At 60.1% G+C, this 919855-nt stretch carries 826 protein-coding genes, 13 tRNA genes, 7 rRNA genes, 1 other RNA gene and 13 pseudogenes (1 of these 860 cut by a window edge); 373 read left to right on the forward strand and 487 right to left on the reverse strand.

Annotated features, from left to right (window positions below):
- The first annotated feature begins 10 nt into the window (after positions 1 to 10).
- Together ppa and AB7M23_RS03495 are read left to right on the forward strand one after the other, a co-directional pair.
- Positions 11 to 538, forward strand: a complete 528-nt coding sequence (gene ppa / locus AB7M23_RS03490; protein WP_065761987.1) for an inorganic diphosphatase — start codon at positions 11 to 13, stop codon at positions 536 to 538.
- Between the two features lie 225 nt (positions 539 to 763).
- Positions 764 to 1474, forward strand: a complete 711-nt coding sequence (locus AB7M23_RS03495) for a LexA family transcriptional regulator (RefSeq protein ID WP_454240215.1) — start codon at positions 764 to 766, stop codon at positions 1472 to 1474.
- Positions 1475 to 1733: 259 nt separating this feature from the next.
- Here the strand turns inward: AB7M23_RS03495 and AB7M23_RS03500 are convergent, their stop codons facing one another.
- From AB7M23_RS03500 to AB7M23_RS03520, 5 genes are all read right to left on the reverse strand, one after another.
- Positions 1734 to 2201, reverse strand: a complete 468-nt coding sequence (locus tag AB7M23_RS03500; RefSeq protein WP_330522784.1) for an FAD/FMN-containing dehydrogenase — start codon at positions 2199 to 2201, stop codon at positions 1734 to 1736.
- A gap of 61 nt (positions 2202 to 2262) precedes the next feature.
- The gene (locus tag AB7M23_RS03505) at positions 2263 to 3477 is read right to left on the reverse strand and encodes an RtcB family protein (protein WP_454240216.1); all 1215 of its coding nucleotides are present in this window, start codon (positions 3475 to 3477) and stop codon (positions 2263 to 2265) included.
- Between the two features lie 100 nt (positions 3478 to 3577).
- Positions 3578 to 4786, reverse strand: a complete 1209-nt coding sequence (locus AB7M23_RS03510) for an SGNH/GDSL hydrolase family protein (RefSeq protein ID WP_454240217.1) — start codon at positions 4784 to 4786, stop codon at positions 3578 to 3580.
- A 1-nt stretch (position 4787) separates the two neighbouring features.
- Entirely contained in the window at positions 4788 to 5900 is a 1113-nt protein-coding gene (locus tag AB7M23_RS03515; protein ID WP_454240218.1) for an SGNH/GDSL hydrolase family protein, read from the reverse strand.
- Positions 5887 to 7290, reverse strand: coding sequence for an MBOAT family O-acyltransferase (locus AB7M23_RS03520; RefSeq protein ID WP_330522787.1), 1404 nt, complete (start codon positions 7288 to 7290; stop codon positions 5887 to 5889). Before AB7M23_RS03520 ends, AB7M23_RS03515 begins: the two co-directional genes overlap by 14 nt.
- Positions 7291 to 7532: 242 nt before the next feature.
- Here AB7M23_RS03520 and AB7M23_RS03525 point away from each other — a divergent pair, with 242 nt between their 5' ends.
- The 3 genes from AB7M23_RS03525 to dxs all read left to right on the forward strand — a co-directional run bounded on the left by AB7M23_RS03525 (position 7533) and on the right by dxs (position 10724).
- Positions 7533 to 7775 carry an exodeoxyribonuclease VII small subunit gene (locus AB7M23_RS03525; RefSeq protein ID WP_065759159.1) on the forward strand — a complete coding sequence of 81 codons (243 nt, stop codon included), beginning with the start codon at positions 7533 to 7535 and terminating at the stop codon, positions 7773 to 7775.
- Positions 7772 to 8659 carry a (2E,6E)-farnesyl diphosphate synthase gene (gene ispA, locus AB7M23_RS03530; RefSeq protein ID WP_065759160.1) on the forward strand — a complete coding sequence of 296 codons (888 nt, stop codon included), beginning with the start codon at positions 7772 to 7774 and terminating at the stop codon, positions 8657 to 8659. Before AB7M23_RS03525 ends, ispA begins: the two co-directional genes overlap by 4 nt.
- Positions 8660 to 8825: 166 nt before the next feature.
- A complete protein-coding gene (gene dxs, locus AB7M23_RS03535) occupies positions 8826 to 10724 on the forward strand; it encodes a 1-deoxy-D-xylulose-5-phosphate synthase (protein WP_099776799.1) in 1899 nt (632 codons plus the stop codon).
- 63 nt (positions 10725 to 10787) lie between these two features.
- Here the strand turns inward: dxs and AB7M23_RS03540 are convergent, their stop codons facing one another.
- The 11 genes from AB7M23_RS03540 to nrdR all read right to left on the reverse strand — a co-directional run bounded on the left by AB7M23_RS03540 (position 10788) and on the right by nrdR (position 18662).
- Positions 10788 to 11207 (reverse strand): MFS transporter, encoded by a 420-nt coding sequence (locus AB7M23_RS03540; protein WP_454240219.1) that lies wholly within the window; start codon positions 11205 to 11207, stop codon positions 10788 to 10790.
- On the reverse strand, positions 11204 to 11821 hold the full coding sequence (ribA, locus tag AB7M23_RS03545; RefSeq protein ID WP_065759163.1) for a GTP cyclohydrolase II: 618 nt from the start codon (positions 11819 to 11821) through the stop codon (positions 11204 to 11206). The genes AB7M23_RS03540 and ribA overlap by 4 nt, the downstream gene beginning before the upstream one ends.
- Before the next feature lie 132 nt (positions 11822 to 11953).
- On the reverse strand, positions 11954 to 12685 hold the full coding sequence (locus AB7M23_RS03550; protein ID WP_454240220.1) for a substrate-binding periplasmic protein: 732 nt from the start codon (positions 12683 to 12685) through the stop codon (positions 11954 to 11956).
- A gap of 12 nt (positions 12686 to 12697) precedes the next feature.
- On the reverse strand, positions 12698 to 13195 hold the full coding sequence (locus tag AB7M23_RS03555) for a phosphatidylglycerophosphatase A family protein (RefSeq protein ID WP_409278575.1): 498 nt from the start codon (positions 13193 to 13195) through the stop codon (positions 12698 to 12700).
- 9 nt (positions 13196 to 13204) lie between these two features.
- On the reverse strand, positions 13205 to 14164 hold the full coding sequence (gene thiL, locus AB7M23_RS03560; protein WP_454240221.1) for a thiamine-phosphate kinase: 960 nt from the start codon (positions 14162 to 14164) through the stop codon (positions 13205 to 13207).
- An 18-nt stretch (positions 14165 to 14182) separates the two neighbouring features.
- Positions 14183 to 14683 carry a transcription antitermination factor NusB gene (gene nusB, locus AB7M23_RS03565; protein WP_065759167.1) on the reverse strand — a complete coding sequence of 167 codons (501 nt, stop codon included), beginning with the start codon at positions 14681 to 14683 and terminating at the stop codon, positions 14183 to 14185.
- Positions 14680 to 15156 carry a 6,7-dimethyl-8-ribityllumazine synthase gene (gene ribH / locus AB7M23_RS03570; RefSeq protein WP_065759168.1) on the reverse strand — a complete coding sequence of 159 codons (477 nt, stop codon included), beginning with the start codon at positions 15154 to 15156 and terminating at the stop codon, positions 14680 to 14682. The genes nusB and ribH overlap by 4 nt, the downstream gene beginning before the upstream one ends.
- Positions 15157 to 15245: 89 nt before the next feature.
- Complete coding sequence (ribBA, locus tag AB7M23_RS03575; RefSeq protein WP_454240222.1) at positions 15246 to 16337, reverse strand: bifunctional 3,4-dihydroxy-2-butanone-4-phosphate synthase/GTP cyclohydrolase II; 1092 nt, start codon at positions 16335 to 16337, stop codon at positions 15246 to 15248.
- 18 nt (positions 16338 to 16355) lie between these two features.
- Positions 16356 to 17021 carry a riboflavin synthase gene (locus AB7M23_RS03580; RefSeq protein WP_065759170.1) on the reverse strand — a complete coding sequence of 222 codons (666 nt, stop codon included), beginning with the start codon at positions 17019 to 17021 and terminating at the stop codon, positions 16356 to 16358.
- 43 nt (positions 17022 to 17064) lie between these two features.
- Complete coding sequence (gene ribD, locus AB7M23_RS03585; protein WP_454240223.1) at positions 17065 to 18195, reverse strand: bifunctional diaminohydroxyphosphoribosylaminopyrimidine deaminase/5-amino-6-(5-phosphoribosylamino)uracil reductase RibD; 1131 nt, start codon at positions 18193 to 18195, stop codon at positions 17065 to 17067.
- Positions 18196 to 18197: 2 nt separating this feature from the next.
- A complete protein-coding gene (nrdR, locus tag AB7M23_RS03590; RefSeq protein WP_065759210.1) occupies positions 18198 to 18662 on the reverse strand; it encodes a transcriptional regulator NrdR in 465 nt (154 codons plus the stop codon).
- 106 nt (positions 18663 to 18768) lie between these two features.
- Here nrdR and AB7M23_RS03595 point away from each other — a divergent pair, with 106 nt between their 5' ends.
- Genes AB7M23_RS03595 through trxA (AB7M23_RS03605) form a run of 3 tightly spaced genes read left to right on the forward strand, consistent with a single transcriptional unit; the run spans position 18769 to position 20781 of the window.
- Positions 18769 to 19215, forward strand: coding sequence for a YbaY family lipoprotein (locus AB7M23_RS03595; RefSeq protein ID WP_454240224.1), 447 nt, complete (start codon positions 18769 to 18771; stop codon positions 19213 to 19215).
- Complete coding sequence (locus tag AB7M23_RS03600) at positions 19212 to 19877, forward strand: class I SAM-dependent methyltransferase (protein ID WP_330522790.1); 666 nt, start codon at positions 19212 to 19214, stop codon at positions 19875 to 19877. Before AB7M23_RS03595 ends, AB7M23_RS03600 begins: the two co-directional genes overlap by 4 nt.
- Before the next feature lie 31 nt (positions 19878 to 19908).
- Positions 19909 to 20781: a thioredoxin gene (gene trxA / locus AB7M23_RS03605; protein WP_454240225.1), complete on the forward strand. Its 873-nt coding sequence runs from the start codon at positions 19909 to 19911 to the stop codon at positions 20779 to 20781.
- Positions 20782 to 20825: 44 nt separating this feature from the next.
- On the opposite strand, the gene AB7M23_RS03610 is transcribed toward trxA (AB7M23_RS03605), so the two are convergent.
- A complete protein-coding gene (locus AB7M23_RS03610; protein WP_454240226.1) occupies positions 20826 to 21170 on the reverse strand; it encodes a hypothetical protein in 345 nt (114 codons plus the stop codon).
- 130 nt (positions 21171 to 21300) lie between these two features.
- Between AB7M23_RS03610 and AB7M23_RS03615 the strand changes: the two genes are divergently transcribed.
- The 5 genes from AB7M23_RS03615 (at position 21301) to AB7M23_RS03635 (ending at position 25178) form a co-directional block, all read left to right on the forward strand.
- On the forward strand, positions 21301 to 21882 hold the full coding sequence (locus AB7M23_RS03615) for a DUF2796 domain-containing protein (RefSeq protein ID WP_330522793.1): 582 nt from the start codon (positions 21301 to 21303) through the stop codon (positions 21880 to 21882).
- Positions 21883 to 22602, forward strand: a complete 720-nt coding sequence (locus AB7M23_RS03620) for an ABC transporter ATP-binding protein (protein WP_102051711.1) — start codon at positions 21883 to 21885, stop codon at positions 22600 to 22602. It abuts the gene before it with no gap.
- A complete protein-coding gene (locus AB7M23_RS03625) occupies positions 22602 to 23867 on the forward strand; it encodes an ABC transporter permease (RefSeq protein WP_454240227.1) in 1266 nt (421 codons plus the stop codon). The genes AB7M23_RS03620 and AB7M23_RS03625 overlap by 1 nt, the downstream gene beginning before the upstream one ends.
- Before the next feature lie 11 nt (positions 23868 to 23878).
- Complete coding sequence (locus AB7M23_RS03630) at positions 23879 to 24391, forward strand: DUF3299 domain-containing protein (RefSeq protein WP_454242144.1); 513 nt, start codon at positions 23879 to 23881, stop codon at positions 24389 to 24391.
- Between the two features lie 109 nt (positions 24392 to 24500).
- Complete coding sequence (locus tag AB7M23_RS03635; RefSeq protein WP_454240228.1) at positions 24501 to 25178, forward strand: OmpW/AlkL family protein; 678 nt, start codon at positions 24501 to 24503, stop codon at positions 25176 to 25178.
- A 47-nt stretch (positions 25179 to 25225) separates the two neighbouring features.
- On the opposite strand, the gene AB7M23_RS03640 is transcribed toward AB7M23_RS03635, so the two are convergent.
- From AB7M23_RS03640 to fdnG, 9 genes are all read right to left on the reverse strand, one after another.
- Positions 25226 to 26155, reverse strand: a complete 930-nt coding sequence (locus tag AB7M23_RS03640; RefSeq protein WP_099775953.1) for an NAD-dependent epimerase/dehydratase family protein — start codon at positions 26153 to 26155, stop codon at positions 25226 to 25228.
- Positions 26148 to 27032 carry a sugar nucleotide-binding protein gene (locus tag AB7M23_RS03645; protein WP_065759182.1) on the reverse strand — a complete coding sequence of 295 codons (885 nt, stop codon included), beginning with the start codon at positions 27030 to 27032 and terminating at the stop codon, positions 26148 to 26150. The genes AB7M23_RS03640 and AB7M23_RS03645 overlap by 8 nt, the downstream gene beginning before the upstream one ends.
- A 78-nt stretch (positions 27033 to 27110) precedes the next feature.
- Positions 27111 to 27206, reverse strand: a tRNA-Sec gene (locus tag AB7M23_RS03650).
- A gap of 3 nt (positions 27207 to 27209) precedes the next feature.
- Entirely contained in the window at positions 27210 to 29132 is a 1923-nt protein-coding gene (gene selB, locus AB7M23_RS03655; protein WP_454240229.1) for a selenocysteine-specific translation elongation factor, read from the reverse strand.
- Positions 29129 to 30559 carry an L-seryl-tRNA(Sec) selenium transferase gene (selA, locus tag AB7M23_RS03660; protein WP_454240230.1) on the reverse strand — a complete coding sequence of 477 codons (1431 nt, stop codon included), beginning with the start codon at positions 30557 to 30559 and terminating at the stop codon, positions 29129 to 29131. The genes selB and selA overlap by 4 nt, the downstream gene beginning before the upstream one ends.
- 92 nt (positions 30560 to 30651) lie before the next feature.
- Positions 30652 to 31575: a formate dehydrogenase accessory protein FdhE gene (fdhE, locus tag AB7M23_RS03665; RefSeq protein ID WP_454240231.1), complete on the reverse strand. Its 924-nt coding sequence runs from the start codon at positions 31573 to 31575 to the stop codon at positions 30652 to 30654.
- Positions 31576 to 31579: 4 nt separating this feature from the next.
- On the reverse strand, positions 31580 to 32233 hold the full coding sequence (locus AB7M23_RS03670; RefSeq protein WP_065759186.1) for a formate dehydrogenase subunit gamma: 654 nt from the start codon (positions 32231 to 32233) through the stop codon (positions 31580 to 31582).
- Positions 32230 to 33180, reverse strand: a complete 951-nt coding sequence (fdxH, locus tag AB7M23_RS03675) for a formate dehydrogenase subunit beta (RefSeq protein ID WP_454240232.1) — start codon at positions 33178 to 33180, stop codon at positions 32230 to 32232. Before fdxH ends, AB7M23_RS03670 begins: the two co-directional genes overlap by 4 nt.
- Positions 33180 to 36245, reverse strand: a complete 3066-nt coding sequence (gene fdnG / locus AB7M23_RS03680; RefSeq protein ID WP_454240233.1) for a formate dehydrogenase-N subunit alpha — start codon at positions 36243 to 36245, stop codon at positions 33180 to 33182. Before fdnG ends, fdxH begins: the two co-directional genes overlap by 1 nt.
- A 468-nt stretch (positions 36246 to 36713) precedes the next feature.
- Between fdnG and AB7M23_RS03685 the strand changes: the two genes are divergently transcribed.
- Positions 36714 to 40664: a M10 family metallopeptidase C-terminal domain-containing protein gene (locus AB7M23_RS03685; protein WP_454240234.1), complete on the forward strand. Its 3951-nt coding sequence runs from the start codon at positions 36714 to 36716 to the stop codon at positions 40662 to 40664.
- 222 nt (positions 40665 to 40886) lie between these two features.
- Here the strand turns inward: AB7M23_RS03685 and AB7M23_RS03690 are convergent, their stop codons facing one another.
- From AB7M23_RS03690 to AB7M23_RS03700, 3 genes are all read right to left on the reverse strand, one after another.
- Positions 40887 to 41336 (reverse strand): hypothetical protein, encoded by a 450-nt coding sequence (locus AB7M23_RS03690; RefSeq protein WP_454240235.1) that lies wholly within the window; start codon positions 41334 to 41336, stop codon positions 40887 to 40889.
- Positions 41337 to 41681: 345 nt separating this feature from the next.
- The gene (locus AB7M23_RS03695) at positions 41682 to 42191 is read right to left on the reverse strand and encodes a single-stranded DNA-binding protein (protein WP_065759190.1); all 510 of its coding nucleotides are present in this window, start codon (positions 42189 to 42191) and stop codon (positions 41682 to 41684) included.
- A gap of 9 nt (positions 42192 to 42200) precedes the next feature.
- The gene (locus tag AB7M23_RS03700; RefSeq protein ID WP_102051725.1) at positions 42201 to 43595 is read right to left on the reverse strand and encodes an MFS transporter; all 1395 of its coding nucleotides are present in this window, start codon (positions 43593 to 43595) and stop codon (positions 42201 to 42203) included.
- 129 nt (positions 43596 to 43724) lie between these two features.
- On the opposite strand from AB7M23_RS03700, the gene uvrA reads away from it, so the two are divergent.
- The gene (gene uvrA, locus AB7M23_RS03705) at positions 43725 to 46559 is read left to right on the forward strand and encodes an excinuclease ABC subunit UvrA (protein WP_454240236.1); all 2835 of its coding nucleotides are present in this window, start codon (positions 43725 to 43727) and stop codon (positions 46557 to 46559) included.
- Positions 46560 to 46617: 58 nt separating this feature from the next.
- Here the strand turns inward: uvrA and bfr are convergent, their stop codons facing one another.
- The 56 genes from bfr to tyrS form a co-directional block, all read right to left on the reverse strand.
- The gene (gene bfr / locus AB7M23_RS03710) at positions 46618 to 47082 is read right to left on the reverse strand and encodes a bacterioferritin (protein WP_065759193.1); all 465 of its coding nucleotides are present in this window, start codon (positions 47080 to 47082) and stop codon (positions 46618 to 46620) included.
- 155 nt (positions 47083 to 47237) lie between these two features.
- Positions 47238 to 48686, reverse strand: coding sequence for a catalase (locus AB7M23_RS03715; RefSeq protein WP_454240237.1), 1449 nt, complete (start codon positions 48684 to 48686; stop codon positions 47238 to 47240).
- A 172-nt stretch (positions 48687 to 48858) separates the two neighbouring features.
- Positions 48859 to 49245 (reverse strand): 50S ribosomal protein L17, encoded by a 387-nt coding sequence (gene rplQ, locus AB7M23_RS03720; protein ID WP_065759195.1) that lies wholly within the window; start codon positions 49243 to 49245, stop codon positions 48859 to 48861.
- Positions 49246 to 49286: 41 nt separating this feature from the next.
- Positions 49287 to 50288 carry a DNA-directed RNA polymerase subunit alpha gene (locus AB7M23_RS03725; protein WP_017901544.1) on the reverse strand — a complete coding sequence of 334 codons (1002 nt, stop codon included), beginning with the start codon at positions 50286 to 50288 and terminating at the stop codon, positions 49287 to 49289.
- A gap of 22 nt (positions 50289 to 50310) precedes the next feature.
- Positions 50311 to 50931: a 30S ribosomal protein S4 gene (rpsD, locus tag AB7M23_RS03730; protein WP_065759196.1), complete on the reverse strand. Its 621-nt coding sequence runs from the start codon at positions 50929 to 50931 to the stop codon at positions 50311 to 50313.
- A 15-nt stretch (positions 50932 to 50946) separates the two neighbouring features.
- Entirely contained in the window at positions 50947 to 51336 is a 390-nt protein-coding gene (gene rpsK, locus AB7M23_RS03735; RefSeq protein ID WP_065759197.1) for a 30S ribosomal protein S11, read from the reverse strand.
- A 30-nt stretch (positions 51337 to 51366) separates the two neighbouring features.
- Entirely contained in the window at positions 51367 to 51723 is a 357-nt protein-coding gene (gene rpsM / locus AB7M23_RS03740; protein ID WP_095159996.1) for a 30S ribosomal protein S13, read from the reverse strand.
- Positions 51724 to 51854: 131 nt separating this feature from the next.
- On the reverse strand, positions 51855 to 51971 hold the full coding sequence (gene rpmJ, locus AB7M23_RS03745; protein WP_002555468.1) for a 50S ribosomal protein L36: 117 nt from the start codon (positions 51969 to 51971) through the stop codon (positions 51855 to 51857).
- Between the two features lie 28 nt (positions 51972 to 51999).
- Entirely contained in the window at positions 52000 to 53331 is a 1332-nt protein-coding gene (gene secY / locus AB7M23_RS03750; RefSeq protein ID WP_065759199.1) for a preprotein translocase subunit SecY, read from the reverse strand.
- Entirely contained in the window at positions 53332 to 53766 is a 435-nt protein-coding gene (rplO, locus tag AB7M23_RS03755) for a 50S ribosomal protein L15 (RefSeq protein ID WP_065759200.1), read from the reverse strand. It abuts the gene before it with no gap.
- 3 nt (positions 53767 to 53769) lie between these two features.
- On the reverse strand, positions 53770 to 53946 hold the full coding sequence (gene rpmD / locus AB7M23_RS03760; protein WP_010220317.1) for a 50S ribosomal protein L30: 177 nt from the start codon (positions 53944 to 53946) through the stop codon (positions 53770 to 53772).
- Between the two features lie 2 nt (positions 53947 to 53948).
- Complete coding sequence (gene rpsE, locus AB7M23_RS03765) at positions 53949 to 54449, reverse strand: 30S ribosomal protein S5 (protein ID WP_065759201.1); 501 nt, start codon at positions 54447 to 54449, stop codon at positions 53949 to 53951.
- Positions 54450 to 54452: 3 nt separating this feature from the next.
- A complete protein-coding gene (gene rplR, locus AB7M23_RS03770) occupies positions 54453 to 54803 on the reverse strand; it encodes a 50S ribosomal protein L18 (protein WP_011531893.1) in 351 nt (116 codons plus the stop codon).
- 10 nt (positions 54804 to 54813) lie between these two features.
- The gene (gene rplF / locus AB7M23_RS03775; protein WP_065759202.1) at positions 54814 to 55347 is read right to left on the reverse strand and encodes a 50S ribosomal protein L6; all 534 of its coding nucleotides are present in this window, start codon (positions 55345 to 55347) and stop codon (positions 54814 to 54816) included.
- Between the two features lie 12 nt (positions 55348 to 55359).
- Entirely contained in the window at positions 55360 to 55752 is a 393-nt protein-coding gene (gene rpsH, locus AB7M23_RS03780; protein ID WP_010220313.1) for a 30S ribosomal protein S8, read from the reverse strand.
- Between the two features lie 206 nt (positions 55753 to 55958).
- A complete protein-coding gene (gene rpsN / locus AB7M23_RS03785) occupies positions 55959 to 56264 on the reverse strand; it encodes a 30S ribosomal protein S14 (RefSeq protein WP_065759203.1) in 306 nt (101 codons plus the stop codon).
- Between the two features lie 13 nt (positions 56265 to 56277).
- Entirely contained in the window at positions 56278 to 56817 is a 540-nt protein-coding gene (gene rplE / locus AB7M23_RS03790) for a 50S ribosomal protein L5 (RefSeq protein WP_009397500.1), read from the reverse strand.
- Positions 56818 to 56837: 20 nt separating this feature from the next.
- Positions 56838 to 57152, reverse strand: a complete 315-nt coding sequence (gene rplX, locus AB7M23_RS03795) for a 50S ribosomal protein L24 (protein WP_008374158.1) — start codon at positions 57150 to 57152, stop codon at positions 56838 to 56840.
- 11 nt (positions 57153 to 57163) lie between these two features.
- Positions 57164 to 57532, reverse strand: coding sequence for a 50S ribosomal protein L14 (gene rplN / locus AB7M23_RS03800; RefSeq protein WP_002555479.1), 369 nt, complete (start codon positions 57530 to 57532; stop codon positions 57164 to 57166).
- 23 nt (positions 57533 to 57555) lie between these two features.
- Positions 57556 to 57822 carry a 30S ribosomal protein S17 gene (rpsQ, locus tag AB7M23_RS03805; protein ID WP_008374160.1) on the reverse strand — a complete coding sequence of 89 codons (267 nt, stop codon included), beginning with the start codon at positions 57820 to 57822 and terminating at the stop codon, positions 57556 to 57558.
- Between the two features lie 2 nt (positions 57823 to 57824).
- Positions 57825 to 58016 (reverse strand): 50S ribosomal protein L29, encoded by a 192-nt coding sequence (gene rpmC, locus AB7M23_RS03810; protein WP_065759204.1) that lies wholly within the window; start codon positions 58014 to 58016, stop codon positions 57825 to 57827.
- A complete protein-coding gene (gene rplP / locus AB7M23_RS03815) occupies positions 58016 to 58429 on the reverse strand; it encodes a 50S ribosomal protein L16 (RefSeq protein ID WP_003255479.1) in 414 nt (137 codons plus the stop codon). The genes rpmC and rplP overlap by 1 nt, the downstream gene beginning before the upstream one ends.
- Positions 58430 to 58441: 12 nt before the next feature.
- Entirely contained in the window at positions 58442 to 59128 is a 687-nt protein-coding gene (gene rpsC / locus AB7M23_RS03820; protein WP_010220308.1) for a 30S ribosomal protein S3, read from the reverse strand.
- A gap of 13 nt (positions 59129 to 59141) precedes the next feature.
- On the reverse strand, positions 59142 to 59474 hold the full coding sequence (gene rplV, locus AB7M23_RS03825; RefSeq protein ID WP_003103908.1) for a 50S ribosomal protein L22: 333 nt from the start codon (positions 59472 to 59474) through the stop codon (positions 59142 to 59144).
- Between the two features lie 11 nt (positions 59475 to 59485).
- Complete coding sequence (gene rpsS, locus AB7M23_RS03830) at positions 59486 to 59761, reverse strand: 30S ribosomal protein S19 (protein ID WP_002555486.1); 276 nt, start codon at positions 59759 to 59761, stop codon at positions 59486 to 59488.
- Between the two features lie 16 nt (positions 59762 to 59777).
- On the reverse strand, positions 59778 to 60602 hold the full coding sequence (gene rplB, locus AB7M23_RS03835) for a 50S ribosomal protein L2 (protein ID WP_065759205.1): 825 nt from the start codon (positions 60600 to 60602) through the stop codon (positions 59778 to 59780).
- 14 nt (positions 60603 to 60616) lie between these two features.
- Entirely contained in the window at positions 60617 to 60916 is a 300-nt protein-coding gene (rplW, locus tag AB7M23_RS03840) for a 50S ribosomal protein L23 (protein WP_065759206.1), read from the reverse strand.
- Positions 60913 to 61515 carry a 50S ribosomal protein L4 gene (rplD, locus tag AB7M23_RS03845; protein WP_065759207.1) on the reverse strand — a complete coding sequence of 201 codons (603 nt, stop codon included), beginning with the start codon at positions 61513 to 61515 and terminating at the stop codon, positions 60913 to 60915. The genes rplW and rplD overlap by 4 nt, the downstream gene beginning before the upstream one ends.
- A 12-nt stretch (positions 61516 to 61527) precedes the next feature.
- Complete coding sequence (gene rplC, locus AB7M23_RS03850) at positions 61528 to 62163, reverse strand: 50S ribosomal protein L3 (protein WP_065759211.1); 636 nt, start codon at positions 62161 to 62163, stop codon at positions 61528 to 61530.
- Between the two features lie 81 nt (positions 62164 to 62244).
- Positions 62245 to 62556 carry a 30S ribosomal protein S10 gene (gene rpsJ / locus AB7M23_RS03855; protein WP_003186070.1) on the reverse strand — a complete coding sequence of 104 codons (312 nt, stop codon included), beginning with the start codon at positions 62554 to 62556 and terminating at the stop codon, positions 62245 to 62247.
- A gap of 142 nt (positions 62557 to 62698) precedes the next feature.
- On the reverse strand, positions 62699 to 63892 hold the full coding sequence (gene tuf / locus AB7M23_RS03860) for an elongation factor Tu (RefSeq protein ID WP_099775969.1): 1194 nt from the start codon (positions 63890 to 63892) through the stop codon (positions 62699 to 62701).
- Positions 63893 to 63922: 30 nt separating this feature from the next.
- A complete protein-coding gene (gene fusA / locus AB7M23_RS03865; protein ID WP_454240238.1) occupies positions 63923 to 66070 on the reverse strand; it encodes an elongation factor G in 2148 nt (715 codons plus the stop codon).
- A gap of 30 nt (positions 66071 to 66100) precedes the next feature.
- A complete protein-coding gene (rpsG, locus tag AB7M23_RS03870; RefSeq protein WP_003246741.1) occupies positions 66101 to 66571 on the reverse strand; it encodes a 30S ribosomal protein S7 in 471 nt (156 codons plus the stop codon).
- 120 nt (positions 66572 to 66691) lie between these two features.
- Positions 66692 to 67063 (reverse strand): 30S ribosomal protein S12, encoded by a 372-nt coding sequence (gene rpsL, locus AB7M23_RS03875; RefSeq protein WP_003186084.1) that lies wholly within the window; start codon positions 67061 to 67063, stop codon positions 66692 to 66694.
- A gap of 203 nt (positions 67064 to 67266) precedes the next feature.
- Positions 67267 to 71466 (reverse strand): DNA-directed RNA polymerase subunit beta', encoded by a 4200-nt coding sequence (gene rpoC / locus AB7M23_RS03880; protein WP_065761367.1) that lies wholly within the window; start codon positions 71464 to 71466, stop codon positions 67267 to 67269.
- Between the two features lie 65 nt (positions 71467 to 71531).
- Complete coding sequence (gene rpoB, locus AB7M23_RS03885; protein WP_065761368.1) at positions 71532 to 75605, reverse strand: DNA-directed RNA polymerase subunit beta; 4074 nt, start codon at positions 75603 to 75605, stop codon at positions 71532 to 71534.
- A gap of 218 nt (positions 75606 to 75823) precedes the next feature.
- A complete protein-coding gene (gene rplL, locus AB7M23_RS03890; RefSeq protein WP_065761369.1) occupies positions 75824 to 76186 on the reverse strand; it encodes a 50S ribosomal protein L7/L12 in 363 nt (120 codons plus the stop codon).
- A gap of 80 nt (positions 76187 to 76266) precedes the next feature.
- Positions 76267 to 76767, reverse strand: a complete 501-nt coding sequence (gene rplJ, locus AB7M23_RS03895; protein WP_065761370.1) for a 50S ribosomal protein L10 — start codon at positions 76765 to 76767, stop codon at positions 76267 to 76269.
- A gap of 200 nt (positions 76768 to 76967) precedes the next feature.
- Positions 76968 to 77663, reverse strand: a complete 696-nt coding sequence (gene rplA, locus AB7M23_RS03900) for a 50S ribosomal protein L1 (protein WP_065761371.1) — start codon at positions 77661 to 77663, stop codon at positions 76968 to 76970.
- Positions 77663 to 78094 carry a 50S ribosomal protein L11 gene (gene rplK / locus AB7M23_RS03905; RefSeq protein WP_065761372.1) on the reverse strand — a complete coding sequence of 144 codons (432 nt, stop codon included), beginning with the start codon at positions 78092 to 78094 and terminating at the stop codon, positions 77663 to 77665. Before rplK ends, rplA begins: the two co-directional genes overlap by 1 nt.
- Before the next feature lie 117 nt (positions 78095 to 78211).
- A complete protein-coding gene (nusG, locus tag AB7M23_RS03910) occupies positions 78212 to 78745 on the reverse strand; it encodes a transcription termination/antitermination protein NusG (protein WP_065761373.1) in 534 nt (177 codons plus the stop codon).
- Positions 78746 to 78754: 9 nt separating this feature from the next.
- A complete protein-coding gene (secE, locus tag AB7M23_RS03915) occupies positions 78755 to 79123 on the reverse strand; it encodes a preprotein translocase subunit SecE (RefSeq protein ID WP_065761374.1) in 369 nt (122 codons plus the stop codon).
- 45 nt (positions 79124 to 79168) lie between these two features.
- Positions 79169 to 79244 (reverse strand) — tRNA-Trp (locus AB7M23_RS03920).
- A gap of 54 nt (positions 79245 to 79298) precedes the next feature.
- A complete protein-coding gene (gene tuf / locus AB7M23_RS03925; RefSeq protein ID WP_102051728.1) occupies positions 79299 to 80492 on the reverse strand; it encodes an elongation factor Tu in 1194 nt (397 codons plus the stop codon).
- Between the two features lie 85 nt (positions 80493 to 80577).
- Positions 80578 to 80653: transfer RNA gene (locus AB7M23_RS03930), tRNA-Thr, on the reverse strand.
- Positions 80654 to 80679: 26 nt separating this feature from the next.
- Positions 80680 to 80753: transfer RNA gene (locus tag AB7M23_RS03935), tRNA-Gly, on the reverse strand.
- Between the two features lie 23 nt (positions 80754 to 80776).
- Positions 80777 to 80861: transfer RNA gene (locus tag AB7M23_RS03940), tRNA-Tyr, on the reverse strand.
- 144 nt (positions 80862 to 81005) lie between these two features.
- Entirely contained in the window at positions 81006 to 81434 is a 429-nt protein-coding gene (locus AB7M23_RS03945) for a hypothetical protein (protein ID WP_454240239.1), read from the reverse strand.
- Between the two features lie 7 nt (positions 81435 to 81441).
- On the reverse strand, positions 81442 to 82191 hold the full coding sequence (locus AB7M23_RS03950; RefSeq protein WP_454240240.1) for a pantothenate kinase: 750 nt from the start codon (positions 82189 to 82191) through the stop codon (positions 81442 to 81444).
- Entirely contained in the window at positions 82181 to 83140 is a 960-nt protein-coding gene (gene birA, locus AB7M23_RS03955) for a bifunctional biotin--[acetyl-CoA-carboxylase] ligase/biotin operon repressor BirA (protein ID WP_454240241.1), read from the reverse strand. The genes AB7M23_RS03950 and birA overlap by 11 nt, the downstream gene beginning before the upstream one ends.
- 266 nt (positions 83141 to 83406) lie before the next feature.
- Positions 83407 to 83522 (reverse strand): 5S ribosomal RNA (gene rrf, locus AB7M23_RS03960).
- A 136-nt stretch (positions 83523 to 83658) separates the two neighbouring features.
- Positions 83659 to 86548: ribosomal RNA gene (locus tag AB7M23_RS03965) — 23S ribosomal RNA — on the reverse strand.
- A gap of 244 nt (positions 86549 to 86792) precedes the next feature.
- Positions 86793 to 86868, reverse strand: a tRNA-Ala gene (locus AB7M23_RS03970).
- A gap of 30 nt (positions 86869 to 86898) precedes the next feature.
- Positions 86899 to 86975, reverse strand: a tRNA-Ile gene (locus tag AB7M23_RS03975).
- Positions 86976 to 87040: 65 nt separating this feature from the next.
- Positions 87041 to 88577 (reverse strand): 16S ribosomal RNA (locus tag AB7M23_RS03980).
- A 497-nt stretch (positions 88578 to 89074) separates the two neighbouring features.
- The gene (gene tyrS / locus AB7M23_RS03985) at positions 89075 to 90274 is read right to left on the reverse strand and encodes a tyrosine--tRNA ligase (RefSeq protein ID WP_454240242.1); all 1200 of its coding nucleotides are present in this window, start codon (positions 90272 to 90274) and stop codon (positions 89075 to 89077) included.
- Between the two features lie 209 nt (positions 90275 to 90483).
- Here tyrS and AB7M23_RS03990 point away from each other — a divergent pair, with 209 nt between their 5' ends.
- Both AB7M23_RS03990 and AB7M23_RS03995 read left to right on the forward strand, forming a co-directional pair.
- Entirely contained in the window at positions 90484 to 91896 is a 1413-nt protein-coding gene (locus AB7M23_RS03990; protein ID WP_454240243.1) for a peptidoglycan DD-metalloendopeptidase family protein, read from the forward strand.
- Positions 91897 to 91899: 3 nt separating this feature from the next.
- Positions 91900 to 92997 (forward strand): anhydro-N-acetylmuramic acid kinase, encoded by a 1098-nt coding sequence (locus AB7M23_RS03995; RefSeq protein WP_330522807.1) that lies wholly within the window; start codon positions 91900 to 91902, stop codon positions 92995 to 92997.
- Between the two features lie 54 nt (positions 92998 to 93051).
- On the opposite strand, the gene erpA is transcribed toward AB7M23_RS03995, so the two are convergent.
- Positions 93052 to 93402: an iron-sulfur cluster insertion protein ErpA gene (erpA, locus tag AB7M23_RS04000; RefSeq protein ID WP_065759005.1), complete on the reverse strand. Its 351-nt coding sequence runs from the start codon at positions 93400 to 93402 to the stop codon at positions 93052 to 93054.
- Positions 93403 to 93559: 157 nt separating this feature from the next.
- Positions 93560 to 94594 carry an N-acetyl-gamma-glutamyl-phosphate reductase gene (argC, locus tag AB7M23_RS04005; RefSeq protein WP_065759006.1) on the reverse strand — a complete coding sequence of 345 codons (1035 nt, stop codon included), beginning with the start codon at positions 94592 to 94594 and terminating at the stop codon, positions 93560 to 93562.
- Positions 94595 to 94743: 149 nt separating this feature from the next.
- Here argC and hemJ point away from each other — a divergent pair, with 149 nt between their 5' ends.
- The 5 genes from hemJ (at position 94744) to AB7M23_RS04030 (ending at position 98238) form a co-directional block, all read left to right on the forward strand.
- Positions 94744 to 95169: a protoporphyrinogen oxidase HemJ gene (gene hemJ / locus AB7M23_RS04010; protein WP_065759007.1), complete on the forward strand. Its 426-nt coding sequence runs from the start codon at positions 94744 to 94746 to the stop codon at positions 95167 to 95169.
- Between the two features lie 124 nt (positions 95170 to 95293).
- Positions 95294 to 96076, forward strand: a complete 783-nt coding sequence (locus AB7M23_RS04015) for an SDR family NAD(P)-dependent oxidoreductase (protein ID WP_454240244.1) — start codon at positions 95294 to 95296, stop codon at positions 96074 to 96076.
- A 64-nt stretch (positions 96077 to 96140) separates the two neighbouring features.
- Entirely contained in the window at positions 96141 to 96479 is a 339-nt protein-coding gene (locus AB7M23_RS04020) for a histidine triad nucleotide-binding protein (RefSeq protein WP_028942126.1), read from the forward strand.
- Between the two features lie 65 nt (positions 96480 to 96544).
- On the forward strand, positions 96545 to 97192 hold the full coding sequence (gene coq7, locus AB7M23_RS04025) for a 2-polyprenyl-3-methyl-6-methoxy-1,4-benzoquinone monooxygenase (protein ID WP_099775979.1): 648 nt from the start codon (positions 96545 to 96547) through the stop codon (positions 97190 to 97192).
- Positions 97193 to 97197: 5 nt separating this feature from the next.
- Positions 97198 to 98238: a DUF2157 domain-containing protein gene (locus AB7M23_RS04030; RefSeq protein ID WP_454240245.1), complete on the forward strand. Its 1041-nt coding sequence runs from the start codon at positions 97198 to 97200 to the stop codon at positions 98236 to 98238.
- A 77-nt stretch (positions 98239 to 98315) separates the two neighbouring features.
- On the opposite strand, the gene speD is transcribed toward AB7M23_RS04030, so the two are convergent.
- Together speD and AB7M23_RS04040 are read right to left on the reverse strand one after the other, a co-directional pair.
- Positions 98316 to 99110, reverse strand: a complete 795-nt coding sequence (gene speD / locus AB7M23_RS04035) for an adenosylmethionine decarboxylase (RefSeq protein WP_330522809.1) — start codon at positions 99108 to 99110, stop codon at positions 98316 to 98318.
- A gap of 232 nt (positions 99111 to 99342) precedes the next feature.
- Entirely contained in the window at positions 99343 to 99765 is a 423-nt protein-coding gene (locus AB7M23_RS04040) for an OsmC family protein (RefSeq protein WP_065759011.1), read from the reverse strand.
- A 188-nt stretch (positions 99766 to 99953) separates the two neighbouring features.
- On the opposite strand from AB7M23_RS04040, the gene crp reads away from it, so the two are divergent.
- Positions 99954 to 100598: a cAMP-activated global transcriptional regulator CRP gene (crp, locus tag AB7M23_RS04045; RefSeq protein ID WP_454240246.1), complete on the forward strand. Its 645-nt coding sequence runs from the start codon at positions 99954 to 99956 to the stop codon at positions 100596 to 100598.
- On the opposite strand, the gene AB7M23_RS04050 is transcribed toward crp, so the two are convergent.
- From AB7M23_RS04050 to AB7M23_RS04110, 13 genes are all read right to left on the reverse strand, one after another.
- A complete protein-coding gene (locus tag AB7M23_RS04050; RefSeq protein WP_409279013.1) occupies positions 100595 to 101299 on the reverse strand; it encodes a lipoate--protein ligase family protein in 705 nt (234 codons plus the stop codon). The genes crp and AB7M23_RS04050 overlap by 4 nt on opposite strands.
- Positions 101300 to 101352: 53 nt before the next feature.
- Positions 101353 to 102189, reverse strand: coding sequence for an indole-3-glycerol phosphate synthase TrpC (gene trpC / locus AB7M23_RS04055; protein WP_454240247.1), 837 nt, complete (start codon positions 102187 to 102189; stop codon positions 101353 to 101355).
- The gene (gene trpD / locus AB7M23_RS04060; protein ID WP_454240248.1) at positions 102186 to 103235 is read right to left on the reverse strand and encodes an anthranilate phosphoribosyltransferase; all 1050 of its coding nucleotides are present in this window, start codon (positions 103233 to 103235) and stop codon (positions 102186 to 102188) included. Before trpD ends, trpC begins: the two co-directional genes overlap by 4 nt.
- 9 nt (positions 103236 to 103244) lie before the next feature.
- Positions 103245 to 103838 carry an aminodeoxychorismate/anthranilate synthase component II gene (locus AB7M23_RS04065; protein WP_065759050.1) on the reverse strand — a complete coding sequence of 198 codons (594 nt, stop codon included), beginning with the start codon at positions 103836 to 103838 and terminating at the stop codon, positions 103245 to 103247.
- Between the two features lie 62 nt (positions 103839 to 103900).
- Positions 103901 to 105382 carry an anthranilate synthase component I gene (trpE, locus tag AB7M23_RS04070; RefSeq protein WP_330522813.1) on the reverse strand — a complete coding sequence of 494 codons (1482 nt, stop codon included), beginning with the start codon at positions 105380 to 105382 and terminating at the stop codon, positions 103901 to 103903.
- Positions 105383 to 105451: 69 nt separating this feature from the next.
- The gene (locus tag AB7M23_RS04075) at positions 105452 to 106267 is read right to left on the reverse strand and encodes a phosphoglycolate phosphatase (protein WP_330522814.1); all 816 of its coding nucleotides are present in this window, start codon (positions 106265 to 106267) and stop codon (positions 105452 to 105454) included.
- Positions 106264 to 106938, reverse strand: a complete 675-nt coding sequence (gene rpe, locus AB7M23_RS04080; protein WP_065759018.1) for a ribulose-phosphate 3-epimerase — start codon at positions 106936 to 106938, stop codon at positions 106264 to 106266. Before rpe ends, AB7M23_RS04075 begins: the two co-directional genes overlap by 4 nt.
- Positions 106939 to 107076: 138 nt before the next feature.
- Positions 107077 to 107904 carry an ABC transporter permease gene (locus AB7M23_RS04085; protein ID WP_065759019.1) on the reverse strand — a complete coding sequence of 276 codons (828 nt, stop codon included), beginning with the start codon at positions 107902 to 107904 and terminating at the stop codon, positions 107077 to 107079.
- Positions 107905 to 107915: 11 nt separating this feature from the next.
- Positions 107916 to 109163, reverse strand: coding sequence for an ABC transporter permease (locus AB7M23_RS04090; protein ID WP_065759020.1), 1248 nt, complete (start codon positions 109161 to 109163; stop codon positions 107916 to 107918).
- A gap of 65 nt (positions 109164 to 109228) precedes the next feature.
- Positions 109229 to 110263 carry an ABC transporter substrate-binding protein gene (locus tag AB7M23_RS04095; protein ID WP_065759021.1) on the reverse strand — a complete coding sequence of 345 codons (1035 nt, stop codon included), beginning with the start codon at positions 110261 to 110263 and terminating at the stop codon, positions 109229 to 109231.
- Between the two features lie 39 nt (positions 110264 to 110302).
- Positions 110303 to 111427 (reverse strand): ABC transporter ATP-binding protein, encoded by a 1125-nt coding sequence (locus tag AB7M23_RS04100; protein WP_102052157.1) that lies wholly within the window; start codon positions 111425 to 111427, stop codon positions 110303 to 110305.
- Positions 111428 to 111672: 245 nt separating this feature from the next.
- On the reverse strand, positions 111673 to 112302 hold the full coding sequence (locus tag AB7M23_RS04105) for a response regulator (protein WP_065759023.1): 630 nt from the start codon (positions 112300 to 112302) through the stop codon (positions 111673 to 111675).
- A gap of 15 nt (positions 112303 to 112317) precedes the next feature.
- Entirely contained in the window at positions 112318 to 114708 is a 2391-nt protein-coding gene (locus AB7M23_RS04110; protein ID WP_330522815.1) for a PAS domain-containing sensor histidine kinase, read from the reverse strand.
- 94 nt (positions 114709 to 114802) lie between these two features.
- Here AB7M23_RS04110 and AB7M23_RS04115 point away from each other — a divergent pair, with 94 nt between their 5' ends.
- The gene (locus AB7M23_RS04115; RefSeq protein ID WP_454240249.1) at positions 114803 to 115804 is read left to right on the forward strand and encodes an alpha/beta hydrolase family protein; all 1002 of its coding nucleotides are present in this window, start codon (positions 114803 to 114805) and stop codon (positions 115802 to 115804) included.
- Here the strand turns inward: AB7M23_RS04115 and AB7M23_RS04120 are convergent.
- From AB7M23_RS04120 to AB7M23_RS04130, 3 genes are read right to left on the reverse strand one after another with little or no spacing between them, the layout of a single operon-like run.
- Positions 115801 to 116565, reverse strand: coding sequence for a TerB family tellurite resistance protein (locus AB7M23_RS04120; RefSeq protein ID WP_102052160.1), 765 nt, complete (start codon positions 116563 to 116565; stop codon positions 115801 to 115803). The genes AB7M23_RS04115 and AB7M23_RS04120 overlap by 4 nt on opposite strands.
- A 1-nt stretch (position 116566) precedes the next feature.
- Positions 116567 to 117241, reverse strand: coding sequence for an N-acetylmuramate alpha-1-phosphate uridylyltransferase MurU (gene murU / locus AB7M23_RS04125; protein WP_454240250.1), 675 nt, complete (start codon positions 117239 to 117241; stop codon positions 116567 to 116569).
- Entirely contained in the window at positions 117238 to 118263 is a 1026-nt protein-coding gene (locus AB7M23_RS04130) for an aminoglycoside phosphotransferase family protein (RefSeq protein ID WP_454240251.1), read from the reverse strand. The genes murU and AB7M23_RS04130 overlap by 4 nt, the downstream gene beginning before the upstream one ends.
- A gap of 130 nt (positions 118264 to 118393) precedes the next feature.
- Between AB7M23_RS04130 and AB7M23_RS04135 the strand changes: the two genes are divergently transcribed.
- From AB7M23_RS04135 to AB7M23_RS04185, 11 genes are all read left to right on the forward strand, one after another.
- Complete coding sequence (locus AB7M23_RS04135) at positions 118394 to 121171, forward strand: LPS-assembly protein LptD (protein ID WP_454240252.1); 2778 nt, start codon at positions 118394 to 118396, stop codon at positions 121169 to 121171.
- The gene (gene surA, locus AB7M23_RS04140; RefSeq protein WP_454240253.1) at positions 121152 to 122468 is read left to right on the forward strand and encodes a peptidylprolyl isomerase SurA; all 1317 of its coding nucleotides are present in this window, start codon (positions 121152 to 121154) and stop codon (positions 122466 to 122468) included. Before AB7M23_RS04135 ends, surA begins: the two co-directional genes overlap by 20 nt.
- On the forward strand, positions 122465 to 123454 hold the full coding sequence (gene pdxA / locus AB7M23_RS04145) for a 4-hydroxythreonine-4-phosphate dehydrogenase PdxA (protein ID WP_065759031.1): 990 nt from the start codon (positions 122465 to 122467) through the stop codon (positions 123452 to 123454). Before surA ends, pdxA begins: the two co-directional genes overlap by 4 nt.
- Complete coding sequence (gene rsmA / locus AB7M23_RS04150) at positions 123451 to 124257, forward strand: 16S rRNA (adenine(1518)-N(6)/adenine(1519)-N(6))-dimethyltransferase RsmA (RefSeq protein ID WP_330522819.1); 807 nt, start codon at positions 123451 to 123453, stop codon at positions 124255 to 124257. Before pdxA ends, rsmA begins: the two co-directional genes overlap by 4 nt.
- A gap of 101 nt (positions 124258 to 124358) precedes the next feature.
- Positions 124359 to 124739, forward strand: coding sequence for a Co2+/Mg2+ efflux protein ApaG (gene apaG / locus AB7M23_RS04155; RefSeq protein ID WP_099775990.1), 381 nt, complete (start codon positions 124359 to 124361; stop codon positions 124737 to 124739).
- Positions 124739 to 125614, forward strand: a complete 876-nt coding sequence (locus AB7M23_RS04160; RefSeq protein ID WP_454240254.1) for a symmetrical bis(5'-nucleosyl)-tetraphosphatase — start codon at positions 124739 to 124741, stop codon at positions 125612 to 125614. The genes apaG and AB7M23_RS04160 overlap by 1 nt, the downstream gene beginning before the upstream one ends.
- 10 nt (positions 125615 to 125624) lie before the next feature.
- Positions 125625 to 125954 (forward strand): thiosulfate sulfurtransferase GlpE, encoded by a 330-nt coding sequence (glpE, locus tag AB7M23_RS04165; RefSeq protein ID WP_454240255.1) that lies wholly within the window; start codon positions 125625 to 125627, stop codon positions 125952 to 125954.
- 282 nt (positions 125955 to 126236) lie between these two features.
- Positions 126237 to 128159 (forward strand): PrkA family serine protein kinase, encoded by a 1923-nt coding sequence (locus tag AB7M23_RS04170; RefSeq protein WP_065759036.1) that lies wholly within the window; start codon positions 126237 to 126239, stop codon positions 128157 to 128159.
- Positions 128160 to 128355: 196 nt separating this feature from the next.
- Complete coding sequence (locus tag AB7M23_RS04175) at positions 128356 to 129627, forward strand: YeaH/YhbH family protein (RefSeq protein WP_065759037.1); 1272 nt, start codon at positions 128356 to 128358, stop codon at positions 129625 to 129627.
- On the forward strand, positions 129624 to 131186 hold the full coding sequence (locus AB7M23_RS04180; protein ID WP_065759038.1) for a SpoVR family protein: 1563 nt from the start codon (positions 129624 to 129626) through the stop codon (positions 131184 to 131186). The genes AB7M23_RS04175 and AB7M23_RS04180 overlap by 4 nt, the downstream gene beginning before the upstream one ends.
- Before the next feature lie 60 nt (positions 131187 to 131246).
- Positions 131247 to 132476: a multifunctional CCA addition/repair protein gene (locus tag AB7M23_RS04185; RefSeq protein WP_454240256.1), complete on the forward strand. Its 1230-nt coding sequence runs from the start codon at positions 131247 to 131249 to the stop codon at positions 132474 to 132476.
- On the opposite strand, the gene folK is transcribed toward AB7M23_RS04185, so the two are convergent.
- Positions 132473 to 133030, reverse strand: coding sequence for a 2-amino-4-hydroxy-6-hydroxymethyldihydropteridine diphosphokinase (gene folK, locus AB7M23_RS04190; protein ID WP_454240257.1), 558 nt, complete (start codon positions 133028 to 133030; stop codon positions 132473 to 132475). The genes AB7M23_RS04185 and folK overlap by 4 nt on opposite strands.
- Positions 133021 to 133374, reverse strand: a complete 354-nt coding sequence (gene folB, locus AB7M23_RS04195; RefSeq protein WP_065759041.1) for a dihydroneopterin aldolase — start codon at positions 133372 to 133374, stop codon at positions 133021 to 133023. Before folB ends, folK begins: the two co-directional genes overlap by 10 nt.
- A gap of 74 nt (positions 133375 to 133448) precedes the next feature.
- Here folB and plsY point away from each other — a divergent pair, with 74 nt between their 5' ends.
- Positions 133449 to 134018 carry a glycerol-3-phosphate 1-O-acyltransferase PlsY gene (gene plsY, locus AB7M23_RS04200; RefSeq protein ID WP_102052167.1) on the forward strand — a complete coding sequence of 190 codons (570 nt, stop codon included), beginning with the start codon at positions 133449 to 133451 and terminating at the stop codon, positions 134016 to 134018.
- Positions 134019 to 134044: 26 nt separating this feature from the next.
- Here the strand turns inward: plsY and tsaD are convergent, their stop codons facing one another.
- On the reverse strand, positions 134045 to 135070 hold the full coding sequence (gene tsaD, locus AB7M23_RS04205) for a tRNA (adenosine(37)-N6)-threonylcarbamoyltransferase complex transferase subunit TsaD (protein ID WP_102052168.1): 1026 nt from the start codon (positions 135068 to 135070) through the stop codon (positions 134045 to 134047).
- A 200-nt stretch (positions 135071 to 135270) separates the two neighbouring features.
- On the opposite strand from tsaD, the gene rpsU reads away from it, so the two are divergent.
- The 16 genes from rpsU (at position 135271) to AB7M23_RS04285 (ending at position 155705) form a co-directional block, all read left to right on the forward strand.
- Positions 135271 to 135486, forward strand: a complete 216-nt coding sequence (rpsU, locus tag AB7M23_RS04210) for a 30S ribosomal protein S21 (protein WP_002551877.1) — start codon at positions 135271 to 135273, stop codon at positions 135484 to 135486.
- A gap of 301 nt (positions 135487 to 135787) precedes the next feature.
- Positions 135788 to 137761, forward strand: a complete 1974-nt coding sequence (gene dnaG / locus AB7M23_RS04215; protein WP_065759044.1) for a DNA primase — start codon at positions 135788 to 135790, stop codon at positions 137759 to 137761.
- Between the two features lie 68 nt (positions 137762 to 137829).
- The gene (rpoD, locus tag AB7M23_RS04220; protein WP_065759045.1) at positions 137830 to 139680 is read left to right on the forward strand and encodes an RNA polymerase sigma factor RpoD; all 1851 of its coding nucleotides are present in this window, start codon (positions 137830 to 137832) and stop codon (positions 139678 to 139680) included.
- A gap of 128 nt (positions 139681 to 139808) precedes the next feature.
- Complete coding sequence (locus AB7M23_RS04225; protein ID WP_330522824.1) at positions 139809 to 143552, forward strand: EAL domain-containing protein; 3744 nt, start codon at positions 139809 to 139811, stop codon at positions 143550 to 143552.
- Between the two features lie 14 nt (positions 143553 to 143566).
- Positions 143567 to 143643 (forward strand) — tRNA-Ile (locus AB7M23_RS04230).
- Between the two features lie 173 nt (positions 143644 to 143816).
- Positions 143817 to 144983, forward strand: coding sequence for a Fic family protein (locus AB7M23_RS04235; RefSeq protein ID WP_454240258.1), 1167 nt, complete (start codon positions 143817 to 143819; stop codon positions 144981 to 144983).
- Positions 144976 to 145437, forward strand: a complete 462-nt coding sequence (locus tag AB7M23_RS04240) for an Lrp/AsnC family transcriptional regulator (protein ID WP_099776001.1) — start codon at positions 144976 to 144978, stop codon at positions 145435 to 145437. The genes AB7M23_RS04235 and AB7M23_RS04240 overlap by 8 nt, the downstream gene beginning before the upstream one ends.
- A 203-nt stretch (positions 145438 to 145640) precedes the next feature.
- Complete coding sequence (locus AB7M23_RS04245; RefSeq protein ID WP_065759048.1) at positions 145641 to 147323, forward strand: flavin monoamine oxidase family protein; 1683 nt, start codon at positions 145641 to 145643, stop codon at positions 147321 to 147323.
- 13 nt (positions 147324 to 147336) lie between these two features.
- Positions 147337 to 148137 (forward strand): carbon-nitrogen hydrolase family protein, encoded by an 801-nt coding sequence (locus AB7M23_RS04250; RefSeq protein WP_454240259.1) that lies wholly within the window; start codon positions 147337 to 147339, stop codon positions 148135 to 148137.
- Between the two features lie 42 nt (positions 148138 to 148179).
- Positions 148180 to 150522 carry a pyrroloquinoline quinone biosynthesis protein PqqF gene (gene pqqF / locus AB7M23_RS04255; protein WP_454240260.1) on the forward strand — a complete coding sequence of 781 codons (2343 nt, stop codon included), beginning with the start codon at positions 148180 to 148182 and terminating at the stop codon, positions 150520 to 150522.
- A gap of 160 nt (positions 150523 to 150682) precedes the next feature.
- The gene (pqqA, locus tag AB7M23_RS04260; protein WP_003243383.1) at positions 150683 to 150754 is read left to right on the forward strand and encodes a pyrroloquinoline quinone precursor peptide PqqA; all 72 of its coding nucleotides are present in this window, start codon (positions 150683 to 150685) and stop codon (positions 150752 to 150754) included.
- A gap of 67 nt (positions 150755 to 150821) precedes the next feature.
- Complete coding sequence (gene pqqB / locus AB7M23_RS04265; RefSeq protein WP_099776009.1) at positions 150822 to 151733, forward strand: pyrroloquinoline quinone biosynthesis protein PqqB; 912 nt, start codon at positions 150822 to 150824, stop codon at positions 151731 to 151733.
- A gap of 8 nt (positions 151734 to 151741) precedes the next feature.
- A complete protein-coding gene (pqqC, locus tag AB7M23_RS04270) occupies positions 151742 to 152497 on the forward strand; it encodes a pyrroloquinoline-quinone synthase PqqC (RefSeq protein ID WP_065761431.1) in 756 nt (251 codons plus the stop codon).
- Entirely contained in the window at positions 152494 to 152769 is a 276-nt protein-coding gene (pqqD, locus tag AB7M23_RS04275; RefSeq protein WP_454240261.1) for a pyrroloquinoline quinone biosynthesis peptide chaperone PqqD, read from the forward strand. The genes pqqC and pqqD overlap by 4 nt, the downstream gene beginning before the upstream one ends.
- Positions 152741 to 153901, forward strand: coding sequence for a pyrroloquinoline quinone biosynthesis protein PqqE (pqqE, locus tag AB7M23_RS04280; protein WP_454240262.1), 1161 nt, complete (start codon positions 152741 to 152743; stop codon positions 153899 to 153901). The genes pqqD and pqqE overlap by 29 nt, the downstream gene beginning before the upstream one ends.
- Complete coding sequence (locus AB7M23_RS04285) at positions 153867 to 155705, forward strand: S9 family peptidase (protein ID WP_102052184.1); 1839 nt, start codon at positions 153867 to 153869, stop codon at positions 155703 to 155705. Before pqqE ends, AB7M23_RS04285 begins: the two co-directional genes overlap by 35 nt.
- 109 nt (positions 155706 to 155814) lie before the next feature.
- On the opposite strand, the gene AB7M23_RS04290 is transcribed toward AB7M23_RS04285, so the two are convergent.
- Genes AB7M23_RS04290 through AB7M23_RS04300 form a run of 3 tightly spaced genes read right to left on the reverse strand, consistent with a single transcriptional unit; the run spans position 155815 to position 158079 of the window.
- Positions 155815 to 156102 (reverse strand): hypothetical protein, encoded by a 288-nt coding sequence (locus AB7M23_RS04290; RefSeq protein ID WP_065761427.1) that lies wholly within the window; start codon positions 156100 to 156102, stop codon positions 155815 to 155817.
- A gap of 1 nt (position 156103) precedes the next feature.
- Positions 156104 to 157384 carry an aspartate aminotransferase family protein gene (locus AB7M23_RS04295; RefSeq protein ID WP_099776013.1) on the reverse strand — a complete coding sequence of 427 codons (1281 nt, stop codon included), beginning with the start codon at positions 157382 to 157384 and terminating at the stop codon, positions 156104 to 156106.
- Complete coding sequence (locus AB7M23_RS04300; RefSeq protein ID WP_065761425.1) at positions 157381 to 158079, reverse strand: MOSC domain-containing protein; 699 nt, start codon at positions 158077 to 158079, stop codon at positions 157381 to 157383. Before AB7M23_RS04300 ends, AB7M23_RS04295 begins: the two co-directional genes overlap by 4 nt.
- 102 nt (positions 158080 to 158181) lie before the next feature.
- On the opposite strand from AB7M23_RS04300, the gene AB7M23_RS04305 reads away from it, so the two are divergent.
- Positions 158182 to 159102 carry a LysR family transcriptional regulator gene (locus AB7M23_RS04305; RefSeq protein WP_065761424.1) on the forward strand — a complete coding sequence of 307 codons (921 nt, stop codon included), beginning with the start codon at positions 158182 to 158184 and terminating at the stop codon, positions 159100 to 159102.
- 226 nt (positions 159103 to 159328) lie between these two features.
- Here AB7M23_RS04305 and AB7M23_RS04310 read toward each other — a convergent pair whose 3' ends face one another.
- The 9 genes from AB7M23_RS04310 to bioB all read right to left on the reverse strand — a co-directional run bounded on the left by AB7M23_RS04310 (position 159329) and on the right by bioB (position 169654).
- On the reverse strand, positions 159329 to 161107 hold the full coding sequence (locus tag AB7M23_RS04310) for an acyl-CoA dehydrogenase C-terminal domain-containing protein (RefSeq protein WP_454240263.1): 1779 nt from the start codon (positions 161105 to 161107) through the stop codon (positions 159329 to 159331).
- A 124-nt stretch (positions 161108 to 161231) separates the two neighbouring features.
- Positions 161232 to 162515 (reverse strand): diguanylate cyclase, encoded by a 1284-nt coding sequence (locus tag AB7M23_RS04315; protein ID WP_454240264.1) that lies wholly within the window; start codon positions 162513 to 162515, stop codon positions 161232 to 161234.
- Between the two features lie 196 nt (positions 162516 to 162711).
- On the reverse strand, positions 162712 to 164517 hold the full coding sequence (locus AB7M23_RS04320; RefSeq protein WP_454240265.1) for a phenylacyl-CoA dehydrogenase: 1806 nt from the start codon (positions 164515 to 164517) through the stop codon (positions 162712 to 162714).
- A gap of 271 nt (positions 164518 to 164788) precedes the next feature.
- Positions 164789 to 165085 (reverse strand): pyrroloquinoline quinone biosynthesis protein PqqE, encoded by a 297-nt coding sequence (locus AB7M23_RS04325; RefSeq protein WP_065761529.1) that lies wholly within the window; start codon positions 165083 to 165085, stop codon positions 164789 to 164791.
- 107 nt (positions 165086 to 165192) lie between these two features.
- Positions 165193 to 165873 carry a dethiobiotin synthase gene (bioD, locus tag AB7M23_RS04330; protein ID WP_409279046.1) on the reverse strand — a complete coding sequence of 227 codons (681 nt, stop codon included), beginning with the start codon at positions 165871 to 165873 and terminating at the stop codon, positions 165193 to 165195.
- A 1-nt stretch (position 165874) separates the two neighbouring features.
- On the reverse strand, positions 165875 to 166699 hold the full coding sequence (bioC, locus tag AB7M23_RS04335; RefSeq protein WP_065761527.1) for a malonyl-ACP O-methyltransferase BioC: 825 nt from the start codon (positions 166697 to 166699) through the stop codon (positions 165875 to 165877).
- The gene (locus AB7M23_RS04340; protein WP_454240266.1) at positions 166692 to 167423 is read right to left on the reverse strand and encodes an alpha/beta fold hydrolase; all 732 of its coding nucleotides are present in this window, start codon (positions 167421 to 167423) and stop codon (positions 166692 to 166694) included. The genes bioC and AB7M23_RS04340 overlap by 8 nt, the downstream gene beginning before the upstream one ends.
- On the reverse strand, positions 167416 to 168588 hold the full coding sequence (gene bioF, locus AB7M23_RS04345; protein ID WP_454240267.1) for an 8-amino-7-oxononanoate synthase: 1173 nt from the start codon (positions 168586 to 168588) through the stop codon (positions 167416 to 167418). The genes AB7M23_RS04340 and bioF overlap by 8 nt, the downstream gene beginning before the upstream one ends.
- A 7-nt stretch (positions 168589 to 168595) precedes the next feature.
- On the reverse strand, positions 168596 to 169654 hold the full coding sequence (gene bioB, locus AB7M23_RS04350; protein WP_065761524.1) for a biotin synthase BioB: 1059 nt from the start codon (positions 169652 to 169654) through the stop codon (positions 168596 to 168598).
- A gap of 88 nt (positions 169655 to 169742) precedes the next feature.
- Between bioB and AB7M23_RS04355 the strand changes: the two genes are divergently transcribed.
- The 5 genes from AB7M23_RS04355 (at position 169743) to rarD (ending at position 175333) form a co-directional block, all read left to right on the forward strand.
- A complete protein-coding gene (locus tag AB7M23_RS04355; RefSeq protein WP_454240268.1) occupies positions 169743 to 170480 on the forward strand; it encodes a double zinc ribbon domain-containing protein in 738 nt (245 codons plus the stop codon).
- 58 nt (positions 170481 to 170538) lie between these two features.
- Positions 170539 to 171303, forward strand: coding sequence for a TOBE domain-containing protein (locus AB7M23_RS04360; RefSeq protein ID WP_454240269.1), 765 nt, complete (start codon positions 170539 to 170541; stop codon positions 171301 to 171303).
- Positions 171304 to 171367: 64 nt separating this feature from the next.
- Positions 171368 to 173269 carry a PhoX family protein gene (locus AB7M23_RS04365; protein ID WP_454240270.1) on the forward strand — a complete coding sequence of 634 codons (1902 nt, stop codon included), beginning with the start codon at positions 171368 to 171370 and terminating at the stop codon, positions 173267 to 173269.
- Between the two features lie 137 nt (positions 173270 to 173406).
- Positions 173407 to 174381, forward strand: a complete 975-nt coding sequence (locus AB7M23_RS04370) for a serine/threonine protein kinase (protein ID WP_454240271.1) — start codon at positions 173407 to 173409, stop codon at positions 174379 to 174381.
- A 64-nt stretch (positions 174382 to 174445) separates the two neighbouring features.
- Positions 174446 to 175333, forward strand: a complete 888-nt coding sequence (gene rarD / locus AB7M23_RS04375; RefSeq protein ID WP_454240272.1) for an EamA family transporter RarD — start codon at positions 174446 to 174448, stop codon at positions 175331 to 175333.
- Between the two features lie 210 nt (positions 175334 to 175543).
- On the opposite strand, the gene AB7M23_RS04380 is transcribed toward rarD, so the two are convergent.
- Positions 175544 to 176062, reverse strand: coding sequence for a glycine cleavage system protein R (locus AB7M23_RS04380; RefSeq protein WP_065760752.1), 519 nt, complete (start codon positions 176060 to 176062; stop codon positions 175544 to 175546).
- 438 nt (positions 176063 to 176500) lie between these two features.
- On the opposite strand from AB7M23_RS04380, the gene AB7M23_RS04385 reads away from it, so the two are divergent.
- On the forward strand, positions 176501 to 178678 hold the full coding sequence (locus AB7M23_RS04385; RefSeq protein WP_454240273.1) for a malate synthase G: 2178 nt from the start codon (positions 176501 to 176503) through the stop codon (positions 178676 to 178678).
- Between the two features lie 64 nt (positions 178679 to 178742).
- On the opposite strand, the gene AB7M23_RS04390 is transcribed toward AB7M23_RS04385, so the two are convergent.
- Positions 178743 to 179189 (reverse strand): response regulator, encoded by a 447-nt coding sequence (locus AB7M23_RS04390; protein WP_330522843.1) that lies wholly within the window; start codon positions 179187 to 179189, stop codon positions 178743 to 178745.
- A 246-nt stretch (positions 179190 to 179435) separates the two neighbouring features.
- On the opposite strand from AB7M23_RS04390, the gene AB7M23_RS04395 reads away from it, so the two are divergent.
- Positions 179436 to 181373: a DUF294 nucleotidyltransferase-like domain-containing protein gene (locus AB7M23_RS04395; protein ID WP_102052228.1), complete on the forward strand. Its 1938-nt coding sequence runs from the start codon at positions 179436 to 179438 to the stop codon at positions 181371 to 181373.
- Positions 181370 to 182080: a 3'-5' exonuclease gene (locus AB7M23_RS04400; RefSeq protein WP_454240274.1), complete on the forward strand. Its 711-nt coding sequence runs from the start codon at positions 181370 to 181372 to the stop codon at positions 182078 to 182080. Before AB7M23_RS04395 ends, AB7M23_RS04400 begins: the two co-directional genes overlap by 4 nt.
- Before the next feature lie 16 nt (positions 182081 to 182096).
- On the opposite strand, the gene AB7M23_RS04405 is transcribed toward AB7M23_RS04400, so the two are convergent.
- The 8 genes from AB7M23_RS04405 to glnE all read right to left on the reverse strand — a co-directional run bounded on the left by AB7M23_RS04405 (position 182097) and on the right by glnE (position 192129).
- Positions 182097 to 183536: a lipopolysaccharide kinase InaA family protein gene (locus tag AB7M23_RS04405; RefSeq protein ID WP_454240275.1), complete on the reverse strand. Its 1440-nt coding sequence runs from the start codon at positions 183534 to 183536 to the stop codon at positions 182097 to 182099.
- Positions 183536 to 184288: a lipopolysaccharide kinase InaA family protein gene (locus AB7M23_RS04410; protein ID WP_454240276.1), complete on the reverse strand. Its 753-nt coding sequence runs from the start codon at positions 184286 to 184288 to the stop codon at positions 183536 to 183538. Before AB7M23_RS04410 ends, AB7M23_RS04405 begins: the two co-directional genes overlap by 1 nt.
- Positions 184285 to 185019: a lipopolysaccharide kinase InaA family protein gene (locus AB7M23_RS04415; RefSeq protein ID WP_102052198.1), complete on the reverse strand. Its 735-nt coding sequence runs from the start codon at positions 185017 to 185019 to the stop codon at positions 184285 to 184287. The genes AB7M23_RS04410 and AB7M23_RS04415 overlap by 4 nt, the downstream gene beginning before the upstream one ends.
- The gene (gene rfaP, locus AB7M23_RS04420) at positions 185019 to 185825 is read right to left on the reverse strand and encodes a lipopolysaccharide core heptose(I) kinase RfaP (RefSeq protein ID WP_102052199.1); all 807 of its coding nucleotides are present in this window, start codon (positions 185823 to 185825) and stop codon (positions 185019 to 185021) included. The genes AB7M23_RS04415 and rfaP overlap by 1 nt, the downstream gene beginning before the upstream one ends.
- Entirely contained in the window at positions 185822 to 186946 is a 1125-nt protein-coding gene (locus AB7M23_RS04425; protein WP_102052200.1) for a glycosyltransferase family 4 protein, read from the reverse strand. Before AB7M23_RS04425 ends, rfaP begins: the two co-directional genes overlap by 4 nt.
- Entirely contained in the window at positions 186946 to 188004 is a 1059-nt protein-coding gene (gene waaC, locus AB7M23_RS04430; RefSeq protein ID WP_454240277.1) for a lipopolysaccharide heptosyltransferase I, read from the reverse strand. The genes AB7M23_RS04425 and waaC overlap by 1 nt, the downstream gene beginning before the upstream one ends.
- Complete coding sequence (waaF, locus tag AB7M23_RS04435; protein WP_065760762.1) at positions 188005 to 189054, reverse strand: lipopolysaccharide heptosyltransferase II; 1050 nt, start codon at positions 189052 to 189054, stop codon at positions 188005 to 188007.
- A gap of 144 nt (positions 189055 to 189198) precedes the next feature.
- Positions 189199 to 192129: a bifunctional [glutamate--ammonia ligase]-adenylyl-L-tyrosine phosphorylase/[glutamate--ammonia-ligase] adenylyltransferase gene (gene glnE / locus AB7M23_RS04440; RefSeq protein WP_454240278.1), complete on the reverse strand. Its 2931-nt coding sequence runs from the start codon at positions 192127 to 192129 to the stop codon at positions 189199 to 189201.
- A 386-nt stretch (positions 192130 to 192515) separates the two neighbouring features.
- Between glnE and aceE the strand changes: the two genes are divergently transcribed.
- The 5 genes from aceE (at position 192516) to AB7M23_RS04465 (ending at position 201217) form a co-directional block, all read left to right on the forward strand.
- On the forward strand, positions 192516 to 195161 hold the full coding sequence (gene aceE / locus AB7M23_RS04445; protein WP_454240279.1) for a pyruvate dehydrogenase (acetyl-transferring), homodimeric type: 2646 nt from the start codon (positions 192516 to 192518) through the stop codon (positions 195159 to 195161).
- A 13-nt stretch (positions 195162 to 195174) separates the two neighbouring features.
- On the forward strand, positions 195175 to 196806 hold the full coding sequence (gene aceF / locus AB7M23_RS04450) for a dihydrolipoyllysine-residue acetyltransferase (RefSeq protein WP_454240280.1): 1632 nt from the start codon (positions 195175 to 195177) through the stop codon (positions 196804 to 196806).
- A gap of 324 nt (positions 196807 to 197130) precedes the next feature.
- Complete coding sequence (locus tag AB7M23_RS04455) at positions 197131 to 199824, forward strand: putative bifunctional diguanylate cyclase/phosphodiesterase (RefSeq protein ID WP_454240281.1); 2694 nt, start codon at positions 197131 to 197133, stop codon at positions 199822 to 199824.
- 88 nt (positions 199825 to 199912) lie between these two features.
- Positions 199913 to 200575 carry a peptide-methionine (S)-S-oxide reductase MsrA gene (gene msrA, locus AB7M23_RS04460; protein ID WP_454240282.1) on the forward strand — a complete coding sequence of 221 codons (663 nt, stop codon included), beginning with the start codon at positions 199913 to 199915 and terminating at the stop codon, positions 200573 to 200575.
- Positions 200576 to 200584: 9 nt separating this feature from the next.
- Positions 200585 to 201217, forward strand: a complete 633-nt coding sequence (locus AB7M23_RS04465) for a glutathione S-transferase (RefSeq protein ID WP_454240283.1) — start codon at positions 200585 to 200587, stop codon at positions 201215 to 201217.
- A gap of 680 nt (positions 201218 to 201897) precedes the next feature.
- Here AB7M23_RS04465 and creD read toward each other — a convergent pair.
- The 4 genes from creD to rloA2 form a co-directional block, all read right to left on the reverse strand.
- Positions 201898 to 203238 carry a cell envelope integrity protein CreD gene (gene creD / locus AB7M23_RS04470; protein ID WP_454240284.1) on the reverse strand — a complete coding sequence of 447 codons (1341 nt, stop codon included), beginning with the start codon at positions 203236 to 203238 and terminating at the stop codon, positions 201898 to 201900.
- Between the two features lie 96 nt (positions 203239 to 203334).
- Positions 203335 to 204768: a two-component system sensor histidine kinase CreC gene (gene creC, locus AB7M23_RS04475; RefSeq protein WP_454240285.1), complete on the reverse strand. Its 1434-nt coding sequence runs from the start codon at positions 204766 to 204768 to the stop codon at positions 203335 to 203337.
- Positions 204768 to 205448 (reverse strand): two-component system response regulator CreB, encoded by a 681-nt coding sequence (gene creB / locus AB7M23_RS04480; RefSeq protein ID WP_099776048.1) that lies wholly within the window; start codon positions 205446 to 205448, stop codon positions 204768 to 204770. The genes creC and creB overlap by 1 nt, the downstream gene beginning before the upstream one ends.
- A 180-nt stretch (positions 205449 to 205628) precedes the next feature.
- Positions 205629 to 206132, reverse strand: coding sequence for a retropepsin-like aspartic peptidase RloA2 (gene rloA2, locus AB7M23_RS04485; RefSeq protein WP_454240286.1), 504 nt, complete (start codon positions 206130 to 206132; stop codon positions 205629 to 205631).
- A 179-nt stretch (positions 206133 to 206311) separates the two neighbouring features.
- Between rloA2 and AB7M23_RS04490 the strand changes: the two genes are divergently transcribed.
- Positions 206312 to 207199: an acyltransferase gene (locus tag AB7M23_RS04490; RefSeq protein WP_454240287.1), complete on the forward strand. Its 888-nt coding sequence runs from the start codon at positions 206312 to 206314 to the stop codon at positions 207197 to 207199.
- Position 207200: 1 nt separating this feature from the next.
- On the opposite strand, the gene AB7M23_RS04495 is transcribed toward AB7M23_RS04490, so the two are convergent.
- The 12 genes and pseudogenes from AB7M23_RS04495 to glyA form a co-directional block, all read right to left on the reverse strand.
- The gene (locus AB7M23_RS04495) at positions 207201 to 208358 is read right to left on the reverse strand and encodes a glutathionylspermidine synthase family protein (protein ID WP_454240288.1); all 1158 of its coding nucleotides are present in this window, start codon (positions 208356 to 208358) and stop codon (positions 207201 to 207203) included.
- 9 nt (positions 208359 to 208367) lie between these two features.
- Positions 208368 to 209072: a DUF1190 domain-containing protein gene (locus AB7M23_RS04500; RefSeq protein WP_454240289.1), complete on the reverse strand. Its 705-nt coding sequence runs from the start codon at positions 209070 to 209072 to the stop codon at positions 208368 to 208370.
- Positions 209073 to 209087: 15 nt separating this feature from the next.
- On the reverse strand, positions 209088 to 209516 hold the full coding sequence (locus tag AB7M23_RS04505) for a DUF350 domain-containing protein (protein WP_102052209.1): 429 nt from the start codon (positions 209514 to 209516) through the stop codon (positions 209088 to 209090).
- A 74-nt stretch (positions 209517 to 209590) separates the two neighbouring features.
- Positions 209591 to 210160: a DUF2780 domain-containing protein gene (locus AB7M23_RS04510; protein WP_454240290.1), complete on the reverse strand. Its 570-nt coding sequence runs from the start codon at positions 210158 to 210160 to the stop codon at positions 209591 to 209593.
- A gap of 97 nt (positions 210161 to 210257) precedes the next feature.
- Complete coding sequence (locus AB7M23_RS04515) at positions 210258 to 210572, reverse strand: DUF3077 domain-containing protein (RefSeq protein ID WP_065760141.1); 315 nt, start codon at positions 210570 to 210572, stop codon at positions 210258 to 210260.
- Between the two features lie 1412 nt (positions 210573 to 211984).
- The gene (gene fdhA / locus AB7M23_RS04520) at positions 211985 to 213184 is read right to left on the reverse strand and encodes a formaldehyde dehydrogenase, glutathione-independent (protein ID WP_099776060.1); all 1200 of its coding nucleotides are present in this window, start codon (positions 213182 to 213184) and stop codon (positions 211985 to 211987) included.
- 97 nt (positions 213185 to 213281) lie between these two features.
- Positions 213282 to 214139, reverse strand: coding sequence for a formyltetrahydrofolate deformylase (gene purU, locus AB7M23_RS04525; RefSeq protein ID WP_330524024.1), 858 nt, complete (start codon positions 214137 to 214139; stop codon positions 213282 to 213284).
- A 19-nt stretch (positions 214140 to 214158) separates the two neighbouring features.
- Positions 214159 to 214791, reverse strand: a complete 633-nt coding sequence (locus tag AB7M23_RS04530) for a sarcosine oxidase subunit gamma (RefSeq protein ID WP_454240291.1) — start codon at positions 214789 to 214791, stop codon at positions 214159 to 214161.
- Positions 214792 to 214874: 83 nt separating this feature from the next.
- Complete coding sequence (locus AB7M23_RS04535) at positions 214875 to 217892, reverse strand: sarcosine oxidase subunit alpha (RefSeq protein WP_454240292.1); 3018 nt, start codon at positions 217890 to 217892, stop codon at positions 214875 to 214877.
- The gene (locus AB7M23_RS04540; protein WP_099773991.1) at positions 217889 to 218218 is read right to left on the reverse strand and encodes a sarcosine oxidase subunit delta; all 330 of its coding nucleotides are present in this window, start codon (positions 218216 to 218218) and stop codon (positions 217889 to 217891) included. Before AB7M23_RS04540 ends, AB7M23_RS04535 begins: the two co-directional genes overlap by 4 nt.
- 15 nt (positions 218219 to 218233) lie before the next feature.
- Complete coding sequence (locus AB7M23_RS04545) at positions 218234 to 219484, reverse strand: sarcosine oxidase subunit beta family protein (protein WP_099773990.1); 1251 nt, start codon at positions 219482 to 219484, stop codon at positions 218234 to 218236.
- A gap of 21 nt (positions 219485 to 219505) precedes the next feature.
- Positions 219506 to 220760, reverse strand: a pseudogene (gene glyA / locus AB7M23_RS04550) (serine hydroxymethyltransferase).
- 295 nt (positions 220761 to 221055) lie between these two features.
- Between glyA and AB7M23_RS04555 the strand changes: the two are divergent.
- Positions 221056 to 222096 carry a threonine aldolase family protein gene (locus AB7M23_RS04555; RefSeq protein WP_065760197.1) on the forward strand — a complete coding sequence of 347 codons (1041 nt, stop codon included), beginning with the start codon at positions 221056 to 221058 and terminating at the stop codon, positions 222094 to 222096.
- A 12-nt stretch (positions 222097 to 222108) separates the two neighbouring features.
- Here the strand turns inward: AB7M23_RS04555 and AB7M23_RS04560 are convergent, their stop codons facing one another.
- The 4 genes and pseudogenes from AB7M23_RS04560 to AB7M23_RS04575 all read right to left on the reverse strand — a co-directional run bounded on the left by AB7M23_RS04560 (position 222109) and on the right by AB7M23_RS04575 (position 224802).
- On the reverse strand, positions 222109 to 222846 hold the full coding sequence (locus AB7M23_RS04560; RefSeq protein ID WP_407682251.1) for a methyl-accepting chemotaxis protein: 738 nt from the start codon (positions 222844 to 222846) through the stop codon (positions 222109 to 222111).
- Positions 222847 to 222969: 123 nt separating this feature from the next.
- Positions 222970 to 224046, reverse strand: a pseudogene (locus AB7M23_RS04565) (HAMP domain-containing protein); the annotation flags it as partial.
- A 226-nt stretch (positions 224047 to 224272) separates the two neighbouring features.
- Positions 224273 to 224575 carry a cell division protein ZapA gene (locus AB7M23_RS04570; RefSeq protein ID WP_065760199.1) on the reverse strand — a complete coding sequence of 101 codons (303 nt, stop codon included), beginning with the start codon at positions 224573 to 224575 and terminating at the stop codon, positions 224273 to 224275.
- Positions 224572 to 224802 (reverse strand): hypothetical protein, encoded by a 231-nt coding sequence (locus tag AB7M23_RS04575; protein WP_065760200.1) that lies wholly within the window; start codon positions 224800 to 224802, stop codon positions 224572 to 224574. The genes AB7M23_RS04570 and AB7M23_RS04575 overlap by 4 nt, the downstream gene beginning before the upstream one ends.
- A gap of 291 nt (positions 224803 to 225093) precedes the next feature.
- Here AB7M23_RS04575 and AB7M23_RS04580 point away from each other — a divergent pair.
- Both AB7M23_RS04580 and AB7M23_RS04585 read left to right on the forward strand, forming a co-directional pair.
- Positions 225094 to 225849: pseudogene (locus AB7M23_RS04580) on the forward strand (MCP four helix bundle domain-containing protein); the annotation flags it as partial.
- The gene (locus AB7M23_RS04585) at positions 225841 to 226704 is read left to right on the forward strand and encodes a methyl-accepting chemotaxis protein (protein ID WP_371917198.1); all 864 of its coding nucleotides are present in this window, start codon (positions 225841 to 225843) and stop codon (positions 226702 to 226704) included. The pseudogene AB7M23_RS04580 and the gene AB7M23_RS04585, both read left to right, overlap by 9 nt.
- On the opposite strand, the gene AB7M23_RS04590 is transcribed toward AB7M23_RS04585, so the two are convergent.
- Together AB7M23_RS04590 and gbcB are read right to left on the reverse strand one after the other, a co-directional pair.
- Complete coding sequence (locus AB7M23_RS04590) at positions 226694 to 228601, reverse strand: flavin monoamine oxidase family protein (protein WP_454240293.1); 1908 nt, start codon at positions 228599 to 228601, stop codon at positions 226694 to 226696. The two genes, AB7M23_RS04585 and AB7M23_RS04590, sit on opposite strands and share 11 nt — an antisense overlap.
- Positions 228602 to 228784: 183 nt before the next feature.
- Positions 228785 to 229885, reverse strand: coding sequence for a glycine-betaine demethylase subunit GbcB (gene gbcB, locus AB7M23_RS04595; protein ID WP_099776075.1), 1101 nt, complete (start codon positions 229883 to 229885; stop codon positions 228785 to 228787).
- 283 nt (positions 229886 to 230168) lie between these two features.
- Between gbcB and gbcA the strand changes: the two genes are divergently transcribed.
- Positions 230169 to 231461 carry a glycine-betaine demethylase subunit GbcA gene (gbcA, locus tag AB7M23_RS04600; RefSeq protein ID WP_065760204.1) on the forward strand — a complete coding sequence of 431 codons (1293 nt, stop codon included), beginning with the start codon at positions 230169 to 230171 and terminating at the stop codon, positions 231459 to 231461.
- Between the two features lie 698 nt (positions 231462 to 232159).
- Here the strand turns inward: gbcA and etfB are convergent.
- The 6 genes from etfB to AB7M23_RS04630 all read right to left on the reverse strand — a co-directional run bounded on the left by etfB (position 232160) and on the right by AB7M23_RS04630 (position 239948).
- The gene (etfB, locus tag AB7M23_RS04605; RefSeq protein ID WP_065760205.1) at positions 232160 to 232930 is read right to left on the reverse strand and encodes an electron transfer flavoprotein subunit beta; all 771 of its coding nucleotides are present in this window, start codon (positions 232928 to 232930) and stop codon (positions 232160 to 232162) included.
- Positions 232931 to 232944: 14 nt separating this feature from the next.
- Entirely contained in the window at positions 232945 to 234165 is a 1221-nt protein-coding gene (etfA, locus tag AB7M23_RS04610) for an electron transfer flavoprotein subunit alpha (protein ID WP_454240294.1), read from the reverse strand.
- Positions 234165 to 236114 (reverse strand): dimethylglycine demethylation protein DgcB, encoded by a 1950-nt coding sequence (dgcB, locus tag AB7M23_RS04615; RefSeq protein WP_454240295.1) that lies wholly within the window; start codon positions 236112 to 236114, stop codon positions 234165 to 234167. The genes etfA and dgcB overlap by 1 nt, the downstream gene beginning before the upstream one ends.
- Before the next feature lie 173 nt (positions 236115 to 236287).
- Complete coding sequence (gene dgcA, locus AB7M23_RS04620; protein ID WP_099776079.1) at positions 236288 to 238348, reverse strand: dimethylglycine demethylation protein DgcA; 2061 nt, start codon at positions 238346 to 238348, stop codon at positions 236288 to 236290.
- Positions 238349 to 238363: 15 nt separating this feature from the next.
- Positions 238364 to 238894, reverse strand: a complete 531-nt coding sequence (locus AB7M23_RS04625) for a DUF5943 domain-containing protein (RefSeq protein ID WP_065760209.1) — start codon at positions 238892 to 238894, stop codon at positions 238364 to 238366.
- A 76-nt stretch (positions 238895 to 238970) separates the two neighbouring features.
- Positions 238971 to 239948: a dipeptidase gene (locus AB7M23_RS04630; RefSeq protein WP_065760210.1), complete on the reverse strand. Its 978-nt coding sequence runs from the start codon at positions 239946 to 239948 to the stop codon at positions 238971 to 238973.
- Positions 239949 to 240201: 253 nt separating this feature from the next.
- Between AB7M23_RS04630 and AB7M23_RS04635 the strand changes: the two genes are divergently transcribed.
- From AB7M23_RS04635 to AB7M23_RS04645, 3 genes are all read left to right on the forward strand, one after another.
- A complete protein-coding gene (locus AB7M23_RS04635; RefSeq protein ID WP_065760211.1) occupies positions 240202 to 240603 on the forward strand; it encodes a lysozyme inhibitor LprI family protein in 402 nt (133 codons plus the stop codon).
- An 18-nt stretch (positions 240604 to 240621) separates the two neighbouring features.
- Positions 240622 to 241044: a DUF3010 family protein gene (locus AB7M23_RS04640; RefSeq protein WP_065760212.1), complete on the forward strand. Its 423-nt coding sequence runs from the start codon at positions 240622 to 240624 to the stop codon at positions 241042 to 241044.
- A 287-nt stretch (positions 241045 to 241331) separates the two neighbouring features.
- Positions 241332 to 241592: a hypothetical protein gene (locus AB7M23_RS04645; RefSeq protein WP_065760213.1), complete on the forward strand. Its 261-nt coding sequence runs from the start codon at positions 241332 to 241334 to the stop codon at positions 241590 to 241592.
- Positions 241593 to 241664: 72 nt separating this feature from the next.
- On the opposite strand, the gene gbdR is transcribed toward AB7M23_RS04645, so the two are convergent.
- Both gbdR and AB7M23_RS04655 read right to left on the reverse strand, forming a co-directional pair.
- A complete protein-coding gene (gene gbdR, locus AB7M23_RS04650; protein WP_065760214.1) occupies positions 241665 to 242768 on the reverse strand; it encodes a choline metabolism transcriptional regulator GbdR in 1104 nt (367 codons plus the stop codon).
- A 395-nt stretch (positions 242769 to 243163) separates the two neighbouring features.
- Complete coding sequence (locus AB7M23_RS04655; protein WP_454240296.1) at positions 243164 to 244540, reverse strand: L-serine ammonia-lyase; 1377 nt, start codon at positions 244538 to 244540, stop codon at positions 243164 to 243166.
- A gap of 454 nt (positions 244541 to 244994) precedes the next feature.
- Here AB7M23_RS04655 and AB7M23_RS04660 point away from each other — a divergent pair, with 454 nt between their 5' ends.
- From AB7M23_RS04660 to choV, 3 genes are all read left to right on the forward strand, one after another.
- Complete coding sequence (locus AB7M23_RS04660; protein ID WP_099776084.1) at positions 244995 to 245942, forward strand: choline ABC transporter substrate-binding protein; 948 nt, start codon at positions 244995 to 244997, stop codon at positions 245940 to 245942.
- 66 nt (positions 245943 to 246008) lie between these two features.
- Complete coding sequence (choW, locus tag AB7M23_RS04665; protein ID WP_178081693.1) at positions 246009 to 246857, forward strand: choline ABC transporter permease subunit; 849 nt, start codon at positions 246009 to 246011, stop codon at positions 246855 to 246857.
- The gene (gene choV, locus AB7M23_RS04670) at positions 246854 to 248032 is read left to right on the forward strand and encodes a choline ABC transporter ATP-binding protein (RefSeq protein WP_065760218.1); all 1179 of its coding nucleotides are present in this window, start codon (positions 246854 to 246856) and stop codon (positions 248030 to 248032) included. The genes choW and choV overlap by 4 nt, the downstream gene beginning before the upstream one ends.
- A 46-nt stretch (positions 248033 to 248078) precedes the next feature.
- Here choV and hisF read toward each other — a convergent pair whose 3' ends face one another.
- From hisF to AB7M23_RS04700, 6 genes are all read right to left on the reverse strand, one after another.
- Positions 248079 to 248849, reverse strand: a complete 771-nt coding sequence (gene hisF, locus AB7M23_RS04675) for an imidazole glycerol phosphate synthase subunit HisF (RefSeq protein ID WP_065760219.1) — start codon at positions 248847 to 248849, stop codon at positions 248079 to 248081.
- A gap of 10 nt (positions 248850 to 248859) precedes the next feature.
- Positions 248860 to 249597 carry a 1-(5-phosphoribosyl)-5-[(5-phosphoribosylamino)methylideneamino]imidazole-4-carboxamide isomerase gene (hisA, locus tag AB7M23_RS04680; protein ID WP_007921811.1) on the reverse strand — a complete coding sequence of 246 codons (738 nt, stop codon included), beginning with the start codon at positions 249595 to 249597 and terminating at the stop codon, positions 248860 to 248862.
- Positions 249598 to 249639: 42 nt separating this feature from the next.
- A complete protein-coding gene (locus AB7M23_RS04685) occupies positions 249640 to 249900 on the reverse strand; it encodes a DUF2164 domain-containing protein (RefSeq protein ID WP_065760220.1) in 261 nt (86 codons plus the stop codon).
- A complete protein-coding gene (gene hisH, locus AB7M23_RS04690; RefSeq protein WP_454240297.1) occupies positions 249900 to 250538 on the reverse strand; it encodes an imidazole glycerol phosphate synthase subunit HisH in 639 nt (212 codons plus the stop codon). Before hisH ends, AB7M23_RS04685 begins: the two co-directional genes overlap by 1 nt.
- On the reverse strand, positions 250538 to 251131 hold the full coding sequence (hisB, locus tag AB7M23_RS04695) for an imidazoleglycerol-phosphate dehydratase HisB (RefSeq protein ID WP_010221320.1): 594 nt from the start codon (positions 251129 to 251131) through the stop codon (positions 250538 to 250540). The genes hisH and hisB overlap by 1 nt, the downstream gene beginning before the upstream one ends.
- A 186-nt stretch (positions 251132 to 251317) precedes the next feature.
- The gene (locus AB7M23_RS04700; protein ID WP_454240298.1) at positions 251318 to 252976 is read right to left on the reverse strand and encodes an OFA family MFS transporter; all 1659 of its coding nucleotides are present in this window, start codon (positions 252974 to 252976) and stop codon (positions 251318 to 251320) included.
- Between the two features lie 223 nt (positions 252977 to 253199).
- Here AB7M23_RS04700 and panM point away from each other — a divergent pair, with 223 nt between their 5' ends.
- The 7 genes from panM to AB7M23_RS04735 all read left to right on the forward strand — a co-directional run bounded on the left by panM (position 253200) and on the right by AB7M23_RS04735 (position 259258).
- Positions 253200 to 253607: an aspartate 1-decarboxylase autocleavage activator PanM gene (gene panM, locus AB7M23_RS04705; protein WP_454240299.1), complete on the forward strand. Its 408-nt coding sequence runs from the start codon at positions 253200 to 253202 to the stop codon at positions 253605 to 253607.
- Between the two features lie 91 nt (positions 253608 to 253698).
- Entirely contained in the window at positions 253699 to 255936 is a 2238-nt protein-coding gene (locus tag AB7M23_RS04710; RefSeq protein ID WP_454240300.1) for an AsmA family protein, read from the forward strand.
- Positions 255933 to 257000, forward strand: coding sequence for an A/G-specific adenine glycosylase (mutY, locus tag AB7M23_RS04715; protein ID WP_454240301.1), 1068 nt, complete (start codon positions 255933 to 255935; stop codon positions 256998 to 257000). The genes AB7M23_RS04710 and mutY overlap by 4 nt, the downstream gene beginning before the upstream one ends.
- Positions 256997 to 257269, forward strand: coding sequence for an oxidative damage protection protein (locus AB7M23_RS04720; RefSeq protein WP_065760226.1), 273 nt, complete (start codon positions 256997 to 256999; stop codon positions 257267 to 257269). The genes mutY and AB7M23_RS04720 overlap by 4 nt, the downstream gene beginning before the upstream one ends.
- A gap of 91 nt (positions 257270 to 257360) precedes the next feature.
- A tRNA-Phe gene (locus AB7M23_RS04725) sits at positions 257361 to 257436 on the forward strand.
- Between the two features lie 380 nt (positions 257437 to 257816).
- The gene (ppk2, locus tag AB7M23_RS04730; protein ID WP_176717483.1) at positions 257817 to 258713 is read left to right on the forward strand and encodes a polyphosphate kinase 2; all 897 of its coding nucleotides are present in this window, start codon (positions 257817 to 257819) and stop codon (positions 258711 to 258713) included.
- Positions 258714 to 258814: 101 nt separating this feature from the next.
- A complete protein-coding gene (locus tag AB7M23_RS04735; protein WP_065761809.1) occupies positions 258815 to 259258 on the forward strand; it encodes a hypothetical protein in 444 nt (147 codons plus the stop codon).
- Positions 259259 to 259419: 161 nt separating this feature from the next.
- Here AB7M23_RS04735 and gabP read toward each other — a convergent pair whose 3' ends face one another.
- Positions 259420 to 260817: a GABA permease gene (gene gabP, locus AB7M23_RS04740; RefSeq protein ID WP_454240302.1), complete on the reverse strand. Its 1398-nt coding sequence runs from the start codon at positions 260815 to 260817 to the stop codon at positions 259420 to 259422.
- A 600-nt stretch (positions 260818 to 261417) separates the two neighbouring features.
- Between gabP and AB7M23_RS04745 the strand changes: the two genes are divergently transcribed.
- From AB7M23_RS04745 to AB7M23_RS04785, 9 genes are all read left to right on the forward strand, one after another.
- A complete protein-coding gene (locus AB7M23_RS04745; RefSeq protein WP_065761807.1) occupies positions 261418 to 262191 on the forward strand; it encodes an ABC transporter ATP-binding protein in 774 nt (257 codons plus the stop codon).
- A 13-nt stretch (positions 262192 to 262204) separates the two neighbouring features.
- Positions 262205 to 262957, forward strand: a complete 753-nt coding sequence (locus tag AB7M23_RS04750) for an ABC transporter substrate-binding protein (protein ID WP_102052226.1) — start codon at positions 262205 to 262207, stop codon at positions 262955 to 262957.
- Positions 262958 to 263013: 56 nt separating this feature from the next.
- Complete coding sequence (locus AB7M23_RS04755) at positions 263014 to 263709, forward strand: ABC transporter permease (RefSeq protein ID WP_065761805.1); 696 nt, start codon at positions 263014 to 263016, stop codon at positions 263707 to 263709.
- Positions 263706 to 264395: an ABC transporter permease gene (locus AB7M23_RS04760; RefSeq protein WP_065761804.1), complete on the forward strand. Its 690-nt coding sequence runs from the start codon at positions 263706 to 263708 to the stop codon at positions 264393 to 264395. Before AB7M23_RS04755 ends, AB7M23_RS04760 begins: the two co-directional genes overlap by 4 nt.
- The gene (locus AB7M23_RS04765; RefSeq protein WP_454240303.1) at positions 264376 to 265641 is read left to right on the forward strand and encodes a methyltransferase; all 1266 of its coding nucleotides are present in this window, start codon (positions 264376 to 264378) and stop codon (positions 265639 to 265641) included. Before AB7M23_RS04760 ends, AB7M23_RS04765 begins: the two co-directional genes overlap by 20 nt.
- A 360-nt stretch (positions 265642 to 266001) precedes the next feature.
- Positions 266002 to 266077, forward strand: a tRNA-Thr gene (locus AB7M23_RS04770).
- A gap of 985 nt (positions 266078 to 267062) precedes the next feature.
- Positions 267063 to 268277: a hypothetical protein gene (locus AB7M23_RS04775; protein ID WP_454240304.1), complete on the forward strand. Its 1215-nt coding sequence runs from the start codon at positions 267063 to 267065 to the stop codon at positions 268275 to 268277.
- 2 nt (positions 268278 to 268279) lie between these two features.
- Positions 268280 to 268738: a three component ABC system middle component gene (locus tag AB7M23_RS04780; RefSeq protein WP_454240305.1), complete on the forward strand. Its 459-nt coding sequence runs from the start codon at positions 268280 to 268282 to the stop codon at positions 268736 to 268738.
- Positions 268735 to 270594: a DUF3732 domain-containing protein gene (locus tag AB7M23_RS04785; RefSeq protein WP_454240306.1), complete on the forward strand. Its 1860-nt coding sequence runs from the start codon at positions 268735 to 268737 to the stop codon at positions 270592 to 270594. Before AB7M23_RS04780 ends, AB7M23_RS04785 begins: the two co-directional genes overlap by 4 nt.
- A gap of 657 nt (positions 270595 to 271251) precedes the next feature.
- Here the strand turns inward: AB7M23_RS04785 and AB7M23_RS04790 are convergent.
- Entirely contained in the window at positions 271252 to 272106 is an 855-nt protein-coding gene (locus AB7M23_RS04790; RefSeq protein WP_065761099.1) for a LysR family transcriptional regulator, read from the reverse strand.
- A gap of 98 nt (positions 272107 to 272204) precedes the next feature.
- Here AB7M23_RS04790 and AB7M23_RS04795 point away from each other — a divergent pair, with 98 nt between their 5' ends.
- Positions 272205 to 272882 carry an FMN-dependent NADH-azoreductase gene (locus tag AB7M23_RS04795; RefSeq protein ID WP_454240307.1) on the forward strand — a complete coding sequence of 226 codons (678 nt, stop codon included), beginning with the start codon at positions 272205 to 272207 and terminating at the stop codon, positions 272880 to 272882.
- Between the two features lie 98 nt (positions 272883 to 272980).
- Here the strand turns inward: AB7M23_RS04795 and AB7M23_RS04800 are convergent, their stop codons facing one another.
- From AB7M23_RS04800 to AB7M23_RS04820, 5 genes and pseudogenes are all read right to left on the reverse strand, one after another.
- Entirely contained in the window at positions 272981 to 273211 is a 231-nt protein-coding gene (locus AB7M23_RS04800; RefSeq protein ID WP_454240308.1) for a hypothetical protein, read from the reverse strand.
- Between the two features lie 265 nt (positions 273212 to 273476).
- Positions 273477 to 273788: a DUF3077 domain-containing protein gene (locus AB7M23_RS04805; RefSeq protein WP_065761096.1), complete on the reverse strand. Its 312-nt coding sequence runs from the start codon at positions 273786 to 273788 to the stop codon at positions 273477 to 273479.
- 441 nt (positions 273789 to 274229) lie between these two features.
- Complete coding sequence (locus AB7M23_RS04810; RefSeq protein ID WP_454240309.1) at positions 274230 to 276008, reverse strand: SulP family inorganic anion transporter; 1779 nt, start codon at positions 276006 to 276008, stop codon at positions 274230 to 274232.
- 130 nt (positions 276009 to 276138) lie between these two features.
- The gene (locus AB7M23_RS04815) at positions 276139 to 276894 is read right to left on the reverse strand and encodes a methyl-accepting chemotaxis protein (RefSeq protein ID WP_409277774.1); all 756 of its coding nucleotides are present in this window, start codon (positions 276892 to 276894) and stop codon (positions 276139 to 276141) included.
- 150 nt (positions 276895 to 277044) lie between these two features.
- Positions 277045 to 278280 (reverse strand): annotated as a pseudogene (locus AB7M23_RS04820) (cache domain-containing protein); the annotation flags it as partial.
- Between the two features lie 338 nt (positions 278281 to 278618).
- Here AB7M23_RS04820 and AB7M23_RS04825 point away from each other — a divergent pair.
- The 3 genes from AB7M23_RS04825 to AB7M23_RS04835 all read left to right on the forward strand — a co-directional run bounded on the left by AB7M23_RS04825 (position 278619) and on the right by AB7M23_RS04835 (position 283010).
- Positions 278619 to 279959, forward strand: a complete 1341-nt coding sequence (locus tag AB7M23_RS04825; RefSeq protein WP_454240310.1) for a hypothetical protein — start codon at positions 278619 to 278621, stop codon at positions 279957 to 279959.
- A gap of 85 nt (positions 279960 to 280044) precedes the next feature.
- Entirely contained in the window at positions 280045 to 281196 is a 1152-nt protein-coding gene (locus AB7M23_RS04830; protein WP_454240311.1) for a lysozyme inhibitor LprI family protein, read from the forward strand.
- A 149-nt stretch (positions 281197 to 281345) separates the two neighbouring features.
- On the forward strand, positions 281346 to 283010 hold the full coding sequence (locus AB7M23_RS04835) for an FMN-binding glutamate synthase family protein (RefSeq protein WP_065761092.1): 1665 nt from the start codon (positions 281346 to 281348) through the stop codon (positions 283008 to 283010).
- A 23-nt stretch (positions 283011 to 283033) separates the two neighbouring features.
- On the opposite strand, the gene AB7M23_RS04840 is transcribed toward AB7M23_RS04835, so the two are convergent.
- From AB7M23_RS04840 to AB7M23_RS04860, 5 genes are all read right to left on the reverse strand, one after another.
- Entirely contained in the window at positions 283034 to 284314 is a 1281-nt protein-coding gene (locus AB7M23_RS04840; RefSeq protein WP_454240312.1) for an OprD family porin, read from the reverse strand.
- Between the two features lie 340 nt (positions 284315 to 284654).
- Positions 284655 to 284858, reverse strand: coding sequence for a hypothetical protein (locus AB7M23_RS04845; protein WP_065762061.1), 204 nt, complete (start codon positions 284856 to 284858; stop codon positions 284655 to 284657).
- 185 nt (positions 284859 to 285043) lie between these two features.
- Positions 285044 to 286153 carry an agmatine deiminase gene (gene aguA, locus AB7M23_RS04850; RefSeq protein WP_454240313.1) on the reverse strand — a complete coding sequence of 370 codons (1110 nt, stop codon included), beginning with the start codon at positions 286151 to 286153 and terminating at the stop codon, positions 285044 to 285046.
- 57 nt (positions 286154 to 286210) lie between these two features.
- On the reverse strand, positions 286211 to 287089 hold the full coding sequence (gene aguB, locus AB7M23_RS04855; protein ID WP_454240314.1) for an N-carbamoylputrescine amidase: 879 nt from the start codon (positions 287087 to 287089) through the stop codon (positions 286211 to 286213).
- Between the two features lie 227 nt (positions 287090 to 287316).
- Positions 287317 to 290247, reverse strand: coding sequence for an aminotransferase (locus AB7M23_RS04860; protein ID WP_454242145.1), 2931 nt, complete (start codon positions 290245 to 290247; stop codon positions 287317 to 287319).
- A gap of 170 nt (positions 290248 to 290417) precedes the next feature.
- Here AB7M23_RS04860 and rfbB point away from each other — a divergent pair, with 170 nt between their 5' ends.
- From rfbB to AB7M23_RS04895, 7 genes are read left to right on the forward strand one after another with little or no spacing between them, the layout of a single operon-like run.
- Positions 290418 to 291500: a dTDP-glucose 4,6-dehydratase gene (gene rfbB, locus AB7M23_RS04865; RefSeq protein ID WP_454240315.1), complete on the forward strand. Its 1083-nt coding sequence runs from the start codon at positions 290418 to 290420 to the stop codon at positions 291498 to 291500.
- Positions 291497 to 292378: a glucose-1-phosphate thymidylyltransferase RfbA gene (gene rfbA / locus AB7M23_RS04870; protein WP_409277585.1), complete on the forward strand. Its 882-nt coding sequence runs from the start codon at positions 291497 to 291499 to the stop codon at positions 292376 to 292378. Before rfbB ends, rfbA begins: the two co-directional genes overlap by 4 nt.
- Entirely contained in the window at positions 292369 to 292914 is a 546-nt protein-coding gene (gene rfbC / locus AB7M23_RS04875; protein WP_454240316.1) for a dTDP-4-dehydrorhamnose 3,5-epimerase, read from the forward strand. The genes rfbA and rfbC overlap by 10 nt, the downstream gene beginning before the upstream one ends.
- On the forward strand, positions 292911 to 293786 hold the full coding sequence (rfbD, locus tag AB7M23_RS04880; RefSeq protein WP_454240317.1) for a dTDP-4-dehydrorhamnose reductase: 876 nt from the start codon (positions 292911 to 292913) through the stop codon (positions 293784 to 293786). Before rfbC ends, rfbD begins: the two co-directional genes overlap by 4 nt.
- A gap of 35 nt (positions 293787 to 293821) precedes the next feature.
- Entirely contained in the window at positions 293822 to 295636 is a 1815-nt protein-coding gene (locus AB7M23_RS04885) for a sensor histidine kinase (protein ID WP_454240318.1), read from the forward strand.
- On the forward strand, positions 295633 to 297048 hold the full coding sequence (locus tag AB7M23_RS04890; protein WP_454240319.1) for a sigma-54-dependent transcriptional regulator: 1416 nt from the start codon (positions 295633 to 295635) through the stop codon (positions 297046 to 297048). Before AB7M23_RS04885 ends, AB7M23_RS04890 begins: the two co-directional genes overlap by 4 nt.
- Positions 297045 to 297500, forward strand: coding sequence for a YiiD C-terminal domain-containing protein (locus AB7M23_RS04895; RefSeq protein WP_065761081.1), 456 nt, complete (start codon positions 297045 to 297047; stop codon positions 297498 to 297500). Before AB7M23_RS04890 ends, AB7M23_RS04895 begins: the two co-directional genes overlap by 4 nt.
- On the opposite strand, the gene cysQ is transcribed toward AB7M23_RS04895, so the two are convergent.
- Positions 297489 to 298325 carry a 3'(2'),5'-bisphosphate nucleotidase CysQ gene (gene cysQ / locus AB7M23_RS04900; protein WP_454240320.1) on the reverse strand — a complete coding sequence of 279 codons (837 nt, stop codon included), beginning with the start codon at positions 298323 to 298325 and terminating at the stop codon, positions 297489 to 297491. The two genes, AB7M23_RS04895 and cysQ, sit on opposite strands and share 12 nt — an antisense overlap.
- On the reverse strand, positions 298322 to 298888 hold the full coding sequence (gene nudE, locus AB7M23_RS04905) for an ADP compounds hydrolase NudE (protein ID WP_065761083.1): 567 nt from the start codon (positions 298886 to 298888) through the stop codon (positions 298322 to 298324). The genes cysQ and nudE overlap by 4 nt, the downstream gene beginning before the upstream one ends.
- An 80-nt stretch (positions 298889 to 298968) precedes the next feature.
- Between nudE and yrfG the strand changes: the two genes are divergently transcribed.
- The 7 genes from yrfG to AB7M23_RS04940 all read left to right on the forward strand — a co-directional run bounded on the left by yrfG (position 298969) and on the right by AB7M23_RS04940 (position 306435).
- Positions 298969 to 299634 carry a GMP/IMP nucleotidase gene (yrfG, locus tag AB7M23_RS04910; protein WP_065761084.1) on the forward strand — a complete coding sequence of 222 codons (666 nt, stop codon included), beginning with the start codon at positions 298969 to 298971 and terminating at the stop codon, positions 299632 to 299634.
- A 33-nt stretch (positions 299635 to 299667) separates the two neighbouring features.
- Positions 299668 to 300555: a LysR family transcriptional regulator gene (locus tag AB7M23_RS04915; RefSeq protein ID WP_102053657.1), complete on the forward strand. Its 888-nt coding sequence runs from the start codon at positions 299668 to 299670 to the stop codon at positions 300553 to 300555.
- 94 nt (positions 300556 to 300649) lie between these two features.
- Positions 300650 to 301483 (forward strand): formate dehydrogenase accessory sulfurtransferase FdhD, encoded by an 834-nt coding sequence (fdhD, locus tag AB7M23_RS04920; RefSeq protein ID WP_454240321.1) that lies wholly within the window; start codon positions 300650 to 300652, stop codon positions 301481 to 301483.
- A gap of 2 nt (positions 301484 to 301485) precedes the next feature.
- Positions 301486 to 303816 (forward strand): FdhF/YdeP family oxidoreductase, encoded by a 2331-nt coding sequence (locus AB7M23_RS04925; RefSeq protein WP_454242146.1) that lies wholly within the window; start codon positions 301486 to 301488, stop codon positions 303814 to 303816.
- A gap of 205 nt (positions 303817 to 304021) precedes the next feature.
- A complete protein-coding gene (locus tag AB7M23_RS04930) occupies positions 304022 to 304513 on the forward strand; it encodes a glycine zipper domain-containing protein (RefSeq protein ID WP_102052450.1) in 492 nt (163 codons plus the stop codon).
- A gap of 281 nt (positions 304514 to 304794) precedes the next feature.
- Complete coding sequence (locus AB7M23_RS04935; protein WP_454240322.1) at positions 304795 to 305655, forward strand: CheR family methyltransferase; 861 nt, start codon at positions 304795 to 304797, stop codon at positions 305653 to 305655.
- Positions 305656 to 305778: 123 nt separating this feature from the next.
- Entirely contained in the window at positions 305779 to 306435 is a 657-nt protein-coding gene (locus AB7M23_RS04940; protein WP_065761089.1) for a response regulator, read from the forward strand.
- A 2-nt stretch (positions 306436 to 306437) separates the two neighbouring features.
- Here the strand turns inward: AB7M23_RS04940 and AB7M23_RS04945 are convergent, their stop codons facing one another.
- The 4 genes from AB7M23_RS04945 to AB7M23_RS04960 all read right to left on the reverse strand — a co-directional run bounded on the left by AB7M23_RS04945 (position 306438) and on the right by AB7M23_RS04960 (position 310302).
- Positions 306438 to 306863, reverse strand: a complete 426-nt coding sequence (locus tag AB7M23_RS04945; RefSeq protein WP_454240323.1) for an acyl-CoA thioesterase — start codon at positions 306861 to 306863, stop codon at positions 306438 to 306440.
- Positions 306864 to 307023: 160 nt separating this feature from the next.
- Positions 307024 to 308568, reverse strand: coding sequence for a phosphoenolpyruvate carboxykinase (locus AB7M23_RS04950; protein WP_409277598.1), 1545 nt, complete (start codon positions 308566 to 308568; stop codon positions 307024 to 307026).
- A 179-nt stretch (positions 308569 to 308747) separates the two neighbouring features.
- Entirely contained in the window at positions 308748 to 309650 is a 903-nt protein-coding gene (gene hslO, locus AB7M23_RS04955) for an Hsp33 family molecular chaperone HslO (protein WP_454240324.1), read from the reverse strand.
- A gap of 250 nt (positions 309651 to 309900) precedes the next feature.
- Positions 309901 to 310302, reverse strand: coding sequence for an RNA-binding S4 domain-containing protein (locus AB7M23_RS04960; protein WP_454240325.1), 402 nt, complete (start codon positions 310300 to 310302; stop codon positions 309901 to 309903).
- A 110-nt stretch (positions 310303 to 310412) separates the two neighbouring features.
- Between AB7M23_RS04960 and rimB the strand changes: the two genes are divergently transcribed.
- Complete coding sequence (rimB, locus tag AB7M23_RS04965) at positions 310413 to 310895, forward strand: retropepsin-like aspartic endopeptidase RimB (RefSeq protein ID WP_454240326.1); 483 nt, start codon at positions 310413 to 310415, stop codon at positions 310893 to 310895.
- Positions 310892 to 311797, forward strand: a complete 906-nt coding sequence (gene rimK / locus AB7M23_RS04970) for a 30S ribosomal protein S6--L-glutamate ligase (protein WP_065760101.1) — start codon at positions 310892 to 310894, stop codon at positions 311795 to 311797. The genes rimB and rimK overlap by 4 nt, the downstream gene beginning before the upstream one ends.
- Here the strand turns inward: rimK and AB7M23_RS04975 are convergent.
- Positions 311794 to 313107, reverse strand: a complete 1314-nt coding sequence (locus AB7M23_RS04975; RefSeq protein WP_065760100.1) for an ATP-binding protein — start codon at positions 313105 to 313107, stop codon at positions 311794 to 311796. The two genes, rimK and AB7M23_RS04975, sit on opposite strands and share 4 nt — an antisense overlap.
- Before the next feature lie 127 nt (positions 313108 to 313234).
- Entirely contained in the window at positions 313235 to 313975 is a 741-nt protein-coding gene (gene ompR / locus AB7M23_RS04980; protein WP_065760099.1) for an osmolarity response regulator transcription factor OmpR, read from the reverse strand.
- Between the two features lie 229 nt (positions 313976 to 314204).
- Between ompR and AB7M23_RS04985 the strand changes: the two genes are divergently transcribed.
- From AB7M23_RS04985 to AB7M23_RS05005, 5 genes are all read left to right on the forward strand, one after another.
- Positions 314205 to 316523, forward strand: coding sequence for a Tex family protein (locus AB7M23_RS04985; protein WP_065760098.1), 2319 nt, complete (start codon positions 314205 to 314207; stop codon positions 316521 to 316523).
- Positions 316523 to 316906 carry a PaaI family thioesterase gene (locus AB7M23_RS04990; RefSeq protein WP_099776217.1) on the forward strand — a complete coding sequence of 128 codons (384 nt, stop codon included), beginning with the start codon at positions 316523 to 316525 and terminating at the stop codon, positions 316904 to 316906. The genes AB7M23_RS04985 and AB7M23_RS04990 overlap by 1 nt, the downstream gene beginning before the upstream one ends.
- Positions 316907 to 317103: 197 nt before the next feature.
- Positions 317104 to 318687 (forward strand): glutamate--cysteine ligase, encoded by a 1584-nt coding sequence (gene gshA / locus AB7M23_RS04995; RefSeq protein WP_454240327.1) that lies wholly within the window; start codon positions 317104 to 317106, stop codon positions 318685 to 318687.
- Position 318688: 1 nt separating this feature from the next.
- Positions 318689 to 319315 carry a TetR/AcrR family transcriptional regulator gene (locus AB7M23_RS05000; protein ID WP_065760095.1) on the forward strand — a complete coding sequence of 209 codons (627 nt, stop codon included), beginning with the start codon at positions 318689 to 318691 and terminating at the stop codon, positions 319313 to 319315.
- A 117-nt stretch (positions 319316 to 319432) separates the two neighbouring features.
- Positions 319433 to 324943: a dermonecrotic toxin domain-containing protein gene (locus AB7M23_RS05005; RefSeq protein ID WP_454240328.1), complete on the forward strand. Its 5511-nt coding sequence runs from the start codon at positions 319433 to 319435 to the stop codon at positions 324941 to 324943.
- Between the two features lie 63 nt (positions 324944 to 325006).
- Here AB7M23_RS05005 and AB7M23_RS05010 read toward each other — a convergent pair whose 3' ends face one another.
- From AB7M23_RS05010 to AB7M23_RS05045, 8 genes are all read right to left on the reverse strand, one after another.
- Positions 325007 to 325222 carry a TOBE domain-containing protein gene (locus AB7M23_RS05010; RefSeq protein WP_009400132.1) on the reverse strand — a complete coding sequence of 72 codons (216 nt, stop codon included), beginning with the start codon at positions 325220 to 325222 and terminating at the stop codon, positions 325007 to 325009.
- 27 nt (positions 325223 to 325249) lie between these two features.
- On the reverse strand, positions 325250 to 326062 hold the full coding sequence (ssuB, locus tag AB7M23_RS05015) for an aliphatic sulfonates ABC transporter ATP-binding protein (protein ID WP_065760093.1): 813 nt from the start codon (positions 326060 to 326062) through the stop codon (positions 325250 to 325252).
- Positions 326059 to 326853 carry an aliphatic sulfonate ABC transporter permease SsuC gene (gene ssuC, locus AB7M23_RS05020; RefSeq protein ID WP_065760092.1) on the reverse strand — a complete coding sequence of 265 codons (795 nt, stop codon included), beginning with the start codon at positions 326851 to 326853 and terminating at the stop codon, positions 326059 to 326061. The genes ssuB and ssuC overlap by 4 nt, the downstream gene beginning before the upstream one ends.
- Positions 326854 to 326863: 10 nt before the next feature.
- A complete protein-coding gene (gene ssuD / locus AB7M23_RS05025) occupies positions 326864 to 328012 on the reverse strand; it encodes an FMNH2-dependent alkanesulfonate monooxygenase (protein ID WP_102052457.1) in 1149 nt (382 codons plus the stop codon).
- Positions 328013 to 328070: 58 nt separating this feature from the next.
- A complete protein-coding gene (locus tag AB7M23_RS05030) occupies positions 328071 to 329036 on the reverse strand; it encodes a sulfonate ABC transporter substrate-binding protein (RefSeq protein WP_065760090.1) in 966 nt (321 codons plus the stop codon).
- Positions 329037 to 329148: 112 nt separating this feature from the next.
- A complete protein-coding gene (gene ssuE / locus AB7M23_RS05035; protein WP_102052458.1) occupies positions 329149 to 329742 on the reverse strand; it encodes an NADPH-dependent FMN reductase in 594 nt (197 codons plus the stop codon).
- 215 nt (positions 329743 to 329957) lie between these two features.
- The gene (locus AB7M23_RS05040) at positions 329958 to 330596 is read right to left on the reverse strand and encodes a peroxiredoxin (RefSeq protein WP_099776225.1); all 639 of its coding nucleotides are present in this window, start codon (positions 330594 to 330596) and stop codon (positions 329958 to 329960) included.
- Positions 330597 to 330752: 156 nt separating this feature from the next.
- On the reverse strand, positions 330753 to 332081 hold the full coding sequence (locus tag AB7M23_RS05045; protein ID WP_454240329.1) for an OprD family porin: 1329 nt from the start codon (positions 332079 to 332081) through the stop codon (positions 330753 to 330755).
- A gap of 465 nt (positions 332082 to 332546) precedes the next feature.
- Here AB7M23_RS05045 and tauA point away from each other — a divergent pair, with 465 nt between their 5' ends.
- Genes tauA through tauD form a run of 4 tightly spaced genes read left to right on the forward strand, consistent with a single transcriptional unit; the run spans position 332547 to position 336057 of the window.
- The gene (gene tauA / locus AB7M23_RS05050; RefSeq protein ID WP_454240330.1) at positions 332547 to 333524 is read left to right on the forward strand and encodes a taurine ABC transporter substrate-binding protein; all 978 of its coding nucleotides are present in this window, start codon (positions 332547 to 332549) and stop codon (positions 333522 to 333524) included.
- Positions 333525 to 333536: 12 nt separating this feature from the next.
- The gene (tauB, locus tag AB7M23_RS05055) at positions 333537 to 334331 is read left to right on the forward strand and encodes a taurine ABC transporter ATP-binding subunit (protein ID WP_454240331.1); all 795 of its coding nucleotides are present in this window, start codon (positions 333537 to 333539) and stop codon (positions 334329 to 334331) included.
- Positions 334328 to 335167 (forward strand): taurine ABC transporter permease TauC, encoded by an 840-nt coding sequence (gene tauC, locus AB7M23_RS05060; protein WP_454240332.1) that lies wholly within the window; start codon positions 334328 to 334330, stop codon positions 335165 to 335167. Before tauB ends, tauC begins: the two co-directional genes overlap by 4 nt.
- 56 nt (positions 335168 to 335223) lie before the next feature.
- Complete coding sequence (tauD, locus tag AB7M23_RS05065; RefSeq protein ID WP_454240333.1) at positions 335224 to 336057, forward strand: taurine dioxygenase; 834 nt, start codon at positions 335224 to 335226, stop codon at positions 336055 to 336057.
- Between the two features lie 73 nt (positions 336058 to 336130).
- Here the strand turns inward: tauD and betT are convergent, their stop codons facing one another.
- Positions 336131 to 338092, reverse strand: a complete 1962-nt coding sequence (betT, locus tag AB7M23_RS05070) for a choline transporter BetT (RefSeq protein ID WP_454242147.1) — start codon at positions 338090 to 338092, stop codon at positions 336131 to 336133.
- Positions 338093 to 338294: 202 nt separating this feature from the next.
- Positions 338295 to 339227, reverse strand: coding sequence for a serine O-acetyltransferase EpsC (gene epsC / locus AB7M23_RS05075; protein WP_454240334.1), 933 nt, complete (start codon positions 339225 to 339227; stop codon positions 338295 to 338297).
- Between the two features lie 190 nt (positions 339228 to 339417).
- Between epsC and AB7M23_RS05080 the strand changes: the two genes are divergently transcribed.
- From AB7M23_RS05080 to AB7M23_RS05130, 11 genes are all read left to right on the forward strand, one after another.
- A complete protein-coding gene (locus AB7M23_RS05080; RefSeq protein ID WP_454240335.1) occupies positions 339418 to 340422 on the forward strand; it encodes a D-cysteine desulfhydrase in 1005 nt (334 codons plus the stop codon).
- 117 nt (positions 340423 to 340539) lie between these two features.
- Positions 340540 to 341334: a cystine ABC transporter substrate-binding protein gene (tcyJ, locus tag AB7M23_RS05085; protein ID WP_330522411.1), complete on the forward strand. Its 795-nt coding sequence runs from the start codon at positions 340540 to 340542 to the stop codon at positions 341332 to 341334.
- Positions 341331 to 341999: a cystine ABC transporter permease gene (gene tcyL / locus AB7M23_RS05090; protein ID WP_454240336.1), complete on the forward strand. Its 669-nt coding sequence runs from the start codon at positions 341331 to 341333 to the stop codon at positions 341997 to 341999. The genes tcyJ and tcyL overlap by 4 nt, the downstream gene beginning before the upstream one ends.
- A gap of 4 nt (positions 342000 to 342003) precedes the next feature.
- Positions 342004 to 342765: an L-cystine ABC transporter ATP-binding protein TcyN gene (gene tcyN, locus AB7M23_RS05095; RefSeq protein ID WP_454240337.1), complete on the forward strand. Its 762-nt coding sequence runs from the start codon at positions 342004 to 342006 to the stop codon at positions 342763 to 342765.
- A gap of 184 nt (positions 342766 to 342949) precedes the next feature.
- Positions 342950 to 343657, forward strand: a complete 708-nt coding sequence (locus AB7M23_RS05100; protein WP_454240338.1) for a hypothetical protein — start codon at positions 342950 to 342952, stop codon at positions 343655 to 343657.
- 205 nt (positions 343658 to 343862) lie between these two features.
- Positions 343863 to 345104, forward strand: a complete 1242-nt coding sequence (locus AB7M23_RS05105; RefSeq protein ID WP_454240339.1) for an SfnB family sulfur acquisition oxidoreductase — start codon at positions 343863 to 343865, stop codon at positions 345102 to 345104.
- A 19-nt stretch (positions 345105 to 345123) separates the two neighbouring features.
- Complete coding sequence (locus AB7M23_RS05110; protein ID WP_454240340.1) at positions 345124 to 346329, forward strand: SfnB family sulfur acquisition oxidoreductase; 1206 nt, start codon at positions 345124 to 345126, stop codon at positions 346327 to 346329.
- Complete coding sequence (locus AB7M23_RS05115) at positions 346329 to 347726, forward strand: LLM class flavin-dependent oxidoreductase (protein WP_454240341.1); 1398 nt, start codon at positions 346329 to 346331, stop codon at positions 347724 to 347726. The genes AB7M23_RS05110 and AB7M23_RS05115 overlap by 1 nt, the downstream gene beginning before the upstream one ends.
- Positions 347719 to 348525 carry a MetQ/NlpA family ABC transporter substrate-binding protein gene (locus AB7M23_RS05120; protein WP_454240342.1) on the forward strand — a complete coding sequence of 269 codons (807 nt, stop codon included), beginning with the start codon at positions 347719 to 347721 and terminating at the stop codon, positions 348523 to 348525. Before AB7M23_RS05115 ends, AB7M23_RS05120 begins: the two co-directional genes overlap by 8 nt.
- A 1-nt stretch (position 348526) precedes the next feature.
- Positions 348527 to 349654: a methionine ABC transporter ATP-binding protein gene (locus AB7M23_RS05125; RefSeq protein WP_102052474.1), complete on the forward strand. Its 1128-nt coding sequence runs from the start codon at positions 348527 to 348529 to the stop codon at positions 349652 to 349654.
- Positions 349644 to 350288, forward strand: coding sequence for a methionine ABC transporter permease (locus tag AB7M23_RS05130; RefSeq protein WP_099776246.1), 645 nt, complete (start codon positions 349644 to 349646; stop codon positions 350286 to 350288). Before AB7M23_RS05125 ends, AB7M23_RS05130 begins: the two co-directional genes overlap by 11 nt.
- 80 nt (positions 350289 to 350368) lie before the next feature.
- Here the strand turns inward: AB7M23_RS05130 and AB7M23_RS05135 are convergent, their stop codons facing one another.
- The 11 genes and pseudogenes from AB7M23_RS05135 to AB7M23_RS05185 form a co-directional block, all read right to left on the reverse strand.
- On the reverse strand, positions 350369 to 353416 hold the full coding sequence (locus AB7M23_RS05135; protein ID WP_454240343.1) for an efflux RND transporter permease subunit: 3048 nt from the start codon (positions 353414 to 353416) through the stop codon (positions 350369 to 350371).
- On the reverse strand, positions 353413 to 354477 hold the full coding sequence (locus AB7M23_RS05140; RefSeq protein ID WP_102052476.1) for an efflux RND transporter periplasmic adaptor subunit: 1065 nt from the start codon (positions 354475 to 354477) through the stop codon (positions 353413 to 353415). Before AB7M23_RS05140 ends, AB7M23_RS05135 begins: the two co-directional genes overlap by 4 nt.
- Positions 354474 to 355565 carry an efflux RND transporter periplasmic adaptor subunit gene (locus AB7M23_RS05145; RefSeq protein ID WP_454240344.1) on the reverse strand — a complete coding sequence of 364 codons (1092 nt, stop codon included), beginning with the start codon at positions 355563 to 355565 and terminating at the stop codon, positions 354474 to 354476. Before AB7M23_RS05145 ends, AB7M23_RS05140 begins: the two co-directional genes overlap by 4 nt.
- 243 nt (positions 355566 to 355808) lie before the next feature.
- Positions 355809 to 356705, reverse strand: a complete 897-nt coding sequence (locus tag AB7M23_RS05150) for an ABC transporter permease subunit (RefSeq protein WP_330522420.1) — start codon at positions 356703 to 356705, stop codon at positions 355809 to 355811.
- Entirely contained in the window at positions 356702 to 357622 is a 921-nt protein-coding gene (locus AB7M23_RS05155; protein ID WP_454240345.1) for an ABC transporter permease subunit, read from the reverse strand. Before AB7M23_RS05155 ends, AB7M23_RS05150 begins: the two co-directional genes overlap by 4 nt.
- Positions 357619 to 358761: a polyamine ABC transporter ATP-binding protein gene (gene potA / locus AB7M23_RS05160; protein ID WP_065760073.1), complete on the reverse strand. Its 1143-nt coding sequence runs from the start codon at positions 358759 to 358761 to the stop codon at positions 357619 to 357621. Before potA ends, AB7M23_RS05155 begins: the two co-directional genes overlap by 4 nt.
- 60 nt (positions 358762 to 358821) lie before the next feature.
- Positions 358822 to 359916 (reverse strand): polyamine ABC transporter substrate-binding protein, encoded by a 1095-nt coding sequence (locus tag AB7M23_RS05165; RefSeq protein ID WP_102052479.1) that lies wholly within the window; start codon positions 359914 to 359916, stop codon positions 358822 to 358824.
- A 174-nt stretch (positions 359917 to 360090) separates the two neighbouring features.
- A pseudogene (locus tag AB7M23_RS05170) lies at positions 360091 to 361220 on the reverse strand (polyamine ABC transporter substrate-binding protein).
- Positions 361221 to 361358: 138 nt separating this feature from the next.
- A complete protein-coding gene (locus tag AB7M23_RS05175; protein ID WP_065760070.1) occupies positions 361359 to 362720 on the reverse strand; it encodes an aspartate aminotransferase family protein in 1362 nt (453 codons plus the stop codon).
- 47 nt (positions 362721 to 362767) lie between these two features.
- Entirely contained in the window at positions 362768 to 364126 is a 1359-nt protein-coding gene (locus tag AB7M23_RS05180; protein ID WP_065760069.1) for a glutamine synthetase family protein, read from the reverse strand.
- Positions 364127 to 364165: 39 nt separating this feature from the next.
- Complete coding sequence (locus AB7M23_RS05185; RefSeq protein ID WP_065760068.1) at positions 364166 to 364942, reverse strand: gamma-glutamyl-gamma-aminobutyrate hydrolase family protein; 777 nt, start codon at positions 364940 to 364942, stop codon at positions 364166 to 364168.
- Between the two features lie 277 nt (positions 364943 to 365219).
- Here AB7M23_RS05185 and AB7M23_RS05190 point away from each other — a divergent pair, with 277 nt between their 5' ends.
- Complete coding sequence (locus AB7M23_RS05190) at positions 365220 to 366596, forward strand: glutamine synthetase family protein (RefSeq protein ID WP_454240346.1); 1377 nt, start codon at positions 365220 to 365222, stop codon at positions 366594 to 366596.
- Between the two features lie 101 nt (positions 366597 to 366697).
- Here AB7M23_RS05190 and argA read toward each other — a convergent pair whose 3' ends face one another.
- Positions 366698 to 367996 (reverse strand): amino-acid N-acetyltransferase, encoded by a 1299-nt coding sequence (gene argA, locus AB7M23_RS05195; protein WP_065760066.1) that lies wholly within the window; start codon positions 367994 to 367996, stop codon positions 366698 to 366700.
- Positions 367997 to 368110: 114 nt separating this feature from the next.
- Positions 368111 to 369268: an acetylornithine deacetylase gene (argE, locus tag AB7M23_RS05200; protein WP_102052481.1), complete on the reverse strand. Its 1158-nt coding sequence runs from the start codon at positions 369266 to 369268 to the stop codon at positions 368111 to 368113.
- A 127-nt stretch (positions 369269 to 369395) separates the two neighbouring features.
- Here argE and AB7M23_RS05205 point away from each other — a divergent pair, with 127 nt between their 5' ends.
- Positions 369396 to 370763 (forward strand): CYTH domain-containing protein, encoded by a 1368-nt coding sequence (locus tag AB7M23_RS05205; protein ID WP_065760064.1) that lies wholly within the window; start codon positions 369396 to 369398, stop codon positions 370761 to 370763.
- Positions 370764 to 370766: 3 nt separating this feature from the next.
- Here the strand turns inward: AB7M23_RS05205 and AB7M23_RS05210 are convergent, their stop codons facing one another.
- Positions 370767 to 371234, reverse strand: coding sequence for an Lrp/AsnC family transcriptional regulator (locus tag AB7M23_RS05210; protein WP_065760063.1), 468 nt, complete (start codon positions 371232 to 371234; stop codon positions 370767 to 370769).
- Positions 371235 to 371359: 125 nt separating this feature from the next.
- On the opposite strand from AB7M23_RS05210, the gene AB7M23_RS05215 reads away from it, so the two are divergent.
- The 3 genes from AB7M23_RS05215 to AB7M23_RS05225 all read left to right on the forward strand — a co-directional run bounded on the left by AB7M23_RS05215 (position 371360) and on the right by AB7M23_RS05225 (position 373960).
- A complete protein-coding gene (locus AB7M23_RS05215; protein ID WP_454240347.1) occupies positions 371360 to 371707 on the forward strand; it encodes a hypothetical protein in 348 nt (115 codons plus the stop codon).
- A gap of 91 nt (positions 371708 to 371798) precedes the next feature.
- A complete protein-coding gene (locus tag AB7M23_RS05220; RefSeq protein WP_454240348.1) occupies positions 371799 to 373544 on the forward strand; it encodes a GspE/PulE family protein in 1746 nt (581 codons plus the stop codon).
- 98 nt (positions 373545 to 373642) lie between these two features.
- Positions 373643 to 373960 (forward strand): DUF2388 domain-containing protein, encoded by a 318-nt coding sequence (locus AB7M23_RS05225; RefSeq protein WP_065760060.1) that lies wholly within the window; start codon positions 373643 to 373645, stop codon positions 373958 to 373960.
- Positions 373961 to 374043: 83 nt separating this feature from the next.
- Here the strand turns inward: AB7M23_RS05225 and gcvP are convergent, their stop codons facing one another.
- The 9 genes from gcvP to AB7M23_RS05270 all read right to left on the reverse strand — a co-directional run bounded on the left by gcvP (position 374044) and on the right by AB7M23_RS05270 (position 385850).
- A complete protein-coding gene (gcvP, locus tag AB7M23_RS05230) occupies positions 374044 to 376917 on the reverse strand; it encodes an aminomethyl-transferring glycine dehydrogenase (RefSeq protein ID WP_454240349.1) in 2874 nt (957 codons plus the stop codon).
- A gap of 82 nt (positions 376918 to 376999) precedes the next feature.
- The gene (gene gcvH, locus AB7M23_RS05235; protein ID WP_454240350.1) at positions 377000 to 377383 is read right to left on the reverse strand and encodes a glycine cleavage system protein GcvH; all 384 of its coding nucleotides are present in this window, start codon (positions 377381 to 377383) and stop codon (positions 377000 to 377002) included.
- A gap of 45 nt (positions 377384 to 377428) precedes the next feature.
- Complete coding sequence (gene gcvT, locus AB7M23_RS05240) at positions 377429 to 378511, reverse strand: glycine cleavage system aminomethyltransferase GcvT (protein WP_065760057.1); 1083 nt, start codon at positions 378509 to 378511, stop codon at positions 377429 to 377431.
- Between the two features lie 103 nt (positions 378512 to 378614).
- Positions 378615 to 380237 (reverse strand): ABC transporter permease, encoded by a 1623-nt coding sequence (locus AB7M23_RS05245; RefSeq protein ID WP_099776263.1) that lies wholly within the window; start codon positions 380235 to 380237, stop codon positions 378615 to 378617.
- A gap of 109 nt (positions 380238 to 380346) precedes the next feature.
- Positions 380347 to 381348: an extracellular solute-binding protein gene (locus AB7M23_RS05250; RefSeq protein ID WP_099776265.1), complete on the reverse strand. Its 1002-nt coding sequence runs from the start codon at positions 381346 to 381348 to the stop codon at positions 380347 to 380349.
- 103 nt (positions 381349 to 381451) lie between these two features.
- Positions 381452 to 382669 (reverse strand): 2-octaprenyl-3-methyl-6-methoxy-1,4-benzoquinol hydroxylase, encoded by a 1218-nt coding sequence (locus AB7M23_RS05255; RefSeq protein ID WP_454242148.1) that lies wholly within the window; start codon positions 382667 to 382669, stop codon positions 381452 to 381454.
- Positions 382670 to 382746: 77 nt separating this feature from the next.
- On the reverse strand, positions 382747 to 383940 hold the full coding sequence (ubiH, locus tag AB7M23_RS05260) for a 2-octaprenyl-6-methoxyphenyl hydroxylase (RefSeq protein ID WP_454240351.1): 1194 nt from the start codon (positions 383938 to 383940) through the stop codon (positions 382747 to 382749).
- Complete coding sequence (pepP, locus tag AB7M23_RS05265) at positions 383937 to 385271, reverse strand: Xaa-Pro aminopeptidase (RefSeq protein ID WP_065760052.1); 1335 nt, start codon at positions 385269 to 385271, stop codon at positions 383937 to 383939. The genes ubiH and pepP overlap by 4 nt, the downstream gene beginning before the upstream one ends.
- 24 nt (positions 385272 to 385295) lie before the next feature.
- Positions 385296 to 385850 (reverse strand): YecA/YgfB family protein, encoded by a 555-nt coding sequence (locus AB7M23_RS05270; protein ID WP_454240352.1) that lies wholly within the window; start codon positions 385848 to 385850, stop codon positions 385296 to 385298.
- 150 nt (positions 385851 to 386000) lie between these two features.
- Here AB7M23_RS05270 and AB7M23_RS05275 point away from each other — a divergent pair, with 150 nt between their 5' ends.
- The 4 genes from AB7M23_RS05275 to AB7M23_RS05290 all read left to right on the forward strand — a co-directional run bounded on the left by AB7M23_RS05275 (position 386001) and on the right by AB7M23_RS05290 (position 387410).
- Complete coding sequence (locus AB7M23_RS05275; RefSeq protein WP_454240353.1) at positions 386001 to 386210, forward strand: TIGR02449 family protein; 210 nt, start codon at positions 386001 to 386003, stop codon at positions 386208 to 386210.
- Positions 386207 to 386524, forward strand: coding sequence for a cell division protein ZapA (locus AB7M23_RS05280; protein ID WP_065760049.1), 318 nt, complete (start codon positions 386207 to 386209; stop codon positions 386522 to 386524). Before AB7M23_RS05275 ends, AB7M23_RS05280 begins: the two co-directional genes overlap by 4 nt.
- Positions 386525 to 386544: 20 nt before the next feature.
- Positions 386545 to 386723, forward strand: a non-coding RNA gene (gene ssrS / locus AB7M23_RS05285) — 6S RNA.
- 81 nt (positions 386724 to 386804) lie between these two features.
- The gene (locus tag AB7M23_RS05290; protein WP_065760076.1) at positions 386805 to 387410 is read left to right on the forward strand and encodes a 5-formyltetrahydrofolate cyclo-ligase; all 606 of its coding nucleotides are present in this window, start codon (positions 386805 to 386807) and stop codon (positions 387408 to 387410) included.
- A gap of 18 nt (positions 387411 to 387428) precedes the next feature.
- Here the strand turns inward: AB7M23_RS05290 and AB7M23_RS05295 are convergent, their stop codons facing one another.
- Positions 387429 to 387569 (reverse strand): hypothetical protein, encoded by a 141-nt coding sequence (locus tag AB7M23_RS05295; protein ID WP_178081702.1) that lies wholly within the window; start codon positions 387567 to 387569, stop codon positions 387429 to 387431.
- A 185-nt stretch (positions 387570 to 387754) separates the two neighbouring features.
- Here AB7M23_RS05295 and AB7M23_RS05300 point away from each other — a divergent pair, with 185 nt between their 5' ends.
- The 4 genes from AB7M23_RS05300 to AB7M23_RS05315 all read left to right on the forward strand — a co-directional run bounded on the left by AB7M23_RS05300 (position 387755) and on the right by AB7M23_RS05315 (position 393099).
- Positions 387755 to 388204 carry an EVE domain-containing protein gene (locus AB7M23_RS05300; RefSeq protein ID WP_454240354.1) on the forward strand — a complete coding sequence of 150 codons (450 nt, stop codon included), beginning with the start codon at positions 387755 to 387757 and terminating at the stop codon, positions 388202 to 388204.
- 91 nt (positions 388205 to 388295) lie between these two features.
- Positions 388296 to 389261 (forward strand): HlyD family secretion protein, encoded by a 966-nt coding sequence (locus AB7M23_RS05305; protein WP_454240355.1) that lies wholly within the window; start codon positions 388296 to 388298, stop codon positions 389259 to 389261.
- On the forward strand, positions 389258 to 391981 hold the full coding sequence (rbbA, locus tag AB7M23_RS05310; RefSeq protein WP_454240356.1) for a ribosome-associated ATPase/putative transporter RbbA: 2724 nt from the start codon (positions 389258 to 389260) through the stop codon (positions 391979 to 391981). The genes AB7M23_RS05305 and rbbA overlap by 4 nt, the downstream gene beginning before the upstream one ends.
- The gene (locus AB7M23_RS05315) at positions 391981 to 393099 is read left to right on the forward strand and encodes an ABC transporter permease (RefSeq protein ID WP_065760045.1); all 1119 of its coding nucleotides are present in this window, start codon (positions 391981 to 391983) and stop codon (positions 393097 to 393099) included. The genes rbbA and AB7M23_RS05315 overlap by 1 nt, the downstream gene beginning before the upstream one ends.
- Here AB7M23_RS05315 and AB7M23_RS05320 read toward each other — a convergent pair whose 3' ends face one another.
- The 10 genes from AB7M23_RS05320 to dibA all read right to left on the reverse strand — a co-directional run bounded on the left by AB7M23_RS05320 (position 393100) and on the right by dibA (position 402890).
- Positions 393100 to 393504 (reverse strand): flagellar basal body-associated protein FliL, encoded by a 405-nt coding sequence (locus tag AB7M23_RS05320; protein WP_099776274.1) that lies wholly within the window; start codon positions 393502 to 393504, stop codon positions 393100 to 393102.
- A 612-nt stretch (positions 393505 to 394116) separates the two neighbouring features.
- Positions 394117 to 394902: a MetQ/NlpA family ABC transporter substrate-binding protein gene (locus AB7M23_RS05325; protein WP_065761648.1), complete on the reverse strand. Its 786-nt coding sequence runs from the start codon at positions 394900 to 394902 to the stop codon at positions 394117 to 394119.
- Positions 394903 to 395054: 152 nt separating this feature from the next.
- Positions 395055 to 395906 (reverse strand): sigma 54-interacting transcriptional regulator, encoded by an 852-nt coding sequence (locus AB7M23_RS05330; RefSeq protein ID WP_065761647.1) that lies wholly within the window; start codon positions 395904 to 395906, stop codon positions 395055 to 395057.
- A 65-nt stretch (positions 395907 to 395971) separates the two neighbouring features.
- Positions 395972 to 396553, reverse strand: coding sequence for an alpha/beta hydrolase (locus AB7M23_RS05335; protein WP_158240127.1), 582 nt, complete (start codon positions 396551 to 396553; stop codon positions 395972 to 395974).
- 198 nt (positions 396554 to 396751) lie between these two features.
- Positions 396752 to 397741 carry a sulfate/molybdate ABC transporter ATP-binding protein gene (locus AB7M23_RS05340; RefSeq protein WP_065761645.1) on the reverse strand — a complete coding sequence of 330 codons (990 nt, stop codon included), beginning with the start codon at positions 397739 to 397741 and terminating at the stop codon, positions 396752 to 396754.
- Positions 397742 to 397744: 3 nt separating this feature from the next.
- Positions 397745 to 398617, reverse strand: coding sequence for a sulfate ABC transporter permease subunit CysW (gene cysW / locus AB7M23_RS05345; protein ID WP_099776276.1), 873 nt, complete (start codon positions 398615 to 398617; stop codon positions 397745 to 397747).
- Positions 398618 to 398631: 14 nt separating this feature from the next.
- The gene (cysT, locus tag AB7M23_RS05350) at positions 398632 to 399450 is read right to left on the reverse strand and encodes a sulfate ABC transporter permease subunit CysT (protein ID WP_099776278.1); all 819 of its coding nucleotides are present in this window, start codon (positions 399448 to 399450) and stop codon (positions 398632 to 398634) included.
- A gap of 87 nt (positions 399451 to 399537) precedes the next feature.
- Entirely contained in the window at positions 399538 to 400545 is a 1008-nt protein-coding gene (locus tag AB7M23_RS05355) for a sulfate ABC transporter substrate-binding protein (RefSeq protein WP_102052497.1), read from the reverse strand.
- A 57-nt stretch (positions 400546 to 400602) separates the two neighbouring features.
- Positions 400603 to 400785: a sulfur starvation response protein OscA gene (gene oscA / locus AB7M23_RS05360; protein WP_065761641.1), complete on the reverse strand. Its 183-nt coding sequence runs from the start codon at positions 400783 to 400785 to the stop codon at positions 400603 to 400605.
- Positions 400786 to 400997: 212 nt separating this feature from the next.
- Positions 400998 to 402890: a phosphodiesterase DibA gene (dibA, locus tag AB7M23_RS05365; RefSeq protein ID WP_102052498.1), complete on the reverse strand. Its 1893-nt coding sequence runs from the start codon at positions 402888 to 402890 to the stop codon at positions 400998 to 401000.
- 151 nt (positions 402891 to 403041) lie between these two features.
- Between dibA and desA the strand changes: the two genes are divergently transcribed.
- Together desA and AB7M23_RS05375 are read left to right on the forward strand one after the other, a co-directional pair.
- A complete protein-coding gene (gene desA, locus AB7M23_RS05370; protein WP_454240357.1) occupies positions 403042 to 404226 on the forward strand; it encodes a delta-9 fatty acid desaturase DesA in 1185 nt (394 codons plus the stop codon).
- Between the two features lie 138 nt (positions 404227 to 404364).
- Positions 404365 to 405354: a GGDEF domain-containing protein gene (locus AB7M23_RS05375; protein ID WP_454240358.1), complete on the forward strand. Its 990-nt coding sequence runs from the start codon at positions 404365 to 404367 to the stop codon at positions 405352 to 405354.
- A gap of 38 nt (positions 405355 to 405392) precedes the next feature.
- Here the strand turns inward: AB7M23_RS05375 and AB7M23_RS05380 are convergent, their stop codons facing one another.
- From AB7M23_RS05380 to gabD, 3 genes are all read right to left on the reverse strand, one after another.
- The gene (locus AB7M23_RS05380) at positions 405393 to 406601 is read right to left on the reverse strand and encodes an HDOD domain-containing protein (RefSeq protein WP_454240359.1); all 1209 of its coding nucleotides are present in this window, start codon (positions 406599 to 406601) and stop codon (positions 405393 to 405395) included.
- A 137-nt stretch (positions 406602 to 406738) separates the two neighbouring features.
- Positions 406739 to 408022: a 4-aminobutyrate--2-oxoglutarate transaminase gene (gene gabT, locus AB7M23_RS05385; RefSeq protein WP_065761379.1), complete on the reverse strand. Its 1284-nt coding sequence runs from the start codon at positions 408020 to 408022 to the stop codon at positions 406739 to 406741.
- 186 nt (positions 408023 to 408208) lie between these two features.
- The gene (gene gabD, locus AB7M23_RS05390; protein WP_065761378.1) at positions 408209 to 409651 is read right to left on the reverse strand and encodes an NADP-dependent succinate-semialdehyde dehydrogenase; all 1443 of its coding nucleotides are present in this window, start codon (positions 409649 to 409651) and stop codon (positions 408209 to 408211) included.
- Positions 409652 to 409990: 339 nt separating this feature from the next.
- Here gabD and AB7M23_RS05395 point away from each other — a divergent pair.
- A tRNA-Arg gene (locus tag AB7M23_RS05395) sits at positions 409991 to 410067 on the forward strand.
- 165 nt (positions 410068 to 410232) lie between these two features.
- On the opposite strand, the gene cysC is transcribed toward AB7M23_RS05395, so the two are convergent.
- Genes cysC through AB7M23_RS05420 form a run of 5 tightly spaced genes read right to left on the reverse strand, consistent with a single transcriptional unit; the run spans position 410233 to position 416125 of the window.
- On the reverse strand, positions 410233 to 410814 hold the full coding sequence (gene cysC, locus AB7M23_RS05400; RefSeq protein WP_454240360.1) for an adenylyl-sulfate kinase: 582 nt from the start codon (positions 410812 to 410814) through the stop codon (positions 410233 to 410235).
- Positions 410815 to 410869: 55 nt separating this feature from the next.
- On the reverse strand, positions 410870 to 412000 hold the full coding sequence (wecB, locus tag AB7M23_RS05405; protein ID WP_454240361.1) for a non-hydrolyzing UDP-N-acetylglucosamine 2-epimerase: 1131 nt from the start codon (positions 411998 to 412000) through the stop codon (positions 410870 to 410872).
- Entirely contained in the window at positions 411991 to 413766 is a 1776-nt protein-coding gene (locus AB7M23_RS05410; protein ID WP_454240362.1) for an ATP-binding cassette domain-containing protein, read from the reverse strand. The genes wecB and AB7M23_RS05410 overlap by 10 nt, the downstream gene beginning before the upstream one ends.
- Positions 413763 to 414830, reverse strand: coding sequence for a glycosyltransferase (locus tag AB7M23_RS05415; RefSeq protein WP_454240363.1), 1068 nt, complete (start codon positions 414828 to 414830; stop codon positions 413763 to 413765). Before AB7M23_RS05415 ends, AB7M23_RS05410 begins: the two co-directional genes overlap by 4 nt.
- Positions 414830 to 416125 carry a hypothetical protein gene (locus tag AB7M23_RS05420; protein ID WP_454240364.1) on the reverse strand — a complete coding sequence of 432 codons (1296 nt, stop codon included), beginning with the start codon at positions 416123 to 416125 and terminating at the stop codon, positions 414830 to 414832. Before AB7M23_RS05420 ends, AB7M23_RS05415 begins: the two co-directional genes overlap by 1 nt.
- A gap of 194 nt (positions 416126 to 416319) precedes the next feature.
- On the opposite strand from AB7M23_RS05420, the gene AB7M23_RS05425 reads away from it, so the two are divergent.
- Complete coding sequence (locus AB7M23_RS05425) at positions 416320 to 417390, forward strand: nucleotidyltransferase family protein (RefSeq protein ID WP_454240365.1); 1071 nt, start codon at positions 416320 to 416322, stop codon at positions 417388 to 417390.
- An 81-nt stretch (positions 417391 to 417471) separates the two neighbouring features.
- Here AB7M23_RS05425 and AB7M23_RS05430 read toward each other — a convergent pair whose 3' ends face one another.
- Positions 417472 to 418431 (reverse strand): class I SAM-dependent methyltransferase, encoded by a 960-nt coding sequence (locus tag AB7M23_RS05430; protein ID WP_330522437.1) that lies wholly within the window; start codon positions 418429 to 418431, stop codon positions 417472 to 417474.
- A 250-nt stretch (positions 418432 to 418681) separates the two neighbouring features.
- Here AB7M23_RS05430 and AB7M23_RS05435 point away from each other — a divergent pair, with 250 nt between their 5' ends.
- The 9 genes from AB7M23_RS05435 (at position 418682) to AB7M23_RS05475 (ending at position 430198) form a co-directional block, all read left to right on the forward strand.
- Positions 418682 to 419902, forward strand: coding sequence for a hypothetical protein (locus AB7M23_RS05435; RefSeq protein ID WP_454240366.1), 1221 nt, complete (start codon positions 418682 to 418684; stop codon positions 419900 to 419902).
- On the forward strand, positions 419899 to 420828 hold the full coding sequence (locus AB7M23_RS05440) for an NAD-dependent epimerase/dehydratase family protein (protein ID WP_454240367.1): 930 nt from the start codon (positions 419899 to 419901) through the stop codon (positions 420826 to 420828). Before AB7M23_RS05435 ends, AB7M23_RS05440 begins: the two co-directional genes overlap by 4 nt.
- Before the next feature lie 119 nt (positions 420829 to 420947).
- Entirely contained in the window at positions 420948 to 422222 is a 1275-nt protein-coding gene (locus tag AB7M23_RS05445; RefSeq protein WP_454240368.1) for a hypothetical protein, read from the forward strand.
- A gap of 19 nt (positions 422223 to 422241) precedes the next feature.
- A complete protein-coding gene (gene asnB, locus AB7M23_RS05450) occupies positions 422242 to 424083 on the forward strand; it encodes an asparagine synthase (glutamine-hydrolyzing) (RefSeq protein ID WP_454240369.1) in 1842 nt (613 codons plus the stop codon).
- Complete coding sequence (locus AB7M23_RS05455; protein WP_454240370.1) at positions 424076 to 425077, forward strand: class I SAM-dependent methyltransferase; 1002 nt, start codon at positions 424076 to 424078, stop codon at positions 425075 to 425077. Before asnB ends, AB7M23_RS05455 begins: the two co-directional genes overlap by 8 nt.
- Positions 425074 to 426366 carry an O-antigen ligase family protein gene (locus AB7M23_RS05460; protein ID WP_454240371.1) on the forward strand — a complete coding sequence of 431 codons (1293 nt, stop codon included), beginning with the start codon at positions 425074 to 425076 and terminating at the stop codon, positions 426364 to 426366. Before AB7M23_RS05455 ends, AB7M23_RS05460 begins: the two co-directional genes overlap by 4 nt.
- Positions 426347 to 427135: a WecB/TagA/CpsF family glycosyltransferase gene (locus AB7M23_RS05465; RefSeq protein ID WP_454240372.1), complete on the forward strand. Its 789-nt coding sequence runs from the start codon at positions 426347 to 426349 to the stop codon at positions 427133 to 427135. Before AB7M23_RS05460 ends, AB7M23_RS05465 begins: the two co-directional genes overlap by 20 nt.
- Positions 427128 to 428354 (forward strand): sugar-transfer associated ATP-grasp domain-containing protein, encoded by a 1227-nt coding sequence (locus AB7M23_RS05470; protein ID WP_454240373.1) that lies wholly within the window; start codon positions 427128 to 427130, stop codon positions 428352 to 428354. The genes AB7M23_RS05465 and AB7M23_RS05470 overlap by 8 nt, the downstream gene beginning before the upstream one ends.
- Positions 428345 to 430198, forward strand: coding sequence for an asparagine synthetase B family protein (locus AB7M23_RS05475; protein WP_454240374.1), 1854 nt, complete (start codon positions 428345 to 428347; stop codon positions 430196 to 430198). The genes AB7M23_RS05470 and AB7M23_RS05475 overlap by 10 nt, the downstream gene beginning before the upstream one ends.
- Here AB7M23_RS05475 and AB7M23_RS05480 read toward each other — a convergent pair.
- The 8 genes from AB7M23_RS05480 to AB7M23_RS05515 form a co-directional block, all read right to left on the reverse strand.
- Entirely contained in the window at positions 430192 to 430647 is a 456-nt protein-coding gene (locus tag AB7M23_RS05480) for a lasso peptide biosynthesis B2 protein (protein ID WP_454240375.1), read from the reverse strand. The two genes, AB7M23_RS05475 and AB7M23_RS05480, sit on opposite strands and share 7 nt — an antisense overlap.
- Positions 430648 to 430657: 10 nt before the next feature.
- The gene (locus tag AB7M23_RS05485; RefSeq protein ID WP_454240376.1) at positions 430658 to 430960 is read right to left on the reverse strand and encodes a PqqD family peptide modification chaperone; all 303 of its coding nucleotides are present in this window, start codon (positions 430958 to 430960) and stop codon (positions 430658 to 430660) included.
- A 59-nt stretch (positions 430961 to 431019) separates the two neighbouring features.
- Complete coding sequence (locus tag AB7M23_RS05490; RefSeq protein WP_454240377.1) at positions 431020 to 431874, reverse strand: sulfotransferase domain-containing protein; 855 nt, start codon at positions 431872 to 431874, stop codon at positions 431020 to 431022.
- Complete coding sequence (locus AB7M23_RS05495) at positions 431871 to 432683, reverse strand: hypothetical protein (protein WP_454240378.1); 813 nt, start codon at positions 432681 to 432683, stop codon at positions 431871 to 431873. The genes AB7M23_RS05490 and AB7M23_RS05495 overlap by 4 nt, the downstream gene beginning before the upstream one ends.
- Positions 432684 to 433287: 604 nt before the next feature.
- Positions 433288 to 433788, reverse strand: a complete 501-nt coding sequence (locus AB7M23_RS05500; protein WP_454240379.1) for a GNAT family N-acetyltransferase — start codon at positions 433786 to 433788, stop codon at positions 433288 to 433290.
- A 5-nt stretch (positions 433789 to 433793) separates the two neighbouring features.
- Positions 433794 to 434357: a phage tail protein gene (locus tag AB7M23_RS05505; protein WP_454240380.1), complete on the reverse strand. Its 564-nt coding sequence runs from the start codon at positions 434355 to 434357 to the stop codon at positions 433794 to 433796.
- A gap of 17 nt (positions 434358 to 434374) precedes the next feature.
- Positions 434375 to 434932 carry a phage tail protein gene (locus tag AB7M23_RS05510; protein WP_454240381.1) on the reverse strand — a complete coding sequence of 186 codons (558 nt, stop codon included), beginning with the start codon at positions 434930 to 434932 and terminating at the stop codon, positions 434375 to 434377.
- A 34-nt stretch (positions 434933 to 434966) separates the two neighbouring features.
- Complete coding sequence (locus AB7M23_RS05515; protein ID WP_330522452.1) at positions 434967 to 435506, reverse strand: phage tail protein; 540 nt, start codon at positions 435504 to 435506, stop codon at positions 434967 to 434969.
- A gap of 867 nt (positions 435507 to 436373) precedes the next feature.
- Here AB7M23_RS05515 and AB7M23_RS05520 point away from each other — a divergent pair.
- Positions 436374 to 436667: a DUF3077 domain-containing protein gene (locus tag AB7M23_RS05520; RefSeq protein ID WP_454240382.1), complete on the forward strand. Its 294-nt coding sequence runs from the start codon at positions 436374 to 436376 to the stop codon at positions 436665 to 436667.
- A gap of 78 nt (positions 436668 to 436745) precedes the next feature.
- Here the strand turns inward: AB7M23_RS05520 and AB7M23_RS05525 are convergent, their stop codons facing one another.
- Positions 436746 to 438410 carry a putative bifunctional diguanylate cyclase/phosphodiesterase gene (locus AB7M23_RS05525; protein ID WP_454240383.1) on the reverse strand — a complete coding sequence of 555 codons (1665 nt, stop codon included), beginning with the start codon at positions 438408 to 438410 and terminating at the stop codon, positions 436746 to 436748.
- 265 nt (positions 438411 to 438675) lie between these two features.
- Here AB7M23_RS05525 and rep point away from each other — a divergent pair, with 265 nt between their 5' ends.
- Together rep and xpt are read left to right on the forward strand one after the other, a co-directional pair.
- A complete protein-coding gene (gene rep / locus AB7M23_RS05530) occupies positions 438676 to 440685 on the forward strand; it encodes a DNA helicase Rep (protein ID WP_065759761.1) in 2010 nt (669 codons plus the stop codon).
- Between the two features lie 63 nt (positions 440686 to 440748).
- Positions 440749 to 441318, forward strand: a complete 570-nt coding sequence (gene xpt, locus AB7M23_RS05535) for a xanthine phosphoribosyltransferase (RefSeq protein WP_065759762.1) — start codon at positions 440749 to 440751, stop codon at positions 441316 to 441318.
- A gap of 80 nt (positions 441319 to 441398) precedes the next feature.
- On the opposite strand, the gene AB7M23_RS05540 is transcribed toward xpt, so the two are convergent.
- From AB7M23_RS05540 to dadA, 5 genes are all read right to left on the reverse strand, one after another.
- Positions 441399 to 441821, reverse strand: a complete 423-nt coding sequence (locus tag AB7M23_RS05540; RefSeq protein WP_454240384.1) for a c-type cytochrome — start codon at positions 441819 to 441821, stop codon at positions 441399 to 441401.
- 140 nt (positions 441822 to 441961) lie between these two features.
- Positions 441962 to 442510, reverse strand: a complete 549-nt coding sequence (locus AB7M23_RS05545) for a cupin domain-containing protein (protein ID WP_065759764.1) — start codon at positions 442508 to 442510, stop codon at positions 441962 to 441964.
- 107 nt (positions 442511 to 442617) lie between these two features.
- Positions 442618 to 443691 (reverse strand): alanine racemase, encoded by a 1074-nt coding sequence (gene alr / locus AB7M23_RS05550; protein ID WP_454240385.1) that lies wholly within the window; start codon positions 443689 to 443691, stop codon positions 442618 to 442620.
- A 90-nt stretch (positions 443692 to 443781) separates the two neighbouring features.
- The gene (locus AB7M23_RS05555) at positions 443782 to 444135 is read right to left on the reverse strand and encodes a RidA family protein (protein WP_065759766.1); all 354 of its coding nucleotides are present in this window, start codon (positions 444133 to 444135) and stop codon (positions 443782 to 443784) included.
- Positions 444107 to 445408 carry a D-amino acid dehydrogenase gene (gene dadA / locus AB7M23_RS05560; RefSeq protein ID WP_065759767.1) on the reverse strand — a complete coding sequence of 434 codons (1302 nt, stop codon included), beginning with the start codon at positions 445406 to 445408 and terminating at the stop codon, positions 444107 to 444109. Before dadA ends, AB7M23_RS05555 begins: the two co-directional genes overlap by 29 nt.
- 156 nt (positions 445409 to 445564) lie before the next feature.
- Between dadA and dadR the strand changes: the two genes are divergently transcribed.
- Positions 445565 to 446053, forward strand: coding sequence for a transcriptional regulator DadR (dadR, locus tag AB7M23_RS05565; RefSeq protein ID WP_042121505.1), 489 nt, complete (start codon positions 445565 to 445567; stop codon positions 446051 to 446053).
- 3 nt (positions 446054 to 446056) lie between these two features.
- Here dadR and AB7M23_RS05570 read toward each other — a convergent pair whose 3' ends face one another.
- Positions 446057 to 446410 carry a YkgJ family cysteine cluster protein gene (locus tag AB7M23_RS05570; RefSeq protein ID WP_065759768.1) on the reverse strand — a complete coding sequence of 118 codons (354 nt, stop codon included), beginning with the start codon at positions 446408 to 446410 and terminating at the stop codon, positions 446057 to 446059.
- 114 nt (positions 446411 to 446524) lie between these two features.
- On the opposite strand from AB7M23_RS05570, the gene AB7M23_RS05575 reads away from it, so the two are divergent.
- Complete coding sequence (locus tag AB7M23_RS05575) at positions 446525 to 447838, forward strand: NAD(P)/FAD-dependent oxidoreductase (RefSeq protein WP_099776330.1); 1314 nt, start codon at positions 446525 to 446527, stop codon at positions 447836 to 447838.
- Here the strand turns inward: AB7M23_RS05575 and AB7M23_RS05580 are convergent.
- Entirely contained in the window at positions 447835 to 448065 is a 231-nt protein-coding gene (locus AB7M23_RS05580; RefSeq protein ID WP_065759770.1) for a DUF1127 domain-containing protein, read from the reverse strand. The genes AB7M23_RS05575 and AB7M23_RS05580 overlap by 4 nt on opposite strands.
- Positions 448066 to 448242: 177 nt before the next feature.
- Between AB7M23_RS05580 and AB7M23_RS05585 the strand changes: the two genes are divergently transcribed.
- Positions 448243 to 449667: an aminotransferase-like domain-containing protein gene (locus tag AB7M23_RS05585; protein WP_065759771.1), complete on the forward strand. Its 1425-nt coding sequence runs from the start codon at positions 448243 to 448245 to the stop codon at positions 449665 to 449667.
- A gap of 63 nt (positions 449668 to 449730) precedes the next feature.
- Complete coding sequence (locus AB7M23_RS05590; protein ID WP_454240386.1) at positions 449731 to 451287, forward strand: phospholipase D family protein; 1557 nt, start codon at positions 449731 to 449733, stop codon at positions 451285 to 451287.
- Here AB7M23_RS05590 and AB7M23_RS05595 read toward each other — a convergent pair.
- Positions 451284 to 452426, reverse strand: a complete 1143-nt coding sequence (locus tag AB7M23_RS05595; protein WP_065759773.1) for an MFS transporter — start codon at positions 452424 to 452426, stop codon at positions 451284 to 451286. The two genes, AB7M23_RS05590 and AB7M23_RS05595, sit on opposite strands and share 4 nt — an antisense overlap.
- Before the next feature lie 111 nt (positions 452427 to 452537).
- Positions 452538 to 454031, reverse strand: coding sequence for an aldehyde dehydrogenase (locus tag AB7M23_RS05600; protein ID WP_454240387.1), 1494 nt, complete (start codon positions 454029 to 454031; stop codon positions 452538 to 452540).
- Positions 454032 to 454231: 200 nt separating this feature from the next.
- Here AB7M23_RS05600 and AB7M23_RS05605 point away from each other — a divergent pair, with 200 nt between their 5' ends.
- Positions 454232 to 454594: a cupin domain-containing protein gene (locus tag AB7M23_RS05605; RefSeq protein WP_102052713.1), complete on the forward strand. Its 363-nt coding sequence runs from the start codon at positions 454232 to 454234 to the stop codon at positions 454592 to 454594.
- A 99-nt stretch (positions 454595 to 454693) separates the two neighbouring features.
- Here the strand turns inward: AB7M23_RS05605 and rpmG are convergent, their stop codons facing one another.
- Together rpmG and rpmB are read right to left on the reverse strand one after the other, a co-directional pair.
- Positions 454694 to 454849 (reverse strand): 50S ribosomal protein L33, encoded by a 156-nt coding sequence (gene rpmG / locus AB7M23_RS05610; RefSeq protein ID WP_013793373.1) that lies wholly within the window; start codon positions 454847 to 454849, stop codon positions 454694 to 454696.
- 11 nt (positions 454850 to 454860) lie between these two features.
- On the reverse strand, positions 454861 to 455097 hold the full coding sequence (gene rpmB, locus AB7M23_RS05615) for a 50S ribosomal protein L28 (protein ID WP_010225868.1): 237 nt from the start codon (positions 455095 to 455097) through the stop codon (positions 454861 to 454863).
- Between the two features lie 362 nt (positions 455098 to 455459).
- On the opposite strand from rpmB, the gene AB7M23_RS05620 reads away from it, so the two are divergent.
- Positions 455460 to 457049 (forward strand): ABC transporter substrate-binding protein, encoded by a 1590-nt coding sequence (locus tag AB7M23_RS05620; protein ID WP_065758160.1) that lies wholly within the window; start codon positions 455460 to 455462, stop codon positions 457047 to 457049.
- Here the strand turns inward: AB7M23_RS05620 and radC are convergent.
- Entirely contained in the window at positions 457046 to 457720 is a 675-nt protein-coding gene (gene radC, locus AB7M23_RS05625; protein ID WP_102052715.1) for a RadC family protein, read from the reverse strand. The genes AB7M23_RS05620 and radC overlap by 4 nt on opposite strands.
- Positions 457721 to 457854: 134 nt before the next feature.
- Between radC and coaBC the strand changes: the two genes are divergently transcribed.
- The 4 genes and pseudogenes from coaBC to argB all read left to right on the forward strand — a co-directional run bounded on the left by coaBC (position 457855) and on the right by argB (position 461980).
- Positions 457855 to 459063: a bifunctional phosphopantothenoylcysteine decarboxylase/phosphopantothenate--cysteine ligase CoaBC gene (gene coaBC, locus AB7M23_RS05630; RefSeq protein ID WP_065758158.1), complete on the forward strand. Its 1209-nt coding sequence runs from the start codon at positions 457855 to 457857 to the stop codon at positions 459061 to 459063.
- Positions 459064 to 459069: 6 nt separating this feature from the next.
- Positions 459070 to 459525 carry a dUTP diphosphatase gene (dut, locus tag AB7M23_RS05635; protein ID WP_065758157.1) on the forward strand — a complete coding sequence of 152 codons (456 nt, stop codon included), beginning with the start codon at positions 459070 to 459072 and terminating at the stop codon, positions 459523 to 459525.
- Between the two features lie 142 nt (positions 459526 to 459667).
- Positions 459668 to 461047, forward strand: a pseudogene (locus AB7M23_RS05640) (phosphomannomutase/phosphoglucomutase); the annotation flags it as partial.
- Positions 461048 to 461074: 27 nt separating this feature from the next.
- The gene (argB, locus tag AB7M23_RS05645) at positions 461075 to 461980 is read left to right on the forward strand and encodes an acetylglutamate kinase (RefSeq protein ID WP_065758155.1); all 906 of its coding nucleotides are present in this window, start codon (positions 461075 to 461077) and stop codon (positions 461978 to 461980) included.
- 81 nt (positions 461981 to 462061) lie between these two features.
- Here the strand turns inward: argB and pyrE are convergent, their stop codons facing one another.
- A complete protein-coding gene (pyrE, locus tag AB7M23_RS05650; protein ID WP_065758154.1) occupies positions 462062 to 462703 on the reverse strand; it encodes an orotate phosphoribosyltransferase in 642 nt (213 codons plus the stop codon).
- Positions 462704 to 462783: 80 nt separating this feature from the next.
- On the opposite strand from pyrE, the gene AB7M23_RS05655 reads away from it, so the two are divergent.
- Positions 462784 to 463563, forward strand: a complete 780-nt coding sequence (locus AB7M23_RS05655) for an exodeoxyribonuclease III (RefSeq protein WP_065758153.1) — start codon at positions 462784 to 462786, stop codon at positions 463561 to 463563.
- A 185-nt stretch (positions 463564 to 463748) separates the two neighbouring features.
- Here the strand turns inward: AB7M23_RS05655 and AB7M23_RS05660 are convergent, their stop codons facing one another.
- Complete coding sequence (locus AB7M23_RS05660; protein ID WP_330522462.1) at positions 463749 to 464117, reverse strand: DUF4870 domain-containing protein; 369 nt, start codon at positions 464115 to 464117, stop codon at positions 463749 to 463751.
- 14 nt (positions 464118 to 464131) lie between these two features.
- Positions 464132 to 464854 (reverse strand): ribonuclease PH, encoded by a 723-nt coding sequence (rph, locus tag AB7M23_RS05665; protein ID WP_065758151.1) that lies wholly within the window; start codon positions 464852 to 464854, stop codon positions 464132 to 464134.
- A gap of 261 nt (positions 464855 to 465115) precedes the next feature.
- Here rph and AB7M23_RS05670 point away from each other — a divergent pair, with 261 nt between their 5' ends.
- Positions 465116 to 465979: a YicC/YloC family endoribonuclease gene (locus AB7M23_RS05670; RefSeq protein WP_099776341.1), complete on the forward strand. Its 864-nt coding sequence runs from the start codon at positions 465116 to 465118 to the stop codon at positions 465977 to 465979.
- 13 nt (positions 465980 to 465992) lie between these two features.
- Positions 465993 to 466613 carry a guanylate kinase gene (gene gmk, locus AB7M23_RS05675; RefSeq protein WP_099776343.1) on the forward strand — a complete coding sequence of 207 codons (621 nt, stop codon included), beginning with the start codon at positions 465993 to 465995 and terminating at the stop codon, positions 466611 to 466613.
- An 11-nt stretch (positions 466614 to 466624) separates the two neighbouring features.
- Here gmk and AB7M23_RS05680 read toward each other — a convergent pair whose 3' ends face one another.
- From AB7M23_RS05680 to AB7M23_RS05695, 4 genes are all read right to left on the reverse strand, one after another.
- Entirely contained in the window at positions 466625 to 468181 is a 1557-nt protein-coding gene (locus tag AB7M23_RS05680; protein ID WP_454240388.1) for an APC family permease, read from the reverse strand.
- A gap of 114 nt (positions 468182 to 468295) precedes the next feature.
- On the reverse strand, positions 468296 to 469066 hold the full coding sequence (locus AB7M23_RS05685) for a gamma-glutamyl-gamma-aminobutyrate hydrolase family protein (RefSeq protein WP_454240389.1): 771 nt from the start codon (positions 469064 to 469066) through the stop codon (positions 468296 to 468298).
- A gap of 14 nt (positions 469067 to 469080) precedes the next feature.
- The gene (locus tag AB7M23_RS05690; protein ID WP_454240390.1) at positions 469081 to 470574 is read right to left on the reverse strand and encodes an aldehyde dehydrogenase; all 1494 of its coding nucleotides are present in this window, start codon (positions 470572 to 470574) and stop codon (positions 469081 to 469083) included.
- Between the two features lie 18 nt (positions 470575 to 470592).
- Positions 470593 to 471975, reverse strand: coding sequence for a glutamine synthetase family protein (locus AB7M23_RS05695; protein ID WP_065758145.1), 1383 nt, complete (start codon positions 471973 to 471975; stop codon positions 470593 to 470595).
- A gap of 244 nt (positions 471976 to 472219) precedes the next feature.
- Here AB7M23_RS05695 and AB7M23_RS05700 point away from each other — a divergent pair, with 244 nt between their 5' ends.
- The 5 genes from AB7M23_RS05700 to AB7M23_RS05720 all read left to right on the forward strand — a co-directional run bounded on the left by AB7M23_RS05700 (position 472220) and on the right by AB7M23_RS05720 (position 476913).
- Complete coding sequence (locus AB7M23_RS05700; RefSeq protein ID WP_065758144.1) at positions 472220 to 473095, forward strand: LysR family transcriptional regulator; 876 nt, start codon at positions 472220 to 472222, stop codon at positions 473093 to 473095.
- A 189-nt stretch (positions 473096 to 473284) separates the two neighbouring features.
- The gene (gene rpoZ / locus AB7M23_RS05705; RefSeq protein ID WP_065758143.1) at positions 473285 to 473548 is read left to right on the forward strand and encodes a DNA-directed RNA polymerase subunit omega; all 264 of its coding nucleotides are present in this window, start codon (positions 473285 to 473287) and stop codon (positions 473546 to 473548) included.
- A gap of 60 nt (positions 473549 to 473608) precedes the next feature.
- Positions 473609 to 475717, forward strand: a complete 2109-nt coding sequence (gene spoT / locus AB7M23_RS05710) for a bifunctional GTP diphosphokinase/guanosine-3',5'-bis pyrophosphate 3'-pyrophosphohydrolase (RefSeq protein ID WP_454240391.1) — start codon at positions 473609 to 473611, stop codon at positions 475715 to 475717.
- A gap of 24 nt (positions 475718 to 475741) precedes the next feature.
- Complete coding sequence (locus tag AB7M23_RS05715; RefSeq protein WP_454240392.1) at positions 475742 to 476122, forward strand: RidA family protein; 381 nt, start codon at positions 475742 to 475744, stop codon at positions 476120 to 476122.
- Between the two features lie 59 nt (positions 476123 to 476181).
- Positions 476182 to 476913 carry a hypothetical protein gene (locus tag AB7M23_RS05720; protein WP_099776352.1) on the forward strand — a complete coding sequence of 244 codons (732 nt, stop codon included), beginning with the start codon at positions 476182 to 476184 and terminating at the stop codon, positions 476911 to 476913.
- Positions 476914 to 476925: 12 nt separating this feature from the next.
- On the opposite strand, the gene AB7M23_RS05725 is transcribed toward AB7M23_RS05720, so the two are convergent.
- Positions 476926 to 477783: an SDR family oxidoreductase gene (locus AB7M23_RS05725; RefSeq protein WP_454240393.1), complete on the reverse strand. Its 858-nt coding sequence runs from the start codon at positions 477781 to 477783 to the stop codon at positions 476926 to 476928.
- 192 nt (positions 477784 to 477975) lie between these two features.
- Here AB7M23_RS05725 and exbB point away from each other — a divergent pair, with 192 nt between their 5' ends.
- From exbB to AB7M23_RS05755, 6 genes are all read left to right on the forward strand, one after another.
- Positions 477976 to 478950, forward strand: a complete 975-nt coding sequence (gene exbB, locus AB7M23_RS05730) for a tonB-system energizer ExbB (RefSeq protein ID WP_454240394.1) — start codon at positions 477976 to 477978, stop codon at positions 478948 to 478950.
- A gap of 3 nt (positions 478951 to 478953) precedes the next feature.
- A complete protein-coding gene (gene exbD / locus AB7M23_RS05735; RefSeq protein WP_099776357.1) occupies positions 478954 to 479379 on the forward strand; it encodes a TonB system transport protein ExbD in 426 nt (141 codons plus the stop codon).
- On the forward strand, positions 479376 to 480113 hold the full coding sequence (locus AB7M23_RS05740; RefSeq protein ID WP_454240395.1) for an energy transducer TonB: 738 nt from the start codon (positions 479376 to 479378) through the stop codon (positions 480111 to 480113). The genes exbD and AB7M23_RS05740 overlap by 4 nt, the downstream gene beginning before the upstream one ends.
- A 93-nt stretch (positions 480114 to 480206) precedes the next feature.
- The gene (locus AB7M23_RS05745; RefSeq protein WP_065758136.1) at positions 480207 to 481127 is read left to right on the forward strand and encodes a hydrogen peroxide-inducible genes activator; all 921 of its coding nucleotides are present in this window, start codon (positions 480207 to 480209) and stop codon (positions 481125 to 481127) included.
- Positions 481128 to 481133: 6 nt separating this feature from the next.
- Positions 481134 to 483209 carry an ATP-dependent DNA helicase RecG gene (gene recG, locus AB7M23_RS05750; protein ID WP_330522466.1) on the forward strand — a complete coding sequence of 692 codons (2076 nt, stop codon included), beginning with the start codon at positions 481134 to 481136 and terminating at the stop codon, positions 483207 to 483209.
- Between the two features lie 78 nt (positions 483210 to 483287).
- Complete coding sequence (locus AB7M23_RS05755; RefSeq protein ID WP_102052723.1) at positions 483288 to 484688, forward strand: aminoacyl-tRNA deacylase and HDOD domain-containing protein; 1401 nt, start codon at positions 483288 to 483290, stop codon at positions 484686 to 484688.
- Positions 484689 to 484711: 23 nt separating this feature from the next.
- On the opposite strand, the gene AB7M23_RS05760 is transcribed toward AB7M23_RS05755, so the two are convergent.
- From AB7M23_RS05760 to AB7M23_RS05795, 8 genes are all read right to left on the reverse strand, one after another.
- Positions 484712 to 485086, reverse strand: a complete 375-nt coding sequence (locus AB7M23_RS05760) for a helicase (RefSeq protein WP_065758164.1) — start codon at positions 485084 to 485086, stop codon at positions 484712 to 484714.
- 127 nt (positions 485087 to 485213) lie between these two features.
- A complete protein-coding gene (locus tag AB7M23_RS05765) occupies positions 485214 to 486215 on the reverse strand; it encodes a sel1 repeat family protein (RefSeq protein ID WP_454240396.1) in 1002 nt (333 codons plus the stop codon).
- Between the two features lie 23 nt (positions 486216 to 486238).
- On the reverse strand, positions 486239 to 487141 hold the full coding sequence (locus AB7M23_RS05770) for a hypothetical protein (RefSeq protein WP_102052725.1): 903 nt from the start codon (positions 487139 to 487141) through the stop codon (positions 486239 to 486241).
- Complete coding sequence (locus tag AB7M23_RS05775) at positions 487138 to 487542, reverse strand: hypothetical protein (protein ID WP_454240397.1); 405 nt, start codon at positions 487540 to 487542, stop codon at positions 487138 to 487140. The genes AB7M23_RS05770 and AB7M23_RS05775 overlap by 4 nt, the downstream gene beginning before the upstream one ends.
- The gene (locus AB7M23_RS05780; RefSeq protein ID WP_099776369.1) at positions 487543 to 487764 is read right to left on the reverse strand and encodes a hypothetical protein; all 222 of its coding nucleotides are present in this window, start codon (positions 487762 to 487764) and stop codon (positions 487543 to 487545) included.
- Positions 487765 to 488039: 275 nt separating this feature from the next.
- Positions 488040 to 488315, reverse strand: a complete 276-nt coding sequence (locus tag AB7M23_RS05785; protein ID WP_065758133.1) for an HU family DNA-binding protein — start codon at positions 488313 to 488315, stop codon at positions 488040 to 488042.
- A gap of 188 nt (positions 488316 to 488503) precedes the next feature.
- Positions 488504 to 489652, reverse strand: coding sequence for an NAD(P)/FAD-dependent oxidoreductase (locus AB7M23_RS05790; RefSeq protein WP_102052727.1), 1149 nt, complete (start codon positions 489650 to 489652; stop codon positions 488504 to 488506).
- A 30-nt stretch (positions 489653 to 489682) separates the two neighbouring features.
- Positions 489683 to 489850: a rubredoxin gene (locus AB7M23_RS05795; RefSeq protein ID WP_099776373.1), complete on the reverse strand. Its 168-nt coding sequence runs from the start codon at positions 489848 to 489850 to the stop codon at positions 489683 to 489685.
- A 157-nt stretch (positions 489851 to 490007) separates the two neighbouring features.
- On the opposite strand from AB7M23_RS05795, the gene AB7M23_RS05800 reads away from it, so the two are divergent.
- Positions 490008 to 490571, forward strand: coding sequence for a chorismate--pyruvate lyase family protein (locus tag AB7M23_RS05800; protein ID WP_454240398.1), 564 nt, complete (start codon positions 490008 to 490010; stop codon positions 490569 to 490571).
- Entirely contained in the window at positions 490571 to 491461 is an 891-nt protein-coding gene (gene ubiA, locus AB7M23_RS05805) for a 4-hydroxybenzoate octaprenyltransferase (protein WP_454240399.1), read from the forward strand. Before AB7M23_RS05800 ends, ubiA begins: the two co-directional genes overlap by 1 nt.
- A 32-nt stretch (positions 491462 to 491493) precedes the next feature.
- Here ubiA and AB7M23_RS05810 read toward each other — a convergent pair whose 3' ends face one another.
- On the reverse strand, positions 491494 to 491868 hold the full coding sequence (locus tag AB7M23_RS05810) for a COG4315 family predicted lipoprotein (protein WP_065758129.1): 375 nt from the start codon (positions 491866 to 491868) through the stop codon (positions 491494 to 491496).
- Positions 491869 to 492016: 148 nt separating this feature from the next.
- On the opposite strand from AB7M23_RS05810, the gene phoB reads away from it, so the two are divergent.
- The 3 genes from phoB (at position 492017) to AB7M23_RS05825 (ending at position 495534) form a co-directional block, all read left to right on the forward strand.
- Complete coding sequence (gene phoB / locus AB7M23_RS05815) at positions 492017 to 492706, forward strand: phosphate regulon transcriptional regulator PhoB (protein WP_028942483.1); 690 nt, start codon at positions 492017 to 492019, stop codon at positions 492704 to 492706.
- Between the two features lie 97 nt (positions 492707 to 492803).
- The gene (gene phoR / locus AB7M23_RS05820) at positions 492804 to 494078 is read left to right on the forward strand and encodes a phosphate regulon sensor histidine kinase PhoR (protein ID WP_256588015.1); all 1275 of its coding nucleotides are present in this window, start codon (positions 492804 to 492806) and stop codon (positions 494076 to 494078) included.
- A 115-nt stretch (positions 494079 to 494193) separates the two neighbouring features.
- Positions 494194 to 495534 carry a hemolysin family protein gene (locus tag AB7M23_RS05825; protein WP_102052731.1) on the forward strand — a complete coding sequence of 447 codons (1341 nt, stop codon included), beginning with the start codon at positions 494194 to 494196 and terminating at the stop codon, positions 495532 to 495534.
- Positions 495535 to 495631: 97 nt separating this feature from the next.
- Here the strand turns inward: AB7M23_RS05825 and AB7M23_RS05830 are convergent, their stop codons facing one another.
- The 7 genes and pseudogenes from AB7M23_RS05830 to AB7M23_RS05860 all read right to left on the reverse strand — a co-directional run bounded on the left by AB7M23_RS05830 (position 495632) and on the right by AB7M23_RS05860 (position 504994).
- Positions 495632 to 496531, reverse strand: a complete 900-nt coding sequence (locus tag AB7M23_RS05830; RefSeq protein ID WP_454240400.1) for a response regulator — start codon at positions 496529 to 496531, stop codon at positions 495632 to 495634.
- Between the two features lie 162 nt (positions 496532 to 496693).
- Positions 496694 to 497453, reverse strand: a pseudogene (gene phoU, locus AB7M23_RS05835) (phosphate signaling complex protein PhoU).
- A gap of 56 nt (positions 497454 to 497509) precedes the next feature.
- On the reverse strand, positions 497510 to 498343 hold the full coding sequence (gene pstB, locus AB7M23_RS05840) for a phosphate ABC transporter ATP-binding protein PstB (protein ID WP_102052732.1): 834 nt from the start codon (positions 498341 to 498343) through the stop codon (positions 497510 to 497512).
- Positions 498344 to 498425: 82 nt separating this feature from the next.
- A complete protein-coding gene (pstA, locus tag AB7M23_RS05845) occupies positions 498426 to 500096 on the reverse strand; it encodes a phosphate ABC transporter permease PstA (protein WP_454240401.1) in 1671 nt (556 codons plus the stop codon).
- Positions 500097 to 500113: 17 nt separating this feature from the next.
- Positions 500114 to 502402 (reverse strand): ABC transporter permease subunit, encoded by a 2289-nt coding sequence (locus AB7M23_RS05850; RefSeq protein ID WP_454240402.1) that lies wholly within the window; start codon positions 502400 to 502402, stop codon positions 500114 to 500116.
- A gap of 138 nt (positions 502403 to 502540) precedes the next feature.
- Positions 502541 to 503542, reverse strand: coding sequence for a phosphate ABC transporter substrate-binding protein PstS (locus tag AB7M23_RS05855; RefSeq protein ID WP_454240403.1), 1002 nt, complete (start codon positions 503540 to 503542; stop codon positions 502541 to 502543).
- 162 nt (positions 503543 to 503704) lie between these two features.
- Positions 503705 to 504994, reverse strand: coding sequence for an MFS transporter (locus tag AB7M23_RS05860; RefSeq protein ID WP_454240404.1), 1290 nt, complete (start codon positions 504992 to 504994; stop codon positions 503705 to 503707).
- Between the two features lie 362 nt (positions 504995 to 505356).
- Here AB7M23_RS05860 and AB7M23_RS05865 point away from each other — a divergent pair, with 362 nt between their 5' ends.
- Positions 505357 to 505758: an acyl-CoA thioesterase gene (locus AB7M23_RS05865; RefSeq protein WP_065758118.1), complete on the forward strand. Its 402-nt coding sequence runs from the start codon at positions 505357 to 505359 to the stop codon at positions 505756 to 505758.
- Between the two features lie 72 nt (positions 505759 to 505830).
- Positions 505831 to 506727, forward strand: coding sequence for a D-hexose-6-phosphate mutarotase (locus AB7M23_RS05870; RefSeq protein WP_454240405.1), 897 nt, complete (start codon positions 505831 to 505833; stop codon positions 506725 to 506727).
- A gap of 36 nt (positions 506728 to 506763) precedes the next feature.
- On the opposite strand, the gene AB7M23_RS05875 is transcribed toward AB7M23_RS05870, so the two are convergent.
- The 6 genes from AB7M23_RS05875 to AB7M23_RS05900 form a co-directional block, all read right to left on the reverse strand.
- The gene (locus AB7M23_RS05875; RefSeq protein ID WP_065758116.1) at positions 506764 to 507297 is read right to left on the reverse strand and encodes a DUF3299 domain-containing protein; all 534 of its coding nucleotides are present in this window, start codon (positions 507295 to 507297) and stop codon (positions 506764 to 506766) included.
- Positions 507298 to 507349: 52 nt separating this feature from the next.
- On the reverse strand, positions 507350 to 507595 hold the full coding sequence (locus AB7M23_RS05880) for a GlsB/YeaQ/YmgE family stress response membrane protein (RefSeq protein ID WP_065758115.1): 246 nt from the start codon (positions 507593 to 507595) through the stop codon (positions 507350 to 507352).
- Positions 507596 to 507687: 92 nt separating this feature from the next.
- Entirely contained in the window at positions 507688 to 508770 is a 1083-nt protein-coding gene (locus AB7M23_RS05885) for a 5-(carboxyamino)imidazole ribonucleotide synthase (protein ID WP_065758114.1), read from the reverse strand.
- 10 nt (positions 508771 to 508780) lie between these two features.
- Positions 508781 to 509272, reverse strand: coding sequence for a 5-(carboxyamino)imidazole ribonucleotide mutase (gene purE, locus AB7M23_RS05890; RefSeq protein WP_065758113.1), 492 nt, complete (start codon positions 509270 to 509272; stop codon positions 508781 to 508783).
- Between the two features lie 203 nt (positions 509273 to 509475).
- Positions 509476 to 510087, reverse strand: coding sequence for a zinc metalloprotease (locus AB7M23_RS05895; RefSeq protein ID WP_102052738.1), 612 nt, complete (start codon positions 510085 to 510087; stop codon positions 509476 to 509478).
- 161 nt (positions 510088 to 510248) lie between these two features.
- Positions 510249 to 511151, reverse strand: a complete 903-nt coding sequence (locus tag AB7M23_RS05900; RefSeq protein WP_102052739.1) for a LysR substrate-binding domain-containing protein — start codon at positions 511149 to 511151, stop codon at positions 510249 to 510251.
- A 179-nt stretch (positions 511152 to 511330) separates the two neighbouring features.
- Between AB7M23_RS05900 and aspA the strand changes: the two genes are divergently transcribed.
- Positions 511331 to 512755, forward strand: coding sequence for an aspartate ammonia-lyase (gene aspA, locus AB7M23_RS05905; RefSeq protein WP_065758110.1), 1425 nt, complete (start codon positions 511331 to 511333; stop codon positions 512753 to 512755).
- Between the two features lie 202 nt (positions 512756 to 512957).
- Positions 512958 to 513953, forward strand: a complete 996-nt coding sequence (locus tag AB7M23_RS05910) for an asparaginase (protein WP_454240406.1) — start codon at positions 512958 to 512960, stop codon at positions 513951 to 513953.
- A 75-nt stretch (positions 513954 to 514028) separates the two neighbouring features.
- Here AB7M23_RS05910 and pdxR read toward each other — a convergent pair whose 3' ends face one another.
- Complete coding sequence (pdxR, locus tag AB7M23_RS05915; protein WP_454240407.1) at positions 514029 to 515558, reverse strand: MocR-like pyridoxine biosynthesis transcription factor PdxR; 1530 nt, start codon at positions 515556 to 515558, stop codon at positions 514029 to 514031.
- 90 nt (positions 515559 to 515648) lie between these two features.
- Here pdxR and AB7M23_RS05920 point away from each other — a divergent pair, with 90 nt between their 5' ends.
- Genes AB7M23_RS05920 through AB7M23_RS05930 form a run of 3 tightly spaced genes read left to right on the forward strand, consistent with a single transcriptional unit; the run spans position 515649 to position 517427 of the window.
- Positions 515649 to 516278, forward strand: coding sequence for an FMN-binding negative transcriptional regulator (locus AB7M23_RS05920; RefSeq protein WP_454240408.1), 630 nt, complete (start codon positions 515649 to 515651; stop codon positions 516276 to 516278).
- A gap of 11 nt (positions 516279 to 516289) precedes the next feature.
- Positions 516290 to 516736 (forward strand): N-acetyltransferase family protein, encoded by a 447-nt coding sequence (locus tag AB7M23_RS05925; protein WP_454240409.1) that lies wholly within the window; start codon positions 516290 to 516292, stop codon positions 516734 to 516736.
- A 16-nt stretch (positions 516737 to 516752) separates the two neighbouring features.
- Complete coding sequence (locus tag AB7M23_RS05930; protein WP_454240410.1) at positions 516753 to 517427, forward strand: GNAT family N-acetyltransferase; 675 nt, start codon at positions 516753 to 516755, stop codon at positions 517425 to 517427.
- A gap of 4 nt (positions 517428 to 517431) precedes the next feature.
- Here AB7M23_RS05930 and AB7M23_RS05935 read toward each other — a convergent pair whose 3' ends face one another.
- Positions 517432 to 518331, reverse strand: coding sequence for a homocysteine S-methyltransferase family protein (locus AB7M23_RS05935; RefSeq protein WP_099776403.1), 900 nt, complete (start codon positions 518329 to 518331; stop codon positions 517432 to 517434).
- Between the two features lie 110 nt (positions 518332 to 518441).
- On the opposite strand from AB7M23_RS05935, the gene AB7M23_RS05940 reads away from it, so the two are divergent.
- A complete protein-coding gene (locus AB7M23_RS05940; protein WP_065758100.1) occupies positions 518442 to 519263 on the forward strand; it encodes an ABC transporter substrate-binding protein in 822 nt (273 codons plus the stop codon).
- The gene (locus AB7M23_RS05945) at positions 519260 to 520081 is read left to right on the forward strand and encodes an amino acid ABC transporter permease (RefSeq protein ID WP_454240411.1); all 822 of its coding nucleotides are present in this window, start codon (positions 519260 to 519262) and stop codon (positions 520079 to 520081) included. Before AB7M23_RS05940 ends, AB7M23_RS05945 begins: the two co-directional genes overlap by 4 nt.
- Positions 520082 to 520160: 79 nt before the next feature.
- On the opposite strand, the gene oadA is transcribed toward AB7M23_RS05945, so the two are convergent.
- Both oadA and AB7M23_RS05955 read right to left on the reverse strand, forming a co-directional pair.
- Positions 520161 to 521969, reverse strand: coding sequence for a sodium-extruding oxaloacetate decarboxylase subunit alpha (gene oadA, locus AB7M23_RS05950; protein WP_099776405.1), 1809 nt, complete (start codon positions 521967 to 521969; stop codon positions 520161 to 520163).
- Positions 521970 to 521982: 13 nt separating this feature from the next.
- On the reverse strand, positions 521983 to 523398 hold the full coding sequence (locus AB7M23_RS05955) for an acetyl-CoA carboxylase biotin carboxylase subunit (RefSeq protein ID WP_065758097.1): 1416 nt from the start codon (positions 523396 to 523398) through the stop codon (positions 521983 to 521985).
- Between the two features lie 203 nt (positions 523399 to 523601).
- On the opposite strand from AB7M23_RS05955, the gene AB7M23_RS05960 reads away from it, so the two are divergent.
- Positions 523602 to 524549, forward strand: a complete 948-nt coding sequence (locus tag AB7M23_RS05960) for a LysR family transcriptional regulator (protein ID WP_176717392.1) — start codon at positions 523602 to 523604, stop codon at positions 524547 to 524549.
- Here AB7M23_RS05960 and AB7M23_RS05965 read toward each other — a convergent pair.
- Both AB7M23_RS05965 and hexR read right to left on the reverse strand, forming a co-directional pair.
- Positions 524491 to 524709 carry a PA3496 family putative envelope integrity protein gene (locus AB7M23_RS05965; protein WP_065758095.1) on the reverse strand — a complete coding sequence of 73 codons (219 nt, stop codon included), beginning with the start codon at positions 524707 to 524709 and terminating at the stop codon, positions 524491 to 524493. The genes AB7M23_RS05960 and AB7M23_RS05965 overlap by 59 nt on opposite strands.
- Before the next feature lie 119 nt (positions 524710 to 524828).
- On the reverse strand, positions 524829 to 525695 hold the full coding sequence (gene hexR / locus AB7M23_RS05970) for a transcriptional regulator HexR (protein ID WP_065758094.1): 867 nt from the start codon (positions 525693 to 525695) through the stop codon (positions 524829 to 524831).
- A 104-nt stretch (positions 525696 to 525799) separates the two neighbouring features.
- On the opposite strand from hexR, the gene zwf reads away from it, so the two are divergent.
- On the forward strand, positions 525800 to 527242 hold the full coding sequence (zwf, locus tag AB7M23_RS05975; protein WP_065758162.1) for a glucose-6-phosphate dehydrogenase: 1443 nt from the start codon (positions 525800 to 525802) through the stop codon (positions 527240 to 527242).
- A 172-nt stretch (positions 527243 to 527414) separates the two neighbouring features.
- Here the strand turns inward: zwf and AB7M23_RS05980 are convergent, their stop codons facing one another.
- Complete coding sequence (locus AB7M23_RS05980) at positions 527415 to 530285, reverse strand: EAL domain-containing protein (protein ID WP_099776407.1); 2871 nt, start codon at positions 530283 to 530285, stop codon at positions 527415 to 527417.
- A gap of 236 nt (positions 530286 to 530521) precedes the next feature.
- Between AB7M23_RS05980 and uvrD the strand changes: the two genes are divergently transcribed.
- The 3 genes from uvrD to AB7M23_RS05995 all read left to right on the forward strand — a co-directional run bounded on the left by uvrD (position 530522) and on the right by AB7M23_RS05995 (position 534320).
- Positions 530522 to 532705 carry a DNA helicase II gene (uvrD, locus tag AB7M23_RS05985; protein WP_065758092.1) on the forward strand — a complete coding sequence of 728 codons (2184 nt, stop codon included), beginning with the start codon at positions 530522 to 530524 and terminating at the stop codon, positions 532703 to 532705.
- 244 nt (positions 532706 to 532949) lie between these two features.
- Entirely contained in the window at positions 532950 to 533801 is an 852-nt protein-coding gene (locus AB7M23_RS05990) for a Tim44 domain-containing protein (RefSeq protein WP_065758091.1), read from the forward strand.
- Positions 533802 to 533912: 111 nt separating this feature from the next.
- On the forward strand, positions 533913 to 534320 hold the full coding sequence (locus tag AB7M23_RS05995; RefSeq protein WP_099776411.1) for an SMI1/KNR4 family protein: 408 nt from the start codon (positions 533913 to 533915) through the stop codon (positions 534318 to 534320).
- Positions 534321 to 534394: 74 nt separating this feature from the next.
- Here the strand turns inward: AB7M23_RS05995 and AB7M23_RS06000 are convergent, their stop codons facing one another.
- Positions 534395 to 536155, reverse strand: coding sequence for a cation:proton antiporter (locus tag AB7M23_RS06000; RefSeq protein ID WP_065758089.1), 1761 nt, complete (start codon positions 536153 to 536155; stop codon positions 534395 to 534397).
- A gap of 316 nt (positions 536156 to 536471) precedes the next feature.
- Between AB7M23_RS06000 and AB7M23_RS06005 the strand changes: the two genes are divergently transcribed.
- Positions 536472 to 536957: an acyl-CoA thioesterase gene (locus AB7M23_RS06005; RefSeq protein ID WP_065758088.1), complete on the forward strand. Its 486-nt coding sequence runs from the start codon at positions 536472 to 536474 to the stop codon at positions 536955 to 536957.
- Here the strand turns inward: AB7M23_RS06005 and pdxY are convergent.
- Positions 536954 to 537826, reverse strand: coding sequence for a pyridoxal kinase PdxY (pdxY, locus tag AB7M23_RS06010; RefSeq protein ID WP_065758087.1), 873 nt, complete (start codon positions 537824 to 537826; stop codon positions 536954 to 536956). The genes AB7M23_RS06005 and pdxY overlap by 4 nt on opposite strands.
- 116 nt (positions 537827 to 537942) lie before the next feature.
- Here pdxY and AB7M23_RS06015 point away from each other — a divergent pair, with 116 nt between their 5' ends.
- A complete protein-coding gene (locus AB7M23_RS06015; protein WP_065758086.1) occupies positions 537943 to 538335 on the forward strand; it encodes a DUF3301 domain-containing protein in 393 nt (130 codons plus the stop codon).
- Here the strand turns inward: AB7M23_RS06015 and AB7M23_RS06020 are convergent, their stop codons facing one another.
- From AB7M23_RS06020 to zigA, 3 genes are read right to left on the reverse strand one after another with little or no spacing between them, the layout of a single operon-like run.
- Entirely contained in the window at positions 538336 to 539304 is a 969-nt protein-coding gene (locus AB7M23_RS06020) for a CobW family GTP-binding protein (RefSeq protein WP_102052760.1), read from the reverse strand.
- A gap of 42 nt (positions 539305 to 539346) precedes the next feature.
- Positions 539347 to 539982, reverse strand: a complete 636-nt coding sequence (locus AB7M23_RS06025) for a DUF1826 domain-containing protein (RefSeq protein ID WP_102052745.1) — start codon at positions 539980 to 539982, stop codon at positions 539347 to 539349.
- Complete coding sequence (zigA, locus tag AB7M23_RS06030) at positions 539982 to 541190, reverse strand: zinc metallochaperone GTPase ZigA (protein WP_454240412.1); 1209 nt, start codon at positions 541188 to 541190, stop codon at positions 539982 to 539984. The genes AB7M23_RS06025 and zigA overlap by 1 nt, the downstream gene beginning before the upstream one ends.
- Before the next feature lie 121 nt (positions 541191 to 541311).
- Here zigA and AB7M23_RS06035 point away from each other — a divergent pair, with 121 nt between their 5' ends.
- The 3 genes from AB7M23_RS06035 to AB7M23_RS06045 all read left to right on the forward strand — a co-directional run bounded on the left by AB7M23_RS06035 (position 541312) and on the right by AB7M23_RS06045 (position 543251).
- Entirely contained in the window at positions 541312 to 541695 is a 384-nt protein-coding gene (locus AB7M23_RS06035) for a glutamine synthetase (RefSeq protein ID WP_102052746.1), read from the forward strand.
- A gap of 71 nt (positions 541696 to 541766) precedes the next feature.
- Complete coding sequence (gene folE2, locus AB7M23_RS06040) at positions 541767 to 542654, forward strand: GTP cyclohydrolase FolE2 (protein ID WP_102052747.1); 888 nt, start codon at positions 541767 to 541769, stop codon at positions 542652 to 542654.
- Positions 542655 to 542690: 36 nt separating this feature from the next.
- Positions 542691 to 543251, forward strand: a complete 561-nt coding sequence (locus tag AB7M23_RS06045; protein WP_454240413.1) for a gamma carbonic anhydrase family protein — start codon at positions 542691 to 542693, stop codon at positions 543249 to 543251.
- Here AB7M23_RS06045 and AB7M23_RS06050 read toward each other — a convergent pair.
- Positions 543248 to 543775 carry a DUF3617 domain-containing protein gene (locus AB7M23_RS06050; protein WP_099776417.1) on the reverse strand — a complete coding sequence of 176 codons (528 nt, stop codon included), beginning with the start codon at positions 543773 to 543775 and terminating at the stop codon, positions 543248 to 543250. The two genes, AB7M23_RS06045 and AB7M23_RS06050, sit on opposite strands and share 4 nt — an antisense overlap.
- Before the next feature lie 127 nt (positions 543776 to 543902).
- Here AB7M23_RS06050 and cls point away from each other — a divergent pair, with 127 nt between their 5' ends.
- Entirely contained in the window at positions 543903 to 545342 is a 1440-nt protein-coding gene (gene cls, locus AB7M23_RS06055; RefSeq protein WP_454240414.1) for a cardiolipin synthase, read from the forward strand.
- A 13-nt stretch (positions 545343 to 545355) separates the two neighbouring features.
- Here cls and cfaB read toward each other — a convergent pair whose 3' ends face one another.
- Complete coding sequence (gene cfaB / locus AB7M23_RS06060; RefSeq protein WP_102052749.1) at positions 545356 to 546540, reverse strand: C17 cyclopropane fatty acid synthase CfaB; 1185 nt, start codon at positions 546538 to 546540, stop codon at positions 545356 to 545358.
- Between the two features lie 154 nt (positions 546541 to 546694).
- Between cfaB and lpdA the strand changes: the two genes are divergently transcribed.
- Positions 546695 to 548095 (forward strand): dihydrolipoyl dehydrogenase, encoded by a 1401-nt coding sequence (gene lpdA / locus AB7M23_RS06065; protein ID WP_454240415.1) that lies wholly within the window; start codon positions 546695 to 546697, stop codon positions 548093 to 548095.
- Between the two features lie 2 nt (positions 548096 to 548097).
- Here the strand turns inward: lpdA and AB7M23_RS06070 are convergent, their stop codons facing one another.
- The 12 genes from AB7M23_RS06070 to AB7M23_RS06125 form a co-directional block, all read right to left on the reverse strand.
- Entirely contained in the window at positions 548098 to 549303 is a 1206-nt protein-coding gene (locus AB7M23_RS06070) for a benzoate/H(+) symporter BenE family transporter (protein WP_099776425.1), read from the reverse strand.
- A 121-nt stretch (positions 549304 to 549424) separates the two neighbouring features.
- A complete protein-coding gene (catA, locus tag AB7M23_RS06075) occupies positions 549425 to 550357 on the reverse strand; it encodes a catechol 1,2-dioxygenase (RefSeq protein WP_065759593.1) in 933 nt (310 codons plus the stop codon).
- A 39-nt stretch (positions 550358 to 550396) separates the two neighbouring features.
- Entirely contained in the window at positions 550397 to 550687 is a 291-nt protein-coding gene (gene catC / locus AB7M23_RS06080) for a muconolactone Delta-isomerase (RefSeq protein WP_102052753.1), read from the reverse strand.
- 14 nt (positions 550688 to 550701) lie between these two features.
- Positions 550702 to 551823: a muconate cycloisomerase family protein gene (locus AB7M23_RS06085; RefSeq protein WP_454240416.1), complete on the reverse strand. Its 1122-nt coding sequence runs from the start codon at positions 551821 to 551823 to the stop codon at positions 550702 to 550704.
- A 19-nt stretch (positions 551824 to 551842) separates the two neighbouring features.
- Entirely contained in the window at positions 551843 to 552604 is a 762-nt protein-coding gene (locus tag AB7M23_RS06090) for a 1,6-dihydroxycyclohexa-2,4-diene-1-carboxylate dehydrogenase (RefSeq protein WP_454240417.1), read from the reverse strand.
- 62 nt (positions 552605 to 552666) lie between these two features.
- Positions 552667 to 553677 (reverse strand): benzoate 1,2-dioxygenase electron transfer component BenC, encoded by a 1011-nt coding sequence (gene benC / locus AB7M23_RS06095; protein WP_065759589.1) that lies wholly within the window; start codon positions 553675 to 553677, stop codon positions 552667 to 552669.
- Positions 553678 to 553716: 39 nt separating this feature from the next.
- Positions 553717 to 554205: a benzoate 1,2-dioxygenase small subunit gene (gene benB / locus AB7M23_RS06100; RefSeq protein WP_102052756.1), complete on the reverse strand. Its 489-nt coding sequence runs from the start codon at positions 554203 to 554205 to the stop codon at positions 553717 to 553719.
- Positions 554202 to 555560 (reverse strand): benzoate 1,2-dioxygenase large subunit, encoded by a 1359-nt coding sequence (gene benA, locus AB7M23_RS06105; protein WP_454240418.1) that lies wholly within the window; start codon positions 555558 to 555560, stop codon positions 554202 to 554204. Before benA ends, benB begins: the two co-directional genes overlap by 4 nt.
- A gap of 105 nt (positions 555561 to 555665) precedes the next feature.
- Positions 555666 to 556622 (reverse strand): AraC family transcriptional regulator, encoded by a 957-nt coding sequence (locus tag AB7M23_RS06110; protein WP_065759586.1) that lies wholly within the window; start codon positions 556620 to 556622, stop codon positions 555666 to 555668.
- Between the two features lie 104 nt (positions 556623 to 556726).
- Positions 556727 to 557980, reverse strand: a complete 1254-nt coding sequence (locus tag AB7M23_RS06115) for an OprD family porin (protein WP_065759585.1) — start codon at positions 557978 to 557980, stop codon at positions 556727 to 556729.
- 80 nt (positions 557981 to 558060) lie between these two features.
- On the reverse strand, positions 558061 to 559392 hold the full coding sequence (locus AB7M23_RS06120; protein ID WP_454240419.1) for an MFS transporter: 1332 nt from the start codon (positions 559390 to 559392) through the stop codon (positions 558061 to 558063).
- Between the two features lie 163 nt (positions 559393 to 559555).
- On the reverse strand, positions 559556 to 560512 hold the full coding sequence (locus AB7M23_RS06125) for an AraC family transcriptional regulator (RefSeq protein WP_099776433.1): 957 nt from the start codon (positions 560510 to 560512) through the stop codon (positions 559556 to 559558).
- A gap of 130 nt (positions 560513 to 560642) precedes the next feature.
- Between AB7M23_RS06125 and AB7M23_RS06130 the strand changes: the two genes are divergently transcribed.
- The 3 genes and pseudogenes from AB7M23_RS06130 (at position 560643) to AB7M23_RS06140 (ending at position 563619) form a co-directional block, all read left to right on the forward strand.
- Entirely contained in the window at positions 560643 to 561530 is an 888-nt protein-coding gene (locus tag AB7M23_RS06130) for a LysR family transcriptional regulator (RefSeq protein WP_099776435.1), read from the forward strand.
- 901 nt (positions 561531 to 562431) lie between these two features.
- A pseudogene (locus AB7M23_RS06135) lies at positions 562432 to 562761 on the forward strand (HAMP domain-containing protein); the annotation flags it as partial.
- A 132-nt stretch (positions 562762 to 562893) separates the two neighbouring features.
- Entirely contained in the window at positions 562894 to 563619 is a 726-nt protein-coding gene (locus AB7M23_RS06140) for a methyl-accepting chemotaxis protein (protein WP_454242149.1), read from the forward strand.
- A gap of 58 nt (positions 563620 to 563677) precedes the next feature.
- Here the strand turns inward: AB7M23_RS06140 and glmS are convergent, their stop codons facing one another.
- From glmS to rpmH, 21 genes are all read right to left on the reverse strand, one after another.
- Positions 563678 to 565513, reverse strand: coding sequence for a glutamine--fructose-6-phosphate transaminase (isomerizing) (gene glmS, locus AB7M23_RS06145; RefSeq protein ID WP_454240420.1), 1836 nt, complete (start codon positions 565511 to 565513; stop codon positions 563678 to 563680).
- Positions 565514 to 565524: 11 nt separating this feature from the next.
- A complete protein-coding gene (locus tag AB7M23_RS06150; RefSeq protein WP_065759579.1) occupies positions 565525 to 566292 on the reverse strand; it encodes a DeoR/GlpR family DNA-binding transcription regulator in 768 nt (255 codons plus the stop codon).
- Between the two features lie 208 nt (positions 566293 to 566500).
- Positions 566501 to 567868 carry a bifunctional UDP-N-acetylglucosamine diphosphorylase/glucosamine-1-phosphate N-acetyltransferase GlmU gene (gene glmU, locus AB7M23_RS06155; RefSeq protein WP_454240421.1) on the reverse strand — a complete coding sequence of 456 codons (1368 nt, stop codon included), beginning with the start codon at positions 567866 to 567868 and terminating at the stop codon, positions 566501 to 566503.
- A gap of 115 nt (positions 567869 to 567983) precedes the next feature.
- Positions 567984 to 568409 (reverse strand): F0F1 ATP synthase subunit epsilon, encoded by a 426-nt coding sequence (locus tag AB7M23_RS06160; protein ID WP_065759577.1) that lies wholly within the window; start codon positions 568407 to 568409, stop codon positions 567984 to 567986.
- Positions 568410 to 568453: 44 nt separating this feature from the next.
- Complete coding sequence (gene atpD, locus AB7M23_RS06165; protein ID WP_065759576.1) at positions 568454 to 569830, reverse strand: F0F1 ATP synthase subunit beta; 1377 nt, start codon at positions 569828 to 569830, stop codon at positions 568454 to 568456.
- A gap of 27 nt (positions 569831 to 569857) precedes the next feature.
- Positions 569858 to 570718 carry a F0F1 ATP synthase subunit gamma gene (gene atpG, locus AB7M23_RS06170; RefSeq protein ID WP_065759575.1) on the reverse strand — a complete coding sequence of 287 codons (861 nt, stop codon included), beginning with the start codon at positions 570716 to 570718 and terminating at the stop codon, positions 569858 to 569860.
- A 50-nt stretch (positions 570719 to 570768) separates the two neighbouring features.
- Positions 570769 to 572313, reverse strand: coding sequence for a F0F1 ATP synthase subunit alpha (gene atpA / locus AB7M23_RS06175; protein WP_065759574.1), 1545 nt, complete (start codon positions 572311 to 572313; stop codon positions 570769 to 570771).
- A 21-nt stretch (positions 572314 to 572334) separates the two neighbouring features.
- Positions 572335 to 572871: a F0F1 ATP synthase subunit delta gene (locus tag AB7M23_RS06180; protein ID WP_065759573.1), complete on the reverse strand. Its 537-nt coding sequence runs from the start codon at positions 572869 to 572871 to the stop codon at positions 572335 to 572337.
- Between the two features lie 12 nt (positions 572872 to 572883).
- Positions 572884 to 573354: a F0F1 ATP synthase subunit B gene (locus AB7M23_RS06185; protein ID WP_065759572.1), complete on the reverse strand. Its 471-nt coding sequence runs from the start codon at positions 573352 to 573354 to the stop codon at positions 572884 to 572886.
- 57 nt (positions 573355 to 573411) lie between these two features.
- A complete protein-coding gene (gene atpE, locus AB7M23_RS06190) occupies positions 573412 to 573669 on the reverse strand; it encodes a F0F1 ATP synthase subunit C (RefSeq protein WP_003097235.1) in 258 nt (85 codons plus the stop codon).
- A 144-nt stretch (positions 573670 to 573813) separates the two neighbouring features.
- On the reverse strand, positions 573814 to 574683 hold the full coding sequence (gene atpB / locus AB7M23_RS06195; RefSeq protein WP_065759571.1) for a F0F1 ATP synthase subunit A: 870 nt from the start codon (positions 574681 to 574683) through the stop codon (positions 573814 to 573816).
- A gap of 16 nt (positions 574684 to 574699) precedes the next feature.
- Complete coding sequence (locus AB7M23_RS06200) at positions 574700 to 575107, reverse strand: F0F1 ATP synthase subunit I (RefSeq protein WP_065759570.1); 408 nt, start codon at positions 575105 to 575107, stop codon at positions 574700 to 574702.
- 149 nt (positions 575108 to 575256) lie between these two features.
- The gene (locus AB7M23_RS06205) at positions 575257 to 576129 is read right to left on the reverse strand and encodes a ParB/RepB/Spo0J family partition protein (protein WP_065759569.1); all 873 of its coding nucleotides are present in this window, start codon (positions 576127 to 576129) and stop codon (positions 575257 to 575259) included.
- 9 nt (positions 576130 to 576138) lie between these two features.
- Positions 576139 to 576930, reverse strand: coding sequence for a ParA family protein (locus AB7M23_RS06210; protein ID WP_065759568.1), 792 nt, complete (start codon positions 576928 to 576930; stop codon positions 576139 to 576141).
- Between the two features lie 18 nt (positions 576931 to 576948).
- Complete coding sequence (rsmG, locus tag AB7M23_RS06215; RefSeq protein ID WP_176717420.1) at positions 576949 to 577584, reverse strand: 16S rRNA (guanine(527)-N(7))-methyltransferase RsmG; 636 nt, start codon at positions 577582 to 577584, stop codon at positions 576949 to 576951.
- A 5-nt stretch (positions 577585 to 577589) separates the two neighbouring features.
- Entirely contained in the window at positions 577590 to 579482 is a 1893-nt protein-coding gene (gene mnmG / locus AB7M23_RS06220) for a tRNA uridine-5-carboxymethylaminomethyl(34) synthesis enzyme MnmG (RefSeq protein ID WP_099776491.1), read from the reverse strand.
- Positions 579483 to 579997: 515 nt separating this feature from the next.
- Positions 579998 to 581368: a tRNA uridine-5-carboxymethylaminomethyl(34) synthesis GTPase MnmE gene (gene mnmE / locus AB7M23_RS06225; RefSeq protein ID WP_454240422.1), complete on the reverse strand. Its 1371-nt coding sequence runs from the start codon at positions 581366 to 581368 to the stop codon at positions 579998 to 580000.
- 83 nt (positions 581369 to 581451) lie between these two features.
- Complete coding sequence (gene yidC / locus AB7M23_RS06230) at positions 581452 to 583125, reverse strand: membrane protein insertase YidC (protein WP_065759564.1); 1674 nt, start codon at positions 583123 to 583125, stop codon at positions 581452 to 581454.
- A gap of 2 nt (positions 583126 to 583127) precedes the next feature.
- On the reverse strand, positions 583128 to 583373 hold the full coding sequence (yidD, locus tag AB7M23_RS06235) for a membrane protein insertion efficiency factor YidD (RefSeq protein WP_099776493.1): 246 nt from the start codon (positions 583371 to 583373) through the stop codon (positions 583128 to 583130).
- Positions 583366 to 583767: a ribonuclease P protein component gene (rnpA, locus tag AB7M23_RS06240; RefSeq protein ID WP_065759563.1), complete on the reverse strand. Its 402-nt coding sequence runs from the start codon at positions 583765 to 583767 to the stop codon at positions 583366 to 583368. The genes yidD and rnpA overlap by 8 nt, the downstream gene beginning before the upstream one ends.
- A 13-nt stretch (positions 583768 to 583780) precedes the next feature.
- A complete protein-coding gene (gene rpmH, locus AB7M23_RS06245) occupies positions 583781 to 583915 on the reverse strand; it encodes a 50S ribosomal protein L34 (protein WP_002551315.1) in 135 nt (44 codons plus the stop codon).
- 582 nt (positions 583916 to 584497) lie between these two features.
- On the opposite strand from rpmH, the gene dnaA reads away from it, so the two are divergent.
- From dnaA to gyrB, 4 genes are read left to right on the forward strand one after another with little or no spacing between them, the layout of a single operon-like run.
- Positions 584498 to 586003, forward strand: a complete 1506-nt coding sequence (dnaA, locus tag AB7M23_RS06250; RefSeq protein ID WP_065759562.1) for a chromosomal replication initiator protein DnaA — start codon at positions 584498 to 584500, stop codon at positions 586001 to 586003.
- Between the two features lie 40 nt (positions 586004 to 586043).
- A complete protein-coding gene (gene dnaN, locus AB7M23_RS06255) occupies positions 586044 to 587147 on the forward strand; it encodes a DNA polymerase III subunit beta (RefSeq protein WP_454240423.1) in 1104 nt (367 codons plus the stop codon).
- Positions 587148 to 587167: 20 nt separating this feature from the next.
- Positions 587168 to 588271: a DNA replication/repair protein RecF gene (recF, locus tag AB7M23_RS06260; RefSeq protein ID WP_065759560.1), complete on the forward strand. Its 1104-nt coding sequence runs from the start codon at positions 587168 to 587170 to the stop codon at positions 588269 to 588271.
- A 4-nt stretch (positions 588272 to 588275) separates the two neighbouring features.
- The gene (gyrB, locus tag AB7M23_RS06265; protein WP_454240424.1) at positions 588276 to 590693 is read left to right on the forward strand and encodes a DNA topoisomerase (ATP-hydrolyzing) subunit B; all 2418 of its coding nucleotides are present in this window, start codon (positions 588276 to 588278) and stop codon (positions 590691 to 590693) included.
- A gap of 272 nt (positions 590694 to 590965) precedes the next feature.
- On the opposite strand, the gene AB7M23_RS06270 is transcribed toward gyrB, so the two are convergent.
- On the reverse strand, positions 590966 to 593413 hold the full coding sequence (locus AB7M23_RS06270) for a YbcC family protein (RefSeq protein WP_454240425.1): 2448 nt from the start codon (positions 593411 to 593413) through the stop codon (positions 590966 to 590968).
- The gene (locus tag AB7M23_RS06275; RefSeq protein ID WP_454240426.1) at positions 593410 to 594945 is read right to left on the reverse strand and encodes an NADH-quinone oxidoreductase subunit L; all 1536 of its coding nucleotides are present in this window, start codon (positions 594943 to 594945) and stop codon (positions 593410 to 593412) included. The genes AB7M23_RS06270 and AB7M23_RS06275 overlap by 4 nt, the downstream gene beginning before the upstream one ends.
- A 103-nt stretch (positions 594946 to 595048) precedes the next feature.
- On the opposite strand from AB7M23_RS06275, the gene AB7M23_RS06280 reads away from it, so the two are divergent.
- Positions 595049 to 595921 (forward strand): LysR family transcriptional regulator, encoded by an 873-nt coding sequence (locus AB7M23_RS06280; protein WP_102053019.1) that lies wholly within the window; start codon positions 595049 to 595051, stop codon positions 595919 to 595921.
- An 86-nt stretch (positions 595922 to 596007) separates the two neighbouring features.
- On the opposite strand, the gene AB7M23_RS06285 is transcribed toward AB7M23_RS06280, so the two are convergent.
- On the reverse strand, positions 596008 to 596520 hold the full coding sequence (locus AB7M23_RS06285; protein WP_454240427.1) for an SRPBCC domain-containing protein: 513 nt from the start codon (positions 596518 to 596520) through the stop codon (positions 596008 to 596010).
- 87 nt (positions 596521 to 596607) lie between these two features.
- Here AB7M23_RS06285 and AB7M23_RS06290 point away from each other — a divergent pair, with 87 nt between their 5' ends.
- Positions 596608 to 597519, forward strand: coding sequence for a LysR family transcriptional regulator (locus AB7M23_RS06290; RefSeq protein ID WP_454240428.1), 912 nt, complete (start codon positions 596608 to 596610; stop codon positions 597517 to 597519).
- 182 nt (positions 597520 to 597701) lie between these two features.
- On the opposite strand, the gene AB7M23_RS06295 is transcribed toward AB7M23_RS06290, so the two are convergent.
- Positions 597702 to 598130: a GNAT family N-acetyltransferase gene (locus tag AB7M23_RS06295; RefSeq protein WP_454240429.1), complete on the reverse strand. Its 429-nt coding sequence runs from the start codon at positions 598128 to 598130 to the stop codon at positions 597702 to 597704.
- Positions 598131 to 598565: 435 nt separating this feature from the next.
- Between AB7M23_RS06295 and AB7M23_RS06300 the strand changes: the two genes are divergently transcribed.
- From AB7M23_RS06300 to AB7M23_RS06330, 7 genes are all read left to right on the forward strand, one after another.
- Complete coding sequence (locus AB7M23_RS06300) at positions 598566 to 599630, forward strand: PAS domain-containing protein (protein ID WP_256587546.1); 1065 nt, start codon at positions 598566 to 598568, stop codon at positions 599628 to 599630.
- Positions 599627 to 601081: a sigma-54 interaction domain-containing protein gene (locus AB7M23_RS06305; RefSeq protein WP_454240430.1), complete on the forward strand. Its 1455-nt coding sequence runs from the start codon at positions 599627 to 599629 to the stop codon at positions 601079 to 601081. The genes AB7M23_RS06300 and AB7M23_RS06305 overlap by 4 nt, the downstream gene beginning before the upstream one ends.
- A 255-nt stretch (positions 601082 to 601336) precedes the next feature.
- The gene (locus AB7M23_RS06310) at positions 601337 to 601939 is read left to right on the forward strand and encodes a dimethylamine monooxygenase subunit DmmA family protein (protein WP_099773215.1); all 603 of its coding nucleotides are present in this window, start codon (positions 601337 to 601339) and stop codon (positions 601937 to 601939) included.
- Entirely contained in the window at positions 601936 to 602904 is a 969-nt protein-coding gene (locus tag AB7M23_RS06315; protein ID WP_099773216.1) for a PDR/VanB family oxidoreductase, read from the forward strand. Before AB7M23_RS06310 ends, AB7M23_RS06315 begins: the two co-directional genes overlap by 4 nt.
- 13 nt (positions 602905 to 602917) lie before the next feature.
- Complete coding sequence (locus AB7M23_RS06320) at positions 602918 to 603958, forward strand: heme-dependent oxidative N-demethylase family protein (RefSeq protein ID WP_099773217.1); 1041 nt, start codon at positions 602918 to 602920, stop codon at positions 603956 to 603958.
- 105 nt (positions 603959 to 604063) lie between these two features.
- Positions 604064 to 605590, forward strand: a complete 1527-nt coding sequence (locus AB7M23_RS06325) for an APC family permease (RefSeq protein WP_065760503.1) — start codon at positions 604064 to 604066, stop codon at positions 605588 to 605590.
- 88 nt (positions 605591 to 605678) lie between these two features.
- On the forward strand, positions 605679 to 607103 hold the full coding sequence (locus AB7M23_RS06330; protein ID WP_065760502.1) for a gamma-aminobutyraldehyde dehydrogenase: 1425 nt from the start codon (positions 605679 to 605681) through the stop codon (positions 607101 to 607103).
- Between the two features lie 495 nt (positions 607104 to 607598).
- Here the strand turns inward: AB7M23_RS06330 and AB7M23_RS06335 are convergent, their stop codons facing one another.
- The 6 genes from AB7M23_RS06335 to AB7M23_RS06360 all read right to left on the reverse strand — a co-directional run bounded on the left by AB7M23_RS06335 (position 607599) and on the right by AB7M23_RS06360 (position 613612).
- Positions 607599 to 608345: a carbon-nitrogen hydrolase family protein gene (locus AB7M23_RS06335; protein ID WP_454240431.1), complete on the reverse strand. Its 747-nt coding sequence runs from the start codon at positions 608343 to 608345 to the stop codon at positions 607599 to 607601.
- A gap of 259 nt (positions 608346 to 608604) precedes the next feature.
- Positions 608605 to 609948 carry an APC family permease gene (locus AB7M23_RS06340; protein ID WP_065760500.1) on the reverse strand — a complete coding sequence of 448 codons (1344 nt, stop codon included), beginning with the start codon at positions 609946 to 609948 and terminating at the stop codon, positions 608605 to 608607.
- 63 nt (positions 609949 to 610011) lie between these two features.
- Positions 610012 to 610764, reverse strand: coding sequence for an N-formylglutamate amidohydrolase (locus AB7M23_RS06345; protein WP_454240432.1), 753 nt, complete (start codon positions 610762 to 610764; stop codon positions 610012 to 610014).
- The gene (locus AB7M23_RS06350; RefSeq protein WP_454240433.1) at positions 610748 to 612097 is read right to left on the reverse strand and encodes a glutamine synthetase; all 1350 of its coding nucleotides are present in this window, start codon (positions 612095 to 612097) and stop codon (positions 610748 to 610750) included. Before AB7M23_RS06350 ends, AB7M23_RS06345 begins: the two co-directional genes overlap by 17 nt.
- A 12-nt stretch (positions 612098 to 612109) precedes the next feature.
- Complete coding sequence (locus AB7M23_RS06355; RefSeq protein WP_454240434.1) at positions 612110 to 612751, reverse strand: isochorismatase family cysteine hydrolase; 642 nt, start codon at positions 612749 to 612751, stop codon at positions 612110 to 612112.
- A gap of 3 nt (positions 612752 to 612754) precedes the next feature.
- Positions 612755 to 613612, reverse strand: a complete 858-nt coding sequence (locus tag AB7M23_RS06360) for a MurR/RpiR family transcriptional regulator (RefSeq protein WP_454240435.1) — start codon at positions 613610 to 613612, stop codon at positions 612755 to 612757.
- 206 nt (positions 613613 to 613818) lie between these two features.
- On the opposite strand from AB7M23_RS06360, the gene AB7M23_RS06365 reads away from it, so the two are divergent.
- On the forward strand, positions 613819 to 614286 hold the full coding sequence (locus AB7M23_RS06365; RefSeq protein WP_454240436.1) for an Lrp/AsnC family transcriptional regulator: 468 nt from the start codon (positions 613819 to 613821) through the stop codon (positions 614284 to 614286).
- Between the two features lie 297 nt (positions 614287 to 614583).
- Positions 614584 to 614835 (forward strand): DUF2790 domain-containing protein, encoded by a 252-nt coding sequence (locus AB7M23_RS06370; RefSeq protein WP_454240437.1) that lies wholly within the window; start codon positions 614584 to 614586, stop codon positions 614833 to 614835.
- 126 nt (positions 614836 to 614961) lie between these two features.
- Here AB7M23_RS06370 and pmrG read toward each other — a convergent pair whose 3' ends face one another.
- Positions 614962 to 615615, reverse strand: a complete 654-nt coding sequence (pmrG, locus tag AB7M23_RS06375) for a lipopolysaccharide core heptose(II)-phosphate phosphatase PmrG (RefSeq protein WP_454240438.1) — start codon at positions 615613 to 615615, stop codon at positions 614962 to 614964.
- A 149-nt stretch (positions 615616 to 615764) separates the two neighbouring features.
- Entirely contained in the window at positions 615765 to 617081 is a 1317-nt protein-coding gene (locus AB7M23_RS06380) for a sigma-54 interaction domain-containing protein (protein WP_099773219.1), read from the reverse strand.
- A gap of 238 nt (positions 617082 to 617319) precedes the next feature.
- On the opposite strand from AB7M23_RS06380, the gene AB7M23_RS06385 reads away from it, so the two are divergent.
- The 3 genes from AB7M23_RS06385 to AB7M23_RS06395 are packed head-to-tail and all read left to right on the forward strand — an operon-like array spanning position 617320 to position 620335.
- Entirely contained in the window at positions 617320 to 618204 is an 885-nt protein-coding gene (locus AB7M23_RS06385) for an MBL fold metallo-hydrolase (RefSeq protein ID WP_065760491.1), read from the forward strand.
- Positions 618205 to 618242: 38 nt separating this feature from the next.
- Positions 618243 to 619520, forward strand: coding sequence for an NAD(P)/FAD-dependent oxidoreductase (locus tag AB7M23_RS06390; protein ID WP_065760490.1), 1278 nt, complete (start codon positions 618243 to 618245; stop codon positions 619518 to 619520).
- Positions 619517 to 620335 carry a sulfite exporter TauE/SafE family protein gene (locus AB7M23_RS06395; RefSeq protein ID WP_454240439.1) on the forward strand — a complete coding sequence of 273 codons (819 nt, stop codon included), beginning with the start codon at positions 619517 to 619519 and terminating at the stop codon, positions 620333 to 620335. The genes AB7M23_RS06390 and AB7M23_RS06395 overlap by 4 nt, the downstream gene beginning before the upstream one ends.
- A gap of 9 nt (positions 620336 to 620344) precedes the next feature.
- Here the strand turns inward: AB7M23_RS06395 and AB7M23_RS06400 are convergent, their stop codons facing one another.
- Positions 620345 to 621232, reverse strand: a complete 888-nt coding sequence (locus tag AB7M23_RS06400; RefSeq protein WP_454240440.1) for a LysR family transcriptional regulator — start codon at positions 621230 to 621232, stop codon at positions 620345 to 620347.
- 137 nt (positions 621233 to 621369) lie between these two features.
- On the opposite strand from AB7M23_RS06400, the gene AB7M23_RS06405 reads away from it, so the two are divergent.
- Together AB7M23_RS06405 and AB7M23_RS06410 are read left to right on the forward strand one after the other, a co-directional pair.
- Positions 621370 to 623016, forward strand: a complete 1647-nt coding sequence (locus AB7M23_RS06405; protein WP_454240441.1) for a GMC family oxidoreductase — start codon at positions 621370 to 621372, stop codon at positions 623014 to 623016.
- Between the two features lie 105 nt (positions 623017 to 623121).
- Positions 623122 to 624744, forward strand: a complete 1623-nt coding sequence (locus tag AB7M23_RS06410; protein WP_409278941.1) for an MFS transporter — start codon at positions 623122 to 623124, stop codon at positions 624742 to 624744.
- A 171-nt stretch (positions 624745 to 624915) separates the two neighbouring features.
- On the opposite strand, the gene AB7M23_RS06415 is transcribed toward AB7M23_RS06410, so the two are convergent.
- From AB7M23_RS06415 to glyQ, 4 genes are all read right to left on the reverse strand, one after another.
- Entirely contained in the window at positions 624916 to 625686 is a 771-nt protein-coding gene (locus tag AB7M23_RS06415) for a lysophospholipid acyltransferase family protein (protein ID WP_065760485.1), read from the reverse strand.
- A gap of 108 nt (positions 625687 to 625794) precedes the next feature.
- On the reverse strand, positions 625795 to 626328 hold the full coding sequence (gene gmhB / locus AB7M23_RS06420) for a D-glycero-beta-D-manno-heptose 1,7-bisphosphate 7-phosphatase (protein WP_065760484.1): 534 nt from the start codon (positions 626326 to 626328) through the stop codon (positions 625795 to 625797).
- A gap of 3 nt (positions 626329 to 626331) precedes the next feature.
- A complete protein-coding gene (gene glyS, locus AB7M23_RS06425) occupies positions 626332 to 628386 on the reverse strand; it encodes a glycine--tRNA ligase subunit beta (protein ID WP_102053010.1) in 2055 nt (684 codons plus the stop codon).
- Complete coding sequence (gene glyQ / locus AB7M23_RS06430; protein ID WP_099773224.1) at positions 628383 to 629330, reverse strand: glycine--tRNA ligase subunit alpha; 948 nt, start codon at positions 629328 to 629330, stop codon at positions 628383 to 628385. The genes glyS and glyQ overlap by 4 nt, the downstream gene beginning before the upstream one ends.
- Positions 629331 to 629412: 82 nt before the next feature.
- Between glyQ and AB7M23_RS06435 the strand changes: the two genes are divergently transcribed.
- On the forward strand, positions 629413 to 629964 hold the full coding sequence (locus tag AB7M23_RS06435) for a DNA-3-methyladenine glycosylase I (protein ID WP_454240442.1): 552 nt from the start codon (positions 629413 to 629415) through the stop codon (positions 629962 to 629964).
- 39 nt (positions 629965 to 630003) lie between these two features.
- Positions 630004 to 630891, forward strand: coding sequence for a lysophospholipid acyltransferase (locus AB7M23_RS06440; protein WP_065759109.1), 888 nt, complete (start codon positions 630004 to 630006; stop codon positions 630889 to 630891).
- A 61-nt stretch (positions 630892 to 630952) separates the two neighbouring features.
- Here the strand turns inward: AB7M23_RS06440 and AB7M23_RS06445 are convergent, their stop codons facing one another.
- From AB7M23_RS06445 to def, 5 genes are read right to left on the reverse strand one after another with little or no spacing between them, the layout of a single operon-like run.
- On the reverse strand, positions 630953 to 631267 hold the full coding sequence (locus AB7M23_RS06445) for a tetratricopeptide repeat protein (protein WP_102053008.1): 315 nt from the start codon (positions 631265 to 631267) through the stop codon (positions 630953 to 630955).
- Between the two features lie 12 nt (positions 631268 to 631279).
- Entirely contained in the window at positions 631280 to 632653 is a 1374-nt protein-coding gene (gene trkA, locus AB7M23_RS06450) for a Trk system potassium transporter TrkA (protein ID WP_454240443.1), read from the reverse strand.
- Between the two features lie 23 nt (positions 632654 to 632676).
- Positions 632677 to 633987 (reverse strand): 16S rRNA (cytosine(967)-C(5))-methyltransferase RsmB, encoded by a 1311-nt coding sequence (gene rsmB, locus AB7M23_RS06455; RefSeq protein ID WP_454240444.1) that lies wholly within the window; start codon positions 633985 to 633987, stop codon positions 632677 to 632679.
- On the reverse strand, positions 633984 to 634916 hold the full coding sequence (gene fmt, locus AB7M23_RS06460) for a methionyl-tRNA formyltransferase (RefSeq protein ID WP_454240445.1): 933 nt from the start codon (positions 634914 to 634916) through the stop codon (positions 633984 to 633986). The genes rsmB and fmt overlap by 4 nt, the downstream gene beginning before the upstream one ends.
- Before the next feature lie 58 nt (positions 634917 to 634974).
- Positions 634975 to 635481, reverse strand: a complete 507-nt coding sequence (gene def, locus AB7M23_RS06465; protein ID WP_102053005.1) for a peptide deformylase — start codon at positions 635479 to 635481, stop codon at positions 634975 to 634977.
- 232 nt (positions 635482 to 635713) lie between these two features.
- On the opposite strand from def, the gene dprA reads away from it, so the two are divergent.
- Both dprA and AB7M23_RS06475 read left to right on the forward strand, forming a co-directional pair.
- Positions 635714 to 636817 (forward strand): DNA-processing protein DprA, encoded by a 1104-nt coding sequence (gene dprA, locus AB7M23_RS06470; RefSeq protein ID WP_099773226.1) that lies wholly within the window; start codon positions 635714 to 635716, stop codon positions 636815 to 636817.
- Positions 636818 to 636854: 37 nt separating this feature from the next.
- Positions 636855 to 637412, forward strand: coding sequence for an L-threonylcarbamoyladenylate synthase (locus AB7M23_RS06475; RefSeq protein WP_454240446.1), 558 nt, complete (start codon positions 636855 to 636857; stop codon positions 637410 to 637412).
- A gap of 99 nt (positions 637413 to 637511) precedes the next feature.
- Here AB7M23_RS06475 and AB7M23_RS06480 read toward each other — a convergent pair whose 3' ends face one another.
- Positions 637512 to 638489 (reverse strand): NADPH:quinone reductase, encoded by a 978-nt coding sequence (locus AB7M23_RS06480; RefSeq protein WP_454240447.1) that lies wholly within the window; start codon positions 638487 to 638489, stop codon positions 637512 to 637514.
- A gap of 134 nt (positions 638490 to 638623) precedes the next feature.
- On the opposite strand from AB7M23_RS06480, the gene hemF reads away from it, so the two are divergent.
- Together hemF and aroE are read left to right on the forward strand one after the other, a co-directional pair.
- Positions 638624 to 639553 (forward strand): oxygen-dependent coproporphyrinogen oxidase, encoded by a 930-nt coding sequence (hemF, locus tag AB7M23_RS06485; RefSeq protein ID WP_065759100.1) that lies wholly within the window; start codon positions 638624 to 638626, stop codon positions 639551 to 639553.
- Between the two features lie 68 nt (positions 639554 to 639621).
- Entirely contained in the window at positions 639622 to 640446 is an 825-nt protein-coding gene (aroE, locus tag AB7M23_RS06490) for a shikimate dehydrogenase (protein ID WP_454240448.1), read from the forward strand.
- On the opposite strand, the gene AB7M23_RS06495 is transcribed toward aroE, so the two are convergent.
- Positions 640443 to 642014 carry a SulP family inorganic anion transporter gene (locus AB7M23_RS06495; RefSeq protein WP_454240449.1) on the reverse strand — a complete coding sequence of 524 codons (1572 nt, stop codon included), beginning with the start codon at positions 642012 to 642014 and terminating at the stop codon, positions 640443 to 640445. The two genes, aroE and AB7M23_RS06495, sit on opposite strands and share 4 nt — an antisense overlap.
- Positions 642015 to 642128: 114 nt before the next feature.
- On the opposite strand from AB7M23_RS06495, the gene AB7M23_RS06500 reads away from it, so the two are divergent.
- Positions 642129 to 642464 (forward strand): DOPA 4,5-dioxygenase family protein, encoded by a 336-nt coding sequence (locus AB7M23_RS06500; protein WP_065759097.1) that lies wholly within the window; start codon positions 642129 to 642131, stop codon positions 642462 to 642464.
- 58 nt (positions 642465 to 642522) lie between these two features.
- On the opposite strand, the gene trpA is transcribed toward AB7M23_RS06500, so the two are convergent.
- Together trpA and trpB are read right to left on the reverse strand one after the other, a co-directional pair.
- Positions 642523 to 643335 (reverse strand): tryptophan synthase subunit alpha, encoded by an 813-nt coding sequence (gene trpA, locus AB7M23_RS06505; RefSeq protein ID WP_099773228.1) that lies wholly within the window; start codon positions 643333 to 643335, stop codon positions 642523 to 642525.
- Positions 643332 to 644558: a tryptophan synthase subunit beta gene (trpB, locus tag AB7M23_RS06510; RefSeq protein WP_065759095.1), complete on the reverse strand. Its 1227-nt coding sequence runs from the start codon at positions 644556 to 644558 to the stop codon at positions 643332 to 643334. Before trpB ends, trpA begins: the two co-directional genes overlap by 4 nt.
- A gap of 111 nt (positions 644559 to 644669) precedes the next feature.
- Between trpB and AB7M23_RS06515 the strand changes: the two genes are divergently transcribed.
- The 3 genes from AB7M23_RS06515 to AB7M23_RS06525 all read left to right on the forward strand — a co-directional run bounded on the left by AB7M23_RS06515 (position 644670) and on the right by AB7M23_RS06525 (position 646195).
- Positions 644670 to 645566 carry a LysR family transcriptional regulator gene (locus AB7M23_RS06515; protein WP_454240450.1) on the forward strand — a complete coding sequence of 299 codons (897 nt, stop codon included), beginning with the start codon at positions 644670 to 644672 and terminating at the stop codon, positions 645564 to 645566.
- A 75-nt stretch (positions 645567 to 645641) separates the two neighbouring features.
- Positions 645642 to 645857, forward strand: coding sequence for a dodecin (locus tag AB7M23_RS06520; RefSeq protein ID WP_065759093.1), 216 nt, complete (start codon positions 645642 to 645644; stop codon positions 645855 to 645857).
- A gap of 113 nt (positions 645858 to 645970) precedes the next feature.
- Positions 645971 to 646195, forward strand: coding sequence for a DUF1161 domain-containing protein (locus tag AB7M23_RS06525; RefSeq protein ID WP_065759092.1), 225 nt, complete (start codon positions 645971 to 645973; stop codon positions 646193 to 646195).
- Positions 646196 to 646268: 73 nt separating this feature from the next.
- Here the strand turns inward: AB7M23_RS06525 and AB7M23_RS06530 are convergent, their stop codons facing one another.
- Positions 646269 to 647276 carry an LLM class flavin-dependent oxidoreductase gene (locus tag AB7M23_RS06530; RefSeq protein ID WP_454240451.1) on the reverse strand — a complete coding sequence of 336 codons (1008 nt, stop codon included), beginning with the start codon at positions 647274 to 647276 and terminating at the stop codon, positions 646269 to 646271.
- Positions 647277 to 647458: 182 nt separating this feature from the next.
- On the opposite strand from AB7M23_RS06530, the gene AB7M23_RS06535 reads away from it, so the two are divergent.
- A complete protein-coding gene (locus AB7M23_RS06535; RefSeq protein WP_065759090.1) occupies positions 647459 to 647692 on the forward strand; it encodes a DUF1161 domain-containing protein in 234 nt (77 codons plus the stop codon).
- 3 nt (positions 647693 to 647695) lie between these two features.
- Here the strand turns inward: AB7M23_RS06535 and AB7M23_RS06540 are convergent, their stop codons facing one another.
- Positions 647696 to 648106 carry a PA0061/PA0062 family lipoprotein gene (locus AB7M23_RS06540; RefSeq protein WP_454240452.1) on the reverse strand — a complete coding sequence of 137 codons (411 nt, stop codon included), beginning with the start codon at positions 648104 to 648106 and terminating at the stop codon, positions 647696 to 647698.
- A 52-nt stretch (positions 648107 to 648158) separates the two neighbouring features.
- Positions 648159 to 648572 carry a PA0061/PA0062 family lipoprotein gene (locus tag AB7M23_RS06545; RefSeq protein ID WP_454240453.1) on the reverse strand — a complete coding sequence of 138 codons (414 nt, stop codon included), beginning with the start codon at positions 648570 to 648572 and terminating at the stop codon, positions 648159 to 648161.
- Positions 648573 to 648637: 65 nt separating this feature from the next.
- On the opposite strand from AB7M23_RS06545, the gene AB7M23_RS06550 reads away from it, so the two are divergent.
- Positions 648638 to 649723 (forward strand): aminopeptidase, encoded by a 1086-nt coding sequence (locus AB7M23_RS06550; RefSeq protein ID WP_454240454.1) that lies wholly within the window; start codon positions 648638 to 648640, stop codon positions 649721 to 649723.
- Positions 649724 to 649750: 27 nt separating this feature from the next.
- Here AB7M23_RS06550 and AB7M23_RS06555 read toward each other — a convergent pair whose 3' ends face one another.
- Both AB7M23_RS06555 and AB7M23_RS06560 read right to left on the reverse strand, forming a co-directional pair.
- Positions 649751 to 650395, reverse strand: a complete 645-nt coding sequence (locus AB7M23_RS06555; RefSeq protein ID WP_065759087.1) for an HAD family hydrolase — start codon at positions 650393 to 650395, stop codon at positions 649751 to 649753.
- A gap of 28 nt (positions 650396 to 650423) precedes the next feature.
- Positions 650424 to 650972 carry a gamma carbonic anhydrase family protein gene (locus AB7M23_RS06560; protein WP_065759086.1) on the reverse strand — a complete coding sequence of 183 codons (549 nt, stop codon included), beginning with the start codon at positions 650970 to 650972 and terminating at the stop codon, positions 650424 to 650426.
- Positions 650973 to 651071: 99 nt separating this feature from the next.
- Here AB7M23_RS06560 and prlC point away from each other — a divergent pair, with 99 nt between their 5' ends.
- From prlC to AB7M23_RS06580, 4 genes are all read left to right on the forward strand, one after another.
- Positions 651072 to 653123: an oligopeptidase A gene (prlC, locus tag AB7M23_RS06565; protein WP_330522511.1), complete on the forward strand. Its 2052-nt coding sequence runs from the start codon at positions 651072 to 651074 to the stop codon at positions 653121 to 653123.
- Positions 653120 to 653401: a YheV family putative zinc ribbon protein gene (locus AB7M23_RS06570; protein ID WP_454240455.1), complete on the forward strand. Its 282-nt coding sequence runs from the start codon at positions 653120 to 653122 to the stop codon at positions 653399 to 653401. Before prlC ends, AB7M23_RS06570 begins: the two co-directional genes overlap by 4 nt.
- A gap of 89 nt (positions 653402 to 653490) precedes the next feature.
- A complete protein-coding gene (locus tag AB7M23_RS06575) occupies positions 653491 to 654549 on the forward strand; it encodes a PA0069 family radical SAM protein (protein ID WP_102052995.1) in 1059 nt (352 codons plus the stop codon).
- A 116-nt stretch (positions 654550 to 654665) separates the two neighbouring features.
- Positions 654666 to 655385 (forward strand): carbonic anhydrase, encoded by a 720-nt coding sequence (locus AB7M23_RS06580; protein WP_454240456.1) that lies wholly within the window; start codon positions 654666 to 654668, stop codon positions 655383 to 655385.
- A gap of 48 nt (positions 655386 to 655433) precedes the next feature.
- Here AB7M23_RS06580 and AB7M23_RS06585 read toward each other — a convergent pair whose 3' ends face one another.
- Positions 655434 to 656081 (reverse strand): hypothetical protein, encoded by a 648-nt coding sequence (locus AB7M23_RS06585; RefSeq protein ID WP_065759081.1) that lies wholly within the window; start codon positions 656079 to 656081, stop codon positions 655434 to 655436.
- Positions 656082 to 656444: 363 nt separating this feature from the next.
- Between AB7M23_RS06585 and coxB the strand changes: the two genes are divergently transcribed.
- The 4 genes from coxB (at position 656445) to AB7M23_RS06605 (ending at position 660736) form a co-directional block, all read left to right on the forward strand.
- Positions 656445 to 657572 (forward strand): cytochrome c oxidase subunit II, encoded by a 1128-nt coding sequence (coxB, locus tag AB7M23_RS06590; protein ID WP_065759080.1) that lies wholly within the window; start codon positions 656445 to 656447, stop codon positions 657570 to 657572.
- A gap of 70 nt (positions 657573 to 657642) precedes the next feature.
- Positions 657643 to 659235: a cytochrome c oxidase subunit I gene (gene ctaD, locus AB7M23_RS06595; RefSeq protein ID WP_065759079.1), complete on the forward strand. Its 1593-nt coding sequence runs from the start codon at positions 657643 to 657645 to the stop codon at positions 659233 to 659235.
- Positions 659236 to 659266: 31 nt separating this feature from the next.
- A complete protein-coding gene (locus AB7M23_RS06600; RefSeq protein ID WP_065759078.1) occupies positions 659267 to 659836 on the forward strand; it encodes a cytochrome c oxidase assembly protein in 570 nt (189 codons plus the stop codon).
- Between the two features lie 12 nt (positions 659837 to 659848).
- Positions 659849 to 660736, forward strand: coding sequence for a cytochrome c oxidase subunit 3 (locus tag AB7M23_RS06605; protein WP_065759077.1), 888 nt, complete (start codon positions 659849 to 659851; stop codon positions 660734 to 660736).
- A 6-nt stretch (positions 660737 to 660742) separates the two neighbouring features.
- Here AB7M23_RS06605 and AB7M23_RS06610 read toward each other — a convergent pair whose 3' ends face one another.
- Positions 660743 to 660946: a twin transmembrane helix small protein gene (locus AB7M23_RS06610; RefSeq protein WP_065759076.1), complete on the reverse strand. Its 204-nt coding sequence runs from the start codon at positions 660944 to 660946 to the stop codon at positions 660743 to 660745.
- A gap of 60 nt (positions 660947 to 661006) precedes the next feature.
- On the opposite strand from AB7M23_RS06610, the gene AB7M23_RS06615 reads away from it, so the two are divergent.
- The 5 genes from AB7M23_RS06615 to AB7M23_RS06635 are packed head-to-tail and all read left to right on the forward strand — an operon-like array spanning position 661007 to position 664911.
- The gene (locus tag AB7M23_RS06615) at positions 661007 to 661747 is read left to right on the forward strand and encodes an SURF1 family protein (RefSeq protein ID WP_454240457.1); all 741 of its coding nucleotides are present in this window, start codon (positions 661007 to 661009) and stop codon (positions 661745 to 661747) included.
- Positions 661713 to 662306 (forward strand): hypothetical protein, encoded by a 594-nt coding sequence (locus tag AB7M23_RS06620; protein WP_454240458.1) that lies wholly within the window; start codon positions 661713 to 661715, stop codon positions 662304 to 662306. Before AB7M23_RS06615 ends, AB7M23_RS06620 begins: the two co-directional genes overlap by 35 nt.
- A 9-nt stretch (positions 662307 to 662315) precedes the next feature.
- The gene (locus AB7M23_RS06625; protein WP_454240459.1) at positions 662316 to 663398 is read left to right on the forward strand and encodes a COX15/CtaA family protein; all 1083 of its coding nucleotides are present in this window, start codon (positions 662316 to 662318) and stop codon (positions 663396 to 663398) included.
- A complete protein-coding gene (gene cyoE / locus AB7M23_RS06630; RefSeq protein ID WP_065759072.1) occupies positions 663383 to 664282 on the forward strand; it encodes a heme o synthase in 900 nt (299 codons plus the stop codon). The genes AB7M23_RS06625 and cyoE overlap by 16 nt, the downstream gene beginning before the upstream one ends.
- Positions 664279 to 664911: an SCO family protein gene (locus AB7M23_RS06635; protein ID WP_102052991.1), complete on the forward strand. Its 633-nt coding sequence runs from the start codon at positions 664279 to 664281 to the stop codon at positions 664909 to 664911. Before cyoE ends, AB7M23_RS06635 begins: the two co-directional genes overlap by 4 nt.
- 46 nt (positions 664912 to 664957) lie before the next feature.
- Here the strand turns inward: AB7M23_RS06635 and AB7M23_RS06640 are convergent, their stop codons facing one another.
- From AB7M23_RS06640 to zur, 7 genes and pseudogenes are all read right to left on the reverse strand, one after another.
- Positions 664958 to 665731 carry a MetQ/NlpA family ABC transporter substrate-binding protein gene (locus tag AB7M23_RS06640; RefSeq protein ID WP_454240460.1) on the reverse strand — a complete coding sequence of 258 codons (774 nt, stop codon included), beginning with the start codon at positions 665729 to 665731 and terminating at the stop codon, positions 664958 to 664960.
- Positions 665732 to 665791: 60 nt separating this feature from the next.
- Complete coding sequence (locus tag AB7M23_RS06645) at positions 665792 to 666463, reverse strand: methionine ABC transporter permease (protein ID WP_099773241.1); 672 nt, start codon at positions 666461 to 666463, stop codon at positions 665792 to 665794.
- Entirely contained in the window at positions 666463 to 667470 is a 1008-nt protein-coding gene (locus AB7M23_RS06650; RefSeq protein ID WP_454240461.1) for a methionine ABC transporter ATP-binding protein, read from the reverse strand. The genes AB7M23_RS06645 and AB7M23_RS06650 overlap by 1 nt, the downstream gene beginning before the upstream one ends.
- A gap of 223 nt (positions 667471 to 667693) precedes the next feature.
- A pseudogene (locus AB7M23_RS06655) lies at positions 667694 to 668409 on the reverse strand (PA5502 family lipoprotein).
- Between the two features lie 144 nt (positions 668410 to 668553).
- The gene (znuB, locus tag AB7M23_RS06660; protein ID WP_065759066.1) at positions 668554 to 669336 is read right to left on the reverse strand and encodes a zinc ABC transporter permease subunit ZnuB; all 783 of its coding nucleotides are present in this window, start codon (positions 669334 to 669336) and stop codon (positions 668554 to 668556) included.
- Positions 669329 to 670108, reverse strand: coding sequence for a zinc ABC transporter ATP-binding protein ZnuC (gene znuC / locus AB7M23_RS06665; protein ID WP_102052989.1), 780 nt, complete (start codon positions 670106 to 670108; stop codon positions 669329 to 669331). The genes znuB and znuC overlap by 8 nt, the downstream gene beginning before the upstream one ends.
- The gene (gene zur / locus AB7M23_RS06670; RefSeq protein WP_065759064.1) at positions 670108 to 670590 is read right to left on the reverse strand and encodes a zinc uptake transcriptional repressor Zur; all 483 of its coding nucleotides are present in this window, start codon (positions 670588 to 670590) and stop codon (positions 670108 to 670110) included. The genes znuC and zur overlap by 1 nt, the downstream gene beginning before the upstream one ends.
- A 66-nt stretch (positions 670591 to 670656) precedes the next feature.
- Between zur and AB7M23_RS06675 the strand changes: the two genes are divergently transcribed.
- Positions 670657 to 671574 (forward strand): zinc ABC transporter substrate-binding protein, encoded by a 918-nt coding sequence (locus AB7M23_RS06675; protein WP_454240462.1) that lies wholly within the window; start codon positions 670657 to 670659, stop codon positions 671572 to 671574.
- 26 nt (positions 671575 to 671600) lie between these two features.
- On the opposite strand, the gene AB7M23_RS06680 is transcribed toward AB7M23_RS06675, so the two are convergent.
- Complete coding sequence (locus AB7M23_RS06680) at positions 671601 to 672551, reverse strand: homoserine kinase (protein ID WP_065759063.1); 951 nt, start codon at positions 672549 to 672551, stop codon at positions 671601 to 671603.
- A 64-nt stretch (positions 672552 to 672615) separates the two neighbouring features.
- Positions 672616 to 672900, reverse strand: coding sequence for a DUF2782 domain-containing protein (locus tag AB7M23_RS06685; protein ID WP_102052985.1), 285 nt, complete (start codon positions 672898 to 672900; stop codon positions 672616 to 672618).
- A 74-nt stretch (positions 672901 to 672974) separates the two neighbouring features.
- On the opposite strand from AB7M23_RS06685, the gene polA reads away from it, so the two are divergent.
- Entirely contained in the window at positions 672975 to 675737 is a 2763-nt protein-coding gene (polA, locus tag AB7M23_RS06690) for a DNA polymerase I (protein WP_454240463.1), read from the forward strand.
- 294 nt (positions 675738 to 676031) lie between these two features.
- Here the strand turns inward: polA and yihA are convergent, their stop codons facing one another.
- A complete protein-coding gene (gene yihA, locus AB7M23_RS06695) occupies positions 676032 to 676664 on the reverse strand; it encodes a ribosome biogenesis GTP-binding protein YihA/YsxC (protein WP_065759060.1) in 633 nt (210 codons plus the stop codon).
- Between the two features lie 194 nt (positions 676665 to 676858).
- Between yihA and AB7M23_RS06700 the strand changes: the two genes are divergently transcribed.
- From AB7M23_RS06700 to AB7M23_RS06745, 10 genes are all read left to right on the forward strand, one after another.
- A complete protein-coding gene (locus AB7M23_RS06700) occupies positions 676859 to 677149 on the forward strand; it encodes a c-type cytochrome (RefSeq protein WP_065759059.1) in 291 nt (96 codons plus the stop codon).
- Between the two features lie 46 nt (positions 677150 to 677195).
- A complete protein-coding gene (locus AB7M23_RS06705; RefSeq protein ID WP_065759058.1) occupies positions 677196 to 677813 on the forward strand; it encodes a c-type cytochrome in 618 nt (205 codons plus the stop codon).
- Between the two features lie 200 nt (positions 677814 to 678013).
- Complete coding sequence (gene dsbA / locus AB7M23_RS06710) at positions 678014 to 678643, forward strand: thiol:disulfide interchange protein DsbA (RefSeq protein ID WP_065759057.1); 630 nt, start codon at positions 678014 to 678016, stop codon at positions 678641 to 678643.
- 12 nt (positions 678644 to 678655) lie between these two features.
- Positions 678656 to 679510 carry an endonuclease/exonuclease/phosphatase family protein gene (locus AB7M23_RS06715; RefSeq protein WP_065759056.1) on the forward strand — a complete coding sequence of 285 codons (855 nt, stop codon included), beginning with the start codon at positions 678656 to 678658 and terminating at the stop codon, positions 679508 to 679510.
- A gap of 28 nt (positions 679511 to 679538) precedes the next feature.
- Complete coding sequence (locus AB7M23_RS06720) at positions 679539 to 681506, forward strand: diguanylate cyclase (RefSeq protein WP_454240464.1); 1968 nt, start codon at positions 679539 to 679541, stop codon at positions 681504 to 681506.
- A gap of 90 nt (positions 681507 to 681596) precedes the next feature.
- Positions 681597 to 682373: an N-acetylmuramoyl-L-alanine amidase gene (locus tag AB7M23_RS06725; protein ID WP_454240465.1), complete on the forward strand. Its 777-nt coding sequence runs from the start codon at positions 681597 to 681599 to the stop codon at positions 682371 to 682373.
- 75 nt (positions 682374 to 682448) lie between these two features.
- Positions 682449 to 684068, forward strand: a complete 1620-nt coding sequence (locus AB7M23_RS06730) for an EAL domain-containing protein (protein WP_454240466.1) — start codon at positions 682449 to 682451, stop codon at positions 684066 to 684068.
- Between the two features lie 30 nt (positions 684069 to 684098).
- Positions 684099 to 684257: a DUF1328 domain-containing protein gene (locus AB7M23_RS06735; protein ID WP_102052981.1), complete on the forward strand. Its 159-nt coding sequence runs from the start codon at positions 684099 to 684101 to the stop codon at positions 684255 to 684257.
- Positions 684258 to 684833: 576 nt separating this feature from the next.
- Complete coding sequence (gene gltP, locus AB7M23_RS06740) at positions 684834 to 686165, forward strand: glutamate/aspartate:proton symporter GltP (RefSeq protein WP_102052980.1); 1332 nt, start codon at positions 684834 to 684836, stop codon at positions 686163 to 686165.
- 109 nt (positions 686166 to 686274) lie between these two features.
- Positions 686275 to 687504: a nucleoside recognition domain-containing protein gene (locus AB7M23_RS06745; protein WP_330522517.1), complete on the forward strand. Its 1230-nt coding sequence runs from the start codon at positions 686275 to 686277 to the stop codon at positions 687502 to 687504.
- On the opposite strand, the gene AB7M23_RS06750 is transcribed toward AB7M23_RS06745, so the two are convergent.
- The 19 genes from AB7M23_RS06750 to AB7M23_RS06840 form a co-directional block, all read right to left on the reverse strand.
- Entirely contained in the window at positions 687486 to 688109 is a 624-nt protein-coding gene (locus tag AB7M23_RS06750; protein WP_454240467.1) for an ABC-type transport auxiliary lipoprotein family protein, read from the reverse strand. The genes AB7M23_RS06745 and AB7M23_RS06750 overlap by 19 nt on opposite strands.
- On the reverse strand, positions 688106 to 689044 hold the full coding sequence (locus tag AB7M23_RS06755) for an MlaD family protein (protein ID WP_454240468.1): 939 nt from the start codon (positions 689042 to 689044) through the stop codon (positions 688106 to 688108). Before AB7M23_RS06755 ends, AB7M23_RS06750 begins: the two co-directional genes overlap by 4 nt.
- 1 nt (position 689045) lies before the next feature.
- Positions 689046 to 689840, reverse strand: coding sequence for an ABC transporter ATP-binding protein (locus AB7M23_RS06760; RefSeq protein WP_065761302.1), 795 nt, complete (start codon positions 689838 to 689840; stop codon positions 689046 to 689048).
- On the reverse strand, positions 689837 to 690982 hold the full coding sequence (locus tag AB7M23_RS06765) for an ABC transporter permease (protein WP_102052976.1): 1146 nt from the start codon (positions 690980 to 690982) through the stop codon (positions 689837 to 689839). Before AB7M23_RS06765 ends, AB7M23_RS06760 begins: the two co-directional genes overlap by 4 nt.
- Positions 690983 to 691025: 43 nt before the next feature.
- On the reverse strand, positions 691026 to 692048 hold the full coding sequence (locus tag AB7M23_RS06770) for a DUF5924 family protein (RefSeq protein WP_102052975.1): 1023 nt from the start codon (positions 692046 to 692048) through the stop codon (positions 691026 to 691028).
- A gap of 98 nt (positions 692049 to 692146) precedes the next feature.
- Positions 692147 to 693526, reverse strand: coding sequence for a M16 family metallopeptidase (locus AB7M23_RS06775; RefSeq protein ID WP_102052974.1), 1380 nt, complete (start codon positions 693524 to 693526; stop codon positions 692147 to 692149).
- 32 nt (positions 693527 to 693558) lie between these two features.
- Positions 693559 to 695217: a Na/Pi cotransporter family protein gene (locus AB7M23_RS06780; protein ID WP_102052973.1), complete on the reverse strand. Its 1659-nt coding sequence runs from the start codon at positions 695215 to 695217 to the stop codon at positions 693559 to 693561.
- 220 nt (positions 695218 to 695437) lie between these two features.
- Positions 695438 to 696208 carry a TerC family protein gene (locus AB7M23_RS06785; RefSeq protein ID WP_065761297.1) on the reverse strand — a complete coding sequence of 257 codons (771 nt, stop codon included), beginning with the start codon at positions 696206 to 696208 and terminating at the stop codon, positions 695438 to 695440.
- Positions 696209 to 696280: 72 nt separating this feature from the next.
- Positions 696281 to 697588, reverse strand: coding sequence for a CitMHS family transporter (locus tag AB7M23_RS06790; RefSeq protein ID WP_454240469.1), 1308 nt, complete (start codon positions 697586 to 697588; stop codon positions 696281 to 696283).
- Between the two features lie 322 nt (positions 697589 to 697910).
- Positions 697911 to 699869 (reverse strand): DUF7844 domain-containing protein, encoded by a 1959-nt coding sequence (locus AB7M23_RS06795; RefSeq protein ID WP_454240470.1) that lies wholly within the window; start codon positions 699867 to 699869, stop codon positions 697911 to 697913.
- Complete coding sequence (locus AB7M23_RS06800) at positions 699866 to 700186, reverse strand: DUF2388 domain-containing protein (protein ID WP_065761294.1); 321 nt, start codon at positions 700184 to 700186, stop codon at positions 699866 to 699868. The genes AB7M23_RS06795 and AB7M23_RS06800 overlap by 4 nt, the downstream gene beginning before the upstream one ends.
- Before the next feature lie 27 nt (positions 700187 to 700213).
- Positions 700214 to 700507, reverse strand: coding sequence for a DUF2388 domain-containing protein (locus AB7M23_RS06805; protein ID WP_099773250.1), 294 nt, complete (start codon positions 700505 to 700507; stop codon positions 700214 to 700216).
- A gap of 121 nt (positions 700508 to 700628) precedes the next feature.
- A complete protein-coding gene (locus AB7M23_RS06810; RefSeq protein WP_099773251.1) occupies positions 700629 to 700946 on the reverse strand; it encodes a DUF2388 domain-containing protein in 318 nt (105 codons plus the stop codon).
- A gap of 310 nt (positions 700947 to 701256) precedes the next feature.
- Positions 701257 to 701472 (reverse strand): DUF1127 domain-containing protein, encoded by a 216-nt coding sequence (locus tag AB7M23_RS06815; RefSeq protein ID WP_065761291.1) that lies wholly within the window; start codon positions 701470 to 701472, stop codon positions 701257 to 701259.
- A gap of 321 nt (positions 701473 to 701793) precedes the next feature.
- Positions 701794 to 703287: an acetyl-CoA hydrolase/transferase family protein gene (locus tag AB7M23_RS06820; RefSeq protein ID WP_454240471.1), complete on the reverse strand. Its 1494-nt coding sequence runs from the start codon at positions 703285 to 703287 to the stop codon at positions 701794 to 701796.
- Positions 703288 to 703467: 180 nt separating this feature from the next.
- Positions 703468 to 704904 carry an NAD(P)(+) transhydrogenase (Re/Si-specific) subunit beta gene (locus tag AB7M23_RS06825; RefSeq protein WP_099773252.1) on the reverse strand — a complete coding sequence of 479 codons (1437 nt, stop codon included), beginning with the start codon at positions 704902 to 704904 and terminating at the stop codon, positions 703468 to 703470.
- A gap of 2 nt (positions 704905 to 704906) precedes the next feature.
- Positions 704907 to 705224 carry an NAD(P) transhydrogenase subunit alpha gene (locus tag AB7M23_RS06830; RefSeq protein WP_042127705.1) on the reverse strand — a complete coding sequence of 106 codons (318 nt, stop codon included), beginning with the start codon at positions 705222 to 705224 and terminating at the stop codon, positions 704907 to 704909.
- An 11-nt stretch (positions 705225 to 705235) separates the two neighbouring features.
- Positions 705236 to 706357, reverse strand: coding sequence for a Re/Si-specific NAD(P)(+) transhydrogenase subunit alpha (locus AB7M23_RS06835; RefSeq protein WP_065761870.1), 1122 nt, complete (start codon positions 706355 to 706357; stop codon positions 705236 to 705238).
- Between the two features lie 416 nt (positions 706358 to 706773).
- Complete coding sequence (locus AB7M23_RS06840) at positions 706774 to 707691, reverse strand: LysR family transcriptional regulator (RefSeq protein WP_454240472.1); 918 nt, start codon at positions 707689 to 707691, stop codon at positions 706774 to 706776.
- A gap of 158 nt (positions 707692 to 707849) precedes the next feature.
- On the opposite strand from AB7M23_RS06840, the gene AB7M23_RS06845 reads away from it, so the two are divergent.
- The 8 genes from AB7M23_RS06845 to rrf (AB7M23_RS06880) all read left to right on the forward strand — a co-directional run bounded on the left by AB7M23_RS06845 (position 707850) and on the right by rrf (AB7M23_RS06880) (position 716210).
- A complete protein-coding gene (locus AB7M23_RS06845; RefSeq protein WP_065761868.1) occupies positions 707850 to 709031 on the forward strand; it encodes an acyl-CoA dehydrogenase in 1182 nt (393 codons plus the stop codon).
- Positions 709032 to 709046: 15 nt separating this feature from the next.
- Positions 709047 to 710267 carry a CaiB/BaiF CoA transferase family protein gene (locus AB7M23_RS06850; RefSeq protein ID WP_454240473.1) on the forward strand — a complete coding sequence of 407 codons (1221 nt, stop codon included), beginning with the start codon at positions 709047 to 709049 and terminating at the stop codon, positions 710265 to 710267.
- Positions 710268 to 710813: 546 nt separating this feature from the next.
- Positions 710814 to 712350, forward strand: a 16S ribosomal RNA gene (locus AB7M23_RS06855).
- A gap of 65 nt (positions 712351 to 712415) precedes the next feature.
- A tRNA-Ile gene (locus tag AB7M23_RS06860) sits at positions 712416 to 712492 on the forward strand.
- A gap of 30 nt (positions 712493 to 712522) precedes the next feature.
- Positions 712523 to 712598, forward strand: a tRNA-Ala gene (locus AB7M23_RS06865).
- Between the two features lie 244 nt (positions 712599 to 712842).
- Positions 712843 to 715732, forward strand: a 23S ribosomal RNA gene (locus AB7M23_RS06870).
- 136 nt (positions 715733 to 715868) lie between these two features.
- Positions 715869 to 715984, forward strand: a 5S ribosomal RNA gene (gene rrf, locus AB7M23_RS06875).
- A gap of 110 nt (positions 715985 to 716094) precedes the next feature.
- Positions 716095 to 716210, forward strand: a 5S ribosomal RNA gene (gene rrf, locus AB7M23_RS06880).
- A gap of 137 nt (positions 716211 to 716347) precedes the next feature.
- Here rrf (AB7M23_RS06880) and AB7M23_RS06885 read toward each other — a convergent pair.
- From AB7M23_RS06885 to AB7M23_RS06910, 6 genes are all read right to left on the reverse strand, one after another.
- Positions 716348 to 716812, reverse strand: coding sequence for an SRPBCC family protein (locus tag AB7M23_RS06885; protein WP_454240474.1), 465 nt, complete (start codon positions 716810 to 716812; stop codon positions 716348 to 716350).
- Between the two features lie 30 nt (positions 716813 to 716842).
- Positions 716843 to 720295 (reverse strand): amino acid adenylation domain-containing protein, encoded by a 3453-nt coding sequence (locus AB7M23_RS06890; protein WP_454240475.1) that lies wholly within the window; start codon positions 720293 to 720295, stop codon positions 716843 to 716845.
- Positions 720292 to 721239: a diiron oxygenase gene (locus AB7M23_RS06895; protein ID WP_454240476.1), complete on the reverse strand. Its 948-nt coding sequence runs from the start codon at positions 721237 to 721239 to the stop codon at positions 720292 to 720294. Before AB7M23_RS06895 ends, AB7M23_RS06890 begins: the two co-directional genes overlap by 4 nt.
- Positions 721236 to 722012, reverse strand: a complete 777-nt coding sequence (locus tag AB7M23_RS06900; protein ID WP_065761597.1) for a DUF3050 domain-containing protein — start codon at positions 722010 to 722012, stop codon at positions 721236 to 721238. The genes AB7M23_RS06895 and AB7M23_RS06900 overlap by 4 nt, the downstream gene beginning before the upstream one ends.
- Positions 722013 to 722610: 598 nt before the next feature.
- Positions 722611 to 723189 carry a thioesterase domain-containing protein gene (locus AB7M23_RS06905; RefSeq protein ID WP_454240477.1) on the reverse strand — a complete coding sequence of 193 codons (579 nt, stop codon included), beginning with the start codon at positions 723187 to 723189 and terminating at the stop codon, positions 722611 to 722613.
- Positions 723190 to 723268: 79 nt separating this feature from the next.
- Entirely contained in the window at positions 723269 to 723961 is a 693-nt protein-coding gene (locus AB7M23_RS06910) for a GntR family transcriptional regulator (protein WP_065761599.1), read from the reverse strand.
- A 338-nt stretch (positions 723962 to 724299) separates the two neighbouring features.
- On the opposite strand from AB7M23_RS06910, the gene lapG reads away from it, so the two are divergent.
- Both lapG and lapD read left to right on the forward strand, forming a co-directional pair.
- A complete protein-coding gene (gene lapG, locus AB7M23_RS06915) occupies positions 724300 to 724962 on the forward strand; it encodes a cysteine protease LapG (RefSeq protein ID WP_454242150.1) in 663 nt (220 codons plus the stop codon).
- A 9-nt stretch (positions 724963 to 724971) separates the two neighbouring features.
- Positions 724972 to 726918 (forward strand): cyclic di-GMP receptor LapD, encoded by a 1947-nt coding sequence (lapD, locus tag AB7M23_RS06920; protein WP_454240478.1) that lies wholly within the window; start codon positions 724972 to 724974, stop codon positions 726916 to 726918.
- A 21-nt stretch (positions 726919 to 726939) separates the two neighbouring features.
- On the opposite strand, the gene AB7M23_RS06925 is transcribed toward lapD, so the two are convergent.
- The 3 genes from AB7M23_RS06925 to AB7M23_RS06935 all read right to left on the reverse strand — a co-directional run bounded on the left by AB7M23_RS06925 (position 726940) and on the right by AB7M23_RS06935 (position 728402).
- Entirely contained in the window at positions 726940 to 727578 is a 639-nt protein-coding gene (locus AB7M23_RS06925) for an NADH:ubiquinone oxidoreductase subunit N (protein WP_099773257.1), read from the reverse strand.
- Between the two features lie 63 nt (positions 727579 to 727641).
- Positions 727642 to 727881, reverse strand: coding sequence for a DUF2789 domain-containing protein (locus AB7M23_RS06930; RefSeq protein WP_454240479.1), 240 nt, complete (start codon positions 727879 to 727881; stop codon positions 727642 to 727644).
- A 62-nt stretch (positions 727882 to 727943) separates the two neighbouring features.
- Positions 727944 to 728402 (reverse strand): aminoacyl-tRNA deacylase, encoded by a 459-nt coding sequence (locus AB7M23_RS06935; protein ID WP_065761603.1) that lies wholly within the window; start codon positions 728400 to 728402, stop codon positions 727944 to 727946.
- Between the two features lie 138 nt (positions 728403 to 728540).
- Here AB7M23_RS06935 and AB7M23_RS06940 point away from each other — a divergent pair, with 138 nt between their 5' ends.
- Together AB7M23_RS06940 and AB7M23_RS06945 are read left to right on the forward strand one after the other, a co-directional pair.
- Positions 728541 to 729908 (forward strand): NfeD family protein, encoded by a 1368-nt coding sequence (locus AB7M23_RS06940; RefSeq protein ID WP_454240480.1) that lies wholly within the window; start codon positions 728541 to 728543, stop codon positions 729906 to 729908.
- A gap of 2 nt (positions 729909 to 729910) precedes the next feature.
- The gene (locus tag AB7M23_RS06945; protein WP_065761859.1) at positions 729911 to 730660 is read left to right on the forward strand and encodes a slipin family protein; all 750 of its coding nucleotides are present in this window, start codon (positions 729911 to 729913) and stop codon (positions 730658 to 730660) included.
- A gap of 5 nt (positions 730661 to 730665) precedes the next feature.
- Here the strand turns inward: AB7M23_RS06945 and AB7M23_RS06950 are convergent, their stop codons facing one another.
- The 6 genes from AB7M23_RS06950 to AB7M23_RS06975 all read right to left on the reverse strand — a co-directional run bounded on the left by AB7M23_RS06950 (position 730666) and on the right by AB7M23_RS06975 (position 736639).
- The gene (locus AB7M23_RS06950; RefSeq protein ID WP_454240481.1) at positions 730666 to 732111 is read right to left on the reverse strand and encodes an efflux transporter outer membrane subunit; all 1446 of its coding nucleotides are present in this window, start codon (positions 732109 to 732111) and stop codon (positions 730666 to 730668) included.
- Positions 732108 to 732983 carry an HlyD family secretion protein gene (locus tag AB7M23_RS06955; RefSeq protein ID WP_330523916.1) on the reverse strand — a complete coding sequence of 292 codons (876 nt, stop codon included), beginning with the start codon at positions 732981 to 732983 and terminating at the stop codon, positions 732108 to 732110. The genes AB7M23_RS06950 and AB7M23_RS06955 overlap by 4 nt, the downstream gene beginning before the upstream one ends.
- The gene (locus tag AB7M23_RS06960) at positions 732980 to 733192 is read right to left on the reverse strand and encodes a DUF1656 domain-containing protein (protein ID WP_330523915.1); all 213 of its coding nucleotides are present in this window, start codon (positions 733190 to 733192) and stop codon (positions 732980 to 732982) included. Before AB7M23_RS06960 ends, AB7M23_RS06955 begins: the two co-directional genes overlap by 4 nt.
- Complete coding sequence (locus tag AB7M23_RS06965) at positions 733189 to 735279, reverse strand: FUSC family protein (protein WP_454240482.1); 2091 nt, start codon at positions 735277 to 735279, stop codon at positions 733189 to 733191. The genes AB7M23_RS06960 and AB7M23_RS06965 overlap by 4 nt, the downstream gene beginning before the upstream one ends.
- Positions 735276 to 735728, reverse strand: a complete 453-nt coding sequence (locus tag AB7M23_RS06970) for a MarR family winged helix-turn-helix transcriptional regulator (protein ID WP_102053690.1) — start codon at positions 735726 to 735728, stop codon at positions 735276 to 735278. The genes AB7M23_RS06965 and AB7M23_RS06970 overlap by 4 nt, the downstream gene beginning before the upstream one ends.
- A 92-nt stretch (positions 735729 to 735820) precedes the next feature.
- A complete protein-coding gene (locus AB7M23_RS06975; RefSeq protein ID WP_409279558.1) occupies positions 735821 to 736639 on the reverse strand; it encodes a tetratricopeptide repeat protein in 819 nt (272 codons plus the stop codon).
- 205 nt (positions 736640 to 736844) lie between these two features.
- Between AB7M23_RS06975 and AB7M23_RS06980 the strand changes: the two genes are divergently transcribed.
- On the forward strand, positions 736845 to 737855 hold the full coding sequence (locus AB7M23_RS06980; RefSeq protein ID WP_454240483.1) for a helix-turn-helix transcriptional regulator: 1011 nt from the start codon (positions 736845 to 736847) through the stop codon (positions 737853 to 737855).
- Position 737856: 1 nt separating this feature from the next.
- On the opposite strand, the gene AB7M23_RS06985 is transcribed toward AB7M23_RS06980, so the two are convergent.
- The 7 genes from AB7M23_RS06985 to AB7M23_RS07015 form a co-directional block, all read right to left on the reverse strand.
- The gene (locus AB7M23_RS06985; RefSeq protein ID WP_102053693.1) at positions 737857 to 738723 is read right to left on the reverse strand and encodes an ABC transporter permease; all 867 of its coding nucleotides are present in this window, start codon (positions 738721 to 738723) and stop codon (positions 737857 to 737859) included.
- 16 nt (positions 738724 to 738739) lie between these two features.
- Complete coding sequence (locus AB7M23_RS06990) at positions 738740 to 739603, reverse strand: ABC transporter ATP-binding protein (protein WP_330523912.1); 864 nt, start codon at positions 739601 to 739603, stop codon at positions 738740 to 738742.
- A 5-nt stretch (positions 739604 to 739608) separates the two neighbouring features.
- Complete coding sequence (locus tag AB7M23_RS06995; protein ID WP_454240484.1) at positions 739609 to 740628, reverse strand: ABC transporter substrate-binding protein; 1020 nt, start codon at positions 740626 to 740628, stop codon at positions 739609 to 739611.
- 20 nt (positions 740629 to 740648) lie between these two features.
- Complete coding sequence (locus tag AB7M23_RS07000) at positions 740649 to 741548, reverse strand: TauD/TfdA dioxygenase family protein (protein WP_454240485.1); 900 nt, start codon at positions 741546 to 741548, stop codon at positions 740649 to 740651.
- A gap of 191 nt (positions 741549 to 741739) precedes the next feature.
- Positions 741740 to 743113: an HlyD family type I secretion periplasmic adaptor subunit gene (locus tag AB7M23_RS07005; RefSeq protein ID WP_065761709.1), complete on the reverse strand. Its 1374-nt coding sequence runs from the start codon at positions 743111 to 743113 to the stop codon at positions 741740 to 741742.
- Positions 743103 to 745259, reverse strand: coding sequence for a type I secretion system permease/ATPase (locus AB7M23_RS07010; RefSeq protein WP_065761708.1), 2157 nt, complete (start codon positions 745257 to 745259; stop codon positions 743103 to 743105). Before AB7M23_RS07010 ends, AB7M23_RS07005 begins: the two co-directional genes overlap by 11 nt.
- A gap of 43 nt (positions 745260 to 745302) precedes the next feature.
- Positions 745303 to 746655: a TolC family outer membrane protein gene (locus AB7M23_RS07015; protein ID WP_454240486.1), complete on the reverse strand. Its 1353-nt coding sequence runs from the start codon at positions 746653 to 746655 to the stop codon at positions 745303 to 745305.
- Between the two features lie 346 nt (positions 746656 to 747001).
- On the opposite strand from AB7M23_RS07015, the gene AB7M23_RS07020 reads away from it, so the two are divergent.
- Positions 747002 to 760045, forward strand: a complete 13044-nt coding sequence (locus tag AB7M23_RS07020; protein WP_454240487.1) for a retention module-containing protein — start codon at positions 747002 to 747004, stop codon at positions 760043 to 760045.
- A 160-nt stretch (positions 760046 to 760205) separates the two neighbouring features.
- Positions 760206 to 760553, forward strand: coding sequence for a tryptophan synthase subunit beta (locus tag AB7M23_RS07025; protein WP_065759807.1), 348 nt, complete (start codon positions 760206 to 760208; stop codon positions 760551 to 760553).
- A gap of 15 nt (positions 760554 to 760568) precedes the next feature.
- Here AB7M23_RS07025 and AB7M23_RS07030 read toward each other — a convergent pair whose 3' ends face one another.
- Together AB7M23_RS07030 and AB7M23_RS07035 are read right to left on the reverse strand one after the other, a co-directional pair.
- Positions 760569 to 761009, reverse strand: a complete 441-nt coding sequence (locus AB7M23_RS07030) for a CBS domain-containing protein (protein WP_065759806.1) — start codon at positions 761007 to 761009, stop codon at positions 760569 to 760571.
- A gap of 155 nt (positions 761010 to 761164) precedes the next feature.
- Positions 761165 to 762559: a NorM family multidrug efflux MATE transporter gene (locus tag AB7M23_RS07035; RefSeq protein ID WP_454240488.1), complete on the reverse strand. Its 1395-nt coding sequence runs from the start codon at positions 762557 to 762559 to the stop codon at positions 761165 to 761167.
- Positions 762560 to 762716: 157 nt separating this feature from the next.
- On the opposite strand from AB7M23_RS07035, the gene AB7M23_RS07040 reads away from it, so the two are divergent.
- On the forward strand, positions 762717 to 763661 hold the full coding sequence (locus tag AB7M23_RS07040; RefSeq protein ID WP_454240489.1) for a LysR substrate-binding domain-containing protein: 945 nt from the start codon (positions 762717 to 762719) through the stop codon (positions 763659 to 763661).
- Positions 763662 to 763741: 80 nt separating this feature from the next.
- On the opposite strand, the gene hglS is transcribed toward AB7M23_RS07040, so the two are convergent.
- Together hglS and AB7M23_RS07050 are read right to left on the reverse strand one after the other, a co-directional pair.
- Positions 763742 to 765139 (reverse strand): 2-oxoadipate dioxygenase/decarboxylase HglS, encoded by a 1398-nt coding sequence (gene hglS, locus AB7M23_RS07045; RefSeq protein WP_065759792.1) that lies wholly within the window; start codon positions 765137 to 765139, stop codon positions 763742 to 763744.
- 111 nt (positions 765140 to 765250) lie between these two features.
- Entirely contained in the window at positions 765251 to 766135 is an 885-nt protein-coding gene (locus AB7M23_RS07050; RefSeq protein WP_065759791.1) for a LysR substrate-binding domain-containing protein, read from the reverse strand.
- 130 nt (positions 766136 to 766265) lie between these two features.
- On the opposite strand from AB7M23_RS07050, the gene amaB reads away from it, so the two are divergent.
- Positions 766266 to 767756, forward strand: a complete 1491-nt coding sequence (amaB, locus tag AB7M23_RS07055) for an L-piperidine-6-carboxylate dehydrogenase (protein ID WP_454240490.1) — start codon at positions 766266 to 766268, stop codon at positions 767754 to 767756.
- Between the two features lie 107 nt (positions 767757 to 767863).
- On the forward strand, positions 767864 to 769150 hold the full coding sequence (amaA, locus tag AB7M23_RS07060; protein WP_065759789.1) for an L-pipecolate oxidase: 1287 nt from the start codon (positions 767864 to 767866) through the stop codon (positions 769148 to 769150).
- Here amaA and AB7M23_RS07065 read toward each other — a convergent pair.
- On the reverse strand, positions 769147 to 770577 hold the full coding sequence (locus AB7M23_RS07065; RefSeq protein WP_454240491.1) for a mechanosensitive ion channel domain-containing protein: 1431 nt from the start codon (positions 770575 to 770577) through the stop codon (positions 769147 to 769149). The genes amaA and AB7M23_RS07065 overlap by 4 nt on opposite strands.
- A 464-nt stretch (positions 770578 to 771041) precedes the next feature.
- Between AB7M23_RS07065 and AB7M23_RS07070 the strand changes: the two genes are divergently transcribed.
- Positions 771042 to 771347: a DUF6124 family protein gene (locus AB7M23_RS07070; protein ID WP_099773272.1), complete on the forward strand. Its 306-nt coding sequence runs from the start codon at positions 771042 to 771044 to the stop codon at positions 771345 to 771347.
- A gap of 405 nt (positions 771348 to 771752) precedes the next feature.
- Here the strand turns inward: AB7M23_RS07070 and AB7M23_RS07075 are convergent, their stop codons facing one another.
- Complete coding sequence (locus AB7M23_RS07075) at positions 771753 to 772529, reverse strand: hydroxypyruvate isomerase family protein (protein WP_454240492.1); 777 nt, start codon at positions 772527 to 772529, stop codon at positions 771753 to 771755.
- A 194-nt stretch (positions 772530 to 772723) separates the two neighbouring features.
- Between AB7M23_RS07075 and AB7M23_RS07080 the strand changes: the two genes are divergently transcribed.
- The 3 genes and pseudogenes from AB7M23_RS07080 to AB7M23_RS07090 all read left to right on the forward strand — a co-directional run.
- Positions 772724 to 773626 (forward strand): GntR family transcriptional regulator, encoded by a 903-nt coding sequence (locus tag AB7M23_RS07080; protein ID WP_454240493.1) that lies wholly within the window; start codon positions 772724 to 772726, stop codon positions 773624 to 773626.
- Between the two features lie 205 nt (positions 773627 to 773831).
- Positions 773832 to 776288, forward strand: a complete 2457-nt coding sequence (locus AB7M23_RS07085; RefSeq protein ID WP_454240494.1) for a membrane-bound PQQ-dependent dehydrogenase, glucose/quinate/shikimate family — start codon at positions 773832 to 773834, stop codon at positions 776286 to 776288.
- Positions 776289 to 776478: 190 nt separating this feature from the next.
- A pseudogene (locus AB7M23_RS07090) lies at positions 776479 to 777045 on the forward strand (TSUP family transporter); the annotation flags it as partial.
- An 86-nt stretch (positions 777046 to 777131) separates the two neighbouring features.
- Here the strand turns inward: AB7M23_RS07090 and AB7M23_RS07095 are convergent.
- The 3 genes from AB7M23_RS07095 to AB7M23_RS07105 form a co-directional block, all read right to left on the reverse strand.
- Entirely contained in the window at positions 777132 to 778625 is a 1494-nt protein-coding gene (locus tag AB7M23_RS07095) for a YifB family Mg chelatase-like AAA ATPase (protein ID WP_454240495.1), read from the reverse strand.
- A gap of 193 nt (positions 778626 to 778818) precedes the next feature.
- Positions 778819 to 780297 carry an APC family permease gene (locus AB7M23_RS07100; protein WP_454240496.1) on the reverse strand — a complete coding sequence of 493 codons (1479 nt, stop codon included), beginning with the start codon at positions 780295 to 780297 and terminating at the stop codon, positions 778819 to 778821.
- Positions 780298 to 780352: 55 nt separating this feature from the next.
- Complete coding sequence (locus AB7M23_RS07105; RefSeq protein ID WP_454240497.1) at positions 780353 to 781846, reverse strand: aldehyde dehydrogenase; 1494 nt, start codon at positions 781844 to 781846, stop codon at positions 780353 to 780355.
- A gap of 244 nt (positions 781847 to 782090) precedes the next feature.
- Between AB7M23_RS07105 and AB7M23_RS07110 the strand changes: the two genes are divergently transcribed.
- From AB7M23_RS07110 to AB7M23_RS07120, 3 genes are all read left to right on the forward strand, one after another.
- Positions 782091 to 782846, forward strand: a complete 756-nt coding sequence (locus tag AB7M23_RS07110) for a FadR/GntR family transcriptional regulator (protein ID WP_102053477.1) — start codon at positions 782091 to 782093, stop codon at positions 782844 to 782846.
- Positions 782843 to 783568, forward strand: a complete 726-nt coding sequence (locus AB7M23_RS07115; RefSeq protein ID WP_454240498.1) for a cache domain-containing protein — start codon at positions 782843 to 782845, stop codon at positions 783566 to 783568. The genes AB7M23_RS07110 and AB7M23_RS07115 overlap by 4 nt, the downstream gene beginning before the upstream one ends.
- Positions 783569 to 783646: 78 nt before the next feature.
- Positions 783647 to 784132 (forward strand): ester cyclase, encoded by a 486-nt coding sequence (locus tag AB7M23_RS07120; protein WP_065758061.1) that lies wholly within the window; start codon positions 783647 to 783649, stop codon positions 784130 to 784132.
- 128 nt (positions 784133 to 784260) lie between these two features.
- Here AB7M23_RS07120 and AB7M23_RS07125 read toward each other — a convergent pair whose 3' ends face one another.
- Complete coding sequence (locus tag AB7M23_RS07125) at positions 784261 to 784536, reverse strand: accessory factor UbiK family protein (protein WP_065758058.1); 276 nt, start codon at positions 784534 to 784536, stop codon at positions 784261 to 784263.
- A 408-nt stretch (positions 784537 to 784944) separates the two neighbouring features.
- On the opposite strand from AB7M23_RS07125, the gene glnK reads away from it, so the two are divergent.
- From glnK to sutA, 3 genes are all read left to right on the forward strand, one after another.
- Positions 784945 to 785283: a P-II family nitrogen regulator gene (glnK, locus tag AB7M23_RS07130; protein WP_002555808.1), complete on the forward strand. Its 339-nt coding sequence runs from the start codon at positions 784945 to 784947 to the stop codon at positions 785281 to 785283.
- A 41-nt stretch (positions 785284 to 785324) separates the two neighbouring features.
- Complete coding sequence (locus AB7M23_RS07135; RefSeq protein ID WP_065758057.1) at positions 785325 to 786656, forward strand: ammonium transporter; 1332 nt, start codon at positions 785325 to 785327, stop codon at positions 786654 to 786656.
- Between the two features lie 468 nt (positions 786657 to 787124).
- The gene (sutA, locus tag AB7M23_RS07140; protein WP_065758056.1) at positions 787125 to 787445 is read left to right on the forward strand and encodes a transcriptional regulator SutA; all 321 of its coding nucleotides are present in this window, start codon (positions 787125 to 787127) and stop codon (positions 787443 to 787445) included.
- A 56-nt stretch (positions 787446 to 787501) separates the two neighbouring features.
- On the opposite strand, the gene AB7M23_RS07145 is transcribed toward sutA, so the two are convergent.
- The 6 genes and pseudogenes from AB7M23_RS07145 to lptM form a co-directional block, all read right to left on the reverse strand.
- Complete coding sequence (locus AB7M23_RS07145) at positions 787502 to 788197, reverse strand: HAD family hydrolase (RefSeq protein WP_102053246.1); 696 nt, start codon at positions 788195 to 788197, stop codon at positions 787502 to 787504.
- A complete protein-coding gene (gene xerC, locus AB7M23_RS07150; RefSeq protein ID WP_454240499.1) occupies positions 788194 to 789093 on the reverse strand; it encodes a tyrosine recombinase XerC in 900 nt (299 codons plus the stop codon). Before xerC ends, AB7M23_RS07145 begins: the two co-directional genes overlap by 4 nt.
- Before the next feature lie 2 nt (positions 789094 to 789095).
- Positions 789096 to 789830, reverse strand: coding sequence for a DUF484 family protein (locus tag AB7M23_RS07155; protein WP_409277516.1), 735 nt, complete (start codon positions 789828 to 789830; stop codon positions 789096 to 789098).
- Between the two features lie 13 nt (positions 789831 to 789843).
- A complete protein-coding gene (gene dapF / locus AB7M23_RS07160) occupies positions 789844 to 790674 on the reverse strand; it encodes a diaminopimelate epimerase (protein ID WP_065758052.1) in 831 nt (276 codons plus the stop codon).
- Between the two features lie 4 nt (positions 790675 to 790678).
- Complete coding sequence (gene lysA / locus AB7M23_RS07165) at positions 790679 to 791926, reverse strand: diaminopimelate decarboxylase (protein ID WP_099773280.1); 1248 nt, start codon at positions 791924 to 791926, stop codon at positions 790679 to 790681.
- Between the two features lie 12 nt (positions 791927 to 791938).
- Positions 791939 to 792073, reverse strand: a pseudogene (gene lptM, locus AB7M23_RS07170) (LPS translocon maturation chaperone LptM); the annotation flags it as partial.
- A gap of 177 nt (positions 792074 to 792250) precedes the next feature.
- On the opposite strand from lptM, the gene cyaY reads away from it, so the two are divergent.
- From cyaY to rnk, 3 genes are all read left to right on the forward strand, one after another.
- The gene (gene cyaY, locus AB7M23_RS07175) at positions 792251 to 792583 is read left to right on the forward strand and encodes an iron donor protein CyaY (protein WP_065758050.1); all 333 of its coding nucleotides are present in this window, start codon (positions 792251 to 792253) and stop codon (positions 792581 to 792583) included.
- Between the two features lies 1 nt (position 792584).
- A complete protein-coding gene (locus AB7M23_RS07180) occupies positions 792585 to 792806 on the forward strand; it encodes a DUF1289 domain-containing protein (RefSeq protein WP_454240500.1) in 222 nt (73 codons plus the stop codon).
- A gap of 144 nt (positions 792807 to 792950) precedes the next feature.
- A complete protein-coding gene (gene rnk, locus AB7M23_RS07185; RefSeq protein WP_065758048.1) occupies positions 792951 to 793361 on the forward strand; it encodes a nucleoside diphosphate kinase regulator in 411 nt (136 codons plus the stop codon).
- A 7-nt stretch (positions 793362 to 793368) separates the two neighbouring features.
- Here rnk and AB7M23_RS07190 read toward each other — a convergent pair whose 3' ends face one another.
- The 3 genes from AB7M23_RS07190 to AB7M23_RS07200 form a co-directional block, all read right to left on the reverse strand.
- Positions 793369 to 796206, reverse strand: a complete 2838-nt coding sequence (locus AB7M23_RS07190) for a class I adenylate cyclase (RefSeq protein ID WP_454240501.1) — start codon at positions 796204 to 796206, stop codon at positions 793369 to 793371.
- Positions 796207 to 796406: 200 nt separating this feature from the next.
- Positions 796407 to 796655: a TIGR02647 family protein gene (locus AB7M23_RS07195; protein WP_065758046.1), complete on the reverse strand. Its 249-nt coding sequence runs from the start codon at positions 796653 to 796655 to the stop codon at positions 796407 to 796409.
- A gap of 69 nt (positions 796656 to 796724) precedes the next feature.
- Entirely contained in the window at positions 796725 to 797012 is a 288-nt protein-coding gene (locus AB7M23_RS07200) for a hypothetical protein (protein ID WP_330522183.1), read from the reverse strand.
- 144 nt (positions 797013 to 797156) lie between these two features.
- Here AB7M23_RS07200 and AB7M23_RS07205 point away from each other — a divergent pair, with 144 nt between their 5' ends.
- The gene (locus AB7M23_RS07205) at positions 797157 to 797819 is read left to right on the forward strand and encodes a glutathione S-transferase family protein (RefSeq protein ID WP_454240502.1); all 663 of its coding nucleotides are present in this window, start codon (positions 797157 to 797159) and stop codon (positions 797817 to 797819) included.
- A gap of 45 nt (positions 797820 to 797864) precedes the next feature.
- Here the strand turns inward: AB7M23_RS07205 and argH are convergent, their stop codons facing one another.
- Entirely contained in the window at positions 797865 to 799259 is a 1395-nt protein-coding gene (argH, locus tag AB7M23_RS07210) for an argininosuccinate lyase (protein ID WP_065758043.1), read from the reverse strand.
- Positions 799260 to 799480: 221 nt separating this feature from the next.
- Here argH and AB7M23_RS07215 point away from each other — a divergent pair.
- The 8 genes and pseudogenes from AB7M23_RS07215 to rsd all read left to right on the forward strand — a co-directional run.
- Positions 799481 to 799588 (forward strand): annotated as a pseudogene (locus AB7M23_RS07215) (sensor histidine kinase); the annotation flags it as partial.
- On the forward strand, positions 799585 to 800331 hold the full coding sequence (locus AB7M23_RS07220) for a LytR/AlgR family response regulator transcription factor (RefSeq protein WP_065758042.1): 747 nt from the start codon (positions 799585 to 799587) through the stop codon (positions 800329 to 800331). The pseudogene AB7M23_RS07215 and the gene AB7M23_RS07220, both read left to right, overlap by 4 nt.
- A gap of 118 nt (positions 800332 to 800449) precedes the next feature.
- On the forward strand, positions 800450 to 801391 hold the full coding sequence (gene hemC / locus AB7M23_RS07225; RefSeq protein ID WP_065758041.1) for a hydroxymethylbilane synthase: 942 nt from the start codon (positions 800450 to 800452) through the stop codon (positions 801389 to 801391).
- A complete protein-coding gene (locus AB7M23_RS07230) occupies positions 801388 to 802155 on the forward strand; it encodes a uroporphyrinogen-III synthase (RefSeq protein WP_102053242.1) in 768 nt (255 codons plus the stop codon). Before hemC ends, AB7M23_RS07230 begins: the two co-directional genes overlap by 4 nt.
- A 46-nt stretch (positions 802156 to 802201) precedes the next feature.
- The gene (locus AB7M23_RS07235) at positions 802202 to 803323 is read left to right on the forward strand and encodes a uroporphyrinogen-III C-methyltransferase (RefSeq protein WP_099773285.1); all 1122 of its coding nucleotides are present in this window, start codon (positions 802202 to 802204) and stop codon (positions 803321 to 803323) included.
- Positions 803320 to 804561: a heme biosynthesis HemY N-terminal domain-containing protein gene (locus tag AB7M23_RS07240; protein WP_454240503.1), complete on the forward strand. Its 1242-nt coding sequence runs from the start codon at positions 803320 to 803322 to the stop codon at positions 804559 to 804561. The genes AB7M23_RS07235 and AB7M23_RS07240 overlap by 4 nt, the downstream gene beginning before the upstream one ends.
- 223 nt (positions 804562 to 804784) lie before the next feature.
- A complete protein-coding gene (locus tag AB7M23_RS07245) occupies positions 804785 to 805312 on the forward strand; it encodes a disulfide bond formation protein B (protein WP_454240504.1) in 528 nt (175 codons plus the stop codon).
- Between the two features lie 264 nt (positions 805313 to 805576).
- Positions 805577 to 806047, forward strand: a complete 471-nt coding sequence (gene rsd / locus AB7M23_RS07250; protein WP_454240505.1) for a sigma D regulator — start codon at positions 805577 to 805579, stop codon at positions 806045 to 806047.
- Positions 806048 to 806051: 4 nt separating this feature from the next.
- Here rsd and AB7M23_RS07255 read toward each other — a convergent pair whose 3' ends face one another.
- Entirely contained in the window at positions 806052 to 806717 is a 666-nt protein-coding gene (locus AB7M23_RS07255) for an FKBP-type peptidyl-prolyl cis-trans isomerase (protein ID WP_454240506.1), read from the reverse strand.
- Positions 806718 to 806943: 226 nt separating this feature from the next.
- On the opposite strand from AB7M23_RS07255, the gene AB7M23_RS07260 reads away from it, so the two are divergent.
- Positions 806944 to 807885, forward strand: a complete 942-nt coding sequence (locus tag AB7M23_RS07260) for an AlgP family protein (RefSeq protein ID WP_454240507.1) — start codon at positions 806944 to 806946, stop codon at positions 807883 to 807885.
- Here AB7M23_RS07260 and AB7M23_RS07265 read toward each other — a convergent pair.
- Positions 807861 to 808343: a TIGR02444 family protein gene (locus tag AB7M23_RS07265; RefSeq protein ID WP_454240508.1), complete on the reverse strand. Its 483-nt coding sequence runs from the start codon at positions 808341 to 808343 to the stop codon at positions 807861 to 807863. The genes AB7M23_RS07260 and AB7M23_RS07265 overlap by 25 nt on opposite strands.
- A gap of 50 nt (positions 808344 to 808393) precedes the next feature.
- On the opposite strand from AB7M23_RS07265, the gene AB7M23_RS07270 reads away from it, so the two are divergent.
- The 3 genes from AB7M23_RS07270 (at position 808394) to AB7M23_RS07280 (ending at position 811607) form a co-directional block, all read left to right on the forward strand.
- The gene (locus tag AB7M23_RS07270; RefSeq protein WP_102053249.1) at positions 808394 to 810304 is read left to right on the forward strand and encodes an ATP-binding cassette domain-containing protein; all 1911 of its coding nucleotides are present in this window, start codon (positions 808394 to 808396) and stop codon (positions 810302 to 810304) included.
- Entirely contained in the window at positions 810304 to 810891 is a 588-nt protein-coding gene (locus AB7M23_RS07275; protein ID WP_454240509.1) for a mechanosensitive ion channel domain-containing protein, read from the forward strand. The genes AB7M23_RS07270 and AB7M23_RS07275 overlap by 1 nt, the downstream gene beginning before the upstream one ends.
- An 83-nt stretch (positions 810892 to 810974) precedes the next feature.
- Positions 810975 to 811607, forward strand: coding sequence for a LysE family transporter (locus tag AB7M23_RS07280; protein WP_099773292.1), 633 nt, complete (start codon positions 810975 to 810977; stop codon positions 811605 to 811607).
- 65 nt (positions 811608 to 811672) lie between these two features.
- Here the strand turns inward: AB7M23_RS07280 and AB7M23_RS07285 are convergent, their stop codons facing one another.
- Genes AB7M23_RS07285 through AB7M23_RS07300 form a run of 4 tightly spaced genes read right to left on the reverse strand, consistent with a single transcriptional unit; the run spans position 811673 to position 814810 of the window.
- On the reverse strand, positions 811673 to 812413 hold the full coding sequence (locus AB7M23_RS07285; protein WP_065758030.1) for a penicillin-binding protein activator LpoB: 741 nt from the start codon (positions 812411 to 812413) through the stop codon (positions 811673 to 811675).
- Between the two features lie 3 nt (positions 812414 to 812416).
- On the reverse strand, positions 812417 to 813004 hold the full coding sequence (gene lpoB / locus AB7M23_RS07290) for a penicillin-binding protein activator LpoB (protein WP_065758029.1): 588 nt from the start codon (positions 813002 to 813004) through the stop codon (positions 812417 to 812419).
- Positions 813005 to 813028: 24 nt separating this feature from the next.
- Positions 813029 to 813403: a YcfL family protein gene (locus AB7M23_RS07295; RefSeq protein ID WP_065758028.1), complete on the reverse strand. Its 375-nt coding sequence runs from the start codon at positions 813401 to 813403 to the stop codon at positions 813029 to 813031.
- A gap of 15 nt (positions 813404 to 813418) precedes the next feature.
- Positions 813419 to 814810, reverse strand: a complete 1392-nt coding sequence (locus AB7M23_RS07300; RefSeq protein ID WP_454240510.1) for a COG3014 family protein — start codon at positions 814808 to 814810, stop codon at positions 813419 to 813421.
- A 349-nt stretch (positions 814811 to 815159) separates the two neighbouring features.
- Between AB7M23_RS07300 and AB7M23_RS07305 the strand changes: the two genes are divergently transcribed.
- Positions 815160 to 817058, forward strand: coding sequence for an FTR1 family protein (locus AB7M23_RS07305; protein WP_454240511.1), 1899 nt, complete (start codon positions 815160 to 815162; stop codon positions 817056 to 817058).
- Positions 817059 to 817117: 59 nt separating this feature from the next.
- Positions 817118 to 817579 (forward strand): YaiI/YqxD family protein, encoded by a 462-nt coding sequence (locus AB7M23_RS07310; RefSeq protein WP_454240512.1) that lies wholly within the window; start codon positions 817118 to 817120, stop codon positions 817577 to 817579.
- A 6-nt stretch (positions 817580 to 817585) separates the two neighbouring features.
- Here the strand turns inward: AB7M23_RS07310 and elbB are convergent, their stop codons facing one another.
- Complete coding sequence (gene elbB / locus AB7M23_RS07315) at positions 817586 to 818251, reverse strand: isoprenoid biosynthesis glyoxalase ElbB (protein WP_099773294.1); 666 nt, start codon at positions 818249 to 818251, stop codon at positions 817586 to 817588.
- 191 nt (positions 818252 to 818442) lie between these two features.
- Here elbB and AB7M23_RS07320 point away from each other — a divergent pair.
- Positions 818443 to 819396: pseudogene (locus AB7M23_RS07320) on the forward strand (sterol desaturase family protein); the annotation flags it as partial.
- Between the two features lie 96 nt (positions 819397 to 819492).
- Here AB7M23_RS07320 and AB7M23_RS07325 read toward each other — a convergent pair.
- A complete protein-coding gene (locus tag AB7M23_RS07325; protein ID WP_454242151.1) occupies positions 819493 to 820173 on the reverse strand; it encodes a DedA family protein in 681 nt (226 codons plus the stop codon).
- A gap of 208 nt (positions 820174 to 820381) precedes the next feature.
- On the opposite strand from AB7M23_RS07325, the gene hemB reads away from it, so the two are divergent.
- Positions 820382 to 821392: a porphobilinogen synthase gene (gene hemB, locus AB7M23_RS07330; protein WP_454240513.1), complete on the forward strand. Its 1011-nt coding sequence runs from the start codon at positions 820382 to 820384 to the stop codon at positions 821390 to 821392.
- 19 nt (positions 821393 to 821411) lie between these two features.
- A complete protein-coding gene (ppk1, locus tag AB7M23_RS07335; protein WP_454240514.1) occupies positions 821412 to 823652 on the forward strand; it encodes a polyphosphate kinase 1 in 2241 nt (746 codons plus the stop codon).
- Here ppk1 and ppx read toward each other — a convergent pair.
- Positions 823639 to 825141 (reverse strand): exopolyphosphatase, encoded by a 1503-nt coding sequence (ppx, locus tag AB7M23_RS07340; protein WP_065758070.1) that lies wholly within the window; start codon positions 825139 to 825141, stop codon positions 823639 to 823641. The two genes, ppk1 and ppx, sit on opposite strands and share 14 nt — an antisense overlap.
- 241 nt (positions 825142 to 825382) lie before the next feature.
- Here ppx and trxA (AB7M23_RS07345) point away from each other — a divergent pair, with 241 nt between their 5' ends.
- The 5 genes from trxA (AB7M23_RS07345) to AB7M23_RS07365 all read left to right on the forward strand — a co-directional run bounded on the left by trxA (AB7M23_RS07345) (position 825383) and on the right by AB7M23_RS07365 (position 830686).
- Positions 825383 to 825712 carry a thioredoxin TrxA gene (gene trxA, locus AB7M23_RS07345; RefSeq protein WP_065758021.1) on the forward strand — a complete coding sequence of 110 codons (330 nt, stop codon included), beginning with the start codon at positions 825383 to 825385 and terminating at the stop codon, positions 825710 to 825712.
- A 229-nt stretch (positions 825713 to 825941) separates the two neighbouring features.
- Entirely contained in the window at positions 825942 to 827201 is a 1260-nt protein-coding gene (gene rho, locus AB7M23_RS07350) for a transcription termination factor Rho (protein ID WP_065758020.1), read from the forward strand.
- 127 nt (positions 827202 to 827328) lie between these two features.
- Positions 827329 to 828795, forward strand: coding sequence for a 4-hydroxy-3-polyprenylbenzoate decarboxylase (ubiD, locus tag AB7M23_RS07355; protein WP_099773298.1), 1467 nt, complete (start codon positions 827329 to 827331; stop codon positions 828793 to 828795).
- A complete protein-coding gene (locus AB7M23_RS07360) occupies positions 828795 to 829766 on the forward strand; it encodes a CDP-6-deoxy-delta-3,4-glucoseen reductase (RefSeq protein WP_454240515.1) in 972 nt (323 codons plus the stop codon). Before ubiD ends, AB7M23_RS07360 begins: the two co-directional genes overlap by 1 nt.
- A 272-nt stretch (positions 829767 to 830038) precedes the next feature.
- A complete protein-coding gene (locus tag AB7M23_RS07365) occupies positions 830039 to 830686 on the forward strand; it encodes a gamma-glutamylcyclotransferase (protein WP_099773300.1) in 648 nt (215 codons plus the stop codon).
- Positions 830687 to 830731: 45 nt separating this feature from the next.
- Here AB7M23_RS07365 and AB7M23_RS07370 read toward each other — a convergent pair whose 3' ends face one another.
- The gene (locus tag AB7M23_RS07370; protein ID WP_454240516.1) at positions 830732 to 833107 is read right to left on the reverse strand and encodes a penicillin acylase family protein; all 2376 of its coding nucleotides are present in this window, start codon (positions 833105 to 833107) and stop codon (positions 830732 to 830734) included.
- A 107-nt stretch (positions 833108 to 833214) separates the two neighbouring features.
- Positions 833215 to 833784: a DUF6436 domain-containing protein gene (locus tag AB7M23_RS07375; RefSeq protein ID WP_454240517.1), complete on the reverse strand. Its 570-nt coding sequence runs from the start codon at positions 833782 to 833784 to the stop codon at positions 833215 to 833217.
- A 97-nt stretch (positions 833785 to 833881) separates the two neighbouring features.
- Here AB7M23_RS07375 and AB7M23_RS07380 point away from each other — a divergent pair, with 97 nt between their 5' ends.
- Entirely contained in the window at positions 833882 to 834823 is a 942-nt protein-coding gene (locus tag AB7M23_RS07380; RefSeq protein WP_454240518.1) for an alpha/beta fold hydrolase, read from the forward strand.
- Here AB7M23_RS07380 and AB7M23_RS07385 read toward each other — a convergent pair.
- Positions 834816 to 835565, reverse strand: a complete 750-nt coding sequence (locus AB7M23_RS07385) for a DUF2059 domain-containing protein (protein ID WP_065758013.1) — start codon at positions 835563 to 835565, stop codon at positions 834816 to 834818. The two genes, AB7M23_RS07380 and AB7M23_RS07385, sit on opposite strands and share 8 nt — an antisense overlap.
- Positions 835566 to 835678: 113 nt before the next feature.
- Here AB7M23_RS07385 and AB7M23_RS07390 point away from each other — a divergent pair, with 113 nt between their 5' ends.
- Positions 835679 to 836311 carry a 2OG-Fe(II) oxygenase gene (locus AB7M23_RS07390; RefSeq protein WP_065758012.1) on the forward strand — a complete coding sequence of 211 codons (633 nt, stop codon included), beginning with the start codon at positions 835679 to 835681 and terminating at the stop codon, positions 836309 to 836311.
- Position 836312: 1 nt separating this feature from the next.
- A complete protein-coding gene (locus tag AB7M23_RS07395; RefSeq protein WP_454240519.1) occupies positions 836313 to 836801 on the forward strand; it encodes a DUF523 domain-containing protein in 489 nt (162 codons plus the stop codon).
- Here the strand turns inward: AB7M23_RS07395 and AB7M23_RS07400 are convergent.
- Positions 836798 to 837568, reverse strand: coding sequence for a transporter substrate-binding domain-containing protein (locus tag AB7M23_RS07400; protein ID WP_065758010.1), 771 nt, complete (start codon positions 837566 to 837568; stop codon positions 836798 to 836800). The genes AB7M23_RS07395 and AB7M23_RS07400 overlap by 4 nt on opposite strands.
- Before the next feature lie 232 nt (positions 837569 to 837800).
- On the opposite strand from AB7M23_RS07400, the gene AB7M23_RS07405 reads away from it, so the two are divergent.
- The gene (locus AB7M23_RS07405; protein ID WP_330522197.1) at positions 837801 to 838274 is read left to right on the forward strand and encodes a DUF4399 domain-containing protein; all 474 of its coding nucleotides are present in this window, start codon (positions 837801 to 837803) and stop codon (positions 838272 to 838274) included.
- 59 nt (positions 838275 to 838333) lie between these two features.
- Here the strand turns inward: AB7M23_RS07405 and serA are convergent, their stop codons facing one another.
- Entirely contained in the window at positions 838334 to 839563 is a 1230-nt protein-coding gene (serA, locus tag AB7M23_RS07410) for a phosphoglycerate dehydrogenase (RefSeq protein ID WP_065758008.1), read from the reverse strand.
- A gap of 172 nt (positions 839564 to 839735) precedes the next feature.
- Here serA and AB7M23_RS07415 point away from each other — a divergent pair, with 172 nt between their 5' ends.
- The 4 genes from AB7M23_RS07415 to AB7M23_RS07430 all read left to right on the forward strand — a co-directional run bounded on the left by AB7M23_RS07415 (position 839736) and on the right by AB7M23_RS07430 (position 843945).
- A complete protein-coding gene (locus tag AB7M23_RS07415; RefSeq protein ID WP_454240520.1) occupies positions 839736 to 841133 on the forward strand; it encodes an FAD-binding oxidoreductase in 1398 nt (465 codons plus the stop codon).
- Between the two features lie 42 nt (positions 841134 to 841175).
- Positions 841176 to 841841 carry a fumarylacetoacetate hydrolase family protein gene (locus AB7M23_RS07420; RefSeq protein WP_454240521.1) on the forward strand — a complete coding sequence of 222 codons (666 nt, stop codon included), beginning with the start codon at positions 841176 to 841178 and terminating at the stop codon, positions 841839 to 841841.
- 176 nt (positions 841842 to 842017) lie between these two features.
- Positions 842018 to 842950 carry an SdiA-regulated domain-containing protein gene (locus tag AB7M23_RS07425; RefSeq protein WP_454240522.1) on the forward strand — a complete coding sequence of 311 codons (933 nt, stop codon included), beginning with the start codon at positions 842018 to 842020 and terminating at the stop codon, positions 842948 to 842950.
- A gap of 80 nt (positions 842951 to 843030) precedes the next feature.
- Positions 843031 to 843945: an SdiA-regulated domain-containing protein gene (locus AB7M23_RS07430; RefSeq protein ID WP_099773306.1), complete on the forward strand. Its 915-nt coding sequence runs from the start codon at positions 843031 to 843033 to the stop codon at positions 843943 to 843945.
- A 40-nt stretch (positions 843946 to 843985) separates the two neighbouring features.
- Here AB7M23_RS07430 and rpiA read toward each other — a convergent pair whose 3' ends face one another.
- Positions 843986 to 844657: a ribose-5-phosphate isomerase RpiA gene (gene rpiA, locus AB7M23_RS07435; RefSeq protein WP_099773307.1), complete on the reverse strand. Its 672-nt coding sequence runs from the start codon at positions 844655 to 844657 to the stop codon at positions 843986 to 843988.
- A 136-nt stretch (positions 844658 to 844793) separates the two neighbouring features.
- Here rpiA and ilvA point away from each other — a divergent pair, with 136 nt between their 5' ends.
- Both ilvA and AB7M23_RS07445 read left to right on the forward strand, forming a co-directional pair.
- Positions 844794 to 846308 (forward strand): threonine ammonia-lyase, biosynthetic, encoded by a 1515-nt coding sequence (gene ilvA / locus AB7M23_RS07440; protein ID WP_065758002.1) that lies wholly within the window; start codon positions 844794 to 844796, stop codon positions 846306 to 846308.
- A 47-nt stretch (positions 846309 to 846355) separates the two neighbouring features.
- Complete coding sequence (locus AB7M23_RS07445) at positions 846356 to 846766, forward strand: DUF2269 family protein (protein ID WP_065758001.1); 411 nt, start codon at positions 846356 to 846358, stop codon at positions 846764 to 846766.
- A gap of 74 nt (positions 846767 to 846840) precedes the next feature.
- Here the strand turns inward: AB7M23_RS07445 and AB7M23_RS07450 are convergent, their stop codons facing one another.
- Positions 846841 to 847497, reverse strand: a complete 657-nt coding sequence (locus AB7M23_RS07450) for a histidinol-phosphatase (RefSeq protein WP_454242152.1) — start codon at positions 847495 to 847497, stop codon at positions 846841 to 846843.
- Positions 847498 to 847637: 140 nt separating this feature from the next.
- Between AB7M23_RS07450 and AB7M23_RS07455 the strand changes: the two genes are divergently transcribed.
- Both AB7M23_RS07455 and ptsP read left to right on the forward strand, forming a co-directional pair.
- Entirely contained in the window at positions 847638 to 848117 is a 480-nt protein-coding gene (locus tag AB7M23_RS07455; protein WP_065757999.1) for an RNA pyrophosphohydrolase, read from the forward strand.
- 22 nt (positions 848118 to 848139) lie between these two features.
- Positions 848140 to 850419: a phosphoenolpyruvate--protein phosphotransferase gene (gene ptsP, locus AB7M23_RS07460; protein WP_065757998.1), complete on the forward strand. Its 2280-nt coding sequence runs from the start codon at positions 848140 to 848142 to the stop codon at positions 850417 to 850419.
- A gap of 95 nt (positions 850420 to 850514) precedes the next feature.
- Here the strand turns inward: ptsP and AB7M23_RS07465 are convergent, their stop codons facing one another.
- Complete coding sequence (locus AB7M23_RS07465) at positions 850515 to 851261, reverse strand: NRDE family protein (protein ID WP_102053228.1); 747 nt, start codon at positions 851259 to 851261, stop codon at positions 850515 to 850517.
- A 112-nt stretch (positions 851262 to 851373) separates the two neighbouring features.
- Between AB7M23_RS07465 and AB7M23_RS07470 the strand changes: the two genes are divergently transcribed.
- Genes AB7M23_RS07470 through AB7M23_RS07480 form a run of 3 tightly spaced genes read left to right on the forward strand, consistent with a single transcriptional unit; the run spans position 851374 to position 854005 of the window.
- Positions 851374 to 852156, forward strand: coding sequence for a sulfite exporter TauE/SafE family protein (locus AB7M23_RS07470; RefSeq protein ID WP_454240523.1), 783 nt, complete (start codon positions 851374 to 851376; stop codon positions 852154 to 852156).
- A 16-nt stretch (positions 852157 to 852172) separates the two neighbouring features.
- A complete protein-coding gene (gene lgt / locus AB7M23_RS07475) occupies positions 852173 to 852985 on the forward strand; it encodes a prolipoprotein diacylglyceryl transferase (protein ID WP_454240524.1) in 813 nt (270 codons plus the stop codon).
- Between the two features lie 48 nt (positions 852986 to 853033).
- Complete coding sequence (locus tag AB7M23_RS07480) at positions 853034 to 854005, forward strand: thymidylate synthase (protein ID WP_330522202.1); 972 nt, start codon at positions 853034 to 853036, stop codon at positions 854003 to 854005.
- Between the two features lie 53 nt (positions 854006 to 854058).
- Here AB7M23_RS07480 and lysA (AB7M23_RS07485) read toward each other — a convergent pair whose 3' ends face one another.
- Positions 854059 to 855297, reverse strand: a complete 1239-nt coding sequence (lysA, locus tag AB7M23_RS07485) for a diaminopimelate decarboxylase (protein WP_454242153.1) — start codon at positions 855295 to 855297, stop codon at positions 854059 to 854061.
- A 194-nt stretch (positions 855298 to 855491) separates the two neighbouring features.
- Here lysA (AB7M23_RS07485) and AB7M23_RS07490 point away from each other — a divergent pair, with 194 nt between their 5' ends.
- Positions 855492 to 856415 carry a LysR family transcriptional regulator gene (locus AB7M23_RS07490; RefSeq protein WP_454240525.1) on the forward strand — a complete coding sequence of 308 codons (924 nt, stop codon included), beginning with the start codon at positions 855492 to 855494 and terminating at the stop codon, positions 856413 to 856415.
- Positions 856416 to 856421: 6 nt separating this feature from the next.
- On the opposite strand, the gene cadR is transcribed toward AB7M23_RS07490, so the two are convergent.
- The gene (cadR, locus tag AB7M23_RS07495) at positions 856422 to 856865 is read right to left on the reverse strand and encodes a Cd(II)/Pb(II)-responsive transcriptional regulator (protein WP_454240526.1); all 444 of its coding nucleotides are present in this window, start codon (positions 856863 to 856865) and stop codon (positions 856422 to 856424) included.
- Positions 856866 to 856947: 82 nt separating this feature from the next.
- On the opposite strand from cadR, the gene AB7M23_RS07500 reads away from it, so the two are divergent.
- The 5 genes from AB7M23_RS07500 to AB7M23_RS07520 all read left to right on the forward strand — a co-directional run bounded on the left by AB7M23_RS07500 (position 856948) and on the right by AB7M23_RS07520 (position 864157).
- Positions 856948 to 859203, forward strand: a complete 2256-nt coding sequence (locus AB7M23_RS07500) for a heavy metal translocating P-type ATPase (protein ID WP_454242154.1) — start codon at positions 856948 to 856950, stop codon at positions 859201 to 859203.
- Between the two features lie 6 nt (positions 859204 to 859209).
- Positions 859210 to 860079, forward strand: coding sequence for a LysR family transcriptional regulator (locus AB7M23_RS07505; protein ID WP_065757991.1), 870 nt, complete (start codon positions 859210 to 859212; stop codon positions 860077 to 860079).
- Between the two features lie 225 nt (positions 860080 to 860304).
- Positions 860305 to 861369 carry a putative 2-aminoethylphosphonate ABC transporter ATP-binding protein gene (locus AB7M23_RS07510; RefSeq protein WP_065757990.1) on the forward strand — a complete coding sequence of 355 codons (1065 nt, stop codon included), beginning with the start codon at positions 860305 to 860307 and terminating at the stop codon, positions 861367 to 861369.
- 1 nt (position 861370) lies between these two features.
- Positions 861371 to 863095 (forward strand): putative 2-aminoethylphosphonate ABC transporter permease subunit, encoded by a 1725-nt coding sequence (locus AB7M23_RS07515; protein ID WP_454240527.1) that lies wholly within the window; start codon positions 861371 to 861373, stop codon positions 863093 to 863095.
- A gap of 36 nt (positions 863096 to 863131) precedes the next feature.
- On the forward strand, positions 863132 to 864157 hold the full coding sequence (locus AB7M23_RS07520; protein ID WP_454240528.1) for a putative 2-aminoethylphosphonate ABC transporter substrate-binding protein: 1026 nt from the start codon (positions 863132 to 863134) through the stop codon (positions 864155 to 864157).
- Between the two features lie 10 nt (positions 864158 to 864167).
- On the opposite strand, the gene AB7M23_RS07525 is transcribed toward AB7M23_RS07520, so the two are convergent.
- On the reverse strand, positions 864168 to 865532 hold the full coding sequence (locus tag AB7M23_RS07525; RefSeq protein ID WP_454240529.1) for a GTPase/DUF3482 domain-containing protein: 1365 nt from the start codon (positions 865530 to 865532) through the stop codon (positions 864168 to 864170).
- Positions 865525 to 866904 (reverse strand): DUF2868 domain-containing protein, encoded by a 1380-nt coding sequence (locus tag AB7M23_RS07530; RefSeq protein WP_454240530.1) that lies wholly within the window; start codon positions 866902 to 866904, stop codon positions 865525 to 865527. Before AB7M23_RS07530 ends, AB7M23_RS07525 begins: the two co-directional genes overlap by 8 nt.
- Before the next feature lie 75 nt (positions 866905 to 866979).
- Between AB7M23_RS07530 and AB7M23_RS07535 the strand changes: the two genes are divergently transcribed.
- Positions 866980 to 867501 (forward strand): dihydrofolate reductase, encoded by a 522-nt coding sequence (locus tag AB7M23_RS07535; protein ID WP_099773317.1) that lies wholly within the window; start codon positions 866980 to 866982, stop codon positions 867499 to 867501.
- Positions 867502 to 867516: 15 nt separating this feature from the next.
- Here AB7M23_RS07535 and AB7M23_RS07540 read toward each other — a convergent pair whose 3' ends face one another.
- Positions 867517 to 868908, reverse strand: coding sequence for an L-cystine transporter (locus tag AB7M23_RS07540; protein WP_454240531.1), 1392 nt, complete (start codon positions 868906 to 868908; stop codon positions 867517 to 867519).
- Between the two features lie 453 nt (positions 868909 to 869361).
- Here AB7M23_RS07540 and AB7M23_RS07545 point away from each other — a divergent pair, with 453 nt between their 5' ends.
- Complete coding sequence (locus AB7M23_RS07545; RefSeq protein WP_065757983.1) at positions 869362 to 869682, forward strand: DUF3077 domain-containing protein; 321 nt, start codon at positions 869362 to 869364, stop codon at positions 869680 to 869682.
- A gap of 130 nt (positions 869683 to 869812) precedes the next feature.
- Here AB7M23_RS07545 and rpoH read toward each other — a convergent pair whose 3' ends face one another.
- The 4 genes from rpoH to ftsY all read right to left on the reverse strand — a co-directional run bounded on the left by rpoH (position 869813) and on the right by ftsY (position 873934).
- Entirely contained in the window at positions 869813 to 870667 is an 855-nt protein-coding gene (gene rpoH, locus AB7M23_RS07550; protein WP_065757982.1) for an RNA polymerase sigma factor RpoH, read from the reverse strand.
- 113 nt (positions 870668 to 870780) lie between these two features.
- The gene (gene ftsX / locus AB7M23_RS07555) at positions 870781 to 871809 is read right to left on the reverse strand and encodes a permease-like cell division protein FtsX (protein ID WP_065757981.1); all 1029 of its coding nucleotides are present in this window, start codon (positions 871807 to 871809) and stop codon (positions 870781 to 870783) included.
- Entirely contained in the window at positions 871806 to 872477 is a 672-nt protein-coding gene (gene ftsE / locus AB7M23_RS07560; RefSeq protein ID WP_065757980.1) for a cell division ATP-binding protein FtsE, read from the reverse strand. Before ftsE ends, ftsX begins: the two co-directional genes overlap by 4 nt.
- Positions 872474 to 873934 carry a signal recognition particle-docking protein FtsY gene (gene ftsY, locus AB7M23_RS07565; protein ID WP_454240532.1) on the reverse strand — a complete coding sequence of 487 codons (1461 nt, stop codon included), beginning with the start codon at positions 873932 to 873934 and terminating at the stop codon, positions 872474 to 872476. The genes ftsE and ftsY overlap by 4 nt, the downstream gene beginning before the upstream one ends.
- A 230-nt stretch (positions 873935 to 874164) precedes the next feature.
- On the opposite strand from ftsY, the gene AB7M23_RS07570 reads away from it, so the two are divergent.
- From AB7M23_RS07570 to AB7M23_RS07595, 6 genes are all read left to right on the forward strand, one after another.
- The gene (locus AB7M23_RS07570) at positions 874165 to 875520 is read left to right on the forward strand and encodes a M16 family metallopeptidase (protein ID WP_454240533.1); all 1356 of its coding nucleotides are present in this window, start codon (positions 874165 to 874167) and stop codon (positions 875518 to 875520) included.
- Positions 875513 to 877009 (forward strand): M16 family metallopeptidase, encoded by a 1497-nt coding sequence (locus AB7M23_RS07575; RefSeq protein WP_065758166.1) that lies wholly within the window; start codon positions 875513 to 875515, stop codon positions 877007 to 877009. Before AB7M23_RS07570 ends, AB7M23_RS07575 begins: the two co-directional genes overlap by 8 nt.
- Complete coding sequence (rsmD, locus tag AB7M23_RS07580; protein WP_330522210.1) at positions 877009 to 877602, forward strand: 16S rRNA (guanine(966)-N(2))-methyltransferase RsmD; 594 nt, start codon at positions 877009 to 877011, stop codon at positions 877600 to 877602. Before AB7M23_RS07575 ends, rsmD begins: the two co-directional genes overlap by 1 nt.
- Before the next feature lie 119 nt (positions 877603 to 877721).
- Positions 877722 to 879074, forward strand: a complete 1353-nt coding sequence (locus AB7M23_RS07585) for a M16 family metallopeptidase (protein WP_454240534.1) — start codon at positions 877722 to 877724, stop codon at positions 879072 to 879074.
- Positions 879067 to 880509: a M16 family metallopeptidase gene (locus AB7M23_RS07590; RefSeq protein WP_454240535.1), complete on the forward strand. Its 1443-nt coding sequence runs from the start codon at positions 879067 to 879069 to the stop codon at positions 880507 to 880509. The genes AB7M23_RS07585 and AB7M23_RS07590 overlap by 8 nt, the downstream gene beginning before the upstream one ends.
- A 38-nt stretch (positions 880510 to 880547) precedes the next feature.
- Positions 880548 to 881567, forward strand: a complete 1020-nt coding sequence (locus AB7M23_RS07595) for a hydrolase (RefSeq protein WP_454240536.1) — start codon at positions 880548 to 880550, stop codon at positions 881565 to 881567.
- On the opposite strand, the gene AB7M23_RS07600 is transcribed toward AB7M23_RS07595, so the two are convergent.
- The gene (locus tag AB7M23_RS07600) at positions 881564 to 882418 is read right to left on the reverse strand and encodes a sulfurtransferase (protein ID WP_065758171.1); all 855 of its coding nucleotides are present in this window, start codon (positions 882416 to 882418) and stop codon (positions 881564 to 881566) included. The genes AB7M23_RS07595 and AB7M23_RS07600 overlap by 4 nt on opposite strands.
- A gap of 49 nt (positions 882419 to 882467) precedes the next feature.
- Positions 882468 to 883133 carry a TetR/AcrR family transcriptional regulator gene (locus AB7M23_RS07605; protein ID WP_065758172.1) on the reverse strand — a complete coding sequence of 222 codons (666 nt, stop codon included), beginning with the start codon at positions 883131 to 883133 and terminating at the stop codon, positions 882468 to 882470.
- Positions 883134 to 883287: 154 nt separating this feature from the next.
- On the opposite strand from AB7M23_RS07605, the gene AB7M23_RS07610 reads away from it, so the two are divergent.
- The 6 genes from AB7M23_RS07610 (at position 883288) to ggt (ending at position 889534) form a co-directional block, all read left to right on the forward strand.
- Complete coding sequence (locus AB7M23_RS07610; RefSeq protein WP_454240537.1) at positions 883288 to 884724, forward strand: coniferyl aldehyde dehydrogenase; 1437 nt, start codon at positions 883288 to 883290, stop codon at positions 884722 to 884724.
- 58 nt (positions 884725 to 884782) lie between these two features.
- Entirely contained in the window at positions 884783 to 885274 is a 492-nt protein-coding gene (locus tag AB7M23_RS07615; protein WP_099776506.1) for a twin-arginine translocation pathway signal protein, read from the forward strand.
- A 22-nt stretch (positions 885275 to 885296) separates the two neighbouring features.
- Entirely contained in the window at positions 885297 to 886895 is a 1599-nt protein-coding gene (locus AB7M23_RS07620; RefSeq protein WP_454240538.1) for a GMC family oxidoreductase N-terminal domain-containing protein, read from the forward strand.
- Between the two features lie 112 nt (positions 886896 to 887007).
- Positions 887008 to 887487: a pantetheine-phosphate adenylyltransferase gene (gene coaD / locus AB7M23_RS07625; RefSeq protein ID WP_065758175.1), complete on the forward strand. Its 480-nt coding sequence runs from the start codon at positions 887008 to 887010 to the stop codon at positions 887485 to 887487.
- A 107-nt stretch (positions 887488 to 887594) separates the two neighbouring features.
- Positions 887595 to 887846 carry a YfhL family 4Fe-4S dicluster ferredoxin gene (locus AB7M23_RS07630; RefSeq protein WP_065758176.1) on the forward strand — a complete coding sequence of 84 codons (252 nt, stop codon included), beginning with the start codon at positions 887595 to 887597 and terminating at the stop codon, positions 887844 to 887846.
- Positions 887846 to 889534, forward strand: a complete 1689-nt coding sequence (gene ggt, locus AB7M23_RS07635) for a gamma-glutamyltransferase (RefSeq protein ID WP_454240539.1) — start codon at positions 887846 to 887848, stop codon at positions 889532 to 889534. The genes AB7M23_RS07630 and ggt overlap by 1 nt, the downstream gene beginning before the upstream one ends.
- A 6-nt stretch (positions 889535 to 889540) precedes the next feature.
- On the opposite strand, the gene mutM is transcribed toward ggt, so the two are convergent.
- Together mutM and AB7M23_RS07645 are read right to left on the reverse strand one after the other, a co-directional pair.
- Entirely contained in the window at positions 889541 to 890353 is an 813-nt protein-coding gene (mutM, locus tag AB7M23_RS07640) for a bifunctional DNA-formamidopyrimidine glycosylase/DNA-(apurinic or apyrimidinic site) lyase (RefSeq protein WP_454240540.1), read from the reverse strand.
- Between the two features lie 3 nt (positions 890354 to 890356).
- Positions 890357 to 891223: an HDOD domain-containing protein gene (locus tag AB7M23_RS07645; protein ID WP_454240541.1), complete on the reverse strand. Its 867-nt coding sequence runs from the start codon at positions 891221 to 891223 to the stop codon at positions 890357 to 890359.
- A gap of 181 nt (positions 891224 to 891404) precedes the next feature.
- Between AB7M23_RS07645 and AB7M23_RS07650 the strand changes: the two genes are divergently transcribed.
- Positions 891405 to 892601, forward strand: a complete 1197-nt coding sequence (locus tag AB7M23_RS07650) for a class I SAM-dependent rRNA methyltransferase (RefSeq protein ID WP_454240542.1) — start codon at positions 891405 to 891407, stop codon at positions 892599 to 892601.
- A 39-nt stretch (positions 892602 to 892640) separates the two neighbouring features.
- On the opposite strand, the gene AB7M23_RS07655 is transcribed toward AB7M23_RS07650, so the two are convergent.
- Complete coding sequence (locus AB7M23_RS07655) at positions 892641 to 894323, reverse strand: DUF4153 domain-containing protein (protein ID WP_454240543.1); 1683 nt, start codon at positions 894321 to 894323, stop codon at positions 892641 to 892643.
- 306 nt (positions 894324 to 894629) lie between these two features.
- On the opposite strand from AB7M23_RS07655, the gene ilvD reads away from it, so the two are divergent.
- Positions 894630 to 896471, forward strand: a complete 1842-nt coding sequence (ilvD, locus tag AB7M23_RS07660) for a dihydroxy-acid dehydratase (RefSeq protein WP_065758182.1) — start codon at positions 894630 to 894632, stop codon at positions 896469 to 896471.
- A 149-nt stretch (positions 896472 to 896620) separates the two neighbouring features.
- Here the strand turns inward: ilvD and mtgA are convergent, their stop codons facing one another.
- Positions 896621 to 897343: a monofunctional biosynthetic peptidoglycan transglycosylase gene (mtgA, locus tag AB7M23_RS07665; RefSeq protein WP_065758183.1), complete on the reverse strand. Its 723-nt coding sequence runs from the start codon at positions 897341 to 897343 to the stop codon at positions 896621 to 896623.
- A gap of 84 nt (positions 897344 to 897427) precedes the next feature.
- Between mtgA and AB7M23_RS07670 the strand changes: the two genes are divergently transcribed.
- The 4 genes from AB7M23_RS07670 (at position 897428) to trmB (ending at position 899680) form a co-directional block, all read left to right on the forward strand.
- Entirely contained in the window at positions 897428 to 897799 is a 372-nt protein-coding gene (locus tag AB7M23_RS07670) for a DUF423 domain-containing protein (RefSeq protein WP_163937190.1), read from the forward strand.
- A gap of 103 nt (positions 897800 to 897902) precedes the next feature.
- Positions 897903 to 898103, forward strand: coding sequence for a sulfur carrier protein ThiS (gene thiS / locus AB7M23_RS07675; RefSeq protein ID WP_065758231.1), 201 nt, complete (start codon positions 897903 to 897905; stop codon positions 898101 to 898103).
- 50 nt (positions 898104 to 898153) lie between these two features.
- Positions 898154 to 898948 (forward strand): thiazole synthase, encoded by a 795-nt coding sequence (locus AB7M23_RS07680; RefSeq protein ID WP_065758185.1) that lies wholly within the window; start codon positions 898154 to 898156, stop codon positions 898946 to 898948.
- A gap of 9 nt (positions 898949 to 898957) precedes the next feature.
- Positions 898958 to 899680 (forward strand): tRNA (guanosine(46)-N7)-methyltransferase TrmB, encoded by a 723-nt coding sequence (gene trmB, locus AB7M23_RS07685; RefSeq protein WP_102053216.1) that lies wholly within the window; start codon positions 898958 to 898960, stop codon positions 899678 to 899680.
- Between the two features lie 36 nt (positions 899681 to 899716).
- On the opposite strand, the gene AB7M23_RS07690 is transcribed toward trmB, so the two are convergent.
- The 9 genes from AB7M23_RS07690 to AB7M23_RS07730 form a co-directional block, all read right to left on the reverse strand.
- Positions 899717 to 900040 carry a DUF3392 domain-containing protein gene (locus AB7M23_RS07690; protein WP_065758187.1) on the reverse strand — a complete coding sequence of 108 codons (324 nt, stop codon included), beginning with the start codon at positions 900038 to 900040 and terminating at the stop codon, positions 899717 to 899719.
- A 9-nt stretch (positions 900041 to 900049) separates the two neighbouring features.
- Entirely contained in the window at positions 900050 to 901264 is a 1215-nt protein-coding gene (gene hemW, locus AB7M23_RS07695; RefSeq protein ID WP_454240544.1) for a radical SAM family heme chaperone HemW, read from the reverse strand.
- A complete protein-coding gene (rdgB, locus tag AB7M23_RS07700) occupies positions 901261 to 901863 on the reverse strand; it encodes an RdgB/HAM1 family non-canonical purine NTP pyrophosphatase (protein WP_454240545.1) in 603 nt (200 codons plus the stop codon). The genes hemW and rdgB overlap by 4 nt, the downstream gene beginning before the upstream one ends.
- Positions 901860 to 902294 (reverse strand): DUF4426 domain-containing protein, encoded by a 435-nt coding sequence (locus AB7M23_RS07705; RefSeq protein WP_330522221.1) that lies wholly within the window; start codon positions 902292 to 902294, stop codon positions 901860 to 901862. The genes rdgB and AB7M23_RS07705 overlap by 4 nt, the downstream gene beginning before the upstream one ends.
- Positions 902295 to 902320: 26 nt before the next feature.
- Complete coding sequence (gene metW / locus AB7M23_RS07710; protein ID WP_454240546.1) at positions 902321 to 902941, reverse strand: methionine biosynthesis protein MetW; 621 nt, start codon at positions 902939 to 902941, stop codon at positions 902321 to 902323.
- 7 nt (positions 902942 to 902948) lie between these two features.
- Positions 902949 to 904088 (reverse strand): homoserine O-succinyltransferase MetX, encoded by a 1140-nt coding sequence (gene metX, locus AB7M23_RS07715; protein ID WP_065758192.1) that lies wholly within the window; start codon positions 904086 to 904088, stop codon positions 902949 to 902951.
- A 152-nt stretch (positions 904089 to 904240) separates the two neighbouring features.
- Positions 904241 to 904831, reverse strand: a complete 591-nt coding sequence (locus tag AB7M23_RS07720; protein ID WP_454240547.1) for a YggT family protein — start codon at positions 904829 to 904831, stop codon at positions 904241 to 904243.
- Between the two features lie 10 nt (positions 904832 to 904841).
- On the reverse strand, positions 904842 to 905660 hold the full coding sequence (proC, locus tag AB7M23_RS07725; protein ID WP_099773330.1) for a pyrroline-5-carboxylate reductase: 819 nt from the start codon (positions 905658 to 905660) through the stop codon (positions 904842 to 904844).
- A gap of 36 nt (positions 905661 to 905696) precedes the next feature.
- Positions 905697 to 906383 (reverse strand): YggS family pyridoxal phosphate-dependent enzyme, encoded by a 687-nt coding sequence (locus tag AB7M23_RS07730; protein WP_330522222.1) that lies wholly within the window; start codon positions 906381 to 906383, stop codon positions 905697 to 905699.
- A gap of 65 nt (positions 906384 to 906448) precedes the next feature.
- On the opposite strand from AB7M23_RS07730, the gene AB7M23_RS07735 reads away from it, so the two are divergent.
- Positions 906449 to 907483: a type IV pilus twitching motility protein PilT gene (locus tag AB7M23_RS07735; RefSeq protein ID WP_454240548.1), complete on the forward strand. Its 1035-nt coding sequence runs from the start codon at positions 906449 to 906451 to the stop codon at positions 907481 to 907483.
- Here AB7M23_RS07735 and AB7M23_RS07740 read toward each other — a convergent pair.
- Positions 907480 to 908103 (reverse strand): C40 family peptidase, encoded by a 624-nt coding sequence (locus AB7M23_RS07740; protein ID WP_065758197.1) that lies wholly within the window; start codon positions 908101 to 908103, stop codon positions 907480 to 907482. The genes AB7M23_RS07735 and AB7M23_RS07740 overlap by 4 nt on opposite strands.
- Before the next feature lie 155 nt (positions 908104 to 908258).
- Between AB7M23_RS07740 and AB7M23_RS07745 the strand changes: the two genes are divergently transcribed.
- Entirely contained in the window at positions 908259 to 908678 is a 420-nt protein-coding gene (locus tag AB7M23_RS07745) for an NINE protein (protein WP_454240549.1), read from the forward strand.
- A 21-nt stretch (positions 908679 to 908699) separates the two neighbouring features.
- Here AB7M23_RS07745 and AB7M23_RS07750 read toward each other — a convergent pair whose 3' ends face one another.
- The 3 genes from AB7M23_RS07750 to AB7M23_RS07760 form a co-directional block, all read right to left on the reverse strand.
- Positions 908700 to 909395, reverse strand: coding sequence for an SPOR domain-containing protein (locus tag AB7M23_RS07750; RefSeq protein ID WP_065758199.1), 696 nt, complete (start codon positions 909393 to 909395; stop codon positions 908700 to 908702).
- A gap of 1 nt (position 909396) precedes the next feature.
- Complete coding sequence (gene argS, locus AB7M23_RS07755) at positions 909397 to 911133, reverse strand: arginine--tRNA ligase (protein WP_065758200.1); 1737 nt, start codon at positions 911131 to 911133, stop codon at positions 909397 to 909399.
- A 165-nt stretch (positions 911134 to 911298) separates the two neighbouring features.
- The gene (locus AB7M23_RS07760; RefSeq protein WP_454240550.1) at positions 911299 to 913518 is read right to left on the reverse strand and encodes a primosomal protein N'; all 2220 of its coding nucleotides are present in this window, start codon (positions 913516 to 913518) and stop codon (positions 911299 to 911301) included.
- Positions 913519 to 913685: 167 nt separating this feature from the next.
- Here AB7M23_RS07760 and rpmE point away from each other — a divergent pair, with 167 nt between their 5' ends.
- The 3 genes from rpmE to AB7M23_RS07775 all read left to right on the forward strand — a co-directional run bounded on the left by rpmE (position 913686) and on the right by AB7M23_RS07775 (position 916174).
- Entirely contained in the window at positions 913686 to 913901 is a 216-nt protein-coding gene (gene rpmE, locus AB7M23_RS07765; RefSeq protein ID WP_065758202.1) for a 50S ribosomal protein L31, read from the forward strand.
- A gap of 35 nt (positions 913902 to 913936) precedes the next feature.
- Positions 913937 to 914725: a thermonuclease family protein gene (locus AB7M23_RS07770; protein ID WP_454240551.1), complete on the forward strand. Its 789-nt coding sequence runs from the start codon at positions 913937 to 913939 to the stop codon at positions 914723 to 914725.
- A 180-nt stretch (positions 914726 to 914905) separates the two neighbouring features.
- Entirely contained in the window at positions 914906 to 916174 is a 1269-nt protein-coding gene (locus AB7M23_RS07775; RefSeq protein ID WP_454240552.1) for a malic enzyme-like NAD(P)-binding protein, read from the forward strand.
- 267 nt (positions 916175 to 916441) lie between these two features.
- On the opposite strand, the gene AB7M23_RS07780 is transcribed toward AB7M23_RS07775, so the two are convergent.
- Positions 916442 to 918868, reverse strand: a complete 2427-nt coding sequence (locus AB7M23_RS07780; RefSeq protein ID WP_454242155.1) for a penicillin-binding protein 1A — start codon at positions 918866 to 918868, stop codon at positions 916442 to 916444.
- 183 nt (positions 918869 to 919051) lie between these two features.
- Between AB7M23_RS07780 and pilM the strand changes: the two genes are divergently transcribed.
- Positions 919052 to 919855 carry the 5' portion of a type IV pilus biogenesis protein PilM gene (gene pilM, locus AB7M23_RS07785; RefSeq protein ID WP_454240553.1) on the forward strand. 120 nt of this gene lie beyond the right edge of the window, so 804 of the gene's 924 nt are visible here — the first part of the coding sequence; its start codon is at positions 919052 to 919054; its stop codon lies off the right edge, out of view.

Here is a 919855-nt window from a genome sequence, read left to right on the forward strand (position 1 = left end):
GCAATGCCCAATGAGCTACAGCAAGATTCCGGCTGGCAAAGACCTGCCGAACGACATCTACGTCGCCATCGAGATTCCAGCCAATCACGCGCCGATCAAATATGAAATCGACAAGGACAGCGATTGCCTGTTCGTCGACCGTTTCATGGCCACCCCAATGTTCTACCCGGCCAACTACGGTTTCATCCCGAACACCCTGGCTGATGACGGTGATCCGCTGGACGTGCTGGTTGTAACCCCGTACCCAGTGGCTCCAGGTTCGGTCATCCGCGCCCGTCCGGTCGGCATCCTGAACATGACTGACGACGGCGGCGGCGACGCCAAAGTCATCGCCGTACCGCACGACAAACTGTCGCAACTGTACGTCGACGTCAAAGAGTACACCGACCTGCCAGCCCTGCTGCTGGAGCAGATCAAGCACTTCTTCGAGAACTACAAGGATCTCGAAAAAGGCAAATGGGTGAAGATCGACGGTTGGGGCAACGCAGACGCCGCCCGCGCCGAAATCACCAAGGCCGTTGCCGCCTACAAAGGCTAAGCACCGCGCTGAACAAAAAGCCCCGCTCGCGGGGCTTTTTGTTGCCTGCAAAGATAGCCCCCTGTAGGAGTAGGCTTGCCTACGATGGCATCAGCAGGGTGCCAGCCAACACCTACGGCCGCGAGAAACATCCGGCAAATCCCTCGGAAACACCCTTAACTCCGAGAAATTCTTCAACCCAATGTTTATATCCTGATCGCACAGAGCCCCGTAAAATCGGGCCTCATGAATACTTCTGGCAGCCGTTTGAAAGCCCTCCTGCGCGAGTGCAACCTGACACCCTCCGACTTTGCCGCCCACCGCAAAGTGACACCGCAGCACATCAACAACTGGTTCAACCGCGGTGTTCCCCTGGCGCGTATCGATGAGATCGCAGAACTCCTGTGCGTCTGCAGCAAATGGCTACGCAGCGGCGAAGGGCCCAAGCATCCGCCACCCGCACCGCGCATCACCCCGACCGAAATCGAAGTCGAAGTCGAACCACCCGACACCAGCCTGATGGCCGCGCACAAAGAGGATGACGCGCAACTGCCCTTCTACCGCGTGAAGGACAAACAACTGAGCGTGATCGCCGACCGCCACCTGCGCCTGCCCGCCTGCAGCCTCGAGCGGCTTGGTGTCGATCCCGCGCGAGCATTCTGCTTGAGCATGCCCGACACCAACATGGCCCCGCTGCTGTCACAGGGTGCGACCCTGGCCATCGACCGCAGCCTGACCCGCATCGTCGAAGGCGAACTCTACGCCCTGCTGCACAATGGCCGGCTGCGCATCCACACCCTCAGCCGCCTGCGGGGTGGTGCCATTGCCCTGCACAGCTACGACAATCGGCAATTCCCCAGCGAAAGCTACAGCCCGGCCCAGGCCAAAATGCAGCACCTGGAAATTCTCGGTTGGGTCTTCTGGTGGGGACAACGGCGTACCGAACGGCCAGCCTAAAGCGCTCAAGGTGAATTTCCACTAGGCATACCGCGCCATTGTCAGTATGCTACGCCGCACATTTAGCCCCTGGCAGCCGAGCGCCTGCCAACGGGTTTGGCGACGCAATACATTCGCGTCCAGCCACCTTCGGCCCTCGCGCCGACGCAACGATTTGAAGGCGGTTGCGGCTTACCAAAAATAAGCCAAGACCGTCCCCGAGAAGCCGGCCACAAGCCGGCTTTTTAATGCCCGAAATCCACCCACCACATCACGCTTATCAATGCGGCGCCTTCTCCAGCGCCTCACGCAGTGCAGCCGCCGTGGCGTATTCCTGTTGCGCGACCAACCGGCCGTTGTCCAGTTGCAGCCACAGCACCTTGTCTTCGGCGCCGGCATAACGGGTTGCCACGCGTGCGTCGCGGTCGAGCAGTACCCGGTAGCTGTAATCACGCATGGCGGGGATGGCGAACATTTTTGCGATCAGTGCAGGCATGCGCTGGATGTCGGCAACGAACACGGTATGTCGTGCTTCCAGGTAGCCCTTGGGACGGTCTTGCAGGGCCTCTTTCACCAGTTTGGCGCCGTCCATGCCACGGGCTACCAGCAGGGTTCGGGTTTGATCGTCCAGGCTGTAGGGCTGATCGAACTGATCGAGCAGGGTCCAGGGCGCCAGGCGCTCTCCGACTTCGACCGCCTGGGCCAACAATGGCAATACGCTCAACAGCAGAATAGAAAGATATCTCACAGCACACCTCGTTGTAGTGGTTGCACAGCCAGGCCAGCAGTCTACACCGCCGCGCAGGCACCTAGCCTTTCACGCACACCACTTGACGCAGGGTATGCACCACTTCCACCAGATCACGCTGAGCCTGCATGACCGCGTCGATGTCCTTGTAGGCCATGGGGATCTCGTCAATCACGTCTTTGTCTTTGCGGCACTCGACGTGCGCGGTGGCACGCGCCTGGTCCTGGATGGTGAAGCGCTTCTTAGCCTGGGTGCGGCTCATCACACGCCCCGCGCCATGGCTGCAGGAGCAGAACGCTTCTTCGTTACCCAGGCCGCGAACGATGAAGCTGCGTGCGCCCATCGACCCCGGAATGATCCCCAACTGGCCTTTTTGCGCAGAAACCGCGCCCTTGCGGGTAACCAGCACCTCATGGCCGAAGTGCTGTTCTTTCTGCACATAGTTGTGGTGGCAGTTCACCGCTTCGAGGTTGGCCTCGAAGGGTTTGTTGATCACCTTACGCGCAGCGTCAATTACCGCGTGCATCATCAGCGCACGGTTCTGCCGGGCAAAGTCCTGGGCCCATTCCACGGCTTCGACGTAGTCGTCGAAATGCCGGCTGCCTTCCTCGAAGTAGGCCAGGTCCTTATCCGGCAGATTGGCGATGTGCTGGCGCATATCGGATTGGGCCAGTTCGATGAACAGGTTGCCGATGGCGTTACCCACGCCACGCGACCCACTGTGCAGCATGAACCAGACACGATTGGCCTCGTCCAGGCATACCTCGATGAAGTGGTTACCCGTGCCCAAGGTTCCCAGGTGCTGACGGTTGTTGGTGCGTTCCAGCGTCGGGTACTTGTCAGTGATGGCCTTGAATCGGCCAGCCAGTGCACGCCAGGCATGATCGGCCACGCCGGGTACGCTGTCCCAGGCGCCTTGATCGCGACGGCCGAAGGTCTTGCCGTGCGGTACCGCCTTTTCGATGGCCGTACGCAGGCCATGAAGGTTGTCCGGAAGGTCTGCGGCGTGCAATGAAGTGCGTGCGGCGATCATCCCGCAGCCAATGTCCACGCCCACCGCTGCCGGGATGATCGCGCCACGCGTGGGAATCACACTACCGATGGTCGAGCCTTTGCCCAGATGGACATCCGGCATCACCGCCAGGTGCTTGAAGATGAACGGCAGTTTGGCGGTGTTGATCAATTGCTGTCGCGCTTCCTCCTCCACCGGCACGCCCTGGGTCCAGAGCTTGATCGGTTTGCCGTTGGCGACTTCGAGGATGTTGATGGTTTTCATCTGGCTGCTCTGTTGCCTGGCGGGTTACTCAGACTGCACCACACCATTCAACACCTTATCCCACCCGCCGCACACCGAAATTCGATCGTCAGCGAGGGCGTCACTGCAACCCGAGCTGCCCACGCAGGAAGTCATACAGGCCTGAGGCACTTTTGCGGTAACCGTCGGCGGATAAATGCACCAGGTCGTTACGGGCCAGACCTTCAGCCTGCCAGTTGACGATAGAACAAGGGCCGCCCATGTACGCTTGCCAATCCCAGAACAGGCCGTTGAACTGCTTGGCGGCCTGCCGCTGGATACGGATGATCTGGGCCAATGGTTGCGGCTGACGGGCAGCGCACGTACGCGCCTTGCGCTGCTTGATCGAGTCCGGTGGGCCGACCAGCAGAATGGCGGCACGCGGCATGTTGCGGCGCAACTCGGCCAGGGTCTGGTTCAGGTGGTCACGGTACTGGTTCAAGTCGAGCTTGTCGTCGAAGGCTTCGTTGGTACCGTACGCCAGAATGATCAGATCCGGGCGCAGAGCCTTGAAGCTCTCCTGCCAGCCGGGCTGCCACTTATCCACAACATCCAGCCGCGCGCCGTTGATCCCCAAGGCTGAATAGGTCACACCGGCATTCTTCTGGCCCTGGATGAACCAGCCACCCAGCGCTACGTCCTTGCGGTTGCTCAAGGTGAGGTCCAGCGGCAAGCTGACACTGTTGAACACCGGGCTGAAGCGCCACTGCCCATTGGTTGCTGCCAGCAGGCGCCGGTTCTGGGTAGTGCCGTCGCGGGCGAGCAATGTCGTGTTGGCCGTTGAGGTGTAGAGGGCCGACACGCGGTAACGCTGGGCCGTGGGCTCACGCGCCTCGATGCGTACGGCTGCGTTGGCCGTCAGCGGTAATGACAGGTAACCGCCCAGGGGAAACTGAGTGCTCTGCTGGTTACGTGCCGAAACCAGTTCCCACTGGCGCTTGGCCGCCTTGAGGATCACCGTTTCATAGCGCGCCCCCGGTACCGGTGAGCCTGCGACCAGGCCTATACCACCATCGCCATACTGAGCCTGCAACAGGCGCCGCATTTCCCCGCTGAACAGGTCGGCGGCGGTGTGTGAGTCACCCAGTTGCACGATATTGATCGGGGTGCGGTTTGCAGTGCGGAACTTGCCCGCCAGCAGCGCCAGATTACCGTTGGCAGGGGTTTGAACCGCCTTTTGAGGCACCTGAAGTGGACGTGCTGCCGGCCCATTGACCGCCGCTACCGGGCTACAGCCCGGCAATGCGCAGATCAGTGCCACCAGGGCCAGGATGTTGTGCAATCGACGCATTTCAGTGTCCCGTCACGGTCAAGCCCGGGAAGGTAATCATCGACAGCACTTGCTGTGCAATGAGCTTCTGCCCGGTGGGGGTAAAGTGAATGCCGTCATCGACCCGGGTCTTGACCCGTTTGCCTTGGTCATCCTGCAAGGTGTAGGAGAACTCATCAGCCTTGTAACCCAATACGCCGTTAGCAGAGACATAATGCTGCTGGTAGAGCCTGGTCTGGGTTTCATAGAGCGTGCTCAGGTAGGCCATGGCGCTGGACAGCTTGGTTTTCTGCATGTTCGGTGGGCCAACCCAGATCACTTGCACATCATGCGCACGCGCCTGCTCAAGAATCGAATCAATACGCTGACGGTACTGCTCCTCCCACTCGGCAGTTTTAAAGCGCAGGAACGGCTTACCTTTGGCAACCGGCATGTCCCAAGGGTCATTCGGCCCCAGGAACACCACCATCAGGCGAATGTTCGGCTGGCTTTGCAAGGTCTTGGCCACCGTCTGTGGCCAGTTGAAAAAGCCCGGATAGGCAAGCCCGGTACTCTGCTTGCTGAGGTTGACGCTTTTGATCTGGTAACGCTTGTGCAAGGTATTGGCCAGGTGCGGCGCCACCCCTTGCATCAGCGAATCGCCGACCAGAAAGACTTCATCGCCCGCCGACAGAGTCACCGGCACCGGTTGTACTGGCTGCGGGATGGGCGCAGGCAATGGCGTCGCCGCCACCTTGACCGGCTTGGCGCTCTCATGTGCCGGAGCGGCATGCACCGGGGTCGCATGCTTGCCATCAAGCTTCACCGGCACGACAGGCACCGTGGCGGGCATCGTCACGGTTTCGCTGACGGGAGCCTGTGCAATCAATGCTGGCGGTGCAGGCTGGGTCAGGCTTTCGATAAAACTGTCACGGGCACTGCCCAAGGCCTGAGTCAGGTTGCTGCCCATCCGCCAGGCAGCACTCTGGCCCAGTAGCGGCAGTTCACAGCCCTGGTGGTACTTCTGCTCGCAGTAAAGGCGGATTGAGTCCTGGTTGAACCAGAACAACAGCAAGGTGGTCACCACAATGGCATACAGCACCTTGGCCGCGCCCACCTGCGTTTCGAACAGCTTGCTGGCACTAGAAACTGGCATAGATGAACCCCGGAACGCCCGACTGCGATGCAAAGATGACCAAGGAAATGAATACCCCCAGCGGAACGGGGTACAACTGCCAAGGCAGGCGCGTGGTGGCGGCAAAGAGCTGGCGCAGAAGCGCGATCAGTTGCCGGTAGACAGCGATGTACACCACACAGGCCAGCAACAGGGCGCCCGTAGGCGAGAACAGTGCCTCCAGACGCAAGCCAGCAATACCGGCGAGCATGTCCTTGGCATCATCGAGGCTGGCGCAACGGAAGAAAATCCAGGCAAACGCCACATAGTGGAAGGTCAGCAAGCGTGCGGCGATACCCGCCCCCGGCCAACGCATCGGCTGCGGCAACCAATAGGTCGAGGCTTTGTACAACGCCAGACCCAGGCCGTGCAGCGCCCCCCAGATAATGAAGTTGATGCTCGCGCCATGCCAAAGCCCGGAGATCAGCATGGCCAGCAGCATGTTCAGGTTGCCGCGCCAGACGCCCTGACGGTTGCCGCCCAACGGGATGTACACGTAGTCACGGATAAAGGTCGACAGGCTGATATGCCAACGGCCCCAGAACTCCTTGAGGTTGTTCGCGGCATAGGGCGCATTGAAGTTGTCCGGCAAACGGAACCCCAACAACAAGGCAATGCCGGTCACCAGGTTGGTGTAGCCACTGAAGTTGAAGTAGATCAGAAAGCTGTAGCCGTAGACGCTGAGCAGGATCTGCTCGGCCGAATAGCTGCTGGGCGTCTCGAACACCGGATCAACCCACTCACTGGCCAGCCAGGCGCTGAAGAAGAACAACTTCACCACCGCCAACGCAATCAGCCCCAATGCACGTTGTGGCTCCAGCACCTGACGCATCTGCCCGGCCTGAATCTGCGGCAGCATGTGCGAAGCACGGTTCACCGGCCCGGCAATCAGGCTCGGGAAGAACGCCAGGTAAAGGGCCAGATCAAACACCGGCGCAGGCGTCATCTCGCGCCGGTTGATCGACACCAGGTAGCTGACCGAATGGAAGGTGTAGAACGACAAGCCGATAGGCAGCAGCACTTCCAGAATAGGCAGCGAGACATCAAGCCCGGCACTGGCCAGCGCCGACTGAACGCCACCGACGAGGAACTCCTGGTACTTGAAGAGGTAGAAACACCCCAGCACCAGCAGCGCAACCAGCCCGTAACTGAAGCGTCGCCCCGGGTACCGCGCACCCAGAAGCCCCAGCAGATAGACCAGCGCTGTATACCCCAGCAGGATATAGAGAGAATTCAGACTGAAGCTGGCAACAAGGCCGTAACTGGCGGCCAGAAGCATGACGTTCTGCAAACGAACGCTCCAGCACAGGCTCCAGTAAATAGCGAAGAACAGGATGAAGCAGAGGCCGAACTCGATCGAAAGGAAGCTCACAACGTAGTCCATTACGCGACATCAGGAAGGGAGAGCCTTGCCGGGCAACGCCGTAGCGCAAGGCGGCGGCAATTATGGCAGAGAGCCACAAGCCCTCACAATGACAGGCTCACAGAAAAAGCAAGATAGTGAACAAAGGCTTTATGCAACAGAATGCGACGAAAGATCATCGGCACTGATTTGCTCCCCCTGCCCCGCTCTGCTAGTGTCGCGCCGTTTAAACCGCCACAGAGACAGCCGCCATGGCCCGGAAAAAAGCCGCCGTTGATTTCGAGCAATCCCTCGCCGACCTGCAAGCCCTGGTCGAACGCCTGGAGAACGGCGAACTGTCGCTGGAAGACTCGCTGACCGCCTTCGAGCAAGGTATCCGTCTGACCCGTGACTGCCAGGGCGCCCTGGCACAGGCCGAGCAGAAAGTGCAGATCCTCCTCGAGCGCGATGGTGAGTTGGCCGCCGAACCCTTCAGCGCAGAGCAGCCGGAATGATCGCCCGCTACCAAGCTACCTGCCAGGCCCGTGTCGATGCGGCGCTGGAACAGTTGTTTGTCGCCCCTTCGGCCGAACTCACCCGCCTCTACGCCGCCATGCGCTATAGCGTCATGAACGGTGGCAAACGGGTCCGCCCGCTGCTCGCTTATGCAGCCTGCGAAGCCTTGGGGGCACCAGCCGAACAGGCTAACGGCGCGGCCTGTGCGGTTGAACTGATCCATGCCTACTCACTGGTTCACGATGACCTGCCGGCCATGGACGACGACGACCTGCGCCGTGGCCAGCCAACCACCCATAAAGCCTTCGACGAGGCCTGCGCGATCCTTGCAGGCGATGGCCTGCAAAGCCTGGCCTTCAGCGCCTTGCTCGACCCGCGCCTGAGCCCGCAAAGCGACAGCAACCGCCTGACCATGGTCCAGACACTGGCCTTGGCTGCCGGCCCGGCCGGGATGGTCGGTGGCCAGGCCATCGACCTGGGCTCAGTGGGCCTGAAGCTTGACCAGCAAGCGCTGGAATTCATGCACCGGCACAAGACCGGCGCCCTGATCGAAGCCAGCGTGCGCCTGGGTGCTCTCGCCAGCGCCCGTGCGGGCAACACCGAACTGGAGGCCCTGCAACGCTACGCTCAGGCAATCGGCCTGGCATTTCAGGTACAGGATGACATCCTCGACGTCGAAAGCGACACGGCCACCCTCGGCAAACGCCAAGGCGCGGATATCGCCCGCGACAAGCCAACCTATCCGGCGCTGCTCGGCCTGGATGCCGCCAAAGCCTACGCGCTGGAACTGCGCGATCAAGCACTGCAGGCGCTGGAAGCCTTCGACGGCGCGGCCGAACCACTGCGCGATCTGGCCCGTTACATCGTAGAACGCAAGAACTGAGTGCACTTCACGTAGGCGCCTGCCTTGCCAGCAGTAAGACACATCGCTGGCAGGACCGGCTCCCGCGAAAGACGATGCACAGGTGTCGCAGAAGCACCATGCCATGGGCAGCCATCACCGCAATAAGGTAAACTGCCGCCTCTTCACACCTATAATGATTCGCCTGATGCCCACGACGTTTCAAGAGATTCCCCGCGAACGCCCGGTCACGCCGCTGCTCGACCGTGCTGATACGCCCGCTGGCCTGCGCCGGCTGGCTGAAGCCGATCTGGAGAGCCTGGCCGACGAACTGCGCCAGGAGCTGCTCTATACCGTTGGCCAGACCGGCGGGCATTTCGGTGCCGGCCTGGGCGTCATCGAACTGACGATCGCCCTGCACTACGTCTTCGACACCCCGGATGACCGGCTGGTGTGGGACGTGGGCCATCAGGCCTACCCGCACAAGATCCTCACGGGGCGACGCAAGCGCATGAATACCCTGCGCCAGAAGGACGGTATTGCGGCCTTCCCACGTCGTTCCGAGAGCGAGTACGACACCTTTGGCGTCGGCCACTCAAGCACCTCGATCAGTGCCGCACTGGGCATGGCCATCGCCGCTCGCCTGCAGAACGAGGCGCGCAAGTCCATTGCGGTGATCGGCGACGGTGCACTGACCGCCGGCATGGCTTTCGAAGCGCTCAACCATGCGCAGGAAGTCAACGCTGACATGCTGGTGATTCTCAACGACAACGACATGTCGATTTCACGCAATGTCGGTGGCCTGTCCAACTACCTGGCCAAGATTCTCTCCAGCCGCACCTACGCCAGCATGCGCGAAGGCAGTAAAAAAGTGCTTTCACGCCTGCCCGGCGCCTGGGAAATCGCTCGCCGCACCGAAGAGTATGCCAAGGGCATGCTGGTACCCGGCACCCTGTTCGAGGAACTCGGCTGGAACTATATCGGCCCGATTGACGGCCACGACCTGCCGACCCTGATTGCCACCCTGCGCAACATGCGCGACCTCAAGGGGCCACAGTTCCTGCATGTGGTCACCAAGAAAGGCAAAGGCTTCAGGCCGGCCGAAGTCGACCCGATCGGTTATCACGCAATTACCAAGCTTGAGCCGGTCGATGCACCGGCTGCTGCGCCGAAGAAAGCCAGCGGGCCGAAGTATTCGGCGGTATTCGGCCAGTGGTTGTGCGACATGGCTGCGGCAGACCCACGCCTGGTTGGCATCACCCCAGCCATGAAGGAAGGCTCGGACCTGGTGGCCTTCAGCGAACGCTTCCCGGCACGCTACTTCGATGTGGCCATCGCCGAGCAACACGCTGTCACCCTCGCCGCCGGCATGGCGTGCGAAGGCGCCAAGCCCGTGGTGGCGATCTACTCGACCTTCCTGCAGCGCGCCTATGATCAACTGATCCATGACGTTGCGGTACAGAACCTCGACGTCTTGTTTGCCATCGACCGCGCCGGCCTGGTCGGCGAAGACGGCCCGACCCATGCGGGCAGCTTTGACCTGTCGTTCCTGCGCTGCATCCCCGGCATGCTGGTGATGACCCCGAGCGACGAGAACGAACTGCGCAAAATGCTCAGCACCGGTCACCTGTACAACGGCCCGGCAGCGGTGCGCTACCCGCGCGGTACCGGCCCGAATACGCCGATTGAAAACGACCTTGAACCCCTCGAAATCGGCAAGGGCGTAGTACGCCGCCAAGGCCGCACCGTCGCCTTGCTGGTCTTTGGTGTTCAGTTGGCCGAAGCACTAAAGGTTGCCGAACAGCTCGATGCCACCGTGGTTGACATGCGTTTCGTCAAACCGCTGGATGAAGCGTTGGTACGCGAGATGGCTGGCCAGCACGAGCTGCTGGTGACCATCGAAGAGAACGCCATCATGGGCGGCGCCGGTGCGGCTGTCGGTGAATTCCTGGCCCGCGAAAACCTGATCAAGCCGATCCTGCACCTGGGCCTGCCTGACATTTATGTCGAGCACGCCAAACCGGCACAGATGCTTGCTGAATGTGGTCTGGATGCAGCGGGAATCGAAGCAGCAGTACGTCAGCGCCTGCAGTTGTTGGGCCTCTGACGCCCTATCGTCATGGTCGGCTCCGCAAGGAGCGGCCATGACGACAATAGGCCTGCCGACCTATCAGCCGAGCTGACGCGGAATACGGTAGAGGTAGAGCACGACCACGCTCGAGACCGCCAACAGAATCTGCGGCACGGCCTCCAAGCCAACAAATACCGACACAGCCGCAAGCCAGGCCGGCAAGCAGGCATAGAGCATGGCCACCCGACGTACGCGCGCCAGCTCAATCCAGGCCGCGGGCTCCGCATCGCTGTTCAGCGCCTTCTCCATTGCAATCAGCCCATGCTTGTAAGCGCCAAAGCGCGGCAGGCTGAGGAACATCGAAGAAACACTGGCGATGAACATCGGCATGGCGAGGATTGGCAGCAACGCTTCACGATCACCGAACGCCCAATTGAAGACAAACAACGGCGCCAATGCGATCAGCAGATGCTGCCACCAGGCAATGCTGAGACGGCGACGAACCTGAGCCCGGGTCACGCCCGACCAACCTCACCCTGATGCTCGTTGCCCATCATGTGGCCAAGCTTGCCGGCCTTGGTGGCCAGGTAGTGTTTATTGTGCGGGTTGTGGCCGGTATGCAAAGGCACTCGCTCAGCCACCGCGATACCCATCGCAGTGAGGGCTTTCACCTTGCGCGGATTGTTGGTCATCAGGCGCAGCGATTTCACGCCCAGGTGCTCAAGCATCGGCAGGCACATGGCGTAGTCACGCTGATCGGCAGCAAAACCCAGACGCTCATTGGCTTCAACCGTATCGGCACCGCCATCCTGCAGCTCGTAGGCGCGAATCTTGTTCAACAGACCAATGCCGCGACCTTCCTGACGCAAGTACAGCAGTACACCGCGCCCTTCGTGAGCGATCGCCTGCAGCGCCGCTTCCAGCTGCGAACCGCAATCGCAGCGCTGGCTGAACAGCGCATCGCCCGTCAGGCACTCGGAGTGCAGGCGTCCCAGTACCGGCGCGCCGTCGGCCACATCACCCAGACTGAGCACCACGTGCTCGCGACCGGTGGCCTCATCGAGAAAACCATGCATGGTGAAGGTGGCAAAGGGTGTAGGCAGCTTGGAGGCAGCAACGAAAACGACGGGCACCTTGTGCTCCTGAAATAACGTGAATATTTAACGTGGACTGGATTGTAACAGCAGCGTGGCACCGGTGCTTATGCTGAATTTTTGTGCAGACATATCGAAAAGTTCGATGCACCTTGCCGATCTGAGGACAACCTAGAACGGATACGGCTGCTTCCAGCGCGTGAATATCTCGCGCAACTGGCCACTTGGCACCAGCTCATCCATGCGCTGATCGAAAATTTCCTTGAGGGCACGGCCTTCCGGGGTTTTGGCAAATGCCAGGTACAACGGCAGTTCAGCCAGGTGGGTACGCCGAAATGCCGAGGGATTCTGCGCCTGCGACAACACATAGTCGACCTCGTTCAGGGCATCGATATAGAAATCGACGCGACCATACTCAAGCATCGGCAGAATGCCCTCACGCCGCTGAACCTCGCGGTAACGGTCAACATAGGGCAGGTAACTGTTGAAATCGTAACCACGCACCCAAGCCAATTGGAACTGACCCAACGTTTCCTGGGTAGGTACCGGCCGACTGGCCAACCCCAGGGCATAGATATGGTCTTGGTCAAAATGCCAGCGCGGGTAGATATTATCGGCGCTTTCCTCATGATAAGAGCCGACCCAGGCATCTGCTTCGCCACGCTTTACCAGGCCGATAGCGCGACTGTAAGGCACGCTCGCCGTCTTGACCTTGACACCTACGGGCTCAAAAACCTTGCGCAGCAGCTCCCAGGCCAGGCCTGTGCCGTCGGCATTGGTGTAGTCGAGCCACACCTCGCTGGCCAAACGCGCTTGCAAAGGCTTTTTCAGCAAGGGCTCTGCTGCCCACGTCACACCTCCTGCCAAAAGCAGGACCAGTAGCAACCATCGGCATCCTTGCATCGCCCTATCTCCTTAGGTAAAGCTCCATACTAGCCCTTGCATCGTCAGCCAGGCGAATACACCGGCAAGCACATCGTCGATCATGATGCCGACACCTCCATGCACATGCCGATCAAGCCAACTGATCGGCCAGGGCTTGAGTATGTCAAAGAAGCGGAATACCAAGAACCCGGCCAACAACCATTGCCAGCCTTGCGGCACCAGCCACAGGGTAATCCACATCCCCACCATCTCGTCCCAGACGATACCCTCATGGTCGTGCACACGTAAATCGCTGGCAACCTTGCCGCACAGCCAGAAACCAAACAGCATGGTCAGGCCCAGCATCAGCCAGTAACCCCAGTCTGGCAGCATTTGCCACAAGGGCATGAACGGCAAGGCAACCAGCGACCCCCAGGTCCCTGGCGCCTTCGGCAAAGTACCCGAGCCGAAGCCGAATGCCATGAAATGCCAAGGGTTGCTCCAGACCGAAGGCGGAACAGGCTTCACCTGATTACGGTGATCGGTCACGGTGTCTCCCTAATCGCTAAAGTGTTGATAGCCCCGAACAGCCGGGGTGATGTTGCGCCCTTCCCGATCGTACAGGCTGACACCGGAGCCAACCTCGACCCTGCCAACCACGTGAATCGGCCAGCCGGCGGCCAGCAGCCCCGGGAGTTCGGCATCGGGAAGCGTGAAGGCCAGCACATAATCGTCGCCACCGGTCAATGCGGCGTGACGCGCACCCTCCAGCCCCAAAAAGCCGCGTAATGCCTGGCTCATCGGTAGCGAGTCCACCTGCAAATGCAGCGCCACGCCAGAGGCTTTGGCGATATGCCCACAGTCAGCCAGCAAGCCGTCGGAGATATCCAGCGCCGAGGACGCCTTGCCACGTAACGCCTGGCCGAGTGCCAACTGCGGTGCTGGCGACCAGTAGTGCGCCAGCAGCGATGCCGCCAGCGACGGCTCGGTTTGACGTTCCGCAAGCACCAGCGGCAGCGCGCCAGCAGCGTTGCCCAGTTCACCGCCCACACACACCAAGTCGCCTGGTTGCGCGCCGGCGCGGGTCAGCGCCTGCCCGGCAGGCACCCGGCCGAACACGGTCATGGTCAGGCTCAAGGGGCCACGGGTGGTATCGCCACCGACCAGGCTCAGGTTGCACTGCCTGGCCATCTGATTGAGGCCTTCTGCGTAAGCACGCAACCAGTCCGCCGACGTGTCCGGCAGGGTCAGGGCAAGGGTAAACGCGAGGGGGGTAGCGCCCATCGCCGCCAGGTCACTGGCGGCAACGGCCAGCGAACGCTGGCCGAGCAGGAACGGGTCACTGTTGTGCGGGAAATGCACACCGACAACCAGCGTGTCGGTAGACACCGCCAACTGTTCGCCCGCTGGCAAGGCCAGCAGGGCACAGTCGTCACCGATGCCCAAGGCAACTCCTTCGCCACCTTGCGCACACGGTGCGGCGGCGAAGTAGTGACGGATCAGCTCGAACTCACCCATTGGCCAGCAGCGCCGAGATCAGCGCTTGTATGCCCGTACTTCGGCTTCACGAAGCCGTGGAGCCAGCTTGTCGAGCACACCGTTGACGAACTTGTGGCCATCGGTGGCACCGAAGACCTTGGCCAGCTCAACACCTTCGTTGATCACAACGCGAAACGGCACGTCGACCCGCTTGATGAACTCCCAGGTGGACAGCCGCAGCACAGCCAGCTCTACCGGGTCGAGTTCTTCCAGTGGCAGGTCGAGGCACGGAGCCAGGGCCTTGTCGATCTCTTCCTTCATGACCGGAACCCCGTGCAGGATCTCCCGGAAGTAGGCGCCGTCGACATCGCTGAAATCGTTATCGACCCGGAACTGCGCTTCGATCTCGTTCAGCGACTGCTTGGCCATGTGCCACTGATACAGGGCCTGGGTCGCGAGCTGACGGGCTTCGCGACGCTTGGCGCTTTTCGATGGTTTGCCAGCATCCGCAGGTTTTGGATCGCGCGGGTTGAAACGATCGCTTTCGTCGCTAATCACTTGGCCTCCAACTGCGCCAGCAGGCTGACCATTTCCAGGGCGGACAGGGCTGCTTCAGCGCCCTTGTTGCCGGCCTTGGTGCCGGAGCGCTCGATGGCCTGTTCGATCGAATCGACAGTCAAGACACCGAAGGACACCGGTACGCCGAACTCCATGGACACCTGGGCCAGGCCCTTGGTGCACTCGCCTGCCACGTATTCGAAATGCGGAGTGCCGCCACGGATCACCGCGCCCAGGGCGATGATGGCCGCATATTCGCTTTGCTGGGCGACTTTCTGTGCAACCAGCGGGATCTCGAACGCACCCGGGGCACGGATGATGGTGATGTCGCTTTCGCTCACGCCATGGCGAACCAGGGCATCAACGGCACCGCTCACCAGGCTTTCGACGACGAAGCTGTTGAAGCGGCCAACCACCAAAGCATAGCGACCTTTGGGGGCGATGAAGGTACCTTCAATGGTCTTCAGAGTCATTCCGGGATTCTCATCTTAAAGAGCCAGGCCGCACCGACGCGGCCTGTGGGAGGTTTGGTCACGAACACGCAGTGCAATAAACGCCTGCTTTATTCGGAGGGCACGTATTCTACAACTTCCAGATCGAATCCGGATATCGCATTAAATTTCATCGGCGAACTCATCAGGCGCATTTTGCGTACGCCGAGGTCACGGAGAATCTGCGAACCCGCACCGACGGTGCTGTAGGTTGTCGGGGTTTTCACCTGAGCGCTGTCGGCGGTCTCACGGATATGCGCCAACAGCACGTCACCGTCCAAGGGGTGGCCGAGCAACAACACAACACCACTGCCCGCCTCTGCCACCGCGCTCATTGCGGCACGCAGGCTCCAGCGGCCGGGCTGCTTGACCATCAGCAGGTCACGCAGCGGGTCCATGTTGTGAACCCGAACCAGGGTCGGCTCTTCCGCGCAGATCTTGCCCAGGGTCAGTGCCAGGTGCACATCGCCCTCGACCGAGTCACGGTAGGTAACCAGGTTGAATTGGCCCAATTCGCTGTCCAGCGGCTGCTCGGAAATCCGCTGAATGGTACGTTCGTGGATCATCCGGTAGTGAATCAGGTCGGCGATAGTGCCGATCTTGATGCCGTGCTCGGCCGCAAACGCTTCCAGCTCCGGGCGACGGGACATGGTGCCGTCGTCATTCATGACCTCGCAGATCACGCCACTTGGCTCAAAACCGGCCATGCGCGCCAGATCACACGCAGCCTCGGTATGGCCTGCGCGGGCCAGCGTACCGCCGGCTTGCGCCATCAGCGGGAAGATATGGCCTGGGCTGACGATGTCTTCGGCCTTGGCATCACGCGCGGCGGCAGCCTGAACGGTACGCGCACGGTCAGCAGCGGAGATACCGGTAGTGACACCTTCGGCAGCCTCGATCGAGACCGTGAACTTGGTGCCAAAGCCCGAACCGTTGCGCGGTGCCATCAACGGCAACTTGAGCAGTTCACAGCGCTCACGCGACATCGGCATGCAGATCAGGCCCCTGGCGTGCTTGGCCATGAAGTTGATGTGCTCGGCCTTGCAGGCCTCGGCGGCCATGATCAGGTCGCCTTCGTTCTCGCGATCTTCGTCATCCATCAGGATGACCATTTTGCCCTGGCGGATGTCTTCAACCAGTTCTTCGATGCTGTTGAGCGCCACGCGGCACCCCCTTCTCATTCAGGATTTCAGGTAGCCGTTGGCGGCCAGGAAACTTTCAGTGATACCGCTGCCCTTGGTCGACTCGGCGGCTTTGTCGCCGAGCAACAGACGCTCCAGGTAGCGGGCCAGCAGGTCGACCTCAAGGTTGACCCGACGACCAGCGCGGTAGTCGGCCATGATGGTTTCGGCCAGGGTGTGGGGCACGATTGTCAGCTCGAACTCGGCGCCATCGACGGCGTTCACCGTCAGGCTGGTGCCGTCGACGGTAATCGACCCCTTGTGCGCAACGTACTTGGCCAGTTCCTTTGGCGCACGAACACGGAACTGGATGGCGCGAGCGTTATCGCTACGCGATATGATTTCGCCGACACCGTCGACGTGGCCGCTGACCAGATGACCGCCCAATCGGGTGGTCGGCGTCAGGGCTTTTTCCAGGTTGACCCGGCTGCCGCTCTTGAGGTCGGAGAAGGCAGTGCAGTCCAGGGTTTCGCGGCTGACATCGGCCCAGAAGCCGTCACCAGGCAGCTCGACTGCCGTCAGGCAGACACCATTCACCGCAATGCTGTCGCCAAGTTTCACATCGCCCAGGTCCAGCTTGCCGGTTTCGACATAAACCCGCACATCGCCACCTTTTGGGGTCAACGAGCGAATGCTGCCGATAGATTCGATAATGCCTGTGAACATGAGTCCTCCTCGAGAACGGGCCGCGCGTGGCGCAAGCCGAAAATTATACGCCGGACGTCGGCACAGGGATCGCGGTGACTCGCCAGTCATCGCCAACCGCTCGCATTTCAGTGATTTTCAGCGCCGGCGCCTCGCTCATGCGGGCCAGCGGCCAATCAAGCAGCGGCCTGGCGCTGGAGCCGAGGAACTTGCCGGCAATGAACAGTTGATACTCGTCTACCAGCCCTGACTGCGCAAATGCCCCCGCAAGCCCCGGGCCGGCCTCGACCAGCACCTCATTGACGCCTCGGGCAGCCAGCTCACGCAGCAATGCACGCAAGTCGACGCGCCCCTCCTGAGTGGGCAGTCGCAGCAGCTCCAAGCCCGCCTGAGCATAGCGCTCATCGTGTGCGGCAGCAGTCGCCACCAGCGCAGGACCGGCCTGATAGAACGCGGCCTCCAACGGCAGGCGCAAACGCCCATCGATCAGCACCCGCAGCGGCGGGCGAGCCAGCGCCAAGGCGGTATTTTCCGCATCCAGCCCCAGTTCTTCACCACGCACAGTCATCCGGGCATTGTCCGCGATCACGCTTTCAGCGCTGGTCAGCACCACACTGGAACGCGCACGCAAACGTTGAACGGCCGAGCGTGCGGCGGGGCCAGTAATCCACTGGCTCTCGCCACTGGCCATAGCGGTGCGGCCATCGAGGCTCATCGCCAGTTTGACCCGCACATAAGGCAGGCCGTGCTCCATACGCTTTAGAAAGCCCGGGTTCAACGCGCGAGCCTCGGCCTCAAGCACCCCGCTGGACACCTCAATACCGGCATCGGCCAAGCGCTTCAGGCCTTGACCGGCAACCTGTGGATTGGGGTCCTGCATGGCCGCAACAACCCGCGCCACACCGGCGTTGACCAGCGCCTCGGCACAAGGCGGTGTGCGGCCATGATGGCTGCACGGCTCAAGGGTGACATAGGCGCAGGCGCCACGGGCCAGTTCGCCTGCCTGGCGCAATGCATGAACCTCAGCATGCGGCTCACCGGCACGGACATGCCAGCCTTCACCCACCACCTGACCATCACGCACAATCACGCAGCCGACGCGAGGATTAGGGTGGGTTGAATACAGCCCCTTGCGCGCCAGTTCCAGGGCGCGGGCCATGTAGTGAGCATCCAGCACAGCGCGTTCAGTGGGCATGATCACTCTTTAGCCGGCTCTCGGGCCAGACGGTCAATCTCTTCACGGAATTCATCGAGGTCCTGGAAGCGTCGGTAAACCGAGGCGAAGCGGATGTAGGCGACTTCATCGAGCTTCTGCAGCTCGGCCATCACCAGTTCGCCCACGACCAGCGACTTGACCTCACGCTCGCCGGTTGCCCGCAGCTTGTGCTTGATATGCGCCAGTGCCGCTTCCAGTCGCTCGACGCTGACCGGGCGCTTCTCCAGCGCACGCTGCATACCGGCGCGCAGCTTGTCTTCATCGAACGGCTGTCGGCTGCCATCCTGCTTGATCAAGCGAGGCAGAACCAATTCGGCGGTTTCAAAGGTGGTAAAGCGCTCACCGCAGGCGACGCATTCGCGCCGACGGCGCACTTGCTCACCCTCGGCGACCAGTCGCGAGTCGATGACTTTGGTGTCGTTGGCACCGCAGAAGGGACAGTGCATGGTGGCAGGCAACAAAAAAAGGGAGGGCCATGGTAGCGCATCTCACTGGCAAGACAAGCCAAAGGGTTTACCATCCAGTGAGGAAACGTCCTCAAGGAACCTCTTCATGCGCTTTCGAGCACTCATTCTGCTCAGTTTTGCCGGCCTGCTCGTCGCCTGCAGTAGCGATGCGCCCAAACAGACGCAGACAGAAACCTCCCCGACCACCGGCACCTTGCCTGCGGCCCCCGGCCCTCTGCCGGCCTATCAGCGCGAACTCAGCGGCACCCTGCTGGGCATACCGGCCAACGCCGATGTTGAGCTGGCGTTGCTGGTCATTGACGAACGCGGTCGTCCGCAGCGCTTGCTGGCCAGCAGCTCACTCGCAGGTAACGGTCAGGCACTGCCCTTTCATTTACGCTTCAACCCGGAAGCCTTCCCCAGTGGAGCACGTGTTGAACTGCGCGGTCGGGCCAGTCAGTCAGGGCAACTGATCCTGCACTTGCCGGCACTGCGGGTTACCCAGGCAACCACCCAGGCCACCGGGCCGCTGCGCTTTGAGAAGGCGCCATGACGGCAGCACCGTCATCACTGCAAGGGGCATTGAGTGGACTGCTCGGCGATGCGCGTCTTGTCGCCAGCCACCTGCCGGGCAGCGATCTGAAGCTCTGGCTGATCGATGCGGACAACATGGACCGCGCCTTCAGCCCCGAAGAGACCCGACGCATCCTCCATGAGCCGCCATATTGGAGCTTTTGCTGGGCCAGCGGCCTGGCCATGGCGCGCTATTTGTGCGAGCGACCGGAGTGGGTTGAGGGTAAGCGCGTGCTCGACTTCGGCGCAGGCTCTGGCGTTGCAGGTATTGCCGCGGCCAAGGCCGGCGCCCTTGAAGTGGTGGCCTGCGACCTCGACCCTCTGGCGCTGGACGCCTGCCGGGCCAATGCCGAACTGAACGGGGTGAACCTGAACTACTCCACGGACTTCTTTGCCGAAGCCGACCGCTTCGACCTGATTCTGGTCGCCGACGTGCTCTATGACCGGGCCAACCTGCCGCTGCTCGACGAATTCCTCAGCCGCGGCCGTGAAGCCTTGGTGGCCGACTCCCGCGTGCGCGACTTCAGCCACCCGTTGTATCAATCACTGGGCGTCCTCGAAGCCCTGACCCTGCCGGACCTGGCCGAGCCTCACGAATTCCGCCGGGTCAGCCTGTACCACGCCAGCCGACAGCCTTTATAGTGCTGCCATTCAAGGATTTGCGAGAGTCGCGATGAGTCAAGAAACGCCGTACATTTTCGACGCCAGCGCTGCCAACTTCGATCAGCTGGTGATCGCCAACTCCCATCACAAACCGGTGCTGGTGGATTTCTGGGCCGAATGGTGTGCGCCGTGCAAAGCGCTGATGCCGCTGCTTGCACAAATCACGGAGAGCTACCAAGGCGAGCTGCTGCTGGCCAAGGTCAACTGTGACATCGAACAGGATATCGTTGCACGCTTCGGTATCCGCAGCCTGCCGACCGTAGTGCTGTTCAAGGATGGTCAACCGGTTGATGGCTTCGCGGGTGCCCAGCCCGAGTCGGCAATCCGAGCGCTGCTCGAGCCTCATGTTCAAATGCCGCCGCCACCAGCCGCCGACCCTATGGTGCTGGCGCAGGCACTGTTTGCTGAAGGGCGCTTTGGTGAAGCCGAGGCCACCCTCAAGGCACTGCTCACTGAAGACAACAGCAATGCCGGCGCACTGATTCTCTACGCCCGCTGCCTGGCAGAACGCGGTGAGCTGGGCGAAGCCCAGACCGTCCTCGATGCCGTGAAAAGCGATGAGCACAAGGCCGCACTGGCAGGCGCCAAAGCCCAGTTGACCTTCCTGCGGCAAGTGACGGCCTTGCCTGACGCCGCCACCCTCAAGACGCGCCTGGCGCAGAATGCAGAGGATGATGAAGCGCTGTACCAACTGGCGATTCACCAACTGTCACGCCAGCAATACGAAGCGGCGCTAGAGGCACTGCTGAAACTGTTCGTGCGCAACCGTGGCTATGACGGTGGCCTGCCGCACAAGACATTGCTGCAGGTGTTCGACCTGCTCGGCAATGATCACCCGCTGGTGGGTACCTATCGACGCAAGCTGTTTGCAGCGCTGTACTAAGCAGTCTATCGCCGGCGCCTGCACACGCGGCAGGCGCCGGACGCTCATCCAAGCCAGCGATACACCGGCGCATCCGCCCCGCTTTCAACCTTCACCTGTGCACTGTGGCGCAAGCGCACCAGCAGTCGCTTGCCGGCCGCCGCACTGCCAGCAAGCGCAGCCAAGCCTTCCAACAACGCCGGCCCATTGAGCTGCCCGGCCTGACGCAACAAGGTCAGTGCCGCTTGCCACTGCACATCATCCGGACGCACGCTCGACACACTGGCTTCGGTAGGCGGAGTCGCGGGCAGAGCACGTTCCAGATGCCCACCCAACTGCGCCCACTCGGCCGGATCAAGCTCCAGTGTCAGGTCCACCGGCCAGTCACCAATATGTCCACGAATACGCACAGGCCTCTCCTTCAGATCATCCGATAGCCCATGCTCCCATGGCGACAGGCTGCCGCCAAGCACACTGGCAACCACTCGACAACTTGTTATAACATTGCGATTCAAGCCCCACCTCTACGGAGACCGTTCCATGCGCCGTCTGCTGCTCGCCTTGCCGTTTGCCCTGTTGCCACTCACGGCAGCACACGCCGAGAAAGACCATGATCATGCCCATGGCAGCCTTGACGCCCACGAGCATGGCGTGGCGCATCTCAATGTCGTGCTCGATGACAAGACACTTGAGCTGGAACTGGAAAGCCCGGCCATGAACCTGGTGGGGTTTGAGCATGCGGCCAACAGTGCGGCCGACAAGGCCAAGGTCGCGGCCGTCCGCAAACAACTGGAGCAGCCGTTGACACTGTTTGGCTTGGCCAATGCGGCGCAGTGCACGGAAACCGACGAAGCCCTGGAAAGCCCATTATTCGATGATGCGCCATCTGACGATGACGCCACCGATGATCACCACGCCGCCCACGAACACGAACACGAACACAGCGAGATCCGCGCCCATTACCAACTGACTTGTGAACAGCCAGGCAAACTGGCCAACCTGGATTTGGGCCCACTGTTCAAAGCCTTCCCCGCCACTCAGAAAATTACGGTGCAGTTGATCGGCCCCAATGGCCAGAAAGGCCTGGAAGCAACCCCGAACAAGGCCACGGTTGCGTTCTGAATGCGCCAGCCACTGATCGAGTTGACAGACCTGGCGTTCGCCTGGCCGGGCCATCCACCCTTGCTGGATATCCCGGCCTTCCATTTGGATGCGGGTGAATCGCTATTCCTCAAAGGCCCCAGTGGTAGCGGCAAAACCACCCTGCTCGGCCTGCTTGGCGGCGTGCAGCAACCTGACCGCGGCAGCATTCGCCTGCTCGGTCAGACGCTGAGCACGCTCAAGCAAGGCGCTCGCGATCGCTTTCGCGTTGACCATACCGGCTACATCTTCCAGCAGTTCAACCTGCTGCCGTTTCTCTCGGTCCGCGAAAACGTCGAACTGCCCTGCCGCTTCTCCAAGGTTCGCGCAGCCAAGGCCTGTGAGCGCTACGGCAGTGTCGATCAGGCTGCCGCCAGCCTGCTGGCTCATCTGGGCCTGAAAGACCCCGCCTTGTTGATGCGTCGTGCCGACAGCCTGTCGATTGGCCAGCAGCAACGCGTCGCCGCAGCCCGCGCATTGATTGGCCAACCTGAGCTGGTGATCGCCGACGAGCCAACCTCAGCCCTCGATGCTGACAGTCGTGAGGCGTTTATCCGCCTGCTGTTCGCAGAGTGCAGAGCGGCCGGCTCCAGTTTGCTGTTTGTCAGCCATGACCAGAGCCTGGCGCCCTTGTTCGACCGCCACCTGTCGTTGTCAGAACTCAACCGCGCGGCCCGTCCGGCCAATGACCTGGAGGCCTGATGTACCTGCTACGCCTTGCACTAGCCAGCCTGGCCAATCGACGCTTTACCGCCTTCCTGACCGCCTTTGCCATTGCTTTGTCCGTGTGCCTGCTGCTGGCAGTGGAACGCGTACGCACTGAAGCCCGTGCCAGCTTCGCCAGTACCATCAGCGGCACCGACCTGATCGTCGGCGCACGCTCCGGCTCGGTGAACCTGCTGCTGTATTCGGTGTTTCGCATTGGCAATGCCACCAACAACATTCGCTGGGACAGCTATGAGCATTACGCCAGCGACCCACGGGTGAAATGGGCAATTCCGATTTCCTTGGGTGACTCGCACCGTGGCTACCGCGTGATGGGCACGTCCGAGGCCTACTTTGAGCACTACCAGTACGGCCACAAGCAATCCTTGCAACTGGCTCAAGGCCGCGCCTTTGCCAATGACCCGTTTGAAGTGGTACTGGGCGCCGAAGTCGCGCAGGCCCTGCATTACGCCCTGGGCGACAAGCTGGTACTGGCTCACGGCGTGGCGGCAATCAGTCTGGTCAAACATGACGACAAGCCGTTCACGGTGGTCGGTATTCTGCAGCGAACCGGCACACCGGTAGACCGCACACTGCACATCAGCCTGGGCGGTATGGAAGCAATCCACGTTGACTGGCACAACGGTGTTCCCGCGCGCGGGGCAGGCCGTGTCAGCGCCGATCAGGCACGCAACATGGACCTGACGCCCAGCGCCATTACCGCGTTCATGCTCGGCCTGAACAACAAAATCGCCACCTTTGCTCTGCAACGCGAGATCAACGAGTACCGTAATGAACCACTGCAGGCCATTCTGCCAGGCGTCGCCCTGCAAGAACTGTGGAGCCTGATGAGCACTGCCGAGCAGGCGCTGTTCGTGGTATCCCTGTTCGTCGTGCTGACCGGCCTGATTGGCATGCTGACCGCCATTCTCACCAGCCTGAACGAGCGACGCCGGGAAATGGCCATACTGCGCTCGGTGGGTGCCCGCCCTTGGCACATCGCCGGCCTGCTGGTGCTGGAAGCCTTTGCGTTGTCGGTTGCAGGCATACTCGCAGGCCTGTCCCTGCTTTACCTGGGTATCGCCCTGGCCCAAGGGTATGTGCAAGCCAACTATGGCCTTTACCTGCCACTGGCCTGGCCCAGCAGCCACGAATGGACATTGCTGGCAATCATCCTGGGCGCCGCGCTATTGATGGGCAGCGTGCCCGCTTGGCGTGCCTATCGGCAGTCACTGGCGGACGGTCTGTCGATTCACTTATGAGACCGATACCCATGGCCCGCGCCCTGTTCTTGTTGCTACTGGTTGCCACACCGCTGTGGGCGGACGAACCCCGCACCCTGGAATGGCCACAGCTGATCCCTCCTGGCGCACCGGTGATCGAGCCGCAGATGGCACCCTTGCATGACCTGTCACAACTGGGCAATGCGCTGGCGGCAGAGAGTGCCCCGGCAGCGCACCAGCAAGCGCCGGATGCGCCGGTCGTCCAGGCGCTGGACGGTCAGCAGGTCAAGCTACCTGGCTACATCGTACCGCTGGAGGTCAACGAGGAGGGGCGTACGACTGAGTTCCTTCTGGTGCCTTACTACGGCGCGTGCATTCATGTGCCTCCGCCCCCGTCCAACCAGATCGTGCATGTGGTCAGTGAGCTCGGCATAAAGGTCGATGCGCTTTACCAGCCGTACTGGATCGAAGGCCCGATGCGTGTCCAGTCGTCGAGCAGTGAGCTGGCTGAAGCGGGTTATCAGATGGACGCCGAGAAAATCTACGCCTATGAACTACAATAAGAGCCGCTCTGGAGCGCTATCGCGGTTTCATTGAGCTGAGTCAAATTCTCCCCGCTGCTGGCTCTTTACCATTGGCACATTACATTCTAAATGTCCTTTGGGAGCTTCCATGAACAAGTCCTTGCTTGGCGCCTCGCTGATTGCCCTGGCGCTTACAGCCCCTGTTGCCCACGCCCACAAGGCGGGTGAATTTATTATGCGTGCTGGCGCTATCACCACCGCTCCTAACGAAGACAGCGGCAACCTCAAGCTGGACGGCAACAAGGTTCCCGGCACCAAAGCGACGCTGGACAGCGATACCCAACTGGGCTTGACCTTCGCCTACATGCTGACCGACCACGTTGGCCTGGAACTGCTGGCGGCGACGCCATTCCAGCACACCGTTAGCGTCAAGGGCGCAGGCCTGGACGGCAAACTGGGCGACATCAAACACCTGCCACCGACCCTGTCGCTGCAGTACTACCCGCTTGACGCGAGCTCCAAGTTCCAGCCGTATGCCGGTATCGGCCTGAACTACACCATGTTCTTCGATGAAGACCTGAGCAGCAACCGCAAGGCCCAGGGCTTCAGCAACCTGAAACTGAAGGACTCGGTAGGCCTGGCTGGCCAACTGGGCATGGACTACATGCTGACCGACAACTTCCTGGTCAACGCTGCGGTCTGGTATATCGACATCGACACCGAGGCCAGCATCGATGGCCCGAGCGCGCTGAACGTAGGCAAGACCAAGGTCGACGTGGATGTCGATCCATGGGTCTACATGGTCGGCGTCGGCTACAAGTTCTAAGGCCTGGCCTTAATAAAAAACGGCGATTAAATCGCCGTTTTTTTGTTTCAGCGCCCCAGAAGCCGGGCAAGGCCTTCGGCCATTGGCGTAGGTTCGGGAAAGCGGAAGCGCTGCAGCAGGCGGGTATTGTCTGCACGCGAATGGCGGATATCGCCAGAACGCGCAGGCCCATGACTGATCGCAGGCAAGCTGCCGACCACCGTTTTCAGGGCAGCCAACAGTTGGTTCAACGAGGTGGCCTGATTCAAGCCGACGTTCACTGCACCCTCTTCCACCTGATCCAGCGTCAGCGCCTGCAGCATCACACTCACCAGATCACCGACATAGACGAAGTCGCGGGTCTGCTCGCCATCACCAAACACAGTAATGGGCTGCCCGCTGAGCGCCCGCTCGCTGAAGATGCTGATCACGCCCGAATACGGCGATGAAGGGTCCTGGCGCGGACCGAAAATATTGAAGAAGCGAAACACTACGGGCTCCAGGCCATGCTGACGGCGGTAGAAGTCCAGGTAGTGTTCACTGGCCAACTTATCCACAGCATAAGGCGTGAGGGGCGCCTTGGGCGTCTCCTCACTGATCGATTCGCCTTCACCGTTGTTGCCATACACGGCTGCACTGGAGGCGAAGAGCACCCGCCGAATGCCGGCCAGGCGCATAGCCTCACACACATTCAGCGTGCCGATGAAATTGCTCTGGTGAGTTTTCACCGGGTCTTCGACCGACGCCTGGACCGAGGCCACCGCAGCCAGGTGAACCACCGCCTGGCACCCTGCCGCCGCCTGGGCGACCAGCGCCGCGTCAGCGACATCGCCTTCGATCAGTTGCAGCTTGGGGTGCTGCAACTGCAGGTTGCTGCGCTTGCCGGTGGACAGGTCATCCAGTACCCGCACCGCGTAGCCGTTTGCCAACAGCGCGTCGCTCAAGTGAGAGCCGATGAAGCCTGCGCCGCCGGTAATCAGAATAGGTGCATCAGCCATGTCGGTAGAATCGATCCAGTAGTGTCGGCAGGCCGGCACGCCAGGCGCGCGGCTTGATACCGAAGGTGTGCAGAATTTTCTTGCAGGCCAGCACCGCGTGCTGTGGCTCTTCAGCCGCATCCGGGCGTGCCGCGTGCGCCTGTGCAGTCGGCGCTTCGACAGCAAGCTTGTGAAGCTGCGAGGCTTCACTGAGGATCGCCTGGCCTAGCGCGAGCGGCGTAGTCGCCTCATTGCCCGCGTAATGGTAAGTGCCCCACAGTGGGGCCGCGCAATCCAGCTGCTTGAGCACGGAGAGAATGACCCGTGCGGCATCATCGACTGGCGTCGGGTTTCCACGGCGGTCGTCCGCCAGCAGTAACTCCTGAGCCTGTTCGGCGCGCGTCAGGAAGCGCCCAAGAACGCCGTCCAGGCTTTCGTCGAGCAACCAGCCAAAGCGCAGCAGTACATGCTGCGGGCAGGTGGCGCGGACGCTCTGCTCGATCCGCCAGAGCGCTTGCCCGCGCAGGCCCAACGGCACTGGCTCGTCCTTCTCACTGTAGGCCGTGGCCCGAGAACCATCGAACACGCGGTAGCTGGAAGGCTGTACCAGGATAATGCCGTGGTGCTGGCACAGCTCAGCCAGACGCTCTACCGAGCGCTCCTGCTGTGCCAGTCGTTGCTCGCTGACCGACTCGGCCTGAAACCAGTCGAAATAATAGGCCAGATTCACCAACGCATCGGGGCGGGTGTCATCCAGTAACTGGGTCAGGCTGGCAGCGTCCCACCCCTTATCCGGCGGACGCGGCGCCAGAAAGCCGATGTCTTCCTCGGCTCCAAGGCGAATCAGCGCTTGCCCGAGGGCACTTCCACCACCCAACAGCATCAGGCGCATTCGCATAGAGTCAGCAGGTCCGGTCAGAAATAGGGGAAAGCGGATATTTTGCGGCTTCCTGCGGGGGATGTCCAACCTGCGGGTTGGCGGAAGGCAGCGGGAGTCGAACCTGCCCGGGAACGGCTGCCGTCCCCAACCGGGTTTGAAGCCCGGCCGCGCCACCGGGCGCGATTGCCTTCCTTGTCATACGTCGCGGGGTACGTGGGCCAGCGCATTGTCCTGCCGTATGCGACGCTGGTCGCCGAGACGGCGGGTCAGGCCGACACGGTCGAAATACTCGAGAATCTGAATACTGCGTTTACGGCCGATACCCAGCACATCGCGAAAACGCACCACCTGCACACTCAGGTCCTCGGCAGCCACCTGCATGAGCATAGCCGCCATTTTTCGCACTGTGGCGTCCGGGTAAAACAGGTCGCGCACCACCTGATGAACTTGCCCCAAGCGCGCCATCTTGCGTAACAGCAGCCGTACCGCGGCCTCCTCGCTGTGGGTTGCACGGGCCAGGTCACGCACCCAGGGCGGGTCGAAACCGGACGCCTGCACGTACGGCTGCAACTGCTCCCACAACGCCATGTCCGCGTCGCTCAGACGCGCCTGGTGTTCCGGCAGGTGCAACCAAGGCCCACTGCTGGCAAGTAACCCGGCGGCCAGCAGTTCCTCAATCAAGCTGATGAACACCGGGCGCTCCAACGGCAACGCCACGAAACGTCGCAAGCGGTCACGGTCAGGGCCTAGTTGATCCGGCTCGAGCGTATGAAACCGGGCCAGTTGCACCAGCACCTCCTGCTTGAGCGCCTGCCACTGGGCTGTCGCGAACAACCGTGCACCCTGGCGCGTGGCAACAACACTGACGTCCTCGGGTAAACGCCAACTGCTGCGCAGGCGATTGAACTGACGCTCCAGCTGTTGCGGGTCCAGCCCGGTCGCCCCCTGCGCAAGCAGGGCCGGTAGCGCCTGCTCCAGGCTCTCGGCCTCGGCCAGCGCGTGCAACTGCGCCAGCCGCGCCGGGCTGCGACGCTGCCTGGCCGGGGCAAAGGGGTCCAGCACCTTACCGCCACCAAGGGTGCGCTGAGCGCGCTGGTCGCGCAGCACAAGGTGATCGCCATGCACGGTGTGCAATGGGGCGTTGAGCAGCAGTTGCGCGAACATGCGCCCACCGGGCGCCAGGCATTCCCCCTGCAACAGGGCGACCTTGGCGGTGACATCCTGGGTGCCAAGGTGCACATGCACCGAACTGAAATGCTCAAACTGGCGTGTTTCGCTGCCCAGCAACTGCAACTCGATATCCACACGCTGAGTCGTAGCATACAACCACTCGGCCAGTAGCCAATCACCCCGGTGAATCTGCTCCACCCCCAGGCGCTCGGCACTGATGTTCAAGGCCACCCGCTGCCCGGCCCATGCTTCGACTGCGGCCTGGTTCTGGGCATGCAGGCCACGCACGCGCACCGGTTTGCCGGCCCTGCCCAACAGCAACGTGTCACCCACCTGCACATGGCCGGCCAATGCCGTGCCGGTCACCACAATACCTGCGCCAGCAACGCTGAATGCGCGGTCGATGGCCAGGCGAAAACCTCCTGCACTGCTGCGCCGTTGAACGTCACGCTGCGCGCTCAAGAGCGCCTGACGCAGTGCTTCGATACCGCTACCAGACACACTCGACACCACGAATTGAGCTGCGCCCGCATAAGGCCCTGCCGCCAGCAAGGTGCGCACCTCGCGCTGCACCTCCTGCACCCTGGCAGGCTCGACGCGGTCACATTTGCTGATGACCACCAGCGCCCTCGGGATACCCAGCAGCTCGACAATCGCCAGATGCTCACGGGTCTGCGGCATCACCCCGTCGTCGGCCGCTACGACCAACAACACAAGGTCAATGCCGTGCGCCCCGGCGAGCATGTTGTGGATAAACCGCTCATGCCCAGGTACATCAATAAAACCGGTCTGTTCGGCCCCCACCTGCAACGACGCATAGCGATACCCCAGGTCGATGGTGATACCGCGTTCGCGCTCCTCCCGGCGACGATCGCCTGCCTGCCCGGTCAATGCCTCTAGCAGCGCAGTCTTGCCGTGATCGATATGCCCGGCCGTTCCGACAATCACCTTGCAATCGCTCCCAGCCGCAGTTGCGGCAACTGCTCAAGCCAGCCCGCTTCGTCATCCAACTGGCGCAGGTCCATCCACAGCGCATCGTCATCAATGCGCCCCAGCACGGGTATCGGCAAGGCGCGCAACGCCGCCTCCAGCGCGAGCAAGTGACGCCCGCGCAAACGCTTGGACGCGTGCGCGCGCACACACAGGGCGGCGCTGGGCAAGCGGGCCACAGGCTGACTGCCACTGCCGATCATGCCGAGTGCGGGTTTCACACTGACCGTCCACAACTCACCCAGCGCGTGCGCCAGCACCGGTGCCAGGCGCTCGGCTTGCGCCAGAATATCGGCCTGAGGGCGGGTCAGCAGGCGTAGGCTGGGCAAGCGCTCAGCCAGCCGCTCAGGGTTGCGGTACAAGCCCAGCACAGCTTCCAGTGCAGCGAGAGTCAACTTATCCACACGCAGGGCACGCTTGAGCGGGTTTTTCTTGATCTGTGCAATCAACGCCTTGCGGCCTACGATCAAGCCCGCCTGAGGCCCACCCAGCAGTTTGTCGCCGCTGAAGGTGACGATATCGGCCCCGTCAGCCAAGGACTGGCGAACCGTCGGCTCGGCAGGTAGCCCCCAGCGCGTCAGGTCCAGAAGGCTTCCACTGCCCAGGTCCTCCAACAGCGGCAGACCATGCCGGTGGGCCAGTTCCGCCAGCGCTTGGGTCGGTACCTGATGGGTGAACCCCTGAATGCTGTAATTGCTGCAATGTACGCGCATCAACAGGCCGCTGCGCGGGCCGATGGCGGCTTCATAGTCACGCGCATGCGTGCGGTTGGTTGTGCCCACTTCATGCAGTTTTACGCCAGCACGCGCCATGATGTCGGGGATCCGAAAGGCGCCACCGATCTCGATCAACTCACCGCGTGAGATGATCCCCTCCTTGCGCGCCCCCAGACTATTGAGTGCCAGCAACACCGCTGCTGCATTGTTGTTCACCACCGTGACGGCTTCGGCACCGGTCAGCTCAAGGATCAGGCCCTCGATCAAGTCATCGCGGTCGCCGCGCTTGCCGCTCTCCAGGTCAAACTCCAGGTTCAGTGGATAGCGCGCAGCCTGCTGCACCGCATGAATGGCTTCTTCCGGCAGCAGTGCTCGCCCCAGGTTGGTGTGCAACACCGTACCGGTCAGGTTGAACACCCGACGCACCTGGCTTTGATGCTGCACCGCCAAACGCTCACCCACCCTGCCAGCCAGCACCTCGGGTATCAGCTCAATGGCCTCCAACTGCCCCAGCCGAGCGGGTTCTCGCAGGTCATCGAGTACGTGCCGTAGAGCACTGAGTAACGCCTCGCGCCCATAGCGCTCTGCCAACGGCTGGCAGGCCGGGCTACGCAACAGGCTATCGACGGAAGGAAGGCGCGCAGGCAGCGGGGCTAAACTGGAAGGCATCAAAGACTCTCCGGTCATCGCGCTCTCGACGTGCGGCAGCGGCCGACTCTGCCGACGAAGGGAGCCGGGAACCCTGAGTGTAGCCGCTGGGCTCAGTCCCCTCCTAGCGCCAGCAGCAGGTTCGGTGCCAGGCGCTGATACCACTCCTGATCCAGACGCAAATCAAGGGCCAGGCTGGCTAGGTCGGCACTCAAGGCTTCCGCTTCGGCGTCATGCTCCAGATAGACCAGTTTCAAATAGCTGTTACACCCCGCACAGCACTCGGCACGCAGCGGTGCCTGGCCGGCAGGGTGGCGGTCATCCTCGAAGCTGTAGTAACGCAGCCCCTTGCTCTGTTCGCAGTATATGCATTTCACCCGTACCACATGCCACTCGCAGGCACACAAGGAGCAGACCAGATAACGCAACCCATTGAATTTGCCCCTATGGCGAATCACCCCGGCCATGGCCGGCGAGCCACAGGCCGGGCATTGCCTGAGGGTATCGCCGGGCCTGAGTAGATCTTCCGGCAAACTCAACAGCCAGTGGCTCCAGGCCACTTGCAGCGCAGCACCGAGAAAGGGCACCAAGGCCGCCGGCAGCCCAGCGTACTGCCCGCCGAGCAAGGCCAATGCCCACACCTTGCGCTGCCCGGGGCTGGCAGCGCGCAACTGTGCCAGTGCCGCACGCACAGGTTCCGAAGAGGCCTGATACTGCTGCAGCAATGCCTCCAGGTACGGCTGCCAATCGGCTTCGCGCACAAGGCTGTCTGCGGCCAGCGGTGGCAGACCGTGCTCAAGACACAGGCGGATGCGCTCAGGGTCTGGCGCGCAGATGTCCGGGGGCTGATCCAGCAAGCCTTGCTGGAGCTGACAAAGGCTGGCAGCAAAGCGCAGATAATCAGCCAGAGGATGCCCTGCAGCCATGTGCTCAAGACGCACACGGCGCAGGTCAAACAGGTTCGCAGGAGGCAAATGGATGAACGGCGGGGCACTCGCTGCCGCTTCGATATGGCCCGGTTCAAGTATCCTGCTCAAGCCGTCACCCCTTCTTGCCGATGTGGCTGTCCGACCGATCTTCACCGGTCACGTCCCGAAACCATAGCCCATGGTGCTTTTTCGCCCAGGCACGGCTCACCCAACCATGCACCATGGCACCGTTCGAGCCCTTGATCCAGATACCGGCATAGATATGCACGATGATGCTCAATACCAGCACGAATGCAGCCAATGCATGCAGCAGTGTCGCCAGACGAATACTGCCAATACCGAAATACTGACTGAAGTAGGCACGCCAAATCACCACGCCGCTGAGCAGCAACACCAGCATGCAAAGCAGCAACGTCCAGAACAGTAGCTTCTGCCCGGCGTTGTACTTACCCACAGGCGGCACGCCCTGCTCTTCATTGCGCATCACCCGGTCGACCCGCCGGAGCCAGAGCCGATCATTCGCCGTGAGCATGTTCGCCCGCCAGAAACGTATTACCAGACCCAGGAACAACACAAACATCAGCACCCCCATAAAAGGGTGCAATATCCGCGTCCAGGGCCCGCCGCCAAACAGATGGCTGAGCCAGAACAATGCAGGATGAAACAGCGCCAGCCCGGACAACGCCGCCATGAAGAACAGAATGGCCACCGCCCAGTGGTTGCTGCGCTCATTCGCGGTGTAACGCAGGATCGGTTTGTCTTTCATGGCCGATCCTCCCCTTGTGCCCCAGGGTTGCTCGGGTCGAAGACATGCACTGCCGGGTCAACCTCATGCACGCTGGGGTCCTTGCCAGCCGGATGCTCATCGTCCTCGATCCGCTGCGGGCCAATACGCACATAGTGGAAGAACCCCGCCAACACCGCCGCGCCCATGGCCAACAACGCCAACGGCTTGCTCATGCCCTTCCACAAGCCAACCAAGGGGCTGATCACCGGTTGATTCGGCAGGCCAGCGTAGAGCTGAGGCTGATCGGCATGGTGCAGCACGTACATCACATGAGTACCACCAACACCGTCTGGATCGTACAAGCCGGCCTGCTCGAAACCGCGCGACTTGAGATCGACGATGCGTTCGGCGGCATGCTCCTTCATGTCCGCCTTGCTACCAAAGACAATCGCACCGGTTGGGCAGGTTTTGACACAAGCCGGCTCCAGCCCGACGGCGACCCGATCCGAACACAGGGTGCACTTGTAGGCCTTGTGGTCCTTCTGTGAGATCCGCGGAATATTGAACGGGCAGCCCGTGATGCAATAACCACAGCCGATACAGTGATCCTGGTTGAAGTCGACGATGCCATTGGCGTGCTGGATGATCGCCCCCGGGCTAGGACAGGCCTTCAGGCACCCCGGATCGGCGCAGTGCATGCAACCGTCCTTGCGAATCAACCACTCCAGGTTACCCACCGTATTCTCATGCTCCGTGAAACGCATCAGGGTCCAGGTTTCGGCGCTCAAGTCCTGAGGGTTGTCATAGGTGCCGAGGCTATGCCCAACATCGTCACGCAACTCGTTCCATTCCGAGCACGCCACCTGGCAAGCCTTGCAGCCGATGCACTTGGACGTGTCGATCAGCTTCGCAACCTCCTCTTGCTGGCGCACCGAAGGAGGTAAGGTGGTGGTGGCTGAACGGGCAATAATGTCTTGGCTGGCCATCAGATTTTCTCCAGGTTGACCAGGAACGACTTGGATTCCGGGGTCTGGGTATTACCGTCACCGAGGTACGGCACCAAGGTATTGGTCAGGTAGCCGTGACGGGTGGCACCGGTGAAGCCCCAGTGCAAGGGAATGCCGATTTGATGCACGGTCTGGTTGTTGACCTGCAGTGGACGGATCCTCTTGGTCACTACGGCCACCGCCTCGATATGCCCTCGCTTGCAGGTCACCCGAACCCGATCCCCTGCGACAATGCCCTTCTCCTTGGCCAGTGCTTCGCCAATTTCAACGAACTGCTCTGGCTGCGTCACAGCGTTGATCGGGCAATGTTTGGTCCAGAAATGGAAGTGCTCGGTCAACCGGTAGCTGGTGGCGGCATAGGGGAAGTCCTTGGCCTGCCCCAGCGAGTCCCAGACCGAATCGAACACGCGTCCGGCCGGGTTGCTGGTCGCCTGTTTGTTGCCCGGGTGCAGCGGGTTGATGCCAATTGGCGTCTCGAACGGTTCGTAATGCTCGGGGAACGGGCCTTCGGCCATCTTGTCCAGCGCGAAGAAGCGCGCTACCCCTTCGGGGTTCATGATGAACGGGTTCATCCCCGCCTCTGGAGCGACATCCGCTTTGTAGTCCGGCACATCGGTACCACCCCAGGTCTTGCCGTTCCACCAGACCAGTCGCTTGTTCGGCGACCAGGGCTTGCCTTGCAGATCAGCCGAGGCGCGGTTGTACAGAATCCTTCGGTTCATCGGCCAGGCCCATGCCCACCCCAGGTTCTGCTTCATGCCATAGGGATCGCTATTGTCACGCCGGGCCATCTGGTTGCCTTGCTCGGTCCAACTGCCGCAGAAGATCCAGCAGCCCGAGGCGGTGCTACCGTCGTCCCTGAGCTGAGGGAAACCAGACAGTTGTTGCCCCGCCTTGAACGCCATACCACTGGCGTCGGTGAAGTCGGCGGTGACATAGCCGTTGAACTCCTTGGCGATTTCTTCAGGCGACGGCTCATCCGCTACCTTGTAAGGCCAGTTGAGCTTGAGTATCGGTTCTGCCCAGGCACCGCCCTCGCGCTGGTAGCGCTCGCGCAAACGCAGGAACAGTTCGCTCATGATCTTCACGTCGGTGCGAGCCTGGCCCGGGCCTTCGGCACCCTTCCAGTGCCATTGCAGCCAGCGGCTGCTATTGACCAACGAGCCGTCCTCCTCGGCAAAGCAGGTGGTCGGCAGGCGGATGACCTCGGTCTGGATATTGACGGTCTCAACGTCGTTGTACGGCCCCACATTGCGCCAGAACTCAGATGTCTCGGTGGCCAACGGGTCCATTACCACCAGCCATTTGAGCTTGGCCAGCGACGCCATTACACGGTTCTTGTCCGGCAGCGCAGCAATCGGGTTGAAGCCCTGGCAGAAGTAGCCATTGACCTGCCCCTTGGCCATCATGTCGAACATTTTCAGTACGTCGTAGCCAGGAACATCCAGCTTGGGCAGCCAGTCATAACCCCAGTGGTTTTCCGCTGTCGCGTTGGCTCCGTACCAGGCCTTCATCAAGCTGACATGGAACTTGCCGTAGTTCTGCCAATAAGACATCTGCCCGGGACGTAACGGCTTGAGCGCTCGCTTGGCGATGTAGGCGTCGTAATCCTGCTCGGCATCGGACGGCAGGGTCAGGTAGCCGGGCAACAGATTGGACAGCAGGCCCAAGTCCGTCAGCCCCTGGATATTGGAATGCCCACGCAAGGCGTTGACACCGCCGCCAGGCATACCGACGTTACCCAACAGCAACTGCACCATGGCCGCACTGCGAATGATCTGCGAGCCAATCGAGTGCTGTGTCCAGCCCAGGGCATAGAGGATCGTCATGGTTTTGCCCGGCTGCGAGCAGGTGGCGATCTCTTCCCAGATCTTGCGCATGCTGTCTTCCGGCATGCCGCAAATCTGGCTAGCCAAGGCCGGGGTATAACGGCTGTAGTGCTGCTTCATCAATTGGTAGACGCAACGTGGGTTCTGCAGCGTTGGGTCGACCTTGGCAAAGCCATCTTCACCGATCTCATAGCCCCAACCGGACTTGTCGGTGTAACTGCGCTTGGCTGCGTCGTAGCCTGAAAACAGCCCGTCCTCGAAAGCGAAGCCGGCTTTTACGATGAACGAAACATCGGTGTAGTTACGCACGTACTCGTGCTGAATCTTGTCCTCAGTCAACAGGTAATTGATCAACCCGCCCATGAAGGCAATATCACTGCCCGTGCGAATTGGAGCATAGTAATCCGCTACTGACGCAGTACGGGTGAACCGTGGATCGACCACGATCAAACGAGCCTGGTTGTGCGCCTTGGCTTCGGTCACCCACTTGAAGCCACACGGGTGGGCTTCAGCGGCATTACCGCCCATCACCAGAATCAGATTCGCGTTGGCGATATCGGTCCAGTGGTTGGTCATGGCTCCACGGCCATACGTCGGGGCAAGACTTGCCACCGTCGGGCCATGTCAGACACGTGCCTGGTTATCGAACCCCAGCATGCCGAAACTGCGAACGACCTTATGGGTCATGTAACCGGCTTCGTTGGACGAAGCGGACGCGGCGAGGAAACCCACCGTCAGCCAGCGGTTGACCGTCTGCCCCTGCGCATTCTTCTGCACAAAGTTGGCGTCACGGTCGGCCTTCATCAGGTCGGTAATGCGGTTCAGAGCATCATCCCAGGAGATTCGCGTCCACTCACTGCTGCCCGGCTTGCGCACCTGTGGGTACTGCAACCGGCTAGGGCTGTGGATAAAGTCGAGCAAGCCCGCGCCTTTCGGGCACAACGTGCCGCGATTGACCGGGTGATCGGCGTCGCCTTCGATATGGATGATGTTCTGCGCGACATTCTTGGCTGCATCGCCCTGGCTGTACATGATCAGGCCGCAGCCGACAGAACAGTAAGGGCAAGTGTTGCGGGTCTCGTGGGCGTGGGCCAGCTTGAAGTGGCGCACCTGCTCGGCGAAGGCCGGGGTCGGGGCCATTCCCAGCGCAGCCAGGCTTGAGCCTCCAAGGCCAATAGCGGCGACCTTGAAGAACTGACGACGGTTGAGGTCCATCGTGCACTCCTGATCAGGTTTGGGACGCCTGGAGCAATGCCAGGCATCTCTTGAACGATCACAGTGGCGACGTTACGGCTGTCGCCAGTTGATACTTTAGTCAAGATTGCGCGGGATGGAGTAAAAACGGATCGTCGGGGGGCCTCGTGGCGAGATCAACCTTCATCCGTTAGCGATACTGGTCAACCCGCCCCCTCAGCGTGGTTTGAGTGACGCGCGGGTCGAAGTCGATATCCACAAGCACGATGAAAAACTGATAGCAAATTGCCTTCAATCGTGATTACTGAGGCCGTAGAACAGAGTATGCTGCATCCGCAAACATGGCACCTAAACATAAGTTCAATGCCACGTTAAATGGCGTTCAACAGGGTTTAACTGAAGCAGCGCGACACGATCTGGCACCTCATTAAGTTCAAGAACTAAACCCCACACGTTCTGAACAACACACAATAGCAAGGAGCATCAGCAATGGCATTGAACTACACGGACGCCTCAGGAAACGCATGGGCTGTGGACAACGCTGGAAATTTGACCAAGGCTACCAAATCAGGTACCTACGGCAATACGTTGGACGGTAGCAATATAGCGCTTTACATTGGTGGTTCAACGTCTTCTGCCTACTTGCCATGGTCCACAACAAGTAGTTCAGCCAGTACACAGACGGTCACCGCAACACACTCTACTTCTGGCATTACCATTACGCGCAGTACCTATATCGGCGATGGTTTTGTCCGCACACTGGAAGTCGTAAAAAATACAGGTGCTTCCGCCCAGTCGGTCAACCTTCAACTGGCTGACGACGTTTACTACGATAGCAACACTGTCATAACAGCCACCAGCAGCGGCGACACTGTACGCAATACTGCTGATGACTGGTTCGCCGTCGGCAGCCGTACCAACAGCACCGCCACACAACTTGTCCATGTGGTTTCCGGAGGCGCTGGCTCGCCAAACGCCACGAGCGAGCAATACGGCAGCGCTGATCGGCCGCAGACCTCCTACAACCTGACGCTGGCGGCTGGTGAAACCAAGGTAGTCATGCATTTTTATGCACTGGCCACCGATGCTGTTGGCGCAAAAGCGATTGGCAGTTCGCTCGCAGGCCTGACAAACAGCACCTACTTAGCGGGCATGACCCCGACCGAACTGAACGGTCTTATCAACTTCACCCAGGATATTTCCAGCAGCGCAACCAAAACGCTTGCAGCGTATCAGGCCAACCTCACACTGACGGGTACTTCCGTCATCAATGGTACCGGCAACGAACGCGACAACATCATTACTGGGAACACTGCGGCTAACACGCTCACAGGCAATGGCGGTAACGACACCCTAATCGGCGGGGGCGGCAACGATACCCTGATCGGTGGCGCAGGCAGTGACACACTTGATGGGGGCGTGGCAAATGACAAAATGATGGGTGGTCTCGGTAATGACATTTATGTCGTCGATTCGGTCAGCGACACGATAACCGAGAACGCTAATGAAGGCATTGATACGGTCAAGAGCAGCGTCAATTTCAGTATTGCAACGTTTCAGAATGTCGAAAACATAACGCTGACCGGCACGGCGCTGAGTGCGACCGGTAATGTCAATGCCAATACATTGATCGGCAATGCGTCCAACAACACGCTAAACGGCGGGGATGGCAACGATATTCTCAACGGCGCGGGCGGCGTCGACACATTGAATGGCGGCAATGGTAATGATGTATACATCGTAGATACGACGACCGACGGCATCATTGATAGTGCGGGCACAGACCGCATTGAGTCCTCTGCCACGCTCAGCCTGGCCGCGTATGCAGCCATCGAAAACCTGACACTGACTGGGGCTGCCGCCATCAATGGCACTGGCAACGCCCTTGCAAACACTATCGTGGGTAATGCCGCAGCCAACATCATTGATGGCGGTGCAGGTGCAGACATCATGATAGGGGGTGCAGGCAACGATACGTACATCGTACGTGACAGCGGCGATGTCATCACCGAAGGCAGTACGGGTGGTGCCGACACCGTGATAAGTCATCTGAATCACACGCTAGGGGCCTACCTGGAAAACCTGACCCTGGCGGGGGCAGCTGCAATCGGCACAGGCAATGCTGGAAACAACTCGCTCGTGGGCAATGCCAGCAACAATACCCTGAGCGGCCTTGCTGGCAACGACACACTCAATGGTGGAGGCGGAATTGACACACTCAATGGTGGTGACGGTGACGACCTTTATATTGTCGACACAGATACCGACATCATCATCGACACATCAGGTGTGGATACCGTGCAAAGCATGGCCAACTTTTCGCTGGTCACTCGCACGGCCATCGAAAACCTGAAACTGGTCGGCACCGGAACCATGAGCGGTACCGGCAATGCGTTGAACAATGAGATCTCCGCCAACGTCGGTAACAGCATTATCAATGGCGGTAGCGGTGAAGACACCGTCAACTACGCCAGCGCTATCGCGGGCGTCACGGTCAACGTCAATGGCACGAACCAGGTTACTGGCGGCTCAGGTACTGACACACTGAGCAACATTGAAAACCTTTCTGGGAGCCAGCACAACGATCGCCTGACGGGTGATGGCAATGCCAATACCCTTCGTGGTGGCGACGGCAATGACATCCTGATTGGCGGCGCAGGCAATGACCAACTCTATGGTGATGCAGGCAATGATCGTTTGGTAGATGCTATCGGCGATGACACGCTGAGCGGTGGCTCGGGTGACGATACTTACGTTGTTGCCGGCAACGCTGGGTCGATTCTGATTGAAGACTCAATCGGCATTGACACACTGGATGCTTCGGGAGCCACAGGCGGTGTAACCATCGATCTGACGCCCGGAAGCACCAGCAACATTGATGGGCGGATGGTGACGCTTGCCTCTGGAGGCACTGTAGACACAGCACTCGACGTGCTATTCCTGCAAGACGCCTCTGGCTCGTTTAGCGATGACGTTACCAAGGTGAAAACGCTAGTACCACAAGTGGTATCCGCCCTGTCTGAAGTTCAAGCAGACAACCGCTTTGGTCTGGCCTCCTTCATCGACAAGGGCGAATACGTTTATCGCACTGATCTGGCGATGACCGCCAATCAAACCAGCCTGATCAACGCACTCAATACATTGACCATTGGAAACGGTGGTGACACTCCCGAGGCGCAAATTGAAGCCCTGATGCAGGCGGCTGTTCGTCAGACCGAACTGGGTTTTCGCACCGACTCTTTCCGCGTTGCGATCGTGATGACCGACGCCAACTATCACAAGGCAGGCGATTCATCCTACGTTGCCAATGATGGTGATGCCGTACTGGAGGTCGAAGACTACCCGACAGTTGAGCTACTCAAGACAAAGCTGCTGGCAAGTGGAATAGTGCCGGTATTTGCAGTCACTGCAGGTAACGAAACCTACTACAACGACCTTGTAAAGCAGTTGGGTTTCGGCACAGTCGTGACGCTGGCGACGGACAGTTCCAATCTGGTTGAGGCCGTGACCGATGGCATGAGTCAGATTACCGAGGCTCGGATCGAGAACGCCATAGGTAGTCTTTACAACGATACCTTGATCGGTAACGGACTCACCAATCGCCTGGAAGGCTTGGCTGGCAACGATACCTACTACGTTCAAGACAGCCGGGACGTCGTGGTTGAAGCCGTCGCGGGCGGAACCGACCTGGTCATCAGCACGGGTAGCTATACGCTCTCGGCCAACGTCGAAAACCTGACACTCACTGGCTCCGGACATATCGACGCCACTGGGAACGCACTGGACAACCAGCTCGTAGGCAATAGCGGAAACAACGTGATTTCCGGCGGTGCGGGTGCCGACAGAATGCTGGGTGGACGTGGCAATGACACCTACATCGTTGATAGCGCAGGTGATCGCGTAATCGAGTACTCAGGCGCTGGTACCGATACCGTAACCAGCTCGGTCAGCTATGGACTGAGCGCCAACGTTGAGAACCTAGTCCTTACGGGCACAACGATTATCAACGGAACAGGCAATGAACTGGCCAACATACTGAGCGGCAACAGCGCCGCCAACGTGCTCAACGGCGGCGCGGGCAACGACACCCTTATCGGTGGTGCCGGCCAAGACTCACTCACTGGTGGCACTGGCAACGATACCTTCGACTTCAACTCGCTACAGGAGATGGGAATAACCAGCTCGACCGCTGATGTCATCACTGATTTTTTTCGAGGGCAGGACAAAATCGATCTGTCGACATTGGATGCCATAACCTACACAACCTACAGTAACGAGGCATTCTCGTTCATCGGCAATACAACCGCCTTTACTGCCGCCGGGCAACTGAGGCTGCAGGACAGTGTGCTGTACGGCAACACCGATACAGACAGCGACGCAGAGTTCGCCATCAAGCTCACAGGAGTGACGACCCTGGCGGCGACCGACTTCGTTCTGTGATCTAGCGCGTAAACGGTTACGACGATAGCCACCTCAGGTTGCTAACAACCCCGACAAGCCTTAGCGCTTATCGGGGTTTGTTTTTTTTGTGTGCGGGCGAGCTGCAACGTTTGCGTCAGTGCCCATCATGACGTGCTGGCGCCAGAGCGAAACCAGAAGCAACGCTGCGGGCATCAACTGCTGCTTTAAATGTGGGATAGCGCGTGACAACCAAGCACCTGCTCAGCGCTTTGCCGAAAAGCTGAACATCCCGTCCCCTTTGTAGGAAAGCGCATAATCCGCCGCCGATATTACAACGCCATCCACGATAACCGCATAGTGCCTTTCAAAAAATGCTTCATGGGTATGAAGTGCATCGTTTGCCGAATGGTTTATGTAGGTTGTGACACTAATCAAGATTGCACCCAACATGACAATCGGCCCGGGGCTTAATAACACCATTTGAAGGAATGCTAGCCCACCAAACGCGTTGACCGATAGTGACTTCGGCCCAAGCATAAATATGAGAAGACCGACTACCATAATCATCCAACCTATAAAACTCAAATAGTCGAAAGGATCACTATAACGCTCGTAATAATCATGATACGCCGATTCAAATCCCACTACCCTTGCCTCTTCCGGCAACCTTTCCAGCAACACCGGGGTTGCTCCATGGTCTTCAACTGACATCCTGCCCTCCTGCCGGTAGCGCGGGGAAAACACCTCGGCCCGCAACCCAAACCGGGTACATCATGTAATAGGAAAAATCGCATAGCGCGCTCAGTGGGAAATTAACAGAGCATGCAATTAATGCCCGAGAAAAATTACTAAATAATAATTCTCAGAAGCCTCCTACACACAAAAAAGAAAAGCAGATCTATGACAAACTTAAAACATAGCGGCATTTCTACCGACCAATAAAAAACCCTGGCCGCCTCATGGCGATCAGGGTTTTTATTCTGAAGCTTAATGCTGGCCCTACAGGACGCCACACCGGGTAACGCCCAATAGAATCTTTACATTTAACCTCATCCGTTAGAACGGAATATCATCATCAAAGCTGTCGAAGTCCGGAGCCGGCTGTGGTGCTGGCTGTTGCGGAGCTGGACGCTGTGGTGCCTGCTGTGGGCGTGGCGCCTGCTGACGCGGGGCCTGGTTGTAGTTGTTACCACCACCCTGCGGAGCACCGTCCTGGTTCTGCGGACGACCGCCGAGCAGCTGCATGGTGCCCTGCATGTCGACGATGATCTCGGTGGTGTAACGCTTGATGCCGTCTTTTTCCCACTCGCGGGTTTGCAGCTTGCCCTCGATGTAGACCTGGGAACCCTTACGCAGGTATTCGCCAGCGATCTCGGCAACCTTGCCGAACATCGATACGCGGTGCCACTCGGTGCGCTCGACCTTCTGACCGGTTTGCTTGTCGGTCCACTGCTCGCTGGTCGCCAGGCTCAGGTTGGTCACGGCGTTACCGTTGGGCAGGTAGCGGACTTCGGGATCCTGGCCGCAAGTACCGACCAATATGACTTTGTTAACCCCACGGGCCATAACGTTCTCCTAGGCTTCGCACGCCGCGGATGCCGGATTGACCAGGCGCTCCAGGGTCGAACGATCCAAAATTTTCGTATCCAGTTTGATATAGATGGCGGCTTCATCTGCCACCACCACTGCGTCGGTCACACCCGGGACGGCCATAAGCCGCTCGGTCAGCCCCGCTTCACGGACGGCCTCGGCCGACAGCGGCATGCGCAGGCTGGTCACGTACGGCGGCTCGCGCATGCCTACCGCAACCACCCACCACAGGGCACAGAGCAACGCACATCCGAGGAAGACCATGCTCAAGCCACCGTGCTGGAACAACCAGCCGCCGATAATTCCCCCTAGCGCGGCACCCAGGAACTGACTGGTGGAGTAAACCCCCATTGCAGTTCCCTTGCCACCGGCAGGCGACACCTTGCTTACCAGCGAAGGCAACGACGCCTCCAACAGGTTGAAGGCGGTGAAGAATATCACGGTGCCGATCACCAGTTCTTGCAAGTTGTCTGCCGATACCCAGAAGAATAGTTCAGTGAGCATCAATACACTCACCGCCCCGAGCAACACACGCTTCATCTTGCGCTTTTTTTCGCCGTAGATGATGAAGGGAATCATTGCGAAGAATGAAATGAGCAGGGCCGTCAGGTACACCCACCAGTGCTCCTCCTTCGGCAAGCCGCCACGCTCGACGAGCGCCAATGGCAAGGCCACGAAACTGGCCATCAGGATGGCGTGCAGAACAAAGATACCGACATCCAGACGCAACAAATCGGGGTGCCGCAAGGTCGGGCCAAGGGCCTGTTTCGCCACACCCGACTCACGGTGCTGCAAGGCGCCGTGGGAGGCTGGAACGACGAACGCGATCAGCGCGATGCCGACAAGCGCCATCGCCGCTGTGGCCAGAAACAACCCCGACAAGCCAAAGGCCCGCGTCAGCAAGGGCCCTACCACCATGGCCACCGCAAAGGACAAGCCGATACTCATGCCAATCATGGCCATGGCCTTGGTTCGATGTTGCTCACGGGTCAAATCCGACAGCAGCGCCATGACTGCCGCCGAAATAGCACCAGCGCCTTGCAGTACGCGCCCGGCAATCACGCCCCAAATGCTGTCGGCGTTGGCTGCCAGCACACTCCCCAGGGCAAAGATGACCAGGCCCAGATAAATAACCGGACGCCGACCAATCCGATCGGAAATGACCCCGAACGGGATCTGCAGGAATGCCTGGGTCAGGCCATAGGCGCCAATGGCCAGGCCAATCAGTGCCGGCGTGGCGCCGGCCAGGTCCATGCCATAGGTCGCCAGAACCGGCAACACCATGAACATGCCTAGCATACGGAATGCGAACACCAGTGCCAGGCCGCTTGCGGCGCGAGTTTCGCTACCACTCATGCGTTCGCTGTGGGGATCGTGCATGGATAAACCTCGTGTGAACCGGCGGCGATTCTACCAGCCCGATCGATTGTCAGCATATACGTGACGCTTTGCCGCGTGCTGGCATGCAGCCTTATACTCACCGGTTTATGCCCGCCAAGCGAGGCCGCAGTGGACAAGATCCTGATTCGTGGGGCACGAACCCACAACCTTAAGAACATCGACCTGACCCTGCCCCGGGACAAGCTGATCGTCATCACCGGCCTGTCTGGCTCTGGAAAGTCGTCGTTGGCGTTCGACACCCTCTATGCCGAAGGCCAGCGCCGTTATGTCGAATCGCTGTCGGCCTATGCCCGACAGTTCCTATCAATGATGGAAAAGCCCGACGTCGACACCATTGAAGGCCTGTCGCCAGCAATTTCCATCGAGCAGAAGTCGACCTCGCACAACCCGCGCTCGACTGTCGGTACCATCACCGAAATCTACGACTACCTGCGCCTGCTTTACGCACGTGTTGGTACGCCACGCTGCCCGGACCACGATATTCCGCTGGAAGCACAGACCGTCAGCCAGATGGTCGATCTGGTGTTGGCGCAGCCTGAAGGTAGCAAGCTGATGCTGCTGGCACCGGTGATTCGAGAGCGCAAGGGCGAACACCTGGCGATCTTCGAGGAGTTGCGCGCTCAGGGCTTTGTCCGCGCTCGGGTCAACGGCAAGCTGTTCGAGCTCGACGAACTGCCCAAGCTGGACAAACAGAAGAAGCACACCATCGAAGTGGTGGTCGATCGCTTCAAGGTTCGCGAGGACCTGCAGCAACGCCTGGCGGAGTCCTTCGAAACGGCTCTGAAGCTTGCCGATGGCATCGCCCTGGTTGCGCCAATGGATGAAGAGCCCGGCGAAGAGCTGATCTTCTCCGCCCGCTTCGCCTGCCCGATCTGCGGCCATGCCATCAGCGAACTGGAACCTAAGCTGTTTTCCTTCAACAACCCCGCTGGCGCATGTCCAACCTGCGACGGCCTCGGCGTGAAACAGTTCTTCGATGTCAAACGCCTGGTCAACAATGAACTGACCTTGGCAGAGGGCGCGATACGCGGCTGGGACCGACGTAACGTCTACTACTTCCAGATGCTTGGCTCCTTGGCCGCGCACTATGGGTTCAGTCTCGAGGTGCCCTTCGGCGAGCTGCCAGCCGACCAGCAGAAGGTCATTCTGCACGGCAGCGGCAACCAGAATGTCGACTTCAAGTACCTCAACGACCGCGGCGATATCGTCAAGCGGTCACACCCCTTCGAAGGCATCGTGCCGAACCTGGAGCGCCGCTACCGGGAAACCGAATCGGCCACCGTCCGCGAAGAGTTGGCCAAGTTCCTCAGCACTCAGCCCTGCCCTGACTGCCGCGGCACACGGTTGCGACGCGAAGCACGGCACGTATGGGTTGGCGAGAAAACCCTGCCAGCCGTTACCAGCCTGCCAATCGGCGATGCCAGCGAGTACTTCGGAGGCCTGAAACTGAGCGGGCGACGCGGTGAAATCGCCGACAAGATCCTCAAGGAAATCTGTGAGCGCCTGCAGTTCCTGGTGAACGTGGGCCTGGATTACCTGACGCTAGACCGTAGTGCCGACACCCTGTCGGGCGGCGAAGCACAGCGTATTCGGCTAGCCAGCCAGATCGGTGCCGGGTTGGTCGGGGTGATGTATATCCTCGACGAGCCGTCCATCGGCCTGCATCAACGGGACAACGACCGTCTGCTGGCGACCCTCAACCACCTGCGCGATATCGGCAACACCGTGATCGTGGTGGAACATGACGAGGATGCCATTCGTCTGGCTGACTATGTGGTGGATATTGGGCCTGGTGCTGGCGTACACGGTGGACAAATCGTCGCCGAAGGCACGCCCGCCGAGGTAATGGCACACCCTGATTCGCTGACCGGTAAATACCTCTCGGGCCGGGTCAAAATTGCCGTACCGGCCACCCGCACGCCGCGTGACAAGAAGCGCTCACTGAAGCTCAAGGGCGCGCGCGGCAACAACCTGCAGAACGTTGACCTGGAGATTCCGATTGGCCTACTGACCTGCGTGACCGGCGTTTCCGGCTCAGGCAAGTCAACCCTGATAAACAACACGCTGTTCCCCCTGGCCGCGACCGCCCTTAATGGTGCGACCAGCCTTGAAGCGGCACCGCATAGCAGCTGTGATGGCCTGCAACACCTGGACAAGGTCGTGGACATCGACCAAAGCCCGATCGGTCGCACGCCGCGCTCCAACCCGGCCACCTATACCGGCCTGTTCACACCGATTCGTGAACTGTTCTCCGGCGTGCCGGAGTCGCGCTCACGCGGCTATGGCCCGGGACGCTTCTCCTTCAACGTCAAGGGCGGACGCTGTGAAGCGTGCCAGGGCGATGGCCTGATCAAAGTCGAGATGCACTTTCTACCTGACATCTATGTGCCGTGCGATGTCTGCAAGAGCAAACGCTACAACCGCGAAACCCTGGAGATCAAATACAAGGGCAAGAACATCCACGAAGTTCTCGAGATGACCATCGAGGAAGCCCGGGAGTTCTTCGATGCGGTACCGGCGCTGGCGCGCAAGCTGCAAACGCTGATGGACGTGGGGCTCTCCTACATCAAGCTGGGGCAATCTGCGACCACCTTGTCCGGTGGTGAGGCTCAGCGGGTGAAGCTGTCGCGCGAACTGTCCAAGCGCGATACTGGCAAGACGCTGTACATCCTCGATGAGCCGACCACCGGTCTGCACTTCGCCGATATTCAGCAGTTGCTCGATGTGCTGCACAGGCTTCGTGACCACGGCAACACCGTGGTAGTGATCGAACACAACCTGGACGTGATCAAGACGGCCGACTGGCTGGTCGATCTCGGCCCGGAGGGTGGCTCCCGAGGAGGCCAGATCATCGCTTGTGGGACGCCTGAAGAGGTCTCGGAGATGGAGCAGTCGCACACAGGTCATTACCTAAAACCGTTGTTACTGCGCGACAGGGCCTGATGCCCATGAAAAAGCCCCTGCCGCGCAAACGGCAGGGGCTTTTTTGCAGCATCGCGAACTACATCTGCGATTGCAGGTAGTTTTCCAGGCCGATGGACTTGATCAGGCCCAACTGCTTCTCCAGCCAGTAGGTGTGATCTTCCTCGGTGTCAGCCAGTTGCGCACGCAAGATATCGCGGCTGATGTAGTCCTTGTGCAGTTCGCACAACTCGATGCCTTTGCACAGTGCTGCACGGACTTTGTACTCGAGGCGCAAATCGGCTGCGAACATATCCGGCACGGTAGCACCGATGTCCAGATCGTCAGGACGCATACGCGGTGTGCCTTCAAGCATGAGAATACGGCGAATCAGGGCGTCAGCGTGTTGTGCCTCTTCTTCCATCTCATGGTTGATACGCTCGTAGAGCTTGCTCAAGCCCCAGTCTTCATACATGCGCGAGTGGATGAAATACTGATCACGTGCCGCCAGTTCTCCCGTCAGCAACGTGTTGAGGTAGTCGATTACGTCCGGGTGACCTTGCATCGCCCTGCTTCTCCCTAAGTGAAAGTGACAGTGTGAACCAGGATGAAGGAGAGGTCACTGCGATTAACGTAAAATCAGGTAAAAAGGGGTGCAAACAGTAGTCAATTGCATTGAAAAACCGCCCTAATGCGGGCGGTTCTGCTTATCACTTCGACTTATGCCGGTTTGACCCCCAACGCCTTGGCGACACCTTCACCGTAGGCCGCATCAGCCTTGAGGAAGTGCTGCAACTGACGTTGAACAACATCCTGCGACACACCCTTCATCGCGCCCGCGATATTACTGATCAGCAGCGCTTTCTGTTCACTGTTCATCAAACGGAACAGGGCACCGGCATAGCTGTAGTAGTCACCATCCTCACGATGATCGTAACGGTCCGCGGCGCCATTGAGTGCAAGCGCTGGCTCGGCGTACTGAGGCGCCTGCTTGGGGGCATTGCTGTAACTGTTTGGCTCATAGTTCGGTGCTGCTCCGCCATTGCTGCCCAAGGCCATGGCACCATCACGCTGGTAACTGTTCACCGGGCTCTTCGGAGCGTTAACAGGCAACTGCTGATGGTTGGTCCCTACACGGTAGCGGTGAGCATCGGCATAAGCGAACACACGCCCCTGCAGCATACGGTCTGGCGACAGGCCAACACCCGGCACCTGATTGCTCGGCGCGAAAGCCGCCTGTTCAACCTCGGCAAAGTAGTTCAGTGGGTTACGATTGAGCTCAAGCTCACCCACTTCAATAAGCGGGAACGCCTTCTGCCACCAGGTCTTGGTGACATCGAATGGGTTATCGCCGTGCGCAGCGGCCTGATCCTCGGTCATGACCTGGATACAGACGCTCCATTTAGGGAAGTCGCCTCGCTCAATGGCCTCGAACAGATCCCGCTGGGCGTAGTCCGGATCGGTGCCAGCAAGGCGAGTCGCCTCAGCCGGCGCCAGGTTCTTGATGCCTTGCTTGGTCTTGAAGTGCCACTTGACCCAATGACGCACACCGGCCGCGTTGATCAGGCTGAAGGTATGGCTACCAAAGCCGTGCATATGACGGTAGCCATCCGGAATGCCGCGATCGGAAAACAGGATGGTGATCTGGTGCAAGGCCTCTGGCGAATGCGACCAGAAGTCCCACATGGCCTGCGGGCTCTTCAGATTACTTTGTGGCAAGCGCTTCTGGGTATGGATGAAGTCAGGGAACTTCAGCGGATCCCGAATGAAGAAAACCGGCGTGTTGTTGCCCACAATGTCCCAGTTACCTTCCTCGGTGTAGAACTTCACGGCAAACCCACGAGGATCGCGCTCGGTATCGGCAGAGCCCCGCTCGCCGCCTACCGTAGAGAATCGCAGGAACGTTGGCGTCTGCTTGCCTACTGCCTCGAACAGTTTGGCACTGGTGTATTGGCTGATATCCCGGGTGACGGTGAAGGTGCCATAAGCGCCCGAGCCTTTAGCATGTACACGACGCTCCGGAATGTTCTCACGGTTGAAGTGCGCGAGCTTCTCAATCAGGTGAAAATCTTCCAGCAGCAGCGGACCACGTGGGCCGGCAGAACGCGAGTTCTGGTTATCGGCAACCGGAGCACCGCTGGCGGTGGTCAGTGTCTTGTTCTGGCTCATGCTCTCTCCCTTTTCAGAATAATGCTGCCGGCTAGTCGGCTGAGAGGGAGTATTGAGCATGAAGACGACACGATCAAATTCATTAATCAATCAAGATCAATAGTTTATTTCAATCAGCATGAAAACAAAAAACCGGGCACTAGGCCCGGTTCCTTGTTTCAGACTGTTCGTCTTACTCAGCAGCTTCTACTACGCCACCGACAGGACGATCAACCAGCTCGACGTACGCCATAGGTGCGTTATCGCCAGCGCGGAAACCGCACTTGAGGATACGCAGGTAGCCGCCCTGACGGGTGGCATAGCGCTTGCCCAGATCGTTGAACAGCTTACCAACGATGGCTTTCGAACGAGTACGGTCGAAGGCCAGACGACGGTTAGCTACGCTGTCTTCCTTGGCCAGGGTGATCAGCGGCTCGGCAACGCGGCGCAGTTCCTTGGCTTTAGGCAGGGTAGTTTTGATCAGCTCGTGCTCGAACAGCGACACCGCCATGTTTTGGAACATGGCTTTGCGGTGCGCGCTGGTGCGGCTCAGGTGACGACCACTTTTACGATGACGCATGGTTCATTCCTTACCAAACTTACGTTCGGTGATTACGACGATCAGGCAGTCGCCTTGTCGTCTTTCTTAAGACTTGCAGGCGGCCAGTTGTCGAGGCGCATGCCGAGGGACAGACCACGGGAAGCCAGAACGTCCTTGATTTCAGTCAGGGACTTCTTACCCAGGTTCGGAGTTTTCAACAGCTCTACTTCGGTGCGCTGAATCAGATCGCCGATGTAGTAGATGTTCTCCGCCTTCAGGCAGTTGGCCGAACGTACGGTCAATTCCAGATCGTCAACCGGGCGAAGCAGGATCGGATCGATCTCGTCTTCCTGCTCCACTACCACAGGCTCACTGTCACCTTTGAGGTCGACGAACGCAGCCAACTGCTGTTGCAGAATGGTTGCTGCACGACGGATTGCCTCTTCAGGATCCAGAGTACCGTTGGTTTCCAGATCGATAACCAGCTTATCCAGGTTGGTACGCTGCTCGACACGGGCGTTTTCCACCACGTAGGCGATACGGCGAACCGGGCTGAACGAAGCGTCAAGCTGCAAGCGACCAATGCTGCGGCTCTCGTCTTCATCGCTCTGACGCGAATCGGCCGGCTCATAACCACGACCACGAGCTACGGTGAGCTTCATGTTCAAAGCGCCGTTAGACGCCAGGTTAGCGATTACGTGATCGGGGTTAACGATCTCGACATCATGATCCAGCTGAATATCGGCAGCGGTAACCACCCCCGAACCCTTTTTCGACAAGGTCAGCGTAACTTCGTCACGACCATGCAGTTTGATAGCCAGGCCTTTCAGGTTCAACAGGATCTCAATAACATCTTCCTGTACACCTTCAATTGCCGAGTACTCATGGAGTACGCCGTCAATTTCGGCCTCGACTACTGCACAGCCAGGCATAGAGGACAACAGGATGCGACGCAGCGCGTTGCCCAGGGTATGGCCGAAGCCACGCTCGAGAGGCTCGAGCGTGATCTTGGCGCGGGTTGGACTGACGACCTGCACATCAATGTGGCGGGGCGTCAGAAACTCATTTACCGAAATCTGCATGGATGCACCTATTTTCTAGCCCTTACTTGGAGTAGAGCTCGACAATCAGGTTTTCGTTGATGTCGGCAGACAGGTCGCTGCGAGCCGGGACGTTCTTGAAAACACCGGATTTTTTAGCAGCATCTACTTCTACCCACTCAACGCGGCCACGCTGGGCGCACAGTTCAAGGGCTTGAACAATGCGCAGCTGGTTCAACGATTTCTCGCGAACTGCGACCACGTCACCCGGACGAACTTGGTAGGACGGAACGTTTACAGTCTTGCCGTTGATGCTGATCGCTTTATGCGAAACCAGCTGACGGGATTCGGCACGAGTAGCGCCAAAGCCCATACGATAAACGACGTTGTCCAGACGGCACTCGAGCAGTTGCAGCAGGTTCTCGCCGGTAGCACCCTTCTTGGAGGCTGCTTCCTTGTAGTAACCGCTGAACTGACGCTCGAGAACGCCGTAGATACGACGGACTTTTTGCTTCTCACGCAGCTGGGTGCCGTAGTCGGACTGACGACCACGACGCTGACCGTGAATACCTGGGGCTGCTTCGATGTTGCACTTCGATTCCAGAGCGCGAACGCCGCTCTTCAGGAACAGATCAGTGCCTTCACGACGAGACAGTTTGCATTTTGGACCAATGTAACGTGCCATTTATCTGTCTCCTGATTACACGCGGCGCTTCTTCGGCGGACGGCACCCGTTGTGCGGGATTGGCGTCACGTCGGTGATGCTGGCGATCTTATAGCCACAGCTGTTCAAAGCACGAACAGCGGACTCACGACCTGGACCTGGACCCTTGACGTTAACGTCGAGGTTTTTCAGACCGTACTCCAGCGCAGCTTGACCAGCACGCTCTGCAGCAACTTGGGCCGCGAACGGGGTGGATTTGCGCGAACCACGGAAACCCGAACCGCCGGAGGTAGCCCACGACAGTGCGTTACCTTGACGATCGGTGATGGTCACGATGGTGTTGTTGAAAGACGCGTGGATGTGGGCGATCCCATCAACCACTGTCTTTTTGACTTTTTTACGAGGACGAGCAGCAGGTTTTGCCATGTCTATTTTCCTGTCGATTCGCTGGTGCGATTACTTGCGGATCGGCTTACGCGGACCTTTACGGGTACGCGCGTTGGTCTTGGTACGCTGACCGCGTACTGGCAGACCCCGACGATGACGCAGACCGCGGTAGCAGCCCAGGTCCATCAACCGCTTGATTTTCATGTTGATGTCGCGACGCAGATCACCTTCGGTGGTGAACTTCGCAACTTCGCTACGCAGCTGTTCAATCTGCTCGTCGCTCAGATCTTTGATCTTTGCGGCTGGGTTGACCCCAGTGTCTGCACAGATTTTCTGTGCAGTAGTGCGACCAACACCATAGATGTAGGTCAGCGAGATAACAGTGTGCTTGTTATCTGGAATGTTGACGCCTGCAATACGGGCCATTCAGTGGGACTCCAATTGACAGCTACCTACGCCCCGGAAGCCAAGAAATAGGGCGCGAGATAATATCGCTGTAGAAACAAATAATCAACCCAGCAGCGCACTAGCTGCTGGGCTTGAAGCACAGATCACACTCAGCCTTGGCGCTGTTTGTGACGTGGTTCCGCGCTGCAAATTACTCGAACGACACCTTCGCGGCGAATAATTTTGCAGTTACGGCACAGCTTTTTCACCGATGCACGAACTTTCATCACCAACTCCTCGAACCTTAAGGGACTATCAACGCAGCAGGCCGCTGCCACCGTAGCCTTTCAGGTTGGCTTTCTTCATCAGGGATTCGTACTGGTGCGAAACGAGGTGCGATTGTACTTGGGACATGAAGTCCATCACAACCACTACCACAATCAGCAACGAGGTCCCGCCAAGGTAGAACGGAACGTTTGCAGCCACCACCAGGAACTGGGGCAGAAGGCAGACGGCCGTCATATAAAGAGCACCGAACATGGTCAAACGGGTCAGAACGCCATCAATGTAGCGCGCCGACTGCTCGCCTGGACGGATACCCGGAATAAAGGCACCGGACTTCTTCAGGTTTTCCGCTACGTCTTTCGGATTGAACATCAACGCCGTATAGAAGAAGCAGAAGAAAATGATCCCTGCACTAAACAGCAGAATATTCAATGGATGACCAGGAGCGATCGACTCCGAGATGTCCTGCAGCCAGCCCATACCTTCGGACTGACCGAACCAGGCACCCAGCGAAGCCGGAAACAGCAAGATGCTGCTCGCGAAAATGGCTGGGATAACCCCGGCCATGTTCACCTTCAACGGCAGGTGGCTGGTCTGCGCAGCGAAGACCTTACGGCCCTGCTGACGCTTGGCGTAATGAACGGCGATACGCCGCTGACCACGCTCAATGAACACCACAAAACCGATGATCGCTACTGCCAGAAGACCGATAACGATCAGGGCGATAATGTTGATATCACCCGTACGCGCAGACTCGAAAGACTGCCCGATTGCTCTCGGAAGACCGGCAACGATACCCGCGAAGATCAACATCGAGATACCGTTGCCGACACCGCGCTCCGTGATCTGCTCACCCAGCCACATCATGAACATCGCGCCCGCCACAAAAGTGGAGACCGCAACGAAATGGAAGCCAAAATCAGCAGAAAACGCTACGCCCTGACCGGCCAAGCCAATGGACATGCCAATAGCTTGAACCAGCGCCAGAACGACGGTGCCGTAGCGGGTGTACTGGCTAATCTTGCGACGGCCAGATTCACCTTCCTTCTTCAACTGCTCCAGCTGCGGGCTGACGGTGGTCATCAGTTGCATGATGATCGATGCCGAAATGTACGGCATGATCCCCAATGCAAAGATGCTCATCCGTTCCAGCGCGCCGCCGGAAAACATGTTGAACAAGCTAAGAATGGTCCCCTCATTCTGTCGAAACAGTTCCGCCAACCGGTCCGGGTTGATACCTGGAACAGGGATGTGTGCGCCGATCCGATAGACGATAATCGCCAGGAACAGAAAACGCAGACGAGCCCAGAGTTCAGACATCCCGCCCTTGCCGAGCGAAGAGAGAGCACCTTGCTTAGCCATTTATTCCTCGAACTTGCCGCCAGCTGCTTCGATAGCCGCACGCGCACCTTTGGTGGCAGCGACGCCCTTGATGGTGACTGCGCGAGTAACTTCACCGGACAGCATGATTTTCACGCGCTGTACGTTTTGGTTAATCACGTTGGCATCCTTCAGGGATTGCACGGTGACGACGTCGCCTTCCACTTTAGCCAGCTCGGACAAACGCACTTCTGCGCGATCCATGGCTTTCAGCGAAACGAAGCCGAACTTCGGCAGACGACGATGCAGCGGCTGTTGACCGCCTTCAAAGCCTGGAGCGATGGTGCCACCGGAACGGGAGGTCTGACCTTTGTGGCCGCGGCCACCAGTCTTACCCAAACCGCTACCGATACCACGACCCGGACGATGCTTCTCGCGACGGGAACCCGGCGCTGGACTCAGATCATTGAGTTTCATCGATTAACCCTCGACGCGCAGCATGTAGTAAGCCTTGTTGATCATCCCGCGGTTCTCGGGAGTATCCAGGACTTCTACAGTGTGACCGATGCGACGCAGACCCAGGCCTTTAACACACAGTTTGTGGTTAGGCAGACGGCCAGCGGTACTTTTGATCAACGTTACTTTAACGGTAGCCATGATCAGATGATCTCCTCAACACTCTTGCCACGCTTGGCGGCAATGGACTCAGGAGATTGCATGGCTTTCAGACCCTTGAAAGTGGCATGAACCACGTTCACTGGGTTGGTCGAACCGTAGCACTTGGCCAGAACGTTCTGAACACCAGCAACTTCCAGGACAGCACGCATTGCGCCGCCAGCGATGATACCGGTACCGTTAGAGGCAGGCTGCATGTAAACCTTCGAGGCGCCGTGGGCGGCCTTGGTAGCGTACTGCAGAGTGGTGCCGTTCAGGTCCACTTGAATCATGTTGCGACGAGCAGCTTCCATTGCCTTCTGGATCGCAGCAGGCACTTCACGCGACTTGCCACGGCCGAAGCCAACACGACCTTTACCGTCACCAACCACGGTCAACGCGGTGAAAGTGAAGATACGGCCGCCTTTTACGGTTTTGGCTACGCGGTTAACTTGAACCAGCTTCTCGATGTAGCCTTCGTCGCGCTTTTGGTCGTTATTTGACATAACTTAGAACTCCAGCCCGCCTTCACGAGCAGCATCAGCCAGTGCCTTGACACGGCCGTGGTACTTGAAGCCAGAACGGTCGAAAGCAACTTGAGAAACGCCAGCGGCTTTCGCACGCTCGGCAACCAGCTTGCCAACCTTAGTGGCCGCGTCGATGTTGCCAGTGGCGCCATCACGCAGTTCTTTGTCCAAAGTCGAGGCGCTGGCCAGGACTTTGCTGCCGTCGGCCGAAATGACCTGGGCGTAGATGTGCTGCGAAGAGCGGAACACGCAGAGACGCACGGCTTCGAGCTCGTGCATTTTCAGACGTGCTTTGCGAGCGCGACGCAGTCGAGTAACTTTTTTGTCGGTCATTTGCTAGGCCCTACTTCTTCTTGGCTTCTTTACGACGGACGACTTCATCCGCGTAACGCACACCCTTACCTTTGTAAGGCTCTGGCGGACGGAAATCGCGAATTTCAGCGGCCACTTGACCAACCAGTTGCTTATCGATGCCCTTGATCAGGATATCGGTCTGGCTTGGGGTCTCAGCAGTGACGCCTTGCGGCAGCTGATAATCAACCGGGTGGGAGAAACCGAGAGCCAGGGACAGCACTTCGCCTTTGGCCTGAGCCTTGTAACCAACACCGACCAGCTGGAGCTTACGCTCGAAGCCTTGGCTTACGCCCTGGACCATGTTGTTAACCAGAGCACGGGTAGTACCGGCCATGGCGCGAGTCTGTTGATCGCCATTGCGAGCAGCGAAACGCAGCTCACCGGCTTCTTCGACGACTTCTACGGACGAGTGAACATTCAGTTCGAGAGTGCCCTTGGCACCCTTCACCGAAAGCTGTTGGCCGGCGAACTTAACTTCGACGCCTGCTGGCAGCTTTACGGGGTTCTTAGCGACGCGAGACATGCTTATCCCCCCTTAGAACACAGTGCAGAGAACTTCGCCGCCGACACCGGCAGCGCGCGCAGCACGATCAGTCATCACACCTTTGTTGGTGGAGACGATAGACACGCCCAGACCGCCACGTACTTTCGGCAGTTCTTCGACGGACTTGTACTGACGCAGGCCTGGACGACTTACGCGCTTGACTTCTTCGATGACTGGACGGCCTTCGAAGTATTTCAGCTCGATGGACAGCGACGGTTTAACTTCGCTGCTGACCTGGTAACCCGCGATGTAACCTTCGTCTTTCAGAACTTTGGCTACAGCCACCTTCAGGGTAGAAGAAGGCATGCTTACGACGGACTTTTCAGCCATCTGGGCATTACGGATTCGAGTTAGCATGTCCGCTAACGGGTCCTGCATACTCATGGGCTAGACGCTCCTGATACAAGAATAATTAGCCTTTCGGCTACTACAGACACCCGAACGACCCAGGAAAAACCCGGGCTCAGGTGAGCCGGTCATTCTAGACACATCCCAGAAACGAAACAAGCCCCATAAGGGGCTTGTTTCGTTGCCAGGTCACCGGCGGTCGGAAGATTGCTCCTCCTCCGCCAGGACACTGTCGGCACGTCTTACCAGCTGGCTTTAACCAGACCTGGAACGTCACCGCGCATTGCTGCTTCACGCAGCTTGTTACGGCCCAGGCCGAACTTGCGGTAAACGCCGTGTGGACGGCCGGTGATGCGGCAGCGGTTACGCATGCGCGAGGCGCTTGCGTCACGTGGCTGCTTCTGCAGAGCTACAGCTGCTGCCCAACGCTCTTCTGGAGTTGCATTCAGATTAACGATGGTAGCTTTGAGCTCAGCACGCTTCTTGGCGTATTTAGCAACCGTGAGCTGACGCTTCAGCTCGCGGTTTTTCATGCTCTTCTTGGCCATTTTCCTACTCCAATCAGTTGCGGAACGGGAATTTGAAAGCACGCAGCAGGGCGCGACCTTCGTCATCCGTACGAGCAGTAGTGGTCAGGGTAATGTCCAGACCGCGGAGAGCATCGATCTTGTCGTAATCGATTTCCGGGAAGATGATCTGCTCTTTCACGCCCATGCTGTAGTTGCCACGACCATCGAAGGACTTGGCATTCAGGCCGCGGAAGTCGCGAACCCGAGGCAGGGAGATCGCCAGCAGGCGGTCCAGGAATTCGTACATACGATCGCGGCGCAGAGTAACTTTAACGCCAATCGGCCAGCCCTCACGGACTTTGAAGCCCGCGATGGATTTCCGTGCGAAAGTCACAACGGCTTTTTGACCGGTGATCTTTTCCAGGTCAGCAACAGCGTGCTCGATGACTTTTTTGTCGCCGATCGCTTCGCCCAGACCCATGTTCAGGGTGATTTTGGTAACGCGCGGAACTTCCATCACGTTCGCCAGCTTAAGTTCTTCCTTAAGCTTGGGAGCGATTTCCTTCCGATAAATCTCTTTCAGTCGTGCCATGGTCTTCTACCTAGCAGTGTTCAAGCATCAACCGCTTTTTGGGTCGACTTGAAGACACGAATTTTTTTGCCTTCTTCTACTTTGAAACCAACGCGGTCAGCCTTGTTGGTTTCGCCGTTGAAAATGGCGACGTTGGAAGCGTGCAGTGGCGCTTCTTTCTCGACGATACCGCCTTGTACGCCCGACATAGGGTTAGGCTTGGTATGACGCTTCACCAGGTTGATCCCACCAACGACCAGACGGTCGTCAGCGAGCACCTTCAGCACCTTACCGCGCTTACCTTTGTCTTTGCCGGCGATCACGATGATCTCGTCGTCACGACGAATCTTTTGCATGTCGGATCTCCTTACAGCACTTCTGGGGCGAGCGAGACGATCTTCATGAACTTCTCAGTACGAAGTTCACGGGTCACTGGCCCAAAGATACGGGTGCCGATTGGCTCTTGCTTGTTGTTCAACAGAACAGCAGCGTTGCCATCAAAGCGGATAATCGAACCATCGGCACGGCGAACGCCGTGACGGGTGCGGACTACAACAGCAGTCATCACCTGGCCCTTTTTCACTTTACCGCGAGGAATTGCTTCCTTGACGGTTACTTTGATGATGTCACCGATACCGGCGTAACGACGGTGGGAACCGCCGAGCACCTTGATGCACATGACGCGACGAGCGCCGCTGTTATCGGCCACATCGAGCATGGATTGAGTCTGAATCATAAAATTTCTCCGACCCTTAGCCCTTAGACTTCAACAGCGCGTTCGAGAACTTCAACCAGTGCCCAGGACTTGGTCTTGGCCAGCGGACGGGTCTCGCGAATGGAGACCTTGTCGCCGATATGGCACTGATTGGTTTCGTCGTGCGCGTGCAGCTTAGTCGAACGCTTAACGTATTTACCGTAGATCGGGTGCTTAACGCGACGCTCGATCAGTACGGTGATGGTCTTGTCCATTTTGTCGCTGACGACACGGCCAGTCAGCGTACGGACGGTTTTTTCAGCTTCAGCCATGATCACTTACCTGCCTGCTGGTTGAGCACAGTTTTCACGCGAGCGATGTCACGCTTAACTTGCGAGAGCAGGTGCGACTGCCCCAACTGGCCAGTTGCTTTCTGCATGCGCAGATTGAACTGGTCGCGCAGCAAGCCGAGCAGTTGCTCGTTCAGTTGCTGTGCTGATTTGTCACGAAGTTCATTCGCTTTCATCACATCACCGTCCGCTTAACAAAGGAGGTGGCGAGAGGCAGCTTTGCAGCCGCCAAGGCGAATGCCTCACGCGCCAGCTCTTCAGAAACACCCTCGATCTCGTACAGGACTTTGCCTGGCTGGATCTGGGCAACCCAGTACTCCACGGAACCCTTACCTTTACCCATCCGCACTTCGAGAGGCTTCTTGGAGATCGGCTTGTCCGGGAATACACGGATCCAGATCTTGCCGCCACGTTTTACGTGACGAGTCAGAGCACGACGTGCCGACTCGATCTGGCGAGCGGTGAGACGACCGCGAGCAACAGCTTTCAGAGCAAATTCGCCGAAGCTGACTTTGCTACCGCGCAGTGCCAGACCACGGTTGTGGCCGGTCATCTGCTTGCGGAATTTTGTACGCTTTGGTTGCAACATTTGGCGTACCCCTTACTTAGCAGCTTTTTTACGAGGCGCTGGTGCTTGTGGTTTCAGTTCTTCTTGGCGACCACCGATAACTTCGCCTTTGAAGATCCAAACCTTGACACCGATCACACCATAAGTGGTGTGAGCTTCGTAGGTGGCATAGTCGATATCGGCACGCAGGGTGTGCAGTGGCACACGACCTTCGCGATACCATTCAGTACGTGCGATTTCAGCACCGCCGAGACGACCGCTCACTTGGATTTTGATGCCTTTGGCACCAATACGCATGGCGTTCTGTACAGCGCGCTTCATGGCGCGACGGAACATCACACGACGCTCCAGCTGCTGAGCTACGCTCTGAGCAACCAGCATACCGTCGAGTTCCGGCTTGCGGATCTCTTCGATATTGATGTGCACAGGCACACCCATTTGCTTGGTCAGGTCCTGACGCAGTTTTTCAACATCCTCACCTTTCTTCCCGATAACGATACCTGGACGAGCGGTGTGGATGGTGATGCGTGCAGTTTGGGCCGGACGATGGATATCGATACGGCTAACGGACGCGCTTTTTAGTTTGTCTTGGAGATACTCACGCACGTTCAGATCTGCGAGCAAATAGTCCGCATAAGTCCGACCGTCTGCATACCAGACGGAGGTGTGCTCCTTGACGATTCCCAGGCGAATGCCAGTGGGATGTACTTTCTGACCCATCTGATCGACTCCGTTACTTGTCCGCAACCTTGACAGTGATATGGCAAGACCGCTTGACGATGCGATCAGCGCGGCCTTTGGCACGCGGCATGATACGCTTCAGCGAACGCCCTTCGTTGACGAAAACGGTGGAGACCTTCAGGTCATCAACGTCTGCGCCTTCGTTATGCTCGGCGTTGGCTACGGCCGACTCGAGGACTTTCTTCATGATTTCAGCAGCTTTCTTGCTGCTGAAGGCCAACAGGTTGAGCGCTTCGCCCACCTTCTTCCCGCGGATCTGGTCGGCGACCAAGCGGGCTTTCTGGGCGGAGATGCGAGCGCCCGACAACTTAGCGGCTACTTCCATTTCCTTACCCCTTAACGCTTGGCTTTCTTGTCAGCCACGTGCCCGCGGTAGGTGCGGGTACCGGCGAACTCGCCCAGTTTATGGCCGACCATGTCTTCGTTCACGAGAACTGGGACGTGTTGGCGACCGTTGTGTACCGCGATGGTCAAACCGACCATTTGTGGCAGGATCATGGAACGGCGCGACCAGGTTTTAACTGGTTTGCGATCGTTCTTTTCCGCCGCCACTTCGATCTTCTTCAGTAGGTGAAGATCAATAAAAGGACCTTTTTTCAGAGAACGTGGCACTGTCGTATCCCTCTATTTACTTGCGACGACGGACGATCATATTGTCGGTACGCTTATTACCACGAGTCTTAGCACCCTTAGTCGGGAAGCCCCATGGCGATACCGGATGACGACCACCGGAGGTACGACCTTCACCACCACCGTGCGGGTGGTCAACCGGGTTCATGGCAACACCACGAACGGTTGGGCGAACGCCACGCCAGCGTTTAGCACCAGCTTTACCCAGCGAACGCAGGCTGTGCTCGGAGTTCGAGACTTCACCCAGGGTCGCACGGCATTCAGCCAGGACTTTACGCATTTCACCAGAGCGCAGACGCAGGGTCACGTAGACACCTTCGCGAGCGATCAACTGAGCCGAAGCACCAGCGGAACGAGCGATTTGTGCACCTTTGCCCGGCTTCAGTTCGATGCCGTGAATGGTGCTACCCACTGGGATGTTACGCAGCTGCAGGGAGTTGCCTGGCTTGATTGGAGCCAGAGCACCTGCGATCAGCTGGTCGCCAGCACTCACGCCTTTAGGGGCGATGATGTAGCGGCGCTCGCCGTCTGCATAGCACAGCAGTGCGATGTGAGCAGTACGGTTTGGATCGTATTCGATACGCTCGACAGTGGCGGCGATGCCGTCCTTGTCGTTGCGACGGAAGTCGACCATACGGTAATGCTGCTTATGACCACCACCTACGTGACGAGTAGTGATGCGGCCATTGTTGTTACGACCACCAGTCTTCGATTTCTTCTCGAGCAGCGGTGCGTGAGGAGCGCCTTTGTGCAGCTCCTGGTTGACCACCTTGACCACGAAACGGCGGCCAGGGGAAGTCGGTTTGCATTTAACGATTGCCATGATGCACCCCTTCCTTACTCAGCACTGCTGCTGAAATCGAGATCTTGGCCTGGCTGAAGGGATACGATCGCCTTCTTCCAGTCATTGCGCTTGCCCAGACCACGAGCGGTGCGCTTGGTCTTACCCAGAACGTTCACGGTAGTGACGTTCTCGACCTTGACACCGAACAGACCTTCGACAGCCTTCTTGATTTCCAGCTTGGTTGCATCAGTAGCAACCTTGAATACGAACTGGCCTTTCTTCTCAGCCAGAACCGTGGCCTTCTCGGAAACGTGCGGGCCAAGTAGAACTTTAAATACGCGTTCCTGGTTCATCCCAGCAGCTCCTCGAATTTCTTCACGGCCGACACAGTGATCAACACTTTGTCGTATGCGATCAGACTGACCGGATCGGAACCTTGTACGTCACGTACATCGACGTGCGGCAGGTTGCGAGCAGCCAGGTACAGATTCTGATCAACAGCCTCAGAAACGATCAGTACGTCGGTCAGACCCATACCGTTCAGCTTGTTCAGCAGGTCTTTGGTTTTCGGTGCTTCAACAGCGAAGTCCTGAACCACGACCAGACGGTCGGTACGCACCAGCTCAGCGAGGATGGAGCGCAGTGCTGCGCGGTACATCTTCTTGTTGAGCTTCTGCGAGTGATCCTGAGGACGAGCTGCGAAAGTGGTACCGCCGCCACGCCAGATTGGGCTACGGATAGTACCGGCACGAGCACGGCCAGTACCTTTCTGACGCCATGGGCGCTTACCGCCACCAGCAACGTCGGAACGGGTTTTCTGCTGCTTGGTACCCTGACGGCCGCCAGCCATGTAGGCCACGACTGCTTGGTGAACCAGCGTCTCGTTGAATTCGCCGCCGAAAGTCAGTTCGGAAACTTCGATCGCTTGAGCGTCATTTACATTTAGTTGCATGTCAGCTTCCCCTTAACCGCGAGCCTTGGCAGCCGGACGCACAACCAGATCGCCGCCAGTAGCGCCAGGAACGGCACCCTTGACCAGCAACAGATTGCGTTCAGCGTCGACGCGCACTACTTCGAGGGACTGAACGGTCACGCGCTCGGCGCCCATATGACCGGACATTTTTTTGCCCTTGAATACACGACCAGGAGTCTGGCACTGGCCGATAGAGCCCGGGACGCGGTGGGAAACGGAGTTACCGTGGGTGTTATCTTGACCGCGGAAATTCCAACGCTTGATGGTACCGGCAAAGCCTTTACCTTTGGACTGACCGGTAACATCTACCAGTTGGCCTGCAGCGAAGAGTTCAGCATTGATCAAGTCGCCAGCCTGGTACTCGCCTTCTTCAAGACGGAATTCCCAGACACCGCGACCAGCGGCAACGTTCGCTTTAGCGAAGTGACCTGCTTGAGCAGCAGTCACGCGCGAAGCACGACGCTCACCTACAGTGACTTGCACTGCACGATAGCCATCGGTTTCTTCAGTTTTGAACTGGGTGACGCGATTCGGCTCGATCTCAATGACCGTGACCGGAATGGAGACACCTTCTTCGGTGAAAATACGGGTCATACCGCATTTACGACCGACTACACCAATAGTCATGTTGTAAACCTCATGAGTGTACGGGGCTTTCACCCGCTATGGCCGCCCATTTCAGAGCGTTACACGACTAAGACCCGAGTCTTAGCCGAGGCTGATCTGCACTTCCACACCTGCCGCAAGATCAAGCTTCATAAGTGCATCAACGGTTTTATCCGTTGGCTGGACGATGTCCAGTACGCGCTTATGAGTACGGATCTCGTACTGGTCACGCGCGTCTTTGTTGACGTGCGGGGAGACCAGAACGGTGAACCGCTCTTTACGGGTAGGCAGTGGAATTGGACCACGCACTTGAGCACCAGTACGTTTCGCGGTTTCCACGATTTCCTGGGTGGATTGGTCGATCAGGCGATGGTCAAAAGCCTTCAACCTGATACGGATTTGCTGATTTTGCATTGGATTTCAGACTCCAGGCTGCTATTCCCACCGGGCGCACTACGCCCGTTAAAAGGAGGCGTGATTCTATAGACGCCCCAGTTGGGTGTCAACCCAATAAAAAAAGCCCCCGCTGAGCGGGGGCTTTTCAAAGCATCGAATATTACTCGATGATTTTGGCTACGACGCCAGCGCCGACGGTACGACCGCCTTCGCGGATAGCGAAACGCAGACCATCTTCCATTGCGATGGTTTTGATCAGAGTGACAGTCATCTGGATGTTGTCACCTGGCATTACCATTTCAACGCCTTCTGGCAGCTCGCAGTTACCAGTCACGTCAGTAGTACGGAAGTAGAACTGTGGACGGTAGCCTTTGAAGAACGGAGTATGACGGCCGCCTTCTTCCTTGCTCAGAACGTAAACTTCTGCGGTGAACTTGGTGTGCGGCTTAACCGAACCTGGCTTAACCAGAACCTGACCACGCTCAACGTCGTCACGCTTGGTACCACGCAGCAGAACGCCGCAGTTCTCGCCAGCACGACCTTCGTCCAGCAGCTTGCGGAACATCTCAACACCGGTGCAGGTGGTGGTGGTGGTGTCACGCAGACCAACGATTTCCAGAGCGTCTTGAACGCGGACGATACCACGCTCGATACGACCGGTAACAACAGTACCACGACCAGAGATCGAGAATACGTCTTCGATTGGCATCAGGAACGGCTTGTCGATAGCGCGCTCTGGCTCTGGGATGTAGCTGTCCAGAGTTTCAACCAGCTTCTTGACAGCGGTGGTGCCCATGCCGTTGTCGTCTTTGCCTTCCAGCGCCATACGAGCAGAACCGATGATGATCGGAGTGTCGTCGCCTGGGAAGTCATAGGTGGACAGCAGGTCGCGAACTTCCATCTCAACCAGTTCCAGCAGCTCTGCGTCGTCTACCAGGTCAGCCTTGTTCAGGAAGACCACGATGTACGGAACGCCTACCTGACGGGACAGCAGGATGTGCTCACGGGTTTGTGGCATCGGACCATCGGCGGCCGAGCAAACCAGGATAGCGCCGTCCATCTGAGCAGCACCAGTGATCATGTTCTTCACGTAGTCAGCGTGACCTGGGCAGTCAACGTGAGCGTAGTGACGAATGTTCGAGTTGTACTCGACGTGCGCGGTGTTGATGGTGATACCGCGAGCTTTCTCTTCTGGAGCGCTGTCGATCTTGTCGAATTCGACAACAGCCGAACCGAAAACTTCGGAGCAGACGCGAGTCAGAGCAGCAGTCAGAGTGGTTTTACCATGGTCAACGTGACCGATGGTGCCAACGTTGACGTGCGGAAGGGAACGATCAAATTTTTCTTTAGCCACGACAATTAACTCCTAGCCTAAAGGACTGAATCAGCCTTGTTTTTTAACGAGCGCTTCGACGATGTTCGACGGAGCCTCAGCGTATTTGGAGAATTCCATGGAGTAGCTCGCGCGACCCTGAGACATGGAACGAACGTCGGTTGCATAACCGAACATCTCTCCGAGCGGAACTTCAGCACGGACAACCTTGCCGGACACCGAATCTTCCATACCCTGGATCAGACCACGACGACGGTTCAGGTCACCCATCACGTCACCCATGTAGTCCTCAGGGGTCACAACTTCCACCTTCATGATCGGCTCAAGCACTTTACCGCCGCCTTTCGTGGCCAGCTGCTTGGTCGCCATGGAGGCCGCCACCTTGAACGCCATCTCGTTGGAGTCGACGTCGTGGTAGGAACCATCAAACACGGTTGCCTTCAGGCCGATCAGCGGATAGCCGGCAACGATGCCGTTCTTCATCTGCTCTTCGATACCCTTCTGGATAGCCGGGATGTATTCCTTCGGAACCACACCACCCACAACCTCGTTAGTGAAAACCAGGCCTTCGGTGATGTTGCCGCTCGCGTCCACATCCGGCTGCGAGAAGCGAATCCAGCAGTGACCGAACTGACCACGACCACCGGACTGACGAACGAACTTGCCTTCGATCTCGACGTTGTCCTTGGTGATCTGCTCGCGGTAAGAAACCTGCGGCTTACCGATGTTGGCTTCGACGTTGAACTCGCGCTTCATGCGGTCAACGAGGATGTCCAGGTGAAGCTCGCCCATACCCGAGATAATGGTCTGGCCGGTTTCTTCGTCGGTCTTGACGCGGAACGACGGGTCTTCCTGAGCCAATTTGCCCAGTGCGATACCCATCTTTTCCTGATCCTGCTTGGTTTTCGGCTCAACAGCCACCGAAATTACCGGCTCAGGAAAGTCCATACGCTCAAGAATGATCGGATTTTCGGCATTGCAAAGGGTATCACCGGTGGTAACGTCCTTCATGCCGATCAGCGCAGCAATGTCGCCCGCCAGCACTTCCTTGATCTCTTCGCGCTGGTTGGCGTGCATCTGCACCATACGACCAACGCGCTCTTTCTTACCTTTGACCGAGTTGATCACAGAGTCGCCGGACAGCAGCATACCCGAGTAAACACGAACGAAAGTCAGAGTACCAACGAACGGGTCGGTAGCAATCTTGAATGCCAGAGCCGAGAAAGGCTCGCTATCATCGGCATGACGCTCGCTATAGTCTGCTGCGACCAGCTCATCCTTCGGTTTCTCGATCAGGTCAGGGTGGATACCCTTGATCGCAGGAATCTCGGTAGGAGCAGGCAGGTAGTCGATAACAGCATCGAGAACCAGAGGAACACCCTTGTTCTTGAAGGAAGAGCCGCAGACAGCCGGAACGATCTCGCTAGCCAGGGTGCGCGCACGCAGACCAGCCTTGATTTCTTCGACGGACAGCTCACCTTCTTCAAGGTACTTGTTCATCAGCTCTTCGTTGGCCTCAGCAGCGGCTTCGACCATATTGGCGCGCCACTCTTCAGCCAGCTCCAGCATATCAGCAGGAATTTCTTCCTCGCGATAGGTGGTGCCCTTATCGTCGTCGTTCCAGTAGATCGCCTTCATCTTGATCAGATCAACCTGACCTACGAAGTTCTCTTCCGAACCGATAGCCAGCTGGACAGGAACCGGGGTGTGACCCAGGCGGTTCTTGATCTGACCAACTACGCGCAGGAAGTTAGCACCTGCACGGTCCATCTTGTTCACGTAAACAACACGTGGAACACCGTACTTGTTGGCCTGACGCCATACGGTTTCGGACTGAGGCTCAACACCGGAGGTACCGCAGAACACAACGACAGCGCCGTCGAGTACACGCAGCGAACGCTCTACTTCAATAGTGAAGTCAACGTGGCCCGGTGTATCAATGACGTTTACGCGGTAGTTGTCGTACTGACCACGGGAACCCTTCCAGAAGGTAGTAACGGCAGCAGAGGTAATGGTAATACCCCGCTCCTGCTCCTGAACCATCCAGTCGGTGGTCGCGGCGCCATCATGCACCTCGCCCATTTTGTGGCTCAGGCCTGTGTAGAACAGGATCCGCTCGGTAGTGGTAGTCTTGCCCGCATCAACGTGCGCACAGATACCGATGTTACGGTAGCGGTTAATTGCTGTAGTACGAGCCATAAAGCCCTCGCAAAAAAATTGATGCTGTGATTAGAAGCGGTAGTGCGAGAAAGCCTTGTTGGCTTCAGCCATACGGTGTACGTCTTCACGCTTCTTGACTGCAGCACCTTTGCCTTCAGCAGCATCCAGCAGTTCGCCGGCCAGGCGCAGCGCCATGGACTTCTCGCCACGCTTGCGGGCGTAGTCTACCAGCCAGCGCATTGCCAGCGCGTTACGACGGGATGGACGAACTTCAACAGGAACCTGGTAAGTGGCACCGCCAACACGGCGCGACTTTACTTCGACCAGCGGAGCGATGGCGTCGAGAGCTTTCTCGAAGATTTCCAGGGGATCGCTGTTCTTGCGTGCTTTGACGGTATCCAGAGCACCGTAAACGATGCGCTCGGCTACGGCCTTCTTGCCGCTTTCCATCACGTGGTTCATGAACTTGGCGAGAATCTGGCTTCCGTATTTCGGATCGTCCAGAATCTCACGCTTGGCTGCTACACGACGTCTTGGCATTGATAAGCCCTCAAACGGTCTTCAGGTTAGCCCGGGACACCTGACCCACTGGGTGCGTGCCCGACCTTACTCTTATCGACTCAATAAAATGAATAACTGCAAACTGCTGCAAACGGCCGATTACTTCGGACGCTTGGTACCGTACTTCGAACGGCCTTGGTTACGACCTTTGACGCCGGAGGTATCCAGGGAACCGCGAACGGTGTGGTAACGAACACCTGGCAAGTCTTTTACACGACCGCCACGAATCAGCACCACGCTGTGCTCTTGCAGGTTGTGGCCTTCACCACCGATGTACGAGGAAACCTCGAAACCGTTGGTCAGACGCACACGGCATACTTTACGCAGTGCCGAGTTAGGTTTTTTCGGCGTGGTGGTGTACACACGAGTGCATACGCCACGACGTTGCGGGCAGTTCTGCAGCGCAGGAACGTCGGATTTCTCGACGATACGCTTACGCGGCTGACGTACCAGCTGGTTGATAGTTGCCATCTACTAGCTCCACTGTTGTCTTGCGACGCTATTGTCTTGCAAGAAAAGCAAAATGGCAGGACGAAGTCCCACCAAATTTAGGGGTACAAGAGTCTAAAGAGGATCTTGTCCCCAGTCAAGGCAAGGCCCCAGCCTCCCCTCCCCGGCTGTCGGTGACAATAACAGTCACCGACGACTGGAGTGAGGCCACCAGGGCCTTACGCTTAGTTGCCGCTGGAGTTCAGCGCTTCAGTCAGTGCGGCTTCCACCTCACTGGCACTTACACGCAGCGGCTTGTCGGCATCACGGCGACGCTTGCGCTCGCTGTGGTAAGCCAGACCGGTACCGGCCGGGATCAGACGACCTACGACCACGTTCTCTTTCAGGCCGCGCAGGTAATCGCGCTTGCCGGTTACCGCCGCTTCGGTCAGCACTCGGGTGGTCTCCTGGAAGGAGGCCGCCGAGATGAACGACTCGGTGGAGAGCGAAGCCTTGGTGATACCCAACAGTACGCGCGAGAACTTGGAGACGAACTTGTCTTCAGAAGCCAAGCGCTCGTTCTCTACCAATACCTGGGTCAACTCCATCTGGTCGCCCTTGATGAAGCTGGAATCACCCGACTCGGCGATCTCAACCTTACGCAGCATCTGACGCAAGATGGTCTCGATGTGCTTGTCGTTGATCTTAACGCCTTGCAGACGGTAAACGTCCTGAATCTCGTTGACGATGTACTTGGCCAGCGCGCTCACACCCAGCAGACGCAGGATGTCGTGCGGATCGCTTGGACCGTCGGAGATAACTTCACCACGGTTCACTTGTTCGCCTTCGAAGACGTTCAGGTGACGCCACTTCGGAATCAGCTCTTCGTACGGCTCGCTGCCATCGTTCGGCGTGATGACCAGGCGGCGCTTGCCCTTGGTTTCTTTACCGAATGCAATGGTACCGCTGACTTCGGCGAGAATCGACGCTTCCTTCGGACGACGCGCTTCGAACAAGTCAGCAACGCGCGGCAGACCACCGGTAATGTCACGGGTCTTGGAAGTTTCTTGCGGGATACGTGCGATAACGTCACCCACACCGATTTGCGCACCGTCAGCAACACCAACCAGGGCGTTCGCCGGCAGGAAGTACTGAGCTGGTACATCGGTACCTGGCAGCAGCAGATCCTTGCCATTGGCGTCGACCATCTTGATTGCAGGACGAATTTCCTTACCTGCAGCCGGACGGTCTTTAACGTCCAATACTTCGATGTTGGTCAAACCAGTCAATTCGTCGGTCTGACGCTTGATGGTAATGCCTTCTTCCATGCCCACGAAGGTCACGGTACCTTTCATTTCGGTAACGATCGGGTGGGTGTGCGGGTCCCACTTGGCAACGATCGCGCCAGCGTCGACCTTGTCACCTTCCTTGACCGAAATCACAGCACCGTAAGGCAGCTTGTAGCGCTCACGCTCACGACCGAATTCGTCGGCAATGGCCAGCTCACCGGAACGCGAGACCGCGACCAGATTGCCGTCGGCACGCTCAACCTGCTTGAGGTTGTGCAGGCGAACCATACCGCCGTTCTTCACCTGGACGCTGTCGGCAGCCGAAGTACGGCTTGCAGCACCACCGATGTGGAACGTACGCATGGTCAGCTGGGTACCAGGCTCACCGATCGACTGGGCAGCGATAACGCCGACAGCCTCACCGATGTTGACCTGATGACCGCGAGCCAGGTCACGACCGTAGCACTTGGCACAGATACCGTAACGGGTTTCACAGCTGATCGGCGAGCGCACGATAACTTCATCGATGCTGTTCAGTTCGATGAACTCAACCCACTTCTCGTCTACCAGAGTGCCAGCAGGGACGATGACTTCGTCGGTGCCAGGCTTGAATACGTCACGGGCAATTACACGACCAAGTACGCGCTCACCCAGCGGCTCAACGACGTCGCCACCTTCAATGTGCGGCGTCATCAGCAGGCCCTGTTCGGTGCCGCAATCGATCTCGGTCACTACCAGATCCTGCGCAACGTCTACCAGACGACGCGTCAGATAACCGGAGTTCGCAGTTTTCAACGCGGTATCCGCAAGCCCCTTACGAGCACCGTGAGTCGAGATGAAGTACTGCAGTACGCTCAGACCTTCACGGAAGTTCGCGGTGATAGGCGTCTCGATGATCGAGCCGTCCGGCTTGGCCATCAGACCACGCATACCGGCCAACTGACGAATCTGAGCTGCCGAACCCCGAGCACCGGAGTCAGCCATCATGTACATGGAGTTGAAGGACTCTTGCTCGACTTCGTTGCCATCACGGTCGATAACCTTCTCTTTCGAGAGGTTGGCCATCATCGCCTTGGAAACTTCGTCGTTCGCCTTCGACCACAGGTCGATTACCTTGTTGTACTTCTCGCCCTGGGTTACCAGGCCGGAAGCGTACTGGCTCTCGATCTCCTTCACTTCGTCGGTAGCAGTACCGATGATGCGGGCTTTCTCATCCGGGATAACGAAGTCGTTAACACCGATGGAAACGCCAGAAATGGTCGAGTAGGCAAAACCGGTGTACATCAACTGGTCAGCGAAGATCACGGTCTCTTTCAGACCAACAACGCGGTAGCATTGGTTGATCAGCTTGGAGATCGCCTTTTTCTTCATCGGCTGGTTGACCACGTCGTACGACAGGCCGGCCGGAACCACCTGGAACAGCAGCGCACGGCCAACGGTTGTGTCGACGATACGGGTGTTCTTGACGCTGCCACCATCACGATCATTGACGGTTTCGTTGATACGAACCTTGATCTTGGCGTGCAGGGCGGCCTCACCAGCGCGGAACACGCGGTCGACTTCCTGCAGGTCAGCAAAAACGCGACCTTCGCCCTTGGCGTTGATGGCCTCACGGGTCATGTAGTACAGACCCAGTACCACGTCCTGCGAAGGAACGATGATCGGCTCACCGTTGGCTGGCGACAGGATGTTGTTGGTCGACATCATCAGCGCGCGCGCTTCCAGCTGGGCTTCCAGCGTCAGCGGCACGTGAACGGCCATCTGGTCACCGTCGAAGTCGGCGTTGTACGCAGCACAGACCAACGGGTGCAGCTGGATAGCCTTACCTTCGATCAGTACCGGTTCAAAAGCCTGGATACCCAGACGGTGAAGGGTCGGTGCACGGTTAAGCAGTACGGGGTGTTCGCGAATCACTTCGGCAAGGACGTCCCAGACCTCTGGCAGCTCGCGCTCGACCATTTTCTTGGCCGCTTTGATGGTGGTCGCCAGACCGCGCATCTCCAGCTTGCCGAAAATGAACGGCTTGAACAGCTCCAGAGCCATCTTCTTCGGCAGACCGCACTGGTGCAGACGCAGGGTCGGACCTACGGTAATTACCGAACGGCCAGAGTAGTCAACGCGCTTACCGAGCAAGTTCTGACGGAAACGACCTTGCTTACCCTTGATCATGTCAGCCAGGGATTTCAGAGGACGCTTGTTCGAGCCAGTGATGGCGCGGCCACGACGGCCGTTGTCGAGCAGTGCGTCGACCGCTTCCTGCAGCATGCGCTTTTCGTTGCGCACGATGATATCTGGCGCGGACAGGTCGAGCAGGCGCTTCAGACGGTTGTTACGGTTGATCACCCGACGATACAGATCGTTCAGGTCGGAGGTCGCGAAACGACCGCCGTCCAGCGGAACCAATGGACGCAGATCTGGCGGCAGAACCGGCAGAACGGTCAGAACCATCCACTCAGGCAGGTTGCCGGAGCCCTGGAAGGCCTCCATCAGCTTCAGACGCTTGGACAGCTTCTTGATCTTGGTTTCCGAGTTGGTCTGCGGAATCTCTTCGCGCAGGCGGCCAATTTCGTGCTCCAGATCGATAGCGTGCAGCAGCTCACGTACAGCTTCGGCGCCCATGCGAGCGTCGAAGTCGTCGCCGAACTCTTCCAGCGCTTCGAAGTACTGCTCATCGTTCAGCAGTTGACCCTTTTCAAGGGTGGTCATGCCTGGATCGATAACGACATAGCTCTCGAAGTAGAGAACACGTTCGATATCACGCAGGGTCATGTCCATCAGCAAGCCGATACGCGACGGCAGGGACTTCAGGAACCAGATGTGGGCAACCGGAGAGGCCAGCTCGATGTGCGCCATGCGCTCACGACGAACCTTGGCCAGGGCGACTTCAACGCCGCACTTCTCACAGATAACACCACGGTGCTTCAGGCGCTTGTACTTACCGCACAGGCACTCGTAGTCCTTGACTGGACCAAAAATTTTGGCGCAGAACAGACCGTCACGCTCGGGTTTGAACGTACGGTAGTTGATGGTTTCCGGTTTTTTAACTTCACCGAACGACCACGAACGGATCATCTCAGGCGAGGCCAATCCGATACGGATGGCGTCGAACTCTTCGACTTGACCCTGGTTTTTCAGCAAATTCAGTAGGTCTTTCAAGGCCTTTCCTCCTGGCGGAGCAGGGAGCGGGCTTGTTCAGCCACGCTCCCGATTCGCGTCACGTGTTATTCGGTTTCCAGATCGATATCGATACCGAGCGAACGAATCTCTTTGATCAACACGTTGAAGGACTCGGGCATGCCCGGCTCCATACGGTGATCGCCGTCCACGATGTTTTTGTACATCTTGGTCCGACCGTTCACGTCGTCCGACTTCACTGTGAGCATTTCTTGCAGGGTGTATGCCGCGCCGTATGCTTCCAGCGCCCACACTTCCATCTCCCCGAAACGCTGACCACCGAACTGCGCCTTACCACCCAGCGGCTGCTGAGTAACCAGGCTATAAGAACCAGTGGAACGCGCGTGCATCTTGTCGTCCACCAAGTGATTCAGCTTGAGCATGTACATGTAACCAACGGTCACTGGACGCTCGAACTTGTTGCCGGTACGACCGTCGAACAGCTGCATCTGGCCGCTTTCTGGCATGTCTGCCAGTTTCAGCATGGCCTTGATTTCTTGCTCCTTGGCACCATCGAAGACCGGAGTTGCCATTGGCACACCGCCTTTCAGGTTTTTGGCCAGGTCAAGGATTTCCTGGTCGGTGAACGACTCCAGGTTCTCCTGACGACCACCGATCTCGTTGTAGATCTCGGTGAGGAACTTACGCAGTTCAGCGACTTTACGCTGCTCTTCGAGCATGCGGTTGATCTTCTCGCCCAAGCCCTTGGCCGCGAGGCCCAGGTGGGTTTCCAGGATCTGACCGACGTTCATACGCGATGGTACACCCAGCGGGTTGAGTACCACGTCTACCGGCGTACCGTTGGCATCGTGCGGCATGTCTTCGACAGGCATGATCACAGAGACCACACCCTTGTTACCGTGACGACCAGCCATCTTGTCGCCCGGCTGGATGCGACGACGGATTGCCAGGTAGACCTTGACGATCTTCAGTACGCCTGGAGCGAGGTCATCGCCCTGCTGCAGCTTGCGCTTCTTGTCTTCGAACTTGTCGTCCAGCAGACGGCGACGATCAACGATGTAGGCCTGGGCCTTCTCCAGTTGCTCGTTCAGCGCGTCTTCGGCCATGCGCAGTTTGAACCACTGGCCGTGCTCCAGACCGTCCAGAACTTCGTTAGTGATCTCGGTGCCTTTCTTCAGGCCCGCACCACCTTCAACGATCTGACCATTCAGGGCTGCACGCAGACGCTCGAAGGTTGCACCTTCGACGATACGGAACTCTTCGTTGAGGTCTTTACGGATTTCGTCCAGCTGCATCTTCTCGATGGACAGCGCACGGCTATCGCGCTCGACACCATCACGGGTGAAGACCTGAACGTCGATGACAGTACCTTTGGTGCCAGTCGGCACGCGCAGGGAGGTGTCTTTAACGTCGCTAGCCTTCTCACCGAAGATCGCACGCAGCAGTTTTTCTTCCGGAGTCAGTTGGGTCTCGCCTTTTGGCGTGACCTTGCCGACCAGAATATCGCCAGCGCCAACCTCGGCACCAACATAAACGATACCGGCTTCGTCCAGCTTGTTCAGCGCAGCTTCACCCACATTCGGGATGTCTGCGGTGATTTCCTCTGGGCCAAGCTTGGTGTCACGGGCCACACAGGTCAGTTCCTGAATGTGGATCGTGGTGAAACGGTCTTCCTGAACCACACGCTCGGACAGGCAGATGGAGTCTTCGAAGTTGAAGCCGTTCCATGCCATGAACGCGATGCGCATGTTCTGACCCAGCGCCAGTTCACCCATGTCGGTGGACGGGCCGTCAGCCATGATGTCGCCACGCTCGACGCGATCACCTTTGCTCACCAGCGGACGCTGGTTGATGCAGGTGTTCTGGTTAGAGCGGGTGTACTTGGTCAGGTTGTAGATGTCGACACCCGCTTCGCCGGTTTCGACTTCATCATCGGCAACACGGACCACGATACGACTGGCATCGACGGAGTCGATAACGCCACCACGGCGAGCCACAACGCAAACGCCGGAGTCGCGTGCTACGTTGCGCTCCATACCGGTACCGACCAGCGGCTTGTCAGCACGCAAGGTTGGTACAGCCTGACGCTGCATGTTCGAACCCATCAACGCACGGTTGGCGTCGTCGTGCTCGAGGAACGGAATCAGCGACGCTGCAACCGAAACTACCTGCTTCGGCGAAACGTCCATCAGGGTGACGTCTTCCGGCGCCTTGACGGTGAATTCGTTCAGGTGACGAACGGCTACCAGTTCATCGATCAGTTGCTTCTTGTCGTTCATCGCGGCCGAAGCCTGAGCGATGACGTGATCCGCTTCTTCGATCGCCGACAGGAACACGATCTCGTCGGTAACAACGCCCTCTTTCACCACACGGTACGGGCTTTCCAGGAAGCCGTACTGGTTGGTGCGCGCATATGCGGCCAAGGAGTTGATCAGACCGATGTTCGGACCTTCAGGGGTCTCGATCGGGCAAACGCGACCATAGTGAGTCGGGTGTACGTCACGAACCTCAAAGCCCGCGCGCTCACGAGTCAGACCGCCAGGGCCGAGTGCAGAGACACGACGCTTGTGGGTAATTTCGGAGAGCGGGTTGTTCTGGTCCATGAACTGGGACAGCTGGCTCGAACCGAAGAACTCTTTCACCGCCGCCGCAACCGGCTTGGCGTTGATCAGGTCTTGCGGCATCAGGCCTTCGCTTTCTGCCATCGACAGACGTTCCTTGACCGCACGCTCAACGCGCACCAGGCCAACACGGAACTGGTTCTCAGCCATTTCGCCAACACAACGTACACGGCGGTTACCCAGGTGGTCGATGTCATCGACGATACCTTTGCCGTTACGGATGTCGACCAGGGTCTTCAGAACCTCGACGATGTCTTCCTTGCTCAGTACGCCCGAACCCTCGATCTCGGTACGACCGATACGACGGTTGAACTTCATGCGGCCAACAGCGGACAGATCGTACCGCTCGGCGCTGAAGAACAGGTTGTTGAACAGGGTCTCGGCAGCGTCCTTGGTTGGCGGCTCGCCCGGACGCATCATGCGGTAGATCTCGACCAGGGCTTCCAGCTGGTTGCCGGTGGAGTCGATTTTCAGGGTATCCGAAATGAACGGACCGCAGTCGATATCGTTGGTGTAGAGCGTCTCGATACGGACAACCTGAGCCTTGGCGATCTTGATCAGCAGCTCGGTGGTCAGTTCGGTGTTGCACTCACACAGGATTTCGCCGGTAGCCGGGTGCACGATGGCCTTGGCGGTGGTGCGACCCAAGACGTATTCCATTGGAACGTCCAGGTGCTTGACGCCTGCCTTTTCGAGCTGGTTGATGTGACGGGCAGTAATACGACGGCCCTGCTCCACGATCACCTTGCCGGTCTCGTCATGGATGTCCATGACTGCGATTTCGCCACGCAGACGCTGAGGAACCAGTTCCAGGCTGAGTTTTTCACCGGAAACATGGAAAACGTTGGTGGTGTAGAAAGCGTTCAACACTTCTTCAGTGCTGTAGCCCAGCGCGCGCAGCAGCACCGAAGCCGGCAGTTTGCGGCGACGGTCGATACGAACGAATACGCAGTCTTTCGGGTCGAATTCGAAGTCCAACCACGAACCACGGTAAGGAATGATCCGAGCCGAGTACAACAGTTTGCCAGAGCTGTGAGTCTTGCCACGGTCGTGGTCGAAGAACACACCTGGCGAACGGTGCAGCTGGGAAACGATAACACGCTCGGTACCGTTAATAACGAAGGTACCGTTTTCAGTCATCAGGGGGATTTCACCCATGTAGACTTCTTGCTCTTTGATGTCCTTGATCGCTTTGTTCGACGACTCTTTGTCGAAAATGATCAGACGCACCTTCACCCGCAGTGGTACGGCGAAGGTTACGCCGCGCAGTACGCATTCTTTGACATCAAAAGCCGGTTCGCCCAGACGATAGCCAACGTACTCCAAGGCAGCATTGCCGGAGTAGCTGATGATCGGGAAAACCGATTTGAAGGCCGCATGCAGGCCCACGTCGCGGAACTGATCTTTGGTCGCTCCCGCTTGCAAGAATTCACGATACGAATCCAGCTGGATGGCCAGGAGGTAAGGCACATCCATGACGTCCGGCAACTTGCTAAAGTCCTTGCGGATACGTTTTTTCTCAGTGTATGAGTAAGCCATCAGCGTTCCCCAGCTTGGTCACCTGCTTGTTTGGCTCCTCCCGACGGAAGCAGCCAGAAAATCGTGCAAACCCCTTGGTTTGCGCCACCGTCTCGGTGGTTGCAGCTCGTTATCGGGGCCGACCTGGTCGGCCGCCAATAACGGAAAAAGGCCGGTGGCAAGAGCCACCAGCCATCAGCCGTTCGCTTAACGCTTGGGCTGGATACGCAAAGTCGGAGTTACTTAACTTCGACTTTAGCGCCTGCTTCTTCCAGAGCTTTCTTCAGAGCTTCAGCTTCTTCTTTCGAAGCGTTCTCTTTCACGACGCCCAGGTCATCAACAACAGCCTTGGCTTCTTTCAGGCCCAGACCGGTGGCTTCACGAACAGCCTTGATGACGTTTACTTTCTTGTCGCCGGCTTCAACCAGTTTAACGGTGAACTCGGTTTGCTCTTCAACAACGGCAGCGGCAGCAGCTGGGCCAGCAGCGGCAACAGCAGCGGTAACACCGAAGGTTTCTTCCATTGCTTTGATCAGCTCAACAACTTCCAGAACGGTTTTCTGGCCGATTGCTTCGATGATTTGTTCGTTAGTCAGAGACATGACTATAAATTCCTGTATTGGGGTGACAGCCTACGCAGCCATCAAATTAAACGTATGATTTCGAAAGCGCTTGCGGTGCCTTAGGCAGCAGCAGCTTCTTTCTGGTCGCGAACGGCCGCCAAAGTACGAGCCAGCTTGCTGGTAGCGCCTTGAATCACGCTCATCAGCCTTGCAATGGCTTCGTCGCGAGTTGGCAGCGAAGCCAACACGTCGATCTCGTTTGCTGCGAGGAACTTGCCCTCGAACGCAGCTGCCTTGATCTCGAACTTGTCCTGACCTTTAGCGAATTCCTTGAACAAACGGGCAGCAGCGCCTGGATGTTCGTTGGAGAACGCGATCAAGGTCGGGCCGGTGAAGGCGTCGTTGAGGACACTGTATTCAGTGTCAGCAACTGCACGCTTGAGCAGGGTGTTACGTACAACACGTACGTAAACGCCAGCTTCACGAGCCTCTTTACGGAGTCCGGTCATAGCGCCTACAGTCACGCCACGGGCATCAGCCACGACAGCGGACAGAGCAGCTTTGGCAGCCTCGTTGACTTCAGCGACGATGGCCTTCTTGTCTTCGAGTTTAATTGCCACGGGTTTAACTCCTGCTTGTTACCGTTTCATTCGACCGAGGCCGAATGTCGTTTTGGTGTCTGATTCGGTAAGGAATCGGGAGCACCATCTGCGTAGGCTTGAGGTTTAAGACTTGCGTCGCCTACGGTCTTGGATAGCCCCCGCCAGGCAGGGACCCCAATCTTGCAAAGCGGGCGCGATCACTCGCACCCACCCGTGTCTTACGCGCTCAGCGAGCTCTGATCGATGACCAGACCTGGGCCCATAGTGGTGCTCAGGGTAACGCGCTTGACGTAGATACCTTTCGAAGAAGCTGGCTTGATACGCTTCAGATCAGCGATCAGGGCTTCAACGTTTTCCTTCAGCTTGACAGCATCAAAGCCGACTTTGCCAACGGAGGTGTGGATGATGCCGTTTTTGTCGGTGCGATAACGAACCTGACCAGCCTTGGCGTTTTTAACCGCGGTAGCTACGTCTGGAGTTACAGTACCAACCTTCGGGTTTGGCATCAGGCCGCGAGGACCCAGTACCTGACCCAGCTGACCTACAACACGCATTGCGTCCGGGGAGGCAATAACGACGTCATAGTTCAGATCGCCGCCTTTCATTTCGGCAGCCAGATCGTCCATACCTACACGGTCAGCGCCGGCAGCCAGAGCGGCCTCAGCAGCTGGACCCTGAGTGAAGACAGCTACGCGTACGGTCTTGCCAGTGCCGTGCGGCAGCACAGTAGCGCTGCGAACAACCTGGTCAGATTTACGCGGGTCAACACCGAGGTTGACTGCAACGTCGAAGGACTCGCTGAACTTCACGGTGGACAGTTCGGCCAGCAGAGCTGCTGCGTCTTCAAAGTTGTAAACTTTGCCAGCTTCAACCTTCGAAGCGATGGCCTTTTGGCGCTTGGTCAGCTTAGCCATTACACACCCTCCACGTTGAGGCCCATGCTGCGAGCAGAACCGGCGATGGTACGCACGGCTGCTTCCAGGTCAGCGGCAGTCAGATCAGCTTTCTTAGCTTTTGCGATCTCTTCCAGCTGAGCGCGGTTCACAGTACCAACCTTGACAGTGTTCGGACGAGCCGAACCGCTGGTCAGGCCAGCTGCTTTCTTCAGCAGAACCGAAGCAGGGGTGCTCTTGGTTTCGAAGGTGAAGCTGCGGTCACTGTAAACAGTGATGATCACTGGAGTCGGCAGACCTGGCTCTTGACCCTGAGTACGGGCGTTGAAGGCCTTGCAGAATTCCATGATGTTCACACCGTGTTGACCCAATGCAGGACCAACGGGTGGGCTTGGGTTGGCCTGGCCGGCCTTTACTTGCAGCTTGATGTAAGCCTGAATCTTCTTAGCCATGAGCTACTCCAATATCGGGTACGAACGCCTGATGGCTCCCCGGATTACTTACGTTTTATCCCAGTGACGACAAAACCCCGCAGCACAAGGCTGCGGGGTATGGGATGCTGGGTTCAGTTAGACCTTCTCGACCTGACTGAACTCGAGCTCCACCGGAGTAGAGCGTCCGAAAATGAGCACTGCGACCTGCAGCCTGCTCTTCTCGTAGTTAACTTCTTCGACAGTTCCGTTGAAATCAGCGAACGGACCGTCGATAACACGAACGACCTCGCCCGGCTCAAACAACGTCTTCGGCTTCGGCTTGTCGCTGCCATCAGCAACACGACGGAGAATCGCCTCTGCTTCTTTATCAGTGATAGGCGCAGGTTTATCTGCTGTACCACCGATGAAGCCCATGACGCGAGGGGTATCCTTGACCAAGTGCCAAGTCCCTTCGTTCATGTCCATCTGAACCAATACGTAGCCTGGAAAGAACTTACGCTCGCTCTTGCGCTTCTGGCCATTGCGCATCTCGACCACTTCTTCGGTCGGGACCAGAATTTCGCCGAAACCGTCTTCCATGCCAGCCAGTTTTACGCGCTCGATCAACGAGCGCATGACATGCTTCTCGTAACCCGAGTAAGCATGCACGACGTACCAACGCTTAGCCACGGGACACCCTTAGCCGACAATCAACGAAATCAACCAACCGAGCAGGGAATCAAGCCCCCACAACAGCAGCGCCATAACCAGAACGACCGCCACTACGATAAGGGTGGTCTGAGTGGTTTCTTGGCGGGTTGGCCATACAACTTTACGAATCTCGGTACGAGCTTCCTTAGCCAGCGCAAAAAACGACCTACCCTTAGCCGTCTGCAGCGCAACAAAGGCAGCGGCAGCAGCAAGAACAAGGAGCGCGATTACGCGGTACAGAATCGGGGATGCGCTGTAGTATTGGTTACCAACAACGCCTACGATCACCAAAGCGACAACAGCAAGCCACTTGAGCAGATCAAAACGAGAGTCTTGGGCTTCAGACTTGGAAGTCATCTAGGAGGATCCTGTGAAAAGAAAGCCAGACACACGAGGTGAATCTGGCAGGTCAGGAGGGAATCGAACCCCCAACCTACGGTTTTGGAGACCGTCGCTCTGCCAATTGAGCTACTGACCTAAAAGCTTAATCAGGCCGACCATTATGTCGGCCCGATAGAAATAAATCAACTACTTATTCGAGAACCTTTGCAACTACACCAGCGCCGACGGTACGACCGCCTTCACGGATAGCGAAACGCAGGCCATCTTCCATTGCGATGGTTTTGATCAGAGTGACAGTCATCTGGATGTTGTCACCTGGCATTACCATTTCAACGCCTTCTGGCAGCTCGCAGTTACCAGTCACATCAGTCGTACGGAAGTAGAACTGTGGACGGTAGCCCTTGAAGAACGGAGTATGACGACCGCCTTCTTCCTTGCTCAGAACGTAAACTTCTGCAGTGAACTTGGTGTGCGGCTTAACCGAACCCGGCTTAACCAGAACCTGACCACGCTCAACGTCATCACGCTTGGTACCACGCAGCAGAACGCCACAGTTCTCGCCAGCACGACCTTCGTCCAGCAATTTGCGGAACATTTCAACACCAGTGCAGGTCGTGGTAGCAGTGTCGCGCAGACCAACGATTTCCAGAGCGTCTTGAACGCGGACAATACCACGCTCGATACGACCAGTAACAACAGTACCGCGACCCGAGATCGAGAACACGTCTTCGATTGGCATCAGGAACGGCTTATCGATGGCACGCTCTGGTTCTGGGATGTAGCTATCCAGGGTTTCAACCAGCTTTTTGACAGCAGTGGTTCCCATCTCGTTGTCGTCTTTGCCTTCTAGTGCCATACGAGCAGAACCGATGATGATCGGAGTGTCGTCGCCTGGGAAGTCATAGGTGGACAGCAGATCGCGAACTTCCATCTCAACCAGTTCCAGCAGCTCTGCGTCATCTACCAGGTCAGCCTTATTCAGGAAGACCACAATGTAGGGAACGCCTACCTGACGGGACAGCAGGATGTGCTCACGGGTTTGAGGCATCGGACCATCGGCGGCCGAGCAAACCAGGATAGCGCCGTCCATCTGGGCGGCACCAGTAATCATGTTCTTCACATAGTCAGCGTGACCCGGGCAGTCAACGTGAGCATAGTGACGAATGTTCGAGTCATATTCGACGTGCGCGGTATTAATGGTGATACCGCGAGCTTTTTCTTCTGGAGCGCTGTCGATCTTATCAAAATCAACTTTAGCCGAACCGAAAACCTCGGAGCAAACGCGAGTCAGCGCAGCAGTCAACGTGGTTTTACCATGGTCAACATGACCAATAGTACCTACGTTTACGTGCGGCTTGTTACGTTCGAACTTTTCCTTAGCCATCGAGACTGTCCCCCGCAGAAGAATTTAACTAGTCACGCCAACCATTAAAACAAAGGCAGATATTTTCATATCTGCCTTGTTAATATGGAGCTCTTGAGCGGATTTGAACCGCTGACCTCACCCTTACCAAGGGTGTGCTCTACCAACTGAGCTACAAGAGCTTTACACTTTGCAAAAACAGCAAACCTGGAGCGGGTAGCGGGAATCGAACCCGCATCATCAGCTTGGAAGGCTGAGGTTCTACCACTAAACTATACCCGCGGAGCTTGCAGCTCTCGCTAAACTGGTGGAGGGGGAAGGATTCGAACCTTCGAAGTCGTAGACGTCAGATTTACAGTCTGATCCCTTTGGCCGCTCGGGAACCCCTCCTGAACGTGGGCAGCATTTTCAACTCTTGCTGCCTTCCTGTCAAGCTTTTTCTCATTAAAATCTTGAGGTTAGCTAATTTGACAGTCGCTACACAGGCTTTCCAACTAGTGGTGTTCCCTGTGAAGCGGGCGCCATTCTATCAAGCTATTCAGCAGTTGCAATACCCTCGCACAACATTATTTTATGTTTTAAGTCTTTGAAATCATGGGAAAGTGTCGCGAGCAGCGCTTCGTCCAGTAAACGTCGGCTTGGGGGCGCCACTTGCAACCAGAATCCCGGGCTGTCACCCAGCGCCCCAACCACCTGCGCAGTCGCCACATCCAACGAAACCAAGCGCTGACGAAGCGCATTCAATTGCTCAACCTTGGCAAGGCCACCGATGTAGAGACAATCCTCAGCCTGCTGCGCGCTGCGCCCTCCAGCCCCCGACTCACTCAAAAGGCGAATACCCTGCTGACTACCTTTATACAAAGACAGCGGGGCTACCTCCTTTGCCTTCAAAGGCGCTTCTTGCTGATGCCAGACGTAATAAACAGCATTGAGCACCACTAAGAGAAGAAACAACCAGCGCATAGATACCTCAATCCAGGGGGCAGGCTATCGCCAGACCAACAAACACTAGATCCGGCACCACGCGAGCACACGGAGCCACCTGATGAACCAGGGGCGCATCACCACCCGTGAGGAACAGTGTAAATGCCTCTCCAAAAAGCGAGCGAGCCTGCTCTACCTGTGTCAATACGAACCCTTGGAGCATTAACAGGCAGCCACGCTCAACCGCTTCGACAGTCGAACGCCCAGGCTCCACGCTTGAGAGCGCGCGCTCTGCTGCGGCGTCGTCATAACGGATACGACGGGTATGGGTGCGCAGCTGATTACGCATCAGCGGCAACCCAGGGCAAATAAACCCCCCAAGATGAGCCCCGTCAGCCGCGACGAAGTCGGCCGTTACCGCTGTACCGAAGTCGATAACCACACAAGCACCCTTGGCCAGATGATAGCCACCCAAAAGCGCCAACCAACGATCCAGCCCCAATCGCTGGAAATCCTCATAGCCGTTACGGACCCCGCCCAACTCTCTCGCCGGCTCAGCACTAACAACCAGCAGACCGAACTGCTCAACCAGAGCTGCACGCAGCCCTGCTGTCTCATCCTCCCCCCTGACACTGACCAAGCGACAGCATCGAGGGGCGCTACCTGGAACTGCATGGATCGAGGCGATCAATGCTTCATTGGACTCAACGACGCCGCCAGCGACTATCGAGGCATCCTCAGAGCGAATGATTCGCCATTTGATAAAGCTGTTACCGCAATCGAGCTCAAGAATCATCGCGCAACCTCAAACTGAGCTCTCCGCCACTAAAGCTCTTTTCAACACCATCAACCTCAAGACGCAGAGCCCCCTGACGATCAATGCCTCTCACCACACCATCGACCTGATGACTACCCGCGATAAGCGATACCGCGCGACCTTGCCAGAGATGCGCCTTCTCCCACTCACCTTGGAATACCGCAAATCCCGACTGCCGATGCCGAACCAGGTCTTCCTGCAGGTTCTGATTGAGCAGGGCAACCAGTTGATTGCGATCAACGACCTCCCCAACCTCTCGCCATATCGACGTCCATTGCTGATCCACTTCACTGCTGGCCTGCATGTTGACGTTGATCCCAACGCCCATCACCACGTGGCAAACATCTGCAGGATCACCTACAAGTTCAAGCAAGATACCGGCAATTTTTTGATTATTCACCAACACATCGTTTGGCCACTTAAGACCTGCGCCACTGACACCATAGGCATGTAGCGTGCGCATCACCGCCAAGCCAACGACCAGGCTAAGCCCCTCCAACTGGCGCATACCACCCTCTATACGCAGTACCAGGCTGTAATAAAGGTTCTCTGCAAACGGACTGGCCCAACTACGCCCACGACGGCCTCGCCCGGCCGTTTGCCGCTCAGCCAGAACAATAAAAGGAGCAACTCGCCCCTCATTGACCTCACGGAGCGCCTGGGCATTTGTCGAGTCGATTGAGTCGAAAATCAATGCCGGCCACGACTCGCCGACAGATCGCTCTGCAATTGCCGCCGTTTCCAGCAATGACAATGGCGTCGCCAGCTGATAACCGCGACCGCGGACTTTATAAATAGGCAAGTTCAGCTCAGCCTCAAGGTGCTGCAACTGCTTCCAGACAGCACTGCGACTGACACCCAAGGCGGCCCCCAGCGCCTGTCCGGAATGAAACCGGCCATCTTTAAGGAGGTTTAACAACTTCAGCATGCCAATCTCGACTCACAATGAGGCAGGCATGATAGCCATGCCTCGAAGACTTGCATAGAAATCTGTAGCCACGAGAGACGACCTGGGCGCCGGAAAGCCCAGCCATGGAGGGGCGTCCCTGAGGGGATCGCACACTGCCAGCCGCTTAGAGGCCACAAGCCAGCCCAAAAACGTGAAATAGCGACAGCCGCCCTGCTGGCGATGTTTTCCAGGCCACAAAGACAAAACCCCTACCTGCGTGTGCAGATAGGGGTTTCGGAATTTAATCTTGACGATGACCTACTCTCACATGGGGAAACCCCACACTACCATCGGCGATGCATCGTTTCACTGCTGAGTTCGGGATGGGATCAGGTGGTTCCAATGCTCTATGGTCGTCAAGAAATTCTGTGTACCAGACCGTCTTTCGACGCTCCAGCAAATCGGGTATGTGATAGTTGTGAGTCGCAAACTTTCGGTTCGTTTCGTCTTCACAACACCGCAATCTGGCCTTTCGACGCAAATTGCTTGGGTGTTATATGGTCAAGCCTCACGGGCAATTAGTATTGGTTAGCTCAATGCCTCACAGCACTTACACACCCAACCTATCAACGTCGTAGTCTTCGACGGCCCTTCAGGGAGCTCAAGGCTCCAGTGAGATCTCATCTTGAGGCAAGTTTCCCGCTTAGATGCTTTCAGCGGTTATCTCTTCCGAACATAGCTACCCGGCAATGCCACTGGCGTGACAACCGGAACACCAGAGGTTCGTCCACTCCGGTCCTCTCGTACTAGGAGCAGCCCCTCTCAAATCTCAAACGTCCACGGCAGATAGGGACCGAACTGTCTCACGACGTTCTAAACCCAGCTCGCGTACCACTTTAAATGGCGAACAGCCATACCCTTGGGACCGGCTTCAGCCCCAGGATGTGATGAGCCGACATCGAGGTGCCAAACACCGCCGTCGATATGAACTCTTGGGCGGTATCAGCCTGTTATCCCCGGAGTACCTTTTATCCGTTGAGCGATGGCCCTTCCATACAGAACCACCGGATCACTAAGACCTACTTTCGTACCTGCTCGACGTGTCTGTCTCGCAGTCAAGCGCGCTTTTGCCTTTATACTCTACGACCGATTTCCGACCGGTCTGAGCGCACCTTCGTACTCCTCCGTTACTCTTTAGGAGGAGACCGCCCCAGTCAAACTACCCACCATACACTGTCCTCGATCCGGATGACGGACCTGAGTTAGAACCTCAAAGTTGCCAGGGTGGTATTTCAAGGATGGCTCCACGCGAACTGGCGTCCACGCTTCAAAGCCTCCCACCTATCCTACACAAGCAAATTCAAAGTCCAGTGCAAAGCTATAGTAAAGGTTCACGGGGTCTTTCCGTCTAGCCGCGGATACACTGCATCTTCACAGCGATTTCAATTTCACTGAGTCTCGGGTGGAGACAGCGCCGCCATCGTTACGCCATTCGTGCAGGTCGGAACTTACCCGACAAGGAATTTCGCTACCTTAGGACCGTTATAGTTACGGCCGCCGTTTACCGGGGCTTCGATCAAGAGCTTCGCGTTAGCTAACCCCATCAATTAACCTTCCGGCACCGGGCAGGCGTCACACCCTATACGTCCACTTTCGTGTTTGCAGAGTGCTGTGTTTTTAATAAACAGTCGCAGCGGCCTGGTATCTTCGACCGGCATGGGCTTACGGAGCAAGTCCTTCACCCTCACCGGCGCACCTTCTCCCGAAGTTACGGTGCCATTTTGCCTAGTTCCTTCACCCGAGTTCTCTCAAGCGCCTTGGTATTCTCTACCCAACCACCTGTGTCGGTTTGGGGTACGGTTCCTGGTTATCTGAAGCTTAGAAGCTTTTCTTGGAAGCATGGCATCAACCACTTCGCGCTCTAAAGAGCACTCGTCATCAGCTCTCGGCCTTAAGATCCCGGATTTACCTAAGATCTCAGCCTACCACCTTAAACTTGGACAACCAACGCCAAGCTGGCCTAGCCTTCTCCGTCCCTCCATCGCAATAACCAGAAGTACAGGAATATTAACCTGTTTTCCATCGACTACGCTTTTCAGCCTCGCCTTAGGGACCGACTAACCCTGCGTCGATTAACGTTGCGCAGGAAACCTTGGTCTTTCGGCGTGGGAGTTTTTCACTCCCATTGTCGTTACTCATGTCAGCATTCGCACTTCTGATACCTCCAGCAAGCTTCTCAACTCACCTTCACAGGCTTACAGAACGCTCCTCTACCGCGTCACCTAAGTGACACCCGTAGCTTCGGTGCATGGTTTGAGCCCCGTTACATCTTCCGCGCAGGCCGACTCGACTAGTGAGCTATTACGCTTTCTTTAAAGGGTGGCTGCTTCTAAGCCAACCTCCTAGCTGTCTAAGCCTTCCCACATCGTTTCCCACTTAACCATGACTTTGGGACCTTAGCTGACGGTCTGGGTTGTTTCCCTTTTCACGACGGACGTTAGCACCCGCCGTGTGTCTCCCATGCTCGGCACTTGTAGGTATTCGGAGTTTGCATCGGTTTGGTAAGTCGGGATGACCCCCTAGCCGAAACAGTGCTCTACCCCCTACAGTGATACATGAGGCGCTACCTAAATAGCTTTCGAGGAGAACCAGCTATCTCCGAGCTTGATTAGCCTTTCACTCCGATCCACAGGTCATCCGCTAACTTTTCAACGGTAGTCGGTTCGGTCCTCCAGTCAGTGTTACCTAACCTTCAACCTGCCCATGGATAGATCGCCCGGTTTCGGGTCTATACCCAGCGACTAAACGCCCTATTAAGACTCGCTTTCGCTACGCCTCCCCTATTCGGTTAAGCTCGCCACTGAATATAAGTCGCTGACCCATTATACAAAAGGTACGCAGTCACCTAACAAGTAGGCTCCCACTGCTTGTACGCATACGGTTTCAGGATCTATTTCACTCCCCTCTCCGGGGTTCTTTTCGCCTTTCCCTCACGGTACTAGTTCACTATCGGTCAGTCAGTAGTATTTAGCCTTGGAGGATGGTCCCCCCATATTCAGACAAAGTTTCTCGTGCTCCGTCCTACTCGATTTCATTGATAAGAGATTTTCGCGTACAGGGCTATCACCCACTATGGCCGCACTTTCCAGAGCGTTCCGCTAATCTCAAATCAACTTAAGGGCTAGTCCCCGTTCGCTCGCCACTACTAAGGGAATCTCGGTTGATTTCTTTTCCTCAGGGTACTTAGATGTTTCAGTTCCCCTGGTTCGCCTCTTGCACCTATGTATTCAGTACAAGATACCTAGGTTATCCTAGGTGGGTTCCCCCATTCAGAGATCTCCGGATCAAAGTCTGTTTGCCGACTCCCCGAAGCTTATCGCAGGCTACCACGTCTTTCATCGCCTCTGACTGCCAAGGCATCCACCGTATGCGCTTCTTCACTTGACCATATAACCCCAAGCAATCTGGTTATACTGTGAAGACGACATTCGCCGAAAATTCGCAATACTCTTAAAGACTTAAGAGACACTCACAAATTTTACCTTAGCCTGAATAAACACCAGTGAAAGTGCTATTCAGTCTATTTCTATCACATACCCAAATTTTTAAAGAACGATTCTGAAAAAGTTCAGAAATCAATATTCGACGCGAATATTCATTTCTAAGCTTTGACGTGGTAAGCAAGTGGAGATGGTGGAGCCAAGCGGGATCGAACCGCTGACCTCCTGCGTGCAAGGCAGGCGCTCTCCCAGCTGAGCTATGGCCCCGTATTGCTACAGGCTTTCACCACAAGTAATTGGTGGGTCTGGGCAGATTCGAACTGCCGACCTCACCCTTATCAGGGGTGCGCTCTAACCAACTGAGCTACAGACCCAATCGTCTTCTTCAATGAATCAAGCAATTCGTGTGGGAGCTTATGAAGCAGCTGATGTCGTCGATTAAGGAGGTGATCCAGCCGCAGGTTCCCCTACGGCTACCTTGTTACGACTTCACCCCAGTCATGAATCACACCGTGGTAACCGTCCCCCCGAAGGTTAGACTAGCTACTTCTGGTGCAACCCACTCCCATGGTGTGACGGGCGGTGTGTACAAGGCCCGGGAACGTATTCACCGCGACATTCTGATTCGCGATTACTAGCGATTCCGACTTCACGCAGTCGAGTTGCAGACTGCGATCCGGACTACGATCGGTTTTGTGAGATTAGCTCCACCTCGCGGCTTGGCAACCCTCTGTACCGACCATTGTAGCACGTGTGTAGCCCAGGCCGTAAGGGCCATGATGACTTGACGTCATCCCCACCTTCCTCCGGTTTGTCACCGGCAGTCTCCTTAGAGTGCCCACCATTACGTGCTGGTAACTAAGGACAAGGGTTGCGCTCGTTACGGGACTTAACCCAACATCTCACGACACGAGCTGACGACAGCCATGCAGCACCTGTCTCAATGTTCCCGAAGGCACCAATCCATCTCTGGAAAGTTCATTGGATGTCAAGGCCTGGTAAGGTTCTTCGCGTTGCTTCGAATTAAACCACATGCTCCACCGCTTGTGCGGGCCCCCGTCAATTCATTTGAGTTTTAACCTTGCGGCCGTACTCCCCAGGCGGTCAACTTAATGCGTTAGCTGCGCCACTAAAATCTCAAGGATTCCAACGGCTAGTTGACATCGTTTACGGCGTGGACTACCAGGGTATCTAATCCTGTTTGCTCCCCACGCTTTCGCACCTCAGTGTCAGTATGAGCCCAGGTGGTCGCCTTCGCCACTGGTGTTCCTTCCTATATCTACGCATTTCACCGCTACACAGGAAATTCCACCACCCTCTGCCCTACTCTAGCTCGCCAGTTTTGGATGCAGTTCCCAGGTTGAGCCCGGGGATTTCACATCCAACTTAACGAACCACCTACGCGCGCTTTACGCCCAGTAATTCCGATTAACGCTTGCACCCTCTGTATTACCGCGGCTGCTGGCACAGAGTTAGCCGGTGCTTATTCTGTCGGTAACGTCAAAACAGCAAGGTATTAGCTTACTGCCCTTCCTCCCAACTTAAAGTGCTTTACAATCCGAAGACCTTCTTCACACACGCGGCATGGCTGGATCAGGCTTTCGCCCATTGTCCAATATTCCCCACTGCTGCCTCCCGTAGGAGTCTGGACCGTGTCTCAGTTCCAGTGTGACTGATCATCCTCTCAGACCAGTTACGGATCGTCGCCTTGGTGAGCCATTACCTCACCAACTAGCTAATCCGACCTAGGCTCATCTGATAGCGCAAGGCCCGAAGGTCCCCTGCTTTCTCCCGTAGGACGTATGCGGTATTAGCGTTCCTTTCGAAACGTTGTCCCCCACTATCAGGCAGATTCCTAGGTATTACTCACCCGTCCGCCGCTGAATCAAGGAGCAAGCTCCCGTCATCCGCTCGACTTGCATGTGTTAGGCCTGCCGCCAGCGTTCAATCTGAGCCATGATCAAACTCTTCAGTTCAATACTGCTTGGGTTTTGAGAAAACCCTAAACTTGGCTCAGCAATCTCAAATGACTATTTCGATTTCTCGTGTAGTCACTTGTGATGCTGATAATCTTTTTGACTATCAGTCTGATTTCACAAGCACCCACACGAATTGCTTGATTCGATTGTTAAAGAGCGGTTGGTTAAGAGCTTTTCGTCTCAACCGAGGCGCGCATTCTACGCTTTCCTCTGTCTCTGTCAAGCGTTTATTTTGAAGTTTTTCAGAATTTTCCGTTCAACTTCAACCACTTGACTCGCTTCGATCTCTCGTTAGCGGGAGGCGAATTCTACAGCGTTTCAACTCGCTGTCAACCACCTTTTTCACCGCTGCCGATCTATTCGACCGAAGCACTTCCGACACTATCGCTAAACGTCTAACTCATTGATTACCAAGGAGTTTTCCGTTTCGACTGCGCCGGAAGTGGGGCGAATTATAGACAGTTACAATTCGCCGTCAAGCCTTATTTACAAACTCACTCAGCCTTCAACGTAATACGCGCAAAGGCCTTCTTGCCGGCCTGGCAAACATGAGTGGCGCCCAACGCGAATACGAAGCCACGATCAACGACCTCGCCATCGATGCGCACACTACCCGCCGCCAGAAGATCGCGAGCCGCAGCAGCATTCTTGACCAGCCCAGCTTTATTAAGGACAGCCGCAATCGGCATCTCTTCCTCAGCAGGCACTACGACCTCAGGCAGGTCTTCCGGCAATTCGCCATCCTTCATCCGATTGCCCGCGGCACGGTGCGCGTTCGCAGCAGCCTCTTCACCATGGAAGCGCGCAACGATTTCCTCAGCCAGCTTGATCTTGATGTCTCGCGGATTGGCGCCCGCCTCTACATCTGCGCGGAATGCATTGATCTCTTCCATGGATCGGAAGCTCAACAACTCGAAGTAACGCCACATCAAGGTGTCCGGGATCGAGACAAGCTTGCTGTACATCACACCCGGCGCTTCCTGGATACCAACATAGTTCCCGAGGGACTTGGACATCTTCTTGACGCCATCAAGCCCCTCAAGCAGTGGCATGGTGACGATATTCTGAGGTTCCTGACCGTAACCGCGCTGAAGCTCGCGCCCCATCAGCAGATTGAACTTCTGATCGGTACCACCCAGCTCAACATCCGCCTTCAGCGCCACCGAGTCATACCCCTGCACCAGCGGGTAGAGGAACTCATGGATCGCGATCGGCTGATTGGTGGTGTAGCGCTTATGGAAGTCATCCCGCTCCAGCATGCGCGCAACCGTGTATTGGGACGCCAGGCGAATGAAATCAGCCGGAGTCAGCGCATCCATCCAGGTCGAGTTGAATGCAACTTCAGTCTTGGCTGGGTCGAGAATCTTGAACACCTGCTGCTTATACGTCTCGGCATTTTCCAGCACCTGCTCGCGAGTCAGCGGCGGGCGAGTAGCACTCTTGCCACTCGGGTCTCCGATCATCCCGGTGAAATCCCCAATCAGGAAGATCACCTGATGCCCCAGATCCTGGAACTGACGCAGCTTGTTAATAAGGACGGTATGCCCCAGGTGCAGATCAGGCGCGGTAGGGTCGAAGCCCGCCTTGATCCGCAGCGGCTGACCGCGCTTGAGCTTCTCGACCAGTTCGGACTCGACCAGTACCTCTTCCGCACCACGTTTGATCAGCTCTAGCTGCTCTTCAACCGACTTCATGACAGACCCGTAAGGCTCAGATTAAAAGGCCCCAACCATACAAGATCAGCCGTCAATTACAAGTTTTTGGCCTGAATGTGACCCAACACCCGACTGATGACGTCTGCCCGCTTGCTTTGGAAGGGATTTGGTTATATTTTATACAGTTATTTCATCTTCATCATGTCATTCATCTTTTCCATTTCATCTTTTTCAAAGTCAATTTACCCATGAGCAACGAACCGCCTAAAGCGCCTCCGCTTTATCCGAAGAGCCATCTGTTGGCTGCGAGCGGCATTGCAGCCTTACTCAGCCTGGCTTTGCTGGTATTTCCATCCAGCGAAGTCGAGGCCAAGAAAACAACCCTGAACCTTGAGCTGGAAAGCCCAGTCGAGCAGCTTGAGCAACAACAAGCAACGCCACCGCTGGCCAGCGAAGAGGCTGCACCCTCACCGTTTGCCCAGATAGACAACGCTGACGAAAAAAACGAGCAAACTGCCAAGACGGAGCCTGCACCAACAGCAGAAACAGCTAAATCGCCTAGCCACCGCGAAGTCACCGTAGGCCGCGGCGATACGCTGTCGACACTTTTCAGCAAAGTCGGCCTGCCAGCCAATGCGGTGCATGAGGTACTGGCCAGTAACAAGCAGGCCAAGCAGTTCAGCCAGCTCAAGCATGGCCAGGTTCTGGAAATCGAACTGGACACGGGCGGTCAACTGTCCAGTTTGCACAGCAAGGTCAGCGACCTGGAAACCATCCGCCTGACCAAGACCAGCAACGGCTATGCGTTCAATCGCGAGATCAGCAAACCGACTGTACGCACTGCCTATGTGCACGGCGTCATCAAGAGCTCGCTTTCTGCGTCAGCACAACGTGCCGGCCTGTCTCACAGCCTGACCATGGATATGGCCGGTATCTTCGGCTACGACATCGACTTCGCTCAGGACATTCGCCAGGGTGACGAGTTCGATGTGATTTATGAACAGAAGGTAGTCAACGGCAAGGTCGTAGGCACCGGCAATATCCTTTCCGCCCGCTTCAGCAACCGCGGCAAGAGCTATAGCGCCGTTCGCTATACCAACAAGCAGGGCAACACCAGTTACTACACCGCCGACGGCAACAGCATGCGCAAGGCGTTCATCCGTACACCGGTTGATTTCGCACGTATCAGCTCGCGCTTCTCTGCTGGGCGTAAACACCCGATCCTGAACAAGATTCGCGCGCACAAAGGCGTCGACTATGCAGCGCCACGTGGGACGCCAATCAAAGCCGCTGGCGATGGCAAGGTGCTTCTGGCCGGGCGTCGCGGCGGCTATGGCAACACCGTCATCATTCAGCACGGTAACCGCTATCAGACGCTCTACGGGCATATGCAGGGCTTCGCAAAAGGCGTGAAGACCGGAGGCTCGGTCAAGCAGGGCCAGGTGATTGGTTATATCGGCACTACTGGCCTCTCCACCGGCCCACACCTGCACTATGAATTCCAGGTCAATGGCGTCCACGTCGACCCTCTGGGCCAGAAGCTACCCATGGCAGACCCTATCGCCAAGGCTGAACGCCAACGCTTCATGCAGCAGAGCCAACCGCTGATCGCACGCATGGACCAGGAAAAGGCCACCATGCTGGCCTCGAGCAAGCGTTAAGCGATGCCTCTCTATCTGGGGGTGATGTCCGGGACCAGCCTTGACGGCCTGGACATCGCATTGATCGAGCAAGCGCAACAGCTCAAGCCAACGCTGCTCGCCACGCATTACATCCCCATGCCGGACACGCTTCGCCAGTCGCTACTGGCGTTGTGCGCCAGCGGGCCGGATGAAGTCGCCCGGGCAGCACTTGCCGAAAATGAGTGGGTGGCGCTGGCAGCGACCGGAATCCAACAATTGCTGAGTACTCAGCACCTGCAACCCAGTGCCATTCGCGCCATTGGCAGCCACGGCCAGACCATTCGACATGAACCGGCGCGCGGCTTCACTGTGCAGATCGGCAACCCAGCCCTGCTAGCCGAGCTCACGGGCATCAGCGTCGTCAGTGACTTCCGACGCCGCGACGTCGCCGCAGGCGGCCAGGGCGCCCCTCTGGTACCCGCCTTCCATGAATCGCTGTTCGAGCACCCAGGCGAACGCCTGGCAGTACTCAATGTCGGTGGTTTCAGCAACCTCAGCCTGATCGAGCACGGCATGCCAGTCAGAGGCTTTGACTGTGGTCCGGGCAACGTACTGCTGGACGCCTGGATTCAAGACCGCAAGGGGCTTAGCTTCGATGCAGGGGGCGCTTGGGCTGCGAGTGGGACGGTCATTCCGAGCTTGCTGTCTGCCTTGCTCAGTGACCCGTTCTTCGCGGGAACCGGCCCCAAGAGCACAGGCAGGGAAGTGTTTAACCTTCCATGGCTCAAGCACCACCTCAGCTCACAACCCGTCCACGACGATGCCGACGTACAGGCCACACTGCTGGAGTTGACCGCACAAAGCATCATCAACTCACTGCAGGCAGCCCAACCGGGGACACAGGTACTGTTGGTATGCGGGGGCGGCGCGCACAACGACGTGCTGATACAGCGCTTGGCCAAACTGCTTCCCGGTGCGCGGGTCAGCAGCACTGACGCTTGCGGCGTCGATCCGGACTGGGTAGAGGCGATGGCATTCGCCTGGTTGGCTCATTGCTGCCTGGAAGGCATTGCGGGCAATCGCCCCAGCGTCACCGGCGCCCGCGGCCCTCGGGTACTTGGCGCTATCTACCCTGCATGAAGCGCACAGCAAAACGCCGCGCAAGTGCGCGGCGTCAGCAGTAAACACCCGGCCTTAGATCGAGAACGAAGAACCGCAACCACAGGTGGTGGTAGCGTTAGGGTTCTTGATCACGAAACGCGAGCCTTCCAAACCTTCCTGGTAATCCACTTCGGCACCTGCCAGGTACTGGAAGCTCATCGGATCGACAACCAAGGCAACGCCTTCGCGCTCCACGACAGTATCGTCTTCGGCAACGTCTTCATCAAAGGTGAAACCATACTGAAAGCCGGAGCAACCGCCGCCGGTTACGAACACTCGCAACTTCAGACGGTCATTACCCTCTTCATCGACCAGGGTCTTCACCTTGTGCGCGGCGCCCTGCGTGAATTGCAAAGCCGTAGGGGTGAAGGATTCGACGCTCATGCTGACTATCTCCCGGCGCTGTGCCGCCATAATGCGTGATGACAGGCATTATCCGCTTCTCCGAGAAAATTGGTCAAGAATTGAAGCAGACCCACGCCACACGTGAAACGACACTGCAAGCGCCTCCCACGTGTGGTTTCCCGCGCTTTAAAGGTGATTAAGGCAACAGCCCCGCATGAGACAGACCCATGCGCTCGTCCAGGCCAAAAAGGATGTTCAGGTTCTGTACCGCCTGACCCGACGCGCCCTTGACCAGGTTATCGATGACCGAGAGCACTACGACCAGGTCACCACCTTGTGGCCGATGAACCGCAATACGGCAAACGTTGGCACCTCGCACGCTACGGGTTTCCGGGTGGCTGCCGGCTGGCATGACATCGACAAACGGCTCATCTGCATAACGTTTTTCGAACAGCGCCTGCAGGTCCACCGAGGTATCGGCAACGGTGGCGTACAGGGTCGAGTGGATACCCCTGATCATTGGCGTCAGATGCGGCACAAAGGTCAGACCGACATCACCACCGGCAGCACGGCGCAAGCCTTGGCTAATTTCTGGAAGGTGACGGTGCCCTTTGACCGCGTATGCCTTCATGCTTTCACCGGCTTCGCAGAACAGCGACCCTACGCTGGCGCCACGGCCAGCACCACTGACACCGGACTTGCAGTCGGCGATCAGGCGCGAGGTATCAGCAATGCCTGCCTCAAGCAGTGGCAGGAATCCCAATTGGGTAGCGGTTGGATAGCAACCAGGGACGGCAATCAGGCGCGCCTGGCGAATCTGCTCACGGTTGACCTCGGGCAAACCATAGACCGCATCCTTGAGCAGTTCAGGTGCACCGTGTGGCTGACCATACCACTTGGCCCACTCGTCAGCATCCTGCAAACGGAAGTCCGCAGAGAGGTCGATCACCTTGGTACCGGCTGCCAGGAGCTCCCCAGCCAGCGCATGGGCTACACCATGTGGCGTGGCAAAGAAGACCACGTCGCATGCTGCCAATGCCTTGCTGTCGGGCACGCTGAAGGCAAGGCCATCGTAGTGGCCGCGCAGGTTCGGGTACATGTCGGCGACGGCCAGCCCTGCTTCTGATCGCGATGTGATCACCGCCACCTCTGCCTGTGGATGCTGTGCCAACAGACGCAGCAGCTCGACACCGGTGTAACCCGTGCCGCCGACGATACCGACCTTGACCATAACGCGTGCCCCTTCTGAACGAACCGACTGTAGAGTGTAAAGCCAGCGATAATATGGGGCTGTCGCTTTGGTAACAACCGTTGAGATGACGGGGGCCACCCACAGCCACTACTATCCGACCACCGTAAACCCTGAAGGAACTGCAAAACATGCTTTATCTATGGATCAAGGCCCTACACATCGTCAGCGTGGTGTGCTGGTTTGCCGGGCTGTTCTATTTGCCCCGGCTCTTCGTCTACCACGCCCAGAGCCAGGACAGCATCAGCCAGGAACGTTTCGTGACCATGGAGCGCAAGCTGTACCGGGGCATCATGGGGCCGGCGATGATCGCCACTTTCATCTTTGGCATCTGGCTGCTTAGCTTGAACCCCGGCTTCATGAGCCAGGGCTGGATGCACGCCAAGCTGACACTTATCGTGCTGCTGACCGGCTACCACCATATGTGCGGCGCCCAGCTGAAACGTTTTGCACGTGGAGAAAACACTCGCAGCCACGTCTACTACCGCTGGTTCAATGAGGTGCCCGTGCTGATTCTGCTGGGTATCGTCATCCTGGTGGTGGTCAAACCGTTCTAAGCCGAACCTCGTCGGCCACTACCCGCACTGCAGGCGCAACGCCTGTACGTAGCGGTAGTGGCTGCGCCGACCCCAACCTGTAAACTACGCGCCTTGAACAACGCCCCCCTGATTGGAGAACTGCATGACCCGTTACGCCATGATCACCGGTGCCTCCAGCGGCCTCGGCCTGGCACTGGCCGAAGCACTGGCCAGGCGGGGGCGCAACCTGATTCTGGTGGCACGACAACGCGACCTGCTTGAACCTGTCGCCATCGAACTGACTCAACGTTTCGGTGTAGAAGTTCTTTTCCGCGCCTGCGATCTCGGCGAGCCGCTGCGTCTGTCTGGCTTTCTACTTGAGCTCGAGGAAGGCGAACGGCAAATCGATCTGCTGGTGAACTGTGCAGGCATCCGCTCCTATGGCCCGTTCCTCGCTCAGGAATGGGCAGACGAGCAGGACCTGATCGAAGTGAACATTCTCGCCCTTACCCGCCTTTGCCACGCGCTGGGTAACGCCATGGCAGTTCAGGGCGGAGGGCAGATCCTCAACGTTGCCTCCCTCGCCGCGTTTGCGCCTGGCCCCTGGATGAGCAGCTATGCCGCAAGCAAGGCGTATGTTCTGCACTTCTCCGAAGGGCTACGCGAAGAACTCAAGCGCACCGGCATCAAGGTTTCAGTCCTCTGCCCTGGCCCGGTGCGCTCATCCAGACGCCGTATTCCACGCCTGGACAACAGCAAGCGCTGCCTGAGCGCCGAGGAAGTGGCGCTGCATACCGTTCGAGCGCTGGAAAAAAACCGTGCCTTGATCATTCCTGGTCGGCGCAATCGCTGGCTTGCGTTCAGCCCACGAATGCTCTCGCGCTGGCTCACACGCAAGCTGGCCGGTGCCATCAACCAACGCTATCGCCCAAGCAGAATCGAATAGAGGCTGGGCGGCAGGCCGCGCGCTGAGTACACTCAGGCCAGACCACCACCATGGAGCAAGCGTTGTGGAGACTCTCTTCACCAAGATCATCAACCGGGAGATCCCGGCCAAGATCATCTACGAGGACGACCAGGTTCTGGCCTTCCACGATATCGCACCACAGGCACCCGTACATTTTCTGGTTATCCCGAAAAAGCCTATCCGCACCCTCAATGACCTGACCGAAGAAGACAAAGGCCTGGCTGGCCATATCCTCTTCACCGCTCAGCGCCTGGCCAAAGAGCTGGGCTGCGAAGACGGTTTTCGTGTGGTCATGAACTGCAATGAGCTGGGCGGTCAGACCGTCTACCACATCCATATGCACGTGCTCGGTCAACGCCAGATGCACTGGCCGCCGGGCTGATCCAACGCAAGCCGTGTTATCTGGATTGGGGTAAACTATCGGGCACATTCTTGCGGAGGTGCCCGATGGCTACCGAACGTCACTACTCGCCGCTCGACCGCTTGTTGCTGCAGGCCGACACTGCCATGCGCACCTTGCTGCCCTTCAGCGGCCAACCTTCCCGCCCGTCTCCGGCGATCATCCAGCCCGACAGTGACATGGACGACGAACAAACGCGCCATGTAGCGGGCCTGATGCGCATCAACCATACCGGCGAAGTCTGTGCTCAAGCGCTGTATCAAGGCCAGGCACTGACGGCAAAGCTGCCGCAGGTACGCAAGGCAATGGAACATGCAGCCGAAGAAGAAATCGATCACCTGGCCTGGTGCGAACAGCGCATTCGCCAACTTGGCAGCCACCCAAGTGTGCTAAACCCGTTGTTCTATGGCATGTCATTCGGCATCGGCGCAGTGGCCGGGCTGATCAGCGACAAGGTCAGCCTGGGGTTCGTCGCAGCTACCGAGCATCAAGTGTGCAAGCACCTGGATGAGCACCTGGAGCAAATTCCAGCCGAAGATGAGAAATCACGGGCTATCCTCGAGCAGATGCGCATTGATGAAGCACACCACGCCGAGTCGGCACTGGACGCTGGGGGCTTCCGCTTCCCTGCGCCGATCAAGTTCGGGATGAGCCTTATGGCAAAGGTCATGACTAAAAGCACTTACCGCATGTGACCATCATGGCTGATCGCTTCGATGCTCAAGATCTTGCCCGTGCCGTAGCAGCGGGGATTCTCCAGCCCGGCCAGGATCAGGCCCTGCTGGATTTCCTCAAGCAGCAACCGCAAGAGCGTGCCAGCTTCCAACTGGCGCATGTCGCCTATTACTTTGGCGCACTACTGATCATGGGCGCCATGGGCTGGCTATTGACCGAAGCCTGGATGAGTATCGGTGACAGCGCCCTGCTGCTGATCGCACTGAGCTACATCGCCCTGCTCACCCTGGCCGGCAAGGCCATGCACCGCAGTGGGCAGGTAATCCCTGGTGGGCTGCTCGCTGCCGTGGCGGTGAGCATTGTGCCGTTGGCAGTGTTCGCACTCGAACGCCTTAGCGGTTTCTGGCCCATGGACGACAGCCAAGGTGACTACCAGAACTACTACCGCTATGTACAAGGTGGGTGGTTGTTGATGGAAGTTGCGGCAGTGGTTGCCGGCCTGCTGATGCTGCGCCTGGTGCCCTTCCCGTTTATCGTGATGCCAATGGCGATCGCCCTCTGGTTCATGTCAATGGACCTGACCGAGTGGGTCTACGGTGACGGATTCAGTTGGGATCAGCGTCGAGAAGTCTCGCTGTGGTTCGGCCTCGGTTTGCTGCTGGTATGCGTCTGGATTGATGGGCGCAGCCGCCAGGACTATGCCTTCTGGGGCTATCTGGCCGGGCTCGCAGCCTTCTGGGGCGGGTTGACCTTGATGGACAGCGGCAGCGAATGGGGCAAGGCCATGTACTGCCTGATCAACCTTGGCTTGATGGCCGTTGCTCTTTTGCTGCGCCGCCCCGTGTTCATGGTGTTCGGGGCACTGGGTGTGGCGGCTTATCTGGGGTACCTGTCCTATGATGTGTTCGCTGACTCACTGCTGTTCCCGCTGGTACTGAGCCTGATCGGGATCGCGATTATTGGCCTTGGCGTGTTCTACCAGAAACACCGCGAGCGCTTGAGTACAGCCCTACGTACCCTGCTGCCAACTGCCATCGTGGATTTTCTGCCCGGATTGCGCCGCTAAATGCAGCGCAACAACCGGAGCGACTGACGAAAATAAAAAAGGGGCCCTCGCAAGGGCCCCTTTTTTTGCCTGGAAATTTACGCTGGCATGTTGCGAGCGTAAAAGATTTCAAGCATTTCGTGTTTTACACGCTCAGTCACCTGCGCGCGCTGTTCTGCAGACAAGTTGTTGGTCGCGTCGCCGAACAGGTAGTTGTCCAGTTCGAAGTCCTTGAGCAGCATCTTGGTGTGGAACAGGTTCTCCTGATACACATTGACGTCCGTCATCTGGTAGGCGGACTTGGTATCTTCAGAGAGGTAGTTCTGGATCGAGTTGATCTCGTGATCGATGAAGTGCTTCTTGCCTTCGATGTCACGGGTGAAACCGCGCACACGGTAATCCACAGTCACGATGTCCGAATCGAACTGGTGAATCAGGTAATTGAGCGCCTTGAGCGGTGAAATAACCCCGCAGGTCGACACATCGATATCCACACGGAAGGTAGCGATGCCATCCACCGGATGAATTTCCGGGTAGGTGTGAACAGTGATATGGCTCTTGTCGAGGTGGGCCAGAATGGTATCTGGCAATGGGCCCGGCGACTCTTCGATCTGGCTGTCGGTCGGGGTGACCGGTTGTTCAGAGATCAGAATGGTCACGCTGGCGCCTTGTGGCTCGTAATCCTGACGGGCAATGTTCAGGATATTGGCACCAATGATATCAACCACATCGGTGAGAATCTGCGTCAGGCGTTCGGCGTCGTACTCTTGGTTGATGTACTCGACGTAGGCCTGCAGGTCCTGAGGGGACTCTGCATAGCAGATATCATAGATGTTGAAGCTCAAGGTCTTTGTCAGGTTGTTGAACCCGTGGAGCTTGAGTTTGCTTTTCACCGTTGAAAACTCTCTATATGTGTGCGGCCCGGCCGCGTGATCAAGCATGCCCGTCAGATGCGAACGACGCACCTGCGTAGGACGGTTAACACCTCTTCGCGATGGCGATTTTGGTTGTCTGGTCGGAGCAGGTCCGAGACAGGGCCAAAGCCCTGAAAAAGGGGCGCATTATGCAGACCTGAAGCCCGGTCTGCCAGAGTGTGCGCCGCTTTTATGATAGTTGAATGTCGACTCAACCCAGCTCGACGATTTCATAGGCGTGAGTAATCTCGACACCCGCACGCCCCAGCATGATCGAAGCCGAGCAATACTTCTCGGCAGACAGCTCAACCGCACGTTTGACCTGAGCCTCTTTCAAACCACGGCCCTTGACCACAAAGCGCAGATGTATCTTGGTGAATACCTTGGGGTCTTCACTCGCACGCTCAGCCTCCAGGAACGCTTCACAGCTTTCTACCGCCTGCCGCGACTTCTTCAAGATGCTGACCACATCGAAGTTGCTGCAACCGCCCAGACCCAGCAGCAGCATCTCCATCGGCCGAACGCCCAGATTACGCCCGCCACTCTCCGGCGGACCATCCATGACCACCACATGGCCACTGCCTGACTCGCCGAGAAACATGGCTTCGCCAGCCCACTGGATACGCGCCTTCATACCTGGACTCCATTAAACATGAAAAAGGCTGCCAGCTTAGACCCTGCGGGCACGTCGGAAAAGCTAAGCGTTCAAGGAAATGTGCCGATACAGGAACACGCGTCTGATAAGCTGACGCCAAATCACTGGCGCAAAAGCCAGGCTACTTACAAAAGTGTCCACGCATCGCTTCTTTCCGGAATTCAGCCATGGTTGCCTTGAACCTCCCAGCCAAGATCAAGAACATCGACAAGTTGCTTGCTCATTGTCAGCGTCGGCATTTCACTGCCAAGAGCAACATCATTTGCGCGGGCGACGAGGCTCATACCCTGTGGTACATCGTCAAGGGTTCGGTGACCATCCTGATCGAGGATGATGAAGGCCATGAGATGATCATCGCCTACCTCAACAGTGGCGACTTCTTTGGTGAACTTGGGCTCTTTGAACCCGAGGGCAAAGAGCAGCAACGCAGTGCCTGGGTACGCGCCAAAAGCGAATGTGAAGTGGCCGAAATCACCTATGAGAAATTTCGCGAGCTGGCCCGCCAGGACCCGGACATTCTCTACGCGCTCGGTAGCCAGATGGCACAACGCCTGCGTAACACGACTCGCAAGGTAGGCGACCTGGCCTTTTTCGACGTCACCGGACGCGTAGCCCGCTGCCTGCTGGAGCTATGCAAGCAACCCGACGCAATGACCCACCCGGACGGTATGCAGATCAAGATAACCCGACAGGAAATCGGCCGAATCGTCGGATGCTCACGGGAGATGGTCGGCCGCGTGCTCAAGGCTCTTGAAGAACGCAGCCTGGTTCAGGTCAAGGGCAAGACCATGGTGGTCTACGGTACCCGCTAGTCTTTCGCGATACCCGCAAGCACCGCGCCATAGGCCTGCGCCAACTGTGTAAACAGTGGGGCCTCGGGTACCACTTCGTGCAGGGCAATGTGGCTATCGGCCAGACAACGCTGCTCCAGCTCGCAACACTCATTGAACCGGTTCACTGCGGCGACCATCGTTTCGCGCTCGTTGTCCAACAGCAGAGCACCATGCACCAGCACGACAGGCCGCTTGCCATTGAGCCCCTGACGCCAGCGCTGAGCCGTACCGACCAGTTTGCGACCATTAAGGTTGACGTTGTAACGACCATCGCAGAACGCCCCCTCGATCTCTCCGACCGAAGCAACCCCGCCCCACTCACGCAGGGCCTCGCACAAGGGTTGGCAAAGTCGCTCATAGGCGCTTTCGATCCGCCCATGATCACCCTCACTGCGCGGCGCAACATACACCAGGGCAATATTGATGACCGCTGGTGATTGCGGTACAGGCTCGCCGCCAGTCTCTCGCAACAATACCGGCCAGCCGGCAATCGCCAGTTCCGCACAGGCCGCCTCGAAGCCCTCCAGGCGACTCATGCGCCGAGGCATGACCAAAGCCCGGTCAGTCGGGCGCCAGAACAACACACCATGGTCTTGCTCACCTCGACACACAGCGGCCAGCAAGTCCTGCTCAGCACGCAGGCCAGCTTCAACGGTCACGGCAACAGGTTGATCGTTCATCGCATTAACCTTGTCGATACAAAAAAGCCGGCATCGCCGGCTTCAGGGGTTGATCAGTCCAGACCTGGAACCAGGTTCTGTGGCACAAGCTCAGGGAAGAACAGACGCTGCAGTTCATAACCTGGATTGTCCGCGCGCATGAACGCTTCGCCGACCAGGAAGGAATACACCTCATTGATTTCCATCAACTCGACGTCGGCACGGGTCAGAATGCCGCTTTCAGTAATTGCCAGACGATCACGCGGAATGCGTGGCAACAGGTCGAGCGTCGTTTCCAGGCTCACCTCAAAAGTGTGCAGGTTACGGTTGTTGACACCAACCAGCGGGGTATCAAGGACGTTCAATGCCCGATCGAGTTCATCACCATCATGCACTTCGACCAATACATCGAGGCCGACACCTTTGGCGGTGGCCGCCAGCTCAGCCATCTTCACGTCGTCCAACGCGGAAACGATCAGCAGTACGCAGTCAGCACCCAGGGCTCGCGCTTCGACGATCTGGTAAGGATCGATCATGAAATCCTTGCGGATAACGGGCAAGGCACAAGCCGCTCGGGCCTGCTGCAAATACACATCAGCGCCCTGAAAGTAGTCGACGTCGGTCAGTACCGACAGGCAGGTTGCCCCACCCTTCTGGTAACTGACCGCGATGTCGGCCGGAACGAAGTGCTCGCGAATGACACCCTTGCTCGGCGAAGCTTTCTTGATTTCAGCAATAACCGCTGGCTGTTTGCGTGCCGCCTGCCCGATCAGCGCCTTGGCAAAACCACGAGGCGCATCGGCGCTGGCCGCCAGACGCTCAAGTTCGGCCAGGCTCACCCGGGCGCTGCGCTCGGCGACTTCTTCGACCTTGCGCGCGAGGATTTTTTCCAGAACCGTCGGCACACTCATCCTTCATTCTCCTGCTTGAATACAGCGGTAAACGCACCCAGCTCCTCGAGTTTTTCACGAGCAAGACCGGTGTGCAGCGCATCATGTGCCAACGCGACGCCCTCTTTGAGCGAAGAGGCGTGATCTGCGGCATACAGTGCTGCGCCCGCATTAAGCACGATCATTTCTGCAGCCTTCTGACCGTTTTCAGTCTTGCGTCGGCCCAAGGCATCGCGAATCAGCTCCAGCGAAGCCGCCGGGCTTTCAACCGACAGCCCATGCAGACTCTGGCTTTTCATGCCAAGGTCTTCAGGCTCGACCCAATACTCGGTAATCTGGTCGTTCTTCAATTCCGCCACAAAGGTCGGCGCGGCCAGGCTGAACTCGTCCAGGCCATCCTTTGAATGCACCACCAGTACATGTTTGCTGCCCAAGCGTTGCAGCACTTCGGCCAACGGCCGGCACAGCGCTTGAGTAAACACACCGACCACCTGGTGCTTCACGCCGGCAGGATTCGTCAGCGGGCCAATCATGTTGAACAGGGTGCGCAACCCCAGATCACGGCGAGGGCCGGCAGCGTGCTTCATTGCCCCATGGTGCGACTGGGCAAACATGAAGCCGATACCAACGCTGTCAATGCAACGAGCCACTTGAACCGGGGTCAGGTTCAGGTAGATACCGGCGGCCTCAAGCAGGTCGGCACTGCCACTCTTGCCCGAAACGGCACGGTTACCATGTTTGGCAACCGTGCAACCCGCCGCTGCCACCACAAATGACGAGGCAGTAGAGACATTAAAGATGTTCGCGCCGTCGCCGCCGGTGCCGACGACATCGACAACACCGGTAAGGGTGTTGAGTTCAACTTTATCCGCCAGCTCACGCATCGCCGAGACGGCACCGACGATTTCGTCAATGCTCTCGCTCTTCATGCGCAGCCCCATCATGAAAGCGCCGATCTGCGCTTCGGTGCATTGGCCGGTCATGATCTGACGCATGACGTCGCGCATTTCATCGGTGGAGAGGTCCAACTGACTGACGATACGGGCCAGCGCGCTCTTGATATCCATGTTCGATCCTTAGCGGTGGCCGCCGCTCTGCTTGAGGAAGTTGGCGAACAGCTCGTGGCCCTGTTCAGTGAGGATCGACTCAGGGTGGAACTGCACCCCTTCGATGTTCAGCGTCTTGTGCCGCAGGCCCATGATTTCATCGACAGAACCATCTGCCAGCGCAGTCCAGGCGGTGACCTCAAGACACTCCGGCAAGGTTTCGCGCTTGACCACCAGCGAGTGGTAGCGGGTTACGGTGAGCGGATTGTTCAAGCCCGCAAATACGCCGAGGTCGCGGTGGAACACAGGGCTGGTTTTGCCATGCATCACCTGGCGGGCACGCACCACGTCACCGCCAAAGGCCTGGCCGATGGACTGGTGGCCCAGGCAGACACCGAGAATAGGCAATTTCCCGGCAAAATATTTGATTGCCTCCAGCGACACACCCGCTTCAGTTGGGGTGCAAGGGCCGGGGGAAACAACGATACGTTCGGGCTTGAGCGCCTCGATCTGGGCGATGGTCAGTTCGTCATTGCGAATGACCTTGACCTCTGCACCCAACTCGCCAAGGTACTGCACGACGTTGTAGGTGAAGGAGTCGTAGTTGTCGATCATCAGTAACATCTGGTCAACCTCTTGAGTCTGCTGACTCTGAATACCTGTCTTGCGCCGAAAAGGCGCCATCTTCACTGGCGTGGCGTCTGCTCGGCCAAGGCTACGGCCCGGAACATCGCGCGGCGCTTGTTGATGGTTTCTTCCCACTCCAGCGCGGGCACCGAGTCGGCGACGATGCCGCCACCGGCCTGTACATGCAACTCGCCGTCCTTGATCACCGCCGTGCGGATCGCGATGGCGGTATCCATGTTGCCGTTCCAGGCGAGGTAACCGACCGCACCGCCATACACGCCGCGCTTTACCGGCTCCAGCTCGTCGATGATCTCCATCGCACGGATCTTCGGCGCACCCGACAAGGTACCCGCCGGAAGAATCGCGCGTAGCGCATCCATGGCCGAAAGACCTTCCTTCAGTTGACCAGTAACGTTAGAGACAATATGCATCACATTGGAGTAGCGCTCGATCACCATTTTCTCGGTGACCTTGACCGAGCCGGTTTCGGATACCCGACCGGTGTCGTTACGCCCCAGATCAATCAGCATCAGGTGCTCGGCGATCTCCTTGTCATCGGACAGCAGGTCTTCTTCCAGGGCACGGTCGGCCTCTTCGGTTGCGCCGCGTGGGCGGGTACCGGCGATTGGACGTACGGTGACCAGGTTGTCCTCGACGCGCACCAGCACTTCCGGCGAACTGCCAACGACGTGGAAGTCGCCAAAGTTGAAGAAGTACATGTACGGCGTCGGGTTGAAGCAGCGCAGCGCACGGTACAGGTCGATAGGCGCGGCACTGAAATCAATGGACATACGCTGCGAAGGCACAACCTGCATGCAGTCGCCCGCCAGGATGTACTCCTTGATGGTATCGACAGCACGCTCGTAGTCGTCCTGCGTGAAACTGGAGCGGAATGCGGGCTCGGCAGCCTGCAACCCCTTGAAATCCAGGCCACGGCGCGGCGTGATCGGCTGACGCAGTTGCTCGAGTAATTGCTCGAGGCGCGCCTGACCTTCTTCGTAGGCGTTTTCCTGCGCCGGGTCGACCAGCACGATCGCATGGATCTTGCTGGCCAGGTTGTCGAACACCACGACGGCATCGGAAACCATCAGCAAAATATCCGGCACACCCAACGGGTCTGGATTCGGGCATTTGCCCAGGCGCTTTTCCACATAGCGCACGCAGTCATAGCCAAAGTACCCCACCAGACCGCCGTCGAAACGCGGCAGACCAGCGATCGTTGGCACCTTGTAGCGATCTTTGAAGGCCTCGACGAATGCCAACGGATCGTCGACATCATGCCGCTCGACTTCTACACCGTCATGGCTGATGCGAACCTGATAGTCATGCACACGCAACACCGTGCGGCACGGCAAGCCAATGATGGAATAACGCCCCCATTTTTCCCCGCCCTGCACGGATTCGAGCAGGTAGGAGTTGGGCTGGTCGGCCAGTTTCAGGTAAATGGACAGCGGCGTGTCGAAGTCGGCCAGGGTTTCGCAGGCAAGCGGAATGCGGTTGTAGCCGGCTGCGGCCAGGCGCAGGAATTCTTCGCGGGTCATGATAGCCTCGTGGCAAGGAGCTATGGGTCGGGCAAGCAAACGTGCCGGGTCAAGCCGGCTAGATAGAAGTCAGGCGCGCCAACGCCAACGGGCCAGTGCCTTGATGACTTTCATCCAGAGTTTGCAGGTGACCACCACGATGGAATCTCTATCAGGGGGGGATTGAACGTCCGACATTAGCTCAGTGTCTGCTTCTAAGCAACCAGGCAAGAGTGCACGAAGGTCATCAATCACCAATGTGGGTGACTCCTCGGCTATCGGACGACCATGGTTATAGCCATAGCTGAGTGCAACACACTTGACGCCAGCAGCCTTCGCCGCCAGCACATCGCTGCGCGAATCACCGACAAACAGCGCGTTTTCTGGCAGCACATTCGCCATTTTCATAACGAACATCAGCGCTGCCGGGTCTGGCTTCTGCTGCGGCAAGGTATCGCCGCCGATGATCCAGCGAAAATAACGGCCGATTTTCATCTGGTCCAGTAACGGGCCAACAAAGCGTTCAGGCTTGTTGGTGATCAGGGCCATTTCCACGCCCTGCTTGCGCAACCAACGCAGCGTATCCTTCACGCCAGGGTAAACCGCCGACAGCGCATGGCTTTCAGCATAGGCCTGCATGAAAATCTCCAGGCCCTTCTCCGCCTCGTCTTCATCGACGGCGGAGTGATCCAGGCCACCGGCCAAGGCGCGGCGTACCAGTACCGCAGCGCCGTTACCGACCCATTGGCGTACAGCCTCAAGGCCAACCGGACGACGGCCCATTTCGAGCAGCATCTGGTCCACAGCGACCGCCAGGTCCGGTACCGAGTCGATCAGCGTGCCATCCAGATCGAACATTACCAGCCTGGGCAGGCTGCCCGGGAACAGCTGCTCGAAACCACTCATGGCCGTGCCAAAGCCAGTTCAGCATGCATTTTGGCGATGACTTCGCGGTAGTCCGGCGCATTGAAGATCGCAGAGCCCGCAACAAAGGTGTCAGCGCCAGCAGCAGCGATCTCGCGGATGTTGTTGACGTTGACGCCGCCATCGATTTCCAGACGGATATCGCGACCACTGGCCTGGATCAGCGCGCGAGCCTCACGCAGCTTGTCGAGGGTGCCGGGAATGAACTTCTGCCCACCAAAGCCTGGGTTGACGCTCATCAACAGGACCATGTCGACCTTGTCCATGACGTACTTCAAGGCATCGAGCGATGTTGCCGGGTTGAACACCAGGCCCGCCTTGCAGCCACCATCACGGATCAGTTGCAGCGAGCGGTCGATGTGCTGGGAAGCTTCTGGGTGGAAAGTGATGTACGTCGCACCGGCTTCAATGAAATCGCCAATGATCCGATCTACCGGGCTGACCATCAGGTGCACGTCGATCGGCGCGGTGACGCCATACTTGCGCAGCGCACTGCAGACCATGGGGCCGATGGTCAGGTTGGGGACGTAGTGGTTATCCATGACATCGAAGTGAACGATGTCGGCTCCGGCCTCCAGCACATTGTCGACTTCCTCGCCCAGGCGAGCGAAATCGGCAGAGAGAATGGAGGGGGCAATAGCGTACGGCTGCATGGCGCACCTGTAGGGCAGAAATCACGGTGGTGCGCATTGTAGCTCAAGCGACCGGCCAAGGGCTGACCGGTATCAATCACGGCGACAAACAGGTACCAAGGCGTGCCCCCCAGGTTTTGCACCTGAGGGGCACAGGCATCAAGCCGGCTGCTGGGTGCGCAGTTTTTCGCTACGCCCACGCAACCATTCCAGGGTCAGCAGCAGGAGCACCGAGAATGCAATCAGCAAGGTCGCGGCCGCCGCAATGGTCGGGCTCAGGTTCTCACGGATACCGCTGAACATTTGCCGTGGCAAGGTCGCCTGCTGCGGGCCAGCAAGGAACAGGGTGACCACCACTTCGTCGAACGAGGTCGCAAAGGCGAACAAGGCTCCGGAAATGACGCCAGGTGCAATCAATGGCAGGGTCACACGGCGGAACGCTGTCAATGGCGATGCACCCAGGCTGGCCGCTGCACGCACCAGGTTATGGTTGAAGCCCTGCAGGGTTGCCGAAACCGTGATGATCACAAACGGCACACCCAGCACGGCATGCACCAGGATCAGCGAAATGAAGCTGTTTCCCATGCCCAGCGGTGCGAAGAACAGGTAGCTGGCCACACCGATGATCACCACCGGCACCACCATCGGCGAAATCACCAATGCCATCACCAGCGATTTACCGGGGAAGTCGCCACGGGTCAGGCCAATCGAGGCCAACGTACCGAAGACCATTGCCAGCACCATGGCCGCTGGCGCAACGATGATGCTGTTCTTCAGTGCGCGCATCCACTCCGCCGAAGCGAAGAAGTCCTGATACCAGTGCAGCGAGAAGCCCTGCAGCGGGTAGACCAGAAAACTGCCCGAGTTGAACGACAGTGGAATGATGACCAGCACCGGCAACACCAGGAACAGCAGGATCAGCCCGCAGAGGATACGCAAGCTGTAGAACCAGACCCGCTCGATAGGCGACATGTAAGGACTCAACATGGAAAGGCTCCTCAGCTCAGACGACGGCGGCTTGAACCGACCAGCCAGCTATAGATCAAGTACAACAGCACGGTGGCAAGCAACAGCAAACCGCCCAGCGCCGTGGCCATACCCCAGTTGATACTGGTGTTGGTGTAGAAGGCGACGAAGTAGCTGACCATCTGGTCGTTCGGGCTACCCAGCAACGCTGGGGTGATGTAGTAACCGATCGCCAGGATGAACACCAACAGGCAGCCTGCGCCAACGCCCGCATAGGTTTGTGGGAAGTACACCCGCCAGAAGCTGGCGAAAGGATGGCAACCCAGCGAGATGGCTGCACGCATGTAAGTCGGCGAAATGCCCTTCATCACGCTGTAAATCGGCAGGATCATGAACGGCAGCAGGATATGCACCATGGAGATGTACACACCGGTCCGGTTGAACACCAACTCCAGTGGCTTGTCGATGATGCCGATCGCCATCAGTGCGCTGTTGATCAAACCACCAGACTGCAACAGCACGATCCAGGCGGCAACACGCACCAGGATCGAGGTCCAGAACGGCAACAGCACCAGGATCATCAGCAGGTTGCTCTGGCGGGTTGGCAGGTTGGCAAGCAGATACGCCAACGGATAGGCCAACAGCAGACAGATGCCAGTGATGACGAAGCCCATCCACAGGGTACGGGCGAAAATGTCCAGGTAGATCGCCTGGTCAGGGGTAGCCGGGGCCAGCTCGCCCAGATCGTCGATACGATGGTCCAGGGAAGCCAACAGGTAGAACGGGGTGATACTACTGGTGTTACGGCGGATCGCCTGCCAGTAGGCGGGGTCGCCCCAACGCTCGTCCAACTCCTGCAGCGCTTCTTTATAAGAAGCCGGCTCGGCCTTGAACGGAAGGGCACGGGCAGTCTTGGCCAACAGGCTACGGTAGCCAGCCAGCTCCATGTTCAAACGCTTGGACAGGTCGCCCAAGGTCTGGTTCTTGCGCGATTCGGCGAGGTCGTCGGCCAATGCCTTGTACACCGGCTCGGCCGGCAGGCTCTTGCCATCCCACTCGCTGACCGCAACGACGGTACGCGGCAAGCCGCTGACCACCTCAGGGTTACCGACACTCTTGTACAACAGCGCCGCGATAGGCACCAGAAACACCAGCAGCAGAAACACTGCCAGAGGTGCGATCAATGCCTGCGCCTTCCAGCGGTTGACCCGCTCGGCATGCGCCAGGCGACGCTTGAGGGAAGGACCGGTGCCTTCGTTCAGGGGCACTGCGATGGCCATAGCGAACTCCGAAAAACTTGATCAAAAGGCGCGTCACCGGAAGGGTGACGCGCCATCAGCACGGCTTACTTGGCTGCCCACGCGTTGAAGCGTTGCTCCAGTTGCTCGCTATTGTCGGCCCAGAACGCCACGTCGATTTGCACCTGATTGGCGATGTTTTCCGGGGTGGTCGGCATGTCTTTCTTGATGCTGTCAGACAACAGGGCGACAGCTTTCGAATTCGCCGGACCGTAAGCGATGTTTTCGGAGTAGGTCTTCTGCTGCTCTGGCTTGACCGAATAGGCGATGAACTTCTTCGCCTCTTCAAGGTTTTTGGCACCCTTTGGAATGGCCCAAGCGTCGAAGTCGTAGATACCGCCGTTCCACACCACCTTCAGGTTGCTTTCTTTCTGAACGGCGGCGATACGACCGTTGTAGGCCGAGCTCATGACCACGTCACCCGAGGCCAGGTACTGCGGTGGCTGAGCACCGGCTTCCCACCACTGGATGCTTGGCTTGAGTTCATCAAGCTTCTTGAAGGCGCGATCCTGGCCTTCCTTGGTCGCCAGCACTTTGTAGACTTCCTTCGGCGCGACACCGTCGGCCATCAAGGCGAATTCCAAGGTGTACTTGGCGCCCTTGCGCAGGCCACGCTTGCCCGGGAATTTCTTGGTATCCCAGAAATCGGCCCAGCTGGTTGGCGCAGATTTCAGTTTGTCGGCGTTGTAGGCCATCACCGTGGACCACACGAAGAAACCTACACCGCACGGCTGAATGGCACCGGGAACATAGTCGGACTCATCACCGAACAGCGCCGGGTCGAGCTCCTCGAACATGCCTTCGTCGCAACCACGCGCCAGCTCTGGCGATTCGACTTCGACCAGGTTCCAGGACACGCTTTTGGTGTCGACCATGGCTTTGACCTTGGCCATCTCACCGTTGTACTCACCCGCAACAATCTTGCCGTTGCCAGCCTTTTCCCAAGGCTCGTAGAACGCCTTGGTCTGGGCTGCCTTATTCGCGCCACCAAAGGAAATCACAGTCAGATCGGCCGCCGCCATGGCCTGGGTTGCTGCGAACAGGCCCAAAGAAAGGGCGGTCAACTTCAAGTGCTTGAGCATTATTATTCTCTCCACAGTGCAGGGTTGGTGAAGCAAACCTCAATGGGCTTCCAGGATCGGATCGAGCGCGCGACCGTGCTCGACCTCCCAGCCCAGCGGTACCACATCGCCCACAGCCAGGGCTGGGTCGAGTTCGGCAATCGGCTGCTTCACGAAGAAATCGGCCTTGCCGCAGACTTCCAGGCGCACCCTTACGTGGTCACCCAGGTAGACGAATTCGGCCACGCGGCCGGAGAAACGGTTGACGCAATGTTCGCTATGACCGTTGAGGCGCACGCGCTCAGGGCGAATCGAAAGGGTTACAGGCTCGCCCGGCTGACCGACGTTGACCGCCAGCGCCTCAACCTTCTCGCCACGCGCCAGTTGCACCTGGCAACGGTCACCGCTCTGGCTGAGCAAACGGCCATTGATACGGTTGTTCTCACCGATGAAGTTGGCAACGAAGGTGTTCTTCGGCTCTTCGTAGAGGGTGCGTGGGTCGGCGATCTGCTGAATCTCGCCTTGATGGAACACCGCCACCCGATCCGACATGGTCAAGGCTTCACCTTGGTCGTGGGTCACATACACCACGGTCACGCCAAGGCGTTGGTGCAGGTGTTTGATTTCCATCTGCATGTGTTCACGCAGCTGCTTGTCCAGCGCGCCGAGCGGTTCGTCCATCAGAACCAGCTGTGGCTCGAACACCAGCGCCCGGGCCAAGGCCACACGCTGCTGCTGACCACCGGAGAGCTGGCCCGGATAACGCTGGGCGAAGGCATCGAGCTGAACCATGTTCAGCACACGCTTGACCCGCTCACTGATGTCGGTCTTGCTCAGGCCGCGCACGGTCAGCGGGAACGCCAGGTTCTCGGCAACGGTCATGTGCGGGAACAGTGCATAGTTCTGGAACACCATGCCGATGTCACGTTTATGCGGCGGTACATTATTGATCGAGCGACCCGCCAGTTGGATCTCGCCAGCGGTCGGGGTCTCAAAGCCAGCCAACATCATCAGGCTGGTAGTCTTGCCCGAGCCCGAAGGCCCCAACAAGGTGAGAAACTCGCCTTTGCGAATGTCCAGATTGAGGTCTTTGACGATTAGCGACTCGCCATCGTAGCTCTTCTGCACACCACGGAAGCTGACCAGCACTTCGCCGGTTGCAGCGCTCGAATTCACCTCACTCATACCCGTACCTTTTTGTTGGATGACTGCCGTAACACAAGCCTAGTGAAGGCAAAAGGCAGCGCAAATCGGGGGTGGAGAGAGATTGACATCAGCCGGGTGGAAGGGTTGTTGTAGGGATTGCCCTACAAGGATGGCGTTTTTAGATATCCGCCGACGCTACTGGAGCCCCCCAACCAATGCCGCCCCCGGCAGGACAGCGTGGGAAGGGCCCGATGGGCCGACGCAAGGTGTCGTATTCAGAACAGTCAGAGCAGCTTGTGCTCCATGGCGTACTTAACCAGCTCAGCCAGCGAGTTGACGTTGAGCTTCTGCATCAGCCGCGCCTTGTGCGTGCTGATGGTCTTGTTGCTCAGGGCCAGTTGCTGGGCAATGTCGTTGACATTGGCACCCTGGGCCAGGCGCTCGAAGACCGAAAACTCACGTTCGGATAGCAGCGAGTGCAGGGGGCGAGCGTCCGTCAGGCCTACCTCAAAGACCATTCGGTCTGCCAGGTCGGGATCAATGTAACGCCCCCCTGAAGACACCCGGCGAATCGCCGTCAGCAACAAGGCAGGGTCACTGTCCTTGGTTGCATAGCCGGCGGCGCCAATCTTCAGCGCCCGTGCAGCCATCTGTGCTTCGTCATGCATCGACAGCACCAGGATCGACGGCGGGTTGTTCAGCGCCCGGATACGCGGGATCGCCTCAAGACCATTGACGCCTGGCATCGAGATGTCCAGTAACACCACTTCGCACTCGGTATGACGCAAGGTATCGAGTAGCTGCTCGCCATTGGCGGCCTCGCCCACCACCTGCATGTCCTTGGCCAGGCCGATCAATTGTTTGATGCCTTCGCGCACAATGGTGTGGTCTTCAGCAACCAGTACTCGTATCACGGCCCTGCTCCTGTGTTAATCCAAGGGAATCCGCACGCTCAGGCTGGTGCCCTCGCCCGGTTCACTGTTGAGTGTCATGGTGCCGCCCAGCATCAGCACCCGCTCGCGCATACCAACCAGCCCGAAGGAACTCGGGCGACTATCGTGCATGGCGAAACCAATACCGTCATCACTGATGGTCAGGCATAGCTGCTGCTCATCTTCGGTCAGGCTTATCTCTACAGTATGCGCCTGGGCGTGGCGCATCACATTGGTCAACGCCTCCTGCAAGATACGAAACAACCCCGTAGCCTTGGCATCGCTCAAGGGCGGCACGTTTTCAGGCACCTCCACCAGGCAAGGAATCTGCGTACGCGCCTCAAAGCGACGCGCCTGCCATTCGATTGCCGAAGCGATCCCGGCGTCGAGGATCGGCGGGCGCAATGCCGTCGCTACATCGCGCACCAGTTGAAAGAGCTGGGCAATCAGGCGTTTCATGCTCGCCAAGCGTTCATTCAAGCCGGGGTCGAGGTCGGCATAAGCAAGCTCGCACATCGATGTTTCCAGTTTCAGTACGGTGAGCATTTGGCCCAGTTCGTCATGCACCTCGCGGGCGATGCGGGCCTTCTCTTCCTCCCGGACGCTTTCCAGGTGCGCCGACAGCTCACGCAATTGCTCCTGCGAGCGCGCCAACTCCAGTTCGATCACCTTGCTCTGGGTGATGTCCCACACGATGCCGTCCCAGACCACACGCCCATCGCCCAGTGCCCGCGCGGTGGCCTTGATGTCGGCCCAGCGTATGTCGCCCTGACGCGTAACGATTCGCCCCTGCCAGGCCCAGTCACTGTCAGTCTCAAGTGCTCGGTCCTGGACCTGATGATAATGGGCACGGTCATCCGGATGAACCAGGCTGCGCAAGCCCATATGCGGGCGCTGGATTTCAGCCGGCGTATAGCCAACGAGTGCCTCACTGCCCTCACTGATGTAGGGGAACTCCAAGAGACCAACAGGCGGATCCCGCTCCAGGCGAAACACCAGGCCCGGGACGTTGGCGGCAATCCCCTTGAGCCGTGCCTCGCTTTCCTGTTGCGCCGCCAATGCACGGCGACGCTCGGTGACATCGGTCAGGAACACCACCAAGTACTCGGCATCACGAAAACGCAGGAAGCTCAGCGAAACATCCACCGGCAACAGTCGGCCATCAGCGCGCAGGCATTCGGTTTCAAAGCGTTGCGCCGCTTCGTCACAGGAACGCGCACGCTTCCACAGCGTCAACCAGCGATCCATGTGCAGATTGGGCTCGAAATCGATCAACGGGCGCTCCACCACCTGCCCCGACGCATAACCGAGCATCGCTTCGGCTGCGCGGTTGGCATAACGTACATGGCTGTCCCAGTTGACCCACAGAATGCCGACGGTACTTTGATCAATCGAGAACTGGCTCAAACGCAGCGCCTGTTCTCGCGCCAAACGCTGGGCAATATTGTCGCGCGCGGCGAGCAGGCTATGTTCCAGCGCATGCTGTTGACGCCGCTGCCAGAGCACAATGGCCATGGCGCTCAGCAACAACGCAAGCAGCAGCAGGCTCAGGTTTTGCCAGAAACCCGGCGACTCGCTCAGGCGCGGGTACTTGGGCTGCAGCCAACGGTTGTGCAGTTTCTCGAGGTCTTTGGGCGGAATCGCCTGCAGCCCCCGCTCAAGTATTTCCGCCAACTGCGGCCAGTCACGTCGCGAGCCGATACGCAGCAACTGCGGCAAGCCAATATCACCGACCACCGCCAGCTCGCTGAATTCGTTCTCGCGAGACAGACGGCTGAGCTGGGCTTCATCCACCACCGCGTAGCGTGCCTGTTCAGTGAGCAACAGCTGTAGAGCCTGGCGCTCCAGTGGCACACCTTGCACATTCAAATTGGGATAGGTGCTGCGCAAATAATCGGCCACCGCACTGGGCATGCGCACAGCCACGCGGTCCGTACTGCTGAGCTTTTCCAGGTCCACCGCTACGGCACCATTACGCGGGCCGACAATCAGCTGCGGCACACGCATGTACGGGTCGCTGAACAACCATAAGCGCAAGCCCGCAGGCGTTTGGGTCAGGCCTGGGGCCATATCGATTTCGCCGCCCACCAGCGCGTGCTCAAGCGCCGACTGGTCAGGATAGTTACGCCATGTCAGGTCCAGCCCCAAACGCTTGCCGAGCCAGTTCATCAACTCGACATTAACCCCCGAAAGCTGCTGAAGCCTGCGGTCGAACTGAGCATATGGGGCTTGCAGTACCAAACCCACACGCAGGCTGCGATGTTCGTCCAGCCACTGCTGTTGAGCCGGATCCAGCTGCAGCGGCGGCGTTGTCGATGCCGGTGCGGCCCACACGATAAAGGGCAGACAAAAACAGCCGATAAACCACAAGCAGCGCAAACGCTTCATCTTGAATCTCGTCATAGAACGGACGGCCTCAGAGCATGGCCGTCCCGGACAAATACCTTTAGGCTGCCGGTAATAATCTGGCCTGGATAGATCCATGTTCCCACTGAATCGCACAACGCTTCCTGCGTTATGCCTGTCCTTGATACTACCTTGTACCCTACACGCCGCAGATGGCGAAACGCCAGAGCCGGCGAAAGAGGCACAGCCCGCGCCTGTGCAGCGCCAAGCCCTGAATGAACGCAGCCAGGACGATGCCTTGGCACTTGAGCGCCAAGCCCCAAAAGAAGAACAACAAACCCTGCAAGCCGGCAGCGAGAGCTTTCTGGCCCTCTGGAAGCCCGCCAATAGCGGCGACCCGGAAGGAGCATTGATCATTCTTGCGGGTGCCGGCGAAACCGCAGACTGGCCAAAGGCTATTGGCCCACTACGGCGCAAATTTCCGGATGCCGGTTGGCACAGCCTTAGCCTGAGCCTGCCCGACCTGCTGGCTGACAGCCCGCAACCCAGGGCCGAACCACCGGCCAAGCCCGCAGAGCCCAGCGCAGAAGGCCAGCAGGCACCGGCCAAAGACACACCTGCCGACGCCAATGCCAGCGTTGAACAAGCCACGGCCGCCGAAGGCGAAAGTGCCGATAACAGCGAACCGGCAAAAACGCCGGAAGCTCAAAGCAACGCCGATGCCGAACGGATTTTTGCTCGCCTGGATGCGGCCGTCGCTTACGCGCAGCAACAGAATGCCCGTAGCGTTGTACTGCTCGGACATGGCACGGGGGCCTACTGGGCTGCTCGCTACCTGAATGAACGCCAACCGGCGCAGGTACAAAAACTTGTTATGGTCGAAGCACAAACACCGGCCACTGCGGACCAGAACCTGACGGCCCTGGCACCGGGGCTGAAGCTGCCGACGGCCGATTTCTACTACAACCAGCCACGAGCCCGAAAGGCGGCCGAGCAGCGACTACAAGCCAGCAAACGGCTAAAAGGCAGCAACTACCACCAAGTGGTCCTCACTGCCATGCCCGGTAACCGCAACGCCGAACAGGAAAACCTGTTTCGCCGGGTCCGTGGCTGGTTGAGCCCCAGCCAGGACAACTAAAATCCCTGCCGCGTGCGGATGACCGAGTAAGCCTGATGCAGATCACGGGTGTACTCGGTCGCCTCCCGCACACGCTCAGGGCTCGCGCCACTACCCACTAATTTGTCGGGGTGGTGACGGCTCAACAAGCGCCGATAAGCACGCTTGATCTGCTCAGGCGCTGCGCCCACCTCGACACCCAGCAACTTCAGCGCATCCGGATACGCCAGGGTGGCACTGCCCAGCGCGGTTTTCTGAGGTTCATAGTCCTGCGTCAAGGCCTTCACCTTGGCGGCTGACCAGCCCAACGCCTGCCCCCATTGCACAATCAACTCACGTTCATGAGGGCTGGCCCGGCCATCAGCCCAGACCATCCGCAGACACGCACGCAAAACCCCTTCGGCAGCATGCGGTTGCTGCTTGAGGCGACGCAGATAGCGCCCGAGCCGCTCCCGTCCGTTCTTGCCCCGGTTGAACGCCGCAATCGCCCGGCGCCGCGCCGGATCGCTCATTTCCAGGCGCTGCATTTCCTGCCGTGCCTGCTGAATGTGCCCCTCCACCACTCGGCCGTCACTCTTGGCCAACCGCCCCAACAGCAGAAACAACACCTCATCGTCACGCAACACGGGGCGACCACCCAAGCGCTCACGCACGTGCGCCCAGCTATGCAACTGCAGACGGCGGTCCATCGCCTGACCAAGTAACGCCCCCAGCAAGGCCCCAGGAATGCTGGCAATGGCGAAACCCGCCCCAGCACCAATCACTGTGCTCGGCCACAACATCTCAGCGACGCTCGACAGTCATGATGCGTTCGACATCGGCAAGACGCTCAAGCGTGCCCACATCCACCCAATGGCCAGCGAAGTGCTCGCCGCTCACCTGCCCCGTCGTCATCGCCTGGCGCAACAGCGGCGCCAGTTTGAACGCGCCTGGCTGGCAGTCGGCAAAAAGTGCCGGATCAAGCACGGCAATACCGCTGTAGGTCAGGGTGTCAGCCCCCGCCTCGGCGTCGAGCACCCGGCCATCGACCAAACGAAAATCACCCTTGCCGTGATGCCCGGGGTTATCCACCAGCACCAAATGCGCCAAACCCGCCAAGGGCTGACGCAAGCGGGCGAAGTCAAACTCGGTCCAGATATCGCCGTTAACCAGCGCAAACGGCGCATCACCCAGTAGTGGCAACGCCTTGTAGATACCCCCGCCGGTTTCCAGTGGTTCACCTTCCGCCGAGTACTGAATGCTAAGCCCCCACTGCGCACCGTCACCCAGGTAGTCTTCAATCTGCTGGCCAAGCCAGGCGTGATTGATCACGACATCCTTGAACCCGGCGGCAGCCAGTGCCTTCAGGTGATACTCGATCAACGGCACCCCCGCCACTGGCACCAAGGGCTTTGGGGTATGCAGCGTCAGCGGCCGCATGCGCTCGCCTTTTCCCGCAGCCAGGATCATTGCCTTCATGACCGCACTCCGGCTGCCTGCTGCAACTGCGTGATCAACTCACCGAGTTCAGCAAGCTCCGGACGACGGGCAACCACTGCATCTATATAAGCAAAGAAACGCGGCACATCACCCAGGTAGCGTGGTTTGCCATCGCGGTGGCAGATCCGCGCGAAAATGCCGATCACCTTCAGGTGGCGCTGCACGCCCATCAGGTCACTGGCACGGTGGAAACTGTCAAAGTCGCCTTGCACAGGGATGCCCCGGGCTTGCGCACGCTGCCAGTAATCACGCAACCAACCGGCTACGCGGGCCTCTGGCCAGCTCAGAAACGCATCTTTGAACAGGCAGGTGATGTCATAGGTGACCGGGCCATACACGGCATCCTGAAAATCCAGCACGCCCGGGTTCGGGGTACTGAGCATCAGGTTGCGCGGCATATAGTCGCGGTGCACCAGTACCTTGGGCTGATCCAGCGCACTGTCGATCAATAGACCGCTCACACGCTGCCAGGCCGCGTGTTGCGCCTCGCTGAAGGCAAGCCCCAGCTCCCGCCCCACGTACCACTCAGGGAACAACTCCAGTTCGCGGCGCAGCAGCGCGACGTCATAGCTGGGCAATGGCGCCGTCATGGGTAACCGCTGGAACGCTAACAGTGCGTCAACCGCATCATTGAACAAGGTGTCGGCATTGTCGGCATCAATGACATCCAGGTAAGTCTGGTTGCCCATATCACTGAGCAGCAGAAAGCCACGCTGCAGATCCTGCGCATAAATGTTCGGGACATGGATGCCGGCACTGGCCAGCAAATGATCGATATCCACGAAGGGCTTGCAGTTTTCCTGGGGCGGCGGTGCATCCATGACGATAAAACTGCGGCCATTGGCCTCCCAACGGAAGTAACGGCGGAAGCTGGCATCGCTGCTGGCGGCAGTCAGGCTGCCTTGCGGCACCTCGCCCCAGCCCTGGGCCTGGAACAGATTTGCCAGTTGTTCATCGAGCCAGACATTCAAGTGTTGCAGGCGTACATCGTGATCGGGCATTACAAGGGTCTCCGACGGCCCTAGCCGTCAAGCGGGTCATGCTTTATTATCCAGCATCTTTTTCAGACCATCGAGAGGCGTGCGGCCCCACACGCGGGCAGATGGCACGCAGGAAGCCCGGACTAATAAGATGGCATTGAAATCCCCCGCGTTTCGTAAAAAATTCCCGTTGCTGGTTACCGGCGGCTTGCTGGCCATGCAACCTCTGGCGACGTCGTATGTGGTCGCCGCAGAACAGTTCGACTGTCAAGTGTCTGCTGCCGGCGGTTGGGACTGCAAGCCCAAGACCACTACTGCCAACTTGCCTCCACGTCCTGTGCACCCAGGCGCCGCCGTCAGCTCGACCGACGAAACCTCGGCACCCGCTGCCGAAGCGGCTGAAGAGCCGGGCAAAGGCCCGATGCTCGTCACTGAAAGCAAAGGCCGTGTACTGAAATCGCGTAGCGCCGATTACAGCCATCTTGACTGGGTACCCCGTGACAAGCTGACCCCTGCACAACTGGCCGAGACCGGCCCGTACTGTGGTGGCGCCTATGTCGAGCCAACCCGCCCCGGCATGAACGACAGCACCCCGAAAGACGAAGCACCGACCTTCATTGGTGCCAAGGTTTCGCGCTATCAGCAGGAGCAGCAGATCGCTCAGCTCGCCGGTGACGTAGTGATGCGCCAGGGCAGCATGCAGGTCGAGGCCGATGAAGCCAACCTGTACCAGGCTGAAAACCGTGGTGAACTCAAAGGCAACGTGAAGATTCGCGACAACGGCTCGCTGGTGGTTGGCGATCACGCCGATATTCAGCTCGACACTGGCGAAGCCAAGGTCGACAACGCCGAATACGTGATGCACAAGTCACACATCCGCGGTAACGCCCTGTATGCCAAGCGCGCCGAAAACGCCATCATCCGGCTGAAAGACGGTACCTACACCACCTGTGAGCCGAACAGCAACGCCTGGCAGCTCAAGGGCAACAACATCACGCTGAACCCGGCCACCGGTTTCGGCACCGCGACCAACGTCACCCTGCGGGTCAAGGATTTCCCGGTGTTCTATACACCGTACATCTACTTCCCGATCGACGACCGTCGCCAATCCGGCTTCCTGCCACCGTCGTTCAGCACCAGCAGCGACAGCGGCTTCACGCTGGTCACCCCGTACTACTTCAACCTGGCGCCGAACTACGATGCCACGTTGTACCCGCGCTACATGGCCAAGCGCGGCCTGTTGATGGAAGGCGAGTTCCGCTACCTGACCGAGTCCAGCGAAGGCCAATTCGGCGGCGCCTGGTTGAACGACAAGGAAGACGAACGCAAGCTGCAGTCCGACTACAAGGACCAGCGCTGGATGATCAACTGGCAGCACAAAGGCGGCCTTGACTCGCGCCTGATGACTGAAGTCGACTACACCGACATCAGCGATCCGTACTACTTCCAGGATCTGGAAACCGACCAGATTGGCGTTGAAAGCCGCGACTACGTGAACCAGCAGGGTGCGCTCACCTACCGTGCCGAGGATTACACGGCGCGGTTGAACGTGCAGGCCTACGAGCTGGCGACGATCACCCGGATCACACCATACGACCGGTTGCCGCAAATCACCTTCAACGGGAAGCTGCCGTACCATCCAGGCGGGCTGGACCTTTCCTACAAGACCGAGTTCGCACGCTTTGAGCGCGATCTGCGCACCGGCGACTTTGTCGATGAAAACGGGGTCGCCAGCCCTTGGTATGACACTCGCGTTTCGGGCCTGGCACGTGCCAATGGTGACCGAATCAACCTGGCACCACGAATCAGCCTGCCGCTGGAAACCGGTTATGGCTTCCTGAAACCATCGCTGACCTACGTCTACACCGACTACAACCTGGACCTGGATCAGCGCGGGAAAGACACACTGGCCGATGGCGAGACCTTCAAAAGCTCGCAGAACCGTGACGTCCCTGTCTTCAGCGTGGACAGCGGCCTGTACTTCGACCGCAACACCCAATGGTTCGGCAAGAACTACCGCCAGACCCTGGAACCGCGACTGTTCTACCTGTATGTGCCTTACAAAGACCAGACTGATATCCCAGTCTTTGACACCAGCGAAAGCACCTTCAGCTATTCCTCACTCTTCCGTGAGAACCGCTTCAGTGGCTCCGACCGCATCGGCGACGAGAACAAACTGTCGCTTGGCGTGACCAACCGCTGGATTGAAGAGAACGGTTTCGAACGGCAACGCTTCAGCATTGGCCAGGCCCTGTACTTCAAGGACCGCAAAGTCCAGTTGCCGCGTATTGACTGGCGTGATCGCGAAGATGCCCAAGCGAATGTCTCGCCCTACGCGCTGGAATACCAGTACCGCTTCAACCGCGACTGGCGCCTGAACTCCGACTTCAACTGGGATCCGGACAGCCGCAGCACCCGTTCGGGCAGTGCGATGTTCCACTACCAGCCTGAAGACAACGTCAACAAAGTGGTCAACCTCGGCTATCGCTACCGTAACGATGCCGTCCGCTATGACCAGACCACTGGTAAATGGCAGGTGGGTGGTGGCGACTATGGCAAGCCGGGTGACGCGAACTACGTCAAGGACTACTACAAGATCCAGCAGCATGACTTCTCTGTCATCTGGCCGGTCGTTCCGCAGTGGAATGCCATCGCTCGCTGGCAGCATGACTACAACCGCAACCGTACGCTGGAAGCCTTCGGTGGTTTCGAGTACGACAACTGCTGCTGGAAACTGCGTCTGATCAACCGCTACTGGATCGACTACGACGAGTTCAGCCAGGACGCACCAAGCAACGAAAAAGGCGACCACGGCATCTTCCTGCAGATCGTACTCAAAGGTCTCGGTGGCGTAGTGGGCAACAAGGTCGAGACGTTCCTCGACGAAGGCATTCAAGGTTATCGTACACGTGAAGACCAAGCTTATTGATTGTCTGCGCCCGCTGATGCTGGGCGCTGTATTGCTGAGTTCCGCAGTGCATGCCGCGGTACAGGAACTGGACCGCGTGGTGGCCATCGTCGATAACGATGTGGTCATGCAAAGCCAACTGGACCAACGTGTGCACGAGGTGCAGCAAACCATCGCCAAGCGCGGTTCTGGCGTTCCGCCAGCCAGCGCCCTGGAGCCGCAGGTACTGGAACGCCTGATCGTCGAGAACCTGCAATTGCAGATCGGCGACCGTTCCGGCATCCGCATCACCGATGAAGAGCTGAACCAGGCCATTGGCACCATTGCCCAGCGCAATGGCATGAGCATCGATCAGTTCCGCGCAGCCCTGGCCCGCGACGGCCTCTCCTATGAGGACGCCCGCGAGCAGGTTCGCCGCGAGATGATCATCAGCCGTGTGCGTCAACGCCGTGTAGCCGAGCGCATTCAAGTGTCGGAGCAGGAAGTGAAGAACTTCCTCGCCTCGGACCTGGGCAAGATGCAACTCTCTGAAGAGTTCCGCCTGGCGAACATCCTGATCCCGACCCCGGAAAGCGCCAACTCGGCTGCAATCCAGGCTGCTGCCAAGCAAGCCGGCGAGGTGTACCAGCAGCTCAAGCAGGGTGCTGACTTCGGCCAACTGGCTATCGCCCGCTCCGCCAGCGAAACGGCACTGGAAGGTGGTGAGATGGGCTGGCGCAAAGCTGCTCAACTGCCGCCACCGTTCGACCGCCTGCTGAGTTCCCTGTCGGTCGGTGATGTTACAGAGCCAGTGCGTACGCCAGGGGGCTTCATCATCCTCAAGCTGCTGGACAAGCGTGGTGGCCAAACCCAGGTTCGTGACGAAGTCCATGTTCGTCACATCCTGATCAAGCCAAGCGAGATCCGCAGCGAAGCCGCAACCAAGCAGTTGGTGGAAAAGCTCTACGACCGGATCAAGGCCGGGGAAGACTTCGCTGAACTGGCCAAGAGCTTCTCGGAAGACCCAGGCTCGGCGCTCAATGGTGGCGACCTGAACTGGATCGACCCGAACGCCCTGGTGCCAGAGTTCCGCGAAGTCATGGCAAACAGCCAGCAAGGTGTAGTGTCCAAGCCCTTCAAGACCCAATACGGCTGGCACGTACTTGAAGTGCTGGGTCGCCGCGCCACCGACAGCACGACTCAAGCCCGCGAACAACAAGCGTTGACCGTACTGCGCAACCGCAAGTACGACGAGGAGCTGCAGACCTGGCTGCGTCAGATTCGTGACGAAGCCTACGTTGAAATCAAGCTCCCCGGCGCGGCCCAGGCCGCCCAGTGAAACGCCAACGTTTCGCCCTGACACCCGGCGAGCCGGCCGGCATAGGTCCAGACCTGTGCCTGCTGCTCGCTGCACACGCCCAGCCTTACCCTCTGATCGCCATTACCAACCGTGACCTGCTCGCCGAGCGGGCCGCGCAGTTGGGCGTGGCCGTCACACTGCTGCCCGTGTCTGCCGATGCCTTCCCGGATACACCTGCCGACGCAGGCAGCCTGTATGTCTGGGATACACCGCTGCAAACCGCTGTGGTGCCTGGGCAACTGGATAAAGCCAACGCCGCCTTCGTGCTGGAAACCCTCACCCGTGCGGGCCAAGGCTGCCTGGATGGCCATTTCGCGGGCATGATCACCGCGCCGGTGCACAAAGGCGTGATCAACGAGAGCGGTATCGCCTTCTCCGGCCACACCGAGTTTCTTGCTGACCTCACCCACACCCAGCAGGTGGTAATGATGCTGGCGACACGCGGCCTGCGTGTTGCGCTGGTGACCACTCACCTGCCCTTGCGCGACGTGGCCGACGCCATCACCGAGGAGCGGCTGGAGCGCGTCACGCGTATCCTGCATGCCGACCTGGTGAACAAGTTTGGCATCGCCAACCCGCGCATCCTGGTCTGCGGCCTCAACCCGCATGCCGGTGAAGGCGGCCATCTGGGCCGCGAAGAAATCGACATTATCGAACCGACATTGGCGCGCCTGCGCAGCGAAGGCATGGACCTGCGCGGCCCATTGCCCGCCGATACCCTGTTTACCCCCAAATATCTGGAGCACTGCGATGCAGTGCTGGCGATGTACCACGACCAAGGCCTGCCCGTACTCAAGTACAAAGGGTTTGGCGCTGCAGTGAACGTGACCCTGGGCCTGCCGATCATCCGCACTTCGGTTGATCATGGCACCGCCCTGGACCTTGCCGGAACCGGCAAGATCGACACCGGCAGCCTGCAGGTCGCCCTGGAAACCGCCTATCAGATGGCCGAGACCCGTTTATGAGTGAGCAATATCAACACCGGGCGCGCAAGCGCTTCGGCCAGAACTTCCTGCATGACGCAGGCGTTATCGACCGTATCCTGCGTGCCATTCACGCTCGCCCAGGCGAGCGCATGCTGGAAATCGGCCCAGGCCAGGGTGCACTGACCGCAGGCCTGCTGGGCAGTGGCGCAGAGCTGGACGTGGTGGAACTGGACAAGGACCTGATCCCGATCCTCAACCACCAGTTCGCCGGCCGTGACAACTTCCGCCTGCACCAGGGCGATGCCCTGAAGTTCGACTTCACCAGCCTGGGGGCCGCCCCACACAGCCTGCGTGTCGTCGGCAACCTGCCGTACAACATCTCCACCCCGCTGATTTTCCACCTGCTGGATAACGCCGGGCTGATCCGTGACATGCACTTCATGCTGCAGAAAGAAGTGGTCGAGCGCCTGGCCGCAGGGCCTGGTGGCGGCGACTGGGGACGTCTGTCGATCATGGTTCAGTACCATTGCAAGGTCGAGCACCTGTTCAACGTCGGGCCTGGCGCCTTCAACCCGCCTCCCAAGGTTGATTCAGCCATCGTCCGCCTGGTGCCTCACGAAACCCTGCCGCACCCAGCCAAAGACCACCGGCTACTTGAGCGCATTGTTCGTGAAGCCTTCAACCAGCGCCGCAAGACCTTGCGCAACACCCTCAAGGCGCTGCTCAGCAGCGAGGCGATCGAGGCGGCCAATGTCGATGGCAGCCTGCGTCCGGAGCAACTCGATCTCGCCGCCTTTGTCCGCCTGGCCGACAAACTGGCCGAGCAGAACGGCGCCGAATAAGCCTCCCGCCGGTCAACCGTGCATTCACGGCTGGCCGGCCGCCCCGCCTTTGGCCTAGACTGAAGCAATTGCAGCATTCGCGTTTGCTTAAGGCCCTTTGCATGTCTGATCCTCGCTACCAGATCGACGTCAGCGTCGTCACCCGATTCCTTCCCGAGCAGTCCCAACCCGACAACGACCGTTATGCCTTCGCCTACACCATCACGGTGCAGAACAACGGCCAGTTGCCCGCCAAGCTGATGTCCCGGCATTGGCTGATCACCAACGGCGATGGCGAAGTCGAAGAAGTACGCGGTGCCGGCGTGGTTGGCCAGCAACCGCTGATCGAGCCCGGAGCCAGCCATACCTACAGCAGCGGTGCGGTCATCAGCACGCGTGTTGGCACCATGCAAGGCACCTACCAGATGTTTGCCGAAGACGGCAAACGCTTCGATGCGATCATCGCTCCATTCAGGCTTGCAGTGCCTGGGGCTCTGCACTGATGGCGGTTTATGCCGTCGGCGACCTGCAAGGCTGCCTGCAACCCCTCAAATGCCTGCTGAAGCGCGTAGCGTTCAACCCTACCGTCGATACGCTGTGGCTGGTCGGTGACCTGGTCAACCGTGGCCCGGAATCGCTGGAAACCCTGCGCTTCCTCTATGGCATGCGTGACTCACTGGTGTGCGTACTGGGCAACCATGACCTGCACCTGCTGGCGGCCGGGCACAATATCGAGCGCCTGAAAAAGAGTGACACCCTGCGCGAGATCATCGAGGCCCCAGACGCCAAAGACCTGCTCGACTGGCTGCGCCAGCAAAAGCTGCTGCACTACGATGAACAACGCGAAATCGCCCTGGTGCATGCTGGCATCCCGCCGCAGTGGAGCCTGAACAAGGCTCGGCGCCTGGCCGCGGAAGTCGAGGAAGTGCTGCGTGATGACACACGCCTGAAGCCCTACCTGGACGGCATGTACGGCAATGAACCGAACAAGTGGGACAAGAGCCTCCACGGGGTGACGCGCTTGCGGGTCATCACCAACTACTTCACCCGCATGCGCTTCTGCACCAGTGACGGCAAGCTCGACCTCAAAGGCAAGGAGGGGGTCGATACTGCGCTCCCCGGCTACGCGCCCTGGTTCAGTCACAAGGAGCGACGCACCCACGGCCTGAAGATCATCTTCGGTCATTGGGCTGCGCTTGAAGGCCGATGTGACGTACCCGGCCTGTACGCACTGGACACCGGCTGTGTCTGGGGCGGGTCCATGACCCTGATGAACGTCGACACCGGTGAGCGCTTCGAGTGCGAATGCAGCAGCGAAGGCAGCCTGCGCCCACAACCCTCAATGCCTGCAGCCTCTCAGATGGCTGATCACTCCTGAAGGAACCCCCATGAGCGAATTCAAACGCATCCCTCCCGAGCAAGCCCAAGCGCTGCGTGAGCAAGGTGCGGTCGTGGTCGACATTCGCGATCCACAGACCTACGCCGCCAGCCACATCACAGGTGCTCAGCACCTGGATAACCAGTCGGTTGCCGACTTCATCCGCAATGCCGACCTTGATGCCCCGCTGGTGGTGGTCTGCTACCACGGTAATTCCAGCCAAAGCGCAGCAGCCTATCTGGTCAGCCAGGGCTTTTCCGACGTCTACAGCCTTGATGGCGGTTTCGAACTGTGGCGTAGCGTCTACCCCGAGCAAACCGCTCAAGGCGACGCCGAATAATTTTTTTCACGGCCCTCCAGCCCACGTCCCCTGTGGGCTGGCGCCAGATCTGACGAACGGTCGTGGCGAACTTATCACGCAACCGCCCTTGACCTCCCCGATTCCGAACTATTCTTAGGCTCAGGCCATCCAAAAAGGGGAGAGCCGGTACACCGGCGTGCGGGTCATCGGTAGCGACTTTAGAGGTGTTCTGGGGGGTATGAAGCAATCGGGAAACTGATTGTTTGCCAGCATCAGCTGATTGATCCGGCGTCGGCTCCACGTATCGAGCGAGGTGACGTCATGAGTATTTTTAGCCACTTCCAACAACGTTTCGAGTCCACCCGTCAGGAAGAACTTTCGCTGCAAGAGTATCTAGAGCTCTGCAAGAAAGATCGCAGTGCCTATGCTTCGGCGGCCGAACGCCTGCTGATGGCTATTGGCGAACCGGAGCTGATCGACACTTCGCACAACTCGAGGCTGTCGCGGATTTTCTCCAACAAGGTCATACGGCGCTACCCGGCCTTTGAAGACTTCCACGGCATGGAAGAATGTATCGACCAGATCGTTTCCTACTTCCGCCACGCCGCTCAGGGCCTGGAAGAGAAGAAGCAGATTCTCTACCTGCTCGGTCCGGTCGGCGGCGGTAAATCGTCACTGGCAGAAAAGCTGAAGCAGTTGATGGAGAAAGTGCCCTTCTACGCCATCAAGGGCTCACCCGTTTTCGAGTCTCCGCTGGGGCTGTTCAATGCCGCAGAAGACGGCAGCATCCTTGAGGAAGAGTACGGCATTCCGCGGCGCTACCTGAATACCATCATGTCGCCATGGGCCACCAAACGCCTGTCCGAGTTCGGCGGCGACATCAGCAAGTTCAAGGTGGTCAAACTCTACCCCTCGATCCTCAACCAGATCGCGGTGGCCAAGACCGAGCCTGGCGATGAGAACAACCAGGACATCTCTGCACTGGTCGGTAAAGTCGATATCCGCAAGCTGGAGGAGTACCCACAGAACGACGCTGACGCCTACAGCTACTCGGGGGCATTGTGCCGGGCCAACCAGGGCCTGATGGAATTCGTCGAGATGTTCAAGGCGCCGATCAAGGTCCTGCACCCGTTGCTGACCGCAACCCAGGAAGGTAACTACAACAGTACCGAAGGCCTGGGCGCGATCCCCTACTCCGGGATCCTGCTGGCCCACTCCAACGAATCGGAATGGCACAGCTTCCGCAACAACAAGAACAACGAGGCGTTCATCGACCGGATCTACATCGTCAAGGTGCCGTACTGCCTGCGCGTCAGCGATGAGATCAAGATCTACGACAAACTCCTGTTCAACAGCTCCCTGGCCAAGGCTCATTGCGCGCCCGACACCCTGAAGATGCTTGCCCAGTTCACCGTATTGTCGCGCCTCAAGGAGCCAGAGAACTCCAACATCTACTCGAAGATGCGCGTCTATGACGGCGAAAACCTCAAGGACACCGATCCAAAGGCCAAGTCGATCCAGGAATACCGCGACGCGGCCGGGGTCGATGAAGGCATGAACGGCCTTTCAACCCGTTTTGCCTTCAAGATCCTGTCCAAGGTCTTCAACTTCGACCCACACGAAATCGCCGCCAACCCGGTACACCTGCTGTATGTGCTGGAGCAGCAGATCGAACAGGAACAGTTCCCGGCTGAAGTGCGCGAGCGTTACCTGCGCTACCTGAAAGAGTACCTGGCGCCCCGCTACATCGAGTTCATCGGCAAGGAAATCCAGACCGCTTACCTGGAGTCCTACAGCGAGTACGGTCAAAACATCTTCGACCGCTACGTGCTCTACGCCGACTTCTGGATTCAGGACCAGGAGTACCGCGATCCGGAAACCGGCGAGATCCTCAACCGCATTGCCCTCAACGAGGAGCTGGAGAAGATCGAAAAACCGGCCGGTATCAGCAATCCGAAGGATTTCCGCAACGAGATCGTGAACTTCGTGCTGCGCGCCCGGGCCAACAACAACGGCAAGAACCCGACCTGGCTCAGCTACGAGAAGCTGCGTGTGGTCATCGAGAAGAAAATGTTCTCCAACACCGAGGACCTGCTGCCTGTCATCAGCTTCAACGCCAAAGCCAGCAAAGAGGATCAACAAAAGCACAACGACTTCGTCACACGGATGGTGGAACGCGGTTACACCGACAAGCAAGTCCGGCTGCTCTCCGAGTGGTACCTGCGGGTCAGAAAGTCACAATAACCCGCAACCGGAGCACCGGTTGTCGTTAGCCCAGAGCCTGTGTCAGCAATATCTGCTACACAGGCTTGAGGGAAGTTGTCGGAAAGCTGGCGGCGTGGTTCAGCCACACTCAGTGCGTACCCGAGCAGTCCGTTTCGGATGTTCTGGCCGATTGACCCGCCTAAGGTTTTCCAAGACGGCTTCATAAGGAGCAGTCATGAGCTATGTGATCGACCGACGTCTGAACGGCAAGAACAAGAGCACGGTTAACCGCCAGCGCTTCTTGCGGCGCTACCGCGACCACATCAAGAAAGCCGTCGAGGAGGCCGTAAGCCGCCGCTCCATTACCGATATGGAGCACGGCGAGCAGATCAGTATTCCCGGGCGCGATATTGACGAGCCGGTGCTGCACCATGGCCGCGGCGGCAAGCAGACCGTCGTCCACCCCGGCAACAAGGAGTTTACCGCTGGCGAACATATCGCCCGCCCTCAAGGCGGCGGTGGCGGCAGTGGACGCGGCAAGGCCGGTAACTCCGGCGAAGGCATGGACGAGTTCGTCTTCCAGATCACCCAGGAAGAGTTTCTCGAATTCATGTTCGAGGACCTCGAATTGCCCAACCTGGTCAAGCGTCACCTGGCCGGTACCGACACCTTCAAAACCGTACGCGCCGGTATCAGCAACGAAGGCAACCCGTCACGCATCAACATCATTCGCACATTGCGTTCTGCCCATGCACGGCGTATTGCCCTGTCTGGCAGCAGCCGCGCCAAACTGCGCGAGGCTCAGGAAGAACTTGCCCGACTGAAACAGGAAGAACCTGACAATTTCGGCGACATTCAAGCCATAGAAGCGGAGATAGAGCGGTTGAGTGCGCGCATTCATCGCGTACCCTTCCTTGATACCTTCGACCTCAAGTACAACTTGCTGGTCAAACAGCCCAACCCAAGCTCAAAAGCCGTGATGTTCTGCCTGATGGACGTTTCCGGGTCCATGACCCAGGCGACCAAGGACATCGCCAAACGCTTTTTCATCCTCCTGTACCTGTTCCTCAAGCGTAACTACGACAAGATCGAAGTCGTGTTCATCCGCCACCACACCAGTGCCCGCGAAGTGGACGAGGAAGAGTTTTTCTATTCACGGGAGACGGGCGGCACCATCGTTTCCAGCGCCCTGAAAATGATGCAGGAGATCATGGCCGAACGTTACCCGGCCAACGAGTGGAACATCTACGCCGCCCAGGCCTCGGACGGCGACAACTGGAATGATGACTCGCCGATCTGCCGCGAGATCCTCAGCAAGCAGATCATGCCCTTCGTGCAGTACTACACGTACGTCGAGATTACCCCACGCGAGCACCAGGCCCTGTGGTTCGAGTATGAGCGCATCGGCGAGTCCTTCCCCGACACATTCGCCCAGCAACAACTGGTATCGGCCGGTGATATCTATCCGGTCTTCCGTGAACTCTTCCAGCGCAGGTTAGTGACATGACCGCCAGAGAACAGAAGCGCCAACCCATTTCCACGGGGTCCGAATGGACGTTCGAACTCATCCAGGCCTATGACCGTGAGATCGGCCGCCTGGCAGAGCGCTATGCCTTGGACACTTACCCCAACCAGATCGAGGTGATCACCGCCGAGCAGATGATGGATGCCTATGCCTCGGTCGGCATGCCGCTGGGCTACCACCACTGGTCGTATGGCAAACACTTTCTCAGCACCGAGAAGTCCTACAGCCGCGGCCAGATGGGCCTGGCGTACGAGATCGTCATCAACTCCGACCCGTGCATCGCCTACTTGATGGAAGAAAACACCATCTGCATGCAGGCGCTGGTGGTGGCCCATGCCTGCTATGGTCACAACAGCTTTTTCAAGGGCAATTACCTGTTCCGCACCTGGACTGACGCCAGTTCGATCATCGACTACCTGGTGTTCGCCAAGCAGTACATCACCCAGTGCGAGGAGCGGCATGGCATTGATGCCGTGGAGGACCTGCTCGACTCCTGCCATGCCCTGATGAACTACGGTGTAGACCGCTACAAACGCCCCTACCCGATCTCTGCCGAAGAAGAACGGCGTCGGCAAAAGGACCGTGAAGAACACCTGCAGAAACAGATCAACGACCTGTGGCGCACCATACCCAAGAACAGCGACAAGAACAGCGACAGAGACAACGCACGCTTCCCGGCCGAGCCACAGGAGAACATCCTGTATTTCATCGAGAAGCATGCACCGCTGCTTGAGCCCTGGCAGCGTGAAGTGGTGCGCATCGTGCGCAAGATCGCCCAGTACTTCTACCCACAACGGCAAACCCAGGTGATGAACGAAGGCTGGGCAACCTTCTGGCACTACACCCTGATGAACGACCTGTACGACGAAGGGCTGGTGACCGACGGCTTCATGATGGAGTTCCTCCAGTCGCACACCAGCGTGGTGTTCCAGCCAGGTTTCGACAGCCCCTACTACAGCGGCATCAACCCTTATGCCCTGGGCTTTGCCATGTACCGCGATATTCGCCGCATGTGTGAAAACCCCACGGAAGAAGACCGTCGCTGGTTCCCCGACATCGCAGGTGGCGACTGGCTCTCGACCATCAAGTTCGCCATGAGCAGCTTCAAGGACGAGAGCTTCATCCTGCAGTACCTGTCGCCCAAGGTCATCCGCGACCTCAAGCTGTTCAGCATCCTCGACGATGACCAACGCGACGACCTGCTGGTGCCTGCGATCCACGACGAAGCCGGCTACCGGACCATTCGTGAAACCCTGGCCGCCCAATACAACCTGGGCAACCGCGAGCCTAACGTGCAGATCTGGAGCATTGACCGGCGAGGCGACCGCTCGCTGACCCTGCGCCATCAGCAGCACGACCGCAAACCTCTGGGGGACTCCACCGAAGAAGTACTCAAGCACCTGCACCGTCTCTGGGGCTTCGATATCCACCTGGAAACCCTGCAGGGCGACCAGATCGTCAAAACCCACCATGTGCCGCCCAAAGGCGAACACTCGGACGGCGATTACGGTCGCCTCGACCTGGCCGTCGTACACCTGTAGCGAAGCCAGCCTCCGTTGCTGCCGGACAGGGTATCCTGTGGCATCAACGGAGGTTTTTTAATGCACATCTACAAGGTCGGCGGCGCGGTACGTGACCGCCTGCTCAACAGGCCCGTAACAGATATCGACTGGGTGGTAGTGGGCGCGACAGTCGAGCAGATGCAAGCCCTGGGCTATCGCCCGGTCGGCGCCGACTTTCCGGTCTTCCTGCATCCACGCAGTGGCGAGGAATATGCGCTGGCACGCACGGAGCGCAAGAGCGGACGTGGCTATGGCGGGTTCACCTTTCACGCCAGCCCCGAGGTCACCCTTGAAGAAGACCTCATCCGCCGCGACCTGACCATCAATGCCATCGCCGAGGACGAACACGGCCAGGTGTTTGACCCCTACAACGGCATCCGTGATCTAGAAGCACGCATTTTACGCCATGTTTCCCCGGCTTTCGCCGAAGATCCCTTGCGCGTGTTACGTGTAGCCCGCTTCGCCGCGCGGTATGCCTACCTGGGCTTCAAGGTGGCTCCGGAAACCCTTGAACTGATGCGCCAACTCAGCGCCTCCGGGGAACTCCAGGCCCTTACGGCAGAACGCAGCTGGAAGGAAATCTCCCGCGCACTGATGGAAGACCAGCCACAGGTCTTCATTGAGGTGCTACGGGCGTGTGGCGCGCTGAAGGAGTTGCTGCCCGAGGTCGATGCGTTGTTCGGTGTACCGCAGCCGGCTGCACACCACCCGGAAATCGACACCGGCCTGCATACCCTCGCCGTGCTGGAACAGGCGGCCGTACATCAACAGCCCCTCAGCGTGCGCTGGGCTTGCCTGCTGCACGACCTGGGCAAAGGTCTGACCCCTGAAGCGCAATGGCCACAGCACATTGCCCACGAGCATCGCGGGCGGCCCTTGATCAAAGCGGTCAACCAACGTTTCAAGGCACCGCGAGACTGCCAGGAACTGGCAATACTGGTCGGCGAGTACCACACCCACAGCCACCGAGCCCTGGAGCTCAAGGCGTCGACCCTGCTGGAGTTGTTGCAGAGCTTCGATGTGTATCGCCGCCCACAGCGTTTTGAGGAGTTCATCGCGGCCTGCGAAATGGACGCCCGTGGGCGCCTTGGGCTGGAGCAGCGGCCCTACCCACAAGCGGATTACCTGCGTGGGGCGGCTACGGCAGCACGCGCGGTCGCAGTCCAGCCATTGGTGCAGCAAGGCCTGACGGGACAAGCCTTGGGTGATGCGCTTAAATCAGAGCGGCTGAAGGCGCTGAAGGCCTACAAGGACGCGGCCGCACACTAGCACGCCTCATCAGCCTTGGCGGCGCCTGCATCGTCGCCAAGGCTGTCCTGACGCGTCAGTTGCTGACCGCGCCACTCGAACGGTACAGGCGCCAACACCTGTTCGATATGCGAGTCGGCCCACAACTGAGCCATGGTCTTACCGACCTCAACATGAACCAGTTCGGGGGCAATCAGCGACAACGGCCAGAGCACGAAGGCATTTTTCAGAATTTCGGCACGCGGCAGCACCAGACCATCGAAATTACCGACCAGATCGCCGTACAGCAGTACATCGATATCCAGCGGCAGGCCTTTGCGCTCAGGCGCATAACGACCGTTTTCAGCCTCAATGAACTTCAAGCGACGATCCAGCTCCGTCAGCGGCAGATCGGTCTTCGCCACCACCACCAGATTGAAGAACGGGCCACTCTTGATACCCACCGCCTGGCTCTCGAACACCGCTGAACAGTGCATGTCCACAAGGAACGATGCCAGCGCATCAAGCCCTGCGGTCAAATGCCGTTCTCGCTCGGTATTGCTACCAAGCCCAAGGTAAACCGTGGTCAGAGACATCCGCGCTCAATCTCCACACCCACCCCGCTGGCTTCCGGGACGGCGCCGGGCTTGGTCAGCTTGAGGTGCAGCCAGGGAATCTGAAATTCGTCCATCAGCACCTTGGCCAAGCGCTCGGCAAAGGTTTCCACCAGTTGGAACTGCGCCTGCTCGGCAAAAGCCTGGATGCGCGCCGACACGCTGGCGTAATCGAGGGCCAGCGTCAGGTCATCACCTGCGGCTGCCGGGCGATTGTCCCAGGCGAATCGCAGGTCCAGCCGCAAGCACTGGCGAATACCGCGCTCCCAATCGTAAGCACCGATGACGGTATCGACTTCCAGCCCTTCGATGAACACTCTGTCCAAGCACTTTTCTCCGCTGCACGACAAGGGCGCCTTGCGCCGTTAGAATCAGGGCGTCCTCGCCCGGAATAGTTAGCATGTTTTGGTTACTGGCATTGCTCGCCTACCTGCTCGGCTCGCTGTCCTTTGCCATCCTACTCAGCCGCCTGAACGGCTGCCCCGACCCGCGCATGAGCGGCTCAGGCAACGCCGGCGCGACCAACATGCTGCGCCTGGCGGGAAAAAAACTCGCCATCCTGACCCTGCTCGGCGATCTCTGCAAAGGCCTGCTGCCCGTACTGATCGCGCAAGCGCTGGGCTTTGGCCTGCAACAACAAGCCTGGATCGGCCTGTACGCCGTCATCGGCCACCTGTTCCCGGTGTACTTTCGCTTTCGTGGCGGCAAGGGCGTTGCCACTGCTGCCGGCATGCTCCTTGGCCTCTACCCGCCGGCCGCTCTACTGGCCATCAGTGCCTGGCTGCTTACCTTCCGCCTGACCCGCACCAGTTCGCTGGCCGCGTTGATCGCCACACCGCTCACCCTGCCCTTGCTGGCCTGGCGTGAACCTGAGGCACTGCTGCCGATAAGCGTACTGACGATACTGATCGTCTGGCGCCATCGCGGCAATCTACGCGACCTTTTCGCCGGGCGCGAACGACACTTCTGAACCTGAAACATGAACGGCTTTCAGCTTCAAAGCGCTGGCAACTGCTCCATCGGCCAGCGCGCCTGCACTGTAATTGCCAGGCTTTCGTGCTGCCCGGCGGCCAAACGCTGGCAGCCGGCATAGGCGATCATCGCCCCGTTATCGGTACAGAACGCTGGGCGCGCGTAGTACACATTGCCTTTGAGCCCGGCCAGCATGTCTTCCAACGACGCACGCAAGGCCTTGTTCGCGCTCACCCCACCGGCAATCACCAGCCGCTTGAGGCCGGTTTGCTTCAAGGCACGCCGGCACTTGATGGTCAAAGTCTCCACCACTGCCTGCTGGAAGGCCAGCGAGATGTCGCAACGGGTTTGCTCACCGTCGTCCCCAGCGCGCTGACACTGCTGCCAGGTATTGAGGGCAAAGGTTTTCAGGCCGCTGAAGCTGAAATCCAGGCCCGGACGATCGGTCATAGGCCGCGGGAAGACGAAGCGTCCCGGTACACCCTGAGCGGCAAGGCGGGCAATCTCCGGCCCGCCCGGATAGTTCAGGCCGATCAGCTTGGCGGTCTTGTCGAACGCCTCACCTGCTGCGTCATCCAGGCTCTCGCCCAACAGTTCGTAGCGACCGATACCATCCACCCGGACCAGTTGGGTGTGGCCACCCGAAACCAGCAAGGCGACGAACGGGAACTCCGGTGGCTGGGCCTCCAGCATCGGCGCCAACAGATGGCCTTCCATATGGTGTACGCCCAACGCCGGGATGCCCCAGGCAAACGCCAGGGCCTGGGCGCAGGAGGCACCAACCAGCAACGCACCAACAAGCCCGGGGCCTGCCGTATACGCGATGGCATCGATCTCGGTCGCGACACAGTCGGCCTCGGCCAGCACCTGCCGGATCAACGGCAGCATGCGCTTGACGTGATCACGCGAGGCAAGCTCGGGCACCACCCCGCCGTAGACACGATGAAGGTCGATTTGACTGAACAGTGCGTCGGCCAACAAACCGCGTTCACTGTCGTATAATGCGACGCCGGTTTCGTCGCAGGATGTTTCCAATCCCAGTACTAGCATGGGTCTATGCCTTGTATAGGCTGAATTCGAAGGCGCGCATGATAGTCCCCGTACCCGATGCCGACCAGCGGTTTTCGATCAGAGGCTTTGCATTCCGAGCGTCTAAGGGTTAACATCCGCAACCCTTAAAAACCGACGTTCTCCAGCGCACATTTTTGCCACGAGTACGTTGCCCCGGTACTAAATGAAGGTAGCTCTGGATGCCAGCCGTCAAAGTTAAAGAGAATGAACCCTTCGACGTAGCTCTGCGTCGTTTCAAGCGCTCCTGCGAAAAAGCCGGTGTACTGGCTGAAGTTCGTAGCCGCGAATTTTACGAGAAGCCGACTTCCGAGCGTAAGCGCAAGGCTGCTGCTGCAGTTAAGCGTCACGCCAAGAAAGTCCAGCGCGAGCAGCGCCGCGCCGTTCGTCTGTACTAATACAGACGTTCGACCACGCTTCTGCCTAACCCGGTCTAAACGCCGGGTTGTCGGCAGATGATGTTTTACTCAGGCCTAAACACCTGAGCTGCAGAAACCGCTCGTCGGTTGAAGCAGGCCTTCCAATCGTCAGAACTGGCATCACGCCAGCTGTGCACGTCAACACTGACGAGTCCTCACGGGCTGCAGGCGAGCACACTCTTCCACACTTGTGTTATGAACATTCGACCACGCTCGAATGCGCAGCCGTTCCCGCAGCATTAGCGATTACACTGGTTTATCGCCTGATGATGAGAGTGCCATGGCCGGGCTGATACCCCAAAGTTTCATTGACGACCTCCTCAACCGCACCGATATCGTCGATGTGGTGAGTTCACGCGTCCAACTGAAAAAAGCCGGCAAGAACCTCACTGCCTGCTGCCCGTTCCATAAAGAGAAGACCCCTTCTTTCAGCGTCAGCCCCGACAAGCAGTTCTACTACTGCTTTGGCTGCGGCGCTGGTGGCAACGCCCTGGGCTTCATCATGGACCACGACAACCTGGACTTTCCCCAGGCTGTCGAGGAACTGGCCAAAGCGGCCGGCATGGAAGTGCCACGCGAAGAAGGCCAGCGCGGGCACAAGCCCCGGCAACCGACCGATTCACCGCTCTATCCACTGCTGGAAGCCGCTGCGGAGTACTACCGCCAGGCCCTGAAAAGCCACCCGACGCGCAAATCAGCAGTCGAATACCTCAAAGGGCGTGGCCTGTCCGGTGAAATTGCCCGCGACTTCGGCCTGGGCTTCGCCCCGCCCGGCTGGGACAACCTGTTCAAGCACCTCAGCAGCGATACACTGCAGCAAAAAGCCATGATCGACGCCGGGCTGTTGATCGAGAACGCCGAAACCGGCAAACGCTATGACCGCTTCCGCGATCGCGTCATGTTCCCGATCCGCGATAGCCGGGGCCGCGTCATCGCCTTTGGTGGCCGCGTGCTGGGGGACGACAAGCCCAAGTACCTGAACTCTCCGGAGACGCCTGTATTCCACAAGGGCCAGGAGCTGTACGGGCTCTACGAAGCGCGCAAGTTCAACCGCAATCTCGATGAAATCATCGTCGTAGAAGGCTACATGGACGTCATCGCCCTGGCCCAGCAAGGCCTGCGCAATGCCGTAGCCACCCTGGGCACAGCCACCAGCGAAGAACACCTCAAGCGCCTGTTCCGCGTGGTGCCCAGCGTGCTGTTCTGCTTCGACGGCGACCAGGCTGGCCGCAATGCCGCCTGGCGCGCACTGGAAGCTGCCCTGCCGAGCCTGCAGGATGGTCGCAAGGCACGCTTCCTGTTCCTGCCCGAAGGTGAAGACCCTGACACCCTGATTCGCGCCGAAGGCACAGACGCCTTCCGCGCACGGATCAACCAGCACGCTCAACCGCTTGCCGATTACTTTTTCCAACGACTGACCGAAGAGGCCGACCCGCGCTCGCTCGAAGGCAAGGCCCACATGGCCACCCTCGCCGCACCGCTGATCGACAAAGTGCCCGGTGCAAACCTGCGCGCCCTGATGCGTAATCGGCTGAAGGAAATTACCGGCCTCAATAGCGAGCAGGTCGAGCAACTGTCGCACAGCGCGCCCACCGAAGCGCCGCCCAGCTACGACCCGGGCATCGACTACGGTGCGATGCCCGATTACACACCCGATTACAATGATTTTCATCAGCCCGAGTACACGCCACCACAGCAGCAGTGGACACCGAACAAGGGTGGCCAGAAAAAGAAGTGGGACGGCAAGCCCTGGGACAAAAAAGGCAAGCCATGGGAGCGCAATGGCCGCAACCAAGAGGCGCCACCACGGGTACCGACCGCCGTCGAGCCACCCACGCTGAGCGCCCTGCGTACACTGCTGCACCACCCGCGACTGGCCAAAAAAGTCGAGGATGCCAGCCACTTCGCTGCCGAAGAGCACCATTACGCTCAGCTACTGGTGGCGCTGCTTGAGGCCTTGCAGAAAAATCCTGAGCTACGCTCATTACAGCTGATCGCACGCTGGCACGGCACAGAACAAGGCCGCTTGCTGCGAGCGCTGGCAGAAAAGGAATGGTTGATCGATGCCGACAACCTTGAACAACAGTTTTTCGACACTATAACTAGCTTGTCCGCTCGCCAACGCGAGCGCAGCCTGGAACATTTGCTCAGGAAAGCACGTCAAAGTGAACTGAGCGCAGAGGAAAAAAATCAGCTGCGCGACCTGTTAAGCCGTAATGTTCCCGCACAAAACCCGACCTCAACTGGCGCGTGAGGTCCATGCTCGGGTATAATCCTCGGCTTGTTTTTTTGCCCGCCAAGACCTTCAGTGGATAGGGTGTTATGTCCGGAAAAGCGCAACAGCAGTCTCGCATCAAAGAGTTGATCACCCGCGGTCGTGAGCAGGGCTACCTGACTTACGCGGAGGTCAACGACCACCTGCCAGAGGATATTTCAGATCCGGAGCAGGTGGAAGACATCATCCGCATGATCAACGACATGGGGATCAACGTATTCGAGAGTGCTCCGGATGCGGATGCCCTTTTGTTGGCCGAAGCCGATACCGACGAAGCCGCCGCCGAGGAAGCGGCCGCCGCGTTGGCAGCTGTGGAAACCGACATTGGTCGCACTACCGACCCAGTGCGCATGTACATGCGCGAAATGGGTACGGTTGAGCTGCTGACCCGTGAAGGCGAAATCGAAATCGCCAAGCGCATCGAGGAAGGCATCCGTGAAGTCATGGGTGCGATTGCCCACTTCCCGGGTACTGTCGACTACATCCTCAGCGAATACGACCGTGTAACCGCCGAAGGCGGCCGTCTGTCCGATGTGCTCAGTGGCTACATCGACCCGGATGACGGCATCGCCGCGCCGGCCGAAATGCCGCCACCGGTCGACACCAAAGCCGCTCCGGCTGCGGTCGCTGATGACGACGAGGAAGAGGCTGCTGAAGCCTCCGACGACGAGGAAGAGACCGAAAGCGGTCCGGATCCGGAAGTGGCTCGCCAGCGTTTCGGCGCAGTGGCCGAGCAGCTCGAAGCAACGGTCAAAGTGCTGAAAAAGCACGGTCGAAACAGCAAGCAAGGCATCGCCGAACTGCTGCAACTGGCCGAGCTGTTCATGCCGATCAAACTGGTTCCAAAACAGTTTGAAGTACTGGTCGAGCGTGTACGTAGCGCCCTGGAACGCCTGCGGGCCCAGGAACGCGCAATCATGCAGCTGTGCGTACGTGATGCACGTATGCCACGTGCCGACTTCCTGCGCATGTTCCCAAGCAACGAAGTCGACCTGACCTGGAGCGGCGATCTTGCCAAGCGCAGCACCAAGTGGGCTGAAGCATTGGGCCGCCTGGACGCCGACATCGTGCGTTGCCAGCAGAAGCTGGTAGACCTGGAAGCAGAAACCGGTCTGACGATTGCCGAAATCAAGGACATCAACCGTCGCATGTCGATCGGTGAGGCCAAGGCCCGCCGCGCGAAAAAGGAAATGGTCGAGGCCAACCTGCGTCTGGTGATCTCCATTGCCAAGAAGTACACCAACCGTGGCCTGCAGTTCCTCGATCTGATCCAGGAAGGCAACATCGGCTTGATGAAGGCGGTGGACAAGTTCGAATACCGTCGCGGCTACAAGTTCTCGACCTACGCCACCTGGTGGATCCGTCAGGCGATTACCCGTTCCATTGCCGACCAGGCTCGCACCATCCGTATCCCGGTACACATGATCGAAACGATCAACAAGCTCAACCGTATTTCCCGGCAGATGCTGCAGGAAATGGGTCGCGAGCCGACGCCGGAGGAATTGGGTGAGCGCATGGAAATGCCTGAGGACAAGATCCGCAAGGTATTGAAGATCGCCAAAGAACCGATCTCCATGGAAACCCCGATCGGTGACGACGAAGACTCGCATCTGGGCGACTTCATCGAGGACTCGACCATGCAGTCGCCAATTGATGTGGCCACTGTCGAAAGCCTCAAGGAAGCAACCCGTGACGTGCTCTCCGGCCTGACCGCACGCGAAGCCAAAGTGCTGCGCATGCGTTTCGGTATCGACATGAACACCGACCACACCCTCGAAGAGGTCGGCAAGCAGTTCGACGTGACCCGTGAGCGGATCCGTCAGATTGAAGCCAAGGCACTGCGTAAGCTGCGCCACCCGACGCGAAGCGAGCATCTACGCTCCTTCCTCGACGAGTGATGACAAACCCCGGCCCTCGCGCCGGGGTTTTTCTTTTCATGGCCTCTGCATTTAAGACTTTCGCCACTATCCTCTAGGCAAAAGCGCCGTCTACACTCGAATCAGACTACCTGTGTGACGAGGCCGCTATGCTCAGATTGCCGGCCATCCTGTTGCTGCTCCAGCTTCTCTGGAGTGCAACGGCCGGCGCCTTGACCCTGACAGACGAAGAACAAGCCTGGCTCAGTGCGCACCCGCAACTGCGTCTAGGCGTCGATGCTTCCTGGCCACCCTTTGAATACCGGGACCAGGAGGGTCGCTACCAGGGACTGGCCGCCGACTACATCACCTTGCTCGAGGATCGCCTGGGGGTCGCATTCAAACCGATCGAACCGATCAGTTGGACTGCAGTACTGGAGGAGGCTCGAAACGGCAAACTGGATCTGTTGCCAGGCATCATGTCGACGCCTGAACGACAAAGCTACCTGTCCTTTACGCGCCCCTACCTGGATTTTCCGATTGTCATTCTTGCCCATCAGGGCGGCGCGCAACCCCACGACCTGAAAGACCTCTATGGCCTGAAAGTCGCCGTGGTTGAGAACTACGCCCCCCACGAACTGTTACGCACCCATCACCCCGACCTCAATCTGGTCGCCCTGCCCAACGTCAGCTCGACCTTGCAAGCCCTGGCGACAGACCAGGTCGATGCGGTGGTCGGCGACCTGGCATCAAGTATCTGGAGCCTGCGCCAGCAGAAGCTTGAAGGCTTGTATGTCAGCGGGGAAACCCCCTATCGCTACCAGTTGGCAATGGCCGTGCCACGCGAGGATAAAATACTCGTCGCAATCCTCGACAAAGTCCTGGCCGACATGAGCCCTGGCGAGATCAGCAATATCCAGGAGCGCTGGGTCGGCAAGGTGTTGGATCGCCGCACAGGCTGGTACGACCTGCTGATGTATGGCTTGCCAGGGATCCTGGTGCTGCTCACCATCCTGGCGGTGGTCATCTGGAGCAACCGCCGACTCAGCTCCGAGATTTCCAGACGCATCGCCCTTGAACAGGAGTTGCGTAGCAGCGAATACCACTACCGCGGCTTGATCGAGAGCCTTTCGGCCATCGCCTGGGAAGCCGACACCGAAGATTTCACCTACAGCTACGTCTCGCCTCATGCAGAAAACCTGCTGGGCTATCCACTCAGCGACTGGCTCAAGCCCGGCTTCTGGAACAGCATCCTGCACCCCGACGACGCGCTTTGGGCACAGGCCTATTGTGACAGCGAAACCGCTGCAGGACGCGATCACAGCCTCGACTACCGGGTGATCACTGCCGACGGGCGTAGCCTGTGGGTGCGCGACATCGTCAGCCTGATCGAACACGGGCACAAGCCGGTCATGCGCGGCTTGATGATAGACATCAGTGAAGCCAAGAATACCGAACTGGCCTTACGCCTTTCTGAGCAAAAATTCGCCTCTGTGTTCCAGCAATGCCCAGACATCCTGGTGATCGCCCGCCTCAGCGACGGCTGCCTGCTTGAAGTCAACGAAGCCTTCGAGGAGCAGCTTGGCCTGAGCCCGGCACACGTCATCGGCAAGACCGCCACCGAGTTGAACATCTGGGGCATCGAAGGCATAGGCCCCAAATTACTGCGGCGCCTGCAGGCCGGAAAGGTGCGCAACCTTGAGATGCTGTTCAAACGTCGCAATGGCCAGGTGTTTACCGGGCTGACCTCGGTCGAGGCCTTCCAGCTGGATAGCACGCCTGCTTTGGTGGTGGCCGTACGCGACATCAGCCAACTCAAGGAAGCCCAGGATCAGCTGCAAACATCCGAAGAGAAGTTCGCCAAGGCTTTCCATGCCTCACCCGACGGGCTTCTTCTGTCGCGCCAGCGAGACGGCAGGCTGATTGAAGTCAACGAAGGGTTCTGCCGCCTGACAGGCTATGACCTGAGCATGACGCTGGACCGCACATCGATTGACCTGGGCATCTGGGTTGACCTCAATGAACGCAAACGCCTGCTGGAACTGCTGGAAAGGGACGGCTTCGTGCGCGACTACACCTGCCATATTCGCCGCAGCGACGGGCAGATTCGCCTGTGTGAACTTTCGGCGCGGCCACTGCCCATCGCCGGCGAAGAGTGCATGCTGACCATCGCGCGCGATATTACCGAGCGCCACCTGATGCAGGAAAAACTGCAACTGGCGGCCACTGTCTTCGAGAATACGGCCGAGGGCGTGCTGATCACCGACACCGAGCAGCGTATCAGTGCGGTCAACCGTGCTTTCAGCGAGATCACCGGCTACAGCGAGTTCGAGGCACTAGGCCAGACACCGCGCCTGCTCGCTTCTGGCCAGCACGACAGCGCCTTCTACGCGGCCATGTGGCACCAACTGACCGCCGAAGGCCACTGGCAAGGCGAAATTCAGAACCGCCGCAAGAACGGCGAAGTGTACCCAGGCTGGCTGACCATCAGTGCCGTGCGTAATAGCGGCCGGGAAATCACCCACTTCGTGGCAGTATTCGCCGACATCTCCAGCATCAAACATGCCCAGGCCAAGCTCGACTATCAGGCGCACCATGATCCACTGACCGGCCTGCCCAACCGTACCCTGTTTGAAAGCCGGCTACAGGCTGCCCTGAGCTGCACACAAACCTCCAAGGCTCAGGGCGCGGTGCTGTTTCTCGACCTGGACCGCTTCAAGCACATCAACGACAGCCTTGGTCACCCGGTCGGCGACCTGCTGCTCAAAGGCATCGCCCATCGCCTGAAGGAGCAAGTGCGGGATATCGACACCGTCGCCCGCCTGGGCGGTGACGAGTTCATCATCCTGCTTCCCGGCCTGCACCAACCCAGCGACGCCGAACACATCGCCGCCAAGCTACTGAATTGCTTCAGTGCACCTTTCCAGGCGGGCGAACATGAGTTCTTCACCAGCGCCAGCATCGGTACCAGCCTTTATCCACAGGACGGCAGTGACGTTGCATCACTTATCCGAAACGCCGACGCCGCGATGTACCGTTCCAAAGCCAAGGGCCGCAACCGCGTCGAATCCTACACACGCGACCTGACCGCACAGGCCAGCGCGCGCGTCGCCCTGGAGCATGAACTGCGCCGAGCCATTGAACGCGACGAACTGAGCCTGTACTACCAGCCTAAGTTCAGCCTGAAAACCCAAAGCCTGATTGGTGCCGAAGCCCTGATTCGCTGGAGCAACCCCACCTTTGGTGATGTTCCGCCCGAACACTTCATTGCGTTGGCAGAAGAGAACGGCATGATTCTGCAACTGGGCGACTGGGTGCTGGAACATGCCTGCCGACAAATGCAGCAATGGAAAGAGACCTACCTCGCCTTCGGCCCACTGTCGATCAACCTGGCGGGGGCCCAGTTACGTCAGCCCAGCCTGGTCAAACGTATTGAACAGTTGCTCAATACCTACCACCTCAGCGCGGGCGACCTGCAGTTGGAGATCACTGAGAACTTCATCATGAGCCAGGCCGAAGAGGCCCTGGCGATTCTGCACCAACTCAAACGCCTGGGCGTACAGTTGGCTATCGACGACTTCGGCACCGGCTACTCATCGCTCAGTTACCTCAAGCGCCTGCCGCTGGACATCCTCAAGATCGATCAGTCATTCATCCGCGGCCTACCGGACGACCCGCATGACGCAGCGATTGCCCGCGCCATTATCGCCCTGGGCCGCAGCATGCAACTGACCATCATTGCCGAGGGCGTAGAGAACCTTGCCCAACAACGCTTCCTCGCGGCCGAGGGCTGCGAACAGATCCAAGGCTACATCGTCAGCTTGCCATTACCACCCGAAGAGTTTGCCGCGACCTTTCTTCGTATAGCAGTTTCAGATCTTTCGGATGGCACAGCCTGGAAACCCTCGTTATAATCCGCGACCACTGAGGGCCTATAGCTCAGTTGGTTAGAGCAGGGGACTCATAATCCCTTGGTCGCAGGTTCGAGTCCTGCTGGGCCCACCACGTTCAAAGCCGCGCACTGCGCGGCTTTTTCGTATCTGCCCTAAAAAGCTCACGTCACGCCTGCCCACCAACAGCCCGGCCTCGGTATTGGACAGTGAGCCGAATAGCCGACACAATCGGCTCACAACATGAGCCGAATAAGCTCAGTATTCGGCTCACCAACGAGCAACCCCATGCACGAACCCTTCTGGATCTGGCAGCAGCCCGACTGGCCGCACTTCAACTGGCAAGCTGAACCGCTTGCCCCGTTGCTGCGCGCCTGCGTTAAAGCGCAGGGGCGCTTGCTCGGCATACTCGGTGCTGTAGGAGGTGATGCCGAAGCGCAGAGCAACCTGGATGCTCTGCTGCAGAACATCGTCACCTCATCAGCAATCGAAGGTGAACAATTAAATGTTGGCTCGGTACGCTCCTCCCTGGCGCGTCGCTTGGGGCTGAGCGAAGAAGGTCGCACCACGGCGCGCTCCGAAGGCCTGGCAGAGTTGCTGCTCGATGCCACACGAGCACATCAGCAACCGCTTGACCTACAACGGTTGTATACATGGCACTGCTGGCTGTTCTCTAACGACGACAGCCTGTCAGCCCGCCCAGTGCACGTCGGCACGTTACGCGGCGAAGAGCCCATGCAGGTTGTTTCCGGCCGTCTCGATCGTCCCATCGTACATTTCGAAGCCCCTCCACGTGCCGGGCTGGAAACGCAAATGGCCAACTTCTTGGCCTGGTTCGAGAGTAGCCGCAGCGATGCCACTCTTGATCCATTGCTACGCGCAGGCATTGCCCATTTCTGGTTCGTCACCCTGCACCCCTTTGATGACGGAAACGGTCGCCTTACCCGCGCACTCACCGATCTGGCGTTGGCCCAAGGCGAGTTGCAGGCCATCCGTTTCTACGCCATGTCGGCAAGTATCCTCGATGACCGCAGCGGCTATTACCAGATCCTTGAAGCGAGTCAGAAAGGCACCCTGGATATCACCGCTTGGCTGCTGTGGTTCCTCAGCACACTGCTCAGAAGCCTGGAGCAAGCTCTTGCCCGGATCGACCGAGTGCTCAACAAGGCTCGCTTCTGGCAGATACACCGCAGCCATGCCCTGTCAGCCGAACAAATCAAAGTACTCAACCGCCTGCTCGATGGCGGCGAAAGCGGCTTCGAGAACGGCATCAGCGCGGCCCAATACCAGGCCGTAGCCAAGGTTTCCAAAGCCACCGCTACACGACATCTGAGCGACCTCCTTGAGAAAGGCTGCATCATCCGCTTACCCGGCGGAGGTCGTAGCACCCGCTATCAGATCAACCGGCCCAATAGCCCTGACCCAGGGCCTGTATCCGAGATACCCCATGCCTGAAACACGCGCTGCAGCCCTCGACGAAATCGACCGTCAACTCATCGCCCTGTTGCAGATCAACGCCCGTGAAGGCGTGGCCACGCTGGCCCGGCAGTTGGGCATCGCTCGTACTACCGTCACCTCACGGCTGGCTCGCCTTGAGAAAACCAAGGTAATCACTGGCTACGGTGTTCGCCTCGGGCAGCGAGTGATTGATGGCGGCTTGCAGGCGTATGTCGGGATTACCGTGCAGCCACGCTCCGGCAAGGATGTGGTGCGGCGGCTCAGTGCCATGGGCCAGATCCAGCAGTTATGTGCGGTGAGTGGCGAGTTTGACTATGTGGCCTGGCTGCGCAGCGACTCACCGGAGCAACTGGACCAGTTGCTCGATCAAATCGGCAACGTCGAAGGTGTGGAGAAAACCACCACCTCGATCATCCTCAGCAGCAAGGTGGATCGCGGGCAGCCGATTTGACCGCCTCGGCCGGCATGGCATGAGCCACGCCGGCGCCCACACAGATCGTCACTTTGTAGCGTATCGCCGTCTAAATGACATAAATAAGATCATAACGACGACACTCTGCATCTTAATAACGAAATCCACCCCCTCTAAAATGACCGCCAGGCAGTTTCCTATACTCAAGCTCCGCACTCCGCGCAGCCCTGGCAAGGTCAATCATGAACAAGAACAATCGCCACCCCGCCGATGGAAAAAAACCCGTCACTATTTTCGGCCCGGACTTCCCTTTCGCCTTTGACGACTGGATCGAACACCCCGCAGGCCTCGGCAGCATCCCGGCCGAGCGACAGGGTGAGGAAGTAGCGATTGTCGGTGCCGGGATCGCCGGCCTGGTGGCCGCGTACGAGTTGATGAAACTGGGCCTGAAACCTGTCGTTTACGAAGCCTCGAGGATGGGCGGCCGCCTGCGCTCGCAAGCCTTTGAAGGCACTGACGGGATCATTGCAGAACTGGGGGGAATGCGTTTCCCAGTGTCCTCCACGGCGTTCTATCACTATGTGGACAAGCTCGGCCTTGAGACCAAGCCCTTCCCCAACCCGCTGACCCCAGCTTCTGGCAGCACCGTGATCGATCTGGAAGGCCAGACCCATTACGCTGAAAAACTCTCCGATTTGCCCAAGCTGTTCCAGGAAGTGGCCGATGCCTGGGCCGACGCCCTGGAAAGCGGCGCACGCTTTGGGGATATCCAGCAAGCTATCCGTGACCGTGATGTTCCGCGCCTCAAAGAGCTGTGGAACACGCTGGTGCCGCTCTGGGACGACCGCACCTTTTACGATTTCGTTGCGACTTCCAAGTCGTTCGCCAAGCTCAGCTTCCTGCACCGAGAAGTCTTTGGTCAGGTGGGTTTCGGCACGGGCGGCTGGGACTCGGACTTCCCCAACTCGATGCTGGAAATCTTCCGCGTGGTAATGACCAACTGCGACGATCACCAGCACTTGATCGTCGGCGGCGTCGAGCAGGTGCCGCAAGGCATCTGGCGCCATGTCCCTGAGCGCTGTGCCCACTGGCCCGCAGGTACCAGCCTGAGCTCACTGCACCGAGGCGCGCCGCGGCCGGGCGTCAAACGTATTGCCCGGGCCAGCGACGGTCGCCTGGCGGTGACTGACAACTGGGGAGATACCCGTCACTACGCCGCAGTGCTGACCACCTGCCAGAGCTGGTTGCTGACTACGCAGATTGAATGCGAGGAGTCGCTGTTCTCGCAGAAGATGTGGATGGCCCTGGACCGCACCCGCTACATGCAGTCGTCGAAGACCTTCGTCATGGTCGACCGCCCCTTCTGGAAGGACAAGGACCCGGAAACCGGTCGCGACCTGATGAGCATGACCCTGACCGACCGCCTCACCCGTGGCACCTACCTGTTCGACAACGGCGACGACAAGCCGGGGGTGATCTGCCTGTCCTATTCGTGGATGAGCGATGCCCTGAAAATGCTGCCTCAACCCGTGGAAAAACGGGTGAAACTGGCACTGGATGCGCTGAAGAAGATCTACCCGAAAGTGGACATCGCCGGGCACATCATCGGCGATCCGATTACGGTTTCCTGGGAAGCCGACCCGCACTTCCTGGGTGCGTTCAAAGGCGCTCTGCCCGGCCACTACCGCTACAACCAGCGGATGTACGCGCACTTCATGCAGCAGGACATGCCAGCCGAGCAGCGCGGCATGTTCATCGCCGGTGATGACGTCTCCTGGACCCCCGCCTGGGTAGAAGGGGCGGTACAAACGTCGCTCAATGCGGTGTGGGGTATCATGACCCACTTCGGTGGCCACACCCATCCGGACAACCCAGGCCCAGGCGACGTGTTCAATGAAATTGGCCCAATTGCCCTGGCCGACTGACGAGAGAACCGCCATGCGTATCGCCGTGTATCAGGGTGCGCCGCTACCAGTGGACGTGCCCGGCAACCTGGAGCGCTTGCATCAGCAAGCGCAGGCCGCTGCTGCCCGGGGCGCCGAACTGCTGGTGTGCCCGGAGATGTTCCTGACGGGCTATAACATCGGCGCCGACGCTGTAGCACGGCTGGCCGAGGCCGAGGACGGCCCCTCGGCCATGGCCGTGGTGGAGATCGCCCAAAGCAACCGCATCGCCATCGCCTATGGCTACCCTGAGCGGGCCGATGATGGTCGGCTGTACAACGCAGTACAGCTGATCGACGCCCACGGCAGCAGCCTGTGCAACTACCGCAAGACGCACCTGTTCGGCGGCCTTGACCGGGCGATGTTCAGCCCGGGCCCGGACCACTTCCCGGTGGTCCAGCTCAACGGCTGGAAGCTTGGCCTGTTGATCTGCTACGACATCGAGTTCCCGGAGAACGCCCGACGTCTGGCCCTGGCCGGCGCCGAACTGATACTGGTGCCAACCGCGAACATGGTGCCCTACGACTTTGTCGCCCAGGTCACCGTGCGCGCCCGCGCCTACGAAAACCAGTGTTATCTGGTTTACGCCAACTACTGCGGTGCCGAGGACGCGATCCAGTACTGTGGGCAAAGCAGTATCGTCGGCCCGGATGGCAGCATCCTGGCCATGGCTGGACGCGAGGCCTGCTTGCTGGCCAGTGATCTGGATCGCCAACAGGTCGTACAGGGCCGGGCCAACACCCCCTATCTGCACGACCTGCGCCCCGAGCTGTACGGCGACCCGCGCAAAGGCTGAGTTATCCGCTAGCATGACGGTTCGCGTTTTGCTGGAGCCGTCATGCCTGCCACGTTTGCACACCATACCTTGGCCAACGGCCTGCAGCTCACACTGCGCCATGCGCCACACCTGAAGCGCTGCGCCGCCGCAGTGCATGTCGCTGCCGGTAGCCACGATGCTCCAACGGCATGGCCGGGGCTGGCGCACTTCCTTGAACACCTGTTTTTTCTCGGCAACAGCCGCTTCCCGGCTGAAGAAGGCCTGATGCGCTACGTGCAACGCCACGGTGGCCAGGTCAATGCAAGCACGCGGGAACGGGCCACTGAGTTTTTTTTCGAAGTCCCGGTCGTGGCATTCAGCGGTGCCCTAGAGCGGCTGTGCGACATGCTTGCCCAGCCCCGCCTGGACGACCACGCCGCGCAGTTGCGCGAACGCGAAGTGCTGCACGCCGAGTTCATTGCCTGGTCCCGCGACCACGCCTCGCAGGCACAATTCACCCTGCTTCAGTGCGTATCGGCAGGCCATCCGCTGCGGGCCTTCCATGCCGGTAACCGCTACAGCCTGGGTGTACAGCAGGCCGCCTTTCAACGGGCACTGCAGGACTTCCACAAACGCTACTACCAGGCAGGGCAAATAACCCTGAGTTTGGCCGGGCCACAACCACTGACCGAGTTGTTGGCAATGGCCGAAGCCTGTAGCCAGGCCTTCAATCCCGGGCTGAAGACAGCCCAGGCACCCGTCACACCTCTGCAACTGTGCAGCGCACCGGCCCAACCGGCAGGCCTGCTGAACCTGTTGTTCGCCTGTGAACGCTTGCCTACCGGTAGCGAGGATGCAATCGCATTCCTCAGCACGTGGCTAACGGACAGCCAACCCGGCGGCCTGCTCGCACTGTTGCGCGAAAAAGGCTGGATAACGGGCCTCAGTTTCAAAACGCTGTATCAGTATGCGCAGCAGGCCCTGCTGCATGTGCAGTTCACCCTGACGGATGAGCAGCATCGCAGTGACGTTGAACGGCTGTTTTTTGATTGGCTGGCTTTTTTCAACAGCGCCGACCGGACGCCCCTGGCGGAGGAATACGCCCGGCTCATGGCCTGCCAGCAAGGGCGTGCTGGCGCCCTGCAACTGGCACGTCAAGACAGCACGGGCAACCCACCCGGGACACCGGACAGTGCAGCGCTGAGCGCCCTGCTCAACCCGCTACTGGCTCGCACATGCCCGCGTCTCGAAACCGTCATGCCCTGGCAGTTGCCCGAGCCCAACCCATTCCTGGTGAACGCTGATGCCGCCACTCAGGCGTCGTCGGGCACCCCCCACATGGCCTACAACCCTGCCCTGCCAAGCACACGCCAGACCGGCATCCTGTACCTGCGCTGGCAACTCGACTCACGCGGCCACGATAACCTCTACGCACGGCTCAACGGTGCCCTGCAAAGGCTCATCGAACGCGCGGCACAAGCCTGTGTAGAACTGGAATTCAGCGCCTGCGCACACTACTGGCAGTTGCGCTGCGCTGGCGCACCCAGTGCCGTCAATGCTGTTGTCACGCAAGCCCTGGCGGTGCTGCGCAGCCCTCCAGCGAGTACCTGGCAGACGGCCACGACCCCAGCCCGGGAACCGACACTGATACCCATCCGCCAACTGCTCCGGCAATTGCCGGAGGTTGTTCTGGGGGGAGGGAACACAACCCCGCAAGTGCAAACAGCCACCGACGCAGAGCTTCAGGCCGTGTGGAGCAGCGCACGCTGGCAAGGGCTAGCCACCGGCTTTGCGGCAACCGAACGGCAACCACTGGCGATTCCCGGCAGTGCTGGCAGCCACACCACGCCGCGCCTCATTCGCGGCAGGCAGTGGTACCACTCGACCGATGACAGCGCAGAGCAAGCCCTGTTGTTGTTCTGCCCGGTGGCCGATGAGGCTGCAGGACGCCTGCTGGCACACCTGATCCAGGGGCCTTTCTACCAGCGTCTGCGGGTCGAGCTGCAATTGGGTTATGCCGTGTTCAGTGCCTTCCGTCAGGTTCAAGGCCATGCTGGCCTGCTGTTCGGCGTGCAGTCACCGTCGGTCAGCCATAGGCAAGTCCTCATGCACATCAACACCTTCATTGATGGGCTAGGAGTCTGGCTCAACACTCACGCCAGCGAGCTGGAAGCACAACGTCAGGCCCTGGCGGCGCAGTTCGCTGAACCGAGCATGAGTAACAACGATGTGGCCGAGTGGGCCTGGCAAGCGCAGCTGGCCGGGCATCCCCAGCAGACACTGAAGCCGTTGCAGGCACGCATCAGGGCTGTAGACCTGGCAACACTCGAAGCCGCCGCCGAGGCGGTGCGCCGGGTTAACCAGGGTTGGCTATGCTTGGCCAACGGCCCAGCGCCGTCCGCCGCCTGGCAGGATGCATGCTGATTTTTACGCCCGCGGTAACGGCATTTATCTAAGATTTAACCTTTCAGCTCCGTATTTTTTAGTAAGATAGCGCAATCTTGGCCACCGAATCCCCTTCATTGCGAGGGTGGACTAAATAAGTAGCCACCAACCCCCAGACCTATCCGGAAGGAGTAATCCCATGTGGACCAAACCTGCATACACTGATCTGCGTATCGGCTTTGAAGTGACCATGTACTTCGCAAACCGCTGAGTTTGCTGTCAGTACAACGCCTCGGTCAGCCGGGGCGTTTTCATTTTCAGACGCGGCAGGAGTGGCCATGTACATCCAGATTCTCGGTTCCGCCGCCGGTGGCGGTTTCCCCCAGTGGAACTGCAACTGTGACAACTGCAAGGGCTTTCGCGATGGCACCCTGCGCGCCACGGCGCGAACCCAGTCGTCGATTGCCTTGTCCGATGACGGCGTCCACTGGGTACTCTGCAATGCTTCGCCAGACATCCGCGCCCAACTGCAAAGCTTTACCCCGATGCAGCCGGCCCGGGCACTGCGCGACACGGGCATCAACGCGATCGTCCTGCTCGACAGCCAGATTGATCACACCACGGGCCTGCTCAGCCTGCGCGAAGGCTGCCCCCATCAGGTCTGGTGTACCGACATGGTCCATCAGGACCTGAGCACCGGCTTTCCGCTGTTCAATATGCTCAGCCACTGGAACGGTGGGCTGGTCTGGAACCGTATCGAACTGGAAGGCAGCTTCGTTATCGACGCCTGCCCTAACCTGCGCTTCAGCCCGTTCCCGCTGCGCAGCGCCGCACCGCCTTACTCGCCACACCGCTTCGACCCACACCCAGGTGACAACCTCGGGCTGATGGTCGAAGACCTGCGCACTGGCGGTACCTTGTTCTATGCCCCAGGCCTTGGACAAGTCGATGACGGGCTGATGGAGAAGATGGCCAGCGCCGATTGCCTGCTGGTCGACGGAACCCTATGGGACGATGATGAGATGCAGCGACGTGGTGTCGGCACCCGTACAGGCCGCGAAATGGGCCACCTGGCCCAGAACGGCCCAGGTGGCATGCTTGAAGTGCTGGAACACCTGCCGACGCAGCGCAAGGTGCTTATCCACATCAACAATACCAACCCGATCCTGGATGAAGACTCGGCCGAACGCGCTGAACTGAACCGCCGCGGTGTCGAAGTCGCCTTCGACGGCATGAGCATCGAGTTGTAGGAGCTGACATGAACGACGCCAAAGCGCTGTCCCCCGCCGAGTTTGAACAAGCCCTGCGGGCCAAGGGTGCCTACTACCACATTCATCACCCTTATCACGTGGCCATGTATGAAGGCCGGGCCAGCCGCGAGCAGATCCAGGGCTGGGTTGCCAACCGCTTCTACTATCAGGTGAATATCCCGATGAAGGATGCCGCGATCCTGGCCAACTGCCCGGACCGCGAGATCCGCCGCGAGTGGATTCAACGCCTGCTCGACCATGACGGCGCACCTGGTGAAGATGGCGGTATCGAAGCCTGGCTGCGCCTGGGCCAGGCCGTTGGCCTTGATCCCGAGCAACTGCGCTCTCAAGAGCTGGTGCTGCCCGGTGTACGCTTTGCGGTGGACGCCTATGTCAACTTTGCCCGACGTGCCTGCTGGCAGGAAGCCGCCAGCAGCTCCCTGACCGAACTGTTCGCGCCACAGATCCACCAGTCGCGCCTGGACAGTTGGCCGCAACACTACCCGTGGATCGACCCTGCCGGTTACGCGTACTTCCGAACACGCCTGAGCCAGGCCCGTCGCGATGTCGAACATGGCCTGAGTATCACCTTGCAGCACTACACTACAGTGGAAGGCCAACAGCGCATGCTGGAGATTCTCCAGTTCAAGCTGGACATTCTCTGGAGCATGCTCGATGCCATGAGCATGGCCTACGAACTGAACCGCCCGCCCTATCACACCGTCACCCGTGAACGGGTCTGGCACAAGGGGATTGCCCTATGAGCTTCGATCGCAACCTGACACCGCGCTGGCGCCCGGGTTACCGCTTCCAGTTCGAGCCGGCACAGAAAGCCCATGTGCTGCTCTACCCGGAAGGCATGATCAAGCTCAACGAAAGCGCCTCGGCCATCGGCCAGTTGATTGATGGCCAGCGCACGGTCGCCGCGATCATCGCCCACCTGGACGAGCAGTTTCCCGGCGTACCCGAACTTGGGGATGACATCGAGCAATTCATGGAGGTCGCCCGTGTCGAACACTGGATCGAACTTGCCTGAGGTACCCGCTACCCCTGAAGTCGGTCTGCCGCTGTGGTTGCTGGCCGAGCTGACCTACCGTTGCCCACTGCAGTGCCCGTACTGCTCCAACCCACTGGACTTCGCTGCCCAAGGCCAGGAGCTGAACACCGAGCAATGGTTCAAGGTGATGCGTGAAGCGCGGGAAATGGGCGCCGCGCAACTAGGCTTCTCCGGTGGCGAACCGCTGGTTCGTCAGGACCTCGCCGAACTGATCGGCGAAGGCCGCCGCCTGGGCTACTACACCAACCTGATCACCTCGGGTATCGGCCTGACCGAACAGAAGATTGCCGATTTCAAGCACGCCGGGCTGGACCATATCCAGATCAGCTTCCAGGCCAGCGACGAAGAAGTGAACAACCTGTTGGCCGGCTCGAAGAAAGCCTTTGCGCAGAAGCTGGAAATGGCCCGCGCGGTAAAAGCCCACGGTTACCCGATGGTGCTGAACTTCGTGACCCACCGGCACAACATCGACAGGATCGACCGCATCATCGAGCTGTGCATTGCCCTGGAAGCGGACTTCGTCGAACTTGCCACCTGCCAGTTCTATGGCTGGGCTCACTTGAACCGGGTCGGCCTGCTGCCGACCCGCGCCCAACTGGAGCGCGCCGAACGCATCACCAACGAGTACCGCGAAACGCTCAAGGCTGCCGGCAACCCCTGCAAACTGATCTTCGTCACCCCGGACTACTACGAGGAGCGCCCGAAAGCCTGCATGAACGGCTGGGGCAGCGTATTCCTCACCGTCACCCCGGACGGCACTGCGCTGCCCTGCCACGGCGCACGGCAACTGCCCGTGCAGTTTCCCAACGTGCGCGAACACAGCATGCAGCACATCTGGTACGACTCGTTCGGCTTCAACCGCTACCGCGGTTATGACTGGATGCCTGAGCCGTGCCGCTCCTGCGACGAGAAGGAAAAAGACTTCGGCGGCTGCCGCTGCCAGGCCTTCATGCTCACCGGCGACGCCAGCAAGGCTGACCCGGTCTGCGCCAAATCGGCCGACCACGGGATCATCCTCAACGCCCGGAAAGACGCTGAACACGCCAACCTCTCCATCGACCAGATGACGTTCCGCAATGATCGAAACTCCCGTGTCATCGCTCGCGGCTGATCGCTTCAGCGCCGAACAGGCGGTTGCCGCAGGCGCCGACTATGCCGAACTCAAGGTCGGCCCGCACGGGTTGTTCTGGAATGCCTTTCGTCCCCAGGACGGTGCTTGCCGGATCTGGCATTGGCACAAGGGCCGCAGCCGCTGCCTGACGCCCGATGGTTTCAGCGTACGCAGCCGGGTCTACGAGTATGGCGGCGGTGCATTCTGCCTCACGGCCAACGGCCTGGTGTTCGTCAACGAAACAGACCAGCAGCTCTATCGGCAAAGCCTCGATGGCGGCCAGCCGCAGCCGCTGACCCACGGCCATCGTCGTTACGGTGATTTGTGCTGGGCAGACGGCAAGGTCGTGGCCGTTGAGGAAACGCACACGCCGGATCAGGTCGAACACCGCTTGGTGGCCATTGGCCGGGGCTCACGGGAGGTACTTGCCGAAGGTGCGGACTTCTATGCATCTGCGACCGTAAGCGAGGATGGTGCCCGCCTGGCCTGGATCGAGTGGAACCGCCCCGACCAACCCTGGACCGCCACCCGCCTGCTGTGCTGCCAGCGTCAGGCCGATGGCCGCTGGAGCCCGGCGCAGTGCATTGCGGGTGACGGCGACGAACAGGAATCCCTGCAGCAACCGCGCTTCGGTAGCAATGGCCGCCTGTATTGCCTGTCAGACCGTGAAGGTTTCTGGCAGCCCTGGGGTGAAACCGAACAGGGTTGGCAGGCACTCCCCGCCACGGCGGCCGACCACGCCGGCGCTCCTTGGCAACTGGGCGCCAGCACCTGGCGCCCCCTGGATCGTGGACGTTATCTGGCCAGTTGGTTCGAAGACGGTTTCAGCCGCCTGGGCGTACGCCATCTCGATGGCACGCTAGAAGACTTCAGCGGCGCGTTCACCCGTTTTCGCTGCCTGGACCTGGACAACACCTACCTGTATGCCATCGCGTCGTCGGCCACTCACCCACCGGCTGTCATCGCCATCCACCGACGGACGCACCATGTTCAGGTGTTGAGTGGCGGCGTACTTCCGTTACCGGCCGAACGCATCAGCCGGCCGCAAACCCTCCGTTACCCCAGCGGTGATGGTATTGCCCATGGTTTTTTCTACCCGGCCATGAACGGGACGTCGCGCCCACCGCTGGTGGTGTTCATCCACGGTGGCCCGACATCCGCATGCTACCCAGTGCTCGACCCGCGTGTTCAATACTGGACCCAACGCGGCTTTGCCGTCGCCGACCTCAACTATCGAGGCAGCAGTGGCTATGGCCGGGCCTATCGTCAGGCGCTGTGCGGGCGCTGGGGCGAAGTCGACGTGGAAGATGCCTGTGCCGTAGTCAGCTACCTGGCCGGGCAAGGCCTGGTGGACCCAACCCAGGCCTTTATCAGAGGCGGTAGCGCCGGTGGTTACACCACCCTGTGTGCGCTGGCCTTTCACAACGTGTTCCGTGCTGGCGCGAGCCTCTACGGGGTCAGTGATCCGCTGGCCCTGACCCGCGCCACGCACAAGTTTGAAGGCGACTACCTCGACTGGCTGATCGGCGACCCCGTGCGGGACATCGAGCGCTACCGACAGCGCACACCGCTGCTGCATGCAGCACAAATCAAAGTGCCAGTGATCTTCTTCCAGGGCGAGCTGGATGCGGTGGTCGTACCCGAGCAAACGCGCAGCATGCTCGACGCCCTGAAACGCCGTGGCATTCACGCCGAAGGGCACTTCTATGCCAATGAACGCCACGGCTTTCGAACCGCAGCCAACCTCGCCCATGCGCTGGAGGAGGAATGGAAGTTCTACCGCAAAGTCCTCAGCGCACCTTAGGACCCCAGGCGTGCCTTTGAGCAACTGATGGCAGATAAAAAAACGCCCCGAGCCAAAATGATCAGGCCCAGGGCGATGCGCAGGAACGCGAGACGGTTCGTAAAATTCGTTAGTGCAGAACGTTGCCGGAGAGGATCAGGTGGTCCAGTTGGTCGGCTACCAGCACTTGTTTGCCAGCGTTCAAGGCCTTTTCCAGCAGGCGTCGCTCGGCGTCACGCCAAGGCTCCTGCGGTTGCTCGGGCCCCAGGTCGATCAATAGATCGAAACTGTCCAGCCGTGGCATGCGGGCATGGGCATAGAGGTGGCAGATATGCACCGCTTCGGCGTTTTGCAGCAGCCAGCGGTTCAGTGGCCCATGACGCTGGGCGGGCGAATGTTGCAGAACAAGTACACGCATCTCAGGCACTAGCCTCGCGACGACGGTTCAGTTGCGCGGTATGGACCCGGGCGAATGCCCGCGCCAGGCGCAACAGCATTTCATCAATGTTGCCTTTGCTCACGGTCAACGCCGGCGAAAAACGCAGCACGTTCGCCTGCGGTGCGTTCAACAGCAGGCCTTCCTGCAGCGCAGCCTTGACCACCGCAGCCGCCGAGTCGTCCGCCAGCTCCAGCCCCCAGAGCAAGCCCTGGCCGCGCACTTCACCCTGGCCGTAGCGTGCAGTCAGGCGCCCCAAACCATCGCGCAGGTGCCGTCCGGCCTCCTGCACATGGTCGAAGAACCCCGACTCCAATACCGTTTGCAGCACCGCCAGGCCAGCAGCGCTCATCAGCGCATTGCCATGATGGCTTCCCTCCAGCTCGCCCGGCTCGGCGCAACAGGCCGTGCCACGTGCCAGCAACGCGGCCAGCGGCACGCCACCGCCCAAGCCTTTGCCCAGGGTCAGAATATCGGCGCGTACGCCGTAGGTTTGCTCGGCAAGCAAAGCACCGCAGCGACCGATACCGGTTTGAACCTCATCAAGGATCAGCAGGATGCCCAGCTCGCGGCACAGACGCTCGACACCCTGCAAGTAGTCCTGGGTCGCCGGAATGACGCCAGCCTCGCCCTGGATAGGCTCCAGCATGATCGCAACCGTACGCGAGTCGACGGCGGCATGCAGGGCTGCAAGGTCGTTATAGGGCACCTTGCTGAAACCTGGCACGCCAGGCTCGCAGCGGTTGCACGGCGACGGGTCGGAGGCCGACAACGCACCCAACGTACGCCCATGGCAGCTCTGGCTGGCCGTGATGATGTGGTAGGCACCGTTACGATGCAGTTGGCCCCACTTGCGTGCCAGTTTGATCGCACCTTCGCAGGCTTCGGCGCCACTGTTGAGCAGATAGGCCTGATCACTGCCGGTGCTTTCACACAGGCGATTGACCAGTTGCAACAAGCCACGGTTATGAAACCCTGCCCCCGGATTGATCAGCGCCTGAGCCTGGGCACCCAATGCCTGAACCAGTGCTTTGGGGCTATGCCCAAGGCTGTTGACCGCACAGCCCTGAGTAAAATCGAGGTACGCCCGCCCATCACTGTCCCACAGCCAGGAACCCTGACCCCGGACGAAGACTTGTGCCGGGCGCTCTGCCACTGGCATCAGGCATTCACGCGACAACGACTCGACCGGTGCAGTGGTCACCGGAGCAGGCTCGTGCTCCTCAAGGGGGGCCGGCGAACGACGCAGGTTGAACAGGTTCATGCGCGCAACCCTTCCAGTGGCAAGCCGAGCAGACGCGATGTCCAGTCTTCGACCTGGCCGGTACGTAGACGCCTCATCGCGATGTCGCGCCAGCGTGACGACAGGGCCGGACAATCCACCAGCTTTTTCAAACCTGCATGCTCCAGGGGTTCACGGAAAAAAGCATGTAACGCCCAGGCTACGGTGAGGCCTGGGTAGCTACGCTGAATCAACTCAAAAGGATCTTCGGCGCTGACAAAACCCGGCTTGAGCACCCGGTAGAACCAGCCGCAACGGCCCGTTTGCTGAGCCTGTTCAGGCAAGTCCAGCAGGCCCCAGCGGTGGCTGAGCCGATAACAGGGCGAGCGCGGCTGGCTGATCTGCAACAGCGCGCCCCCCCATCGAAACATGTCGCCCAGGCAAACGGATTCTTCGCTCATGCCGTGGGTCGACAGGTTTTCGCCAAAAGCCGGTGCACACCAGTCGATCTGTGGATAACGTTTGCGCCAATAGGCGTAGTGCTCGGCGGGGTAGTGATGCAAGGCCCGTTCAGGGCCGGTATGGAAGCGTGGGTCGCCGTGTTCATCGCTGCCCAATCCCTGTGGCCACAACCACAGCCTTCTTGCAACCTGTTCCTTATCAATGTCGGTCAATAAGCCATGACCGATGTTTTTAGCCTTGCCTATGTAAACGCCATCCACATACACGGTATTCATCGCGCCCTATGGCCCTGTAAACCTTGTGAATACGGGATAGACTAGGCTTCTTGCAGGCTAACAGCCATTTCGTTTTTCGAGCTTTTTTGATAAGTATCTCTTATGGATTTTCGCCAACTGCGTTATTTCGTCGCGGTCTACGAAGAAGGTCATGTCGGCCGGGCTGCCGAACGCCTGTCACTGTCCCAGCCGGCGCTGTCGCAACAGATCCGCCAACTCGAACACAGCCTGGATGTCAGCCTGTTCGAACGCGGCAACAAGCGACTGCTGCCGACCCTGGCAGCACACACCCTGTACAACCACGCACTGCCCCTGCTCGACGGCCTGCAACGGGCGAGTGACGCCCTGCGTAACTTCAAGGGGCAGTCATTGCGTACCTTGGCCATCGGGGTACTGCAGACCGTACGCCCAAGCCTGGTACCACAGCTGCTCGACCGGGTACGCAAGGCGCAGCCACACCTGGTGGTACAGATCTACGAACTGTCAGGTATGGAAATCGAGCGACGCCTGCTAAACGGCACACTGGATATCGGCATCAGCTACCTGCCGCCGCGCCAGCCGGGGCTGCACGGCTTGATGCTCTATGAAGACGAACTGCAATTGGTGATCCCCAATACCCACCCGTTGCGCGAATTCAAGAAAGTCTCGCTGAAACAGGCCGCCGAGTTACCGATGCTGCTGCTGGGCGAAGAGTTTCAGGTGCGGCAGATCTGGCAGTCGCAGCTGGCCAACCTTGGCCGGCGCCCACAGGTTCAAGCGGAAATGAACAACATGGGCGGGATTCTAGACAGCCTGCCACACACGTCGCTGGCTACCGTCTTGCCCGGCCGGGCCCAAGAAGTGACGGATGATCAGGAACTGCTCTGGAAGCCGTTGAGCGAGCCACGGGTGCCGCTGAAAGTGGGCCTGGTGTTCCGGGATGCACAGCGTCAGCAAGCCTCAATCGAGTTGCTGCGTACGCTACTGGAAGAAGAGATCGACCCACGGCACATCGGCGTATCGCCGCTGGACGTGTTGGGTTGATTTAATTGCGGGCATAAGAAAACCCCGCCGAGGCGGGGTTTGCAGACTGTTTCCCTGACATCCATTTCACCCGCCATCCTGGCAGGAATCCTGCGTGTCCCTGTTCTGTACATTGCGCGTCCTGCGCGACGTCCATGTGGTAAAGATTAGCGATGGATCCAATCTTTAGATAGAGGCGAAAAGTCACCACGTCGTGTAAGCCTTTTCCTACACGACGCAGCGAAGCTTAAAACTGCTCGGCATTGAGCAGATAAAGCGACTCGCTACCGGCCTTAACGGCTGCGCTCAACGAGTGGATGCGCGGCAGCAATCGGGCAAAGTAGAACCGTGCGGTCCCCAGTTTGCTGGCATAGAAATCGTCCTGCCCCTGCTTGGCCAGCGCCGTACGTGCCATCAGCGCCCACATGTAGGCATAAGCGACGTAACCGAAGGTCTGCAGGTACTCCACTGACGCGGCACCGATCTCGTTCGGGTTGCTCTTGGCGCGGTCCAGTACCCAGGCGGTCAGTTCGTCGAGGCAACCCAAGGCTGCTGCCAGCGGTTTACTGAATTCGTCCAGCCCGGCGTCTGCCGAGGCGATGAACTGGCGGACCTCATCCGCGAACAACGTGTAATACGCCCCGCCGCTACCCACGACCTTGCGCCCGATCAGGTCCAGCGCCTGAATGCCGTTGGTGCCCTCGTAGATCTGCGTGATGCGCACATCGCGCACCAGTTGCTCCTGGCCCCACTCACGGATGTAGCCATGGCCACCGAACACCTGCTGACCATGCACCGTCGTTTCCAGGCCGAGGTCAGTGAGGAACGCCTTGGCCACCGGCGTCAGCAAGGCCACCAGGTCCTCGGCACGTTTGCGCACAACCGGGTCTTCGCTGTACTTGGCCGTATCCAGTTGCATCGCCACATAACTGGAGAAGGCGCGGCCACCCTCGTTAAAGGCCTTCATGGTCAGCAGCATGCGCCGCACATCAGGGTGAACGATGATCGGGTCTGCGACCTTTTCCTTCGCTTGCGGACCGGTCGGCGCACGGCTCTGCAGACGGTCGCGGGCGTATTCAATCGCGTTCTGATAAGAACGCTCTGCCGATGCCAGGCCCTGAATACCGACGCCCAAACGCTCGTAGTTCATCATGGTAAACATGGCGGCCAGGCCCTTGTTGGGCTCACCGACCAGATACCCTACCGCGTCGTCAAAGTTCATCACGCAGGTGGCAGAAGCCTGAATGCCCATCTTGTGCTCGATGGAGCCGCAATTGACCGGGTTGCGTGCGCCGAGGCTGCCGTCAGCATTGACCAGGAACTTGGGCACCAGAAACAACGAAATGCCTTTCGGCCCAGCGGGCGCGTCCGGCAGTTTAGCCAACACCAGGTGGATGATGTTCTCGGTCAGGTCGTGTTCGCCGCCCGTGATGAAGATCTTCGTACCACTGACCCTGTAACTGCCATCGGCCTGAGGTTCTGCACGGGTGCGGATAATGCCCAGGTCAGTGCCGGCATGGGGCTCGGTCAGGCACATCGAGCCGGCCCAGACGCCGGCATACATGTTTGGCAGGTAGGTAGCCTTGAGTGCTTCACTGGCGTGGGCATTGATCGACAGACAGGCGCCAGCCGTCAGCATCGGGTAGAGGCCGAAGGACAGGCTGGAAGCATTGACCATCTCTTCGACCTGGGCAGAAATCACCTTGGGCATGCCCATGCCGCCGAATGCGGGATCGCCGCCTACGCCCACCCAACCACCTTCTGCATAGGTGCGATACGCATCGATAAAACCTGCTGGCGTAGTGACGACGCCATTATCCCAACGGCAGCCCTCTTCGTCGGCACCACGGTTCAGCGGCGCGATGCTTTTGCTGGTGACCTTGCCGGCCTCCTCGAGAACGGCCATGGCCGTCTCTTCGTCAACGATATCGGCCAGGCCGGGCAGTTGAGCCCAGAGCCTGGCAACCTCGAAGACTTCATTGAGGACGAAGCGCATATCGCGCAAGGGCGCTTTATAGTCAGCCATGGCAACCTCTCACAGAACCAGTCAGGGGCAGTCCCGAGGGACCGATACTCAGTTAGAAAACCAGTGTACCTGAACAACTTTTGCGAGACATAGGGCCATCTTTTGACCGGATAGTCATATCCGGTCACGCTGTACGAACGGCCCCTCGCTTGTTTTGCAAACCGTAGGCGACCACGCAGTTACGGCCCGCGCCTTTGGCGCTGTAGAGCGCCTGGTCGGCCGATTTGAGCACTTCGTCAGGCGAGCGATGCTCCATCTGACGCTCGGCGACACCGATACTGATGGTCACCGACACACTGGCGGCCGCAGCAGCACCACGGCGCTGGCGCCCCTGAGTATCGTCCTGCGGGCGGCTATCCGGATTACGCAGCAAGATATTGTAGTTGGCGATCACCTCGCGCACGGCTTCCAGGTGTGGCATGCACTCCTCGATGCTCTTGCCGGCAAATACCAGGCAAAACTCCTCCCCGCCATAGCGGTAGGCACGACCACCACCAGTGACCTTGGACAACTTGCTGGCCACCAGACGCAGCACCTGGTCACCGACATCGTGACCGTGGGTGTCGTTGAATTTCTTGAAGTGGTCGACGTCTGTCATCGCCAGCACATAGGTACGGCCCAACCGCTGCATCCGCTCATTCAATGCACGACGCCCCGGTAGCCCGGTCAGCTCGTCGCGGAAGGCCATCTGATAGGCTTCATGGGACACCGCTGCGGCAATCATCAACATCACCTGACTGCACATGATGTTAAGGGTAAACGGCAAGATGAAGGTCTTTGGCAGCATCCAGAAAATGCCGATCAGACCAATGATCTGCGCCGCATGCAGCGGTCGTGGCTGACGCAGGTACTGCACCACCAGCAAGCCGAAGGCGATCAGGAACACCGGGTACGCCATCTGGATCAGGCTCATCCATTGGCCATGCAACGATGGCCAACGAATCTCCGCCAGCCACACCAGCAAGGGCTGCGGGAAGCTCTGCTCAAGCCCCAGGGCGACACTGCCAAAAGCCAGCAACACGGCAAAGCGCGCCACCATATCCTGGAACAGGTGCGTACGCTCCTGCCAGGCGCCAAACAGCCCGAACAGCAAGGGCAGTAACAGGCACACTAAATGGAAGACAACGGCCGCATCCTCACGGACCCGCCCATTGTCTCGATAAAAGTCAGTCTGGGTATCCAGCAGGAAGTAGGCGATATAGACCGTGACCATCAGAAACAGCTCACGCTGACGTCGGTAAACCGCGCAGTAGGCACCGCCAAGCAGCAACACCAAGGTTGGCAGCACATTGAACAGCGATGTAAAGAAAACACTCAGGTCCCGCACATAGGCCGCCGCCAGTCCGCAGAGCAGAAGGAACAGTGATGGCAGAAAGTGACTGAGGCGTACAGCGGATAAACGAAACAAGGGAATCTCCGACCCGGCAGATCAACAATGGCATTGTGCCTCTAGTGCATCGGCAACGCACATGAATAGATGAATGTTTATCTGCACTTTCATTTAACGGCAGCGCAAGACCGGGCTTAACGCCTGCTCCCTGTTCGTCCACACAAAAAAAAACGCCTGCCGATCAGGGCAGGCGTTTTTCAGTTCAGCCACTCACTCAGTAAGCAAGGCCGAAATCTTCCTCTTTCATGTCCATCAGGTTATTGGCACCCGACAGCATGGCTTCAACATGAGCACGGGTACGCGGCAGGATGCGTTGGAAGTAGAAGCGCGCAGTTTGCAGCTTGGCGGTGTAGAACGCAGTTTCGCTGGTACCAGCGGCCAGTTTCTCAGCAGCCAGGCGCGCCATGTCAGCCCAGAAGTAAGCAAGGCAGGCATAGCCGGAGTACATGACGTAGTCCACCGAAGCGGCACCAACTTCTTCACGGTCTTTCATGGCGGCCATCCCGACTTTCATGGTCAGCTCACCCCACTCCTTATTCAGCTTGGCCAGCGGTTCAACGAACTCCTTGACCGCATCGTTGCCCTCCTGGCCCTGGCAGAACTTGTGGACGATCTTGGTGAAGCCCTTCAGGGCCTCGCCTTGAGTCATCAGCACTTTACGGCCCAGCAGGTCCAGCGCCTGGATACCCGTGGTGCCCTCGTACAGCATGGAGATACGGCTGTCGCGCACGTTCTGCTCCATGCCCCACTCGGCGATGAAACCGTGACCGCCGTAGATCTGTACGCCGTGGTTGGCGGCCTCAAAGCCGACTTCGGTCATGAAGGCTTTGGCGATCGGAGTCATGAAGGCCAGCAGCGCGTCGGCTTTCTTCCTTTCTTCCTCGTCCTGGCTGTACTTGACGATATCGACCTGTTTGGCGGTGAAGTAGACCATCGCCCGGTTACCTTCGGCGAAAGCCTTCATGGTCAGCAGCATACGCCGCACGTCCGGGTGAACGATGATCGGGTCAGCGGCTTTGTCCGGTGCTTTCGGCCCGGTCAGCGAACGCATCTGCAGGCGGTCGCGGGCGTACTTCAGGCCGCCCTGGAAGGCCACTTCAGCGTGAGCCAGGCCTTGCAGCGCAGTCCCCAGACGTGCGGTGTTCATGAAGGTGAACATGCAGTTCAGGCCCTTGTTGGCTGGGCCAATCAGGTAGCCGGTCGCGGCGTCGAAGTTCATCACGCAGGTGGCGTTGCCGTGGATGCCCATCTTGTGTTCGATGGAACCGCAGGCCACGGCATTGCGTTCGCCCACACCACCATCAGCGGTAGGCAGGAACTTCGGCACGATGAACAGCGAGATGCCTTTGGTGCCAGCAGGGGCGTCGGGCAAGCGTGCCAGAACGATATGGACGATGTTATCGGCCATGTCATGCTCACCGGCGGAGATGAAGATCTTGGTGCCGGTGACTTTGTAGGAGCCATCAGCCTGAGGCTCGGCCTTGGTGCGCAGCATGCCCAGATCGGTGCCGCAGTGCGGCTCGGTCAGGCACATGGTGCCGGTCCACTCACCGGAAACCAGCTTGGTCAGGTAGGTGTGTTGCTGCTCGGGCGTGCCGTGCTCGGAGATCGTGTTCATCGCGCCATGAGACAAGCCAGGGTACATGCCCCAGGACCAGTTGGACTCACCGACCATTTCGCTGATCGCCAGGCCCAGCGACTCAGGCAAGCCCTGACCACCATGCTCGACGTCATGGGCCAGGCTCGGCCAGCCACCTTCGACAAACTGCTTGTAGGCCTCTTTGAAGCCGGTCGGGGTTTTCACGCCCGACTCACTCCAGGTACAGCCTTCCAGGTCACCCACACGGTTCAAGGGGGCCAGTACCTGTTCACAAAACTTGGCGCCTTCCTCAAGGATGGCATTCACCATGTCTGGAGTGGCGTCCTGGCAAGCCGGCAGGCTCTGATAGTGCGCTTCGTAGCCGAGCAACTCGTCACGAACAAAGCGAATATCACGCAAGGGGGCTTTGTAATCAGGCATAGCGATAAACCTCTGCTGATGGATCCTGGATAAAGAGACCGTGACACACCGACCAGCTCTTGGCGACTTTCGGTCAAACAGTTGTTTGAAACATACGTTTACGCCAATGGGTTGTCAAGCATCGTCCAGAGGGCAATTCTGCCATCTCAAACCGCTGCACGGCCCTCACTGCACCCGCCACACGCGCACGAACGAGCGCCTGGCGACAAGGCCAAGGCGCTGATACATAAAGCGTAGTAGAGGGGGCGAACGCAGATAGACCGAGGGGCGGTCAGGCGTAAGTATCGATCAGGGTGCCGAGCATTTCGTCGGATGCTTTGGCCACTTTGACACCGAGTTCAACCTGGAACTTGCCCAGGGCCAATTCGACGGTGCTGGTGGCGAGGTCTTGTTGCTGGCTGCGATCAACCGAACGCAGACGCTCAGCCTGATAGTCGCTGGACTGGCTGGTGGCGGCACGCTCGACGGTGGTATTGGCGATCTGGCTGGCTGCCTGATCGACACGGTTCTGCCCCGTCTGAATAGCCCCCAGACCGGCATAGAACGCTGAGTTGCCTGAGATTTCCATTTCGACACTCCATGACGCTAACTGCAGATACCGCCTATTGAAGCAGACCTCAAGGAAAAAGGCCCGTCAAAAACACTAATAGCACATTGCCCTTCAATAGCCTGTAGTCAGTCCAGCAGATCCAGTTGCAGGAATTCAGCCACGGCGTCAGCCGTGACGCTCTTGAGTTTAGGGACGCGCCCCAGGCAGGGTGCCGGCAACCGCTCCGCCAGGGTTGCAAGGTTCTCTTCCAGTCGCGATGTGCGCGGGTCGACAACGTTGGCCACCCAGCCGGCCAACTGCAGGCCATCGCGCGCGATGGCTTCAGCACTGAGCAGGGCGTGATTGATGCACCCCAGGCGCACGCCAACCACCAGAATCACCGGCAGTTGCAGGGCAATGGCCAGATCAGAAAGGTTGGCCTGATCAGACAGCGGCACCCGCCAACCGCCAGCCCCTTCAATCAGGGTGAAGTCTGCCCGTTGCGCCAACACGTGACGCATCGGCGCGAGCAACCCCTGAACCGTCAATGCCACGCCCGCCTCACGCGCCGCCAGATGCGGTGCGATGGCCGGCTCAAAGGCGAAAGGGTTGATCTGCTCGTAGGGCAATACAATCGAACTTTGCGCCATCAGCGCCAGGGCGTCGGCATTGCGCAAACCCTTGGCGCTGACCTCACAGCCCGAAGCGACCGGCTTGGCACCCAGCGTGCTGAGCCCCGCCTGGCGGGCAGCCTGAAGCAAGCCGGCGGCGATCGTAGTCTTGCCGACGTCGGTATCGGTACCCGCGATGAAATAGGCTGCGTTCATTTCACACTCCACTTTCCAGAGGCTTTTGCAGCACCCCGTAGACCACCTGATAGGTCGCCGGCAGGCCTTGGGGCTGACGGAACCGCTCGTATGCCTGCAGCAAGCCCTGCATGCGTGCGCGCCCCGTCAAGCCGGTGGGCCGGCCCGGGTTGAGATTGTGTGCGCCCAAGGCCTTGAGCTCATGGGTCAGGCTGCGCACATCCGGGTAGTGCAAAACATGCGGACGGCGCTCCAACGCCAGCACCGGCATGCCACTGGCCAGGCACAGGCGCTGATAGTCCTCAAATGGCCGAAAGCGGTTGACGTGAACCAGCCCGTCCACCGCCTGCCAACTGTCGCGCAGCTCCTGGAGCGTACCGACACACAGGCTGGCAAACGCCAGCACACCGCCCGGCTGCAACACCCGTCGGGCCTCACTGAGCACGCCTGCAAAGTCACCACACCACTGCACCGCCAGGCTGGAGAAGATCAGCCCGACGCTGGCCTCGCGCAGCGGCAAACGCTCGGCATCGCCAGCAACATGGTAGTGCGCACCGCCCTGTTCGCGGGCATGACGAAGCATGCCTTCGGCAATGTCTACCGCCAGGCCGACACGTTGCGGATAACGCTGTTCCAACATCCGGCTGAAGTAACCCGTGCCACTGCCCAGGTCGAGCCAGTTCGAAGGCTGTAACGACGCAGGCAACTGTTCCAGCAAGGCGCTCCCCACATCGCGCTGCAACTGCGCAACGCTGTCATAACTGACTGCGGCGCGGGAAAACGACGCGGCTACCTGGCGTTTGTCAGGCAAGGCACCGGGCAAGGCCGGCCGGGATAGATCAGTCATCGCCGCTCTCGTGCAGAAAAGCCTTTATCGCACAGGCCAACTCGTGGGGTGTCTCCACCAGGAAGCCATGCGCGCTGTCTTCGATCAAACCGACTTCAACGTCGGGTAACACATTCAGCAGCTCGCGCGCAGCTTCAGCCGGCACCAGTGCATCGCTCCCGGCAAACAGGTGCAACTGCGGCCCGCCAAACGACTGCAATGCTGTACGGGTGTCCAACTGCGCCAGCAGTTCCAGGCCAATCACCAGAAACTCCTCACGCGTCTGCGGCATACCGGCCGTCAACAGCCGCGCCAGCGTGCGTGGTTCCTCTGCACCCTGGCTGCACAGCGAGACAAAGCGTCTAAGGGTCACCTGAGGGTGATGGCGGCAGCCGTCGAGAAACGTCTCAAAGGTGGCGGGCGCCATCCCGTGCGGCCAATCCGGGCGAGCGACAAAACTGAGGTTGCTGGCCAGGGTCAGTACGCCGCAGCACTCATCACCACGACGAGCGGCCAGTTCAGCCGCCAGCATTCCACCCAGCGACCAGCCACCCAGCCAGGTGTTACGTGGCAGGCTACGGTCCAGGGCCGAAAGCCACGCGTGCGGATCACTGGTGTCGAGTTGCGGTAACGCATGCACCTCAACCTTGAGCGCCTGGTCCAACGCGCGCAGAGCCGCAGCCAACGGCTCCAGCGCCGCGGTTCCCAGGCCCCAGCCTGGCAGCAGTATCAGACGGTCACGCATCGACAGGCTCCAACAACGGATAACACTCGGCCAATGCATTCAACAATAGCTGCACCTGTGCCTGACTGTGGGCCGCTGTCAGGGTAACGCGCAAGCGCGCACCACCTGCAGGGACCGTCGGTGGTCGAATGGCAGTGACCAGCAGGCCGCGCTCACGCAACAACTGCGACAACCGAACCGCCCGAGCACTGTCGCCTATCACGATCGGCTGGATCGGGGTAAAGCTGTCCATCAGCGTCAAGCCGATCTGCTCGGCGCCACTGCGGAATTGTTGGATCAATGCCGCCAGGTGCTCTCGACGCCACGTTTCAGTACGCAGCAGTTCCAGGCTTTTCAAGGTGGCGCACGCCAGTGCCGGTGGCTGACTGGTGGTGTAGATATAAGGGCGGGCGAACTGGATCAGGCACTCGATCAGCTCTTCACTGCCCGCAACAAATGCTCCCCCGGTGCCGAAGGCCTTACCCAGGGTACCGACCAGCACCGGGACATCATCCAGGCCCAGGCCAAAATGCTCGACAACTCCACCGCCCTGACGCCCCAGGGTACCGAAACCATGTGCATCGTCGACCATCAACCAGGCACCGCGCGCCTTCGCCGCCTTGGCCAGCGCGGGCAGGTCAGCCACATCGCCGTCCATGCTGAACACCCCGTCAGTGACCACCAGGGTGTCGCCCTGGGCTTTCTCAAGACGGCTGGTCAGGCTCAGGGGGTCGTTATGCAGGTAGCGATTGAAACGCGCACCACTGAGCAGCCCGGCATCAAGCAACGATGCGTGGTTGAGGCGGTCCTGCAGCACCGTATCACCCTGCCCGACCAATGCCGTCACAGCGCCCAGATTGGCCATGTAGCCGGTGGTGAAGAGCAACGCCCTCGGGCGCCCGGTGAACTCGGCCAAGGCCTCTTCCAGCGCGTGATGCGGGCCGCTATGACCGATCACCAAGTGCGAAGCACCGCCACCGACACCCCAGCGCTCGGCACCGTCACGCCAGGCAGCAATCACATCGGGGTGATTGGCCAGGCCCAGATAGTCGTTGCTGCAAAAGGCCAACAGCGGTTGACCGTCGACCACCACGCTGGAGCCTTGCGGGCTCTCCAGCAACGGTCGCTGCCGGTACAGGGACGCAGCGCGCCGTTCTTCCAGGCGCGCACGAAGATCGAAGCTCATCCGCACCTCAAACCGAGGCGGCGTTGTAGAACAGCTCGCTGCTCTTCTGCTCGATCAGGGCCTGCTCGATAGCCGCCTGATGAACTTCATCAGCATGCTCCTCGCGGGCCTCAGGCTGGATGCCAAGGCGTGCAAACAGTTGCATGTCCTTGTCGGCCTGCGGGTTGGCAGTGGTCAGCAGCTTCTCGCCGTAGAAAATCGAGTTGGCGCCGGCGAAGAAGGCCAGCGCCTGCATTTCTTCGTTCATGGCTTCACGGCCAGCCGACAGACGAACATGGGACTTGGGCATCAGGATGCGGGCAACAGCGAGCATGCGGATAAAGTCGAACGGATCGACAGCCTCGGCATTCTCCAGCGGCGTACCGGCGACCTTCACCAGCATGTTGATCGGTACCGACTCCGGGTGCTCTGGCAGGTTGGCCAGTTGAATCAGCAGGCCGGCGCGGTCGTCCAGCGACTCGCCCATGCCGAGGATGCCACCCGAGCAGATCTTCATCCCCGCATCGCGCACATACGCCAGGGTTTCCAGGCGCTCGCCATAGGTACGGGTGGTGATGATGTTGCCGTAGAACTCCGGCGAGGTATCGAGGTTGTGGTTGTAGTAGTCCAGCCCGGCTTCGGCCAGGGCCTGGGTCTGCTCACGGTCGAGCTTGCCCAGGGTCATGCAGGTTTCCAGGCCCATGGCCTTGACCCCTTTGACCATCTCCAGCACATACGGCATGTCCTTGGCCGACGGGTGTTTCCAGGCGGCGCCCATGCAGAACCGGGTAGAACCGATAGCCTTGGCCCGCGCGGCTTCCTCTAGCACCTTCTGCACTTCCATCAGCTTCTGCTTGTCCAGGCCGGTGTTGTAGTGACCGGACTGTGGACAATATTTGCAATCTTCCGGGCAGGCACCGGTCTTGATCGACAGCAGGGTCGAGACCTGAACACGGTTAGCGTTGAAGTGCGCGCGGTGTACGGTCTGCGCCTGGAACAGCAAGTCATTGAACGGCTGTTGGAACAGGGCTTTAACCTCAGCCAGGGTCCAGTCGTGACGAAGAGTTGCAGTTGTGCTGGCGCTCATGGGCGATTCCTTGTTTAGGCTTGACTGGCGCCGGGACAGGAAAGCCCGCCAGCGCATCACGGAGTGTTTGCATGATTAAGGAAGCCCCATGCACTGTCAACCGAAGCTTAAACAGGTGGTTTACAAGTGGTTAAATAATAACCACAGCTGTTTGTTATGCGATGAACCTGCCCACGCCCCCATCCCCATCTGCGTCGCCTGCGAGGCTGAGCTGCCCTGGCTTGATGAACGATGCCGGGTGTGCGCCTTGCCCTTGCCGATGACGGGACTGGTCTGCGGGCAATGCAATCGCCGCCGCCCGGCTTTCCAGCAGGTTGAAGCCCCTTGGCACTATGGGTTTCCAGTGGATGCACTGATCACCCGCTTCAAATACCACCGGCAATGGCCGCTGGGGCGACTGCTCGCCGAACTGCTCGGTAACTGGCTGGCCTACCGTTTCGCCGAAGGCCCGGCGCAGCCAACGCTTCTGTTACCTGTACCGATGGCCACACGCCGGTTGCGTCAGCGCGGTTACAACCAAGCGGGGATGCTGGCCAAGTGGCTCGGCACACAACTGGACATTACCTGCAATGAGCACCTGCTGGTGCGCACGCTCGATACACCTACGCAACAGGGCCTGAACGCCCGGACCCGCAAACGCAACCTGCGCCAGGCGTTCGCAGTGACCGATGTGAACGCCGTGGCCGGCCGTCACCTGGCCTTGGTCGATGATGTACTGACCACCGGCGCTACCGCCCAGGCCTTGGCGAGCCAGTTGCTCAAGGCGGGGGCTCGACGGGTTGATGTGTACTGCCTGGCGCGCACACCAAAACCGGGCAGCGCTTGACTTGGCACAAGCGGGCGGGCACTTTCGCAGCGATCACCGCCACCCTGCGTAGCCATTCATGTCCCCGCCCGCCCTGCTCAACCAGCACCTCGTCAAACGCCCGCAACGTATCGCCCTGCTGCAGCACATCGCCGAACAAGGCTCGATCACGCGGGCGGCCAAAAGCGCCGGCATCAGCTACAAGGCCGCCTGGGATGCCATCGACGAGCTGAACAATCTGGCTGGCACACCACTGGTCGAACGCAGCGTCGGCGGCCGGGGTGGTGGCGGCGCGAAACTCACCGAGGAAGGCGCTCGGGTACTGCGCCTGTATCAACGCCTGCAAGCCTTGCAGGCGCAAATTCTCGAAGCCACCGAAGACGCGGCGGATCTCGACCTGCTCGGTCGGCTGATGCTGCGCACCAGCGCACGCAACCAACTGTACGGCAAGGTACGCGCAATAGAGGCTCAGGGTCGCAATGACCTGATCGAGCTGGCACTGGCCGACAACCTGAGCCTCAGCGCACAGATCACCCATGACAGCACGCTGCGCCTGGAGCTGGCCCCAGGGGCCACTGTCGTTGCGCTGATCAAGGCTGGCTGGCTGGAGTTGTTGGCGACCGATGCCCAGCCTGAAGCTGGCTACAACTGCCTGCTGGCAACCGTCGAGGAGCGCCTCGACGATGCCGAAGGGCCCAGCGAAGTGCGCCTGGTGCTAAGCAACGGCCAGACCCTCTGCGCCCTCGCAGAAGCCGAGTGGCTGAATGAGTTGCACGCAACGCCTGGAAGCCTGTTACAGGTTCAGTTCCCGCCGGCCTGTGTACTGCTGGGAACCCCAGTCTAAAATTCGACACATTACCGTCATACAGGCTGACTAAGGTGACTGCCAAAACAGCAGGAAGCCGACCATGACCCTTTTAGACGAAAACCAGCCTACCGATCTCGAACAGATGGTCGGCCTCAGCCGACGCCGCTTCATCGGTGCCGGCGCCCTGTGTGGCGCCGCGTTGTTCCTTGGCGGCGGCCTGCTGAGCCGCAGCACACTGGCGCAGAGCGTCAAGGCCGCCAACGACAGCCTGCTGGGTTTTCCGACGATCCCTGCCGCAACCACCGACAGCATCAGCCTGCCGCCGGGCTACAACGCCTCGGTACTGATCAGTTGGGGCCAGCCGCTGCACACCGACAGCCCGGCGTTCGACGCCTCGGGCAATGGCAGCGCCAAAGCGCAGGAACTGCAGTTTGGCGACAATAACGATGGCATGAGCCTGTTCCCCTTTCCTGGCGATGAAAACCGGGCGTTGATGGCCATCAACAACGAGTACACCAACTACCGCTACCTGTTCCCTCACGGTGGCCAGCCAACCTCCGCCGAAGATGTGCATAAGGCCCAGGCTGCCGAAGGCGTGTCGGTGATTGAGGTGCAACGCAGCAATGGCCAGTGGCAGTTCGTCCAGGGCTCGCCCTACAACCGCAGGATTCACGGCAATACGCCAATCCGCATGAGCGGCCCGGCCAGCGGCGATGCCTGGCTCAAGACCGCTGCCGACAACAGCGGCAGCAAGGTACTGGGCACCTTCCAGAACTGCGCCAACGGCAAGACGCCATGGGGCACCTACCTGACCTGCGAAGAAAACTTCACCGACTGCTTCGGCAGCAGCAACCCGCAACAGGCATTCGATGCGGGCCAGAAACGCTACGGTGCCTCGGTCGCCAGCAAGGACATCGGCTGGCACCTGCACGATCCGCGCTTCGACCTGGCGAAAAACCCCAATGAACTCAACCGGCATGGCTGGGTCGTCGAAATTGACCCCTTCGACCCACATTCAACGCCGGTCAAGCGCACAGCCCTGGGCCGCTTCAAACATGAAAATGCGGCACTAGGCGAAACCCGCGACGGCCGGGCAGTGGTCTACATGGGCGACGATGAACGTGGAGAGTTCATCTACAAATTCATCAGTCGCGACCCCATCGACCACAAGAACCCCACTGCCAACCGTAACCTGCTCGACCACGGCACCCTGTATGTCGCCCGCTTCGACAACGGCGACGGCAACCCCGACCAGCCGAAAGGCAAGGGCCAGTGGCTGGAGCTGACCCACGGCAAGAACGGCCTGAACGCCGCCAATGGCTTCGCCAATCAGGCTCAGGTGCTGATCCATGCGCGCCTGGCGGCCAGCCTGCTTGGCGCCACACGCATGGACCGCCCGGAATGGATTGTGGTCAGCCCCAAGGATGGTCAGGTCTATTGCACCTTGACCAACAACGTCAAACGCGGCGAAGAAGGCCAACCCGTAAACGGACCGAACCCCCGTGAGAAAAACATCTACGGGCAGATACTGCGCTGGCGCGAAAGCGCTGACGACCAGGGTGCGATGACCTTCGACTGGGACCTGTTCCTGATTGCCGGCAACCCTGGCGTTCATCCCGGCGACGCGAAAGCCGGCTCAGCCAACATCACCCCGCAGAACATGTTCAACAGCCCGGACGGGCTGGGTTTCGATGCCGACGGACGGCTGTGGATTCTCACCGATGGCGACTACAGCAATAGCGGTGATTTTGCCGGCATGGGCAACAACCAGATGCTCTGCGCCAACCCGACGACCGGCGAGATCCGGCGCTTCATGGTCGGCCCGGTGGGCTGTGAAGTCACCGGTATTGCCTTCGCGCCAGACCAGCGCACGCTGTTCGTAGGTATCCAGCACCCAGGCGAAAGTGGCGGCTCGACCTTCCCCGAGCACCTGCCCAACGGCAAGCCGCGTTCATCCGTCATGGCGATCCGCCGGGACGACGGCGGCATCATCGGCGCCTGAGGCGAACCGCAACACAGCCCCTGCAACTCGGCGCGCGCAGGGGCATGTAGCGCACCCCAACGAGATGCATCGCATCCGGCGGATTGCGCTACCATGCCAGGCATGATGCGGCTGCCTGCCGCACGGCAGGAGCGCGTATGTCACACCCCTTCGATACCCTCACCCCCGACCTGGTGCTGGACGCCGTGGAAAGCACCGGTTTTCTCAGCGATGCCCGGGTGTTGGCCCTCAACAGTTACGAGAACCGCGTCTATCAAGTCGGCATCGAAGACGCCGAACCGTTGATCGCCAAGTTCTACCGGCCCGGACGCTGGAGCAACGAGGCCATTCTCGAAGAGCACGCCTTCACTGCCGAACTGGCCGATTGCGATGTGCCGGTGGTCGCACCACTGGTTCACAACGGCGCCACCCTGTTCGAACACGCCGGTTTTCGCTTCACCCTGTTCCCACGGCGTGGCGGGCGAGCGCCCGAACCGGGCAATCTGGACCAACTCTATCGCCTCGGCCAACTGCTGGGGCGCTTGCACGCCGTAGGCGCTACCCGTCCGTTTCTGCACCGTGAAACCCTGGCGGTGGATAACTTCGGCCATGCTTCGCTCGCCACCCTGCTGGAAGGCAACTTCGTCCCCAAAAGCCTGCTGCCCGCCTATGAGTCGGTCGCACGTGACCTGCTCAAGCGCGTCGAGGCCATCTACGCGCAAACGCCGCACACGCTCATCCGCCTGCATGGCGACTGCCACCCCGGCAACATGATGTGCCGGGATGAGGTGTTCCATATCGTCGACCTGGATGACTGCCGCATGGGCCCGGCGGTTCAAGACCTGTGGATGATGCTTGCCGGCAGTCGGCAGGAGCGCCTGGGGCAACTGGCTGAACTGATGGACGGCTACAACGAGTTCCACGACTTCGACCCGAGGGAACTGGCCCTGATCGAACCGCTGCGCGCCTTGCGCCAGCTGCACTACAGCGCCTGGCTGGCCCGGCGCTGGGACGACCCGGCCTTCCCGCGTAGTTTCCCCTGGTTCGGTCAGGAGCGTTACTGGGGCGACCAGATCCTTGCACTACGTGAACAACGGGCCGCACTGGATGAAGAACCGCTGAAATTGTTCTGAAACCTGAAGCAGTCTGTCTACAATGGCGACTGCTTTTAGTTAGCTGCCTAAGCAAGGAATCTGCATGCACGCCGTCAACCCGCGCCGCGGGTACATCCTGGGCCTGACCGCCTACATCATCTGGGGCCTGTTCCCCCTCTATTTCAAAGCTCTGCAAGCCGTTCCGGCCGTCGAAATCATTGTTCACCGGGTGCTCTGGTCGGCCTTGTTCGGCTCACTGTTGCTGCTGGTCTGGAAACACCCCGGCTGGTGGCGCGAGCTACGCGAAAACCCTGGCCGGCTGGCGACCCTGGCCCTGAGCGGCGCGCTGATCGCCGGCAACTGGCTGACTTATGTCTGGGCCGTGAACAACGACCGCATGCTTGAGGCCAGCCTGGGCTACTACATCAATCCGCTGGTCAACGTTCTGCTGGGTATGCTTCTACTGGGCGAACGCCTGCGCCGCCTGCAATGGCTCGCCGTAGGCCTGGCAGCATTCGGGGTGGCGCAACAGGTGTGGCAGGTCGGTAGCCTGCCGTGGATTTCACTGATACTGGCACTGAGCTTCGGTTTCTACGGCCTGATCCGCAAAAGGGCGCCCGTTGCGGCACTGCCCGGGCTGGTAGTGGAAACCTGGATGCTAGTACCGCTGGCACTCGGCTGGCTGCTGCTCAACCCGCACGCCAACAGCGCACAGGCCAGCTTCTACGGCAGCAGCGAAGCCCTCTGGCTGATTGCAGCCGGGCCGGTCACGCTGGTGCCGCTGGTCTGCTTCAACGCCGCCGCGCGCCACCTGCCCTATACCACTTTGGGCTTCCTGCAGTACCTGGCGCCGACGCTGGTCCTGCTGCAGGCGGTGTGGCTGTTTGGCGAACACCTATCGAGCAGCACGCTGGTAGCGTTCATCTTCATTTGGGCGGGCCTGGCGCTGTACAGCGTCGATAGCTGGCTACGCCTGCGCAAAAATAGCTGATCAAAAAATATACAGATCGCTGCAGGCCACAGAGCACGTGGCCTGCAGCAACCTCTCCCAAGGTTATCCACAAGCTGATCCCCGTGCTTTGTGCACAAGCCCTTGAATCTGCTCATTTTTTGCTCAAACCTCCAGAGGCCGCAGCCGGCTTGGCGCTGCCAGGAGGCTCCCCAGGTTATCCACAGGGGCATCCCCGGTAAAACGGGATAACTACTCTTCCGGTCGTAACGTGAGCTCTACCATCAGATCGTCTGCCAGTTCTTCCAGGTGCTTCTGTAGCTGTTCGAGCGGCAAGGTCAGCGGCAGCGCCAACAACGCTTCCGCATAGAACAGCGGCTCACTGCTCATGGGGGCCGGTCGCACATCCGTGTTCAAGCGCTCAACGTTGATCCCCAGCTCGGCCAACAAACGCGTGATATCCCGAACGATGCCTGGCCGGTCGTTGCCGACCAGCTCCATCGCGATGGGCTTCCAGGTACACGAAGGTTCGATGCCGCTTTCGGCGATCAGCACGCGAATACCCTGGCTGGCCAGCGCCTGCAAGGCTTCGACCAACTCATCATAGGACTCCGCCGGAACGGCCACGCGCAAAATCCCGGCAAACTGGCCGGCCATCCGCGACATCCGGCTCTCGAGCCAGTTGCCGTTATGCTCGGCAATGCATTCTGCGATGCGCTCCACCTGGCCCGCCTTGTCGGCGGCAATCACTGTCAATACGAGATGATTCACGCGGCAGCCCTCTGCGTTTAACGGTTCGATTCGCCCGAATTGCCAAGGCGCCGGGAAAGTATAGGCAAGGCGCGGCAACCTGCCGCAGCCGTCCCAAAAGACAAATCGTGTACTGTTTTAAGATTTATCTGGAACAATCTCTCTGTTTTTTGAGAACATGTTGTCTTCCAGCGTGACCCCATGCGACCAAACGGTCGCAGAACGACGTATTTAGTCTAATTTTCACAACCGCCGCGCATCATGTAGTATGCCGCAGCGCGGACTACAAAACGTTGATTCGATGTCTGCCAAGGCGCCTGTGAAAATACGCAACCGCCCGCCAGCACGCCTGGCAGGCTGCACCCAGCCGCCCTCCGGGCAAGTTCTGGTGCCGTGTTTAGAGAAGCGCTACAGGCTTTAAATAGAAGAGCTGAATAGCTGAGCAGAGTGAGGCAAGCAATGACTGAACACGTTCAAGTCGGTGGCCTTCAGGTCGCCAAAGTCCTGTTCGACTTCGTGAACAACGAAGCCATTCCTGGAACCGGTATCAACGCCGAACAGTTCTGGGTGGGTGCGGAAAAGATCATCAACGACCTCGCTCCAAAGAACAAAGCCCTCCTGGCCAAACGTGACGACCTGCAGGCGAAGATCGACGCCTGGCACCAGGCACGCAAAGGCCAGGCACACGATGCTGCGGCCTACAAAGCCTTCCTTCAGGAAATCGGCTACCTGCTGCCAGAAGCGGCAGATTTCCAGATTTCCACCGAAAACGTCGATGACGAAATCGCTCGCATGGCCGGCCCACAACTGGTGGTTCCGGTCATGAATGCGCGCTTTGCCCTGAACGCATCCAACGCCCGCTGGGGCTCGCTGTACGACGCCCTGTATGGCACCGACGCCATCAGCGAAGCGGGTGGCGCGGAGAAAGGCAAAGGCTACAACAAGGTTCGTGGCGACAAGGTCATTGCCTTCGCTCGCGCCTTCCTCGATGAGTCCGCGCCACTGGCAGCCGGCTCCCATGTCGACGCCACCGCCTACCGTATCGAGAGCGGAAAACTGGTAGTCGCCCTCAAGGGTGGCAGCAACAGTGGCCTGCGCGATGATGCACAACTGATTGGCTTCCAGGGTGATGCGGCGAAACCGACCGCCATCCTGCTCAAGCACAACGGCCTGCACTTCGAGATCCAGATCGACGCCAACACCCCTGTCGGCCAAACCGACGCAGCGGGTGTAAAAGACATCCTGGTCGAAGCCGCCCTGACCACCATCATGGACTGCGAAGACTCCGTAGCTGCAGTCGATGCCGACGACAAAGTGGTGGTCTACCGCAACTGGCTCGGCCTGATGAAAGGCGACCTGTCTGAAAGCGTCAGCAAAGGTGGCCAGAGCTTCACCCGCACCATGAACCCGGACCGCGAGTACAGCACGCCTCAGGGTGGCACGTTGAGCCTGCACGGTCGTTCGCTGCTGTTTGTGCGTAACGTTGGTCACCTGATGACCATCGACGCCATTCTCGACAAAGACGGCAACGAAGTACCAGAGGGCATCCTCGACGGCCTGATCACCAACTTGGCGGCGGTGCACAACCTCAACGGCAACACCTCCCGCAAGAACAGCCGCACCGGCTCTGTGTATATCGTGAAGCCGAAAATGCATGGCCCTGAAGAAGCCGCATTTACCAATGAACTGTTCGGTCGCATCGAAGACGTTCTGGGCTTGAAACGTAATACGCTGAAAGTCGGCATCATGGACGAGGAGCGTCGTACCACGGTCAACCTGAAGGCCTGCATCCAGGCTGCCAGCGAGCGTGTAGTGTTCATCAACACCGGTTTCCTTGATCGCACCGGCGATGAAATCCACACCTCCATGGAGGCTGGCGCCATGGTGCGCAAAGGCGACATGAAAACCGAGAAGTGGATCGGCGCTTACGAGAACTCCAACGTCGATATCGGTCTGGCCGCTGGCCTGTCAGGTCGTGCACAGATCGGTAAAGGCATGTGGGCCATGCCGGACCTGATGGCCGGCATGCTCGAACAGAAGATCGCTCACCCGCTGGCTGGCGCCAACACTGCCTGGGTGCCGTCGCCAACGGCTGCTGCGCTGCACGCGCTGCATTATCACAAGGTCGACGTCTTCGCCCGCCAGGCGGAACTGGCCAAGCGCGCACCGGCTTCGGTCGACGACATCCTGACCATCCCGCTGGCCGCCAATACCAACTGGTCCGAAGAAGAGCTGCGTAACGAGCTGGACAACAACGCCCAGGGTATCCTCGGCTATGTTGTGCGCTGGATCGACCAAGGCGTTGGCTGCTCGAAAGTGCCGGACATCAACGATGTCGGCCTGATGGAAGACCGCGCCACCCTGCGGATTTCCAGCCAACTGCTGGCCAACTGGTTGCGTCACGGTATCGTCAGCGAAGCCCAGGTCATGGAGAGCCTCAAGCGCATGGCCCCCGTGGTCGACCGGCAGAACGCCAACGACCCGCTGTACCGCCCACTGGCACCAGACTTCGACAACAACATCGCCTTCCAGGCGGCAGTCGAACTGGTGGTAGAAGGCACCAAGCAGCCAAACGGCTACACCGAGCCGGTCCTGCACCGTCGTCGGCGCGAGTTCAAGGCGCGTAACGGCCTGTAACGCCATCGCCAGCACTGCCTCCTACCAGGGGGCGGTGCTGGCGGCGACGCACGCCGCCTCACGCTCAATTCACGCCCAACTCCCGCCGCACCAGCGCCAGCAACGCCTCCATATCGATCGGCCCGAGCAGAAAATCCACTACGCCCAGGCGCATTGCCGAGATCGCATCCTGCACATCAGCCTCGTCCGAGGTAATCACGATGGGCAAGGCCGCCCGTTCCGTCCCCCGAATCAACCGAATCAACCCCAGGCCATCGACCGGGGCCATATGCAGGCCCGTGATCAGCAGGCCGATTGTCCGATCCTTCTTCAGCCGCTGAAGTACCGCTTGGCCGTCATCCAGCACCAGGCACTGCACGCCATGGCTGGAGAGCTGCGCAGCCAGCAGGTCAGCGGCATTGCGCGGGTCATCGACAATCAATACTGTCAGGGCTGCCGGTGCCGGTGCCTGCATGACCGCACTTAGCGCCTCGCGCTCGGCGTCACTCAAGATACTTTCATGATCGGTCATCACGGCTCCATGCACGTAGAAAATTGCCCACTGGAACAAGTTCAGACTGCATTCGGACGCCTTGCAACCTGCCTTCTATCACTTAATGGATGGCCTGCAGCCCGCTCCTGACGCCAATCAACCTGCCTATGCCGCGTTTTTTAGACTTACGTCCAATGGGCACTGCCGGGCCTGCGACCGACCATGGAGGCAGACAAGAACAATCTTCGGCGCTGCGCCGCCGAGCCCAGAGATGTGGTCGAACACATGAGTAAAATGGACGCCTTCGCCCAAGCCGGCAAGACGGCAGTCATGCAGAACATTCAGGGAACCATGCAGTTCCTGCAGCGTTTCCCTCCGTTCAACCAGATGGAGAACGCTCATCTGGCCTATCTGGTTGAACAGTGCCAGTTGCGTTTCTATGCTGCCGACGAAAGTATCATCAAGCCCGCCGATGGACCTGTGGAGCATTTCTACATCGTCAAACAGGGGCGTGTGGTCGGCGAACGCCCGCACACCGCCAAACGCGGCACTGAAACCACCTTTGAAATCACCAGTGGCGAGTGCTTCCCACTGGCGGCGCTGCTGGGTGAGCGTGCGACCCGTACCGAGCATCTGGCCGCCGAGGACACCTTCTGCCTTCGGTTACCTAAAGCCGCGTTCATTCGTCTGTTCACGCTGTCTGACGTGTTCCGGGACTTCGCCCTGCGTGGGGTCAGCAGCCTGCTGGATCAGGTCAACCAGCAAGTCCAGCGCAAGGCCGTCGAAACCCTGGGCACTCAGTACTCGCTGAACACCCGCCTGGGTGAGCTGGCAATGCGTCACCCGGTGGTCTGCGGCCCCGAGACAGCGCTGCGCGAAGCAGTACGGCTGATGCATGAACAACAGGTTGGCAGCATCGTCATCGTCGACCCCCAGCGCGCACCGATTGGCATCTTCACCCTGCGCGACCTTCGCCAGGTGGTGGCCGACGCCAGCGCCGACTTCGCCACGCCGATCGAACAGCACATGACCCACGCGCCGTTCTTCCTCAGCCCCGAGGCCAGTGCCTTCGATGCGGCCATTGCGATGACCGAGCGGCACATCGCCCACGTTTGCCTGGTAGAAGACAAACGCCTGTGTGGCGTGGTCTCCGAACGTGACCTGTTCTCCCTGCAACGGGTGGACCTGGTGCACCTGGCCCGCACCATCCGCAACGCACCACGCATCGAGAACCTGGTATCGATGCGCGGCGAGATCGGTCAACTGGTCGAGCGCATGCTGGCCCACGGCGCATCCTCGACCCAGATTACCCAGATCATCACCTTGCTCAACGACCATACGGTCTGCCGCGTCATCGAGTTGGCGCTTCAAGACAAAGGCGATCCGGGCGTGCCGTTCAGTTGGCTGTGTTTTGGCAGCGAAGGGCGACGCGAGCAAACCCTGCATACCGACCAAGACAACGGCATTATCTTCGAGGCACGCGATGCGGCCCAGGCCGAAGAGATCCGCAGCAAGCTGTTGCCGCTGGCGCTGCACATCAACCAAGGCCTGGCCCAATGTGGATTCACCCTGTGCAAAGGCAACATCATGGCCAGCAATCCACAGCTGTGCCTCTCACGCGCCGAGTGGGCCCGCCGCTTCGCCGCCTTCATTCGTGAAGCCACGCCGGAGAACCTGCTGGCTTCAAGCATCTACTTTGACCTTCGGGTGGTCTGGGGCGACGAAAGCGCCTGCGAGCAACTGCGTCAGGGCATTCTTGAGCAGGTAGCCGACAACCGTCTGTTCCAGCGCATGATGGCCGAAAACGCCTTGCGTCAGCGCCCACCGGTCGGCCGTTTCCGGGACTTCGTCCTGACGCGCCAGGGCGACGACAAGGCCGCAACACTCGACCTGAAGGTTCAGGGCCTGACACCGTTCGTCGATGGCGCACGCCTGCTCGCGCTGGCCAATGGCATCGGCGCCAACAACACCCTGGAGCGCCTGCGCCAACTGGTTGCCAAGGACGTCATCGACCCGCTGGACGGTGCGGCCTATGAAGAGGCCTACCACTTCATCCAGCAAACCCGGATGCAGCAACACCAGTTGCAAACCCGGCATCACCTGCCCTACTCCAACCGCGTCGACCCAGACAGCCTGAACCATCTGGACCGACGCATCCTGCGTGAATCCCTGCGCCAGGCCCAGCGCCTGCAAGCCAGCCTGACCCTGCGGTACCAGTTATGAGTCTGTTTGCCTGGCTGCGGCCCCGCCAGCCCCACCTTAACGAACAACAAGCGCAGCGCCTGGCACAATTGCCTGGCGCTGCCGCCCTCGACGAGCGCCCGCTAGACGAACAACGCTGGGTTGTGCTCGACCTGGAGACCAGTGGGTTGAACGTCAACCGTGACCAGGTACTGTCGATTGGTGCGGTAGTCATTGAGGACGGCGCCATCGACTTCAGTCAACAGTTTGAGCGCACCCTGCACCGACACGACCACAAACTCAGCCCCAGCGTGCTGATCCATGGCCTTGGCCCAAGCGCCATTGCTGCCGGTTGCGACCCCGCGGAAGCCTTGCTTGACCTGATGGAGTTCGTTGGCGAAAGCCCGATACTAGCCTTTCATGCACCCTTTGATCAGCGCATGCTCAGTCGCGCCCTGAAAGACAGCCTGGGTTACCGCCTGCAACACCCTTTCATCGATGTGGCCGAACTGGCCCCCCAGCTCAACCCCAACGCCACCTTGCGTGAAGCCGGGCTTGATGACTGGACCTACTACTTCGGCCTGGAGGCCAGCGAACGCCACCATGCCAGTGCCGACGCCATGGTCACTGCCGAACTGGCCCTGATCCTGTTCAACCAGGCAAAACGGCAAAACATCGACAGCCCCTTGGCGCTTGAACAGCGGCTAAACGGCTGGCGCCGGCGTCAGCAGCAGCGTCAGCTCTTCTAAGCAAGCACGCTGACGCTCAGGCAAGCGTCGGCAGTTCCCGATCCAGCCGCTGGTACAGGGCGCTGTCCGTGGGCCAGTTGCGCAGCAACCGCGCCCGGTCACGGGCAAATGCCGGGGCGAAGCTGAGCTGGGTCGCATGGTGGCTCATCGCATCCAGGTCAATCAGCGCCCAACGACCATCCTGCCAGAACAGGTTATGCCCCTTCAGGTCACCATGGCTGATGCGCTCATGGATCAAGCGCTCCAACAACTGCTGTAGAGCCTGCAACTGCTCCTGAGGCACATCGCCGCTCTCGACATACGGCGCAAAGCACTCGACCAGGTCAGGCCCGTCCATGTACTCGGTCACCAGGTAAGCACGACCACGCAAGCCGCAGGTCCGCCGTTCCAGTACCGCCAGCGGCTTCGGCGTGGCGATTTCCAGAAACGTCAGGCGATGCCCTTCAATCCATGAATGCCAGGCACGGCTCGGACGCCAGAAGCGCTTGAACCAATGAGCGGCATTCTTGATGTTGTAGCGTTTGATCACCAGATGGCGGCCATCGACCTCGACCCGAGCGACACTGGCGGCCCCTCCGGTCTTGTACATAAGCCCCTGTTCGATCAACGTATCGGCCTGCTCCAGCACAGCGCTCATCGCGGCCAACTCATCGCGGCGCACGGCCCGCAACCCGGAAAGCCCGCGTTCGACGCTAAACAGCGTGCATTCACGGCCGGCCTTGTCCAGGTAGTCCTTCAGCCGCCAGGCACGCACCTTGTCGGTCTGTTTCTGCAGCGCTTCCAGTACCAGCGCATGTTCACCATTGGCCAACAGGTAATGAACCAACAGTTCTTCGATGTACGGCTCAAGACGCTTGGGCAACTGTGCAAACAACACCCCAAGGTTCTGCAGCACCCGATCACGAGACAGCGGCTGGCCTGGGGTTTCGGCCTTGATACCGGCCCCGTCGATCAGGTACAGCTGGCCGTTGTGACGCAACAGGTTGTCCAGGTGCAGGTCTTCCTGCCAAAGGCCCTTGGCATGCATCTGCGCCACCGCAGCCAGTGCCTCGCCCAGCACCTGCTGTTGCTCGTCTGCCAGCAACGGCAGGTTCTCCACTTCGGCCCAGGCGTCGGCCAGGCTGAGGGCACCCTCAAGAAACTCGAACAGCAGCCAGCCACCCTCGCCCTCGCGCAGGCCATCTGCCAACAGCCGCGGCGTGGTCAGCCCTTGCCCGGCAAGCAAGCGCACGCCCTCCAGCTCACGCTGAAAGTGCCGCGCAGCGCTGTTGCCCACCAGCAGCTTGGCCAGTACGGGCTTGCCACGCCAGACCCCGGCACCGACATAGCGTTGCCCAGGCAGCACCCGCAACAGCGTGAGCAGTTGCAGATCGGCAGCACCGGCTGCATCGGCCAGGGAAATGCTCAGTGGCAGCGTCGGGCGACGTCCGGCGCTCTTGAGTTCAGACAATTGCATCAGCGAGCCTCTTTAATACAGCGGCGGCGCGTCAGGCGCTCCAACCAATTATCGACCAAAGCGCTGTCTGCTGGCTGTTTCAGATAAGCCGCCAGCAGCACACGCACATCGCCTTCGCTCCAGGCCTGGGCACGCCGCAGCAATGGTTCCAGGTCTTTCAGCCGGTCGCGCATGCCAAACAACAACGGTCGCGTCTTCTCCAGGTCAATCAGCCGTGCCTGCCAGCCATCACGGCGCTCACGCAGAAAAATATGCTTGGGATAGAAGCAGCAATGCACCTGACCGGCACGGTGCAGCTTACGCGCGGATCGTCCACACACCTGAAGAATGCCCTGACGCTTCGACGCCGACAGCTGCGGCCACTTTTCCAGCAGGCTTTCCAGGTCGCTCCAGTCGTCCAGTGCACGGGTCATCAGAATGGCTCGACGCTCACCGCGAATACGCCGCTCACCGTAGTAGACCGCCTGCAACGCAGGGATGCTCAGGGCCTGGTAACGGCTGATATTGCGAAACTCGCGGGCAAACGTCGGCTCACCGAATGGCCGGTGCAAGGTGCGAGTCAGGTAGTTGCTCTGACGCTTCAGGTAGTAGCCCTTCCCCTCAAGCTCCAAGCGGTAAACGCTGCTCCAGCCACCACGCCCGGTATTGGGCTCATCGACCGCATCGAGCTGCAGTGCCCATAGTTGGTCGAAATCGCTCAGGCCATGACGGGCGAGCAATGCCAACTCGCCACTGGCCAGAAAATCGCTCATTCACGTCCCTCAAAAAACCTGACAACATGCCGAATGCGCCGCTTGTCCGCCGCATCGAGCCGCTTGCACCCACGGTACTGCAGGTAGAAGCGCAATCTTTGGGTAGCCGACAACTGATACTTGGCCACTTTATCCAGGCATGCCAAATCCTTTGTAATCCGGTAGCGCAGCATAAAGCCCCACCAGAAGTCGCCCGTCGGGCAGTCGATCAGGAACAACGTGCCCTGATCATCGACCAGCAGGTTGCGCCACTTAAGGTCATTGTGGGTAAAACGCTGGTCATGCATGCAGCGGGTATGCCGCGCCAGCTGTTGACTCAGGTGGTCAACCCAGGCGCGGTCACGCAAGCGCGGGTCACGGCGTTCCGCCAGCGCCGACAAGTCTTCGGTATGCGGCAACTCACGGGTAATCATCGCCCCGCGGCTAAAACTCAGGCCGTTGCGCTCCAAGCCCCAGGCGATCACTTCGGCGGTAGGGATGTTCCACTTTGCAAACTGCCTGAGGTTCTGCCATTCCGCTTTGATCCGTGGGCGCCCGAGGTAACGGCGCAGGCCTTTGCCAGCACCGACATAGCGTTTGACGTAATAGTTGATTCCGTCGCGCTGAACCCGGATCACCTCGCTCAACAGATCGTGCGTCAAGCGCTCACCCTGAAGCGCGAAGACCGCATCGATACTGCCAAAATCGGCTGCGAGTGCCGCATAGGCAGGGTCAAGTGTCCAACCCGCCATCAGAGCGCATCCCCATACCGTTGCTTGCGCGCATAGAGCTTCTGGGCCTTGCCCTCCAGCCAGCGCAACAAGGCTGCTTCTTCGGCCAGAACCTGACGCAATGGCTGCTGAAAATAGCCGCGCAGGAAACGCAGCTTGTCCCGCGGAGTCAGGCCAATGTCCAGAGCCGAGAAATACAGCGCAGCCAGGTCTTTGTCGCGCCAGCGCCGGGAGATCTGCGCGCGGGTTTGAGCGCGGTGCAGGTCGATCACCGAAAGCTTGAAGTCATCCGCCGTCACTGGACGGTCGGTGTGCAGCAGGAAGTGACAGATGTAGCAGTCACGGTGATTGACCCCTGCGCGGTGCATGGTGCCGGTCATGCGCGCCACTTCCGCAATCAACGCCCTCTTCAGGCGTGGCTCTGGTGGCTGCTGGGTCCAGTTCAGGCTGAAATCTTCCAGGCTGACCGTGGGCGCCAGTTCCTCCGTCACGATGAACGAGTGCTGGGTCGCCGGGTTGCTGCCACGCTCACCATAGGCCACTGCGGTCATGGTGGGGACGCCGACCTGGTGCAGGCGCTCAATGGCGCGCCATTCCTGGCCAGCACCGAGCACCGGCAGCTTGGCCGTGAACAGGTTCTTGAAGATCTCACCCCAGCCAATGCCACGGTGAATCTTGACGAAATAACCCCGCCCCTCGACCTCGGTGCGCAGGGTACGGCGGCCCTCCAGCTCGCGGTACACCTGGCCTTGCAAGGCTTCAACAGCCTCGAAGGCATCGCACCCGGCCCACAGGCGCTTGAAGGGTTCAGCCAGTTTCAGCTTCATGCGCGCTCCTGCGCCAGAATCACATCGGCGGCATGCTCGGGCATGCTGTACAAGTCGGCACTGTCGGCAAACGCCAAACCATTACGCGCCCAGGCGGCGCGAGCGGTGTTGTCTTCAAGCATGCGTTGCAGGTACTGGTTAAGCTGCTCCTGCTCGAAGGGTTCATCGAGCACCAGGCCGCTGTCAGCCTCGGCAATGTAATGGGCATAACCACAGACCGCCGAGACCAGCACCGGCAAACCCGCCACCAGGGCTTCCAGCAACACCGTACCGGTGTTCTCGTTGTAGGCCGGGTGAATCAACAGGTCGGCACCGAGCAGGAAGCGCGGAATATCGCTGCGCCCCTTGAGGAACTGCACATGCTCACCCAGGCCCAGCGCCGTACTCTGCAGCTGGAACACCTTGGGGTCGTCCTGACCGATCACCATCAGTCGGGTACGTTTGCGCAAGTCCGAAGGCAGTGCCGCCAGGGCTTTCAGGCTGCGATCGACACCTTTGGTCTTGAAACCCGAACCGATCTGCACCAGCAACAGCTCATCGTCCGACAGCTTGAACTCACGGCGAAACGCCGCACGAATCTCTGCGGCGTTGGCCGGCGCCCGGCGATCCTGAGAGATGCCCGGTGGCAGCAAGTGGAAACGTTGCAGCGGCGTGCCGTAGTGTTTGATGAACAGTGGCTGTTGCACTTCGGAGATCATCAAGATTTCAGTCTTGGACTCTGGCGCAAATACCGCCCGCTCGTACTCGGCAAAATGCCGGTAGCGGCCCCAACGCCGGTACAGCGAGTTACGCAGGGTCTGCGCCTTGTCCTCGAAGCAGCCGTCAGCCGCATAGTAAACGTCCAGGCCGGGCATCTTGTTGAAACCGATCAAGCGATCGACCGGGCGTTTGGCCAGGTCGGCCGCCATCCAGGCACTGAGCTTTTCATTGCGTCGGTGGTTGAACAGCGCCTTGACCGGCGCCACCAACACTTCAAAGCCCGGAGGTACATCGCCCTCCCAGATCAACGTGTAGACACGGATCTGGTGCCCGCGACGCTGGCACTCCAACGCAATGCGCATGAAGTCGCGTTGCAGGCCACCGAACGGGAAATACTTGTAGAGCACAAAAGCCAGTTGCATCAACGAACATCCTCAGCCAGCAGCAGCGCGCTCAATCGGCCCGCGACGTGCTCGGGATTCAAGCGAGTGAAACACAACGGCCACTCGCGTTTGAGATCGAACCGACGCTGATCGTCAGCGCTCGGTTTGTAGGTGCATTTTTTCTGCAGGCAGGGCGCACAGGGGAAATTGCTCCCCAGGTGTATCTGCGCCTTGCCATAGGCACCGGTGAGCCCAGGGTTGGTCGGCCCGAACAAGGACAGGGTTGGCACATCCAGCGCTGCCGCCAAGTGCCCGAGGCCGGTATCTACCGCCACACAGGCCCTGGCCGACGCCAGCACCCGGGCGACACCGGCCAGATTCAGTTTCGGCAAGACCTTGGCATTGCTCAGCCCTTGGGCAATACGCTCGGCACGCGCACGCTCGGCCGGGTTCCCCCACGGCAAACGCACCTCGACACGCAGGCGGCCCATGCGCTCGGCCAGCTCTCGCCAGTAGGCCTCAGGCCAGTGCTTGGTGTCCCAGGTGGTGCCATGCAGAAACACCACGAACGGTGCCGCGATGCCTTCCTGCAAGCGGGCACGATCAAGGCCGTAGTCACCCAAACCGGAAGGCAGGTCGTAGCCCAGCGACAAGGCGAACAGCTGACGCACCCGCTCGACCGCGTGCTGGCCATTGGCAACCGACAGTCGGCGGTCATAGAACCGGCTCGACAGGCCTTCGCGGGCCGAATAGCGGTCAAGGCCAGCAACCGGCGCCTTGACGTAGCGGGTCAACCAGGCGCTCTTGACCAGGCCTTGAGCATCGATCACCAGGTCGTACTGGCGTTCACGCAGACGCTGCTTGAACTGGCGCCATTCGCCGCTCTTGAAGGTCTGCCAGAGGTTCTTGCGCCAGCGGCGGATAGCCACCGGAATGACCGTGTCCACCGCAGGATGCCAACTGGGGATCTCGGCGAAACCCTCTTCGACCACCCAGTCGAAGCGGATGCCGGGAATCGCCCGGGACGCATCGGTCAGCGCCGGCAACGCGTGAATCACGTCACCCAGAGAAGACGTCTTGATCAGCAATACCCGCACTTAGTCGACCTCGGCCATGACATCAATCAACGTCGGGCCGTTCAACCGCTGCAGCGCGGCAGCCACGGCATCCGGCTCCAGCTGGCGCAGGCAATTGTAGTGACCAAAGCGGCAGGTCCGCTCGAAACACGGGCTGCACTCAAGGCCCAGGCGAACGATTTCCACCTGATCGGCCAACGGCGGGGTGAAGCCCGGCGAGGTCGAGCCATAAACCGCCACCAGCGGACGGTTAAGGGCCGCAGCCACATGCATCAGGCCAGAGTCGTTGGACACCACCGCGTCACTGCAGGACAGCAGGTCGATCGCCTCGGCCAGGGAGGTTTCGCCACTGAGGTTGGTCGACTCCTCGCGCAGCCCAGGGATCAGCCGCTCACGGATCGACTCGCCCACCGCATGGTCGTTCTTCGAGCCAAACAGCCACACCTGCCAGCCTTCACGGATCTTGATTTCAGCGACCTTGGCGTAATGCTCGGACGGCCAACGCTTGGCCTCACCAAACTCGGCGCCAGGGCACAAGGCCAATACCGGGCGATCCAGGCTCAGGCCGAACTTGGCCAGCGCGGCCTCTCGGCTTTCGGCCTCGATGCGCAGGTTCGGACGCGGGTAGGGTTGGGGCAGCTCGGCACCGGCCGGATACGCCAGGGCCATGAAGCGCTCGATCATCAAGGGATAGCGTGCCTTGTCGAGCGTGCGCACATCATTGAGCAGACCGTAGCGGAACTCGCCACGCCAGCCGGTACGCCGAGCGATGCCGGCAAAGAACGGCACCAGCGCCGACTTCATCGAATTGGGCAACAGAATCGCCTGATCGTACTCGCCAGCCAGGGATTTACCGATACGCCGACGGGTCGCCAACTCCAGCACGCCGTGGCCGAGCGGGAAGCTCAAGGCCTTGCGCACTTCAGGCATACGCTCAAGGATCGGCCGGCTCCATTCAGGTGCCAGCACATCGATCACACACTCGGGGTGATGCTGCTTCAGGCAATGGAACAGGGTCTGTGCCATTACCATGTCGCCCACCCAGCTGGGCCCAATGATCAAAATTCTCATGCTTTATCCAGAAACGATCAGGGAGGCTGCAGCCTGTTCATCAACAGCCTGGCCTCCCCTCTTTATAATCAGGCTTGATCCGACCAGTGTACGCCATGTGGTCGCAGCAGGCCTTCCATCGCCTGAATCAACGGCTCGAACCCCTCACTTCAGACCCAACTCAGCCCAGATACGCCGCACCTCGCGCCGCTCGCTGACGAACTGCCCGGCATCGATGACCCCGGCCTGTTTCTGCAAGGCCTGGCGATGTGCAGCCGAACGGAATGCCTTGTAGACCTCACGCAGCAGCACCGCATCGCTGACCGGCATCAGCCCGACTTCCTCAAGCCCTTCAAGGATGCGGATGTTATCGGTGTAACGCAGCAAGGCCGGATGCTTGTCAGACCAGGCCAAAGCGGCGTATTGCACCATAAATTCGATATCGACGATACCACCGGCGTCCTGCTTGATATCGAAGGGCATACCGGCTTCATAGGCATTGGCCGCCGTACCGGCAGCCGTCGCCTTGGTCCCGAGGTTGTCGCGCATCTTGGCGCGCATCTCACTCACTTCGGCCTGCAGTTTACCCAAGTCGCGGCTCTGACCGAGGATACGGGCACGTACGCCTTCGAACGCTGCGCCGACCTGCGGGCACCCGACCAACACACGGGCACGCACCAGCGCCTGATGCTCCCAGGTCCAGGCCTCGTTCTGCTGATAACGCTCGAACGCGCCCAGCGAACTCACCAACAGCCCCGAGGCGCCGGACGGACGCAAGCGCATGTCGACATCGTACAACTGGCCGGAGTTGGTCTGAGTGGTCAGCAAGTGGATGATCCGCTGCCCCAGACGCGTGAAAAACTGCGCGCTGTCGATCGGTTTGGCGCCGTCGGTTTCGGCTTGCGGGTCGCCGTCATGGATAAACACCAGGTCAAGGTCCGAGCCGTGGCCCAACTCGATACCGCCCACCTTGCCGTAGCCCACAATAATGAAGCCCGGATCGCACAGGCTACCGTCGCTGCGCTTAGGCTGGCCATGACGGGCCACCGTCTGGCGCCAGGCCAAGGCCAGCACCTGATCGAGGATCGCTTCAGCCAACCAGGTCAGGTAGTCACTGACCTTCATCAATGGCAGGTTGCCGGCAATTTCCGACGCGGCAACACGCAGGCTGTGCGCCAGTTTGAAGTGCCGCAGCGCCTCCATCTGCTGCTCCAGGTCATCCTCGGGAATACGCGTCAGCCGCTCACGCAGCTCGGCAGCCAGCTCCGGCGCATGAGGCGGGCTGAACAGGCGACCTTCATTGAGCAGCTCATCAAGCAGCAGCGGGAAGCGCGCAATCTGCTCGGCAATCCAGGGGCTGGCGGCACAGAGGGTCAGCAAGCGCCGCAAGGCGCCTGGGTTTTCAGTCAGTAGCACCAGATAGGCGGAACGCCGCGCCACCGCCTCGACAAGCGGCAATACCCGCTCCAGTACCAGATCGGGATCAGCATGCTCCACCGCTTGCGCCAGCAGGCGTGGAATAAAGGCATCCAGGCGCTCACGACCCAGGCGCTGCATGGCACGCAACTGTGGGCTTGCGCGCAGACCGGCCAGTTGTTTCAGGGCCTTGGGCCCGTCGACGAACCCGGCGTCCTGCAACTGACGGCAGGCGGCCTCCTCATCCTGTACCTCTTCCCACAACGGCAGCCATTCGCCTCCGACCACCTCTTCACCGGCTTCGCTGTCCTCGTCGGGGTCGGCAATGACCTGACGGAAATGCCAGTCGATGCGCCCACGCCAGTACATCAACTGTTCATGGAACGCCGCCCAGTCGGCAAAGCCAAGCATAAAGGCGATCCGGGCACGGTCCTGCTCACTGTCAGGCAGCATTTGTGTCTGGCGGTCGGCAATCGCCTGGATGGCATGCTCGGTATAACGCAGGAACTCATAGCCCTCACGCAGTTCGGCAACCACCGCTGGCGGCAGGTAGCCCTGCCCTTCAAGGGTTGCCAGCACCTTGAGCAGCGGCCGCTGTTGCAGGCTCAGGTCACGCCCGCCGTGAATCAACTGGAACGCCTGGGCGATAAATTCGACCTCGCGGATACCGCCCGCCCCCAGCTTTATATTGTCGGCCATGCCCTTGCGCCGGACTTCCTGCTGGATCAACTGCTTCATGGTGCGCAGCGCTTCGATCGCCGAGAAGTCCAGATAACGCCGGTAAACGAATGGCCGCAGCATTTCCTGCAACTGCGCGCCAGTGGTCTGATCGCCAGCCACTACCCGCGCCTTGATCATCGCGTAGCGTTCCCAGTCTCGACCCTGGTCCTGGTAGTACTGCTCAAGGGCATTGAAGCTGAGCACCAGCGCGCCAGCCGAGCCATAAGGGCGCAAACGCATGTCGACCCGGAATACGAAACCGTCGACGGTGACCGGGTCCAGCGCCTTGATCAGGCGTTGACCAAGGCGGGTAAAGAACTCCTGATTATCCAGCGAACGTTTGACCCCTTCGGTTTCCCCGCCTTCCGGGTAGGCGAAGATCAGGTCAATATCCGAAGACAGGTTCAGCTCGACCGCGCCGAGCTTGCCCATGCCAAGCACCACCATGTGCTGCGGCTCGCCGCTACGGTGGCCGATGGGTGTGCCGAACTGCTGGCACTGACGCGGGTACAGCCATTGATAGACCTGATCGATAGCCGCATCGGCCAGGTCGGAAAGGTCACGGCACGTCTGCACCAGATCGGCCTGGCGATTCAGATCACGCCATATGATCCGCACCTGCTGGCGCGTGCGCTGCCGGCGCAGGTTGCGCGCCAACTCGTCTTCCGTCGTGGCCGCCTGGGCCGCTGCAGCCACCTGGGCGCACAGCTCACCGACAACGAACGGGCGATCCAGCTCGCCACTGGCCAGCAGGTCCAGGAGCATCTGCGGGTCTCGCAGCACCTGTTGCAGTACAAAATCACTGGCCGCGCAAACCCGGTCAAACTGCTGCCAGCGCTCTGGGCTCCAGTCGTCCAGTTGCAGGCCAGCGTCTGCGACCGCACTGCGCAGCGACTGTTTATTGCGCTCGACCAGCGGCGCGAAGGAAGCGGGCAACTCGGCCAGCGAAGGCAAGCTCATGGTCTATCCTTGAACGGCGTGAAAAAGTGGTGGGCTGCAAGGCACGTAAAACAAGGCCTCGGACAGACTGTCGTACAAAAGTTATAAATAGCTGAAAAAACCGATTTCTTGGTAGAAAACATCACAGCGAACCCTTTGATGACGGAGCTTTTACCACCCGTATCGATTTTTCCCACAACCCGAGCAGAGGCCACGAGCCATTTTTCTGTAGTTTTACTACTATCAATTCGCCTCAAAAGCATGAAATGCCGATTGATTTGTAGTAAAACTACACAGCGCCGGGACCCTATCCGGTAATCCAAGAATTCATGTCGCCTGCCCACAAGGCCAGGCGCCAAAAAACTCAGGCCACCGATTCTGGTAGCCTTTCCGCCCTGGAGCAAGCCATGCAAGACCTCGATCCCGTCGAAACCCAGGAATGGCTGGACGCCCTGGAGTCGGTTCTCGACAAAGAAGGCGAAGACCGCGCTCACTACCTGATGACCCGTATGGGCGAGCTGGCAACCCGTAGTGGTTCGCAGCTGCCATATGCCATCACCACGCCATACCGCAATACCATTCCCGTCACCCACGAAGCACGCATGCCTGGCGACCTGTTCATGGAACGCCGCATTCGCTCGCTGGTGCGCTGGAACGCGCTGGCCATGGTAATGCGTACCAACCTGAAAGACTCGGATCTGGGTGGCCACATCTCCAGCTTCGCCTCCAGTGCCACCCTGTATGACATTGGCTTCAACTACTTCTTCCAGGCCCCGACCGATGAACACGGCGGCGACCTGATCTTCTTCCAGGGCCACGCCTCGCCGGGCGTCTACGCCCGCGCGTTCATGGAAGGCCGCATCAGCGAAGAGCAGATGAACAACTTCCGCCAGGAAGTCGATGGCAATGGCCTGTCGTCGTACCCGCACCCATGGCTGATGCCTGACTTCTGGCAGTTCCCGACCGTTTCGATGGGCCTGGGCCCAATCCAGGCGATCTACCAGGCACGCTTCATGAAGTACCTGGAAAGCCGTGGCTACATCCCTGAAGGCAAGCAGAAGGTCTGGTGCTTCATGGGTGACGGCGAGTGCGACGAGCCGGAATCCCTGGGCGCAATCGCCCTGGCCGGCCGCGAGAAGCTGGACAACCTGATCTTCGTCATCAACTGCAACCTGCAGCGCCTCGACGGCCCGGTTCGCGGCAACGGCAAGATCATCCAGGAACTCGAAGGCGTGTTCCGTGGCGGTGGCTGGAACGTCAACAAAGTCGTCTGGGGCCGTTTCTGGGACCCACTGCTGGCCAAGGACACCCACGGTATCCTGCAGCGCCGCATGGACGAAGTCATCGACGGCGAGTACCAGAACTACAAGGCCAAGGACGGCGCGTTCGTCCGTGAGCACTTCTTCAACACCCCAGAACTCAAGGCCATGGTCGAAGACCTGTCCGACGACGAGATCTGGAAGCTCAACCGTGGTGGCCACGACCCGTACAAGGTCTACGCGGCCTACCATCAGGCGGTCAACCACAAAGACCAGCCGACTGTCATCCTGGCCAAGACCATCAAGGGTTACGGCACCGGTGCAGGCGAAGCCAAGAACACCGCGCACAACACCAAGAAGGTCGACATCGACAGCCTGCGGCTGTTCCGCGACCGCTTCGACATCCCGGTCAAGGATGACGAACTGGAAAACCTGCCGTTCTTCAAACCGGAAGAAGGCAGCGCCGAAGCCCGTTACCTGAGCGAGCGCCGTGCCGCCCTGGGTGGCTTCGTGCCTCAGCGTCGCGCCAAGAGCTTCAGCATCCCGACTCCGCCACTGGAAACCCTCAAGGCAATCCTGGACGGCTCGGGCGACCGTGAAATCTCCACCACCATGGCCTTCGTGCGGATCCTCGCGCAACTGGTCAAGGACAAGGAAGTCGGCCAGCGCATCGTGCCGATCATCCCGGACGAAGCCCGTACCTTCGGTATGGAAGGCATGTTCCGTCAGTTGGGCATCTACTCCTCGGTCGGCCAGCTCTACGAGCCAGTCGATAAAGACCAGGTGATGTTCTACCGCGAAGACAAGAAGGGCCAGATCCTCGAGGAAGGCATCAACGAAGCGGGCGCCATGTCCTCCTTCATCGCTGCCGGTACCTCGTACAGCTGCCACAACCAGCCGATGCTGCCGTTCTACATCTTCTACTCGATGTTCGGCTTCCAACGTATCGGCGACCTGGCCTGGGCCGCTGGCGACAGCCGCACCCGTGGTTTCCTGATCGGCGGTACCGCGGGTCGCACCACGCTCAACGGCGAAGGCCTGCAGCACGAAGACGGTCACAGCCACATGCTGGCTGGCACCATCCCGAACTGCCGCACCTACGACCCGACCTATGGCTATGAACTGGCGGTAATCATCCGCGAGGGCATGCGCCAGATGATGGAAGAGCAGCAGGACATCTTCTACTACATCACCGTGATGAACGAAGCCTACACCCAGCCAGCCATGCCGGCCGGTGTCGAGGAAGGCATCATCAAGGGTATGTACCTGCTCGAGGAAGACACCCGCGAAGCGGCGCACCACGTTCAACTGATGGGCTCCGGCACCATCCTGCGTGAAGTCCGCGAAGCGGCGAAGATCCTGCGTGAAGAGTTCAACGTCGGCGCTGATGTCTGGAGCGTTACTAGCTTCAACGAACTGCGTCGCGACGGCCTGGCCGTAGAGCGCAGCAACCGCCTGCACCCTGGCCAGAAGCCAAAGACTACCTACGTCGAAGAGTGCCTGGCTGGCCGTAAGGGCCCGGTCATTGCCTCCACCGACTACATGAAACTGTTCGCCGAGCAGATTCGTCAGTGGGTACCGAGCAAAGAATTCAAAGTCCTGGGTACCGATGGCTTCGGTCGCAGCGACAGCCGCAAGAAACTGCGTCACTTCTTCGAAGTCGACCGCAACTTCGTAGTGCTGGCTGCCCTGGAAGCCTTGGCCGACCGTGGCGATATCGAACCGAAAGTGGTGGCTGAAGCCATCGCCCGTTTCGGCATCGACCCGGAAAAACGCAACCCACTGGACTGCTGAGGAGTATTTCTAAGTGAGCGAACTCATTCGCGTACCTGACATCGGCAGCGGTGAAGGTGAAATCATTGAGCTGTTCGTCAAAGTTGGCGACCGCATTGAAGCCGACCAGAGCCTGCTGACCCTGGAGTCCGACAAGGCCTCCATGGAGATCCCGGCTCCGAAAGCCGGCGTGATCAAGGCCCTGAAGGTCAAGCTGGGTGATCGCCTGAAAGAAGGCGACGAACTGATGGAACTGGAAGTCGAGGGCGCCGCTGCGGCGCCTGAGGCTCCGGCCGCAGCACCTGCAGCCGCCCCGGCACCTGCTGCAGCGCCAGTCGCCGCAGCCGCGCCAGCAGCTGCCCCTGCGGCTGCCACTGTTCAGGACATCCATGTTCCGGACATCGGCTCCTCGGGCAAGGCCAAGATCATCGAAGTACTGGTCAAGGTCGGCGACAGCGTCGTAGCTGACCAGTCGCTGATCACCCTGGAATCGGACAAGGCAAGCATGGAGATTCCATCGCCTGCTGCTGGCGTGGTCGAAGCGATCATCGCCAAGCTGGACGACGAAGTCGGCACTGGCGACCTGATCCTGAAGCTGAAGGTTGCAGGCGCAGCTCCGGCTGCCGCCCCGGCACCGGCCGCAGCACCCGCCAAGGCCGAAGCGGCTCCAGCTGCAGCACCTGCTGCAGCGCCAGCAGCGGCGGCCAAGGTTGAGGTGGCACCTGTCGCCGCTCCGGCTGCCAACAACGGCGCCAAGGTTCACGCCGGCCCTGCCGTGCGTCAACTGGCCCGCGAATTCGGCGTCGAGCTGAACGCTGTTTCGGCCAGCGGCCCGCACGGTCGTGTCCTCAAGGAAGACGTGCAGGCGTACGTCAAGGCCATGATGCAGAAGGCCAAGGAAGCGCCTGCCGCCGGTGCAACCGGTGGTGCGGGCATCCCGCCGATCCCGGAAGTCGACTTCAGCCGTTTCGGCGAAGTAGAGGAAGTGGCGATGACGCGCCTGATGCAGGTTGGTGCCACCAACCTGCACCGCAGCTGGCTGAACGTGCCTCACGTTACCCAGTTCGACTCGGCCGACATCACCGAACTGGAAGCCTTCCGCGTTGCGCAGAAAGCCGTCGCCGAGAAAGCGGGCGTCAAGCTGACCGTGCTGCCACTGCTGCTCAAAGCCTGTGCACACCTGCTCAAGGAACTGCCAGACTTCAACAGCTCGCTGGCACCAAGCGGCAAGGCCATCCTGCGCAAGAAATACGTGAACATCGGCTTCGCCGTGGACACCCCGGATGGTCTGCTGGTTCCGGTCATCAAGAACGTCGACCAGAAGAGCCTGCTGCAACTGGCTGGTGAGGCTGCGGCCCTGGCTGAAAAAGCCCGGACCAAGAAGCTCTCGGCTGATGACATGCAGGGCGCCTGCTTCACCATCTCCAGCCTCGGACACATTGGCGGCACCGGCTTCACGCCGATCGTCAACGCGCCGGAAGTGGCGATCCTCGGTGTCTCCAAGGCCACCATCCAGCCAGTCTGGGATGGCAAAGCCTTCCAGCCGAAGCTGATGCTGCCGCTGTCGCTGTCCTACGATCACCGCGTGATCAACGGCGCCGCAGCAGCACGCTTCACCAAGCGTCTGAGCGACCTGCTGGCCGACATCCGCACCATGCTGCTGTAATCGCTACACCCTGTCTCCCTCTGCCGGGGGAGACAGACCCTTTTTCGAGCTGCCACGCTCGTACCTCAACCCCGCCAATTTGGCGGGGCTTTTTTTGCCTGTTATTTGTGCTTTGCAGCCGTATTGGTCGGGCACTCGTAGAGCTGTCCAGGCCAAAAGCCCCACGCCCCCTCGCTTCAGAAACTGTCGATACGGCCGATAACCTGAAAAGTCGTAACCACGTGTTGCGCTTGTCAGCCAGCACGGCATGATGCAACCTTGCGGCACGCATTTTTCCACGAGTTCCAGGCCACTGCGCATTCGTACTTTTGAAGCGAGCTCTCCATGAAAAGCCAACCCGATGCCGCCAGCCGTATGGTGGCCGAGGTAGTGACGCAATTGCCCGTGCCTTCGCGGCTCGGCATGCTGCGTTTCGAGCGGCTGAATGAAGCCAGTTGGGCCATGCTGTTTCTCGACCCGAGCTGCGAACGCCAGTTCGGTATGCCTGCCATCGACCTCTGCGCCCTGATCGGTTCGCCTTACGCGAGCCTGATGGAGCCTGAGGCGCGCTACAAACTGCACGACGCCATTGAGCTGCAACTGAGCCAGCGCAACCATTACCTGGTGCGCTACACGCTGCACACAAGCGTAGGGCCGCTGCACCTGCTGGAAGTCGGCGAAGCGTACAAACAGCACAATCGGCACCTGTTGCGCGGCTACTTGCTGGTAATCGACGGGCAGCCAGGCGATAGCCCAGAGCTTTCGCCCAGCGAACTGGAAACCCGGAACAACCGCCTGCAGATCGCCCTGCAACTCAACCAGCAAGCGCAACAGGAACAGCTCGAGCATCTGGAGCGGGTGCGCGCCCAGCAGGACCTGATCCTGCGTCTGGCCCGACAGCGTTACAGCGCCGGCAACTCCCTGCAGGAGGCCGCCGAACTGATCACCCGCAGCGCCTGCGAGATCTACAAGGTCGACTGCGCAAGCATCTGGAACCTGGAAGACCAGCGCCTGGAGCCTATCTCGGCCTACTACCGCGATACCCAGGAATACCGCCTGCCCGAAGCGCTCGACGCCAGCCAGTTCCCCAACTACCTGGAAGCCCTGCACACCAGCCGAGCCATCGACGCCCACAATGCCAACCACGATCCGCGCACCCGCGAGCTGGTTGATCACCTGCGCCAGCGCAACATCAGCGCCATGCTCGATGCCAGTATCCGCATCGACGGCCAGGTGGTCGGTGTGCTGTGCCTGGAGCATAGAGGCTCGACACGTACCTGGCAGTCGGACGAACTCGCCTTTGCTGGCGAGCTGGCCGACCAGTTCGCCCAGGTCATCAACAACCACAACCGCCGCACGGCCACCAGTGCCCTGCACTTGTTCCAACGCGCCGTGGAGCAAAGCGCCAACGCCTTCCTGCTGGTCAACCGCGATGGCGTGGTCGAGTACGTAAACCCGAGCTTCACGGCGATCACCCAGTACAGCGCCGAAGAGGTCCATGGCCACCGCCTGTCAGAGCTGCCGGCCCTGGAAAACCTCAACGACCTGCTCTTCGATGCGCCCTCCAGCCTGGCCATGAACAACAGTTGGCAAGGCGAGTTCAAAAGCCGGCGCAAGAACCTCGAGCCGTACTGGGGACAGTTGTCGATCTCCAAGGTCTATGGCGATAACCGCGAACTGACCCACTACATCGGCATCTACGAAGACATCACCCAAACCAAGCTGGCACAACAGCGCATCGAACGCCTGGCCTACACCGACAACCTGACCACCCTGGGCAACCGGCCCTCATTTATCCGAAACCTGGACGAGCGATTTAACTGCGACAGCGACCGCAAGATCAGCCTGTTGCTGGTGGACATCGACAACTTCAAGCGGATCAATGACAGCCTTGGCCATCAGACCGGCGACAAACTGCTGATCAGCCTGGCCCGACGCCTGCGCAACAGCCTGAGCCCCGGTGGCAGCCTGGCGCGGTTTGCCAGTAACGAATTTGCCGTACTGCTCGACGATACCGACATGGAGGGTGGCCAGCAGGTTGCGCAACAGTTGCTCAAGACCCTCGACAAGCCACTGTTTGTCGATAACCAGTTGATCAACGTCACCGCCTCCGTCGGCCTGGCCTGCGCACCGCTGCACGGGCGCGACCCGCAAACCCTGATGAAGAATGCCGGGCTTGCGCTGCACAAGGCCAAAGCCAACGGCAAGCATCAGGTCCAGGTCTTCACCGAAGCGCTCAACGCCGAAGCCAGCTACAAACTGTTTGTCGAGAACAACCTGCGCCGTGCGCTGACCCAGAACGAACTGGAAGTGTTCTACCAACCCAAGCTCTGCCTGCGCAGCGGTCGCCTGCTGGGCATGGAGGCGCTGCTGCGCTGGAACCATCCGGAAAAGGGCATGATTCGCCCAGACCAGTTCATCAGCGTCGCCGAAGAAACCGGCCTGATCATTCCAATCGGCAAGTGGATCGCGCGTCAGGCCTGCCGCATGAGCCAGGAGCTGGCAAGTGAAGGCCTGGGCAACCTGCAGGTGGCCATCAACCTGTCACCCAAGCAGTTCTCCGACCCGGACCTGGTCGCCTCGATTGCCAAAATCCTCAAAGAGGAAGCCCTGCCGCCGCACCTCCTGGAACTGGAGTTGACCGAAGGCCTGTTGCTTGAAGCCACCGAAGACACTCACCGCCAGCTCGACGAGCTCAAGCAGTTGGGCCTGACCCTGGCCATGGACGACTTCGGCACCGGCTACTCGTCACTGAGCTACCTGAAGAAGTTCCCGATCGACATCATCAAGATCGACCGCAGCTTCATCAACGAAATTCCCGACAACCAGGACGACATGGAGATCACCTCAGCCGTGGTCGCCATGGCCCACAACCTCAAGCTCAAGGTGGTTGCCGAAGGCATCGAGACCGCTGAGCAATTGGCATTTCTGCGCAGGCACCGTTGCGATGTCGGCCAGGGTTACCTGTTTGACCGGCCCATCTCCGGCCACGAGCTGCTGGATAAACTCAAGCGCTACCCACGCGGCCCAATCGCCTGACAGCCGTGTAACACTCGGGCACACTACAGGTCTAAGCCTTATCGACGCCGCCTCGCGGCCGTCCCATCTGACATAGAGGAGTGGGTTCATGGTCTTGCGCTCTGAAATCCTGACAAACAAAAGCACGCTACCGACTGAAAAGCAGGCCCTGCCGGGCCGCGAACAACACGTGACCTTACCCGAGTATCACTTCGTCAACGGCAATCCACTGCTGGGGCCGTTCATGGGCAATGTGGAATTCGCCATTTTCGGCCTGGGTTGCTTCTGGGGGGCAGAACGCCGTTTCTGGCAACGCGAAGGCGTAGTCAGCACAGTGGTAGGTTACGCGGGTGGCTTCACACCGAACCCGACCTACGAGGAAGTCTGCTCTGGCCTGACCGGCCACGCTGAAGTGGTGCTGGTTGTCTATGAGCCGGAAAAGGTCAGCTACCAGGAACTGCTAACGATGTTCTGGGAACTGCATGACCCAACACAGGGGATGCGCCAGGGCAATGACATTGGCACGCAGTATCGCTCGGTGATCTATGCCACCATCCCTAGCCAGCTGGAACAAGCCTTGGCCAGCAAGCACGTGTATCAGGCCGAACTGACCAAGGCCGGCCGGGGCACCATCACCACTGAAATCGCCGAAGCCCCGACTGTGTACTTCGCCGAGGCCTACCACCAGCAGTACCTGGCCAAGAACCCGAATGGCTACTGCGGCATCGGCGGTACAGGCATCTGCATGCCGCCCAGCCTGCAAAACAACTGAGGAACTGACATGTCCGCACCGAGCATGACGCTGTTTTACTCGCCGTTCTCGCCGTTCGTCCGCAAGATCATGGTCTTGCTGCACGAAACCGGGCAACTGGACCGGGTCGCGCTGCAGAGCGTCAACATCAGCCCGACCCAGCCCGACGCGACGCTGAACCAAGGCAACCCGGCCGGGAAAATCCCGGCCCTGCGCCTGGCGGACGGCTCGGTGCTGCATGACAGCCGGGTGATCTTCGAGTACCTCGACCTGCAGCATGTCGGCAACCCACTGATCCCGCGTGAGGGCTCCGCACGCTGGCAGCGCCTGACCGTTGCCTCACTGGCTGACGCGATTGCCGAGGCAGCCGTGCTGACCCGCTACGAGACCTTCCTGCGTCCGGAAGAAAAGCGCTGGGATGCCTGGGTCGATGCACAACAGGAGAAGATCCGGCGCGGCCTGGCCCAGCTGGAACAGGCGCACATCGCTGAACTCAACGCGGCATTCGACGTCGCGGCCATTGGTGTCGCCTGTGCCTTGGGTTACCTCGACCTGCGCATGCCACAGTTCGGCTGGCGCAGTGCTCAACCGAAACTGGCGGCCTGGTACGCTGACGTCAGCCAGCGGCCATCACTCCAGGCCACTGAACCACCCAAGGCCTGATCGGCGGCCTGCCTGCGATACCTGTGGGAGCCGGGCTTGCCCGCGATGCAGACACCGCGAACGCACTGACACCCCACCGACGTCATCGCAGGCAAGCCAGCTCCAACAGAGCCCGCGCAACCTGTAGGAGCCGGGCTTGCCCGCGATGCAAACACCGCGAACTCACGGGCACCCCACCGATTCCATCGCAGGCAAGCCAGCTCCAACAGAGCCAGCGCCAACCTGTAGGAGCCGGGCTTGCCCGCGATGCAGGCGCCGCGCACTCACTGGCACCCCACCGACGTCATCGCAGGCAAGCCTGCTCCAACAGATCCCGCGCCAGCCTGTAGGAGCCGGGCTTGCCCGCGATGCAAACGCCGCGAACTCACGGACACCGCGCCGATCCCATCGCAGGCAAGCCAGCTCCAACAGAGCCCGCGCCAGCCTGTAGGAGCCGGGCTTGCCCGCGATGCAGACGCCGCGAGCTCACTGACACCCCACCGACGCCATCGCAGGCAAGCCAGCTCCAACAGAGCCCGCGCCAGCCTGTAGGAGCCGGGCTTGCCCGCGATGCAGACGCCGCGAGCGCACTGACACCCCACCGACGCCATCGCAGGCAAGCCAGCTCCAACAAGGGCTGAACAGCCTGGCGATATTTATCGCCAGCGCCGCCCCAGCACAACGCTCCTCGCGTAAACCGCTCATTGCAGCTTGCCCTCCCCTACCCGGTACCAGTCCAGGCGCCGGGTCAGGATCATGAATACACCCAGCAGGCCGAACAGCAGCAACGATCCCATCAGCAAGGCGTAGTCCTCTGCGCTGAGCAAGCCATAGAGCATGCCGTACAGTACCGCCAGGCCCCCGCTGAAGCTCAGGGCTCGGCCCAGGCTATGCAACACATGACTCAGGTAGAAACCAATCAGCAACACGCAAGCACTGGCCGAAATCGCATAGGCCGGGCCGAAGCCCACGTGCTCGGACAACGACAGCAACAGCAGGTAGAAAAACGCCAGGGCAACACCCACCAGCAAGTACTGGATCGGGTGAACACTGAGGCTTTTCAACACTTCGAAGAGGAAGAAGCCGGCAAAGGTCAGGGCAATGAACAACAACGCATATTTGATCGCCCGCTCACTCTTGAGGTATTGATCCACCGGGTCGATAAAGCTCACGCCAAAGGCGCGTTCCTTGAACTCCAGGCAAGACTCGTTGTTCACGCACTGGCTCAAGGCGTCTTCCATGTTGGTGGAGAAGAACGAGGTCTTCCAATTGGCAGTGAAACTCTGGCTGTCGATCAGGCGACTGCTCGGCAGGTAGTTACCGACAAAACTGGGGTGAGGCCAGTTAGCCGCCATGGTCACATTGCTGCTACGCCCCACCGGCAACACTTGCAGTTTCCCGGTACCTTGCAGGCTGACATCAAAGGCGTAATCCAGAACGGTCTCGTTGCGGCTGTCCAGCGCGGGCAGTGCCACATGCACCCCGGCACCCAACCAGCTCAGGCCCGTGCCCGGCTGGAAATCCATCGACTGGCCGTTCAGGTCCAGCTTCAGGCCTTTCTCGATGCCGCGGATGTCGCTGATCGCCACCGCCAGGAACGGCGCATCGAAGGTGTAGTCCTCAAAGTCATTGCCTAAACCCAGCTTCACCGGTATCTGGAACTGGCCGTTGATGCGGTTTTCGGCGTGGTACAGGCGCGCTTCATAGATGCCGCGTGAACGCAGCTCAGTGTCGATCCTGGCGTTCAGGTCGAAGGTCTCCGGCAGGAAATACAAGTGGCCGTTGACCGTTTTCACGTCCTGATAGAGTGCGCCACCCCCTTCCGGGGTTTTCCACTGCCGCTCGATCTTGCGGTAGGGCACCACCAGCAACGGGCCGCTGAGCGTCTGGCTGAAGCTGGAGCTCTGGGCAATGTCCTGCACCACGCCGTCGCGCAGCGACTGGCGCTCCTGGATCAGCCCACCAATCATCAGCAACGGTACCAGCAACAACACAATCAAAAAGGCGATAGCGCCCAGTTTCAGGCTTAGGTTTCGGTTCATGCTCAAGGCTCCGGTTTCGATGCCACAGAGTGTGTGTCAGCGTTATGGAGCCTTGAGGGAGCGAATATGGAGACTTTGTGTAGATGCGGTGAAGCCTCAGTTGAATCGGTTGGCCGGTAGCCACAGGCGAACCCGCACACCGCCCTCGACATTGCTGACGTCCAGCGAACCGCCGTGCAGTTGCAGCACTTCTTCGACAAAGTTCAGCCCAAGCCCGGTGCTCTTGCGCCCTGTACGCGGGCGCGGCAAGGAATAGAAGCGCTCACTGAGCCGCCCCAGCGCATAGTCGGGAATCGCCTCGCCCTGGTTGAACAGGCTCAGCGCAACACGCTGCCCGTCCCGTTCCAGCTCGAACAGCAGCATCCCGTCTGGAGGGGTGAAGTCCAGCGCGTTATCCAGCAGGTTGGCAATCGCCTGGTGCATCAGGAACGGCTCGCAAAGCAGTTGGAGTTCATGCGGCAAACGCTGCCGCACCTGCAGGCCGGCACTTTCGATACGGGCACTGTGGGCCAGCAACAGGTCGTCGACCATCCGCGCCAGTGGCACCCACTCTTGCGCATCAAGGCTCTGCAACTGCTCCACCTGCGCGAGGTTGAGCAGGCGCTCGATCAGTTGCTGCATCCGCGCGCTTTCGCTTTCTATGTTGCCGGCAAAGCGTTGCCGCTGGGCCTCCGGCATTGGCCCCTGAAGCAACTCGCTGGCACCGCGAATGGCCGCCAGCGGGCTTTTCAGCTCATGGGTCAGGGTATGCACATAGCGCTCGACATAGGCTTTGCCTTCAAGCTGGGTACGCATCCGCTCCACGGCCCCGGCCAACTGTGCCAACTCGCCACCGCGGTAATGTGGCAATTCCGCACGCTCGCCCTCGCTGACTGCCAGGGCATAACGGGTCAGGCGCCGCAATGAGGTCGCCAGCCACCAGGACAACCCGGCCCCCACCAGCAACCCGAGGGCGATAAGACCGACACCGAGGTACAGCAAACGGCGTTCGGAGCGGTCGATATAGGGCTGCAGCGAGCTGTTGGGCTTGGCCACCGTGACGACACCGATGATCGTGCCGTTATCCAGAATCGGCGCACCGACATGCATCACCGAGGACGCCGGATCGTCCGGGTCGCTGCGGGTCGAGCGGGCGCCGTACTGCCCACGCAGGGTCAGGTAGACGTCGTTCCAGCGCGAGTAGTCCTGGCCCACGGCCAGGTCGCTGGAATCAAGCAGAACGATACCCTTGGCATCGGTCACGTAGATACGGTGGTTGACCTCGGTCTTGGGCAGCCCCCAGATCTGCGCTCGCGGCTGCCGCTGGCCATAGGCCTGGAGCACCTGCGGCAACTGGCTCTGGCCCAAGGTACCGGCCTTGACGTCCCCGCGCAGGATCTCGGCCAGCAGGTTGGCGGTGTCCACCAGGGTTTCCTCGGCAGACTGACGCACACCAGGGCGAATTTCCTCGCGCACGGTGTTGATCAGAAAGTAGCCCGTCAGGCCGACAAACAGGAAGTAGACCAGAAAAATCCGTATCCCCAGGCGCATCAGCTATGGCTCGGGCTATAGCTGTAGCCCAGCCCGCGGTGGGTCTGGATCGGCTCTGCCTCGCCGGCCACCTGACGCAGCTTGGCGCGCACGCTCTTGATATGGGTGTCGATACTGCGCTCATACCCGGCATCGGCCGGCACCCCGACCGCATCGAGCAACTGCTCACGGCTGAACACCCGCTCCGGTTGCTCCAGCAGGCACTGCAACAGACGAAACTCGTGCCGGGTCAGGCCCAGCGGCTGACCACGGTAATTGATCTGCATACGCACGGTGTCGAGCACAAAGGGCTCAAGGCTGCCCAACGCCTCGGTACGCGGCGCCATGCGCTTGAGAATCGCCCTAACCCGGGCCGCGACTTCACGTGGGCTGAAGGGCTTGACCACATAATCGTCGGCACCGATCTCCAGGCCCACCACGCGGTCGATCTCACCGTCACGGGCACTGAGGAACATCACCGGCACCTCGCTGAAGCGACGTAACTGGCGGCAGGTTTCAAAGCCACTGATATCCGGCAGGCCGATATCGAGAATCACCAGATCAGCCGGACGCAGACGCTGCTGCTCCAGTGCCGCGTTGCCCAGCGTCACCCACTCAGTGCTGTGGCCTTCACCCTGCAGGGCGTAGATCAGGGTATCGGCAATGGCCGCTTCGTCTTCGACAATCAAGATATGGGGCATGGCATCCAGGCCTGGCGGTAATCGGTCGCCACTTGTAAGAGATTCAGGTGTGGCTGACAAGGCCCAGAAACTCTATAGCTCCACAAAGGCCAGCGTTGCCGGCGATAGGGTTGCGGTGGTGTCAGCCATTAACCCGGCGCTCCTATCGTCGGCAAGGCCGACCTTTACAAGGCTAGACCATCAGCATGCAGGCTTGCCCGCCGTGAAGCGTCGCGCCGGGTTCACGGCCGCGCCAAGCTCGCGCAGGGCCTTGGCGCCGATCAGCAGTGGGTAGTTGAAGCTGCTGCGGTCGGCCAGGTTCACCTCTACAGTGCGCTTGGTATCGCCAAGGCACACCTCGAGGTCGATCACCGGACGCTTGGTCACATCGGTGCCTTCGCCACCGTCGTCTTCTTCTTCCGCCCGGTTCTTGATCTTGCTGATACGCGCCAGCTTGTGCTCGTAGACCTTACCGTCTGAATCCTTGGTGGCCAGGCGGAAACGCACCCAATCTTCACCGTCGCGCTGGAAACGCTCGATGTCCTTGGCCGACAACGACGCCGTCAATGCCCCGGTATCCATCTTGGCCTTGAGGGTTTCGCCGATCTCCGGCAAGGCGATGTATTCATAACGGCCATATAGGGTCGGCTCGGCGGCCATCACCGGCAGGGCCAACAGGGAAAGCAATGCGAGTAAGGGTTTCACCGGGTTGGCTTCCTTGAGAAAAGACAGTGATTAGACTACAGAGGCGGCATAGGTTCGGTGTAACAGGGTATTAAAGACAATGTGAAACATTTGTCTGCCAGGGGCGGGCCGCCGTATTTGGCGTAAACCCCGTCGCTGCTTATCATTACCGACCGCTTACCCAAGAATAAGAGGTCTTTATGCGCCGCCTGCTGACCGGCAGTCTCGTGACCTTGCTGCTATTGCTCAACACCCTGGTACTGATTGGCCCACTCACCGTATTTGCCCTGCTCAAGCTGGTGCTCCCCGGCCACTACCGCGACTACGCCTCCACGGCGGTGAAGTGGATTGCCGAAACCTGGGCCGAGATCGACAAACTGATCTTCGCGCTGTGCATCCCTACCCAATGGGACGTGCGAGGTGCCGCCGAGCTGCGCCTGGACACCTCGTACCTGGCCGTCAGCAACCATCAGACCTGGGTCGATATTCCGGCGTTGATCCAGGCCTTGAACCGGCGCATTCCGTTCTTCAAGTTCTTCCTCAAGAAGGAGCTGATCTGGGTGCCACTGCTGGGCCTGGCCTGGTGGGCGCTGGACTACCCGTTCATGAAGCGCTACAGCAAGGCGTTTCTGGCCAAGCACCCGCACCTCAAGGGGCATGACCTGGAAATCACCAAGGCCGCCTGCGAGCTGTTCAAACGCCAGCCGGTCACCGTGGTCAACTACCTGGAAGGCACCCGTTTCAGCGAGGCCAAGCGCCTCGAACAGCACTCCCCCTACCGCCACTTGCTCAAGCCCAAGGCCGGTGGTGTTGCGTTCGTGCTGGCTGCACTGGGCGAGCAACTCGATGCCCTGCTCGACGTCACGCTGGTCTACCCCGGTAACAAAGCGCCAGGCTTCTGGGACCTGCTTAGCGGTTCAGTGCCCAAGGTGATCATTGATATCCAGGTGCGCGAACTCGACCCGGCCCTGTGGGCTGGCGACTACGAGAGCGACCCGGCGTTCCGCCAGACCGTGCAGGACTGGGTCAACCAGCTCTGGCACGACAAGGACGCCCGCATCGAGGCCCTGCGCGCCGAGCTGCGCTGATTCAACCGATAATCGCATGGGGCAGGAAGCGGCTACTGTCCTTGGTGATCAGCGAGTTGTCCTCGCGAATGCCGATACCGGCCGGTAGATCACCGACCATCCAGCTGCCGATTACCGTGTAGTTGTCGCCAAAGCGTGGCAACGCCTGGAACTGCTGGATGATGCTTGGCCCACCGCCGTAAGGGCCGTCTTCGACGATACGCTGCCCCTGGCCGGTATGAATCTCAACGTTCGCCCCCTCACGGGAAAAAAACGGTTTGCGCACCCAGCCCTTTTCCAGGGGCTGGGCGGGTGTCGGCTCGATAAACGCCGGCAACAGGTTCGGATGCCCCTCGTGACGCTCCCAGAGCAACGCCAACATGCCCTTGTTGGAGAGGATCGCTTTCCAGGGCGGCTCAACGAACAAGGTGCCGCTGCCAGCAATCGCCGGGCCGAACGGGTCATTGAAGATCTCTTCCCAAGGGTAGAGCTTGAACAGGCTTGGAATCGGCGCACCGACCGGATCGACAAACTGCCCGCCCCGGCTCAGGCCGATGTCTTCCATGTCGACCAGGCGCGCATCGAGCCCGGTACCCGCGGCGATGTCGCGCAGGTATTCCACCGTGCCACGGTCTTCCACCGAACCCTTAACCGAAGCGAAATAGAACGGTGTAGCAAAGCGGTTGGCCGTCATGACCTGGGTCAGCTTCTCTTCCAGGCTGTTGAATTGGTCGGCATCGCCCGGCAACACACCACGGCGCATCTGCTCTTCCAACCAGAGGTACTGGAAGAAACTCGCTTCGTACAATGAGGTGGGCGTGTCGTAGTTGGCCTCCAGCAATTTGGCCGGGCCAGAACCGTCATAGCAGAGGTCCATGCGCCCGTAGAAATGCGGGTGCCCGTCGCGCCAGGAACGGCGAATCAGCTCATGGTAAGCCGTCGGGATCGCCAGGCGGTCGAGCAAGGCGTCGCTCTCCACCACCTCGGCCACCAGCGCCATGCACAGCTCATGCAGCACGCGGGTCGGTTCTTCCAGGTCATCCTCGATCTGCCGCAGGCTGAACTGGTAATAGGCGCTTTCATCCCAATACGGTTCGCCATCGAAGGTATGGAAGTTGAAACCGAAATGCTCGGCGGTGGCTTTCCAGTCCGGGCGCGGGGCAACCGCTATACGTTTCATCTGCGCACCTCAGGAGCTAAAGCCACCACGCGCCGAGGCACGCGATACAAAGCCATTGTGACTGCCGATGGCGAATGGCCGGGGCGATTGCGCCAATGCTGTCGGGTGCAGCGCGCTGCCAGCCGGCACCGTCGCGGGGTGAGTACCGTCCAGCGCATGCGGCAAGGAACTGAAGGGCGTCGACGTCGGGTGGTTCGGATCAAGCCCGGCGTACTGGTTGCCTGCGGCAACCTGTTCGGTCAACGAAGTAACCTTGAACGCATTGCGGCCATCACGCTCGTGGTAGATCGCCTCAGTGGAATAATGCGGCTCGGTGTCGGTGTAGTCGTAGAACCGGCTGCCGCCCGTCGACGTCGACCCAGCGTCTGAGGTGTCGTCATTACCATCGGCATACACCTGCCGGTCGACGGTCAAGGCGAACCCTTCCATCCGTGGCACGAAATTGCCGGCAAAGTTGCGCGTATCGCATTCCTGGAAAACCTCCTCGCAGGCCTCAAGGCTCACGAAGCGCGGCGCATTGGCGTAATGGTGCTGTTGCGCGCCCAACCAGGCCTGCAGACAGACCTGACGGTTGATCCCGGTCATGGCGCAATGGTCGACGTCCTGAAAGCGCTTCACCTCGCTGACCACGCGGGTCGGTCGTTCACCACAGGCAGACAGCACCAGCGGCAGACTGCCCAGTGCAATCAGCCGTACTCGTTTACTGCGTTTCATCGCGGTGCTCCCTGATCAGGCGGCGGGTGTCATGCAGGCAGCATTGAGCAACCCGATACTGATCGAGACCGCAGCCAACAGGATGGCCGAGGCCATCTCCTGACGAGCGATGCGCTCGGCCATGCCTTTGACACAGCGGTTCACCACCACGAATGCCAACAGTTGCACCACCGCCGCGATCACCGCCCAGAGCAGGAAGTCCAGCAGCGAAATGGAATGAGAGACAGCACTGGCCACCGGAATGGCAAAGCCCACCAGCGCACCGGCCAGGGCAACAGCGGCAGGCGTGTTGCCTTCGCGAATCAGGCGCAGTTCGTTATAGGGCGTAAGACGGGTATAGATCAGCGCATAGAGCGCGAACAGCGCAGCGGCGCCACCCATGTAGACGACGAAACCGAGCACGGCCTCAGCCGGCAAGGACATCTTCAAAGCATCCATGAACATTGCAGTTACCTATCCTTGTAAAACGGCTCGGGAGGCTACCACAGCCCCCCTCACGCGCAAACCGCGCCAGCCGGTCAGGCTGAAGGCAGTGCTGCCTGGCTACCCCAGATGCTGCCCAGGTTCTGCAACAACGAATTGGCCACGCCTTGCTGGCCAAGGAACTGCAGCAACAGCGGGGCAAATTGGCCGATCAGGCCGGTGTCCATGCCCAACAGGCTGAAGGCGTTGTTCAGGTCGTTGGTGTCTTTCACATTGCCCAAGGCATTGCTCAGTGCCGATTGCTGACCGTCGCTCTTGCCCATCAGCGCGATCAAGCCATTCAAGCCACCCAGCGCGTTGTCACCGGTGAGCAGGTTAAGCCCCGGGACCGCTTGGGTCAGCTGCGAGAACTCGTCACCACTCAGCTGGTTCTTCGCCAGGCCAAGCAACGCGCCCGTGCCGCCCACGGCTTGTTCGGGGGTGATGTTCAACTGGCTGCCCAGGGTGTTGAGCAGGTTCGCCGACGCTGGCGCGGCAATGACGGCAGGGCCCTCGCTGTCTGTGCCTTGCATGGCCGAGACGGCATTGGCGGCATCGCTGAGGTTAAAGGCAAAGACCGGGCTGGCGGCCAGGGTCATCAGGGTTACCAGGGCAAAGCGCTTCATCAAATGACCTCTTGAGCCTTAACGGCGGGAAACGGTCATTTGACTGGCCTGCCTCAGGATTGTTCCGTGCTGATTGACCGCCAGCGGTCGGGTGTTTTCAGCCTGAGCGTTCGCTTAGGGCGCGCGCCTCGATCCCGTCGAGCAAGGCGTCGACCAGGCCCTTGGCCATTTCTACCGAATGCATCGTGGACCAGAGAAAGCCCTTGGCCGACTCGTCGGCGGTGTCGCTGGCCTGATGGGCCGTGTCGTAGGCGCCGCGCAAGAACAGAGAGACATGCACCAGCGCATCATGGGGTTCGATACCGGGGCGCACGAGAAACATCGGATCGTGGCCGGCACCACAGAGGCCGAAGAGCGTGCTGGCGGTTGGGGCAAGGGTTTCGTGGGGTGGATCTGGAACGATTTTCTTCATGGAAAGCTCCTGATGCAGGTGTGGCTGCAACCTTCCGTTTCCACACGAAGAGGTGGCAGCTGTACGCGGGGTGGAAAACCGGATGCATCAGGTAACCCCGGCAGACCCGAAGGTCTCCCGCGCACAGCCGCCATAAAGCGACACCTGATACTTGCCCGGGTTTCCACGCCCGTTCGCCGAATTGTCAGCGACTCGGGCAGCGTAGGTGGGCAACATTTCCAAGACAAGCCAATGGGTGCCGACAGCGTTCGTAGGATATTTCCTAGAACAGGTTATCTGCCAGCAATTTCATGTCATCAGGCGCTATCACAGGCAAGCCTGCCCGCTCTTTGTTGGAGCTGGCTTGCCTGCGATGACGTCGGTGGGGTGTCAATGCGTTCGCGGTGTCTGCATCGCGGGCAAGCCCGGCTCCTACAGGCTGGCGCGGGCTCTGTTGGAGCTGGCTTGCCTGCGATGGCCTCGGCGCGGTGCCAGTGCGTTCGCGGCGTTTGCATCGCGGGCAAGCCCGGCTCCTACAAGCTGGCGCGGGCTCTGTTGGAGCTGGCTTGCCTGCGATGGCCTCGGCGCGGTGTCAGTGCGTTAGCGGCGTCTGCATCGCGGGCAAGCCCGGCTCCTACAGGCTGGCGCGGGCTCTGTTGGAGCTGGCTTGCCTGCGATGACGTCGGTGGGGTGCCAGTGCGTTCGCGGCGTTTGCATCGCGGGCAAGCCCGGCTCCTACAGGCTGGCGCGGGCTCTGTTGGAGCTGGCTTGCCTGCGATGGCCTCGGCGCGGTGTCAGTGCGTTAGCGGCGTTTGCATCGCGGGCAAGCCCGGCTCCTACAGGCTGGCGCGGGCTCTGTTGGAGCTGGCTTGCCTGCGATGGCCTCGGTGGGGTGTCAGTGCGTTCGCGGTGTCTGCATCGCGGGCAAGCCCGGCTCCTACAGGCTGGCGCGAGTTCTGTTGGAGCTGGCTTGCCTGCGATGGCCTCGGCGCGGTGTCAGTGCGTTAGCGGCGTCTGCATCGCGGGCAAGCCCGGCTCCTACAGGCTGGCGCGGGCTCTGTTGGAGCTGGCTTGCCTGCGATGACGTCGGTGGGGTGTCAATGCGTTCGCGGTGTCTGCATCGCGGGCAAGCCCGGCTCCTACAGGCTGGCGCGGGCTCTGTTGGAGCTGGCTTGCCTGCGATGGCCTCGGTGGGGGGCCCGTGAGTTCGCGGCGTCTGCATCGCGGGCAAGCCCGGCTCCTACAGGCTGGCGCGGGCTCTGTTGGAGCTGGCTTGCCTGCGATGACGTCGGTGGGGTGATCGCGAATTCGCGGCGTTTGCATCGCGGGCAAGCCCGGCTCCTACAGTTGGAGCTGGCTTGCCTGCGATGGCGTCGGTGGGGTGTCAGCTGAAGACAACCCCTGCTAAAAAGCGGGGGTGGCAGGGGGAATGATCAGGCGGCGCTGAACAGTTTGTGCGGGTCGATCACGAATTTCTTCGGCACGCCGGCATCGAACTCGCCATAACCTTCTGGCGCCTGATCCAGGCTGATGACTTGTACGCCCACCACTTCAGCGATGTTGATGCGGTCCCACATGATGGCCTGCATCAAGGCGCGGTTGTACTTCATCACCGGGGTCTGGCCGGTGTGGAAGCTATGGGACTTGGCCCAACCAAGGCCGAAGCGAATGCTCAGGCTGCCGATCTTCGCTGCGGCATCCACGGCGCCCGGGTCTTCGGTGACGTAGAGGCCAGGGATACCGATCTTGCCGGCTACCCGCACCACACCCATCAATGAGTTCAGCACCGTGGCCGGCGCTTCGTGCTGGGCTCCGGCGTGGCCATGGCCACGGGCCTCGAAGCCCACCGCATCCACCGCACAGTCAACTTCTGGCTCACCCAGCAGGTTGGCGATCTGTTCGTGCAGCGGGGTGTCCTGGGACAGGTCGGCGATCTCGAAACCCTGAGCCTTGGCATGTGCCAGACGTACCGGGTTCACGTCACCGACAATCACCACGGCCGCACCCAACAGGCGCGCCGAGGCTGCAGCTGCCAGGCCGACCGGGCCGGCACCGGCGATGTACACCGAACTGCCCGGCCCAACGCCTGCGGTGACCGCACCGTGGTAACCGGTTGGCAGGATGTCCGAAAGGCAGGTCAGGTCACGGATCTTCTCCATGGCCTTGTCACGGTTCGGTAGTTTCAGCAGGTTGAAGTCGGCATAAGGCACCAGCACGTATTCGGCCTGGCCGCCGGTCCAGTCGCCCATGTCCACGTAACCGTACGCACCGCCCGCCCGTGCCGGGTTGACCGTCAGGCAGACGCCGGTGTGCTGTTCCTTGCAGGAGCGGCAGCGACCGCAAGCAACGTTGAACGGCACCGAGACCAGGTCTCCGATTTGCAGGTTTTCGACATCACGGCCCTTCTCGATCACCTCGCCGGTGATTTCATGACCCAGTACCAGGCCGACCTGGGCGGTGGTACGGCCACGCACCATGTGCTGGTCGGAGCCGCAGATATTGGTCGACACTACCCGCAGGATGACACCGTGCTCGATCTTGCGGCCTCGCGGGTCCTGCATTTTCGGATAGGGGATTGTTTGTACCTCGACTTTACCGGCGCCGAGATACACCACACCACGATTACCAGACATGCTTTCACCTCGCTGATTGTTTTTATGTAGCGGTGCAAAGTGCGCTACCCGGAGGCAGCGCTGAGTTACTGGATTTTTTTTATGGCAAGCGTGCTCGTCAGAGCACTACCGTGCGGTTGGCGTTCAAAAACACCCGCCGCTCAATGTGGTAACCCACCGCCCGGGCCAGGGTCAGGCATTCGATGTCGCGGCCTTTGGCGATGAGGTCTTCGGGATAATGGCTGTGATCGACCGCTTCGACGCCCTGGGCAATGATCGGGCCTTCGTCGAGGTCGTTGTTGATGTAATGCGCCGTGGCGCCCACCAGTTTCACCCCCTTGTTGTAGGCCTGGTGATACGGCTTGGCGCCTTTGAAACCGGGCAGCAGGGAGTGGTGGATATTGATCGCCCAGCCGTCGAGCTTGCGACACAACTCTGGCGACAGCACCTGCATGTAGCGGGCAAGGATCACCAGCTCTGCACCGGACGCCTCGATCACATCCAATACCTTGCGCTCTTGCGCCGGTTTGTCATGGGGATCGAGGGCAAAGTGGTAGTACGGAATACGGTGCCACTGGGCCAGCGGCTCCAGGTCCGGGTGGTTGGAAATCACCGCCACCACGTCCATGGACAGCTGGCCTATACGCTGGCGATAGAGCAAGTCGTTCAGGCAATGGTCGGCCTTGGAGACCATGATCACGACCTTGGGCCGGTGGTTCGGCGCCGTCAGCTCGAAGACCATGCCAAAGGCCTCACCGCGCTCGGTCAGGCCTGCGCGGAAAGCCGCTTCGTCAAAGTCATCAGGCTGGCGGAACTCCACGCGAATGAAAAACCGCCCGGACAACCGGTCATCGAACGAGTGGTGTTCGGTGACGTAGCAGCGCTGCTCGTAGAGGTAACGCGTCACCGCATCCACAGTGCCGAGCATGCTCGGGCAGTCGGCGGTGAGAATCCAGGTATCCGGGGCTCGGCTCATGCTAACGCTCCTGTCGGGTTCAGGCCTGGATGCTCAAGCCATATTCTGCGGCGGCGTCCTGCAACCACAGCCACCAGTAATCGGAGAAACTGCGACGAATCAGCAGTTCCCAGGTGTCTTCGCTGCTGCGACGGATGACCAGTTGCGACTTGGCGAACACCGTACTGACCGCTTTGCCGACCGGGAAATTGTTCGGGTGCACGTCGTAGCTGGTGGACTTCATCAGCACTTCGCGCACGTTCGGGCCGCTCAGTTCCAGCAGGGTCTGGCCACCGCTGACGTTGACCACCTGAATGTGCTGGTCCTTGAGGGCGTCGCGCAGTTTCTGCTCGACGGCGAACTCCTGGCCACCGGGGACGATCAACAGCCACTCATCCGGGCCGAGCCACTGCAGCGACATGTCGCCGTTGGCGACCACGGTCAGGGCCACGGGCAGCTCAAGGCCGATGGCCTTGAACACACCACCGGCAAAGGCCGGGTCGTGGCCGTTGCCACGAATAGTCAGGTGGCCCAGCAGCTTCTTCTCGCGCAGGGTGACACCGGCGTTCTTGCGCCCCTTGCCAACCAGGCTCGGCAAGTCGGCGTGGGCCAGCGGCGATTGCGCCTTGGCGGCGTTGCCTGGGTGTTGCTGGTAAACGTTGATTGCGCTCATTTCAAACCTGCCTGAAATATCAAATGCTGTAGGGCGATCCGTGTGGGGCCGGCCGCGCCGGCGCCACACGTGCGCGTCAATCCTTAAACGTTCTGCCGTTCGCCTTGCGGGTCGAAGAACACCGCTGAACAGATCTCCGCTTCGATCACGCTGCCATCGGCCTGCGGCGAGAACACGCGCTCGCCCATGCGCTTGAGGCCACCCTTGACCACACCCATCGCGAACGAATAGCCCAGCGAGTTGGCGGCGTAGCTGGAGGTCACGTGACCGACCATGTCCATCGGGATCGGTTGCTTCGGATCGAACACCAGTTGCGCCCCCTCAGGCAGCCACTGGGTCGGATTGACCGGCTTGAGGCCGACCAGTTGTTTACGGTTTTCCCGTACGCAATCTTCACGGTTCATGCCACGACGGCCGATCCAGGAGAACGGCTTGGTCCGCCCGACGCACCAACCCATGTTCAGGTCGTCCGGGGTCATCGAGCCGTCAGTGTCCTGGCCGACAATGATGAAGCCCTTCTCGGCCCGCAGTACGTGCATGGTTTCGGTGCCGTACGGGGTCAGGTTGTAGGGCTTGCCCGCTTCGACGATCTGCTCCAGCACGCCCATGGCGTAGTTGGCCTGGATGTTGATTTCGTACGACAGCTCACCGGTAAAGGAGATCCGGAAGACCCGCGCCGGCACCCCGCCCACCTTGCCTTCCTTCCAGCTCATGAACGGGAAGGCGTCTTTGTCCAGGTCGATATCGGTGACCTGTGACAGCAGTTTGCGGCTGTTCGGCCCGGACAGGGTCAGGGTCGCCCAGTGGTCGGTGACCGAGGTGAAGTACACCTTCAGGTCTGGCCATTCGGTTTGCTGATAGATCTCCAGCCACTGCAGTACGCGTGCCGCGCCGCCGGTGGTGGTGGTCATGACAAAGTGGTTCTCACCCAGGCACGCCGTGACACCGTCGTCGAAGACCATGCCGTCTTCTTTGCACATCAGGCCGTAACGGGCCTTGCCCACGTCCAGCTTGGTCCAGGCGTTGGTGTAGATGCGGTTGAGGAACTCACGGGCATCCGGGCCCTGGATATCGATCTTGCCCAGGGTCGAGGCGTCGAGCAGGCCGACGCTGTCACGCACCGCCTTGCACTCACGGGCAACGGCGGCATGGATATCTTCGCCTTTGCGCGGGAAGTACCACGGCCGTTTCCACTGGCCGACGTCTTCAAACTCGGCACCGTTTTTCACGTGCCAGGCATGCAGCGCGGTGAAGCGCACCGGCTCGAACAGGTGACCGCAATGCCGGCCCGCCACTGCACCGAAGGTGATCGGCGTGTAGTTCGGGCGGAACATGGTGGTGCCCATTTGCGCCACACCAATGCCCAGCGAACGGGCGGCGATGGCCAGGCCGTTGATGTTGCCGAGCTTGCCCTGGTCGGTACCAAAGCCCAGCGCGGTATAGCGTTTAACGTGCTCGACCGACTCAAAACCTTCGCGGGTGGCCAACTCGATAGCCGCGGCCGTCACGTCGTTCTGTTGGTCGACGAACTGCTTCGGTGCGCGTGCCGTGGGTTTGTCATGCGGCACCTGGAACAACGCCACAGTGGCTTCTTCATGGCGCGCCAGCACCTTGGGCAGTACGCCGGTGACCGCCTTGAAACCGGCTTCGGTTGCAGCCCGTACACCGCCTTCAAAACCATCGGCCAGGGTATCGCCGAGGCTGTAGACACCGTTCACGCCGCCGACGCAGACGCGTCTCTGCGGGGCATCGCCCGGCACGAAGCCGAGGATGTCTTCACGCCAGACCGGCTTGCCACCCAGGTGCGAAGCCAGGTGAACCACCGGGCTGTAGCCGCCCGAACTGGCCACCAGATCGCACTCCAGCCACTCGCCTGGGCTGGTCACTGCGTGGGCTTTCAGGTCGATGGCTGCCACGCGGGCGGCTGTCACATGCTTGCTGCCACGCGCTTCGATCACCGCGCTGGAGGTCAGAATGCGAATGCCTTTGGCGCGGGCTTCTTCGACCAGCGAACCACGCGGGTTATGCCGCGCATCGGCAATGGCGACGACCTTGAGGCCGGCGTCGAACCAATCCAGCGCAACGCGGTAAGCGTGGTCGTTGTTGGTCGAAAGCACCAGTTTCTTGCCCGGTGCTACGCCGTAACGGCGTACGTAAGTCGATACGGCGCCAGCCAGCATGTTGCCTGGCACGTCGTTGTTGCCATACACCAGCGGACGCTCGTGGGCGCCAGTGGCCAGCACCACCTGCCGTGCACGCACGCGGTGGATACGCTGACGCACCTGCCCCAGTGGTGCGCGATCGCCCAGGTGGTCGGTCAGGCGCTCGTGGATGGTCAGGAAGTTGTGGTCGTGGTAGCCGTTCACGGTGGCCCGTGGCAGCAAGGTCACTTCGCGCATGTCCTTGAGTTCGGCCACGGCAGCCGCCACCCACTCCGCGGCAGGCTTGCCGTCGAGGCTTTCACGGGTGTCGAGCAGGCTGCCGCCAAACTCTTCCTGCTCATCGGCAAGGATCACCCGGGCGCCGCTGCGGCCAGCCGCCAAGGCAGCGGCCAGGCCAGCCGGGCCGCCGCCAACCACCAGCACGTCACAGTGCTGGTTCATGTAATCGTAGGTGTCCGGGTCGTTTTCCAGCGGCGAACGGCCCAGGCCAGCCGCTTTGCGGATGTACTTCTCGTAGGTCATCCAGAACGACTGCGGGTACATGAAGGTCTTGTAGTAGAAGCCCGGTGGCATCAGCTTGCCGCCGACCTTGCCCAGGATCCCCATCACGTCGTTGTTCACGCTCGGCCAGCCATTGGTGCTGGTGGCCACCAGGCCGGCATACAGTGCCTGCTGGGTAGCGCGCACGTTCGGCACCTGGGTGGCTTCGGTGGCACCGATCTGCAGGATCGCGTTCGGCTCTTCGGCACCGGCGGCGATGATCCCGCGAGGGCGCGAGTACTTGAAGCTGCGCCCGACGATGTCCACGCCGTTGGCCAGCAACGCGGCCGCCAGGGTGTCACCGGCATAGCCCTGATAGCTCTGGCCGTTGAAGGTGAAGTTCAAGACTTTGCTGCGGTCGATACGACCGCCGTTGGACAGGCGATTGACCTGGCTCATACCTTTTCTCCCTGACCACTGACTGCCAACTGCGGGCTGGTGTTTTTGCCGGTCACTTGTGGCTTGGCGCCAATTGGATAGGTTTCCAGAATTTCGTAGGTCACCGTGTCACGGGTGGCATTGAAGTACTGGCGGCAACCGGCGGCGTGAATCCACAGTTCGTGGTGCAGGCCGCGTGGGTTGTCGCGGAAGAACATGTAGGTGCCCCATTCCTCATCGGTGCAGGCATCCGGGTCGAGCGGGCGCGGGATGTGCGCCTGGCCAGCGGCGTGGAATTCCTCTTCGGAGCGCAGCTCGCCACAGTGGGGACAGAAGATGTGCAACATGGTCAGGTTCTCCTGTTAGTGGGCGACAGCGGCAGCGCCGTGTTCGTCGATCAGTGCGCCGTTGTAGAAACGGTCGATGGAAAAAGGCGCAGCCAGCGGGTGCATTTCACCCTTGGCCAGGCTGGCGGCAAAGACGTTGCCTGAACCCGGCGTGGCCTTGAAGCCACCGGTGCCCCAACCGCAGTTGAAGAACAGGTTCTTGACCGGGGTCTTGGAAATGATCGGGCAGGCATCCGGCGAGGTATCGACGATGCCGCCCCACTGCCGGTTCATGCGCACACGGGACAGGATCGGGAACATCTCGACGATGGCCTGCAGGGTGTGTTCGATCACCGGGTACGAGCCGCGCTGGCCGTAGCCAACCCAACCGTCGATACCGGCACCGATCACCAGGTCGCCCTTGTCCGACTGGCTGATGTAGCCGTGCACGGCGTTGGACATGATCACACTGTCGATGATCGGTTTGATCGGCTCGGACACCAGTGCTTGCAGCGGGTGCGACTCCAGCGGCAGGCGGAAGCCGGCGAGCTTGGCCATGTGCCCGGAGTTACCGGCGGTGACCACACCAACCCGCTTGGCGCCAATGAAGCCCTTGCTGGTTTCAACCCCGATGACCACGCCATTTTCCTTGCGGAAACCGGTGACTTCGGTTTGCTGAATCAGGTCCACGCCCAAGGCATCGGCGGCGCGGGCAAAGCCCCAGGCCACGGCGTCGTGACGGGCAACCCCGCCGCGGCGCTGCACGGTGGCACCGATGATCGGGTAGCGGGTGTTCTTCGAGCAGTCCAGGTACGGAATCTCGTCGGCCACTTGCTGGGCGTTGAGCAGTTCGCCGTCCACACCGTTGAGCCGGTTGGCACTGACCCGACGCTCCGAATCGCGCATGTCCTGCAGGGTGTGGCACAGGTTGTAGACGCCGCGCTGGGAGAACATCACGTTGTAGTTGATGTCTTGCGACAGGCCTTCCCAGAGTTTCATGGCGTGTTCGTAGAGGTGCGCCGACTCGTCCCACAGGTAGTTGGAACGCACGATGGTGGTGTTACGGGCGGTGTTGCCACCGCCCAACCAGCCCTTCTCGACCACCGCAACGTTGGTGATGCCGTGTTCTTTGGCCAGGTAGTAGGCCGTGGCCAGGCCATGCCCGCCGCCGCCGACGATCACCACGTCGTAGACCTTTTTCGGGGTCGGCGTGCGCCACATGCGCTGCCAGTTTTCATGGTGGCTCAGCGAGTGCTTGAAAAGGCCGAAGCCCGAGTAGCGTTGCATAGTCAGTTACTCCTCAACCACTCAGCGGTAAACCGGAAAGTCTGCACACAGTGCCGACACGTTTTTCGCCACATCGGCCTCGACATCGGCATCGCCAAGGTTGTCGAGAATGTCGCAGATCCAGCCGGCCAGTGCGGTGCACTGGCTGACCTTGAAACCGCGCGTGGTCACCGCCGGGGTGCCAATGCGCAGGCCGGACGTGACGAACGGCGACTGTGGGTCATTCGGTACGGCGTTCTTGTTCACCGTGATATGGGCACGGCCCAGGGCAGCATCGGCCTCTTTGCCGGTCAGGCCCTGACGGATCAGGCTGACCAGGAACAGGTGGTTATCGGTGCCGCCGGACACTACATCGTAGCCGCGGTCGATGAACACGCCAGCCATGGCCTGGGCGTTGTCGATCACTTGCTGCTGATACGCCTTGAAGCTGGGCTCCAGGGCTTCCTTGAAGCACACGGCCTTGGCCGCGATGACGTGCATCAGGGGCCCGCCCTGGCCGCCGGGGAACACCGCAGCGTTGAGTTTCTTTTCCAGTTCTTCGTTGGCCTTGGCCAGAATCAGGCCGCCCCGTGGGCCGCGCAGGGTCTTGTGGGTGGTGGTGGTGACAACGTCGGCGTACGGCAGCGGGTTCGGGTACAACCCGGCCGCGACCAGGCCGGCCACGTGCGCCATGTCGACGAACAGGTAAGCGCCCACTTTGTCAGCGATCTGACGGAAGCGTGGGAAATCGAGGGTTTTCGAGTAGGCCGAAAAACCGGCGATGATCATTTTCGGCTTGTGTTCCAACGCCAGGCGCTCGACTTCGTCGTAGTCGATCAGGCCGGTGGCAGTGTCGATGCCGTATTGCACCGCGTTGTAGAGCTTGCCGGAGAAGCTGACCTTGGCGCCGTGGGTCAGGTGGCCGCCGTGGGCCAGGCTCATGCCCAGCACCGTGTCACCGGCCTGCAGCAGGGCGAGGAACACCGCCGCGTTGGCCTGGCTGCCGGAGTGCGGGCTGAACGTTGGCGTAGTCGGCACCGAACAGTTGCTTGGCACGGTCAATCGCCAGTTGCTCGACCTTGTCCACGTGCTCACAACCGCCGTAGTAACGCTTGCCCGGATAGCCTTCGGCGTACTTGTTGGTCAGGCCGCTGCCCTGGGCCTGCATCACGCGCTTGCTGGTGTAGTTCTCCGAGGCGATCAGTTCGATGTGATCTTCCTGACGCTGCTCTTCGGCATTCATCGCCGCCAGCAGTGCATCGTCATAACCCTGGATCTGGTCTTGCTTGCTGAACATCGCATCTCTCCCGGCAGCGGCATGGGCTTTCATTAGGTGGGCGGCATGACATGGACAGCGCCCTTTGGATTCGATGGTATGACCGACGCAGACAGCCCAGATGCCTATGGGCGCCACGCAAAGGTGCGTTTACGACATAACCTCGTGAGCGTCAGCCCGACAGGCAGGATAAAACCCGCGAAAAACCCTACAGCAGATGGCCCCATCGCTTGCAGGGCCGCTGGCCATACAGCAGCAGACACTTCACCGAATCTTGGTTTAGAGTGCTTGCCTGCGTCGTTTTCAGGACAGAACCATGACCGATCAAAGCCAACAATTCGCCAGCGACAACTATTCCGGTATCTGCCCCGAAGCCTGGGCCGCCATGGAAAAGGCCAACCACGGCCACGAACGTGCCTATGGCGACGACCAATGGACCGCACGGGCAGCCGATCACTTTCGCAAGCTGTTTGAAACCGACTGCGAAGTGTTCTTTGCCTTCAACGGCACCGCCGCCAACTCGCTGGCGCTGTCGTCGTTGTGCCAGAGCTACCACAGCGTGATCTGCTCGGAGACCGCCCACGTCGAAACCGACGAATGCGGCGCGCCGGAGTTTTTCTCCAACGGTTCCAAGCTGCTGACCGCCCGCAGCGAAGGCGGCAAGCTGACCCCGGCCTCGATCCGCGAAGTCGCGCTCAAGCGCCAGGACATCCACTACCCCAAACCCCGGGTAGTGACCATCACCCAGGCTACCGAGGTGGGCAGCGTCTACCGCCCGGATGAACTCAAGGCGATCAGCGCCACCTGCAAGGAACTGGGCCTGAACCTGCACATGGACGGCGCTCGTTTCAGCAACGCCTGCGCCTTCCTCGGCTGCACCCCGGCCGAGCTGACCTGGAAGGCCGGTATCGACGTGCTGTGCTTTGGCGGCACCAAAAACGGCATGGCGGTGGGTGAGGCGATCCTGTTCTTCAACCGCAAACTGGCCGAGGACTTCGACTACCGTTGCAAGCAGGCCGGGCAACTGGCGTCGAAAATGCGCTTCCTCTCCGCCCCCTGGGTCGGCCTGCTGGAGGACGGCGCCTGGCTGCGCCACGCCGCCCATGCCAACCACTGCGCACAATTGCTCAGCTCGCTGGTCGCGGACATCCCCGGCGTTGAACTGATGTTCCCGGTGGAGGCCAACGGTGTATTCCTGCAAATGTCGGAACCGGCCCTGGAAGCATTGCGCAACAAGGGCTGGCGTTTTTACACCTTCATCGGCAGCGGCGGCGCCCGGTTCATGTGCTCCTGGGACACCGAAGAAGCCCGGGTACGCGAACTGGCGGCAGATATCCGCGCCGTGATGAGCGCCTGACACCATCAGCGGCTACAGGCGAAACCCGCCCATCTGCCGCGCCAGGTCGTCAGCCAGCTCGCGCAGGGCCTGACACTCGTCCCGGCAGCCGCGCACTTCTGCGGCGGTTTGCCGGGCCAGGTCTGAGATACCCTGCACCGTGCGGTTGATCTCCTCGGTCACTGCCGACTGCTGCTCAGTCGCCGTGGCGACCTGGTGGTTCATGTCGCTGATATGCTCCACCTGATCCGTAATGGTCCCCAGCGATGCGCCGGTGCGCTGGCTCGACGCCACACCGGCACCGGTTGCCACCTGCCCGGCCTGCATTGAGGCCACGGCATTGCCCGTGCCCTGCTTGAGCCGTTGAATCATCTGCTGGATTTCACCCGTGGACACCTGGGTACGCTGGGCCAATGTGCGCACTTCATCAGCCACCACGGCGAAACCACGGCCCATTTCCCCGGCCCGCGCCGCTTCGATGGCCGCATTCAGCGCCAACAGGTTAGTTTGTTCGGAAATACTGCGGATCACCGCCAATACCTCGTCGATCGAGGCGACTTCTGCAGCCAACTCGCCAACCGCACCGGCGGCCGAGCCGATGTCATTGGACATGCCTTCAATCTGGCTAATCGAGCGCTGCACCACCTCACGGGCGTGTTCGGCTTCATTGCGGGCAGCCTGCGATGCCTGGGCCGCATTACCGGCATTTTGCGCAATGTCCTGCACGGTCAAGCCCATCTCATGTACCGCTGTGGCAACCGTTTCGGTCATTTCCTGCTGCCGCACAGAGCGATCAGCGGTGTTGTCCACCACCTGAGTCACCTGTTCCACCGCACGGTGCAAACGCTCAGTGGTGCCCAACACCTGGCCGATCAGTTCTCGCTGGCTGTCGATAAAGCGGTTGAAGCCACGCGCCAGATCACCCAACTCATCGCTACGGCCCTCATCCAGCCGACGGCTGAGGTCGCCACCGCCACTGCCGATGGCCACCAGTGCAGCGGTTACCTGGCGGATCGGCTTGACCAGCCCACGCGCCAGCCAGACCACCAGCAGCAGTGACAACAGCGCCACGGCCAGGCCGATCAGGCTGGTCAACCAGACCGTCTCATGCACCTGGGCATAAATTTGCGACTCGGGCACTTCCGCCACCAGCGTCCAGTTCAGGTCGCGCAGCGGCAGGCTGAGCGCCAGGAAGGTTTCGCCATCACGCTGAAAACGCGTACTGACCACCCGCTCCTGCCGCACCAAGGCGGTTTTCGCCGCAGCCTCACCCAACTGCTCACTGAGTTGGCGTTTACCGCTGAACTCGGCCTGTGGATGCACCTGGATCAAGCCATCGCCACGCACCAGGAACACCCGTCCTCGCGCCCCGAAACTGAAGTTGTGGATCAACTCGGACAGCTCATGCAAACGCAGGCCCAGCCCGGCTATGCCAACCAGCTTGCCGTCCTTCTCTACCCGGTAGTCGATGAACAACGCCACTTCACCGGAGCTGCCATCGACGTCAATGTTGAGCATCCGCTCGTCACCGCTGTCGGTGAAGCGGAAGAACCAGCTATCGGCCGGGTTGTCGCGGCGCAGGGTACGGTCCAGGCCCTTCTCGTTGTAGTAATGATTGGAGACCGTGGAGGCAAACAGTGCCGTGAACGCGTTGTTGCGCTGGCGCAGTGCATCCAGGTACTCGGTAAAGTGCGCCCGCTGGCTGGCGTCCTCGCCCTCGGCCAGCCAGTCACGCAGCAAGGTATTGCTGGCGATGTCCGCCGCCGCCGTCAGCGGCTGTCCGAGCATCCGCTCGATGTCGTTACGAATCGCCTCGATGCTCGCTGGCAGTGCCGTCTCGACCAGATAACGCTCCGTCAGCCGGTTAACCGCCAGCGTATAGATCGCGACCACCACCAGAATGCTCGCCAACAAGGCCGCACCCATGCTTGCAATCAACTTCCACTGAATACTGCGCCGCCAGAACTGCATGGAATTCCCCCGAGCAAATGACCCTGTACTGCAACAGGCAGGTCAACTGTATACACTTTGGTATCCAATTATTCCATTAGCGCGAGACAATACCCAACCGAGCAGGTGTCGGTTTTGCTTATGTAGAGGGCTCAGGACGGGGCTAGAACGCGTTGCAGGTCACTACGCGCCCAGCGCCGGCAAAGCCGGCGCGCTCAGGCGCGCAGTACGTCGGAGGAATGGGCGATCAGTTGTTGCCGATAGTCCGGGCGATGACGTCGACCGTGGCGTTGACTTGCTCTTGATAACGGTCGAGGGCTTCCTGATGCTTGTGCTGCAGTTCGATCTGCTGCGAACACAGGTTCAGCGCCGCCAGCACCAACAGCTTGTCGCCAATCAGGGCTGGGTACTTGCGTTTGGTGTCACCCAACGAAGCCTTGAGCATTTGCACCGCCTTGAGCAAGGTCTGCTCTTCGCCTTCAGGTGCCTTGATCGAATAATCGGTGCCCAGGATCGAGATAACATTGATCGACTGCGCGGTCGTTTTCATGCGTTGACTGCGCCACCACCGGCACGCTCAACCAGCGCCTGGATACGCGCGGCCGTAGCGCCCTGCTTCTCTTCCTGCTCCAGCAGGCTCAGTTGCAGGCTGTCGTTTTCATCCTTGGCATGAACCAGTTCGGCTTCCAGCTTGGCAGTGCGCTCAGCCAGTTCCTGATTCTTCTGTACCAGGTCGTTGACCAGTTGTTCCAATTGACTCAGGGAAGTTTCCAACATAATGCCTTCTCGGGGGTTTTTGCAGGGGGCGCACACGATAAAGAAAACTCACCGCACTCGCCAGGGATATTGGGCCAGAGGCCCCGCTTTGATGTTGATTGACACACATTGGACAACTCGGTTCCCTGGCAACCCCACCATTGCCCAGATGAAATTTCATTCACAAGCGTTACTTTCGGCCGAAGTGCCTCAAGTCTTGTCCGATTCGACCGATAGGCAGAGTACGTCAAAATGCGTCGCATGGATCGCGTGCCCTTTCTCCTTCGGATAACGACCATGTCCCTACGCAATATGAACATCGCGCCGCGCGCACTGCTGGGTTTTGCCTTGATCGGTGCGCTGATGCTGGCGCTCGGTATTTTCGCGCTCAACCAGATGAGTGTGATCCGCCAGGCAGGTGTGGTCATTGAGCAAAACAGCATCCCCAGCATCAAGAACCTGGGCGAGCTCAACCAACTCACCCTGCGCCTGCGCAGCCTGGCTTATCGCTTGCTGGTTAACCGCGAGCCCGCAGAGCTACGCGACACGCTGGCACTGATGGACAAGCGCAACGCGCAGATTGATGAGGTGCGTAAAACCTACGAGCCGCTGATCGCCGATCAGAACGAACGCGCAACCTACAACCAGTACGTGCAGTTACTGAGCCAGTACCGTCAACTGGAAGCGCGCATGAAGAACCACGCCCAGTCCGGCCAGCTGGACGAACTGCGCACCCTGCTGAACCGCGAGTTGCTGGACAACTCCGAGCAGATCAACACGCTCATGGAAAATCTGGTAAAGATCAACACAGAGCAAACCCGTAACACTAACCAGGTGGCCGCCGAACAGTACTCCACGGCATTCACCCTGGTCATCGCGCTGCTGGTGGTCGCGACCGTACTGACCTTCGTCTGCGCCTTGCTGCTGACCCGAAGCATCGTCAAACCGATCAACGATGCACTGCACGCCGCCGAACAGATCGCCGAAGGCAACCTGACCCGACCGATCCAGACCCAAGGCCGGGATGAGGCCGCGCGCCTGCTGCAGGCCATGGCCAAGATGCAGAACAAACTGCGTGACACACTGCACCAGATCTCCGGCTCAGCGAACCAACTGGCGTCGGCAGCCGAAGAACTGAACAGCGTCACCGAAGAAAGCGCCCGTGGCCTGCAACAGCAGAACAACGAAATCGAGCAAGCGGCCACGGCAGTCACCGAGATGACCAGCGCGGTGGAAGAAGTGGCGCGCAACGCCGTCAGCACCTCGGAAGCATCGAAGGACGCCACCCGCTCGGCCGGCGATGGCCGTGATCTGGTGATGGAGACCGTCAGTGCCATCGAGCGCATGAGCGCTGATGTACAGGGCACTGCCGAGTTGGTCAGCAACCTGGCAGAGGAATCACGAGACATCGGCAAAGTGTTGGACGTGATTCGTGGCCTGGCCGACCAGACCAACCTGCTGGCCCTGAACGCCGCCATCGAGGCCGCGCGGGCCGGCGAGGCTGGCCGTGGCTTTGCCGTGGTTGCAGACGAAGTGCGCGCCCTGGCGCACCGCACCCAGCAGTCGACCAGCGAAATCGAACGCATGATCGGCAGCATTCAGGGCGGTACCGAGCAAGCGGTCAACTCGATGCGCAACAGCACCGAGCGCGCCGAGTCGACCCTGAACATCGCCCGTGGTGCAGGCCTGGCCCTGGACACCATCACCGGTGCCGTGGCGCAGATCAACGAACGCAACCTGGTGATCGCCAGCGCCGCCGAAGAACAGGCGCAGGTGGCCCGCGAGGTCGACCGCAACCTGGTCAACATCAATGACCTGTCGGTGCAGTCGGCCACCGGAGCCCACCAGACCAGCGCAGCCAGTGCCGAACTGTCACGCCTGGCAGTCGACCTGAACAGCCTGGTCGCCCGTTTCAGCGTTTAACCTGCTCCTTCATGAGTCTGCCGCGGTTGTGAGGGGCGGACTCATGAGGCGGTGTTTTCCTGGGCTCGGCGGTAAGCTTCGGCCCGGCGGTAAGCTCAATGGGCTTGAGCGCTTCCCATTGGCTAATGGGGCCGTTGGCGCTACTCCCTCCGTACTTGGCCGCCAACTTGTCCACCGCATTCAAGGCGGTGGTCACCGCGCCCTCCGCCCAACCGCCAGTCCACGACACATCATCCCCGGCGAGGATAAAGCCATAGGGGTTGGCACCACCGACACCCTGCATGAACTGGCTGAACAACAGGCGCTGATACTCGTACTGCCCTGGCAGGTTCATCTTGAAGGCACCGAGAAAGTGCGGCTGATCTTCCCAGTTCAACTCGACGAAAGGGTCCTGCGTGGCAAACCTGGATGCCACGTTCAACCCCGGATACACCACATCCAGTAGTGTCGTGCACAGCTCGACATGCCCAGACACCGGTGCAGCGAGGTCACCCAGAAATTTCAGGCTGTCATCGTTCCAGGTGTACGAGAGGAACATCCCACTGCCCTTGTAGGTACCGGTGCTCTGGCCATAGTCCACCAGGTAGGTGCCACGGGTCAGCCGGTCGGACAAGGTAATACTCATCAACTGTTTACCGTCTTCGCCACGCGTCTTCCAGAACGCTTCCTGGGTACCCGCAAAGATCTTCGCCGACTGCATGTAGTGGGTATACATCACCGCTTCCCACTGGGCTTTGCTCAGCAACGTGTTCATATCCGCGAACAGCTGTGGGCCGCCCATGTAGCGCAATTTGTCGAGGATACGCACATGGGGTGTATAGATAACGCTGGAAAACTCCAGGGACTGTTCCTGCCCGGTAACCAGGTCATGGAAGTAAACCCGAAACTGATCATCCGCCTGGCGGACGATATGCCGTACCTCCTGTTGCAACGGGTTGGCGAACACGGCTTTAGACCGCCCCTCAACCGTAGTGCCTGCGGCCCAATGCACCATCGCATCACCAAAGGTGCTTGGCGAGGTGCTCCATAGCCGTTCTGGTAACGCCGAAGCACCGTCATACATGAGCCGATGATTGGTATCGAGCCCGGTGTACAACACCCGCAGTACTTCCAGAAAACTGTTGGGGTAGTCGGTGTTCCACCCGCCCGTACCGAAACCGATCTGGCCAAACAGGTTGATCTCCTTGGGGGTCCATTTGGCTTGCTCGACCATGGCCGCGTGGAAACTGAGGTTATCCCAGCCATTTTCCAAAACAGTATTCCAGATCGACTTGATCAGGCTCTGATTGATCGTACCCGTAGACATAGCCTGTTCCATTTCGCCAAAGCGAATAGGCTCTTGCTGCAGAAAAACCTCGAAGAACTTATCTTCTAACGCCGTATACTCCAAAGGCCTCGGGAATTTGCCTGTACCTTCTTCGTAGTAAACCTTTTCGCCCTGATAGTCGACTACCGTACTGACTGCAGCCGCAGTACCCGGGTTGGGAAATTCAGTACTGTTGTCGGCCATGCCCACTTTTTCGAAATAATGATAAAGCGCCTTCCCCGACAGTGGAAAACGCATGGCGCCCAACTCACAGAGCACACCACCATTGTTTTCCGTGTTCAGCTCTTTCGAATAGAGGCGCCCACCCACGCGACCACTGGCGTCTACCACCACCGGGTGCAGGCCCATGCGCAGCGCCTCGTAGGCGGCTGTCAGCCCCGCAATGCCGGCCCCCACCACCAGTACCTGCTTGCCATAGTGGCTCGGGGCAATACTGCCCAGTGGCTGTTGGCCGGCCTGTGCCAGGTACTCACCGTAGTCGAAGGGAAAATCCGGGATCAAGGCACGCACTTCGTTTGCCTGAAGGCGTTTTGATTGTGTTCTGCGGGTACGCGAGGGAATTGCAGACATAGCGGGCGACTCCTCAACAGTGATCTTTCAACAAAAGCCTGCTGAACTAAATCACACGCCCACTACCACAACGAAATACTGATTCGAGATCAGCATCTACACAACTAGACTGTCAAAACTGATAGTTGACTTCACCCACACAATAAATGCCCTGCCTGAACAATGTTCAAACAGGGCAGCTATTTAATACTCGATACGTACATCCCCCTTCGGCACACTGCAGCACGACAGAATGTAACCCTCGGCCACGTCATCATCGGTGATACCGCCGTTGTGCTCCATCTCCACTTCGCCGCCCAGCTTGAGCACCTTGCAGGTACCGCAGATGCCCATGCCGCAGGCCTTGGGGATCATCAGGCCGAGCTTGGCCGCCGCCGCATGAACCGTCTCGCCGGGCGCGACACGAATGCTCTTGCCCGTGGCGGTGAACTCCACCTGATGCAGGTCGGCGTTGTCCACCTCGGCCGCTTCGGCGGCCTGTTCGGCGTGTTCCACGGCATCGGCCTTGACCTCGGCCGGGGTCGCGCCAAATGACTCCTCATGGTAACGGCGCATGTCGTAGCCGCTGGCTTCAAGCAAGCGCTTGACCGCGTTCATGTAAGGGGTCGGGCCGCAGCAGAAGATCTCCCGCTCCATGAAGTCCGGGGCGATCAGTTCCAGCAGCTTGTGGTTCAGGTAACCCCGGTAACCCGCCCAAGGTTCGCCCAGGCCGTGCTTCTCGCAAATGATATGCAGGCTGAAGTTGTCGATCCGCGAGGCCATCTGCTCCAGTTCGCGGTGGTAGATGATGTCTTTCGGCGAACGGGCGCTGTGGACAAACACCATGTCGACATTGCCGTTGGTGTCGTAGAACCAGCGGGCCATCGACATTACCGGGGTGATGCCCACGCCACCGCTGAGGTAGAGCACTTTGGGGCTGGGGAAATCAATTGCATTGAACAAGCCGACCGGCCCATGCACCGCCAGCTCCTGACCTTCGTGCAGGGTGTCGTGCAGCCAGTTCGACACCTTGCCGCCCGGCACCCGCTTGATGGTCACGGAAAAGCTGTAGGGCACCGAGGGCGAGCTGGAAATGGTGTAGGAGCGCATGATCGGCTGCCCTTCGATTTCCAGCTCCAGGGTGACGAATTGCCCGGGCTTGAAGAAGAACATGATCGGCTGGTCGGCCATGAAACAAAAGGTGCGCACATCCCAGGTTTCCTGGATCACCTTGACGCAACGGACGATATGGCGGCCGTTGGCCCAGGTCTGGGTAGTCACCGGATTGAGAAAGGGATTGGACATGCTCATCTCCACGGCCGACTGTGGCCTGATGGTAGTGATTCTGCTCAAGCTGCAACCGGCGCACATTCCTATCCGCGACATTGACGTGCTTATCGCGACCAGCCCCCACCGACAAGGGCTGGCGCGTCGGAAACGGATTCGACCATGTCGTCCAGGGATATGGTTCATGTCGGCGGCGAACGCACACTCCACCTCAAAGAATGCTGCTGCTTCAGCCTTGCGTCGCCATAACAACGATTAGCCACTTCCACCGGCCACACGCTTGGCCATGAGGACCTACACGATGGACGTCACCGCAACCCTGAGCCTGGGCGATCCACTGGAACCTGCACGCAAGGCAACTGCCGACATGCTGCAGAACCGCGAGCGGACCTTCTCGCTGCCCCAACCGTTCTACAACGACGAGCGCCTGTTCCAGATCGACATGCAGGAGATCTTCCACAAGGAATGGCTGATCGCCGGCATGACGTGTGAAATCCCGGCCAAGGGCAACTTCCTCACCCTGGAGATCGGCAAGAACCCGATCATGGTGGTACGGGGTGCCGAAGGTCAGGTACATGCCTTCCATAACGTCTGCCGTCACCGTGGCTCGCGCCTGTGCACCAGCGACAAAGGCAAAGTGGCCAAACTGGTGTGCCCTTACCACCAATGGACGTACGAACTGGACGGTCGCCTGCTGTTCGCCGGTACCGAAATGGGCGCCGACTTCGACATGAAGCAATACGGCCTGAAGCCTGTGCATGTGAAAACCGCCGGCGGCTACATCTTCGTCAGCCTGGCGGAGCACCCACCGGCCATCGACGACTTCCTCTCCACCCTGGCCCATTACATGGAGCCTTACGACATGGAGAACACCAAGGTGGCGGTGCAAACCACCTTGATGGAAAAGGCCAACTGGAAGCTGGTGCTGGAAAACAACCGCGAGTGCTACCACTGCAACGGTTCGCACCCTGAACTGCTCAAAACGCTCCTGGAATGGGACGACGTCACCGATCCACGCGCCGACCAGGCCTTCAAGGACCACGTTGCCGCCTCTGCCGCAGCCTGGGATGCCGAGCAGATCCCGTATGCCCACGCCAGCTTCGGCCTGCGTAACCGTATTGTGCGCATGCCGCTGCTCAAAGGCACCGTATCGATGACCATGGACGGCAAGCAAGGCTGCCAGAAACTGATGGGTCGCATCAAAAACCCGGACCTGGGCTCGATGCGCATCCTGCACCTGCCGCACTCCTGGAACCACTGCATGGGCGACCACATGATCGTCTTTACGGTATGGCCGATCAGTGCACAGGAAACCATGGTCACCACCAAGTGGCTGGTACACAAGGACGCCGTCGAAGGCGTCGACTATGACCCGCAGCGCATGCGTGAAGTGTGGGACGCCACCAACGACCAGGACCGTCGCCTGGCCGAAGAAAACCAGCGTGGCATCAACTCCACGGCCTACCAACCAGGGCCGTACTCCAAGACCTATGAGTTTGGCGTGGTCAACTTCATCGACTGGTACAGCGAGCGCATGCTGAACAACCTCGGTGCCGCACCGGCCCCCTACCTCAAGGGTGTAGCCGCACAGTAAGCGTCGCCCCTCCCCCATCGCCGGCAAGCGCGTTTCCTACACCTCGGTAGGCGCCTTGCCGGTGATCCAGGCGCCATGCCATCCTGCCTGTACAAAATCTAACCAAACAGCGCGTTGCCCAACAAACACAGGGCCTGCGACACTTCGCGAACACTTTATCCACAGGGCAACCCACAGTTAATGTGGGCAACCCCTGTGGAAAACTGAGCCTGCGGCCAGTTCAATGACCCAACCCCCTATTGATCACTTTTTGATCAAACCTCTGAACACCTCTAAAACCGTGGCCTGCAGAAGAAGGCGAACACCTTACCCACAGAGCAGCCAACAGACTTTGTGCGCAACTGTGCAAGGCTGAAAAAGCCATGTGGATAAACCCGCAAGGCCCCGATTTATCGGCGTTTTCCCGATCATCGCCAGTGCTTTTGGGTGTGTTTGTATGTTTTTTGATCAAATCCTTGAACGCCTTGTATTCCGTGGCCTGCAGCCATGGGCGAACAGATTATCCACAGAAGCGCCAACAAGGATTGTGGGCAATATGCGTGCGAACGGTGCTTCATTCACAGGGGGAAAGGCTGGAAAAACCCCAGGTGCAACTGGTCAAAATCTGATCAAACGACTACAGGCCACGTAATACGTGGCCTGTAGTCATAGGCAAACACTTTATCCACAGAACCGCCAACAGACTTTGTGAGCAACTGTCAGCGCAGCACACCTTCTTCGATCAACAGCTTCAGAATGGCCTCGGCACCCGCTTGCGGAGTGAGGTCCTTGAGTACCTGGCCACCGCCGCCGCTGGCCTTGGCGGTAGCGGCTTTCATGCGGTCGGCACCACTCTTGGCCTTGATCACTTTCAGGCGCTTGGGGCGCGGCTTGGCGGGCTGCAGTTCTGCGCCGGTGAGTAACGTGTCTTCAACGATCGCCACATGGCGTGCCGCCAATACCCCGCGCCGCGCCGGGCCAAACGCGCTCTGGCGTGGTTTGGGCGCAGCGTTATCCACAGTGGCCAACATCGGCAGGCGCACCTTCAGCCGGCGCCGCTGGCCACGCGGCAGGGCCTGCAGCACCTGTGCAACGCCGTTGTGGATAGATTCCACCTCAGCCAGCCCCACCACCAGCGGCCAGCCCAGGCGCTCGGCCAGGAGGAACGGCAGCATGCCCGAGCCTTCGCCGGTTTCTGCCTGGCTACCGGTCAGTACCAGTTGTGCTCCGGCATCGCGCAGGTAGTCACCCAGAACAACGAGCGCATCGCTGCCGGCCGGTTGTTCGAGTACGTCCAGTTGCGCCAGCCCCATGCCCAGGTAGCTGCGCAGTGCCGGCTCCTGCGGGTCGCCGGCATGCAGCACCTGCAAGTTATCCCCTGCCAGTTGCAAGCCCAATTCGACTGCACGGGCATCCTGTTCAGCACGCCGGGCCCGACCCGAGGTCGGGTGGGCGCCAATCGAAACCAGGCTGATGACCTTAGTGTTCATAGCTATCCCCTGCTCTACGCGGCATCGCGCTTGGCTTCGTTGCGGTAGTTATCCACAGCGGCAATCAGCGCCTTGAGGATCGCTGCGCTGTCGCCGATCACTGAGAGATCGGCCCGTTTGATCATGTCGCAACCCGGGTCGAGGTTGACCGCCACCACCTTGTCGCAGGCCCCAATGCCCTGCAGGTGCTGGATCGCCCCCGAGATACCCACAGCCAGGTAGACCCGCGCCGTGACCCAGGTACCGGTCGCGCCGACCTGACGGTTACGCGGCATGAAGCCATCGTCCACCGCCACCCGCGAAGCGCCTTCGGTGGCGCCCAGCGCAACGGTAGCGCGGTGGAACAGGTCCCAGTCCTTGACACCATTACCGCCAGAGACGATGAACTCGGCCTCGGCCATGGCAATCGCCGCCGGGTCGACGGCCACCGGGCCGAGGTCTTCGATGCGTGCCAGGCTACGGACCACGGCTGTGGATAACGTCACTGGCAGCGCTTCGTGGCGGGTTTCACTGACCGGCTCGGCGCATTCGGCCGAGGCCAGAATCAGCCGCGGCAGGTCACGAATCAAGTCTTGCTGACCCGCCCCCGCACGGCCGCTGCACAGGCCATCCTTGACTTGCCAGACGCGGGTTGCCGGGCGCTCGCCCAGCGCTGCAGCAAAGCGCCGCCCCAACTCAGCGCCACCGGTGCGGCTGTCAGGCAGCAGCCAGTGGCGTGGGTTGAACTGGTTATCCACAGCGCGCAGGCCCTGGACCCGTTGCTCCGGTGCATAACCGTCAAAGGCATCACCTTCGATCACCAACAGGCGGTCAACGCCGGCCGTGTCGAATTTGCTTTCCTTGTGCTCGCCAAACAGCACCGCCAGTACCGCACCGTCACTGCCAGCCAAGCCACGGGCGAGCCCCAACAGGTCGCGGTCGTGACTGCTCAGGCGCCCACCGACCATGTCCGGCACCACGGCAATGTAGAAGGCAGGCGCGGCCAGTTGATGCAGCGGCAGCTGCACCTCGACCGCTGCACTGCGCTTGTTGCTGCTGCCCTGCTGGGCACCACTGCGGTCGATTCGCTTGATGCCGTTAGGGCCAATGAAACCGACGGCATGAGGGTTCTTGCGGATCAGGCCGTTCGGGCCCATCCACGTTGTTTGTTGTGTCTGCATGGCCGCATGCAACGGGTGCAGGCGGTTGCGGGCGATCCACTCAGCGCGAGGGTCGCGGCGAATAATGTCGCTCATCAATGCACCTCCGCAGCGCTACGTTTGGCGGCTGCCGACTTATTCACAGGCACTTCGTCTTCAAGCAAGGCATCGGCGACCAGTTCTGCCAGGTCCTTGATCAATGGGCGTGGCTCAACCACCCCTTCGAGCATGGCCGTGCATTGTGGACAACCTACCGCCACCAACTCGGCGCCGGTTTCGCGGATATCTTCCATGCGCATGTCGGGAATACGCTGCTTGCCCGGGATGTCGGTGATCGGCGCACCGCCGCCACCGCCACAGCAACGGGACCGGAAGCCCGAACGCTGCATTTCCTTGACCTCGATACCCAGCGCACGCAAGACCTCACGCGGCGCCTCGTACTCGCCGTTGTAGCGGCCCAGGTAGCACGGGTCGTGATAGGTGACGCTGCTGCCCTTGTGCTGGCCGAGATTGAGCGCGCCAGCGCCAATCAGCTCGGCAATGTAGGTGCTGTGATGCTGTACCAGGTACTCGCCGCCAAAGGCCGCGTATTCGTTCTTCAGCACGTGGAAGCTGTGCGGATCGCAGGTGACGATACGCTTGAAGCTGTATTTGCCCAGGGTCTGAATGTTGCGCTTGGCCAGCGCCTGGAACGTCGCCTCGTCGCCCAGGCGACGGGCCACGTCACCGCTGTCGCGCTCTTCCAGGCCCAGCACGGCGAAGTCCACGGCGGCCGCCTTGAGCACTTTTACGAACGCACGCAGGGTGCGCTGATTGCGCATGTCGAAGGCGCCGTCACCGACCCAGAACAGCACGTCTGCAGCTTTCTTCTCGGCCAGCACCTCAAGGTTCAGGTCGGCGGCCCAGTTCATCCGCCCGCCCGGTGCAAAGCCACCCGGGTTGTCGGTAGCAATCAGGTTTTCCAGCACTTCGGCGCCCTTGTTCGGGGTCGCGCCTTTCTCCAGTGTCAGGTGCCGGCGCATGTCGACGATGGCATCGACGTGCTCGATCATCATCGGGCACTCTTCCACGCAGGCGCGGCAGGTGGTGCACGACCAAAGAGTTTCGGCATCGACCAGGCCATTGACGATCGGTTGATGCAGGTTGCCGCCGTGCTCACCAATCGGCTTGCCCGGATAGGGGCTGCCGGCGAACTTCGCATCGGTACCACCGGCCAGGCCGACGACCATGTCCTGAATCAGTTTCTTCGGGTTCAATGGCTGGCCCGCGGCAAACGCCGGGCAGGCCGCTTCACACTTGCCGCACTGCACGCAGGCGTCAAAACCCAGCAGTTGGTTCCAGGTGAAATCCTTGGGCTTTTCTACGCCCAATGGCGCGTTGCGGTCTTCCAGGTCCAGCGGTTTGAGCCCGGTGGAGCGACCGCCACCGAAACGCTCGGCACGGCGGTGCCAGGCCAGGTGCAGGGCACCGGCGAAGGCGTGTTTCATTGGCCCGCCCCAGGTCATGCCGAAAAACAGCTCGGACACACCCCAGAGCACACCGACACCGAGCAGGGCTACCAGCAACCAGCCGCCAAAGCCCTCCGGCAGAATGCCAGCCACCGGCAAGGTGGCGAGGAAGAAGCTTGCGGCGAACACCAGCAGGCTTTTCGGCAGGCGCATCCACGGGCCTTTGGACAACCGCGCAGGCGGGTTCAGGCGGCGCTTGTAGACGAACAGCGCACCGCCAAACATCAGCACCGTTGCCAGCAGCAAGGCATAGCCGAGAATGCGGTTATGCAAGCCAAAACCGTGTACCAGGATCGCCAGCACCGCCGCCAGCACAAAGCCGCCCGCAGTCGCCACGTGGGTGTTGGCCATGTACTTGTCACGCGCGACCACATGGTGCAGGTCGACCATGTAGCGGCGCGGCATGGCCAGCAAACCGCCGAGCAGGTCGACCTTGGACGGACGGCCACGCCGCCACATGCGCACCCGGCGCAAGGCGCCGAGCACCGCCAGGCCAATGGCAGCGAACAGCAGGATGGGTAGAAGGGTGTTCAACATGGGAGGCTCCCACAACAGCGGTTGCAAGGGGTTCAGGCCCTTGGAATCCTGCACCGGCCCTGTGGGAGCGGGCGTGCCCGCGAATGCGTCAGATCAGACAACGGTGTTGTTCGTGCTGGCGCTTTCGCGAGCTTGCCCGCTCCCACTGGGGCCGATGTGTGCCGACTGAGCGATCAGAAGTCCTTGCACAGGCGCAAGGCGTCATAGATTGCTGCGTGCGTGTTGCGCTGAGCGACACAGTCACCGATGCGATAGAGCAGGTAACCTTCGCCCGGCTGGCTGAGAATCGGCTGCGGCTGGATCGCGAACAGGGCCTCGATGTCGATCTGACCCTTGTTGCGCGAGCCTTCCTTCAGCGCGTAGTAGAGTGCTTCGTCCGGACGCACGCCGTTCTCGATCACCACCTGGTCGACCACCCGCTCTTCCTTGGCACCGGTGTATTCGTTCTCCAGCACCGCCACCAGCTTGTCGCCCTCGCGGTAGACCTTTTCCAGCATGAGGTCGCCGGTCATGATCACTTCTTTCGGGTACATGCTGCGGTAGTAGGTCGGGAACGAAGTACCGCCAATGGCCACACCCGGCTTGATGTCGTCAGTGACGATCTCGACCTGGCTGCCCTTGTCGGCGATGAAGTCGGCCACCGACATCCCGGTGAATTCACAGATAGTGTCGTACACCAGCACGTTCTTGCCCGGCGCAACCTTGCCGTCGAGCACGTCCCAACTGCTGACCACCAGCCCTTCGGCAGCGCCCCAGTGTTCGTTCTGCTCCAGGAACGGATGCCCGCCCACGGCCAGCACGACCACATCGGGGCGCAGGTCGAGGATGCTCGCCGCGTCGGCGGCGGTGCCCAAGCGCAGGTCAACCTTCAACCGCGCCAGCTCCAGTTGGTACCAGCGGGTGATACCGGCAATCTGGTCACGTTGCGGTGCCTTGGACGCCGTCGTGATCTGCCCGCCAATGGCGTCCTTTTTCTCGAACAGGGTAACGTCATGGCCACGTTCGGCAGCCACGCGGGCAGCCTCCATCCCGGCGGGGCCTGCACCAACCACCACCACCTTGCGTTTCGGTCCGGTGGACTTCTCGATGATGTGCGGCACGCCCATGTATTCACGGGAGGTCGCGGCGTTCTGGATGCACAGCACATCCAGGCCTTGGTACTGGCGGTCGATGCAGTAGTTGGCACCGACGCATTGCTTGATCTGGTCGACCTGGCCCATCTTGATCTTGGCGATCAGGTGCGGGTCGGCGATGTGCGCACGGGTCATGCCGACCATGTCGACATAGCCGCCTTCCAGAATGCGTGTGGCCTGGTTCGGGTCCTTGATGTTCTGTGCGTGCAGCACCGGAACCTTGACCACTTCCTTGATACCGGCCGCCAGGTGCAGGAACGGCTCTGGCGGGTAGCTCATGTTCGGAATCACGTTGGCCAGGGTGTTGTGGGTGTCACACCCGGAGCCGATCACGCCAAAGAAATCGACCATGCCGGTGGCATCGTAGTACTTGGCGATTTCCTTCATGTCTTCATGGCTGAGGCCATCGGGGTGGAACTCATCCCCGCAAATACGCATGCCGACGCAGAAATCCGGGCCGACTTCAGCCCGCACAGCCTTGAGCACTTCCAGGCCGAAACGCATGCGCTTCTCGAAGGTACCGCCCCATTCGTCGGTACGCTTGTTGACCCGTGGGCTCCAGAACTGGTCGATCATGTGCTGGTGCACCGCCGACAGCTCGACGCCGTCCAGGCCACCTTCCTTGGCCCGGCGCGCGGCCTGGGCATAGTTGCCGATCACCCGCCAGATTTCTTCCGGCTCGATGGTCTTGCAGGTAGCACGGTGTACCGGCTCACGGATACCCGACGGCGACATCAGGGTTGGCCAGTGTTCACCGTCCCAGCGCGAGCGGCGGCCCATGTGGGTAATCTGGATCATGATCTTGGCGCCATGCTTGTGCATGGCATCGGCCAGGTTCTGGAAATGCGGGATGATCCGGTCGGTGGCCAGGTTGACCGATTTCCACCAGCCCTGCGGGCTGTCGATGGCCACCACCGAGGAGCCACCACAAATGGCCAGGCCGATACCGCCCTTGGCTTTCTCTTCGTAGTACTTCACGTAGCGCTCGGTGGTCATGCCGCCGTCGGTGGCATAAACCTCGGCATGCGCGGTGCTGAGTACGCGGTTACGGATGGTCAGTTTGCCGATCTGGATCGGCTGGAACATTGCTTCGAAAGCCATGGCGGGATCCTCGACTTACAGCGGCTTGACGATGAACAGGCCGTCGTCGTGGCCTTCTTCCGAACCACCGTAGACCTGCTCGGCCACGGTTCGGATCGAACTGCCACGCGCTGCCAGGATCTGGTCCATGGCACCGGCAAACCAGCCGGTGAACATGTAGTCGACCTTGCGCCCGACCTTGCCGTACACATAAACGAAGGCAGAGTGCTCCAGCTTGACGCTGGCGGTGCCTTTTTCCAGGTCGATGTCCTGGATCTTGAACAGGCCCCAGCCGCGCTGGGACAGGCGCTTCATGTAGTGCTCAAACACCGCGACACCTTCCAGGCCATGGCACTCGGCTTCCTTTTCACACCAGTGCCAGGCGGACTTGTAACCGGCCTTGTAGAGGATCTCGGCATAGGCGTCAGCGCCGAGCACTTCCTCGATGCCCATGTGGTTGTTGACGAAGAAATGCCGTGGCACGTACAGCATCGGCAGGGCGTCGGAGGTCCAGACACCGGTCTCGCTGTCGACTTCGATAGGCAATTGCGGGGCGATCTTGGCCATGGAAACTCAACTCCAGAAAATTTGGTTGGCAGCCCCTGCTCATCTGGCAGGGGTTAGAGAGACTTGGTTTGGAGGCTTACTCGCCCCACACGTCGCGCAGCACGTTGACCCAGTTTTCGCCCATGATCTTGCGCACCACGCGTTCGCTGTGGCCGCGCTTGAGCAGGGTTTCAGTGAGGTTGGGGAACTCGCCTACGGTACGAATGCCCAGCGGGTTGACGATCTTGCCGAAGTTGGTCAGGCGGCGGGCGTAGCCCTTGTCATGGGTCAGCCACTCGAAGAACTCCTGGCCGTGGCCCTGGGTGAAATCGGTACCGATACCGATCGCGTCTTCGCCGACGATGTTCATGGTGTACTCGATGGCCTCGGCGTAGTCGTCGATGGTCGAGTCAATGCCTTTGGCCAGGAACGGCGCGAACATGGTCACGCCGACAAAGCCGCCATGGTCGGCGATGAATTTCAGTTCTTCATCGGACTTGTTGCGCGGGTGCTGCTTCAGGCCGGACGGCAAGCAGTGGGAGTAGCACACCGGTTTTTTCGATTCGAGGATGACTTCCTCACTGGTCTTGGAGCCCACGTGAGAGAGGTCGCACATGATGCCGACGCGGTTCATCTCGGCCACCACTTCGCGACCGAAGCCCGACAGCCCGCCGTCACGCTCATAGCAGCCGGTACCGACCAGGTTCTGGGTGTTGTAGCACATCTGCACCACGCCGACGCCGAGCTGCTTGAACACCTCGACATAACCCAACTGGTCTTCAAAGGCATGGGCGTTCTGGAAGCCGAAGATGATCCCGGTCTTGCCCTGCTCCTTGGCCCGACGAATGTCGGCGGTGGTCTTCACCGGAATCACCAGGTCGCTGTTTTCGCGGATCAGCTTCTGGCTGGCAGCAATGTTGTTGACGGTCGCCTGGAAACCCTCCCACACCGACACGGTGCAGTTGGCAGCGGTCAGGCCACCTTTGCGCATGTCCTCGAACAGCTCGCGGTTCCATTTGGCGATGATCAGCCCGTCGATAACGATGCTGTCTGCGTGTAATTCGGCTGGGCTCATCAGGCGGTCCCCTTTTCTCGATGCCTGCGCCGAATCGTCTGCCGGCGCTTTGGGGCCAGCATATGCCTGGGGCCGGAAGGGCCTCGGTGCAAAAACGACAGGGGTATTGCCGAAAGCGTCAAAGGGCGACAAAGCGCCCCTTCGCGGCCCTGCCTTGATGGCTGTTATGGGCGCCTGCGGCGCTGTTATTTGTCTCGCGGCTGAGCGAGAATCGGCACTTCTGTTCCAAACACCGGCTTGGGGGATGTCGTAGATGAAACCAATGGTATGGCTGGCCCTGGCGGCCCTGAGCTTCGGCGCCCAGGCGGCGGAAGAAGAGAGCACGCCCTGTGACAACGTCGAAACCAGCCAGCAGAGCTACGACTGCGCGGTCTATAACCGCCAGACCGCCGAGCGCGAGCTGAATGCAGCCTTTGCCGACCTGCTTGATCGCATCAAGGAGCAGTACGCCGGCCAGCCGGCGCAGATCACTGAACTGAGCGCCCGCCTGAAAAACGCCGAGCAACTCTGGAGCAAGGCCCGCGATGCCGATTGCGCCGTGGAGACCTTCGCCGAGAAGCCCGGCAGCAAGGACTTCGAAACCGCGCAGAACACCTGCCTGGCCCAACGCAGCGATGATCGCTCCGAGTACCTGCAGTCACTGGGCCTGCAATAACCCCACCCTGAGGTACGAATGAACGTTTGCGGAATCGAAATCAAGGGCAGCGAAGCCCTGCTCGCGGTGGCCACGCTTGAAGCTGGCCTACCGGTGCACCGGCCTTTGGCGACCAAGAAAATCGCCCTGGAGGATGACGACGAGGCCGCCAACGTCAAAGCCTTCGCCAACCAGGCCAGGCAGTTCGTTGCCGACCACGGCATCACCCACCTGGCAATCAAGAAACGCAGCAAGAAAGGTGAGTTCGCAGGTGGCCCGACCACCTTCAAGATCGAAGGCATCCTGCAACTGCTGGACACCTGCGAAGTGCAGTTGCTGTCACCACAGACGGTCAGCGCCCAAAGCAAGAAACACGCTTTGGAATTGCCCGGCTCGCTGAACAAGTACCAGCACGAAGCCTACAAATGCGCCTGCGCGGTGCTGCTCAAGGCCGGTCGCTAACGCTGGCGATGCCTGCTCGCACCGCCACAAACTTCAAGGCAAAAAAAACCCCGGCAAGCCGTGACAAGCCGGGGTCAAAAGCGAGCAATGACGCGCTACATCTGGAGGGTGACCAAACCGTCCATACTGAAACCTGGCCCCAGTGTGCCGCCTCCCATGCCCTTCGATTTAGCCGAAAACGACCTGTTCATAGGTATGCCGGCCATTGCGACACGCTGCCCTTGCTCCGCTGATTGGCGAACACCAGAATCGACCCACGATCCCTCCCGTCGACAAGGACAATAGCCATGATGCATGCGGATTTGATTGATCAGGACGACCTGCTGGGCCAACTGCGCGCACTGGGTTTTGAAATGCCTGCCGGGGCAACTGCCGAGCAAGCGTGCGAGTGTGCGGTGCGGGGCTTGAGTGAGCCTCGGGCCAAGGCGCTGCGCGGTATGGTCGAGCAGATGTACACCAGCAGCGCGACCATCCTGCCGGCTGTGCGCCAGGCCATCGAAAAGCAGCTGTTGCCGGCGCTGGCACAGTTCAACAGCAACCGTAGCTGACACCTTTTCGCGGGCAAACCCGCTCTCGCATGGGAGCGGGCTTGCCCGCGAAAAGGCCGGAAGCGCTTTCGGCTAAAGGCGTACGCTGGCGAAGGTCGATTCGTTGCGTGCCTGGCTGAGTGCCGACATCGGCCCTGCCAGTGGCGACAGCACCAGTGCCTGTGGAATCGGCATCATTGCCACCTGCTGGGCAGTGTTGGAGCCCACACGCTCATCACGCGGCGGAATACCGAAGTACTCGCGGTAGCACTTGGAGAAGTGCGGCGTGGAGACGAAACCACACACTGAGGCCACTTCGATGATCGACATCGGGGTCTGCTTGAGCAGTTGCCGGGCACGGATCAACCGCAGTTTCAGGTAATAACGCGATGGCGAGCAGTGCAGGTACTTCTGGAACAGGCGCTCCAGCTGTCGCCGCGACACTGCGACATACACCGCCAGCTCATCAAGGTCGATCGGCTCTTCCAGGTTGGCTTCCATCAGCGCGACGATTTCCTGCAGCTTCGGCTGGTTGGTGCCAAGCATGTGCTTGAGTGGCACACGCTGATGATCCTGCTCGTTACGAATACGCTCGTAGACAAACATTTCCGAGATCGCCGCTGACAGTTCACGACCATGATCACGGCTGATCAGGTGCAGCATCATGTCCAGCGGCGCAGTGCCACCGGAACTGGTGAAGCGGTTACGGTCGAGGGTAAACAGCCGGGTGCTCATGCTGACGCGAGGGAAGGCTTCCTGCATGGCTGCCAGGCATTCCCAGTGCACGCTGCAATCAAAGCCATCGAGCAGGCCCGCACAGGCCAGTGCCCAGCTGCCGGTGCACACTGCACCCAACCGGCGCGACTGCCGCGCCTGGCTTTGCAGCCAGGTAACGTGTTCACGGGTAACGGTGCGCTGAATGCCAATACCACCGCAGACAATCACGGTGTCCATTGCAGGCGCTTTGTGCATTGAGGCGTCCGGAGTGATCTGCAAGCCGTCGCTGGCCCACACTTGCCCGCCATCCACGCTCAAGGTAGTCCACCGATACAGTTCACGGCCGGACAACTGGTTGGCCATGCGCAGTGGCTCCACGGCCGAGGCCAGGGAGATCAGCGTGAAATTGTCCAACAGCAGAAAGCCGATGGATTGTGGTGTGCGGGTTTGGGGTTGGGCCCCGGAGTTGTACGGCGTCATCGCGGTCTCTCCTCACACAATGCAGGTTGCGCCTCAGGCACGGTTTTTTTGTCAGGGCCCCATCTCGAATGCAGGGCTTTGCACAACACAACGCAAATGCCATGCCTGAAATTGAATAGCTATTCAATAAAACCTGAAAACGACGTCGCAATGCGTCTATACGGCCTTTGTTCAGCGCTGCGTTTATAAACGCAAAGTGCCGGACTAGCGCATCTCTGTAGGAAAAGTGAGCAGTACGGTAGCACTTGTGTAGAGGATGCTTGGAAGCGACATCGGCGATGTGTCACCACAGGCGCAGTGACACTCGGAAGGGAGGACCGGGATGCAGCGGTGTCGACGCTGCGCCAAAAAGCAGCGCGCCGACACCGGCATGGGCGAAAACGGCGCAGCCGTGTTCAACACTCGATGGCGCTGACCGCAAGGCCACCGCGTGAGGTTTCCTTGTACTTGTCGTGCATGTCGGCGCCGGTATCGCGCATGGTGCGGATCACCCGATCGAGGGAGATGAAATGCTCACCGTCGCCACGCAGGGCCATCTGCGCCGCATTGATCGCCTTGACCGCAGCAATCGCGTTGCGCTCGATGCAGGGCACCTGCACCAGGCCGCCAACCGGGTCGCAGGTCAGCCCGAGGTTATGCTCCAGACCAATCTCGGCAGCATTCTCCAACTGCGCGGGGGTTGCCCCGAGCACTTCCGCCAACCCGGCAGCCGCCATGGCGCAGGCTGAACCGACCTCACCCTGGCAGCCCACTTCAGCGCCCGAGATCGAGGCGTTCTTCTTGCACAGGATGCCCACCGCCGCCGCGCCCAGAAAGAAGTCGACCACGCAGGCTTCACTGACCTCTTCGCTGAAACGCATGTAGTAGTGCAGCACCGCCGGGATGATCCCCGCCGCACCGTTGGTGGGCGCAGTGACCATGCGCCCGCCAGCAGCATTCTCTTCATTCACCGCCAGTGCATAAAGGTTCACCCATTCCATGGCACTGAGGGTCGAGCCAATTACATTGGGCTTGTTCAGCTCCTGCAGGCTACGGTGCAACTTGGCAGCACGACGCTTCACATTCAGCCCGCCCGGCAGTATGCCTTCGTATTTCAGGCCGTTTTCCACACAGTCCTGCATGGCCCGCCAGAGCTTCATCAAGCCAGCCCGAATCTCCTCTTCACTGCGCCAGACTTTTTCGTTTTCCAGCATCAATTGCGACACGCGCAGGTCGTTTTGCTTGCACAGCTCAAGCAGCTCCACCGCACTGTTGAAATCGTAGGGCAATGCCGTGGTGTCGGCGTCTAGCACGCCGCTGGCAGCCTGGGCAGCGTCGACCACAAAGCCGCCGCCCACCGAGTAGTAGGTGTCCCGGTGCAACTCACCCTCCGCACCTTCTGCAATCAGGGTCATGGCGTTCGGGTGATACGGCAGGTTCTCCTCCAGCAAGCGCATGTCGCGCGCCCAGACGAACTCGATTGGCAGTCGGCCGTCCAGCAGCAAGGTGTCTGTTTCGCGCAATACCGCAATGCGCAGGCCGATTTGTGAGGGGTCTATCGCGTCTGGCCATTCGCCCATCAAGCCCATGATCACGGCGTTGTCACTGCCATGGCCGATGCCGGTGGCCGACAGCGAACCGTACAGGCGCACTTCGACACGCCGGACCTGCGCCAGCTCGCCACGTTCGCGCAGCCCCTGGACGAACAATGCGGCCGCTCGCATGGGCCCTACGGTGTGGGAACTGGACGGCCCGACACCGATTTTGAACAGGTCAAACACACTGATAGCCATGGCCGCGAACCTCCTGAATGAGCACACGCCCGCCGCCACAAGCCGCGGGTGGCGGAGCTGCTACGCTGAAGCTGCAATCCGCCGGAATGCGCGCATCATCAGGCTTTTATCAGCAGCTCTGACGTCTGCAACCGACCCACTCTTGTCCAGCAACGCCGCTCGCCGTTGGCCGCTGGATTACGCCGTTTTTATGCGGTGCAGATCGCCGTAAAGGGCCGTTACGGGGAGGAAAAACACTGTAAACGACCTCACCTGCACTGGATGCGACCCTGCCTGTACTGGATACGACGCACCCTGTAGGCGTTTGTTTTTGGCTGTTAGATGATCAATCTCGACTCGATTGCACGGCACCCGTCCCGCTGTCGCCCGACCGTCCGGCCCACCCGAGTAGATCACTCACAACGCGTGGCGGTCCTGCGGGACACCCGACAAGAAAACACCTAGGAGTCCACTCATGAAAGGTTCACCCTCGCTGTTGTTGGCCGCTCTGCTGAGTCTGCCGGTGCTGGCCCAGGCTGCAGAACCCGAAGCCTGTCGTACCGTCAACTTCTCCGATGTCGGCTGGACTGACATCACCGTGACCACGGCGGTCACCAGCGCCGTACTTGAGTCGCTGGGCTACAAGACCCGCACCACCATGATTTCGGTACCAGTGACCTACAAGTCGCTGGCCGACGGCAAGAACATGGATGTGTTCCTCGGCAACTGGATGCCGACCATGGAAAACGACATCAAGCCGTACCGCGATGCCGGCACCGTGGAGACTGTTCGGGCCAACCTGGAGAACGCCAAGTACACCCTGGCCGTGCCTCAGGCACTGTATGACAAGGGTCTGAAAGACTTTGCCGACATTGCCAAGTTCAAGAAGGAGCTGGACGGCAAGATCTACGGTATCGAGCCGGGCAACGACGGCAACCGCACCATCCAGAGCATGATCGACAAGAACGCCTTCGGCTTGAAAGACGCCGGCTTCAAGGTGGTCGAGTCGAGCGAGGCCGGGATGCTCTCGCAAGTGGATCGCGCCCAGCGTCGCGGCACCGACGTGGTGTTCCTCGGCTGGGAGCCGCACCCCATGAACAAGCGCTTCAAGATGCAGTACTTGAGCGGTGGGGATGATTTCTTCGGCCCGGATTTCGGCAAGGCAACTGTCCTGACCAACACCCGCAAGGGCTACGTTCAGGAGTGCAGCAACGTCGGCCAACTGCTGAAAAACCTGTACTTCACCCTGGACATGGAAAGCACCCTGATGGGTAACGTCCTGGACGACAAGATGAAACCCGACGCCGCAGCCAAGGCCTGGCTGAAGAAAAACCCACAGGCGCTCGACACCTGGCTGGTCGGCGTCACCACCGTTGACGGCAAACCCGGCCTGGAAGCCGCCAAGGCCAAACTGACGCAGTAAGCACCACCTGCGGCGGGCTTGCCCCGCCGCAGGCTGTCTTCAATTCTTTGCAGGTGGACGCTCGCTATCATGCTGATCGATCATAAACTCCCACTGGGCCAGTACATCTCGGCATTCGTCGAATGGTTGACGCAACACGGCGCCAACTTCTTCGATGCTTTCGCCTCCGCACTGGAACTCATGATTCATGGCGTTACCGGCGCCCTGACCTGGTTCAACCCCTTCGTTCTGATCGGTCTGTTTGCCTTGATCGCTCACCTGATCCAGCGCAAATGGGCACTGACAGCGTTCGTCGCCCTGTCGTTCCTGTTGATCCTGAACCTGGGGTACTGGCAGGAAACCATGGAAACCCTGGCCCAGGTGCTGTTCGCCACCCTGGTCTGCGTGCTTATCGGTGTGCCACTGGGCATCGTCGCTGCGCACAAACCGATGTTCTACACCATGATGCGGCCGGTACTCGACCTGATGCAGACCGTGCCGACCTTCGTTTACCTGATCCCTACCCTGACCCTCTTCGGGCTGGGTGTGGTGCCCGGGCTGATCTCGACGGTGGTGTTCGCCATCGCCGCGCCGATCCGCCTCACCTACCTGGGCATCTGCGACGTGCCCCAGGAGCTACTGGATGCCGGCAAGGCCTTCGGCTGCTCACGTCGCCAATTGCTCTCGCGTATCGAACTGCCCCACGCCATGCCAAGCATCGCTGCCGGCATCACCCAATGCATCATGCTGTCGCTGTCGATGGTGGTGATTGCGGCGCTGGTGGGAGCCGATGGCCTGGGCAAACCCGTGGTCAATGCACTGAACACTGCCGATATCGCCCTGGGCTTCGAAGCAGGCCTGGCGATCGTACTGCTGGCGATCATGCTCGACCGTATCTGCAAACAACCCGAAGTACCGGTAAGGGGTGAAGCATGAGCATCATTCGCTTCGACGAGGTAGACGTTATCTTCTCCAAATCACCGCGTGAGGCCCTGAGCCTGCTGGACCAAGGCTTCACGCGCGAACAGATCCTGAAGAAGACCGGCCTGGTGGTCGGCGTGGAAAAAGCCAGCCTGGAGATCAACAAAGGCGAAATCTGCGTGCTGATGGGCCTGTCCGGCTCAGGCAAGTCGAGCTTGCTGCGCTGCATCAACGGCCTGAACACGGTCAGCCGTGGCAAGCTGTTCGTCGAACACGAAGGCTCGCAGATCAACATCGCTTCCTGCACCCCGGCTGAACTGAAGATGATGCGCACCAAGCGCATTGCCATGGTGTTCCAGAAATTCGCCCTGATGCCTTGGCTGACCGTGCGCGAAAACATCAGCTTCGGCCTGGAAATGCAGGGCCGCCCTGCCGATGAACGACGCCGGCTGGTGGATGAAAAGCTGGAACTGGTCGGCCTCACCCAGTGGCGCAACAAAAAGCCCGACGAGCTCTCTGGCGGCATGCAGCAGCGGGTCGGCCTGGCCCGCGCGCTGGCCATGGACGCCGACATCCTGCTGATGGACGAACCGTTCTCGGCCCTTGACCCGCTGATCCGCCAAGGCCTGCAGGACGAGTTGCTGGAACTGCAGCGCAAGCTGAGCAAGACCATCGTATTCGTCAGCCACGACCTGGACGAAGCCCTGAAGCTGGGCAGCCGCATCGCCATCATGAAAGACGGCCGGATCATCCAGTACAGCAAGCCCGAGGAGATCGTCCTCAACCCGGCTGACGACTACGTGCGTACCTTCGTCGCCCACACCAACCCGCTCAACGTCCTCTGCGGCCGCAGCCTGATGCGTACCCTGGACAAGTGCAAGCGGATCAACGGTTCGGTCTGCATTGACCCCAGTGTCGACTCGTGGCTGGACCTGGCTGAAGGCAACACCATCAAAGGTGCACGCCAGGGCGTCAACGGGCTGGACTTGCAGAACTGGAGGCCGGGAGAGGCGGTGGAACAGCTGGGTCGCCGGCCGACCCTGGTCAACGCCGGTATCGGTATGCGCGAAGCACTGCAGATTCGTTACCAGACCGGCAACAAGCTGGTGCTGCAGGAAGGCAACCGCGTGGTGGGTATCCTCGGCGACAGCGAGTTGTATCACGCCCTGCTGGGCAAAACCCTGGGGTGAAAGCTATCGCGGGCAAGCCCCACAGCTTGCCCGCGATGGAGGACTGTCAGCGAACGACAATCCCCTGCTTGGCCATAAAAGCCTTGGCTTCCGGCACGGTGTACTCACCGAAGTGGAAGATACTCGCAGCCAGCACAGCGCTGGCGTGGCCTTCAAGAATGCCGTCAGCCAGGTGCTGCAGGTTACCGACACCGCCCGAGGCGATCACCGGAATACCCAAGGCATCGCTGATGGCCCGGGTAACCCCCAGGTCAAAACCGCTCTTCATGCCGTCCTGGTCCATGCTGGTCAGGAGAATCTCACCGGCACCCAGGCCTTCCATCTTCTTCGCCCACTCCACCGCATCCAGCCCGGTAGGCTTGCGCCCGCCGTGAGTGAAGATCTCCCAGCGCGGGGCTTCGCCCGGTGCCGAGACCTTCTTGGCGTCGATGGCGACAACGATGCACTGCGAACCGAAATGCGCGGCAGCCTCGCCGACGAACTCGGGGTTGAACACCGCCGCCGTGTTGATCGAAACCTTGTCGGCACCGGCATTGAGCAGGTTGCGGATGTCCTGCACCGTGCGCACGCCGCCACCGACGGTCAGCGGGATGAACACCTGGCTGGCCATGCGCTCGACAGTGTGCAGCGTGGTGTCACGGCCATCGACGCTGGCCGTGATATCGAGGAAGGTGATTTCGTCGGCGCCTTGCTCATCGTAGCGCCGCGCGATTTCCACCGGGTCACCGGCATCGCGGATGTTCTCGAACTTGACGCCCTTGACCACACGACCGTTGTCGACGTCCAGGCAAGGGATGATGCGTTTGGCCAGCGCCATGGCGTTCTCCTCAGCCTTGGTAGCTGTCGCAGAAGGCTTGCGCCTCGGCGACATCCAGGGTGCCTTCGTAGATCGCCCGGCCGGTGATGGCGCCGATGATCCCCGGAGCCTTGGCATCGAGCAGGGCCTTGATGTCACCCAGGTTGTGGATGCCACCGGAGGCGATCACCGGGATCTTGGTGGCTGCGGCCAGGGCGGCGGTGAACGGTACGTTGCAGCCCTGCATCATGCCGTCTTTGGCGATGTCGGTGTAGACGATGGCCGAGACGCCGTCGGCTTCGAAACGCTTGGCCAGGTCGATCACCTGCACCGAGCTGACTTCAGCCCAGCCGTCGGTGGCGACGAAGCCATCCTTGGCGTCCAGGCCAACGATGACCTTGCCCGGGAAGGCGCGGCAGGCTTCGGCCACGAATTCAGGCTCTTTGACGGCCTTGGTGCCGATGATCACGTAGCTCACGCCCGCCTTGACGTAGTGCTCGATGGTTTCCAGCGAACGAATGCCGCCGCCGATCTGGATCGGCAGGTTCGGGTAGCGCTTGGCGATCGCGGTGACCACTTCGCCGTTGACCGGCTGGCCCTCGAAAGCACCGTTCAAATCGACCAGATGCAGGCGCCGGCAGCCACCCTCAACCCATTTGGCGGCCATGCTCACCGGGTCATCGGAAAACACCGTGGAATCTTCCATGCGGCCTTGGCGCAGACGTACGCAAGCACCGTCCTTGAGATCGATAGCGGGAATAATCAGCATCTGGAAAACCTGTCTAATCGGTAAACAGCGATGCTCGGGAAGTCAGTTCTTCTCGAGCGCCCACAGGTCGCTTTCGATGCTCTCGAACCGCTCCTTGAGGTGCAGCTGAACATCGGCAATCGCCCTGTTGTAGTAGTGTGGCGCAATCTCTTTGCTGAACAGGTCCAGGACCTCAGCCACCTCGAAAGAACCCAATTGCAGCTCGAAACGGTCTTCGAGAAAGCGCTTGAGTACGTCCAACGCTTCGCGCTCCTGTTCGGGCGCCAGCGTCAGGATCGGGGCCTTGTTCCTGGCCTTGCTCATTACCAGCGCCCGTCCCAGGCCGCGAAGTTCTGCAGCAGCTGCAGGCCATGGGTATGGCTTTTCTCCGGGTGGAACTGCACGGCGAAACGTGAACCGTCGGCCAGCGCTGCGGCGAAATCGACGCCGTAGTGGCCACGACCGACCACCTGCACAGCCTTGCCGGCCGTGACGTAGTAGCTGTGGACAAAGTAAAACCGCGCCAGGTCCGGAATGTTGTGCCACAGCGGGTGGTCGATCGTCTGCTCGACTTCGTTCCAACCCATGTGCGGCACTTTCAGGTGTTCGCCGTCTTCGTGCAGGTCTTTGCCGAAAAAGCGCACATTGCCCGGGAACATGCCAATGCAGTCAACGCCGTTGTTCTCTTCGCTGTGCTCCAGCAGGGCTTGCATGCCCACGCAGATGCCAAGGAAGGGACGGTCCTGGCTGACTTCCTGCACCAGGCTGTCGAAGCCCAGGCGGCGGATCTCGGCCATGCAGTCGCGAATCGCGCCCACGCCTGGAAACACCACACGGTCAGCCTCACGGATGACCGCAGCGTCGCTGGTGATCAGTACCTTGCCAGCGCCAACGTGCTCCAGGGCCTTGGCCACCGAGTGCAGGTTGCCCATGCCATAGTCGATAACGGCAACGGTCTGCATTACAGGCAACCCTTGGTGGAAGGCATCTGGCCGGCCATGCGCTCGTCCAGCTCGATCGCCATGCGCAGGGCACGGCCGAAGGCCTTGAACACGGTCTCGATCTGGTGGTGGGTGTTGTGCCCACGCAGGTTGTCGATGTGCAGTGTGACGTTGGCGTGGTTGACGAAGCCCTGGAAGAACTCCTGGAACAGGTCGACATCGAAGCCACCGACCGACGCACGGGTGTACGGCACGTGCATCTGCAGGCCTGGGCGACCCGAGAAGTCGATGACCACACGCGACAGGGCTTCATCGAGCGGCACGTAGGCGTGGCCGTAACGACGGATACCTTTCTTGTCGCCGATTGCCTGGCTGAATGCCTGGCCCAGGGTGATACCGACGTCCTCGACCGTATGGTGGTCGTCGATATGCAGGTCGCCCTTGCACTCGATGTCCAGGTCGATCAGCCCATGTCGGGCGATCTGGTCGAGCATATGTTCCAAGAAGGGGACACCGATATCGAATCGGGCCTTGCCACTGCCATCCAGGTTGATCGAGGCCTTGATCTGGGTTTCCAGAGTATTGCGCTCGACGGAAGCCTTACGTTCGACCATCACCTGCTCCGCGAAATCATTGGGCGAAAAAGGCGACCATTATAGGCCCAGATACGCTCGGCTTGAAACGAACATGACGCATGGCAGGGAATTTCTGCCTGCCATGCAGGGGCTTGATCGCCGACAAGGCCGACACCCAACGGCAATTGTGCATGCCCGTAGGTGCCGGCCCTGCTGGCGAGTGGCTTAATGGAACAACGCGGCAGTCTTCTGCAGCGTCGCCCAGACGCCCCAGGCCAGCGGAATACCGACGACCAGCCAGGCCAACAGCACCAGCGGCATACTCGCCGGTGAGGCGTGCCATTGCAGTGCCTTGGCGCTGGTGATGGCGTGGGCCTGCGAGCGTTTTTCCTCGGCGGCCAATTGCTCGTCGGTCATGAAGTGCTTGTCGGCTACCGGGCGCACGAGGGCATTGCAGATGAAACCCAGTACCAGCAAGCCGGCCAGGATGTACAAGGTGATGTCATAGGCGGCTGCCCGCTCGACCCCGATGCTCAACTGGTACTCACGCAAGTAGTTGACCAGCACCGGCCCCAGCACACCCGCCGCCGCCCAGGCGGTCAGCAGGCGACCATGGATTGCGCCGACCATGTGCGTGCCGAACAGATCGGCAAGGTAGGCCGGCACCGTGGCAAAGCCACCGCCGTACATGGAGAGGATGATGCAGAACGCCGCTACGAACAGCACCACATTGCCCAGGTGGCCCATGTTCGGCACCAGCGCATACAGGGCGAAGCCCAGCGCGAAAAAGGCAAAGTAGGTGTTCTTGCGGCCAATGTAGTCGGAGAACGAGGCCCAGAAGAACCGTCCGCCAATGTTGAACAGGCTGAGCAAGCCGGTGAAACCGGCGGCAATCGCGGCGATCTGGCTCAACTGCGCAGCGTTCAGCTCGCTGAAGCGCAGGTCGTTACCCAGCAACTTCCCGGCAAACACCTCCTGCAACAGCGGCGAAGCCATGCCGAGGATACCGATACCCGCCGAGACGTTCAGGCACAGCACCAGCCAGACCAACGCAAACTGTGGGGTTTTCCAGGCCACGCTGACATGCACATGGCGATGGGTAATCATTGTATTGCTGGCTTTTTTCTGCGGTGCGACCCAGCCCTCGGGCTTCCAGCCAGTAGGCGGTACGCGGTACGCCAACGCGCCGCCGATCATGAAGACGAAGTAAATCGCCGCCATCACCACAAAGCTCTGCCACACGCCGACCCCTTCAGGGCTGGCGAAATGGTTCATCAGTGCCGCCGCCAGCGGGGCACCAACCATGGCCCCGCCACCAAAGCCCATGATCGCCATACCGGTGGCCATGCCGCGTTTGTCCGGGAACCACTTGATCAAGGTCGACACCGGTGAGATGTACCCCAGCCCCAGGCCAATACCGCCAATCACCCCGGAACCCAGCCACATCAGCCACAGTTGGTGGGTGTACACACCCAACGCCGAAATCAGTAGGCCGCCGCACCAGCACAGCGCTGACACCACACCGGCCTTGCGTGGCCCGGCGTGCTCAAGCCAACCGCCCCAGATCGCTGCCGAACAGCCGAGAAAAATGAAAAACAGCGTGTAGATCCAGCCCAGCATCGAGATCGGCCAGTCACAGCTTGAGGAAAACGCCTGGGCCAGAAAACCCATGTCTGCCGAGCAGGCAACCGGCGCACTGATACCAATGGCCTTGGACAGCGGCAACCAGAACACCGAAAAGCCGTAGGCCATGCCGATACACAGGTGAATCGCCAAGGCTGCCGGCGGCACCAGCCAGCGGTTGAAGCCCGGCTGGGCGATGATGCGCTCCTTGGACAAAAAGCTCGGTGCAGGAACAATCGCACCTGCCGTAATGCTGCTCATTTATTGTTTTCCCTTATCGATCTGGACGGTTCGCAGGCCCCACATCCGCCCTCGACCTTGGCGCACGCGGGCAGCGAACGTTCTAGCGGCAGGCAATCAGTAAAATGCGGCAAAACGCTACACAGGCACCTGAAAACCGCGAAAGGGTACCATTTGCCGGGCTCACTGAAAGCAATCTGATATCGTCCTTTTTTAGTTAACTGACCTGTCACGAGGAACCTACATGCCTGTCGTTGTCGAAGCCGTGCGTACACCGAGCCAACAAGACCGGCTGGACCTGGCGAAGATCTACGCCGATGCACCTGCCGATCTGTTCGCCCCTGGCGAAGCCGCCGAAGCCTGGTTGGCCGCAGCCTTGGCCGACGGCAGCCTGATCGCAGCGCGGTTCAACGATCGTCTGCTAGGCGCTGCCCGCCTTACGCGTCAGCATGACGCCTGGCGCCTGTCGCACTTGTGCGTGCGCAGCGTGACGCGTCGACGCGGGGTGGGCCTGCGACTGGTCAGCGAAGCACAGCGTATGGCCCGCGAAGCCGGGCAAACTCTGCGCTTGCAGGCCATGACCAAGTGCGCGGCCATTCAGGCGCTGGCAAGCCAACTGGACCTGCCGCTGGAGCTGTCCGCAACCGTATAACGCTGGGGCACGCACTTAAACCGGCAACCAAATGCGCAGCGCTATACTCTGCGGCTGAATTTTCTAAAAATCGGACTACAAGGACTCGCCCATGAAAGCGTTCGGCAAAATCCTGGGGCTGGTACTTCTCGGGTTGTTGCTGATCATTGTGGCTCTGGGTTTCGCCCTGACCCACCTCTTCGATCCCAACGACTACAAAGACGAGATTCGCCAGCTGGCTCGCGACAAGGCCAACATTGAGCTGACCCTCAACGGCGACATCGGCTGGAGCCTGTTCCCCTGGCTGGGCCTGGAACTGCACGACGCCAGCATCGCGACCCTGAACACCCCGAAAACCCCGTTCGCCGACCTGAAGATGCTTGGCCTTTCCGTGCGCGTGCTGCCCCTGCTGCGCCGCGAAGTACAAATGAGCGATGTCCGGGTCGAAGGGTTGAACCTGACCCTGGCCCGTGACGAAAACGGCCATGGCAACTGGGAAGACTTCGGCAAGCCATTGCCAGGCACCACCCCCGCCACAACCACGACGCCCGCTACTACGGCTACACCGGCACCGGCCGAAACCAGCCAGGCGGCCACGGCCAACGAGCGCCCGGTCAAGCTGGACATCGACAGCCTCACCGTAAACAACGCCCGTGTGCAGTACAGCGATGCACGCAACGGCCAGACCTTCAATGCCGACAGCATCCAACTGAGCACGGGGGCGGTGCATGAAGGGGTCGACATCCCGCTGAAACTCACCGCATTCCTCAGCGTCGGCCAGCCAGTGCTGCGCGCCCGCACCGAGCTGAACGGTGAACTGCGCTTTGACCGCGCCCTCAAGCGTTACCAGCTCGAAGACATGAAGCTCACCGGTGAAGCCTCCGGCGAGCCGCTGCAGGGCAAGACCATGACCTTTGCCGCCCAGGGCCAGTTGCTGGTTGACCTGGCCGCCAATGTCGCCGAATGGAACAGCCTGAAGGTGTCTGCCAACCAACTGCGCGCCCTCGGCGAGCTGAACCTGCGCGACCTGGACAAGGCACCGAAACTCACTGGCGGCCTGTCCATCGCCCAACTCAACCTGCGAACCTTCCTCGACAGCATCGGCTACCCCCTGCCAGCGATGGCCGACACCACCACCCTGAGCAAATTCGAACTGGTCAGCCGCCTGCAAGGCAGCAGCACCAGCCTGGCCCTGGAAGACATGACGGTAAAACTCGACGACAGCACCTTCAGCGGTCGGGTAGCCATCGACGACTTCGCCAAACAGGCCCTGCGCCTGCAGCTCAAGGCCGACAAGTTCGATGCGGACCGCTACCTGCCGGCTAAAAGCGAAACCGCCGCCAGTGCCAGCGCCGCACGCAAGGCCGAGGTCAAAGGCAAAGAAGCCGGCGCACTCGCCGGTGGAGGCACCACGCCGTTGCCGGACGCGCCGACTCAAGTGGCCTGGAGCAGTGACACCCTGCTGCCCGTGGAGCGCCTGCGCCAACTCGACCTGCAAGCCGACCTGAACTTCGGACTGCTGACCCTGAAAAAACTGCCGATCGAAGACGCCAGCCTCAAAGCCAGCGGCCAGGGCGGCTTGCTCACCCTGGAAACCCTGCGCGGCGGCCTGTACAACGGCGACTTCGAGAGCAAGGGCAAGCTCGACGTGCGCCCGGCGATCCCGCAGATCGGCCTGAACACGCAGATCAACCGGGTACCCGTGGAACACTTCATCAAGGGCGAGGACGACAGCTCGCCGCTCAAGGGCCTGCTCGACCTCACGAGCGACCTGACCGCCAGCGGCAACAGCCAGAAAGCGCTGATCGACACCCTCAACGGCAACGCCAGCTTCGCCATCAACAACGGCGTGCTGGTCAATGCCAACCTTGAACAACAACTCTGCCAAGGGATCGCCACACTCAACCGCAAGGCACTGAGTGGCGAGCCGCGTGGCAAGGACACCCCATTCGAGGAACTCAAAGGCAGCCTGGTACTGCGCAATGGCGTGGCCAGCAACCCGGACCTGAAAGTGCGGATTCCTGGCCTGACCGTCAACGGTGCCGGCGACCTCGACCTGCGGGTGTTGGGCATGGACTACCGCGTTGGCGTGATCATCGAAGGTGACAAGCGCGACATGCCCGACCCGGCCTGCCAGGTCAATTCACGCTACGTCGGCCTTGAGTGGCCACTGCATTGCCGTGGCCCGCTGGAGCTGGGCGCCAAGGCCTGCCGTGTCGACAAGGACGGCCTGGGCAAGGTGGCGGCGAAGCTGGCCGGTGACAAACTCAGCGAAAAGATCAACGAAAAGTTAGGCGATAAGGTATCTCCAGAATTGAAAGACGCACTCAAGGGGCTGTTCAAGCAATGAGTCCCGAGCAGTTCTCCAGTGCCGTACTGGAATGGTACGACCAACACGGCCGCCACGACCTGCCCTGGCAACAGGGCATCACCCCCTATCGGGTGTGGGTGTCGGAAATCATGCTGCAGCAAACCCAGGTGAGCACCGTGCTCAACTACTTCGGGCGCTTCATGGAAGCCCTGCCGACCGTTGAAGCGCTGGCCGCAGCAGAGGAAGACGAAGTTCTGCACCTGTGGACGGGCCTGGGCTACTACACCCGCGCCCGCAACCTGCAGAAGACCGCGAAGATCGTTGTCGAGCAGTACGCCGGCGAGTTTCCCCGAGACGTGGAAAAACTCACCGACCTGCCGGGTATCGGCCTATCCACGGCCGGCGCCATTGCCAGCATCAGCATGGGCCTGCGTGCGCCGATCCTCGACGGCAACGTGAAACGGGTACTGGCCCGCTACAGTGCCCAGGAGGGCTACCCCGGCGAACCGAAGGTGGCCAAGGCGCTGTGGGCCACCGCCGAGCGTTTTACCCCGCATAGCCGGGTGAACCACTACACCCAGGCGATGATGGACCTGGGCGCCACCCTGTGTACCCGCAGCAAGCCCAGTTGCCTGCTCTGCCCGCTCAAACGCGGCTGTGAAGCGCACCTGCTCGGCCAGGAAACCCGCTACCCGCTGCCCAAGCCGCGCAAAGCCCTGCCACAGCGCAGTACGCTGATGCCCCTGCTGGCCAACCGTGAAGGCGCGATCCTGCTTTATCGCCGGCCCTCCAGCGGCCTCTGGGGCGGGCTCTGGAGCCTGCCCGAGCTCGATACCCTGGCCGACCTTGAGCACCTTGCCGAACAGCACCAGTTGACCCTGGACAGCCGTCAGGCACTGAGCGGCCTGACCCACACCTTCAGCCACTTCCAGTTGGCCATCGAACCCTGGCTGGTGCGCGTCGACAGCCGGGGCGAGCACGTGGCCGAGGCCGACTGGCTCTGGTATAACCTCGCCACCCCGCCGCGCCTGGGCCTTGCCGCCCCGGTGAAAAAGCTGCTCAAACGCGCAGCCGATGCCTTGAATTCAGGAGAGTCGTCATGACCCGTACCGTAATGTGCCGCAAGTACAAAGAAGAACTGCCAGGCCTGGAGCGCCAACCCTACCCAGGCGCCAAGGGCGAAGACATCTTCAACCACATCTCGCAGAAAGCCTGGGCCGACTGGCAGAAACACCAGACCATGCTGATCAACGAGAAGCGCCTGAACATGATGAACGCCGAAGACCGCAAATACCTGCAGGGCGAGATGGACAAGTTCTTCTCCGGCGAGGACTACGCCAAGGCCGAAGGCTACGTTCCACCTGCCGAATAACCCCGTAAAATCGTAAGCGACGGTATTAATTAAAAAATTTTTCAAAACTTGCTTGACCTAAGTCCGAAAAAGCCTTTTAATGCGCCCCGTTGCCCAGATAGCTCAGTCGGTAGAGCAGGGGATTGAAAATCCCCGTGTCGGCGGTTCGATTCCGTCTCTGGGCACCATCATTCAGTTCAGATGGTGCCAGCATCATCTGAAACATCAAAAAACCCGCCTAGTGCGGGTTTTTTGTTTTCCGGGGTTTAATCACCTTGCGGCAAAGCGACGCCCTATTGATAAGAGTCAATGTGCCATCACTTTTGGATCCCTAAAATGCTTTTAGACATCCGAGAGAGAACACAGGTCTCCCATGAGCGAAGAATCAACCGCCCACCCCCTTCCCAACGCCTTGCCTGAAAGCACCACGCCAACCGCAACGCTCAGCACCAGCAAAAGCGCCCCGCGCAAAGCCACTGCACCACGCACCCGCCGAGCACGCAGCACCAGCAAACCGGTCGCCGTGAAAAACCTTGAAGCCGAAATCAGCACGGCCAGCCAGCAGCCCATGGCCCTGCAAGTAATTTCCGCGCCCCATGGTTCGAACGAAGACAGCTCCTCGGCGAAGCTGCCGGCCCGCTACCCGTACCGCAACCGCATGCGCCGCCTCGAATACGAAAAGGCCAAGCACGAGTTGCAGATCGAACTGCTCAAGGTGCAGAACTGGGTCAAGGAAACCGGGCAACGGATCGTGGTGCTTTTTGAAGGCCGTGATGCGGCGGGCAAAGGCGGCACCATCAAACGCTTCATGGAACACCTGAACCCACGTGGCGCGCGAATCGTCGCCCTGGAGAAGCCTTCCGAACAGGAAAAGGGCCAGTGGTACTTCCAGCGCTACATCCAGCACCTGCCCACGGCGGGTGAAATGGTCTTCTTCGACCGCTCCTGGTACAACCGCGCTGGCGTCGAGCGGGTGATGGAATTCTGCACCCCGCTGCAGTACCTGGAATTCATGCGCCAGGCGCCGGACCTTGAGCGCATGCTCTGCAACAGCGGCATCCTGCTGTTCAAGTACTGGTTCTCAGTGGACCGCGAAGAACAACTGCGACGCTTCATCTCGCGCCGCGACGACCCGCTCAAGCACTGGAAACTCTCGCCCATCGACATCAAGTCGCTGGACCGCTGGGACGACTACACCGCGGCCAAGGAAGCCATGTTCTTCCACACCGACACCGCCGATGCCCCCTGGACCGTGATCAAGTCTGATGACAAGAAGCGCGCGCGCCTCAACTGCATTCGCCACTTCCTGCACTCACTCGACTACCCGGGCAAGAACCTGAAAGTCGCCCACCAGCCGGACCCACTACTGGTCGACCGTGCTTCACGGGTGATCGAGGAAGACGAAAGAGCGACCACCGAACACCGGATTGAGCCGAGCACCCAGCCACTGTCATTGCCCGCCTGAGCCACCCGCCGCCCACCACAACGCACCAGACGCAGCTTGGGTTTCCTGACCAACTGCGTTTCAATAGCCGGACGCATCAGCTTATTTCAAGGATTTCATCGATGGCCTCCAGCAGCAAACAACAGAAACGCGCCAAACGCGCCGCCAACAAGGCCCGGGAAAACCGAATGGTGCGCAGTGGGCAGGCAGTCAAGAGCTCGTCGGACGCCTCCAGCGTGGGTGTTGAGCAGGTATTCAACAAGGCCATGAACTCGGGCAGCTACAACGCCCTGTTCGAGAAAATGAAACAAGCCCAGGCGCAAGACAACGGCCTGCAGGCAATGATCGCGGTGTTCCTCGTCGACCCGTTGCTGGCCCTGGTGCTCAAGGGGCACAAGGAAGAGCAATCGACCGACTACATCGTCATGGTCTTCTGCGCCTACCGCAAATGGCTCGACGACGCCGACGAAGCCACCGCCATGGCCTGGCTGGAGAGCGACGAATTCCAGGAAGCCTATGTCGCCGCCTCGGAAGCCGTCTCGAAAGTACAAAAGCGCCCGGCATAACAGGGCTGCAGCTCATCCTGTAGGAGCCGGGCTTGCCCGCGATAGAGTCAGCGGAGTGTCAGCAAGTTCGCGGTGCCTGCATCGCGGGCAAGCACCGCTCCCACAGTAGCAAAAAGGCCGCTCCCTTTCGGGTAGCGGCCTTTTTGCTCAACAGCCTTGTATCAGTTGTTAAGCACGGCGACACGCCCAGCGGCCAGCGCCTTGTGCTTGCGCGCCGTCAGCAGGCCCGCAGCGACCACGGCGATGGTCAGCAGGCCAGTCGCGATGATCTCTACCCGATGGTCCGGGCGGATCAGCATGACCGTCAGGATGCCAACGATGAACAGGATGGTCGCCCAGGTCAGGCCCGGGAACAGCCACATCTTGAAGACGATCTTCTCACCACGGGCCATGCGCTGACGACGCATGCGCAGTTGCGAGATGGCAATCACCAGGTACACCAGCAGCGCAATGGCACCAGAGCTGGCCAGCAGGAACTCGAACACCGCCGCCGGCGCGACATAGTTGGCGAACACGGCCAGGAACGCGGCAGCAGTCGACAACAGCACCGCCCAGTGCGGCGTACCGCTGGCGTTGGTGCGCTGGGCAATTGCCGGGGCATCACCACGCTTGCCGAGGGAGAACAGCATGCGCGAAGAGGTGTACAGCGCCGAGTTCAGGCAGCTGGTTACTGCGATCAACACGACGATGTCGACGATCACCTTGGCATTCGGCACGCCGATCAGGTTCAACACCGTCTGGTACGAACCGACTTCTGCCAGCGGGCCATGGTTCCACGGCACCAGCGCCACGACGATAAAGATCGACACGAGGTAGAACAGGCAAATCCGCCAGATGACCGAATTGGTCGCCTTGGTGATCTGCTTGCACGGGTCTTTCGATTCGGCCGCGGCAATGGTGACAATCTCAGTACCCATGAACGAGAACATGGTGGTCAGCATGGCTGCCAGCACCGCCCCCATCCCGTTAGGCATGAAGCCCTGGGTATCGAACAGGTGGCTGACACCGCTGACCTGGCTGTTCGGCATGAAACCGAAGATCGCCGCCAGCCCGAGAATGATGAAGCCGATGATCGCCACCACCTTCATCAAGGCGAACCAGAACTCGAACTCGCCGTAGTTCTTCACGCTGAACAGGTTGGTTGCGGTCAGCAACAGGGTAATGATCAGGGTAAAGGCCCAAATCGCAATATCAGGGAACCAGGCGTGCAAAATGGTCGCGGCGGCGTTGGCCTCCAACGGGATCACCAACACCCAGAACCACCAGTACAACCAGCCGATGGTGAAACCGGCCCAGTGGCCGATGGCCTTGTCGGCGTAGGTGGAGAAAGAACCGGTATCCGGCGACGCCACGGCCATTTCGGCCAACATGCGCATCACCAACACCACCAGCGTACCGGCAGCGGCGTAGGCCAGCAGCACGGCAGGGCCGGCTTCGGCGATGGCATGGCCGGAGCCGACGAACAAACCGGCACCGATTACACCCGCGATGGACAGCATGGTGACATGCCGTTGCTTGAGCCCCTGAGCGAGGTCATTGGAGTTGTGCGTACCGCTCATAACACTACCTATAGCGAGGAATGGGCGCTCTAATCCTGAATCACACCCTTCGTAAAGAAAGACTGATACGTCCTGTTACCCATGCCTTGAGCAAGAACTGCGCCAAATTTTTTCAGCAGTTGCTCCGCATTCAGCACAACCCTCTACAACGAGCCTTGCGGGCCTTTTGGCCAAAGGCTGGCCAAAAGGCCATTATTCAAGGGCATCGCACCTCAGATTACCGAAATACTCAGTTACACATACATGCAGGTGCACCGAAATCGGCCGGTGGTAACACCCCTGCACATTTTTTGCGCAATAAAAGTGCAACCCCGCAGTGCAACCCGCAGGCAGCCCAGAGGGCACAGGACTAAATACGGCTTCCCAGTACCGGCCAAAACTGGCACCATCGCGCCTTTTTTCATCAAGGCTCCGGCCCTGGAAATGGGAGCAGGCGGACATTGGCGCGACAGTCCGCTGCAACGATGCGACACCTGCCCTCACCCCAGCCGATTGCCCCGCCCGACGCTGTTGGCGGCCGTCAGAACGCTATGCTAGCGTGGCGCCAAGCCAGGAAGGCCTACAACAGCAGGAGCGCATCAGAACTCATGAGGACCGCACATGGCCCAGGCCACGCCCGCGCTTGAAATCCGCAACCTGCACAAACGCTACGGTGACGTGGAGATACTCAAGGGTATTTCGCTGACCGCACGCGACGGCGACGTGATCTCGATTCTGGGGTCTTCGGGTTCAGGCAAGTCCACCCTGCTGCGCTGCATCAACCTGCTGGAAAACCCGCATCAAGGCCAAATCCTCGTCGCGGGTGAAGAGCTGCGCCTGAAGGCCGCGAAAAACGGCGAGCTGATCGCCGCCGACAACAAGCAGATCAATCGCCTGCGCAGCGAGATCGGCTTCGTCTTCCAGAACTTCAACCTCTGGCCGCACATGACCATCCTCGACAACATCATCGAGGCGCCCCGTCGCGTGCTGGGCCAGAGCAAGGCCGAAGCCATCGAGACCGCCGAAGCACTGCTGGACAAGGTCGGCATTCACCACAAGCGCCACGCCTACCCCGCCGAGTTGTCTGGCGGGCAACAACAGCGGGCCGCCATCGCCCGGACCCTGGCCATGCAACCGAAGGTCATCCTGTTTGACGAGCCCACCTCGGCACTGGACCCGGAAATGGTCCAGGAAGTGCTCAACGTGATCCGTGCGCTGGCCGAAGAAGGTCGAACCATGCTACTGGTTACTCACGAAATGGGCTTTGCCCGCCAGGTGTCCAGCGAAGTGATCTTCCTGCACCAAGGCCTGATCGAAGAGCAAGGATCGCCGCAGCAGGTTTTTGAAAACCCGAACTCGGCGCGCTGCAAACAATTCATGTCCAGCAACCGCTAACGGAGCAACACGCATGCAGAGCTATAAGAAATTCCTCCTGGCCGCTGCCGCCACGCTGGTGTTTTCGGCCAATGCCATGGCTGCCGAAAAACTGAAGATGGGCATCGAGGCGGCCTACCCGCCGTTCAACAACAAGGATGCCAGCGGCCAGGTCGTCGGCTTCGACAAAGACATCGGCGACGCCCTGTGCGCCAAGATGAAAGTCGAATGCGACGTCGTCACCTCGGACTGGGACGGCATCATCCCGGCCCTGAACGCCAAGAAGTTCGACTTCCTGATCTCCTCGCTGTCGATCACCGACGAGCGCAAGCAGGCCGTTGACTTCACCGACCGCTACTACTCGAACAAACTGCAGTTCATCGCCCCGAAAAACGTCGACTTCAAAACCGACAAGGCCTCGCTCAAAGGCAAGGTGATCGGTACCCAACGCGCCACCCTCGCCGGCACCTGGCTGGAAGACAACTACGGCAGCGACATCGACATCAAGCTGTACGACACCCAGGAAAACGCCTATCTGGACCTGACCTCCGGCCGGGTCGACGCGATCCTCGCCGACAAGTACGTCAACTATGACTGGCTGAAAACCGACGCTGGCAAGAACTACGAGTTCAAGGGCGACCCGGTGGTCGAGAGTGACGAAGTCGGTATCGCCGTGCGTAAAGGCGACCCACTGCGTGAGAAGCTGAATGCTGCGCTGAAAGAAATCATCGCCGACGGCACGTACAAGAAGATCAACGACAAGTACTTCCCGTTCAGTATCTACTGATCCGCCCGACCGGCACCGCCCTGGCGGCGGTGCCCGTCCCTTGAACAAACCTGCCCATGAATATCGACCTCTACGGATTCGGCCCGGCACTTGCTGCCGGTACCTTGATGACCGTCAAACTGGCGTTGTGTGCCCTGGCACTGGGGCTGGTCCTGGGCCTGCTCGGCGCCCTGGCCAAAACCTCGCCGTACAAACCCCTGCAATGGCTCGGTGGTTTCTACTCCACCCTGGTACGTGGCGTACCTGAACTGCTGTGGGTACTGTTGATCTACTTCGGCACCGTCAGCCTGATGAACCGGCTGGGCGAAGCCCTGAACATCCCTGGCCTGGAGCTCAATGCCTTCGCCGCTGGCGTCATCGCCCTGGGCCTGTGCTTCGGCGCCTATGCCACGGAAGTCTTCCGTGGTGCGATCCTGGCCATCCCCAAGGGCCACCGTGAAGCGGGCCTGGCCCTGGGCCTGTCCAAGGGCCGGATCTTCTCGAAACTGATCCTGCCGCAAATGTGGCGCATCGCCCTGCCCGGCCTGGGCAACCTGTTCATGATCCTGATGAAAGACACCGCGCTGGTCTCGGTGATCGGCCTGGAAGAAATCATGCGTCACTCGCAGATCGCCGTGACGGTCAGTAAACAGCCATTCACTTTCTATATGGTTGCCGCCTTCATCTACCTGGGCCTGACCATCATCGCCATGACCGGCATGCACTTCATGGAAAAACGCGCCGCACGCGGCTTCGCGAGGGCCAACCAATGAACTGGGAAGTCATCATCAAGTGGCTGCCACGCCTGGCCCAAGGCGCCACGCTCACCCTGGAACTGGTCGCCATCGCGGTGATCGCCGGGCTGATCCTGGCCATCCCGCTGGGCATCGCCCGCTCGTCGCGGCACTGGTATGTACGTGCCGTGCCCTTCAGCTACATCTTCTTCTTCCGTGGCACCCCACTGCTGGTGCAGCTGTTCCTGGTCTACTACGGCCTGGCCCAGTTCGACGCCGTGCGCAGCAGCGCCCTGTGGCCGTACCTGCGTGACCCGTTCTGGTGTACGGTGCTGACCATGACCCTGCACACCGCCGCCTACATCGCCGAGATCCTGCGCGGTGCGCTGCAGGCCATCCCACGGGGCGAGATCGAAGCGGCACGGGCGCTGGGCATGTCCAAGGCCAAGGCGCTGTTCTACATCATGCTGCCGCGTGCCGCACGGATCGGCCTGCCGGCCTACAGCAACGAAGTGATCCTGATGCTCAAGGCCAGTGCCCTGGCCAGTACCGTCACCCTGCTGGAACTCACCGGCATGGCGCGTACCATCATCGCCCGCACCTACCTGCCGGTAGAGATCTTCTTCGCGGCCGGGCTGTTCTACCTGCTGATCTCCTTCCTGCTGGTAAACGGCTTCAAGCTGCTCGAACGCTGGCTGCGAGTCGATGCCTGCCAAGGCCGCTGAACCGGCAAGCGGGGCCGCCTCCGGCCCCGCTGCTGCCCTGGCTGACGCACACCTGCTCAGCCGCTTCCAGGCCCTTGACCACTTCCTGCTGCAACACCAGGCACTCTGGCGCCCGCGCCCGTTCACCGAACGCCAACTGCCGTGGGAAACCGAGCACCCGGCCCTGGCCCAGTGGCTGCGCCAACGCACACTGAGCGACGCCGAGGCCGCCCACAACCACCCGGAAACACTCGACGCACCGGCGCCTTATCCACAGCTGGCGGCACAGGCCGCGCAACTGGCGGCGGTCGGCGAACTGCCCGCTGTTGCCATCACCCCAGCCCCGCCGCGGCTGAACGTCGACGTACCGGGGCGCAAATGGCAGCAGATCGAAGCCTTCGCCAGCCACCTGGGCTTTACCCATACCCCGCGCCACTGGCTCGACTGGTGCGCCGGCAAAGGCCACCTGGGCCGCCGCCTGCTGCACAACGACCAGCACCTGACCTGCCTGGAATACGACCCGGCCCTGGTACAGGCCGGCCAAGCGCTTAGCCAACACCACGGCCTGAACGCCGAACACCGCCTGCAGGATGTGCTGGCCGACGACACCGACCAGCAACTCAGCCCACAGCACACACCCGTGGCCCTGCACGCCTGCGGCGACCTGCACGTACGCTTGATACAACTGGCAAGCGCCCGTGGCTGCAACCAACTGGCCATTGCCCCGTGCTGCTACAACCGCACCCAAGGCCCGCTCTACCAACCCCTGTCGAGTGCAGCCCAGGCCTCGGCGCTGCAACTGAGCCTCGACGACCTCGGCCTGCCGCTGAGCGAAACAGTCACCGCTGGCGCCCGAGTACGCCGCCAACGCGACCTGTCCATGGCCCGCCGCCTCGGCTTCGACCTGCTGCAACGCCAACAGCGCGGCATCGACGCCTACCTGCCCACCCCGTCACTGCCCAGCAGTTGGCTAGACAAGCCCTTTGCCGACTACTGCCGCGACCTCGCCGCCCTCAAAAACCTGCCCCTGCACGGCAACCCCGACTGGGATGCCCTGGAAGCCGCAGGCCAAACAAGGCTGGCCGAAGTGCGCAACCTGGAACTGCTGCGCAACCTGTTCCGCCGGCCATTGGAACTGTGGCTGGTGCTCGACCGCGCCCTCTACCTGCAAGCCCAGGGCTACCGCGTGCAGCTCGGACAGTTCTGCGACTACGCCCTCACCCCGCGCAACCTGATGCTACTGGCCGAACGCAACCAGCGGCAGTGAACAGCCTGTGGATAACTCTGTTGATGGTTTTCCCACAAACCCCTCAAAAGCCTTGGATCCAAGGCAAAACAGCGCCTGGTCATTTTTTAGTCACACATTTTAAGCGAGAAAAAACAGCCATTTGCGCAAACACAAACGACTGTTTTAAAGGACAGGAGCGCGACAGTAACGTGACATAGCGATTGTGAATAAGGCTTTCAGCCCCGCCAGATCACACGCCAAAACCGCCAAAAACCGCCAAAAACCGCCACCGTTGCAGGGCAAAACCGGGCGGCAGAGAATGAAAGGAAAAAACCTACGCAATAAGTGCTACAGAAGTGGTTTACATAACCAAACCGATGGCTATAATAGCGCCCCTAAGCCGGTATAGCTCAGATGGTAGAGCAACTGACTTGTAATCAGTAGGTCCCGGGTTCGATTCCTGGTGCCGGCACCATACGCAGTACCAAAGAAGGCTCACCGCAAGGTGGGCCTTTTTTGTTTCTGGCGGTTGTCCGTGCGAAATCCTTTCAGGCAGCCATCCTCTGAAGCCTTGCCTGCGATGCACACTGATTCGATCAAATGCACTGTCCTGCACAGATCCCTGTAGGAGCTGGCTTGCCTGCGATAGCAATCTCAACACACCACACAACTCAGGCCCCGCCACAGCAAAAAGGCTACCCAAACAGCAGCCTGTTCAGTCAACTGTCATACCGTGGCGGTTATCCACATAAGCGATTGGCATCCAGCAGGTCGCTCGGTCACACCAAGAATGGTAGCGCCCTCTTCTCTTACATAAACGGTGTGGTAACTCCCCACATGACGATCAGCGTGACAAACACCAAAGTCACCCGCAACAGCGCTGCAGATGATGGTGCCGCAGACCAGGGAATGGACTGCACCTGACTGACAGTCAGGCATGCCCCGGTCATCGCATTGCTGCTTGCACCTGGCTCAGGATCTCGCGGCACTGGTCTCGTCAGCCAATGCAGCCTCCACCCGCCCACAGGCAGCGGTGCTCAGGAGGCCAGATCATGAGATGCCCTTGCTCCCGGAATGCGATTCCCGGTCGTAAGGAGCCGCCAGCCCCGCGTAGTGGACAATCCCCACAGGTCGCAGGGGCCTTGATCCCTGATAACACTCAGCACTCTTGGCGGGATGACGTGGAATGGTCGCGGTTTGTAAGCGTCTTTGAACGAGATACGGGGATTGTGAGGTTGCTTGATGCTGGCGAGCTTGATACATACACAGATTCTTGTTTCTCGAATATAACTGTTTTTATATACAGCATTTTGGCGACACTGCCTGGCACAAAGTGATATCAAAACGGTTGCACGGATGGAGCAATCATGGCCTCATGCACCAATCAACAAGTCATGGATGACATTCTCAGTAATTGTCAGTTATGACCGAACGACGATTGATCATGCTGAGATATATAAATGGCAACATCAAGAACATTTATGGAGAAAACAGCCGCTCCGGGTGCTAGCGCCGGGTTCGACTACCAGTACTACTATTTCCTCTACAAGGTATTAAACCTAAAGAAAGGACAGTCCGTCGGGCTAGAGATTAAAGACGATGTCCATACAGATGTTGATGATGACCTACAACTGCTATTCCAACTAAAGCATACGATTCAGAAGCAAGCTGACGGAAGGCCTGTCGCCCTCACCGAACTAGATGCCGACCTTTGGAAAACTTTTCATAACTGGGCAAAAGTTATCTCTGATCCGAATGATGGACGGGCAACCGAGGTCGCTCAGCTAAACTTTATCTATAGAACTGAATTTCATCTTGTCACCAACAAAAGCACAAGCAGTTCAAACAAGATTGGAAGTCTATTAGTCTCCTACCTCGAAGACCATACGCCAGAAAATTTTGAAAAAATCCGACATAGGATCGAAGAGCTCAAGTCGTCAACATCTGATAATTCAATTAAAGACTATATAAGCACCGTCAGTGACCTTTCTACACCTGTCAAAAAAGAATTCTTCAAGAGAATATATTTTGAGCTTGCCGAGACAGAGATAATTCAAAAAATTAAAACCACAATTGCTGAAAAATTTATTCCACCCGGAAAAGTTGATGAAGTTTACGACCGACTCAACTCAAACATCCGAGACAGCAATTATATAGCCATATCAAATGGCAAAGCATTCTCCGTACTTTTCGACGACTTCACCGCCAAGTATTGGAAAATATTTCAGGACGCACGAGACAATAAACTTTCCAGCCTTCGATTTGAGCCTGTGCTCCCCGAAGACCTTCTCAGCCAGCCGTTTATTCAACAACTTATCGCGATTGATGACGTATATGATCACGAATCTGAGATCATAACGGAATATTCAACCCACAAACTAAGGCTCGCGCGCAGCTTAGACCAGTGGGAACAGAATGGAGAGGTTGTACATGATGAAATACAGGCCATGCATGGGGAAGTTCATTTAAGATGGAAAAATAATCACCGCATGGCATATCGAGGCTGTGATCCTGATGAAATCAAAATTAAGGGGCAGACAATTATTAATATGATGCGTCAGGATAAGTATAAGCTCGGCGGAGACGAACTCAGCACCGAACACTCCAATGGTGAACTGTATGAATTGTCAGACACTGGCCGAATTGGTTGGCATCGGGACTGGGAAAAACTTTGAACATGAGCGAAAAAAGCATCCTGACTTGGAGCGGGTACAACAACTCCGGCATCGCAGCGGTGGCCATCGGCATGACTCTAAACCATTGCCATTGTCTCAGTCTTTCTAAAGCATTACTCATAATGCCTTTTGTAATGCACACCCCAACCGTAAAATATTTAGCAAACGGTAATACTCGCTCACGGGAAATCTCCTCACTATCTGCTGTAAGGCCCGACTTCGTACACAACTTTAATCAACGCTACCATGCTAGCTTAACCCATACGATTAACGGCCTGCAGATCTTACATGAATTGGGAATAATATCTTACGACGGCAATATCTCACAAACTAAAATATTTGAGACAAGCCCAGCCCTTGGAAAGCGGGCCGAACTTATCTCAAACGCTTCTAAAGAAATTTCTCACCTTCTCAAATCTTCCGAAGAAGAACTATATCTAAATTTGCGGGTGCAACTGTGAAATTTGGAATTGATAAAATTCGCCTATGGTCTAAACATGGAGAAATACGCGACGTTGATTTTGAACGCGGCAAGATCAACGTACTGACAGGCGGCAGCAGTCGCGGCAAAACTTCTCTTCTGCATATTATTGACTACTGCCTCCTGTCTAGCGAACACAAACTTCCTCACGATGTGATTAATGATAACGTCGCATGGTATGGCCTTCAGTTTTACATTAACGATAAGACGCTGGTGATTGCCAGAAAAAGTCCAACTGCCCAAACCGTATCTGATCAACTCTATTTCTCCGGTATCGGTGCACTTCCTGTAGTTCCTGAGGCAAATGCAAAAAGTGATGATATCAAAGCCATTCTCCAAGCAGAATTTGGATTAGATAGCAGCGTTGTGCTTTGGGGAGGCCGTGGTCTCAAGCAGGGTACCCAGATGTCATTCCGGTATTTCATGCTAATGAACACCATATCGGAAAACACTATTACAAACAGCGAGGTCTATTTTGACAACCAGCAAAAAGACCGATATCGCGTAGCCCTTCCTCAAGTTCTTGACCTCAGCCTAGGTATCGATACTCTTGACAATATCGGAGCTCGGGAACGAAAAAAAGACATACTGCGACAGATTGAAAATTTAGAAAAAAAGAAGGACAAACTCTCAAATGGAAAGAGTTTGTTCGAGGGTGAAGCGAGAAAAATCGCGGCTACTGCCGCCGAGTATGGTTTAATCGACAAAATCCCAAAAGTTGTCGATATAAACTTTTTGAAAGGCATTGTAGATAGTTGCCCTTCGCCAGAGGCATCTGGCCAAGACGCGAAACGCTATGCCGACGCCAAAGCAAAAATGTTTGAACTCAATCGAAAAATGCGAAAGCTGCGTGAGTTCACTGATGAGCATAAACAGTACAAAGCGACACTTAAAGTCACGCTCGACAGCTTAAAGCCGCTTGAAACGTTGTTAAGCCAAGCAGATCAGTTAATCAAAACGGAAATTTTTGATGATCTGATGAACGGTTTAAATGCTGATTTACGAGCACTAAAGTTAGCCACCGCCACCAAGCAACCCGTGGACACACAGGTGGCAACTATGCTGAGAAGCTTAGAAACCGAGAAAAAAGAACACCAAAATGTCATCGACTCTCTACCACAACAAACCAAATCATTTGAAACAGCGATTGATCACGCTAGATTTATAGGAAGAATAGAGGCCAAGCTAGAGTCATACCATGAAGTCTCAAGCGATGACAGAGAAAGTTATAGCGGTAAAATCGCCGATTTGCAGAAGTTAGCTGACGAGATCAATGTACATGACGTAGTCGAGGTCCGACAAAACGTTAATCGTCAAATAGATGATATCGCACAAGCCTTGCTGGTAGAAGCCGATTTCGTCATGGACAACTACATTACTTGGCACCCGGCATTCAGCTTTAAACACAACGTCTTACAGCTTAGAAAGCCTCAATCGTCACTTATCGAAAACGTCGGCAGCAGTTCCAACCATATGTTCATGCATTTAATTTTGTTCCTTGCCTTGCATGAAGCTTCGGCAGCCAATAGTTCTCGCTTTGTACCAAGTTTTCTTTTCATAGACCAACCTAGTCGCCCGTACTACGGTGAAGAGAAGGTCAAAGATGATATTCATCTAAAAAGCTCTGATGCAGCTCGGGTTAGTAAAGCTTTCGTGATGTTAGACAATTTCATAAACCGCATGAAATCGAAGCACAAAACGGAATTCCAGATGATCATACTCGAACATGTGCCAGTCGATGTGTTTAAAGACTTGAAACATATACATGTACTGCCTGAATTCCGAGAGGCTAACGCTTTGATTCCAGCTGAGTGGAAAACCCGGTCGCATAGCTAATTTCTAGCCGGCCGGTGCTGCAATAAATTGCAAACTGGCCGGCTTGATTCTGAATCAAGTTAAAACGATGATAAATATAGCCATTTAATTTAAGCCATAGATCTCCTAACACCAAGGGTAGTAGAAGCTGGAGTAGAGCCTGCCTCGTCTTATTTTTACTACCGAACGTACATGCTTACTCGCATGCGACATTAACACGCAGACCTAGAGCAAACATCAACCTAATAATTAAGCCCATAAAATCTACACAATTGAAGCAGCGAATAAGGGTATTCAAATAGATAGAATTTAGTAACCACTTATACAATATCGAGCAAATTCAACCAGATACCAATTCATTCAACTCCTAGTGCCGCACCATACGCAGTACCAAAGAAGGCTCACCGAAAGGTAGGCCTTTTTTGTTTCTGGCGGTTGTTCGTGCGAAATCCTTTCAAGCAGCCATCCTCTGAAGCCTTGCCCGCGATGTACACTGATTCGATCAAACGCACTGTTCTGCACAGATCCCTGTAGGAGCAGGCTTGCCTGCGATAGCAATCTCAACACACCGCACAACCACCAGCCTGCACATTAATTCCCATATCGCGTCCGGCTCCCGAAGGGATGTTGATCGAGGCTGATATGGTGGCTTCGTACTAGCTAACGCAAGAGCGATGCTCACTGGCGGCGCATCGAGCAGTATTCCAGGAAGACCTTGGTAAGCGCTGTGACGATTTCTGGGTCTGCATCTGGTGCCGAGAACAACCGAAATTCGGCATTGGGTAACGGTGGTAATCCATACTCAGCGCTCAGGACTGAGATTCCCGCAACCAGCTGGCTTAGCGGCATCGGGGCTATGGCTATTCCGGACAACACAGCCGAGCGCAGGGCATTCGTGCTGGTGCATAGCATCGACGTGCGTTGAGCGATGCCCGCTTGTGCAAGATGCAGCAAAGCCGCCTCTCGATAAGCACAAGGTTCTGGAAACAGTGCTAGCGGGAGCGGCTCGCTGATTGGGGTGAGCGGCTGCGCAGCGGTCGCCCAAATGAGCGGTTCGCTCCACAACAGGATCCCTGAGCTATCGGTCTCACACAAAGACCCGACCACTAAATCCAACTCTCCTTGCTTCATCAAGCCGACCAGTGTGCCGGGGATGTTGATCTGAAACTCAATCTCCATACCTGGGTAACCTAGTGCAAGGTTCTGCAGTTCACGCAGCAGCCTGGTCTCCACAAGGTCTTCCGCAAGCCCCACCCTGATACGCCCCTGGAAAGGGGCTCGCGTCATTTCAGCCCATGCCTCTCGATTGAGAGCAAGGATGATCCTGGCGTGGCGCATCAGACGGTCGCCCTCCAGTGTCAGTTCCTGCGACCGGGTTGTCCTCTTGAGCAGAGGTTTGCCGACCTGCTCTTCCAAGCGGCGCAGATGCCCACTGACAGCAGGTTGGGTGAGATGGAGTTTTTCTGCAGCGCGACCAAAACCTTGCTCTTCAACTACGGCAACAAAAGTCTTTAGTAGAAGCGGATCAAACATATCTCAATCCATGATAAATAGCGTGTGATTTCTCAATTTATATTTCTTTTAAAGATATGTTGCAATGCCTCGCACACCTACCACGACACGAGACTGCAATGGCCAAGCTCCTTCATATCGAATGCTCCCCCCGCAAAGATCGCTCAGCGTCCATAGAAGTCGCCCAGAGTTTCATTTCGCGACTATTGGGCTCTCATCCCGATCTGGAAGTGACAACGCTAGACCTGTGGCAAATATCACTGCCGGAGTTTTCTGATGAGGTGATGGATGCCAAGTACTCTGGATTGAATGGATTGGAGTTGACTGCGACTCAGGTGGTTGCCTGGAATAAACTGAAGGCATTGGCAAATTACCTGCACGAAGCCGACGTGCTCGTGCTGTCTGTGCCGCTGTGGAACTTCAGCATTCCCTACAAGCTAAAGCACTTCATTGACGTGGTATCGCAGAAAGACGTGCTGTTTAGTTTCAATCCGGAAACCGGGCTCGAAGGCATGTTGCGAGATAAAAAAGCGGTTGTCGTCTATGCCCGAGGTATGGATTTCTCTGCCGCGTCGCTGACACCCGCTCAACATTTCGACTTTCAAAAGCCTTATGTGGAAGCGTGGTTACGGCTTATTGGCATTACCGACGTAGAGTCAATCATCGTCGAAAAAACGGTTCTAGGGTCGGAAGTAGACAGTACCTCTCGCCATGAGGCCAAGATGCGCGCAAATGCTTTGGCGGACGCCCTAAGCGTTTCGGACATAAACTTTCAGCCTGCGAACTCTGTTGCATGAAGATCAAGAACATCTTCCCGATCCTCCATGAGGAACCATAAAAAAGGCCAGCACTGGGCTGACCTTTTTAAACATTGCTATTGGGCCTAATAGCATTATTAGCCCCTCAGTTCCTCTAGAAGTGAGTGGCCGGCCCAGGTAATTCTGATCTTGCCATCATCAACCAAATAGCCGCTATCAAGCAGCAAAAGCTTTGCAGACTCCAACTCATCATTGTCGCAATCCTCTACACAAAACGTGGAGAGATCAAACCCACTCATTCCGCCTACATTGGGCTCCGCCTCAACTGCAGCCAGCACTTTCAAAACTGCTTCTTTATTCCTTTTCATTTTCAATCCTTTGAGATGTGTTTGGTGGAGGCCAGAGCGTAACCAATTGAACGAGCCCCATGAAAGAGAGGACACCGTTCCCCCCCCCAGGAAGGGCTTGAAGTAGCAGCGTGTTTCGGGTCGAGTTCAACGCCCGCCGAATGTTGAGGGTGGCCAATTGATTCAGAACAAACGGAACGGCCTTGTGCAGGCTTCGGTTTCTGAAGTACGCCTACCAGATGTCGACGCTTGATACGGGCAACTCAAGCGCCGACAACGCCATCGGTTACCGGCGGTTCAAGGCTTGGGTTTCAATGCCATCGAGCACCGCATCGACCAGCCCTTTGGCCATTTCTGCGGAATGCAGGGTGGACCATAGCAAGCCCTTTTTGGGGATGTCGTCGATGTGTTCACAGGCCTGTTGGGCCGTGTCGTAGATACCCTGGAGCAGCAGGGAGACGTGGACCAGCGCGTCTTCGGCATCGATGCCGGAGCGTACGGTGAACAAGGGTGCATGGCCGGCGTCGCAGCAACCAAATGCGGTGGTCGCGGTTTTGCCAAGAAGGGATTGCGGGGGATCGGGAACGATTTTTGTCATAGCGAACGTCTCTTTTTCTTTTAGTTGAGCCGTCACCGCTTGCGACCAAACAAGTTGGGTGGCAGCTGTACGCAGGTTGGTCGACCAGGAGAAAGGACAAACCCGGCAGGCACGAATGCCTCCCACGCACAGCCGCCATAGAACTACGTTACGGACGAGGAGCTCGTCAGTATTCGTATATGGGACCTGATTTGTACTTTTTTCCGACAGGCGACCAAGCCTGATCACTGATGTTCAGCGACCTAGGAAGCCTAACGCCCAAGGTGCAATGAGGCAAGGCGAAGATCGAAGGGTGGCCGCCATGCGCAGGTTGGTCGACCGGGACAGTAGGCACCCGGCAGGGCCACAGCCCTCATGCGCACAGCTGCCATAGCCCGGCAATACTCGCGCAAAACCACCCGCGCTCAGTAGCACCCAGCTGTTTCATTTTGTGGGCAGGGTTCAGCCCCAGTCGTCCCACGCCACGGCATGGGTGGCGAGGTAGTGCTTTACCGCCGTGCCCACGGTCGGGAAGAAGGCGTCTTCACCCAGTTGCGCGAACAGGCCGAATCGTTTGAGTTTGTCTTTGACCGGGTCTTTCATTTCGGCGATGCGCAGTTCGATACCCGCTTCGTTCAGGGCGCCCATCAGTTCGGCCAGCATGTCGGCCGAGGTGACGTCGACGCTGGTCACCGGCTCTGCCGCTACCACCAACCAGCGCACGGGCGTTGGCGAGGCGGCCACGGCATCCAGTACGCGGTCCTGGAATTGTTCGGCGTTGGCAAAGAACAACGGGGCGTCCCAGCGGAACAGCACCAGGCCAGGCACCTGCCGCGCCTCGGGGTAACGCTTGATGTCGTGGTAGCCCTGTACGCCCTTGGCACGGCCCAGCACGGCGGAGTACGGGCGCCAGCCGTCCCAGAGGAATTCGATCACGGCAATCACGATCGCCAGGCCAATACCTTGGATGGCACCGAACATCACCACCCCGACCGTACAGGCAATAGACAACCAGCATTCCCAGCGCTGGATACGGTAGATGCGCCGCAGGTCGGTGACTTCGATCAGGCCAATGGCCGAGGCAATCACTACCGCAGCCAAGGCGCTGGTGGGCAGGTTTTTCAGCAGGTCGGGGGCGACCATCAGCAAGCCGGCTACGGTGAGCGCGCCGACCACGCCGGTCAGTTGGGTTTTCGCCCCGGCGGCTTCGGCCACGGGTGTGCGCGATGAGCTGCTGCTGATCGGGAAGCCCTGGAAGAACCCGGCGGCCAGGTTGGCGATGCCCAGCCCGACCATTTCCTGGTTCGGGTCGACGTAGCTGCGGGTTCGTGCGGCATACACCCGCGACAGCACACTGGTGTCGGCGAACGAGACCATTGCCACCGCGCAGCCACCGATCAGTACCGGGACGATGTCGTCGCGGGTAATCCACGGGATGGCGAAGGCCGGCAGGCCTTGCGGGAGGGAGCCGAGCACCTCGACGCCAGCGCCTTCGGCCAGGCCCAGCAGGCTGACTGCGACGGTTGCGCCGACCACGGCGATAAGGATGCTCGGCACACGGCCGTTGCCCTTGAACAGCAGGATAACCGCCAGCGTCGCGGCACCGACGGCAAAGCTGGCCCAGTGGATGTTGCCCTCGAACACGCCCATGATCACCGCCCACTGGTTGCTCAGCGGGCCGTCGGATTCAATCGAGAAGCCGAACAACTTGGGCTGTTGGCTGATCAATACGGTCAGCGCAATGCCGTTCATGTAGCCGTAGCGAATGGGTTTGGAGAGCAGTTCGGTGATGAAGCCCAAGCGGGCCACCCCGGCCAGGATGCACACCGCGCCGGAGACGACGGCCATCATGCCGGCGAGGGCAACGGCACGCATCGGGTCGCCGCCGTACAGGGGCAGCACCACCGCCAGTATCACCGCCACCAGCGAGGAATCGGGGCCGAGCACGAGGATGCGGCTGGGGCCAAACAGGGCGTAGGCCAGCAGCGGCACGATGCTGGCGTAGAGGCCATAAATCCCGGGGATGCCCGAGGCTACCGCGTAGGCGATGCCCACCGGCACCAGCATGGCGGTCAGCACCAGCCCGGCCATGATGTCATGGCGTAGCCAGGCCAGCTGATACTCGCGCAGCATACGCAGCCCCGGCATCCAGCGCGCCCAACCGGCCTGGTCGGTCAGCTTGACGCGACGGTGAATTCGACCGGGCTCAGGGCGAGGGGACGACGATTCGGAATTGCTCATTAAGACCCCAGCAGCTAAAGACCTGCAATTCCGTGGTTAACGGCTCAGAGAAGTTTAGTTAGCGTGCACGCTGGTGTCTTGATAGCAGCAAAGTCGGGAGTACGCCATGGGTATTGCGCGGCAGCGCCCCCTATACCCGGAAGTGGTCCATCAGGGTTTGTTGCTGGTTGGCCAGACGGTTCAGTGCCTGGCTCACCTGGGCCGACTCATCGGCCTGCCCGGACAGTGACTCGGTCACGTCACGGATGGTTGCGACGTTGCGGTTGATTTCTTCAGCGACCGAGCTTTGCTCTTCGGCCGCGCTGGCGATCTGCAGGTTCATGTCGCTGATGACGGTGACGGCATCGCCAATACGCCGCAGGGCGGTAACGGCCTGTTCGACCTGGGCAACGCTGCCCTGGGCCTGTTGATGGCTGCTGTGCATTGAGGCAACGACATCTCGGGTGCCGGTTTGCAGGCCTTCGATCACCTGGCGGATCTCTTCCACTGACTCCTGAGTGCGCCTGGCCAGGTTGCGTACTTCGTCAGCGACCACGGCAAAGCCACGGCCCGCCTCACCGGCCCGGGCGGCTTCGATGGCAGCGTTGAGCGCCAGCAGGTTGGTTTGTTCGGCGATGCCGCGAATCACTTCGAGCACCGAGCCGATCTGTTCGCTGCTGCTGGACAGGCCTTCCACCTGGCTCATGGCGAGGGTCATGTCGCGGGCCAGGTCGTCGATGGCGCGGGTGGTCTGGTTGATCACGCCGAGGCCTTCGCGGGTGGCTTGGTCTGCGCCGCGAGCGGCTTCTGCGGCTTGTGCGGCGCTGCGGGCAACATCATGGGCCGTGGCGCTCATTTCGTGGGACGCGGTGGCCACCTGGTCGACTTCGCGGTACTGCTGTTGCATACCGGCGCTGGTCTGGCTGGCAATGGCGGCAGACTGGTCGGCGGTGCCGCGTGCGTCCTGCACCGAGCTTTTCACATCGGCGATGATCGGCCGCAGTTTGTCGAGGAAGCGGTTGAACCAACCGGCCAGTTCGCCCAACTCGTCGTGCTTGTCGTAGGCGAGGCGCCGGGTCAGGTCGCCCTCGCCGCTGGCGATGTCGCGCAGCATGGCGGCGACACCCAGGATAGGCCGGGTGACGCCGCGTGCGGTCAGCCACACCAGTAAAAGCCCGGCCACGGCAGCCAGCAGGCCGAACAGCAGCTCCAGCCAGGTGCCTTCGGCGCTACGGCGGTCGAGGTCCTGCTGCAGGGTTAGCGCCGGGGCCAGCAGGGCGTCCATGGGTACATCAAGCAGCACAGACCAGGGCTGCGCGTCCGGTATGGGTTGCAGTGGCGCCAGCACCTGCAAGCGACCGGCCTGTTGCTGCGCGTGGGCCTGGCCCTGGCGTTGCAGGGCCAGCAGCTCGCTGCCGTGTTCCGGGTAGGCCTGGCTCAGCGTCTGGCCCAGCCGGGTCACATCCGGGCTATGCCCGGCGAGCAACCCGCCGGCGCTGACGATGCTGACCGCGCCTTTGCCCTGGTACAGCCGCTGGCTGCTGGCTTCAACCAGTTGCTGCAAGTTGGCCAGGCTGATGTCCATGCCCAGCACCGCCAGCAGTTTGCCGTTGTCGATCACCGGGAAGGTCAGCGAGGTGATAAGCGTCTTCTGCCCCGAAGCGTCGTCGAAATAGGGGTTGAGCAGGCAGGGTTTAAGTGTCTGTTTGGGGCAGTTGAACCAGGTGTTGAACGGGGTGCCATCGAGCATGGTGGTGCTGTCGGCGATCAGCGCTTCGCTGACCGTCAAGGTGCTCAACTCGCCGTTACGCTGCGCCCAGTAGCTGGAGAAGCGCCCCTGCTCGTTGCTGCCCCGGGCGCCCTGCCCGCTGAAACGGGCATCGTTGCCATCCAGCGCATTGGGCTCGAACACCAGGTACAGGCTGAGCAGCTGCGGATTGGCCTGCAAGGCCTCTTTCACCTGCTGGTGCAGCGACTCGCGCAGGGCTTCAGGGGCAAGCTGGGCCTTCTGCAGTTGGCGTTGTTGCTGCAGTACCTGGCGGCTGAGGTTTACGCCGTCCTGATAGGCCGCGAGGAAAAAGCGCTGCAAGGTCAGCGCCTGTACCCGGCCCTCGCCTTCCATGCGCTCGCGGGCCGAGGTTTCGAGCATCTGTGCGCTGCTGGCCTTGACCAGCTCGGTGCTCGCACTCATGCGGTAGAGCGAGATGCCAATCAGCACCGCGACGATGGTCAACAGGCACAGCCCGGTGAGCAGGGTAATTTTCCACTGGATGGACAGACGGTTCAGCAGCATCGCACGTGATCCTTACGCCGGGGGCGACTGGCACGCCTGCGCAGGCGTATTTGTTAGAGCCTCTACACATTGCGTGCCACCTGCCAAAGCGCGCTGAAAACAGCCTGATGGCCAGCATTTACGGGGGTAATGGCCGGCCAAGGCGAAGGTACGCACACGCCCCACTGTTACAGCCTGAGACAGCGACTGTCGCATCGGCAAGATGCCGAGACACTGCGCAGGGGGCTGAGCGTTGATGCAAAACACCTTGTTTTCCATGGCCTTACAGCGCCCGGCGAACATTGGCATGGCGGTTGCGCACGGGCCTGCACAACAAAAACCATAGGAGCAGCCCCCCGATGATCACGCGAACGTCCACTCCCCTGCGAACGCGCCTTGCCCTGGCACTGGCCGCCAGCGGCGTATTTGCCAGCCTGCCAGCGCCAGCCTACGAGCTGTACAACCAGGGCGGCAGCGTACTGAACGCCGACCTGGAGGCGGTGTTCGGCATCATGCACAGCGAGGACAGCTATGCCACCGCTGGCAACCGCAGCGCTGGCAGTTCGGCCTGGCGCGAGGGCTACATCAAGTACGGCCTGAGCGGCAGCCAGACGCTGGCCGACGCAGGCAGCCTGTACGGCAAGTTCAACCTGGTGAGCTCGGGCACCTGGGGCGACGGTGATGCGGCAGGCTTCACCCTCGGCAGCGAACGCCGTACAGCCGTGGAAGACGCCTACCTGGGCTGGCGCTCCGGGGCGCTGCTGCCACTGTTTGGTGAGGACGGCGTGGACATTTCCGCCGGCCGCCAACTGGTCAAACTCGGCGACGGCTTCCTGCTCAACGGCGACTCGGTGAACGTCGGCGATGCCGACCTCGGTGCCGACTTCGACCGAGGCGGTGCCTACTACCTGGCCGGGCGCAAGGCCTTCGACCAGACCGCGGTTGTGCATGTGGGCGGCACGCAAGGCTGGCGCAGTGATCTGGTGTGGCTGAAGTCAGACAACCGTGCCCAGGCCGAAACCGAACTGGCGGCGGCCACCCTGGAGCATGTGGGCGCAGCCGGCACGCTGGGGCTGACCTGGATTCACGGGCTGGACGTCAACGAGCGCTTCGCCACCGCCGCCCAGCTTGAACGCAAGGACATGGACACCGTCAGCGTGCGCGGCAGCGGCGGGCTGGGGGTTGAAAACCTCAACCTGGCGTTCGAGTACGCCACCCAGGACCGTGACAGCGGGCGCGAGAACGCCTGGTACCTGGAGGGCGCCTGGACCTTCGCCGATGTGCCGTGGAAACCTACGGCCACCTACCGCTACAGCCGCTTCTCCGAGGCCTTCGACCCGCTGTTCTACGGTTTCAGCCGTGGCTACGGCACCTGGTATCAAGGTGAAGTGGCGGCCAACTATGCCGGGCCGTTCAACAGCAATACCGCCGTGCATCATGTCGGCCTGAAAGCGACGCCACGGGACGACCTGACGCTGGGCGCGCTGTTCTTCGACTTCGACACCCTCGACCGCGATCTTGGCAACCTCAGCGGCCAGGAACTGGACCTGTACCTGGAGTGGACGGTCAACGAGCACCTGATCATCAGCCCGCTGGTGGGCCTGTACAAACCTGAGCGCAGTGCCAGCGAAGGCGGGTTGCAGTTGGGCAACGACGACACCAACACCTACCTGCAACTGACCGTGGCGACGTTCTTCTAGCGCCCGGTGCGTGGCCGTGGCCTGGTTCACCCGGGCCACTGGCTGACGTACCATGCGTGCTTGTTCAAACTCACACGGATGTGCAATGAAACGCTTCCTATGCCTTGGCGCAATGCTCGCCGGGCTGCTTGCCTTCGCCCTGCAACACACCGCCAGCGCGGCGGGGTTTGACTGCAACAAGGCTGTCACCCTGCAGGAACAGGCCATCTGCAATACACCGTCGCTGTCCGCCAAGGACGAGCAGTTGAATGCCCTGTTCCGCCCGCTGAAAAAACATCAGGTTTTCCGCCAACTGGGGGCCAACTGGCTGTATGAGGTGCGCAACGCGTGCCAGACGATCGGTTGCCTGGAGGCCGCCTACGACCAACAGATCATGCGGCTGACCCCGCAGCCGCTGCCCAGGGTCGATGTTCATGCGCTGTCGCCACTGCCCGAGGGGCAGGTGTATACGCAAGTAGACGATGAGCCGTGGCAGCGCTACGTGCTGGCCGAGCTGCCGCAGGCGCCCGCGCACGTCTTCAAGCACATTGTCGACGCCGCCGTGGTCGACGGTGTGCTGCATGTCATTCTCTATGTCAGCAACAGCAATGACCGCGACAACATGTACCTCAGCGAGCGCTTCAACCACCAGACCTACGGCACCCTTTACGAATACACCGATACCCGCCCGGGCTGGCACCCGATCGCCACCCACATTGCCTTCCAGGGCTGGGAAAAAACCGGTTTCTACGATCAGGGCAAGCGCTACGCCGGGGTGGTCGACGGGGTGTTCTATTATCGCCAGCAAGAAGACAAAGGCCTGCAACAGGCCATGGCGTATACCTTGGGGTCGGGTGCGGCACCACAGCCGACCGCGCAGACGTTCCAGGTGCCGTCCAGTACCGCACAGTTCGCCAAGGCCCGTATCCTGGACGACATCAACGGCAACAACAGCAACCTGACCCTGTCGTATGACGAGCGGGTTGACCGCCACAAGACCGAGCGCGTGATGGCCAACGACGCCAGCGACTGGAGCCTGGTGAACCCGACCTGGAGCGAGCGCCGGGCCGTGTTGTACTTCGACAACAGCGGTGCCATGGCCTGTGTCTGGCGGGTGGACCTGATCAACAAGGTGTTGTCCAAGATCGTCCCTGAGCATGAAGCGGTTTCGGCGCGGCCCGTGGAGCTGCTTGGCCAGGAAGCACTTGTCTACCTTGAGGAAAACCGTTTGGGTTTCGCCATCGCCCCGGTTCAGTAAGGGGGTAAACCGGCTTGCCTGCGCCAACGCCCATGACGGCTGGCCGCTTGCAAGCCCCTGCCCCTTAAAAGTGTTTTACTGAAATCGCAGGTTTTCTCCCGAAGCGCTTTCCCTATCCTAGGCAAGACGTACTCATCAGCGGAAGATCCATGAAACCGTCGCTCTACAGCCGTTATGCCTGCCTGGCAGGCTGTCTGCTTTTCACTGTCGCAAGCCTGCCTTTTCTCTCTGCCCACGCGGGCCTCTGGCCCCTGACGTTGATCACCGCCCTGCTCAGCCTGGTTGGCCTCAATGACCTGCGCCAGAGCCATCACGCGGTGCGACGCAACTACCCGATCCTGGGCAATATCCGTTACCTGATCGAAACCATCCGCCCGGAAATTCGCCAGTACCTGCTTGAAGGCGACGACGACAAGCTGCCGTTCTCCCGGGCCCAGCGCTCGCTGGTGTACGCACGGGCCAAGAACGAGAGCGCCGAGAAAGCCTTCGGTACGCTGAACGATGTGTACAAGCCGGGCTTCGAGTTCATCAGCCATTCGATGCTGCCCGTGGAAACCCCCGACCCGGCATCATTCCGCGTGGCCATCGGCGGGCCGCAGTGCCGCCAGCCGTACTCGGCCTCGATCTTCAACATTTCCGCGATGAGCTTTGGTGCACTCAGCGCCAACGCCATCGGCGCGCTGAACAAGGGCGCCAAACTCGGCCGCTTTGCCCATGACACTGGCGAGGGCAGCATCAGCCCCTATCACCGTGAGCACGGTGGTGACCTGATCTGGGAAATTGGCAGCGGCTACTTTGGTTGCCGCACCGCCGACGGCCATTTCGACCCTGAACGCTTCGCCGAACAGGCCTGCTCGGCTCAGGTGAAGATGATCGAGGTCAAACTCAGCCAGGGCGCGAAGCCGGGCCACGGCGGGATTCTGCCGGGGCACAAGGTCAGCGCTGAAATCGCCGAAACACGCGGCGTGAACGTGGGTGAAGACTGCGTCTCCCCTGCTGCTCACACCGCGTTCCGCAGCCCGGTGGAGTTGCTGCAGTTCATTGGCCAACTGCGCGAACTGTCCGGTGGCAAACCGGTCGGCTTCAAGTTCTGCCTGGGCCATCCCTGGGAGTTCATGGGGATCGCCAAGGCCATGCTGGCCACCGGCATTCTCCCGGACTTCATTGTCGTCGACGGCAAGGAAGGCGGCACCGGTGCGGCTCCACGGGAGTTCAGCGACAACATCGGCGTGCCAATGCGTGAAGGCCTGATGTTCGTGCACAACACGCTGGTGGGCCTGAACCTGCGCGACAAGATTCGTATCGGTGCCGCCGGCAAGATTGTCAGTGCCTTCGACATTGCCAGTGTGCTGGCCATCGGTGCCGACTGGGTCAACTCGGCACGCGGTTTCATGTTCGCCATCGGCTGCATTCAGTCGCAAAGCTGCCACACCAACAAGTGCCCGACCGGGGTTGCCACCCAAGACCCGCTACGCCAGCGGGCGCTGGTGGTGCCGGAGAAAGCCGAGCGGGTATACAGCTTCCACCGCAACACGCTGCACGCACTGGCCGAGATGCTCGCTGCTGCAGGCCTGGAGCACCCTGAAGAGCTCAAGCCCAAGCACCTGGCGCGACGCATCAGCCCTAGCGAAGTACGCCTGTTTTCGCAGTTGCACGTGTTCCTCAAGCCTGGCGAATTGCTCAGTGGCTCGATTGAAAGCGATTTTTATGCGCGGATGTGGCGGATGGCCCGCAGTGACAGCTTCGCCGCAGATACCGGCGAGGTGGTGGAGATCCGGGCGGCCAGGAACCGTAGAGAAACAACCCCGGCCTAGGCCGGGGTTGTGGGAGACACCAATCAGAAGACGCTGATCGGGTACTCGACGAATACGCGGACTTCGTTGCCGTCGTCGTTGTAGTCGATAGCGCGCAGGTTGTTCGAGGTGCGCAGGAACGAGCTGCGCAGCTTGACCGACAGGTCCTTGGCTGGGCCGGCCTGTACGACGTACTTGAACTGGTTGAAGATTTCGCGCTCGGTGCCTTCGCCCAGGCCGTGGGTGTTGATGTTGTCACCACGCACGTAGGCCACTTTGTAGGTCAGGCCCGGTACGCCGAAGGCACCGAAGTCCAGACCATAGCCCAACTGCCAGGAACGCTCGTCTTCAGCGTTGAAGTCGGACCAGTAGGAGTTGGCCAGGTAGATGGTCGAACCACCGTCACCCACGCCACCAACGTTCTGGTAACCGCCATAGTTGTAGCCGGTGTCACCGGTGCTGCGCTGGTGCGCCAGGGTGATCGAGTGCGGGCCGAAGGCGTAGGTTGCTGCCAGGCTCCAGATGGTGTTGTCACGACCGTTCAGGTCTGCCTTTTCGACGTACTGGCGGTCCATCTTCGACTTGTAGCCGTTGAAGTCCAGGGTCAGTGAGCGCTCGGCGGCGATCGGCATCACGTAGTTGACGCCCAGGTACTGCTTCTTCATGACGTCTTCGACGTCGGAGCCGTACAGGGAAGCCGACAGGTTGTTGGTGAACTTGTAGCTACCACCGAAGACGTTGATCGACTTCAGGCCGCTGTCACGCTGCTCGGCGCTCTTGCGTGCTTCCTGAGTGAAACGACCCGCGTTCAGCTCCAGGCCTTCGATCTCCTTGGAGGTGACCAGGGTGCCGGTGTAGCTTTCTGGCAGCAGACGCGAATCGTCATATTGCAGCACAGGCAGTGTCGGCATCTGGTCGCCGTACTTCAGTACGGTGTTGGAGACGCGGAACTTGACCGCCGCACCACCGCGGGCGATGTCGTGCTGGGCGTTGCCGCTGTCGCCACGCTTGAAGAAGTCGATACCGCCGCCGCCATTGTGACCAGTGCCGCCATCCAGGCGCACCGCGTACAGACCGAAAGCATCGACGCCAACACCTACGGTGCCTTGGGTGAAGCCAGAGGAGAAGTTGCCAATGACGCCTTGACCCCATTGGATCTGGTCATGCGTGTCATGCTTCTTGTCGCGATTCATGTAGGCGTTACGCAGCAGCACATTCATGCTGCTGTCTTCTACGAAACCGTTGGCATTGGCCTGGTCATTGGCCATGGCCTGAGTCGCGGACAACAAACCCAAAGCGATCAGGCTGATCCTGGTTTTCAACATTTTATTTTCCTTATCACAAAAACAAAGACGCGCTGCGACCGGCACCAGGAACCACGCCCCCTGCGTGGGTTGACGCTCGCGGGTCTGAAAACAAAAAAGCCCCCTGCGCATAGGCACAGCGGGCCATCTATTCTGGGTACAAGGTGAATGGGCCTACAGGCGAGGGCCGAATCCTAGCGGTCAGCAGTTCTGTGTGTCAAAAATTCGTGAACGGCACGGATCAGCGGTCGATCGTGCAATTTTGAGAATGGCGGGGCATGCAGCACTGCTGGGTGACACGAAGAGCAGGACAGGAGAAAACGCATCGCCGGCAAGGCAGACCTTGCCGGCGATCGCTCAGTCAGTGGTGCCAGACCCCGAGCAGCGCATCGAGCTCTGCTTCACTGATCAAACCCACCGGGTACCGCTCAACCAACAACCGACGTCGCGGATCGGTCTTCCTGACTCGATTATTTGCATTGTTTTTCAACCACTGTGCCAGTGCCTTGATCGATTCGTTATTAACGATGGACAGGCCTGAAGCTGGCTCACTGACTACATTCATATCGACACGTACTCCCCAGGGTCGTGAGCCATTAACCTACGTTAACTTTGTGACAGAACTACGTGCTCTATCCGCTTGAAATACAATGCAAAACGAATACAAGAGCTGTGCCAGATCGAGCTCCGATCGTCGAATGACGCGCAAAAAAAAGCCCGTCGTGCGACGGGCCTTTTTACTTAAATGCTTCAGCGTTTGACCGGTGCTGGCTGCTGTTGGGTCAGGCAATGGATGTTGCCGCCACCGAGCAACAGCTCACGACCTGGCACCATGACTACCTCACGATCCGCGAACAACGTCTGCAAAATCGCTCTAGCCTCGGCATCTGCCGGGTCGTCGAAGCTTGGCGCGATGATCGCACCATTGACGATCAGGAAGTTGACATAGGAGCCGGCAAGGCGAACCGACGGATTGCGCTCCTGGCTACCGGCGACCGGATCGACACCCGCGCACTCCTCCTCGGTTGCGTACAGCGGCCCGGGGATCGGCATTTTATGCACCACAAAGGTGCGCCCTTTGGCATCGCGCTGACGCTCCAACACCTCAAGTGCCGCACGGCAACGTGCAAAGTTGGGGTCGTTGGAATCATCGGTCCAGGCCAGTAACACTTCACCAGGGCGCACGTAACAGCAAAAGTTGTCCACGTGCCCATCGGTTTCGTCGTTATAAAGGCCATCAGGCAGCCAGACGATGGTCTCCACCGCCAGGTGATCGCGCAGGATCGCCTCTATTTGCTCACGGTTCAGGTGCGGGTTGCGGTTGTGATTGAGCAGGCATTCTTCTGTGGTGATCAGCGTGCCTTCGCCGTCGACGTGAATCGAGCCACCTTCCAGCACGAAGCCTTCGGTCTGGTAGCGTGGGCAGCGCTCGATCTGCAGGATCTTGCCAGCCACTTGTTCATCACGGTTCCACGGTGCGTACAGGCCGCCCTCAAAACCACCCCAGGCATTGAAGCCCCAATCGACGCCGCGGACTTCACCCGTGTCGTTGATCACAAAGGTCGGGCCAGTGTCACGTACCCAGGCATCGTCATTGCTGATTTCCACCACGCGGATGCTCGGGGTGTCCAGCAGGCGGGCACAGGCATGTTCGTATTGGGCGGCCGACACGCCGACGGTCACCGGCTCGAAGCGGGCAATGGCCTTGGCCACGGCAACATGCGCGGCCTGCGCAGGCTTGCCGCCAAGGCGCCAGTTGTCCGGGCGCTCCGGCCACACCATCCAGACCTGTGATTGTGGCGCCCACTCGGCAGGCATGTGAAAGCCATCGGCGCGTGGGGTAGTGGTCAGGGTTGTCATAGTTGAACCTTTGCAAGAACTGCCGCAGAACGGGCCTGCGGCACGATAAATGGGTGATCAGGATTCCAGCGAACCGTCGAGGGTCTTCAGCGTACCGTACAGGTCCGGCCGACGGTCACGGAAGGTGCCCCAGGCGCTGCGCACATGCTCCAGCTTGTCCAGGTCGAAAGTATGCACCAGCACGCCTTCTTCGGTTTCATTCAGTTCTTCAACCTTTTCGCCAAACGGGTTGGCGATGAACGACGAGCCATAGAACGTGATGTCGTAGCCATCCTGCTCTTCCTTGCCGATACGGTTGCTGGCGACCAGCGGCATCAGGTTGGCGCCGGCATGGCCTTGCTGCACGCGCTGCCAGTGATCACGCGAGGTGATGCTGGCGTCATGCGGTTCGCTGCCAATGGCGGTCGGGTAGAACAGAATTTCCGCGCCTTGCAGGGCCATGCTGCGTGCGCACTCGGGGAACCACTGGTCCCAGCAGATACCGACGCCGATCTTGGCATAACGGGTGTTCCAGACCTTGAAGCCGGAATCACCCGGGTTGAAGTAGTACTTTTCGTGATAGCCCGGGCCATCCGGGATATGGCTCTTGCGGTAGATGCCCAGGTTGCGGCCATCGGCATCGATGATCGCAATGCTGTTGAAACGCGCCCGCCCGGCCAGTTCGTAGAAGCTGATCGGCAGCACCACTTGCAGCTCCTTGGCCAGCTTCTGGAAATGGACGATAGCGGCGTTGGTTTCAACCGGGGTGGCCAGTTGCAGGTAGTCGGCGTTGGGCTTCTGGCAGAAGTACGGGGTCTCGAACAGTTCCTGGATCAGGATGATCTGCGCGCCCTTGGCGGCGGCTTCGCGCACCAGTTTCTCGGCGGTGGCGATGTTGGCGTCGCGATCCCAGGCACAGGCCATCTGGGTGGCGGCGACGGTAACGATGCGGCTCATGAAAACGTCCTCGAAGGGTTGCTGGGCAAGTAATGAGGACTTTATAGCCGATAAAAATCGGCTTTGGAAGGCGATAAATCAAAATAAAAGGGTGAGCATTGCCATTTAAACCGATAACAATCGATTTAAATCAGTGCTATCCATGTTGGTCACATTGTAGAAAAACCTGCCCCCCTTGGAGGAGCAGGCTTGCCTGCGATGGGCTGCAGTGCAGCCCCAATGCGGGTTTAGAGGTCTTCTGCCAACACCTTCGCCACGCTGTCGACGAAGAAATCGACGCTTTCACGGGTGGTGCACATCGGCGGTTTGATCTTGAGGATGTTCAGGTAGTCACCGGTTGGCTGCATGAAGATCCCCAGTTCGCGCAAGCGCTCGCACAGCGCCGCGGTTTCTTCGGTGGCCGGCTCCAGTGTGCTGCGGTCGCGCACCAGTTCCAGGCCCAGGTAGAAACCGGAACCGTGCACGGCGCCCACAAGCGGATGTTTATCGACCAATGCCTGCAGCCGTGCCTTGAAGTGCCCACCGACGGTCCGCGCGTTGTCCCACAGGCCTTCTTCGCCCATGACATCGAGCACGGCCATGCCGATCCGGCAACTGACCGGGCTGCCGCCAGCAGACGAGAAGAAGTAGCCTTCGGCCTCCAGTGCCTCGGCGATTTCCCGACGGGTGATGACCGCGCCCAGTGGGTGGCCGTTACCCATGCCCTTGGCCATGGTGATGATGTCCGGCACCACGCCCTGTTGCTCGAAGCCCCAGAAATAATCGCCAAGGCGGCCATAGCCGACCTGCACCTCGTCGGCGATACAGGCGCCGCCCAAGGCCCGAACCTTGCCGTAGACCTGTTGCAGGTAACCCGGCGGCAAGGCGATACCGCCGGCGTTGCCGTACACCGGTTCACAGATGAAACCGGCCACCTGGCGCTTCTGCGCGGTCAGGCGGTCGAGGGTGGCATCGACATCACGAACATAGTCGGCAGTGCTCTCAGCGCCCCGGTAGGCACCACGGTAGGTGTTCGGCGCCATCACCGGGTGTACCCAGTCTGGACGGGTGGTCAGGGCTTGCGGGTTGTCGGCAATGGAGGTGGAAATCGCATCGGTGGCCACCGACCAGCCGTGGTAGGCCTCCAATACGCTGAGCATGTCGCGGCCACCGCTGTAGGCCCAGGCCAGGCGGATCGCCAGGTCGTTGGCTTCGGTGCCGCTGTTGACCAGAAACACCCGGTCCATGCCCTCGGGCGCCAATTCCAGCAGGCGCTCGGAGAACTCGGCAATGGCCGCGTAGTGGAAGCGTGAGTTGGTATTGAGCAACGACCATTGCCGCGCCGACTCGGCGACCATCCGTGGGTGGCCATGACCAAGCACCGCAACGTTGTTGAGCATGTCCAGGTAGGAGCGGCCCTGCATGTCGATCAGGTAGTTGCGCCAGCCACGCTCGATCTGCGGTGGCTGCTGGTAATAGTGCTTCTGCGAACGGGCGAAACTGGCGTCACGCCGCTCAAGCAGTGCCTGGGCATCGGCCAGTGGTTCAGCGTCGCAGGCAAACCCGAGCAACGGCTGCGGCGACGGGCATAGCGCCAGCCAGGCCTGCGCACGTGAAGGCGTGGCGAACAATGGCGGGCACAACCCCGGTACGCGGCACAGTTGCAGCATCAGGCCGACACTGCTTTGCCCCAGCGGCTCGCCCTGCTTGAGCGCCTGGCCATCGGCCGGGGCATCGACCACGCCCCACAACCACAGGCTGACCTGCTCACCCTGCAGGCAACCACCGCCCGCCATCGCTGCGTGCCAGACACCGGCAAACGGCGCCTGCAGGGCCGTGCCCGAGGGAACCTGCAACTCGACATGCAAGGCGCAGGTTTCGGGTTCCTGCGGGTTATCGATATGGGTACGCGACAACCGGTATTGGCCGTGCAGCGAGCAGGCCAGCCCGTTCTGGGCGCGCAGCAACTGCTGGTCGATGCCCGGCTGCTGCCAGTTACCGGCCTGAAAGTGTTCGCTGAGTACCCCGAGGTCGACGCGGGCGACAGGCTGGCCGTTCAGGCTGGGCATTAACAGCGTGGTGTTGACCAACCCTAGCGGGGCCAGGTCATGACCCGCGGCCTGCAGGATCGCCGTTTCCATCAAGGCGAACGGCACGCTGGTCGCGACCTCGAAAATTTCCCACTCATGGGCCAGGTTGTCCCGGCTGTAGGCATTGCCCGGATCGACGCTGACCTGCTGCTCCCCGCTCAGCACCAGCACGGCGGCACGGGCCACGATCATCGGCCACAGGGCCTTGAGTTCGGCTTCAGTCAGCGGGTTGACGACCTGGTACGCCTGAATGGCCGGCAGGATACGCAACGGGTCGCCTTCGGCGTGGTGCAGCAGCGCCGCGCAAGTCACCGAGAGGTCGGCAATCCGCCAGGTATGCAGCAAGTCGCCAAAGTCGATCACCCCCTGCAACTGCCAGTGGCGCTGGGCATCGCGCTGCCACACGGTGTTGTCGTCAGTGATGTCCAGGTGCACGGCCTGCTGCGGCAGGTGTTCGATCAGCGGGGCCAGGTACTGCCAGGCCTCCGTGGCCGCCCCCTGCACGCGCGCCTTGCGCGGCCCTTCGACGAGTACCGGCAATAGATGCTCGATCAGCGCCGGGGCATGCCGTGGGTCCCACTGCAGGGTACGTTCAAGGCCTGGGTGGCTGAAGTCGGCCAAGGCATGGTCGATGCGCGCACAGAACTCGCCCAGCTCAGCCATCAGCCGTGGCTCCAGGCGCTTGAGGCGGGTCAGCGACTGGCCTTCGATGTACTCAAGCAGACGGGCGCGCAGGGGCTGGCCATTCAGGCTCAGCGCCAACAGGTGCTCACCGGAACGCGCCGGCACCACGCCAGGCACCGGCAACCAGCGCTCGCGCAGGTAACCCAAAGCGGCATGCTGGGCCTGAAGCTCGACCGGCGAATAATCACCGTGGCAGATCTTCAACACGTAACGACCCTGAGGGCTGTCGAGGCGAAAATTCAGGTCTTGTTGACTGCCCAGCGACTGTAACGTGCCGGTAAGCCCATAATGTTCCTGCAGCAACTGCAGGGCCTGTGATTCGCTGACATCCGGGCGCGGTAAGCTGGATCGGTGGATAAGGGTAGTGAGCGGCATGGGGCAAGCCTCGTTTTTTTTGCTGCTTATATCGCCACCGCTGCTGCCGATAAGCAAGGGAGCAGGAAAAAAAGGCTGTACCGGGTATCCTTTTCCCGTGACGTCGACAGCCACCGTAATTCACTTGCGCCTAGTCGCGTTGACACACAACCTAGGCGACACCCAATCAATGCCCGATTAGGCAGGAAAGGCCACTCGACATGCGTATTCTTGTTACCGGCGGTGCCGGATTCATCGGTTCGGCGCTGATTCGCCACCTGATCGAGACCACCGCACATGACGTGCTCAACCTCGACAAGCTCACCTATGCCGGCAATCTGGAATCGCTGAGCAGCATCGCGACCAATACCCGTTATGAGTTCGTGCACGCCGACATCGCGGACCGTGCCACGGTCGACGCCGTACTGGAGCGTTTTGCGCCGCACGCAATCATGCACCTGGCCGCCGAATCGCATGTGGACCGCTCCATCGACGGCCCCGCCGCGTTCATCGAAACCAACATTGTCGGCACCTACAGCCTGCTGGAAGCCGCCCGTGCTTACTGGGCAAAGCTGCCCGCCGCCGAGCGTGAAGCCTTCCGCTTCCATCATGTGTCCACCGACGAGGTGTACGGCGATCTGCATGGGGTGGACGACCTGTTCACGGAAACCACGCCGTACGCCCCCAGCTCGCCCTACTCGGCCAGCAAGGCGGCCTCGGACCATCTGGTACGCGCCTGGCACCGTACCTACGGTTTGCCGGTACTGCTCAGCAACTGCTCGAACAACTACGGGCCGTTCCAGTTCCCGGAAAAGCTCATTCCGCTGACGATCCTCAACGCCTTGGCGGGCAAACCGCTGCCGGTCTACGGCAACGGCCTGCAGGTGCGTGACTGGCTGTTCGTCGAGGACCATGCCCACGCCCTGCTGCAGGTGCTGTGCGCCGGTCAGGTCGGCGAGACGTACAACATCGGCGGGCACAATGAACAGAAAAATATCGATGTGGTGCGCAGCATCTGCGCACTGCTTGAAGAACTGGCACCCGATCATCCGGCCGGCGTGAACCACTACGCCGACCTGATCAGCTTCGTCCAGGACCGTCCCGGGCACGACCAGCGCTACGCCATCGACGCCAGCAAAATCCAGCGTGAGCTGGGCTGGACTCCAGCCGAAACCTTCCAGAGCGGGCTGCGCAAGACCGTGCAGTGGTACCTGGATAACCCACAGTGGTGCCAACATGTTCAGGATGGCAGCTATCAAGGCCAGCGCCTGGGCAACAGCGATTTCAAGGACCTGATTGCATGACCAAAGGTATCGTTCTGGCAGGCGGCTCCGGCACTCGCCTGCACCCCATTACCCTGGGGCTTTCCAAACAACTGCTACCGGTCTACGACAAACCGATGATCTACTACCCGATCTCGGTACTGATGCTGGCCGGTATCCGCGAAATCCTGATCATCTCCACCCCGCAGGACCTGCCGCAGTACCGTCAACTGCTCGGTGACGGCAGCCAGTTCGGCGTCCAGTTCAGCTATGCCGAACAGCCCTCGCCGGACGGCCTGGCACAGGCCTTCCTGATTGGCGAAACGTTCATTGGCAACGGCTCGGTGTGCCTGATCCTCGGCGACAACATTTTCCACGGCCAGCGGTTTACCGAACAACTGCAACGCGCCGCCAGCCACAGCAGCGGTGCAACGGTGTTTGGTTACTGGGTCAAAGACCCGGAACGCTTCGGCGTGATCGAGTACAACGAACAGGGCCAGGCCCTGTCGATCGAGGAAAAGCCGACGCAGCCCAAGTCCAGCTATGCAGTGACCGGCCTGTACTTCTACGATAACGACGTGATCGAGATCGCCAAGGGCATTACCCCCTCGGCCCGTGGCGAGCTGGAGATCACCGACGTCAACAACGCTTACCTGAAACGGGGTGACTTGCGCGTAGAGCGCTTCGGGCGTGGCTTTGCCTGGCTCGATACCGGTACCCACGACAGCCTGCTGGAAGCCTCGCAATACGTGCAGACCATTGAGCACCGCCAGGGTCTGAAAGTGGCCTGCCTGGAAGAGATCGCCTTCCAACAGGGCTGGATCGACGAGGCGCACCTGCTTGAACGTGCCAACGCTTTTGGCAAGACCGGCTACGGCCAGTACCTCTACAGCCTGACCCGAGAGAACCGATGGAAGTAATCACCACTGACCTGCCCGAGGTACTGATCCTGGAGCCGAAGGTGTTCGGCGATGCCCGCGGTTTTTTCTACGAAAGCTTCAATGCCCGGGCCTTCGAAGCGCAGACAGGGGTCACGACAACCTTCGTTCAGGACAACCATTCCCGTTCACAGCGCGGCGTACTGCGCGGCCTGCATTACCAACTGGAAAACCCCCAGGGCAAACTGGTGCGGGTCGTACAGGGAGAGGTGCTCGACGTGTGCGTGGATATCCGCCGCAGCTCGCCAGCCTTTGGCCGTTGGGTCGCGGTGCATTTGTCTGCCGAAAACAAACGTCAGATGTGGATACCGGAAGGCTTCGCCCACGGTTTCGTGGTGTTGAGCGACAGTGCGGAGTTCCTCTACAAGACCACCGACTATTACAACCCGGCCGCCGAACGCTGCATCCGCTGGGACGACCCGGACCTGGCAATCGACTGGCAACTGCAACAGGTGCCGCTGTTGTCGGCCAAGGACCAGGCCGGTAAATCGCTGAAAGAGGCAGAACTTTTTCCATGACCACTGCCCCATTGAACATGCTGATCATCGGCCAACACGGTCAGGTGGCGCGCGAGCTGCAAATGCAGTTGACCCCGCTCGGCACCCTGCACGTGCTGGGCCGCGATGCGCTCGACCTGGCGCATCCGGAGCAGATCCGTCAGCAGGTGCGCAGATTGGCACCGGACCTGATCATCAACGCCGCCGCCCACACCGCAGTCGATCAGGCGGAAGTCGAGCAGGCCCTGGCCTTTGCGGTCAACGCCCACGCCCCCGGGGTACTCGCTGAAGAGGCCGCGCGGCTGGGCATCCCGTTGATTCACTACTCCACCGACTACGTCTTCGATGGCCGCAAGGCCACACCCTACAACGAAGACGACACGCCCAACCCGCTGAGCGTCTACGGCCGCAGCAAGCTGGCTGGCGAGCAGGCGATCCGCGACATCGCTGGCCAGCACCTGATCCTGCGCACCAGTTGGGTGTACTCGCAGCATGGGCGCAATTTCCTGCTGACCATGCAGCGGTTGCTGCAGGAAAAACCTGAGCTGCGCGTGGTTGCCGATCAGATCGGCGCACCGACCTGGGCGGCTACCATCGCCCGCAGCACCCGCGCCCTGATCGAGCATTGGCAGGCTGGCCAGGCGGGCGCCTGGGGCACCTATCACCTGACCGCGCAAGGCGAGACATCCTGGTTCGGTTTTGCCCAGGCCATCGCCGCGCACCTCCAGGCCCAAGGCAAGCACTGTGCCCGGCTAGTGCCCATCCCCACCTGCGAGTACCCGACACCAGCCCAGCGCCCACTCAACTCGCGCCTGGACTGCAGCCGCCTGCAGCAGCAATGGCAGGTCAGCCAGCCAGACTGGCAGCAAGCACTGATCGACTGCCTGAAGTAGCGCATAATGCGCCAGACTCCATCGGCGCATTTGCAATGACCATGACCCCGACCGTTCCCCGTCGTCCACGCTGGCGCAGCCTGGCCATCGTGGCCTTGTTCCTCGCCCCACTGCTCTTGCCGCTGCAACACCTGGCCGAGCGTTACTATCAGGACGAACTGGCCGGGCAAAATCGCCAGACCCTCGACCTGTACGTGGCAAACCTGCTGGGTACCCTGCACCGCTATGAAACCCTGCCGCAGATCCTCGGTGACCTGCCAGCCCTGCGTGCGGTGCTCAAGGACCCGATGCGCCTGGAAACCCTGACCAACGCCAACCGGCTGCTCAAGGACATCAGCACCCAGACCGGTGCCGAAGTGATGTACCTGATGGACACCAACGGCAACACCCTGGCAGCGTCCAACTGGGACAAGCGCGACACCTTCGTTGGCCGTAACTTTGCCTTCCGCCCGTATTTCAGCGATGCCCTTACCGGGCGCCTGGGGCGCTTTTTCGGCCAAGGCACCACCTCGGCCAAACGCGGCTACTTCTTTGCAGGTGCCGTGCGCGATGGCGAGCGCGTGATCGGCGCACTGGTGGTCAAGGTCGACCTAGACCACACCGAAACGCTCTGGGGCAAAACCCCGGAACAACTGCTGCTGACCGACCAGAACGGCGTGGTTATTCTGACCTCCCGTCCAGACTGGCGCTTCCGTGCCACCCGGCCACTGACCGATACCGAGCGCGCCGCCATTGCCGCAATCCAGCCCTACCCGACGCTGACGCCCCAACCGCTGAACCTCGACCCCAAAGCCTGGCTGATCCAGACCCGAACCATCGAGGAAACCGGCTGGCAGGTGAGCATCCTTGCCCCACGAACCCTGATCGACCGTTCGGTACGCACGGTGCTGGCCATCGGCGGCGCCACGCTGCTGGTGTTGATGTTGCTGCTTGGGCTGATCATGCAACGGCGCCGGCACTACATGGACCGAATCGCCTTCGAGGCCCGCGCCCGCCAGGAACTGGAACAACGGGTCATTGAGCGAACCGCCGACCTTGAAGGCCTGAACAGCCGGCTGAAAAACGAAGTGCTGGAGCGCGAGCAGGCGCAACAGGAACTGGTCCGTGCGCAGGATGAACTGGTTCAGGCCGGCAAGTTGTCGGTGCTCGGCACGATGTCGGCGAGCATCAGCCATGAGCTCAATCAACCGCTGGCGGCCATCCGCAGTTATGCCGAGAACGCTGAGATCCTGCTCGACCATCAGCGCACCGAAGAGGCCCGCAGCAACCTCAAGCTGATCGGTGAACTGACCGGGCGCATGGCCTCGATCATCGCCCACCTGCGCGCCTTTGCCCGGCGCGACCGACACGCACCCGAAAGCGTGGCCCTGCAACCGGCGCTGGACGATGCCCTGGCCCTGCTGGCCAAACGGCGCCGGGCAATGGCCGTGGAACTGGTGCGTGACCTGCCAGAGGCCACCCTGTGGGTACAGGCCGGTGAAACCCGCTTGCGCCAGGTGCTCGGCAACCTGCTGGCCAACGCCCTCGACGCGCTGACCGAGAAGGCTAACCCGCGCAAGCTGTGGCTAAGTGCCGAACGCAAGGACGACAACGTCTACCTGTACATTCGCGACAACGGCCCAGGGTTCAGCAGCGAAGCCATGGCCCGTGCCCGTGAACCGTTCTTCACCACCAAGACCCGTACCCAGGGCCTTGGCCTGGGGCTGGCGATCTGCGATACCTTGATGCGTGCGCTGGGTGGCGAACTGCTGCTGGCCAACCACCCTGAGGGTGGCGCACTGCTGACCCTGAAACTGCGCGTAGCCAAACCCGGCGCCAACCTGCAAACCTCGGAGGATCCATCGGCATGACGACCGAGCCGCTCATCGATAGCCGCACACAGGTGATTCTGGTCGATGACGACCCGCACTTGCGTCAGGCGCTGAGCCAGACCCTCGACCTCGCCGGCCTCAAGGTCATGTCCCTGAGCGATGCCCAAGGCTTGGCCCAACGTATCGAAGCCGATTGGCCGGGGGTAGTCGTAAGCGATATTCGCATGCCAGGCATCGACGGCCTGCAACTGCTCGAACAGTTGCATGGGCAGGACCCGGAGTTACCTGTGCTGCTGATTACCGGCCACGGCGACGTACCGCTGGCCGTCCAGGCCATGCGTGCCGGCGCCTACGATTTTCTGGAAAAACCCTTCGCCAGCGATGCCCTGCTCGACAGCGTGCGCCGGGCCTTGGCCCTGCGCCGCCTGATACTGGACAACCGCAGCCTGCGCCTGGCCCTCAGCGATCGCCAGGCATTGAGCGCCCGGCTGGTCGGGCAATCGGCACCGATGCTGCGCCTGCGTGAGCAGATTGGCGCACTGGCCCCGACCCGCGCCGACGTGTTGATCCTCGGCGAAACCGGCGCCGGCAAGGAAGTCGTCGCCCGTGCCCTGCACGACCTGTCGAGCCGCCGCGACGGCCCGTTCGTGGCGATCAATGCCGGCGCGCTGGCAGAGTCGGTGGTCGAAAGCGAGCTGTTCGGCCATGAACCCGGCGCCTTCACCGGGGCGCAGAAACGCCGCATTGGCAAATTCGAGTTCGCCAACGGCGGGACACTGTTCCTCGACGAAATCGAGAGCATGAGCCTGGATGTTCAGGTCAAGTTGTTGCGCCTGCTACAAGAACGTGTGGTCGAGCGCCTGGGCGGCAACCAACAGATCCCGCTGGATATCCGGGTCATCGCGGCCACCAAGGAAGACCTGCGCCAGGCCGCCGATCAGGGCCGCTTCCGGGCCGACCTGTACTACCGCCTGAACGTCGCGCCGCTGCGTATTCCACCGCTGCGCGAACGCGGCGAAGACATTTTGCTGCTGTTCCAGCATTTTGCCGATGCGGCCAGCCAGCGCCACGGCCTGCCCAGCCATGCCCTGCAACCGGCGCAGCGCGCCCTGCTCATGCGCCATGCCTGGCCAGGCAACGTGCGCGAACTGCAGAACGCGGCGGAACGTTTCGCCCTCGGCCTTGAGCTGGCCCTGGACGGCGACACGCCCAGCGAGCCGCTGGCCGCCAACCCGGTGCTGGGCAGCGGCAATTTGAGTGAGCAGGTCGAGCACTTCGAGCGCTCGCTGATCGCCGCCGAGCTGGCCCGTTCGCACAGCTCACTGCGCAGCCTGGCCGAGGCCCTGGGTATCCCGCGCAAAACCCTGCACGACAAGTTGCGCAAGCATGGCCTGAATTTCGCCGACAGCCACAGCAGCGGCACTGATGATCTTGAGGAGAACCGCCCGTGACCACCGACAACCAGTACCTGGAAGCCCTCCTGCACCACGACATCCCCCTTACCCGGGAAATGGGCTTGCAGGTACTTGATTGGCAACAACAGCGCCTGCGCCTGCAGTTGCCGCTGGCCGCCAACGTCAATCACAAGAGCACCATGTTTGGCGGCAGCCTGTATTGCGCCGCCGTGCTGGTCGGTTGGGGCTGGTTGCACATGCGCTTGCGCGAGGCCGGCATCGACGACGGCCATATCGTCATTCAGGAGGGGCAGATCAACTATCCAGTGCCCGTCACCGGTGCAGCCATCGCTCAATGCGAGGCGCCTGATGAGAAGGTCTGGAACAAGTTCATCGCCACGTACCAGCGCTATGGCCGGGCCCGCCTGAACCTGAACACCCAGGTTCGCAACGCCGGCAGCGAAGAGGATGCCGTGCGTTTCAGCGGGCAGTACGTGTTACATCGCTGAGGCGAGCTTGAGCAGGTCGTTGCGCCACGCCGCAGCGGCCGGTAACGCCAGGAAGAACGCATTGAGTAACGACTCACGCGGCGGGTAGCTGAAGACCTGGCCATCGAGGCCCAATACTTCACCACCGGCGCCCTCCAGCACACCTTGAGCTGCTGCCGTATCCCACTGCGAGGTCGGCGCCAGGCGCGGGTAACAATCCGCGCTGCCCTCAGCCAGCAGGCAGAACTTCAACGAACTGCCGATATTGGCCAGTTGCAACTCGCCCAGCGTGCCGCTGAGCCCTGCCAACAAGTGTTCCTGCTGTGGGCTGGTATGACGGCGACTGGCGACCACGGTAAAGCTTTCACCCGCCGGCGGCGCCAGACGAACCTGAATCGGCTGCGCCTCGCCCCCGCGGTCGGAGCGCCAGGCGCCGAGCCCTTTACCACCGAAATAGCAGCGGCCACTGGTCGGCATGGCGACCACACCGAACAGCACCTGCCCCTGTTCAATCAGTGCGATGTTGACGGTGAATTCTTCGCTGCCTGCGATGAATTCCTTGGTACCGTCCAGCGGGTCGACCAGCCACCAGCGCTGCCAGGTCTGACGCTCGCTCAAAGGAATATCGCAATCCTCTTCGGACAGCACCGGAATCGCCGGAGCCAGGGCTTGCAAGCCGCTGGCAATCACTTGGTGCGCGGCCATATCCGCAGCCGTCACCGGCGAAGCATCGGCCTTGGCGATGACCGCCACATCAGCCCGCCAGAACGGCAGAATGGCATCCCCTGCCAGACGGGCCAGATCGACGACCTCAGCCATCATCGCGTTCAGGTTCAATTCGCTCATGGGACAAATACCCCACGCTGGGTCAGCAGGTCGCGCGCCAGGTACAACGCCGCCAGCGCTCGCCCTTCGGAAAACTGCGGATGCTGTGCCAGCGAGGCCAGATCACGCAGGTTGACCTTATCAACCCGCATCGGCTCCGGCTCATCGCCCTCAAGGCGCTCTTCATAGAGGTCGCTGGCCAGCACCACCTGGATTTTCTGGCTCATGTAGCCCGGCGACAACGACAGTTCGGTCAGGTGCTCCAGTTGCCGGGCACCGAAGCCGGCCTCTTCCTTGAGCTCACGGTCGGCCGCAGCCAACACGTCTTCGCCCGGCTCGATCAGGCCCTTGGGCAACGACAGCTCGTACTCGTCGGTGCCGCCGCAGTACTCCTCAACCAACACCGCGTGTTCGGCATCGAGCATCGCCACGATCATCACCGCACCATACCCGTTGCCGCGCCCGACTAATCGCTCATAGGTGCGCTCGGCACCGTTGGCAAAGCGCAGTTGCACCGCTTCGACACGAAATAGACGGCTGCTGGCGACAATCTCGCGAGCAAGGACTGTGGGTTTCTGGCGCATGGGTGGCGGCTCCTTGGCGTGAACGCGGTACTATACCGTGGCTTGCCCGGCCACTGCGCCCGACTGACCGAGAATCTTTCATGCCTGCCCTGAACTGGCGCGACATCGATACCGTTCTACTCGATATGGACGGCACCCTGCTCGACCTGCATTACGACAACCACTTCTGGCTGGAACACCTGCCGCAGCGCTATGCCGAACTGCATGGGGTGAGCCGGGCCATGGCCGAACTGGAACTGCAGCCGTTGTTTGAAAAGAACGCCGGCTCGTTGAACTGGTACTGCCTGGATTTCTGGAGCGCAGAGCTGAACCTGCCGATTCGCGAACTGAAGCTGGAAACCGCGAACCTGATCGCCCTGCGCCCGGATGCCGACGTGTTCCTCGCGGCTATCCGCGATGCTGGCAAGCGGGTGGTACTGATCACCAACGCCCACCGCGATTCGCTCTCGGTGAAACTGGAACGGGTGGCACTGGCGCCGTATTTCGAACGCCTGATCAGCTCCCATGACTACGGTTTTCCCAAGGAAGACCCACAGTTCTGGAGTGCCCTGCAGGCCGACATCAACTTTGACCCGGCGCGCAGCCTGTTCATCGACGACACCCTGGCGATCCTGCGCAGCGCCCAGTCCTTTGGTGTTGCACACCTGCTTGCGGTGCGCCAGCCCGACAGCCGTAAAGGCCCACGGGACACCCAGGAGTTCGCGGCACTGGACGACTATCGGACGCTGCTCGAAGGGCTCGGTTAGAATGCCTCGCCTGCCCTGTGCCGTGGAGCGCCGATGGACATCAAACAGCTGAAATTCCTGATCGCCCTGGATGAAACCCGCCACTTCGGCCAAGCGGCCGCGTTGTGCCATGTAACCCAGCCAACCCTGTCGATGCGCCTGCGCAACCTGGAGCAGGAACTGGGTTTGGCCCTGGTCAATCGTGGTCAGCGCTTCGAGGGGTTCACCGCCCAGGGTGAACGGGTGCTGGCCTGGGCCCGTTCGGTACTGGCCGCCTACGATGGCTTGTACGCCGAAGCGGCTGCCTGCCGTGGGCATCTGGTCGGTACCCTGCGCCTGGGCGTGGTGCCGCTGTCGAGCTTCGACCCGCTGCCACTGCTGCAGCGCCTGCACAGCCAGCATCCACAACTGTGCTTTGAACTGAGCGCACTCAGCTCCGAGCAGATTCTGGAGCAGTTGGCGAGTAACCGGCTTGACCTCGGTGTGTCGTACCTCGAACGGCTGGATAACGAACGTTTCGAGTCCCTGGCGCTGGGCGACACACGCATGGGCCTGCTGTATGACCCGGCGTACTTCAACTTCGACGATCAGCCCCTCAGTTGGCAGGCATTGACCGAACTGCCTTTGGGCCTGCTCACCGCCGGCATGCACTTTCGTCAGTCAATCGACCACAACTTCCACAGCCGTGGCCTGAACCCGCAACCGCTGCTGCAGACCGATGCCGTGCATCAACTGGTACAAGCGGTGAACGGTGGCCTGTGTTGCGCAATCATGCCGCTGGCCACTGGCCTGGAAGCCTTGACCGAGCGCCTGCGCCTGCAGCCCATCGAGCAAGCCAGCACCCTGGCACCGCTGGGCCTGATCATGCGCCGCAGCGCACCGCGTTCAGCCTTGGCCGAGGCCTGCTTCAACGAGTACCGCCACATGCAGGACGAGGTTTGATCGACCCGCTCTATCACGGCATCAGTAATAGCGATTAGACGATACCTGAGCGCAGGCCTAGGCTTAAGACTGATCAGCCGCCGGTACCTGTGCCATGACCCTAAAACGCCCCACTTGCGCGGCGACCACTGAACTGGTGACGCCAGCGGCCAGCAACGACTACGCGTTCCACGACCTCGAAGACAGCACGCCGACCTCCACCGCACTGGCCGAGGAAGTGGCCCTGGCGATTGCCTATAACGGCATCAGCCAGGCGGTCATGCTGGTTAGCCCCACCGACCTTGAAGACTTCATCGTTGGCTTCAGCATCGGTAGCGGTATCGCCGAGGCCAGCGAGATTTATGACATCACGCTCAGCGGCAGCGGCTCAGCCCTGCACGCGGAGGTGGAGATCGCCAGTCGGGCGTTCTGGAACCTCAAGAACCAACGTCGGCAACTGGCCGGTACCAGCGGTTGCGGCCTGTGCGGGGTCGAGGCATTGGAGCAGGCACTGCCCGAGCTCAAGGTATTGCCCGGCGCACCCTTGCCACCGGCCGCCTGGCTGCTCGACCTACGCCAGCGCATCAGTGCCTTCCAGCCGCTAGGCCAACACTGTGGCGCGGTGCATGCCGCGTTGTTCATGGACGCCAACGGCGAACTGCTGTTGGGCCGCGAAGATATTGGTCGGCACAACGCCCTCGACAAACTGATCGGGGCCCTTGTACGCCAACGCATCGCCACCAAGGGTGGCCTGGCCATCGTCACCAGCCGCTGCAGCCTGGAGCTGATCCAGAAGGTGCTGCGCGCCGGCATCCAGACGCTGGTCAGCCTGTCTGCTCCGACCGGCCTGGCCCTGCAATGGGCCCGCCAACACAACCTCAACCTTATTCACCTGCCACAACGTAGTGCGCCGCGGGTCTACAGCCCTGCGCGGGAGAACCGAACGTGAACCTGCCCCATCAAGTCGACCAGAAACCTGTTCCACGCTACAAGCCTTACCGCGGCGCCGCAGGTGGCTGGGGCGCACTGCGCAGCGTGGCACAAGCCTGGATTGGCAGTGACAACGCGCTGAAAAACATCCGTGCGTTGCTCAAGACCAACCAGAATGGCGGCCTCGACTGCCCAGGCTGCGCCTGGGGTGACTCGCCGGAAAGCGGCATGGTCAAGTTCTGCGAGAACGGCGCCAAGGCAGTGAACTGGGAAGCGACCAAACGCCGAGTCGATGCTGCATTCTTCGCCCGCCACAGCGTCACCTCGCTGCTGCAGCAAAGCGATTACTGGCTTGAGTACCAGGGCCGGCTCACCGAACCGATGAGCTACAACCCCACAACCGACCGCTACCAACCCATCAGCTGGGAGGCCGCCTTCGCCCTGATCGCCCGACACCTGCAGAACCTGACAAGCCCTGATCAGGCCGAGTTCTATACCTCCGGTCGCGCCAGCAACGAAGCGGCATTTCTCTACCAGCTGTTCGTTCGTGCCTACGGCACCAACAACTTTCCAGACTGCTCGAACATGTGCCATGAAGCCAGCGGTGTGGCATTGGGGCAAAGTGTCGGTGTCGGCAAAGGCACGGTGACCTTCGACGATTTCGAGCATGCCGAGGCGATCTTCGTCTGGGGCCAGAACCCAGGCACTAACCACCCCCGGATGCTTGAGCCGCTGCGCGAAGCGGTCAAGCGGGGGGCTCAGGTCGTCTGCATCAACCCACTCAAGGAACGCGGCCTGGAGCGCTTCCAGCACCCGCAGCACCCCTTGGAGATGCTCACCAACGGTGACCGTCCGACCAACACGGCGTACTTCCGTCCGGCCCTCGGCGGCGACATGGCAGTACTGCGCGGCATGGCCAAGTACCTGTTGCAGTGGGAACGCGAAGCCCAGGCCAGCGGTGCACCAGCGGTGTTCGACCACGCCTTCATCGCGCAACACAGCGCCGGTGTCGACGACTACCTGGCAACGGTCGAGGCCACGCCCTGGGAACAGATCGAGGCACAGTCGGGCCTGAGCCTTGCCGAGATCGAACAGGCGGCGCAGATGTACTGCAAGGCTGGCAAGGTCATCATGTGCTGGGCCATGGGCATCACACAGCACCGACATTCAGTGGCAACCATTCAGGAAATCGCCAACCTGATGCTGCTGCGCGGCAACCTTGGTGTACCGGGTGCTGGCCTGTGCCCGGTCCGTGGCCACAGCAACGTGCAGGGCGACCGCACCATGGGCATCAACGAACGCCCACCGGTGGCGTTGCTCGACGCGCTGGAAAAACGCTTCGGTTTCAAGGTGCCTCGGCACAACGGCCACAACACTGTCGAAGCCATTGGCGCAATGCTCGCCGGCCAGGCCAAGGTGTTCATCGGCTTGGGCGGCAATTTCGCCCAAGCCACGCCAGACACCGAGCGCACCGCCCAAGCCCTGCGCAACTGCGCACTGACCGTGCAGATCAGCACCAAGCTCAACCGCAGCCATCTGATCCACGGCAAGGACGCGCTGATCCTGCCATGCCTGGGACGCACTGACATCGACCTGCAGGCCGAAGGCGCCCAGGCGGTCACGGTGGAAGATTCATTCAGCATGGTGCATGCCTCCAATGGTCAACTGCAGCCGTTGTCGCGGCAGATGCGCTCGGAGCCTGCGGTCATCGCCGGCATCGCTGCGGCCACCCTCGGCGCGCAGCCGGTAGACTGGCACTGGCTGGTGGCCGATTACGCACGCATCCGCGAGCTGATCAGCCAGACCATCCCGGGGTTCGAGGACTTCAACCAGCGCCTGGCGCGCCCCGGCGGTTTCTACCTGGGCAACAGCGCCAGCCAGCGCCAATGGAATACCGCCAGTGGCAAGGCCAATTTCAAGGCCAACGCCCTGCCCGATGATTTGTTGCATGAATGTGTACGCGCCAGCGGCCAGGTACCGGACCTGATCATGCAGTCGATGCGCTCGCACGATCAGTACAACACCACGATCTATGGCCTGGACGACCGCTACCGTGGCGTGAAAGGCCAACGCGATGTGTTGTTCGCCAACGAGGCCGACATCATTCGCCTGGGCTTCCGTCCGGGGCAGAAGGTGGATATCGTGTCGCTCTGGAGTGATGAGCGTGAGCGTCGGGTCAAAGGCTTCACCCTGCTCGCCTTCGACATCCCCGCCGGGCAGGCAGCAGCCTATTACCCCGAGGTGAACCCACTGGTGCCGCTGGAAAGCGTCGGCGATGACAGCCACACGCCAACCTCGAAATTCATCGCGATCAAGCTGCTCGCAGCCAGCGAGACGGCACGAATCATCTGACCGGTTTACGCCCACAAAAAAGGCCCTGACAACACTGCCAGGGCCTTTCCCGAAGTAGCTCAGACACGCGAAATTCGAGAAAGTTTCAGCTAAAAAACAGTAACTTATCGATTTGTGCACAAGTCGTGTTACTCGTCGGATTTCCGTTGCCAGCCCCATCCCAGAGCCTCAGGATCGCCTCGTCATCCCTCTGAGGCTCTCTTAGATGAAGAAGTACTCCTCGATTCTCTTGTTGTCCCTCGGCCTGCTCAGTGGCGTTGCCTCGGCAGGCGGCACCACCGAAGCCGGTATTGGCGGCGCATTGGGTGGGGTATTGGGTTCGGTCGTCGGCCAGTCGATTGGCGGCAGCACCGGCTCTGCGATCGGTGCGGGCCTCGGTGGTGCAGCCGGTGGTGCTGTTGGCGCGAACAAACACAGCCGTGGCGAAGCCGCCATCGGGGGCGCACTGGGCGCTGCCGGCGGTAACGTGGTTGGTCGCAGCATGGGCGGCACCACAGGCAGCCTGATCGGTGCAGCCGCCGGTGGCGGTGCCGGTGGCGCGCTGGGTAACTACATGGGCAGAGAAGCCGACGAAGAAGACCGTGACTACCGTGGACGTGGTTACCGCGGGCGCGACTACGACGACCGTCGTTACTACCGTGACCGCGGCCATCACTACGGCCACCGCAAGCACCGTCACTGGCGCCACGACGACTGATAGCCGCCGCGACAACGGCCTAAAAGCACACCGCTATCACGTCACTGGCTTAAGCCAAATACCTAACGGTTCGCTCCCCTGGCGATCCGCGGGCATCCACCCGGAGCTCACGCTCCGGGTGCGTTGCAGAAGAGCCGCCAAGCGGCCGGAACACCCCAACCCACCGCATCCCCCTCTGGCCCGACCTTGCCCGATGACAACGGCTTAAGGGGAGTCCTGATATGGGCAAACAGGGCTGGGCGCTATCATCCAACGTCCTCAGATCAGGCAGGACGCAAGGAATGCGGATAGGTAATGACGCTGAAAGCCGAACGCTTGTCGCCACTAAAGGGTTGGCAAACTTCAAACCGGCGTTACCCGACCCTACCGAGTTCCAGCAGTTGCAGACACTCGTGCATCAAAGCTGCGGCGTCGTCATCACCGACGACAAGCGCGCACTGATCGCCGCCCGCCTGAATCAGCGCCTGCGCCACCACCGCCTGGACACCTACTGCGACTACCTTCAGTTGCTCGAACAGCCTCATTATCAGGCTGAGCGCAGCCTGGCCATCGACCTGCTGGTTGCCAAGGAAACCTACTTCTTTCGCGAGCACCGTCACTTCGAATACCTCGGCCAATGGTTAGCGAACCACCAAGGCCCGGTGCGCCTCTGGAGTGCCGCCTGCTCGTCCGGTGAAGAGGCTTACAGCCTGGCCATGGTCGCCAGCGAATACGCCGCCACCGATCACTGGGAAGTACTGGCCAGCGATGTCAGTACACGCATGCTGTCGCTTGCCCAAGCAGGTATCTACGATATTGCCCAGGCCCGCTATTTTCCTGAAGGCTGGCTAGAGCGTCATGGCCTGTGCGGCATTGGTCAGATGGTCGGGCGCCTGCGCATGAGTGCATCCTTGCGCCAACGGCTAACCCTCAAGAGCATCAACCTGATCCACCCATTACCCGACGACCTGGGCCATTTCCACGCAATCTTTCTGCGCAACCTGTTGATGTACGTCGACAGCGAGCACAAACCGAGCCTGCTCAAGGACATAGTGGCTCGCCTGCACCCTGGTGGCCTGCTGTTTATCGGGCACGCTGAAAGCATCCACGAACTGGCGCTTCCCCTTCGCCCGATACTACCTTCCGTATTCGAACGCTTATGACTGCACACTCACGGCAGGCCACCCAGGCGCAACACCGACACTGATGGCGCAGCACCGCGACAGCGCTCACACGGACCGAGCAAACCTGTCGCTCCTCATCCCTTGCGAAACAGGCTCGAACCCATGCTTTGCCGAATACTCCTTGTCGATGACTCGCCCCTCTTCAGAGCAGGTCTGAGGGCATTGCTCGAACAAAAAAAAGACTATGTCATCGTTGGGGAGGCTGGCGACGGCCTGAAGGCCATCACGTTGGCTGAACAACTGAAGCCGAACATCATCGTGCTGGACATGCTCCAGCACGCACTCGACAGCGAGGAGGTTCTGGGCGAACTGCAACTGCGCGTACCGTCGAGCCGTGTACTGATCCTGTCGTCCCGCTCAGAGCTGGAGTTCGTGATGAAATGCCTGCAACACGGCGCCCACGGCTTCCTGCTCAAGAGCGCAACCGTGCCGGAACTTGAGTCGGCACTGCATGCCCTCAGAAGCGGCAGTCAGTACCTGTCCGCCACCGTACTGCCGCTGGTGATCGAACAGGCGGTAAAACACAGCCGCAAGCGCCCGACGATAGGCACCACGACACAACTGACCACCCGCCAGCTGGAAATCCTTCGGCTGATTGCCCGTGGTGAGTCGACCCGCTCGATTGCCGAAGGCCTGGGCCTGAGCATCAAGACCATCGAGGCTCATCGCTCGCAGATCATGCACCGCCTGCAGATCCACGACGTGCCGGGGCTGGTGCTGTTTGCCGTACGCGAAGGCATCATTCGCCTGAACGACTGAGCCTACTGGAGCGCCTGCAAGGCCGCCTGCAAGCGCTCCGGCAGGCTTGCCGGGCGACCTGTAGCACGCTCAACGAACACCTGTACCACGCGCCCTACTGCGCAGGCTTGCGAGTCATTGGCCTTGAACAACGCCACCGCGTATTCGACGCTACTACCGGACAGGCGGCTAACCCGCACGCCAACCGCCAACGCCTCGGGGAACGCTGCCGAAGCGAAGAAATCGCAGGACGAACTCACGACAAAACCCACCACTTCGCCGTCTTGTGGGTCCAGTTCGGCACGTTCGATCAAGTACGCCTGCAGCGCACTGTCAAAGAACGCATAAACCATTGCACCGGCGATATGCCCCTGTGCATCGGCGTCCTGCCAGCGCGTCTGAACAGGGTGAAAATGAGGGTAATGATCACGCTGAACCGTCTCGGACATACGATCCCTCCTGGTGATGGCATCGACAAAGCGTCAGAGAGTGCGCGGTGCCTGCATCGTTGGCAAGCCAACTCCCACAGCGATCAACGCCAGAATGTTTTGGGCCTAAAAAACAAACCCCCGCTAAAAAGCGGGGGTTCGTCAGTGCGCTGGCGACAACTTACAGTTGTGGGCCGGCGTTCTTGATGGCATCGGAAACGTCGAACTTCTTGAAGTTCTCGATGAACAGCTTGGCCAGGCCTTTGGCTGCTTCATCGTACGCTGCCTTGTCAGCCCAGGTGTTACGTGGGTTGAGCAGAACGGTTTCAACGCCTTCAACGGCCTTCGGCACGTCCAGGTTGATGATGTCCAGGTGTTCGGTTTCAGCACCGATCAGCGCACCGCTCTGGATCGCCGCGATCACCGCACGGGTGGTCGGGATGTTGAAACGCTTGCCAACGCCGTAGCCACCACCGGTCCAGCCAGTGTTGACCAGGTAGACCTTGGAGTTGAAGCCACGGATACGCTTGATCAGCAGCTCAGCGTATTCACCGGCAGGACGCGGGAAGAACGGAGCGCCGAAGCAGGTGGAGAAGGTCGACTTGATGCCGGAACCCGAACCCATTTCGGTGGAGCCAACCAGTGCGGTGTAACCCGACAGGAAGTGGTAGGCCGCCTGCTCTTCGCTGAGGATCGACACAGGCGGCAGCACGCCGGTCAGGTCGCAGGTCAGGAAGATTACCGCGTTTGGCTCGCCACCGAGGTTTTTCGGTGCACGCTTCTCGATCAGTTCGCGCGGGTAGGCCGCACGGCTGTTCTGGGTCAGGCTGTCGTCCGCGTAGTCGGCTTTCTTGGTGACCGGGTCGATGACCACGTTCTCCAGAACAGCACCGTGCTGGATCGCTTTCCAGATGACCGGCTCGTTCTTCTCGGACAGGTCGATGCACTTGGCATAGCAACCGCCTTCGATGTTGAACACCACGCCTTCGCCCCAGCCGTGCTCGTCGTCACCGATCAGGTAACGGCTTTCGTCAGCCGACAGGGTGGTTTTACCAGTGCCGGACAGGCCGAAGAACAGGGTCACGTCGCCCTCTTCGCCCATGTTGGCAGCACAGTGCATTGGCAGCACGTCGGCCGCTGGCAGCAGGAAGTTCTGTACCGAGAACATCGCTTTCTTCATCTCGCCGGCGTAACGCATGCCTGCGATCAGCACCTTCTTGGCGGCGAAGTTGATGATCACGGTGCCGTCGGAGTTGGTGCCATCACGCTCAGGTTCGCAGACGAAGTTCGGCGCGTTGATGATCTGCCATTCCTGCTTGGCGCCCGGATTGTAGGTTTCCGGGTTGATGAACAGGCAACGGCCAAACAGGTTGTGCCAAGCCGTCTCGGTGGTCATCTTGACCGCCAGGTAGTGAGCCTCGTCGGAACCGACATGCACATGGGAAACGAAACGCTCACGCTCGTTGACGTAGGCCTCGACGCGGTTCCACAGGGCATCGAACTTGTCGGCCGGGAACTTGCGGTTGATCGGGCCCCAGGCAATGGCGTCCTGAGTGGTTGGTTCTTCTACGATGAAACGGTCAACCGGCGAACGACCGGTGCGATGACCGGTTTTCACGACGAGGGCGCCAGTATCGGCCAGCTCACCTTCACCGCGGTTCAGGGCTTCTTGTACCAGCTCGTCGACACTCAGATCGGTGTACACGGCGTTGTTGGCTTGCGTCATGAGATTCCCCATCCGGCCTGAGGCCGAGTGCTCCAAACGTTTTGTAGTAGAACTTTTTAAACTACTACAGCGAAAAAAGTGGCCGGATTATGCCAGAAACGCCCAAAAAAAGTAGAGCCCTCCTGTCAGAACGGCGCTTTTCCGCCATTCGACAGGAGATTTACCTGAGGTTAAACGTTTCAGTGACGAGTATCTGACGGTGCCTCAACACCCGCGCCCACGAACAATTGCGCCACATCAGTGGCATCGAACAGGTAGCGTTCGTTGCAGAACTGGCAATCGATCTCGATATGACCGCCATGCTCGGCCAGCAGTTGCTGCGCATCTTCCTGACCCAGGCTGACCAGTGCATTCCCCGAACGTTCGCGCGAGCAACTGCAACGGAAGCGCAGCGGCTGGATGTCGAACAGGCGCACAGCCTCTTCGTGGTAGAGGCGGTGAAGGATGGTTTCGTTGTTCAGGCCAAGCAGTTCTTCATCACTCAGGGTGCTGGCCAGGGCAGTGACGTGCTGCCAGCTGGCGGCGCGATCGTCTTCATCTTTCTGGCGATCGGCAGGCAGTTGTTGGAGCAACATGCCACGGGCGTTTTTGCCATCGGCCTTGAGCCAGAAGCGCGTGCCAACCTGCTGGGACATGACGAAGTAGTTGGTGAAGCACTGCGACAGGTCCTCCCCGTCCAGGTCTACCAGGCCCTGGTAACGCTGGCCGTTGGTAGGGTCGACGGTCAGTGCGAGTACGCCGTCCGGCATCAGTTCGCTCAGCGTCGCCGTATCGCCTATCTGGTCTGCATCGTAACGCGCCAGCCCGCGGATTTCGCGCTCGCTGGAGCACTCAACCATCAACAATGGAACCGGGCCTTCAGAGCGTGCCTGAAGAATCAGCAGGCCATCAAATTTCAGCGTGCCAACCAGCAGCGCCGCTGCCGCCATCAGCTCCCCGAGCAGTTGCGCGACGGGCTCCGGATAAGTGTGCTTGGCCAGCACTTCGGCGTAACTACGCTCGAGCGCAACCAGCTCACCGCGAACATCGCTTTCGTCGAAGATGAAGCGTTGGGTGTAGTCGGTATCGGGCAAATCGTGCATGAGTTCTGGCTTTCTAAGAGGTGACAAAATAAATAGGCTGGCCATCAAGGGCCGCTTCAGGGCACCTGCGGGTACCACGGTGTGCTGCTTGAGCCGGGTATTTTATGGGCAATCGGCCACTGATCCAAGCAAAGCAGGGCGGGTTCACACAGACACGCTGCAACCCCACCTACTCTGTTTCCGGTTATGGCCTTTTGACCAGTGCCTCTGCCGGCCTTTCGACGAATGGCAATGCCGGCCACACAAACGCTTAATGACTCGTGTCGTGGAACTGGTGAAGCTGACGCCGCTGCTTCTTGGTCGGCCGCCCATCGGTGGTCACACCCAGCGCGCCCGCTTTGCGCAGGGCCGCCGCCTGTTCACGGCGGGCAATACTCTGCGCTGTTTCCTCATACAGGGCCTGGGCTTCGGGGGCACCACGGCGCACCACCGACAATGCCTTGACCACAACAGTGCGCTCGTCGAAACCGGTGCGCAAGACGAACTCATCGCCTATCCGCGGCTCCTTGCCCGGCTTGCAGCGCTCACCTCGGCAATGCACCTTGCCACTCTCGATAGCCGCCTTGGCCAACGCTCGGGTCTTGTAGAAACGTGCCGCCCACAACCATTTGTCCAGGCGAACCTTGTCGTCTTCTTCGGGCTTTTGTGCCATCTCATGTCCTCGATCGCAATCTGCAATCGAACTGTACTACCGTAACTGGCGGATGCAAAAAGTACGCGGCGTGCTTACAGTTCACCGATCATTTGAGCAGGTTTAGCAATTTGAAGACTTTTGACCATTTAACCGTGATCGGTCTACGCGAGTGGGTGGCGCTACCCGACCTCGGGTTAGCCGGCCTGCGTGCGAAAATCGACACCGGTGCCAGCACTTCAAGCCTGCATGCCACCGAGATTGAACCGTTCGAACGCGACGGCCAGCGCTGGGTCCGTTTCAACGCGCACCTGGGTTCGGTAGTGCAGTTGCGCCATCGACGCTGTGAAGCGCCATTGGTGGCGATGAAAACCATTAAAAGCTCCAACGGTCAGGCCCAGATCCGCTATGTGATCCGCACGACCCTGGCACTCGGCGACCGAGTCTGGGAGGTGGAGTTCACCCTGGCGTGCCGCAAGGCGATGCGCTATCGCCTGCTGCTGGGTTCCAAGGCCTTGGTTGACGGCCAATTGGTGGTCAACCCCGGGCTCAAGTATGTTCAGGACAAGCCGGCCTTTCCGGCCTCCCCCACCCCTTCCACAGGTGTTGCATGAAGATCGCTGTGCTGTCGCGAAACCCGCGTCTGTATTCCACTCGTCGTCTGGTCGAAGCCGGTACCCAACGCGGCCATGAGATGGTCGTGATCGACACGCTGCGCGCCTACATGAATATCGCCAGCCACAAACCGCAGATCCACTACCGTGGCAAACCACTTGAAGGCTTCGATGCGGTCATTCCACGCATCGGGGCCTCGGTGACCTTCTACGGCTGCGCTGTGCTGCGTCAGTTTGAAATGATGGGCGTGTTTCCGCTCAATGAGTCGGTGGCCATCGCCCGCTCGCGGGACAAGCTGCGCTCGCTGCAGTTGCTGTCGCGGCGTGGTGTCGGCCTGCCCATCACCGGTTTCGCCCACTCGCCAGATGACATTCCCGACCTGATCCAGATGGTCAACGGCGCGCCACTGGTGATCAAGGTCCTCGAGGGCACCCAAGGCATTGGCGTGGTGTTGTGCGAAACCACCAAGGCCGCCGAATCGGTGATCGAGGCCTTCATGGGCCTGAAGCAGAACATCATGGTCCAGGAGTACATCAAGGAGGCCGGCGGTGCCGACATCCGTTGCTTCGTGGTCGGCGACAAGGTCATCGCCTCGATGAAACGCCAGGCCAAGCCGGGGGAGTTTCGCTCGAACCTGCATCGCGGAGGTACCGCCAGCCTGATCAAGATCACCCCGGAAGAACGCATGACCGCCATCCGTGCCGCCAAGGTGATGGGCCTGTCGGTAGCTGGTGTGGATATCCTGCGTTCCAACCATGGCCCGCTGGTGATGGAGGTGAACTCCTCCCCCGGCCTGGAAGGCATTGAGGTCACCACCGGCAAGGACGTTGCCGGGATGATCATCGAGCACCTGGAGAAGAATGGCGGGCCGCACCTGACCCGCACCAAGGGTAAGGGCTAAACCGCGTCCCTGGGCAGCAACAAGCCCAGGGGCAGACGCACCCGTGCTTCCAGGCCACCACCGGAGCGGTTGCGCAGCTCGACATTGCCACCGTGCTGGGCCGCGATGCGCTTGACGATCGCCAGGCCCAGCCCGGTGCCTTTGCCACTGCGGGCACGGTCGCCGCGAATGAACGGGTTGAAGATGCCCTCCAGCTCGCTTGGATCAATACCCGTACCACGGTCCAGCACGCTCAGCACCACATAGGGCGCACTGCTGTCACCCGAGACATAGGCAGCCACTTCGACGCCCTTGCCGGCGTGATACAGCGCGTTGCCAATCAGGTTGTTCAACATGCGCTTGAGCGAAACCCGACGCAGCGGGAACGGCGGAATCGGCTCCAGGCACAGGCGCACCCGCTCTTCCGGCTGATTGAAGGGTGCCACCACCTCACGCACCAGATCGCTGAGGTCGACCTCCTCCACGGGCTCGTCACGGCCATCACGGATAAAGGCCAGGAACTGGTCGAGAATGGCGTCCATGTCCTCGATGTCGCGCACCATGCCGTCAGTCAGCTCACTGTCATTGCTCATCAACGACAGTGACAGGCGCAGCCGGGTCAAGGGCGTACGCAAGTCATGGGAAACACCGGCCAGCATCAACTCACGCTCGCGCCCGGCCTGCTCGACATCCTCGGCCATCTGGTTGAACGCCCGATACACTTCGGTCATCTCGCTGGGCGTATCACTGATCGGCAAACGCACGCTACGCCCCTGCCCCAACTGGCGGGCCGCGAACACCAGACGTTTGAGCGGCTGATTGAGCTGACGCACGAAGATCCAGGCCGAGGCCGTGGACAGCAAGCCAATTGCCAGGAACCACCCCAGCACGCTCCAGATCTTCTGGCCGCGCAGCGGGTGCGGGTACAGTGGCACTTTCAGCCAGCCATCGCCCAGGCTCGGTGCGCGCACCCACAGGGCCGGAGGGGCATGGATACGCAAGCGAACCTCGGTGTCGGCGCCCAGTTCGGCCTGCATCTGCCGCTGATAAATCTCACTGTAGGGCCAATGCTGCTCACCCTCAGGCACACCGGTACCGACCACCCGGATCAGGCCAGCAGCTTCGGCGATTTTCTCACGGTCCGCCTCGTCGGCGGCCCAATAGGCGCGCAAGGTCAAGGCCACGCCATGGCTGTACTGGCGATCGACAAGCACATCTTCGTTCATCAGCAAGTAAACCAGGGTCAGCGCCTTGGAAAACAGCACAACGATCAGCACCAGCCAAAGGGTGCGGGCGAAGAAGCTTTGCGGGAACCACAGCGGCGTTTTCATGGACAACAGCTACACACCTTGCAGGAGCGAGCATGGCTCGCAGGCTTTGCGGACCTCGACACAAGCAAAAAGCAGGGCACCGTTAAGGTAGCCCCGCTTCCTGTGACGCACGTCTACAACCGAAACGTTACTTGCCGGCGTTGCCGTCCGGTACGAACACATAACCAACACCCCAAACGGTCTGGATGTAGCGCGGTTTGGACGGGTCGGGCTCGATCATGCGCCGCAGGCGCGAAATCTGTACGTCGATGGAGCGCTCCAGCGCATCCCATTCACGCCCTCGGGCCAGGTTCATCAGCTTGTCACGGGTGAGCGGCTCACGGGCGTGCATGACCAGTGCCTTGAGTACGGCGAATTCACCGGTGGTGAGCATGTGTACTTCGTCGCCACGCTTGAGCTCGCGGGTGGCCAGCGACAGTTCGTAGTCGCCAAAAGTGACGGTCTCGTCTTCAGTGCCCGGCGCACCTGGCACCGAAGGCGCCTGGCGGCGCAGAACGGCCTTGACCCGTGCCACCAGTTCGTCAGGGTTGAACGGCTTGGCCAGGTAATCGTCGGCGCCCAGTTCCAGGCCCTTGATACGGCTCAGCTCGTCACCCTTGGCGGTCAGCATGATGATCGGTACCTGGTTGTTCGCCGCCCGCAGACGGCGACAGGCCGAGAGGCCATCCTCGCCCGGCAGCATCAGATCAAGCACGACCAGATTGAAGACTTCACGGGCCAGCAGGCGGTCCATCTGTTCGACATTCGGTACAGCGCGGGCACGGAAGCCCTTGCTGGTGAAAAAACGCTCCAGCAGGCTGCTCAGCCCCGGGTCGTCATCGACGATGAGGATTTTCTCGCCTTCAGCGGTTTGTGCAGTGCTGCTCATAGGTCGCTCCTTTAATCTCGGCAAGCATTATGGCCTAGCCGCCACGGGCCGTGACGTGTGCATTGTTAGCAGATTTTTCCCCCGATGCCAGTCGGACCCGGCGCCAGGCTGGCCTGCTGCTATCACCGCAAGCCGGATGTGGCGGGTATAATGCGCGCCTTTGATCCACTGCCGCCCGCGCCCCGCGTCGGCCTGCGGCCCCCGCATTCACAATTTGTCAGGTGGTTTTATGGACAGCATCAACAGCCGCATTGCCGAAGAACTCGGCGTCCGCCCGCAGCAGGTCGAGGCGGCCGTGACCCTGCTTGATGAAGGCTCCACGGTGCCTTTTATCGCCCGTTACCGCAAGGAAGTCACCGGTAGCCTGGACGACACCCAACTGCGTCACCTGGAAGAGCGTCTGCGCTACCTGCGCGAACTCGACGAACGGCGCGTGAGCATCCTGGCGAGCATCGAGGAACAAGGCAAGCTGACACCCGAACTGGCCCGCGAGATCAAGCTGGCCGACACCAAGACCCGCCTTGAAGACCTTTACCTGCCTTATAAGCAGAAGCGCCGCACCAAGGGCCAGATCGCCCTGGAAGCCGGCTTGGGCGAGCTGGCCGACGGCCTGCTGAACGACCCGCAACTGAACCCGGAAACCGAAGCCGCGCGCTTCGTCGACGCCGAGAAAGGTGTTGCCGACGTCAAGGCGGCACTGGAAGGCGCCAAGTACATCCTGATGGAACGCTTCGCCGAAGACGCCAGCCTGCTCGCCAAGCTGCGCAGTTTCCTCAAGCAGGAAGCCGTACTCAGCGCCCGCCTGGTGGCAGGCAAGGAAGAAGAAGGGGCCAAGTTCCGCGACTATTTCGAACACGACGAACTGCTCAAGAGCGTGCCATCACACCGCGCATTGGCTATTTTCCGTGGCCGCAACGAAGGCGTGCTGGCCGCCTCGCTGAAAATTGGCGAAGAACTGCCGGGCACCCTGCACCCATGCGAGCTGATGATCGGTGAGCACTTCGGCCTGCGTAACCAGAACCGTCCTGCCGACAAGTGGCTGGGCGAGGTGGTGCGCTGGACCTGGAAGGTCAAGCTCTACACCCACCTGGAAACCGACCTGTTCGGTGAGCTGCGCGACAACGCCGAAAGCGAGGCCATCAACGTCTTCGCCCACAACCTGCATGACCTGCTGCTGGCCGCGCCGGCCGGCCCGCGCGCGACCCTGGGCCTCGACCCGGGCCTGCGTACCGGCTGCAAGGTAGCGGTGGTCGATGCCACCGGCAAGCTGCTCGACACCGCCACGGTGTACCCGCATGTACCCAAAAACCAGTGGGACCAGACCATCGCCGTGCTGGCCGCGCTGTGCGCCAAGCACTCGGTTGAACTGATCGCCATCGGCAACGGCACTGCCAGCCGCGAAACCGACAAACTGGCCGCCGAACTGATCAAGAAGTATCCCGCCCTGAAAATGACCAAGATCATGGTCTCCGAAGCCGGCGCGTCGGTGTACTCGGCTTCGGAACTGGCTGCCCGCGAGTTCCCCGAGCTGGACGTATCCCTGCGCGGTGCGGTGTCCATTGCCCGTCGCCTGCAGGACCCGCTGGCCGAGCTGGTGAAGATCGATCCGAAGTCCATCGGGGTCGGCCAGTACCAGCATGACGTGTCGCAGCTCAAGCTGGCACGTGGCCTGGATGCCGTGGTCGAGGACTGCGTGAACGCCGTCGGCGTTGACGTCAACACCGCGTCGGTAGCACTGCTGTCGCGCATTTCCGGCCTGAACAGCACCCTGGCACAGAACATTGTCGCGCACCGCGATGCCAACGGTGCCTTCAAGACCCGCGCCGCGCTGAAGAAAGTCAGCCGCCTGGGCGAGAAGACCTTCGAGCAAGCGGCAGGCTTCCTGCGCGTGATGAACGGCGACAACCCGCTGGACGCCTCGGCTGTTCACCCGGAAGCCTACCCGCTGGTACAGCGTATCGCCGCCGAGACCGATCGCGACATTCGCTCGCTGATTGGTGACAGTGGCTTCCTCAAGCGCCTGGACCCGAAAAAGTTCACCGACGAAACCTTCGGCCTGCCAACTGTCACCGACATCCTCCAGGAACTGGACAAACCAGGCCGTGACCCGCGTCCGGAATTCAAGACCGCCGAGTTCCAGGAAGGCGTTGAAGACCTCAAGGACCTGCAACCCGGCATGATTCTCGAAGGCGTCGTGACCAACGTCACCAACTTCGGTGCCTTCGTCGACATCGGCGTGCATCAGGACGGTCTGGTGCATATTTCCGCGCTGTCGGAGAAGTTCATCAAGGACCCGCGTGAAGCCGTCAAGGCCGGTGACGTGGTCAAGGTCAAGGTCATGGAAGTGGACATCCCGCGCAAACGCGTTGGCCTGTCGATGCGTATGGGTGACACACCCGGCGAGAAAGTCGACGGCGCCCGTGGCAGCCGCCCGGGCTCGGCACCTCGCCAACAGAGCGCGCCGGCACGGGCCAAGGAAACCGCCGCCCCGGCAAACAACGCCATGGCCTCGCTGTTCGCCAACGCCAAGCAGCTGAAGAAACGTTGATGGAAGCACCGGAAGGTATCGTCCAGAGCGCATTCAGCCAATTGCTCGGCTGCCGCCTGCAACGCCTGGACAACGGCGTTGCAGAGGTTGCCCTGTCGCTGCAGGAGCACCTGCGCAACCGTGGCGGCAAACTGCATGGCGGCGCGCTGTTCAGCCTGGTCGACATCGCCATGGGCCTGGCCTGTTCCAGCGCCCACGGTTTCGACCAGCAAAGCGTTACCCTGGAATGCAAGATCAACTACCTGCGCGCTGTCAGCGAAGGCGACGTGCTGTGTATCGCTCGGGTGCTGCATGCCGGGCGACGCACGCTGGTGGTCGACGCCGACGTGCTTCAGGGCGACAAATTGGTCGCCAAGGCCCAGGGGACCTTTTCGGTCCTCTAGCCGACGCTTGCTGTTTCAGGCTATTTTCGCCAGTGCGCAGGTACTGCCGAAACCGTCTTTTGTGCCCCGAGAATCGGGGCATGAACCTGCAGGCCCGGCCTGCGATAACCAGGCGACAACGCCAGTTCCTCTCTTCACCCTTGTAGACCGTCATCTCTACCCCCATATTGGGGCGACTGACCGTGAAGGAATCCATCTTGAGCGAACTTCTCAACCGCCGCCTGAGCCTGCTCGGCCAGCGTGACAACCTCTCCCTGCTCGAGCAGTGCCTGCATGGTATTGAGCGCGAATGCCTGCGCGTGACCGAGGACGGTCGCCTGGCACAGACCCCGCACCCCGAGGCGCTGGGCTCTGCCCTGACCCATGAGCAGATCACCACGGACTATTCGGAGTCGCTGCTGGAGTTCATTACCCCAGCCCTGACCGACCCGGCAAAAACCCTGGAGAGCCTGGAGAATATCCACCGTTTCGCCTACGCCAAACTGGGCGACGAATACCTGTGGAGCCCGTCGATGCCCTGCCCGCTGCCCGCCGAGGAGGACATCCCGATCGCCTGGTATGGCACCTCCAACATCGGTCAGCTCAAGTACGTCTACCGCAAGGGCCTGGCCCTGCGCTATGGCCGCACCATGCAGTGCATCGCCGGTATTCATTACAATTTCTCGCTGCCGGAACAACTCTGGCCACTGCTGATGCAGGCCGAAGGTGCCGAAGGCAGCGAGCGCGATTATCAGTCCGCCGCCTATATCGCCCTGATCCGTAACTTCCGGCGCTACAGCTGGCTGCTGATGTACCTGTTCGGTGCCTCGCCAGCGCTGGATGCGGGCTTCCTGCGTGGCCGCCCCCACCAGCTGGAAAGCTTTGACGCCAGCACCCTGTACCTGCCCTATGCCACCAGCCTGCGCATGAGTGACCTGGGCTACCAGAGCAATGCACAAGCCGGCCTGACGCCCTGCTACAACGACCTGAACAGCTATACCGACAGCTTGCGCAAAGCGGTGGGTACGCCTTACCCGCCGTATGTCGAAATCGGTACGCACAAGGATGGTGAGTGGGTTCAGCTCAACACCAACATCCTGCAGATCGAAAACGAGTACTACTCCAACATTCGCCCCAAGCGGGTGACCTACACCGGCGAGCGGCCGATCCAGGCATTGATGGCGCGTGGCGTGCAGTACGTCGAAGCGCGTTGCCTGGATATCAACCCCTTCCTGCCAACGGGCATCGACCTGGCTGAAGCGCGTTTCCTCGACGCCTTCCTGCTGTACTGCGCGCTGGAAGAAAGCCCGTTGCTGGAAAATGGCGAATGCGGCCAATGCACCAGCAACTTCCTTACCGTCGTCAAGGAAGGGCGCCGCCCAGGCCTGATGCTGCAACGCCAAGGGCAACCGGTGACGCTCACGCAGTGGGCCGAGGAACTGCTGGAGCGCATTGCGCCGCTGGCACAATTGCTTGACCAGAGCCAGGGTGGGCACGAGCATGTCAGCGCGCTGGCCCAGCAAAAGGCCAAGGTCGACGACCCTGAATTGACGCCTTCGGCACAGGTGCTGGCGAGCATGACCGAGAACCGCGAAAGCTTCAGTGAGTTCTCCTTGCGCCAGAGCAAGGTTCACGCCGAATACCTGCGCAGCCAGGCATTGCCTGCCGAGGAACTGCAGCGTTTCGAGACTATGGCACGCGCGTCACTCGCCGCACAGGCTGAACTTGAGCGCCAGGAAGTGGGGGATTTCGACCTGTTCGTCAGCGCCTACCAGGCCAGCATCCTGGCGATCAGCAACTGACATGACCCGTACCACCACTCCACGTAAACCTCGCGCCCGTAGCCAGGCCCGCATCGACTCCATTCTCGATGCGGCCCGTACGCTACTGGCCAGCGAGGGTGTGGCCAGCCTGTCGATCTACAGCGTGGCCGAGCGGGCGCAGATTCCGCCGTCGTCGGTGTACCACTTCTTCGCCAGTGTTCCGGCACTGCTTGAGGCCCTCACTGCCGATGTTCACCGTGCGTTCCGGGCCTGCCTGCAGGCACCCATCGAGCCGACGCGGCTGAACACCTGGCATGACCTGTCACGGCTGGTGGAACAGCGCATGCTGAGCATCTACAACGACGATGCCGCTGCCCGCCAGTTGATCCTCGCCCAGCATGGCCTGAGCGAAGTGACCCAGGCTGATCGCCAGCACGACATCGAACTGGGCGACTTGATGCACAAGCTGTTCGAGCAGCACTTCCAGTTGCCGGTACTGCCGAATGACGTGGATGTGTTTGCACTGGCCATGGAGCTGGGCGACCGGGTCTACGCCCGCTCGATACAGCTTTACGGGCAGATCACCCCGCGCATGGCGGAAGAAGGCATGCGCGTATTCGACGCCTACCTGGGCCTCTACCTGCCACCGTTCCTGCCTCGTCGCTAGTACGCCAACCCCCAGCAATATCTCCAGCAATATGTAGTGCCTCCACCACACGCGATGCGTGTGAACTGAAAGGAGCGGCAAACACGGCGCCGCTCAACTTAGTCACGGAGGGCACCCATGCCAGATTTTTTTGAAATCACATTCCCTGAGCCTACCGACCTGGAGGAGACCGTTAGCGGTACCCGCTCCGGTACAGGTAACTCGCTCCACCAGGCCAGCATGGCCCTCAACCAGATCATCCCGGCGTTGCAAGCGCTGATGGCGCAATCCCCTGGCCTGCAGCAATCCATTGCCAGCATGCTCTCCCAGCAGTGGAACATCGATCCACGCCTGTGCGGTGTGCAACACGACACGACCCAGGTGAGCCTGTTGGACATGTCGGCCTACCTGCTCGCCAGCCCGGCGTTTTCCAATCTGTTTACAGAAGACTGGACCACCTATGGGGTGGATAACAACGCCAGTGCAACCCAAATGAGCGGTGCCGACTGGGTCCGTCGAATCAACGCCCTGACACCAGGCCGGTTGGTAGCACAGGTCTACAGCACATACTGGGCGCAACGCATGCCCGGGCATGCACACGCTCGCCTGGCGCACGGAGAAAGCCTGCTGCAACAGCATTTCACCCACAGCATCGACCTGGCTTACGGCCTCGGGAACATTGACGAACACGCCTGGTACCAAGGGCATGCGGCCAGCACCTGGGCGGCGGTTTACTGGGAACACTCGGACAAAATGCGTGAGCTGGCGCAGGCCACGCTAGTGGTTCAGCCACTGGCCGAGCAGGCCCCATGGCTGCTGTACCGCCCCGGCGATACGACAACCCTTCGCGCATACGCTGATCGTGCAGCCCTGGAGAGTGGCTTGAACGAACTGCGCGCCACCTTATGGCCAGACCTGCCAGCCACCGAGGATGACGACAATACGTCCGGGGCACCGGTCATCAGCCCGCCTGAAGAAAGCGCTTTCGGCTTTGTACTGAAGCAACTGCTGCTCGACCATGAAGAGCGCGCACTGCCGTTACTCGAGCAGGCCTGCCTGAACCAGACGAAGGACCAGAACCAGGAGCCCGGCAACCTCGACTGGCAGTCGATCACCGACTGGGAGCAACGCAGCAGCCTGCGTCTCGTGGCACCTCTGGCCGATGAAACCTCGACTCTGATCCGCAACACCCTGCAACACGAACAGCAGCTGGCTGAAGAACAACTGCATTTCGATGCACTCAGCCCTGTGCTGCCGCTGCTCTGGCGAACCTCGCGCATCGCGGCCTATCAAGCAGCCCTTGAGCGCTACGTGGGCGACGATACGGCAGTCACTGCGCCAGCCATGGTTACCTTGCGCGCCCTTGAAGAAGCGCTGGAGCAACACCAGGAAAAAACCTCCAGGCACCTGGAACAGTTGCCCGACCCCCTCTCCCCTGCCGACTGGCAAGAACACGTCGAGGGCACCTCTCGCTTCGACTTCATCAGCCACCGCCTGGCTCAGGCACTGCTCGCCGAAGCGCGTCTGCAGCAGACGCTGGGTGAATTGAACGACGCGCAATTCGCGCTCATCGACGCCGTCGTGGCACAACCGGAATACACCCCAGAGCACACGGTCGAGGTTGCCAGGCTGACACTGGTCATAGGCAATCAACAGTGGCCACTGCACGGCTTTCTGACCTTTCGGCCCGCGGCAGAAACAACGACGCAGGAAAATGACGTACTGCTCTATCGGTCTGGACGCGATGGCGGGCTGAAGGCGTTTGCTGACGAAACGCTACTGACACAAGCGCTGCTCGAAAGCCTGTCCGGGCTGTGGGCCAATACCCTGATCGACAGTGTCGGGCCGACAGCGTCCCAAGCGCTGTTGACCGCGCTGGCCAGCAGCCAGGAACCGGCGCGCCTGGAAAGCACCCCGCTGATCACCCACTGCTTTGATCACTGCGTGCAGACGATCATTGACGCCATACAACCAGAAGACGCCGAACAGGTCGAGCCCAGCACTGAAGCTCACGCCTGGTTGAGCACGCTACTGTCGATCCCAAGAAACGAAGCCCGAACGCAAGCCTTCAACGCGATTGCCGAACAGAACAGAACCGAAAACATCGTCAAGCAGTTTGACACCCGGCTAAACCGCCTCTCGGCTGAAGAGAAAAGCGCTCTGACTGAAGGCTTCCAGCAGTACAGTCAGGCGATGGCGGCCTCCATCATCTGCCTGGAACAGAGCCTGCCCGAACGCACCCAGTTCGCACGGAACAAACTGGCGCAGCAGTTGCGCAAAGATCTTGGGCTTACAACCGTCCCAACGATCACGGTGAACCTGCCGGACCAGGTCGACATGCACCAAGAGCCGATTGCCGGCTCGGGCCAACCGTATGCAACCAGAACGGTCTTTGTCCCGAGTGAAGCGCGCAGCGATATTCCACTGGAGAACCTGCTCCTGGGGGGTATTGATGAGAACGTTCTGCAACGCATGAACTACATGCGTTTTGCCTTCGATCCTCCTGAAAGCAGCACACGACTGAGCACTGCCTTGACCAGCGCCTACCTGGCTCGCCTCGACAAGACGCTCGATCTGGCGGGGGCTTATGAAAGTGCCATCCTCGAAGCCTTCAATGGCTCGGAAGGCGACACGGAAATGGCCCGAGAGTGGCGTGACGAAGTACTCCGTCGGCCGTTTGCACTCAGCCTGGAGCTCTTTGCCCTGAGCAAACCTGCTGATCTGGACGACCAAGGGCAGGCCCTGCTGCGCGATGCGGCAGCCGGTACGATTGAATGGACACCCTTGAACCTCAACCCCGGTGTTGCCGCTGACGGTTCCAGCAATGAGGTCGCGCTGTCCGGCGTGTTCCTGCTGCAAAACGCCAGCCACGAAACCGTCATCCTTTACCTGCCAGAAGCACCCAACGGCCGTATTGTCAGCCAGCACCCAAACGTAACAGCGGCCTGTCAGGCGTTGGAGCAAATGGCGTTGAACAGCACCATGCTCGACTGGCTGGCAACGCGTCCTGTTGCAGGCGACCCGGAACGGCATCGCAGCTACATCAATCAGGCGCTGCTGAAGAGCTTCACAGGCTTTATTGCCCCCGGCACACGCCAATCACTTTCGCTGGCCACACACCTGAGCCGGCTGCAAATGGGCCGGTTGATCACTCAACATCGAAAAACAGCCCGCAGTCAACGCGAGCTGTATCTGGAAGAAGCGGCAATCCGCCACAACCGGGTATATGACTATATCCATTTATGCCTGTCATTCGTGCCGGGTGTCGGTGTCGCGGTGGGGCTCTATGATGGCTGGAACGCCTCCACCGCAGCAGTCGAAGCCTTTATGCGCGGGCAACACAGCCAAGGCGTCGACCACTTGAATTCGGTCGTACTGTCGATCATTGATGCATTACTCGACATTGCCCCTGGTCTGGGTGCCGCGCCAAGCGCACGCGTGGCCAGCGCACGCGCGTACACTCGGTTGCGACAAACCCAAGCGCAGCGGACAACCCTGGGCAAGACCGTGCGCACGGTCTCACCCGACCCGTTCAAAGGCTACGAAACAGAGATACCGATGCACACGGCGCGGTTGGACAGCGCAGGCTATACGCGCAATACGCTCGCGCTGGACGGCAAGCGCTACATCAGCCGCTACGGCCGTTACTACGAAGTGCAATGGGACGCGACCTACAACACCTGGCGCTTGAAAGGCAGCGCACTCAAGCACTACAAGCAACCCATACGGCTCAGCGAAGATGGCGTCTGGGAAACCCATGGGCACCTGGGCGGCCTGCTGGTCGAGGGTGGCCTGCAGGGTGGAGGGCAGAGGTTCAGCCAGCTGTACAACAATGGCTGGGAAACCCTGCACGGCTACCTTCGCCGCCTGCGCGGCAACGCCATCGAGCAACCGGAGGATGAGCTGAGACGAATGAGGCGTGAAACCGATCAGCACAAGGAGGCGCTCACGGCTGCGATCCAGGAGGCCCGCAATACGAGCGTCATCGGAGAACCTGCCGTTCCTGCTCAAATTCGCAAAGCACATCAGGACGCGATCACGGTGTGCCAGCGTTTTGTCGAACACCATGATCACTGCCTGCAGACCCTCAACCGCTTGAAACCAAGCATCAACCGCCAGCTTTACCGCCGCTTGCTGGACGAATACCTGACAAATGGATCCAATCAAAACCTGCTACTGATCCAGCTACGCGACAGAGCAACGCGCGCAATACTCCGCAATCAAAAAATTCTCGACGCAGAGCTCGAAGCGTTCATCAACTCTCAGCCAACTGACGTGGAGGCAAACAGAGCACGCCTCCACACCCACAGAAATTCAATCCGCAATAACAGTAAACAGATGCTCGAGCAATTCGAAGAGCTTGGTCAAGCCTTCGATCGCCATCTGAATTTACGCAAAAAACTCCAAGGCCCAGCGCTGAGCGCATACGACACCAGGTTCAATTCAATTGAACTGCTGCTAGGGTCGCCACAGGCGTACAGATTGGCAAAGTTGGATGTACAGAGTTCGCTACTCGTTAATTTTGACCACGAGCACGACATCGACTTCAACCTGTTCCACAACCAGTTCAAGACAAAGCGGCGCAATCTGGTACTCACGCTGCTAAGCCAGCACCAGTTACAGGAAGCTGACCTGAGCAGAGCCAGATATGGCGAGGCATTGAGAGCGCTCAGGGGACAATACACAACCTTCACCTCCTACCTTGACGCCTGGTCAAACAATTTCCCGCTGTTCATTGATACGGAAACCGTAACCAGCTTTCGTAGCATGCTGACGCAACTGATCAACGAGATCGACAATACCTTGATCAATTACCGGCTCCCAGAACGACGTGCCGGACGCCGCAGTACAGCCCGAGTATTCCAAACGGATGACCAGCAACTGCTTATAGGACGTCAGGTGAATGTTGGTGGTGAGGAACACATGGTGGTGCTGAACAATATGGACGAAAACTATGCCGAAAGTTTTCGTCGGATTGACGGAGATCGCTGGCAGAGTACGGTACCGGTCAGAAGCCGAACAATTGACCCACGCCGTATTAACGAACTGCAAAACCGGGCCCGCGAGCAACTGGCCGGCATCGCGGAGCAAAAAAACCGCTGGCAAGGCTATATGGCTACTGACATGGCGCCAGCCAGCCTGCAAAACATCGCCGAGCACTACGCGACCAACTTGCGCGAACGGGCACTCGATCTCCAGGATGCCCTGGGGGATCGGGCCACCAGCGACCAGCGTCAGTTGATGCAACGCCTGAGGGATGCAGCCAGGAATCTGGACCTGCATGGCAAGGAACTGCGCATCTCTAAAATCAAGACCACCCGACAACCGAATATCGGTCAGCTGCAGTTTCTTCACGAGCAGAATGCCGTCGAGGCGCGGTGGGGACGCATCCTGGAACCGAAAAAAGACAGCAAAGGTCGGCCGATCGAGTACCTGGAAGAGTATGAAGTGATAGATCTGGCGGCCAACACCGTGCTTTGGTACGCCCACTTCCACTTTCCACAGCGCCCCGGCAGCGGTTTCCGCAAATTAAGTGCGGGCCATTTGAAGGTGCGCAGTGAGCGCAATGTATCAAACGCCTGGCACGGACCTATCAACGAGGCAGAGGCGATGAAGCTGTTTGGCGGGCTACGCCCGGCAGCCGAGTAAATCGGCGCAACCACGCCCCGACGGGCCAAGGCTGGCCAGTCGGGATGTTGTGTCGCACCCTGCTCACAGCTTGGCGATCGACACCTCGGTGGATTTAACAAAGGCAATCACTTCACTACCAATGGTCAGTTCCAGCTCCTTGACCGAACGGGTGGTGATCACCGAGGTGACGATACCCGAGGCGGTCTGTACATCGATTTCCGACAGTACTGGGCCTTCGAGGATTTCCTTTACGGTGCCTTTGAACTGGTTACGTACGTTGATCGCTTTAATAGTCATCTGCTTGATTCCTTATGGGACGAGAGGTCAATGCGCCCAACGCAGTTGCGTGGGCAAAGGGGCTACAGGTTCCGGCTCGGGCGCAATGCCCGGCACCGACAGAACACGGTTCAGTACTTCACTTTCCAGGGTTGCCAGGCGATGTGAACCACGCGCTCTTGGCCGTGGCAGGTCAACCAGCAGGTCGAGGCCAATCTCGCCGTCCTCGATCAGAATCACCCGATCCGCGACCGCAACGGCTTCGCTGACATCGTGGGTGACCAACAACACGGTGAAACCGTGCTGGCGCCATAGCGTTTCAATCAGTTGCTGCATCTCGATACGGGTCAGGGCATCCAATGCACCCAGCGGCTCGTCAAGCAACAGCAAGCGCGGTTGATGGATCAGTGCTCGCGCCAACGCCACACGTTGCTTCTGCCCACCCGACAGCGCTGCCGGCCATTCATTGGCCCGCTCAGCCAGGCCAACTGCCGCCAGGGCCTCCAGCGCGCGAGGGCGCCAGTCACCGGAAAGCCCCAGGCCAACGTTGTCGATAACCGTTTTCCAGGGCAGCAAACGTGCTTCCTGGAACATCAGCCGGGTGTCTTCACGGGCTTCGCTCAACGCTGCCGGGCCGGCCAGCAACTCTCCCGCACTGGGCTGGTCGAGGCCCGCCAGCAAGCGCAACAGCGTGCTCTTGCCACAGCCACTGCGACCGACGATGGCGACGAACTGCCCCGCCGGGATATGCAGGTCGATGTTGCGCAACACCTGGCGCTCGCCGAAGGTTTTCTGCAGGTTGCGCGCAGCCAGCGGAATACCGCGCAACAGCCGTGCGGGTGACGCGTTCAACAGGCTCATGGGCGATCTCCCTTGGCAACTTGATACGCCGGGTGCCAACGCAACCAGACCCGCTCAAGTGCACGCGCAGCAAGGTCTGCGAGCTTGCCCAGCACGGCATACAAGACAATGGCCAGAACCACCACGTCGGTCTGCAGGAACTCCCGGGCGTTCATCGCCAGGTAGCCGATACCGGCGTTGGCCGAGATGGTTTCAGCCACGATCAGCGTCAACCACATAAAGCCCAGGGCAAAGCGCACACCGACCAGAATCGAAGGCAAAGCACCCGGCAAGATCACCTGACGGAACAGCGCAAAACCGGAAAGGCCATAGCTGCGAGCCATTTCCACCAAGGCCGGGTCGACATTGCGAATACCGTGGTACGTGTTCAGGTAGATCGGGAACAAGGTGCCCAGGGCCACCAGGAAAATCTTTGCCGACTCATCAATACCAAACCAGAGAATCACCAGCGGAATCAGCGCCAGGTGCGGCACGTTGCGGATCATCTGCACCGAACTGTCGAGCAGACGCTCACCCCAACGTGACAACCCGGTGATGAAGCCCAGCGCCAGGCCAAGGCTGCCGCCGATGACAAAACCGACACCGGCGCGCCAGCCACTGATCGCCAGGTGCTTCCAGATATCACCGCTGCGCACCAGTTCGACACCGGCGCTGATGACCGCACTCGGTGCCGGCAAGATCCGCGTCGACAGCCAGCCGGCACTTACCGCCAGTTGCCAGACAGCCAGCAACAGCAGCGGCAAGGCCCAGGGGGCAAGCCTGTGTGACAAGGGCGCGTTAGCACGACTCATGGCCCGGTCCTCAGCGCTGCGCTGCAGATTTTGGCAAGATGTCGTTAGCGACCATCTCGCCGAACGGGCTGACATAGCCTGCGCTTTTTGGCGGTTCAGGACGCTGCACATCCAGGTGCGGGAACAGCAGTTCGGCTACCCGATACGACTCTTCCAGGTGCGGGTAACCGGAGAAGATAAAAGTGTCGATGCCCAGTGCCGCATACTCCTTGACCCGCTCGGCCACGGTTGGCCCATCGCCGACCAGCGCCGTGCCGGCACCGCCGCGCACCAGGCCGACCCCGGCCCAGAGGTTCGGGCTGACTTCCAGGTTGTCGCGTTTGCCGCCATGCAGTGCAGCCATGCGCTGCTGACCGACCGAATCGAAGCGCGCCAGGGATGCCTGGGCACGGGCAATCGTGTCGTCGTCCAGATGCGAGATCAGTCGCTCGGCGGCCTGCCAGGCTTCGGCGTTGGTTTCACGCACGATCACATGCAGGCGAATGCCGAAGCGCACCGTGCGCCCCTGTTTCGCCGCCTTGGCCCGCACCTGCTCGATTTTCTCGGCAACGGCAGCCGGCGGCTCGCCCCAGGTCAGGTACAGTTCAACCTGCTCGGCGGCCAAGTCCTGGGCTGCCTCGGACGAGCCACCGAAGTACAGCGGCGGACGTGGCTGCTGGATCGGCGGGTAAAGCAACTTGGCGCCTTTGACCTGAATATGCTGGCCGTCGTAATCGACCGTCTCGCCTTCGAGCACGCGACGCCAGATGCGGGTGAACTCCACCGAGGCCTGATAACGTTCTTCATGGCTGAGGAACAGGCCGTCCCCGGACAACTCTTCCGGGTCGCCACCAGTGACCAGGTTGAACAGCGCGCGGCCACCCGAGAGCCGATCAAGGGTTGCGGCCTGACGTGCAGCGACCGTTGGCGAGATGATTCCGGGGCGCAAGGCCACCAGGAACTTCAGGCGCTGGGTTACCGGGATCAGTGAAGCGGCGACCAGCCAGGAGTCCTCGCAGGAGCGCCCGGTGGGGATCAGTACGCCGCCAAAACCGAGGCGATCCGCCGCTTGGGCGATCTGTTGCAGGTAACCGTGATCGACTGCTCGCGCGCCATCGGCGGTGCCAAGGTAATGACCGTCGCCATGGGTAGGCAGAAACCAGAAAACATTAAGGCTCATTGGAGTTGTCTCCTAAGGGTGGCTCAGACCGGGGCGTCGCCCCGGCGCAGGCAATACTTCAAGGCGCGCTGGCGACCTTGGCCGGGGGTGTCCAGATCACATCCTTGATGCTCAAGGGCTTTGGAATCAGCTTCAGCGCCTGGAAGGTGTCGGCGATCTTTTGCTGCGCGGCGACCACCTCTGGCGTCAGGAATGTCGCACCGTAGCCTTGGCGTTTAACCGAGGTCAGGGTGATGTCGGCGGGCAGGCCGAGCAGCGGCGCCACCTGATCGGTCACCTCCTGCGGATTGGCCTTGGACCACTCACCCACCGCGCGTACCTCGTCCACCAAGGCGCTGATCACCTCAGGGTGTTTCTGTGCGTAAGGCTTGGTCGCCAGGTAGAACTGATGGTTGTCGACGATGCCTTTGCCATCGCGCAGGGTGCGCGCTTGCAGTTGTTTCTCGGCCGCCGCCTGGTAAGGGTCCCAGATCACCCAGGCATCGACACTGCCACGCTCGAAGGCGGCACGGGCATCGGCGGGCGGCAGGAACACCGGCTGAATGTCGCTGTATTTCAGGCCGGCATCTTCCAGGGCCCGAACCAGCAGGTAGTGAACGTTGGAGCCCTTGTTCAGGGCAACCTTCTTGCCCTTGAGCGCCTTCACCGAGTCGATTGGCGAATCCTTAGGCACCAGGATCGCTTCGCTGTGCGGTGCCGGTGGCTCATAGGCGACGTACAACAGATCCGCGCCAGCAGCCTGGGCAAATACCGGCGGGGTCTCGCCGGTGACACCGAAGTCGATTGAGCCGACGTTCAGCCCTTCAAGCAGTTGCGGGCCACCCGGGAACTCCGTCCACTGGACCTGCACGCCCTGCGCCGCCAGGCGCTTCTCCAGCGTACCCTTGGCCTTGAGCAGCACCAGGGTGCCGTACTTTTGATAACCGATACGCAGGCTTTCTGCCTGGGCTTGAGTAATGGCGCCGAAGGACACAGCCGCAGCAAACAGAGCGACCAGACCACGACGCAAAATGACAGTGCGCATAGCGCTCTCCTTTTGCGATTAGGGTTCAGGCTGCACCTGCTTGCCCGTTGGCGGGCGAGTAAGGTGGGACGTGCGAGTAATGTGTTGCGTGTTGCGTGTTGCGTGTTGCGGCTCAGATGCTCCAGCGAGCACTAAGCAAACGTTCGTTCAACAGCCCCGGTGCAACGGGTTTTGGCCGACGGGCCAGGGCAGTGTGAAACTGTTCCAGCGATTCGTTCAGGCGCAGCTCCAACGCAGGAAGCAACTGCGCGGCAGCACTGCCTTCGCCATAAGCGATCTGGCTGTCGTCAGCGAAGATCCCTTGCAGGGTCTCTTGCGCCTTGAGTGCCGACAGCACCGGCTTGAGTGCGTAATCAACCGCCAGCATGTGGGCGATACTGCCGCCGGTAGCGATGGGCAATACCACCTTGTGGCTCAGCGCTCGCTCAGGCAGCAGATCCAGCAGGGTCTTCAGCGCACCGGAGAACGACGCCTTGTACACCGGCGTCGCGACGATCAGGCCATCGGCCTGCTCGACCAGTTGCAGGAAGTGCTGAACCTTAGGGCTGTCGAAGCGCGCATGCAGCAGATCGTCTGCCGGGAAGTCGCGCACCTGGAATGTCACCACTTCCACCCCCTGGCCTTGCAACCAGTGCCGGGCGCGTTCGAGCAACACACCAGAGCGTGAACGCACGCTGGGACTGCCACCGAGAGAGACAACCAACATTGAAGCGTATCCTTTAGCGGTTTCGAGACGGGTGCGAGCAGCAGATCTCGCGTTGATGGAGTGACCTTAACAGCTGTTTTATATATCTATAAATCATATTTTTTCATTTGGTTATTCAATAAAAGAATATTGAATAACCCGTACGCCGCGCAAAAAAAAGGGCCGTCGAAACGGCCCGAAAATCCCTGCTGTGGCTAAAGCAATGCGTCACACACTCAACGGTTTGGCTGCGGGGTCAGGCGCAGGTAGGGCTTGACCGCCCGGTATCCTTTGGGAAAGCGTCGTTTGATTTCGTCCTCATCCTTGAGTGACGGTACGATCACCACCTCGTCACCGTCCTGCCAGTTGGCCGGGGTGGCGACCTTGTGGTTGTCGGTCAGTTGCAGTGAGTCGATCACCCGCAGAATCTCGTGGAAGTTGCGCCCGGTGCTGGCGGGGTAAGTGATGGTCAGGCGGATCTTCTTGTTCGGGTCGATCACGAACAAGGAACGCACGGTCAGGGTGTCGCTGGCATTGGGGTGGATCAGGTCATAGAGGTCAGACACCTTGCGATCGGCGTCGGCCAGGATCGGAAAGTTGACGACGGTGTTCTGGGTTTCGTTGATGTCTTCGATCCAGCGCAGATGAGACTCCACCGGGTCGACCGAAAGGGCAATGGCCTTGACCCCGCGTTCGGCGAACTGCTCCTTGAGCTTGGCAGTGAACCCCAGTTCGGTGGTGCAGACTGGCGTAAAATCCGCCGGGTGCGAAAACAGCACACCCCAGCTGTCGCCCAGCCACTCATGGAAACGAATCGTGCCGGCGCTGGAATCCTGTTCGAAATCGGGGGCGATATCGCCGAGTCTGAGGCTCATGGTGGGGCTCCTTGAAATACGTTCTGGTGGAGCCACTGTGCATCGACCTGAAGCAAATTAAAAAGAATAAATAATGATTTATTTATAACTTTACGATCTATTAATTTCAGGTCGAAAAAAAGCCCCGCACCAAGGCGAGGCTTTCTCTACTGACACTTACATGAAGGTGTAGGTGTAGTTGAAGATCAGGCGGGTTTGGTCCATGTCGGCAGCACTTTCTGTGCCTTCGCCACGGTAGATACCATGCCGCAAGCTAGCACCCAGCCCCTTGAGGGCGCCTTCCTGAATGACGTAATCGATACGTGCATCACGCTCCCACTCGTTGTAGCTGCCATTTCCGCTCTTGTAACGAATGTCATCGCCACGCAGGTAGGCAATCGAGGTCTTCAGGCCTGGAACTCCCAGGCGAGCGAAGTCATAAGCGTACTGACCGAAGGTGGTGTTTTCACCGGCACGGGCAAACTGGTTGATCATGCTATCGGTGAACAGGTAGAAGCTGGAGCCGCCGGCACCCTCAAGGCGACCATTACCATCGGTAACGTTGCTTTGGTTCAGCCAGACGAAACCACCATCATCACTAACCTGCTGATGACCGAGCATAAGCGAGTGTCCGCCCAGGGTGTAGGTGAACATGGCGCTCCAGGTCTTGTTATCGACCTCGTTGTTCTTACCGTAACCACCGTTGTTCTTGAACTCGTAACCGGCTTGGCCGTTCTTGCCATCCGAGCTGCTGTCGAAGTAGCGCAGGTCGGTCTTGAACGACTGGTCGTTCGCGATCGGGTAGACGTGGACCAGGCCCAGGAAGTGCTGCTTGTAGAAGTCTTCCAGGTTCGAGTAGTAGTACTGCAGGGTCAGGTCTTTGGTGACCTTCCAGTCGGCGCCGCCAAACTGGAACTTGTTGCTGTCCTGAGACGCGCCCGCAACCGACAGGCCGGTCCTGTTGCTCGAAGCACGGCCCATGGCGTGCTCAAGTTGACCACCAGTCAGGGTGACGTTGTCGATTTCCTTGGAGGTGACAATGCCACCTTCAAAGGTTTGCGGCAGCAGACGGCCGTCGTTGGCTACCAGGATTGGCAGGTTTGGCGCCAGTGCACCACCGAGGTGGGCTTCGGTCTTGGAGAAGCGCGCCTTGGCGTTGCCACCGATACGCGCCCACTGATCTACAGCCGAACCGTCAGTATCGCTAGGGAAAAAGTTGTTGTTATTCGGGTGGTGGCCTTTGCCGCCATCCAGATGAATACCCCAAACGGCTTGAGCGTCAAAACCGAAGCCCACCGTACCCTCGGTGAAGCCCGACTGATAGTCGGCCTTGAAGCCTTGAGCGGATTCTCGCTGATCGCTTCCCCCGGTTTCACGGTTGTCGTTATCGAAATACATGGTGCGCGAGCTGACAGACAGCTTGCTGTCTTCAACGAAACCGGCAGCACCTGCTTGTTGAGCCAGAACCCCAAGGGCGACGGCAAGTGCCAAAGTGGACTTGTACATTTTTTGCTCCTTTCATTTCTAATTCTTGTGATTCTCTGTCGGCGGGGTCTTTTGCCTCGCTCGACGTCGATAGCCGATTAGCACCAAAGGGTGTGGTTCGAGTCAATCGTAACCATTCATTTCAAGACTTTGGTCTAATGCGTCCGGTTTGCGCCGAAGAATAATGACTATCCTATAAATCTAAAAAGAATTATTTATGACGTTTTAAGATTTTTCTGACATAAAAATAGAATTTTTCTCTTCCTGCCTTTCCGTGCAGCCATTTCAATCCTCTCCCACCCATGCAGTGGCGAGGTTGACCGTGGTCACCCCATCGCCCAATCAACGCACCCTCCCCAGACACGCAAGCGCCTTAAAGCAATTGGCTCCTAAGCTAATTCCTAAAAGTTATTTATTTTAATTTTCTTAGATCATTTAGCCTTCTTCTCAATCGCCCATCACCCTCCGCCTGAGAAGGAGTTTTCCATGACCCTGCATACGCCGCTGCGCCTGTTCGCCGCACTGACCCTGGCCGGTGCCAGCTGGTTCACCCAGGCGGCCGACCTGACCGTGGCCTACCAGACCACCGTTGACCCGGCGAAAGTCGCCCAGGTTGACGGCGACTATGAAAAAGCCAGCAAGGCCAGCATTGACTGGCGCAAGTTCGACAGCGGGGCCGACGTGATCACCGCCGTAGCCTCGGGTGATGTGCAAATCGGCTACCTGGGCTCAAGCCCTCTGGCGGCGGCCGCGACCCGCAAGCTGCCGGTGGAAACCTTCCTGATCGCCACCCAGATCGGCGCCGCCGAAGCACTGGTCGCTCGCGACGGTGCGGGGATCAATTCGCCGCAAGACCTGGTCGGCAAGAAAATCGCCGTGCCGTTTGTCTCCACCGGGCACTACAGCCTGTTGGCCGCGCTGAAGCAGTGGAACATCGACCCGGCCAAGGTACAGATCCTCAACCTGGCGCCGCCCGCCATCATTGCTGCCTGGAAACGCGGTGACATCGACGCCACCTACGTCTGGGACCCGGCACTGGGTGTGGCCAAGGAAAACGGCAAGGTGCTGATCACCTCCGGCGAACTGGCCAAGACCGGTGCACCCACCTTCGACGCCTGGATCGTGCGCAAGGACTTTGCCGCCAAACACCCAGAAATCGTCAAAGCCTTCGCCAAGGTCACCCTGGACGCCTACGCCGAGTACCGCAAAGACCCGCAAGCCTGGCTTGCCGACAAAAGCAACGTCGACAAACTGGTGAAACTGTCCGGAGCCAAGGCTACCGATATCCCGGCGCTGCTTCAGGGCAACGTCTTCCCGCTGGCCAATGACCAGATCGCAGCCCTCGGCGCACCGACCACCCAGGCCATCACCGACACCGCCACCTTCCTAAAGGCGCAAGGCAAGGTCGAGGCGGTACTGCCGGACTACTCGCCCTACGTCAGCGCCAAATTCATCGCCAACTGATCGGAGCCTGTCATGGCATTGCTTGAGCTGGAGCGCATCAGCGCACAGTACCCCGGTGCGGCCGAGCCGGTACTGGCCGACATCTCCCTGAGCCTGGGCCCACAGCAGTTGCTGGTGGCCCTGGGTCCTTCGGGTAGCGGCAAGACCTCGCTGCTGAACCTGATCGCCGGCTTCGTTGCGCCCAGTGCCGGGCGCATCACCCTCGACGGCAAGCCGGTGCAAGGCCCCGGTGCCGAGCGCGGGGTGGTGTTCCAGGACGACGCGCTACTGCCTTGGCAGGACGTGCTGAGCAACGTTGCCTTCGGCCTGGAACTGGCCGGTGTGCCACGTGCGCAACGGGAACAGAAGGCCCGCGAAATGCTCGCCCTGGTTGACCTTGCCGGGTTTGGCAGCCGGCGTATCTGGCAACTGTCCGGTGGGCAGAAGCAGCGTGTGGGCCTGGCTCGTGCGCTGGCCGCCGACCCGCGGGTGCTGCTGATGGATGAACCCTTCGGCGCATTGGATGCCTTTACCCGCGAGCAGATGCAGGAGTTGCTGCTGCAGGTGTGGCAGCGTACCGCCAAGCCGGTGTTCCTGATTACCCACGACATTGAGGAAGCAGTGTTCCTGGCCACCGAGCTCGTGCTGCTGGCCCCCCATCCGGGGCAGATTGTCGAGCGCCTGCCGCTGGACTTCGGGCGACGTTACGCCGCCGGTGAATCGGCCCGGGCGATCAAATCCGATCCACGCTTTATCGAAACCCGCGAGCATGTGCTGGCGCGGGTGTTCTCACAACGCAGCGCCGCCACGCGGCAGGAGTCCGCATGAGCAGCCTGGACGTTCCGTTGGCCGCAAAAGCCGCCAAACCCTTGGCCCACACAACGGCAGCGCGCCGCAGCCTGAGCACCCGCTGGATCAGCGGCCTGACCCTGATCAGCCTGCTGGCCATCTGGTGGGCCGTCACGGCAGCCGAGTGGATCGAACCGCTGTTCCTGCCCTCGCCTGCCGCGGTGTTGTCCAAAGCCTGGTTGCTACTGACCCAGGGCTACATGGAGTCGACCCTCTGGCAACATTTGGGCGCCAGCCTCGGACGTATCGGCCTGGCACTGGGTGCGGCGATTGTCAGCGCCATTCCGATTGGCATCGCCATCGGCCACAACCGGATTGCACGGGGCATTCTCGACCCACTGATCGAGTTCTATCGGCCCATTCCTCCGCTGGCCTATTTGCCCCTGATTGTGATCTGGTGCGGTATCGGCGAACTGTCGAAAGTGCTGCTGATCTACCTGGCGATCTTCGCCCCGATTGCCATCGCCACCGCAACGGGCGTGCGCACGGTCGACCCGACCAAGTTGCGCGCTGCACAGTCGCTGGGTGCTACACGGGCACAGCTGATTCGCCATGTGATTCTGCCCAGCGCACTGCCGGACATCCTTACCGGAGTGCGTATTGGCCTGGGTGTCGGCTGGTCGACCCTGGTTGCCGCCGAACTGATCGCCGCCACCAGCGGCCTGGGCTTCATGGTGCAATCAGCGGCACAGTTTCTGGTCACCGATGTGGTGGTACTGGGCATTCTGGTTATCGCCCTGATCGCCTTCGCCCTTGAGATGAGCCTGCGTGCACTGCAACGCAAACTGGTGCCTTGGCACGGCCAGAGCCATTGATCGCGCACCGACACTGACCACGCCGACAGCTCGGCGCCGAACCGAACGAGACCCCTATGAGCCTGACCATTACCCCATTGAGCCCGGCACTGGGCGCACAGATCAGCGGCATTGACCTGAGTGTTGAGATCAATGCCGAGCAACGTGGCGCCATCGAGCAGGCGTTGCTCAAGCACCAGGTACTGTTCTTCCGTGATCAGCCACTGACGCCTGCCCAGCAAGCACGCTTCGCGGCGCACTTTGGCGACCTGCACATTCACCCGATCTACCCTAATGTCCCTGAAACACCAGAGGTGCTGGTGCTCGACACGGCGGTCACTGACGTGCGCGACAACGCCGTCTGGCACACCGACGTGACCTTCCTGGCAACCCCGGCGATGGGCGCGGTGCTCAGTGCCAAGCAGTTGCCCGCTTATGGGGGAGACACCCTGTGGGCCAGCGGCATCGCCGCCTTTGAGGCCCTTTCGGCACCCCTGCGGCAGATGCTCGACGGCCTCACCGCAACCCATGACTTCACCCAGTCGTTTCCGCTGGAACGTTTTGGCACGACCGCCGAAGACCGCGAACGCTGGGAGGCGACCCGCCGCGCTAACCCGCCGCTTTCACATCCGGTGGTCAGAACCCATCCGGTCAGCGGGCGCAAGGCTCTGTTTGTCAGCGAAGGTTTCACGACCCGCATCAACGAGCTCAGCGAGGCAGAGAGCAAGGCGCTGCTCGCCCTGTTGTTTGCCCACGCCACCCGCCCCGAATTCACCATTCGCTGGCGTTGGCAAGAAAACGACGTGGCATTCTGGGACAACCGCGTCACCCAGCATTACGCGGTAGACGATTACCGTCCGCAGCGGCGCGTGATGCACCGGGCGACGATTCTGGGTGACGCACCGTTCTGAACCTCGCGGCAGCCATCTCCCGGTGAATGGGCAAGATGGCTGCCACCTGTCCAGCAAGTTGCAGGCAGCGGGCTCAGCGCACCAGGTGCAGGTACTGCAGGTGCCGTTCGTACTGGTCGAGGATGTCGTTGATGATCTGCTCCTTGCTGTAGCCCGCCAGGTCATAATCCTGGCTGCCTTCACTCAGGTGCACTTCCGCACGGTAGTAGCGACGGTTCTTCAACTCTTGCGTACCCAGCCCTGCCAACGCGAAGGACGGTGTGAAATAGCCGCGCATCTGCACCTGATAGATAAACGGCTGCTCTTCACCATGGCCGATCTTCAGGCTGACATTGTCGTGGCTCGGGTCTTCCTGGGAAATCACCGCCAGGCCTTTCTCGGCAAACACTTCGGTGACCTCGGCAATCGCCGGGCGCACCACGTCATCCATGAACCGATAGACCTCATCCCGCGACGGGAAGTGAATGGCCTGGCTCAAACGTTGACGCCAGCCCCCGCGACCACGGCGTGAAGTGGCGAATGGGGCCAGGGAATGCAGTTGGGCAATCTGCCGCTGCGACTCCAGGTAAAACGCCTTGTGCAGCCCCCACATCATGGCCAGCAAAATCACCGAGAAGGGCAACGAGGTCAGTACCACTGCTGACTTGAGCGAGTCGATACTGCCCGCGAACAGCAGGCCAATGGTGATCAACCCGGTCATGGCGCCCCAGAACACCCGCAGCCAGTTCGGCCCATCTTCATCGGCGTTGCCATCACGGGCGGACAAGGTCGACAGCACCACCGTGCCGGAGTCGGCCGAAGTGACGAAGAAGACAAAGCTGATGAACACCGTGATGGCGATCACCGCCTTGCTCCACGGGTAGGTTTCCAGCAACAGGTAGAGGGTCATCGACGGGTTGTCGAGGGCCGACTGGGCCAGGCTGGTCATGCCATGATCAAGCACCTGGGTCAGGGCGCTATTGCCGAAGATCGACATCCAGGCCAGGGTGAAGCCCAGTGGAATCAGCAGCACACCAAAGACGAATTCACGGATCGTCCTGCCCCGCGAGATACGCGCAATGAACAGGCCGACAAAGGGCGCCCAGGCAATCCACCAGGCCCAGTAGAACACCGTCCAGTTACCCAGCCAGTCGTTGGCCTGAGTGTAGGCATAGACATCGAAACTCTTGCGCGGCAAAGCACCGAGGTAATCACCCAGGTTCTGGATCAGCGTGTTGAACAGGTGCTGTGTCGGGCCGGCGAACAACACGAACAACAGCAACCCACAGGCCAGGAGCATGTTGATGTCGGACATCACCCGCACGCCCTTGTCCACACCGGCCACGGCAACAGCCACTGCGGCGCCCATCATCAGCGTGATCAGCGCAACTTGCACCCAATGGCTATGGGAAATACCGAACAGGTAATCCAGGCCGGCGTTCAGGTGCAGGACACCAAAGCCCATGTCCGCCCCCAGGCCGAACACCGTGGCGATGATGCCGAAGCCATCCACTGCATAGCCAATCGGCCCATTGATGCGCTTGCCGATCAGCGGGTACAGCGCCGAACGCAGGGCCAATGGCAGGTTGTGCCGGTAAGCGAAATACGCCAGGGCCATACCGACAAAAGCAAAAACACCCCAGCCATGCAGGCCCCAATGCAGGAACAGCAACTGCATGGCCTGGCGCCCGGCCTCGACCGTGCCGGCCTCGCCTTGAGGCGGCTGAAGCAAGTGAGTGAGCGGTTCGGAGACGCAGAAGAAGAACAGGGTAATGCTGATGCCGGCGGCGAACAGCATGCCGGCCCATGACAGGTAACTGAACTCGGGCTCGTCGTGGTCGGCACCGAGCTTGATCTTGCCGTAGCCAGACAAGGCGGTGACCACCACGAAGACCAGGTACAGCGTCATCGCCAACATGTAGTACCAGCCAACCGTATTGGCGGCCCAGTTTTGCGCGGCCAACAGCCACTCACCGGCGGCCGTGGGGTTGGCGATCACCACCAGGCCAAACAACAGAATGAAGCTTGCCGCGAAGTAGAACACCGGCGGGTTCATGCGGATCTTGCTGGTCGGGACAGGCGTGGATGCACTCATAAGCAGTGCACCTCACGACGCGTGGAAAGGGTTGGATTGAACGGGTTCAGCAAAGGGTTTCCTCCTGTTGAACACCGGCAGCGGACCACCGTTTAACTTGAACGAGCGTTCAAGTTAAACATGGATGGCGCTCAGATGCGACCCAACCGGTCTGGAAGCCCGCCTACTTCTGCGTCCCGTCATCATGCTGCAGATTGGCCTGGGTCAGGTTGCTGCCCGGTGCCACGCTGCGGGTCAGCCAGACGTTGCCGCCAATGGTCGAGCCCTTGCCGATGGTGATTCGACCAAGGATGGTGGCGCCGGCATAGATCACCACATCGTCCTCGACGATAGGGTGGCGCGGCTGGCCCTTTTGCAGTTGGCCAGACTCGTCGGCCGGGAAGCGTTTGGCACCCAGGGTCACGGCCTGATAGATCCGTACCCGCTCACCGATGATTGCGGTTTCACCAATGACCACACCGGTACCGTGATCGATGAAGAAGCTCGGGCCGATCTGCGCGCCGGGGTGGATGTCGATACCCGTGGCCGAGTGGGCGATTTCCGAGCTGATCCGCGCCAGCAGCGGCAAGCCTGCACGGTACAGGTGGTGCGCCAGACGGTGATGAATCACTGCAAGGATACCGGGGTAGCACAGCAGGACTTCATCGACACTGCGGGCCGCCGGGTCGCCGTGGTACGCCGCCAACACGTCGCTGTCGAGCAGGCTGCGCAGGCCGGGCAAGGCCGCGGCGAAATCCTGGATCAGACGCAAGGCGGTAGCATCGACCTGTGCCGGGTCCGCCTTGCCCTGACGCGCAACATAGCGCAGCTCCAGACGGGCCTGCGCGAGCAGCGCGGTCAGGGCTGTGTCGAGGGTATGCCCCACGTAAAAGTCTTCGCTCTCTTCACGCAGGTCGACCGGGCCCAGGCGCATCGGGAACAACGCGCCACACAACTGCTCAAGGATCTGCCGCATGGCTTCACGCGAGGGTAATTCGCGCCCGCCCTGCTCCCCACTGCTGCGGCCATTGCGGCTGCGCCACTGATCACGGGCAGCACGTAGCTGGCCGACGATACCCTGCAATTGCCATTGCCCTGTTTGCGCGTTCTCGCTCACGGTTGCTCTCCTGCCACGCGGCATCTGCTGGATTGGAATGCTCGCCTGATGGCTGACCACTTTACGGCAATTGGCGTCGCTGGAAAAAATAACCCTTTATTCCAATCCGCTATACCGGGGGCATAAGCCGAGCTATTCGCCGAACGCCACCGGCTGCCTATACTCGATTTTTTGTCAGGCACAACTTCCCATGACCGAACTCGAACGCCAGCTCGCTCGCTTCAACCGCCTTGAACTGCTGAGCGGGCCCACGCCACTGGAAAAACTAGAGCGGCTGTCCACGTGGGCAGGCCGCGCCATCTACGTCAAACGCGATGACCTGACGCCGCTGGCATTCGGTGGCAACAAACTGCGCAAGCTGGAATACCTGGCCGCCGATGCCCTGGCCAAAGGTGCCGACACCCTGATCACCGCGGGCGCGATCCAGTCCAACCACGTGCGCCAGACCGCTGCCCTGGCGGCACGCCTGGGGCTGGGCTGTGTCGCCCTGCTGGAAAACCCCATCGGTACCGATTCAGCCAGTTACCTGGGCAACGGCAACCGCCTGTTGCTGGACCTGTTCGGGGCCAAGGTCGAGATGGTCGACAACCTCGATAACGCCGATGAGCAGTTGCAGTCCTTGGCGGTACGCCTGCATGCCAGTGGCCGCAAACCCTATCAGGTACCCATCGGCGGCTCCAATGCCCTCGGCGCCCTGGGCTATGTGCGCGCAGGCCTGGAACTGGCCGCGCAGATCCAGCACAGCGGCGAAACCTTTGCCGGGGTGGTGCTGGCCTCTGGCAGTGCCGGCACCCACAGCGGCCTGGCCCTGGGATTGGCTTCGGTGCTGCCGCAATTGCCGGTGATCGGCGTCACCGTGTCGCGTACCGACGAAGCCCAGCGACCCAAGGTACAAGGGCTCGCCGAGCGCACTGCCGAGCTGCTCGGTGTGCAGCTGCCGGAGAGCTTCAAGGTCACCCTCTGGGATGAATACTTCGCCCCGCGCTATGGCGAACCAAACGCAGGCACACTCGCAGCAATACGCGAACTGGCCAGCCACGAGGGCCTGCTGCTCGACCCGGTCTACACCGGAAAGGCCATGGCAGGCCTGCTTGACGGTATTACCCGCCAGCGTTTCGAGGCCGGCCCGCTGATTTTTCTGCACACCGGTGGGGCACCGGCGTTATTCGCCTACCCTGAAGTCTGGAACCCATGAACGGGTGGCATCCAAATAGAATTTAAAGGAATAAATAAACAAATTAATATTATTTAAGGATCTATTAGTGCCACCCCTATAGTCACCGCCACACCCATAACAACAGAGGGGCTAGCCATGAAGATTTCCGTTCTGACGAAACAGGTTCTCGGTGCCAGTCTGGGCCTGCTACTCGGTGCCAGCCTGCTGGGCCAGGCCATCGCCGGGGAGCAACTGCAACAGATCAAGGACAGCGGCACACTCAAGGTCGGCCTGGAAGGCACCTACCCACCGTTCAGTTTCGTCGACAACGACGGCAAGCTCGCCGGCTTTGAAGTGGACTTCTCCGAAGCCCTGGCCAAGGAGCTTGGGGTAAAAGCCAAGCTGCAGCCAACCAAGTGGGACGGCATCCTCGCGGCCCTTGAGTCCAAGCGCCTGGACGTGGTGATCAACCAGGTGACCATCTCCGAGGAACGCAAGAAGAAGTACGACTTCTCGACCCCGTACACCATCTCCGGCATTCAGGCCCTGACCCTGAAAAAGAACGAAGGCAGCATCAAGACCGCCGCCGATCTGGCCGGCAAGAAAGTCGGTGTAGGCCTGGGTACCAACTACGAGCAATGGCTCAAGGACAACGTACCGAAAGCCATCATCAAGACCTACGACGACGACCCCACCAAGTACCAGGACCTGCGGGTCGGCCGTATCGACGCCATTCTGGTAGACCGCCTGGCCGCATTCGAGCTGGTCGCCAAGGCCAAGGACACCGCCGTCACCGGTGAAGCCTTCTCCCGCCAGGAATCCGGTGTTGCATTGCGCAAAGGTGAGCCAGAACTGCTTGAGGCGATCAACAAGGCCATCGACACGCTTCGGGCCAATGGCACCCTGGCCAAGCTGTCGCAGAAATGGTTCAACGCTGACGTCACAAAATGATTGCCGACAGCCTCCAGCTAGCGCTGGATTCCGCGCCCTTTCTGCTCAAGGGCGCGTACTTCACCGTAGGCCTGAGCCTGGGCGGCATGTTCTTCGGCTTGCTGCTGGGGTTCGGCCTGGCGCTGATGCGGCTGTCATCGCTGAAAGTGCTTAGCTGGTCTGCCCGCGTCTACGTGTCGTTCTTTCGCGGCACACCACTGCTGGTCCAACTGTTCGTGATCTATTACGGCCTGCCGCAACTTGGCCTGGAACTCGACCCACTGCCGGCGGCACTGATCGGCTTGTCGCTGAACATGGCCGCCTATGCCTGCGAAATCCTGCGGGCGGCCATCAGCTCCATCGACCGCGGCCAATGGGAAGCCGCCGCCAGCATCGGCATGACCCGCAGCCAGGCCATGCGTCGGGCGATCCTGCCACAGGCGGCGCGCACCGCCTTGCCACCGCTGGGCAATAGCTTCATCTCCCTGGTCAAGGACACGGCGCTGGCCGCGACCATCCAGGTGCCGGAGCTGTTTCGTCAGGCGCAGTTGATTACCGCACGCACCTTCGAGGTGTTCACCCTGTACCTGGCGGCAGCACTGATCTACTGGGTACTGTCCAGCCTCCTCGCCCACCTGCAGCACCGCCTTGAAGCGCGGGTCAACCGGCACGACCTGGAGTCCTGAGCGCATGATCGTCGTAGAGCACCTGACCAAGCAGTTCAACGGCCAGACCGTACTGGCCGGTATCAACCTCACCGTCAACGCCGGTGAAGTGATTGCCATCATCGGCCCCAGCGGCTCGGGCAAAACCACCTTCCTGCGCTGTCTGAACCTGCTGGAAACCCCCAGCAGCGGTCTCATTCGCGTCGGCGACATCGAGATTGACGGCAACCGTCCGCTGAAACAGCAACAGGGCCTGATCCGCCAACTGCGCCAGCACGTCGGTTTCGTGTTCCAGAACTTCAACCTGTTTCCCCACCGCACGGCGCTGGAAAACGTTATCGAAGGCCCCATCGTGGTCAAGAAAACCCCACGCAATGCGGCCATCACCCTGGGCCGTGCCTTGTTGCAGAAAGTCGGTCTGGGCGACAAGGAAAATGCTTATCCGAGACGCTTGTCCGGCGGCCAGCAACAGCGGGTAGCCATTGCCCGGGCACTGGCCATGGAGCCTGAAGTGATTCTGTTCGACGAGCCGACCTCGGCCCTCGACCCGGAACTGGTTGGCGAAGTGCTGGCCACCATCCGCAGCCTGGCCGAAGAAAAGCGCACGATGATCATCGTCACCCACGAGATGGGCTTTGCCCGCGACGTCGCCAATCGGGTGATTTTTTTCGACAAGGGGGTCATCGTCGAGCAGGGTGAAGCCAAGGCACTCTTTGCCAATCCCAGGGAAGAGCGCACCCGGCAATTCCTTGGCAAGTTCCTCGGTATGCACGCCTCGCAGCCCTGAGCCAGGACGACGACTTTTGCACCCGACGAACACCCTGGTTTCCCCCTCGAAGTAGGACGTCTCCGAAGATCCTGCACCCGGCCCAAGGCGGCGCCCGCATGCCTTGACTCGCTTCCCGTACTCGCCAATAAACCTGAGCAACGTCGTCCTCGACCACTCATTTACTTCGTACGGGAACATCACCATGCACTGTGCAGCCAAAGGAACTGAACTGCCCCCTCCTGCCCTCCCCGACGTTGCCCATGAGGGCATTGGCCTGGCCGCTGCCAGCAACCTGCGCGCCTGCATCCAGACCAATGCGGCCATGCAAACGGGTGACGTGCTGGAACTGTTCTGGGGCAGTTGCTTCGTTGCCGCACACCAGCTTTCGGCCAACGACCTCGACCAACACATCAGTTTCCAGGTACCCCGCACGCTGCTGCGCCCAGGTGCGAACCGCGTGCACTATCGCCTGCTCAAGCCCGGGTGCCGGCCTGTAAAGTCACCGTCACTGCAGGTGCTCATCAAGCTGGCCTGCCCTGGCGGTGAGACCCTGTGCGAAACCACCGAAAACCCGGCGCTCGCCCCGCTGAGCCTTGCCCCTGCAATTGTTCGCCATGGCCTCGACCTGCAGCGCCTGGGGCCAACGCTGCCCTTTCGCATCGCCCCTTACCTGAACATGGCCGAAGGCGATGAAATCACCCTTCGCTGGGGTGACGTGCGCCTCGACCTGCCTGCACTCGGCGCTGACGCTATCGGCCTCGCCGTGCATGGCGAAATCCCCAGGGCGCTGGTCATCGAAGCCGGAGCGGACGACTTTCTCGACATCAGTTACTGCGTCCTTGACCGCGTGGGTAACAGCTCGCAATGGGCTGCTCCCCTGCAGGTGAAGGTTTACAACAGCCGGCCCTGACCTCCCTTCTATGTATATTCCCAAAAGTTCGTTCATTTAATTTTTACAAACAATTAAGGTATATAAACCGGACCACCGGACCCACGCTTGTTCCGTCGCCGCACCCGCGGCGACTTTCCCATCAGTGAGGTAGGTATGGTCAGGAACACAATCACCCCAGTGCGTAACGCCAGGGCATTGAGTGCAGCCAAGGAGCGGTACTGAAATGTCCAGTCTGGCAATCACCACAGTCCACAGCGATCTGGACAGCGCCCCATTACTCTTGCCGGCCAAGGTTCTGCGCACTGACGCTGAAGCCTTGCAGGCAGCCCACGAACTGGCCGCAGTCGCCCGCACCCAGGCAGCCAAACGCGATCAGCAACGCAAGCTGCCCTGGAGTGAAATCGAACTCTTCACCCACAGCGGCCTGGGCAGTATCACGATCCCCCGGGCCTATGGTGGCCCGCAGGTCTCGTTTCAGACCCTGGCCGAGGTGTTTCGCATTATCAGCGCCGCCGACCCTGCGCTCGGGCAGATCCCGCAAAATCAGGTCGGCATCCTGCAACTGCTGCAAGGCGCAGCAACCGAGCCGCAGAAAGCCCTGCTGTTCACCAGCGTGCTGAACGGCTGGCGCATCGGCAATGCCGGCCCTGAGCGCGGCACCAAGAACACCCTGGAACTCAAGGCGCGCATTACCCGCCAAGGCGACGGTTACGTTATCAGCGGGCAGAAGTTCTACTCGACCGGCGCCCTGTACGCCCATTGGGTCGCGGTCAAAGCGCTGAATGATGAAGGCCGTCAGGTCATGGCGTTTGTACGCCGGGGCAGCCCGGGGCTGCGCATTGTCGATGACTGGTCTGGCTTCGGCCAACGCACCACCGCCAGCGGCACCGTCCTGCTGGACAAGGTTCCGGTCGACGCGGAGCTGGTCGTCGATAACTGGCGGATCGGTGAAAGCCCGAATATTCAGGGCGCCGTCTCGCAATTGATCCAGGCCGCCATCGATGCCGGGATCGCCGAAGCGGCGCTCGCCGACACCATCGCCTTTGTGCGCGAACGTGCTCGCCCATGGATCGATGCCAAGGTCGAACGCGCCAGCGACGACCCGTACGTGATCGCCGACATTGGTCGCCTGCAGCTTGAACTGCACGCGGCCCAGGCGCTGCTGAGCAAGGCCGCCCGCGTGCTGGATGCAGTGAGTGCAGCACCGATTGACGCCGAGGCGGCCGCTCGGGCCTCCATCGCCGTGGCCGAGGCCAAGGTGTTGACCACGGAAATTTCCCTGCAGGCCAGCGAGAAACTCTTCGAGCTCTCCGGCAGCCGGGCCAGCCTGGCCGAGTTCAACCTCGACCGGCATTGGCGCAATGCCCGTGTGCATACCCTGCATGACCCGGTGCGCTGGAAATACCACGCCGTCGGCGCCTATTACCTCAACGGTACCCTGCCTGCCCGGCATTCCTGGATCTGACCAGACCACTGGAGCCTCTATGAGCCTTTTGTCACCACCGCACGCCAGCGTTGCGGTTATCCACACTGATGCCCAGGCCTTGCAGATCGCCGAGGATATCGCCCAACAATTGCGTCAGGACAGCATCCTGCGCGACCGCGAGCGGCAGTTGCCGCATGCCGAACTGGCGTTGTTCTCGCGCTCTGGCCTATGGGGTATCACGGTCCCGAAAGCCTACGGGGGTGCCGGGGTGTCCAACGTCACCCTGGCCAAGGTTATCAGCCGTATTGCCCAGGCCGACTCATCGCTCGGCCAGATCCCGCAGAACCACTTCTATGCACTGGAAGTGCTGCGCGTCAACGGCAGCCCTGAGCAACAGCAGCGCCTGTATGCCGAGGTACTCGCAGGCCAGCGCTTCGGCAATGCCCTAGCTGAGTTGGGCACCAAAACCGCCCATGACCGCACCACCGCACTGAGCCGTGAAGGCGAACACTGGCGCATCAATGGCCGCAAGTTCTACGCCACCGGTGCGCTGTATGCTCAACGTATTCCGACCTCGGTGGTCGACGAGCACGGTGAACAGCACCTGGCCTTCGTTCCAGCCAACAGCCCGGGCCTGAATGTCATCGACGACTGGAGTGGTTTCGGCCAACGCACTACCGGCAGTGGTTCGGTGGTGTTCGACAACGTGCAGGTAGCGGCCGACGATATCGTGCCGTTTCAAAGCGCCTTCGAGCGGCCAACACCCGTCGGGCCACTGGCGCAGATTCTCCATGCTGCGATCGACACGGGCATCGCCCGCGCCGCTTACGAAGATGCCCTGCAGTTCGTGCGTACACGCACACGGCCCTGGATCGACTCGGGTATCGAAAAAGCCACCGACGACCCGTTGAGCCTGAAGGCCTTCGGGCACCTGGCAATTCGTCTGCACGCCGCCGAGGCACTGCTCGAGCGCGCGGGTGAATACCTCGACAGGGCGCAGGCCGAAACCAATGCCGACACCGTTGCCGCCGCCTCCATTGCAGTTGCCGAAGCACGAGCCATCAGCACCGAAATCTCGCTGGCCGCCGGCAGCACCTTGTTTGAGCTGGCAGGCAGCCAGGCCACACTGGCCGAACATGGCCTTGACCGGCACTGGCGCAACGCCCGCACCCATACCCTGCACGATCCGGTGCGCTGGAAGTACCACGCCATCGGCAACTACTACCTCAACGATGAAAACCCACCACTGCGGGGGACCATCTGATGGCGAAGAAAAAGATCCTGCTCAATGCCTTCAACATGAACTGCATCGGGCACATCAACCATGGGCTGTGGACACACCCACGGGATACCTCCACCCAGTTCAACACACTGGAGTACTGGACCGACCTGGCCAAACTGCTTGAGCGCGGACTGTTCGACGGGCTATTCATCGCTGACATCGTTGGCGTCTATGACGTGTACCAGCAGTCGCTGGACGTCACGCTCAAGGAGGCCATCCAGTTGCCGGTCAATGACCCGCTGCTGCTGGTGTCCGCCATGGCCGCAGTCACCCGTAACCTGGGCTTTGGCCTGACGGCCAACCTGACCTACGAGCCCCCCTACCTGTTTGCTCGACGGCTCTCCACGCTCGACCACCTGAGCCGCGGCCGGGTTGGCTGGAACATTGTCACCGGCTACCTCGACAGCGCGGCAAAAGCCATGGGCCTGGACGCCCAACCGGAGCATGACCGCCGCTACGACCAGGCCGATGAGTACCTGCAGGTGCTCTACAAACTCTGGGAGGGCAGCTGGGAAGACAATGCGGTGGTCAACGATCCACAGCAACGGGTCTATGCCCGGCCAGACAAAGTGCACAAGGTACAGCACCACGGCGAGTTCTATCGCGTCGAGGGCTATCACCTCTGCGAGCCCTCTCCGCAACGGACCCCGGTGCTGTTCCAGGCCGGTAGTTCCGAACGCGGCCTGAGTTTTGCCGGGCAGCACGCCGAGTGCGTGTTCATCAGTGGCCAGAACAAAGCCGCGACGCGGGCCCAGGTCGACAAGGTGCGGGCCGCAGCGGTCGCCGCCGGGCGCGACCCGCAGTCGATCAAGGTGTTCATGGGCCTGACGGTCATCGTTGCCGAGAGCGAGCAGAAAGCACGGGCCAAGCAGGCTGAGTACCTGCGCTACGCCAGCGCCGAAGCCGGGGTTGCGCACTTTGCCAGCTCAACCGGAATCGACTTTGCCAAGTACGACCTGGACGAACCGATCCAGTACGAAAAAAACAACGCCATCCAGTCGGCCACGAAAAACCTGCAGAACAACGACTGGACCCGCCGCAAGCTGCTCGAACAACACGCCCTCGGCGGGCGCTACATCACCCTGGTCGGCTCACCAACCCAGGTTGCCGATGAGCTGGAAGCCTGGATCGACGAAACCGGCCTGGACGGTTTCAACCTGGCGCGCACGGTCACCCCGGAAAGCTATGTCGACTTCATCGACCTGGTCATACCCGAGCTGCAACGCCGTGGCTCGTACAAAACCGCCTACGAAGACGGCAGCCTGCGGGAAAAACTCTTTGGCGGCAGCGCCCGACTGCCTGACCAGCACACCGGGGCCAGCTACCGCAGCCCTTCTGAAACAACCGTCCAACCAATTGGAGCGCTACAGCATGCTTAAGACCGTTCTGGCCCGCCCTATTGCGGCCATCGCCCTGACCCTCGGCCTGTTTGGTGCGGCACAGGCAAACGACGCCCCGCTGAAAGTCGGCACCACTGCGGCCTTCGCCCCGCCGTTGGAAGCCGCCGTTAGCGAAGCCAAGAAACAGGGGCTCAAGGTGGAACTGATCGAGTTCAGCGACTGGATCGCACCGAACGTCAGCCTCGCCAACGGTGACATCGACGTGAACTATTACCAACATGTCCCGTTCCTGGAAAACGCCAAGCACGCGGCGGGTTTCGACCTGGTGCCGTATGCACCCGGGATCATCAACAACGTGGGGCTGTACTCGAAGCGCTACAAAAGCCTCGACGAACTGCCTGAAGGCGCCAGCGTCGCGATTGCCAACGACCCGATCAACAGCGGGCGCGGCCTGCAGTTGCTGGCCAAGGCAGGCTTGATCACCCTCAAGCCAGGTGTCGGCTACAAGGCGACTGAAGATGACATCGTCGCCAACCCGAAGAAGCTGAAGATTCTTCAGGTCGAAGCGGTGCAACTGGTACGGGCTTACGATGATGCCGACCTGGTGCAGGGTTATCCGCACTACATTCGCCTGGCAAACACCTTCGATGCCAACTCCGCGTTGCTGTTCGACGGCCTGGATCACAAGGAATACGTGATTCAATTCGTGATCAAACCACAAAGCAAAGATGACCCGCGCCTGGCCAGGTTCATTGATATCTACCAGCACTCGCCGGTCGTTCATAGCGCGTTGGACAAGGCCTACGGCAAGCTCTATCAGCCTGGCTGGGAGCGTTGAGATGAGTGCCGCCAACGCCCGCCTGGCGCTGGACGCGCAACCGTTCGCGCCGCCTCAAAACGCTCAGCAAAGGGCCCTGCACCCGGAGCTGAGCACAGCCCATATCCGTTTCATCGGCCTGAACAAGACCTACCCGGGGCAAGCCGCCCCGGCGTTGTCGGGCATCGACCTGAACATCCAGCGTGGCGAGATCTTCGGCATCATCGGCCGCAGCGGCGCGGGCAAGTCGTCGCTGATCCGCACCATCAATCGCCTGGAACAACCGAGCAGTGGGCGGGTACTGATCGACCAGGTCGACATCGGTGAGTTCGACGAAGACCGTCTGGTGAACCTGCGTCGTCGCATCGGCATGATCTTCCAGCACTTCAACCTGATGTCGGCCAAGACCGTCTGGCAGAACGTCGAGTTGCCGCTGAAGGTAGCTGGCGTGCCAAAGGATCAACGCCAGCGCAAGGTCGCTGCGTTGCTGGAGCTGGTCGGTTTGCAGGAAAAACACCATGTCTATCCGGCACAGTTGTCCGGTGGGCAAAAGCAGCGCGTCGGCATTGCCCGGGCGCTGGTCCATGACCCCGAAATCCTGCTCTGCGACGAAGCAACCTCGGCACTGGACCCGGAGACCACCGAGTCGATCCTTGGCCTGCTGCGCGATATCAACCAGCGCCTGGGCCTGACCATCGTGCTGATTACCCATGAGATGGCCGTGATCCGCGAGATCTGCCACCGCGTGGTGGTGCTGGAAAGGGGCCATGTCGTCGAGCAGGGCGCCGTCTGGCAAGTGTTTGGCGAGCCACAGCACGACGTCAGCAAGACCTTGCTGGCGCCACTGCAACCGGCCCTCCCCGCGCACCTGCAAGCCCGCCTCCAGGCACAAGCACCCGGCCCTGAGGCGGCGCTTGTACTGCGCCTGCGGGTCAGTGGCCGGGACAAGCATGCACCGCAGTTGTCGACACTGTTCAGTGCGCTGGGTGGCCGGGTCAGCCTCTTGCAGGGTGGCATTGAGTCAATTCAGGGAAGGCCCCTGGGCCAGTTGGTGATTTCGGTGGAGCAATCACCGCATAGCCACGACAACGTGATCGAACGCGCCCAAGGCTGGGCCGCACAGGTGGAGGTACTCGGATATGTGGTTTGATCGTCTGCTACAGGGTGTACTCGATACCTTGCTGATGGTGGGTGTGTCTTCGCTGATCGCCCTGCTTGCCGGCATCCCGTTGGCGGTGATTCTGGTCACCAGCGGCAAGGGTGGGATCTTCGAGGCACCGACCGTCAACCGGGTGCTCGGCGCCTTCGTCAACCTGTTCCGCTCGATACCGTTTCTGATTCTGATGGTGGCGTTGATCCCCTTCACCCGCCTGATCGTTGGCACCACCTACGGCGTTTGGGCAGCAGTGGTACCGCTGACCATTGCCGCAACCCCCTTCTTCGCACGGATCGCCGAGGTGAGCCTGCGCGAGGTCGATCATGGTTTGATCGAGGCGGCGCAGGCGATGGGTTGCCGACGCTGGCACATTGTCTGGCATGTACTGTTGCCTGAAGCCCTGCCAGGCATCGTCGGCGGTTTTACCATCACCCTGGTCACCATGATCAACTCCTCGGCGATGGCCGGGGCCATCGGCGCGGGCGGCCTGGGCGACATCGCCTACCGTTACGGCTACCAGCGTTTCGACAGCCAGATCATGCTGACCGTCATCGTCATGCTGGTGGTGCTGGTGGCACTGATCCAGTTGGGCGGCGACCGCCTGGCCAAGGGCCTGAACAAACGCTGACCCCCTGTGGGAGCGGGCTTGCCCGCGATACAGACGCCGCGTACTACTGTACCTGCCACACGCGCCGCACCTCCGTACAGTCAAGCGTGTTTCGGCTCCTTGATCTTGAACCAGGCCACATACAGCGCCGGCAGGAACAGCAACGTCAGCAAGGTTGCGATGATGATCCCGCCGATCATCGCGTAGGCCATCGGCCCCCAGAACACTTCTCGCGCAATCGGGAGCATGCCCAGACTCGCCGCGGCGGCCGTCAGCAGGATCGGCCGACGTCGGTGATCGGTCGCCTGCATGACGGCCTCCCACGGGCCATAGCCCTGGGCTTCATACTCATCAATCTGCGTCACCAAAATCACCGAGTTACGGATGATGATACCGATCAACGCCAAGATCCCCAGGATCGCCACGAAGCCCATCGGCGTACCGGTCGGCACCAACGCCAGCACCACGCCAATCAACCCCAACGGGGCGACGCTGACGACCAGGAACAGCTTCTGCACGCTGTGCAGCTGGATCATCAGAAAGGTCGCCATCAGGAACAGCATCAGTGGCACAACCTTGGCAATTGGCGCCTGAGCCTTGGCGCTGGACTCCACCGTACCGCCGGTGGCCACCTGATAGCCCGCTGGCAACTTGCCGGCGAATTCATCGATCTGCGGCTTGAGCTGCTTGACCAGATCGGTGGGCTGAATCTCACTGCTGACCGCTGCCTTCACGGTAATGGTCGGTTTGCGGTCGCGACGCCAGACCAGCGGCTGCTCCAGCTCATAGCGCACGGTCGCGAACGCCAGCAGTGGGATCGAGGTGCCATTAGGGCTGAGGATCTGCAGGTTCTGCAGGGTCTGTGGCGAGGCGCGCTCATTGTCATCGGCGCGGGAGATCACGTCGATCAGGTAGATGTTGTCACGCACCTGTGTCACCGCCGCACCGCTGACAATACCATTCATGATGCTGGCGACATCTTCGGAAGACAGCCCCAACTGCCGGGCCTTGTCCTGAGCAATGTCGATACGCATGACCTTGCCCGGTTCGTTCCAGTCGTAAATGATCTCGCCGATGTTCGGGTTGCTATCAAGCAAGGTCGCCAGCCCGATGGCATGCCGCCGAACCTGATCGATGTCCGAACCACTGACCCGGTACTGGATCGGCCAGCCCACGGGTGGCCCCATCTCAAGCGACTGGAGGTAGGTACTGATGCCGACGAAATCGGTTTTCAGCCGTTCCCGCAAGCGGGCCATCAACGCCCCTCGCTCCTCAAAGCCCTTGCTGACGATGACAAACTGGGCAAAGTAGGGGTTGACCAGTTGTTGGTCCAGCGGCAAGTAGAAACGGATCGCGCCCTGGCCAATGTAACTGCTCCAGTGAACGATATCCGGATCACCCTTGAGCGTTGCTTCAAAGCGGTCAACCGCCTTTCGGGTCTCTTCGATCGAGGCATTCTGCGGCAGGTTGAAGTCGACAAGAAACTCCGGGCGGTCCGAGGCCGGAAAGAACTGGTTCTGCACGAATCGCATGGCGAACAACGACAGCGCAAACAGCAGCACCGTGGCAATGATCGTTAGCCAATGATGGCGCATGCACCAAAGCAAACCGTTCTGGAACGCCTTGTCAAAGCGCCCGGCTTTCTTATCGTGGGCCTTCACCTTGGCATTGAGGATATGCACACCCAGCACCGGGGCAAACAGCACGGCAACCACCCATGACACCAGCAGGGATGCGGCAATCACCGCAAACAAGGTATAGGTGTACTCACCCGCCGAGCTGGCGTTAAGGCCAATGGGCACGAAACCGGCGACGGTCACCAGCGTGCCGGTCAACATCGGGAACGCCGTCGAGGTGTAGGCGAAGGTCGCCGCTTGCTCTTTGGTCTCGCCCATTTCCAGGCGAGTGACCATCACCTCGACGGTAATCATGGCATCGTCCACCAACAACCCCAGAGCAATGATCAACGCCCCCAGAGAGATCCGCTGCATGGTGATACCGCTGTACTCCATGAACACGAAGACCATGGCCAATACCAGCGGGATCGAACACGCCACCACCAACCCGGCACGGATGCCAAGGCTGATGAAACTCACCACCAGCACGATCACCACCGCCTCGAACAGCGCACTGGTAAAACCACCAACGGCTTCTTCGACCACCACCGCCTGATCCGAGACGGTATGTACCCCGACGCCCACCGGCAGGTCGGCGATCACTTCCTCCATCTTCTTGTGCAGGGCCTCACCGAATACCTGCATGTTACCGCCGGACTTCATGCCGACGCCCAGGCCAATCGCCGTCTGACCATTGAAGCGGAACATCGGCGTCGGCGGGTCGACGTAACCGCGGCTGATATCGGCAATGTCAGCCAACCGGTAAAAGCGATCGTTGAGACGCAGGCTCACCTGTTCCAGGTCTTTCTCGGAGGCAAACTGGCCCGTGGTGCGCACCGAAATCCGCTCAGGCCCCGCCTCGATGATGCCTGCAGGCGTTACCGCGTTCTGCGCTTGCAGAGCCTGCAATACCTGACGCCGGTCTATGCCCAATGCGGCCATCTTGCGGGTGGAGAAATTCAGGTAAAGCACTTCGTCCTGCGCGCCGATCATCAACACCTTGCCCAGATTCGGTACCGCACGAATCTCGGCACGCACTTGCTCGACATAGTCGCGCAACTGCCGCATGGTCAGCCCATCAGCAGTAAAGGCGTAGATGGAGCCATACACGTCGCCAAACTCGTCGTTGAAACCCGGCCCCTGAACCCCCTTGGGAAAATCGGCCTTGATGTCCTGGATCTTCTTGCGAACCTGGTACCAGATATCCGGGATGTCCTCGGCCTTGGTGGTGTCGAGCAGGTTGACGTACACCGTCGACTCACCCGGGCGGGTGTAACTTTTCACATAATCGAGAGAGTCCAGTTCTTCGAGCTTCTTTTCGATCCGGTCAGTGATCTGATTGAGGGTCTCATCCTGGGTCGCACCCGGCCAACTGGTCTGGATGACCATGGTCTTGATGGCAAAGGAAGGGTCTTCTTCCCGGCCCAGGTTCAGGTAGGAGAACACGCCCATCAACAGGGATACGAACATCAGGTACCAGACGAACGACTGGTGTTTGAGCGCCCATTCGGACAGGTTGAAGCTCCCTTTCATGGGCCCACCTCATCAAGTTTGACCTTTTGCCCCGGCTTCAGGCTGTGTACCCCGGCACTGACCACTCGCTCACCAACCTGCACCCCCGAGGCCAACGCGACCCTATCGTCGTTACGCTCAAGTACCTTGACCTCACGGGGCGAGACGGTCTGCTGCTGCTCGTCGACCACCCATACCCGGCTCTGGCCGTCAGCCTCTTGCACAGCGCTGACGGGCAGCTCCACACGTGGCGCCACGGCCGAACTCAGGGAGACACTGATCGCCGTCCCCAGACGGAAGCCGATCGGCGCCTCGGCCAGGGTCAGACGGGCGCGACGGGTTCGGGTCGCCGCATCGGCCTGAGGCTCAAGCTCACGCAGCGAAGCGGACGTTTGGGTACTGGGGTCAAGCTGCGCCTCGACATGAAAGCGCAAGCCCTTGGGCAACTGTTCAGCCAGTGTTGTCGGCAGGTCGATGACCGCCTCCTTGACGTCAGGACGGGCCAGCGTGACCACGGGTTGGCCGGCGGTAACGGTCTGTCCGGCTTCGGCTTGCCAGGCCGTCACAACACCCCCATGGTCGGTGTGCAGCTCGGTGTAGCCGAGCTGGTCACGCGCCTGCCTGAACGCCGCACTGGCCTGATCCAGGGCAGCCTTGGTGGTCTTCAGGTTGGTCTGGGCAATATCCAACTGGGCCAGCGCGCCGGCCCCCCGGTCGTACAACTGCTGCTGGCGTCGGGCATTGGCCTGGGCATTGATCAATTGGGCCTGGATCTTGGCGAGGTCACCCTCGGCGGCGCGCAACTGGTTACGCTGATCGGTCGGGTCAAGCGTCGCCAGCAAGGCATCCTTGGCCACCTCGGTGCCAACATCCACATGACGCTGAGCGATTCGTCCACCCACCCGAAAACCCAGGTTGGTTTCATAGCGGGCCTGGATGCTCCCGGCATAGCGCCCCCATTGTTGAGTGTCCTGTGTCGTGACCCGCAACGTCAGTACAGGGCGCACAGGCTCCTCACTGTGTTCCTCGGTGCAGGCAACCAGGCACAGGCAGGTGCTGATAAGGATCGCGACAGATTTCATGGCGCCACCCCTTCAGCACTTGCCGGAACCACCTCGACCACTGCACCAGGGTGCAAGGTCTGGCCACCAGCCACGACCACCGTCTCGCCGCCCTTCAGCCCCTCCGCGATCACCACCTTGCCGGTCAGGTAGCGGCTGACGGTCACCAACTGCAAGTTGACCTTGCCGTCCTTGTCGACCACCCAGACAGCTGGATCATGCAGCGCCTTGGTCAAGGCCGCCCAAGGCAGCTCGACACTTGTTTTACCCGCAGCATTCACGCTGGCACTGACCACGGAGCCCAGCTCCATGCCCTTGGGAGTCGAGTCCAGCCCGACTTTTACCTGCACAGTACCGCTCTGCGCCGAGACGGTCGGGTTAACCTCACGCACCCGCCCCGAGGCCTGCACCTGCGGGTTATCGACCATACGAACGGTCACACGCCGGTCATTACGTGGGTCAACCGACAGCGACTCATACACGTTGAACACCGCGTCGCGCGGGCCATCGGCAGCCAGGCTGAAAATGGGCATTGTCGCTTGAACCACCTGCCCGACTTCGGCCTGACGCGCGGTAATGACGCCTGCGGTATCGGCTACAAGTGCGGCATAACTCAACTGCTCACGAGCACTGGCCAACTGCGCCTCGGCAGCCTTCAGTGCGCTGCGGCTGCTGAGCAGGGCGGCTTCGGCGGTGTCGTATTCGCTCTGGCTGGTGTAGCCCTTTGGCAGCAGCTTTTGCTGCCGTGCAAACGCCTTACTGGCCTGGGTGACACGTGCCTGCTCGGCAAACACCTGTGCAGCGGCCGAATCGACGGCGGTCTGCAGGTCCTTGGGGTCAAGCCTTGCCAGCACCTGCTTGGCCGTCACCCGGTCACCGACATCGACACTGCGGGAAATGATCTTGCCGCCCACCCGGAACGACAACTCAGTCTGTACACGTGCCTGGATATCGCCCGTCAGCGTCGCTGCGGCAGCGTAATCATTGGTTTCGGCAACCTGAACCACAACACGCGGGCGTTGCGACTCAATGGTTTCTTTCTCGCCACAGGCACCCAGTAGCAACGTTAGTCCCAGGCAGACGATCAGGTTTGGACGCGACACCGGCATGCGAGCTCCTTGCGATACCCAGTCGAAGAGAGGATGCGAGTGTTAGCGTAGATCAGGGTTACAAGCGCCGCTTGCGAAGCCAGCGAAGGAATGCAGGAATCGACGCTACATTGCGTAGGTCAAAAGGAAATGTTGATTCAGATCAGAGAGACAGAAAAGGCCGCCCGGGTGAGGGGCGACCTTTTCGGCGATACCACCATTGCGCAGGCGCATACGCCACCTGACGTATGCGCTTGCTTGCACTTACACCGAAACGGCAGCAGGTGCCGGCGCGCGACGCACGTCCGGCTGCTTCCAGGAGTCGGCTGCACTTTCCTCGATGGCTTGCTGGATAGCCCGACGGCGGCGCTCTTCGGCCCGACGGCTGAAGTACCAGACCAGGAAGGTCACGAACGACACCGACAGCAGAATCAAGCTGGCCACCGCGTTGATTTCCGGCTTCACGCCCAGACGCACAGCCGAGAAAACCTCCATCGGCAGGGTGGTCGAGCCCGGGCCGGAGACGAAGCTGGCCAATACCAGGTCGTCCAGCGACAGGGCAAAGGACATCATGCCGCCCGCTGCCAGCGAAGGCGCGATCATCGGAATGGTGATCAGGAAGAACACCTTCCATGGCCGCGCACCCAGGTCCATTGCAGCCTCTTCGATGGACAGGTCCAGCTCGCGCAGGCGTGCCGACACCACCACCGCTACATAGGCAGAGCAAAAGGTGGTGTGCGCAATCCAGATGGTGAGGATACCGCGCTCCTGCGGCCAGCCGATCATCTGTGCCATTGCCACGAACAGCAGCAGCAGCGACAGGCCGGTAATCACCTCAGGCATGACCAACGGCGCAGTGACCAGGCCACCAAACAGGGTACGGCCCTTGAAGCGGGTTACCCGTGTCAGCACGAAGGCCGCCAGGGTACCGAGGACGACGGCGGCAATCGCGGTGTAGCAGGCGATTTCCAGCGAGCGCGCCACCGAGCCCATCAACTGGCTGTTGTCGAGCAGGCCAACGTACCACTTCACCGACCAGCCGCCCCAGACCGTCACCAGCTTGGAGGCGTTGAACGAGTAGATCACCAGGATCAGCATCGGCAGGTAGATGAACAGCAAGCCCACTACCAGCATCAGCTTGGAGAAACTGAAACGCTTCATGCCCGACCCTCCATCTCTTTGGCCTGACTACGGTTGAAGAGCAGGATCGGTACGATCAGGATCGCCAGCATCACTACCGCCAGTGCCGAAGCCACTGGCCAGTCACGGTTGTTGAAGAACTCTTGCCACAGCACTTTACCGATCATCAGGGTTTCCGGGCCGCCGAGCAGTTCCGGGATAACGAACTCACCCACCACCGGAATGAACACCAGCATGCAGCCGGCGACAATCCCGTTCTTGGACAGCGGCACGGTGATTTTCCAGAAGCTGTTGAAGGTGCTGGAACCCAGGTCGGAAGCGGCCTCCAGCAGGCTTGAGTCGTGCTTCACCAGGTTGGCATACAGCGGCAGGATCATGAACGGCAGGTACGAGTACACCACACCGATGTAAACCGCCAGGTTGGTGTTGAGGATCTGCAACGGCTCGTCGATAAAGCCCATGGTCATCAAGAAGCCATTAAGCAGGCCGTTGTTGCTGAGGATGCCCATCCAGGCATAGACCCGAATCAGGATCGCGGTCCAGGTCGGCATCATGATCAACAGCAGCAGGACCGTCTGGGTTTCCTTGCGCGCATTGGCGATGGCGTAGGCCATCGGAAAGCCAATCAACAAGCACAGCAGCGTGCTGATGAAAGCCATCTTCAACGAGCCCAGGTAGGCCGACAGGTACAGCTCGTCGTCGGTCAACATGGCGTAGTTGCCGAGGTTCAGCACCAGTTCGAGTTTCTGCTCGACGAAGGTGTAGATCTCGGTGTACGGCGGAATAGCGACGTCCGCTTCGGCAAAGCTGATCTTCAGAACGATGAAGAACGGCAGCATGAAGAACAGGAAAAGCCACAGGAATGGCGCACCAATGACCAGGTGACGCCCCTCGGGAACCAGGCGCTGGAAAGCGCGCTTCAGTTTTCGAATTTTCATGAGCGCAATACCACACCGGAGTCATCTTCCCAGCACACATAGACCTGGTCACCCCAGGTCGGCCGGGTTCCCTGGCGTTCGGCGTTGGCAACGAACGACTGCACCACCTTGCCGCTCGGCAACTCGACGTAGAACACCGAATGGCCACCCAGGTAGGCAATATCGTGAACCTTGCCGCGCGACCAGTTGTGCTCACATGACGGTTGCTCGGTGGTTACCAGCAGCTTCTCTGGGCGCAGCGCATAGGTGATGTGCTTGTCTTCCACCGAGGTAGTGACGCCGTGGCCAACGTAGATGCCGCGCTCAAGCTCGGGGCTGGAGATCAGGGCATAGCTTTCGGCATCGTCCACCACTTCGCCTTCGAACAGGTTGACGTTGCCGATGAACTCACAGACCAGGCGGCTGGTCGGGGTCTCGTAGACGTCGATCGGGCTACCGATCTGGGCGATCCAGCCCAGGTGCATGATCGCAATGCGCTCGGCCATGGTCATGGCCTCTTCCTGGTCGTGGGTCACCATCACGCAGGTCACCCCCACGCGCTCGATGATCTGTACCAGTTCCAGTTGCATCTGCGAACGCAACTTCTTGTCCAGTGCGCCCATTGGCTCGTCGAGCAACAGCAGTTTTGGCCGTTTGGCCAAGGAGCGGGCCAGGGCCACACGTTGACGCTGACCGCCGGAAAGCTGGTGCGGCTTGCGCTTGGCATACTGGGTCATGTGCACCAGCTTGAGCATCTCGGCCACACGGGCGTCGATCTCGGCAGCCGGCATGCGGTCCTGCTTCAGGCCGAACGCGATGTTCTGCGCAACGGTCATGTGCGGGAACAGCGCATAGGACTGGAACATCATGTTGATCGGCCGTTCATAAGGCGGCATATCGGTGATGTCGACACCATCGAGGAAGATGCGGCCTTCGGTCGGACGCTCGAAACCGGCCAACATCCGCAGCAATGTGGATTTACCCGAGCCGGAGCCACCCAGCAGGGCGAAGATCTCGCCCTTGCGGATTTCCAGGGACACATCGTCCACGGCGACCGTTTCGTCGAACTTTTTTGTAACCCGATCGATCTTCACCAGCACCTGTTTAGGTTGCTGGCCGCCATCGAGGGCTTTTTTATAGGCACCGGAGGCAACAGCCATGTGTGAAACTCCCAACAAGAATTTTTGCAGCCCGCCCCTGCCGTGACGGGCCCTGGATACTCATTTGCCCGACTTGACCTTGGTCCAGCTACGGGTCATCAAACGTTGCACCTTGGGTGGCAACTCAGCATTGACGTACAACTTGTCCAGCACCTCTTGCGGTGGATAAACCGCTGCGTCGGTCCTAACGCTCTGGTCCATCAGATCGCCAGCCTTTGGATTCGGGTTGGCATAACCGACGTAATCGCTGACCTGGGCAATAACCTCAGGCTTGAGCAAATAGTTGATGAAAGCGTGCGCCTCTTTGAGATTGCCGGCGTCCTTGGGAATCGCCAGCATGTCAAACCAGAGGTTGCCGCCCTCCTTGGGAATTGCATACGCCACCTGCACACCCTTGCCCGCCTCTTCAGCGCGGGACTTGGCCTGGAATACATCGCCGGAGAAGCCAGCGGCCACACAGATGTCGCCGTTGGCCAGGTCCGAGATGTACTTGGACGAGTGGAAATAGGTCACGTAAGGGCGTACCGCCATCAGCTTGGCCTCGGCCTTTTTATAGTCGGCCGGGTTGGTACTGTTGGGGTCCAGGCCCATGTAATTGAGCACTGCAGGGAGCATCTCGTCCGGGGAGTCGAGGAACGCGACACCGCACGCGGACAGCTTCTTGATGTTTTCCGGCTCGAACAGCATGGCCCACGAGTCGATCTTGTCGGTACCCAGTACGGCCTTGACCTTGTCGACGTTGTAACCAATGCCGTTAGTGCCCCACAGGTAAGGCACCGCGTACTGGTTGCCCGGGTCGTTCTTGTTCAGGCGCTTGAGCAGCGCAGGATCGAGGTTCTGCCAGTTCGGCAGCAGCGATTTGTCGAGTTTCTGGAACGCACCCGCCTTGATCTGCTTGCCGAGGAAATGGTTGGACGGCACGACCACGTCATAGCCGGAACGACCGGCCAGTAGTTTGCCTTCCAGGGTTTCATTGGAATCAAACACGTCATACAACGGCTTGATACCGGTTTCTTTCTCAAAATCTGCCAGCGTGGTCTGGCCGATATAGTCCGACCAGTTGTAAATGTGCACCGTGGGCGCCGCTTGGACGCTGATCGCCAGCGTCAGACCCGCTCCAGCCATCAAGGCCTTGCGAAATACAGAAATAGACAAGTGGAAGGTCCTCTCAATAGTGCCCGAGCTAAACGACAGAATGCTCTGCCGGATAACCAAACCGGCGCGCAACTTACCTTCGATACACCCAACCGGCAAAAAAAATTTGCCCTCACCTCCCGCGAGAGCGCTGCTCTAGAGCTTCCGGGCAGCGCTCAGCGGGTCAAATCAGGCTTACTTGCCCGACTTGATCTTGGTCCAGCTGCGCGTCAGGATCCGCTGGGTAGCCGGCGGCAGGTCGCTGATTGCATACAGCTTGGCCTTCACTTCATCCGACGGGTAAATGCTCGGATCGCCAGAGATGTCCTTGTCCACCAGCGGCGTTGCCGCTTTGTTGCCGTTCGGGAAGCGTACGGCGTTGGTGATCTCGGCCATGATTTCCGGCTGCATCAGGAAGTTCATGAACTGATAGGCTGCGTCGAGGTTCTCGGCATCCTTTGGAATCGCGACCATGTCATAGAAGCTGCCCGCGCCTTCTTTCGGAATGGCGTAGCTGATCTTGACCTTGTCGCCAGCTTCATGAGCACGCGCCTTGGACTGCTCCAGGTCACCCGAGTAACCCACGGCGACACAGATGTTGCCGTTGGCAAGGTCCGAGATGTACTTGGAGGAGTGGAAGTAAGCGATCGAAGGACGGATTTTCAGGAACAGCGCTTCGGCTTCAGCCAACTGCTTCTTGTCCTGGGAATCGGTCGGGTAGCCGAGGTAGTGCAGCGCCACCGGAATCATCTCGGTCGGCGAATCGAGGAAGCTCACGCCGCAGCTCTTGAGCTTGGCGATGTTCTCCGGCTTGAGCACCACGTCCCAGGAGTCGATCTTGTCGACGCCCAGCGCAGCCTTGACCTTCTCCGGGTTGTAGCCGATGCCGATCGTGCCCCACATGTAAGGGAAGGCGTGCGCGTTGCCCTTGTCGCTGGCATTGCCAACGGCATTGAGCAGATCAGCATCGAGGTTCTTCCAGTTCGGCAGCTTGGACTTGTCCAGTTCCTGGTAAACCCCGGCCTTGATCTGCTTGGCCAGGAAGTTGTTCGAAGGTACGACCACGTCGTAACCGGATTTATACCGGCCAGCAACTTGGCTTCCAGCGTTTCGTTACTGTCGAAAACGTCGTAGACCACCTTGATGCCCGACTGCTTTTCGAACTTGGCGATGGTGTCTGCTGCAATGTAGTCAGACCAGTTGTACACGTGCAGCGTCTTGTCTTCTGCCTGAACAGCACTGGCCATTGCCCCCATCAGGGACATTGCCAACAGCGTCTTGCCCAATTTCTTCATGCGTAATGCTCCAGAATTTTTATTGACCATCTGTTCAGCAACCGGGACCTTCGGCGCAGGCACTAGGCGACTGAAACAGCCGCTAGTCTGGCAAGGTACAAGGCGCTCTTTCAAGGAAAGAGCAACCCTGAACCCCCTTAATGTCACAACGCTAGCCTAGCAGCAGGCTTACTGGATCGCCTCATAGGTCAGGTCCAGGCATTTACGTGCCTTTTCCACCAGCTCATCGATCTCTTCACGCGTGATCACCAACGGCGGAGCAATGATCATGGTGTCGCCTACAGCGCGCATGATCAGCCCGTTGTCGAAGCAGAACTGCCGGCAGATCATGCCCACGCCTTTGCCTTCATAGCGCGCACGGGTCGTTTTGTCCTTGACCAGTTCGATCGCACCCAGCATCCCCAAGCCACGAACTTCACCCACCAGCGGGTGATCGTTTAGCTCGCGTAGACGCTTTTGCAAATACGGTGCCGTTTCCTCATGAACGTGCGTGATGACCTTCTCGTCACGCAGGATGCGCAGGTTTTCCAGGCCTACTGCAGCCGCCACCGGGTGGCCTGAGTAGGTGAAGCCGTGGTTGAAGTCGCCGCCTTCAGTGACCACGCGGGCCACTTCGTCACGCACGATAACGCCGCCCATGGGGATATAACCGGAGGTCAGGCCCTTGGCGATGGTCATCAGGTCAGGTTTGAGGTCGTAATAATCGGAACCGAACCACTCACCGGTGCGACCAAAGCCACAGATCACTTCGTCGGCAACGAAAAGAATCTCGTACTTGGCGAGGATTTCCTTGACCTTGGGCCAGTAGGTTTCTGGCGGAATGATCACACCACCGGCCCCTTGAATCGGCTCGGCAATGAACGCCGCAACGTTGTCCTCACCCACTTCGAGAATCTTTTTCTCCAACTGCTCGGCCGCCCAGACGCCAAACTCGTCCGGGGTCATGTCGCCGCCCTCACCGAACCAGTAAGGTTGCGGAATGTGCACGATGCCCGGAATCGGCAGGTCGCCCTGCTCGTGCATGAAGGCCATGCCACCCAGGCTGGCGCCCGCGACAGTCGAACCGTGGTAGCCGTTTACGCGGCCGATGATCACCTTCTTCTGCGGCTTGCCTTTGAGCGCCCAGTAATGGCGCACCATACGCAGTACGGTGTCGTTACCCTCGGAGCCGGAACCGGTGAAGAACACATGGCTCATTCCCTTCGGAGCAACCGCGGAAATGGCTTTGGCCAACTCCAGTGCCGGTGGGTGAGCAGTCTGGAAGAACAGGTTGTAGTAAGGCAGCTCACGCATCTGGTCGCTGGCCGCTTTCACCAGCTCTTCACGACCGTAGCCAACCGCCACGCACCAAAGCCCGGCCATGCCATCGAGGATCTTGTTGCCCTCGCTGTCCCACAAATACACACCCTTGGCCTTGGTAATAATGCGCGGGCCTTTCTCCTTCAACTGTTTATAGTCGCTGAAAGGGGCCAAGTGGTGCTCGCCGCTCAAGGCTTGCCATTCACGGGTTTGCGGGTTCTTGACGCTCATGTGCTTCTCCAATTGCTGGCGGCCGCGCTCCTGCGGCCCCGGGTTGATCAGACCGCGAACAGCAGGAACTCTCGTTCCCAAGAGCTGATTACGCGTTTGAAGTTTTCATGCTCGGCGCGCTTGGTCGCCACGTAGCCTGTGATGAATTTCTTGCCCAGGTACTTCTCCAGGGCCTTACAGTTTTCCATCCGCTCCAGCGCATCCTCGATGGTCAAAGGCAGGCGCAGGTTGCGTCGCTCATAGCCGCGCCCCTGCACCGGCGCACTGGCGTTGATGCGCTCCACCATGCCGATGTAGCCACACAGCAGGCTGGCAGCGATTGCCAGGTACGGGTTGGCGTCGGCGCCCGGCAGACGGTTCTCGACGCGACGATGCTGCGGGCTGGCATCAGGAACCCGCAAACCGACAGTACGGTTTTCCTCGCCCCACTCGACGTTCACCGGTGCCGAGGTATCAGGCAGGAAACGCCGGAACGAGTTGACGTTGGGCGCGAACAGCGGCAACAGCTCGGGAATGAACTTCTGCAGACCACCGATGTGGTAGAGGAACAGGTCGCTCATGCTGCCGTCGTCATTGGAGAAGATGTTCTTCCCGGTCTGCACGTCCACCACACTCTGGTGCAGGTGCATCGCGCTGCCTGGCTCGCCCGTCATCGGCTTGGCCATGAACGTGGCGGCGACGTTATGCTTGAGCGCGGCTTCACGCATGGTGCGTTTGAACACCAGGATCTGGTCGGCCAGGGACAGCGCGTCACCATGACGGAAGTTGATCTCCATCTGTGCCGTGCCGTCCTCGTGGATCAGCGTATCGAGGTCCAGGTTCTGCAGTTCGCACCAGTCGTAGACGTCCTCGAACAGCGGGTCGAATTCGTTGGCTGCTTCGATGGAAAACGACTGGCGACCGGTTTCCGGGCGACCGGAGCGACCGACCGGTGGCTGTAACGGGAAGTCCGGGTCTTCGCAACGCTTGGTCAGGTAGAACTCCATCTCTGGCGCGACGATCGGCTGCCAACCTTTGTCGGCATACAGCTTGAGCACCTTCTTCAGGACGTTACGCGGTGACAGTTCGACCGGGCTGCCAAACTTGTCATAGGTGTCGTGAATCACCTGCGCAGTAGGCTCGATGGCCCACGGGACAAGAAACACTGCGTTCTCGTCGGGGCGGCAGATCATGTCGATGTCGGCAGGGTCGAGCAGTTCGTAATAAATGTCGTCATCGACGTAATCGCCGGTGACCGTCTGCAGCAGGACACTCTCGGGCAAGCGCATGCCTTTCTCGGCAATGAACTTGTTGGTAGGCGAGATCTTGCCGCGGGTAATCCCGGTGAGATCGCTGATCAAACACTCGACTTCAGTGATCTTGTGCTCTTTCAACCAATCGGTGAGCTGATCGAGATTGGTACTCATAAACACCTCTGAAGGTAACCTGCTTCTATTAAGGTGGCGTCAGGCGCGGTGCGATGAATTGGCATCACGCTGACTGGCCCGCTTTCGGCAGGCATCGCCAAACGCCTTGAAAATGGCCAGATAGTCCGGATTGGACATCACGTGCCATTCGGGGTGCCATTGCACCCCCAAAGCAAAAGCCGTGCTACCTTCAATTGATATCGCTTCAATCAAACCGTCTGGGGCCACAGCCTCGATACGCAGGCCTGGAGCCAAACGTGCGATGCCCTGACCATGGATAGAGTTGACCTGTATCTCGGATGCCAGGCCCAAACCGGCCAGTACACCGCCAGGTTGAACCCACAGGGTATGGCTTGGGGCATACTGGACTTCGACCGGTTCGTTTGAAGGTTCACGGTGATCCATGAAGGTTCCGGTTTCATGAACCTTCTGGTGCAGGCTGCCACCGAACGCCACATTCAGTTCCTGGAAGCCACGGCAGATGCCCAGTACGGGTACGCCAGCAGCAACCGCAGCACGCAACAACGGCAGCGTGGTGTGATCACGCTGAGGATCGTGAGGGGTGCCCGGGCCATCGGCCGGCCCTTGGTAGTGATGAGGTTCTATATTTGAGGGGGAGCCGGTAAAGAGCAGCCCGTCCAGGCCGTCAATTATTTCAGCCGGGTCGAGCAGTTCCGCCAGCGACGGCAGAATCAATGGCAAGCCTTTGGCTGCCAGCGCAACTGCGCGCACGTACTTGTCGCCACTGATGTGGAAAGCATGCAGACCGATCTGCTTGGTGCAGGCGGTCACGCCGATTATCGGCATGCGAGACATGTAACCCCCGGTATTATTGCTGTTATGGGTTACGTTCGAGCTTAGCCTTGTTCATTTTTTTACACAACACCCCCGTAAAAAATAGAACACGGCCTGCTCAGCATCACCCCTGTTTACCCGATGGACGGGCTATCGGCGCCCTCAATTGCAGCAAAAGTGCCGCTGAGGCGCCGTTTTAGGGCATCATTGGGTCAGCTTGACTTAAGGGTGGCTTTCGGATTGACTGGAGCTGCAAGCCCCCATTGATTGATATATTTAACAACAAAGGTGTTGCATCATGTCGGTACCCCCGCGTGCCGTTCAGCTTAACGAAGCGAACGCGTTCCTTAAGGAACATCCTGAGGTTCTGTACGTCGACCTTCTGATTGCGGATATGAATGGTGTGGTGCGTGGCAAACGCATCGAACGCACCAGCCTCCACAAGGTTTACGAGAAAGGCATCAACCTGCCGGCCTCACTCTTTGCCCTGGACATCAACGGCTCGACGGTGGAAAGCACCGGCCTGGGCCTGGATATCGGCGACGCCGACCGGATCTGCTATCCGATCCCGGGCTCTCTCTCCAACGAACCCTGGCAGAAGCGCCCTACCGCGCAGCTGCTGATGACCATGCACGAGCTGGAAGGTGAGCCGTTCTTCGCCGACCCTCGGGAAGTCCTGCGTCAGGTCGTGACCAAATTCGATGAACTGGGCCTGACCATCTGCGCCGCCTTCGAGCTTGAGTTCTACCTGATCGACCAGGAGAACGTGAACGGCCGTCCACAACCGCCGCGCTCGCCAATCTCCGGCAAGCGTCCGATTTCGACTCAGGTTTACCTGATCGACGACCTCGACGAGTATGTCGACTGCCTTCAGGACATCCTCGAAGGGGCCAAGGAACAGGGCATCCCTGCCGACGCCATCGTCAAGGAAAGCGCCCCGGCACAGTTCGAAGTGAACCTGCACCACGTCCCAGACCCGCTCAAGGCCTGTGACTATGCGGTACTGCTCAAGCGACTGATCAAGAACATCGCCTACGACCATGAGATGGACACCACCTTCATGGCCAAGCCTTACCCAGGCCAGGCGGGTAACGGTCTGCACGTCCATATTTCCATACTGGATAAAGATGGTAAGAACATCTTCGCCAGTGAGGATCCCGAGCAGAACGCCGCACTGCGTCACGCGATCGGCGGTGTGCTCGAGACCCTACCCGCGTCGATGGCGTTCCTCTGCCCGAACGTCAACTCGTACCGCCGTTTCGGTGCACAGTTCTACGTACCGAACTCGCCGAGCTGGGGCCTGGACAACCGTACCGTGGCGCTGCGCGTACCAACCGGCAGCTCCGACGCCGTGCGCCTCGAACACCGCGTTGCCGGTGCCGATGCCAACCCGTACCTGCTGATGGCGGCCGTCCTGGCGGGCGTACACCATGGCCTGACCAACAAGGTCGAGCCCGGTGCGCCGGTGGAAGGCAACTCCTACGAGCAGAACGAGCAGAGCCTGCCGAACAACCTGCGCGATGCCCTGCGCGAGCTGGACGACAGCGAGATCATGGCCAAGTACATCGATCCGAAGTACATCGACATCTTTGTCGCGTGCAAGGAAAGTGAGCTGGAAGAGTTCGAACACTCGATCTCCGACCTCGAGTACAACTGGTACCTGCACACCGTGTAAACGGTTTGCGCTGCACTGAAAAACGCCGTCGGCCCGCTGGGTCGACGGCGTTTTTTTATGCGCCTGCTGTCTCGTTATCGCCGGCTCTACCGGCGATAACCTCAGAGGGCTTTCTCGAAGATCTTCGAATTACGCTGGAAGTTGTACAGTGACGCCCGCGCCGCCGGTAGGCGTTCGACGCCACTTGGGGAGAACCCGCGCTCACGGAACCAGTGCGCAGTACGGGTCGTCAATACGAACAGGGTCTTCAGGCCCATTGCCCGCGCGCGCGTCTCGATGCGCTCGAGCAGTTCATCACCGCGCCCCCCATGGCGGTACTCGGGGTTGACCGCCAGGCATGCCAATTCACCCGCATCGGAATCGGCAATCGGGTAAAGCGCAGCACAGGCGATGATCATGCCCTCGCGTTCAACCACACTGAATTGCTCGATCTCACGCTCCAGCACCTCGCGCGAACGACGCACCAGAATCCCCTGCTCCTCCAACGGGCTGATCAGCTCGAGCAAGCCACCGACATCCTCGATGGCCGCCTCGCGGACCTTCTCGAACTGCTCCTGGGCAACCAGCGTACCGCCACCGTCACGGGTGAACAGCTCCGTCAGCAAGGCACCGTCTTCGGCATAACTGACGATATGGCTGCGCGCTACGCCGCCACGGCATGCCTCGGCAGCCGCATCCAGCAACTCGCCCTGATAATCGCTGCCCAGCCGTTGCAGATGCGCCGGTACCTGCTGCGGGCGAAGCTCACGCACCAGGTTGCCGTTCTCGTCGATCAAGCCACGCTCGGCACCGAACAACAGCAATTTATCGGCGCCCAGGTCTATGGCGGCGCGGGTCGCCACGTCTTCGCAGGCCAGGTTGAAAATTTCGCCGGTGGGCGAGTAACCCAGTGGTGAAAGCAACACGATCGAACGCTCGTCGAGCAGCCGGTTGATACCCTTGCGGTCAACCCGGCGCACTTCGCCAGTGTGGTGATAGTCGATGCCTTCAACTACTCCAATCGGCCTTGCAGTCACCAGGTTGCCGGCCGCCACCCGCAGGCGCGAGCCCTGCATCGGCGAGGCCGCCATGTCCATCGACAGCCGCGCTTCGATGGCAATCCGCAGGTGGCCGACGGCATCGATCACGCATTCCAGGGTCGCGGCATCAGTGATGCGCATGCCACGGTGGTAATGCGGCGTGAGGCCACGTGCCGCCAGGCGGCTCTCGATCTGTGGGCGCGAACCGTGCACCAGTACCAGGCGCACACCCAGGCTGTGCAGCAGCACCAGGTCGTGGACAATGTTGCCAAAATTAGGGTGTTCAACCCCATCGCCAGGGAGCATGACGACAAACGTGCAGTCCCGGTGGGCGTTGATGTAAGGCGAAGCGTGACGCAGCCAGTTGACGTAATCGTGCATAACCAGAGCCTGTAAAAAATTGAACAAAGGCGGAACAACACACAGCGCTCGAAGGGTTATCGTCGGAACAGGCTTGGCGTCACGCGTACTCTCCTTGAAAAAATACAGTCGAACTCAGCGGGCAACAGCCGGGCTGAGGCAATAATGTTCGATCAACTCACGCAATAGACGCACGGTAGGCTGCAAGCGTGACATTTCGAGGTACTCACCCGGCTGATGCGCACAGGCGATGTCGCCTGGGCCAAGCACCAGGGTCTCGCACCCCAGGCGCTGAAGATAAGGCGCTTCGGTGCCAAAGGCTACTGCTTCAGCGCTATGCCCGGTAAGACGTTCGGCCAGACGCACCAGTTCGGCATCAGCCGCCTGCTCAAACGGCGGCACCTCCGGAAACAATGGCGCATAGTCGATACGCACCTGATGACGCTCGGCCAACGGCTGAAGCTTGCCGCGAATGGCGGCACGCAACGCTTCCGGGTCCATGCCGGGCAACGGCCGCAGGTCGAACTCCAGAGCACATTGGCCACAGATGCGATTGGGGTTGTCGCCACCATGAATGCAGCCAAAGTTCAGGGTCGGCTGGGGGACACTGAACTGCGCATTGTTGAACTCGCGCTGCCATTGCCGACGCAGGCCCATCAATTCCCCCATCGCCTCATGCATCGCTTCCAGAGCACTATGGCCCAGGCGCGGATCCGACGAATGGCCACTGCGCCCGAGAATATCGATGCGTTCCATCATCACGCCTTTGTGCAGGCGGATCGGCCGCAGCCCGGTGGGTTCACCAATCACCGCCGCGCGCCCCAATGGCCGCCCCGCTGCCGCCAACGCCCGGGCCCCCGCCATCGAGCTTTCCTCGTCGCAGGTCGCGAGAATCAGCAGGGGTTGCTTGAACGGTTGATCAAGCAGGGTGCGCACCGCTTCGATGATCAATGCAAAGAAGCCTTTCATGTCACAGCTACCCAGGCCCACCCAGCGCCCGTCCACCTCGGTCAGCTTCAGCGGGTCGGTCTGCCACAATTGCGGGTCGAACGGCACGGTGTCGCTGTGCCCGGCCAGCACCAGCCCGCCCGGGCCGCTGCCATAGCTGGCCAGCAGGTTGAATTTGCCGGGGTTCACCTGCTGGATCTCGCAGGCGAAACCGAGGTCGCCCAGCCAACCGGCGAGCAAGTCGATCACCGCACGGTTGGATTGATCCAGCGCGGCTTGAGTGCAACTGACCGAGGGTGCGGCAATCAGCGCGGCAAACTGGTCTTTGAGCGGCGGCAACGGCATGCGGATTCTCCTCGGGTCGGACCTCATCATAGGGCCATCGGGCATCTGGAATAAACCGTCTGCGGCCGACTCCTGTACACTGCACGGCCAAGACGCCCCCTGTCATCCGACGCCGGATTGCCCAGCAATGCATAAAGAAACCGAAATCAAACTGCGGGTCAGCCGCGACACCCTCGCGGCCCTGCGCGAACACCCATTGCTGAAGAAGCGCAACAAGTCCGGCTGGCAGCAGCGCGAGCTGCTCAACCAGTACTTCGACACGCCTGAGCGCGACCTGGCTGCGGCCAAGGTCGCCCTGCGTTTGCGCCGCGATGGCGAGGTCATCATCCAGACCCTCAAGACCCGTGGTCAAAGCGTTGCCGGCCTGTCCGAGCGCCATGAATACGAATGGCACCTGGAAAAAACCAAGCTGGACCTGAAGAAACTCGACGCACAGTGCTGGCCAGAACAACTGGCCGAGGTCGACAAGAAAACCATCAAGCCACTGTTCAGCACCGACTTCACCCGCGAATACGCGGAAATTGCCTGGGGCCGTGGCAAGGCCAAGGTCGTGATCGAAGCGGCCCTGGACCTGGGCAAGGTCATCGTCGGCAAGCAGCACGAAGAGATCTGCGAACTGGAACTGGAACTGCGTGAAGGCCCCGCCGAAGCACTGCTGGAGCTGGCCGCTGAACTCGCCGCCAGCCTGCCGATGATGCCCTGTGATATCAGCAAGGCCGAGCGCGGCTACCGCCTGCTCGACCCGGCCAGCTATGACCTGAGCCTGCCCGCGGCGGAACTGAACGCCGAAATGACCCTGGACGACGCCTTCGCCGCACTGGGCTGGCAGTTGCTGGGCAGCAGCCAGCGACTGGCCGAGCAGTACCGCTTCAATGGCCACTGGCGCCTGCTGCAGGACTGGGTCGAGAACCTGACCGAACTGCGTGCCCTGGCCAGCAGCCTGGGCCAGGCTGCGCCACGCGCCAGCACCCGCGAGCTGCGCAACAGCCTCGACGCCCTGCTGGAAGACTGGAAGCCGCTGGTACAGGCCGGCCTGGAGGACGAGGACGTCCGTCGTGCCGCACCGGAACAGTTCGCTGAAGAGCTGCTGGAAACCCGCTGGGGCCAGTTCTCCCTGGACACCTCGCGCTGGCTGCTGGCCCGTGCCTGGACAGTCGAGCGCAACAACCGTGGCAACCGCCAGGGCGCCGCGCAACTGGGTAACTGGCTGACCCACCTGCTGGCCGAGGAAGCCCAGGCCCTGCAACTGCCGCGCTACCAGCAGCAGCCTGAAGACCTGGCCGAGCAACTGCCACGCATCGAACGCCTGTTGGCCTGGCTGCATCACGCCCGCAACGTGCTTGAGGTGCCGGAAGTCGACCGCCTGTACGGCGAGCTGAACAAGCTGCAACACCTGGCCCATCAGCCCATCAACGACGAAGCTCTGGATGCCCGGGTACAACAGGCCATTGCCGTGTTCCAAAGCCGTGCCTGGAAATACCTGCTGCGCAAGTAAGCCTCAGAGCACCGGCAGACTCGTCGTGGACTTGATTTCAGACAAGGCCACGATCGAGTTGACCTCCTGGATCCCCGGCACCATCGACAGCTTTTCGAAGAAAAACCGTTCGTAGGCTTCGATGTCCGGGGTGACAATACGCAAGAGAAAATCCACAGCCCCCATCAGCACGTAACATTCCAGAACTTCAGGGAAGCCGCGAATCTGCTCGGTGAACTCGGTGAAGTTTGAACGCCCGTGGGCGTTGAGTTTGACCTCGGCAAAGATCTGAGTGTTCAGGCCGATTTTCTTGCGGTCGAGCAGGGTCACCTGCCCGCGAATAATCCCTTCCTCCTTCATACGCTGTATACGCCGCCAGCAGGGTGACTGTGACAACCCCACACGCTCGGCAATCTGCGCGCTGGACAGCGAAGCATCCTCCTGCAGCAGGGCCAGGATGCGTCGGTCATAGGCATCTAACTCGCTCTGCATAATTTTTTCTCCATAAGACTTATTCAAGAATTAATCAATTCAATTGATGGCAATAACTGCGGATCATAGAGAAAAAATACCCCGCGCATCATGCAAAAATCTTCTCATCAACTTCGGAGAATTCCATGAGCGCACTCGAACGGCTGGACCACCCTGTCACTGCGCTGCGCACCGACGCGTGGGCCAGCAATGCCACGCACGCACACGTTCAGTACCGATTGCAGGCTGAAGCCGAGCCGGACAGCCTGTGCCGTATTCTCAATCTGTTCGCATTACAGTTCCTCGTGCCTGAACAGCTACAGATGAAACAAGAAGATGAGCTGATGCACATTGAGGTACAGATCGGCGGCCTGAGCTGGCATCGCGCCGAACTCATTGCGCAAAAAATGCGCAACCTGATCAGTGTTGTCGAGGTACACCTTGAGCCCTGCCTACCACCGGTCAGCGCCTTCGGATCACGACCCGCACGCTGAGCCACGACATACCCGGAAAACCTTGCGCCAGCCCGTCGAGCACCGCAGCAACTAGCCTTGGCAGGCCATAACCGACCTGCAAGGAAGCCCCATGCCCGCGCTCGCAGAGGATCGCCCACTCGACCTTGTTACCCTGCTGGATGCACTGGTTGCACAACACGTCATCCACGCCGAAGACGCCCAACGTGTTGTGCCAACCGCCGACGACCCTGACCATCCGCTGGAGATCATCGCCCGCCGCAGGCTGCCCGACGCGCGCCACCCTGGCCAGGTGCTGGAGCTGGAAGGGCTGTGCCAATGGCTGGCCGCCGATGCTGGCCAACCCTACCTGTGCATCGACCCGATGCGCATTGATGCAGCCCGCGTCACCGCCCTGATGTCTGCCGCGTTTGCCCAGCGCCACGGCATACTTGCAGTCGAGGTGGATGCCGGCAGTGTGACGGTGGCCAGTGCGCAACCGTTTGTACGCGGCTGGGAGAGCGACCTGGCCCACGTCCTCAAACGGCAGATCAAGCGGGTAATCGCCAGCCCTGAACGCATCCGCAACCTGAGCCGAGAGTTTTTCAATGTCGCCCGTTCGGTCAACAGCGCCTGCCAACTGGAAATCGCCCGGCCCGCTGCCAGCATCGAGCACCTGCTCGACCTTGGCACCGCACACCATGAAGCGGACGCCAACGACACACACATTGTGAGCATCGTCGATTGGCTACTGCAGTACGCCTTCGAGCAGCGCGCCAGCGATATCCATATCGAACCTCGCCGTGAGCAGGGTTGCGTGCGCTTTCGTATCGACGGCGTGCTGCATGAGGCCTACCGGTTTCCACCGTGGGTGACGCTGGCAGCGATAAGCCGGCTGAAAAGCCTGGGACGGATGAATGTCGCAGAAAAACGCCGCCCACAGGACGGTCGGCTGAAGACTCGCACACCCGCCGGCAGCGAGGTGGAAATACGCCTCTCCACCCTGCCGACCACCTTCGGTGAAAAGCTGGTGCTACGGATTTTCGACCCTGAGCTGCTGCAACGGGATTTCCAGCAGTTGGGCCTGGTCGGCGATGAGCTGGCATGCTGGCAACGCATGCTGAGACACAACCACGGGATCGTCCTGGTCACCGGGCCGACCGGCTCCGGCAAGACCAGCACCTTGTATGCCAGCCTCAAGCAACTGGCAACGCCTGAGGTCAACCTCTGCACCCTCGAAGACCCGATCGAAATGGTCGAACCCGCGTTCAATCAGATGCAGGTCGACCCGGCCATCGACCTGTGTTTCGCCAATGGTGTACGCGCACTGCTGCGCCAGGACCCGGACATCATCATGATCGGGGAGATACGCGACCTGGAGACTGCACAGATGGCCATCCAGGCGGCGCTGACCGGTCACTTGGTGCTGTCCACCCTGCACACCAACGATGCCTGCACTGCCATTGGCCGTTTGCTGGAGCTGGGCATCCCGCACTACCTGATCCGTGCAACGTTGATCGGGGTAATGGCCCAACGTCTGATCCGCACCCTCTGCCCGGCCTGCAAAGTGCCCGCAACCCTGTCCGACCAGGATTGGCACACCCTGGTCCAGCCCCAGCAGTGGCCATTACCCACTGAGGCGAAGCAGGCCGCGGGCTGCCCAGCCTGCCGACACACCGGCTACCGAGGGCGTACTGGCATCCATGAGCTGCTGCCCTTGAGCGAGTCGCTCAAGCCATTGATCTGTGCCGACGGCGACGCTCAGGCATTACGTCGCCAGGCGCTTGCCGAAGGGATGCGAAGCCTGCGCTTGAACGGCGCGCAAAAGGTCGCCGCTGGCCTTACCAGCGTGGCGGAAATTATCAGGGTCGCACCATGATCAACGTACGTTCATCGGCCCGTTGAGGGCCAGGGAACTTGCCTGGGGATGACGAGATCAAAGCCAGTAGATCACCCCCAATGTTGGAGTCACCCACCATGCGCTTCAAGCGTGCTGTAGCAACACTTGCATTACTGTCCCTGCCCTTCGGCGCTGCCATGGCCGACACCTTCTGGCGCGACGTTATTTCCTCGGGTGCAACCACCGCCTCTACCTACCTGACGTTCAGGGATCACAAGTTGATCGTTGCGGCTCAAGACGACGCGGGCAGCTTCGTCGCAAGCGAAGGCAGCATTCGCGGACCGTACCTCGAAGCGGCCATCCAGAAAGTGCGCGCCGACAACCCAGGGCTGAAAGCCAGCGACATGGAGCTGGCCAACGCCATCCTGGCGAAAAACGCCGGCGCCAACGAATAACCCGCCGAAACCATCGCAGGCAAGCCTCCCACAACCCCTGTAGGAGCGGGCTTGCCCGCGATCAAGGCGCCGCGACCAGCCCTTCAGCGGTAGTCCTCTACCGGTACACACGCGCAGAACAGGTTGCGGTCGCCATACACGTTGTCGACCCGGTTCACCGCAGGCCAGTACTTGTGCAGCCGGGCATGCGTGCTGGGCGTCACCGCCTGCGCAATGCTGTATGGCCGCTCCCATACGCCGACAACGTCTGCCAGGGTATGCGGCGCGCCTTTAAGTGGGTTGTCTTCTGCTGGCCAGTTACCGTTCTGCACTTCGGCAATTTCTGCGCGGATACTCAGCATCGCTTCGATAAACCGGTCCAGTTCCGCCTTTGACTCACTCTCCGTAGGCTCGACCATCAGCGTGCCAGGCACCGGAAAAGACATGGTCGGGGCATGGAATCCGTAATCCATCAGGCGCTTGGCGACATCCTCCTCGGTAATGCCGGTCAGGGCCTTCAACGGCCGCAAATCGAGAATACACTCGTGCGCCACCCGCGCATTGCGACCCCGGTAGAGCACCGGAAACGCCCCGCCCAATTGCTGCGCCAGGTAGTTGGCACACAAGATCGCCACCTCACTGGCGTCTGCCAATTGCGGCCCCATCATTGCGATGTACATCCAACTGATCGGCAGGATACTCGCGCTGCCCCAGGGCGCGGCGCTGATTGCCGTGTTCTTCGGGTCAGGCCCTGGCACCGGTACCACCGGGTGGCTGGCGACAAAGGGCGCCAAGTGGGCCCGGACACCAATCGGCCCCATACCCGGGCCACCGCCACCATGGGGAATGCAGAAAGTCTTATGCAGGTTCATGTGCGACACATCGGCACCGATATCGGCCGGCCGGGTCAGGCCGACCTGGGCATTGAGATTGGCCCCGTCCATGTACACCTGACCACCATGGCTGTGGATAACGTCGCAGATCTCGACAATCCCCTCTTCATACACACCGTGGGTCGAGGGGTAGGTCGCCATCAGGCAGGACAGGCGCTGACCTGCCGCCTTGGCTTTGGCCTTGAGGTCGGTCAGGTCGACGTTGCCGTCCTTGTCACAATCAACGATGACCACCTGCATGCCAGCCATTTGTGCAGACGCCGGGTTGGTCCCATGAGCTGAGGCGGGGATCAGGCAGATATCGCGCTGGCCCTGCTGGCGGCTGCGATGGTACTTGGCAATCGCCATCAACCCGGCATATTCACCTTGGGCACCGGAGTTGGGCTGCATGCAGACCGCGTCGAAACCGGTGATCGCGCAGAGCCAACTCTCCAGTTCGTCGATCATGGCCTTGTAGCCCTGCACCTGCGCGGCGGGAGCGAACGGATGCAGCTGTGCAAAACCTGGCCAGGTAATGGGGATCATCTCGCTGCTGGCATTGAGCTTCATGGTGCAAGAACCCAGTGGAATCATCGACTGGTTCAGCGCCAGATCCTTGTTCTCCAACTGCTTGAGATAGCGCAGCATCTCGGTTTCGCTGTGGTGCAGATTGAATACCGGGTGCGTCAGGTAGGCCGAGCGGCGCACCAACGCCGCGGGTATCCCCTCGGGCAAGGCATGAGTATCGAGGGTCGCGATGTCCAGGCCATGGTCGGCGCCCAGAAAGATATCGAACAGGCGCAGCACCGTGCCTTCGTTGCAGGTTTCATCGAGGCTGACACCCAGTTGGCCGCGCCCCAGAATCCGCAGGTTGATCTGCGCCGCCTCGGCGCTCTGGATGATCGCAGTCTGGCTGCCGCCCACTTCCAGGGTCAGGGTATCGAAGAAATGCTCATTGAGCCGCTTGATACCCTTGCTCTCCAGCCCGGCCGCCAGGATGAAGGTCAATCGGTGTACCCGCTGAGCAATCCGTTTCAGGCCTTCCGGCCCATGGTAGACCGCATAGAATCCGGCGATATTGGCCAGCAGCACTTGCGCCGTGCAGATGTTCGAGTTGGCCTTCTCCCGACGAATATGCTGCTCACGGGTCTGCAGTGCCATGCGCAGCGCGAGGTTGCCACGGGCGTCCTTGGACACGCCGATGATCCGCCCCGGCATCGCCCGCTTGAACTCGTCACGACAAGCAAAATAAGCCGCATGCGGCCCGCCATAGCCCATCGGCACACCAAAGCGCTGGGTAGAACCCAGCACCACGTCGGCCCCCAGCTCGCCCGGTGGCGCCAACAGCACCAGGCTCAACAGGTCGGCGGCGACACACGCCAGTGCCTGCTGCGTATGCAGCTGTTCGATAAACGGCCTCAGGTCGCGCACCTCGCCATGGGTGTCCGGGTACTGCAACAAGGCACCGAACACAGCGTATTTGGCGAGGTTATCCACAGCGTCAATGACCAGTTCAAAACCAAAACCGTCGGCGCGGGTCTGCAATACCGAGAGGGTTTGTGGATGGCAGTGCTCATCGGCAAAAAACACGTTGCTCTTCGACTTGGCAACGCGGCGAGCCAAGGCCATCGCTTCGGCGGCGGCCGTGGCTTCATCAAGGAGCGAGGCGTTCGCCAGGTCCAGCCCACTGAGGTCAATGATCATCTGCTGAAAGTTCAGCAAAGCCTCCAGTCGCCCTTGGGCAATCTCGGGCTGATACGGCGTATAGGCCGTGTACCAACCGGGATTTTCCAGGACGTTACGCAGGATCACCGTTGGCGTGAGGGTACCGTGGTAGCCCATGCCGATAAGGCTGGTCCAGATCTGGTTTTGCTCGGCGTAGCCACGCAGCTTCGCCAGCGCGGCCTCTTCATCGAGGGCGGGCGGCAAGTCGAGGGGGCGGTTCAGGCGAATGCCGGGTGGGACGGTCTGTTCGATAAGCTCGACACGACTGCCCAGGCCAAGGGCTTCGAGCATGGCCTGCTGCTCGCCGGGGTCAGGCCCCAGGTGGCGACGCAGGAAAGGATTAGCGTCGTACAGTTGGCTCAGGGACGGCGACTGGGACATAGCGGCTCTCTCTTCCTAGACCAAACCTCGACCAGCCGAGGCATATTGAGTCTAGGAAGAGATTGCCGCTTGTGTCGGAAAACTATTCGCCGATGAGCGCTTTGTAGCCTGCCGCGTCGAGCAGCTTGTCCAGTTCAGCCGTATCGGCTGGCTTCAGCTTGAAGATCCAGGCGCCATACGGATCGCTGTTCAGCGACTCAGGGCTGTCGCTCAAATCCTCGTTGACCGCGATGACTTCGCCACTGATCGGGGCGTAGATGTCCGAAGCGGCCTTGACCGACTCGACCACACCGGCGGTATCGCCAGCGGCAAACACCATGCCCACTTCGGTCAGCTCAACGAATACCACATCGCCCAAGGCTTCCTGAGCGTGGTCACTGATGCCAACCGTGACACTACCGTCAGCTTCCAGACGGGCCCACTCATGACTATCGGCAAAACGCAGTTCGGCAGGGATATCGCTCATATTGTTGTCCTCGATAAGGTCAGCGGTCGGCCCGCCAGAAAAAATTCAGATCAGAATCTTGCCATGCCGCACGAACGTTGGCTTGACCACTCGCACCGGGTACCAGCGACCACGGATCTCGACTTCAGCGCGATCGGCAGTCGCCATTGGCACCCGTGCCAGAGCAATCGATTTGCTCAGCGTAGGGGAGAAACTACCACTGGTGATCTCTCCTTCGCCAATTTCACTGATACGCACGACCTGGTGCGCCCGCAACACCCCGCGCTCCTCCAGCACCAGGCCCACCAGCTTAAGCTTCGGCCCGGCATCACGCTCGGCCTCAAGCGCGGCACGACCGATGAAGTCTCGCGTCGCCGGCTCCCAGGCAATGCTCCAGGCGAGGTTCGAGGTCAGCGGGGAATGCGCTTCGTCGATATCCTGGCCATAGAGGTTCATACCCGCCTCAAGACGCAAGGTATCGCGTGCGCCCAGCCCACTCGGGGCAATACCGGCACCGACCAGGTCGTTGAAGAACCCGGGCGCCTGAACTGCTGGCAGCATGATTTCCAAACCATCTTCGCCGGTATAACCGGTACGAGCGATAAACCAGTCACCGTCGACCAGGCCCTCGAACGGCTTGAGTTCGCGAATCAATGCCGCACGTGCGGCAGTCACCAGATCTGCGACCTTTTCGCGGGCATGAGGCCCCTGGACCGCCAGGATCGCCAAATCCGTGCGCTCCTGGATACTCACGTCAAAACCAACCCGGCACGCTTGTAGCCAGGCCAGGTCCTTGTCGCGGGTCGCAGCGTTGACCACCAGACGATAACCGTCATCACAGCGGTAGACGATCATGTCGTCGATCACCCCGCCTTGCTCATTGAGCAGGGTGCTGTACAGGGCTTTGCCTGTGGCACTCAGCCGCTCGATATCGTTGGCCAGCACATACTGCAGCCACGCCGCTGCCTGAGCGCCGCCGATATCAATCACGGTCATGTGAGATACATCGAAAACCCCGCAGTCGCGACGCACCTGATGGTGCTCCTCGACTTGCGAGCCGTAATGCAGGGGCATGTCCCAACCGCCAAAATCGACCATCTTGGCGCCAAGCGCCAAATGCAGGTCATAAAGAGGCGTACGCAGTCCCATGGGTTTCTCCTTCCGCGCGTGGCGAGGCTACGACCGGCGGCAGTGCAGCCACCGACGTAGCGAATGCCGCGCATTGTAGCTGCAAGGCTGGATGCTTACACCCTCAGTGCGCTTGGCCGGGGTGCCGAGCCGACCGTCGAATCAGCCCAATAACCGGCAACAGGCCGACCAACACCAGGGTTAGCGCAGGCAGCGAAGCACGTGCCCACTCGCCCTCACTGGTCATTTCAAAGACCCGCACCGCTAGCGTGTCCCAGCCAAAGGGCCGCAGTAGCAAGGTAGCAGGCATTTCCTTGAGTACGTCGACAAACACCAACAGCGCCGCGCTCAGCGCACCAGGCACCAACAACGGCAGGTAGACCTTGAAGAACAGGCGCGGCCCCGCAACCCCAAGGCTGCGCGAAGCTTCCGGCAGCGAAGGCCTAACCCGCGCAAGGCTGCTTTCCAAAGGCCCGTAGGCAACAGCCACGAACCGCACCAGGTATGCCAGTATCAATGCACTGAGGCTGCCCAGCAGTAACGGCTTGCCAGCGCCACCCAGCCAGCTGGACAGCGGGATGACCAGTTGCTTGTCCAGGTAGCTGAACGCCAACATGATCGACACAGCCAGTACCGATCCTGGCAAGGCGTAACCAAGGTTAGCCAGGCTGACGCCAGCCCGGATACCGCGCGTGGGCGCCTGCCGTCGGGCAAATGCCAGCATCAGTGCCACGCAGACCGTGATCAACGCCGCCATGGCGCCCAGATAGAGGGTGTGCACAATCAGCCCGGCATAGCGCTCGTCGAGGTCGAAACGACCACGCTGCCAGAACCAAACCAGCAGTTGCAGCACCGGGATGACGAACGCACAGGCAAAGACCAGCAGGCACCAACCGGTCGCTGCAAACGCCTTGACCCCGCGCAGGTGATACAAGGCCTTGCCCCGTGGCCGCTCACTGCCACTGCGGGTTGCACCACGTGCCCGGCGCTCGCCGTACAGCACCAGCATGACCGCCAGCAATAACAGACTGGCCAGTTGTGCCGCACTGGAAAGGCTGAAGAAGCCGTACCAGGTTTTATAGATGGCCGTGGTGAACGTATCGAAGTTGAACACCGAGACCGCACCGAAGTCCGCCAGGGTCTCCATGAGTGCCAATGCCACGCCCGCGCCAATCGCGGGACGCGCCATGGGCAGGGCAACCCGCCAGAACGCCTGCAACGGCGAATGCCCCAGTACCCGCGCGGCCTCCATCAAACCCTTGCCTTGAGCAATGAACGCAGTGCGAGCCAGCAGGTAGACGTAGGGGTAGAACACCAGCACCAGCACCGTGATCACGCCACCGGTGGAGCGCACCCGAGGCAGACGCATCGGCCCGAACCACTCGCGCAGCAGGGTTTGCACCGGCCCGGAAAAATCCAGCAAGCCGACAAAGACGAACGCCAGTACATAGGCCGGGATGGCGAAGGGCAGCATCAAGGCCCAATCGAGCCAGCGACGCCCGGGAAACTCACAAAGGCTGGTCAACCAGGCCAGGCTGACGCCCAACAGGGTGACACCAATGCCGACACCGGCGACCAGTGTGGCGGTATTGCCCAACAGGCGGGACATCTGGGTTTCGAGCAGGTGCGACCAGATCTGCCGGTCAATCGTCTCCCAGGACAGGAGCAGAACACTGATCGGCAACAGCACCAAGGTGACAACGGCGAAAACCAGGGGATACCAGCGGCGTTGGGCAGGGTGGGCCAAAGGGCGATGCTCTAGGTTTTAATGACTGTCGCCGGCAACACCTGCCCATCAGAGCTGGCCTTGCCGGCGATGAAGCCGCAAAGGGTCGAACAAGCATAAAGCCTGGGGCTTAGTTCCAGCCAGCCCGGTCCATCAAGCGAATCGCTTCAGCCTGACGCTTACCTGCGACTTCCACCGGGAGGGCGTCAGCCTTGAAGGTTCCCCAGGCGGCGACTTCCTCGGACGGTGCAACCTTCGGGTTGGCCGGGAACTCCTGGTTGATACTCGCGAACATCTTCTGTGCATCCGCACCGGTCATCCACTCGACCAGGGCCTTGGCTGCCTCTGGATGCGGCGCGTACTTGGTCAGGCCGATACCCGAGAGGTTGACGTGAACACCGCGGTCCGCCTGGTTAGGCCAGAACAGCTTGACCGGCAGTTTCGGGTCCTGCTGGTGCAAGCGACCGTAGTAATAGGTGTTAACGATACCGACATCGCACTGACCGGCCTTGATCGCCAGCAGCAAGGCCGTATCGTCAGAGAAGACGTCTGTGGACAGGTTGTTCACCCAGCCCTTGATGATCTGTTCGGTTTTCTCGGCGCCATGGGTCTCGATCAGGGTGGCGGTCAGCGACTGGTTGTAGACCTTCTTCGCGGTACGCAGGCACAGGCGCCCTTCCCATTGCTTGTCGGCCAGTGCCTCGTATGTGCTCAGCTCTTCCGGCTTGACCCGCTCGGTGGAGTAGACAATGGTTCGTGCGCGCAGGCTCAGGCCTGTCCAGTCATGGGACGAGGCACGATATTGAGACGGGATGTTGGCATCGATCACCGACGACTGGATCGGCTGCAGGATGCCCATTTGCTCGGCCTGCCAGAGGTTGCCCGCATCGACGGTGAGCAGCAGGTCGGCGGTGGCATTCTCACCCTCGGCCTTGATCCGCTGCATCAGCGGTGCTTCCTTGTCGGTAATGAACTTGACCTTCACACCGGTCTTGGCCGTGTAGGCATCAAATACCGGCTTGATCAGCTCATCAATTCGCGAGGAATACACCACCACTTCATCCGCTGCCTGGGCGGTGCTACCGAACAGGGTCAATGCCAGAGCGGCCAGTAAATGCTTGCGTGACAACATGGAAGCGGTCCTCGAAAGACAAGAAAGGCAGAAATGGTAGTGAATCCCATTTGCCATCTCAACCTAACTCACAACAGAGCAGTTACCAGATGTTGCAAGCCTCTCAGGGCCGCGCCAACTCGGGCAGATCACCGCTCAAGCCGAGGGCCTGACGCACAAACAGCGCCTTGGCCTCAGGCAATTGCTCGACCCACTTCAGGCCCGTATTACGCAGCCAGCGCAGCGGCAACGGATCGGCCTGGAACAGCCGCTCGAAGCCTTCCATTGCCGCCATCAAGGCCAGGTTGTGCGGCATCCGGCGCCGCTCGAAGCGACTCAGTACCCGCACATCGGCCAGCCGCTCGCCACGGTCCAGAGCGTTTAACAGTTCCTCGGCGAGCACCGCCGCATCGAGGAAGCCCAGGTTGACGCCCTGCCCGGCCAACGGGTGAATGGTATGCGCAGCATCGCCAATCAGCGCCAGGCCCTCGGCCACATAGCGCTTGGCATGGCGCTGGCGCAGCGGCACACACAGTCGCGGGTCGGCACTCAGCACCTGGCCCAGACGACCTTCGAAGGCGCGCTCGAGTTCGGCACAGAACGCCTCATCGGCCAACCCCATCAGGCGCTCGGCCTGCTCCGGCGTGGTCGACCAGACAATCGAGCACCACCCCTGCTCGCCGTCGCGCTGCAGCGGCAGAAACGCCAGCGGGCCATCATCCGTAAAGCGCTGCCAGGCCGTGGCCTGATGAGCCTGGCTACAGCGCACACTGGTCACGATGGCGTGATGCAAGTAATCCCACTCACGGGTTTCGCACCCCGTCAGGCGGCGCACGGCCGAGTTCGCCCCGTCGGCTGCGATCACCAAGGGTGCACGCAGCGTACGGCCATCGGCCAAGGTCAGCAGCCAGTCCTCTCCAGAACGACGCATCTGCTCCAGGCGCGCATTGGCCAGCAGGCCGATCTCGCTGTCATGCAGGCGCTCCAGCAGCGCATCCTGGACCACTCGGTTCTCGACGATATGCCCCAGCACCTCGGCATGCACGCTGGCTGCGGAAAAGTGAATACGACCTGTCCCGCTGCCGTCCCAGACCTCCATCTGCCCATATGGGCAGACGCGTCGGGCGCAGATACCGTCCCAGGCACCGAGCCGTTCAAGGATCCGCTGGCTAGCCACCGACAGGGCGCTGACCCGTGGCTCGAATGCGGCCTCTGCATCAAAGGGTTTGACCGACAGCGGGCTGCCATCGACCAGCAGAATATTCAGGCCACTGTGCTGTAGCGCCAACGCCAGGGCGCTGCCGACCATACCGGCACCGACAATCAACAGATCCGCGCGCATTTCCATGCCTTAAGCCTGTATTGCTTGCGGCCGGGGCCGCAGATAAAGGGAAAGTGGTATGTAGCCCTTGCGCATGCTCAACCCTGCAGGTCCGAACGGGTGCCCAGGCCCATCGCTTGCCGGGCGAACCAGCGTTTGGCCGGTGGCAGCAGGTCGAGCCCAAGCAGGCCCAGGTTACGCCCGGCCGTCACTAGCGGCTGGTTGTTGCCAAACAGCCGGGTGACACGGTCGGAAAAGCCGATGGTCAAGGCCTGATCAAGGCGTTGACGCCCATAGTAGGCTTGCAACGTCGCCAGGTCACCGGGCGTTTGCGGCCCGGCGAGCAAGGCTTCAGACAAGGCCTGAACGTCACGCAACGACAGGTTGAAGCCCTGCCCGGCAATCGGGTGCAGGCTGTGCGCCGCATTGCCCAGCACCACCAGGTGAGGACGCACCTGTTCCTGCGCCTCGACCAATGACAACGGATACAGGTGGCGAACACCCACCTGACACAAGGCGCCCAGCCGGTAGCCGAACACGCCCTGCAATTCATCGAGGAAGCTGCGCTCATCCAGTTCGGCCAACCGCTTGGCGTCCATCCCCTTGCGGGTCCAGACCAGCGCGCAGCGGTTTTCCGGCAGCGGCAACAGCGCCATAGGCCCTTCGTCGGTGAAGCGCTCAAACGCTTGCCCGCAGTGCGCTTCACTGGGCGTGATGTTGGCGATCAACGCACTCTGGTTGTAAGGCCGCGTCGTGACATGAATGCCCAACTGCTCGCGCAGGCCAGAACGGCCACCGTCGGCCAGCACCGCCAGGTCGCAGTCAAGGGTCGTGTCGTCGTTGAGCGACAGGCGATAACCGTCTTCCAGCGCCTGCAAGGCCGTCACTTCAGCCGGGCAGCGCCAACTGACCACCTCAGGATCCAGCCCTTTCCAAAGGCACTGCCCTAGCCAGGCGTTTTCCACCACATAACCGAGGGCCGGTACGCCCTCTTCCATTGCGTTCAGACGGGCCGCGCCGAAACGCCCCCGATCAGACACCTGGATCTGCCGGATCGGCTCGGCACGGCGACTAATCGCCTGCCACAGCCCGAGCCGTTCATAGATCTGTCGGGTGCCGAAGGACAACGCCGACGAGCGTGCATCGTAGCTGGGCTGATAGCTGTCGCCAGGCGCAAACGGCTCGATCAGCAGGATCGTCCAGCCCCGTGCCTTGGCACCGGCCTGCAGCGCCAGGGCCAGGCTGGCCCCCACCAGGCCGCCGCCAATAATTGCCAGATTGAACCGGTTCATGCGGCCTGGCTTCGCGCAGCAGCCATCAAGGCTTCGATTTCAGCGACTGTTTTCGGCACACCCGCCGTCAGAACTTCACACCCATGCTTGGTTACCACTACGTCGTCCTCGATGCGTATGCCGATACCACGCCATTTTTTCGCCACGTGCATATTGTCCGCCGAGATGTAGATCCCTGGCTCGACCGTCAGGGTCATCCCCGGCTCAAGTACACGCCACTGGCCGCCAACCTTGTAGTCCCCGACATCGTGTACATCCATGCCCAGCCAGTGCCCGGCACGGTGCATGTAGAAGGCCTTGTACGCCTCGGACTCGATCAGATCCGGCACTTCGCCTGCGAGCAGGCCCAACGCCACCAGCCCTTCGGTAATCACCTGCACGGTCGCTTCGTGCGCGTGGTTCCAGTGCTTGCCCGGCGCAATCTCTTCGAAAGCCGCCATCTGCGCCTTGAGTACCAGTTCGTAGATTGCTTTCTGCTCCGGCGAAAAGGTGCCACTGACCGGAAACGTCCGAGTGATATCGCTGGCGTAGCAGTCAATCTCGCAACCCGCGTCGATCAGCACCAGATCACCATTCTTCAGCGGCGCATCGTTTTCCTGGTAATGCAGGATGCAGCTGTTGCGTCCAGCCGCAACGATCGAGCCGTAAGCCGGCATCTTCGCCCCGCCCTTGCGAAACTCGTAATCCAGCTCGGCTTCAAGGCTGTACTCGTGCAAGCCGGCTCGGCAGGCTTGCATCGCCCGCACATGAGCACGCGCCGAAATGGCCGCGGCTTCGCGCATCACCTTCACTTCCGCTGCCGATTTATACAGACGCATGTCATGCAGCAGATGATCCAGGGCAACGAATTCGTTGGGCGGCTGCGCACCGAGGCGCGCCTTGGAGCGAATCACGTTGATCCACTCCATCAAATGGCGGTCGAACTCGGCATTGCTGCCCATCGCCGAGTACACGCGGTCGCGCCCCTCGATCAACCCCGGCAGAATTTCGTCGATATCAGTGATCGGGAAGGCGTCATCGGCGCCAAAATCGCGAATGGCGCCCTCCTGCCCGGCGCGCAAGCCATCCCACAGCTCACGCTCAGGATTGCGCTCACGACAAAACAACACATATTCACCGTGCTCACGCCCGGGTATCAGCGCAATCACCGCTTCGGGCTCGGGAAAGCCGCTCAGGTACTGGAAGTCGCTGTCCTGGCGATACACGTGCTCGACATCGCGGTTGCGTATGGCGACCGCAGCCGCCGGCAGGATGGCGATGCTGTTGGGCTCCATCTGCGCCATCAGCGCCTTTCGCCGGCGGGCGTATTCCGACTTGGGGATGTGGGTCATGGGCAGATGGCGTCCAGGCAAAAATCAGTGCAGGGAAGGTTTCGCAGCGGCTGGGGCAGGCTTGGCCAGCTCCGTGTAAAGCAGCAGCGGCGCGACGCGCAGGTATTCCATGACTTCCATGTAGTCGCTCTCGCCGTCCTCGGATTCCTCCAGAGCATCCTGGACCTGGGAAATGGCGGCCAGGTCCTGCAGCACTTCCTTGGCTTCAGTGCTCAATGTCAGGCCACCCGAGTTCAGGCCGAAGCCGTCAAGGAAGCCTTGGCACCACTGGCCCAGCGCAACGGCACGCTCGGTCAGCGGCGCGTCATCGCCCGGCAGCAGCAAGACGATGGTGATGTCTTCACCGGTGAGTTCGGCCTTGACCATTTCCTGCAAGCCAATCAGGGCATTGCGAACATTGTCGGCCGGCTCGGCCTCAAGCAGGTGGGCTGCATCGGCCAACCAGCTGTCGGCATCGAAGCCGACACCTGTGCAGCTACGTCCGAGCAACAGCCCGTGCAGTTCGGCAGGAGAAACTGGATGACCGCCGCTGCTCAGCAGGGCGGCGAATGCGGTGTACGGCGAGTTGGTATTGGGCATGGGCAACTAGGCGCCAGACGGCGCAATGACTAGAATGAAGGCCTTGTATCCTAGCACCGGCAGGCGCGCCAAGACCATCGACGCGGCCAACTCGGGGCTGGCAGGGCATAATCGCCGGGAACTCAGGCACACCCAATCGAGTGGCATTTCATGCAAGAGACCGAGCTGCAAGCGCTGATGGGCCGACTCGAACTGTTGATTGAACGGGTCGAGCAACTAAAACGGCAAAACGCACTCTTATTAACTCAGGAAAAATCCTGGCGTGAGGAACGTGCCCACCTCATCGAAAAAAATGAAATCGCCCGGCGTAAGGTCGAATCGATGATTTTGCGACTCAAGGCCCTGGAGCAAGACTCATGAGTTCAAGCAATAGCGTCACCGTTCAGATCCTCGACAAAGAGTACTCGATCATCTGTCCGCCGGAAGAACGCAGCAACCTGATCAGCGCTGCACGCTACCTGGACGGCAAAATGCGCGAGATCCGCAGCAGCGGCAAGGTTATTGGCGCCGACCGTATCGCGGTCATGGCCGCCCTCAACATTACCCACGACCTGCTGCACCGCCAGGAACGCCCGGCCCCTCAAGTCGGCGGCGCCACCCGCGAACAGGTGCGCGACCTGCTGGAACGCGTCGATCAGGCGTTGGCCAACGATGCCGATACACCATCCAATTGAGTTTCAGGTATACTCTCGCTCACTCCCTGGAGTGCTTGCCAGTCGGTCATGTCCCTGAGCCGATACGCACAACCACGGGGGTTGCACGCTGGGGCCGGTGCGCATGTCCGCCTGACGGAAAGCCTTAACGCCCCCTGCAATCTCCACCTTGAACTTTCGGGTTCAAGGGCTACACCGACAGCGGTTCGTCGGGGAGCCTGATTATCCTGCGCCTGCCAGCCTTGGCATGCGCACACGCGCTGCCACCCGCCTGGCAGTTGCTCAAGAGACCGCCCGTGCCATGACCGACACCGCGCTGCTCACCCGCCCCCAGCTACGCCGCCTGCTTCGAGATGCCCGTCGCGCGTTGACGCCTGCCGAACAACGCCGGGCCGCGCAGAACCTGTATTGCCAACTGGCACAGCATCCATTGTTCCGTCGTGCCAGGCACATTGCCTTGTACCTGCCCAACGACAGCGAAATCGACCCGCGCCTGCTGCTGCGCGAGGCCCAACGCCGTGGCAAGCGTACCTACCTGCCAGTACTGCACGCCTGGCCGAAGACCAAGATGGCCTTTCAACGCATTGAGGCGGGCGAAAAGCTGCGCCCCAACCGCTTCCGCATTCCTGAGCCTGTCATTAGCCAGGCACGACAACGCCCCGTATGGGCGCTGGACCTGGTCCTGCTGCCGCTTGTAGGGTTCGATGAAACAGGGGGACGCTTGGGTATGGGCGGTGGTTTCTACGACCGAAGCCTGGGCTACCTGGCCCGACGCAAAACCTGGAGAAAACCACTGCTACTGGGGCTGGCGCATGAATGCCAGAAGGTCGAGCGACTGACTCAAGCCAGTTGGGACGTGCCGCTTCAAGGAACTGTTTCGGACAAGGGCTGGTACCTGGCGAACTAAGCGCAGGCAAGCAGCCGATCAACGCTGTTGCGGGATGACCGACACTTCATAATTGGTGTCGAGGTTGCGCTCCCAGAGGCTTTCCGCATAACCGGTAGTGACCACACCCAAACCGAACAGAAAAACGAGTACCCAGATCATATCCGGTTTGCGATTCATCGATTGCCCCCCTCAGGCAAACTGATCACGATGGCAGCAACGGTTATCGAGGTAGGCCGTGCAGCAGCGTCATGCTTAAAACCCGCGCATTCTCCGACAACCTGAAGCGACACGCAAACGTTGACGTCAACCGGCTGTCGGTTTCGCGCCACAGGTTGTTTCCAATTTTTTCAGGAGCACCTTCCATGGCCTATTGGCTGATGAAATCCGAGCCCGACGAGCTCTCGATCCAAGACCTGGCCACGCTCGGCGAAACCCGCTGGGACGGCGTGCGTAACTATCAGGCACGCAATTTCATTCGTTCGATGACGGTAGGTGATGCGTTCTTTTTCTACCATTCCAGCTGCCCGGAGCCGGGTATTGCCGGCATTGCCCGGATCACCTCGGACGCTTACCCGGACCCCACCGCGCTCGACCCCGAGAGCCACTACTTCGACGCCAAGGCCAATGCCGAGAAGAACCCGTGGAGCGCCATCAATGTCATCCATGTCGAGACATTCACAAAGGTGCTTGGCCTGGGTTACCTGAAACAACAAACAGCCCTCGCCGAGCTGCCACTGGTACAGAAAGGCAGCCGCCTTTCGGTCATGCCGGTAACTGCCGAACAATGGGCCGCTGTACTCGCCTTGCGCTGAACAGGGTAGGATTCCTACTCAATTGACGGACATCAACCCGGCTAAACAGGGAACCGTCACACTGACGTCATTGCCGCAGGATGCTTGAACAATGTCGCTTAGCCAACACACACCAAGACTTTTCGCCGCTGCCCTGATTGCTCTGCTCGTGGCCGCGGGGGGCTTGGGCTACTGGAAATCACTGCATGATCGCCTGCCCGAAGGCCTGAGCCAAGGCAACGGTCGGCTCGAAGCCACCGAGGTGCAGATCGCCAGCAAGGTTCCCGGGCGCCTGGCCGAAGTGCTGGCCGATGAAGGCGACAGCGTGAAGCAGGGACAATTGCTGGCCCGCATCGACACCCGCACCCTCGAAGCCCAACGTACCCAGGCAGAAGCAGAAGTACTGCGCGCCAAGGAGAACTACGCCGCGGCCCAGGCCAACGTGCAGTTGCGTCAGAGCGAATTGCTGCTTGCCAGCCAGGAGCTGCGGCGCAGTCGTGAACTGTTCCAGCGCAAGTACGCCAGCCAGCAACTGCTCGATCAGCAACAGGCACGCTTCGACACCAGCAGCTCGGCGGTGGTCGCCGCTCGTGCACAACTGGCGGCTATCAATGCGGCCATTGGTGCGGCGCAGGCACAGGTCGAACAGTTGACCAGCGAAATTGACGACAGCAGCCTGCGCGCCCCCATCGACGGGGTGGTCCAGTTACGCTTGGCCGAGCCCGGCGAGGTGCTTCCGGCGGGCGGACGTGTACTCCTGCTGATCGACCCCAACGATCAGTACATGAACCTCTACCTGCCAGCTTCGACCGCCGGCAAACTGACCATGGGCGATCAGGCTCGGATCGTACTCGATGCCCTGCCCGACAAAGCCCTGCCGGCCAAGATCACCTTTGTCGCGGCCAAGGCTCAGTTCACCCCCAAGCAAGTGGAAACCCGTGACGAACGCCAGAAGCTGGTGTTCCGGGTAAAACTGCGCCTGACCGACCCTAGCGCCCTGCCTCAAGCCAAACCCGGTATGCCGGGGGCCGGTTATGTGCGCACGGCCCCCGTGGACTGGCCGGCCAACCTGCAATGAATGCGCTGGCGCTGCACGCCAAGGGCATCAGCCATCGCTACGGCACCGTAGTGGCCCTGCAGGACATCGACTTCGAGCTGCCTGCCGGCACCCGTTGCGGCCTGATCGGCCCCGATGGGGCGGGCAAGTCCAGCCTGCTTGGGTTGATTGCCGGGGTGAAAAAGTTGCAGACCGGCACGCTACAGGTGCTCGACGGCTCGATCGACGAGCGTCGCCATCGCCGCAGCCTGTACTCACGCATCGCCTTCATGCCCCAAGGGCTGGGCAACAACCTTTACCCGGACCTGTCGATACGCGAAAACATCAGCTTCTTCGCCACCCTGTTCGGCCTGCCCCGCGCGGAATGCGAGCGACGCATGCACGAGCTGCTGCTGGCCACTGACCTGGTGCGTTTCGCCGACCGCCCCGCCGGCAAGCTCTCGGGCGGCATGAAACAAAAGCTCGGGCTGTGCTGCGCGCTGATCCATGACCCCGACTTGTTGATCCTCGACGAACCGACCACAGGCGTCGACCCGTTGTCCCGGCGGCGCTTTTGGGAACTGGTCGAGCAGGTGCGCCGCGAGCGCCCGCAACTGACCCTGCTGGTCGCTACGGCCTACATGGAGGAAGCCGAGCAGTTCGAGCATTGCCTGATGCTCGACCGCGGACGCCTGATCGCCGCCGGGCCCAGCCGCGAACTGGCCGCCGTGACCCCCAGCGACAAGCTCGACGACGCCTTTACTCACTTTCAGGGTGACAGCAAGCGCAGCGGGCAGCCCTTGCACATACCACCGCGTGCCGACAGCAACGCCGAAATCGCCATCGAAGCTCATGAACTGACCCTGCGCTTTGGCGACTTCACCGCGGTCAACAAGGTCAGCTTCGCTATTGGTCGTGGCGAGATCTTCGGCTTTCTTGGCTCCAACGGGTGCGGTAAAACCACCACCATGAAGGTCCTGACCGGCCTGATGCCCGCCAGCGAAGGCAGCGCCAGCCTGCTCGGGCGCCCCGTGGACGCCAGCGACCTGGCAACCCGCAAACGGGTCGGTTTCATGTCGCAGAGCTTTTCCCTGTACGGCGAGCTGAGTGTGCGGCAAAACCTTGAGCTGCACGCACGCCTGTTTGACTTGCCCAACGCCGAAAGTCGTCCGCGCATCGCCGAACTGATCCAGCGTTTCGATCTGAACAGCGTGGCCGACCAACAATCCGGCGCGCTTCCCCTGGGGATTCGCCAACGGCTTTCGCTCGCAGTGGCGGTACTGCACCGGCCGGAGGTGCTGATCCTCGACGAACCGACCTCGGGAGTCGATCCCGCCGCCCGTGACGACTTCTGGCGCCTGCTGATCGAGCTGTCACGGGAACAGGGCGTGACCATCTTCCTCTCCACCCACTTCATGAACGAGGCACAACGCTGCGACCGCATCTCGTTGATGCACGCCGGCCAGGTACTGGCCTGCGATACGCCCTCAGCGCTGCAGACACAGTTCGCCGGCGAAACCCTGGAAGACGCCTTCGTGCGCTGCCTGGAACAGGCCCAGGGCCCGGTGGAGGCGCCTGCCACTGACGCGCCGCTGAATACGACCGCCGCGCCGACGTTACTGCGCCAGCGCCGAGGCTTCAGCCTCAAGCGCCTGTTCGCCCTGGCGAACCGCGAGGGCAAGGAGCTACTGCGGGACAAGGTACGCCTGGCCTTTGCCTTGCTCGGCGCACTGTTCATGATGGTGATCTTTGGTTTCGGGATCTCGCTGGACGTCGAGAACCTCGCCTTTGCGGTCTATGACCAGGACCAAAGCCCGCAAAGCCGCGCCTACCTGGAAGCGTTTCGTGGCTCGCGCTACTTCGATGAGCAAGCACCGATAACCGACCTGGGGCAAATGCACCGGCGCCTGCAGCGTTCCGAGATCAAGCTGGCGCTGGAGATACCGCCGGGCTTTGGTCGCGACCTCTACGCCGGTCGCCAGCCGACCGTAGCCGCCTGGCTCGACGGTGGCATGCCGTTTCGCGCCGAAACCAGCCGGAACTATGTCGAAGCCGTGCATCAGGGCAACCTGGCATTACTGGCGTCCTTGAGCAGTGCAGCTCAGCCGGCGCAGCCACTGGTAAACCTGGAAACACGCTTTCGCTACAACCAGGATGTCGTCAGCGTGAACGCCATCGGCCCCGGCGTCATGGCGCTGATTCTGGCCTTCATCCCGGCCATGCTGACCGCGCTGGGTATCGTCCGGGAGAAGGAGCTGGGCTCGATTACCAACTTCTATGCCACACCCCTGACACGCCTGGAATTCCTGCTCGGCAAGCAGGTGCCTTATCTGATCGTCAGCCTGATCAACCTGGCACTGCTGGTGGCGATGAACCGCTGGCTGTTCGGCGTGCCGTTCAAGGGTAGCGCCTTCGCACTGGCGTGCGGTGGCGTGCTCTACCTGCTGGCGACCACCAGCATGGGGATGCTGATCTCCGCGTTCACCCGCACCCAGATCGCCGCGATCCTCGGCACCATGATTATCACCAGCCTGCCCACCATCCAGTTCTCCGGGTTGATCGTGCCACGCTCGTCACTCGAAGGCACAGCAGCGGTGATGGGGCAACTGTTCCCCGCCGGCTACTTCCTCGACATCGCCGTCGGCACCTTCACCAAGGCCCTGAGCCTGCGCGAGCTGTGGCCGCAATGCCTGGCCCTGCTGGGGTTCTTCCTCGCCTTCACGGGCTTGAGCCTGGCCATGTTGAAAAAGCAGGAGGCCTGATGCATCGCCTTGCTCACATTCTGCGCCTGGGGCTCAAAGAGCTCACCAGCCTGCGCCATGACAGCGTGCTGTTGCTGTTCCTCCTCTATGCCTTCAGTGTGGCCATCTACATGCCGGCGGCGGGTTCCGTGATTGGCGTGCACAACGCCAGCGTCGCCGTGGTCGACGAAGACCACAGCCTGATCTCGCGCAAACTCACCCAGGCCCTGCAACCTCCCGAGTTCCAGACGGCCACCGCCCTGTCCTATGACCGGATCGACCAGGTTCTGGACAACGGTCAGTACACGTTCGTGATCAACATTCCGGTGAACTTCCAGACCGACCTGCTCGCGGGGCGCTCACCGGAACTGCAGATCAATGTTGACGCCACCGCCATGAGCCAGGCGTTCATGGGGGCTGGCTACATCGGGCGGATCTTTGAACGCGAGTTGCTCGACTACGCCAACCCCGACTCAAGCGTCGAGCGTGCACCGGCCCTGCTGACCAATCGGGCGTTGTTCAACACCAACCTGGAAGGTGGCTGGTTCCTGGCGGTGATCCAGATCGTCAACAACATCACCATCCTGGCAATCATCCTGACCGGCACAGCGCTGCTTCGTGAGCGCGAGCACGGCACCCTCGACCACCTGCTGGTATTGCCATTGACCGCACTGGAAATCATGCTGGCGAAAATTGGCAGCAACGCGCTAGTGGTGGTGCTGTGCACCTGGGTATCGCTGGAGGTGGTGGTCAAAGGCGCACTGGGTGTACCGCTGGCAGGTTCGCTCGGGCTGTTCCTGGCGGTGACCGCGCTCTATCTGTTCGCCAGTACCGCCTTGGGGATATTCCTCGCCACGCTGGCCCGTTCGACCCCGCAGTTCGGCTTGTTGGCGATCCCGGTGATTATTCCGATGCTGTTGCTCTCGGGCGGCAGCACACCGCTGGACAGCATGCCGCAGTGGCTGCAGTGGGTCATGCAGGGCTCACCGTCAACCCACTTCGTCAGCCTCGCCGCCGCCATCCTGTTCCGCGATGCCGGCGTCGACGTAGTCTGGCCAGACCTGCTCGCGCTCGGCGCGATCGGCCTGTTGTTCTTCAGCATCGCGTTGGCGCGCTTCAGACGAACCCTGACCTCCTGATTACTGCACGATCAGGTTGTTGAACAGCAGGTCTTCGACGATCGGCTTGCCCTCTTCGTCGTTGAGCACCTGCTGGACCTGCTTCAGCGCTTCCTGACGCAGCTTCTCCTTGGACTCGACATTGCTCATGCTCTCCAGGTTCTGCTGGGTAAACAAGGCGACGAGCTGGTTGCGGATCAGCGGCTCATGGTGCTTGACCACTGCCGCAGCGGCTTCACCGGTCACCCGCAGGGCGACGTCAGCCTTGTACACGTGCAGCTTCGGCCCACCGTCGAGGGCATAGTTGCCAACAAAGGGCGGCGTCAGAGAGATGTAGGCCACTTTCGGTGCATCTTCCTTGGACTCCTCGGCCATAGCGGCCGCAGGCAGCATCAGGGCAACCAGCATCACGATCCACGCTTTCACGAATTCACTCCTCAAACAGTTGGCGCCAGCATAACCAGCGCTTTTGGCAAACCCAAGCGCGGGCTTATGCCAGCCTATCAAGCCGGGCCATGCTCGTTGACCCCAAACCTGCCCTTCTACACTTATCGGCCAGCACACGCAAAGGAATAGCCCGGCCTTGCGAATGACGCATCCCCCTGACGGCCAACCGAACAAATCCTTGCCAGCGTCGGGATCTTTCCTTGAAACGCGCCCTCCAATCGCCTGACCCGCGTGTCCTAACTGACAAGGAAGACGACCATGACTCGCCCAACCCCACTGCCTGCCCTTGGCCCCAACGACCTGCTCAAGCTGCTTATCGCGCTGCACAGGGCCGTTGCCAGCGAAGACCGACACGCATAAAAAAACGCCGACCCAGGCATCTGCGTCGGCGTTTCAGGTTAGCGGGAGGTCGTGTGAGCAGGTTTGCCTGCGATGGCTTCGGCGCAGTGCCAGTGAGTGCGCGGCGCCTGCATCGTTGGCAAGCCAACTCCTACAGCGATCCGCGCAGAACACCGTATTTTCTGTGGGAGCGGGCTTGCCCGCGATGCAAGCACCGCGCAAGAGCAATGCGCCCGGCAGGCGCTGGGCGTATCAGAACGCGGGCAGTACCGCACCCTGGTATTTCTTCTCGATGAACGCTTTCACTTCAGGGCTGGTCAGGGCTTTGGCCAGCTTCTGGATAGCGGCGCTGTCCTTGTTGTCTGGACGGGCGACCAGGAAGTTCACGTAAGGCGAGTCGCTGCCTTCGATGACCAGCGCATCTTTGGCCGGGTTCAGACCGGCTTCCAGCGCATAGTTGGTGTTGATCATGTCCAGATCGACCTGGTCCAGCACACGCGGCAGCATGGCCGACTCAAGCTCGCGGAACTTGAGTTTCTTCGGGTTCTCGGCGATGTCTTTCGGCGTAGCCAGGGCATTCTTCGGATCTTTCAGGGTGATCAGACCCGCCTTCTGCAACAGCAGCAGGGCACGACCGCTGTTGCTGCCCTCGTTCGGGATCGCAACAGTTGCACCGTCCTTGAGCTCGGAGAGGCTCTTGACCTTCTTCGAGTAGCCACCGAACGGTTCGACGTGAACACCGATCACCGTTTCCAGGTGAGTCCCTTTGCCTTCGTTGAAGTTCTTCAGGTACGGCAAGGTCTGGAAGTAGTTGGCATCCAGGCGCTTCTGGTCGACCTGAACGTTAGGCTGCACATAGTCGGTGAACACCTTGATCTCCAGGTCCACACCTTCCTTGGCCAGCGTTGGCTTGATCAGCTCAAGGATCTCGGCGTGGGGTACCGGGGTAGCTGCAACGACCAGTTTTTCAGCCGCTTGGGCAAAGCCGGCTACCGACAGCGCAGTCGCCAGAGCAGTGAACAGCAGAACCTTTTTCATGCACAGTCCTTATTCGAATCATGGCCATCAGACGACGGCGAAAAGAAGATACCCGTCATTGAAGACTGGCGTGAGGTGGACAATACCGAGATTTTTTATTCCAGAACAATACCTTTTATTTAGAGGCTTATTCCATTTCGAGAATCTGCCCTTCAACCCTGCGCCCGAGTATCCGCAACGATGAACGCCGGCAAGCTCAGGTGCTCTGGCAGGATCTCGTCACCGGTGCTCACCAGCAAGGCAAAGTGGATAACGTTCTCCAGCTCACGGGTATTGCCAGGCCAGCAATGCGCCTCCAGTACGCGCTGTGCAGCCTCACTGATCAGCGGAACCGGCACGTTCAGCCGCTGGCTGTAGATACCGACGAAGTACTCGGCCAACGGCAAGATGTCTCCCACCCGCTCGCGCAAGGCCGGCAGGGTCAAATGTCCCTCATGCAGGTAGTGGTAGAGCCGCTCATGGAACTTGCCCGCACGCACCGCCAATGCCAGGTCGATGCTTGAGGCCGCCACCAGGCGCACGTCCACTGGGTTCGGTTGCTGCGCGCCAACGCGGGTGACTTCTCGCGTCTCCAACGCGGCCAGTAACTTGACCTGAATCGGCAACGGTAAATCGGCGATCTCATCCAGGTACAAGGTGCCGCCATTGGCCGAGCCGAACCAACCGGCCCGGCTACTGGCGGTTCCACTATGGGCGCCCGCACTGTAGCCAAACAATTCAGCATCGGCGTAGGTCGGGCTGATGGCCGCGCAGTTCACCGAAACGAACAACCCGCTGCGATCACTGGCCCGGTGAATCTGCCGCGCCAACAACTCCTTGCCGGTACCGGTTTCGCCGCGAATCAATACCGGCAGGCCCAGCGGTGCAAGCTGCTCCAGTTCCTCACGCAACTGGCGTGAGCGAGGGTCAACGAACACCAGCGCCTTGGCGCGAATACTGAGCGGGCTCTTGTCCAGTTCAGGAAAGGTCAGCAGCGGCTGGCCGTGGGTGTCATGAATAGGCATGGCAAACTCCCGCCCGGCCACCATGCGACCAGGCGTTTCAGATAGAAGTGGTTAACGCCTTGGGATCAGGCGCGGCGCAAGGCGCCTTGTTCCAACCGGCTCTGCAGGCGATACAGGTAAGCAAACCCTTGTTCCCAGCGACGATGCCCGGACTTCACGTTGATGTGACCGGCGCCGGAGAGAATCCCCGCTTCAGCCCCCCAGGCCCGGGCCAGTTGCATCACCCGTGGAGCGCTGGCCGCCGGGTCGTTGTCGGAGCCGACCACCTGGCAAGGGAATGGCAATACCTGTTGCGTGATCGGTGCGAAGTTGCGCAAGGCCGGCGCACAGGTAGGGCGCTCGACATCCGCCGGCGCCACCAGCAGGGCACCACGCACCCGGCGCAACAGGTTGGCACTGGCCTGCGCCGCCCAATGGGCGACAGTGATGCAGCCCAGGCTGTGGGCAATCAGAATGACCGGCGCTGCATCAGCCGCGATAGCCTGCTCCAGCGCCGCCACCCAGTCTTCACGCCGTGGCGTCAACCAGTCAGCCTGTTCGACCCGGGCACTATTGGGCAGGCTTTGTTGCCAGTAACTCTGCCAGTGATCCTCTGGCGAACCCTGCCAACCCGGCACTATCAGGTAACGAATCGACGTGTTGGACATGGGACGCCTCCTGCAGGCTTGCGTGCTTGAGGACCAGTATAGGGCGACGGTTATATTCGTAAAGGAATAAGAAGCTATTTGGTAATAACCAAAACCAATACTTCGCGTGGCAATCTGGGCGCTTCGGCGAGCACTGGAGCGCAATAAAAAAGGGGCCGCACCCTGCCAAGGAACGGCCCCTGAAACGCTCGCGTACGGTTAGATGTTCGCGACTTTCTGCCAAACTTTCGGCTTGAAGAACAAGGTCTCGCCACGCACCAGCCCGGTCAGGCTGTCGTGATCCTTGACCACTTCGGCTTCAATCAACTCGCTCTGCCCCTCGACCTTGAGGGTGACCCGGGTCGTCGCACCCAAGGGGCGGATGTCCCGCACTTCAGCGACGTGGTGGCCTTCCATCTCATGGCGCGACAACGACACTTCGTGCGGCCGGAACAGCACGTGATGACCTTCGCTCAGGTGCAACCGGTTGGAATCGCCCAGGAAGTGGTAAACAAAGTCGCTGGCCGGGTGCTCGTAGACATCCCCCGGCGAGCCGATCTGCTCGATCACGCCCTTGTTCATCACCACGATACGGTCCGCAACTTCCATGGCCTCTTCCTGGTCGTGGGTCACGAACACCGAGGTCAGGTTGATGTCTTCGTGCAGCCGCGCCAGCCAGCGGCGCAGCTCCTTGCGCACCTTGGCATCCAGGGCGCCGAAGGGCTCGTCGAGCAGCAATACCTTGGGCTCTACTGCCAAGGCGCGAGCCAGGGCAATACGTTGGCGCTGGCCACCGGACAATTGCTCGGGGTAGCGGTCTGCAAGCCAGTCGAGTTGAACCATGTTCAACAGTTCGTGAACTTTCTCAGCGATCTTGCTCTCGCTCGGGCGCTCGGCCTTGGGCTTCATGCGCAGGCCGAAGGCGACGTTGTCGAACACGCTCATGTGGCGGAACAGCGCATAGTGCTGGAACACGAAGCCGACGTTACGGTCGCGCACGTCGTGGCCGGAGACGTCCTCGCCATGGAAAACGATGCTGCCCTGATCCGGGGTTTCCAGCCCGGCGATAATGCGCAGCAGCGTGGTCTTGCCGCAGCCGGAAGGGCCAAGCAATGCCACCAGCTCGCCGCTGTGGATATCCAGGTTGATGCTGTCCAGGGCCTGGAAAGCGTTGAAGCGCTTGCTGACGTTACGAACTTCGATCGACATGAATTATTCCTCCGCTGCGTTGTGGCGCAGACGGTTAATGCGGGACTCGCTCCACTGCTTGAGCAGCAGGATGAAGAGCGCCAGGATCAGCAACAGGCTGGCCACGCTGAAGGCCGCGACATGGTTGTACTCGTTGTAGAGGATCTCGACATGCAGCGGCAGGGTGTTGGTCACCCCACGAATGTGCCCCGAGACCACCGACACCGCACCGAACTCGCCCATGGCTCGCGCAGTACACAGCACCACACCGTAAATCAGGCCCCACTTGATGTTCGGCAAGGTCACGTGCCAGAACATCTGCCAACCGTTGGCGCCCAACAGGCGCGCCGCTTCTTCTTCCTGGGTGCCCTGCTCCTGCATCAGCGGGATCAGCTCACGGGCCACGAAGGGGACGGTGACGAAGATGGTCGCCAGGACAATCCCCGGCAACGCAAAGACGATCTGAATATCGTGCTCCTGCAACCACGGCCCGAACAGGCCCTGGGCACCGAACATCAACACGTAGACCAGGCCGGCGATAACCGGGGACACCGAGAACGGCAGGTCGATCAGCGTCACCAGGATGCTTTTGCCACGGAAGGTGTACTTACTGACGCACCAGGCCGCGCTGACACCAAACACCAGGTTCAGCGGCACCGAGATGGCCACGGCAATCAGGGTCAGTTTCAATGCCGAGAGGGCATCGGGCTCAAAGATCGCACTGAAAAACGTACCCAGGCCCATTTTCAGGCCCTGGGACACCACGATGAACAATGGCAGCAACAGGAACACGGCAAAGATCAGCCAGCCAAAACCGATCAGCACCCGTCGTGACACTGCGCTGCCACGGCGAGCGGCATTGGCCGAAGCGGCTGCGCCAAGGGAAGACGTAGACATGGACAAAGCCTCCTTCACGGGGTTTCGATGCGCCGCTGCAACAAGTTGATCAGCAGCAGCAGAATGAAGGAAACCACCAGCATCAACACGCCGATAGCGGTAGCACCGGTGTAGTCGTACTGGTCCAGTTTGACCATGATCAACAACGGCAGGATCTCGGTTTTCATCGGCATGTTGCCGGCGATGAAAATCACCGATCCGTATTCACCGACGCCTCGGGCAAAGGCCAGGGCAAAGCCGGTCAGCCAAGCGGGCAGCAGCGCGGGCGCCAATACATAACGGAACACCTGCAAGGGTTTGGCGCCAAGGCAGGCCGCAGCCTCTTCGACTTCCCGCGGGATGTCGGCCAGCACCGGCTGCACCGTACGCACCACAAACGGCAAGGTGACGAAGGTCAGTGCCAGGGTAATACCCAGCGGCGTGTAGGCGATCTTGAAGCCCAGGTCGGTGGCGAACTGACCGACCAACCCGGTCGGCGCATACAGTGCGGTCAAGGCAATACCGGCAACGGCCGTTGGCAGGGCAAACGGTAAGTCGATCATTGCATCAATGATCTTGCGCCCCGGAAAGGTGTAGCGCACCAGCACCCAGGCCAGCAGCGTACCGATCAGGCCGTTGATTAGGGCAGCGTACAACGCAGTGCCAAAACTGAGCTTGAGCGCCGCCAGCACGCGCGGAGCACTGACGATGGCCCAGAACTGCTCCCACGTAAGCTGGGAGGCATGGACGAACATCGCCCCCAGCGGTATGAGCACAATCAGGCTGAGGTACACCAAGGTGTAGCCCAGCGTCAGCCCGAAGCCGGGTATGACGGGGGAGATACGACGTGACATAAAGGTCCTTGGTTGAACGCAGTAAGCCCGGAACGAATCCCGGGCCCATGCTGGCTACTGAACGGCTTTCATCCTGGCGGTGACAATTCACTGCGCCGTGTAGATCTGATCGAACACCCCGCCATCGTTGAAGAACTTGGGCTGCGCAGTTTTCCAGCCACCGAAATCTTTGTCGATAGTTACCAGATCCAATTTCGGGAACTGCTTGGCATACTCGGCCGCCACTTTCACATCACGCGGACGATAGAAGTTCTCTGCGGCGATCTTCTGCCCGGCCGGGCTGTACAGGTACTTGAGATACTCCTGGGCAATGGCCTCGTTGCCTTTTTTCTCGGCATTCTTGTCGACCACGGCAACTGGCGGCTCAGCCAGGATCGACAGGGACGGTACGACAATCTCGAACTTGTCGCTGCCGCCATCTTCCTTCAATGCCAGAAACGCCTCGTTCTCCCAGGCCAGCAGCACGTCACCCTGGCCATTGTTGACGAAGGTAATGGTCGAGCCACGGGCACCGGTGTCCAGCACAGGCACATGCTTGAACAGCTCCGTCACATACTCCTGCGCCTTGGCTTCACTGCCACCGGCTTTCAGGCCGTAGGCCCAGGCAGCAAGAAAGTTCCAACGCGCCCCCCCGGAGGTTTTCGGGTTCGGGGTAATCACCGACACGTCTTTCTTGATCAGGTCGCCCCAGTCCTTGATGCCTTTGGGGTTGCCCTTGCGTACCAGGAAAACGATGGTCGAGGTGTAAGGGGTACTGGCGTCCGGCAGGCGGGTCTGCCAGTTCTCCGGCAAGCCTTTGCCGAGCTTGGCGACTTCATCGATGTCGCCCGCCAGGGCCAGGGTGACCACGTCGGCGCGCAGACCATCGATGACCGCGCGAGCCTGTTTGCCCGAACCGCCGTGGGACTGCTGGATCTTCACCTTGTCGTCCGGGTGAGCCTGCTGCCAGTGCTTGATGAACTCGGCGTTGTACTGCTGGTACAGCTCACGGGTCGGATCGTAGGACACGTTCAGCAGCTCGTAGTCCTTGGCGATGGCGGAACCGGCAAAAACGGCACTGGCGAGAGCAGCCAGAGCATAACGGCGAATGGACATGGTGAAGCTCCTGACGTTGGCTTTTCTTCTAATGTGTTGGCAGGTTGCTACGAGGCTTCAGCTCGCCTTGTTGCTGGCGTTCTGCAACCGGAATTTTTCCTTGCGTTCGATCTGGACGACTTGGGCGTTATGAACAGTGATCTCCACCGCGCCGAACCGCAGATCGCGCAGCGCGCTCTGGATTTCCCGCAGAATGGTGGCTTCGTCCTGTCCATCAACGCTACGCAACGATGCGCTCATAACCCGTACTCCTGTGGCTAAAGGGTGCCGTGCAGTAGCAGGGGATGTAAGCGACTGCGCTGGCTTGAGGGCAATCTTAGAGAGGGCTGAATATTCTTAAAAATACTATTTAAGAATTTTTATATAACTGTTAGTGCTTATCGCCAGCGCGGCTGGCTCCTACGGGTGCTGCAACGCATGCAGGAGCCGGCCTTGCCGGCGATGCACAGGGTTTACCAACGCACTTGCTGCGCCGGAACCGGACGGCCATACCAATAGCCCTGCCCCAGGTCACACTGCTGCTCCAGCAGACATTGCGACTGCTCGGCATGCTCGATGCCTTCAGCCTGGATCTGCATACCCATGCTTCGAGCCAATGCAATGATTACCCGGACAATCGCCATGTCGTCTTCGTCACTCGGCAAACCGGCCACAAAGCCCTGGTCGATCTTCAGCTTCTGCACCGGCAGGCGCTTGAGGCGCAGCAGCGAGGAATAGCCCGTACCAAAGTCATCGATGGCCAGGCGCAAGCCAAGCTCACGCAAGCGATGCAGTTGCTCAAGCGCCACCTCAGGCTCTTCCATGACCGCACTTTCGGTCACTTCAAGCTCCAGAAAGGCAGGCGCCAGCTGGGTTTCGTGCAGCACCTGGGCGACATACTGGTAGAGGTCACGGTGCACGAACAAACGGCTGGAAACGTTCACCGCAACAAAGTCCAGGGTCTTGCCCTCGCGCTGCCATTGGACCATCTGCAGGCAGGCCTGGCGCATGACCCAGGTGTCGATATCGGAGATCAAACCCGTGCGCTCGGCAATCGGGATGAACTCTCCCGGCGGCACCAGGCCGCGTTGCGGATGCTGCCAGCGTACCAACGCCTCGACACCGATCATCCGCCCACTGCTCAGGTCGTGCACCGGCTGGTAGTACACTCGCAGCTCTTCCTGCTCCAGCGCCCGACGCAATTCGGCGGCGGTTTCTACCCGCTGCTGAGCGTGGGCGGTCAGCTCTTCGGTGTACAGCGCATAACCTGCACGACCATTGCCCTTGGCCTTGAACAGGGCCGAGTCGGCATTGCGCAGCAACTGCTCGGCACTGAGTGCATCACCGGGGAACAGACTGATACCGATACTGACACTGATGAACAGACGATGGTTGTCCAGCTCAATGGGTGCCTTCATGCCGTCGATGATGCTCTGCGCCATCACCGCCGCCTGGCCAAGTTGTGAGCAGTTCTCCAGCAATACCGCGAACTCATCGCCCCCCAGGCGCGCCAGCGTCACCCCTTCGCCGATCACGCCCTTGAGGCGTTCACCAACAGACTTGAGCAACTGGTCACCAATATTGTGCCCCAGGCTGTCGTTGATACTCTGGAAGTGATCGAGGTCGAGCAGCAACAGGGCGCATCCGCGCTTGTTGGCTTGCGCCGCCGCCAGCGCCTGGGCGGTACGGTCATTGAACAGCAGGCGATTGGGCAGGCTGGTCAACGGGTCGTGATGCGCCAGGTAGGCCAGCTCGCGCTCCGTGTGCTTGATTGCGCTAATATCGCTGAAAACAGCGACATAGTGGCTTACAAAACCGCTATCGTCGAGAATCGCGCAAATGGTTTGCCACTGCGGGTAGACCTCGCCGCTTTTACGTCGGTTCCAGATTTCGCCGCTCCACTCGCCCTTTTGCGCGAGGGCCGCGAACATCTCCTGGTAGAACTGCGAACCATGTCGACCCGACTTGAACTTGTTCGGCCGATGACCGATCACTTCCTCTTTCTGGTAGCCCGTGATCCGCATGAACGCGCGGTTTACATGCACGATCAAGCCCTGGCGATTGGTCACCAGTACCCCCTCAAGGGTGCTGTCGAAGACTGCCGCGGCCATTCGCAGGCGCTCCCGGTCTTCGCGACGCAGACGTGCCCCGACGCCGATAAACTTCAGCAGGCGTACACGCGAATAGAAGATCAACAGGGTGCTGCAGAACACCCACACAAGGGCGTTGACCATCTGCCAGTGCAATAACTGGGCAGGATCATCGAAAAGACTGCTTAATATTTGGTCAGACAGCCCAAGCCACAGGACTGATAACACCAGGTAGAGCGCAGCCGTGCGCAGGGCATCTCGTGCAGAAACAGACATAGTGTGTTTGGGCAGCCCAGATCAAAAGTTGGCGCATTATAGGACAGAAACATCCAGCGACCGTCTATCAAAAAGGCCGACTGGTTTTATTTATGCTGCCAAGGATAATGTCACCTGCTGTTTTCTTCGCTTTACGAGGGCCAACCCGGCTATGTGGTACAACGGTTTACTCGATTTATCCGCCTGGCAACTGCTGGCAGTCACGCTGCTGATGACCCACGTGACCATTGTCAGCGTCACGGTTTATCTGCACCGCTATTCCGCTCACCGCGCGCTGGAGCTCAACGCCGGGCTCAAGCATTTCTTCCGTTTCTGGCTGTGGCTGACCACCGCACAGAACACCCGTGAGTGGACCGCCGTCCACCGCAAGCACCACGCCAAGTGCGAAACCGTCGACGACCCGCACAGCCCGGTCGTAAAGGGCCTGTCCACGGTGATGCGCAAAGGGGCCGAACTCTACCGAGAAGAGGCACGCAATCCGGAAACCCTGCGTATCTATGGCAAGAATTGCCCAGAGGACTGGATCGAGCGCAACCTCTACTCGCGCTACAAGCTGGGCGGCATCGCCCTGATGGCAATCATCGACCTGCTGCTGTTCGGCACCATCGGCATCACCATCTGGGCCGTGCAGATGATGTGGATTCCGTTCTGGGCCGCCGGCGTGGTCAACGGCCTTGGCCATGCCGTCGGCTACCGCAACTTCGAGTGCCGCGACGCCGCGACCAACCTGGTGCCGTGGGGCATCATCATTGGTGGCGAAGAACTGCACAACAACCACCACACCTACCCGAATTCGGCCAAGCTCTCGGTCAAACGCTGGGAATTCGACATGGGTTGGGCCTGGATCAAGCTGTTCAGCCTGCTGGGGCTGGCCAAGGTGCAACGTGTCGCGCCCATCGCCCACCGCGTTGCAGGCAAGGGCCAACTGGACATGGACACCGCCATGGCCATCCTCAACAACCGTTTCCAGATCATGGCGCAGTACCGCAAGCTGGTGATTGGTCCGCTGGTCAAACAGGAGCTGGCACGGGTCGACGGCTCGGTACGTCATCAGTTCCGCCGCGCCAAGCGCTTGCTGTCTCGTGAAACCAGCCTGCTGGAAGACCGCCATCACCTGCACATCCAGAGCCTGCTCGAGCACAGCCAGACACTGCGCACCATCTACGAGAAGCGCCTGGCACTGCAACAGATCTGGGCTCGCACCAGCGCCAACGGCCATGACATGCTGGCCGCAATAAAGGACTGGGTACATGAAGCCGAAGCCAGCGGCATCCAGTCGCTACGCGAATTCGCTGCCCAGTTGAAAACCTACTCGCTACGCCCCGCCCTGGCCTGATGCCGTTGATCGGCGCGCCCTTCCCAAGGGCGCGCCGACCGGAACTTCAGCACACTTTCCAGCTCTTACAAGCATATCGTCCGCGTGGCGGGCCGGGTCGTGGCCGCACGCCCTTGCCTCTTGAGAAGCTGCGCGCCAATGGTCAAGCACACGCCCACCTCCATGCCCCAACACCCACCGCCCGAGGCCGCTCAGACCCTGCTGGACCTGATGCATGCTCAAGGTGAAGTGGCTCGCCTGAGCGAACGCGAACAGCTGTTCAGCTCGCTGCTCGACAGCGTCAATGCCGTGCTCTGGGCCTTTGACTGGGAAAGCCGCAAGGTGCTCTACGTCAGCCCGGCGTACGAGCGTATCTTCGGTCGCCCCGCCAACTTGCTGTTGGCCGACTACAACGCGTGGCGCAACAGCGTTTTCCCGGAAGATCTGGAGTACGCCGAACGCAGCCTTGCCGAAGTACTGGTCAAAGGCGCCGTGGAAAACCGCGAGTACCGCATACTGACAGCCGACGGCCAGCTTCGCTGGCTCAGTGACAAGTGCTTCATCAACCAACAGACTGACGGCGATCAGCGGGTAATCGTGGTCGGTATCGCCGAAGACATCACCGAAAAAAAGCAGCTTGAAGGTGAACTGCAACGCCTGGCGACGACCGACGTGCTGACCCAGAGCAGCAATCGCCGGCACTTCTTCGACTGTGCCCGCAGCGCCTTTGCAAAGGCCCGCCAGGATGACACCGCCCTGTGCTTCCTGCTGCTGGACATTGATGACTTCAAACAGATAAACGATACCTATGGCCACCCGACCGGCGACCAGGTGCTGCTGCGCATCGCAGACAGCGGCAAAGCCGTCCTGCGCCGCGGTGATCTGTTCGGACGAATCGGCGGCGAAGAGTTCGCGGCGATATTCCCGGACTGCACGCCGGAAATGGCACAGCACATTGCCGAGCGCTTGCAACGCGAGATCCAACGCCTGAGCTTCAGTCACGAAGATCGAACCTTCGGGGTAACCGTCAGCCAAGGGCTGACCGGCATTGTCGATACCGACAAAACCCTCGACAGCCTGTTCGCCCGTGCCGATGCGGCGATGTACCAGGCCAAGCGACAAGGCAAGAACCAGATTGTTCTAGGCTGAGCGCTGGCGCGCCAGCGCAGCCGACAGCAATCAGGCACTCACCCCTTGCGCAAACGCCTCAACTCGCTTGCGCCAACCTTGAGCAGGCGTGCTGCCTTGCTCTCGACGATGGCGTCCAGCGACGCCTCGGCGGGCAAGTGCACCAGTTGCCCGACCAGGTTCATGACCAAGGCTTCCCGCGAGTAGACCCCACCGCCAAGGTGGTACACCCCCGCGATCAACTCACGCAGTTCCAGCGGCAGGCGCCAGCGTGTACGCAGTGCCGAGCCATAGGCCGCCGCTGATTGCGACAGGGCCAGTTCGACACTGGCTTCGTCCAGCTCACCACCGGCCAGGCGCCATTCCTGCATACAGCGCAACACCGCCAACTCACCCAGGCAATGGAGCAAACCTGCGCAGTAACAGCGTTCCTCATCCAGCTCAAGGATGCGCGCCAGGGTGCGGGCATACTCTGCCGTATGCAACGACAGCGCCCAGTAACGCTCGGCATAGCCAGACAGCAGTGGATCATCGAGCTTGGCGCTGCGCTTGAGCGCAAGGCCGAGAATCAGGTTCATGCTCTGGGTCGAGCCCAGTTTGTTCAGGGCCTGCAACAAGGACTGTACCTGCCCGTCATGATGCACCGCAGCGCTGTTGGCAGCTGCAATCAACACGGCGGTGATCTGCGGATCGGTGCGGATCTCTTCCTCGAGGACCTTCAGGTTCAAACCCGGTGCCTTCAGGCTGCGCTTGACCGCTTTCTGAACATCGGCCAGCAGCGGGCCACCGTCAGCGGTAGCGCGGCGGTCTTCAAGAAAGCGCGTCAATGTCATGCTGGCGGGCAGCGACGGCACAGAACAGGCAACGGGTGCACCGGCCGAAAGCAACAACTGCTCCAGACGCTGACGCAGCGAATCCATGTTCAAGGGTTTGCTCATGTACGCGGTAGGCGCCAGCGGCAAGGCCTCTCGCACACTGGCACTGTCGCTACGGCTGCTCAACAAAATGAACGGCAACGGCGGCTGACGGCGCTTGGCACGCACCGAGCGCAGCAGGTCAAGACCATCCAGCCCGGGCAATTCACGCGAGGCAATGATCAGGTCAGGCTGGGTGGCCAGCGCAGAGAGCGCCTCATGACCATCAGCGCACACCTGCAGGGACGCATCACAGCGCACATCCAGCAACACCTGAGTCAGCATGTCTCGTACCCATGGGTCGCCTTCGGCGATCAACACACAGGGCTGGCCGGGTGAATCTGCAACAGTCATACGGTTCTCCTGAAAACGTCTGCATGCAATCCACTGCACCCTCCAAGATGTCCATTGCTGGCTACCTTAGTACGCCGCCCATTCCTTTGGCATAAAAAAAACCCGCCGAAGCGGGTTTTTCTTTAGCGCGTCACAGTTTACGCGAGTTCGGCGAAGCACTCTTCAATGATTGCCAGGCCTTTGTCCAACTGTGCGTCTGGCGCGGTCAGCGGAACCAGGATACGCAGGACGTTGCCGTAGGTGCCGCACGACAGCAGGATCAGGCCCTTGTCGCGTGCCTTGGCTACAACCTGAGCAACGGCAGCAGGGTTTGGCGCGTGGGAGTCCTTACCTTCGAAGACTTCAACGGCGATCATCGAGCCCAGGGCACGCACGTCACCGATCACTGGGTACTTGTCCTGAATCTTGCGCAGGCCAGCAACCAGGCGCTCGCCAACAGCGTTGCTGCGCTCCAGCAGTTTCTCTTCTTCGAACACTTCCATCACGGCCAGAGCAGCGGCACATGCGATCGGGCTACCGGCATAGGTGCCGCCCAGGCCGCCTGGGGCGATAGCGTCCATGTATTCGGCCTTGCCGCAAACACCGGCCAGTGGGAAACCACCAGCGATGGATTTGGCGAAGGTGGTCAGGTCTGGGGCAACACCCATCTGCTCCATCGCGAAGAAGGTGCCAGTACGGCCAGCGCCGGTCTGTACTTCGTCAGCGATCATCAGGATGCCGTGCTGGTCGCACAGGGCGCGCAGACGCTTCATGAACTCTTTAGGCGCAACGTAGAAACCACCTTCGCCCTGTACTGGCTCGATGATGATCGCGGCGATGTCTTTTGGCTCAGCGTCGTTCTTGAAGATGCGCTCGATGCTGGCGATCGAATCGTCGACGCTCACACCGTGCAGTGCGCATGGGTACAGTGCGCGGAAGATGCCGCCTGGCATCAGGCCCATACCAGCCGAGTAAGGCACGACTTTACCGGTCAGGCCCAGGGTCATCATGGTACGACCGTGGTACGCGCCGGTGAACGCGATCACGCCGGTACGGCCAGTGGCGGCACGGGCGATCTTCACGGCGTTCTCAACGGCTTCGGAACCGGTGGTGACCAGCAGGGTTTTCTTGGCGAAGTCGCCTGGAACCTTGGCGTTGATCTTCTCGCACACTTCAACGTACGGCTCGTAGGCCAGTACCTGGAAGCAGGTGTGAGTCAGCTTGTGCAGCTGTTTTTCAACAGCGGCGATGACTTTCGGGTGCACGTGACCGGTGTTCAGTACCGCGATACCGCCAGCGAAGTCGATGAACTCGCGACCTTCAACGTCGGTAACAGTGGCGTTCTTCGCGCTGTCAGCGAAGATTGGGTGGATCTGGCCAACACCGCGTGGGACGGCGGCTACACGGCGTTGCATCAAGGATTCGTTGGTCTTGTTGCTCATGAACATGTCCTCATTCGCCACACAGTGGCGTAGTTTCAAGGCTTGGGCGACCGGGGTTCAACTGCCACAGCATGCGCTGATCGACTGCTACAGGATCCGGGGCGCCAGGTATCGGCTTGTGTCTAAAAAAGCCAGCGAGGCGTCACTCTCGCGCCTCGCTGGCAGAGGTAAAACGTTAACCGGCGATCAAACGCTGATGCACAGGTATTTGATTTCCAGGTAGTCCTCGATGCCGTACTTGGAGCCTTCACGGCCCAGGCCCGAAGCCTTGATGCCGCCGAAAGGTGCGACTTCGTTGGAGATCAAACCGGTGTTGATACCGACCATGCCGTATTCCAGCGCTTCAGCAACACGGAACACACGGCTCATGTCGCGGGCATAGAAGTACGAGGCCAGGCCGAACTCGGTGTCGTTGGACATGGCGATGACTTCGGCCTCGTCCTTGAAACGGAACAGCGGTGCCAGCGGGCCAAAGGTTTCTTCCTTGGCCACAGCAGCCGTCTTCGGTACGTCGACCAGTACGGTCGGCTCGAAGAAGTTGCCCTCGATCAGCTTGCCACCGGTCAGTACCTTGGCGCCTTTGCTAACGGCGTCAGCAATGTGCTCCTGGACCTTGGCCACAGCCTTGTGGTCGATCAGCGGGCCAGTGGTGGTGCCTTCTTCCAGACCGTTGCCGATCTTCAGTTTGGCGACCGCTGCACGCAGCTTCTCGGCGAAGGCATCGTAGACACCATCCTGCACGTAGATACGGTTAGCGCAGACACAGGTCTGGCCGTTGTTGCGGTACTTGGAGATGATCGCGCCTTCAACGGCCTTATCCAGGTCCGCGTCGTCGAACACGATGAACGGTGCGTTACCGCCCAGTTCCAGGGAAACCTTCTTGATGTCCTTGGCGCATTCGGCCATCAGCTGGCGACCGATTTCGGTCGAGCCGGTGAACGACAGCTTGCGCACGATCGGGTTGCCGGTCAGCTCGCTGCCGATGTCGCCAGCGCTGCCGGTCACCACGCTCAGCACGCCTTGCGGAATGCCGGCACGGTGCGCCAGCTCAACCAGGGCCAGGGCCGAGTATGGGGTCTGCGAAGCAGGCTTGAGCACCATGGTGCAACCAGCGGCCAGGGCTGGGCCGGCTTTACGGGTGATCATCGCCGCCGGGAAGTTCCACGGGGTGATCGCGGCAGTAACACCGATTGGCTGCTTGATGACGATCAGGCGCTTGTCTGGCTGATGACCAGGAATGGTGTCGCCGTAAACGCGCTTGGCTTCTTCAGCGAACCACTCGATGAAGGAAGCGGCATAGGCGATCTCGCCCTTGGCTTCGGCCAGTGGCTTGCCCTGCTCGGTGGTCATCAGACGCGCCAGGTCATCCTGGTGCTCAATCATCAATTCAAACCAACGACGCAGCTTGCCAGCGCGCTCTTTGGCGGTCAGTGCGCGCCAGGCTGGCAGCGCCTTGTCGGCGGCCTCAATGGCACGGCGGGTCTCGGCGGCGCCCATCTTCGGCACGGTGCCGATGATTTCGCCCGTTGCCGGGTTGTTCACCTTGATCGTCTGACCGTTGTCCGCGTCCAGCCAGATACCATCGATATAGGCTTGCTGGCGGAACAACTGGGCGTCTTTAAGCTGCATGTCGGCGTCCTTAACAGCACCGTGCGCACACGGAGCGAATTGTTGATTGTAAAAAAGGAGCCCTCAGGTGGGGCTGCCGTCAGGAATTCACACACCGGGCCAGCCCACGAAACCACCGTCGCAGGATCAGGCACCACGCAAGAGCGTTTGAAATCTCAAACGAATCCTAGGATTAAAGGGGTTAAAGGACAATAGGCTGTTCGAAAAAAAGAACAAAAAGCTGCTCAAAGAACCTTTTTTCGGATCAACGTCACTTATAGCCCCTTCAGTGTGCGAAATCGACTACAGATTCTGACGATGGACGCCGACAGGTGAGATGGGTATCATGGCGCCCGCGTTGCACTCGTAGCTCAGCTGGATAGAGTACTGCCCTCCGAAGGCAGGGGTCGTGGGTTCGAATCCCGCCGAGTGCGCCATCTTTCCTTACCCTTTGGCTCCAAAGGGTCGGCCTTGCGCCGCCAGGGCAAGCATCACCGCCCAACCTTCATCACCCCCACTGTTCGACAAGTACGCTGACGCCTGCCGCTGCCCAGCCAACTGACAACGCCGTTCGCTGTGGACAACCGACAGGACACAGACATTCAGCGTCTGGACAAAAGTTGTCGGTCCTTGCTGATGTGCGCCAGAAAATCAATGATCTGATGAGCCGACGCCAAGGGCGATCCGACACTCGCATCAATTTCCAGATCGGGTTGCACGGGAGCTTCGTACGGGTCTGTTATGCCGGTAAACAGTTGGATTTCGCCCGACCTTGCCTTTGCGTAGAGCCCTTTGACATCACGGGATTCGCAGACGCCAATAGGCGTATTGACGTAAACCTCGTAAAAACGCCCATATCGCTGAACCATTTCACGCATTGCAATCCTGCTCTGCGCATAGGGCGCGATGACGGCGCACACCGCTATCCCCTCGTGCTTAACCACTTCAGACGCGACATACGCTAAACGCTGGACGTTGGTCATGCGGTCTTCTCTTGAGAATCCCAACCCGGCACAAAGGTGCTTACGCACTTCATCACCGTCCAGCAATGTAACCCGGCGCTTTGCCTCTTGCTGCAGGTACTCAACCAGATGCCTGGCAATACTCGACTTTCCCGCGCCTGACAGGCCGGTCAGTAACAATGCAAATCCATTCCCACTGGACTCATCACTTTCGTTGGTCATGTTCGACTCAGCTTTGGTGGAACGATACGGTTGAACCATGGATTGACGATGGCGCTCAAGACACGACCGGCCGAGGTAGTGCCCCGGGGCGCAGCACCGCCTCAACATTGAGCTGGCTCATCAAGGCATCAAGAATCTGTCGATGGGCATTGCCATCACCAAACGGGTTCTTCCAGGTCACCTGCGTCTTGAACAGTGCTTGTGCCGCCTCGACCAGGCTGTTGGCACCCACATGGGAAACCAGGCGGGCGCCACCGGTTTCCAGGCTTTCCGGGCGCTCAGTGTTGGGGCGAAGTATCAGGCAGCGTCGCTGCAGTACGCACGCCTCTTCCTGCAACCCGCCGCTGTCGGTCAAGACCAAGGCTGCGCCTTGCAGCAAGGCCAGCATGTCCAGGTAACCCACCGGATCAATGGTGCGGATACGCGACGTACCCTGCAGCACCTTCCAGTGCCGCTGGTCGAGCCGCGGGTGGACGGGAAACACCACCTGCCGCTGTTGCTCTTCAGCCAGGCACTGCACCGCCTGCATCAACTGCGAAAAATGCGCAGGGTCGTCGGTGTTGGAAGGTCGATGACAGGTCAACAACAGGTAGTTGTCGTGCTGCAAACCCAGCCGCTCATGGATGACGGATCGTTCGGCAGCCGCACGCGCATGAAGCAGCGTCGCGTCATTACCCGTGTTACCGGTAATGAGCACATTCGGGCCCTCAATACCCTCTCTGGCCAGCAGCTCAACCTGCAGGGGCGATGGGCAGAACCAGAAGCTGGACAGGTGATCCAGCAGCACCCGGTTGGTTTCCTCCGGCATACTCCGGTCGAAACTGCGCAACCCGGCCTCCACGTGACCGACCGGAATACAGGCCTTGCTGGCGGCAAGCCCACCTGCCAATGCACTGTTGGTGTCCCCTTGGACAATGACACAATCAGGCTTCACTTCCTGCAACACCGGCTCGATGCCCATCATCATCCGGGCCAGTTGCAAGCCTGCCGGGCCAGAGCCCACGCCCAGGTTGAAATGCGCACGAGGCAAACCAAGCTCTTCAAAGAACAGACGATCCATGGCCGCGGCATAATGCTGATTGGTGTGGATCAAGGTGTATCGCACACCATCACGGATACAGGCAGATATCAACGAAGACAGCTTGATGATCTCGGGGCGAGTGCCCAATACGAATGCTATATGCATTTATCCTTATGCCCCAACTGTCCTGTAGCCTGAATCATGTGTGGATCGGGAATGAACTCATCCAGGGCGCCATTGACCATCAGCAGGCTGCGGTCGGTGTAGCGCAAGACCGTCAAGCGATGAGTGATCAGCAACACCGCCAGGCCTGGCCGCGCAGCGCGCAGCCCCTCTAAAAAACGACTTTCAGTCGATTGATCCAAGGACGCCGTTGCCTCATCAAGGATCAGCAACGACTGAGCGTGAAGCAACGCGCGCGCCAGACCGATGCGCTGCCGCTCACCACTGGAAATCCGCTGTTCGAAAACCTCCACCGGTGTATCCAGCCCTTCCGGCAGGCGTTCGAGCAACGACCCGATATCCGCGATGTGAAGCGCTTCCACTAATTGCTGGTCAGTGCAGTACTCGCCCAGAAAACTGACATTATCACGCAACGTCCCGGGGATCAGCGTCGTTGATGCACCGGCATAGCCAATGCCCGCGTGCGGGCGCCCTGCACAGAACCACTGGATACGGCCCTGGAGGGGCTGTAACGCGCCAATCAGCAGGTCAACCAGCGTCGACTTCCCGACCCCGGACTCACCGACCAGCCCTGTCCACTCTCCCTTGCGCAGGCAGAGGTTCAAGCCACAGATAACGTCTTGGCCAGCACCGGGATAGCGGTACCGCAACGACTCACAGAGCAGCAATTGCTTTTCTGATTCATCCTCACACGGTGCGATGAGCGCCTCATTGGCTGCACGCGGCGCTGCGGCGGTCAGTTGCGCCAAGGCAGGACGAACGAACCTCAAGGTTTGCAAAATGCTCGTGATACGTCGAAAGCCAAGAATCAAACGCAGCCCCACAGCCGAAAACAGTGCTAGCAAATGGAAGTCCGCCTGCCCGGAAACCTCGCTGGCCACCAATACAGCACTGCCAAGGACCAGCAGGAAAAACAGCTCCATAACCGGCGACTGGATGTCCATGAATGTCCGCTCACGGGCACTCTCTCTGGAGAAATGCCTGGCGACCGGGCGATACCGGGCGAGAACCGCAGGCACTCGCTGGTAGAGCCGAATCTCCCGCAGGCAGGCGACACTGTCGGTCACCCAGCGCTGCATCAAGGTCTGATGCCTGAATTTCAGGTCGCCGCGAGCGCCCATCAGTAGGCGTGACACGACGTTGCCAATGCAGAGCGCAACCAGCAAGGCCACAACCATCATCGACGTGGCAACAGGCTCCAGCACCACCAATACACTCAGCAGGACACCAATCAGCAAACCTTCCGTCAGCAGGTCGAGGCTCGGCAGAATGGCCCCCATCACGATCCTCGGCACCACAAAATTGACCGCAACATTGCTGCTCTGCGCATGGGTTTCCTGCCGTTGCCGAACACCCGGCGCCAGCTCTCGCTCTAGGACACTCATGGACACCAGCAGCGTCCATTGGTCGATCAACCAGCCACGCAGCCACAACAGCAGCGGCGTCAAAATACCCTTGCACAGCACCAGGATCGCCACCAGCAACAGCATTGGCGACAACACACCGTGCAATGGACCATACGAGAAGGCTTCTACCTGTGCATACCAGCCCCCCATAGGTCGGCCCACAGGAAGCATGAGGGCCAGGACGCCTGCCAACAGCAGGGCGGATAACGCGTCAATGCTCGCCTTGCCCAGCAGCAGCAACAGCATCGAAGCAAGGCTTGCCCTGCTTGCGCCACACTGCCTGACAAAGCCCAGGGCACGTGATGGAATCTGCAACAACGCCACAGGCTTGTTGATGCTCATGAGCTCACCGCGCGACGCGGCGTGACCAGGCGGGCGTAGTAGGCGGCCAGCTCGGGCGCCTTGCGTTGCCAGGTAAAACCCTCCTTGACCGCCTCAATGACGGTATCCGGCACAGCGCTGCGGGCCGTGCGAGAAAGGCATTCGCTCAAAGCAGCAATATCGCCAACCGCGAACACCTCGCCCCACCCAACCGCGTCGGTGATGGAGCGGCAGCCCTCGATATCCGAGCAGGCAATCGGCACCCCGGCCAGCAGCGCCTCCAATACCACGGTAGGCATGCCTTCGCGCTCCGAGGCCAGGACCATCGCATCGCAGCCTGCCATCATCTGTTCACTGACAGCATCATCCTGCCAGCCATGGAAACGCACGCGTGAGGCAAGGCCCAACTGCATGACCAAGGCTTCGAGCCGGGCGCGGTCCTCGCCTCGACCGATGATATGCAGCACCGCTTGCGCGAGCGGTGGCGTGGCCAACGCGGCAATTACGTCGTCCAGGCGCTTGACCGGGTCAAGCCGCCCAACAGACAACAACGCAGGTGCGCCCTCCAGGCGGTTGACGCCAGCCGAGGCGGCCTGACGCCGCCCCTCGATACAGTTGGGTACGATCATCACCCTGGCCGGATGCAGCCCGCGTCGGGCCAGATCGGCGACCCAGCCTTCATGCAATAGCACCACCACACCGGCAGCGCGCACCAAGGCCCGCTCTACCGTGAAGTCCCAGAGCGTCTTGAGCGCTCGGCGCCAGGGCGTCCCCGTGTCGTAGTAACAGTGCGGCGTGTAGACCACCGGCACACCGCGTAGCCACGCCAGAAACGCGGCAGACGCAGCGAACGGGGTGCGCGCACCGTGGACATGCACCAGGTCACTGGCACCAACCGCCGCCCACAAGTGCCTGTACCCCCCTTGCTGCACGCGACAGGGGGCAGCGCCCGCATCAATTGTCGGGGCCAGAATGCGCAGTTCAATCTCGGTATTTTCCTGCATTGCCTGGACGAGCCCCTGGATGTGGCGCGCCACACCGCTGGACAACGGCTGGAATTCCTTACTGACATGGAGTACGCGCATCACTGCGTACACGCCGCAGACGACGGCTGGTCGATTCGTTCAAGCAACCCTGTGAGCCCTCCGGACTGGCTGGAAAAACTGGCGCGCAACCACTGGGCCTGCGCCTCGGCCGCCTCGCGACGAAACTCGGCATCCTCGCGCAAGCGCCTATAAACAGCCACGGCCTGCTCGGCCGTATCGGCACGCAATGGGGCGGCCAGTACGCTGCGGGCCGCATGATTACCTTCGAGCGGGAGTTGCAGCGCGACCACCCAATGCCCTGCCAACGCCGCATCCAGCATGGCCGTGGAGCAATAGCCCATGACCAGGCGAGGCGCACACGCACCGGGCTGCAATTCCGGGTGCGGAGGATGCCGGGTCGCCAGCGCCGCGGGCCCCGTATAAGGCTCGCGTTCCAATGGATGCAGGAGGATCCTCGCCTGCGGGGCACGTTTCAAGAGGGCATCGGCAAACTCGCGCAACGCGTTATCAATTCGGTCCCCCAGCACGTACGCATGAGTTTGCGACAGCAAGGCAAGCCCGTCTGGCGCCTCAAGCACACGTAGCGGTACCTGGCCACGGCCCAGTGCGTCCTCGACAAGACGGCTGGACCGGCTGTCGACTGCATCGAACGCCTGACGGCTGGTACCTCCCCAGATCAGGTACCAGTCCGCACGCGTGGGGAAAAATTCATCGGTAGGCACGCCGTGCTGCAAACAAATGGCAGGCAGGCCTTTGTTGATCGCCGCCCGGCTCATCAGGTCGAAGTCATTGTGCAGCAACAGCACGCCGCGGCTATTGGCCAGCGTCCGCCTGAGACTGCCCTGCCACAACCGACGCCGGGCCAGGCAGCAGGCCAGTAACAGCGGGCGCCGCAACAACAGGGTGCCGACGAGAACACGCAAGCTAGATAACAGATCGGCTACGCCAGCACGCGCGGGGCGCGCAACCTGCAGATTCGATGGGAAAGCCTTGGCGGATAACCGTGGGTGAGCCAGTATCAGCCGCTCATACCCAGCCGATGCAAGCGCTGGCAGGCTACGCTCCAGCGTACCCCAGCCACTGGCGCCATGAAGCGTGGTCAGCAGAATCGCCTGTCGCCCTGCGGAAACCGGCAAACCAGGGCCTGCGCGCAGCAACAATAGCCAGGCATCGCGCAGTAAAGCGCCGAAGGCTCGCAGCCCCGCCGCCAAGGACGTTTTTCCTGCAGCGAGGTAGAACAGCTCGTGACGTACATCTACCGCTTCATCGCCAAAGTGCTGACGCAACGCGGTGAGGTGCTCCGAGAAAGATCCCCGCCAAACCGACGACTTCATCGGGTAATATCCCTATTCGTTGATGGCACTACGCTACAGATGCTTGATTGAGTTGCCAACCTCCCATTGGAAATGGGCCGCGCCCCCACCAAGGATGGATATCCACACCAATCATGCCCACTCATCGTTCCCCTGCTGCAAGCAGCGAGATACCTCGCACTCACCTCCAAAATGTACCGCCCGACGACGCACTGTTGCGCGCCACCCTCTGGTTGATGGGCTTCGGCCAGCCCGTCGCAGAGGTGGACGGACAGGCACTCAACGCTTTTGTACGACACCATGGTGTTGCAGGCCTGCTCGATCGCACGCGCGTCGAAGCCCTCGACCAGACGCACTCAACGGCACTCACCCAGGAACAGCGACGCATAGCATTGCGAGCCCTGCAACTGGGTGCGACGCTCCAGAACCTGATCCCGGCAATGACCGCACGCGGCTTGCAGCCGCTGGCGCTAAAGGGCCCGGCACTGGCCGTTCAGGCTCACGGCGCGCTCAGCACACGTGGTGGCGTAGACCTGGACATCCTGCTCAGCGAGGAGCAGTGGCCGGCAGCGCTTGAGGTATTGCAACAGCAGGGGTACACGCCTGCGCCAGGGCAGCGCCTGCCACTTGCCAGAGGCACCCACGAGTTGGTCCTGCTGCACCGGGAACGTCGCCCGCGTGTCGAATTGCACCGTCGGCTGCTGCGCCACCGACACTTGATCGCGGACACCCAGGGGATGGCTCAGGAGGTTGACCTGCAAGGTACCCAGGTGGCCAGCCTCGCCCCCATCCATGCCCTGCCTTACCTCATCGCGCATGCAAACCAGCATTGCTTTCGCAGGCTGATCTGGCTGATGGATATTCACGCCCTGCTGCAACGACCCGATCTGGACATGCAACGCGTTGCCCGCGAGATTCAGCGAACGGGCACCTGCGCAATGCTGGATACCTGCCTCACGCTGCTCGACACATTGTTCGGCACGCCAGTAGCCGCTCCACTCCAGCGGGTGCGCCGCCCTTGTCGGGCCAGCCACATCATGGCCGCGCTGGCGCTGGAGGCGATTCGTGAATCACTGTCCGACGATGAAGTGGCTCAACGCCTTGGCCCCTTGAAACGGGTGTCCATGGACATTGCCCTGCAGGACAGCCTGAGCGGGCGCTTGCATGCATTGAGTGGCTGGCTGAGCCCGACCGACAAGGACAGTAACTGGATGACGCTTCCACCGGCCCTGTCCTTTCTCTATCCCTTAATCCGCCTTTACCGACTCGCTAGACGGTTTCGTTGAATAGCCGCCCCAATGGCCGTGCGGCGCCATCAGCCATTGCACGAACGCCTCTCTGAGCCAGTGCAAGACACGGGGCCAGGCTCAACGGCCTTTCAGTGACAACCTGCCAAGGCGCACGGCCGCACGCGGATAGCCATTGCGAAGACTCAAGGGCCGAATCTGCCTGTGAATATGCGCGGTCAGTTCGGTCAGTCGTTGCGGGGTTAACGGCGCAGAGGTAACTGCCTGAGCACCAGGCCTGGCATAGACCCGCAAGTTGCCTTCATAAATGCCATGAGCCTCACGGCAGATGCGATGCACCGAGAAACCATTATTGCGCAGCAGTGCTTCAAGGGTTTGCGCACAAAAATAGCTACGGTGGGAAACATGAATTTGCCACAAGCCCAGCCCAGGCCAATTGGCCCCCATATCGGGTACTTCAATGACCAGCCACCCTTGCGGATCAATGAGCCCGGCTAACCATTGAAGCGCCTTGCCAGGCTCTTCCAGGTGCTCAAGGACATGAAACAAGGTGATCAGTTGCGGCTTGAACGGCAACCGAGTGCTTGCATTCAGCCCTTGCGCGCGAACCTTGTCTCCCAACCCCAGCGTGTGTACCGCATGATCGCGCTGCGGTCCGCCAGGCTCCAGGCCCAAGTACTGCTCACAGCCATTGCTGCGACACGCCGCGAGGAAAAACCCAAGGCCGGCCCCCACATCCAGCACCGACTCAACGGCACCGATGACCGAAGTAATCTCACTGTGCCGATAGCCTGCCATAAGGCGATAGTTCCAGAGCATCTTGTCCGAAGGTGGCTGGGCCATCAGACGCGGATAGACCTGTTCATAGAACGACGCCTGAACGTCCCCCTGCAGCCCGCGCGCCAAGTACACAAGGCCACAACCACGGCATACCGACAGATTCACTCGCAAAAAATAACGATCACGGCGCCAGACCGGATGCGGATCATTTAACCCACAGGACGGGCAAGACAGCGTCACCAGGCGCTGGTCAAGCGTGCGCAGATCGGTGAGCAGGGAAAAGGCTCGAGGCACCGGCATTGATATCCATCCGTGAAGATTAAAGAACGAAACCGTGCCCGAAGAGGCCATGTCGCGCAAGTACCCTATCCAGAAGCACCTGCGAAGGCCTGAAAAAGCGGTCTCGATTAACTAAATGCAGGCGTAAATGCTGGCCAATTGCAACAACCTGCAGGCTATGGCAAATTCACAGCACCTCGACAGCATGGGTGTTCGACCGGATAGCGGACGGACGGCAGGAGGCCATCAGCGTTCCCTTCAGGTTGGATGCATGTACTCGACAGCAGCACAGGGCCCGCAGCGGCCTCAGGATGACGAAACTTCACTCGGCGAATTGTTCCTGCGTGTATTGCGCTTCTACCAACGCTTCGGCCGGTTACTGTTGCTACCAGCGTTGGTCCTGTCGTTGTGCGCAGCGTGGTGGGTTGCCCAACGTCCCCTGTATAACGTAACGGCCTTAGTTGAAGTTCCCGATATTTCGCTTGAAGAATGGCGACAAACTCAGTCGTTCCTGTGGGACGAACGCTGGGTGGCGAAGTCTTTTAGCGATGCGGATGGCGGATCAACACCTCCTCGACTCAAGCGAATGGCGCTAAACCCGGCGTATTGGGCCCGTACGGTACTCTACCGTTCGGCACTGAACAGAGACGATCTGCGCGACGTACCGGTCGCCGAACTCCAGAAGACCCGAGGCCTGGGCCTGAGCCTGTCAGTACAGGCGCGCGATGACGCGCAGGCCAGCCGTACCTTTGAGCTGCTAACCCGACATGTGCGCGAAGCCTTGCTGGCCAACAGCCTGATAGGCCTGATCCGTGAAGGCCAGCAGGCACTTGCCCGGCGCCCGCAGTTGCACCTCGACTTGCTGCAAACAGACTTCGACATCGAGCAGTACCGCCAACGTATCGAAGATATGCGCCGACTGTTGGAGCGTTACCCCGAACTGCGACACATGGAGGCCAACACCGTCGTGTCGGTGAGCGACGGTGGCGGCAAGTACCTCGCACCATTGCCGCAGATCGTGGCGCTGGAAGCGACCGTTTCCGAGCTGCAAGCCAAATCGCGCAAGCTCCGTCGTGAGCTGGAAAAGCTCGACTGGACAACACAATTGCTGACGGGCATGGACCAGACCGTCCGCAGCGTCTCCTCCGGGGAGGAGATCATCGACAGGTTACGCGAGAACCGGAGCAAACTGCTCGCCGACAACCCGCAACTGCCCGCTGTTGCTCAGGAAGCAGTCCAGGACATGAGCCTCAAGCTGGCGTTGGCCGAGGCCCGGCAGCAGGCCATCGGCATCAAGACCCGCTCGGCGCTTTCCAGTACGCTGGTAACGGCACGCAACCCCATCGTGGTCGGTCTGATCGTCTTCGGGGTGCTGTTTGCAGGCCTGTCGCTGTTGCTGGCGATCCATGCCCTGTTGCACCGGGATCGTGAGATCCTGACCTGGTTGCCACGCCCCCTGCGGCGCAGGCTGATCGTCGAGGTGCGCCCATGATGCGCCTGTTGGTCACCGGCGGAGCCGGTATGCTGGGGCGTCGCGTTACCCGACAATGGCGCGAGGCTGGCGGCGAAGTTGCGGTGCTGGACAACCTGTCGAGCGGCCTGCCGATGCCGGAGGAAGCCACCCTGGCGGTGTGCGGCGATCTGTGCAACAGCGAAACACTGACAGCCCTGCTGGACGCGTTTCGTCCAGATGCCATCATCCACCTGGCAGCGGTGCATCACATTCCCACCTGCGAAACCCAACGCGCCCACTGCCTTGACGTCAACGTCGTCGGTACCGAGCGATTACTGGCTGCTGCAGAGCAGGCAGACATCAGGCGCATCGTGATCGCGTCAAGCGGCGCCGTCTATGCCTGGCAGGAGGCCCCGCTGGCAGAACTCACCAGCCCGCTGGCGCCCTGCGACAACTATGCCCTGTCCAAGTACAGCAACGAACAACAGTTGAAGTTCTGGGCCAGCCGCGGCCAACGCGTGGGCCGAGCAGCCAGGATCTTCAACGCCATTGGCCATGACGATCCCAATGGGCACCTGATTCCCGAGGTGCTGGCACAACTGCGCAGTGCAAGCGATGGGCGCGTGCGCCTGGGGAACCTGACCCCAAGGCGCGACTACCTGCACGCTGACGACATCGCTCGCGGCCTGATCGCCATGCTGCTCGACCCTCGCCACGATGTTCCGTTCGATACCCTGAACCTGTGTTCTGGCGTGGAGCACTCCGTAGAGCAATTGGTTCGGCAACTGGGCCAGATTCTCGGCATGCCGGTAGCGGTGGAAGTTGACCCGGCGCGCAAGCGCCGAGTCGACCGTCCCAGCCAACTCGGTGATCCCGGCCGCACGCTGGAACTGCTTGGCTGGCAGCCACGTTTGCGCTTCGATGAAGCCTTGCGAAGGGTCGTGTTTCCGGACAGTGCGCAGTGAATCCAGGCGCCTCTCAAGAGCCTGCCCAACCGACGCCTGGCAAACACGTTCGACACCCCAAGGCAGGGTCGATCAGCCAGCCGTTGCTCTTCGCGGCCTCGACGTACGCGCTGGGCCAAGTGGCCAATTTCCTGTTCCAGTTACGCCTGCTGTACCTGTTGGGCCCTTCGCAATACGGTGAAACTGGACTCGCCCACCTGCTGCTGGTTACGCTGATTTTCCTGGCGGACCTCGGCTACTCGTCACTGTTCCTGCGCGAAGTCGGCAGTTCGTCCAACTGGCAACACACCTGGCGATATGCCTTGGGGCATCGGTTGGCCGCTACCGCCATGCTGCTGGCCGCCAGCACACTCGGCTGGCAGTTATGGGGGAGTGAAGGTGCCAGCCAGGAGTACCTGCTCTGGGCCGCGCCAGCCTGCCTGCTCGCGCTGTTCAATTATTCGTCGCCGATGATCGCCGAAGGGCGGCGCTTGGCCGGTCTGCTGGTCACACAAGTCGCATGGCCCGCCGCGCTGCTCTTCTGGTATCTATTAGAGGACACGCTCGCGCAGTCGATGGCGGCCACCGCCGGGCTATCGGTCAGCCTTGGCTATCTGGTGCAGGCACTCGTCAATGTGATCTTCAGCCGCCAACTCAAGCTCTGGCTGCCTTTGGTGGGCAAAGGTCAGATAGGCGCCGCTGTCCATCTCTCGCTGATCGGCATATGCGGCACCCTGCATGATCGGCTCACACCGTTTCTGCTGGCGCCGCTGGCACCGACTTTCCTGCCGTTTTTCCTGATCTTGAACCACGTGCTCAGTGGCCTTTCAGGGATACAGGCCCAGCTTGCACGGCTCCTGCTGCCCACTGCCAACACGGCACCCGGACAGGTGCGGATTCTGACTGTGGCCTCACTGTTGCTGTGGGGCACAGCAACAGTTTTGCTGGCGGGCCTGCTGATAAAGGACCTGGCGTTGTTTACTGGGCAACGCCCATGGCTGGGGCTGGCAGCAATCGTGATATTCGCTTGGGGGCTCTCGGCATCGAGTGGGGTTCTCGCCACACTGCTCATCAGCGCTCGCCTGGAGGGTCGCTTGATGAGGTTGCTGGTGATCGGCATGACCGGCAGCGCACTGCTGCAGATCGGCGCCGCATGGGCAGGCGACGCCGGTTACCTTCTGTGGGCCCGCATGGCAGGCGTACTCGCGATATTGGTCTGGCAGCTCAAACTGCTCAGGCTGCGCTTCGGGCTCGCTGGGCTGACGACCCTAGCCCTGTCGTTGCTCGCGTGTGTTGCTGACGCAACCGATTGGGCGATGACGATCGGCACGGTGCTGTTGCTGCCAATCCTGATCGGACTGCTGCGGCAGGCACCCTGCTATTTGCCCGCCCGCCGCGCAGGCGCTCACCCATGAACACACCGGAGCAGCTGCCATGTGCGGTTTGATTGCAGTACGCGCGCTCCACGCCTCCGCCGGCCTGGAACAAAGGGCCAGATCGGCACTGGCGAGCCTGGCCCGACGTGGTCCGGATGCAGAAGGGCTACTCACCGTAGAGCAGGCGCCCGCGACCCTGCTCGGCCATCGCCGACTGGCCATCCTCGATACCAGCAGCGCTGCCGAACAGCCTATGCGCTGCCCGATCAGCGGTACGGTGCTGGTGTTCAATGGTGCGATCTACAACTTTGTCGAGCTGCGCGAAGAGCTTCGCGCACTGGGCTGCCTGTTCGTCACAGACGGCGACACCGAGGTGCTGCTACAGGGCTGGCGCCTCTGGGGTGAGGGTGTGTTTGCTCGCTGCAATGGCATGTGGGCGGCGGTGCTATGGGATGCACCCAGCGGCGATCTGATCTATTGCCGCGACCGGCTCGGCGTGAAACCGCTGTACCTGCATCACGATGGGCACAGCGTAACGCTGGCCAGCGAAATCAGCGCAATTGCCGCAATGCGTGGCGGGTACCCAGCCCCTAACCCAGAGAAACTGTTCGATTTCCTGGTCACCGGTTTTTCCGAGCAAGGCAACGCCACGTTCTTTAGCGGCGTTCAGGCCGTGCCGCCCGGACAGGTCTGCCGCATGAGCCGAGCCGGGCGTTTCAGTGCCGCCCCTTATCATGACTGGCCCGAGCCCGGTAGCGCAGAACCGCTGTCGAGCACTGAAGTGCGCGAGCTGGTGGAAGATGCAATTCGCCTGCGCCTGCAGGCAGACGTCCCCGTGGCCAGCCTGCTGTCCGGCGGGCTGGACAGCTCCATCATCACGCATGTCGCGCTTGGCGCCAGCCAGCAACACCGACAGCGGCTGTCGGGCGCCTTTACCTACGGCTATCACGACGCTGTGCAGTCGGCGTTCGATGAGTCGGCCAGAGCCACAGCGTTCATGGGCGACAGTGGTCATGCGGCCTTGCATCGAATACTGCGCTTTAACCCCATCCCCTCAGCCGATGAGCTAATGAACCTGGTCAGCGTCCAGGGCGAGCCGTTCAGCACGCCGTCGGCGATTGCCGGCTTCAGAACCTACCGTGCCATCCGCGAACAAGGCTACAAAGTCGTGTTATCCGGGGAAGGCGCCGACGAGCTGTTCGGCGGGTACACCGCGCGTTACCACGCCCTGGCGACGAGGGATGCGTTCAAGGCGGGCAAACTGCTGCATATGATTCGCCTGCTCAGGTACCGCACTTTCGCGCCCGGCCTGCTCTTGAATCGCCTGGTCTGGGACCTGCCACTGCCTGCGGTGGGGGCATTGCTGCGGCGCAAAAGACCCAGCGTCGGCCTGATGAGCGAGGCACTCTGGGCGTCGCAGCGGCATCGCCTGGAATACCTGCAAGAACGCATGCGCAGCAATCTGGAAACCCGGCTGCGCCAGGATGAACTCGATAACCTGCTGCCCATGAGCCTGCGGATTGCCGACCGCAACAGCATGAGCGCGGGTATCGAACTGCGCAGCCCATTCATGGACCATCGCCTGGTGCAACGCGCCTTTGCCACCCCGGCATTGACGCGGGTGGGTGAAGGGCGCTCCAAGGCGCTGCTCCGGGACGCCTTCAAAGGGCTGCTGCCCGAGGCCATCATCGAAACGCCGAAGAACACCGGTTTCGGTCATGCCGAACAGTTTCTCGTCGGTCGTTTGCCGTGGCGCGAGTTGCTCGATGACCTGCCCTCCGGGCTGGCGGCATTCATCGACGTGGATGGGCTCCGCGCCCAGCTCGCCCAGCCCCGTCAGCACAGCACGTTGTGGCTGGCACTGTCAGTAGCGCTCTGGTATCGGAGGTTCCATGCGTGAGCACAGCGTGGACTGGGGGTTGGCAGCGGACTGCGGCCAGTGTCGCCTGTGCGGCAGCACCGAGGCACAGCGGCATTTCTGGCCGGAAATCTATGCCCGATCAGGCCAGCAACTGAGGCGTTGCGGACATTGTGCGGCGGTTTATCTGGCGCCGGGCTTTACCGACGCCGGCCTGTCGCGGTTCTATGAAGGCGCCTACCGCCGCCTGTTTCCGGCGGAAGTACCCTGGCACAGCACCACGCGCTTCTTTGCCTGGCGCGGCGACCGGGAAACTGCCCGCCTGCGTCTGTCGCTGATTGCGCCGAAGCTGCCACAGAAGGCGCATCTTTTTGAAATGGGTTCGGGCTTCGGTGCTTTTCTCGGCGAGGCCTCAATGCTGCGCCCAGACCTGCAACTGACGGCCAGCGAGCCGGACACCTCGCACCGCGGCGCCTTGCTGGCGCACGCGCAGGTCGCGTTCATCAACGACCTGACCGCCCTCCCAGCAGAGCACCTGGACGCGCTGGTAGCGTTCCATGTCCTGGAACACCTGATCGACCCTCGGGGTTTCCTGGAACAGGCCGCACGCACGCTCCGAGTAGGCGGACAGCTATGGATAGAGGTGCCGGACCTGATGAGCGACTGGCAGACGCGCCTGTTCGTGCACCCAGCTCACTTGAGTTACTTCTGCGCCGACAACCTGCAACGCCTCGCCGAAGCAGCCGGTCTGCAGGTCACCTACTGCGGCGCTCATCCACTGACGGCATTGCCCGGCACGCTGTGGCTTGAAGCAAAACGCCCGGAACGCCTCGTGCAATCCCCCATGGCGCCCGCTGCCAAGGCAAGCGTCAATACCATTGATCAATGGATTGAACGGGTTGACTGGGGCTTCAAAGACCGCCTGAAGGCCATGCTCAAGCGTGCGGCCCTGAGCCTGCTCGGAGCTGGCGCGCTCGGCGAGCTGCAGCGCTGGCGCCAACATCGTGCCCGGCAGCGTCAGGAGCTGCGCCGATGAGGTTCGTGGCGCTGGTGATCATCATACTTTGGGTCCACTTGGGCGACCTTGGCAGTGCCTGGCTGTATGATGGCGGCGCGTGGCCTGGCGCGGGCGTGCTGCGCAATCTGCGCGACCTGCTGGTCATCGTCCTCGCGGGCTGCTGCCTGCTCAGCGTACGCATGCCGACGCGCCTGCTGCTGCCAATACTGGCCTATGGCAGCCTGGCAATGCTGTACCTGCTGTTCAATCGCGGCGGCGTCTCCTTTGGCATCCTGGTCGGCTCATTCGGCACCCTGCTGATACCCATGCTGTTCTTTCTGGCGGGCTATTACTGCGTCCGGGAACGCCAGCAACTGCGCAGTTGTGCCACCCTGCTGGTAGCACTGGGCATCGCCAGTACCCTGTTCGGCGCCTGGGAACAACGAAACACCCATTTCTGGACCGAGACGCTCGCGTATCCGAGCTACATGCTGCATGTCAAAGGCTTGCTGCTGGGGGCTCAACCGGACACCGGGCTGCCCTGGAATTTCTACTCCAACCTCGAGTTGGATCGCCGGGCCGCAGGCCTGCTGGCCTCGCCTTTGGCCCAGGGAATGTTCCTCGCCGTCGTCGCGCTGACCGCAATCGCTTGGTTGGAGCGGCGCGCGCGCTGGTTCGGCCTTGCCTTGTGCGGCCTGATGTTCATCGGTATCTGGATGTCCGGGACCCGAGGCGCCATGCTCGCGGGCAGCCTGGCGCTGGTCGGTTACCTGATGACCGGCACGACCTTGTTCCGCTCCCGGTATTCACGCCTGGTGATCGCGGGGTGTGCCTGTATTGCTATCGCTATTGCGTCATACGGCATCGTGCTCATCAGCATCCGATTTCAGGACGGTTCAACCATCGGTCACTGGATGGCCTTGCAGAAAAACCTTCAGGACTTGCCCAAGGTATTGCTGCTGGGAGCCGGGTTAGGTGAGCAAGGCGCAATCGCCGCACAAGAGAGCCGCCCGGCCATCGGTGGCGGTGAAGGGGCCATCTTCAGTATCGCCTTTCAATTGGGCCTGCCCGCCGCCCTGCTCTTCCTGTACTTCTATGCCAACGTCGCGCTGGCCTTGTGGCGCGGCTATCGCCAGCACCGCGAGCCCATGGCCCTGGCGGTTTTCTGGCTGTCGCTCGGTGTCGCCACGACCCTGATCAGTTCCGAGCACGTACTGGCAGTCTCCGGTACCGGCGCTTTCTGGCTGCTCTGCGGTGCCACACTGCGCAGCCTGCCCAAAACACAACATCATGCAGCAGGGATGCGCTATGAATACTCAGCCCGGTAACCGTCGGATCGACTTTCTCGGATGCCCCCTCGACCTGATCGCCCCACACGATCTGATGGAGGAAGCGAAGCGTTCCCTTGCCGGCGAGCGCCGCCTGCACCTGGAGGGCCTGAATGTTGCCAAGCTGGTCGACGCCCGTCGCGCACCGCTGCTGATGGGCGCGCTGAACGAAGCCGAGTGGGTGCATATTGACGGTGCCGGCATTTCACTCGGGCTCAAGCTTCTGGACATACCGGTCCCGCCACGCCGCGCAGGCATCGATCTGTTGGGTGATCTGTGCGCCCTGGCAGCGGAAACCGGGGCTTCTGTCTATCTGCTGGGCGCTCGCAGGGAGGTGGTGCAACTGACTGCTCAGCGCTTACTCGGCCGCTATCCGAAACTGCGCATTGTCGGGGTGCGTGATGGTTACTTCAGCGCCGAAGAAGAAGCCGATGTGGTCGAAGCGATTCGTGCCAGCGGTGCGGACATGCTGTTCATCGGCATGAGCTCCCCAAAGAAGGAGCTGCTACTGCAAAAACACTGGCAGCACCTTGGCGTAAAGATCGGCATGGGGGTCGGCGGCTCGTTCGATGTGCTTTCCGGCACACTGCCGCGTGCCCCTCGCTGGATGCAAGTCATTGGCATGGAGTGGTTTTTCCGGCTGCTCATGGAGCCCCGTCGCTTGCTATGGCGCTATGTACGGACCAACGTCGCCTACCTGTTTCTGTTGATCGTCGCCAAGTTCAAAGGCCTCTTCCAGCGCCACGCCGGGTCGGGCACCAATGCGTAAGGCACGCCTGGTCAAAGCCGCCCGGGCGTTCGGGCTGAGCAAACGAGGCTTCCCCTTCATGGTTCTGCGCTCCTCGCGCACACCCATGGGGCGCATTCGTTCGGTGGCACGTTCTGAATACTTCGCCCATCGACCGTTGCTGCAGCGCTGGGCCTTGCGCGCCCTCATGACCCTGGCCTGGCCCATCGGTGCCCTGCTGGAAACCCGACGCAACCTGCGCCAAGCACCAGCGGACATACGTCCGAGCAGCCCCTGGGAGAGCGTTCGGCAGGGGTGGCAGATGTGGCGCCTGGCAATGCTGCACAATGTGCCGCCAGTAGAATTCAACAGCTACCGACTCGCCGATAAATCGCGCCAGCACCTGGCCGGCGATTACTTTTACTGGTGCGAGGCAAACCTGCTACGCACCTTGAATACGCGACGCGGCGCCTCGCATTCGGACGTTCAGGACAAGGCGCGCTTCGCCGACATTTGCCAGCGCCATGCCCTGCCCTGTATCCCCACCCTCGCCGTATTCCGCGAAGGGCGACAAGACCCTTCGCACACCCCGTTTCTGCCAGACCAGGCCAGGCTGTGGGTCAAGGACCTACACGGCCGCCAGGGTAGCGGCACACAACAGTGGCTTCGCGAAGCAACAGGCTACCGCGACATCACCGGCCAAACCCTGCAGCCCACTGCACTGGTGGAGCACTGGCGACAACGCGATTGCATTGTACAACCCTGGTTGCACAACCATCCCACGCTTGCAGAGGTGTCCCACGGGCCGCTGGTAACGCTGCGCATCGTCACCGGCATCACCCTGGTGGGCGAGGTGCAGGTGGTCGCAAAACTGATGATGCTGTTCACCGATGAACACCATGGCAGACGCCGCCCCATCCTCTGTGCAATCAATGCAGGCACCGGCAAGGTCACACGCAGCCTCACCGCCAAGGGCGACGTGGTTACGCATCATCCGTTGACGGGCAAGGCCATCACCGACCTTACGATCCCTCACTGGCAGGCCTGTGTGGAACTGGTGCAACGCGCCCATCGCCAAGCGTTTGAACGTTTCGTCTTTCTGGGCTGGGATGTCGCGGTAACGCCTGACGGTCCCGTGCTGATCGAAACCAACGCCGGCTGGGGATGCTTGTTTCACCAATTGATCGACGACACTGCGCTGGGTGATACGCCCTTTGCCTCCATCGCACTGGAACATCTGGAAGCCCACCCATGCGCTTGATTTGCGGATTTGTACATCTGGATGGCCGAGCAGCCGAGGCCACATGCCTGGAGCGCATGGTGAGTGCGATGATCGAGCCAGGCTTGATACCGAGTGTCGCCCGCCTTCTGCAAGGGCCTGCCGCACTGGCAGTGCTGGATTTCAGTGGGGGGGAAGCCTCGTTGCCGCACGCAGCAAGCGGTGCAGTGATGGCTGCCGACGCCCGTATACACGAACCACAGATCGACGGCGAAAGGCAGCTACTGGCAGCGCTGGAAGCCCCCCACACCGAAGCGCTGAAAGGCATACTCGGAGAGTTTGCCGTGGCGCTCTGGGATGCACGTTCGCGTACCATGACCTGCGCCCGCGATGGCATGGGGGTACGACCGCTGTTCTTCACCCATCAGCCAGGCAACCTGTTCGCCTTCGGCTCACTCCCCCGGGCCATCCACGCTGGCGGTTTCGTCACCCGAGAGCTTGATCAGGACTACTTCCTGAGTGACCTGCTCGGCGCCTTGCACGGACCGGAGCGTTCGCTTTTCAGAGGCATCGAACGGCTCGCACCGGGCGAGCGGATACGCGTATCGCCGCTGCACATCGAGCGCCAGCATCACTGGCGACTGGAGCCAACCCTCGGCGGGCAGCGTACCTGCAGCCCGGAAGAGGCCGCCGAAGAAATGGCCACGCTCGTCCGCGAAGCGGTGCGTTGCCGCTTGCCTGCCGAAAGGCCGGTAGGCGCTCACATAAGCGGTGGCCTGGATTCTTCGTCACTGGCAGTCCTGGCGGCCCGCCTGCAACGCCAGGCAAACCAGCCACTGTTGGGCTACTCCTTTCTGCCCGGCACCCTGACCGGGCTGGACCTGCAAGGCGAAGGGGATTACGTCGAGGCCGTATTGCGTCAGGAGCCGGACATCGCCTGGCAGCCGATCCGGATCGACAACCAAGCAGCGTTTGTCTTCCCACGCATGGATGTCGATCAATTGTTACCGTGCGACCCGGCTTTTCCGGATAACCAGGTCTGCGCACATGCCGCCGCTCACGGTGTAACAACCCTGCTGTCGGGCTGGGGTGGCGACGAAGGGGCCACCTACAACGGTCGTGGGGCGCTGGCAGAAGCGTTACTGGGCGGGCAATGGCGCTACCTGGCCGGAGAGTTTCGGGCGCTGGCCAACGAACACGGCCAATCCCCACTTCGAACAATACGCGCCGAATTGTTGCCTTACCTGATACCGGGCGCCGCCCTCGCTTTCTTGCGCCAGCGGCTTACTGCCGGGGCTCATCCGTACAAACTGCATGACATGTTGAAGCTCGACGACCATCGCATCATCGGCCCAGGCATCAGGATCGGCGCCAATGCGGTCGACAATCGCTGGCAACTGCTGGCGGCACACCCGCACCTGGCACGCAGGACCGAACAATGGGCGTTAATGGGCGCGCGCTATGGCATCGCGTTTACGTTTCCACTACTGGACCGCCGGGTCGTCGAGTTCGCCTGGTCGTTACCCAGCGCGTTGTTTTGTCGCGGCGGATGGAAACGACGCCTGTTCCGCGATGCCATGGCCAATGTACTGCCCGAGAAAATTCGTTGGCGGCGTAACAAACTCAGCCCATTTCCTGAACTACTGATGATCCAGGCGGCGCAACGCGACGCGCTGCAAGCGCAGATGAAAGCACTGCGCGCCCATCGCCTCGCGGGCGATCTTTTTGACCTGCAGGCCATACAGCGCCGCATCGACCACCTGCCCACGGTAGAGGATGCAAAACACCTTGTGCTGGCCGAGAACCGGACGCGCATGGCCAGCGCAGGCGCCATTGTGCCGATGTCGCTGCTGCGCGCCATGGCCTGGTTGCTGCAACATCACTGAACAGGTGGGGGGCCAGATGCTTCCTGGGAAAAACGAGCCAGCTCGCTAAAACCCTGGCTGCTGGGTATGCCGATCACCCCTTGCTCGCCTGTAGTCAGCCAGGCATGGGCCAACATGCGGCGACTGCCATCCGTGCTGAGCGCCATACCAAAATGCAGGGTGGAGGCGATACCACGCCGACGCAGCATGCGCTGGGCAGCAATGGCCTGGGGCAGGCATAGCAGCGTCAATGGCAGGTGCCGAGCAGCACGCACCACAGCCCGCCCGACCTGCCCTGGCAATGCAGGGTGCAGGGGCGGCAGCGACGACACTTCAGCCCGCTGCGTTTGCCCTGACAACTCCCCGGCCCCTCTGGCGACCCAACGAAACGGTAAAAGCTTGAGCATGCTCGCCGCGCACAGGAGCGATACCGCAGCCTCCAGCGTCAGCCAGCGGTCGGCGCGGGACATATGCCTGTATTTAGCCAGCCAACGCATCGCTGACCTTGACCAAACCGCGTTCATGCAAGGCGCCGAGAAAGGTTTCCAGCTCCTGGCGTGCCACCTCAGGGGAGACATCGTATTCGGCAAGCAATGTAGCAAGCATGGCCTCCACCATCAGCGGCTTCTCCAGAAGCGCCCAGATCCTGGCGCCAACCGCATTGAGGTTGAAGTACTTGCCCAGATCAACGCTCATCATCAACAACTCTTCACCCGCCTCAGCAGCGAGCAAACCTTCGGTGCGCTGGAACACGCCCTCCGAAAGCAGCCTTGTATCGATCATCACCTTCTCTGCTCCATGACTGTATGGGTCATCCGATAAAAACCATTACCGCGCGCGGCTCATAGGTAACCCAGACGCTCCATGAGCGGACGATGGGCGCACACAATGCGCTCTTGCTGTGCCGGGGACAACACCTCGGACCACGCCCCCGCCCGCCCCGAGCGGAAGAACGGCGCGCTGGCTCGACCGAGCTTTTCCAGAAAGCCATGCTTCTGCTCCTGACGCTGCAATTGATCGAACGAAGCAAAGTGCACGGCACGCTCTATGGCTTGGGCTGACACGTCGAGGCCCAGAAACGCAGCAGCCTCGGCAAATACTTGCGCCCCATTGGCCAGCAGGTCCTCATAACGCAGCAGGTGCACAGGAACCTCGCGCTGCTCAAGCCAACTGCTCACATGCTGGCTCCAACTGTACAAGACGCTGTCGAATCGAGCGACATACCGGCGCGGAACACAGCCCACGTCACCGGAGCCGTCATTCAGGTAGCCAATAGCCTTGTCAAGCGAACAGCCAAAATGATGGGCCAGCGACACGGCGACGTCTCGCGGATCGCGAACGACATACAACGCAACACTGCGGGTAGGTCGGCCAAGTATGGGCTCACCGGCAGCGTTGAGGCGCCAAAGATCGTGCGTTTTGATGTAAGAGCGTTCCATCGCATCCGCTGTTGCCAATCGGGACCACTGCGGGCGTAGCCGGTCCACTTCGCTGTGAGTCAACAGGCTGGTATCGATAAGTGTCAGCGCTTCAATGGCATGGCGGCTAATGGGCGAGTTGCCCGGCAAGGTGATGTGGTTGATATCGACCGGCTGCTCATCGGCATACAACAGATTGGACAGCAACAGCCGTAACCAGGTATTGCCTGACTTGGGAAAGGAGGCCAGCCACACCACGCCGTGGTCGCATGCTGTCATTTGACGCTTTCCAGACGGTCCAGCACCAGACGCACATCATCGCCAAGCCGGGCAAAATCGGCATGCCGATCAAGCCGAAATACCTGAACCTGCCCCAGCAGCGCGGCTATCTGGACAAACAACTGCGCATCACGCCCCAGGCGCGACGCGAACAAACCACGGAACACGTCATTGCGAAGTAACGCGACTGCGTCAGCAGACGAGAGCTGCACAAGCCCAGGACGGTGCGGTCCCCGTGCCTCGCGCAGTACTACGATGGCCTGCAAGGGAACAGGCACCGGCTGGCCTTCGCCGGCCGGATCCACGTGAAATTTCTGCAGGCTGGCCCGTACAGCTGCGCCCTGACGGTCGTTCAGGGAAAGGCGTGCAACGCTATCGGCCCATAGCCGATGCTGACGCCCGTCCGGAATCAACAAGGGCCTGCCCGCAGTGGCCGTGTGAATGACCGAAACATCATCACTGACAAAACGGCAGCCCGCCTCACACAACGCCGCCGCCAAGGTGGATTTGCCTACCCCACTCGGCCCGCAAATCGCGATAGCCTGACCCTTAAAAGAAACGGCGGACGCATGCAACACCAGGCGCTGGCGTTGATGCAGCAGCACTCCGACCACGGTACTGAGAAAAAACGGCACAACATCGTCGTCGCGGCCAGAGGCTTCGAGCTCGAACTCAACCTGTCGTCCATCGGCAATCAGAAATCGAACGATCCCCGGCACCCGGAACAGCACATCGGCACCGTCGACACGCCAATTCAGGCCGTGCTCCTGCTCTGGCGTATAAGGCAAAGGAACGGTTGCCCGTCGCACCAGCACATCCGGCCCGCTTACCGGAGCCTCGGCTCTCACGATGCCGGGCAGCAGCAACTCGGAACGAACAGACAGCCCACAAACAAGATAATCGACCAAGGCGAACCTACGTGTATTAGCAATGAACTCATTCAAAATGGCTTGGCCCGGATCGACGACAGACAAGGCTTTGATCACTCAGGAACCGGCAAGAACAAGCATGCCGCCAGTGAGCTCTAAAAGCCGCGATGAACATTGTAGATGCCTGTCAGCCGTTGAAACACTTCAAAGGCAAAGTGCTAACGTACAAAAGCCAAGTGATGTCACTTGCCGAACGGCTGCACGAGAAGCAGATCAGGAAAGAGGCCCAACTGTTGCGCCGGTCTCGGTCGTAAAAAAGAACTTGGGCCCCTCAGTAAGACTGTTAATGCTTTGATCGCGCACCTCAGGGGTAAACCACTCTTTTTTCTGGCTCTCGGGCTGGGAGCCCTTTGAATCAACAGTATTGTGGGAGGTCACGACCAGTATCCTTTGGCAGGTTTTACTGCAGCCAATCCGCAGCAAAAAAACGATTTAAAGCCTACATAATTGCTTTTTGCTATACAAGACATGCCCGTCAAAGTACTCATGTCGATGGGTGCCAGATCATATGCCAATAGGGACCTGACTGGCCGGTCTGCTCGAAGCCCAGACGCCGGTACAGCCGCAGAGCAGGGTTGCTCATCTCCACGTTGAGGCTGACGGTCTTGCCCTGCATGCCGGCCTGACGCTGCACCGCACGCAGCAGCGCCGAGCCAAGCCCGATGCCGCAGCTCTCCGGGGTCAGGGATACATCAACCACCCGTACATCGTGATCCGTCCCGAACAGGCAAAGCCTGCCAACGGCGCCTGCATTGTGTTCGACAATATAGAAATCGCCACCGGCATAGGCGTTGGCATAATGACGGCGCTGCAAATCAAACTGGCTGGCCAGGAACGTATGCCGCATCTGTTCCGGCCAGGCCGCAAAACCCGGGTCCGCAGCTCGGTTCGAGACGAAAAGCCGTTCAAGGAACGGCCTGTCGTCAGGGTTCTCGCCGCGCAATGCCAAGCCCGATGGCAGATATTCCGTGGGCAACACGCGCATACACCTCAACTGAAACTAGGGTAAGTACCGTTCCAGCAAATGCAGAAATCAAGCGCTAGATAGGGTTGTCGGTTTTCATGGGGAGCTCCTGTGCCCTGAGGGGATAACGTCGTGACGGAAAGCTGAATATTCGGAGCCCCTGAGGCATAGGCCGGCATTACAGCTGGCGGCGTACTACTCAAGACCGTCGCTCTGGCCAGCCATGATGAACCGGCGTCCGGTGTAGCCTGCATATCGGTTGCCGCGCTTGCGAGCACGGGGTACTTAACCGTCACGGAGTGGTTATGGGGGGGTAGCTGAGCCTCGGTCAATGCTACCGCTGCCGCCCCGGTCGTGTCGGCCCAGGCACGGGGGGTCAGGTTTGGGCCTGCACCACTGCCCATGACCACGCGCTGCCTCAGGTCAGGCAGCGCGAACGTCTGCTTGCCGTCCCCCCCCCACTTGTTGCCAATGAGCGAGAACAATGCGACGTATGCCTGTATCGACACAACGGTACCGTCACAGGCCAGCCAGCCTTCAGGGACGTATCCATAAGGAAACGACCTGATTTCACCGATAAAAGCATCCATGTTGAGCTTTCCTGATATCAAGAATGTGTTGGGTAGATACCGACCAGGGCAATGATGTACGTCAAAACCGCGCTAGGCATGACGTTGTTGTGCGCCTGACCTAATCCCACCTCTGCGACGGTGGAATCTGACAGCGTCGTTGGATTCTGTGCAGAAGCTGCGGTGTTCTTGAGGTATTGGGCTATAGATAAATCCGTATTGGCCAAGGTCATTCCTGGCAATGGCATTGCAGCACTAGCGTTTGCACCCGCAGTCATGATTACGTGCGAGTGCGCTGGCATCTGTGACGAGATCAGGGCCACTTTCTCGGTACCACTGGCAGTACCGACGACCCTAGCCGTCAGGTCTACTCCCTGCCCCTGCCCCTGCCCCTGCCCCTGCCCGATAGGCACACGACCGCGTAAATCAGGAAGCAGGAATGTCCTCACCCCATCTCCGCCATAGGTCGTGCCAATCACGGAATACAACACTTCGTTGCCGCTGATCGACAGCTGAGAGCCGTCACACGCATGCCAGTTGTCGGGTACTTTCGAACCGGCAAACAAACGCACTTCACCTACATAACAATCAACCATGTCTTTGATTCCTCAATGCTGGGGTCAACTAGCGTCAGCTGCGTGGCGGGAATATGCCCGAGACGGCAATACAAGGATTGAGCACCAGGAACGGCTGCATGTTTGTATGCGCTGCACTACTGCCTGACACCGATACACTTTCACCGTTCAGCGGGATCATGGCAGCAGGTGTGCCAGGCGTCCCGTAGAGATGTGGGTCAGTCACGCCACCCGCTGCAGCGGCATGCGCCAGAAAATTGTTCTTCGGCTGCGGAACCGTTCCCGCTGCCGTTGATGCATTGAAGGCATGTGTATGTGCAGGCATTTGTGCAGCAGTCAGCGTGACGGTTTCCGTACCCGCCTTGACTGCAAGGGAATAATCAGGTTTGCCCGCGTCACAGTGCAGGGCCGCACGGCCGCGCAAGTCCGGTAGCTTGAACGTTGTTACCCCATTCCCTCCGTACCTTGTCCCAAGCAAGGCATACAAGGCCTGGTTCTGAGCGATTGGCATGTCTCTTCCATCACATGCAAGCCACCCGCTGGGCGCCCAACTCGTCGGAAACCAGCGAATTTCACCCAAAAAATAATCTGACATCCCCCGCTCCTTTCCTTAGAAAAGCATGTAGTTAAGACTCAACCGATTAACCTCGACGCACGCAATGCACATCGCAGCCCAAGGCAATAACGCACCCTGTGCTCACGTGCACTTTTTAATCATAAAAACGCTGGCGATTATTGGGATGGGCCTGGGCAAAAGACGCCACCCTCCGGAACACGGTATCGAGACGGTGTCGACACTTCAGAAGATTGGGTGAATGGAGAAATGGGTTTGCTTTGTCAGTGAAGTGACCTGTCGCAATTCCCGAAAAGTGTTGCGCAGTCAACGGCGACATCCGTGCCTCCAATTGAAACGTTCATCCTGTTTTAAACCCGTCGGGAGAACTCCAGCCTTTTCGACGGTTTCGCCTCTACTCCATGGCTGGATTGCCCATGCCACACGAGCGTAAAGTCAAAACGATATCAACGACGGTTATATATCTAGCAGATATCCAACCCAATGCAAATACCTCAAGGCCCCAACAGAAAGGGTATCGAGAGGTACGCGCCAAGTATGTTGGCTCACCGTCTTTTAATGACTCAAATGTTAGATTTTGATTCGAATAGGCAAAATGGCTGGCTGATCTTGCGTCCTAGGAAATACCCTACGCAGTCTGTCTATGCGTGATGACTTGTCCCCGGAAACCAGGCCCTCTAGGCTGGCTTCGTCGCTGAATGTACAGCGATCGGGTGTGGTAACCCGGGTACAACGTCATCAGTCTTCGGCCATTTATGGCGGCTGTGCGCGGGAGGCCTCACGGCCTGCCGGATGTTCCTGTGCCCCGGTTTACCACCCCGCGTACAGCTGCCACCCTCTCGTGTGGTAACGAGTGGACGCAGCTTCATCCTCACAGGAGAACTCGTCATGAAAAAGATCGTCCCCGATCCGCCCCTCGATCACACCTACGTTACCGCCCAAACGATTTTCGGCAGCTGCGCCGCTGGCCACGCCCCGCTTTTCTCCGTATGCCCCGGCATCGCTGCCCATGATGCTCTGGTACACGTTTCACTCTACCTGGGCTGCGCCTACGATACTGCCGACACGCTGTTGACCGAAACGAAGACACCCAACAGGAACCTGCTGCGCTCGACACTGCACTCGGTTGAAATGGCCAAAGGGTTGGTGGACGCGCTGCTTGATGGTATTGAAGCGCGCTAGAGCGAGACCCCGGCACACCGCGCTGCAGGCGCTTAACCAACACCCTCGCAGGCAAGCCTGCTCCCTTGAGGCCAGCGCCTACACAGTCGCTTTCAGGGGAGCAGCGCCTTGCGTCAGGTAGGCCAGCAATTCGTCGATCGGGAGCGGACGACTGATCAGGTAGCCCTGCGCCTGGTCGCAGTCGAAGCTGCGCAGCAACGCCATCTGTTCTTCAGTCTCAACCCCTTCGGCCACCACTTCCAGCTTCAGGTTGTGCGCCAGGTTGATCATGGCGTGAACCAATTGGCGGTTTTCTTCGCGCTGCTCCATGCCACCGACAAAGCTGCGGTCCACCTTGAGCAAGGTAATCGGCAGGCTGTTGAGGTGCACGAACGACGAGAACCCGGTACCAAAGTCATCCAGGGAGAAACGCACGCCAAGCCGGCCCAGCGCATCCATGGTCTGTTTGACCAGATCGCTACGGCGCATCACGGCCGTCTCGGTCAACTCAAACTCCAGCCAACGCGCATCAACCTCATGCTGGATGATCAACCGGCTCAAGGTGGCCAGCAACTGGCTGTCCTGGAACTGGCGGAAAGACAGGTTAACCGCCATATGCAGAGGGGCCACCCCATGCTCACGCAGTGCCTGCATGTCGCGCAGGGCACGGGAGATCACCCAGTACCCCAACGGCACGATCAGCCCGCTCTGTTCGGCCAGCGGCACGAACTCGCTGGGTGGCAGCAGGCCTCGCTCGGCATGCCGCCACCGTACCAACGCCTCAAGCCCGACGATCTGGCCACCCTTCAGGTCAAAACGAGGCTGGTAGTGCAACTCCAGTTCGTCACGGCGCAAGGCGCGGCGCAGTTCGGTTTCCAGGTCGGCCAGGCTGCGCGCATGGCGATTGATACGCTCGTTGAACACATGGAACGTACACCCCTGGGTGCCCTTGGCCTGTTGCATGGCGATATGGGCATGCCACATCAGTGGGTCTGCGCCGCCCTCGGCACGGGCATGCGCGACGCCCAGGCTGCAGCCTAGCAAGAGGCTTTCACCGTCGATCCAGTAAGGCTCGGCCAACGCTTCGACGATACGTTCAGCCATCCATTCGGCACGTTGCGGCTCACGGCGGGTATCAATCAGCAGGGCAAATTCATCACTGCCCAGACGCGCCACCTGATCACCCGCTTCGAGCTGGCTTTTGAGCCGACCGACCACTTGCAGGATCAGGCGATCGCCCGCCTGATGGCCCAAGGCGTCGTTGGCGTGCCGAAAGTTGTCCAGGTCAAGGTGGCCAAGGGCGACACCGCGGCCCTCGTTATCGGCCAGGCGTGCGGTGAGCAGGGTCTGGAAACCCTGACGATTGGCGATGCCGGTCAGTGGGTCCTGCTCGGCCAGGCGCTGCAAGGTGGCCTCCAGTACGCCACGCTCACGCACATGGCGCAGGCAACGCCGCAGGGTATCGGTGCTCAGCGCTTCACGCACCAACCAGTCGCTGACACCCAGCGGGGGCTGCACAGGTTCTTCTTCCAACAGCAGCAGCATGGGCAGGTCGCAACGACCTGGCGCCGGTTGCAGCGCAGGAGTGGCCAGCACCAGCGCATTGCGGTCACTGACAAACAAGCTGTCGACCGACTCCCAGTTCGGCGCATTGATCAGCACGGCACTACCGGCCAGCGGCTGCAAGCAGTGTTGCAGCGCCGCGGCCCAGCTAGGCTCATCAGCCAGCAGGAGCAAACGCAAAGGTTCGACAGGCGTAGACAAGCTGGCTCCTTAGCACGTTGACGCAGTCTAAATGACGATGAGTAGCAGGGATGCCCTATCCTAAATCATTAGTAGTAATGATTTTCACTTAAACACATGCCATTCCTTTGCCGACATCCACACACGTTGCAGCGCATCCTGCGGGAAAGTAACAAAACCAGCAAATTTAGATCGCGTGCTACGTCACACTGTCAGACGGTCGCGGCACAATCTCGTCGCGCCTGCTAAAATGCCCGGCTATTTTCAGGCGACCCCAGGTTCCCCCATGTCCCGACTCAACCCCCGGCAACAAGAAGCCGTGAGCTACGTCGGCGGCCCACTTTTGGTGCTCGCCGGTGCCGGTTCCGGCAAAACCAGCGTGATCACCCGCAAGATCGCCCACCTGATCCAGAACTGCGGCATCCGTGCCCAGTACATCGTGGCCATGACCTTTACCAACAAGGCCGCGCGCGAGATGAAGGAACGGGTCGGTACCCTGCTTCGCGGCGGCGAAGGGCGCGGCCTGACCGTCTCGACCTTCCATAACCTGGGCCTGAACATTATCCGCAAGGAGCATCAGCGGCTGGGCTACAAGCCGGGTTTCTCGATCTTCGACGAAGCTGACGTCAAGGCCTTGATGACCGACATCATGCAGAAGGAGTACTCCGGGGACGACGGCGTCGACGAGATCAAGAACATGATCGGCGCCTGGAAGAACGACCTGGTGCTGCCTCCAGAAGCCCTGGAAAAAGCGCGCAACCCCAAGGAGCAGACCGCCGCCATCGTCTATGCGCATTACCAGCGTACGCTCAAGGCGTTCAACGCGGTGGACTTCGACGACCTCATCCTGCTGCCGGTGAAGCTGTTCCAGGAACACGCCGACATCCTGGAGAAATGGCAGAACCGCGTGCGCTACCTGCTGGTGGACGAATATCAGGACACCAACGCCAGCCAGTACCTGCTGGTGAAGATGCTGATCGGCACGCGCAACCAGTTCACCGTGGTCGGCGACGATGACCAGTCGATCTACGCCTGGCGCGGCGCGCGCCCGGAAAACCTGATGCTGCTCAAGGACGACTACCCCTCGCTGAAGGTGGTCATGCTCGAACAGAACTACCGTTCCACCAGCCGCATCCTGCGCTGCGCCAACGTGCTGATCTCGAACAACCCGCATGCCTTCGAGAAACAACTGTGGAGCGAGATGGGCCACGGCGACGAGATCCGTGTGATCCGCTGCCGTAACGAGGAAGCCGAAGCCGAGCGGGTGGCCATGGAAATCCTCAGCCTGCACCTGCGTACCGACCGCCCCTACAGTGACTTCGCGATCCTGTACCGGGGTAACTACCAGGCCAAGCTCATCGAGCTGAAGCTGCAGCACCACCAGATTCCGTACCGGCTTTCCGGCGGCAACAGCTTCTTTGGCCGCCAGGAGGTCAAGGACCTGATGGCCTACTTCCGTCTGCTGGTGAACCCGGACGACGACAACGCCTACCTGCGGGTGATCAACGTGCCGCGCCGGGAAATCGGCTCGACCACGCTGGAAAAGCTTGGCAACTACGCCACCGAGCGAAAGATCTCGATGTACGCCGCCAGTGAAGAGCTGGGCCTTGGCGAACACCTGGACAGCCGTTTTACTGACCGCCTGCAGCGCTTCAAACGCTGGATGGACGGCGTACGCCAGCAGGTCGCGCAGAACGATCCGATCGCGGCCCTGCGCAGCATGGTCATGGATATCGACTACGAGAACTGGATTCGCCAGAACAGTTCCAGCGACAAGGCGGCAGACTTTCGCATGGGCAACGTCTGGTTCCTGATCGAGGCCTTGAAGAACACCCTCGAGAAAGACGAAGACGGTGGCATGACCATCGAGGAAGCCATCGGCAAGCTGGTGCTGCGCGACATGCTCGAACGCCAGCAGGAAGAGGAAGAAGGCGCCGAGGGTGTGCAGATGATGACCCTGCATGCGTCCAAAGGGCTGGAGTTCCCCTACGTGTTCATCATGGGCATGGAGGAAGAAATTCTGCCGCACCGCTCCAGCATCGAAGCCGACACCATCGAAGAAGAACGCCGCCTGGCCTATGTCGGTATCACCCGGGCTCGCCAGACCCTCGCGTTCACCTTTGCGGCCAAGCGCAAGCAGTACGGCGAAATCATCGACTGCGCACCAAGCCGTTTCCTCGACGAGCTGCCTGACGACGACCTCGTCTGGGAAGGCCTCGACGATGCCCCGACCGAGGTCAAGGCGGCACGTGGCAATAACGCATTGGCGGATATCCGCGCCATGCTCAAACGTTAGATAATCCACCTTTGCCCTGGCACGCTGCCGGGGCCTTTTTGTTACATCGAGGAATTTACCGCCGTGGAAGCACTGCACCAGAAGATTCGCGAAGAAGGCATTGTGCTTTCCGATCAGGTCCTGAAAGTCGATGCGTTTCTCAACCATCAGATCGACCCTGCGCTGATGCAACTGATCGGTGACGAGTTCGCCCGTCTGTTCGCCGACTCGGGCGTCACCAAGATCGTCACCATCGAAGCCTCCGGCATTGCCCCGGCGGTAATGACCGGCCTGAAGCTCGGCGTTCCGGTGATCTTCGCCCGCAAGCACCAGTCACTGACCCTGACTGAAAACCTGCTGACGGCCTCGGTGTACTCCTTCACCAAGCAGACCGAAAACACCGTGGCAATCAGCCCGCGTCACCTGAACAGCAGCGACCGCGTGCTGGTGATCGACGACTTCCTGGCCAACGGCAAAGCCTCCCAGGCCCTGATCTCGATCGTCAAGCAGGCCGGTGCCAGCGTGGCCGGCCTGGGTATCGTCATCGAGAAGTCGTTCCAGGGCGGCCGTGCCGAACTGGACAGCCAAGGCTACCGCGTCGAGTCGCTGGCACGGGTCAAATCGCTGGAAGGCGGCGTCGTTACCTTCCTGTAAGCCCGCCTGCAGGGAATACAGCATCCCGCAGAAACGACAAAGCCCGCACGCGGCGGGCTTTGTCGGGGGAAGCGTATGGCTTAAAGGCCAGACATCTTCTTGATGGCGCCTTTCAGGTCGTCATCCGAGCAATCGGCACAGGTGCCTTTTGGTGGCATCGCGTTGATACCGGTGATGGCCTTGGCCAGGATACCGTCCAAGCCACCCTGCTGGCTCGCACGCTCTTTCCAGGCAGCAGTGTCACCGATTTTCGGCGCGCCGAGCAGGCCGCTGCCATGACAGGCATTGCAGTGCTTGGCGATGATCTCGTCAGGCGTCTTGGAACCGCCGCCGCCAGCAGAGGCAGCCACTTCCATACCTTTACATTCCTGGCCTTGAACGCAGACCTGACCAACAGGCTCCAGTCGCTTGGCAATGTCGTCATTGGTCGCAGCTTGAGCGCTGACTGCCCAAAGGGCCAATACGGCAACTGGTACGGCCAGCATTTTCTTGATTAGATTCACACGTACACCCTCATGGTGGCTAGTCACGCCCGCGGCCACGGTTTCGCAGGCGGTCGCAAGTATAACGAGAACCCTGCCGCACTGAAACAACCCTAAAGACCTAAGGGGATTAGACGCGACAATAAGCCGCGCCTGGCCTATCAGAAGTTGGCAGGGGTCGCCGCACTGATCAGCCGCGCCGGTTCATCGAATGGATTGCGGAAACGGTGCGGCTTGGTGCTTTCAAAATAGTAGCTGTCGCCGGCTTCAAGGATGAAGGTTTCCAGCCCCACGACCAGCTCGAGGCGACCTTCCAGCAAGATGCCGGTTTCTTCACCATCGTGCGTGAGCATCTCTTCGCCGGTATCTGCACCAGGCGGATAGACCTCATTGAGGAAGGCAATGGCCCGGCTCGGGTGCGATTTGCCGACCAGCTTCATGGTCACTGCACCATCGGAAATGTCGATGAGCTCGTTGGCCTTGTACACGATCTGAGTGGGGTTTTCCGGCTGCAGTTCTTCAGAGAAGAACTCGACCATGGACATGGGGATACCCCCCAGCACCTTGCGCAGCGAGCTGATTGAGGGGCTCACGCTGTTTTTCTCGATCATCGAGATCGTGCTGTTGGTGACACCCGCGCGTTTGGCGAGTTCACGCTGAGACAGGCCCTTGAGCTTGCGTATGGCCTGCAGTCGTTCACCGACGTCCAAGGCTTAAGCCCTCCTAAACGAACAAATGGGGTCGAAATTGAACGTTATCATCGCACAGCGTTCAGTATTTACAACACTTCGACCCACTGCCAGTCCGTCCAGTTGCCTCAATCGCCAGAATAGACCAGCGGTACGCGGCGCAGGTTGCAGAAGATCTGGTAGGGAATGGTCCCGGCCTGAATCGCCACGTCGCTGGCCAGTACGTTCTTGCCCCACAGCTCGACCGGGCTGCCGAGGCCGGCTTCAGGTACATCGGTCAGATCAATGCAAAGCATGTCCATTGACACACGACCAATCAGTTGGCTGCGCTTGCCTGCCACCATCACCGGGGTACCGGTCGGGGCAAGACGCGGGTAGCCGTCGGCATACCCCATAGCAACCACACCGACACGGGTTGGCCGCTGGCTGATGAACCGGGCGCCATAGCCCACCGGCTCACCGGCCGGCAGTTCACGTACGCTGATGACTTTCGATTCCAGTGTCATCACCGGCTGCAGGCGCTGAGCCTGGGCTTGCTGCACCTCGAACGGCGTCGAACCATAGAGCATGATGCCTGGGCGCACCCAGTCGCTGGGGATCTGTGGCCAGCCGAGCACCGCCGGCGAGTTGCGCAGGCTGATCTCGGCGTTCAGACCTTGGCGAGCCGCCTGGAACACCGCGACCTGGTCGTTGCTGGCGCTGCAGTCGAGTTCGTCGGCACGGGCGAAGTGGCTCATCAGGACAATGCGCGCCACCTTGCCGGTTGCCTGCAGACGCTGATAGGCCGACTGATAATCCTTTGGGTGCAAACCGACGCGGTGCATACCCGAGTCGAGCTTGAGCCAGACGGTAATCGGCTTGCTCAGGTTGGCCTTTTCGATGGCTTCCAGTTGCCACAGCGCATGCACCACGCACCAGAGGTCGTGCTGGACGATCAGCTCCAGTTCGCTGGCCTCGAAGAAACCTTCAAGCAGCAGGACAGGGCCATGAATACCGGCCGCACGCAGCGCTAGCGCCTCTTCGATACAAGCCACGGCAAAACCATCGGCGTCAGCCTGCAGCGCCTGAGCACAGCGTACCGCACCATGGCCGTAGGCATCGGCCTTGATCACCGCCAGGGCCTTGGCCCCGGAGAGTTCGCGGGCGAGTTGATAGTTGTGACGCAGCGCTTGAAGATCGATCAGGGCATGGGCAGGACGCATGACGGCAGCCTTCTGGCAGTCTGGTTAGAAGTAAAAAACCCGGTGCTCGCACGTAGCGCAATGCCACAACGGCACCGGGTGAGGGATGGGTTACGGCAGTGCGGCGACTACCGATAGCTCGACGAGAATTTCTGGCTCGCACAGCTTGGCTTCGACCGTGGCACGGGCCGGTGCAACACCTTTTGGCAGCCACGTGTCCCATACCTGATTCATGCCCTGGAAGTGAGCATCGATGTCTTTCAGGTAGATGGTCACCGACAGCAGACGCGTTTTGTCGGTGCCCGCCAGGTCCAGCAGACGCTCGATGTTGGCCAAGGCCTCGCGGGTTTGTTGCTCGATACCCGCGTTCATGTCGTCACCCACCTGGCCCGCCAGGTAGACGGTGCCGTTGTGGGTAACGATCTGGCTCATGCGCTCATTGGTGAGCAGGCGCTGGACTGCCATGCTTTGCAATCTCCTGGTTGTTGCCGTAGCGAGAAATATCGAGGCCTTCAGCACTGATTTGCGGCTTTTTGCGGGCCATCAGGTCTGCAAGCAGGCGACCGGAACCGCACGCCATGGTCCAACCGAGGGTGCCGTGGCCCGTGTTGAGGAACAGGTTACGGAACGGGGTCGCACCGACGATCGGCGTACCGTCCGGGGTGGTCGGACGCAAGCCGGTCCAGAAACTGGCCTGGCTCAGATCACCGCCGCGAGGATAAAGATCGTTGACGATCATCTCCAGTGTTTCACGCCGACGCGGGTTGAGCGACAGGTCAAAACCGGCGATTTCAGCCATACCACCAACGCGGATACGGTTGTCGAAACGAGTAATCGCGACTTTGTAGGTTTCGTCGAGAATGGTCGACGTCGGAGCCATGGCCGGGTCGGTGATCGGTACGGTCAACGAATAGCCTTTGAGCGGGTAGACCGGGGCCTTGATGCCCAGCGGCTTGAGCAATTGCGGCGAGTAGCTGCCCAGCGCCAGTACGTAGCGGTCGGCGGTTTCCAGCTTGCCGTCGATCCACACGCCGTTCACACGGTCACCGGCATAGTCCAGACGCTCGATGTTCTGCCCGAAACGGAACTCGACACCCAGGTTGACGGCCATTTCCGCCAGGCGGGTGGTGAACAGTTGGCAGTCACCGGTCTGGTCATTAGGCAGACGCAGCGCGCCCGCGAGAATATTGGTGACGCCAGCCAGGGCCGGCTCAACGCGGGCGATACCCTCACGGTCGAGCAGCTCGTACGGCACGCCGGACTGCTCAAGCACAGCGATGTCCTTGGCGGCGTTGTCCAGTTGTGCCTGGGTACGGAACAGTTGGGTGGTGCCCAGGGTGCGGCCTTCATAGGCAATGCCCGTTTCGGCGCGCAGCTCGTCGAGGCAGTCGCGGCTGTACTCGGACAGGCGGACCATGCGCTCCTTGTTCACGGCATAGCGGCTGGCCGTGCAGTTGCGCAGCATCTGGGCCATCCACAGGTACTGGTCAATGTCTGCCGTGGCCTTGATCGCCAGCGGCGCATGGCGCTCCAGCAGCCATTTGATAGCCTTGAGAGGAACACCCGGTGCAGCCCACGGCGAGGCGTAACCTGGCGAGACCTGCCCGGCGTTGGCAAAACTGGTTTCCATGGCCACCGCTGGCTGACGATCGACCACGACCACTTCGAAACCTTGCCGGGCCAGATAGTAGGCACTGGCGGTTCCGATTACACCGCTACCAAGTACCAGAACTCGCATGTTTGTATCCCTCGACGCGGCGCACCGCAGACATTTGTTGTTAATGGCGTAGATGGGCGCAGTATAGGAAGGTATGGGCAGTGCTTTTCACTATATAAAAGCCTATATTTGGCGAGAATTCTCGGCAGAGTCAGCTTTTACGGAGGGGCATCCCCTATGAGAACCCAGCATCAAAGTAAACGTGAACTGGACAAGATCGACCGCAATATCCTGCGCATCCTGCAAACGGACGGGCGCATTTCCTTCACCGAGCTGGGCGAAAAGGTCGGCCTGTCGACTACGCCGTGCACCGAGCGGGTTCGACGCCTGGAACGTGAAGGGATCATCATGGGCTACAACGCCCGGCTGAACCCGCAACACCTGAAGGGCAGCCTGCTGGTGTTCGTTGAAATCAGCCTGGACTACAAGTCTGGCGATACCTTCGAGGAATTCCGACGTGCGGTGCTCAAACTGCCCCACGTATTGGAGTGCCACCTGGTCTCCGGTGATTTCGACTACCTGGTGAAAGCGCGGATTTCGGAGATGGCCTCCTACCGCAAGCTGCTGGGCGACATCCTGCTGAAACTGCCGCATGTGCGTGAGTCGAAGAGCTACATCGTCATGGAAGAAGTGAAGGAAAGCCTGAACCTGCCGATTCCGGACTGAGGCTCAGACCAACACCTGACGGGTGGTGGCGATGTAGTGGTGGATCAGTTGCTCGGCCCCGGGATCAATCGGTTCCTCGGGGCCGCGGCCACGCGGGCACGGCAAGCGTGGCGTGGTACCGAACAAGCGGCAGATCAACGGCCGCTCTTCATACACCGTGCAACCGTTCGGCCCCAGGTGTACGCAGTTGAGTTCGGCCAGCGCAGCGTCCTGCTCTGCTTCAGTCTTGCGCGGAAGCCGGGCCATTTCTTCCGTCGACGTAGTGACCGGCCCGCAGCAGTCATGGCAACCCGGCACGCACTCAAACGACGGGATCTGCTCACGCAGGAAGCGGATCTTGTGGCTGTTGCAACTCATGGCGGCCTGCGCAATATCGGTGTGAACGTCGATTTTGCCTGACGGTTGCCTCTGCGCGAAAGCGCGGCTTATGCTCCGTCAAGTTTTCCAAACATAACAATCAGGATAACGCACATGAACGTCCGCGTTCAGCAGCCCGCTTCCAGCGCCCTGCATACCGCCTCCTACTACGCTGCCAGCAGTGCCGCACAGCCGGACTATCCAGCGCTGCAGGGCGAGATGAGCTGCGATGTCTGCGTGGTCGGCGGTGGCTTTTCAGGCCTCAACACCGCCATTGAACTGGCTGAACGTGGCATGCGTGTTGTCCTGCTGGAAGCGCACAAGATCGGCTGGGGCGCCAGTGGGCGTAATGGCGGGCAATTGATTCGCGGTGTCGGCCACGGCCTGGACCAGTTCGCCCCGATAATTGGCAGCGACGGCGTACGCCAGCTCAAGCTGATGGGCCTGGAGGCTGTGGATATCGTCCGCCAGCGCATCGAGCAGCATGCCATCGACTGCGACCTGACCTGGGGCTACTGCGACCTGGCCAACAAACCCAGCGACCTGGAGGGTTTCGCCGCCGATGCCGAGGAACTGCGCGCGCTCGGTTACCGCCATGAACTGCGCCTGCTGCAACCTGAAGAGATGCATCGCGTGGTCGGCTCCGACCGCTATGTCGGCGGCCTGATCGACAGGGGCTCGGGCCACTTGCACCCACTGAACCTGGCGCTGGGCGAAGCCCGCGTTGCCGAAAGCCTGGGCGTGCGCCTGTTCGAGCAATCGACCGTAACGCGCATCGACTACGGTAGCCAGGTTCGCGTGCATACCGGACTAGGCTCGGTCCGCGCCAGCACCCTGGTGCTGGGCTGCAATGCCTACCTCAATGGCCTGAACGCCGAACTGAGCGGCAAGGTGCTGCCGGCCGGCAGCTACATCATCGCCACCGAGCCGTTGAGCGAGGCCATGGCCCGGCAGTTGCTGCCGCAAAACATGGCGGTCTGCGACCAGCGTGTTGCGCTGGACTACTACCGCTTGTCTGCCGATCGCCGCCTGCTGTTCGGGGGTGCCTGTCACTACTCCGGGCGCGATCCCAAGGACATCGCCGCCTACATGCGGCCCAAGATGCTCAAGGTCTTCCCGCAACTGGCCAACGTGCGCATCGACTACCAGTGGGGCGGCATGATCGGCATCGGTGCCAACCGCCTACCGCAGATCGGGCGCCTGCACGATCAACCCAACGTGTACTACGCGCAGGCCTATTCCGGCCATGGCCTCAACGCCACACACCTGGCCGGCAAGCTCCTTGCCGAAGCCATCAGCGGCCAGCACAGCGGCCGCTTCGACCTGTTTGCCCAGGTGCCACACATCACCTTCCCCGGCGGTAAACACCTGCGCTCGCCACTGCTGGCCCTGGGCATGCTCTGGCACCGCTTCAAAGAGCTGATCTAAGGACGCCAGAAGGGTTTCAACCCCTCATGCAGGGCCTGCTCGCGGGTCAGGCCAACGTCGCGCAACTGCTCAGCGTCCAGCGTCAGCAGTTCGCGGCGGGAGTGCCAGCGGTGCACCATCAGCGCCCATCGACCCATGCCACACGCCACACCAGACACGTCAGGGGTTTGTTGCGCCTGCAACTCACCGCTGTAGATCTTCAGCCGCACATCGCTTAATCCGTTCATCACGCCTGCCTCCTGAGTAGTTCCGAGCGTGGAGCCATGATGCGCGTCAGGTAACAAGCATTACAGATTCAAAGTTCACCTATTACGCCCATACAGAATTGGCAAAACGGCTACTGAATGCTGTATTTTTGCCTAATCTGTATGGAACCATCGCGAACAATCGCCAAGGAAAGAGCCATGACGCTTTACGTCAACCTCGCCGAGCTGCTCGGCGCACGTATCGAACAAGGGTTCTACCGGCCAGGCGATCGTCTGCCCTCTGTACGGGCCTTGAGTGTCGAGCACGGTGTCAGCCTCAGTACGGTCCAGCAGGCGTACCGGGTGCTGGAAGACCATGGCCTGGCGGCACCGCGGCCCAAGTCGGGCTATTTCGTGCCCAGCACCCGATCCCTCCCCGCCCTGCCCGCGATCAGCCGACCCGCACAACGCCCGGTGGATATCTCCCAGTGGGATCAGGTCGTCGAACTGATGCGCAGCGTGCCGCGCAAGGACGTGGTGCAACTGGGCCGGGGCATGCCCGATGTCGACAGCCCGACCCTCAAGCCCTTGCTGCGCAGCCTCGCCCAACTCAGCCGACGCCAGGACATGCCCGGCCTGTATTACGACACCATCTACGGCACCCAGCCCCTGCGCGAGCAGATCGCCCGGTTGATGCTCGACTCCGGCTGCCACCTCAGTGCGGCCGACCTGGTGGTCACTACGGGTTGCCATGAGGCGTTGTCTGCCAGCATTCGCGCGGTCTGCGAGCCGGGCGACATTGTCGCGGTCGACTCACCCAGCTTTCACGGCGCCATGCAGACCCTCAAGGGCCTGGGCATGAAAGCCCTGGAAATCCCCACCGACCCGCTCACCGGGATCAGCCTCGAAGCACTGGAACTGGCGCTGGAGCAATGGCCGATCAAGCTGATTCAGCTCACGCCAAGCTGCAACAACCCGCTGGGCTACAGCATGCCCGAAGCCCGCAAGCGGGCCTTGTTGACCCTGGCGCAACGCTTCGACGTGGCGATTCTCGAAGACGACGTGTATGGCGACCTGGCCTATACCTACCCGCGCCCACGCACCATCAAGTCCTTCGACGACGACGGCCGCGTGCTGCTGTGCAGTTCGTTCTCGAAAACCCTCGCCCCAGGCCTGCGGATCGGCTGGGTGGCGCCCGGGCGTTATCTGGAGCGGGTGCTGCACATGAAGTACATCAGCACCGGCTGCACCGCCACACAACCGCAATTGGCGATTGCCGACTTCATCGAGGGTGGCCACTATCAGCCACACCTGCGCCGGATGCGCAGCCAGTACCAGCGCAGCCGTGACCTGATGATCGACTGGGTGACACGCTACTTCCCGGCAGGTACCCGGGCCAGCCGACCACAGGGCGGCTTCATGCTCTGGGTCGAATTACCGGAAAGTTTCGATACGCTGCGGCTGAATCGGGCTTTACTGGAGCAGGGCGTACAAATTGCCGTGGGCTGTATTTTTTCGGCCTCAGGCAAGTACCGAAACTGCCTGCGCATGAATTTCGCGGCCCGCCCCAGCGCCGAGATCGAAGCGGCGGTACGCAAAGTGGGTGAAACCGCCATTCGTCTACTGGCCGAGGATATAGGCTGAGGGTAACGTTGCGCCGCCCTTGCGGGCCCTGTTCATCTCCCTGAGCGGTTAAGGAATCGCCCTTTGAACCACCCTCGGCTCGTGCCTCTGTTGCTATGGCTGGTGTTTGCCCTGGCAGGCTGCGCCAGTGTCGACAGCCCCCGTGAAGTCAGTCAGGCACTGCCGGCCAGCGACTCGGCGTTCGGGCGCTCGGTCCAGCGCCAGGCCCAAGCCTACGGTGGCCGCTCCGGCTTCCGCCTGCTGCCCAATAGCAGCGAAGCATTCCGTGCCCGTGCCGAGCTGATTCGCAATGCCCAGAGCAGTATCGACCTGCAGTACTACATCGTCCGCGACGGCCTGAGTACCCGCGCACTGGTCAGCGAGCTGCTGCAAGCCGCCGACCGTGGTGTACGGGTGCGCATCCTACTCGATGACACGACCAGCGATAGCCTGGACAACCTGATCGACACCCTCACGGCCCACCCCAACATCCAGTTGCGCGTCTTCAACCCGCTGCACCTGGGCCGCAGCACCGGTGTGACACGAACCCTGGGACGGCTGTTCAACCTGTCGCGGCAACACCGGCGCATGCACAACAAGCTATGGCTGGTGGACAACAGCATGGCCATCGTCGGCGGGCGTAACCTGGGTGATGAGTACTTCGACGCCGAACCCAACCTGAACTTCACTGATATCGACCTGCTTGGGGTCGGCCCGGTGGCAGAGCAGTTGGGGCATAGTTTTGACCAATACTGGAACAGTGCCCTGAGTCGGCCGATCAACGACTTTTTCCTGCGCCAACCAGATGCCGACGACCTGCGCCGCACCCGCCAGCGCCTGGACAGCGCCTTGCAAGCGGCCAGCACCCAGCGCAAGGCCCTCTACGACCGGTTGATGGCCTATCGCACACAGCCGCGCCTGGACATCTGGCGCAACGAGTTGATTTGGGCCCATAGCCAGGCACTGTGGGATGCGCCCAACAAGGTACTGGCCGCAGAAGAACCCGACCCACAGTTGCTGATGACCCCGCAACTGGCGCCCGACCTGAATGCCGTGGCCCACGAACTGATCCTGATCTCGGCCTACTTCGTACCGCGCGACACCGGCCTGCTGTACCTGACCAGCCGGGCCGACGCAGGTGTCTCGGTCAATTTGCTGACCAACTCGCTGGAGGCGACCGATGTGCCGGCGGTTCATGGCGGCTACGCCCCCTACCGCAAGGCCTTGCTTGAACATGGCGTGCACCTGTTTGAGCTGCGCCGCCAGCCTGGCGCGCCTCATCGCCATCCGCTGTACCGCCTGCACGGCAGTTCAGACTCAAGCCTGCACAGCAAAGCCATTGTCATTGACCGCAAGAAGACCTTTATCGGCTCGTTCAACTTCGATCCACGCTCAGTGTTGTGGAACACCGAAGTCGGCGTGCTGGTCGACAGCCCCGAGCTGGCGGAGTACACCCGCGACCTGGCAGCTCAAGGCATGGCCCCCGCCCGGAGCTATCAGCCCAAGCTGGAAAACGGTCGCGTGGTCTGGGTCACGCAGGACAACAACCAGCTGCACACCCTGACAACCGAGCCAGGCGGCCTATGGCGTCGTTTCAATGCCTGGATCAGCAAGGCCGTCGGCCTGGAGCGCATGCTTTAAGAAGCCAGCTTCACCTCAAAGGCATTCGGTCGCCGGGCCAGCAACACCAGGCCAAACGCGCCAACGGCCATCAGCAAGGGCAAGGCATGCCCACTGATCCACTGGCTGCCAGCGCCAGCCAGCAAAGGCCCGATCAGGCAACCAATACCCCATAGTTGAGCCACGTGGGCGTTGGCGCGCACCAGCGCATCGTCACGGTAACGCTCACCAATCAGGATCAGCGACAAGGTGAACAAGCCACCGGCGCTGGCGCCGAACAGCACCCACAGCGGCCAGATCAACGAGGTGTGCAGCAGCAGCGGAATCATCAGGCTGGAAATCAACAGCACCAGTGCGCACCCCGAGAACAATGTGCGCCGCGACATGCGGTCGGCCAGTGCGCCTATCGGCAATTGCAGCAGCGCATCGCCAATCACGACGGTACTGACCATAAACAGCGCCATTTCAGTGCCAAAGCCCTGCTGCAGGCAGTACACCGGCAACAGGGTCAAAATCATCGCCTCGAACGCGGCAAACAGGGAAATGGCCCAGGCAATGACCGGAAGGTTGCGACAGAACCAGACCAGATCACCCAAGGTCACCGAACAGGCTTCGGTTGTCGGCGCACCACTGCGCCCGATCAACAACAGGGGGGCCAGCAATAACAGGCCTGCACCCGCCCAAAAACCGAAGTCACCCTCCGGCCCCAAAAATCCCAGCACCAACGGCCCGGCCAACTGGCTCAGTGCATAGCTACTGCCGTACAGCGCGACCAGGCGCCCACGCCACGCCTCGACCACCAACTGGTTGATCCAGCTTTCGCCAAGGATGAAGACGATGGTCAGCACCATGCCAATCAACAGGCGCAGCACCAGCCACACCGGGTAACTGGGCAACAATGCCAACAACCCGATCGATAGCGCGCCGCCCCACAGGCACAGACGCATCAACCCAGGGGTGCCGAAATACGCCGCCAGGCGGCTGGCCAGGCTGGCCCCGAACAGCACACCGATTGCCGGCATTGCCGCCATCACACCAATGGCAAAGCCACCGTAGCCCCAACTCTCCAGCCGCAACGACACCAGTGGCATGCTCACGCCTAGCGCCAAGCCAACACTGAGCACTGCCGCCAGTACCGCAAAGTAGGTACCCCAGCGCATTACAGCCCCCTTTTTGTTGTTTTAAACAGGCACAAACAACACAGCCGGGCTTGCTGCGATGCAAGGCCCGGCCGTGTCACTGAACACGCGCGGCACCCGGCCGCGCAAGGCTTACAGCTTGATCCAGGTCGCCTTGAGTTCGGTGTACTTGTCCAGCGCATGCAGCGACTTGTCACGGCCGTTACCCGACTGCTTGAAGCCACCGAACGGCGCAGTCATGTCGCCGCCATCGTACTGGTTGACCCAGACGCTACCGGCACGCAGCGCCTTGGCAGTCTTGTGTGCCTTGGAGATATCTGCCGTCCATACGCCCGCCGCCAACCCGTAGGGGGTGTCGTTGGCAATGTTGATGGCCTCTTCAACGCTGTCGAAGGTGATCACCGACAGCACCGGGCCAAAGATCTCTTCCTGCGCGATCTTCATGGCATTGCTGACGCCGTCGAAAATCGTCGGCTCGACATAAGTGCCGCCGGTTTCTTCGAGGATACGCTTGCCACCGACCAGCAGTTTGGCGCCGTCGCTATGACCGGCTTCGATGTACGACAACACGTTGTTCATTTGCTGGGTGTCGACCAGCGCGCCGACCGTGGTCGCCGGGTCAAGCGGGTTGCCCGGCTTCCAGGCCTTCAGTGCCTCAAGCACCAGCGGCAGGAAACGATCCTTGATGGAACGCTCAACCAGCAGACGGGAACCTGCCGTGCAAACTTCGCCCTGGTTGAAGGCAATCGCACTGGCTGCGGCTTGTGCGGCCGCGTTCAGGTCCGGGGCATCCGCGAAGACGATGTTCGGGCTCTTGCCACCGGCTTCCAGCCAGACGCGCTTCATGTTCGATTCGCCGGCATAGATCATCAGTTGCTTGGCGATCTTGGTCGAACCGGTGAACACCAGGGTGTCCACGTCCATGTGCAGGGCCAGGGCCTTGCCGACGGTGTGGCCATAGCCTGGCAGCACGTTCAGCACGCCCGCAGGGATACCGGCTTCGATAGCCAGTTGAGCGATGCGAATGGCGGTCAGTGGCGACTTTTCCGAAGGCTTGAGGATCACCGAGTTACCGGTGGCCAGCGCTGGGCCGAGCTTCCAGCACGACATCAGCAGCGGGAAGTTCCACGGTACGATGGCCGCGACCACGCCCACCGGCTCACGGGTGACCAGACCAAGCTGATCATCCGGCGTAGCGGCCACTTCGTCGTAAACCTTGTCGATGGCCTCACCGTTCCAGCTCAGTGCATTGGCCGCGCCTGGCACGTCGATGCTCAGCGAGTCGCTGATCGGCTTGCCCATGTCCAGGGTTTCCAACAGGGCCAGCTCTTCGACGTTCTGCTTGAGCAGGCCGGCAAAGCGGATCAGGGTTGCCTTGCGCTTGGCCGGGGCCATGCGCGACCAGACACCGGAATTGAAGGTGGCACGGGCATTTTCGACGGCGCGCTGGGCATCGGCTTCATCACAGCTGGCGATGTGCGCCAGAAGGCGTCCGTCGACCGGGCTGATGCACTCGAACGTCGCATTCGATGCGGCGGCGGTGTATTCACCATTGATGAAAGCACGGCCTTCGATCTTCAGTTGCTGGGCACGCTGTTCCCAGTCCGCACGAGTCAGGGTGGTCATACGAAACTCCTCCTCTTATTGAAGTGCAGCACCGCACGAGGGCTCACGGGTGCTGTCAGAAATTTTGCCGGAGCGATACGACGCTCGACGGCATCAGACACCCTAAACCAGCAGCACCCAAATTATCAATATATTTGACACAAATAGGCAAAAAGCCTACTGATGTGCAGTTTATTAAACACAATAAGGGTGACCCGTCTATGAAGATTCAGCAGATCGTCGATTTCAGCCAAGCCATGACGGAAGCGGAACGTTACCGCCCTGCAGCAGAGAAAATCCTCAAGGGCGATCCTGAGCAGGCGGTCTTCAACCACTATTCCAGCCCCTGCGGGCAATTTGCCGCCGGCGTATGGGAAGGCGCTGTCGGCCAATGGACAGTGAACTACACCGAACACGAGTACTGCGAGATCCTTCAGGGCGTCTCGGTACTGCGTGACAGCGCAGGGCAGGCAAAAACCCTGCGGGCAGGCGACCGCTTTGTCATCCCCGCCGGTTTCACGGGCACCTGGGAGGTGCTGGAGCCGTGCCGTAAAATCTATGTGATGTTTGAACAGAAGGCCTAAGCCCAACGTTCAGGCATGACAGCAACAAAAAACCCGGCACGAAGGCCGGGTTTTTTGTGTGCCAGCACCCTGAAAGGACACCGGCGAGAAACCAATCAATTACTTGATTTTGGCTTCTTTGTAAGCAACGTGCTTGCGAACCACAGGATCGTACTTCTTGATTTCGATCTTGTCGGGGGTGGTGCGCTTGTTTTTGTCAGTGGTGTAGAAGTGGCCAGTACCAGCGCTCGACACCAGACGGATCAATTCACGCATGATTCTCTCCCTTAGACCTTGGCGCCGTTGCGGCGGATGTCAACCAGAACGGCATCGATGCCGCGCTTGTCGATGATACGCATGCCTTTGGCGGATACGCGCAGACGCACGAAACGCTTCTCAGACTCGACCCAGAAGCGATGATGCTGCAGGTTCGGCAGGAAACGACGACGGGTTTTGTTGTTTGCGTGGGAAATGTTGTTCCCGGTTACCGGACCCTTACCGGTAACTTGACAGACTCTCGACATGCCTCAGCCCTCTAAAACCACATGCCCAACCCGGCATGGGTTGGCCGCTTAATCTCTCAGTCTATGGCGCCAGGCGCCGTGTTTCTTCAGGGTCTTATCGGTTATACGCACAGACGCGACAAACCGGGCCCCTAGAAAAGAGCGCTGCTTTATACCAGAAAGACCAGAGTACAACAACAGCAGATACGAATTGCCGTGCAACGAATCATACGCGAACAGCACAGCCGTGGGCTTGGAGCACCCTCGACCACTCGTCGCAAGATAAGCCAAAAAGGATATAGCCATTTAGTCCGGCGCGCACTAGGGTAGGACACTTCCAGACTGCATCGGCAGATGGGCCATCGATCAGCCAAGGAGTCCCCATGCGTCCTGCCGCTCTACCGTTACTGTTCGCCGCTGTATTTGCGCCTGCACTGGCCCAGGCGGCGGCACTGAGCGTTTGCACCGAAGCCAGCCCTGAAGGCTTCGACGTGGTTCAGTACAACTCACTGACCACCACCAACGCGTCAGCCGATGTGTTGATGAACCGGCTGGTCGAATTCGACGCGACCCAAGGCCAGGTGGTGCCGAGCCTGGCGGAGCGCTGGACAGTTTCCAGTGATGGCCTGACCTACGAGTTCAAACTGCGTCCCGAAGTGAAGTTCCACAGCACCGCCTACTTCAAGCCCAGTCGCACACTGAATGCCGACGACGTGCTGTTCAGCTTCCAGCGCATGCTCTACCCCGCTCATCCCTGGCACAAGATTGCACAAAGCGGCTTCCCCCATGCGCAATCGCTGCAACTGCCTGAGCTGATCAAGCAGATCGAAGCGCCAGACCCGCTCACCGTGCGCTTCACCCTCGACCACCCGGACGCCACCTTCCTGGCCACGTTGAGCATGGGCTTCGCCTCGATCTACTCGGCCGAATACGCCGACCAACTGTTCAAGGCCGGCACCCCGGAGAAGCTCAACAGCCAGCCCATCGGCAGCGGGCCGTTTGTCTTTGGTCGCTTCCAGAAGGACGCCAACATCCGTTATCGGGCCAACCCGGACTACTTTGCCGGCAAACCGGCGGTCGACCCGTTGATTTTCACGATCACCCCCGATGCCAACGTGCGCCTGCAGAAGTTGCGGCGCAACGAATGCCAGATCGCCTTGTCGCCCAAGCCACTGGACATCGCCGAAGCCGCCAAGGATGACAACCTGAAGGCCGAGAAGACCGATGCCTTCATGACCGCCTTTGTCGCCATCAACAGCCAGCATCCGCCACTGGATAAAGTGGAAGTCCGCCAGGCCATCAACCTGGCATTCGATAAAGCCAGCTACCTGAAGGCGGTTTTTGAAGACACCGCCGTCGCCGCTAACGGCCCTTACCCGCCCAACACCTGGAGTTACGCCAAGGACCTGCCCGGCTACCCCACCAACGTGGACAAAGCCCGCGGCTTGCTGGCCAAGGTTGGCCTGGCGAAGGGCTTCAGCACCACGATCTGGACGCGCCCTTCGGGCAGTCTGCTCAACCCTAACCCAAGCCTGGGCGCACAGTTGTTGCAGGCCGACCTCGGCAAGATCGGCATTCAGGCCGAGATTCGCGTTATCGAATGGGGCGAGCTGATCCGCCGGGCCAAGGCGGGCGAGCATGACCTGCTGTTCATGGGCTGGGCTGGCGACAATGGCGACCCCGACAACTTCCTCAGCCCACAGTTTTCCTGTGCCGCCGTGAAGTCCGGAACCAACTTTGCCCGTTATTGCGACCCGCGCCTGGATCAGTTGATCAGCGCCGGCAAGACCACCAACGACCAGAGCGTGCGCAGCCGCCTGTACGAGCAGGCGCAGACGCTGATCCAGCAGCAGGCATTGTGGCTGCCACTGGCGCACCCAACTGCTGCTGCCCTCACCCGCAAGGGTGTGGAGGGCTATCAGGTAAGCCCGTTTGGCCGGCAGGACTTCTCGAAGGTGAATGTGGCCCGCTAAAACCAGCCGTACTCGACCATCGACAAGGGTTCGCCATCGCCGATGATGAAGTGATCCAGCACCCGGACATCCACCAGCTCAAGCGCCGTCTTGAGCCGCCGGGTGAGGATCACGTCGGACTGGCTGGGCTCCGAAACCCCCGACGGGTGGTTATGGCACAGGATCAAGGCAGCCGCATTGTGTGCAAGCGAGCGTTTGATCACTTGCCGTGGGTAGACACTGGCGCTGTCGATAGACCCGCGAAACAGCACTTCAAACGCAAGCACCCGGTGCTTGCTGTCCAGGAACAGGCAGCCAAACACCTCATGCGGCTCGTGACGCAACTCGGCCTTGAGGTAGTCCTTGACGGCCTGCGGGCTCTCCAGGACCGAGTCCCGGCGCAAACGCTCGGCCAGATGGCGCCGGGCCATCTCCATGACCGCCTGCAACTGGGTAAACTTGGCAGGCCCCAGCCCTGGCTCGGTGCTGAACCGCCTGAGGTCTGCTTCCAACAGCGCTCGCAAGCTGCCGAACTGCTGTAACAGGTAACGCGCCAGGTCGACGGCACTGCGCCCGCGAACCCCGGTTCGTAGAAAAATAGCCAGCAATTCGGCGTCCGAGAGGCTGGTGGCCCCTCGCGCCAGTAACTTCTCCCGAGGCCGCTCCGCGACCGGCCAATCCTTGATGCTCATGCTACCTCCCTGCCCACTGGGTACTGCTGTCTGGCTTGAGTGCTGTGCTATCTTAGCCCCTCTTTTTCTTCGCCGATTTGGCTTCCTACAAGCCTGATCGGCACGTGCAAACCCTGATTTGACAAGGCAAGCCTATGCAGCGGCTGTATCGGAAACGCATTGTTCTCGGCGTCGGCGGCGGCATCGCCGCCTACAAGAGTGCCGAACTGGTTCGCCGACTTCTTGAGCACGGCGCGCAAGTCCGTGTCGTCATGACCCGTGGCGGTGCTGAATTCATTACCCCCCTGACGATGCAGGCCCTGTCCGGGCACCCGGTTCATCTGGATCTGCTCGACCCGGCCGCCGAAGCCGCCATGGGCCATATCGAGCTGGCAAAGTGGGCCGACCTGGTGCTGATCGCACCGGCCACCGCTGACCTGATCGCACGCCTGGCCCAAGGCGTCGCCAATGACCTGCTGACCACACTGGTGCTGGCCACTGACGCGACGGTTGCCGTCGCCCCGGCCATGAACCAGGCCATGTGGCGCGACCCGGCCACCCAGGCCAACCTTGAACTGCTGCAAAGCCGCCAGATCCAGGTATTCGGCCCGGCGTCCGGTAGCCAGGCCTGTGGTGATATAGGCCTGGGCCGCATGCTTGAAGCCAACGACCTGGCGTGGCATGCCGCCGAATGCTTCAAGCGCGAGTCGCTGACCGGCAAGCATGTACTGATTACGGCCGGCCCGACCCAGGAAAACATCGACCCGGTGCGCTACATCACCAACCACAGCTCCGGCAAAATGGGCTTTGCCCTGGCCGAAGCAGCGGTCGAAGCGGGTGCCAAGGTCACGCTGGTTACCGGCCCTGTACACCTGCCAACCCCTGACCGGGTGACCCGCATCGATGTGGTCAGCGCCCGCGACATGCTCGCCGCGTGTGAAGCCGCCATTCCCTGCGACCTGTTTATTGCCTCGGCAGCGGTTGCGGACTACCGGCCAGAGGTCGTAGCCCCACAAAAGCTAAAGAAAGACCCGACCACCGGTGACGGCCTGCTGCTGCAGATGGTGCGCAACCCCGATATCCTTGCCACCATCGCCACCCGTCCGGACCGTCCGTTCAGTGTCGGCTTTGCCGCCGAGACCGAACACCTGCTCGACTACGCCGCACGCAAGCTCAAGGACAAGAACCTTGACCTGATCGTCGCCAACGATGTCGCCAACCCCAGCATTGGCTTCAACAGCGAAGAGAACGCCTGCAGCGTGATCGACCGGCAACTGCAAGAAACCCTTTTCGCCCAGACCAGCAAAGGCAAGATCGCCCGTCAGCTGATCGCCTTTATTGCTGAACGTCTTAACCAGGTTTAATCGCGCATGCACGCTCTACAAGCCAAGATTCTCGACCCTCGCATCGGCAACGAATTCCCGCTGCCACAGTACGCCACCCCAGGCTCCGCCGGCCTTGACCTGCGTGCCATGCTCAAGGAAGACACCGTCCTGGAGCCAGGCCAGACCCTGCTGATCCCGACTGGCCTGTCGGTGTACATCGGTGACCCCGGCCTGGCAGCCCTGATCCTGCCACGCTCGGGCCTTGGTCATAAGCACGGCATCGTGCTGGGCAATCTGGTCGGCCTGATCGACTCCGACTACCAGGGCGAACTGATGGTGTCCTGCTGGAACCGCGGCCAGACTGCATTCACCATCGCTGTTGGCGAGCGAATCGCCCAACTGGTGCTGGTGCCGGTGGTACAAGCCCATTTCGACATCGTCGAAACGTTCGATGAAAGCCAACGCGGCGCGGGTGGCTTCGGCCACTCCGGCAGCCACTGACCCACCGGGCAGCCTCGGCTGCCCAACGCAACCCAACGGATTGGCGAACGCTCTGGCAGAAACACTGTCAAAGCGCTCAACTTGAGCCTGCACCGCACGCCCTTGAGATTGGAGCTCCCCAGTGATGAATGACATGACACAACTGGTACCCACACTCCCTGAAAGCATCTTTCGCGCCTATGACATTCGTGGCGTGGTTGGCGACACCCTGACCGCCGAGACTGCCTATTGGATTGGCCGGGCCATTGGTGCCCAGAGCCTGGCTCAAGGCGAGCCGCAAGTTTCAGTGGGCCGTGACGGCCGCCTGTCCGGGCCGATGCTGGTCGAGCAGTTGATCAAAGGTCTGGCCGAGGCCGGTTGCCAGGTCAGCGACGTGGGCCTGGTGCCTACGCCTGCCCTGTACTACGCCGCCAACGTTCTCGCCGGCAAATCCGGCGTCATGCTGACCGGCAGCCACAACCCGCCGAACTACAACGGTTTCAAGATCGTCATCGCCGGTGACACCCTGGCCAACGAGCAGATCCAGGCGCTGCTGACCCGCTTGAAGACCAACGACCTGAGCCATGGCCAAGGCCATGTCGAGCGCGTCGAGATCCTTGATCGCTACTTCCAGCAGATCACTGGCGACATCAAGCTGGCGAAAAAGCTCAAGGTCGTTGTGGACTGCGGCAACGGCGCAGCCGGTGTCATTGCCCCACAACTGATCGAAGCCTTGGGCTGCGAGATGATTCCGCTGTTCTGCGAAGTGGACGGCAACTTCCCGAACCACCATCCAGACCCAGGCAAGCCCGAAAACCTGGTCGACCTGATCGCCAAGGTGAAAGAGACCGGCGCGGACCTGGGCCTGGCCTTTGACGGCGACGGCGACCGCGTCGGTGTCGTGACCAACACCGGCAACATCGTCTACCCGGACCGCTTGCTGATGCTGTTTGCCAAGGACGTACTGGCCCGCAACCCGGGCGCCGAAATCATCTTCGACGTCAAATGCACCCGCCGCCTGAGCCCATTGATCGAGCAGTACGGTGGTCGTCCACTGATGTGGAAAACCGGTCATTCGCTGATCAAGAAGAAAATGAAGCAGAGCGGCGCCCTGCTGGCCGGCGAGATGAGCGGACACATCTTCATCAAGGAGCGTTGGTTCGGCTTCGACGACGGTATTTACAGCGCCGCGCGGCTGCTGGAAATCCTCAGCAAGGAGTCGGTCGACGCCGAAACCCTGTTCGCCGCCTTCCCAAATGATATTTCCACGCCGGAAATCAACATTGAAGTGACCGACGAAGGTAAATTCAGCATCATTGATGCACTGCAGCGTGATGCGGATTGGGGCGAAGCCAGCCTGACCACCATTGATGGTGTTCGAGTCGACTACCCCAATGGCTGGGGCCTGGTGCGCGCCTCCAATACCACCCCGGTACTGGTGCTGCGCTTTGAAGCCGAAACCGACGCCGAACTGCAACGCATCAAGGATGTTTTCCACGCGCAACTGAAGCGTGTTGAACCCAACCTGCAACTACCGTTCTGACCGACTACTGTTCCACTGGAGCTTTGCATGACCCTCGATCGTGATGCCGCCACCCATGTCGCCCAGGTATTGTCCGAAGCGCTGCCTTATATCCGCCGCTTTGTCGGCAAGACCCTGGTGATCAAGTACGGCGGCAACGCGATGGAGAGCGAAGAGCTCAAAACCGGTTTCGCCCGTGACGTGGTCCTGATGAAAGCCGTGGGTATCAACCCTGTGGTCGTACATGGCGGCGGCCCGCAGATCGGCGATCTGCTCAAGCGCCTGTCGATCGAGAGCCACTTTATCGATGGCATGCGCGTCACTGACGCACAAACCATGGACGTGGTCGAGATGGTTCTCGGTGGCCAGGTCAACAAGGACATCGTCAACCTGATCAACCGTCATGGCGGCAGCGCCATCGGCCTGACCGGTAAGGACGCTGAGCTGATTCGTGCGAAGAAGCTCAAAGTCACCCGCCAGACCCCGGAAATGACCTCGCCTGAAATCATCGACATCGGCCATGTAGGCGAAGTGGTTGGGGTAAATACCGACCTGCTGAACATGCTGGTCAAGGGCGACTTCATCCCGGTGATCGCACCGATTGGTGTTGGTGCCAACGGCGAGTCCTACAACATCAACGCCGACCTGGTCGCCGGCAAGGTCGCCGAAGCCCTGAAGGCCGAGAAGTTGATCCTGCTGACCAACATCGCAGGCCTGATGGACAAGCAAGGTCACGTGCTGACCGGTCTGACCACCGAGCAGGTCAACGACCTGATCGCCGATGGCACCATCTACGGCGGCATGCTGCCGAAGATTCGCTGCGCGCTGGAAGCCGTCCAGGGTGGCGTCAACAGCTCGCACATCATCGACGGTCGGGTACCGAATGCGGTCCTGCTGGAAATCTTCACCGACAGCGGCGTCGGCACCCTGATTACCAATCAGAAGCCTGAGTAACAGCCTCAGCTCCCGATCTGGTGGCACACCAGAGAAGCAAAAAGGCCCTGCAATGCAGGGCCTTTTTGTTGCGCATGGGCTTCAGATACCGTACTGGGCCCGGTACGCCTCGACCGCAGGCAGATGCTGCTTGAGCGCTGGATCGTCAGCGAGGAACTCCAGTACCTGGGTCAGCGACACAATGCTGACCACCGGGATACCAAAGTCACGCTCCACTTCCTGGATCGCCGACAACTCGCCGTTGCCGCGCTCCTGACGGTTCAGTGCGATCAGCACGCCAGCGGCCTTGGCCTGCTGCCCCTGGATGATCTGCATGACCTCGCGGATCGCCGTGCCGGCAGTGATCACGTCGTCGATGATCAAGACGTCGCCGGTCAGTGGCGCGCCGACCAGGCTGCCGCCTTCGCCATGGCTCTTGGCTTCCTTGCGGTTGAAGCACCACGGCACGTCGAGCTGGTGATGCTCAGCCAGCGCTACAGCGGTCGCCGCTGCCAGCGGGATGCCTTTGTAGGCCGGGCCGAACAGCACGTCGAACGGAATCTTGCTGTCGACAATCGCCGCCGCATAGAAACGCCCGAGCTGAGCCAGGGCCGCGCCGCTGTTGAACAGGCCGGCATTGAAGAAATACGGGCTGGTACGCCCCGACTTGAGGGTGAACTCACCGAAGCGCAGAACCCCACGATCGATGGCAAAACGAATAAAGTCGCGCTGATACGGCTGCATGTAGAGTCCCGGATGCCACGGATTTAGCTAATTGAGTACAGCTCGGGTATCATACACGCACGAGATTTTTGGGGCCATTTATGCGGATCATCAGTGTGAACGTAAATGGCATTCAGGCTGCAGTCGAGCGTGGTTTGCTCAGTTGGCTGCAAGCCCAGAATGCCGACGTCATCTGCCTTCAGGATACCCGCGCCTCGGCCTTTGAACTCGACGACCCAGCTTTCCAGCTCGATGGCTACTTCCTTTATGCCTGCGACGCAGAAGTCCCCGCCCAAGGCGGTGTGGCACTTTACTCGCGCTTGCAGCCCAAGGCAGTCATCAGCGGCCTGGGCTTCGAGACAGCCGACCGCTACGGACGTTACCTGCAGGCAGACTTCGACAAAGTCAGTATTGCCACCTTGCTGCTGCCTTCCGGGCAGAACGGCGACGAAGACTTGAACCAGAAGTTCAAGTTGATGGACGACTTCGCCAAGTACCTGGACAAGCAACGTCGCAAGCGTCGTGAATACATCTACTGCGGCTCGCTGTATGTCGCGCAGCAGAAGCTCGACATCAAGAACTGGCGCGACAGCCAGCAGTCCCCGGGCTTCCTGGCCCCGGAACGGGCCTGGATGGACACCATCGTCGGCGACATGGGCTATGTCGATGCCCTGCGCGAAGTCAGCCGCGAAGGCGAGCAGTACAGCTGGTGGCCGGACAACGAACAGGCCGAGATGCTCAACCTGGGCTATCGCTTCGACTACCAGTTGCTGACACCAGGCCTGCGCCGCTTCGTGCGTAGCGCACGCCTGCCACGCCAGCCACGCTTCTCCCAGCATGCGCCACTGATCGTGGACTATGACTGGACGCTGACCATTTAAACGGTCACGCACAAAAACGAACCCCCGCTTTTCAGCGGGGGTTCGTTTTTATGTGCCAAAAATAGCGCAAGACACCCTGTGGGAGTTGGCTTGCCAACGATGCAGGCGCCGCGTGCTCATTGGCACCCCGCCGACGCCATCGCAGGCAAGCCTGCATCCCACAGGAAAAGCCAACAACCCTGCCGCTACTGAATCACCCGCCAGGTAAAGGGGTAGCGATACGCCTGCCCCTCATTGACCTTGACCGAAGCGATGATCATCAGGATGGCTGCGGCCACTACCAGCAGGCCGAGCAACGCAAAGCCAATCAATACGATGAACAGTGCGATGCAGATCACGTAGGCAATGGTCACGGTAATCTGGAAGTTCAGCGATTCCTTACCTTGGGCATCGATGAACGGGTCCAGCTCACGCTTCCATTGCCAGATGATCAACGGTCCCAGCAAGTTGCCGAAGGGGAACAACAACCCGCAGAAAGCCGCGAGGTGGCAGAACATCGCCCACTGGCGCACATCGGCACTCGGGGTGGATGCATTCAGAGGTTGTTCGCCCATCAGGCCATCCTCACTCAGTCAGCCAGCGAAGCGCTCTGCAGTTCGAAGAGGTCGCTCATGCCTTTTTGCGCCAATGCCAACATGGCATTGAGCTCTTCGGGCTGGAACGGCGCGCCTTCAGCGGTGCCCTGCACTTCGATGAAGCCACCGGCGCTGGTCATGACCACGTTCAGGTCAGTCTCGGCAGCGGAGTCTTCCAGGTAGTCCAGGTCGAGCACTGGAACGCCTTGGTACATGCCCACCGAAACGGCAGCGATCATGTGCTTGAGCGGGTCACCGCCCTTGAGGCCGCCACGCTTCTTGACGACACGCAGGGCATCGACCAGCGCGACCATGGCACCGGTGATCGACGCCGTGCGGGTACCGCCATCGGCCTGGATCACGTCGCAGTCGACGTAGAGGGTAATGTCGCCGAGCTTGCTCATGTCCAGCGCAGCACGCAGCGAGCGGCCGATCAAACGCTGGATTTCCAGGGTGCGGCCACCCTGTTTGCCACGGCTGGCTTCGCGCTGGTTACGCTCGCCAGTGGAGCGCGGCAGCATGCCGTACTCTGCTGTCAGCCAGCCTTGGCCCTGACCTTTGAGGAACCGGGGAACACCATTTTCGACGCTGACCGTGCAGACGACTTTGGTGTCGCCGAACTCGACCAGTACCGACCCTTCGGCGTGCTTGGTGTAGTTGCGGGTGATGCGGATCGAGCGGAGCTGATCGGCAACGCGACCACTTGGACGTTTCATAGGGGATACCTGTACTGGACTTGAATCTGCCCAGCATTATAGAGCGCCCAGGCTCCGCTGGACATGCCCAGGGCAGAAACAGCTGTTTATGCACCCGCAGGGTACGCGCCAGCCTTGAGCCAGAGACGTTGGTCGGTTTTTTCCGGCAATCCAGAGAGTGTTTGTAACATCAGTGGATTGGGAGCACACCTCGCACTGCGCTACAATCCTGCGCCTTTGCAGCCTGTCGGCTTCCCTTCAACCTACTGCGAGGTACTTCCCATGGTGCATAGCATGACCGCCTTTGCCCGCGCCGAACGCGCTGGCGCCCAAGGTACCCTCATCTGGGAATTGCGCTCGGTCAACCACCGCTACCTGGAACCCCACTTACGTCTGCCTGATGCCTTCCGCGACCTTGAAGGCACGGTACGTGAAGCCCTCCGTCAGGGCCTGTCACGCGGCAAGGTCGAATGCACGTTGCGCTTCAATGAAGAAAGCACTGGCAAACCCTTGCAGGTTGATCGCGAGCGCGCCGCGCAACTGGTTGCCGCCGCCGAGACCGTCGCCAGCCTGATCAAGCAGCCTGCTGCGCTCAACCCGCTGGAAGTGCTGGCGTGGCCAGGCGTGCTGGTGGCAGACGCGACAGACCCGCAAGCGTTGAATATCGAGGCCATGAGCCTGTTTGAAGAGGCCCTGAAGGAGCTGCGCAACGGTCGCAACCGCGAGGGCACCGAGCTGGCCAGGCTGATCAACGAACGCCTGGACAACATGGCCACCGAGGTCACGACCCTGCGTGCCCTGGTACCGCAGATGCTGGCCGTTCAGCGCCAGAAGGTCCTGGATCGCTTCACGGACATGAAAGCCGAACTCGATCCACAGCGCCTGGAACAGGAAATGGTGCTACTGGCCCAGAAAAGCGACGTCGCCGAAGAACTGGACCGCCTGAGCACCCACATGACCGAGGTACGCCGTGTACTCAAATCCGGTGGTGCCGCAGGCCGGCGCCTCGACTTCCTGATGCAGGAGCTGAACCGCGAAGCGAACACCCTTGGCTCCAAAGCCTTCGACCCACGTAGCACCCAAGCAGCGGTCAACCTCAAGGTCCTGATCGAGCAGATGCGTGAACAAGTACAGAACATTGAGTAAGGCCACCCCGACCATGAACCACAGCAGCGGCATCCTCTACATCATCTCGGCCCCTTCCGGCGCCGGCAAGACCAGCCTGGTCAAAGCCCTCATCGACGCCGAGCCGAGCATTCGCGTTTCGGTTTCGCATACCACCCGCGCCATGCGTCCGGGCGAAGAGAACGGGGTGAACTACCACTTCGTCGATCGCGCCGAGTTCATCCGCATGACCGAACACGGTGACTTTCTGGAGCAGGCCGAAGTCTTCGGCAACCTCTACGGCACGTCACAGAGCACGCTGCAGCAAACCCTGGACGAAGGCCACGACCTGATTCTGGAAATCGACTGGCAGGGCGCCGAACAAGTACGCAAGCAGATGCCACAGGCACGCTCGATCTTCATCCTGCCGCCCAGCCAGCAGGCCCTGCGCCAGCGCCTGACCAACCGTGGCCAGGACAGCGATGAGATCATTGAGGGTCGGATGCGTGAAGCCGTCAGCGAGATGAGCCACTACAACGAGTACGACTTCGTCATCATCAACGACGACTTCGCCGTGGCCCTTGAAGACCTCAAGGCGATCTTCAGGGCCAACCGCCTGCAGCAGAAGAGCCAGCAACAGCGCCACAGCGAGCTACTCAAACAGTTGCTCGCCTGATTGGCGCCGTCTCAGCGTCGGCAGGGCAGCGTTGCCTGCCGATGCAGAGTCATCCCCAGGAAGAACGCTGGTGCACGCATGCGCGACAGCACCATCAGGAAGATGCCCAGCAACAGAATGATCATCGCGATCACGAACACCAGGCCCAGGCCTGCGACATGCGAGCCACTGCCGAACGACGGGGAAGCACTGTCGATGGCGGTCTGAACGAAGATCACCGACAGAATCCCACCGCCCACGAAGGGGCACAGGCCGCGCATCATGAAGTGACGCAGGCTGTCGAACAGGCTGTCGCGGAAGTACCACACGCACGCGAACGCCGTCAGCGAGTAGTAGAAGCAGATCATCATCCCCAGCGCGGTGATGGTGTCGGCCAATACGTTTTCACTCAGGGTGCGCATGGTGACGTAGAACAGACCGGCAGCAACGCCTGCACAGATGGTCGCGTAGCGTGGCGTCTGTGAGCGCGGGCAGATGCTGGCAAATCGCTCAGGCACGGCACCGTAGTACCCCATGGCCAGCAGCGTGCGCGCTGGCGAGACGAAGGTCGACTGCAGGGACGCCGCGGTACTGGCCAGTACCGCAATGGACATCAGGATAGCCAGCGGCCCCATGACCGGGCCGGCCAGGTGTGCGAAGACGTTCTCTTGAATGCGCGGGTTGCCCAGCCCCAGGCCAATGTCACCGATACCGGCGAACTGCAACGTAGCAATACCGGTCACCAGGTACAGGCCAAGGATCAACAGCACGGTCCAGGTGGCAGCCTTGCCGGGTACTTCTTCACTGCCCACCGACTCTTCGCTCACGGTCAGGCAGACGTCCCACCCCCAGAAAATGAAGATCGACAGCGACAGCCCGGCTGCAAACGAGGAGAACGACTCGACGCCAAACGGGTTGAACCAGTCTGAGTCGAATTGCAGCGGCGGGATGGTCGGCGACCCACCGAACGCGGCCATGGAGAAACCGATCAGCACCACCAGTTGCAAGGCCACCAGGCCATACTGCACCGTCATGGTAGTACCCATGCCACGGCAGCAGATCCACACGGCCATGGCAATGAAGACACAACAGGTGGTGACGTTGACCAACAGGTTATCGCTCAGCGCAGACACCTCATGGCTGCCGCTGAGCTGGCCGAGGAACAGGTAGAAGAAGTCCACTGCCACACCCGCCAGGTTGGACAACACAATGGTTGTCGCGGTGACCAGCCCCCAACCGCCGATCCAGCCAATCATCGGGCCAAAGGCACGGGCAGACCAGGTGAATGACGTGCCGCTATCGGGCTCGGCAGCGTTCAGCTCGCGGTAGCCCAGCGCAACCAGCAGCATGGGCAGGAAGCCGACAAGGAACACGGCTGGCAGGTGTTCGCCGACTTCGCGCACGGTAGGCCCGAGCGCGCCGGTCAGGGTATAAACCGGCGCAATGGTGGAGATGCCAAGCACAATGCTGGCAAGCAGCCCGAGCCGGCCCTTGGCCAGCCCTTTGCTGCGATGGGTGGAAGCGCCTGAGCTGGCCTGCGCCGACTCTGCCGAGCCCGAGGGCCGACTCGCTTCTGTGTATTCACTCATGAGTATTTGCCGTCGCTATTGGTATTGTTCTAGATGGGCGTCTTGCAAGGCACCCGCTTTCACTCATGGAAAGCTCACTGCTTGATTCATGACATCCGGGGGCGCCGGACAGCCTCAAATGGCCGCCACCTCAACACGCTTTCCCGCCGCATGGGCGATACAAGCCTCGCGGAACGCCTGAAACAGGCGCAACGAGACAGGGTTGTCGGTAAAACGCCATTCCGGATGCCACTGAACGCCAAGAACAAACCCTGGCGCGCTATCCAGCGTGACCGCCTCGACCAATCCATCCGGCGCAACGGCTTCGACCCGCAGGCCACTGGCCAGGCGCTCGATGCCCTGGCCATGCAACGAGTTGACCTCGAAAACCGTGGGCAGCCCCAAGCGCTCGAAAAGCCCACCCGGCTGCACGCTCACTGAGTGCTGCGGTGCGTATTGCACCTCCAGCGCAACGTCTTTCGGCTCGCGGTGGTCCAGGTAGCCAGGCAACTCATGAACCTGTTGATGCAGGCTGCCACCGAGGCTCACATTCAGCTCCTGGAAACCACGGCAAATGCAAAACACCGGCACGCCCGCCGCAATCGCCGCACGCAACAACGGCAGGGTAAGGCGATCACGGTACACATCGTGTCGGGTTCCCTCCGCGCTGGGGCTGCCATTGTAATGATGCGGCTCCACATTTGAAGGCGAACCGGTAAAAAGAATGCCATCCAACCGCTCTAGCACAAGCTCTGCAGCCACAGGCTCGGCACGCGCAGGCAATATCAGGGGAATCCCGGCAAAGCCTGCAGCCTCGACATACTTGTCACCCGCCGTGTGCGAGGAATTCTTTTCCAGTTGCTGGCGGCAGGCAGTGACGCCAATCAGTGGGGTAACCTGCTTCATCTGTCAGCCCTCGTTTACAACTTGATCCAGGTCGCCTTGAGTTCGGTGTACTTGTCGAACGCATGCAGTGACTTGTCACGCCCGTTACCGGACTGCTTGAAGCCGCCGAACGGCGCCGTCATATCACCACCGTCGTACTGGTTGACCCAGACACTACCGGCGCGCAGGGCCTTGGCCGTGCGGTGTGCCTTGGACAGGTCGCTGCTCCAGACCGCTGCGGCCAGGCCGAACGGTGAATCGTTGGCAATGCTGATGGCTTCTTCGGCGGTATCGAACGCAATCACTGACAGCACCGGGCCGAAGATCTCTTCACGGGCAATACGCATGGCATTGTCCACACCATCAAAGATCGTCGGCTCCACATAGACGCCGCCGGTTTCTTCCAGCACGCGCTTGCCACCGGCGACCAGCGTCGCACCGTCAGCGGCACCGGCCTCGACATAGCCCAGCACAGTATCCAGCTGGGTGCCGTCCACCAGGGCGCCAACCCGAGTAGTCGGGTCCAGCGAATGGCCGGGCTTCCAGGCCTTGAGCGCCTCGATGACCATCGGCAGAAAGCGATCCTTGATGCTGCGCTCGACCAGCAGGCGCGAGCCCGCCACACACACTTCGCCCTGGTTGAAGGCAATGGCGCAAGCGGCGGCGTCAGCCGCTGCCTGCAGGTCAGGAGCGTCGGCAAAGACGATGTTCGGGCTCTTGCCACCAGCCTCCAGCCAGACACGCTTCATGTTCGATTCGCCGGCATAGATCATCAGTTGCTTGGCGATCTTGGTTGAACCGGTGAACACCAGGGTGTCCACGTCCATGTGCAGGGCCAGGGCCTTGCCGACGGTGTGGCCATAGCCTGGCAGCACGTTCAGCACGCCCGCAGGAATGCCGGCTTCGATAGCCAGTTGAGCAATGCGAATGGCGGTCAGTGGCGACTTTTCCGAAGGCTTGAGGATCACCGAGTTACCGGTAGCCAGCGCCGGGCCAAGCTTCCAGCAGGCCATCATCAGGGGGAAGTTCCACGGCACGATCGCCGCTACCACACCCACCGCTTCGCGGGTAACCAAACCCAGCTGGTCGACCGGCGTTGGCGCCACTTCGTCGTAGACCTTATCAATGGCCTCGGCGCTCCAGCGGATGGCATTCGCCGCACCCGGCACGTCGATGCTGAGCGAGTCACTGATCGGCTTGCCCATATCCAGGGTTTCCAGCAGTGCCAGCTCCTGGGCGTTGGCCAACAGCGCGTCAGCGAAAGCAATCAGCACACGCTTGCGCTGGGCCGGTGCCAGGCCCGACCAGGCGCCGCTTTCAAAACTGCGGCGGGCCGCCAGGACAGCACGCTCGGCATCTGCGGCATCACAACTGGCGATATTGGCCAGGTGACGGCCATCGACCGGGCTCAGGCTCTCGAAGGTTTCAGCCGAGACAGCAGCCTGGTACTGGCCATCGATAAAGGCACGCCCTTCGATGCTCAGGTTCTGGAAAAGGGATTCCCATTGTGCGCGGGACAAGGTGGTCATGTTCGTGTGCTCCAGGCCTTACACCGTATGCAGGTACCAGTTGTATTCGAGATCCGAGATCGATACTTCGAACTCTGACAGCTCACTTTCCTTGCAGGCGACAAAGACATCGATGTAGTCCGGGCTGATGTACTTGTTCAGCACTTCGCTGTCATCCAGCTCGCGCAGTGCGTCGCGCAAGTTGTTTGGCAAGCTCTGCTCCAGTTGCTCGTAGGAGTTGCCTTCCACCGGCGCACCCGGCTCGATCTTGTTGGTCAGGCCGTGATGAATGCCGGAGAGAATTGCCGCCATCATCAAGTACGGGTTGGCATCAGCACCGGCAACACGGTGCTCGATGCGCACCGCATCAGCACTGCCGGTGGGCACGCGCAGGGCTACAGTACGGTTGTCCAGGCCCCAGCTTGGCGCATTCGGCACATAGAACTGGGCACCGAAACGCCGGTACGAGTTGACGTTCGGGCAGAGAAAAGCCATCGACGCCGGCAGGGTTTCCAACACGCCACCAATGGCGTGGCGCAGCGCGTCGTTCTGCTCGGGCTCATCACTGGTGAAGATGTTCTTGCCGGTTTTCTTGTCCAGCAGCGAGATATGCACGTGCAAACCGTTGCCCGCCTGGCCAGGGTACGGCTTGGCCATGAAAGTGGAGTCCATTTCATGGTCGTAGGCGATGTTCTTGATCAGACGCTTGAGCAGGACCGCGTAGTCGCAGGCCTTGATCGCATCTTCAACGTGATGCAGGTTGACCTCGAACTGTGCCGGGGCGCTTTCCTTGACGATGGCGTCAGCCGGGATGTCCTGCTCTTTGGCCGCTTCAAGCATGTCCTGCAGGCAATCGACGTACTCGTCCAGATCATCGATCAGGTAGACCTGAGTCGACTGCGGACGCTTACCCGAGATCGGCGAACGGGGCGGCTGTGGGCGGCCATTCACGTTGTCCTGATCGATCAGGTAGAACTCCAGCTCGAAGGCCGCGCAGATGGTCAGGCCCAGCGCATCGAACTTCTCCACCACGCTGCGCAGCACTTCTCGCGGGTCAGCGAAGAAAGGCGTGCCATCCAGCTCGTGCATGGTCATCAGCAGCTGCGCGGTAGGACGCTTCTGCCAAGGCTCGTAGCTCAGCGTGCCGGGAATGGGAAAGCAAATACGGTCGGCATCACCGATATCCAGGCCCAGGCCGGTGCTTTCCACGGTCGAGCCGTTGATATCCAGCGCAAACAGCGACGCTGGCAGATTGATACCTTTTTCGTAAACCTTGTGCAGGCTCGCACGCTCGATTCGCTTTCCGCGCACGACACCGTTCATGTCGGAAATGAGCAGGTCCACGAACTGGACTTCAGGATAAGCCTGGAGAAACTCGCTCATCTCGCTGGAAGGGCTGGCGCACGGGGAGACCGACGTCATGGCTATGCATCCTTTGATTTTTATCGGGCGACAATATGAAGGGGTGTGTTGCAGGCGCCCTGTGGGCGTCGATGGTTGGTTTATTTTTCTAGTATTCCCATCGTGGGAAACAGCCGAATGAACATCCTTGTGCGCTGCACTCGGCACTCTGGCCGGCGGCGAGGTTGATTCGCGGCTGCTGCTTCACTATAGAATGGCCTCAACGCAACAGACATTGGCATTTCGGCAAGCTAAGAGTGCACTCATGCAATATCAGGTCAGCCATACCGATCTCACCCTGGTGCTCGCCCTGGTTCGCGGGCGATCTCTGGCAAAAGCTGCCGAACTGCTCAAGGTGGACGTGTCGACCGTCTTTCGCTCGATTCGCAGGCTTGAGGCCTCACTGGGCAAGGCGCTGTTCGATAAAAGCCGCAAGGGCTACGTCCCCACTGGCACAGCTCAAGCGCTGGCGGAGCAAGCCGAGCGCGCCGAACAGGCACTGGATGCAGCCCAGGTGGCGGTGGAACACGGCGACCAGGTGGTCAGCGGCACCGTGCGCCTGACCTGCACCGAAGCGGTATTGCACAGCCTGCTGCTGCCGGCGCTGGCCCATTTCATGCCAACCTACCCGGCGCTGTCGCTGGAGCTGGCAACCTCCAACTCCTTCGCCAACCTCAGCCGACGCGATGCCGATGTCGCCCTGCGTCTGACCAACTCGCCCCCCGAGCACCTGGTCGGTCGCTGCCTGGGCACGGCCTCCTACCTTGTTTATGGGCACGCCGATTATCGCCAGCGCCTGGCCGAGGCTCCGGCATCACTGCCCTGGATCGCACTGGACGACTCGATGTCCGATCATGCCTCGGTGGTCTGGCGCGAGCAGCACCTACCTGGCGTGGTACCACGCTACCGCTGCAGCAGCATGGCCGCCGTCGCGCAACTGGTAGGTGCAGGGCTGGGCGTCGCAGCGCTGGCTGACTACATGGCCGACAGCCTCCCCGGGGTGGAGCGGCTGAGCGATGCCCTGCCCGGCTGCGATACCGAACTCTGGCTGCTGACTCGCCCCGACTGCCGCGCACTGCGCTCAGTACAGACGCTGTTTGACGAACTGACCCCACGCTTGCGCGCGGCGATGGGCGAGTAGCACGAGGGAGTTGTGCTAACCCCACGCAAATGGTTATCGTCTGCTCTAACGCTAAAACTCTCGGCCAAAGCATGCCGCCTGAGCGAGAACTGAAATCAGCGCTTCCCTATTGGCTGGTGATTTTTTAAACTACCGAGTCCGCTCGCCCATCCGGGCTGCTTGCCTATTGCATTTGCTACGAGGAATACCATGGCCCGCGTGACCGTTGAAGATTGCCTGGACAACGTCGATAACCGTTTCGAGCTGGTCATGCTCGCCACCAAGCGTTCCCGCCAGCTGGCAACCGGTGGCAAGGAACCCAAAGTGGCCTGGGAAAACGACAAGCCAACCGTAGTTGCACTGCGTGAAATCGCTGCCGGCCTGGTCGACAACGAATTCGTCGCTCAAGAAGATGTGGTCGTTGAAGAGCCTATCTTTGCCGCATTTGAAGACGAGGCCAACGAGGCCGTCTAAGTTCATGCCTGGTCGACATTGCACGGCGCAAGGCACCAGCCATCGGCAGGAGGTAGTACGTTGCCGAGCATAGATGCCCTTGCCGATAGCCTGTCGACCTACCTCGGCGCTGACCAGGTCAACCTGGTGCGCCGAGCGTATTTCTACGCCGAACAAGCCCACGATGGCCAACGCCGTCGCAGCGGCGAACCTTACGTTACCCATCCCCTTGCGGTAGCGAGCATTCTTGCCGACATGCACATGGACCATCAGAGCCTGATGGCCGCCATGCTGCACGACGTGATCGAAGACACCGGTATCGCCAAGGAAGCGCTTTCAGCGCAATTTGGCGAAACTGTCGCCGAACTGGTCGACGGGGTCAGCAAGCTGACCCAGATGAACTTCGAAACCAAGGCCGAGGCCCAAGCGGAAAACTTCCAGAAAATGGCCATGGCCATGGCCCGGGACATCCGCGTGATTCTGGTCAAGCTGGCCGACCGCCTGCACAACATGCGCACCCTGGAAGTGCTGTCCGGCGAGAAGCGCCGACGCATCGCCAAGGAAACCCTTGAAATCTACGCCCCCATCGCCAACCGCCTGGGCATGCACGCCGTGCGCGTGGAATTCGAAGACCTGGGTTTCAAGGCCATGTACCCGATGCGCTCCGCACGCATCCATCAGGCGGTGAAACGCGCCCGCGGCAACCGCAAGGAACTCGTCAACAAGATCGAAGAGTCGCTCAGCCATTGCCTGGCGGTCGACGGGATCGAAGGCGAAGTCAGCGGCCGACAGAAACACCTCTATGGCATCTACAAGAAGATGCGCGGCAAACGCCGGGCCTTCAACGAGATCATGGATGTCTACGCGTTCCGCATCGTCGTCGACAAGGTCGACACCTGCTACCGCGTACTTGGTGCAGTTCACAACCTGTACAAGCCACTGCCGGGCCGCTTCAAGGATTACATCGCGATCCCCAAGGCCAACGGCTACCAGTCACTGCACACCACACTGTTCGGCATGCACGGTGTTCCCATCGAAATCCAGATCCGCACCCGCGAAATGGAAGAGATGGCCAACAACGGTATCGCCGCCCACTGGCTGTACAAATCCAGTGACGACGAACAGCCCAAAAGTACCCATGCCCGTGCCCGTCAGTGGGTCAAGGGCGTGCTGGAGTTGCAGCAACGTGCAGGCAACTCCCTTGAATTCATCGAGAGCGTGAAGATCGACCTGTTCCCGGACGAGGTCTACGTGTTCACGCCTAAAGGCCGCATCATGGAGCTGCCCAAGGGCTCCACGGCGGTCGACTTCGCCTATGCCGTGCATACCGACGTCGGCAACAGCTGCATTGCCTGCCGCATCAATCGTCGCCTGGCACCGCTGTCCGAACCGCTGCAGAGCGGTTCGACCGTCGAGATCGTCAGTGCGCCAGGGGCACGGCCAAACCCGGCCTGGCTCAACTTCGTGGTGACCGGCAAAGCCCGTACGCACATCCGCCACGCGCTCAAGCTGCAACGCCGCTCCGAATCGATCAGCCTTGGCGAGCGCCTGCTGAACAAAGTGCTCCATGGTTTCGACAGCGCGCTGGAGAAAATTCCTCAGGAACGCGTCCAGGCCATGCTCAGCGAATACCGCCTGGAACTGATCGAAGACCTGCTAGAAGACATCGGCCTTGGCAATCGCATGGCCTATGTCGTGGCTCGCCGCCTGCTGTCCAGCGAAGGCGAGCAGTTGCCAAGCCCTGAAGGCCCGCTGGCCATCCGCGGCACCGAAGGCCTGGTGCTGAGCTATGCCAAATGCTGCACACCGATTCCGGGCGACCCCATCGTCGGCCACCTGTCGGCCGGCAAAGGCATGGTCGTGCACCTGGAAAACTGCCGCAACATCAGCGAAATCCGCCACAACCCGGAAAAGTGCATCCAGCTCTCCTGGGCCAAGGACGTCACCGGCGAATTCAATGTGGAGTTGCGCGTCGAACTGGAACACCAGCGCGGCCTGATTGCCCTGCTAGCCAGCAGCGTCAACGCTGCCGACGGCAACATCGAGAAAATCAGCATGGACGAACGCGATGGTCGCATCAGCGTGGTCCAACTGGTGGTCAGCGTACACGACCGCGTACACCTGGCCCGCGTGATCAAGAAACTGCGTGCACTGACTGGCGTGATTCGCATCACCCGCATGCGCACGTAGCCCGACAACAGCAAGGAGTCATCCATGACCAAGACCGTCATCACCAGTGACAAGGCCCCAGCGGCCATCGGCACCTACTCTCAGGCGATCAAGGCCGGCAACACCGTTTACATGTCCGGGCAGATCCCGCTCGATCCAAAAACCATGGAACTGGTTGAAGGCTTCGAGGCCCAGACCGTCCAGGTCTTCGAGAACCTGAAAGCCGTCGCCGAAGCTGCTGGCGGTTCGTTCAAGGACATCGTCAAGCTGAACATCTTCCTGACCGACCTGAGCCACTTCGCCAAGGTCAACGAAATCATGGGCCGCTACTTCGAACAGCCTTACCCTGCTCGCGCCGCCATCGGCGTTGCCGCACTGCCTCGCGGCTCGCAAGTAGAAATGGACGCGATCCTGGTCCTCGAGTAATGCCCCAGATGGCGAACCTTGCAGGGTTCGCCATCGTTTTTCCCTGAAAGGACCCCGCCATGCGCTACGCGCTCGTCCTGTCGTTTGTTGCCGCCCTGCTCGGTGGCTGCGCCAGTCATAAACCTGAAGATTTCAACGGCATCTGGATCAACCAGAACGCCATCGATGCAGCCGCCAAAGGCGGCAACCTGCGTCAGGCCTTGCAAAGCAACGGCCCGAACCTGGAGTGGCGTATCAATACCGCCGCCAACCAGGCCCTGGTTACCAGCGGCTTTGAACTCAGCGAAGCTAAACTGCAGCCCGCCGACAAGGGCTGGAACGCTGTGTTTTATCCCAACTACAGCATTGGCCTGACCCTGGATGGCGACGAATTGGTCCAGGCGGCCAGCGAAAACGACCCAGAGCAGCGCTTCCATAAAGCCGACAAGCCACAGCTCGACGCACCGCCCCGCACGACGTTTGAACTGGCCCTCTATGAGGCCTACCTCAAAGGTGACTGGTCAATCGTCGAAGGCCCAGGCCAAGGCGCGACCATGAAGTTCAGCCCCAATGGCAGCCTCGAAGGCATGCCGAACCTGGACCGCTACGCCCTGTGCCTGGACGGCGACTGCGCCACCATGACCGGCGAGTACGACAGCCTGTGGCTGGAGAAGAACCAGCAGGGTAGCCCGTGGATCTTCAAGCGTGATGGCAAGACACTGGAAATTTTCCAGGCCATCAACCAGGCCCGCGACGACGAGATGCCTGAACTTCGTCCAGGCGCCCGCCGCTGGCTGCTGGAGCGTAAGTAAACCCGGGGCGCGTCAATCGCGCCCTGCAAGAATTGCCGCGTAGCCTTCCTGATAACTCGGGTAACGCGGGACCCAACCCAGCGAGCGTGCTCGTGCGTTCCGGCAGCGCTTGCTGCCCGTGCGCCGCACGCGCGCCTGTTCCGACCACTGGGTGACACCCAGGTATTCCCGCAACCAGGCCACCACCTCGAACAGCGGTGCCGGCGCGTCGTCCACACCGATGTAGCAATCGTCCAACGCCCGCCCCTCGCTGTCCGCCTGCAACAGGTACGCCAGCAACCCGGCAGCGTCCTCGGCATGAATCCGGTTGCCATACAATGGTGGCGTCTCGGTCACCCGGTAACCTTGGCGCACCTGCGTCAACAACCACTCACGCCCAGGGCCATAGATACCGGTCAGGCGCACAATCGTCGCCGGTACGGCGCTGTTCAGGGCCACCTGCTCGGCTTCGAGCATCAGCCGCCCCGAATAGCCCTCAGGTTCAGTGGCCGAGGTTTCATCGACCCACTCCCCATCCTTTTGCGCATAGACACTGCTACTGGACACAAACAGCAACCGTCGTGGCTGCTGCCCCTGTTCGCCAAGCCAACCCAGCACATGCCGCAGGCCATCGACATACGCCGCCCGATAGCCCGTCTCATCGTGCTGGCTAGCCGCCACGCAATAGACCAGATAGTCCGGCGCAACCTTCGGCCAGGCGGGTGGGCAGGTCGCATTGCTCAGGTCAGCAGCAATTCCGCTGACACCTGCAGGCAACTGCGCGATGTTTCTGCGCAGGCCGCTTACCTGCCAGTGCGCAGCTTGCAATTGGGTCGCCAGGCGGCCACCGACATCGCCACAACCGACAATCAAAACAGAGGGCGCAGACATCTCGAAACTCCGGTTATCAAAGCCACAGCCTATCTGCGAAAATCGATAGGTAGCTAGAGAATATGGAAGAAAGTTACTTTATTACTTTTGCTAACAAGAATTACTTGCAATAATGGCAACCCAATTTGTTCTCGGCCTGCCTCGAGGCCTGGAGAGCATCCACCTCTTTCTTTTTCATCAGGTCGGGCCAGCATGACACGTATCCCTTCTTCCGCTTTGCCAACCCCGTCGCGCGCCTGGCGCACTATCGCCGCGCTGATGTTCAGCCTGGTACTGGCGCCTGCGGCCATGGCCGATGAGCCAGCTTTACAACACAGCTCGCCAGCGGCAGCCGTTGCCGCTGCTGCACCCGCCACACCTGGCGCCGAAACAGCTGCCGAATCCGCCGCCCCTGCCGTAGCACCACTCGAAGGCCACGCCAGCGAAGGTGCAGCAGCCGTTGCCGAAGACACCAGCCTGGGCATGGCCCACGATCTGTCGCCGTGGGGCATGTACAAAAACGCCGACGTGGTGGTCAAGGCGGTCATGATCGGTCTGGCCATTGCCTCGATCATCACCTGGACCATCTGGATTGCCAAAGGCCTGGAGCTGATGGGCGCCAAACGTCGCCTGCGGGGTGACATCGCCCTGCTGAAGAAATCCTTGAGCCTCAAGGAAGCCAGCGGCGTTGCCAATACCGAAGGCACCCTGGCCCACCTGCTGGTCCATGATGCCCTCGAAGAAATGCGCCTTTCGACCAATACCCGCGAGAAAGAAGGCATCAAGGAGCGTGTCAGCTTCCGCCTGGAGCGCCTGGTCGCCGCCAGCGGTCGCAACATGAGCAGCGGCACCGGCGTGCTGGCAACCATCGGCTCCACTGCCCCCTTCGTCGGGCTGTTCGGTACGGTCTGGGGCATCATGAACAGCTTCATCGGCATCGCCAAGACTCAGACCACCAACCTGGCTGTGGTCGCCCCCGGCATCGCCGAAGCCCTGCTGGCGACGGCCCTGGGCCTGGTTGCAGCGATTCCTGCGGTGGTCATCTACAACGTCTTCGCCCGCTCCATCGCCGGCTACAAGGCACAGGTTTCCGACGCGTCGGCCCAGGTACTGCTGCTGGTCAGCCGCGATCTGGACCAACAGCCAGGCGAGCGCATCGCTCAGCCACACATGGTGAAAGTGGGGTAAGCGATGGGCCTGCATCTTAACGAGGGCGGCGACGATCTCGCCGAAAACCACGAAATCAACGTCACGCCGTTCATCGACGTGATGCTGGTGCTGCTGATCATCTTCATGGTCGCAGCGCCCCTGGCCACCGTCGATATCAAGGTCGATTTGCCCGCCTCCACGGCCAAGCCGGCACCGCGGCCGGAGAAACCGGTCTTCCTCAGCGTGAAGGCCGATCAAAACCTGTATGTCGGCGACGAGCAGGTTCAGCGTGAGCAACTCGGCGCTGTACTCGACGCCAAGACCAAAGGCGACAAGGACACCACCATCTTCTTCCAGGCCGACAAAGGCGTCGACTACGGAGACCTGATGGAGGTGATGAATGCCCTGCGGGCGGCCGGCTACCTGAAGGTCGGCCTGGTCGGACTTGAGACGGCAGCCAAGAAATGATCAAGACGCGGCATAAACTGACGCGTTACGGCGGTAGCCTGGCGATTGTGCTGGCGGTGCATGCCGTTGCCGTCCTGCTGATGCTCAACTGGTCGGTGCCTCAGGCCATTGAGCTGCCACCGGCAGCAATGATGGTTGCAATGGCCCCGATGCCGGAGCCGGCACCACCGCCTCCGCCCAAGGTCGTGACACCGCCACAGCAACCGGCACCGGTCGAAGCCCCGCCAATGCCGAAACTGGCCGAGGCGCCAAAGCCGAAGATCGCCGTACCAAAACCGGACAAGCCAAAGGCGAAGCCACAACCACCGAAACCGGAGAAAAAGCCGGAGCCTGTGGAGCAAAAGCCGGCAGAAGAGAAAGCCGTCGATACACCGCCGAGCACCGCGCCCGCGCAGCAATCCGCCGCGCCCAAGCCGAGCATCGCGAGCAACAGCAACGCCCTGCCCACGTGGCAAAGCGACCTGTTGCGCCATCTGGGCAAGTACAAGCGCTACCCGGAAGACGCGCGTCGACGTGGGCTGCAAGGCATCAACCGGCTACGTTTCGTGGTCGATGGCGAAGGAAGGATTCTGTCCTACTCCCTGGCCGCTGGTTCGGGCAGTGCAGCGCTGGACCGTGCGACGCTGGACATGATCCGCAAGGCTCAACCGGTACCCGCGCCGCCAAAAGAGCTTCTCAACAATGGCAGTATCGAAGTGGTTGCCCCATTCGTTTACTCGCTGGACAGACGCTGAACGGGTAATCCTGTCATAAACAGGCAAGTCTGATAACGTGCGTCTATCGAGTGCAGCCGCTATGCTGGGGCCGCAACTTCTTGGACGCACGTTATGACCCTTACAGAATTACGCTACATCGTCACCCTCGCTCAGGAGCAGCACTTCGGCCACGCCGCCGAACGCTGCCATGTCAGCCAACCGACCCTGTCGGTGGGCGTGAAAAAGCTGGAGGACGAGCTTGGCGTACTGATTTTCGAGCGCAGCAAGAGCGCCGTGCGCCTCACGCCGGTGGGTGAAAGCATCGTCGCGCAAGCCCAGAAAGTACTGGAGCAGGCTCAAGGCATCCGCGAGCTGGCCCAGGCAGGCAAAAATCAGCTGACTGCACCGCTGAAGGTCGGCGCCATCTACACCGTCGGCCCCTACCTGTTTCCGCACCTGATTCCGCAACTGCACCGGGTCGCCCCGCAGATGCCGTTGTACATTGAAGAAAACTTCACTCACGTGCTGCGCGACAAGCTGCGCAATGGCGAACTGGATGCGGTGATCGTTGCCCTGCCGTTCAATGAAGCCGATGTGCTGACCCTGCCGCTGTACGACGAACCGTTCTACGTACTGATGCCCAGCGAGCACCCCTGGACGCAGAAGCAAACCATCGATGCCAGCCTGCTCAACGACAAGAGCCTGCTGTTGCTGGGCGAAGGTCACTGCTTCCGAGACCAGGTACTGGAAGCCTGTCCCACCCTGAACAAGGGCAGCGATGCGGCCAAGCACACCACGGTCGAGTCCAGCTCGCTGGAAACCATCCGTCATATGGTCGCCTCCGGCCTCGGTGTCTCGGTGCTGCCACTGTCGGCGGTCCACAGTCATCACTATGCACCCGGCATCATTGAAGTTCGCCCGTTGAGCCCGCCAGCGCCGTTTCGCACCGTGGCCATTGCCTGGCGTGCGAGCTTCCCGCGGCCAAAGGCTATCGAGATCCTCGCCGACTCGATCCGCCTGTGCTCGGTGGCCAAGCCACCCGTCAGCCAGTAAGCAGCCATGACCGAGTTGTCCAAGGTATCGGTCACTGCGCTGAAGGGCGTAGGCGAAGCCATGGCGGAAAAGCTCGCCAAGGTCGGTCTGGAAAACCTTCAGGATGTGCTCTTCCACCTGCCGCTGCGCTATCAGGATCGCACCCGGGTCGTCCCGATCGGGGCCTTGCGCCCCGGCCAGGATGCCGTGATCGAAGGGGTGGTCAGTGGTGCCGACGTGGTCATGGGCAAACGCCGCAGCCTGCTGGTGCGTCTGGGCGACGGCAGTGGCGTGCTGAGCCTGCGCTTCTATCATTTCAGCAATGCGCAGAAGGAAGGCCTCAAGCGCGGAACGCACCTGCGCTGCTACGGCGAGGCCCGTCCGGGCGCATCGGGGCTGGAGATCTACCACCCGGAATACCGCGCCCTTACAGGCGATGAACCTGCACCAGTGGAACAGACCCTGACACCGATCTACCCCACCACCGAAGGCCTGACCCAACAGCGTCTGCGCCAGCTCTGCCAACAGAGCCTCGCGATGCTTGGCCCGCGCAGCCTGCCCGACTGGTTGCCTGAGGAGCTGGCCCGCGACTACCAACTGGCACCGCTGGACGATGCGATCCGCTACCTGCATCACCCTCCCGCCGATGCCGACGTCGACGAGCTCGCCCTGGGCCAGCACTGGGCTCAGCACCGCCTGGCCTTTGAAGAGCTGTTGACCCATCAGCTATCCCAGCAGCGCCTGCGCGAAAGCCTCAGGGCCCAACGGGCTCCCGCGCTGCCCAAGGCCAGCCGGCTGCCACAGCAATACCTGGCCAACCTGGGCTTTGCTCCCACCGGCGCCCAACAGCGGGTCGGCAACGAGATTGCCTACGACCTGAGCCAACCCGAACCCATGCTGCGGCTTGTCCAGGGGGACGTCGGCGCTGGCAAGACCGTTGTTGCTGCACTCGCCGCCCTGCAGGCCTTGGAGGCCGGCTACCAAGTGGCACTGATGGCGCCGACCGAGATTCTGGCCGAGCAGCACTTCATTACCTTCAAGCGCTGGCTGGAGCCGCTGGGCATCGAAGTCGCCTGGCTGGCGGGCAAGCTCAAAGGCAAGGCACGTGTTTCGGCCCTGGAGCAGATCGCGGGCGGCGCACCGATGGTGGTCGGTACCCATGCCCTGTTCCAGGACGAAGTAAAGTTCCACAACCTGGCGCTGGTGATCATCGACGAACAGCATCGCTTCGGTGTCCAGCAGCGCTTGGCGTTGCGCCAGAAAGGCGTGGGTGGCCGGCTCTGCCCCCATCAATTGATCATGACCGCAACACCCATTCCACGCACCCTGGCCATGAGCGCGTATGCCGACCTGGACACCTCGATCCTCGACGAGCTGCCGCCTGGGCGTACCCCGGTCAACACCGTACTGGTGGTCGACAGCCGCCGCCTTGAAGTGGTCGAGCGCGTGCGCGCCGCCTGCGCTGAAGGCCGTCAAGCCTACTGGGTCTGCACCCTGATCGAAGAATCCGAGGAGCTGACCTGCCAGGCCGCCGAAACCACCTTTGAAGAACTCAGCAGCGCCTTGGGCGAATTGCGCGTCGGCCTGATTCACGGGCGCATGAAACCTGCGGAGAAGGCCGCCGTCATGGCCGAATTCAAGGAAGGCCGTCTGCAACTGCTGGTGGCGACGACGGTCATCGAAGTCGGCGTAGACGTCCCCAACGCCAGCCTGATGATCATCGAAAACCCCGAACGCCTTGGTCTGGCCCAATTGCATCAGTTGCGCGGGCGTGTGGGCCGTGGCAGTGCCGTCAGCCACTGTGTGCTGCTCTACCATCCGCCGTTGTCGCAGATCGGCCGCGAACGCCTGGGAATCATGCGGGAAACCAACGACGGGTTCGTCATCGCCGAAAAAGACCTTGAGCTGCGCGGTCCTGGCGAGATGCTGGGTACCCGTCAGACCGGCCTGCTGCAGTTCAAGGTCGCCGACCTGATGCGTGACGCCGACCTGCTGCCTGCTGTACGCGATGCGGCGCAGGCACTATTGGCACGTTGGCCAACACATGTCAGCCCGCTGCTTGAACGCTGGCTGCGCCATGGCCAGCAGTATGGCCAGGTGTAATCCGCCCGACGGAATCGATCCAGCTCACGGTGCAAGCTGGTTATACTCTCGCGACTGTAAAGAATTTGGATACAGACCATGACTGAAGTTGCACTGGACGCCGCAACCCCCCAAGCCCCGTCTGTTATCCGGTTGCTGCTCGACAAACTGGATATCGCCTACCGTGAAGTGACCGAGCACCCACAGCTGCCGCCCGAGCGTCGGGTGCAGGCTGTATTGCTCGACGATGCAGTCGGTGCGCTGATGGTGTTGTTTCCGCAGAACCAGCTACTGGACCTCAAGCGCCTTACCGAACTGACCGGGCGTGATCTTGCCGCCGTGCCGTTGAAACGCCTGGAGCAAATGCTGGCCAAGCACGGCTTGAAGATTCTGCCGGGCATTCCGGCCCTTACCAGTTCGCCCTGCCTGTACGAAGAGAGCTTGCTGGACGTGCCGAGCCTGCTGATTCACTCAGGTGAAGCCGGCGTGCTACTGGAAGTTGAACGTGACACGTTCAAGAAAATGCTCAGCAAGGCCAGTGCCGGGCGTTTCGGCGAACTGCTGAGCAGTATTCAGCCCAACCTCGACCGCCCGGATGATGACCGCGAAGAGATCACCCAGGCTGTCCATGCGTTCACCGCACGGCGCATCCAGCAGCGTCTGGAATCGACCATCGAGATTCCACCGCTGGCAGAAACGGCGCAGAAGATCATCAAGTTGCGGGTCGATCCCAACGCCACCATCGACGACATCACCGGCGTAGTGGAAACCGATCCGGCATTGGCTGCTCAGGTAGTCAGTTGGGCAGGATCACCGTACTACGCTTCACCGGGCAAGATTCGCTCGGTGGAAGACGCGATCGTCCGCGTGCTGGGCTTCGACCTGGTGATCAACCTGGCACTCGGTCTGGCCCTAGGCAAAACCCTCAGCCTGCCCAAAGATCACCCACAACAGACCACACCGTACTGGCAGCAATCGATCTACACCGCAGCCGTTATCGAAGGCCTGACCCGCGCCATGCCTCGTGCCGAGCGGCCGGAGGCTGGGCTGACTTACCTCGCCGGGCTACTGCACAACTTTGGCTATCTGCTGCTGGCGCATGTGTTCCCGCCGCATTTCTCGCTGATCTGCCGGCATCTGGAGGTCAACCCGCACCTGTGTCACAGCTATGTCGAGAAGCATCTGCTGGGCATCAGCCGCGAACAGATCGGTGCCTGGCTGGTGCGTTTCTGGGACTTGCCGGACGAACTGGCCACGGCCCTGCGCTTCCAGCATGACCCACATTACGACGGTGACCACGCTGCATTCCCCAACCTGGTTTGCCTGGCCGTTCGCCTGCTGCGCGCCCGCGGCATCGGCTCAGGGCCGGAAGAAAGCATCCCGGATGAGTTACTTGAGCGCCTGGGCATGAGCCGCAGCAAAGCCGAGGATGTGGTCAACAAGGTACTTGAAGCCGAGTCGCTGTTGCGCGAGCTGGCCTCACAGTTCAACCAGAACTGACCACGTGGCCTGGCCCTCGGCGGTCAGGCCTGCTTTTTCGGTTTCAGGAACTTGGTCAGGCCTTGGAACCAGACCACCAGGGCCGGATTACCCTTGATCTGAATGCTTTTGTCCTGAATCCCCTGCATGAACGCCAACTGCTTGTTCTTGGCCTGCAACGTAGCGAAGCCGTAGGCCGCATCCTTGAAGGCTATCGCAAACGCCGGCTGCGGATGGGTACCGGCCTTGCTGCTGACGCGCAGGTCCTTGACGATGAAATGCCGAGCGACCTTGCCGTCCAGGGTCTGCAGTTGAAACACCAGGTTCTTGTCGGTCAGTTGCTGCTGGAACGCCGGGTTGTTGCGACTGGCCTTGGCCATGAGCAATCCCAGAGCCCAGAGAAGAAAGCGAAACTTCATGTGCACGCCTCGGCTAAAAAGTGACTGGCGAAGCAGTTTATAGTCTCGCTGCGAAAACACCATACGCCTTCCAGCTTTTCACAAAGGCGCCCGGCATTTGTCGTGAAAGCCGCCAAGACGGTGGGTTTCAATAACACGCCGCCCCTGCCACGGCACCTTGGTCTTTCAGGCGTTGCACGCTGGCGTCAGCGCTCTCGACGCCCTTTTCCTGAGCCAGTCGGTAGCACGCCAAAGCACGCGACAGGTCACGTCCTTGCAAGTCGCCTTGCTCATAGTGGTTGGCAAGAATCGGCAAAGTCTCCCAGCCACCCATTTTTACCGACTTGATCAACATTGCCTCGGCCCTCGCCGGGTCCAGGCACGGCCCGTCACGGGTATCGTCAGTGCCATTGCAGTAGAACTGTGCCAGCAACGCGGCGGCCACCGGCAGGGTTTCCGCCGCGCGGCTCAGCAGTTTCTCGCTGACTTCTGCACTCAGGGCCGGCGCCATGCCGGAAAAGCCGAGGCTGACCGCCTCCAGGCTGGCCTGTGGATTGCCCGAGGCCGCTGCGCAGAGCTTGTTCTGCAGTGCCGCTTCAAAGAACTCGGTGGTCGGTGGATAACGCTCGACACCACCCAGCCCCTGAAAAATTCCGCTCTTGAGGTAGCAGATCTCTTCAGCACGGCTCATGTTCGGCATCCCGCTGACTGCCAAACGGCTTTCATCTACCGACCAGTCCTCCATTGCCACCAGCGTCCAACACGCTGCGTACTCAAACAGGTAGGCCTTGATCGCCTCGTTGCCTGCCCGCTTGTCGTCTACCCGAACATGACGGGCGTCGATCCGTTGTACCTCCACCCCCGTCATGCCTGTATCGGTAATGGCCGACATCAACGGCAGCGCCAACTGATCGCCCTGCAACACGCGGACGCTGGGTTGTGCGGAGTCGCCGACGACCTCTAGCGTCGTGCTGAAAACGCGCCCGGCACTGGCCTGGCGCTGCACGTCGATCGTTTGGGAAAAGGCCCGGAGAAACGCTGTGAAATCCGTGGCCGCACATACCGCAGGTGCGGCCACGGCAGTGATGGGGAACGCGCACAGCCACAACATGGCCAGGAACGATGCAGTAAGGAAGGTAGCGGGTGTCATGGGAGCTAAATCGTCCTGATTGATTAGCGCGTGTTGCCGCGACTGCGCTCCAGAGCGCGTGCGGGAATCAGCCGTTCCTTGCCAGCGGCCTGCATGGCCGCAATGTAGGCGGTGTAGTAACCCGCTGCCTGGCTTGGCTTGTACAAGCCCCACAGGGCATCGGCGATGTTCAGTTTCAACACCACGCGCTCAGGCACCACGCGCTCGACCTTGCTGAACAGCTCATACGCCGACGCCTGCCAACTCGCCTCTTGAAGGGCATAACCGAGATCGTTGTACAGCGGTGCGTTACTTACCGTCAGGGGTTCATCACGCAGCAACTGCGCGACCCTGAGGCTCAGGTAACTACTGACCGCTTCGGTGTCCTTGGCCTTCAAGCGCTCAAGGACAATCCTGTGCGCCAGCTTCAGCGAGTCCCGCTCACGGCCTTGCACCCGCTCTTTGAGCTTCTGCGTTGCCAAGGGTCGGCTGATGTACCAGTGGTAGTTGATCCAGTAGATGGCCATATTGCCCTCATACCCGGACAACACCTGCGAAGCCGCCTCATCCTTGACCAGTGCATCCGCTATCCAGGTGTATACGAAAGCGCGGTACTCCCAGCCCTTGATCGCGTAGGTGTCAAAGCCTGAATGATCAACCGGCCACCGGCAGAGCACCACCAGGTAGGGCTTGGTGCTGTCGACCGTATAGGCATCGACAACCTCTGGGTTGCCTTGCTCAGGCAGGCACTTGTCTGGCAGCGCTTCAGTAAACCCCTCGGCGCCTTGCAACTGACCTTGCCACCCCCTGCCTGTGTCGCTCGCCAGGCGCTCGAACTGCACCTGAGTGGCGCCCTTGAAGCTGGGTGTCAGTTGAAACTGCCGTGTCTCGGCCTGCGCCAGAAGCGGCAACAGAGCCCATAGCAGGCTTAGGCCAATAGACTTCACGTATTCACCTGCCCTGACACATCGACGTTTTGCCGGGCAACCGATGGCCGACGACGGGCAAACACCTGCTCAAGGCCTATCGCCAGTAACGTCACCCCGCCGGCCAGGCCGCTGAAAAACCCGGCCCGCACCGGATGATCCGGCAACAGCCAGTACAGAATCAGGGCGACCATCGCGGCGTTGAGTAACACCTTGAGTTTCCAGCGAGGGAGCAAGGCAATCACCGTGCTGAACACGATCAGGGTATAGAACACCAACCAGACAATGCTGCCCGCTGCCACCCCTCTGGCGGTGAAGCCACCATAGCGCTGCTTGTAAAGCGTGACGCCGTAATCGTTGAGCAACAGGAACAGAAAACCGGCAAGACCATAGATGAGCACTACCTTTAGCCAGCGAATCATCTAGGCCACCCGAGTGTTCATGTAATAGGTGCCAACAATGTGCAGCGCCACCACGGTTGCCAGGCAACCAAGGATCAGCACCCGTAGCCAGGCCCTGTGCCACAAACGCGGGTTCAGGCCACACAGCAGGCCGATCAGGCAGGCAATCGCCAGTGAACCGAACAAGTCACTATCGGCCAACCCAGCCAGGTAGCCCTTGAAGTAGTCGTCATCAACGTACATCCGCGCAATGCTCCATGGGCAAGGCCAGGGGAAAATAATCAGCGCAGAACAGGGGGGAATACAGACAGGCCCGCAGCAAGCAGCGACCGCACAGGCGGGCCGTCTTGTGGGGATATAACGCAGTAGGCGTATGCCGCTTCTTCCCTGAAACGCGTTGCGGCCAATACACCCTATCGGCCGAGGCGACGTATGCTAGTGAGAAGCCGGGGAGCAGGCAAATAAAAACGGGCGCCGCCTGGGCACCCGTTTTTCATGGCATCAGTTGCCAGGAGGCATCATGGGTTGACGCTGTCCTTGAGGAACTTGCCAGGTTTGAACGCGACGGTATTGCTGGCCTTGATCTTCACCGGCTCGCCGGTTTGCGGGTTCTTGCCCGTGCGGGCACCACGGTGGCGTTGCAGGAAGGTGCCGAAACCCACCAGGGTCACACTGTCTTTGCGGTGCAGGGCGCTGGTGATCTCTTCGAGTACGGCGTTGAGCACGCGATTGGCCTGCTCTTTGGTGAGGTCAGCCTTTTCAGCAATAGCTGCGGCGAGTTCTGGTTTACGCATAGTGAAGCCTCTTTGACGGATTTTTTGTTGTTATGCCGTGCTGCTCCCAGGGAGCAGCGCCCAAGGGGCCGCAGGCTCTAAACTGCGGCAGACGGGTGTGAGGATGGCACGCCGCCCAAAGCCGCGCCAGTCTCTGAGCGACCTTTGTGTTGGCAAAGGATAGGTAAATCCGACAAAACGCCCGGCATTCACGCCATCAGCGCGGGCAACTGGCGGTTCAGCGCCAGTTTTTCCATCACCGCAGTACCGGTCAGTGCGTAGCCCAACAGGTTCCCATCGGCATCATGGCACAGCACCTTGAGGTCAGCGCCCTGCCCTTCGACCTGCCATTGCCCCTCGCTGCCACGCGGCGGCGGTGAAATCACCAGCGGGCATACCGGTGTTTTCACCGTGATCGGCATAGGCCCATAGCTAACCGTTGTCAGCGTGCCCGCGAGGGTCTGGGCCAAGGCACGTGCACAGCTCATCAATGGCATCACATAGAGCAGGTTGAGCCCATCCACTTCGGCACAGTCGCCCAGCGCGTAGATGTTCGCATGCGAGGTGCGCAATGTACGGTCGACCACCACACCACGGTTCACCACCAGGCCCGCGGCCGCAGCCAGATCAATACGTGGGCGCAACCCGACCGCCGATACCACCAGGTCGCAGGCGATCACACGGCCATCGGACAGGTGGGCTTCCAGGCCATCCGCTGCGCGCTGCAGACGGGTCAGTACCGGGCCAAGGTGAAAGCGCACACCCAACCCCTCCAGGCCAGCCTGCACGGCACGCGCCGCCGCCGGGTGCAGCAGGGTGGGCATGACCTGTTCGCACGGTGCGACCAGCTCGACCTGATAACCCCCAATGCTCAGGTCGTTGGCGAACTCGCAACCGATAAGGCCGGCACCGAGAATCAGCACCCGCTGCTTGCCTGCGGCAGCAGCCCGAAAGCGTGCGTAGTCTTCCAGATCGTTGATCGGGAAAATCGCCTCGCTCGCATCGCCGTCAACCGATACCCGCACGGTTTCCGCGCCCCAGGCCAGGATCAGGTCGCGATAGGCCACGGCCTCTTCGCCAATCCACACCCGCTTGTGCCCTGGATCGATGCCACTGATACGGGTGTGCGTGCGCACTTCCGCCTTGAGCTGTTCAGCCATGGCGCCAGGCTCGGCCATGCTCAGGCCATCAGCATCCTTCTGCTTGGCAAAACCGGTGGACAGCATGGGCTTGGAATAGGAGCGCCCATCATCAGCGGTGATCAGCAGCAACGGCGTCTCGCCGTCGAGCTTGCGAAACTCACGGGCGAGGTTGTATCCCGCAAGACCCGTACCGACAATCACCACTGGAGCCGTCATGAAGTGCTTCCTTGTACGTTAGAAAATCGATCAGCCGATGGCGATCATTTCGAAATCGGTCTTGCCCACGCCGCAGTCCGGGCACAACCAGTCTGCAGGCACATCTTCCCAGCGGGTACCCGGCTCGATACCGTCATCCGGCCAGCCTTCGGCCTCGTCGTAAATCAGCCCACACACCACACATTGCCACTTTTTCATTGCTAAGGTTCCTACTCAGGCTTGGCGTGGTCGCTCTGCAACGTGCGGTGGCGACCATCAGGAAGGCTTTGTACTGGAGGGCGACGCCACGATGCAAGCCGGAACGGGCAATCATGCTAAGCTCGCCACCTCACTGGCCTGTAACCGCATACCTACCGTGCCGTACGAAACTTCGCTAGCGCCTACTCCGTACTGGCAGCCACAGCCGCTGCCGACCGCCTCTGTCGACGCGCCAACCCTCGACTGGTTGTTCGACCAAGGTTCCCTGACCCGTCGACTGACTCAATTATCCGCCGATCAATTCTGCGTGACACCCCTTTGCGAAGGCTGGCAGACGCTCCGCGACGATGAGTGCCAGGCACTCGGGCTGGCACCTGGCAGCGAAGGCTGGGTACGCGAAGTGTACTTGCTCGGGCAAGACCAGCCCTGGGTGTTCGCCCGCAGCGTGGCGGCCCGCAGTGCACTGGAAGAGGATGGGCTGGACCTGGAGAGCCTTGGCAGTCGGTCGCTCGGCGAACTGTTGTTCTGTGATCGCGGGTTTACCCGCCAGGCCATTGAAATATGCCGCTACCCTTCGGCCTGGCTACCGCCGGATGTTGCCTGCGATCAGCTATGGGCAAGGCGTTCACGCTTCGACCGTGGCGCGTTGAGCGTTTTGGTTGCTGAAACTTTTCTACCGGCACTGTGGCACGCCGCGAATATCCGTCAGGAGGACTGCTGATGTACCTGAGCCTGCTCAAGTCCCTCAATCGCCTGCACCCCCGTGCCTGGGACTTCATCCAACTGAGCCGGATGGACAAGCCAATCGGCATCTACCTGCTGCTCTGGCCGACCTTGTCTGCCATATGGATCGCCGGCAAGGGCTCGCCATCGCTGGCCAACGTGCTGATTTTCACCCTCGGGGTCGTCCTGATGCGGGCAGCAGGCTGTGCGATCAACGACTTCGCCGACCGCAAGGTCGATGGCCATGTCAAACGCACCGCCGAACGGCCATTGGCCAGCGGCAAGATCAGCGGCCGCGAAGCCCTGGCGTTGTTCGCCCTGCTGGTAGGCGTGAGCTTCGCACTGGTGCTGTGCACCAATGCCACCACGGTCTGGCTGTCGTTCGGCGCAGTGGCGCTGGCATCCTGCTACCCGTTCATGAAACGCTATACCTACTACCCACAGGTGGTTCTGGGTGCGGCCTATTCATGGGGCATTCCCATGGCCTTCACCGCTGAGACCGGTGAACTGCCGGCCATTGCCTGGCTTCTGTACATTGCCAACCTGCTCTGGACCGTAGGCTACGACACCTACTACGCCATGGTTGACCGTGATGACGACCTGAAAATCGGGGTCAAGTCCACCGCCATCCTGTTCGGCGAAGCCGATCGGTTCATCATTGTGACGCTTCAGGGGTTGTCACTGGCCTGCCTGCTGATGGCCGGCAATCGTTTCGGCCTCGGCGGCTGGTTCCACCTGGGGCTGGTGGCCGCGGCACTGTGCTTTGCCTGGGAATACTGGTCGACCCGCAAACTGGATCGCGAGTCATGCTTCAAGGCCTTCCTGCACAACCACTGGGCCGGCCTGTTGGTGTTTATCGGTATCGTGCTCGACTACGCACTACGCTGACCGCCCTCGGGCGGTCAGCATTTGGGCGGCGCTCAGGGTTTGGCTACGTGCCAGACGTCCTTCATACCGTCGCCAAACATATCGCCGGCTTTCTTGTCATTGATAAAGGTGTACACCGGCTTGCCATCGTAGGCCCACTGCATCGTACCGTCATCACGCTTGATCTGCGTCCATTCACCCTCGGCTTTCTCGCCGGCCTTGACCATCAGCGGCGGCCAGTTCTTGGCACACTCACCACTGCACATCGACTTGCCCCCCATATCCTTGTCAAAGGTATAGAGGGTCATGCCATGTGCATCGACAAGCATGCCATCCTTTTCCATGGCATATTCGGCCAAGGCCACCCCCGGCAAGGCCAGTGCTGCTACCGTGAAAAGCGCCATCCAGTTCAGCGTATGTCGTGTCATTGGATCCACCTTCTGTTCTCGGGAGTGAGACCTTTAAGCCTAGCCCAGTAACAGAATGTTGCTGCAAGCGCCCACGACCTGTCACACGACTGCAATAATTCCGTTATCTAATGCGGGCCAAGACACCTGAATGGTAAGAGGTTAAAGCATGGTTGGCAGAAACATTCTAATCGTCGACGACGAAGCGCCGATTCGCGAGATGATCGCCGTTGCATTGGAAATGGCCGGCTATGACTGCCTGGAAGCAGAAAATTCGCAGCAGGCGCATGCCATCATCGTCGACCGCAAGCCCGACCTGATCCTGCTCGACTGGATGCTGCCTGGCACCTCGGGCATCGAACTGGCCCGACGCTTGAAGCGCGATGAACTGACCGGCGACATCCCGATCATCATGCTCACCGCCAAGGGTGAGGAAGACAACAAGATCCAGGGGTTGGAAGTCGGCGCTGACGACTACATCACCAAGCCGTTCTCGCCACGAGAGCTGGTGGCACGCCTCAAAGCCGTGTTGCGCCGCGCCGGCCCAAGTGACGGCGAAGCGCCCATCGAAGTGGGTGGGTTGCTGCTCGATCCGATCAGCCACCGCGTAACCATCGATGGCAAACCTGCCGAAATGGGCCCGACCGAATACCGCTTGCTGCAGTTCTTCATGACCCACCAGGAGCGCGCCTACACCCGTGGTCAGCTGCTTGATCAGGTCTGGGGCGGAAACGTCTACGTTGAAGAGCGCACCGTCGATGTGCATATTCGTCGCCTGCGCAAAGCGCTGGGTGAAGCCTACGAGAATCTGGTACAAACCGTTCGTGGCACCGGCTACCGTTTTTCGACTAAAAGCTGAAGCGTCGACGCGCGCATCGGCTTGCAGCGCGCAGCTGCCTCTGGAAAGGATGTTCCGCTAATTGAACCAGAACTGGCATGGCACACTGATTCGCCACATGTTGCTGTTGATCACGGTCTGCCTGCTGGCAGGCCTTGTCAGCGGCTATTATGGATGGAGCCTGGCGCTGGGCCTGGGGCTCTATCTGGGCTGGACCTTAAAGCAACTCCTGCGCCTGCACGAATGGCTGCGGCTGCATCAGGTCGACGAAGCGCCGCCCGATGGCTACGGCCTGTGGGGCGAGGTTTTCGATAGCATCTATCACCTGCAACGTCGCGATCAGCGCGTTCGCGGACGCCTGCAAGCGGTCATCGACCGCGTTCAGGAGTCGACCGCCGCACTGAAGGATGCGGTGATCATGCTCGACAGCGACGGTAACCTGGAGTGGTGGAACCGTGCCGCAGAAACCCTGCTGGGCCTCAAGACCCCACAGGACAGCGGCCAACCGGTCACCAACCTGGTTCGCCATCCTCGCTTCAAGGAGTACTTCGAACAGGAGAACTACCTTGAACCCTTGGAAATACCCTCGCCGATCAATGACCGCCTGCGCGTGCAACTGCACATCACCCGCTACGGCAACAACGAGCATTTGATGCTCGTGCGCGATGTCACACGCATTCATCAGCTTGAACAGATGCGCAAGGACTTCGTCGCCAACGTGTCCCACGAACTGCGCACGCCGCTGACGGTAATCGCCGGTTATCTGGAAACCCTGCTGGACAACGTCGAAGACGTCAACCCGCGCTGGGTACGGGCGCTGCAACAGATGCAGCAGCAAGGTGGGCGGATGCAAACCCTGCTCAACGACCTGCTGCTGCTCGCCAAGCTGGAAGCCACCGACTACCCCTCGGACAACCAGCCGGTGGCGATCAATGCCCTGCTGCAGTCGATCAAAGGTGACGCCAAAGCCTTGTCCGGGCAACGCAACCAGAACATCACGCTGGAAACCGAAGGCGACGTGTACCTCAAAGGCAGCGAAGCAGAACTGCGCAGCGCCTTTTCCAACCTGATCTTCAACGCCGTGAAATACACCCCGGATGGCGGCCAGATCCGCATCCGCTGGTGGAGCGATAGCCAGGGTGCGCACCTGAGCGTGCAGGACTCCGGGATCGGCATCGACCCCAAGCATCTGCCGCGCCTGACTGAGCGCTTCTACCGGGTCGACTCCAGCCGTGCCTCCAATACCGGCGGCACCGGCCTGGGCCTGGCAATCGTCAAGCATGTGCTGCTGCGCCATCGTGGTCGCCTGGAGATCAGCAGCGTCCTGGGCCACGGCAGCACCTTTACCTGCCATTTTGCGGCCACACAACTGGCCCTGCGAAACGCCTCCTGAACGCGCGCCACTAGGCATTTGCGCCTTCAGCCGCTACATTGGCCCACTTGCGCCGACAGAAGTCGGCGCAGCATCTCTCTATTTCTTCAAAAGACGGACCCCTTAAAAATCCATCATGGACCCTTCCGCTGGTTTTAGCCTCGCTTCACTTTTCGCCGATTTCGGCATGATTCTCTTCGCGCTGCTACTGGTTCTGCTCAACGGCTTCTTCGTTGCCGCCGAGTTCGCCATGGTCAAGCTGCGCTCGACCCGGGTCGAGGCCATCGCCGATAAGAATGGCTGGCGCGGGCACATCCTACGCACCGTACACAGCCAGCTGGACGCCTACCTGTCGGCCTGCCAACTCGGCATCACCCTCGCCTCGCTAGGCCTGGGCTGGGTCGGTGAGCCGGCTTTCGCTCACCTGCTCGAACCCCTGCTGGGCGCCGTTGGCGTACAGTCGCCAGAAGTGATCAAGGCGGTCTCGTTCTTCAGCGCCTTCTTTGTCATTTCCTACCTGCACATCGTGGTCGGTGAGCTGGCGCCAAAATCCTGGGCCATTCGCAAGCCTGAGCTGTTGTCGCTGTGGACAGCCGTGCCGCTGTACCTGTTCTACTGGACGATGTACCCGGCGATCTACCTGCTCAACGCCAGTGCCAACGCCATCCTGCGGATCGCTGGCCAAGGCGAGCCTGGGCCACACCATGAGCACCACTACAGCCGAGAAGAACTCAAGCTGATCCTGCACTCAAGCCGTGGGCAAGACCCAAGCGACCAAGGCATGCGCGTATTGGCCTCGGCAGTGGAGATGGGTGAGCTGGAAGTCGTCGACTGGGCAAACTCCCGGGAAGACATGGTCAGCCTGGAAGCCAACGCCCCCCTCAAGGACATCCTGGCGATGTTCCGCCGACACAAGTTCAGCCGCTACCCGGTCTATGACGCGGAGCGTGGTGAATTTATCGGCCTGCTGCATATCAAGGACCTGCTGCTGGAACTGGCCGACCTGGATCATATTCCGGAGTCCTTCAACCTGGCCGAGCTGACCCGACCACTGGAGCGCGTTTCCCGGCATATGCCGCTGTCGCAACTGCTGGAGCAGTTCCGCCAGGGCGGCGCGCACTTCGCCCTGGTCGAGGAAGCCGACGGCAAGGTCATCGGCTACCTGACCATGGAAGACGTACTGGAAGTGCTGGTCGGCGATATTCAGGACGAGCACCGCAAGGCCGAACGCGGCATTCTCGCCTACCAACCGGGCAAACTGCTGGTGCGGGGCGATACGCCGTTGTTCAAGGTTGAACGCCTGCTTGGCGTTGACCTGGACCACATCGAAGCCGAAACGCTCGCCGGGTTGGTCTATGAGACCCTCAAGCGGGTACCGGAAGAGGAAGAAGTGCTGGAAGTCGAAGGCCTGCGAATCATCATCAAAAAGATGAAAGGGCCGAAGATCGTGCTGGCCAAGGTTCTCAAGCTCGACTGACCGCACTACGGGTTACCGGCAGGGTAACCCGCAGGATGGCCTGGTAAAACTGACCTGTAGGGCATGCAGCAGGCCCTACAGGCGTCGACGAGGCGGATCAGGCGCCGGGGGTGAAGTGCTTCTGCGCCGTACCCCGGGCAATCAGCCGCGAAACGTAGTCGAGCTTCTGCGCGTCCTGGTCGACGAAACGGAACGTAATCTGCAACCAGTCGCTGTCCGGCCTTGGCTCCAAGGCCGCTACCGCATGCAGGTAGCCGTTCAAGCGTGCGGTTTCAGCACTTTCGCCCTGCTCCAGGTCGAGCACCGCGCCTTCCAGCACTTGCGGCAGTGTCTCACTGCGGCGCACCACAATCAGGGCTTCCTTGAGGCTCAGGGCCTTGATCACACAGGGCTGAGTACCACTTGGCAAGCGCAGTTGGCCTTGACCACGACCGACCGGAGCTGCCGCCTTGGCCTGTGGCGTGGGTGCATTGATCAGCGGCTTGGCTGGGGCAACCGCGGGTGCAGCCGTCGGCTTGACGGTTTCGGCCTTGCCGCCGGTCAAAGCGCTCAACGAATCATTGGCAAACGCGGAGTTGGCGCGGGTCGGCGCGCTGGACAGCAGTGCGTCGAGCTTGCCCACCTTGGACAAGGCTTTCTTGACCTTGGTCAGCAACTGCTCGTTCGTGAACGGCTTGCCGATAAAGTCCGAAACGCCAGCCTGGATAGCCTGGACAACGTTTTCTTTATCGCCACGGCTGGTCACCATGATGAAGGGCAACGCCTTCATCGACTCCTGCTGGCGACACCAGGTCAGCAGCTCAATACCCGACATTTCCGGCATTTCCCAGTCGCACAGCACCAGGTCAAAGGCCTCACGGGACAAGATTGCCTGAGCCTTGCGACCGTTGACCGCATCTTCGGTCACGATGCCGGGGAAGGCATTGCGCAGGCATTTCTTTACCAGATCGCGGATGAAGGGCGCATCATCCACCACCAAAACACTGACTTTACTCATCGCCACTCCTTTTCAACCCCGGCTAGCATAACGCTGACTGATGGCCATCTGCCAAAAACGGGTCACGCCGGGACTCTCTTGCGTTCGCGGGGTGCCACCTCACTTGCTCGACCGCAAACGAAAACGCCCGGCCAAGGCCGGGCGTTCATTCTCGGGGCAGTCTTACTTATCGTCCGATTTGCCGGGAACATTAGCCTTTTCGGCGCCGCCCTGAACCTCTTCTTTCATCCTTGCCAAGCCCAGATGGCGAACGTCGGTGCCGCGCACCAGATAAATCACCAGCTCGGCGATGTTGCGTGCGTGGTCACCGATACGCTCGAGCGAGCGCAACGCCCAGATCACGCTCAATACCCGCGAAATAGAACGCGGGTCTTCCATCATGTAGGTCACCAGCTCGCGCAGCGCCGTTTTGTACTCACGGTCGATGGTTTTGTCGTACTGGGCCACCCGACAACGCCAGGTCGGCGTCGAAGCGGGCGAAAGCGTCCAGCGCATCACGAACCATGTTACGCACCTGGTCGCCAATGTGACGTACTTCGACATAACCGCGTGGCGACTCGCCCTCTTCGCACAGCTGGATGGCACGACGGGCGATCTTGGTCGATTCGTCACCAATGCGCTCCAGGTCGATCACCGACTTGGAAATGCTGATGATCAAACGCAAGTCGGAGGCAGCTGGCTGTCGACGGGCCAGAATGCGTACACACTCTTCGTCGATGTTGCGTTCCATCTGGTTGATCTGCTCGTCCACCTCACGCACCTGCTGGGCAAGACCCGAGTCGGCCTCGATCAGCGCGGTCACCGCGTCGTTGACCTGTTTCTCGACCAGGCCACCCATCGCCAGGAGGTGGCTGCGCACTTCTTCAAGCTCGGCGTTGAACTGCTGGGAGATGTGATGGGTAAGGCTGTCTTTATCGATCATGGAGAATCCTTGGGGCATCCGGTGAATACGGTCAGGCGGCGTTCAGGCGCTGAGCCCTAGCCATAGCGACCGGTGATGTAGTCTTCGGTCTGTTTCTTCGCCGGGTTGGTGAACAGGGTGTCGGTATCACCAAACTCGACCAGTTTGCCCATGTACATGAACGCGGTGTAGTCCGATACCCGTGCAGCCTGTTGCATGTTGTGGGTGACGATGACGATGGTGTACTTGGATTTCAGTTCGTAGATCAGCTCTTCGACCTTCAGCGTGGAGATCGGGTCGAGTGCCGAACACGGTTCGTCGAGCAGCAAGACTTCCGGCTCAACGGCGATGGTACGGGCAATCACCAGACGCTGCTGCTGACCACCGGACAAACCCAGTGCCGACTCATGCAGGCGATCCTTGACCTCATCCCACAGCGCCGCGCCCTTGAGCGCCCACTCAACGGCTTCGTCGAGCATACGCTTCTTGTTGATACCCTGAATACGCAGGCCGTAGACCACGTTCTCATAGATAGTCTTGGGGAACGGGTTCGGCTTCTGGAACACCATGCCGACGCGACGACGCAGCTCGGCGACATCCTCGCCCTTGCGGTAGATGTTGTTGCCATACAGGTTGATCGCACCTTCGACACGGCAACCGTCGACCAGATCGTTCATCCGGTTGAAGGTTCGCAGCAGGGTCGACTTGCCGCAACCGGATGGGCCGATGAAGGCAGTAACGCGCTGCTTGGGAATATTCATGCTGACGTCAAACAGTGCCTGCTTCTCGCCGTAGTACAGGCTCAAACCCGGCACTTCGATGGCCACGGTTTCTTCCGCCAGGCGCAGGCTCTGCTTGTCGCGACCCAGGGCCGACATATCGATGCCGTGGGCGTGGGATTCATGCTGCATGGTTAGACTCCATACGCTATCAATTTCGTTTCATCGAACCGCCCGGCGACCGGGCGGCACTTGCAATTCAGAGGGCTGCCGATCAGCTGTCCAGCGCCTTGTACTTCTCGCGCAGGTGGTTACGGATCCACACCGCCGAGAGGTTGAGGGTGGCGATCACCAGCACCAGCAACAGGGCGGTGGCGTACACCAGCGGCCGCGCGGCCTCGACGTTCGGGCTCTGGAAGCCCACGTCATAGATGTGGAAGCCCAGGTGCATGATCTTCTGGTCCAGGTGCAGGTACGGGTAGTTACCGTCCACTGGCAACGACGGCGCCAGTTTCACCACACCTACCAGCATCAGCGGCGCCACCTCACCCGCGGCACGCGCTACGGCCAGGATCATGCCGGTCATCATCGCCGGGCTGGCCATTGGCAGAACGATCTTCCACAGCGTTTCGGCCTTGGTCGCACCGAGGGCCAACGAGCCCTCACGCACGGTACGCGGGATACGCGCCAGACCTTCTTCGGTAGCCACGATCACCACCGGCACGGCCAGCAGGGCCAGGGTCAGCGAGGCCCACAGCAGGCCTGGAGTACCCAGGGTTGGCGCCGGCAGGGCTTCAGGGAAGAACAGCCGATCGAGCGAGCCACCCAGCACGTAGACGAAGAAGCCCAAGCCGAACACACCGTAGACGATCGCCGGAACACCCGCCAGGTTGTTCACCGCAATACGGATCAAGCGCGTGACCGGGCCCTGACGTGCATATTCACGCAGGTACACCGCCGCCAGTACGCCGAACGGCGTGACGATCACGGCCATGATCAGGGTCATCATCACGGTACCGAAGATGGCCGGGAAGATACCGCCCTCAGTGTTGGCTTCACGTGGATCGTCGCTGAGGAACTCCCAGACCTTGCTGAAATAAACGCCCAGCTTGGTCAGGGTACCCATGGCGTTTGGCTGGTAAGCGTGAACCACCTTGCTCAGGTTGATCTCGACTTCCCGGCCATTCGCATCGCGAGCCACCAGGCTGTCGCGGGCGAATGCCTGGTGCAGGCTGCCGAGGCGGTCCTCAACGGCCTTGTAGCGGTTGTTCAGCTCGGCACGCTCGCTCTCGATGTCCGCCTGCGCAGCAGCATCGAGCTTGCCGTCGAGCTCCAGCTTACGGCCTTGCAGACGCAGGCGCTCAAGACCGTAGTTGATCGCACCAATGTCCTTTTTCTCAAGCTTCTGCAACTCGCCAGCCAACTGATCGGCGCGCTTGAGGCGTGCCTGCAGTTCATTCCAGGCGGCCTGGCCTTCGGCGACGACCTTGCCGTCCTCCTTGACGCTGACCAGGTAACCGTAGAAGTTGCCCCACTCGCGACGCTCAAGGGCAATCAGATCAACCGGCGTGGTTTGCTCGGTCAGCCACTCGCCTACCACCCAGGTAAAGTCCGTGCCGTTAAGGTCGCGGTTACCGACCTTGATCAGCTCGCGGGTCATGAACTCCGGGCCTTCATCAGGCACCGGCAAACCGGCCCCCTTCAGACGTACACGGGGTACTTCTTCCTTTTGCACCACTTCGCCGACAACGATGTGACTGGCTTGGCCCGGCACGTTATAGGTGGTCTGAATCAAATCAGCAGGCCAGAAGTGGCCCAGGCCACGCACGGCGATCACCGACAACAGGCCGATCGTCATGATTACCGCGATGGACACGGCGCCACCGCTGATCCAGACGCCAGGGGCGCCGCTCTTGAACCAGCTTTTGAGGGAATCCTTTTTCACGGATCTCTACCTTCCTATCAAAGCGACGAGTATTTCTTGCGCAGACGCTGGCGAATCAGCTCGGCCAAGGTGTTCATCACGAAGGTGAACATCAGCAGTACCAGCGCGGCGAGGAACAACACGCGGTAATGGCTGCCACCGACTTCCGATTCCGGCATCTCCACCGCGACGTTGGCCGCCAGGGTGCGCATACCTTCAAACAGGTTCAGCTCCATGACCGGGGTGTTACCCGTGGCCATCAGCACGATCATGGTTTCACCGACCGCACGGCCCATACCGATCATCAGCGCCGAGAAGATCCCCGGGCTGGCGGTCAGGATGACCACACGGGTCAGGGTCTGCCATGGCGTGGCGCCCAGTGCCAAGGAGCCCAGGGTCAGGCTGCGTGGCACGCTGAATACGGCGTCTTCGGCAATCGAGTAGATGTTCGGGATCACCGCGAAGCCCATGGCGATACCAACTACCAGGGCGTTGCGCTGGTCGTAGGTGATGCCCAGGTCGTTGCTGATCCAAAGGCGCATGTCGCCGCCGAACCACCATGTTTCGATGAACGGACTCATGTACAGGGCGAACCAGCCGGTGAACAGGATCACCGGGATGAGGATCGCTGCTTCCCAGCCATCTGGCACACGCAGGCGCAGCGATTCCGGCAGGCGGCTCCAGGCGAAGCCGGCCAGCAGGATGCCGATCGGCATCAGCAGGAAGAGGCTGAACACACCCGGCAGGTGGCCTTCAAGGTACGGTGCGAGGAACAGGCCGGCGAAGAAGCCGAGGATCACCGTCGGCATCGCTTCCATCAGCTCAATCACCGGCTTGACCTTGCGGCGCATGCCGGGCGCCATGAAGTAAGCGGTATAGACCGCTGCGGCAATCGCCAGCGGCGCGGCCAGGATCATGGCGTAGAAAGCCGCCTTCAAGGTACCGAAGGTCAGTGGCGACAGGCTCAGCTTGGGTTCGAAGTCGGTGTTGGACGCGGTGGACTGCCAGACGTACTTCGGCTCGTCATAGTTCTCGTACCAGACCTTGCTCCACAGCGCGCTCCAGGACACTTCCGGGTGCGGGTTGCGCAGGCTCACTGGCAGCAATTTGCTGCCTTCTTCAATGATGATCCGGTTGGCACGTGGCGACAGCGCCAGGATGCCCGCGCCTTCAGCGACCGGCTCGATCAACAGGGTACGGTGGGCGGTGCTGTGGAACACACCCAGCTTGCCACTGGCGTCCAGGGCGACAAAGCCCTTGCGGCGCTCTTCGGCGTCGATCTGTACCACCGGGGCGGTGCCCATCTTGAAGTCGCGAATACGTTTGAAGCGTTGTTCGCCATCAGGGTCGCGGGCCATGAACCACTGGCTCAGGCCGCCTTTGGAGTCACCAATGATCAGCGAGATACCACCCACCAACTGAGTGCTGGCAGTGACTTCGGCATTGCCGTCGTCGAGCAGTTTGTAACGACCGTTGAGGCTCTTTTCACGCAGGCTGAAGACGTCGGCCTGAGCGCGACCATTGAGCACGTACAGCCACTGCTGCCGTGGGTCGATGAAGATGGCCTTCACCGGTTCGGTCATCTGTGGCAGGTCGATACGGCTCTGCTCACTGGTGACTTCACCGGTCATCATGTTTTCTTCACGGGCCAGCGACAGCACCTGCAGGTGTGAACCGGTCGAACCCGCTACCACCAGCGTGTCGCCATTGACGTTCAGGCTCACGTGTTCCAGCGGACGCCCTTCGTCATCAAGGGTGAACGGTGCCTGACCATAGGGGTAGTCGATGGCTGGGCTGATGGTTTTCTTGTTGTCCGGGTAGGTGATCTTGTAGCTGTGGCTGAACGCCAGCGCCTGGCCGTTGGAGAGGCCCAGCACTACCAGCGGGTTGCCTGGCTGATCGACACCAATCGAAGTTACCTGGGTATCGGCGGGCAACGGCAGGTCGAGGTGTTGCAGCTCGTCACCGGTCTTGGTGTCGAAGAACAGCACTCGGCCTTTGTCGGAAACACGCATCCCCACCAGGTTCTGCTCTTCCAGGGAGATCATCAGCGGTTTGCCGGCATCCTGTTGCAGCCAGGCTGGAGTCAGCGCTTTCTTGCTGGTCAGTTCAGCACCTTGGAACAGTGGCATGACCACGTACGCAAGGTAGAAGAAGATCAAGGTAATCGCGGCCAGCACGGCCAGCCCGCCCACCAGAACATACCAGCGGGTCAGGCGATCCTTGAGTGCGCGCAGACGGCGCTTGCGTTGCAATTCGGGCGTATTGAAGTCAATCCGCACGGGGGGAGAATTTTGGGTCATTGTGGAGTTGGCCAGATCATTCATGCGCACACCCTAGCGGTCCCGTATGACAGAAACATGACAATGCAGTGACGCAAAAAAGCCCGCCGCTCAGGTGTCCTGGCAGCGGACTCGCAATTTGCAGCAGGATTCGGCCAATACCGAACCCTGCCAGGTTCACACTCAGTTCTGCACGACGCCTTTGGCGCCTTGGCTCAGACCGAGGTCGGCCAGAGCTTTTTCAGCCACTTTGGCTGGCAGCGGGATGTAGCCGTCTTTCACCACGACTTGCTGACCGGCCTGCGACAGGACCAGCTTGACGAACTCGGCTTCCAGCGGTGCCAGAGGCTTGTTAGGTGCCTTGTTGACGTAAACGTAGAGGAAGCGCGACAGCGGGTAGGTGCCGTTCAGTGCGTTAGCTTCGTTGTCTTCAACGAAGGCACCGCCTTCCTTCTTGGCCAATGGCACGGTTTTCACGCTTGCGGTCTTGTAACCAATGCCCGAGTAACCGATGCCGTTCAGCGAGCTGCTGATCGACTGCACGACCGAAGCCGAGCCTGGCTGTTCGTTGACGTTAGGCTTGAAGTCGCCTTTGCACAGGGCTTCTTCCTTGAAGTAGCCGTAGGTGCCGGACACCGAGTTACGACCGAACAACTGAACCGGCTTGTTGGCCAGGTCGCCGGTCACACCCAGGTCACCCCAGGTTTTGACATCGTTCTTGCCACCGCACAGGCGAGTCGACGAGAAGATCGCATCGACCTGAGCCATGGTCAGACCCTTGATCGGGTTGTCCTTGTGCACGAAGACAGCCAGGGCATCAACAGCAACCGGGATTGCGGTTGGCTTGTAGCCATACTTCTGCTCGAACGCCTGCAGCTCGACGTCCTTCATCTTGCGGCTCATCGGGCCCAGGTTAGCGGTGCCTTCAGTCAGTGCAGGCGGTGCGGTGGAGGAACCGGCAGCCTGAATCTGAATGTTCACGTTCGGGTATTCTTTTTTGTAGGCTTCAGCCCACAGGGTCATCAGGTTGGCCAGGGTATCGGAACCGACGCTGGAGAGGTTGCCCGACACGCCAGTGGTTTTGACGTAAGTCGGAATAGCAGGGTCAACAGCGGCAACCGCATTAGCGGTGGCAACGCCAGCGGCGGCAAACGTCAGGGCCGCCATCAAACGCTTCAGTTTCATGCCTTGCTCCTAGCAGGAATTGGGGTTGAGATGAATCGGGCCCCAGTATCTGCAGGGCGTATGACCACTCTATGAAGTGAATATGACAATTAGATGAATGGCCATCACCGCTCAGGCAGGAAGGCCTTTTCAAAATGTAACGACTACTGGGCTAGAGCGCTTTCAGCGCTTCGTTGCCAGTAAATAGCAACCCACTAGCAGACCAATGGTGCAAATACCGGCCACGTAATAGGACGGGCCCATGGGGCTGAGCTTGAGCAGATAGGTCACGACCATCGGCGTCAGGCCACCAAAAATGGCGTACGCCAGGTTGTAGGAGAAGGACAGGCCACTGAACCGCACCACGGGCGGAAACGCCCGTACCATCACATAAGGCACTGCACCGACGATGCCGACGCACAACCCGGTCAGTGCATACATCGGAAACAGCCACTCGGGATGGGTCGCCAGGCTGTGATAAAACACCCATGAGCTGGCCAGCAGGCACAGGCTGCCCACCACGAACACCCGCCCGGCACCGAAGCGGTCAGCGAGCATGCCGGCGGCGACACAGCCGAAGCTGAGCAGGACAATGGCCAGGCTATTGGCCTGCAGCGCAACGGTCATGGGAATACCGTAGACCGTCTCCAACACGGTCGGGGTCATCAGGATCACCACGATGATGCCCGCCGACAATAGCCAGGTCAGCAACATCGACAGGATGATGGCACTGCGGTGATCACGCAGCACCGCACGCAGCGGCACTTCTTCGGCCAGCGCCTGGCGCGCCTTCATCTCGGCGAACACCGGGGTTTCGTGCAACCAGCGACGCAAATAGACCGAAAACAGACCAAACACCCCCCCCAGCAGGAACGGAATCCGCCAAGCGTAGTCAGACAGTTCCTGCTCACTGTAGAGGCTGCTAATCAGGGTAGCCACCAGCGAGCCGAGCAGAATGCCGGAGGTCAGCCCCGCTGTGAGGGTGCCGCAGGCATAACCGGTATTGCGTGCCGGGACATGCTCGGAGACGAACACCCAGGCGCCTGGGACTTCGCCACCGATGGCCGCGCCCTGGATCACCCGCATCAACAACAGCAGGATCGGCGCCCACATGCCAATCTGCGCGTAGGTCGGGAGCAAGCCCATGATCAGTGTCGGCACCGACATCATGAAGATGCTCAGGGTGAACATCTTCTTGCGCCCCAACAGGTCACCGAAGTGTGCCATGACGATACCGCCCAGTGGGCGTGCCAGGTAGCCAGCAGCAAAGATGCCGAAGGTCTGCATCAGGCGCAGCCATTCAGGCATGTCGGCGGGGAAGAACAAGTGGCCGACCACTTTGGCGAAGAATACAAAGATAATGAAGTCGTAGAATTCCAGCGCACCACCCAGGGCGGAAAGCGACAAGGTCTTGTAGTCACTGCGAGTCAGCGGCCGCGAGGGCTGCGCGATACTGGTGGGCACGGAGGTCATCGACGCGTCTCTTATTGATGGTTAAAGCGGCAACAGCGCTGGTTGCAGCCAGGGGAAAATGTTGGATCCGAGGCAATTTGCTTGAAAACGTACAGGATGTACACATTCACGACAGATAATGGTGACCGTATGGTCGTCGCTGCACGCGAGGCTCTATATACTGGCCCCATGCAGGAAAAGGCTACGCCTTATGGAGGATGTTGTGCGAAAGCGCCGCTGAATATACTTAGTCGGTTTCGCAGAGTTTCCTTTCGCCGCCTGGCTAAAGCGAACGCAGCGTAGCGTGCGTATGCTGAATCGTTTGTCGAGGCGTCCACACTGCGCTAACCAATGAAGCGTCACGGGTCAGAGGCTACCCCGGCATGATTGAACTCGAACAAGAAGATCCTATCCCGCAAGGCGACCTGGCCCTGCAAATCACTGCATTGCCACGTGAAACCAACGGTTTCGGCGATATCTATGGCGGCTGGCTGGTCGCCCAGATGGACCTCGCCGGCACGGCCATGGCCAGCCGTGTTGCAGGAGGCCGCGTGGCTACCGTCGCGATTGATCGCATGGCCTTCCTGGTGCCTGTCGCCGTCGGCGCACAACTGTCCTTCTATACCCAGACCCTGGAGATCGGCCGCAGTTCGATCCAGATGATGGTCGAAGTGTGGAGCGACGATCCGCTGTCCAGCGAATGGCGCAAGGTCACCGAAGCGGTGTTCGTCTTCGTTGCCATCGACGGCAGCGGTCGCACCCGCTCGGTTCCACCTCGTCGCTGAGCGGCTGGCGCGGTACACTCGGCGGTAGACGAGAGGTCAACGACCTTACGGCAACCGAACGAGATCAGGCGCATGTCCACACCCAAGGTAGAGTCGGAAAAACACGGCGAGCTCAACTGCTGGCGCATCACCAGCGACAGCGCTGAGCTACTGATCGCCCAGCAGGGTGCCCAGGTGCTGAGCTACCAACGGGTTGGCGAGCCGCCGCTGCTGTGGTTGAGCGACCTGGCCCTGTTCAAGCAGGGCAAGTCGGTACGCGCAGGCGTGCCGGTATGCTGGCCCTGGTTTGGCAACCTGGCGCGCAACCCGCAAAGCGTGCAGGCCATGTACCAGGCCAGTGAGGCGCCCGCCCACGGCCTGGCACGCGGGCGCGACTGGCAACTGTTGGGCATCGATAACAGCAGCACTGAGCTGCGTATCGACTTCACCCTGCCGCAAGCCCTGGGCAACCTGCCCGGCTGGCCGCATACCGTTGCGTTGAACCTGAGCATCGTCATGGGCGAGCAACTCAGCCTGACCTTGTGCAGCGAAAACCTGGGTAGCGACCCCGTCACCATCAGCCAGGCGCTGCACAGCTACTTCGCTGTCAGTGATGTACGCCAGGTTCGGGTCGAAGGCGTGGCCGGGCTGAACTACATCGAAACGCTGGCCAACTGGGAGCAGCGCAACCAACAGGGCGACCTGGGTTTTGCCGGGGAAACCGACCGCATCTACCTGCAGGCACCTGAGCAACTGAGCATTGTCGACCCGGCCTGGAACCGTCGCATCCTGTTGCGCAGCAGTGGCTCGCGCTCGGCCGTCATCTGGAACCCCTGGACCGACCGCGCCGCCGAACTGATCGACATGGCCAACGATGGCTGGCAGCGCATGCTGTGCATTGAGACGGCGAATGTCTGGGACGATCTCGTGCAACTGGCACCAGGCGCCCGTCACACCTTGAGCCTGAGTATCGGCAGCGAGCCGCTCTAAACACGGACTACTGTGGGCGTTGGCTTGCCAACGCCATCAAAGGTCAGCGTCCGTCACCACCCGCACCTGCCCGGCGTCCAGCGCATAGGCTGCATCCGCCAGGTCGTTGCTGACCTTCTCGACCGTCAACGTGCCAGTGACCCATAACGGCGTGTAGATATCGTCCAGTTTCAAGCCTTTGGGGTAACGCACCAGTACCAGTTGGTTCGGTGGCGGTGGCGGCACATGAATGCAGGCACCTGGGTAGGGCACCAGAAAAAACAAGGTGCTTTTGCCTTTGGCATCGGTTTCCAGCGGTACCGGATAGCCACCCAGGCGGATGTGCTTGCCGTTCATGGACGCAACGGTCTTGCTCGAGTACATCACCGCTGGCAGTCCCTTGCTTTGCTTCAAGCCGCCCTTGTTGCTGAACGTGCCATTGGCTTCGGGAGAGTTGTGGTCAATCTCGGGCATTTCCTCAAGCGCCTTCTGGTCCGACTTGGGCATCAGCTCCAACCAGTCGGTTTCCGGCAACTCGGCATGGGCCAGGCCACTGCAAAACAGGAGAGCACACAGGAAAATACGGCGCATGAAAAACTCGGCAACAAGGGGAACGTAAGTTGCCGAGCATTCTAGCCTGACGTCAGTTCTTTTTGATGAAACCGAAGATCAGCAACAGCACAATGGCACCGACCAGCGCGCCGAAAAACCCTGCCCCCTCGCCAGCATGGTAGATCCCCAAGGCCTGGCCACCATAGGTGGCAGCCACGGATCCACAGATGCCGAGCACAATCGTCATGATCCAGCCCATGTTGTCGTCGCCTGGCTTGAGGAAGCGTGCCAGCAGACCCACGACCAGGCCGATGAAGATGGTTCCAATGATGCCCATGGCGATCCCTCTGAAGTGCGTGCATTGGCCAAAGCCTAGTCAGCGCTTTGGCATCCTGCCATCAGAGGGACGCGGGAGCAGGAAGGTTCCGCTCAGGCGGAAATCAATGCTTCAACCTGCTGGATTTTCTGCTCGAGCGTGGCCTTGTCGGCACAACGCAGGGTGGCGTGGCCAACCTTGCGCCCGGCCTTGAAGGCTTTGCCGTAGTGATGCAGATGGCAGTCGTCGATAGCGATGACCTGCTCCACCGCCGGCACTTCGCCGATGAAGTTGAGCATGGCGCTTTCGCCGACCTTGTCGGTCGAACCCAGTGGCAGGCCCGCAACGGCGCGCAGGTGGTTCTCGAACTGGCTGCACTCGGCGCCTTCGATGGTCCAGTGCCCGGAGTTGTGAACCCGCGGCGCGATTTCGTTGGCTTTCAGGCCACCATCCACCTCGAAGAATTCGAACGCCAGAACACCCACGTAGTCGAGGTGCTTCAGTACACGCCCGGCGTAGTCTTGCGCCAACGCCTGCAATGGATGCTCGCTGCTGGCAACCGACAAGCGCAGGATGCCACTCTCGTGAGTGTTGTGGACCAGCGGGTAGAAACGGGTTTCACCGTCACGGGCGCGCACGGCGATCAACGAGACTTCACCCGTAAATGGCACAAAGCCTTCCAACAGGCACGGCACGCTACCCAGTTCGGCGAAAGTACCCACTACATCGGCTGCAGTTCGCAGTACTTTCTGGCCTTTTCCGTCATAACCCAAGGTACGGGTTTTCAGCACTGCAGGCAGGCCGATGCTGGCCACCGCGGCGTCGAGGTCGGCTTGCGACTGGATATCGGCGAAGGACGGGGTTGGAATACCCAGGTCCTTGAACATGCTCTTCTCGAACCAGCGATCACGCGCAATACGCAGGGATTCGGCGCTTGGGTAAACCGGTACGAACTGCGACAGAAACGCGACGGTTTCGGCTGGCACGCTTTCGAACTCGAACGTTACCAGATCGACTTCGTCGGCCAATTGGCGCAAGTGGTCCTGGTCACCGTAATCGGCGCGCAGGTGCTCGCCCAACGACGCAGCACAGGCGTCCGGTGCAGGGTCAAGGAAAGCGAAATTCATGCCCAGCGGAGTGCCTGCCAGGGCCAACATGCGGCCCAACTGGCCGCCACCGATTACACCGATTTTCATGCTCGTGACCTCAGGCCTGGCGTGGATCTGGATTGTCCAGAACGCTGTCTGTCTGCTCGGCGCGGAACTGCTTCAGCACGGCGTGGAACTGAGGGTGCTTGGCCCCCAGGATGCTCGCTGAAAGCAACGCGGCATTGATCGCACCGGCCTTGCCGATAGCCAGGGTTGCCACCGGGATACCGGCTGGCATCTGCACGATCGACAGCAACGAGTCGACACCCGAGAGCATCGAGGACTGCACAGGCACACCCAAAACCGGCAGGTGAGTCTTGGCAGCGCACATGCCCGGCAGGTGGGCTGCGCCCCCTGCACCGGCGATGATCACCTCGATGCCACGGCCCTCAGCTTCTTCGGCATACTGGAACAGCAGGTCCGGCGTGCGATGGGCGGAGACCACCTTCACTTCGTAGGGAATGCCGAGTTTTTCCAGCATATCGGCGGTGTGGCTAAGGGTGGACCAATCGGACTTGGAGCCCATGATCACGCCAACCAGTGCACTCATCGTCGAGCCTCTTCTCTTGGGCGCCTTCAGGCGCGTCAAAAAACAACAAGCCACGCGGGACGACCGGCGTGGCTTGTTATGCGAATTCATTGGCAGGTGGGACCGGCCAAGGGCCGCGCAGTATACCGTAAAGCAGCCAGAAGAAAGCCCCCTTGCCGACCATTAGTCAGTGCAGCAAGGGCGCATTGCTTTTGTACCCGGTATTACTCTACCGATGCGAGAAAATCGGCCATACGGCTGCGATTGACGTCAGAGAATCTGTAGTCCTTCGCATAGAGCGGATTGTTGGCTTCATGCATGTAGGTTTGTGTTGGCGGGATGCCAAACGTCACTTCCGCATGCTCATGCGAAGCGTTGAATGTATGGCCCAGTTCATGGGCGATATGCTGGTAACCCTGAACGGACGCCAGGAAAAAATTCCCGCCAACCTGGGCCATGCCATGCACGCTGCTGGAGATCCCGTCCTGGGTGATGAGCCCATAACGATAGTTGTGGCGGTAGGACAGATCGTTCTCTTGGGCAAACGTTGCTCCGCGCGAGGCGAACTCATCGAGACTCGACCGCTCCCTGCCCAGTTCGGTCTTGTAACTGAAGTCGGTCACACCTGGGATGGCGTAGTGAAGCTCGACAATGATTTCACGCTGGAATACCTGCTCCAGCTCATACATCAAGTCCTTCAGATAGTCGCGGTAGATGATCGGTCGATAGCCTTCATCGAGATCATCGTGGCAGAACAGGTAGATGAACACGGGCTTTTTCTCGTACTTGTCAAAGTCCCCGTACTTTTCGTAAAGATCGTATTTTTTATAGAGCATTCCGAAATCCTTTCAGAAGAGTGCGCCCGTCCTAAATGACAGGCGCGGCGTGAAGAAGCCGTCGACATAACCTACAAGTCACGCCAACGCCCGGCATTCAGCCATCGCCCCTTCATCGTGTAGCGCTTGCAGCTAAACGGTGTAGGAAGCCCGCAAAGACATCAGCTTGCCGCAGCCTGCTCCAGCTTGCGCCAGAGCAATCGAACATTGGCCTTGCGCACCAGCGCGCAGCGATACACGCGGATCTCCAGTGGCACGTGCCACTGGCTGCCACCACAAATCACCAGTTCCCCCCGTTCCAACTCAGCCCTTGCCGACAGCCGTGGCACCCAGGCGATACCGAGCCCCTCCAGCGCCATGCTCTTGAGGCTGTCGGCCATGGCCGTCTCGTAGACTGTGGTGAAGCGCAGGTTGCGCTGACGCAACAACAGGTTCACCGAGCGCCCGAGGAATGCCCCGGCGCTGTACGCCAACAACGGCACACTGCCCTCGCCTTCGAGGTCGAACAGCGGTTTGCCGTCCGCGTCTGCCGCGCAGACTGGGAGCATCTCGGTATGCCCCAAGTGCAGCGACGGGAAGATTTCCGCATCCATCTGCAGCGCGGCATCCGGGTCATAGAACGCCAACATCAGATCGCAACCCCCTTCACGCAAGGCATGCACCGCATCGCCAACGTTAGTTGCAACCAAACGTGTCGCGATATTGAGCCCATCGTTGCGTAATTGGGCGATCCAGCGCGGGAAAAAGCCCAGTGCCAGAGAGTGCGCCGCGGACACCTGAATGACCTCGCCCTGCCCACCTTCGAGGTGATGCAAATGGCGCAGTACCTCGCCCAACTGATCGACCACAGTACGCGCCGTCACCAGAAACAACTGGCCAGCAGCCGTCAACTCAATGGGTGTACGCGAACGGTTGACCAGGGTCAGACCCAACGCCGCCTCCAGGCTGCGAATACGCCGGCTGAAGGCCGGCTGGGTCACGAAACGGCGCTCGGCCGCTTGCGAAAAGCTCCGGGTAGCGGCCAGCGCACTGAAGTCTTCCAGCCATTTACTTTCAAGGTTCATCAAGGGTCTCCAGGCATGCACCAAAATGGCACACGCTCGAATAGCTGTTGGCGTCACATCGACCATTATGCCGTTTGTGCATAGGTTAGCGTGCAACAGCATTGGCCGCAAAACTCCCGCAGACCTAGGATTGGCGCCATTCCGGCATGTGCCGGGCCAAACTCGAGATGATATCTATCATGTCCGCTGCTGCATCGTTCCGTGTTGAAAAAGACCTGCTTGGCACCCTCGAAGTCCCTGCTGATGCCTACTACGGCATCCAGACCCTGCGTGCTGCCAACAACTTCCACCTCTCCGGCGTTCCGCTGTCGCACTACCCTAAGCTGGTCGTGGCCCTGGCCATGGTCAAACAGGCTGCTGCTGACGCCAACCGCGAGCTGGGCCACCTGAACGATACCAAGCACGCTGCCATCAGCGAGGCTTGCGCCCGTCTGATCCGTGGCGACTACCACGAGCAGTTCGTGGTGGACATGATCCAGGGCGGTGCTGGCACTTCGACCAACATGAACGCCAACGAAGTCATCGCCAACATCGCACTTGAGGCCATGGGCCATCAAAAGGGTGAGTACAAGTACCTGCACCCGAACAACGATGTGAACATGGCGCAGTCGACCAACGACGCCTACCCGACCGCAATCCGTCTGGGCCTGCTGCTTGGTCACGATGCCCTGCTGGCCAGCCTCGACAGCCTGATCCAGGCCTTCGCTGCCAAGGGTGAAGAGTTCAACCACGTACTGAAGATGGGCCGTACCCAGCTGCAGGACGCGGTACCGATGACCCTCGGCCAGGAATTCCGTGCCTTTGCCACCACCCTGACCGAAGACCTCAACCGCCTGCGCACCCTGGCGCCGGAAGTCCTGACAGAAGTCAACCTGGGCGGTACCGCCATCGGTACCGGCATCAACGCCGACCCAGGCTACCAGCACCTGGCCGTACAGCGCCTGGCAGAAATCAGCGGCCAACCGCTGGTACCGGCTGCCGACCTGATCGAAGCTACCTCGGACATGGGCGCCTTCGTCTTGTTCTCCGGCATGCTCAAGCGCACTGCGGTCAAGCTGTCGAAGATCTGTAATGACCTGCGTCTGCTGTCCAGCGGCCCACGCACCGGCATCAACGAAATCAACCTGCCAGCACGCCAGCCGGGCAGCTCGATCATGCCAGGCAAGGTCAACCCGGTGATCCCGGAAGCCGTCAACCAGGTGGCCTTCGCCATCATCGGTAACGATCTGGCCCTGACCATTGCAGCCGAAGGCGGCCAACTGCAGCTGAACGTGATGGAACCGCTGATCGCCTACAAGATCTTCGATTCGATCCGCCTGCTGCAACGCGCCATGGACATGCTGCGCGAGCACTGCATCGTCGACATCACTGCCAACGAGCAGCGCTGCCGTGAACTGGTCGAGCACTCGATCGGCCTGGTCACTGCCCTGAACCCGTACATCGGCTACGAAAACGCCACCCGTATCGCCCGTATTGCGCTGGAAAGCGGCCGCGGCGTACTGGAACTGGTGCGCGAAGAAGGCTTGCTCGACGACGCCATGCTCGACGACATCCTGCGCCCGGAAAACATGATTGCACCGCGTCTGGTACCGCTGAAGGCTTAACCCTCAGTACCTCACGCAAACCGCTCACCAGGTCGAGGGACTAGACACCTCTCACCTTTTGAGGGCCTGGAGCCGAATGCTCCAGGCCCTTTTTTTTGCCTGCGATTTCATCTACAGCTTTTACCCTGCTGACGCAGACAAGGCTCCCGACGATGGCGTACTGTGATCTGCTTCTAACAAGACTGACCACGGAGACAGGCGAATGAACCCCGTTACCGCGCATCCCGCTCGCAATATCATGGTGCTCTACACCGGTGGCACCATCGGCATGCAGGCCAGCGCCCACGGCCTGACGCCGGCCTCAGGCTTTGAACAACGGATGCGCGAACAACTGACGGGCCTGGCGTTGCCCCATTGGCAGTTTCGCGAACTGCTGCCACTGATCGACAGCGCCAACATGACCCCGCAATACTGGCAGCGCCTGCGCGAAGCCATTATCGACGCGGTCGACAGCCAAGGCTGCGATGCCGTGCTGGTGCTACACGGTACCGACACCCTGGCCTACAGCGCGGCCGCCATGAGTTTCCAGTTGCTGGGGTTGCCGGCACCGCTGCTGTTTACCGGCTCGATGCTGCCAGCCGGCGCCCCCGACAGCGATGCCGAAGAAAATATCGTTGGCGCTTTGCAGACACTGGCCGCCGGGCACGTATCGGGCGTGCAACTGTACTTCCACGGCGAGCTGCTTACGCCGACCCGCTGCGCCAAGGTCCGCAGTTATGGCCGCCATCCCTTTGCCACACTGAAGCGCTTCGGTGGTGCAGCCAAGGCTGCATCGCTACCCGCCGAACTGGACTACCGTCACGCCAAGCAAACCGCCCAGGTTGCGGTGCTGCCACTGGTGCCCGGTTTTGCTGCCCAGCCACTGCTGGCGGTACTCGACAGTGGTGTTCAAGCCGTCATCCTGGAATGCTTCGGTAGCGGCACGGGCCCCTGCGATGACGTCGAGTTTCTTGCCAGCCTGAAGCTCGCCCAGACCCGCGGCATTGTGGTGGTGGCAATCACACAGTGTCACGAGGGCGGTGTCGACCTGGATGTCTATGAAGCCGGCAGTCGACTGCGTGAAGTGGGCGTAGTGTCTGGCGGCGGCATGACCCGCGAAGCAGCCTTCGGTAAATTGCAGGCTTTGCTGGGCGCGGGGCTGCCGGTGGACGAAGTACGTCGCCTGGTTGAACTCGATGTGTGCGGGGAACTGCGTTGAGTGCATCGCCGGCAGCACCGACACGAATGTGATGATACCGGCCACCCTGTTACTGGCCAGGCGCCTGACACCTGATCAGCGACGCCAGGCACGCCGCAGGCGTGCCAAGGCATCGGCGATCGCGGCTTCAGGCACCGCAGCAAAGCCCAGTACCAGGCCGGCGCGTTTATCCACAGGGGTGCTTGAGTCCTCCAGCCAGTAATCGCTCAATGGATTCAGTTCAACCCCGACGGCCTCCGCGCGGGCGATCAGTTCACGTTCGCGTGCCAGGCTGTCCACATCGACTTTGACATGCAGGCCCGCCGCCACCTCAGGCATTGCCCCACAGCCGGAGATATCCACAGGCCACCCTGCCTTGAGCACATTGCGCCGACTCAACGCTGCCCGGCGCATACGACGGATATGCCGCTGAAAATGCCCTTGTGCCATGAACTGCGCCATCACCACCTGATTACCGACTTCCGAATGCCGCACCGCCAGTGCCCGACAGCGGGAAAATGCCTCGACCAATGGCGGCGGTACGACCAGATAACCCATGCGCAGGGCCGGAAAGGCGATCTTGCCGAAGGTACCGACATACAGCACACGGCCATGTGGGTCCAAGGCAGCCAAGGGCGCCAGGGGCGCACCGCTGTAACGGTATTCACCATCATAATCGTCCTCGACAATCCAGCTATCGCTGCGTTCAGCCCAGGCCAGCAGCTCCAGACGCCGGGCCAGGCTCATGGTGACGCCCGTGGGGTACTGGTGAGAAGGCGTCACGTAGCTCAGGCGGCACTGGGGCAGTGCAGACAAGGCTGCGCAATCCATCCCTTCGTTATCTACCGCAACACCGAACACCCGTGCCCCGGCAAGCGCGAACGCATGCCCGGCAGCCCGGTACCCAGGGTTTTCCACAGCCACCCCATCGCCAGGCTCCAGCAGCAACTGTGCACAAAGGCTGATCGCCTGCTGTGCGCCACTGGTGATCACAATTTGTTCAGCGCTGCAGGAAAGCCCCCGCGAACGACGCAGGTAGGTCGCAATCAGTTCGCGCAAAATCGGCTCGCCTGCCGGATCACCGTAACCGAGCAGGGCCGGATCGGGCTTACGCCAGAAACCCGCTTGTAGCTTGGCCCACGTCTCGAAGGGGAATAGATCGAAAGCGGGTGCACCGACTCGGAATGCCCTCGGCGGCCCGCTTTTCGGTGCTGGCAAATGATGCTTTTCAAGCCGACTCAAAGACCCGGTGTGGATAACTTTACTGGTTAGATGCTCAGTGTTTTCTGGCGATTTTGTGGATAAGGCTGTGGAAAAACCCCGGGATAACCCTGTGGATACATTTGTGGATAGTTTTGGCAACTGAGCAACATAGGTGCCGTCCCCTACCCGGCTTTCAATAAAACCTTCGGCGTAAAGCTGGTCATAGGCACGCACCACACTGTTGCGCGACAGTGCCAATGCCTTGGCCAGGTCGCGACTGGCCGGCAAACGTGTACCGCTGCCCAGCCGCCCATCCAGCACTCTGGCACGCAAGACTTGATACAACTGGCGACTCAACCCCAGACGCCGATCAAGTACGATACCCGTTGGATCAAAGGGCAATGACAGGGGCTGCTCGCGCACGGTATTGGACCTATAAAATCGATAGTGAATGGCTCTTACCATAGGCCAATAGCCTGCCTAGGATGGCTGCATTCGCCAAGGACTATCGTCATGTATATACCCAGTGCGTTCCGGGACACCGATCTCGACAGCCTGCACCAGCAAATCGAACAGACCCGCCTTGCCATTCTTGTCACACACGGCCAGCAGGGCTTGCAGGCGAGCCACCTGCCGTTGCTGTTGAAGCGCGACGAAGGCCCGAACGGCACACTCTACGGGCATCTGGCCAAAGCCAACCCCCAGTGGCAGGACCTGGCCACTGGCAGCGAAGCGCTGCTGATCTTCGCGGGAGCCGATGCCTATGTCAGCCCGAACTTCTACCCAAGCAAAGCCGTGGACGGTAAAGCCGTACCCACCTGGAATTACCTGGCGGTGCATGCCTACGGCTGCGCCGAGGTGTTTGACGACCCGCAACGCTTGCACCCATTGCTCGACAGCCTCAGTGAGCGCCATGAACGTGGCCGCCCCCAGCCCTGGTCGATCGACGACGCACCCGTCGACTATATCAATGGCATGCTCAAAGCGATTGTCGGCTTCGCCCTGCCGATTGAGCGTTTGCAAGGTAAACGCAAGACCAGCCAGAACCGCAACAGCGCCGACATTGAAGGCGTACGCAAAGGCCTGAGCGAAAGCCCAGACCCACTGGACAACCAATTGGCCGCCCTGATGCGCCAACCCTGAAGGAGCCTGAAATGCCCACCGTACAGATCCGCCCGGTCGAAGCCGACGACCATAGCGCCTGGCTGCCCCTGTGGCAGGCCTACCAGCGTTTTTACGAAACCCAGATTGATGAGCAGGTCAGCACAGTGACCTGGCAACGCATGCTCGACCCCGCCGAACCCATTAATGCAGCCCTGGCCTGGGTCGACGGCAAGGCCGTGGGCATGGTCCATTGGATCTATCATCGTTCCTGTTGGACCACGGAAAACTCATGCTACCTGCAAGACCTGCTGGTCGCTCAGGAGCAACGTGGCCAGGGCATTGGTCGGCAGTTGATCGAGTTCGTCTACGCGACTGCCAGCGCTGCGGGATGCGCCAAGGTCCACTGGCTGACCCACGAGACCAACACCACCGCCATCGCTCTCTACGAGCAGTTGGCCGAACGTCCGGGCTTCATTCAGTTCCGCAAACTGTTGTAATTCGAGGAGCCGTCCCATGAACACTCTGCTGAACTGGCACCCCGCCAAACTGCCACCCGCCACCCCGTTGACCGGGCGTTTCATCCGCCTGGAGAAACTCAACCCGCGCCAGCACCGTGACGACCTCTGGGAAGTGTTCAATGGCCCCGATGCTGACGCTGCGCTATGGAGCTACCTGCCCTACGGCCCTTTCGAAGAACGTGAAGCGTTCGACCACTGGCTCGACAGCAATGCCGCCACCAGTGACCCGTTGTTCTACACCGTCATTGACCTGCACAACGGCCAGGCCCAGGGCATTCTCAGCCTGATGTCGATAGTGCCAGCACACGGTCGTATCGAGATTGGCCATGTCGCCTTCGGCGCCACCATGCAGCGCACACCGAAAGGTACCGAAGCCATCTACCTGCTGGGCAAGCTGGCCTTTGAGCTGGGAAACCGCCGCCTGGAATGGAAGTGCAATGACGCCAATAGCCGTTCCAAACGGGCGGCTGAACGCTTCGGCTTCCACTATGAAGGGCTGTTTCGCAAGCATATGGTGGTCAAGGGACAGAACCGCGATACGGCCTGGTACTCGATCACCGACGATGAATGGCCTGCCATCGCTGCCGGTTTCGAGCGCTGGCTCGCGGCAGAAAACCAGCGCCCTGACGGTCAGCTCAGAACGCTGGAGGCGTGTCGCGAATCCGCCTGAAGGATCAGCGCAGGCGTTGCGCCAGGACGGCTATGTGCTCCGGGCCAATGCCACAGCAACCACCCAGGTGGCTTGCACCGCGCTGACGCCAATTTTCGGCCCAGTGCAGGTAGCCCGGCGGATCAAGGTCTTCGCGTAGCTCGTCCAGCCCATCGTTGGCGGTAGCGTCCTTGGGTTGCGGCGGGAACGCATTGGCGTAGGCGCCGATGGCAATCTGTACACCCAACCGCTCGAAGGTTTCGCGTGCGGCATCGATAGCCGCGCCGATGACTTCCGGCTGGCTGCAGTTGAACAGCAAGGTCTGCACACCCAGCTGTGCGGCCACTTCGGCGGCCTCACTGACGGGCTCACCAGAGCGCAAACGCGGCAGGTCATCGACATCGTCGTCCTGCAGGGTGAAGGACAGCCAGAACGGCTTGCCATCGTTGGGCAGGCCGGCACGAATGGCCCGCGCTTCGACGATGGAGCTCTGGGTCTCGGCCAACCACAGGTCGACATGCTCAGCCAGACCTTCAACCAACGGCGTCAGGACTTCGCTGACCCGAGCGGCATCGAACAGGTCGGGACGGTACGAGCCGAACAGGGGTGGCAATGAACCGGCAACCCGTACCGGCTGGCCACTGGCGTCCGCAGCAGCGCGGGCCAGTTGCCCGGCGGTCGAGGCCAAGGCCCGCCCTTCAGCGGCAAAGCGGGCCTCGCCGATGTGGAATGGCACCACAGCATAGCTGTTGCTGGTAATGACCCGCGCCCCGCTTTCGATGTAGGCCGCATGCACGGCCACCACCGCCTCCGGGGCCTCGCTCAAGGCCAGCGCCGACCATTCCGGTTGCCGAAAGGGCGCACCACGGCGCTGCAGCTCACGGCCCATGCCACCATCGAGAATCACCACCGCACTTTCACCCATATAACGTCCACTTCTATGAATATAAATAAAACTTACTAGTAGAGTTTTTCTTATAACTATTTAATACGCCGGACATTCAATTTAACAACTCTTTTTTCAGGTGATTTTCCATGCGTTTTTCCACCTTGTTGGGCGCCAGCCTGCTGGCACTGAGTGTGACCACCCAAGCCCTGGCGGGGGCAACGCTGCAACGCGTGGAAGAACGCAAGGAACTGGTCGGCGTGCTGATGGAAAGCTACCCGCCATTCTCTTTCCTCAACGAGCAGAACCAGCTGGACGGCTTCGATGTCGACGTGGCCAAGGCCGTAGCCGAAAAACTCGGTGTCAAACTGCGCCTGGAAACCCCATCCTGGGACGTGATCGCCGCCGGTCGCTGGAGCGGTCGATACGATATCTGCATCTGCTCGATGACGCCGAGCAAGGCTCGCGCCCAGGTCTTCGACTTCCCGGTGGAGTACTACGCTTCGCCTGCCGTCATCGTGGTCAACGCCAAGGATGACCGTATTCACGGCGCTAAAGACCTCAGCGGCCTGAAAGTCGGCCTTACCAGCGCCTCCAGCTACGAAAGCTACCTGAACAAGAACCTCGTCATTGAAGGCGCGGAAGACAAGGCCCTGGACTACCCGTTCGAGAACGTCCAGATCGCCCCCTATGACACCGACAACGTGGCCTTTCAGGATCTGGGCCTGGGTGCCGGCGTGCGCCTCGATGCGATCCTCACCAACCTGGTCACCGCCCAGCCGCGCCTGAATCAGGATGCGCGCTTCAAGCTGGCCGGCCAGGCGCTGTATGAAGAACCTAACTCGGTTGCCATCGAGAAAGGAGATGCGGCCTGGAATGCCAAGGTTCAGCAAGTGTTCGCCGAGCTGAAACAGGACGGCACCCTGAGCCGCCTGTCGCAGAAGTGGATCGGCGCCGATATCAGTAAATGAGTGCCTATCAGCCACCGCCCAGCCAGGCTACGCGCACGCTGGGCCAGCGCCTGTTCGGTTTTCGCACGCGCCTTTACCTGACGTGGGCAGCGTTGTTCGTGATGTTCGTCGGGTTCTTCCTGAGCTTCGACCTGAAGTTTTCGATCATCCTCGACAAGCTGCCTAACCTGCTCGGGCTGCACCTGGCACCCAATGGTTTCCTGCAAGGCGCAGCACTGACCCTGTTCCTTTGCCTGTGCTCGATGCTCAGCTCGGTGATACTGGGTTTCGCTGCGGCGTTGGCGCGCCTGTCGAACAGCGCTGTCGCCTTGGGCATCGCCAGCTTCTACACCTCGTTCTTTCGCGGCACGCCGCTGCTGATCCAGATCCTCTTGATCTACCTGGGCCTGCCGCAAATTGGCGTTGTACCTGGTGCGATCAGCGCCGGGATCATTGCCTTGTCGTTGAACTACGGTGCCTACCTGAGTGAAATCTTCCGCGCCGGTATCATTGGCGTGGCGCCCGGCCAGCGGCAGGCGGCCATGGCCCTGGGGATGCACCCACGGGCAATTTTCTGGCACATCACCCTGCCCCAGGCCATGCGTACGATCATTCCGCCAAGCGCCAACCAGTTCATTTCCATGCTCAAGGATTCGTCGCTGATTTCGGTGATGGGGGTCTGGGAAGTGATGTTTCTGGCGCAGTCCTATGGCCGCTCCAGCTACCGCTACCTGGAAATGCTGACCACTGCAGCCGCCATCTACTGGCTGCTGTCGTTTGCCCTGGAGTTGCTCCAGGTGCGCCTGGAACGGCACTACGGCAAAGGCTATCGGCACTGACGCCGCATCGCCAAATCGCGCATAAAAAAAGGGGGGCATATGCCCCCCAGAGGTTAACCGTTTACTACCGAGGGCTGTTTCAGCCCTCGATCTCGATCAGGATCTCGCCCGGGTTGACCCGGTCGCCCTTGGCCACGTGGATAGCGACAACTTTACCGGCGATGGCCGACTGCACTTCGGTCTCCATCTTCATCGCTTCGGTGATCAGCACGGCCTGGCCGGCTTTCACCGTGTCGCCTTCCTTGACCAGCACATCGACGATGTTGCCCGGCATGGTGGTGCTGACATGACCTGGCTCGCTGGCCTGCTTGCGCTTGCTGCCGCCACCGCCGACGAACTCGTTGAGCGGCTCGAACACCACTTCTTCCGGCATGCCGTCGATGGACAGGTAGAAGTGACGCTTGCCTTCAGACTTGACGCCAACACCGGTGATATCGACGCGGTAGGTCTCACCGTGAACATCAATGACGAACTCGGTCGGGACGCCTTCACCACCGGCCGAGCCCACGGCACCGGCTTCCGGAATCGGCAGCAGCACTTCAGGGGTCAGGGTGCCGGCATCGCGCTCTTCGAGGAACTTGCGGCCAATGTCCGGGAACATGGCGAAAGTCAGTACATCTTCTTCAGACTTGGCCAGGTTGCCGATGTCCGAACGCAGCTTGGCCATCTCAGGCTTGAGCAGGTCAGCCGGACGCACGTCGATTACTTCTTCGCTGCCAATCGCCTGACGACGCAGTTGGTCATTGACCACACCCGGCGCCTTGCCATAACCCCCTTGCAGGTACAGCTTCACTTCGTTGGTGATGGTCTTGTAGCGCTCGCCCGCGAGGACGTTGAAGAACGCTTGAGTACCGACGATCTGCGAGGTCGGCGTAACCAGCGGTGGGAAGCCGAGGTCTTCACGCACCCGTGGAATTTCGGCCAGCACTTCGTTCATGCGGTGCAGCGCGCCCTGCTCCTTGAGCTGGTTGGCCAGGTTGGAAATCATCCCGCCTGGTACCTGGTTGACCTGCACACGGGTGTCAACGGCGGTGAACTCGCTTTCAAACTGGTGATACTTCTTGCGCACGGCGTAGAAGTACAGACCGATTTCCTGAAGCAGCTCCAGGTCCAGGCCGGTGTCGAATTCGCTGCCCTTGAGCGCGGCAACCATCGACTCGGTACCCGGGTGGCTGGTGCCCCAGGCGAAGCTGGAGATCGCGGTGTCGATATGGTCGGCACCGTTTTCGATGGCCTTGAGTTGGCACATCGCGGCCAGGCCAGCGGTGTCGTGGGAGTGGATGAACACCGGCAGCGACTGCTCGGCCTTCAATGCCTTGACCAGTTCACCGGTGGCATACGGGGTCAGCAGGCCGGCCATGTCCTTGATCGCGATCGAGTCGCAGCCCATGGCTTCCATCTGCTTGGCCTGGGCCACGAACGCGTCGATGGTGTGTACCGGGCTGGTGGTGTAGGCAATGGTGCCCTGGGCATGCTTGCCGGAGGCCTTGACCGCCTCAATGGCAACGCGCAGGTTGCGCACGTCGTTCATGGCATCAAAGATGCGGAAGACGTCGATGCCGTTGACAGCTGCCTTGGCCACGAACGCCTTGACCACGTCATCGCTGTAGTGCCGGTAGCCGAGCAGGTTCTGCCCGCGCAGAAGCATTTGCAGGCGGGTGTTCGGCAGTGCCGCACGCAACTTGCGCAGACGCTCCCACGGGTCTTCCTTGAGGAAACGTACGCAGGCGTCAAACGTCGCGCCACCCCAGACTTCCAGCGACCAGTAGCCGACTTTGTCGAGCTTGTCGCAGATGGGCAGCATGTCTTCGGTGCGCATGCGGGTTGCCAGCAGGGACTGGTGGGCGTCACGCAGGATCGTGTCGGTTACATGAATTTTCTTGGACATTTTTTCGTATTCCTCACAGGCCTGCGTGGGCGGCAATGGCAGCAGCGATGGCCAGGGCCAGCTCTTCGGGTTTGCGCTTGATCGAGTAGTTGGTCAGTTCCGGATGGCTTTCCACGAAGCTGGTATTGAACTGGCCACTGCGGAATTCCGGATTGCGCAGGATTTCCTGGTAATAAGCGGCGGTGGTCTTTACCCCTTGCACGCGCATGTCATCCAGCGCCCGCAGGCCGCGGTCCATGGCTTCTTCCCAGGTCAGGGCCCAAACCACCAGTTTCAAGCACATCGAATCGTAGAACGGCGGGATGGTGTAGCCGGTGTAGATCGCCGTGTCGGTACGCACGCCAGGGCCACCGGGTGCGTAGTAACGGGTGATCTTGCCAAAGCTGGGCAGGAAGTTGTTCTTCGGGTCTTCGGCGTTAATCCGGAACTGCAGGGCAAAGCCGCGGTGCTGGATGTCTTCCTGCTTGATCGAGAGCGGCAGGCCCGACGCAATACGAATCTGCTCACGTACGATGTCGATGCCGGTGATTTCCTCGGTGATGGTGTGTTCCACTTGTACCCGGGTGTTCATCTCCATGAAGTACACCTCGCCATCGGCGAGCAGGAACTCCACGGTACCGGCGTTTTCATAACCGACCGCCTTGGCCGCACGTACCGACAGGTCGCCGATGTAGGCGCGCTGTTCCGGGGTCAGCTGAGGGCTGGGGGCGATTTCGATCAGCTTCTGGTTGCGGCGCTGAATCGAGCAATCGCGCTCGAATAGGTGCACCACATTGCCGAAGCTGTCACCGAGGATTTGCGCCTCAATGTGTTTCGGGTTGACGATGCATTTTTCGAGGAAGACTTCCGCCGAACCAAAGGCCTTGGTCGCTTCGGAAATCACCCGCGGGAACGCCTGTTCCAATTCTTCACGGCTGTTGCAGCGGCGAATACCACGACCACCGCCACCCGACGTGGCCTTGAGCATGACCGGGTAGCCAATGCGGTCACCTTCGCGCAGCGCCTCGTGTATGTCAGCGACGTTGCCTTCGGTGCCCGGGGTCACGGGTACGCCGGCCTTGATCATGCTGCGCCGCGCTTCGGTCTTGTCGCCCATCCGGCGAATGACTTCTGCCGCAGGGCCGATGAACTTGATCCCGCGTTCAGCGCAGATGTCCGCAAGTTCGGCGTTCTCTGACAGGAAACCATAGCCAGGATGCAGGGCATCGCAGCCGGTCTCTACCGCCAGGTTCACCAGCTTGCGCGGGTTCAGGTAACCGGCCAGGGGTTCGGCACCAATACTGTGAGCCTCGTCTGCACGCTTGACGTGCAGTGCATGACGGTCGGCATCGGAATAGATCGCCACCGAGCGAATGCCCATTTCGGCGCAAGCACGGACAATCCGTACTGCGATCTCACCCCGGTTGGCGATCAGGATTTTTTTTATCACTGGAATATTCCCAAGCCATTGGAACAGACGAACCGGCGAGACCGGTCGGCGCGTGACCATACGTTGCTGGCCAGTCGCATAAGTACCCTAGCGCCGTCGCTTAATAAACAAAAATCAATATTTATTAGGCCTTGCATTAGCAAAAGCTTATAGTGCCGTAACAAGGTTTGTCCGGAGCCGGATGAGAGATGCGTAAGTCATTGATGCGTATGACATTACGGCAGTTGAAAGTCTTCAACGAAGTCTGCGATCTGCGCTCCTACAGCCGAGCCGCCGAAGAGATGTCGCTGACGCAACCCGCCGTTAGTCTACAGATCCGCCAGCTCGAAGAACTGGTCGGCCAGCCGCTGTTTGAGTACGTGGGCAAGAAGCTCTACCTCACCGAAGCCGCTGAGGCTTTGCAGCGCGCCAGCCGAGACATATTCGGCCGCCTGGAGAGCTTCGACATGCAGCTCTCGGACATGCAAGGCTCTCTGCAGGGGCAACTGAAACTGGCGGTGGAGTCCAGCGCCAAGTACTTCGTGCCGCACCTGTTTGCCGCCTTCAAGAAGCTTCATCCCGAGGTCAACCTGACCCTTACCGTGGTCAACCGCGCCCAGGCGATTCGGCGCCTCTCGGACAACCGTGATGACCTGATCATCATGTCCATGGTGCCGCAGGACATGGGCCTGGAATTCATGCCCTTCCTGAACAACCCGATCGTTGCCGTGGCGCCACCTGACCACCCGCTTTGCAAGCTCGAACGCCTGCGCCTGCAAGACCTGGAGCCCCACACGCTGTTGGTCCGCGAGCAAGGCTCAGGCACGCGCAAAGCCTGCGAAGAGTACTTCAAAGACAAACGCGTACACTTCTCCCAGACACTGGAGGTGGCGTCTGCCGACGCTCAACGCGAGTGCGTCATTGCCGGGCTCGGGATCGCACTGCTGACGCGTCATGCGCTGAACCTGGAACTGGCCACCGGCGTGTTGCGCGAACTGCCCGTGGAAGAGCTACCGCTGTACCGAAGCTGGTGCGTGGTACAGGCCAAGGCCAAGCGGCAGTCGCCGGTAGCCCTGGCCTTTCTTGCATACATCCGCAGCGAACGCGCGCAAATCAGCGCACTTGTTGAGCGTTTCTCGGGGACTCTGCCGCCGATACCTGCCAGAGGTTGACGGCCTGTAATTCGGGGTAGTCAGCAATTTCCTGCAACAGGCGGCGCTGCTCGGAATAGCTTTCGATCGCACGGCGATACTCCATGCGGCGCTGATCCTTTTCCTGCTGCTTGCGGGCCTTGGCGTTGGACGGGTACGGACGATCAAATTCACGAGCCATTGCGAATCTCCCTGGTCAAGTACGGGAGTTTCAGGGTGCGCAATGGCGGTGACGATTTGGCGGCGCGGCGATGACAAAACCATGAACCTTGCCGACCGTACGGGGACAGTCGGCGGTGGTCAGTCGTCCAGGGCCTTGATCGACTTGGGCGACAGGCGCAGGCTGCGCAAGCTGCGTTTGACGCTCTTGAGGTGGTTGACCAGGCTCGGGCCACGGGCCATGGCAACGCCCATTGCCAGCACGTCGATCACCACCAGGTGGGCGATCCGCGAGGTCAACGGGGTATAGATCTCGGTGTCTTCATGAACGTCGATGGCCAGGTTGACACTCGAAAGCTCAGCCAACGGGGTCTGGCTCGGGCACAGGGTAATCAGGGTTGCCCCGCTCTCGCGCACCAGGTTGGCGGTGATCAGCAGGTCCTTGGAGCGCCCGGACTGGGAAATGCAGATGGCCACATCACCCGGTTTCAGGGTGACCGCCGACATCGCCTGCATGTGCGGGTCGGAATAGGCAGCAGCGCTGAGCAGCAGACGGAAGAACTTGTGCTGCGCATCGGCAGCCACCGCGCCCGAGGCGCCAAACCCGTAGAACTCGACGCGCTGGGCCTGGGCCATGGCGGTCACGGCACGCTGCAGCGCTTGGGCATCGAGGTGCTCACGCACTTCCATCAGGGTGTGCAGGGTGGTGTCGAAGATCTTCAGGCTGTAGTCGGCAACCGAATCGTCCTCATGGATCGCAAACTGGCCAAAACTGGCCCCGGCCGCCAGGCTCTGGGCAAGCTTGAGCTTGAGGTCCTGGAACCCGGAGCAACCAATGGCGCGGCAAAAGCGCACGATGGTCGGCTCGCTGATGCCGACGCTGTGGGCAAGGTCGGCCATGGAGCTATGCATGACGGCTGCTGGGTCGAGCAGCACGTGGTCGGCAACCTTGAGCTCCGACTTACGTAGCAGATGGCGCGACTGGGCGATGTGTTGCAACAGATTCAAGGGCAGGACTCGGTTATGATCGACTGACCGGGTTGTAGCTTTCTTGTAGTTATACTACATGACCGGCGACCCGCCCAGCTAAACGATCTAGGAGAGTGGTGGTATTGACTATCCCTTGCGACATCATGGTATTCGGCGGCACCGGTGACCTGGCCCTGCACAAGCTGCTTCCGGCGCTCTACCACCTGTATCGCGAAGCACGCCTGCACCCTGAAGTGCGTATCGTTGCGCTGGCTCGAAAAAATCTGCCGCGCAGCGACTACCGGCTGCTCGCCGAGCGCCGCTGCCGGGCCCAGATTGCCCGCCATGACTTCGATGAAGAGGTCTGGAAGCGTTTCTCGGCGCGTCTCGACTATTTTCCCATGGACGCCTCGCAGAGCGCCGACTTCGGCCGTCTGGCGCGCTTCCTCGGCGAACCAGGCGGGCTGACGCGGATCTACTACCTGGCCACGGCACCCGACCTGTTCGTGCCGATCATCAGCCATATGCAGATTGCCGGGCTGGCTGACAGCGACGCGCGGGTCGTACTGGAAAAGCCTATCGGCCATTCGCTGGAATCGGCAACGGCAATCAACAGTGCCATTGGCGCCGTGCTCGACGAGTCGCAGGTGTTCCGGATCGACCATTACCTGGGCAAGGAGACCGTACAGAACCTCATGGCCCTGCGCTTTGCCAACGCCCTGCTGGAACCGGTATGGCGCAGTAATCAGATCGACCATGTGCAGATCAGTGTGTGCGAAACCCTGGGCGTCGAAAACCGCGGGGCCTACTACGACCGCGCTGGGGCGACACGCGACATGCTGCAGAACCATCTGCTGCAACTGCTTTGCCTGGTAGCCATGGAGCCACCGGCTCAATTCAACGCCGAAGCCGTGCGCGATGAGAAGGTAAAGATCCTCAGGGCCCTCAAGCCGATCACCGGCCAGGATGTCCAGGATCGGACCGTGCGCGGCCAGTACAGCGCGGGCAAGATCGGCGGGCAGGAAGTACCGGCGTATTACTTCGAGAAAGATGTCGACAACGACAGCGATACCGAGACCTTCGTCGCCGTTGAAGCCTATATCAACAACTGGCGCTGGGCCGGCGTACCGTTCTACCTGCGTACCGGTAAACGGATGGCGAAGAAGTCGTCGCAGATTGTCATTCAGTTCAAACCGGTACCGCACCAACTGTTCGAGGGCGCACAGACCAATCAGTTGCTGATTCAGCTACAGCCGGACGAACGCATCAGCCTGCAGATGATGACCAAAAGCCCAGGCAAAGGCATGCGCCTGGAGCCTGTGGAACTGAACCTGAACCTGGCCCAGGTGTTCGGCCAGACACGTCGCTGGGAAGCCTACGAACGGCTGCTGCTGGATGTGCTGGAGGGCGATTCAACCTTGTTCATGCGCCGTGACGAAGTCGAGGCCGCCTGGGCCTGGATTGACCCGATCCTCAACGGCTGGCAGGAATACTTCCAGGCCCCCAGGCCCTACCACGCTGGCACCAACGGCCCCGACCAGGCACATAGCCTGCTGGCCCATCAAGGCCGGGAATGGCACAACTGAGCACATGACACGCGCCAATGAGCGACTACTATGTAATACCGATAGTGATTCGTTTGATCCGATACTGAACACCAGCGCTTGGCTGAGCGCGAACGCTTCTCCCCTTGCCTGCCTGGTACCCGCAATGCCAGGCAGGTTTTTTGTTTGCAGGGTATTCAGCCACGCGGCTGCATCACCACACAGGCGGCATCGACAGCAAACTCATCAGATTGGCCGCCGCCACCGGCCGGCTGATCAGATACCCCTGTACCTCATCGCAGCCCTGCTCACGTAGAAAAGCCAACTGCTCCTGCGTTTCAACACCCTCGGCCACCACCTTGAGCGCCAGGCTATGGGCCATGACGATGATCGCTCGGGTGATCGCTGCATCCTGACTGCCTTCGGTCAGGCCGCGAACAAAGGTTTGATCGATTTTGACGTAGTCCACCGGGAATCGCTTGAGGTAACTCAGGGACGAGTAACCCGTTCCAAAATCGTCGATGGCCAGCTTCACCCCCAACTCATGCAACTGACGGAACGTCGCAATGATGTGCTCGACACTGTCAAGCAACTGGCTTTCGGTCAGTTCCAGCTCCAGCAGATGAGGTTCCAGCCCGCTCTCATCAAGCACTTGACGCACCAGGCTGACCAACTTGCCCTGACGTAACTGATGAACCGAAAGGTTTACCGAGACACGTATCGGTGCCAAGCCCTGACGCTGCCATTCGCAGGCTTGCCAACACGCCTGACGCAAGACGAACTCACCCATCGGCGCAATCAGCCCGGTTTCCTCGGCCAACCCGATAAACTCGCTCGGCGGTACCATGCCCCATTGCGGATGATGCCAGCGCACTAAGGCTTCGGCTGCTGTCAGACGCCCTGTGGCCAGGCACAGTTTTGGTTGGTAGTAGACCTCCAGCTGGCGTTCTTCGATCGCCCTGCGCAACTGATTCTCCAGTTGCAGACGCTCCAACGTGCTGGCCTGCAGGCTTTCGGTGTAGAACTGGAAGTTGTCGCCCCCCAGGTGCTTGGCATGCTGCATCGCCATGTTCGCTTGGCTGACCAGCATACTGACCTCCCGAGTGGTATCGGAGAGCAGGCTTATACCGACCGATGCACTGATCACCAACTCATGACCCGCAACCCGCAACGGTGCACGCAGCTTGTCGAGCAGGCGTGTCGTAACCCGCACCAGGCTCGACAGGTTGGTGTACCCATCAAACAGCACCGCAAACTCGTCACCGGAAAGCCGCGCAACGGTATCGGCCTCAGGCAACGCATTGCTGATACGCCGGGCCATCTGGGTCAGCAGTTGATCTGCGATCTCATGCCCAAGGCTCTCGTTCAACAGCTTGAAGCGATCGAGGTCGATATGCAGCAAGGCCAGGCTACGGCCACTCAAAGGTAAGCGCTGCCCGGCTTCATGCAAACGCAATCGGAACAGCGCACGGTTGGCCAGGCCCGTGAGTTCGTCGTAATGCGCAAGGTAGCGCAAACGCTCTTCCGACTCGCGCCGCGCAGAGAGATCACTGAAGAAGCCAACAATACTGCTGATGTTGCCCTGTGCATCCCGCACACCATTGAGTTGCAGCCACTGGGGATAGAGTTCGCCACTCTTGCGCGCCTCAACCAGCTCACCCTGCCACCCGCCCTGCTGCTCCAGGGCCTGGTCAATCGCCGACAGATGCCGCCGCGCGTCGCGGCTGCAGGGCAACTCCAGCACGTTGCGCGCCAGCAACTCTTCTCGGTCATAGCCGGTGATCCGACAAAATGCCTGATTGACGGCCAGCAGCACGTAATCCGGGTCGAGAATGGCAATACCTTCACTGGCAGCCTCGAACACTGTGGCCGCCAAGCGTTGTTGCTCTTCCTGAGCCTTGCTTGCGCTGATGTCGCGCCGCGTCCCCAGCATACGCACAACACGCCCGTCGGCATCGCGTTCGACGGCCCGGCCACGGTCCTCGACCCAGCACCAGTGGCCCTGGCTGTGACGAACCCGGTACTCGATACGGTAATCCTCGGTGCGCCCCTTCAAATGCTCGACCAGCGTGCGCTTGAGCGACGGCAGGTCGTCGGGGTGCAAGCGCGGCTTGAGGTGAGCCAGCATCGCCTTGACCTGCTCTGGATCAAGGCCAAACAACTCGCGAAGCTGGGTGTGGTGAACCTCATCGCTCTGCAGGTTCCAGTCCCATAAACCCAGCTCACTGGCGTCCAGCGCCAACGCCAGGCGTTGCTCGCTCTTGCTCAACGCCTGATTGGCGGCGTCCAGTTGCTGGCTGCGCTGCGCCACCCGCGACTCCAGGCCGACCTGGGCCTGACGCAACTGGTCTTCGATCAGCCGTCGCCGCTCGACTTCACTGGCCAAGGCCTGGTTGAGCTGTTCACTGCGATGCTGTGCAGCCTGCAGGTGTTCAATCAGCGCCTGATTCTGAAAGCGGCGCAGCAACCCGTTCTCAATCAGGCGATTGACCTGCCAGGCAACCACTAACAAGGCCCCCAGCAGGATGAGGCCCAACCAGCCCCAACCCAGGTGCTCGTCGGCACCACTCCAGAACAGGTAGAGGATCGGCGGCAACAAACATGGCAAGGTGAAGCTGAGGAAGGCGGGCAAGCTGACAGCGTAGGCAATGCTGGCCGAAAGTGTCGCCGCGCCAAGCAGGCCAAAGACCCAGGCTTGCTGTACGAAATTATCCGTAGGCACCAGGGCGATCGCTGCGCTGGCCAGGGTCAGGCCACTGAAAGCCGAACCCAGGAGGAACATTCGCCACCAGGTCGGTTGCGCCTGACGTTCTGGCATGGCCGCGTCGAATGCCGCGACCTGGATCACTCGCAAGGCAACCAGGGCCATCAGCCAGACCATCCAGATACTGATCTGAAAATAGCGTGGCGGGCTCCACAGCAACCAGGCGCATACCAGGCCATTGAGCAGCATGAACAACGTTGGCAGCAGCGACCCCTGATACAACAAGCGGGTGCGCTCGACGGCCAGTTGCGTGGCAAATTGCTTTCGAATGCTCCGGCGTGCTTCCTGAGGGACGCTCGCAGAGCCTGAACCGAAGGTCATAGGCAGTATTCTTGTAATGGTGAGCCTTAAACGTGGCACGGAGCATACACAAGCATCGACCACTACCAAACTGCTCTGCGTTATAAATATTCACCAACCTGATGCACGCGCCATAACCATGGCGACCGCTCAAGCACGCGGGCCAAGGCCTGCACGCCATGACCAGCGGATCGTCACCCCGACGGATTTTCCACGCCAGGTTTGCCCCTGACTCCCCTGCCCCCTAGAATGGCCGGATGCGCGATGATCTCTCTCTCCTGTTGAACTCCCTCAACGATGCCCAACGTCAGGCCGTAGCGGCCCCGGTTGGCCGTCAGTTGGTCCTGGCCGGTGCCGGCTCCGGCAAAACCCGTGTGCTGGTGCACCGTATCGCCTGGTTGATCCAGGTCGAGCAGGCCTCACCGCATTCGATCCTGTCGGTGACCTTCACCAACAAGGCTGCCGCCGAGATGCGCCAGCGTATCGAGCAACTGATGGGTATCAACCCGGCAGGCATGTGGGTGGGCACCTTCCACGGCCTGGCCCATCGCCTGTTGCGGGCGCACTGGCAAGAAGCCGGGCTGAACCAGAATTTCCAGATTCTCGACAGCGACGATCAGCAACGCCTGGTCAAGCGCGTAATCCGCGAGTTGGGCCTGGACGAACAGCGCTGGCCTGCACGCCAGGCGCAATGGTTCATCAATGGCCAGAAAGACGAAGGCCTGCGCCCACAGCATATTCAAGCCAGCGGCGACCTGTTCCTGGGCACCATGCGCAGCATTTATGAAGCCTATGAGGCCGCCTGCCAACGCGCTGGCGTCATCGACTTCTCCGAACTGCTGCTGCGCGCCCTGGACCTCTGGCGCGACCATCCCGGCCTACTGGAGCATTACCAGCGCCGCTTCCGCCACTTGTTGGTGGATGAATTCCAGGACACCAACGCCGTGCAATATGCCTGGCTGCGGCTACTGGCCAAGGGTGGCGACAGCTTGATGGTGGTCGGCGACGACGATCAGTCCATTTATGGCTGGCGCGGTGCCAAGATCGAGAACATTCATCAGTACACCAGCGACTTCCCCGACGCCGAGTTGATCCGCCTGGAGCAGAACTACCGCTCCACCGCCGGCATCCTCAAAGCCGCCAACGCCCTGATCGCCAACAACAGCGGGCGCCTGGGCAAAGAGCTGTGGACCGACGGTGGCGACGGCGAACCACTGAGCCTTTACGCCGCCTTCAACGAACACGACGAAGCGCGCTACGTGGTGGAAACCATCGAAAGCGTGATCAAGACCGGTGCGGCGCGTAGCGATATCGCCATCCTTTACCGCTCCAACGCCCAGTCGCGGGTGCTCGAAGAGGCCCTGCTGCGCGAACGCATCCCCTATCGAATCTACGGGGGGCAACGCTTCTTCGAGCGCGCCGAGATCAAGAACGCCATGGCCTATTTGCGCCTGCTGGAGGGCCGTGGCAACGACGCGGCACTGGAGCGGGTCATTAATGTGCCGCCGCGTGGCATCGGTGAGAAAACCGTCGAAGCCATTCGCGAGCATGCCCGCCATGCCCAGGTCTCGATGTGGGAGGCCGTGGCCCTGCTGCTCGCCAACAAGGGCCTCAAGGGCCGTGCAGCCAGCGCGCTGAGCGCCTTTATCGAACTGATCGAAAACCTGGCGGCGAAGGTGCTGGAAATGCCGCTGCACCTGATGACCCAGACAGTGATCGAGCAATCAGGGCTGATCGTCTATCACCAGGAAGAGAAAGGTGAGAAAGGCCAGGCACGGGTAGAAAACCTTGAGGAACTGGTCAGCGCAGCGCGCAACTTTGAAACCAGTGAAGACGACGAAGACCTCTCGCCGCTCTCGGCATTCCTCGGCCATGCCTCGCTGGAAGCCGGTGAGGCCCAGGCCGATGAGCATGAAGACAGCATCCAGTTGATGACCCTGCACAGCGCCAAGGGCCTGGAGTTCCCTTACGTGTTCCTGGTGGGCATGGAAGAAGGCCTGTTCCCGCACAAGATGAGCCTGGAGGAGCCGGGGCGCCTCGAAGAGGAACGCCGCCTGGCCTATGTCGGCATTACCCGGGCCATGCAGCAACTGGTCATGACCTACGCCGAAACCCGCCGCCTGTACGGCAGCGAGACCTACAACAAGGTGTCACGTTTCGTACGTGAAATTCCGGCCGGACTGATTCAGGAAGTGCGTTTGTCCAACAGCGTCAGCCGCCCATTCGGTTCTGGCCAGAAGCAGAATTCGAGCAGCCTGTTCGGTAGCGCTAACATCCCGCAAACCGCCTTCAACCTCGGCCAGCGGGTACAGCATGCAGTGTTTGGCGAAGGCGTGATCCTGAACTTTGAAGGCTCCGGCGCGCAGGCACGCGTGCAAGTCAACTTCGCCGAAGGCAGCAAGTGGCTGATGCTGGGTTATGCCAAGCTGGAAGCCATCTAAGTCGCGTTTCTGGACAAAGGTAACGCAATGGGCTCGGGCTTCTTTTCCTCATGGACGTTCTGGGCCCTTGCCGCCTGACCCCATAGCCACCGGCCCCCAGGTATTAGCTGATCGTGCAACAGGCTTGAGTCAAGCATGAAGGCATAATCAAGCAAAAGCTGGAAACATTATGGTGCTGGTCATGCAGCCTACAACCTGTGCACCATGACGCGCGTGCAATCCACAAAACGGGAATTCCCATACTATGCAACGTTTTCTTAGCATCGCTCTAGCGCTGTGCATTGGCCTGACGATGAGCCTCGACGCCAATGCCAAACGCTTCGGCGGCGGCAAGAGCTCGGGCGCAGCACCGACCCATCAAACCCGCCAGGCCGCCCCATCCACTCCGGCAGCCACCCCCGCAATGCCAGGCCGTGCGCCTGCCGCTGCCAGCGGCGCCTCGCGCTGGCTCGGCCCATTGGCCGGTATCGCCGCCGGTGGCCTGCTGGCCTCGATGTTCATGGGTGATGGCTTCGAGGGGATGCAGTTCCTCGACATCATCATCATGGCGCTGATCGCCTTCCTGGCGTTCCGCTTCATTGCGGCCCGCCGTCGCAAGCAACAGCAGCCACAGATGGCGCCAGCAGGTCACGCACCGTTCCAGCGTGAAGCCTACGAGCAACCAGCACAGCCGCAGGTATTCGGTGGTTCGCCAGCCTCGTCGGCCCGCCCGGTCATCAACGCACCGGCCTGGTTCAACGAGCAGAGCTTCCTGGCTGCAGCACGCAACCACTTCCAGTCGCTGCAGCAGCACTGGGACGCGAACGAGATGGACAAGATCGCCGAGTTCGTCACGCCACAAATGCTGCAGTTCCTCAAGCAGGAGCGCGCGGCCTTGGGCGAGGGCTTCCAGTCCACCTACATCGATGACCTGAATGTGCAACTGGAAGGTGTCGACGACCGCGCCGACAAGACCATCGCCACTCTGACCTTCAGCGGCGTGTCGAAAACCTCGCGCTTCGACCAGGGCGAAGTGTTCAGCGAAAGCTGGAACATGGAACGTGCCCAAGGCGAGAACCAGCCGTGGCTGGTCGCCGGGATCCGCCAGAACGGCTGATTTTCAGGCATTGCACAAAAAACCCCGGGCCTGTCCCGGGGTTTTGCTTTTGCCGGATTGCGCTACTAGGGTATAACGCGCAGCGTGTCATCAAGGTAAGAGGATAGAGCCGTGGAAGAAGTGATTGAACAACTCCGTGAAGCCAATGAACCTGTGCCGGTTCCACTGGAGTTGCCCGACGAGGATCAACTGGTCGAGATCGAAGAGCAGTTGTTCATCAACATTCCCTTCGTCTTCAAAGAGTTCCTGCTGACCGTCAGCGATGTCGTGTACGGTAGCCTGGAACCGGTGACCGCGACCGACCCACAATCGCACACCTACCTGCCTGAAGTCGCCGCCAATGCCTGGGATGCGGGCGTACCGCGCGACCTGATCCCGCTCTGCCAGGACGGCGATGACTACTACTGCGTCGAAGAAGACGGCACCGTAGTGTTGTGGTCGGGCGAAGAAGAATGCGTCACCGAGGAAAGCTGGGAATCGGTCTGGCACTGGGCTCGGGATGTCTGGCTGGAAAGCTGACCTGAACATCGCCTGAAGCATCAACGGCCATCGGGCAGTTGATTGGCGCTGGCAGGACGCGCCATCACCGCACCCTAGCGGTGATGGCCGTCATCATGCTCTAGCGTTTCGAGCAAAGCGATCTGCATCCGCGTGTGCACCCGGATGAACCAGCGCCAGAGCAACGCGACCACGCCCGCAGCGACCACCGCGATCACCAGCAGCAGTTCACTGGTCGGCAGAATACTGGCCGACAATGCCGACAACAGCAGGAAAATCACCAACAACGACAGCAGCGGAATCACCTCGGCGATTACCCGTCGAACACGCTGGGTATGTCGCCCCGCCACCTCCGGCTTCACCCCCATTTCCGCCAACAGCATCGAGAGCGCCTTGAGCTTGCGATAAGCCGCGATCAGGAACGGTAGCGACAACAACAGCGCTGCGCCCCAAATCAAGGCCTTGTGCTGCCCTGTGTCGCTGATCCAGCCGCTCAACCAGGCGCTGATGCGGTATGCGAAGTAACCGCCACTAAAGAAGATCGCGGCCACCAGGGCCAGGTTGACCCCAACCTGCAACAGAATCCGCCGGATCATGGCCGCCAGCATCGCGCCCTCGCCGTGTGGTTGAATACTGCGCAACCATTCACCATACAGCGACAGTACTCGGCCCAGACGCTGCGGCATGACCTTGGCCAGCCTCTGTGACAACGGATCTGCACTGCGAATCAAATACGGCGTCAGCAGCGTGGTAATCGCCGACACGGCCACCGCGACCGGGTAGAGGAAGTCACTGGTGACCTGCAGGGTGATCCCCAGCGCCGCGATGATGAAAGAGAACTCGCCGATCTGTGACAGGCCCATGCCGACACGCAACGACGTGCGCCCATCGTTGCCCGCAATAAACGCTCCCATGCCGCAAGAAAGCATCTTGCCCAGCACGACGGCAACGGTAATCACCGCAATCGGCCAGGCATAGTCGAGCAGCACCCGCGGGTCGATCATCATGCCGATGGCGACAAAAAAGATGGCACTGAACAGGTCACGAACCGGCTCGATCAAGCGCTCTATTTTCAGTAACTGCCGCGACTCAGCCATAATCGCGCCAATCAGGAACGCACCCAGCACCATGCTGTACTCAAGCTTGACCACCAGTAGGCAAAAGCCGAAGCACAGCCCTAGCACCGTAATCAGCAGCATCTCGTTGCTTTCAAAGCGCGCCACGTAGGCCAACACACGCGGCACCAGAAGAATGCCGACCACCAACGCCACAATCATGAACAGCGACAGTTTGCCGACCGTGGAAAACACCTCACCGGAGCTGACCGTACCGCTGACGGCAATGCCCGATAACAAGGCAATAATGCCGATACCCAGAATGTCTTCAACGATCAGTACACCGAAGATCAACTGGGCGAAGCGCTCGTTCTTCATCTTCAGGTCATTGAGCGCCTTGACGATGATCGTGGTCGAGGAAATCGCCAGAATCGCCCCGAGAAACAACGAATCCATGGTGCTCCAGCCAAACCAGCGGCCAATCTCGAAGCCGATCCAGATCATCAGGACGATTTCCAGAAAAGCGGCGATAAAGGCGGTTGCCCCGACCTTGAACAGCTTGCGCAGGCTGAACTCCAGGCCCAGGCAGAACATCAGGAAAATCACCCCGAGCTCGGCAAGGGTCTTGATCGTGTCTTCGTCGTGAATCAGGCCGAACGGTGGGGTATAAGGGCCAATGATGAACCCGGCAACGATGTAACCCAAGACCACCGGCTGCTTGAGGCGATGAAAAAGCACGGTGACGACCCCGGCAACCAGCATGATCACCGCCAAATCCTGAATAAAGCTGATGGCATGCATGGCGGACACCTCCTGAATACGTACAAAAAACAAACAAGTACCTGTCAGAGTGATCTGATTGAGCGGCACCTGTTTTATGCTTTATCTGTAGGAATAACCCACCTTGCATGGGCCAACTGAGGTTAACACCCGCCACTGCATGAGGCTGGCGATGCAATATGTAGAAACAGATCGACAGATTTGCCCGACCAAATGACCTGAAACGCGTGACGGCAAGGAGCCTGCCAGCGTCCCGTTTTTATGATGGGAATCGTAACGGGGAAAGAAGCGTCCGTTCAGGCGCCCCCACTCAGCGCAACCTCACCGTGAGCACACTATGGAACCTGGAAACGCCCAGCTATCGATGACCGTCCTGATGACTCCGGACAAGGCCAATTTTTCTGGCAACGTACACGGCGGTACCCTGCTCAAGTACCTCGATGAAGTCGCCTATGCCTGTGCCAGCCGCTACGCTGGCCGCTATGTGGTGACACTCTCGGTTGATCAAGTGATTTTCCGCGAGCCGGTGCATGTCGGCGAATTGGTGACGTTCCTGGCCTCGGTCAACTACACCGGCACCACCTCCATGGAGGTGGGCATCAAAGTGGTCACTGAGAACATCCGCGAACGCTCGGTGCGCCATAGCAACAGCTGTTTCTTCACCATGGTCGCCGTCGACGACGACCGCAAGCCCGTGCCTGTGCCGCCACGTCAGCCGGAAACCAGCGAAGAAAAGCGTCGTTTCCTGCAGGGTAAGCAGCGCCGCCTGATTCGCCAGGAGCTGGAAAAACGCTACCAGGAGCTCAAGGCCGACGCCCTTTAAAACGCCAGGCGCTGCGCCTCAAAACGCAGCCGTGGATGCACAATACGATCCTGGGCCCGCACCAGTTCCAGTTCATAACTGCCGCAGGCCTGGGTTTCCAGCAGTACTTCATGCACAGCTGCGGCACTGTACTCGAATGCCGCGACCCAACTGTCGCCCAACAGCAGCCGAGCCAGGAACAACCCGGCAGTGAGGTCGCCGACACCCACCGGCTGGCGCGGGAAGGCCAGCAGCGGGCGACGCAGGTGCCAATTGCCTTCAGCGGTCACCAACAGCATCTCAAAATCATTGGCTTGCCGGTCCGGATAGGCCAGGTGCTTGACCAATACCGCCTTCGGCCCACGGCTCAACAACGACCGTGCCATTGCAACGCAATCGTCGAGCGATTCAGCGCGACGACCGCAAAAGCTGTCCAGCTCAAGCTGATTCGGGCACAACACATCGGCCGCCGCCAGCGCCTCCTCTCGTAGAAAGTCGCTGACTTCTTCGGGCACGATGCAGCCTTTTTCTGCGTGCCCCATCACCGGATCGCACAGGTACAGCGCTGCCGGGTTGGCCGCCTTGATTTGCGCCACAACCGCGAGGATTGCACGCCCCTGGGCCGCACTGCCGAGGTAACCGGACAACACCGCATCGCAATTGCCAAGCTCACCGATCGTCGCGATTCCGTTCACCAGCGCAGGAATTTGCGCTGGCGCAAGCACTTCTCCAGTCCACTGGCCATACTGTGTGTGGTTAGAGAACTGCACGGTATTGAGTGGCCAGACGTTGACCCCCACACGCTGCATGGGGAACACCGCAGCGCTGTTGCCGGCGTGACCGAAGACCACATGAGACTGGATAGCAAGCAGGTGTGGCGTACGTTTCATGCAAGGCTTCCGATGCGTTGTAATAGAGACAAGGCATGCAGTATGGCGCTAAATACCACCTGTACGACAGCGCTGGGAGGCGGTTAAGCTGAGTACACCTCGTTGGAGCCTATGTAATGTTGACCCTCGAAAATCTATCCGTACTGATGCTGCTGGCTACCGTCGGTGCTTGGCTTTGGCATAACCACGGGCTGCGTGAAAAAGCGCTGGAAAGGGTCAAACAGCATTGCGCCAAGCTCGACCTGGAGTTGCTCGACGGCAACGTCGCGCTCAAACGTATCGCCTTTATCCGTGATGCCAATGGCAGGAAGCGCCTGGCCCGTGTGTATAACTTTGAGTTCACGGTAACCGGGGAGCAACGCCACCCCGGCACCATCACTCAATTTGGCGCCCACGCCATGCAAATCGAACTGGCGCCCTACCCGTTCGAGATCAAGCCAGTGCAACACCATGACAACGTGATTGAAATGAAACAGTGGCGCCAGGAGCACAACCGCTGGCACAACTGATCAACACAGGCATGCCGCCATGCCTTGTTGCAGCGCTTCAGCATCCTGGGGCTGAGCAAAGATCAGTTCGATACGTGAATCACGCCGCCAGTGGCTCGACTGCCAGACCAGGGGTTTACCTTCCAATGCGTTAGCAGACTCCCAACCTTCCGGGCTGTGGATAACCAGTTTGGCCCGGCGCCACACCAGCCCCGCAAGAAACCCCTCTATACGCTGCGCATCGAGCAACTGACTCGGGTGCCAGCGCCAGCCAATGCTCCAGCCGTCAGTTGATTGATGGTGCAGACAGATCGGCTCGGATGGACTTGTCCACAGAGCGCCGAGTGGTGCGGTACCGTCAGGCAACGCAGAATTATCCACAGCCGGCTTATCCACAATTGCGGTGGACTGCTTCAGCAGCTCATCCAGAGGTAACCGACCCTGTTCCGTCCAATAGCACGGCACGGTGGGTAATCGGGAGGTTATCCACACCCGTTTTTCACTATCCACAGCCTCGGCTTTGTTCAGCACCAACAACCCTGCCTCAACCAATGCGGCTTGCTGACTGTCCGCTAGCGGCTGGCCACCCGCCAACATCTGGGCATCCAGCACCATCACCAAGGGCTGCACATCCAGCACACCCTGCCATGGTGGCTGGCGCAGTTGCGCCAACAGCTGCGCCGGGTGACCAAGCCCTGAAGGTTCGATAAACAGCCGGTCTGGTCTGGATTTGCGCAACAACCGACCCAGGCCAACCTGAAACGGTGCGCCGTTCACACAACACAAGCACCCTCCAGCCACCTCGCCCATGGCAATGCCGTCATCTGCAGTGCTGAGCAGCGCCGCATCCAGGCCGATCTGACCGAACTCGTTTATCAACACCGCCCAGCGCTCAGTGGCCGGGCGATGAGCCATCAAGTGGCGAATCAGACTGGTCTTACCGGCCCCCAAGGGCCCGGCAATCACGTGGGTAGGTATGTTCTGCAGCATGGTCATCAACAGGCCTGGAAGATCGCACACTATGCGCTGGACTCAGGCCATCCAGTCAAGGCTAAGGATCAAACGGCGCTCACCGTTGGCCAGTGCTGGCGACCTGTGGATAAGCCCGCAGCCTTCATTACCCAACCACTTCTCCCCCTTCAGCAAGGCGACAGCACCACAGCCCAACTGACGAACCCGCGCCGGCTCGACCTCTGCCGGCAGCGGCTGGACGCGTTTATCCACAGCCTCTTCCAGCCATTCGCTGCCGGGCCCGGCATAGGTCGTGAGCAGCCGCAAGGGTACGTGATCGACATGCCAACGCGGGCACATGGCGTTGTCCAGTGCCGTAAGACGTACCCCAACCCGACGAGCATCAAGCAGGCAGGCATAGGCACCAACCAGCCAGGCCACATCGGCGACGAAGCCATCGTAGCCTGTCAGGTCGGCATAGCCTCTGGCCACCGCAGGCAATGCCGGAAGTTGCCCGTCGTCGTCCAATTCCAACGTGAACGACTCCGCCAATGGTTGGTTCAATGACAACAACAGGCTGGCAAAATCGGCGATATGCACAGGCAGTTGCCGCTCCCAAACGGCCAGATTGACCCCGTCCTGCAAGGCTTCACCCAGGACCTGAGGTGATTCACCAAGTACCTGGCGCGGAACATAACGAGGCGTTGGTGCCAACATCAGGCAGCGTCCTCTTCGTACCACGGACCAAAGGGGTCCGGCAGCTGACTCCAGGCGTCTTCGCCTAGCGCCATTTCAGCGTCACTCAGCAAGCAGGCCGCCAGCTCAGCTTCAAGCCTGGCAAAATCAATATGCTGGCCGATGAACACCAGTTCTTGCCGACAATCACCGCACGCGCTGTTCCAATGCTTGAGGATTGCCGCCTGACTGTCCTGATCCTGTGGCCAATGCTCGCGAGGCACAAAGCGCCACCAACGACCGGCGAATCCGTGTCTAACCATGCCACCTGCCTGAGACCAGCTACCGGCATCACTCAGTTTACTGGCCAGCCAGAAAAAGCCCTTGGAGCGCAGCAGTCGCCCATTCGTCCAGGGGCTGTGGATAAAGTCGAAGAAGCGCTGCGGATGCAACGGACGCCGGGCCTGCCAGGCCCATGAGCAAATGCCATACTCCTGCGTTTCAGGCACATGCGTACCACGCAGTTCCTGAAGCCAACCGGGCGCCTGCGCGGCCTTGTCCAAGTCGAACAAGCCGGTGTTGAGGATCCGCTCCAGCGGCACCTGTCCCATGACCATTGGAACAATCTGCGCGTGAGCGTTAAGGCTACGCAGGATCGCCATTAGTTCGTCACGGCTGTGGCTACCCACCAGATCGATCTTGCTGACCAGAATCACATCAGCGAACTCCACCTGCTCGATCAAGAGGTCACTGATCGAACGCTCATCCTCTTCGCCAAGGGTTTCGCCACGGCTCGCCAGGCTTTCCGCAGCCTGATAATCACTCAGGAAATTCAAACCATCGACTACCGTGACCATGGTATCGAGCCGCGCCTGGTCGGCCAGGCTGCGGCCTTGGTCATCCCGGAAGGTAAAGGTTTCAGCCACGGGGAGTGGTTCAGAAATTCCGGTCGACTCAATCAGCAAGTAATCGAACCGACCTTCTCGAGCCAGTCGCCCGACTTCCTCGAGCAGGTCTTCGCGCAAGGTGCAGCAGATGCAACCGTTGCTCATCTCGACCAACTTTTCCTCGGCACGGTTCAAGCTGACATTACGTTGCACCTCACTGGCATCGATGTTGATTTCACTCATGTCGTTGACGATCACTGCCACCCGGAGGTTTTCGCGATTGCGCAGCACATGATTGAGCAGCGTGCTCTTGCCTGCGCCGAGAAAGCCAGAGAGCACAGTAACGGGAAGACGGTCGGGCATGGTGGGGTCCTCATCGGGGCAGCATTCGATAGATGCTTTACGACATGTTATATTATAACAGTGCGCTTATTCCAAGCACCTTCGCAAGCGCACGACCGCTAGCCACCTCGAGGAAGTCTTGATGAATCAACCGTGGGCTTGGCTTGTTTGCCTCGCTGCACTTGCCCCGCACGCCCTCGCGCAGGCACTACCCAGCGACACGCTGGCGCACTGCACGCGCAGCGCAAACCTGCTGGCCTGCAAGGATCTCGAGGGCAATTACTACAGTGTGCAAACCAAAGGCAGCACCGTGTTTTTGCGCGGGTACGAGATAGAGGGCAAACGTCGCTGGGCACAAACCAGCGACCGCTACGGTCAACTGACCTTCTTCACCGGGCTGGCCAGTGACGGTGAAGCCTGGGTCGGCTACAGCCGTCGCGTCGGTTGGACCACGATCAACCGCGTATCCAGTTCCAGCGGACAGCGCTTTGGCGTGCGCTGCAGTCGAGTAAGCGGTTGCCAGTAATCCCTGCAGTCTTGTGGAGCACTGCATCGTTATAATATAACAAACTACTTTTCCGCCACGACGAACAACCCATGACTGCCCTGCCTCTTCCCGACATTGCCACTCAGGCACTACACCAGCCACTACCACTGAACTGGGTGGGCATGTGCGGCATTGCCTTGCCGGTGTCGTTCAACGCTCAACGGCTGCGCGCCAGTGCCGATGCCGGCGTCAGCCTGGATAACGGCGAATCACGCGGGATACACATGTCGCGCTTGTACCTGGCACTGGAAGCACTGGAACAAAAAGAACTTTGCCCAGCACTGATTCATCAGGTGCTTGAACACTTTCTGGAAAGCCACTGCGGTCTTTCTGACAGCGCTTACCTGCGCCTGCAATTTGAAGTCATGCTGAAACAGCCAGCATTGGTCAGCCCGCTGTCAGGCTGGAAGGCCTATCCCGTGGTGCTGACTGCACGCCTAGAACAAGAAGTGTTCCACGTGGAACTAAATGTGCACGTGACCTATTCCTCAACCTGCCCCTGTTCCGCAGCACTCGCAAGGCAACTGATTCAACAGCAATTTCTCGCCGATTTCGCTAACCAACCACTCAGCCATGATGCGCTGCTCTCCTGGCTAGGCAGTGCCGCTGGCATCGTTGCCACGCCCCATAGCCAACGCAGCCTGGCAACGTTGCAGGTACGTTTAACGCAAGACGTTAGTGTGTTTCCCATCGTCGCACTGATTGATCATGCCGAAGGAGCACTGGGTACGGCGGTGCAGACCGCAGTGAAACGCGCCGATGAGCAAGCCTTCGCACTGGCCAACGGTCAGAACCTGATGTTCTGCGAAGATGCCGTACGCCGTTTACACCTGGCCTTAAGGCGCCATGCCTGGATCGACGGGTTCAGCCTGCAGGTTGAACATGCCGAGAGCTTGCATGCTCACGATGCAGTCGCCCGCAGCCAGTGGCAGTGGTAGTGGTAGTGGTAGTTCATTGGTAAGGGAGAAATAGCCATGATTCGCAAGAACCCCAGCGGTGATCTACCGGTGATCGCCGAATCCGCTTATGTCGATAAAACGGCAATCATCTGCGGCAAGGTGATCATCGCCGACAATGTGTTCGTTGGGCCCTATGCGGTCATTCGGGCTGATGAAGTGGACAGCAACGGCGCGATGGAGCCCATCACTATTGGCGCCAACTCCAACATTCAGGATGGTGTGGTGATCCACTCAAAGTCAGGGGCCGCGGTGACCATTGGCGAGCTCACCTCGATTGCTCACCGCTCCATCGTCCATGGCCCCTGCACCGTTGGCAATCGGGTGTTCATCGGCTTCAACAGCGTACTGTTCAACTGCACCGTCGGCGACGGCAGCGTGGTACGGCACAACTCGGTGGTCGATGGCTGCAACCTGCCGGCGCAATTTTATGTGCCCTCAACAACGCGAATGGGTGCCAGCACGGATCTCTCACAGTTTCCTCCTGTGAGCATCAGCGCATCGGAATTCTCCGAAGACGTAGCCCGCACCAACGTTGACCTGGTGCGGGGCTACAAGGCGCTGCAGAACGAGTTCTAGGTGCGTGGCTTAACGGTGCCGCAGTTGCTGCCGAGCCAGACCGCACGGGTTTCCATGCTGCCCTGTTGCTGCGTTCCCGAAGCGTTGAAGGTGCCGTTGACCTTGGTCAGGAACTCACGGTCACTGAGGAACTGAGCCTGCCCGGCGCCTTGGGCTTTGGGGCAGCTAAAACGGAATTTCCAGACATTGCCGTTGCGCTCGGTGATTTCCTGGCGACAACCTGACTTGGGGTCTTGCAAGGGGATGTTATCGCTGTTGACCTGCTCCTGAGTCAGGCAGGAGCGCACGCCATTCCCCGCCACAGTGACACCTTGCTTGGCCAACACCTGCTCCATCATTGCACGCTGCTCGGGCGGCAGGTTTTTCAACTGGCCGAGCATGAACTGCATATCCGGCAGCGGCTTGCCATCAACCTGCATGTTGCTGGTGGTCAACTCCCACAGGCCTGGCTGCAACATCTGTGCATTCACCAACGGGCTCGCCAACCCGAAGACCAGCGCCAGTATTGGCAGACGAATCTTCATCTAGTCACTCCTCGAAACGCCGGCGTCGGGCCGGAACATGGTTTAGACGCTGATTTACGCTTTCGGTTGCAAGTACTGCCCGGAACATGCTCTGGTAGAGGCAGTGCCAGCGGACAGCAGGATGTGTATGGATTACCACAGCCCCTACTTCTTCGGTTACCTGATCGGCCTGATCCACTTGCTGGGTGTGGGTGCCGCACTCCACGCCGTGGTCAGCGTCCGTACTGCGCAGGGTGCGATCGCCTGGGCCCTGTCGCTGTTGTTCATACCCTACCTGACACTGATTCCTTACCTGGTGTTTGGCAGCCGAACCTTCGATGCGTACATCGAAGCACGACGTCAGGCCAACCGCGAGATGCACCTGGCCATCACTGACCTGAACTGGCGCCCGTGGGTGGAAGAAGCATTAGCTGCGCGAAGCTCCAGCTCCTACGCCGCCTTGCGCGCATTACCGAAACTCGGTCGCATGCCTTGCTTGGCGAACAATCAAATCAAACTACTGATCGATGGGCAGGCCACCTTCAGCGCCATCCTTGATGCCATTGCCCAAGCCCGTAATACGGTGCTGGTGCAGTTTTTCATCATCCATGACGATGAACTGGGCCGGCGGCTGCAAACACTGCTACTGAAAAAAGCCGCCGAAGGCGTAAAGATCTATGTGCTTTACGACAGTGTCGGCAGCCACGGCCTACCCTCGGCATACTGCCAGACGCTGCGTGAAGGCGGCGTTGAGATACGTGCCTTCAGCACCCGTCACGGCTGGTTCAATCGCTTCCAGGTCAACTTCCGCAACCACCGCAAGATCGTCGTCGTCGACGGCTTGCAAGGCTTCGTCGGTGGGCACAACGTTGGCGATGAGTACCTGGGAGGCAACCCCAAACTGTCGCCTTGGCGCGATACCCACGTACAGGTCAGCGGCCCAGTGCTGGCCTGCCTGCAGGAATCCTTTGCCGAAGACTGGTTCTGGGCCGCACGGCAATTGCCGCCATTGATCCTGCCGGATGAGTACCCGGACGAGGGCGTACTGTGCCAAGTGCTGGCCAGCGGGCCAGCTGATCCTCAGGAGACCTGCTCACTGTTCTTCATCGAGGCGATTCATTCAGCGCGTGAGCGCCTATGGATAACCAGCCCGTACTTCATTCCCGATGAGGCGATCTTCGCCGCGCTACGACTGGCCGTTCTGCGAGGCGTCGATGTGCGTATCCTGTTGCCCTCACGTCCCGACCATCGGATCGTCTATGCCGCTTCCAGCCTGTTTGCCTTCGAGGCGGTGCGCGCCGGGGTGCGGATCTTTCGCTACCAGCCCGGGTTCCTGCATCAGAAGGTCGTACTGATCGACGATGAAGTCAGTGCGATCGGCAGCGCGAACCTGGACAACCGCTCCTTCCGCCTGAACTTCGAGATCATGCTGCTGACCATCGACAGGACCTTTGCCGATCAGGTCGAAGCCATGCTCAAGCACGACTTCGAACAGGCTCGGGAAATCACTGCCGAGGACAGCCGCGACACCCATCGACTGCAGTTGCTGGGCATGCGTATCGCCAGGCTGATCTCCCCCATCCTCTAGTGGCGAGGCATCGTCAGCGATAAAGATCCGCCCGGGTCCATGGCAGGGTATGACTGCCATCGGCCAGCGGCTTTACCGCCAGAATCTGGTGCAGGTTGATCCAGCCCTTGGCGAAGGCGTATGAACAACCGGCCAAGTACAATCGCCAGATTCTCAGCGCGCGTTCAGGCACCAGACGTCCGGCTTCATCAAGCTTCGCCTCCAGTCGATCACTCCAGAAGTGCAATGTCCGGGCATAGTGCAAACGCAGGCTTTCCACATCGACCACCTCTAGCCCGGCATCGCTGATGTAAGCACTGATCATCGACAGGTGCGGCAGCTCGCCATGGGGGAACACATAGCGGTCAATGAACTCGCCTGCCCCCCGCCCGACTGGCCGACCATCAATATGTTTGGCGGTGATGCCGTGGTTCATCACCAGGCCACCTTCACGGACAGCGCCAAACAGGCGCTGGCAGTACAACGCCAGGTTGGCATGGCCAACATGCTCGAACATGCCAACACTCACCACCTTGTCGAAACGGCCATCCTGCGGCAGATCCCGGTAGTCGAGGATTTTTAGATCAACCTGCTGCTCCAGGCCTTCCGCCTTGACCCGTTCCCGACCCAGCTTGAGTTGCTCCTTGCTCAAGGTGATACCCATGACCTTGGCACCGAACTCGCGGGCGGCAAACCGCGCCAGGCCACCCCAACCACAACCGACATCCAGCAAGTAGTCACCGCGCTGCAGCCGTAGCTTGCGACACAAATGCTCGAGTTTGTCCTGCTGGGCTTGCTCAAGGGTTTCATTGCCCGTCTTGAAGTAGGCGCAGGAGTAGACCATTTCCTGGTCGAGCCAGAGCTGATAGAAATCGTTGGACAGGTCGTAATGGTAGGAAATATCAGCCGCGTCAGTCGTCTTGTCATGCGCAGCACGCTGGGGTTGTGGCTCGTCATCATCCAGAAGCAGCGCTTGAGTCAGTTCGTCGCAAACCTGGATAACCTCGCCGATATTACCTTCCAGCTCCAGCCTGCCTTCGACAAATGCCGACCCCAGATCATCAAGGCTAGGACGGGTAAGCTGACTCATCAGCTGTGGGTCCTTCACCACAATGGTGACGTGTGGCCCAGGCCCCAGATCGAAGTGGAGACCATTCCAAAACTTCAGGCGAAGTGGCAGCCGTACGTTTTGCAGAGCCGCTGGAAGTTGCGCAAGCATGAAAAAACCTCCCGTTGTCTTAGAACGTCACGAGGAAAAGGGTAGTTCATCTGCGAGAACTTTCTGAATAAGTCCACACCACAGATTGTATACAATCCATCAATCACGGACTAATCTTGCGCCCATTGTCGATACCTCATCCTGGAGTACAGCAATGAAAAGCTACGATATCGTGATCATTGGCGGGGGGCCGGGTGGCTACAACGCTGCTATTCGGGCCGGGCAATTGGGCCTTAGCGTCGCCTGTGTGGAAGGTCGTTCAACCCTGGGCGGCACCTGCCTGAATGTCGGTTGCATGCCGTCAAAGGCGCTGTTGCATGCCTCTGAACTCTACGACGCCGCCAGCAATGGCGAACTGGCCACACTGGGTATCGAGGTGAAACCGACCTTGAACCTGGCCCAGATGATGAAGCAAAAAGATGACAGCGTTACCGGCCTGACCAAAGGAATCGAGTACCTGTTCCGCAAGAACAAGGTCGACTGGATCAAGGGCTGGGGTCGTCTCGACGGCGTCGGCAAGGTCAAGGTAACCGACGCGCAAGGGACCGTCAGCGAACTGCAGGCCAAGGACATTGTCATTGCCACCGGTTCCGAACCTACGCCGCTGCCAGGGGTGCCCCTTGATCACCAACGCATCATCGACTCCACCGGCGCCCTCTCCCTAGCCGAAGTGCCCAAGCACCTGGTCGTGATCGGAGCAGGTGTCATCGGCCTGGAGCTGGGCTCGGTATGGCGTCGCCTTGGCAGCCAGGTCACCGTCATCGAGTACCTGGACCGTATCTGCCCAGGCACTGATGAAGAGGCCGCGAAAACCCTGCAACGCTCACTGGCCAAGCAAGGCATGACCTTCAAGCTGGGCACCAAAGTGACCCAGGCCAGTGTCGTCGGGAACGCTGTGCAACTGACTCTGGAGCCTGCCGCTGGCGGTGCTGCCGAAACGCTGGAAGCCGACTATGTGCTGGTGGCCATCGGACGTCGCCCTTACACCCAAGGCCTGGGGCTGGAGACCGTCGGCCTGGAAACCGACAAGCGTGGCATGCTCGCCAACGAGGGCCATCGCTCGACGGTTCCCGGTATCTGGGTCATTGGCGACGTCACCTCGGGGCCGATGCTCGCGCACAAGGCCGAGGACGAAGCGATCGCCTGTATCGAGCGAATTGCCGGCAAGGCGCACGAAGTCAATTACGGCCTGATCCCAGGGGTTATCTACACCCGCCCGGAGCTGGCCAGCGTCGGCAAGACCGAAGAACAACTCAAGGCCGAAGGCCGGGCCTACAAGGTTGGCAAGTTCCCGTTCACCGCCAACAGCCGGGCCAAGATCAACCATGAAACCGAAGGGTTCGCCAAAGTCCTGGCAGATGCCAACACTGACGAAGTCCTTGGCGTGCATCTGGTTGGCCCGAGCGTCAGCGAGATGATCGGTGAGTACTGCGTGGCCATGGAGTTCAGCGCCTCGGCCGAGGACATCGCCCTCACCTGCCACCCGCACCCGACCCGCTCCGAGGCCCTGCGCCAGGCGGCCATGAACGTCGAAGGCATGGCGATGCAGATCTGACCTCAGTCTGCCTGCACACCTGACCTGCGAACCTGCGGCGCGACCCGCCGCAGGTTCAGCAAAAGATGAGCGAACAAGCCAAAGATCAGCCCCCAGAAAGCGGCCGACAGCCCCAGAAACGACATCCCGGATGCCGTCACCAGAAAGGTGATCAGCGCAGCTTCGCGGTCAGCCGGCACACTCATCGCCCCGGCAAGCGCACCACCAATGGCACCGAACAGCGCCAGCCCGGCCAGGGCTGCGATCAAAGCGGCCGGAAAGGCACTGAACAACGAGACCAATGTCGCGCCGAACACGCCCAGCAACACATACAGTGCACCACCGCAAACGCCCGCCCAGTAGCGCCGATGTGGATCATCATGAGATTCACGACCGGTGCAGATCGCCGCAGTAATCGCCGCCAGGTTAAGGCCATGGCAACCAAAGGGCGCCAGCAACAGGCTGGTGAACGCACTGCTGCTGATGATCGGGCTGGCGGCTGTGGCATAACCGTCATTACGCAGCACGACAACCCCCGGCACAAACTGCCCGGTCAGTGCGACCATCACCAGCGGCAAGCTGATACTCAGCACTGCGTTCCAACTGAACTCCGGCAGGGTCAAGACGGGTGTCGCAAGGCCAATGACCAGCTCCGAACTTTTCAACTCGCCATTGGCCAGAGACAGGCTCACCCCGCAAATCAGTACCGCCAGTACGGCATAGCGCGGGGCCAGGCGCTTGAACAGCAGGTAGGTGACAAACATCGCCAAGACCAGCACCGGCTGCGCTTTTACCGACAGAAACAGACCCGTACCGAAACTGAACAGGATGCCGGCCAACATGGCCGCCGAAATGGCTGACGGCAGCTTGCTGACGATCCGATCAAACGCCCCGGACACGCCCACGCCAAGGATGATCAGGTTGGCGACGATGTAGGCGCCTACCGCCTCGGCAAAGGCAATGTTGGGCAGCAGCGCCACCAGCAACGCCGAGCCAGGCGCCGACCAGGCGATTACGACAGGGACTTTGTAGCGCAGGCTGAGGACCACCCCGAGCAGACCACTGCCAATGGAAATGGCCCAGACCCAGGAAGACAATTCGGCCGCCGACAACTGTGCGCTGTGGGCGGCCTGAAAGACGATCACCAGTGGCCCGGCATAAGAGATCATTGTGGCGATCAGGCCGGCCACCAGGGCGGACACAGAAAAGTCGCGGAACAGAGGCTTCATCGGACCACCATGGGCTTGTGCTTGTCTTAACGCAGAACGCCGGCCTAGCCGACGCCTGCATCAATGGTTCATATCATTGATGCAGGCGTCGGCTAGGCCGGCGACAAACCGAGTGCGTTACTCAGGCATCCTGCAAGGCACGCGGACGATTGCTGCGCAGTTCAAAGGCTGGCTGCGGCGCGGCCTGCAACTGGAAGTCAAAGTCCATCTCGGCAAAGCGTCCTTCGACACCCCGGGCATCGGCAGCCGCAGCATCTTCGACGAAGCGCAGCTCACCGACCAGCCCATCGCGGGTGGCGTAGGCGAAATCATCCCACAGGTATTGATCACCGGACAGATTGATCTGGGTGGTCAGGTGACGGTGACCCGGTGCAGAGATAAAGAAGTGCACATGCGCTGGGCGATTGCCATGGCGGCCCAGTTGGTCAAGCAGCTCCTGGGTTGGACCGTCCGCTGGGCAGCCATAGCCCGACGGCACGATGCTGCGCGCACGGTAACGGCCTTCTGCATCGGTGATGATGCGACGACGCAGGTTGTAGTCCGACTGAGTGCTGTCGAAGTAGGAGTACGTCCCCTGGGTGTTGGCATGCCACAAGTCGACCACCGCGCCGGCTACCGGTTGGCCGTGCTCATCCAGTACCCGCCCTTGCAGGAACATCACGGTGCCGGCATCGAGACCATCGTCCATCCGCACTTCACCTTCGGCCAATGGCGCACCGGCTACGTACAGCGGGCCTTCAATGGTTCGCGGCGTTCCGCCGGACAAACCTGCTGCTTCATCCTGGGCATCCAGTTGCAGGTCCAGGTAGTGCTCCAGGCCAAGACCGGCTACCAGCAAACCGGCTTCCTGACGTGCGCCCAGGCGATTGAGGTAATCCACTGCTTTCCAGAACTCATCCGGCGTCACCTGCAGGTCTTCGATGACCCGGGCAACGTCATTGATGATGCGATTGACCAGGGTCTTCAGGCGTGGATTGCCTTCCTGATTGAGCAAGCCGCTGGCTTCTTCGAAGAATTTTTGCACATCGGCAGTGTGAGCGATTTTCACGGTCATGATTGGCTACCTCGAATTGTTGTTATCAGTAATCAGCGATCAACGGTCATCGGAATGGATCGACGAGGGATGCCGGCACAGGCCGTCAATCTCGATGTCCATGTAGGGGAACAGCGGCAGTTGCATCAGGGTGTCGTGCAGCGCTTCGACGCTGGGCAGGTCAAAGACGCTGTAGTTGGCGTAATGCCCGGCAATGCGCCACAGGTGGCGCCAGATACCCTCGTGCTGCAGACGTTGGGCCAGCGCCTTTTCGTCAGCCTTGAGCCGGGCCGCCAGGGCCGGGTCCATGTCGAGCGGCAATTTCACGGTCATTTTCACGTGGAACAACATGTGGGCTCTCCTATTCAGCGGCGGCTGAAGAACGCCAGGCGCTCTTCATCCAGGGTCAGGCCCAGGCCTGGGGTACGCGGGACGTGCAAGGCGAAATCGCGGTACACCGGTGCCTCGACGACGATCTCTTCAGTCAACAGCAGCGGGCCGAACAGTTCGGTGTGCCAGGTGAGCGCGTTCAAGGTGACGAAGGCATGAGCCGAGGCCAGGGTGCCGATCGAACCTTCGAGCATGGTTCCGCCATACAGGGCGATCCCGGCGGCTTCGGCGATCTGGGCGGTGCGCAACACCGCGCGCGGGCCACCGTTCTTGGCGATCTTCAAGGCGAAGATGCTGGCGGCACCGTCGGCGGCCAGGCTGAAGGCGTCCTCGACACTCTCGATAGACTCATCAGCCATGATCGGTGCCGGGCTGCGCTGATTCAGGCGTACCTGACCGGCACGGTTGATGCGCGAGATCGGCTGCTCGATCAGGTCGATGCCGTTGTCACCCAACACCTGACAGGCGCGAATCGCCTGAGACTCGTCCCAGTACTGATTGACATCGACCCGCACGCTGGCGCGGTCGCCCAAGGCGTGCTTGATCGCGGTGACGTGGCGCAGGTCATGGGCCACTTCATTGGCGCCGATCTTCAGTTTGAAAATGCGGTGGCGACGCTGATCGAGCATCTGCTCGGCTTCTGCGATATCGCGGGCAGTGTCGCCGCTGGCCAAGGTCCAGGCGACTTCCAGGCTGTCACGCACTCGTCCGCCCAACAGCTCGCTGACCGGCAGCCCCAGGCGTTTGCCTTGGGCATCGAGCAACGCACTTTCAATGCCCGACTTGGCGAAGGTATTGCCCTTGATCACCTTGTCCAGGCGCTGCATGGCACTGTTGATGTTGCTGGCATCGAGGCCAATCAGCATCGGCGCAAAGTAGCTGTCGATGTTCTGCTTGATGCTTTCCGGGCTTTCATTGCCATATGCCAGACCACCGATGGTGGTGGCCTCGCCCAGACCTTCGATGCCGTCACTGCAGCGCAGGCGAATGATCACCAGGGTCTGCTGCTGCATAGTGTGCATGGCCAGCTTGTGCGGGCGGATGGTCGGCAGGTCGACGATGGTTGTCGAGATGCTCTCGATCAGGGGGTAACTCATCAGGATTCTCCAGGGGGGCTCAACCGAGGTCGCCGCCACCGACCGGCAGCACCGTGCCGGTGATGTAAGAGGCCTCGTCGGAGGCGAGAAAAAGAATCGCGCCGACCTGTTCGTCGAGGCTGCCGTAGCGTTTCATCAGGGTGCTGTCGATGGTCTGGTCGACGATCTGCTGATACCAGCCCTGTTCCTGCGCGCTTTGCTCGGCACTGTTACGCGGCACGCGACGGGGTGGTGCTTGCGTACCGCCCGGCGCCGTGGCATTGACCCGCACACCACGCTCAGCAGTCTCGAAAGCCAGGCACGCGGTCAATGCATTGACCCCGCCCTTGGCCGCGCCGTAAGGCACGCGGTTGATGCTGCGCGTGGCAATCGAGGAGACGTTGACGATGGCCCCCTGGCCCTGCTCAAGCATGTACGGCAGCGCGGCGTGGCAGCACCAAAGGGTCGGGAACAGCGAACGACGCACTTCGGCCTCGATCTGGTCGGCCTGGTAATGCTCGAAAGGCTTGGCCCAGATGGTCCCGCCGACGTTGTTGATCAGCACATCGAGCCGACCGAAGTGCTCCACCGCTGCCGCCATCACACGCTGGCACTCGCTGTGCTGCTCCAGGTCGGCGGTGAGGGTCAATACACCTTCGGCCTGCAGCTCATGCACCAGCTCCGAACGGTCAACCGCGACCAGTACGGCACCCTCTTCCAGAAGGCGCTCGGAAAGGCGCCGACCGATACCCTGCGCCGCACCCGTAACCAGCGCGACCTTGTTGTCGAATCTGTTGCCCATGACAACCTCGAATAAAAAAGAGCCGCCCGTACCCGCACGATGCGAACGGCTCCAAAAAAGGATCAGGCCGCGGACGCAGCGAATTTCTCGTAGTAGAAATTCGCCGGGGTGATGCCCTGCTCGCGGATGTACTGGCTGACCGCCTCGACCATGGGCGGCGGGCCGCACAGGTAGACATCGACATCACCGTCATTGAGGTGGCGCGGCTCGATGTGCTGGGTGACATAACCCTTGAGAGGGTGCTGGCTGTCGGGGTTGGCCACACAGGCACTGAAGGTGAAGTTGGGAATGCGCGCAGCAAAGGCTTGCAGACGATCCAGTTCAACCAGGTCGAAGTCGTTCGTGACCCCGTAGATCAGGTGCAGCGGATGCGCACTGCCCTCTTCGGCGATTTTCTCGAGCATTGCGGTGAACGGTGCCAACCCGGTACCGCCAGCCAGCAACAGCAACGGACGACGGATCTCGCGCAGGTAGAAACTGCCCAACGGACCGGCCAGGGTCATGCTGTCACCGGCCTTGGCCAGGCCAGTGAGGAAGCTGCTCATCAGCCCACCCGGCACGTTGCGGATCAGAAAGCTGACTTCGCCATCCTTCTGCAATGAGCTGAAGGAATAGGCGCGGGTCTGCTCGCTGCCCGGTACGCCAAGGTTGACGTACTGGCCCGGCAGAAATGCCAGGCGGCTCAACGCCTCGCCCTTGATCGATAGCGCAATGGTGCTGTCTGAGAGCTGGCGCACGTCACTGATGCTGGCCTGGTAGCTGGCCTGCTCGGTCTTGCACACCTGTGACGAGGCCGGTACGCGGATCACACAGTCGCTTTCGGCGCGCATCTGACAAGTCAGCACGTAGCCCTGGGCCACTTCTTCCTCGCTCAAGGCGTCTTCGATGTATTCCTGGCCCAGGTCGTAACGACCGGCCTCGGCAAAGCACTTGCAGGTTCCGCAAGCGCCATCACGGCAGTCCAGCGGGATGTTGATACCCTGGCGGTAGGCCGCATCGGCCACGGTTTCGCCGCCAGCGGCGTCGATGAAGCGGGTGACCCCGTCTTCGAAATTCAAGGCGATCTTGTGCATGGCGCACCTCGTGGATCAGGTTGTTGCTCGAAAACCGGGTCAGATGTGGTAGATGTCGATGACCTGGCGTACGTAGTCGTTCTTCAACACCACTTTCTTGGCCTTGATCAGCGGGCGATCGCCACGCACATCAAGGGTGTAGAAGCTGGTGCCGAAGTAACTGTCCACGGTCTTGTAGCGGAAGCTCAGGGTGTGCCAGTTGAAACGCAGGTGGCACAGCCCATCGCTCTGCTCAAGCAGTTCGAGATTGCTGATGTTGTGCGAGGTGCGGGTGTCGGGCATGGTCGCACTGGAGCGTTCGGTCTTGATCCGGAACACCCGGTCTTCCAGACCGCCACGGTTGCCGTACCAGATCAGCGAGATTTCCCGCTGCGGGTTCTCGGTAAGCTGGTCGTTGTCGTCCCATGCCGGCATCCAGAACGTGGCATCGCTGGCATAACATTCCAGCCATTGATCCCACTGGCTGTCGTCCAGGTAGCGGGCTTCCTGATAAAGGAAGTCGCGTACGGCTTCGTAGGAAATGCTCATTGCACGGCCTCCACAGGGATCAACTGCTGCTCGGCTTCAAGGGCCTTGAGCATGGTTTCCTGCCAGTACTTGTGCTGCAGTACAAACAGGCCCTCATCCTCGGTACGCACACCGCTGAGGTGTGGACGCAGGTCGATTTCCTGGGCCGCGGCATCGGCGCCTTCAACCCAATGCGTAGCCCCGCGGGACATGTCATTCCAGCCACGGTTGCCCTGGTAACCCATCTGACAGGAGCGGAATTCTTCCAGGTCATCCGGTGTCGCCATGCCGCTGACGTTGAAGAAGTCTTCGTACTGACGAATACGCAAGGCACGGGCCTCGGCGCTTTCACCCTTGGGCGCGATGCAGTAGATGGTGATCTCGGTCTTGTCCACGGCAATCGGCCGGGCAATACGGATCTGCGAGCTGAACTGATCCATCAGGTAAACGTTGGGGTACAGGCACAGGTTGCGCGAGTTTTCGATCATCCAGTCGGCACGGGCCTGACCGAAGTCGCGAGCCAGTTCATCACGACGCTCGAACAACGGACGGTCTTCAGGGTTGGCCCAACGCGTCCAGAGCAGCAGGTGGCCCTTGTCAAAGGAGTAGAAACCACCACCATTCTTGGCCCAGCCACCGGCACTCATGGTCTTGACCTCTTCACCCGCTTCGCGCTGCTTGCGCTGGTTCTGGGTGGCGGCGTAGTTCCAGTGCACGGCACTGACGTGGTAGCCGTCGGCGCCGTTCTCGGCGGTCAGCTTCCAGTTGCCTTCGTAGATGTAGGTGGAAGAACCACGCAGCACTTCAAGGCCGTCCGGTGACTGGTCGACGATCATGTCGATGATCTTGGCCGACTCGCCGAGGTGCTCGACCAGAGGCATTACATCCGGGTTCAGGCTACCAAACAGAAAGCCGCGGTAAGACTCGAAACGCGCAACCTTGGTCAGGTCATGGGAGCCTTCGCAATTGAAGCTCTGCGGGTAACCGGCATCGACCGGATCCTTGACCTTGAGCAGTTTGCCGGAGTTGTTGAAGGTCCAACCGTGGAACGGGCAGGTATAGGAAGAGCGGTTACCACTCTTGTGCCGGCAGAGCATCGCACCGCGGTGGCTGCAGGCATTCAGGAAAGCGTTGAGTACCCCATCCTTGTTGCGCGCGATGAAGATCGGCTGGCGCCCCATGGTGGTACTCAGGAAGTCGTTCTTCTCGGGAATCTGGCTTTCGTGGGCCAGGTAGATCCAGTTGCCCTCGAAGATGTGTTTCATTTCCAGTTCGAACAGACGGGGGTCGGTGAACATCTCGCGCTTGCAGCGGTAGATGCCCTTCTCCTGATCTTCTTCAAGCAGGGAATTAAGGTATTCGAATCCCAGGGACATGGCCGGGGCCTCCGTTGTTATTGTTCAGGCCATGTCAGGGTAGGGAGCGCAGGCTCAGGTAAATATCCGCTTTGTGCAGACCTTTATCCGTTTTCTGCAAACACGTCAGGGGCGACGCTTGAGGGTATCGGAGGGTAGTTCGCCAAACAGCGCTTTGTAACTTTCCGAGAATCGGCCCAGGTGAACAAAGCCGTATTCCAGGGCCAGTTCGGTGATGTTGCGCACGCTGCAGTCCGGGTCGCTGAGGTTGCGACGAATGCGTTCAAGCTTCTTCTGCCGAATGTAGTGCTTCGGGGTGGTACCGGCATTGCGTTCGAACAACCCATAGAGCGAACGCAGGCTCATGCTCGCCTGCTGCGCCAGTTGCTCAATGCCGATGTCTTGCTTGAGATTGCGCTCAATGTACTCGGCAATACGCTCAAAGGTGACGGCCTGGCTGCCCAGGCTCTCGCGGCTGACGTTGGTCTGCATCAGCGTCAGCAGCTTGCTGGCAACGATCTGGCTGTAGTGTTCCTGAACACGCTGCAGCGAATCAAAGGCCTCGGCCTCATGACAGACCATCGTCAACAGCCCGGCAAAACCTTCCAGCGCCAGCAGTTGGTAATGGCTGTGGATAAACCGGACGCCTTCACTGGGGCGCTGCCAGCGCTGCTCATCACAAACCGCATCGAGCAGGCGAGCCGGCAGCTTGAGGATGAACTTCTCGCAGTCGGCGGAATACGCCAGGTCCACCGGCTCATCCGGATTGATCAACAACAGCTCACCCGGACCGAGCAGGCGCTCGGCCCGACCCCGGCGCCACATACAGTGCCCCCGCAAGAGAATCTGCAGATGAAAAACACTTTCCAGGGCATGAGACAGCACCCTCACCTCGCCACCATAGCTGATCCGACACAGGTCCAGGCTGGCAAACTTTCGGTGATCGAGGCTGGCCTCCGGGAGGCCATTGCGCGGTAGTCGAATATGATGCTGACCGACGTGCTGGTTAACGTAGGTCGACACGGCATAGGGGTCGGCACGCTCAAAAACCCGGCTGCGATGACTAAGCAGGGGACTATCCATACCAGGGTACTCGTTGTTTTTGTCTGCTCAGTCTATGTGATCCTCAGGGGTTGTGGATAAACGTGAGATGGGTGGTCCCCTGTGGGAACCCACCCTGCCAGCCCTTACAACAAGATCCAGGTGTAACTCAGGATCAAGCGATTCTCATCGATGTCAGAACGGTAGTTCGAGCGCGCCATGGCATTGCGCACGCGGATTCCCAAGCCTTTCAAGACTCCGCCCTGTACCGCGTAGCCAAGATCGAAATCGCGCTCATGCTCCCGGCCCTCATACCCCAAACCGGTGTTGACGTTATCGCCTTTGAGGTAGCGTGCGGTTGCTGTCAGCCCAGGAATGCCCATGGCAACGAAGTCATAGTCGTAACGCACCTGCCACGAACGTTCATCGGTGTAGGCGAACTCATAGGTCGGTACTTCGTTGCCCAATGGCGAAATGTTCGGGAACACACGGGGGAAGGCATCATCACCATAGATTGCCTGGTAGCCCACCGTGAAGGTATGCCCGGAACGTTTGGCGGAGAGCAACGAGTAAAACGCCTGGTTGTCGATATCCCCCAGCTTGCTCGCCCCTTGCTCGCGGGCAGAGAAGTAGCCAAGGTTGGCGCCGAGCGTCCAATCGCCCAACGGCTGGCTGTGTTTGAAACCGACAAACCCTTGTTGGTAGATGTCCTCCAACTGTCCGTACCAAAGGCTGACGGTGCTGCGATTGCCGTTGAAACTGTAGTCGCCCCCGGCAAAATTGAACGCATCACTATCGGCTTTACGCTGGGGAACATGGCCGAGCACTGCAATCATTTTCTCGTCACCGGCCTCGTTGCGCAGGCTGGTGGAGCTCAAGTGCCCGGCCTGTAGCGTCAGGCCCTCAAGTTCTGAAGATGTGATACTTGCCCCCTGATAGGTCGGCGGCAGCAGCCTTGAGTCGTTGTACTGGAGAATAGGCAGGTTGGTTTGTAATTCGCCGACCTTCAACTCAGTCTTCGAGTAACGCAGCTTGAGGGTGCCGCCGACCCGGCTGTACTCATCAGCGGCGCGACCATCGCCGTGCACCGGCAATAGCCCGGTACCCGTACGATCAGGGCTACTGTCGAGCTTGAACCCCACCACGCCGATGGCATCGACACCCACACCGATCAGGCCAGGGGTATAGCCGGACTTGAAGTTGAAGATAAAGCCCTGCCCCCACTCCTCGGCCTTGGATTGCTTGTTGGCGCCAACGATGTCGGAGAAATCGCGGCTGAAGTAGTAGTTGCGGGCCTGCAACGTAGCGCTCGAACCGCTGACAAAGCCGGGCTCAGCGGCGTTGGCACCAACACACAAGGCAAGGGTGGACAGCAACCAGGAATGACGGAGGTTGTTCATGGGTAACGTGCTCTTTTTATTGTTGTTTTAACCGGTGTTACGCGGAGCTTTGATGGCCGGCATAGCCGGCCGCTTGGTGCTCAGGCCTTGGCAGGCAACGACGCCTGGCTGGCAAACGGCGAGCGGCTGGCGAACACCATCATCGCCAAGGCGGCGACGGCACCCGGTACCGCGAACGCCAGGAAGTTGAGCGGCAAAGGCAACTGGACACCCAGCAATGCGCCCCCCAACAGCGGCCCGACGATGGCCCCACTGCGACCAACGCCCGAGGCCCAACCCAGGCCCGTCGAGCGGATGCCCATCGGGTAGTACTGTGCAACACAGGCATAGGCAAGAATCTGCGTGCCGATGGTGGTCGCACCGGCAATCGCTATCAGCAGGTAAAGCACCGGTGTCGGGCTTTTGAAGCCCAACAGGCTGATGGACAGGGCCGCCACCGCAAAGAACACCACCAACACCTTGTCCAGCTTGAAGCGGTCGCCAATCCAGCCACCGCCCACGGCGCCAAAGATCGCACCGAAGTTCAGTACCAGCAGAAACGCCAGGCTGGAACCCAAGCCATAACCTGCGTTGTTCATCAATTTCGGCAGCCAGGAATTGAGGGCATAGACCATCAGCAGGCAGCAGAAGAACGCCACCCAGAGCATCAGCGTGTTCAGCGCCCGACCTTCGTGGAACAGTTGCGGTACCGCCGCACCCGGCGCCTTGCCTGCGGCGGCTTCAAGCCGATCGCCCGCTTGCGGCTGATAGCTCGGTTCAACCCGCTGCAACAGTTGCTGAGCCTGCTCTACCCGGCCCTGACGCACCAGAAAACCGAGGGACTCCGGCAGAAAGCGCAGGATCAACGGCAGCGTCAGCAGCGGAATGACCGCCACATAGAACACCGACTGCCAACCAAAGGCCGGCAACAGCACAATGCCCAGCCCGGCAGACAGCATGCCGCCCACCGAGTAACCACTGAACATGATCGCGACCAGGGTGCTGCGAATTTTCTTCGGTGCGTATTCGTTCATCAGCGCCACCACGTTGGGCATGACGCCGCCGATTCCTAAACCGGCGATAAACCGGCAGAGACCGAACTCCGTAGGGTTACGGGCGAAACCGTTGAGTACCGTAAAGCCACTGAACAGGATCACGCAGAGGGTGATTGCCTTCTTGCGACCGATGCGGTCCGACAACGGGCCAAACACCAGTGCACCGAACATCATGCCAAACAGCGCATAGCTACCCAGGGCACCCGCCTGCAGCGGGGTCATGCCCCACTCCTGCATCAATGCCGGCAGCACCACGCCATAAATGACCAGGTCGTAACCGTCGAAGATGATGATCAGCGCACACCAGAACAGCACGCGCCAGTGAAAGGGATTGAACTTCGCCTGATCGATCAGGGCATTGATATCGACTGCTCGCATGGTGCGCGTCTCTTTTGTTGTTGTTATCGAAACCCGAAGGCGCAATACCCACTCGGCGCTGGGGCCTGGCGGTGTTCGCACACTCAGGTTAGGGAGACGTCGAGCATGGCAATAGCCATTTCCTGCGAATCGCTATCCAGATAGCGCAGGGGCTGACCAGGTGTCAGCGGTGGCGTTTGAAGGTCACCGAGGGCAGTTCGCCAAAGCGCTGGCGATAACTCTCGGCAAAGCGCCCCAAGTGCAGAAAACCGTAGTCCAGGGCGATTTCCGTCACGTTGCGTACGCTGCTGGCCGGATCCTGCAAGACCGCATGGATACGCTCCAGTTTGCGCTGGCGCACATACCCCTTCGGCGACAGGCCTGCATGGCGCTCAAACAGTGAATACAGCGTTCGCTCACTGACCCGCGCCACGTTCATCAACTGCACGATACTGATGTCTTGATTCAGGTTGGCGTCGATGTACTCCACCAACTGCTCAAAGGAATGAGCCTGAACCTGCGGCTCTCCCCGTTGAATGTTGTTGTCCAGCAGGGTCAGCAGCTTGCTGGCGACAATACGGCCGTAGTGTTCCTGAACCTGCAACAGCGAATGGTCGGACTCGGCCTCAGCGCAGACCAACCCGAGCAAACCGATGAAACCATCCAGCGGTTGGGTCTTGTGACGGGCCGATGTGAAGCGAATGCCGCCCTCAGGCACCTGCCAGCGCTGTTCCAGGCAGGTCTGTTCGAGCAGGCTGGCCGGCAGCTTGAGGATGAACTTCTCGCAGTCGGCCGAATAGGTCAGGTCTACCGGGTCATCGGGGTTGATCAACAGCAACTCGCCTGGAACGTAAGGGTGCTCATTGCCACGGCAAGCCGAAAGACAATGGCCCTTGAGCAAGATCTGCAAGTGATACAGGCTGCCCAGCGCAGGTGAAGTAACCCGCGCCTTGCCGCCATAGCTCAGGCGACACAAGTCGAGGCTGGCGAACTTGCGATGGTTGATACTGGCCTGCAGGTCGCCAGTTCTGGGCAGGCGCAAGCAATGGCCGCCGACATGCTGATTGACGTAGTCGGAGACCACATAAGGGTCGGCGCGCTCGAATACACGGCTGCGCTCGCTCAGCAGGTGGCTGCTCATAGGCTGGCCTCGTTTTATTATTATGATGTCGATATCCACAGGGTCTGGTTATCCACAGGCGACCAGCTTGCGTTAGTCGATGTGGGCAGTCCAATATCCGTTAAGTGGGTAACCATACCTTGGAGGTATCATGGAACTGCGCCATTTGCGTTATTTCCGCGTGCTGGCGCAGACCCTGAATTTCACCCGCGCCGCCGAACAGTTGCACATTGCCCAGCCGCCGCTGAGTCGACAGATCCGCCAACTGGAGGAAACCCTTGGCGTAGAGCTGCTGGAGCGAAGCCGTCCGCTGCGCCTGACCGAAGCCGGGCGCTTCTTCCATGAACAGAGCGCCGCCCTGCTCGACCAGCTTGAACAAGTCGCCGAAGCCACCCGACGCATTGCCAACAGTGAGCGCCAGTGGTTGCGGATCGGTTTCGCACCTTCGACCTTGTACGACCTGCTACCGGAGTTGATCCGCCGACTTCGTCGTTCCGAGGATCTGGAGCTGGGCCTGCAGGAGATGATTACCCTGCAACAGGTCGAGGCCCTGAAGGCCGGGCGCATCGATATCGGCTTCGGTCGTATCCGCATCAATGACCCGGCCATTGAACAGCATGTGTTGCGCGAAGACCCGTTGGTTGCCGCCTTGCCTTGCGGGCATCCCTTACTGGGGCAGCCGCTGGACCTGGCGCTGTTGGCCCGCGAACCCTTTGTGCTCTACCCCGCCACGCCACGGCCAAGTTACGCCGACCACATCATGGCGCTGTTCGCCAACCATGGCCTCAGCGTCAGGGTAGTGCAATGGACCAATGAACTGCAGACTGCCCTCGGGCTGGTGGCGGCCGGGCTGGGGATAACCCTGGTACCCGCGTCGGTACAAACCCAGCACCGCGCAGACATCGTCTACGCACCACTGACCGAGACCTCGGCGGTTTCACCCATCATTCTCAGCCGCCGGGCTGGGGATAACTCACCCCTGCTCAAGCACTGCCTGGCTCTGATTGAACAGATGCAGGCTGTGGATAACAACGCCTGAAGCGCCAGTGGACGGCCACCTTGCAGATGCCAAAGGATAATGGAATAACTGTTAGTTAAAATTTAAATCATACAAATCAATAACTTACAAAATCCACGCTGCACTTATAAATAGACCTGTAGTTGCGTATCGCTCTCAACTAATACTGTTCTAGTTGACCTGAATCAATACAGCATTACCGTCAGGTGGTGGTGTTGATTGATAACGCGTCGCCTGCCTGTTGCCTTCAACAAAAACCAGTACTTAAGTACATGAAAACCCGTTGAAAATGTAAGCGCACGGGCGCTCGCTCAATAGTAAGATAGGCGAATAACTATCCCGCATCCTCACGTTCGCGCCCTGTGTTATCCCATCGCTGGAAACGATCGTTAATAAACTGATTTATCAGCAAGGCACTATTGGCCGAATGAAAAATGCTTCGGCTGACGCACTGTGCACCGCGGCTCATGTTCTAGATTGCACGATTTAACTACATTGTAAGGAGCGTTTCGTGAAGTTCACTATTACCCGCCTGATGATCAGCAGCGCAACAGCACTGATCCTTGTGGCGCTGGGGCTGTCATTCTGGATTTCTCATCAGGTCAACCGCCTGGATGATCTCAGCCGACAGTTGGAAAACCTCAGTAGTGCCCAGCAAGAGGTAGAAGAACTTCGTTACCACACGGCGCAAATTCAGCAGTTCTACACCGACGCAAGCTTGACCGGCGAAAACGAGGCAGCCGCCACCGCCCATCGGCACTTTCAGCGGATGCAGGAGAAGCTGAACGAACTCAAACAGGCAATTCCAGCATTCCGCCTCGAACTGGAGGCGATGAACGCCCCGGCAGAACGGCTCGACAATGTGGGCCTGCGCATGTTCCAGGCCTACACCGGCCCCGGCAAGGAGGCTGGCGACAAGGTGATGGAAGACTTCGACCAGCGTTCGGCAGAAGTGATTCGTGCGTTCGCCGGGCTACGTGACCCGCTGTCGGCCAAGTACAAGACAACCCTCAGCGAAACCAGCGAAGTGCGTGAGTCCCTGAAGGTCAATACGCTCGTGGCCTGGGGCATAGCGTTGCTATTGATCCTTGGCACCCTTTGGCTGATCAGCCGCCGCGTCCTGCCCCCCCTCAACCGGATGTCCAGTTCGTTACGCGATTTGAACACCGGTAATGGTGACCTCAGCCGTACACTGCGCCAGGACAACGACGATGAGATCGGTGAAGTGGTTGCGGGCTTCAATCAGTTCGTTGCCGGCCTCAGGGGCCAAATTGCGACGGTAGCCCAAGTAGGTTGCACCTTGGGCCAGTCATCGACGCACTTGGTCAATGATGCGCAAGCCGCCGAAGCGAGCGCCGAAACCTTGCGTTCGGAAGTGGATCAGGTGGCCACAGCAGTCAATCAGATGGCCGCCACCGTACAGGGCGTGGCCGCCAATGCCCAGGCAAGCTCGGCCCAAACCGGTGACGCTGATCGCCAGACGCAAGAAGCGATTGGCGTGGTGAACCAGACAATTGTCGAGATTCGTACCTTGGCCAACGAAGTGGGCCGGGCATCCGAAGTGATTCAAACCCTGGAAACCCACTCACGTTCCATTGGTGGGGTGCTGGAAGTGATACGGACCATTGCCGAACAAACCAACTTGCTGGCATTGAACGCGGCCATTGAAGCAGCACGCGCAGGCGAGCAAGGCCGGGGCTTTGCCGTGGTAGCCGATGAAGTCCGCACCTTGGCCAGCCGTACCCAAGCCTCGACCCAAGAAATCCAGGGCATGATCGAGCGCCTGCAGAGTGCGTCCCAAGAGGCCGTCACAGTCATGCAGGAAAGCCGTACCTATGCCGAAAAAGGTGTCACGCAGGCCGAAATAGCCGGTCAGGCACTGGTGAACATCAGCACCTTGATGGCCTCGGTATCGGGGATGAGCTTGCACATCGCTGAAGCGGCTCGCGAGCAGTCCATGGTCAGCGATGAAATCAACCAGCGGATCAGCAGCGTGGCGAATGTCGCCGGCCGTACCGCAGAATTGTCTGAGAGCACACTGGCCAGTGGCCGAGCGGCTGGTGAAGACGCTCGACGGTTGGATGAGATTGTCAGCCAGTTCAGGCTCTAGGCCGGTCTGAAGCAGGCGAGCAGCGTTGGTAAGCAACGCGCTCGCCTCAACAGCAGCCTTACTCCACAGTCACCGACTTGGCGAGGTTGCGTGGCTGGTCAACGTCGGTGCCTTTGAGCACGGCAACGTAGTACGACAGCAACTGCAGCGGAATGGTGTAGAGAATCGGCGCCAGGGCATCAGCGATGTGCGGCATCGCGATCACGTGAGTCCCTTCACCATTGCTCATGCTGGCTTGCTCATCAGCAAAGACGACCAGTTGGCCACCCCGGGCGCGCACTTCCTGCAGGTTGGACTTGAGCTTTTCCAGCAGCTCGTTGTTCGGCGCCACGGTGACCACCGGCATGTCGTTGTCCACCAGCGCCAGCGGGCCATGCTTGAGCTCACCAGCCGGGTAAGCTTCGGCGTGGATATAGGAGATCTCCTTGAGCTTGAGCGCCCCCTCCATCGCCACCGGGAACTGCGCACCACGACCAAGGAACAAGGTGTGGTGCTTGTCGGCGAACAGCTCAGAGATTTTCTCGATGGTGGCATCCATCGCCAACGCTTCGCCCAAGCGAACCGGCAGGCGGCGCAATTGCTCGACCAGATCGGCCTCAACGCCTGCTCCCAAGGTGCCACGCACTTGGCCCAGGGCCAGGGTCAGCAGCATCAACGAAACCAGTTGGGTGGTGAACGCCTTGGTCGAGGCCACACCAATTTCCGGGCCGGCCAGGGTCAACAGGGTCAGGTCCGATTCACGTACCAGCGAACTGATCCCGACGTTGCAAATGGCCAGGCTGGCCAGGAAGCCCAGCTCCTTGGCATTGCGCAGCGCTGCCAGGGTGTCTGCGGTTTCACCAGACTGGGAGATCGAAACGAACAGAGTGTCGGGCTGCACAACCACTTTGCGGTAGCGGAACTCGCTGGCCACTTCGACCTGGCACGGAATACCGGCCAGTTCTTCCAGCCAGTAGCGCGCAACCATACCCGCATGGTAACTGGTGCCACAGGCAACGATCTGCACATTGCGAACCTTGGCAAACAGCTCGGCAGCTTGCGGGCCAAAGGCCTGAACCAGCACATGGTCAGTGCCCAGACGACCCTCTAGCGTGCGCTGTACCACGGTAGGTTGCTCATGGATTTCCTTGAGCATGAAGTGGCGGTATTCACCCTTGTCAGCTGCTTCTGCACCTTCGTGGTACTGCACCGCTTCACGCTGAACTGCTTGGCCGGCCTGGTTCCAGATACTGACCTTGTCGCGGCGAATCTCGGCGATATCACCTTCTTCCAGGTACATGAAACGGTCGGTGACCTGGCGCAGGGCCAACTGGTCGGACGCCAGGAAGTTTTCCCCATGGCCCAGGCCAATCACCAGCGGGCTGCCGCTACGCGCAGCGACGAGGCGATCCGGTTGTTTGGCACTGATAACGGCCAGGCCATAGGCACCGTGCAGTTGCTTGACCGCTATCTTGAGCGCTTCGGTCAGGTCGGGTTGGGTCTTGAGGGTGTGATGCAGCAGGTGAACGATCACCTCGGTATCGGTTTCCGAGCTGAACACATAACCCAGGCCCTTGAGCTGCTCACGCAGTTCCTCATGGTTCTCGATGATGCCGTTATGCACCACCGCCAGGTCGTGGCCAGAGAAATGAGGGTGCGCATTGCGCTCGCTGGGCGCACCGTGGGTTGCCCAACGGGTATGGGCGATACCCAGCAGGCCCGACAGCGGTTCGGCGGCAACGGCAGCTTCCAGCTCACTGACCTTGCCAATACGACGACGGCGCTCCAGGACGCCTTGCGCGCTGTAGACGGCCAGGCCGGCGCTGTCATAGCCCCGGTACTCCAGGCGCTTGAGGCCTTCGATGAGGATAGTGGTGATGTTACGTTCGGCGACGGCACCAACGATTCCACACATAGAAATTACTCCTAGCTGATTGCGGCGCAGATAACGTTTACGCCGCGGGCTTCAATCTGTTCACGTGCCGCTTGGGGCAGGCGCTCATCAGTAATCAGGGTATTGACGCTGCTCCAGGGCAGCTCGAGATTGGGGATCTTGCGACCGACCTTGTCCGACTCGACCATGACAATCACTTCCCGCGCGACCTCGGCCATGACCCGGCTCAACCCCAGCAACTCATTGAATGTGGTGGTGCCACGCACCAGGTCGATGCCATCGGCGCCAATGAACAACTGGTCGAAATCGTAAGAGCGTAGTACCTGCTCGGCGACCTGGCCCTGGAAGGATTCGGAATGCGGATCCCAGGTACCGCCGGTCATCAACAGCACCGGTTCATGCTCAAGCTCGCTAAGGGCGCGGGCGACATTCAACGAATTGGTCATCACCACCAGGCCCGGCTGCTGGCCAAGCTCAGGGATCATGGCGGCGGTCGTACTGCCACTGTCGATGATGATTCGCGCATGCTCACGAATCCTGCCCACTGCAGCGCGGGCAATGGCCTGCTTATAGGCAGACACCGGCTGGGCCTGATCGGCAATCAGTTCCTGAGGCAGCGTGACCGCACCGCCATAGCGACGCAGCAACAGACCATTAGCCTCAAGAGCCGCCAGGTCTTTGCGGATAGTGACTTCCGAGGTCTCGAAACGTTTGGCCAACGCATCGACACTGACCTCGCCCAGCTCATTCAGCAGCGCGAGGATGTTGTGCCGTCGTTGTGGAGTGTTTCGTTTCGACATTTTGGCTTTAAGTTTCGTTTCGTAAGTTAATGAAGCTAATCAAAACCTAAAGCTTTCACTTCGTCAAGGACGATGCGTATGTTTTTGCCTGTGCATAACTAGACATGACTGGCGCTTTTATCCACAAATCCCGGCCTAGAGCGCCTGGCATAAAAAAAGCCGACTTATGCACAATCCAGTCGGCTCTTTTATTCACATGTGGATAACGTCAGTTCTTCTTGATCTTCTCTGGCCGCTTCCAGCCATCGATGTTGCGCTGACGTGCCCGACCAACGGCTAACTGAGCCGTATCAACATTCTGCGTAATGGTCGAACCGGCTGCCGTTGTAGCACCAGAAAGGATATCCACAGGCGCAACCAGGGAGTTGTTGGAACCGATGAAGACATCCTCACCCAACACCGTCTTGAACTTGTTCGCACCGTCATAGTTGCAGGTGATGGTACCTGCGCCTATGTTGGTCCGTGCGCCGACTTCCGCGTCGCCCAAGTAGGTCAGGTGACCGGCTTTGGCACCCTCGCCCAGGTGAGCATTCTTCAACTCGACAAAGTTACCCACATGGGCTCGTGCTTCCAGCACGCTGCCAGGGCGCAGACGCGCGAATGGGCCGGCGTCGCTGCCCTCGCCCATGATGGCACCTTCGATATGGCTGTTGGCCTTGACCACCACGCCTTTGCGCAGGGTGCTGTCCTTGATCACACAATTAGGACCGATCACCACGTCGTCTTCGATCTCGACACGACCTTCCAGGACCACGTTGATGTCGATCAGCACATCACGACCAACGGTGATCTCGCCACGTACATCGAAACGCGCCGGATCACGCAGGGTGACACCCAGCGCCATGAGCCGACGAGCCTCACGCAACTGATAATGACGCTCCAGCTCAGCCAGTTGGCGACGGTCGTTGGCGCCTTGCACTTCCATCGGGTCGTGCGGTTGCTCGGTGGCCACCACCAGGCCATCTGCAACGGCCATGGCGATCACGTCGGTGAGGTAGTACTCACCCTGCACATTGTTGTTAGACAGCCGACCAAGCCACTCAGCCAAACGTGCCCCCGGGACGGCGAGGATACCGGTGTTACCTTCCTTGATAGCCCGCTGTGCTTCGCTGGCATCCTTGTGCTCGACGATTGCCGCCACCTGACCCTGTGCATCACGCACGATACGGCCATAGCCTGTCGGGTCGTTCAGCGTAACGGTCAGCAAGCCCAGTTGCTGCGCAGTAACCTTGGCCAGCAACCGCTTGAGGGTGTCGACTTCGATCAGCGGCACATCACCGTAAAGAATCAGCACGGTATCGGCCGTCAGGTGTGGCAGCGCCTGTGCGACAGCATGGCCCGTGCCCAGTTGTTTGTCCTGCAGTACAAAATTCAGATCGTCGGCAGCCAAACGCTCACGAACCACTTCCGCGCCATGCCCGATTACCACATGCATACCCTGTGGCTGAAGCTGCCGGGCGCTGTGGATAACATGGCCAAGCATGGAGTTGCCCGCAACCGGGTGCAGCACCTTGGGCAAGGCTGAACGCATGCGTGTGCCTTGGCCCGCGGCGAGAATAACGATATCGAGAGACATGACTGGCTACCAATCCTGGGTGGTCAGCGACTGCGACCAAAAAGAAGGAATTACAGAAAAAGAAAAAGGGTAGCCGAGGCTACCCTTTAACTCAATCGCACTACAGAAGCTTGGCTTAACCGCCGAACTTCTTGCGGATCTGCTGGACGGTGCGCAGCTGGGCTGCGGCTTCGGCCAGACGTGCAGCGGCGGAACCGTAGTCGAACTCCGCGCCTTTTTCGTGCAGGGCCTTTTCAGCAGCCTTGACGGCTTCCTGAGCGGAGGCTTCATCCAGGTCGCTAGCGCGTTGCACGGTATCGGCAAGCACCTTGACCATGTTCGGCTGGACCTCGAGGAAACCACCGGAGATGTAGAACACCTCCTTGTCGCCACCCTGCTTGGTCAGCGTGATCGGACCCGGCTTCAGATCAGTGATCAGCGGGGCGTGGCCTGGAGCGATACCGATATCACCCAGGTTGCCGTGCGCAACCACCATCTCGACCAGACCGGAGAAAATTTCTCCTTCCGCGCTGACGATATCGCAATGGACTGTCATAGCCATCTGCTTGCCTCAACCTGATTAGCGCCCCTTTCGGGGCGCCGGGATTACAGTTTCTTGGCTTTCTCGATCGCTTCTTCGATGCCGCCGACCATGTAGAACGCTTGTTCTGGCAGGTGGTCGTAGTCACCGTTGAGGATGCCTTTGAAGCCAGCAATGGTGTCTTTCAGGGAAACGTATTTACCCGAAGCACCGGTGAAGACTTCAGCCACGAAGAACGGCTGGGACAGGAAACGCTGGATCTTACGAGCACGGGATACCAGTTGCTTGTCGGATTCGGACAGTTCGTCCATACCCAGAATGGCAATGATGTCCTTCAGCTCTTTGTAGCGCTGCAGCACGTACTGAACACCGCGAGCGGTTTCGTAGTGCTCGGTGCCGATGACCAGAGGGTCCAGCTGACGCGAAGTCGAGTCCAGTGGATCGACCGCTGGGTAGATACCCAGGGAGGCGATGTCACGGGACAGTACCACGGTGGCGTCCAAGTGGGCGAAGGTGGTCGCTGGCGACGGGTCAGTCAGGTCGTCCGCAGGTACGTATACGGCCTGGATCGAGGTGATCGAACCTTGCTTGGTCGAAGTGATGCGCTCTTGCAGCACGCCCATCTCTTCAGCCAGGGTCGGCTGGTAACCTACTGCCGAAGGCATACGGCCCAGCAGTGCGGATACTTCGGTACCGGCCAGGGTGTAACGATAGATGTTGTCGACGAACAGCAGAACGTCGTTACCTTCGTCACGGAACTTCTCAGCCATGGTCAGGCCGGTCAGCGCTACGCGCAGACGGTTTCCTGGTGGCTCGTTCATTTGGCCGTATACCAGAGCAACCTTGTCCAGTACGTTGGAATCCTTCATCTCGTGGTAGAAGTCGTTACCCTCACGAGTACGCTCACCCACACCGGCGAACACGGAGAAACCGCTGTGCTCGATGGCGATGTTACGGATCAGTTCCATCATGTTTACGGTTTTGCCTACACCGGCACCACCGAACAGACCAACCTTACCACCCTTGGCGAACGGGCAAACCAGGTCGATAACCTTGATACCGGTTTCGAGCAGGTCGTTGCCACCAGCCTGTTCTGCGAAGGAAGGCGCGGCACGGTGAATGCCCCAACGCTCTTCTTCGCCGATCGGACCGGCTTCGTCGATTGGGTTGCCCAGGACGTCCATGATACGGCCCAGAGTCGCTTTACCGACTGGAACGGAGATGGCTGCCTTGGTGTCAACGACGTCCAGACCGCGCTTCAAGCCTTCGGTCGAGCCCATCGCAATGGTACGTACTACGCCGTCGCCCAGCTGCTGCTGAACTTCCAGAGTAGTTTCCGCGCCCTGTACTTTCAGCGCGTTATAGACACTCGGTACGCTGTCACGTGGGAATTCCACGTCAATGACGGCGCCGATGATTTGAACGATACGTCCGCTACTCATAGCTGGATCCTCTGAATATTTGAACCGTTAAACCGCGGCAGCGCCGCCGACGATTTCCGAGATCTCTTGGGTGATCGCAGCCTGACGTGCCTTGTTGTAGATCAGCTGCAAATCGCTGATCAGGTCGCCGGCGTTGTCGGTGGCGTTTTTCATTGCGATCATCCGCGCAGCTTGTTCAGCCGCGTTGTTCTCGACTACCGACTGGTAGACCTGCGACTCCACGTAACGCACCATCAGGCCGTCCAGCAGCTCTTTGGCATCGGGTTCGTAGAGGTAGTCCCAGTGGTGCTTGAGTTCTTGATCCGGGGTTGCGACCAACGGAATCAACTGCTCGACCGTTGGTTTTTGCGTCATGGTATTGATGAACTTGTTCGACACCACGGACAGGCGATCGATACGGCCTTCCAGGTATGCGTCCAGCATGACTTTGACGCTACCAATCAGATCGTTGATCGATGGCTCTTCGCCCAAGTGGCTGATTGCAGCAACGACGTTACCGCCGAAGTTACGGAAGAATGCCGCACCTTTGCTGCCGATCACGCACAGGTCGATCTCGACGCCTTGTTCGCGGTTTGCCGACATGTCCTTGACCAGGGCCTTGAACAGGTTGGTGTTCAAGCCGCCGCACAGACCACGGTCACTGCTCACCACGATATAACCGACACGCTTGATGGCGCGATCGATCATGAACGGGTGGCGGTATTCCGGGTTGGCGTTGGCCAGATGACCAATCACCTGGCGGATGCGCTCCGCGTAAGGACGGCTAGCAGCCATACGCAGTTGAGCCCTGCGCATCTTGCTGACCGCCACTTTTTCCATGGCGCTGGTAATTTTTTGCGTGCTTTTGATGCTCGCAATCTTACTGCGAATCTCTTTTGCGCCTGCCATGTAACACCTATCAGGTTAGCAAGCGGGGGCTGCAAAGCCCCCGCTGCGGCTTACCAGGTTTGGGTGGCCTTGAACTTCTCGATACCGGCTTTGATGCCAGCGTCGATTTCGTCGTTGAAGTCACCCTTCACGTTGATCTTCGCCATCAGTTCGGCGTGATCACGGTTGAAGTAAGCAATCAGCGCTTGTTCGAAGCTACCGATCTTGGCGATTTCAACGTCGACCAGGAACCCACGCTCAGCGGCATACAGCGACAGCGACATGTCAGCGATGGACATTGGCGCGTATTGCTTCTGCTTCATCAGCTCGGTAACACGTTGACCGTGCTCGAGTTGCTTACGGGTGGCTTCGTCCAGGTCAGAAGCGAACTGGGCAAATGCAGCCAGTTCACGGTACTGAGCCAGAGCGGTACGGATACCACCGGACAGCTTCTTGATGATCTTGGTCTGAGCGGCACCACCTACACGGGATACCGAAACACCGGCGTTAACTGCAGGGCGGATGCCCGAGTTGAACATGGCCGATTCCAGGAAGATCTGACCGTCGGTGATCGAGATCACGTTGGTCGGAACGAACGCGGAAACGTCGCCAGCCTGGGTTTCGATGATCGGCAGAGCGGTCAAGGAACCGGTTTTGCCAGTTACTGCACCGTTGGTGAACTTCTCAACGTACTCTTCGGAAACGCGCGATGCACGCTCCAGCAGACGGGAGTGGAGATAGAACACGTCACCTGGGTACGCTTCACGTCCTGGTGGACGACGCAGCAGCAGGGAGATCTGACGGTAAGCAACAGCTTGCTTGGACAGGTCATCGTAAACGATCAGCGCGTCTTCACCGCGGTCACGGAAGAACTCGCCCATGGTGCAACCGGCGTATGGCGCCAGGAATTGCAGTGCGGCGGATTCCGAAGCACTGGCGGCAACAACGATGGTGTTAGCCAGAGCGCCGTTTTCTTCCAGCTTGCGAACAACGTTGGCGATGGTCGATTGTTTCTGACCAACGGCGACGTAGACGCAGAAGATGCCGCTGTTTTTCTGGTTGATGATCGCGTCAACCGCCATGGCGGTTTTACCGATCTGACGGTCACCGATGATCAGCTCACGCTGGCCACGGCCGACTGGAATCATGGCGTCGACGGATTTGTAGCCAGTCTGTACAGGCTGGTCTACCGATTTACGCCAGATAACGCCCGGAGCAACTTTCTCGACCGCATCGGTCTCGGTGTTGTTCAGTGGGCCTTTACCGTCGATTGGGTTACCCAGTGCGTCGACTACGCGACCCAGCAGTTCCTTACCAACCGGAACTTCCAGGATGCGGCCAGTGCACTTGGCACTCATGCCTTCGGCAAGGGAGGTATATGCGCCCAGTACTACCGCACCAACGGAGTCTTGCTCCAGGTTGAGGGCCATACCGTAGACGCCGCCCGGAAACTCGATCATTTCGCCGTACATAACGTCGGCCAGACCGTGGATCCGCACGATACCGTCAGAAACGCTGACGACAGTACCTTCGTTGCGGGCTTGAGAGGCGACATCGAGTTTCTCGATGCGACCCTTAATGATTTCACTAATTTCGGAAGGATTGAGTTGCTGCATTGCTCTGCTGCCCCTTCAAACTCAAGATTTCAATGCTTCGGCCAGTTTCGCGATTTTGCCGCGAATCGAGCCATCGATTACCAGGTCGCCGGCGCGGATCACGACACCACCTATGAGGGAGGTATCCTCCACAGCGTGCAGTCGCACTTCCCGGCTGAGCCGTGCACTGAGAACCTTGGCGAGTTTGTCTTGCTGTTCTTGGTTCAACGCAAAAGCACTAGTGACTTCCACGTCCACGGATTTTTCCTGCTCGGCCTTGTACAGCTCGAACAGCGACGAAATCTCCGGCAACAGCAGGAGACGGTCGTTTTCCGCGGCAACATGAATGAAATTCTGTGCCTGGGCATCAAACTTGTCACCGCACACTTCAATAAAAGTGGCGGCCTTTTCTGCGCTCGTCAGTCGCGGGGCCTTGAGCAGGCGCTGCATGGTGCCGTCTTGCGACACCGCAGCAGCCAGGCCGAGCATGGCTGACCAATTGGCCAGTTGCTGATGGGCCTGGGCATGCTCAAAGGCAGCCTTAGCGTAAGGTCGGGCCAACGTGGTCAATTCTGCCATGATCGCCCTCGCTTAAATTTCAGCGGCCAGTTTGTTAACCAGCTCCGCATGCGCGTTTTGATCGATTGTGGCACCAAGGATCTTCTCAGCGCCGTTAACGGCCAGGCTACCCAGTTGGGCGCGCAGCGCGTCTTTGACACCGTTAAGTTCCTGTTCGATCTCGGCCTGAGCCTGAGCCTTCACACGGTCAGCTTCGACGCGGGCCTGATCACGGGCTTCCTCGACGATCTGAGCACCGCGCTTCTTGGCTTGCTCAATGATTTCGGCTGCCTGAGCTTTCGCTTCGCGCAGTTGCTGACCCACTTTATCTTGGGCCAGCTCCAGGTCGCGAGCTGCTCGGCTGGCAGCGTCCAGTCCATCCGCGATCTTCTTCTGACGTTCTTGCAATGCCGCGATGACCGGAGGCCACACGAACTTCATGCAGAACAGCACAAAGATGAAGAACGCAACGGACTGGCCAATCAGGGTTGCATTAATGTTCACGCCAACACCTCGCTCGTTCTTTGTCCATCACACAAAACCACTCGAAAATTCGAGTGATTAGCCGGCGATTTGACCAACGAAGGGATTAGCGAAGGTGAAGAACAGAGCGATACCAACACCGATCATGGTTACGGCGTCGAGCAGACCGGCAACGATGAACATTTTAACTTGCAGCATTGGAACCATCTCTGGCTGGCGAGCAGCGCCTTCCAGGAACTTGCCGCCCAGCAGGCCGAAACCAATGGCGGTACCCAGTGCACCCAGGCCGATCAGCAGAGCAACAGCGATAGCGGTAAGACCAACTACAGTTTCCATCTTTCCTCCCGACTTTTACGTCGTATTGGTTAGGTTTTTTAGTTTGAAGCGGTAAAGCAAAATCGTTTTGTACAGCTGCCCTTGCGGACCTTTTGCGACCCTTGCCCGTACCGGCGAAAGGGTCTTCAGACACGCCAGGCGGTCTTAATGGTTATCTTCGTGAGCCATCGACAGGTAGACGATGGTAAGCATCATGAAGATGAACGCTTGCAGGGTGATGATCAGGATGTGGAACACCGCCCACGCCCACTGCAGCACCACGCCCAGGCCGCTGAGCCAGAGCAGACCAGCACCGAACATCACGGCAATCAGGATGAACACCAGCTCGCCGGCGTACATGTTGCCGAAAAGACGCAGTGCCAGGGAGATTGGCTTGGCGATCAGGGTCACAAATTCCAGCAGGAAGTTCACCGGAATCAGCAGGATCTGAACGAAGATGTTCTTGCTGCCGAACGGATGCAGGGTCAGTTCGCCGAGGAAACCGCCGATGCCCTTGACCTTGATGCTGTAGAAAATGATCAACGCGAACACGCAGAAGGCCATGGCCAGGGTAGCGTTCGGGTCAGTCGTGGAGACTGCACGGAAAGGAATGTGCTTGTCGCCGGAAATCAGCATGGCCAGTTGAGGAATCCAGTCGACCGGTACCAGGTCGATGGCGTTCATCAGGAAGACCCAGACGAAGATGGTCAGCGCCAGCGGTGCGATAACCGGGCTACGACCGTGGAAACTGTCCTTGACCGAACCGTTGACGAACTCCACCAGCACTTCAACGAAGTTCTGCAGGCCGCCAGGTTGACCGGAAGTTGCTTTCCGGGCCGCCATGCGGAACAGGAGAATGAAGATCAGACCCAGCGCAAAGGACCAACCCAGGGTGTCCACGTGGAACGCCCAGAAGCCCATTGCTTTGGCTTCTGCTGCGGAATGGGCAAAACCCCAACCGCCGTCTGGTAGTTGACCGTAGGTCAAGTTCTGCAAGTGGTGCTGGATATAGCCCGAAGCGGTTTCTGCTGCCATGTTTGCCTCAAACGCCCTAAGGTCTCGAAAGTCTTGTTTTCACTAGCAGGGGCGCGAACCAGCTGACCAACTGGGTCAGCAGAAAGACGCCGAATACTGCTAATGGCGCCAATGGCTTCACTCCTGCAAACGTCAGCGCGAACAGCACTGCCGTCAAAATCAATTTGCCTGCCTCGCCAGCGTAAAACGACTTGACGATGGCCTGCGCTGCCCTGGCTCCGGTAAACCGAAAAGCCTTCCAAGCAAAGTACACATTCGGTAGCCAGGCAATCAGCCCTCCGCAGAGGCCTGAATATCCGTCGACTGCCCCGCGCCACTGCCACAACGCCAAGGCTGCCAACAGAAACACGACACACTGAGCCAGCAGTACCGGAAAAACCGCCCAGCGATGGAAAGGCAAGCGGTTTGGCGTGCGGGTTTCCATCACAACTGCTCCTCAAAAGTCGGCCAACCTGTCAACTCTGACTTGGCATAATTTGTGCCGACAAAATGCGCGCAGAGTATAGGGGCGGTTTAACCCCTATTCAACTGCTGGGTAGTGATTTCCGACTGTGCGCTACAACAGGAATTGTTTCAGCGGATGTGAGCAAGGACGCCCTGCAACTCATCCAGTGAGTTATAACGAATCACCAACTGGCCCTTGCCCTTGTTCCCATGACGGATCTGGACAGCCGAGCCCAACCGCTCTGCGAGCCGCTGTTCAAGGCGTGCGATGTCCGGATCAGGCTTGGCCGGTTCGACCGGTTCAGGCTTGCCATTGAGCCACTGACGGACCAGTGCTTCAGTCTGGCGCACCGTCAGTCCACGTGCGACAACATGTCGCGCCCCATCAACCTGTTGCTCATCCGGCAATCCGAGCAATGCACGTGCATGGCCCATTTCCAGATCGCCATGGGAGAGCATGGTCTTGATGACTTCCGGCAGGGTGATCAAGCGCAACAGGTTGGCCACGGTAACCCGCGACTTGCCCACGGCATCGGCAACCTGCTGTTGGGTCAGCTGGAACTCATGCTGCAGCCGTTGCAGGGCAATCGCCTCTTCCACCGGGTTGAGGTCCTCGCGCTGGATGTTCTCGATCAGGGCCATTGCGATGGCCGCCTCATCGGGTACATCACGAACCATTGCCGGAATGGTATCCATGCCGGCCTGCTGACTGGCGCGCCAGCGGCGCTCACCCGCAATGATTTCATAGCGATTGTCAGCGATCGGACGAACCACGATCGGCTGCATGACGCCCTGGCTACGGATCGAGTGCGCCAATTCCTCCAACGCCTGCGGATCCATGTCGCGGCGAGGTTGGTATTTCCCGCGCTCGATCAGGTCGAGCGGCAGGTGTTGCAGTTCTTTCTGATCAACTTTGACAGCCTGCTCTTCGAGCGCGCTGACAGTCGGACCACTCAGCAGTGCATCCAACCCACGTCCGAGACCTCGTTTCTTAACGGCCATACGGATTCCTTAAGTTGCTTGTGCAGTGCGAGATTGACGACGCTGGCGACGCACCATCTCACCGGCCAGGGCCAAGTAGGCCAAGGCACCGCGCGATTGCTTGTCATAGGCCAGCGCCGGCATGCCGAAGCTTGGTGCCTCGGCCAGGCGAATGTTGCGCGGGATCACGGTGTCGTACAGCTGATCACCGAAATGCTCCTTGAGCTGCGCCGATACATCATTGATCAGGCTCAGGCGCGGGTCGTACATGGTCCGCAGCAAGCCTTCGATCTTCAGCTGTGGATTAAGCCGCTCGGCAATCCGCTTGATGTTATCCACAAGGTCACTCAAACCTTCCAGCGCAAAGTATTCACATTGCATCGGAATGATCACGCCATCGGACGCGACCAAGGCGTTGAGGGTCAACATCGACAGCGACGGCGGGCAATCGATGAGGATGTAGTCGTAGCTTTCACGGATCGGCGCCAGCGCGGTACGCAGGCGACTCTCCTTCATCTGCATTTCCAGCAACACCACCTCGGCGGCGGTCAGGTCACGGTTGGCCGGCAGCAGTTGATAACCACCGTGCTCGGAGAAGCGCATGGCCTGGGCCAGATCGCATTCACCGATCAACAGGTCATAGACCGAATGTTCCAGGACGTGTTTATCCACACCACTGCCCATGGTGGCGTTGCCCTGTGGATCGAGATCGATCAGCAGCACGCGGCGCTTGGTCGCCACCAGCGATGCTGCGAGATTGATACAGGTGGTGGTCTTACCCACACCACCCTTCTGGTTCGCGATTGCGAATACCTTAGCCATTCTTGCTTGTGTTCCCAGTCATGCCGTGCGGCGCAGTATCAGCAGATGGCGCTGGCCTTGGCAACCCGGTACGGTCAAGGCCTGCTCGCTATCCACTTTGAAATCTGCCGGCAATGCTACCAGCTCATCAGCTGGATGCAGCCCTTTCATTGCCAGCCACTGCGTCTGGGTATCCCCCAGGTGCCGCGTCCAGTTAGTGAAGTTTTCCATGCTGCTGAAAGCACGCGAAATGATTCCGGTGAAAGGGCGCTCCGGCTGGAACGCCTCAACCCGATTGTGGATAACTTGCAGGTTATCCAGTTTCAATTCCAGCTTTACCTGAGTCAGGAAGCGGGTTTTCTTGCCATTGCTGTCGAGCACCGTGACCTGCTTTTCCGGATGCAGGATAGCCAATGGAATACCGGGCATGCCACCGCCGCTGCCGACGTCAAGCCAACGCTCGCTGTGGATAAACGGCATTACACTCAGGCTGTCGAGCAAATGACGGGAAACCATCTCGTCCGGGTTACGCACAGCGGTCAGGTTATACGCCTTGTTCCACTTGATCAGCAGTGCCAGGTACGCCAGCAGTTGCTCCTGCTGGCTGGCACTCAACTCGACGCCCAGTTCGCGGGCGCCTGTGGACAACTCTTCGGCATGTTGAGGGGTGACCATGGAACTCAAGCGCTTTGCTCCAACTCACGGCCTGCGCCGCGTTTTTTCAGGTGAATCAGCAAGAGTGAAATTGCTGCCGGGGTTACGCCAGGGATACGGGAAGCCTGACCCAATGTTTCCGGACGAGTCTGGCTGAGTTTGCTCTGAATTTCCTTGGAAAGCCCGGAAATGTTCGTGTAGTCGATATCCTCGGGCAAACGGGTATCTTCGCTGGCACGCAGACGAGCAATTTCTTCCTGCTGGCGATCGATATAGCCGGCGTACTTGGTCTTGATTTCGACCTGCTCGGCAACTTGTGGATCAATGCCTTCGCTACCAGTGACTTCGATCAAACCGGCGTAATCGATTTCCGGACGGGTGAGCAGGTTGAGCAGGTTGTACTCATGGCTCAGCGGCGTACCGAATTTCTCTGCAATGGCTTGGCCTTGCGCCGTACCAGGGCGTACCCAGGTGCTTTTCAAACGTTGTTCTTCGCGCTCGATACCTTCGCGTTTAGCGGTAAAGGCCGCCCAACGGGCGTCGTCGACCAGGCCCAGTTCGCGACCTTTTTCGGTCAGGCGCAGGTCGGCGTTGTCTTCACGCAGGATCAACCGGTACTCGGCCCGAGAAGTGAACATGCGGTACGGCTCTTGAGTACCGAGGGTGATCAGGTCGTCGACCAACACACCGATGTACGCTTCATCGCGGCGCGGGCACCAGCTTTCACGGCCCTGTGCACGCAACGCGGCGTTGGTCCCGGCCAGCAATCCTTGTGCACCGGCTTCTTCGTAGCCGGTGGTGCCGTTGATCTGGCCAGCAAAGAACAGGCCGCCAATCACTTTGGTTTCAAGGCTGTACTTGAGATCTCGCGGATCGAAGTAATCGTACTCGATGGCATAACCCGGACGAACGATGTGCGCATTCTCCATGCCGCGGATCGAGCGAACGATCTGCAGTTGCACGTCGAATGGCAGGGATGTGGATATCCCGTTCGGATACAGCTCGTGTGTCGTCAGGCCTTCAGGTTCGATAAAGACCTGATGGCTCTCCTTGTCCGCAAAGCGGTGAATCTTGTCTTCGATCGAAGGGCAGTAGCGCGGGCCAATACCCTCGATGACACCGGAATACATTGGCGAACGATCAAGGTTCGACGCAATGATTTCGTGGGTGCGGGCATTGGTGTGGGTAATCCAGCAACTGACCTGGCGCGGGTGCATCTGCTGCGACCCCATGAACGACATCACCGGGGTGGGCGTGTCACCCGCCTGTTCGGTCATCACCGAGAAATCCACAGAGCGACCATCGATACGTGGCGGGGTGCCGGTTTTCAGACGACCAACCCGTAAGGGCAATTCACGCAGGCGATGTGCCAGGGCAATCGACGGTGGATCACCGGCACGACCACCGGAGTAGTTCTGCAAACCGATGTGGATAAGTCCACCAAGGAAAGTACCGGTGGTCAGTACCACTGCATCGGCGAAGAAACGCAGGCCCATTTGAGTGACGACACCACGCACCTGGTCCTGCTCGACGATCAGGTCGTCGCACGACTGCTGGAATATCCACAGGTTGGGTTGGTTCTCAAGGATCTCGCGCACTACCGACTTGTAGATCGCACGGTCTGCCTGTGCACGGGTGGCACGTACTGCCGGACCTTTGCGGTTGTTCAGAACGCGGAACTGGATACCACTCTTGTCGGTTGCCAGCGCCATTGCGCCACCGAGTGCATCGATTTCCTTGACCAGGTGGCTTTTGCCAATACCACCGATGGCCGGGTTGCAACTCATATGACCGAGGGTTTCCACGTTGTGGGTCAACAGCAGGGTTTTCACACCCATGCGTGCTGACGCAAGCGCAGCCTCGGTACCGGCATGGCCGCCGCCGATGACGATCACTTCAAAACGGGAAGGGAAATCCACCACGCACCTCGTGCCTGTTTCGCGAATAAATAAGGGATAGCCGACAAGTATAGGGACTTCCCCCCCTCTAAAGGAACCTTTTGCACAAAATTTAACCAGCCTGTGGATGAGTGGCAGGCAATAGAAATTAAAGAGAGAAATTTATTAAAGCTTTGTTTTTATGTTTATTCTTATGCAGCCACCTTTCTGTGGATAAAGTGCTGCAGGCCTTTATCTACGTCATGTACAGCGATTTATAAGCCTGTGATCTAGTGGGTCTGAGCGTTCTGGATAAGCGCTTTAAGCCTGTGGATCAAATGGCTAGTTACCCACAGCGCAGGTTATCTCCAACCTTGAAGGCTAGTTATCAACGGAGCTGAAGGTGAGTTTTCCACAGGGCTTAATTCACAGGCAGCCAGCACACGGGCAGGAAAAATCCTCTGGCGTGACCTGTGAAGGCATTCGTGTCGGGAGAGAAAGGCGGGAGATGACGCGCAGCAGTCGGCTCGAAACTGAGCCGACTGTGGATAAGGTGCTTACTTGCCGATGCAGAAGCTGGAGAAGATTCGGCCCAACAAGTCGTCGGAGCTGAATGCACCGGTGATTTCACCAAGTGCTTGTTGTGCCTGACGCAGGTCTTCAGCCAAAAGCTCACCAGCGCCAGCCAGGGTCAACTGTGCACGACCGTGTTCAAGGTTGTCGCTGGCCTGGCGGAGCGCTTCCAGGTGGCGCCTGCGAGCGCTGAAGCTGCTCTCGGCGGTCTGTTCATAACCCATGCAGGCCTTGAGGTGTTCGCGCAGTAGATCAAGCCCCATGTCCGTATCCTTGGCACTCAAGGTAATGGTGACATGGCCATCATCGCTGTGCGTCATGGTGATCGGCTCACCACTGAGGTCCGCCTTGTTGCGAATCAGGGTGACCTTGGCGGGATCCGGGCGCAGATCAAGGAACTCTGGCCAGAGCGCAAAGGGATCGCTGGCTTCAGGTGCGGTGCTATCCACCACCAGCAATACCCGGTCGGCCTCGCCAATGGCTTTCAGTGCGCGTTCTACACCAATCTTTTCCACATGGTCGTCGGTGTCACGCAAACCGGCGGTATCGATGACATGCAGCGGCATGCCATCGATGTGGATATGTTCACGAAGAATGTCCCGGGTAGTACCGGCAATATCAGTGACGATGGCTGCCTCGCGACCGGCGAGCACGTTCAACAGGCTGGATTTGCCCGCGTTGGGGCGCCCGGCAATAACCACGTTCATGCCATCGCGCAGCAAGGCCCCCTGCCCGGCTTCGCGCAGTACTGTGGATAATTCAGCACGTACCTGATCAAGCATGCTCAAGACATGGCCATCGGCAAGGAAGTCGATTTCCTCTTCAGGGAAGTCGATGGCTGCTTCCACGTAGATGCGCAGGTTGATCAACCTCTCGGTGAGTTTATCCACACGTCGGGAAAACTCACCCTGCAACGAACGCAAGGCGTTACGTGCCGCTTGTGCAGAACTGGCCTCGATTAGATCGGCAATTGCTTCAGCCTGCGCCAGGTCAAGCTTGTCGTTGAGAAAAGCACGCTCGCTGAATTCACCAGGGCGAGCAAGCCGGCAGCCCAACTGCAGGCAACGCTGCAAGAGCATGTCCAGCACCACCGGGCCACCGTGCCCCTGGAGTTCGAGTACGTCTTCACCGGTAAACGAATTCGGTCCTGGGAAGTACAGCGCCAGCCCTTCGTCGATGACCTGGCCATCTTCACCGCGAAACGGCCCGTAATGCGCGTAGCGCGGGGTTAGTGTCCGGCCAGCGATCAACAACCCGGCTTGGCTCGCCAAGGGGCCGGAGATACGCACAATCCCTACCCCTCCGCGCCCTTGGGCGGTGGCGATGGCAGCGATGGTTTCACGCGGAGTATTCATGATCGACGGCCTCACGACAAAAACGACAGATAGCAAAACGCCCCACGAGGGGGCGTTTATCCACAGGTTAGCTGGCTAACCCGTTATGCAGCAGCTTTCTTGCTAGCCGCTTCGATGCTACGGGTGATGTACCACTGCTGAGTGATGGACAGCACGTTGTTCACAACCCAGTACAGCACCAGACCTGCAGGGAACCACAGGAAGAAGAAGGTGAAGATGATTGGCATCAGCTTCATCACCTTGGCCTGCATCGGATCCGGCGGGGTTGGGTTCAGACGCTGCTGAATGAACATGGTCGCGCCCATGATGATCGGCAGGATGAAGAACGGATCCTTGATCGACAGGTCGGTAATCCAGAACATCCAAGGTGCCTGGCGCATTTCCACGCTTTCCAGCAACACCCAGTACAGCGAAAGGAAGACTGGCATCTGCACCAGGATCGGCAGGCAGCCACCCAGCGGGTTGATCTTCTCTTTCTTGTACAGCTCCATCATGGCCTGCGACATTTTCTGCCGGTCATCGCCAAATTGTTCTTTCAGCGAAGCAAGCTTGGGTGCCACGGCACGCATGCGCGCCATCGAACGATAGCTGGCGGCCGACAGCGGGAAGAACAGTGCCTTGATCAGCATGGTCAGGACAATGATCGACCAGCCCCAGTTACCCAGGAGGCTGTGGATATGTTGCAGCAGCCAGAAAATTGGCTGGGCAATGAACCAGAGAATGCCGTAGTCGACGGTCAGTTCCAGGCCTGGGGACAACTCCTTGAGCTTGGACTGAATTTTCGGACCGGCATACAGCATGGTGCTGGTTTCGGCTTTACCACCTGCAGCGACTTCCAGTGTCGGGCCAGTGAAACCGATGATGTAGTTGCCTTGGCTGTCCTTGCGCGTCTGAACGATGTTGTTGTCAGACTTGTTCGGAATCCAGGCCGTCACGAAGTAGTGCTGCAGCCAGGCTACCCAACCACCAGACACATTTTCTTTCAGATTGCCCTTGTCGATGTCTTTCATCGACACTTTTTTGTACGGCTCTGCACTTGTCCACAGGGCAGCACCCAGGTAAGTGGCAGTACCGGTGGCAGTGCTCGAGGACGGATCCGAGCTGGCATCGCGCTTGAGCTGGGCAAACAGGTTGCCGCTCCAGGCCTGACCGCTCTGGTTGTCGATCAGGTAGCTGACCGTCAGGTCGTACTCACCGCGCTTGAGTGTAAAGCGCTTGATGTAGTTGACGCCGTTGTCGCTGAACTTCAGGTCGACGACCAGTTGATCCTGACCGTCGGCCAGTTGATAACTTTTCTGTTCGGTAGCGTACAGCGGGCGACCAGATGGACGAGCATCCGGGCCGTTGGTACCGGTCAGGCCGCTCTGTGCCAGGTAAACACGCTCGCCGCCGTTGTCGAACAGCTGGAACGGAATATCGGGATGGTCCTGACGGCGCGGGTATTTCGGCAGCATCAGCTGCGCGATATCACCGCCATTGGGATCGATAGCCAGATCAAGAACATCGGTCTTGACCCGAATCAGGTCTTTGCTGATGGCAACCGGGGCCAGTTCGGTCGAATTCGACTCGGGGTTGGCGCTCGGAACATCGGCACTGGCGGAATTGCTTGCGGCCCGCGCGGTGTCCGGCAACGCCGGCGCGGTGGCGGCGTTCTGGGTCGGCAAGGCTGCCTGTCCGTAGTCCTGGTTCCACTTAAGAACCATGACATAAGACACGATTGCCAGGGCGACGATCAGGATCGTGCGTTTAATATCCATGATTACTCGGCTATCGAAGAAGTACGGGAAGAAGAAGCGGGCGGAACCGGGTCGTATCCACCAGGGTTCCACGGATGGCAACGCCCCAGTCGACGAACGGTCAGCCAACTGCCACGCAGAAGACCATGAGACTCAATGGCTTCGAGTGCGTAGCAGGAGCAGGAGGGGTAGAAACGACAGTGGTTGGCCATCAGAGGACTAATGGCGTAACGGTAAAACTGGATCGGAACGAGTGCCAGTTTACGCATCTGGACTGTCTACCCCTACGGATTCGGTTGGCGCTGGAGCGGGCCGATTACGCGCAAGACGCTTCCAGAGCTTGCCAAAATGTTGGTGCAATTCTGGGTTTTCGATCTCGCCCAGGCCTTTGCGCGCAACGATAACGATATCCCAACCTGCCAATAGATCTTGGTGAAGGCGGAATGAGTCGCGCATCAATCGCTTGAGTCGATTTCGCTGAACGGAGAGCTTGACGCTCTTTTTCCCGATCACAAGCCCCAAGCGGGGGTGATCCAGACCGTTCTCGCGGGCAAGGAGCAAAAGATTCTTGCCTGGAACCTTGCCGGTTGGGGAGTCGAAGACCGCTTTGAAATGTCGGGGGGTCAGCAGACGCTTTTCCCGACTGAAGTCCTGACTCACCACCTGTGCCGAATGATCAAACGGCCAGACGCTTACGGCCTTTGGCACGACGACGCGACAGAACGGCACGACCGTTCTTGGTGGCCATACGGGCACGGAAACCGTGAGTGCGAGCGCGCTTGATGGTGCTTGGTTGGAAAGTACGTTTCATGGCGTGTTACCTGGTTCGTCGACTACGGGCCGGAATGGCCCCCGTTTTAAGAGATCGGCGATTCTAGAGAAAGCAAGGCCATAGGTCAATTTCCAACCAGCTTTTCCTTATAGGTGGTCACGTGGGTGGGGGTTGGGTGTGAACGTGTCGAGGTACAGCGTTCAGACCTAAACATAAAAAAAGAGAGAGGAATTATTTAAAGCTTTTCTGTAAATCTTATAAAGCTTATGTAGAAGAATTCTGTGGATAAGGTTCTACAGGCCTTTATTTACATGGCGTACAGAGAATTTAAACCTTGTCGGGAAGCGGTGCTCTGGCTGTGCCGAACGCTCGGAAAATCTGTGGATAAAAATGCGAGTTATCAACACGCGAGTTATCAACAGATTTCGACCCGCACTTGTGCAAAGACCTCAGGTGCGGTTATCCACAGGGCTTATTCACACCCCTCCAGCATCATTTTGTTCACTAAGTCGCTGATCTATCACCACGCTCATCGCATCGGCATGTGGATAACTGCGCGGCCGGTCGGGTACAATGGCTGCTTGTTTTTGCCTCACCGGCTTTCAAACTCAGGGGATATCCGTGTCAGTGGAACTTTGGCAGCAGTGCGTAGAGCTTCTGCGCGATGAACTGCCTGCCCAGCAATTCAACACCTGGATCCGTCCGCTACAGGTCGAAGCCGAAGGCGACGAGTTGCGCGTGTATGCGCCCAACCGTTTCGTTCTCGATTGGGTCAATGAGAAGTACCTTGGGCGTCTGCTCGAACTGCTAGGCGAACAGGGCAACGGCATTGCGCCAGCGCTTTCCTTATTAATAGGCAGCAGACGCAGCTCTGCGCCTCGCGCTGCGCCCAATGCGCCGCTGGCGGCCGCTGTTGCCGCTTCCCAGGCGCAAGCCGCTCAAGTCGCCCCGCCGGTCGTTGAACCGATCGCTGCGCCAGTTGTGGCTCAAATCGAGGATGCGCCTTCACGCGATAGCTTCGATGCCATGGGGGAAAACAACGCCCCCCCTGCTTCTGGCGGCCGGGCCGAACAACGAACCGTGCAGGTTGAAGGTGCGTTGAAACACACCAGCTACCTGAACCGTACCTTTACCTTCGAGAACTTTGTCGAAGGTAAATCCAACCAGTTGGCCCGTGCGGCTGCCTGGCAAGTGGCCGACAACCCGAAACATGGCTATAACCCCCTCTTCCTTTATGGGGGCGTTGGCCTGGGTAAAACGCACTTGATGCATGCTGTGGGTAACCACCTGCTCAAGAAAAATCCGAATGCCAAGGTTGTCTACCTGCATTCCGAGCGTTTTGTTGCGGATATGGTGAAGGCACTGCAGCTCAATGCCATCAACGAATTCAAGCGTTTCTACCGTTCGGTCGATGCGCTGCTGATCGATGACATTCAGTTCTTTGCCCGTAAAGAGCGTTCGCAGGAAGAGTTTTTCCACACCTTCAACGCCTTGCTTGAGGGCGGTCAGCAGGTCATTCTCACCAGTGACCGTTACCCGAAGGAAATCGAAGGCCTGGAAGAACGCCTGAAGTCTCGTTTCGGTTGGGGATTGACGGTTGCCGTCGAGCCACCGGAGCTGGAGACGCGGGTGGCGATCCTGATGAAGAAGGCCGATCAGGCCAAGGTCGATCTCCCGCACGATGCGGCGTTCTTTATCGCTCAGCGGATTCGTTCCAACGTCCGTGAACTTGAAGGTGCGCTCAAGCGGGTCATTGCCCACTCGCACTTCATGGGCCGTGACATCACCATTGAACTGATTCGGGAGTCGCTCAAGGATCTTCTGGCGCTGCAGGACAAACTGGTGAGTGTGGATAACATCCAGCGCACCGTTGCCGAGTACTACAAGATCAAGATCTCCGATCTGTTGTCCAAGCGGCGTTCCCGCTCGGTCGCGCGACCACGACAAGTGGCGATGGCGTTGTCCAAGGAACTGACCAACCACAGCTTGCCTGAAATTGGCGACGTATTTGGCGGTCGTGACCACACGACAGTGTTGCACGCGTGCCGCAAGATTAACGAACTCAAGGAATCCGACGCGGATATCCGCGAGGACTACAAGAACCTGCTGCGGACGCTGACAACGTGATGACTGTCAGCGCAGCTTATTAAAGGCAAGGGACTAGACCATGCATTTCACCATTCAACGCGAAGCCCTGTTGAAACCCCTGCAACTGGTCGCAGGCGTCGTCGAGCGCCGTCAGACCTTGCCGGTATTGTCCAACGTGCTGCTGGTTGTCCAAGGCCAACAACTGTCGCTTACCGGTACCGACCTGGAAGTGGAACTGGTTGGCCGTGTGCAATTGGAGGAGCCTGCCGAACCAGGCGAGATCACGGTACCTGCGCGCAAGCTGATGGACATCTGCAAAAGCCTGCCGAGCGATGCGCTGATCGACATCAAGGTCGATGAGCAAAAGCTGCTGGTCAAGGCGGGTCGCAGCCGCTTCACCCTGTCGACCCTGCCTGCCAACGATTTCCCGACAGTCGAGGAAGGCCCAGGTTCTCTGACCTGCACCCTGGAGCAAAGCAAGCTGCGCCGATTGATCGAGCGCACCAGCTTTGCCATGGCTCAGCAGGACGTTCGTTACTACCTCAACGGTATGCTGCTGGAAGTATCCACAGGCACACTGCGGGCCGTTGCTACCGATGGCCATCGCCTGGCAATGTGCTCGATGAGCGCAAACATCGATCAAGCAGATCGTCATCAGGTGATCGTGCCACGCAAGGGTATTCTTGAGCTGGCGCGTCTGCTGACCGAGCCGGATGGCACTGTCAGCATTGTGCTTGGCCAACACCATATCCGTGCAACCACTGGCGAGTTCACGTTCACCTCGAAGCTGGTCGATGGCAAGTTCCCGGACTACGAGCGCGTGCTGCCCAAGGGCGGTGACAAGCTGGTAGTGGGCGACCGTCAGGCACTGCGTGAAGCATTCAGCCGTACCGCAATTCTGTCCAACGAAAAGTACCGTGGTATTCGTCTGCAACTGGCCAATGCCCAGCTGAAGATTCAGGCGAACAACCCGGAGCAGGAAGAAGCGGAAGAGGAAATCAGCGTCGACTACAACGGCAACTCGTTGGAAATCGGTTTCAACGTCAGCTACCTGTTAGATGTACTGGGTGTCATGACCACCGAGCAGGTTCGTCTGATTCTGTCTGACTCCAACAGCAGTGCCTTGCTGCAGGAAGCAGGCAATGACGATTCCGCATACGTCGTCATGCCGATGCGTCTGTAACCTTGTCTCGCGTAGTCTAGATGTCCCTCAGTCGCGTTTCTGTCACCGCGGTGCGTAATCTGCACCCGGTGACATTCTCCCCCTCCCCCCGCATCAACATTCTGCATGGCGCCAACGGCAGCGGAAAAACCAGCGTTCTTGAAGCGATCCATTTGTTGGGTCTTGCCCGCTCCTTCCGCAGCACACGTTTGAACCCGGTTATTCAGTATGAACAGTTGGCCTGCACCGTGTTCGGTCAGGTTGAATTGGCCGAGGGTGGTTCAAGCAACTTGGGTATTTCCCGGGATCGCCAAGGGGAGTTCACTATTCGTATCGACGGGCAGAATGCCCGTAGCACGGCTCAATTGGCTGAAATTCTGCCGTTGCAATTGATCAATCCGGACAGCTTTCGCCTCCTGGAGGGCGCTCCTAAAATCCGCCGGCAGTTTCTCGATTGGGGGGTGTTCCACGTGGAACCTCGCTTCATGGGAACCTGGCAGCGACTGCAGAAGGCCCTGCGGCAGCGGAACTCATGGTTGCGGCATGGTACACTTGACCCAGTTTCGCAAGCGGCATGGGACCGGGAATTGTGCCTGGCCAGTGCGGAATTGGATGAATACCGCCGTACTTACATCAAAGCCTTGAAGCCGGTTTTCGAGCAAACCTTGAGTGAGTTGGTCGAGCTTGAAGGATTGACCCTCAGCTATTACCGCGGTTGGGACAAGGACCGGGAGCTTAGTGAAGTTCTCGCCAGCTCCCTGCAGCGGGATCAGCAAATGGGCCACACCCAGGCAGGGCCGCAACGTGCGGATCTGCGCTTGAGGCTAGGCGGGCATAACGCCGCGGAGATTCTCTCCCGGGGCCAGCAAAAGCTAGTGGTGTGCGCATTACGTATCGCCCAAGGCCATCTGGTCAGCCAGGCTCGGCGAGGTCAGTGTATTTATCTGGTGGATGACTTGCCGTCCGAGTTGGATGAGCAGCACCGCCACGCGCTTTGTCGTTTGTTGGAAGAATTACGCTGCCAGGTATTTATCACCTGTGTAGATCACGAATTATTGAGGGAAGGCTGGCAGACGGAAACGCCAGTTGCCTTGTTCCACGTGGAACAGGGCCGTATCACCCAGACCCACGACCATCGGGAGTGAAGGCATGAGCGAAAATCAAACGTACGACTCCTCCAGCATTAAAGTGCTGAAAGGGCTGGATGCCGTGCGCAAGCGTCCCGGTATGTACATTGGCGACACCGATGATGGTAGCGGCCTGCACCACATGGTGTTCGAGGTGGTCGATAACTCGATCGACGAAGCCCTCGCTGGCCACTGTGACGACATCACCGTAATTATTCACCCGGACGAGTCCATCACCGTCCGCGACAACGGCCGTGGCATCCCGGTCGATGTGCATAAAGAAGAAGGCGTCTCTGCCGCAGAGGTCATCATGACCGTTCTGCACGCTGGCGGTAAATTCGACGACAACTCCTATAAAGTCTCCGGTGGTCTGCACGGTGTGGGTGTTTCTGTAGTAAACGCCCTTTCTGAGCAACTGGTATTGACCGTTCGCCGCAGCGGCAAGATCTGGGAACAGATCTACGTTCATGGTGTTCCACAGGCACCGATGAAAATCGTTGGTGAAAGTGAAACGACCGGTACCCAGATCCACTTCAAGCCATCGGCTGAGACCTTCAAGAATATCCACTTCAGCTGGGACATCCTGGCCAAGCGTATTCGCGAACTGTCGTTCCTCAACTCGGGTGTCGGTATCCTGCTGAAGGATGAGCGCTCCGGTAAGGACGAGCACTTCAAATACGAAGGTGGTCTGCGCGCATTCGTTGAGTACCTGAACACCAACAAGACGCCGGTCAACCAGGTGTTCCACTTCAATGTTCAGCGTGAAGACGGTGTGGGTGTCGAGATTGCCCTGCAGTGGAACGACAGCTTCAACGAGAACCTGTTGTGCTTTACCAACAACATTCCACAGCGTGATGGCGGTACTCACCTGGTTGGTTTCCGCTCGGCGCTGACCCGTAACCTGAACAACTACATCGAGCAGGAAGGTCTGGCCAAGAAGAACAAGGTCTCGACCACTGGCGATGATGCCCGTGAAGGTCTGACCGCGATCATCTCGGTCAAGGTTCCAGATCCGAAGTTCAGTTCCCAGACTAAAGACAAGCTGGTTTCTTCTGAAGTGAAGACGGCAGTGGAACAGGAGATGGGCAAGTACTTCTCCGACTTCCTGCTGGAGAATCCGAACGAAGCCAAGGCCGTTGTTGGCAAGATGATCGACGCGGCGCGTGCTCGTGAAGCAGCGCGCAAGGCTCGGGAAATGACCCGCCGTAAAGGTGCGCTGGATATCGCGGGCCTGCCAGGCAAACTGGCTGACTGCCAGGAGAAGGACCCTGCCCTTTCCGAACTGTACCTGGTGGAGGGTGACTCCGCAGGTGGTTCGGCCAAGCAAGGCCGTAACCGCAAGACCCAGGCAATCCTGCCGCTCAAAGGTAAGATCCTCAACGTCGAGAAAGCACGTTTCGACAAGATGATCTCTTCCCAGGAAGTCGGCACGCTGATCACTGCGTTGGGTTGTGGTATCGGGCGCGACGAGTACAACATCGAAAAACTGCGTTATCACAACATCATCATCATGACCGATGCTGACGTTGACGGTTCGCACATTCGTACCCTGCTGCTGACCTTCTTCTTCCGTCAGTTGCCGGAACTGGTTGAGCGCGGCTATATCTACATTGCCCAGCCACCGCTGTACAAGGTGAAAAAAGGCAAGCAGGAGCAGTACATCAAGGACGACGAGGCCATGGAAGAGTACATGACCCAGTCGGCCCTCGAGGACGCAAGCCTGCACCTGAACGACTCGGCCCCGGGGATTTCCGGTGAGGCGCTGGAGCGTCTGGTCAACGAGTTCCGCACCGTGATGAAGACCCTCAAGCGTCTGTCGCGCCTGTACCCACAGGAGCTGACCGAGCACTTCATCTACCTGCCGGCGGTATCGCTTGAACAACTGTCTGACCATGCCGGGATGCAAGCCTGGCTGGCCAAGTTCGACGAGCGCCTGCGCACCAGCGAGAAGTCCGGCCTGGCCTACAAGGCCAGCCTGCGTGAAGACCGCGAGCGCAATGTCTGGCTGCCAGAAGTGGAAATCACCTCTCACGGCTTGGCCAGCTACGTGACCTTCAACCGTGACTTCTTTGGCAGTAACGACTACCGGACCGTTACCGCTCTGGGTTCGCAGTTGGTCACTCTGCTGGACGACGGCGCCTATGTTCAACGTGGCGAGCGCAAGAAGGCCGTTACCGAGTTCAAGGAAGCCCTTGACTGGCTGATGACTGAAAGCACCAAGCGCCACACCATTCAGCGCTACAAAGGGTTGGGCGAGATGAACCCGGACCAACTGTGGGAAACCACCATGGACCCAAGCGTGCGTCGCATGCTCAGGGTGACTATTGAAGACGCGATCGCTGCCGATCAGATCTTCAACACCTTGATGGGCGATGCGGTCGAGCCGCGTCGTGAGTTCATCGAGAGCAACGCACTGGCAGTGTCCAACCTGGACTTCTGATTAGCTGTAGGCTCACAAATCTGTGACCGGCCAGAACCCGCCCTTCAAGGTTGGTAGGCCAAGAGAACGGCCCGCGTAAGCGGGCTTTTCTTTTTACGCCTGAAGTCTTTGGCGAGGAAAATTCCCCCTTCCCGTGCTCCGTTTTAGCGAAGCTCACATTTCTGTTGCGGGAAGCCTAACCGCTAACTCACGCCTACCTGAGGTTGAGGTCCGGCTGCGCGAATGGCGGGTGCGCAAGCCGGGCTCCTCGCTTGGGTGCTGCACAGCGCCGTTCAGGCCTGCTCCAGCTCCCGCCAGCCGCCGGCTACGCGCTGCTCCAGTCGCGCCGGACTGCTATCCAGGCGCAGCAGGTTCAGCCAGCCGTGATTGACTAGGTTGCGCACCACCTCATGCTTGTCGATCACGCTGTCGATCATGCTCCGCGGCGCCTCGATCACGACGCTCAGGCGCAGCGGCCGGTGCACCCAGTGCTCACCGTCATGCAGCGACTGGCGTGACAGGCCGATGCGCAAATCGCCGCCGTTGCCCTCGAACACGCCGATATGCCCGCCCACCACGTTATGCAGCACCTTGTTGCCGCTGCCGAAGCGCAGGTTGTCGGTGGTCGAGGTGAAGTACTGCAGGTTGATCCAGTGCGCCACCACCATCGGCGCGGTCATGATCAGTTCCAGCACTTGGCCCTCGCCATCCTGGCGCCAGTCGTAGTCGTGCAAGAAGGCGCGCCCTTGCAGATCCACGCCACGGGTGCGCGCGCGCGGTGCGGCTATGAATGCAGCGTTGCCCGCCAGCCCCCATTCCGGGCGGGTTTGCGCCCAGTCGCGGGCGCGGCGGCGAAGCGCAGCAAGCAGCTTCTGCGGACGATCCGCCAGGGCCGCCAGCCCCAGTTGCGAGGCCCGTTCGCTGCGCACCCGGAAACTTGCTTCGTCCAGCGCCTGGCGCACCCGCTGCCATGCAGGCTGCAGCGCGGGTGATAGGCTCTCGGTGGCGAACACCTGCACTTCGTCGGTGCTGGTGTTGTGCAGTCCGGCGAGCACATGGCAGTGATAAGGCAAGTCCAATCCCTGCTCGCGCAGCGCCATGCGCACCTCTCCATCGTTCAACAGGTCGGCGAGTAGACGGGCGTTGACCTCGCCGCTCTGGCCGCAACAAGCGCCGCAGTCGAGCCCCGCCGCCTGAGGGTTGTTGGCGCTCTGGCTGCCGTGCCCGAGTAGTACCAGTATCGGCGGAACCGTTGCCCCAAGACCCATGGCGCGAAGGATGCGAGCGGCCAGCTCAGCTTTCTGGGTCGGTGTCAGTGCCGGCAGTACCGGCCTGAGTTGTTGCCACTCCGCTCCACGCAAGGCAGCCCGGTGCGCCTCGCCACGGTCCCGGAGCAGCCCCCAAGTGCGGCCAAGCAGCGCGCCGGCATAGCCCAATCCGACGCTTTCCACCAGGGTGAAGGTCGAAGCTGGCAGGCGTTCAAACAGGCGCCAGCGCCCACTTCGTGCAAGGCGAGCCTTACGCAGCTGCGCCAGCAGATCGTCCTGTCGCTCATCACCGGTGCTATCGCCGACCTGCAGTTGTGGTGCGAGCAGGCCGGGCAGTTGCGGTCGCGTGGCAGCGGTCCCCAGTGGGGTGTAGGCGATGGGCAGGCCAAAGAATCCGGCGAAACCGCCGGTTTCCAGCTCTGGGCAGACTGCTTCCAGCGCACGGCGCAGCGGCTCGGAACGCACGTCGATGCAGAAGAACAGCTTGGCCAGCGGTGCCTGTACCGGTGCAGGCGCCAGGGGATGGCACAGGCGCCGCTGCAATTGTTCCTGCCAGGCCAGCTCATCGGCCCGCTGCCACAGTTGCAATGCCTGCCAAGCTGTTCCGGGCGACTGTAGACGTCCCTTCTGCCAGGCCGCTCGCCAGCTGTGCCAGCGGCTTTGCGGCTCTCGCTGACGGTCGTCCACCAACCATTCCCAGGCTGCACGAATGGCCAGCAGATCCAGCAGCGTGTCGTCGTCATTGCCCTGCAGTCGCGCCTGCCAGCGCTGGTAGGCGCACCAGGAGGCCCAGCCGAGGCTGCGCAACAGCAGGCAGTCGAACCATTCCTCCCATTCATCGGCAAGTAGGCCCAGGTGCTGCACGGCCGCCTCCAGCGCTACCTGCGGCGCATCCGGTAGCTCTGCGATGCGCTCGCTGAGACGTGGGCAGGCGCTAAGCACACTCAGGCCCCGGTCCTCCAGCAGGGTCGCACGCCAAGCCCGGTAGAGCCCGCCCGCCTCGCCCGGCCGCCAGTCGGCTTGCTCCCGGTCGAACCAAGCGGCACAGCACTGACCGATCTGCTGTGTGATCAGCACTGGCCAGCCCGGCAGCGGCAGGCCAGGTTCGGCCATGTCCTCCAGCAGTGGCAGGCTCCGGGCAGTCGCTGGCGGGCCGTCCAGGGCCTGCACTAGCTGCGTCGGGGTGAAGTCCTGCACGGTCTCGGCGAGGGCCTGGCGCAGGTGGCGATCGGCGATACGCCCGTCTCGCCAGGCCTGCCGATAGTCGTCAGGTCCCAGCGTCAGGCGGCTGCCAGCGCGCCTCCAGAGCTGTTCGGCGACGTCGTGCCAGGGCTGCCCGCGGCGTTCCCAGAGCGGGCTGACCGCGATCATGCGGTCCAGCGGCCAGGTCGGCGCAATGCGCGCGCATGCTTGCCGGGCTACCGCGATCAGGGCATCCCGCTGAAAGGTGGCAAGGGGTTCGAGTGCGGTCATGGGCAGTCTCCGGCGAAGGATGGGGTGGGCTGTGGCCTGCGTACCGGCCACAGGCGGAAGGTCAGGCGAGTGAAGTGCTCATCCAGGTAGAAGCCGGCAAAAGCCAGGGGATACAGCCGTCGGGCCAGTGCACCCTGAGGGCGGGCAAGGATCCAGGCCTGCAGCATGTAGAGTGCAGCGAAAAGCAGCAGCGCCAGCAGGGTCAGGTACGGTGGATGAACCGCATGCGCCGGGCTCGCACCGAGGATCCAGGCCGCGGCTTGGTGCCAGAGCAGGTATGCCCCCAGTAGCAGGCTGAAAATGGCTAGCCCGTAAAGCTTGGCGCCCTGGCGTAGTAGGGCCCATGGCGCCAGACCGATGGCGAGGATCACCAGGGCCACCTGGGGCAATACGTGACCAGGAAGCAACCACTGCCAGGCCCCCTGTACCAGCAGTAATCCTAGAGCCGCCAGTAGCAGGGCCAGCAAGAGCCCGCCCAGGCTGATCGCGGGGGCTGGCGGCTGTAGTGCATGGTGCCGCGCCTGTGTAACCGTCTCGCCCGCAGCCAGGAAAGCGTGCGCCTTGTAGAGCGAGTGTGCCAGCAGGTGCACCAGGGCCAGCTCATAGAGCCCCAGACCGCACTCCAGCAGCATGAAACCCATCTGCGCGCAGGTGGACCAGGCCAGGCGGACCTTGATGCTGACGCGTGTCATCATCACGAGGACGGCGAGCACTGCCGTGAAGCCGCCGATTGCTACCAGCAAGGTCTGAGCGGGTACTGCGGCGGAAATCAGCGGCGCAAAGCGCAGCAACAGGAAGCCGCCAAGGTTGACCAGCCCTGCATGCAGCAGCGCCGAGACTGGGGTGGGCGCTTCCATCACTTGGATCAGCCATCCATGCACCGGCAGTTGCGCGGACTTGAGAATCACTGCCAAGGCCAGCAGCACGGCTGCTAGTTGCAGGTCCCAGCCAAGGGCACCGGAAGCCTGCAGCCGCATCGTGACGTGTTCGAGAATCGCCTCCATGCTGCTGCCGCCAGCAGCGTGCACCAACAGCAGGGTGGCCAGAAGCATGCAGGCATCGGCTAGGCGGCTGGCCAGGAACTTCTTGTGCGCCACCACCAGAGCCATTGGGCGGTCGCGGTAGAACGTGAGCAACTGGTGCAGGCACAGGCTAGAGATGATCCAGGCGCCAACCAGTAGCAACAGATCATCGGCGGTTACCACCGTGGCTACCGAACTCAGAGTGCCCAGCAGCGCCAGGACATAGCGCCGCTGGCCTGGTTCTCCCTCTAGGTAGCGCCGGGAGTATTCGATGATGATCAGGGCTAGCAGACTCACCAGCCCGGCCATCGCCAACCCCAGGCGGTCGTTGTCGCGTCCATCTATGGCGGCTTGCAGCCAAGCGCCCAGCACCAGGATCAGCCCCAGGTGACCTGCTATGCGGGCGGGCAACCAGAAGCGCGCTGGGGGACGGCTGCACATCGTCGGTAACAGCGCCAGCGCATAGACCCAAGGCAAAAGCGAAGCGAGGTGGTAAAGAACGGTTGGCATGGGAGCTTCTCCATGGCGAGTCGATGGCGATAGTCTCCGGTAGCACTTGATCTATGAAAAATAGATAGATCAGAATCTATCGTTCCCTTTTTAAGAACAGACCATGCGCCGATTGAACTTCCACCACCTGCACTACTTCTGGGCCGTGGCCAAGGAAGGCAACCTCACCCGCGCCGCGCAGTTCCTGCACGTTTCGCAGTCGTCCCTGTCGACCCAGATCCGTGCTCTGGAGGACCAGCTCGGACACCCGCTGTTCATCCGTTCTGGTCGAAGCTTGCTGCTGACCGAGGCGGGCCGGATGGCGCTGGACTACGCGGATACGATCTTCGCCCTCGGCAGCGAGCTGCAAACGACTCTTCTGAGTAGCCAGCAGGCCAGCCAGGCACTGCACATTGGCGCGGTGGCAACCCTGTCGCGAAATTTCCAGGAGAATCTTCTGCGCCCATTCCTGGGCCGAAAAGATCTGCGCATAACCCTCGAGTCCGGGAGCCTGGACGAGTTGCTGGAGCGCTTGGCACTACACAAGCTGGATGTCGTGCTGACCAACAAGGCCGTCAGCGCCGACGCCCAGCGCACCTGGCAATGCCGCCTCCTGGATCGTCAGGCTGTGTGCTTGGTTGGGCCACCGCGCAGTGCAGGGCAACCCTTCGACCTGAGCCGCGACCTGAACCGTGCGCGTCTAATCGTTCCGGGCCGCAGTAGCGATATCCGCAGCCAGTTTGAGGTCTACTGCAATAGCCACGCCTTTACTCCGATCATTTGCGCAGAAGTCGACGACATGGCCATGCTGCGCCTCCTGGCTCGCGACTCGGGGGATCTCGCTTTGCTTCCGGCGGTCGTGGTGCAGGATGAACTGAAGAGCGGCTCGCTCCAGCTCTACGCGGAGGTTCCCGAGATTGCCGAGCAGTTTTTCGCCGTTACGCTACAACGACATTTCAACCTGAGCATCCTTGACGAACTGCTGCGTAGAGACTGAAGAAATTTGAGTGACGTTAGCTGCGGACGACTGGGATGTGGAAGAGGATGCAGGGGACGCTGTTTCGGATAGTCATTAGCTAGCCGCTATACTTGCTGGGCCTCGCGTGAGGCCGTCACCAGCCCATCAAGCCAATCCTGGTGTCCGTTGATCATTGGATTGGGCTTGGCCTTGGCGAGATCTTCAGCAGGTTTACCCTTTTGAGTCTCCTGGGTCAGGATACGCACTCGGCCATGCGATAGATCTTCAATTAGCCATGCATGATGGACATCCAATCTTGTATCGCCTTCCCCTGCCCACCCGTGCCACGCAATCCGGCCGGGAGTCGACGAGGTAGGAGGAACGTACTCATTGCATTGCGCTTCGACCGGAAAACCAAATGTTTCAAAGTAGAAGCGCACACCGTCTCGCAAATTCGATTCGGCATGATCGTAAAACATGACGTTTGCCGAGTTGCGGTAGTAGGTGGGCCACTTGGTTGCTTGGCTAAGCAGCGGCCAGATTTGCGCAGCAGTCAAGCCTACGACAATCACTTCATTAGACACAAAGTTCTCGGTAAAGCCGGGCAGATAGCCTTCGGGCCAGAAGATCTCGTTCATGGGATTTAACACCTGATGTAATGGATTGGCATCAGGATGAGTGCTAGTTTGAAATAACTCCAATTGTTATAAATTATCCGTGACATCATGAAGTCTGATATCAGAAAGCTGGATCTCAATCTGCTCAGGGCACTGGACGCCTTACTCGATGAACGCAGCGTGACTCGTGCGGCTGATCGGCTGGCACTGACTCAACCAGCAGTGACCGGCATGCTGAACAGGTTGCGTGAAAGCTTCGATGATCCCCTATTTGTGCGAGCCCAACGCGGTATCGTGCCGACGCCGCGTGCGGAACAGCTGGCCGTGCCGATCAAGCAGCTTCTCGCCGATGTTGAATGCATGCTTCAACCCCAAGCCTTCGATCCCTTGACTGCCAATATGACTGTCAAGCTTGCCTCGACCGACTATGCGTTGCGAGCAATTGTGGTGCCCTTTCTAAGCGTGCTGAGGCAGCGAGCCCCGAACATTCGAGTTTCAGTCCTTCCGATTGATGACCAAGGACTCCAGCTCCAGTTGGATCGAGGTGATATCGACTTAGCGCTGGTTACCACTGAGGCGACTGCATCTGGACTACGCGCCAAATTGTTGTTTGATGAAAGCTACGTATGCGTGATGCGCTCTGATCATCCGGATGCCGCAAACGATACGCTCTCGTTGGATCGGTTTTGCGCTTTGGATCACGTCCTGGTTTCCCCATCAGGAGGAGGATTTCTGGGTGTAACAGATGAAGCGTTGAAAAAAGTCGGGAGATCACGACGGGTCACGGTATCGGTAACGAGCTTTCTGGTGTTGCCTGAAATTCTTATGGTCAGCGATCTAATAGCTGTAGTGCCCCGCAGGCTGGCAGTACGTCATGATGGGTTAACCCTAGTGGAGCCGCCTGTTGAAATTCCAGGCTTCAGCAAAATGTTGGCCTGGCATGAAAGAACGCATCGTGATGCCTGCTATCAGTGGATCCGCTCACTCATGGTGGATACCGTCAACGCGACTAATACATAGATTTAAGCAAGAGCGCATGAACTCAAAAAAATGACCGGCTAAGCCCAATATTCGGAGCTGGCTCGGTTAGCTGAAAAAGCCCGCACAAGCGGGCTTTTTTACTCACACAGGCATCCACTTCATTGGAAAACGAGTGCGGCTGGATCAGCACATCTCACCGACTCGTCTTCTTCAGCGCTTTCTCAGTCCTTCAGTGGCTTCTTCAGGTAGTAACGCTGGTGTCCAGGTGGGCAGTCTTCCAGCACGCCCATCACCTGGTAGCCCTGCTTCTGATAGAAGTCGGGTGCTTGGAAGCTGTAGGTATAAAGAAAAACGCCCTTGCAGTCCCGGCGTCGCGCTTCATCCTCTGCCCGCTTCAACAAGTTGCTGCCCAGGCCGTGGCTGCGCAGGGTGTCGTTCAACCAAAAATAGTCAATGTAGAGCCAGCCCATCCCACTGTGGCCGAATAGACCGCCAACGACCTGGCCGCTGCTATCGCGGGCATAGAGCTGGAAATCCGCATAGGTATAGGGGCCAATCTGCCCCACATTGAAGTGTTCCAGGCCTTGGCGCACTACCGCCATGGCCTCGGCGTCAGCACCCAAGCTGAAGCTGTAAGTGTTATCCGTCATACACTCTCCTGTGTGGCGTTCTTGGGAAGAACAAATACTCTCATGGCTGCAAACGCTTGTGGTGATGAAACTCCCCTCCTCAACGTCTGCCGGTTGTCAGTCAGTACAAAGCAGATGATCTGCTAATCTCGTGAATAGTGACGTAAAAGGCCAATTCTCTGAATTGGCCTTTTTTGTGTGCGTTCGGAAATCACATTCCCTCAGCACGCCTGCCAGGGAGGGTTTGCATTTTTGAGGTCAGGTGCTGCGAAAATGCAGCAGCGGGGGGCGTTTTCTCGCTGAGAGCCTTGGTCTTTCTGCTGCTTGAGGTTGGCATGCATTGTGCGCATCTAGCCCCGAGCCCATTTCCACTGTTCGGACGCACACATGTCGCTTATTCAAACCCTCGCTGATCGGGGTGCCCTACTTAGCTGCACGGTCTGTAAAAGTGGACGCATGACCAACGTCTCTTCGTCGTTGAGTGACCAACTCGGTTACTCACCGGTAGAGATGCAGAACTGCAGCATCGAAAGCATCTTCACTGCTGAATCCACGCACCTTCTGCGTAAACTGTTTTCCTGCCCGCCGGCAGATGAAAAGCTGAGCAGCCTGGCGCTTACGTTCATCCGTCACAGCACAAGCCTGTTTCCCGTGCTAGCCAGCGGCTTCCTCGAATGGCGTGACGCCGACGCTCCCAGTATTCACCTCGTGTTTATACCGCTGGGCTCGTTGAGTCACCGCTTGAGTGAACTGCAGAACGCCAACGAAGTCATGACCCAGATGCTCTACAGCGCCAAGGTGGCGTACTGGTGCATCGAGTTCGCTGAAGCGGTGGACATTACCCAGACACCCGATGAAGTCGTCCGTCAGGTGTTCGAAAACCGCTCTTACTGGCGCATGTGTAACCGTGCCATGGCGGATGTCTACGAGATGCCGGCGGACGTCGACTTTAATCAGCAGCCGGTGCGACTTTACTGGCCGCGCAGCCCGGCCAACGAAGAGTTCGTAAGGCGCCTGGTGGAAACCGATTTTTGTGTCGACGGCGCGCTTTCGGTGGACCGCCGCCACGATGGTTCCCCTGCCTATGTGGAGAACGATGTCCGTGCCGCCATCCACGACGGTCGCCTGCTGCGCATGTGGGGCAGCATCCGCGATGTCAGCCAGGAGCTGCGTATGCAGCACGATGCTGAGCAGCGTATCGATGCCTTGCGCCGGGTCTTCGACGCGGTACCGGACGCTGTGCTGGTGATCGACGAAGAGCTGCAACCGCGGTGGCGTAACGCCGCCTTTGAGCAGGCCTTCGGCATCACCCAAGGTGCGAGCATCGCCCACGCCCTGCTCGACCGGTCGCTGCCTGAACGCACCTGGCACAGTCTGCACTTGATCAATCTCAGTGGTCACCTGCAACTGTTCAATGTCCACTGCTCGCGCATCCTCATGCAAGAAGGCGTGGCCTGGAAGGTGGCAGTGCTGCGCGCGGCGGAGCGCACTATCCAGCACAACGGCGAGCTGCATCCATGATCGAGAAAAGTCTCTTGCCGCCCCTGAAGATGGGCATGCGATCTTCGGTCAATGTCAGCAGCGAAGTGCTTTCCGCACTGTTGGAAACCCCTGCGCTGCACGCCCTGTTGGACAGCTTCAGTGAGGCAATCATCCTGTGCGATGGTGAGTCCCGTGTGCGCTTTCTCAATCTTGCCGCGGAGCGGGTGAATCGCCTGTCTCGAGAAGACGCGATCGGCTTGCCCAATGCCGAGTTCTTCCAGCGCTCGGCCGTGAGCTTCGATGATTTCCAGCAAGCTGTTGGACGTGGTGGTAACAGCGCTTTGACCCGCTCCCGCGATGGGCGCATGTTCCTCACCAGCACTCAGGCGGTTCCCACCGGCGCTTACGAAAAGCCCTATACGCTATTGGTGCAGCGCGATTTTGAAGGCCGTGAGAGCCCTCGTCGCACGTCGCAGCAGGCGTTCGCCCCTGCGGAAAATAATGGCCTTGGCGATCCACAGGACAACGCCTTGCACCTCTCGCCGCTGCTCTCCAGCATCGCCGACACTGGCGTACGTGCATTTCGCCGCCGCGCTCGTTTGCTCCTGCTGGGGGAGCCCGGTGTTGGCAAGACCGCCATTGCCCGGCATATCCACCGCGCTGCGGGGTGGGGCGACCGGCCCTTCATTCACGTCAACTGCGGCAGCATTCCGGAAAGCCTGTTTGAGTCGGAGATGTTCGGCTACGAGCGCGGTGCTTTCACGGGTGCCCTGCAGAGTGGCAAGCGCGGCTACATCGAAAGCGCCTCAGGGGGCACCCTGTTCCTTGATGAGATTGGCGAAATCCCTCTGCATGTCCAGGCCAAGCTGCTCAAGTTCCTTGAAGACGGCAGTATTCAGTCGGTCGGCTCGCCATTGAGCAAGACGGTACAAGTCCAGGTGATCGCCGCCACCAACAAGGACTTGCGGCGGCTGGTCGAGTCCGGCGAGTTCCGTGCCGACCTGTACTACCGCCTTGCTGTGCTGCCGGTAGAGATCCCGCCGCTACGCCAGCACCTGGAAGACCTGCCAGTGCTCATGGACATCCTGCTGATGCGCATCAACCGTGACCGCCAGCCCACGCTGCGGTTATCCGGCGGTTGCCGTCAACGGCTCCTGAGCTATGACTATCCGGGCAACATCCGCGAGCTGGTGAACATTTTTGAGCGCTTGGCTGTGCTGGCTGATGACGAGGCCAGTGAACAGCATCTGCCACCGGAACTGCTGGGGCTTATCGCACCGATTTCCATCAGGCCAACGACTCCAAGCCAGGAGACGGATACAGAGCTGCCAGCCGACGACGAACTGGGCGAAAGCCTCAAGGCGCAGGTTCAGCGCTATGAGCGCCAGCTCATTCTCCAGGCAGTCCAGAGCCAAGGCAGCAAACGCAAGGCAGCCCAGCAACTGGGCATAGATATCGGTACCCTGATTCGCAAGCTGCAACGCGATTGATTTTCCCGGCACAGGGATGTGCCGTCTGCTGCAATTTCCCCCTCCGCCGCCTCCCATACCGCTGCAAGAATGCCTACGGCACACGCTATTTTTGCCTACGTTCATGCCTGCGAATAATAAAAATCCATAAATTTCAGTGACTTAAAAATTGGCACAGCATGTGCAACAGCAGCCTGCAACCCATCCAGCTGATGGGTCATTGCATCGATGCTGAATGCCCTATCGGGCATTGGCGGTCCTGGAGGTAAAACAACAATGCTGATCACAGGTATCAAGAGTCGGCCGGTCTATGACCAACTGCGCCCCCTGCCGGGTGGAATCCGCCACCTCGTCGCAGGCCAGGGTAGCGGTGGCCGCGCCATGCTGCGTCTGCTGGACGAGATGTCCGAGCAAGGCATGCAGACCACTCTGCTCTATTCACAGGAATCCTTCTCCGGCCTGGACTACCTCGCCGAACTGCAGCAGCGGCAGGTCGCCGAGCTGCGTGTGTACCCCAGCAATCATGAGTTGGTGGCGGATCTGGAGCGCATCCTGGGCAATGCCCGCATGGGCACCCGGCTCTACCTTTCGGGCTCGGAGAGCTTCATCGGTACCGCCATGCAGGTGGCCACCCACTACGACATGAACAGTGACGAGGTGCTCCGAGAGCATGCCGGGTCGTTCGTCCGTCGTATCTGGTGCGTGCACTGCGACAGCTACACCGAGAACGTCACCCAGCGCGTGTTCCAGTGCCCTGGCTGCAACGCAATGTTGGTGGTGCGTGACCATTATTCCCGCCGTCTCGCCGCCTTCCAGGCCGTGAAGGCCGACGCCGAAGTCCCCGGCGAATTGCCAGAAGCAGAGGAGCTCGACACATGAGCTTGAGCAACGGAACCCTGAGTGTGCGGGTTGCCCGCATCGAAGCCGTCACACCGGAAATCAAGCGGTTTACCCTGGTGGCCACTGATGGCGCGCACCTGCCGCCCTTTTCGGGCGGCAGCAACGTGGTGGTGTTGATCCCTCACGAAAACGGCACCTACCGCAATGCCTACTCGCTGATGAGTTCGCCGTACGACTCCAGTGCCTACCAGATCGCCGTGCGCCGTGTTGACGAAGGGCGTGGCGGTTCACTGCGGATGCACGAAGCCGTGAACGAAGGTGATGTGCTGGAAATCCTGCGCCCGGTGAACCTGTTCCCGCTGAGCAAGCATGCTCGTCTGCACCTGTTCATCGCCGGTGGTGTCGGCATTACCCCGGTCTGTTCGCAACTGGCCGAACTGCGTCTGCGTGGCACGCCGTTCGAGGTGCATTTGGCCGTACGCGGTGCCGAGCACGCACGCTTGGGCGAAGAGCTGGTGCGCGAGTATGGCGATGCCGTACGCCTGTATCGCAACGATATCGGCCAGCGCCTGGATATCTCGGTTGTTGTCGCCGCTCGCCCGCTGGGCAGCCACCTGTATGTGTGCGGCCCTGAATCCATGATCCAGGATGCCATCGACAGTGCCCATGCCCAAGGCTGGACCGATAGCCACATCCACTACGAGCGCTTTCTAGAACAAGGCAGTGTCGGCGAGGCCTTCAGCGTTACCTTGGCGCGCAGTGGCGCGACCATCGAAGTGTCGCCTGACCAGAGCCTGCTGGAAGCCGCTGAAGCGGCCGGCCACTCGATTCCTTACCTGTGCCGTGGCGGCGCCTGCGGTGAGTGCGAAACCCGCGTGCTCGAACTCGACGGCGAAATCGTCCACACCGACGACTGGCTGTCCGACGAAGACAAGGCTGCCAACACAAAAATCATGCCCTGCGTGTCGCGTGCCAAGTGCTCGCGGCTGGTCATCGACTGCTGAACGGAGAACCACCATGACCATCCAGTTCCGACCCGACGAAACCTACCGCGACGACTACACCTACGCGAACAGCCCCGAGTGCATCGCCCGTGCGCCCTTCCCCTTCCCGGACGACGAGTACATGTACTCAATGAACCTGGAGCCTCACGTGTCGGTGGGCGACGGTGCGCTGAAGGCCGTCTTCGACATCGATGAGCACTACATCAGCGAGTGCCGTGACCGTGCGATCACGCTGGAGAAAGATCCGGGCATGCACTACGTGTCGGCGCCGCACATGATGGAAGCGCAGTGGGACCTGCTAGAGCTGATCATGGAGTCCTACGCCAGCGACTACCCCGAGTACTTCACGTTGGAAAAGGACGGCACTCGCTGGCACTGGACCAACACGCTGCTGAACATCGATGACACCTTTACCTTCGGTGATCCGTCCACCTTGCCCTATGAGCCAATGGAGTACATCACCCGCCAGGCTCAGGGCGATTGGGTACTGCAGGAAGAGCGTGACGGCACCCTCTACTGGGGCGCCGGTATCGCTACCCAGCGCGCCGACTACTCGCTGCGTTTCAACCTCGGCATGGCCTGGCACGAATTTCACGGCCCGGTGCCGCTGCTGAAGGAAACCGGCATGCTCGACCGTGCGCTGAAGTTCCTTCTGCGTCTGCGCTGCGGCCATCCGGTACGCCGCCTGAACTGGTCGCTGACGGTCAATCCGCGGCTCGATGTCTCTGCCGAAAGCCTGCCGGACTGGGCGCCCGACCGCACCACGGTCACCGCCGAGAACGCCGGCAAGCTGGTTTATCTGCGCATTGAACTGCAACCCCTGCACCGCCTGCCGCGCAGCAACGCCATCGTCTTCCCGATTCGCACTTACCTGCTGAACCTGGAAGACATCGCCACCAACCCAGCCTGGGCCAAACGCATGCACCGCGTGCTCAAGACCCTGAATCAGGAACTGGTGGACTACAAGGGCTTCACCCGGTACCGCGATGCCGCCGTTGAATGGCTCTCGCAGTTTGACGACGGCCAAGATGAGGAGGTGGCCAAGGCTGGATAAGTGCGCATCACGCTTCACCCATAACAATAAAGGCTCTTCGATGAGCAACGGCGGGCAGCGACCCGCCGCCATGCAAACGACTGCCATTCAAATGAGGAAAACAATATGAGTGGGTCTTCTGCGGCAAGTGCAACCGCTTCTCTCGATCAGGACGCTGAGCAACTGCGTGCGCTCGGCTACAGCTCCAACTTCAACCGTAGTATGAGCCTGTGGGAAAACTTCTCCCTGGGCTTCACCTATCTGTCGCCGGTGGTCGGCGTCTACACCCTGTTCGGCCTCTGCCTCGCGGCAGGTGGTCCGCCGATGTTCTGGTCTTACCTGCTGATTGGCCTCGGCCAGATGCTGGTGTGTCTGGTGTTCGGTGAGGTGGTGTCGCAGTTCCCCATCTCTGGTGGCGTCTACCCTTGGGCGCGACGCCTGGTCGGCAAGCGCTGGGCCTGGATGGTGGGTTGGGTCTATGCCTGGGCGCTGTGCGCCACCATCGCCGGTGTCGCCGTCGGTGCGGGCCCTTACATGGCTGCCATGCTTGGTTTTGACGCCAGCTCAAACGCCAACATTTATATCGCCCTCGGCCTGATTCTGATGTCTACCGCACTCAACCTGGTAGGCACCAAGCTGCTCGCCCGAGTGGCCATGTTCGGCTTCCTCTGTGAACTGGTGGGCGCCATTCTGGTGGGGGGCTACCTGTTGATCTTCGAGCGTCACCAACCGATCAGCGTGCTGTTCAACACCTTTGAGCTCAACGTCAACGGCTCCTACCTGCCAGCCTTCCTCGCGGCCTCCCTGGCGGGCCTGTTCCAGTACTACGGCTTCGAGGCCTGCGGTGACGTGGCGGAAGAAACCCCCAACCCCGGCAAGCGCATCCCCAAGGCCATGCGCATGACCATCTACATTGGTGGTGCTGCGGCCATGTTCGCCTGCCTGGCGCTGATTCTGGCAGTCCCGGACATGCAGAAAGTGATCGCTGGCGAAGATACCGACCCGGTTGCCACCATCCTCGCCAATGCCTTCGGCCCGGTAGGTTCGAAACTGGTGATGGCGGTAGTGATGGTCTCCTTCATCTCTTGTGTACTGAGCCTGCAAGCTGCTGCCAGCCGTTTGCTGTTCTCCTACGCACGTGACGAGATGATCGTTGGCAGCAACCTGCTGAAGCGCTTGTCCGCTAACCATGTACCGTCGTTCGCGCTGGTCGTGAGCGGCGTGATGCCGGCGTGTATTGTCTGCCTTGGCCTGTTCATGGCCGATGCCGTGGCAACCATCGTCGGCTTCGCCGCCATTGGCATCTATGTGGCGTTCCAGTTGATTGTGATCGCTGCACTGATCGCCCGTGGCAAGGGCTGGCGCCCGAGCGGCCAGTTCAGCCTCGGTGGCTGGGGGCTGTTGGTGAACATCGCCGCGCTGATCTACGGTGTTGGCGCCATCATCAATATGGTCTGGCCGCGCAGTCCTGATGCGGCCTGGTACATCAACTACTCGATGATTCTGACCACGGTGGTGGTGATGGGCGCAGGCTTCCTCTACATGCTGCTGGCCAAGCCCTATGACAAAGGTACGGCCCCGGCCGGCGACGCCTGGAAGTTCTCCAAGCCTCTGCCCAAGGCCGCTAACGTTGCTGGCGTGCCAGTGCGTTAAGCCAACACCTTTATCAAACCTCCCTACTCATGCTGCCCCCCCTTCTCCTTTCAGGGAGAAGGGGCTAAGGCTACCGAAGGACTGAATCATGCAAACCAAACTCCTGATCAACGGCCAACTTGTTGTTGGTGAAGGCCCCAGCATCGCCGTGCTCAACCCGTCCTTGGGGACCGCCCTGGTGGAAATCCCTGAGGCCAGCGCGGCCCAGGTCGATGCTGCCGTGCGCGCAGCCGATGATGCCTTTGCGCTGTGGTCTCAGACTTCGCCGAAGGACCGTTCCACCCTGTTGCTCAAGCTCGCCGATGCCATTGACGCCCATGCCGAGGAACTTGCCCGCCTGGAGTCGCAGAACTGCGGTAAACCCTTCACCGCCGCCTTGAACGACGAGCTGCCGGCCATCGCCGACGTGTTTCGCTTCTTCGCCGGCGCCAGCCGCTGCATGAGCGGTTCGGCAGCAGGCGAGTACCTGCCCGGCCACACCTCCATGATTCGCCGCGACCCGGTGGGCGTGGTTGCCTCCATCGCGCCGTGGAACTACCCACTGATGATGGCTGCCTGGAAGCTGGGCCCCGCCCTGGCCGCCGGCAACACGGTGGTGCTCAAGCCTTCGGAACAGACGCCGTTGACCGCGCTGAAGCTCGCTGAGTTCATCGCCGACATTTTCCCCGCTGGCGTGGTGAACATGGTGTTCGGCCGTGGGCCGAGCGTTGGCGAGCCGCTGGTCACCCACCCTAGGGTGCGTATGGTCTCGCTGACCGGCTCGGTCGCCACCGGCTCGCGGATCATCAGTAGCACTGCCGATAGTGTGAAACGCATGCACATGGAGCTGGGCGGCAAGGCGCCGGTCATCATCTTCGATGATGCTGATATCGACGCCGCCGTAGAAGGCATCCGTACATTCGGCTTCTACAATGCCGGCCAGGACTGCACCGCCGCCTGCCGCATTTATGCACAGAAAGGTATCTACGAGCAGTTCGTGGCCAAGCTTGGCGAAGCGGTGGGCAGCATCCAGCCGGGCCTGCAGGACGACCCGGCCACCGAACTCGGTCCGCTGATTACCGAGCAACACCTGGAGCGCGTCGAAGGCTTTGTCCAGCGCGCCAGCGCCTTGCCGCACATTCAGGTGGTCACCGGTGGTCATCGCGTCGAAGGCCCTGGCTTCTTCTTTCAACCCACCGTGCTTGCGGGCGCTCGCCAAGACGATGAAATCGTCCGTCGCGAGGTGTTCGGCCCTGTGGTTTCGGTCACGGTGTTTGATGATGAAGAGCAGGTGCTGGGCTGGGCCAACGATTCGGACTACGGCCTGGCCTCGTCGGTCTGGACGTCGGATGTCGGTCGCGCCCATCGCCTGTCTGCGCGCCTGCAATATGGCTGCACCTGGGTGAATACGCATTTCATGCTGACCAGTGAAATGCCTCACGGTGGGGTCAAGCACTCTGGCTACGGTAAGGACATGTCCATGTATGGGCTGGAGGACTACACCGCTGTACGCCATGTGATGTTCAAGCACTGATAAGCACTGATTGAACCGATAGCGGCCAGCAATGAGGTTGCTGGCCACTTTCCTTCGTAGTTCCGATCTGGAGTGAAGATCATGCAAACAGCATTATCGAGTGCCTGGCATGTTCTCTTGGCCCTCTGGGCTGACCAAGCATTGGTGGCCTGCTGACCATGATGTTGGCAGTAACAAGCAACATGGCGGCGTGCTGCAACACTTTTCGTGCCTATACAGCTAGGCTTGTCAGGACGGGGCTCAATGCATAATGTGTTGAGTCAAGTACTGGTCGCCCACTGTTAAGTGAGTCGCTGATTTTACATTTTAAGCGTTTAACTAATTAATAATGACCTGCTGATGATTAGCCAAGAGGCTTAACAGTTGGCATAACGTATGCCGCCTCCTGTGCCAGTCCAGAAAGCGCTTTGGTGATCTCTCGATTATTCTCTGCAAGGAGGCAACTGCCAGTTCAACCTGCGGAGCACCGCTCTGTGCGTGATGTAAGTTGCTCCGTCAGGTTTTTATCGTCAATAGCTCGCCATTCCAAATACCATTTTCCTGAGTGGCGATAACCAAGACAGAGCCAGCACCAGGCGCCATAGCTATTAGTTCGCCACCAGGCGCCCAGAATGCGCTTTTTCCAGCAGCTACATATTCGCCGGAAGGGCCACCATGGTTGGCCATGAGCACACCGAAATTGAATGTTCTTGCGTAACGCTGGAGGTTGCCAGCGTCTATTGAATAGCCCTGTTCTGAGACAAGGACACTGGCTAGGTAAAGTGATGCACCTCCTGCAGCTGCGCTTTCGGCGTGATGTCGCTGCGAGGTGTCGGCGCAAATGGCTAGGGCATAAAACTCATTGAAAAGCGCATGAATGTGACTTCCCCGCTCACACCTGGTAGCGAAGGCTTCCTCGCCGGGATGTAAGTGCTGTTTGCAGTAGATGGATGTACTGCCATCGGGACAGAACGTTATGGCACCGATGTACGGGGTAGCATTGGTATTCGCTATTGGCGCTCCAACTACAATTGTCATGTTGAATGCGTGAGCCATATCTCGAAGTGCTTCAAGAGCATCATCGTTTGGCTGCAGAGCGCATTGGTCTATAAGAGCCAACTCGTATCCGCTCAACGATAGCTCAGGAAAAAGCAGTAGATCCACATTGGCCGCATGAGCGGCGGTAATGAATTTTTTGTGTATGGCTATATTGGCCGAAATATCTCCCGGCACCGAGGTGGTCTGTGCTGATGCAATGCGCATAGAGGGCCTTTAAGTCATGAAGACGCTAGGTGATTTGATGCTGTTCCGGCTTTCCCTCCCTGCCGATACCCAAGATCTCCAGCAGATAATGAGTAAACACACTCAGCCTCTTAGAATAGTCTACTGGTCACTCACCGCTTCACGGGCGGGGCGCCACAGCAATGCTGCTCACTTGGTGGCAGCAGCATTGAGGTCGTTAAGGGCAAGGTAGTCGAGCTCTTTCGCGTAGCCTTTCTCAATAGTCTTCTCTAGCGAAGGCTTACATCTCACGTGCTAGCTCGGCACTTCCCTTGCGACGTTGCAGGAAGACTAGGTACACCAGCCCCACCGCCATCCAACCCAAACCGAGTAGTTGTGCTTGATGACTCATACTGATCAGTACGTAGGCGATAATTACCAAGCCAACCAGCGGGCTCAGGAGATACAGCGCGTAGCGCCGTGATTTCTGCCTGACGATGTAATGATTAATTACCGACAGGTGAAGTAGGCAGAAGCTGGCCAGAGCACCAAAGTTGACCAGTGAGGTCAGCAGGTCAGGCGTATCGAGGAACACCGCCCCGATCAACAGTGCCAACAGTGAGACCAAGTAGAGACTCACATGCGGTGTTTTGAAGCGTGGATGCACACTCGCCAGCACGTGCGGTAGCTTGCCATCCCGCGCCATGCTGAATAACAGTCGTGATACTGCTGCCTGCGACGTAATAGATACGGTAACGCCCCAAGCAAGCGCTGTGGACACAGCGGCTAATGTGCCCAGCCACGGCCCACCCACTGCACCAGCAATCTCATAGAACGCAGTGTCTGCTGAGCTAAAGGTCATGCCTGCGGCGAGATCGGAGGCAAGCCAGGTCTGTAGGATGAAAATGCCGCCCATGAGAAACAGCGCAATCAGTGACGCACGCCCGATCTGCTTCGCAGGGTCGCCTTTGACTTCTTCGGCAAGCGTTGAGATGGCATCGAAACCCAGGAACGACAGCACGGCAATGGAGACAGCCTTCATTACCAGACTCAGGTCGAAATACTCCGGTTGGTAGAACGGCTTTAGAGTCAGGGAGCCATTACCCATGCCGTTGTTCAGAGCTATCAGTCCAAAGGTGATGAATATCGCCAACACTAGAATCTCCGCAATCAGGAAGAACAGGTTGACGCGAGCAGCCAGCGTGACGCCTCGCAGGTTCACTAGAGTGGAGGAGACCAGAAAAATCACCATCCACGCCAGCTTCGGCACCTGCGGGAACAGGTGGTTGAGAGCCAATGCGCTAAACACGTAAAGCAGCGGCGGGATCAGCAGGTAATCCAGTAGCAGCACCCACCCAGCCATAAAGCCGACATTGGGATGGATACCGCGCTGGGCGTATGAATAGACTGACCCTGCGATGGGGAACGCACGTGCCATGGCCCCATAGCTCAATGCAGTGAAAAGCATGGCGACCATGCCTACCAGGTACGCCATTGGGACCATGCCTCCAGAATCGGCATGGACCCATCCATACACACCAAATGGAGCAATGGGGATCATGAAGATCATCCCGTAGATGACTAGGTCTTTAAGGGACAGACTACGGCGAAGCTGTTGTTGGTAACCGAACTGTTCGATTGCCATGTGGCATCTCCTCTGGGAGCTGCAGCGGTCATTGATAGCGCTGGGGCACTGTTATTGTTGTTTTCAAAGCCAAGGGGCGAGGCGATCGGCCCAGGTCGACACGTCTTGCGTCGCTTTCAATTGATCGTTGCGAATCTCGATCAATACGGCGTCCAGGCCGCGTTCATCGCCGTGTATCGGCACGGTCATGTCCTCCATCGGATCGATCCGATAGGGCTCGTTTGCTCCTACCAATACGCCATGCTTGCGCAAGCCCTCGATCAGGCGGTTGGCATATCCGGCTGCATGGCCGAAGAGTACTCCTGCCTCCCAAGGACGGGCTGAGCCGCGATAGACGGGCGTAAAGCTGTGTACCCCAACGATCCGCACGGGCTGTCCGTCGGCGAGGCGTTGATCAATCATCTGCGTAAGGCATTGGTGAAACGGCGCGAACAACTGCGTTTGCCGATAGTGTCGTGTGGTATCGGACAGTTGGAAGTTGCCGGGTATATCGTAAACTTCACTGTGTTCAGGGATGCTGTCCGACGCTGCCAAGGGGCGGTTCAGATCAATCAGTAGACGTGAATAACCTGCGGCTAGCAGCGGCGCATTCAGTCTCTCCGACAACGCCAATGCCAAGTCCAGCGCTCCTATGTCCCATGCGATATGCTCGCGCGCAGCTGCATTGTCCAGGCCCAGTTGCTGCAACTGAGGTGGGATGTAGCAGCTGGCATGCTCGCAGACCAAGATCACCGGATGATGACTTTCAGGTCGGTAGAGGGTAAATGGGGGGCTTTTATAGAGGCCCATCTCAGTGTTTTCAGTAGAGATTGGCATAGCGCACGCATAGCTCCTCTGCGGACATGTCTTTGGTCAGAGCCAGCTCTTCGCGCTTCATCGCAAAGTAGGTTTGCAGCAGCGGGCCAGGAATTTGCTCGCAGAGTTGTTGGTCATCTGTCAGTAGCTTCAATGCCGATGCCAGGTCTTGCGGTAGTGCGCAAATACCGCGGATGTTTCGCTCCTCCTCACTCATGCTGTCTGGGTCAATGTCGGTCACTGCGCCCAGAGGCAGCCGTTGCTCGATGCCTAGGCGACCTGCAATCAGCACCGCGGCCATGGCCAAGTGTGGGCTCGCGGTTGCGTCCATTGAGCGGTATTCAAGGTTGAATTGACGTGCTGGGTCACGACCTCCCAAGCGTGTGACCGGGCAAATACGTAAGGCCGCCTCGCGGTTGCGCGAGCCTAGGCAGGCATAGGACGAGCTCCACTGATGGGGCTTGAGCCGTAGGTAGGAAATGGCCGTAGGTGCTGTAATTGCGCAGAGCGCAGGCAGATGACGTAGCACACCAGCGGCCCAATGTTTGGCCAAGGGCGACAGGTCGTTTTCCGCCCCGGACTGATACATCACTGGCGCGCCTTCCAACGTCTGTAGGCTGATGTGCAGGTGCACACCAGTGGTCACGCCACCCACCTGCATGAGTGGCGAGAAGCAGCTACGTAGGCCTGATTGACGGGCGATCTCGCGTGTTACTTCTCGTACTATCACTGCACGGTCTGCCGCGGCGACACCGTGTATCGGGCGACAAGTAACTTCATACTGGGCGTGGCCGTATTCGGGTAGGAACATCTCAGGCTCAGCGCCTGCCTCGTCCAGGGCACTCATAAGCCAGCCGGGGAAGTTACCCAGGATCCGTTGGGCTTGGAGCGAAAAGGCCGGAGCTGTTGGCTCCTGTGAGGGAAGCCCAAGCAGGTTGAACTCATGTTCGAAGGCAGCCAGTACTTTGAGGCCGAACTGAGCGCGATAACGCTCGATCTCGTCATTCAGCAAGGTGCGTGGGCACACCGGCCAAGGGGTACCGTCAGTTTCCACTAAATTACCCTGGACGAAATCCAGGGGCGGGGCATCTGCGTCGGGGCCTGCCGCAACGCGCGCTCTGCTAGCCAAGTCGGGTAGCAGGCGCAGGTCGCCGTGACTACCCCAAGGATTATCACTGGCAATAACATCTTGCGGCGTCAGTGCGCTGTTGGCCGGTACCCAGCCACAACCGGTGGAAAGTTGGTCTTCCAGTTCAGCTTCGGGCAACGATCGGCCACGAGTCATACCAGCCATATCGGTGGTTACTAGGCTGACCAAGTGAAGCGGTGCAAGGCGAGTCTTATTGTTATTCATGGTAAACCTCAGTCAGCGGCAAGCGCGCAGACGTTCGAGCACAGTTGTGGTGTCGGTAATCCAGCAATAGCCCTTGATCGCTTCCAGGCATGCTTGGTGGCGTTCCGGACTGTGAGTGGCACATGCATCCTCGACCAGTGTCACCAAGTAGCCGCGGTCAGCCGCATCGCGCACTGCCATGTCCACGCATTGGTCGGTCACTACGCCGCAAACGATCAGATGGCGGGTTCCTAGATTTCTTAGCACGTAGTCAATGGCAGTGGAGTTGAAAACGCCGGACGATGTTTTGGGCAGGACGATTTCATTTTCGTAAGGTGTCAGAGCTGGAATCACTTGCGCTTCCGGGCTGCCTTTGGGCAAGTGCATCTCCGACAGCTTGTGGTCCAGTGAGCGGTCGCGGCCGTCGGCGGTCAGGCTCTCGATTATCGTGTGTAGTACGTTTTCACCCGCTTCACGCATTGCTTCGAGCAGCCGTTGCTGGTTGGGAACAACCTGCTGCTCTAAGCGTGTATAGAAATATCCGGCAGAGATCTTGTCTAAGTGAGGATCTAGGCCGGGCTCACACCATGCACGCTGCATGTCGACGAACAGGATAGATGTCTGCCGAGGCGTAAAGGGTAGGTCGCGGGGTGAGTCATGCGGTAAAACAAACATCAGTCATTCCTCCAAGAGATGGCTTCCGAAAGTGGTACGCAGAGCGTCGATACCGCCAAGGCGCTCATCGAGCTGATCGTCCATTCGACTCACTAGGTAGTTCACCAATGCTTCCACCTGGGCCATGGCCGGCACTAGGGTGTCAAACGGTGATAGAGACTCGACGGGTGAGCTGATGATCAGATCGGCGAGCTCGCGCAGTGGCGAGGCATAAATGTCAGTGAACAGCACGAGGCGCACACCTCGAGCCTTGGCCTGCTCTGCCAGGAGCAACGCCTGGCTCTGATAGCGGCGATAGTCAAACAGCAGGAGCAGGTCCTGGCGACCTAGGTCATAGAGCACATCTGCGAGCTGGGCGTTGTCGTCAAGTAGGTGACAGCCAGGGCGCAGCAGACGCAAGTGGGTCACCAGATAACTGGCAAGGAATCTGCTGAACCGACCGCCGTGACAATGGACACGCAGACGTGTATCGAGCAGCCAGCCACACAGTATTTCGATATCACCTGACTGTGTCAGACCCTGGGTTTGTTGCAGGTTCTGTGCGGCGTTCTCCAGATAACCGTTCCAAGCGTCGCTTCTGGCCAAGTGTTCACGTCGTTCGACGAGCAAAGTGCGTGGCGAACGCATGCGATCATCCACATCGGCTAGAAGTGCATCCTGAAACTCCCCATAACCGCCAAATCCAAGTTTCTTCACCAGTCGCAGAATGGTTGGATCACTGACGCTGGCGCGTTTAGCGAGGCGAGCCATAGGTCCCAACCCCACACGTGGGTAGTCGTCGAGCAGTGCTCGCACGACCTTGCGCTCCGCAGGTGTGAGCTCGGTCTCAGGTAGGGTCAGGCGTTGTTTGAGTTGTTGCATGTGACCTCCGTATGGCCTAAATTTGTAGAGAATATTTCATTTTATGGCAAATACTTTATTTATGTAATTTTTACTACATATCGACAAATCCGTTGCCGTCGGCCCTTTCCGCTCCCTAGTGAAAATTGCTGTTATCGCTCAAATGCCCTATCTGCCAGTCATACGCGCTTGCCAACCTCATTGAAAATCCGACTGCCGAGCACCCTATGTCCGACCTGCATCCCGTAGTCCTTGACGAAATTGACCGTCAACTGATTGCTGCTCTCCAGATCAATGCTCGAGAGAGTGTGGCAATGCTCGCTCGACACCTGGGTATCGCGAGGACCACGGTGATGTCACGGCTGGTTCGCCTAGAAAAATCCAACGTAATCCGTGGTTACGGCGTTCGACTGGGTCAGCGTGTTATGGATGGCGGGTTGCAGGCTTATGTTGGTATCACCGTGAAGTCTCGTAGCGGTAAGGAGGTGCTGCGGCGCCTTACCTGCATGGCCGAGGTGCAACTGCTTTGCGCGGTGAGCGGAGAGTTTGACTATGTCGCCTGGCTGCGAGCCGATTCGCCGGAGCGGCTGGATGAAATGCTGGACCTGATTGGCAGTGTCGACGGGCTGGAGAAGACCACTACCTCGATAATCCTTAGTTGCAAACTGGATCGCGGACAGCCTCTTGCACCGTAATCTGGATGCACTGTGATCCCGTCGCAGACGAACTACTGTGGACGCACAAAATATGCTTGCTGAGTGAGTGGGATTCGACCTCAAGCGATTGTTCCATTTCGCTAAAGAATGCTTTGCCAACATTGGCATTTATCTAAAAGTTCAGCGGAATAGACTGTACACAGCTTCCAAACAAAGCCGCGAAACGCAGAATCCAAAGGGTGTAAGCAAACGACCCTGCCACGTTTCGCAGAGCCTTCAGCCTTACCGATTCCGACTGAAGACGTAGATCGTTTGCATCGTTGGGACACTGTAAAAATGAAACTGTTTACCGCTCTGGTTACCACTGCTTGTGTAATGATCGGCACTCAAATGGCATTCGCTGCCGAAGCACCTGCAGTAGAGCAATACACATACGGTAGCCACCCTGATATTGCCCACGTGATCCACCAGGATCGTATCCCTGATGTGTGTGGTGTGGTGCAGATGAAAATGACCTACGAAGACCACCAGGGTCAGGTGCACACCATGCAGTACGCCGTAATGGGTAACGGTTGCTTTGACAACTAATCGAGTCCCCCGCAAACCCTGAGTTGTTTGCGTGCAAGCAGGATCAAAAAACGCCCCGGTTCAAGGGGCGTTTTTTACTTCGTCAGGAAAATCAGCACGTCCTCGGGTGTGCAGCGATGACGGTGATTACTTCTGGTTCATCCATTCGGTATTAAAGTCTCGCGAGTAAAAGAAACCCAGCGCCCGTGGCTTTTTGTCGCCCTGACCCAGGACGATGAACAGTGACGAGGCATAGGGTGGCTTTTCAGGGGCATGTACATTCAAGTGCTTTTCTATTTCCCGAATGCAATCGCTGTGTGTAACCAGAATCAGGTTGTGTCCCGGGCGCTTAGTTTCAAGCGCGGTTTTAAGCATGATGCCTTTGCAGGCGGCGAGCCACTGCTGCGGCTCGACATCATGGTTAAACATGAAGTTTGCGGTTTGCCGGGTTCTTGTCAGGGGGCTGGTAAAGATATCAGCCTGGTCCAGGCCGAGTGTTTGATAATGCTTGCCCAACGTTACGGCGATGTCTTTACCGCGTTTGGTGATGCCATCAGGGGCATCCAGGCACGGCGCACTGGACAGGTCGCAGCGTTCCGCATGGCGAATCACGACAATAGCGTCACCACTGGCCCATGCCGCTTTTAGCGGGGCCAGTTGTGCAGCGCTGCTCTGGGCAAGATTGGTCAGCCGGGGGGTTCTGAATAGAAAGTACGAACCGACAATTAAGAGCACGACTGCAAGTACAGTGATAAGCACGTTTCTTGCGCGCTGGTTCGACCCTGTGAAAGACAACGACATAAAGCGGGACCCCATCAAGAGCTAGGCAGATTCAGCCAAGATCTTGCCCGAGGGACCGTGAAGAAACCGTTGTTTCGGCAACCGAAAATCAAGGAATGGTGTTATTGATTTTCTCGCACAGGGTTAAGGGCCGGCATGCCCGGCGCGGCTCACAGCCCCAACTCGCGCAAGCGCCGATACAGCGTTCGCTCACTCATTCCCAACTGTTGGGCCAATTCACTGCGCGAACCTTCAAAGGCTTGGAGTGCTTGTGCCAGTTGGCCAAGGTGATCCTTTTTCCGTCGCTGCGATTGCCCTGCCGTGGCATTGTCAGGTTTCACATCGTCGGGTAAGTGCTCTGCCCTGATGAGGCCATCGTCGGCAAACAAGCGAGCGCGTTCGAGGATGTTTCTCAGCTCGCGAATGTTCCCCGGGTAGGTGTGCAGGCTGAGCCAGTGCATGGCCTGCGGATCTACCCGCGGTGCCTGGGCGCCGGCCATGCGTTGTAACAGGCTGTCGATCAACAGCGGCAGGTCCTCGACCCGCTCGCGCAATGACGGCAGGCGGATCGGAAAGGCACTGATCCGGTAGTAGAGGTCTTCACGGAAGGTGCCGTTGGCAACCATTTCCTTGAGGGGTTTGTGGGTGGCCGAGATCAGGCGGAAGTCCGAGTGAACAGTACGCAGGCTGCCCACCGGGCGGAAGCTGCCCGACTCGATCAGACGCAACAGCTTCACTTGCATTGCCAGTGGTACTTCACCGATCTCATCGAGAAACAGGGTACCGCCATGTGCGGCTTCCGCCAGACCGATCTTGCGTTGCAGCGCGCCGGTAAAGGCGCCCTTTTCATAGCCGAACAGCTCGCTTTCGAACAGTGATTCGGTCAGGCCGGTGCAGTCAACGACCACCAGCGGGCCGTTGGCGCGAGGGCCACTCAGATGCAGCGCACGGGCGAACAGCTCTTTGCCCGTGCCGGACTCACCTTGCAGCAGTACCGGAATCTGTGACGGTGCCGCACGTTGCAGGCTGGCCAGTGCCTGCTTGAACGCTGGCGCCCGGCCAACCAGGCCATGTTGCTGGGGTTGAGCCGAGGCCACGGTGATGCTGGTCAGGCGCTCGACGAACGCGACCACCTCACCCTGCTCATCGAGTATCGGCCGTAGTTCCACATCGACATGTTCCGGACCACGCGGCGTGTGGTGAATATGCAGCATCCGCTCGGGCACACGGCTTTCTCTCGCCTTGCGCATCGGGCAATGCTCGCCGGCCTGATCGCAGGGTACGGCGTAGTGGTGGGAGACCTGGTGGCACTTCGCGCCAAGGGTTGATTGGCCTTCTACGCCGAACTGACGTTGGTACGCACTGTTGGCAGCAAGGATGTTGTAGTGGGTATCCAGCACGATGGTGGGCTGAGGGTCATGTTCGAGGTATGACACCAGCGCCTGAACGGCGGGGATTTTCGGGGCAACGGTAATCAACTGAGACATGGCGACACCTGGGCAATCACACCAAGAGCTTACCCGAAGGCGACGAAGACTGCCAAAAACTGCCAGGTACTGCCACATCACTGCCAAATGGCGCGGCAGTCTGTTCGCTGAGGTACAGCCAGGCCCTGTAAACGCGGGGGCTAAGCCTTTCCCGACCGATGGCACATATCTTGATGACAGCCCTGCGACTGCCAGCTATGCCTTACGTTGGCATCAATGGATTTATCGGGAGAAGGTCATGATCATTGGCGGCAACCTGTATGTGGAAGCACTGTTCGACAGCGCGACCTGGACCATCAGTTATCTGGTGATGGATCGCGACAGCGGACACTGTGCACTGATCGACAGTGTGCTGGACTACGATCCCAAGTCTGGCCGTACCGATACGTGCTCGGCGGACAAACTGATTGCGCGGGTGACCGAGTTGGGTGCCAAGGTGCAATGGATTCTGGAAACCCATGTGCATGCTGATCACCTGTCGGCGGCGGCGTACCTGAAAGAGAAGCTCGGTGGGCAGGTCGCCATTGGCAGCCATATCACCCAAGTGCAGAAAGTCTTCGGTGCGCTGTTCAATGCCGATAGTCGATTCGCCCGTGACGGCAGTCAGTTCGACGTGCTCTTTGAGGACGGTAGCGAATTCCTGATTGGCGGCTTGCGTGCGCGGGCCATGCATACCCCAGGTCATACCCCGGCCTGCATGACGTACATCGTTGAAGCGGGCGGTGAAATTGCAGCGTTCGTCGGCGATACCTTGTTCATGCCTGACTACGGCACTGCGCGGTGTGATTTCCCCGGTGCAGACGCAGGCACGTTGTACCGCTCGATCAAGCGCATCCTTGCCCTGCCTGACCATACCCGGCTGTTCATGTGCCACGACTACCTGCCAGGCGGTCGCGAGCTGCGTTACATGACCACGGTCGCCGAGCAGCGGGAGAACAACATTCATGTGCATGCAGGTATCAGCGAAGAGGCGTTCGTGGCGATGCGCAAAGCCCGCGACGCGACGCTGGAGATGCCGGTGCTGATCCTGCCCTCGGTGCAGGTCAACATGCGCAGCGGTCAGTTGCCCGAGCCTGAAGACAACGGCGTGCGCTACTTGAAGATCCCGCTCAACGCCATCTGATTCCGGCGCGACAGAATTATTATTTAGGAAACACTGCCATGCTTGCTCAATCATCTTCAACGTCGCCCGCCTGTGCGCACCACAAAGTCCTGATCATCGGTGCCGGCGCAGCAGGCCTTGCCACTGCCTCCAGCCTGATGGCACGCGATTCGTCCCTCGATGTGGCAATCATTGATCCGGCCGAGGTTCATTACTACCAACCTGGCTGGACGCTGGTCGGTGCTGGCGTGTTCCAGCCCAAGAGCACGGTGCGTAGTATGGCCTCGGCTATTCCCAAGGGTGTGACCTGGATCAAGGGTGCCGCACAGTTCTTCGACCCTCAGGCGCAGACGGTGCAGTTGGAGGATGGTCGGCTGATCAGTTATGCACAACTGGTTGTCTGTCCGGGCCTCAAGCTTGACTGGGATGCGATTGAAGGCCTGAGTGAAACCTTGGGTCGCAATGGTGTGACCTCCAACTACCGTTATGACCTGGCGCCGTACACCTGGCAGCTGGTTCAGCAGTTGGAGAAAGGCAAGGCCCTGTTCACCCAGCCACCGATGCCGATCAAGTGCGCTGGCGCACCGCAGAAGGCCTTGTACCTGTCGTGCGATCATTGGTTGCGCAGCGGCCGCCTGGACAATATCCAGGCACGGTTCTTCAATGCCGGCGCGGTGTTGTTCGGGGTGGCCGACTACGTGCCTGCGCTGATGGAGTACATCGACAAGTATGCGGTCGATCTGAACTACGCCCATCGCCTGGTAGCGGTGGATGGGCCGGCCAAGCAGGCAACCTTTGTGCGCTCCCTGCCTGACGGCAGCAGCGAAACCCTGGTTCAGCCATTCGATATGCTGCATGTGGTGCCCCCGCAAGTGCCGCCGACGTTCATACGTAACAGCCCCTTGTCGGACGCAGCGGGTTGGATCGACGTCGATCCGGCAACCCTGCGCCACCGGCGTTTTGCCAATATCCATGGCCTTGGCGATGCCACCAACACCACGAACGCCAAGACCGCCGCCGCTGCGCGCAAGCAGGCTCCTGTGGTTGCCAATAACGTACTGGTCGCGTTGGGGCGCCTGGCGGATGTCGTGCACTACGACGGATACGGTTCCTGCCCGTTGACCGTGGAGCGCGGCAAGATCGTGTTGGCCGAGTTCACCTATGGCGGCAAGGTTGCCCCAAGCTTCCCTCGTTGGCTGCTTGATGGGCGTAAGCCGACCCGCCTGGCCTGGCTGTTGAAGGAGCGTATCCTGCCGCCGCTGTACTGGCGTTGCATGCTCAAAGGCCGTGAGTGGATGGCCAAGCCGTTACCCGCGCCACGTGAGGCCCATCAGTGATCGAGCATGAATTTCTGGGGGCCGGGCTGGGCGCGATCATTGGGGCCATTCTTGCGCTGACCGGTGCTGGCGGTGGCATTCTTGCCGTGCCGCTTCTGGTGTTCGGTTTGGGCTTGTCGATGGCTGAAGCTGCGCCCGTTGGCTTGCTGGCGGTGGGCCTGGCCGCAGGCGTTGGTGCAGTGCTGGGTTTGCGTCAGGGCGTGGTGCGCTACCGTGCAGCGCTGTTCGTTGCCTCGCTTGGGTTGCTCACGGCGCCACTGGGCTTGCTGCTGGCGCATCGGCTGCCCAACGCGCCGTTGGCGTTGGCCTTTGCCGTGGTGCTGATCTATGTCTGCGTGCGGATGTTGCTCAAGGCGCGGCATGAACTGAAAGGGGGGTGTGGATCGCTGCCGCGTGATGTTCAGCCCTGTGTCCTGAACCCTCTGCAGGGGCGCCTGCGGTGGACGTTGCCCTGTGCCCGTGCGCTGGCCTTCACGGGCCTGCTCTCCGGGCTGCTGTCGGGTTTGCTGGGGGTGGGCGGTGGCTTTGTAATCATCCCGGCCTTGACCCGCTACACCAACCTGGAGATGAGGAGCATTGTCGCCACTTCACTGGCGGTGATTGCCCTGGTGTCCGTTGGCAGTGTGGTGAGTGCCAGCCTGGGCGGTGTGATGCATTGGAGCGTTGGCCTGCCCTTTGCCATTGGCGCGGTGGTCGGTTTGGTCATCGTCCGGCAGTTTGCACACAAAGTCGCCGGGCCTCGACTTCAGCAGGTGTTTGCTCTGGTCGGCATTGCCGCCGCCCTGCTGCTCATGGTCAAGACCCTGGGCGCCTGATACGGCGCCCTACTTGGCCAGCAAGGCGCTCTGCTCTTCGGCGCAGAGTGCCAGCAGGTAGTCCCAAACCACTCTCAAGCGTACCGACTTGTGCAGCTCGCGACGGGTGCAGATCCAGTAACTGCGCTGGATGGTTTCGCTGGGCAGCACGCGTACCAGCCCCGGGTCGTGGCGGGCCATGTAGTTGGGCAGCACAGCGATACCCAACCCCGCCCGTGCAGCTTGATGTTGAGCGATCACACTGGTGCTGCGGAAAACCACATTCGGGGCTCGACAGAAGCTGTTGAGAAACAGCAGCTCCTGGCTGAACAGCAGGTCGTCTACATAACCAATCCAGTTATGCCGAGCCAGGTCTTCGCGGCAGTTCAAAAGCGGTGCCTGTGCCAGGTAATCAGGGCTGGCATACAGCGCCAGGCGGTAATCGGTGAGCTTGCGGGTGATCAACAGGTCGGCGTTGGGGCGTTCCAGGTGAATGCTGATTTCGGCTTCGCGGTTGAGGATGCTGACAAAGCGTGGCACGGCCACCAACTCCACCTCCAGCCCCGGGTAGCGCTCGAACAGGCCCGCCATACGTGGGGTGAAGAACATGATGCCGATGCCTTCGGTGACGCCCAGGCGAATCTTGCCCAGCGGCGTCATGGCCTGGGTAATTTCTTCCTGGGCCAGCAGGGCAACGTTTTCCATGGCTTCGGCGTGCTTGAGCAGGGCCTGGCCGGACGGGGTCAGTTCGTAGCCTTGGGCATGCTGTACGAACAAGGGGGTGCCCAGGCTTTGTTCGATGTTTTCAATATGCCGGGCCACCGTGCTGTGGGTAGTGTTGAGGCGCTTGGCGGCGGTCAGTAGCCGGCCACTGCGCTGCAACTCGAGAAAAAACCGCAGATCATTCCAGTCGAACATGCTTTTCCTTGTGAATCAGGTATTCACGTGCGTTGTTCTAAAACGCACAGCACTTGAGCGAAATCTAACGTTTTCATCGCGAAATTAATCAATAACATGGACCGGGACAAGAATAATAAATAGGCGCGAGGTCCCTCATGGCATCAGCCGATCATTCCTACGACTATGTCATCGTCGGCGCTGGCCCTGCCGGCTGTCTCCTGGCCAATCGGCTTTCTGCCGATCCGGGTTGCCGGGTGCTGCTGCTGGAAGCAGGGGGACGCGATAACTATCCGTGGATTCATATCCCTGTCGGTTACCTCTATTGCATTGGTAACCCGCGCACCGACTGGTGCTTCAAGACCCAGGCTCAACCCGGTTTGCAAGGCCGCAGCCTGGGCTATCCACGGGGCAAGGTGCTGGGCGGCTGTTCCTCGATCAACGGCATGATCTACATGCGTGGCCAGGCTCAGGACTATGACCGCTGGGCAGAGGCAGGCAACCCCGGCTGGGCCTGGAAGGATGTCTTGCCACTGTTCAAAACCAGCGAAAAGCATTTTGCCGGTGCCAGCGACGTGCATGGTGCCGACGGTGAGTGGCGGGTCGAACAACAGCGCTATTCCTGGGCGATTCTCGACGCGTTTCGCGAAGCGGCGGCCCAGAGCGGCATTGCCAGCGTGAGTGATTTCAACGGCGGTGATAACCAGGGTTGTGGATATTTTCAGGTCAACCAGCGCTCTGGTGTGCGTTGGAATGCATCAAAAGCCTTTCTGCGGCCGGTTCAGGCGCGGGCCAACCTGACCGTACTGACCGATGTTCTGGTCGACAACCTGGTACTGGAAGACGGGCGTGCCACGGCAGTCAATGCTCGTTGGCAGGGCCACTGGCAACGCTTTACGGCGCGCCGAGAGATCGTTCTGTGTGCTGGCGCGATAGGCTCTCCGGGCATTCTTCAACGTTCCGGCATCGGTCCTCGGGCCTTGCTCGAACGCTTGGGCATTGCTGTGCGGCACGAGCTTCCGGGTGTTGGCGGCAACCTGCAGGATCACCTGCAGTTACGCCTGATCTACCAGGTCAGCAATGTCCGAACCCTGAATCAGGTCGCCAACAGCCTGTGGGGCAAGGTCGGCATGGGCTTGCGCTACCTGTACGACCGTAGCGGGCCATTGGCGATGGCGCCGAGCCAATTGGGGGCCTTCGTGCGCTCCGGGCCGGAGCAGGCCAGCGCCAACCTGCAGTATCACGTGCAGCCGTTGTCACTGGAGCGTTTTGGGGAGCCGCTGCATCGCTTCCCGGCCTTCACTGCATCGGTCTGTAACCTGCGCCCGGCCAGCCGTGGCCGGGTCGACATCGGTTCGGCAGATCCAGCAGCCGCACCAACCATCGATCCCAATTACCTCAGTGACCCGCAGGACCTAAAGGTTGCCGCCCAGGCCATCCGCCTCACCCGGCAGATCGTGCAGGCACCTGCCCTGGCGCCTTTCCAGCCGCGGGAATACCTGCCGGGTTCGGCGTTGCAGACCGAGGAGCAGCTGTACGAAGCGGCCGGCAAGATCGGTACCACCATCTTTCATCCGGTCGGTACGTGCCGTATGGGCAGCGGGCCGCTGGATGTAGTGGATGCTCAATTGCGTGTACACGGCGTATCCGGCCTGCGTATCGCCGATGCGTCGATCATGCCGCAGATTGTCTCGGGCAATACCTGCTCGCCGACCCTGATGATCGCCGAGAAGGCGGCACAGCTGATACTCAACAATGCGGTAAGCCCAAGGGGGACCGTTACAGCGGCAGTCGTTACACCCTGATCTGACAGGGTGATGTGGTAAACGGAGCGCCGGATGCAGTCGCCCGGCACCGACAGTGGAACAACAACAATAATCACTGTGGCCTCAAGGCCGAGGACAACAACGATGTCGGACTACATCCAAGAGCGTGGCGCGGCAACGGTGGTGAATAGCCGCCGGGAAGAACGCAAGATCATCTTTGCGTCATCCCTCGGGACGGTTTTCGAGTGGTATGACTTTTTCCTCTATGGCGCCCTGGCGGCCGTCATCAGCAAGCAGTTCTTTGCCGGGGTCAACGACACCACAGCCTTTATCTTCGCCTTGATGGCCTTTGCTGCCGGTTTCCTGGTACGCCCATTCGGGGCGCTGGTATTCGGCCGCCTGGGTGACATGATCGGGCGCAAGTACACCTTTCTGGTGACCATTGTGCTGATGGGCCTGTCGACCTTTGCCGTGGGCTTGTTGCCGACCTATGCGAGCATTGGCATTGCCGCACCGATCATTCTGGTGGTGTTGCGCATGCTTCAGGGGTTGGCGCTTGGTGGTGAGTATGGCGGCGCCGCGACCTATGTTGCCGAGCATGCCCCGCCCGGCAAGCGTGGCTTCCATACCGGTTTCATCCAGTCCACAGCCACCCTGGGGTTGCTGCTGTCCCTGCTGGTGGTGTTGGCCAGCCGTTACGTCAGTGGTGATCAGTTCGAAGTCTGGGGCTGGCGCCTGCCGTTCCTGCTGTCTATTGTGCTGCTGGCGATCTCCACCTGGATTCGCATGAGCATGCACGAATCGCCGGCCTTCGTGAAAATGAAGGCTCAGGGTAAAACCAGCCGTGCGCCGATTCGTGAGTCCTTCGGCTCCTGGGAAAACCTCAAGGTGGTCTTCACCGCGCTGTTCAGTATCAATGCCGGGCAGGCCGTGACGTTCTACACCGCGCAGTTCTACGTGCTGTTTTTCCTGACCCAGATGCTCAAGATGGACCCTGGCCAGGCCAACACCTTGTTGATCATCAGCGTGGTCATCGGTGCGCCGTTCTTCGTCTTCTTCGGCTGGCTGTCGGACCGGGTCGGGCGCAAGCCGATCCTGATGACAGGCCTGCTGTTGGCCACCCTGCTCTACTTTCCGTTGTTCAAAGCCCTGAGCCATTACGCCAACCCGCAGATCGACGCAGCCAGCCGCCAGGCGCCGATTGTGGTCATTGCCGATCCACAAGGCTGTACCTTCCAGTTCGATCCGGTGGGCAAGGCGCGTTTCGACAGCCCATGCGACAAGGTCAAGACGTTCCTGGTCAAGCAGGGCCTGCCTTACAGTTCCGAGACGGCAGCCGCTGGCAGCCCTGTGGTCGTGTCCATTGGCGATCAGCAAATCAGTGGTTTCGATGAAGCGGCGATGCGTGCAGCCATCGACAAGGCGGGTTACCCAGCCAAGGCAGATGCGGCCTCGGTGAACCAGCCGATGGTGGTTTTGCTGATCGTGGTGATGATCCTGATTGCGACCATGACCTATGGCCCGCTGGCGGCGGTGATGGTCGAGCTGTTCCCGACCCGCATTCGCTACACCTCGATGTCGCTGCCCTACCACATTGGCAACGGTTGGTTTGGTGGCTTCCTGCCGACGGTGTCATTCGCCTTGGTGGTGTACACCGGCGATATCTTCTACGGCCTCTGGTACCCGGTGTTGATTACCGGCATCAGCCTGGTGGTGGGGCTGTTCTGCTTGAAAGAAACCCGCGACGTGGACATCGACAAGGTCTGATCTGATGGCATAAAAAAAACCGGCGTAAACGCCGGTTTTTTTATGCCGTGAAAAAACTTATGCACGATTTTCAGAAAACAGTCATACAGAGAAATAAGTATTTAAATTAATCACTTAGCTCATCGTAGTGGTGATTTATCAAAATACTGTACACAAGTTATCCACAGATCGTCAGTGTGTGCTCTGGGCTTCATTTTGCGCCACGGGCGGCAGGGAGCCCATGTCGCGTTGGGTCTGCTCGTTCCAGGCTGCTGCGCGGTCATTGAGCTCGGCGATAGCCCGTGGCCCGGTGCCTTCGGCCCACATTGGCGCACCGATGACGACCTCGATGGTGCCGGGCAATTTACCCCAGCCTTCCTTGGGCCAGTACTTGCCAGCGTTGTGGGCGATCGGCAGCACCGGCAGCCCGGCATTTACCGCCAAGGCGGTACCGCCACGGGAGAACTTGCCGATGGTGCCAAATGGCACACGGGTGCCTTCCGGGAAAATCAGGACCCAGATGTTTTGCTTGAGTAGCTTGTCACCTTCGCTGGCGACCTGTTTCAACGCGGCCTTGGGGTTGTCGCGATCAATGGCAATGGGCTTGAGCATGGCCATCGCCCAGCCAAAGAACGGTACATAAAGCAGTTCGCGCTTGAGCACCTGGCTCAAGGGCTGGAAATAGGCGGAGAGGAAAAAGGTCTCCCAGGTGCTCTGGTGATTGGAAAGAATCACACAGGGCTGTTCAGGAATGTTCTCAGCCCCGGTTACCTTGAACCGTATACCGAGAAAAACCCGAACCAGAAGCAGTGCGAAGCGGCACCAATACACGTTGATGAAACGGTATCGGGCGCGGAACGACAGGAACGGCGCAATAAAAAAGCTCAGGGTGCACCAGAGCAAGGAGCTGGTACCCAACAGCAGGTAAAAAAGAAAGATTCTGATCGCCTGCAGGATCGACATAGCGGCATGTACCGTTGCGGGCTCGCCCGCCTGTTGGAGTGCACCGGGGGAACGCTCGTCGCAGAACCACTACTGCGGCCCTGGAGGCGACGAATATTCGGCGGCGCTCTACGTGTGGATAAGTGCTCTGGCGACGGCCGCCAGATCCTCGAAAACCAAGGTGCCTGCTGGTAGCCCTTTGCTCAGGGTCCGTTCACCCTTCCCGGTTTTTACCAGAACGGGTTGTGCATCGACGGCCAGCGCAGCCTCCAAGTCACCCTTGCTGTCACCGACAAACCAAAGTCCGGCCAATTCCACGGCATAGTGCGCAGCAATGGTCTTGAGCATACCCGGCTTCGGCTTGCGGCAATCGCAACCGTCATCCGGGCCGTGCGGACAATGGACTATCAGGCCGACCTCGCCACCCTGCTCGGCCACCAGGCCGCGCAAGCGTTCATGCATGGCGTCGAGGGTGGCCGTGGGGTAGTAGCCGCGTGCGATGCCGGACTGGTTGGTGGCGACTGCCACCGTCCAGCCGGCTTTGCTCAACTGCGCGATCGCTTCGATCGAGCCGGGGATCGGTATCCACTCCTCCACCGACTTGATGTACGCGTCGGAGTCCTCGTTGATCACCCCGTCCCGATCGATAATCAGCAGTTTCAAGGCTTACCCCAGCAGCGAGATGTCAGCTACGCCCAGGAACAGACCGCGCAGGCGGCTGAGCAAGGCATAACGGTTGGCCCGCACTTTGGCGTCTTCGGCGTTGACCATCACTGCCTCGAAGAAGGCATCGACCGGTTCACGCAGGGCTGCCAGACGTGCCAGCGACTCGCTGTACTGACGCGCTGCGGCCATTGGCTGCACCGCTTGATCGGCTTGCTGAATCGCCGAGTACAGGGAGAACTCGTTGGCGTTGTCGAAGTACTTCGGCTCGACGTGGTGGGCAACCGTGCCTTCGGCTTTGCTCAGCAGGTTGGAAACCCGCTTGTTCACGGCGGCCAGGGCTTCGGCTTCCGGCAGCTTGCGGAAGGCCTGAACGGCTTGCACGCGCTGGTCGAAGTCCAGTGCGGAACCGGGCTTCAATGCACGAACCGACAGGTAGGTGGCGACGTCGATGCCTTCGTCTTCGTAACGTGCACGCAGGCGGTCGAAGATGAACTCCAGCACCTGATCGGCCAGGCCAGCGGCTTTGACCGTGTGGCCGAACTGGGCCACGGCGAAGGCCACGGCATCGTTCAGGTCCAGGTCCAGCTGCTTCTCGATCAGGATACGCAGCACACCCAGCGCGGCACGGCGCAGGGCATAGGGGTCCTTGCTGCCGGTTGGCAGCATGCCGATGCCGAAGATACCGACCAAAGTGTCGAGCTTGTCGGCGATGGCCACGGCTGCGCCGGTCAGGGTCGACGGCAACTCGGCACCTGCACCGCGTGGCATGTACTGTTCGTTCAGGGCCAGGGCGACATCTTCCGGCTCACCGTCGTTCAGTGCGTAGTAGTAACCGGCTACGCCTTGCATCTCGGGGAACTCGCCGACCATCTCGGTGGCCAGGTCGCACTTGGACAGCAGGCCGGCACGGGCGGCACGCTTGGCATCGCCACCGATATGCGGAGCGATGAAGGCGGCCAGCTTGGCTACGCGCTCGGCTTTGTCGAAGACACTGCCCAGTTGGGCCTGGAAGACGACGTTCTGCAGGCGCAGGTTGAAGCTTTCCAGGGACTGCTTCTTGTCTTGCTTGAAGAAGAACTCGGCGTCGGTCAGGCGTGGGCGCACGACTTTCTCGTTACCCTGGATGATCTGCTTCGGATCACGGCTCTCGACGTTGGCCACGGTGATGAAGCGCGGCAGCAGCTTGCCGTCGATGTCCAGCAGGCAGAAGTACTTCTGGTTGTCCTGCATGGTGGTGATCAGGGCTTCCTGTGGCACTTCGAGGAAGCGTTCCTCGAACGAGCAGACCAGCGGCACTGGCCATTCAACCAGCGCGGTCACTTCGTCGAGCAGTGCCGGTGGCACGATCGCGGTGCCTTCCTGCTGCATCGCCAGCTCGGCGGTACGTTTGCTGATCAGCTCACGGCGCTCGGCGAAGTCGGCCAGTACGTAGGCCTTGCGCAGGTCTTCCTGGTAGCTGGCCGGCGAGCTGATGCGTACGTTTTCCGGGTGGTGGAAACGGTGGCCACGGGATTCACGACCGGCTTTCTGGGCAAGTATGGTGCAATCGACCACTTCATCGCCCAGCAGCATGACCAGCCACTGGGTTGGACGGACGAACTCTTCCTTGCGCGCGCCCCAACGCATGCGCTTGGGAATCGGCAGGTCGTTCAGCGAGTCTTCAACGATGGTCGGCAGCAGGCTGGAGGTGGCCTTGCCCGGAATGTGCTGGGAGAAGCGCAGCTTGGCGCCGCTCTGGTCGATTTGCGCCAGCTCTACGCCGCACTTCTTGGCGAAGCCCAGGGCCGCCTGGGTCGGGTTGCCTTCGGCATCGAACGCGGCCTGGCGCGGTGGGCCATCGACATTGATGCTGCGGTCAGGCTGCTGGGTATCGAGTTGACGGATCAATACCGCCAGGCGACGTGGTGCGGCGAACACGACCTTGTCGCTGTAGTTCAGGCCGGCAGCTTGCAGGCCTTTTTCGATACCGGCGAGGAAAGCGTCGCCCAGGGCGCTCAGGGCCTTGGGTGGCAGTTCTTCGGTGCCCAGTTCAACCAGGAAATCTTGAGCACTCATTGTGCAGCCTCCAGCTTAGCCAACACTTCATCACGCAATTCAGGGGATGCCATCGGGAAGCCCAGCTTGGCGCGGGCTTGCAGGTAGCTTTGTGCCACGGCCCGGGCCAGGGTCCGTACACGCAGGATGTAACGCTGACGCTCGGTTACCGAGATGGCGCGGCGGGCGTCGAGCAGGTTGAAGGTATGCGATGCCTTGAGAACCATTTCATAGGTTGGCAGCGGCAGTTCCAGCTCGATCAGGCGGTTGGCTTCGCTTTCGTAGAAGTCGAACAGCTCGAACAGCTTCTCGACGTTGGCGTGTTCGAAGTTGTAGGTCGACTGCTCCACTTCGTTCTGATGGAACACGTCGCCGTAGGTCACCTTGCCGAACGGGCCGTCGGTCCAGACCAGGTCGTAGACCGAGTCGACACCCTGCAGGTACATCGCCAGACGCTCCAGGCCATAGGTGATCTCACCGGTGACCGGGAAGCACTCGATACCGCCCACTTGCTGGAAGTAGGTGAACTGGGTGACTTCCATGCCGTTGAGCCAGATTTCCCAGCCCAGACCCCAGGCGCCGAGGGTCGGCGATTCCCAGTTGTCTTCAACGAAACGAATGTCGTGGACCAGTGGGTCAAGACCGATGGCTTTCAGCGAGCCCAGGTACAGTTCCTGGAAGTTCGCCGGGTTCGGCTTGAGCACCACCTGGAATTGGTAGTAGTGCTGCAGGCGGTTAGGGTTTTCGCCATAACGGCCGTCAGCCGGGCGACGGCTTGGCTGTACATAGGCGGCGTTCCAGGTTTCCGGGCCGACGGCGCGCAGGAACGTGGCGGTATGGAAAGTGCCGGCGCCTACTTCCATATCGTAGGGCTGAAGTACCACACAACCTTGCTCGGCCCAGTAGTTCTGCAGGGCGAGAATCAAGTCTTGGAAGGTACGCACGGCTGGCGTAGGCTGGCTCACGAAATTCACCTGTTTCTAGGGCTGCGAATATAAAGAGCGGGAGTATAACCCGATTCTTGCGGGCCTCTACCTCTGGAGCCTTATGCCACGCTGCTTTTGGTGTACCGACGATCCACTTTATCAGGCCTATCACGACCAGGAGTGGGGTGTTCCGTTGCGAGATCCCGGCCGGTTGTTTGAAATGCTGCTGCTTGAAGGCTTTCAGGCAGGGCTTTCGTGGATCACCGTATTGAAGAAGCGAGAGCGCTACCGGCAGGTGCTGTTTGGCTTCGATCCACAGCGACTGGCACAGATGAGCGACGACGAAATCGAGGAGCGCCTGCTTGATCCGGGCATCATTCGCAACCGTCTGAAGCTTAATGCCGCCCGGCGCAATGCCCGGGCCTGGCTTGAACTGGAAAACCCGGCCGATTGGCTCTGGTCGTTCGTCGGCGGTGAGCCGAAGATCAATCATTTCAGCCAGCGCAGTGAGGTGCCCGCAGTGACTGTCGAGGCCCAGGCCATGAGCAAGGCACTGCAGAAAGCCGGGTTCACCTTTGTCGGGCCCACCATCTGTTACGCCTTCATGCAGGCCACGGGCATGGTCATGGATCACACCATCGATTGTGATCGCTACGCCGCCTTGCTGCGCTGAGGGGTACAATGCCCGGCTTGCAGAAGGAGGAACCTGCCTGTGGATAAATTCAAGGGCGCCTTGATGGTCGGGGTGCTGCGGTTGTTTGCCAAGCTGCCATGGGGCGCAGTGCAACGGGTCGGCGCGGCAATCGGCTGGATCATGTGGAAGCTGCCGAATAGCTCGCGCAATGTCGTGCGCATCAACCTGGCCAAGTGTTTTCCGGAGATGGACGCCGCCGAGCGCGAGCGGCTGGTAGGCCGCACGCTGATGGACATCGGCAAGTCGTTCACCGAGAGCGCCTGTGCCTGGATCTGGCCAGCCAAGCGCTCGCTTGCGCTGGTGCGTGAGGTCGAAGGGCTTGAGGTGCTGGAAAAAGCCCTGGCGTCGGGCAAGGGGGTCGTCGGTATCACCAGCCACCTGGGCAACTGGGAAGTGCTCAACCACTTCTACTGCAGCCAGTGCAAACCGATCATTTTCTACCGTCCGCCCAAACTCAAGGCTGTCGATGACCTGCTGCGTGAACAGCGTGTGCAGTTGGGTAACCGTGTCGCGGCGTCGACCAAGGAAGGCATCCTCAGCATCATCAAGGAAGTGCGCAAGGGCGGTCAGGTGGGGATTCCTGCCGACCCTGAGCCAGCCGAATCGGCAGGCATATTCGTACCGTTTTTCGCCACCCAGGCGCTGACCAGCAAGTTCGTGCCGAACATGCTGGCCGGTGGCAAAGCCGTAGGGGTGTTCCTGCATGCGCTGCGCCTGCCGGACGGTTCCGGTTTCAAGGTCATCCTCGAGGCAGCGCCTGAGGCCATGTACAGCGAAGACACTGAAACCTCGGCTGCGGCGATGAGCCAGGTAATCGAGCGTTATGTGCGGGCCTACCCGAGCCAGTACATGTGGAGCATGAAGCGCTTCAAGAAGCGCCCAGCAGGCGAATCACGCTGGTATTGAGGTTGCGTCGCAGGCAAGGTCGGCCCCCGCAGGTGCCGGCCTTGCACGCGACAAGTACGCCTCAGTGTTGCGCTTTGTCGAGCTTTTTCAGAAACACCGTCATCTCTTTTTCCGCCTGCTTGTCGCCATGCGCCTTTGCTGCGTCCAGGCCTTGCTGCCAGGCCTGGCGTGCCGCTGTCAGGTCGCCCTGCGCCTGATGTGCCTTGCCCAGCAGCTTCCACGCCGCGGAATACTTCGGATCGAAATCTACACAGCGTTGCAGGTGTACAGCGGCTTCGGCAGCGTTGCCCTCATCCAGCCAGGATTTGCCCAGACCGAAGCGCAACAGGGCGTTATCCACACCCTTGGCGAGCATTTTTTCCAGTGATTCGCGCATCTGCCGTTCCTCTTAGAAGAAGCTCAAGCCAACGTGGAAGAGTTTCTCGACGTCACGGATGTACTTTTTATCCACAACAAAGAGGATCACCCGGTCACCGGCTTCGATCACGGTGTCGTCGTGGGCGATCAGCACTTCCTCGTCGCGGATGATCGCGCCGATGGTGGTGCCCGGTGGCAGTGCGATGTCTTCGATGGCCTTGCCGATGACCTTGCTCGATTTCGAGTCGCCATGAGCGATGGCCTCGATGGCCTCGGCCGCCCCTCGGCGCAGCGAGTGGACGCTGACGATGTCACCTCGACGTACGTGGGCCAGCAAGGTACCGATCGTCGCCAGTTGCGGGCTGATGGCGATGTCGATTTCGCCACCTTGCACCAGGTCGACATAGGCCGGGTTGTTGATGATGGTCATCACCTTGCGCGCACCAAGGCGCTTGGCCAGCAGCGAAGACATGATGTTGGCTTCGTCGTCGTTGGTCAGGGCCAGGAAAATGTCGGCTTCGGCGATATTCTCTTCGACCATCAGGTCGCGGTCCGAGGCGCTGCCTTGCAGGACCACTGTGCTGTCCAGGGTGTCGGACAGGTAGCGGCAGCGTGCCGGGTTCATTTCGATGATCTTGACCTGGTAGCGGCTTTCGATGGCCTCGGCCAGGCGCTCACCGATCTGCCCACCACCGGCGATGACCACCCGCTTGTTGGTTTCGTCGATACGCCGCAGCTCGCCCATCACAGCGCGGATGTGCGCCTTGGCGGCGATGAAGAACACTTCGTCGTCGGCCTCGATCACGGTGTCACCCTGGGGCAGGATTGGCCGGTCACGGCGGAAGATCGCCGCGACGCGAGTATCCACATTCGGCATGTGCGCACGGATCTGGCGCAGTTGCTGGCCCACCAGCGGGCCACCGTAATAGGCCTTGACCGCCACCAGTTGGGCTTTGCCCTCGGCGAAGTCGATCACCTGCAAGGCACCCGGGTGTTCGATCAGGCGCTTGATATAGTTGGTCACCACCTGTTCGGGGCTGATCAACACATCGACCGGAATGGCCTCGTTATTGAACAGGCCGGCACGGGTCAAGTAGGCCGACTCGCGTACCCGGGCGATTTTGGTCGGGGTATGGAACAGGGTGTAGGCGACCTGACAGGCGACCATGTTGGTCTCGTCACTGTTGGTCACCGCAACCAGCATGTCGGCATCGTCGGCACCGGCCTGACGCAGGACCGTCGGGAACGAACCCCGGCCCTGGACCGTGCGGATATCCAGGCGGTCGCCGAGGTCGCGCAGGCGATCACCATCGGTATCGACCACGGTGATGTCGTTGGCTTCGCTGGCCAGGTGTTCGGCCAGCGTACCGCCGACCTGCCCCGCACCCAGGATGATGATCTTCATCCGCTACTCCCCTTCCATTGTCGTTATCCGCGAGCCGCGGCGATCTTGATCAGCTTGGCGTAATAGAAACCGTCGTGCCCACCCTCTTGCGCCAGCAACTGGCGGCCATGAGGTTGACGCAGCCCAGCGGCAGTCGCCAGGTCCAGCTCGCGGGCACCTGGCGTGCGGGTGAGGAAGGCGTCGATCACTTCCGTGTTTTCCGTTGGCAAACTCGAGCAGGTGGCGTAGAGCAGGATCCCGCCGACCTCCAGGGTTGGCCACAGGGCATCGAGCAGTTCGCCCTGCAGGCTGGCCAGGGCCGGAATGTCCTCGGCCTGACGGGTCAGCTTGATGTCAGGGTGGCGGCGGATGACCCCGGTTGCCGAGCAGGGGGCGTCGAGCAGGATGCGCTGGAAGCCCTTGCCGTCCCACCAACTGGCGGTATCCCGTGCGTCGCAGGCGATCAATTGTGCATCAAGGCCCAGGCGGTCGAGGTTTTCCCGTACGCGTGTCAGGCGTTTGGCCTCCAGGTCAATGGCGACCACTTGTTGCAGCCCGGCCTCTGCTTCGAGCAGGTGACAGGTTTTTCCGCCCGGGGCGCAGCAAGCGTCCAGCACCCGTTGCCCTGGGGCCAGGTCCATCAGGTCGGCGGCCAGTTGCGCGGCTTCGTCCTGAACGCTGATCCAGCCTTGGTCGAAGCCAGGCAGGTTGCGCACGTCGCTGGCCTCGGCCAGAACGATGCCATCGCGGCTGTACTGGCACGGCGCGGCCTGAATACCAGCCTCGGCAAGCAACTGCAGGTAGGCGTCGCGGCTGTGATGACGACGATTCACCCGCAGGATCATCGGAGGGTGCGCGTTGTTGGCGGCGCAGATCGCTTCCCATTGCTCTGGCCAGAAGGCCTTGAGCGACTTCTGCAGCCAGCGCGGGTGGGCGGTACGCACCACCGGGTCGCGCTCCAATGCGCTCAGCAACTCATTGCCTTCACGCTGGGCCCGGCGCAGTACGGCGTTGAGCAGGGCCTTGGCCCAGGGTTTTTTCAGTTTGTCGGCACAGCCAACGGTCTCGCCGATAGCCGCATGCGCGGGAGTACGGGTGTAGAGCAGTTGATACAGACCGACCAGCAACAATGCCTGTACATCGGCATCGGCACTCTTGAAGGGCTTTTGCAGCAACTGTTCGGCCAGCGCCGACAAGCGCGGCTGCCAGCGGGCAGTACCGAAGGCCAGGTCCTGGGTCAGGCCGCGATCACGCGCCTCGACTTTATCCAGTTGTGCCGGGAGCGAGCTGTTCAACGATGCCTTGCCGCTGAGAACGGCGGCCAGGGCGCGGGCAGCGGCCAGGCGCGGGTTCATTGGCCCAGCACCGTGCCGACGGCGAATTTCTCGCGACGGCTGTTGAACAGGTCGCTGAAGTTCAGCGCTTTGCCCCCGGGCAGTTGCAGGCGGGTCAGGCACAGCGCCTGATCAGCACAGGCGACCACCAGGCCGTCCTTGCTCGCGCTGATGATTTCTCCGGGTTGACCACGGCCTTCTGCCAGGGTTGCCGCGAGCACTTTCACGGCTTCGCCGCTCAGGGTGCTGTGGCACACGGGCCAGGGGTTGAAGGCACGGATCAGGCGTTCCAGCTCAACCGCAGGCCGGTTCCAGTCCAGGCGTGCTTCGTCCTTGTTCAGCTTGTGCGCATAGGTGGCCAGTGCATCGTCCTGCACTTCGCCCTGTAGCGTGCCGTCGGCGAGGCCGGCAATGGCTTGCAGGACGGCGGGCGGGCCCATTTCGGCGAGGCGGTCGTGCAGGCTGCCACCAGTGTCGGTGGCACTGATTGGCGTGCTGACCTTGAGCAACATCGGCCCGGTGTCCAGGCCTGCCTCCATGCGCATAACGGTCACGCCGCTTTCCGGGTCGCCTGCTTCCACGGCCCGTTGGATCGGCGCCGCACCGCGCCAGCGCGGCAGCAAGGAGGCGTGGCTGTTGATGCAACCCAGGCGCGGAATATCCAGCACGATCTGCGGCAGGATCAAACCGTACGCCACCACCACCATCAGGTCCGGTTGCAGCGCGGCCAGTTCGGCCTGGGCGTCGGCATCGCGCAGGGTCGGCGGTTGCAACACAGGGATACCGTGCTGCGCGGCCAATTGTTTGACCGGGCTGGGCATCAGTTTTTGTCCGCGCCCGGCGGGACGGTCCGGCTGGGTGTAGACCGCGACGATGTCGTAGGGGCTGTCGAGCAGGGCTTTGAGGTGTTCGGCGGCAAACTCAGGAGTGCCCGCGAAGACGATGCGCATGGAGTTCTCGCTTAAAAAAGAAAAAGGCTTGCCGGAGCAAGCCTTCTGGATGAGGGGATCAAGCTTGCTGGCGGTGAAGTTTTTCCAGTTTTTTCTTGATCCGGTCGCGTTTCAGGGTCGACAGGTAATCGACGAACAGCTTGCCGTTGAGGTGATCGCACTCATGTTGAATGCACACGGCCAGAAGGTCTTCGGCGATCAGTTCAAACGGTTGGCCATCACGGTCCAGGGCCTTGACCCGGACGCGCAGTGGGCGGTCGACGTTCTCGTAGAAGCCCGGCACCGACAAACAGCCTTCTTGGTATTGGCCCATGTCGTCGGTGAGCATTTCCAGCTCGGGGTTGATGAACACCCGTGGTTCGCTGCGGTCTTCGCTCAGGTCCATGACCACGATGCGCTTGTGCACGTTGACCTGGGTTGCGGCCAAGCCGATACCCGGCGCTTCGTACATGGTTTCAAACATGTCGTCGACCAGCTGGCGTACGGCGTCGTCAACTTCCACTACCGGTTTGGCGATGGTGCGAAGACGCGGGTCAGGGAATTCGAGGATGTTCAGAATGGCCATAAGCGTATGAGCTGCACTGTGCGAAGTAATACAAACATGAATGCACATAATAAAGGGATTCGACGCATTCGGCACCTGTGAAAAGGTCAGCTAACGTTTAGCAGCCACCCCCATGCATCGGCCTGGTGAGCGGAGCGGTGTTGACTGACGCACATGTTGTCAATCGATTATCAACAGAGTTATCCACAGCTTGTTGTTGGCTTCGCCGGGCCTCTGAATCAAGGATGATCAGATGATGTGCAATGATTTTTCGACCTGCCCACCCGCCGAACTGGAGGCGCGCCTGCGCTTGCATCGACTGCCGGAGCTCGGGCCTCGGCGCTTCCGTAAACTGATCGAAGCCTTTGGTAGTGCCTCGGCAGCGCTCAGCGCACCGGCCGCCGCCTGGCGTCCGCTGGGCGTGCCAGCCACCGCAGTGGAGGCGCGGCGCAGCCCGGAGATCCGTGATGGTGCGGCGGCCGCAATGGCCTGGCTAGAGCGCCCAGGCCAGCATTTGCTGATGTGGGACGCCGCCACGTACCCGGCCTTGCTGGCCGAACTGGACGATGCCCCGCCGCTGCTGTTCGTGGCCGGTGACCCGGCCATTCTGGAGAAACCACAGTTGGCCATCGTTGGCAGTCGGCGTGCATCGCCCCCCGCCCTGGCGACAGCGGCGGCGTTTTCCCGCTGCCTGGCACAGGCCGGTTTTGTCGTCACCAGTGGTTTGGCGGCGGGCATTGATGGTGTGGCTCACCAGGCCGCGCTGGACGTCGGTGGACAGACAATCGGGGTGGTCGGAACCGGGCTGCAAAAATGTTATCCACAGCGCCATCGGGCGCTGGCAGCGGCAATGGCGGAGCGCGGCAGCGCGGTGGTGTCAGAGTTTCCGCTGGACGCCGGACCTGTCGCCGGAAATTTTCCCCGGCGCAACCGCATCATCAGCGGCTTGTCGCTGGGTGTGCTGGTGGTTGAGGCCAGCCTGGCCAGTGGTTCGTTGATCACAGCGCGTCTGGCGGCTGAGCAAGGGCGAGAGGTCTATGCCATCCCGGGGTCTATCCATCATCCGGGTGCCAAGGGCTGCCATCAATTGATCCGCGATGGCGCGCTGCTGGTCGAGCGCATTGAGCACATATTGGAAACCCTGAGTGGGTGGCAGAACCTGCCGGTGACCCAGCCAGTGTTGCAGGTACCGTCCAACCCGCTGCTGGCGCTGCTCCTGGCCGCGCCGCAAAGTAGCGAAAGCCTGGCGCACACTAGTGGTTGGCCGTTGTCGCGTGTCTTGGCGGCACTGACCGAGCTTGAGCTGGCCGGGCAGGTTTGTAATGAAGCAGGCCGTTGGTTTGCTCGGCCGGGCTAAGTACACTGCTCGTCAGCCTTTTAGCGGAGTGACAGCAATGGTGAGCAATTGGCGCGTGCAACAAGCTGCACGCGAGATTCGGGCGGGTGCGGTGATTGCCTATCCCACCGAAGCCGTCTGGGGTCTGGGCTGTGATCCCTGGAACGAGGAAGCGGTTGATCGGTTACTGGCGATCAAGTCGCGTTCGGTAGACAAGGGGTTGATCCTGATCGCCGACAATATTCGCCAGTTCGATTTTTTGTTCGAGGATTTTCCGGAAGCCTGGCTCGACCGCATGGGCAGTACCTGGCCGGGTCCGAACACCTGGTTGGTGCCGCATCAGGGAATGCTCCCGGAGTGGATCACCGGCATGCACGACACCGTCGCCCTGCGTGTCAGCGATCACCCGGTGGTGCGTGACCTGTGTGCGCTGGTCGGGCCGCTGGTGTCGACCTCGGCCAACCCTCAGGGGCGGCCTGCAGCCCGCACGCGGCTGCGGGTTGAGCAGTACTTCCATGGCCAGTTGGATCTGGTGCTTGGTGGTGCCTTGGGCGGTCGCAAGAACCCGAGTGTGATTCGCGACCTGATGACCGGCGATGTTGTCCGGCCGGGCTGAGGGGCGCTAAACCGCCCTTGCCAGCGATTCGCGCGTCGTGCAGGAACAGGCACGGCGCTGCGGTTATCGCCGGCAAGGCGGGTGCCTACCGGGTGGGTGTCAAGGCAACAGCACCGTGGACCCCACTGTCCGGCGTGCCGACAGCTCGGTTTGGGCCTTGGCAGCTTCGCTCAACGGGTAGCGTTGCTGGATATCCACCGTCAGTTTGCCACTGGCGATCATCCCGAACAGTTCATCGGCCATTGCTTGCGTGTTGGCTGGGGTGTTGGCGTAGCCCGCCAGCGTTGGTCGGGTGACATACAGCGAGCCTTTCTGCGCCAGAATGCCCAGGTTCACGCCGCTGACCGCCCCGGAGGCATTGCCGAAGCTGACCATCAGGCCACGGGGGGCCAGGCAGTCGAGAGACGTCAGCCAGGTATCCTGACCAACGCCGTCATAAACCACCGGGCATTTCTTGCCATCGGTCAGCTCCAGAACCCGTTGCACGACGTCTTCATGGCTGTAGTCGATGGTTGCCCAGGCACCCAGCGCCTTGGCCCGTTCGGCTTTTTCCGCCGAGCTCACGGTACCGATCAGCTTGACCCCAAGGGCCTTGGCCCATTGGCAGGCGAGCGAGCCGACACCGCCGGCGGCGGCGTGGAACAGGATGGTCTGGCCTGGTTGCACGGCATAGGTCTGGCGTAGCAGGTACTGCACGGTCAGGCCCTTGAGCATCACGGCCGCAGCCTGCTCAAAGCTGATGGCGTCTGGCAGTTTCACCAGATTGGCCGCTGGCAGCACATGCACCTCGCTGTAGGCGCCCAGCGGGCCGACAGCATAGGCCACGCGGTCGCCGACCTTGAAATGCTCGACACCCTCGCCAACGGCTTCAACCACGCCCGCCCCTTCCGTGCCCAGGCCCGAAGGCAGTGAGGGCGGTGCATAGAGGCCGCTGCGGAAGTAGGTATCGATGAAGTTCAGGCCAACGGCCCGGTTGCGCACGCTGACCTGCTGTGGCCCGGGTGCCTGTGGCTCGTAATCGACCCACTGCAGGACCTCTGGACCTCCATGCTGGCTGAACTGGATACGCTTGGCCATCTGCTCTCTCCTGTATTGATCCTGGGGAAAGCTGCTATCGGACTCCGTTGCTTGATCGCCGTCAACTGCGGCAGGCCCATGGCCGGTGGTATGCTACGCGCCGAATTTGCCTTAGCCCGTTTCCAGGTGACCTGATGACTAGCCGCACCGAGGCCGTGAAAGCCTACCTGCTTGACCTGCAAGACCGGATTTGCACTGCCCTTGAGAACGAAGACGGCGGTACACGGTTCGTCGAGGACAGCTGGACGCGTGAAGCGGGCGGTGGCGGGCGAACCCGGGTCATCAGTGATGGCAAGGTGATCGAGAAAGGTGGGGTGAACTTCTCTCATGTGTTCGGCAGCGGTTTGCCGCCTTCGGCCAGTGCCCATCGGCCAGAACTGGCGGGGCGTGGCTTTGAAGCGCTGGGTGTGTCGCTGGTGATCCACCCGCACAACCCGCATGTACCGACGTCTCACGCCAACGTGCGCTTTTTCATCGCCGAGAAGGAAGGCGAGGAAGCGGTCTGGTGGTTCGGTGGTGGTTTTGACCTGACGCCGTACTACGCCAACGAAGAAGATTGCGTGCATTGGCACCGGGTCGCCGAGCAGGCCTGCGCACCGTTTGGCGCTGATGTTTACCCGCGTTACAAAGCCTGGTGTGATCGCTATTTCCACCTCAAGCATCGTAATGAGCCTCGCGGCATCGGTGGCCTGTTCTTCGACGACCTGAATGCGTGGGACTTCGACACCTGTTTCGCCTTCATGCGGGCTATCGGCGATGCCTACGTCGAGGCTTATCTGCCCATCGTGCAGCGCCGCAAGGCTCAGCCATACACGGCACAGCAGCGTGAATTCCAGGAGTTCCGCCGTGGCCGTTATGTGGAGTTCAACCTGGTTTATGACCGTGGCACCCTGTTCGGCTTGCAGTCGGGTGGGCGTACCGAGTCGATCCTGATGTCGCTGCCGCCGCAGGTTCGCTGGGGCTACGACTGGAAGCCTGAGCCCGGCAGCGAGGAAGCGCGCTTGACCGAGTACTTCCTGCAGGATCGCGACTGGCTTGGCGAGGCTGCCAAAGCCGGTCATTGAGCCGCGTTGTGGATAACTCGCAGTGGATAACTTGCCCGAGCCTCGGGCCTGACTCAGGAATCGCGTGAATGGACCAGTATGTCGTCTTCGGCAACCCGATTGGCCACAGCAAGTCGCCTTTGATCCACCGGCTGTTTGCCGACCAGACCGGCGAGCACTTGGAATACAGCACCTTGCTTGCGCCGCTGGACGACTTCAGTAACTGTGCTCTGGGCTTCTTCAAGCAGGGGCGTGGGGCCAATGTCACCGTGCCGTTCAAGGAAGAAGCCTTCCGAATGGTCGATATCCTGACCCCGCGCGCGCGCCGGGCCGGTGCGGTGAACACCTTGAGCAAACTGGCTGATGACAGCCTGCAGGGTGACAACACCGACGGTGCCGGGTTGGTCCGTGACCTGACCGTGAATGCCGGTGTGCAACTGACGGGCAAGCGCATTTTGCTGCTCGGCGCCGGTGGGGCCGTGCGTGGTGTGCTGGAACCGTTGTTGGCGCACAATCCGGCGTCGCTGGTGATTGCCAACCGTACGGTGGAAAAGGCCGAACAACTGGCGCGTGAGTTCGCTGACCTGGGCCCGGTGGCGGCCAGCGGGTTTACTTGGCTGAAAGAGCCGGTCGACCTGATCATCAATGCCACCTCGGCCAGCCTGGCCGGTGAGGTACCGCCGATTGACGCCAGTCTGATCCAGCCGGGGCATACCGTGTGCTATGACATGATGTATGGCAAGGAACCGACCCCGTTCTGCCGCTGGGCCAGCGAACAGGGCGCGGCGCAGGTGCTGGACGGCTTGGGTATGCTCGTTGAGCAGGCCGCCGAAGCGTTTTTCATCTGGCGTGGTGTGCACCCTGATACCGCGCCGGTCCTCGATGAGTTGCGCCGCCAGCTGGCGCGCGGCTAATCCTCGAAACGAATGGGGCAGTGCGCTGCCCCTTCCAGCTTGTACAACTCTTCAACCACTTGCGGTCGCGCGCGACGCAGGGTCAGGCTGCCGCCCTGCCGACGCAGGCGGCGGGCTTCGCGGTGCAGCATCTCCACTCCGGAATAGTCGATGAAGTTGATCTGTCGGGCATCGATCACCACCGTCGGGCCTTGGCAGCGTTGCAGACGCACCTGCAGGTAATGGCTGGCGCCGAAGAAAATCGACCCGCCGACCCGCAGGATATCCACATCACCTTCCCGGCTGCGCTGGATACTAGGCTGCGATGTGCGCTTGAGGTAGAAGAACAGCGATACCAGTACGCCGGCATAGATAGCGGTCTGCAACTCCAGCAGCAGCGTGGCGGCGCAGGTCACTGCCATCACCAGGAATTCCGCCCGGCTGACGCGGAACAGCGCCCGAATCGCTCGGTGGTCAATCAGTCCCCAGCAAATCAGCAGAATACTGCCGGCCATGGCCGGTAGCGGAATGTGGGCGATCAGCGTGGCACCGGTCACGGCGAACAGCGCGACCCACAGCGCGGAAAACACCCCGGCCAACGGCGAGCGGGCACCTGCTTCCAGGCTCAATCCCGAGCGGGTGAAAGAGCCTGAGGACAGGTAACCGGAGAAGAACGCCCCGCCCATGTTCGACAGGCCCTGAGCACGGATTTCCTGATTGACGTCGATCAGTTGCTCCGAGCGTGCTGACAAGGCACGGGCAATCGACAGGCTCGTCACCAGACCGAGCATCCCCACCGCTACGGCACCGGGCAGCAGTCGCAGCAGCAGTTCCAGGTCCCATAGCGGCAGTGGGCTCAAGGGTGGTAGTTGGCCGACGAAACCCTGTACCCGCGCTACCTGACCGAAGACGGAGGGCCACAACGCGCACAGCAGGCTGGCGCTGGTCAGGCTGATCAGCAGGCCCGGCCAGCGCGGTCGCAGCTGCCTCAGGGCAATGCCCAGCAGCAGCGTACCCAGGCCTAGGGCGAGTGAACGCAGGTCGGCGTTTTTTGCATGTTCAAGCAGGCCCTGCAGGGCTTTCAAGGCCGTTGTCTGGCTGGGCAGGTCCAGCCCCAGAAGGCTTGGCAGTTGCCCCAAGGCAATGACCACAGCGGCACCGAGGGTAAAGCCGAGTACCACAGGCAGAGAGACAAAATTGACCAGCGCACCGAACCTGAGCATGCCCAGCAACCACTGAAACACGCCGGCGAGGAACGTCATTAGCAGGATAAGCGTGATGTAGTCGCTGCTGCCCGCACTGGCCAAAGGGTTGACGCTGGCATACAGCACGACCGATATCGCCGCGGTGGGCCCACAGATCAGGTGCCAGGATGAGCCCCACAGGCACGCGATCAGTACGGGTACGATGGCTGCGTACAGGCCGTACTCGGCGGGCAGTCCAGCGATCAGGGCATACGCAATGGATTGCGGCAGGGCGAGGATTGCCCCGCTCAGGCCCACGTGCAGGTCGCGACCGACGCTGGCACGGGTCTGCCGAGGTAGCCAGGAAAGGAAAGGCAGGAGTGTGTGGCGGTCGGGCCAGGCCATGGGATTCTCGGTCGGCTGAGCAGTACACAGGGTGCGATTTCCTGCGCGGTGGTGCAAGCCGTCCCTGAGCGGGCGGGTTATAGTTGTGAACGTTCTTTGGGGTCAGGAGTTCGTGTGCAAAGAATCAAGGGCTATCACGCCCATGTCTATTACGATGCCAGCACCATGGCGCAGGCCCGGGCGCTGTGCGAGGAAGCTTCGCAGCTGTTTCCGGTGACGATGGGGCGGATGCATCAGCAACCGGTGGGGCCGCACCCGGACTGGAGTTGCCAGTTGGCGTTTGGTCCGGAAGTGGTTGGCGTAGTGCTGCCTTGGCTAGCGTTGTACCGCAACGGGCTGGTGGTGTTCCTGCACCCGCTGACCGGTGACGAATTGGCCGATCATCGTGATCATGGCATCTGGATGGGGGCGGTGCGACCGCTCGACCTGTCGATCTTCAGCCAAGCCTAAGGTGTCGCAAGCAAGCCCCCACACAAGGTGCAGGAGCAGGCTTGCCTGCGATTGAGGCTTAGGCCTTGCGCGCCGCCCGCACACCTTCGGCCAGTGCCGAGCACAGCTCCAGCACATCGCCTACGGCTTGTTCAGCGCTGGTTGCGTGGGCAATCTTGTCTACCAGTGCCGAGCCTACCACTACGCCGTCTGCGAGACGGGCAATGGCCGCCGCCTGCTCGGGTGTACGGATACCGAAGCCAACACTGATTGGCAGGTCGGTATGCCGACGCAGGCGCTCGATGGCGCTGCTGACCTGATCAGTAGTGGCAGAGCCGGCACCGGTCACACCGGCAACCGAGACGTAGTAGACAAAGCCCGAGCTGCGCTCGAGCACGCGTGGCAAACGCGCATCGTCGGTGGTCGGGGTGGTCAGGCGAATGAAGTCGATCCCGGCGGTTTGGGCCGGGGTCGCCAGTTCGGCATCATGCTCTGGCGGCAGGTCAACGATGATCAGGCCATCGACGCCGGCTTCCTTGGCGTCTGCGACGAAGGCTTCGACACCAAAACGGTGGATCGGGTTGTAGTAGCCCATCAGGACGATGGGCGTGGTGCTGTCGTCGACACGGAACTCGCGCACCATCTGCAGGGTTTTCGCCAGGGTCTGACCGGCGTCCAGGGCACGCAGGGTGGCCAGTTGGATCGCCACACCATCGGCCATCGGATCGGTGAAGGGCATGCCCAGTTCGATCACGTCGGCGCCAGCGGCGGGCAGGCCCTTGAGGATCGCCAGCGAGGCATCGTAGCCCGGGTCGCCTGCGGTGACGAAGGTGACCAGTGCCGCACGGCCTTCGGCCTTGAGCGTGGCAAAACGTTGTTCAAGACGGCTCATGCCTGCTTCTCCTGCTGTGCGGTCGCGGCCATATGGCTCATTACGGTTTGCATGTCTTTGTCGCCGCGCCCGGACAGGCACACCACCATCAGGTGATCCTTGGGCAGGGTCGGTGCGCGCTTGATTGCTTCAGCCAGGGCGTGGGCGGTCTCCAGCGCCGGGATGATGCCTTCCAGGCGGCAGGTGGTGTGGAACGCCGCCAGGGCTTCGTCATCGGTGATGCTGACGTACTCGACACGCTTCACTTCGTGCAGGTAAGCGTGTTCCGGACCGATGCCCGGGTAGTCGAGGCCCGCAGAAATCGAGTGGGCGTCGGTGATCTGGCCGTCCGCGTCCTGCAGCAGGTAGGTACGGTTACCGTGCAATACGCCCGGTACACCACCGTTGAGGCTGGCCGCGTGTTTGTCGGTGTCGACGCCATGGCCACCGGCTTCGACGCCGATGATCTGTACGCTGGCGTCATCGAGGAAGTCGTGGAACAGGCCCATGGCGTTCGAGCCACCGCCAACACAGGCGATCAGGCTGTCTGGCAGGCGACCTTCCTTGGCGTTCATCTGTTCACGGGTTTCCTTGCCGATGATCGACTGGAAGTCACGGACCATGGCGGGATACGGGTGCGGACCTGCAACAGTACCAATCAGGTAGAAGGTTTCATCAACGTTGGTCACCCAGTCACGCAGGGCTTCGTTCATCGCGTCCTTGAGCGTACCGGTACCGGCGGTGACCGGGACGATTTCGGCGCCCAGCAGCTTCATGCGGAACACGTTGGCTTGCTGGCGTTCGATGTCGGTGGCGCCCATGTAGATCACGCAAGGCAGGCCAAAGCGTGCCGCTACGGTGGCGGTGGCCACGCCGTGCATGCCGGCGCCGGTTTCAGCGATCAGGCGCTTTTTGCCCATGCGCTTGGCCAGCAGTACCTGGCCGATGCAGTTGTTGATCTTGTGCGCGCCGGTGTGGTTGAGCTCTTCGCGCTTGAAGTAGATCTTCGCGCCGCCGCAGTGCTCGGTCAGGCGTTCTGCGAAGTACAGCGGGTTCGGGCGACCGATGTAATCGCGTTGGAAGTAGGCCAGTTCTTCGATGAACGCCGGGTCGGCCTTGGCAGCTTCATATTCTTTGGCCAGGTCAAGCACCAGTGGCATCAGGGTTTCAGCGACGTAACGGCCGCCGAAATCGCCAAACAGGCCGTTGGCATCAGGGCCGCTGCGGTAGTGGGTCTGGGTCATGAGTCGCTCCAAGGCGTTATCTAGACTGGGATTGGCTCTACTCTAACCACGACACACGCATCTGAAAACCGATAAGATCGCCATAACCTGTCAGGAAAACTCACAAATCAAATGGCCCACGACTTGCCTCCGTTGAACGCCTTGCGGGCGTTCGAAGCGACCGCCCGGCTGAACAGCGTCAGCCAGGCTGCCGAGCAGCTGCACGTTACCCATGGCGCGGTTAGCCGTCAGCTCAAGGTGTTGGAGGAGCACTTGGGGGTGAGCCTGTTCGTCAAGGATGGGCGTGGCATTAAACTCACAGATGCTGGGGTGCGGCTACGGGATGCCAGTAGCGATGCGTTCGAGCGCCTGCGTGTGGTGTGCGCCGAATTAAGCCGCGACAGTGCCGAGGCGCCCTTCGTTCTGGGCTGTTCGGGCAGCCTGTTGGCGCGTTGGTTCATACCGCGGTTGGGCCGCTTGAAGGCCGACCTGCCGGAATTGCGGCTGCACCTGTCTGCGGGCGAAGGTGACCTTGATCCGCGTCGCCCGGGCCTGGATGCCCTTCTGGTGTTCGCGGAACCGCCATGGCCAGCCGACATGCAGGTACATGTGTTGGCCGAGGAGCGTATCGGCCCGGTGCTTAGCCCGCATTGCAGCGGCTTTGCGCGTTTGCAGCAGGCGCCGGCCAGCGCCTTGTTGGGTGAAGCGTTGCTGCAAACCACCTCGCGCCCACAGGCGTGGCCCAGTTGGGCTCGGCAACAGGGGCTCGACCCGCAGGCGTTGAGGTATGGGCAGGACTTCGAGCACCTGTATTACTTGCTGGAGGCGGCTGTCGCGGGCCTTGGCGTTGCCATTGCGCCACAACCCCTGGTAGCCGATGACCTGCGTGCCGGGCGTCTGGCTGCGCCGTGGGGCTTTTGTCAGACCCAGGCCGCGTTGGTGCTATGGGTGCCACGCCGCGCCGCCGATGGGCGTGCCGAACAGCTTGCCGGTTGGCTGCGTGCTGAACTGGCACAGCAGGTCGTGTGATAGCCGGGCCTGTTCGGCAGGTAAATCCGTGTGGCGCTGCTAGGCTCTGGAGTCAGGCTCGTCAGGAGAAACGCCATGTCCGATCATCACACCTACAAGAAAATAGAGCTTGTCGGCTCATCCCCCAACAGCATCGAAGAGGCCATCAACAATGCGCTAGCCGAGGCTGGCAAGAGTATTCAGCACCTGGAGTGGTTCGAGGTGGTCGACACCCGTGGACATATCAAGGACAACAAGGCCGCGCACTTTCAGGTGACCCTCAAGGTGGGCTTTCGGATTGCCAACAGTTGATGCGTCCTGATGCCACAGTGCTGGCTTGAACGCGCAGCTTGGGGTACATAGGTAAAGATGCCGGGCAGCGTCCGGTACCCGTTTCTTTTTGATCTGAACAAGGAATGCGATCGATGAAGAAGGTGGTGATGGCTTTCGGTTTGATGATGCTCGCCGGAACGGCGTTGGCAGCCGGCAAACCGTGCGAAGCGTTGAAAAGCGAGATCGACGCGAAGCTCAAGGCGAAAGGTGTTTCCGGTTATTCGCTGGAGATCGTTGCCAAAGGCGCCGCTGCGGGTGGAAAAGTCGTAGGTACCTGCGAGGGCGGTACCAAGGAAATCGTCTACAAACGCGGTTAAGCCAGTAAGCGTCGGCTCCCGCGGTTTATACCTGCGCAGGAGCCGACGTTGCCACGCGAATGTCTGGATACCGTTATCGGTCGCCCAGCACCGTCTGCGCCAACAACTCGTAAGACCGTATCCGGTCAGCATGCTCATACAGGTCGCAGGTGAAGATCAGCTCATCGGCCTGGGTCTGCTCCAGCAATACCTCCAGTTTGGCGCGGATTTTCTCCGGCCCACCGACCATTGCCAGCCCAAGGAAACTGCCCACCGCTTCGCGCTCGTGAGGCAACCAGAGGCCGTCCATTGACGCTACCGGTGGGCGTTGCATCAGGCTTTGCCCACGCATCAACGCCAGGATGCGCTGGTACACCGAGGTGGCCAGGTAGTCGGCCTGCTCGTCGGTATCGGCGGCGACCAGCGGTACGCCGAGCATCACGTAAGGTTTGTCGAGCACCGCAGAGGGCTGGAAATGGTTGCGATACACGCGAATCGCCTCGTGCATGTAGCGGGGGGCGAAATGCGAGGCGAAGGCGTAGGGCAAGCCACGCTGACCGGCGAGCTGGGCGCTGAACAGGCTTGATCCGAGCAGCCAGATCGGCACCTCGGTGCCATAGCCAGGCACGGCGATCACTTTTTGATCAGCCGTACGTGGGCCCAGGTAGCGCACCAGTTCGGCGACATCCTCCGGGAAGTCGTCGGCACTGCCGGAGCGTTCACGGCGCAGGGCACGGGCGGTCAGTTGATCGGAGCCTGGCGCACGCCCCAGGCCCAGGTCGATACGGCCTGGATAGAGGCTGGCCAGGGTGCCGAACTGTTCGGCAATCACCAGTGGCGCGTGGTTTGGCAGCATGACGCCTCCGGCACCGACGCGGATCGTCGAGGTGCCTCCCGCCAGGTAACTGAGCAGTACCGCCGTGGCCGAACTGGCAATGCCGTCCATATTGTGGTGTTCGGCGACCCAAAAGCGGTTATAGCCGAATCTCTCGACGTTACGCGCAAGATCGAGGGAGTTTCTCAGGGCTTGTGCCGGGTCACCGTCCTGGCGTACTGGCACCAGGTCGAGTGTGGAAATCTTGATATCGGCAAGTCGCTTCATGGGCTGTTGGGGCTCCTGGGCAGTCGTTTGGCCGGCGTCGAGCGACGACCCTGCTGGCTCTGTATGGGCATATTCCAGAGATTCAATGCCCGCCTATGAAATCGAGCTGAACTTGCTTGCCGTATCGGCCTCTGAAAGCAGACAAGGCGCGAACCTTCGTGCCACCACCCAGGAGTAGTCCCATGATTCGTTTTGCATTTACCGTACTGGGCATGCTGATGGCATCGGCAGTACTGGCTGCGCCCAAGCCTTGTGAGGAACTCAAGGCCGAAATCGAGGCCAAGATCCAGGCGCGTGGCGTCACCTCCTATACCCTGGAAATCGTCCCCAATAACGAAGTCCACGACCAGAACATGGTGGTGGGTAGCTGCGATGGCGGAACCCGAAAGATCATTTACCAGAAGAATGATCGCTAGGTCTCAGGGGATGCAGTGCACGTCTCGCTCCTCCGCGAGTACCTTGCGGTCGGCGTCGTACAGCCACGCATTGGGGGTCATGCTCAGTGCGCGGGCTTCCAGGCGGTAACGTTGGCCTGCTTGAAAATTATCGTAGCGAACGGTGAGGTAGCAGGTTCTTTCGACCGGTTCGCTGGTGAAACCGCCGGCATAAACCTCGTAGTCGAAGCGCACGATCAACTCGTGGGGCCCTGGCGTTACCTGGAAGTAGCGACCATCGTTCAGGCGCGTGCCGTCCAGACGATCAGCCATGACCAGTCGGCCAGGGGTAATGGTGTAGAGGTCGACCCAGGCCTGCTTGGTATCGATGGGGGGCAAGGGATTGCTGCAGGCGGCCAAGGTACTGACGGTGAGCAACATCAGCGGCTGGCGCATGATGGTCTCCAATGGCAGGTTTCAAAGTTCAAGCATAGCGCCATTAGGCACTTCAGGTGCGCTGACAGCCTGCCGGTAGCCCCTTGCCAACCACCCGACGTTGCTCATCATAGAGTTTCACCCAGGGGTTCAAGCCGATACTCCCGGCCTTCAGCTGGTAGCGCTGACCGGCATTGAAGTCCTTGTATTTCACATTCAGCTGGCAATCGCGCCACAGCGGCTCGCTGACCGGGCCGATGTTACCGGGCGCGACCGGGAACTGATAACGCACCGTCAGCTCATGGCTGCCGGGGGAGACTTCAAAGTAGCGTTTGTCGGCCCAGCTACGCTCGTCCACTTCTACCGCATGCAGTGACTCGTCCGGATGGGGTGTCAGGTCGATCCAGGCCTGGTTGGGGTCGGGTGCGGGAAGGCCTGCGCAACCGGACAGAATCAGCAGGCTGCAGGCAACAAACATCGTACGCATGGCAAAACTCCGGGTTGGCAGGATAGTCTTGGGGCGACAAGGACTTGAGCGGGACGCCTGGCGTCATGATTCGACTGATTTTTTTGCTGCGCTCAGGTCTCCGGGTACTCGACCGCAGCAGCCGACTGTTGGTTCCCCTGTCAGCGCTTTTGCTGCTCAGCGGTTGTTCCAGCCTCGGCTACTACAGCCAGTTGGCCAGCGGCCAGTGGCACCTGCTGCAAGCCCGCGAGCCTGTGGCCGAGATCATCGCCGACCCCGCGCGCGATGCGACCTTGCGCAAGCATCTGGCGCAGGCAGAGCAGGCCCGGGCCTTCGCCAGTACGCAACTGAAGCTGCCGGACAACCGCAGTTATCGGGTGTACGCCGATATCGGTCGGCCGTTTGTGGTGTGGAACGTGTTCGCAACCCCCGAGTTTGACCTCGAACCCCTCACCCATTGTTTTCCTGTTGCCGGTTGTGTGGCCTATCGCGGCTACTACAGCCAGAGCGCGGCGCGCGGTGCAGCAGCACTGGCCCGGCAGCAAGGGCAGGATGTCTACATTGGCGGCGTACAAGCCTATTCGACACTGGGCTGGTTCGATGACCCTATCCTCAGTTCGATGATGGGTTGGGGGGATGAGCGTTTGGCCACGTTGATCTTTCATGAACTGGCCCACCAGCGGGTGTATGTGAAGGATGACACCGAGTTCAACGAATCCTTTGCCACCTTCGTCGAGCAGGAAGGCACGCGCCAATGGCGCAAGGCGCGCAACCTGCCACCGCTGCAGGACAGTGCCAGCCAACAGCGCGACCAGTTCACGGGCCTGGTGTTGGCCAGTCGTGAGCGTTTGAAGGCACTGTACGCCGCACCACTGGCAGTACCGGCCAAACGTGCGGCGAAAGCGGCCGAATTCGAGCGCTTGCGTCGGGAGTACCGGGCATTGCGCGATACTGCGTGGGGCGGTGTTGGCCGGTTTGATGCCTGGGTTGAATCACCGCTGAACAACGCCAAGCTGTTGCCCTTCGGCCTGTATGACCAGTGGGTGCCGGCGTTTGCCGCGTTGTTCAAGCAGGTGAATGGCGATTGGACGGCCTTTTACGCCGCTGCGGAGGCGTGGGGGCGGTTGCCGCCAGTGCAACGCAAGCAGGCGCTGGTGACTGCCCTGCACTGACGGACACGGCCTTGCCATCTGCGCGCGTTACAGAAAGGCTCGATGCAGTTCGCTCAGCGTGGCGAAGTGGTAGGCCGGTTGTTCGGCGTTGAGCTCCTCGAAGCTACCAAAGCCATACCCCACGGCTGCTGCGTCCAGGCCGTTGCGACGGGCGCCGATCAGGTCGTGTTTGCGGTCACCGATCATCAGGGTTTGCGCCGGCTCCAGTTGCTCTTGCTCAAGCAGGTGGGCGATCAGTTCGATCTTGTCGGTGCGGGTGCCGTCCAGTTCACTGCCGTAGATCACCTTGAAGTGGCGATCGAACTCGAAGTGCCTGGCGATTTCGCGGGCGTACACCCAAGGCTTTGAGGTCGCGATGTACAGCGTCCTGCCCTGTCCTTCCAGCGCCTGCAACAGTTCGCCCACACCCTCGAAGACGCGGTTCTCGTAAAGCCCGGTGACTTTGAAACGCTCGCGGTAGAAATTCACCGCATCCCAGGCGCGCGCTTCGTCAAAGTCATAGAACTGCATGAAGGCCTGCAGCAATGGCGGGCCGATGAAGTGCTCCAGGCGGCTCAAGTCTGGTTCGTCGATGCCCAGTTTGCTCAACGCATACTGGATCGAGCGGGTGATGCCTTCGCGCGGATCGGTCAGGGTGCCGTCCAGGTCGAAGAGAATGTTCTGATAGTGCATGGCAATCTCTGTTGGGCTGTGGATAACGTCATTCCGGGCGATCGTAGCCTTCAGCCAGGTGCTGGTCCTTGAGCTTGACGTAGTTGGCGGCGCTGTAAGGGAAGAAGGCGCGCTCCTTGTCGGTCAGCGGGCGTGCCTGCTTGACCGGGCTGCCAACATAGAGGAAGCCGCTTTCCAGGCGCTTGCCCGGGGGCACCAGGCTGCCTGCCCCGATGATCACCTCATCCTCGACCACCGCACCGTCCATGATCGTGCTGCCCATGCCCACCAGGATCCGGTTGCCAAGTGTGCAGCCGTGCAGCATGACCTTGTGGCCGATGGTCACGTCGTCGCCGATCAGCAGCGGGAAGCCGTCCGGGTTGAAGGGGCCTGCGTGGGTGATATGCAACACGCTGGCATCCTGCACGCTGGTGCGCGCACCGATGCGGATACGGTGCATGTCGCCACGAATCACGGTCAGTGGCCAGACAGAGCTGTCGTCGCCGATCTCGACATCACCCAGCACGACCGCCGAGCGGTCGACAAAGGCCCGTTCGCCCAGGCGTGGCGTGTGGTTCTGGAAACTGCGGATGGCCATGATCGTTTCCTTGTATGGCATGTATAACTTTGGATAGCTGCGGGGAGCGCTGATTGTAATTAAGATGGGCCTGTGTTTCTTCTGCCAAGGTGTTTAACCGTGAGTGCGAACAACCCGCTTCTGCAGTCCTACGACCTGCCGCCCTTCTCGGCGATCCGTGCCGAGCATGTGCTGCCGGCGATTGAACAGATCCTGGCCGACAACCGTAGTGCCATCGCCGCCATTCTGAAATCCCAGGGTGAGAACCCCACCTGGGAAGGCCTGGTCTTGGCCATGGATGAACTCAACGACCGTCTGGGCGCGGCCTGGAGCCCGGTCAGCCACCTCAATGCAGTGTGCAACAGTGCCGAACTGCGCGAGGCCTACGAGTCTTGCTTGCCCGCACTTAGCGCCTACGCCACCGAGCTTGGGCAGAACCGCGAGCTGTTCCAGGCTTATCAGGCCCTGGCCGCCAGCCCGGCGGCGGCACACTTCGATGTGGCGCAGAAAACCATCATCGAACACGCCCTGCGTGACTTCCGTCTGTCGGGTATCGACCTGCCTGCAGACAAGCAACAGCGTTATGCCGAGGTCCAGAGCAAGTTGTCGGAACTGGGCAGCCGGTTCTCCAACCAACTGTTGGACGCGACCCAGGCCTGGACCAAGCACGTTACTGACGAAGCGGCTCTGGCTGGCCTGACCGATTCGGCCAAGGCGCAAATGGCCGCAGCAGCCCAGGCCAAGGGCCTCGATGGTTGGCTGATCAGCCTGGAGTTCCCAAGCTATTACGCCGTGATGACCTACGCCCAGGATCGCGCCCTGCGTGAAGAAGTCTACGCCGCGTACTGCACCCGTGCGTCCGACCAGGGCCCCAATGCTGGCCAGTTCGACAATGGCCCGGTGATGAGCGAAATCCTCGACCTGCGTCAGGAGTTGGCCGGCCTGCTTGGTTTCGCCAACTTCGCCGAGTTGAGCCTGGCGACCAAGATGGCCGAGTCCAGCGATCAGGTGTTGAGTTTCCTGCGTGATCTGGCCAAACGCAGCAAGCCGTTCGCGGCTCAGGACCTGGCTCAACTCAAGGCCTACGCGGCCGAGCAAGGGTGTGCCGATCTGCAGAGCTGGGACAGCGGTTACTTTGGCGAGAAGCTGCGTGAGCAGCGCTACAGCGTTTCCCAGGAAACCCTGCGCGCCTACTTCCCGATCGATAAGGTGCTGACCGGCCTGTTCGCCATCGTTCAGCGTTTGTACGGCATCGAAATTACCGAACTCAAAGGTTTCGACAGCTGGCACCCGGACGTGCGTCTTTTCGAGATCAAGGAGCACGGCCAGCACGTCGGGCGCTTCTTCTTCGACCTGTATGCACGCGCCAACAAACGCGGCGGTGCCTGGATGGACGGCGCTCGCGACCGTCGGCGCACCGCAACGGGTGATCTGCAGAACCCTGTCGCCAACCTGGTGTGCAACTTCACCCCGGCAGCGCCCGGCAAGCCAGCGTTGCTGACCCACGATGAAGTTACCACGCTGTTCCACGAGTTTGGCCACGGCCTGCACCACCTGTTGACGCGCATCGAGCATGCAGGTGTTTCCGGTATCAATGGTGTGGCGTGGGATGCTGTCGAGTTGCCGAGCCAGTTCATGGAAAACTGGTGCTGGGATCCTGAAAGCCTGGCGCTGATTTCCGGGCATTACGAAACCGGCGAAGCACTGCCCAAGGACCTGCTGGAGAAAATGCTGGCGGCGAAGAACTTCCAGTCCGGTCTGATGATGCTGCGCCAACTGGAGTTCTCGCTGTTCGACTTTGAACTGCATGCTCACCATGGCGATGGTCGCAGCGTGATGGAGGTGCTTGAGAGCATCCGTGACGAAGTCTCGGTCATGCGTCCCCCTGCGTATAACCGCTTCCCCAACAGCTTTGCGCACATCTTTGCTGGCGGCTATGCCGCGGGTTACTACAGCTACAAGTGGGCCGAAGTGCTCTCGGCGGACGCGTTTTCGCGTTTTGAAGAGGAAGGTGTACTGAACGCTGAAACCGGACGTGCTTTCCGTGAGGCGGTGCTGGCGCGCGGTGGTTCGCAGGAGCCGATGCTGCTGTTCGTCGACTTCCGTGGCCGTGAGCCGTCAATCGATGCACTCTTGCGTCACAGTGGTCTGAGTGAGGATGTGGCGGCATGAGCGAAGCGCATGTGAATGTAACGAAACGACGCTTTATCGCCGGTGCTGTTTGCCCGGCATGCAGTGAGCCGGACAAGTTGATGATGTGGAGCGAAGACAGCGTCCCACACCGTGAGTGTGTAGCCTGCGGTTTCACCGATACCCTCAATGAACAGGGCTTGTCGGTACCGAAGGAGCTCGGCACGCGGGTCAATCATGTCGAGCTCAAGCCGGCCAGGCCTGCGGTGCAGACGGTTCAGTTCTTTCCGAACCCGAAGCTGAAGAAGCCAGCCGAGTAATCGGCTCGGCAGTGCCAGGCGCCAGACGGCTCTGGTAATTGGTTATCGCCCTCTATACTGTATATAAAAACAGTATAGAGGGCGTTTTTATGTCCACTCCACTCCCCGTGCGTGGCCGCGGTACTGCGAGCAATCCGCACAACCGCTTCGCGCCGAACCGCTCGGTGGTCGAGGATGACGGCTGGTATCAGGAAGTCCCGCTCACGCAGGGTACTGAAGTCCGCATCGAAACAGCCAAGACCATCATCACCCGCAACAGCTCGCCAGACCTGCCCTTCGACCGCTCTATCAACCCTTACCGGGGCTGTGAACATGGTTGCATCTACTGCTATGCAAGGCCCAGTCATGCATATTGGGACCTGTCGCCAGGGCTGGACTTCGAGACCAAGCTGATCGCCAAGACCAATGCGGCTGCTGTGCTGGAACAGCAACTCTCCAAGCCGGGTTACGTCTGTGCGCCGATCAACCTGGGTTCCAATACCGACCCCTATCAGCCGATCGAACGCGAGCAGAAGCTGACCCGTCGCCTGCTGGAGGTGCTGTTGCGCTACCGCCATCCGGTCACGATAGTGACCAAGGGTTCGCTGATCCTGCGTGACCTGGACCTGTTGGCCGAGCTGGCCCAGCAGCGATTGGTGAGGGTAATGATCAGCCTCACCACGCTCGACGATGAGCTCAAGCGTGTTCTGGAACCCCGGGCGGCGGCACCGAAGGCCCGCTTGCGGGCCATTCGGGTCATGCGCGAGGCAGGTGTTCCGGTGGGCGTGCTGTGCTCGCCAATGATTCCGATGATCAATGACAGTGAGCTTGAACGGCTGCTGGAAGCGGCCAAGGGTGCGGGGGCCTTGAGCGCTGCGTACATGCTGTTGCGCTTGCCTTTGGAGGTCGCGCCGCTGTTCGAGCAGTGGCTGCACGACCACTACCCGCAACGGGCTGCCCATGTGCTCAGCCTGATTCGTCAGAGTCGAGGCGGTGACTTGTACGACAGCCGATTTGGTGCGCGGATGCGTGGTGAGGGGGTGTTTGCCGAACTGTTGGCGCAACGCTTCAGCACGGCGATCCGTCGTCTGGGGCTGAACCGGCGCGAAGGGCCTGGGCTGGATTGCAGCGCGTTTTGCCCACCGGGGGGGCAATTGTCTTTGCTGTGAATGATGCTTGCGGTTGTGATGGGTGAGTCAGTGACGTCATCTAATCGTCACGCTTTGCCTGAATCAATATCCCGTTAATATGGCATTAACGTTCAAACCGTCACAGAGGATAAATCATGCAAGACAAGGAACCCTCTCCGTCCGGCCCGGTGGTTGATGCCAACGATGCCGACGCTGCACTCAAGCATATCGTCGACGGCTTTCTGCGTTTTCATCACGACGTCTTTCCGCAACAGGAAGAGCTGTTCAAGAAGCTCGCCACCGCGCAGAAACCACGAGCGATGTTCATCACCTGTGCAGACTCGCGGATTGTCCCTGAACTGATCACTCAGAGCTCGCCGGGCGACCTGTTCGTAACCCGTAATGTCGGTAACGTGGTGCCGCCCTACGGGCAAATGAACGGCGGTGTTTCCACCGCGATCGAATACGCTGTCATGGCGCTTGGTGTGCACCACATCATCGTCTGTGGCCACTCTGATTGTGGTGCGATGCGTGCGGTACTGAACCCGCAGAGCCTGGAGAAAATGCCGACCGTAAAGGCCTGGTTGCGCCATGCCGAGGTCGCCAGGACGGTTGTCGAGGACAACTGCCATTGCAGCACTGAGCATGAAAGCATGCAGGTGCTGACCAAGGAAAACGTGATTGCGCAATTGCAGCATTTGCGCACACATCCTTCGGTAGCCTCGCGCATGGCGGCCGGCCAGTTGTTCATCCATGGCTGGATTTACAACATCGAGACCAGCGAGATCAGTGCTTACGATGCCGAGCACGACGCGTTCCTGCCGTTGACCGTCGGGCAACCTATTCCCTGCGCGACGCCCAAGGGGCGTTTCTAGCTACGTGCGCCTGACCCTGCCGGCAAGTCCGGCAGCTCAGGCGTGTGTTCAGGCTGATTGGTCGAGGTCCAGGCCCACACCCAATTGGCGAGACAGGCACGGCCAGCGCTTCCAGGCGGCACCGGTATCCGGGCTGCTGAGTTTCTCTCGGTAGGCTTCCACCGACTCCAGGGCGAAGCTTTCCTCATTGAGCAGGTTATCCACAGAGTGGTGTACCACTTCGTCCAATTGGTTGGCGAAGCTTTCGCCGATCAGTTGGTGGGCGATCAGGTTGGCGACCGTGGTGTCCAGCGGAATCAGTGGCTGCTGGAAGTGCTTGATGTACACGTCGTTCACTTCCTCGACCAGGCGATGGGCCAGGTAGGCTTCATCGAGCAGGCTGTCGAGGCCGACATGGCCCTCCAGGATCGTTGGCGGCGTGACGAAATACGCCTCGGCAATCATCAACACCGGTTTGATCTGCGATTCGATGCCCGCTTCACGAGCAACGTCGTGGGCGGCTTCCAATACCTCTGGCACCTGATCGATGTAGGCGCTGACGAAACGTGTCAGTACGCCCTGAGCATCCTGTTCCGGCAGTTGGATCGCCGGGTGCAGGTGTGGCAGTTGCTGTGCGAGTTGCTGTTTCAGCTGGCCGGTTTCGGCTTCATGTTGATGGGCACGGGTGATCTGCTCGCGCAATGCGGCGATGTTCATGACAACTCCAGGGACAAAGGATTACAAACGGAAGACATAAGGTAGCTCGGTTCTGCGAGCGATTAAGACGCATTTTTCATAATCAGAGGACACTTATAGTCTGAGGTTATATTGACCTGCCAACACGCTGGTATTGGTCGTTGGTTGTGGACGACACGCCGATCATTTGCCCCTTGTGCTGAATTTTTCCTGTCGATTGCGCGGTCAGGGTCGCTGTCTATACTCCGGTTGAAAGTGATTGGCTGACGAGGCCCGACTGCATTGCAGCAGGGGCTCGGCCCCAAAGTGTGCAGTCTTGGCCGCCGTACCCTTAGCCGTAGGTCCATGCCTCCGGGATAACAAGAACGATAAGGGGAACCCGCAATGATGCGACATCCACATGTCTGGATGGGCCTCCTGTTGTGGTCGGTATTCGGTCAGGCACACGCCGCCTGGACTGTGAATATGGCGCCGGGTGCGACTGAGGTCAGCAACGCAGTCTTCGACCTGCACATGACCATCTTCTGGATCTGCGTGATCATCGGCCTGGTGGTCTTCGGCGCGATGTTCTGGTCGATGATCATCCACCGTCGTTCCACCGGGCAGGAGCCGGCTCATTTCCATGAGCACACCTGGGTGGAGATCCTCTGGACCGTAGTGCCCTTTCTGATTCTCGTGGCCATGGCCATTCCGGCCACGAAAACGCTGATCGATATCTACGATGCCAGTGAGTCAGACCTGGATGTTCAGGTCACCGGCTACCAGTGGAAATGGCATTACAAGTACCTGGGCCAGGATGTCGAGTTCTTCAGCAACCTGGCCACGCCCGCCGATCAAATCCATAACAAGTCACCCAAGGACGAGCACTACCTGCTCGAAGTGGATCAGCCGCTGGTGCTGCCGGTCGACGCCAAGGTGCGCTTTCTGGTGACCGCAGCCGATGTCATTCACTCCTGGTGGATGCCGGCCTTCGCCGTGAAGCGTGATGCGATTCCGGGCTTCGTCAACGAGGCCTGGACCCGGGTCAAGAAGCCCGGAATCTACCGGGGCCAATGCACGGAGCTGTGTGGCAAGGACCATGGCTTCATGCCGATCGTGGTCGAGGTCAAGTCCAAGCCCGACTTCGATGCCTGGCTGGCCGAACGCAAGGCTGAGAGCGCCAAGCTTAAGGAGCTGACCAGTAAGGAATGGACGCTGCAGGAACTGGTGGAGCGCGGCGACAAGGTTTACCACACCACCTGCGTGGCCTGTCACCAGGCCGAGGGGCAAGGCCTGCCGCCGATGTTCCCGGCGCTCAAGGGCTCGAAAATCGCCACCGGGCCTAAGGAAGGGCACTTGAATATCGTGTTCCACGGCAAGCCCGGCACGGCGATGGCTGCGTTCGGCAAGCAGCTGTCGGAAGTGGATATTGCTGCGGTGGTGACCTACGAGCGCAACGCCTGGGGCAACAACAAGGGCGACATGGTCACACCCAAGGATGTACTGGCGCTCAAGCAGGCAGAAAGCCAATGAACCGGCCCTTCGTCGGAACTCGCGTTGGCCGCGTGGCCAGCCACGTACAGCGGATTGCAGGAGACAGGACATGAGTGCAGTGATCGACGACCACGGTCATGCCGGCGCTGACCACGCCCACGGCCCGGCCAAGGGCCTGATGCGTTGGGTGCTGACCACCAACCATAAAGACATCGGCACGATGTACCTGTGGTTCAGCTTCTGCGCATTCCTGTTGGGCGGCTCGTTTGCCATGGTGATCCGCGCCGAACTGTTCCAGCCGGGTCTGCAGATCGTCCAGCCGGAGTTCTTCAACCAGATGACCACCATGCACGGCCTGGTGATGGTCTTCGGTGCCGTGATGCCGGCCTTCGTCGGGTTGGCCAACTGGATGATTCCGCTGATGATCGGTGCGCCGGACATGGCGCTGCCGCGGATGAACAACTTCAGCTTCTGGCTGTTGCCTGCGGCCTTCCTGCTGCTGGTCTCGACCCTGTTCATGCCGGGTGGCGGACCGAACTTCGGTTGGACCTTCTACGCGCCGCTGTCGACCACCTATGCGCCGGAGAGTGTGACCTTCTTCATCTTCGCCATCCACCTGATGGGTATCAGCTCGATCATGGGGGCGATCAACGTCATCGCGACCATCCTCAACTTGCGCGCACCCGGCATGACCCTGATGAAAATGCCGTTGTTCGTCTGGACCTGGCTGATTACCGCGTTCTTGCTGATCGCGGTGATGCCAGTGCTGGCCGGGGTGGTGACCATGATGCTGATGGACATCCATTTTGGCACCAGCTTCTTCAGCGCCGCTGGCGGTGGCGATCCGGTGCTGTTCCAGCACGTGTTCTGGTTCTTCGGCCATCCCGAGGTGTACATCATGATCCTGCCGGCTTTCGGCGCGGTCAGTTCGATCATTCCGGCGTTTTCGCGCAAGCCGCTGTTCGGGTACACCTCGATGGTCTACGCCACCGGTGCAATCGCCTTCCTGTCTTTCATTGTCTGGGCGCACCACATGTTCGTGGTCGGTATTCCGGTGGTCGGCGAGCTGTTCTTCATGTACGCCACCATGTTGATCGCAGTGCCTACCGGGGTGAAGGTGTTCAACTGGGTGAGCACCATGTGGCAGGGCTCGCTGACCTTCGAGACGCCCATGCTGTTTGCCGTGGCCTTCGTGATTCTGTTCACCATCGGTGGTTTCTCCGGGCTGATGCTGGCCATCGCCCCGGCGGACTTCCAATACCACGACACGTACTTTGTGGTCGCGCATTTCCACTACGTGCTGGTGCCGGGGGCGATCTTCGGGATCTTCGCCTCGGCCTACTACTGGCTGCCGAAGTGGACCGGGCACATGTATGACGAGACGCTGGGCAAGCTGCACTTCTGGCTGTCGTTCATTGGCATGAACATGGCCTTCTTCCCGATGCATTTTGTTGGCCTGGCGGGCATGCCCCGGCGGATTCCGGACTACAACCTGCAGTTCGCCGACTTCAACATGATCTCCTCGATTGGTGCGTTCACCTTCGGCGCCACGCAGCTCTTCTTCCTGTTCATCGTCATCAAGTGCATTCGGGGCGGCAAACCGGCCCCGGCCAAACCCTGGGACGGAGCGGACGGCCTGGAGTGGACGATCCCTTCGCCTGCGCCTTACCACACGTTCGTGACCCCGCCGGAGGTCAAATGAACAGCGCTTTGGGCGGTTCAGGGAGCGAGCCATGAGCGGGCAACTCGCCATGCGGACACTGATCGTCCGGCTGATGCTGCTGGCGGTGGTGATGTTCGTCTTTGGTTTTGCCCTGGTGCCGATCTACGACGTCATGTGCAAGGCCTTCGGCATCAACGGCAAGACCGGCGGGCAGTACGAGGGCAGCCAGGTCAGTGATCCGAGCCGTACGGTGAAGGTGCAGTTCATGTCGACCAATGCCAGCGACATGGTCTGGGACTTCTACTCCAAGGCCGATCAGCTGGATGTGCATCCTGGCGCGGTGAACCAGATGATTTTCGTGGCCCGCAACCCCAGCAACCGGCCGATGACGGCCCAGGCGATTCCGAGTATTTCGCCGGCCGAGGCGGCGGCGTATTTCCACAAGACCGAATGCTTTTGTTTCAGCCAGCAGGTGTTGCAACCGGGTGAGCGCATCGAAATGCCGGTGCGGTTCATTGTTGACCGTGACCTGCCCAAGGATGTGAAGCACCTGACACTGGCGTACACGCTGTTCGATATCACCGCTCGTCAGCCGCCGGTGGCTCAGGTGGCCGGCCAGGCTTACCAGGGCGCTCGATAAGGAGAACACCCCATGGCTTCACATCAGCACTACTACGTACCGGCGCAGAGCAAGTGGCCGATCATTGCCACGATCGGGATGTTGATCACTGTGTTCGGCCTGGGTACCTGGTTCAACGACATGAAGGCTGGTCGTCCCGATTCCCATGGGCCGCTGATCTTCTTCGTCGGGGCGCTGTTTCTGGCTTACATGTTGTTTGGCTGGTTCGGTTCGGTGGTCAGGGAAAGTCGAGCGGGGCTATACAGCCCACAACTGGATCGCTCATTCCGCTGGGGAATGTCCTGGTTCATCTTCTCTGAAGTGATGTTTTTCCTCGCCTTCTTCGGCGCATTGTTCTACGTGCGCACGCTGGCCGGGCCATGGTTGGGCGGTGATGGTGCCAAGGGCGTGACACACATGCTGTGGCCAAACTTCGAGTTTGCCTGGCCGCTGTTGCAGACCCCTGATCCGAAATTGTTTCCGCCGCCCAGGGAGGTCATCGACCCTTGGCATCTGCCGCTGATCAACACCATCTTGCTGGTCAGCTCGAGTGTCACTGTCACCATCGCTCACCACGCGTTGAGGAAGGACCATCGTGGACCGCTCAAACTGTGGCTTGGCCTGACCATCCTGTTGGGGATCTCTTTCCTGATACTGCAGGCCTACGAGTATCACGAGGCCTACACCGAGCTCGGTTTGACACTGGGGTCGGGGATCTACGGAGCAACCTTTTTCATGCTCACCGGTTTCCATGGTGCCCACGTGACACTGGGCACGGTGATCCTGCTGGTGATGTTCATCCGCATCCTGCGTGGGCACTTCAATGCCGACAAGCACTTCGGGTTCGAGGCCGCCAGCTGGTACTGGCACTTCGTCGATGTGGTCTGGGTGGGTCTGTTTATCTTCGTGTACGTGCTTTAGCCGGGCTTACCAAGGGGCGTGGGAAACCAGTTGGCCGCTGTAGAGGCCCCATGTGATGAGTAGCAGGGTGGCGGCGGCCAGGCTCACCCGAATGGTGAGTGCTTTGAGCAGGCGGGTCGAGTGTCCTTCGTCCTTGACCAGAAAGACCAGGCCGCTGAACAGGCTGGCGATGGTCGCCAGCAGCATCAGGACAATCGCGGCTTTTAGCATGGCGAAACTCCGGGGGGATGCGATGACTTTCAGTATAGCGACTGACCGTGGGGTGGCCGGGTGAAGCCGTTCCGGCCCGGTCTACTGCCGACCCTGGTAGTGCTTTTGCTACTGCCCGGTCTGGTGGCGCTTGGCTGTTGGCAATTGAGCCGTGCCGAGCAGAAGCGTCAGTTGCTGGCCACGTATGCCGAGCGCCGCAGCGCCGATCCGGTGGCCGCTGCGCAGTTGCCGCTGATTGAGGATGCAGCCTATCGGCGGGTCAGGCTCTATGGCCGTTTCGACGCGCAGTACAGCCTGTTGCTGGATAACCGGATGCGTGATGGCCGCCCGGGCGTCGAGGTGCTGCAACCGTTCCATGACCAGCCCAGTGGGCTGTGGCTGCTGGTCAACCGTGGCTGGTTGCCGTGGCCTGATCGACGTACGCCCGTGTCCTTCAGCACGCCGGATCAACCCTTGAGTCTGGAGGCTTGGGTCTATGTGTCGCCCGGTGCGGCATTTCAACTGCAGGTCGATCCACAGGGCGGTGCCTGGCCGCATTTGGTGACCGCCGTAGACGCCACGCAGTTCTGGTCACAACTGCAACGCGAAGGTTTTGCCCACGAATTGCGCCTTGAGCCTGGTCCGGCAGCCTTCAGGCTGGACTGGTCGGTGGTTGTCATGGGCCCGGAAAAACACCTGGGCTACGCCGTGCAGTGGTTTGCCCTGGCGCTGGCCTTGATCGCGCTCTACCTCTACTTCGGCTGGCATAACAACAAGGAGAAACGCCATGGGGACCGTCATGAATCCATCCAGCACCTCTGACCTCAAGGCTCCGCAAGGGCGTGGTCGTGGTCGGTTGCAACTGCTGTTGATCCTGTTGCTGACGATCGGGCCGATGATTCTCGCCACCGGCATGTACAAGTATCAGTTCTGGGTGCCCGACAGCCGTATCTACCACGGTGAGCTGATCGGCAATGGTCAGAGCCGCGCCGACCTTGGCGTGCAGGCTGACGAGCAACGCTGGCAGCTATTGGTCAGCGCGCCGAATGACTGCGCCATGGACTGCCAGCAACTGGTCTATCTGGCCCGGCAGATTCAAATTGGTCTGGGGCGCGATGCCAGCCGCGCAAGCCATGCCTTGGCCGTCGGACAAGCGTTGGCATCGGACTATCAGGCCACGCTTGCACGTGAATACCCGCAACTGCAGCGCTACCCACTGGACCTTGCCCAGTATGGCCGGATAAGCCAGGGCAAGCCGGACGCTCAACTGTGGATTATCGATCCTCACGGCAACCTGGTGCTGCGTTACGACGCCAGGGCCAACGGCAAGGATGTGCTCAACGACCTTCGCCAGTTGTTGAAGCTTTCTAACATTGGTTAGGAGATGGTCATGGCCAGACCCGGTTATCGCCTTGCAGTGTTTGCTACGTTGTTGGCACTGGTGGTCATCTTGCTTGGTGCCTATACCCGCCTGACCCATGCCGGGCTTGGCTGCCCTGACTGGCCGGGCTGTTACGGTTTCCTCAGCGTGCCGAAGACCGAAGCGCAGTTGGCGCATGCCGAGTTGCATTATCCCGATGTGCCGGTGGAGGCCCATAAGGGCTGGAACGAAATGATCCACCGCTATTTTGCCGGGACCCTGGCGCTGGTGATTTCGATGCTTGCTGTGCAGGCGATCCGTCGTCATGGGCGCGATGGCCAGCCTTTCAAACTGCCCTTGGTGCTGCTGGGGGTGGTGGTGGCTCAGGCGGCGTTTGGCATGTGGACCGTCACCCTCAAATTGTGGCCGCAGGTCGTGACGGCGCATCTGCTGGGCGGTTTCACCACCCTTGGCCTGTTGTTTCTGTTGAGCCTGCGCCTGTCTAACGCGTTTGCCCCACTACCGTTTTTGCCCGCGCGTTTACGCCGTCTTGCCGCCTTGTCGTTAGTGATGGTGATAGGCCAGATTGCCCTGGGTGGCTGGGTCAGTGCCAACTATGCGGCCATGGCCTGTATCGATGTGCCTACCTGTCATGGCCAGTGGTGGCCGACGGCCGACTTCGCCAATGGTTTCCACCTGACTCAGCACATCGGTCCGAATTACCTGGGTGGGCAGTTGGACAGCGATGCGCGTACGGCCATCCATATCACTCACCGCCTCGGCGCCTTGTTGGTGACCGGTACCCTGCTGGCACTGGCCTGGCAATTGCGCCGGTTTGGCCTCACGCGGTTGGCGGCTCTGGTGCTGGCGGTGCTGGCGGTACAGATCAGCCTGGGTATCAGCAACGTGCTGCTCCACCTGCCATTGGCCGTGGCCGTGGCCCATAACGCCGGGGGGGCCGCCCTGCTTCTGACCCTGGTTCTGGTCAACTACTGCACCCGCCGTGTGGCTCAACCGAAAGTGCGTCGTGTGGGGCGCGAATGGCGACTGCGGCCTCTCAGTGCCGGGGGCGTTGTGCACTATCTGGGGGATAATCCATGGCAACGCTTCTGACTGAGGGTCGTAGCCAGGCAGGTTGGCGTGACTACCTTGAGTTGACCAAACCCAAGGTTGTGCTGCTGATGCTGATCACCTCGCTGGTCGGCATGTTTCTGGCCACCCGGGCAGGCGTACCGTGGACGGTGCTGATCTTTGGCAATCTCGGAATTGCGTTTTGTGCGGGTGCAGCGGCAGCGGTCAATCATGTGCTGGACCGGCGCATTGATGCATTGATGGCCCGCACCCATAAACGTCCGCTGGTTGCGGGACGCGTGGCGCCTACCGCCGCACTGGCATTTGCCCTCTTGCTCGGCGTGCTGGGCATGGTCCTGCTGTTGACCTTTACCAATGCCCTCACTGCTTGGCTCACCCTGGCCTCATTGTTGGGGTATGCCGTGATCTATACCGGCTTTCTGAAGCGCGCAACACCGCAGAACATTGTTATCGGCGGCCTGGCCGGTGCGGCGCCACCGTTGCTGGGCTGGGTGGCCGTCAGTGGGCACCTCAGTGCTGAGCCCCTGCTGCTGGTACTGATCATCTTCGCCTGGACCCCGCCGCATTTCTGGGCCTTGGCCATTCACCGCAAGCACGAGTACGCCTTGGCAGATATTCCCATGCTGCCCGTGACCCATGGCGAGCACTACACCAAGGTTCACATCGTGCTCTACACCTTGATGCTACTGGCGGTCAGCCTGCTGCCCTATGCCATCCATATGAGTGGGCCGCTCTATCTCGGTTGTGCCCTGCTGTTGGGCGCGCGCTTCCTGCAGTGGGCGTGGGTGTTGTACCGTGGCAGTCGGCCGCACGCGGCGATCAAGACCTTCAAGTACTCTATCTACTACTTGTTCCTGTTGTTCATCGCGCTGCTTGTAGACCATTACCTACTGTTGAACCTATGACCCGAACCCAGAAAACAGTCTTTATCCTCGTTGCCCTGGTTGCCATCGTACTGGGGCTTACCATCAACAAAGTGATCACCACCAAAGGCCAGGCCAACCCCGCCGAGCTGATTGATGCCGGGATCATTCTGTTGCCGCAAAGTCGCAGTGTGCCTGCGCTGGAAATGACCGACCAGAATGGCCAGCCTGTGACGATGGACCAGTTGAAAGGCAAATGGTCATTGCTGTTCTTCGGCTACACCTTCTGCCCGGACGTTTGCCCGACCACCTTGGCGCAACTGCGTCAGGTAAAGAGCGAATTGCCAAAAGAAGCGGCCGAGCGCTTGCAGGTGGTTCTGGTCAGTGTTGATCCGAACCGCGACACGCCAACTCAGCTCAAGCAGTACCTGGGGTACTTCGATACGGAGTTTCGTGGCGTGACAGGCTCATTGGAGACGACCCAGAAGCTGGCCAATGCGCTGAGCATTCCGTTCATTCCGGCCGACACCAGCAAGCCGAACTACACGGTTGACCACAGCGGCAACCTGGCCCTGCTGGGGCCGGACGGGAAGCAACGTGGTTTCATTCGCGCGCCCTTCAACAACCAGAAACTGATTGTCCAGTTGCCGGGGTTGGTCAAGCGTGATTGAGGGGGGATGTGCTGGAGCCGGTCACACCGGCTCCAGCAGGTAGGTCTTAGAACGCTGGAACGACAGCGCCTTTGTACTTCTCAAGGATGAACTGCTTCACCGCTGGGCTATGCAGTGCGCCAACCAGTTTCTTCATGGCGTCGGAGTCCTTGTTGTCCGGGCGGGCAACCAGAATGTTGACGTAAGGCGAGTCGCTGCCTTCGATGATCAGCGCATCCTTGGCTGGGTCCAGCTTGGCTTCCAGCGCGTAGTTGGTGTTGATCAGCGCCAGGTCGACCTGGGTCAGGACGCGCGGCAGGGTCGCGGCTTCCAGTTCGCGGATCTTCAGGCCTTTCGGGTTCTCGGCGATGTCTTTCGGCGTGGACAGGATGTTCTTGGCATCCTTGAGCTTGATCAGGCCCGCTTTCTCCAGCAGCAGCAATGCACGGCCGCCGTTAGTGGCGTCGTTAGGGATCACCACGTTGGCGCCCGACGGGATCTCGTCCAGCTTCTTGTACTTGCTCGAGTAGGCGCCCAGTGGCTCCAGGTGCACGCCGGCAACGCTGACCAGGTTGGTGCCCTTGCCCTTGTTGAATTCATCCAGGTACGGCTGATGCTGGAAGAAGTTGGCGTCCAGACGCTTCTCGGCAACCTGTACGTTAGGCTGGATGTAGTCGGTGAAGACCTTTACTTTCAGGTCCACGCCTTCTTTGGCCAGGCTCGGTTTGACGAACTCAAGGATCTCGGCGTGCGGCACGGCGGTCGCAGCGACGGTCAGGGTTTCGGCCGCCTGGGCGGAGAAGGCCGCAACGGCGGCGACAACAGCAAGCAGTTTTTTCATTCATCACTCCTTGTGAGGGCCGTTACGGCCCCCGGGTGTCGGCATGGCCGACCCATGGGGTTATTTACGGGAAAAATGCACAACCAGTTTGTCGCCGACGCTCTGCAGTACTTGAACCAGTACCAGCAACAGGACCACGGTGACCACCATGACATCAGTCTGGAACCGCTGATAGCCAAAGCGGATAGCCAGGTCACCCAGCCCACCAGCGCCGACGACGCCGGCCATGGCGGTGTACGACACCAGGGTGATGGCGGTGACGGTGATTGCCGCGAAAATACCTGGCCGAGCTTCTGGCAGCAGCGCGTTGACGATGATCTGTCGCGTGGTGGCACCCATGGCTTGCGTGGCTTCGATAATGCCCCGGTCGACTTCACGCAAGGCGGTTTCCACCAGGCGCGCGAAGAACGGTGTGGCTCCGACCACCAGCGGTGGAATGGCCCCGGCGACGCCCAGCGAGGTGCCGGTAATCAGTACGGTGATCGGGATCATCACGATCAGAAGAATGATGAACGGCAGCGAACGCAGGATGTTGACGATCAGCGACAACAGCGCATACACGCGCTTTTCTTCAAACAGCTGGCGCGGGCCGCAGAGAAACAGCAGCACGCCCAGCGGCAGGCCGAGCAGCACAGTGAAGAACAGCGAACCGCCGAGCATGATCATGGTGTCGACGGTGGCCAACCAGATTTCACTCCAGTCGACGTTGGCAAAGAAATTCAGGGCGTCCATTAACGCAGTACCTCCATATGAACGTCAGCCGCGTGGAAGCGGGCAAACGCCGCGTCCATGTCACCACCGGTGATGGCCAGGGTCAGTTGCCCATAGGGAGTGTCCTTGATGCGGTCGATACGTCCGGCCAGGATGCTGTAGTCCACCCCGGTTTCACGGGCGACGGTACCCAGCAGCGGCGCATAGGTGGCATCGCCCTGGAAGGTCAATCGCACGATCCGGCCCGGTACATGGGCAAAGTCGTCGCGCTGTTCGTTTTCGTCGATCTGTTCGTCTTCTTGAACGAAACGCTTTGTGGTCGGGTGCTTGGGGTGCAGGAACACGTCTGCCACCGGGCCATGCTCGACGATCTGCCCGGCGTCCATCACGGCCACCTGATCGCAGACGCGACGGATTACATCCATTTCATGGGTAATCAGGACGATGGTCAGGTTCAGCTCACGGTTGATCTCGGCCAGCAGTTGCAGCACCGAGGCGGTGGTCTGCGGGTCGAGGGCACTGGTGGCTTCGTCGCACAGCAGGATCTTCGGCTTGGTCGCCAGGGCGCGGGCAATGCCAACGCGCTGCTTTTGCCCGCCAGACAGTTGCGCCGGGTATTTCCTGGCGTGTTCGCTCAGGCCGACACGGGCCAGCAGCTCGCTGACGCGGGTATCGATTTCATTGCGCGACAGCTCACCGGCCAAGGTCAATGGCAGGGCAACGTTGTCAGCGACCGTCTTGGACGCCAGCAGGTTGAAGTGCTGGAAGATCATCCCGACCTGTTGCCGGAAGCGGCGCAGCTCGTTGGCATTGAACGCGGTGACATCTTCACCGTCGACGATGATTTTCCCGCCGCTAGGGGCTTCCAGGCGGTTGATCAGGCGCAGCAAGGTACTTTTGCCTGCACCGGAATGGCCGATCAGGCCGAATACCTGCCCGTTCTCGACTCGCAGGTCGGTCGAATGCAGGGCGGGGATATCCTTACCGGCAACGCGGTAGGTTTTATGGACGTTTTGAAACTCGATCACGTAGCGAACCTTGTGGGGCGCATGAATTAGGGTCAGCGGATGGCCGGGCGCGCATTTTAGCCTGTTCACATAGAGGTTCTTAGCATTTATTTCGTAAACAACCAACGATACGGGAATAACGCGATCAGTGGTCAGTTGAGCGAAATGCTTGCCAAGACGGTCCGTGAGCCTGGGCGGGCCCGGAGCCGGCCGGGATACCCGAGGGGCGGCCCGGCAGCTGGTCTTAGGGGCGGCGCGGTGTCAGTACAACCTGGGCCGGCTGATTGCGGTGTATCTCATGGCGCTGCTGCAGCGCGAAGTCAGGTGCAAGCTTGTGCACGCGTTTGCTGAGCAGGGTGGCAAGCCACGGATAGTCCTGCTTGCGCGGTACCTGAAACAGCACGTCGCAGTCATAGTTGATGGTATCGCTGGCAATATCATCGAGTTGGCGGCGAAGTTCGCTCATCTTGCCAATCTTCAGGGCGATGACCGTGCTGGCTGCAGACGGGTCGATGAGCTTGGCCGCAGGCGGCGTGCTTCCGCGGCCTTAAGGGCGGCTTCGGCCTTGTCGAGCTCAGCTCTTCGCGCCTGGGTAATGGCACCGTTGACGCCGCCGGTCAGGGCTGGCGCCTTGGGCATCAGCGCACGGGCGCGGCTAAGGGCTGTGGCGGCAGCATTCACATCACCTTTCTGCAGGACGATCTGGCTGCGTTGCAGGTAGGCTTCGGCCAGTTGCCGCTGATATTGCTCCAGGCGACTGTCGCCCGGTGCTTGAGTTTGTAGCGCTGCGAGTTGATCTTCGGCGGTGGCCAGTTCGCTGCTGGCGATGCTTTGTTCCAACTGCTGCCAGGCGTCTGGCGCCGCAGGCACGGGGGTGCTCTGCGCCGGGTTGCTTGAGCATGCGGCCAAGGCCAGGGAAAACGCGGCAAGGAGCAGATAACGGGAGGCGAACGGCTTCATTCCTGCGACTCTCTATTTGCGCAAAAAACGAGCAAGTCTACACCCAGCTCGCTGACTCGAAAATAACTCTTCAGAGTGTATGCGCGATTAAAATGTCGCAGGGTGCAACCTGTGTGGTTGTACCCTGCGCGACTGCGCCGCCGTTCAGCGCCGGGGAAGCGCCAGGCTAATCAAGAATAGCACTGCAGCGCAGACCACGATTGACGGCCCGGCCGGCGTGTCCTTGAACCAGGACAGGGCGAGCCCGCTGCATACCGCCACCACGCCTAGCAGGCTGGCACCCAGGGCCATCTGCTCGGGTGAGCGGGCGTGACGCTGGGCAGCGGCTGCCGGGATGATCAGCAGTGATGTGATCAACAGCACGCCGACGATCTTCATGGCCACGGCAATGACTACCGCGATCAGCAGCATCAGGGCCAGGCGCAACGCGGCCACCGGCAAGCCTTCGACCATGGCCAGCTCCTCGTGGACGGTCACGGCCAGCAAGGGCCGCCACAGGGCCACGATCAGCAGCAAGGCCACGCTGCTGCCGCCGAGTATCCAGGCAAGATCGCCCGGGCTGATCGCCAGCAGATCACCGAACAGGTAGGCCATCAGGTCGATTCGTACATCGTGCATGAAGCTGAGCACGACCAGGCCGAGGGACAGGGTGCTGGGTGCGAGAATCCCCAACAGGGTGTCGGACGCTAGCGGCTGGCGCTGTTGCAGGGTGACCAGCAGCAACGCCAACAGCAGACAACCCACCGTAACCGCCAGGGCGGGGCTGATGTCGAGTACGAAGCCCAGTGCCACACCCAGCAGTGCTGCGTGGGACAGCGTGTCGCCAAAGTAGGCCATGCGCCGCCAGACCACGAACGATCCCAAGGGGCCTGCAACCAGCGCCAGCGCCAAACCTGCAAGCAGGGCGTAGAGCAGAAAATCAGCCATGCTTGCAGTGGTCTCCGTGTACATGACCGGCTTTGGCCGGGGCAACCACGGAACCGTGCAGGTCGTGGGCGTGGTCGTGGTGATGGTGGTAGATCGCCAGGCTTGGCGCGTTGTTGCCGAACAGCTCGACAAAGGCCGGGTCGCCGCTGACTTGCTCGGGATGCCCGGAGCAGCAGACATGCCGGTTCAGGCAGACAACCTGATCGGTGGTGCTCATTACCAGGTGCAGGTCATGGGAGACCATCAGTACACCGCAACCGTGGCGGTCGCGCAGCCGGGTGATCAGGCTGTACAGCTCGGCCTGGCCCGCCACGTCGACGCCCTGTACCGGTTCATCGAGCACCAGCAGCTCGGGCTCGCGCAGCAGCGCCCGGGCCAGCAGCACGCGCTGCATTTCACCGCCGGAAATGCCCTGGACAGGGCTGTCGATCACCTGCTCGGCACCCACTTCCTTGAGGGCTGCCAAGGCTGTATTGCGGTCTACGCCGGGCACCAGGCGCAGAAACCGTAGAACCGAAAGCGGCAAGGTCGCATCGACGTGCAGCTTCTGTGGCATGTAGCCAATACGCAGTTTGGGTTTGCGCCAGACTTTGCCGCTATCGGGCTTGAGCAGCCCGAGCACCGCGCGTACGAGGGTCGTTTTGCCTGCGCCGTTGGGGCCGATCAGGGTGACGATCTGGCCAGGCTCGACACTCAGGTCAATGTTGTCGAGCACCGACTGGCTAGCGAAGCCGACGCTCACCTGCTCCAGGCGAATCAGGGCATTGCTCATCACGCGCTCCGGCAACTGGCGCAGAGCCCAACCACTTCGACGGTCTGCGTTTCAACCGTGAAACCGACCTCCTTGGCGCTGGCAACGATGGCATCGCTGATCGACGACTGTTCCAGTTCGAGCGCGACATGGCATTCGCGGCAAATCAGGAACTGCCCTTGATGGACATGCTCTGGATGGCTGCAGCCCATGAAGGCATTGAGCGACGCAATTCGGTGAACCAGGCCGTTTTCCAGGAGGAAATCCAGTGCCCGGTACACCGTCGGTGGCGCGGCGCGGCGACCGTCTTGCTCACTCAGCACGGCCAGGATGTCGTAGGCGCCCAAGGGTTTATGGCTCTGCCAGACCAACTCCAGCACGCGTCGACGCAAGGCGGTCAGGCGAAGGCCCTGGCGGACACACAGCGCGTCGGCCTCGGCCAGGGCGCTGTGGACGCAGTGGGAGTGGTCGTGGGGACGATTGGCCAGCGGTGTAGTAGGCATGAGCAGCGACGGTTCTTGTGAGAGACGTTATTATGTTACCTGTTCCTGACCCGTTGAGTGGCTATCGTGTCCCGATTTTTTGCCCTTTTTGTCGCTTTTGTCTCCAGTCTTGTCGTCTTGGCGCCAGCGCAGGCCGAGGTCCGTGTATTGACCAGCATCAAGCCGCTGCAGTTGATTGCGGCTGCGGTCCAGGACGGTGTTGGTACGCCTGAGGTGCTGCTTCCACCGGGCGCTTCGCCTCACCATTACGCCCTTCGTCCCTCGGACGTGCGGCGGGTTGCCGAGGTCGATCTGCTCTACTGGATTGGCCCCGATATGGAAGGTTTTCTACCGCGCGTGCTGAGCGGCCGCAACAAGCCCAGCGTGGCTTTGCAGGCTGTGCCGGGGTTGCAGTTGCGCCACTTTGGCGAAGACAGCCACTCCCACGAGTCGACGGACGAGCATGATCACGATCATCGTCCGGGTAGCCTGGATGCGCACCTCTGGTTGGCACCGGCCAATGCTCGGGTGATCGCCGCGAAAATGACGGCTGACCTTGTGGCCGCTGATCCGACCAATGCTGCCCGCTATCAGAGCAACCTGAGTGCGTTCGAGCAGCGCCTGGATGCCCTCGACCTGCGCTTGAAGGCTCGATTGGCGGGTGTTTCCGGCAGGCCGTACTTTGTTTTCCACGAAGCGTTTGATTACTTCGAGGCGGCGTATGGCTTGCAGCATACTGGCGTATTCAGCGTTGCCGCCGAAGTGCAGCCCGGTGCCCAGCACGTGGCTGCCATGCGCAAGCGTTTGCAGGAGGTCGGCAAGACATGCGTCTTCAGTGAGCCGCCGCTGCGCCCACGGCTGGCCGAGACCTTGACGGCCGGGTTGCCGGTACGTCTGGCCGAACTGGACGCACTAGGGGGCAATACCCCGGTGACCGCCCAAGGCTATGAGCAGGTGCTGGAGAAGCTTGGCAATGACCTGGCGGGTTGCCTGGAGGCGCTCTAGGCAGCCGCCTCCGTGCAATAACCGGCTTAGAGCGCGAACGGCAACGCCACGCTGACTTGCTGACGCGCTGCCAGGCGCACTTCGAAATCGGCAGGGTCGTGAATCAATACATCCATGCCCGCGAAGGACTCTGCCGCAATAAGCCGGGACAGCCAGAAGCGTACACAGGCTATCCGCAGCATGACCGGCCAGAGTTGCGCTTCTGCCGCCGTGAAGGGGCGCAGTGCCGCATAGGCACCCAGCAGCGCCCTTGAACGCGCACCGTCGAGCTGCCCGGCATCGTCACAGCACCAGTCGTTCAGCGTAATGGCCAGGTCGTAGAGCATCGGCCCGGAGCAGGCGTTGTAGAAGTCAATCAGGCCTGTCAGATGCGTGCCTTCGAACAGCGCATTGTCACGGAACAGGTCCGCGTGCAGGTTGGCGCGCGGCAAGGCCATGATCTGCGCGTGATGCGTTCTGATCTCCTCCAGGCAGGCTTGCAGCAGCTGGCGTTGATCCGCGTTCAGGCGCGGCATCAGCTCGGCACCGGTTTGCAGCATCCAGTCCAGGCCGCGGTCGGTTTTACGCTCCAGCACATGCTCGCAGGTCGCCACATGCAGGTGGCCGAGCAGTTCGCCAACCTGATGGCAATGCTGGTTGTTCGGCTCCTTGATGTGCTTGCCTGGCAGTCGCGGTTGCAGCAAGGCCGGCTTGCCGGCCAACTCGCGCAATGCCACGCCGTCCGTGGTCCGCAATGCGTATGGCACAGGCAGGTTGGCTTCGTGCAGGACGTCCAGCAGTTCAATAAAGAACGGCAGGTCCTGGATTGGCCCGCGCTCGACCAGCGTCAGCACAAACTCACCCTGTTCGAGGCTGACGAAGAAGTTGCTGTTTTCGGTTCCGGCGGCAATGCCCTGGAAATCCCGAAGGCGGCCCAGGCCATAAGGGGCCAGAAAGGTTTCCAGCTCAGGCCGGGTCAAAGGGGTGAACACAGACATGGTCAAAACTGCTCGTTCGGGCACTTCGGCCAGGAAGTGCCGGGTTGATGTTAGAGGTCGCGCGTTACCACTCGAAAATCTTCCAGGATGGAATCAGCATGTCCGGTTGATCTGAGCGGATAAAGTTGGCTTCGGTGCCGTCGGCGCGAACCAGAAAGTAAGGTTTGCCATGCTTGGGGGTAATCTTGATGGCATACAGAAAACCATTCTGGCGGTACTCCTGAATGGTTTTATCGCCTTCCTGGCGAATGGTGACGTCCGGATCGGGCGACGGTGCATCATCCGCAGCCATCGCCGCGAACGGAGTAGCCAGGAGCCCTAGCAGCAACAGGCGATTTAGTGTGCGCATGATAACCTTGTCCCTTTGTCGTCAATGATCCGGACATTCTAGCGCCGGGCCCGCCGAAAAGGTTGATTCTGCTCATGAGCCAAGCTCCCCTCGTCCTGGTGGACGGTTCTTCCTACCTGTACCGCGCCTTCCATGCGCTACCGCCACTGACCACCTCCAAGGGCCTGCCAACCGGTGCGGTCAAGGGTGTGCTGAACATGCTGAAGAGCCTGCGCAAGCAGTATCCAGGCAGCCTGTTTGCCGTTGTTTTCGATGCAAAAGGCGGCACGTTCCGCGACGAAATGTTCGCCGAGTACAAGGCCAATCGGCCCAGTATGCCGGATGACTTGCGGGTGCAGATCGAACCGCTGCATGCCAGCGTGCGTGCACTGGGGTATCCGCTGCTTTGTGTGGAGGGCGTCGAAGCCGATGACGTGATTGGCACCCTGGCCCGCAGCAGCGCGGCTGCCGGACGTCCGGTGATCATCTCCACAGGCGACAAGGACATGGCACAGCTGGTCGATGGCCACATTACGCTGGTCAACACCATGACCGGTAGTGTGCTGGACGTGGCTGGCGTGAAGGAGAAATTCGGCGTCGGTCCCGAACACATCATCGACTTCCTGGCTCTTATGGGTGACAAGGTCGATAACATTCCTGGCGTGCCAGGGGTGGGCGAGAAAACCGCGTTGGGCCTGCTGACTGGTGTTGGTGGCGGTCTGCGCGATCTCTACGACAACCTCGACAAGGTGCCCAGCCTGGCTATCCGGGGGGCCAAGACCCTGCCGGCCAAGCTTGAGGAGCACCGCGACGCCGCGTTCCTCTCGTATGAACTGGCGACGATCAAGCTCGACGTCCCGCTGGATATCGAGGTTGACGCACTGGTGTGCGGTGAACCCGACCGCGAAGCCTTGCTGGCGCTGTACACCGAGCTGGAGTTCAAGAGCTGGGTCGAGGAGATTCAGCGTGAGGCCAAGCGTGAAGGCGTGGCGGTTGCCGAGGTGGCAGAGCAGCCAACGGTCGAAGTGAAGTATGAAACCATCCTTGACCAGGCGCGCTTTGACGTCTGGCTGGAAAAACTGAAGAAGGCCACGCTGATTGCTTTCGACACCGAGACCACGGGTCTTGATGCTCAGCAGGCGCAAATTGTCGGTGTGTCGTTTGCTGTGGAGCCCTTTGAGGCGGCCTATGTGCCGTTGACTCACTCCTACATGGGCGTGCCCGAGCAACTTGATCGAGACGCCGTGCTGTTGGCGCTCAAGCCGATCCTGGAAGACCCGAATACGCTGAAAGTCGGCCAAAACGCCAAATATGACATGAATATTCTGGCCAATTGCGCGATTGGCGGTGATCAGGCAAACGGTATCGCGCTGCGTGGTGTGGCCTTCGACACCATGCTGGAGTCCTACGTGCTGGATTCCACCGCGACCCGTCATGACATGGACAGCCTGGCGCTCAAGTACCTGGACTACACCACTATTTCCTTTGAGGACATCGCCGGGAAAGGCGCCAAGCAACTGACCTTCGACCAGATTTCGCTTGAAACGGCCGGCCCCTACGCGGCCGAAGATGCCGATGTGACGTTGCGTCTGCATCAGGCATTGCAGGCACGCTTGGCCAAGACGCCGAGTGTGCTGCCGGTGTTGAACGAGATCGAGATGCCGCTGGTGCCGGTGCTGGCGAAGATCGAGCGTCAGGGTGCACTGGTCGATGCCAAGCTGCTCGGTGCCCAGAGCCTGGAGCTGGGTGAGAAACTGGTCGCGCTGGAGCGTGAAGCCTTCGCGATCGCGGGTGAAGAGTTCAACCTGGGCTCGCCTAAGCAGTTGGGGGTGATTCTGTACGAAAAGCTCGGCCTGCCGATCCTCAGCAAGACCGCCAAGGGCCAGGCTTCCACGGCTGAGGCTGTGCTGGCGGAACTGGCCGAACAGGACTACCCACTGCCCAAGGTGCTGATGCAGTACCGCTCGCTGAGCAAGCTGAAAAGCACCTACACCGACCGTCTGCCCGAGCAGATCAACCCGCGCACTGGGCGTATCCATACCTCGTATCATCAGGCCGTGGCGGCCACCGGTCGTTTGTCCTCAAGTGATCCGAACCTGCAGAACATCCCGATTCGCACCCCTGAGGGGCGGCGTATTCGCCAAGCGTTTGTTGCTGCGCCCGGCTACCGTCTGTTGGCTGCGGACTATTCGCAGATCGAGTTGCGCATCATGGCTCACCTGGCCAAGGACGAAGGGCTGTTGCATGCGTTCCGGCACAACCTGGACGTTCACCGGGCCACGGCCTCAGAGGTCTTCGGCGTTGCCTTGGAAGACGTTACGAGCGACCAGCGGCGCAGTGCCAAGGCGATCAACTTCGGTTTGATCTACGGTATGAGCGCTTTCGGTCTGGCCAAGCAGATTGGTGTCGATCGCAAGCAGTCCCAGGCCTACATCGACCGTTATTTCGCCCAGTACCCAGGCGTGCTGGCGTACATGGAGCGCACGCGTGCTCAGGCTGCCGAGCAAGGGTTTGTCGAAACCCTGTTCGGTCGCCGCCTGTACCTGCCGGACATCAATGCAAAGAACCCGGCACTGCGCAAAGGCGCGGAGCGCACGGCGATCAACGCACCAATGCAGGGTACTGCAGCCGACATCATCAAGCGGGCCATGGTGGCGGTAGACAACTGGCTGAACGATTCCGGACTGGATGCTCGGGTGATCCTGCAGGTTCACGATGAATTGGTGCTGGAAGTACGTGAAGACCTGGTCGATCAGGTGCGTGAACAGATCCGTCCGTACATGAGCAGCGCCGCGCAGTTGGATGTTCCGCTGCTGGTGGAGGTAGGTGTGGGCTCGAATTGGGATGAAGCGCACTAAATAACCCTGAAAAAGCTGCGGCATATCGTCGCGGCTTTTTGGCTGGGTACACGCTGTTAGTCGTGGAAATTCTATGTGCTATCGCAAATAGTTTCTAAACGCCCGGAACTAATCGGGTGAACCACGACTCAGAGTAACTGAATGGGTGGTGAAGCCCTTCGATGCTCCTATGTTGTGTTAAGTGTTGGCAGATATCTGGACCCCGCCCTAGCGGTCCGGAACTTGAACCCCGAACTTCCCCCTTCCCCATACGAAGTCCGGGGTTTTTTTTGCCTTGCGTTTGGCGCCTGGCCCTTATTCTGCGGGCTTGTCGGCCAACTCCATCCAGTTCGCCAGAACGCCGTAGGCTTCTTCCAGCCCTTGGCGCTTAGGGGCGGAGAACAGCTGAATGGTCACCCCTTCGCCCCAGCCCTTGCGGATTTCCGCTTGCACCTTGAGCAGGGTGTTTTTTGCCGCGCCATAGGTGAGTTTGTCGGCTTTGGTCAGAAGAATATGCATCGGCATGTTACTGGCCACTGACCAGTCGAGCATCATCTGGTCGAAGTCGGTCATGGGGTGACGCACATCCATCATCAAAATCACGCCCCGCAGGCTTTCGCGGCTGCCCAGGTAGGCCTCCAGGTGGCGCTGCCAGTGCTGTTTGAGCGGGATCGGGACCTTTGCATAGCCATAGCCTGGCAGGTCGACCAAACGCCGTTCTTCGTCCAGACTGAAAAAATTGAGTAACTGGGTGCGACCGGGTGTTTTCGAGGTGCGTGCCAGGCTGGCGTGGGTCAGCGTGTTTAGAGCGCTGGACTTGCCGGCGTTGGAGCGCCCGGCAAAGGCCACTTCATAGCCCTGGTCGTCTGGGCACTGGTCGACTTTGGCGGCGCTGAGCGCAAATTTGGCCTGTTGGCAGAGGCCGAGAATGGGGTTTTTTACGTGCATGGGGTATCCGCTTGGGGGCTTGTCCGAGGCAGGCTCGGCAAGGGGTGTCGTTTCCGTTTCGATAACGGGAGTATATAATGCCGCAGATTTTGTGTGCGCTTTATCCCAGCGTAGGATGAGGTTCACGGGGGGACCCGATTCAAGCTTGCGCGTTAGAACGCAGTGCAGGCCCCCAGCCCTGAAAGGTCGTTCGCATGACGAAATGGCTGTTGGTTACCGTTGTCTTGGTACCGTTTTTCAGCGCTCAGGCTACACAGGATCCCGAGGCGTTGTACAACCGCGCATGCGCGGCGTGTCATGCCGGTCAGCTGCCACAGGCACCGAAACCAGGTGATCGTGCAGCCTGGGAACCGAGACTGGCGCAGGGTATGGAGACGTTGGTGGTGCATGTCACCCAGGGTTTCAAGGCTATGCCGCCGCGTGGATTGTGCATGGACTGCAGTGCCGAAGACTACCGGGCGATCATTCAGTGGATGATCCGATAGTATCGATACATAACTCTTTCACCCTTAGCCGTAGTTGGATTAGCTGATGAACAAACTACTCGTGAGTCTGCTGTTGACCTTGGGCGTCACCGGCGCTGCAAATGCCGCTGGCAATCTTGTTGGCGATGCCGCTGCCGGTCAGGGCAAAACTGCTGTATGTGGCGCTTGTCACGGTCCAGACGGTAACAGCATGGCGCCGAACTTCCCGAAACTGGCTGGCCAGGGTGAGAAATACCTGGAGAAACAGCTGCATGATATCAAGTCGGGTAAGCGCACCGTGCTGGAAATGACGGGTCTGCTGACCAACCTGAGTGATCAGGACATGGCAGATATCGCGGCCTACTTCGCTAGCCAGAAAGGCAGTGTCGGCGCCGCCGATCCAAAACTGGTCGCGGCCGGTGAAGCCCTGTTCCGCGGTGGCAACCTTGAAAAAGGCATGCCTGCCTGCACCGGTTGCCACTCGCCTAATGGCGCTGGCCTGGCTGCTGCCGGTTTCCCGCACCTGGGTGGCCAGCATGCGCAGTACGTCGCCAAGCAATTGACCGACTTCCGTGAAGGCAACCGTACCAACGACGGCGACGCGATGACCATGCGTTCCATCGCTGCCAAGCTGAGCAACAAGGACATCGAGGCAGTATCGAGCTACATTCAGGGTCTGCACTGATCCTTGCGGCGTAACGTTGTGCGGGGCTACATCTCTCGCAATGTTAACGTGCCGTTAATGCAGCTGCGAAAGCATGAAAAGGGTGGCTAGGGCCGCCCTTTTTTGTACCTGCTACCGTTACACTATCGAACTCAGGCCTGTGTCGATCTGTCTGAAGGCAGGTCGCGTTGTGGCGACTCATCACTGCTCAGGAGTAAAGCATGCGTAATCTGATTCTCAGCGCCGCGTTGGTCGCCGCCAGCGTCTTTGGCATGTCTGTCCAGGCCGCCGAGCCGCCTGCAGACGGTAAGTATGTCGAGCTGAACAATCCTGTGCCGGTTGCTGTGCCTGGCAAGATCGAGGTGGTGGAGCTGTTCTGGTACGGCTGCCCGCATTGCTACAGCTTTGAGCCGACCATCAACCCATGGGTCGAGAAGCTGCCAAAGGACGTCAACTTTGTGCGCGTACCTGCCATGTTTGGCGGCGCCTGGGATGCCCATGGCCAGATGTTCCTGACCCTGGAAGCCATGGGTGTCGAGGGCAAGGTGCACAGTGCTGTATTCAACGCGATCCAAGTGGAACACAAGCGTCTGACCAAGCCTGAGGAAATGGCCGACTTCCTCGCGACTCAGGGCGTCGACAAGGACAAGTTCCTGGCGACATTCAATTCCTTTGCGATTAAGGGCCAGGTTCAGAAAGCTCGCGATCTGGCCAAAAAATATGAAATCAGCGGTGTTCCGACCATGGTTGTCAACGGTAAGTACCGTTTTGACCTGGGCTCTGCCGGCGGTCCAGAGGAAACCATCAACGTGGCTGACCAGTTGATTGCCAAGGAGCGCGCCGCCCAGTAAGCGGCGATTGCCATGCGGCGTTGGAAAACTGAACGGTGTGTTGGCCTGCATGATCCGCAGGTCAACGAACACCATTTGCAGACCAGTAGCCTCCCGAAGGACGGTCGTCTGCGCCTGCTCAGTTTCAATATCCAGGTGGGGATCAGTACCGAGCGCTACCGCCACTACCTGACGCGTAGTTGGCAGCACCTTTTGCCTACCACCGGCCGTGCCGGTAACTTGCAGAAAATTGGTGACCTGCTCAGCGACTTTGATCTCGTCGCCCTGCAGGAGGCCGATGGTGGCAGCTTGCGTTCAGGTTTCGTCAATCAGGTCGAGTACCTGGCGCAACTGGGTGCCTTCCCTTACTGGTATCAACAGCTCAATCGCAACCTTGGCCGTTTCGCTCAGCACAGCAATGGCGTACTCAGTCGCTTGAAGCCGCAGTTGCTGGAAGACCATCCGCTGCCCGGTCCTTCGGGTCGTGGTGCGATTCTGGTGCGTTTTGGTGAAGGGGACGATGCGTTGGTCGTGGTGATGATGCACCTGGCGCTGGGTGCACGGACCCGTGCGCGTCAACTCGCCTACATTCGTGAACTGATTGGTGGTTATCGTCATCAGGTATTGATGGGCGACATGAATACCCATGCCAGCGACCTGCTGGAACACTCGCCATTGCGTGATCTCGGTTTGGTTGCCCCGCAGGTGCAAGCCACGTTCCCCAGTTGGCGGCCGCAGCGTTGTCTTGATCATATCTTGCTCAGCCCCAGCCTCACGCTGGAGCGCTTCGAGGTGCTTGCCCAGCCCATTTCCGATCATCTTCCGGTCGCGGTTGAGATTCGTTTGCCTGATGCCCTTGCGATGGATACGCTTCCGGCCGTGAGCTAACTGCCCCTACTCCTTTGCGAAATCAGGCATGACCGAAGAAGCCCAGCGCTGGAAAGAAAAATACCTCAAGAGTATTGAGCAACAAGAAAAGCTCGAGCGCCGCTGGGAAGCTCGCCTTGACCTTCTGCGTCGAGGCTTGGTACGCAGCACATTGGCGGCCGAAGGCAGCGATCTGGCTGTTGATAAGTGCATGAAAGAGATGCGCGACGTCATCCGCACCGACAATATGGACGCTGCACTGGCAGGCTTGATTCCGCGGTTGGAAAAAGCCGTATTGGACTCCGAGCAGCGTCGGGAAACCCGAACGGCACAGATCGGCACAGCGCTGGCGGCATTAGTGAGCCAGTTGCAAGCATTGCCGTTGCCGAGTGAGGTCACTCGGCCACTGAAAAAATTTGCCAAACAACTGGATGCTCGCGCGAGTCAGCCTCGTGAGATGCCTTTGCTGCTGGGCGAGCTGAGTAGCTTGCAAGGCCAGGCGATTGCTGCGCTGGACAAGCCAGAAGAAGCCGGCCGCCCAGGTTTTTTGCAGCGGTTGTTCGGTAACCGCGAAGCGGCATCAGAGGCGCCCGCAGTACCGACAACGGTTGCCAGCACAGCCTCTGCGGCCGTTGAGGTGGAGGCCGCTGTTGTTGAATCAGCGCCTATTGCATCGCCTGCCGAGGTCGATGCAGATGAGCTGCATCCGCTGCCTGAGCCCGTTGTCGAGGCGGCCAGCGAGGCGGTGACGTCCGTGCAGGTCGAACCCGCGGCCGCCGAGCCTGTGCAGGTGCCCTCTCCTCCAGTCGCTGCGCCGCTTGAGGCATTGGCAGCGGAGCCAGCATCTGAACCTGAGCGTCCTGAAGCACCGGAGACCGGGGCCGATGTTCCACCGCTCGCTGCCGATATCCCGGAGGATCAGGCCACGCCCGCCGAAGAGGCGTACGCACTGCCCGAAAACACCGAGCCTAGCTACAGTTCGGTCGCCAGTCATATTGAAGAGACCCTGCTGGGCTTGCTGGATGATCTGACGCTTCCCGAGCGGCACAAGGCCCAGGCGCAATCCATGCGCGAGCGCCTGCAGCATGGCCTGAACTGGTATGAGCTGTTGCCGGTCCTGGACGATCTGGTCGTGCTCATGCTGGCTATCACCAGCAGCGGCCAGCATGAGTTTGAAGCCTATCTGCAGCAGGTCAATGAACGCCTTGAGTCTTTCCAGAGTCATCTGCAGGAAGCCAGTGAAGGGCATGCCGATAGCCGGACAGCTGCCCGCGATCTGGATAGCCAGTTGCGTGAACAGGTTGATGGCCTGCAAAGCAGCGTGCAGGGGGCTGCGGATCTGGAAAGCCTCAAACACATTCTGGATAACCGCCTGGAAGGATTGCTGGGAACGATTGACATACACCAGCAGCAGCGTGATCAGCGTGAGCAGGAAATGGCCGAGCGTTTGCGTGGCTTGGCTGAGCGGGTTACGCATATGGAGCAGGAAGCCCAAGGTTATCGTGAGCACCTGGAAGAGCAGCGGCAGAAGGCCTTGATCGACCCGCTGACCGGCCTGCCCAACCGTGCGGCCTGGTCCGAGCATCTGGAGCGTGAGATGCAGGCTTGGCAGGCACAGGGTGGCCACCTGTTGGTCGCGATGCTTGATCTGGACCATTTCAAAAGGATCAATGACAACTACGGGCACCTCGCTGGCGACAAGGTGCTAAAGATCGTCGCCAACGAACTGCGCAAGCGCTTGCGCGGCCGTGACTTTATCGCCCGGTTTGGTGGTGAGGAGTTTGTGCTGTTGATGCCGCAGAGCAATCTGCTCAGTGGATGCCAGCAGGCCGAAATCCTGCGGGCAGCGGTCGAGGCCTGCCCATTCCACTTCAAGGGCGAGCGGGTAACGATCACCCTCTCGATAGGTGTCACTGCGCTACGGGATGGGGAGCGCAGCGACATCGCTCTCAAGCGCGCCGACGAGGCGTTGTATCGCGCCAAGCACCAAGGCCGTAACCGCGTCGAACAAGGATGAGCACTATATAGTTATCACCGTTTGCGCCATCGCTAGAGAGGGTACGTTATGCTATTGCATTACTGATATCCATAGATGTGCCCTCTTGCCATGAAAGCCTTCTTCTGCGCCCTGCTGCTTCTGTCTCTGGCCGGTTGTGCGAACACCCTCCAGATTGACCGAAGCCACCCATCTGTCAACCAGGACAGTCGTATCCAGTTTGTTGTCCTGCACTACACCAACGCTTCGCTGGAGCGTTCACTGGCGTTGTTGACCCATGGTGAAGTCAGCAGCCACTACCTGATTGGTGATCAGCCAGCGACCATCTACCAACTGGTAGACGAGAACCGCCGTGCCTGGCACGCCGGTGACAGCCAATGGCAGGGGCGTACCTGGCTCAACTCAAGCTCTATTGGCATTGAGATCGTAAACCCAGGTTTTACCGATACACCGTCTGGACGTGTCTGGCACCCCTACTCCGAGGCGCAAATACAAGCGCTGATCCTGTTGCTCAAGGACATCGTCAAACGCAATAACATCGACCCACGGCATATCATTGGGCATAGCGATATAGCGCCATCACGCAAACTCGACCCAGGCCCTCTGTTTCCCTGGAAGCGCCTGGCCGATGCCGGTGTTGGTGTATGGCCCGATGCCGCTGCCGTTGCACAGCAGCGTGCCCGCTTCGATGTGAGCCCGCCGAGTATTGCCTGGTACCAGCAGCAACTGGCACGTTTCGGCTATGCCATCGAGCAAACCGGGGTCAATGATGTCAGTACCCGGCACGTGTTGGCCGCCTTCCAGATGCGCTTCCGCCCGCAACGTTTTGATGGCGTGCCCGATGCGCAGACGGCGGCAATATTGCAGGTGCTCAACCGCTCCCGCTGATGGGCGCCGCCCAACGGGCAGGCTGATTCGTCAGGCAGTTGCTATACCTTGTGGTATTCAACGGGATATCGCCTGATGTCATCTGCCTTCGCCGCGCTGCGCAGCCTTTTCCTTCGCCCCTGGCTACTGGCCGCGCTTGCGGCCTCGGCCAGTGCGATCCTGTTGCTGAGCGCCAGCCTTGGTGTGGCCATGCACCAGGTTCAGCAAAGTGAAAGCGAGCAGATGAATGCCAAGGGGGAGCGCTTTCTGGAGCGACTGGAGCAGATCTTCAGTCAGCTGCGTGAAGGTGTGGACCATCTTCAGGCTCAACCGCTGCGAGGGTGCACTCCGCAGATGTTGGCAGCCTTGCAGCAGGTGGGCTTCAACAATCGCTTTGTCTTTGAAGCCGCCTATATAGATGGAGACACCCGCTGCTCCAACCGCTTGGGCGAGCACAGCACAGAACCTGTACGGCCCCCGGATATTCAGGGGCCGACCTACAGTTATTGGCTGAACACCAGTGCCGAACCGAACGATAACCTGGCGGCATTGATGCTGGGGCGTGGGCATTTCCGTATCTCGACTTCCCGTGGGCACCTGAGCGATGTTGTTGATCTGCCGCCTGGCGGCAGCCTGTTGGTGGTGCTCGACAACGGTATGCGCGCAGTACCCGTGTTGGGGCCAGCGCAGGCGTGGCCACCCTCTTCTGACGGAACACTCGACGTTGCAAATGCCATGGTCGAGTTGCCCGATCGCCTGGTCTATCGGATGCCGACCAAGTCTCCGGACTATCAACTGGTGCTGATTACTCCCAAAGCCAGCCTGCCGCTGAAAATGAACGGCGTCATCTGGTTGCTGTTCCCAGGTAGCCTGCTGCTGGCCTGGTGCATCGGCTGGTTGGTACTGCAGCTGGTACGTCAACGCCAATCAATGAGTTCGGAGCTGCAGGGGGCGTTGCGGCGAGGTGAGTTGCAGGTGCTCTATCAGCCAATTCTCGAGCTCAACAGCCGACGATGCGTGGGGGCCGAGGCGCTGGTACGGTGGCGCCACCCCGATGGCACGCTGACCAGTCCGGACCTGTTCATTCCGTTGGCGGAAAACACCGGCCAAATTCGCCAGATCACCGACTTTGTGTTGCAGCGCGTGCTGGAGCAGTTGGGGCAGTTGCTGCGTGCCAACCCCCAGTTGTACATCTCGATTAACCTGGCCGCGTGCGATGTGATGGTGCCGCGCATTGGTCGTGTGGCTGCTCGTTTACTGGCACTGCACCGTGTCGCGGCCAGCCAGATCGCTTTCGAGGTGACTGAGCGTGGTCTGATTGATGTGGTGGTCGCACGGGATAACCTGCAAGCGCTGCGCTCGGTTGGTCACCAAGTGTTGATCGATGACTTTGGCACAGGCTACTGCAGCCTGGCCTACCTGCAGACACTGCCGGTCGACTGCCTGAAGATCGACAAGGCGTTCATCGATGCACTGGGCCATGATGCCGCCAGTAGTGGGGTTGCTCCGCATATCATTCGCATGGCGCATGCCTTGCAGTTGCGGGTTATCGCCGAAGGTATCGAGTATGAGGATCAGGCGCTGTTGCTGAACAGCGAGGGTGTGAACTACGGACAGGGTTGGTTGTTTGCGCATCCCCTCAGCGCCAGGCAATTTGCCGAGTTGGTGACCCGAGGTCGGCGCAGGGGGCCGCGACGGATCGATGATGAGGCCTGAACCTACTCCAATATACGACGGAGAATCATCATGTTGAGTTGGGCTATTACTTTCCTGATTATCGCCATCGTCGCTGCTGTGCTGGGCTTCGGTGGTATCGCGGGCGCAGCGACTGGCATCGCGAAGATCCTCTTCATCATTTTCCTTGTGCTGTTCGCGGCGTCCCTGTTTTTCGGTCGACGTGGATGACGAAGCTGGTCAGGCGCTCTGTTTAGGGTACTGGACGTTTCAGTATTGGCCCGGGTACTGAGCGGATATCCGAAATGCCTGTAGAGGTAATGGGCATCACGCCGGCTGTTTTGGGTTGTTTCCTACAGCGGATGTCGAAGTGTGCGTCTTGTTGACCGTACATCGATATTTTTTTAGCTGACCCCTCCGACAAATTTGGGGCGTTTCACGCATTCGGATTGTCGAACAACGGCATTTATCATCCAGGCGGATATGGCTGAATTGGCCTAAATATGGCGCTTTGGCCATCTTCGGAATTCCGAACGGCTCTATTTCAACCCTTTCAGACGTTCGTTTTTAGCCTTAATCATCATGCCGAATCGGCATAGGGTAGTCGTTTACGGCATTAGACGTTACCCTCTCGCGTCGGAATAGTTGCGCCTTTTTTCGCTGACCCGAGCGTTCTTTCGCTCGCCTGCGGTGACCTTCTACGGCGCTATTGCCTGCTGCGATCAATCGACTCTTGAAGGCTTTCAATAGCTCTAGGTCGGGGTTTTCAGCGCAATGCCCGTGACCACTTGAAGAAAGGGTAACGACATGAAGAAGGCAAAACTAAGCCTCGCTTGGCAGATCCTCATCGGTTTGATTCTCGGGATTGCAATCGGTGCAGTACTGAATCATTTCAGTGCAGAAAAGGCATGGTGGATCAGTAACGTTCTGCAGCCAGCTGGTGACATCTTCATTCGCCTGATCAAGATGATCGTTATCCCGATCGTGATCTCTTCACTGGTCGTGGGTATCGCCGGGGTTGGCGATGCGAAAAAACTGGGCAGTATCGGCCTGAAAACCATCATCTACTTCGAGGTGGTCACCACCATCGCGATCGTGGTCGGCCTGCTGTTGGCTAACCTGTTCCACCCTGGCGCCGGCATCGACATGAGCACGCTGGGTACGGTGGATATCTCCAAGTACCAGGCAACCGCTGCTGAAGTGCAGCATGAGCACGCGTTCATCGAGACGATCCTCAACCTGATTCCGTCGAACATTTTCGCAGCGCTGATGCGCGGTGAAATGCTGCCGATCATTTTCTTCTCCGTGCTCTTCGGCCTGGGCCTTTCGAGCTTGCAGGCGGATATCCGCGACCCGTTGGTGAAAACCTTCCAGGGCGTGTCCGAAGCCATGTTCAAGGTCACTCACATGATCATGAACTACGCGCCAATCGGTGTGTTCGCGCTGATCGCGGTCACTGTTGCCAACTTCGGCTTTGCTTCGCTGCTGCCGCTGGCCAAGCTGGTACTGCTGGTTTACTTCGCGATTGCCTTCTTCGGCTTCATGGTGCTGGGCCTGATCGCCCGCTTGTTCGGCTTTTCGATCCTGAAGCTGATGCGCATTTTCAAGGATGAGCTGGTCCTGGCGTACTCCACTGCCAGTTCTGAAACGGTATTGCCACGCGTAATCGAGAAGATGGAAGCCTACGGTGCACCGAAGGCCATCTGCAGCTTCGTCGTCCCGACTGGCTACTCGTTCAACCTCGACGGTTCGACCTTGTACCAGAGCATTGCTGCGATTTTCATCGCTCAGCTCTACGGCATCGACCTTTCGATCAGCCAGCAGCTGCTGCTGGTACTGACCTTGATGGTCACCTCCAAAGGTATTGCTGGCGTTCCAGGCGTGTCTTTCGTGGTACTGCTGGCCACCTTGGGCAGTGTCGGTATTCCGCTGGAAGGCTTGGCTTTCATCGCCGGTGTAGACCGCATCATGGACATGGCCCGTACCGCGCTGAACGTGATCGGCAACGCTCTGGCGGTACTGGTTATCGCTCGCTGGGAAGGCATGTACGACGATGCCAAAGGCCAGCGCTACTGGAACTCGCTGCCGCACTGGCGCAGCAAGGAAGCAGTACCTGCCGGTAAAGTGGCGACCAAGTAAGCCGCTGCATGATCTGATTAAAAGCCCCGACGTGTCGGGGCTTTTGCTTTTCTGGCGTGCCCCCAGCCTGGCCCGCTATCATTCGGCCCACTGTGTGGGGGAATAACTGATGCTCAACGGCCTCTGGCTTGGATTTTTCGTAGTCGCTGCCGTGTCGGCGCTGGCGCAATGGTTAGTGGGCGGCAACGCCGGGATCTTTGCCGCCATGGTCGAGAGCATCTTTGCCATGGCCAAATTGTCGGTCGAGGTCATGGTGTTGCTGTTTGGTACCCTCACCCTCTGGCTGGGCTTTCTGAAAATTGCCGAGAAAGCCGGTGTGGTCGAATGGCTGGCCAAAGTACTAGGCCCATTGTTCCAGCGCCTGATGCCGGAGGTTCCCCCCGGCCACCCGGCATTGGGTTTGATCACCCTGAACTTTGCCGCCAACGGCTTGGGCCTGGATAACGCAGCCACGCCGATCGGGCTCAAGGCCATGCGGGCGCTACAGGAGCTCAATCCCAGCTCAACTACCGCCAGTAATGCGCAGATTCTCTTTTTGGTACTCAACGCCTCTTCGCTGACGTTGTTGCCCGTCACCATCTTCATGTACCGCGCCCAGCAGGGGGCGCTGGACCCGACGCTGGTGTTCCTGCCGATCCTGCTGGCGACCAGTGCATCAACGCTGGTTGGCCTGCTTTCTGTGGCGGTCATGCAACGACTGCGGCTATGGGACCCGGTGGTCCTGGCCTACCTGGTGCCTGGCGCGCTGCTGCTCGGTGGGTTCATGGCGCTGCTGGCTGGGCTTTCGGCTACAGCCCTGGCGACCCTCTCGTCAATCATGGGCAACTTGACCCTGTTCGGACTGATCATGCTCTTTTTGCTGATTGGCGCGTTCAAGCGGGTCAAGGTGTATGAAACCTTCGTTGAGGGCGCCAAAGAAGGGTTTGACGTCGCCAAGAGCCTGTTGCCCTATCTGGTGGCAATGCTCTGCGCCGTTGGCGTGTTGCGTGCCTCTGGAGCCCTTGAGTTCGGTCTGGACGGTATTCGCTATGCGGTTGACTGGTTTGGCTGGGATACCCGCTTTGTCGATGCGTTGCCGACCGCGCTGGTTAAGCCATTCTCTGGCAGTGCTGCCCGCGCGATGTTGATCGAGACCATGCAAAGCCATGGGGTAGACAGTTTCCCTGCGTTGGTGGCTGCCACGGTTCAGGGCAGCACCGAAACCACATTCTATGTACTGGCCGTGTATTTTGGCGCAGTGGGTATCCAGCGGGCCCGACATGCTGTGGGCTGTGCGCTGCTCGCCGAATTGGCCGGCGTGCTGGCGGCCATTGGCGTCTGCTACTGGTTCTTTGCCTGAGCTTGTGCGGCTTGGCGCACGGTCCAACCAACCAGTTGCTCCATCAGCCGGTCGCTGGCCTGGCCAAAGCCTTCGACGACAGCGGGTATCTGTTTATCGCTTAGCGGTTGACGCACCTCGAAGCGTTGGCTGGCCAAAATTCGCTGGGTGCGCCCTTGTACCAGGCGCGCATCAAAGCGGATCACCACGTTGAGCCCCTGCGCGCCATACTCACTCTGGAACGATTGCAGCTCGCCGGTCAGCTCGTAGTCGGCTTGCAGGTTGCTATCGTCGGCGCTGAGCCGCTGTACCCTACCATCGCGCTGGAAGGCATCGAGCATGCGGTTGCGCAGCAACGTGGGCGCCGGGTCACTCCAGCGGGCGCCCTTGTAGCTGCTGATCAGATCACCTTGAGGCACCACGGCAATACGCGGGCTGTTCAGCACTTCACTGGTGAGCGGTTTGTTCAGACGCAGCGACCAGTCTAGTGGCGCAACGTCGCTGGTGCCGTGCTGGACCTGGTGGGTCGGCAGACGGTAGACATCGGATGGGTCGGCCTGGGGCAGAATCGAGCAGGCACTGCTCAGGCTTAGCGCTAATGCCAGTACCAGGCGGTTACGCTTCATGGCTCGAACTCCTTGTTTTTGTCACGGCCCAACAGATAACCACTGGGGTTGGCTTCCAGGCGCCGGGAGATTGCCTTCAACGCGGTCAGGGTGTCTCGCAGTTCTCGAATGGCTGGTGCCAGTTCATGCAGGCCCTGCGCCCCCTCATTGATGGCTTCGCGATTGTCGTTGAGCATGGCGTTGAGGGTTGTGGTACTGCTGGCCAGCGACTGCATTGCCTGTTGGGCATTACCGACGATTTGTGTGCCCTGGCTGCTGAGCAGGCCATTGGCGTTGCGCATCAGTTGGCTGGTTTGTTCCAGCGTGGCGCTGGCCTGCTTGCTCACCTGTGCCAATTGCTGGATGGCGAGGCGAATGTCGTCGCGCTGCTCGGCAACCGAGCCGGTGGTTTGCTCCAGATGCGCCAAGGTATTGCTCAACCGTGCAGCGTTCTCCTCGGAGAACAGCTGGTTAGCATTGTGCAGCAGTTGGTTGATGCTGCTCATCAGGTCATTGCTGTTGCTCATAAGACGTGCAATCGGTGATGGCGAGGCAATGATCACCGGGAGTTTGTGCCCTACCCCTTCCAATGCTGGGCTCTGTGGCGTACCGCCACTGAGCTGGATGATCGAGGTACCGGTGATACCGGTCAGGGCCAGCTTGGCCTGGGTGTCTTCCTTGATCGGGGTGTCGGCGCTCAGCCGGATGCGAGCCAGTACACGGCGAGGATCCTTTGGGTCGAGGCGCAGGTTGATGACATCGCCAACCTTGATCCCGCTGTATTGCACCGAACTGCCTTTGGACAAGCCGGAAACGGTCTCGTTGAACACCACTTCATAGTCCTTGAAGGTGTTATCGACACTGGATTTGGCCAGCCACAGGCCGAACAGCATGGCGCCAGCCACGACCAGCACGGTGACCAGCCCGATCAATATATGGTGTGCACGGGTTTCCATCTCAATCCTCCTTGAGCGCTGTGGCGGCCTGGTAGGCCGCACGGCCACGGGGGCCATGGAAGTAGTCTTGAACCCAGGCGTCCTCGGTATCGGCAACTTGAGCGATTGGCGCGGCAACCAGTACTTTTTTCTGTGCCAGCACCGCGACGCGATCGGTGATGGTGTAGAGGGTGTCCAGGTCGTGAGTGATCAGAAACACGCTCAAGCCCAAGGCGTCACGCAAGGTCAGGATCAATTGGTCGAAGGCCGCCGCACCAATAGGGTCGAGCCCTGCTGTAGGTTCGTCGAGAAAAAGGATATCGGGATCCAGGGCCAGTGCCCGTGCCAGTGCTGCGCGCTTGATCATGCCGCCAGAAAGAGAGGCCGGGTACTTGTCTGCGGCCGACAAGGGCAGCCCGGCCAGAGCCAGCTTGACGCCCGCGAGCTGTTCGGCATCTGCGCGGCACAGGCCGGCATGTTCGATCAGCGGCAAGGCGACGTTCTCAGTGACCGTCAGCGAGGAGAACAAGGCCCCTTTCTGGAACAGTACGCCAAACCGTCGTTCGACCTGGGAGCGCTGCGCTTCGTCCAACTGGTTCAGGTGCTGCCCGAATACCCGTACATCGCCTTCGTCGGGACGCCGCAGGCCGATGATGCTGCGCAGCAGGACGGATTTGCCACTGCCTGAGCCTCCGACCACAGCAAGGATTTCGCCACGGTACAGATCGAGGTCGAGGTGTTCATGCACGCTCTGGCTGCCAAAGCGATTGCACAGGCCCCGGGCTTCAATCACGGTTTCGCGTGGTGGCGTACTCACCAGCCCATCTCCATGTAAAACAGGGCCGCAATGGCATCGAGCACAATGACTACAAAGATCGACTGAACCACGCTGGAGGTTGTGTGCGCACCTACCGATTCGGCACTGCCGGAGACCTTGAGGCCTTCCAGGCAACCAATTGCAGCGATCAGGAAGGCAAAAAACGGGGCCTTGGCCAACCCGACCAGAAAGTGTCTTGCATCGATGTCGTTTTGCATCATCGAAAGGAACATGGCCGGCGAGATGTCCAGGGACAAGGCGCAAACCAGCCCGCCGCCGACGATGCCGCAGAGCATTGCAAGAAAAGTGAGTAGTGGCAGTGCAATCAACAAGGCCAGCACCCGTGGGATGACCAGAATCTCGATGGGGTCCAGCCCCAGCGTGCGAATGGCATCGATTTCTTCGTTGGCCTTCATCGAGCCAATCTGAGCGGTGAACGCACTCGCGGTACGCCCCGCCATCAGGATGGCGGTCAACAACACACCGAACTCTCGCAGGAAAGAGAACGCCACCAGGTCGACGGTAAAAATGCTGGCGCCGAACTTGACCAGCACTGTTGCCCCAAGAAAGGCCACCACGGCGCCAACCAGAAAGGTCAACAGTGCGACGATCGGCGCGGCGTTAAGGCCGGTTTGCTCAATGTGTGCGACCACCGAGGTGAGCCGCCAGCGTTTTGGCTGTAAAAGCAGGCGTCCGAATGTGGCGAGAATAAGGCCAACGAAGCCGAGCAGGTGCAGGGTATCTTGTTTGAGGGTATCGACGGCACGACCGATGCGTTCAAGCAGTTGCATCAGCACGTTCCGCTCGGGTGTTTTCACCGGTATGCAGTAGTCTTGCAGCGAGCAGTAGACCGTTTTCAGCAGGGCGCGGTTGGCCGCTGGCAAGTGCGTGGCGGTTTCGGTCAGTTGGGCCAGGCGCTGGGTGCCCAGCAACTCGACCAGTAGTGCGGCACCTGCGGTATCCAGCTTGCCAAGTTGATCAAGCTCTATCCGCGTTGTGCTGTCGTACTGCCCTGCCAGGCTTGCAGTGTGCTGCTTCAGGCTGGCGTAGTTGGCCAGCGTCCAGTCACCCGTGATCCGCAGACAAGCTGGGCTGCTGGTGGTGTCCAAGGTGGCATTGGCAGTACTGGTCATAAGCTCCATGTGATCCGAGAGGCGCTCCAATGCGCAGCCTCAGAGCATAGCGCTACTGAGCGGTGCTTGCTTGACCGTCGTCAACTACCCGGAAGCGCAGCACGCCGATGACCTGACCATCTTCGGTCAACACCCTCACCTGCCAGCGCCCGATGGGGTTGCTCGGGAAGTTCTGCTTGTGGGTCCAGGCGCGGTAGCCTTCCTTGCGCCCGCCATGAATGTCCAGCGCGATGCGGTCGACCTCGTTGCCGTTGAACTGCCAGACATGGTAGATCCGCTCATTCAAGCCCCGTGGGGCATTGATCGCTGTGTAGGCATACAGACCGCTGCTGCGGATCTGACTGGCACTCACTTGCTTGAGGCTGGCGCCGGGGGTGCGGTTTTGCACCTCGGTGCTTATCGCGACATCGTTCAGCCATAGCGTGGCAGGCGGCACCCACGAGCGCAGTAGCCAACCGCTGCCACCTACGGCCAGGGTCACGGCTACCAGCATGACCGCGCGGCGCCAGTGGTTGATCGGAAAACTGCTGGCCAGGCTGGGGAACGACAGCAGCATGGCCGCACCTAGTGCCAGCTTGAAGCTCTGTGCTGTGGTGAGGTGCAGGATGATCGGCAGCGCAGTAAGCAGCGCAGCGAACAAGGTCAGGGTGTGCAGGGCAAGAAACAGTGAGCGCCGTGGCGCCAGCCACTTGTAGTACAACGGATCAATGATCGAAATCAGCCCGGCTGCGGTCAGTAGCCCGGTGAATACCAGTTGGCCGCTGTTCCAGGTTGTGGTGATGAAAAAGAACGGCAGTACGAAGAACAGGCTTTCCTGGTGGATCATCTGCGTGGCATAGCGCAGCAGTGGCTGCGGAATTTCGCGCTTGAAGACCTTGGCGAACAGCTGGGTGAAGGTGTTCTCCAGCATCAGCCAGACCCAGCTGACCAGCATCAGAATGGCAATCCAGCTGGCCAGGCCTGCTTGGCGGTCGACCAGAATGAAACTGGCAATACCGGAAATGAAACCGCCAAGGGCAATAACCCCTGGGTAGCGCTTGAACAGTTCGATCAGGCGCTGGATGACGTGAGGCATGCGGGTATTCGCTGAAGTCAGGTAAAAACCCGCACAGGATAACGCTGTTTATCCGTAATGGCTTGTTGTCATCCCCCTTGAGAGGGCCTTTGTCGCGCCTATTGGCCGCGGCGGCGTTTATGCCAGACAAACCCAGCCAGCAGGATCAGCCCGAGCAACCCGGCCAACAGGCGGTAAATGCTTTCGTAACCCAACGCCGGCTTTTCAATGCGCAGGTACCCAGGGTCGGCAAACAGTTGGCGCATGGCCTGGTTGGTATCCTCCAGGCTGACCTGGCGCAACTTGCTTACCGGGTCTGCAAAGCGCCCATCGGCATAAGCGCTCAATGCACTCCAGTAGTAGTCGGCCAAGGCTGCATTACCCTGAGTGGTCCAGGCTTCACGGTCGATGGCTGCCTGTTTGATGCGTTCAAACGTTGCAGGATCCAGCCCATTCTGACGCAGTCGCTCGATCAATTTTTGGAGCAGCACCTCTGCTTCATCGACGCTCTCGCGATCAAGGTCGGCATTCAGGCTCATTACACTGCTATTGCCGAGCATTTCACGCTGGCTGAAGGGTCCATAGGACAGGCTGTGTTTGAGGCGTAGTTCGCTGTACAGCGCCCAGTCCAGGTAGCGTTGTAGCAGGTTGAACGTCTGCTCGCTGTCACCCTCAAGTACTGGCTCAAGGAACATCCAGTGCAGTTTGGCGCTGTTACCTAGCCACCCGCTGGTCAGCACGCGCTTTGCTTCGGCCTTGTGTACAACGGTCTCCAGGCCCCGTCGCTCGCTGGGGTCGACCGGGTCGAGCTGGCCATAGGTCCGTTCCAGATAGGCCGGCAGCAGGCGGTCGAGGCCACCGACCATGATCAGGGTCATGTTGTTGGGCGCATACCAGTGCGCACGCACGTCATCGACCTCTTCCAGTGTCAGGTCGTCTATAGCGGAGCGCTCAGCGCAGGTAAGCCCCAGTTCAACTGCCAATTGTTCGCTGGGCCCGTGGCCGAGGTCCTGGCGGTCGAGCCAGCGTTGCAGGTGCGAGTAATGCCCGCCATCTTCGCGTTCGACGATTTTTTTCGACAGTTCAAGTGCATTCTCGTCGAGCTGAGTCTGGCTGAGAATCGCCAGCAACAGATCAAGGACCTTGCGTTGATTGCGGGCCGGCGCCTCGATTACGAAGGTCGTGTCGGCGCTGCTGGTGTAAGCATTCCACTCGCCACCAAGCGCTTGCATGCGTTCCTCGAGACCACCCTCGCCGCTGTCGTCGATACCGCTGAACAACAGGTGTTCCAGCAGGTGCGGCAGTTCCCGGCGGTCGCATGGGAAATCGTCGAAGCCGACGCCCACGACCAGGCGGATCGACACATGGTCGCGTTCATAACCCGGCTTGAGTATGACCTGCAGGCCATTGGGCAGCAGGTAACCTTCTACCTGGGAGCGATCAAGGGCGAAACTGGGCATGCAACCCAACAGTAGGCAAACAAACAACAGGCAACGCATGGCGAGCTTCCTTGCGGGAGTTCTTGGATCGTTCAAGGCGAATGGGCGTCGTCAGGTACGCTATCGATCAACAGGGCATCAGTGTCTGAGCCACCCAATACCACATAGGCACTACTGCAGAACAGCGAGTTCAGGCGCTTCATGTCGGCGATCAGTTCCAGGTGCAACGAACTGGTTTCGATACTTTGCACCACTTTACGTTGCAGTCGGCTGACATGGGCGTGTGCGAGGCGGCGCTCCTGGGCGCGGAATCGACGTTTTTCCCGTAACAACTGGCGCGCACTTTCCGGGTCGGCGCTGAGAAACACCGACAGGCCCAAGCGCAAGTTGGCCAGCAACTGAGTGTGTAGCCCCGTCAATTCTTCCAGGCCAACCTCGGAAAATTCACGGCGCTGCGCGGTCTTTTGTTGCTGCACCTTGCGCAGCATGCGCTCGATCAGATCGCTGGCCAGCTTGAGGTTGATTGCCAATTCGATGATTTCCGCCCAGCGTCGACTGTCTTGTTCGCCCAGGTCTTCGCGGGGCATTTGCGCCAGGTACAGTTTGATGGCGTTGTAGAGCCCCTCAACATCTTCGCCCAGGCTGCGCATCTGTTGGGTCATTGCCGTTTGGGTACCGCGCAGAACGCCGAGCATGGCATCAAGCATGCTGTCGACCAGATCACCCATGCGCAGGGTTTCGCGTACCGCGTTGGCCAGTGCCAGGCTGGGGGTGGCGAGTGCGGTGGGATCCAGGTGACGGGGCTGGGCATGGCCGTTAGTTTCCTCGCGAAGTGGCAACAGCCAGCTACACACGCTTGCCATGGGCTTCACAGTCGGCAGCATCAACAGGCACCGCACGCTGTTGTAGAGCAGGTGGAAACCGATCACCAGTTCCTGAGGACTGAAATTCAGACTGTCCATCCATTTCACCAGCGGGCCTAATGCTGGAATGATCAGAAGCAGCCCGATCAGCTTGTACAGCAGGCTGCCCAGGGCAACCTGGCGACCTGCAGCGTTCTGCATACTGGTGCTGAGAAAGGCCAGCAGGCCACTACCGATGTTGGCGCCAATCACCAGGCCAATGGCGACAGGCAGGCTGATCAGTTCTGCACCCGCCAGGGTTGCCGTCAACAGTACGGCCGCCAGGCTGGAGTAAGACACCAGGGCAAACAGGGCACCGACCAGGGCGTCGAGCAAGATATCGCCGGTCAGCGAGGCAAACAGCACCTTTACGCCCTGAGCATGAGTGATCGGCGCCGCTGCTTCGACAATCAGTTGAAGGGCCAGGATGATCAGCCCAAGGCCAATGCCGACGCGTCCCAACTGGCCGGCTCGGGTCTGTTTGCGCGACAGGAAGAAAATCACGCCAAGAAAGATCAGCAGGGGTGACAGCCAGGACAGGTCGAATGTCAGTACGCGGGCCATCAGGGCTGTGCCGACGTCGGCACCCAGCATGATCGCCAGTGCCGGGGTCAGTGTCATCAGGCCTTGCCCAACGAATGATGTCACCAGCATGGCCGTGGCGTTGCTGCTTTGCACCAGGGCGGTGACCAGAATACCGGCAATGAAAGCTAACGGGCGTCTGGCCATGTTCTGGCTCAGCACCCGGCGCAGGTTGGAGCCGTACACGCGCAGAATGCCGGTACGCACGATGTGTGTGCCCCAAATCAGCAAGGCCACGGCCGACAGCAAATTGAGCAGGGTCAGCATGTGAAAAGGCCCCCTGTTGAATGTGCCCCAAAGGAGGCAAGTGGATGATGCCGTGAGCCTGGCCTGGTTGCAGGCGGTTCTTTTCCAGTACTCACTTAAGCGTTAGTCGGCTAGAAGCCCTGGCGCCAGCATCGCATAGCCTGCACAGGCTTGAAACTAAACCCTCAGGCTGGAGCATGAAAAAGGGCCCGCGTGGGGCCCTTTCATAACCGCACCAGGATTACTGACCCGGAATGTCCTTGCGAAGTTTCACGGGATCGTTCTGTTGCTGTTTCTTTTTTGCTATCGCCGTACGCATACGGATGTTGATGGCTTCTACCGCCAGCGAGAACGCCATGGCGAAGTAGACATAGCCTTTTGGTACATGCACATCGAACGACTCGGCGATCAGCACGGTACCCACCACGATCAGGAACGACAGCGCCAACATCTTCAGTGATGGGTGCTTGTCGATAAATTCGCTGATGGCGCCAGCGCAGAGCATCATCACCAGCACGGCGACAATGATTGCCGCGATCATTACCGGCACATGGGAAACCATGCCGACGGCTGTAATCACCGAATCCAGAGAGAAGACAATGTCGATGATCGCGATCTGGATGATGGTGTAGAGGAACTGGCCACCTTTGCCAGCAGGTTCTTCGTGTGTTTCATCCTCGCCTTCCAGGCCGTGGAAGATCTCCTGAGAGCTTTTCCAGAGCAGGAACAGGCCACCGAAGAACAGAATCAGGTCGCGTCCAGAGATCCCTTGCCCGAATACTTCGAACAAGTCATTGGTCAGGCGCATGACCCAGGTGATCGACAGCAGCAACATGATCCGAGTAACCATGGCCAGTGCCAGACCGAAGATCCGGGTACGTGGCTGCATGTGTTTGGGCATGCGGCTGACCAGGATCGAGATCATGATGATGTTGTCGATGCCGAGAACGATCTCAAGGGCCGTCAGAGTAAAAAAGGCAACCCAGATCTCTGGGTTGGTCAGCCATTCCATGTGTATTCCTTCAATCGTTGAATGCGATGCACCCGGGCAAAGAGCGTGATCGCAGTGGTTGGATCTGTAGTCTTAAAGGTTGCTGAATAGTGGGAAAATTCCCATCAGCAGCGCAGCCAACATTATGCACAGGCAAACCAGTACTGCCCATTTCAAGGTGAAGCGCTGGTGGTCGCCAAATTCAATGCCGGCCAGTGCCACTAGCAGGTACGTTGAGGGTACCAGTGGACTTAGCAGGTGTACGGGCTGCCCGACGATCGACGCGCGGGCCATCTCCACCGGCGAGATACCGTAGTGGCTGGCAGCCTCCGACAGTACCGGCAGTACGCCATAGTAGAAGGCGTCGTTGGACATGAAAAAGGTGAATGGCATGCTAACGACTGCTGTGATCACCGCCAGGTAAGGGCCCATGGCCTCCGGGATCACGGCCAGCAGGCTCTTTGACATGGCTTCAACCATACCGGTGCCAGAGAGAATACCGGTGAAAATACCTGCCGCAAAAATCAGCCCGACCACGGCCAGCACGCTGCCGGCATGTGCGGCGACACGCTCTTTCTGTTGTTGCAGGCATGGGTAATTGACCACCATGGCGATACTGAACGCGATCATGAACAACACCGGCAACGGCAGTATGCCGGCGATCAGGGCGACCATCAGGGCAAAGGTCAGGGCCCCGTTGAACCAAAGCAGCTTGGGCCGACGTGCAGCGGGGAATTGCGAAACACTGATCTCGCTGTGATCGATCTCGTCCCCCGGCAAGTGCAGTTCACCGAGGCGAGCCCGTTCGCGCTTGCCATACAGGTAGGCGATGGCGAGGATCGCCAAGACGCCGAACAGCATGGCCGGGATCATGGGCACGAAAATATCCGAAGGGTCTACGTGCAATGCACTGGCAGCACGGGCCGTTGGGCCACCCCATGGCGTCATGTTCATGACCCCGCCCGCCAGAATGATCAGGCCAGCCATGATTCGTGGGTTCATGCCCAGACGGCTGTACAGCGGCAGCATTGCGGCAACACAGATCATGTAAGTGGTGGCACCGTCACCATCGAGCGAAACAACCAAGGCCAGCGCGGCGGTGCCAACGGAGACTTTCAGCGGGTCGCCTTTGACCAGCTTGAGGATCTTGCGTACGGCCGGGTCGAACAGGCCAGAGTCGATCATCAGGGCGAAGTAGAGAATGGCGAACATCAGCATGACGCCGGTTGGCGCCAGTTTGCTGATGCCTTCCAGCATCATCGGGCCGATTTTGCTGGAAAAGCCTCCAAACAGTGCGAACAGGATTGGAACCAGAATCAATGCAATCAACGCCGACAGGCGTTTGGTCATGATCAGGTACATGAAGGTGATGACCATGGCAAAGCCGAGGAAGGTCAGCATGGGAGTACTCCAGGCGTGGCGCGTCGTGGGAAAATCGAGTCGTACGAATCAGCGTGCGGTCAGCAGCGTTCGGACTTTCGGCGGGCGTGGAGTCGCAAGGCGGGCGTAGAAGGACATCAGAATCACCATTGTTGTTGTTAAATTGGCCTGATGTACGCTGAATCTCAGGTACACCGGCTGACCGGTCTCATGCCGGTGGTGGGCTGATGCTAAAAGCGAAAGCTTTCAGCCAGCTTTCGCGGGCTGAAAGACGACCAACGGCGTGGGTTGAATGACCCATGGACCATGAAGGTGCCTGCCACGCTGGGGCTCTGCGCCGCCCTCAGGGAAGCTGTAAGCCGCCGGCAGCCTTGTGTAGCTCGCGCAGGTGTTTGCCAATCTGATCGATGTTGGCTTCAACCGCTGCAATCTCGGCGGCGCGTGATGGCTCGAGCAACGCCCTGACCTCTTTATCGAGGGCTGCGGTAAGGTGTTGCAGCTGTTGCTGGCGCTGGCCGCTGGTCTGTTCCAGTTGTTGGCGTTCGGCTGCCTGTGGCACGCCATAACCCTTGCTGTCGATCAACTCGGCCGGGCGACTGAGAAAGCCACTGTTGGCAAGTATCTGCTGCAACGTGCCGTTCGCTTTGGCCACACTCGCATCATTTAATGCGCGACCGCTGAGATAGCGCTGCTTGACCTCATCCTGAGCCAGCAGCAGTTGGCGCCGCAGGCTCGCCTGCTCCAACAGCAACAGGGCGGCACTGGTGCGCAGGTCCGCTCGGTCGAACCATTGCTGGCGCTGTTGCGCGGGTTGTTCGAGCCAGGTCTCAACGCTGTCCTGGGCAACGGGCAGGTGCTTCTTCAATACCTGAAACATGGCTTCATATCGGTCTCGATAGGAGTCGAAACGGTAGCCCAGGCGCAGGGCTTCACGCGGATCGTCGAGGACGCTGACATCCGCCAGGCCACGTCCGTTGAGCACTTCCAGCAAGCCATTGGGCATGATGCTGTCCAGTCCCGCCAGCTGTTGCTTGCCCGTGCCGCTGCGCAGCAGTTTGAGTGTTTCGACTGCACAGTTGTTGGAAAGGAAATAGTAGTTGCCGTCGTAGCTCCAGTGCATTTCCGCGGCCTGGCGCACCAGGCTCTCCAGCTCGGGTCTATCCAGCTTGAGCGGTACTGAAGCCAGGCTGCGCAGTTCGGTCTTGGTGTACTCATCGATCACCTGGCCCAAGGGCAGGATGAACAAGCGTGAGGGGTAGGCACCCGTCAGGCCGCCCCAACTGGAGAGTTGCACATCATTGACGAAGGCCCGGTAAGACAGCACCAGATGCTGGTCGAGGTCCAGCCGGCAGTCAGGGCCACGTGGCCTGCCAGGGGCGCAGATTACCAGGCGCAGCATGCTGTGCCCCCAGCGGCTGACCCAGTTCTGGTTGGCCTCGGCCAGCAGGTAATCGACCGCATAGACCCGCTCCGGGTCGATCTGGCCCAGCGGTTGGCGGGCAAAATCGTTTCCGGCATTCAGGAACGGTAATGTCTGTTGGCAGGTCGGGTGTGCCGGGGCCCAGTCAAAGTGCGCTTGCAGGTAGGCGTGCAGTGCGGGCCGTCTACAGGCATAGCTTGGGTCAAGGAGAAAGTACTCCATGTTGACCGCAATGAATTCTTTCGGGCTGCTCAGCTCGTAGCTATCTGGGCTGCGGGCGATTTGCCGATTGTGTTGTTCGCGCTCTCCGCGTCGGCCGACGTACTGCGGCCAGCCGGCCAGGTCCAGCAGACGAGGGTCATCGCTGAGGGTAAAGCGGCGTTTGGTTTGTCCGCGGCAGCCGTCTGGAAGGCCAACCTCGCCTTTGCTGGACGCATACCGGGTACAGGCCTGGATCTCTTTGCGCTCGGCTGTGGGCCATAGGCGGGCACGATCATACAGATGGGTCAGTTCATGCAGTACGGTCGCCAGCAGCTCCTGACGTACCGTGCCGTGTGGTCGATCCGTCTTCGTAGTCGCAGCGGTGCCGTCCACAAGGCTTGGCAGCAAGCGACGATTGAGTTCGAGGCTGGACACCAGCGAGGCCTGCCCATAAGCCTCGTCTGGCATCCTTGTGCTCCAGCTGACGTCGATACGTCGATCCAGCCGGGATTTGAACTGTGGTGGAAGCGCTTGCAGCGCCTCATCCAACAATGCCTGGCTGGCCCTTTGTTGTTGCGGATCAAGGCCATCGTGTTCGAGGACCAGTTGCAGATCCGCTAACACGGGGGGAGCGAGCAGCGTCAGTGCGCAGCCCAGCAGCCAGGCACGCATGGGGTTCACAGGGCCAGGATAGCTTCGGCCAGGGCTTGGTCGCTGGCGTCACGTGCCTCAGGAACACGCTGGCGTAGGGTATCGAACGCTGCTTCGAGCTGTGCACCGCGGATTTCACCGTTGCTGGCGACGTAGCTGGCGGCATCGTCATGGGCTTCGCGGACTACTTTGGCGTCGCGGATAGACGTTGTCGTGTCGGAGGTGAAGTCGATCGAGCGGCCAAATGCACGAACGATAATGTTGCTGGTGGCCACCAGGGTGTGTGCCTGGGCCAGGTCGGCCATCAGCATTAGGCCGAGGGTGGCGGCAATCAGCGGGTTACGCATGGAACATCTCCGGTAATACAGGTGTGGTCATTGGACGAGAATTGCCTGCGCCAGTTCAAGGTCGCTGGCATGAAGTTTGGGGTGAGTTTCACGCAGTCGGTCCAGCGCAGCCTGCAGGTGAGCACCGCGCAACATGCCGGCGCTGGCGACGAATGCTGCCGCATCGTCCTTGGCTGCCAGTATCAATTTACGGTCGAAGGGTGCCGAGGTGACCTTGCTGGTGGCATAGCCGCTGGCGACGAGACTCTGGGTGGTCAGGTCAAGGGCTTGGACGGTGCCGGCCCAGCACAACGCAAGCAACAGCAGTAATGGATAACGCATGGTTCTCTAGGGGCTGGTGAATCAGGCGGCAAAGGCTATCCCAATGCGTCGGTCTGAACCAGCCTGAAGAGTCCGGCTGTTTTGCATGTTGTTGCATAACTGTGCCGGACTCCAATCACGGTCAAATGGCCAGAATGGCTTGTGCCAACTCTGCGTCGCTGGCTTGAAGTGCCGGTGTTTGTTGGCGGATATGCGCCAGTGCGCTTTCCAGTTTTACACCGCGGATTTCGCCTTGGCTGGCAACGAAGCTGGCAGCGTCGTCACGGGCAGCACGAACGATTTTATCGTCACGGAAGGATGAGGTGACATCGGAGGTGGCGTCGGTGGAGGCCCCTAAGCCCCGAACCACGGTATCGGTGGTGACGACGAAACTGGTTGCATTGGCTGTCGAAGCCAGGGCCAGCATCAGCGCGGTGCCAAGCATGCGTGAACGGAACATGAGGTCTATCTCCTTTAGAGAGCAGTGTGGGGTAGCTGTTTAAGCGTATCACGGCGACGCAACCTGCGAGGCGTACGTGGGGAGCCAGCGTTCTTAACAATAGGACCGTTACCGTGCCATTTCGTTGCGCGGTATCTGCATCGTGAACGCCTAGATGAAACTGTACCTGTCGATTTTAATATTTTTAAAACTGTTCATGTCTGTGCTGCAGGCGCTCTAGCCCGGGCCTCAGAACGAAAAAACCCGTCAGCAGTTTCCTGCGACGGGTTTTGATTAATTCGAGGTGCCGGCGTGGCCGGCGAGCCCTGCATTAGCGCCAGAAAGGCTTGCTCAGCTCTTCGTAGCGTTGTGCTTCGCTGATGCCAGCATCGGCCAGAAGGCGCGAATCCAGGCGAGCCAACTGGTGGCGGCTGGAGATACGGCGTTGCCACAGCAACAGGTTCGACAGCAAACGCAGCGGCAAGGAAGCGTTGGATTTTTCGGCGCTGTTTTCAAAAACCAGATCGGAACTGAGGGTACGTTCCATGATGTCATCCTTCCGCTTATGGCGGCATTAGGTAGTGATTTAACTGATGCCAATGATCCTCCTCTTCGGTCGATTCCTCTAGATACAGTTCATATGGATTGTGATGGTCCAGTTAACTGTTTTAGAGGACTGTTGCACTCGAAATGGACGCAACTGTACCGGTCTGCACTGGTATGGTGCGATTGATTTTGGGAAAGGGGGTAAAAGCGAGGAAATTCCCGGAAAATAACCGGTACAGTAGAACAGTTTGATTGATTAATGCGCTGTAGCTGTTCAGCTGGCGTGCATTGCGCCGCACCAACTGAACAGCTGCGCTAGGGATTAACCGACGAGCATGCGACCGGTTTCTTCCAGGTTTTCGTGCCAAGACAGGGCTTCACGCAGGATGTGCGGGGTATGACCACCGCGCTCGCAGGCGCGGCTGAAGTAGTCATTCAGCGCTTCGCGGTAGTCCGGATGCACACAGTTGTCGATGATCACGCGGGCGCGCTCACGTGGAGCGAGGCCGCGCAGGTCGGCCAGACCCTGCTCTGTGACCAGAATGTCGACGTCATGCTCGGTGTGGTCGACGTGGCTGACCATTGGAACAACGCTGGAAATCGCGCCGCCTTTGGCAATGGACTTGGTCACGAAGATCGCCAGGTGGGCGTTACGTGCGAAGTCGCCGGAGCCACCGATACCGTTCATCATGCGGGTGCCACAGACGTGAGTCGAGTTGACGTTGCCGTACAGGTCGAACTCCAGTGCAGTGTTGATACCGATGATGCCCAGGCGGCGAACCACTTCAGGGTGGTTGGAGATTTCCTGTGGACGCAGTACCAGCTTGTCCTTGTACTTCTCCAGGTGGCCAAACACGTCGGCATTGCGGCGGCTCGACAGGGTGATCGAGCTGCCCGACGCGAAGTTCAACTTGCCTGCGTCGATCAGGTCGAACGTCGAGTCCTGCAGTACTTCGGAGTACATGGTCAGGTCTTCGAACGGCGAGTCGATCAGACCGCACATTACTGCGTTGGCGATGCTGCCGATACCAGCCTGCAGCGGGCCAAGCTTGTTGGTCATGCGCCCGGCATCAACTTCCTGTTTGAGGAAGTTGATCAGGTGGTTGGCGATGCCCTGAGTTTCGCTGTCCGGCGGCAGTACCGTGGACGGTGAGTCTGGCTTGTCAGTGATCACGATGGCGACAATTTTTGCCGGGTCGATCGGGATCGCGGTGCTACCGATACGGTCGTCAACCTTCACCAGCGGGATCGGTGTACGGGTTGGACGATAGGTCGGGATGTAGATGTCGTGCAGACCTTCCAGGTTCGGATTGTGCGCCAGGTTGATCTCGACGATCACATGTTTGGCGAAAATCGCGAAGCTGGCCGAGTTACCCACGGACGTGGTCGGAACGATATGACCTTGTTCGGTGATCGCCACGGCTTCGATAACCGCGATGTCTGGCAGCTTGAGCTGCTGGTTACGCAGTTGCTCAACCGTTTCCGACAGGTGTTGGTCGATGAACATCACCTGGCCTTCGTTGATGGCCTTGCGCAGTGTGTTATCAACCTGGAACGGCATGCGTCGAGCGAGTACGCCAGCTTCGGTGAGCTGCTTGTCGAGATCATTGCCCAGGCTGGCGCCGGTCATCAGGCTGATCTTCAGCGGCGAATTCTTGGCGCGTTCGGCCAGCGCTTGAGGAACGGCTTTGGCTTCACCGGCACGGGTGAAACCGCTCATGCCGACGGTCATGCCGTCCTGAATCAGGCCAGCGGCATCAGCCGCACTCATTACTTTGCTGTGCAGGGAGGATAAGCGAATTCGATCACGGTACATGGATTGTTATCTCGATCTCGGGCTACTAAAGCTAGGCCTCCAGTCTAGTGATTTAGAAAGGGTTCGTCCCACGACCAAGGTCGAATGCCCGGGCTATAAACAGGGCCTTTTGTCGGTGATATCGGGCAGCAAAAAGCCCCAGCCGAACCGCGCTGGGGCTTCTGTGGTTTTGCCTCTGGGTCAGTCGACGGCTTTGACCATGTCTTCAATGACTTTCTTGGCGTCGCCGAAGACCATCATGGTCTTGTCGAGGTAGAACAGTTCATTGTCCAGGCCTGCATAACCACTGGCCATGGAGCGCTTGTTGACGATGATGGTCTTGGCCTTGAAGGCTTCGAGGATCGGCATGCCAGCAATGGGTGACTTTGGATCGTTCTTCGCCGCCGGGTTGACCACGTCGTTGGCACCCAGCACCAGCACCACGTCGGCCTGGCCGAATTCGGAGTTGATATCCTCCATCTCAAAGACCTGGTCGTAAGGCACTTCGGCTTCGGCCAGCAGTACGTTCATGTGTCCAGGCATCCGACCGGCTACCGGGTGGATCGCGTACTTAACGGTAACGCCATTGTGGGTCAGCTTTTCGGTCAGTTCCTTGAGGGCATGCTGGGCACGCGCAACAGCCAGGCCGTAGCCAGGCACAATGATGACCGTGTCGGCGTTGCTCAGCAGGAAAGTGGCGTCGTCTGCCGAACCGGACTTCACAGGGCGAGCCTCCTTCGCTCCAGCCGGACCAGCAGCGTCCGTTGCCCCACCGAAGCCGCCGAGGATTACGTTGAAGAACGAGCGGTTCATCGCTTTGCACATGATGTACGAGAGGATGGCACCCGAAGACCCTACCAGCGAACCTGCAATGATCAGCATCGAGTTGTTCAGCGAGAAGCCGATGCCCGCTGCCGCCCAGCCCGAGTAGCTATTGAGCATCGACACCACTACCGGCATGTCGGCACCGCCGATCGGGATGATGATCAGCACGCCCATCACGAACGCCAGGATCAACATCAGGGCGAATGCGCTGTAGTTGCCGGTGAAGGTGAAGACCAGGCCCAGGCCAATGGTGGTCAGGCCCAGTATCAGGTTCAGCTTGTGTTGACCGCTGAACTGCACAGGTGCGCCCTGAAACAGGCGGAACTTGTACTTGCCGGAGAGCTTGCCGAAGGCGATGACCGAACCGGAAAACGTAATTGCACCGATGGCTGCACCGAGGAACAGCTCCAGGCGGTTACCGGTAGGGATCGGCTCGCTGATGCTGCTGACGATGCCCAGCGATTGCGGTTCAACCACTGCCGCAATGGCAATGAATACCGCAGCCAGGCCGATCATGCTGTGCATGAACGCGACCAGCTCGGGCATCTTGGTCATTTCTACTCGTTTGGCCATGATCGAACCCGCAGTACCGCCAATCAGCAGGCCTACGATCACGTAGCCAATACCGGCAGTCGCCAGTTCCGCGCCCAACTTGTAGATGAGGCCAATGGTGGTGACCACTGCCAGCGCCATGCCGAGCATGCCGAACAGATTGCCGCGGCGCGACGTGGTCGGGTGCGACAGGCCTTTGAGGGCCTGGATGAAACATACCGAGGCGACAAGGTAGAGAAGTGTTACCAGGTTCATGCTCATGTTTACTTCTGCCCCTCTGCCTTCGCTGCTTTCTTCTTGAACATCTCCAGCATGCGCCGGGTGACCAGGAAACCGCCGAACACGTTGACCGCTGCCAGGGCGACCGCGAGGGTGCCCATGATCTTGCCCAGCGGGGTTACCGTCAGGGCTGCGGCGAGCATTGCGCCAACGATGACGATGGCGGAAATGGCGTTGGTAACCGCCATCAATGGGGTATGCAGCGCCGGGGTTACGTTCCAGACCACGTGGTAACCGACATAGATGGCCAGCACGAAGATGATCAGGTTGTAGACGCCATGGGAAATCAGCATGTCTTCCATTGTCGTGCTCCTTATCCGTTCTTGCGGATGACCTGACCGTCGCGGCACATCAGGCACGCGGCGACAATGTCGTCTTCGAGGTTGATCGTGAACTGGCCGTCCTTGTCGAACAGCAGTTTCATGAAGTCCAGCAGGTTGCGTGCATAGAGCGCCGAGGCATCGGCGCCGACCATGGCCGGCAGGTTGGTTGGCCCGACGATGGTCACACCGTTTTCAATAACCACTTGATCGGCAACCGTAAGCGGGCAGTTGCCGCCTTGAGCCGCCGCCAGGTCGATGACCACCGACCCCGGCTTCATCTGCGCAACGGTTTCGGCGCTGAGCAGCGTGGGTGCCTTACGGCCGGGGATCAGTGCGGTGGTGATGACGATATCGGCCTGTTTGGCGCGCTCATGCACGGCCAGGGCCTGGCGTTGCATCCAGCTCGCCGGCATTGGTCGGGCATAGCCGCCAACGCCTTCGGCGCATTCGCGCTCCTCGTCGGTTTCATACGGCACATCAATGAACTTGGCGCCGAGCGATTCGATCTGCTCTTTCACTGCAGGCCGTACATCCGAAGCCTCAATCACCGCACCCAGGCGTTTGGCTGTGGCGATTGCCTGCAGCCCGGCCACACCTGCGCCGAGAATCAGCACGCGTGCGGCTTTTACCGTACCGGCAGCGGTCATCAGCATCGGCATGAAGCGTGGGTAATAGTGCGCTGCCAGCAGGACAGCCTTGTAACCGGCGATGTTGGCCTGTGACGACAACACATCCAGGCTTTGCGCACGGGAAGTGCGCGGGGCCGCCTCCAGGGCAAAGGCTGTAATGCCGCACTCGGCCATCTTGGCGATGACATCGTTGTTGAAGGGATTGAGCATACCCAACAGCACGGAACCGCTCTTGATCTGACCCAGTTCACTATCGTTGGGCGCCACAACTTTCAGAATCAGTTGTGCGCCAAACGCATCGGAAGCGCTGCCAATAGTGGCGCCTGCTGCTTCGTAGGCACTGTCCGGTACGCTGGCGTTAACCCCAGCGCCGCTTTGAACGGTGACCTGGTGACCCTGGCCAATCAGTTTTTTGATGGTTTCCGGGGTTGCAGCGACGCGTGTCTCGCCCGTCTGCGTTTCGAGAGGAACACCAATGTGCACGTCAATTTCTCCTGCGTGATCTTTTGTTAGTAAACCAGTGCACTACGGATGGTGCGTCTGGGGCGGCCGATCAGCACGATCCCGCGTGAATCCAGGCGGGGCTGGGCATTTTGCTGGCGATCCTGAATCGCTTCAACAGATTTTGAAGGGTGACGATAAACAAACTACAAGTCACCCTGTGACCGTATGTCGCAACAATCGGCCTTCAGCCCGTCAGCCGTGGGCTTCAGGGAGATTACGGCAAAATTTGAAAATTTTCCGTTGAAATCACTGTGCGAGAGAAAATGCACCCTATTTATAGCGTCAAAGCCACGTAAACAGCAGGGTTAGGGGGTGTTGATGAGGGTGTTGGCAGGTTTTAACTAATTGCGACATTTACGTATATTTGTAGGTGTTCAGAATATTGCACTACGTAGTTAATTTCGAACACTCTCGCTGTGGTTGGCGATGTAGTTGCGGGCTTGTTCTACCAGCCAGTCGCGGAAGGCGCGCAGTGACGCGGACTCCACTTTGCGCTCGGGAATCATCAGGTAATAGGCCTTGATGCTCGACAGTGCATGGGCGTTGGCGATAACCAGGCGCCCTTCTGCCAGCTCGCGCTGAATCAGAAATGGCGGGATCAGTGCTATGCCCATTTCATGTATCGCAGCCTGGGCAAGCATCGAGAATAGCTCATAGCGTGGCCCCGTCATGTCGCGAGCAACATTCATGTTCAGGCTGTCAAACCACTGTCGCCAAGCATATGGTCGGGTGGTTTGCTGCAGCAGAGGCAGGCTGGCGATGGTCTTCGCCGTGAGCTGTTGCTGGGCGCCGAGCAGTGCCGGGCTGCATACCGGGACCGGGTTCTCGCCCATCAGGCGGTGGAACTGTGTACCTGGCCAGTCGGCATCGCCGAAATAGATCGCCGCGTCGAAATGCGTATCGGCGAACAGAAAGGGCCGCGTGCGGTTGGTCAAGTTGACGGTGACTTCTGGATGGCGGTGCTGAAACTCCTTCAGGCGAGGCAGCAACCACTGGGTGCCAAAGGTTGGCACCACGGCCAGTTCAATGACATTGGCCCCCTGTTGGCCCATGACCGACAACGTGTCGCGCTCTACGGCATCCAACTGTGTCGCTACCCGACGGCTATAGGAAAGCCCTGCTTCGGTCAGTTTTACCCCGCGGCGTGAACGGCGAAACAGTTCGACATTGAGGAAGTCTTCCAGCCCCGCTATCTGTCGACAGACGGCCCCCTGCGTCAGGGACAGCTCCTGGGCTGCCTTTGTAAAGCTCTCGTGGCGTGCGGCTGCTTCAAAGCAAACCAGGGCCGTGGTACTGGGTATCTTGCGCCTCATATACGTTGATCTCACTAATAGAACGCAGGAATGGGCTTTTTTCCATTACGGAGTGAAAAATTATCACAAGTTTATGCGCAATCCTCGTTTGTCCCTCTGGGCTTTCCGGCCTAGGATCAAAGGACAAAAACCTGAACCCATTTCTTGAGGATTCGCTCATGGCTGGCAAAGCAAGCTTCAACTGGATCGACCCCCTGTTGCTCGATCAGCAGCTCACTGAAGAAGAGCGCATGGTGCGTGACAGTGCTTTCCAGTTCGCTCAGGACAAGTTGGCACCGCGTGTACTGGAAGCCTTTCGTCACGAACAGACGGATCCTGCGATCTTCCGTGAGATGGGAGAAATCGGCCTGCTCGGTGCGACCATTCCTGAGCAGTACGGTGGTAGTGGCCTCAACTACGTGTGCTACGGCCTGATCGCCCGTGAAGTGGAGCGAATCGACTCTGGCTATCGTTCGATGATGAGTGTGCAGTCGTCACTGGTGATGGTGCCGATCAACGAGTTTGGTACTGAAGCCCAGAAGCAGAAGTACCTGCCCAAGCTTGCCAGCGGTGAATGGATTGGTTGTTTTGGCCTGACTGAGCCCAACTATGGCTCTGACCCAGGTTCGATGATCACCCGCGCCCGTAAGGTCGAGGGTGGCTACAGCCTGACTGGCAGCAAGATGTGGATCACCAACAGCCCTATCGCTGATGTGTTTGTGGTTTGGGCCAAGGATGATGCCGGTGATATCCGAGGCTTCGTCCTGGAAAAAGGCTGGAAAGGCCTGAGTGCGCCGGCCATTCACGGCAAGGTGGGTCTGCGCGCGTCGATCACTGGCGAGATCGTGATGGACAATGTGTTCGTTCCCGAAGAGAACATCTTCCCCGACGTGCGTGGCCTGAAGGGCCCCTTCACCTGCTTGAACTCTGCGCGTTATGGGATCTCTTGGGGGGCACTGGGTGCCGCTGAAGCCTGCTGGCACACCGCGCGGCAATATACCCTCGACCGTCAGCAGTTCGGTCGTCCGCTGGCCGCAAACCAACTGATCCAGAAAAAACTGGCCGACATGCAGACCGAGATCACCCTCGCCTTGCAAGGTTGCCTGCGTCTGGGGCGGATGAAGGATGAAGGTACTGCCGCGGTTGAGATTACCTCGATCATGAAGCGTAACTCCTGCGGCAAGGCCTTGGACATCGCCCGTATGGCGCGCGACATGCTGGGCGGCAATGGCATCTCCGACGAGTTCGGTGTTGCGCGACATTTGGTCAACCTTGAAGTGGTCAACACCTATGAAGGGACCCATGACGTGCATGCATTGATCCTGGGGCGTGCGCAAACCGGCATTCAGGCGTTCTACTAATCAGGGAGCCAGACCATGGGCGCGCTATCTCATCTGCGGGTGCTGGATCTGTCGCGAGTATTGGCTGGGCCGTGGTCAGGGCAAATCCTTGCGGACCTGGGGGCCGAGGTGATCAAGGTGGAGCGCCCCGGTGTGGGTGATGACACCCGCGCCTGGGGGCCGCCCTTCCTCAAGGATGCGCGGGGTGAGAATACCAGTGAGGCGGCCTATTACCTGTCTGCCAACCGCAACAAGCGCTCGCTGACCATCGACTTCACTCAGCCTGAAGGTCAGCGCTTGGTGCGTGAACTGGCAGCCAAATCGGACATTCTCATCGAGAATTTCAAGGTGGGCGGGCTGGCAGCCTATGGCCTCGACTATGAAAGCCTGAAGGCGATCAACCCTAACCTTATCTATTGTTCTATTACTGGCTTCGGTCAAACCGGCCCTTACGCCAAGCGTGCGGGCTATGACTTCATGATTCAGGGGTTGGGTGGGCTCATGAGCCTGACCGGCCGCCCTGAAGGTGACGCAGGGGCCGGTCCGATGAAGGTTGGGGTCGCCCTCACCGACATCCTCACCGGGCTTTACTCGACTGTTGCGATACTGGCCGCCCTCGCCCACCGTGAGCACGGTGGCGGTGGGCAGCGCATTGATATGGCGTTGCTCGACGTACAGGTCGCCTGCCTGGCCAATCAGGCAATGAATTACCTGACTACTGGGGTGGCGCCCCGTCGGCTGGGTAATGCGCATCCGAATATCGTGCCTTATCAGGACTTCCCCACGGCGGATGGCGACTTCATCCTTACGGTTGGTAATGATGGTCAGTTTCGCAAGTTCGCTGAAGTGGCTGGGCAGCCTCAGTGGGCGGATGACCCTCGATTTGCGACTAACAAGCAAAGAGTGGCGAATCGCGCCGAGTTGATTCCTTTGATTCGTCAGGTAACGGTATTCAAGACCACAGCCGAATGGATCAGCTTGCTTGAGCAGGCCAGCGTTCCTTGTGGGCCAATCAATGACCTGGCAAAGATGTTCGAGGACCCTCAGGTGAAGGCCCGTGGCCTTGCCATTGAATTGGCCCACCCCTTGGCTGGGCGTGTGCCGCAAGTGGCGAGCCCTATTCGGCTGTCGGAGACGCCAGTCGAGTATCGCAATGCGCCGCCATTGCTGGGTGAGCATACTGATCAGATTCTCTCTGAGGTATTGGCGTTGACAGCGGATGAGATCCAGCGCTTGCGCACTGCTGGCGTGCTGTAGTGTTTGCGCCCTTCTATATAGAGGGGCGTTTTGGGTTGTTTTGAGAAAGGTTGGAATTAACCCTTGACGTCCCGTTTCATCTCTCTATAATGCGCACCTCTTCCGGCGCAGTCGAAACGGAAAACTCCTTGATAATCAATGAGTTAGACGTTTAGCGATGGTGTCGGAAGTGCTTCGGTCGAATAGATCGGCAGCGGTGAAAAAAGGTGGTTGACAGCGAGTTGAAACGCTGTAGAATTCGCCTCCCGCTAACGAGAGATCGAAGCGAGTCAAGTGGTTGAAGTTGAACGGAAAATTCTGAAAAACTTCAAAATAAACGCTTGACAGAGACAGGGGAAAGCGTAGAATGCGCGCCTCGGTTGAGATGAAAAGCTCTTAACCAACCGCTCTTTAACAATCGAATCAAGCAATTCGTGTGGGTGCTTGTGAAATCAGACTGATAGTCAAAAAGATTATCAGCATCACAAGTGACTACGCGAGAAATCGAAATAGTCATTTGAGATTGCTGAGCCAAGTTTAGGGTTTTCTCAAAACCCAAGCAGTATTGAACTGAAGAGTTTGATCATGGCTCAGATTGAACGCTGGCGGCAGGCCTAACACATGCAAGTCGAGCGGATGACGGGAGCTTGCTCCTTGATTCAGCGGCGGACGGGTGAGTAATACCTAGGAATCTGCCTGATAGTGGGGGACAACGTTTCGAAAGGAACGCTAATACCGCATACGTCCTACGGGAGAAAGCAGGGGACCTTCGGGCCTTGCGCTATCAGATGAGCCTAGGTCGGATTAGCTAGTTGGTGAGGTAATGGCTCACCAAGGCGACGATCCGTAACTGGTCTGAGAGGATGATCAGTCACACTGGAACTGAGACACGGTCCAGACTCCTACGGGAGGCAGCAGTGGGGAATATTGGACAATGGGCGAAAGCCTGATCCAGCCATGCCGCGTGTGTGAAGAAGGTCTTCGGATTGTAAAGCACTTTAAGTTGGGAGGAAGGGCAGTAAGCTAATACCTTGCTGTTTTGACGTTACCGACAGAATAAGCACCGGCTAACTCTGTGCCAGCAGCCGCGGTAATACAGAGGGTGCAAGCGTTAATCGGAATTACTGGGCGTAAAGCGCGCGTAGGTGGTTCGTTAAGTTGGATGTGAAATCCCCGGGCTCAACCTGGGAACTGCATCCAAAACTGGCGAGCTAGAGTAGGGCAGAGGGTGGTGGAATTTCCTGTGTAGCGGTGAAATGCGTAGATATAGGAAGGAACACCAGTGGCGAAGGCGACCACCTGGGCTCATACTGACACTGAGGTGCGAAAGCGTGGGGAGCAAACAGGATTAGATACCCTGGTAGTCCACGCCGTAAACGATGTCAACTAGCCGTTGGAATCCTTGAGATTTTAGTGGCGCAGCTAACGCATTAAGTTGACCGCCTGGGGAGTACGGCCGCAAGGTTAAAACTCAAATGAATTGACGGGGGCCCGCACAAGCGGTGGAGCATGTGGTTTAATTCGAAGCAACGCGAAGAACCTTACCAGGCCTTGACATCCAATGAACTTTCCAGAGATGGATTGGTGCCTTCGGGAGCATTGAGACAGGTGCTGCATGGCTGTCGTCAGCTCGTGTCGTGAGATGTTGGGTTAAGTCCCGTAACGAGCGCAACCCTTGTCCTTAGTTACCAGCACGTAATGGTGGGCACTCTAAGGAGACTGCCGGTGACAAACCGGAGGAAGGTGGGGATGACGTCAAGTCATCATGGCCCTTACGGCCTGGGCTACACACGTGCTACAATGGTCGGTACAGAGGGTTGCCAAGCCGCGAGGTGGAGCTAATCTCACAAAACCGATCGTAGTCCGGATCGCAGTCTGCAACTCGACTGCGTGAAGTCGGAATCGCTAGTAATCGCGAATCAGAATGTCGCGGTGAATACGTTCCCGGGCCTTGTACACACCGCCCGTCACACCATGGGAGTGGGTTGCACCAGAAGTAGCTAGTCTAACCTTCGGGGGGACGGTTACCACGGTGTGATTCATGACTGGGGTGAAGTCGTAACAAGGTAGCCGTAGGGGAACCTGCGGCTGGATCACCTCCTTAATCGACGACATCAGCTGCTTCATAAGCTCCCACACGAATTGCTTGATTCATTGAAGAAGACGATTGGGTCTGTAGCTCAGTTGGTTAGAGCGCACCCCTGATAAGGGTGAGGTCGGCAGTTCGAATCTGCCCAGACCCACCAATTACTTGTGGTGAAAGCCTGTAGCAATACGGGGCCATAGCTCAGCTGGGAGAGCGCCTGCCTTGCACGCAGGAGGTCAGCGGTTCGATCCCGCTTGGCTCCACCATCTCCACTTGCTTACCACGTCAAAGCTTAGAAATGAATATTCGCGTCGAATATTGATTTCTGAACTTTTTCAGAATCGTTCTTTAAAAATTTGGGTATGTGATAGAAATAGACTGAATAGCACTTTCACTGGTGTTTATTCAGGCTAAGGTAAAATTTGTGAGTGTCTCTTAAGTCTTTAAGAGTATTGCGAATTTTCGGCGAATGTCGTCTTCACAGTATAACCAGATTGCTTGGGGTTATATGGTCAAGTGAAGAAGCGCATACGGTGGATGCCTTGGCAGTCAGAGGCGATGAAAGACGTGGTAGCCTGCGATAAGCTTCGGGGAGTCGGCAAACAGACTTTGATCCGGAGATCTCTGAATGGGGGAACCCACCTAGGATAACCTAGGTATCTTGTACTGAATACATAGGTGCAAGAGGCGAACCAGGGGAACTGAAACATCTAAGTACCCTGAGGAAAAGAAATCAACCGAGATTCCCTTAGTAGTGGCGAGCGAACGGGGACTAGCCCTTAAGTTGATTTGAGATTAGCGGAACGCTCTGGAAAGTGCGGCCATAGTGGGTGATAGCCCTGTACGCGAAAATCTCTTATCAATGAAATCGAGTAGGACGGAGCACGAGAAACTTTGTCTGAATATGGGGGGACCATCCTCCAAGGCTAAATACTACTGACTGACCGATAGTGAACTAGTACCGTGAGGGAAAGGCGAAAAGAACCCCGGAGAGGGGAGTGAAATAGATCCTGAAACCGTATGCGTACAAGCAGTGGGAGCCTACTTGTTAGGTGACTGCGTACCTTTTGTATAATGGGTCAGCGACTTATATTCAGTGGCGAGCTTAACCGAATAGGGGAGGCGTAGCGAAAGCGAGTCTTAATAGGGCGTTTAGTCGCTGGGTATAGACCCGAAACCGGGCGATCTATCCATGGGCAGGTTGAAGGTTAGGTAACACTGACTGGAGGACCGAACCGACTACCGTTGAAAAGTTAGCGGATGACCTGTGGATCGGAGTGAAAGGCTAATCAAGCTCGGAGATAGCTGGTTCTCCTCGAAAGCTATTTAGGTAGCGCCTCATGTATCACTGTAGGGGGTAGAGCACTGTTTCGGCTAGGGGGTCATCCCGACTTACCAAACCGATGCAAACTCCGAATACCTACAAGTGCCGAGCATGGGAGACACACGGCGGGTGCTAACGTCCGTCGTGAAAAGGGAAACAACCCAGACCGTCAGCTAAGGTCCCAAAGTCATGGTTAAGTGGGAAACGATGTGGGAAGGCTTAGACAGCTAGGAGGTTGGCTTAGAAGCAGCCACCCTTTAAAGAAAGCGTAATAGCTCACTAGTCGAGTCGGCCTGCGCGGAAGATGTAACGGGGCTCAAACCATGCACCGAAGCTACGGGTGTCACTTAGGTGACGCGGTAGAGGAGCGTTCTGTAAGCCTGTGAAGGTGAGTTGAGAAGCTTGCTGGAGGTATCAGAAGTGCGAATGCTGACATGAGTAACGACAATGGGAGTGAAAAACTCCCACGCCGAAAGACCAAGGTTTCCTGCGCAACGTTAATCGACGCAGGGTTAGTCGGTCCCTAAGGCGAGGCTGAAAAGCGTAGTCGATGGAAAACAGGTTAATATTCCTGTACTTCTGGTTATTGCGATGGAGGGACGGAGAAGGCTAGGCCAGCTTGGCGTTGGTTGTCCAAGTTTAAGGTGGTAGGCTGAGATCTTAGGTAAATCCGGGATCTTAAGGCCGAGAGCTGATGACGAGTGCTCTTTAGAGCGCGAAGTGGTTGATGCCATGCTTCCAAGAAAAGCTTCTAAGCTTCAGATAACCAGGAACCGTACCCCAAACCGACACAGGTGGTTGGGTAGAGAATACCAAGGCGCTTGAGAGAACTCGGGTGAAGGAACTAGGCAAAATGGCACCGTAACTTCGGGAGAAGGTGCGCCGGTGAGGGTGAAGGACTTGCTCCGTAAGCCCATGCCGGTCGAAGATACCAGGCCGCTGCGACTGTTTATTAAAAACACAGCACTCTGCAAACACGAAAGTGGACGTATAGGGTGTGACGCCTGCCCGGTGCCGGAAGGTTAATTGATGGGGTTAGCTAACGCGAAGCTCTTGATCGAAGCCCCGGTAAACGGCGGCCGTAACTATAACGGTCCTAAGGTAGCGAAATTCCTTGTCGGGTAAGTTCCGACCTGCACGAATGGCGTAACGATGGCGGCGCTGTCTCCACCCGAGACTCAGTGAAATTGAAATCGCTGTGAAGATGCAGTGTATCCGCGGCTAGACGGAAAGACCCCGTGAACCTTTACTATAGCTTTGCACTGGACTTTGAATTTGCTTGTGTAGGATAGGTGGGAGGCTTTGAAGCGTGGACGCCAGTTCGCGTGGAGCCATCCTTGAAATACCACCCTGGCAACTTTGAGGTTCTAACTCAGGTCCGTCATCCGGATCGAGGACAGTGTATGGTGGGTAGTTTGACTGGGGCGGTCTCCTCCTAAAGAGTAACGGAGGAGTACGAAGGTGCGCTCAGACCGGTCGGAAATCGGTCGTAGAGTATAAAGGCAAAAGCGCGCTTGACTGCGAGACAGACACGTCGAGCAGGTACGAAAGTAGGTCTTAGTGATCCGGTGGTTCTGTATGGAAGGGCCATCGCTCAACGGATAAAAGGTACTCCGGGGATAACAGGCTGATACCGCCCAAGAGTTCATATCGACGGCGGTGTTTGGCACCTCGATGTCGGCTCATCACATCCTGGGGCTGAAGCCGGTCCCAAGGGTATGGCTGTTCGCCATTTAAAGTGGTACGCGAGCTGGGTTTAGAACGTCGTGAGACAGTTCGGTCCCTATCTGCCGTGGACGTTTGAGATTTGAGAGGGGCTGCTCCTAGTACGAGAGGACCGGAGTGGACGAACCTCTGGTGTTCCGGTTGTCACGCCAGTGGCATTGCCGGGTAGCTATGTTCGGAAGAGATAACCGCTGAAAGCATCTAAGCGGGAAACTTGCCTCAAGATGAGATCTCACTGGAGCCTTGAGCTCCCTGAAGGGCCGTCGAAGACTACGACGTTGATAGGTTGGGTGTGTAAGTGCTGTGAGGCATTGAGCTAACCAATACTAATTGCCCGTGAGGCTTGACCATATAACACCCAAGCAATTTGCGTCGAAAGGCCAGATTGCGGTGTTGTGAAGACGAAACGAACCGAAAGTTTGCGACTCACAACTATCACATACCCGATTTGCTGGAGCGTCGAAAGACGGTCTGGTACACAGAATTTCTTGACGACCATAGAGCATTGGAACCACCTGATCCCATCCCGAACTCAGCAGTGAAACGATGCATCGCCGATGGTAGTGTGGGGTTTCCCCATGTGAGAGTAGGTCATCGTCAAGATTAAATTCCGAAACCCCTATCTGCACATGCAGGTAGGGGTTTTGTCTTTAGGTAGAAGTATCAAGAATTTCGCTGGAGCGTCTGCACAAGACGTCTTGGCAACAGAATTTCTTGACGACCATAGAGCATTGGAACCACCTGATCCCATCCCGAACTCAGCAGTGAAACGATGCATCGCCGATGGTAGTGTGGGGTTTCCCCATGTGAGAGTAGGTCATCGTCAAGATTAAATTCCAAAACCCCAGTCTGCTCGGCAGACTGGGGTTTTGTCTTTTCTGGGTCTGTACTCTGCTGTATGCAAGCTACAGAGATTGGTTGCGGTAGGGGCATGACGTACGGTCACGCCCCGCCCGGGGCTGGTGCTCAGGTGAGCAGGTTTCGGACATTGCTCATGGCGTTATCGGCAAAGCCCTGTAGAAAGGCCTGGAACGCTGGTAGCGCTTCGGCACCACCTTCATGAGGCTCTGCCTGGATAGTCCAGGTCGCGCGACTGTGCTGCTCTCCCAGAGCCTCCACCTGCATGGCCGCCCAGAGGTTGCCAATGTTCAGGCTGGTGTAGATCAGGCTCCAGGTCATGCACATTGCTTGGTCGTCGTGTGAGTTGAGTTGCTCGATGACCACATTACCGTCCTTGAACAGCTTCTTGCGTACGGATCGCACACCACTGCCGGTCATATCGATATGTGCCAGGGCAGGGATGAACACCGGGAAGCCGGCGAAGTTACCAACGATGTTCCAGACGCTGGTGGCGGCGGCGGGGATCTCGACGCTAGAAACAACGCGGCAGCCATTGGGGTTGTGGATCAGGGTGTCAGGTTGCAGTTGCATGGTTGTGTACTCCTGTTTGGCTTGGGTGATTCAGATGAACTGGATGTCCTGGAGATAGCGGCAGCCGCGTTGCAGCAGCGCCGGGTTTTTTGCCGGGTAGCGCTCGCCCATGCGCCACACCCCTTCGCGGGCGTTGTCATGGTCGATGCGTGAGGTATCGCCGATGTCTTCCTCAAAACCGTTCAGGTAGAAGCCGAGCACCTCGAACAGCGCGTTGTCGCAGTCGACCCGCTGCAGTTGCTGCTGCCACTGCTCGACCTCGACCAGCTCAAAGGGCCGCCCAATGTCACGGAACGACGCGACATAGGCTTGCCAGCTCAGTGGCTCGGGGTTGTGCAGGTTGAACACCGCCTGTTCGGGTCGGTAGCGGCTGGTGTGGAAGGCGATAAAGCGGGCGAGGAAGTCCACTGGCATCAGGTCGAAGTTGAGCTCCAGTGCTGGCACCTGGCCCAGTTGCAACGACCCCTTGAGCATCAGCATCAAGCGATTCTTGTGTGGCTGGCAGACACCGTTACGGCTGTCGAAGGTGATGTTGCCCGGCCGGTACAGATTGACCCAGACACCCTGCGCCCGTGCCCGCTCCAGGATGCGCTCGCCGACCCACTTGCTCAGGTTGTAGCCGTTGCGGATGTAGATCGGTGGTGTCTGTGCAGGTGGTTGCTCAAGCACCTTCCCGTCATCGTCGATGGCACTGCACGCTGAGAGCGTTGAGACAAAGTTGAAGATCTTTTTTCGTTGCCCTTCGCACAAGCGCAGGCAGGCAAACAAGGGCTCGACGTTGTCTATAGCCAGAGCCTGATAATCGAGCACATGATTGACGTGTGCGCCGTTGTGGATCAAAGCCCCGTAATGGCGGTCAAGGTAGTCGTAGTCCGCCTCATTAAGTCCAAGCTTCGGTTGGCGCAGGTCGGCTTCAAAAACCCTCACGCGGTTCAGGTCCAAGCCTTGTAGCTGGTTCTCGGTCACGGCCTGAGTAAAACGTTCCTCCGCTGAGTGGGTTGCGTTACGTCTCACAAGGCAGGCCACTTCGCTAGCGCCCCAGTCCAGGAGGGCCTCGACGATATGCACACCAAGGAAGCTGTTGGCACCGGTGACGATGACCTTGTGTACATCACCAAGGCAGTCTATTGGTTGCACCTGAAGGTCTAGCGCACGTTCAGCATCGGACCTTGCTTGAGGGTCAAGCGTGCTGGTCTCGTTATCTTCGTCGCCCAGCAGCATTGCCATGCGTTGCAAGGTTGGCATTTCGATAAAACGGTTGATTGGGATACTGCGACCAAACGTTTCGCGAACTTCCAATAGCAGGCGCGACAACAGAATCGAATGACCACCCAGGTTGAAGAAACTGTCGGTGCAGGAGATATGGTCTGCGGGCAACTCCAGTAGCGCGCTCCAGATCCTGAGTACACGCTGTTCACAATCGTTTCGCGGTGCCACATGGGTGTTTTGCGGCCCCAGTTGAACAGGGCGCGCACGCAGGGCCTGACGGTCTATTTTGCCGTTGGCCGTATAGGGCATGTTTGGCAGTTCCTGATAGAACGCTGGACACATGTAATCAGGTAGTTGCTGCTCGGCGTATCTGCGCAACGCCACCTTGGCGTCTGCCTGCCGTGGCTGGGCAGCAAAAGCCAGCAAGCGGCGTTGCTGATCGACCACGACGGCAACCTGACGGTAGAGCTTGCTGGCACGCAGGCAATGCTCGACCTCTTCCGGCTCAACGCGGAAGCCGCGGATCTTTACCTGATTATCCCGGCGACCGCAGATTTCGATACCGTGCTCCGTCCACTTGCCCACATCGCCCGTGCGATAGACGCGCAGCTGTCTACCGTCGGGCAGGTCCAGTAGCAGAAAGCGTTCGGCGTTTAACTGCGGATTACCCAAGTAACCTAAGCCCACGCCCGGTCCTGCGATGTACAACTCACCTGGTGTTTGCTCGACCACGGGTTGCAGGTGTTCGTCGAGAATGAAAACTTCGCAGTTGGCGATGGGGCGACCCAAGTTGCGGTTGTTGTCCCGGCAGGCGAATACACGCGTAGTTGCCAGTACGGTGGTTTCGGTTGGCCCGTAGATGTTGTGGAAACAGCACTGTTCGGCCAGGTGCTCGATTACTTCTGGTTCGCAGACATCGCCACCGGTTATCAGGTGGTTCACGCCCCTCATCTGCTTCAGCGGCAGGATGCTCAGTAAAGCCGGTGGCAGAAAGGCATGAGTGACAGCTTCTCGCTGTATCAGCTCAAGCAGGCGTTGTGGGTCACGCCGCTGGTCTTCATCAGGGATGACCAATTCGGCGCCACAGGCCCACGTAGGCAGGATGTCCAGTAACGATGCATCGAAGTTGATGGTCGAAAATTGCAGCACTCGGCTGTGTGCCTCGAGTTGCACATGCTCGGCATACCAATGCTGGAAGTGGCTCAGGTTGCGTTGGCTGAGTAGAACCCCTTTTGGGTGGCCGGTGGTACCTGAGGTGTAAATGGCCACACTGGGTGCTTCGCTCTGTGCGCGTATGCGTATCAGGCTGGACAGGGGCGTTTGCGGTGCCGCGGGTAATTGGCTCAGATCCAGTGTGGGTAGGCCCGCCCGGTTGGGACTGAAGCTGGCATCGTGAATCAGCAGTGCTGCGCCGGCATTGTCGAGAATGTACTGAAGACGCTCGGCAGGGTGGTTGGGGTCCATCGGCAGGTACACCGCCGCGCAGCCCAATACGGCGAGCAAACTGGCATAGAGTGCCAGTGACTTGGGCAAGCAGATGGCGATCACCGGTGGTTGCGCCCAGTGCTCTGGCAGGTGAGGGATCAACTGCTGTTGAATGGCCAATGCCTGAGCGTGCAACTGGGCATAACTGAGACGATGACCATTCAGGTTCAGCGCCGGGTTATCGGCAAAGACCTTAAAACTGCGCTCCAGCCGTTCGATGACAGGCACATCCGCGCGCTTGAGTAACTGTTCATCCCGGGTGCTATTGAAGAGATGAACAAATGCCAGTTGTTCCAGCCACATCAGGCCGTGTTCATGGGCGAACTGAGCACCACTGATGGTGGGCGTTTCAAGCAAGTAGTCGGGGTTGCGCGAGAGGCGCCCGACCTGCAGCGCAACCAGTGACTGAAGGCGGGCAATGGCTTGCAGACGCAGTTGCTGACCATTACCTGAAGGCTCCATCGGCAGCACTTCGTGTGCAATCAGCCGTTGGGCTTTGCGGCTGCCTGTCCAGCAGCGCAACTCCAGGCCCGGTAGCAGGTCCTGTGTGTCAGTGCTGCTACCCAGCCGCAGGCTCAGGAAGGTGCAACCGGAAACACCTGTTTCTGCGGCATACGGAAGGGGCAAGCTGCCATCTTCGATGACCAATTGTGGAGCCACCTGTAACGGCTGCTCTGGTCTAGACAGATCTGTCGCCAGGTAAAGGACGTGACCATGTTGCTCCAGCTCAGCGTGCAGTGCAGCCAGTGCCGGGCTGGTGCCTACCAGTAAAATATCGAGGCGTTTCATGACGGTCTCCTTGTCTCGACGTGGTAATCGGCCAGCGCGTGTTGCACGCACGGCGAGTCGAGCATTGAGCTGTTGCGGAAAAAGCGCAGGATGTTGCCCAGTAGTGGGTGTTGCTGATTGATCGGATAAACCATGCTCAGCACCTCCTCGTTAAGCGCTGTGCGCACGCGTTCAGACACCTGAAGGTGTTTGATCACGTTGAAGTCGAAGGCCTTTTGGATATCGTTGGTGAGGTACTGGCGAATGAACACCGGCAGTATCTGGGCGATACAGCTACGGTCCTCTTCCGGTGCGCTCTGCCAGTAGAGGCGTACCAGCCGCGCCCAGAACGTCGAATGACGGCCTTCGTCGAGCAGGTGATCCGCCATCAGGCCCTTGATTGATGGCTTGACCGTGTCGTCGCGGGCAAAGGCCGCCACATCGTTGGTCAGCGTGTTCTCGGCGATGGCCACGCAAATCAGTTCAAGCGCATCTCGCAGGTGTTCTGGCACCAGGGCCAGGGCCGCCGGAATAGCGCGGCTCAGTTCAATTTCGTTGGGTAGATCGATCGGCTCAATGCCGGTCAGCGCCACGGTCTGTTGCATGAAATCCATTGCCACCAGAGCGTGGTAGTCCTCATCAACGACCACCGTCATGGCGTCGTAGCGGCAGGCAAAAGGAAAGCGGATCGCGAAGCGGTTCTTGGCAATGGCGCGTGCTGTGCGGTCGACGATCTCGGTTTCGAAGATCACTACATCGTTGATGAACTTGTAGAGACTTTGCACCAGCACGAAGTCGCGCCATTGCGAGCACTCGCGCATGAACGTGGCACCCAGCACCAGTGGCTGACGGCTCAACGGATAAATCAGTCGGTCGTCGTTCTCCAGTATTCGCCGTGGGCGGGTGCGTATCGTTGCTCGGTCTTCCCAGGCCGTAGCGAACGACTGGTAGTCGATAGCATTCATACGCTGGCCTCGGCAGTTTCAGCGTGCATCGCGTCGCGCAGGCGGTCCCAGAGGGCAATGCGACTCTCCACTGCAGCAATGGCAGCTTCATACATCTCGCTCTCATGTCGGGGGTCGTTGTTTACTAACCGCGCGAGCAACTGCTCGGCTGCTGGCCCGTGGTCTTCCGAGTCCACTTCGATATGCCGTTGCAGGTAGTAACGGAAGGTCGGGGCCTGTTCTGCGGTAATTCCCCAATCATCCAGAATTCGCTGGAACATGCCTGGAATGACGCTTTCGCGGCCATGCAGGAACGCTGCTGCGACTGCATGGGCGGGGGCATTCATGGCGGTTTCGAGGGTGTTGCAGACGAACTGCTTGGCGGCATCGCTGGCAGCGACACGGCCCAAGGCACTGGCATAACCCATGCCCTCGCGCTGCAGGCGCACGAACTGCTCGATAGCGAGCGTGCTGGCGCCGACTTCGCGCATGGCGTCCAGATACAGCTCAAAGTGGCTGTAATGACCGTGCACCAGCCGGTTATCGGACTCCTCGCCTAAAACGATTTCATTGATCAGGCGAGCCGCCTTGGGGTCAGCGGGTGGTAACCAGGGTAGTTGTACACAGGTCAGTTCTTGTTGTAGCCGCTTGGTGAGTGACATGAAGTCCCAGACGGCAAAGACATGGGTTTCCATGAACCGTTGTAACACGGGTAATGAGTCTATTTCGGCGAAGATGGGGTGCGCGGCAAGTACAGCCTTCTTTTCACTGAGTAAACATTTGAGTGGGGTCATGATGGTTCCTTAATTGGACAATGTTGTGAGTGGGGCATGAATTGTTTTCTTCAGGCCGAGCGAGGCCGTCGAACGAAAAGTCCGATAATGGCGATTGCTGTATATAAGCCCGTCGTGGCTTTATTCAGGCCCTTGTGGGCCCACAGTGCCAACGCTTATGCAGTTGGCAGGGAAAAACTAAAGCAACTTCAAAGTTGTCTGCAAGTGTTTTTTAAATTAATTAATGGCGCGCTTATTATTTGACAATAAGGTCTTCTATAAAACTTTTAAGTTAAGTTTTATTTGGATGAGTGCGATCCTTTCGATGCAGTTAGATCGAAATAAAGTTATTGAGCGATTGTTTCGCTCGGCGCACTGATGTGGTGGGGAAGTTACATATGAACTATGAGGGGCGGCTGATCGGTATCGGTCCTTGCCCGTGGTCGAACTCCTTCTGTTGATCCATAACGCACAGACGACCAGGCCCACCCTTGGCGATCAGCGGCCGTCTGCTGCTAAGAGTGTGCTCAAAATGGCGGCACTGCCATGTCTGGCTGCCGGCCTGGAGGAAAAGGAGGTGTAAGAGGGGATGTCGTTGATGGGTGACAGCGAAGCAGGGTTAGAGGCTGAGCAGCCCCAAGTGGGTATTGATGATTTGCATCAGACGCTGCTGCAGCTTCGGATCGTCGAGTTGCGTGCTGGGCAACTCGATCAGTTCCAGCTCACGGCAAATGTAGTCTCGCCAGCCCAGTATGCGTTTCAGACTGCCTGGCGGATAAAGCGCAGTGACGGGTACTTGAAGGCTATGCGCGGTCTGGCATGGCGAGGTTGCTGGGCTATCGCACATTGAAACGAACAGATGACGGGTCAAGCGCGGACTGACGTGTTGCATTCGCTTGGCGATCTCGAAGGCCAGGTGCGCGCCGTCATTATGACCAAACAGCGCATGAGGTCGGCGTAGATAGGCCTGCAAACGCTCAAACAATTGCTCGCAAAGGTCCTCAGTGCCAGAGCCGCCTTCGGTCGCACCGTAGCCTGATACATCTATTGGCGCCAGCTCAATGTGATCGTTCAGGTCGTTCTGCCAGCGCTGATAGTGCACCAGGCTGCTCGCGCTGTTGGCGAAGCAGATCAGCACAATTGAGCCGGGCTGTGCGCACGGTAGGGGCGTAAGCTGTTGTGGCGTGTGGGCGTGCACTGCATTTCCTTGCGCTCAAGACTTCCCTGAAGCAGTACTGCAGCCCCGCGCCAGTCTCTGTAAGGCGCAGGCTGCGGGATCAATCGTTTCGCTGCTTGCTCAGGTAGTTTTTCATTGTTACGGCGGCTTTGTTCAAGTGCTTCTGCAGAATACTGACGGCCTCTTCAACGGCTTTGTCATTGGCCGCTTCCACTAACCCGCGGTGGTCATCCTGGGTCAGTTTGCCCAGCCCCATGGACGAAAGATGGAAACGCAGAAAGCGTTCTTCTTCATTGAGTTCGTTTTCAATCAGGCGCAGCAGTTTCTGGTTGGGTGCCTTGTGGTAGAGAGACATGTGAAACAGGCGGTTCAGACGACCGATCTCTGCATATCGGGTTTCGGTCTCCAACAGTTCGATGTAGTGACGTGCCTGCGCGATATCGTCGGCATCAAGCAGTGGGATCGACTGGCGTAACGCCTCAGCTTCCAGAATGACCCGTAGCGCATAGGTGTCCACCGCATCCTCACCGATCAACGGTGCAACCACGGCCCCCTTATGGGCTACCACCTGCAACAATGACTGTGCTTCCAATTGGCGTAATGCCTCGCGAACGGGCATGCGGCTGACGCCGAACAACGTTGCCAGTTCCTGTTGGCGCAAGGCCACTCCGGGTGCTAGTCGCCCTTCGATGATGGCGCTGCGCAGCCGTTCTTCGATCACACTGCGAGCGAGATGCGGCGGAACCTGCTCGCCACCGAGTATTTCACTCAAGAGTTTGGACTTTTCGGCCACGCGGACTCTACCCTGATGTCGGTGTGCTTTTTTGGATCTTGGATCCAATCTACACTAGTGATTGAAAATTTACTTGTCAAACCGGCTGTGAACCACAGCGACAACACTTTATGCGGCCCTGCAACAAGTGCGCTGTTGCCGATTCAACGACTATCGTGAATGAAGTTTTTGCCCAAGGGAAGCGGACAGAATGCCGGTATTTTCTGGGTAGTTGCACAGTAATAGCAGTGTGATCTCAGTCGGCCATTGTTTTTTCATCGAGCAAGTCGCACCATCCGGTTCCCTCAGGTCTGCACGGGTTATTCGCATTGGCGAAACGTTGGGCTTTTCATCTGATCATGCGCCGGTTTGGTCTGGCCTTGCTGCTTGGCTGCATGTTGCTGGGCGGCTTGCGTGCGGACTGGGATTTCTCCCAGATCAGTCGACGAGCTCAGGCCTTGTACGGCCCACTGGGGGCAGGCCAAGGGCGTATCGATGCCTGGCAACAGTTGTTGGCTACGCAGAAGCAACTGAGTGAGGTCGAGCGCCTCAATGTGGTCAATCAGTTCTTCAACCGTCAGATGCGCTATGAGGAAGATATCGACCTTTGGCGTGAAGTGGATTATTGGGCTACCCCAATCCAGTCGCTGATCAAGGGTGCCGGTGATTGCGAGGACTATGCGATTGCCAAGTATTTCAGCTTGCGTCGGCTTGGAGTTCCCAGCGAAAAGCTGCGTATTACCTACGTCAAGGCGCTGCGCCAGAACCGCGCGCATATGGTTTTGACCTATTATTCGAACCCAGACGCCATGCCGCTGGTACTGGATAGCCTGATCGATGCGATCAAGCCCGCCAGCCAGCGTGCCGACCTGTTGCCGGTCTATGCATTCAACGGCGAGGGGCTCTGGCTGGCGGGGGCCAAGGGTAACAAGAAGGTCGGCGATACCAAGCGTTTGTCCCGTTGGCAGGATCTATTGAAGAAGATGCAGGCCGAAGGTTTCCCGGCCGAGCCGGTTTACTAAGGAGCGTAGATGTCACTGTTCAAACAATTGTTGCTTGCCATCTGCCTGTTCCTGGTGGTCGCCTTCACCGGCAGTTTCATGGTTAGTCTGGAAAGCTCGCGCAGTCAGTACGTCAACCAACTGCGCTCGCATGCCCAGGATGCGGCGACGGCGTTGGCATTGTCGCTGACACCGAACATTGATGACCCGGCAATGGTCGAGTTGATGGTCAGCTCGATATTCGACAGTGGTTACTATTCCAGCATCCGGGTAGTAGACCTGACCTCTGACGTCCTGTTGGTTGAGCGCCATGCCGAGCCGGAAGCTGGCAGCGTGCCACGCTGGTTCATCCGTCTCATAGGCCTGGAGGCTGCGGGCGGCGATGCGATCGTCAGCCGGGGTTGGCAGCAGGCGGCGCGTGTCGAGGTGGTCAGTCACCCGATGTTCGCCCTGGCCAAGCTCTGGCAGAGTGCATTGGGTAGCCTGGGTTGGCTGCTGCTCTGTGGTGCGCTGAGTGCATTGTTGGGCGCGATGTTGTTACGTCGCCAACTCAAGCCGTTGGACTATATGGTTGCCCAGTCCCAAGCCATTGCACGGCGAGAGTTCCTGAGCTTGCCCGAACTGCCGCGTACACCTGAACTGCGTCGCGTTGTCCAGGCAATGAACCAGATGGTCGATAAGCTCAAGGCGCTGTTTCTGGAGCAGACCGAGCGCAGCGAGAAACTGCGGATTGAGTCATACCAGGACAGTCTCACCGGGCTGGCCAACCGCCGCTATTTCGAGATGCAACTCAACGCCAAGGTCAGTAACTTGGAAGAGGCGCGAGCGGGCTACCTGCTGTTGCTGAGGGTCAAGGATCTGGCGGGGCTCAACCAGCGTTTGGGTGGGCAACGGACTGATCAGTTGCTGCAAGCGGTCGGGCAGCAGCTGAAACGTGCCTGTGCCAATTACCCGGAAACCAACAACCTGATTACCCGCAGCCGCGGCGGCGAGTTCGCCGTGCTGGCGCCGGGCATGGTGCATGAAGAGGCCGTGCAGTTGGCGCAGGCGCTTGAGGTCACGTTGCAGAGCCTTAGTGCGACCGGTGCGACCGACGTGAGCACGGTGGCCTGTATCGGCCTTGCGCCTTACAGCCCGGGTGATGACCCGCAGGCACTGTTGAAATTGGCTGATGAGGCCCTGGCTCGCGCCGAGGCCCAGGTTGAGCCGAGTTGGGTGTGCCTTGAGCAGGGTACTGCGCCGCAAACAGGTGATACCCATCATGGTTGGCATACCTTGCTGGATGATGCTTTGAGTCAGGGGCGTTTCCAGTTGTTCTTCCAACCGGTTGTGGCGTCGGAAGACCTTGAGCGTGTACTGCACTACAAAGTGTTGTCGCGCTTGCTCGACGCTCAGGGTCAAACCATCGCTGCCGGTCGCTTTTTGCCCTGGCTGGAGCGCTTTGGCTGGTCGGCGAGGCTCGACCTGTTGATGTTGGAGCTCGTGCTCAAGCAAATGGGCGACCACGGCTACGCCTTGGCGCTGAACCTGTCGGCGGCAACCCTGGCTGATCCAAAGGCCTTGCAGCGGGTCTATGAATTGTTGGGGCAGTATCCGGCACTGGGCCAACGTCTGACGCTGGAAATCGGGGAAGAGCAGCTTCCCGAGCAATCCGTGCTGGAGCAATTGACCCGACGCCTTCGCAGTCTGGGTTTCAGCCTGAGCCTGCAGCGCTTTGGCGGGCGCTTCAGCATGATCGGCAACCTTGCGAATCTGGGGTTGGCCTACCTGAAAATCGACGGCAGCTATATTCGCGCCATTGATCAGGAACAGCACAAGCGCCTGTTCATCGAGGCGATCCAGCGCGCAGCACACAGTATCGACTTGCCGTTGATTGCCGAGCGCGTTGAAACCGAAGGTGAGCTCAATGTGCTGCGTGAAATGGGCATTCAGGGTATTCAGGGGCAATTGGTCGGCGAACCGGCACCCTGGAAGTAGTGCTGCGGCGGGGCGAGTACGCTAACGGTACTCGCCTTCCAGCTCATCGAGTTGGTGATCAAAGCTGCGCAGGCGCGCCGACCAGGTGTACACCAGCACTTCCAGGTCGCGGTTGAGTACTGCCGCACCCCGTCCCGCACTTTGCTGTGAATCGCACAGGTCCAGTTGATAGCGCTCGCGGGCCATCGCGGTGGCCACACTGGAGAGCTCCCGAGCATTGTTCAGCCAGTGCCAACGGGAGTCCTGGATTTCCTGGTCAAGCTCGCGGCACTGGCGTTTCAAGGCTTCCAGGCTTTGCTCCAGTGGCGTGCCCTCCAGTTCGCCCATGACCTCCTGAAAGGTCCGTCCGGGCTGCCAATAGCTGCCCCAGAAATAGCGGTCAAAGACGGTCTCGACGCGGCGCAGCGCCACCTTGGTGTTCCAGATGGCAACCAGTGTGCGGCCCTGAGCCAATTGGCGCTTGCGCGTTTTCAACTGCTGCCAGGAGGTCCAGGCCAATGACGTCAGTGCCATTGCCGCGATCACGGCAGCGGCGCCGAACAGGAACAGTTCGGCCTCTGCCAGTTCGTAAGCGTCGCGTATGCCATAGAAATAACCGGCGGTGAGCAATACCAAGGCGGTTACCGCGCACCAGAAGCCGGGTGCATAGGGATCTTTCATTGGCGCTGTCCCCGTGTTGTTGTTTTGAGCATAGCAACGCCACTCGCCGATATCCGTTGCCGCTCAGCGCATTTTTCGCAGTGCCAGACTGAGCTGGTCGATCACTTCGGCCCAGTCGGCGTCCTCAAGGATTTCATCGCGCAAAAAATCGCGTTGCGACGCTGTCCAGAACCGCGCATCTGCGAGCGCTATATCGGATTTCAGGGGGGAGTGGCTGGTAATGAACTGGTCAATGCTCAGCGCATCGTCAGCCAAGCCCAATTGTTTGAACAGTGAGGGAAGGCTATGGGTAGTTGATTCCATGGTTCGCTCCTTGGGCCAGGCAGACTAATGACAGTGCCCGCCTGGCGGTGGGTTGGAGATCATCAGCAGACCTCGCGCACTTCGGCCTTTGGCACCAGTTTCAGGTACTGATCCATGCTCATGTGAACCAGATAATCGTGGTTGCCTGCTTCCAGGTAGATATCGCCCTGACGGGTCAACGTCGGGTCGAGCAGCATTTTGATTTCGTAGGCATCGCCCAACGCTGGAATGGCGCCGCGCTCACAGTCGCCGAACAGGTGTGGCAGGCCACTTTCTCGGGTCAGTTGCCAAGGGCCGGTGGCGCGCACCTTGCTCATGTCCAGATGACGGTTGGCCGGTAGTACAGCCATCAGGTAGTGCCCGTGACGGTCGTCGAGCATGACTGATTTGGCGACCCGCTCGGCGGGGACACCTGCAGTGCGTGCAGACTCAAGGCTGGTCGCTGAGTGTGGGTGAGGAACGATGTCGTAATCGCAGCCGGCCGTGTCCAGGCGCTGCTGCACGGTTCTTGCCATACGCATGATGCACCTCCAGGCCCAGTCCAGGCGTTATGCCATTACAGGCCTCGGTTAGTTTGTCCCCCTGTGGAAAGTTTAGGCGGTGCTGTTGTGGGTTGCCGGACTAAACTTAATTCACACATACAAGCCAGGTGTGACCGGGTGAACGCTCGCCGCTGGTGGCGCATGCTTCTGCTGCTGATGCTCGTCGTTATGTCGAGGGGGCAGGGTGCGCCTGGTAGCCCGGTGCTGCTCTTGCGTGTAGACGATGCCATTGGTCCGGCTTCTGCCGACTATCTGGTGAGGGGGCTGGCCCAGGCTCAGGCATTGAGTGCTCAACTGGTTGTGATTGAGCTGGACACCCCGGGTGGCCTGGACAGCTCGATGCGTACCATTATCAAGGCGATTCTCGCCAGCCCGGTACCGGTGGCCACCTTTGTTTCGCCCAGTGGGGCTCGGGCGGCCAGCGCGGGTACCTATATTCTCTACGCCAGTCATGTCGCGGCGATGGCCCCGGGAACCAATCTTGGTGCGGCTACACCGGTGCAGATTGGCGGTGCACCGGGCGCGCCGCCCGCTGCCCCCAGTAGCGACAAGAAGGCGCCCTTAGATCCTGGCGACACCCTGCTCCACAAACAGATCAATGATGCCGCCGCTTACATTCGCAGCCTGGCGCAATTGCGCGGGCGGAATGTCGAGTGGGCGGAAAAGGCCGTCCGTGATGCGGTCAGTCTGCCCGCCAGCGAAGCGTTGCGGCTAAAGGTGATCGATCGTGTGGCCACTGATGTGCCAGACCTGTTGCGCCAACTCGATGGCAAGAGCCTTGAGGCTGCAGGCCAGGCCGTCGTGTTGCAGACCACCCAGGCGCCGCTGATTGAGCGGCAACCCGACTGGCGTACCCGACTGCTGGCGGTCATCACCAGCCCCAGTGTGGCGCTGGTGCTGATCACCGTCGGTGTCTACGGGCTGATGTTCGAGTTCATGAACCCGGGTTCCGGTGTAGGCGGCGTGGTGGGTGGCATCTGCCTGTTGTTGGGTTTGTACGCGTTGCAGTTGTTGCCGGTGAACTATGCCGGCGTTGGCCTGATCATGCTGGGGCTGGCATTCATGATTGCAGAAGCGTTCTTGCCCAGCTTTGGGGTCATCGGCTTTGGGGGTATTGCCGCGTTTGTGGCGGGCGCTGTCATTCTGATGGACACCGATGTGCCCGGCTTTGGCATTCCCTTGCCTCTGATACTGGGGTTGGCCCTGCTCGCAGCGTTGTTGTTGAGCGGGTTGATCGGTATGGCGCTCAGGACCAGAAGGCGTGCACTGGTCAGTGGAGATGCCGGCCTTGTGGGTAGCGTGGTGAGGGTCACCGACGTGCAGGCCACAGACCCTTGCATGGGCTGTGTACAGGCCCAGGGCGAGCAGTGGCAGGCACAGTGCCAGACGCCTTTGCACGCCGGGCAGCGGGTTCGGGTGGTGGCACGCAACGGCGTGCTGCTGGAGGTTAGTGCTGCCGCCGAACAACCGGCGCAAGGAGAGTGAGCATGTTCCTGCAACTGGGTTTTGCTGCGCTGTTTGGGCTGATCATGCTGCTGTTGTTTTCAGCCTTTCGCATTCTGCGCGAATACGAGCGCGGCGTCGTGTTCCAGTTGGGTCGGTTCTGGCAGGTCAAAGGGCCGGGGCTGATTCTGCTGATTCCGGGCGTGCAACAGATGGTCAGGGTCGATCTGCGAACCGTGGTTCACGACGTACCGCCCCAGGATGTGATCACCCGCGACAACGTCTCGGTCAAGGTCAATGCGGTGCTCTACTTCCGTGTGCTGGATGCCCAAAAGGCAATCATTCAGGTCGAGGACTACTTCGCCGCTACCAGCCAACTGGCCCAGACCACCTTGCGTGCGGTACTGGGCAAGCATGAACTCGACGAACTGCTGGCTGAACGCGAACGGCTCAATCTGGACATCCGTCAGGTGCTTGATGCCCAGACCGATGCCTGGGGCATCAAGGTGGCAAACGTCGAGATCAAGCATGTCGACCTGAATGAGTCGATGATTCGCGCCATAGCCCGTCAAGCTGAAGCCGAGCGTGAGCGACGGGCCAAGGTGATTCATGCTGAAGGCGAGTTGCAGGCGTCAGAGAAACTCATGCAGGCTGCCGAAATGCTAGGGCGCCAGTCCGGCGCCATGCAACTGCGCTATATGCAGACCCTGGGCAGCATTGCCGGGGACAAGTCATCAACCATCGTCTTCCCGCTGCCGTTGGAGCTGTTCAAGGGGATGATGGATAAAACCTGAGGGCATCAGTGTGCTGCCAAGGGTTGCGCGGCGCGTGCATCGCCAGTGCCTTCCCAGCCCCCACCCAGCGCGAGGAATAACCCAATCTGCCCCAAGGCGACCTGAGTGTTGGCAGCCGCCAGTTGGGCGCGCATATCCGTGTAAGTGCGGGTCGCCTGCAGGTCGGCAAGGAACGACGCGCGACCGGCCTGATAGAAACGATGCGTTTGATCTGCAGCCAACTGCGCCGAGCGTTCGGCCTCTGCCAAGGCATCACGCCGCTCCAGCAGGGCGCTGTACTGGGCAAGGCTGGTCTGGGTTTCGCGGATGGCGTTGAGCACCACGCCGTCAAAGCGTGCCAGGGCGGCCTGGGTCGAGGCCTCGGCTTCGCGGATACGTGCCCGAGTACCGTTGGTCGGTACGTTCCAGGTCAACAGCGGACCAAAACCCCAGCGGTTGGTTGCCGGTGTACCGAGGTTTTCCAGAATACCGATGGTGCCAACTTGAGCGCCAATGCTGATGTCCGGATACAGCTGGCCGGTGGCGACCCCGATGGTGGCGGTGGCGGCTGCTAGGCCGCGCTCGGCCTGGCGTACATCTGGGCGTCGCTTGAGCAGCGCGGCCCCATCACCTACGGGTAATAACTGGGCAATGTGGGGCAGTTCGGCACAGGTTGCGGTGCCGGCCGGTAGCTGGTCGACAGGCTTGGCCAGCAGCATCGAAAGGGTAAACAGACCGGCTTCGCGTGCTGCCTGATAGCGCGGCAGTTCAGCGCGCAGGGATTTGAACTGGGTCTGCGAGCGCGTGACCTGGGTTTCGTCGCCACGCCCGGCATCGCGCAGGCGTTGGGTCAGGCTCAGGCTTTGCTCCTGCAGGTCCAGTGAGGTCTGGGCGATGTGCAGCTCTTCGTTGGCGGCACACACCTGGGTATAGGCGCGCACGACGTCGGCGACCACCGTGATTCGTGCCGTATCAGCGGCGGCCTGGGTTGCGTCGGCATTGGCTTGGGCTGCTTCTACACCGCGCTTGAGGGTGCCCCACAGGTCGAACTGGTAGGACGCACTAAGGATCGCTTCGCCAATATTGGCCACGGGCACTTTTTCCGGCAGCAGGAACGCCTCGCCGGATTCTTGCAGGCGCTGGGCGCCGAGTTTCGTTCCGGCGTGAAAGCCGCCCTGAGCCTGTGCTTCCTCGACTTGGGCGCGGGCCCGGGCGATATTCGCGGCAGCTACGCGCAGCTCGGTGTTGGCAGCCAGGGCGTCGCGCACCAAGTGGTCAAGGCGATCATCGCGATACAGCTGCCACCAGTTGCCGGGCACTGGTGCGGAGACCACGCTGTTCGCATCGTTGCGCAACGTGCCTTGCAGGTCACTGCGGTTGACCGCTGCGTCCTTGGGCAGGTGGTAATCCGGGCCGACCATCTGGCAGGCCGATAGCACCAGGCTGATGCTCAGCAATGCCAACCGCTTCATTGACCGCTGCCCTCGATGATGGACACTGTGGCCGTGCGCCCGGCGATCATGCGGAAATCATCCGGCACCTGATCGAAGGCGATGCGTACGGGGATGCGCTGGGCCAGGCGTACCCAACTGAATGCGGGGTTGACGTTGGGCAGCAGGTTCGCGCCACTGCTGCGGTCGCGGTCTTCGATACCGGCGGCGATGCTCAGTACATGGCCACGCAGCCGTGTGTTGTCACCCATGACGCGAATGTCCACTGCCTGGCCAACCTTGATGCCGGAAAGCTTGGTTTCCTCGAAGTAGCCGTCGACGTGGTAAGAATTGCTGTCCACAACCGACAGTACAGGGCGCCCGGCACTGACGAACTCGTGTACGCGCGGGGCTCGGTCGTTGAGGTAGCCGTCCACCGGGCTGCGCAGTACCGAGCGGTCGAGGTTGAGCTGCGCCGCATCGACTGCCACCTGGGCCTCGGCCAGAGCCGACTGCGCCCGTGCCTCGCGTGACTGGCTCTCTTCCAGTTGCTCTTGGGCGACCAGGTTGCCCAACCCTCGATTACGCTTGGCCTCACGTTGCGCCTGGGCCAGGGTTTCCTTGCGCTCTGCCAAGGTGGCCTGGGCCTGGCGCAAGGCCAGGCGGAAGCGGTCCTGATCAATGGTGAATAGCACATCGCCACGTTTGATCACCTGGTTGTCACGCACGCTGACCTCCTGGATCAGCCCGGACACGTCAGGCGCGATCTGGATCACATCGGCGCGGATGTGCCCGTCACGGGTCCAGGGCGCGAACATGTAATACAGCACCATCTGCCAGACCAGTACGGTCGCCAGCGTCACAACCAACAGCGTCAGGACCATGCGTCCCAGGGTCAATAGAGGTTTCTTCATGGCAGCATCAGGCTTCGAAAAAAATGATCTACCGTACCGAGCAGTACGGCGTAGAGGGCGACGTTAAACAACGCCCGGTGCCAGACCAGGCGATAGAAATGCACGCGTGTCAGCACGGCATGCACGCCGAGAAACAGCAGGTATGTTCCCAGCATCATCACGAGCAGCGTGGGCAGGAAAACCCCGCTGATATCCAGGTCACCGATCACAGGGGCGCTCCGTCGATGCCATAGGGCAATTGAGGTGGGTTTGCAGCGGGATCAAGCATGACTTCCACGCCTGGCAGCAAGGCCAGACGCAAACCGCTCAAGGCATGCAGCAAATGCAGACGGGCATCGGCGTGTTCGGCCATGCTCTGCACGTTAAGCGCCTGGCGAGCGCGCTCCATGCTGGTCAGCAACAGTTCAGGCGGGTGCAGGCGACGGCGAGCGTCCAGGCAGGCCTGGAAATGCGCGCCCACTTCGGTGACGACCTGTTCAAGTTGCGCTCGAGCCTGGGCTGACGCACGGGGCATATAGGCCAGCAGGTCGAGCAGGTTCAGGCCAACCCGCAAGTCACGCAGGGCACCGCTGGTGTCCTGTCCGGTCTGGCCGAGGCGTGGCAGGTGCTGCATCAGGCGGTCGAGCATTTGCACGCCCAGCCTGCGGTGCTCGGCCAAGGTGGCTGGAAGGGTCATGCCGACGATGTCGTGCCAGCTAAACCGCGTTAGCCGCCGGGCGGCGTGCTCGACACCGAACGGGCGCATCACCAGGGTCCAGATGAAGGCGAACAACAGGCCTGCGGGGCCCGCCAGGTTGGCATTGATGAAGGTCAGAAAGTCGGCGTCGTAGGCCCCTTGGATGCTGATGAACGAGGCCGTATTGACGATGGTCAGCAAGGTGCCCAGGTAGAAGCGCGGCTGGACGGTCAGGGTGCCGACGCAAATGAACGGGATTGCGAAGGCCAGTACCAGCATCGGGAAGTCATGCAGGTTGGGCAGCACCAGAAACAGGTAAAGGCTGGCAAACACCACCGACAGGGTGGTCCAGAAGAAAAACCGATAAATCTGTGGTGCCGGGTCGTCCATGGCGGCGAAGAAACTGCAGGCAACCGCTGCCAGAATGACTGCGCTGGCGCCATCGTTCCAGCCCAGCAGGATCCACAACGTCGTGGCGGCAATGATCGCGGTCACGGTCGAGAACACCGAGTAGAGCATCAGGCCGCGGTCAAAAAACGGTGTCAGCCGGCCCAACCGCCAGTGTCGATAAACGGCGTGCCAAGGCGAGAGGTCCTCGGTCCGAATGGCCTGTTGCAGCGTGCAGCAGTCTTGCCACAGATCGACCCATTCGGTGAGACGATACAAGGCATTTGAAAGCAGCAGCATGGGCCGCTCGTCCAGCGCTGCGGCGTCGGGCTGCAGGTTTTCCAGCCGAGTGCGCAAGGCCGACCAGCGTGCCGGTGAGGCTGATTCGGCAGTGGCTTGCAGCCAGTCTCGGGCCTCCAACAGCACGGCTTGAAGGTGTTCAGCCTGGGCCGGGGCGCGTTTCTCAAGTGCCAGCAGTGCGTCGTCCAGTGCGTCGAGTACTGGCAGCAGGTGAATCATGCGACCACGCAGCTCGCCGGCGTTTTTTACGGTTTGTGGGCGTGCGCCCTCATGGGCCAGTTGGCCGATCATCATTTCCAGCGAGTTGAAGGTCGCGACCATCGAGGCGCGCAAGGTGCTGACGGTTTCGGTCGATACCTGCCGGGCGAGGAACGTGTCGCTGTACCGACGGGCTTCGTTGAACCAGTTACTGGTCGTGCCCACCACTACAGGGGCCAGTCGGCGCGGCCAGAACACTGCCCCGACCACCGCCGCGCAGACTATGCCCAGGCAAATCTCCTGGGCCCGTGAGGACGCGATATCGAATACGGCCAGCGGGTTGTCGACCACAGGCAGGGCAATCATTGGCAGGGTGTAGCCGGCCAGCATCAGGGTGTAGCTGTTAGCGGTGCGCAGGTGCATGGAAAGGAAGAGCAGGGTTCCGGTCCACAGCGCGATGGCGATCGTCAGCAGCACCGGCGCCTGTACCAACAGGGGTACCAGAAAGACGGCCCCGGCCGCGCCGAGCAGAGTACCCATGGCCCGGTACAGGGCTTTTGAGCTGGTTGGCCCGACGAATGGGCTGGATACGATATAAACCGTTGCCATGGCCCAGTAGGGCCGTGGCAATTGCATGAGCAGGGCGATATACAGTGCGATCATCGAGGCGGCGAAGGTTCGTACCCCGTAGAACCAGTCGCGCGCAGGCGGCATTGAGCTGAAAAAAGTACTCATGCGGTTTGCCCCGAGGCGCGCTGTGCCGCCTCTTCAAAGGCCCTTAATACCCGCAGAGTCGCCTCAAGATCCGCTGCCGGAAGATCCGCCAGTACCTCTCGGCGCAAGCGAACCAGTTCGCCCTCGATGGCTTCGGCCAAGGCTCGGCCACTGGTGGTCAGGCTCAAGGCTTTGGCGCGGCGGTCGAGGGGATCTTCGCTACGGCAGACGAAGCCCGCGCTGCACAGTTGGTCGAGCAGCCTCACCAGGGAGGGGCTTTCCAGTCCGGCCGCCTGGGCGACCTTGACCTGATGAACGCCGTCGCCCAGGCGCACGATCAATAGCAGCGGCACCGCGCAGGCTTCGGAGATACCGTAACCAGCCAGCGTGGCCTGGCAGATCCGTCGCCAGTGCCGGCCGGCTGCCACCATACCGCTGCTGATGTTGAGTTGCAGTGCGTCGAGATTCATTGGAGGGCGGTCACGCGGATATTCATAGTTTGCTAACTATCAATATACTTCGACCACCACCCCCGACGTCAAGAGGCGCTTGCTCAATGGTTTCAGGAGCGCACCTGGTCCTCCAGCTTCATGCTCAACGCCAAGGGGCTGCCCAGGCCAATGGCCTGATCGCGCCAGAACAGGTAGCGCAAGGTGTCGTTCGACAGGCTGAAATGGACAGCCAGTTCCTCCGCAGCCTGTACCACCTTGGCGACTGCGGCGAGTTCCAGCCAGTACAACGCAGCCTTGGTGTCAGTCTCGACCTGTTGGCCATGCAGCAACCGATAACCGATTTCAAAACGGCAGCGTGCATCGCCGCGTTCGGCTCCGCGCATGAACCACTGGTAGGCGCGCTGCAGGTCGACTTGCCACTCCTGCACATGGGTATCGCAGACCTCTTCCTCGTAAAGGTCACCGAGTGCCGCTGCAGCATGGTCCAAACCACGCTCGAAGGCATGCTGGTAGTACTCGGCTGCACAGGCGTAGCTCACCATCACGCCTTTGCCGAAGTAATGTTGCTGGGCCAGGTTAAACCATGCTGTCGCATTGCCCTGCAAAGCGGCCATGCGCAACAGGTGGCCGGCCAGTGTCGGATCCGCTCGCCAGTACTTGCCATTGAGCCAGATCCAGCCGAGGTCATTGAGTGCCGAGATGCTGCCCTCCAGCGCCTGGTTGCGCAGGTCGGTATACACCGCCTGCAGGTCGGCGGCCTCATCAAGGCTGTTTATCAGGCTGAAACTGTCACCCAGCGCGGCACGCTGGCTGGGCATGCCAACCCCGGCATAGAGGCGCGACAAGTGGCCGGTACGTCCGGGGGCTGGCGTGATGCGCGTGGGCAACAGGCGCTCTAGCAAGGGATAGATATTGCTGACAGCAGACATGTTCATCCTCATTGAACCACCCGCAGTACCGAGAGCGGGGGTGATGGGATGTGATTCTGCGCAAGGCAACGACAAAACCTGTCGCGAACAATCATCGTGAAGCGATTCAACAGCTCTTCCTTGATCTGGTTGAATAAATGGCCATTTGCCATATCCGTTGGCGGGCGCCATGCTAGTGCGCAAGTCTAGACAAGGACGCACCCTTTTGCCCTCTGCTACCACCCGCGCCACACTCAGCCGCCAATGGGAACTTTTGCGCCAGCTACCCAGCCGATCCCCCGGCATCACTAGCGCAGAGCTGGTCGCCCGATTGCAGGACGCTGGCTTCACCATCAGCAAGCGCAGTATCGAGCGAGACCTCAACGAACTGTCGTTGATCTTTCCACTGGAGCGCAACGACAAGAGTATTCCCTATGGGTGGCATTGGGCGGCAAACGCCTGTGTCGAACTGCGCGGCTTGAGCATCAGCGAAGCCTTGAGCCTGGCGTTGGTCGAGGAAGCGGTACGGCCACTGCTACCGGGGAGCATGCTCAAGGTGCTTGATGCGCGTTTCAGTCATGCTCGGCAAAAACTTGAGCACTTGTCCGGTGCGAACAAGGCTGCGCGCTGGCTGGACAAAGTCGCCAGCGTTCGCCCCGACATGAACATGCAAACGCCCGAGGTGCCCGACAGCATTCTGGAAACGGTGCAGAAGGCATTGTTGGAGGAGTATCAGTTGAAGTGCCAGTACTACTCGGCACATAACGACAAACTCAGCGAAATGACTCTCAACCCGTTGGCGTTGATTCAGCGCGGTCAGGTCAGCTACCTGATTGCCCGAGCGGATCCCTACAGTGATATTCGCCAGTTTGCGGTTCATCGCTTTCGCACGGTCAGTATCCTCAGCAGTGCCACCGAAGGTCTCGAGGATTTCGACCTGCAGGTTTACCTGCGCAGCGATGCCCTGCAATTCGGGCAGACCGATAAAATCGAGCTGCAAGCCTGGGTGAGCGACAGTTTGGCGCGCTTGGTACGTGAAACGCCGCTGTCGGCGGACATGAGCCTGGCCCCGTTGGCACATGGGCATCTTCTGAGGGCTACGGTCAGCAATAGCTGGCAGTTGCGCTGGTGGTTGTTGAGCCAGGGCGATGGCTTGATCGTCGAACAGCCCATCGGCCTACGCCAGCAGATTGCTGAAACCCTGATCAAGGCCGCCGCCCAGTACCAAACGGCATGAATTAGCGCTGCATACCCCAGCGCTTGATGGTGACCCGTTCCAGGCTATTGAACACCAGGCTCTCCACCAACAAGCCGATCAGGATGACCACCGCCAGGCCGGCGAATACCTTGTCGGTGTACAGCTCGTTGCGGTTCTGAAAAATGTACCAACCCAGGCCACCCTTGCCGCTGGTCGCACCGAAGACCAGTTCGGCGGCAATCAGGGTGCGCCAGGCAAAGGCCCAACCAATTTTCAGCCCTGAGAGAATCGACGGCAGCGCGGCTGGAATCAGGATATGCAGGACCAGGCGCAAGCCGCGCAGGCCATAGTTGCGTCCGGCCATGCGCAGGGTTTCCGATACGCCGAGAAAGCCGGCATAAGTGTTCAGCGCCAGCGCCCAGAGTACGGAATGTACCAGTACGAAAATCAGGCTGTTGTCGCCCAGGCCGAACCAGAGCAGCGCCAAAGGCAGCAGGGCGATGGCGGGCAAGGGGTTGAACATTGAGGTCAAGGTACTGAGCAAGTCGCGGCCGAATTGTGTCGACACTGCCAGGCTGGTCAGCCCGAAGGCCAGGACAATGCCCAGCAGGTAGCCCTTGAGCAGCACGATCAACGAGACGCCGACCTTGGCCAGCAGCTCGCCGCTGGCCAGGCCATCGATCAAGGCGCGGGATGTCTGGACAAAGCTGGGCAGGAGCAGGTCGTTGGCCTGATAACGGGCAACAGCTTCCCAGGCCAGGGCCAGTAACAGCAGGATCAGCCCTTTGCGCAAACTGCTGTGTTGCCAGAGTCGCTGGGGCAGTGGAAGCTCACGTTCCAATGGCACGCTGAGCAGCGGCTCCAGGGGGACCTCATACTCCTGGCGCACAATAGGAGGGGTAGCCATGCGAGTGGACTCCAGGTCAGTAGGCGATGCGAACATCGGCGAAATCAAGATCGAGTGCTTGATCTTGCGCCTGATCTTCCTCAAACAGCAGTCGATGGATACGTTGTGCCGAGGCCTGGAACTCACGGCCGCCCAGACTATGCAGCCCGTACTGATGGCTGTGCACTTCGGCGCGCACCCGTCCTGGGTGCGGTGACAGCAGCAGAATGCGGTTGCCTACTACCAACGCTTCTTCGATGGAGTGGGTGACGAACAGCAGTGTGAAACGCACCTCCTCCCAGAGCAGCAACAACTCTTCCTGCATCTTGCGCCGGGTCAGCGCATCGAGTGCGGCGAATGGTTCGTCCATCAGCAGGATCTTCGGTTGCATCGCCAGTGCCCGTGCGATGGCCACCCGCGCTTTCATGCCGCCGGACAAGGTGTGCGGGTAGGCGTCGGCAAAGGCTGCCAGGCCAACTTTTTCCAGGTAGTGCAGCGCGCGCTGCTCGGCCTCCTGACGCGGCAGCGTGCCAGAGACCTGCAACGGGAACATGACGTTCTGTTTGACGGTTTTCCAGGGTGGAAGCTGATCGAACTCCTGGAACACCACAATACGGTCGGGACCAGGCCCTTTAATGGCCTGGTCTTGCAGACGAATCGTCCCTTCCTGAGGCTCGATGAAACCGGCCACCGCCTTGAGCAGGGTCGATTTACCGCAGCCCGAAGGGCCTAGCAGGACAAAGCGGTCGGCCTTGTCCACTTCAAAGCTGACGTGGTGAGTGGCGCGCACCACGCGTTGCGCAGTGCGGTACTCGAGGCTGACGTTATCCACGTGCAGCAGAGGCGACGTGGGCACGTCGCGCAGGTTGCTGACCGTGTGGCCTTGCAATTGGGCGTTCATGCGTTTCAGCTCCCTTGCAGAGGCTTCTCATCCTGGAAGAAGTAGTCTTTCCAGGATTCGGGCTTGTGCTTGATGGCGCCGACGCGATAGAGAAATTCGGCCAGTGGGTAGGTGTTTTTCGGCGTGACGCTGAACTCGTATTGAGGGTTGTCGATGATCTTGAGCAGCGCCTCGCGGTCGATTTTTGCCTTGGTCACCCGAATGTAGGTGTCGGCGGCGGCAGCCTTGTCGTTCTGGGCGAAGTCTGCCGCTTCGGCCAGCGCTTCAACGAACGCTTTATAGGTCTTGGGGTTGTCCTTGCGGAATTTCTCAGTCGCAAACAGTACGGTTGGCGAGTTCGGGCCGAGCAGGTCGTAGGTGTTGAGCACAACATGCACACTCGGGTTGGCCAGCACCTGATCCTGGAATGGCGGGTTGGAGAAGTGCGCGTTCAACTCGGTACCACCGGCCAGCAGGGCTGCGGTGGCATCAGGGTGCGGAACCGCCAGGGTGAATTTGTCCAGGCGGGCATACTCCTTGTCACCCCATTGCTTGGCTGCCGCGTACTGCAGAAAACGCGATTGCACTGAAACGCCCACTGCCGGCAGGGCGATGCGGTCCTTTTCGCTGAGGTCGGCAATCGTCTTCACGTTCGGATTACTGCTGACCAGGTAGTAGGGGAAATTACCGAGTGAGGCGACGGCCTTGACGTTCTGTCGACCCTGGGTGCGGTCCCAGATGGTCAGCAACGGACCGACGCCGGCCCCGGCGATATCCACCGAGCCGGACAGCAGTGCGTCGTTGATGGCTGCACCGCCAGAAAGTTGGGTCCAATCGACCTTGATGTCGACTCCCTGTGCCTTTCCGTGCTTTTCGATCAACTGTTGATCACGCACCACATTCAGTAGCAGGTAGACGATACCGAATTGTTCGGCGATGCGAATTTCGCCTTCGGCCTGTGCGGCGGCCGGGGCCACCAGGCTTCCGGCGATCAGGCTAAGACCCAGGCCGATACTGGCCGCGAGGCGGCTGATAGCGTTACTCATGCTGTGCTCCTTGATCGGTCTTAGAAGGGCGCGTCGCCCTGAATGGTGGTGCGGTACAACTTGCGGCGCAGGTGGCTCGGGCAGCCGGTTGCCAGGTGAATCAGTGAGCGGTTGTCCCAGAACACCAGATCGCGGGGCTGCCATTGATGGCGGTAAATGTTGTGTTCCAGCACGCTGTGGGCGTACAGCTCGGTGAGAATCTGGCGGCTTTCGTCTTCCGGCAGGCCGATGATTCGGGTGGTGAAGCCCTCGCTGACAAACAACGCCTTACGACCGTTCTCCGGGTGCGTGCGGACGATCGGGTGAATCACTTCCTGTACCTGTGCCAACTGCTCGGCAGTCAGGGTTGGGCGCCAGTTGCCTTCGAACTTGGTCTCGCTGTAACGCGCGGTATAGGAGTGTGCGGCGCTGCGCCCCTCGACGGCCTTGCGCAGGGCCTCAGGCAGGTCGTCCCAGGCTTTGTGCATGTCGGCGAACAGGGTGTCGCCGCCTTCGCTGGGCAGTTCCTGGGCATGCAGCATCGAGCCGAGGCTGGGGAGTTCCTTGTACGACAGGTCGGAATGCCAGAATTTGCCAGCATCACCCAGGCCGATGTTCTGCCCGTTCTCGACAATGTTGGAGACAATCAGGATTTCCGGATGCCCGGCCAGCAGGAACTGTTTGAGTACATGGACTTGCAGTACGCCAAACCGGCGGCTGAAGGCGACCTGCTGTTCGGGCGTGATGTGCTGGTTACGAAAGACCAGCACGTGGTGATCCAGATGAGCCCGGTGGATGCGGGCAAACGCTTCGCCGTTGACCGGCAGGCTCAGGTCAAGGCCGATGATCTCGGCACCTACTGCGCCGGCAAGAGGACGAATTTCGAAGGTTTGCTGCTGTGCGCTGTCGTGTACCGACAAAGCGATTGAGGCTGCTGACATAGTGCTCTCCCACGCAGTGCGCGCCCAAGGGTGCGCGCATCGATCAGAAACTCACGGCTGTTCCGTGTTGGTTCGTGTCGTGCGGCGCACCGATTGGTCGGCATGTACGCAGGGGATTAACTATATTGCTATAAGAGATTTAATTTAAATATCTTTATTGAATAAGCATATGAGAGAGCAGCGGCTTCCAATCAACGCTCGCGCAAGGCCTCGGCCCGTGCCCGGATGATCGGCTTGAGCAGGTAGCTCAACACGCTTTTCTTGCCGGTAATGATGTCCACTGATGCGACCATGCCGGGGATAATCAGCAGCGGTTTTTCGTCAGTGCCCAAGTGGCTGCGATCCGTACGCAGTTTGATCACATAGAACGTGTTGCCGTCTTCGTCGGTGATAGTGTCGGCGCCGATCTGCTCCAGCCGGGCTTTCAGCCCGCCATAGATGGTGAAGTCATAGGCGGTGAACTTCACCATGGCGTCCTGGCCAGGGTGGAGGAAGGCGATGTCCTGTGGACGGATCCGCGCCTCCACCAGCAGTGTGTCATCCAGCGGCACGATCTCGACAAGATCACTACCGGGTTGAATGACGCCGCCAATCGTATTGACCAGCAGTTGTTTGACGATACCGCGCACCGGCGAAGTAACCAGCGTACGGCTGACCCGATCCTCCAGCGCCTTGCCGGTTGCTTGGGCCTTGCTCAGGTCCGTGCGGGCTTCGTTCAGTTGGGTCAGGGCCTCGCTGCGGAACTTGCCACGGGTTTCGTCGATCTTGCGTTCGACTTCCTTGATGGCGGACTCGGCGCGTGGGATGGCCAGAGAGGTTGCATCCAGTTGGCCTCGGTTTTCCACCTCGGCCCGCTTGAGACGTAGCACCTCAACCGGAGAAATCGCGCCCTGGGATACCAACGGTTCGGACATGTTGATTTCCTGACGCAGCAGCTGAAGGCTGTTGCGGTACTGCGCCTGCTTGGAGCTGAACTCGCGCAGTTCCTGCTGGCGCTGTACCAGTTGCTCCTGCAAACCGCCGATCTCGTTCTGCAACTGCTGGCGCCGACTCTGGTACAACGATTCCTCGTTGTTGGCCTGATTGGGCGCGGCTTTGCGGATTTCATCGGCGATATGCAATGGGCGATCCTCGACCTCGGCGCTCAAGCGTTCGACGCGCAGCGCCATGGCCAAACGGTCGGCTTCTGTCTCGCCAACGTTGGACACGAACCGAGTATCGTCCAGGCGCAGCAGTGGCGCGCCGGCTTCGACAATCTCGCCTTCGTGGGCATAGATCTCGGCAACGATACCGCCTTCCAGGTTCTGGATTTTCTGCAGTTTTGAGGACGGAATGGCCTTGCCATCTCCCCGAGTCACTTCATCAATGATCGCGAAGTTGGCCCAGAGCCCCATGAACAGGAAAAAACCGATTACGCCCCAGATGGTCAGCCGCACAATGCGCGGTGCATCCTCGATCAGGGCTTTGTTGACCTCAGGCAAGGGTTGCCCATGGAGCGACTCCGAGCCTTTGAAGTAGTTACTCAGTACGTCCTTGATGCGACCTGCTCCAGACTTAAGCAACACTGATCTGCCCCTTTTTCAGCGCATCCATTACGGCGGCTTTCGGGCCATCCGCGACAATCTGCCCGCGATCAATCACGATTAGCCGGTCGACCAGTGACAACAGCGAAGCACGGTGCGTGACCAGTACAACGGTCTTGTTCTCGATAACCGCTTGCAGGCGCTGCTTGAGGCGCTCTTCACCGGTGTTGTCCATGGCGCTGGTCGGCTCGTCCAGCAACAGGATCTGCGGGTTCAGCAGCAAGGCCCGGCCTAATGCAACGTTCTGCCGCTGACCGCCGGAGAGGTTCTGGCCGCGCTCGCCGACCTGCAGCTCGTAGCCCTGCGGGTGCAGCCTGGCAAACTCATGCACGCCAGAGAGCTCGGCCGCTTGCAGGACCATTTCGTCCTCGATATAGCGGGCACCGCTGACCAGGTTGTCGCGCAATGTACCGGACAGCAACTGGATGTCCTGAGGGACATAGCCGATATTGTGGCGCAGCTCGCTCACATCGATCTGACGGATGTCCACGCCATCGACCAGCAACGAGCCAGCGTCTGCTTCGTAGAGGCCGACAATCAACTTGGCCAGCGAGCTCTTGCCTGAGCCGCTACGGCCGATGATGCCGATCTTCTCGCCCGGCCGGATCACCAGGTTGATACCCTTGAGCGCAACGTTCTGCTGGTTCGGGTAGGTGAAATCAACCCCGCGGAACTCAATGGCACCTTGCAGTACCTGGCGGCTCAGTGGGCGCTCTTCGAAGTTGCGTTCTTGCGGCAGCTCCATCATCTGGTCAACCGAGACCATGGTGACCTTGGCCTGCTGGTAACGGGTCAGCAACCCGGCCAGTTGGCTCAGGGGGGCCATGGCGCGTCCATTGAGCATGTAGCAGGCGATCAGGCCGCCCATGCTGAGGTGGCCGTCCATGATCTGGTAGACGCCGAAGCAGATCAGCGCCACGCCGGCCAACTGCTGGATCAGCAGGGTGATGTTCATGGCCAGGCCCGACAACACCTTGACGCGCAGCTCCAGGCGGCTAAGCGTACCGATGGTCTGCTCCCACATGTACTGGCGTTCGCTTTCGGCGTTGTTGACCTTGACTGCATCCAGCCCTGCGAGGGTTTCGATCAGGCTCGATTGGCGCTCGGAACCCAGTGCCATGGTGCGCTCCAGCGTTGCGACCAGTGGTTTTTGCAAGGCATGGCCGATGCCCAGAGCCAGCGGGAACGCAACGATGGGAATCCAGACCAGATGGCCGCCGATGATGGCGATCACCAAGAGGATCAGCAGGGTGAATGGCAGGTCAATCAGGCTGGTCAGTGTCAGTGACGCAAGGAAGTCGCGCAGGCCCTGAAATTCATGGATGTTCTGGGCGAAGCTACCGACCCGGGCCGGGCGGTACTTCATTGCCATGCCGACAATACGCTCGAACAGCGTGGCGGAGATGATCAGGTCGGTTTTCTTCCCGGCCAGGTCCAGGCAAAGGCTGCGCAGGCCCTTGAGGATCAGGTCGAAGAGGTAGGCCCCGGTAATACCGATGGCCAGCACCCAGAGGGTCGAGGTTGCCTGGTTGGGAACTACGCGGTCGTAGACGTTCATCACGAACAGCGGTGCGGCCATGGCGATCAGGTTGATGACCAGGCTGGCGGCGATGGCGTCGGCGTAAAGCCAGCGCGAGCGCTTGAGGGTGTCACGGAACCATGAGCGCGCCCTGGGGATCAGGTTGCCATGGTTGACGTCGAACTTATGCTGCGGCTGGGCAAAGAAAACCCGGCCACTGTAATCGGCCAGCAGCGCTTCGCGGCTGACATGTACCTCACCGCCGTCGCTCTCGCTGAGCAATAGACGTGCAGTACCTTCGTTTTCCCAGCCGAGCAGGATCGTGCTGCGGCCATCCTTGAGCAGCAACATCGCCGGCATGGCGATGTTGGGTATCTGCTCCAGCTTGCGTTGCAGCAAGCGACCTTGCAAGCCTGCCCGGGCAGCGGCGCGAGGCAGTAGCTCCGGGCTCAACCGCTGCGAGGGCAGCGGTAAACCGGTGGTGAGCATCGCCCGGCTGGCAGGTTTCTGGTGCAACACACAGAGCGACAGCAGGCTGTCCAGCAACGGATCGTCGTGCTGGCTGCGTGGATCATGGGTGAGCTGGACTCGACTGACTTCTGATTCCACGCGGCATTCTCTTAGCTAATTCGGTTGGACATGAGGGCTGGCCTCAGTTCATGCCGGGCAGGTTAACCTGAGGCTTCATGTCGTTTTGTACAACTGTAGCCATTGGCGCCACAACGCCTTGGCTCTTGAGGAGCTGGCCAATGGTTGCCTTGATTCGATATTGAGTAAACAGCTGACTGTTCTTCACCTCTGCCAGGCGGCGCTGGGCGGTGAACAACTCGTTTTCGCTATCGAGCAGGTCAAGCAATGTACGCTCGCCCAGGCTGAATTGCTTCTGGTAAGCGGTGCGAACACTGCTGCTGTAATCAACGTACTTCTGCGCAATCGGCACCTGGGCATTGGCGTTATTCATAGCATTCCATGCCAGGCCCAATTCTTCATTGAGCTGGCGCAAGGCATTGTTACGAATATCCAGCGCTTGGTTTGCCTGATAGGACTTGGACTCCAGGTCCGCTTTGTTGCTGCCACCGGCATACAGGTTGAAACTCATGCGCAGCATGGCCTGCCAGTCATTGTTATGACCGCTGACACCATCGATATTGTTGTCGGCACTGCGCCCCAGTTCAGCATCGAAACGCGGGTAGAACGCCGATTTCGCGGCATCGTACTGCTTCTCCGCAGCGGCGATATCTGACTCCGCCGAGCGCAGGATCGGGCTGCTTTCCAGCATTTGCTGGCGTGCTTCATCCAGGCTGGCTGGCAGCATGTCGATGAAGGCCGGCGGCGTGCTGATTTCGTCTGGCATTTGACCAACTACGCTCAGGTAGTTGGTTTGTGCGTCAGCCAGGTTGGTTTGTTCGGTGATCAGGTTGTTGCGGGCCTGTGCCAGACGAGCTTCGGCCTGATCCATATCGGCCAGGCGGCCAACACCACGAGTGGTTCGCAGCTTGATTTGATCGAAGATACGTTCATGGCTACGCAGGTTGTCTTCGGCCAGACGCACCATATCGCGACGGGTCAGCACGTCCAGATACACCTGGGCAACATTGAGTGCCGTGCGCTCGGACGTACCCATCAGGGCATAGGCGCGTGAGTTGACGGTGGCTTGTTGGCGACCGACTTCACTGGACGTGGCGAAGCCGTCGAAGACCATTTGTCGAAGACGCACGCTGGCTTCGCCACGGTTGAGAGTTTCCCAATCGTTGCTACGGTTACCAATGCGAGTGCTCGGGCTGTCGGTGCCTTCGCGGCCGTAACCTGCCAATACATCAACCCGCGGCAAATAGCCGCCCTGGGCTGCGCGCAATTGATAGTCGGCGGCGGTTCTGCTGTTAACCCCGGCTTGAACTTCCGGGTGGACTTCGATAGCGCGCTGCATAGCTTCCGGCAGGCTTTGCGCTTGAACAAAACTGGCGGCAAGGGTGAAAGGAAGAGCAGTCAGAAGGAGCGATCGCATTTACTTTTTCCCGGGGACATCTTGTCCCAAATCACAGCAAGTGGCCTTGCCGCAGTTAATAATGGCAACAGTACGCACCTTACGTCGGAAATTTCCGAGATGCTACTAGGATAGTACGAAGGGGACTGGTAACCGTTCAAATATCAATGTGACATTACGTACCCAATTGTTTAGGATGGCGACCAGAAGGTCAATACTTTGGCATTAAGTTAGCTGCCAAGTTTTTCAGTCATTATTTTGACGTCTATGGTGTCAAAAGTGCCTCACAGAACATTCCATCTGATTGCGGCAAGTCAGCGTCGCTCGGGCATGGAAGCCAATTTGAACGGTTAGTCCGGAGAGTCTTATGAGCAGTGTTGTTGCCGTTGTCAAAAGCATTGTTGGTCAAGTAATCGCGGTTTCCCCAGAAGGGATTCAGCGTGTACTCATCGAAGGCGACCGTTTGTTCGTCGGCGAGCAGGTACTGACCGGTCTGGCCGGTGCCGTAACGCTGGAGCTGGCTGATGGCCGCACGCTCGATCTCGGGCGTGACATGCAGTGGAGTGCCGATGCGCCAGACAGCACCACCGATCTGGCGGAGGCTACGGCGCAACAAGCCCCGTCGGTTGACGAGTTGCAACAAGCGATCGCGGCCGGTGCTGACCCGACCACTGAACTGGAAGCCACGGCGGCAGGTCCTGCTGCGGCTGGCGGTGGTGGCGGTGCAGTCGGTGGTGGCCACAGCTTCGTGATGCTTGATGAGACTGCTGCGTCAGTCGATCCGACCATTGGCTTCCCTACCGAAGGCTTGGCCTTCCAGACGGCCGCTGTTCAGCAAGAGCAAGGCCCGCTGGTTCTGAATACGGCTGCTGATGCCACCACGCCGTTGCGTGCCGCCGACCTGACCCTTACCGCTACCCCGAGCATCACTGAAGCGGGTGGTGTGTTGACCTACACGGCGACCCTGACTCAAGCGCCACTGACCGACCTGACTATTACCTTGTCCAACGGCCAGGTGATTGTTATCAGCGCCGGCCAGCTGACCGGCAGCGTCAACGTAGAAATTCCGCCGAATGACACGGTGTACATCGATGGCAGCGAAATCTCCGCCACCATCACTGGCACCAGTGGCGGTGGTGGCCTGGTGGTTACCCCGAGCACAACACCTGCAGTCACCCAGATCACCGACACCATCGACACCACCACCGTGAGCCTGACGGCGACCGGCAATATTGTGGAAGGTGGCGGCATCACCTACACCGCGACCCTGACCAACCCGGCACAGACGCCGGTCACCGTGACCCTGTCCAACGGCCAGACCATCACCATTGAGGCCGGCAAGACCACCGGCAGCGTGGATGTTGAAACCCTGGGCAATGATGTCTACAACAACGGCAGCACCGTCAGCACCACGATTACCGGTGCTACGGGGGGTAACTTCGAGAACCTGGTGCCGAGCACCGAGCCGGCGGTGACCACCATCACGGACTCGCCGGACACCACCACCGTGAGCCTGACGGCGACCGGCAATATCGTGGAAGGTGGCGGCATCACCTATACCGCGACCCTGACCAACCCGGCACAGACGCCAGTCACCGTGACCCTGTCCAACGGCCAGACCATCACCATTGAGGCCGGCAAGACCACCGGCAGCGTGGATGTTGAAACCCTGGGCAATGATGTCTACAACAACGGCAGCACCGTCAGCACCACGATTACCGGTGCTACGGGGGGTAACTTCGAGAACCTGGTGCCGAGCACCGAGCCGGCGGTGACCACCATTACCGATTCGATCGACCCCACCTCACTCACCCTGACGGCGACTTCGACGGTGGGTGAGAACGGTGTAATTACCTACACCGCTACGGTCGGTGCGCCTGTGACCGGTTCGCCACTGACAGTAACCCTGTCCAATGGCCAGACCATTACCATCCCGGTGGGTGAATCCGCCGGTACTGTGGACTTCACCGCGCCGAATGATGTGTACAACGGCGCCGACTCGATCATCACCACCATCACCGGCACCACAGGTGGTAACTACGAGAAGCTTGAACCGAGCGAAGAACCTGCGATTACGGAAGTGGTCGACAGTACGGACACCACCAGCCTGAACGTGACGGCAACTGGCGAAGTCGCCGAAGGTGGCAAGATCGTCTACACCGCGACCTTGAGCAATCCGGCCGGCACCGAAATGCAGATCACCCTGAGCAATGGTGAGACCATCACCATTGCCGCAGGTGCGAAAGAAGGCAGCATCAGCATTGATGCGCCGGGCGATGATTCATACATTGATGCTGGCACGCTGAGTGTTACGGTCACTGGTACCAGCGGTGGTAACTTTGAAGAGCTGGAGGTCAGTGACAAACCTGCAGTGACCACGGTGACCGACACCATCGACACCACTACCGTGACCCTGAGCGCTACACCAAGCGTGGCTGAAGGTGGCGTTGTCACCTACACCGCGTCGGTCAACGCCCCGGTTACCGGTACGCCGCTGGTGGTGACCCTGGCCAACGGCCAGACCATCACCATTCCGGTCGGTGAGTCGTCGGGTTCGGTACCGTTCACCGCACCGAACAACGTCCACAACACCAACGCACCGCTGACCAACAGCATTACCAATGTTGAAGGTGGTAACTACGAAAAAGTAGAAGCTGTTGGTAAGCCGTCCACGACTGTCACCGATGGTCCTGGCACGCAGGATTCGACTGGCCTGAGCGTCAGCGCGACTGGCGAAGTGACTGAAGGCGGCAAGATCGTCTACACCGCGACCCTGACCAACCCAGCCGGCACCGAAATGAAGGTGACCCTGAGCAACAACCAGGTCATCACCATCGCCGCCGGTGCGAAAGAGGGCAGCATCACCGTTGATGCTCCATCCGACGACGTCTACAAAGACGGCGAGACGCTGAACGTCACCATCACCGGCAGCACCGGTGGTGACTTCGAAAGCCTGGTGACCAGCCCAACGGCGGCAGTGACCACGGTGACCGACACCATCGACACCACTACTGTGACCCTGACGGCTGAGCCAAGCGTGGCTGAAGGTGGCGTTGTCACCTACACCGCATCGGTCAACGCCCCGGTTACCGGTACGCCGCTGGTGGTGACCCTGGCCAACGGCCAGACCATCACCATCCCGGTCGGCGAGTCGTCGGGTTCGGTACCGTTCACCGCACCGAACAACGTCCACAACACCAACGCGCCGCTGACCAACAGCATTACCAATGTTGAAGGTGGCAACTACGAGAAAGTAGAAGCCGTTGGTAAGCCGTCCACGACCGTAACCGATGGTCCAGGCACGCAGGATTCGACAGGCCTGAGCGTCAGCGCGACTGGCGAAGTGACTGAAGGCGGCAAGATCGTCTACACCGCGACCCTGACCAACCCAGCCGGCACCGAAATGAAGGTGACCCTGAGCAACAACCAGGTCATCACCATCGCCGCCGGTGCGAAAGAAGGTTCGATCACGGTTGATGCTCCATCCGACGACGTCTACAAAGACGGCGAGACGCTGAACGTCACCATCACCGGCAGCACCGGTGGCGACTTCGAAAGCCTGGTGACCAGCCCAACGGCGGCAGTGACCACGGTGACCGACACCATCGACACCACCACCGTGACCTTGAGCGCCACACCAAGCGTGGCTGAAGGTGGCGTTGTCACCTACACCGCATCGGTCAACGCCCCGGTTACCGGTACCCCGCTGGTGGTGACCCTGGCCAACGGCCAGACCATCACCATCCCAGTGGGTGAGTCCTCCGGCTCGGTGCCGTTCACCGCGCCGAACAACGTTCACAACACCAACGCACCGCTGACCAACAGCATCACGGACATCAGTGGCGGCAACTACGAGAAAGTAGAAGCCACAGGCAAGCCAACCACGACCGTAACCGATGGTCCAGGCACGCAGGATTCGACCGGCCTGAGCGTCAGCGCAACCGGCGAAGTGACTGAAGGCGGCAAGATCGTCTACACCGCGACCCTGACCAACCCGGCCGGCACCGAAATGAAGGTGACCCTGAGCAACAACCAGGTCATCACCATCGCCGCCGGTGCGAAAGAGGGCAGCATCACCGTTGATGCTCCATCCGACGACGTCTACAAAGACGGCGAGACGCTGAACGTCACCATCACCGGCAGCACCGGTGGCGACTTCGAAAGCCTGGTGACCAGCCCAACGGCGGCAGTGACCACGGTGACCGACACCATCGACACCACCACCGTGACCTTGAGCGCCACACCAAGCGTGGCTGAAGGTGGCGTTGTCACCTACACCGCATCGGTCAACGCCCCGGTTACCGGTACCCCGCTGGTGGTGACCCTGGCCAACGGCCAGACCATCACCATCCCAGTGGGTGAGTCCTCCGGCTCGGTGCCGTTCACCGCGCCGAACAACGTTCACAACACCAACGCACCGCTGACCAACAGCATCACGGACATCAGTGGCGGCAACTACGAGAAAGTAGAAGCCACAGGCAAGCCAACCACGACCGTAACCGATGGTCCAGGCACGCAGGATTCGACCGGCCTGAGCGTCAGCGCAACCGGCGAAGTGACTGAAGGCGGCAAGATCGTCTACACCGCGACCCTGACCAACCCAGCCGGCACCGAAATGAAGGTGACCCTGAGCAACAACCAGGTCATCACCATCGCCGCCGGTGCGAAAGAAGGTTCGATCACGGTTGATGCTCCATCCGACGACGTCTACAAAGACGGCGAGACGCTGAACGTCACCATCACCGGCAGCACCGGTGGCGACTTCGAAAGCCTGGTGACCAGCCCAACGGCGGCAGTGACCACGGTGACCGACACCATCGACACCACTACTGTGACCCTGACGGCTGAGCCAAGCGTGGCTGAAGGTGGCGTTGTCACCTACACCGCGTCGGTCAATGCCCCGGTTACCGGCACCCCGCTGGTGGTGACCCTGGCCAACGGCCAGACCATTACCATCCCGGTCGGCGAGTCGTCGGGTTCGGTACCGTTCACCGCACCGAACAACGTCCACAACACCAACGCGCCGCTGACCAACAGCATTACCAATGTTGAAGGTGGCAACTACGAGAAAGTAGAAGCCGTTGGTAAGCCGTCCACGACCGTAACCGATGGTCCAGGCACGCAGGATTCGACTGGCCTGAGCGTCAGCGCGACTGGCGAAGTGACTGAAGGCGGCAAGATCGTCTACACCGCGACCCTGACCAACCCAGCCGGCACCGAAATGAAGGTGACCCTGAGCAACAACCAGGTCATCACCATCGCCGCCGGTGCGAAAGAAGGTTCGATCACGGTTGATGCTCCATCCGACGACGTCTACAAAGACGGCGAGACGCTGAACGTCACCATCACCGGCAGCACCGGTGGTGACTTCGAAAGCCTGGTGACCAGCCCAACGGCGGCAGTGACCACGGTGACCGACACCATCGACACCACTACTGTGACCCTGACGGCTGAGCCAAGCGTGGCTGAAGGTGGCGTTGTCACCTACACCGCATCGGTCAACGCCCCGGTTACCGGTACGCCGCTGGTGGTGACCCTGGCCAACGGCCAGACCATCACCATCCCGGTCGGCGAGTCGTCGGGTTCGGTACCGTTCACCGCACCGAACAACGTCCACAACACCAATGCGCCGCTGACCAACAGCATTACCAATGTTGAAGGTGGCAACTACGAGAAAGTAGAAGCCGTTGGTAAGCCGTCCACGACTGTCACCGATGGTCCTGGCACCCAGGATTCGACCGGCCTGAGCGTCAGCGCAACCGGCGAAGTGACTGAAGGCGGCAAGATCGTCTACACCGCGACCCTGACCAACCCAGCCGGCACCGAAATGAAGGTGACCCTGAGCAACAACCAGGTCATCACCATCGCCGCCGGTGCGAAAGAAGGTTCGATCACGGTTGATGCTCCATCCGACGACGTCTACAAAGACGGCGAGACGCTGAACGTCACCATCACCGGCAGCACCGGTGGCGACTTCGAAAGCCTGGTGACCAGCCCAACGGCGGCAGTGACCACGGTGACCGACACCATCGACACCACTACTGTGACCCTGACGGCTGAGCCAAGCGTGGCTGAAGGTGGCGTTGTCACCTACACCGCGTCGGTCAATGCCCCGGTTACCGGCACCCCGCTGGTGGTGACCCTGGCCAACGGCCAGACCATTACCATCCCGGTCGGCGAGTCGTCGGGTTCGGTACCGTTCACCGCACCGAACAACGTCCACAACACCAACGCGCCGCTGACCAACAGCATTACCAATGTTGAAGGTGGCAACTACGAGAAAGTAGAAGCCGTTGGTAAGCCGTCCACGACCGTAACCGATGGTCCAGGCACGCAGGATTCGACAGGCCTGAGCGTCAGCGCGACTGGCGAAGTGACTGAAGGCGGCAAGATCGTCTACACCGCGACCCTGACCAACCCAGCCGGCACCGAAATGAAGGTGACCCTGAGCAACAACCAGGTCATCACCATCGCCGCCGGTGCGAAAGAAGGTTCGATCACGGTTGATGCTCCATCCGACGACGTCTACAAAGACGGCGAGACGCTGAACGTCACCATCACTGGCAGCACCGGTGGCGACTTCGAAAGCCTGGTGACCAGCCCAACGGCGGCAGTGACCACGGTGACCGACACCATCGACACCACTACTGTGACCCTGACGGCTGAGCCAAGCGTGGCTGAAGGTGGCGTTGTCACCTACACCGCGTCGGTCAATGCCCCGGTTACCGGCACCCCGCTGGTGGTGACCCTGGCCAACGGCCAGACCATTACCATCCCGGTCGGCGAGTCGTCGGGTTCGGTACCGTTCACCGCACCGAACAACGTCCACAACACCAACGCGCCGCTGACCAACAGCATTACCAATGTTGAAGGTGGCAACTACGAGAAAGTAGAAGCCGTTGGTAAGCCGTCCACGACCGTAACCGATGGTCCAGGCACGCAGGATTCGACTGGCCTGAGCGTCAGCGCGACTGGCGAAGTGACTGAAGGCGGCAAGATCGTCTACACCGCGACCCTGACCAACCCAGCCGGCACCGAAATGAAGGTGACCCTGAGCAACAACCAGGTCATCACCATCGCCGCCGGTGCGAAAGAAGGTTCGATCACGGTTGATGCTCCATCCGACGACGTCTACAAAGACGGCGAGACGCTGAACGTCACCATCACTGGCAGCACCGGTGGCGACTTCGAAAGCCTGGTGACCAGCCCAACGGCGGCAGTGACCACGGTGACCGACACCATCGACACCACCACCGTGACCCTGAGCGCCACACCAAGCGTGGTTGAAGGTGGCGTTGTCACCTACACCGCGTCGGTCAATGCCCCGGTTACCGGTACGCCGCTGGTGGTGACCCTGGCCAACGGCCAGACCATCACCATCCCGGTCGGTGAGTCCTCCGGCTCGGTGCCGTTCACCGCGCCGAACAACGTCCACAACACCAATGCGCCGCTGACCAACAGCATTACCAATGTTGAAGGTGGCAACTACGAGAAAGTAGAAGCCGTTGGTAAGCCGTCCACGACTGTCACCGATGGTCCTGGCACCCAGGATTCGACTGGCCTGAGCGTCAGCGCAACTGGCGAAGTGACTGAAGGCGGCAAGATCGTCTACACCGCGACCCTGACCAACCCGGCCGGCACCGAAATGAAGGTGACCCTGAGCAACAACCAGGTCATCACCATCGCCGCCGGTGCGAAAGAAGGTTCGATCACGGTTGATGCTCCATCCGACGACGTCTACAAAGACGGCGAGACGCTGAACGTCACCATCACCGGCAGCACCGGTGGTGACTTCGAAAGCCTGGTGACCAGCCCAACGGCGGCAGTGACCACGGTGACCGACACCATCGACACCACTACTGTGACCCTGACGGCTGAGCCAAGCGTGGCTGAAGGTGGCGTTGTCACCTACACCGCATCGGTCAACGCCCCGGTTACCGGTACGCCGCTGGTGGTGACCCTGGCCAACGGCCAGACCATCACCATCCCGGTCGGCGAGTCGTCGGGTTCGGTACCGTTCACCGCACCGAACAACGTCCACAACACCAACGCGCCGCTGACCAACAGCATTACCAATGTTGAAGGTGGCAACTACGAGAAAGTAGAAGCCGTTGGTAAGCCGTCCACGACCGTAACCGATGGTCCAGGCACGCAGGATTCGACTGGCCTGAGCGTCAGCGCGACTGGCGAAGTGACTGAAGGCGGCAAGATCGTCTACACCGCGACCCTGACCAACCCAGCCGGCACCGAAATGAAGGTGACCCTGAGCAACAACCAGGTCATCACCATCGCCGCCGGTGCGAAAGAAGGTTCGATCACGGTTGATGCTCCATCCGACGACGTCTACAAAGACGGCGAGACGCTGAACGTCACCATCACCGGCAGCACCGGTGGTGACTTCGAAAGCCTGGTGACCAGCCCAACGGCGGCAGTGACCACGGTGACCGACACCATCGACACCACCACCGTGACCCTGAGCGCCACACCAAGCGTGGCTGAAGGTGGCGTTGTCACCTACACCGCGTCGGTCAACGCCCCGGTTACCGGTACCCCGCTGGTGGTGACCCTGGCCAACGGCCAGACCATTACCATCCCAGTGGGTGAGTCCTCCGGCTCGGTGCCGTTCACCGCGCCGAACAACGTTCACAACACCAACGCACCGCTGACCAACAGCATCACGGACATCAGTGGCGGCAACTACGAGAAAGTAGAAGCCACAGGCAAGCCAACCACGACCGTAACCGATGGTCCAGGCACGCAGGATTCGACCGGCCTGAGCGTCAGCGCAACCGGCGAAGTGACTGAAGGCGGCAAGATCGTCTACACCGCGACCCTGACCAACCCGGCCGGCACCGAAATGAAGGTGACCCTGAGCAACAACCAGGTCATCACCATCGCCGCCGGTGCGAAAGAGGGCAGCATCACCGTTGATGCTCCATCCGACGACGTCTACAAAGACGGCGAGACGCTGAACGTCACCATCACCGGCAGCACCGGTGGTGACTTCGAAAGCCTGGTGACCAGCCCAACGGCGGCAGTGACCACGGTGACCGACACCATCGACACCACCACCGTGACCCTGAGTGCCACACCAAGTGCGGTCGAAGGCGGGCTTGTTGTGTACACCGCAACCGTGACTTCGCCTGTAACCGGTACCCCGGTCACTGTGACCTTGGCTAACGGCCAGACCATCACTATCCCGGTGGGTGAGTTGTCGGGCTCGGTACCGTTCACTGCGCCGAACGATGTGATCAATGGCCACGAGCCGCTGACCAACAGCATCACTGACGTCAGTGGCGGTAACTTCGAGGCGTTGGTTCCTGATGGCAAGTCTGTGACCACCGAGGTCACAGACACTATCGACAACACTAACCTGATTTTGAGTGCGACCGGCTCTGTGGCTGAAGGTGGCAATATCACTTACACCGCATCGCTGAGCAATGCGGCGGATACCCCGGTCACCGTGACATTGTCCAACGGCAAGACGATTGTGATTGCCGCAGGTGAAACGTCAAACAGCATCACCATCGCTGCACCTTCTGATGATGTGCATCTGGATGCAGGGAACGTCAGTGCGTATATCACCGGTGCCACCGGCGGTAACTTTGAGAACCTGTCTTACACCCAGACACCAGCGGTCACCAAGGTCACCGATACCATTGACAGCACCACTGTCAGCATTACCGGCACGAACTCGGTCGTTGAAGGTGGCACTGCCACTTACACCGTGTCGCTGAGCAATCCGCCACTTACGGATGTCATCGTCAAGTTAAGCTACAGCGGCACCGCGGCCAATGGCTCCGACTTCACCGGTGTTGCAACGGTGGTCATCAAAGCGGGCTCCAGCAGCGCAGACTTCAGTATCCCAACCATCAAGGATGCGGCCACTGAAGGCACCGAGAGCTTCACCGTCAAGATCGATTCGGCTAGTGGTGGTCGGTTCGAGAACCTGGTGGTTGATAGCAACGCGGGCAGTGTTACCACGCAGATCTTTGAGCCTGCGCCGATTCTCGACCTGGATGGCAACAACTCCAGTGGTTCGACCGGTGCTGACTACAACGTGACCTTTACTGAAGGTACTACCGGCCCGGGCGTTTCGATTGGCGACGTCGACGTGAAAATCGCCGATGTCGACAGCGACTTCATGATGGGCGCTACTGTCACCTTGACCAACCGTCAGCCAGGCGATCACTTGAACCTGGGTAACAGCGTCAACGGCATCTCCATCAATGCCAACAGCACGGATGGCCAGGTCGTGTTGACCTTGAGTGGTAAGGCGACCCTGGAGGATTACATCCAGGCAATCAAGAACATCAGTTTCACCAACAACTCGGACGACCCGAGCACCACACCACGGGTGATCACGGTTACCGTCACCGATGGCGTCAATACCTCCAACACTGCGACCACGACGGTCAATGTAACGGCGGTCAATGATGCACCGGTTGCGGCAGGCGGCGCGGTCACGGGTACTGAAGATGCACCGCTGACCTTGAATTGGAGTGACTTCAATGTCTCCGACGTGGACAGCGCGCTGTCCAGCCAGGGTATTGTCATCACCAAGCTGCCGGCCGATGGTGTCTTGCAGTACAAGGATGGCTCGACCTGGAAGACCATGACCGACAGTGATCTCGGCAAGGTCTTCAGCAAGGCTGACATCGACGCCGGCAAGCTGCAGTTCATGCCGGACAAGAACGAGTCGGGCTCCGATGCCTTCAGTGGCAATGGTGTAGGCGACCAAAAGGCCGACTACGCGCAGATCCAGTACAAGCCAACTGACGGCCAGACTCAGGGCAGCGAAGCCACGCTGAAAGTGGACGTGACCCCTGTAGCAGACAAGCCAGGCCTGACCATCGGCGGCAATGGCGTGGCCTCGACTGGCCTGATCAAGGAAGTCTGGAATAACCTCGGTGGTTTGGGCACCAGCGGTAATGGCGCCGATGCCGCAACGCTGAAGTCGGTGATCGATGCGGCCGGCACACCTAACAGCACTACGATCGCCACTGATGTGGCATCGACTGGCAACGTAAGCCCTGGTATCGCCACGAAAGTGTCGGGCCTGATCTACCTGGAAGCTGGTAGCACCTACACCTTCAAAGGTGTCGGTGATGACAGCCTGGCGGTGTCGATTGGTGGCAAGACTGTGGCTAGCACGACCTGGGGCGCGGGTGGCCAGCTTAATGGCAGCTTCTCACCGACCAAGAGCGGTTATTACACCGTTGATATCTACCACTACAACCAGGCGGGCCCAGGTAGCTACGACGTCAACCTGTCAGTCAATGGCGGCACTGCTGTAGACCTTAGCAGCGCGGGCGTGCCGATCTACACCAGTACTGCGGACCTGACCAACGCCGGCGTTACCCTGTCTGATCTGCACGGCAGCAACGGCGATGGTTACTACGATGGTTACAAACTCAACGAAGGCGCTGAGAACGGCACTGTCAAACTGTCCTCGATCAACACTTCGTTGACCGATACCGATGGTTCTGAGGTGCTGAGCGTCAAGCTGGGTGGTATTCCAGCCGGCTCGGTACTGAGCGATGGTGCAGGCCACACCGTGACCGTCGGTGCTTCCGAGGTGAACGTCACCGGTTGGAACCTGGGCAGCCTGAGCATCAAGCCGCCAGCGTACTACCACGGTACTTTCGACGTTAAAGTCACCTCGACTTCGACCGAAACGGCCAATGGCAGCACTGACTCCCGCGATGGCACCATCAAGGTGACCGTGTATGAGGACAAATACGCTCTCAATAACGGCACCGAAAACAATGACAACCTGTCGGGCACTGACAATAACGACGTTGTCGTGGCGGACGTCAACGGTCTGCATGTTGTGCAGGGGCAGAGCTACAACCTTGCGTTTATCGTTGACAGTTCTGGCAGTATGGACAGTTCGATTGCTGCTGCGAAGACCGCGCTGCAGAACGTATTCACGACCCTGTCTGGCAGTATCAAGGCTGGCTCTGGCATCGTTAACATTCTGCTGGTGGATTTTGCCACTCAGGTCAAGACCGTGCTTTCGGTCAATCTGGCGGACAGTGGTGCGCTCAAGACTCTCACCGATGCAGTGGAACGCATGAGCTCCGATGGCGGCACCAACTACGAAGATGCCTTCAAGACAACGGCGAACTGGTTCAAGGCACTCAAGGACGCTGGCAGCACCGGCAGTAATCAGACGTTCTTCATTACCGACGGCAAGCCGACTTACCATCAAACCAATGAGAACTTTAACCCGACCTTGACGGGCAGTGTCACGCTCGACAGCTTCCTGAAATCGATCAATTACAAGTTGGGTGGCACACTCGACGACTACGAGATTAACTCGAACACCAGGGTCAGTATCAGTAGGTCAGGTGTGTTCACGCTGGAAACGCGCAACGGCAACAGTGGTAAGTGGAGTGTGGATAAGTCCGTCACTGGTTCGGTTCGTGCGCAGGGGGACGGCACCTTTGAGCTTTCCAAGCGTGCTGGGGATGGTGGCGATACTACTGACGACACTTATGACAACTCGGTTGCAAGCTTCAAGATCCTCTCTGGTTTTTCTTCAGTCGAGGCTATTGGCCTGAACAAGGACGTCAACTTCACTGACCTGAAGGACTTCGACACAGACAACAAGCCACAGACCAACATTGACCCAAGCAAACTGGCTGAAGCGATCCTCGGGCATACCGAAGCCACCCAACCGGGTAACGACACGGTCAACGGCGGTGATGGCCATGACATCCTGTTCGGTGATCTGGTCAGCTTCGACTCGATTACCGGTAACGGTGTCGAGGCGATCCAGGCCTATGTTGCACAGAAAACCGGCCTGAGCCTCGCGGATGTCGATGAACGCGTGGTGCACAAGTACATCGCGGAGCACACCAGCGAATTCGACGTGTCGCGCACCAACGATGGCAATGACAACCTGTTGGGAGGTGATGGCAACGACATCATCTTTGGTCAGGGCGGTAACGACACCCTTGACGGTGGCAAGGGCAACGACATCCTGTTCGGTGGAAGCGGTACCGACACCTTGATTGGCGGTGAAGGTAATGACTACCTGATCGGCGGCAAGGGCAATGACATCCTGACCGGCGGTAGCGGTGCCGACACCTTCGTCTGGAAGGCTGGTGACGTGGGTAACGATGTGATCAAGGACTTCAAGCCTGCCGAAGGTGACCGTCTCGACCTGAGCGATTTGCTGCAAGGCGAGAAGGGCAGCACCATCGACAATTACCTGAAGCTCACGACCGTCGATGGTGTTTCTACACTGCAGGTCAGTTCCGAAGGCAAGCTCAATGCCGCCGGTGGAACGGCCAATGCCGATGTCACCATCAAGTTGGAAGGGGTGAACTGGTCGAACACCACGATCAACTCGTTGATCTCCGGTGCAGACCCGACCATCAAGATCGATCACTCCAACAGCTAATCCCTGTGCCAGCGGCAGCCCTACCCGGGTTGCTGCTGGCCTCGGGCCTTTCCCTATACCGTCTTCGCGGCGCATACTGGCGCGCCGGGCGCTACTGCCCGGCGGGCTTGGCCTATGCTGCTGATGGCGGATATGGACTGACACACACGAGGGGTACCCCATGTTCTACGTGCAACGCGATGCACAGGGCCAATTGCTCCGGGTAGAAGCTGCAGCTTATGCCGACGCTACGGAAACCTTGCCAGCCGACAACGCGGAAATTCAGAAGTGGTTTGCTGATGACGTGCTGGAAGGCAGCCTTCAGCAACTCAAGCAAAGCGACCTGGACATGATCCGGGTACTGGAAGACTTGATCGATGTGCTGACCCGCAAAGGGCTGATCAGCATCACCGACTTGCCAGAAGGCGCCCAAGGCAAGCTGCTGGGGCGCTCCCAGGCACGTATCGCCCTGGGTGGCCTGACCCGCCTGTTGGTCGACGATGAAGACGACGGTGCAGGGCTGATCTGAAATCAGCCCTCGGCTTCAGTCTCCGCGAATATAGTGTTCCAGTTGCTGGATGAGGTCTGCTTGTTCCGCAATGGCTGCTTTTACCAGGTCGCCAATCGACAGCAGGCCCAGCAGCTCACCGTTCTCCACTACCGGCAGGTGACGCAGGTGGCCGTCGGTCATCATGCTCATGCAGGTATCGATGTTCTGATGCGGCCCTACCGTAATCACGGGCGCACTCATGATTGCACTGACCGGCGTGCCCACCGATGAGCGCCCCTTCAGTACCATCTTGCGCGCATAGTCGCGTTCGCTGATTACACCGACCACTTTGCCGCCTTCAACGACTGGCAAGGCACCGACGTTCTTTTCAGCCATCACCCGCAGCGCATCAAGCACCATCTGGTCAGGGGCAATAGTGTGAACCTGCTGATGCTGCTGGGACTTCAATTTCAGGAGCTGTGCCACGGTTTTCATAGGGAGCCCTGCCAAGTGGTGGTAGTGACGATCAATAGCTAAAGAATCGTGCACTAATCACCACAGGGCAAGGTTGAAAGCGGCATCGGTCCGATTGAAAAGCGTCATTGGCGTAAAGTTTGGATAGCCGTGAGGTGCCAGCCCCATAGGCCGAGCTACGCAGCGCCTGCATCGCTGGCAAGTCGGGTTTTCACCGGTACCCCCAGCATGCGTTTCATCCGCCACTCGAATGCCAGGGTCAGGCAGATTGCGGCGCATGCCAACCCCAATGCCAGGCCCCACCAGACACCAACGGCTCCGCCGTCGAGCGGGAAGGCGAACACCCAGGCGGCAGGTGCACCAATCAGCCAATAGCAGACAAAGCCAATCAGGAAGGTGGTCTTGGCGTCCTTCAGGCCACGGATTGAGCCCATGGCAATGGTCTGGGTGCCATCGAATAGCTCGAACCAGGCGGCAACCATCAGCAGGCTGACCGCCAGTTGAATGACCTCGGCGAACGCCGGGTCACCCTGATTGAGGAACAGCCCGACCAAGGCTTCTGGCAGCAGCCAGAACAACACCGCAAACGCCAGCATCAGCGAGGCGCCAAACCCGATCCCGACTCGCCCGGCATGCCGCGCAGCACGCAGGTTATCGGCACCAAAATGCAGGCCGACCCGCATGGTCACGGCATAGGACAGCCCTGCCGGGATCATGAACGCTGTTGAAACGATCTGCAGGGCAATCTGGTGTGCTGCCAGCTCGGTACTGCCCATGGTGCCCATGCACAGCGCCGCAAAGGCGAACAGCCCGACTTCTACCGTGTAGGTGCCGCCGATCGGCAGGCCAAGCCGCCACAACTCGCTCAAGGCAGGCCAGGATGGTCGGCTCAAGCGGTGGCGGATGGCATAGGCGTCATAGGCCGGGTGCCAATGAATATGCAGGGCCAGCGCCACCGCCATGCCGGTGGCGACGATGGCCGTGACCAGCCCGATCCCTACCAGCCCGAGTTTTGGCAGGCCGAACAGGCCTTCGATCAGCGCATAGTTGAGCAGGAAGTTGAGCACGGTGCCGACCAGGCTGATGACCATCACCGGCGCTGAACGCCCCAACGCACTGGTGAAACCGCGCAAGGCCATAAAGGTCAGGTAGCCGGGCAGGGCGAAGGGCAACAACAGCAGGAACTGGCTGGCGGCCTCGACGTTGTCCGGTGTCTGGCCAAGCAGTAACAGCACTGGCGACAGGTTCCACAGCACCAATGCGGCAACCAGTGCCATCACCCAACCCAGCCACAAGCCCGCCTGGGTCAGGCGCGTGGCACCTTCGGTATCGCCAGCACCCTTGCGAATGGCGACTAACGTGCCGACAGCGGCAATCACCCCCAGACAGAAAATCGACACGAAGGAATAGCTCGCTGCACCCAGCCCACCCCCGGCCAAGGCCTGCGGGCTGATCCTGGCCATCATTAGGGTGTCGGTCAGCAGCATCAGCATGTGTGCCAACTGAGAGGCGATCAGCGGCCCGGCCAGGCGTAGCAACGCCTTGAGTTCTTTTGATGGCACGGCTTGCATGATGATCGTCCTGTTCGCGGGCAAGGTAAGGTGAAGCCATTGATTCTCGGGCTTTGGACGATGCTGCACAAAAGGATAATAACGATCATTGGCATGATTAAAACTCATGCGAGTAAGATCGCTCATCACGTATCGGGGTGTTGTCGGGAGCAGGGTCATGTCACGTCGTTTACCGCCGCTGTATGCACTACGGGCATTCGAGGCAGCCGCCCGGCACAGCTCGTTCACCCGGGCGGCACAGGAGCTCTCGATTACCCAGAGTGCCGTCAGCCGGCACATTCGTACGCTAGAGGATCACTTCGCTTGTCGACTGTTTTTACGCAATGGCCGAACGTTGCAGCTGAGTGAAGCCGCCCGCTTGTTGTTGCCCGGCGTGCGCGAGGGTTTCGCTGCACTGGAGCGGGCTTGCAACACGCTACGCAGTGAAGACGACATCCTGCGCATGAAAGCCCCCTCAACCCTCACCATGCGTTGGCTACTGGCCCGCCTGAGCCGCTTCCGCCATTTACAGCCCGGTAACGAGGTGCAACTGACCAGCGCCTGGATGGATGTCGATCATGTGGATTTCAATCAGGAGCCGTTCGATTGTGCGGTGCTGTTGAGTGATGGTCATTTTCCCCCGGACTGGGAGGTCAACCGTCTGTTCTCTGAGTTGCTGGTACCGGTCGGTTCGCCAGGGCTGCTCAATGACGGCCCTTGGGACGCTGAACGGCTGGCCTCGGTCGAGCTGTTGCACCCGACCCCGGACAAACGCGACTGGCGCAGTTGGCTGGCCTGCATGCACCTCACCGAGCAGATCTCGCTCAAGGGTGGTCAGGTGTTCGACACGCTGGAGTTGGGCATGATCGCTGCGGCGCGTGGTTATGGCGTATCGATGGGCGACCTGCTGATGGTGGCCGAGGATGTGGCCCAGGGGCGTTTGAGCCTGCCCTGGCCGACGGCGGTGGCCAGTGGTCTGGATTACTACCTGGTATGGCCGAAGACCCGTCCCGGTGGCGAGCGGCTGCGACGGCTCAGCGACTTTCTGCAACATGAAGCCCAGGTCATGAACCTGCCGGATGTGCAGGTACTGAATGCGCTTGAGGCGACGCATCCAGGCTGACCCGCATCGCTGGTAAGCCTGCCCCCACGAAGGGTGCACGTAGGCGATCTTCGTGGGGGTAGGCAAAGCCGCTCAGCGGTTTACAACGAGGCCAGGTTCAACGCCTCGGCGCAGGCTTGCAGCGAGCGACGCTCACTCTGCGCGTACAGCGCCAATTCATCCTGGACCGACTTGCCCAGTGCCTGCTCGAACGCCTCGCGGTTGGCGTTGCTGCCGTACTGGCTATGGCTGTCATCACCCAGGTTGGACTGGAAGATGCCTGCGGCACTGACCGGCAGGAAGTCCTCGTAGACCAGCGCTTCAAAGTGAATGTGCCCAGCGTCGATCAACGCGTCCAGCGAGGTCGGTCGTTGCGCGGCATCACGTGCGGCCATGCCCTTTTCAGTCGGGAAGTAGCGGAAGTAGGCCAGGCCTTGTTGACGCATTTGCCCCAGATCGTCCGGGAAGGCCTGGAACTGTTCTGCCAACAGGCTCATGTAGCGCTCAGCGTTCGCTTCTGCGGGGACACCACCCAGGCTTTCGCGTGTGGCATCGAGCAGGCGGTCATACAGTGCGCGCCCTTTGGGCGTCAGTGCGGCGCCGCGTTGTTCAATTTCACCGAAGCGGGCGGTATGGCTGCCACCTGCCGTGGCGTCCTGGTCACTGAAGGCAACCTGCTCCTGAAGTGCCTTGAAGCTGGTCTGGCGCAGCAGGATCGGGCAACGCCGGCGTGGTGGGCCTTCGATGACTGCCTTGGGTGGAATGCCCTTGGCCGGCATGCCGACCTGAATGGCGTCGATGTCCAGTGTGCGCGGCGTCAGGTGGTTGATGTGCGGGCCTTTGAAGGCCACCACATCAGCGATCAAACGGTGTTGATCATGCAACTGACGGTACTGCTCGGCGGTGACCGTGGCGGTGTTGTGCCAGCGGAAGGTATGCAGCGCCTGCTCGACGAACTCACGGGCATCGACGTCGTTCAGGCCACCATCACGCTCGAACTGCTCGATCAGGCTCAGCGCTCGCGGGGTGAAAATCTGCCGTTTGGCGAGGATGCCACGGGCCAGTTCGCGCAACTGCGGGTTGTCGATCAGTTCCAGGCGCAGTAGCGAGGTAAAGACGCGGAACGGGCTGATATGCAGCGACTGTTCGTGGACGGCCCGAAAGGCTGTGGAATGCACTGGCACACCGGCAGGGCTGAGGTCGTAGTAGCCCACCGGCTGCATGCCCATGACTGCGAACAGGCGACCAATGGTGGCCAGCTCTTCAGCCGTGCCCACGCGGATTGCGCCGTGGCGCTCCTGGTCGAGGCGTTCGATTTCGCCGGTCCAGCGCAGGGCTTCGGCGATGTCGGGATGCTGTTGCATCACCTGGTGATTGGTCTCGCTCACCAACTCCAGCAGTGTGCCGTACAGCGGCACCTCCTGTTTGTACATCTGCGACATGGCGGCCGAGAACTGTGCGCGAATACTATCCGGGCTGACGAAATCTTGAGCGGTCATCGAAAGCTTCCTGGTGAAAAGTGCAGGCTTACATGAAAGCGAGGAATGCTGTTCCGACACAAGCGAAAAAAAGTCGAGCCATCATTCCTGAAATTCAGGAAGCGTTGGCGCTCACACGTGTTCGCGAATCCACTCCACCAGGCTGCGTACCTTGGGCACTTCTGCAGCATGTTCGGAGAACGCCAGGAAATACGCGCCGTTGCTTTTCATCGCGTGCTGCCAAGGGACGACCAGCTTGCCCTCGGCCAGCTCCTGAGCCACCAGATAGCGTGGCACCAACGCCACGCCACAACCAGCCTGGGCGGCACTCAGGCACATGTAGAACGTATCGAAGCGCGGCCCGTGATAGCTGTTCGCCGAATGCAGGTCCTGCTCAAGGAACCACTCGTGCCAGGCTTCGGGGCGCGAGGTGGCTTGCAGCAGCACCAGGTCGGCCACTTCACTGGCATCGTTCAGGGTGCGCCCTTGCAACAGCTCTGGCGAGCAGACCGGCACCATCTCTTCGCCGAACAGTTCGATGCAGGTTGCCCCGGGCCATGTGCCCTGGCCAAAGAAAAACACCACATCGGCGTTACCCTGAAGCAGGGCAAAGGGCTCCATCTCGTTGCGGATATCCAGATGAATGTTCGGGTGGCGTTTGCCGAAGCCCTTCAGGTTCGGGATCAGCCAGCGCACGCCGAAACTTGGCTGGGTGGCGACCTTGAGCACCTCGGTCTGTTCGCCATAGGAGAGGATGTAGCGGCTCGACATGTCGACCTGGGTGAGGATCTTGTTCACTTCGGCCAGGTACAGCGCGCCGGCCGGCGTCAATTGCAGACGTCGCCGTATACGCAGGAACAGGTGATGGCGCAGCATGTCCTCCAACTGCGCCACCTGTTTGCTGACGGCGCTTTGGGTCAGGTGCAGCTCTTCGGCCGCGCGGGTAAAGCTCAAATGACGGGCGGCAGCTTCGAAGCATTGCAGGGCGGCCATCGAGGGCACGAGGCGTTTGGACATGGTGTTCTCGTTAATCATTACCTGGCGGAATGATGTGCTGAGTAAAGGTCGTTTGTTGTGCCAGAGTAATCGGATTAATACTGACCTCCGTCATTGAAATCAACTACTCATCGTATGCAGGAGAACAAAAATGGTTGATGGACTGCTTGATCGCCTGGGTGTACCGGCCAGCGCCTACACCAACGGCAACCATCCCATTCACACCCCCATCGATGGCAGCGTCATTGCCTCGGTCCACCTGGAGAGCAAAGCCCAGGTCGTGGGCAAGATCGACCAGGCTGAAAAAGCCTTCCAGGCCTGGCGCAATGTCCCAGCGCCACGCCGTGGCGAGTTGATTCGTCTGTTCGGCGAAGTGCTGCGTGAGCACAAGGCGCAGCTCGGCGAACTGGTGTCTGTCGAAGCGGGCAAGATCACCCAGGAAGGTCTGGGTGAAGTACAGGAAATGATCGACATCTGCGACTTCGCTGTTGGCCTGTCGCGTCAGCTGTACGGTTTGACCATCGCATCCGAACGCCCAGGCCACCACATGCGTGAAACCTGGCACCCGCTGGGTGTGGTCGGCGTGATCAGCGCGTTCAACTTCCCGGTTGCAGTCTGGGCGTGGAACACTGCGCTGGCCCTGGTCTGCGGTAACGCCGTGGTCTGGAAACCGTCGGAGAAGACGCCGCTGACGGCCCTGGCTTGCCAGGCCCTGTTCGAGAAAGCCCTGAAAGCCTTCGGCGCTGCACCGGAAGGCCTCAGCCAGTTGATCGTCGGTGACCGTGAAGCGGGCCAGGTACTGGTCGATGACCCACGCGTACCCTTGGTCAGCGCTACCGGCAGCACCCGCATGGGCCGCGAAGTTGGCCCGCGTGTGGCCGCGCGTTTCGGTCGCAGCATCCTCGAGCTGGGCGGCAACAACGCCATGATCCTGGCGCCAAGCGCCGACCTGGACCTGGCTGTGCGCGGCATCCTGTTCAGCGCCGTTGGTACTGCCGGCCAGCGTTGCACCACCCTGCGCCGCCTGATCGTGCACCGCTCGATCAAGGACGAGGTGGTCGCACGCGTCAAAGCCGCCTACGGCAAGGTACGTATCGGTGACCCACGCAAAGACAACCTGGTCGGCCCGCTGATCGACAAGCAATCCTTCCAGGCCATGCAGGACGCCCTGGCCCGTGCCCGTGACGAAGGCGGCACGGTATTTGGCGGCGAGCGCCAACTGCAGCAGGACTACCCGAACGCCTACTACGTGGCCCCGGCCATTGTCGAAATGCCGGCCCAGAGTGAAGTCGTGCGTCACGAAACGTTCGCGCCGATTCTGTATGTGCTGGCCTACGACGAGTTCGAAGAAGCCCTGCGCCTGAACAACGAAGTGCCACAAGGCCTGTCCTCGTGCATCTTCACCACCGACCTGCGTGAAGCCGAGCGCTTCCAGAGTGCAGCCGGCAGTGACTGCGGCATCGCCAACGTCAACATCGGCACCAGCGGTGCAGAGATCGGTGGCGCTTTCGGTGGCGAAAAGGAAACGGGCGGTGGCCGTGAGTCGGGTTCCGATTCCTGGAAGGCCTACATGCGTCGTCAGACCAACACCGTGAACTACTCGCGTGAGCTTCCGCTGGCGCAGGGTATTGTGTTCGACTGATAGCCACTCAGGCTTCCATCGCCGGTAACGCCAGCCTCTAATGGGTGCAGGCCTTGCCGGCGATGGGGTTTCCACCGACTAAAAAGATCAATAAAGCGGAGCCGACCATGACCGACCTGCGTCAAGAGTGTCTATGGGAGTTCGTTACACCGGCGGCGGCCCCGTCTGCCGAGTTGAGCGCGGACATCAAGGCCGATGTGTGCATCATCGGCGGCGGTATTACAGGTTTGTCCGCTGCGATCCATTTGCTCGAGCAAGGCAAGCGCGTGGTGCTGCTGGAGGCCTGGAAGATCGGCCACGGCGGCTCGGGACGCAACGTTGGCCTGGTCAACGCAGGCACCTGGATTCGTCCGGATGACGTTGAAGCGACCCTTGGCCTGCAACAAGGCAGCCGCCTGAACAAGGTACTCGGCGAAGCACCGGCCGAGGTGTTTGCCACCATCAAACGTCTGGGCATCGATTGCCAGGCCCGCAACGAAGGCACGCTGCACATGGCACACAATGCCAACGGTGTGGCCGACCTCGAAGCCCGGCATGCCCAATGGAGCCGCCGTGGTGCCGATGTCGAGCTGCTCACCGGGGCTCGTTGCCAGGAATACTGCGGTACCGACAAGATTTCCGCCGCGCTGCTCGACCGCCGCGCCGGCACCATCAACCCGATGGGTTACACCCGTGGCCTGGCTGCTGCCGTGGCGCGCCTGGGCGGGCAGATTCATCAGCAGTCCGCGGTTCAGGGGCTGGAGCGCGAAGGCAGCGCCTGGCGGGTCAAGACCGCCAAGGGTTCGGTCTGCGCCGACAAGGTCATCATCTCCACCGGTGCCTACACCGAAGGTGACTGGACCGACCTGCAGCGCAACTTCTTCCGTGGTTACTACTATCAGGTGGCCTCGGTGCCGCTGACCGGTGCCGCAGCGGACAACGTGCTCAAGCATGGTCAGGGGTCCTGGGATACCCGCACCGTGCTCAGCAGCATTCGTCGTGACGATCAGGGCCGTCTGCTACTGGGCAGCCTGGGGCGGGTCGACAACAAACCGACCTGGTTCATCCGCAGCTGGGCCGACCGCATCCAGAGCCATTACTTCCCGCAACTGGGCAAGGTTGAATGGGAAATGCACTGGACCGGTTGCATCGACTTCACCCCCGATCACCTGATGCGGCTGTTCGAGCCGGCACCGGGCATTGTGGCGGTAACCGGCTACAACGGGCGTGGCAACACCACCGGCACAGTGATTGGCAAGGCGTTCGCCGAGTACCTGCTCAAGGACAACCCGGACGAACTGCCGATTCCATTCTCGCCGATGAAACCGGTGACGGGGGCTTCGCTGCGTACCGGCTTCTACGAGACCGGGTTCTCGCTGTACCACGCCGGCCAGTGCCTGCGAGTCGTGCTTTAGTGCGGCTTTAGCCAGCTCAGGAAGCCGCCTTTCTTGACCGCAGCCGGTCGCTGTAACAACAGCGACTGGCTGGCTTGCTGACGATGGCGCTGCAACTTGCTCAGCGCGCTTTTCACCTCTTCGCGTTGCTCCAGGCAACTGCGTACGGCGGTTTTCTCGATTCGGTAGAGCAGGCAGTTGGTCAGGCTGCGGAACTCCGCATTGGAGTCGTTACCGTCCAGCAGGCCCTCGGCACCGAGAATTTCCCCCGGCCCCATCCGTCCGGCTTCGACACTGCGCTCCCCGTCGCGAATTGACGCCGAGACCACCCCCGTACCGATCACCAGCAGGTAATCAGAGGCCTCATTGAGCCCCAGAATCACCTGATCGGCCAGGTACTCAACCGGCATCATGCGTTGGCTCAGGCTGTCCTTTTCGTCATCACTCAGCGAGCGAAAAATGCGCACATCTTCCAGCAAGCTGCGCTGACGGCTCCAGGGCTTGGGCACGGCGTCCGGGTTCCAGTTGACCCCGGCGGCTTCCAGGTGGCGGTGGGCGAGGTCGAACAGGTGATTGCGCACGTCGGCTTTCTTGTCCATGGCCGCGACGAAACCACTGGCCTCGTACTCCACCGACTCCAGGCTGACGCTCTTCACCGTGGCCTTGGCTTTGGGCATGGCGAGCAGGGCGCTGGTGCCCTGCAGGGCCTTTTCCAAGGCATCGAGGACGCGTCGCGGGCGAATCTGCGAGGGCACCACGACACTGATCGATACCCCATGAACATCGTTCGGGCGGCTGAAGTTCAACAGCTTGGCCTTGGCCGCCACCGAGTTTGGAATCACCGCCATACTGCCGTTGGCCGTGAGCAAACGGGTTGCGCGCCAGTCGATATCCAGCACTTTGCCTTCGGTGCCGTCGATGGAGATCCAGTCATCGATTTGATAGGGCCGCGTGGTGTTCAACACTATGCCGGAGAACACATCGCTCAGGGTGCTCTGCAAGGCCAGGCCGACGATGATCGCCATGGCGCCCGAGGTGGCCAGCAGGCCCTTGACCGGCAACTGCATGACGTAGGCAGCCGCCGCAACGATCGCGATCAGGAAAATGACCGCCCCCAGCACATCCTGCAACAGCCGGCCGGTATGCCCGCTGCGAGCAATCAACATCAACCCGAGCACCACCGTCAACGTACGCGCGGCGAACAGCCACCAGATGATCTCCAGCACGGTTGCCAGTAAATTGCGCGGTGCATCCTCAACCCAAGGGGCCGGTTGCAGTGGGCTCATCCCTGCACTGATCAACACCCAGCTGAACAACAGAAACGCCAGCAAGCGTGCCGCCGTACGCGCATTGCGCCGCTCCGCCGGAATCGCGCGCCAAAGCAGCAGGTCGATCAGCAGCAGGGTCGTGCCGATCAGCAAGGGCCAGTTGTGGATAAGTTCAAACATGCGTGTCTCGGCTCGGTGAGCTGCTGAAAGTAAAGAGCAGAATCCGGGGAAATCCAGAGCGATCTGGGGGAAGCCATCTTGCTTGCGAGGGTATCAGTGAAGTGGGCGGTGGTGCGTGGTGGCTGTACGCTGGCAAGCTTGCTAAAAGGTTCTGTACTTATCCGTCTCTGTTTTCTGTCAGACGTTTCTGAATCATACTCTGCGGGCCGTTGCTCTGTTGCGCCTGCCTTTTCCGCTGCCTACCCTGCGCAGTGTCGTTGTCAATTCAACGACCGGATGTCGCAGTCCGGCGCATAAACCAGAGCTTCCCTTTCTCGGTGCTTCTATCACCGTGTTATGGCGGCTGTACGTGGGGCACCTTCGGGTGCGCCGGTTCCTATGCCCGGTCTGCGAACCCGCGTACAGCTGCCACCCATTTCGTTTCGCAGCGAACGTGGCCGCTCCCTCTGCATAGGAGTTTTCCCATGAAGAAGCCTGTTCCTGATCCTCCTGCATTTGACCTCGCCAACACCGTCACCGTCGCCAAGCCTTTCGGGGCGATGGACGTGAACATCAAGCAAATGTTTTCAGTGCGTGAAGGCATCTGCAGCGAAGACGCATTGATGCATGCCAGTGTGCTGCTCAGCTTTGTCGAGGCCACCGCCAGCGACGCCGCTGACCACTTGAGTTTGAACGATAAGGCGTTGGTGTTGAGCATTGCCCAACACGCAGAAATGGCGCGGGCGCTGGTGAATGCGGTGTTGGAGGGGGCTGGCTCGGTAGGGGTGTAGTGCGGTGGTTGGCAAGGCTGGCTCTCCACGATCTATGGGGTGAGCAGGCTTGCCTGCGAGGGTATCCGTGAGGTGTCAGGTGCTGCAGGTTTTGAAATTGCGGCAGGGTATTCTTTAAGTCCCGTTTTACGCACACGTACATCGGAATCCGACAGCAAGACCAGCACGATGAGGGTTGGTATAGCTGTGAGAAGAGAATCGATGCTCCAGGTCATGGCTTCTGAGAGATGACGGTGCTTCGACTTTGTCGCGAACTGCGGATCGTCGGCAGCCTACAGATGGCCCGAATGTGGTCTAGGTGGTCTGTGGCGACTCAGTGGGGCCGAAATGGTTGCCGATTTCGGCGAAGTGCGGGCTGTAGCCGGTGTCCCCGCTGTCCCGCTCCCACAGGGGATCGCGGTGCTTTTACGAAACGTACTGACGAAGCCAACCAAGGCTATCCGCAGTAGTACCCGTGGGCCGATACTCACACCCAACCCACCCCGCATATCCACGCTGCTCCAGCGCCGCAAACAACCCTGCAACATCCATCTGCCCCGTCCCCGGCTGATGCCGACCTGGACAGTCGGCCACCTGCACATGCACCGTCCGTTCAAAGAACTGCTCCAGCACATCGGCAGCATTTCCGGTCAGCAACTGTGCATGGTAAAGATCAAGGATCAGCCCGACACTCGCATGCACCTCCAGCACCTCCAGCACCTCCAGCACCTCCAGCACCTGCTGCGCCTTGCTGAAGTCGGACAGGTAATACCCCGGCATTTCCCGCGTGCATATCACCTCGATCAATGGCCGCAGCCCCTGGTCCTCGAAATACTTCACGGCATAGTCCAGGTTGCTCGCATACACCTTGTCGGCGCCATCCTCGTGAGTTATCCCGGACATCAGGTGCACATCCGCACACGCCAGTGTGCGGGCATAGCTGACTGCCTGGCGCAACCCGTCACGGAACTCGGGCTCCTTGCCCCCCACCGCAGCAATGCCCTTGGAAACGCCAGCCGGTGCGGCAAACTGGACCAATGGCAACGAATATTGCGCCAGTTGATCAGCCAACAAACTCGCATCGAATTCATAGGGCGACGGGAATTCCACCGCGCGAAATCCGGCGGCAGCGGCGGCGTCGATACGCTGCAGAAAAGGCAGTTCGTTGAACTGGAAGCCGAGGTGAGCATTGAATTTGAGCATGCGTATAGATCCATCCCGGGAAGAAAACATTCGTCGATCCAAAGCCTGAGTCGCGGCTCCGGCACTGCGCTGGTGACAACTGCGCCAGCTCGCTGTGTACCGATACTCACATCCTCCGTGTGTGGTATTTTCCTGCCCTCAGTCCGACCCAAATCTGCTGGATCGACTGAAGTCAACCATTCGGAATACAGCCTGTGATCAAGAAAGACCTCGCCCTGCAGTTGGCCCCTCGCGTCATCGAGATGATCCGCGCCCGGTCGATGAAGGCCGGCGAGCCATTGCGCGAGCAGACCTTCGCCCAAGCCTTCGATGTCTCCCGCTCCCCCATTCGCAGGGTATTTGCCCTGCTCGCCGAGTGGAACATCGCGGTGCAGGAGCCCAATCGCGGCTATTTTCTGAAACAGGACGCCGGGCAGATCCAGGAAACCACCGTACCGCCCGCCTGCGACCCGTTCGAAGACTTCTATCTGCGCGTGGTGGACGACATCCTCAGTGGGGAAATCCCCGCCGAATTCTTTGAAGCCCAACTACTGCGACGCTACTCCGTGCCCCGCGGGCAACTGCTCAAGGTCCTCAACCGGCTGGCAAGCGAAGCCATGGTCGAGCGCAAGCCCGGGCAAGGCTGGAGCCTCAACGAATTCGTACACAACGCCCAGACCCACATCCAGAGCTACCGCTTCCGCATGGCCATTGAGCCGGCCGCACTGCGCGAGCCGGGCTACAAGGTCAACCAGGCCGCATTTGCCAAGGCCAGGGAGCAACAGCAGGCCATGCTCGACGGCGAAATTCACACGCTGTCACGTGCCCAACTGTTCGAAATTGGCGCCCAGTTTCACGAAATGATCGTGCAATGCTCGGGCAACCTCTTCTTCATCGATGCCATACGCCGGCAAAACCAGCTCAGACGCTTCATGAGTTACAAAGCCAACGTCGACCGCAGTCGGCTGATGACGCAATGCCTGGAGCACCTGCACCTGCTCGACTTGATCGAGTCCGGTCGGCGCGAAGAAGCCGCTCAATTTCTCTGGAAACATCTGGGTGAAGTCGGCCGGCTCAAGACCGGTCAGGATGCCTTGCAGGAAAGCCAGCAGGCGTAACCCCTTCCCCCACCTTCCTTTCATCACCTGCGCGCAGGAAAGGCAGCTTAGCAATTGCCTCCTTTTCACACAAGATACAAAAAAACTCTGAAATTCAGCGCTTGAAGTAAATTTAGTGCCACTTATTGTATTTCATTGCAATAGTAAGCAATTATGCGCGCCGCTCGGACGCACTGTGGCACCAAATCACACAGGGATGATTGCAATGGAACAAGGACCGTTGGCTAAAGGGACGGGGGGCTCGAGCCTACTGTTCGGGGTGTACACGATTCTGCTGGCCCTGCTTGGCCTGACGCTGGCCTATCAGGGAGGTGCACTGGTCAGTGCCGGCGGCTCGCCTTACTACGCAATGATGGGTACCGCATTGCTGCTGGCAGCCGCACTCATGGGCCTGAAGAAGTCGCTCGGCATCTATCTCTACGGCGCAGCATCCCTGGCCACCTACGGCTGGGCGATCTGGGAGTCCGGCTACAACGGCTGGGCCTATATCCCACGCCTGGCCTGGCTGGCACTGCTCAGTGTGATCTTTCTGGCCTTCTGGCCCCTGGTCCGGCGCGACTTTGCCAAAGTCAACAAGGCACTGTATTTCAGCATCATGGGCGTGCTGCCGCTGCTGATGGCGGCCACCATCCTGACACCGCTGTTCTTCCCGAACACCGTTCACCTAGCCGACTCGCCTGCTATCACCGCGCATACACTGCAACCCTTCAGCCGCAGCACGGTGACATCACCAGACGCCAACGTCGCCGCGTCCCACGACAAGACCAACTGGACCGCCTATGCCGGCTCCAACCTCGGCAACCACTATTCCGCTGCGGCGCAGATTACCCCAAGCAACGTTTCCGGCCTGGTCAAGGCCTGGGAATACCATCATGGCGATGTGAAACAGCCCGGCGAAAAAACCAAGTATCTGAACGAGGCCACGCCAATCAAGGTTGGCGACTCGCTGTATACCTGCACGCCCAAGCAAATCATAATTTCGTTGAACGCCACTACCGGTAAAGAGAACTGGCGCTACGACTCGAAAGTCGACCTGGACTACTTCGCCAACGGCGGTGCCTATTGCCGTGGTGTCTCGTACTACGAAGTACCGAATGCCAGCGGTCTATGCGCCAAACGCATCATCTGGGGCACCAACGACATCCGCCTGGGTGCAGTTGATGCGCTCACCGGGCAGGCCTGCCCAGACTTTGGCACGGCAGGCTTTGCCGACCTCAAGGACGGCCTGGGTACCTTCCGCAAAGGCTCCACCGGCATCACTTCTGCACCGCTGGTAATCCGCGGGGTGGTCATTACCGGTGGCCGGGTGCTTGACTCGGATGTGCGCCCGGCGCCATCAGGCGTGGTTCGCGCCTACGACGCAGTCAGCGGCAAACAGAAGTGGGCCTGGGATCTCGGTCGCCCCGACAGCACTGCCCCTGCCGACGCCGATGAAACCTATACGCTCAGCACGCCCAACTCATGGGCGCCGATTTCCGCCGACGACGAGCTGGGGCTGGTCTACATCACCACCGGCAATGCAGCGGGCGACTTCTATGGCGGTACCCGTACCGAACAGGAAGACAAGTTCAGCTCTTCGCTGGTGGCCCTGGATGCGCTCACCGGCAAGGTCAAATGGCATTTCCAGACCGTCCATCACGACCTCTGGGACTACGACCTGAGCCCACAACCGGCGTTGATCGATTTCCCCACAGCCAGCGGCCCACGCCCGGCAGTCATTCAAGCCACCAAATCAGGCCAGTTGTTCGTTCTGGATCGCGCCACCGGCGAACCGCTGGTCGATGTCGTGCAGGCTGCCGTCCCGCAAGGCACGGCCCCTGGAGACTACACCGCGGCGACGCAGCCGCTGTCACCGGGCATGCCGAGCACCATGGGCCGCCCATCGAAAACCCCGGAAGTGCTGAACGAGGCCAATGCCTGGGGCCTGACGCCGTTCGATCAGTTGCAATGCCGCATCGAGTTTCGCCAATCGCGTTACGAAGGGATCTTTACGCCACCGGTGGTCGGCCAGCAAAGCCTGATTTTCCCCGGCCATCACGGCGGCCTGAACTGGGGCGGGGTGATGGTGGACCTGCAGCGAGGCCTGCTGATCATCAACAACCAGCGGCTGCCTTACATGCAGGGGCTGGTTCCGCGTGAGCAGCTCGATGCGATCAATGCCAAGTCATTCCAGGAGTCGCCGGGCAATAACCAGGGGTTCCGCGTCCAGGCCGGTCTGCCGTTCGGGGCAATCAAGGACCCATGGATGTCGGCGCTCGAACAGCCGTGCATCGCGCCACCCTGGGGGTTCATCTCCGCTATCGACCTGCGCACCCGTGAAGTGCGCTGGAGCCGCCCGTTCGGCACCGGCTATGACAGCGGGCCCTTGGGCATCGCCTCGAAACTGCGCTTCGAAATCGGCACACCGAGCGACGCCACCGGCGTGGCTACAGCCGGAGGCGTGACCTTCATTGGCGCTGCCATCGACCGTTTCATGCGCGCCTATAACAGCGAAAGTGGTGAATTGCTGTGGGAGGAGCGCCTACCAGCCGGCAACCAGGCTTCGCCTCTGACCTACATGAGCGAAGGGCGCCAGTACGTGGTTGCCGTTGTCGGCGGGCATGACCGGATTCCGACCAAGCTGGGTGACAGCATCATTGCCTGGGCGCTGCCGGAAAAATAGCGCGCCCGCTGCATAAAGGCGCTGCTCAGCACTGAAGGCCAGGCGCCGCCATACCCGCTTTCAACCAATCATCGACAGCCGATGGCGCTCCGTGCGCCGTCGGGTGGTCGCATGCGCGCCACAAACAGCAACGAGCAACTGCGGTACCGAAGTACCCGCTTGAATTCATGTCAATCAGACAGGAGTGACAATGTTTGAACTATCCGCTGGCCTGTATGTTTTGGTGGGCGTCAGCTTTCTAACTTCGTTGATGACTTCCGCTATCGGCGTAGGCGGTGGGATTGGCCTGTTGGCAGTCATGCCGCAGTTCCTACCCATTTCTGCCGTAGTGCCGGTACATGGCCTGATTCAGATGGTCAGTAACGGCAGCCGCTTCGCCTTCGATTACAAGCACGCGAAAATCGAGATTCTCCCGCGTTATGTCATCGGCTGCCTTTCAGGGGCCGCCATCGGTTACTTCTTCATCGGGCACTTCCCGGAGAAGTACCTGTCGTTGATTCTCGGCATCTTCATTCTGGCAATTACCTGGACCAAGCTGGTCGCCTCGCTCGGCTTTGTCTTGAAAAACTTTGCCATCGTTGGCTTTCTGCAAACTTTTCTATCGCTGTTTGTTGCCGTCACCGGGCTTATTTCCCAGCCGATCCTGATGAAGATGAACATCAACAAGGATCAGGTCATCGTCACCCACGCCATGCAGATGAGTGTATTGCACGGCCTGAAAGTAGCAGCCTTTTTCATTTCCGGCTTTGCCTTCAGTAGCGCCATGATGGGTATCTGCCCGTTGGCAGCGAGAATGTCTAGCGTGATGGTCAGGTCCGCCGTCTTTGGGCAAGCCCGCTCGCCTTACTGCGTTGCCGGACGATACTGCAGGGCTTCGGCCAGGTGTGTGCGGCTGATCTGTTCGGCCTGCTCCAGGTCCGCGAGGGTGCGCGCCACTTTGAGCAAGCGGTGGGCCGAGCGTAATGACAAGGTCAGGCGTTCGCAGGCGCTTTCCAGCCAGCGTTCGTCGGTTGTGGATAACGGGCAATGCATGCGCAGGCCGGGCAGGTCGAGGAAGGCATTGGCGCAGCCTTGGCGTTGTTGCTGCAGTGCGCGGGCGGCGGCGACCTGGGCGGCAGCGTTGGCGCTGTTGTCGTCACTGTGGGTGGTTGGGGCCAGCGCCGTGGCTTCGCGGGCAACGGTCAGGTGCAGGTCGATACGATCCAGCAGCGGGCCGGAGAGTTTGTTGCGGTAACGCTGGACCTGCTCGCTGCTGCAGCGGCAGCGCCCGTTCGGGTCGCCCAGGTAGCCGCAGGGGCAGGGGTTCATCGCCGCCACCAGTTGGAAGCGCGCCGGGAAACGGATTTTGTCACGAGCCCGGGCGATCACGATTTCGCCCGATTCCAGGGGTTCGCGCAGCACCTCAAGTACGCGCCGCTCGAACTCCGGCAGTTCGTCGAGAAACAGCACGCCATGATGGGCCAGGGTGATTTCACCGGGTTGCGGTCGGCTGCCACCGCCCACCAGTGCCGCCCCCGAGGCCGAGTGATGTGGGTGGCGAAACGGGCGCTGCGGCCAGCTGTTCAGCGGTACCGGGCTGGCCACCGACTGGATCGCCGCTACCTCCAGCGCTTCCCGCTCGTCCAGTGGTGGCAACAGGCCGGGTAAGCGGCTGGCGAGGAGCGTCTTGCCAGTGCCGGGCGGGCCGCTGAACAACAGGTTATGCGCCCCGGCTGCGGCCACCAGCAATGCGCGTTTGGCGGCAATCTGGCCTTGCACTTCACTCAGGTCGGGGTAGGGCCGGCTTTGCAGGATCAGGCCGTTGGCGCGGTAAGGCGAGAGCGGCTCCTGAGCGTTGAAATGCCCGACCAGTTCCAGCAGGTGTTCGACGGCGAATACGGTGAGCCCGGAGGCCATGCAGGCTTCTTCGGCATTTTCCTTCGGCACCACCAGCGCCCGTCCGGCATCGCGTGCGGCCAGCGCTGCTGGCAACACACCCTGCACCGGGCGAATCGCCCCGGACAGCGCCAGTTCGCCAAGGCACTCCACGTCATGCAGCGCCATGATGGGGATCTGCCCGTTGGCAGCGAGAATGCCCAGTGCGATGGCCAGGTCGAAGCGTCCGCCATCCTTGGGCAGGTCGGCAGGGGCGAGGTTGAGCGTGATTCGTCGGGCGGGAAACTCCAGGCTGGAGTTGAGTATCGCACTGCGTACCCGGTCTTTGCTTTCCTTGACCGTGGCTTCGGGTAGCCCAACCAGGGTGAGCGTGGGCAGGCCGTTGGCCAGGTGCGCCTCGACGGTAACGGCCGGGGCCAGCACGCCAACCTGGGCGCGGCTGTGAACGATAGCAAGAGACATGTTCGCTCCATGATCAGTACGGGGCCGCGTCCTGCGGCTAAGGCAAGGATAGTGGGGCAGGGCAGGGATGCTGGAGGGAGAGTGATGCTGGAGATTGCGAGGCAGGTAGCGGGTCACGTCTGATACTGGCCCCGAAAAACAAAGAAGGCCGTGCATTGCTGCAAGGCCTTCGTTTTTTAAGCGTACCAAGGCGCTATTTCTTGTGTAGCTCCCACGCATCGGCAAACGGCGCCGTGCCTTTGTCGTATGGCTTGAACAGGGCCATGTAGAGCAAGCCGAAGACGATCACGACGGCGGCGGTCAGCAAGATGCCGTAGTTGCTGTACCAAGGCGCATCCGGGGTACGCGGCCAGGACATGTTGGCGACCGCCAGCAAGCCGTAGACCAGCGCCAGGATGTTCACGATCCAGCCCCAACCGCCAAGGGTGAATTGACCTGCTGGTTTCCAGCCGCGGATTCGAGCGAACAGCGCCCCGCCCACGATCATCTGGAAGGACAGGTAAATGCCAATGGCTGCGAAGCTGACGATGATCGCGATGGCGTTCTCCAGGAAGAAGCCTGCGCAGACGATGAGTGCCGGGATCACACCGCAGGTGATCAGTGCAGCCGTTGGCACGCGTGTCGTCGGCGAAAGACGCTTGAGTACATTGCTGCCCATGACCATTTCGTCCCGTGCAAAGGAGTAGAGCAACCGGCTGGCGGCAGCCTGCAAGCTCAGTACGCACGACACGAAGGAAATGGTAATGACCGCAGTCACGACGCGCCATCCGGTTGGCCCGAACGCATTGGCCATGATGGTGGACATCGGGTCTTTGTCATCGCCCGAGAGCACCTTGGCGATGTCCGGGACCGCCAAAATCAGTGCCAGTGCCGCAAAAATCGCGGCACCACCACCAATGTAGATGGTCATGCGCATGGCCTTGGGAATGCGTTTGCTCGGGTTGGGGGTTTCTTCCGCGACGTCGCCGCACGCTTCAAAGCCGTAGTAGAGGAACATGCCTGCCAGCGATGCGGTCAGGAATGCGGGCCAGTAGCTGCCGTCGATGCTGATGTCGAAGGTATTGAACAGCACCGAGAACGGCTGGTGGCGTTCGAAGATCAGCAGGTAGCCACCGATGACAATGGCGCCCAGCAGTTCGCAGATAAAGCCGAACATGGCCACTTTTGCCAAGAGGCTGGTCCCGCTCAGGTTCAGTACGGTGGCCATTGCGGTGAGCGCCAGCGCGATCAGGGTGTTGGTCACCGGGCTGGGCTCGAAGCCCAGCATGGCGGCAATGTAGGGCCCTGCGCCCAGCGATACGGCAGCAATGGTCACGCACAATGAGACGGAATAGATCCAGCCCACCATCCAGGCCCAGCGCTTGCCCACCAGGCGACGCGCCCACGGATAAACGCCACCGGAGATCGGGAATTGCGAAACGACCTCGCAGAAGATCAGGCACACCAGCATTTGCCCGAGACCGACCAGTAAGTACGACCAGAACATTGGCGGCCCGCCCGCCGCCAAACACAGGCCGAACAGCGTATAGACGCCGACCACCGGAGAGAGGTAGGTGAAGCCCAGGGCAAAGTTTTCCCAGAGGCTCATGCTTCTTTCAAAGTTGGACGTGTAGCCAAGCGCCCTTAACTGGGCGGCATCGCTATCAGCCATGGAAAATTCAGAGCTGTTCATGTTGTTGTCCTGAAAAGTGTGTCCTGCCGGCTGTTTTTGCTGTTGTCTTGCTGCCTTACAACTTGATCCAGGTGGCCTTCAGTTCGGTGTACTTGTCGAAGGCATGCAGTGACTTGTCACGGCCATTGCCCGACTGTTTGAAACCACCGAAGGGCGCGGTCATGTCACCGCCGTCGTATTGGTTGATCCAGACGCTACCGGCGCGCAAGGCTTTGGCGGTCAGGTGGGCCTTGGAGATATCGGCGGTCCAGATGGCTGCGGCCAGGCCGTACGGGGTGTCATTGGCGATCCGGATGGCATCGTCGACGTTGTCGAAGGCGATCACCGACAGCACTGGGCCAAAGATCTCTTCCTGAGCGATCTTCATGGCGTTGCTGACGCCGTCGAAGATGGTCGGTTCAACGTAGGTGCCACCGGTTTCCTGCAGGATGCGCTTGCCGCCGGCTACCAGTTTGGCGCCCTCGGTATGGCCCGACTCGATGTAGGACAGCACGGTGTTCATCTGCTGGGTGTCGACCAGCGCGCCAACGGTGGTCGCCGGGTCCAGTGGGTTGCCTGGCTTCCAGTACTGGAGGGCCTCGATCACCCGTGGCAGGAAGGTGTCCTTGATCGAACGTTCTACCAACAGGCGCGAGCCGGCGGTGCACACTTCGCCCTGGTTGAAGGCGATGGCTGCGGCAGCAGACTCGGCAGCGGCTTGCAGGTCCGGGGTATCGGCGAAGACGATGTTCGGGCTTTTGCCGCCGGCTTCGAGCCAGACGCGTTTCATGTTGGATTCGCCAGCATAGATCATCAGTTGCTTGGCGATTTTGGTTGAGCCGGTGAACACCAGTGTGTCGACATCCATGTGCAGGGCGAGCGCCTTGCCGACGGTGTGGCCGAAGCCTGGCAATACGTTCAGCACGCCCGCCGGAATGCCGGCTTCAATCGCCAGCTGGGCAATGCGAATGGCGGTCAGCGGTGATTTTTCCGAGGGTTTGAGGATTACCGAGTTGCCGGTGGCCAAGGCCGGGCCCAGTTTCCAGCAGGCCATCATCAACGGGAAGTTCCACGGCACGATGGCGACCACGACACCGACCGGTTCGCGTGTTACCAGGCCCAATTGATCATGGGGGGTTGCCGCCACTTCGTCGTAGATCTTGTCGATCGCTTCGCCGCTCCAGCTCAGCGCTTGCGCTGCTTGCGGCACATCGACCGCCAGTGAGTCGCTGATCGGCTTGCCCATGTCCAGGGTTTCCAACAGCGCCAACTCGTCGGCGTTGGCCATCAGCAGGTCGGCGAAGCGCACCATGATCTGCTTCCTGTCCGCTGGCGCCATGCGCGACCAGACGCCAGAATTGAACGTGGCGCGAGCAACGCTGACAGCATGGTCGGCGTCGGCGGCCGTGCAACTGGCGACTTTGGTCAGCAGTCGACCGTCGACCGGGCTCAGGCAGTCAAACGTTCCGCCTTCGATCGCGTGGGTGTATTCCCCACCGACAAAGGCCCGCCCTTCTATCTTCAGTTCTCGTGCCCGGGTTTCCCATGTGCTTAGCGTTGGATTCGTCATGATCTGCCATTCCTCTGTGTCGATGCCAATGGCCCCTCAGCGCTATCGGTGAGTCGCGGAGCCGGGCTGCCTAGTAAACATTTAAAACCATATCTTATGAATTTGAGCCTGCCAATTGACCTGTCGTTTTTGCCTAAAAACGACATTTGAGTGACTGATTTTTGTTTGGCTTGTGCATTCCTGTTGAGTTTTTAAGCCGATATGGCTAAAAGAAAACTGGTTTCATATTTTTAGCGGCGAGTAGATGACTCAACTGAACAAAGTGAACCGCCTGTCCCTGTTGCAAGTCAGCCAGGAGGGCAAGCCCGAGGAAGTAGCTCGCCGACTGATCGAGGTCATTGAGCTGGGGCTGATTGGCGAGGGTGAGCAGTTGCCCAGTGAGAGTGAACTGGCGACGCGCTTCGGCGTGGCGACCGTGACATTGCGCGACGCGTTGGCGATTTTGCGTCAGCGGGGTGTTGTTGCAACCAAGCGCGGCAGAAACGGCGGCAGTTTCGTCTGTGCCCCTGTGGAGGTTTCCGATGACTTCCTCAAGGCCAGGCTCAGTGCGATGAGTTCGCTGGAGCTTCGCGACCTGTGCGACGAGCAGATCGCTATTTCGGCTACTGCCGCAGGCTTGGCGGCCAGCCGATCTACCAGTGCCCAGCATCAAAGGCTGGAGCATTTCGTGACGGCGCTCCAAGAGGCCACGACCCGAAGCGAGCTTCGCCGGGCGGATGCACGATTTCATATCGAGGTTGCGGTTGCTGCGCAGTCGGTGCGATTGACGCACGCAGAAATGCGCCTTCAGTCCCAAATGGGCGAGTTGCTATGGATTTCTATGGCGGACGCTCACAAGAGTACGGTCATTGCGGAGCACCGGGCGATCCTGCAGGCCGTGATGGCCGGTGAGTCTAATCTGGCCAGTGCGCTGACAGAGGCTCATGTCAAAGAGGGCATAAAACGCCTGATGGATTTGCGCTACGCACTGCTTGAGCTGCAAGAGGCTACATCACCATGATCACAGTCGAACAAAACGAAGAGCTTCATCAGTGTGCCCAGCGATTGGAAGCGATCTTCTGCACCCTGTTCGAGCAATTGAACAGCTTGGCCGGGGAGGTGGTAACGGTCTGGGAGGCGCTGGATGCCGAAGGGCGGAAGCCGACCTCCAAAGACCTCGCTTTTCTTCAGGCGACCATTGAAGCGCGGCTGTTGGCAAACGACAGCTATATCCACGGGACGGGGGTGGTGCTGGAGCCGGGTGAGCTTGCGGACCAAGAATTGTTTCTTGAGTGGTTCTACCGCCCCTCCAGCGGCAAAGTCGCCCCGATGATGCTGAACTTCAATCGTCAAAGCGAGAGCTTCTACAACTACCAGGGCATGCCTTGGTTTACGCGTCCTAAACTGACGGGTGAAGCGTCGATCGAGGGGCCGTTCGTTGACCTGTACGGTACAGAGCTTTACATACTGGCCTTCTCCGTTCCGATTGTTGCCAAGGGGCATTTTGTCGGCGTTGCCGCAGCGGATATCGCCCTGCACGAATTCGATCAGCTGCTCACCCGGTGCCTGCTGCGGATGAAGAACGAGGCGTTCATCATCAATGCTGAAGGCCGAATCGTTGCCGCCAATTCGGCCAACTGGTTCGTGGGGAACATTGCCAGCCGCCCTGCAGCCGCCAACGTGCGAAAGCTTGAACCGTTATCGATCGAGTGGTCATTGGTTGAACTGCCAACGCCGCGATAGGCCGTGGCCTACCCTTAACGCACCACTGACACCTGTTTCCGTTTCTACCACAACAGCAACAATCGAAGAGGAAATACCATGCGTCGACTGTCGATACGTCTCGTTAGCCTCCTTTGCATGCTCTTGTTCGCCCAGTTGTCGATTGCAGCGGAAAAACAGAGCACCCGGAGCATCATCGATGCTTACATGAGTGCCTGGAACAAGCATGACCCCAATGCGGCGGCGCAGTACTTTGCTGAAAACGGGGAGTTTCTGGATGCGTCCGTAGGGATCCCTCAAGTCGGCCGGGAAACGGCCAGGGATAAAGTCATCAAGCTGTTTATCGATGCCGTGCCGGATTTGAAGTGGCAAATGGTTGGCGAGCCGATCATTGAAGGCGACAACATTGCCTTTGAATGGCAGTTCGATGGCCATAACACCGGTGCCTGGGCACCTGAAACCCCTGCAACCAACAAGCCGTTGAGTTTCAAAGGGGTCAGTTTCATCCGCCTGAAGGATGGCAAGATCGCGACGCAGCATGATTACTACGATGCGTTGTCGTTCAACAAACAGTTGGGCTGGTAAGCGGGCCGCGAGCGGGGCTTGCCAGCATCTACGCGCTGCGTACTCAACTTCGCAGCGCTTAGATGCTATCGCAAGGCAAGCCTTGTTCCCACGGAGCAGGCTCGGTGTCAGCCGCTGCGCGTGGGTGATTACTGCTCGGTGGCGGTTTCAACCGGCGGGGTCATCCGCGCTTCCAGTTCCAGCACTTTGGCTTCCAGCGCCTCCAGGCGGGCGCGGGTACGGGCCAATACCACCATCTGGCTGTCGAACTCTTCGCGGCTGACCAGTTCAAGCTTGCTGAAACCGCTTTGCAGCAGCGCCTTGAACTGGCTTTCCAGTTCACTGCGAGGCTGTGAGGTGTCGCTGCTGAAAAGGCGCGAGGCCTGGTCGCTCAGGGCATCGAGAAAGGCTTTGGGCGCGAGCATGGGCAGTATCCAGAAAATTCCACAAGGCCGGCAGTGTATCACGCAAGGAAACCGGGCTCGCATTGCACACTTTTTGCGCATCGCGGCGCAATGCCGCGCACCGTAGTTGTGCGTCCGAACCTTGCTGGCGAATGGCCAAACTGATCGGGTTGCCGTAAGTCGTTGTAATTGGTGAATTTGTCGGACATGGCAAGGTTTCTGCTTAGACCACTGTGACCCATGCACCGATGCTGTCGCTGTGACGATGCAGTGCGCAAATGGAGCGAAGGACGTGTTTCGTAAGACGTGGTTTGTGGCGTCGGCTTGAGGATGAGTGGTCGACGACGCGTTACAAAGCCAAGCGCTGCGCTTAGACTTGAGTCGGGTTTGTTTTCCTGGGGCAAGTCCACCAATTCGGGAGAAAGTTTCATGAAGCTAGTCACTGCCATCATCAAGCCGTTCAAATTGGACGACGTGCGCGAGTCGTTGTCTGAAATCGGCGTGCAGGGCATTACCGTTACCGAAGTCAAAGGTTTCGGTCGGCAGAAAGGCCACACCGAGCTGTATCGCGGTGCGGAGTATGTGGTCGATTTCCTGCCCAAAGTGAAGATTGATGTCGCCATTGACGACAAGGATCTGGACCGGGTCATCGAAGCCATCACCAAGGCGGCCAATACCGGCAAGATCGGTGACGGCAAGATCTTTGTGGTGAATCTGGAACAGGCTATCCGTATTCGTACCGGCGAAACCGATACCGACGCGATCTAACAAAAAGCCGCCCCAAACCCAACGCCCCAGGAGATAACATCATGACTCTGCGTCAGTTCGCAGGGCTAGGAGCCCTTTTGTCCCTCGTAATGCCTGGCCTGGCCCTGGCAGAGGACGCAGCACCTGTGCTCAACTCCGGCGATACCGCCTGGATGTTGACCTCTACAGCCTTGGTGCTGTTCATGACCATCCCCGGCCTGGCGCTGTTTTACGGCGGCATGGTGCGGTCCAAGAACGTCCTGTCGGTGATGATGCAGTGTTTCGCGATCACTGGCCTGATCAGTATTCTCTGGGTCGTTTATGGCTACAGCATGGCGTTCGATACCACCGGTATGGAACAGGGCGTAGTCAACTTCAATTCTTTCGTCGGCGGCATGTCCAAGGCGTTCCTCGCCGGTGTGACGCCATCGAGCCTCACCTCCGCGACGGCGTTGTTTCCGGAAGCCGTGTTCATCACCTTCCAGATGACCTTCGCGATCATTACGCCGGCACTGATTGTCGGTGCCTTTGCCGAGCGCATGAAGTTTTCGGCCATGCTGATCTTCATGGCCATCTGGTTCACCGTGGTCTATGCGCCGATTGCGCACATGGTCTGGAGTGGCAGCGGCGGCCTGATGTGGGACTGGGGCGTGCTGGACTTCGCTGGCGGCACCGTGGTGCATATCAACGCCGGTATCGCCGGCCTGGTGGCTTGCCTGGTGCTGGGCAAGCGTAAAGGCTTCCCGATCACCCCAATGGCGCCTCACAACCTGGGTTACACCCTGATGGGCGCGGCCATGCTCTGGGTCGGCTGGTTCGGCTTCAACGCCGGCTCTGCCGCCGCCGCCAATGGCACCGCCGGCATGGCCATGCTGGTCACCCAGATTGCCACCGCCGCCGCTGCGCTGGGCTGGATGCTTGCCGAGTGGCTGACGCATGGTAAACCAAGCGCTCTGGGTATCGCTTCGGGTGTGGTTGCAGGCTTGGTAGCCATCACCCCGGCCGCTGGTACCGTAGGCCCGATGGGGGCGCTGGTGATCGGCCTGGTGGCTTCGGTGATCTGCTTCTTCTGCGCTACCAGCCTCAAACGCAAACTGGGCTACGACGACTCGCTGGATGCCTTTGGTGTACACGGCATCGGCGGTATTGTCGGCGCGCTCCTGACCGGTGTGTTTGCTGCGCCGTCCCTGGGTGGTTTCGGCACCGTCGAGGACATCGCCGCGCAAGTCTGGATTCAGGCCAAGGGCGTAGGCTTTACCGTGATTTACACCGCAATCGCCACCTACGTGATCCTCAAGGTTCTGGACCTGGTCATGGGCCTGCGGGTCAACGAAGAAGAAGAGTCGGTCGGCCTCGACCTGGCTCAGCACAATGAGCGTGGTTACGCACTGTAATCGCCAGGAAAAAATCTGCCCGGTTCGCCGGGCATTTTTTTGCCTGCGATTTGAGCCGGAAATTACACGCAAACGGTTTCCTCAAATACTTGCGCAGGTACTGCCCTGAAGCGTTTGCCCTTAAGCACAAGACTTACAGGCAACAAGGATATTTAGACACTTTGTTTTTTCCCACAGCACGCTAGAATGCGCGCCGAAGGGTGCTTATCAGTGGTCCGCACACTTCGGTACCCTTTGCTAGGCTTGTCAATGGGCATGCCCATGACGCCAGGGTAGGCCGGCTCGGTTTCGCCGGTGGCTCTTTACTTTTTGTCGGGCTCGGTGTGTGTCGGGCTCGCATGGCGCTTGCCGGTAGGGCGAGCGTTGCAGGTGATGGGGCTTCATCACCTTTGAATTTTGCCCGGCGGCTACGCTATTTGCGCCGCGGGTCCATAACTAATGTGCTTTTCGCAAGTCATGAGGTAGAACATGAGCGACGACGATCTGGAAAATGATGACCTCGAAGTAGGCGACGAAGACGAAGGCGACGAAGGCCTGGAAGCCGCTGCCGAAGACGTGGCAGACGACAGTGACGACAGTCCCGTACCGGTCGCCAAAGGCAAATCCAAGGCGGCTGTCTCGGTTGACGAGATGCCAAGCATGGAAGCCAAGCAGAAAGAGCGTGATGCCTTGGCCAAGGCCATGGAAGAGTTCCTGGCTCGCGGTGGCAAGGTGCAGGAAGTTGAGCCGAATGTGGTCGCTGACCCGCCCAAGAAGCCGGACAACAAATACGGTAGCCGCCCTATCTGAGTGGTTGTCGTAACAAAAAGCCCGCTGTCGCTGCGGGCTTTTTTGTGTGCGCTGTTTTAGCGCCAGCGGGACAGGATTTCAGGAAGCTGCGACAGGCGCTGAATTTCGGCATCCGGGTGTTGTTCGGCCTCCCAGGTCTTGCCTTGAGGGTTGAACCAGATCGCCCGCAGGCCTGCTTGTTGGGCGCCCGCGATGTCGTCGCCGGGGTGATCGCCAATATGTACCGCCGCACTGGCTTCTACCTGGCCACGGCGAAGGGCTTCCTGGAAGGGTTGCGGGTCGGGTTTGCCGATGCCCAGGTCTTCTGCGCACAAGGTGAACTTGAAATAGTCGGCCAGCCCCAGGCGGCGCACATCGGCGTTGCCGTTGGTGACCACGCCCAGGCTGTAGTGACGGCAGAGCAATTCCAGTACCGGCTGCACTTCCGGGAAAATGTCGATTTGATGGCGGGCATGCAGGAAGACTTCAAAGCCCTCGTTGGCCAGCTCCCGGGCGTGCGCCTCACTGTAGCCAACCTCTTCCAGTGCATGGAACAGCACCCGGCGCCGTAGTGCGCTGATGCGGTGCTTGAGCCCCGGTTCGGCGTGTACCAGGCGCTCGCGAATGGCATAAAGGTGCTCGACCGGCACAGGGCCTAGGTTGGGGGCATTGGCCGCCAGCCAGTCTCGCAGTACGGCTTCGGCGCTGACAATAACCGGGGCGGTGTCCCACAGGGTGTCGTCCAGGTCGAAGGTGATCAGCTCGATACTCATGTGTCGCTGTCCTTACTGCGCTTGGCCCGTGGATGGGCGCTGTCGTAAACCGCAGCCAAGTGTTGGAAGTCCAGGTGAGTGTAGATCTGCGTGGTGGCGATGTCGGCATGGCCGAGCATTTCCTGGACGGCGCGCAGGTCTTGGGAGGACTCCAGCAGGTGGCTGGCAAAAGAGTGCCGCAACATGTGTGGGTGCAGGTTTTGCCCCAGTTCCCTTACGCCGGCGGCCTGTACCCGCAGTTGGATCGCCCGACGGCCAAGGCGACGGCCCTGGCGGGTGACAAACACCGCGCCATCTTCAGGCGCGCTCATGCCGCGCAATTTGAACCACTGTTGCAGGGCCTCGCGTGCTTTGCGGCCCACCGGCAGTACGCGGGTCTTGCTGCCTTTGCCATGCACCTGTACCAGGCCTGCGGCGAGGTCCAGTTGCTCCATGTTCAGGCTGGTCAGCTCCGACAGGCGCAGCCCGGAGGAGTAGAACAACTCCAGAATGGCCTGATCGCGCCGGCCGATGAAGTCGTCTTCAACGGCACCGTCGAGCAATTGCAGGGCGCGGTCGGTGTCCAGGGTCTTGGGCAGGCGACGTTCGCCTTTGGGGGCCGACAGGCCGGTGGCCGGGTCGTGGCTGCACAACCCTTCACGGTTGAGGTAGCGATAGAAACCACGCACGGCCGAGAGCATGCGGGCCAGGCTGCGCGAGGACTGCCCGTGTTGATGCTGGCGGGCAACGAACTGGCGCAGCTGTTGGATCTGCAGGTCGTTCCAGCTGTTGATGCCGACCTTGGCGCAGTACGCCAGGACATTGTCGAGGTCGCTCCGGTAGGCCAGCTGGGTATGCGGTGACACCTGACGTTCGTTACGCAGGTACGCACAGAACGCGTCCAACTGGCGTTGCATGGTTAGCGTACCGAACGCAGGGTTTGCGTGAAGCGTGGAACGACACGGCCCAGGACTTCGGCAATGTAGCCCAGGAACAGGGTGCCGACACTGCTCTTGTAGTGCTGCGGATCTCGGCTACCGATCGCCAGCACGCCATGCAGGCCCTGATGGTTGAGTACGGCGACGGCGCTGGAGCCGACTTCTTTGCGCTGCTCTTCACCGAACAGGAAGTCCAGCTCATGGTCGCGCAGCGAGCCGCTGACGGTCTTGCCGCCGCATAGCAGGCCACCAATGGCTTGTTGGGCCTCGGTACTGTTGACCCAGCGGCCCACCGAAGTGGCGTTGTCACTGAACAGTATGAGGCTGACAAACGGCACCTTGAACTCTTGGCGCAGGCTGTCTTCAACGGCCATGACCACTTCCTCGAGGCTGTTGGCATCGAGCAGGTCGAGGATCAAGCGGCGGGTCTTGTCGAACAGGCGATCATTGTCGCGGGCGACGTCCATCAGCTGTGACAGGCGATGGCGCATCTCGATGTTGCGATCACGCAGGAGCTTGAGCTGGCGCTCGACCAGCGAGACGCTATCGCCACGCTGGTGAGGGACGTGCAGTTCCACCAGCAGTTCATCATGCTCGGTGAAAAATGCCGGGTTGGCGCGCAAGTAGGCGGCCACGGCCTCGGCCCCAAGGGCCGGTGTCATGCCCTGATCACTCGGGGCGGGGTGTTCGACGGGGGCCTGGGGCTGATCGGTCATGGCTGATACTCACTCATAGACGAACCTGTCCTTCGAAAACGCGCACGGCCGGCCCGGTCATCATCACCGGGTGGCCAGGTCCTGCCCATTCAATCGACAGGCGCCCGCCTGGCAGGTCGATAAGCAGGGGTGAATCCATCCAGCCTTGGCTGATCGCGGCCACTGCAGCAGCGCAGGCGCCGGTACCGCAAGCCTGGGTTTCCCCGGCGCCACGTTCCCAGACCCGCAGTTGTGCGCGGTGCCGATCAATGACCTGGATAAAGCCGACATTCACACGTTGCGGGAAGCGTGGGTGGTGTTCGATCTTCGGCCCCAGGGTATGTACCGGTGCCTGGTTGATGTCATCGACACGCAGCACGGCGTGCGGGTTGCCCATGGAGACGGCGGCCATTTCGACCTGCTGGCCGTCCACATCCACCGAATAGCTCAGGGCTTGTTCGGGGGCCTGGAACGGAATGTCGGCCGGGACCAGCCGTGGTGGGCCCATGTCGACACAGATCTGCCCATCGCTACGGACATTGAGCTCAATGACGCCGCTACGGGTTTCGACGCGGATCTGTTTCTTGGCGGTCAGGCGTTTGTCCAGCACGAAGCGGGCGAAGCAACGTGCACCGTTACCGCACTGTTCCACTTCGGAGCCGTCGGCGTTGAAGATCCGGTAGCGAAAGTCCACGTCCGGATTGCTCGGTGCTTCGACGATCAGTAACTGATCGAAGCCGATACCGGTATGCCGGTCGCCCCATTGCTTGGCGTGCTTGGGCAGAATGTGTGCATGCTGGCTGACCAGGTCGAGGACCATGAAGTCATTGCCCAGGCCATGCATTTTGGTAAAACGCAGCAGCATGGGGTTACTCCGGCAACTGGCTTTCGCCTGCGAACAGTTCGGCTACGGTCTCGCGACGACGCACTTCAAAGGCCTTGTCGCCATCGACCAGAACTTCGGCGCAGCGGCCACGGGTGTTGTAGTTCGAGCTCATGACAAAGCCATAGGCACCCGCTGAATGCACAGCCAGCAGGTCGCCCTCGGCCAGGTTCAGTTGACGCGCTTTGGCCAGGAAGTCGCCGGTTTCGCAGATCGGTCCGACCACGTCATAGGTGCGTGGCTCGCCCGCACGCGGCTGCACGGCCGTCACGTCCATCCAGGCTTGATACAGGGCTGGGCGGATCAGGTCGTTCATCGCCGCATCGACGATGGCGAAATCCTTGTGTTCCGTGTGCTTGAGGTACTCGACACGGGTCAGCAGCACGCCGGCATTGGCGACGATGTAACGACCCGGCTCGAAGACCAGGGTCAGGTCACGTTCGCCGACACGCTCGCGTACGGCCTTGATGTAGTCGGCAATAAGCGGTGGCTGTTCGTCGTTGTAACGCACACCAACACCACCACCCAGGTCCAGGTGACGCAGGTGGATGCCACATTCGGCCAGGCGGTCGATCAGCGCCAGCAGGCGGTCGAGTGCGTCGAGGAACGGGGCGAGGGTGGTCAGCTGCGAACCGATATGGCAGTCGACACCCACCACTTCCAGGTTCGGCAGTTGAGCTGCGCGCAGATAGACGGCCTCGGCATCGGCGATGGCAATGCCGAACTTGTTCTCTTTCAGCCCGGTGGAAATGTACGGGTGGGTACCGGCATCGACGTCAGGGTTGACCCGCAGCGAAATCGGCGCGCGTACGCCCATCTCGGCGGCGACGACCTGCAGGCGTTCCAGTTCGTCAGTGGACTCGACGTTGAAGCAGTGTACGCCGACTTCCAGGGCCCGACGCATGTCTTCACGGGTCTTGCCGACGCCGGAGAACACCACGCGGTCGGCGCGTCCGCCAGCGGCCAGGACGCGTTCCAGCTCACCGCCGGAGACGATGTCGAAGCCTGCGCCCAAGCGGGCGAGCACGTTCAGCACGGCCAGGTTGGAGTTCGCCTTGACTGCAAAGCAGACCAGGTGCGATACGCCTTCCAGGGCATCGGTATAGCTGCGGTAGCGCTCTTCGATATGGGCGCGCGAGTAGACGTACGTCGGCGTTGCGAAGCGCGCGGCGATGGCTGACAGCGCTACGTCTTCCGCGAACAGTTCACCTTCGCGGTAGCTGAAAGCGTCCATGGGATTCCCTTACTGGTGCTGGTGCGATTGCGATTTTTTGCCATCCTTGCTGTCGTCAGGCAGGTACAGAGGACCCTTTTGACCACAGGCGGAGACGAGGCAGGCAACCGCGACGAGCGCTGCGAGGGAGGAGATCAGGCGCTTCATGGCGAAATCCTTTGAAATAAGCAGTATTGCGCCCGAGTATACCGAGCGCCCAGCGCCTTGCCTATGTGGCTTGCCCGCCATCGGACAGGGGCGGTGGTCGGTATCCTTTGCATTCGCCGCGCTGGCCTCGTATCGTGCCCGGCTTGCGCGTGAGCAGAAAATTTCGAGGTTCTTGCAATGAGTTTGAGCGAAGCACGTTTTCATGACCTGGTCGATGCCACCCAGCAGGCGCTGGAAGACCTGTTCGACGAAAGCGGCCTGGACCTGGACATGGAAAATTCGGCCGGTGTCCTGACCATCAAGTTCGATAATGGCAGCCAGTTGATCTTCAGCCGGCAGGAGCCTTTGCGTCAGCTGTGGCTGGCGGCCCGTAGCGGCGGTTTCCATTTCGACTACGACCCGGAAAGCAAGAAGTGGATGTGCGATACCACTGACGAACTGTTGGGCGAAATGCTGGTGCGCATCGTCTTTGAGCAGTCTGGCGAGAAGCTCGACTTCGACGAGATTTGAAATGAGTGTTGCCAGCAAACCGGCCAAGCCGCTGTACAGCAATGTCAGCCCGGCTGTGCCTTCGCCGTGTATCAGCCTGTGCCGGCTCGATGAGCAGAAGGTCTGCCTGGGTTGTTTCCGGCATGTCGAGGATATTCGCCAGTGGCGTTCGGCGGATGATGAGCAGCGTCGCCAGATTTGCCGCGAAGCACGTGCCCGGCGCACCCAGGCCGAGGCTCGCTGAGCCAGGGCTGCCTGCCGCCCCTCTTGTGTATTTGCCGGGCTGTGGTAGTGTCGAACGTATATCGGCACTGCCGAATTCCTGAAAACCCCGCCCTTGGGCGGGGTTTTTCTTTATATCGCCTAGAAAAAGGAGTCTGACTGGATCATGAGCACCAAGCCTTCCCTTATCCTCACCCGATTGGACGTACAACGTCTTGAGCGTTTGATCGATAGCCTCGACGAAAACGTGCCGGGTGTGCTCGCCTTGCAGGACGAGCTGGACCGCGCCGAGCAGGTGGTCGGTCACGAGGAGGTCCCGGCCGGTGTGGTGACCATGAACTCCCGCGTGCATTGCCGTGAGGAAGCCAGTGGCAAGGACTATCACCTGACCCTGGTCTACCCGAAGGATGCGGGTGCCGAAGGCAGCGTATCGATCCTGGCGCCGATTGGCTGCGCATTGCTGGGCCTGTCGGTCGGCGAGCAGATCGATTGGCCAGCACCGGGCGGCAAGACCCTCAAGCTCAAGCTGCTGGAGGTTGAGTACCAGCCGGAAGCCGCTGGTGACTTTGACCTCTGAGCCTGGCTTAGAGCAGGGCCATGGCGTCGTTCAGGCGCGCCTCCAGTTCGTCCTTGTAGCGCAGGTAGCGGATGCTTGAACCTGGGCTTTCAGCGAGCAGGTCGGACAGGTCCAGGTCGTTGATGTAGCAGCGGTAGGGCGCAGCTTCACGGCGCTGCTCGACGATCTCGCGCGCAACCATGGCATACAGTTGGTCGCCATGGTCGAGCGCTGAAAATTCCTTTTGATTACAGTACAGCGTGACGTGGGCTGACTCGGTTGCGCTCGTCTGTAGGATCGCCTGTACGTCGTAGAAAAACCTGCCGCTGCTGTCCTGTGGCGCGGGGCGGGGTTCGACCCGGCGCGCTCGGCCTCCGCCCGAGGGCATAATCTGGTAGTAATGGATTGCCAGCGAGCCTTGCGCCAGTGGCCGGCGCGCGTTCTGACGAAAAACCACCGCCTGCAGGAAGCGCTGCAACGGCAGCAGCAGGCTGCTCTCGTCATGCATCGGCAGGCGTTGCTGCCACAACACGTTATGTTCATCCAGCACGTAGACATCGGCCCAGTCATCCCACAGGCGGTAGAACACCTGAAGGGCGTGCGGCTGGCCAAGCGCAAGCACTTGTGCCAGGTCATGCTCCTGCAGTGCATTGGCATCCAGGTGCAGGTGGCTGTAACTGCTCCGCTCCTGGCCAAGATACGCCAGAAGGGCCGCGTGGTCGTTCAGTGTGGCTATTTCGGTTGCGCCAGGTTGCAGGTTGAGCACGTGGGTATGCTGCTGAACCTGAATCAGGTAGCGGTACTCGAGGGGTTGCTCCAGGAGTGCCTGAGCGCTCATGAACACTTCTTCGACACGCAGGGCAATGGCCTGGGCCCGGTTATGACAGAAGCAGCGTACCCTCAAGCGTGGCGCAGGTGCGCCGCGCTCAAGGCTGCTCAGGTAATCGCGCAGGCAGCGCAGCAGGGCATGTTCGCCGTCATAGCGTTGAACCTGCACTTCGTTCCAACTGTTGAGTGTGACCTGGTCGAGGGTCAGTACCAGGTTCTCGCGCACGCCAGCGTAGCTCAGCGAGTCGGTACGCTCGGTGGTCATCAGGATGTTCAGGTCGCGGTGTTGGCGCAGTGGGTCGATGCCGACATTCACCAGCAACAGCACCTCCTCGGCTACGCTGGGTTGTAGCAGGCGTTCCTCACTGACACGGGGCAGTGGCAGGGCTACGCTGTGCTGCAGGCTGCCGAGCAGGTTGAACAGCTCGTACTCGCTCAGGTCGCTGCTGCCTGGATACAGCGCTAGTCGCGTACTGCTGTCGATCACGCCATTGCGATGGGCCCAGGTCAGCAGTTCAAGTAGCCCGCGGCACCGTTTGATCGGGGCGAAGTGCTCCCATTCCTGCGGGCCGAGGTTGCCGCTGTAGAGTGTCCATTGAACCCGCTCCGGTGCGTTGCCGGTACTTGATTGGACCAGCGTCAGGGTGTCTTCGGCCAGGTCAGGGGCCACGCCTGGGTTGATGAAGTCGACTTTGCCAGCACGGCGCCCGAAAGCTGCATGCAAGCGTCGGCCAAGCACGTTGAGGTCGCGTTGGTCGATGCGATTGCTCGCCTGTTGGCTGCGTGCGAACTGGTTGAGAAAGCGGTAGCCGTAGTTCAACTCATCGACCAGCACCCGCCGCTCGCTCTCGACCTGACGAACTTTCCATTGGCTGCGGCTGTCGAGCAGGGCCAATTGGCGTTCGTCCCAACCCCATTCCTGGCAAAGGCGTGCAAGCTGCTCGCGTTGCCAGCCACTCACGCGCTGGCGTGCCAGGTTGCTGAGTTTCTTGTTGATCTTCAGGTACAGGCTGCGTCGCACCAGCTCCAGCCGTTGGCTGTCGCCGCTGGCCTTCAGGTAGCGCTCGATGCGCCGGTAAACCATCACGTAGGGGTCGAGTTCGTCTGGGTCCAGGCGGTTGGCGAACACGGCCTGTTTGAACTGCAGGCTGAGGCAGTGTACCTGTGGATGCTCGCTGGCATAGGCTTCGGTCAGTAGCAGTTTAAGTACAGATTTGTAGGGCGACTCAATCCCTTTGTACAACTGCCAGAGCCCGGCACCGATGAACTCGCCGGCCGGGATATGGGCCAGATGGCCAAGATCCAGAACCTCTTCTTCGCGGACAAACCGTTTGGACAGCAGCGTGCGGGTGAATTCGGCATAGCGCGCTTCTTCGTGCACAGGTACCAGCCACCAAAGCGGTGTGCGGCCGGCCAGCCAGATGGCGGTGCGGTAGAACTCATCAAGTAGCAGGTAATGCTGAGTGGTGCCGCAATCTTCCGAACTGAGCCTGGTGTTGCGTTCGCCCTGAACGAATCGCTGCGGGTCGATCAGGAACATGTGTGCTTCGGCGCCCTGGCTGGCGGCCCAGATCTCCAGCAACGTGCACTTCTTGCGCAGCTCGGCCAGGGCGGTGTCGTCCAGGTCGCAAGCGTGGCATACCCACACATCCATGTCGCTTTGTTCGGCCTGGGCCAGGGTGCCGAGGCTGCCCATCAGGAACAGCCCATGAATGGGGCGTGGCGGGTTGCCGTGGCGAGGCCTGTAGCTGAACGAGCGCGTCAGGCGCTGCGCTTCAGCCAACTGCTGTGCATCGGGCTCGTAACCAGAGACACCCGCTGGGGTAGAGCCTGATACATAGCCGGGAAACAGTGGGTGATTGACGTGGAAGAGCAGCGGTAGCAGGTTAAGGACGAGTTGCTGTCTGCTCGACAAACCGTCCATGGCGCGTGCCAGGCGACCTTCGTTCAGGCGCAGAAAACGCGCGCGCAACTGATTGAGCACCTTGCGGTCGATGCCTGCATCCAGGTCCGGGCGGATTTCATAGGGGTGGTTCATTATGGATTCAAACCGGCCTACAGGCTCGACAAGGGAACGTCAGTTAGCACTGGCGAGTTTAGCCCTAGTAATGCAGTCGGTTTAAGCCGTATTTGGTTTTTGACGCCATTTTTTCGTGGGCGGTGCAGCGTCGTGTACGGCCCGAAGGCCGTGCAAGACGCTGGCGCGTGAGGCTTGCCGGTGAAGGTGTCGGCGGGTATTCAGGCTGTTTCGGTCACGTTAAGGATGGTCAGCAGCTGCTGTGCATGCTCGGCGGCGTCCAGGCCCAGGCTGGTCAGGTAACCGCCATCGGGTTGGGTGATCAGTTCCTTGTCATGCAGGCGTTTGGCGGCGGCAATGGCTTGGGGCGCTGCCGTCTTGGTGTGAATTTTCAGGCCTTCCTGGGTATTGGCCAGGTTGAACAGTGCAAGTATTTCCAGTTCGGCAACCAACTCGGGGGTAAATGACATAGGTACTCCGACATTTCCTGAATTTGCGGTTGGCACCTTGGTAACGGATGCCTGGCTTTGGAGTGTAGTTCAGTCTTTTTCCGGCGGTAGTTCGGGCAGTGCGCGCAGGGCAGTTTCGTACCATTCGGTGTTGAATGCACGGTCTTCATCGAGCATGGCGTCAATCTCGATAGCCAGTACATGAGCCATCAGGTTGAGAATTTCTTCGCGCTCATAGCCCACCAGCGTCAGCTTGTTGAAAGCCGCCTTGGCGGCCGGTGGCTCACCGGACTCGATCTGATTCTCGATGGCCTGGGTCAGGGTGGCTTCGGCGAAGGCTTCTTCGTCGTCGCTGTCGATTTTGTTCTGTTCGCTCATGGTGATTCCTCGCGTTGAGCTTGCAGTTTGCCATGAGCGCACAGGTCATGTCGCAGTATCGACACGATCCATGATGCTGGTCAGTCCAGGCCAATCGTTCTATAACACCCCGGGCCAACTCCTTACGGCCTGGAGGCTGTTTTCATGCTCAAGCTTCATGGTTTTGCAGTCAGCAACTACTACAACATGGTCAAACTGGCACTGCTGGAAAAGGGCCTGCCCTTTGAAGAGGTGCCGTTCAACGGTGGCCAGAGCGATGACGCTCTGCAGGTCAGCCCGCGCGGCAAGGTCCCGGTACTGGAAACCGAGCACGGCTTTATCAGTGAGACCAGCGTGATCCTCGAGTACATCGAGCAGGTGCATCCTGAGCATGCCTTGCTGCCTGCCGAGGCCTATGCGCGTGCCAAGGTGCGCGAGCTGGCCAAGGAAATCGAGCTGTATATCGAACTGCCGGCACGGGCTTGTTACCCCGAGGCGTTTTTCGGCATGCAGGTGGACGCGGTCATCAAGGAAAAGGCCAAGGGCGAACTGTTGGCGGGGCTTGATACCCTCAAGCGCAACGGCGTGTTCTCGCCTTACGTTGCTGGTAACACGCTGACTCTGGCCGACCTGTATTTCTTCTACAGTGTCGATCTGGCGCGCGGTGTCGGCCTCAAGATATTTGGTCAGGACTTGCTGGAAGACTTCCCGCAGGCCAAGGCGCTGTTCGCCCGGCTCAAGGAGAGCCCGCATGTGCAGAAGATCGCAGCGGACAAGGAAGCGCAGATGCCCGCCTTCCTCGAGATGATTCGCAGCGGCAAGCGCTGAGTTGAAACAGGCTCGCCGTGCTGCCCGGCGAGCCTGTATCGAGGCTTAACGGCTGGCCAGCAGGGCCTTGCCGCGTTGCACCGCAGCCCGTACCTGGGCTGGAGCGGTACCGCCAATGTGGTTACGGGCGTTGACCGAGCCTTCCAGGGTCAGGACGGCAAATACGTCTTGCTCGATCTGGTCGCTGAACTGGCGCAGTTCGTCCAGGCTCATTTCCGCCAGGTCCTTGCCGGTGTCGACGCCGTATTTCACTGCATGGCCGACGATTTCGTGGCAGTCACGGAACGGCAGGCCGCGCCGTACCAGGTAGTCGGCCAGGTCGGTGGCGGTGGAGAAGCCGCGCAGTGCGGCTTCGCGCATGATCGCATGACGCGGCTTGATGGCCGGGATCATGTCGGCGAAGGCCCGCAGCGAGTCGCGCAGGGTGTCGGCGGCGTCGAACAGCGGCTCTTTGTCTTCCTGGTTGTCCTTGTTGTAGGCCAGTGGCTGGCCTTTCATCAGGGTCAGCAGGCCGGTCAGGGCGCCGAATACACGGCCGCTCTTGCCGCGCACCAGCTCTGGCACGTCCGGGTTTTTCTTTTGCGGCATGATCGAGCTGCCGGTGCAGAAGCGGTCAGGCAGGTCGATGAACTGGAATTGCGCACTGGTCCACAGCACCAGCTCTTCGGAGAAGCGCGACAGGTGCATCATCGCCAGGCTGGCGGCAGCGCAGAATTCAATGGCGAAGTCGCGGTCAGAGACGCCGTCCAGCGAGTTGCCGGCCACGGCTTCAAAGCCCAGCAGCTGGCAGGTCAGTTCACGGTCGATCGGGTAGGTGGTACCGGCCAGTGCGGCACTGCCCAGCGGCATGCGGTTGGTGCGCTTGCGGCAGTCGACCAGGCGCTCGTAGTCACGGCTGAGCATCTCGAACCAGGCCAGCAGGTGGTGGCCGAAGGTCACCGGTTGCGCGGTCTGCAGGTGCGTGAAGCCCGGCATGATGGTTTCCGCTTCGCGCTCGGCTTGCTCCAGCAGGCCTTGTTGCAGGCGGGTGATCTCAGCGAGGATCAGGTCGATTTCGTCACGCAGCCACAGACGGATATCGGTGGCGACCTGGTCGTTACGGCTACGCCCGGTGTGCAGCTTCTTGCCGGTGATACCGATGCGATCGGTCAGGCGCGCCTCGATGTTCATGTGAACGTCTTCGAGGTCGATGCGCCAGTCGAAGTTGCCGGCTTCGATTTCGCTCTGGATGGTTTTCAGCCCGTCGATGATGCTGTCGCGCTCGGCATCGGTGAGAACGCCGACCTTCGCCAACATGGTGGCGTGGGCGATCGAACCCATGATGTCGTGGCGATACAGGCGCTGGTCGAAGTTGACGGAAGCGGTGAAGCGGGCGACGAAAGCGTCGACGGGCTCACTGAAGCGGCCGCCCCAGGACTGGTTGGTCTTGTCAGTGCTCATGGATTCGCTCGTTGAAGGCGTGAACGGGAAAAGTGGCGCCGATAATAGCAGGATTGGCAGCATTGACGGCGTTCGGCGGTCGGCATAAATGGGTGATCGAGGTTCTGGCTGGCGCCGTTGAAGGTGTGTTCTTGACAGGATATTTGGCGAATGAACGGCAGCGTTCCGGCAACCGTCTACAGTTGGACTGAGGATTGGCATCTTTACTGCCGACCCAGTGAATTTTTAGCCATCGTGCGAGTCTGAGCGTGGATCGCCGTGACGGTCGTCACTTCACCTGTCTACGCTATCCTTGTGCGAGACTCACGCAGGAATCCAGCGCAATATGAATGTCCTGATCGTTGATGACGAACCCCAAGCCCGCGAACGCTTGAGCCGCATGCTCGGCGAGCTTGAGGGCTATACCGTGCTGGAGCCTAGCGCCACCAATGGTGAAGAGGCCCTGGCACTGATCGACAGCCTTAAACCCGATGTCGTCCTGCTCGACATTCGTATGCCAGGCCTGGATGGCCTGCAGGTGGCAGGTCGCTTGTGCGAGCGTGAAGCACCACCGGCGGTGGTGTTCTGTACGGCGGATGATGAGTTCGCGGTAAACGTATTCAAAGACAGCACCCTGGGCTGCCTGATCAAGCCGGTACGCGCAGAGGAGTTGCGGGACAGCTTGCGCAGGGCAGAGCGTCCCAGCCGGGTGCAGTTGGCGGCGTTGACGCGCCCGGCCGCTGAGAGCGGCATCGGGCCTCGCAGTCACATCAGTGCGAGAACCCGCAAAGGCATCGAAATGATCCCGCTGGATCAGGTCATTTACTTCATCGCCGATCACAAATACGTCACCCTGCGCCATGAGTCCGGCGAAGTCTTGCTGGATGAACCACTCAAGGCCCTTGAGGATGAGTTCGGTGACCGCTTTGTCCGTATCCACCGCAATGCGTTGGTCGCGCGTAACCGTATTGAACGCCTGCAGCGCACGCCGCTAGGGCATTTCCAGCTTTATCTGAAAGGGCTCAATGGCGATGCGCTGGTGGTCAGCCGTCGGCATGTGGCGGGCGTGCGCAAGATGATGCAGCAGCTCTAAAGGACAGTGCTGGAGCGAATCGTGCCAAGGACGGCGACCTTATCCGATAATTTAGATCTGCTAGCGCGTTGGACTGAGCTGTTATCATCCGTAGCAACTCTCTCGTACGGATCGTTCCATGTCCACTCGCGAAATCCGCATTGCCACCCGCAAAAGTGCCCTTGCCCTCTGGCAGGCTGAATATGTCAAAGCCCGTCTAGAGGAAGCCCATCCCGGCCTGCTGGTGACGCTGGTGCCAATGGTCAGCCGCGGTGACAAGCTGCTTGACTCGCCGCTGTCGAAGATTGGCGGCAAGGGCCTGTTCGTCAAGGAACTGGAAACTGCACTGCTTGAGCGCGAAGCCGACATTGCGGTGCACTCGATGAAAGACGTGCCCATGGACTTCCCCGAAGGCCTGGGCCTGTATTGCATCTGCGAGCGCGAAGACCCGCGCGACGCGTTTGTTTCCAACACCTTCCCAAACCTCGAAAGCCTGCCGGCGGGCAGCGTGGTCGGTACCTCCAGCCTGCGCCGTCAGGCACAGTTGCTGGCGCGTCGCCCCGACCTGCAAATCCGCTTCCTGCGGGGCAACGTCAATACCCGCCTGGCCAAGCTCGATGCGGGTGAGTACGACGCGATCATCCTGGCGGCTGCCGGCTTGATCCGCCTCGGCTTTGAAGACCGTATCAGCTCTACCATCAGTGTCGATGACAGCCTGCCCGCCGGCGGCCAAGGTGCCGTGGGTATCGAATGCCGCAGTGCCGACAGCGAAATCCATGCGTTGCTGGCGCCGCTGCACCATCGCGACACCGCCGACCGTGTCAGCGCCGAGCGGGCGTTGAACAAGCACCTCAACGGCGGTTGTCAGGTGCCGATTGCCTGTTATGCCGTGCTTGAAGGTGATCAGCTATGGCTGCGCGGCCTGGTAGGTCAACCCAGCGGTGGCACGTTGCTCAATGCTGAAGCGCGTGCGCCACGCGCCGATGCCGAGGCGCTGGGTGTTCGGGTCGCCGAAGACCTGCTCAAACAGGGGGCCGGTGAGATCCTCAAGGCTGTTTATGGCGAGGCCGGTCACCCGTGAGCAGCTGGCGTCTGCTGCTTACGCGGCCGGCCGAAGACGGTGCAGCGCTGGCGCAAACGCTAGCGCAGAGCGGCGTCTTCAGCAGCAGTTTGCCTTTGCTGGAAATCGAACCACTGGCGCTTGATGCCGCGCAGCGCAGCACGGTGGCCCACCTGGATCGCTACTGTGCGGTTATCGTCGTGAGCAAACCGGCGGCGCGCCTGGGCTTGGCGCAGCTGGATCACTACTGGCCACAACCGCCGCAGCAGGCCTGGTTCACGGTCGGCGCTGCTTCGGCGCAGATTCTGGAAGCGCATGGCCGGGAGGTGCATTACCCCCGCACTGGCGATGACAGCGAGGCACTTTTGCAGTTGCCCGCCTTGCATGAGGCGATTAACCGGCCCGATGCGCGTGTATTGATCATGCGCGGTGAGGGCGGGCGTGAGTTGTTGGCCGAGCGTTTGGCCGAACAAGGTGCTAGTGTCGACTACCTCGAATTGTACCGACGTTGCCTGCCTGTCTACCCGCCGTCGACATTGCAGCGGCGTGTCGAGGAAGAGCGTTTGAATGGCCTGGTGGTCAGCAGCGGCCAAGGGTTTGAACATTTGCAGCAATTGGCCGGCGAGGACTGGCCGCAGTTGGCGCGGTTGCCTATTTTTGTGCCGAGCCCTCGGGTGGCAGCCCAGGCCCGTGCAGCCGGTGCCCTGAATGTAATAGATTGTCGCGGTGCCAATGCCGCGGCCTTGCTGGCGGCGTTGCGGGAAACTCCTGCACCTGCCCTCTAAGGCGCTAAGCTGATTGGCGACGTGCCTCAATGCAAAGGATGGATACGTGAGCGAAACTGTCTTGCCCAACGATGAAGTGCAGTCGGCGCCCGAGGCGCCAGAACAAACGCCTGCCGCAGCGGCAAAGCGCGGCGGTAATGGTTTGGCGATTCTCGCGCTGTTGCTGGGTGCCGCGGGTGTAGCCGTGGGGGGCTGGGGCGTATGGCAAGTACGTCAGCTTCAAGGCGCCGATCAGGCCCAGGGCGAACACTTGCAAGCGCTGAACACCTTGGCCGAGGCTCTGCAAACACGTGAGCAGCAGCTTTCGGCGCAGCTTGCCGGCCTGCCACCGGCCGCCGAGCTGGAAGACCGTCGCCGCCTGGTCGCGCAGTTGCAGGGCGACCAGCAACGCTTGAGTCAGCGCCTGGAAAGTGTGTTGGGGGCGAGCCGCAAAGACTGGCGGCTGGCAGAGGCCGAGCACCTGTTGCGTCTGGCCAGCCTGCGTTTGTCGGCGCTGCAGGACATTGCCAGTGCCCGCGCCCTGGTTCAGGGTGCTGATGACATTCTGCGTGAGCAAAGCGACCCGGGCGCTTTCGCCGCCCGCGAGCAGTTGGCCAATAGCCTGGCCGCACTGCACAGCGTAGAGCAGCCAGACCGCACGGGGTTGTTCCTGCAATTGGCCGCGCTGCGTGATCAAGTGGTGCAGTTGAGCGCACTGGCCCCAGACTTCCAGGTCAAGGCTGAAGGCGATTCAGCCTTGATCGCCGATGGTGATGGCGCAAGCCGTTGGTCGCAGTGGTGGGACAAGATTTCCCGCTACATTCGCATCGATTTCAATGCCGATGAAAACATCCGGCCATTGTTGGCCGGGCAGGCGCTGAATCAGGTTCGTCTGGCCTTGAGCCTGACGCTTGAGCAAGCCCAGTGGGCTGCGCTCAATGGCGAGCCGAAAGTGTATGCCCAGGCGCTGGCAGAAGCGCGCAGCGTGCTGCTGGCCAACTTCAACCCTGATCATGCACAAAGCCGGATCATGCTTGAGCGTTTGCAGGCCTTGGCTGACGCGCCGGTATCGGTTGTCACGCCGGATCTGGCGCAAAGTCTGAGTGCGGTTCAGGCGTATATCGAGCGTCGTCATCTGCCTGCCGAAGAAGTGCCAGCCGGCAAGGCAACTGAGGAGGCGCGCCCATGAAGCGTGTCTACCTGTTGACGGTCGTGGCGATTGCGGTGGCCGCGCTGGTAGGTATCGGCATGGCACACCACAGTGGCTACGTGTTGATTTCCTACGGCAACTTCTTCCGCTATGAGTCCAGTGTGTGGGCAACGCTGGCGGTGTTGCTTGGGGTGTGGCTGCTGTTTTTGCTTGTTCGCTACCTGCTCAGTGTGGTGTTCGTCTCGGGTGGGGTGGTCAACCCATGGTCTCGGCGCAACCGCGACCGGCGTACTCGCCTGGCCATCGAACAGGGCCAACTGGATCTGGCCGAAGGCCGTTGGGCCAGCGCCCAGCGCAACCTGCACCGTGCCGCCGAAGCTGAGCGTCAGCCCTTGCTCTACTACCTCGGTGCTGCCCGTGCTGCCAACGAACTTGGCCGTACCGAAGACTGCGACAACCTGCTGGAGCGTGCCCTGGAGCGTCAGCCCCAGGCCGAACTGGCCATCGCCCTGAGTCATGCCCAGTTGCAAACCGACCGTGGCGACCTCGATGGTGCGTTGGAGACCCTGCAAGCCATGCATGATCGCCATCCGCACAGTGTTCAGGTGCTGCGCCAGTTGCAGCGCCTGCATCGACAGCGTGGCGACTGGTCTGCTTTGATTCGTTTGTTTCCGGCCTTGCGCAAGGAAAAAGCCCTGCCGGCTGCCGAGCTGAGCGAGTTGGAGCAGCGCGCCTGGGGTGAGAACCTGTCATTGGCAGCCCGCCGTGAAAACGACGACCAGACCGGGCTTCAATCATTGGCGCGTGCCTGGGAACAGTTGACCTCGGCGCAGCGCCAGGAGCCGCAACTGGTGCTGGCCTACGCCGAGCAACTGCGCCAGTTGGGTGCCGAGGCTCAGGCTGAAAAGGCGTTGCGTACAGCGCTCAAGCGTCAGTACGAGAGCCACCTCGCCCGTCTTTATGGGCTGGTCCGGGGTGAAGATCCCGTACGTCAGTTGCAGACAGCCGAAGGCTGGTTGAAGCTGCACCCCGATGACCCAAGCCTGTTGTTGACCCTCGGTCGTCTGTGCCTGCAAAACCGCCTGTGGGGCAAGGCACGTGACTACCTGGAAAGCAGCCTGAGCCTGCAGCGTAACCCCGAAACCTGTGCCGAGCTGGCGCGTTTGCTGGCGGGGTTGGGTGATACCGAGCGTAGCAATCAGTTGTTTCAGGAAGGCTTGGTGCTGCTGGACGAGCGTCTGCTGGCGCTACCCTTGCCTGAGGGTGTTCGCAGCTAGCAACACTGTGTGCAGGCCCGCCTGGCACGGCGGGTCTGTACGACTGGGTAATTATTCCTACGGCATGTGGTTTATTGTGCCTTCGGCGGCCTCTCGCCAGTCCCTTCTGGTTTGCCGTACTTTCTGCTTTTTGTTGGCGAAGAGTCCCGAAGGGCTCGTATTGAAAGGGGTTGTGGCTTTCCTCTACCGTTGATGCCCCTTCATTCCGCTCTTGGAATTCTTCATGCCGTTGGTTCGTTTGCGCTCCTTGTTCCTCCTGGCCTTTGTGGCATCGCTGGCCATATTGGGGGGGACGTTCTACCTGGAGTTAGGTCTCGGCCTGGTGCCGTGCCCCTTGTGCCTGAGCCAGCGCATCCTGCTGTCGTTGTTCGCCATTATCTGTCTGGGCGCGTTACTGCAGCGACCACGATTGCGCGGGCTGTGTCGCTACGCTGCTGTGGCCTTGGTGTGTGCCGTGCTCGGGGTCTTGCTGGCGGCCCGGCATATCTGGCTGCAAAGTGCTTCATTCGTGCCTGAAGTGGAGTGTCATCCGCCCTTGGGCTACCTGGTCTACACACGGTCCTGGAGTCAGGTGCTGGAGGCCATGCTGCTGGGGAGCCCGGACTGCGTGCGAATCAGTTGGACCTTCATGGACCTGAGTGTTCCTGAATGGAGCCTGCTGGCATTCATGGTCTTGACGCTTTTTACCCTGACCGTGACGTTTGTTGGCCTGCGTATACGGATGGCCCGTAGGCGAATGGCACGCCTCTGACCCCTTGGCAGCATGCTCGGCAGTATCGCAAGTCGCTGATTCGATTGACCTGGAACAGCTTTGTAGATGAGCGGCGCTACGTCGCAGGATTAAACACTTGTATGAACTTTGTCGCCTGCGTACCTTGAAGGCATGGGCGCACGGGAATAATCTCCCCAGCACGCAGACAAAAAAACTACGCTATGCCGGTTTGCTGCTTTCAACCGGTCACAACAATGCGTGACGCGGTGTAGTGCAGCACGACCCTGAAGGGAAGAGATCGCCATGCTCGATAGTTGTCAGAATGCTCAGGAACGCTGGGGTGGGGTTCATCGGCTGATTGACCGCTGGCTGCAGGAGCGGGCGGAACTGGTGGAAGCCTTCCGTAAGCTGCGCGATGCAAAGCCGGCCTTCGCCGACAAGGACATGAATCGGGATTTCTGTGCGGTGCTGGTGGACTATGTGTCGGCCTGGCACTTCGAGGTGCAGGAGCAACTGGTCAGCGAGGCCAAGGCTTTTGGTGATAACCGCAGCCTGGAGTTGGCCGAACAGATCAGCCCGCGTATCGACGACATTACCCAGATTGCCCTTGCCTTTAACGATCACTGCGACAAAGGCAACTGCAACGACCCCGAGCGTTTCGCCAAGAAACTCCAGGAACTGGGCGGCCTGTTGCATGAGCGTTTTGAGCTGGAAGACTGCCTGATCGAGGTGCTGCACAACGCGCACAAGGAAGAGGGCGCGGTTCAGGCCTGAACCGTCAATTTGCCACGCCGAGCAGTTCAATCTCGAACGTCAGAGGCGTGTACGGCGCAATCAAGTCCCCTGCACCTTCAGCGCCATATGCGAGCGCTGAAGGAATGACCAGCCGCCATTTTGAGCCTGTCGCCATCTGCGGCAAGCTCACCTGCCATCCTTCAATCACGCTGTTCAGGCTGAACCACTGCGGTTGTTCGCTTCGGTCGAAGACCGTACCGTCTGGAAGTGTGCCGACATAGCGAACCTGAACCTTGCCGCCGCTGCTGGGCTTGGCCCCAGTGCCTGCTACCAGCTCGCTGACCAGGACACCTTCCGGCAACTCTCGTACGCCGGCCCTGGCACGTTCAGTGGCCATGAAGCGGCGTTCAACACCGAGTAGCTGTTCGCTCTGCGCCTGTGCTGCGGCGTCGTTGGCCTGGGCATCGTGCTGGCTGAGCAGTGCCTCCATGCGCGTTTTACTCAGGGCCAGTGGCTTGTTCTGATAGGCCTGTTGCAGGCCGTCGATCAATGCCTTGAGCTGCAGGTCCGGGACCTCTTCGCGTAGCCGTTCTCCGAGGCTGGCGCCCAGGCTGTAAGCAAGGTCATGAGCGTCGTTGGCATTGCCATCTGCCTGCGCCATGGCCGGTGACAGCAAGACAAGAAACGGCAGTAGAAAGTAGCGCGGCATGGCAAGGGTCCAGGTTTCGGAGAAGCACAATTATGCCAGCCTGAAGGTATTGTCCAAGGCTTTATCGGCAGTGTTTCCAGCAGCATCTACACTTGCCTCCAGCGGCAACGATACGCACTTTGCCCAGGCATGCAACGCGGCGCATCCATTACGGTCAACATGCCCTAGCGGCGATAGCAGCAGAAGACTAGTATGAGCCGCAACTACATCAGCCAGGAGGTAAGCCATGTCGGCCAATAAGAAGCCAGTAAGTACGCCGTTACACCTGCTCCATCAACTCTCCAGCAGCCTGCTTGAGCATTTGGAAAACGCCTGCTCGCAAGCGCTGGCTGATGCAGAAAAACTGTTGGCCAAGTTGGAAAAACAACGTGGCAAGGCACAGGAAAAACTTCATAAAGCGCGCCTCAAACTTCAGGACGCTGCCACTGCAGGCAAGGCCAAGGCACAGAACAAGGCCAAGAATGCCGTAGCGGAGCTTGAGGAATTGCTCGATGCATTGAAGGAGCGTCAGGCACAAACCCGCACCTATATCCTTGAGCTCAAGCGCGATGCTCAGGAAAGCCTGAAGCTTGCCCAGGGCGTGGGCAAAGTAAAAGAGGCTGCCAGCAAAGTCCTGACCCTGCGTAGCGACAAGGCAGCGGTTACCGCTACCGCCGCCAGCAAACCGACCACTGCCAAAGCAGTTGCCAAACCGGCTGCAACCAAAGCTCCGGCCAAACCTGCGACCGCCAAGGCACCTGCCCGAGCTGCAGCCAAGCCAGCCACCGCGGCGAAGGCCCCGGCCAAACCTGCCGCTAAAACTGCTGCTGCCAAGCCTGCTGCGGTCAAAGCCCCCGCTCGCGCTGCAGCCAAACCAGCTGCTGCTGCCAAGGCGCCTGCTCGCGCTGCTGCCAAGCCGGCTGCTAAACCTGCCGCAGCCAAGGCGCCAGTCAAGGCCGCTGCCAAACCAGCTGCCGCTGCGAAAGCCCCAGCCAAACCTGCCGCCAAACCAGCCGCGGCCAAGGCTCCAGTTCGAGCGGCTGCGAAACCTGCTGCGAAAGCCCCAGCCAAGCCTGTCGCTGCCAAGCCTGCAAGTCCGGCCACGCCAGCACCAGCCGCCGCTGCACAACCGGCTGCACCTGCAAGCCCGGTAGCCCCTGCTGCTCAGTCGCCGTCGACCGCGTCTTGAGTGCTTGCTGCCGCGACGCGTAGCTTCTGCAACGCGTCGCGGTACGCTTTAACGCCATCCGGCGACAGTCGTTCCAGCCAATCCGACTCAGTCACTTCTGCGACTGGCCACGCCAGCGAGGCCGCTTGCAGGCGCTCTAGCAGCTCGCGTTCAGCGGCCAACTCCAGTGCCTTGAGTTGTTCGCGCAGGCGAGCCTGCGCTGGGTCCAGGCTTGCCGCTTCGCGCCATTGCTGGCGCAGTGAGCGTAGTGGCGTCACCACTTGGCGGTGCCAGGGTTCGGCCAACTTTTGCAACTGTGCCACGCGTGAGGCATCGGGCTTTACACCACGGGCTTCCAGCCAGGTAGCACAGAACAGCAGGCAGACATTCCCCCCCTGGTCCTGCAGGCTCAGGCAGGCCGCTTCCACCCCCGGACGGGCATAGAGGCTCACGGCAAAATTCCACAGGTCGGTGTACATGGTCCCACTCGCGCCAGTTGGCGGCGAAGCTGGTAGACTTCGCGGCCATTATGATCAGACTATCGAACCTCACTTTACAGCGTGGTCCACAGCGCCTGCTAGAAGGCGCTGAGCTCACCCTGCACCCCGGCCAGAAAGCCGGCCTGATCGGCGCCAATGGTGCCGGTAAATCCAGCCTGTTCGCATTGCTGCGCGGTGAGCTGACGCCCGACGCCGGTAACTGTCAGCTGCCGGGCGATTGGCGCATCGCGCACATGCGTCAGGAGGTCGATACCCTCGAGCGCCTGGCCGTGGACTATGTGCTCGATGGTGATGAGCGCCTGCGCACCATCCAGCGCGATCTGGAGGCAGCGGAGTCGGCTCACGACGGTACCGCTGTGGCGCGCCTGCATATCGAACTCGACAGTGCCGACGGTTACACGGCTGATGCCCGTGCCCGCAAGTTGCTGGCGGGCCTTGGCTTCAGCAATGAGCAGATGGAACGCCGGGTAGGTGACTTCTCCGGTGGCTGGCGGATGCGCCTGAACCTGGCGCAGGCGCTGATGTGCCCGTCCGACCTGTTGCTGCTCGACGAACCGACCAACCACCTTGACCTGGATGCGATCCTTTGGCTGGAAGACTGGCTCAAGGGGTACCCCGGCACCTTGCTGTTGATCTCCCACGACCGCGATTTCCTTGATGCGGTGGTCGACCATGTGGCCCATGTCGAGCAGTGCAAACTGACCCTCTACCGGGGTGGTTACAGCGCGTTCGAGCGTGCCCGTGCCGAACGTCTGGCGCAGCAACAGCAGGCCTATGAGAAGCAACAGGCCCAACGTGCGCACATGGAGAAGTACATCGCCCGGTTCAAGGCACAGGCCACCAAGGCCCGTCAGGCACAAAGCCGGATCAAGGCCCTGGAGCGGATGGAGGAGTTGTCGGCGGCCCATGTCGACTCGCCGTTCGACTTCACCTTCCGCGAATCAGAGAAAATCTCCAGCCCCTTGCTCGACCTTTCTGAAGCGCGGCTGGGCTATGGCGATAAAACCATTCTGGAGAAGGTCAAGCTGCAGTTGGCGCCAGGCGCGCGCATCGGCTTGCTTGGCCCTAACGGTGCGGGCAAGTCGACCCTGATCAAGAACCTCGCAGGCGAGCTTGAGCCGCTGGCTGGACGCCTGGTGCGCGGTGAGAACCTGGTGGTGGGCTACTTCGCCCAGCACCAACTCGACTCGCTGGACAGCAAAGCCAGCCCATTGCTGCACCTGCAACGCCTGGCACCGACCGAGCGTGAGCAGACCTTGCGCGACTTCCTGGGTGGTTTCGACTTCCGTGGTGGTCGACTCGACGAGCCGGTACTGAATTTCTCCGGTGGCGAGAAAGCCCGCTTGGCGCTGGCGTTGATTGCCTGGGAGCGGCCGAACCTCCTGCTGCTCGACGAACCGACCAACCATTTGGACCTGGAAATGCGCCTGGCGTTGACCATGGCGTTGCAGGAGTTCAGCGGTGCAGTGTTGGTGGTATCCCACGACCGTCACCTGCTCAAGAGCACCACCGACGAGTTCCTGCTGGTGGCCGACGGCAAGGTCGACACCTTCGATGGAGACCTGGACGACTACACCCGCTGGCTGGCGGAGTACCGTCAGCGTAATGCCCCGGTCAGCAGTGCACCGGCCAACGCCGACAAGACCGACAAGAAAGCCCAGCGTCAGGCGGCGGCAGCCCTGCGTCAGCAGTTGGCGCCGCACAAGCGCGAAGCGGAAAAGCTTGAGCGTGAGCTTGGCACCGTGCATGAGCAGTTGGCGAAAGTCGAAGCCAGCCTCGGCGACAGTGCCCTTTACGAAGCTGCCCGCAAGGATGAGTTGCGTGAGCTGCTGGCCCGCCAGGCCCAGCTCAAGGGCCGTGAGGCCGAGCTGGAGGAGGCCTGGATGGAGGCGCTGGAAGTGCTGGAGACCATGCAGGCGGAGCTGGAGGCACTGTCGTGATGGCGGCGTTGCGACAGTTGCTGCCGGTGGAGTGGATCGAGCCCTTGTGGCTCGGTTTGCAGATCCTGCTGATCCTGGTCGCGGCCTTTTTCCTGCAGCGTGTGGTCGCACGCTGTTTGAGCCGGCTGGCGCAACGCTACCCGTTGCCGCCAGAGTTGATAATGCCGCTGCGCGGTGGCCTGCGCTGGCTGATCATGGGCAGCGCACTGATTGTCGTGCTGGAGCGTCTGGGGGTGTCGGCCACCGTGCTCTGGACCGCACTGTCGGGGTTTGTCGCCGTCGCAGCGGTCGCGTTCTTTGCCATGTGGAGTGTGCTGTCCAACCTGCTCTGCGCGGTGCTGATCTTCACCGTTGGGCCGTTCCGTCTGGGTGATGTGGTCGAGCTGGTGGACACCACTGACAAGCCGGGTGTCAAAGGCCGTGTCATTGCCATCAACCTGTTGTTCACCACGCTGGTCGAGCTGCCCGAGACTGGCGGTGCACTGGTGCAGGTGCCCAACAGCCAGTTCTTCCAGAAGTCGGTACGGCGTTGGCGCGGCGCTGATGCGCTACCGCTGGTGGGCGAGGACGCGCCGAAGAGCAACTGATCGGCGGTCAAAAAAACCGTGGCGTTTTTTCCAGCGGCGCATTAGCGTTGGGCTTTGTACTAGAGTCCCCGCTGAGGTGTGTCATGTCGCTGGAAACATGGTTGGCGTTCTTTGTTGCATGTTGGGTGATTAGCCTGTCTCCGGGCGCTGGCGCCATTGCCTCGATGTCCTGTGGCCTGCAGTATGGCTTCTGGCGGGGCTACTGGAATGCGCTGGGCCTGCAATTGGGGCTGATCATGCAGATTGCGATCATCGCCGCGGGCGTGGGGGCGGTGCTGGCGGCATCCGCCACGGCCTTCCAGTTCATCAAGTGGTTCGGGGTCTGCTACCTGGTCTACCTGGCCGTCAAACAATGGCGTGCATTGCCCGCCGACCTCAGTGACAACGCCGCCGTGCGGCCGATTGGCAAGCCACTGAGCCTGGTGTTCCGCGGCTTTCTGGTGAACATCAGCAACCCCAAGGCGCTGGTCTTCATGCTGGCGGTACTGCCACAGTTCATTAACCCGCACCTGGACCTGCTGCCGCAGTACCTGATCATCACGGCCACCATGGTCGCGGTCGACCTGCTGGTCATGGCGGGTTACACCGGCTTGGCGGCACGGGTGCTGCGCTTGCTGCGTACTCCGAAGCAGCAGCGGCGCATGAACCGTACCTTTGCCGGCTTGTTCGTGGGCGCTGCTGCGCTGCTGGCGACCCTGCGTCGGGCGACGGTCTGAGTTCCGGGCGCCAACTGCCCCGGTAGAAACAAGAAAGGCGACCCCATGGTCGCCTTTCTTGTTGTTTAGCGCAGGATCTGCGCCGGTTCGTCCGGCGGCAGGTTGTTGCGCATCGGGCGCCGCTCGTGTTCCGGCATTGCCTGGCCAAGCTGCTCGCTCAGTTGCCGAGCCACATCCATGCCCAGCTCCTTGGAGACTTCACGGACCACACGTGGCCGGTTCAGGGTGACCCGCACATCGTCACCATTGACCAGCTTGGTGTCCTGGCCTTCGCCCATGGCGGTAAACGCCGAGGTAATTTCGAAGGTTTTGGTGTTGATCAGGCTGAAGTCGGCGACCAGGGTCAGGCCGAGCACTGCGGAGTAACTGTCAGTGCGATCCAGCGAGGTGATATCACGCTGGAAGTCGATGTCCGACAAGGTGCCGAACAGCACATAGTCAGCACCCTTGAAATTACCGTTCTTGATCCGTTTGATGACGTCGTAGACGTCTTCTTTGGCCTTGGCGGTATAGGGTGTGCCTTGTACCAGCTGAAACATTCCGGTCTTGAGAATCTCACCCTTGATGTCACCGCTGAACTTGCGCAGTTCGGTCTGCTCGACGTAGCTCTGGCTGCTCTCGTACTCGTTGTAGCTCGACGAGCTGTTGGCCGAGTACATGCTTGCGTTGGAGCTCTGTTGCGCGGAAACGGTGTGGATGTATTCCTCCACACGTTCCTGATAGGCGAGGTCGGTGACCGCGACTTTAGGGGCCGCGTGTGCGCTGAACGCACACGCCAGGCCGAGGCTTGCAATCCATGCACGCATTGCTTAGCGCTCCGTGGTCTTACGGATTTCTTTTTCGTCCATCCACTCGGCCAGACCGCTTTCGACGTCGATCAATTGCAGGCTGAACTTGTAGAAGACGTCCTTGTAGTCGCTGCTGCGTTTGACGATCGAGCTGATCGAGCCTTCCAGACGGTACTTGGCCGCGATCATGTTGCCGGTCTTGGCCACGGTGTTTTTCTTGTACAGACCGCTCTGGTTCTGCAGTTTCAGTTGGTCGACCTGGCTTTGCATCTGGGTGTTGTCGCTGGCGAAGCGCGCAGTGCCGGACTTCATCAGCTGGGTCTTGATCGACGTGGTGATTTCGCGGGTATCAATGTACTCGCTGGTCTTGTTCTTCACATCGTAGACCTGCACGACAGGGCGGCCTTGAAGGATGCCGGACTGTGCCAGCGACCGGGTCATGCTCTCGGCGATCATTTGCAGGTCAGTGGAGCCGAACTCGTTGGTGACCAGTTCGACGGCCTTGCTGTCACCGTAGCCAATGTTCTTGCCACCCAGAACAGGGGAGTTGTTGGCGCAACCGCTGGCCAGGGCGACGACAACGGCGAGGATCGAAAAACGTGCGAACATAAAATGGATCTCCTGAAAATCGAATTACTGCGACTGGACTTCGAGACGGAAGTCGGTGGCTTGTGGCACGGGCGCGATGGCCGGCAGAATGCTGGATTGCGACCCGTACAGGGTCAGGGTTTTCCAGCCTTCTTCGTCGGCTACAGGGAAGCCATCGTTACCCAGCCAGGCAAAGCGGTAGAACATCGCCTTGTTGCTGCTACTGGTGTTGTTCAGTGACACCTTGACGGTGAGAAAGCCGTTCTCGCGGGCAACCCGCATCTGGCCTACCTCAATGTTTTTCAGCTTGCCCATGACCACGACTTTACTGGCGGCGCTGCCAGGCGCTGGCGGCGGCGGGGTCGCGCAGCCGGCCAGCAGGGCAACGGTGGTCAAGGCTGCGAGGAGTTTGATTCGCATGGCGCTTCCTTTGGGTTACTTGATGCTGGCGACAGCCTGGGCAGTGGTGTTCGGGATGACTTGGGTAGCAGGGCCGCCGGCGTAGACCTGGCTGCCGACCACGCGCAGGGTCACAACCTGATAGGGCCGCTCGATTTTGACCTTGACCTGTGTGCCGCCCAGGTTCGAAGGCAGGCTCAGGGTATGCTCGCCCTGGCTCATGCGTACGCGGACCACTTGGGTGTCGTCTGGCAGGGTGCGCCAGGTGCGGGTGTCGGCACCTTCGACGACAGCCGAGGCGATGCCGACGGCCAGGCCGGCCAGCGGGTTGGTGTCGTTGAGCTGCTTCTGGGCGACGCCGCGGCTGATCGCACGCACGCTTGTGCGCAGGATGATACCGGGCATGTCATCGCGCAGTGCGCGGCGAGACATGGCAGTGGTACTGTTCAGGGCCGTCAGCTCAAGGGTGTTGCGGTCCAGCCCGATTTGCGAAAACCGCGGCGTGGAAGTGTCTTCCTTGATGATCGGGAAGGAGAGCGGGGTGATCACCAGATTACCGCTGATGGGCAGTGGCAACGGCACGCGAATCGAGTCACGGGCTGGCGCCAGACCGCTTTGAACCACGATCAGCACGTCACTGTCGCTGTTTTTGGCGGCGGGCTTGTCCAGATCGAGAAGGGCCTGCTCCAACAGTGGGGTGTTCGGGCGCAATTCGGCAGCCTTGCGGTAGCCAGGCGCGGCCAGGCCACGTTCGCCCAAGGCTTCATAGACGTAACCGGACAGGTAGTGGCTGAAGGCACTCTGGTAGCTGTTTTTCAGGCCGACCACTTCTGGCGCGTCGAGCGCAGCAACCGGGTAACCCTGCAGGTCTTTGTACTCGGTCTTAATACCTTCTTTCTCGGCTTCCTCTTCGCGCTTGAGGTATTCCTTGTCGCGCAGTTCGGCAATGACCGCTTCACGCTCGTGGGTCTTCTTGATTTCGGTACGGGCAGCATCGAAGTCATTCAGGGCCAGCAGGTTCAGCGCCATCTGGGTGCTGAGCATGACTTTTTCGTAGTCGTAGCCTTCATAACGGCGCACCTTGTCATTGACCAGGTAGCTGCCGAACTGGGCCAGGTACTTGCCGGTGTCCAGCTTTACCGACTCTTCCCATTTGAACACGACATTGTCGGCCTGGTGCCACGCCTGTTGGCTGGCCGCCAGATCGCCCTTGGAGCGCAGCAGTTCGCCTTTCTCGAAGTAGTAGAGCAGGTCCTTGTCTTCGCCTTTATTGTTTTTTTCCAACAAAGCGAGGGCCGCATCGACGTTGCCACTGCTCAAGTGTTGGTTGGTTTGTTGGAGTTCACTGTCGTAGTTGCGAAAAACCGCGCAACCAGTGAGTTGGACGATCGCACAGAGTGATGCGACGGTAAGGACACGGGATGCCATCTGAAACCTTCTTCCCTGATCAATGAAGAGCCACAACAGGCGGGAGGCTGTTATCCCTTTGAACGGCTAGTTCCAAATCCTCATTAATAGAGGAGCCTAAATTTCCATTCGCTATATGGAATGGCGCGGCATTATAAGCGCAATTTGCTGGCTAATTAATGGCGTTTTGACTCGGGATCTTCCTGTTTTGCCATCAGAGAATACGACCCGACGGGCGGCGGATTACACGCAGGGCGTTTACCACCTGATTTTGTGACAATTTTTTTCAAGGCAGACCTTCGCAAGCCTTGAGTGTGAATCAATGGAAGTGAACAATGTAATGCCACGCATTCTTGTTCGAGATTCGCTCATGACTTCCCGCTTCCGTTTGCTTGCCTGGTTGCTTTGGCCAGTGTTGGCGTTGAGCAGCACCTCTCTGTTTGCCGGTACGGTTGAGGGCGCCGCCCAGGCATTGCACCTGCTCGATTACATTGGCGCCGATTACCCGGCAACCGTTGAGGCAGGGAAGGTGGTAGACCCTTCTGAGTACCGTGAGCAGCTTGAATTCCTGGGGGTGTTGCAGGGTTTGATCAGTGCGCTGCCGCAGCGCCCTGAGCGCCAGGCACTGGAGCAGGGTGTGGCGCAATTGCGTGAGGCGGTCAGCCAGCGTGAGGAAGCAACCGTGGTGGCCACTCAGGCCCGGCAATTGGGGGCTCAGTTGGCGGCGGCGTATGAGGTAAGCCAGGCACCGGTCATCACGCCTGACCCTGTTCGTGGCGCCCCGTTGTATGCCCAGCATTGTGCTGTCTGTCACGGTGACAACGGTGTGGGTGACGGCCCGGCAGGTGTAGGCCTGACGCCGCCGCCCGCCAACCTGACCAGCAGCGAGCGGCTGGACCGCTTGAGCCTGTTTGACCTCTACAACACCCTCGGCCTGGGTATCGAAGGCACGGACATGCCGTCGTTTGCCGATCAGCTTGATGAGCGTCAGCGTTGGGATTTGGCTGCCTACATCGCAGGTTTCACCGCCGACCCGGCCAAGGCCAAGAGTGACAGGAAATTCAACCTAGCTGATCTGGCGCGGCATACCCCTCTGGAGGTCCAGGCCAACGAAGGGGCTGAGGCCGTCGCCGTGTTCCGCGCCCAGCGAGCCCAGCCGCCGCAGGTGCAGCGTGGCGCCTCACAACTGTTGGGTTATACCGCCAGTACGCTGGACAAGAGCCTGGCAGCTTACCGGGCCGGTGATCGCGAACAGGCCTACGACCTTTCCGTTGCCGCCTACCTGGAAGGCTTCGAACTGGTCGAAAGCTCGCTTGATAACCTCGACACCAACGCGCGCAAGGACACCGAGCGGGCGTTGATGGCTTACCGGCAGTCGCTGCAGGACGGTTTGCCAGTGGCTCAGGCTGCCCAGAAGCTTGAGGTTGCCAAGAGCAAGCTGGCCAAAGCCGAAGAACTGCTCGGTGGCGGCGGCCTGAGCCAGTCGTTGAGCTTTGTTTCCGGCCTGTTGATTCTGCTGCGCGAGGGCCTGGAGGCCATTCTGGTGTTGGCCTCGGTCATTGCCTTTTTGCGCAACACCGGCCAGGCCGCAGCGGTGCGCGGGGTGAACATTGGTTGGGGGCTGGCGTTGCTGGCAGGGTTGGCAACCTGGGCATTGGCCGCCTATGTGATTGATGTCAGCGGCGCCCAGCGCGAACTGCTTGAAGGCTGCACGGCACTGTTTGCCAGTGTGATGGTGCTCTGGCTTGGCGTGTGGATGCATGATCGCCGTCATGCGGCGGCCTGGCAGGATTACATCAAGAGCAGCCTGGTCAGTGGCGGAGGGCGTTTTGGCTTTGCCTTGCTGGCATTCTTTTCGGTTTACCGCGAGCTGTTTGAGGTCGTGCTGTTTTACGAAACCCTCTGGCTGCAAGCGGGCCCGGCGGGCCACAACGCGGTGCTGGCTGGTGGGGCCACGGCACTGGTGCTGTTGGTTGGTTTGGCCTGGGTGATTCTGCGTGGCTCGGCGAAGCTGCCGTTGGCGCTGTTCTTCAGCATCAATGCCGGCCTGCTCTGCGCCCTTTCGGTGGTGTTTGCCGGGCATGGGGTCAAGGCGCTGCAAGAGGCCGGTGTCTTCGGTACTCGGCCTGTGGCGTTCTTTGAGGTCGACTGGCTGGGCATTCACGCTGACGCCTATTCGCTGGCGGCCCAGGCTGTGGCGCTGCTGGCGGTTGCGACACTGTATGGGCGCAGCCGCCTGGCTGAAAAGCGCCGGGTGCAGGTCAGTTGATTTGAAGCCGGGCAGGCGAGCAGGGATACTGTTCGCCTGTTCTTCCGGAAAATATAACCATGCGTGTCTGGATCGATGCCGATGCCTGCCCCAAGGCAGCCAAGGATCAGGTCGTCAAATTCGCCCTCAAGCGCCAACTCGAGGTGATGCTGGTCGCTGGGCAAAGCCAGATCAAGCCCGCGTTTGCGTGTGTCAGGCTGATCGTGGTGCCGAGTGGTCCGGATGCTGCCGACGATTACCTCGTCGAACATGCGGTTCCCGGCGAGTTGGTGATTTGCAGCGATGTGCCGTTGGCCGATCGCCTGATCAAGAAGGGTGTCGCCGCGCTCGACCCACGTGGGCGTGAGTTTGACCCACACAACATGGGCGAGCGCCTGGCGGTGCGTAACCTGTTTACCGATCTGCGTGAGCAGGGCCAGGTGGGGGGTGGCCAGGCGCCTTACGGTGATCGCGAGAAGCAGGCATTCGCCAACTCGCTGGACCGCATCCTCACGCGCCTGGCACGCGAGTTCCCGGGGTAGGGCGACTCAGTCGTCCTGCGAGGCCAGCTCCAGCACCCGGTCCACCAGCTTGTTGATACCCGCGGCTGCTTCGCTGATCGATTGGGCCAGCATGTAGGCCGGGGTGCTTACCAGCTTGCGTGCAGTGTCTTCGACGATCTCATCGACCGGGCATTCCTGGTGGGTGCCGCCCATTTTTTCGATCGCTGCGCGGGTGCCGGCATCGTTGCCGATGGTGCAGATCACTCCCGGGCCATAGATCTTGGCTGCCAGGGCCGGCGAAATGCAGATCAGCCCCACCGGTTTACCGGCTTCGGCGAACGCTTCGGCCACGGCCAGCACGTCTGGGTGCACGCTGCAGCCCGCGCCTTCGGTGGCAAAATTCGACAGGTTCTTTGCTGCCCCGAAACCACCAGGCACGATCAGGGCATCGAAGTCCTTGGCATCGGCCTCTTGCAGGTCCTTGATACTGCCGCGGGCAATGCGAGCCGACTCCACCAGCACGTTACGCGACTCGGGCATCGTTTCGCCGGTCAGGTGGTTGATCACATGCATCTGGGCAATGTTGGGTGCAAAGCACTGCACCTGGGCGCCGCGCTGATCGAGGCGCAACAGGGTGATCACGCTTTCGTGGATTTCCGCACCGTCGTAGACGCCGCAGCCGGACAGAATTACTGCAACTTTTTTAGTCATGCTTACTCCTCCCGATTCGAGGCGCTAAATGTCCTCTAATTTGGCAGTTGTCGCCATAGGGATTCCAGCGAACCCGGCCTAATCTGGGTGAACAACCTGACGGTGGACGGGCCATGGACTTCATCCTCTATGCGGTGCCTTTTTTCTTTGTGCTGATTGCGCTGGAGCTGCTGGCCGACCATTGGCGGGGCATGCGCAATTACCGCGTGGCCGATGCTATCAATAGTCTCAGCACAGGTGTGCTGTCGACCACCAGTGGTTTGCTGACCAAGGGCGTTGGCTTGGTAACGTACGCCGTGGCCTGGGAGCATCTGGCGCTGTTTGCCCTGCCGGCCGAGCGCTTCTGGGTGTGGGGGCTAGCCTTTGTTGGCTATGACTTCTGTTACTACTGGCTGCACCGCTTCGGGCATGAGCGCAATGTGCTCTGGGCGGCACATTCGGTGCACCACCAGAGCGAGGACTACAACCTGTCCACTGCTTTGCGCCAGACCAGTACCGGCTTCATTTTCTCCTGGATCTTCTATTTGCCGTTGGCTGTCCTGGGCGTGCCACCGCTGGTATTTGTCAGCGTCGCGGCGCTGAACCTGCTGTACCAGTTCTGGGTGCATACCCGGCATATTCCCAAGCTCGGCTGGTTTGAGTGGGTGTTTGTTACACCGTCCAATCACCGTGTACACCATGCTCAGAACCCTGTGTACCTGGACCGTAACTATGGTGGTGTGTTCATTTTCTGGGATCGCCTGTTCGGCACGTTCTGTGAGGAAGACGACAAGGAACCGGTTGTTTTCGGTGTGACCACGCCCCTGGCCAGTTGGAACCCGTTGTGGGCCAACCTGCAGTTCTATGCACAGTTATGGGCAGACGCCCGGCGCGCTGAGCGCTGGTGGGACGCGGTGCGAATCTGGTTCATGCCGACTGGCTGGCGCCCGGTCGATGTGGCTCGGCGTTATCCGCATGCCAAGCAGGACCTGAGTCGTTTCCAGAAGTTCGAGGTCCCGTTGGGCTGGCCAATGCAACTGTACGGGGTGGTGCAGTTTGCCGTTTACGTCGCCTTTGGCAGCTACCTGCTGGCGCAGGGTGAGCAGTTGTCGCGGGCAGCGCTTGGCCTGGGCTGGTGCCTGATGGCGTTGGGGTTGTATGCACTGGGCGCCGTGCTGGAGAATCGGCCCTGGGCCTTTCGGCTGGAATGCGCGCGGTTGCTAATGAATCTGCCGGCCATGGCGCTGGCCGGGCAGGTGGGGTTATGGGCTGTTACGACGCCGGGGTGGCTCATGCTGCTCGCTTACAGCGGCGTCAGTGTCCTCGCCCTGATCGGCCTCCACACCCGCCGCCACATTGGCTTGCAGCGCGTCAGCCGCTTCTTTCCTGGCAATACGAGCGGCCCTGAAGCGCCGACGCAGCCACAACAGGCCACCCAGCAGCAGCAAACCGCCGAGCACCCATAGTTCGTAACGCTTCACGTTACCCAACAGGCCTTCGAGGATGGCCCCGAAGTGGTACGCAGCTGCGCCCAGTGCCGCAGCCCAGATGGCGGCACCGAGGCCATTGAGCAGCAGATAGCGGCGTGGCGGGTAGCCGGACAGGCCAATGGCGACTGGCATGACGGTACGCAAGCCGTAGACAAAACGGAAACTGAGTACCCAGATGTCCGGGTGACGGCGAATATGTTCCAGTGCGCGGTCGCCCATCAGTTGCCAGCGCGGCTTGCGCGCCAGCAGCTTGCGCCCGTGCCTGCGGCCCATGAAGTACCAGAGCTGGTCGCCGGCGTAGCTGCCGAAGAAAGCAACTAATACCACCAGATTGATGTCCATATATCCGCGGAACGCAAGGAATCCGGCAAGCACCAAAATGGTCTCACCTTCAAAAAAGGTACCGAGAAAAAGGGCAAAGTAGCCGAAATCCTGTAGGAATTGTTGGAGCATTTTCTGGAAGCTGGGCGAAATGAACGCGCAGCCTACCCCTTCGAGCGCGTTCGGGAAAGTGTCCAAATGTGTCTCGACGTGAACATTTCCTACAAGGACAATGTCTGCGTCCTCAAGTCGCAGGGTTGCCCATAGCTGTCATACACGCGTCATAATGGCTGCTTATAACTGTCGCGCTCGCCCGCCTGCGCGGGCTCAGGAGTCTGCCGTGAGCTTTACCCCCGCTAACCGTTTGTTTCCTGCCACCCGCCTGCGTCGCAACCGTCGCGATGATTTTTCCCGTCGTCTGGTTCGCGAAAATGTTCTGACTGTCGATGATTTGATCCTGCCGGTATTCGTGCTGGACGGCGAGAATCGCCGTGAAGAAGTCGCGTCGATGCCTGGTGTCGAGCGTCTGAGCATCGACCTGCTGCTCGAGGCAGCCGACGAATGGGTCAAGCTGGGCATTCCGGCGCTGGCGCTGTTCCCGGTCACGCCGGCCGAGAAGAAGTCGCTGGACGCTGCCGAGGCCTGGAACCCCGAGGGTATTGCCCAGCGTGCAACCCGTGCATTGCGCGCACGCTTCCCTGAGCTGGGTGTGATCACCGACGTCGCGCTGGACCCGTTCACGACCCATGGTCAGGACGGCATCCTCGACGAAGAAGGTTATGTGCAGAACGACATCACCGTCGATGCCCTGGTGCGTCAGGCACTGTCCCATGCCGAAGCGGGTGCACAGGTGGTTGCGCCCTCTGACATGATGGACGGTCGTATCCAGGCGATTCGCGAGGCGCTGGAGCTGGCCGGTCACGTCAATGTGCGAATCATGGCTTATTCGGCCAAGTACGCCAGCGCCTATTACGGCCCGTTCCGCGATGCGGTCGGGTCGGCACTTAACCTGGGCAAGGCCAACAAGGCCTCCTATCAGATGGATCCTGCCAACAGCAACGAAGCCTTGCATGAGGTGGCCGCCGACCTGGCCGAAGGTGCTGATATGGTAATGGTCAAGCCCGGCATGCCGTATCTGGATATCCTCTGCCGGGTCAAGGAAGAGTTCAAGGTTCCGACCTTCGTCTACCAGGTTAGTGGCGAGTACGCCATGCACATGGCAGCCATTCAGAATGGCTGGCTCAGCGAAGGGGTTATCCTTGAGTCGCTCACCGCTTTCAAACGAGCAGGTGCTGATGGCATCCTGACTTATTTCGCTGTTCGCGCTGCTCAATTGATGAGAGGGCAGTAACGCCCTTCAGGAACGCTAGATGAATAACGAAGTGCTTAATGACGCTGCTATGAAGGATGCCCAGCCAGTGCCTGAGCCGATGGTGGAAACACCGCCAGAGCCGGCAGCGGTTCTGGCACCCGTGGTGGACGCGCCCGTGGTCGAGGCCCCTGTGGTGGCCCCCGCCCCGGCAATCGCCATTCCGGGCCTGGACGACAGTAGCCTGTATATCCACCGGGAACTGTCGCAACTGCAGTTCAACATTCGGGTGCTGGAACAGGCGCTGGACGAGTCCTACCCGCTGCTGGAGCGGCTCAAGTTCCTGCTGATCTTCTCCAGTAACCTGGATGAGTTCTTCGAAATTCGTGTAGCGGGCCTGAAAAAGCAAATTACCTTTGCCCGTGAACAGGCGGGTGCAGATGGCCTGCAGCCGCATCAGGCGCTGGCGCTCATCAGCGAGCTGGTTCACGGCGAAGTCGACCGCCAGTATGCGATCCTCAATGACGTGTTGCTGCCGGAGCTGGAGAAGCACCAGATCCGTTTCATCCGCCGTCGCTACTGGAACACCAAGCTCAAGACCTGGGTACGGCGCTACTTCCGCGACGAGATCGCTCCGATCATTACACCGATCGGTCTCGACCCGACGCACCCGTTCCCGTTGCTGGTGAACAAGAGCCTGAACTTCATTGTCGAGCTTGAAGGGATTGACGCCTTTGGTCGCGATTCCGGCCTGGCGATCATCCCGGCACCGCGTTTGCTACCGCGAGTCATCAAGGTGCCGGAAGACGTCGGCGGCCCGGGCGACAACTATGTGTTCCTCTCGTCGATGATTCATGCCCACGCCGATGACCTGTTTCAGGGCATGAAGGTGAAGGGCTGCTATCAGTTCCGACTAACCCGAAACGCCGACCTGGCGCTGGATTCCGAGGACGTCGAAGACTTGGCGCGGGCCCTTCGTGGCGAGCTGTTCTCGCGTCGTTACGGCGATGCGGTACGTCTGGAAGTGGTCGATACCTGTCCCAAGCACCTGTCGGATTACCTGCTCAAGCAGTTCAGCCTGAGCGAGAGCGAGCTGTATCGGGTCAATGGGCCGGTCAACCTGACCCGACTGTTCAGCATTACCGGCCTGGATAGCCACCCTGAGTTGCAATACAAGCCGTTCACTCCGGCCATCCCCAAGCTGTTGCAGAACAGCGAGAATATTTTCAGCGTGGTCAGCAAGCAGGACATCCTCCTGATGCATCCCTTCGAGTCGTTCACTCCGGTGGTCGATCTGTTGCGCCAGGCCGCCAAGGACCCTCATGTCCTGGCCGTGCGCCAGACGCTTTACCGCAGTGGTGCCAACTCGGAAATCGTTGACGCGCTGGTCGACGCGGCGCGTAACGGCAAGGAGGTCACTGCGGTGATCGAATTGCGCGCGCGTTTCGATGAAGAGTCAAACCTGCAGATGGCCAGCCGCCTGCAGGCCGCAGGTGCCGTGGTGATCTACGGTGTGGTCGGTTTCAAGACCCACGCCAAGATGATGCTGATCCTGCGCCGCGAAGCCGGTGAGATCGTCCGCTACGCGCACTTGGGTACGGGTAACTACCATGCTGCCAACGCCCGCCTGTACACCGACTACAGCCTGCTGACCTCTGACGATGCCCTCTGCGAAGACGTCGGCAAGCTGTTCAGCCAGTTGATCGGCATGGGCAAGACCCTGCGCATGAAGAAGCTGCTGCACGCGCCGTTTACCCTGAAAAAGGGCATGCTCGACATGATCGCGCGTGAAACCCAGTTTGCCCTCGACGGCAAGCCGGCGCACATCATCGCCAAGTTCAACTCGCTGACCGATCCGAAGATCATCCGTGCGTTGTACAAGGCAAGCCAGTCCGGGGTGCGTATTGATCTCGTGGTGCGCGGTATGTGCTGCCTTCGCCCAGGTATCGCCGGTGTGTCGCATAACATCCATGTGCGCTCGATCATCGGTCGCTTCCTTGAGCACACGCGAGTGTTCTACTTCCTTAATGGTGGCGAGGAGCAGATGTTCCTTTCCAGTGCCGACTGGATGGAGCGCAACCTCGACAAGCGTGTGGAGACCTGTTTCCCGGTCGAGGGCAAGAAGCTGATCCTGCGGGTGAAAAAGGAGCTGGAAGGCTACCTGACCGACAACACCCACGCCTGGATTCTGCAGTCGGACGGCCGCTACGTACGCAGCATGCCAACCGGCAACCAGAACCCGCGCAGTGCCCAGGCGACTCTGCTTGAGCGCCTGAGCAACCCGGTCCTCAGCGTACGCTGAGGACGAAGCCGACCCGGGCCAGCCACTCCGCCTCAAGGGCGAAGTCGGCCTGGGTCAGCTGGTTCTGCTCCAGCCAGCCCTTCGGGAACTCCACGTCGAGGCTATCGCCTGCGGCATGCAGGGTGACTTGCGGCATCTGTTGAGTGCCACGGATGTGGTGGAACAGGATGGCAAAGCGCAGCAGCACGCACAGACGAATCAGCTTGACGCCGTCGTCGCCGAACTCGGCAAACTTGTCCTTGGGAATATTGCGCCGGTGACCGCGTACCAGTAGCGCCAGCATTTGCTGGTCTTCGCGGGAAAACCCGGCCAGGTCCGAGTGCTCGATCAGGTAGGCGCCGTGCTTGTGGTAGTGATAGTGGGCGATATCCAGGCCCACCTCATGCACCTTGGCTGCCCAGCTCAGCAGTTCACGCCAGATGCCGTCTTCCAGATCCCAGGCCGCCGCTACCTGATCGAAGGCATGCAGTGCCTTGCGCTCGACGCGCGCGGCCTGGCCTTGATCGACGTGGTAGCGCTCCATCAGCGAGCCGAGCGTGCGTTCACGCACGTCTTCGTGATGATGGCGGCCCAGCAGGTCGTACAGCACGCCTTCGCGCAGGGCACCTTCGCAGTGATCCATGCGCTGCAGTTCCAGGGCGTCGAAGATGGCTTCGAGGATGGCAAGGCCGGCCGGGAAGATGGTCCGGCGATCTGGCTTGATCCCTTCAAAGTCGATTTTCTCGACATCGCCGAGCTTGAACAGCTTGCGCTTGAGCCACGCCAACCCTTCGGCATTGACCTCGCCCGAGCCCTGGCCACCTGATTTCAGGGCCAGGCCAATGGCGCGGATAGTGCCGGACGAGCCAATGGCTTCATCCCAGGTCAGGCGGTGCAAGGCGTTCTCGATGCTCATCAGCTCCAGCCGTGCTGCCGTGTAGGCCTGGGCATAACGAGCGGGCGTGATCTTGCCGTCGCGGAAGTAGCGCTGCGTGAAGCTGACGCAGCCCATTTGCAGGCTTTCGCGCAGCAGCGGTTCGAAGCGCTGGCCAATGATGAATTCGGTACTGCCGCCGCCGATATCGGCAACCAGGCGCTTACCCGGCGTGTCGGCCAAGGTATGGGAGACGCCCAGGTAAATCAGGCGGGCTTCTTCGCGACCGGAAATGACTTCGACCGGGTGGCCGAGAATGGCCTCGGCGCGGCGGATGAACTCACCGCGGTTGCGGGCCTCGCGCAGGGCGTTGGTACCGACGATACGTACGGCGCCGTCAGGCATACCGTTGATAAGCTGGGCAAAGCGCTTGAGGCAATCGAGCCCGCGCTGCATGGATTCTTCGCTGAGCTGGCGCTCTTCATTGATGCCGGCGGCCAGCTGAACCTTTTCACCGAGCCGCTCAAGAATGCGGATCTCGCTGTGGATGGCCTTGGCGACGACCATATGAAAACTGTTGGAGCCCAGGTCGATAGCAGCGATCAAGGACAGGTTCTTGGCTGTGGTTTGCGGCATGATCATGGGTTCTCGGTCTTTAACCCGCCAATCCTGACATGATCCATCGCTGACGCCAACGCGCAGTGTAGGAAGGCTTGATATGGCGCAGGTTGCACGGGGGAATGTGACGTTGTTGTGACAAATCGATATGCAAAGTCATCCACAACTATAGTTACACTCAATCGCCTGCGACTTCCTGTCCGCCATCTGGGCGGCTATGATGGGCGACGTTTTTTTGCTTACGACCTTGGAGACTTCCATGAGCAGCGATCTTATCAAACACGTCACTGACGCCAGCTTCGAGCAGGAAGTGCTGAAGGCTGAGGGCCCAGTGCTGGTGGACTACTGGGCTGAATGGTGCGGCCCTTGCAAAATGATCGCTCCAGTGCTGGACGACATTGCCGAAACCTACAAAGGCAAACTGACCGTCGCCAAGCTGAACATCGATGAAAACCAGGAAACGCCAGCCAAGCACGGCGTGCGTGGTATTCCTACCCTGATGCTGTTCAAAAACGGCAACGTCGAGGCCACCAAGGTCGGCGCACTGTCGAAGTCTCAGCTGGCGGCCTTCCTGGACGCCAATATCTGAGTCAAAAAAGCCCCGCATTTGTCGGGGCTTTTCTTTGCTCGGTGACTAGACGCCAGAAAAAGCAAGTGGTACATTCGGCCTCGCACTGTTTCTTCGGTGCCCTCTGCACGCCGTCGCCGACGCATCCCCAATTCGAATCAGTACGCGATCCTGTCGCCTTCTTTGCGGCGCGGCTTCATTAAGCCAGAAGCTTAATTCTCCCTTCTTACATGATTACGTCACTCCCCTTATGAACCTGACTGAACTCAAGCAAAAGCCGATTACCGATCTGCTCGAAATGGCCGAACAGATGGGCATAGAAAATATGGCCCGTTCGCGCAAGCAAGATGTGATTTTCTCCCTGTTGAAAAAGCATGCGAAAAGCGGCGAGGAAATCTCCGGTGATGGCGTGCTGGAGATTCTCCAGGACGGTTTCGGTTTCCTGCGTTCGGCGGATGCCTCTTACCTGGCCGGCCCTGACGATATCTATGTTTCGCCTAGCCAGATCCGCCGCTTCAACCTGCGCACCGGTGACACCATCGTTGGCAAGATCCGCCCACCAAAAGAAGGTGAGCGTTACTTCGCACTGTTGAAAGTCGACACCATCAACTTCGACCGTCCAGAAAACGCGAAGAACAAGATCCTGTTTGAAAACCTGACGCCGTTGTTCCCGAACGTGCGCCTGAAGATGGAAGCCGGTAACGGTTCCACCGAAGACCTTACTGGCCGGGTCATTGACCTCTGCGCGCCAATTGGTAAAGGTCAGCGCGGCCTGATCGTCGCACCGCCAAAAGCGGGCAAGACCATCATGCTGCAGAACATCGCGGCCAACATCACCCGTAACAACCCCGAGTGCCACCTGATCGTTCTGCTGATCGACGAGCGCCCGGAAGAAGTGACCGAAATGCAGCGCACGGTGCGTGGCGAAGTGGTTGCCTCGACCTTCGACGAGCCGCCAACCCGCCACGTACAAGTGGCTGAAATGGTGATCGAGAAGGCCAAGCGCCTGGTCGAGCACAAGAAGGATGTAGTCATCCTGCTCGACTCCATCACCCGTCTGGCCCGTGCCTACAACACCGTCATCCCGAGCTCCGGCAAGGTACTGACCGGTGGTGTCGATGCCCACGCCCTGGAGAAGCCAAAGCGTTTCTTCGGTGCTGCGCGTAACATCGAGGAAGGCGGTTCGCTGACCATCATCGCCACCGCGCTGGTTGAAACCGGTTCGAAGATGGACGAAGTGATCTACGAAGAGTTCAAGGGCACCGGTAACATGGAACTGCCTCTGGACCGCAAGATCGCTGAAAAACGCGTCTTCCCGGCCATCAACATCAACCGTTCCGGTACTCGCCGCGAAGAGCTGTTGACCGCCGACGACGAACTGCAGCGCATGTGGATTCTGCGCAAGCTGCTGCACCCGATGGACGAAGTTGCGGCCATTGAGTTCTTGATCGATAAGCTCAAGCAGACCAAGACCAACGACGAGTTCTTCCTCTCGATGAAGCGCAAGTAAATTCGAGCAGGTCGCAAGAGCCGGGGAAACCCGGCTTTTTGCTATCTGCACATTGGCTATTCTGGCCGACCGGGTATAAGGCTACACTTTGCCACCCCGTCCGATACGGCCAACATGAGGCTTACGCATGCAGTATCGCGATTTGCGCGACTTTATCCGCGGCCTGGAACAGCGTGGCGAACTCAAGCGCATCCAGGTTCCGATTTCTCCTGTCCTGGAAATGACCGAAGTCTGCGACCGCACCCTGCGGGCCAAAGGCCCGGCTCTGCTCTTCGAGCGACCTACCGGGCATGATATTCCGGTGCTTGGCAACCTGTTTGGCACGCCTGAGCGCGTGGCCATGGGCATGGGTGCCGAGTCGGTCAGCGAGCTGCGCGAAATCGGCAAGTTGCTGGCTTTCCTCAAGGAGCCAGAGCCACCGAAAGGGTTGAAGGATGCCTGGTCGAAACTGCCGATCTTCAAGAAGGTCGTGTCGATGGCACCCAAGGTCGTCAAAGACGCGGTCTGCCAGGAAGTGGTTATCGAGGGTGATGATGTCGACCTGGGCATGCTGCCGGTGCAGACCTGCTGGCCAGGCGACGTCGCGCCGCTGATTACCTGGGGCCTGACGGTTACCCGTGGGCCTAACAAGGATCGCCAGAACCTCGGCATCTATCGTCAGCAGGTGATTGGCCGCAACAAGGTCATCATGCGCTGGTTGAGCCACCGAGGCGGTGCGCTCGACTACCGTGAGTGGTGCGATAAGAACCCGGGCAAGCCATTTCCGGTGGCGGTGGCCTTGGGCGCTGACCCGGCAACCATTCTCGGCGCTGTGACCCCGGTTCCCGACACCCTCTCCGAATACGCCTTTGCCGGCCTGTTGCGGGGCAACCGCACCGAGCTGGTCAAATGCCGTGGCAGCGATCTGCAAGTGCCGGCGAGCGCCGAGATCATCCTGGAAGGGGTGATTCATCCCGGTGAAATGGCCCCAGAAGGGCCATATGGCGACCATACCGGCTATTACAACGAAGTCGACAGCTTCCCGGTATTCACCGTCGAGCGAATCACCCACCGGACCAAGCCGATCTACCACAGCACCTATACCGGGCGGCCGCCGGATGAGCCCGCGATTCTCGGTGTGGCACTCAACGAAGTGTTCGTTCCGATCCTGCAGAAGCAGTTTCCGGAGATCACCGACTTCTACCTGCCGCCGGAAGGCTGTTCCTACCGCATGGCGGTAGTGACCATGAAGAAGCAGTACCCGGGGCATGCCAAGCGGGTGATGTTGGGTGTGTGGTCGTTTTTGCGACAGTTCATGTACACCAAATTCGTTATCGTCACTGATGATGACATCAATGCCCGCGACTGGAATGACGTGATCTGGGCCATTACCACGCGCATGGACCCCAAGCGCGACACGGTGATGATCGACAACACGCCAATCGATTACCTGGATTTCGCTTCGCCGATCTCCGGGCTGGGTTCGAAGATGGGCCTGGACGCAACCCATAAGTGGCCAGGCGAGACTACCCGTGAGTGGGGCCGCGTCATCGTCAAGGATGAGGCTGTCACACGGCGAATCGATGAGTTGTGGAACCAGTTGGGAATAGACTGATGCAGGTAACGTTGCAGCCTTCCGGTGCGGTATTGACGATCAAGCCCGGAGAACGGATTCTGGAAGCGGCGCAGCGTCTCGGTTACGACTGCCCACAGAGCTGTCGCAATGGCAACTGCCATGTCTGCGCCGCACTGCTGGTTGACGGTCGTGTGCGCCAGGAAGGGCAGGTGCGTGATCACGGCGAACTGTTCACTTGTATTGCCGAACCCCTCGAGGATTGCACCTTGCTATGGGACGGTGTGTTGGCGCTGGGCGAGCTGCCAGTGCGCAAGCTGGCTTGCCAGGTGAGTGAGTGTGTCGAGCTTGGCGGTGACGTCTGGCGCGTGCGCCTGCGTGCGCCTGCCGGCAAGCCACCGCGCTATCACGCTGGGCAGTACCTGATGATCGAGCGGGAAAACGGCGAGAAATCGGCTTTTTCCCTGGCCTCGGCGCCACATTGTGGGCGTGATCTGGAGTTGCACGTGCTGGCCCGTGAGAGCAGTGCGCGTGATTTGATTGCCCAACTGCAGCGTCAGGGCATGGCCCGTGTTGAGCTGCCGTTCGGTGATACGCACTTGGCCGAGTTGCCGGAAGGCCCGTTGGTGTTGATCGCTGCAGGCACCGGTATGGCGCAGATGCACAGCCTGATCGAGCATTGCCGCGCGCAAGGTTTCAAGTACCCGGTGCACCTGTACTGGGGTGTGCGTCGTCCAGAAGATTTCTACGCGCTTGAGCACTGGGACGAGTGGCAGCAGCTACCTAACCTGTACCTGCACAAGGTGGTCAGTGACCTGTGTGGCTGGGAGGGGCGCTGCGGCCTGTTGCACGAAGCCGTGTGTGAAGACATTACCGAACTGTCTTCGGTACAGGTCTACGCCAGCGGTTCGCCGGCCATGATCTATGCCACGCTCGATGCTTTGGTGAGTGCCGGCATGGATGCGCATCAAATGCGTGCCGATGTCTTCGCCTATGCGCCGCGAAACGGCTAACGGGATCAAGGCGCGCTGCAACAGCGCGCCTTACTAACTAACCGTTATTGTCGCTTGCCATTAGAAAGGCCATTGTTGCAGGGGCTGAAATTAACTTTCGCGGCACTTGCAAGTGTCTGCTATTACTTGCTGAAACACTTGTACAGCGGCCCTTTCAGGCCGTTTGAGGGCTTGTTTTTCGTGGGCCATCTGCCGTACGGTAACTGCACGGACTGTGTATTTGTTTTAGAGTGAGTTACCTAATTAACTCACGGGGAATTCTGGCGACGGCTATGTCGGCAATTGAAACTGCATCTGTGAATGTGGCGTATCCTCCCTTGCTTGATTTCGGGTCGCAATTGACTCAAGAGCAACTTCTGCACTCGGTTCATCGCACCATGGCCTTGCATCAAGGGGGGCCGGTCTGGCTGTTTGCCTACGGTTCGTTGATCTGGCGTCCAGAGTGCTCCGCCGAGGAGCGGCGTCGGGCGCGGGTGCATGGTTATCATCGCGGCCTCTACCTGTGGTCCCATGAGCACCGTGGCACGCCGGAGTGCCCAGGGCTGGTCTTTGGCCTGGACCGCGGCGGCTCCTGCAGCGGGTTTGCCTACCGTCTGCCGGAAGAGCATCTGCACGATTCGTTGCTGGCGCTCTGGCAGCGAGAAATGCCCTATCCGGCCTATCGGCCACATTGGCTGAGTTGCCGACTGGATGACGGCAGCAAGGTTCAGGCACTGGGTTTTGTCCTGGAGCGGCACTTGCCGTGTTACGCCGGCAATCTGCCGGATACGTTGCTTAGCCAGATCTTTGCCCAGGCCAAGGGGCGGTATGGCAGCACCCGCGACTATGTCGAGCAGACCCTGAACGCCCTGCGCAGCCATGCCATGCCCGATCGCAATCTGGAAGCACGGTTTCGTCGCTGTCATTCCCGCGAGGTGTAGGGGCCAGCAAGGCTGGCCTTTACCGACTTGCTGGTCGCAGGGCTGTCAGGGCTCCGGTGTCAGATGCAATATGCTCTTCGCCGGGATCACCCCCATTTGCGCCCGTTGGTACTTCCCGTCCATGTAGTCCCGGGCCTGGTCGGCATAGTGGGTATCGAACAACACGCCACTTTGCCCAACCGGGTTGATGCTCAAGGACTGGCCGGCATCGGCAAAGTCGATCAGGCGGCGTGTCGAGGGGCCATAGGTCACCGGCCATGGTGCCGGGCCAATCTTCGCCGAGAAGTTGTTCGGCACTTCATGGCTGCCTGGGGCATTGAACGGCCCTACGTTAAACAGCCTGTCCAGCGGTTTCTGTTGGCCCAGCGGGTGGCCGTGGGTCAGGGTGTGTGCTTTGCCCCATTGCCAGCTTGCCGGGTCGTTGCCAAGGGTTTTGCGCAGGTGCGCCAGGCTGTTATGCCAGGCTTGGGCAACAGCATCCTTGCGGTTGCCACGTTCGTTGCTGCCTCTATGCTCCCACCACGGCGAGTCAGGGTCAGCGGCCAGGCGCGGTAGCGCTGCGTCAATGACGCGGGTCGAGATCAGGGTGTCAAACCACAGGTCGCCCAGTTCATCGTGCAGGGCGGCGCGGCTCAGCTCATAGAGGAATTGGTTGAACACGGTGGCGCTGATCGAGTCCAGCGGATAGTCGCCAGGCCAGGCGGCCAGTTGCTCGACCAGTTCCTTTTCCTGTTCCCCCTCGGCGACTTCTCGCAGTACCGACAACAGCGGTGCGAGGGTGCGCGGGCCATAGCCGGTGGTGGTGCCCAACTGCAATGCCTGGCTGTTGTGTATATCCCATTGGGTCTGGTCGGTTGCAAGGTGGTGGGCCAGCTGTTGACCACGGTCGGCCGGGTTGTAATAGCCGGGAATGGGCATGCCGGTCGGTGACTGTGGCTGGGCATTGGCCGAGACGATATAACCGCTGGCCGGGTTTTCCTGTTGGGGGTTGGCGCTGAACGGGTAGAAGCCGAGCTTGTCGGCTTGTGCACTGCTGCCATCGAGGATGAATGCCGGGTTGACGCCCTCCGGACGGATCGGCAACCGGGCGGCGGCCCACCAGCCGATGTCGCCGCGGGCATTCGCCCAGACCAGGTTCAGGCCTGGCGCGTGGATCTTCGCGGCAGCGCTGCGCATTTTGTCCCGGGTATTGGCGCGGTTGATTTCGTAGAAACCATCCAGTATCGGGTTTTCACTTTCGAGAAACGTCCACCACATGGCGATCGGGGTGGTGCTGGCGGTTTTGCCTAGCACGTCGTTGACGATTGGCCCGTGCGGTGAGCTGCGCAGTGCGAGGGTCACCGGTTGTTCGCCCTTGACCATGATCTGCTCTTCGCTACGTGTCAGCGCTTGCCATTGGCCGTTGATACGAACCTCATTGGGCTGTGTCGGGTTGACCTGTTCGGCGATCAAGTCGAGGTCGTCGTTCTGGAACATGGTCAGGCTCCAGCCGAACTCGCGGTTATGCCCCAGCGAGGCAAAGGGGTTCAGCGCCTGGTGGTAGCCGTACAGATTGAAGCCGGGTGCGGACAGCTCGGCTTCGTACCATACGGCTGGCACGGCAAAACTGATATGCGGGTCGCCTGCCAGCAGCGGCATACCGCTACGGGTGTGGCTACCGGCCACGGCCCAGGCGTTACTGCCTTCGAATTGCGGGATGCCCGCGTCAAACAGTGCCTGCTGGCTGCGTTGGGCTAGCAGGTTGAGGCTTTGCCAGTCGGCGGCAGCGAGCTTGGGTGCTGCCTGTACCGCGCCTTCAGGGTGCCAGTCCAGGTCGAAGATTTTCAGGTAGTCCGGGCCCAGTTGGTCGCGGATATAGGTGAGCACCGGTTCGGTCCTGAAGGCGGCAGCAAAGCTGTACGCCATGTAGCCGGCGATGCTCAGGGTGTCCTCGGCCGTAAAGGGGCGTGGCGTGATACCCAGTATGTCGAACTCTATCGGTTTGGGGTGGGAGGCCTGCCAGGCGTTAACGCCGTCCAGGTAGGCTTGCAGGGCTATCCAGGCGGGCGATTGTTTGTCCTGACGGCTCACCATCAGGTTGGCCTGGTCGCGGATGCGCAGGCTGCGGAACAGCGTGTCGGTTGGCACCAGTTTCGGCCCGAGCACCTCGGCCAGTTCACCGCTGGCCAGACGGCGCATGATTTCCATCTGGAACAGGCGGTCCTGGGCATGTACGTAACCCAGTGCTCGGTAAAGGTCGGTCTCGTTACGCGCTCGGATATGCGGTACGCCACGCTCGTCATAGCGCACGCTGACGGGTGCTTGCAGGTTGGCCAGTGTTACCTCGCCCTGACGTTGCGGCAATTTGCTCTGTACATACCAGAAGCCACCGGCGGCCAGTGCCGTGAGGGTGACGGCGAGTAAGCTCAGGCTGCGTTTCATCGAGACTCCTTGTGTGGGGCGAGTGACGGCTTCAACAACGGGCGCGTGTGTTTTCGGACAGAGGATAGACGTTGCAAACTCAACCCATCGGCAAGGGGGGTGAGAAATCAGGCGCCCCATGGGCAGTAGCAGCCCACTGCCAAGGTGTGCGTGGCGCTGACTGAGCGTCCTTGGCTCAGCGCCTGCAGAATCGGCTCGATAAAGCTGTTGCTCGAATTGCAGGTCGCGCCTTCGCTGTAAGGGCCGAAGTAGGCCAGCTTGCCGTCTCGGTCCCAGATCGCCACGGCTGGGCTGGCGGGCAGCTGTTCAGCGCCTGGCAGTGTCGGCAAGGGCTTCAGGGCGCTCAGGTTGGGCGGCAACTGGCCGTGGCTGCCTGCTTTCTGTACCGCATAGAAGGCTACGCCTTGGGGCGCAAAATGTGCGATCAACTCACCCAGGTGCTGTTGGTTGCCAACATTGCACGGGCAGGCCGGGTCCCAGAAGTGCACCACGCGGATCGGCCCGGGGCCGGCGAGGTCGGCAGGCAGGTGCAGGTTGTCACCGGCAAACAGTGCGGTCTGGTTGTCGAACGTGCGCAGGTAGCGGCTCTGGAAGCTGTCATAGGCCCACCACAGGATGGCTGCGCAAAGCAGCAGGGTCAGGCCGGTTAACAGCGTTTTTGCACGTGATCGAGGCATGTCCATGGGTCCACAAAAGGGCGCATAGCTTGCCATGCCAGTGACGACAGATGAATATCGTGGATCAATCCTTTGTTTTTGTGCCTGGATGCCCGCTATGTCCGCTTCGTTCCAGCCAGATGCTTTGCGCGCCAGCTTGCAGCCGCTATCGGCTCGTCAGCCACTGTCAGCGCAGGCGTCGGCGTATCAGCACTTTTATGGTCTGGACCTGCCGGCGCGCCCGGTGCCGGTGGAGCGCTGGTTGGGCCGATTCCAGGTGGCCGGCTATGACGTGGTCGGCCAGGTCTGGCTGGCGCCGGCCCCGGTGGCGACACTGATCCTGTTGCACGGCTTCTACGACCATATGGGCTTGTACCGGCATGTCATCGACTGGGCGCTGGATCAGGGCTTCAGTGTAATTGCCTGTGACCTGCCTGGGCATGGCCTGTCCAGTGGCGAGCGGGCCAGTATCGATGACTTCGCGGTGTATCAACAGGTGCTTGAGGCCTTGTTCGCGCAAGCGGCCGCACTGGGCCTGCCGCAGCCCTGGCACCTGTGCGGGCAAAGCACGGGCGGCGCCATCGTGATCGACCATATACTGAATCACGGTGATGACAGCCCGATCCAGGGTCGGGTGATTTTGCTGGCACCCCTGGTGCGACCTCGCGCCTGGGGCTGGTCGAGGTTCAGCTACTACCTGTTGCGACCGTTCGTGAAGGGCATTGAGCGGCGTTTCAGCGAGAACACCAACGACCCGACGTTTCTGCCGTTCCTGCTGGCAGACCCCTTGCAACCGCGGCGTTTGCCCACGGCCTGGGTTGGAGCACTGATTGAATGGGTCAAGCGTATCGAGGCTGCGCCGCCGAGTACGCGTCGGCCGCTGATCATTCAGGGGCAGTCGGACATGACCGTTGACTGGCCGCATAACCTGTTGGTGCTACGGGAGAAATTCGCCCAGCCTCAGGTGCTGATGCTGCCCGAGGCGCGACACCACCTGGCCAATGAACTGCCGACGATTCGCCAGCGCTACTTCGCGTTCATTGGCGAGCACCTTACTTGAGGTCGGCGCTGTTCTGGCCGACCGCCAGGCCGGCACGAATCGCCGCGAGGGCGGCCTTGTAGTAGGCCTGACCTTCTGCAGACTCGGCGAAACTGGCGAACTCTTCCAGCTCCGGGTCCGACAGGTCGCGGTAGACGTAGAGCAGGGTGTTGTTCAGGTCGTTGCCGATCTGCTCCATCAGCCGTGCGCGCTGGCCGTCAAGCATGCCCTGAGCCTGACCACCACCGAGCAGTCCCGGAATCATCTGGCTGAGGCTGTCCGCCGCCACGCCGGCAATCGCCAGGCTGACTTCGGCACCGGCTTCGCGGGCCGGCAGGGCCTTGGCCAGGTGACCAATGATCAACAGGCGGGTATCGCTGGCCTGAATACGCGGCAAGCCCTTGGCATTCTTGGCCAATTGGTCGCGGCGGGTGGCCAGTAGCTCGGCAGCGACGATCTTGCGTCCCAGCGGCGACTGGAAAAACGCCAGGGCCGGTGTCGGATTGCTCAGGTTGGCGCGTAACTGGGCGGCGGCGCGGGCGTCTACAGCCTTTGGCTCGAAACGCTGGTTGCTGTTGTTGACCAATGCTTGAAACACCGCAGGCGGCAGGCTGTTTTGGTAGCGCTGCTGGGCGGCATCGAGGGCATCGGTAAAGTGGGCGCGCTGCTCAGGCCAGCCGGCGACCTTGTAGAGTTGGTCGAGGCTGTCTGCCCAGACAGGCATGGTGCAGCTCAATAGCAGCAGAAAAAACAAACGACGCATTAAAGACTCCTGTCGGCAGAGCGCTATTGTCCGTGCCTTGGCGGGCCTTTGTCGAGACGCGATGTGTTCTGTCAGCCAAGTGGCGCTGTCGATTTTTTTGGCAGATAGATACTATGCGCGGCATGCGCATATCCTCTGATCACCCACTGTTGTTACGTATCGTTGATGACCTGGCCAGCCATGGCTGGTCGCAGCAGAATATTTTCCTGCCAGAAACCCTGACGCGGGCACTGGCGGCTGAGTGCCGCAAGCGTGAGACCGAGGGTGATCTAGCCCCTGCAGCCGTCGGGCGCGGCGCTACCCAGGAGGTTCGCGAGGGTATTCGCGGCGACCATATCCAGTGGATCGAGCCCGGTGAGTCCGAGGCTTGCGATCAGTACCTGGGGGTGATGGACAGCCTGCGCGAGGCAATGAACCGCAGCTTGTTCCTTGGGCTTGAGGACTTTGAATGCCACTTTGCGTTCTATCCGCCAGGTGCGTTCTATCGTCAGCACCTGGACCGCTTCCGCGACGATGACCGACGTATGGTGTCGGCGGTGCTTTACCTCAATGAAGCCTGGCTGCCAGAGAACGGCGGACAACTGCGCATGAGCCTCAAGGGTGGGGTCGAGCATGATGTACAGCCAACTGGCGGTTGCCTGGTGGTGTTCCTCTCCGGGGACATTCCCCATGAGGTGCTGCCGGCCACTCGTGATCGCCTGTCTCTGACGGGCTGGTTTCGCCGACGCGGCAACGAGCCATTCTGACATGCAAATGGTGTTGGTCAGTGCCTGCCTGCTCGGCCAGCCGGTGCGTTATGACGGTCGTGCCAGCGGACATCCGGATTGCCTGCAGCAATGGCAGCGGCAAGGCCGTGTCGTGCCCTTGTGCCCCGAGGTGGCAGGTGGTTTGCCGACACCGCGGCCACCTGCGGAAATCCCCGGAGGCCAGGGCGCTGCCGTACTTGAGGGGCGTGTAGCGGTCGTGAACGTCGATGGCGAGGATGTCAGTACGGCCTTTTTGGCCGGTGCCGAGCGGGCATTGCAGCTGGTGCGGCAACTCGGCATCCATATTGCCGTGCTCAAGTCCGGTAGCCCGTCCTGTGGCAATGCCCTGACCTATGACGGCACGTTCAGTGGCACCAAGGTGCCAGGCGAGGGTGTTACCACGGCACTGCTGCGCCGCGAGGGCGTTCAGGTCTTCAGCGAGCTGGAGCTGGACGCCGCATTGCAGGCATTGAATGCGCTTGAGGCTTAAGGCTTCGGCGGTTTGCTGGCATCCATCCCGAACCATTTTTCCGACATCGCGCTCAACCGACCATCGTTCTTGATGCGCTGCAGTGCGCTGTCCAGAGCGCTGTGGAAAGCCGGGTTACCCTTCTGGAAGGGAATCGCCAGGTTAAGCACAGGGCCGACAGTTGCGCCTTCGGTAACGGGCAGTTTGCTGTCGCGCACGGCATATGGCACCAGCAAGCGATCGCTGATGACGGCGTCGATCTGATCGTCGGCCATGTCCTTTATGGGCTGGTGCGTATCCGGATAGCCGCGCAGGTCGACGCCTTCAATGACGCGCGCCTGTTCGGCAAACTGGCTGCCCTGAACGAAGCCCAGGGTGTGCCCCTTCAGGGCGTCCAGGGTTGTCAGTGGGCGTTTTTCTTCCTTGCGCACGATAAGTTGGGCGCTGGAGTAGCTGTAGGGCGCGCTGAAATCCAGGCGATCCTTGAGCTCAGGGGTTGCGCTGATCTGATTGAGGGCGATGTCGTATTTGCCGCTTTCCACGCCCATGATCAGGTCGGTGGCGTCGGTCACGATAAACGAGGCGTTGACGTCCAGTTCATTTGCCAGGGCGCGTCCCAGTTCAATCTCGAAGCCGCTCAGTTGGTCATTGTCCTTGAAATTGAACGGTGGGTTGGATGCCTGGACGGCAATGCGCAGCTCGTTGCGGTCGTTAACGTCGTCGATCAGTTCCGCGTGCGCTGCTGTACTGAGCAGGGCTGCAAGCAATACCCCTATGGTCAAACGCATTGTTGCCCCTGTTTTATTTTGGCAGTTGAAGATCGGTTCGCCGCGACTTTATGCAAATGCTGCGGTCGAACGCCACCTAGGACCTTGGTCGGTAGTGGATGTTAGACGTTTCCTACAAAATATTTTGTAGGAAGACAGACAAACACAGACCGTTCCAATTGATCTATGGTTATTGGCTGCTGCCGCACTATTTTGCAGCCTCTGTTAGTGAAGTAAATCACAGGAGTAGTGAATGAAAAGCCTGATTTCGTGTGCAGCTATTGCTGGTCTGCTAATGGGCGTCTCCGTTCTGGCAGCAGCCGAGGGCCTGAAAAGCCAGGAACCGCCTGCAGGGGCCAAGGTTTCCATTCTGTCCCCTGCCGATGGGGCTACGGTGGACAAGACCTTTACCGTCAAGTTTGGTATCGAAGGCATGGCGCTCAAGCCTGCCGGCGATGATACCCCGCACACCGGTCATCACCACCTGTTGGTCGACGTGAGCAAAGAGCCTGCTGCTGACCAGGTGCTGCCAGCCACGGTGTTGCCGGCCGACAATCAGCCGCTGCCGCCGGGTGAGCACGTTGTTCATTTCGGTAAGGCGCAGACTGAAACCCAGATCACCTTGACGCCAGGCAAGCACACGCTGCAACTGGTGCTGGGCGACAAGTTCCACGTGCCATTCAAGCCAAGTGTTGAATCGAAGAAGATCACAGTGACCGTCAAGTAAACACGGCACACAAAAAAAGGGAGGCCATCAGGGCCTCCCTTTTTTATGCCGCAGGATGCTTAGAACAGAACGCGGGAACGGATGGTGCCCTTGATCTGTTGCAGTTTTTCCTGGGCCAGGTCGGAGTACTCGGCATCTACGTCGATAACCACGTAACCCACCTTCTCGTTGGTCTGCAGGAACTGACCGGAGATGTTGATGGCGTTTTCGGCGAAGACCTTGTTGATCTCGCTGAGAACACCCGGGATGTTTTGGTGGATGTGCAGCAGACGGTGCTTGCCTGGGTGGGCCGGAAGGGCCACTTCAGGGAAGTTGACCGAGGATACCGACGTACCGTTGTCGCTGTACTTGACCAGCTTTTCTGCCACTTCCAGGCCGATGTTGGCCTGCGCTTCGGCAGTCGAGCCACCGATGTGCGGGGTCAGGATGACGTTGTCCAGGCCGCGCAGCGGGCTTTCGAACTCTTCATCGTTGGAGCGTGGCTCGACCGGGAATACGTCGATGGCGGCGCCGATCAGGTGCTTGTCCTTGATGGCCGCAGCCAGGTGGTCCAGTTCGACCACGGTGCCACGGGCGGCGTTGATCAGGATGCCGCCTTTCTTGATGGCGCGAATTTCCTTCTCGCCGATCATCCACTGGGTGGCTGCGGTTTCTGGAACGTGCAGCGAGACGATGTCGCACATGCCCAGCAGCTCGTGCAGGTTGTTCACCTGAGTGGCGTTACCCAGCGGCAGCTTGGTGATGGTGTCGTAGAAGTAAACCTGCATGCCCAGGCCTTCAGCCAGGACCGACAGTTGGGTGCCGATCGAGCCGTAGCCGACGATACCCAGCTTCTTGCCACGGATCTCGAAGGAGTTGGCCGCGCTCTTGATCCAGCCACCACGGTGGCAGGACGCGTTCTTCTCCGGGATGCCGCGTAGCAGCAGGATGGCCTCGGCCAGTACCAGTTCGGCAACGGAACGGGTGTTGGAGTACGGTGCGTTGAACACGGCGATACCGCGTTCGCGAGCCGCGTTGAGGTCGACCTGGTTGGTACCAATGCAGAAACAGCCGACAGCGACCAGTTTCTTGGCGCAGTCGAAAACCTCTTCGGTCAGCTGAGTGCGCGAGCGGATACCGATGAAGTGAGCATCGGCGATCTTTTCCTTCAGATCGGCGTCGGGCAGAGAGCCGGTGAGGTACTCAATGTTGGTGTACCCGGCGGCCTTAAGGACGTCCACGGCAGTTTGGTGGACGCCTTCGAGGAGAAGGAACTTGATCTTGCTCTTATCGAGAGAAGTCTTGCTCATCTGCGTAAACCTGTGTCCCGGAGAAAAAATGGCAGGGAAGAGAAGCTGTCGCAGATCGGCCTGAAGCACGATTAGCGGGGGGCATATGCTAGCATAACGACCCCTTGATACGCCCATCCCTGGCACGTGAAGAGTCCTCAGGGTGACTATGAATTGTTCGAGAGTTCTATCGATGACCAATCCTGCGCTGATTGATGAGCTGTTGACTCTGGTTGAACCTGGCAAGGTACTGACCGACGCTGCTTCCCTCGATACGTACGGCAAGGATTGGACCAAACATTTTGCGCCGGCACCGCTGGCCATCGTGTTTCCGAAGAGCATCGAACAGGTACAGGCCATCGTCCGCTGGGCCAACCAGCGCAAGGTTGCGCTGGTGCCGTCGGGCGGGCGAACCGGGCTTTCCGCCGCAGCCGTTGCGGCCAATGGCGAAGTGGTAGTGGCCTTCGACTACATGAACCAGATTCTCGGTTTCAACGCCGGTGATCGTACGGTCGTCTGCCAGCCTGGGGTGATTACCGCGCAACTGCAGCAGTTCGCGGCAGACCAGGGGCTGTACTATCCGGTTGACTTTGCTTCAGCAGGATCAAGCCAGATTGGCGGCAATATCGGCACCAATGCCGGCGGTATCAAGGTTATTCGCTACGGCATGACCCGTAATTGGGTGGCTGGTCTGAAAGTCGTCACCGGCAAGGGCGACCTGCTTGAGTTGAACAAGGACTTGATCAAGAACGCCACCGGTTACGATCTGCGTCAGTTGTTCATTGGGGCTGAAGGCACTCTGGGCTTTGTGGTTGAAGCCACGATGCGCCTGGACCGCGCGCCGAAGAACCTCTCCGCGATGGTCCTGGGCACCCCGGACTTCGACTCGATCATGCCGGTGCTGCATGCTTTCCAGGGCAAGTTGGACCTCACCGCCTTTGAGTTCTTCTCCGACAAGGCCCTGGCCAAGATCATGGCGCGTGGCGATGTGCCTGCACCCTTTGACACCGACTGCCCGTTCTATGCCTTGCTGGAGTTCGAGGCGAGCACCGAAGAGGTGGCCAACGACGCCCTGGCAACCTTCGAGCACTGTGTGGAGCAAGGCTGGGTGATCGACGGTGTGATGAGCCAGAGCCAGCAACAACTGAAAAACCTCTGGAAACTGCGTGAGTACATCTCCGAGACCATCTCGCACTGGACGCCCTACAAGAACGACATCTCGGTCACCGTATCGAAAGTGCCGGCGTTCTTGAAGGATATCGATGCGATTGTCGGCGAACACTACCCTGATTTTGAAGTCGTCTGGTATGGCCATATCGGCGACGGCAATTTGCACCTGAACATCCTCAAGCCGGAAAACCTGAGTAAGGACGAGTTCTTCGCCAAGTGCGCTACCGTCAACAAATGGGTTTTCGAAACGGTAGAGAAGTACAACGGCTCGATTTCTGCCGAGCACGGTGTTGGCATGACCAAGCGCGACTACCTGACCTACAGCCGTTCGCCCGTGGAAATCGAGTACATGAAGGCGGTTAAGGCCGCCTTCGACCCGAATGGGATCATGAACCCGGGCAAGATCTTCCCGGTCGAGTGACGCGTTTCCCCCAAAAGTGATTAACAGCGCCAGGAGTCGGCAATGAGCTACCAGCACCAGTATCTAGACGGCACGCGTATTCACTTCCCGTTGGGCAAGGTGGTGTGCATTGGCCGTAATTACGCCGAACATGCCAAGGAACTGAATAACCCGGTACCGACTGAACCCTTGTTGTTCATCAAGCCCGGCAGTTGTGTCGTGCCGCTCGAGGGTGGCTTCAAGATCCCGACCGAGCGTGGTTCGGTGCACTACGAGGCGGAAATCGCCGTGTTGCTGGGCAAGTCGCTGTCGACCCAGCCCGACGAGGAAGAAGTGCTCGATGCGATCTCCGGCTTCGCCCCGGCACTGGACCTGACCCTGCGTGACGTTCAGTCCAAGCTGAAGGAAAAGGGCTTGCCCTGGGAGTTGGCCAAGTCGTTCGATGGCGCCTGCGTTCTGGCACCGTTCGTGCCGGCCAGTACCTTCGAGGACCTGACCGATATCGGCATTCGTCTGAGCATCAATGGCGAGGTACGCCAGGATGGCAACAGCGAGCTGATGCTTAATCCGATTGTTCCGATGATCCAGTACATGGCGGCACAGTTTTCCCTGCAGGCCGGTGATGTGATCCTCAGCGGTACGCCAGCAGGCGTCGGCCCGCTGAATCAGGGGGACGAACTGGTGCTGGAGCTGCCGGGCATCAGCCGTTTCGAAAGCAAGGTACTCTGAGCGCCGGTACGCCGGACCTGTGTGGCAGTCGTAATGGCTGCCACCTGCTTTATCGTTACAGTCAGCCTGCTTTTACCGATTTTTCACAAGTCATCCGGATAATGCCTGCGCATTGGTTCACGTGAACCTGCCGGTGCTGTGCTATTAAATCGGTAAAAAACAAGCAGGAATCCTCGATGACCACACCGTTTCCTTCCGGCGACTCTCTGCCGTTTGTGCGCAAGCGTCCTTTTATGTTGCGTTGGTCGACCTGGTTGGCGACTGCGGCGGTCATCGGCTATGGCGTGGCCTATGCCATGCATTGGGATGATCGTGGCCTGCTCTGGATCAAAGAGCGTTTCGAGAGCCCGGCAGAACAACGGGCTAGCGTCTGGTTGCCGGACTACCACGCCGACATTGATGCCAAGGTGCTGCCTGGCATGGAAGATGACGAAGCTTCAGATGTCTCCTACGACCCGCAAACCAAAACCCTGTTCGCGGTGATGGGCAAGAACCCGTTCCTGGTTCAACTGACGCTGGACGGTGATGTGCTGCGCAAGATGCCCCTCAATGGCTGGAGCAACCCCGAGGGGGTTGCCGTGCTGGAGGGTGGACGCATGGCAATTGTTGATGAGCGCGATCATACCGTGACCATCATCCGGGTCGATGCCGATACCAAGGCGCTGAACAGCGCCGACTTCCCGCAATACGACCTTGGGCCGTCGAAGAATCAGAACAAGGCGTTCGAGGGGGTTGCCTGGGAGCCAAAACGCCAACGGTTGGTGTTGGGTGAGGAGCGGCCACCAAAGTTGTTCACCTGGAGTAGCGATAGTTCGGGCCAATTGAGCGGTCAGAAACAGTCGCTGTCCAGCGACGAACTCGATCTGCGCAATGTATCTGCCCTTGGCATTGATCCACGTACGGGCCATATGCTGGTGCTGTCGGCCGACTCCAACATGTTGCTCGAGCTGGATCAGCAGGGCCAACAGGTCAGCTTCATGACCCTGCAGGGCGGCTTCAACGGTTTGCAAAAGCGTATTCCACGGGCTGAAGGGGTTGCCATGGATGAGCAGGGCACGCTGTATATGGTCAGCGAGCCGAACCTGTTCTATCGCTTCCGCAAGCACTAAGCGTGCTTGCCCTGGTGCTTTAAGCTTCGATTCAGGTGGGTATGGTTAGCTTTAGGTCGATTTTTGTTGAGTCTGCCTGAATGCGACGTTTTATCCGTTTACCTCTGCTTGCTTTGCTTATCAGCCTGTCGGCCCTTTCTTTGTTGGCTTTGGCGGCGCACGAGTATCGATTGCTCGAGCGCGGTTGGTTCAACCTCAAGACCTGGTGGCAGCCGGTCGAGCACGGTATTGGCCTGGATCGCTATCAGGTCGTACTTGAAGCCAAGCCTATCGAGGGGCTGGACGATGACCTCTCTGCACTGACCTACGACCCTGATCGTAAAAGCCTGTTCAGTGTCACCAACAAGCGTTCAGAACTGATAGAGCTGTCGCTGGATGGCGTCATCGTTAGGCGCTTGCCGTTGATTGGTTTCGGCGACCCGGAAGCCGTTGAGTATGTTGGGCCTGGCAGCTATGTCATCACCGACGAGCGCCAACAGCGGCTGATCCTTGTTCAACTGAATGATGACACCCGCGTGCTGGATGCCAGTACCGCTGAGCAGCTGTCTCTGGGGGTTGGTCTGAACGGCAACAAAGGGTTCGAGGGTTTGGCCTATGACTCGGCAGGCAAGCGTCTGTTCGTGGCCAAGGAGCGCGACCCGATGTTGATCTACGAGGTGCAGGGGTTCCCTCATGAGGGCGACGGGCAGCCTTATTCCGTGCATGTAGTGCAGGATCGCCAGCGTGATTCACGGTTGTTCATGCGTGATTTGTCGAGCCTGGTGTTCGATGAGCGCAGCGGCCATTTGCTGGCCTTGTCGGACGAATCGAAACTGGTACTGGAGCTGGATACTGAAGGGAAACCGTTGAACAGCTTGTCTCTGCACAAGGGTTTTCAAGGGCTGCAGCAGAGCGTGCCGCAGGCAGAAGGTATTGCACTGGACGATGCCGGGACGCTCTACCTAGTCAGTGAACCCAACCTGTTCTACATCTTCAAGAAGCAACCGGCCCCGTAAACGACCATCGTTGGGGGCCGGCCTGCGCTTGACGGGTGTATCAGTTACGCAGTGTTTTTACGCCTTCCGGGGTACCCAGCAGTAGCAGATCGGCAGGGCGCGCGGCGAACAGACCATTGGTGACGACACCAACGATGGCGTTGATCTGGCTTTCCAGTTCCACCGGGTTGGTGATCTGCAGGTTGTACACATCGAGGATGATGTTGCCGTTGTCGGTTACCACGCCTTCGCGGTACACCGGGTCGCCGCCCAGTTTGACCAGTTGGCGGGCAACGTGACTGCGGGCCATCGGGATCACTTCCACTGGTAGCGGAAAGGCGCCCAGTACCGGAACCAGCTTGCTGGCGTCAGCGATGCAGATGAAGGTCTTGGCTACGGCGGCAACGATCTTCTCGCGGGTCAGTGCAGCGCCGCCGCCCTTGATCAGGGCCAGGTGCTCGTTGCTTTCGTCGGCACCGTCGACATAGAACTCCAACTCGCTGACGGTGTTCAGCTCATACACCGGAATACCATGGCCTTTCAGGCGTGCAGCGGTGGCTTCGGAGCTGGCAACGGCACCGTCGAAGGCACCTTTGTGCTTGGCCAGGGCGTCGATGAAGCAGTTGGCAGTCGAGCCGGTGCCGACGCCGACGATGCTCTTGTCATCGAGCTTGGGCAGAATGAAATCGACAGCGGCCTGGGCGACAGCCTGTTTGAGTTGGTCCTGGGTCATGCGGGCTCCGAAGCGGGGAGGAGTATCTGAGGTTGCCTAGTATAACGGCTAAAACCCCAGGCTGGCGGTGGTCGCCCGACAGGGCGCTGGGGTAGACTCCCAGGCCTTGTCCCAGCCGCCCAGTGATGCTTTCCCGATGCTCGAACAGTACGTCAAGAAGATCCTCACCTCGCGCGTCTATGACGTCGCTGTCGAAACGCCATTGCAACGTGCCGGGCAGCTGAGCAAGCGCTTGGGCAATACCGTGCTGCTCAAGCGCGAAGACCTGCAGCCGGTGTTCTCCTTCAAGATTCGTGGCGCCTACAACAAGCTGGCCCAACTGACCCCCGAGGAACTCGCCCGTGGCGTGGTCACCGCGTCGGCGGGTAACCATGCCCAGGGTGTAGCACTTGCGGCGAAGGAGTTGGGCATCAAGGCAACCATCGTCATGCCCAAGACCACGCCCGAGATCAAGGTCGAAGGTGTGCGCTCGCGTGGCGGCAAGGTTGTGCTGCATGGCGATTCCTTTCCCGAAGCGCTGGCCTATTCGCTGAAACTGGTCGATGAGAAGGGCTTCGTCTACATCCACCCCTACGACGACCCGCACACCATCGCAGGCCAAGGCACCGTGGCCATGGAGATTCTGCGCCAGCACCCGGGCCAGTTGGACGCGATCTTCGTTCCGGTCGGTGGTGGTGGCCTGATTGCTGGTATCGCGGCCTACGTGAAGTACCTGCGCCCGGAGATCAAGGTGATCGGCGTCGAGCCGGATGACTCAAATTGCCTGCAAGCCGCCATGGCTGCGGGTGAGCGCGTGGTATTGCCGCAGGTCGGGTTGTTCGCCGATGGCGTGGCAGTTGCGCAAATCGGCCAGTACACCTTTGAGATCTGCAAAGACTACGTCGACGAGGTCATTACCGTCAGTACTGACGAGATCTGTGCGGCGATCAAGGATATTTACGACGATACCCGCTCGATCACCGAACCTGCGGGCGCCCTCGGTGTGGCGGGCATCAAGAAATACGTCGAACTGCGCGGTGTCAGCGGCCAGACGCTGGTGGCCATCGACTCCGGTGCCAACGTCAACTTCGACCGCCTGCGCCATGTGGCCGAGCGCGCCGAGCTGGGTGAAGGGCGTGAGGCAATCATTGCCGTGACCATCCCTGAGCAGCCGGGCAGCTTCAAGGCGTTTTGCGAGGCCATTGGCAAGCGCCAGATCACCGAGTTCAACTACCGTTACCACGCCGAGGGCGAAGCCCATATTTTTGTTGGCGTGCAGACCCATCCTGACACCGACCCGCGCAGCGCCTTGCTGCAAAGCCTGAGTGAGCAGGGCTTCCCGGTGCTCGACCTGACCGACAACGAACTGGCCAAGTTGCATATCCGGCACATGGTCGGAGGTCATGCGGCGGGTGTCAGCAACGAGATGGTGCTGCGCTTCGAGTTCCCGGAGCGCCCGGGTGCGCTGTTCAACTTCCTCAACAAACTGGGTGGGCGCTGGAACATCTCGATGTTCCATTACCGTAACCACGGTGCGGCCGACGGCCGTGTGGTTGCAGGTTTGCAGGTGCCGGACGAAGAGCGGCATCTGGTGCCCGCAGCGCTGGCCAAGATCGGCTACCCCTACTGGGATGAAACCGAGAACCCGGCGTACCGGCTGTTCCTCGGCTGAGGCTGCTACGCTCAAGACGGTGCTTTGATGGGGTGGGATGCTTTCGTATGGAAACTTTAAGCGTGATGAAAATGTTGCATGGCCTGGCGACGGCGTTGTCGCTGGGGTGTGCATTGGGGCTGGTGTTCCAGGCGTGGCGTCAGCGCGCCAATACGGTAGCCGGCCCTGCGACGAGCCTGCAGCGGCCCTGGTTGTTCGTCTGGATTCTGATGGGCCTGAGCCTGTTCAGCCTGCCCTTCAGTGGCTGGTGGCTGGTGCACCTGATTGGTTGGCCGCTGGAACAGGCCTGGCTGCTTGGCGGGGCCGTACTCTACCTGCTGGGGTGCGTGTGCTGGTTGCTGCTGGTGGGGCGATTGGGCAAGGCCACAGCCAGTCGACGCTCGGTCGTGATACTGGCAGCGCTGAGCGCGGTTATTTTCCTCAGCATCATCGGCCTGATGGTCGCTAAACCGGTGTAGTCGTCGCGCCTGTCGCCAGCACACCCTGTACCACTTGGGTGCAGGACGTGCTGGCGATTGATTGCCTTCAGCCCTTAGTCACGCAGGCTGATGACTCTCCAGCCACGCTTTTCGGCCTCGGCGCGCAGGTTCGGGTCCGGGTCGACCGCAATCGGGTGCTCGACCGCTTCCAGCAGCGCCAGGTCGTTCATCGAGTCGCTGTAGAAATGGCTGCCTTCCAGGCTGAAGCCGTTTTCCAGCAGCCAGCGATTGAGGCGTGTCACTTTGCCTTCACGGAAACACGGTATATCGGTACTGCGCCCGCTGTAACGGCCATCAATCATCTCGCATTCGGTGGCCAGCAGGGTTTGTACGCCCAGGCGCTTGGCAATCGGACCCGTGATGAAACGGTTGGTGGCGGTGATGATCACCAGCTTGTCGCCTGCGCTACGGTGCTCTTCCAGCAGATCAAGGGCTTTGGGCAGGATGATCGGCTCAACGCAGTCGCGCATGAAGTCGCGGTGCCATTCGTCGAGTTGCGCCATTTCGGTTCTGGCGAGGATTTCCAGGCTGAAGTTCAGGTAGTCGTTCAGATTCAGCTTGCCGGCCAGGTAGTCCTGATAGAAGGCATCGTTGCGGTTCTGGTACTCGACAGGGTCGAGAATGCCGCGCTCGCAGAGGTAATCGCCCCATGCGTGATCGCTGTCACCGCCAAGGAGAGTATTGTCCAGATCGAATAAAGCCAGGCGCATTGCAGTCACTCGCATAACATCTGAAAAGTCCTTAAGAATACGGACTTTTCACATCGATGCACATAAGGTCCGCAGGCGCGTTGCTGGCCTTGTGGGCTTTGTGGAACAATGCGGGGACATGCGTTTGCGAGGTTGCTGCCGTGATCGACCCCGATGGTTTTCGCCCCAATGTCGGGATCATTCTGACGAATGATGCCGGGCAGGTGCTATGGGCTCGTCGTATCAACCAGGATGCCTGGCAGTTTCCCCAGGGCGGGATCAACCCCGAGGAAACACCAGAAGAGGCCTTGTACCGCGAGCTGAACGAAGAAGTGGGGCTTGAACGACATGATGTTGAAATTCTTGCCTGCACCCGTGGCTGGTTGCGTTATCGTTTACCCCAACGCCTGGTGCGTACCCACAGCCAACCGCTGTGTATCGGCCAGAAACAGAAATGGTTTCTCCTGCGTCTGGTGTCCAATGAGCAGCGAGTGCGGATGGATTTGACCGGGAAACCGGAGTTCGATGGCTGGCGTTGGGTCAGTTATTGGTACCCGCTGGGCCAGGTGGTGACATTCAAGCGCGAGGTTTACCGCCGCGCTCTCAAAGAGCTTGCACCGCGCCTGTTGGCGCGCGACTGACGACGGAGTTCGACCCCGAGCCATGCTCAATACGCTGCGCAAGATCGTCCAGGAAGTTAACTCCGCCAAGGATCTGAAAACGGCGTTGGGGATTATTGTCTTGCGCGTCAAAGAGGCCATGGGCAGTCAGGTCTGCTCGGTCTACTTGCTTGACCCGGAAACCAACCGCTTCGTCCTGATGGCCACAGAGGGCCTGAACAAACGGTCTATCGGCAAGGTCAGCATGGCCCCCAACGAAGGCCTGGTCGGCCTCGTGGGCACCCGTGAAGAGCCGCTGAACCTCGAAAACGCCGCCGATCACCCGCGTTATCGCTACTTTGCCGAAACCGGCGAAGAACGCTTTGCCTCGTTCCTCGGGGCGCCGATCATCCACCACCGTCGGGTGGTTGGTGTTCTGGTTATCCAGCAAAAAGAGCGCCGTCAGTTCGATGAGGGCGAAGAAGCCTTCCTCGTGACCATGAGCGCACAGCTTGCCGGGGTTATCGCCCATGCCGAGGCGACGGGCTCGATCCGTGGCCTGGGCCGCCAGGGCAAAGGTATCCAGGAAGCCAAATTCGTCGGTGTGCCGGGTTCGCCGGGTGCAGCGGTCGGTACCGCCGTGGTCATGCTGCCGCCGGCCGACCTCGACGTCGTGCCGGACAAGACCGTCACGGACATCGACGCCGAACTGAGCCTGTTCAACAACGCCCTTGAAGGCGTGCGCAATGACATGCGCACCCTCTCGGCCAAGCTGGCTACCCAGTTGCGCCCAGAAGAGCGGGCGTTGTTCGACGTCTACCTGATGATGCTCGAAGACGCTGCCCTGGGCGGTGAAGTCGTGCAGGTGATCAAGACCGGCCAATGGGCCCAGGGCGCCTTGCGCCAGGTGGTCGGAGAGCACGTCAGCCGTTTCGAGCTGATGGACGACGACTACCTGCGGGAGAGGGCTTCCGACGTGAAGGATCTGGGCCGGCGACTGCTGGCCTACCTGCAGGAGGCCCGCCAGCAGACGCTGGTCTATCCCGACAACACGATTCTGGTCAGCGAAGAACTGACCCCTGCCATGCTTGGCGAAGTGCCTGAGGGCAAGCTTGCGGGCCTGGTCTCGGTATTGGGTTCGGGTAACTCCCACGTTGCGATCCTGGCCCGGGCCATGGGTATTCCGACGGTCATGGGCCTGGTCGACCTGCCGTACTCCAAGGTCGACGGCATTCAGATGATCGTCGACGGCTACCACGGCGAGGTCTACACCAACCCCAGCGAGGTACTGCGCAAGCAGTATGCCGAGGTGGTGGAAGAGGAGCGCCAGTTGGCTCAGGGGCTCGACGCCCTGCGCGAGCTGCCGTGCATCACTACCGACGGCCATCGCATGCCGCTGTGGGTGAACACCGGCCTGCTTGCCGATGTCGCCCGCGCCCAGCAGCGCGGTGCCGAGGGTGTCGGCCTGTACCGCACCGAAGTCCCGTTCATGATCAACCAGCGCTTCCCCAGCGAGAAGGAACAGCTGGCGATCTACCGCGAGCAACTGGCGGCGTTTCATCCGCAGCCGGTGACCATGCGCAGCCTGGACATTGGCGGCGACAAGGCCTTGTCCTATTTCCCGATCAAGGAAGACAACCCCTTCCTCGGCTGGCGCGGTATCCGCGTGACCCTCGACCACCCGGAAATCTTCCTGGTGCAGACCCGTGCCATGCTCAAGGCCAGCGAAGGGTTGAACAACCTGCGCATTCTGCTGCCGATGATTTCCGGTATTCATGAGCTGGAAGAGGCCTTGCATCTGATCCACCGCGCCTGGGGCGAAGTGCGTGATGAAGGCACCGATGTGCCGATGCCGCCGGTGGGGGTGATGATCGAGATTCCTGCGGCGGTCTACCAGACCCGCGAACTGGCTCGCATGGTGGACTTCCTGTCGGTCGGCTCCAACGACCTGACCCAGTACCTGTTGGCCGTCGACCGCAACAACCCGCGGGTTGCCGACCTTTACGACTACCTGCACCCGGCGGTGCTGCAAGCGTTGCAGAACGTTGTCAACGACGCTCATGCCGAAGGCAAGCCGGTGAGTATCTGCGGTGAGATGGCCGGTGATCCGGCGGCGGCGGTGCTGCTCATGGCCATGGGCTTTGACAGCCTGTCGATGAACGCCACCAACCTGCCCAAGGTGAAGTGGATGCTGCGTCAGATCAGCCTGAGCCAGTCCAAGGACCTGTTGGCCCAGGCCATGAAGATCGACAACCCGCAAGTTATCCACAGCTCGCTGCAATTGGCCCTGAAGAACCTGGGCCTGGCGCGGATGATCAACCCGGCGTCGCCGAAGACCTTGTAGGGGCTGCTACGTCGCGTCACCGCTACAACCTTGCGCGGTGCCTGTCTCTCAGGCACCGCGCATTTCGTAGGTTCGCATTTCATAGGTTCATAGGGTCATAGGTGCAATGCCACCTCGCCCAAATGCCCGCCAAAGGGCCCGAAGCTGCGCTCTACCAACTGCCGCGAACCATCTGCCGACACCAGCAGCACCGTGCTGGCCCGTGTGCCGTAGCTCTGGCTGGCAATGAACACACTCGACAGCAGCCGCTCCGTGGCCATGCCTACGCCGGTTTCCGGCAGTTCGCTCTCTGCCGCCTGTTGGCCATCGGCCAGCAACGTCAACAATGCCTCTGGCTGAGGCTCATGCAATTGAGCCTGCAGTGCAGCACGGGCCTTGAGCAACTTGGGCCAGGGTGTGTCGAGCCCGGCATTGGAAAGGCCATAGACGCCGGTATCCAGCAGCCTAGGGGTGGCCTCCCGCGCACTCAAGTACGCCAACTGTTGCCCATCGCTCAGCAGCAGGTTGAAGCCGCTGTACTCCGAGGTACGGCTGGCCACCTGATCCAGATAGGCCTCGATAGGCTGCGTGCCGGTCAGAAACCCCGACACCAACTCGCCCCGTGAGCGCTGGCCCAGAGGCTGGTCGGGGTCGCGGATGTTGGTCAGTGCGGCGAAGCGACCGGCAGGTCCGACGCCCAGCCAGGTGCCACCGGCTTCCAGGTCGCGGCCGGCATACACCCCTGGCGCATCGGCCCAATGGCTGAGCGGTTGGGCAGGGCGGGCATAGAATTCATCGCGGTTGGCGGCAACGATCAGCGGCTGGGGATGCCCCGGTCGCCAGGCAAAAACGATCAGGCACATGGCTGGACTTTCCTAGGTTTTCACTCACTGTAACAGAGCCTTCGCTGCGAGCCACTGGAGCCATTACCCCGGCTTCCGTTACCATGCCGGACAGAATTTTCCGGGGGCGACAATGGAATTCCTGCTCTATCTAGTGCTGGGTGCCTGTGCAGGCGTGCTGGCCGGGCTGTTCGGCGTTGGTGGCGGCATCATTATCGTGCCGGTATTGGTCTTCAGTTTCACCGCGCAGGGCTTTGACGCCTCGGTATTGACCCATCTGGCGGTCGGCACCTCATTGGCGACCATCGTCTTCACCTCGGTCAATGCCATTCGCGAACACCATCGCAAAGGCGCGGTGCAGTGGCCGATCTTCATCTGGATGACCCTTGGGATCCTGATCGGCGCCGGCATTGGTGCGAAAACCGCCTCGGCGATCCAGGGCCCGAACCTGCAAAAGATCATTGGTGTGTTCGCCCTGATCATTGCCCTTCAGATGGCTCTGGACCTCAAGCCCAAGGCCAGCCGCAGTATCCCTGGCAAAGCCGGCCTTACCGTTGCCGGCAGTGTGATCGGCTGGGCCTCGGCGATCTTCGGCATTGGCGGCGGCTCGTTGACCGTGCCGTTTTTGACCTGGCGCAGCCTGCCGATGCAGCAGGCGGTGGCGACTTCATCGGCCTGCGGCTTCCCGATTGCCCTGGCCAGTGCGCTAAGTTTCATGGTTCTGGGCTGGCACGACCCGTTGTTGCCAGCGCATAGTCTCGGGTTCGTGTATTTACCGGCGCTGTTGGGTATTGCCCTGACCAGTATGTTTTTTGCCCGTTTTGGTGCGCGGCTGGCCCACAAGCTGTCGCCCCGCCTGCTGAAACGGCTGTTTGCCGCACTGTTGTTTTGTGTCGGCCTGAGCTTTTTGCTTTAAGAATAGAGGACGTTTGATGCTGCCTTATCCGAATATCGACCCCGTGGCCGTGGCCATCGGGCCGCTGAAAATCCACTGGTACGGCCTGATGTACCTGATCGGCATCGGCGGCGCCTGGCTGCTGGCATCGCGCCGGTTGAACCGTTTCGACCCGACCTGGAGCCGCGAAAAGCTTTCCGACCTGGTGTTCTGGCTGTCCATGGGGGTGATTGTCGGTGGCCGCCTGGGGTATGTACTGTTCTATGACCTGAGTGCGTACCTGGCCAATCCCGCGTTGATTTTCGAAGTCTGGAAGGGCGGCATGTCGTTCCATGGCGGCTTTATCGGCGTCATGCTGGCAGCACTGTGGTTCGGCAAGCGCAACAACAAGTCGTTCTTTGAGCTGATGGACTTCGTTGCACCGCTGGTACCGATTGGCCTGGGTGCGGGGCGTATCGGCAACTTCATCAACGGCGAATTGTGGGGCAAGGCGACCGATGTGCCGTGGGCCATGGTCTTCCCGCCCTTCAGTGATCCAGCACAATTGCCGCGCCATCCGTCGCAGCTTTACCAGTTTGCACTGGAAGGTGTGGCATTGTTCCTGGTTCTCTGGCTGTATTCGCGCAAACCACGCCCGACGATGGCCATCTCCGGTATGTTCGCGCTGTTCTACGGCATCTTCCGCTTCATCGTCGAGTTCGTCCGCGTGCCCGATGCGCAACTGGGCTACATCGCGTTTGGTTGGTTGACCATGGGCCAACTGCTTTGCGTACCAATGATCCTCGGTGGTATCGGGTTGATCTGGTGGGCCTATCGCCGCGCGCCGACCGCCAAGGGCGCTGCGCTTTAAATGTGTAAGGCAGGGGTGCGCCTCTGCCTGTTTTGAAACAGGTAAGTCATGAAGCAATATCTAGAACTGGTCGCCCACGTGATCAAGCACGGCACCCTGCAGGGCAACCGTACCGGCATCCGCACCATCAGCTTCCCCGGTGCCATGCTGCGTTTCGACCTGCAGGAGGGCTTCCCGGCCATCACCACCCGCCGCCTGGCGTTCAAGTCAGCCATTGGCGAGATGGTCGGTTTCCTGCGCGGGGTGAAGAACGCTGCGCAGTTCCGCGAACTGGGCTGCAAGGTCTGGGACCAGAACGCCAACGAGAATGCGCAGTGGCTGGCCAACCCGTTCCGTCAGGGCGCCGACGACCTGGGTGAAATCTACGGCGTGCAATGGCGCCAGTGGCCGGCGTACAAGCGTATTGCGCTGAGTAACCCGGCTGCCATCGCGCTCGCTCAAAGCCAGGGCTTCCAGACGATTGCCGAAGCCGAGGAAGACGGTGAAGCGTTCGTGGTGCTGTACAAGGCCATTGACCAGATTCGCCAGTGCGTCGACACCATCATCAATGACCCAGGCAGCCGACGCATCCTGTTCCACGGCTGGAACTGTGCCCAGCTTGACGAGATGGCCCTGCCGCCGTGCCACTTGCTGTACCAGTTCCACCCGAATGTCGAGACCAAGGAAATTTCCCTGACCCTCTACATCCGCTCCAACGACCTGGGCCTTGGCACGCCGTTCAACCTCACCGAAGGCGCCGCACTGCTGTCGCTGGTGGGCCGTCTGACCGGTTACACGCCACGCTGGTTCACTTACTTCATTGGCGATGCGCACGTCTATGAGAACCACCTGGACATGCTCAACGAGCAGCTCAAGCGCGAACCACTGGCCGCGCCGAAGCTGGTGATCTCCGACCGTGTGCCGGAATTCGCCAAAACGGGTATTTACCAGCCCGAGTGGCTGGAACTGATCGAGCCGAGCGACTTCAGCCTTGAAGGCTATGAGCACCACGCGCCGATGACCGCGCCAATGGCGGTCTGACCGCCGCCTCACAACACAGGCTATTGCGGCCTGTGTTGTGTTTGGTTACAGCCTCAGGCGTCCAGTTCAAGCGCCAGCAACGACTCAAGGCTTTGGCGTTTGCGGATCAACCGACTGGCCTCGCCGTCGATCAGTACTTCAGCGGCATGCCCGCGGCTGTTGTAGTTCGACGACATCGACGCGCCATAGGCGCCGGCGGTATGGAACACCAGGTAATCCCCCACCTGAGCCGACGGCAGCAGGCGCGATTCGACAATGCCGCCTTCAAGCTGAGTAAACACATCACCGGATTCGCACAACGGGCCTGCCACCACGGTAGCGCGCGGCGGACGCGGCGCCTGCGCGGTGCCAGGCTGTGGAATCAGTGAAATCTCGTGGTAGCTGCCGTACATCGAGGGGCGCATCAGGTCATTGAAACCGGCATCGACCAAGGTGAAGTGGTTGCTGCCCATCGGCTTGGTCCCGCGTACTTCAGCGACCAGCAGGCCGGACTCGGCCACCAGGAAACGGCCCGGCTCGATTTCCAGGCGCACTGGGTGACCCAACTTCTGCTCGATCTGCTGTTTGGCTTCACGCCACTGCGTGAGGTAGTGCGCGATGTCTACGGCCTGCTCGCCATCGCGGTAAGGCACTGACAGCCCGCCACCGGTAGAGATCGCTTCGATGTCGTGGTCCAGGCGGCCAATCAGTTCCACCATGGCGCTGCATACTCGCTGCAGGTGGGAGTAGTCCACGCCCGAGCCGATATGGAAATGCAGGCCGACCAGATGCAGCTGATATTTGCGAACCTGGGCCAGCGCCTCTTGCAGCTGCTCGTGCCAGATTCCGTGCTTGCTGTTTTCACCGCCGGTGTTGGTCTTGTTGCTATGGCCGTGACCGAAGCCCGGGTTGATGCGCAGCCAGACCCGGTGCCCAGGGGAGCGCTCGCCCAGTTGCTCAAGCATGTCGATCGAGCCCACGTTGACCTCGATCTGCGTTTCTACCACGCGGTTCAGGGTGGCCCGGTCGAACAGGTCGGCGGTGAACACCACTTCGGCAGCACCTGAGGTGCGGCCGGTTTTGAAGCCGGCCTTGAGTGCGCGCTCGATTTCACCGAGTGACACGGCATCAACCGCTACCCCCGCTTCACGCATCAGGCGCAATACATGCAGGTTCGAGCAGGCTTTCTGGGCGAAGCGGATGGTGTCGAAGCCCGCCAGTTGCTGGATGCGCTGACGAATTACCTGGGCGTCGTACACCCACAGTGGGGTGCCGTGTTCGGCGGCCAACCGGGTCAGCATGCTATCGGTGATGGCGGTGGTCCGGCATGGGCCTGGACGTTGTGCGGCGGCGTGTTCCAATGAGGTTCTCCCTGGGGTATGGCGCGGCCCCGGTGTGGCGGGGCGTGGATGGCCTGCATCATGGAGAAAGGTGGGGGCGGCATAAAATATCAATTTGCCGTGAGGTCATTCATTTATGATATGGCTTTCGATCTCCCGAGCGGCCCATGTCCATCTCCTTGCGTCACATTGAGGTTTTCCGTGCGGTCATGACCTCGGGCAGCGTGACCGAGGCCGCCGCCATGCTGCACACCTCGCAGCCGACCGTCAGCCGTGAACTGGCGCGCTTCGAGCAACTGTCCCGTTTGAAGCTGTTCGAGCGGGCCCGCGGTCGATTACGACCGACCTCACAGGCGCTGGCGCTGTTCGAGGAGGTGCAGCGGGCCTACTTTGGCCTTGATCGCATTCTCAATACGGTGGACGCCCTGCGCGAGTTCGAGCAGGGGCAGTTGTCGATTGTTTGCCTGCCGGTGTTTTCCCAGTCGCTGCTGCCCAAGACCTGCCAGCGCTTTCTGGCGCAGTTCCCCAAGGCCAGTGTCACCATCAGCCAGCAAGAATCGCCTTTGCTGGAAGAATGGCTCTCCGCGCAGCGGCACGACATCGGCCTGACCGAGGTGAGCAGCACGCCGCCTGGCACCGTGCTATCGCCGCTGATGACTGTGGATGAGGTCTGTGTATTGCCCAACGGGCATCCGTTGCTGGAAAAGCAACGCCTGGCGCCCGCCGACTTTTCCGGGCAACCCTTTATCAGCCTGTCCACGCTGGACACCTACCGGCAGCAGATCGACGAAATTTTCCGGCAAGCGCAGGTCGAGCGGCGCTTGGTACTGGACACCCACAGTGCGGCATCGGTGTGCTCAATGGTCCGCGAGGGGATTGGCCTGGCGATCGTCAACCCGCTGACTGCCCTGGACTTCGTTGGCCAGGGTGTGCAGATCCGCCCCTTCACGGTGCCGATTCCCTTTACCGTGAATATCGTCAAACCCCTGCATCGGCCACCTTCACAGTTGGTCAGCCTGTTCGAGGACGCCCTGCGCCAGCAGGCAGACGCGGTCAAGGCGCAGTTGGCGGTTAATCCCCAGGCACTGTGAGGGCCATCAGTGGCCGTGGCTGCGACCTACATGTGAATGCTCTGCGCCCGGCGTGGTGACTGCCCCGTTGACCTCCAGATGCTGCAGGATCGAGCACTGTTCCTCTTGGGCGTGGCAATGCTGGCGCAGTTCCAGCAACTGCTCCTGCAAGGCCAGCAACCCGTCGATCCGGGCCTTGACGTGCTGGATATGCTCATCGATCAGCGCGTTGACGCTTTCACACTGGGCCTCCGGGCTGTCGCGCAGGCGGAGCAGGCTGCGGATTTCATCCAGGGTCATGTCGAGGGTTCGACAGTTGCGGATAAAGGTCAGGCGCTCAACATGCGCCTGGGTGTAGAGCCTGTAATTACCCTCGCTGCGCGCAGGCTCTGGCAGCAGGCCTTCGCGCTCGTAGTAGCGGATGGTTTCCACCGGGCAGTCAGTCGTTTTGGCCAGTTCACCGATTTTCATTGCACATTCCCCGGCAGATTGCTTGACCCTATAGTGGCTACAGGGTGTGTACTTGGCAACAGGACCTTTAGGGATGAACCGTATGCACCAGCCTGTCAGCCACAACCACGCCCATAAGGCGCATGATGACCACGACAATGACCACGCTCATGGCCATCAAGCGCACGGCCATGCCTGTTGCTCGGCTGGCGAGGCGCCGGCGCTGATTCAATTGAGCGAGGCGAGCAGTGCCAACGCTCGCCTGAGCCGCTTTCGGATCGAGGCCATGGACTGCCCGACCGAACAGACCCTTATCCAGAACGCGCTGGGCAAACTGGCGGGGATCGAGCAACTGGAATTCAACTTGATCAACCGCGTGCTTGGCGTGCGGCATACCCTGGTTGAGGCAAAGGTTATCGAGCAGGTCATCGCTGGCCTGGGCATGCAGGCCGAACCGCTGACAGAGAACGCCGAGGCGCAGGATGAGCCGCGTGTAACGGCGAAGAAGCCTTGGTGGCCGCTGGCGCTTTCTGGCGTCGCGGCCCTGGTGGCGGAAGTGATTCACTTCACGGCGGCCGCGCCGAACTGGGTGGTGGCACTGGTTGCGTTGGTGGCGATCCTCAGTGGCGGCCTGGGTACGTACAAGAAGGGCTGGATCGCCCTGAAAAACCGCAACCTGAACATCAACGCCCTGATGAGCATCGCGGTGACCGGTGCAGTGCTGATCGGTCAGTGGCCGGAAGCGGCGATGGTGATGTTCCTGTTTACCTTGGCCGAGCTGATCGAGGCCCGCTCGCTGGACCGTGCGCGTAACGCCATCGGCGGCTTGATGCAGTTGAGCCCTGACCGTGCCACCGTGCAGCAGGCTGATGGCCAGTGGCTGGAGATGGATGTCAAACACGTGGCGTTGGGCGCTCGTGTACGGGTTCGTCCCGGTGAGCGTATCGGTTTGGATGGTGAGGTACTGCTGGGGCAATCCAGCGTCGATCAGGCGCCGATCACCGGCGAAAGCCTGCCCGTCGAGAAAGGGCCGGGCGACAAACTGTTCGCCGGTACCATTAACCAGAGCGGGGCGTTGGAGTTCCGCGTTACCGCGCCTGCCGGTCAATCGACCCTGGCGCGGATTATCAAGGCCGTGGAGCAGGCACAAGGTGCGCGTGCGCCGACGCAGCGCTTCGTTGATCAGTTCTCGCGCATTTACACCCCCGTGGTGTTTGCCCTTGCCCTGCTTGTAGCGGTCGTGCCGCCAGTGTTCACCGGAGCCGCGTGGTTCGACTGGATCTACCGGGCCTTGGTCTTGCTGGTGGTCGCGTGCCCTTGTGCCTTGGTGATTTCTACCCCGGTGACGATTGTCAGTGGCCTGGCCGCGGCTGCGCGCAAGGGCATTCTGATCAAGGGGGGCGTGTACCTGGAGGGCGGCCGCAAGCTTGATTTCCTGGCCTTGGACAAGACCGGCACCCTAACCCACGGCAAACCGGTGCAGACCGATTTCCAACTGCTCGATCCACTGTTCGAAAGCGCCGCGCAGCGCATCGCCGCCAGCCTCGCTGCCCGTTCCGACCACCCGGTGTCCCATGCGGTAGCGCAGCAGGCCGAACAGCAGGGCATCGTCGTGCATGAGGTTCATGACTTCCAGGCCCTGCCGGGGCGAGGGGTTCGCGGGCAGGTCGAGGGCACCTTGTACCACCTGGGTAACCATCGGCTGGTAGAAGACCTTGGCCTGTGCTCGCCGCAACTGGAAGCCCGTCTCGATCTTCTGGAGCGCCAGGGCAAAAGTGTCGTGCTGTTGCTCGACGGTTCTGGCCCGGTGGCGTTGTTTGCCGTGGCCGACACGGTCAAGGACAGCAGCCGTGAGGCCATCGCTCAATTGCATGAACTGGGCATCCGCACCGTCATGCTGACCGGCGACAACCCGCATACCGCCGAGGCCATTGCCGCCCAGGTGGGCATTGATCAGGCCTACGGCAACCTGTTGCCCGCCGACAAGCTCAAGACCATTGAAGACCTCTACAGCAAAGGTCACCGGGTGGGCATGGTCGGCGACGGTATCAACGATGCTCCGGCACTGGCACGGGCCGAAATTGGCTTTGCCATGGCTGCAGCCGGCACCGACACGGCCATCGAGACGGCCGACGTGACATTGATGGATGACGACTTGCGCAAAATCCCGGCCTTCGTCAGGCTCTCGCGCAACAGCGCGGCGATTCTGAAGCAGAACATCGTGCTGGCGCTGGGGATCAAGGCGATCTTCCTGGGCATCACCTTTGCTGGCATGGCGACCATGTGGATGGCCGTGTTTGCCGATATGGGCGTCAGTCTGTTGGTGGTCTTCAACGGTCTGCGCCTGCTGAGAAAATGAGGATGTATGTTGAGTGCCGAGTTGAAAGCGTTCTACATGGTCGCGCGGTTGGGCAGCATTACCCTGGCGGCGAAGAAGCTCGGGCTCAGCCAACCGACCGTGACCACGCAGATCCGTAATCTGGAAAGCCAGTACGGGGTTGAGTTGTTTTACCGTGGCGGTCGTCGCCTGACCTTGAGTGACGACGGTGCGCGTCTGTTGCCGATGGTCAAGGTGCTGTTGCAGCAGGAAGCGGATATCGAGTTCTTCCTGCGTAACAGCGGCCAGGCCCAGGGTACCCTGCGCATCGCCGCGACGGCGCCGTACTACATTCTCGACCTGGTGAAGATCTTCCGTGAACGCTTGCCGCAGGTTGAGGTTTCGGTAGAGATCGGCAACTCCCAACAGGTGTTGGAGTTGCTGGAAGACTACCGGGTGGACCTCGCGGCGTCCTCGCAGTTACTCGAAGATGCCAGGCTGGTGCGGCGGGTGCTTGGCACCGACCCGCTGGTGGTGGCGGTGCACCGCAACCATCCGTTGGCCAATCGCGGGTCTGTACCGCTCAGCGCCTTGAGCGGGCATTGCCTGCTGATGCGTGAGCTTGGTTCCACGACGCGTCGCCTGACTGAACAGATGCTGGCCGATGCTGGGGTGAAGGCGGGTTCGTTGTTGGAAATCGGCAGTCGCGAGTCGATTCGCGAGGGGGTGCTGCGCAACATCGGCATCAGCATCATTGCCCGCCATGAAGTGCCGCATAATCCGGAATTGCGCGTGCTGACCCTGGAAGGCGCTCCGCACATGTACGAATACCTCTATTGCCTGAAAGAACGGCGCCAGGCCCGCCTGCCCGCAGCGTTTCTTGGCCTCGCCCAGGAAGTCGCGGCCTGCGACCTGTAGGCCAAGGCAAGCCTGCTGCGCCTATCCCTGTAGGAGCCGGGCTTGCCCGCGATGCAGGCGCTGCGCACCCACTGGCATCCCGCCGCTGCAAAAGGTGCGGCTTTGCTGGCAATGGCAGTTAACCCAAATCTGCCTATACCACTATCGGTAGCTTTTGCCTGCGCGCCACAGAAGCTTCGCATTCGCCTCCTAGCATGACCCTCATCTGCTCGGTGAGGCCCTGCCATGAACAACCCACTCGTAAACCCTGGCGCACAGATGAAGGTGCGCGGCATCCACAAACGCTTCGGTGCTTTCACAGCACTGCAGGATGTATCCCTGGATATCGCCGCAGGCGAACTGGTCTGCCTGCTTGGCCCTTCCGGGTGCGGCAAGACCACGTTGCTGCGTTGCATCGCCGGGTTGGAGCGCCAGGACCGTGGCACGCTGTACATCGGTGATCGTGATATTTCCGACCTGCCACCGCAGGCGCGGGACTACGGCATTCTGTTCCAGTCCTATGCGCTTTTTCCCAACCTGACGGTCGAAGCCAACATTGCCTATGGCCTGAGCGGCAGTGGCCGTGATGAAGTGCGCCAGCGTGTCGCGCAGATGCTGGAACTGGTGGGCCTGTCGGGCAGCGAGAAAAAGTACCCCGGGCAACTCTCTGGTGGGCAGCAGCAGCGCGTTGCCTTGGCGCGTGCCCTGGCGCCAGCCCCCTCACTGTTGCTGCTCGATGAGCCAATGTCGGCGCTCGACGCCCGTGTGCGTGAGCACTTGTGTAGCGAATTACGCCAACTGCAGCGCCAGCTTGGCATCACCACCCTGATGGTGACTCACAATCAGGACGAGGCCATGCTGATGGCCGACCGCATTGCCGTGATGAACAACGGGCAGGTTGAGCAGTACGCCTCCCCGCAGGCGATTTATGACAAACCGGCCACCCCGTTTGTGGCCGAGTTCGTCGGCCAGGGTAACTGGCTGCCGTTCCAGCGCAGCAGCGACAGCCATGCGCAGGTCGGTTCGATGAACATGCGCCTCGACCAAGGTGCTAGCCAGGCCCGCAGCGGTCGGTTGTTCTGCCGCCCCGAGGCGATCAGTGTCAACCCGCCGACCCACGAAGAAAACCTGTTCCCGGCCCGGGTACGGGAGATCACGTTCCTCGGCAACCGCTGCCGCATGAGCTTTGAGTTCAACGAACTGCCTGGCCATCCGCTGTTGGCGGAAGTCGCGCCGGAGGCCATGCCGCGCCTGGGTTCACAGGACATCTGGGTCGCCCTGCCACCGCGCAGCCTGCAGGTGTTTGCCTGAGATGGCTGCGCCAATCGCACTGCCGGGCGCTCAGGCGTCCCGCACTCAAACGGCCCGTATCGCACGGGGTGATCGCCTGTTCGTGGTCGGCGGCAAGGTGCTGTTGCTGCTGCTGTTGACCGTCGCTGTCCTGCTGCCGCTGCTTGCGATCTTCTGGCGTGGTTTCAGCAGCGAGGCCGGGCAGGGCGGCGGCCTGACGGCGGCCATTGAGCTGGTGACCAGCGCGAATTTCCATTGGTTGCTGGGCAACAGTCTCAAGGTATCGCTGAGTGTGGCAGCCATCGTCGTGCCCGTGGCCTACCTGTTCGCCTATGCCCTGCAGCGCACGCTGATTCCGGGCAAGTCGATCTGGCGCGGGATTTCGCTGTTGCCACTGCTGGCGCCGTCAATGTTGCCGGCCATTGCGCTGGTCTACCTGTTCGGTAACCAGGGGCTGTTGCGCGGTCTGCTCAATGACAACATCTACGGTTTCTGGGGCATTGTCCTTGGCGAGGCGATCTACACCTTTCCTCATGCCCTGATGATCCTGCTGTCGGCACTGTCGCTGGCCGATGCACGGTTGTTCGATGCAGCCTCCAGTATGGGCGCAGGCCCTTGGCGGGCGTTCCACAGCATTACCTGGCCTGCAACCCGGCAGGCGGTCTTCGCGGCATTCTGCCTGGTATTCACCCTGACCATCACGGACTTCGGTGTGCCGGTCGTGGTGGGTGGCGACTATCAGGTGTTGGCGCTGGAAGCCTACAAGGCCGTAGTGGGGCAGCAGCAGTTCGGTCGCGGCGCACTGATCGGTATGGTGCTGTTGCTGCCAGCGCTGCTCAGCTTCGCGGTCGATGCCTGGTTGCGCCGCCGTCAGGGCGATGCAATGAGTGGCCGGGCACAGGTGTTCCTGCCGGCGCCATCGCGTCAGCGCGATGGCTGGTTCCTGGCGCTGGTACTGCTGGTGTGCGCGATCCTGTTGCTGGTGGTGGGCATGGCGGTGTACTCGTCGCTGGTGAAGTTCTGGCCTTACAACTTGTCGCTTTCACTCAAGCACTACCAGTTCGACGACACCGCCGGTGGCGGCTGGCTCGCTTATCGCAACAGCCTGACCATGGCCCTGGGTGTGGCACTGATTGGCAGTGTGGTGATCTTCACCGGTGCCTACCTGATGGAGAAAACCCGCGGCCAACGCAGCCTGAACCTGCTGCTGCGCCTGCTCAGCTTTGTGCCGATGGCTGTGCCGGGGCTGGTGCTGGGTCTGGGCTATGTCTTCTTCTTCAACTTGAGCGGCAACCCGTTGCATGTGTTCTACGGCAGCATGACGCTGTTGGTGGTGTGCACCATTGCACATTATTTGACCACCGCTCAGATGACCGCGACCACCGCACTGCGCCAGCTCGACGGCGAGTTCGAGGCTGCCGCACTGTCGCTCAAGGCGCCGCTGTACCGGCATTTCCTGCGGGTGACTGTGCCGATCTGCCTGCCCGCACTGCTGGACATCATCCGCTACCTGTTCGTCTCGGCGATGACCACGGTGTCGGCGGCGATCTTCCTCTACAGCCCCGACACCATCCTCGCCGCCGTCGCCGTGTTGAACATGGACGATGCCGGCAACGTCGGCGGCGCGGCGGCTATGTCCACCCTGATTCTGCTGACCAGCGCGGCCGTCTCGCTGCTGCTGGCCTGGGCCTCGCGCGGCCTGCTGCAACGCTCCCAAGCCTGGCGCCAGCGTGCGCCAGGCCACTGATCACCCTCTAACCTGTACCGCTCAAGGAACCGCACCATGTTCAAGCCACTTGCTCTTGCCGCTGCCGTCCTCACTGCCATGACTGTGCAGGCCCAGGCCGCTACGACTCAACTGACGGTGTACACCGCACTGGAAGCCGAGCAGTTGAAGACCTACAAACAGGCGTTCGAGAAGGCCAACCCGGATATCGAGATCAAATGGGTACGTGACTCCACCGGCATCATTACCGCCAAGCTGCTGGCGGAAAAGGATCGCCCGCAAGCCGATGCGGTCTGGGGCCTGGCGGCCTCCAGCCTGGCGGTTCTTGACCAGCAGGGCATGCTGCAGCACTACGCCCCCAAAGACCTGGAAAAGATCGGTGGCAACTACCGCGACGCGGCCAATCCACCGGCCTGGGTTGGCATGGACGTCTGGGCGGCGACCATCTGCTTTAACACCATCGAGGCCGAGAAGCAGGGCCTGAGCAAGCCTCTGAGCTGGCAGGACCTGACCAAGCCGGAATACAAGGGCAAGATCGTCATGCCGAACCCTGCGTCCTCCGGCACTGGCTTCCTGGACGTCAGCGCCTGGTTGCAGACCTTTGGTGAACCACAGGGCTGGGCGTACATGGATGCTCTGCACCAGAACATCGGCCAGTACGTTCACTCCGGTTCCAAACCCTGCAAGTTGGCCGCGGCCGGTGAATTCCCGATTGGTATTTCCTTCGAGTACCCGGCGGTTCAGCTCAAGCGCCAAGGTGCGCCGTTGGATATCGTCTTGCCAAAAGAAGGCCTGGGCTGGGAGATCGAGGCTACTGCCGTACTCAAGGGCAGCCAGCATGAAGCAGCCGCCAAGCGCTTGGCCGACTTCTCCGCCAGCCCGGCGGCGATGGAGTTGTACAAGGAAAACTTCGCCGTGCTGGCTCAGCCGGGCATCGCCAAGCCGCAGACCGAACTGCCAGCCGACTATGAACAGCGCCTGATCAAGAACGACTTCGCCTGGGCCTCGAAAAACCGTGACGACATCCTGGCTGAATGGCGCAAGCGCTATGACGGCAAGTCGGAAAAGGTGGCGCAGCAGTAAACGACAGGGCCTACAGCTCTTGCACCAAGGCTTCAAGCTGCTCAAGGCGCTCTGCCTGGCTCAGCCGCGCCCCCGCATTGAGCGATGACCACTGCGGGTGCGCCCGAGCCTTGTTGAGGGCTTCGGGCAGCTTGCCGTCACGCCAGCTGTTGTCCTGTGGTGTGCCCAGTGTGATGCGCGCCTGTGCTGCGTGCCCACGGTGGTCCAATGCCTGGGCCAGCTGGCGCTGACGCAAGGCCAGCAGGCGCAACACGCCATCGTCCACTGTCAGTTCACGTTGCCCTTTGAGCTTGCCCAGCAAGCGCGAGCCATAGTTGCGTGCGGTCTGCAGCGCGCCGCCGGCAATGGCGCCAGCCAATGCTGCCGCCCCCAGGGTCAGGCCACCTACCAGCAAGTCAACGCCCGCACCTGCGGCAGCCCCTGCCGCCACGCCGCTACCCAGGCGAACACCTAGTAGCTTGAGGGTTTCCGGGTTGAACAGGTCATCGCCCCAGCGTCCGTCGAGCAACGGCAGATCCTCGGCGCTGGCATCCTGGCTGCGGAACGCATAGAGCTTGAGCAAGGCGTCGACGCAACGTTGTTCACGTTGGCGTATGGTCTGGCGCAGCTGCTCGATAGCCGCCGCCTCCTGTGCGGGGTCTGCCACTACACTGCGGCGACAGGCTGCGCAGTCGAGCAGCAGCTCGGCGATCAGTTGGCGGGCGCTGTGACGACGCGCTTCGCGCTGCGCCTGTTGGTCGTCGATCAAGCGCTGCAGTGCCGGGCGGGCACTTTCCAGCAGAATGCCAAGGCTCTCATAGAGCCTGCGTTCGCCATCTTCCGGTGGGGCCACGCTATCGAAGCGCACCAGCGCATGCAGCCCCAAACGGGCCAGCGCTTCGCGCCAGTCCGGTTCACGATGGTTGCTGCTGGCGACGAAATTGAGCACCGGCAGCAGCGGTTTACCGCAGCCTGCCAACACCTCCAGTTCATCGCGGTATTTGGCCAGCACCGGCTCGCGGGCATCGATCACGTATAGCCCGGCATCGCTGGCCAGTAACTGGCGCAGCACCTTGGCTTCTTGTTCAAAACGCTGGCGGGCTTCGCTGCCCTGCAGAAAGCGCTCCAGTCGTGCCGGGCCGTCGAGGCGTTCGCCGGGGCGCTCCAGGCGTTCGAGGTAGTCGAGCAGGGCGATGGCGTCTTCCAGGCCCGGTGTGTCGTAAAGCTCCAGCAAGGGCTCGCCCGCCACCGACAACCGTGCGCCTTCCACGTGGCGGGTGGTGCTGGGCCGGTGTGACACTTCGCCAAACCCCACATCGCGGGTGAGGGTGCGCAGCAGCGAGGTCTTGCCGACGTTGGTGTGGCCGACCACGGCCAGCTTCAAGGGCTCAGTCATGGCCATGCTCCAGCCAGTGCAAGGGCGCCGTGTCGGCGAACCTCAGGTCAAGTTTTTCCAGCGCCTGATGCCAGTCGCCCAGCCGCTCGCTGTCCAGTGCTTGCCCAGGCGGCGCTTGCATCAGCCAGATCCGCGTGGCCCCGGCGGTGCGCGCCAGTTCGGCGATCAACGCCAGGCTGCCACGGTCCGGCGAGCGGCGTGGGTCGCAGGCTATCGCCAAACGTGCTGGGGGGAAGCGGCTCAGTTGCTCCAGCAGCCGGTTGCGCGACTCGCGGCTGTCGAGGATGCCGGCATCCACGACGCTGGCGGGTAGCGCCGGTGGCCACGGGCGCTGGTCGTCCAGCTCAAGGCCCACCAGCAGGGCGCCTGCGCTGTGTTCCGCCTCGGCCAGGCGGGCGACCTCTGGCATGGCCGCGGGTTCTGGGTCGTTGATGCCCAAGCGTTCGCTACTGGGCATCAGGGCCTCACGCAGGGTGCTGTAGCCGGGCAGTTGCAGGTCCAGGCTCAGGTGCTGGCGACCACGTCGCCAGCGCCACAGGCAGGTCGCAGCCAGCAGCAGGCGCGGTAGCAGGCCGTAGACCACCAGCACGCCCAGCAACCAGCCGGCCCACGCCTGACGGGCCAGTTCCAGCACCGGCTGGCTGACGCCGCTGGCGCGGATCATGGCCACGTCCGGTACGCTGAAACCCATCAGTGCCGGCAAGGCACCGAGTGCCTGGGTCAGGTCAATGAAGGTCTGGTCGCCGAGGATGGTGGTCTCCCAGACAAAGCCATAACGGCGGGTTGCCAGCAGTACCAGCAGCACCAGCAGGGCGCTGCCCAGTGCCAATAGCCAGAGGCCGTTGACCAGTGCCCCGAGCAGCCAGCGGTTGAGCCGCTGGCGTTGCAACAACAGCAGTAAGGCCGGCGCCAGATGCACCGCCTGCGCGTCACGGGCGAGCTTTTCGCTCAGCCATAGCCATACACGGCCCAGGCTTGCACCTTGCTCGCCAGCCAGGGAAAAGCTCATGGCCCAGCTCAGCAACAGCAGCAGGTTGACCCCGAGCAGGCTGCCCACGGCCCAGAACACATTCACCGGTCGCTGGCCGTCGCCCAGCGCGGCAAAGGCCAAACCGGCACCGCTCAGCACAGCCACCGCCAGCAGCACCAGCAGGGCCAGTCGCGCGCCCTGTTTCCAGTGCTGCAGCGCGGCACGCATGCCGTCACGTTCAGCCAGCCATAGCGCACGGTTTTCGATCCGCGTTGCGAGGTCGCCCCCCAGTTGGCGGGCACGGCGATTAGCCTCCTGATCGTCCAGAGGGCCGGCGTGTTCTTCGCGCAAGCGTACCGCTTCGGTAAGCCAGCGTTTGTCCAGGTCTGTCAGTCCAGTCACGCAAAAGTCCATTGATCACGTCAGTCCAGAGCATAACCCAGGCGTGGCACAGCGGGCTTTGCTATCCTCGCCGACATGAAAACATCACTTCCCCTCAGCCTGATCGCGGCGCTCGCCGAGAACCGTGTGATCGGCATCGACAACCGCATGCCCTGGCACCTGCCGGGGGATTTCAAGTACTTCAAGGCCACCACCTTGGGCAAGCCGATCATCATGGGTCGCAAGACCTGGGATTCGCTCGGTCGACCATTGCCGGGGCGGCTCAATCTGGTGGTCAGCCGCCAGCCCGGGCTGACACTGGAAGGTGCCGAGGTGTTCGATTCGCTGGAGGCGGCCATCGCCCGTGCCGACGCCTGGGCGCGTGAGCAGGGTGTGGACGAGCTGATGCTGATCGGCGGTGCGCAGCTCTACACCCAGGCGCTGGCGCGTGGTCTGGCAGATCGCTTGTACCTGACCCGGGTCGAGTTGAGCCCGGAAGGGGACGCCTGGTTCCCTGAGTTTGATGCTGCGCACTGGCGCTTGGCATCCACCCAGGAAAACCCGGCCAATGAACAGACCCCGGCGTATCACTTCGAGGTCTGGGAGAAGGCCCTGTAGGTGCTGACGCCCAACTCAGGTATTTGACAGCGCCGTGTGTTCATCCGCCGCCAGCAGTGCCTTGTCGGTCTGCTGCATCATCTGGCTGGTAATCACGCCCGCTGTCATTGAGCCACTGACGTTCAGCGCTGTACGGCCCATGTCGATCAGCGGTTCTACCGAAATCAGCAGCGCCACCAGTTCCACAGGCAAGCCCATCGCCGGCAGCACGATCAGCGCGGCGAAGGTAGCCCCGCCCCCAACGCCCGCCACACCGGCCGAACTCAGGGTCACAATCGCCACCAAGGTTGCGATCCACAGAGGGTCGAGCGGGTTGATGCCCACCGCTGGTGCAACCATTACCGCCAGCATTGCCGGGTACAGGCCGGCACAGCCGTTCTGGCCAATGGTGGCGCCGAACGAGGCAGCGAAGCTGGCAATCGACTGCGGCACGCCCAGGCGCTGGGTTTGCGCTTCGATACTCAGCGGAATACTGGCTGCACTGGAGCGGCTGGTGAAGGCGAAGGTCAGCACCGGCCAGACCTTGCGCAAGAAACGTAGCGGGTTGATGCCGCTCAGCGACAGCAACAGGCCATGCACCACGAACATCAGCCCCAGGCCGATGTAGGACACCACCACAAAGCTACCCAGTTTGAGGATGTCGTCCAGGTTCGAGCTGGCCACCACCTTGGTCATCAGTGCGAGCACGCCGTAGGGGGTCAGCTTCATCACCAGGCGAACCAGGCGCATCACCCAGGCTTGCAGGGTGTCGATGGCCGCCAGGGCACGGTTGCCTTTCTCCGCATCGTCCTTGAGCAGCTGCAGCGCGGCCACGCCGAGGAAGGCCGCGAAGATCACCACACTGATGATCGAGGTTGGCTTGGCCCGGGCCAGATCACCCACCGGGTTCTGCGGGATGAACGACAGCAGCAATTGCGGGATATTCAGGTCGGCGACCTTACCGGCGTAATCGCTCTGGATGGTCTGCATGCGCGCCATTTCCTGAGTGCCGGCGACCAGCCCTTCAGCACTCAGGCCGAACAGGTTGGTCAGCACGATGCCGATCAGCGCGGCAATGGCCGTGGTGAACAGCAGGGTGCCGATGGTCAGGAAGCTGATTCGGCCCAGTGACGAGGCGTTGTGCAAACGGGCCACAGCGCTGAGGATCGACGCGAAGATCAGCGGCATGACGATCATCTGCAGCAACTGCACATAGCCGTTACCGACCAGATCGAGCCAACTGAGGGTGGCCTTGAGCACCGGGTGGCCGGCGCCATAAATGGCATGCAGAGCGGTTCCGAACAGTACGCCGAGGATCAGGCCCGCGAGGACCTTCTTCGCCAGGCTCCAGGTGCTGTTACGGGGTTGTGCCAGGCCTAGCAGCAATGCGAGGAACGCCAGCAGGTTAAGGGTTAACGGCAGATTCATTGAAGCTCCAGAACAAAGCAGGGGCATCGCTTCTGTGTGCGATTGCGAACAGAAATGCTAACAGCATGAAAACTGACGAATTTATATCGAAATGGAATTTGCTTAGTTGTTTTTGGAATAAAAAGTGTTGCGAAGCGTTGAAGCGCTAGTTAACCGGTGTCACGGGCTACTGTAATTCTAGAATTTAGGAACTATCCTACGAGCGCTGTCGAACTCGAAAGGTTGTTCGGGGGGAATCGTGAGATTACTTTCGTTCAGTCGCCGCTCCATCGGCGATCGGGCGTGAGAACCCGCGAGTTTTCGTGTAGCAGCGTCTTTATGGTAGCTGTGCGCGGGCAGGCTTATGCCTGGCCGGTTTCCAAACTCGCCGGTTTCTCACCCCGCGCATGGCTGCCACCCATTCTGTGAGAAGGAGGGGTGGTCAGCTTCAATAATGAGTTTGGAGGCTGCACCATGAAAAAAATCGTCCCCGATCCGCCGCCCGCCCTTGGCACCACTGCCGCCATCCCTTTTGGCACCTGCCAGTCCAGTCATCCTCCGATGTTCAGCGTTTGCAGCGGTGTCCAGGCCGAAGACGCGCTGGTTCATGCGACCCTATTGCTGCGTGGTATCCGTGACGTTACCGACTACTACTGCCAGCACCATGCCGAAGAAACCGGGCGTGGGATGTTGTGGTCGGTGCTGCATTCGGCGGAAATGGCCAAGGCATTGGTTGAAGGCGTATTGGATGGGATGCCGGTGTCGTCGGCAGGGCCGGCGCCTACGTCAACGTAGCGAGCGCATGATTCTGCAGGGCAGTCGGTTCGCGGCGCCTGTATCGCAGGCAAGCCTGACTCCCACTGGATTGCACAAGGCGGTGTGGGAGTTGGCTTGCCAACGATGGGTTTGGGCCGCTAAGGCGGTCTCAGGCGACGATCAGCGCCTTGACCTTGTTCATCGCGTTTTTCTCCAGCTGGCGAATACGCTCAGCCGACACGCTGTATTTCTCAGCCAGGTCATGCAGGGTGGCCTTTTCTTCGGCCAGCCAGCGCTGGTAGAGAATGTCGCGGCTACGCTCATCCAGGCCTTGCAGGGCTTCGTGCAGGTTGCTGGTGGAGTTGTCGCTCCAGTCGGCATCCTCAAGCTGACGGGCCGGGTCGTAACGGTGGTCTTCCAGGTAGTTGGCTGGAGACTGGAAGGCGCTGTCGTCGTCCGCTTCAGCGGCTGGGTCGAAGGCCATGTCCTGACCAGTCAGGCGGCTTTCCATCTCGCGGACTTCACGCGGCTCTACACCCAGGCTTTCGGCTACACGATGCACTTCATCGTTGTTCAGCCAGGCCAGACGTTTCTTTTGGCTGCGCAGGTTGAAGAACAGCTTGCGCTGAGCCTTGGTGGTCGCGACTTTGACGATCCGCCAGTTACGCAGGATGAATTCGTGGATCTCGGCCTTGATCCAGTGCACGGCGAACGACACCAGACGAACGCCCATTTCCGGATTGAAGCGTTTGACCGCCTTCATCAGGCCAACGTTACCTTCCTGGATCAGGTCAGCCTGGGCCAGCCCGTAACCCGAGTAACTGCGGGCGATATGCACGACAAAACGCAGGTGGGCGAGCACCATTTGCCGAGCCGCCTCAAGATCCTGCTGGTAGTAGAGACTCTCGGCCAGTTCACGCTCCTGCTCGACGGTCAGCAAAGGGATGCTGTTGACCGTGTGTACGTAGGCCTCCAGGTTTGCACCGGGGACCAGGGCATAAGCAGGTTGCAACGAAGTGGTCATACGAAAAAACCTCCGACTCACTGAATTCGTGCCCGTGGGCACTGCCAACATTGACCGGGGAACCCAGAACAAGTTCCCCCAAACGCTACGTCAATGCAGGCAAAAAGACACTTTTATCGCGGTGCGAGCTCGCTCAAGTGACGAGCGACCGCAATCCAAGCACCGATATACCCTAACAACACTGCACCAAGCAAGAGCGATAGACCATCGGCTGGCGGCACACCTGCCAGTGCGAAATCGCTACCGTAGAGGCCAGAAAGCCCGATCACCGCATCATTCAGCCAGTTCAAGCCAAATGCCAGCACGCCCCAGGACAGTACGCCTGCGCCAAATCCGTAGAGTGCGCCCATGTACAGGAACGGTCGACGGACATAGCTATCGGTACCACCGACCAGCTTGATGACTTCAATTTCGATGCGGCGGTTCTCGATATGCAGACGAATGGTGTTACCAATTACCAGCAGCAACGCCGAGACCAGCAGCACGGTCAGACCGAAGACAAAGCGGTCACCCAGCTTCAGGATCGCTGCCAGGCGCTCGACCCAGACCAGGTCCAGTTGGGCCAGTTCAACCCGTGGCAGTTCGGCCAGACGCTGACGCAAGGCCTCGAGGGCCGGTTTGTCGACTTCCTTCGGGGTGACCACGATTACACCGGGTAACGGGTTTTCGGGCAGCTCGCGCAGGGCTTCGCCCAGGCCGGACTGCTTCTGAAACTCGTTGAGGGCCTGATCACGGCTGACAAACTCTGCCTCGGCAACACCCGCAATGCCTTTGATCTGGTCGCGCAAGGCTTCGCCGTCACGGCTGCTGGCGTCCAGCTTCAGGTACAAAGAGATTTGCGCTGCGCGCTGCCAGGAGCCGCCGAGCCGCTCGACGTTGCTCAGCAGCAATGACAGGCCCATGGGCAGGCTCAGGGCGACGGCCATCACCAGGCAGGTGAAGAAGCTGCCAATCGGTTGTTTGCCCAGGCGACGCAGGCTGTCGAGCAGGCTCGAGCGGTGGCTTTCCAGCCACGCGTGCAGCAGGGTGCCGAAGTCCGGGCCGTCATCGTCGTCGTTGCCGCGTTTTTTCTTCTCCGGTGCAGGGTCGGCCGGTTTCGGTGCCACCCGCTCGGAAACCTTGGGACTACGTGTTGCACTCATTGCCCGGCCTCCCCATCGCCGATCAGACGGCCGCGCTGCAAGGTCAGCATGCGGTGACGCATGCGTGCGATCAGTGCCAGGTCGTGGCTGGCGATCAGCACGCTGGTGCCCAGGCGGTTAATGTCTTCGAAAACACCCATGATCTCTGCAGCCAGGCGCGGGTCAAGGTTACCGGTCGGTTCATCGGCCAGCAGCAAGGCCGGGCGGTGAACGATGGCCCGGGCGATACCGACGCGCTGCTGTTGCCCTGTGGACAAGTCGCCGGGGTACAGCTCGGCTTTGTCCGACAAGGCCACGCGTTCAAGTGCGGAGTCGACCCGCTTGGCTACCTCGACCTTGGACAGGCCAAGAATCTGCAGCGGCAGGGCGACGTTGTTGAACACGGTGCGGTCGAACAGCAACTGGTGGTTCTGGAACACTACGCCAATCTGGCGGCGTAAGAATGGGATCTGTGCGTTGCTGATCTGCCCCAGGTCCTGGCCAGCCAGCAGCAACTTGCCGCTGGTCGGACGTTCCATGGCCAGCAGCAGGCGCAGCAAGGTGCTCTTGCCTGCGCCGGAATGGCCGGTGACGAACAGGAATTCGCCCCGACGTACCCGAAAACTCAATTCATGCAGGCCAACGTGACCATTCGGATAGCGTTTGGCGACCTGTTCGAATCGGATCATGGATGCTCCCGCTCGGCAAACAGTGCTTTCACAAAGGGTTCGGCCTCGAAGGTCCGCAGATCGTCGATGCCTTCGCCCACACCAATGTAACGAATTGGCAAGCCAAACTGCTTGGCCAGGGCGAAGATCACCCCGCCTTTGGCGGTGCCGTCGAGTTTGGTCAATGCCAGGCCGGTCAGCTCAACGCTCTGGTTGAAGTGCTTGGCCTGATTGATGGCGTTCTGCCCGGTGCCGGCGTCCAGCACCAGCAGGACTTCGTGTGGGGCAGCCGCATCGAGTTTGCCCATTACCCGACGGACCTTCTTGAGTTCTTCCATCAGGTTGTCTTTGGTATGCAGGCGGCCTGCAGTGTCGGCGATCAGCACGTCGATACCGCGGGCTTTGGCGGCCTGCAGTGCGTCAAAGATGACCGAGGCCGAGTCGGCGCCGGTGTGCTGGGCAATGACCGGGATATTGTTGCGCTCACCCCACACCTGCAACTGCTCGACTGCGGCGGCACGGAAGGTGTCGCCTGCTGCCAGCATGACTTTCTTGCCTTCAAGCTGCAGTTTCTTCGCCAGTTTGCCGATGGTGGTGGTCTTGCCCGCGCCATTGACACCGACGACCAGAATCACGAAAGGCGTGCTCTGCGACTGGATGCGCAACGGTTGTTCAACAGGCTTGAGCAGGTCGGCCAGTTCGCCTTGCAGCGATTTATACAGGGCATCGCTGTCAGCCAACTGCTTGCGCGCGACCTTCTGGGTCAGGCTCTGGATGATTACCGATGTGGCTTCAACGCCGACGTCGGCGGTCAGCAGACGGGTTTCGATTTCGTCGAGCAAGTCGTCGTCGATAGCCTTCTTGCCCAGGAACAGGCTGGCCATGCCTTCGCCGATGCTGGCGCTGGTTTTCGACAGGCCTTGCTTGAGGCGGGCAAAGAAACCGGTTTTGGCTTCTTCGGTACGCTCTGGCGCTGGCTCGACTGGTGCAGCCACAGGCGCAGGTGGCGCTGCCTGAGTGATCGGCGCAGTTACGACCGGCGCAGGTGCAGGTGCAGGTGCAGGTGCAGGTGCAGGTGCAGGTTCGGCGGCTGGCGCAGGCGCTGCAACCACCGGCGGGGTCGATTCGAGCGGCGCAACCGGTGCATCGCGATGGGGAATCGGGGGCGGCGAATGCGGCTCGAGGTCAGCCATCAGTGCCACCGGCTCCTCTGGAACCGGCAAGGTCAACCCGGCAGGCGGTGTTGCCGGGGCCGCAGCGGGGGCAACCTCTGCAACAGGCGTTGCGGGTGTCGGGGCCGAAACAGGGGCGACGTTGATCGCCGGCTCGGCGACGGTTGGCGCGACCTGCTCAGGTACATCCTGGGCGGGCGGCTGTGGCTGTTCGACAACCGGCTGCTTCTTGCGCAGCCAACCGAACAGGCCCTTCTTTTCACCGGCCGGGGCCGGGTTCTTTTTGTCGTCGTTGGAACCAAACATGGAAGACGGCTATCTCAGGGTAGCGATGCGCCACTGTGGCGCCTCAAAAAATTCTTTCAACGCAGAACAGACTATGTTTAAACCGGCTTGTTCATGCGCACATTTTGTCGAGAAGCCTTCGGGCTTGAACCCCGACAGGCATGGTCGTCTGGCAACCGGATCAGTATCCTAGCACCTCCTCGCCCGCAGACGCTAAGACCAAGCGGGCAGTCCTACAGGTTGAACAACGAATGAATGCTCTAGCCCGCCGTGCCACTGGCCTGCTGCTCAGCACAGTTATTCTGCCGTTCGCGGCCTTTGCCGCCGATCCGCAGCCCACTCACGAGTTCACCCTCGACAACGGCCTCAAAGTGGTCGTGCGCGAGGACCACCGCGCCCCCGTGGTGGTTTCGCAGGTCTGGTACAAGGTGGGTTCCAGCTATGAGACGCCGGGGCAGACCGGTTTGTCCCATGCCTTGGAGCACATGATGTTCAAGGGCAGCGAGAAACTTGGCCCTGGCGAAGCTTCTCGCATCCTGCGTGACCTGGGCGCCGAAGAAAACGCCTTCACCAGCGATGACTACACCGCCTATTACCAGGTGCTGGCCCGCGACCGTTTGCCGGTGGCCTTTGAGCTGGAAGCCGACCGCATGGCCAGCCTGCGCCTGCCTGCCGACGAATTCAGCCGTGAAATCGAAGTCATCAAGGAAGAGCGCCGCCTGCGCACCGACGATCAGCCGACTGCCAAGGCCTACGAGCGGTTCAACGCGATGGCTTATCCGGCCAGCGGCTACCACACACCGACCATCGGCTGGATGGCCGACCTTGAGCGCATGACCGTCGAAGACCTGCGCCATTGGTATCAGTCCTGGTATGTGCCGAACAACGCCACCTTGGTCGTGGTCGGCGACGTCACCCCGGACGAGGTCAAAACCCTCGCCCAGCGCTTTTTCGGCGGTATTCCCAAGCGTCCGGTGCCCTCGGCGAAGCTTCCGCTGGAACTGGCCGAGCCTGGTCTGCGCCAGCTGACGCTGCATGTGCGCACCCAACTGCCGAGCCTGATCTACGGCTTCAACGTACCGAGCCTGGCAACCGCCAAGGACCCGAGTACCGTACACGCCCTGCGCCTGATCTCGGCCCTGCTTGATGGGGGCTACAGCGCCCGCCTGTCTACCCGCCTCGAGCGTGAGCAGGAACTGGTTTCCGGGGCGTCTACCAACTACGACGCCTTTGCCCGTGGTGACAGCCTGTTCGTGATTTCGGCCACGCCCAATACCCAGAAGAACAAGACCCTGGCCGACGTCGAGGCCGGTATCTGGAAGCTGCTCGAAGAGCTGAAGACCACGCCGCCGTCGGCTGAAGAGCTTGAGCGTGTTCGCGCCCAAGTGATCGCCGGGTTGGTCTACAACCGCGACTCCATCAGCAGCCAGGCCACCACCATTGGCCAGTTGGAGACGGTTGGCCTGTCCTGGAAGTTGATCGACAACGAACTGGACGAGCTGAAAAACGTGACCCCGGCTGACATCCAGAAGGCCGCGAGCACCTACTTCACCCGCGAGCGCCTGAGCATCGCCCACGTATTGCCCGAGGAAAAGGCTCATGAGTGAGCGCACGACTCCCCGTTACACCCTGATGGGCCTGGGTATCCTGCTGGCGGTGGCACTGCTGGCATTCTTCCTGGCCCGCCCTGCCCAGTCCGATAACGCTGCGGTCGCAGAACAACCGGCGGCAAAGCCAAGCAATACCTTGCAGTCGCTGGCTGAGCTCGACGACAAGGCGCCGAGTCGCCGCCAACTGGATATCCAGACCTGGAACACCGCTGAGGGCGCCAAGGTGCTGTTCGTCGAAGCCCGTGAGCTGCCGATGTTCGACCTGCGCCTGACTTTCGCTGCAGGCAGTAGCCAGGATGGCGATGCCCCTGGCTTGGCGACCCTGACCAATGCCATGCTCAACGAAGGCGTTGCCGGTAAGGACGTCAGTGCCATTGCCGAAGGTTTCGAAGGCTTGGGTGCCGATTTCGGTAACGGCGCCTACCGCGACATGGCTGTTGCCACCCTGCGTAGCCTGAGCAGCACAAGCAAGCGTGAGCCTGCGCTCAAACTGTTCGCTGAGGTGGTCGGCAAGCCGACGTTCCCGAGCGATGCACTGGCGCGAATCAAGAACCAGTTGCTGGCGGGTTTCGAGTACCAGAAACAGAACCCCGGCAAACTGGCGAGCCAGCAACTGTTCGAACGTCTCTACGGCAGCCACCCCTACGCTCACCCGAGCGATGGCAATGCCAAGAGCATTACCCCGATTACCGTCGAACAACTGCGTGCTTTCCATGCCAAGGCCTACGCCGCAGGTAACGTCGTGATCGCACTGGTGGGTGACCTGAGCCGCGAAGACGCCGAAAAGATCGCTGCCCAGGTGTCTGCCGCGCTGCCTAAAGGCCCGGCACTGGCCAAAGTCGCCGAGCCGAGCGAGCCCACGCCGGGCGCCAGCCATATCGACTTCCCGTCCAAGCAGACTCATCTGCTGCTCGCCCAATTGGGCATCGACCGCAACGATCCGGATTATGCCGCGCTGATGCTGGGTAACCAGATCCTGGGTGGCGGTACATTCGGCACGCGGCTGATGAGCGAAGTACGGGAAAAACGCGGCCTGACCTACGGGGTGTACTCCGGGTTCACGCCGATGCAGGCACGTGGGCCGTTCCTGATCAACCTGCAGACCCGCGCCGAACTCAGCGAGGGCACCCTGAAACTGGTTCAGGACATTCTGCGTGACTACCTGAAAACCGGTCCTACCCAGCAAGAGCTGGACGACGCCAAGCGTGAGTTGGCCGGCAGCTTCCCGCTGTCCAATGCCAGCAACGCCAGTATCGTTGGCCAACTGGGCGCTATCGGCTTCTACAACCTGCCGCTGACCTACTTGGAAGACTACATGCAGCAGTCCCAGAGCCTGACCACCGAGCAGGTCAAGGCGGCGCTGAACAAGCACCTGGTGGCTGACAAGATGGTCATCGTTACGGCGGGGCCGAGTGTGCCGCAAAAGCCTTTGCCACCCCCTACAGACAAACCCGCCGAGCAACCGCTCGGTGTTCCGGAGCATTAATGGCAAGTCCATCCGCAAAACCGGCCCGTGCCCACAATGGCCAGGGCCAGCTGCGCATCATTGGCGGCGAATGGCGTAGCCGTCGTCTGAATTTCCCCGACGGCCCAGGCTTGCGCCCGACCCCGGACCGGGTGCGAGAAACCCTGTTCAACTGGCTGGCTGCCTACATCGAAGGCGCGCGTGTGCTGGATGCTTTCAGTGGCAGCGGGGCGTTGTACCTTGAAGCGTTGTCGCGCGGTGCCGCCTCTGCGGTAGCGCTGGACAACAATCCGGCTGCGATTGCCAGCCTCAAGCAGAACCTGGAACTCCTGCGCTGCACGCTTGGCCAGGTTATCCAGAGTGACGCCCAGCGTTACCTGCAGGGCGAACCAAGTGCTCCCTTTGATGTGGTGTTTCTCGATCCGCCGTTTCACCAGGACCTGCTGAGCACGACCTGCAGCCTGCTTGAAGAGCGCCAATGGCTGGCGCCACGCGCCTGGATCTACACCGAGAGTGAGGCCGCGCCGTCGAGCCTGCACATGCCCGGCAACTGGCGGCTGCACCGGGAGAAAAAGGCCGGCCAGGTGCACTACGCGTTGTGGCAGCGCAGCTGATCGCACATCAGGCCCGCCGCTCGGCGGGCCTGACACCTCAATAACTATCTACACCCATCCCCTTTGGCAGAACACAGAAGCTACTCCGGCAATTGATGCCACTTTATGGAGTACTTCCCATGATCAAAAAAACCTTGCGATGGGCGCTCGCCTGTCTTGCCCCCGGCCTGCCGCTATTGGCAACGGCCAGTGAACCCGCCCCCTTGCAGCACTTCACCCTCGACAATGGCCTGCAGGTCATTTTGCGAGAAGATCGGCGTGCCCCTCTCGTTGAATCGCAGCTGTGGTACCACGTCGGCTCCAGCTACGAATACCCCGGCCAATCGGGATTGTCCCATGCATTGGAACACTTGATGTTCGAGGGCAGCAGCAAAATCGGCCCCGGCCAGATTGCAAAGATATTCGCCCGCATCGGGGCCACGGAAAACGCCTTCACTACACATGACGCCACGGTATTTCACCAGACCTTGCCCAGCGACCGGCTTGCAATTGCCTTGGAGGCAGCCGCTGACGCGATGGAAACTGCACGTTTGGGCGCAACGGAATATGCGCGTGAGATCGAGGTAGTAAAGGCTGAGCGCCGCCGCCGCGTGGACAACGCGCCGATCATGTTGGCTCAGGAACGGGTCCAGGCCCACGCTTATGCGCAGAGCAGCTACCGGACGCCGACAATTGGTTGGGCAAACGACCTTGAACAGATGCGCGTTGAGGAGCTGCGGCAGTGGTATCGCGACTGGTATGTCCCCAACAACGCCACCCTTGTGGTGGTGGGTGACGTAAGCCTTGAAACGCTTAAACCCATGGTCGAGCGTTACTTCGGCGCCATTGCGCGCCGAGACACTCCGGTGAAGAAAGTGCCTCGCGAGCAGGGTAGCGTGGGCGAGCGCCGCCTGGACTTGCGCCTGCCCCAGTTGGAGCCTGGCCTGATACTGGCCTTTAACGTCCCCAGTGCTGCAACGGCTGAAGCGCCTCATCTGCCCCTGGCATTGCGCCTGATTCCTCAGATACTCACGGAAGGCTTCAGTTCACGCATGAACGCCCAGCTGATCCGTCATGAAAAAATGCTGTCCTATGTACAGTCTTCCTACGAGCCCTACCGACGCGGCGACACGCTGCTGACGCTGGATGCGTTCCCAAACCCGACCACCCAGCCCGCATTGGCTGACGTCGAAATGCGGATCTGGGAAATGCTCGAAGCACTCAAGTCCACGCCACCTACAGCAGCCGAACTGGCACGTGCCAAAGCGCGTTTGATCGCTTCGCAGGTGTATGTCCGCGACGAATTGGGTGCACAGGCCGATGCCATCGGCGAGTTCGTCGGCAGCGGTTTACCGCTGACCTACCTCAACGACGAAATCCAGGCACTGCAAGCTGTCACCGCCGAGGATGTTCAGCACGCCGCCCAAAGCCTGTTGACGCGTGAGCGTTTGACCATTGCCCATCTGCAGGCCAAGGAGGCCGACCATGAATAACCTCAAGGCACGTATGCGTCATGGCGTGATTGGCGTATTAAGCGTTGCGCTCTTCACCCTGATGACCTCTACCGCCGCAACAGCAACGGACGAACTGTTCGGTGGGCTTACCTCACCTCACGAGATTGATCTGCTCAGCCACCCCGAGATAAAGCAGGACATTCAGACCTGGCGTACCGACGCAGGCACTCAGGTGCTATTCGTGCATTCGCCTGGCCTGCCCATGTTTGATCTGGTGCTGAAGATTGATGCCGGCAGCGTCCGGGATGGCGACACGCCCGGGTTATCAGCGCTTACCGTGAGCATGCTCAACGAAGGAACCAAAGACTACAACACCGACGAAATTGCCGAACTGTTCGAGCGGCACGGCGCTAAGTTCTCGACCCGTTACGAAGCGGACTCTGTCTCTGTTTCGCTGCGCAGCCTGAGCGCTGCCGAGCACCGTATACCGCTGGTTGAGCTGTTCGCCGAGGTGGTTGGCAAGCCCACGCTGGGCGCCACTCAGTTGCAGCGGTTGAAAGGGGAGATGCTCAATCAGTTGAACGATGACAACAATTGGATGCCGTTTTTCCTGAAGAACGAGTTATATGCCCAGCTCTTTCGTGGCCACCCCTACGCCCAGCCGTCAGGGGGCACGCCAGAGGGTATTGCAGCGGTTACCCGCGAAGCCTTGCACAGGTTTCACAGCCAGACCTACACCCCCCAGAACATGGTCATTTCACTGATCGGTGATCTGGCGCTGGAGGAGGCCAAGGCCATTGCCGAAACCGTTAGCCAGGCGCTGCCCGAGGGGCCGGCTCAACCTCCGATTGCCAGTACGCCAGAAGCTGAGCCTGAGGTTCTGCATTTTGAGCGCCCGAATGCACAAACCGATGTCATGCTGGCATTTCCGAGCGTCACGCTAGACGACCCGGATTACGTTGCCATGGAGATTGCCAGTATTTTATTGGGCAACCATCCCAACGCACGTCTGACGAATGAACTGCGCCATAAACGTGGGCTGACCTATGGTGTTGTGGCCACGTTCATGCCGTTCAAGGCTGGCGGTTCGTTGCAGATCAAATGGGATGTAGAGCCCCGCTACAACGAGGCTTCTCAAGCGTTGGTCAGTGAGATGCTGGAGACATTCCTGCGTAACGGCCCCACCCAAGAAGAGCTGGACCTGGCCAGACAGCTATTTCGTAGCGAAGCGCTCAACTCAATTTCGGTCAACGCCCTCGCGGTGCGGAAAATTTCTGCCATAGGCTTCAACGGTAGGCCGCTTGATTACATTCAGCGGCAACAGGAAGAGGCTTTCGCCTTGACGCCAGAGGCTGTCAGGCTTGCTGTAAATCGTAAGTTGGACCTCACGAAGTCGGTGTTCATCAGTGTGGGCCCCGAGGTGCCTCAGGAGCCGTTGCCTGATCTCTCGTTGATTGCGCAAACCGACGAATAGAGGCGGTACAAGCATTCAGGTTTGTGGCAACGTAGTCGATGCACGAAGAGGAATCGACGTTGGCCGCAGCCTTCAATACCCCTGTCTTTCGCCCAGCCCCCGGGCTGGGCAACCCCCATCTGCAAACCTTGTGGGGCCCGCTATGGCGCAAGCTTGCGGTGCCGTCGCGCCGGCGTGAACGCCTTTGGCTCAAGGACGGTGACTTCCTTGACCTTGACTGGCATGGCCCGCACAGCATTGATGCGCCTCTTGTGGTGTTGTTGCATGGCCTCACCGGTTCTTCGTCATCGCCTTATATCCTCGGCGTGCAGCAGGCACTGGCCCTGCAAGGCTGGGGCAGTGTCGCGGTGAACTGGCGAGGCTGTTCAGGCGAGCCGAACCTGTTACCGCGCAGCTACCACTCTGGCGCCAGCGAGGACCTTGCCGAAGTCATCGCTCACCTGCAGGCTCAGCGCCCTATTGCACCGCTCTATGCTGTTGGCTACTCGCTGGGTGGCAACATATTGCTCAAATACCTGGGCGAGACCGGTACAGCCTGTCCTTTGCAGGCCGCCGTGGCGGTTTCGGTGCCGTTTCGCCTGGATCAGTGTGCCGACCGAATTGGCCAGGGCTTTTCGCGGGTGTATCAAGCCCATTTCATGCGCGCGATGCGGGCTTACGTGAAAGACAAGCAGCGGCATTTCCAGCGCCACGGCCATCAGGAGGGGTTGTCGGCTATCGAGCGCCTGGGGTCACTGGAGCATTTGCGCACGTTCTGGGATTTTGACGGCAAGGTCACTGCGCCGCTGAACGGCTTTGCCGACGCCCATGACTATTACCGGCGTTCATCGAGTCGTTACTTTCTCGGGGAAAATCGGACGCCAACGCTGATCATCCAGTCCAGCGATGACCCCTTCGTGTTTCGCCACAGCCTGCCGGGTAACAACGAGCTGTCGACGCAGACCACTCTGGAACTGCATGCCCACGGTGGGCATGTCGGTTTTGTCGACGGGAGCCTGCGCCACCCCGGCTATTACCTGGAGCGGCGCATTCCGCAGTGGTTGGCCAGCGGTGCTTAATCGCCGGTGGCGACAGCGTTTTGCGGGTCGGTAATCCACTCGCTCCAGGAGCCGGCGTACAGCGTTGCCAGCGGGTAACCGGCCAGGCACAGGGCAAACAGGTTATGGCAGGCGGTCACGCCTGAACCGCAATAGGCCACCAGGTTTTCTGGCTGACGCGCGCCCAGAACAGCAGCAAAGCGTTGGCGCAACTGCTCGGCCGGCAGGAAACGGCCATCAGCGCCCAGGTTATCGGTGAAGGCTGCGCACTGGGCGCCCGGGATATGCCCTGCGACCGGGTCGATAGGTTCTACTTCGCCACGGAAACGCGGCAAGGCACGGGCATCAAGCAAGGTCAGCTCCGGTGAGCCCAGACGTTTGTTCAGTTGCTGCGCCGAAACCAGCATGGCCTGATCCGGTTTGCCGGAAAAATGTCCTTCTCGTTTTTCTGCGGGGTCCAGGCTCAATGGCAACCCTGCGGCGTGCCAGGCCTTGAGCCCGCCGTCGAGCACATAGACGCCACTACGCTTGCCCAGCCAGGCCAACAGCCACCAGGCTCGCGCGGCAAAGGCGCCCGGGCCATCGTCATAAAGCACGACGTCACTGTCGTTATCCACGCCCCAGCTTTGCAGGCGTTCAATCAACCGCCCTGGCTGGGGGAGCGGGTGACGTCCACTCACGCCCTTGACCACCGGGCCGCTAAGGTCGCGCTCCAGATCGGCGAAATGCGCACCGGCGATATGCCCTCCGGCATAACTGCGCTGACCGTAATCGACATCGTCCAGGGCAAAGCGGCAATCGAGCACCACCAGCTTTGGCTGTTCGAGCCGTTCGGCCAGTTGCTCAGGGCTCATCAGTTGCGCGAGGGGCATGACCATCTCCTTATCGTTCAAATAGGGTGAGTAGCAAAGGCCGGGGGCGTCACTGCTCCAGTGCCTTGTTCAGCGAAACGTAGAATTCTTCACACAGGGCATCCACCGCCGGGCGCGCCTGGGCGGTGACGAAGCCCAGCTCAAGTACCAGCACCTGATAAACGCCACGCTTGAACGCTTCTTCACTCAGGTGCGCGGAATGCTCGCGGGTCGTGCAGAGAAACCGCACCCAGGAGGTCAGCACGATCCAGGCATTGAGCGTCAATGATTCGATCTGTACGGCATCCATCGCAACGATGCCGGCTTCGACGAAACCGCGATAGATCGCCTGCCCCTGCAGCAGGCAGCGCTGAGAAAAGCGGCGGTAACGCGAGGCCAGTTCCTGGTCGCTGTCGAGCAGGTGCTCAAGGTCGCGGTGCAGGAAGCGATAGTTCCACATCGCGGCCAGCAATTCCTTGAGGTAGAAGCGCTTGTCCTCCACGGTCGCCATCCGCCCTTCTGGCGGGCGCAGGAAACTGTCCACCTGCTCTTCGTACTGCGTGAACAGTACGGCGATGATTTCCTGCTTGTTAGCAAAGTGGTAGTACAGGTTGCCGGGCGAAATCTCCATGTGAGCGGCGATGTGATTGGTACTCACACTGCGCTCGCCTTGCTGGTTGAACAGCTCCAGGCTGTTCTGCACGATGCGTTCGCGGGTATTGATTCGTGGGGCCATGGGTCAGCTCCCAAAACATGAGCTTGAATGATTAGGCCCATCTTACGGTTTATCGACCGCAGGATGTACCCGGGCAGAGGCTTTTAAAATTGGTACAACAGTGCAATATTAGAGCATTAGCTCTATTCATATTGCCCCTGTCGTGGAGCACTGCATGACCGTCGACACTGCCAGTACGCTACCGCTAGCCACTGCACTTGATGCAATGAACGCGACCTTTGCCGCTCAACGACAGGCCTTTGCCGGTAACCCGATGCCGCCTGCGGCTCAGCGTCGGCAGTGGTTGAAGCACCTGCGCCTGGCGCTGTTGGAACATCAGGACGAACTGGTCGAGGCGATTGGCTGCGATTTTTCCACGCGCAGTGCCGATGAAACCCTGCTGGCCGAACTGATGCCCAGTGTTCAGGGCCTGCGCCATGCCGAGCGACATCTGCAGCGTTGGATGAAAGCGGTTCGGCGCCCGGTCGGCCTGGCGTTCCAGCCTGCCAGTGCGCGGGTGGAGTACCAGCCATTGGGCGTAGTCGGGGTGATCGTGCCCTGGAACTACCCGCTGTTTCTTGCCATAGGCCCGCTGACCGGCGCCCTGGCAGCTGGCAACCGGGTGATGCTCAAGCTTAGCGAAGCCACGCCGGCCACTGGCGAACGGCTCAAAGGCCTGCTGCAGAAGGTCTTTCCCGATGACCTGGTCAGTGTGGTGTTGGGCGAGGCCGAGGTTGGCGAGGCGTTCTCACACTTACCGTTCGACCACCTGCTGTTCACGGGCGCGACCTCCATCGGGCGCAAGGTCATGCAGGCCGCCGCACAGAACCTGACCCCCGTGACGCTGGAACTTGGGGGTAAATCCCCGGCGATCGTCTCGGCGGATGTACCACTGGAGGCTGCAGCCGAACGGATTGCTTTTGGCAAAACCCTGAATGCCGGGCAAACCTGTGTTGCCCCGGACTATGTACTGGTGCCCGAACAGCGCTTGGCCGGGTTTGTCGACGCCTACCGCAAGGCGGTACAGCGGTTCTATCCACAGATCGCAGGTAACCCGGACTACAGCGCCATCATCAACTCGCGCCAGTTGGCCAGGCTCAATGACTACCTCAGCGATGCGCGCGACAAGGGCGCGCAGGTGCTCGACCTGTACCCCGGCGAGCACAGCGAAGGCCGGCAGTTGGCACCTCACGTGCTGCTGCAGGTCAACGACGACATGCGGGTCATGCAGGACGAAATCTTCGGCCCGCTGTTGCCCGTTGTGCCCTATCGCCAGCTTGACGATGCCCTGGCCTACGTCAACCAGCGGCCTCGCCCGCTGGCGCTGTATTACTTTGGCTATAACCGCCAAGAGCAGCAGCGCGTGCTGGAGCAGACGCACTCCGGTGGGGTGTGCCTGAACGACACCCTGTTGCATGTTGCTCAGGATGACCTGCCGTTTGGTGGCGTCGGCCCTTCTGGCATGGGCCATTACCACGGGCATGATGGTTTCCTGACCTTCAGCAAGGCCAAGGCTGTGCTGGTCAAGCAGCGATTGAATGCGGCACGGCTGATCTACCCGCCTTATGGCAAGGCCCTGCAAAAGCTGGTGTACAAACTGTTCATCCGTTAATTCGGCGATACCCCCGGGCCCAATAACAATGACTACATGCCTGCCTGACCTGCACACACTGAACCGGCGCAGCCTGCTCAAGCTGGGGCTCGGCGCCACCGCGCTGCTTGCCACGGTTGGGCTGGGTGGTTGCACACCGGCGCCGTCGGCCAAGGGCTTGCAGGTACTGCGCGACAGCGACCTGCCGATGCTGCGGGCGCTGATTCCCGTGGTTCTGGAAGGCACGGCTGCAGTGCACACGGTGGAGGCGGTGCTGCGTAGCCTGGATGACAAGCTCGCCTGCCTCTCCCCAGCCATGTTGAAACTGACCCGACAGCTACTCGATGTGCTGAGCCTGCCCCTGACCCGAGGCCCGCTCACCGGCGTATGGGGCGCGTGGGACCAGGCGAGTAGCGAGCAGATCCATGCCTTTCTGAAACGATGGCAGCACAGCACCTTCGACCTGCTACGCATGGGGCATGGCTCATTGCTTCAACTGTTACAGATGGCGTGGTACAGCCTGCCCGATGCGTGGGCCGACTGTGGCTACCCCGGCCCGCCGAAAATCTGACCCCCTTATCCAGAGCACCGACATGCCCGTACCCGATCTGTTCCGCGAAGGCCTTGCCCGCGGCTGGAAGACCTACGACGGTTCGACACTGAGCCAGGATCTGACGCTGGAAGCCGATGTGGCGATCATCGGCAGCGGTGCCGGCGGCGCTACCACTGCCGAGTTGCTCAGCGCCGCCGGGCTCAAGGTGCTGCTGATCGAAGAGGGGCCGTTGAAGACCAGTAGCGACTTTCACCTGCTCGAAGACCAGGCCTATGCCAACCTCTATCAGGAGGGCATCGGCCGCATGAGCAAGGACGGCGCCATTACCATCCTGCAAGGCCGGGCGGTCGGTGGCACGACGCTGATCAACTGGACCTCAAGTTTTCGCACGCCGGCGCAAACCCTGGACCACTGGGCCACCGAGCACGGGGTCAAAGGCCACAGTGCCGAAGCACTGGCGCCATGGTTCGAACGCATGGAAAAGCGCCTTGGCATTGAGCCCTGGGCCATGCCGCCGAATGCCAACAATGAGGTGCTGCGCCGCGGCTGTGAGCAGTTGGGTTACGCCTGGAAGGTCATTCCTCGCAATGTGCGTGGCTGCTGGAACCTGGGCTATTGCGGTATGGGGTGCCCGGTCAACGCCAAGCAGTCGATGCTGGTCACCAGTATTCCGGCGACGCTGGAGCGCGGCGGCGAGCTGCTGTACCTGGCCCGTGCCGAGCGGCTGGTGCATAACGGCGAACGTATCGCACAGTTGGAGTGTGTGGCCATGGACAGCCGCTGCGTTTCGCCCACGGGCCGGCGCATCACCATCAAGGCGCAGCACTATGTGCTGGCCGGTGGCGGTATCAACAGCCCGGCCTTGTTGTTGCGCTCCGATGCGCCAGACCCACATCAACGTCTTGGCAAGCGCACCTTCTTGCACCTGGTCAATTTCAGCGCCGCGCAGTTCAAGGACACCGTGAACCCGTTTTACGGCGCCCCTCAGTCGATCTACTCCGACCATTTTCAATGGCGTGACGGCGTTACCGGGCCCATGGCCTACAAGCTGGAGGTGCCGCCCCTGCACCCGGCGCTGGCCAGTACCCTGCTAGGTCACTTTGGCCGCGAGAATGCCCTGCGCATGGCGCAACTGCCGAACACCCATGTCATGCTGGCCCTCATGCGTGACGGCTTCCATCCACAGAGTGTCGGTGGCGAGGTGTCGCTGCGTGATGATGGTTCACCCGTGCTCGACTATTCGATATCCGATTACATCTGGGATGGCCTGCGTCGCGCCTTCCACAGCATGGCCGAGATCCAGTTCGCGGCTGGGGCACAGGCGGTGCTGCCGCTGCACAGTGACGCGCATTACGTGAAAAGCCTGGCCGAAGCCCGGCTGATGATCGACGGCCTGAACCTCGAACGCTATCTTGTCCGCTTGGGCAGCGCCCATGTCATGGGTGGCTGCGCCATGGGTGAAGACCCGCGCCAGGCAGTGTGCAATAGCCTTGGCCAGCATCATCAGTTGGCCAATCTGTCGATTCACGACGGCTCGTTGTTCCCTACCAGCATTGGCGCCAACCCACAGTTATCGGTGTATGGCCTGAGCGCCAGGCTCAGTGATGCCTTGGCCAAGCGCCTGTCGAAAGGCGGGTGACAAGCCTTATTCATGCTGTCTATAGTGCCATCAGCCTGTGCATGCGACTTGGCCGACTGCAGAGGCTGCGCTACCATCCGACTCCCCAACGCACTCCTGCCAGGACGACGCGATGAACCGAGTGTTGTACCCAGGGACATTCGACCCTATTACCAAGGGCCATGGCGATCTGGTCGAACGCGCCTCGCGCCTGTTCGACCACGTGATTATCGCGGTTGCCGCCAGTCCCAAGAAGAACCCGCTGTTCCCACTGGAACAACGGGTCGAGTTGGCGCGCGAGGTCACCCGTCATCTGCCCAATGTCGAAGTCATCGGCTTCTCCACGCTGCTGGCGCATTTTGCCAAGGAGCAGCAAGCCAATGTCTTCCTGCGAGGTTTGCGCGCAGTGTCCGACTTCGAGTACGAGTTCCAGCTGGCGAACATGAACCGCCAATTGGCCCCGGATGTCGAGAGCCTGTTCCTGACGCCCTCCGAACGCTATTCGTTTATCTCCTCCACCTTGGTGCGTGAAATCGCAGCCTTGGGTGGAGACATCAGCAAGTTCGTTCATCCAGCGGTGGCCGACGCCCTGACCCAACGCTTCAAGAAGTGATTCTTCCGGCCTGAACCGAGCGCCCGCGTGCATCGCGGGCGCTAATGCGGCACAATTACGCCATTGGTTTTCACATGCCAGGGCCAGATGCCCAGGCCGGAGTCCCCATGTCCCTGATCATCACCGACGACTGCATCAACTGCGACGTCTGCGAACCCGAGTGCCCGAACGCCGCTATTTCCCAGGGCGAAGAGATCTACGTGATCGACCCGAACCTGTGCACCCAGTGCGTCGGTCACTACGACGAACCGCAATGCCAACAGGTTTGCCCGGTTGACTGCATCCCGCTGGATGAAGCCCACCCGGAAACCCATGAAGAACTGATGATCAAGTACCGCAAGATCACCGGCAAGGCCTGATGACCGGTAGCGCCGCGCTTCGCTCACTGTTGCTTGGCGCCGCGCTGGCGCTGTGTGCCACGCAGGCCTTGGCCGACGGCCCGGGGCGGGCGGCGATTGCCAGCCCGCACCCGGAAGCCACGGCAGCCGCCCGGGAAATGCTGGAGCAGGGCGGTAACGCGTTCGATGCGGCAATTGCCGTGAGTGCCGCCCTGGCGGTGGTTGAGCCTTATGGTTCTGGGCTGGGTGGCGGTGGGTTCTTCCTGCTGCGCCAACCCGGCTCACCGGTCCGCTATCAGTTCATCGATGCCCGCGAGCGTGCGCCGGGCAAGGCCACCGCGACCCTGTACCTCAAGGACGGCAAGGTTCAACCGGGCCTGTCGATCAATGGGCCGCTGGCTGCCGCTATTCCAGGCCTGCCTGCCGCGCTGGCCGACCTCGCTGCCAACTACGGCAGGCTGCCGCTAAACCGCTCGCTGGCGCCGGCCATTCGCCTGGCCAATCAGGGTTTTGCTGTCGACCGGGTTTACCGCGACCGTGCCCAGATGCGCCTGGCTGCCCTGCGTGACGACCCGGAAAGTGCGCGCTTGTTCTTGAAAGACGGTGACGTCCCGGCGTTGGGTACGTTCATCCGCCAGCCTGAACTGGCCGTCACCCTGACACGCTTGGCCGAGCAGGGTCATGACGGCTTCTATGCCGGCGCCACGGCCAAGGCACTGCTCAGTGGCGTGCAGGGTGCAGGCGGTATCTGGCGCCAGGACGACCTGAACGACTACCGCGTCGTTCACCGTGAACCGTTGCGCTACCCGCTGGCCGAGCACCGCGAGCTGATCAGCGCACCACCGCCGTCTGCCGGTGGTGTGGCCCTGGCACAGAGCCTGGCCATGCTTCAGCGCCTGCCCTGGCAGAGCGCCGACAGCGTACAGCGCAGTCATTACGTGCTTGAAGTGCTGCGCCGCGCCTACCGAGACCGTGGCCTGCTGGGCGATCCGGATTACGTCAGTAACCCGATCCCCCAGTTGCTTTCGCGCGGTTACCTGCAGGGGTTGGCCGATGGCATTGATACCTACAAGGCGACCCCCAGTGTCGATTTGCCGCCAGCGCCGGCCTGGCGCGAAGGCGACCACACCACTCATTTCGCTGTGATCGACGCCGAAGGCAATGCGGTAGCGGCTACCTTGTCGGTCAACCTGCCGTTTGGTGCCGCTTACAGTGCCCCAGGTACGGGTGTGGTGCTGAACAATGAAATGGACGACTTTGCAGCAGACCCCAGCGGCAGCAACAGCTACGGGCTGGCCGGCAGCCAGGCCAATGCGGTAGCCGCCGGCAAGCGACCGCTGTCGAGCATGAGCCCCACGTTTATCGAGAGCCCCAGCCAGTTCGCCGCCTTTGGTACGCCTGGCGGCAGCCGCATCCCGAGCATGGTGCTGTTATCGGTCATGGCGTTTCTTGATGGCCGGCCCGTGGCCACGTGGCCAGCGGTACCGCGCTACCACCACCAGTACCTGCCGGACGTGGTCGAACACGAGCCGGGGGCGTTCAGTGCCGAGCAGCAGCGCGAGTTGCAGGCGCGTGGTTACACGCTCAAGGACGTGGGCCGCGCCTATGGCAATCAACAGGTGCTGTTCTGGGACAAGGCCGGGCATACTCTGGAGGCGGCCAGCGATCCACGCGGGCTGGGCACCTCCGAGGTATTCAGTCCACGCTGAGGCTGCTCAGGTCTGGCAGTGCGGGCAGTACACGCTGGCGCGCTGCCCGAGGCGTACTTCTCGCAAGGTGCTGCCACACACCTTGCACGGTTCTTCCCCGCGCCCGTAAACGAACAGTTCCTGCTGGAAATAGCCAGGCTGGCCGTCGCCACCGATAAAGTCACGCAAGGTGGTACCGCCACGCTCGATGGCACTGGCCAGGATTCGTTTTATTTCGATAGCCAGTTTCAGGTAGCGCGCCCGGGAAATGCTCCCCGCTTCGCGTCGAGGGTCAATGCCGGCGGCAAACAACGCCTCGGTCGCATAGATATTGCCGACGCCCACCACCACCGCGTTGTCCATGATGAATGGCTTGACCGCCATTGAGCGTCCCCGCGATAGCTGGAACAGGCGCTCACCGTCAAACAGATCGGTCAGCGGCTCAGGCCCCAGCTTGATCAGCAGTTCATGGTGCAGTGGGTCGAGGCTCCAGAGCATCGCGCCAAAGCGCCGGGGGTCGGTGTAACGCAGTGCCAGCCCGGACTCCAGCTCGATGTCCACGTGCTCGTGCTTGAGCGCTGGCAGGCCGATTTCTACCAGCCGCAAGTTGCCGGACATGCCCAGGTGACTGATCAATGTACCGACTTCGGCGTTGATCAGCAGGTACTTGGCCCGCCGTTCGACGCTGACGATACGCTGGCCTGAGAGGCGAACATCAAGGTCTTCGGGGATCGGCCAGCGCAGGCGCCGGTCACGCACGATCACCCGTTTGACCCGCTGACCTTCCAGATAGGGCGCGATCCCGCGTCGTGTTGTTTCGACCTCTGGCAATTCAGGCATCGATCAATGCCCACCCAGGTCGCGGATGGTTTGCTTGAGGTTTTCGAAGTCGTACTCAGGCAAGCCGACGTAATCGAGCACCAGATGGCTGATGGTGTTCCACTCATGGTCTTCGCTCTGGCCACCCAGCACCCGGTGCGAAGCGCAAATATGCTCGGCCATCTTCAGGATCGACAGCAGGTTCTTCAACTGGCTGTTACGCGCCGATTCATCACTGAATACCGCCAGGGCGTTGTGATGATTGGCAATGGCATTGCTCAGGTGTTCCGGCAGGCGCCACGACTTGGCGGTGTAGTAGCCGACCACGGCATGGTTGGTGTTGAACACCTGGTTTTCGGTATCGACCACCCGTTGGCCGGGCCCGGCGCTGGCGTAGGCGTCTTCGACCACGCTCATGTACTCCGGGAAACGCTTGAGCATCAGCGGGATGCCACAGTCGTGGAACAGCCCCAGGGCATAGGCCTCGTCCACTGCTTGCGAGCCCAAACGCTTTGCCAGGGTCATGCAGGTCATGGCCACGTCCTGGGCGTTGTCCCAGAAACGGTTCAAGGTGACGATGGTTTCATCGCTCATCTCGCCCTTGATCGACTGCGCATTGATCAGGTTGATGATCGAACGGCTACCGAGCAGATTCACCGCGCGCTGAATCGAAGCGATCTTGTTGGTCAGGCCGAAATGCGCTGAGTTGACCAGCTTGAGCAGTGCCCCAGAAAGCCCCGGATCCTGGGATATCAGCTTGGCGATCACCTCCAGGTCTGGATCAGGCATGTACTGCTCCATTTGCAGATCAACCATGATTTGCGGCTGGGGCGGTACACTGATGCCCTGAAGGGCCTGCTGAATCTGTTCGGAGGAGAGTTCTTGGGACATAAGTACACACTCGGGGCTGAGCGGCGATTTTAACCTTGCCCTGCGCCCAAGTAACACCGGCAGATGGCGCAATTGCAACTAATTGCCACCTCGGTTCACCACTTGGCGGCTATTTATCCTCGGCCACGCGTTGAAGCTCGTCGACGCGTTATACTCCCGCTCTTTTTTCCGGAGCGACGTCATGTCCCTGCCCAGCCTTCGCCTCAAAGCCAACGCCGACCGCCGCCTGCGCGCCGGCCATCTATGGGTTTACAGCAACGAAATCGACGTCGCCGCGACCCCGCTGCATGGCTTCAAGGCCGGTGATCAGGCCGTGCTGGAAGCCGCGGGCGGTAAAGCCCTTGGCATCGTCGCCATGAGCCCGAACAACTTGATCTGTGCTCGCCTGCTGTCGCGTGATGCCAAGCTGCCGCTGGACAAGTCGCTGCTGGTGCACCGCCTGAATGTGGCCCTGTCGCTGCGTGAGCGCCTGTTCGACAAGCCTTACTACCGCTTGGTCTACGGTGATTCCGACCTGCTGCCGGGCCTGGTGGTCGACCGTTTCGGCGACATTCTGGTCGTGCAACTGGCTTCGGCCACCATGGAACTGCACCGCGACGACATCCTTGCCGCGTTGGTCCAGGTGCTCAAGCCAAGTGGCATCCTGTTCAAGAACGACTCCGCCGCACGTGATGCCGAAGGGCTGAACCGCTACGTGGAAACCGCATTCGGCCTGGTGCCCGAGTGGGTTGCACTGGAGGAAAACGGCGTGAAGTTCGAAGCGCCGGTGATGGAAGGCCAGAAAACCGGCTGGTTCTATGACCACCGCATGAACCGTGCGCGCCTGGCGCCGTACGTCAAAGGCAAGCGTGTTCTCGACCTGTTCAGCTACATCGGTGGCTGGGGCGTGCAGGCCGGTGCCTTTGGCGCCAGCGAAGTGTTCTGCGTCGACGCTTCGGGCTTTGCCCTGGACGGCGTTGAGCGTAACGCTGCACTCAACGGTATTGCCGAGAAGGTCACCTGCGTCGAAGGTGATGTATTTGAAGCACTGAAAGAACTGAAAGCTGCCGAAGAGCGTTTCGACGTGATCGTGGCCGACCCACCGGCGTTCATCAAGCGCAAGAAAGACCTGAAGAACGGCGAGGGCGCCTATCGTCGCCTGAACGAGCAAGCCATGCGCCTGCTCACCAAGGACGGCATTCTGGTCAGCGCGTCGTGCTCGATGCACCTGCCTGAAGACGACCTGCAGAACATTCTGCTGACCAGCGCCCGCCACCTGGACCGCAACATCCAGTTGCTGGAACGTGGCGGCCAGGGCCCGGATCACCCGGTACACCCGGCGATTCCGGAAACCCGCTACATCAAGAGCCTGACCTGCCGTTTGCTGCCTAACAGCTAACATGCGGTGCCGGTGTTGGGCTGCTCGGCAGCTCAACACCTAGTCGTGCGTTGGCAATGCGCTCAGTTCCACACCGTCGATGTTGAACGTGTTAAAGCGTGGTTTGACCGGCTTTAGCGCACCCTGGCGGATCAACTCGATCACGCGCGCCGGGTCGTCCTGCCCCTCCAGGTCTGCAGCCGCTCGCCACTCGCCGTGCTCATCACGCTCCAGAATGTAAGCCTTGAACGCCCATTCCTCCTTGGACACGAGCAGCACCTCGTTGCGACCGTCGTCGTTCAGGTCCATGGCGTGCAGTACGCAACCAGCCCCCTGGCAATGCATGCCGATGAACGCGCCTTTCAGCATCGTCTCGACACCGTCCTCGGTATTGCCGACCCACTCGATCTTCAAGGCGTTATCACGGCCGTCAAATTCTGCCGAGTTCGAGCGGTAGGTCGGCTCTTTCAAAATCTCACGCAGCTGCTCGCGCCCTTGAGCGTCCAGAATCTGCCCGCGGTCCACTTCGGCCGTGAGCCATTCGAGCTGCTCGATTCCAGGCGCACCAAGCCGGTAACGCAGGGTCCAGGCATCGAAGTCCGCCACCGCTGTACGCCCGCTGAGCAGGCGTTGCACCTGGTGCTTTGCGCTCCAGGTTTCAGGGCTCACCAGTGGCGTATGCACCAGTACCAACACTACGCAGCCAAACAGGGCAATGGGCGGGTTGCTGGTACGCAGATGCCCCAGCCACACCGGCTGCCGGCGAATAACCGCCCACACCGCCGCAAGGCTATACAGCAGCGCGACCAGCAGCAGTGGGATCGCCATGAAACGTTGCGGCGTCAGGCCGTATTGCTCAATGCGCAGCCAGGTCGAGTAGCCCGCCAGTACGACCAGCACCGGCAAGCACAGCAGGGACAACTCCACCAAAAGCCGCAAGCCTCTGGCGTATGGGGCGCTGTCGTGACCGTCCTGGAACACACCATTGACCAGAAACAGGTTAAGCCCCACCAGGCACAGCAGGATCAGGGTCGAAGAACCGGTATCCCAGACCGGTTGCAGACCACTGAATGGCAAGGTCAGGATGAACAGCACGGTCATCAGTGCTCCGAATGGCAGCAGGAAGCGGCACACCGCCAGCAGCACGCCACGCAGCAGCCCAATGACCGTCTCTTTCTCGCGGCCTATGCGCATGCCGAGGGAAAACACCAGTGTCAGGGCGATCGCGAGGAACAGTGGTGACTCGAGCACCGCCTTGACCTGCGGCACGCCCAGCATCTTGAACAGCGCACCACACAACAGCACCAGCAGCATCACCACCATGATCAGCTGCTGGGCGAGCAGCACGATGAAGATGTTGTTCCAGGCATGCCTGAACAGGTCTTCATAGCGTGGCCAGCGGCCTTCACGGGTTGGCCAACTGGCGATGAAGGCGCAGCCGATGTAGCCCAGCAGGCTTGCGCAGACCACCCAGGACCCTTGCAGCCACTGCGAGCCGTTGTCGGAAAAGACCCAGCCGCTGATCGCCGTCATCACCAATGTCATCAGTGCAACCAGTACCCAGGTGCCGCGCTGCAGCACTGAACGCCCGAGCAGTTGCAGGTTGATCCCGCCGACGGTAGCCAGTGTCACCAGCATGGTGCTGATCCAGGGGATCTCCAGCCAAAGTGCGCTCAAGAGCAACAGCCCCTGAAGGGCGCCAACGAGCAGATAGAAATATAACGAAGGGGATAACGCGGGCATGCCAAGTCCTTTTGCCGGGGGAGCTGCGAAGGGCGGCAGTCTAACCAAGTGCCGCCAGATTTTCCCCTTGGAGGCACCGCTGACGCACCAACCCGCTATAGCGCCATTCCTTCCCGCGGCCAGCCGTGTAGAATCGGCCTATTCATCGCCAGTCATCCCCGGCGGGTTTATGAGCTCTGGCCGAGCGCACGGCGATCCCGCGGCGTTCTCGGCTTCATCCGCACCAGCGGCCACCTGCCTTCGGTGCAAAGGACAAGAGACGCTCACTCCCCTTTTTGTTACCTGCTTAGCCGCCAGGAGTGCTCCATGCCAGATTACCGCTCGAAAACGTCCACCCACGGCCGCAACATGGCCGGCGCACGCGCCCTGTGGCGCGCCACGGGTATGAAAGACGACGATTTCAAGAAACCGATCATCGCCATTGCCAACTCGTTCACCCAGTTCGTACCGGGCCACGTCCACCTCAAGGACCTCGGCCAACTGGTCGCCCGTGAGATTGAACGCGCCGGTGGCGTGGCCAAGGAATTCAACACCATCGCGGTCGATGATGGCATCGCCATGGGCCATGACGGCATGCTCTACTCGCTGCCAAGCCGCGAGATCATCGCCGACTCGGTCGAGTACATGGTCAACGCTCACTGCGCCGACGCCATTGTCTGCATCTCCAACTGCGACAAGATCACCCCCGGCATGCTGATGGCCGCCCTGCGCCTGAACATCCCGGTGATCTTCGTTTCCGGCGGCCCGATGGAAGCCGGCAAGACCAAGCTGGCCAGCCACGGCCTGGACCTGGTCGACGCCATGGTCATCGCAGCCGACTCCTCGGCCTCCGATGAAAAGGTCGCCGAGTATGAGCGCAGCGCCTGCCCGACCTGCGGTTCCTGCTCCGGCATGTTCACCGCCAACTCGATGAACTGCCTGACCGAGGCCCTGGGCCTGGCCCTGCCGGGCAACGGCTCGACCCTGGCCACCCACAGCGACCGCGAACAACTGTTCTTGCAGGCTGGCCGGACCATCGTCGAGCTGTGCAAGCGTTACTACGGCGAGAACGATCAGAGCGTTCTGCCGCGCAATATCGCCAGCTTCAAGGCGTTCGAGAACGCCATGACCCTGGACATCGCCATGGGCGGATCGACCAACACCATCCTGCACCTGCTGGCCGCGGCCCAGGAAGCCGAAATCGACTTCGACCTGCGCGACATCGATCGCCTGTCGCGCAAAGTGCCGCAGTTGTGCAAAGTGGCGCCGAACATCCAGAAGTACCATATGGAAGATGTGCACCGCGCCGGTGGCATCATCAGCATCCTCGGTGAACTGGCCCGTGGTGGCCTGTTGCATACCGACCTGCCGACCGTACACAGCAAGACCATGGCCGATGCCATTGCCAAGTGGGACATCACCCAGAGCGATGACCCCGAGGTGCATACCTTCTTCCGCGCGGGCCCGGCCGGTATTCCGACCCAGACCGCCTTCAGCCAGTCGACCCGTTGGGAAACCCTCGATGCCGACCGTGAAAACGGCTGCATTCGCAGCGTTGAGCACGCCTACTCGCAAGAAGGCGGCCTGGCTGTGCTTTACGGCAACATCGCCCTGGACGGCTGCGTGGTGAAAACTGCTGGCGTCGATGAGTCGATCCACGTGTTCGAAGGCAACGCGAAGATCTTCGAAAGCCAGGACAGCGCGGTACGCGGCATCCTCGCCGACGAAGTGAAGGAAGGTGACATCGTCATCATCCGTTACGAAGGTCCGAAAGGCGGCCCGGGCATGCAAGAGATGCTCTACCCGACCTCGTACCTGAAGTCCAAAGGTCTGGGCAAGGCTTGCGCGCTGCTGACCGACGGTCGTTTCTCTGGCGGTACCTCGGGCCTGTCGATTGGCCATGCTTCGCCAGAAGCGGCAGCCGGTGGTGCAATCGGCCTGGTACGTGATGGCGACAAAGTGCTGATCGACATCCCGAACCGCTCGATCAACCTGCTGGTGGACGACGCCGAACTGGCTGCACGCCGGGTTGAGCAGGACAAGAAAGGCTGGAAACCGGTTGAAGTGCGCCCACGTAAAGTGACCACTGCGCTGAAAGCCTACGCCCTGCTGGCCACCAGCGCCGACAAGGGTGCGGTACGCAACAAGGCCCTGCTCGACGGGCTGTAAGGCGCTGCGCCAAGCCTTACAAACAAAGCCCCTGACCGAAAGGCCAGGGGCTTTTGTTTTGCAGGCGTTTGCTCAATAGGGCGACCTGTACTGCATGGCCTTGTTCACATCGTGTGGCAACTGGCTTGCCAGTGATACAGGGCAGCGGCTTACTGATTCCAGGGCGCTGCACGTCGGCTGTCGAGCAAGCTCAGGTAACTGCTGCCGCCCAACTGGCGCATCTGCTGGCGTATCCAGCTGGCACGTCGCGCGACGTAGCTGCTGGGGTGGCTGGCGCTCCATTTGCGTGGGCTGGGCAGCACGGCAGCGAGCAGGCTGGCCTGTTGCTGGGACAGGTTACGGGCGTTGACACCGAAATGGTGCCGGGCGGCGGCCTGTGCGCCAAACACCCCGTCATCCCATTCAGCGCTGTTGAGGTACACCTCAAGGATGCGCTCTTTCGACCAAAACACCTCGATCAGCGCCGTGAACCAGGCTTCCAGCCCCTTGCGCAACCAGCTACGCCCCGACCAGAGAAACAGGTTCTTCGCCACCTGCTGGCTCAGCGTGCTGGCCCCGCGGATGCTGCCACCACGTTCGTTGTGGGCCAGCGCGGCCTGGATTGCCGTGAAATCGAAGCCCCAATGCTCAGGGAATTTCTGATCTTCTCCGGCGATCACCGCCACTTTCAGATCGTCAGAGATCTGTTCCCAGGGTTGCCAGTCGCGCTGCAGGTCTATCGGTTGACCGTTGAACCAGGAGGCAACCTTGCGCTCGACCATCAGTGCAGTGCCCGGTGGCGGCACCCAGCGAAAGAGCAGCACCAGCAGGGCACTGCCGGCCGCGAACCAGAGCAGGGCACGAGTGAGGCGACGCAGTAGGGATGACAGCATAAGAGAGATGGCTTGGCCGAACCGATGGAGCGGGCCATTATACAGACCCTCTGCCTCGCCATGGTCCTGACTGGGAGTTGTCTTATGCTTCGTAGTTTCTTGTTGCTCGCTGCCTTTTTCGGTTTTACCGGTGTCGCCCTTGGCGCCTTTGCCGCCCACGGCCTGAAAGCACGCTTGAGCAGTGAGTACCTGGCGATCTTTCAAACCGGGGTCACGTATCAACTGATTCACACCCTAGCCCTGCTGGCGGTAGCGTTGCTCGCCACGCAGCTCCCCGGGCGCCTGGTGGGTTGGGCCGGTGGCCTGTTCAGCCTGGGTATCGTGCTGTTCTCCGGCAGCCTGTACCTGCTGACACTCACCGGCGTCGGCAAGCTGGGCATCATCACGCCACTGGGCGGCGCGGCATTCCTCGCGGGCTGGTTGTGCCTGGGGCTTACCGCCTGGCGCTTGAGTTGACTGATCGGTCGAAAACCGGGACGAATGGCGCTGCTTTGCCTTGGTCATCCGCGTGGATCGGGGCTAGAATGCTGGCCCCCTGAAAATAATGGCTGCCGTCCGCATGCGCATTCAATTGAACGGTGAACCCTATGAGCTGCCTGACGGTACGACCGTCGAGGCATTGTTGACCCGGCTGGAGTTGGTCGGCCGCCGGATTGCAGTGGAACTCAACCTGGATATCGTGCCGCGCAGTCAGCACGCCGCCACCGCCCTGCGCGAAGGCGATCAGGTCGAAGTCGTCCACGCCATTGGTGGCGGCTAGGCCGCCCCGCGATTCACCTGCAAGCCCCTCAACCCCCAAGAGGATTTCCGATGAGCAATGTTCGTAGCGACAAGCCTTTCACCCTGGCTGGCCGTACCTTCCAGTCGCGCCTGCTGGTGGGTACCGGCAAGTACCGTGACATGGAAGAAACCCGTCTGGCCATCGAGGCCTCGGGGGCTGAGATCGTCACCGTCGCCGTGCGCCGTACCAACATCGGCCAGAACCCGGGCGAGCCGAACCTGCTCGACGTGCTGCCGCCAGACCGCTACACCATCCTGCCGAACACCGCCGGTTGCTATGACGCCGTCGAAGCCGTGCGTACCTGCCGCCTGGCCCGCGAACTGCTCGATGGGCACAACCTGGTGAAGCTGGAAGTGCTGGCGGACCAGAAGACCCTGTTCCCCAATGTGATCGAAACCCTGAAGGCCGCCGAAGTGCTGGTCAAGGACGGTTTCGACGTGATGGTGTACACCAGCGATGATCCGATCATCGCCCGGCAACTGGCCGAAGCTGGCTGCATTGCCGTGATGCCGCTGGCGGGCCTGATTGGCACCGGCCTGGGCATCTGCAATCCGTACAACCTGCAAATCATCCTGGAAGAAGCCAAGGTGCCTGTGCTGGTCGACGCCGGTGTCGGTACCGCCTCGGACGCGACCATTGCCATGGAGCTGGGTTGCGAGGCCGTGCTGATGAACTCGGCGATTGCCCATGCCCAGCAGCCGATCATGATGGCCGAGGCCATGAAACATGCAATCGTTGCCGGCCGCCTGGCGTACCTGGCCGGTCGTATGCCGAAAAAACTCTATGCCAGCGCCTCGTCGCCGCTGGATGGTCTGATCAAGTAAGAGCTCCCGATGACTGAATCGCAACAACCGCCGATCTCTCCTGAAGGCGAAGAGCGTCAACACCGCCGCATCAAGAGTTTTGTGATGCGTGCCGGCCGCATGACTGAAGGCCAGCAGCGTGGTCTGGACCAGGGCGCGCCGCTGTTTGTCCTGCCGCTGAGCGACAGCCCGGTGGATTTCGACCAGGTTTTCGGTCGCGCCGCGCCGCGCACGCTGGAGATTGGTTTCGGCATGGGCCATTCCCTGTTGGAAATGGCCGCTGCTGCGCCTGAACAGGACTTCATCGGTGTCGAAGTACACCGGCCGGGTGTCGGTGCGCTGCTCAATGGCGTGCTGACCCAGGGCCTGAAGAACCTGCGGGTGTATGACTGCGATGCCATCGAAGTGCTGAACAAGTGCGTGGCTGACAACAGCCTTGATCGCTTGCTGCTGTTCTTCCCGGACCCTTGGCACAAGAGCCGTCACCACAAGCGGCGCATTGTTCAGCCGGCATTCGCCGAGCTGGTACGCAGCAAGCTGAAGGTCGGTGGTGTGCTGCACATGGCCACGGACTGGGAGCCCTATGCCGAGTACATGCTGGAAGTCATGAACGTTGCACCGGGTTACCGCAACCTGGCAGCGGACGGCAAATGCGTACCGCGACCTGAAGAGCGCCCGGTTACCAAGTTCGAGCGTCGCGGTGAGCGGCTCGGGCATGGCGTCTGGGACTTGAAGTTCGAGAAGCTGGCGTAAGCCTCTGCGCGAGCCGGCACTGCCGGCTCCTGCAGGTCAGCGGCGGTCGGCGACAACGCCGATCAGCACCAGTACCACCAGCAGTACCGGTGCCAGGGCATAGTTGTTGAACTGGCTCAGGCCGCGCACCACCCAGGGTGTGGCATAGATCAGCGCCGCACCACTGCCGATCAGGCACAGCAGGGCCATGAACGGGACGCGCAAGGCGCCCGCCAGATTGCCGATCCGTTGTTCGATCCAGCCCTTGATATCCGTGCCGAACAGCACCAGCAGGCAGCCGACCAGCGCCAAGGAAATCTCCGACAGGTTACTGCGGCTCCAGCGGGAAACGGTTGAGAGCAGGTCGAGTACCAAGTCCATTCGCAATCCTTAGGTCAAGAAATACTGCAGCAGGTCGTTGAGGAACAACTGGCCGCGTGGCGTGGCCACCAGTCGCGTCGGTTCGACCTGCAAAAGTCCCTTTTGTTCGGCTTCGCGACGTGCCGCCGCCAACTGTTCCATCGGCAGCCCGGTACGCTGGCTGAACAGCTCCGCGTCCACCCCTTGAGTCAGGCGCAGGGCGTTCATCAGGAACTCGAACGGCAGCTCCTCAACGGGCAACAGCTTTTCACCCGCCTTGAAGGCTTTGGCCGGGTTCAGGTAGTCCTTGGGCAGGCGAGTCTTCCAGGTGCGCACGATGCGCCCGTCCGGGTGGCTGAGTTTGCCATGGGCGCCCGCGCCAATACCGATGAAGTCGCCGAAGCTCCAGTAGTTCAGGTTGTGCCGCGCAGCGCGCCCGGGCTGGGCGTAGGCGGACACTTCGTACTGGGCGTAGCCATGCTCGGCAAGCAGGGCCTGGCCGGCTTCCTGGATATCCCAGAGGATGTCGTCTTCGGGCAGCACCGGTGGCTGGTTCCAGAACACCGTGTTCGGCTCCAGGGTCAGCTGGTACCAGGACAGGTGGGTCGGGCCCATGGCGATGGCTTGGCGCAGGTCGCTCAGGGCGTCATCCAGGGACTGATCGGGCAAACCGTGCATCAGGTCCAGGTTGAAGTTGTCGAACCCGGCCCGTCGTGCCATGTCGGCCGCACGCACGGCTTCTTCACCGTTGTGGATACGCCCCAGGGCTTCGAGCTTGGCCTGTTGGAAGCTCTGGATGCCGATCGACAGGCGGTTGATGCCCAGTTGCCGGTAGGCGGTGAACTTCTCCTGCTCGAACGTTCCGGGGTTGGCCTCCAGGGTGATTTCAATGTCACTGGCGAACGGGATGCGTTGTTCGACACCGGCCAGCAACCGGCCCAGTGCCTGTGCGCTGAACAGGCTAGGGGTGCCACCACCGAAGAAGATCGAACTCAGCGGCCGGCCATAGACGGCAGGCAACTCCTGCTCAAGGTCAGCCAGGAGTGCGTCGACATAGGCCTCTTCTGGCAGCTCGGCACTGGCCGCATGAGAGTTGAAGTCGCAGTACGGGCATTTGCGCACGCACCAGGGGATGTGGATATACAGCGCAAGGGGTGGCAGCTGTGGCAGCGCCAGCCGAGGTGCCTGGGAGCTGAAGCCAGCCTCGCTCAGGTGCAGAGGCTGTGCTGGTGAATGCTCGGTCATGCCAGGCCCAGGCCCAGGCGCTGTCGCAGCAGGCTCATGGCGCGAGCACGGTGGCTCAGCTGATTTTTCTCGACCGGGTTCAACTCGGCGCTCGAGCAGTTGCGCTCCGGCACCCAGAACAGCGGGTCATAACCAAAGCCGTTGGCACCGCTGGCTTCGGTCAGGATGCGACCGTGCCAGAGACCTTCGCAGAGAATGGGTAGCGGATCGTCAGCGTGCCGTACCAGTGCCAGCACGCAAACGAACTGGGCTGTGCGCTGGTCGTGTGGAACGTCCTTGAGAACGTCGAGCAGCTTGGCGTTGTTGGCCGCGTCGCCCTGGCCATCGGCGTAGCGTGCCGAGTAGATGCCTGGGGCGCCACCGAGGGCGTCCACGGCCAGCCCTGAATCGTCGGCCAAGGCCGGCAACCCGGAAATACGCGCCGCATTACGGGCTTTGAGGATGGCATTCTCAACGAACGACAGGCCGGTTTCCTCGGGCTCTACGCTACTGAATTCACCGATTGAACGCAGTTGAACCGAGTCGCCGAGCATGGCCTGGAGTTCTTTCAGTTTGCCGGCGTTATGGCTGGCCAATACGAGCTGTGGAAAAGTCATCATTCGCCTGGGAATACTTCCTGGTTAAAGCTGAAACTGTTGGTTTTGCCAGCGGCACCGACAGTGACCGTGAAGGTGTAGGTTTCTGGCTGCTGCACCGGGAACTGGGCAATGTAGTACGTCGCGCCCTGATCATTGACCTGCTTGAAGGTAAGGTCGGTCTTACGGCTGGTCAGGTCACTGACCGTGCCGCTGACCGAGGCGGCGCTGGGCTTGCCGTCCTTGAGAACGGTGATGTTCAGCACGCCCTGGTTCTTGCTGCGTACAAGGCCAGCAGCCTGGGCCGTCGCCGGTTGCAGGAAGCCGGAGTTGAAGACGCTGTAGTGAACGGTCACATCACCGAAGACTTCCTTGCGCTCGGGCTTGGCGGCATCGGCAGCCAGGACCGGGATGGCCAGGCACAGGCTGCATAGAAACAGGACTAGACGGCGCATGATCGTACTCCTCGAAAAGGGCGGGGTTAAACCGCGACCTGATGTTCCTGCAGGCCCGGGCTGTTGACACGGTAAATGCCGATCTCACCTAGTAGATTAGGCCAAAGCTTGCTTGCCCACCCGTGGCGGTGCAAGTGGTCTACTGCCAGGCGGTCGAGTACTTGTGCCCGGCGCTCGCGGCACAGCGCCTCGAAGTCTTCAAAGGTGCAGAAGTGGATGTTCGGCGTGTTGTACCAGGTATACGGCATGAAGTCCGACACCGGCATGCGACCTTTGGTCGCCAGGTACCAGCGGCAGCGCCAATGACCGAAGTTGGGGAAGGTGATGATGCACTGGCGACCGACCCGCAGCATTTCGTCGAGAATCCGGTCCGGGTATTCGACCGCCTGCAGGGCCTGGGTCATGACCACGACATCGAAGCTGTTGCTGGCAAAGTTGCCCAGGCCCTTGTCGAGGTCCTGTTCGATGACGTTGACGCTCTTGGCCACGCACTCGGCGATGTTGTCGGGGTCGATTTCCAGGCCGTAGCCGGTTACCTGTTTGTTGGCGCGCAGCGAAGCCAGTAGCTCGCCATTACCGCAGCCAAGGTCGAGTACCCGGCTGCCAGCGGGGATCCAGTCTTGGATGATTTCCAGATCGGCTCTCATGGGGTCCTCAGAGGGCAATGCGGTTCATGTAGCGGGAGAAGGCCTGCAGGTACCGTGGGATCGGGATCAGGAAGGCATCGTGGCCTTGTGGCGCATCGATCTCCAGGTAGCAGACGTTTTTCTTCGCGGCCATCAGTGCGTCGACGATCTCCCGCGAGCGGGCGGGCGAGAAGCGCCAGTCGGTGGTGAACGACATCACGCAGAAATCGGCTTTGACGCCGGCCAGGGTCGCGGCCAGGTCACCCCCGTGGGCGGCGGCCGGGTCGTAGTAGTCCAGGGCCTTGGTCATCAACAGGTAGGTGTTGGCGTCGAAACGCCCCGAAAATTCTTCGCCCTGATAGCGCAGGTAGCTTTCAACCTGGAATTCCACGCTGTGGAAGTCGTAGTTGAGCTTGTCGCTTTTCAGTTCGCGGCCAAACTTCTCGCCCATCGAGTCATCGGACAGGTAGGTAATGTGCCCGACCATGCGCGCCAGCATCAGGCCGCGCTTGGGGATTACGCCGTGCTCCTGGAAGTAACCGCCGTGGAATTCCGGGTCGGACAGGATGGCCTGGCGCGCCACTTCGTTGAAGGCGATGTTCTGTGCCGAGAGTTTCGGTGCCGAAGCGATGGTCAGGCAGTGGCGTACCCGCTCGGGGTAACTGATGGTCCACTGCAGCGCCTGCATGCCGCCGAGGCTGCCGCCAACGACCGCCGCCCAGGTGCTGATGCCAAGCCGGTCGGCCAGGCGTGCCTGGCTGTGTACCCAGTCTTCCACGGTGAGCACCGGGAACTCGGCACCAAAAGGCTTGCCGGTCGCCGGGTTTATGCTGCTTGGCCCGGTGGAACCGTTACAGCCGCCGAGGTTGTTCAGGCTGACGACGAAGAAACGGTTGGTGTCGATAGGTTTGCCGGGGCCGATGCAACTGTCCCACCATCCGGGCTTGCGGTCGTCGGCGCTGTGGTAGCCCGCCGCGTGGTGGTGCCCCGAAAGGGCATGACAGATCAGCACGGCGTTGCTCGCGCTGCTGTTGAGTGTGCCGTAGGTTTCGTACATCAGGTCGTAGGCGGCCAGCGAACGACCGCAGGCCAGGGCCAGGGGATCGCTGAAGTGCGCCAGTTGCGGTGTTACCAGACCGACCGAATCTTCGGGAAAGACAGTGGACATCGACCCTGCTCACGCTTAAATGAGGCGTAAGTCTAAAGACCGCTGGGGTGGGGGGCAAGCCGCGTGGTAGATGGCTGGCCTTGCCGACGAAGCCCTGTGAATTCATCGTCGGCAAGGCCGCCTCTGCGGGCGTGGTGTCGTCAGGCCTGAAATCAGACCAGCAGGCGCAGGATCTCTGGCATTGCGGTCATGGCTGCCAGGTTGTTGATGACCAGCATGTCGATCAGTTTCAGCGCCATGAACGCCAGGATCGGCGAAATATCCAGGCCGCCGAGGTTTGGCAGCAGGCGACGGAACGGGGCCAGGAACGGATCGCAGATCTGGTTGACCAGTTCGGCACCAGGGTTGTGGCTGCCCGGTGCGACCCAGGACAGGATCACGCTGACGATCAGGGCGAAGAAGAAGATCTTCAAGAACAGCGCGGTGACGCCAATGATCGACCAGATCAGCAACTGCAACGGGTTGCCGGTGGTGCCGTAGGCCAGCAACAAGGTCAGGCCCATCAGCAGCAGCTGTACGGCCAGTGCCAGCAGCAATGACGACATGTCCAGGCCGAACAGGCTGGGGATGATCCGGCGCAACGGTTTGAGCAACGGCTGGGTGGCGCGTACGGCAAACTGGCTGAGCGGGTTGTAGAAGTCTGCGCGAACCAGCTGCAGGATGAAGCGCAGCATCACGACCAGCAGGAACAGGCTGCCGAGGGTCTGCAGAATGTAGATTGCAGCGGTGTTCAGTCCGATCATCTTCGGCTCCTTAGTTGCCTAGTTGTTCGGCCAGTTCGGCCGAGCGGTGCGCAGCTGCGCCCAGCGCTTTTTCCACCAGCGCTTCGAATCCATCAGCCTGGAAGGACTTGATCGCCGCCTCCGTCGTGCCGGCTGGCGAGGTCACCCGACGGCGCAATTCAGCTGCGTCGACATCACTGGTAACTGCCATTTGCGCGGCACCCAGTGCGGTTTGCAGGGTCAGGCGTGCTGCGGTTTCACGTGGCAGGCCAAGTTTCTCGCCGGCTGCAGTCATGGCTTCGATCAGCAGGAAGAAGTAGGCCGGGCCGCTGCCGGATACGGCAGTAACGGCGTCCAGTTGCTGTTCCTGTTCTAGCCACAGTGCAATGCCTACGGCCGAGAGCAGTTGTTCGGCCTGCTGGCGCTGTTCGGCACTGACCTGGGCGGTGGCGAACAGGCCGCTGACGCCCTGGCGCAGTAGCGCTGGGGTATTGGGCATGCAGCGTACGATCGGCTGGGCGCCAAGCCATTGGTTCATGCTGGCGCAGGTGATGCCGGCAGCAATCGAGACGACCAGTTGGTTCGGCTTGAGGCTGGGTTGCAGTGCCAGGCAAACGGCTTTCATGGCCTGCGGTTTGACGGCCAGCACGATCACGTCGGCGCCGTCGATGGCCTCGGCATTGTCGGCGAACATCTCGATGCCGTGTTCGGCGTGTACTTTGGCGCGCTGTTCGGCGCCAGGGTCGCTGGCGCGAATCTGCGCAGCCTCCAGGCCCTGTGCGCGCAGGCCGCCGATCAGGCTGGCGGCCATGTTGCCGGCACCGATAAAGGCAATACGAGTCTTGCTCATGTCAGGTCCTTGTCGAAAAAGGTGAGTAAAGCAGGGTCAGGGTTGGCCGTAGTCACGGGCTCCAAACAGCGCGGTACCGATGCGCACCCAGGTTGCACCCTGTGCAATCGCCGACTCCAGGTCGTGGCTCATGCCCATGGATAACGTGTCGAGTGGCAAGCCCAGGCTGGCCTGCAGGTCGCGTACCTTGGCAAAGGCTGCGTCCTGCGCGGTGCGGTCTTCGGTGGGCTCGGGTATCGCCATCAAGCCACGCAGCTTCAGCCGTGGTAGCACCGCGATGGCAGCGGCCAGCGCGGGCAGTTCCTCCGGGGTGCAGCCGGACTTGCTGTCTTCGCCACTGACATTGACCTGAATACAGATGTTCAATGGTTCCAGCGATTCAGGGCGCTGCTCGGAAAGGCGTTGAGCGATTTTCAGGCGATCCACGGAATGTACCCAGTCGAAGTGCTCGGCGATAGCGCGCGTCTTGTTCGACTGAATGGGGCCGATGAAGTGCCAGGTCAAGGGCAGGTCGGTCAATTCGGCCTGTTTGCCCAGGGCTTCCTGCAGGTAGTTCTCGCCCATGTCGCGCAGGCCGGCAGCGAAGGCTTCGCGCACGGCGGCGGCAGGTTTGGTTTTGCTCACGGCCAGCAGCTTGATGCTGGCCGGATCTCGCCCGGCAGCCTCGGCGGCACGGTGGATGCGCTCGGCGAGGGTGGAAATGTTGTCTGCTATGGTGGACATGATCGATGCCAGCGGCTCTTTGGGTCTGCGGCATTCTACCTGCTTGGCGGTGTTTGGGGAGTCTTATGGATGTGACTGAACTGCTGGCCCTTGCTGTCAAGGAGGGGGCCTCGGACCTGCACCTGGCGGCGGGTGATGTGCCAATGATCCGCCTGGATGGCGAGATGCTGCGACTGGATTTGCCGCCGCTTGAGCCTGATCAGGCGCGGGCGTTAATCGCGCAAATCATGACGGATCAGCAAAAAAAGGATTTCAAAACCCTTCAGGATCTCGATTTCTCCTTTGCCATGGCGGGGGTAGGGCGCTTCAGGGTAAATGCCTTCGAGCAGTTGCAGGGCGTGGGGACGGTATTCCGGTTGATCCCCTCATCGGTACGTGGCCTGGCTGAGTTGGGGCTGGGGGCTGTTTTCCGGCAAATCGCCGAACTGCGTAGTGGGCTTGTATTGGTGACCGGGCCCACCGGCTCGGGAAAGTCCACCACCCTGGCAGCCTTGATTGATCACCTGAACCGCGAGCGCGCCCTGCATATTCTCACGGTCGAAGACCCGATCGAGTTTATCCACAGCCCGGTGCGTGGCCGGATCAGCCAGCGTGAGGTGCAGCGTCACAGTCACAGTTTTGCGGCGGCGCTACGGGCCGCCCTGCGTCAGGACCCGGATGTGATCATGCTGGGGGAATTGAGGGACCTGGAGACGATTCGCCTGGCCCTGACGGCGGCCGAAACCGGGCATCTGGTGCTGGCCACCCTGCATACGGGCTCGGCAGCGAAGACCGTTGACCGGATCGTCGATGTATTTGCTGCCGAGGAAAAGCAATTGGTACGTGCGATGCTGGCCGAGTCCCTGCAGGCAGTGGTGTCTCAGGTGCTGGTGCGCAAGCCCGGTGGTGGCCGGGTGGCCGCGCACGAGATCATGCTGGCGACGCCGGCGATTCGCAATTTGATCAGGGAGGGGAAAGTGGTGCAGATCCAGTCTGCAATCCAGACCGGCGGGGCGCTGGGCATGCAGACCCTGGACAGTTGTCTGCAGGGTCTGATGGCAAGGGGGGAGATCAGTGCTGATACGCGCCGGGCGGTGGGATGCGCGCCCGGTGGGTTTTAGCGCTTGGCCAGGTTCAGCTGTTGCTGGTCCTTGGGCAGTACGCGCTTTGCAACCACATAATGGTTCTGCCAGTAAGGCTTGTTCAGCGTATCAATGCTGACGCGCTTGCCGGTGCGTGGCGCATGGATGAAGCGGTCGTTGCCCAGGTAAATGGCAACGTGGTTGACCTTGCGGCTCTTGATGTTGAAGAACAGCAAGTCGCCCGGTTTCAGGTCTTTTTTATCGACCTTGATGCCGTGGCCGCTGGCCATGGCGTTGGAGGTGCGAGGCAGGTCGACTTCATCGATATCGTTGAAGGCGTACTTGACCAGGCCGCTGCAGTCGAAGCCTTTGCTTGGGCTACTGCCACCCCAGCGATAGGGGGTGCCCAGCGCGTTGACGGCGCGGCTCAGCACATCGCTGCTTTGCTTGGCCGACAGGTTGGCCGTTGATTTTGTCGGTTTTGCACTACGGTTGGCATAGTGGATCGGTGATGCCGAACCTTTGTTGGCGTGTACGCCGGTGGCATTGGCGGTATAGCCAGAGAAGCCATTAGGAAGACGTTGCTCACGATTGGTGGCGTGGGCGGCCAGGGGCAATAATAGGCAAATAGTCAGCCATGTCTTGAAAAGGGGACGCATAGGCAGGGCTCTTGTTGGTTAGCGCGCAACTTTATAACAGCTTTTTTGCGCGGATCTGCCCCGTTGGTCGATTTCGACGGCACCATACGTCGGCTTGCTACTGAAAAGTCACATTTTTGTTTAGAAAATTTTCACATAACCCGCTGAGGCTACGAATGAACAGTTATCAACAGAGCCCACCCTTCCATGACACGCACAGCAAGGTTGTAGGCTATCTGCTGTGGTGCTTCGGTTTTCTCGGTGCGCACCGCTTTTACTATGGCAAGCCAGTCACAGGCACAATCTGGTTCTTTACCCTGGGGTTGCTCGGCATCGGCTGGTTGATCGACCTGTTCCTGATCCCGTCGATGGACCGTGAAGCCGACATGCGCTTTCACTCTGGGCCTTTGGATTACAACATCGCCTGGATTCTGCTGACGTTTCTTGGGGTGTTTGGCGTGCATCGCATGTACCAGCGCAAATGGATCAGTGGCCTGATCTATCTGGTGACGGGCGGTCTGTTTCTGGTGGGCGTGCTGTACGACTTCTGGACCCTGAACGACCAGGTGTCGCTGAGAAACGCCCAACGGCGCTAAGGCGCCGCTGAGCGAGGGTGCTTACTGGCGGTTTTGGCGCTGCTGCAAGAGCAGGTTGTTGAAGCCGCTACCGGCCAACTGCTTCTGGGCCACGGTCAATTGTTCGCGGTTGCTGAACGGGCCCACCAGCACGCGGTACCAGGTTTCGTCGCGGACCATGCCGGACTCGACCTGCACGGCCTGGCCGAGCAGGATGATTTGCGCACGGACCTTGTCGGCGTCAGCCTGCTTGCGGAACGAGCCGGCCTGCAGGAAGAACTGGGTGGTCGCTGCCGGTTTCACCACGGGAGGTGGCGGTGGCGGCGTTTGCCCCAGCAGTGCGGCCTGGGCCCTGGCGGTGTCGATCTTCGCGGCTTCAGCCGGTGTCACCGGCTGCTGTGGCTGGGCGGGTACCGGCGGGGTTTTCTCCGGTACGGCTTCCGGCGGCACGATGACTTCCGACTCTGGCAGCAAGGTGTAGAAGTCGTATTTCGGCTTCACCGGTTGCTGTGGGCTGGGCGGTGTCTTGTTCGCTTCGGCAGCGCGCTCGGCTTTCTGCTGTTCGGGCTTGCTCCGCTTGACCTCGTCGGTGCTCGGATCAAGCTTCATCAGAAAGACAATGAACGCGCCCACGGTCAGGCCGACAGCCAGCCACAGCCAGCCGGGGATCGGTTTCTTCTCCGGTGCCTGATAGCGGCTGGCGCCGCGCTTGGGGGCGGGCTTTTTCTTGGCTGCCACCTTACATGCGCTCCAGGGTTTCCAGGCCCAGCAGTTCCAGGCCCTGCTTGAGGGTGCGACCGGTCAGTGCGGCCAGGCGCAGGCGGCTCTGTTGCTGTTCGGCCGTTTCGGCGGCCAGGATCGGGCAGTTCTCATAGAAGCTGGAGAACAGGCCGGCTACGTCGTACAGGTAGCTGCAAAGCACGTGCGGCGTACCTTTTTCAGCAACGTTGTTCAGGGTTTCGCCGAATTGCGCCAGGCGTGCCGCGAGGTCGTGTTCCTGGGCGGCTTGCAGGGTGATATGGCCGTCAACTTCGCTGAAGTCCTTGCCCAGCTTGCGGAATACGCCCGCCACGCGGGTGTAGGCGTACAGCAGGTACGGCGCGGTGTTGCCTTCGAAGTTGAGCATCAGGTCGAAGTTGAAGCTGTAGTCGCTGGTGCGGTGCTTGGACAGGTCGGCGTATTTCACCGCATCGATACCGACAACCTGGGCGATGGCGCGCAGTTCATCTTCCGCCAGTTGCGGGTTCTTTTCCTTGACCAGGGTGTACGCACGTTCCTTGGCTTCGGTGAGCAGGTCGATCAGCTTGACCGTGCCGCCGTCGCGGGTCTTGAACGGGCGGCCATCGGCGCCGTTCATGGTGCCGAAGCCCATGTGCTCCATGATCATGTCGTTACCGACGAAGCCAGCGCGGCGGGCGACTTCGAACACCTGCTGGAAGTGCAGGGCCTGGCGCTGGTCAACGAAATACAGGGCGCGGTCGGCCTTGAGCACGTTGCTGCGGTAGCGCACGGCTGCCAGGTCAGTGGTCGCGTACAAGTAGCCGCCATCGGCCTTCTGCACGATCACCGGCAGTGGGTCGCCGTCGGCGGTCTTGTACTCTTCGAGGAATACGCACTGGGCACCGTTGCTTTCGACCAGCAGGCCCTTGGCCTTGAGGTCGTTGACCACGTTGATCAGGTCGTCGTTGTAGGCGCTTTCGCCCATGACGTCAGCCATGGTCAGTTTGACGTTGAGCTGCTCGTAGGTCTTCTGGCAGTGCGACAGCGAGATGTCCTTGAAGCGGGTCCACAGCTTCAGGCATTCGGCGTCACCGGCTTGCAGCTTGACCACCAGGCCGCGCGCGCGGTCGGCGAAGGCTTCGGACTCGTCGAAGCGCTTTTTCGCGGCGCGGTAGAAGTTTTCCAGGTCCGACAGCTCGTCGCTGGTGATCGGGTTTTCTTCCAGATAGGCCATCAGCATGCCGAACTGGGTGCCCCAGTCGCCGACGTGGTTCTGCCGGATCACGTTGTCGCCGAGGAACTCGAGTACGCGGGCGACGGCATCGCCGATGATGGTCGAGCGCAGGTGGCCAACGTGCATCTCTTTGGCCAGGTTGGGTGCCGACAGGTCAACGACCACTTTCTGTTGTGGGCCGGCTTTCTGTACGCCAAGTTTGCTGTCGGCCAGCGCGGCGTCGAGGCGTGACGCCAGGGCCTGGGTATTCTGGAAGAAGTTCAGGAAGCCGGGGCCGGCGATTTCCACTTTGCTGACCTGGGCATCGGCGGGCAGGGCCGCGATGATTTTTTCGGCCAGGTCGCGTGGCTTCATGCCGGCCGGCTTGGCCAGCATCATCGCGATATTGCTGGCGAAGTCGCCGTGGGTCTTGTCCCGGGCGTTTTCCACCTGGATCGCCGGCGTAAGCCCTTCAGGCAGCACACCGTCGGTGACGAGTTGGGTGAGGGCTTGCTGGATCAGCTGGCGAATGGTGTCTTTCATGGGATTCTCTTTCGACCGCAAGCGCGGCGGCGCTTGGATGCGCAGGTGGAAAAACTGAACATTATCCGTTGCTGGCACGAGCTTGCCAACCTTTGGGGCTGTCTTGCGTTCGATCCTCTGCAATACGTACTCAAACCGGCCTCGTTGACGATGAGGCCGGATGGGTCAGTAGAGGTCGACCGGGTCCACATCCAGCGACCAGCGTACCTGCCGCCCGCTGGGCATGTGTTCCAACAATAGCAGCCAGGCATTGATCAGCCGATGCAGCGGCGCGCGTGCGTTGGCCTGCAGCAGCAACTGTGCGCGGTAACGACCGGCCCGACGCTCCATTGGCGCAGGTACTGGCCCGAGCAGTTCGATGCCATGCAGGTTGTGCTCGGCCAGCAGTTGTTCGGCGGCGGCGCAGGCTTCATCGAGAAAGCCTTCGGCCTGCCCCGGCTTGTGGGCTTCGGCGCGCAGCAGGGCAAGGTGTGCGAAGGGCGGCAGGCCTGCTGCACGACGCTCGCTCAGGGCCTGCTCGGCAAAGGCGAAGTAGCCTTGTTCGGTCAGTTGCACCAGCAATGGATGGTCGGCCAGGTGAGTCTGGATAATGACCCTGCCGGGCTCTTCTGCGCGCCCTGCGCGGCCCGCAACTTGAACGATCAACTGGGCCATGCGCTCGCTGGCGCGGAAATCGCCGGAAAACAGTCCACCATCGGCATCGAGAATGGCAACCAGCGTGACCCTCGGGAAGTGGTGACCCTTGGCCAGCATCTGGGTGCCGACCAGAATGCACGGCTGACCGCGCTGGATGGTGGCAAACAACTGGTTCATCGTATCCTTGCGCGAGGTGCTGTCGCGGTCGACGCGTAGCACCGGGTAGTCCGGGAACAGGATGCTCAGGCGTTCTTCGGCGCGCTCGGTGCCGGCGCCGACCGGGCGCAGGTCGACCTTGTTGCATTGTGGGCACTGGCGTGGCACGCGCTCGTCATAGCCGCAATGGTGGCAGCGCAACTCGCCGGAGCGCTGGTGAACGGTCATCCGCGCATCGCAGCGCGGGCACTCGGACATCCAGCCGCAATCATGGCAGAGCAATGTCGGGGCAAAGCCTCGGCGGTTGAGGAACACCAGTACCTGCTGCCCCGCTGCGAGTGTCTGGCCGATGGCTTGTTGCATCGGGCCGCTGATGCCGCTGTCCAGTGGGCGACTCTTGACGTCCAGACGCAGAAAACGCGGTGCCTGGGCACCTCCGGCGCGGTGGTTCAGGCGCAGCAGGCCGTAGCGACCCGTGTAGGCATTGTGCAGGCTTTCCAGCGATGGCGTGGCGGAGCCCAGCACGATCGGGATGTTTTCCTGGCGAGCGCGCACCAGTGCCAGGTCGCGTGCGTGGTAACGCAGGCCTTCTTGCTGTTTATAGGAGCCGTCGTGCTCTTCATCAATGATGATCAGCCCCGGGTTCTTCATGGGGGTGAACAGGGCTGAACGGGTGCCGATGATGATGTCGGCCTCGCCATCGCGGGCCGCCAGCCAGGCATCCAGGCGTTCGCGATCGTTGACCGCTGAGTGCAATAAGGCGATGCGGGCATTGAAGCGTTGCTCGAAGCGGGCCAGGGTCTGTGGGCCAAGGTTGATCTCGGGGATCAGAATCAGCGCCTGTTTGCCGGCTTCCAGGGCTTCACGGATCAGTTGCAGGTAAACCTCGGTCTTGCCGCTGCCGGTGACACCAGCAAGGAGGAAGGCGTGGAAGCTGTCGAAGCCGGCTCGCACGGCGTTGAAGGCGGCGTGCTGTTCCTCGTTGAGCGGCAGTTCCGGTTGTGCCAGCCAATGCTCATGGCGCTGTTGCGGCGCATGGCGGCGTACTTCAACCTGCACCAGTTCTTTGCTCAGCAGCAGGTCAAGGCTGTCTTTGTTCAGGCCCAGTTTGCCGAGCAGGCCGTGGGCGACGCCGTGCGGGTGCTGGGCCAGGGTCGACAATGCTTCACGTTGGCGTGGTGCCCGGGCAATGCGCGGGTCGTCCAGGCGTGCGCCAGGTGCAATCTGCCAGAAGCGCTCCTGCCGCGCTTCGGCCGGTTCACCCTGGCGCAGAAACACCGGCAGCGCCCAGCTGAAGGTGTCGCCCAGGCTGTGCTGGTAGTACTGCGCGGTCCACAGGCACAGCTTGAAGAAGGCTGGCGGCAGTGGAGAGACCGGGTCGAGCAGCGCGATGGCGGGCTTGAGCTTGTCGGCTGGGACGTCACTGTGGTCGCAGACCTCCACCAGGATGCCGATCATTTCGCGCCGACCGAATGGCACCCGAATGCGCATGCCGGGTGTCAGTTCGACGCGGGCCATGCTCGCTGGGGCCCTGTAGTCGAACAGTCGCCGCAGGGGCGAGGGCAGAGCAAGGCGCAGAATGACGTCGGACACGCGGTAATTTCTCTGAAGGGGGATTCCTGAACCGCCGAGCCTAGCAGACGACCGCCGGTGCAAGCGACAACTTGCGTCGACCGTCGGCTCTGGTATTATTCGCCGCCTAATTACGTGCGGTATTCAACAATGGTGTTGGATGGCGGCACGCAGTCGAGGAAGTGACCATGAAGCCAGAAATTCATCCAACATACGAAGCCGTTACTGCCACCTGCAGCTGCGGCGCTGTCATCGAAACCCGTTCGACTCTGTGCAAGCCACTGAGCCTCGACGTGTGCTCGCTGTGCCACCCGTTCTACACCGGTAAGCAAAAAGTACTGGACACTGGCGGCCGCGTACAGAAGTTCGCCGATCGCTTCGGCATGTTCGGTGCCAAGAAGTAAGATTGCGCGCAAGGCTAGCCCCTGTGGGCCTGTCAATGCTGCTGAAGAAGGCGTCCCTCGTGGGCGCCTTTTTTATGGGCGCGATTTGGCAGGGCGTCGCCTTGGCGTTCTGTCCTGCCCCGGCCGGCGTACAGTCGGTTAGCGTCACGCAGGTGGTCGATGGCGATACCGTGCGTCTGGAGGATGGGCGCAGCGTACGCCTGATTGGGGTAAATGCCCCGGAAATCGGTCGCAAAGGCCGCAGCAGTGAACCGTTTGCCGACGCTGCCCGGCAACGCCTGCAAGCGTTGGTCAAGGCCAGTGGCGGGCGTGTTGGCCTGCAGCCCGGCGCGCAAGGTCGCGACAAGTATGGGCGTACACTTGCACATATCTACACACGCAATGGCGACAATATTGAGGCGCAGTTGTTGGCTGAAGGACTGGGCTATCGCGTGGCAGTGGCGCCTAACGTGGCGCTGGTAGCGTGCCAGCAGGACGCCGAGCGAGTGGCTCGCCAGGCGGGGCTGGGGCTTTGGCGCGCACCTGCAGTGCGTACTGCCGGGCAAATCGAACAGTCGGGCTTTGCGCTGATTACTGGCCGGGTTCGGGGCATTGAGCGTAACCGTGGCGGCATCTGGATCGAAATCGACGAAGGACTGGTGCTTCAGGTCAGCCCGCGCTTGCAGGGTGACTTCCCATCGTCCTTTTTTGAGGGTCTCAAGGGGCGCAAGGTCGAAGCACGGGGTTGGGTGCTGGATCGTTCCCGCAAAGGCGGGCTGAAATCGGGGCAGGCGCGTTGGTTGCTGCCGCTGACTGACCCAAGCATGCTCGAGCGGGTTGATTAAGTAAAAATTGTGGACATTTTTAAAATAAATTGTACACACTGAAAGCCTTGCAGGACGCGGCTCTTGGCAGAAAGTCGTAGGTTAAAGGCCTTGACACTAGTGACCGGGCAGTCTTGTCGGCCCCTTGCTCTTTGCGTATCCTCGGCGGCTCGTCAGAACAGTAAAAGCGGAATGCCCATCATGTCAGATTTGAAAACTGCCGCTCTCGAATACCATGCTCAGCCTCGTCCGGGGAAACTGAGCGTCGAGCTCACCAAGCCTACTGCGACTGCTCGCGACCTGGCCCTGGCCTACAGCCCGGGCGTCGCCGAGCCGGTACGTGAAATCGCTCGCGATCCAGAGCTGGCCTACAAGTACACCGGCAAGGGCAATCTGGTAGCAGTCATTTCCGACGGCACTGCCATCCTCGGCCTGGGTAACCTGGGCCCTCTGGCTTCCAAGCCTGTCATGGAAGGCAAGGGTGTTCTGTTCAAGCGTTTCGCCGGTATCGATGTGTTCGACATCGAAGTCGACTCGGAAAGCCCACAGGCGTTCATCGACACCGTCAAGCGTATCTCCATCACCTTCGGTGGTATCAACCTGGAAGACATCAAGGCGCCAGAGTGCTTTGAGATCGAACGTGCTCTGATCGAGCAGTGCGACATCCCGGTATTCCACGATGACCAGCACGGTACTGCGATCGTGACCGCTGCGGGCATGATCAACGCCCTGGAAATCGCTGGCAAAACCTTGGGCGAGGCGAAAATCGTCTGCCTGGGCGCCGGCGCTGCTGCCATCTCCTGCATGAAGCTGCTGGTGAGCATGGGTGCGCAGATCGAAAACATCTTCATGGTTGACCGTACTGGCGTTATCCACGCTGGCCGTGACGACCTGAACCAGTACAAGGCGGTGTTCGCTCACGCTACCGAGAAGCGCACCCTGTCCGAAGCGCTGGAAGGCGCTGACGTGTTCGTAGGCCTGTCCGGCCCGAACCTGCTGAGCGCTGAAGACCTCAAGCGCATGGCGGCCAACCCGATCGTGTTCGCCTGCTCCAACCCGGATCCAGAGATCTCGCCGGAACTGGCTCACGCCACCCGTAACGATGTGATCATGGCCACTGGCCGTTCGGACTACCCGAACCAGGTCAACAACGTACTGGGCTTCCCGTTCATCTTCCGTGGTGCCCTGGACGTTCGCGCCAAGCGCATCAACGAAGAGATGAAGATCGCTGCCGCCAACGCCCTGCGTGAGCTGGCCAAGCTGCCAGTGCCGAAGGAAGTGTGCGACGCCTACGGCGGTATCGCCCTGGAGTTCGGTCGTGAGTACATCATTCCGAAGCCAATGGATGCTCGCCTGATCACCGTGATCTCCGATGCTGTGGCCAAGGCTGCGATCGAGACCGGTGTGGCAACCCTGCCGTATCCGCAGAACTACCCGCTGAAAAGCGTGGATGACGTGTTCAACGGCTAAGCCGTTGTAGCGCTCCAGCAAAAAGCCCCGGCGCGTGAGCGTCGGGGCTTTTTTTGTGCGCCGTAGAAGCCATCGCAGTGCCAGCGAGTCCGCGGCGCCTGCATCGTTGGCAAGCCAACTCCCACAGGAATCCGCGCAGAACACTGCATCTCTGTAGGATCAGGCTTGCCTGCGATGCAGGCGCCGCGATAGGGCTGTACCCCAACGATGACGCCGTCGCCTGCAAGAGCCGTACTCCTGCGGTGTAGGAGTACGGTTGCGATGGCGTCAGAACAGGTCGATCGGAGCCGCTTCATCTGCGGGCAGCGGGCTGCCCGGCAGGTTGCTGTTGCCCAGTTCGTTGACTGACGGCGGTGAGTCTTCAGCCTTGAACAGTTCAAAGTAGGCGTTTGGCGTGCTAGGTGTCGCTGCACGACCACTGGCCGGGTCAATTCGCAGGCTGAGGATGCCCTCCGGCTCTGCCAGGGTGTGCGCAGGTTTGTCCTTCAGTGCTGCGCCCATGAAGTTGATCCAGATCGGCAGGGCTACCGTGCCGCCATACTCGCGATGGCCGAGGGTCTCGGGCTGGTCGAAGCCCGTCCACACCGTGGTGGTGTAGTCGGCGTTGTAGCCAGAGAACCAGGCATCCTTGGCTTCGTTGGTGGTGCCTGTCTTGCCGGCGAGGTCGGTTCGCCCCAGGACCATCGCCCTGCGCCCGGTGCCACGCTTGATCACGTCTTCCAGCATGCTGGTAAGGATGTACGCGGTGCGGCCATCGATTATACGTGGCGCGATCACTGGCGCTTGCACCATGGCCGCCGGGTTGGCGGTATCGACGCTGATTGGTCCGGCTTCGGGGGCGGCAATGCCGTTCTGGTCTTCATTACCTTGCGGCACGCGCGCCGGGTTTGCAGTGAACAGTGTTTCGCCGTTACGGCTCTCGATGCGTTCGATCAGGTACGGGGCGATCTTGTAGCCGCCGTTGGCAAAGGTGCTCCAGCCGGTGGCGATCTCCATCGGGGTCAGGGTTGCCGTGCCCAGGGCCAGCGACAGGTTGCGTGGCAGGTCCTGTTTGTTGAAGCCAAACTTGGTGATGTAGTCGATCGTGGTGTCGACGCCCATGCTCTGCAGCAGGCGGATCGAAACCATGTTGCGCGACTTGTACAGTGCCTCACGCAGGCGGATCGGCCCAAGGAAGGTGTTGGTGTCGTTCTTCGGGCGCCAGACCTTGTCCAGGTATTCGTCGACAAACACGATAGGGGCATCGTTGACCAGGCTGGCGGCGGTGTAGCCGTTATCCAGTGCAGCACTGTAGATGAATGGCTTGAAGCTTGAGCCTGGCTGGCGCTTGGCCTGCATGGCGCGGTTGTAGTTGCTCTGCTCGAAGGAGAACCCGCCGACCAGTGCGCGGATAGCGCCGCTGTGGGGGTCGAGCGAGACCAGTGCGCTCTGCGCTGTGGGTACCTGGCTGAACTTCAGGATGCCGCTGCTCAGGCGTTGTACCCGGATCAGGTCGCCGATCTGGGCAACATCTGCAGGTTGTTGTGGGCTGCGGCCCTGGCTGTTGGTGCTGAGGAATGGGCGGGCCCATTTCATGCTGTCCCAGGCAACCGGCAGCTCTTCGCCGGTGCGGGTCAGGACATGCAGGCCGCTCTTGTCAACCTGGGTCACGATGGCCGGCTCCAGGCCACCCAGCGGTCGTTGTTTGTTCAGTTCCTGCAGCCATGCCGCACGGGTTTTGCCGGGCAGGCGCGATTCCGGTCCGCGGTAGCCGTGACGTTGGTCATAGGCGAGCAACCCTTCCAGCACGGCATTGTTGGCCATTTCCTGGAGGTCGCTAGGGACGGTAACCGTCACCCGGAAACCTTCTGTGTAGGCGTCGCTGCCGTAGCGGCCGACCATCTCGGCGCGGGCCATCTCGGCGATGTAGGGCGCGTTCACTTCAGGTGTCGGAACGTGGTAGCTGGCGTTGATCGGCTCAGCCAGCGCGCTCAGGTAGCTGGCTTCGTCGATTTTGCCAAGCTTGTACATGCGGCCGAGGATCCAGTCGCGGCGCTCTTTGGCGCGCACCGGATTGGCCAGCGGGTTGAAGCGCGAGGGCGCCTTGGGCAGGCCGGCGATCATCGCCATTTGCGCCAGGCTTACGTCACGAATCGATTTGCCATAGTAAACCTGGGCTGCGGCTTCAATGCCGTAGGCGCGGTTACCCAGGTAGATCTTGTTCACGTACAGCTCAAGGATTTCATCTTTGGTCAGTTCGCGCTCGATCTGCAGGGCCAGGAGAATTTCGTTGGTCTTGCGCGAGAAGCTGCGCTCGCTGCTCAGGAAGAAGTTCTTCGCCACCTGCATGGTGATGGTGCTGCCGCCACTCTGGATGTGGCCTGACTTGATCAATTGTGTTGCAGCGCGCATCAGGCTGCTCGGGTCGACCCCGTAGTGATTGGCGAAGTTGTCGTCTTCGGCAGCCAGCAATGCCTGGATGAAATGCGGCGGAATGTCGGCAAAACGGATGGGTGAGCGACGCATTTCGCCAAACTCGGCGATGAGCTTGCCGTCACTGCTGTAGACCCGCAGGGGGATCTGCAACTGGATGCTTCTGAGGGCCTCTACCGAGGGCAAGCTGGGGCTAAGATACAGAAACGCGCCGCTCAGACCGAGTACGAGCGCACAAATGACTGCGACGAAAGACCACCAGAAGAACTTCAGCAGGCGTATCAAGGCTTTGGGGTGTCCAGGTAAAGGAGTGAGTTGAGCACAGGCCCGGCAGACGTCAAAAAACGCTGGGCATTATAAGCAAATTTCACCTCCGCGCGTTATGCGAGCTCTTGTCAAGGTGCTCGATTGCCGCTGGCGCAAGCGCTGCGCGGTGGATGGTGACTATAAAAATAGGGAAAGCCAATGTTTGGACGTTTCGGCAAGGATGCCGGTTCACTTTTGGGTATTGAAATTGTCGCTACTGCCGTACGCCTGGTGCAACTGGAGCGTCGTGGGGGCGGTTGCGCAGTGCGCGCCTGGGCGATTGAGCCACTGGCTGCTGGGGCGGTGATCGATGGGCGCATGGTGGCGCTTGATGTGATCGCAGCGGCGTTGGCCCAGGCATTCAGGCGCAGTGGCGCTACAGCGGTTGATGCCGCACTGTCGCTGCCGGCATCGGCGGTCATGTGTTGTGAGGTGAAGCTGCCGCGTGGGCTCGGTGAGGCCGAAATGGCTGACCGTTTGTCTGACGAGCTTGCAGGCAGCATCCCTTACCCGCTCGATGACGCAGCCATCGACTTTCAAGTGATGGGTGTCAATGCGCAGGCGCCGGGCGCGCTCGATGTGGCGGTGGCGGTATGCCGCTGGGATGCGCTGGAGGTGATCGAGGAGGTCCTGGCGCTGGCTGGCCTGTGCCCACAGGTTGTCGATATCGACAGCCATGCCTTGCGGCGGGTTGCCTGTCGGGCGTCAGGTGAGGTGTCTGCGGTGCTAATGGTCGAGACAGACCATCTTGTCTTTCATCACCTGCGCGAGGCCGGTGAACACCGTCGGGACGAATTACGGGGCGGGGATGCGGCCCTGCAGTTGGAGTCCATTGTGCGTGCGCTCGACCACTGGTTGCTGGATAGCCTGGAGCGTGGCCGCGGATCAATGCCGGAGCAGTTGCTGTTGGCGGGTACTGGCGCCACTGCGGCGCTTGCCGAGCAGTTGCAGCCGAGGTTGGGT

The sequence above is a fragment of the Pseudomonas sp. HLS-6 TE3448 genome (assembly GCF_053629555.1).

Excerpts from the sequence above, each read along its gene's own strand:
- AB7M23_RS04320 (WP_454240265.1), bottom strand. The coding sequence starts at position 164,517 with ATGCCTGATTACAAAGCCCCCTTGCGTGATATTCGCTTTGTTCGTGAC.
- AB7M23_RS07360 (WP_454240515.1), top strand. The coding sequence starts at position 828,795 with ATGCAGGTAACGTTGCAGCCTTCCGGTGCGGTATTGACGATCAAGCCC.
- AB7M23_RS04630 (WP_065760210.1), bottom strand. The coding sequence starts at position 239,948 with ATGAGCCCAGCCGAATTACACGCAGACAGCATCGTTATCGACGGGCTG.
- creC (WP_454240285.1), bottom strand. The coding sequence starts at position 204,768 with ATGCGCCTGGGGATACGGATTTTTCTGGTCTACTTCCTGTTTGTCGGC.
- AB7M23_RS03600 (WP_330522790.1), top strand. The coding sequence starts at position 19,212 with ATGACGGCAGCACCGTCATCACTGCAAGGGGCATTGAGTGGACTGCTC.
- AB7M23_RS04835 (WP_065761092.1), top strand. The coding sequence starts at position 281,346 with ATGAAACCGTCGCTCTACAGCCGTTATGCCTGCCTGGCAGGCTGTCTG.
- yihA (WP_065759060.1), bottom strand. The coding sequence starts at position 676,664 with ATGCACGTAAAAAACCCCATTCTCGGCCTCTGCCAACAGGCCAAATTT.
- AB7M23_RS06785 (WP_065761297.1), bottom strand. The coding sequence starts at position 696,208 with ATGGAATGGCTGACCAACCCAGAGATCTGGGTTGCCTTTTTTACTCTG.
- AB7M23_RS04495 (WP_454240288.1), bottom strand. The coding sequence starts at position 208,358 with ATGAAACGTATAGCGGTTGCCCCGCGCCCGGACTGGAAAGCCACCGCC.
- ggt (WP_454240539.1), top strand. The coding sequence starts at position 887,846 with ATGACCGGTAGCGCCGCGCTTCGCTCACTGTTGCTTGGCGCCGCGCTG.
- AB7M23_RS04555 (WP_065760197.1), top strand. The coding sequence starts at position 221,056 with ATGACCGATCAAAGCCAACAATTCGCCAGCGACAACTATTCCGGTATC.
- AB7M23_RS04570 (WP_065760199.1), bottom strand. The coding sequence starts at position 224,575 with ATGAAAACGACCGCGCAGTCGATCAATGTTATCTCGATCCTGGGCACC.
- AB7M23_RS05150 (WP_330522420.1), bottom strand. The coding sequence starts at position 356,705 with ATGAAGCGTTTCAGTTTCTCCAAGCTGATGCTGGTAGTGGGCTTGCTG.
- rep (WP_065759761.1), top strand. The coding sequence starts at position 438,676 with ATGTCCCGACTCAACCCCCGGCAACAAGAAGCCGTGAGCTACGTCGGC.
- AB7M23_RS04660 (WP_099776084.1), top strand. The coding sequence starts at position 244,995 with ATGAAAGGTTCACCCTCGCTGTTGTTGGCCGCTCTGCTGAGTCTGCCG.
- AB7M23_RS04385 (WP_454240273.1), top strand. The coding sequence starts at position 176,501 with ATGACTGAACACGTTCAAGTCGGTGGCCTTCAGGTCGCCAAAGTCCTG.
- AB7M23_RS05870 (WP_454240405.1), top strand. The coding sequence starts at position 505,831 with ATGTCCACACCCAAGGTAGAGTCGGAAAAACACGGCGAGCTCAACTGC.
- AB7M23_RS05725 (WP_454240393.1), bottom strand. The coding sequence starts at position 477,783 with ATGTCTGCGCCCTCTGTTTTGATTGTCGGTTGTGGCGATGTCGGTGGC.
- thiS (WP_065758231.1), top strand. The coding sequence starts at position 897,903 with ATGCGCATTCAATTGAACGGTGAACCCTATGAGCTGCCTGACGGTACG.
- oscA (WP_065761641.1), bottom strand. The coding sequence starts at position 400,785 with ATGAGCGCATCGTTGCGTAGCGTTGATGGACAGGACGAAGCCACCATT.
- rplL (WP_065761369.1), bottom strand. The coding sequence starts at position 76,186 with ATGTCTCTGACTAACGAACAAATCATCGAAGCAATCGGCCAGAAAACC.
- AB7M23_RS06335 (WP_454240431.1), bottom strand. The coding sequence starts at position 608,345 with ATGCGCATTGCATCAGCACAGACCACCTCGGTGCCGGGAGATATTTCG.
- AB7M23_RS06050 (WP_099776417.1), bottom strand. The coding sequence starts at position 543,775 with ATGAAGATTCGTCTGCCAATACTGGCGCTGGTCTTCGGGTTGGCGAGC.
- AB7M23_RS07515 (WP_454240527.1), top strand. The coding sequence starts at position 861,371 with ATGGCTGCGCCAATCGCACTGCCGGGCGCTCAGGCGTCCCGCACTCAA.
- AB7M23_RS06150 (WP_065759579.1), bottom strand. The coding sequence starts at position 566,292 with ATGTCGAAACGAAACACTCCACAACGACGGCACAACATCCTCGCGCTG.
- AB7M23_RS07430 (WP_099773306.1), top strand. The coding sequence starts at position 843,031 with ATGCGACGTTTTATCCGTTTACCTCTGCTTGCTTTGCTTATCAGCCTG.
- dgcB (WP_454240295.1), bottom strand. The coding sequence starts at position 236,114 with ATGTTGAACACCCTTCTACCCATCCTGCTGTTCGCTGCCATTGGCCTG.
- AB7M23_RS07505 (WP_065757991.1), top strand. The coding sequence starts at position 859,210 with ATGTTGAGTGCCGAGTTGAAAGCGTTCTACATGGTCGCGCGGTTGGGC.
- gabT (WP_065761379.1), bottom strand. The coding sequence starts at position 408,022 with ATGAGCAACAAGACCAACGAATCCTTGATGCAACGCCGTGTAGCCGCC.
- AB7M23_RS07375 (WP_454240517.1), bottom strand. The coding sequence starts at position 833,784 with ATGCCTCGATCACGTGCAAAAACGCTGTTAACCGGCCTGACCCTGCTG.
- AB7M23_RS05855 (WP_454240403.1), bottom strand. The coding sequence starts at position 503,542 with ATGAAACTGAAGCGTTTGATGGCGGCCCTGACGTTTGCCGCCGCTGGC.
- AB7M23_RS07590 (WP_454240535.1), top strand. The coding sequence starts at position 879,067 with ATGAATAACCTCAAGGCACGTATGCGTCATGGCGTGATTGGCGTATTA.
- gcvH (WP_454240350.1), bottom strand. The coding sequence starts at position 377,383 with ATGAGCGATATCCCTGCCGAACTGCGTTTTGCCGATAGTCATGAGTGG.
- AB7M23_RS05275 (WP_454240353.1), top strand. The coding sequence starts at position 386,001 with ATGCAAGAGACCGAGCTGCAAGCGCTGATGGGCCGACTCGAACTGTTG.
- AB7M23_RS04355 (WP_454240268.1), top strand. The coding sequence starts at position 169,743 with ATGCACTGTCAACCGAAGCTTAAACAGGTGGTTTACAAGTGGTTAAAT.
- AB7M23_RS06555 (WP_065759087.1), bottom strand. The coding sequence starts at position 650,395 with ATGCACTATCAGAACATTCTCTTCGACCTGGACGGCACCCTGACCGAT.
- cysT (WP_099776278.1), bottom strand. The coding sequence starts at position 399,450 with ATGTCACGTCGTATCTCCCCCGTCATACCCGGCTTCGGGCTGACGCTG.
- AB7M23_RS06115 (WP_065759585.1), bottom strand. The coding sequence starts at position 557,980 with ATGAACAACCTCCGTCATTCCTGGTTGCTGTCCACCCTTGCCTTGTGT.
- rplA (WP_065761371.1), bottom strand. The coding sequence starts at position 77,663 with ATGGCTAAGCTGACCAAGCGCCAAAAGGCCATCGCTTCGAAGGTTGAA.
- AB7M23_RS04930 (WP_102052450.1), top strand. The coding sequence starts at position 304,022 with ATGAAGAAGTACTCCTCGATTCTCTTGTTGTCCCTCGGCCTGCTCAGT.
- AB7M23_RS03690 (WP_454240235.1), bottom strand. The coding sequence starts at position 41,336 with ATGTCAGTTGAAGACCATGGAGCAACCCCGGTGTTGCTGGAAAGGTTG.
- AB7M23_RS06365 (WP_454240436.1), top strand. The coding sequence starts at position 613,819 with ATGTCCGACCTGCATCCCGTAGTCCTTGACGAAATTGACCGTCAACTG.
- AB7M23_RS04755 (WP_065761805.1), top strand. The coding sequence starts at position 263,014 with ATGAATATCGACCTCTACGGATTCGGCCCGGCACTTGCTGCCGGTACC.
- AB7M23_RS07610 (WP_454240537.1), top strand. The coding sequence starts at position 883,288 with ATGACCGTCGACACTGCCAGTACGCTACCGCTAGCCACTGCACTTGAT.
- AB7M23_RS06890 (WP_454240475.1), bottom strand. The coding sequence starts at position 720,295 with ATGAAACGCCTCGATATTTTACTGGTAGGCACCAGCCCGGCACTGGCT.
- murU (WP_454240250.1), bottom strand. The coding sequence starts at position 117,241 with ATGAAGGCAATGATCCTGGCTGCGGGAAAAGGCGAGCGCATGCGGCCG.
- AB7M23_RS04825 (WP_454240310.1), top strand. The coding sequence starts at position 278,619 with ATGATCACGCGAACGTCCACTCCCCTGCGAACGCGCCTTGCCCTGGCA.
- rfbD (WP_454240317.1), top strand. The coding sequence starts at position 292,911 with ATGACCACTGCCCCATTGAACATGCTGATCATCGGCCAACACGGTCAG.
- AB7M23_RS06780 (WP_102052973.1), bottom strand. The coding sequence starts at position 695,217 with ATGCTGACCCTGCTCAATTTGCTGTCGGCCGTGGCCTTGCTGATTTGG.
- AB7M23_RS06765 (WP_102052976.1), bottom strand. The coding sequence starts at position 690,982 with ATGGAGCTTATGACCAGTACTGCCAATGCCACCTTGGACACCACCAGC.
- AB7M23_RS05865 (WP_065758118.1), top strand. The coding sequence starts at position 505,357 with ATGATTGAACTCGAACAAGAAGATCCTATCCCGCAAGGCGACCTGGCC.
- rpsQ (WP_008374160.1), bottom strand. The coding sequence starts at position 57,822 with ATGGCTGAAGCTGAAAAAACCGTCCGTACGCTGACTGGCCGTGTCGTC.
- AB7M23_RS07605 (WP_065758172.1), bottom strand. The coding sequence starts at position 883,133 with ATGGCCCCACGAATCAATACCCGCGAACGCATCGTGCAGAACAGCCTG.
- hisB (WP_010221320.1), bottom strand. The coding sequence starts at position 251,131 with ATGGTCGAACGTAAGGCTTCCGTCGAGCGCAATACTCTGGAAACCCAG.
- AB7M23_RS07735 (WP_454240548.1), top strand. The coding sequence starts at position 906,449 with ATGGATGTGACTGAACTGCTGGCCCTTGCTGTCAAGGAGGGGGCCTCG.
- AB7M23_RS05190 (WP_454240346.1), top strand. The coding sequence starts at position 365,220 with ATGTCGGTACCCCCGCGTGCCGTTCAGCTTAACGAAGCGAACGCGTTC.
- AB7M23_RS07520 (WP_454240528.1), top strand. The coding sequence starts at position 863,132 with ATGTTCAAGCCACTTGCTCTTGCCGCTGCCGTCCTCACTGCCATGACT.
- AB7M23_RS05790 (WP_102052727.1), bottom strand. The coding sequence starts at position 489,652 with ATGACGGCTCCAGTGGTGATTGTCGGTACGGGTCTTGCGGGATACAAC.
- atpG (WP_065759575.1), bottom strand. The coding sequence starts at position 570,718 with ATGGCAGGCGCAAAAGAGATTCGCAGTAAGATTGCGAGCATCAAAAGC.
- AB7M23_RS07445 (WP_065758001.1), top strand. The coding sequence starts at position 846,356 with ATGGAAACTTTAAGCGTGATGAAAATGTTGCATGGCCTGGCGACGGCG.
- ssuE (WP_102052458.1), bottom strand. The coding sequence starts at position 329,742 with ATGTTGGTTGTCTCTCTCGGTGGCAGTCCCAGCGTGCGTTCACGCTCT.
- radC (WP_102052715.1), bottom strand. The coding sequence starts at position 457,720 with ATGAGCATCAAGGATTGGCCGGTCGCGGAGCGGCCTCGGGAGAAGTTA.
- AB7M23_RS07105 (WP_454240497.1), bottom strand. The coding sequence starts at position 781,846 with ATGACGAATCCAACGCTAAGCACATGGGAAACCCGGGCACGAGAACTG.
- AB7M23_RS06205 (WP_065759569.1), bottom strand. The coding sequence starts at position 576,129 with ATGGCCGTTAAGAAACGAGGTCTCGGACGTGGGTTGGATGCACTGCTG.
- AB7M23_RS04245 (WP_065759048.1), top strand. The coding sequence starts at position 145,641 with ATGAACAAGAACAATCGCCACCCCGCCGATGGAAAAAAACCCGTCACT.
- AB7M23_RS05100 (WP_454240338.1), top strand. The coding sequence starts at position 342,950 with ATGCACTGTGCAGCCAAAGGAACTGAACTGCCCCCTCCTGCCCTCCCC.
- crp (WP_454240246.1), top strand. The coding sequence starts at position 99,954 with ATGGTTGCCTTGAACCTCCCAGCCAAGATCAAGAACATCGACAAGTTG.
- AB7M23_RS07240 (WP_454240503.1), top strand. The coding sequence starts at position 803,320 with ATGAAGCGTGTCTACCTGTTGACGGTCGTGGCGATTGCGGTGGCCGCG.
- proC (WP_099773330.1), bottom strand. The coding sequence starts at position 905,660 with ATGAGCAAGACTCGTATTGCCTTTATCGGTGCCGGCAACATGGCCGCC.
- AB7M23_RS06790 (WP_454240469.1), bottom strand. The coding sequence starts at position 697,588 with ATGCTGACCTTCCTCGGCTTTGCCATGGTCATCACCTTCATGTACCTG.
- AB7M23_RS04310 (WP_454240263.1), bottom strand. The coding sequence starts at position 161,107 with ATGGCTGACTATAAAGCGCCCTTGCGCGATATGCGCTTCGTCCTCAAT.
- rpmH (WP_002551315.1), bottom strand. The coding sequence starts at position 583,915 with ATGAAACGTACTTTCCAACCAAGCACCATCAAGCGCGCTCGCACTCAC.
- AB7M23_RS06550 (WP_454240454.1), top strand. The coding sequence starts at position 648,638 with ATGATTCGACTGATTTTTTTGCTGCGCTCAGGTCTCCGGGTACTCGAC.
- hisF (WP_065760219.1), bottom strand. The coding sequence starts at position 248,849 with ATGGCGCTGGCCAAACGCATCATCCCTTGCCTGGACGTCGACAACGGT.
- AB7M23_RS05300 (WP_454240354.1), top strand. The coding sequence starts at position 387,755 with ATGGCCTATTGGCTGATGAAATCCGAGCCCGACGAGCTCTCGATCCAA.
- cadR (WP_454240526.1), bottom strand. The coding sequence starts at position 856,865 with ATGAAAATCGGTGAACTGGCCAAAACGACTGACTGCCCGGTGGAAACC.
- AB7M23_RS04120 (WP_102052160.1), bottom strand. The coding sequence starts at position 116,565 with ATGTTGTGGCCGAGCACAGTGATTGGTGCTGGGGCGGGTTTCGCCATT.
- ptsP (WP_065757998.1), top strand. The coding sequence starts at position 848,140 with ATGCTCAATACGCTGCGCAAGATCGTCCAGGAAGTTAACTCCGCCAAG.
- cls (WP_454240414.1), top strand. The coding sequence starts at position 543,903 with ATGGATTACCACAGCCCCTACTTCTTCGGTTACCTGATCGGCCTGATC.
- AB7M23_RS06310 (WP_099773215.1), top strand. The coding sequence starts at position 601,337 with ATGCTGATCACAGGTATCAAGAGTCGGCCGGTCTATGACCAACTGCGC.
- pqqD (WP_454240261.1), top strand. The coding sequence starts at position 152,494 with ATGAGCTTCGATCGCAACCTGACACCGCGCTGGCGCCCGGGTTACCGC.
- AB7M23_RS07600 (WP_065758171.1), bottom strand. The coding sequence starts at position 882,418 with ATGCCCCTCGCGCAACTGATGAGCCCTGAGCAACTGGCCGAACGGCTC.
- AB7M23_RS06275 (WP_454240426.1), bottom strand. The coding sequence starts at position 594,945 with ATGCCAACCGTTCTTTACCACCTCGCTTCGCTTTTGCCTTGGGTCTAT.
- gbdR (WP_065760214.1), bottom strand. The coding sequence starts at position 242,768 with ATGACGCCGTACAACTCCGGGGCCCAACCCCAAACCCGCACACCACAA.
- AB7M23_RS04935 (WP_454240322.1), top strand. The coding sequence starts at position 304,795 with ATGCGGATAGGTAATGACGCTGAAAGCCGAACGCTTGTCGCCACTAAA.
- AB7M23_RS06775 (WP_102052974.1), bottom strand. The coding sequence starts at position 693,526 with ATGCGTTGCCTGTTGTTTGTTTGCCTACTGTTGGGTTGCATGCCCAGT.
- ppx (WP_065758070.1), bottom strand. The coding sequence starts at position 825,141 with ATGCCGCAAACCACAGCCAAGAACCTGTCCTTGATCGCTGCTATCGAC.
- creD (WP_454240284.1), bottom strand. The coding sequence starts at position 203,238 with ATGAACCGAAACCTAAGCCTGAAACTGGGCGCTATCGCCTTTTTGATT.
- rplQ (WP_065759195.1), bottom strand. The coding sequence starts at position 49,245 with ATGCGTCATCGTAAAAGTGGTCGTCACCTGAGCCGCACCAGCGCGCAC.
- AB7M23_RS06405 (WP_454240441.1), top strand. The coding sequence starts at position 621,370 with ATGGCATCAGCCGATCATTCCTACGACTATGTCATCGTCGGCGCTGGC.
- ispA (WP_065759160.1), top strand. The coding sequence starts at position 7,772 with ATGATCGCCCGCTACCAAGCTACCTGCCAGGCCCGTGTCGATGCGGCG.
- gabD (WP_065761378.1), bottom strand. The coding sequence starts at position 409,651 with ATGCAGCTTAAAGACGCCCAGTTGTTCCGCCAGCAAGCCTATATCGAT.
- AB7M23_RS07015 (WP_454240486.1), bottom strand. The coding sequence starts at position 746,655 with ATGCGATCGCTCCTTCTGACTGCTCTTCCTTTCACCCTTGCCGCCAGT.
- AB7M23_RS05940 (WP_065758100.1), top strand. The coding sequence starts at position 518,442 with ATGCGTTTTTCCACCTTGTTGGGCGCCAGCCTGCTGGCACTGAGTGTG.
- AB7M23_RS07300 (WP_454240510.1), bottom strand. The coding sequence starts at position 814,810 with ATGGCATCCCGTGTCCTTACCGTCGCATCACTCTGTGCGATCGTCCAA.
- AB7M23_RS04040 (WP_065759011.1), bottom strand. The coding sequence starts at position 99,765 with ATGAAGGCGCGTATCCAGTGGGCTGGCGAAGCCATGTTTCTCGGCGAG.
- znuC (WP_102052989.1), bottom strand. The coding sequence starts at position 670,108 with ATGAGCAATGCCCTGATTCGCCTGGAGCAGGTGAGCGTCGGCTTCGCT.
- AB7M23_RS04130 (WP_454240251.1), bottom strand. The coding sequence starts at position 118,263 with ATGCCCGATCACGATGTACGCCTGCAACACTTGAATGTCTGGCTCGAT.
- dgcA (WP_099776079.1), bottom strand. The coding sequence starts at position 238,348 with ATGGCTTTCGAAGCAATGTTCCAGCCGATCCAGATCGGCAAACTGACC.
- AB7M23_RS06820 (WP_454240471.1), bottom strand. The coding sequence starts at position 703,287 with ATGTACCGTGATCGAATTCGCTTATCCTCCCTGCACAGCAAAGTAATG.
- AB7M23_RS03945 (WP_454240239.1), bottom strand. The coding sequence starts at position 81,434 with ATGCGCTGGTTGTTTCTTCTCTTAGTGGTGCTCAATGCTGTTTATTAC.
- ilvA (WP_065758002.1), top strand. The coding sequence starts at position 844,794 with ATGCTCGAACAGTACGTCAAGAAGATCCTCACCTCGCGCGTCTATGAC.
- AB7M23_RS05435 (WP_454240366.1), top strand. The coding sequence starts at position 418,682 with ATGTACTCGACAGCAGCACAGGGCCCGCAGCGGCCTCAGGATGACGAA.
- AB7M23_RS04830 (WP_454240311.1), top strand. The coding sequence starts at position 280,045 with ATGAAACGCTTCCTATGCCTTGGCGCAATGCTCGCCGGGCTGCTTGCC.
- AB7M23_RS04075 (WP_330522814.1), bottom strand. The coding sequence starts at position 106,267 with ATGAGTGGTTTCGAGCAGCTGTTCCCGGGCAGCCTGCCCAGGCTGGTA.
- tauB (WP_454240331.1), top strand. The coding sequence starts at position 333,537 with ATGGCATTGCTTGAGCTGGAGCGCATCAGCGCACAGTACCCCGGTGCG.
- AB7M23_RS05455 (WP_454240370.1), top strand. The coding sequence starts at position 424,076 with ATGCGTGAGCACAGCGTGGACTGGGGGTTGGCAGCGGACTGCGGCCAG.
- etfA (WP_454240294.1), bottom strand. The coding sequence starts at position 234,165 with ATGAGCGACATTATTCGCCGCGACCCTCGCGCTGAGTGGATCGCCCGC.
- AB7M23_RS06530 (WP_454240451.1), bottom strand. The coding sequence starts at position 647,276 with ATGAAGCGACTTGCCGATATCAAGATTTCCACACTCGACCTGGTGCCA.
- AB7M23_RS04530 (WP_454240291.1), bottom strand. The coding sequence starts at position 214,791 with ATGAGCGCAATCAACGTTTACCAGCAACACCCAGGCAACGCCGCCAAG.
- AB7M23_RS07265 (WP_454240508.1), bottom strand. The coding sequence starts at position 808,343 with ATGTACACCGACCTGTGGAATTTTGCCGTGAGCCTCTATGCCCGTCCG.
- AB7M23_RS05740 (WP_454240395.1), top strand. The coding sequence starts at position 479,376 with ATGATCAAGACGCGGCATAAACTGACGCGTTACGGCGGTAGCCTGGCG.
- AB7M23_RS07450 (WP_454242152.1), bottom strand. The coding sequence starts at position 847,497 with ATGCGCCTGGCTTTATTCGATCTGGACAATACTCTCCTTGGCGGTGAC.
- AB7M23_RS04400 (WP_454240274.1), top strand. The coding sequence starts at position 181,370 with ATGAGTCTGTTTGCCTGGCTGCGGCCCCGCCAGCCCCACCTTAACGAA.
- AB7M23_RS04455 (WP_454240281.1), top strand. The coding sequence starts at position 197,131 with ATGAAAAGCCAACCCGATGCCGCCAGCCGTATGGTGGCCGAGGTAGTG.
- bioC (WP_065761527.1), bottom strand. The coding sequence starts at position 166,699 with ATGACTGATCTATCCCGGCCGGCCTTGCCCGGTGCCTTGCCTGACAAA.
- AB7M23_RS07585 (WP_454240534.1), top strand. The coding sequence starts at position 877,722 with ATGATCAAAAAAACCTTGCGATGGGCGCTCGCCTGTCTTGCCCCCGGC.
- AB7M23_RS04110 (WP_330522815.1), bottom strand. The coding sequence starts at position 114,708 with ATGAAGCGTTTGCGCTGCTTGTGGTTTATCGGCTGTTTTTGTCTGCCC.
- folK (WP_454240257.1), bottom strand. The coding sequence starts at position 133,030 with ATGTCTCTGACCACGGTTTACCTTGGGCTTGGTAGCAATACCGAGCGA.
- rpmJ (WP_002555468.1), bottom strand. The coding sequence starts at position 51,971 with ATGAAAGTTCGTGCATCGGTGAAAAAGCTGTGCCGTAACTGCAAAATT.
- AB7M23_RS06750 (WP_454240467.1), bottom strand. The coding sequence starts at position 688,109 with ATGAAGCGTAACCGCCTGGTACTGGCATTAGCGCTAAGCCTGAGCAGT.
- glnE (WP_454240278.1), bottom strand. The coding sequence starts at position 192,129 with ATGAGCTTGCCTTCGCTGGCCGAGTTGCCCGCTTCCTTCGCGCCGCTG.
- dprA (WP_099773226.1), top strand. The coding sequence starts at position 635,714 with ATGATGTGCAATGATTTTTCGACCTGCCCACCCGCCGAACTGGAGGCG.
- AB7M23_RS05315 (WP_065760045.1), top strand. The coding sequence starts at position 391,981 with ATGCATCGCCTTGCTCACATTCTGCGCCTGGGGCTCAAAGAGCTCACC.
- AB7M23_RS05830 (WP_454240400.1), bottom strand. The coding sequence starts at position 496,531 with ATGAGTAAAGTCAGTGTTTTGGTGGTGGATGATGCGCCCTTCATCCGC.
- AB7M23_RS04340 (WP_454240266.1), bottom strand. The coding sequence starts at position 167,423 with ATGCGTGACCGTCTGATACTGCTGCCAGGCTGGGGCCTGGGAACCGCG.
- mnmE (WP_454240422.1), bottom strand. The coding sequence starts at position 581,368 with ATGAATACTCCGCGTGAAACCATCGCTGCCATCGCCACCGCCCAAGGG.
- mutM (WP_454240540.1), bottom strand. The coding sequence starts at position 890,353 with ATGCCTGAATTGCCAGAGGTCGAAACAACACGACGCGGGATCGCGCCC.
- AB7M23_RS06305 (WP_454240430.1), top strand. The coding sequence starts at position 599,627 with ATGATCGAGAAAAGTCTCTTGCCGCCCCTGAAGATGGGCATGCGATCT.
- AB7M23_RS06035 (WP_102052746.1), top strand. The coding sequence starts at position 541,312 with ATGAATCAACCGTGGGCTTGGCTTGTTTGCCTCGCTGCACTTGCCCCG.
- AB7M23_RS07285 (WP_065758030.1), bottom strand. The coding sequence starts at position 812,413 with ATGCGTGCATGGATTGCAAGCCTCGGCCTGGCGTGTGCGTTCAGCGCA.
- AB7M23_RS06845 (WP_065761868.1), top strand. The coding sequence starts at position 707,850 with ATGGCTGGCAAAGCAAGCTTCAACTGGATCGACCCCCTGTTGCTCGAT.
- AB7M23_RS07035 (WP_454240488.1), bottom strand. The coding sequence starts at position 762,559 with ATGCAAGCCGTGCCATCAAAAGAACTCAAGGCGTTGCTACGCCTGGCC.
- pstB (WP_102052732.1), bottom strand. The coding sequence starts at position 498,343 with ATGCAGCATGAATCCCACGCCCACGGCATCGATATGTCGGCCCTGGGT.
- AB7M23_RS04780 (WP_454240305.1), top strand. The coding sequence starts at position 268,280 with ATGAGCGAAAAAAGCATCCTGACTTGGAGCGGGTACAACAACTCCGGC.
- AB7M23_RS05745 (WP_065758136.1), top strand. The coding sequence starts at position 480,207 with ATGACCCTTACAGAATTACGCTACATCGTCACCCTCGCTCAGGAGCAG.
- alr (WP_454240385.1), bottom strand. The coding sequence starts at position 443,691 with ATGCGTCCTGCCCATGCCCTGATCGATCTTCAAGCGCTGCGTCACAAC.
- AB7M23_RS04050 (WP_409279013.1), bottom strand. The coding sequence starts at position 101,299 with ATGAACGATCAACCTGTTGCCGTGACCGTTGAAGCTGGCCTGCGTGCT.
- AB7M23_RS07730 (WP_330522222.1), bottom strand. The coding sequence starts at position 906,383 with ATGTCCACCATAGCAGACAACATTTCCACCCTCGCCGAGCGCATCCAC.
- rpsK (WP_065759197.1), bottom strand. The coding sequence starts at position 51,336 with ATGGCAAAACCTGCTGCTCGTCCTCGTAAAAAAGTCAAAAAGACAGTG.
- AB7M23_RS05755 (WP_102052723.1), top strand. The coding sequence starts at position 483,288 with ATGACTGAAGTTGCACTGGACGCCGCAACCCCCCAAGCCCCGTCTGTT.
- AB7M23_RS05910 (WP_454240406.1), top strand. The coding sequence starts at position 512,958 with ATGAACCCCGTTACCGCGCATCCCGCTCGCAATATCATGGTGCTCTAC.
- atpB (WP_065759571.1), bottom strand. The coding sequence starts at position 574,683 with ATGGCAGCAGAAACCGCTTCGGGCTATATCCAGCACCACTTGCAGAAC.
- AB7M23_RS04685 (WP_065760220.1), bottom strand. The coding sequence starts at position 249,900 with ATGAGCAAGGCCAGGAACAAGGCCCCGATCCTGACGCTGGCGCCCGAA.
- sutA (WP_065758056.1), top strand. The coding sequence starts at position 787,125 with ATGAGCGACGACGATCTGGAAAATGATGACCTCGAAGTAGGCGACGAA.
- rsmB (WP_454240444.1), bottom strand. The coding sequence starts at position 633,987 with ATGAACCCGCGCCTGGCCGCTGCCCGCGCCCTGGCCGCCGTTCTCAGC.
- argE (WP_102052481.1), bottom strand. The coding sequence starts at position 369,268 with ATGCCGTTGCCGCCGCTCAAAGACCAGTTTGCCGCGCTGATTGCCGCA.
- AB7M23_RS04410 (WP_454240276.1), bottom strand. The coding sequence starts at position 184,288 with ATGAGCGATTTTCTGGCCAGTGGCGAGTTGGCATTGCTCGCCCGTCAT.
- fdhD (WP_454240321.1), top strand. The coding sequence starts at position 300,650 with ATGACCCTAAAACGCCCCACTTGCGCGGCGACCACTGAACTGGTGACG.
- AB7M23_RS06160 (WP_065759577.1), bottom strand. The coding sequence starts at position 568,409 with ATGGCTATGACAGTCCATTGCGATATCGTCAGCGCGGAAGGAGAAATT.
- trxA (WP_065758021.1), top strand. The coding sequence starts at position 825,383 with ATGAGCAGCGATCTTATCAAACACGTCACTGACGCCAGCTTCGAGCAG.
- AB7M23_RS05670 (WP_099776341.1), top strand. The coding sequence starts at position 465,116 with ATGGTGCATAGCATGACCGCCTTTGCCCGCGCCGAACGCGCTGGCGCC.
- AB7M23_RS07030 (WP_065759806.1), bottom strand. The coding sequence starts at position 761,009 with ATGAAAACCGTGGCACAGCTCCTGAAATTGAAGTCCCAGCAGCATCAG.
- AB7M23_RS04790 (WP_065761099.1), bottom strand. The coding sequence starts at position 272,106 with ATGTTTGATCCGCTTCTACTAAAGACTTTTGTTGCCGTAGTTGAAGAG.
- AB7M23_RS04490 (WP_454240287.1), top strand. The coding sequence starts at position 206,312 with ATGCGCCGCCTGCTGACCGGCAGTCTCGTGACCTTGCTGCTATTGCTC.
- rplP (WP_003255479.1), bottom strand. The coding sequence starts at position 58,429 with ATGTTGCAACCAAAGCGTACAAAATTCCGCAAGCAGATGACCGGCCAC.
- glpE (WP_454240255.1), top strand. The coding sequence starts at position 125,625 with ATGAGCGAATTCAAACGCATCCCTCCCGAGCAAGCCCAAGCGCTGCGT.
- AB7M23_RS05145 (WP_454240344.1), bottom strand. The coding sequence starts at position 355,565 with ATGCCGGTGTCGCGTCCAAACCTGATCGTCTGCCTGGGACTAACGTTG.
- AB7M23_RS07325 (WP_454242151.1), bottom strand. The coding sequence starts at position 820,173 with ATGCTCCAACAATTCCTACAGGATTTCGGCTACTTTGCCCTTTTTCTC.
- AB7M23_RS04745 (WP_065761807.1), top strand. The coding sequence starts at position 261,418 with ATGGCCCAGGCCACGCCCGCGCTTGAAATCCGCAACCTGCACAAACGC.
- rpmD (WP_010220317.1), bottom strand. The coding sequence starts at position 53,946 with ATGGCTACCGTTAAAGTAACGTTGATCAAAAGTACCGCTGGCCGTCTG.
- trpA (WP_099773228.1), bottom strand. The coding sequence starts at position 643,335 with ATGAGCCGTCTTGAACAACGTTTTGCCACGCTCAAGGCCGAAGGCCGT.
- AB7M23_RS07645 (WP_454240541.1), bottom strand. The coding sequence starts at position 891,223 with ATGTCCCAAGAACTCTCCTCCGAACAGATTCAGCAGGCCCTTCAGGGC.
- AB7M23_RS04640 (WP_065760212.1), top strand. The coding sequence starts at position 240,622 with ATGAACGTTTGCGGAATCGAAATCAAGGGCAGCGAAGCCCTGCTCGCG.
- AB7M23_RS05505 (WP_454240380.1), bottom strand. The coding sequence starts at position 434,357 with ATGGATGCTTTTATCGGTGAAATCAGGTCGTTTCCTTATGGATACGTC.
- AB7M23_RS05440 (WP_454240367.1), top strand. The coding sequence starts at position 419,899 with ATGATGCGCCTGTTGGTCACCGGCGGAGCCGGTATGCTGGGGCGTCGC.
- AB7M23_RS04800 (WP_454240308.1), bottom strand. The coding sequence starts at position 273,211 with ATGAAAAGGAATAAAGAAGCAGTTTTGAAAGTGCTGGCTGCAGTTGAG.
- AB7M23_RS06935 (WP_065761603.1), bottom strand. The coding sequence starts at position 728,402 with ATGCGTATGGCAAGAACCGTGCAGCAGCGCCTGGACACGGCCGGCTGC.
- AB7M23_RS04515 (WP_065760141.1), bottom strand. The coding sequence starts at position 210,572 with ATGAAGAAAATCGTTCCAGATCCACCCCACGAAACCCTTGCCCCAACC.
- AB7M23_RS06810 (WP_099773251.1), bottom strand. The coding sequence starts at position 700,946 with ATGTTCCGTTCACGCATGCTTGGCACCGCGCTGATGCTGGCCCTGGCT.
- ssuC (WP_065760092.1), bottom strand. The coding sequence starts at position 326,853 with ATGAGTCGTGCTAACGCGCCCTTGTCACACAGGCTTGCCCCCTGGGCC.
- rpsH (WP_010220313.1), bottom strand. The coding sequence starts at position 55,752 with ATGAGTATGCAGGACCCGTTAGCGGACATGCTAACTCGAATCCGTAAT.
- ubiH (WP_454240351.1), bottom strand. The coding sequence starts at position 383,940 with ATGAACCGGTTCAATCTGGCAATTATTGGCGGCGGCCTGGTGGGGGCC.
- waaF (WP_065760762.1), bottom strand. The coding sequence starts at position 189,054 with ATGAGAATTTTGATCATTGGGCCCAGCTGGGTGGGCGACATGGTAATG.
- AB7M23_RS07395 (WP_454240519.1), top strand. The coding sequence starts at position 836,313 with ATGCAAATGGTGTTGGTCAGTGCCTGCCTGCTCGGCCAGCCGGTGCGT.
- AB7M23_RS06360 (WP_454240435.1), bottom strand. The coding sequence starts at position 613,612 with ATGCAACAACTCAAACAACGCCTGACCCTACCTGAGACCGAGCTCACA.
- AB7M23_RS03685 (WP_454240234.1), top strand. The coding sequence starts at position 36,714 with ATGGCATTGAACTACACGGACGCCTCAGGAAACGCATGGGCTGTGGAC.
- exbD (WP_099776357.1), top strand. The coding sequence starts at position 478,954 with ATGGGCCTGCATCTTAACGAGGGCGGCGACGATCTCGCCGAAAACCAC.
- rpsL (WP_003186084.1), bottom strand. The coding sequence starts at position 67,063 with ATGGCAACTATCAACCAGCTGGTACGTCAGCCGCGTAAGCGTATCGTC.
- rho (WP_065758020.1), top strand. The coding sequence starts at position 825,942 with ATGAACCTGACTGAACTCAAGCAAAAGCCGATTACCGATCTGCTCGAA.
- glyS (WP_102053010.1), bottom strand. The coding sequence starts at position 628,386 with ATGAGTGCTCAAGATTTCCTGGTTGAACTGGGCACCGAAGAACTGCCA.
- AB7M23_RS05945 (WP_454240411.1), top strand. The coding sequence starts at position 519,260 with ATGAGTGCCTATCAGCCACCGCCCAGCCAGGCTACGCGCACGCTGGGC.
- AB7M23_RS06545 (WP_454240453.1), bottom strand. The coding sequence starts at position 648,572 with ATGCGTACGATGTTTGTTGCCTGCAGCCTGCTGATTCTGTCCGGTTGC.
- AB7M23_RS07065 (WP_454240491.1), bottom strand. The coding sequence starts at position 770,577 with ATGTTTGAACTTATCCACAACTGGCCCTTGCTGATCGGCACGACCCTG.
- AB7M23_RS06585 (WP_065759081.1), bottom strand. The coding sequence starts at position 656,081 with ATGAACATCGCCGCATTGCGCGAGCAGATCACCCGTGCCCATCAACAT.
- plsY (WP_102052167.1), top strand. The coding sequence starts at position 133,449 with ATGTTTTGGTTACTGGCATTGCTCGCCTACCTGCTCGGCTCGCTGTCC.
- AB7M23_RS05655 (WP_065758153.1), top strand. The coding sequence starts at position 462,784 with ATGCGGATCATCAGTGTGAACGTAAATGGCATTCAGGCTGCAGTCGAG.
- AB7M23_RS06925 (WP_099773257.1), bottom strand. The coding sequence starts at position 727,578 with ATGAAAGATCCCTATGCACCCGGCTTCTGGTGCGCGGTAACCGCCTTG.
- AB7M23_RS06125 (WP_099776433.1), bottom strand. The coding sequence starts at position 560,512 with ATGAGCAGCCACCTGCTGAGCGAGCGCAGCCGTGTATTCGAGCGCGCC.
- AB7M23_RS05355 (WP_102052497.1), bottom strand. The coding sequence starts at position 400,545 with ATGTCCATTCGCCGTTATGCTCTGGCTGCTCTCGCCAGTGCCGTTTTT.
- AB7M23_RS06410 (WP_409278941.1), top strand. The coding sequence starts at position 623,122 with ATGTCGGACTACATCCAAGAGCGTGGCGCGGCAACGGTGGTGAATAGC.
- AB7M23_RS05080 (WP_454240335.1), top strand. The coding sequence starts at position 339,418 with ATGACCGAACTCGAACGCCAGCTCGCTCGCTTCAACCGCCTTGAACTG.
- AB7M23_RS04760 (WP_065761804.1), top strand. The coding sequence starts at position 263,706 with ATGAACTGGGAAGTCATCATCAAGTGGCTGCCACGCCTGGCCCAAGGC.
- AB7M23_RS05155 (WP_454240345.1), bottom strand. The coding sequence starts at position 357,622 with ATGAAAATTCGAAAACTGAAGCGCGCTTTCCAGCGCCTGGTTCCCGAG.
- rplX (WP_008374158.1), bottom strand. The coding sequence starts at position 57,152 with ATGCAAAAGATTCGTCGTGACGACGAGATCATCGTGATCGCCGGCAAA.
- AB7M23_RS06570 (WP_454240455.1), top strand. The coding sequence starts at position 653,120 with ATGAGCGAAGCGCATGTGAATGTAACGAAACGACGCTTTATCGCCGGT.
- AB7M23_RS06390 (WP_065760490.1), top strand. The coding sequence starts at position 618,243 with ATGCTTGCTCAATCATCTTCAACGTCGCCCGCCTGTGCGCACCACAAA.
- AB7M23_RS06400 (WP_454240440.1), bottom strand. The coding sequence starts at position 621,232 with ATGTTCGACTGGAATGATCTGCGGTTTTTTCTCGAGTTGCAGCGCAGT.
- AB7M23_RS06830 (WP_042127705.1), bottom strand. The coding sequence starts at position 705,224 with ATGGAAGACATGCTGATTTCCCATGGCGTCTACAACCTGATCATCTTC.
- AB7M23_RS06600 (WP_065759078.1), top strand. The coding sequence starts at position 659,267 with ATGAGCGGGCAACTCGCCATGCGGACACTGATCGTCCGGCTGATGCTG.
- AB7M23_RS06560 (WP_065759086.1), bottom strand. The coding sequence starts at position 650,972 with ATGGCCATCCGCAGTTTCCAGAACCACACGCCACGCCTGGGCGAACGG.
- coq7 (WP_099775979.1), top strand. The coding sequence starts at position 96,545 with ATGGCTACCGAACGTCACTACTCGCCGCTCGACCGCTTGTTGCTGCAG.
- rpsJ (WP_003186070.1), bottom strand. The coding sequence starts at position 62,556 with ATGCAAAATCAGCAAATCCGTATCAGGTTGAAGGCTTTTGACCATCGC.
- catA (WP_065759593.1), bottom strand. The coding sequence starts at position 550,357 with ATGACCGTGAAAATCGCTCACACTGCCGATGTGCAAAAATTCTTCGAA.
- pdxY (WP_065758087.1), bottom strand. The coding sequence starts at position 537,826 with ATGAAACGTACGCCACACCTGCTTGCTATCCAGTCTCATGTGGTCTTC.
- AB7M23_RS06475 (WP_454240446.1), top strand. The coding sequence starts at position 636,855 with ATGGTGAGCAATTGGCGCGTGCAACAAGCTGCACGCGAGATTCGGGCG.
- rfaP (WP_102052199.1), bottom strand. The coding sequence starts at position 185,825 with ATGAAGCTGAAACTGGCTGAACCCTTCAAGCGCCTGTGGGCCGGGTGC.
- AB7M23_RS06480 (WP_454240447.1), bottom strand. The coding sequence starts at position 638,489 with ATGGCCAAGCGTATCCAGTTCAGCCAGCATGGAGGTCCAGAGGTCCTG.
- AB7M23_RS07770 (WP_454240551.1), top strand. The coding sequence starts at position 913,937 with ATGCTGCTGAAGAAGGCGTCCCTCGTGGGCGCCTTTTTTATGGGCGCG.
- AB7M23_RS05760 (WP_065758164.1), bottom strand. The coding sequence starts at position 485,086 with ATGAAGTTTCGCTTTCTTCTCTGGGCTCTGGGATTGCTCATGGCCAAG.
- secE (WP_065761374.1), bottom strand. The coding sequence starts at position 79,123 with ATGACTTCCAAGTCTGAAGCCCAAGACTCTCGTTTTGATCTGCTCAAG.
- AB7M23_RS06950 (WP_454240481.1), bottom strand. The coding sequence starts at position 732,111 with ATGAAGCGGTTGGCATTGCTGAGCATCAGCCTGGTGCTATCGGCCTGC.
- phoB (WP_028942483.1), top strand. The coding sequence starts at position 492,017 with ATGGTTGGCAGAAACATTCTAATCGTCGACGACGAAGCGCCGATTCGC.
- AB7M23_RS04225 (WP_330522824.1), top strand. The coding sequence starts at position 139,809 with ATGCTCAGATTGCCGGCCATCCTGTTGCTGCTCCAGCTTCTCTGGAGT.
- AB7M23_RS04985 (WP_065760098.1), top strand. The coding sequence starts at position 314,205 with ATGGACAGCATCAACAGCCGCATTGCCGAAGAACTCGGCGTCCGCCCG.
- trpC (WP_454240247.1), bottom strand. The coding sequence starts at position 102,189 with ATGAGTGTGCCGACGGTTCTGGAAAAAATCCTCGCGCGCAAGGTCGAA.
- AB7M23_RS04395 (WP_102052228.1), top strand. The coding sequence starts at position 179,436 with ATGAGTAAAATGGACGCCTTCGCCCAAGCCGGCAAGACGGCAGTCATG.
- AB7M23_RS07720 (WP_454240547.1), bottom strand. The coding sequence starts at position 904,831 with ATGATCGGACTGAACACCGCTGCAATCTACATTCTGCAGACCCTCGGC.
- AB7M23_RS06725 (WP_454240465.1), top strand. The coding sequence starts at position 681,597 with ATGAAAGCCTTCTTCTGCGCCCTGCTGCTTCTGTCTCTGGCCGGTTGT.
- AB7M23_RS05470 (WP_454240373.1), top strand. The coding sequence starts at position 427,128 with ATGCGTAAGGCACGCCTGGTCAAAGCCGCCCGGGCGTTCGGGCTGAGC.
- secY (WP_065759199.1), bottom strand. The coding sequence starts at position 53,331 with ATGGCTAAGCAAGGTGCTCTCTCTTCGCTCGGCAAGGGCGGGATGTCT.
- AB7M23_RS07000 (WP_454240485.1), bottom strand. The coding sequence starts at position 741,548 with ATGTCAGCAGCCTCAATCGCTTTGTCGGTACACGACAGCGCACAGCAG.
- gltP (WP_102052980.1), top strand. The coding sequence starts at position 684,834 with ATGAAGAAGGCAAAACTAAGCCTCGCTTGGCAGATCCTCATCGGTTTG.
- msrA (WP_454240282.1), top strand. The coding sequence starts at position 199,913 with ATGGTCTTGCGCTCTGAAATCCTGACAAACAAAAGCACGCTACCGACT.
- AB7M23_RS05005 (WP_454240328.1), top strand. The coding sequence starts at position 319,433 with ATGCCAGATTTTTTTGAAATCACATTCCCTGAGCCTACCGACCTGGAG.
- AB7M23_RS06340 (WP_065760500.1), bottom strand. The coding sequence starts at position 609,948 with ATGGCAATCGAACAGTTCGGTTACCAACAACAGCTTCGCCGTAGTCTG.
- AB7M23_RS05465 (WP_454240372.1), top strand. The coding sequence starts at position 426,347 with ATGAATACTCAGCCCGGTAACCGTCGGATCGACTTTCTCGGATGCCCC.
- tauC (WP_454240332.1), top strand. The coding sequence starts at position 334,328 with ATGAGCAGCCTGGACGTTCCGTTGGCCGCAAAAGCCGCCAAACCCTTG.
- AB7M23_RS04545 (WP_099773990.1), bottom strand. The coding sequence starts at position 219,484 with ATGCAACGCTACTCGGGCTTCGGCCTTTTCAAGCACTCGCTGAGCCAC.
- rimK (WP_065760101.1), top strand. The coding sequence starts at position 310,892 with ATGAAGATCGCTGTGCTGTCGCGAAACCCGCGTCTGTATTCCACTCGT.
- bfr (WP_065759193.1), bottom strand. The coding sequence starts at position 47,082 with ATGCAAGGTCACCCGGACGTAATCGACTACCTCAACACGTTGCTGACG.
- pqqB (WP_099776009.1), top strand. The coding sequence starts at position 150,822 with ATGTACATCCAGATTCTCGGTTCCGCCGCCGGTGGCGGTTTCCCCCAG.
- AB7M23_RS06720 (WP_454240464.1), top strand. The coding sequence starts at position 679,539 with ATGACCGAAGAAGCCCAGCGCTGGAAAGAAAAATACCTCAAGAGTATT.
- AB7M23_RS06355 (WP_454240434.1), bottom strand. The coding sequence starts at position 612,751 with ATGTTTGTTTTACCGCATGACTCACCCCGCGACCTACCCTTTACGCCT.
- AB7M23_RS04990 (WP_099776217.1), top strand. The coding sequence starts at position 316,523 with ATGGAAGCACCGGAAGGTATCGTCCAGAGCGCATTCAGCCAATTGCTC.
- argH (WP_065758043.1), bottom strand. The coding sequence starts at position 799,259 with ATGAGCACTGACAAGACCAACCAGTCCTGGGGCGGCCGCTTCAGTGAG.
- AB7M23_RS06025 (WP_102052745.1), bottom strand. The coding sequence starts at position 539,982 with ATGTTGGCACCAACGCCTCGTTATGTTCCGCGCCAGGTACTTGGTGAA.
- AB7M23_RS05720 (WP_099776352.1), top strand. The coding sequence starts at position 476,182 with ATGCGCTACGCGCTCGTCCTGTCGTTTGTTGCCGCCCTGCTCGGTGGC.
- rpmE (WP_065758202.1), top strand. The coding sequence starts at position 913,686 with ATGAAGCCAGAAATTCATCCAACATACGAAGCCGTTACTGCCACCTGC.
- AB7M23_RS07470 (WP_454240523.1), top strand. The coding sequence starts at position 851,374 with ATGGAATTCCTGCTCTATCTAGTGCTGGGTGCCTGTGCAGGCGTGCTG.
- AB7M23_RS06990 (WP_330523912.1), bottom strand. The coding sequence starts at position 739,603 with ATGAACGCCCAATTGCAAGGCCACACGGTCAGCAACCTGCGCGACGTG.
- AB7M23_RS06090 (WP_454240417.1), bottom strand. The coding sequence starts at position 552,604 with ATGGGCAACAGATTCGACAACAAGGTCGCGCTGGTTACGGGTGCGGCG.
- AB7M23_RS07655 (WP_454240543.1), bottom strand. The coding sequence starts at position 894,323 with ATGCCCGCGTTATCCCCTTCGTTATATTTCTATCTGCTCGTTGGCGCC.
- AB7M23_RS05175 (WP_065760070.1), bottom strand. The coding sequence starts at position 362,720 with ATGAGCGTCAAGAACCCGCAAACCCGTGAATGGCAAGCCTTGAGCGGC.
- AB7M23_RS05010 (WP_009400132.1), bottom strand. The coding sequence starts at position 325,222 with ATGACTATTAAAGCGATCAACGTACGTAACCAGTTCAAAGGCACCGTA.
- aguB (WP_454240314.1), bottom strand. The coding sequence starts at position 287,089 with ATGAGCCGCATCGTTACCGTCGCCGCCACCCAGATGGCCTGTGCCTGG.
- cysQ (WP_454240320.1), bottom strand. The coding sequence starts at position 298,325 with ATGAGCGAATTGAACCTGAACGCGATGATGGCTGAGGTCGTCGATCTG.
- hemW (WP_454240544.1), bottom strand. The coding sequence starts at position 901,264 with ATGACCGAGCATTCACCAGCACAGCCTCTGCACCTGAGCGAGGCTGGC.
- rnk (WP_065758048.1), top strand. The coding sequence starts at position 792,951 with ATGAGCACCAAGCCTTCCCTTATCCTCACCCGATTGGACGTACAACGT.
- AB7M23_RS04810 (WP_454240309.1), bottom strand. The coding sequence starts at position 276,008 with ATGAGCAATTCCGAATCGTCGTCCCCTCGCCCTGAGCCCGGTCGAATT.
- AB7M23_RS06805 (WP_099773250.1), bottom strand. The coding sequence starts at position 700,507 with ATGCGTTATCCATTACTGCTGTTGCTTGCGTTGTGCTGGGCCGGCACC.
- AB7M23_RS05930 (WP_454240410.1), top strand. The coding sequence starts at position 516,753 with ATGAACACTCTGCTGAACTGGCACCCCGCCAAACTGCCACCCGCCACC.
- selA (WP_454240230.1), bottom strand. The coding sequence starts at position 30,559 with ATGCCTTCCAGTTTAGCCCCGCTGCCTGCGCGCCTTCCTTCCGTCGAT.
- AB7M23_RS06445 (WP_102053008.1), bottom strand. The coding sequence starts at position 631,267 with ATGCGCGAATCACTGGAAAAAATGCTCGCCAAGGGTGTGGATAACGCC.
- fusA (WP_454240238.1), bottom strand. The coding sequence starts at position 66,070 with ATGGCTCGTACTACAGCAATTAACCGCTACCGTAACATCGGTATCTGT.
- AB7M23_RS04805 (WP_065761096.1), bottom strand. The coding sequence starts at position 273,788 with ATGACAAAAATCGTTCCCGATCCCCCGCAATCCCTTCTTGGCAAAACC.
- AB7M23_RS06210 (WP_065759568.1), bottom strand. The coding sequence starts at position 576,930 with ATGGCTAAGGTATTCGCAATCGCGAACCAGAAGGGTGGTGTGGGTAAG.
- gyrB (WP_454240424.1), top strand. The coding sequence starts at position 588,276 with ATGAGCGAAAATCAAACGTACGACTCCTCCAGCATTAAAGTGCTGAAA.
- AB7M23_RS04065 (WP_065759050.1), bottom strand. The coding sequence starts at position 103,838 with ATGTTACTGATGATCGACAACTACGACTCCTTCACCTACAACGTCGTG.
- rsmG (WP_176717420.1), bottom strand. The coding sequence starts at position 577,584 with ATGGTCACCCCTCAACATGCCGAAGAGTTGTCCACAGGCGCCCGCGAA.
- AB7M23_RS03595 (WP_454240224.1), top strand. The coding sequence starts at position 18,769 with ATGCGCTTTCGAGCACTCATTCTGCTCAGTTTTGCCGGCCTGCTCGTC.
- AB7M23_RS06605 (WP_065759077.1), top strand. The coding sequence starts at position 659,849 with ATGGCTTCACATCAGCACTACTACGTACCGGCGCAGAGCAAGTGGCCG.
- AB7M23_RS06285 (WP_454240427.1), bottom strand. The coding sequence starts at position 596,520 with ATGAACGAGATCTTCTGGCCCGAAGGCTATCTGCCCGGCTTTACCGAG.
- AB7M23_RS07280 (WP_099773292.1), top strand. The coding sequence starts at position 810,975 with ATGTCGCTGGAAACATGGTTGGCGTTCTTTGTTGCATGTTGGGTGATT.
- rfbC (WP_454240316.1), top strand. The coding sequence starts at position 292,369 with ATGGAAGTAATCACCACTGACCTGCCCGAGGTACTGATCCTGGAGCCG.
- trpE (WP_330522813.1), bottom strand. The coding sequence starts at position 105,382 with ATGACCCGCGAAGAATTCCTGCGCCTGGCCGCAGCCGGCTACAACCGC.
- AB7M23_RS07420 (WP_454240521.1), top strand. The coding sequence starts at position 841,176 with ATGAGCTACCAGCACCAGTATCTAGACGGCACGCGTATTCACTTCCCG.
- asnB (WP_454240369.1), top strand. The coding sequence starts at position 422,242 with ATGTGCGGTTTGATTGCAGTACGCGCGCTCCACGCCTCCGCCGGCCTG.
- AB7M23_RS05410 (WP_454240362.1), bottom strand. The coding sequence starts at position 413,766 with ATGAGCATCAACAAGCCTGTGGCGTTGTTGCAGATTCCATCACGTGCC.
- AB7M23_RS04305 (WP_065761424.1), top strand. The coding sequence starts at position 158,182 with ATGGATTTTCGCCAACTGCGTTATTTCGTCGCGGTCTACGAAGAAGGT.
- AB7M23_RS05305 (WP_454240355.1), top strand. The coding sequence starts at position 388,296 with ATGTCGCTTAGCCAACACACACCAAGACTTTTCGCCGCTGCCCTGATT.
- AB7M23_RS06800 (WP_065761294.1), bottom strand. The coding sequence starts at position 700,186 with ATGCGTAACCCGCTGATTGCCGCCACCCTCGGCCTAATGCTGATGGCC.
- AB7M23_RS06770 (WP_102052975.1), bottom strand. The coding sequence starts at position 692,048 with ATGCCTCACGTCATCCAGCGCCTGATCGAACTGTTCAAGCGCTACCCA.
- benA (WP_454240418.1), bottom strand. The coding sequence starts at position 555,560 with ATGTCCCTGGGATTCGAATACCTTAATTCCCTGCTTGAAGAAGATCAG.
- def (WP_102053005.1), bottom strand. The coding sequence starts at position 635,481 with ATGGCCATTCTGAACATCCTCGAATTCCCTGACCCGCGTCTTCGCACC.
- AB7M23_RS07490 (WP_454240525.1), top strand. The coding sequence starts at position 855,492 with ATGTCCATCTCCTTGCGTCACATTGAGGTTTTCCGTGCGGTCATGACC.
- ompR (WP_065760099.1), bottom strand. The coding sequence starts at position 313,975 with ATGAGCAGCACTGCACAAACCGCTGAAGGCGAGAAAATCCTCATCGTC.
- rplV (WP_003103908.1), bottom strand. The coding sequence starts at position 59,474 with ATGGAAGTAGCCGCTAAGTTGTCGGGCGCTCGCATCTCCGCCCAGAAA.
- ctaD (WP_065759079.1), top strand. The coding sequence starts at position 657,643 with ATGAGTGCAGTGATCGACGACCACGGTCATGCCGGCGCTGACCACGCC.
- AB7M23_RS05600 (WP_454240387.1), bottom strand. The coding sequence starts at position 454,031 with ATGACCACCCTGACTCGTGCGGACTGGGAACAGCGTGCCCAGCAACTG.
- ribH (WP_065759168.1), bottom strand. The coding sequence starts at position 15,156 with ATGACTCTGAAGACCATTGAAGGTACCTTCATCGCCCCCAAAGGTCGC.
- AB7M23_RS07620 (WP_454240538.1), top strand. The coding sequence starts at position 885,297 with ATGCCCGTACCCGATCTGTTCCGCGAAGGCCTTGCCCGCGGCTGGAAG.
- AB7M23_RS04765 (WP_454240303.1), top strand. The coding sequence starts at position 264,376 with ATGCCTGCCAAGGCCGCTGAACCGGCAAGCGGGGCCGCCTCCGGCCCC.
- AB7M23_RS06300 (WP_256587546.1), top strand. The coding sequence starts at position 598,566 with ATGACCAACGTCTCTTCGTCGTTGAGTGACCAACTCGGTTACTCACCG.
- AB7M23_RS07220 (WP_065758042.1), top strand. The coding sequence starts at position 799,585 with ATGAATGTCCTGATCGTTGATGACGAACCCCAAGCCCGCGAACGCTTG.
- AB7M23_RS04135 (WP_454240252.1), top strand. The coding sequence starts at position 118,394 with ATGGCATTGAAATCCCCCGCGTTTCGTAAAAAATTCCCGTTGCTGGTT.
- AB7M23_RS03715 (WP_454240237.1), bottom strand. The coding sequence starts at position 48,686 with ATGAGCCAGAACAAGACACTGACCACCGCCAGCGGTGCTCCGGTTGCC.
- AB7M23_RS06975 (WP_409279558.1), bottom strand. The coding sequence starts at position 736,639 with ATGTCTGCTGTCAGCAATATCTATCCCTTGCTAGAGCGCCTGTTGCCC.
- AB7M23_RS06965 (WP_454240482.1), bottom strand. The coding sequence starts at position 735,279 with ATGAGTACTTTTTTCAGCTCAATGCCGCCTGCGCGCGACTGGTTCTAC.
- hemJ (WP_065759007.1), top strand. The coding sequence starts at position 94,744 with ATGCTTTATCTATGGATCAAGGCCCTACACATCGTCAGCGTGGTGTGC.
- AB7M23_RS03700 (WP_102051725.1), bottom strand. The coding sequence starts at position 43,595 with ATGCACGATCCCCACAGCGAACGCATGAGTGGTAGCGAAACTCGCGCC.
- AB7M23_RS05690 (WP_454240390.1), bottom strand. The coding sequence starts at position 470,574 with ATGACCACCTTGTCCCGCGCACAATGGGAATCCCTTTTCCAGAACCTG.
- AB7M23_RS07120 (WP_065758061.1), top strand. The coding sequence starts at position 783,647 with ATGCGTCGACTGTCGATACGTCTCGTTAGCCTCCTTTGCATGCTCTTG.
- AB7M23_RS05485 (WP_454240376.1), bottom strand. The coding sequence starts at position 430,960 with ATGATCGATACAAGGCTGCTTTCGGAGGGCGTGTTCCAGCGCACCGAA.
- gcvT (WP_065760057.1), bottom strand. The coding sequence starts at position 378,511 with ATGGGACTGCGTACGCCTCTTTATGACCTGCATTTGGCGCTTGGCGCC.
- gcvP (WP_454240349.1), bottom strand. The coding sequence starts at position 376,917 with ATGTCCCAGTCGCCGTCCCTGAGCCAACTGTACGACGCTAATCCTTTC.
- desA (WP_454240357.1), top strand. The coding sequence starts at position 403,042 with ATGTGGTACAACGGTTTACTCGATTTATCCGCCTGGCAACTGCTGGCA.
- AB7M23_RS06620 (WP_454240458.1), top strand. The coding sequence starts at position 661,713 with ATGGGGACCGTCATGAATCCATCCAGCACCTCTGACCTCAAGGCTCCG.
- AB7M23_RS04950 (WP_409277598.1), bottom strand. The coding sequence starts at position 308,568 with ATGACGCAAGCCAACAACGCCGTGTACACCGATCTGAGTGTCGACGAG.
- rpsN (WP_065759203.1), bottom strand. The coding sequence starts at position 56,264 with ATGGCCAAGAAGAGCATGAAAAACCGCGAGCTGAAGCGTCAGCTCACG.
- AB7M23_RS06315 (WP_099773216.1), top strand. The coding sequence starts at position 601,936 with ATGAGCTTGAGCAACGGAACCCTGAGTGTGCGGGTTGCCCGCATCGAA.
- lpdA (WP_454240415.1), top strand. The coding sequence starts at position 546,695 with ATGAAAAGCTACGATATCGTGATCATTGGCGGGGGGCCGGGTGGCTAC.
- AB7M23_RS05520 (WP_454240382.1), top strand. The coding sequence starts at position 436,374 with ATGAAAAAGATCGTCCCCGATCCGCCCCTCGATCACACCTACGTTACC.
- cysW (WP_099776276.1), bottom strand. The coding sequence starts at position 398,617 with ATGTCTACGTCTTCCCTTGGCGCAGCCGCTTCGGCCAATGCCGCTCGC.
- erpA (WP_065759005.1), bottom strand. The coding sequence starts at position 93,402 with ATGAGCGTCGAATCCTTCACCCCTACGGCTTTGCAATTCACGCAGGGC.
- rpiA (WP_099773307.1), bottom strand. The coding sequence starts at position 844,657 with ATGACCCAGGACCAACTCAAACAGGCTGTCGCCCAGGCCGCTGTCGAT.
- hisH (WP_454240297.1), bottom strand. The coding sequence starts at position 250,538 with ATGCAGACCGTTGCCGTTATCGACTATGGCATGGGCAACCTGCACTCG.
- AB7M23_RS06575 (WP_102052995.1), top strand. The coding sequence starts at position 653,491 with ATGTCCACTCCACTCCCCGTGCGTGGCCGCGGTACTGCGAGCAATCCG.
- AB7M23_RS03580 (WP_065759170.1), bottom strand. The coding sequence starts at position 17,021 with ATGTTCACAGGCATTATCGAATCTATCGGCAGCATTCGCTCGTTGACC.
- hemC (WP_065758041.1), top strand. The coding sequence starts at position 800,450 with ATGTCCACTCGCGAAATCCGCATTGCCACCCGCAAAAGTGCCCTTGCC.
- AB7M23_RS05585 (WP_065759771.1), top strand. The coding sequence starts at position 448,243 with ATGACGCTTTACGTCAACCTCGCCGAGCTGCTCGGCGCACGTATCGAA.
- AB7M23_RS05935 (WP_099776403.1), bottom strand. The coding sequence starts at position 518,331 with ATGGGTGAAAGTGCGGTGGTGATTCTCGATGGTGGCATGGGCCGTGAG.
- tcyJ (WP_330522411.1), top strand. The coding sequence starts at position 340,540 with ATGAAGATTTCCGTTCTGACGAAACAGGTTCTCGGTGCCAGTCTGGGC.
- AB7M23_RS05510 (WP_454240381.1), bottom strand. The coding sequence starts at position 434,932 with ATGGTTGATTGTTATGTAGGTGAAGTGCGTTTGTTTGCCGGTTCGAAA.
- pqqF (WP_454240260.1), top strand. The coding sequence starts at position 148,180 with ATGCCTGCCACGTTTGCACACCATACCTTGGCCAACGGCCTGCAGCTC.
- rpmC (WP_065759204.1), bottom strand. The coding sequence starts at position 58,016 with ATGAAAGCGAATGAACTTCGTGACAAATCAGCACAGCAACTGAACGAG.
- benC (WP_065759589.1), bottom strand. The coding sequence starts at position 553,677 with ATGCACAAGATCGCCTTGAATTTCGAAGACGGGGTCACCCGCTTCATC.
- AB7M23_RS06130 (WP_099776435.1), top strand. The coding sequence starts at position 560,643 with ATGGAACTGCGCCATTTGCGTTATTTCCGCGTGCTGGCGCAGACCCTG.
- AB7M23_RS05030 (WP_065760090.1), bottom strand. The coding sequence starts at position 329,036 with ATGCGCACTGTCATTTTGCGTCGTGGTCTGGTCGCTCTGTTTGCTGCG.
- tsaD (WP_102052168.1), bottom strand. The coding sequence starts at position 135,070 with ATGCTAGTACTGGGATTGGAAACATCCTGCGACGAAACCGGCGTCGCA.
- AB7M23_RS04185 (WP_454240256.1), top strand. The coding sequence starts at position 131,247 with ATGCACATCTACAAGGTCGGCGGCGCGGTACGTGACCGCCTGCTCAAC.
- AB7M23_RS05620 (WP_065758160.1), top strand. The coding sequence starts at position 455,460 with ATGCGTCCTGCCGCTCTACCGTTACTGTTCGCCGCTGTATTTGCGCCT.
- AB7M23_RS07385 (WP_065758013.1), bottom strand. The coding sequence starts at position 835,565 with ATGCGTCGTTTGTTTTTTCTGCTGCTATTGAGCTGCACCATGCCTGTC.
- ssuB (WP_065760093.1), bottom strand. The coding sequence starts at position 326,062 with ATGAGCCTGTTGAACGCGTCACCCGCACGGCTGTTGCGCGGTATTCCG.
- fdxH (WP_454240232.1), bottom strand. The coding sequence starts at position 33,180 with ATGGCCAGCCAAGACATTATTGCCCGTTCAGCCACCACCACCTTACCT.
- AB7M23_RS06995 (WP_454240484.1), bottom strand. The coding sequence starts at position 740,628 with ATGAGTAACGCTATCAGCCGCCTCGCGGCCAGTATCGGCCTGGGTCTT.
- AB7M23_RS04240 (WP_099776001.1), top strand. The coding sequence starts at position 144,976 with ATGCCTGAAACACGCGCTGCAGCCCTCGACGAAATCGACCGTCAACTC.
- rpsG (WP_003246741.1), bottom strand. The coding sequence starts at position 66,571 with ATGCCAAGACGTCGTGTAGCAGCCAAGCGTGAGATTCTGGACGATCCG.
- AB7M23_RS04235 (WP_454240258.1), top strand. The coding sequence starts at position 143,817 with ATGCACGAACCCTTCTGGATCTGGCAGCAGCCCGACTGGCCGCACTTC.
- AB7M23_RS05375 (WP_454240358.1), top strand. The coding sequence starts at position 404,365 with ATGGTCAAGCACACGCCCACCTCCATGCCCCAACACCCACCGCCCGAG.
- AB7M23_RS05880 (WP_065758115.1), bottom strand. The coding sequence starts at position 507,595 with ATGGGCATCATTGGAACCATCTTCATCGGCCTGGTCGTGGGTCTGCTG.
- AB7M23_RS06435 (WP_454240442.1), top strand. The coding sequence starts at position 629,413 with ATGCCACGCTGCTTTTGGTGTACCGACGATCCACTTTATCAGGCCTAT.
- bioB (WP_065761524.1), bottom strand. The coding sequence starts at position 169,654 with ATGAGCGCCAGCACAACTGCAACTCTTCGTCACGACTGGACCCTGGCT.
- AB7M23_RS06370 (WP_454240437.1), top strand. The coding sequence starts at position 614,584 with ATGAAACTGTTTACCGCTCTGGTTACCACTGCTTGTGTAATGATCGGC.
- AB7M23_RS04540 (WP_099773991.1), bottom strand. The coding sequence starts at position 218,218 with ATGTTGCACATCTTCTGTCCCCACTGTGGCGAGCTGCGCTCCGAAGAG.
- AB7M23_RS05460 (WP_454240371.1), top strand. The coding sequence starts at position 425,074 with ATGAGGTTCGTGGCGCTGGTGATCATCATACTTTGGGTCCACTTGGGC.
- AB7M23_RS05215 (WP_454240347.1), top strand. The coding sequence starts at position 371,360 with ATGAGCGCACTCGAACGGCTGGACCACCCTGTCACTGCGCTGCGCACC.
- trpB (WP_065759095.1), bottom strand. The coding sequence starts at position 644,558 with ATGACCCAGACCCACTACCGCAGCGGCCCTGATGCCAACGGCCTGTTT.
- AB7M23_RS05120 (WP_454240342.1), top strand. The coding sequence starts at position 347,719 with ATGCTTAAGACCGTTCTGGCCCGCCCTATTGCGGCCATCGCCCTGACC.
- AB7M23_RS07380 (WP_454240518.1), top strand. The coding sequence starts at position 833,882 with ATGTCCGCTTCGTTCCAGCCAGATGCTTTGCGCGCCAGCTTGCAGCCG.
- AB7M23_RS05340 (WP_065761645.1), bottom strand. The coding sequence starts at position 397,741 with ATGTCGATCGAAGTTCGTAACGTCAGCAAGCGCTTCAACGCTTTCCAG.
- AB7M23_RS05430 (WP_330522437.1), bottom strand. The coding sequence starts at position 418,431 with ATGCCGGTGCCTCGAGCCTTTTCCCTGCTCACCGATCTGCGCACGCTT.
- AB7M23_RS05290 (WP_065760076.1), top strand. The coding sequence starts at position 386,805 with ATGACCGACACCGCGCTGCTCACCCGCCCCCAGCTACGCCGCCTGCTT.
- AB7M23_RS05850 (WP_454240402.1), bottom strand. The coding sequence starts at position 502,402 with ATGAATGATCTGGCCAACTCCACAATGACCCAAAATTCTCCCCCCGTG.
- AB7M23_RS06715 (WP_065759056.1), top strand. The coding sequence starts at position 678,656 with ATGCGGCGTTGGAAAACTGAACGGTGTGTTGGCCTGCATGATCCGCAG.
- AB7M23_RS07310 (WP_454240512.1), top strand. The coding sequence starts at position 817,118 with ATGCGTGTCTGGATCGATGCCGATGCCTGCCCCAAGGCAGCCAAGGAT.
- ubiD (WP_099773298.1), top strand. The coding sequence starts at position 827,329 with ATGCAGTATCGCGATTTGCGCGACTTTATCCGCGGCCTGGAACAGCGT.
- rpmB (WP_010225868.1), bottom strand. The coding sequence starts at position 455,097 with ATGTCGAGAGTCTGTCAAGTTACCGGTAAGGGTCCGGTAACCGGGAAC.
- AB7M23_RS04295 (WP_099776013.1), bottom strand. The coding sequence starts at position 157,384 with ATGAACCTGTTCAACCTGCGTCGTTCGCCGGCCCCCCTTGAGGAGCAC.
- AB7M23_RS05415 (WP_454240363.1), bottom strand. The coding sequence starts at position 414,830 with ATGCGCGTACTCCATGTCAGTAAGGAATTCCAGCCGTTGTCCAGCGGT.
- AB7M23_RS07025 (WP_065759807.1), top strand. The coding sequence starts at position 760,206 with ATGTTCTACGTGCAACGCGATGCACAGGGCCAATTGCTCCGGGTAGAA.
- AB7M23_RS07020 (WP_454240487.1), top strand. The coding sequence starts at position 747,002 with ATGAGCAGTGTTGTTGCCGTTGTCAAAAGCATTGTTGGTCAAGTAATC.
- AB7M23_RS05860 (WP_454240404.1), bottom strand. The coding sequence starts at position 504,994 with ATGACCTCCGTGCCCACCAGTATCGCGCAGCCCTCGCGGCCGCTGACT.
- AB7M23_RS05715 (WP_454240392.1), top strand. The coding sequence starts at position 475,742 with ATGACCAAGACCGTCATCACCAGTGACAAGGCCCCAGCGGCCATCGGC.
- AB7M23_RS05210 (WP_065760063.1), bottom strand. The coding sequence starts at position 371,234 with ATGCAGAGCGAGTTAGATGCCTATGACCGACGCATCCTGGCCCTGCTG.
- rbbA (WP_454240356.1), top strand. The coding sequence starts at position 389,258 with ATGAATGCGCTGGCGCTGCACGCCAAGGGCATCAGCCATCGCTACGGC.
- hemF (WP_065759100.1), top strand. The coding sequence starts at position 638,624 with ATGACTAGCCGCACCGAGGCCGTGAAAGCCTACCTGCTTGACCTGCAA.
- hisA (WP_007921811.1), bottom strand. The coding sequence starts at position 249,597 with ATGCTGATTATTCCCGCTATCGATCTCAAGGACGGTGCTTGCGTACGT.
- AB7M23_RS05325 (WP_065761648.1), bottom strand. The coding sequence starts at position 394,902 with ATGAAAAAGGTTCTGCTGTTCACTGCTCTGGCGACTGCGCTGTCGGTA.
- hslO (WP_454240324.1), bottom strand. The coding sequence starts at position 309,650 with ATGCACGATTTGCCCGATACCGACTACACCCAACGCTTCATCTTCGAC.
- cfaB (WP_102052749.1), bottom strand. The coding sequence starts at position 546,540 with ATGCTTGCGCAACTTCCAGCGGCTCTGCAAAACGTACGGCTGCCACTT.
- potA (WP_065760073.1), bottom strand. The coding sequence starts at position 358,761 with ATGGCTGTTGCCTCCGGTGCCTATAAAAAAGCCCTCGATGGCGGCCAG.
- argB (WP_065758155.1), top strand. The coding sequence starts at position 461,075 with ATGACCCTCGATCGTGATGCCGCCACCCATGTCGCCCAGGTATTGTCC.
- exbB (WP_454240394.1), top strand. The coding sequence starts at position 477,976 with ATGACACGTATCCCTTCTTCCGCTTTGCCAACCCCGTCGCGCGCCTGG.
- lapD (WP_454240478.1), top strand. The coding sequence starts at position 724,972 with ATGTCACTGTTCAAACAATTGTTGCTTGCCATCTGCCTGTTCCTGGTG.
- AB7M23_RS05605 (WP_102052713.1), top strand. The coding sequence starts at position 454,232 with ATGAAGATTCAGCAGATCGTCGATTTCAGCCAAGCCATGACGGAAGCG.
- AB7M23_RS06085 (WP_454240416.1), bottom strand. The coding sequence starts at position 551,823 with ATGAGTTACCCCCTGATCGAGAGCATCTCGACAACCATCGTCGACCTG.
- AB7M23_RS06815 (WP_065761291.1), bottom strand. The coding sequence starts at position 701,472 with ATGGAACGTACCCTCAGTTCCGATCTGGTTTTTGAAAACAGCGCCGAA.
- AB7M23_RS04635 (WP_065760211.1), top strand. The coding sequence starts at position 240,202 with ATGAAACCAATGGTATGGCTGGCCCTGGCGGCCCTGAGCTTCGGCGCC.
- trpD (WP_454240248.1), bottom strand. The coding sequence starts at position 103,235 with ATGGATATCAAGAGCGCGCTGGCCCGTATCGTCAGTCAGTTGGACCTC.
- dsbA (WP_065759057.1), top strand. The coding sequence starts at position 678,014 with ATGCGTAATCTGATTCTCAGCGCCGCGTTGGTCGCCGCCAGCGTCTTT.
- yidD (WP_099776493.1), bottom strand. The coding sequence starts at position 583,373 with ATGCGTAAACTGGCACTCGTTCCGATCCAGTTTTACCGTTACGCCATT.
- AB7M23_RS05885 (WP_065758114.1), bottom strand. The coding sequence starts at position 508,770 with ATGAAAATCGGTGTAATCGGTGGCGGCCAGTTGGGCCGCATGTTGGCC.
- AB7M23_RS07190 (WP_454240501.1), bottom strand. The coding sequence starts at position 796,206 with ATGAACCACCCCTATGAAATCCGCCCGGACCTGGATGCAGGCATCGAC.
- AB7M23_RS05575 (WP_099776330.1), top strand. The coding sequence starts at position 446,525 with ATGAACGTCCGCGTTCAGCAGCCCGCTTCCAGCGCCCTGCATACCGCC.
- rarD (WP_454240272.1), top strand. The coding sequence starts at position 174,446 with ATGCACGCCGTCAACCCGCGCCGCGGGTACATCCTGGGCCTGACCGCC.
- AB7M23_RS04815 (WP_409277774.1), bottom strand. The coding sequence starts at position 276,894 with ATGCAACAGCAGTACCGCGAAGTCGACCAGGTGGCCACCGCGTCCCAC.
- rsmD (WP_330522210.1), top strand. The coding sequence starts at position 877,009 with ATGGCAAGTCCATCCGCAAAACCGGCCCGTGCCCACAATGGCCAGGGC.
- AB7M23_RS07085 (WP_454240494.1), top strand. The coding sequence starts at position 773,832 with ATGGAACAAGGACCGTTGGCTAAAGGGACGGGGGGCTCGAGCCTACTG.
- AB7M23_RS07145 (WP_102053246.1), bottom strand. The coding sequence starts at position 788,197 with ATGAGTATCGAGCTGATCACCTTCGACCTGGACGACACCCTGTGGGAC.
- AB7M23_RS06280 (WP_102053019.1), top strand. The coding sequence starts at position 595,049 with ATGCGCCGATTGAACTTCCACCACCTGCACTACTTCTGGGCCGTGGCC.
- AB7M23_RS05980 (WP_099776407.1), bottom strand. The coding sequence starts at position 530,285 with ATGACCTTCGGTTCAGGCTCTGCGAGCGTCCCTCAGGAAGCACGCCGG.
- rpsD (WP_065759196.1), bottom strand. The coding sequence starts at position 50,931 with ATGGCACGTTACATTGGTCCAAAATGCAAACTGTCTCGTCGTGAAGGC.
- AB7M23_RS07270 (WP_102053249.1), top strand. The coding sequence starts at position 808,394 with ATGATCAGACTATCGAACCTCACTTTACAGCGTGGTCCACAGCGCCTG.
- AB7M23_RS04100 (WP_102052157.1), bottom strand. The coding sequence starts at position 111,427 with ATGAGTGAGGTGAATTCGAGCGCTGCAACCGGCGAAGTGCTGGTCAGC.
- pmrG (WP_454240438.1), bottom strand. The coding sequence starts at position 615,615 with ATGTCGTTGTCTTTCACAGGGTCGAACCAGCGCGCAAGAAACGTGCTT.
- AB7M23_RS04115 (WP_454240249.1), top strand. The coding sequence starts at position 114,803 with ATGTTCCCACTGAATCGCACAACGCTTCCTGCGTTATGCCTGTCCTTG.
- AB7M23_RS06180 (WP_065759573.1), bottom strand. The coding sequence starts at position 572,871 with ATGGCAGAATTGACCACGTTGGCCCGACCTTACGCTAAGGCTGCCTTT.
- AB7M23_RS07630 (WP_065758176.1), top strand. The coding sequence starts at position 887,595 with ATGTCCCTGATCATCACCGACGACTGCATCAACTGCGACGTCTGCGAA.
- AB7M23_RS07070 (WP_099773272.1), top strand. The coding sequence starts at position 771,042 with ATGAAGAAGCCTGTTCCTGATCCTCCTGCATTTGACCTCGCCAACACC.
- atpD (WP_065759576.1), bottom strand. The coding sequence starts at position 569,830 with ATGAGTAGCGGACGTATCGTTCAAATCATCGGCGCCGTCATTGACGTG.
- AB7M23_RS07390 (WP_065758012.1), top strand. The coding sequence starts at position 835,679 with ATGCGCGGCATGCGCATATCCTCTGATCACCCACTGTTGTTACGTATC.
- cyaY (WP_065758050.1), top strand. The coding sequence starts at position 792,251 with ATGAGTTTGAGCGAAGCACGTTTTCATGACCTGGTCGATGCCACCCAG.
- AB7M23_RS06685 (WP_102052985.1), bottom strand. The coding sequence starts at position 672,900 with ATGCGCACACTAAATCGCCTGTTGCTGCTAGGGCTCCTGGCTACTCCG.
- oadA (WP_099776405.1), bottom strand. The coding sequence starts at position 521,969 with ATGTCCAAGAAAATTCATGTAACCGACACGATCCTGCGTGACGCCCAC.
- serA (WP_065758008.1), bottom strand. The coding sequence starts at position 839,563 with ATGAGCAAGACTTCTCTCGATAAGAGCAAGATCAAGTTCCTTCTCCTC.
- AB7M23_RS05180 (WP_065760069.1), bottom strand. The coding sequence starts at position 364,126 with ATGAGTACCAATCTCGATCAGCTCACCGATTGGTTGAAAGAGCACAAG.
- AB7M23_RS03625 (WP_454240227.1), top strand. The coding sequence starts at position 22,602 with ATGTACCTGCTACGCCTTGCACTAGCCAGCCTGGCCAATCGACGCTTT.
- ubiA (WP_454240399.1), top strand. The coding sequence starts at position 490,571 with ATGTACCTGAGCCTGCTCAAGTCCCTCAATCGCCTGCACCCCCGTGCC.
- AB7M23_RS05810 (WP_065758129.1), bottom strand. The coding sequence starts at position 491,868 with ATGACACGACATACGCTGAACTGGATGGCGCTTTTCACGGTAGCAGCA.
- AB7M23_RS04960 (WP_454240325.1), bottom strand. The coding sequence starts at position 310,302 with ATGGCACAAAAGCCCGAAGAAGACGACAAGGTTCGCCTGGACAAATGG.
- AB7M23_RS06625 (WP_454240459.1), top strand. The coding sequence starts at position 662,316 with ATGGCCAGACCCGGTTATCGCCTTGCAGTGTTTGCTACGTTGTTGGCA.
- AB7M23_RS05925 (WP_454240409.1), top strand. The coding sequence starts at position 516,290 with ATGCCCACCGTACAGATCCGCCCGGTCGAAGCCGACGACCATAGCGCC.
- coaBC (WP_065758158.1), top strand. The coding sequence starts at position 457,855 with ATGCAGCGGCTGTATCGGAAACGCATTGTTCTCGGCGTCGGCGGCGGC.
- AB7M23_RS06645 (WP_099773241.1), bottom strand. The coding sequence starts at position 666,463 with ATGGACGCCCTGAATTTCTTTGCCAACGTCGACTGGAGTGAAATCTGG.
- AB7M23_RS05500 (WP_454240379.1), bottom strand. The coding sequence starts at position 433,788 with ATGCGCGTGTTGCCCACGGAATATCTGCCATCGGGCTTGGCATTGCGC.
- AB7M23_RS05965 (WP_065758095.1), bottom strand. The coding sequence starts at position 524,709 with ATGGCTCGTGAATTTGATCGTCCGTACCCGTCCAACGCCAAGGCCCGC.
- AB7M23_RS06945 (WP_065761859.1), top strand. The coding sequence starts at position 729,911 with ATGTTCCTGCAACTGGGTTTTGCTGCGCTGTTTGGGCTGATCATGCTG.
- AB7M23_RS07745 (WP_454240549.1), top strand. The coding sequence starts at position 908,259 with ATGAACAGTTATCAACAGAGCCCACCCTTCCATGACACGCACAGCAAG.
- dapF (WP_065758052.1), bottom strand. The coding sequence starts at position 790,674 with ATGCTGCTGCGTTTTACCAAAATGCATGGCCTGGGCAATGACTTCATG.
- AB7M23_RS06825 (WP_099773252.1), bottom strand. The coding sequence starts at position 704,904 with ATGAGCATGAACCTGGTAACACTTCTCTACCTTGTCGCCTCGGTATGT.
- amaB (WP_454240490.1), top strand. The coding sequence starts at position 766,266 with ATGGTTGATGGACTGCTTGATCGCCTGGGTGTACCGGCCAGCGCCTAC.
- AB7M23_RS07690 (WP_065758187.1), bottom strand. The coding sequence starts at position 900,040 with ATGGACTTGGTACTCGACCTGCTCTCAACCGTTTCCCGCTGGAGCCGC.
- ftsY (WP_454240532.1), bottom strand. The coding sequence starts at position 873,934 with ATGTTTGGTTCCAACGACGACAAAAAGAACCCGGCCCCGGCCGGTGAA.
- AB7M23_RS06640 (WP_454240460.1), bottom strand. The coding sequence starts at position 665,731 with ATGAAAAAACTGCTTGCTGTTGTCGCCGCCGTTGCGGCCTTCTCCGCC.
- AB7M23_RS05225 (WP_065760060.1), top strand. The coding sequence starts at position 373,643 with ATGCGCTTCAAGCGTGCTGTAGCAACACTTGCATTACTGTCCCTGCCC.
- AB7M23_RS07095 (WP_454240495.1), bottom strand. The coding sequence starts at position 778,625 with ATGTCTCTTGCTATCGTTCACAGCCGCGCCCAGGTTGGCGTGCTGGCC.
- AB7M23_RS04285 (WP_102052184.1), top strand. The coding sequence starts at position 153,867 with ATGATCGAAACTCCCGTGTCATCGCTCGCGGCTGATCGCTTCAGCGCC.
- AB7M23_RS04180 (WP_065759038.1), top strand. The coding sequence starts at position 129,624 with ATGACCGCCAGAGAACAGAAGCGCCAACCCATTTCCACGGGGTCCGAA.
- AB7M23_RS07425 (WP_454240522.1), top strand. The coding sequence starts at position 842,018 with ATGACCACACCGTTTCCTTCCGGCGACTCTCTGCCGTTTGTGCGCAAG.
- AB7M23_RS03950 (WP_454240240.1), bottom strand. The coding sequence starts at position 82,191 with ATGATTCTTGAGCTCGATTGCGGTAACAGCTTTATCAAATGGCGAATC.
- rdgB (WP_454240545.1), bottom strand. The coding sequence starts at position 901,863 with ATGATGACTTTTCCACAGCTCGTATTGGCCAGCCATAACGCCGGCAAA.
- AB7M23_RS07110 (WP_102053477.1), top strand. The coding sequence starts at position 782,091 with ATGACTCAACTGAACAAAGTGAACCGCCTGTCCCTGTTGCAAGTCAGC.
- rplD (WP_065759207.1), bottom strand. The coding sequence starts at position 61,515 with ATGCAACTAAATGTAAATGACGCTCAAGCGATCGAAGTTTCCGAACTG.
- aguA (WP_454240313.1), bottom strand. The coding sequence starts at position 286,153 with ATGACAACCCTGACCACTACCCCACGCGCCGATGGCTTTCACATGCCT.
- AB7M23_RS06900 (WP_065761597.1), bottom strand. The coding sequence starts at position 722,012 with ATGACCCCACTCAAATGTTTACTCAGTGAAAAGAAGGCTGTACTTGCC.
- AB7M23_RS06955 (WP_330523916.1), bottom strand. The coding sequence starts at position 732,983 with ATGAAGAAACCTCTATTGACCCTGGGACGCATGGTCCTGACGCTGTTG.
- AB7M23_RS07075 (WP_454240492.1), bottom strand. The coding sequence starts at position 772,529 with ATGCTCAAATTCAATGCTCACCTCGGCTTCCAGTTCAACGAACTGCCT.
- AB7M23_RS05780 (WP_099776369.1), bottom strand. The coding sequence starts at position 487,764 with ATGTACGTTGATGACGACTACTTCAAGGGCTACCTGGCTGGGTTGGCC.
- xerC (WP_454240499.1), bottom strand. The coding sequence starts at position 789,093 with ATGCAACGCCAGTTGGACGCGTTCTGTGCGTACCTGCGTAACGAACGT.
- AB7M23_RS06495 (WP_454240449.1), bottom strand. The coding sequence starts at position 642,014 with ATGGCCTGGCCCGACCGCCACACACTCCTGCCTTTCCTTTCCTGGCTA.
- AB7M23_RS06635 (WP_102052991.1), top strand. The coding sequence starts at position 664,279 with ATGACCCGAACCCAGAAAACAGTCTTTATCCTCGTTGCCCTGGTTGCC.
- AB7M23_RS05295 (WP_178081702.1), bottom strand. The coding sequence starts at position 387,569 with ATGAATCGCAAACCGGATATGATCTGGGTACTCGTTTTTCTGTTCGGT.
- ssuD (WP_102052457.1), bottom strand. The coding sequence starts at position 328,012 with ATGAGCCTTAATGTTTTCTGGTTTCTGCCTACCCATGGCGACGGTCAT.
- AB7M23_RS07255 (WP_454240506.1), bottom strand. The coding sequence starts at position 806,717 with ATGCCGCGCTACTTTCTACTGCCGTTTCTTGTCTTGCTGTCACCGGCC.
- AB7M23_RS05185 (WP_065760068.1), bottom strand. The coding sequence starts at position 364,942 with ATGTCTCGCATGCCGATAATCGGCGTGACCGCCTGCACCAAGCAGATC.
- AB7M23_RS07510 (WP_065757990.1), top strand. The coding sequence starts at position 860,305 with ATGAACAACCCACTCGTAAACCCTGGCGCACAGATGAAGGTGCGCGGC.
- rsd (WP_454240505.1), top strand. The coding sequence starts at position 805,577 with ATGCTCGATAGTTGTCAGAATGCTCAGGAACGCTGGGGTGGGGTTCAT.
- AB7M23_RS05920 (WP_454240408.1), top strand. The coding sequence starts at position 515,649 with ATGTATATACCCAGTGCGTTCCGGGACACCGATCTCGACAGCCTGCAC.
- rplO (WP_065759200.1), bottom strand. The coding sequence starts at position 53,766 with ATGAAACTCAATGATCTGAGTCCAGCGCCGGGTTCCCGTCGCGAGAAG.
- AB7M23_RS06005 (WP_065758088.1), top strand. The coding sequence starts at position 536,472 with ATGGAACCTGGAAACGCCCAGCTATCGATGACCGTCCTGATGACTCCG.
- AB7M23_RS06070 (WP_099776425.1), bottom strand. The coding sequence starts at position 549,303 with ATGAAGCCTCTGTTCCGCGACTTTTCTGTGTCCGCCCTGGTGGCCGGC.
- aroE (WP_454240448.1), top strand. The coding sequence starts at position 639,622 with ATGGACCAGTATGTCGTCTTCGGCAACCCGATTGGCCACAGCAAGTCG.
- AB7M23_RS06705 (WP_065759058.1), top strand. The coding sequence starts at position 677,196 with ATGAACAAACTACTCGTGAGTCTGCTGTTGACCTTGGGCGTCACCGGC.
- purU (WP_330524024.1), bottom strand. The coding sequence starts at position 214,139 with ATGAGCCGAGCCCCGGATACCTGGATTCTCACCGCCGACTGCCCGAGC.
- gabP (WP_454240302.1), bottom strand. The coding sequence starts at position 260,817 with ATGAGCGGTACGCACAACTCCAATGACCTCGCTCAGGGGCTCAAGCAA.
- tyrS (WP_454240242.1), bottom strand. The coding sequence starts at position 90,274 with ATGAAGTCGGTTGAAGAGCAGCTAGAGCTGATCAAACGTGGTGCGGAA.
- AB7M23_RS06885 (WP_454240474.1), bottom strand. The coding sequence starts at position 716,812 with ATGCAACTGCAACCTGACACCCTGATCCACAACCCCAATGGCTGCCGC.
- AB7M23_RS04290 (WP_065761427.1), bottom strand. The coding sequence starts at position 156,102 with ATGCGTGTACTTGTTCTGCAACATTCGCCCGCCCAGCGTCATGGGCCA.
- AB7M23_RS05045 (WP_454240329.1), bottom strand. The coding sequence starts at position 332,081 with ATGTACAAGTCCACTTTGGCACTTGCCGTCGCCCTTGGGGTTCTGGCT.
- AB7M23_RS06580 (WP_454240456.1), top strand. The coding sequence starts at position 654,666 with ATGCAAGACAAGGAACCCTCTCCGTCCGGCCCGGTGGTTGATGCCAAC.
- elbB (WP_099773294.1), bottom strand. The coding sequence starts at position 818,251 with ATGACTAAAAAAGTTGCAGTAATTCTGTCCGGCTGCGGCGTCTACGAC.
- fdhA (WP_099776060.1), bottom strand. The coding sequence starts at position 213,184 with ATGTCTGGTAATCGTGGTGTGGTGTATCTCGGCGCCGGTAAAGTCGAG.
- AB7M23_RS04840 (WP_454240312.1), bottom strand. The coding sequence starts at position 284,314 with ATGTTGAAAACCAGGATCAGCCTGATCGCTTTGGGTTTGTTGTCCGCG.
- AB7M23_RS07775 (WP_454240552.1), top strand. The coding sequence starts at position 914,906 with ATGTCAGATTTGAAAACTGCCGCTCTCGAATACCATGCTCAGCCTCGT.
- AB7M23_RS06985 (WP_102053693.1), bottom strand. The coding sequence starts at position 738,723 with ATGGCTACCCCTCCTATTGTGCGCCAGGAGTATGAGGTCCCCCTGGAG.
- AB7M23_RS06380 (WP_099773219.1), bottom strand. The coding sequence starts at position 617,081 with ATGTCTCAGTTGATTACCGTTGCCCCGAAAATCCCCGCCGTTCAGGCG.
- hglS (WP_065759792.1), bottom strand. The coding sequence starts at position 765,139 with ATGACCGCTCAAGATTTCGTCAGCCCGGATAGTATTCGCGCACAGTTC.
- AB7M23_RS04015 (WP_454240244.1), top strand. The coding sequence starts at position 95,294 with ATGACCCGTTACGCCATGATCACCGGTGCCTCCAGCGGCCTCGGCCTG.
- AB7M23_RS04535 (WP_454240292.1), bottom strand. The coding sequence starts at position 217,892 with ATGAGCCAGGTCAATCGCCTGTCCAACGGCGGTCGTATCGACCGCAGC.
- AB7M23_RS06385 (WP_065760491.1), top strand. The coding sequence starts at position 617,320 with ATGATCATTGGCGGCAACCTGTATGTGGAAGCACTGTTCGACAGCGCG.
- AB7M23_RS07405 (WP_330522197.1), top strand. The coding sequence starts at position 837,801 with ATGAAAAGCCTGATTTCGTGTGCAGCTATTGCTGGTCTGCTAATGGGC.
- AB7M23_RS04325 (WP_065761529.1), bottom strand. The coding sequence starts at position 165,085 with ATGGAAATCTCAGGCAACTCAGCGTTCTATGCCGGTCTGGGGGCTATT.
- AB7M23_RS07125 (WP_065758058.1), bottom strand. The coding sequence starts at position 784,536 with ATGCTCGCGCCCAAAGCCTTTCTCGATGCCCTGAGCGACCAGGCCTCG.
- AB7M23_RS07570 (WP_454240533.1), top strand. The coding sequence starts at position 874,165 with ATGAATGCTCTAGCCCGCCGTGCCACTGGCCTGCTGCTCAGCACAGTT.
- ppa (WP_065761987.1), top strand. The coding sequence starts at position 11 with ATGAGCTACAGCAAGATTCCGGCTGGCAAAGACCTGCCGAACGACATC.
- AB7M23_RS07195 (WP_065758046.1), bottom strand. The coding sequence starts at position 796,655 with ATGTCATTTACCCCCGAGTTGGTTGCCGAACTGGAAATACTTGCACTG.
- AB7M23_RS04405 (WP_454240275.1), bottom strand. The coding sequence starts at position 183,536 with ATGCAATTGTCTGAACTCAAGAGCGCCGGACGTCGCCCGACGCTGCCA.
- rfbB (WP_454240315.1), top strand. The coding sequence starts at position 290,418 with ATGCGTATTCTTGTTACCGGCGGTGCCGGATTCATCGGTTCGGCGCTG.
- AB7M23_RS03670 (WP_065759186.1), bottom strand. The coding sequence starts at position 32,233 with ATGAAAGACAAACCGATCCTGCGTTACACCGCGAATGAGCGCAGCAAC.
- rplF (WP_065759202.1), bottom strand. The coding sequence starts at position 55,347 with ATGTCTCGCGTCGCTAAGAACCCCGTAAAGCTGCCAGCAGGCGTCGAA.
- dibA (WP_102052498.1), bottom strand. The coding sequence starts at position 402,890 with ATGTCTGTTTCTGCACGAGATGCCCTGCGCACGGCTGCGCTCTACCTG.
- glmS (WP_454240420.1), bottom strand. The coding sequence starts at position 565,513 with ATGTGTGGAATCGTTGGTGCCGTCGCCGAACGTAACATCACCACTATC.
- AB7M23_RS04175 (WP_065759037.1), top strand. The coding sequence starts at position 128,356 with ATGAGCTATGTGATCGACCGACGTCTGAACGGCAAGAACAAGAGCACG.
- AB7M23_RS06535 (WP_065759090.1), top strand. The coding sequence starts at position 647,459 with ATGATTCGTTTTGCATTTACCGTACTGGGCATGCTGATGGCATCGGCA.
- dnaN (WP_454240423.1), top strand. The coding sequence starts at position 586,044 with ATGCATTTCACCATTCAACGCGAAGCCCTGTTGAAACCCCTGCAACTG.
- AB7M23_RS06755 (WP_454240468.1), bottom strand. The coding sequence starts at position 689,044 with ATGGAAACCCGTGCACACCATATATTGATCGGGCTGGTCACCGTGCTG.
- AB7M23_RS04575 (WP_065760200.1), bottom strand. The coding sequence starts at position 224,802 with ATGTTGGAAACTTCCCTGAGTCAATTGGAACAACTGGTCAACGACCTG.
- AB7M23_RS05270 (WP_454240352.1), bottom strand. The coding sequence starts at position 385,850 with ATGCCCAATACCAACTCGCCGTACACCGCATTCGCCGCCCTGCTGAGC.
- AB7M23_RS05875 (WP_065758116.1), bottom strand. The coding sequence starts at position 507,297 with ATGCGCCGTATTTTCCTGTGTGCTCTCCTGTTTTGCAGTGGCCTGGCC.
- AB7M23_RS03615 (WP_330522793.1), top strand. The coding sequence starts at position 21,301 with ATGCGCCGTCTGCTGCTCGCCTTGCCGTTTGCCCTGTTGCCACTCACG.
- AB7M23_RS05825 (WP_102052731.1), top strand. The coding sequence starts at position 494,194 with ATGGACCCTTCCGCTGGTTTTAGCCTCGCTTCACTTTTCGCCGATTTC.
- gmk (WP_099776343.1), top strand. The coding sequence starts at position 465,993 with ATGAACCACAGCAGCGGCATCCTCTACATCATCTCGGCCCCTTCCGGC.
- AB7M23_RS05105 (WP_454240339.1), top strand. The coding sequence starts at position 343,863 with ATGTCCAGTCTGGCAATCACCACAGTCCACAGCGATCTGGACAGCGCC.
- betT (WP_454242147.1), bottom strand. The coding sequence starts at position 338,092 with ATGAACCCGCCGGTGTTCTACTTCGCGGCAAGCTTCATTCTGTTGTTT.
- choV (WP_065760218.1), top strand. The coding sequence starts at position 246,854 with ATGAGCATCATTCGCTTCGACGAGGTAGACGTTATCTTCTCCAAATCA.
- AB7M23_RS07370 (WP_454240516.1), bottom strand. The coding sequence starts at position 833,107 with ATGAAACGCAGCCTGAGCTTACTCGCCGTCACCCTCACGGCACTGGCC.
- nudE (WP_065761083.1), bottom strand. The coding sequence starts at position 298,888 with ATGCGCCAGAAACCCACAGTCCTTGCTCGCGAGATTGTCGCCAGCAGC.
- AB7M23_RS05900 (WP_102052739.1), bottom strand. The coding sequence starts at position 511,151 with ATGAACCTTGAAAGTAAATGGCTGGAAGACTTCAGTGCGCTGGCCGCT.
- AB7M23_RS05685 (WP_454240389.1), bottom strand. The coding sequence starts at position 469,066 with ATGAAGCAGGTTACCCCACTGATTGGCGTCACTGCCTGCCGCCAGCAA.
- rplK (WP_065761372.1), bottom strand. The coding sequence starts at position 78,094 with ATGGCTAAGAAGATTCAGGCTTACATCAAGCTGCAAGTAAAGGCCGGC.
- AB7M23_RS07245 (WP_454240504.1), top strand. The coding sequence starts at position 804,785 with ATGCCGTTGGTTCGTTTGCGCTCCTTGTTCCTCCTGGCCTTTGTGGCA.
- zigA (WP_454240412.1), bottom strand. The coding sequence starts at position 541,190 with ATGCCCGACCGTCTTCCCGTTACTGTGCTCTCTGGCTTTCTCGGCGCA.
- AB7M23_RS05595 (WP_065759773.1), bottom strand. The coding sequence starts at position 452,426 with ATGCGCTGGGGTACCTACTTTGCGGTACTGGCGGCAGTGCTCAGTGTT.
- coxB (WP_065759080.1), top strand. The coding sequence starts at position 656,445 with ATGATGCGACATCCACATGTCTGGATGGGCCTCCTGTTGTGGTCGGTA.
- rpsC (WP_010220308.1), bottom strand. The coding sequence starts at position 59,128 with ATGGGTCAGAAAGTACATCCCACTGGCATTCGCCTGGGAATCGTCAAG.
- AB7M23_RS04645 (WP_065760213.1), top strand. The coding sequence starts at position 241,332 with ATGATGCATGCGGATTTGATTGATCAGGACGACCTGCTGGGCCAACTG.
- catC (WP_102052753.1), bottom strand. The coding sequence starts at position 550,687 with ATGTTGTTCCACGTGAAAATGACCGTGAAATTGCCGCTCGACATGGAC.
- cysC (WP_454240360.1), bottom strand. The coding sequence starts at position 410,814 with ATGACCAACGAAAGTGATGAGTCCAGTGGGAATGGATTTGCATTGTTA.
- AB7M23_RS07180 (WP_454240500.1), top strand. The coding sequence starts at position 792,585 with ATGAGTGTTGCCAGCAAACCGGCCAAGCCGCTGTACAGCAATGTCAGC.
- apaG (WP_099775990.1), top strand. The coding sequence starts at position 124,359 with ATGTCTGATCCTCGCTACCAGATCGACGTCAGCGTCGTCACCCGATTC.
- AB7M23_RS06745 (WP_330522517.1), top strand. The coding sequence starts at position 686,275 with ATGCTCAACGGCCTCTGGCTTGGATTTTTCGTAGTCGCTGCCGTGTCG.
- AB7M23_RS03645 (WP_065759182.1), bottom strand. The coding sequence starts at position 27,032 with ATGCGAATGCGCCTGATGCTGTTGGGTGGTGGAAGTGCCCTCGGGCAA.
- nrdR (WP_065759210.1), bottom strand. The coding sequence starts at position 18,662 with ATGCACTGTCCCTTCTGCGGTGCCAACGACACCAAAGTCATCGACTCG.
- panM (WP_454240299.1), top strand. The coding sequence starts at position 253,200 with ATGCCTGTCGTTGTCGAAGCCGTGCGTACACCGAGCCAACAAGACCGG.
- tuf (WP_102051728.1), bottom strand. The coding sequence starts at position 80,492 with ATGGCTAAGGAAAAGTTCGAACGTAACAAGCCGCACGTAAACGTAGGT.
- polA (WP_454240463.1), top strand. The coding sequence starts at position 672,975 with ATGAGCCAAGCTCCCCTCGTCCTGGTGGACGGTTCTTCCTACCTGTAC.
- AB7M23_RS07205 (WP_454240502.1), top strand. The coding sequence starts at position 797,157 with ATGCTCAAGCTTCATGGTTTTGCAGTCAGCAACTACTACAACATGGTC.
- AB7M23_RS07670 (WP_163937190.1), top strand. The coding sequence starts at position 897,428 with ATGCTTCGTAGTTTCTTGTTGCTCGCTGCCTTTTTCGGTTTTACCGGT.
- rph (WP_065758151.1), bottom strand. The coding sequence starts at position 464,854 with ATGAAACGTCCAAGTGGTCGCGTTGCCGATCAGCTCCGCTCGATCCGC.
- AB7M23_RS05895 (WP_102052738.1), bottom strand. The coding sequence starts at position 510,087 with ATGCTCTATAAAAAATACGATCTTTACGAAAAGTACGGGGACTTTGAC.
- AB7M23_RS04505 (WP_102052209.1), bottom strand. The coding sequence starts at position 209,516 with ATGTTCATGGATGCTTTGAAGATGTCCTTGCCGGCTGAGGCCGTGCTC.
- dut (WP_065758157.1), top strand. The coding sequence starts at position 459,070 with ATGCACGCTCTACAAGCCAAGATTCTCGACCCTCGCATCGGCAACGAA.
- AB7M23_RS05660 (WP_330522462.1), bottom strand. The coding sequence starts at position 464,117 with ATGGGCGAACAACCTCTGAATGCATCCACCCCGAGTGCCGATGTGCGC.
- etfB (WP_065760205.1), bottom strand. The coding sequence starts at position 232,930 with ATGAACACTAAGGTCATCAGCCTGGTTTCGATTGGCGCCCACCCGACC.
- trkA (WP_454240443.1), bottom strand. The coding sequence starts at position 632,653 with ATGAAGATCATCATCCTGGGTGCGGGGCAGGTCGGCGGTACGCTGGCC.
- mtgA (WP_065758183.1), bottom strand. The coding sequence starts at position 897,343 with ATGCTGTCATCCCTACTGCGTCGCCTCACTCGTGCCCTGCTCTGGTTC.
- AB7M23_RS05570 (WP_065759768.1), bottom strand. The coding sequence starts at position 446,410 with ATGAGTTGCAACAGCCACAAGATCCGCTTCCTGCGTGAGCAGATCCCG.
- AB7M23_RS03635 (WP_454240228.1), top strand. The coding sequence starts at position 24,501 with ATGAACAAGTCCTTGCTTGGCGCCTCGCTGATTGCCCTGGCGCTTACA.
- AB7M23_RS07575 (WP_065758166.1), top strand. The coding sequence starts at position 875,513 with ATGAGTGAGCGCACGACTCCCCGTTACACCCTGATGGGCCTGGGTATC.
- AB7M23_RS07260 (WP_454240507.1), top strand. The coding sequence starts at position 806,944 with ATGTCGGCCAATAAGAAGCCAGTAAGTACGCCGTTACACCTGCTCCAT.
- rpsM (WP_095159996.1), bottom strand. The coding sequence starts at position 51,723 with ATGGCCCGTATTGCAGGCGTCAACATTCCAGATAACAAGCACACTGTT.
- AB7M23_RS04885 (WP_454240318.1), top strand. The coding sequence starts at position 293,822 with ATGACCATGACCCCGACCGTTCCCCGTCGTCCACGCTGGCGCAGCCTG.
- fmt (WP_454240445.1), bottom strand. The coding sequence starts at position 634,916 with ATGCGCATCGTCTTCGCGGGCACTCCTGAGTTTGCCGCCGAACACCTC.
- atpA (WP_065759574.1), bottom strand. The coding sequence starts at position 572,313 with ATGCAGCAACTCAATCCTTCCGAAATTAGTGAAATCATTAAGGGTCGC.
- gbcA (WP_065760204.1), top strand. The coding sequence starts at position 230,169 with ATGGACGTCACCGCAACCCTGAGCCTGGGCGATCCACTGGAACCTGCA.
- AB7M23_RS05420 (WP_454240364.1), bottom strand. The coding sequence starts at position 416,125 with ATGAAGTCGTCGGTTTGGCGGGGATCTTTCTCGGAGCACCTCACCGCG.
- AB7M23_RS04415 (WP_102052198.1), bottom strand. The coding sequence starts at position 185,019 with ATGGCGGGTTGGACACTTGACCCTGCCTATGCGGCACTCGCAGCCGAT.
- aceE (WP_454240279.1), top strand. The coding sequence starts at position 192,516 with ATGCAAGACCTCGATCCCGTCGAAACCCAGGAATGGCTGGACGCCCTG.
- aspA (WP_065758110.1), top strand. The coding sequence starts at position 511,331 with ATGTCCGCTGCTGCATCGTTCCGTGTTGAAAAAGACCTGCTTGGCACC.
- AB7M23_RS05115 (WP_454240341.1), top strand. The coding sequence starts at position 346,329 with ATGGCGAAGAAAAAGATCCTGCTCAATGCCTTCAACATGAACTGCATC.
- glnK (WP_002555808.1), top strand. The coding sequence starts at position 784,945 with ATGAAGCTAGTCACTGCCATCATCAAGCCGTTCAAATTGGACGACGTG.
- AB7M23_RS04030 (WP_454240245.1), top strand. The coding sequence starts at position 97,198 with ATGGCTGATCGCTTCGATGCTCAAGATCTTGCCCGTGCCGTAGCAGCG.
- benB (WP_102052756.1), bottom strand. The coding sequence starts at position 554,205 with ATGAGCATTTCCTACGAAGCCGTACGCGACTTCCTTTATCAGGAAGCC.
- AB7M23_RS06610 (WP_065759076.1), bottom strand. The coding sequence starts at position 660,946 with ATGCTAAAAGCCGCGATTGTCCTGATGCTGCTGGCGACCATCGCCAGC.
- rpsU (WP_002551877.1), top strand. The coding sequence starts at position 135,271 with ATGCCAGCCGTCAAAGTTAAAGAGAATGAACCCTTCGACGTAGCTCTG.
- rpmG (WP_013793373.1), bottom strand. The coding sequence starts at position 454,849 with ATGCGTGAATTGATCCGTCTGGTGTCGAGCGCTGGTACTGGCCACTTC.
- ilvD (WP_065758182.1), top strand. The coding sequence starts at position 894,630 with ATGCCAGATTACCGCTCGAAAACGTCCACCCACGGCCGCAACATGGCC.
- AB7M23_RS06700 (WP_065759059.1), top strand. The coding sequence starts at position 676,859 with ATGACGAAATGGCTGTTGGTTACCGTTGTCTTGGTACCGTTTTTCAGC.
- AB7M23_RS04500 (WP_454240289.1), bottom strand. The coding sequence starts at position 209,072 with ATGAAACGCAGTAAACGAGTACGGCTGATTGCACTGGGCAGTCTGCCG.
- AB7M23_RS07480 (WP_330522202.1), top strand. The coding sequence starts at position 853,034 with ATGAAGCAATATCTAGAACTGGTCGCCCACGTGATCAAGCACGGCACC.
- AB7M23_RS04890 (WP_454240319.1), top strand. The coding sequence starts at position 295,633 with ATGACGACCGAGCCGCTCATCGATAGCCGCACACAGGTGATTCTGGTC.
- rplB (WP_065759205.1), bottom strand. The coding sequence starts at position 60,602 with ATGGCAATCGTTAAATGCAAACCGACTTCCCCTGGCCGCCGTTTCGTG.
- AB7M23_RS07040 (WP_454240489.1), top strand. The coding sequence starts at position 762,717 with ATGTCACGTCGTTTACCGCCGCTGTATGCACTACGGGCATTCGAGGCA.
- rplW (WP_065759206.1), bottom strand. The coding sequence starts at position 60,916 with ATGAACCAGGAACGCGTATTTAAAGTTCTACTTGGCCCGCACGTTTCC.
- coaD (WP_065758175.1), top strand. The coding sequence starts at position 887,008 with ATGAACCGAGTGTTGTACCCAGGGACATTCGACCCTATTACCAAGGGC.
- rplN (WP_002555479.1), bottom strand. The coding sequence starts at position 57,532 with ATGATTCAGACTCAATCCATGCTCGATGTGGCCGATAACAGCGGCGCT.
- argC (WP_065759006.1), bottom strand. The coding sequence starts at position 94,594 with ATGGTCAAGGTCGGTATCGTCGGCGGCACGGGTTACACCGGTGTCGAG.
- AB7M23_RS03995 (WP_330522807.1), top strand. The coding sequence starts at position 91,900 with ATGCCTCTCTATCTGGGGGTGATGTCCGGGACCAGCCTTGACGGCCTG.
- rpoD (WP_065759045.1), top strand. The coding sequence starts at position 137,830 with ATGTCCGGAAAAGCGCAACAGCAGTCTCGCATCAAAGAGTTGATCACC.
- AB7M23_RS04655 (WP_454240296.1), bottom strand. The coding sequence starts at position 244,540 with ATGGCTATCAGTGTGTTTGACCTGTTCAAAATCGGTGTCGGGCCGTCC.
- yidC (WP_065759564.1), bottom strand. The coding sequence starts at position 583,125 with ATGGATATTAAACGCACGATCCTGATCGTCGCCCTGGCAATCGTGTCT.
- AB7M23_RS05490 (WP_454240377.1), bottom strand. The coding sequence starts at position 431,874 with ATGACAGCATGCGACCACGGCGTGGTGTGGCTGGCCTCCTTTCCCAAG.
- AB7M23_RS07365 (WP_099773300.1), top strand. The coding sequence starts at position 830,039 with ATGTCGGCAATTGAAACTGCATCTGTGAATGTGGCGTATCCTCCCTTG.
- AB7M23_RS07050 (WP_065759791.1), bottom strand. The coding sequence starts at position 766,135 with ATGTCCAAACGCCTCGTGCCCTCGATGGCCGCCCTGCAATGCTTCGAA.
- rpsE (WP_065759201.1), bottom strand. The coding sequence starts at position 54,449 with ATGTCAAATAACGACCAAAAGCGCGACGAAGGCTACATCGAGAAGCTG.
- rplR (WP_011531893.1), bottom strand. The coding sequence starts at position 54,803 with ATGACCGACAAAAAAGTTACTCGACTGCGTCGCGCTCGCAAAGCACGT.
- AB7M23_RS06730 (WP_454240466.1), top strand. The coding sequence starts at position 682,449 with ATGTCATCTGCCTTCGCCGCGCTGCGCAGCCTTTTCCTTCGCCCCTGG.
- AB7M23_RS05330 (WP_065761647.1), bottom strand. The coding sequence starts at position 395,906 with ATGCCTATTCATGACACCCACGGCCAGCCGCTGCTGACCTTTCCTGAA.
- AB7M23_RS05335 (WP_158240127.1), bottom strand. The coding sequence starts at position 396,553 with ATGTCCAACACGTCGATTCGTTACCTGATAGTGCCGGGTTGGCAGGGT.
- AB7M23_RS07115 (WP_454240498.1), top strand. The coding sequence starts at position 782,843 with ATGATCACAGTCGAACAAAACGAAGAGCTTCATCAGTGTGCCCAGCGA.
- AB7M23_RS03620 (WP_102051711.1), top strand. The coding sequence starts at position 21,883 with ATGCGCCAGCCACTGATCGAGTTGACAGACCTGGCGTTCGCCTGGCCG.
- AB7M23_RS06290 (WP_454240428.1), top strand. The coding sequence starts at position 596,608 with ATGAAGTCTGATATCAGAAAGCTGGATCTCAATCTGCTCAGGGCACTG.
- tauA (WP_454240330.1), top strand. The coding sequence starts at position 332,547 with ATGACCCTGCATACGCCGCTGCGCCTGTTCGCCGCACTGACCCTGGCC.
- rplE (WP_009397500.1), bottom strand. The coding sequence starts at position 56,817 with ATGGCACGACTGAAAGAGATTTATCGGAAGGAAATCGCTCCCAAGCTT.
- rpe (WP_065759018.1), bottom strand. The coding sequence starts at position 106,938 with ATGCAGCCGTACGCTATTGCCCCCTCCATTCTCTCTGCCGATTTCGCT.
- AB7M23_RS05555 (WP_065759766.1), bottom strand. The coding sequence starts at position 444,135 with ATGGCAGTCCAGCGCCTGCTCACCAATGAGCGCATGAGCCAGATCGTT.
- folE2 (WP_102052747.1), top strand. The coding sequence starts at position 541,767 with ATGACTGCCCTGCCTCTTCCCGACATTGCCACTCAGGCACTACACCAG.
- AB7M23_RS04085 (WP_065759019.1), bottom strand. The coding sequence starts at position 107,904 with ATGTTGAGTCCTTACATGTCGCCTATCGAGCGGGTCTGGTTCTACAGC.
- AB7M23_RS05380 (WP_454240359.1), bottom strand. The coding sequence starts at position 406,601 with ATGACTGTTGCAGATTCACCCGGCCAGCCCTGTGTGTTGATCGCCGAA.
- AB7M23_RS05205 (WP_065760064.1), top strand. The coding sequence starts at position 369,396 with ATGCATAAAGAAACCGAAATCAAACTGCGGGTCAGCCGCGACACCCTC.
- rpoB (WP_065761368.1), bottom strand. The coding sequence starts at position 75,605 with ATGGCTTACTCATACACTGAGAAAAAACGTATCCGCAAGGACTTTAGC.
- dxs (WP_099776799.1), top strand. The coding sequence starts at position 8,826 with ATGCCCACGACGTTTCAAGAGATTCCCCGCGAACGCCCGGTCACGCCG.
- AB7M23_RS04915 (WP_102053657.1), top strand. The coding sequence starts at position 299,668 with ATGGACATCAAACAGCTGAAATTCCTGATCGCCCTGGATGAAACCCGC.
- AB7M23_RS04560 (WP_407682251.1), bottom strand. The coding sequence starts at position 222,846 with ATGACCGAAACGGTTGCCACAGCGGTACATGAGATGGGCTTGACCGTG.
- AB7M23_RS03550 (WP_454240220.1), bottom strand. The coding sequence starts at position 12,685 with ATGCAAGGATGCCGATGGTTGCTACTGGTCCTGCTTTTGGCAGGAGGT.
- ppk1 (WP_454240514.1), top strand. The coding sequence starts at position 821,412 with ATGAATAACGAAGTGCTTAATGACGCTGCTATGAAGGATGCCCAGCCA.
- recG (WP_330522466.1), top strand. The coding sequence starts at position 481,134 with ATGACCGAGTTGTCCAAGGTATCGGTCACTGCGCTGAAGGGCGTAGGC.
- argA (WP_065760066.1), bottom strand. The coding sequence starts at position 367,996 with ATGCACGATTACGTCAACTGGCTGCGTCACGCTTCGCCTTACATCAAC.
- AB7M23_RS03725 (WP_017901544.1), bottom strand. The coding sequence starts at position 50,288 with ATGCAGATTTCGGTAAATGAGTTTCTGACGCCCCGCCACATTGATGTG.
- AB7M23_RS07295 (WP_065758028.1), bottom strand. The coding sequence starts at position 813,403 with ATGCGAATCAAACTCCTCGCAGCCTTGACCACCGTTGCCCTGCTGGCC.
- AB7M23_RS05255 (WP_454242148.1), bottom strand. The coding sequence starts at position 382,669 with ATGCGCGCGGATCTGTTGATTGTCGGTGCCGGTATGGTCGGCAGCGCC.
- AB7M23_RS04845 (WP_065762061.1), bottom strand. The coding sequence starts at position 284,858 with ATGAATGTAGTCAGTGAGCCAGCTTCAGGCCTGTCCATCGTTAATAAC.
- AB7M23_RS05220 (WP_454240348.1), top strand. The coding sequence starts at position 371,799 with ATGCCCGCGCTCGCAGAGGATCGCCCACTCGACCTTGTTACCCTGCTG.
- pqqC (WP_065761431.1), top strand. The coding sequence starts at position 151,742 with ATGAACGACGCCAAAGCGCTGTCCCCCGCCGAGTTTGAACAAGCCCTG.
- creB (WP_099776048.1), bottom strand. The coding sequence starts at position 205,448 with ATGCCCCATATCTTGATTGTCGAAGACGAAGCGGCCATTGCCGATACC.
- pepP (WP_065760052.1), bottom strand. The coding sequence starts at position 385,271 with ATGACCCACATCCCCAAGTCGGAATACGCCCGCCGGCGAAAGGCGCTG.
- AB7M23_RS07525 (WP_454240529.1), bottom strand. The coding sequence starts at position 865,532 with ATGACTGAGCCCTTGAAGCTGGCCGTGGTCGGCCACACCAACGTCGGC.
- AB7M23_RS06540 (WP_454240452.1), bottom strand. The coding sequence starts at position 648,106 with ATGCGCCAGCCGCTGATGTTGCTCACCGTCAGTACCTTGGCCGCCTGC.
- atpE (WP_003097235.1), bottom strand. The coding sequence starts at position 573,669 with ATGGAAACTGTAGTTGGTCTTACCGCTATCGCTGTTGCTCTGCTGATC.
- AB7M23_RS05040 (WP_099776225.1), bottom strand. The coding sequence starts at position 330,596 with ATGAGCCTCAGACTCGGCGATATCGCCCCCGATTTCGAACAGGATTCC.
- AB7M23_RS04300 (WP_065761425.1), bottom strand. The coding sequence starts at position 158,079 with ATGAATACCGTGTATGTGGATGGCGTTTACATAGGCAAGGCTAAAAAC.
- AB7M23_RS07680 (WP_065758185.1), top strand. The coding sequence starts at position 898,154 with ATGAGCAATGTTCGTAGCGACAAGCCTTTCACCCTGGCTGGCCGTACC.
- AB7M23_RS04775 (WP_454240304.1), top strand. The coding sequence starts at position 267,063 with ATGGCAACATCAAGAACATTTATGGAGAAAACAGCCGCTCCGGGTGCT.
- bioD (WP_409279046.1), bottom strand. The coding sequence starts at position 165,873 with ATGAACGCAGCCTATTTCATCGCGGGTACCGATACCGACGTCGGCAAG.
- AB7M23_RS06345 (WP_454240432.1), bottom strand. The coding sequence starts at position 610,764 with ATGCCAATCTCTACTGAAAACACTGAGATGGGCCTCTATAAAAGCCCC.
- AB7M23_RS05990 (WP_065758091.1), top strand. The coding sequence starts at position 532,950 with ATGCAACGTTTTCTTAGCATCGCTCTAGCGCTGTGCATTGGCCTGACG.
- mutY (WP_454240301.1), top strand. The coding sequence starts at position 255,933 with ATGAGTCCCGAGCAGTTCTCCAGTGCCGTACTGGAATGGTACGACCAA.
- glmU (WP_454240421.1), bottom strand. The coding sequence starts at position 567,868 with ATGTCTCTCGATATCGTTATTCTCGCCGCGGGCCAAGGCACACGCATG.
- rsmA (WP_330522819.1), top strand. The coding sequence starts at position 123,451 with ATGAGTGAGCAATATCAACACCGGGCGCGCAAGCGCTTCGGCCAGAAC.
- AB7M23_RS06200 (WP_065759570.1), bottom strand. The coding sequence starts at position 575,107 with ATGGAAACCCGCACGCCAAACCGCTTGCCTTTCCATCGCTGGGCGGTT.
- AB7M23_RS06840 (WP_454240472.1), bottom strand. The coding sequence starts at position 707,691 with ATGAGGCGCAAGATACCCAGTACCACGGCCCTGGTTTGCTTTGAAGCA.
- AB7M23_RS04735 (WP_065761809.1), top strand. The coding sequence starts at position 258,815 with ATGGCCTCCAGCAGCAAACAACAGAAACGCGCCAAACGCGCCGCCAAC.
- AB7M23_RS04510 (WP_454240290.1), bottom strand. The coding sequence starts at position 210,160 with ATGAAGCGCTTTGCCCTGGTAACCCTGATGACCCTGGCCGCCAGCCCG.
- AB7M23_RS07650 (WP_454240542.1), top strand. The coding sequence starts at position 891,405 with ATGTCCCTGCCCAGCCTTCGCCTCAAAGCCAACGCCGACCGCCGCCTG.
- AB7M23_RS05785 (WP_065758133.1), bottom strand. The coding sequence starts at position 488,315 with ATGCGTAAACCAGAACTCGCCGCAGCTATTGCTGAAAAGGCTGACCTC.
- AB7M23_RS04160 (WP_454240254.1), top strand. The coding sequence starts at position 124,739 with ATGGCGGTTTATGCCGTCGGCGACCTGCAAGGCTGCCTGCAACCCCTC.
- AB7M23_RS06015 (WP_065758086.1), top strand. The coding sequence starts at position 537,943 with ATGTTGACCCTCGAAAATCTATCCGTACTGATGCTGCTGGCTACCGTC.
- AB7M23_RS04585 (WP_371917198.1), top strand. The coding sequence starts at position 225,841 with ATGCAGAACAAACTGCGTGACACACTGCACCAGATCTCCGGCTCAGCG.
- AB7M23_RS06850 (WP_454240473.1), top strand. The coding sequence starts at position 709,047 with ATGGGCGCGCTATCTCATCTGCGGGTGCTGGATCTGTCGCGAGTATTG.
- AB7M23_RS06680 (WP_065759063.1), bottom strand. The coding sequence starts at position 672,551 with ATGTCTGTGTTCACCCCTTTGACCCGGCCTGAGCTGGAAACCTTTCTG.
- AB7M23_RS07400 (WP_065758010.1), bottom strand. The coding sequence starts at position 837,568 with ATGCGTTTGACCATAGGGGTATTGCTTGCAGCCCTGCTCAGTACAGCA.
- AB7M23_RS05135 (WP_454240343.1), bottom strand. The coding sequence starts at position 353,416 with ATGAAAGGGAGCTTCAACCTGTCCGAATGGGCGCTCAAACACCAGTCG.
- AB7M23_RS06350 (WP_454240433.1), bottom strand. The coding sequence starts at position 612,097 with ATGAATAACAATAAGACTCGCCTTGCACCGCTTCACTTGGTCAGCCTA.
- AB7M23_RS07705 (WP_330522221.1), bottom strand. The coding sequence starts at position 902,294 with ATGCGCCGTCTAGTCCTGTTTCTATGCAGCCTGTGCCTGGCCATCCCG.
- AB7M23_RS04700 (WP_454240298.1), bottom strand. The coding sequence starts at position 252,976 with ATGAGCAGCATTACGGCAGGTGCGATTGTTCCTGCACCGAGCTTTTTG.
- lapG (WP_454242150.1), top strand. The coding sequence starts at position 724,300 with ATGCGCCGGTTTGGTCTGGCCTTGCTGCTTGGCTGCATGTTGCTGGGC.
- AB7M23_RS04250 (WP_454240259.1), top strand. The coding sequence starts at position 147,337 with ATGCGTATCGCCGTGTATCAGGGTGCGCCGCTACCAGTGGACGTGCCC.
- AB7M23_RS07155 (WP_409277516.1), bottom strand. The coding sequence starts at position 789,830 with ATGACCGATCAGCCCCAGGCCCCCGTCGAACACCCCGCCCCGAGTGAT.
- AB7M23_RS05000 (WP_065760095.1), top strand. The coding sequence starts at position 318,689 with ATGACCCGTACCACCACTCCACGTAAACCTCGCGCCCGTAGCCAGGCC.
- AB7M23_RS06970 (WP_102053690.1), bottom strand. The coding sequence starts at position 735,728 with ATGAATCTCGACGCACTGCAACTCAACATCAGCAGCGGTATGGTGGCA.
- uvrD (WP_065758092.1), top strand. The coding sequence starts at position 530,522 with ATGCGCGATGATCTCTCTCTCCTGTTGAACTCCCTCAACGATGCCCAA.
- AB7M23_RS06520 (WP_065759093.1), top strand. The coding sequence starts at position 645,642 with ATGTCCGATCATCACACCTACAAGAAAATAGAGCTTGTCGGCTCATCC.
- AB7M23_RS06325 (WP_065760503.1), top strand. The coding sequence starts at position 604,064 with ATGAGTGGGTCTTCTGCGGCAAGTGCAACCGCTTCTCTCGATCAGGAC.
- AB7M23_RS04170 (WP_065759036.1), top strand. The coding sequence starts at position 126,237 with ATGAGTATTTTTAGCCACTTCCAACAACGTTTCGAGTCCACCCGTCAG.
- tauD (WP_454240333.1), top strand. The coding sequence starts at position 335,224 with ATGAGCCTGACCATTACCCCATTGAGCCCGGCACTGGGCGCACAGATC.
- wecB (WP_454240361.1), bottom strand. The coding sequence starts at position 412,000 with ATGCATATAGCATTCGTATTGGGCACTCGCCCCGAGATCATCAAGCTG.
- AB7M23_RS06415 (WP_065760485.1), bottom strand. The coding sequence starts at position 625,686 with ATGTCGATCCTGCAGGCGATCAGAATCTTTCTTTTTTACCTGCTGTTG.
- yrfG (WP_065761084.1), top strand. The coding sequence starts at position 298,969 with ATGCCTGCCCTGAACTGGCGCGACATCGATACCGTTCTACTCGATATG.
- AB7M23_RS05765 (WP_454240396.1), bottom strand. The coding sequence starts at position 486,215 with ATGACACCCGCTACCTTCCTTACTGCATCGTTCCTGGCCATGTTGTGG.
- AB7M23_RS06330 (WP_065760502.1), top strand. The coding sequence starts at position 605,679 with ATGCAAACCAAACTCCTGATCAACGGCCAACTTGTTGTTGGTGAAGGC.
- cyoE (WP_065759072.1), top strand. The coding sequence starts at position 663,383 with ATGGCAACGCTTCTGACTGAGGGTCGTAGCCAGGCAGGTTGGCGTGAC.
- AB7M23_RS04940 (WP_065761089.1), top strand. The coding sequence starts at position 305,779 with ATGCTTTGCCGAATACTCCTTGTCGATGACTCGCCCCTCTTCAGAGCA.
- lpoB (WP_065758029.1), bottom strand. The coding sequence starts at position 813,004 with ATGTTCGCACGTTTTTCGATCCTCGCCGTTGTCGTCGCCCTGGCCAGC.
- ftsE (WP_065757980.1), bottom strand. The coding sequence starts at position 872,477 with ATGATCCGATTCGAACAGGTCGCCAAACGCTATCCGAATGGTCACGTT.
- AB7M23_RS05680 (WP_454240388.1), bottom strand. The coding sequence starts at position 468,181 with ATGAGTGAATACACAGAAGCGAGTCGGCCCTCGGGCTCGGCAGAGTCG.
- AB7M23_RS07465 (WP_102053228.1), bottom strand. The coding sequence starts at position 851,261 with ATGTGCCTGATCGTTTTTGCCTGGCGACCGGGGCATCCCCAGCCGCTG.
- pyrE (WP_065758154.1), bottom strand. The coding sequence starts at position 462,703 with ATGCAGCCGTATCAGCGCGACTTTATTCGTTTTGCCATCGATCGTGGG.
- AB7M23_RS06525 (WP_065759092.1), top strand. The coding sequence starts at position 645,971 with ATGAAGAAGGTGGTGATGGCTTTCGGTTTGATGATGCTCGCCGGAACG.
- AB7M23_RS04390 (WP_330522843.1), bottom strand. The coding sequence starts at position 179,189 with ATGACCGATCATGAAAGTATCTTGAGTGACGCCGAGCGCGAGGCGCTA.
- AB7M23_RS03640 (WP_099775953.1), bottom strand. The coding sequence starts at position 26,155 with ATGGCTGATGCACCTATTCTGATTACCGGCGGCGCAGGCTTCATCGGC.
- tcyL (WP_454240336.1), top strand. The coding sequence starts at position 341,331 with ATGATTGCCGACAGCCTCCAGCTAGCGCTGGATTCCGCGCCCTTTCTG.
- AB7M23_RS03515 (WP_454240218.1), bottom strand. The coding sequence starts at position 5,900 with ATGCCAGTTTCTAGTGCCAGCAAGCTGTTCGAAACGCAGGTGGGCGCG.
- metW (WP_454240546.1), bottom strand. The coding sequence starts at position 902,941 with ATGAGAGCCGATCTGGAAATCATCCAAGACTGGATCCCCGCTGGCAGC.
- AB7M23_RS03495 (WP_454240215.1), top strand. The coding sequence starts at position 764 with ATGAATACTTCTGGCAGCCGTTTGAAAGCCCTCCTGCGCGAGTGCAAC.
- thiL (WP_454240221.1), bottom strand. The coding sequence starts at position 14,164 with ATGGGTGAGTTCGAGCTGATCCGTCACTACTTCGCCGCCGCACCGTGT.
- AB7M23_RS03505 (WP_454240216.1), bottom strand. The coding sequence starts at position 3,477 with ATGAAAACCATCAACATCCTCGAAGTCGCCAACGGCAAACCGATCAAG.
- AB7M23_RS05580 (WP_065759770.1), bottom strand. The coding sequence starts at position 448,065 with ATGAACGGATTAAGCGATGTGCGGCTGAAGATCTACAGCGGTGAGTTG.
- dnaG (WP_065759044.1), top strand. The coding sequence starts at position 135,788 with ATGGCCGGGCTGATACCCCAAAGTTTCATTGACGACCTCCTCAACCGC.
- AB7M23_RS06515 (WP_454240450.1), top strand. The coding sequence starts at position 644,670 with ATGGCCCACGACTTGCCTCCGTTGAACGCCTTGCGGGCGTTCGAAGCG.
- AB7M23_RS07200 (WP_330522183.1), bottom strand. The coding sequence starts at position 797,012 with ATGAGCGAACAGAACAAAATCGACAGCGACGACGAAGAAGCCTTCGCC.
- AB7M23_RS04975 (WP_065760100.1), bottom strand. The coding sequence starts at position 313,107 with ATGAAAACGCCGCTGTGGTTCCCGCAAAGCTTCTTCGCCCGCACCCTT.
- rpoH (WP_065757982.1), bottom strand. The coding sequence starts at position 870,667 with ATGACCACTTCGTTGCAACCTGCTTATGCCCTGGTCCCCGGTGCAAAC.
- AB7M23_RS05700 (WP_065758144.1), top strand. The coding sequence starts at position 472,220 with ATGCAATATCAGGTCAGCCATACCGATCTCACCCTGGTGCTCGCCCTG.
- trmB (WP_102053216.1), top strand. The coding sequence starts at position 898,958 with ATGACTGAATCGCAACAACCGCCGATCTCTCCTGAAGGCGAAGAGCGT.
- AB7M23_RS05795 (WP_099776373.1), bottom strand. The coding sequence starts at position 489,850 with ATGAAAAAGTGGCAATGTGTGGTGTGTGGGCTGATTTACGACGAGGCC.
- AB7M23_RS04370 (WP_454240271.1), top strand. The coding sequence starts at position 173,407 with ATGTCACACCCCTTCGATACCCTCACCCCCGACCTGGTGCTGGACGCC.
- AB7M23_RS04750 (WP_102052226.1), top strand. The coding sequence starts at position 262,205 with ATGCAGAGCTATAAGAAATTCCTCCTGGCCGCTGCCGCCACGCTGGTG.
- AB7M23_RS05475 (WP_454240374.1), top strand. The coding sequence starts at position 428,345 with ATGCGCTTGATTTGCGGATTTGTACATCTGGATGGCCGAGCAGCCGAG.
- AB7M23_RS05125 (WP_102052474.1), top strand. The coding sequence starts at position 348,527 with ATGAGTGCCGCCAACGCCCGCCTGGCGCTGGACGCGCAACCGTTCGCG.
- AB7M23_RS07275 (WP_454240509.1), top strand. The coding sequence starts at position 810,304 with ATGGCGGCGTTGCGACAGTTGCTGCCGGTGGAGTGGATCGAGCCCTTG.
- birA (WP_454240241.1), bottom strand. The coding sequence starts at position 83,140 with ATGCTGAAGTTGTTAAACCTCCTTAAAGATGGCCGGTTTCATTCCGGA.
- gbcB (WP_099776075.1), bottom strand. The coding sequence starts at position 229,885 with ATGTCCAATCCCTTTCTCAATCCGGTGACTACCCAGACCTGGGCCAAC.
- AB7M23_RS05130 (WP_099776246.1), top strand. The coding sequence starts at position 349,644 with ATGTGGTTTGATCGTCTGCTACAGGGTGTACTCGATACCTTGCTGATG.
- AB7M23_RS06930 (WP_454240479.1), bottom strand. The coding sequence starts at position 727,881 with ATGGAATCAACTACCCATAGCCTTCCCTCACTGTTCAAACAATTGGGC.
- AB7M23_RS05515 (WP_330522452.1), bottom strand. The coding sequence starts at position 435,506 with ATGTCAGATTATTTTTTGGGTGAAATTCGCTGGTTTCCGACGAGTTGG.
- AB7M23_RS07740 (WP_065758197.1), bottom strand. The coding sequence starts at position 908,103 with ATGCGTCCCCTTTTCAAGACATGGCTGACTATTTGCCTATTATTGCCC.
- AB7M23_RS07535 (WP_099773317.1), top strand. The coding sequence starts at position 866,980 with ATGAAAACATCACTTCCCCTCAGCCTGATCGCGGCGCTCGCCGAGAAC.
- dadR (WP_042121505.1), top strand. The coding sequence starts at position 445,565 with ATGAGAACCCAGCATCAAAGTAAACGTGAACTGGACAAGATCGACCGC.
- AB7M23_RS07100 (WP_454240496.1), bottom strand. The coding sequence starts at position 780,297 with ATGAACAGCTCTGAATTTTCCATGGCTGATAGCGATGCCGCCCAGTTA.
- AB7M23_RS06270 (WP_454240425.1), bottom strand. The coding sequence starts at position 593,413 with ATGACCGCACTCGAACCCCTTGCCACCTTTCAGCGGGATGCCCTGATC.
- AB7M23_RS05480 (WP_454240375.1), bottom strand. The coding sequence starts at position 430,647 with ATGTCCCGCGCCGACCGCTGGCTGACGCTGGAGGCTGCGGTATCGCTC.
- AB7M23_RS05775 (WP_454240397.1), bottom strand. The coding sequence starts at position 487,542 with ATGATTCGCTGGCTAAAGGTAGTGCTCATCTATGGTCTTGCCGGTTTT.
- AB7M23_RS05110 (WP_454240340.1), top strand. The coding sequence starts at position 345,124 with ATGAGCCTTTTGTCACCACCGCACGCCAGCGTTGCGGTTATCCACACT.
- AB7M23_RS07305 (WP_454240511.1), top strand. The coding sequence starts at position 815,160 with ATGACTTCCCGCTTCCGTTTGCTTGCCTGGTTGCTTTGGCCAGTGTTG.
- AB7M23_RS06000 (WP_065758089.1), bottom strand. The coding sequence starts at position 536,155 with ATGCATGCCATCAGCTTTATTCAGGATTTGGCGGTGATCATGCTGGTT.
- AB7M23_RS03630 (WP_454242144.1), top strand. The coding sequence starts at position 23,879 with ATGGCCCGCGCCCTGTTCTTGTTGCTACTGGTTGCCACACCGCTGTGG.
- AB7M23_RS07500 (WP_454242154.1), top strand. The coding sequence starts at position 856,948 with ATGCACCAGCCTGTCAGCCACAACCACGCCCATAAGGCGCATGATGAC.
- dadA (WP_065759767.1), bottom strand. The coding sequence starts at position 445,408 with ATGCGAGTTCTGGTACTTGGTAGCGGTGTAATCGGAACCGCCAGTGCC.
- AB7M23_RS04945 (WP_454240323.1), bottom strand. The coding sequence starts at position 306,863 with ATGTCCGAGACGGTTCAGCGTGATCATTACCCTCATTTTCACCCTGTT.
- AB7M23_RS03990 (WP_454240243.1), top strand. The coding sequence starts at position 90,484 with ATGAGCAACGAACCGCCTAAAGCGCCTCCGCTTTATCCGAAGAGCCAT.
- AB7M23_RS05280 (WP_065760049.1), top strand. The coding sequence starts at position 386,207 with ATGAGTTCAAGCAATAGCGTCACCGTTCAGATCCTCGACAAAGAGTAC.
- AB7M23_RS06320 (WP_099773217.1), top strand. The coding sequence starts at position 602,918 with ATGACCATCCAGTTCCGACCCGACGAAACCTACCGCGACGACTACACC.
- AB7M23_RS07545 (WP_065757983.1), top strand. The coding sequence starts at position 869,362 with ATGAAAAAAATCGTCCCCGATCCGCCGCCCGCCCTTGGCACCACTGCC.
- AB7M23_RS04710 (WP_454240300.1), top strand. The coding sequence starts at position 253,699 with ATGAAAGCGTTCGGCAAAATCCTGGGGCTGGTACTTCTCGGGTTGTTG.
- AB7M23_RS07540 (WP_454240531.1), bottom strand. The coding sequence starts at position 868,908 with ATGAATCTGCCGTTAACCCTTAACCTGCTGGCGTTCCTCGCATTGCTG.
- lysA (WP_099773280.1), bottom strand. The coding sequence starts at position 791,926 with ATGGACGCTTTCAGCTACCGCGAAGGTGAACTGTTCGCGGAAGACGTA.
- AB7M23_RS04095 (WP_065759021.1), bottom strand. The coding sequence starts at position 110,263 with ATGCTCAAGCACTTGAAGTTGACCGCCCTTTCTTTGGGCCTGTTCGCA.
- AB7M23_RS04465 (WP_454240283.1), top strand. The coding sequence starts at position 200,585 with ATGTCCGCACCGAGCATGACGCTGTTTTACTCGCCGTTCTCGCCGTTC.
- AB7M23_RS06295 (WP_454240429.1), bottom strand. The coding sequence starts at position 598,130 with ATGACGGATAACACTTACAGCTTCAGCTTGGGTGCTGACGCCGAGGCC.
- znuB (WP_065759066.1), bottom strand. The coding sequence starts at position 669,336 with ATGGCTGATTTTCTGCTCTACGCCCTGCTTGCAGGTTTGGCGCTGGCG.
- AB7M23_RS06110 (WP_065759586.1), bottom strand. The coding sequence starts at position 556,622 with ATGGATAGTCCCCTGCTTAGTCATCGCAGCCGGGTTTTTGAGCGTGCC.
- AB7M23_RS04625 (WP_065760209.1), bottom strand. The coding sequence starts at position 238,894 with ATGGCCAAGATCGCCCCGCAATTGCCTATCGAAGTCGACAGCGAGACC.
- AB7M23_RS04590 (WP_454240293.1), bottom strand. The coding sequence starts at position 228,601 with ATGTCTGCAATTCCCTCGCGTACCCGCAGAACACAATCAAAACGCCTT.
- AB7M23_RS05960 (WP_176717392.1), top strand. The coding sequence starts at position 523,602 with ATGCGTATGACATTACGGCAGTTGAAAGTCTTCAACGAAGTCTGCGAT.
- AB7M23_RS06895 (WP_454240476.1), bottom strand. The coding sequence starts at position 721,239 with ATGAATGCTATCGACTACCAGTCGTTCGCTACGGCCTGGGAAGACCGA.
- rfbA (WP_409277585.1), top strand. The coding sequence starts at position 291,497 with ATGACCAAAGGTATCGTTCTGGCAGGCGGCTCCGGCACTCGCCTGCAC.
- AB7M23_RS06735 (WP_102052981.1), top strand. The coding sequence starts at position 684,099 with ATGTTGAGTTGGGCTATTACTTTCCTGATTATCGCCATCGTCGCTGCT.
- rpoZ (WP_065758143.1), top strand. The coding sequence starts at position 473,285 with ATGGCCCGCGTGACCGTTGAAGATTGCCTGGACAACGTCGATAACCGT.
- AB7M23_RS04795 (WP_454240307.1), top strand. The coding sequence starts at position 272,205 with ATGGCCAAGCTCCTTCATATCGAATGCTCCCCCCGCAAAGATCGCTCA.
- phoR (WP_256588015.1), top strand. The coding sequence starts at position 492,804 with ATGTTGCTGTTGATCACGGTCTGCCTGCTGGCAGGCCTTGTCAGCGGC.
- lgt (WP_454240524.1), top strand. The coding sequence starts at position 852,173 with ATGCTGCCTTATCCGAATATCGACCCCGTGGCCGTGGCCATCGGGCCG.
- AB7M23_RS03525 (WP_065759159.1), top strand. The coding sequence starts at position 7,533 with ATGGCCCGGAAAAAAGCCGCCGTTGATTTCGAGCAATCCCTCGCCGAC.
- tcyN (WP_454240337.1), top strand. The coding sequence starts at position 342,004 with ATGATCGTCGTAGAGCACCTGACCAAGCAGTTCAACGGCCAGACCGTA.
- AB7M23_RS04720 (WP_065760226.1), top strand. The coding sequence starts at position 256,997 with ATGACCCGTACCGTAATGTGCCGCAAGTACAAAGAAGAACTGCCAGGC.
- AB7M23_RS04365 (WP_454240270.1), top strand. The coding sequence starts at position 171,368 with ATGACCCTTTTAGACGAAAACCAGCCTACCGATCTCGAACAGATGGTC.
- AB7M23_RS04090 (WP_065759020.1), bottom strand. The coding sequence starts at position 109,163 with ATGGCCATCGCAGTGCCCCTGAACGAAGGCACCGGTCCTTCCCTCAAG.
- AB7M23_RS06045 (WP_454240413.1), top strand. The coding sequence starts at position 542,691 with ATGATTCGCAAGAACCCCAGCGGTGATCTACCGGTGATCGCCGAATCC.
- argS (WP_065758200.1), bottom strand. The coding sequence starts at position 911,133 with ATGAAAGACACCATTCGCCAGCTGATCCAGCAAGCCCTCACCCAACTC.
- ppk2 (WP_176717483.1), top strand. The coding sequence starts at position 257,817 with ATGGCCCTGCAAGTAATTTCCGCGCCCCATGGTTCGAACGAAGACAGC.
- ribD (WP_454240223.1), bottom strand. The coding sequence starts at position 18,195 with ATGCCCACTGAACGCGCTGTGCTGGATGCTCACTACATGGCCCGCGCC.
- AB7M23_RS04360 (WP_454240269.1), top strand. The coding sequence starts at position 170,539 with ATGTCCCCGCCCGCCCTGCTCAACCAGCACCTCGTCAAACGCCCGCAA.
- bioF (WP_454240267.1), bottom strand. The coding sequence starts at position 168,588 with ATGAGCTTCGATCTTCGTGCGCGCCTGGAAGAACGGCGCGCTGCGTCC.
- zur (WP_065759064.1), bottom strand. The coding sequence starts at position 670,590 with ATGCCTACTACACCGCTGGCCAATCGTCCCCACGACCACTCCCACTGC.
- AB7M23_RS03695 (WP_065759190.1), bottom strand. The coding sequence starts at position 42,191 with ATGGCCCGTGGGGTTAACAAAGTCATATTGGTCGGTACTTGCGGCCAG.
- AB7M23_RS04425 (WP_102052200.1), bottom strand. The coding sequence starts at position 186,946 with ATGCAACTGGCTTTTGTGCTCTACAAGTATTTCCCGTTCGGTGGCCTG.
- amaA (WP_065759789.1), top strand. The coding sequence starts at position 767,864 with ATGACCGACCTGCGTCAAGAGTGTCTATGGGAGTTCGTTACACCGGCG.
- AB7M23_RS03510 (WP_454240217.1), bottom strand. The coding sequence starts at position 4,786 with ATGCGTCGATTGCACAACATCCTGGCCCTGGTGGCACTGATCTGCGCA.
- purE (WP_065758113.1), bottom strand. The coding sequence starts at position 509,272 with ATGAGTGCACTGGTTGGCGTGATCATGGGCTCCAAGTCCGATTGGTCC.
- trxA (WP_454240225.1), top strand. The coding sequence starts at position 19,909 with ATGAGTCAAGAAACGCCGTACATTTTCGACGCCAGCGCTGCCAACTTC.
- AB7M23_RS05140 (WP_102052476.1), bottom strand. The coding sequence starts at position 354,477 with ATGAAATCTGTCGCGATCCTTATCAGCACCTGCCTGTGCCTGGTTGCC.
- AB7M23_RS06120 (WP_454240419.1), bottom strand. The coding sequence starts at position 559,392 with ATGCGAGCAGTCGATATCAATGCCCTGATCGATCAGGCGAAGTTCAAT.
- AB7M23_RS05250 (WP_099776265.1), bottom strand. The coding sequence starts at position 381,348 with ATGTTGTCACGCAAGCATTTACTGGCCGCTCTGGCATTGACCCTGTTC.
- metX (WP_065758192.1), bottom strand. The coding sequence starts at position 904,088 with ATGTCCACTGTCTTTCCCGAAGATTCGGTCGGTCTGGTAACACCGCAA.
- AB7M23_RS05695 (WP_065758145.1), bottom strand. The coding sequence starts at position 471,975 with ATGACGTCGGTCTCCCCGTGCGCCAGCCCTTCCAGCGAGATGAGCGAG.
- recF (WP_065759560.1), top strand. The coding sequence starts at position 587,168 with ATGTCCCTCAGTCGCGTTTCTGTCACCGCGGTGCGTAATCTGCACCCG.
- ftsX (WP_065757981.1), bottom strand. The coding sequence starts at position 871,809 with ATGAGTGCAACACGTAGTCCCAAGGTTTCCGAGCGGGTGGCACCGAAA.
- rplC (WP_065759211.1), bottom strand. The coding sequence starts at position 62,163 with ATGACTATTGGTGTAGTCGGTCGTAAATGCGGTATGACCCGTATTTTC.
- AB7M23_RS07135 (WP_065758057.1), top strand. The coding sequence starts at position 785,325 with ATGACTCTGCGTCAGTTCGCAGGGCTAGGAGCCCTTTTGTCCCTCGTA.
- AB7M23_RS06020 (WP_102052760.1), bottom strand. The coding sequence starts at position 539,304 with ATGCTGCAGAACATACCTACCCACGTGATTGCCGGGCCCTTGGGGGCC.
- AB7M23_RS07415 (WP_454240520.1), top strand. The coding sequence starts at position 839,736 with ATGACCAATCCTGCGCTGATTGATGAGCTGTTGACTCTGGTTGAACCT.
- AB7M23_RS07595 (WP_454240536.1), top strand. The coding sequence starts at position 880,548 with ATGCACGAAGAGGAATCGACGTTGGCCGCAGCCTTCAATACCCCTGTC.